Origin of the sequence: Streptomyces sp. NBC_01497 (assembly GCF_036250695.1) — a bacterium.
GTDB lineage: Bacteria > Actinomycetota > Actinomycetes > Streptomycetales > Streptomycetaceae > Streptomyces.
On sequence record NZ_CP109427.1, the window covers coordinates 2,990,614 to 3,913,359 of the forward strand.

The following is a 922,746-nucleotide window of genomic DNA, read 5'->3' on the forward strand; positions in this document are numbered from 1 at the left end:
GGGGCGGGGGGACGGGGGGACACGGGGGAAACACAGGGGGGAACACACGGGGGAACGAGAAAGCGTCGGAGCCGGACGGGCCGGGGGGTCCTGTCCGGCTCCGGCGTTTTCGCGGTGTGCCGCACCCCGGTCCCTCGTCAGAGAAGGTGGTCGGCCTTGCCCGCCTTGATGTCGGTGATCAGCGTGCGCAGCGCGTCCACGGAGTCGATGAGGTAGCGGCCCTCCTCACCGTTGACGGCTATGTAGGCGTTGCCGTCGGTGTCGGTGCCGAGGCGGAAGCAGTTGTTTCCTTCGCCGCAGAAGGGCGCTTCCCAGGTGATGTCAGGCATGAAGGTCTCCTCAGAGCTGCTTCGCGATTCGGTGAACGAGATCCAGGGACTTCGACACGCTCAGGCAATGCTGATCCATCCATGCAAGATGGGCACGGTACTTGGCGAGTTGGGCCTCCGCGTGGACGAACTCGGCACCGTGGGCGGTGTCCACCTGCGCGGTGTCCAACTCGCTGACGGCCCCTTCGGCATAGAGAAGGGCGTGTCCGGCACCCGGAAAGGCGCCGGCTGCGAACGGGATCACTCGAAGGGACACGTGGTCGCGTTCGGTCGCGGCGCACAGGTGGTCAAGTTGCTCGTGCGCGACCCTGCGTCCGCCGAACTGCATGAGCAGCGCCGCCTCGTGGACATACCCGTCGTACGGTCGGGCAATCTCCGCATCGAGGACGCGCTGTCGCTCCAGACGGTTCCGCACCCGCAGCTCGACCTCCTGGCGGGACAGAGGAGGCAGAACGGAGTCGAAGACGCTGCGCGCGTAGTCCTCGGTCTGCAGCAAACCCGGAACGTGCACGGTCTGCACGGTGAATATCCGCCGTGCGTGCCACTCAAGCTCGGCGATATCGAGGAGTCCCCCCGATAGAATCCCCCGATAGCTCTCCCACCAGCCCGTTGCCGACTGCGCCAACTCGACCAGGGCGTCCACATATTGGGTGTCCGTCACATCGCAGTTGCAGGCGAGCGTCCGCAGTCGATCGGCGCTGATACCGCGAATGCCGGACTCCATGTTGGAGATCTTTCCGCGGTCCACGCCCAGCAATCCGGCGGCGATCTCTGCCGACATCCCCGCCGCAGTGCGGATGCGGCGCAGCTCACTGCCCAGCCTTCGCTGGCGCTGGGTGGGTGTTGTCCTCTGGGGCATGCCCTTCCCTTCACCCGGCAGGCTCCGTGTGCAGCGGACCGGGGCTCGTTCACCACTCCGTGGTCATTCTTCGTGACTACGTGGCAAATCTACCACCGCATGCTCTACCGTCAGTCGTGCACCACCCACGCACAGTAGCGCCGGAAGCGCACCGCGCGAGCCTGCCCGTCCGCCCTGGGACGGGTGCGTCCGCGACCAGGGCGGTAGGCCACCGGCGATCTCGAACCCTCCCTCACCGCAAAGGAGTTCGCCATGCCCGAAATCCCTCTCGTACCCGCCCACTGGCGCTTCCCCGCGCACCCCGCCTCCGTGTCACGGGCCCGACACGCCGTGGCCGAGGCGCTCCCGAAGGACGTACGAACCCATCTCGGCTCCGACATCGAGCTGTTGACCTCCGAGCTGGTCACCAACGCCCTCCGCCACGGCACCCGCTCGGCGCACGAGGAGCTTGTCGAACTCGTCCTGTGGCCGGCCGAGGGGCACTACTGGGTGGCCGTCTCGGACCCCGGTTCCCACCCGCCGGGCGGTACCGGGACACCCGCCGTGGCGCACCCGGGCGCCGGTTCCGAGAACGGCCGGGGGCTGCTGCTCGTCGACCGGCTCGCCGCCGCCTGGACGGTGCGGCCACGACCCGTGCGCGGCATCTCCGTCATCGCGGGCCTGCCGCTCGCTGGGCATGGGTGATCACTCGCGGCGAGGGACCCGGGCGGGCGCGCGGCCCCCTCGCCACGGAGCCGGCTCCGTCAACTCGCCTTCTCCCATGCCGAGATCAGGAAGCGGACAGGCTCCGGCTGGTCGACGTGCGGGCCGTGGCGCCCGCGCGGATGCGCTGGCCGAGGAAGAGGGCCGCGCGGTCCAGTGCCTCCTCGGCTTCGTCCAGGACACCGGCGAACGCCTGGAACACGTGCGGCACATCGGCGGTGACGTCCAGGATGACGTCCACCCCGGCCGCTCGCGCCCGTGCGGCGAGGCGCGTGGAGTCGTCCAGCAGGATCTCGTTGGTGCCCACCTGGATCAGCATCGGGGGGAAGCCGGTCAGGTCGGCGAGGACGGCGGGGCTGAGCAGGGGCTGACGGGGGTTCTGCCCCGCGAGGTACATGGCTCCGGTCTGTTCCATGGACCTGCGGGTGAAGACCGGGTCGACGCCTTCCTTGGTCTCCATGGACTCACCCGTGCGGGTGGCGTCGACGCCCGCGGAGAACGTCAGGAGGGCGGCGGGCAGCGGGAGACCCGCGTCCCGGGCGGCCAGGCAGGTAGTGACGGCGAGGCCGCCACCGGCCGAGTCCCCGGCGAACGCGATGGCCGAGGGGTCCTGACCGCTGTCGAGGAGGGCGCGGTAGGCGCTGAGCGTGTCGTCGATCGCGGCCGGGAACGGGTGTTCCGGCGCGAGCCGGTAGTCGACCGAGTACGCCTCGAACCCGGTCCTGACGACGAGTTGTCCCGTCAGCGACAGCGCGGACCGGGGGGAGCCGTACACCCAGCCGCCGCCGTGGAAGTACAGGATCGTCCCGGCACGCGGCCCGTCGTCCGGCTCGACGCGCAGGGCCGGCCGGCCGCCGAGGGACGTCGGCGCGGTGCGGATGCCGTCCGGCACGTGCATCCGGGCCATCAGCATCTCGAATCCGGCTCGGATCTCCTCGACCGGGAGGGGGCCTTCGGGTTCCGGCTGCCGCAGCATCGCATTGACCTGGGCGCGCTGTCGCTTGCTCATGTTCTTTCTCCCGTCACAGGTGCATTCCACGGAACTATATGCCGTGGCATCTAACGTAAACTATATGCCGTGACATCCACAACGAGCGGTGCGACGGCGGCCGACCTCCCGGGCTTCTTCGCCGACCTGGTCCGATGCGAGACGCGGCTGTACAACGCCCTCAACGACCGTCTCCGTGAGCGGCACAAGATCGTCACCTCGCAGTTCGAGGCGCTGCGCTACCTGCGCGACCACCCCGAGGCCCGGGTGGCGGACCTCGCCGCCGAATTCGCCATCGGCATCGGGGCGACCAGCAAGACCATCGACCGTCTGGAGAAGCAGGGATGGGCCGTCCGGCTGCCGAACCCGTCCGATCGCCGGTCCTCGCTGCTGGCCCTGACCGACGACGGCTCACGACTGGTCGACGCGGCGGAGAAGACCTTCGCCGCGGCACTGGCCGAGCTGATCGGTGGCTCTCTCGACGGCGCCTCGGCGGCAGCCACCGCACAGGCCCTCGCGGAGTTGCGCTCCGCGCTGGAACGTCACCAGATCGGCACGCCCACGGGCTGACGGGCATCGCCCCGGCGTGCAGGGCGGTCCGGCCGAGGCCCCGTCAGGCCGTCAGGCCGTCAGGCCGTCAGGCCGTCAGGCCGTCAGGCCACGACGCCCCCACGCCGTCACCGCCGTCAGGCCGTCAGGCCGTGGGCCCGTCACGCCGTCACCAGACCGCCCCTGCGGGACAGCAGGAAGCGCTTGAAGGCGGTCACCGGGGGCGTGTCGTGGTGGCCCTCCAGCCAGGCCACGCCGATCTCGCGGGCCGCGCGCGGCGCGGTGACCGTCAGTTCCACGACCCCCGGGCGTGCGAAAGCCGGTGGGGGCAGCAGCGCCACCCCGAGCCCGGCGGCGACCAGGCCGCGCAGCGTCTCGGCCTCCTCACCCTCGAAGGCGATCCGCGGCCGGAAGCCCGCCTTCGCGCACAGGTCGTCGGTGATGCGGCGCAACCCGTAGCCGGGCTCCAGGGTCACGAACGCCTCCTCGGCGGCCTCCGCGAGCCGTACGCGCCGGCGCCGCGCGAGCCGGTGGTCGGCGGGCACGACGAGACGCAGCCGCTGCTCGTCCAGCCGGTGGGCGACGAGGCCGGGCTCGTCGGGTACCGGCGAGGTGAGGCACAGGTCGAGTTCACCGGCGCGCAGCCGCTCCAGCATCGCCTCCCCGTACGTCTGCACGAGCTGGAACCTGATCCGCGGATGGTCGGCGCGGAACTCGCGCAGCAGGCCCGGCACGGTCTCGGAGCCCATCGTGTGCAGGAAGCCGAAGGCGACCTTGCCCGTCGCCGGGTCCGCGTCGGCCCGCAGGGACTCGGCCGCGCGCCCGATGTCGGCGAGCGCGCTCTCCACGGCGCCGAGGAACGAGCGGCCCTCGCGCGTGAGCGCCACCGTGCGGCCCTTGCGGTCGAACAGGGCGACGCCGAGGTCCTGCTCCAGACGGACGATGGCGCGGGACAGAGTGGACTGCGGGACGCCCGTGTCCAGTGCGGCCCTGGTGACATGTTCGTGGCGGGCGACCTGGGCGAAGTAGGCGAGGCGGGGCGCGAGGACGACCGGCCAGTCCCGCCCGTTCGTGGCCCGGTCCACCCGCCATTCGATGCGGTTCTCGTCACTTCTCGGTCCGTTCCGCGGCTCGGACCTCGGTTCATGCTCCACGGGAACGATTGTCCCCGACTGATGCATTGGACGCATCAGGACCGCGTTCGTACGTTCCTTGTATGGCCTCTGTCAGTACCCTGGCGCCGGCGGCGCCCGCACTCCTGTCCCCCGGACGCCCCGGCTACCGGCGGCTGAGCCTGGCGCTGTTCGTCGCGGGGATCGCGACCTTCGCGCTGCTGTACTCGACGCAGGCCCTGCTGCCCGCAGTCTCCGACGCGCTGCGGGTCTCCCCCGGCGACGCGAGCTGGACGGTCGCGGCGGCGACCGGCGCGCTGGCCCTGGCCGTGGTGCCGCTGAGCGCACTGTCGGAACGCTTCGGCAGGCGCTCGATGATGACCGCGTCGCTGGTGGTGGCGGTGGCCGTCGGACTCGCGGTGCCGTTCGCGCCCAACCTGACGGTCCTGATCGTGCTGCGGGCCGTGCAGGGCGCGGCGCTCGCGGGGCTGCCGGCATCCGCGATGGCGTTCCTCGCGGAGGAGGTCGAGGCGGGCGCGCTGGTCTCAGCGATCGGCCTGTTCGTCGCCGGCAACAGCATCGGCGGCATGAGCGGCCGGATCTTCACCGGCTGGATAGCGCAGGCCTGGGGGTGGCGCGTGGCGCTCGGGGCGGTGGGACTCCTCGCGGTGGCGTGCGCGGTGATCTTCCGGATCATGGTGCCGAAGGCGCGTAACTTCACGCCACGGCCGCTGTCACTCGCCGGTTTCGGACGGACGGTCGGCAGGCACCTCGCCAATCCGCTGCTGCTGCGCCTGTACGGGATCGGCGCGCTGTTCATGGTGGTCTTCGGCGGGGTCTACACGGTGATCGGATACCGGCTGACGGGCGCGCCGTTCAGCCTGCCGCAGGGCATCGTCGGGTCCGTCTTCGTGGTGTACCTCGTCGGTACGTTCGCCTCGGCGTCCTCGGGCCGGGTCGTCGCGCTCCTCGGCCGGCGCGGGGCCCTGTACGCGGCTCTCGTCACCACGTCGGCGGGGCTGCTGGTGACGCTGATGAACTCGCTGGCCGCCGTCATCGTGGGGCTCGTACTGATCACGGCGGGGTTCTTCACGGGGCACGCGGTGGCGTCGTCGTCGGTCAGCCGTACGGTGACGCAGGCACGCGCGCAGGCCTCGGCGCTCTACCAGGCCGCCTACTACCTGGGCAGCAGCGCGGGCGGGGCGATCGGCGCGGCGGCCTTCCACTCGGCGGGGTGGGCCGCGACCGTCGGGATGGGCCTGGTCGCGATGGCGGGCGTGGCGGGGCTGACGCTGTACGGCACGGTCGCCGCCCGGCGGATCACGCGGCGCTCGCGCGAGCCGGGACACGCCCCGGCGCTCTGAGGACGCGAGCCGGGACACGTCCCGGCGCTCTGAGGAAGGGCAGGCGCAGGACACCGGTGCGCGGGCCGGTCGCCGGGGGCGATTTCCGCGAGAAGCCGCGCCTGTCAGTGGGCTGCGGTAGCTTCCGGAGGAGGGGCTCCCGAACGGGCGCCAGGGGGCTACTGGGGTGAGCGATGTCTGAGACGGCGACGACGCAGGATCTCGATTCCCGGCTGGAGCAGCACCGCAGGGAGCTGACCGGTTACTGCTACCGGATGCTCGGCTCGCTGTTCGAGGCCGAGGACGCGGTGCAGGACACGATGGTGCGGGCCTGGCGCGCCATGGACAAGTTCGAGGGCCGTTCCTCCCTGCGGTCCTGGCTGTACCGCATCGCGACGAACGTGTGCCTCGACATGCTCAGCGCCGGCAACCGCAGGGCCCGCCCGATGGATCTCACGGGACCGACACCGGTGGCTCAGGCGCAGCTCACGGCGCGTCCCGAGCTGACGTGGCTGGAGCCCGCCCCGGACGGCCGGGTCCTGCCGTCGGTGGCCGACCCGGCCGAGGCGGCCGTGGAGCGCGAGAGCATCCGGCTCGCGTTCATGGCGGCGCTCCAGCACCTGCCGCCGAAACAGCGCGCGGTGCTGATCCTGCGCGAGGTGCTGGCCTGGAAGGCGAGCGAGGTCGCGGAGCTGCTGGAGACGAGCGTCGCCTCCGTGAACAGCGCGCTCCAGCGCGCGCGGGCGACGCTCGCGGAGGCCGCGCCCGCCGAGACGGACACGGCGGACGAACTGGACGAGGAGCAGCGGGAACTGCTCGACCGGTACGTGGCCGCCTTCGAGGGCTACGACATGAAGGCGCTGACCGCGCTGCTGCACGAGGACGCGACGCTGTCCATGCCCCCGTACGACCTGTGGCTGCGGGGCCACGAGAACATCGTGGGCTGGATGGAGGGTGTGGGCTCGGTCTGCCGGGGCTCGCGCCTGGTGCCCGTGGTGGCGAACGGGACGCCCGCGTTCGCGCACTACCACCCCGCGGAAGACGGCGACGGGTTCACGCCATGGGCACTGATGATCATGGAGATCGAGGACGGGAAGATCCTGGGGATCAATTCGTTCCTCGACACGCCGCGGTGGTTCCGGCTGTTCGAGCTCCCGATGCGGCTGCCCGCAGGAAGCTGAGCACCGGACCCGGACCCGGCCGGCCTGAAATGGACACCGGCCGGGGGGTCGCGTACCGGCCGAGGGTGCTGCCCACCGGCGGACGGAGTCGCCTACGTGCCGAGGCAGTTGACCACCCGCCGACTCAGTCGCGTACGGGCCGGCGGAGTTGACCACCACCGGCCGACGGAGTTGACCACCGGCGGACGCAGTCGCGTACGGGCCGGCGGAGTTGCGTACCGTTCGCCCGACCCGACCCGACCGCAGGACCGGCGGCCGGGTCGGGCGGAGCGGGGTACTCGCCCTCGGCCGTGTCAGGCAGTGGCCGGGGCAGGCGCGCGGTGCAGGTGGACGGGGAGTTCGCGGTGCCCGTTGGAGATGAAGGACTCCTGCGGCTTCAGCTCGGCCGCCGGCAGCGCGAGTTCCATGTCGGGAAAACGTTCGAAGAGGGCGGGCAGCGCGATGCGCCCCTCCAGCCGGGCCAGTTCGGCCCCCAGGCAGAAGTGCGTGCCGTAGCCGAAGGCCAGGTGCTCCCTGCGGGTCTCCCGGGTGATGTCGAACCGCTCGGGGTGCTCGCCGTGGACGGCCGGGTCGCGGTTGATGCCGGCGTAGTTGATGACGATGGGGTCGCCCTGTCGGAAGGTCAGGCCGCTCTCCTCGTCCTCGACGTCCTCGACGGCGAAGCGCATCAGCATGCTCGCCAGGGGTGCCTCGTGGCGCACGATCTCCTCCACGGCGTCCCCCCACGAGGCCGTGCCCGCCCTGAGGAGGGCGAGCTGGTCGGGGTGGCCGAGCAGGTCGGCGACGGCGTGGTCGAAGAGGTTGACCGTCGTCTCGTGGCCGGCGCCGATCAGCAGGACGAGGCTGTCGAGGAGTTCCTGCTGGCTCAGGCCGGTGCCGGTCTCGTCGTCGCGGGCCTCGATCAGCTCGCTGGTGACGTCGTCGCCCGGGTTCTCGCGCTTGGCGTCGACCAGCGCCGTCAGGGCCGCGTACACGGCCATGGCGTTGGCCCCCGCCTCCTCGGCCGGGACATCGGTGGCGAACAGGCCGCCCACGGTGGTGCGGAAGGTCTCGTGCATCTCCTCGGGCACGCCGAGGAGCATGTTGACCACGCGCAGAGGCAGCAGCCAGGCGAACCGGGCCCGCAGGTCCACGGGGCCCTCGTGCGGGGTGTCGAGGTCGTCGATCAGTTCCTTGACGATGGCCTCGATGGCCGGCTGCAGCGCCCGTACCCGCCGGGCGGTGAAGGCGGGGCCTATGAGCCTGCGGAGCCGGGTGTGCTCGGACCCGTAGGCGCTGAGGGCGTTGCGCACGTCGACCCAGATCCGCAGCGGCCAGTCCTCGGCGACCTCTCCGCGTATGTACGCGGGCCAGTGCTGGTGCGCGTCCTTCGACACCCGGGGGTCGGTCAGCAGCCGCTTGGCGAGCGCCGCGTCCACGACGGACCAGGCGGTGATCCCGCCGGGCAGCTCTACCTGGACGGCCGGGCCGCCGGCTCGGATCCGGGTGCTTTCGGCATGAATGTCGTGCGCTGCGGGATCGATGCGGAACGGGCAGCCTGAGACGGTGGCCGGCTGGGTGTCCATGACGTCGCTCCTTGGTGTGGTGGTGCGGACGGGTCGGCGTGCGGGTTGACCACGGGGAGCGCGGTCCATCCCGAGTGGAAGGTGCCGGGCCTGCGGACGAGGTCCGCGCGGTCGACGGCGAGGCTCAGGTCGGGGAGCCGGTCGAGGATGCGCTCGACGGCGGTCTCGGTGATCACCCTCGCCAGGTCGACCGCGGGGCAGGCGTGCGCGCCGGCGCTGAAGGCGAGATGGGCGCGGTTGCCCGCGCGCCGGAAACGGGCGAGCGCCGGGTCGCTGTTGGCCGCGGCGAAGCTGACCAGGACGGGCACGCCGGGTTCGAGGCGCACGCCCTCGTACGTCTCGGGCACGCGCGCGTACACCGGCGAGTAGTTGGCGATCGGCGGGTCCTCCCAGAGAACCTGGTCCATGGCCTCGGCCACCGAGTGCACGCCCTCGTAGACGCTGCCGCTGAACGCCGGGTCGTCGATCATCAGCAGCAGCGCGTTGGCGATCAGGTTGGAGCTCGGGGTGGAGCCGGCGCCCGCGACGAGCATGATCTGCTGGATCATCTCCGTGTCGGTCAGCCGGGCGGGGTGGGCGAGCAGCCAGGACGTCGCGTCGCCGCTCGGCTCCGCGCGGCGCAGGGTGATCAGTTCGAGGCAGCAGGAGACGATCTCGCGGTTGGCGGCGGCGGCGTCCGCTCCCGCGTCGAACAGCTTGCCGATGGCGGTGATGAGGCGCAGTCCCAGGTCGGGCGGGCAGCCGAACATCTCGATGATGACCTGGATCGGCAGCGGGTCCGCGAAGGCCGTGACGAGGTCGAACTCCTCGCGTTCGGCGACGGCGTCGATCAGTGTGTCGGCGATCCGCACCACGGCGCCCTCCAGCGCGTGGCTGTCGACCAGTTCGACGGTGTCGGTGATGGTCTTGCGCAGCCGGGTGTGCGGCGCGCCGTCCAGCCACAGGGCGTTGTCGCGGGGCTGCATCATCGACACGGCCGGGGTGCCCTCGGGGATCTGCCCCGAGGACAGCGCCACCCAGTGGTTCGGGTCCTTGGCGAACAGGTCGGGGGTGTGCCGCAACAGGTGCAGGGCCGCGCGGTAGGTGGTGGTGAGGTAGGCGTACGCGCCGTTGTCGAACTCGACCGGCACGATCGGCCCGCGCGCCCTGAGCTTCGCGTAGGTGGCCCCCGGGTCCGCGGTGAACTCGGGACCGTGGATCTTCAGGATCTCGCCGAGTTCGCCGTCGGCGGCCTGCGCGGAGAACGGGCATACGGCGGGGGGCAGTTCAGGGCTCACGGGGTGGTTGCTGGGCATCGGGCGCGCTCCGGGGAGGGGTTTTGGTCGGTACGCGTGACGCGGGGTGGGGCCGCGACCGCGAGCACCGCGTGACGGTGCGTCAGTGAGGGCTGGGGAGGTGGGTCACGGCGCGTTGCGGACCGGGCGCACCCGCGTCGGACCGGGGCCGGCACGCGCTCGGGTCGGCCGCGTGCCGGCCGGCCCCGGGCGGCACGTTCGCGCCGGGCCCGCGCGGCCGTACGGGCCCGGCGCGGCACCGGCTCCGGTGGCGGGGCGGCCGGTGTGCGCGGTGGACCCGCACATCCGGTGCGCCCGACGTACTCGCCGGAGCCGTGCGGACCAGGAGCCGCACCGGACGCACCGGTGTTCGGGGCGGACCGGGCCCGGTCCGAAGGCACCGCACGGCGCGGAGTCACACGGGCGCCGGCGCCAACGCGATCAGGTACGCGACGAGTTCGACGAGCGCGCCCTTGGCGCTCGCGTGGTCGCGCGCGTCGCAGAGCACGAGCGGGGTGTCGATCTCCAGGTCCATGGCGTCCCTGAGCTGTTCGAGCCCGTACTCCGGCGCACCGTCGAAGCGGTTGACGGCCACCGCGTACGGCAGGCCCAGCTCCTCCATCAGGCCGATGACGGGGTAACTGTCCCCGAGCCTGCGGGTGTCGGCGAGGACGAGGGCTCCGAGGGCGCCGCGCGCGAGGTCGCCCACCACCGACCAGAACCGCTGCTGGCCGGGCGCGCCGAACAGGTACAGCACCAGGTCGTCGCTGAGCGACATGCGGCCGAAGTCCATGGCGACGGTGGTGGTCGTCTTGTGCGGCACACCGCTCAGGTCGTCGGTGCCGATGCTCGCGGCCGTCATCACCTCTTCGGTGAGCAGCGGCCGGATGGCCGAGAGAGTCTTGACGTACGTGGTCTTGCCGACCCCGAAGTGCCCGGCGACAAGGACCTTGACCGTCGTCTCGTCGCCCCGCAGATGGGTTCCCGCGGCGGATTCATAGTGCTTGGAGTCCAGCAAGGACCGCCTCCAGAAGTTCTCGGTCGGCCCGCTGGGCCTTCAGGATCGTGGACCGGGTGGTGATGTGCCCGGTCTCCATCAGGTCGGCGAGCACGATGCGCAGCACACTGAGGGGCAGCCGGAGATGGCTGCCGATCTCGGCCACCGACAGGGCGCCGGGCGTGCACAGTTCGAGCACCGCGAGCTGCTCCGGTGTGAGGTTCGCGCGCGACAGGTCCTGGTGGAGGATCTTGACGAGTGTGACCTGGTCGAAGGTGTTGCGGCTCGGCGCCGACCGGCCGCCCGTCACCACGTACGGGCGGACCAGTCCGCTCTCCCGCCCCGGGCGGGCGCGCGTCATGAACCAGTACCCGTGGCGACTCGCGGGGCGATCCCGAGCTGCTTGCCGAGGCGGTCCACGGTTTCCTCCATCGCGTAGGAGACGTTCTCGACGTCCGCGTCGGCGTCGGCGGCGAGCGCCAGGTAACTGCCGTCGCCCGCGGCCATCACGAACAGGTACCCGGTGCGGTACTGGATCATCGTCATCTCCCAGGCCCCGTCGCTGTCCGCGAACTGGGCGGCCTCCCGGCTCAGCGCCTGCATGCCGGACACCGCCGCGGCCATCCGGTCCGCCATGTCCCGCTCGGTGTCCCTGGACGTCGCGGACATCAGACCGTCCGCCGAGAGCAGGATCGCGCGCAACGTGTGCGGTGTGCGCAGGAGTTCGTCGAGGATCCAGCCCAAGTCGCCGACCGCCTTGGGGGTGGAGGTGGAGTGGGTCATTGGTCTGTGGTCCTCTCGTCGGTGTTCCGGCGCTCCCGCGCACTGCGGATGCCTCGCGCGAAGGCCCCCACGGTGCGGCTGGAGTTGATGGGCGGCTGGGCCGGGGACACGCCCTCGGCCAGGGACGGGCGCACGGAGCGGCGGCGCCGCTGCGGCAGGCCGTCGGGGCGGGTGCGCGGCGGCTCGTCGTCCGAGGGCCGCGCGGGCTCGGTCGCCCGGGGGCCGGGGACGCTCTCCTGGCGGGGACCGGTGCCGGCCGGGCGGCCGGCCTGGGGGCGGCTCCCGCCGGCCAGCGGCTCTTCGGGGCGCCCGTGGGCGGGCAGGTCCGCCGCGCCGTCGCCGGTCCGGGCGGAGGCGGGGACTCCGGCCGGCCCCTCGGCCTCCCCGCCGGTCCGCTCCTCGGAGCCCACCTCGTGGGAGTCCCCGGCGGACACCGGGTCCGGGGCTCCGCTCTCCTCGTCGTCATCCGAGACGCGGGGGCACCGGGTGGGCAGCGGAGGGGCGTCCTGCTGGGGGGCGCGCCCGGTGCCGGACTCCTCGGCGGGAGCCGGGCGCTCCGCCTCCGCCGGCTCGTCGCGCCGGCCCGGAGGCGTGCTGTCCAGGGTGGTGAGAAGGGCGGAGGGCAGGAAGACCCCGGCCCGTACGCCGCCGTAGATGGACTCCTGGTCGACACTGACCCGGAAGCCGTACCTGCGGGCGAGCACGCCGACGGCGGGGAAGCCGAACTTGGGGCGGCTGCCCATCCTGGTCAGGCGCACCTCCTCGTCCCCCGACAACTGCGCGCGGGCCTGCTCCCGCACCTCGCGGGTGAGGCCGACACCCGAGTCGTCGATCATCACGGTGACGCCGTTGTGTCCCTGCACGAACCAGACCTGCACGTCGGAACCGGGTTCCGAGTGCCGGGCCGCGTTGTCGAGCAGCTCGGCCACGGCGAGCACCACCGGCTCCACCGCCTGGCTGACGACGCGGTACGAGGGAGCGCCGGTGATCTTGATGCGGTCGTAGTCGCGGATCTTGGAGACGCCTCCGCGCACCACGTCGAGCAGCGGGGAGCTGCGCCGCTGCCGTCCCGGCCAGGAGCCGGTGAGCACGTTGATGATCTGCGTACGACGGACGAGCTGGTTGCTCGCGTGGTCGATGGCGGTGGCGTCGGCGAGCACACCGGGGTCGTCGTGCCGCTCCAGCATGGCGTCGATGGCGTTGGTGGTGTCGTTCAGCAGGGCCTGCATGGAGCGGGTGACCGTGGAGACGACCGCCTTCGCGCCGTCCTCGGCGCGGCCCGCGACCATGGTGGCCGCCTGCCGGACCTGCTGGAGGGCGTCCTCGCGCCGGTCGGCGAAGGAGCTGCCACCCGCGGCCGTGGTCCCGAGCGGCGGCGGGAAATCGGCCTCGCGGCCTTCCCACAGGGCCTGCACGAGGGCGGGCACCTGGCGCTCCGCCATGTGCCGGTCCTCGGCGTCACGCAGGTCGAACTCGCGCTTGAGCGCGCGATGACGTTCCTCGACGGACCGGTGCAGGTCCTCCGTGATGCGGATCCGGTCCTCAGCGGCGCGGGCCCTCTTCTCGGCGCGGCGGGCGGCGCCACGTGCGCGAAGGGCCACCACGACGGTGACGACGAGGGCGACCGCCAGGACGGCGGCCACGATCAGCGACCAGGAGACCGAGTCCTGTGGGGGTGGGTTCATCAGATCCTCAAGCGGACGATCGGGGGCACGGGAGGGGTGCGGCTCCACGGACGGACAACACCCGCCCGTCAGACAGGGCCTGGCGGATCGTCGGAAGCGCTCGCACACGGTGGGGGGACGGACACAGGCGGGATGCTACCGATCAACGGGCGCGCCCCAAAGGCCGGTAGCGGCACTTCGTGCCGATGGCAGCCGCCGCCGGGCACCGCACAAACATGCGGATTCATACGCGGGCCGCCCCCTAACGGCACCGCCATCCCATGTCCGGCCTGGCCTGACGTACCGCCGGGGATAGAAAGATCACATCGGCGAATCGGCCAGTTCATTACGCCAGTTGGCTGGAAATCGACGTGATGAAAACTTCGCGTTCCGGCGCGTCCGTCAACACCGGCACTCCCGTATGGAGCCCTCGAACGGCCTCCACGGCCCGGCCTTGTCCTCAACCCCCGTCTGAAAAGCACCCGTTGTCACGGTCCTGCGACACGTCACCGCCACCGGATCGACCCCGGATCGCCTGGGAATCAGCACAGCGCCACCCCCGGATCAGCACTCCGACGGCCCTGCGTCACCGCTGGACCGGCACCGGACCGGCACACCCGCACGGGCGCTCCCACGGCACCGGGCTCGACCGGTTCCCACGGCCGGAAACGGGCCGGGCCCCCCGCGCCCCGCCGTTACGTCCCGCCGCCGGGCCCCGCTCCCGCTCCCGCCTCCCCCGTCCCCTGCGTCACGAGGAAACCGAGCCCGACGGTGTGCAGCAGGCCGACCAGCTCGATCCCCGCGCCCCGCACGACGGTCCGGCAGCCGAGCCGCGCGGCCGTCAGCCGTAGCCGCGCCAGCGCCTCGACGGCCAGGAGGTCCGCGCCGACCCTCCCGTCGACCCTGATCTCCACCAGCGCTCCCCCGCCGTCCACCCGCGCGGCCAGGCCGGCGCACAACGCTCCCGTGCCGCCCGCCGCGAGCGGCCAGGACAGGTGCACGACGATCCGGTCGGTGTCTGCCACACGGGAAAGGACCGCCGCCACGACGGAAACTCATCGTGGTCGCGGTCCAGGGAGACGCGAGGCCTCAGGAGACAGGGAACTCCGAGGTGTCGATGTCGCAGTCGAAGGGGGAGGGGAGCATCAGCTTCTCGCCGTACTCGCCCACGAGGAGTGTGCGATACGTCCCGTCGGCAGGATCGCCGTAGAGCGTGAAGGTGGGGCGGGCCGAGTGCCAGGAGTCCAGCAGCAGGTAGAGCGGCACCCCGGCCGCTGCACAACCATTGACCTCGGCGATGCGGTCGTGGTCGGCGTTGGACTCGGACGTGATCTCCACGACGAGTTCGGCGCGATGGGCGGGGATGGAGTAGCCGGGGCCCGCGAGCTCCCCCAGGTCCGCCACCAGCAGGTCAGAGACGTAGAGCCCCTTCTTGCTCGGGACAGTGACCCCCTGGGTCTGGAAGACGCCACACCCCTTCGGCTTCACGGCATACAGCACTTCTTGCACGAGGTGCGCAATCAGGTTGTGGTGGTTGGACGGCGGTGGTGCCAGGGTGATGATCCCCTCGATGATCTCCACCGTGCAGCCCTCTGGTGCGTCCGTGCCCTCCCAGAGGCGGACGATCTCGTCCCAGCCCTGCCCGTGCGAGGCTCCGGGCTCGGCGGCGAGTGCGCTCATGGCGGTCTCCTTCTTGGTCATCACCGAGGCCGGCATGCCGAACGGGACCGGCGCAGGTCCACCGATCCCGTTCACCCAGACGTGTCATTCGCATATGCCGGGGGCTGAAACGTCCAGCTCAGTGCAGCTCAGTAAGGCTCAGCCGATCCGCTCCCGCACCACCGGTGTCCGCTCGTACGGCGTCCCGGGCGCTGCCACGTCATAGGCGCCGCCGAGAGCCTGAAGCGCGTACGCGAACTTCTCCGGAGTGTCCGTGTGCAGCGTCAGCAGCGGCTCGCCCGCACGGACCTCGTCGCCCGGCTTGGCATGCAGTTCGACGCCCGCGCCTGCCTGCACCGCGTCCTCCTTGCGGGCGCGGCCCGCGCCGAGGCGCCAGGCCGCCACACCGACGTCGTACGCGTCGAGGCGGGAGAGCACACCGGTGGCGGGAGCGGTGATCACGTGCCGCTCGGCGGCCACCGGCAGCGCGGCGTCCGGGTCGCCGCCCTGCGCCGCGACCATGCGGCGCCACACGTCCATCGCCGCGCCGTTCGCGAGCGCCTTCTCCGGGTCGGCGTCGGGCAGGCCCGCCGCGTCGAGCATCTCCCGGGCCAGCGCGAGCGTCAGCTCCACCACATCGGCGGGACCGCCACCGGCCAGGACCTCGACGGACTCCCGTACCTCCAGCGCGTTGCCGGCCGTCAGGCCGAGCGGCGTCGCCATGTCCGTGAGCAGGGCGACGGTCCGTACGCCGTGGTCCGTGCCGAGAGAGACCATGGTGGACGCGAGCTCCCGCGCGTCCTCGATCGTCTTCATGAACGCGCCCGAGCCGACCTTCACGTCCAGGACGAGCGAACCCGTGCCCTCCGCGATCTTCTTGGACATGATCGAGGAAGCGATCAGCGGGATCGCCTCGACCGTGCCGGTCACGTCCCGCAGCGCGTACAGCTTCTTGTCGGCGGGGGCGAGCCCGTCCCCGGCCGCGCAGATGACCGCGCCGGTGGTGTCGAGGACGCGCATCATCTCGTCGTTGCTGAGCGAGGCGCGCCAGCCGGGGATCGACTCCAGCTTGTCGAGGGTGCCCCCGGTGTGCCCGAGGCCCCGGCCGCTGAGCTGCGGGACGGCCGCGCCGCAGGCCGCGACGAGCGGCGCGAGCGGCAGGGTGATCTTGTCGCCGACACCGCCGGTGGAGTGCTTGTCGGCGGTGGGCCGGGACAGCGCGGCGAAGTCCATCCGCTCGCCCGAGGCGATCATCGCGGCCGTCCAGCGCGCGATCTCGGTCCGGTTCATGCCGTTGAGCAGGATCGCCATCGCCAGTGCGGACATCTGCTCGTCCGCGACCGCTCCGCGCGTGTACGCGTCGATCACCCAGTCGATCTGTTCCGGGGTCAGTTCGCCCTTGTCGCGCTTGGTGCGGATCACCGAGATGACGTCCATGTCACTCATTTCTGGTTCTGGTTCCTTCGGGAATCGTCCGGCGCGGGGGCGCCGGGGCCGCTCGTGAGGTGGTCCGGGCCGAACGCCTGCGGCAGCATCTCGTCGAGCGTGCGCAGCCCGTCCGGGGTCTCCAGGACGAGCGCCGGGCCGCCGAACTCGTACAGCAGCTGGCGGCACCTGCCGCACGGCACCAGCACCGCACCCGTGCCGTCGACGCAGGTGAAGTGCGTGAGCCGGCCGCCGCCCGAGAGCTGGAGCGCGGAGACGAGTCCGCACTCCGCGCACAGGCCGATGCCGTACGAGGCGTTCTCGACGTTGCACCCGGCGACCGTGCGGCCGTCGTCGACGAGGGCCGCCGCGCCGACCGGGTAGCGCGAGTAGGGGGCGTACGCGTGGGACATCGCCGCGCGCGCCGCCTCCCGCAGCGCCGGCCAGTCGGGCGTGACGGCCGCGCCCGTCACGACCCCTGGCCCTTTCTGTACCGCAGGCCGTCCGCCTTCGGCATCCGCAGCCGCTGGGCCGACAGGGACAGCACCAGCAGGGTCACCACGTACGGTGTCGCGCCGACGAAGTCGTCCGGCACCGTGTCGGTCAGGAGGTACCACACCAGGATCAGCGCGGCCATCGCCCCGCTCACGATCGCCTGGACCGTCGCCTTCTTGTACGCCTTCCATATGCCCAGCAGTACCAGCAGGACCACGAGGAGCAGCAGCAACGCGTGGACGGTGTCGCCGCCGTTGCGCAGTTGGAGTGCGTCGGAGAAGCCGAACAGACCCGCGCCCATGGCGAGCCCGCCGGGCCGCCAGTTGCCGAAGATCATCGCCGCGAGGCCGATGTAGCCGCGCCCGCCGGTCTGGCCCTCCAGGTAGAAGTGCGAGGAGACCATGGCGAGGAACGCGCCGCCGAAGCCGGCGAGGCCGCCGGAGATCGCGACGCCCATGTACTTGTACGAGTAGACGTTGACGCCGAGCGACTCCGCGGCGACCGGGTTCTCACCGACGGAACGCAGCCGCAGGCCGAACGAGGTGCGCCACAGGACCAGCCAGGTCGCGACGAACAGCGCCGCCGCGAGGATCGTCAGGATCGACAGGTTGGTGAAGACGCCGCCGACGATGCCCGCGAGGTCCGAGATCAGGAACCAGTGGTGGTTCGCCACCGAGTTCAGACCGCTCGACACCCCGGGCACGGTGAACTGCGGCAACGCGTCGACCGGTGGCGACTGCTTGGGGTTGCCGCCCTTGTCCAGCGCGGAGCCGTGGTTGAAGAACAGCTTCGCCAGGTACTGCGTGACGCCCTGCGCGAGCAGGGTGATGGCGACACCGGAGACGATGTGGTCGACGCCGAAGGTGACGGTGACGACCGCGTGCAGCAGGCCGCCCAGCACACCGAACGCGATGCCCGCGAGCAGGCCGAGCCAGGGGCTCGACTGCCAGCCGACCCAGCCGGCGCCGAAGGTGCCGAGGATCATCATGCCTTCGAGGCCGATATTGACGACGCCGGCGCGCTCCGACCACAGGCCGGCGAGGCCGGCCATGCCGATCGGCACGGCGAGGCCGAGCGCGGCGGCGATCTGGCCCTCGGAGTCGAGCTGCTCCGCGCCGGTCAGGACGCGGACCGCCGAGATGAGGACGAGCGCGGCGGCGACGATCAGCAGGATCTTCGCGACCGAGAGCCGGCCGCGGCCGGCCCGCTTGCCGCCGCCGGCCGCCTCGGGCGCCGTGGGCGGCGGGGTGGCGGCGGTGGTCGTGGCGGTCATCGCGCCACCTCCAGCTTCTCGTCGGTGACGGCCTGGGCGGCGAGTTCGGCGCCGACGCGCTGCTGCTGACGGCTCAGGCCGAAGCGGCGCACGAGTTCGTAGGCGATCACGACGCACAGGACGATCACGCCCTGGATGACGCCGAGGATCTCCTTGTCGTAGCCGATGAGTTCCAGATGGCCCGTGGTGCGTTCCAGATAGCCCCACAGGAGCGAGGCGATGGCGATGCCGACCGGGTTGTTACGGCCGAGCAGCGCGATGGCGATGCCGGTGAAGCCGACGCCCAGCGGGAAGTCGTTGCTGAACGCGTGGCTGTCGTTGAGGAGGGTCGGCATGCCGACGAGCCCGGCGATCGCACCGGAGATCACCATGCTGGTGACGATCATCTTCTTCACGCCGACACCGCTGGCCTCGGCGGCGCTCTCGGACTGGCCGACGGTGCGCAGGTCGAAGCCGAAGCGCGTACGGCCGAGGACGAACCAGTAGGCGACGCCGACCAGCGCGGCGATCACGATGAAGCCCCACAGGTCGCCGGCCGGGCCGGCGTTGAAGGTGAAGAACCAGGACGACTTCGGCAGGTTCTTGGTGGACACCAGCGTGCCCGCGTCGTCCAGCTGCCCGAGCTTGCCGGGTTGCAGGAGGTAGGCGATGACGGCGGTCGCGATGGAGTTCAGCATGATCGTGGAAATGACCTCGCTGACCCCCCGGGAGGTCTTGAGGATGCCCGCGATGCCGGACCACATGGCCCCGACCACCATCGCGACCAGGATGATCACGATGATCTGGAGCGGACCCGGCAGGTGCAGGGCGCCACCGACGACCGCGGCGAAGAAGGCCGCGATGCGGTACTGGCCGTCGACACCGATGTTGAACAGGTTCATCCGGAAGCCGATGGCGACCGCGACACCCGCGAGGTAGTACGTCGTCGCCTTGTTCAGGATGTAGATCTGGCTGTCGCTCGCGGAGCCGTACGACAGCATGTCGTTGAACGCCTCGAACGGGTTCTTGCCGGTGGCGAGGATGACCAGCGCGGTCACGACGAGCGCCGCGACGACGGCGAGGACGGGGGCCGCGAGGGCGAGGAGCAGCCGTTCCTTGTCGACACGGGCGGTGAGCTTGTTCATGCGTCGTCGCCGCCTTCCGGGGTGGCCTGGGCGGGGATGCCCGCGGCCTCGTGGTCCAGGTGGCCGCTGGCGGCACCGGTCATCGCGGAGCCCAGCTCCTCGGGGGTGATGGTGGCCGGGTCGGCGTCGGCGACCAGACGGCCGCGGTACATGACCCGGAGCGTGTCGGACAGGCCGATCAGCTCGTCCAGGTCGGCGGAGATGAGCAGCACCGCGAGGCCCTCCCGGCGTGCCTCCCTGATCTGGTCCCAGATCTGGGCCTGCGCGCCGACGTCCACGCCGCGCGTGGGGTGCGCGGCGATCAGCAGCTTGGGGTGGTGGCTCATCTCGCGGCCGACGATCAGCTTCTGCTGGTTGCCGCCGGACAGTGAGGCCGCGGTGACCTCGATACCGGGGGTGCGTACGTCGTACTCCTGGATGATCCGCTCGGTGTCGAGCCGGGCGGCGCGCCCGTCGAGCAGGCCGCGCCGGGAGTTGGGCGTCTCGGTGACGTGCCCGAGGATGCGGTTCTCCCACAGGGGCGCTTCCAGCAGCAGGCCGTGCCGGTGCCGGTCCTCGGGGATGTAGCCGACGCCGCTCTCGCGGCGCTTGCGGGTCGGTGCCGTGGAGATGTCCGTACCGGCGAGGACGACCGTGCCGGAGTCGGGGGTGCGCATGCCCATGACGGCCTCGACCAGTTCGGCCTGGCCGTTGCCCTCCACACCGGCGATGCCGAGCACTTCGCCCTGGTGGATCGTGAAGTCGATGCCGCCGAGCACCTCGCGGACGAAGCCGTCGGAGTCCGTGGCGGTCAGCCTGAGGCCGCTGACGCTGAGCGCGGGCGTGTCGGTGACGGTCGACTCGCGGGTCTCGGGCGAGGGCAGTTCGCTGCCGACCATCAGTTCGGCGAGCTGCCGGGAGGTGGTCGTCGTGGGGTCGGCGGTGCCGACGGTGGTGCCGCGCCGGATGACGGTGATCTCGTCGGCGACGGAGAGCACCTCGCCCAGTTTGTGCGAGATGAAGATGACGGTGAGGCCCTCGGACTTGAGGCCGCGCAGGTTGTCGAAGAGCGCGTCGACCTCCTGCGGGACCAGGACCGCGGTGGGCTCATCGAGGATCAGCGTGCGGGCGCCCCGGTAGAGGACCTTGAGGATCTCGACGCGCTGCCGGTCGGCGACGCCGAGTTCCTCGACGAGGACGTCGGGACGGACGTTCAGGCCGTACGCGTCGGAGATCTCCACGATCCTGGCGCGGGCCCGGCCGCCGATGCCGTACAGCTTCTCGCTGCCGAGGGCGACGTTCTCCAGGACGGTGAGGTTGTCGGCGAGCATGAAGTGCTGGTGCACCATGCCGATGCCGCGGGCTATGGCGTCCGCCGGGCTGCCGAAGGACACCTCGGCGCCGTCGACCGTGATGGTGCCCTCGTCCGGCTTCTGCATGCCGTAGAGGATCTTCATCAGGGTCGACTTGCCGGCGCCGTTCTCGCCGCACAGGGCGTGGACGGTGCCCTTGCGGACGGTGATGTCGATGTCGCTGTTGGCGACGACACCGGGGAACCGCTTGGTGATGCCGCGGAGTTCGACCGCGACGGCGCGGTCCGCGGCGGCCGCGGTGCCGGTGGCCGCGGCGCCCGGGGTGCCGGGCGGGCCGTCGGGAGTGGGAGGGCGTGACGCGTTGATGGCGCACTCTCCTTGGTGGTAAGGAGGGGTGGGGAGGGGGTGCGTTCGGTGACGCCCCCAGCCTACGGCCGGGGTTGCCACCCGAGCGTCAACTCCCCACTACGCGCGTAGAGTTGACACTTCATCATGGCCGGTGGCCGGAGATCCGGCGGGCACCTGCCAGGCATGGCACCGGCCCGGCGGAGGGGCTGGGAAACGGCCCCTCCGCCGGGCCCGCGTGACGATCGGTCGCGGCGGGCGCGGGGCCGCGTGAAGCGGCCCCGCGCCGACGCGGGTCACGGGGTCGTCTTGACCTTGACCGTGCCGTCGACGATCTTCTTCTTCGCGGCGTCGATCTTCGCCTGGATGTCCTTGATGTAGCCGCCGCTGGTGGTCAGCGAGACACCGTTCTTGGCCAGCGAGTACGTGTTGGTGCCGGTCAGCGGCTTCTTGTTGTGGACCGACTGCACCAGGTCGTACACGCCGACGTCGACGTTCTTCACGACCGAGGTCAGGATCGACGTCTTGTACTGCGCCAGCGAGGCCTGCTGGTACTGGTCGGAGTCGACGCCGATCGCCCAGGCGCCCTTCTTGCCGTGGACGGCCTCGATCGAGCCCGAGCCGGAGGAGCCGGCCGCCGCGAAGACCACGTCCGCGCCCTTGTCGAGCATGCCCTGCGCCGCCGCCTGGCCCTTGTCGGGGCTGGCGAAGCCGGAGGTGTCGGAGCCGTGCGACAGGTACTGCACGTCCACCTTGACCTTCGGGTTGGTGTCGTGCACGCCCTGCGTGTAACCGGCCTCGAACTTCTTGATCAGCGGGACGTCCACACCACCGATGAAGCCGACCTGGTCCGTCTTCGTCTTCAGCGCGGCGGCCACACCGCCGAGGTAGGAGCTCTGCTCCTCCGTGAAGACGATGCTGTCGACGTTCTTCGCGTCGACGGAGGAGTCCACGATGCCGAAGGTCGTGTTCGGGTACTTCTCCGCGGCCTGCTTCATCGAGTTCGCGTACGCGTAACCGATGCCGACGACCGGGTTGTAGCCGGCCTCCGCGAGCTGCGAGAGACGGTCGAGGCGGTCGGCCTCGGTGTCCGTCGTCTTCGCTGTCAGTTCCTTGACCGAGCCGCCGAACTGCGTCTTGGCCTTGTCGATGCCGCGCGCGGCGGAGTCGTTGAAGGAGTGGTCACCACGACCACCGACGTCGTACGCGACGCCGACCTTGACGCCGCCCGCCTTGCCCGAGGAGGCCGACGAGTCGTCCTGGGCCTTCTGTTCCGACGTACTGCCGCAGGCGGCGAGAGACAGCGCGAGCGCGGCGGAGGCTATCCCCGACGCGGCGACTTTGGTTACCCGGCGCAAGAGGGTGGTCCCTTCAAACTGACCGAAGCGCCTCTTCCGGCGCTGGTTTCGCCGCGATCGTAACGCGCGTAGATGTCAGATAAAGGCCCCTACGGAAGCTGTTATCGGATCGTCGCGAACGGCAGGTGTCCACTTCGGTCACAGCCGGTTGCCGTCGATCAACGCGGCGGCCGTGAAGAGCTCCACGCCCACCGTGATCGCCTGCTCGTCGACGTCGAAGTCGCCCCGGTGGAGGTCGTACCTGGCGCCGTCGCCCGGGGGGCGGACACCGAGGCGCGCCATGGCGCCCGGCACCTCCTCCAGGTACCAGGAGAAGTCCTCGCCGCCGAGGCTCTGTTCGGTGTCCTCCACGGCGTCGGCCCCGCGCCGCACGGCGTGCGCCGCGCGCAGCAGCTCGGTCATGGCCGCGTCGTTGACGACGGGCGGGACGCCCCGCACGTAGGTGACCTCGGTCTTCGCATGGTGCAGCGCGGCCACCTCGTCGACGGCCGCGTGCACCAGGTCGGGTGCCTCGTGCCAAGCGGCGAGGTCCAGGCAGCGCACCGTGCCCGACAGCTCCGCGTGCTGGGGGATGACGTTGGCGGTGTGCCCGGAGGTGATCCGGCCCCACGTCAGCGCCAGCCCGGAACGGGCGTCGACACGGCGGGCCAGCAGCGCCGGCACCTCGGTGGCGACCTTCGCGGCCGCGGTGACCAGGTCCGTGGTCAGGTGCGGGCGGGCAGTGTGGCCGCCGGGGCCGTCGAGGGCGATCTCCAGCCGGTCGCAGGCGGAGGTGATGGGGCCGACACGCAGGCCGATCCGGCCGGCGTCGACCTTCGGGTCGCAGTGCACGGCGAGGATCCGCCCGACGCCGTCGAGGACGCCGGACTCGATCGCCTCGGAGGCTCCGCCGGGCAGGACCTCCTCGGCGGGCTGGAAGATCAGCCGCACCGCGTGCGGCAGCAGCCCCTGCCGATGGAGGTCCGCGAGTACCAGCCCGGCGCCGAGGACGACCGCCGTGTGCACGTCGTGTCCGCAGGCGTGCGCGCGGTCCGGCACGGTCGAGCGGTACGGGACGGTCGTCTTGGTGTCCGGAATGGGCAGCGCGTCGATGTCGGCGCGGAGCGCGAGCAGGGGACGGGCGGGGTCCGGGATGCCGATGTCGCACATGATGCCGGTGCCCATGGACAGGACATGGGGTCTGAGACCGGCCTGTTCCAGCCGTTGCCTGATGGCGCCCGTGGTCCGCGCTTCCTGGTGTCCCAGCTCGGGGTGCATGTGCAGGTCCCGCCGGAAGGCGATCAGCTCCGCGCGCAGGGCCGCGGACACCACGCCCGGAAGTGCGGCTTCGCCGGGCAGCTCGGCGTCGGGCTCGTGCGACATCGTCTGGCTCACCTGTTGAAGGGTAGGCCCCTGAAGGGATCAACCACGTACCGTTCGGGAAAATTTCAGCCACAGGAGCGAACGGGTCCGCTCCCTGGGCGCATAACCCGGGCCAGGATTGGGTAAACCGCGCTGCCATGCCGGACGGGCGGGCGCCGGCCCCGGGGGGACGCGTCCCCTCGCCGCGGAGCCGCACGGCAGCCCCTCACGCCTCCCCGCGGCCGACCCCCGGACCCTGCCCGTGTCCTCACCGCCCGGGTCCGAGGCCCACCGCCGCCAGCCAGGGCAGCAGGCCCCCGGTGTCCTCGCCCGCCCAGCCCACGTATCCGTCGGGGCGGATCAGGAACAGGCCCCTGCCGTACGCGGCGCCCGGGACCGGATCGTCGTGGACCCGCACGGCGGCCGGCAGGCCGTCCGGGAGCGGGGCGTCCGTGCCCGCGCGCACCAGCGTGAAGTGCGGTCCGCGCAGGACGTCGAAGAGCGTCGTGCCGTCGGCGAGGAGGTGGTCGGGCGCCCGGTCCCCCGCCACCAGCGCGCCCGCCGCACCCGACGCCAGCGGGCCGCCCCGGTAGTTCAGCCCGAGCTGCCGGGTGGCCGCGCCCCGGCGCTGTTCGCCGCGGTGGATGCGGGTGGACAGGCCGAGCATCTCGGCGGCGACCGGGCGCCGCTCCTGTTCGTAGGTGTCCAGCAGATCGGCGGGCGCACCGCGCCGCAGGACCTGGCCCAGCTTCCAGCCCAGGTTGTACGCGTCCTGGATGCTGGTGTTGAGCCCCTGGCCGCCCGCGGGCGAGTGGATGTGTGCGGCGTCGCCCGCGAGGAGGACCCGGCCCTGCCGGAAGCGGTCGGCGAGGGCCGCGCGCACCCGGAAGTCCGAGGCCCAGAGCACGTCGGTGACGTCCGCCGCGGCCAGGTGCGTGCGGGCCGCGATCAGGGCCCGTACGCCCTCGGGTGAGACGTCCGGCGCGGTACCCGGCGCGTACGCGGCGGCGAGCTGGAAGTCGTCCGTGTGGGGCAGTGGGCAGAGCGTGACGAACCGCCCGTCGTCCTCACGGAAGACGTGCCAGTTGCGGCGGTCGAGGGACCGTACGCGCACGTCCGCGACGATCATCGGTGCGGGGTCGACGCTCTCGCCCCGCATCCCGGTGCCGAGCAGCGTCCGTACGGTGCTGCGGCCGCCGTCGGCCGCCACGGCGTACGCGGCCCGGACCCGCTCGCCGGTGTCGAGCGTGGCGGTGACGCCGTCGGCGTCCTGGTCGAGGCCGGTCAGGGCGGTGCCGAAGTCGACGGAGCCGCCGAGGGCGGTGAGCCGGTCGTGGAGGATCGCGGTGGTGCGGTACTGGGGGACGATCCACGGCGTCGCGTAGGGGGCGTCCTCGGTGGGCGCGACGTCGTCGAACATCCGGTACTCGCCCTGCCGTTCGCCGCCCGCCCAGACCATGTTGACGGGGGCGGGGCCGCCGGCGGCGAGCATCCGGCCCGCGACGCCGAGGTCGTCCAGCACTTCGAGCGTGCGGGGCTGGATCCCCTTGCCGCGCGAGCCGGGGAACAGGCCGTCGGCCCGCTCCACGATCCGTACGGACACCCCGCGGCGCCGCAGGTCGCAGCCGAGCGTGAGGCCGGTCGGACCGGCGCCCACCACCAGGACGTCCACAGCCACCCCGTCCTTAACGTCGTTAAGTTCCATGGGGAGACCCTGCGTTTAACGCCGTTAAGTTGTCAAGTGGATGCGGATAGATTGGCGGGGTGGCTGCTCCCCGACTCGACCGCGCGCTCGTCGCCCGCACCGCCCTGGACCTGCTCAGCGACCTGGGCCTCGACGGACTGACGCTGCGCGCCATCGCCACCGAACTCGGCGTGAAGGCACCCGCCCTGTACTGGCACTTCAAGGACAAGCAGGCCCTGCTGGACGAGATGGCGACCGAGATGATGCGGCGCATGTTCACCGACCCCCCCGGCGAGGAGCCCCCGGACGACCGGGACTGGCGGGAAATGATCACGCGGTCGATGGGCGGCCTGCGCGATCACCTGCTGCGCTACCGGGACGGCGCGAAGGTCTACAGCGGCAGCCGGTTCACCGACACGGCGTACGCGGGCGCCATGGACGCGTCCCTCGGAGTGCTCGTCGCGGGCGGCTTCACCCCGGCACGCGCGGCGCGCGCCTGGGTGACCGCCTACCACTACACGATCGGCTTCGTCATCGAGGAGCAGTCGCTCGCGTCCGCCCCGGACCGCGCGTCCCTGGACCTCGCGGTCCGGGCCGAGCGCCTCGCCCGCTACCCGCTGGCGGCGCAGGCCGGCTATGAACTCTTCGACCATCAGGACGAGGGCTTCGACGCCGGCCTGGCGGCGGTGGTGGCGGGCATCGAGATCACCCTGCTGCCGAAGGACGCCGAACGGCCCTGAGGCGCGATGCCGTCCCGTCGGCCGTGGACGCCGTGGGGTCCTCGCACCCCTCGGGCCGATCGCTTCACGCCACGGACGCGGACGGCGCGGCGGCAGCCTCACGGCCCGGCATCGCGGCCCCACGGTGCGCACGTCACGACGGCCGTGTCCGCACCGCCGCCCGGGCGTGCGCGTGGCGCCCGCCGGGCTGCGCGGGCGCCTGGCGCGAACGCAACCGGCCCCGGGGGACAAGTACGGGGTGAGACTGTCGTGCGACGGTCGGAGACGGAGGTTCCGTGGAACCGGAACACGACGCGTACGGCGACGGCGGGGGCGACAGCGACGGCGTGAGTGACGCCCAACTGGCCATGGCCGCCCGCGATCCGGCGGCGTTCACGCCCCTGGTGAAGAAGCATTCGGCGGCCCTGCACGGCTACTTCGCGCGGCGGATGCCCGGCGCGGCGGACGACCTGCTGGCCGAGGCGTGGCTGCAGGCGTTCGCCGCACGGCGCACGTTCGACGCCTCGCGCGGATCGGCGCGGGGCTGGCTGTTCGGAGTGGCCCGCAACGTCCTCGCGGGTCACGTGCGACGGTCGTCGCGGACAGCCGAGGTCGCACTGGGCGCAGCGGTGAGCGACCCCTGGCAGGCGGTGGACCAGCGGCTGGACGCGGCGGCCCTGGCACCGGAACTGCGCAGGGCGCTCGCCGAACTCCCCGCGGCGGAACGGGAGGTGATGCTCCTCGTCAGCTGGGAGCAACTGACGCCGGCCGAGGCGGCCGCGGCGGTGGGAATCCCGACCGGAACGGCCCGTTCGCGCCTGCACCGGGCCCGGGGCAGATTGCGCGAGCGGCTCGGCGCGCCCCGCCTCGCGGGGCGGGGCCTGAGCGTGACGGGAGACCTGGCATGAGTACGTACGAGGCGGAGGAGAGCGGCATGACGGAGCGGCAGGCGCTGTTGGACTTCCCCGGCACCGAGGCACTGCGGGCGGCGGGCCGCACCGAGCCCCCGTCGGCAGGGACGATGACCCGGGTGCTGGCGGCCGTCGAAGAGGCCGTACGGGAGGAGGCGGCGCGGTCCCCGCGCGTGAAGGGGCAGAAGACCGCCGTGGTGAGGCCGTTGCGCAGGCGCAACCGCGTCCTGGCCGTCCTGGCGGCCGCCGCGGTCGCGGCCGGCGTCACGGTGACGTGCCTGAACACGGGAGGGACGGCGGCGGGTACGCGGCACGGGACGCAGACACAGTCCGCGTCGGTCTTCCTGGACCACGTCGCCGAGGTCGCCGCCACCCGGTCGGCCGGCTCGGGGAAGTACTGGAAGACCCGCACCAAGACCGGTGAGCTGTACATCTCGCGGTCCATGGACATGACCTACGTCGTCCCCGGCAAGAGCTTCGACGGCAAGCCGTCCCGCAAGGGGCACTTCCCCGGCTGGGACGTCGGCTCGAAGACCCTCGACTGGAACGGTCTGGACACGCTGACCACCGACCCGACGGCGCTGCGCCGGCTGATGCTGAGCACGAAGAAGGGTCCCTGGGAGGAGGACGCGGGCACGGTCGCCTTCGAGCAGGCCGGCCTCCTGCTCAGCGAGTCGCCCGCCGGCCCGAAACTGCGCGCGGGGGTCTTCAAGGCGCTGGCGGGGCTGACGGGCGTGACCAACGTCGGCACCGTCAAGGACGCGGACGGACGCAGCGGGACGGGGCTCGCCTACCACGGGGGCATCGGCACCACCGAGCTGATCATCGACCCGAGGACCAGCACGCTCCTCGAACTCGACACGCCCTGGAAGAGTGAGAAGGACGACCGCACGGCGACGTTCCTGCCGGCCGGTCTGACCGACACGATCAGCTGAAGCGCACGACACGCCCACGGGGCACGGTCCCCGATGGGACCGTGCGCCGTGGGCGTGGGTTTTCCCTGCCCCGGCCGGACTCGGAAACCCCCGAGGGCTCGGAAACCCCGAGGGCTCGGAAACCCCGGCGGCCTCGGAAACCGCGCCGGCCTCGGAATCCCCGGCGGCCCCGGCGACGACCTCCACCGGTCAAGGGCAGGCCCCGGCGCCCCCAACACGACCTCACCGAAGCCGAGTTCACCATCAACCCACAGCGGAAGCCCGCCGACCATGATCGGTCGGGGCACGGCTCACGGGTCCTGCCGTCGGGCCCGGGCGAGGCCGGGACGGTCGCGGGCCCGGGCAGCGCGGGTGGTCCGCGGGTAAGGCTCGACCCGGCGAACGGACGGTCCGGACGAGCCCACCGCGCCCATCCCCTGACCGGATCAGCCGCCATTACCCCGCTTTTAACCGCCCGGCCTGCCAGGTTTCATCCCCCGCCGTTCCGTGTTCACTTTCGCGTCGTCCGTGTTTCTTACGGTGCTCCGACCCCGTACGACTTTCCTCGCGGGGCAGCGACCTTGGAGCAGCATGACTATGGCCCGCAACCTCCGGCCCGGAACGCGTGGCGAGGGTGGGAAGGCCGCACCGCCCGACGCGGTCCCCGCGGCAACCGTGCCGCCGACCACCCTCGCCGAGTGCCTGAGCGCCTGCGCCGCGCACAGCGGCAAGCTCGTGGCGGGCCTCGACCGCCGGCGCATCGAACTGGCCGAACGGCTCCGCGCCGCACTGGCCCTGTACGCGACGGCGCCGATGCCTCCGCCGGCTCCCGCGGCGGCCGGCGCGGGTGCGACGAGCGGGCTGTTCCGCCGCGCCGCGAGGACACCGGCGGCGGGCAGCGGGCCCGCGCTGTCCCCCGCATTGCTCGATGCCCTGCTGGAGGTGGGCAGCAAGGCGCTGGAGTGCCCCTACGACGACGAGCGCCGCCTCGCCCTGCTCATATCGGCCGCGGTGCTCACCGAACGCAAGGGCTCCCGCGCGGGCTGGCGGCTGCGCGCCCGGGCCCTGGAGGCCGCGGGCGACGAGGCGGCCTCGATCGCCGCGTACCAGAACTACCTGGACCGCACCTCCGAGGACGGCTTCGGCATCGTCTCCAAGGTGGCCGGCCTGCGGATCGCCGGACAGCGCCAGGCCGAGATGCTGGAGGTGCTGGAGCGCGAGTGCCCCACGGCCTCCGCGCACGCGGACGGACCCGCCACCGACACCTGGGCCGAGGGCCTCGCCCTCAACGACGCGGGCGACTGGGCGGGCGCCGAGCCGCGCCTCGTCGGCGCGCTCCTCGCCATGGCGCGGCACGACAGCCACGCCGACGACTTCCAGCTGGCCATGGGCGACTACCTGGACCTGCGCATCCGGCAGCACGACGGCAGCGCCGCGGACCTGCGCGAGCTGATCGGCCTCTACGCGGACCAGCGCAGGAACCGGATGCGCGGCCCGATCGACGACCCGACGTTCGGCGACACGGCGTGGCTGAGTCTCGGCGAGTTCCGCAACTGGATCGCCGGTAAATCGATCTGCCTGATAGCCAACTCGGGGAGCGTCGGCAGGAGTTCGCTCGGCCCGGAAATCGACTCGTACGACCTGGTGGTGCGGTTCAACTCGTATCGGATCGACGCGCCGGCGACCGGTGCCCGCACCGACATCCACGCCTCCATCCACAAGCACAGCTTCAACTGGGACCAGAAGGTCACGACCCGGCTCGTCTTCGGCGGCGTCCCCGGCGACTGGATGTACTCCCTGCGCAACCGCCTGGTGCCCGGCGCGCAGCGCTACCTCGGCGACGACTCACTGCGCTGGCCGCTGCGCAACATCGGCCGGGTCGGGGCCAACGCCTGGCCCTCCATCCCCACCACCGGCTTCAACATGCTGTGGCTGCTCGACTTCCTCGACGTCAGCCCGACGCTCGACCTCTTCGGCTTCGACTTCTACGAGAGCGGCGCCTACCGCCTGAAGGAAGCCATGCGCCAGCCCATCACCTCGGTGCACGAGTACCGGGGCGAGAAGACCTGGGTGATGGAGCGCGCCACCAGCGTGACAGAGACAAGGATTTCTTTGCGATGACCACCGCCGCGCTCCCCGCCGAAGCCCTCTCCGCGGACGCCCCGCTGCACGCCACGAGCCTCACCGGCAAACGCAGAATCGCCTTCGCCAGCTTCGTGGACGAGAACTACCTGCCCGGCTTCCTCACCCTCCTGCGCAGCCTGGCCCTGTCGAACCCGGCCGTCTGTGAGGACTTCCTCGTCCTCCACGAGGATCTGCGCCCCGCCTCCATAGCCCGCATACGCGCCCTGCACCCGCGCATCAGGATGCTGCGGGTCGACGCCGGTCACTACGACTCGTACGCGAAGGGCGACCAGCACAACTACCTGGTGCGCAAGGCGTACTTCATCCTCGACGTCTTCCGCGTCCGGGACTACGACACGATCATCACGCTCGACACCGACATGGTGGTCCTCGGCGAGCTGGACGAACTACTGGAACTGCGCGAGGGGATCGCCGCCGTACCGCAGTTCTTCTACGGTCAGCACAAGCTCAACAGCGGCCTGCTGGTCATCCAGCGCGAGTACCTGACCGACGAGTTCTGTGCCCGGCTCGACGCCGTCGGCCGCAGCGGCGACTACGAGCTCGACAAGCATGACCAGGGCATCCTCAACTCCGTCCTGGACGGTGGCTTCGTCCGGCTCGACTCCCGGTTCAACTTCGTCAAACGGCGCCTCTCCGGCGACCTGCCGGTGCCCGACGACACCGCGATCCTGCACTTCACCGGCCGCCACAAGCCGTGGCAGGGCGGGGAGGCGGGCTACGCCAAGGCCGAGGAGCGCTGGCGGTCCTACGAACTGTCCGACGACCAGTTCCGCAGCACGTACATGAACCTGCCGAAGACGCTCCACCACGACCTCGTGGTGCACCTCGGCACGCCGCACGTCGCCCGCACCGGGAACCTGGACGGCGCGCGGCGCCTGGCGCAGACGCACCTCGACGCGGGCGAGTACCGGCAGGCCGCCGCCGCGCTCGGCTCGGTGCACATACCCGTCGACGAGGCGTTCCCGCACGAGGTCTACGGGCGCGCGCTGATGAGCCTGTCCCGCTACAAGGAGGCCGAAGCGCACCTCCTGCTCGCCACGTCCGTGCCGACCCGGGCGGCGAGCGCCTTCGGCCGGCTCGCCCAGATGGCCTGGATCAACGGCGACGACACCTCGGCGCACGCCTACGCGACGGACGGCCTCGGGATCGACCCCACCCACCGCGCCAGCCGCCTGATGAGGGAGCGCACCCATCCCCGCCCGCCGGTCCAGGAGGGCCCCCCGGACGAGCAACTGGCCCACGTGGCCTTCTACATGCCCCAGCAGGGCAACGCGGGCGACAAGCTGCTCCCGGAGTCCGTACGCCTCACCTTCGGCCAGGACACCGGCCCCCGCCGCTGGCACTCCGTCCACGCGCACCGGCTGTTCGACGAGGCCGCGCTCGCAGCGGTCAACGAGCGGCGCGGCGTGGTCATCGGCGGCGGCGGCCTGTTCATCCCGGACACCGCGCCGAACGGCAACAGCGGCTGGCAGTGGAACGTCACGGACGACGCGATGGACCGGATCGACGTGCCGGTGATCGTGTACGCCGTGGGCTTCAACGCGTTCGACGGCCAGTCCTACGGCTTCGACCGGTTCCGCACCTCGCTGACCAAGCTGGTGGAGCGTGCGGCCTTCTTCGGGCTGCGCAACCACGGATCCATCGAGAAGGTCCGGGCCCTGCTCCCCGCCGGCCTGCGGGACAAGGTGCGCTACCAGCCCTGCCCGACGACGGTCACCCGGCAACTGGTCGACGGCTGGAGCGACCCGGCGCGCCGGGACGACACCGTACTCATCAACGCGGCGTACGACCGGGCGGGGCTGCGGTTCGGCCACGACTACGGCTACTTCCTCGCGCAGATGGCCGAAGCCGTACGGGCCATCGGCGAGCACGCCGAGGTCAAGTGCGTCGCGCACGCGCTGGACGACGAACGCATCGCGTTCGACCTGCGGCGTGAGCACGGCATCTCGCTTCCCGTGGTGCCGCTGTACGACGCCGACAACGACGCGATCCGCGCCGAGTTCGCCCGGACGAAGCTCGTCATCGGGATGCGCGGCCACGCGACGATGATCCCGTTCGGCTGCGGCACACCGGTCATCAGCCTGATCTCGCACCCGAAGATGGCGTACTTCCTCGCCGACATCGACCGCCCCGGCTGGGGCGTCTCGGTCCACGACAGACATCTCGGCCGACGGCTCACCGACCTCGCGGTGTCCCTGCTGGACGACCACGGCGCGGCGGTCGCCGACGTCCACGGCCGTCAGCAGGAACTGTGGAAGATCACCCAGTCCAACGGCGCGGACATCGCCGCCACGCTGTCGCCCCCGAACCGGGGGCTGACACCGCGCGTGGGGTGAGTCCGCGCCGGGGCGCAGGGGTGGTGGGCCGACGCCGCGGGCGGGCCCGCCACCCCGCCCACGAACGACTGCGTCGAGGTGGCAGCCGGACAACTCCGGGACATGCTCCCCGTACGCGACTCCGCGAACCCGACCGGCCCGGCCGTCGTTCTCGACCCCGGCGCCTGGACCGCGTTCCTCACCGGTGTGCAGCGCGACCACCTCGTCCGATGCGAGGGTGAGGCAGGGCCCCGGCCCCCACCAGGGTCGGGGCCCTTGCCGTACCCGGACATCGTCGCGGGCCGCCCCGTCGCGCGGGGAAAGTCGTCAAGGCCGCCGCCGGACTCCGGGGTCAACAACACGTGACGCCGGCCGTCACGTCGCACCGGACCGGCGCGGTGCGGATGCACACGGGTCCCCGGACAGGCCGGACGACGATGCCGCGTTGTCCGGTCGATGTGCCCGATGGTCCGGCACCGCTGCACTTTTTGACCTCCCGTGGGCGCCCGGACTGCGCCTAGATTTTCCTCGGATGCTCCGGTCGCATCCGACGACGGAGGTACGCAGATGACCCGCAAGGAACCCGCGAACCAGGCCCGCGGGGTCACCGGCGGCCACTCGCCGCTGCTGAGGTCCGACGCGGCCCGGGGCCCCGCGCCGCAGGACCCGGGCGGGCTCCTGGCGCTGCAGCGCTCGGCGGGCAACGCCGCGGTGGTGCAGATGCTGCGCCATCTCGACGCCACCGGTCCGACGGGGACCGAGGCCGAGCCCGACATGGGCAGCGTCGTGAAGAAGGTGATCTCCGGGAGCGGGCAGCCGTTGCGGACGGCGCAGCGCAAGAAGGCCGAGTCCGTCTTCAACGAGAACTTCTCCGGGGTCCGCCTGCACACGGACGCGGCCGCGCAGCGCTCCGCGGCCGTCCTCCAGGCACGTGCCTACACGGTCGGCGACAACATCGTCAGTGGCACCGCCGAGATCGACGACAGGACTCTCTTCCACGAGCTGACGCACGTCTCGGACCAGCGCAAGGGGCCCGTCGCGGGCACCGACCACGGCGACGGGACGGTCAGGTCGAGCCCGGACGACCCGTTCGAGAGGAAGGCCGCGGCGAACGAGCGTCTCGCCGACGGTCCCTCCGCGCCGGAACACCACGCGGGGGACGGGCACGCCCACGGCACGACCGTGCAGCGCGCGCCGGCCGGGCCCGCGACCGTGCAGCGCGCGCCGGCCGGCGACGGCACGGAACAGGGCAAGGAGACCGAGGGGAGCGAGCACGTGCGCCGCCGTGTGCTCGTCGTCTGCGACGAGAGCGGCCAGGGCCTCGGCGGTGTGCCCGTCTTCAACATGGAGATGGTCAAGGGCCTCCAGCACGACAACGAGGTCACCCTGCTCACGGTGAACAACCGCGAGAGCTACGACCACTCCAAGACGGTGCGGCAGCACGGCGGCGCCCGAGTGATCAATGTCCTCGTGCCCGAGCTGAAGGCGGGCCGCGAACGCCTGGTCCAGCTGGTGGCGAGCAAACCGCCGCAGGCGTACGGACTCCCCGCCGCGCGGGACGCGTTCGACATCATCATCGGCCACTCGCGGTTCTCCGGCCCCGCCGCCGAGCTGATGTGTTTCGGGTGGTACCCCGGCGCCCGCCTGGTGCACTTCCTGCACACGAGTCCGGTGCGTCTGGACAAGGTCAACGACAAGCCCGGCACGGGCGCCCAGAAGGCGAGGACCGAACGCCAGGTGATGCGCGAGGCCGACCTGGTCTCCGGGGTGGGCCCCTTGCTGACGCAGGAGGCGGAACGGCTGTCGCAGCAGATCTTCCGGGTGGCGGCCCTGCACGAGTTCGTGCCGGGGACCGAGATCAACTCTCCCCTGACCCACTCGGCTCCCGGCCCGCGCAGGCTCGATCTGCTCCTGCCGGGCCGCGCGACCGACGCGATCAAGGGCGTCCGGGCTGCGGTGACGGCCATCGGGATGCTGCGCCGTCCCCAGTCGATGGGCGGATACGGCCTCGACGTCAGGCTGACGATCCGGGGCGGCCCGGACCCGAAGGAGGCCCCCGACGAGTACGGGAAGTGGCAGAGCCTCGTCACCAGCCTCGGTGCGGGGGGCGTCACGCTGCTGCCCTTCACCCCCGACGCCGAGAAGCTGAACAGGGACCGCCAGGGCAAGGACGCGGTGATCATGCCGTCCCTGCACGAGGGGTTCGGCCTGGTCGCCACTGAGGGTGCCGGGAACGGCATCCCCGTCCTGGTGAACGGGGAGAGCGGCGCCGCCCAGTTCCTGGCGCAGTTCCAGGGCCTGACCGGGCACATGACGGTCGACGCCCCGTACAACGTCGACCGGGAGACGGGCAAGGAGGTCGAGGGAGGCGACGAGCGGCGCGCCCGGGCGTGGGCAGAGGCCATCGCGAGGCTGCAGAGCAGGCTGCCCGCCGCCCAGCAGGACGCCGCCCAGCTCCACCAGGTCCTCACGCACTACACCTGGCGGCACGCGGCCCAGGCCCTCGTCGAGGCGACGATGGCGACCGTCCCGGGCAGTGGGCCGAACCACGGCGCCATCACCCGGCAGGGCCCCGACGGCACTGTGGAGCACGTCGGGCGGCGCACGGAATGGACTCCCACCGAGCGCTGGGACGGCTCGACCCCCGAGCCGAGCACCCGGAGGCCGAGCGAGCAGGAACTCCTGCAGCGTCTCGCCGTCATACGCCAGACCCTGGACCTGCGCACGGATGTGGGTGCGCAGGAGACCAGGCGGGCCAGGAGGACCGGCACCATGTGATGCGGGAGCGCCGCCGGGCGTGCGGGGCGGGCTCATGGAGGCCGGGCGCGGCCCGGCGCGCTCAGCCGCGCGCCGGGCGGGAGGCTCGTCCCGCCGAGCGCGCCGCGTCCGTCAGCCGGGAGCGCAGCCGGGGCGTCAGCGGGCGTTCCACCACGCGGTGCAGGAGGTACGCCAGGAGCAGCATCGCCAGCACCGTCAGGGGGAGGGTGGCACCGGCCGGGAGGCCCAGGGTGCGGTGCAGGCCGCCGATGACCACCCAGCCGAGGTGTTCGTGGACCAGGTAGAAGGGGTACGTGAGCGCGCCGGCGGTCGTCAGCCAGCGCCAGTCGGCCCAGCGCAGGCGGTCCAGCGCGATGGCGGCGACCGCCGCGAAACCCAGTGCGACGATCGCGATGATGACCACGGTGTGCCGGTAGCCGAAGTGGCTGGTGGGGTGCCAGAGGTCCGCGACGGCGTAGTGCTGGCCCAGCAGGAAGCCGACGGCGGCGAGCCCCCAGCCGAGGGGGTCGCGGTGGTCGCGGTGCACCAGGTAGAGCCCCATCCCGCCGACGAAGAACGGCGCGTAGTGGGACATGAGGACCTGGTCGAGCAGCGCCGAGTGCGCGGCGTCGGCGAGGACCGCGCCGAGCGTCCACAGCGCGCCGAACAGGACGACCCGCCGGCGCGTCACCCCGGGGAGGACGACACACACCGCGAACAGCGCGTAGAAGCGGATCTCGGCCCACAGGGTCCAGTCGACACCGATGACCCGCTCACCGCCCGCCGGCATCTGCAGGAGGGTCAGGTTCAGCAGGGCGTCGCTCGTCGACACCGCCTCGTACACCACGCCCGGCAGGGCGAAGACGGCGGTGATGAGGAGGACCGCGCACCAGTACGCGGGCATCAGCCGGGACACGCGCGAGGCGAAGAACGCGGCGAGCGAACGGCCCCAGCCGCTCATGCAGATCACGAACCCGCTGATGACGAAGAAGATCTGCACACCGAGCGGTCCGTACGCGAACCACTGGTGCAGTGACGGGAACTGGGTGGCGGGCGAGGTCCCCCACGCCGTGCTGACGTCGCCCTCGCGGCCCCCGTAGTGGTACGCCGCCACCATGAGCGCCGCGACCAGCCGCAGCCCGTCGAGGGCGCGCAGCCGCGCCGGCCGGGCACCGCGCGGCCGGCCGCCGGGACCGGGTCCCGTTCCTCCCGGCGCCCGGCCGGCCGGCGGCGTACGGTCCCCGGCCGGCGTCACCGGGCCGCCGGGGAGGGGCGTCGCGGCCCGCGCCGCACCTGCGGGGGTGCCGGTGCCCGCGCCCGTGGTCGTGCTGCTGCCCGCGTCCACGTTCATGTCCCTGTCCGTGTTCGTCTTCGTGCCCGTGCCGTTGACCGCGTTGCCGCGCGCGTTCCCGTCCGTGTTCGTGCCCGTGCTCGCGTGCGGAGCGGACGTCACCGGATTCCCTTCGCCTCGGCACCGCTGGGACCGGGACTGCGGGCTCGTACGCCCGGCAGGCGGCCGGTGTGTTTCCCGGCCCGTACGCCCGGCCCGTACGCCCCGCTCGGGCACCCGGGTCACAAGCCCGGCCGGCGACCCGACAGGTGACCTGGCGCGTTCCCCGGCCCCGGCCGAGTCCCGCCGGTTCCCGTCGCTCCCCCGCCACGCTAGGGGCCAGGCGCCCCCCGCCCAAGCGCGGAAGGGGCATTGCGCAGGGACGTCACAGCACGTTCATCCGCCCTTTCACCAGGCGATTCGTCACCACGGCCACCGGCCGCCGGGCATCGCCGCCGTCGCGGGCGCGGGCGGGGGCACTTGAGCGGGCCGCCCCGCTGCAGCCGTGCGCCGTTGCCCCGGCGATCTCCGGGGCACGGATCATGCGTCGCTGGGGAGAGCCTTCACCGGGGTCCTCGCGGGTTCTGGTGCGACGGGACGAGGGGGCGCGCGGTGGACCGACTGCGCGACGCCCACGGCTTCACGTCCGGTGAACCGGCCGAGTTCCGGGCCACGGTGGAACACCCGGACTTCACCGACCTGTGCCTCGCCGACATCGCCGCCCGGGGTCACCGTCCGCCCCGGCGAGCCGCACGGGAGCGCCGACGAGGCCCCGCAGCACCCGCGCTCCGGCGGCTGCGGGACCTGCGGGACCTGCGGGGCCTGCGGGCCGGGCGCGGTCAGGCCTTGGCCTCCCCCGCCGCCAGCCGCTTCAGCGACCTGACCCGGCGCACGACTCCCCGCACCCGTGCGTTGCGCGGGATGAACGCCATCCGGGCCGGCACTCCGCCCGGCAGGTCGAGCACCGTGAGGCGGCGGCGCTTGAAGTAGCGCAGCGCGTCCGGGCTCTGATGGGCGCGCAGGTACTCCACCGCCGGCTCCCGCAGGTCCGGGTTGATCTTCGGCTGCATCGCGAAGCCCACCGCCGCGAGGAGCCCCGTCAGACCGTCCGAGGCGGCATCGAGGCGCTGCGCCTCTACGGCCGCGCTGTCGCCCACGTCGGGCAGCAGCTCGTGGCAGATCGTCACGGGCACCCGGTTGCTGTTCTCGTACGGGGCGAGCCGTTCGAGCAGCAGGCCCGTGCCGGCGCGCGCGACGCGGAGCCCGTAGAACGACGCCGCGGTGAACAGCGCCGTGGAGAAGCATCCGACGACGAGGCCCGGCCGCAGCCGCTGGTAGAGCACCTCGGCGATGACCGGCGCGTCGACGATGGTGAGCTCCACGCCGAGCCGCTCCGCCTCCTCCTCCAGGCGGCGGGAGAAGCGCGCGGGAGCCGTGGGGTGCGGCTTGAAGACGACGCGGCGGTGGCCGAGCCCGTGGGCGCCGCGCAACATCGTCAGATGCAGTTCCTCCTCCTCGTCGGAGGTGAGGATGGACAGCGCGGAGAGGTACTGGCCCAGCAGGAGCGCCGGGCGCCCGGCGGCCGGTGTGCCGTCGTCGTCCGGCCCGGGCGGGGCGTCGGGGACGCCCGGCAGCTCCGGGGCGTCGCCACCGATCTCGGCGAGGACCTTGAGGAACACCTCGGTGGGTACGACCACCGGCTCGGCGCCGAACTCCCGCAGCAGCATGGGCCGCAGGCCGGGGACGAGGTCGAGGTGCAGGACACGGCCGATCCGGGTGCCGATCAGCGGCGGGATCTTGTTGCGGGTGGGCCCGTAACTCATCAGCCCGTCCGCGTAGATGTCGATGGCGGCCCCGGTGAAGATGTCCGTGACGGCCAGCGCGGGCACCACCTGGATCGACTCGGCCACGAGGTGCACGGGGTCGTCGCCGAGGTTCCACAGCAGCCGCAGGTGGCGTTCCCACAGCACGACGTCGTCGGGGCGCGGGGACCAGGCGCCGGGGTGGAAGGGGTGGATGGCCTCGTTCCACGACAGGACCTCGTCGAAGCGGTCCCTCAGGCGCTCGAAGCCGGACATCTCGTCGAGCCCGGGCGTGGCCTCGGGGTTGGCCGCGTTGTTGGACACGAGCAGGATGGTGCGGCGGGCCGGTTCGAAGCATTCGGCGTCCAGGGCGGCCGCCAGCGTGGCGGCGCCGTAGAGGGTGGACGCGAGGAAGATGCGGGTGGTCATGCGGCTGCCTCCGCGGGAGCCTGGCGGCGGCGCAGCTTGACGAGCTGGCTCGCACGCCGGTGGTCGAGAGAGGTCAGGGTGTCGTCCAGTACGTCCTGCGGCATTCTGCGCAGGGCGGCGGCGCTCATCGTCTTCAGCTGCCGGGCGACGCCGGGCTCGAACCGTTCGATCTGGCCCAGGTGGTGGGTGATGATCGCGCAGTAGGTGCGGACGGCCTTCGGCATCAGCCGGTCCGCCTCCGCGTCCGTCGACGTCTCGCGCAGCAACTGGTCGAAGGCGGCGATGAAGTCGAGCTGGCGGGTGTCGCCGATCTGGGTGAGCGAGGACTCGACCCCGCGCCGGTAGTAGTAGCCGAGGTGGTTGACCGCGGCGCAGGACTCGGCCTCCCGGTGCAGCTTCCAGATCCAGGGCCGGTCCTCGGCGGTGTGCAGACCCTCGGGGAAGGCCATCAGGCCCGCGTCGTAGAGCCGCCGGTGGAACAGTCCGGCCCACGAGTACGGGTAGTCGACGGACGTGGAGCGGGTGTCGGGCAGGATCAGGTCGCGGGGACGCAGGACGGTGCCGCGCGGGCCGATCGGCGCGCGGTAGACGGTGCGCGCGCGGGCCGTGCAGCGGACCTGGTCGGTGCGGATGAAGTCCACACCCAGTCTCTCGATCTCGCCGACGAGCGCCGGCAGGTAGCCGCGCGCCAGCCAGTCGTCACCGTCGAGAAATGTCAGGTACTCCCCGCTCGCGGCGTTCAGGCCCGTGTTGCGCGCGGTGCCGATACTGCTGTTCTTCTCGTGTCTGATCTGGCGTACCTCGCAGCGGAATTCCCGTGCGAAATCTGCCACCGCTTCGGACGAGCCGTCGGTGGAGCAGTCGTCCACGAAAACGACCTCGTCGTTCTCGCTGACGTTCGCACGCAGGCTTCGCAGTGCTTCGGTGATGAAAGGCCGCACATTGAAGTACGGCACGATGACGGAGAGCTTGACCACTCCGGGGACGCTAGGGGCTGTCCCGGCTCGGTTACCCAAGATCCGGCGTACGGCAGGTGAACGGCGCATGTCGGAATCCTTAATCACCCCTCGAAGTGGCCGCTTTCCCCATTCGTAGACGTTCTGTTAACCCTTTATTGCCATGGAGTTGGGCCGCCGCCCGACATGGCTTTCTAACGTCCAGGACGTGCCATCACGTACCAGCCACGCGGTCAGGGTCGCCGTACTCGCCGATTCCGACACCCGGTGGAAGTGGGGCGCGCTCACCGCGCGCCGCATCGTCCCCGGGGGCCGCACCGTCGAGCTCAGCGGCTTCCTCCTGCGCGGCCGCGCCACGCCCACCGCCCGCCAACTGGCCGAGGTGGGGGCGGAGGCGAGCGATGTCCGGGAGATCACCGGGAACGCCTTCCTCTCCTTCCTCGCCGAGGAGCAGGACGAGCGGGGCGGGTACGACCTGATCGTCCTCGCCCTCGTCGGCGGCGGGGTGCAGGCGATGCTGCACGGCATCGCCGCGCTGGACCTCGCCCGGCGGCCCGTCGTCGTCACCGGCTACGTCGGGGTCGTCTACGAGAAGCTCGCCGACGGGCTCCTGCTGCGGCACGGTGCCGATGTCGTCCTCGCCAACTCCCGGCACGACGCGCACCGCTTCCGTGACGTGTACGAGGGCGTCGGCGCCGACGCGTCGTGCGTGACCGAGGCGGCCCTGCCGTTCCTCGGCGGCGCCCGCTACGAGCCGGTGGAGGGCCGCGACACGGTCGTCTTCGCGGCGCAGCCGTCCGTACCGGTGACGCGCGAGGACCGCGCGTACGTCCTGCGGCGGCTGATCGAGCACGCCCGGCTGCACCCGCGCCGCGAGGTGCTGCTGAAGCTGCGCAGCAAGGTCGGCGAACAGACCACCCACGTCGAGGAGTTCCCCTACCAGCGGCTCGCGGAGAAGGTGCCCGGCGGGCTGCCGTCCAACTTCCGCCTCGTGTACGGGAACATGGGCGACGTCCTGGACGGCACGGACCTCCTCGTGACGGTCTCCTCGACGGCCGCGCTCGAAGCGCTGCACCGGCGCATCCCCACCGCGATCCTCACCGACCTCGGGATCCGCGAGCCCCTCGGCAACCACCACTTCGTCGGCTCCGGCTGCCTCGCCTCCTTCGACCACCTGGACAGCGGGCAGAAGCCGCGCGCCGACGCGGTCTGGGCGGACCGGCAGGGCGTCGCCGCGGACGGCTCGTACGCGGCGGCCTTCGACCAGGCCCGCGCCCGGGTGGCGACACTGCTCGACGATCCCGCACTCCCGCCCATCGCCCCCTACTACACCCGCACCACGGCCCCCGGCTACCTGCCGCAGCTGCTCGCCAGACACCGCCTCGACCCGGACGGCCGGCCGCTCGCGCCGGGTGCCGCGCCGGCCGGCTCGTCCGGCATGCGCCGGGCCGTGCGCCAGGCCGTACGCGGCGCCGCGCGCGGCGCGTACCGCCACGGCGTGCAGCGCGTCGCGCCCGTCATCCGCCGGATGGGCGAGCTGTGAAGGAAGCCGGCCGTACCCCACGAACCCACGGAGCAGACATGACCGTCCTCGCCGTGATCCCCGCACGCGGGGGATCGAAGGGCGTGCCCGCGAAGAACCTCGCCCAGGTCGGCGGCGTACCCCTGGTGGTGCGGGCCGTACGGGCCTGCCGGGCGTCGCGCAAGGTCACCGACGTGGTCGTCTCCACCGACGACCCGGCGATCGCCGACGCGGCACGCGCGGCGGGCGCCGAGATCGTGCTGCGGCCCGCCGCGATCGCCGGGGACACGGCGACCAGCGAGGCGGCCGTGCTGCACGCGATGGACGCCTTCGAGGCGATGCGCGCCGTCACGGTCGACGTGGTGCTGCTGGTGCAGTGCACCAGCCCCTTCATCACCGCCGAGGACATGGACGGGGTGGCGGGCGCCATCACGGACGAAGGCGCCGACACGGCCCTGACGGTCGCGCCGACCCACGGTTTCATCTGGCGCGAGGGCGGCGCGACGAGCGCCGAGGTGGACGGCTACGGCGTCAACCACGACAAGTCCAACCGGCCGCGCCGCCAGGACCGCCCCCAGGAGTACCTGGAGACGGGCGCCGCGTACGCCATGCGCGCCGACGGCTTCCGCGAGGTGGGCCACCGCTTCTTCGGCCGTACGAAGCTGGTGGAGACCGACGCGGCGCGCGTCCTGGAGATCGACGACCCGCACGACCTGGCCCGCTCCCGCGCGCTCGCGCCGCTGCTCGACCCGGCGGTGCTGCCGGGACTCCAGGACGTGGACGCGGTCGTCCTCGACTTCGACGGCACGCAGACCGACGACAAGGTCTACGTCGACTCGGAGGGCCGCGAGATGGTCGCCGTGCACCGCGGCGACGGTCTCGGTGTGGCCGCGCTGCGCAAGTCCGGCCTGGAACTGCTGGTGCTCTCCACCGAGCAGAACCCGGTCGTCGCGGCCCGCGCCAGAAAGCTCAAGGTGCCGGTACTGCACGGCATCGACCGAAAAGATCTCGCACTGAAGCAATGGTGCGACGAGCACGGGGTCACACCCGAACGGGTGCTCTACGTCGGCAACGACGTGAACGACCTCCCGTGCTTCGGACTCGTCGGCTGGCCCGTGGCCGTCGCGAGTGCCCATGACGCCGTTCGCGCAGCCGCGCGCGCCGTCACCACGACCCCGGGCGGCGAAGGGGCGATCCGCGAGATCGCCGGCTGGCTGCTGGGGCCGGGGCTGCATGTCCCCGCTCCGCACCTTCCCCCCACCCACGCCCACAACTAAGGACAGTTCATGAACACCGACGCCTCTTCCCGCCTGCGCAAGCTGGGTTCGCGCACGGCCGGACCCGGTCGTCCCGTCTTTGTCACGGGTGAGATCGGGATCAACCACAACGGCGAGCTCGACAACGCGATCGCGCTGATCGACGTCGCCGCCGAGGCCGGCTGCGACGCGGTCAAGTTCCAGAAGCGCACGCCGGAGATCTGCACCCCGCGCGACCAGTGGGACATCGAGCGCGACACCCCCTGGGGCCGGATGAAGTACATCGACTACCGCCACCGCGTGGAGTTCGGCGAGGACGAGTACCGCGCCATCGACGAGCACTGCAAGGAGAAGGGCATCGCCTGGTTCGCCTCCCCGTGGGACACCGAGGCGGTCGCGTTCCTGGAGAAGTTCGAGTCGATCCCCGCGCACAAGGTCGCCTCGGCGTCCCTGACCGACGACGAGCTGCTGCGCGCGCTGCGCGCCACCGGCCGTACGGTCATCCTCTCGACCGGCATGTCGACGCCGAAGCAGATCCGGCACGCCGTCGAGGTGCTCGGCAGCGAGAACATCCTGCTGTGCCACGCCACCTCGACGTACCCGGCGAAGGCCGAGGAGCTCAACCTGCGGGTCATCAACACCCTGCAGAACGAGTTCCCGAACGTCCCGATCGGCTACAGCGGCCACGAGACGGGCCTGCAGACCACGCTCGCCGCGGTCGCCCTCGGCGCCACCTTCGTCGAGCGCCACATCACCCTGGACCGCGCGATGTGGGGCTCCGACCAGGCCGCGTCCGTCGAGCCGCAGGGCCTCACGCGCCTCGTGCGCGACATCCGCACCATCGAGGCGTCCCTCGGTGACGGCGTGAAGAAGGTCTACGAGTCCGAGCTCGGCCCGATGAAGAAGCTCCGCCGTGTCGCGGGCGTCGTGGCCGAGGCCGACGCGGCGCAGGACTGACGGCGCGGGCCATGCCGAGTCCGAGCGGGGAACGAGCCCCGCGCCGCCGCGACCTCCGCGCCCGAACGGCGATCGCGTTCGTGGAGAGCCCCGTCCAGCTGCTGAACGTGCTGGAGTGGGCGAGGACGGGTGGGAGGGGCGACGACCTGACCGTTGTCGTGCTCTCACCCACCGACCCGATGTCGCGCGGCCAGCTCCGCAGGATGGCCGAGCTGGCCCGCGACGAGGGCTGCACGGTGCGCTGGCAGGAGGCGAGGGGCGGCGCGGGGGCCCCGCTCAAGACGGTGCGCCAACTGGCGCCCCTGCTGCACCGGTCGGGCCGGATCGTGATCGGCGATCCGTTCTCCCGGTATGTGCAGCTGCTGCTCACGATGGCCGGCGGCAAGAGGCTGACCGTCGTCGACGACGGCACGGCGACGATGGAGTTCATCGGTCAGCTCGCGCGCGGCGAACGCCTGGTGCGCTGGCACCGGCGCGGCGGCCCCCGCGGGCCCCGTGAGCTCGTCCTCGCCCCCGTCACGGCGGCGGCCCGCCGCCGCCTGACCCCGACCGACGCCCGTTCGGTGGAGGTGTTCACCTCGATGCCGGTGCAGGAGGTGCCGCGAGGCATCGACGTGACGGAGAACCGCTTCGAGTGGACCCGCGCCACGTTCGGCCCGCCGAAGATCCTCGACGGCGCCGACCTCGTCGGCACCTCGCTGGTGGAGACGGGCGTCGTGGACGACGCGCAGTACACCGAGGCGGTCACGTCCCTGGCGCGCGAGCACCGCGCCATCCGCTACTTCGCGCACCGCCGCGAGAACGCCGAGAAGCTGCACGCGCTGCACGCGGCGACCGGTCTGGAGATCGTCCGCCCCGACCTGCCCCTGGAGCTGGTGGCCCGCCGGGGCCCGATCAGCAGGACCATCCTCAGTTTCCCGTCCACGGTCGTGCACACCCTGCCGCTGGCCCTCGCGGGCACCGGGGTGAAGGTCGCGGTCTGCGACATCGCCCCGGAGTGGCTCAGGGCCAACGCGTCCCCGCGCGCGCAAGGCTTCCTGTCGGGCGTGACCAGCGCGGCGAAGGACGTCCACCGGCTGGTGACACCGGCGTAAGGGCGCGACGGTGCCGCGCGAGGCCCCCGGGGTGTGCCGCACGGCACCGCCCCCGGGGGTCTCCGTGTCCGTGCGGGGTCCCCTCCGCACGCGCGGGCCGCGGCTGACGCCCCGCGCTCCGCGCCCGGACGGACGCGGCGAGCCTCCGGACGGCCCGGCCGGGCTGGGCGCTGCCGGCGGTCCCCGGAGCACTGTCCCGCCGCGCACCCCGGAGAAGACCTAAAATTCGGCAGTCAACTCCCGGTAACCGCTCGGCACAGAAGGAACACGGATCATGACAAGCGAGACGCACGAGTTCCAGGTGGAGGCGCGCCAGCTTCTCCAGATGATGATCCACTCGATCTACTCGAACAAGGACGTGTTCCTGCGCGAGCTCGTGTCCAACGCGTCCGACGCGCTCGACAAGCTGCGCCTCGAAGCGCTGCGCGACGGGGATCTCGGCGCGGACGTGTCCGACCTGCACGTCGCCATCGAGTCCGACCCGGCCGCCCGCACCCTGACCGTGCGCGACAACGGCATCGGCATGTCGCGCGAGGACGTCGTGGCGCTGATCGGGACGATCGCCAACTCCGGCACCGCGGCGTTCCTCAAGGACCTCAGGGCGGCCGAGGACTCCGCGACGGCGGACGGACTGATCGGCCAGTTCGGCGTGGGCTTCTACGCCAGCTTCATGGTGGCCGACGAGGTCACGCTGGTCACCCGGCTCGCGGGCGAGTCCGTGGGTACGCGGTGGACCTCGACCGGCGAGGGCACGTACACCGTCGAGGACGCGGTCGACGCCCCGCAGGGCACGGCGGTCACGCTGCACCTCAAGGCCGAGGACAGCGAGGACGGCCTGCACGACTACACCTCCCGGTGGAAGATCAAGGAGATCGTCAAGCGGTACTCGGACTTCATCACCTGGCCCATCCGGATGGCCGCGGAGCCGGTGGCCGCGGACACCGACGCCGACCCGGACGCCGACGGCGGGGACGGGGCGAGCGAGGCCGGGGACCGGGAAGCGGGCACCGCCCCGCCCGCGCCCGAGGTCCTCAACTCGATGAAGGCCCTGTGGGCCCGCTCGCGCGACGACGTCACGGACGACGAGTACCACGAGCTGTACAAGCACATCAGCCACGACTGGAACGACCCGCTGGAGACCATCCGCCTCCAGGCCGAGGGCACGTTCGAGTACCAGGCCCTGCTGTTCATCCCGTCCCACGCGCCGCACGACCTGTTCGCGCAGGACCACGCGCGGGGCGTCCAGCTGTATGTGAAGCGCGTGTTCATCATGGACAACTGCGAGGCGCTGATGCCGCCGTATCTGCGCTTCGTGAAGGGCGTCGTCGACGCGGCGGACCTCTCGCTCAACGTGTCGCGCGAGATCCTGCAGCAGGACCGGCAGATCCAGCTGATGCACCGGCGCCTGGCGAAGAAGGTCCTGTCGACCGTCAAGGACATGCAGGCGAAGGAACCGGAGCGCTACGCCACGTTCTGGCGGGAGTTCGGGCGCGCCCTGAAGGAGGGCCTGCTCAGCGACTTCGAGAACCAGGAGACCATCCTGAAGGTGTCCTCGTTCGCCTCCACGCACGACACGGAGAAGCCGACCACGCTGGCGCAGTACGTGGAACGCATGAAGGACGGCCAGGAGCACATCTTCCACCTCACGGGCGAGTCCCGGCAGGCGATGGAGAACTCGCCGCACCTGGAGGCGTTCCGCGCCAAGGGTATCGAGGTGCTGCTGCTGAGCGACCCGGTCGACGAGGTGTGGGTCGAGGCCGTGCCGCAGTTCGCCGGCAAGCAGCTGCGGTCCGTCGCCAAGGGCGAGGTCGACCTCGGGACCGAGGAGGAGAAGCAGGAGGCCGAAACCGAACGCGAGCAGTTGCAGGAGGAGTTCCAGGGCCTGCTGGCCTGGATGACGGAGCGGCTGGGTGAGAGCGTCAAGGAGGTACGGCTCTCCACCCGTCTGACGGTGTCCCCCGCCTGCATCGTCTCCGACGCGCACGACGTGACACCGGCGTTGGAGAACATGTACCGCGTCATGGGCCGGCCGGTCCCCCAGGTCAAGCGGATCCTCGAACTCAACCCGGGCCACCCGCTGGTGACGGGCCTCAACAAGGCCCACGCGGGGGGCGGGGACACCACCAACCTCGCGGAGACGACGGAACTCCTGCACGGAATGGCCCTGCTGGCCGAGGGCGGCGAGCTCGCGGACGCGCCGCGCTTCGTGAGGCTGCTGGCGGACCGCCTGGAGCGCACGCTCTGACGTCGCCCGCCCTTCCCGGGAGAGGTCTCGGGAGGGGCCGCCGCCGGGGTTCGGCCGGGACCGGCCGAGCGCGCCGCGAGGCTCCGCCGCCCCGCGCGGGGGCGGCGCCGTGTGGGCGGTGAGGGTTTCGGGGACCGCGGGCGCGGTCCCCGACCCCCCGCGGCGTCAGAAGACGTTCGCCGGCACGTAGGTGCCCCAGATCTCGCGCAGGGCGTTGCAGACCTCGCCCACCGTCGCCCGGGCCTTGAGCGCCGTCTTCATCGGGTAGAGGACGTTGTCCTCGCCGTTCGCGGCCTTGCGCAGGTCGGCCAGGGCCGCGTCGACCGCCGCCTGGTCCCGTCCCACCCGCAGGTCGGCGAGGCGCCCGGCCTGCTGGGCCTCGATGGCCGGGTCGACGCGCAGCGGCTCGTACGGCTCCTCCGCGTCCAGCTGGTAGCGGTTGACGCCGACGACGACCCGCTCGCCGCTGTCCGTCTCCTGGGCGATCGCGTACGCGCTGCGCTCGATCTCGTTCTTCTGGAAGCCGTGTTCGATCGCGTCGACCGCGCCACCGAGGTCCTCGACGCGCTCCATCAGCGCGAGCGCCGCCGCCTCCACCTCGTCCGTCATCTTCTCGACGACGTAACTGCCCGCGAACGGGTCGACGGTCGCGGTGACGTCCGTCTCGTAGGCGAGGACCTGCTGCGTGCGCAGCGCCAGCCGGGCGGACTTGTCGGTCGGCAGGGCGATCGCCTCGTCGAACGAGTTCGTGTGCAGCGACTGCGTACCGCCGAGCACGGCCGCGAGGCCCTGCACCGCGACCCGTACGAGATTGACCTCCGGCTGCTGCGCGGTGAGCTGCACGCCCGCCGTCTGGGTGTGGAAACGCAGCATCAGCGACTTGGGGTTCTTCGCCCCGAACTCGTCCCGCATCACCCGCGCCCAGATCCGCCGTGCCGCCCGGAACTTGGCGACCTCTTCGAGGATCGTCGTACGGGCGACGAAGAAGAACGACAGGCGCGGCGCGAAGTCGTCCACGTCCATCCCGGCCGCGACGGCGGTCCGCACGTACTCGATGCCGTCGGCGAGGGTGAACGCGATCTCCTGCGCGGGCGTGGCACCGGCCTCCGCCATGTGGTAGCCGGAGATGGAGATGGTGTTCCAGCGGGGGATCTCCGCCCGGCAGTACTTGAAGATGTCCGCGATCAGCCGCAGCGAGGGCTTCGGCGGGAAGATGTACGTGCCCCGCGCGATGTACTCCTTGAGCACGTCGTTCTGGATCGTGCCGGTCAGCTGGTCCGCCGGTACGCCCTGCTCCTCCGCGACCAGTTGGTACATGAGCAGCAGCAGCGCGGCGGGCGCGTTGATCGTCATCGAGGTGGAGACCTTGTCCAGCGGGATCCCGCCGAACAGCACCCGCATGTCGTCCACCGAGTCGATGGCCACGCCGACCTTGCCGACCTCGCCCGACGCGATCGCCGCGTCGCTGTCGTGGCCCATCTGGGTGGGCAGGTCGAAGGCGACGGACAGCCCCATCGTGCCGTTCGCGATGAGCTGCTTGTACCGGGCGTTGGACTCGGTGGCCGTGCCGAAGCCGGCGTACTGCCGCATCGTCCAGGGCCGCCCCGTGTACATCGACGGGTAGACACCGCGCGTGTAGGGGTACGCACCGGGCTCGCCCAGCTTCTCGGCCGGATCCCACGCGCTCAGGTCGCCCGGCCCGTAGACCGGCGCCACGGGGAATCCGCTCTCGGTCACTCGTTCGCCGCCGGGCTCGCGCGCCATGGTTCGTGCCTCCCTGGGAGCTCGTGTGGACGGCGTCGTCCACCTGAAGGGGACGGTGCCGGGCCCAGCCGGGCCGTCAGCGTCCTTGCGGCGGACTGTAGCCGCGCGGGTGGGAGGCTTGGAGGGCCACACGCTGGGACCTTGCTCACAGCTCGGGAGGCGCTTCGCCACCGGCGGGGAGGGAAGAGGCGCGGACGGGACCGGGGGAACGTGCCCCGTCCGCGCCTGTGCGCCGAGCCGAAGGTACGGGGGGAACCCCCGGCTCTGTGCGCTGCCGATGACCAGTCGGCTCACTCTCTACTGCGTCACACCGCGGAAAAACGTCACACCCTTCTGCCCGGCGGCTGAAAGCCCCAGGTCGCGCACGGCAGTACCACCGCGGGGGCGTCGTGCGCCCCGCGCGTCATCGGCGTGCGGCCCCGGGCGCCGCGGACGACGGGTCCCCCGACGACGCGCCGGTGGGGGACGAAGTGGCGCCCCCCGTCGAGCCGGACGCGCCGCCGGAGGGTGTCACGGACGGCGAGCCACCGTGCTGGCCGTACGGCGTCGCGGAGGAGCTGCCGCCGGGCGACGGTGGGCCGGACCCCTCCCCACCACCGGGGTCGTGCACACCGAAGCCACCGCTCGGGCTCGAACTCGGGCCCGTGGAAGCGCCGGCGGGGTGCCCGCCGTGGGTGTGCCCGCCATGCGCGTGCCCGCCGTCGAGGAGGCGGGCGCAGAACGCGGCGGCGCCGGACGGCCCCTTCGCCACGCGCAGCAGCATGTCCTTGCGGCGGTGGTCCAGTGTGCCGTCCCGCAGGCCCTGGCAGGCCTCGACGGCCGCCACGTACCAGGCGGACGGCGTGCCCGCACCGGAATCCGCCGCGCTCGGCGAGGATCGGCCGGCCGCCGGGGCCGACCCCGACGCGGAGGGGGAAGGCCCCGGCCCGTCACTCACCCCGGCACCGGTCGCGACGCTGTGCGCGGCGTCGAGTGAGAGCAGCCGCTTCCCGACGGTCTTCCAGGGCCCCAGGTCCACGTCGTCAGGGACGGGGTCCGCGAGAGCCGGCATGCTGCCCGCCGTGCCGGAGGCCGAAGGCAGCGGTCCCCCGCTCAGGGGCGCGGGCGCGCGGGGCACCCCGTTGCCGCCGGTCGTCGCGGGCGCCAGGAGCACACCCGATCCGAAGGCGAGGGCCGTGCCGCCGAGGACACAGCCGACGAGTGTCGCGGCGAGGCCGCGCGGGCGCCCGCCCTCGAACAGTGCCCGGACGGCCGTCCTTCGGCCGGCGCCGGCCGAACGTCCGCCGTGCGCGCGGCGGGTGGCGACGCGATCCGCGTGAGCGCTTGCCCGGTCCCGGCGCGCCGCCCGGAACGCGGCCACGGCGGCCGCCTCCCCGCGGGTCTCCCCCGCCGGTCCGGGACGCCCGCCCGCGTCGTCGACCGGGCCGGGGCCGCCGCCGGTGTTTGCGTGTGCGACGCGGGACAGGTCACCGAGGGCGGCGGCGATCCGCGCGGCGTCCTGTGCCGCGTACGCCCCAGTGGTCTCGACAGGCTCGGCGCGCAGCAGTCTCTCGGCGCTCTCCTCATCGAGCCACCGGTCACGCTCGTCGGCCATCACATGTCCTTCTGCGTCCGCAGGCGCGAATGCGTCACACCTATGGAGGCAGAGATTCCCGGGCGGGGGGTGCGCTGCAGCGGCACGCCGCCGAGCGCGCCACCCCGCGGCACCAGGCCCCGGGCGGCCTCGGGACCGATGCCGGGCAGCGCGCCGGGCCCCGTACGGTAAGCGGTTTCGACGGCGCCCGCCTCGATCAGCTCGGCGAGCTTCTTCAGGCCGCGGTGCGCGGCGGTACGGACCGCTCCCGGACGCTTGCCGAGTGTTTCGGCCGCCGACTTCGCGTCGAGCCCGACCACGACCCGCAGCACCACGGCCTCGGCCTGGTCCTGGGGCAGTTGGGCGATGAACGCCAGCGTCCGGCTGGTCGCGAGCGCCTCCATGGCCTCATCCGCGGTGTCCGACTCGGCGGGCCTGCCCGTCAGTTCGCTCTCGTCGCCGCCGACGGCGGGCCGCCTGCCCCGCATGCGCAGGTGATCGAGGGCACGGTTGCGCGCTATCCGGGCGGCCCAGCCGCGGAACCTGTCGGCGTCGCCCTCGAACGTGCCGAGGTCGCGCGCGATCTGCAGCCAGCCCTCGGAGGTGACGTCCTCGGCGTCGTAGTCGCCGACCAGCGTCCTGACGTAGCCGAGCAGTCGCGGATGCACGGCGCGGTAGACGGTACGGAAGGCGTCCTCGTCCCCGTCCCGCGCCGCACGCACCGCGGCGGTGAGCTCCGCGTCATCCCCCAGCACAACCCACAACCCGTCCTGATCCGCAGCTGGTCATTGCCGCGCCATCCCACGCGTTTTGCACGCTACGGCCTTTTCGCACCCGGCGTCCATGACTCGTACACGTCGCAACAACGTACTGCGGGGACCGGTGTGACAGAAACGGCACGGACGGCGCTGACATGAGTGACGGGGTCGCTCTGCGGCTTCGCACGGCGACGGCCGGGGTCTCTCCTGTGGGGGGTGGCGACCCCGGTCGTCGCTCCCCGGGGAGCGGACCGGCCCCTGGCCCTTCCCCGCGCTCCGCCTTTCGGGCGACGTCAGCCGGGCTCCCCGAACCCGCCCGCATCGCGACACCCCGCCGGGCCTGTGCCTTGCCGCACGCCGTCCGCCTCGTACCGGCCGGACCCCAGCCGGTCCCGGGCCCGTACCAGCCGGACCCGGGACCGGGGCCTCAGGACTCCGGCGGTGTGGTGGGCCGCGCCGGGGAGGGGGACGCGGAGGTCGGCGACGGGCTGGGCGCGGGGGTGACCACTGATCCGGCCGAGGCGTCGATCCGGTCGGCGAGCGCCATGAACTGCTGCCAGCCCAGGGTCGGTTTGCCCGGCGCCCACAGCCGCTGCGCCAGCGCGTTGAGCGGCATCCGGATGCCCGCGGCGACCTGCGCCGTCGTCTGCGCGTCGGGGACGTCGCCCCAGACCGCGAACCGCGCGCCCCGGATCTGCGCGTCGTACTTCGCCGGTACGGGCGAGGTCCCGCGCATCACGAGCGGGCTCCACTCCTGGTAGATCCGCTGCCCGGTCGGGTAGGTGAAGCCGTTGGGCTGGCCGAGGACGTAGTACAGGTACTCGTCGTTGAGGTTCATCATCTGACGCCCCTCCTTCAGGTACGTGACCGGCGGGATCTTCCCCGCCTCCCGGCCGGTCCAGTACTCGACGAGGAAGTTCTTGGACGGCTTGGCGATACCGTCCGGGAAGACCCCGTCGTTCCACACCCTCGGCTTCTTGCCGAGCTTCTCGACCACCGCGGCCCGTGCGTTGATCCAGTTGGTCGCGAGGTCCCGCACCGTGGCGTTCGGCCCGTACTTCTTGCGTGCGGCGGCGGCCAGTTGCGGGAACTTCGTCTGCGGGTCCGCGGCGGTCAGCGCCAGGTACTCGTCGCCGCCGATGTGCCAGTACGGGCCGGGGAAGAGCTTCGCGTACTCGGTGAGCAGCTGGTCCACGATCTTCGCGGACTGCGGGTTCGAGATGTCGACGGCACCCTGGTACGTGGTGCCCGACGCGTTGCGCAGCTGGATGTCCGGGTGCTTGGCGATGACGGCGCCGAGGTGTCCCGGCGAGTCGATCTCGGGGACGATCGTGATGTGCAGCCGGGTGGCGAGCGCGATGATCTGCTGGGTCTGCGCGGTCGTCAGGTGCTGCGGAGAGACGATCTCGGGGTGGCTGGTCGACGCGATGCGGAAGCCCTGGTCGTCGGAGAAGTGCAGCCCCAGCTCGTTGAGCTTGAGGTCGGCCATCTGCCGCAGCCGGTCCTCGATCCAGTCCGCCGGGTAGAACTTGCGGGCGATGTCGAGGTTGAGGCCGCGCTCCGGCTTGGCGGGCTGATCGTGGACCACCCCTTCCGGCATGTCGCCGGAGTCGCGGACGGACTGCTTGAGCGTCCGGGTCCCGTAGAAGACACCCGACTGGTCCGGTCCCTTGATCACGACACGGCCGCCGCTGGTGGTCAGCGTGTACGACTCGGCCGCGCCGCCCCCGCCGAGGGCCAGTTCCACGTCCCCGGCCCGCGCGGCGGCGGTGCCCCGGTAGTGGATCTTCAGCTCCTTCGCGATGAGCTGTGCCTCGTCGGCCAGCCCCTGCCCGGCGGCGCCGGACGCCACGACGACACCGCTGGACGATGCCGGCTTCCAGCCGGGCCCGTGGACGGCCGTGAAGTGGCGCACGGACGGGATGGTGCCCGGCGCGCTCGACAGCGGGAAGCTGCGGGTGGGCGTCGGGGACGCGGCGGGCGAGGATCCGGTGCCGTTCGCGCCGGGGGAACCGCTCTGGCAGGCGGTGAGCGTCAGCGCGCCGACGGCCACGGCCGCCGTCGCCGCGCCGAAGGTGCTGCGCGGTTGCCACATTATTCGAGTCCTCCTGATGCCGCGGGGTGATGCCGGTGTGGTGCTCGCTCGATACCGCTCCGGCGCTGGTCCGGTACGGGTCCGGTGCTCGGGCGGGACGCTCGGGTGGTGGCGTTCGGGTCGTCCTGCTGCGAACCTGCCACGCCGACGTCCACGCCGCATGTCGAAACTTCTTCGTACGAGTGAAAGAGTGTGCGCGCGGTTCTCGGCCACCACGACGTCTCGCTAGCGTCGGGGCACCGCGGCGGCCGGACCCGCCCACCGGGCCGGGCAACCCCCGCCATCCGCACCAGCGTCCCCCGCCGTGTCCCATGTCGCGTACGAGGAGCCCCTGCTGTCCCGCGAGGAGTCAGGGCTGCGCCGTTTCAACGGCGCCCCCGCAGCCACCGTCCACGAAGCCCTGCTGGCGTGCTGCGGCAGTGACCGCTGGGCCGCGAGGATCACCGCCCACCGACCGTACCCCGATCTCGCCGCGCTGCTCGCGGCGGCCGACGAGGCAGCCTACGACCTGTCACCCGCCGACCTCGGCCGGGCGCTGGCGGCGGAGTCCGCCGCCGACCGGTGCGCGCACGCGTCCCGGACCGACGTGCCGCAGGCCGCGGCGACGGCCCTGCGCGCCGGGTTCGCCGCGTACGAGGCCAGCTTCGGCCATACGTTCGTCATCAGCCTGGACGGCCGGGCGCCCGACGAATACCTCGGCCAGGTGCTCGCGGACATCAGGACCCGCCTCGGCAACGATCCCGAGGAGGAGCGCGCCGTGGCGGCCGACGAGCTCCGCAGGCTCGGCCGCACCAGGCTCGGCGCCCTGCTGACGCGCCTCGCCGACGGCTCCGACGGCCTCGACGGCTTCGACGGCGACGCGCCGGTGGGCTCTCCCGTCGTCCCGGCACCCGGCGGAGCGCCCGAAATGCCGCGTCCACGGTGATCCGCCCCGGTCCCGGTAGTCCGTACGAGGCTCTTTGACTGCGGGTTCGATCACACCGGCGACCCCCGGGCGAGCGGACCGACAACTCGTCGCTAACATGGCCGGGGCCGGTGGACCGTACCCGGCCGGGCGCGACCGACACCACTGTGCTTGACCAAGTAGAAGATGGCGGCCGGCCCCGATCCCCGCTTCCGGAGGGTTTTTCCGTGCCGGCTGGAACGTTGTACCGCGGCCGGGAAGGCATGTGGTCGTGGGTGGCTCACCGAGTCACCGGTGTCCTCATCTTCTTCTTCCTGTTCGTACACGTGCTGGACACCGCTCTTGTCCGTGTCTCCCCCGAGGCCTACGACCATGTCGTAGCGACCTACAAGAACCCTGTCGTCGCGGTGCTTGAGTACGGCCTGGTGGCCGCAATCCTCTTCCACGCGCTGAACGGGCTGCGCGTGATCGCCGTGGACTTCTGGTCCAAGGGCCCGCGCTACCAGAAGCAGATGCTGTGGTCTGCCGTGGTCCTGTGGCTGGTGCTGATGATCGGCGCCCTTTACCCCGTGCTCGGCCACGCATTCCGTCAAGTGTTCGGGAGCTAGTGACCCATGTCCGCAGACACCACTTCCGCGGCCGGCTCCGCGATCGGCGAGGTCGAGGGCGCGAGCCTCTTCGACGTCGACCATCCGGCCCCGTTCATCGAGGCGCCCCGCTCGCGCACCCGCAAGACCCCGAAGTCCACCCGTGGCAACTTCGAGATGGCCGCCTGGCTCTTCATGCGCCTGTCCGGCGTCGTCCTGGTCGTCCTGGTCCTCGGTCACCTGCTGATCCAGCTGGTGCTGGACGGCGGTGTGTCCAAGATCGGCTTCGCCTTCGTGGCGGGCCGCTGGGCCAACCCGTTCTGGCAGATCTGGGACCTGGCGATGCTGTGGCTCGCCATGCTGCATGGCTGCAACGGCCTGCGCACCGTGGTGAACGACTACGCGGAGCGTCCCGCACCCCGGATGTGGCTGAAGGGCCTGCTCTACGCAGCCACCATCTGGACCGTCCTGCTGGGCACGCTGGTGATCTTCACCTTCGACCCGAACATCCGCTAGAGCCGGGGCTGACGACACCCATGAAGATCCACAAGTACGACACCGTCATCGTCGGCGCCGGCGGCGCCGGGATGCGCGCGGCCATCGAGTCCACCAAGCGCAGCCGGACGGCCGTCCTGACCAAGCTGTACCCGACCAGGTCCCACACCGGTGCGGCGCAGGGCGGCATGGCCGCCGCGCTCGCCAACGTGGAGGACGACAACTGGGAGTGGCACACCTTCGACACGATCAAGGGCGGCGACTACCTGGTCGACCAGGACGCCGCCGAGATCCTCGCGAAGGAGGCCATCGACGCGGTCCTCGACCTGGAGAAGATGGGCCTGCCCTTCAACAGGACGCCCGAGGGCAAGATCGACCAGCGCCGCTTCGGCGGGCACTCCCGCAACCACGGCGAGGCCCCGGTCCGGCGGTCCTGCTACGCGGCCGACCGCACCGGCCACATGATCCTCCAGACGCTGTACCAGAACTGCGTCAAGGAGGGCGTGGAGTTCTTCAACGAGTTCTACGTCCTGGACCAGATCATGGTCGAGGTCGACGGCGTGCGGAAGTCCGCCGGCGTCGTCGCGTACGAACTGGCGACCGGCGAGATCCACATCTTCCAGGCGAAGGCCGTGATCTACGCGTCCGGTGGCACGGGCAAGTTCTTCAAGGTGACCTCCAACGCGCACACCCTCACCGGTGACGGCCAGGCGGCCTGCTACCGGCGCGGCCTGCCGCTGGAGGACATGGAGTTCTTCCAGTTCCACCCGACGGGCATCTGGCGCATGGGCATCCTGCTCACGGAGGGCGCCCGCGGCGAGGGCGGCATCCTGCGCAACAAGGACGGCGAGCGCTTCATGGAGAAGTACGCGCCCGTCATGAAGGACCTCGCCTCGCGTGACGTCGTCTCGCGCTCCATCTACACGGAGATCCGCGAGGGCCGCGGCTGCGGTCCGGCCGGCGACCACGTCTACCTGGACCTCACCCACCTGCCGCCGGAGCAGCTGGACGCCAAGCTGCCCGACATCACCGAGTTCGCCCGGACCTACCTCGGCATCGAGCCGTACACGGACCCGATCCCGATCCAGCCGACCGCGCACTACGCGATGGGTGGCATCCCCACCAACGTGACGGGCGAGGTCCTCTCCGACAACACCACGGTGGTGCCCGGCCTGTACGCGGCCGGCGAGGTCGCCTGCGTCTCCGTGCACGGCGCGAACCGCCTCGGCACGAACTCCCTCCTCGACATCAACGTCTTCGGCCGCCGCTCCGGCATCGCCGCCGCCGAGTACGCGGCGAAGACCGAGTTCGTCGAACTGCCGGAGCAACCGGAGACGTTCGTCCTCGGACAGGTCGAGAAGCTGCTGTCGTCCACGGGCAAGGAGCGCGTCTCCGTCCTGCGCAACGAGCTGCAGGAGTGCATGGACGCCAACGTGATGGTCTTCCGTACGGAGCAGACCATCAAGACGGCGGTCGAGCGGATCTCCGAACTGCGCGAGCGGTACCAGCACGTGTCGATCCAGGACAAGGGCAAGCGGTTCAACACGGACCTGCTGGAGGCCATCGAGCTGGGCAACCTGCTCGACCTGGCCGAGGTCATGGCCGTGTCGGCGCTGGCCCGCAAGGAGTCCCGCGGCGGTCACTACCGCGAGGACTTCCCCAACCGCGACGATGTGAACTTCATGCGCCACACGATGGCGTACCGCGAGGTCGGCGACGACGGCATCGAGTCCATCCGGCTCGACTACAAGCCGGTCGTCCAGACCCGCTACCAGCCGATGGAGCGTAAGTACTGATGGCTACCCCGACCATGGACCGGCTGGAGGCGGACGCCGCCGCCTCCGACCACCTGCTCACCGTCACGTTCAGGATCCGCCGCTTCAACCCGGAGGTCTCGGACGAGTCGACGTGGCAGGACTTCCGGATCGACATCGACCCGAAGGAACGGGTGCTCGACGGCCTCCACAAAATCAAGTGGGAGCTCGACGGCACGCTGACCTTCCGGCGCTCCTGCGCGCACGGTGTCTGCGGCTCCGACGCCATGCGGATCAACGGGAAGAACCGCCTCGCCTGCAAGACACTGATCAAGGACATCGTCTCGCTGGACAAGACGGGCGTCGCCTCCAAGCCCATCACGATCGAGGCCATAAAGGGCCTGACGGTCCTGAAGGACCTGGTCGTGGACATGGACCCGTTCTTCCAGGCGTACCGCGACGTGATGCCGTTCCTCGTCACCACCGGCAACGAGCCGACGCGCGAGCGGTACCAGTCGGCAGAGGACCGCGAGCGGTTCGACGACACCACCAAGTGCATCCTGTGCGCGGCGTGCACGTCGTCCTGCCCGGTGTTCTGGAACGACGGCCAGTACTTCGGCCCCGCGGCGATCGTCAACGCGCACCGCTTCATCTTCGACTCGCGCGACGAGGCCGGTGAGCAGCGCCTGGAGATCCTCAACGACCGCGACGGCGTGTGGCGTTGCCGGACGACCTTCAACTGCACGGACGCCTGTCCGCGCGGCATCGAGGTCACGAAGGCGATCCAGGAGGTCAAGCGGGCGCTGATCACGCGCCGGTTCTGACCCCCGGGGACCCCTCCGCGAAGCAGTCCGCCCGCCCTTGTGTGCATCGCACACGGGGGCGGGCGTTTTCTGTGCCAGGATCTGACGCAAGCAGCACCTGGCGGGGACCGCATGGGGAGGCGGAAGACACATGAGCGAGCCCAATCCGTACGCGAAGGACGGGCCTGAGGACATCGGTGGCCCGGGCGGCCCCGGTACGGCGGCCGGCCCGTTCGGCACCGGCGTTCCCGGCCCCGGCGGGGCCCCCGCACCGGCCTGGGGGCCGCCGTCCGGCCAGGCCCCGGGGTACGGCTATCCGGCGCCCGCCGAGGCGCCCGGGTACGGCTATCCGCCCGCCCTGCCCTCTCAGTCGCCGGGCTACGGCTATCCCGGCGCACCGGACGGGCCCGGCGCCACGTCCGGCGAACTCCAGGGGCCCACGGCGCTCGCCGGCGGCTCACCGCTGGTGTCGATCGGGGACATCACGGTCCTCAACACCGGTTCCATCGTGACGCCTTCGGGCACGCTGCCGCTGCGCGGCGCGGTGTGGAACGCGACGGACCTGTCGCGCACCGAGGAGAAGATCCCGACGCACGCGATCGTGCTCGCGATCGTGTTCTTCGTGTTCTGCTTCCTGGGGCTGCTGTTCCTGCTGATGAAGGAGAAGACCACCACCGGCTTCATCCAGGTCACGGTGACGAGCGGCGGGACGCACCACTCGACGATGGTGCCGGCGACGAACCCCATGACGTTCCAGCACGTGATGGGCCAGATCGGCTACGCCCGCTCGATCAGCGTCTGACGACGCGGCGGCGACCGTACTGCACGGTCCGGCCACGCCCGGCCCCGGGTGGAACCTCAACCCGGCCCGGGCGCCGGTACGTCGGGGGTGGTCGGGCCGATGTGCCGGTCGTCGGTGGGCCGGTGGGCCGATGGGCCGGTCATCACGCGTCGACGCGTGGTCCGTCGAGCGTCCCTGCGCCGACGCGTCGAGGCATCGACGCGTCGGTTGAGCGTGCCGGACCGTCCGGCCACCGGCCGTCAACTCCCGTGCGGGGCACGCCAGTCGAGCCTACCCAGCGCAGCGGCCCGCCGGCCGGCGGCTCCCGTACCCCGCACGTCAGTCGAGAACGCCCGCGCGGCGCGCCGAGGCGAGCCAGCCGGGGAAGGCGCACAGCAGCCGGTCGTACAGTTCCGCGTCGGACGTGCGGGTGACGTCGTCCACGGCGAAGAAGCCCGCGTTGCCGACGCCCCCGCCCGCCGGCTGCCCGGCGCGCGCGAGCGCGCCGTAGTCCGCCGTCCTGTCGAGCCCGACGAACTGCCAGAACAGCGGCTCGTCCGCGGCCTCGGCCAACTGCCGCTCGATCTCCGCGTCGCGGTGCACGCCACCGCCGGAGAGGAAGACGACGAGCGTCGGCACGGGCACGGGCCGCTCACGCACGTACGCGCGTACCTGCGCGATGGCCTTGTGCTCCTCGTTGCGCACACCGACGCACCGCATGTCGATCTGCTCGGGGTCGAGGCCCCGCGTGCGCCGTCGCGGCCTGCCGAGGAGCGCGAGCTGTCCCGCGCGTACGTGCAGCCGCAGCCACTGCGGCAGTCCGCCGACCACGCAGTCCGGCAGCCGGGCTGGGTGCGAGGCGAAGGTCCACGCCGCCATGCGTCCTTCGCCGAGCAGCGCGGCCACGGCGGCCGTGCGCTCCACGACGTCGGCGACCGCCCCGGACGCGTACAGCCCGGCCATCGAAGCGGAGGCGTCCAGGACGAGGACGACCCGTGCCACGGCGTCCGCGGCACCGTACTTGAGCAGGCTCACGGCGGCCTGCTCGCGGCGTAACGCGAGCCTGCGGTGCACGGGCGGCGCGAGGCCCTCCCACCCGGGAGCGGGCCCCTGGGAGGGCACTCTGGCCTCCTCCTCGGCGACCGCCGCCGACGGCGGCCGGCCCGCCCCGGGCCACGGCGCCCCGGCCGCGCCCGGCGACGGCGTCCCCGGCCGGCCGCCGGGCGCCCGCGGGCCCTGGGGCGCGGTGGCGTGAAAGACCCACAGGCCGCCCGTACGGCGGAGCTCACCCCCCTCGAACGGCGCGTCCGGCGGGAGCGGGAGTGAGGCGAGCTCGGTGGCGTCCGCGGCCCGCAGGAGCCGCAGCACGAGTCCGGGGACCCGGACGGCGGCCGGCACGGGGAACAGCACGCGCGCGACCTCCCCGGGCAGTGCCCGCAGGTCCACCTCGCCCGCGTCCCCGGCTTCGGCCCCCACCGCCCCGCCCCCGGCCCTCAACAGGAGGGCCGGCACCGGGACACCGGGTCCGGGTCCGGCGGCGCCGGGAGCGCCGCCGGAGTGGGAGAGCTCGGCCCGTACGGCTGTCACGGCGACCGGGACATGGGCGCCCTCGGCCAGGAAAGCGGATGCCATCCCGCCAGTGTGCCGTGCGTGAGGCACTCTCCGTAAGCGTACGTACGCGCAATACGGCGTCCTACGGAGGCGCATCGACCCCGCCGGAGCCTTCTTGAACGTGTTCAAAAATAGGGCTACAGTCTGGCCGTCAGCATTTTTGAACGCGTTCAAACCGATTCCAGCCAGGGGGCGGGGATGGATCTCACCGTTGTCGCGTACATCGCCTACGCGGCCATCAGCATCGGACTCACCGTGTGGGTCGCGAGAACACTCAGCAAGAACGGCCTGGTCTTCCTGGCCGACGTCCTCCAGGGGGACGAGAAGCTCGCGGAGGCCGTCAACCACCTGCTGGTGGTCGGCTTCTACCTGGTCAACCTCGGCTTCATCGCCCTGTTCCTGAAGGACTCCCGGGGCATCACCGACACCAGGCAACTGGTCGAGGCGATCTCGGTGAAGCTCGGCGTCGTCCTTCTGGTCCTCGGTGTACTGCACCTCGGCAACGTCTTCGTCCTGACCAGGATCCGGCGGCGCGGCATCGCCGAACGCCGCCAGAGCGCCGCGGCGCCCGCCGGCGGACGGCCGCCCGTCGGCCCCTGGACGGTCGGCGCCTACCCCACGGCGCCCACCGAGGCATGACGCCGTGACCGGGCGTCAGGCGCCCCGGCCGGCCCGCCCGGCCGGCCCGCCCGCCGGCCGCCCGACCGCGCCGTCGCCGCGACACCGGGGGCCCGGCGGCCCCGCACCGAGGACGGTGCGGGGCACGCGGCGCGCCGCACTAGGCTCGGACACCGTGAAGGACGAGAAGGATGCGACAGGGGCGGGAGCCGACGCGGCCGGCGGAGCCGAGGACTCCGAGGGCGACGGCGCCGCGCGACAGGCGCCGGGGGGCGGCTCCCGCACCGCGGAGCGGACCCCCGCCAGGGCGGCGAGAGCCCCCAAGAGCGAGCAGACCCGGACCCTGATCCTCGAAACCGCACTCCGGCTCTTCCAGGAACGCGGCTACGACAAGACGACGATGCGCGCCATCGCCAAGGAAGCCGGCGTGTCCGTCGGGAACGCCTACTACTACTTCTCGTCCAAAGAACACCTCGTCCAGGGCTTCTACGACCGGATCGCCGCCGAGCACCGGGAGGCCATCAGGCCCGTCCTCGCACGGGAGACGGGACTTGAGGCGCGCATGGCGGGGGTGCTGCGGGCCTGGCTGGACATCGCCGCGCCCTACCACGAGTTCGCCGCGCAGTTCTTCAAGAACGCCGCGGACCCGGAGAGTCCGCTCAGCCCCTTCTCCCCCGAGTCGCAGCACGCGCGGGAGGCGGCGATCTCCGTGCACCGGGAGGTACTGGCCGGCTCGAAGGCCAAGGTCGCCGACGAACTCTCGGACATCCTGCCGGAGTTGATGTGGCTCTCGCAGATGGGGCTCGTGCTGCACTGGGTGTTCGACCGCTCGCAGGACAGCGAGCGCAGCCGGCGCCTCGCGGACCGCGGCGCCCGGCTGACGACGCGGGGCGTGGCGCTCTTCCGCTTCCGTGCGCTGCGGCCCCTCGTCCGCGAGGTCCACGAGTTGTTCACGGACTTCCTGCCCGGGATGGCGGAAGCGGCGGTCACCCGCAAGAGCCGCACGGACCGCGGCGCGGCGCGGACCGGGGCGGCCGAGGACCCCGACGACACCGGTCCCCTGGGCGACGAGGACTGAGGGCGCCTCCCCGCCGGTGCGCGGGGCCGTCCGCCACCGGCGCACCCGGCCGTCCGCCGCCGGGCGGCCGGCGCGGAGTCCCGGGGAGCCGCGCCGGTCGGTACTGCGGGGCCGGACGGGAGCAACGGCCCCCGCGACCACCGGCAGGACCGTGACGGCGGAACGGCCCGGGGCCGGTGGCCCACGGCCCGCTCCGCGCGGCGGCGCTCAGATGCGGCCGAGCTCCCACAGGCGCCAGATGCCGGTGCCGTCCGAGAGGTACTGGGAGCCGGTGATGTTCTCCGTGCTGAGGACGTAGTCCTTCTTCTGCCACAGGGGCAGCAGCGGCACGTCGTTCGCGACGGTCTGCTGCACCTGCTTGAAGGTGTCCGAAGCCTGTCCGCGCTGGCTGTACTTCTGGGTCGCCGTGATCAGCTCGTTGACATGCGGGCTGGAGAAGTCGTTGTGGAACGTGTTGTCGGTGCCGACCAGCGGCGCCACGAAGTCGTCGGGGTCCGGGTAGTCGGGCAGCCAGCCGATCGTGTAGGCGTCGAAGTCGCCGGCGGCGTAGCCCTTCTGGAACGCCGTCCACTCCTTGCTGATCACCTTCACCTTGAACAGCCCGGTGGCTTCCAGCTGGCGGCGGATCTCGGCCGCCTCCTGGGCCGCGGAGCCGCTCGGCGAGTACGCCAGGGAGAACGACACCGGCGTCTGGATCCCGGCGTTCCTCAGCAGTGACTTCGCCTTGGCGGGGTCGGGCTTCGGGTAGGTGTCGAAGAACGCGGTGCTGTGCGCGGTGATGCCCTGCGGCACCAGCGAGTACAGCGGCTCGACGGTCGAGTCGTACACGTCCGCCGTGATCTTGTTCCGGTCGATGACCGTGGCGACAGCCTGGCGCACCGCGGTGCTGCCCATCGGCGAGCTCTTGCGGACGTTGAAGACCATGTTGCGGATCTCGGCGCTCGCGACCTCGGTGACGTGCATCGTGCTGGAGCTCGCGTCGACCTTGGCGACCACCGCCGGGGGCATCTGGCGGTGTGTGACGTCGACCTTCTTGTCCTGCCAGGCCTTGTCGAGTCCGTCGGGCGTCTTGAAGTACGCCACGTCGACCGGGCTGCCGGTCGTGTCGAGGGCGCCCTTGTACGTGGGATTCGGCACGAGCGTCGCGGAGACACCCGGCCGGTAGGCCTTCAGCAGGTAAGGCCCGGAGCCGACAGCGGTGTTGCCGGTACGGATCTTGTCCGCCGGGTACTGCTTCATGTCGACGATCGCGCCGGCGCCGGTGGCGAGCTTGGACGGGAACGTCGCATCCGGCGTCTTGAGATGGAACGTCACGTTCTGCCCGCTGGACTCGACCGACTTCATCGTGGTGAGCAGGGACCAGGGGCCCTGCCCGTTCTTGATGTGCACCACGCGTTTGATGGAGAACGCGACGTCGGCGCCCGTCATCTTGTCGCCGTTGGAGAACGTGATGCCGTCGCGCACGGTGCACGTGTACGTCAGCAGGTCCTTGCCGTCGAACCCGCAGTGCTGCGCGGCGTCACCGGACGGGACCGTCGAGCTGGGCTTGAAGGTCAGCAGCGACTGGTAGATGTTGTTGAACAGGGCCCAGGAACCGGCGTCATAGGCACCGGCGGGGTCCAGCGAGCTGACGATGTCGGTCGTACCGACCTTGATCGGCTTCTCTCCGTCATCGCCGGACGGGAGGAGCTGCCACCCGCCCACACCAATGATCGCCAGTACCACACAGGTAACCAGTATTCGGAGACGGATCGACCGCATGTTCGCTGTGCCCCTCGCATTTCGCGCCCACCCCGGACCGCGATGGCGTCACCCAATCACACGGACTTCACAAGTGAAAGTCACGATGAGGGACACACTGGCGGCAGTCGGGTCAATTGCACGGTCGCCCGGCCGGCCACGGGCCGAGGCGCTTCACATCCGTATCGCCCGCATCATGCCTTGGGCACGCCCACTCCACAACCATTACGCCAACCCCATCAACACCGCGCGTTCGACCGGTGTCGGGGCGTCACCTGACAGGTCGAGCAACCCCCTCGGATCGAGGGGCGGCTGGGCCATGAACCGTGGCACCCGGCCCCGGTGGGCCTGTGCCGCGTGGACGAGGAAGGGGTGGCACAGCAGCACGTCGCCGGCGGTGCCCGTCGCCGTGGTCACCTCCCGGGCCGCGCTCGCGCTCACAGCGTCTTCACACACTTCGAACCAGGGGCGTCCCTCCTCTCCCGCGGCCGCGAGCAACCGCGGCACATCGAGGTGGGAGCCCACCCGTATCCGGGTGGGCGCGTCGTCCTCGCCGACGTCCGAGAAGAGGAACAGCATCAGCAACGCACGGCCCCGCGAACGGAGGTTGACCCGGTACTCTCCGGCGGCGCCGGTGTAACCGGCCTCCAGGTGCCAGCCGTCGTCACCGGGCGGTGCCGTACTCGGAAACCGCACCGGGAACGTGCCGAGCCCCTGCCGGGGGACCCACCGGCCGCTCCCCACGAGCCGGTCGAACGCCGCACGCAGCAGCGGGCCGTCGGCCGCCGCCCGGAACGGCTCCGTCGCGAACGCCCCGAGCCGTACGACCGGGTCCGTCCAGGTTCCCGGATCGTCCGGATCACACCCGGTGGCCCGCCACAGCTCCGCGCGGCAGCGCTCGACCAGGTCCGCACGCACCGCCCCGGCGATCCGCACGAACCCGTCCCGTACGAACGCCTCGGTCTCCCGCTCCGTCAGCACCGCGACTCCCCCGTCTCCCGCCGTGCGCCCAGGCCCTCACACCGCCGTGACCGCACGATGCCGTACCGCCGTACCGCCGTACCGCCGTACCGCCCGTACCGCCCGTACCGCCGTACCGCCGTACCGCCGTGCCGCCGTGCAGTCTCATCCACCGCCCCCGGGCCTTTCCACCGGTTTTCCCACCGCGCCCGCGTGCCCCTCGCCGCGGAGCTGCGGCTACCTGAACCCGTCGGCGGGCCGCTCCCCGGGGGGTAGTCCCTGCGCCCGCGCCTGAGCCGTGACCCCCGGCACACGGTGCGACGACAAGCGGTGCACTCGCGGGCCCCCTGTCCGAGCCGCGAAAACACAAGGCGCCACCGCGATGTCGCGGTGGCGCCCGAAGAGGCGGACGGGAGCGTCAGCCGTGGCCGCGGGTCCGCTGCTGCCGGACCGGGTCCCCCGAGGTCCGGCCCGCGGCCGCTCCGGCCGCCGGGGAGGGCGCCGAGGCGGCGGGAGCGGCCGGGGACCCGGTCACGTCCGGCGCGTCGGCGCTCTGCCGCGCACCGGCCGGATCGCCCTTGAGGGCCCGCAGCCCCCGGAACCCGATTACTCCGATCGCCGTCCCCAGGAGAAAGGACGCGATGGCCAGCAGAAGGTGGATCCAGAAGTAGGCGGTCGGGTGGCCCGCGTCGTCGAAGGCGAGGCCGCTTCCGTCCTGCCACAGGTTCTTAGCGAAAGTGATCCAGATGAACCAGCTCCAGACCCCGAAGGCGAGCAGGAACCAGGACACCGGGCGGCTGAGCTTCATGACCCCAGTATCGCCGTCGGCGTCCCGGCTCCGGCGCGTGGGTCCCGGCGGGTGTTCCATGTCACCTCGCCGGTCGAAACCCACAGCGCCGCCATGTACGTTCTCGATCGTGTCTGCCTTGAAGAAGACCGCCGTGACCGTCCTCGCGGCCGCCTTGCTGCCCGTCCTCGCCGCATCCCCGTCATGGGCGAGCACGAACGCGCACGCGACCGACGCCAAACCGCCCCAGCCGCCCGCCACGATGTCCGACGTGGGCGGGGCGCGGCTGGGCCTGCCGGGGACCCAGGTGGGCCTGACCGCCGGCGTCCCCGCGCTGCCGAAGCAACTCACCGGGCGGTCCTGGATCGTCTCGGACGCGGAGAGCGGCGACGTGCTCGCGGCGCACAACGCGCACTGGCGGCTGCCTCCCGCCTCGACGCTGAAGATGCTGTTCGCGGACACCCTGCTGCCCAAGCTGCCGGGCTCCGAGGAGCACAAGGTCGCCGCCGCGGACCTGCAGGGCATGGGTGCGGGCAGCAGCCTCGTGGGCGTCAAGGAGAACGAGACGTACTCGGTCCACGACCTGTGGCTCGGCGTCTTCCTGCGCTCGGGCAACGACGCCGTGCACGTCCTGTCCTCGATGAACCACGGCGTCGCCGACACCGTCAAGGACATGCAGCAGCACGCCGACGACCTGCAGGCACTGGACACCCACGTCGTCACACCGGACGGCTACGACATGCCGGGCCAGGTCTCCAGCGCGTACGACCTGAGCCTCTTCGCCCGTTCCGGGCTGCAGAAGAAGGACTTCCGGCAGTACTGCTCCACGGCGACGGCCCAGTTCCCCGGTGAGAAGAAGAAGGGCAAGAAGCGCGCGTCCTTCCAGATCCAGAACACCGACCGCCTGCTGACGGGCGCCGACGGCATGACGCCGTACCCGGGCCTCGCCGGGGTGAAGAACGGCTACACCACGAACGCGGGCAACACCTACACCGGCGTCGCCCAGAACAAGGACGGCCGCACGATCCTCGTCACCGTGATGAATCCGTCCTCGAAGGAGGCCAACGCCGTCTACAAGGAGGCGGCGTCACTCCTCGACTGGGGCTTCGCGGCGGACGGCAAGGTCACTCCTGTGGGCAAGCTCGTGCCGCCGAAGTCCGCCGCGTCCGACACCCGGCAGGCGGGCGCCTCCAAGAGCCCCGGCGCGGCAGCCCGTTCGGCCCGTCCGGCCGAGGCGACGGCCTCGCAGAACTCGTCGGGCGTGGGCACCACCGCCCTCGCGATCATCGGCGGTGTGCTGGTCGTCCTCGCCGTCGGCGGGTACTTCGTCAACCGCCGCTGGCCGCGCCGCCCCCACGCCTGACCCGGCGTCCCCGGGGCGGCCCAGGAGGGCCGGCCCGGCCCGGCCTCCGGGATGTTCGTCACGACGGTGACGTCGAACCGCCCGTGGCGCGGGGTCCGCTCCCGGCGCCGTTCCCGGCGCCGTCCTCGCGCCGCCGCGCCCCGGGCCCGTCCTTGGCGGCCCGCTCCCGCTCGGCTGCGGCCTCCGCCTCCGCCTTCTCCCGCTCGCGCTCCTGCGCGTCGAGCCGGTTCAGCTCGATCCTGCTCGGCTGGTCCTTGCTCGGCGTCGCCGTCCAGGCCGCGCACACCAGCAGCAGCTTCGCCATGAAGTTGATCCACAGCAGCAGCGCGACGGGCGTGCCGAACGCGCCGTACATGGATTTGCCCGCGACGCCGCTGATGTAGCCGCCGAGCAGGAGCTTGAGCACCTCGAAGCCGACCGCGCCGATCGCCGCCGCCACCACGAGCCGCCGTCGCTCCGGTGTGACGCGCGGCAGCAGCGTCAGCACGTACAGCAGGAGCAGGAAGTCCGCGAGCACCGCCACGAGGAGCGACCCGGCCTGGAGCAGGACGCCGCCGGCGCCGTTCTCCGGGATGCCGATGTGCCGCGCCGTCCAGCCGATCGCCGTCGAGCCGAAGCCGGACGCGGCGAGCGAGGCGAGCCCCATCACGCCGAGGCCGACGAGGACGAGACCGTCCTTGGCCTTCAGCACGATCGGGTTGCCCTCGGGCTTCTCGTCGAGTTCCCAGACGGCCCGCAGGGACTCCCGCATGTTGCCGATCCAGCCGATACCGGTGAACAGCAGCAGCGCTCCCGCCACCACACCCACCGTGCCCGCGTTGTTGACGAGCGAATGGATGTCGAGCTGGTCGGAGATGCCGGGGACCTGGTCGGAGATGCTCTTCTGCACCCGGTCCAGCTGGCTCGTGCTGAGCAGCGCGGCCCCGATCGCGGCACCGACGGTGATCAGCGGGAACAGCGCGATGAAGCTGAGGAAGGTGATGGCGGCGGCAAGCCGCGACCAGTGCACCCGCTCAAGCGTCTCGTACGAACGCCAGGCGTGCGTCCGCATCAGCCGGGCGACGAACGGGCCGATGACGGGGAGTTTTTTCAGCCAGTCCATGAAGGAGATCTACCCCCGGATCGCGGATGCAGTGGTGCCGGTCGTCCGTGAGCGTTCGCGGGCCGGCCCGCGGTCACCCCGGCCGCGCGCCAGTGGTCCGGGACGACCTCGGTGCGTGCGACGGCGGTCGTCCCCCCGGTGACACATCCCTTTCGTGGTCCGCTCGGTGCCGTCCCGGGTGATCCGCCTGTTTATACGAGTACCGCGCCTACTTCACGAAAGTAGGCATTGCGGTCACTATGGGGCTATACCGTCCCCCTATGGCTGCCGAGACCACTGACGCATCCGCCGCCGCGTCCGACGACCCGCCAGGCCCCGCGCCCCGCGCGTCCGACCTGCCGGCCCTCGACGTCGGGCCGCTCACCGGCCGGGGCAGGACCGCGCCCACCACCGCGCTGCTGGCCCGGCCCCGTTCGTACGAGGAGGTCGCGGCGGCCCTGCGCGCGGGCGGCGGCCCCGGTGCGCGGGGCGCCGTGGCACGCGGCCTCGGACTCGCCCACGGGGACGCCGCGCGCAACGCGGGCGGCGCCGTCCTCGACCTGACGGGACTCGACCGGATCCGCGCCGTCGACGCCGAGGCCGGGCTCGTCGTGTGCGACGCCGGGGTCCGCCTGCGGCGACTGGCCCAGACGCTGCTGCCGCTCGGCTGGTCCCTGCCCGTGCTGCCGGCCCTGCCCGCCCCGGCGGGCACGGGCGGGGCGACCGTGGGCGGCGCGCTCGCCGCCGACCTGCACGGCGGCGATCACCGCTTCTCCGGCTCGTTCGCCCGGCACGTGGCCTCGTTCCAGTTGCTGACCGCCGACGGCGGTGTCCGTACGGTCGTCCCCGGCACGCCGCTGTTCGACGCGACGGCCGGCGGGCTCGGCCTCACGGGCGTCGTCCTGTCTCTCTCCGTACGGCTGCGGCGCGTGGCGGCCACGCTGCTCGCCGTCGACACCGAGCGGGCGTCCGGCCTCGACGACGTGCTGTCCCGCCTCGCGCTGACCGACCACCGCTACCGGTGGTCGACCGCCTGGCTGGACCTGCTCGCACCCGGCCCCGCCCTGGGGCGCGGGGTGCTGACCCGCGCGCTCCACGTACCGCTCGGCGCGCTCCCGTCGCACCCCCGGCGGGCGCACCCCGCCCCCGCGGGCATCGCCGCCGGTACCGCACCGTCCGTCCTGGCCCTGCGCGGCCCCCGGCTCCCGGCGCTGCCGGCGGACCTCGTGCCGGACGGGCTGCTCGGCCTGCGGGCCGCACGTGCCCTGAACACGCTGCGGTTCCGGGCGGCCCCGGCCCGCCGCAGGCGGAGGCTGCGCCCGCTGACCCGGCCGCTCGCCCCGCCGCCCCAGTGGGACCGTGCGTACGGCCGCAGCGGTTTCGTGCGGTACGAGTGCGCTGTCGGCCTGGGGCACGAGGACGCGCTCCACCGCATCGCGCGAGCCGTGGCCCGCCGGGGTGTCCCGGTTCCCGTCGCGTCGCTCCAGCGCCTCGGCGACGCGGGCAGCGGCCTGCTGTCCTTCCCCCTGCCCGGCTGGGCCCTCGCGCTCGACATCCCCGCGAGCGCACGGGGCCTGGGCCGGTTCCTCGACGAGCTGGACGAGGAGGTCGCGATCGCGGGCGGGCGCGTCGCCCTCGCCCACGACGCGCGGCTGCGGCCCGAGCTGCTGGCGGCGATGTACCCGCGGCTCCCCGAGTTCAGGGCGCTGCGCGCGGAGCTCGACCCGGACGGCGTCCTCATGTCCGACCTGGCCCGCCGGCTGGCCCTCTGAACGCCGGCCCGGGCGGACGCCCGCGTCGCTCCGGGCGTCCCGCGGGCCACCCGCTTCCCGTGCTCACCTCAAGGAGTCAGGAGTTCTTCCATGAAGGACGCATTCGGCGCCCCGCAGTCCGTGCTGCTGCTCGGCGGTACGTCGGCCATCGGCCTTGCCACCGTCCGCAGGCTCGTCGCGCGCCGGGCCCGTACCGTATGGCTGGCCGGGCGGCCCTCGCCCGCGCTCGACGCGGCGGCGGAGGGCCTGCGCACGCTGCGCGGCGGCCTCGGTGTCGACGTACGGACCCTCGCCTTCGACGCGCTCGACCCCGCCTCGCACGAGGAGGCGCTCGGCAAGGTCTTCGCGGAGGGAGACATCGACCTGGTCCTGCTCGCCTTCGGCATCACAGGCGATCAGGGGCATGACGAGGCGGCCCCGCTCGCCGCCGTCGAGGTCGCGCAGACCAACTACACGGGCGCGGTCTCGGCGTCCCTGGTGTGCGCGGGGGCGATGCAGGCGCAGGGGCACGGTGCGTTGGTGGTGCTGTCCTCGGTGGCGGGCGAGCGCGCCCGCCGCGCCGACTTCATCTACGGATCGAGCAAGGCGGGTCTCGACACGTTCGCCCAGGGGCTCCGGGACGCGATGGACGGGACGGGCGTGCAGGTCATGACCGTGCGGCCGGGTGTCGTGCGCGGACGCGACGGGACGCCGGAGGCCGCGCCGGGTGCGGCCCCGGTCCTGGCGGGCGGCGCCGGGCACGGACCGTTCACGACCACCCCTGAGGAGGTGGCGACGGCGATCGAACTGGGGCTGCGCCGCCGCTCCGGCACGGTGTACGTACCGGGACGGCTGCGGCCGCTGATGGCGGCGCTTCGGCACCTGCCGGGGCCGCTGTACCGGGCGGTGCTGCCGGACTGAGCGACGCCCGAAGCAGCGGCCGGCAGCGCGGGGACCCCGAGGGCAGGCCCGGAAGGACAGCACACCCGCGTCGCGGGCTCCGCGAGCACCGGCCCCGCCCGGGGGCTAGCGGCGGACCCGGGCGCGGCGGTGGGGCGTGCTCTGCGGGGGCACACCGTGCGCCTCGCCCGCCCCGAACGCGTACTCGCGCAGCTTGCGCCAGATCTCGTCCTGGCCCTGCTCGTAGAGAGCGAACGACGTGCACGCCCAGGCCGCCTCGAACTCCGACAGCTCCTCGTACGCCCGGTCCATCGCCTCCTCGGTGATGCCGTGGGCGACCGTCACGTGCGGGTGGTAGGGGAACTGCAGGTCGCGTACGAGCGGACCCGACGCGTCCCGCACCCGCTTCTGCAGCCAGGTACACGCCGAGCCGCCCTCCACCACCTGGACGAAGACGACCGGCGACAGCGGCCGGAACGTGCCTGTCCCCGACAGTCGCATCGGGAAGGGCCTGCCCCGTGCCGCGACCGCCGCGAGATGCGCCTCCACCACGGGCAGGGCCTCGGCCGGGACGGCGGTCGGCGGCAGGAGGGTCACGTGGGTGGGGATGCCGTGAGCGGCCGGGTCCCCGAAGCTCGCGCGCTGCCGCTGGAGCAGGCTGCCGTACGGCTCCGGGACCGCGAGCGAAACGCCGAGCGTTACGGTCCCCACATCGATCTCCTCGCTTTCGACTTTTCGTCCGGACGTACCGGTCGTCGCTCCGGCCGCACGCCAGTGTGACTCTCGTACCGGGTCCCTGACCAGTGTCCGTGATCGCCGGACGTTTCCGCGCATGGCGGGCGCGGTGCGGCCGGTGCCGGGCGGCTCGGTACGCCCGTTCAGTTCTGTCGGTTCCGCCGAATGCCCCACATACCATCCGGTACGCGGACGGGTTCGGGCGGCCGGGACGTCACCCCCGGCCGCGCCCGCACCTGGCCGCCTCAGTGCTTGGCAGGCAGGAAGCCGATCCGGTCGTAGGCCGCGGCCAGGGTCTCCGCCGCGACGGCGCGCGCCTTCTCCGCACCGGCCGCGAGGACGGAGTCCAGGGTCTCCGGGTCCTCCAGGTAGGCCTGCGTCCGCTCCCTGAACGGTGTGACGAATTCGACCATGACGTCCGCCAGGTCCGTCTTGAGCGCGCCGTAGCCCTTGCCCGCGTAGCGGGCCTCCAGATCGGCGATGGTCGTGCCGGTCAGCGTCGAGAAGATGGTGAGCAGATTGCTCACCCCGGGCTTGTTCTGCGCGTCGAAGACGATCTCCGAGCCGGTGTCGGTGACCGCGCTCTTCACCTTCTTGGCGGTGGCCTTGGGCTCGTCCAGGAGGTTGATCAGGCCCTTCGGCGTGGACGCCGACTTGCTCATCTTGGCCGACGGGTCCTGGAGGTCGTAGATCTTCGCCGTCTCCTTGACGATGTGCGGCGAGGGAACGGTGAAGGTGTGCCCGAACCGGCCGTTGAACCGCTCGGCCAGATCCCGGGTCAGCTCGATGTGCTGCCGCTGGTCCTCGCCCACCGGCACGGAGTCGGCCTGGTACAGCAGGATGTCGGCGACCTGGAGGATCGGGTACGTGAAGAGGCCGACGGTGGTGCGGTCGGCGCCCTGCTTCGAGGACTTGTCCTTGAACTGCGTCATCCGGGAGGCCTCGCCGAAGCCTGTGATGCAGTTCATGACCCAGCCGAGCTGCGCGTGCTCGGGCACATGGCTCTGCACGAACAGCGTGCACCGCTGCGGGTCGAGCCCGGCGGCGAGGAGCTGCGCGGCCGCGAGCCGGGTGTTCGCCCGCAGGTCGGCGGGGTCCTGCGGAACCGTGATGGCGTGAAGGTCGACCACCATGTAGAAGGCGTCGTGGGACTCCTGGAGGGCGACGTACTGGCGGACGGCGCCAAGGTAGTTGCCGAGGTGGAACGAGCCGGCGGTGGGCTGGATCCCGGACAGGGCGCGAGGACGGTCTGAGGCCATGCCCCCATTCTCTCAGGTACGGCTCCTGGGCCCCGCGCGCGACGGCCCGGCGGCGCGTGGGGCCCGAGTGGTCGGGGGACGCGCGGCCAGGGGGACGCGCGGCCAGGGGGACGCGCGGCCGGGGAGACGTGCGCGCCCGGGGAGACGTGCGCAGGGCCGGGGCGGCGGGGCGGCGGGGCCGGGACAGGGCAGGGGACACGGGCCGGGGCGGGGTGACCGCCCGAGCGCGATGATCCGCGACGTCGCCGCCACTCGCCCGCCGCGCCGCACCCCGGCCCGCCGGGCCCCGCCCCGCCCGGACCTCCTTGGGGTCAGCCGGTCGGGAGCCCCGGGGCCGGATGCGCCGCCATCAGTTCCGCGACCTCCGCGCGCAGCCCGGACAGCGCCGCCTCGTCCCCCGTACGGGCTGCCGTGACGCCCCGGTCGATCCACTCCGCGACCGTCGCCATGTGGGCGGTGGTCAGGCCCCGGCTCGTCAGGGACGGCGTGCCGATCCGGATGCCCGACGGGTCGAAGGGCTTGCGCGGGTCGTAGGGCACGGCGTTGTGGTTCACGACGATCCCGGCGCGGTCGAGGGCCTTCGCTGCGGTCTTCCCCGGGACGTCCTTCGGTGTCAGGTCCATCAGGATCAGGTGGTTGTCCGTGCCGCCCGACACCAGGTCGAAGCCGCGCGCGAGGAGCTGCCCGGCCAGTTCGCGGGCGTTGGCGACGACGGCGTGCGCGTAGTCGGCGAAGGACGGGGCCGCCGCCTCCCGGAGCGCGACCGCGATGGCGGCCGTGGTCTGGTTGTGGGGGCCGCCCTGGAGACCCGGGAACACGGCCTTGTCGATCGCCTTCGCGTGTTCCGCTCGCGACATGAGCATCGCGCCGCGCGGCCCGCGGAGCGTCTTGTGCGTGGTCGTGGAGATCACGTCGGCGTGCGGTACGGGGGACGGGTGGGCGCCGCCCACGATCAGGCCCGCGATGTGGGCGACGTCGGCCACGAGGACCGCGCCGACCTCGCGGGCGATCTCGCCGAACGCCGCGAAGTCGATCGTGCGGGGCACCGCGGTGCCGCCGCAGAAGATCACCTTGGGGCGCTCGGCGCGGGCCAGGTCGCGGACCTCGTCGAGGTCGAGCCGGCCCGTGTCGCGGCGTACCCCGTACTGCACGCCCCTGAACCACCTGCCGGTGGCCGACACGCCCCAGCCGTGGGTGAGGTGCCCGCCCATCGGCAGGGCCATGCCCATGACCGTGTCGCCGGGCTGCGCGAAGGCGAGGTACACCGCGAGGTTCGCGGGCGAGCCCGAGTACGGCTGGACGTTGGCGTGCTCGACGCCGAACAGGGCCTTGGCCCGGTCGGCCGCCAGGGTCTCGACCTGGTCGATGACCTGCTGGCCCTCGTAGTAGCGGCGGCCCGGGTAACCCTCGCTGTACTTGTTCTGCAGGACGGTGCCCGAGGCGTCGAGAACGGCCTGGGACACGTAGTTCTCACTGGGGATCAGCCGCAGCGTCTCGGACTGGAGGCGTTCCTCCGCGACGACGAGTGCGGCGATCTCCGGGTCGGTCGCGGCGAGTGCGGGCCGGCGCCCGGTGCCGGTGGGCGGGCCTGCGGCGTCGTGGCGGGTGGCCTGCGGGTACTGGGCTGCCTGGGTCATGGTGGCGTCCTCCGGGACGATCCGTGTTCAGCGGTCGGGTCCCGGTGCCCAGGCGGGGCGACACCTGTGTGCGGACGCGCGTGCGCACGGCCGCCCGCACGGCTCCCCCGCGGTCGTTTCCGCGTACGCCAGTCGCCCTGCGTGCCTCCCAGCCTACTGGTCGGGATCGGCACCTGCCGGGAGGATCAGCTTTCCCCGCCATAGGGCAGAAACACGGTAGAAACCGGCGCACATGCCCTTTCGCGCCGAACGATCGGAGGACATCTTGCCGAACCTCTCTGGCCCCACCGAACAGGCCATCGCCTCGGCCGACGCCCGCAGCGCGCACAACTACCACCCGCTGCCGGTGGTCGTGGCCTCGGCGGACGGCGCCTGGATGACTGACGTCGACGGCCGCCGCTACCTCGACATGCTCGCCGGGTACTCGGCGCTCAACTTCGGCCATCGCAACCGCCGGCTGATCGAGGTGGCCAAGGCACAGCTGGACCGGGTGACCCTCACGTCGCGCGCCTTCCACCACGACCGGTTCGCCGCGTTCTGCGCGGAACTCGCGGACCTGTGCGGCATGGAGATGGTGCTGCCGATGAACACGGGCGCCGAGGCCGTCGAGACGGCGGTCAAGACGGCCCGCAAGTGGGGTTACCGGGTGAAGGGCGTGCCGGAGGGCGAGGCGCGCATCGTCGTCGCCGCCGACAACTTCCACGGTCGTACGACGACGATCGTCAGCTTCTCGACGGACCCGGAGGCGCGCGCCGACTTCGGCCCGTACACGCCGGGTTTCGACATCGTGCCGTACGGGGACATCGCGGCGCTGGAGGCGGCCGTCGGTGACCGTACGGTCGCGGTGCTCCTGGAGCCGATCCAGGGTGAGGCGGGCGTGCTGGTGCCCCCGGCCGGCTATCTGGGCGCGGTGCGCGAACTGACCCGCGCGCGCAATGTGCTGTTCGTGGCGGACGAGATCCAGTCCGGCCTCGGCCGCACGGGGCGCACGTTCGCCTGCGAGCACGAGGACGTCGTGCCGGACATGTACGTGCTGGGCAAGGCGCTGGGCGGCGGGGTGGTCCCGGTGTCCGCGGTCGTCTCGTCCTCGGAGGTCCTGGGCGTGTACCGGCCCGGCGAGCACGGCTCGACGTTCGGCGGGAACCCGCTGGCGTGCGCGGTGGCACTGGAGGTGATCGCGATGCTGCGCACGGGCGAGTTCCAGCAGTACGCGGCGGAGCTCGGCGACCACCTCCACCGCGAACTCGGGCTGCTGGTCGGCCAGGGCGCCGTACGGGAGGTGCGCGGCCGGGGCCTGTGGGCGGGCGTCGACATCGATCCGTCGCACGGCACGGGCCGCGAGATCTCGGAGCGCCTCATGGACCGGGGTGTCCTGGCGAAGGACACCCACGGCTCGACGATCCGTCTGGCGCCGCCCCTGGTGATCACGAAGGAGGACCTGGACTGGGGACTGGCCCGGCTGCGGGAGGTCCTGGCCGAGGGCTGAGCGAGGCCGGTCCGGCAGTCGGGAGGCGTTGGCGACGGGCCGCGGGCAGGACGGCGGCGGGGCCATGGCGCCGGGGAGGGCGGCTCGGGCGGGTTAGTGTCGGGGCGTGGTTCTCGGGATGATCTGCGCGCTCGGCGCCTCGGTGTTCTTCGGCACGGCGTCCGTCCTCCAGGCCGTCGCGGCACGCTCCGCCGCACCCGGCACCGGTTCCGGCGTCGACGCGGCGCTGCTGCTGCGTGCCGTCCGGCAGTGGCGCTACGTGCTCGGGCTGGTGCTCGACGCCGCCGGCTTCGTGCTGCAGATCGTCGCCCTGCGCTCCCTGCCGATCTACGTCGTCGGCGCGGCCCTCGCGGCCAGTCTCGCCGTCACGGCCGTGGTCGCGGCCCGGCTGCTCGCCGTGCGCCTCAGCAGTACGGAGTGGGGTGCCGTGACCGTGGTGTGCTGCGGGCTCGCGCTGCTCGCCCTCGCGGCGGGCCCCGAGGGCGGGCGGACCGGTTCCGGGGCGCTGCGCTGGGCGCTGCTCGGCGTCGCGGCGGGCGTACTGCTGGTGGGCGCGACCTGCGGGCGGCTGCCCGGCCGGTCGCGGGCGCTGGTGCTGGGACTCGGTTCGGGCGCCGGGTTCGGGGTGGTCGAGGTCGCGGTCCGCCTCATCGACTCGCTGGACCTCGCGTCCGGCGGGTTCTGGACCAACCCGGCCCTGTACGCGCTGCTGCTCGGGGGCGGCGCCGCGTTCCTGCTCCTGACGTCGGCGCTGCAGCGCGGGTCGGTGACGACCGCGACGGCGGGCATGGTCGTGGGCGAGACCGTCGGCCCGGCGCTCGTGGGTGTCATCTGGCTCGGGGACCGAACCCGTGAGGGGCTGGGCTGGGTCACGGTCCTGGGGTTCGCGGTCGCCGTGGCGGGCGCGCTGGCGCTCGCCCGCTTCGGCGAGCCGCCCGAGGCCGCGCCGGGCGGGGCCCTCGAGGCAGCACCGGACGGCACGGTCGAGGCCGGCGGTGCTCCGGGGGCGGGCCCGGGTGTCCTGGACGGGCCGGAAGTGCCGTAGGGGCCTCATCCCGCGCGCAGGCCCCGGGGCACGCGCGCCGTCCCGATCCCACCGGTCCGATCATGCCCGTCCGATCACACCGGTCAGATCACAGCGTCCCGACGACGCCCGTCCGATCACACCGTCCCGGCGCCGGTCCCCCGGGCCGGTCCCCCCGGCGCGGCGTCCCGGCCCGCCGTCGCGTACCCGTCAGCGGATCACGTGAGGCAGGAACCGTGCGTACGCGTCCGTCACCAGGCCCGCCGACTCCCGGATGCCGAGTCCCGCCGCCTCGTCCTCGACCACCCAGGCGCCGAGCACGACCCGGTTGCCGTCGAACTCCGGGAGCTCCGCCAGCTCCTGGTAGCAGCAGGGTTCGGCCCGCACGGCCGGGGGCTCGCCCGGTCCGTGGAGCCGCACGCCGTCGCCCTCGCGCCCCAGCAGCGGCTTGGAGACGTATCCGGGTCCCCGGGCCGCGAGTTCGCGCGGGCCGTCCAGGTAGGCGGGCAGCAGGTTCGGGTGGTCCGGGTACAGCTCCCACAGGACCGCCAGCAGCGCCTTGTTGGACAGCAGCATCTTCCAGGCCGGCTCGATCCAGCACGTGGAGCCCGTACCACCGCCGTTGTCCAGCGTGTCGAGGACGTGCGGGCCGAACTCGTCAGCCGTCAGCCACTCCCAGGGGTAGAGCTTGAAGCAGCTGCGGATGAACCGGAGTCTGTCGTCCACGAACCGGCCCGCGATGTCGTCCCAGCCGATCGCCTCGACCGACAGCGCCTCGGTGTACAGGCCCGCCTGTTCCGCCGTCTCCCGCAGGTACGCGACCGTCATCAGGTCCTCGCCGAGTTCGTCCAGCTCGCTGTGGACGAAGTGCAGCGGGCCGGGCGGCAGGAGCGGCGCCTGCCGCTTCCAGGCCTCGACGAGCCGCTCGTGCAGGGAGTTCCACTGGTCGGCGCCGGGGAACCGGTCCTCCATCCAGAACCACTGCGCGCTCGCGGCCTCCACCAGGGACGTGGGGGTGTCGGCGTTGTACTCCAGCATCCTGGCCGGGCCGTCACCGTCGTAGCGCAGGTCGAACCTGCCGTACACGGACGGCAGTTCGGGCCGTCGGCGCCAGGACTCCGCGACCGCCGCCGCGATCCTCGGGTCCGTGATGCCGAGGTCGGCGAAGCGGTCCCGCGCCACGATGTGCTCGGCCGCTGCCAGGGACATCGCGTGGAGTTCCTCGACCACGTCCTCCAGCGCCTCGACCTCGGGCAGGCTGAACGAGTAGTACGCGCTCTCGTCCCAGTACGGCCGCAGTGAGTCGTCCGGGTAGCGGGTGAGCGGGTAGACCACGCCCTGTTCCTCGACGATCCGCTGCCAGTCGGGGCGCGGTGCGATGGTGTGCCGCTTCACCGGCACCCGCCCGCCGATCGGGAGCGGGAGACGCGTCGGGACCCGGAGCCGAAGCCGGGGCCGGGGCCGGGGTGACGGCTGAGGGCGGTGCGCGGGAGGGTCACCGGGTCCGCGCCCGGGGCCGGTGTCGCACGGGTCCGGCCGTCAGCCACCGCTGGAACCGTGATGGCTGCCGCCGCCGAAGCCGCCGCGCTTGACGGCCGACTTGGAGTAGCCGCCGCCGGAGACACGCCCGTGGCTGACGGATCCCCCGTAGTAGTACCGGCCCGTCCCGTTGGTCTTGCACCTGCTGTCGGGCAGCAGTTTGTGCGTCTGCGGGTCCACACAGCGCTTGTCGGGATCGCTGCCGCACGCCACGAGCGCGGTCGCGAGCAGCCCCATTCCCCCGAGCACGACTGCGCTCGACTTCAGTGTCCGGCGCGTGGTCACGCGCCACCCCCTTGTAGTGTCCTGCCCGGCCATGGCCGAATCCGCCTCAGAGTAGTACGTATGTACGTCATGTCACCAGCGGTGCGCGGCGGTTGCGGGGCACAGTGACGCACGGCCGGGAGCACCTCAGGGCAAGACGCGGCACAGCGCGTCCAGCGCCCCCGTCCACGCGCTGTCCGGCGGCGTCGCGTATCCGACCACCAGCGCGGCCCGGTCCCTGATCCCGGGCCGGTCCCGGGCGCCCTCGTGGATGAACGTCCGCAACCCCTCCACGGCCAGCCCCTGCCACGCCGCCGCCGAGGTGACCGACTCCTCGGTGCCGGGCGGGAGTTCGAGCACGGCGTGCAGGCCCGCCGCGATGCCGGTCACCCGGATGCCGGGCGCTCGCTCGGCGACAGCCGCGACGAGCTGGTCGCGGCGGCGCCGGTAGCGCAGCCGCATCGCCCGCACGTGCCGGTCGTACGCGCCCGACGTGATGAACTCCGCGAGCGTCAGCTGGTCCAGCACACCCGGCGCCCAGTCGGAGTGGCCCTTGGCCGCCACCACCTCCGCCGCCACGGCACGCGGCAGCACCATCCAGCCGACGCGCAGGCCCGGTGCGAGCGACTTGCTCGTGGTGCCGAAGTACACGACACGTTCCGGATCGAGGGTCTGCAGGGCGCCCACCGGCTGGCGGTCGTAGCGGAACTCGCCGTCGTAGTCGTCCTCCAGGACCAGCCCGCCCGTGGCGCGCGCCCAGTCGACGACAGCGGCACGCCGTTCGGGCGACAGGGCCGTGCCGGTGGGGAACTGGTGCGCGGGGGTGAGGAGTACGGCACCCGCCGGGCGCAGCTCGGCGAGTTCACCGAGGGCGGCCGTGCGGCTGCCCCGCCCGTCGGCGGGCAGCGCCGGGGTCCCCAGGCCCGCGTCCGTCAGCAGCGCCAGGTACTGCGGCACGCCGAACGGCTCCACGGCCACCGTCCGCACGCCGCGCCCCGCCAGTACGGTCCCGATCAGGCGCAGCCCGTGCACGAACCCGGCGCAGATGACGATCCGCTCCGGGTCCGCGTCCACGCCGCGTGCCCGTGCCAGGTAGTCGGCGAGCGCGGTGCGCAGCTCGGGACGGCCGCGCGGATCGCCGTAGCCGAGCGCCTCGGGCGGCGCGGCGTTCAGCGCGCGCCGCGCGGCGGCGAGCCACTGCGCGCGCGGGAAGTTCGCCAGGGTCGGGCTGCCGGGCAGAAGGTTGAACCGGGCACCCTCGCCCCGCAGCGGCGAGGGTCCCTGCGCCGACGGCCCGGGCGCCCGACCGTGGGCCCTGCGCGGCGCGGTGCGGCGGGCGACGCGCGTGCCCGAGCCCTGGCGGGCGGTGAGCCAGCCCTCGGCGACGAGTTGCGCGTACGCCTCGGCGACCGTGTTGCGCGCGATCGACAGGTCGGCGGCGAGAGCACGGGACGACGGCAGGCGGGTGCCGGGCACGAGCCGCCCGGTGCGCACGGCCTCGCGCAGGGCGTCCATCAGGGAGGCACGCAGGCCGTGGCCGGGGCGCAGGTCCAGGTCGTCGAGGTGCAGATCGGCGCCGGGGCCGGACGCGGAGCGCGGGGAGCGGGCCGCGCGCCCGGCCACCGCGCCGCCGGCCTTGTCCGGGGAGCCGGCCCTGTCCGGGGAGCCGGCCCTGTCCGGGCGCCGGACGGCGCGCGCGTGCCGGGCTGCGGCGTCTCCCGCCCCGCCTCGCGCGCCGGCCCCGTCCCGAGGGTCGGGCGCCTCCTGCGCGTACGGGGTCGCCGGGGCGCCACCTGTCGAATTGGCCCGCGTTTCCTCCATGGAAATGGACCATACTCCTGCGCCACCGGACACCTACGGTGGAGACCATGACAACGAACGAACGAGTCCCTGAGCACACCCCCCGCCTCGACATGGCGAAGCTCGCCCCGGAGGTCTACAAGGCCATGGTCCGGCTGGACGCAGCCGCCCGGCACGGCGTCGACACGACCACGCTGGAGCTGGTGAAGATCCGCGCCTCGCAGATCAACCACTGCGCGTTCTGCGTGGACATGCACTCCAAGGACGCGCTCGCCCACGGCGAGTCGGTGGACCGCATCATCCAGCTCAGCGCGTGGGAGGAGTCGCAGCACTTCTACTCGCCCAAGGAGGTCGCGGCGATCGCGCTCACCGAGGCCATCACGGTCCTGACGGACGGCTTCGTCCCGGACGAGGTCTACGAGAAGGCCGCGAAGCAGTTCGACGAGACGGAACTGGCCCACCTGATCGCCGCGATCACGGTCATCAACGCCTGGAACCGGTTCGGCGTCGGCACCAGGATGGTCCCGGGCCACTACCAGCCGGCGACGCACCAGCACTGACCCGGCAACGACGCGGAACCGCCCGGCACGGGCACGCCCCGTACCGGCCCGCGTCAACGCCCGCAACCCCGAACCGCGCCCGCGCCGGGAACCGCGTCACGGTTCCCGGGGTTCGGACCCCGGTCCCGAACCCCGGACCTCGCGCGCGCTTAAAGGCCCCGCCTTTCCGGCCCGCCGCCCCTCGCGGGCACGCGATACTGCCCACCGGGCCTCGGGCACCCCGCACGGACCACCGAGCGCCGGGTACCGGGGCCCGCGATCGCATCCGTCCGTCCGTCCTCCGCCTTGCCACCATCGAACGGGGTATCCCGCCATGCCGCTCTCCGCCGTCGACGCCTTCCGCGCCGCACACCACGACAGAGCGCCGGAGGACCCGCTGGTCCTTCCCGGCCCCTGGGACGCGGGGAGCGCACGGGCTTTCCGGGACGCGGGCTTCGCCGCGCTCGCCACGCCGAGCGCGGGGGTCTCCGCCTCCCTCGGCTACGAGGACGGCGAGCTGCCCCACAAGGAGATGTTCGCCGCGGTGGCGCGCATCACGCGGGCGGTGGACGTGCCGGTCTCCGCCGACCTTGAGGGCGGCTACGGGCTGCCGCCGAAGGAACTGGTGGAGCGCGCGCTGGAGGCGGGCGCCGTCGGCTGCAACCTGGAGGACTCCGAGCGGGGCGTCCTCAAGGACCCGCGGCGCCACGCGGACTGGCTGGCCGAGGTGGTCACGGCGGCGGACGGCGCCCTGGTCCTGAACGCCCGCGTCGACACCTTCATCACCGGTGACAGCGACCCCGCGTCGGCTGTGGCCCGGGCCCGCCTCTACCTGACGGCCGGAGCCGACTGCGTCTACCCGATCGTGGCGCCGCAGGAGGCGATCCCGGTCCTGCGCGCGGGCATCGAAGGGCCCCTCAACGTGGCCTCACCGTCCCCTGGTCCCGCACCCGCGGAGCTGGGCCGGCTGGGCGCCACCCGCATCACGTTCGGGCCGGGGCTGCAGCGCCGGGCGATGGCCGCCGTGAGGGACATCGCCGCACAGCTGCTGCACGGCTGACCGGCTGCCGCCGCGCCCGTACCGCCCGCGCCCGCAGTCCTCGGGCCCCACGCCCCGTGGCCCCACAGCCCGTCGAGGGCGCGTGGGGCCACGGGCGTCACGGGCCCCGAGCGCTACGGAGCGTCGCGCGGCCATGGGCGGTGCGGAAGGCTCCGCCCGACGCTACGAGGAGGACGCCGACGGCGGGCCGCCGGCCGGGGCTGGGACGAAGCGTGAGAGGGCCGCGTCCATCAGGTCGCGCTGGAGGGGCACCTGATCCTGCGGCGCGGCCACCAGCACCGCGTACTTCTTGCCGTCGACCGCCGTGAACACCCGCTCGATGCCCTGGCGCACGGAACCGGTCTCGGCGCTGTCGTACTGGTAGACCAGTTCGGCGGCGTCGCCCAGCGGGTTCTCCGCGCCGCCCGGCACCGCGCCGAGGTCCAGCTGCTCGTAACCGTCCTCCGCGGCGAGCCCCTCCGACGCCTGTGCGGCGGCCGCCTCCGGCGTCAGCGACTTCTCCGTGACGGTGAAGACCTGGATCAGGCTCGTGCCGTCGGCCGAGGTGTAGAAGACCCCGTTCGCCTTCTCGCTGCGGGTCCAGTCGTCGGGCACCGCGAGGGTGAAGCCGCGCGGATCGTGCACGACCCGTTCACCGGCCGGCAGATCCGAGACGGACGGGGACCCGGTCCCCGCCGTGGTCCCGCCGCCGCTCGAAAGGCCGTCGGAGCCGTCGGAGCCGTCACTCGACGAGCCACCGGAGGCACCGGACGCACCGTCGTCCATGGTGGCCGCGCCACGGCCGTGTCCGGTGGCGGCCGACGACGCGGCGGCCCCGGCAGCCGGTGCGGCGTCCCCCGTGCCGAACGTGAGCCAGGCCGCCGTACCCCCGGCGGCCAGGACGGCCGCGAGTCCGACGACCGTCACGGCACCGCGGCGCGTACGCGGCAGGCCGCGCACCCCCGACGCCCCACCGGCCCCGGACTCGACGCCAGGACCCGCGCCCGCTTCACCGGCGGCCACCAGCGGCGCGGTGTCCAACCCGGCAGCCGTCGCGCCGGCCGGGGCACTGGCCGGGCGGGGCGGGAGAGACGGGAGCGCCGGCAGAGGCGGTTCGTACGGTTCTGCGCGCTCGCCGCTCTCCCAGCGCTGCGCCTCGTCGTCCCACCAGGGCATCGGACCGGGGCCCCGGCCGCCCTCCCCCGTCGGTCCGCTCATCCCTCAGCCCCCCAGGAGTCCGGAGATCGACCGGGCGACGGCGACCCCCGACGCGAGGCTGCCGGTGATCGCCCCCGCGAGGCCGAGCGCCTCCCGCAGCCGGGCCAGCCGCCCCGGGGTCGCGGCACCCGCCGCGGTGACCTCGTCCTCGGTGCGGGACAGCTCGGCGTCGAGGGCGTCCGTGCCCTCGGTGCGTACCAACCGCGCCAGATCGGCGCGCAGTTCACGCACGGCGGCGAGCAGTTCCTCCTGCGCCGCGTCCGCGTCCGGCGGCCGGTGGTGGTGGACGTTGGTGACGGTGCCGTGGTCGCCGATGTTCAGCGCGCTGGACGTCACCGAGCCGATGTGCACCCCGGCGCCCGGCGCGGAGTCCCGCCCGCCACCCGCTGCCGCCGTCCCGGGGTCCGCCGGGTGGTCCGCCCCGTCACTTGCCCTCGTCACGGCCGGTCGTCCTCTCGTCGTGGTTGCTCACGCTGTTGTGGTCCCCGATGCCGATGGCGCTGTCCTTCGCGTTCTCGATGAACACGCCCCGGCCGAAGACCTGGATGATGCGCTGCTCGAACTCGCCCGTCGCGTAGCCGGCGTCGCGCAGTGCCGCGTGCACCCCGCCGGCCACCCGGTCCTGGATGCTCTTCACGTACCGCCGCACGTCCATGTCCTGGAACTGCGACAGGTCGCTGTCGGAGCCCAGTTCGCGCACCGACACCCGGGGCCCCTCGGGCAGCCCGTGCGCGTGACCTCCGCTGAGCCGGCGCCAGGCCCCGGCCACCGCCTGTGCCAGCGTGTACAGCGCGAGGGGCGGCGCGGCCGCGGAGTGGCCGAGGGCCCAGGCCGCCTTGCCCAGCGTCCTGTTCCGCAGGTACCGGTGGGCTGCCCGGTCCGCGTCGCGGAAGTCGGCGCGTACGGGCATCAGTACATGCGGCGCGAACTCCACCATCAGCATGCCGCCCTGCGTGTGCACCCGTACGAACACCGTGACGACGACCTCCTCCTGCCAGCCGCCGACCCGCACCCGCAGGAAGTGGCGGCGGCTCTCCCCGCCCTCCTCGACGGCCGCCGCGCGGTGCGCCTCGACCGGACCCGGCCCGTACGGTGCCCCGTCGCGCCGCGTCATCCCGTCGGCCGGCAGGAACACGCACTCGTCCACGACCAGTTCGCGCAGCCGGTCGCGTACCGCGTCGGCGGCCCGTCCCGACGCGCGGGGCGAGGGCACGCGCAGCGCCTCGACGAGCGGCCGCACCCGCCGCAGCATCCCGGCGTTGTCGAGGGGCTCCGCACGTGCGCCCTCGCGCGGGCGCAGCTCCACCGCCAGGCTCCAGACGTCGAACGGCACCCCGTAGCCGCTGAACGGCTCGCTGGAGCGGTACATCGACAGCGGCGCGTGCTGTTCGGCGCGGAGCCGGTCGCGCAGCATCCTGAGGCGCGGGCTGTCGCCCGCCCGTTCGGCGGGGTCGGAGCGCAGCGCGGGGAAGCCGCCGCGCGACAGCTCGCCCTGCATGACCACCGCGAACCGGCCCTCGCGCGCCGCGACCGCGAGCGTGATCAGCAGGAGCAGGAACAGCGCGAGCCCGGCCATGCCCTGCTCGACCCCGCCCAAGGACAAGGGCGCCCCCGAGAGTCCGCCCGTACCCCCGTCCGCCAGGCCCAGCGCCCCGGGCACACCGAGGTCGCCCGACCCGCCCGCATCGAACCCGTCGGCGCCACCGTCGTCGGAGAACCCCCCGAACAGGCCCACGACGAGCAGCACGAACGCGCAGAGGAACAGCAGGCGCCCGAACCAGCGCGACAGGAACGCGAAGACGAGCCGCGCGGTGACCGGCCGCGCCGCCCGGCCCCTGATCAACGGCGCCAGCGCCATCCACACGGCGCCCCACCACAGGAAGGGCCCGGCGAACGAGGCCATCAGCGCGGCGCCGAACCACAGGACGACCAGAGCGCAGGCCCAGCCGATCTCGAACCGCCTGGCGCGCGCCGCGTGCAGGAGCACGCGCGCCGCGTCGAATCCGACCGACGGCGCGGGAAAGCGCTCCTCGTGCACGGACAGCTCGTCGAGCACCGCGTCCCGGAAACCGGGGTCCAGGTACACCCCCGCGCACAGGAGGCGGCACGCCTCGCTGACCGCCGGCACGACGGGCGGACGCCCGGGGGGCGGCCCCACCGGATCCTGCGGCGCGGCCTCGGGGCGTGCCGCGGGCACCCCGGCCGTCTTCTCGTTCGGCTGCTGCGGCGGTGGCGCCGCGAAATGGGACACCTGAGCCTGACCCCCGTGTCGACGTGGTACGGCGGTTCGCCGGAGGCAGCACCCTACGCGTCCGCGCACACCCCCGCAGCACAAAAACGCCGGAACTCCCCGTACGTGACGGGGAGTTCCGGCGTCTCAGCCGTACGGGCGCCCAGCTTCACGGTCACCCGGCCCTTGTCGGCGTTCAGCCTTACGAGTCATCACGACCCGACGGCCGGCCGGACATTTCGTCGGCCGGCCATCCGCTCGGCCGGCCGGTGGGCGGAGCGGCTCAGATCAGGCCGAGGGAGCGGACCGCGTCGCGCTCCTCCTCCAGCTCCTTGACGGACGCTTCGATGCGCGAACGCGAGAAGTCGTTGATGTCGAGGCCCTGGACGATCTCGTACGCGCCGCCCTTCGTGGTGACGGGGAAGGAGGAGATCAGACCCTCCGCGACACCGTACGAACCGTCGGAGACGACGCCCATCGACGTCCAGTCACCCTCGGCGGTGCCGTTGACCCAGGTGTGGACGTGGTCGATCGCGGCGTTCGCGGCGGACGCGGCGGACGACGCGCCACGGGCCTCGATGATCGCCGCACCGCGCTTGGCGACCGTCGGGATGAACGTCTCGGCGAGCCAGGTCTCGTCGTTCACGGTCTCCGCGGCGTTCTTGCCGGCGATCTCCGCGTGGAAGATGTCGGGGTACTGCGTGGCGGAGTGGTTGCCCCAGATCGTGAGGCGCTTGATGTCGGAGACCGCGGCGCCCGTCTTCTGCGCGAGCTGCGACAGCGCGCGGTTGTGGTCGAGACGGGTCATCGCGGTGAAGCGCTCCGCCGGTACGTCCGGGGCGGCGGAGCGGGCGATCAGCGCGTTGGTGTTGGCCGGGTTGCCGACGACGAGGACCTTGATGTCGTCCGCGGCGTTGTCGTTGATGGCCTTGCCCTGCGGCTTGAAGATGCCGCCGTTGGCCTGCAGCAGGTCGCCGCGCTCCATGCCCTTCGTCCGGGGGCGGGCGCCGACGAGCAGCGCCACGTTCGCACCGTCGAACGCCTTGTTCGGGTCGTCGGTGATGTCGATGCCCGCGAGGAGCGGGAAGGCGCTGTCGTCGAGCTCCATCGCGGTGCCCTCGGCGGCCTTGAGCCCCTGCGGGATCTCCAGGAGTCGCAGGCTGACCGGCACGTCCGCGCCGAGCAGTTGGCCGGAAGCGATGCGGAACAGCAGCGCGTAGCCGATCTGGCCGGCCGCGCCGGTGACGGTGACATTCACGGGAGTGCGGGTCATGGCGATCTCCGATAGCAAGCTGGCGGTGTGGGGCCGGCCCTGGTGTGCGGGTCCCTGGTGTGCGGGACGCCTCCCCACAACCGCCCGGAGCGGCCACCGGTCCGGGTCGCGGCCGGAACCTTCCGAATCTTGATGTGAAGAGAAATCCAGCGGCCAGGCTATCCGACCGGCGGGCCCGGACACCTGTGCCCCCGGGTGTCTTGCCTCACCGGGCGAATCCGGGGCCTCACGGCACGCGTCCGACGCCTTCCGGGTCCGGTCCGGCGCCGCTACCTCGCGGTGGCGCAGCCCTGTGCCCCGCTACTGAGGGTGAGACAGGCACGCAGGCCGTGCGGCTCCGGCGCGGCGACCATCGGTGTGTACGTCCCGGTGCTTGCCTGCGCACCGGCGGCGACCGGATCGCCCCCGGGGGTGATGCGCAGGGTGCCCCCGGACGCCGAACCGGTGACCCGGGCCCAGGCGGCGCCGCAGGCTGCGCTGTACCTGACCTCCACGAAAGCGTCCCCGACCATGCCGGTGGCGACCGTCGCCGCGTGTCCGGACGCACAGCCCATGGCTTCCGGGTCGCGCCCGGCGCACCCGCCGGGAGCGCACCCGAGGGCCGGGAAGAGGGAGACGGAGGTCGAGACACCGGGCGCCGGGGACGAACCGCCGACGCTGCCGGTGCCGGCACCGGACGGACCGACGACGGAGTCCGGCGCCCGGCCGGAGGCCGTGGGAGCGGGAGCGCCCGGCACCGACCGGGAACCGGACCCGGCGCCGGGGTGGCCGGCCGCGCGGGTAGGCCCCCCGGCCGAGGGCCCGGCTTCCGTACGGGACCCGTTTCCGGCCGGGTCGCCGCCGCCGAGGCCCGTCAGCAGCACGACGGCGAGGACGACGAGCGCGACGCCGACAGCCGTGGACACGAGCGTGAGGGTCCTGGCGTGCCCGGTCCGCCGCTCGGGGCCGGGGCTGCGGGACGGCTCGAAGTGATCGCCCGACGGCTCGAAGTGATCGTCGGGACGGGGACGACCGGTGGAACCAGAATCGCCGGAGTCACCGAAGTCACCGAAGTCACCGAAGGAACGGGAAAGACCGGACGTACCGGACCCACCCGAGCCACCCGAGTGATCGGAGTGATCGGAGTGATCGGAGTGATCGTCGAAGTGAGGTGAAGGGCCCGGGAGATGTCCGGGGCCGTAGGGGGATGAGAAGTCCGGTACCGAGTCGCCAGTGTCCTCGGAAGCGAAGAGGCCGCCGGTCCCGCCCCGTAACCCGGGGGCGGTGCCCGACGCGTCGGAGCCGCCGGTGGCGAGCGGCCCCTCAAGAGTGCCGGAGGGCTGCTCAGGAGTGCCGCCCGGCTCGTCGGGGGCGTCGAGCGCACCGCCCGGCAGGAAGATCGTCGGGTAGGAGTCCGGGGCCGTGCCCTCGGACCGTGCCCGTGACTCGGCCCGGTCCCACAGTTCGAGCAGCGGAGCCCTGTGCGCGCCGACCGCCTCCGCCAGGGCCGCCGTGACATCGCGCAGCGGGCGGCGCAGGCCGCGTACGTACGCTTCCCAGTCCTCCCGGCTCGCGCCGGTCCTCGCCGCGACGGCTTCGAGACCGAGCCCGCTGCGGTCGATCAGTTCGCGCATGCGGTCCGCGAGTTCATCCTCGGGATCCGTACCACGGCGCGCCATGAGCCCCCCTCACCCCCGGGCGCGCGCTCGCGGCGCCCGGCCAAGTCTCCCACTGTTGCCGCCCGATCACACCGTGTCGAAACGGCCACGTCCGTGTCACAGGAAAGGTCCGGACCTTGAACACCGGCCGCGTTCGCCCGACGCTGAGGCGGCAGGTCCGGGCGGTCGGGGAGGTCCGGCGGCGCGCGTCCCCCCTCGGGGGAGGGGATGGACGCCGCCCGGCCCTCCCGCCGCCCGGACCTGTGAGCACGTTCCCGTGGTCCCGGCGGCCGCCACCGCGGGTCACGGCGGTTACGGCGGCCACCGCGACTCCGGCGATACCGCGGTTACGGCACCGACGAGTGAACGACGCTCTGCAGGAACGGGATGTCCACCCACGGGCGCGGCTGGATCATCAGCGCGAACAGGACGATCGCGACGCCCAGCACCCCGTACGTGACCATGTCCGTGAACCGCGACCGTACGGCCAGCATGCCGACCGACGGCACGGACCTGCGCAGCACGGAGCCGCCGACCAGGGCGACCCCGACCATGATCGTGCCGACGCGGAACGCGGCCTCGAAGGGGTGCACCCCGACGGTCAGCAGCCCCAGCGCGGCCAGCGCGAGCACGCTGATCAGCGGCCACTGCCGGGCAGGGGCGGGCGCGTCCCCCGAAGCCGCCCGGCCGGCGCCCTCCGGGGGCGGGAAGTCCTGCGTGACGGGCGATTCCGCGCCGCCGAGCGCGGTGGCGCCGTTCAGCCGTGCCGCCGCGCCGTCGCGGTCACCGTCGCCGTCACCGTCACCGTTGGTCGGTGCCGCCTCCGGCGCGGCCTCGGGCCGGCCCTCCCGATCCGCACCGGACCGCGAGTCGTCTGCGTCCGGGGAGTCCACGGAGGGCTGGGAGTCCTTGGAATCCGAGGCCGCGGAAGCCGCGGAAGCCGCCGGGTCCGCGGCACCCCCAGCGGGACGCGCTGCGACCGCCGCGTCGGGATCGCCGGGCTTCACGGTCACCACCTCGGGACCTGCGGACTCAGGTGCCACCGCGTCCAGCTCGCCGGGCGTCGTCACCACCGTGTCCGGATCGCCGGGCTTCCTGACCGCGCCCAGGGCGGGAGCGGCCTCCGGGCCGGGGTCCGCACCCGGTCCGGGATCCACGCCCGGGGCGGGTTCTGAGCCACCCCGGGCCGGTGCCTTCTCACTCACTCCGTGCCCACCGCCCTCTCGGCTGCCTCGACCACGTTGACCAGCAGTTCCGCGCGCGTCATCGGACCGACGCCACCCGGGTTCGGGGACAGCCAGCCGGCCACTTCCGCCACGCCGGGGTGCACATCGCCGACGATCTTGCCGTTCTCGTCACGGCTCACCCCCACGTCGAGCACGGCCGCGCCCGGCTTCACGTCCTCGGGCTTGATGATGTGCGGCACACCCGCCGCGGCGACGATGATGTCGGCCTGACGGAGCTGCGCGGCCAGGTCGCGCGTGCCGGTGTGGCACTGCGTGACCGTCGCGTTCTCGGACTTGCGGGTCAGCAGCAGCGGGATCGACCGGCCGACGGTGATGCCCCGCCCGACGATCACCACGTGCGCACCGTTGATCTCGACGCCGTGGTGCCGCAGGAGGTGCAGGATGCCGTTGGGCGTGCAGGGCAGCGGGCCCGTCTCGTTCAGCACCAGGCGGCCGAGGTTGGTGGGGTGCAGCCCGTCGGCGTCCTTCGCCGGGTCGATGAGTTCGAGCACGCGGTTGGTGTCGATGCCCTTGGGCAGCGGCAGCTGGACGATGTAGCCGGTGCAACCGGGGTCCTCGTTGAGCTCGCGTACCACCGCCTCGATCTCCTCCTGCGTGGCGGTGTCCGGCAGTTCGCGCTGGATCGAGGCCATGCCGACCTCGGCGCAGTCGCGGTGCTTGCCGTTGACGTACCAGCGGCTGCCGGGATCGTCACCGACGAGGAGCGTGCCGAGGCCGGGCGCCACGCCCCGCTCCCTGAGGGCCGCCACGCGGACGGTCAGATCGGACTTGATCGCGGCGGCGGTGGCCTTGCCATCGAGAATCTGGGCGCTCATGGCCCCATCCTCGCGGATGACCCTGTCAGTGTTCCAATTCGGTCCCCCGCACGCCCCGTATGCGTTGCGCTTGCACAACGCATACGGGAAGTGACTGGACAAGGCGCGGATTCCGCCATCACGATGACCCGGTAGAACCGCGGCAGTGCAGGGGGGCATCCGCTCAGTTCGTCGTGTTCCTCCGCGCGGTCCGCTTGTCCCCGCATATGCACGGAGGAATCGTCCATGAGCTTCGGAGAGCCGAACAACCCGTACGGGCAACAGCCTCAGGGCCAGCCGCAGGGCCCGCCCCCGGGACAGCCGCAGGGCCAGCCAGGGTACGGATACCCCGGCAGCCAGTCCCAGGGCCAGCCCGGCTACGGCTACCCGCAGGCGCCGCCCGTCCAGCCGTACGACGGCGGCTACCCGGGCGGGGGCACCATGACCGAGATGCCCGGCGGTGTGAAGGCCGCGCGCGTGATGATGTGGGTCATGTCGGGCCTCTGCCTGATCGGCGGCCTCATCTTCATCATCGGCGGGGTGATGATCAACGGAGCCAAGGACAAGACGGACGACTCCCAGCTCACCAGCATGATGGACAAGGGCACCTCCGCGCTGGTCGGCATAGCCGTCCTCGCGCTGGTGTGGTGCGTGCTGCTGGCGGTGCTGGCCGTCAAGTTCAAGAGCGGCGGCAACGGCCTGCGCGTGACCCTCATCGTGGTCGGGGTGATCACCGCTCTCCTTGCGCTCTACCCGTTCACCCTGCTGGGCATCGTGCACCTCGTCCTGTCGATCCTCGTCGTCGTCTTCGTGGCGAAGTCCGACGGCGCTGCCTGGTTCAACCGCAGCCGCGCCTGATCCGGCCCCGCCGCACACCTGGCGCCCGCGCCCGACGGCAGCAGAAGGCCGGGTCCCCCTCGGAGCGAGGAGGACCCGGCCTCTGCCGTCACGGCAACGGCGGTGGACAGCCGACGCCCGGGGCCGTCAGTGGAAGAAGTGGCGCGTGCCCGTGAAGTACATCGTCGCGCCGGCCTTCTTCGCGGACTCGACCGCCAGCTCGTCGCGTACGGAACCACCGGGCTGGACCACCGCGCGCACCCCCGCCTCCAGCAGTACCTCCAGGCCGTCGGGGAACGGGAAGAAGGCGTCCGACGCGGCGAACGCGCCCTGGGCGCGCTCCTCGCCCGCGCGCTCGACCGCGAGCTTCGCCGAGTCGACCCGGTTGACCTGCCCCATGCCGACGCCCACGGACGCGCCGTCCTTGGCGAGCAGGATCGCGTTGGACTTCACCGCGCGGCACGCCTTCCACGCGAACTCCAGCTCGCGCAGCTCCGCCGCCGACAGCGCCTCACCGGTCGCCAGCGTCCAGTTGGCCGGGTCGTCGCCCTCGGCCTGGAGCCTGTCGGTGACCTGCAGCAGAGCGCCGCCGTCGATCGGCTTGACCTCGTGGGTGGCGGCGGGCCCCTCGGGACAGCGCAGCACCCGGATGTTCTTCTTGCGGGCCAGCACCTCGACCGCGCCGTCCTCGTAGTCCGGGGCGACGATGACCTCGGTGAAGATCTCCGCGACCTGCTCGGCCATCGCGGCCGTCACCGGACGGTTGACGGCGATGACGCCGCCGAACGCCGAGAGCGGGTCGCAGGCGTGCGCCTTACGGTGCGCCTCGGCGACGTCGTCGGCGATCGCGATGCCGCAGGGATTCGCGTGCTTGATGATCGCGACGCACGGCTCGGTGTGGTCGTACGCCGCACGGCGCGCGGCGTCCGTGTCCGTGTAGTTGTTGTACGACATCTCCTTGCCGTGCAGCTGCTCGGCGCCCGCGAGGCCGGCCGCGCCCGGGGTGCGGAAGAGCGCCGCGGGCTGGTGCGGGTTCTCGCCGTACCGCAGGACGTTCGACCGCTCGTACGTCGCCCCGAGGAACTCCGGGAAGCCGCTGTCGTCGGCCGCCGCGTAGCCGTCCGCGAACCAGGACGCGACGGCGACGTCGTACGCGGCGGTGTGCTGGAACGCCTCAGCGGCGAGCCGCTTGCGCGCGGTGAGGTCGAAGCCGCCGTCGCGGACGGCCGCGAGGACGTCCGCGTACCGCGCCGGGCTCGTGACGATCGCCACGGACGGGTGGTTCTTGGCGGCGGCGCGCACCATCGACGGGCCGCCGATGTCGATCTGCTCGACGCACTCGTCGGGCGTCGCGCCGGAGTCCACGGTCTCCCGGAACGGGTAGAGGTTCGAGACGACCAGCTCGAACGGCTCGATGTCGAGGTCCGCGAGCTGCTGCCGGTGGGCGTCGAGTCGCTGGTCGGCGAGGATGCCGGCGTGGACGCGCGGGTGCAGGGTCTTGACCCGGCCGTCGAGGCACTCGGGGAACCCGGTCAGGTCCTCGACCTTGGTGACGGGCACCCCGGCGGCGGCGATCCTCGCCGCGGTCGAGCCGGTGGAGACCAAGGTGACGCCGGCCTCGTGCAGCCCCTTGGCCAGCTCCTCCAGGCCCGTCTTGTCGTAGACGCTGACCAGAGCGCGGCGGATCGGCCGCTTCGTACCTTCGGCGGTCACGTGATCGTTACCTTTCGTCCCTCTATGCGGTAGCCGTGCCGGGCCAGACGCCCCACGACATCGACGAGCAGCGCTCGCTCGACTTCCTTGATGCGCTCATGGAGCGCGTTTCCGCCGGCCTCGTGGTCTGCGTGATCCTCGTCCCGGATCTCGACCACGCCCTGGGCGATGATCGGGCCGGTGTCGACGCCGTCGTCGACGAAGTGGACGGTGCAGCCCGTGACCTTCGCCCCGTACGCCAGCGCGTCACGGACGCCGTGGGCGCCGGGGAAGCTGGGCAGCAGGGCGGGGTGGGTGTTGACGAAACGCCCGCCGTACCCGGCCAGGAACTCCTTGCCCACGATCTTCATGAACCCCGCGGAGACCACCAGGTCGGGCGCGTAGCGGGCCGTCGCCTCGGCCAGGGCCCTGTCCCACTCCTCGCGGGTCCCGTGGTCGCGCACCCGGCACACGAAGGTCGGCAGGCCGGCCCGCTCCGCGCGCTCCAGGCCCGCGATGCCGGTGCGGTCCGCGCCGACGGCGACGATCTCCGCGCCGTACGCGGCACCTTCCGCGGCGATCCGGTCGATCAGCGCCTGCAGGTTGGTCCCCGATCCCGAGACCAGGACGACGAGACGGGCCGGGCGGCCGGACGACGGGGGCAACGGGGGTGGGACAGCCACGACGCGAGCGCCTTTCTCGGACTTCTCTTCAGCGGGCCCGGACCCGGTGGGCAGCGGTACGGGCTCTGTACGGTCGGCGGGCCGAGCGGTCCACGGGTGACGGGTCGGTCGGCGGTGCCTGGTGCGGTCGGGGGGCTCTGCGGGTCGACGGGGTGTCTGCGGTCGGCATGCTTCGTACGGTGGTCGGCATGCTTTGTACGTTCGTACGAACGCGTCGCGTACCCGAATCTGGGGAACTCTACGAAGGAGCCGACCGTCAGCAACGATACCGGCATATCGATCGGCCCCCACGGGACGGGGGCGGGTCCGGGAGGTAGCGTCAGGGGGGCGACCTGTCTCCTGGACGGGCCATGATCACGACAGGACCCCGGACCGAGGGTCTGAGGGGAAGACGTTCACCACATGCAGGACCGACGCCGCACGGTACTCCGCCTCCCGCAGCACACGGTTCCCGTGCTCCTGCGGGAACGCCAGTCCTCGTCCGACACGGGCTCCTCGGGCTCGCCGTCGGGATCACCGTCGGGCTCCCCCTCGGACGACAACCCCTTCGCGCCGCCGCCCGAGGGCACCGCCGACCAGCCCTGGCAGCCACGCCACCACCCGCACCGGGACGGCTCGGACCGGGGCGGCGACGAGGAGTCCGGCTCCGGCGACGACGGACGGGGCAAGGACGACCGCCCGGTCTGGGGCGGCCAGTGGAGCGACCGGCAGCCCGGCAGGTCGGGCGGCGGCTTCGGCGGCCGGCCCGGCGGGCAGGGGCCGCAGGGGCCCGAGCAGCGGCAGGGCCAGGGCGGCGGACCGGGCGGATCCGGCCGCGGCGGGATGCGCTGGGACCCCAAGGACGTCTACCAGCGCCGCGCGCGCTACGCGCTGCTCTCCGGTATCTGGGCCTTCTTCTTCGCGCTGTTCAGCATCCCCGAGGTCGCGCTGCTGCTCGGCTCTCTCGCGGTCTACTGGTCGATCAGCTCGCTGCGCGCGAAGGACCGCAAGGACGCCCCGGCGGGCGAGGACGGCGTGGCGGGGGCCCGCAGACCCGACCCGTTCGCGACGCCCGCGCAGAGCGCCGGGGCCGCGTACCAGTCCACACAGGACCGCGCGTACGCCTCCGCGGGCGTGCACCACACCCAGCAGCAGGTGGAACAGCAGCAGACACGCCCGCAGCACACCGCCGCGGTGAGCGGCCTGGTGGCCGCGATCCTGGCGCTGCTGGTGGTGGCCGGGGCGTACTCCCTGCAGTTCGTCTACTCCGACTACTACTCGTGCGTGCACACGGCCCTGACCCACGAGGGCCAGGTCGCGTGCAACAGCGAGCTGCCGAAGTCGCTGGTCTCGGTACTCGGCATCAGCAAGTAGCCTCCCGCCCCGCCCGCGTGGTGGTGGACGGGCGTTCCGGCCGTCGGCGGCGGCCCCGGCCCGCCGGAATCCGGCGGACCGGCCACGGTTCGCGCGCCGGAATCCGGCTGCTCCCCCGCGGGCGTCTCCCTTTGGCCGTTTCGATCGGGCGTTTCCGTCGGCCGTTCCGTCGGCCGTTCCGTTCGGCGAACAGGGCGGCCGGAGCCGGCCGGGCGGGCCGGAGCGATGGCCTCCACCGCTCCGGACGGCCCGGCAACCGGACCGAGGGCCGGTACTAGTCGTCCTCGCAGGCCGAAGGACCCGGGCCGTCCCCGGACCGTACGGGAGCATCCACCGGGGCGTCGTCCTCCTCGCTCGGGCCGACGGCAGGCGCGTCGGGTGCCCGCTCCGGCGCGGGCGGCCCGTCCTCCGCCGTCCGCCCCGCAGGAGCCGCCTCCTCCGAAGGCCTGTCCCCATGAGGCGCGGCCTTCGCGGGGCCGTCCCCGGGACGCGCCTCCGTCGAGGGTCCGTCCGCAGGACGTTCTGCCCTCGAAGGTGCGCCCGCAGGAGGTTCGACCCTCGCGGGTGCGTCCGCAACAGGCGTGACCTTCAAGGGCGCCTCCCTGGAAACCGTGTCCTCCACCGGCGTGGCCTCTGACGGCATCCGCTCGGTCTCCCCCTGATGCGTGGACAGATACGGAGCGGGATATGGAGACGGAGCCGGGGGCACGGGGGCCGACGGGGGCTGAGGCATCGGCGGGGGTGGGGGCGCCTCCTGACGCCGGGGCGCGGACGCGGGCTCGGCCGAGGTGGACGCCGCGGGCTCGGGCGGGGTCCCCGGCGGGGTCCCTTGCGGGGTCTCAGCCGCGGGCTCCGGCGCGGCCGACGGTTCCGGTCGCGACCAGGGGCGTCCCTCGGACGAGAAGTCCGCCATCAGCCCGCCGGAGACCTGCTTCAGCCCGGCCCAGCGGGCTTCACGCGCGCCGCGCTCGTGCCAGGACTCCGCCGACAGGAAGTCGTATCCCTCGGCCGTCCCGGCGCCCGGCGTCGCCGCGTCCGCCGGGGTACGCCGACGCAGCCAGGTCCAGGGACGCGTCCAGCGGCGGGCCGGCGCCACGGCGTGTCCGAGGCCGCCGGGTTGCGCGCGGGTGCCGTCGGCCGCGACCGGGGCGCCTCCGGCGGAGCCGGCCGCCTCCGCCGCGTGCGCCGTACCGTCGTCCGTACCCGTCGCGCCGGTCTCCGCAGGAGCGGACATCGGCGCCGCGTTCACCTTCTCGCTGCCGCCCACGGCCGGATCCGCCGCCCTCGTGCGGCGCGTGACGCGCAGCAGCAGCCCGGACCAGCGGCCCGGGGCCGTGGCGTCCTCCGCCGTCGCCGTGCCGCCCGGTGGGGCGAGGGCCGGCTCCTGCGTCACCTCGACCGCGTGATGGACGGCCCTCCTGCGCACCCGCCAGGCACGCACGACGAGGACGTACGGAACAGCGACCGCCACCGTCCACAGCAGCGCCGCCACGCCGGTCGTCCACCACAGGGGCCCGAACCGGGCCAGGCTCGCGGTGCCCAGCGGTCCGCCGGCGAGCGCCGCGAGCAACGCCGTCAGCGCCCCCGCCACCACCCCGCCCAGACCGGCTGCCAGCACGGTGTCGCCCGCGCTCCAGGCCTCCTCGCGGTCCACGAACGCCGGTGCCGCCTTGTGCAGGGTGAACGCGCCGACGGTCAGGCCCGCCGCGACCGGCACGAATGCCGCCGACCAGTGCTGCCAGCCGCCCACGCCCTGCGGTACGGCGGCCAGCAGCGGGAAGGACGGCAGCCCCGGGTCGCCCAGGGCGGCGAACGGCGTCACCGTCGTGGCCGTGTTGAGCGCGAATCCGGGCCCGAGGCCGTATGCGGCAGCCCATACGGCCGCGTTCGGGACGAGCACGAGGCCGAGCAGCAGTACGGCGAACCGGCCCGACCACACCATCGAGAGCCGCAGGAACGACTCCTGGGCCGTATGTCCGTGACGTACGAGCGACAAGGCCACGAGCACCGCGCCGCAGCCGAGCAGGACCGCGGCCGAGGCGGCGCCCGCGCGCACCGCGAGGCCGGTGAGGCGGCGCGCCGAGACCGACCAGAGCGTTCGGGCGCACCACGCGCGCGCCCCGTGGGGCAGCCACCTCGGCAGGGGGACGGCGGGCCGGCCCACGGCGCTCCAGGCGCCCGCGCCGGTCACGGCGATCACGAAGGCGGGCAGCACGGCCGCCGCCCGCAGGGGCGCCGCGGTGAACGCACCGGTGTGCGCGTACGCGACGGCTCCCGCGCCGACCAGCAGGTAGCCCCCGCTGACGGTGGCCACGGCGCCGAGCGCGGTGAGCTGCGGCCGTCCCTCCTGCGGTTCGAGCGCGTCACGGGCCGCCCGGTACGCCAGATAGCCGGGCAACGCGACGAGCAGCAGCGGCACGATCCCGACGGGCGCGGGCGCGCCGGACAGCGTTCCTGGTCGTACGAGGTCGATGCCGTGTGCGAGCAGCCAGAGTGCGACGGCCACGTGAAGGGCACCGCCCGCTCCGCTGTCCGGGTAAGGCGAGCTGATCCACAACGCCATGACCAGCACGGCAAGCGTGCCGAGGCCGAGGCATGCGGCGATGGAGCCGCGCAGGAAGGACGCGGTGAGCGCGGCGGCCCTGCCGCGCTCCAGGGCAGACGCGGACGACAACAACTCTCCGCGTTCGGTCACTTGGGTCACACCCGTAATGCTGCCTGCGACACGCTCTTTGGTCACGTAACAGGCGAATGCTCGACATGTCGATCATTATTCGGTTATGTGCTTTTCCGACAGAGCCCGTGCTGCGGAGACTCCCCGATGACGCAGAGCACCACCCGAAGCACCCCGACACCCCTCGCGCCCACGCCCCCGGCTCCCCCGCCGAAGGAGCGCCGAAGGCTGCGCGAGGGCAAGGCCATGACCGTGAAGCAGCTGGCCGCCACGGTGGGCGTGGCCCAGTCGACGGTGAAGAGCTGGGAGACGGGGCGTTCGCAGCCGAGCGGGCGCAAGGGCGAGCAGTACGTGCGACTGCTCGCGGTCTTCGCCCTGGAGGTGGCCGCCGCCGAGGAGGCCGAGGACGCGGCGGCGGCCGCGCGCGCGGCGGCGGAACGCGCCGAGACCGAACGGCAGGCGGTCGCGCGCCAGATCGCGCAGCTGGAATCCGTCCGATTGGCGGTGTCCGCCGCCGCCTCGGCGTCGGACGGAGGGACCGTCACCGCTCCGGCGGCCCGCCCGGACGCCGCCGGCACTCAGGCCCCCGTGGAGGAGCCCGACGAGCCCCGCACGACCACCGACGCCGGCACCGGTGCTGGTGCTGGTGCTGGTGCCGATACCGCTGATACCGCTGATACCGCTATCGGTGCTGATACCGGTCCCGGTACCGGAACTGACGTGGCGTCCGATGACGGCGGGGCCGCCCCCGCCGACGCGGAAGCGGCCCACCCCGACGCCGGTGCCCGAGACGCCGACACCGTTGCCGATGCCGGAGGCGCCGACACAGGTGCCGCTTCCGGTGCCGGAGACGCCGACACAGGTGCCGCTGATGCCGACGCCGACGCAGCCCCCCGACGGGTCGTCAACCTGGACAAAGCGTCGGACGGCTTCGGTGCGGGACCGGTCACCGTCACGCCCGAGCAGGCCTTCGACGCCCTGTACGCGTACGCCTCACCCGCCCTCGTACGCCAGGCGTACCTGCTGACCGGACATCGCGGGCTCGCCCGGGAATCCGTCGAGCGGGCGTTCCAACTGGCCTGGCAGCGCTGGCCCGAGGTCGCGGTGGACCGCGATCCGGCGAGCTGGGTGCGGGCCGCCGTGCACGAGTACGCGCTCTCGCCGTGGCACCGCTTCCGCACCGTGCGGGGCGTGCGCGTCGCGCGTCCGGGGCCGGACGCCGAGCCCGTCCCCGTGCCGAACGGGCGCGCGCTGCGTGAGGCCCTGCTGGCGCTGCCGCCCTCGTACCGGCGGGCGATGCTGCTCTACGACGGTCTCGGCCTCGACCTGCCCGACGCGGCGGCGGAGGCGCAGTCCAGCACGCCCGCCACCGCCAGCCGGGTGCTGCACGCACGTGAGGCCGTCGCCGCGCGGGCGCCTGAACTGTCGGACGCGGGCCTGCTGCACGACCGGCTCGACGGGCTGGCCCGCTGGGTCGCCGTGCCCTCGACGGCCCCCGCCAGGTCGGTGCGGCGCGGCAGTGAGCGGCGGGTGCGGATGTGGACGCGCGCGGCGATCGTCCTGACCGTGCTGATCGTGAGTGCGACGATCTTCACCCTGCTGACGGCGCCCCGCCAGTACAACGCTCCGGAGGCGCCGCCGGAGCGGGTGACGGGCGTGCCGCTACCGGGTGGTCCTCAGCCGCTGACACCCCAGGACCTGAAGCTGCGCGACAAGCTCGACGCCGTACCGCTGAACGGTCCTGAGCGGTTGCTCCCCCGCCCTGGCTGAGCGCCCGCCCGCACGCACCACCCGAAACGCCGAGTGGGCCCGCTCCCTGACGGGAGCGGGCCCACGGTGCTGACAGGCGGTGCGCACGGTCCGCGTGGTGCGGGATATGCGCTGCGCGCGGTGTGCGCGCGTGGCTGTCGGCAGGTCAGCCGGCGAGGACCGCGCGGGCGAGCTCCGCGGTCTCGGTCGGGGTCTTGCCGACCTTGACGCCGGCGGCCTCCAGGGCCTCCTTCTTCGCGGCGGCCGTGCCGGAGGAACCGGAGACGATGGCGCCTGCGTGGCCCATCGTCTTGCCCTCGGGCGCGGTGAAGCCCGCGACGTAACCGACGACCGGCTTGGTCACGTGCGCCTTGATGAAGTCGGCCGCGCGCTCCTCGGCGTCGCCGCCGATCTCGCCGATCATTACGATGAGGTCCGTCTCGGGGTCCGCCTCGAACGCCTTGAGGGCGTCGATGTGCGTGGTGCCGATGACCGGGTCGCCACCGATGCCGACGGCGGACGAGAAGCCGATGTCACGGAGCTCGTACATCATCTGGTAGGTCAGCGTGCCGGACTTCGACACGAGACCGATCCGGCCCGGCTTGGTGATGTCGCCGGGGATGATGCCCGCGTTGGACTGGCCCGGCGTGATGAGACCGGGGCAGTTGGGGCCGATGATGCGGGTCTTGTTGCCCTTGCTCGACGCGTACGCCCAGAAGGCGGCCGAGTCGTGCACGGCGATGCCCTCGGTGATGACGACGACGAGACCGATCTCCGCGTCGATCGCCTCGACGACGGCGGCCTTCGCGAAGGCCGGCGGCACGAAGACGACGCTCACGTCGGCGCCGGTCTTCTCCATCGCGTCGGCGACCGAGCCGAAGACGGGCACGGAGGCGCCGTCGAAGTCCACGGACGTGCCCGCCTTGCGCGGGTTCACGCCTCCGACGATGTTGGTGCCGTCGGCGAGCATGAGCTTGGTGTGCTTCATGCCGGTGGAGCCGGTCATGCCTTGGACGATGACCTTGCTTTCCTTGTTCAGGAAGATAGCCATGGTGTGGTTTTCCCTCGTCCTTTTCTTACTTGGCCGCGGCCAGCTCGGCAGCCTTGTCGGCCGCGCCGTCCATGGTGTCCACGCGCTGCACGAGCGGGTGGTTCGCGTCGGACAGGATCTTGCGACCCAGTTCCGCGTTGTTGCCGTCGAGGCGCACGACCAGCGGCTTCGACACGGTCTCACCCTTGGACTTCAGCAGCTCCAGGGCCTGCACGATGCCGTTGGCGACCTCGTCGCAGGCGGTGATGCCACCGAAGACGTTGACGAAGACGGACTTGACGTCCGGGTCGCCGAGGATGATCTCCAGGCCGTTCGCCATCACCTGGGCGGACGCGCCGCCGCCGATGTCGAGGAAGTTGGCCGGCTTCACGCCGCCGTGCTTCTCACCGGCGTACGCGACGACGTCGAGCGTCGACATGACGAGGCCCGCGCCGTTGCCGATGATGCCGACCTGGCCGTCAAGCTTGACGTAGTTGAGGTTCTTGGCCTTGGCCGCGGCTTCGAGCGGGTTCGCCGCGGCCTTGTCCTCAAGCGCCTCGTGCTCGGGCTGGCGGAAGTCCGCGTTCTCGTCCAGGGAGACCTTGCCGTCAAGCGCGATGATCTTGCCGTCACCGGACTTGACCAGCGGGTTCACCTCGACCAGCAGGGCGTCTTCCTTGACGAAGACGGTCCACAGCTTCTGCAGCGCCTCGGCGATCTGGTCCGCGACGTCGGCCGGGAACTTCGCGGCCTCGACGATCTCGCGGGCCTTCTCGGGCGTGCAGCCCTCGTTGGCGTCGACGGCGATGCGGGCCAGGGCCTCGGGGTGCTTCTCGGCGACGACCTCGATCTCCATGCCGCCCTGGACGGAGGCCATGGCGAGGAAGGTGCGGTTGGTGCGGTCGAGCAGGAAGGAGACGTAGTACTCCTCGGCGATGTCGGCGGTCTCCGCCAGCATCACCTTGTGGACCGTGTGGCCCTTGATGTCCATGCCCAGAATCTGACCGGCCTTCTCGACCGCGTCCGCCGGGTCGGAGGCCAGCTTGACGCCGCCGGCCTTGCCCCGGCCGCCGACCTTGACCTGAGCCTTGACGACGGCCTTGCCGCCGAGGCGCTCGGTCACGTCGCGGGCCGCCTCAGGCGTTTCGATGACTTCACCGGCCAGCACCGGTACACCGTGCTTGGCGAAGAGGTCCCTCGCCTGGTACTCGAACAGGTCCACGCGTGTCCGTCCCTTGTCTCTTCTTGAAACCGCAGCCTGTGATCGCGGGTTGCGATGATCTGCTAGTGATCTGCGTGGGCGTGCCGCGAAGGGCAACGTGACTGCGCTGTCACTGAGGGAGGCGTACACGGGGTCCGGAACGCGGCATGTCCGCCTGGCAGGTTATCTCCGTGAACGGGTGCACCCTAAATCACGGCTCACACATGAGCGGTGATACCTGTCACAGAGCGCACAGGACAGGGGCCCGCCTCCTCGTGCCCCGCCCGCGCCGACGCCCTCCACCGCACCCGCCCGGGGCCCCGTTCGCTCCGTGACGGTCCACTCACCCGGCGCGCCCCGGGGCGGTCGGCACGGGCCGCAAAGGGGCGCGGCCCGCCTCGTCCCGGCATGGACTCCACCCGCCCGGCCGGCCTCGTACGGCCCGGCCCCGGCCGGTCGCGGGCCGGACAGGACCCGCCCCGTCGCGGGCCGGACGGGCCGCGACGTCGCCGCTCACCTCGTCGCCACGGGCACGGCGGTGTCGTCGGGCACCGGTATCGGCCGCTTCTCGATGGCCGCCGCCATCACCTCGGGGAACAGGTCCGGCGTGCAGGCGAAGGCCGGCGCCCCCAGGGCGGCGAGCGCCGCCGCGTGCTCACGGTCGTAGGCCGGGGCGCCCTCGTCGGACAGCGCGAGCAGTGCCACGAACTGGACCCCCGACGCCTTCATCGCCGCGACCCGCTTCAGCATCTCGTCGCGGATGCCCCCCTCGTACAGGTCGCTGATGAGCACGACCACGGTGTCCGCCGGACGGGTGATGCGGGACTGGCAGTACGCCAGCGCGCGATTGATGTCGGTGCCGCCGCCGAGCTGCGTACCGAACAGCACGTCGACCGGGTCCTCCAGCTGGTCGGTGAGGTCGACGACGGCGGTGTCGAAGACCACCAGCCGGGTCGCGAGCGAACGCATCGAGGCGAGGACCGCGCCGAACACGGACGCGTACACGACGGACGCGGCCATGGAGCCCGACTGGTCGATGCAGAGAACGACCTCCTTCTTCACGGACTGGCCGGCCCGGCCGTATCCGATGACGCGCTCGGGCACGACGGTGCCGAACTCGGGCAGGTAGTTCTTGAGGTTGGCCCGGATGGTGCGGTCCCAGTCGATGTCGCGGTGGCGCGGGCGGCTGATGCGCGCGGAGCGGTCGAGGGCGCCGGTCAGCGTGGCGCGAGTCCGTGTGGCGAGGCGCCTCTCGATGTCCTCGACGACCTTGCGCACGACGGCGCGCGCGGTCTCCTTCGTCGTCTCCGGCATCGCCTTGTTGAGGGAGAGGAGCGTCCCGACGAGGTGCACGTCGGCCTCGACGGCCTCCAGCATCTCCGGCTCCAGAAGCAGTGCGGACAGCCCGAGCCGGTCGATGGCGTCGCGCTGCATGAGCTGCACGACGGAGCTCGGGAAGTACGTGCGGATGTCGCCGAGCCAGCGGGCGACGGTCGGTGCCGAAGCGCCGAGCCCGGCGGTCCTGCCTCCGCGTGCGGGGCGTGCGCCGCCGCCTCCACCCCCGTAGAGGGCGGCGAGCGCACTGTCCATGGCGGCGTCGGTGCCGCTGAGCCCGCGTCCGGTGCCGTCGGCGTCCCCGCCGAGCACCATGCGCCACCTGCGCAGCCGCTCGTCCCCTTCGGCCACCTGTCCGGGCGCTGTGCTGTGGGTCATCGGTTCTCCTCCGGGACGGTGCGGGCGGACGGGCCCGCGAGAGCCGGTACCGGCACGGCGGCGGCCGGTCCGGGCGACGGGCCGGCGGTCCGCCGTGCGGGTACGGGGACGGCCGCGCGGCCCAGCAGGAGGGCGACGAGCGGGACGACGGCGTCCGCGCGTGCCCGGTCCCGCTGCGGCGCGAAGCCCGGCGCGGTGGTGTCGGTGGAGGGCACGGCGCCGGCCGACGGGCCCCGGCGGACCTGCTCGCCGAGCGTCCGGCGCACCCCCGGCTCGTAGGCCGAGAACGTGCGCCGCAGCAGCGGGAGTACGTCCGTGAAGGCGGTGGCCGGTACGCCGGTCAGCCAGGCGTCGACCAGCGCCAGCAGACGCTCGTCGTGCACCAGGAGCATCCCGCCCCCCGACGTGCCGCCGACGAAGCCCTCGATCCACGCGGCCGCGTCCTGCGGCGGCGTCCCGGGCGACAGCGCGAGCCCCATCAGCCGGGCTGCGTCGTCGTCCGCGAGGCGGCAGTCGTCCAGCAGGAGCCGGGCGGCGCGGCCCCGGACGACGCCCGGCACGCTGTCGCGCCCGCTGAGCCTGGTCAGCGTGGCGGCCCAGCGGCCGGGCAGATCGTGGTCCTGGCCGTCCTCGGCGGATGGCAGCAGGGCGATCGCGGTGTGCACGGCGTCGAGGTGGCCGCGCATCTCCTGCGCGCCGTCGTCGTCGAGTCCCGCGCACGCCGGGGGCAGTCCGACGCAGATCCGCTCCGCGAGCGCGGTCGCCACCTCCCCGAGGGCGGCGGTGTCGGTGCCGCGCACGTCCCCGTACCGCAGGGTGCGGGCCAGCGCGGGCAGCGCCTGGGCGAGGTGCGCGACATCCGCGTCGAGCGCGGCACGGTCCGCGAGCGCCCGCATCACGACCGGCAGCGCGTCGGGCAGGGCCGCCAGCAGACACTGCTCCGCGAGCGCCGTGACGTCGCTGAGCGCCACGGCGGACACGGCGGCGGACTCGGCACGCGCTGTCGCGGCGGCGAGCACGGTCGTGCCCCAGATGCCCGCCTCGGCGACGCGCACGTACAGCTCCGGCTCCCAGCGCAGCCGCCACGCCTCCCGGAACGTACCGGAGTTGGCGCGCCCCGCCGTGGGCTCGCCCCAGCCGATGCCGAGGAGGCGCAGCCGGTGCAGCAGGGTCGAGCGGGCGGCGTCGGTCTCCTTGCGCAGGTCGAGGTCGAGTTCGCGCTCCAGTGCCTCCGGCTTGAGCCGCAGGGTGCGCTGCTGCCGGGTCAGATCGCGCTGGAGCGGCACGGCGGGTGCCGCCTCCGGAACCTCGCCGAGGGCGTCGCCGACGATCAGCCGGTCCGTGATCAGCGCGAGCGGTACGTCGGACCCCTCGCACATGACCGCCCGGACGGCGTCGATCGTCTCGGTGAGGCCGGCCAGCGGCCTGCCGCGCATGGCTGCGAGGGCCCGGGCCAGCCGCACCGCCTCGATGACGTGCGCGGGTGAGACCGTCCTGTCCTCGTCCCGCAGGAGTCCGGCGACCTTCGTCATCCACCGCTCGACGGGCCGGTCGGGCGCCTCGAAGAGATGGCCGTACCAGCCGGGCGAGTCGATGCCCGCACCGTAGCCGCTGCGCCGGGCGAGCCTTCGATGGGTCCACGGCACCCATGTCAGCTCCGCCTTGACCTTGGGCAGCCCCTTCAGAAGCGCCCTGTCGGCGGTGGCCGTGGTCTTCTCCAGCAGTGCCGGGACATGCCAGGCCCCGCACACGACCGCGACACCGCCGCCGTCCGCGAAGTCGCCGAACTCCTTGCGGGCCGCGCGCAGCCGCCCGCGCATATGGGCCTCACGGACCACGTCGCGACGATGTCCCCCGTCGCCGAAGCGCTCGCGCAGCGCGGCCATCGCCTCGGCCACGGCCTCGAACGGCGCGAACGGGTCGACGCCCTGGCCCCGGTGCTCGACCGCGTCCTCCCACCAGCGCTCGGGGTCGTCGTATCCGGCGGCCTGTGCGAGGACCGCGATCGGGTCGACGCGCAGATCCTCCACGGGCCCGGCGGCTTCCTCCGCCCCCTGCTCCCCGGCGTCCGGGCCGCCGCCCGCTCCCCCGTGGTCCCCGCTCTCACGCTCGCTCGCGACACCGGCCTCCGGCTCGTCGGGCCGTGCTTCGCGGTCCTCGTCGGCCCGTGCTTCGCGGTCCTCGTCGGCCCGTGCTTCGCGGTCCTCGTCGGCCCGTGCTTCGCGGTCCTCGTCGGCCCGTGCTTCGCGGTCCTCGTCGGCCCGTGGCTCACGGTCCTCGTCGGCAAGCACCAGGGAGTGCGCGGCGGGCAGGTCGATGAACCGTACGGGCACCCCGCGCTCGACCGCCCAGCGCAGGGCGACCCACTCCGGCGAGAACGCGGCGAGCGGCCAGAACGCGGCGCGCCCCGGATCGTCCACCGCGTGTGCCAGGAGCGCGACGGGTGGGCGCATGGCCGCGTCGGCAACGAGAGCCACCAGCGCATCGGCCTCCGGCGGACCCTCGATGAGGACGACACGGGGCGCAGCGGCCTCCAGCGCGGCAAGCACTCCGCGCGCCGAGCCGGGACCGTGGTGCCGTACGCCGAGGAGCAGCGGTCCCCGCGCGGGCGGCGCGCCCGTCGTCCCCGATTCGCCTGCCCCCGAGCGTCCGCCCCCGTCCGTACCCGCGGGGACCCCCCTCGCGGGCGTGGTCACGCGGTCACCTCGCGGCACGCACGGTAGAAGTCCTTCCAGCCGTCCCGCTCGCGGACCACGGTCTCCACGTACTCCTGCCAGATGACGCGGTCGGCGGCCGGGTCCCGGACCACGGCGCCGAGGATGCCGCTCGCGACATCGGCGGGTCGCAGCACACCGTCGCCGAAGTGCGTGGCCAGGGCGAGGCCGTTGGTGACGACCGAGATCGCCTCGGCCGTGGAGAGCGTGCCCGACGGGGATTTGAGCTTGGTGCGCCCGTCGGACGTGACACCGTCACGCAGCTCCCGGAAGACCGTGACGACCCGGCGGATCTCGGACATGCCGTCCGTCTCGACGGGGAGCCCGAGGGAACGGCCGATCTGGTCGACGCGGCGCGAGACGATCTCGACCTCCGCCTCCGGTGACGCGGGCAGCGGCAGCACCACCGTGTTGAACCGCCTGCGCAGCGCGCTGGACAGGTCGTTGACCCCGCGGTCGCGGTCGTTGGCCGTCGCGATGACGTTGAACCCGCCCACCGCCTGGACCTCGTCACCCAGCTCGGGGATGGGCAGGGTCTTCTCGGACAGGATCGTGATCAGCGAGTCCTGCACGTCGGCGGGGATGCGCGTCAGCTCCTCGACACGCGCCGTGAGCCCTTCGGACATGGCCCGCATCAGGGGGCTCGGCACCAGCGCGTCCCGGCTCGGGCCGAGCGCGAGGAGCTGCGCGTAGTTCCACCCGTAGCGGATGGCCTCCTCGGGGGTGCCCGCCGTGCCCTGCACCAGCAGGGTGGAGTCCCCGCTGACGGCGGCGGCCAGGTGCTCGGACACCCAGGTCTTGGCCGTGCCGGGCACGCCGAGGAGCAGCAGGGCGCGGTCGGTGGCGAGCGTGGTGACGGCGACCTCGACGATACGGCGCGGCCCCACGTACTTCGGGCTGATGACCGTCCCGTCGGGCAGCGTGCCGCCCAGCAGATACAGCGAGACGGCCCAGGGCGAGAGGCGCCAGCGCTCGGGCCTCGGCCTGTCGTCCTGCGCGGCGAGCGCCGCGAGCTCATCCGCGAAGGCGTCCTCCGCATGCGGGCGCAGAACGGCCGCGGCGGGCTTCGTGGCGGTTTCGGGCAGGGCGTGGGACACGGTCATGGATCCCCCTCCAGATCGGTCGACCGGATGTGGTGACCACGGTGCACCATGCCACTGACAATCGACTGTCGCCGCTGGTCAGCGCCGGTGGACGACCGATTGTCAGTGGCCCGCCCTACCGTCGTCGGCATGAGTGATCTGGGGGTGCGCCGGACGGCGGAGCAGGTGCTCGCACTGGCTCCTGACGATGCGTCACGCAGGGCCGGGAGCAAGCTAGGTGCCGCGGGGCCGTGGTCGGAGACGGGTGCGGGCGCCGAGGGCGCGCCGGGCGCTGTGTGGGGTTTGTGCAAGGGGAGCGGCAGCAAGCCGTATCAGACGGTCGTGGACACGGCGGGGCCCGCGTACAAGTGCAGTTGTCCCAGCCGCAAGTTCCCGTGCAAGCACGCTCTGGGGCTGCTGCTGCTCCTGGCGTCGGACGGGGACGGGTTCGCAGCGGCCCAGGAGCCGCCCGCCTGGGCGCAGGAATGGCTCGCCGCGCGCAGGAAACGGGCGGAGCGGTCCACAGAGGGCGACGCCGGCGCGGGGGCGGCGAGGACCGCTGACCCCGAGGCGGCGCGGCGTAGGGCGGATCGCAGGGCGGCACGGATCACGTCGGGCGTGAGCGAACTGGAGCGGCGCCTAGCGGATCTGGTGCGGGGCGGGCTCGCTGGGGCGGACCAGGCCGGGGGCACCTCCCGATCGGAGCCCGCTGGGGGGTACGGCCCCTGGGAGGAGACCGCGGCCCGCATGGTCGACGCGCAGGCGCCCGGCCTGGCCGGGCGCGCCAGGGAACTGGGGCTGATACCGAGTTCGGGCGCGGGGTGGCCGGCGCGGTTGCTGGAGGAGTCGGCGCTGCTGCACCTCCTGAACAGGGCCTGGCTGGGCGTCGACGGCCTGCCGGAGCAGCTGGCGACGACGGTGCGCACCCGCGTCGGCCTGCCCTCGGGCCCGGAGGGGGAGCAGATCAGGGACACGTGGTCGGTGCTCGCCCAGTACGACACGTCCGACGGCAAGCTGACGACGCGCCGGATCTGGCTGCACGGCCGGACTTCTCGCAGGTGGGCGCTGGTGCTCGGCTTCGGGGTCGCGGGCCGCGCACCGGAACCGGCCCTGCCGGTCGGGCTCGCGGTCGACGCCCGGATCGCGCCGCACGCCGGGGCGGGCCAGTTGCGGGCGGCCTGGGGGGAGCAGTTCGGCGCCCCGGAGGCGATGGGATCGCCGCCGGCGGGCGGCACGGTGGCAGCGGCGGCCGAGGCGTACGGGACGGCACTGCTGTCGGATCCCTGGCTCGACACGTGGCCGGTGGTCCTGTCCGATGTCGTTCCTCTGCCACCGGGCGAGCGGGCCGGCTGGCGGTTGGCGGACGCGGCGGGCGGGGCGGCGCTCCCCCTGACGGCACGGGCGGTGGACCGGCCCGGCCTGTGGAAGCTGGTCGCGTTGGCCGGCGGGCGTCCCCTGACGGTGTTCGGGGAGTGCGGGCACCGGGGCTTCGAGCCGCTCGGGGCGTGGTCTGCGGAGGCGGCGGGAATGGTGGCGCTGACATGACGGCGGGGGCGGTGGGGATGACCGGGACTTCGGCCGCGGCGACGCCGGGGACGGCAGGGACAGCGGGAATGGCAGGGACGGCAGAGATGGTGGACACGGTGAAGGCGGCCGGGGTGGCAAGGGCAGTGAGGGCGGCGGGGGTTCAGGGCTCGGCGAGGGCAGCGGGGGTTCAGGAGCCGGCGACCGAGGCAGGGATTCAGGAGTCGGCGACTGCGGCCGGCGCATCGAGAACCGTGGGAGCAGACGGCACGGGAGGGGAATCGGAACCGATGGTGGCCGACCCCGGCACGCAACCGCGCTGGGAGGATCTCCTTACCTCGGCCCTGCTGGGTACGGACCGCAGGACGCCGCCCGCCGGTGTCCTCGCGCCCGACGTGGCGCCCCCGGAGGCCCTGTTGGACGCCGCGGCCCTGAGCACCGTACGACGGCGGGCGGGACTGCTCCCGTCCGCCGGCGAGGGCGAGCGCCCCGAGCCGGCGCCACGCGAGGACCGTCCGGCGCCTCCCGAGGCCGCGGTGCACCGGCTGACGATGCTGCTCACCGACCGCGCCGCGGGATCTACGGGTTCCGGCCGCCGCGGTACGGCGCCCGACCTGGCGGAACTGCTACCGCAGTGGCTCGCCGCGGCGAACGGCCACGGGTACGCGGCACCCGCCGCCGTCCTGCCCGCACTGCTGGACACGGCGCGGGCACGGACCGATCTGCGGCCGCACGCCCTGACGTTCGCGGGGGCGCGCGGGCTGTGGCTGGCGCGCTTCAACCCGGAGTGGAAGTTCGCCCTGCGGGGCGGCTCCGGCAGCGCGGTCCTGCCTGACCTGGCGGACGAGGAGGCGGTCCTTCGGCTGTGGGAGGAAGGGCTGTTCGCGGAGCGGGTCGCCCTGCTCGGCGCGCTGCGCACGCGGGACGCGGGACGGGCCCTCGCCCTCCTCGTGTCTACGTGGACGACCGAGCGGGCCGAGGACCGGCTGATGTTCCTGGACTCGCTGCGGACGGGGCTGTCCGACGCGGACGAGCCGTTCCTCGAGGCGTCGCTCGCGGACCGCAGCCGCAACGTCCGCTCGACGGCCGCGGAGTTGCTGTCCGGGCTGCCGCACTCGGCGCTGGCCGCGCGGATGGCGGAGCGCGCCACCGTATGTGTGGCGCTCGATCCACTGGCGTCGCGGACGTCGATCGTGGTCGAGGCACCGTACGCGTGCGACGCGGACATGCGGCGCGACGGGGTGGTCCCGACCCCTCCGACCGGCCGGGGCGAGCGGTCGTGGTGGCTGAGCCAACTGGTCGAGGCCGCACCGCTGGGCGTGTGGCCCGGGCGGCTCGGAGGCCGGACGCCCGAGGAGATCGTCGCCCTGCCGATAGCCGACGACTGGCGGGCGGACCTGCATGCGGCGTGGTGCAAGGCGACGATCCGGCAGCGCGACGAGGGCTGGGCCCGTGCCTTGCTGGACGGCGCTCCGCCGTCGGACCGTTCGCGCCTGCTGGCGGTGCTGCCGCGGCAGGAACGGGCGCGGCGAGTGGCCTCGTTCATCGCGACGGACGGCCTGTCCGAGGCATTCCAACTGCTGGCCGTGTGCGCGGTGCCCTGGGCGGAGCCGCTGGGCGGCGCGGTGATCGACGCACTGGACATCGCGCGGGAGACGGGGAGTTACCCGTGGAGCTTCAGCGGGGCGATGGGCCTCGCGGAACGCTGCCTGGACCCGCGGGAGGCGGACCGCCTGGAACTGCTGACGGCACCTTTGACCGAGACGGAGGACACCTCACCGGGAGCCGGCGGCTACTGGTCCGAAGCCTTCAGGCGGCTCGTGTCGACGCTCCGGCTACGGGCCCGCATGCATGACGAACTGTGCGGTGGGGCCGGGGGAGGAACCGGGAGGGCGACGACTTGAGGAGCTGAGACGCGGGGCGAGGCGGGCCCCGCCCGGGAGGAGTCGGGGGCCGCCGGGTCACCGGGCTCCGGCCTCCGGGTTCCGAGCGCTGACGTTCCGGACACTCGGGGTTCCGAATGCCGGGGGTTCCGGGGGTTCCGTCCGCCGGCGTTCCGAGTGCTGAGGTTCCCGACGCAAGGAATGCCACCGAGGAGCACGCCCGAGGAACGCGAGCCGACAACCCGTACAACACCGGCCCAGGCGAGCCGAGATGGCCGGGCCGACGGTACTCGCAGGATGTGCACCAGCCGTCAGCCGGCACTCGCAGGCCGTCTCGCGGACGCCGCCTCGTCGAACGTGCGGGCCGAAGACACGGACCTGAGCTCCAGGTTGACGACGCGGACCGATAACGCGGACCGGAGGGGCCGAGCAAGGCGCTGCCCGGGCGTGCGGGTTCGGCCTCGCGCGTCGGCGCCTCCTCACCGCGCGACGGGCCATCGCCGACGCCACCCCCGAGCCCCGGCCCTCGGTACGGGACGGGGGCTGAGACTGGGGCAGGGACGCGGGGCCGGCACGGGGAAAGGGGCGCGGCGGCGCTACGCGCCCGCGGACTCCCGTACGTTCGCGTTCACCCATGCCACGATCGATGTCGTCGTGGCGCCCGGGGTGAAGATCTCCGCGACGCCGTGCTCCTTGAGCGGCGCGATGTCCGCCTCCGGGATGATCCCGCCACCGAACACCTTGATGTCCGCCGCGTCGCGCTCCTTGAGCAGTTCGATGACCTTCACGAAGAGCGTGTTGTGCGCACCGGAGAGGATCGAGAGGCCGATCGCGTCGGCGTCCTCCTGGATCGCCGTGTCGACGATCTGTTCCGGGGTCTGGTGCAGCCCCGTGTAGATGACTTCCATGCCCGCGTCACGCAGCGCACGCGCGATGACCTTCGCGCCGCGGTCGTGGCCGTCGAGGCCCGGCTTCGCGACCACTACGCGGATCGGACCGGTCACACCCATCACTGCCTCCACTCACCACACCATCACGACGGACCAAGTGAACGAACGTTATCCACAGCATCGCGCACGCGGCCATTTCCCGGTGCGAGGCATGGGCCAAATCACATGACGCATTTCGAACATCGCGTCGAGTGATCGGCCGGTCCCCGCCGAAACACACGTGATTGCCCGGTTCCGCAACGGCCGGAACCTCCAGAAGATTGTCCGCGTCGCATACCGCCGGGTACAGTCGCGGCCACTGCTGTCGAGGCGAGAGAGAAGTTGGTGGAAGACCAGCCCGCCCAAGCCGACTACGCCGCTTACGAGACGGATCCGCTCTTCGGGGCGCTTCCCGGCGGTTACGACGCGCAGCAGCACGGGAGTGAGCAGTACCAGTACGGCGCCGGTCAGTATCCGGAGCAGCAGCACACGTATGCCGGGACGACCGGAGAGTGGGACGGCGGGACGGCGGGCTCATACACCCCGACACCGGCTCCCCGGGCTCCCGGTCACCAGGCCCCGGGTCCCTCGGCACAGCCCTACGACTGGGCGCCGGCTCCCGAATTCCAGCACGAGCACGGATACGCCTACCCGGCGGCGGCCACGGCGGTCGGCCCCACGCCCACCCTCGTCCACGGCGTCCAGGTTCAGGATCCGTACGGCTACTACCAGCAGCACGAGTCCGCCGCGCCCGGCTACGAGCCCACCATGCAGTGGACCGTCCCGGCGGAGGTCCTTGTGGACCCGCAGGACCAGCAGACCCAGATCCACCTTCAGGTTCAGGTTCCGCCGGCGGCGCACGTCCACCACCAGCAGGGCGGGCACCACAGCGGCCAGGGCCACGGGCAGGCGCAGCCGGAACCGGAGCCCGCTCCGGCTCCCGCGCCTTACGACGCCGGCTGGTACGCGTCCCAGGACACCGTCATCGCCCAACTCGTCGTCCCGTTGGCCGAACCGGACCAGCATCAGCATCCGCGGCAGGACCCGGCCCAGGACGGCGCGGCGGGCCATGATGGGCACGCTCACCCTGACGCCGCACCCGTCGGGAGTCCCGCTGCGGACCCCGACGCCGGCCCCGGCGGGGAGCCGGAAGCGGAATACGGCGCCGATCCTGTCGCGGAGCCCGGCGAACCCGTGGCGGAGCCGGCACCACAGTCCCGGGTGACCCGCGCCGGCACCCGAACGACCGCCCGCGCGGCAGGCAGTGGCAGCCGTCGCCGTGCCCCCGCCAAGCGTTCCGCGCTGCTGACGATCGCTGTCCCGTCCGCCTGCGTGATGGGCGTGGCCGGGATCGCCGCCGCGTCCATGAACGCGGTGGGCGGCGGTGACGACAAGCAGGACGACACGACGACCACGGCCGCCGCCGATCCCGCGTCCGTGAAACCCGTCGCCGCCAACGACAAGATGGACACGCAACTGGCCGCACTCAGCGCGGACGCCCGTGACTTCGGGGACCGCGCGAGCCGCACGCAGGAGCGCATCGACCTCAAGGAACGCCAGGCGGCGGACAAGAAGAAGCGTGACCAGGAGGCGGCCCGCAAGGAGGCCGCCCGCCCCAAGTACCTGCTCCCCGTCAAACAGCGCGGGTTGAGTGCCTACTTCGGACAGGCGGGCGTCAACTGGATGTCCGTGCACACCGGTATCGACTTCCCCGTCATGACCGGTACGCCGGTGATGGCCGTCACCGACGGCACCGTACGCACGAAGTGGAACCCCAGCTACGGCAACATGGCGATCGTGACCGCGCCGGACGGCACGGAGACGTGGTACTGCCACCTCAGTAGCACGCGCGTGCGATCGGGTTCGGTCAAGGCCGGGGACGTCATCGCGTACTCCGGCAACACCGGCAACACCACAGGGCCGCACCTGCACTTCGAGGTACGGCCCGGGGGCGGCGCCGCGATCGACCCGCTGCCGTGGCTCCGCAGCCACGGCCTCGACCCGACCTGAGCCCCGCGCCGGGCTGCTCGGAACCGCCCCGGGGCACGGCCCCCGGACACTCGCTCGGAGCCGTCTCCGGAACCCGGCCCGGAGCCCCCGGTTTCCCGGGGCGCCCCGGCCGCCGGCTCCGGACCCCGGGCCGCGGACCCGGGACCACAGGCCTCGCCGCCCCCGATCCCTACCGCTTCACAGCTTCTCGACCGGCGCGTAGCGCAGCAGCAGCCGCTTCGGCTTCGGATCGCCGAAGTCGATCTCGGCCTGCGCCTCGGAGCCCGAGCCCGACATCGCGACGACCGTGCCCAGTCCGAACTTGTCGTGGGTGACCCGGTCGCCGACGGCGAGAGCGATGACCGGACGGTCGGTGATCTGCCCCTTCTGGCGCGATCGCGTACCGCCCCGACCGATTCCGCCGCCCGACAGCGGCGAGAACGCGCCACCCGACGACGAGGACGACACCGGGCCCGCCGGGATCTGCGCGCCGGTCCGCTTCCAGTCCAGGTGCGCTCCCGGAATCTCCTCCAGGAAGCGCGACGGCGGGTTGTACGACGGCTGGCCCCACGCGCTGCGCATGGAGGACCGCGTCAGGTACAGCCGTTCGCGGGCGCGCGTGATCCCCACGTACGCGAGGCGGCGCTCCTCCTCCAGCTCCTTCGCCTCGCCGAGGGCCCGCATGTGCGGGAAGACGCCGTCCTCCATGCCCGTCAGGAAGACGACGGGGAATTCGAGGCCCTTGGCGGTGTGCAGCGTCATCAGCGTGATGACGCCGGAGCCGTCCTCGTCCTCGTCGGGGATCTGGTCGGAGTCGGCGACCAGCGCGACCTGTTCAAGGAACTGAGCCAGGACGCTCCCGCCGGCCGCGGCACCGGCACCGGCACCCGCAGCCGTGCCCGCATCAGCCCCGGTCGCAGCGTCGCCGGCAGCACCAGCACCAGCCGTCGTACCGGCTCCGGCACCGGCGTCAGCGGTCGTTCCGGCGCCGGCGTCGGCACCGGCGTCAGCAGTCGTTCCGGCACCGGCGTCGGCGGTCGCACCGGCTCCGGCGCCGTCCGCGTCCCCTGCCGGAGCCCCGGCCGCCGTCCCCGCCTGTTCGCGCGCCTGCTCGAACTCCAGCGCCACTGAGGCGAGTTCCTGGAGGTTCTCGATGCGCGTCTCGTCCTGGGGGTCCGTCGAGGACTGCAACTCGGCGAGGTAACCGGTCCGTTCGAGGATCGCTTCGAGCACCGTCGCGGGACCCGCGCCGCCCTCGACGACCGTCCGGAGGTCTTCCATCAGCGTGTTGAACCGCTTGACCGCGTTCGCCGAGCGGGCCGCCATCCCGTACGCCTCGTCCACGCGCACGAGTGCCTGCGGGAAGGTGATCCGCTCGCGCTGCGCCAGCGCGTCGATCATCGCCTCGGCACGGTCGCCGATCCCGCGCTTCGGCACGTTGAGGATCCGGCGCAGCGGGACGCTGTCCTCGGGATTCGCGAGGACGCGCAGGTACGCGAGGACGTCGCGGACCTCCTTGCGCTCGTAGAAGCGGACGCCGCCGACGACCCGGTAGGGCAGACCCACACGGATGAAGATCTCTTCGAAGACACGCGACTGCGCGTTCGTGCGGTAGAAGATCGCGACGTCGCCGGCCTTCGCGTCACTCGCGTCGATCAGCCGGTCGACCTCGTCGGCGACGAACTGGGCCTCGTCGTGCTCGGTGTCCGCCACGTAGCCGGTGATCTGCGCGCCCGCGCCCGCCTTGGTCCACAGGTTCTTGGGGCGGCGGCTCGCGTTGCGCTCGATGACGGCGTTGGCGGCGCTGAGGATGGTCTGCGTGGAGCGGTAGTTCTGCTCCAGCAGGATCGTCGTCGCGTCCGGGTAGTCCTCCTCGAACTGGAGGATGTTGCGGATCGTGGCGCCCCGGAACGCGTAGATCGACTGGTCCGCGTCACCGACGACACACAGCTCGGCCGGGTCGTACGCCTCACCGGTGGACTTGTCGACGCCCGACGGGCCCACCAGTTCCCGTACGAGGGTGTACTGCGCGATGTTCGTGTCCTGGTACTCGTCGACCAGGACGTGCCGGAAGCGCCGCCGGTAGTGCTCCGCGACGTCCGGGAACGCCTGGAAGAGCTGGACCGCCGTCATGATGATGTCGTCGAAGTCCAGGGCATTGGCCTCGCGCAGCCGCGCCTGGTACATCCGGTACGCCTCGGTGAGCGTCTTCTCGAAACCTCCCCCGGACTCCGTCTGGGAGGTGCCCCCGGACACCTGATCCGCGAAGGTCTCCTCGTCGATGAGCTCGTTCTTGAGGTTGGAGACCTTGGCGGAGAACGACTTGGGCGGATAGCGCTTCGGATCCAGCTCCAGATCACGGCAGACCAGCGCCATGAGCCGCTTCGAGTCGGCGGCGTCGTAGATCGAGAAGGACGACGTGAACCCGAGCCTCTTCGATTCGCGCCGCAGGATCCGTACGCACGCACTGTGGAACGTCATCACCCACATGGCCGCGGCACGCGGTCCGACGAGCTGCTCGACGCGCTCCTTCATCTCGCCGGCGGCCTTGTTGGTGAACGTGATGGCCAGTATCTGGCCGGGGTGCACGTCGCGCGTCGCCAGCAGGTGGGCGATGCGGTGCGTGAGGACGCGGGTCTTGCCCGACCCGGCGCCCGCGACGATGAGCAGCGGCGAGCCCGTGTGCACGACGGCGGCGCGCTGCTCGGTGTTCAGACCGTCGAGCAGCGCGGCGGGGTCCACCACGGTGCGGGGGGCACCGTCGCGGTGGTACGCATCCCTGGCCGCGGGCACGTGGAACGCTCCCTCGAAGAGGTCGTCGGGCACCCGCTCGGGAGCGGTGTCCTCGGGCGGCGGAGGCTCTTCGCCGGGAGGCTGGAGGTCCGCAAGAAAATTGTCGTCAAAGAGGCTGCTCATCGCTCACCGAGTCTAGGCGGTCCCACCGACAGCCCGCCGGGAGTCCCCGGAGTCCCAGGAGTCCCGGCAGCGCCACGGAGCGCCGGGGTGGTATGAGGGCTCAGGGGCAACCGAAGGATCCCGGGGTCACGGGGCCGGCACGCCGGAGATGCCGAACGGTGTCCTCTCCGTTCTTGCCGACGTGCCTCCCCGGCGAGTAGAAGACGCGTATGGGGCTACGGGGGGACGGTCCGGCGCCTGAGGTGTACGGGCCCGAGTACAACAGCGCCGACGTCCGGGCCGACATGGCGCGACGCCGGGCGAGCCTGCGCGGAGAGCCACTCGGAGGGTGCCTGCGGTCCCTGCTGGGGTGCGCGTGTGTCCTTGCTCGGCGCGGCGGTGCTCGCGCTGGCGCTGCTCTGGTGGGTGCTGGCCCAGTGGCCGCATCCGGGGGCGAAACGTGCCCTCCCCCGTCAGCCCGCGCCGATCAGCGCGGCCATGGAACGGGTGAGGGAAGGGCTGGCGGCGGCGAACGCGGACCACAGGCTCACGGACGACGAGATCGACAGGGCGCTGGACCCGAAAGTCCCCCTGCTGGTCGAGCGCGGGACGGCGGCGACGACGATCGTCGTGACGGATGCCCGGTGCCCGGCGTCCTGCGCGACCTTCACGGCGTACGGCGACGGCCGCGTGACGGACCGTGTCGCCCTGTGTCCGCCGCGCGGCACGGTCACGATCCGCAGCGGTACGGAGACCCGGCGGCCCCCGCGCGGCTGAGACCCGGCAGGGCGCGCGTCGCGCGGGGCTCAGGGTGCCGCTGGGCTCGGGGCACGACAAGGTTGAGGCCCGGCGGACCCGGGTCGCAGAAGGGCTCGGGTCGCGGCAGGGATCGGCGCGGTGCCAGGGCTGAGGAGCGGCACACCTTGGGCCGACGGCGGGCCGGCCCCGGGACGACGGCGATGGCGATGGCGACTTCGACTTCGACTTCGCGGGCGCGGATTGCCGGACTCGGCTCGGGGCGCAGGGACACCGACAGCGACGAGGCCGCTCCGCTGGTCGCCACGATGGCCGGCACCCGTCACCGCCACGCCACATGCACAGGAGAGCTGCACAAGGAGTGCGAGCAGCCGACCGGCGTCGTGCCGAGCGACCTCGAATCATCCTCCCGGGGCCGGCCGGCGGGCGGGATGGAGCCGCCCCGGACCATCCTGTGCCGGCTCCGCGGGGCCGGATCATGCGGCCTCAGATCGCGCTGAGACCGGAGACGAGCGTGCTCGCCAGCAGGGAGAGGCGGGAGCACTGCTCCTCGGTCAGGCCCGCCGTCAGAGCGAGGACCCGCCGGTCGGCCTCGACGGTCAGTACGCGGGCCAGGATGTGCCCTTCCTCGGTCAGCGACACCTGCACCGCGCGTCCGTCGTGGGGTGAGGGGTCGCGGCGGACCAGGCCGCGGCGCTCCGCCCGGTCCACCAGACCGGTCATGCTCGACTTGTCCAGTCCCAGATGCCTGGCTAGCTCCTGCATTCCGGGCTCGCGGTCGCGCAGCACACCGAGCAGCCGCAGCTGGATGACGGACAGCCCGTGGTCCGTGGCGACCTTCCCCAACGCGCTCTGCACCACGAACGACAGCTGAGCCAGGCTGTCCACGATCCCCAGATCCACTACCCGCGCGGCCTCGGCCGGTGCCGCTGACCCCGCCGGTTCCGCGTGGGCGGGTCCGGCCGGGCGCGGTCGGGCGGAGCGCGTGCCGCGTGCGGCGTCGTCAGGCATGCGCCCACCTTACGTGCCTACTTGACTTAGTACGTGACGCCAACTAATTTTGTTTGTGACACGTACTAACTCGTGCCGCCGGACCTTGCCCTGGCAGGTTCTGGCGACCAGCGGCGATGGAGAGTTGAGCTGTGGCGCGCATCGCGGACACCCAGGTGATCATCAGCGGGACAGGGGCCGCAGGGCTGACTCTCGCCCTCGATCTGGCCCGTCGGCAGGTGGACTTCCTGCTGATCGACAAGGCCCCGCAGCCCTTCGCCGGATCGCGCGGCAAGGGGATCCAGCCCCGGAGCCAGGAGGTGTTCGAGGACCTGGGCGTGATCGACCGGATCGTCGCCTCGGGCGGCGTGTATCCCGTCGAGCGCGTCTACACCAAGGAGGGGCCGGTCGACAGGCCGGCCGTCGTGATGCCGGAACCCACGCCGCAGGAGCCGTACCGGATCCCGCTGCTCGTGCCGCAGTTCCTCACCGAGCGCGTGCTGCGCGAGCGGCTGGCCGAGCTCGGCCATCTCCCGCGTTACGGGCACGAACTCGTCGGCTTCGACCAGGACACGGACGGGGTCGACGCGCGGATCGCGACGCCGGACGGTGAGCGGACCGTGCGCGCGGCCTATCTGGCGGGCGCGGACGGCGGATCCAGCTTCGTCCGCAAGAATCTGGGCATCGGGTTCCCGGGCAAGACCCTGGGCGTCCGGGCGATCGTGGCCGACGTGCTGGTCGAAGGCGTGACGTCGGACGCCTGGCACCGCTGGGGCCAGGGGAGTCCGGCGCAGGTGTCGCTGTGCCCGCTCAGGGGCACCGACATGTTCCAGCTCCAGGCCCCCGTGCCCTTCGCCATCGATGTGGACCTCTCGGCCGACGGGCTCACCGCGCTGCTCCGGGAACGCACGGGCCGGGAGGACGTCGTGGTCCGCTCCGTGTCCTGGGGGTCCGCGTACACGATGAACGCGCGGCTGGCCGACTCGTACGGGCGCGGGCGCGTGTTCCTGACCGGGGACGCGGCGCACTGCCATCCGCCGACCGGCGGGCAGGGGCTGAACACCAGTGTCCAGGACGCCTACAACCTCGGCTGGAAACTGGCAGCCGTCCTCGGCGGCGCCCCCGAGTTCTTGCTGGAGACCTACGAGAGGGAGCGCCGGCCGATAGCCCAAGAGGTTCTCGGCCTGTCCGAGAGGCTGCTCGAAGCGGCCAAGACCCGGGCCACGCAGCGGGGGCGCGAGGTGAGCCAGCTCGACCTCGGTTATCCGGACTCCCCCTTGACGATGACCGATCCCGGCCGCGACAAGGGCGTCCTGGCCGGCGATCGCGCGCCCGATGCCCCGGTGACCGGTGCGGGCGGGCTCGCCACCCGGTTGTTCACATTGTTCCAGGGGCCGCACTGGACCCTGCTCGGTTACGACGTCGCCCGTGCAGAGGCCCCCGCGCCGCGCGGCGGCCTCCACATCCACAGCATCGGCGCGCGGGGCGACATGTTCGACACCGGCGGCCACGTCCGGGACGCGTACACGCTGTCGTCCGGCCAGTGGGTGCTGATACGCCCGGACGGGTACGTCGCGGCCGTGGTCGCCACCTCCGGCCTCGGTGCCGTGGAGACCTACCTCGACGCGGTCGGCGTCCGGCCGCCCCTGCGGTGACCGAGCCGCCGGCATCACACGCGAGCGATGCCGCGTCGGGGCGGGGCACCCCGGGCGCGGCCGGGTGGAGCACGGCGCCGCGGCGCACCAGGAGTGGGTGTGCCACCCGCGACCTCTTCGGAGTCTGGGCTTCGACGTGGTCACGAAAAAGTCTCGGGAATGTATCGGACCAATCGAACATGGTTCTTCCCAGCGGCAGCGCGGTTGGCTAGCGTGCTGGCTCGAACGATAGTCCCACCCACATCACTCACAACTCCCGCACCACGCACGCCACCCGTACGACCCGCACGGTCCCGGCACGACGCGCACGACCGGCGTCACCCAGCACCACTCGTGCACCCCGCACGGCTCGTGCGCCCCGCATGCCGTTGCCAACGACGGCCCCAGCGCCGCTGCCAACTGCCGCCCCGCACGTCAGGTATCCCCGGCCCTGTCGGCGCACCGCCGCAAGGGCCTGGAAGGAGACGCCCGTCATGACCTCGCACCGTAAGCCGCGCGGCAGCACCCTCGTCCGCGCCGGCTCCCCCGCCGTCGGTATCACCACCGCGGCGCTCGCGTCCGTCACGCTCCTCGGGACCAGTTCCGGTACCGCGACGGCCGCCGGCTCTGCGACGACGTCCACAACCAAGGCGTCGACGGTCTCCGCCACCACCGCGAGCCCGAAGCCGGGGCCGTCGATCGAAAAGGTGCGGCAGCAGGTCGACGACCTGTACCGCCAAGCCGGCTCGGCCACCGAGGACTACGACCAGGCCAAGGAGTCGACGGGCAGGCAACGGACGGCACTGGACTCCCTGCTGGACGACATCGCGCAGCGTGCGGACCAGGTGAACGAGTCCAGATCCAGGCTCGGCATGTACGCCACGGCGCAGTACCGGCAGGGCGCGGTCTCCCCGACCGCGGCACTGATCTTCGCGGACAGCCCGCAGTCGTATTTCGACGAGACGCAGCTGATGAACCGCATGAGCGACCGGCAGAACGGCGCCCTCGCCGACTTCCAGAGCCAGCAGGCCGCAGCGGCGAAGAAGCGCGTGCAGGCGGCGAAGCAACTGCAGTCACTGACGGCGTCCCAGGCCGAACTGCAGGCGAGCAAGCAGGAGATCCAGCAGAAGCTGGGCGACGCGCAGGCACTCCTGTCGAAACTGACGGCGCGGGAGAAGGCTCGGCTCGCCGCGCTGGAGAAGAAGAAGGAGGCCGAGGCTCGGGCGAAGGCACAGGCAAAAGCCCAGCAGGAGGCGCAAGCCCAGGCGGCGGCGCGCAAGGAGCAGCAGGCGCGCGACCAGCAGAAGCCGTCCACCGGCACCGCCAAGCCGCCGGCGAGCACGTCCCCTTCCTCCGGTTCCACTTCCCAGGCCGACCAGGCGCTCGCGTTCGCGCGGGCGCAGATCGGCAAGCCGTACGTGTGGGGAGCAACGGGCCCCAGTTCGTACGACTGCTCCGGTCTGACACAGGCGGCCTGGCGTGCGGCGGGCGTCGACCTGCCCCGCACCACGTACGACCAGGTGAACGCGGGCACGCGCGTCGCCACCGCCGATCTGCGCCCCGGCGATCTCGTCTTCTTCTTCTCCGACATCAGCCATGTCGGCATGTACATAGGCGGCGGCATGATGATCCACGCCCCGAAGCCGGGTGCGAAAGTGCGGGAAGAGTCGATCTACACGATGCCGATCTACGGCGCGGTCCGCCCGGCCTGACGCGCTCTCGGGGAACGCGCCCGGCACCTCCGGCTCCGCACGCTGTCCCGACCGCCCCGCCCGAGTCCGCCTGCCCCCAGCGGGCAACCCCGCCCCGGCCCCGGCCCGAACTCTGGAGTCCCATGGACGAGCAGCGACACCCCGTCGACCACGAGCTGGTGGAGGCGGCCGCCCTCGTCGCGCGCACCCGCTCGCACGGCGACAACCACACCATGGCGGCAGCCGCCCGTACCCGTGAGGGCAGGATCGTGACCGGGGTGAACGTCTACCACTTCACCGGCGGGCCGTGCGCCGAGCTGGTGGCCATCGGCGCCGCCGCCACGCAGGGCTCGTACGAACTCGACACGATGGTCGCCGTCGGCGACCGCGACCGCGGAGTGGTGCCGCCGTGCGGCCGGTGCCGGCAGGTCCTTCTCGACTACTTCCCGGACCTCAGGGTCATCGTCGGCACAGGCGACGGCCTCCGAGCCGTTCCTGTACGGGAGTTGCTGCCCGAGAGCTATGTGTGGGCCGATCATCAGATGGACGGCGACGGCTGACCGACCAGAGCACCGACCGACCGGAACCCTGACCGACCGGAACGCGACAGGGAACACCATCGGTCACACAACAGCCATGGCGCACCACGGAAGGATCAGGTTCTCTCAGGTCACGCCAGTTCCCGTCTTACGAGTCCCTTCCGTGACCTGGCGGCCTAGCGTCCTGTCCATGTCCACGCACCGAAAACGCACCAAGCGCCCGCGACCGTTCGTCCTGGCCGGGGCGGTGTTCCACGGTTCCGCCGGGCGGACCGCCGCCACCGCCGCGACCCTGGCGCTCGCGGGCGCCGCATCCGCCGCCGCCTCCGGTGGCGTCGCACAGGCCGAGCCGCGGCAGACGCCCGCCCAGGTCAAGACCGAGGTCGACGGGCTGTACCAGCAGGCGGAGGCAGCGACACAGAAGTACAACGGCACGAAGGCGGACGTCGACCGGACCCGTTCGTCGCTGAACTCGCTGCGCGACGAAGCCGCCCGGACACAGGACCGGCTCAACACCGCTCGAAACGCGCTCGGTTCGGTCGTGTCGGCGCAGTACCGGTCCGGGGGTCTCGACCCGGCCCTGCAAGTGGCGTTCTCCTCCGACCCCGACACGTTCCTGGACAGCGCGTCGGTCGCGGAACGCGCGGAGTCACGCAACGCACAGGCCGTCCAAGGCGTACGCGCGCAGCTCACGCAGCTCGGCCGGCTGCACTCCACGGCGGATGGCCGGCTCACCACCCTCGCCGCGCAGCAGAAGCGACTCGCGCGCCAAAAGAGCGAGATCAACGACAAGCTCGGCGCCGCGAAAAGCCTCCTGGGCCGCCTCAGCGCACCTGAACGCGCCCGGTACGAGACAAACTCTCTGAACAGTTCCGGCGACGCGGTCGGCACGGGTTCTGCGGGCGCCTCCGCCGGCAGCGCCTCCGCCGTGCCCGCGGCGCTCCTGACATCCGCCGCACCGAGGGCGGCGACCGCCACGAACGCGCGGGCCGCCGCGGCTGTCGCGTTCGCGTACGCCGCGCTGGGCAAGCCGTATGTCTGGGGCGCGACCGGCCCGCACGCGTTCGACTGCTCCGGCCTCACCCAGGCCGCGTGGAAAGCGGCCGGCGTCTCGCTGCCCCGCACCACGTACACCCAGATCAATGCCGGCCAGCGGGTGTCGAAGTCCCAGCTGGCCCCTGGTGACCTGGTTTTCTTCTACTCGGGCGTCAGCCATGTCGGCCTGTACGTCGGCGGCGGGAAGATGATCCACGCGCCGCACCCGGGGGCCCCGGTGCGAGTGGCGCCGATCGACGAGATGCCCTTCGCGGGCGCCACCCGTCCGGCGTAGCCCCGGAGGTCAGCGCGGGACGGCCGCGTCAGGATGAGCCGAGACACCGCGTACCCACCGCACACGCATGTTCACGGGACGCCGCTCGTACGAGAGCCGCGCCTGGCCCACCGCGCATGTCGGCCGCACCGCACACGCACTGCCCGGGGAGGGGGAGCGGCCAGGAAGGGACGACAGCCGTGAGACGAGCCATCGCCGTCAGAGCGACCGGAGCGTGCCTGGCCGCCGGCTCCCTCTTCCTCCTGGCCCCCGTGGGTCCCACGCCCCGCGGCTGCGGTGACCTGACCTCGGGCCGGCTGTGCATCGACGGTCCCATCGGCGGCGCCGGCGGCTTCACGACGCGGTACACGCAGTACGACGGACGCCCGGCGGTCAACGTACGCCTCGGGTACCAGCGCAAGGACCAGCGCCTGACGGCGTTCGCCGACTGGTTCGGGACCAGGACGACGTCCCACGGCACCGCACAGCTGTCGGGCCGCCTCGCCACGGCGGCCGACGAATGCATCAGGGGCGTCCTGATGGACCCCGGTGGCCGGGCGTACGTGACCGGGTGGAGGTGCGCGCCCGCGCGATGACCCGTTGAGGGCGGCCGCTTCTTCCCCGAAGCACCGGGCCGGGCTACGAAGGCGCACCGGCGGCGGACCCGGACCCGGAGCCGCACCCGACGGGCGTCCGCCAAGGCCGTTGGCGGTCCGAGACGTCTCCCCCATCGGTTCGCGGTCCGAGAGGTCTCCCCCATCGGTTCGCGGTGCGGGACGTCCCCGGTCCGTCGAAGTCCACCGCTCGGGACTACGGCCTGTGGCTCGCGGCCTACGGCCTGCGGCGTGGTGCGGCCGAGCGCGGCGGGACGCTGCGCATGTGATCGCGGACTCGTCCGAGCACGCCACCGAGGTCGGTAATCTCCTGGCCGGACAGCGGCCCCAGCAGGAGGCGTCGCACGACCTCGACATGTCCGGGCAGGACCCTGGCGAGCAGGTCGCGGCCCGCCGGGGTGGCCGTGACGATCACGCTGCGTTCGTCGTCGCTGGAGGCCCCCCTGGTGACCAGTCCCGCCTCGCTCAGCCGGCCGATCTGGTAGGTCAGGCCGCTGCGACTGTGCACGAGGCGGTCGGCGATGTCGGTCATGCGCTCCCGCCCGTCAGGGCTCTCCCCGAGCACGGCGAGGATCTGGAACTGGGTGTGGCTGAGGCCGCCGTCGTCGCGCAACTGCTGTTCGACGGCGTGCTGGAGCATGTTGCCGACCTCCATCAGTGCGAAGTAGGCGGCCAGCTGTTCGGGATCGAGAGGCGCGGAGTCCTGCATGGGCCGATAGTACTTGCTGCGAATTCGAAGCAGAGGTACGGTTCTCACGTGCTTCGAATTCGCAGCACATGACACAGACACAGACACAGGTACGGGCGCGGGCGCGAGGTTCGGGGACAGGTTCACCGGCACCGGCACCGGCACCGAACCGCTCACGGGACGGCGGCACCCCCGCCTCCGGCCCACCGGCCCTACCGGCCCTGTCGCCCAGCGCCTTCCGCCTTCCGGCCCTCCCGCATCGGAGCAATCATGAGCATGGCGTACCTCGCACAGCCCGAACAGCAGCAGAAGCTCGAATGGCTGGACGGCGGGGTCTTCTCCGTCCTCCTCGACAGCGCAGCCACGGACGGGCAGTTGACCGTCGGACGCTTCAACGTCAGCAAGGGCGAGGCGCCCCCGTATCACGTGCACACCCGCGAGGACGAGGTGTTCATGCTGATAAAGGGCACCGCCCTCGTCTGGTCCGACGACCAGGAGATGGAGCTGTCCGAGGGCGGCATCGTCTACCTGCCCAAGAACGTCCCGCACGGCTATCGGATCACCTCCGACACCGCCGACCTGCTGATGATCGCCACCCCCGGTGGCATCGAGGGGATGTTCCGGCACGCCGGACGCGATCTCGACTCGCCCCGGCCCGAGGGCTTCCGGATCTCGCCGGAGTCGCTGGCCGAAGCGGCTGACGCCTACGGCCAGATCGTCGTGGGCCCGCCGCGCTGACCGGCACTCCGGCGGACCGGGCCACGGCGTACCCGGACCACCGACGATCCGGGCCGCCCGAGCACCCGGAGCACCCGGAGCACCGACTGTCCCGCCCGCCCGACGACCCGGGCCGCCGGAGAACCCGAGCCGCCGGAGAACCCCCGCGCCGAAGGGCTCGGACGCGCACGGGAGTCCGGCCACGACGGAAACCTGACCCCGCCGGAACACCCGGCAGCGCCAGGTCACTCGGCCCCGCCGGAACACCGGGCCGCCCCTGACCACTCCGCCCCCGACCACTCCGCCCCCGGACCACTCGGCCCCGCCAGAACACCGGGCCCCTACCGATCACTCAGCCCCGCCGGAACACCGGCCGCTCCTGACCACTCGGTAGCCCCTGCCCACTCGGCCGCGCCGGAGCGCCCGGCTCCGCTTGAGGCACCGGCCCCGGCCGCGACCGCGCCGGTCAGGTCGACTTCTGCCCGTCGAGCGTCTCGCGCAGGATGTCCGCGTGCCCTGCGTGCTGTGCCGTCTCGGCGATCATGTGCATCAGCACTCGGCGTACGCTCCACAGCGTTCCGGGCTGGTTCCAGGGCGCCTGAGGCAGCGGATGCGTCGCCGACAGGTCGGACAGGGTCGTGATGATCTCCTCGCTCCGGGCTGCGACCCGTTCGTAGCGCGCGACGATCCCGGACAGTGTCTCGCCGGGCAGCATCCGGAAGTCGTTGTCGTGGTCGATCGCCCACTGCGGGACTTCGCGTGCGGTTCCGTCCGCCATATCGGCCCATGTCACACCGTCGGGCAGATCGAATCGCATCGCGGATGGACCTTCCAGTACGAAGCGCAGCCATGCCTCCTCGATGGACGCGACGTGCTTGATCAGACCGCCCAGGCACAGCGCGCTGACCGTCGGACTCTCGGCGGCACGGTCGTCGCCCAGTTCGCGCACGGTGTTCGTCAGGGCGGATCGCGCGGCCGCGAGGGCGGCGAGCAGGTCGGCCCGCTCGGCGTCGAGGGCTGAGTCTGATGTGGTCGTGGGCGTCACGGTGTTCGGGGCCTTTCGGTCGTCCTGGACGTTGTGATGGCTCTCGTCGTTGGGCACAGGACCACCGTCGCAGAGGTAGCGGTCAGGAAGTGGCCGCTATCCGGGACACGATGGGCGGCATGCCGAAAACCTCAGCACGGCTCCTGTCGTTGCTCTCGCTCCTCCAGGCGCGGCGGGACTGGCCGGGGCAGTTGCTGGCCGAGCGTCTTCAGATCAGTCCCCGGACCGTGCGTCGCGACGTCGAGCGCCTGCGCGAACTCGGCTATCCCGTGGTCGCCACCAAGGGTCCCGACGGCGGCTACCGGCTCGACGCGGGCGCCGAACTGCCGCCGCTCCTCTTCGACGACGACCAGGCCGTCGCGCTCGCCGTCGCCCTGCGGACCGCCGCCACCACGGGCGCCGGCATCGAGGAGGCCGCCGCCCGTGCGCTGAACACCGTCCGGCAGGTCATGCCCGTACGGCTGCGTCATCGCCTCGACGCCCTGGAGGTCACCGCCGTCGAACGGGCGGGGACGCACTCGCGCCCGCGAGTCGACCCGCGCGTCCTCATGGCACTGAGTGCGGCCGTCCACGCCCGCGAAGTGCTGCGTTTCGACTACGACTCTCCCGGCCCCGCGGCCCGAACCGTCGACGGGGAAAGCCCCGTCGCGGCTCCGCGCCGGGCCGAGCCGCACCATCTCGTCACCTGGGGCGGGCGCTGGTACTTCGTCGCCTGGGACCTCGACCGCGACGGCTGGCGCACCTTCCGCGTCGACCGGATCACCCCGCGCATCCCCACGGGCCCCCGCTTCGTCCCGCGCGAACTGCCCGGCGGGGACGTGGCCGCCTTCGTCGCCGACCGGTTCCAGGGCGGCCTTGACGGCTCGGGCCCACCCTGCCGTGGTGAGGTGATCCTCCAGCTCCCGGCCTCCGTCGTCTCCGGTCACACCCCTGACGGCGTGGTCGAAGAACTCGGTCCCGACCGCTGCCGGCTCGTCCTTGCCGCGTGGTCGTGGGCCTCGCTGGCAGCGGTCGTCGGCAGGTACGACGCCGACATCCTGGTCGTCGGGCCGCCCGAACTCAGGGAGGCGTTCGCGCTGCTGGCCCGCCGTTACGCCAGAGCGGCGGCCGACAGCGCGTCCGAGTCCAGCTGATGAGGGGTACGGCCGGTGCGATGTTCTGGCGTCCGACGTGCCGACGCGGGCATGCGGGAATGTACGGGTACACACGTGGCCACCCCGATCGGCGGCCCTGCCGGCGGTAGCTCTGGCGGCTGTGGCGATGGCTCTGGCGGCTGTGGCGGTGGCTCTGGTGGCTGTGGCTGTGGCAACGGCGGCGGTGGGTGTGCGCGTGACGGCGGTGGCCCTGGGTGTACGGCGGTCGTGACTGTGGCGGGGTGGCTGCTGGGAAAATCGGTGGACCGGCCCGCGCCGGCCGTGCGACCGTCCCGGCATGCCGAGCGTGACCGAGTCGTCGGAGCCCTCCGGGGCCCACCTGTTCTTCGAGTCCTTCGACGGGACTCCCATCGGCTTCCGGCGGATCGGCACAGGGCCGCCGGTCGTCCTGGTCCACGGATCCGGCGGCGGGTCGCGCTCCTGGCATCCGGTGGCGGAACGGCTCGCCGACAGCTTCGAGTTGTGGCTGCCGGCGCGGCGCGGGTACGCCCCGAGCGGGCCGGGCCGCTCCCCGAAGGGCTTCGCCGACGAGGTGGGGGATCTCAGGGCGCTGGCCGACAGGATCGGCCGGCCCCTGCACCTGGCGGGGATGTCCTACGGCGCCACCGTCGCGCTGCACGCGGCGGCGGCCGGGCTCCCGGTCCTTTCACTGGTGCTGTGGGAGCCTCCGCTGTATGCGGCCGGTGCCGAACTGCTGCCCGTGCTCGCCCGGTTCGAGGAGCTGACCGCGCACGGTGATCGCAGGCGGGCCGACCGGCTCCTGGCCGAGAAGGTGGCCCGCCTCCCGGCCGCGTTCGTCGACCTCATGGACGCGGGTGAGCCGGCCGCCGACGTACCCGCCGACAAGCCTTCCGACGCGCCCGGTTGGTGCCGCGACCTGGAGTCGATGGCGGCCGACACGTCCGACGTGGAGCGCTGGTCCGGCGTCACCGCCCCGGTGCTGCTGATGCGAGGCGCCGACACGTGGCAGCCGATGCCCGCAACCCTCGACCGGCTCGCGGCCGCGCTGCCGGAGGTCACCCTCACGTCGTTTCCGGGCCAGACGCACTTCGCGCCGTCGGTGGTCCCCGACGCCGTCGCAGCGGAGATCGACCGCTTCCTGGCCCGCCTGTCGCACGCTCCGTCGGTCGATGCCTGACGCCCCGTCTTCTGCCTGATGTCTCATCGCAACGACGTCATCCGCCTGGCCCGAGTGGTCGCCGCTGCGGGGCTTGCCGCTGCCCGGCTCAGCAGGCGGCGGAAGTCCCGGTAGACCACGCGCCCCGTCGTGGGGAGCCCCGGAGCCCGGCCGACACCGCACCGAAACCCGAATCGAAACCCGCGCCGACGTCTCACCCGACGCCTCGTCAATCGCGTGAATCGTCACCGGAACCATGGCGAGGAACGAGGGATCGAAGCCCACCGCGCCACTCCCCCAGGCGCCCGGAACCCGTGGCACGCACGGGCGCTCGTAAAGGCCCTGGCACAGCGCCGGGGCGCGGAGCCGCCTGCGTGCGGGACCGGCGAGACGGTGTGGTGCGAGACGGTGTGGTGCGAGACCGTGTGGTGCGAACTGCACTCGTCACGGCCGTGAACAGCCGTGATTACCACGGAAGGGTCCTGCGCGCGGCGCGTCGAGGGGACATCACACCGAGGGACGAATCGCGTACCTCGTTCGCATGACGGAGGCGGCCGTGGCGGTGGTGCGTGGGCGACAGTGGCGCGGTGGATGCAGACGATCCCGCGTACCGAGTTCCCACCGGCCGTCCGGACCTGCTGGAGGAACTCCACCGCAAGCTGCCCGGCGTGGACGACCGGATCAGGCAGCTCCCGGTGCCCGCGGATCCCACGGAGTACGAGCAGATCGCGGACACCGTGTACGAGGTGTTCGTGGTGGCCCGTAACCTCGTCGCGCGCCGGAGGTCGACCGGGTGCGCCCACCATCCGAACGGACCGGTGGACCCGCTGGCGCCGACCGGCTGGGGACACTGCCTGTTGTGCAACAGCAGGCGGCGGGTCGGCCGGCCGGATGTCAGGGCCGCCGAGCCGGAGCCGCCGCGCACCTGGGAGGTTCCCCAGGCGCCGTACGACCACAAGGTGCTCGTGCTGACCATGCGTCGGATCAACGAAGCCCTCGCGGACCTGCACCTGCGCTCGGCGGACGACGCGTTCGTGCGTCTGGCCGACCTCGTCCACTCGGCCTTCATCGTCGCGCGGGAACTTTCGCGGCCACGGGCCGGCTCCGGCTGTCCGCGACACCCCGGAGCACCGGTGGACGAGGACGCTCCCGGCGGTCCGCGGTGCATGTTCTGCCAAGGCAGGGAGCGCCTGCACCGCAGCGGCCCGCCGGTCGTGGCGGTCCGGCCCAGCCGTCCGGCTCCGCAGTACCACAGGCGGCGTTCATGGCCCAAGGATCCGGACGCCGAACCGGGCGGGCATGACGCGGACCCGGGTGGGCATCAGGAGCAGCGGCCGTGAGGCGGGCCTGTGGATTGCGGCGCCGGCGTCAGACCAGGCGCCGTGCCGTCGCCCAGCGGGTGAGCTCGTGCCGGTTGGAGAGCTGGAGCTTGCGCAGGACCGCCGAGACGTGGGATTCGACCGTCTTGACCGAGATGAACAGCTGCTTCGCGATCTCCTTGTACGCGTAACCGCGCGCGATCAGCCGCAGCACTTCGCGCTCGCGCTGGGTGAGGCGGTCCAGGTCCTCGTCGAGCGGGGGCGCGTCCGTGGAGGCGAAGGCGTCCAGGACGAAGCCGGCCAGGCGCGGCGAGAAGACAGCGTCGCCCTCCTGGACGCGGAAGACGGAGTTCACCAGGTCCGTGCCGGTGATCGTCTTCGTCACGTAGCCGCGCGCACCGCCCCGGATCACCCCGATGACGTCCTCGGCCGCGTCCGACACCGACAGCGCGAGGAAGCGCACCGGATTCTCCACCGGGCCCATCAGGGGGGCGCAGCGCCGCAGTACCTCCACCCCGCCGCCGCCCGGGAGATGCACGTCGAGGAGTACGACCTCGGGGCGCGTCGCCGTGATGACCGTGACCGCCTGGTCGACGTCGGCCGCCTCACCGACGACCTCCACGCCGGTCTCCTCCGTGCGTCCGATCTCCGCCTGCACGCCCGTACGGAACATCCGGTGGTCGTCCACCAGCACGACGCGCACGTGGCGCGCCCCCACTGCGTCGTCGCTGTTCATGTCCGTCCGTCCCTCGGTCGTTTCCTGCGTGCTGTTTCCGTACCCACCGGTGCCGCGATACGGACGGTACGGCCCGTACGGCACCTGCGCGCCCTGTCCCCCGGGCCTGCCGGACACGGCGTGCCCGCCGCACGGGCCGTGCCGGGCACGGCCCGGCGCCGCGCCGTTTTCGCCATGCGCACGACGCCGGGTGCGTGCCCCCGGCACGGGCCGTGCCATGCGCCGGGTTCCGCGCGCCGTCGGGCCGTCATCCCTGCGCCCCCACGCCCGCCTCCGGTACCCGTTCCATCTCCAGCTCGACCACCGTGCCGCCCTCGGGGGCCGTCCGCAGCCGGGCCGTGCCGCCGTGCCGCTTCATTCTGCCGATGATCGACCCCCGCACGCCCATCCGGTCGTCGGGAACCGCGTCGAGATCGAAGCCGGGGCCCCGGTCGCGTACGGAGACGAAGACAGAACGTCCCTCCACCTCCGCGTACACCTGCACCGCACCGCCCTCGCCACCGTACTTCGCGGCATTGACCATCGCTTCGCGGGCGGCCTGGAGTTGCGCGTCGAGCTTCTCGTCCAGGGGGCAGTCCCCGACGACCACGATCTCGATCGGGACCCCGTGGTGGTCCTCCACCTCCGCGGCCGCCTTCTTCACCGCCTCGGCGAGGGAGTCGGGCTCCTCCGCCTCGTCCTTGCCCCGGCCCTCCGGGCGATACAGCCAGGCGCGCAGCTCCCGCTCCTGGGCGCGGGCGAGGCGCCGCACCTCGCCGCCGTCGTCGGCGTTGCGCTGGATCAGGGTGAGGGTGTGCAGGACCGAGTCGTGCACGTGCGCCGCGACTTCCGCCCGCTCCTGCGCCCTGATACGCATCAGCCGCTCCTCGGACAGGTCCTGCGTCATCCGTACGAGCCAGGGCCCGACGAGCAGGCCGACGCCGGCGACCACGGCGATCGACGCCGTGAGCACGTTGCCGAACTGGGCCGCGGAGCCTCGCACCACGACGAACACCGTCAGGCCGAGCCCCACCAGAGCGACGCCCGCGACGCCGCGCGCCGCCTGCAGGACCCGGCGGCGGCGGCCGATCTCCGTCCAGCGGGCGCGGCGCGCGTTGTCCGCCTGCCGCCAGACCAGCACCAGGCCCACGCCGATCAGCAGCATCGGCCAGATGTACCGGCCGGTGCCCGCGAGGCCCATGTTCACGTTGCCGATGAAGATGGCGGCACCGACCACGAGCGCGACCAGCGCGAAGACCTGGCCCCTGTCCGGCTTGCGGAGCTTGCGTCGGCCGTCGGGGAGGATCTCGAACATCGACTTCGGCTGGGCCGCGGACGTGCCGCCGACGCCGAGCGGGACGACGATCCAGAACACCGCGTACAGCAGGGCACCGAGGCCCTGCGCGAAGAACAGCGCGAGGAACGCGAGCCGCACCCAGACGACGGGCAGCCCGAGGTGGCCCGCGAGGCCGCGGGCCACACCGCCGAGGAAACGGCCGTCCGCGCTGCGGTACAGCTTGCGCGGTGACTGCTCCTCGGACGCGGCGGCTCGGGGCGTGGCGGCGGCTGGCATGTGTCTGATGGTCACATGGACGGGCGCGGCCGGGTACGGGTCCGGGGCCGATATCAGGGACGTCGGGGGTCAATATCAGGGATGGCCCAGGGTCGGTGCCGGTGGAGACGGGGGTGAGCTGCCGCCACCATGGACGTATGACATCCCCGCCTGAGCCGAACGGCCCCGACCGGCACGAGCCGGAGCGGGGTGGCCCGGAGCGCAGCTCCCAGGACCGCCCCGCTTCCGAGCCCCGCCAGGGGCGGCCCGGTGCCCGCGAGCAGGACGCCGCGTCCGGCTCGCGGGCACCCGGTGCCGGTCCGGCCCCGGGTGCGGGTCCGGCCGATTCCGGCGGTTCACGGACCGGCTCGCGCGCAGGTGGCTCCTGGGCCGGTGCTCCCCGGTCCGACGACTACCGGGCCGATGGGGGTTCGGACACGGCCGGGGCCGTACGGGGCGACGGCGGGGACGCCGGGAAGGACGGCGCGAGGGGCAGCGGCAAGGAGGACACCGAAGGGCGGGGTCCGCTCACGCGCAGCCCCCGGCAGAAGGTCGTCGCCGGAGTGTGCGGCGGCCTCGGCCGCTACTGCGACATCGATCCGGTCGTCTTCCGCATCATCATCGGTGTCCTGAGCGTCGCGGGCGGGCTCGGGATGATCTTCTACGGGTTCGCCTGGCTGCTGGTGCCGCAGGAGGGCGAGGAGGAGAACGAGGGACGCAAACTGCTCTCGGGCCGGGTCGAGGGCCCGGCGCTCGTCGCCGTCCTGCTCGCCCTCATCGGCTGCGGCCTGTTCCTGTCCATGCTCGGCAACGGCGGGACGCTCAGCTTCGCCGTCATGCTGACGTGCGCGGTCGTCGCGTCCGCCGTCTACTCCAAGCACCGGCGCGAGGCCGCGGCCGCCGGCGGTCCGCCCGACCCGGCCGCCGCGCACAGCGTCTCGGACGCACCGCCCGAGACGAAGGCGCCGCCCGTACCGGACAGCCCGTCATGGTGGCGGGACCCCATCATCAAGGACGGCACCACCGGGCACTACGGGAACACGTATCTGTGGGGGCCCGCGGAGGAGCCCGAGGACGTACGGCGCGGGCGTGCCCGGGCGCGGCGCGGGCGGCGCGCCGTCCGGACCGACTGGGGGTACGACGCGGCGGGAGCCACCGCATGGGCCCGGGAACCCCGGCGCACGGCTGACGTCGGCGGCTCGATCTTCTTCGCGGCGCTGGCCGCGGGTGGGCTCGGCGGCTGGCTCTCCTGGCACACGCATCCGCTGGGGGTGAGCCTGCAGATCGGGCTGGCCGCCGCGCTCGCGGTGCTGGGGCTCGGACTGGCCGTGACCTCGTTCCTCGGCCGGGCCGGCTTCGGCACGATCTTCCTGACCATCGTTGCGACACTCCTGCTCGCGGCGGCCACGGCGCTGCCCTCCGACATCAGCACGCACTGGAGCAGGCACACCTGGCGTCCCACGGCGGCGTCCGCCGTGGCCGGTTCGTACCGGCTGGGATCCGGCGTGGGGACGCTCGACCTGCGCGGCCTGACCATCCCCGCCGGCACCACGGTGCGCACGTCGGCACATGTCGGCGGCGGACGCCTCAAGGTGTTCATACCGGCGGGCACCGCGCTCGACCTGCGGGCGGGGACGACCGCGGGGGCGGTCCGGCTGCCCGGGGATGCGCCGGACGAGCTGCACATCGCGCCGAACCAGACACTGCACAGGACGTATCCGGCGGCCCCGTCGCCGATGACGTCCCGGACGTCGCCGTCGAACGCGGCGAGTGAACCCGGGACGCTCACGCTCACGCTCGATGTCGGTCTCGGAGAGGTGGAGGTGACCCGTGCGGCGTCATGAGGCGAAACCGGGACGGCTGATCGTGGGGCTCGTCGCCATCGGCACGGCGGTGCTGTACGCGGGCGACGCCGCGGGCACCTGGGAAACCGAGTGGTTCACGGCGCTCCCGCTGTTGTTCGCCGGGCTGATGGTCGCGGCGGTCGTCGGGATCCTCGTTCACCGGGTCCGGCGGCGGCGCGGGCCGAGGCCCGACCACACCGAGTCGAGCGACAGCACCGGCGCGCCGACGAGCACCAGCGGCAGCCAGGCCATCAGGTAGGCGAGGTCGTTGCCGTAGTAGTAGGGGGTGGACTGCCAACTCACGGTCAGCCAGAGGCTGAGTGAGATGAGCGCGCCACCGGCGGCGGCGACGCGGCCCAGGATGCCGAACAGCGTGCCGATGCCGACGGCCAGTTCGCCGAGTGCGATCGCGTAGCCGAACCCGCCGGGACTCTTGAGCGCGAGGTCGACGAGCGCGGGGATCGCGGCGCTGTCGCGGACGCCGCGCATCATGTCGCCGACGGAGCCGGGCCCGGTGGCATCGAAGAAGCCATGGGTGGTGAGCTTGTCGATGCCCGCGTAGATGAAGGTCACGCCGAGGAACACCCGCAGCGGCAGGAGGCCGTAGACGGGAGGTATCCCCCGCCACCCGCGGGGCCTGTCCCTGCCGCCCTCGCCCACCGTCCCCAAACTGCTCGTCCGAACGCCCTGCGCCATGGCCGGTCCGCCTTCCTGTCCACACGGATACCCACGGGCCGGTCCCGCCCGCGGGCTTCATTAGTGCATACGCAGACTGCGGCCCGGACGCTCACCCCCGGCAGGCCGAGCCGTGGTTCGGGCCGGATTCTCAGCGGGCTCTCAGACGGGTCCCGGCGACGCGGCTCCTGGGACGCGCTGGGGCAGCGCGTCGGAGCGGGCCAGGGCCCGGGCCAGGTCGGTGGTCGTCGCAAGGGTGTCGAGCGGAAGGGGCTGCGTGGCGAGGGCTCCCTCGTGCAGCACGAGCAGTCGGGTGGCGAGGGTGGCGGGCGCCACGCAGCCGGCGGCGGTGGCGAGTTCCTCGAACAGGTTGAGCAGCCAGAGCTTCTGGTCCGTGGCGATGCGGTGCGCGGGGTGCGCGGGGTCCGGGAGTTCGGCCAGCGCGTTGATGAAGGCGCAGCCGCGGGTGTTGTGCTTGTTCCAGGCCCGCAGGGCGTCGAAGGGCGCGGTGACGGCCTCGACGGGGCCCTCGCTCGCGTCGACGGCGGCGCGGACGAGTGATCGCCAGCGCTGGTCGCGTCCCGTGAGGTAGGCCGCCACGAGGTGGTCCTTCGAACCGAACCGGTTGTACAGGGTCCGCTTGGTCACGCCTGAGTGCTCCGCGATCAGATCCACGCCGACCGCGGTGATGCCGCGGTTGTAGAACAGCTCCTCGGCAGCCGCCACGATGCGTCGGCCGGCCGGTGTCATGGGCGCCGTTTCCGGCATCACGCACCTCTTCACTGATCGGTGTACGGTGGCCGAAGTTCACCGATCAGTATACCCGCGAGGAGGTTCACGCGATGAGGGTGCCCGAGACCATGCGTGCGGTGCGGATCACCGCGCACGGAGGCCCGGAGGTTCTCGAACTGACGGAGGTGGCCGTACCCGCCCCGCACGCGGGCGAGGCGCTGGTCCAGATCCGCGCGGTGGCACTGAACAACACCGACCTGTGGACCCGGGACGGTGCCTACGGCCGCCCGGAAGACCCGGAGGCCCGCTCGGGCTGGCGTGGGCCGCTCGACTTCCCGCGCATCCAGGGCGCGGACGTGGCAGGCCGCGTCGTGGCAGTCGGCGCCGGCGTGGACGACGGCCTCGTCGGCCGCCGCGTGGTCGTCGACCCGGCGATCTACGACAGCGACGGGCCGGACGCGAACCCGGTGGGCCTGATGGGGAGCGAACGTGACGGCGGTTACGCGGAGTACGTGAGCGCGCCGGCGGAGCGCGTCCACGACGTGACGGAATCCCCGCTCACGGACGATCAGCTCGCGGCGCTGCCGACCGCCTACGGCACGGCCCTCGGCATGATCGAGCGGGGCCGACTGCGGGAGGGGGAGACCGTCCTGGTCTCGGGGGCGTCCGGCGGTGTGGGCCTCGCGCTGATACAGATCGCCCGGGCGCGCGGTGCCAGGGTCCTCGCCATCAGCAGCGGATCAAAGATCGACGCCGTGCGTGAGGCGGGCGCGCACGAGGTCGTCGACCGGCGGCGGGACGTCGTCGAGCAGATCCGCGCCGCCGCCCCGCAGGGCGTCGACGTCGGCCTCGACGTCGTCGCGGGAGACCTGGTGGGTGAGGGGCTGCCGCTGCTGCGCGAGGGCGGCCGGTGGGTCGTCGCCGGTGCGCTCGGCGGGTACGGCGTGTCCTTCGACGTGCGCCGTCTCTACCTGCACAACGCTCAGGTGATCGGCTCCGCGATGCACACGCCCACGCACTTCGCCCTCCTCATGGACCTGGCCCGTCAGGCCGCGGTCCGGCCGGTCATCGCCGCGACCTTCCCCCTGGACCAGGCGGCCCGGGCGCAGGAGGAACTCGCCCGCAGGAATCACGTGGGCAAGATCGTCCTGCGTCCCCGGGCGGGTCGTCCCACGGGCGGTGGGCTCGAGGACGCGGTCTAGTCGCAGACCTCGATCACCACCGTGTTCGTCTCGACCCCGCCCGCCGTCACGACCCGTACCTCGACGGGTCCCGGCTCCACCTCCACCGGTACGGGCACGGTCAGTGCTGCGTCGGAGGGGTTCTGGAAGCCGCCGGGCACCGGGACCAGCGGAACGTGCACGTGGACGGGGCCGATCCGTACGACCATGCCCGCCAGCCGGTCCGGTGTCGCGGCGCCGGGCGGCACGAAGCCGGCGCCCCGGATCTCGATGTCGTCACCCGTCCTGATCGGCGCGTCCAGGTCGCCCGCCTCCCGGGCGCGGACCACCGAGAGCACGACGGGCCGGGTGCCCTCGGCGAACTTGCCGGCGAAGTACGTGGCGGCCGAGACCGCGACGAGGAGCGCCGGCGCCCACGGCAGGTCGGGCAGTTCGTCAGGACGGCGGGCCAGCCGTACGGCGGCGAAGACGACGGCCGCCGCGTTGACGAACACGTACTGCACGTCGGTGAAGCTGCCGCGGCGGTCGTCGTCGCAGAGCAGGTCGGCGAGGCGCGGCCGGTCCGCGCGCACCTTCTGTACGCGCCGGGCCGCGATACGCGCGGTGACGATCCGGCGGACGACGACGGCGACCGCGCACACCACGGCGAGCACGGTCAGCAGCCCGGCGCCGCGGGCGAGTCCGAGGCCGGAGACGAGCGCGTCCCGATCGGCGCCCCGGGACGCCCCGGCGAGCTGGAGGGCGAGCACGAACACCGCGAACACCGCGAGCAGCAGCCACGCGGACGCGACCGTGCGCGACGTGGACAGCCGGTTGTCGTCCCCGATCAGCGGTGCCAGGAGGCCGCCGCGCGGGCGGTGCAGGGTCGCGGCGGCGGTCAGGAGCGCGCCGAAGAAGATCCCGGCGATCAGCCCGGCCGTGCGGGCCACGCTCCATCCGGCGCCGACGGCGGTCAGCGCCTGGACGAGGACCAGGACGACCACGCCGCCCCAGACGGCGAACAGCGAGGCCCGCCACACGGCGAACAGCCAGGCGTCCCCCGCCTCCCGGGCGCGCTCCGCGACCGCCCGGGCGGTCTGGGTCAGCTCGTCCGACACCCACTGGCGCGAGGCGCTCGCGGAGTACTCGACCGCCGCGGGCAGGCCCTGCCCGGCCGCGAGCTCGTCGCGTTGCGCGAGGAACGCGGCCACGGCCCGCCGATGCCCCTCACGCGCTCCGTGCGGACACCCGCCGCAGGTGCATCCACCCTCGTGCGCCACCCCGGACCGTTCCGCAGACTCCCGCACCGCCACGCCGAACGCCACCTTCCCGCTCCGTTGCCGGCTCCCCGAACTTCCTTGTGATGAGAGGGAATTCTGCCGTACATACCGCACCACCCCGGACCGGAACGGCCATCGCCGGGTGACGAGACCGTCACGATCCGGATCGGACCGCGGGAGTCGCACCGGCGAGACCGGGCAGGATCCAAAAACTGCCGCCACGATGACAGACATGCTCGCGCCACCAGCTAGAGTTTGTTACGGGCCACAGCAACCGGCCCGGTCATGGAGACCGGCGCCGCGCGAGGCAGGCCCTGTCTTTCCGGAAGAGGTACGCATGCCGCCAGAAGCCCGGACCCGCGCGACGGGCCGGCTCGACGACGACGACTACCCGGCCTTCACCATGGGGCGGGCGGCCGAGATGATCGGCGCCACCCCGGCGTTCCTGCGCGCCATCGGTGAGGCCCGGCTGATCACTCCGCTCCGGTCCGAGGGCGGCCACCGCCGCTACTCGCGCTACCAGCTGCGCATAGCGGCCCGCGCTCGGGAGCTCGTCGACGCCGGCACCCCCGTCGAGTCGGCCTGCCGGATCATCATCCTGGAGGACCAGCTCGAAGAGGCCCTCCGCCTGAACGAGCAGCTCAGACAGGTCCCCGACGCGGAGGAGTCCGCGACGGGCCGCGGGAACCTGGGCGCCACGCGGACCAGGGAGCGCCACGAGAGCCGGAACGGCTCCTGACGAGCGAGGGGCCCGGGGCCGTGTCCACGTCGGAACGTACGGGAGTGCCCCGCGCGCCGGAGCGCAGGCGGGTGCGGCGCGGGGGCGGGGAGCGCCCGGCCGGGCCGCAGGCCCCGAATCTGTCGCAACCAGTGCAGGATTTGCGGTGGTCGGCGGTGGAAAATTTCCCTCGGCGCCGCCGCCAGTGAATCTTTCCGAGCGCATTCGCAGGTGCCGTGCTAGTGTGGAGCGCAGTTGCAGTTGTGGTTCCCAAAACTTCGAGTGCGCTTACCGGTTCTTTTTCGCCGGCGGGTGCACTTTCGTTTTTCCTGGATTTCCTGGTTCCGACCAGACCTCCGGGCGGGGCAATCACCGGCAACCCAGGGCAGCACAGTGCGGCCCTGAATTTGCCCCGAATGGAGAATATTATGGCTACCGGAACCGTGAAGTGGTTCAACTCGGAAAAGGGCTTCGGCTTCATCGAGCAGGACGGCGGCGGCGCTGACGTCTTCGCCCACTACTCGAACATCGCGGCCCAGGGCTACCGTGAGCTCCAGGAAGGCCAGAAGGTCAGCTTCGACGTCACGCAGGGCCAGAAGGGCCCGCAGGCGGAGAACATCACCCTCGCCTGACCCCTGTAGCTCGCAAGAGCGTGTTCGAGCCGGGGTTCCGGTTTTCTCACCGGAACCCCGGCTCGCCGCTTGCCCCCGCAGAAACCGGTCGTGCGTAGCGCACGGACCGTACGGGCCACGGCCACCGGCCGTCGCCCGCCCCATGCGAGCGGGCCCGCCGTCGATCGCGACGGCGCACGGCCGCCGTATCCACAGATGTACACGGCCCACCGCAACCGGAGTATCACCGGGTTCTTCATCGCCGGTGTACGGGTGGTGAGTACGCGATGCGCCGCACGGCGCGCAGGTACACACCCGTACGCACCGTATTCGCAAATATCCGCGCATACATCCAGGTCCAGGCATTGCGCCCGGCTGTACCGGCAAGAATTCGGTCCCGCATAGCGACGGGGCCATCCATCGCTGTACCCCGGCTCGTTCCTGCGAATCTTCGTACCGTTCACGGTGCCGGGAATTCCTCGATACGTGCCGCATCGAGGAAGGTTCACCCTTGAACCGGTCGCCCGGCACAAACAATCGATCCAGCAATTCTTCTTCCCGCGGGGTTCCCTCCCGTCGAGGCGGTTCCGCCGCGGGCTCCGGCTCCACGAGCCGCAGGAGCGCCCCGCGCCGCGCCGGCGCCGGTGGTGGCGGACGCAGCGGCGGAGGCCAGAACAGGGCCGTCGCCCAGCCCCGCGCCTTCACCGCTCCCGAGCCGATCACGCCCGCGCTGCCGCCCATCGAGTCCTTCGACGAAGCGGACATGCCCGCAGCGCTGCTCGCCGCGCTGACCGCGGAGGGCGTGACCGTACCGTTCCCCGTGCAGGCCGCGACGCTCCCGAACTCCCTCGCGGGTCGCGATGTCCTCGGCCGCGGCAAGACCGGCTCCGGCAAGACCCTCGCGTTCGGCCTGAGCATGCTGTCCCGCCTGGCCGACCGGCGGGCCATGCCGCGCCGGCCGCTGGCCCTCGTCCTGGTCCCCACCAGGGAACTGGCCCAGCAGGTGGCCGACGCGCTCTCCCCGTACACGAAGGTTCTGCGGCTGCGCACGGCCACGGTCGTCGGTGGCCTCTCCATCGGCCGGCAGGCGGACGCGCTGCGCTCCGGCGCCGAGATCGTCGTGGCGACGCCCGGCCGGCTGCGCGACCTCGTGGAGCGCGGCGACTGCGTGCTCTCCGACGTGACCATCAGCGTCCTGGACGAAGCCGACCAGATGGCCGACATGGGCTTCATGCCGCAGGTCACCGCCCTGGTGGACCAGGTGTCGCCGGAGGCACAGCACATGCTGTTCTCCGCGACGCTCGACGCGAACATCGACCGCCTGGTCCGGCGCTACCTGACCGACCCGGTCGTGCACATCGGCGACCCGTCCGACGGCGTGGTCAGCACGATGGAGCACCACGTGCTGCACGTACGCGACCTCGACAAGCAGGCCGTGACCATCGAGATCGCGGCCCGCGAAGGCCGGGTCCTGATGTTCCTCGACACCAAGCACGCGGCCGACCGGCTGGCGAAGAACCTGCTCAAGCAGGGTGTGCGTGCCGCCGCCCTGCACGGCGGCAAGTCCCAGTCGCAGCGCACCCGCACCCTGACGCAGTTCAAGGACGGCCTGGTGAACGTGCTGGTCGCCACGAACGTGGCGGCCCGCGGCATCCACGTCGACCAGCTGGACCTGGTCGTCAACGTCGACCCGCCGGCCGACCACAAGGACTACCTGCACCGCGGCGGCCGTACGGCGCGCGCCGGCGAGTCCGGTCTCGTCGTCACCCTCGTCGTGCCGGAGCAGCGGCGCGAGGTGGGCCGGCTGATCAACGCCGCCGGGATCACCGCCGAGACCACCCAGGTCAACTCCGGTGAGGCCGAGCTGAGCCGGATCACCGGCGCGCGGAAGCCCTCGGGTGTACCGGTGGTCATCACGCCTCCGGTGGCCCAGGCCCGCGCCGCGGGTACCGGCACTGCCTCCCGCAGCCGCAGGTCCCGCCCCGCCGGCAGCGGCGGCGGCAACGGCAACAGGCGCCGCGGCGCCGCGGGATCCGGTACGGCACGCGAGACGCACGCGGTGCCGGCACCCCGCTCACGGCGCGGTTCGTACCGCGGCGACGAGCGGCCCGCCACGGAGGCGCCCCGCACCGAGGGATCCCGTGGCGGCGAACACCGCCGCCGCCGCACCGAACGCGGCTGACACGAGCGAAGGCCGGGCGCGCCAGGACCGGGCGCCCGGCCATCGGGCCCCGGCCGCCGCGCCAGGCCCGTACACGCCACGCCTCCGTCCGCCCGGCCGCACCCGCGTCCGTCGGACACACCCCCGACAGCCCCACTCGTGCTGTCGAGCCGACGCACCACCCCCGATGACAGCTACCGCCGATCGACCCTGGTGAGGACCCATGCGCTGCGTGATCGCACGATTCCCCTTCGACCTGATCAAGAGCGAGGTCGAACAGACGATGAAGGGCGTCAAGCCCGAGGCCGGCACCGGTGCGGCCGTGAAGATCGGCACCAAGGTCTACCCCGTCAAGCAGGTGGGTGAGCTGATCACGAAGCAGGACCGCAGGGACTTCACAGCGGACGAGGTGACCCGGGCGCTGATCCGTCTCGGATTCACCTGCCAGACGCTGCCCGTGCCCAGCGCCGCCCCGGCGACGGACACCGGAGACCTGACCCTGTGACGCGCTGAACGCCCGGCCGGCGCCCGTCAGGACCCCGGCCGGGCGTTCGTCCGTCCCCAAAAGGCCCGCTCGACACCGTCGGGTGGGCCTTTCCGCTGCCCGGGACCCGCGGGACTGCGGGGAGTGCCGATCGGCGTCGCCCGCGTCAGGGCCGGTCCGTCCGCCTGGCGCGTCCGAGCCCTGACGTGTCCTCGCCGGGCAGGAGCTCCGATCCGCCGTCCGGCGCGACCCGCCTGAGGGCGGGCTCCAGACCCCGCACCGGTCCCACGCCGCGCAGCGTACGGGGGAAGCGCAGGCAGGAGATGACGACCAGCAGGGGCCACATCGCCTGCGAGAAGGTGACGACGCGCTCGGCGACGCCCGGCATGCGCGGAGTGCCGTCCCGGTGCAACTCGACCCAGAACCATGCCGCGCAGATCCACATCACGCCGCTCGCCACGCTCGCAGGGATGGGGCGCAGCCCCCATGGCACCCCGTCGCCCCCGCGCCCGACGGCCAGCACCGGCCACAGGGCGAGCAGGACGAACCCGACGGTCGCGACCGTCCCGTGGGTGAACGAGCCCCCGTTGCTGGGCGCCGGGACCAGGGTCAGCGCGATCGGTGTGACTCCCCCGCCGCCGAGCGCGGCCCTGCCCACACGGGTGGCTCCCCGCAGCCCCGCCGCGGTGACCAGGTAGCAGGTCCCGAGCGCGAGCAGCGAGGCGGTCAGCACCCAGTACCCGGGCGCGCCGTACGCGCCGAGGAGGCTGATCGACTTGGTCACGGGGTTGTAGCCCGGCCCCTGGATCACCTGGGCGACCGACCAGCCACCGACCAGTACGACGGGGGCGGCCGCCGCGGAGAGCACGATCCACCAGGGCACAATGCGCATCGGAATACCATAAAACGTAATAAACAGATCGGGCGGGTGCACACGCGGGCGAACGCGGGCCGTCCGGGAATCCGGGCGACCCGACAACCGGACAACCGCGAACCGCGAACCGCGAACCGGGAGCCATGAAGCCCGGGCGGCAGGGCAGGCGGAGAGTCCTGGATGCCCCGGACCGGATCGCCCCTGATCGGAGCGTCCGCCGATCGGGACGCCCGCGGCTCCTTCGGCCCGGGGCCGCCGGGATCGGGGTGGCGCCGGCGTCGGGCCGGGCGTGCCGTTGACACCGGGCCCGGGGCGCGTTGATCATCGCGGGGTCCGGCGGAAGGGCCGGACATCCGTGACGGTCCGAGAGAGGGTGCGGTATTCCATGACCGACAGCGAGGACACCGGAATGCGGGCGCGAGAGCTCGCGGCCGGACAGCGGACCGTCGTGTGGACCGCCACCACCGGGCCGGGCGCGCCCGAGCCCCTCTTCGAGACGTCCGAGCTGCTGCTCGAAGCACCCAACTGGAGCCATGACGGCCGCAGTCTGCTGCTCAACGGCGATGGACGGCTGTGGCGGCTGGATGTCCGGGAGCCGTCGGGGCTGACGGAGATCGAGCTCGGGGGCGTACCGCCCATCAACAACGACCACGTACTCTCACCCGACGGGCGGACCCTGTACGTGTCCGGCATGGACGGCCACCTGTACGCGGTGCCCGCCGAGGGCGGCGACGGTGTCCTGCTGACGAAGGGCGCCGATGACGTCCTGCACTTCCTGCACGGCGTCAGCCCCGACGGCACCACCCTCGCGTACGTGCTGATTCCCCGCGGTGTGCCCGGCGCGCGGGGGCGTCTCGCGCTGATGCCCGCGACCGGCGGCCCCGGCCGGGTGCTGGACACCGGCGACGGGCACATCGACGGGCCCGAGTACTCGCCCGACGGCGCGTGGATCCTCTTCAACACCGAGACGTTCACCGAGGCCCCGGGCCACGCCCAGCTGGCACGGGTCCCGGCGCTCGGCGGTCCGGTGGAGCGGCTGCACACGTCCGACACGGTCGACTGGTTCCCGCACCTGTCGCCGGACGGGCGCCACGCGACCTACCTGTCGTTCCCCGCGGGCACACTCGGCCACCCGGAGAACCTCGACGTCACGGTCCGGCTCGTACGGACCGACGACTGGAGTCTGCCCGTCCACTGCCACGCGCTGTTCGGCGGGCAGGGCACCCTCAACGTCAACAGCTGGGCGCCGGACAGCGAACGCTTCGCCTTCGTCTCGTATCCGCTCACCGGGCGCTGACGCCCGGGGCCCAGGCCTCGACAACCGGGCGCGGCAGCCGACGGCGAGGACCGGCGGCGGGAGCCCGGTGCGAGGACAGGCCGCGAGGACCGACGGCGAAGGGGCGCGGAGTCCGGTCGGCCCTGGCTCCGCGCCCCTCGTCGTCAGGCTGCGGTCACTCCCACTCGATGGTGCCCGGCGGCTTGCTCGTCACGTCCACGACCACGCGGTTGACCTCCGCCACCTCGTTGGTGATGCGCGTCGAGATCTTCGCGAGCACGTCGTAGGGCAGACGCGACCAGTCCGCCGTCATCGCGTCCTCGGACGAGACGGGGCGCAGCACGATGGGGTGCCCGTACGTCCGTCCGTCACCCTGGACACCGACGGAGCGGACGTCCGCGAGCAGCACGACGGGGCACTGCCAGATCTCACGGTCGAGGCCGGCGGCCGTCAGCTCCTCGCGGGCGATCGCGTCGGCGTCGCGCAGCAGGTCGAGCCGCTCGCGCGTCACCTCGCCGACGATCCTGATGCCGAGGCCCGGGCCGGGGAACGGCTGCCGCTGGACGATCTCCTCCGGCAGGCCGAGCTCCTGGCCGACCATCCGGACCTCGTCCTTGAACAGCTCCCGCAGCGGCTCGATCAGCTCGAACTCGATGTCGTCCGGCAGACCGCCCACGTTGTGGTGCGACTTGATGTTCGCCGTGCCCGTGCCGCCGCCGGACTCGACGATGTCCGGGTAGAGCGTGCCCTGGACGAGGAACGCGACGTCCTCGCCCTCCGCACCCGCCTCGGCGACGATCTCGGCCTGCGCCTGCTCGAAGACACGGATGAACTCACGGCCGATGATCTTCCGCTTCTGCTCCGGGTCGGAGACCCCGGCGAGCGCCCGCAGGAACCGCTCGGACGCGTCGACGACCTTCAGCTGTACGCCCGTCGCCGCGACGAAGTCCTTCTCGACCTGCTCGGTCTCGCCCTTGCGCATCAGGCCGTGATCCACGTACACGCAGGTCAGCTGGGAACCGATGGCCTTCTGCACGAGCGCGGCCGCGACCGCCGAGTCCACACCGCCGGACAGCCCGCAGATGGCGCGCTTCGTGCCGACCCGCTCACGGATCAGCGCGACCTGCTCCTCCACCACGCTGGACGTCGTCCATGTCGGCTCGATACCCGCGCCCCGGTACAGGAAGTGCTCCAGCACCTGCTGCCCGTGCGTCGAGTGCATGACCTCGGGGTGGTGCTGGACGCCGTAGAGCTTCTTCTCGTCGTTCTCGAAGGCGGCGACGGGGACCACGTCCGTGGACGCGGTGACCGAGAAGCCCTCGGGAGCCGCGGAGCACGTGTCGCCGTGGGACATCCAGACGGACTGCTCGGCGGGCGTGCCCTCGAAGAGCGTCGAACCGGGCTTGGACACGTGCAGCGGGGTGCCGCCGTACTCCCGGGCGCCGGTGGCCTCGACCGTGCCGCCGAGGGCCTTAGCCATCAGCTGGAAGCCGTAGCACATACCGAAGACCGGGACGCCCGCCTCGAACAGCGAGCTGTCGAGGCTCGGCGCGCCGTCCGCGTACACCGACGAGGGACCGCCGGACAGGATGATCGCCTTCGGCCTCTTCGCCAGCATCTGGGCCACCGGCATGGTGGACGGCACGATCTCGCTGAAGACCCGCGCCTCGCGGACGCGGCGGGCAATGAGCTGGGCGTACTGGGCGCCGAAGTCCACGACCAGGACCGTGTCCTCGTGGGCGCCGCCGGTGGCGGCTGCGCCCGCGGCGGTGTCGGCGGCGGTGGCGGCGGTGGGTGGTACTGCTGGCACGGGGCGGCCTTCCGGCGGTATGGCGGGGTGATCGGTAAAGTCGGTCGGTGCTCCCGATTCTACCGGCGCCGGGCGACGAGCCGTCCGTGAGCCGTGCGTCCCGGGACCGCCCCCGGTCCGTGAACCGCGGACCCCGCGACCGCCCCCGGCCCGTGTGCCGTGCGCCCGCACCCGCCTCCCGGTCCGTGGTGCCGTGTGCCGTGCGCCCGGGACCGCTCCCGGCACTCCGCCGCCCTCCCCTGTCTCATCATGCGAGCGGCTCTTTGATCCCCGGCCGCCGCCTGGTCCATACTCGACGCATGCGCGAGCACTCGACCTTCCTCTTTAGCTATGGCACCGGCCAGTCCGGGTGCCATGGTCGTGCTGCTTGAGCTGACAAGCGACTTCCGAAAGCGCCCCGGACCGGCACGGTCCCGGGGCGCTTTCGCTTTCCGGGCCCGACCCGCACCCCGGGGCTCCACCACCGCGCCGTACGCACCCCACGGAGGAGCACCCACATGGCCATCACCAGCAACGCCAGGACCAAGGCCAACGCCGCCGGCAGCGACACCGGCGCCCGTACCCCCGAGGCCACCACGGCCATCGAGGGGGCACGTGAGCGCATCGACGCACTGGACGACCGCATCATCGGGCTCATCCAGGAACGCATGGCAGTCTCCTCGGTCATCCAGAAGGCACGCATCGAGTCCGGCGGCCGGCGCGTGAACATCGGCCGCGAGAACGAGATCCTGGCCAACTACAGCAGGGCCCTGGGCAAGCCGGGCGCCGCCCTCGCACTGACCCTGCTGGAGCTGTCGCGCGGGCGGGTCTGACCGTGGCGACCGCCCCCGGAGCCCGCTCGTATCCCCGTTCGGGCACCTCGCGTGCGCGGCTCCCACCCGTACGGCGCGTGACCGGGGCCGCCCGGACGTCGTTGGACCGTGCGTCCGTGCCCGCCAGGTGCGGGCGTCAGCAGTACGAGCAGTAACCAGCATCACCACGCGTGGCTCTGCCGGGGTGTGTGGCGTACCGCAGGTGCGCCGTGGGACCTCGCCCCGGCATCGGTGACCGGACGGCAGGGGACAGCGGCCCGGTCAGCCGGTCCGGCCGGTTCCGGGGACGCCCGGGACCGGCCGGTTTCTGTCCGGTCAGGACCTGCGCTTCTCCAGTGCTCTCAGGGTTGCCCAAGGACGCGCCGTGCGGTCCGAGGACGCGCGGTCCCGGCGCGGCGTCCCGTCCCTCTCGTCCGCCCCTTGCACCCCATGCGTCACCGCGTCCCGTACGTGAGGCCGTTCGCGGCCACGGCGCACCCGGTCGCCGCCGCCTCGCGCGCGGCGGGCCCGGCCGGAGCGGACCGCCCCGGGTTCCCCTCCGTCCCGCACGCCCCGGGAGTGTGACGGTCATAGTGACGCAGCTCACATCAACTTCCTGGGATCCACGTGACAACCATCTACGCGGGTCACAGGTCTCTTATGCGTTGACCCGATGAAGGGGACGCTGCTCTCGGAGGGGGGTGCAGCGTCCCCGTCGGTGTCGTGCGGGGCGCCGCCGGATCAGCCGTCGCCGGCCCCGGCCCCCGGCCCGGTCGTGCGGGTCGCGTCTTCGGCCCCGGCCTCCTTCGTCCCGTTCCCACGCGTCGCCTTCGGGACCTTCGGCATCTCCACGAACGGCAGCCGCAGCGCGCCGAACGCCTCCGCCGGCACGACCGGCGACTTCGGCTCCACCGCCCGCAGCCTCGCGTACGCCTCGCCCTGCACGGGCCGTTCGTCGGCGTCGCCCTTGTTCGGCCAGAGCGACATCGCACGCTCCGCCTGCGCGGTGATCGTCAGCGCCGGGTTGACGCCCAGGTTCGCGGAGACGGCGGAACCGTCGACCACCGAGATCCCTGGATGGCCGTGGATGCGGTGGTACGGATCGATCACGCCCTCCTGCGCCGAGGCGCCGATCGGGCAGCCGCCCAGGAAGTGCGCGGTCAGGGGGGTGCCCATCAACTCGCCCACGTTGCTGCCCGGGAAGCCGTTGATCTCCTCCGCGATGAGCGACGCCGCGCGGGACGCCTCGGGGATCTGCTTCGGGTTGGGTTCCCCGCGCCCCTGGCGCGCGGTCAGCAGGCCCTTGCCCGGCCCGCTCGGCTTGCGGTACGTGGTCAGGGAGTTGTCCAGGGACTGCATGACCAGCCCGATGATCGTCTTCTCGGACCAGCGGTGGTTGGACAGCGACCGCAGCATCAGCGCGGGGTGCCGGGCCGCGTGGCCGAGCCAGGCCCGTACCCGGTGGTCGCTGTGCGGGACCTGGAGGATGGACAGCGCGCCCATCGCGTTGGAGCCCCTGCCGTAGCGGACCGGTTCCACGTGCGTGTGCTCGTCCGGGTAGATGGACGAGGTGATCGCCACGCCCCGCGTGAAGTCGGCGCGCTCGGCGCCGTGCCGCTCGCGGTAGCGGCGGTCGTCGGTCTGCGCGCCCACCAGGGCCTCGGAGTTCGTCCGGGTCAGCTCGCCGAGCCGCGGGGACAGCCGGGGCAGCAGTCCCCGGTCCCGCATCGTGTGCAGCAGGGTCTGGGTGCCGTACGTGCCCGCCGCGATCACCACGTACCGCGCCCTGAGGGTGCGGTACTTGCCGCTGCGGCGCCGGGCGTCGGTGGGGACGGTGACGACGCGGTGGCCGCCGTCCTCGTGCTCGGTCACGGCGGCGACGGTCGTCATGGGGTGGATGACGGCGCCCGCCCGTTCCGCGAGGTACAGGTAGTTCTCGGTGACCATGTTCTTCGCGCCGTGCCGGCAGCCCGTCATGCACTCGCCGCACTCGGTGCAGGCGTTGCGCTCGGGGCCGACGCCGCCGAAGTAGGGGTCCTGGACGCGGGCGCCCGGCGCGACCGACTTCGCCGCCTCGCCGGGGCTCCGCGCGCCCCCTCCGGCCGTGCTGTCCGTGCCGTCCGCACCGGCCGTCGCGCCGGGGCCGCCGGAAACGGCCGTGCTGTCCGCGTCACCGTCCCGGCCGTCGCCGAAGAACACGCCCACCGGGGCGAGCCGGAACGTGTCGCCCACGCCCATCGCCTCGGCAGCCGCCTTCAGGTGCACGTCGGAGGGGGTCATCGTCGGGTTGGTGCGCACCCCGAGCATCCGCCGCGCCTGGTCGTAGTACGGGGCAAGTTCCTGGTGCCAGTCGGTGATCGACGCCCACTGCGGGTCCGCGAAGAAGGCGGGCGGCGGCACGTAGAGGGTGTTGGCGTAGTTGAGCGAACCGCCACCGACCCCCGCGCCCGCCAGCACCATCACGTTCCCCAGCAGGTGCACGCGCTGGATCCCGTACAGGCCGAGCGCCGGTGCCCACAGGTAGTTCTTCACGTCCCAGGAGTTCCTGGGCAGGGTGTCGCGGGTGAAGCGGCGGCCCGCTTCGAGGACCGCCACCCGGTAGCCCTTCTCCGTCAGCCGCAGCGCGGCCACCGAACCGCCGAACCCGGAGCCGACCACGACGACGTCGTAGTCGAGGTCCCCGGGGTCGGGACCGGCGCCTTCACCGCTGCCGCCCGTACGTGCGTCCCGCTTCGACCGCCCGGCGGGAGATCCCTGCCGGGGGCCCGGCTCGCGTCCGGCGGACTTCCGGCCGGCCGCCTCGCGTGTGGCGGACTCCTCCGCTGGGGACTCGTCCTCGGGGAACTGTTCCGTGGGCAAACTTCCGGCCTCCCTCTCGGCATCACGGCGGGCGGGCGCGCCACGCTCGGGCGGCGCGCCGCGCTCAGCGCAGGCGCAGCGCCTTCATCGCCCGCAGGCTCCGGCTCATGAACTGCGCGTAGGCCTCGTCGTCCATGCCGAACGACGGGGCGAGCGGCATCAGGCGCTGTCGCGCCACCGTCTGGACCTCGGTGAACTTGTGGATCCCGTCGGCGCCGTGGCGCCGGCCGAGCCCCGAGTCCTTCATGCCGCCCATGGGCGCGCGGACGCTGCCGTAGGCCGCCGCGTACCCCTCGTTGATGTTGACCGTGCCGGTGCGCAGCCGCCGGGCCACGTCCTGGCCGCGCCGGGCGCTCCTGGTCCAGACACTGGCGTTGAGGCCGTAGGCTCCCTCGTTGGCGCGGGCGAGCGCGTCCTCGTCGTCGCGGAAGCGGTAGACCGACACGACCGGTCCGAACGTCTCGTCCGCGCAGACCGCCATCGGCGCCTCGACCCCGTCGAGGATCGTCGGTTCGTAGAAGTAGGGGCCGATGTCGGGGCGCGCGGTGCCGCCGGCGAGGACCGTGGCGCCCTTGGCGACGGCCTCCTCGACGTGCGCGCTGACCGTGTGCAGCTGGCGTTCGCCGACGAGGGAGCCCATGTCGGCGCCGAACGCGAGCGCGGAGCCGAGGCGCATCGCCTTCGTCCGGGCGACGAACCGCTCCACGAAGGCGTCCGCCACCGACTCGTGGACGTACAACCGCTCGATGGAGACGCACAGTTGACCGGCCGACGAGAAGCACGCCCGGACCGCGCCCGCCGCCGCCTTCTCGACGTCGGCGTCGGCGAGGACGAGCATCGCGTTCTTGCCGCCCAGCTCCAGCGACACCCCGACGAGACGCTCCGCCGCGCCGCGCGCGACCTCACGGCCGGTACGGGTCGATCCGGTGAACGACACGTAGTCCGCGTGCCGCACGACCTCGGGCCCGACGACCGGGCCCTCGCCCAGGACCACCTGGAGGACCTCCGCCGGCATCCCGGCCTCGATCAGCAGTTCGCGGGCCCACAGCGCGGTCAGCGCGGTCTCGGAGTCCGGCTTCATCACGACTGCGTTGCCGGAGACGAAGGCGGGCAGCGCGTCCCCGACGGAGAGTTCGAGCGGGTAGTTCCACGGCACGATCTGGCCGACGACGCCCTTCGGCTGCCGCAACTCCGTGACCTTGGTCAGCGTGGGTACGACGCCGGTGCGGTGGCGGGGCCTGAGGTAGGTGTGCGCGGCGCGCCCGTAGTGCCGGGCCTCCACGGCGAGGCCCTGGACCTCTTCGTGCGCGTGCGCCCTGGCCTTGCCGGTCTCCAGCTGGATCAGGTCGAGCACCTCGGTCTGCCGGTCGAGCAGCAGGTCGTGGAAGCGCAGCAGGACGGCGGCGCGCCGCCGCACGGGCAGGGCCGCCCAGGCCGGCTGCGCCGCACGGGCGCGTTCGAAGGCCGTCGCGACGTCCTCAGGCGTGGAGGCGGGCAGTTCCGCCAGCACCTCCCCCGTGTACGGGGTGTGGCTCACGGTCCGTCCTGAGCCGACGACCCCCCTCGCGAGCCGGGCCACCAGTTCGGGGGTGACCACGTCGGACGCGGCACGGGCGGCGACGGTGGGCCGCGCCACCGGGTTGGTGCCCGGGGCGGTTGCGGCCTCTGCGGGCTCGGGTGCGGCCGTCCCGGCGCCGGTCGTGCCGCTCCCGGTGACCTCGTCATCGGTGGCCGTGCCCGCCAGGGCATCCGCCGCCCGGGTCCCGGCCGGGGCATCCGCTGCCGCCTGCGCCGGAGGGACGTCCGGTACGTCCGCGGTCCGCTCGGCGGACGCCGCTGACTTCGTCGACTCTGAGTCCGTCATGCGGCGAGCGTATTCCGCGACGCCCCCTTTGGGTACCCGGCGGTAACCTTCTTCACCCCCCGATCACAAAGCCGCCAGTGATCGCTGGCACGAATCGCGGCGACCCGTGCGCGGACCCGTGATCCGGACCTCCGGACGCCGGTTCCTTCGGCGCCCGTCCCCCTCGCCGGGAGCCGCTGGTGCGCGGCTCACGCGCCGGGATCCGCCGGTGGCTGCCAGCCGCGCAGGACGGTGGAGAACCGCGCGTCGCTCCAGTCCGCCGTGGGCCCCGACATGTACAGCGCGTACTCCGCGCCCGTGTCGTCGTCCACGTACATCAGATCGACAGCCGTACGCGGTCCCGGTACACCCTGGCTCGCCGCCTGCGTCCAGGTGAACTCCCAGCGGGCGGCCTGCTTCTGGTCCCGGTAGGTGTCGGGGCCCAGCGTGACGCGGTGGTAGTCCGGCAGGGTGCCGACCTTGCCGCCCGAGGCCTCCAGGTTGTCGAGGTGGTCCAGCGGGCTCGGGAAGTCGGGCTGCGTGTCGATGCTGATCCGGACGAAGTGCTGGTCGTCGTCCGGGCTGTAGTCGATGGTCCCCACGCCCGGCACGCGCACGTACCCCTTGGGCAGCCAGAGGCTGAACCCCTCGGGCGCGTCGACGCGCTGCCAGCCCTTCGGCACGCTCTGGGCGTCCGGGGCGCCCGCTCCGTCGGACGGGGTGACCTGCCCGGGCGAGGAGCCGCCGTCCGGTGCGGAACCGCCGCCGGAGGCAGCGGAGTCCGTGTCACCGGAGCCCCGGGTCGCCGGGTCCGCCGTCGACCCGCCCGACTGCCCCCGGGCGGCGGAACCGCCGCTCTCACCGCCGAACTGCGTGACCCCGTAGCCGACCCCGCCACCGATGACGACCGCCGCGAGGACGGCGAGGACGACCGCACGGCCCCGGGACGTCCTGCGGCCCGCGCCGGTGCCGGCCCGGGTGGCCGCCTGGGCGGGCGCGCCGTCAACGGGCCGCCCGTGCGGTCCCGGTCCCCCGTAGCCGCCGGTGGCGCCGTACGGTCCCGCCCCCATCTGCCCGTCGGGACCGGCCGGGCCCCGGCCTGCGGCCGGACCGAGGGTGCCCGCGTGCCGTGCGTGGGTCTCCGCCTGCCCGGCCCGAGGCGAGGGGCCCTGCCCGTACGGATCCTGCCCGTACGGATCCGGCTGGTGGGGGGAACTCTGGTGAGGGGCCTGCGGGCCGGGCCCCCTGGGTATGCCGTACGAGGAGACCGGCAGGGTGAGACCGCCGGTCGGGTACGCGGTGGTGTCCGCCTGCCGGCCCTCCGCCACCTCGGTCAGCAGGCGCGCGCACGCGTCCGCGTCGGGCCGTAGCCCGGCGTCCTTCTGCAGCATCGCGACGATGACGGGAGCCAGTTCACCCGCCGCGGAGGGGTACGGCACGTCGTCGACGATCACCGCTTGCAGCGTGGAGAGCGCGCTGTCCCGGTGGTACGGCGAAATCCCCTGAACGGCCGTGTACAGCGTGGCGCCCAGCGACCAGAGGTCACCGGCGGGGCCCGGGGCCTCACCCCGTACCCGTTCCGGCGCCAGGTACTCGACGGAGCCGATGAGCTCACCGGTCCTGGTGACGGACGTGTCGCCCTCGACGGCTGCTATCCCGAAGTCGGCGAGCAGCACCTGCCCGTCGCGCGCCAGCATCACGTTGGCGGGCTTGACGTCCCGGTGCAGCACCCCCGCCGCGTGCGCGGCCCGCAGGGCGCCGAGCACGGCCAGGCCGATCCTGGCTGCCTCGCGTGCCTCGACGGGCGCGGACTCCTTGACGACGTCGGACAGCGAGCGGCCGTCCACGTACTGCATGACGATCCAGGGTCTGCCGTCGTGCTCCAGCACGTCGTGGACGGTGACGACGTTCGGATGGCTGATCCGGGCCGCGGCCCGCGCCTCCGTGCGGGTGCGCCCGTGCAGCACCTCACGGTCGGCCTCCGTCGCGTACAGGCCCGCGGTCAGTTCCTTGACCGCGACCGTACGGTGCAGCAGTTCGTCCTGGGCCCGCCACACCCGGCCCATACCGCCGCGGCCTATGGCTTCGGTGAGGCGGTAGCGGCCGGCGAGGAGTACTCCGGCGCCCGTGCTCTGTGAATCGTCCACTTCCCCCGCCCTGTTCGTCGCGCCACCACAGGTTACGGAGGATCCCTGACGGTGCGGAACACCGGGACCGCATGAGACAGCACTGTGACGCGCACGGCCGCGATTGGTCCACGGACCGTCAGCAGCCGTGTCAGCGTGTGGTCTTGTACGAGGCGGTCGCCTGCTGGTAGATCTCGCTGACCTCGTCGCGCTGGCTGTCCGGGCCGATCACCTGGACGACGTGGTACCTGCCGCCGATGATCATGGCGAGGTTCCGGACGTACACCGTGCGGCCGTTGCTGTCCTGCCAGGTGTACTGGCCCTCGGCCATGGCCTGTTGGCCCACGTCGATGCGGCGCAGACCGGAGGCGCTCGCCCAGGTCGAGGCGCGGAACGGCTGGAGCTCGGGCTCCTTGTCGCTCTGGTAGACGAGCGGATCGCCGCCGTCGGCCTTCACCGTGTCCCGGCCCGGGACGACGATCAGGCTGAAGTCCCCGCTCACGTAACGGACCTGGCCGCTGTCGTTCATCGCGCGGCGCTGCCAGTCCTGCCGCACCGCGATCTGGAAGCCCTCGGGGTCCTTGCGCAGCACGTACCCCTTCGCGAGGTGCGTGCCGGAGCCCGCGGCGACGGTCGGCGCGGTGGACGCGCCCGCGTTCCCGCTCCCGGCGGGCGCGCTGCCCGTGGCCGCCGGGGTGCCACCGGATGCCGCGGACGCCGGGGCCGATCCCCCGGAGCCCGAAGGCGCCGGGGCGGCGGACGAACCGGGCGGGACCTCCCGCACGCTCTGCCCCTGGGTGTCGCCCGACTTCGGCAGGAACATCACCGCGTAGACGATGGCCCCGACGAGCACCAGCAGGATCAGGACCAGGAGCGTGCGGCCCAGCGACCTCGGCCGCCGGGACGCCTGCCGCTGAGCGGGCTGCCGGGCCCCCCGGCCCTCCTTGCGGGCCTTGCCCGCCTTGGGACGGCGCCCGGGGCCCTCGCGCGGTTCGCTGCCGGCGTGCCCGAAGAGGTCGGCGCTCAGGTCGCGCTCGTGCCCGGGGTCGGGCGTGCCCGCCGTGGAGTCGAAACCGGCCGCGCCCCCACCGTCGTACGGGGGCGCGTACGGGGCCGCCCGCGCGGTGTCCTCGGCCCAGGACGGCGCGGAGCCGGCCGGACCGCTCCCCCCGCCGGGCAGCGGGGCGTCGAGGGTCCGCTCCCGTACCGGCGCCTGCTCGGCGTACGCGTACGGACCGACGTCACCGGCCCGGCCGGCGATGGCGTCGAAGCCGTCCCGGCCGCGCTTGTGGCGGTGCTTGGTGGCGTCGCGGTCGGCCCCGGCCGCCTTCCCCCGCCCCCAGAAGCGGCGCTTGCGGACCAGCTCGCCCTTGCGGCGCTTGATGGGCAGTCTGCCGTCGACGGTCGGCACGGACACCAGGTCCTGCCCCGCGTCCGGCTCGGGCGCGGAGCGTACGAGCGACCGCAGCCAGCCCCGCAGTTCCTCGAAGTCGGGCCGCTCCATCGGATCCTGCCGCAGCAGTGACTCCACGACGGGCCGCAGCGGGCCGCACTCCTCGGCGAAGGCGGGCGGCTCCGAGCAGACGAGCTGCACCAGTTCGACCGCGCTGTCCTCGGGATACGGGGCATACCCCTGCACCGCCCGGTAGAGCAGCGCGCCCAGCGCCCAGAGGTCCGTGGCGGGTCCGATCGGCGCCGCGAGCTGCCAGTTCTCGTGGACGGGTCCCGCCTGCTCGGGCGACCAGCGCTCGGTGACGGCGCCGACGACGGCGATCCTGGCCTGGCGCGCCCGTTCGGCGGCGAGGGGCGTGGCCGGTCCCCCGCCGTGGCGGACCGCGACGGCTCCGGCCGGGACGGGCTCGCCCCAGCCGACGGCAGCTGATCCGGCGGCCGCGGGCAGCGCGGGACGCTGACCCGGCCGCTCCTGGTCCTGGCCGTGCCCGGAGCGCTGGGCATCGGCGCGCAGGGCGTCGTTGCGGCCGCTGTTCGCGGGCGTGAACCCGGCGGGGAGGGCCGGGGTGCGGGGGCGCTCGCCGCCACCGCCCGCCGGCACGTTCCCCGCGGAGTCGTTCCAGGGGGCGGGGCCGTCGCGCCAGGTACCGGCGAGGCGCGGGCGGTACGGCAGCTGCGGATCGTCGTCGTCCGACTCGGCCTCGGGGTCGCCTTCGGCGTCGCCGAACCCGGTCGGCGGTTGGCTCCACCATTCGGGGCCGGGCCCCTGCCCGCCCGTCGGGGGTACCGCGGGTGCTTCGCCCGCCGGGCCCTGACCCGCCGGTGGCTGCCCGATCGGCTCCTGCCCGGCGGGTTCGCGCTGTCCGGGCGGGGCGGGTTCCGCGCCCCGCCCGCCCTGGCCGGACGGGTCCTGAGACGCCACCTCCCCGGTTTCCCCGAGCTGTCGCGGCGGCTGCTCGTACTCTCCGGCCTCGGGCCCGGACCGGCGGGAAGCCTCCTCGTACTCCTGCGCGCGCGCCGCAGGACCGTGCGCCTGCTCCTCCTCGGAGGCGCGCGCGGCGGCCCGGGCGCCCGCGCGGTACGCGGCGATGGCGCCCGCGCGCGCGGCCCGGACCGCCTCGGAGGCACTGTTGGCCGAGGGCAGCGCGGGCTGCGCGTTGGGTCCGCCGTAGGGCGCGGGAACACCCGGCGTGCTCTGCTGACGCGGCGCCCTGGGCAGCGCGCCCGACGTACCGGAGGAGGCGCCGTACGGGCTCTCGCCGCCGAACGCCGCGTGCCCCTGCGGGGCGGGCACACCAGCGGTGGAGGGCCCGGCGGCCGCCGCCGGAGCGCCACTCGGGAACGGATCGGGGCCGGGCGCTTCGTACGGCGGCGCATACGTCTCGTACGGCTCGTAGGGCGCGCTGGGCAGCTCGTACCCGGGGGCCTGCGGGGGCGGCGGGGTGAACTCGGGGTACTGCGTCGCCTCCGGCCGCTCCCGGCCCCGCGGATCCTGCTCCAGGCCCGGCACGCGTCCCTGGTCCTGCGGGGACAGGGCCGGTACCTGGCGTACATCGGGAACGCCCCGCGTCTCCGGCTGCCCGGCGAGCTGTCCGGGGGCTGCGAGCGGGGGGGCCGGCGCGTAGCCGCACAGGGCCTCCTCGGCGGCCCCGGCGGCCAGGCCGGTGAGCACGACACGGCCGTCGTCGCAGACCAGCACCGTACGGACGGTGATGTTGCGGTGGACCCAGCCGTGGCCGTGCAGCACGCGGACGGCGGTGAGCACGTCCGACGCGATCTCGGCGGCCCGGTACGGGTTGAGCGGGCGCTCGGCGATCAGCGCGGCGAGCGGGCGCGCCGCGACCAGTTCGCTCACTATCCACAGCGACCCGGCCTCGGCGAAGACGTCGAAGACCTGGTCGAGCCGGGGGTGGTCGGGGACCTGCGCCGCGCTCTGCGCCGCCTCGATGGCCCGGCGCACGGCGGGGTCCGCGGGGCCGCGTGCCGCCTGCTGTCCGCTCGCCGCCGGGTACGGCACGGCGCTGCCGTCTGGGCCGACGACCTCCGCCTCCACGACCTCCGGCAGCGGCACCTGCCGGACCAGGACCTCCTGGCCGCTGTACGTGTCGAAGGCACGCGTCTCGACGACGTCGTACGCGTCGGCGGGCGGCAACGGCAGGCGATAGCGGTCGGCCAGCACCCGTCCCGCGTACTCCTCCACCATGCCTCCCCACACCCCGTAGGCCCGGCCGGTCCTCGCCGCTCTGGTGAAGCGTCAAGTCCGGTCGCTTTCTGGCCTCTTGCGACTGCGTACGGTCCGCGACCTCTCACCATACGTGTCTGCGCGCGAACGCGCCGCCCGTCACGGCAACAGGTTGTGGAGGATCACCTTCCGTGACAATGGGCAAAGATCGTATGGCCGGAACCGTCTACATCGTCGGCTTGAACGTGTCGAACGCGGTGTCGCGGAGCGTCGTGCACTCCTTGCTGTTCCACCCACTGGACGGACAACTGATCATTATCGAATAGCCGTGCTTGGAGTCGATGCGGAAGCCGCGGTCGAGGACCGTGACCCGCTGCCCGCTCTGCTCCCGCTCGAACTGCCAGTCGGCGACCGTCGGATAACCCTTGTAGTCGGCCTTCTTGATACCGACGAGCTTGTAGTGGCTGCTGCTGCCGCGCACCGCCGGCTCCAGCTGCGTCCAGGCGACGAGGGCATTGGCTGTGGGGCTACCGGTGAAGTCGACCTGGATGCGCGGGAATCCGCCGTTCGCGCTGAATATCCCGCCCGAGCTCTGACCGGCCGTGCCCGTCTTGTGAAAGCCCTTCGGCATGGCCATGGAGAACCGGAACTGCCGGTCGGTGACGGTGGCATAGCCCGCCGGAAGCGACGATCCGCCGCCCGCGGCACCCGCGCTCGCACGACTCCCGCCGGCCGAGGCGGAGCCGGACGGGGACGTATCGCCGGCCGACGGGCTGCCGCCGGGCGACGACGGGGACGCCGAGCGCTCCCCGCCGGTCCGCGCGGTGCCGCCCGGGGAACCGCCGGCCTTCGCCCCGGCGGAAGCCGGCTGCCGCGGCGTGCCCTGACCCTGGGGCTTGTCGTCGTCCCCGCCGCTGAGGACGAGAGCGAGCACGATGCCTATCACCACCAGCGCGGCCACACCGGCAATGATCACCATGGTCCGGCGCGGGACCACGTCGGACAGCGGCGCGCGCGGCGGGAGCGTCCTGGCCGGGGCCGCCGCCGGAGGTGACGCGGCGACGGACGCCATCGCGGCCGTGCCACGCGTGGCCGACCCGGCGGCCACCGGCGCCGGGGCCGGCTTCGCCGCGGCGCTCGACCGGGTGGACCTGGCGGGCTTCGACGGCTTGGACGGCCGCGCCCCCGCCGGCTTCGGCCGGGACGCGACGGGCGCGGGCGGCGCCTCGGGGAGCGTGATCACCGGGACGGCACGCGTCGACTCCCCGTCGGCGACCGGCTCGGCCTTCCGCTCCGGCTTGTCCGGCGCGTCGACGATCCGCTGCAGCAGGGCGCGCGTGCGGGCGTCGTCGAGGCGCTGCTCGGGGTCCTTCGCGAGCAGGCCGTAGATGACCTCCTCCAACGGGCCCGCGTGCTTCGGCGGATCCACGGACTCGGTCATCACGGCGGTGAGCGTCGCGATGGCGGAGCCCTTGTCGTACGGCGGGGTGCCCTCGACCGCCGCGTACAGCAGGCCGCCGAGCGACCAGAGGTCGGCCGCGGGCCCCGGCTTGTGGCCGCGGGCGCGCTCCGGCGAGATGTACGAGGGGGCGCCGACGAGCATCCCGGTGGAGGTGACCGAAGGGTCGCCCTCGACCTGCGCGATGCCGAAGTCGGTCAGGACGACCCGGCCTTCCTCGGCGATCAGGACGTTGGACGGCTTCACGTCACGGTGCAGGATGCCCTGGTCGTGGGCCTGCCGGAGCACGTCGAGGACGGCGAGACCGACCTCGGCGGCGCGGCGCGGGGTGAGCGTGCCGTCCTCGCGGATGACCTCGGCGAGGGACTTGCCCTCGATGAGTTCCATCACGATCCAGGGCCGGTCGTCCTCGTCCACCACGTCGAAGACGGTGACCGCCCCGTTGTTGCGGATACGCGCGATGGCCTTCGCCTCGCGCAGGGTCCGCGTGATGAGCCGGCGCTTCTCGTCCTCGTCGATGCTGGTGGGGAACCGAAGCTCCTTCACCGCGACCGTACGGCCGAGCATTTCGTCCAGGGCGCGCCAGACGGTGCCCATGCCGCCGCGCCCGAGGACGCCGTTGAGCCGGTAGCGCCCGGCCAGCAGCCGGGCCTCCTTGGCCTCCTCGGTGTCCGGCTTCGGTGTCTTCGCCTCTTCCCGCTGGGATGCGTCCCGTTGGGGTTCGTCCCGTTGGCGGTCCCGCGCCGCGCCCCGCGGCTGCTCAGCCTCCGACATGCGTCCCCTCTGCGATTCCCGTAACGCGCCCTGGCAGAGGCTCCATTGTCCCCCACGCGGCGGCCCCGGGTCCCCCCGGGTCTGAAAGGTAGCGCAGGCTCCGGCTCGCCCGTGCGGGGGCGGGGGCATGTGCCGGGCGCACCCGCCCCGTCGGCAACCCCCGTCCCCACCGCCCCGCTCCGCCCCCCGGCCCCGCACCCGGAACGCGGCGCCCGGCCGGCACCCGGTACGGCGGCAAAGACCTGAGCCGGTCCCGGCGCGCCCTCGTACCCGCCCGAATGCCGCGCACGACGCACGGCACGCTCGCCGCCCCCGCACCCCCGACGTGACCCGCCCCACCTGCGACAACACGCCGACTTGCAAGATCCCACAATGCGGCATATCGGTCATATTTACGCCTAGTCTGACAGCGCGTCCGATCGCTGCGTGCGTCGGGGCCGCCGTGCAGGGCGCGCACCACGCGTGCGCGCCAGGCCCCGCCCGACGCCCGCATCCCGGCGGGCGTCCACAGTCCACTCCGAACAGGGAAGGACGGCCGCCGCCATGCCCGCAGACCTCGCCGTCGTCGGACTCGGCCACCTCGGCCTGCCGCTCGCACGCGCCGCCGTGTCCGCCGGGATCGCCACCGTCGGGTTCGACACCGACCCGCGTCCGGTCGCACAACTCACCGCAGGACACACGCCCGCCGAGGGGGCCCTGACCGCGGCCGAGGCGCGCCGCATGCTGTCCGGCGGCTTCCGCCCCACCACCGATCCGGCCGAACTCGGCCGCGTCCGCACAGCCGTCATCTGCGCTCCCGCGCCGCTCGGCGCCGACCGTACGCCCGACCTGAGCGCCGTGGGCGAGGCCGCCCGCGCCCTGGCCGCGCGGTTGCGCCCGCACACGACCGTACTGCTGGAGTCACCCGTGGCGCCCGGCACCACGGAAGGCTTCCTGCGCGACCTCCTGGAGGAGGGGTCCGGGCTGCGCGCGGGCCGCGACTTCCACCTCGCGTACTCCCCCGGCCGGCTCGACCCCGGCAGCCGCACCCACGGCATCGCCAACACGCCCAAGGTCATCGGCGGTCTCACCCCGGCCTGCACCGAGTCCGCCGCCGCCTTCTACGGCCGCCTCACCGAGAAGGTGGTCCGCGCGCGCGGCCCCCGGGAGGCCGAGACGGTCAAACTGCTGGAGACGAACTTCCGGCACGTCAACATCGCACTCGTCAACGAGATGGCGATCCTCTGCCACGACCTGGGCGTCGACCTGTGGGACGTCATCCGCTGCGCGGAGACCAAACCCTTCGGCTTCCAGGCGTTCCGGCCAGGCCCCGGCGTCGGCGGGCACGGCCTGCCGATCGACCCCGGTTACCTCCCGCACACCGGGCGCGCGCCCGGCCACCCCCACCCGCTGCGGATGGTCGGCCTCGCACAGGAGATCAACGGCCGGATGCCGCAGTACGTGATCCAGCGCTGCGCCACCCTCCTCAACGAGCACGGCAAATCGGCCCGGGGCGCGCGGGTCCTGCTGCTCGGCGTCACGTACAAGCAGGACCTCGCCGACCAGGAGGCGTCACCCGCCACCGAGATCGCCGGCCGGCTGATGGACCTGGGCGCGACCGTCAGCTACCACGACCCGTACGTCGCGGAGTGGGGCGTACGCGGGCTGCCCCTGCCCCGGGCGGAATCGCTGTACGAGGCGGCGGCGGACGCCGACCTGACGGTGCTGCTCCAGCACCACCGCACCTATGACCTGCAGGGCCTCGCGGTCAAGGCGCAACTGCTGCTGGACACCCGGGGCGCGAGCCCCGCGGGGGCCGCCCACCGGCTCTGAGCCGGGTCGACCGCGTGCCGCCGGCGGGGCGGAGCTTCCCCGGAGTCCGCCGCCTCGCTCTCGGCAGGGCGACAGGAGCGGCCGTCCCGCTGCCCGCACCGGAACCGGCGGGGCAGCGGGACGGCCCAGGGACGACAGCGGCGGGGCGGCACCCGGTCATCCGGTGCCGCCCCGCCGCCTCGCGTACGCCTGGCTCAGCGCTTGTGCTGCGCGTCCGCCACCGTGACCTCGACCCGCTGGAACTCCTTGAGCTCGCTGTAGCCGGTCGTCGCCATGGCGCGGCGCAGGGCGCCGAAGAAGTTCATCGAACCGTCGGGGAAGCGGGAAGGACCCGTGAGGACCTCCTCCGTGGTGCCGACCATGCCGAGGTCGACGAGCTTGCCCCGCGGCACGTCCTCGTGGACGGCCTCCATGCCCCAGTGGCGGCCCTTGCCGGGCGCGTCCGAGGTGCGCGCGAGCGGCGAGCCGATCATCACCGAGTCGGCGCCGCAGGCGATCGCCTTCGGCAGGTCGCCGGACCAGCCGACCCCGCCGTCCGCGATCACGTGCACGTACCGGCCGCCGGACTCGTCCATGTAGTCCCGGCGGGCCGCGGCCACGTCGGCGACGGCGGTCGCCATCGGCACCTGGATGCCCAGCACGTTGCGGGTGGTGTGCGCGGCGCCGCCGCCGAAACCGACGAGGACCCCGGCCGCGCCCGTACGCATCAGGTGCAGCGCCGCCGTGTAGGTGGCGCAGCCGCCGACGATGACCGGCACGTCCAGCTCGTAGATGAACTGCTTGAGGTTGAGGGGCTCGGCCGCGCCCGACACGTGCTCGGCGGAGACCGTCGTCCCACGGATCACGAAGATGTCCACGCCCGCGTCGACCACGGCCTTGGAGAACTGCGCGGTGCGCTGCGGCGAGAGCGCGGCGGCGGTGACCACACCCGAGTCACGCACCTCCTTGATGCGCTGCCCGATCAGCTCCTCCTTGATGGGAGCCGCGTAGATCTCCTGGAGACGGCGGTTCGCCGTGGACTCCTCAAGACCCGCGATCTCGTCCAGCAGCGGCTGCGGGTCCTCGTACCGGGTCCACAGCCCTTCGAGGTTGAGCACGCCGAGGCCGCCGAACTCACCGATGCGGATGGCGGTCTCCGGAGAGACCACCGAGTCCATGGGAGCGGCGAGGAACGGCAGCTCGAAGCGGTAGGCGTCGATCTGCCACGCGATCGAGACCTCCTTCGGGTCGCGCGTGCGCCGGCTGGGGACGACGGCGATGTCGTCGAACGCGTACGCCCTGCGCCCGCGCTTGCCGCGCCCGATCTCGATCTCAGTCACGTTGTGGCCTTTCCCTCTACGTCTGCCGCCCCAAGTATCCCCGAGGAGCGGCTGCGGACACGGCGCAGGGGCGGGCCCGGATTCCCGGTCACCGCCCCTGCGCCCCGGTGTCCCGGTGCGAACCGCGCGAACCTCAGTGTGAGCTGTAGTTCGGCGCTTCCACGGTCATCTGGATGTCGTGCGGGTGGCTCTCCTTGAGGCCGGCCGCGGTGATGCGGACGAAGCGGCCCTTGCGCTCCATCTCGTCGATGGACGCGGCCCCCACGTAACCCATCGTCTGGCGCAGGCCGCCGACGAGCTGGTGCAGCACCGCGGAGAGCGGACCCCGGTAGGGCACCTGGCCCTCGATGCCCTCGGGGACGAGCTTGTCGTCCGAGGACACCTCGGCCTGGAAGTAGCGGTCCTTCGAGTACGAACGGCCCTGGCCGCGCGACTGCATCGCGCCGAGCGAACCCATGCCCCGGTACGACTTGAACTGCTTGCCGTTGATGAACTGGAGCTCGCCGGGCGACTCCTCGCAGCCGGCGAGCAGGCTGCCCAGCATCACGGTGCTCGCACCGGCGGCCAGCGCCTTGCCGATGTCGCCCGAGTACTGGAGGCCGCCGTCGCCGATGACCGGGACGCCCGCGTCGAGGCAGACCGTCGCCGCCTCGTAGATCGCGGTGACCTGCGGGACGCCGATGCCCGCGACCACGCGCGTGGTGCAGATGGAACCGGGGCCGACGCCCACCTTGACGCCGTCCACCCCGGCGTCGAGCAGTGCCTTCGCGCCGTCGGCGGTCGCGACGTTGCCGCCGATGACGTCCACGGAGACGCTCGACTTGATCTTGGACATCCAGCTCAGCGCGTTGCTGTTGTGGCCGTGCGAGGTGTCCACCACGAGGAAGTCGACACCCGCCTCGGCGAGCGCCTGCGCGCGGTCCAGGGCCTCCTGGCTCGCGCCCACGGCCGCGCCCACGAGTAGCCGGCCCTCGGCGTCCTTCGCCGCGTGGGGGTACTTCTCGGCCTTCACGAAGTCCTTGACCGTGATCAGGCCCTTGAGCACGCCCTCGCCGTCGACGAGGGGAAGCTTCTCGATCTTGTGACGGTGCAGGAGCGCCATCGCGTCCACACCGGAGATGCCGACCTGGCCCGTGACCAGCGGCATCGGCGTCATGACCTCGCGCACCTGGCGGCGGCGGTCCGACTCGAAGGCCATGTCCCTGTTGGTGACGATGCCGAGCAGCTTGCCGCTCACGTCCGTGACCGGCACACCGCTGATGCGGAACTTGGCACACAGCTCGTCGGCCTCGCCGAGCGTCGCGTCCGGCCGCACCGTGATCGGGTCGGTGACCATCCCGGACTCGGACCGCTTCACCAGGTCGACCTGGTTGGCCTGGTCCGCGATGGAGAGATTGCGGTGCAGCACGCCGACGCCGCCCTGACGGGCCATCGCGATCGCCATGCGCGCCTCGGTGACCTTGTCCATGGCAGCCGACAGCAGGGGGATGTTCACCCGGACGTTGCGCGAGACGAGGGACGACGTGTCCACCTCGTTCGGCAGCACCTCAGAGGCCCCGGGCAGCAGCAGCACGTCGTCGTATGTCAGCCCGAGCGTCGCGAATTTCCCAGGCACTCCGTCGACGTATGCAGTCATGACACCTTCCCCATATGGCCTTGATCGGTGCGGATGTCCATGCTAACGGGCTTCGAGGGGTGCCTGATTCCGCCTGGGGAAACCGTACGGAACGCTCCCACCGTGGGCCATCGTCCGGCTACGGTGAGCGGTTGCCGCCTCGCACCTGCCCCGCTGCCCCTTGGGCCCGGCACAGCGGCCGGCGCCGGGCACGCCGTCCGGAGTGGTGGATGTCTCCCATGCCGCGTCCCCGATGCGTGTCACGCCCCTGCCGCGCCGCACCGGTACGTACGCCAACGCCGGGCAGCGGCGGAGCCGGAGACCGGACAGCGGACAGCGGACAGCGGACAGCGGACAGCGGACAGCGCGGAACGAGGGCGTCCGGCCGGGGTCACTGTTCGGCGAGCGCCCTGAGCCGGCTCAGCGCGCGGTGCTGCGCGACGCGAACAGCGCCCGGGGACATGCCCAGCACCTGGCCCGTCTCCTCCGCCGTGAGTCCCACCGCGACCCGCAGAACGAGCAGTTCACGCTGCATGTCGGGCAGGTTGGCCAGCAGCTTCTTGGCCCACTCGGCGTCGCTGCTGAGCAGCGCCCGCTCCTCGGGGCCGAGGGAGTCGTCCGGGCGTTCCGGCATCTCGTCGGACGGCACCGCCGTCGAGCCGGGGTGGCGCATGGCGGCCCGCTGCAGGTCCGCGACCTTGTGTCCCGCGATGGCGAAGACGAACGCCTCGAAGGGCTTACCCGTGTCGCGGTAACGCGGCAGCGCCATGAGCACGGCCACGCACACGTCCTGCGCCAGGTCCTCCACGAAGTGGCGGGCGTCACCCGGCAGTCGGCTCAGCCGCCTGCGGCAGTACCGGAGCGCGAGCGGATGGACGTGCGCCAGCAGGTCGTGGGTCGCCTGTTCGTCACCGTCCACAGCCCGATGGACGAGGGCACCGATCACCGTCGTCTCATCGTCGCGCATCGGTCCATGGTGCCTTGACACGCTCGGATCCGTGGCACCGCGTCTGTCGTTGTGCACCGAAGCGTTATGAGCGGGTGCGGCGGAACTCATCCCCTGGGGCCTCCCCTCGCGCTCGTCCGGCTGGTTCCCGAGGAACCTCACACAGTCAAGGATGCGCCATCGCGCGGGAAACAGATGCGACGGGCGTACGCCCGGATGCCGCGGCGCCGGAGCCGCCCCGCTCTCCAGGGCCCCCGGCCGCGAAAAGCCGCAGCTCCCGGGGTCGGAGTTCACCACAAGGCGAATCCGGGCCCGGAGCATGTCGAGGAAATCCGGGAGGATGCGGAGGGCCGGATGGACGCGATCCCCCTTTTTCCACGGGAGTCACGGGGATCGCCGGGATCAAGGGACATCGGGTCAGCGGGCCGTCGGATCAGCGGGCCGTCGGGCCGGGCACCGGGTCAGCGAGGGCCTTCCGCGGCACGGGAGGCTCCGGCGGAACCGGGAACGAGTCCGCCGGCGCACCCTCCGTGCGGTAAGCCGCGCGTATCGCAGCGGCGGGCGGTGGGCACCGGCCGCTCAGCGCACCAGGCCCCAGCGGAAACCGAGCGCCACGGCGTGCGCACGGTCGGAGGCCCCGAGCTTCTTGAACAGGCGCCTCGCGTGGGTCTTGACCGTGTCCTCGGAGAGGAACAGCTCACGGCCGATCTCCGCGTTGGACCTGCCATGGCTCATGCCTTCCAGCACCTGGATCTCGCGCGCGGTGAGCGTGGGCGCGGCGCCCATCTCGGCCGAGCGCAGCCGCCGCGGGGCGAGCCGCCAGGTCGGGTCGGCGAGAGCCTGCGTGACGGTCGCGCGCAGCTCGGCGCGGGACGCGTCCTTGTGCAGATAGCCGCGGGCACCGGCGGCGACCGCGAGCGCCACACCGTCCAGGTCCTCCGCGACCGTCAGCATGATGATCCGGGCACCCGGATCGGCCGAGAGCAGTCGGCGCACGGTCTCCACGCCCCCGAGCCCCGGCATGCGGACGTCCATCAGGATCAGGTCCGAGCGGTCGGCCCCCCAGCGGCGGAGTACCTCTTCGCCGTTGGCCGCGGTCGTCACGCGCTCGACACCGGGCACGGTCGCGACCGCGCGGCGGAGCGCCTCTCGGGCAAGCGGGGAGTCGTCGCAGACGAGCACGGATGTCATGACCGGCCTCCGCAGCTGATGCGCGTCACCTTGAGCCTCCAGGCTGTACATGTCGTCACCTGCGCGGTTGACACTCTCGGACATGTGCCCGATCGCTCCTTCGCTCAACCGCCTGACCTCATCAACGATGGTCACCCGAAAGAGTTACGGGCCCCTCACACAGAGCTATGCCCCATTTAGTGGCTTTTCTTCGCTTCTGGTGGTGTCTGAGGCTAGATTCGCAAAGAGTCATATTTACATCTACTTACACAAGAGATGTACCGTCAGTACCGTCATGAGCATCTGATGCCGTCCAGGTACCAAGGGGACATGAGCAATGGCAGATTTCTCCCGCCTTCCCGGACCCAACGCGGATCTGTGGGATTGGCAGCTCCTCGCGGCCTGTCGCGGTGTGGACAGTTCACTGTTCTTCCACCCGGAGGGCGAGAGGGGTGCGGCACGGAGCGCGCGCGAGAACTCGGCGAAAGAGGTGTGCATGCGGTGCCCGGTCCGCGCGGAGTGCGCGGCGCACGCGCTGGCGGTGCGGGAGCCGTACGGCGTGTGGGGCGGCCTGACGGAGGACGAGCGCGAGGAGCTGATGGGACGGGCGCGCACCCGGCTCGTACCGGCTTCGGCATCGGCCCCTGCGCCGGGAGCCCACAGCGGCACCGACGGTGTGACGGACGATTGACAGCGATCCGTCCCGACCTGACGAAGAAACGTTCCTGCACTGCCGCGCCCCCGCGTGGGTGAGCGACGTCCACGCGAGAACGCGACGACAAACGGCCCACGGCCGCGCCGGTCGCGCCGGCCATCGGCACGGCGGCACCACGTCACGGCCGCGACGACACGGCCGCACCGGAAGAGGGCCGCGCGTGAGCGGCAGGGGACAACGCGCGGCGCGACTCGCGTGGATCCGCGGGGGACGACCGGCGGACCACGGGGCCTGCGGGCAGCCGCGGGGGTCCGGCCGCGTCAGAACGCGGCGGCCGCCACCAGCTCGTCGAGCGTGGCCGCCACGGCAGGTACGCGTGCCAGATCGGGCAGCGTGAGCGCGACCACCTCCCGCGAGACCGCCGGAGTCACCGCGAGCCTCCTGACCCCGTCCGTACGGACCGGCGCGAGCGCGAGTTCCGGCAGCATGGCCACGCCCAGCCCCGCCGCGACCAGGCCGATCACGGCCGGGCAGTCGTCCGTCGCGAAATCGATGCGGGGCGTGAATCCCGCCCCCGCGCAGGCGTCGACCAGCTGGGTACGGCAGCGCGGACAGCCCGCGATCCAGGACTCCTCGGCCAGATCGGCCAGGGCGGCCTCACCCGCGTCGGCCAGCGGATGGCCCTCGGGGACGAGCCCGACGAGCCGGTCCACGAGCAGCGGACGCACGACGAGGTCCTCCCACTCGCCCGGTCCGCCGGCCGCCCCGTCGTAGCGGAACGCGAGCGCCACGTCGCAGTCCCCGTCCCGCAGCATCCCGACCGAACGGGGTGGCTCGGCCTCGACCAGCGAGACGCGTGTGCCCGGATGGGCGGCGCGCAGTGCCGCGAGCGCGGCCGGCACGAGCGTGGAACTGCCGCTCGGGAACGACACGAGCCGCACCCGTCCCGCCCGCAGCCCGACGATCGCGGCGACCTCCTCCTCGGCCGCGGTGAGCCCGGCGAGGATGCCCGTCGCGTGCCGCACCAGGACCTGGCCCGCCTGGGTAAGTCGTGTCTCCCTGCCCGTGCGCACGATCAGGCGCGTACCGGCCGAGGTCTCCAGGGACTTCATCTGCTGGCTGACAGCGGGCTGCGTACAGCCGAGTTCGCGGGCGGCGCCCGAGAAGGAACCGGTTGCGGCGACGGCGCGCAGGACGCGCAGGTGGCGTGCTTCGATCACGCCTCCAGCGTACGTGAAACATAAGACACCCTTTCACTTGCCGCCAAAATCCGGGTCATACCTTTGGACACTCCGGCGGCCGCGCCGCTACCGTGACCGTCATGAAACTGCTGACGGTGAACGTGGGACGGCCCAAGCCCGTCGCGTACACGGACGCGGCCGGAGGTGTCACGGGCATCGACAAGCGCCCGGTCACGGGCCCGGTCCTCATCTCGGACCCCGGCCCGAAGGGCGTCGGCGCCAGCGGCGTCGCGGGCGACACGGTGTGCGACCTGCGTCACCACGGAGGGAGCGACCAGGCGGTGTACGCGTTCGCGCGCGAGGACCTCGACCGGTGGGAGCAGGAGATCGGCCGCCCGCTGGACAACGGGGCGTTCGGCGAGAACCTCACCACCTACGGCATCGACCTGACCCACGCGAAGATCGGCGAGCGCTGGCGGATCGGCGACGAGCTGGTCCTGGAGATCACGAGCGGTCGTATCCCCTGCCGGACCTTCCAGGGCTGGCTCGGCGAGGAGAGCTGGGTCGCACGGTTCATGCGGCGCTCGGAGACGGGCGCGTACCTGCGGGTACTCGTGCCCGGAGCGGCGCGCTCCGGCGACCCGATCGAGGTGATCCACCGCCCCGCGCATGACGTCACGGTGCAGCTGGCCTTCCGCGCGGTCACGCTGGAGCGCGGGCTGCTCCCCCGCGTCCTGGCGGCGGGCGAGGCGCTGCACGGCGAGGAGCTGCGGCAGGCGCGGGAGTACGTGGCGAAGTACGGCACCGGCAGCGCGGAGGGCCCCGAGCGGGTCCGCACGGATGCCGGTGCGGATGCCGGAGCCCAGGCCGGGGCCGGTACGAGCGTCGCCGCCGGTACGAGCGTCGCGGCGACGGGAGCGACCGCGGCGGCCGGGACGGTGGTGCCGGGCCAGGGCGCGAAGGACCTGGCCACCCCGGAGCCCGCTGCGGACTCCGCCCGGGCCTCCGCTCGGGATGCGGCGGCGCGGTCCTCGGTGGACACCGCGGCGAACTGAGCCGCGCGGGAGGGCTTCCGGCCCGGCCGGGAGCCGTACCGCGCGCAAAGCCGCCGAGCCTGCCGGACCCCCCGCCGGTGCGGGTCAGGCCCCTGACGCCGGGGTGTCCGCCGCCCGTGCGGCAGGCCCGCCCCGGTGGAGCGCCGGCTGGTGCGGCCGCGCGTGCCGGGGATCGTGCCGGCCGGCGTGCCCCGTCCCCTCGTACCGCGGCCCTCCGTGAGATCCGTGTCGCGGTCCGCCGCGGTCCGGACCCCCGTGTCGCGGTCCGCCGTGGCCCGGGCCGTCGCCCTCTGGTCCGTGGCGGGGCGCGGGTTCGGGAATCAGGTTCCTGTTCAGGGTCTCCAGCGTCGTCGCCGTTCGCAGGCCGAGTGTCAGGGCACGGCCCCGCGGGTGCGAGACACCGTCCGGGGACGCGGCGTCCGCGAGGTCGGCGAGGCCGCTGCGGGACGCCACCGCGTCGAAGGCCGCGCGGAGTTCGCCCTCCGGCAGGGCGCCGCCCGCCGCGACCGCCGTCGTGAGGCGCGCGAGGTGGTCGGCGAGCACGGCGGCACATTCCGCCGCCTCCGGTACGGCCTCGGCCTGGTGGCGGGGCAGCCGGTCGTAGAGCAGGGCGGCGCAGCGCGTCACCTCGTAGACCGACTCCTGGATCGACGCCAGGCGGTCCGCGCTCCAGTGCGAGCGGTGGGCGCGCGGTTCGTGGCCGAGGCTGGCGACGGCCGCCTCGACGCGTTCGCGGCTCGCCCTCGCCTGTCCGCGCAGCACGTCGGTCTCCGTACGGTCGAGCGCGTCGACGTCCGTGAATCCGGCCACCAGCGAGGGCAGCAGGCGCTGCTGGACCCGCAGCCAGTCCGCGAGCAGCGTGTGCAGGCGGTGGTGGTGGTAGGTCGGCACGGCCACGAAGACGACGAGGCCGATCAGCGCCCCGAGCAGGGTGTCCGCCGGGCGGCCCCACGCGATGAGGTGCGGGGCGGAGCCGAGCCGGGCGATCAGGAAGACGATCCAGGCGGTGATGAAGAAGTTCAGCACGAGCTGGCCGACGCGCAGGGTGACATAGACCAGTGCGACCAGCACCACCGAACCGATCACCAGGGCGCCTGGGGTCCATCCGGCGGGCAGCAGCACCGCCCAGGCGGCGAGGCCGCCGAGGATCGAGCCGATGGGCCGGCCCCAGCCGCGCGCGAAGGTGTGTCCGTAGTCGGGGAACAGGACGAGCATGGTGGTGAGGGCGGCCCAGAAGCCGTGGTTCGGCAGGGCGTTGCCCCAGAAGTCGCCGAGCGCCCGCCCGGCCGCCTCAGCGGCGACGGTACCGAAGGCGATCCGGATGGCGTGCCGGAACAGCGGTGCGCCGGGACGCAGTTCGGCACGGAGCAGCCGAGCGCCCGCCCGCAGGGGGTGCACGGCGGGAAAGGCGCTCAGCACCTCGTCGAGGCCTTCGGGACCGCGCGCCCCAAGCCAGTGGCCGGCGAGGCGCGAAGCCTCCTTGAGCCGGCCGGGCAGCTCGTCCCCGACGAGGCCGGCGCGCTTCGCGACGGCGGCGTGTCCGGCTGCGTCGTCCTGCTCCCGGCCGGTGAGGAGGGCCGTCGCGACGCCGTCCAGTACGGACCCGATCCCGTCGCGCGGCAGGCCGTCCCCGTCCCCACTGGCGAGCAGCGCGCGCCGCAGACCCTCGGCCTCCGCGAGCAGCCCGTACAGCGGTGCCGCCGCCGGACGGGAGAACCGCGGCAGCAGGTCGAGCGCCCGCCGGGCAGCCGTGAAGGGCGCGGAGGGCAGCCGGACGGCGGGGTCGGCGCTGAGGCGTGCGTAGGTGGCGAGGGACTGGTAGAGGGCCGCCACCGCCTTGCGCTGCGCGGGCAGCCGCCGCCCGTACGGCGGCAGCAGCTGTGCGACGAGGACGAGCCCTGCGCCGACCGCGATCCAGCCGGCCATGGTCAGTCCGGCCTGGGTGGAGGGCGTGAGATCGGCCGTGATCATCACGCCGATCGCGACGAGGCAGGCACGGATGCCGGGCGCGACACCGAACGCGCGCCAGAGCCCGGCCAGGTAGCCGATGACGCCGAGCGGGATGAGGAAGTACCAGCCCAGGGGGTGCAGGTAGACCCCGGCCAGAGTGGCGAGCGTGAATCCGGCGCCCAGGACGAACGCGTTGACGGCGCGGTGCCTGATCGGGGCGAGGAGCGTGCCGATGCCGCAGATGAACGCGCCCACGCTGATCATCGCCCACGCCAGCGGGTCTCCGATCACCCAGCCGATGACGGACGCCGCGACGACGGCGGCGAGGGAGCGCGCGATCGCCACCGGGTCGGAGAGGACGCGCTCGATCTTCAGCGCCGCCACGAAGCTGCGCCGTAGGGAACTCCACCAGGCCTGTACCTCACTCATATAAATGTACGTTACATCTAAATAGGCCGGGGCGGACCGCTCCCGGCCCCCGGCACCTGTGAGACCTGCCACTGCCCGGCGATCCCGGCGCTCAGGGGGCGGCGTGGGCGCGCACGGGGTACGGACGCGGGGGTGCGCCCGCCGGGATCCGGGAGCTCAGCCGGACACGGTCATGCGCTGCGTACCGAGGACCGACAGCAGGCGCAGCGCCTCCTCCGACGGGGACCCGGGGACAGCGGTGTAGATCACGACCCGCTGGTCCCGGTCGGCGATGTCCAGGATGTCGCAGTTGACGGTGAGAGGGCCGACCAGCGGATGGTGGAACGTCTTGCACTGGGGGACGTGTTCGTACACGTCGTGCGAGGCCCACAGACGGACGAACTCCGCACTGCCCGCAAGGAGGTCGTCCACCAGCCGGGTCAGCTCCGGATCACCCGGATAGCGTGCCGCGGTGGCACGCAGGTGCCGGGCCGAGGTGCGGGTGAAGGCCTCCGCGTCCGACAGCCCGTACAGGCGCCCCCCACTCGGGTGCGGCCCGAGGAAGACACGGCGCACGAGGTTACGGTCACGGCGCGGCAGCGCGGAGAAGTCCTCCATGAGGGCGGCCGCCAGATCGTTCCAGGCGATCACCTCGTACGTCGCGGACGTCACGATCGCGGCGGCGCGCGGCAGCCGGTGCAGCAGGTCGAGGATGCTCTGGCGTACCTCGCGCGACGGCCCCGGCGGGGGACCGGGCGGGGCCCCCGCGAGGTGATGGAGGTGGTCGCGCTCGGCGTCCGACAGGCGCAGGCCCCGGGCCAGCCCGGCCAGCACCTCGCGCGAGGGGCGCGGGGCGCGGCCCTGCTCCAGCCGCGTGTAGTACTCCGTCGAGATGAACGCCAGCTTCGCCGCCTCCTCGCGGCGCAGCCCCGGCGTGCGACGGCGCACCCCGGCGGGCAGCCCCACGTCCGCGGGGGTGATGCGCTCGCGCCTGGTGCGCAGGAAGGCCGCCAGTTCTCGTCTGTCCACGCGTCCAGTGTGCGGGGGCGGACAGCGCCCATCCAGGTACCGCCGATGCCTGGATGCGCATCAGGAGCGGAACCCGGACGGACGCGGGGACGGGGACTCGGACGCGGGGACGGGGCTCGGACGCGGACGCGGAAAGAGCGGAACGGCACCAGGACCGGGGCCCGGCGAGAGCCCGGGACATCCCGCGGAGCCCGCATGGCGGAAGGTGGGGGAACCCCCGGGGAGTACCTGCACGAACACCTCACCCGGCACCTGATCCGGCCGTCAGGAACAGGCGCTACCGTGCGCCTATGACGACTGCTTTGATTACGGGCGCGACCGCCGGGATCGGCGCCGCGTTCGCGCGACGGCTGGCCACGGACGGGCACAATCTCGTCCTCGTGGCCCGGGATGTGGAGCGGCTGCGCGACTACGCCACGGAGCTCCACGACCGCCACGGCATCGAGGCCGAGGTGCTCTCCGCGGACCTGTCGAGGGACGGTGGCATCGAGGCCGTCGAGAAGCGGCTCTCCGACGCCAGACACCCCGTCGATCTGCTCGTCAACAACGCGGGGTTCGGGGCGAAGGGGAAGTTCCTCGACGTCCCGCTCGGCGACGAACTCGCCATGCTGAAGGTGCACTGCGAGGCGGTACTCCGGCTCACCTCTGCGGCCGTCACCTCCATGCGGGCGCGCGGACGCGGCGCCGTCGTCAATGTCGCGTCCGTCGCCGCCTTCGTGCCCCGCGGCACCTACGGGGCTTCGAAGGCATGGGTCGTCCAGTTCACCCAGGGCGTGGCCCGCGACGTCGCGGGCTCCGGCGTACGGATGATGGCGCTGTGCCCCGGGTTCGTACGGACGGAGTTCCACGAGCGCGCGGGGCTGGGAACGGACAACATCCCCGGCTGGATGTGGCTGGACGCGGACAAACTCGTGGTGGCCGCGCTCGCGGACCTGGCACGCGGCAAGTCGCTCTCCATCCCGGACCCCCGCTACAAGGCGCTGATGGGCGCGGCGAAGCTCGCACCGCGCGGTCTGCTCGGCGGCATCTCCTCCAGGGCCGGGCGCAAGTACGGGCCACGGGACCTGGCCGACGACAACGAGGGCAGCGGCGGCGGTGACGCCGGCGGCAGCCGTGGTCCGGGCGCGGGCGGCGGGACGACCGCCGACTGACGAGCGGGCCCGCCCCCGCCGCCGGGGCTCCTCCTGCCGGGACTCCTCCTGCCGGGGCTCCTCCGACGCCGGGGCTCCTCCTGCCGGCCGGGCCTCCTCCTGCGACCGGCGCCCGGGTGCCGTGTCCGGCCGCGCCTCCCTCGATTACAGTGATCGAATGATCGAACCATGCCTCGGTTCGATCGACGCATCCGATCGGCGTACCCGATCGAGGGACATAGGGAGAGACGCCGCCGTGCGTGAAGGGGCCGCAGAACGCCACGACCGACTGCTGAACCTGGTGCGCGAGCGCGGTACGGTCCGCGTCGCCGACCTTGCCGTCCAGCTCGCGGTGTCGCCGGTGACGGCACGCCGCGACGCCGAGGCACTGGCAGCCCGGGGGCTGCTGGACCGGGTGCACGGCGCGGTGTCGTGGCCACAGCGGCGGGGCCCCTCCGGTACGGCGCCCGGCGGGGGCAGCCCGGTGATCGGCATGCTCGCGCCGGCCGCCGGCTACTACTTCGCGGACATCATCCGGGGCGCCCACGAGGCGGCCGCGCGACTCGGCGCCCGGCTGATCCTGCGGGTCTCCGACTACCGCCCCGAGGACGACGCGTCCCATGCGGCGGGACTGCTCGCCGCCGGCGCCGAGGGCCTGCTCGTCGCGCCGAGCTGGACCCGGCCCGAACACCCGGCCCGGTACGCCGACTGGATCGCCCGGCTGCCCGTGGACACCGTGCTCGTGGAACGTACGGGCGAGCCGGGCGGTCCGCTCGACGGCATGGACCGGGTCAGCTCGGACCACGCGCACGGCGTGCTGATCGCGGTGCGCCACCTGGTGCGGCTCGGGCACGGCACGCCGGTGCTCCTCGCGCGCTCGGACAGCCCCACCGCGCAGGCCGTGCGGCTCGGTTACACGCAGGCGCTGGCCGCGCTCGGGCTCGACGCGAGCGTCCCCGTACTTCAGTCGGCACCCCCCGCGCCGGGACCCGGGGGTTTCGAGGCCGCCGCCCGCACGCTCCTCGGGCTCGTACGGGAGGGGCGGGCCACGGCCGCGCTCATGCACAACGACGAGGACGCCACGCGCATGGTGCGCCGGCTGGCCGAGTTGGGCGTCAAGGTCCCCGGTGACCTCGCACTCGTCACGTACGACGACGAGGTCGCGGCGCTCGCCGACACGCCGCTGACGGCCGTCGCCCCGCCCAAGCAGGCCGTCGGGCGCAGCGCGGCCGAGCTACTGGTGGAGCGGCTGACGGCGGGCGAGGCGGGCCGGGACGCGCCTCGCCGCCATCTGGAACTGCTGCCGGCGCTGCGGGTGCGGGAGTCGTGCGGCGCCGCGGCGGGCACGCCGTACGGGCAGCCCGCCACGACCGCCTGACCCGCCGCCCTGCTCTCCCGCTCTCCCGCTCTCCCGCTCTCCCGCCAGCCGCGACCCCACCTCTCCGCGGCCGTTCCGCGCCCGACCCGCGCCCGGCCCCGTGTCGGCTCCGTGTCGGCTCCGTGTCGGCTCCGGGCGGGCCGGTTACGCGTGATCGTTCCCGCGCCACACCCCCTTCTTCGATCATTTTTCGATCAATCAATCTTTCGCTCTTGACTTCGCTCACGGCGGATCGAAGTATCACCGCGACCGTCCGTCCCCGACGAAGAGGAGCAGCGCCGTGAGCCGCAGTTGGTCCCGGCCCCTACGAACAGCCGTGGGAGCCGCCGCCGCGTTCGTCTCGCTCGCCGTGATCGCGGCGTGCGGCGGTGCGGCGCAGGCCCCCGCCGAAGGCACCAGGGCGCATCCCGTCACCGTCACCTTCTGGGCCTGGACCAAGGGTTCGCAGCAGGTCGCGGACGAGTTCAACGCCACGCACGACACGATCAAGGTCAAGTTCGAGGAGATCCCCTCCGGCGGACTCGGCGGCTACCCGAAGATCGCCAACGCGGTGAAGGCGGGCATCGCGCCCGACGTGCTCTCCATCGAGTACCCCTCGCTCGCCCAGTTCGTGAGCCAGGGCTCGCTGCAGGACATCAGCCGGTACATGACGCCCGCGGTCAAGAAGCAGTTCCTGCCGCAGACCGTCCAGTTGACGACGATGGGCGGCAGGAACTGGGCAGTACCCTCGGACGCCTCGCCGCAGATCTTCTACTACCGCAAGGACTTCTTCACGCAGCACCACATCGCGCTGCCGAAGACCTGGGCCGAGTTCCGCACGGCCGCCGAGGAGGTGAAGAAGGCCGCACCCGACACCCGGATCGCCACCTTCTTCCCCGACGACCCGACGTTCTTCCAGACGATGGCCTGGCAGGCGGGCGCCTCGTGGTTCACCACGAAGAACGGGGCCTGGCGGGTGGACACGACCGACCCGGCCACGCGCAAGGTCGCGACGTACTGGCAGGGCCTGATCGATGCCCACCTGATCAGCACCGCGCCGTCGTACAGCCCCGAGTGGACCGCGTCCCTCAAGGCGGGCACCACCGTCGGCTACCTGGGCGCCTCCTGGGGCGCCGGCACGCTCGCCGGGATCGTGCCCGAGGAGAAGGGCAAGTGGGCGGCGATGCGGATGCCCAGCTGGGACGCGGCCCACCCGAGCGTCGGGATGAGTCAGGGCTCCACGTTCGCGGTCTCCAAGAACAGCAAGAAGACCGCCGCCGCGATGACGTTCATCCTCTGGATGGCCACGTCCAAGGACTCCGTGCGGGCGCGCGTCAGCGCCAGTACCTCCACCGCGCTCCCGGCCGCGCCCGCCCTCGTGCCCGTCGCCCGCAAGGCCATCGACACGAGCTTCTACGGCGGCCAGGACCTCTACGGCCTGTACGAGAAGGCCGGCGCGACCATCGACCCGGACTGGCTGTGGGGCCCGACCGCCGCCGCGAACAACACCCTGAGGGACCAGTTGCACGGGGTCGTCGGCGGCAGCACGACGCTGCCCCGCGCCATCACCACCACCCAGAGCGCCACCGTGGCCGCCCTGCGCAAGAGCGGTCTGAAGGTCGAGGACGCCTCATGAGCGGTCAGACAGGCACCGGCAGCACGGGCGGCCGAGGCCGGACCGGTACCGGCAGCGGCAGCGGCAGCACCGGCAGCGATACCGGCACGGGCACCCACGACGCCGGAGGCGGCAGCACCGGCGAAGGGGCCCCGTCAGGCGTCGCCGTGGTCGCGGCCGGTCCGGCCGGCCGCGACCCGCGGGGCTCCGCGGTGGGCGGGCGCCTCACGGCGCGCCGCGGTCCGGACCGCACCGGCATGGCGGCCGGCATGCTGCTCACGCCCTTCTTCGTCCTGTTCACCGTCGCGATGCTGATCCCCGTCGGCTACGCGATCTGGCTGAGCCTGTTCACACAGAAGCTCTCCGGGCTCGGCTTCAGCGGCCCGCGCAACGTCTTCGACGGCCTGGGCAACTACGTCGACACCCTCGGCGACGCCGCGTTCCGGCACGGCTTCTGGGAGCTCGGCGGGTATGTGCTGTTCTACATCCCGATCATGGTCGGCGGGGCGCTCGCCGTCGCCTTGCTGCTGGACACCGCGATAGCCCGCGCCCGGCGCTTCTTCCAGCTCGCGCTGTTCCTGCCGCACGCCATCCCCGGCCTGATCGCGGCGCTCATCTGGGTGTACCTCTACACACCGGGCCTCAGTCCGGTCGTCAGCGCGTTGCACTCGGGCGGCATCGGACTGGACCTGTTCTCCTCCAACGGCGCGCTGCCCTCGGTGGTCAACATCGCGGTGTGGGAATGGCTCGGCTACAACGTGGTGATCTTCTACGCCTCCCTGCAGGCCGTGGACCGCTCACTGCTGGAGGCCGCCGCCGTCGACGGCGCGGGCAACTGGCGCCTGGCGTTCGGCATCAAGCTCCCGCTCATCCGCTCCTCGGTCTTCCTGGTGCTCCTGTTCACGGTCATCGGCTCGCTCCAGCTGTTCACCGAACCGCTGCTGCTGTCGAACTCCGGGTCGTCCATCACCAGCGCGTGGACCCCCAACATGTACGCCTACACCGAGGCGTTCCAGCTCAACGACTACGGGCGGGCCGCCGCCGCGTCCGTCCTCATCGCCCTGATCGCCGCCGTGCTGTCCTTCGGCGTCACCCGCATCGCCAACCGGAAGGGAGCACGGGCATGACCACGTCGCTCATCGTCGACCCGGCCGACCAGCGCGCCTCCGGGCGTGGCGAGCGCGCCGCCGCCCCCGCGGGCCACAGGCCGGGCGGCAACCGCTGGCTGTCGCGCACCGCCGTCAACGGGCTGCTCGCCATCGCCGCCGCATACACCCTCTTCCCGCTGGTCTGGCTGGTCACAGCCGCGACCAAGGACGCCGGCAACATCCTCGGCGGCAACGTCTTCTCCTTCGAGGGCTTCGACTTCGGCCACAACCTGTCGACCCTCGCGAGCTACGACGGCGGCATCTACTTCCGCTGGTACGGCAATTCACTGCTCTACGCGGGTCTCGGCGCGCTCGGCTGCTCGCTCGTCAGCGTGGCGGCGGGCTACGCCTTCGACAAGTACCGCTTCCGGGGCAAGGAGAAGCTGTTCGCCGTCGTCCTGCTCGGCGTGCTGCTGCCGTCGACGGCACTGTCCCTGCCGCTCTACCTGCTCGCGGTCACGACGCACACCGTCAACACGTACTGGTCGGTGCTGATCCCCGTCCTGGTCAACCCCTTCGGGGTCTACCTCTCCCGTATCTTCAGCGCCGGATACATACCGGACGAGGCGCTGGAGGCCGCGCGGATCGACGGCGCGGGCGAGATGCGGGTCTTCTGGTCGATCGGGCTGCGCATGGTCATGCCCGGTTTCGTGACCGTCTTCCTCTTCCAGTTCACCGCGATCTGGAACAACTTCTTCCTCCCCCTCGTGATGCTGTCGAACAAGAACCTCTATCCGCTGAGCCTCGGCCTCTACAACTGGCACAGCAACGCCAACGCGACGCCCGACTTCTACCCGATGGTCGTGTCGGGCTCGCTGCTGGCCGTCCTCCCCCTGATCGTCGCCTTCATCACCCTGCAACGGCACTGGAAGGCTGGGCTGACGGCGGGCAGCGTCAAATGACCGGAGCGGGCCCGGTCGACGGCCCCCGTCCGGCCGCCGTCCGGGCCCGGCACACCCACCCGGCACCACCCGTCCGAGGAGTACGAGTCCCACCATGCACGACGCCACTGACAATCGCCCCGCCGCGCTGCTCGCGATGGCCCCGGGGGTCGCGGACCGGCTGTTCACCGCGGCCCACCGGGACCGGCTGACCGGGCTCGTGCGCACCGATCCCGACCTGATCGCCGGCGATCTCACGGCGCCCGGGCCGGCCGTGGCCGCCGCGCTCGCCGAGGCCGAGGTGCTGCTGACGTGCTGGGGCGTGCCACCGATCACGGCGTCCGTGCTGGCCGCGGCGCCCCGGCTGCGGGCGGTCGTGCACGCCGCGGGCACCGTCAAGCACCACATCACCGACGCGTGCTGGGAACGCGGCATCGCCGTCAGCTCCGCCGCCGCGGCCAACGCGCTGCCGGTGGCCGAGTACACGCTCGCCGCGATCCTGTTCGCCGGCAAGCGGGTCCTCGCGTCGGCGCGCGGCTACCGGGAACTGCGCGCCGCGCACGACTGGCACGGTGCCCTGACCGACGCCGGCAACTACCGCCGTACGGTGGGCATCGTCGGCGCGTCCCGGATCGGACGCCGGGTCATCGACCTGCTGCGCCCGTTCGACCTGCGGGTCCTGCTGTACGACCCGTACGTTGACGCGGCCGAGGCCGCCGCGCTCGGCGTCACCTCCGTAGCGCTGGACGAGCTCTGCGCGCGCAGCTCGGTCCTCTCCGTGCACGCGCCCCAACTGCCCGCCACGCACCACCTGATCGGGGCGTCCCAGCTGGCGGCGATGGCGGACGGATCGACCCTCGTCAACACCTCACGCGGGTCGCTGATCGACGAGGACGCGCTGCTGCCCGAGCTGGTCTCGGGCCGCCTGCACGCGGTGCTCGACGTGACCGAGCCCGAACTGCCGCCGCCCGGGTCACCGCTGTACGACCTGCCGAACGTGCTGCTCACCCCGCATGTGGCGGGCTCGCTCGGCAACGAGACCCACCGCATGGCCGATCACGCACTGGACGAGATCGAGCGCTTCACGAAGGGCGAGCCCTTCGCCGAACCCGTACTCCCTGCCGCGCTGCACCTCTCCGCGTGACTCACGCGGCGCGCCAGGGGTGGACGCGGGGCCCGGTGCCGCCTTCGGGGGGAGGCACCGCGCCCCGTCGGCCCGCCCGGGGCAACATCGCCACGGCGGCGCGCGGGACACCTGCCGGCACGGCGCGCACGGCCCCGGCGCCCGGGGACCACGTGAACGGGCGAGGCCCGGCACCTCCCACAGGGGGGTGCCGGGCCTCGCCCGTTCGGCGTCGCGCGCGGCGCGTCAGCGCGTCACGCGGTCGGCCCGTGCGTCAGTGCGAGTGACCGTGGCCGCCGGCCGCGGGCTCTTCGTCCTCGGCCGGCTTCTCGACGACCAGGGTCTCGGTCGTGAGCAGCAGCGACGCGATGGACGCGGCGTTCTCCAGGGCGGAGCGCGTCACCTTGACCGGGTCGATGACGCCGGCCTTGACCAGGTCGACGTAGTCGCCGGTCGCGGCGTTGAAGCCGTGACCCTTGTCGAGCTCCGACACCTTGGAGGTGATGACGTAGCCCTCAAGGCCCGCGTTCTCGGCGATCCAGCGCAGCGGCTCGACGACGGCACGGCGGACGACCGCGACACCGGTCGCCTCGTCGCCCTCCTTGCCGAGGCTGTCCTCCAGCACCTTGGCCGAGTGGACCAGGGCGGAGCCACCACCGGAGACGATGCCCTCCTCGACCGCGGCGCGGGTCGCGGAGATGGCGTCCTCCAGACGGTGCTTCTTCTCCTTCAGCTCCACCTCGGTGGCGGCACCGACGGAGATCACGCACACGCCGCCGGCCAGCTTCGCGAGACGCTCCTGGAGCTTCTCGCGGTCCCAGTCGGAGTCCGTGGTCTCGATCTCGGCCTTGATCTGGTTGACGCGGCCGGCCACGTCACCGCTGTTGCCGCCACCGTCGACGATGGTCGTGTCGTCCTTGGTGACGGTGACACGGCGGGCGGAGCCCAGCACGTCCAGACCAGCCTGGTCGAGCTTGAGGCCGACCTCCTCGGCGATGACGGTCGCGCCCGTGAGGGTGGCGATGTCGCCGAGCATGGCCTTGCGGCGGTCACCGAAACCGGGGGCCTTGACGGCCACCGCGTTGAACGTGCCGCGGATCTTGTTGACGACCAGGGTCGACAGGGCTTCGCCCTCGACGTCCTCGGCGATGATCAGCAGCGGCCTGGAGCCACCCGCCTGGATGACCTTCTCCAGCAGCGGCAGCAGGTCCTGGATGGAAGCGATCTTGCCCTGGTTGATCAGGATGTACGGGTCGTCGAGGACGGCCTCCATACGCTCCTGGTCGGTCACCATGTACGGGGACAGGTAGCCCTTGTCGAAGGCCATGCCCTCGGTGAAGTCGAGCTCCAGGCCGAAGGTGTTGGACTCCTCGACGGTGATGACACCGTCCTTGCCGACCTTGTCCATCGCCTCGGCGATGAGCTCGCCGACCTGCTGGTCCTGCGCGGAGAGCGCGGCCACGGCGGCGATGTCGGACTTGTCGTCGATGGGGCGCGCGGTCTCCAGGAGGTCCTTGGAGATCGCGGCGACGGCGGCGTCGATACCGCGCTTGAGGGCGGCCGGGGAGGCGCCCGCGGCCACGTTGCGCAGGCCCTCGCGGACCAGCGCCTGGGCGAGCACCGTGGCGGTGGTGGTGCCGTCACCCGCGATGTCGTTGGTCTTGGTCGCCACCTCCTTCACGAGCTGGGCGCCGAGGTTCTCGAACGGGTCGTCGACCTCGACCTCGCGCGCGATGGTGACGCCGTCGTTGGTGATGGTGGGGGCGCCGAACTTCTTGTCGATGACGACGTTGCGGCCCTTGGGGCCGATCGTCACCTTCACCGTGTCGGCAAGCTTGTTGACGCCGCGCTCGAGGGCGCGACGGGCGTCCTCGTCGAACTTCAGGATCTTCGCCATGGGAGCTTCCGTGTCCTCTCAGACGACCTGCGCCCCTGTCCGCCCGGCGTACGCAGGGAGGCCAGGGGCGCAGGTCGGAAAAGCGTTTCTGGGGTGAATTACTTCTCGATGATCGCGAGTACGTCGCGAGCCGAGAGGACGAGGTATTCCTCGCCGCTGTACTTCACCTCGGTGCCGCCGTACTTGCTGTACAGAACGACATCGCCGACGGAAACGTCGAGCGGCAGGCGCTCGCCGTTCTCGAAACGGCCCGGACCGACAGCAAGGACGACGCCCTCCTGGGGCTTCTCCTTGGCAGTGTCCGGGATGACCAGGCCAGAGGCCGTGGTCTGTTCGGCGTCGAGCGGCTGGACCACAATGCGGTCCTCAAGCGGCTTGATGGCAACCTTGGTGCTGGCGGTCGTCACGATCCGACCTCCCCCTTCGGTGATCTCACGGGGTTGACTGTCTGAGGGTGGCGACCAGGTGGATCCGTCGTCGCGGGTGCCGGACCTGCCCGTCGCGCGTTCTGGCACTCTCACTTGCTGAGTGCCAGAGCCGAGACTATGGCCGCGATTAGCACTCGGTCAAGCGGAGTGCCAGTCGGCGTGAGTCGCGGCGTCGCGCGAGAGGGCGCGAAGCGGGGGTCCGGGCGCCGGATCGGGGTGTGCGTCCGGTGATCGCGCGGGGGGCGCGGCCAGGGACGGACATGATCCGGGCCAGGATCACGGCTCTCGTGACACCGTATGCCGTACCCGCCGCGAGCGGTCGACGCCGTGCCCGTGAAACGGGGCCCGAACTTCCGTCCGGCGGACCCCGGCGGGGCAGCCGCGGGAGCCGAGGGTCGGAGGAGGCCGTGCGGGGGCGGCGCACAACGGCACGCACGCGGACGAGGGCGCGGGGGTCCGGCACTGGGGAGATCCGGTACTGCGGGGATCCGGTACCCCGGGGGTCCGCGACCGCGGGGCTGCGGGGCTGCGGGGCTGCGGGGCTGCGGGTTCAGGCCTTCTCGTTGTGCGAGACGGCGTACGCGACCATCGCCGAGTCCAGGTAGGCGTGCACCTCCACGATGGTCGCCCCCGGCCCCGCACCGTCGAACCGGCAGATCCAGCAGTACTCGTTGTCGAAGGGCGCCCCGTCGCTCATGGTCGAGGTCGCGAGCAGTTCGACGATCGTGGTGTCACCGTCGAGGTGGAGCCGCTGGAGCTTCAGCCGCACGCCTTCCTTCATCACGCGGGACAGGCGCTCGAAGGTCGCGTCCGTGAACGCCTTCTTGCTGAAGTACGTGCCGCCGAGCGGATGGGTACCCATCACCGTCCAGTGCACGTCGTCGGAGACCCGGGCGAAGAACTCGCCTTGCGTGGCCGGATCCTCCAGCTTCGAGAACAGTTCGGTCCGGTCGTCGCGCTCGGTACCCATGAGGAATCACTCCTTCCGCCTTCCACCGTAGGCGGGGAGGCGGGCCCGGCGCCTGCCGCCGGACGGCTCCGGACAGCGGGCCCGGTCAGGCGCCGGGAACCGGCCCGCCCGGCGCGGCGGAGCCCGCCGCCACGGGCCGTTGACGCCCGTACCGAAGGCCCGGCGGCGCGGCGCGGCGGTCACCCGGGTCGCCAGCCACCCGGCCACCCGACCGCTCGGCGACCCGGTGATGGCGATCCGGCGACCCGCCACCGGGCCCCCGGGCGGAGCCGGCCGGACCCTCAGACGTAGTCCTCCAGCCGGGCGACGGCGTAGCCCTGGTCCGTGATCCGCTTGAGCAGGTTCCGGATGTTCTCCACCATCGTGGCGTTCCACTCCGAGAGGCCCTGGAAGTGCGTGAGGATGATGTCGCCCGGCTCGAAGTGCTGGGCCTCGTCCCGCCAGTCCATGTGGGTCGGGAACGCCTCGGTCTCCCACAGCGGGAACGCCTTGATCCCACAGGATCTGGCGATGCGCAGGGTGTCGCCGTTGTAGTTGCCGTACGGCGGGCGGAAGAGGGTCGGCCGCTTGCCGTACTCCCTCGCGAGCTTGTCCTGCTGGTCGCAGATCTCGTGCTTCTGCTGCGCGTAGGTCAGACCCGGGAGGTACGGGTGGGTCAGGGTGTGGTTGCTGAGGGTGACGCCCGAGGCCTGCACCTGGGTGAAGTAGCCGTAGTCGTCGCTGATCAGGTAATCGCTGAGGAAGGCGCTGTACGGGACGTGCAGCGCCGACATCATCCTGATGAACTGCGGCTCCTTCTCCGAGCCGTCGTCGATCGTGATGAAGACGATCTTGTCCTTGGTGGGGATGCGCGTGAACACGGGCGGGAGGCCCGGGTCACCGCCCTCCGCCTCGAATCCCTTGCGCGTGGGGATGACCGGCTTGACGGCGGGCGGCGGAGGCGGAATCAGCGGCGCCGCGGCCAGGCCCCATGTCCTCGCGGTCGCGAGCCGGGCAGCGGCGGTGGCCTTCAGGCGTGCGGCGTACGAGGACAGTCCGCCGGCGGCCTCGGCCGGGTGCCGCCCCGGGCGCGCGGCGGCGGCACCGGGGGCGGGCTCGGCCGCCGGCCCGTGCGCGGGCTTCGCGGCGGGGTGGTGCGAGGCCCTGGCCCCGGGGTGGTGCGAGGGGTCCGCGGACGGCCGGCTGCCGGACGTGTGGGAGGGGCCCGCGGAGCCCGGCGAGGCGGCCCGGGACGGGGACCCCGTGGCGGCCCTGCCCGGGGACCCCGAGGTGGCCGGGGACACGGAGGTGGTCGGGGACGCGGAGGCGGACGGCGACCCCGACGGCGACCCCGACGGCGACGAGGACGGGGACGCCGGCGCGGCGACCGATCCGGAGGTCCCGGACGGGGAAGCCGTGCCCGAGGGAGCGCCCGTCCCGGACGCGGACGGGGAGGCGGCGATCCCCGCCGCACCGGCGAGGCGGGGCGCGCCGGCCTTCCCCGCCTCGGCACCGAGCCCGGTGTCGCCCGCCGAGCAGCCGGAGGAGAGCGCGGCGACGGCGGCGACCGAGGCAGCGAGGAGCGCCGAGACGACGACGCGCCCCGGCCGCCCGCCTCCCCGTCCGGAGCGGCCCGCCTCCCCCGAGCGTCTCTCCCGTTCTCGCCGCCGGCCCCGGCGTGGAACCCGGCCCGCCGGATCCTGGACGCGAACCTGGGCCGGGTGGTGAACCGGATCCGGAACCGCGTCCTGACCCGTACCCGGACGCGGATGCCCGTCAGCACTACGGAGCAATTGTTCTGTTTGTCGTACTAGTCGCATGGCGTCGCATCCTGTCAGCGCCGGGCGCCGTCCGACCGCAGACACCGCCGCCGGGCGGTCGCGGTCCCCCGCCTGGCCGACACCGGCCGCCGCCCGACGACAATGGGCCGGTGACCGAAGAACCCCCGCCCAGCCTCGCCCCCCTGCTCACCCCCGAGGGCCAGGCCCTGCTCGCGGAGTTGCGCGACCACGACCCGGCGCGGGAACTGGCCCTCGCCACCCGCCTGCGCCGCGACCACCCCGCCGAACTGGTGTCGGCGGTACTCGGACAGGCACGGCTCCGGCAGCGGGCCGTGGCGAAGTTCGGCGCCGAGGACGCGTACCGGATGTACTTCACGCCGAACGGTGTCGAACAGGCCACCCGTACCGTCGTCGCCGCCCACCGCGCGGCCCGCTTCCGCGCGCTCGGCGCGACGCGGGTGACCGACCTGTGCTGCGGGATCGGCGGCGACGCGGTGGAGCTCGTCCGGGCGGGCATCACCGTCACCGGCGTCGACCTGGATCCGCTGACCTGCGAGATCGCCGCCGCCAACATCCATGCGCTGGCACCGGCCGGACCGCCCGCGACCGTGGTGCGCGCCGACGTCACGACGTACGACCTGACGGGCACGCGGGCACTGTTCGTCGACCCGGCGCGGCGGCGCGGCTCGGGCAGGATCTTCGACCCCGAGGCGTACTCCCCGCCGCTGTCCTGGGCGATCGAAGCGGTACGGCGTACGGGCCTCGGCGCGATCAAGATCGCCCCCGGCATTCCGCACGAACTGGTCCCGGCGGACTTCGAGGCCGAGTGGATCTCGCACGACGGCGACGTGAAGGAAGCCGTGCTCTGGCACACGCCGGACGCGCCCGCCTCCTGCCGCCGCGCGACCCTCCTGCCGTCGGGCGCGACGCTCGCCTCCCGCGGCCTGCCCGACCCGGCGGTGCGCCCGCCCGGCCGCTACCTGTACGAACCGGACGGCGCCGTCATCCGCGCCCACCTCGTCGCCGAAGCGGCCGAGGACCTTCCGGGCGGTGGCCTGATCGACGAGACGATCGCGTACGTGACCGCCGACGAACTGCGGGAAACCCCCTTCGCGACGGCGTACGAGATCACCGATGTCCTCCCCTTCAACCTCAAGCGCCTCAAGGCACTGCTGCGGGAACGGGAGGTCGGCATCCTCACGGTGAAGAAACGCGGTTCGGCGGTGGAACCGGAGGAGTTCCGGCGGAAGTTGAAGCTCAAGGGAAAGAACGAGACGACGGTCATCCTCACCCGCGTGGCCGCCGCCCCCACGATGCTCCTCGCCCGCCGGGCCGGGCGCTGAGGGCCCGGGAGAGCCACGAGGACCGCCGTACGGAGCAGGACGGGAATCCGTACCCGGGGGAGAGCGGATGGCGCGACTCCGCAACGGAATCCACGAGGCATGGGCCCTGCCAACGGACGCGGACGGTCTCGCGCCGGGTGCCACCGAGTTCGATCTGGAGGTGGACCCGCCTGCCCTCTTCGCCCTCGGCGGTCGGCTGCCGCTCGTCGGTGAGCAGCTGACGACAGGGAGACCGGCGAGGGTCGGCAGGCCAGCATCTTCTGAACCGCCTGACTGGTGACGCCGAGTTCACGCGCGATGTCGGCCTGGGAGACGCCCTGGTCGATGAGCTCCTGCATGAGGTCGCGGCGCTCGGCGGCGAACCGGCGGGCCAGGCGGAGGCGGGTGTGCTGGATGGCCTGTTCGCGGGCCTCCTTGATGCGGTCGAGCGTCGCGCGGTGTGCGGAAAGGTCTCCGAGGGGTGCCATGGAGCCATGGCGACAACCCCGTGTTGTCGATGTCAACCCATGGTTGTCATACGGGAGGGCGGGTCGCCCGGGGATGACCTTGCGAGGACCTGCTCGCCGCGGTCGAGGAGGCGGTATCCCCCTCCGCCGTCGCCGGGGAGCGCTACGCACCGGCGCGGTTCGCCCGACTCGACAGCGAACGCCGAGGCCCGGCCCCCGTTCGGCCTGGAGCGCCGGGCGCCCGCCGGGGCCCGGCCCTGGCCACGCGTCAGGCCCGCGCCCGCCTTCGGTAGGCCCGCTGGCGGCAGGCCCGGGAGCAGTAGCGGCGGGGGCGCCCGCGCGCCGGGGCGGGGACGGCCGTCGCACACACGTCGCAGCGCGGCGGTGAGAGGTGCGGGGAACCGGTGGCGGCCTCGGCGGTGTCACCTTCGGCCGCGTCGGGGGCGGCCCCGGTCCGGCCGTCGCGGTCGTCGGGGTCGTCGGAGTCACTGGGGTCGTCGTTGCGGTCGTTACGAAATGTCTCGGGCTCCCGCCGCGCATCGCTCTTTTCGTCACGGAGCCCGTCGCCGGACGCCGTGGTCCGGTGCCTGCGCCGGACCATGGCCTCCACTCCGTCCAGGGTGCACGCGAGGCCGAAGTCGAACGGGTCCTCCGGCTCGTCGAACGCCCCGCTCATGCCGTACCTGGCGATCGCCGGGTACGGCACCATGCGCTCGACCAGTCTGTTCTGGCCGTGCCACCACTGGACGTGCGAGACGCCCGACTCGCGCTCCTCGCGCAGCACGTCGTGCGCCTGCCGCGCCGCCGACAGGACGAACCCCGCCAACAGCGCCACCACTTGCGCCGACTCCGACGGCCTCAGTCCGGTGCCTTCCGCGCAGGCGAGGGCGTGGTCGTAGTCCGCGAGCGTGTGCGGCCCGGGAAGCCTGCGGCTGCCGTCCGTCGTGACCAGCCACGGGTGGCGCAGGTGCAACTCCCAGTGGGTGCGGGCCCAGGCCTGAAGCCCGGCGCGCCAGTCGCCGGCCGGCGCTTCGGCCGGATCCCGCGCGGACAGCTCACCGAAGGCCGCGTCCCGCATCAGCTCGACCAGTTCGGCCCGGCCCGGCACGTGCCGGTACAGCGACATCGTCGTGAACCCGAGCCGTTCCGCGAGGCGCCGCATCGACAGGGCCTCCAGGCCGTCGGCGTCCGCCAGTTCGACCGCCGCCGCGACGATCCGGGGCACGGTCAGCCCCGGCCGGTCCTCGGCCACGCCGAACAGCAGATCCACCGTCCGCCGTACGTCCACCACCCTGACTCCCCGGGCCGCCCGCTGTCGTTGACAGCCACCTTAGCCGCGCGTCTATGCTGCACACCAATTGTGTACGGCGTACGCCTCGTCGTACGGTCGTCCCGGTGTCCCGCAACGGGGGTCCCTCAGCCATGTCAGCCCATCCCACCGAACCAGACCGACCTGCCGCACCTCCCGCACCTCCCGCACCTCCCGCACCCATCGGATCAGCCGGACCGGCCGTGTCCGCCGCCGTCGCGTTCCATGTCGCCCCCTGGGGCGACGACTCCGCCCCGGGCACGCCCGAGCGGCCGCTCGCCGGGCCCCACGGCGCCCTGCGTGCGGTGCGTGCCGCCCTCGCCCGGACGCCGGGCGGGTGCGGCGACGTCCTCGTCACCTACCGCGCCGGCACGTACGCCCTGCCCGAGCCCCTGGACCTCGGCTCCGGCGACGGCGGATCCGGGCCCGGCGGGCGGCGCGTCACGCACCAGCCGTACGGATACGGCACCGACGCGGCCGAATCCGTGGTGTTCAGCGGCGGTGCCCCCGTCACGGGATGGACTCCCGTCGGCGACGGCACCTGGCGGGCCGGCACCGGGTCGCTGGAACCCCGCCAGTTGTACGTGGACGACCGGCGTGCGCACCGGGCCGGCACGCCGCACGGCGCGTCCCCCCTCCCCGGTACCGTTACGAAAACCGAGACGGGTTATGTAACGGACAGCACGGCCCCGCAGGCGTGGCGCTCCCCCGCCTCCATCGAGTTCGTCTTCCGTGGCGTGTACCCGTGGTCCGAGGCGCGCCTGCGCGTCGCGTCCATCAGCGGTGACGCCCGCTCGACCACCTTCACCCTCGCCGAGCCGGGCTTCTCCCGCGCCAACGCCCTCTACGCGGCGGAAGTCCACGGTGGCGGTGCGCGGGAGGAGAGCGGTGGGGCTTCCTGGGGGCGGCTCGGCCTTCCGACATCGGCCGAGAACAGCCCCAGCTTCCTCACCGAACCGGGCACCTTCGCCCTCGACACCTCGGTCCCCGGCCACCACACCCTCCACTACCTCCCGCTGCCCGGCGAGGACCCCGCCGCGGCGGTGTTCACCATCCCGCTGCTGGAGCGGCTCCTCACCGCCCGGGGGGCCGCGGGCATCACCCTGCGGGGGCTGACGTTCGCGCACGCCGCCTGGCAGCGGCCGAGCGCCCCCGGTGGCTTCCCGCACTACCACGGCAACACGTTCCAGGACGAAGGACCGCTGGAGCGGGTCGACCTGTTCGACGGGGCCGCCCACCTCGTGGTCCCCGGAGCGCCCGCGCGCGTGCCGTCCGCGGTCGATCTGCGCGACTGCGCGGACCTCGTGCTGCGCGACAACACCTTCACCCACCTCGGGGCCGGCGCCGTCGCCGTCGAGGGCGGGGGCGCCGGTACCGCCCTCGTCGGCAATGTCGTGGAGGACGTGTCGGGCCCCGGCATCTCCGTCGACTCGGCGGACGGTGTCCGCGTGGAGGACAACCTGCTGCGGGACATCGGCGCCGAGTTCCACGGCTCCTCCGCGGTGTGGGTGTCGGACGCGCGGGACGTGGTGGTCGCCCACAACGAGATCCACGACGTGCCGTACTCCGGCATCGTCGTCATGGGCGGCGACCGCGCCGCACGCGTGCGGGTCACCGAGAACCTCGTCCGCCGGTCCCTGCTCGTCCTCGCCGACGGCGGCGGTGTCTATCTCGCGGGCCGCCAGGGGGACTCCTACGCGAGCGGCACCCTCGTGCGCGGGAACGTGCTGCTCGACGTCGTCACGCCGTACAACTTCGGCCTCTACACCGACTACGCCTGCTCGTGGACGACCGTTCTCGGCAATGTCGTCCGCGGGGCCGACACGCCGGCCCTGCTGCGCCCGGCGCTCCCGCTGGAGAACGTCGCGTTCGTCGGCAACTTCTGGGACGCGCACCCGGAGGGCGACGACGATCCGCCGCCCGGGGTCGTCTACGCCGCGAACACCGTCCTGCCCGGCGGCGGCACGGGCCTCGACGGCCGGAACAGGGACGCGGACGGGAACGGGGACGCGAGCGGCAGCGGCACGGACGGGCTGCCGACCGACATCGTCGCCGCCGCCGGCCGGTCCGCCCAACGCTGAGCAGGGGCAGCCCCCGATCGTCCGCCCGCCCCGGCCAGGTGAGGGAGTGATCACCGTCGCATCAGGCGCCGGGGCAGTCGGGTGTCCGTGTCCGCTTTCGAAGGGGCGTCGGAGGGAGGCGGCGCGGGCACACACGGACCGGGGCAGCCGCTTCCCGTCCCGCGCGGGCGCGCCGGCTCGGACACGGCGGCGACCTTCGCCGACCACCTGATCGCCTGACTGCCTGGCTGCCTGACTGCCTGACTGCCTGCGGCGGAGCGTCCCGGTGGACCATCCAGCAGGACCACCCGCGCGAGGTACGGGAGGCGACGCAGGCCACGGGGTGCCCCGCGGGGGCCGCCCGGCACGAGGGCGGGGCGCGGGTTCCGGTGCCGGAGCCCCGCCCCGACCCTCACGTCAGCGCAGGTCGTCGAACTCGGTGAGCTCGTCCGCGTAGATCTTCGACAGCGGCTGCGGTCCGACGTACTGCTGGCAGTTGCACTGTCGCAGTTCGAAGTGGAGGGGCTTCTTGTTCTCGTCCCACTCCGTCGGAACCTCCACATCTTCGTGGCACTTGCCGGTCTTGTCGTGCTTCGCCAGGTGATGGGTACAGCCACAGACGGCGTCCGGAAGCTTGTGGGACTCCTCGATCGCCTGCCGGCCCTTCTCCGCCAGCTTCAGGCGCTCCATCCTTCTGTCGTGCCTGGTCCTGAGCGCCGTACGGCCGGTATCAGCGATCCAGCTGAACCCGCCCACCATGAAGAAGACGAATATCCACCAAAACCAGTTCATCCGCCGCCCCTTCACCTGAATGGCGCATGCGTGTCACCTCCAGAATAGGACGGAACGGGTAGGAACGGCTTCAACAAGGAGTGCTCTCCTTGTCACGTACCGGGTCACGTCCGGGTGCCGACCCGGTACGCCCCCGGCCCCGCCGGTCCAGGACCCGTGGTGGGTAGCCTGCGCGACATGACCACCGAACGCCCAGAACCGCCGTCCGTCGGCGGCGAGCGCGAGATGCTGCGCTCCTTCCTCGACTTCCACCGTGCCACCCTCTCCATGAAAGCCGAAGGTCTCGACGACGACGAGTTGCGGCGGCGTTCGATGCCGCCGTCGACGCTGTCGCTGCTGGGGCTCGTGCGGCACATGTGCGAGGTGGAGCGCACCTGGTTCCGGATGGTGATCAACGGGGAGCGGCTGCCGCTGGTCTGGTCGCCGACCATGGACTACCAGAGCGCGTACGACGCGACGGGCGCGACCCGCGCGGAGGCGTTCGCCGCCTGGGAGGCCGAGGTCGAGCACTCCCGCCGGATCGAGCGGGAGGCCGCCTCGCTGGACGTCACAGGGGTGAACCGGCGGTCGGGCGAGGAGGTGTCGCTGCGGCTCGTGATGCTGCACATGATGCACGAGTACGCGCGCCACAACGGCCACGCGGACTTCCTGCGGGAGGGCATCGACGGCACCGTCGGCGCCTGACCCGCGCGCGGGGCCCCGGACTGCTTCCGTGGGTCCCCCGGGGCTCCCCGGGCCTCCGGCGCCGGTGCCCCGGAAGCCCCGAGGCCGCGAGCCCCCACGCACCGCTGACGGCGCCGGGTCCGGCGGGCGGCGTCGCCGCCGGCTTCCCCCGGTCCCGGGCCGCCGCTGCCCCGGCTTCCCCCGGCTACAGCGCCCGGAAGAAGGCCCGCACGTCCTCGATCAGCAGATCCGGCACCTCCAGGGCCGGGAAGTGACCGCCCCTGTCGTACTCGGTCCACCGCACGACGCGGTTGGTGCGCTCGGCGATGTGCCGCAGCGGCATGAACGTGTCCTCGGGAAAAGCCGCCACCGCCGTCGGCACGGTCGAGGGGCGGGGCGCGTCGCCCCCGTGCGGCGCGTGGGCCCGCTCGTAGTAGACGCGGGCGGCGGAGCCCGCCGTACCGGTCAGCCAGTACAGCATGACGTTCGTGAGCAGCGTCTCGCGGTCGATGACGTCGGCCCCGGCCGGCACGGCACGCGTGTCCGACCACGCGTGGAACTTCTCCGCGATCCAGGCCAGCTGCCCCACGGGCGAGTCGGTGAGGCCGTACGCGAGGGTCTGCGGCCGGGTCGCCTGGATCACCGCGTAGCCGGTGGCCTCGCGCGTCCAGGCCTTGTTCCGCTCCCAGGAGGCGAGCGTCCGGGCGCGCTGCGCGCTGTCGAGCACGGCCAGTTCCTCGCCGTCGGGCTCCGTGGCGGCGGCCGCCGAGGACAGCATGTTCAGGTGGACGCCGATGACCCGCTCCGGCCGCAGCCTGCCCAGCTCGCGGGAGATCACGGCGCCCCAGTCGCCGCCCTGGACCCCGTACCGCTCGTACCCGAGTTCCCGCATCAGCGCCGCGAACGCCACGGCCACCCGCCGGTACTCCCAGCCCTTGTCGTGGGTGGGACCGGAGAAGCCGAAGCCGGGGATCGACGGCAGGATCAGGTGGAACGCGTCGGCGGGGTCCCCGCCGTGCGCCCGGGGGTCGGTGAGCGGGCCGGCGATCCGCTCGAACTCGACGATCGAGCCGGGCCAGCCGTGCGTCATGAGCAGCGGGGTGGCGTCCGGCTCGGGTGACCTGAGGTGCGCGAAGTGGACCGTGGCGCCGTCGATGGTGGTGGTGAACTGCGGCCAGGCGTTGAGCCGGGCCTCGGCGGCGCGCCAGTCGTACCGGTGGCGCCAGTCGTCCGCCAGCTCCCGCAGATATCCGAGGGGCACCCCGTACGACCAGCCCGCGCCGGGCAGTTCGTCGGGCCAGCGGGTCCTCTCCAGCCGGTGGTGGAGATCGTCGAGATCGGCCTGGGGAACGTCGATACGGAAGGGGCGCGGCGTGCTCGCCCGCGGCTCGGCGGCGCCGGCGGTGGCCTCCCCTTCCCGGTCGTCGCTGTCGCCTGCGGTGTCGTGGAGGGCAGTGGGACGCGGGCCGTTCGGGCCTGCTGCGGTGCTGCTCATGGCCAGGATGCTAGGTGCGGGCCCGGCGGGCCGCACCCGCGTTACCCCGGCACGGGTCCGGTAGGACGAGAGGCGTCCGTCGGGGCCGGTTCGCGGCGGGCGGGTCACCCGCGTACGGGACCGGCCGCCGTGGAGCGGGTACGTACCAGGCAGGCCGGCACAGACCGGCGTGCTGCCGGGCTCGCTCAGACCTCCGCCGCCCGGCGCAGCAGCAGGGCGCGCTCCCTGGCGTTGCGGGTGAGGGCCGCCGCCTCCTCGAACGCGGTGCGGGCCTCCCCCGCCCGGCCGAGCCGCGCCAGCAGGTCGCCCCGTACGGCGGGCAGCAGGTGGTACCCGGCCAGCGCCGGATCGCCCGCCACCGCGTCGACCAGCGCGAGCGCGGGCCCCGGCCCCTGGGCCATGGACACGGCCACGGCGCGGTTCAGCTCGACCACGGGTGTCGGGGTGAGTGCGGCCAGCCGGGCGTAGAGCGTGGCGATGGCCGTCCAGTCCGTCTCCTCGTAGGCCGCCGCCCTCGCGTGGCACGCGGCGATCGCGGCCTGCAGCGCGTACGGTCCCGGAGGTCCGCCCAGCGTGCCCGCGCGGGTGAGCGCGTCGAAGCCGCGCCGTACGAACATCCGGTTCCAGCGCGCCCTGTTCTGCTCGGCGAGCAGCACCGGCTCCCCGTCAGGACCGGTGCGGGCGGGGAGCCGGGACGCCTGCAGTTCGAGGAGCGCGGCGAGGGCGTGCGCCTCGGGCTCCCCGGGCATCAGCGCGGCCAGGCTCCGCGCGAGCCGCAGCGCGTCCTCGCACAGGCCGGGCCGCAGCAGGTCATCGCCCGCCGTCGCGGAGTAGCCCTCGTTGAAGATCAGGTAGATCACGTCGAGCACGGTGGCGAGCCGGGCCGCGCGGTCCTCGCCGTACGGCACCTCGAACGGCACGCCCGCGGCGGCGAGCGCCCGCTTCGCCCGGACGACGCGCTGTGCGACGGTCGGCTCCGCGACCAGGTAGGCGCGGGCGATCTCCGCGGTGGTGAGCCCGCCGAGCAGGCGGAGCGTGAGCGCGACCCGGGCGTCCGTCGACAGCACCGGGTGGCAGGCCGTGAAGATCAGCCGCAGCAGGTCGTCGTCGATCGCGTCGGGTTCGGCGGGCTCCGGCGGCGGGGGAACGTCCTCCAGCGCCCTGCCCACCTCGGCGAGCTTGCGGGCGTACGCCTCGCGGCGGCGTACGAGGTCGATCGCCCGGTGCTTGGCCGTGGCGATCAGCCAGGCGCCGGGCCGGTCGGGCACGCCGTCCCGCGGCCACTGTTCGAGCGCGGCGACGAGCGCGTCCTGCGCCAGTTCCTCGGCGATGCCCACGTCGCGCACGATCCGCGCCACGACGGCGATGATCTTCGCCGACTCCAGCCTGAATACCGCGTCCAGCGTGTGGTCAGCCGTCACGGCCACCCATCCCAGCACCGGATGGCCCGCGACGGCAAACACCCGGGGCCGCGCGGCGCGTACGCGGACGATCCACGCGGTCGTTCCGCGCGACCGTGTACGCGAAAGCCGGCCCGGCCCGGCCCGCGACCGTGTACGCGGAGGCCGGTCCTGCCCGCGCCGCGCGCCCCCGTCCGCCCTACGGCTCGACGATCTGCCGCACCTCGGACACGATGTTCCACTCCGGCTCATGGATCTCCACGAACCGGCGGGCCAGCTCGATCGCCTGCTCGCGGTCCTTCGCCTGGATCAGCGCGTACCCGCCGATGACCTCCTTGGTCTCGGTGAACGGCCCGTCCGTGACGGTGACCCTGCCGCCCTCCTGGCCGACCCGCGCGCCCTGCGCCGTCGGCAGCAGGCCGCCGGTGTCAAGCATGTGGCCGCTCTTGGTCAGATCCTCGATGAGGGCGCCCATCCGCTCCATGAGGCCCTCGCTCGGGCCGCCGGCGGGGGCGTTGTTCTCGTCGGTACGTACCAGCATCAGATAGCGGGGCATGGTGACTCCTCGGGGATCGTCCGGCTGCGGGCCGGCGGCGGGCTCGTGCCCGCCTTCACCCTCCCGTCGAACGGGACGGCCCCGGATCGACACACGGCCCCGGATTTCTTTTTCACCGGGACGGAGCGTGCCTGCCGGCCGGAGCGGTGTCCCGGTGGCGTGTCCCGGTGCCGTGTCCCGGACCGGCGGCCTGGCGGCGCCCCGGACCCGTGCCGCTGCTACCTGCTACCTGCTACCTGCTACCAGCGGTATCGGCCGTGTCGGGCGAACCGGTCCGGCCGCCGTCACCCGGCCCGTGACGCGTCGCCCTCGACCGGCTCGAAGCGCCAGCGGTGCACCGGGCGGGAGATCAGTCCGGCCGGAGGCTCCGGGAGTTCGGGGACCTCGGTGGCGTAGGTACCCGGCCACCAGATCAGCACCAGGACCCGGTCCTGCGGCGCGGTGAACGTCTCGCGGCGCAGCGGCTCCCCGTCGAGCTCCTGGGCCCGCGCCCAGGCCAGCAGGTCCGCGCCGCGCCCCTCGGCGGCCCGTGCCTCCCACATCAGCGTGACCGCCATCAGTGGCCCTTCCCCGCCGGCGCCGTCCCGGAGTGGGCGTGGACGGCAGCGTGCGCTGCCGCGTGGACCGCCTCGTGCGCCGGTACGTGCGGCTCGGTGACCGGCAGCGAACTGTCGGCGGACAGGTCCCATGCCGAGGCGGGCCGGCCGCGCGCGACCATCTCGGCGCCCAGCGCCGCGACCATCGCGCCGTTGTCCGTGCACAGGCCGGGCCTGGGCACCCGCAGGACGATGCCCGCGCGTGCGCAGCGCTCCTGGGCCATGGCGCGCAGCCGCGAGTTCGCGGCCACGCCCCCGCCGATCATCAGGTGGTCCACGCCCTCGTCCTTGCAGGCCCGTACCGCCTTGCGGGTCAGCACGTCGACCACGGCCTCCTGGAACGACGCGGCGACGTCCCGTACCGGCACGTCCTCGCCCGCGGCCCGCTTGGCCTCGATCCAGCGCGCGACGGACGTCTTCAGGCCGGAGAAGGAGAAGTCGTACGGCGCGTCGCGCGGGCCGGTCAGCCCGCGCGGGAACGCGATCGCCGCCGGGTCGCCCTCACGCGCCAGCCGGTCGATGACCGGACCGCCGGGGAAGCCGAGCTGCAGGACGCGGGCGATCTTGTCGAATGCCTCGCCCGCCGCGTCGTCGATCGTCGCGCCGAGCGGCCGTACGTCCGCCGTGATGTCCGGCGCCAGCAGCAGCGACGAGTGGCCGCCGCTGACCAGCAGCGCCATCGTCGGCTCCGGCAGCGGGCCGTGCTCCAGCTGGTCGACGCAGATGTGCGAGGCGAGGTGGTTGACGCCGTAGAGCGGCTTGCCCAGCGCGTAGGCGTACGCCTTCGCCGCCGACACCCCGACCAGCAGCGCGCCCGCGAGGCCGGGCCCGGCCGTGACGGAGATCCCGTCCAGGTCCCGCGCCGAGATCCCGGCGGTGGCGAGGGCCCGCTCGATCGTGGGGACCATCGCCTCCAGGTGGGCCCGCGAGGCGACCTCGGGCACGACGCCGCCGAAGCGGGCGTGCTCGTCGACGCTGGACGCGACCGCGTCGGCCAGGAGCGTCGTCCCGCGCACGATGCCGACGCCCGTCTCGTCGCAGGACGTCTCGATGCCGAGGACGAGTGGTTCGTCAGCCATCAGTGTCCGTTCCTCCTGGTCCCGCTGGTGCCGATACAGATCCCGCCGCCGATCCCGGCGCGGTGTCCGCCGCCGGTCCCGTCGGCGCCGTACTGCCGTTCGCCGGTGCCGAGCCGCCGGTGGCCCGGCCCGCCGGAGGGCCGGAGCCGGGGTCCGGCACCGGCGCCGCAGGGGGCGTCGCCACCGGGCCCGCCGGGGCCAGGCCCGCCGGCACCGGGCCCGCCGACGAGCGGGCTGCCCGTGCAGGGGATATCTCGCCCGGTGTCTCCTTCATGTCGCGCCGCATCACCAGCGCGTCGACGTTGCCGGGCTGGTAGTAGCCCTTGCGGAAGCCGATCGGTTCGAAGCCGAAGCGCTGGTACAGCTTCTGCGCGCGGGTGTTGTCCACCCGGACCTCCAGCAGCACCTCGCTGGACTCGAACGAGGTCGCGTGCCGCAGCAGTTCCGTCAGGAGCCGGGCGCCGAGCCCGCCGCCCCAGTGGTCGCGGGTCACGCCGATGGTCTGGACGTCGGCGACACCGCCGACGGCCGCGAGGCCCCCGTACCCGACGATCCGGCCGCCCTCGTCGGCGACGACGTAGCGGCGCGTGGCGAAGGGGCCGCGCGCGTGCGCGAGCTCCGACCAGAACATGCCGGGGGACCAGGCGTCCTCGGGGAACAGCTCGTCCTCGAGTTCGAGCACGGCCTCGATGTCCCACCAGCGCATCTCGCGGAGTGCGACGGGCACGGGCACGGCCTCACTCACTTCGGGGTGACCACCTTGTAGTTCTTCGGCACCTGCGCGTCCGGGCGGCGCAGGTACAGCGGGAGCGGCGGCAGGAAGCCCGGGGCAGGATGGCCGGCGTCCTCGGAACCGCCGCGGGCGCCGCCGCCGTCCGCCAGCAAAGCGGCCGCGAGGGCCGCGAGGGCCGCCGCCGACTGGTGCTCGGGGCCCCGGGCGTCCGGGAACACCTCGGGGTACAGGACCGCGCCCGCGCCGACGGCCGGCAGGCCGGCCACGGTCTCCGCGAGGTCGGCGGGCCGGTCGACCGCCGGTTCCGTGAGACGCGTGCGGGCGTCGGCGTAGCGCGCCCAGTAGACCTCTTTGCGGCGCGCGTCCGTCGCGACGACGAACGGGGTGTCGAGACCGGAGGCGTACGCGAGGCCGTCGAGCGTGCTCAGCCCGCGCACCGGCAGCCCGAGCGCGGAGCCGAACGTCAGCGCTGTGACGATGCCGACGCGCAGCCCGGTGTACGGCCCAGGTCCCACACCGACGACCAGGTCCGTGACGGCGTCGAGCTTCACCCCGGCCTCGGCCAGGACCCGGTCGACGGCCGGCAGCAGCAGTTCGCCGTGGCGGCGCGCGTCCACGTCGCTCTCCGCGGCGAGGACGGAGCCGCCGTCGTGGAGCGCGACGGTGACGGCGGGGGTGGCGGTATCGACGGCAAGCAGGAGCACGCAAACAGCCTACGGCCCCGGCGGCGGGGGTCGCGGCGCCCCTGGTCGCCCGTACCCTCCTGCTACCGTCAGCCGCGTCACGACACGTCAAGACGCAGGTACCGCACAGACGCACGAGAGGTGGCTGAAGACAGGTGTCACGGAGCAGCTCGGGAATCGTCGCCGGGCTCACGGCCGCGGCACTGGCCGTGGTCGGGTTCCTCGCCTACCAGGCGTCGGCGAACGCGCCAAGCACCCTCGGGGCTACCGCCGCCCCCAGCGCTTCGCCGTCCCGCGTCGCACACGGGCCCCAGCGTCCCCGCGAGGATCCGACGGCGCTGCCCACGGGCTCGGGGCAGGGCGCGCGGGTGGTGTACGGGCTGAAGGCGCACCGCGTCTGGCTGGTCGGCAAGGACGGCGCGGTGACGCGCACGTTCACCGTGCAGCCGAGCACGGTCGACCCGACGGCCGGCAGTTACACGGTGACCCAGCGGTCCGACAGCCTCACCGGCTCCGACGGGGTGCCGATCGAGCACGACGTGATCTTCGCGAAGGTCGGAACGGTGGTCATCGGCTTCAGCGCGGCACGCGACGGCTCCACGCCCGCGCCCGACCCGTCGAAGAAGACCGGCGGCGTACGGATGAAGAGGGCGGACGCCGACGCGCTCTGGACCTTCGCGACCTTCGGCTCGACGATCGTCGTCCTTCCCTGATCGCTTCCCGGGCTTCCCGCGTTCCCCGGACCCGCCCTCCTGTTTCGGCCCACCGGACCCCGCGGCCGAACCCCGCGGCCGGGCATCGTTGCGCCGGGCGCCGCGGCCGGGCATCGTTTCGCCGGGCGCCGGTCACGCACGGCAGCAGTGGCAGCGTGGCAGCGGCACACGCGGCCTGACGACTCCACGGGCGGTGGCCGCGCGGCACGCGCCTCACGGCGCCCGAGGCGGTCAGCGCGCGGCGGCGCGCCTCGGGGCGCGGTGGCGCGTTCGGCGGCCCGGCCGCGTCTCCTGCTCGGATTCCCGCTCCTGGCCGGCGTCCGGCCCGCTCCCCCGCGCGTCCGCTTCCGCCCCCTGCGCCGGCGGCGTGGAAACCGCGGACGCAGCGGCGCAGGACGCCAGCAGATCACTCATCGACACGTCGGACGGTCCGGCACCGCCGTCCGGTCCCATGGGGGTCCGCGACGGGGTCCGTGGCTCGCGCTGGGGCGGCGTCATGACTGCCTCCTGGGCTCCGGGGGCACGTGGGGTTAGGCAGCCCTAACCACCGACTGCGCCTCCATGGGACCACGCCCGCGGCGGAGCGCGCAACATCTTGCCGACATCCTGTCGGGACGTTCGAACAGAGCGCCCGCGCCCCACGCCGTCGCACCTCAGGCGAAGGACGCCGCCAGCGCCGCGAGCGACGGGCCCGCCCAGCGCTCCCCGTACCCCACGAGCCTCACGCGGCGCCGCCCGTCGTCCTCGGGCGGCAGGAGGTCCCCGCCGGCGGCACCCCCGGCGTCGGCTCTCCCGGTGTCCTCGCCGGCGCCCCTGGTGCGCTCGATCAGAACGTGGAGGCGCGCGTCCGACAGCTCCTCGACCTTGTCGTCGCCCCACTCCACGACCACCACCGACTCGGGCAGCGACACGTCGAGGTCCAGGTCCTCCATCTCGTCCAGGCCACCGCTCAGCCGGTACGCGTCGACGTGCACCAGCGCGGGCCCCTGCGCGAGCGGCGGGTGGACGCGCGCGATCACGAACGTCGGGGACGTGACGGCCCCGCGCACGCCGAGGCCCTCGCCGATCCCGCGCGTCAGGGTCGTCTTGCCCGCTCCCAGTTCGCCCGTGAGCATCACCAGGTCGCCGGGGCGCAGCAGCGCGGCGAGCGCACGGCCCAGGTCGCGCATGCGGTCGGGGGTGTCGAGGTTGATCTCCGCGCCGGGCGCGGGCCGCCGGTCAGTCGCGGGGCTGTTGTGCGGTGCTTCCATGCCCGCCAACGTTACGGGCAAAGCCGGGGGCGCCCGCGCGCGCCAGCAGGTCGGCGAGCCGCTCGGTGACGGCGTCGGGGTGCTCCAGCATCACCAGGTGTCCCGCGCCCTCGACCAGGACGAGTTCCGCGTCGGGCAGGACGTCCGCGATGGCCTCGCTGTGCGAACTCGGGGTGATGAGGTCGTCGGCGCCCGCGAGGATCAGCGCGGGCGTGCGCAGGAAGACGGCGAGCGCCTGCACCTTGTCGTGGTCGGTGAACGCCGGGTAGAACTCCGCGACGACGTCGATCGGGGTGTTCTCGATCATCCGCTCGCCGAAGCGGGCGATCGCCGGATCGACGTCCTGCCCGCCGAACGAGTAGCGCTTGATGATCCCCGCGTACAGGTCGGCGGTGGCGCGGCGGCCCTTCTCGACCAGCGCGGACTGCCCGCCGAGCACTTTCAGCACACCGGGCAGCACGCGCCGCGCCGCGTTGGCGCCGAAGGCCGGCAGGCCGTACGTGATCTCGCCGAGCCGCCCGCTCGACGTGCCGACGAGGGCGACGCCGACGACGCGTTCTCTTATGAGGTCCGGGTACTGGTCCGCCAACGCCATGATCGTCATGCCGCCCATGGAGTGGCCGGCCAGGACGAGGGGGCCCTCGGGCGCCGCCGCGTCGATGACGGCCTTCAGGTCGCGGCCCAGTTGCTCGATGGTGACGGGCTCGGGGTCGGGGCCGCTCTGGGCGGCGCCGCGGGCCGAACGGCCGTGGCTGCGCTGGTCCCAGTGGACGGTACGGACACGACCGCGCAGGTCGGCGCGCTGGAAGTGCCAGGAGTCCTGGTTGAGGCAGTAGCCATGGCTGAAGACGACGGTCACGGGCGGGGTGCCGGCGGCCGCGTGGGCCGCGCCGGTCGGGTCCGCCTTCGTGCCCTTCGCGCCCTTCGCCGCCTTGCCGGGCCTCGCCGATGTGTCGCTCCCGGGCGCTTCGCCGGTGCCGGGGGCCGCCTCGCCCTCGCCCGCCTGCTCGGCATCGCCGGTCTCATCAACCTCGTAGTACAGCGCCGTACCGTCGTCGGCGATCGCGCGCCCCGGGGTGCCGCGCAGCGTGCCGTAGGGGCCCGCCGTGTCGAGTGCGAGCCGCGCCCTGCGGCGCATGCCACGGCTGACCGTGAGTTTGTCGATGGCGACGCCCGCGGCGGCGCTCGCCGCGATCACGCCTATCGCGGCGCCCGCGAGGCCCGCTCGCCGCCAGCTGCCGGTGACCGCGGAGGCCGCCGCCGTGGTGGCCCCGACCGCGGCGGTCGCGGCCTGTGCCACGTCCCGCGCCGCGCTGTCCTCGCTCACGAGCCTCCGCCTTCCGTGGTTCCGGGGCCGCGGTGGTCCCGGTGGTGGTGATGCCCTCCGCGGGTTCCGCGCGATCCGCGTACTCCAGCCTGCCCGACCGCCCGCCCCGCCACGTCACCGCGCCGGGACATCCCGCCTCACCGCGTCACGGATGCTCCGGTTCGTCCGCGTTCGAGGACGCGTCCTCGTTCAGGAAGACGCGCGGTACGCGTCCGCTGATCCTGGTGACGATCTCGTACGCGATCGTGTCCGCCGCCTGCGCCCAGTCCTCGGCCGTCGGCTCGCCGTCGTCGCCGGGGCCGAACAGGACGGCCCGGGTGCCGGGCTCGACGACCGCGCCGCCGAGGTCGACCACGAACTGGTCCATGGCGACCCGGCCCGCGACCCGCCGCCACGTGTCCTCGCCGCCCACGCGCACGGGCCCGCGCCCCGACGCGTGGCGCGGGATGCCGTCCGCGTATCCGAGCGGGACCAGGCCGAGCGTCGTCTCCCCGGGCGTCGTGTACGTATGCCCGTAGCTGACGCCGTGGCCCGCGGGGACCTGCTTGACCAGCGCGACCGACGCGGACAGCGTCATCACCGGCCGCAGCCCGAAGTCCCCGGCGGTGCCGAGTTCGGGGCTCGGGGCGATGCCGTACGTGGCGATCCCGGTGCGCACCAGATCGAAGTGGCTCTCGGGGAGGGTCAGCGCGGCGGCGGAGTTGGCGATGTGCCGCACCTCCGGCTCGACGCCCTCCTTCTCCGCGTACGCCAGCATCTCGCGGAACACGTCCAGTTGCGCCACGACGGACGGGTGGCCCGGCTCGTCGGCGCAGGCGAAGTGCGACCACAGGCCGGTGACCAGGACCTCCCCGGCGGCCTGCGCGGCGAGCGCGGCGCCGACGAGTTCCGGCCAGTCGGCGGGCTGGCAGCCGTTGCGGCCGAGGCCGGTGTCGGCCTTCAGCTGGATCCTGGCCTGGCGGCCGGTCGCGCGCGCGGCGGCCGTGACCTCGCGCAGCGCCCACATCCCGCTGACGGCCATGTCCAGACCGGCCTCGATCCCCGCGGCCCACGGGTCGCCCGGCGTCCACAGCCAGCACAGCAGGGGGCCTTCGTCCCCGGCCGCGCGCAGCGCGAGTGCCTCGTGCGGGGTGGCGGTGCCGAGCCAGTCCGCACCCGCGGCACGGGCCGCGCGGGCGACCGGCACCATGCCGTGCCCGTACGCGTCGGACTTGACGACGGTCATGAGCCGCGCGCCACCGGGGGCGACCCGGGCGCGCAGGGCGCGCACGTTGGCACGCAGGGCGGCGAGATCGATCTCGGCACGGGCCCTGACGTGCCGTGAGCTCTGGTGGTTTGCGGTCATCGGGCCAAGTGTCTCAGAACGGACGCCGCCGGTCCGCGCACCGGACCCCATCGCCGCCGCCCGTCCCGCGGCAAGCCCCACCCCGCGCTCCCCGCAGGGCCGGGCCGTTCACCCGGCCGGCGTCCCCCCGTCCTCGGCCGGATCGCCCGGACGCCGCTCCGGGGCCGCGTGGCGGTTGACCGAAGCACCGAGGCCCACCGCCGTCTGCGGCGCGAGCAGCACGATGAGAATGATCAGCGGCACGGTCCAGCCGCCGGTCAGCTGGTGCAGCGCGCCGAGCGCCAGCGGTCCCGCCGCGGCCAGCAGGTAGCCGAAGCACTGGGCCATGCTGGACAGTTGCGCGGCGTGCCGGGTGTCGGGCGAGCGGAGCACGATGAACAGCATCGCGAGCGAGATCGCCGCGCCCTGCCCGAGGCCGAGCAGGATCATCCACAGGTACGCGCCGCCGACCGGATCGGCCGCCATGCCGGCGAAGCCACCGGCCGTGAGCACGGCGCCGATCGTGGCCAGCAGCCCCGGCCGTACGCCGCGCGCGGCGAGTACGGGACTGAGGAAGGCGCCCGCGATGCCGAGGAGGCTGGAGAAGGACAGCATCCAGCCGGCCGTGCCCTGGGCCATGCCCGCGTCGGTGAGCATCGTCGGGAGATAGGCGGCGGCCGCGTAGTACGACAGCGACTGGAGGCCCATGTAACCGGTGACGAGCCAGGCCACCGGGTGGCTCCACAGCCCCCGTACGGGGTGCCGCGCGGCGGCCGCCTGCGCGGCGGACGCCCTGGTGCGACGGCGGACCTGCGGCGCCCAGACCAGCAGCGCGACGACGGCGAGCAGGCCCCACAGCCCGAGGGTCGGCCGCCAGCCGAGCGCCAGCGCGTGTCCCACGGGCACCGTGATGCCCGCGGCCAGGGCGGCGCCGCCGAACAGCGACATCGAGTAGAGGCCCGTCATCAGGCCCACCCGGTCGGGGAAGTCCCGCTTGATGACGCCGGGCAGCAGCACGTTCGCCACGGCGATGCCCGCGCCGACGACGACGGTGCCGCCGAGCAGCGCGGCCATCGACGGTATGAGGCGCAGCGCGGTGCCGCAGCAGATCATCACCATCGTCAGCAGCAGGACCGGTTCCATGCCGAGCCTGCGGCCGAGCCGCGGCGCGAACGGCGCGAGCAGCCCGAAGCAGAGCAGCGGCAGCGTGGTCAGCAGGCCGGCCGTGGTCGCGGACATGCCGGTGTCCGCGCGGATCGTGCCGAGCATCGGGGACGCGGCGACGATCGCGGGCCGCAGGTTCAACGCGAGGACGATGACGCCGACGCCGAGGAAGATCCCGGCGCGGGCGCGCTTCGTGCCGCCCCTGCCCTCGCCGCCGGTCCCGGTCGCGCCTTCCTCCGCGCCGACGGTCCCGGCCCTGGCGGTCTGCGCGGCACCGCCCGCGTTCGTGTTCTCGGAAGCGGTGCTCACTCTCGGGTTCCTTCCTCGCGGCCGGTGCCGCCTTCGTGCGTGCTGCCCCGCTCGGATCCGGGCAGCGGGTCCATGTCCTGGAGAGCCCGCAGGGAGCTGACGGACTCGTCGATGTAGCGCGCGACGGCGTCGCCGGCCGCCTCCGGGTCGGCCGCCTCGATCGCGGCCAGGAGGTCCGCGTGCGAGTCGGACTGCGACCGCTGGGGGTCGGGCAGCGGAGCGTCCGCGACGGACGCGATGGCGCCGAGCAGACCGTCGGTCAGGTGGCTGTAGAGGTCGGCCAGCATGCCGTTGTGCGCCGCGGCGACCACCGCGCGGTGGAACGCCACGTCCGCCCGGACGAAGGTGTCGGTGTCCCCCGCCCGCCAGGCGGCACCCCGCTCGGCGAGCGCCGCGCGCAACGCCGCCAGGTCCTCGTGCGTACGGCGTGACGCGGCCAGCCGTGCCGCGTCGCGCTCCAGGCTGGAGCGCACCTCCAGGGCCTCCAGGTGCCCGGCGCGCCGCAGCCGCCGGCGCAGGGCCGCGCCGAGCGCGTCGGAGGCGCGTACGTACGTCCCGTCGCCCTGCCGGGGCTCCAGCATTCCGCTGTGCCCGAGGGCCCGTACGGACTCCCGCACGGTGTTGCGGCCCACGCCGAGCATCTCGGTCAGCACGGGCTCCGCCGGGATCTTCGTCCCCACCGGCCACTCACCCGACTCGATCAGGCTCTGCAACTGCTCGATCACCCGGTCGACCAGGCTCGACCGCTCCGCTGCCCGGATCGGCACACCGGACTCCTCTCCGCGCTTCTCCCGCGCCCGCCGTCCAGCCATGGCCCCAGCCACAGCTATACAGCCGAACATCCCATGTTTTATCGGTTGCGATTGAGCCTAACATCCCATGTCTGCGATCAGGCCGGGCCCTCCGCCCGCCGAGCCGCCGAGCCGCCGAGCCGCCGAGCCGCCGACGGTCAGGCAGCCAGACAGTCAGTCGGTCAGGCGGTCGGTTCGTGAGTGCCCGCACGATGCGGTCGCTCTCTTCGAGCAGGCCGGTCACGCGCTCCTCGGGGAGCGCGCGGACCGTGCGAGCCCCGATGGCGTGGAGCAACCGCACGCCCCGCCCGGCCCGCCGCGATCGCCGGTGTCCGCCCGGCGCCCCCCACCGCAGTCGGCTCGGCCACCCACGAACCGACCGGCGCCGTCATCCTCCGCGCCCCCGCGCGGGAGGAGGCCGCCGCCCCTCGGTGATCCGGAACAGAAAACCGCGCACCCCGCGCATCCCCGGACGTTTCTCGGTTGTCTCACCGGCAAGCGGTAATTCATATGACCGCGTCTCAGAGACCTTTGGGGGCACCTGCCGTGAAACCCGGGACCCGCACGACCCGCCGCATATCGGCGCTCACCGTCGCCGTCGGCACCGTCCTCGCCGCCGGAGCGTTCGCGGTGCCCGCCCAGGCCGCCTCGGCCGTGCCGGTGAGATCCGGGCCGGTGGGTGCCATGGGGAACGCGGCGGCCCACGCCGGCAGGACCGTCCACGTCGTGGCCGTGCCCAAGGCCGCGCCGAAGGCGCCCTCGATCGTCGCCAAGGGCGGCTACGTGATGAACAACGCCTCAGGGGCGGGGTACTTCAGTAAGAGCGCCGACACCCGCAGGTCCACCGGCTCCACCACCAAGATCATGACCGCGCGGGTGGTGCTGGCGCAGAAGGGGCTGGACCTCAGCCGGAAAGTCACGATCCAGAAGGCGTACAGCGACTACATCGTCGCCAAGAACGCCTCCTCCGCGCACCTGATCGTCGGCGACAAGGTGACGGTCGGGCAGTTGCTGTACGGACTGCTGCTGCCGTCCGGCTGCGACGCCGCGTACGCGCTCGCCGACACGTTCGGCAAGGGCTCGACGCGTGCCGCGCGCGTGTCGTCGTTCATCGGGCAGATGAACACGACGGCCAAGGGCCTCGGTCTGAAGAACACCCACTTCGACTCGTTCGACGGCATAGGCAACGGCAGCAACTACTCCACCCCGCGCGACCTGACCGAGCTGGCGAGCAGCGCCATGAAGTACGGCACCTTCCGCAGCGTCGTCAAGACGAAGTCGACCAAACAGAAGGTCACCACGAAGAGCGGCGGCTCCCGCTCGATGGCGTGGACCAACACCAACGGGCTGCTGAGCAGTTACTCCGGCACGATCGGCGTGAAGACGGGCTCGGGCCCCGAGGCGAAGTACTGCCTGGTCTTCGCGGCCACGCGCGGCGGCCGGACCGTCATCGGCACGGTCCTCGCCTCGTCGTCGGAGGCGAACCGCACCGCCGACGCCAGGAAACTCATGGACTACGCCTTCAAGCGCTGACATCCGCACCGGCCGGGACAACCGCAGAGGCCCGCCCAGCGCACGTCATGGGCGGGCCTTCGGCATGCCCGACGTGTCCCGACGCACCACGACGCACCACGGCTGCCCGATCGCGGACCGGCCCGGCACCCCCCCGCCGCCCGCTCGCGGACCGGCCCCGTCACACCTCGTCGTCCTGCTCGCGCCCGGGCCCGCCGGGCCGTGGCCCGGCCGCCTCGCCCATCACGTTGCGCCAGGCCGCCGGGATGTGGCCCGCCACGTCCTCGGCGGCCAGGGGCGCGCCACGCGCCGCGAGGCGGGCCGCCAGGCCGTGCAGGTACGCGCCGACGGAGGCCGCGTCACGCGTCGGGAGGCCCGCCGCGAGCAGGGATCCGGTCAGGCCGGTGAGGACGTCGCCGCTGCCCGCCGTCGCGAGCCAGGGGGTGCCGGTGGCGTTGACCCGTACCGGGACGCCCGGGTCCGGGTCCGCGACCAGGGTCGTGGACCCCTTGAGCAGGACCGTCGCGCCGTAGCGCGCCGCGAGTTCGCGTACCGCCGCCAGCCGGCCCGCCTCGACCTCCGCGCGCTCCGCGCCGAGCAGCGCCGCCGCCTCGCCCGCGTGCGGGGTGAGCAGGGTGGGAGCACTGCGGGCCCGGACCGTCCCCGCGTCCAGCCCGCGCAGCCCGTCCGCGTCGATCAGGACGGGTACGTCGGAGGCGAGCGCGTCGTCCAGCCCGCGTCCCTCGTGCAGGCCGGGGCCCACGGCCCACGCCTGCACACGGCCCGCTCGCGCGGGTGGGCCCTCGCTGACCAGCGTCTCCGGATGGCGTGCGAGGACCGCGTCGCCGCCGGGGCCCACGTACCGCACAGCGCCCGCGCCGCCCCGCAGCGCTCCCGCGACGGCGAGGACCGCAGCGCCCGGGTACTTCGCCGAGCCCGCCACGATCCCGACGAGCCCGCGCCGATACTTGTCGCTCTCACCGCCGGGCGCCGGCAGCAGCCGTGCCACGTCCGCGTGCTGGAGCGCCTCGACGGCCGGGACGGACGGCAGGTGCGGGCCGAGGCCGATGTCCACGAGCCGCAGCACGCCCGCCACCTCGGCCGCCGGGTCGATCAGCAGCCCCGGCTTGTACGTGCCGAAGGTGACGGTCACATCGGCGCGCAGCACCTCGCCCGTCACCGTGCCGTCGTCGGCCGCGACACCGCTCGGCAGGTCCACGGCGACGACCACCGCGTCGCAGCCGCGCGCCGCGCGCGCCACCGGCACCGCGTCGGCGCGCAGCCCGCCGTGCCCGCCGATGCCGGTGATGCCGTCGAGGACGAGGTCCGCGTCGGCGAGCACCGCGAAGGGGTCGTCGGCGGGGCCGAGGATCCGTCCGCCGGCCCGGCGCAGCGCGGCGAGGCCGCCGGGGTGGGCCCGGTCCGGCGCGAGCAGCACCGCGCTGACCCGCGCGCCGCGCCGCGCGAGGCGGGCGCCCGCGTACAGGGCGTCGCCGCCGTTGTCGCCGCTGCCGACGAGCAGGACGGCCCGCGACCCGTACACCCGGCCCAGCAGCCCCGCGCACACGGCGGCGAGACCGGCCGCCGCACGTCCCATCAGCGCGCCCTCGGGCAGCCGCGCCATCAGCTCGCGTTCGGCCGCCCGTACCTTCTCCACCGCGTACGCAGTCCGCATGTGCTCAACCCTCCGCGATCACCACGGCCGACGCCACTCCCGCGTCATGGCTGAGCGAGACGTGCCAGGCCCGTACCCCGAGTTCGGCTGCCCGCGCGGCCACGGTTCCACGCACCCGCAGCAGGGGACGGCCGCTGTCCTCCACATACACTTCCGCGTCCGTCCAGCGCAGGCCGCCGGGGGCGCCGAGCGCCTTGGCGAGCGCCTCCTTCGCCGCGAACCGGGCGGCCAGCGACGCGATACCGCGCGGGCCTCCGTCCGGCAGCCGCAACTCGTCGTCGACGAAGAGGCGTTCCCTCAGCTGAGGGGTGCGTTCCAGGGACTGCCCGAACCGCTCGATCTCCGCCACGTCGATCCCCACCCCGATGATCACTTCTCCGGTAACTCCCTCACTCGGCGCGCCACCACGTCACTCCACCGTGACGGATTTCGCCAGGTTGCGCGGCTGGTCGACGTCGTTGCCGCGCGTCGTCGCCAGTTCGCAGGCGAACACCTGCAACGGGACGGTCGCGACGAGCGGCTGGAGCAGCGTCGGTGTCACGGGGACACGCACGAGATGGTCGGCGTACGGCACCACGCTCTCGTCGCCCTCCTCCGCGATGACCACGGTCCGGGCGCCGCGCGCCCTGATCTCCTGGATGTTCGAGACGATTTTGTCGTGCAGCACGGAGCGGCCGCGCGGCGAGGGTACGACCACGACCACCGGCAGGTCCGCCTCGACCAGCGCGATCGGCCCGTGCTTGAGCTCCCCGGCCGCGAACCCCTCGGCGTGCATGTAGGCGAGTTCCTTGAGTTTGAGGGCGCCTTCAAGGGCGACCGGATAGCCCACGTGGCGGCCGAGGAACAGCACGGTCCCCTTGTCCGCGAGGGACCGCGCCAGCTCGCGCACCGGCTCCATCGTCGCGAGTACCTCCTCCACCTGGCCCGGGATCCGCGAGAGTTCGCACACGACGTCCCGGATCTCGTCACCCCACTTCGTACCGCGCACCTGCCCGAGGTAGAGGGCCACCAGGTAGCAGGCGACGAGCTGGGTGAGGAACGCCTTCGTGGAGGCGACGGCCACCTCGGGGCCGGCGTGCGTGTAGAGCACGGCGTCGGACTCGCGGGGGATGGTCGAGCCGTTGGTGTTGCAGATCGCGAGGACGTGCGCGCCCTGCTCGCGGGCGTGGCGCACCGCCATCAGCGTGTCCATCGTCTCGCCGGACTGCGAGATCGCGACGACGAGTGTGCGCTGGTCGAGGATCGGGTCGCGGTAGCGGAACTCGCTGGCGAGTTCCACCTCGCAGGGCATACGGGTCCAGTGCTCGATCGCGTACTTGGCGATGAGGCCCGAGTGGAAGGCCGTGCCGCACGCGACGATGACGACCTTCTCCGCCTCGCGCAGCACCTCGGCCGGGATGCGGACCTCGTCGAGGGCGAGCGTGCCGTCGGAGCCGATCCGGCCGAGGAGCGTGTCGGCGACGGCCTTCGGCTGCTCGGCGATCTCCTTGAGCATGAACGAGGCGTAGCCGCCCTTCTCGGCGGCCGACGCGTCCCAGTCGATGTGGAAGGGCCGCACCTCGGCGGGTCCGCCGTCGAACCCGGTGACGGTGACGCCGTCGCGGCGGGCCTCCACGACCTGGTCCTGGCCGAGTTCGAGGGCGTCCCGGGTGTGCGCGATGAAGGCGGCCACATCGGAGGCGAGGAACGCCTCTCCGTCGCCGACCCCGACGACCAGGGGCGAGTTGCGGCGGGCGCCGACGACGACGTCCGGCGCGTCCGCGTGCACCGCGACCAGGGTGAAGGCGCCCTCCAGCCGGCGGCACACCTGGCGCATCGACTCGGCGAGATCGCCGCAGCCGGAGAACGCCTCGGCGAGCAGGTGGGAGACGACCTCGGTGTCGGTCTCGGACTGGAGCGTGTGCCCGCGCGCGGCCAGTTCGGCGCGCAGGGCGGCGAAGTTCTCGATGATCCCGTTGTGGACGACGGCGACGCGGCCCGCGTTGTCGAGGTGGGGGTGCGCGTTGGCGTCGTTGGGCACGCCGTGGGTGGCCCAGCGGGTGTGCCCGACGCCGGCCGTCCCGGTGGGCAGGGGCGTCTCGGCGAGCGCCTTGTCGAGGTTGACGAGCTTCCCGGACCGCTTCACCATGGCGAGCCCGCCGTCGGCGAGGACGGCCACGCCGGCGGAGTCGTACCCCCGGTATTCGAGGCGCTTCAGTCCGGCGATCACCACATCGAGCGCCGACTGGGAGCCGACGTATCCCACAATTCCGCACATAACGGCAGCCTACGGGGGTGACGGCACGCACACGGGCCAACGCGCGGGGGCACCGGCCCCACCCCACCCGGTTGTGCCGCCGGGCAGGGTGGTGGCACGACCGGGGCCCCACCGAGACACGATCCCGGGGCAATCGAGGACGCGGGCCGCGCGGCACGGCGCCGCGCCCCGGACGCCGCGACCCCCCGACCCGGCCCGGCCCGAGCCGGGCGCGCGACCGGGGCGCGACCGGGCGCGGCGCCCGTCGCGGACTCCGTCGCCGGGGCGCGGTCCGGCGTCCGCGACCACCCGGCAAGGGGACAACCCCGGATTCCTCTGGTGGCCGGCACCCACAACGGCCTTCAATAGGGACGTGACGCTCCGCTCCCTGCTCAGCCTCCCCCGCATGCTCCGGCACGGCTCCACGATCGGAACCGATCTGCCGCCCGACACCGCCGTCGTCCTCGACCCGCCCGCGCCGCGGCTGCGCACCGCCCTGATCGCCGCGGCGGGCGGTGACCACCGGCCGGTCCGGGCCCTGCTGGCCGCGACCCGGCTCGACGGCGAGTGGGAGAACCGCGGCGCGTGGGTGCCCCGCCTGGCGAGCGCCGCGCTGCACAATCCCGGCTGGCTGGACGACTGGCTCGCCGCCTCGCCCGACGACCCGGACGCGGCACTGCTCCGGGCGGCGGTGAGCCTCAAGCACGCCTGGGCGGTCCGCACGGGAGCGCGGGCCAAGGACCTTCCCCAGGACCAGTTCCAGGCGTTCTTCGCGCTGCTCGACGACGCGGTGCCGGTGGTCAGTGCGGCGGCCGACGCCAACCCGTCGGACCCGGTGCCCTGGCAGCTCGCGCTGGAGCACGCGACGGGCAGCCAGTCGCCGCGCGAGGTCTTCGACGCGTACTGGGCCGAGGCCGTGGCGCGGGCCCCGCACCACTACGGCTGCCATGTGGCCGCGCTGCAGTACGTGTGCGAGAAGTGGCACGGCTCGCACGAGGAGATGTTCGACTTCGCGGAGCGCGCGGCCGAGGGCGCGCTGCCGGGCTCGAAACTGCACGCCCTGCCGCTGCTCGCGGCGGTCGAGTACGACGTGCTCGCGGAGGCGGTCGGCGGCGACGACGCGCGCCACTCCCGTATCTCGCGCACGCGGGTACGGGCGGCCGTCGACCGGGCGCTCGCCCTGGTCGGGACCTACGAGCCGGGCGACCCGGAGATCGCGGACGTACGCAACCACCTGGCGCTCATGCTGCTGCTCGCCCGGCGGCCCGAGGAGTCGCTCGCGCAGTTCAGCGCGATCGGCACGCACGCGACGGAGTACCCGTGGGCGTACTTCGGCCCGCCGCGCGAGCAGTTCCTGGAGTTCCGGGCGGGCGTGCGGCTCCATGTCGCCTCGCAGATCCCGTTCTTCGCGGGGCGGACGATCCCCCCGCAGCGCGTCCAGGCCGCCGACACGGTGACCGTCGTGGTGCTGCGGGCGGCCCCCCGCCGGGTCGCGGAGGCGGCCCGGCAGGCCGGCGCCGACCTGCGCATAGCCCCGCGCGGCGACGCCACCTACGCGGAGGTCCCCCTCGGCACACCGGAGCGCGGTGCGTCGGCGCGCCGGGCGACGCTGATGGGCGAGGACGACCTCACGGCGGTCGCCGCGAGCCTGACCCGCGCCGTGCGCCGACCCGCGCTGGTGCTGCGCAGGACCGGCGACCGCTACGGCTTCACCCTGCTGCACCGAGGCCGGCGCCTCGCCGACCACGAGTGGGACCCGGCGGCGCCGATCCCCGACCACGAGACGGCAGCGGCCACGGCCCGCGCCCTGGCGTCCTCGTACGGCATCACCGACGCCCGCCCCCTGACCGCGCTGCTGCGTGCCTCCGACGCACCGTCGGCCCGGCTGGCGGCGCTGGTCGCGGCACTCGGCCTGCCGCCGGCGCCACCCGGCCTCACCCTGGGCCGGCTGCCCGACACCCAGCTGGTCACCCGCCGCGCCAAGCGCCCCAGGGGCTGGTGGGCGGTCCGCGTCGCGGCGATGCTGGTCTGCGCCCCCGCGACGGTCTACGCCTGGTGGGCGCCGGGGGTCGGCAGGACCCGCGCCTCGCTGGCCACCGTCGCGACCGCGTACCTCACGACCCGCCTGACCCGGGCCTGGCGCCACCGCCCCCGGCACCGCAGCCTGACGGGCGCGTAGCGCCGCGCCCGCTCCCCCGCGCACCCGTGCCGGTGAGCGGCCCGGTCGGCGCGCCACCGGCCCGGGCGCCCGGTGCGATTCGTTCGTGGCCTCGCTCCGTGGACGGTGGACGCCCCGCGCCGTCCCGTTCGGCCACCTGCCTGCGACGGCCGTGGAGGCCCGTGCGATCCGTTCGTGACCTGGCTGCGGGAGACTGGTCAGCGCGGGCCGTGCCGTCACGGGTGCCCCGCCCACCGCTGTACCGGTCCACGGAAGGGGCCTGCATGCCGTCGCAGTACGACGTCCCCGGCACGAGCGCCGCCCTCGGCGACGGCCCGTCCGAGGCGGTGCTCCCCCCGTCCGGGGCGACAGCGCCCCCGGCCGGGCCCGTGTCCGACGAGCCCGGCGCCGCCGCCGACCCCGGCGCGACCCGGCACCGCTCGCTGGTGACCGTGGACCACCGGCTCTTCCTCGGGGCCGAGGCCGTGACGCTCGCCACGCCCGACGGCTTCGCCACCGTCCGGTTCGCCGACGCCACCGAGGTGCTGGCGCACCCGGACGGCGCCCGGGTCCTCACCGGTCCCGGCGGGGTGCGGCTCGCGGTCGAGCCGACGCTGTACGCGATGCTCACGCCGGACCGGATAGCCGTGCTCGACGCGGCCGTCGACCCCGCCGCCGTCGTCCGCACGCCGCCGCGCGCAGCGGAGCGCATACCCCGCCCGCCGGAGCCCGGCGCCGCCGAAGGACCGGCCCTGACCAGCCGCACGCGGACGCCGGCGCCCCCGAAGGGCCGCTCACGCGGACGCACCATCGGCCTGTACCTGGCGTGCGTGGCGGTCGCGGGTGCGGCACTGCTCGCCGTCCACTCCACCTGGGACGAGGTCTCCTCCGCGCATCCGCACTACACGGTCCCGGCGATGTTCTGGGTGCTGACCGCCGGTCTGGTGGTCGTCGCCCGGGACCTGCGCAATCCGCCCAAGGACCGTACACACGTGGCGAGATGGTGGGAGATGCAGGACCACTTCAAGCGCTGAGCATCCCGCACGGGTGGCCGCGGCCCGAACGCAACCCGTCCTCGACGTGACGAACGCGACGCGTCGGGCCGCCTCCGCGGTCCCACCGCGCCGCGCCCCTCCCCCGACAATGGACCCCGTGATCAGCTCCCCCTCGCACCAGCAGTCGTCCGCCCCGCACCACGAGCACCGGCGGAAGGCGGAGCACGGGCCCACCCCGTACGTCGACCTGACCCGCTCGCAGTGGAGCGCGCTGCGCGAGAAGACGCCGCTGCCGCTGAGCGCCGACGAGGTCGAGCGGCTGCGCGGCCTCGGCGACGTGATCGACCTGGACGAGGTGCGTGACGTCTATCTGCCGCTCTCCCGCCTGCTCAACCTGTACGTACAGGCCACGGCCGGGCTGCGGGGCGCGCTCAACACCTTCCTCGGCGACGCGGGCGGCGGCCACGGCGCCCAGCGCGGCACCCCGTTCGTCATAGGGGTAGCGGGCAGTGTGGCCGTGGGCAAGTCGACCGTCGCGCGGCTCCTTCAGGCGCTGCTGGCGCGCTGGCCCGAGCACCCGCGCGTGGAGCGCGTCACGACGGACGGCTTCCTGCTCCCGATGAAGGAGCTCCAGGCGCGCGACCTCGTGCACAGGAAGGGCTTCCCCGAGTCGTACGACCGCCGCGCGCTCACCCGCTTCGTCGCGGACATCAAGGCCGGCAAGGACGAGGTCACGGCGCCCGTCTACTCGCACCTGATCTACGACATCGTGCCGGACGAGCGGCTGGTCGTGCGCCGTCCCGACATCCTGATCGTGGAGGGCATCAACGTGCTGCAGCCCGCCCTGCCGGGCCTGGACGGCAGGACGCGGGTCGCGCTCGCCGACTACTTCGACTTCAGCGTGTACGTGGACGCGCGAGCCGAGGACATCGAGTCCTGGTACCTGAACCGTTTCCGCACGCTGCGCGCGACCGCGTTCCAGGACCCCTCCTCGTACTTCACGCGGTACACGAAGGTGTCCGAGGACGAGGCGCTGGACTACGCGCGGACGACCTGGCGCACCGTCAACAAGCCGAACCTGCTGGAGAACGTGGCGCCCACCCGCGGCCGCGCGACGCTGATCCTGCGCAAGGCGTCCGACCACAAGGTGCAGCGGCTCTCCCTGCGCAAGCTCTGACCCGGCCTGCTCCGGCTGCTCCCGTCCGGGCCGGACGGCTCCCGCTCCCGTCCGCACCGTCACTACGGGAGCGGGGCCGGACCGGACGGACAGACAGACAGACGGAACGTCAGGAGGGCGCGGACCGTGCGGTCCGCGCCCTCCTGACGCCGGCTCACGCGTGTCGCGCGGCCGGGGGAGTTCAGCCGAGCGCCGACTTCACCGCGTCCGCGAGCCGGGCCGCGACCGAGCGCGCCTGGTCGATGTCGGCCGCCTCGACCATGACCCGGACCAGCGGCTCGGTGCCGGAGGGCCGCAGCAGGACACGGCCGGTCGAGCCGAGTTCGGCCTCCGCCTCGGTGACCGCCGCCGCGAGGTCCGCCGAGGTGGCGACCCGGGACCTGTCGACGTCCGGCACGTTCACGAGGACCTGCGGCAGGCGCCGCATTACGCCCGCGAGGTCGGCCAGCGTCCGGCCCGTCGCGGCGAGGCGCGCCGCGAGCATCAGGCCGGTCAGGGTGCCGTCGCCGGTCGTCGCGTGGTCGAGGATGATCACGTGGCCGGACTGCTCGCCGCCGAGCGCGTAGCCGTGTTCCTTCATGGACTCCAGCACGTACCGGTCGCCGACGCCCGTCTGTACCACCGTCACCCCCTCCCGCTCCATCGCCATCTTGAAGCCGAGGTTCGCCATGACGGTGCCGACGACCGTGTTGTGCCGCAGCCCGCCCTGCTCGCGCATCGCGAGGGCGAGGACCGCGAGGATCTGGTCGCCGTCGACCTCCGCGCCCGAGGCGTCGACCGCGAGGCAGCGGTCGGCGTCGCCGTCGTGCGCGATGCCGAGGTCGGCGCCGTGCTCGACCACTGCGGCCTTGAGCCGGCCGAGGTGGGTGGAGCCGCAGTCCTCGTTGATGTTGAGGCCGTTCGGCTCCGCGCCGATGGTGACGATCTCGGCGCCCGCGCGGGTGAACGCCTCGGGCGAGACCCGGGCGGCCGCGCCGTGCGCCTCGTCGAGGACGACCTTCAGCCCGTCGAGCCGGTTGGGCAGGACGGCCATGAGGTGCGCGACGTAGCGGTCGAAGCCCTCGTCGTACGTACGGACGCGGCCGACGCCGCCGCCGGTCGGCCGCTCCCACGGCTCGCCCGTGCGGTGCTTGTCGTAGAGCGTCTCGATACGGTCCTCCAGGTCGTCGGCCAGCTTGTGGCCGCCGCGCGCGAAGAACTTGACACCGTTGTCGGGCATGGCGTTGTGGCTCGCGGAGAGCATCACTCCGAAGTCGGCGCCCAGCACCCCGGTGAGGTACGCCACCGCGGGGGTGGGCAGCACACCGACGCGCAGGACGTCGACGCCCGCGCTGGCGAGGCCCGCCACGACGGCGGCCTCCAGGAACTCGCCCGAGGCGCGCGGATCGCGCCCGACGACGGCCGTCGGCCGATGCCCCTCGAACGTCCCCACCTCGGCCAGCACATGCGCCGCCGCGACCGACAGGCCGAGCGCCAGCTCAGCCGTCAGGTCCGCGTTGGCGACACCGCGCACGCCGTCCGTACCGAAGAGTCGTCCCACAGCTCTCCCTCCGAAAATGTCTTTTGAGCGCTTGATGCTGTTATACGCCCGGCACCCTGGATAAAAACAAACGCCCCGGCGGCACAGACTGCCACCGGGGCGAACGATGTACGTCGTACGGCGGGCGCACGGGAGGGCGCGCGCCCCGCGTGAGACGCGGAACAGGCCCTCCCGGCGACCGCCGGACGGTTTAGCGCTTGCTGTACTGCGGCGCCTTGCGGGCCTTCTTGAGACCGGCCTTCTTACGCTCGACGGCGCGGTCGTCGCGGCTCAGGAAGCCGGCCTTCTTCAGCGGGGCGCGGTTGTTGTCCACGTCCGCCTCGTTCAGCGAGCGGGCGACACCCAGACGCAGCGCACCGGCCTGGCCGGAGACACCGCCACCCGAGATGCGGGCGACGACGTCGTAGCGGTTGTCGAGTTCGAGCACCTTGAAGGGCTCGTTGACTTCCTGCTGGTGCACCTTGTTGGGGAAGTACTCCTCAAGGGTGCGACCGTTGATCTTCCACTTGCCGGAGCCGGGGATGATCCGGACACGGGCGATCGCGTTCTTGCGACGGCCCAGGCCGGCGGCGGGCTGCGGGTCGCCGAAGCGGGACGCCATCGACTCGGTGGTGTACTCGCCCTCGACGGGCACCTCCGACTCGAAGGTCGTCACCTCGGCGAAAGTCTCCTCTTCGCCTTCGACGGGGGTCTGCTCAGCAGTGGTCTCGGCCACGATTCTCCTCAGATTTCTTTACGTCTTAGGGGGTGGCCGGAACTACTGCGCGACCTGGGTGATCTCGTACGGGACGGGCTGCTGCGCCCCGTGCGGGTGGTGGTCACCCGCATAGACCTTCAGCTTGCTGAGCATCTGACGGCCCAGGGTGTTCTTGGGGATCATGCCCTTGACGGCCTTCTCGACGGCCTTCTCCGGGCTCTTGGCCATCAGCTCGTCGTAGCGGATGGAGCGCAGGCCGCCCGGGTAACCCGAGTGGCGGTACGCCATCTTCTGCGTGGCCTTGTTGCCGGAGAGGTGCACCTTGTCGGCGTTGATGATGATGACGAAGTCACCGGTGTCGAGGTGGGGCGCGTAGATGGGCTTGTGCTTTCCCCGGAGGAGGTTCGCGGCTGTGGTCGCCAGACGGCCCAGGACGATGTCCTGCGCGTCGATGATGTGCCACTGGCGCGTGACATCGCCGGGCTTGGGGCTGTACGTACGCACGGTCGTAGCCTTCGCTTCTTCGTGAATGGGTCCTGACTGGCCACCCGGCGATCACGACAGCCTGGAGAAAGCAGGTGACGCAACCCGCTCATGCTCCGCTGGTCATCGACCCGGTGGACCGGCGTAAGGGCCCCTCACGTGAGAATGAACAAGCCAATACGCACAACGAACCAGCAGGATACTCGGGCTCACCCGCACGGGTCAAAACGCGTCCGTGCCGACCCGGTCCCACCGGTACCCCCCGATCGTACGGCCCCGCGCGGCCGGTCTTTCCCCCGGCCGTGGAACGTACGCCGCCGGCCCGCGTCCCAGCGGTCACCGGACAGCTCCCGAAGGGCCGCCGCACACGTCCCCACCGGCCGATGGAGCACTCCCGCCGGGCCGGCGGGAGCGCTCGTCCGGTCCGACGGACCCGCCCCGCCGGGGCGGCGCTCAGCGGGCGCGGGCCACCCGCGCCTCGTCCCACACCGGCTCCGGGGTCTCCCGGAGGACGCCGTCCGCGCCGAAGACCAGGAAGCGGTCGAAGGAGCGGGCGAACCAGCGGTCGTGGGTGACCGCGACGACCGTCCCGTCGAACGCCTCCAGCCCCTCCTGCAGGGCCGATGCCGACTCCAGGTCCAGGTTGTCGGTCGGCTCGTCCAGGAGCAGCGTCGTCGCGCCGCCGAGTTCGAGCAGCAGGATCTGGAATCGGGCCTGCTGGCCGCCGGAGAGACGGTCGAAGGGCTGGTCACCGGCCACCGCCAGCTCGTAGCGCCGCAGGGCGGACATCGCCCGGCCCCGGTCCCGTGCGTGCTCCGACCAGAGGATGTCGACGAGCGTGCGCCCGAGGAGTTCGGGGTGCGCGTGCGTCTGCGCGAAGTGCCCGGGCACGACGCGCGCGCCGAGCCGCCACGCCCCGGTGTGGGCGACGTCCTCCCCGGCCAGCAGCCGCAGGAAGTGGGACTTGCCCGAGCCGTTGGAGCCGAGGACGGCGACCCGCTCGCCGTAGTAGAGCTCCAGCGAGAACGGCTTCATCAGCCCGGTGAGCTCCAGCTCCTCGCACATCACGACCCGCACGCCGGTGCGCCCGCCGCCGAGGCGCATGCGGATGTCCTGTTCACGGGGCGGCTCCGGCGGCGGCCCCGCGTCCTCGAACTTCTTGAACCGGGTCTGCATGGCCCGGTAGCGCGAGGCCATGTCGGGGCTGTTCTCGGCCTGCTGGCGCAGCCGCAGCACCAGCGCCCGCAGCCGCGCGTGCTCCTCGTCCCAGCGCCGCCGCAGTTCCTCGAAGCGCGCGAACCGCTCCCGCCGGGCCTCGTGGTACGTGCCGAAGCCGCCGCCGTGCACCCACACGTCCGACCCGGCGGGGCTGGGCTCGACGCTGACGATCTTCTCGGCGGCGCGCGCCAGCAGTTCCCGGTCGTGCGAGACGAACAGCACGGTCTTACGGGTCTCCCGCAGCCGCTCCTCCAGCCACCGCTTGCCGGGGACGTCGAGGTAGTTGTCCGGCTCGTCCAGCAGCAGCACCTCGTCCGGCCCGCGCAGCAGCGCCTCCAGCACGAGCCGCTTCTGCTCGCCGCCGCTCAGCGTGGTCACCTGCCGCCACTGCGCCTTCTCGTACGGCACCCCGAGCGCGGCGACGGTGCAGATGTCCCACAGCGTCTCGGCCTCGTACCCGTGCGCCTCCGCCCAGTCACTCAGGGCCTGGGCGTAGCGCATCTGGGCGCGCTCGTCGTCGACCGTCATGATCGCGTGCTCCGCCGCGTCGACGGCGCGGGCCGCCGCGCGGATCCGGGGCGCGGAGACGGACACCAGCAGGTCCCGTACGGTCCGCCCGTCGCTCCCGTCCGCGCCCGCGAGCGCCGAGCCGACGAACTGCGGCATGACGCCGAGGCCCCCGGTCACGGTGACCGTCCCGCCGTGCGGCTGGAGCTCGCCGGAGATCAGCCGCAGCAGAGTCGTCTTGCCGGCGCCGTTGGCCCCGACGAGGGCGACGACCGCCCCCTCGCCCACCCGGAACGAGGCGTCGCCGAGCAGCACCCGCCCGTCCGGCAGGTAGTACTCCAGGTGCGCGGCTTCGAGATGTCCCATGCTGCGCATTGTGCGGCACACCCGGCCCGGCGCCCCAACTGTTTACCGGGCTCCCGGGCCCAACTCCCGCGCCGGCGGCCGTAAACTCCGGGCATGAGTTTTGGGCAGGGGGGACCCCAGTGGGGTGGCGGCTCGGGGCCGCAGAACCAGAATCCGTACGGGTCCGGGAACGAGAACCCGTACGGTCCCGCGTACGGGCAGCAGCCGGCACAGGGGCAGCAGCAGCCGCAGGCACAGCCGCTGCCCCAGCAGCAGCCCTGGCAGCAGGGCCCGGGCGGGCCGGGGACGAGTGGGCCGGGTGGGTCGGACGGCACCCCCGACTGGTCCGCGCTGGCCGAGGCGTCCGAGGCGCGCGGCCGCCGCAAGCGCTGGTTCCTGATCGGCGGCATCGCGCTCGCCACCTGCGCGGTCGGTGCGATCGTCGCGACCGCCGTCGTCTCCGCGGGCAGCGGTGACAGCGCGAGCCGTGCGGACGGTCCGGGTCCGGGAAGGACCGGGGCGCTGCCCCCGCTGCCCGAGCCGTCCACCTCGCCGGAGCCGTCCTTCTCCTCGGTGGCGCCGAAGCCGCCGCCGAACCCGAAGGACTTCATCGACAGTGCCGCGAAGGACAGGGCGCCCCTCAGCGCGGCGACGCTGTTCCCGGGGAAGCGGCTGACGATAGGCGACCGGACGTACGTGAAGGGCGCCATCGCCTCCACCACGAGCTGTTCGGCGGCGACGCAGGGCGCGCTCGGTCCCTCGCTCGGCGCGCACGGCTGCACGCAGGTGATCCGAGCCACGTACACCAAGGACGGCGTGGCGGTCACGGTCGGCGTCGCCGTCTTCGACCAGGAGGCGCAGGCCCTCGCGGTGAAGAACCAGGGGCCGGGCGGCGGTGTCGCGTCGCTGGCCGGCGCGGGCGTGCCGACGTTCTGCCGCGTCACGGTGTGCCGCACGACGACCAACTCGTACGGCCGCTACGCGTACTTCACGGTCGGCGGCTTCGAGACGCGGCGGGCGGTGACGGCCAAGGACAAGCCGGTCTTCACCGCAGGCGACGACATCTCGAACTTCGCGTTCCGCCAGATCGCGGCGCGCGGTCAGAGCCAGGCGTCGGCCGCCGCGGCGGCGCAGGACCGGTGAGGTGACGGTCCGGGACCGGCCGGCCGGCCGCGCGGGTGCACGACGGGGCGCGCGGCCGTGGGCCGACCGCGCGGACCGGTGACGCGCCGGGGCCGTGCGGCGGTGTGCCGGGGCGGCGCGGCGGCGCAACGAGCAGGAGCGCGAGATGACGCGCATGCTCCACCTGAGCCTGCCGCCCGACAGCCCGCTCGCCCACGAGCACCCGGTCCCGGACGCCGTGGTCGCGACGATCGCCGAGGGCATGCGCACCGGTGAACTCTCGGCGTCGGTCAGCCCCGGAATCGCGGCGGAGATCGTGACGGGCACCTACTTCGACACCCTCAGCCGCCGGCTGATGACGGCGGAGGCAGGTGCTCCCGCCCCGTTCGACCTGGCCGGCCGGCTGGCTCAGAAGCTGGACGTGATCCTCGCGGGCCTGTCCTGCCGGGCCCCCGGGCCGGGCGCGGAACCGGCGGGGCGGAACGCCGGATGACGTCCGCCCCGCCGACTCCTTCCACGACGAACGGCCCGCTGACGCTCCCGGCCGGTGGGCGGGGAAGCGTCAGCGGGCCGTTCCCGCATCACACGTCGGGCTCGGGCACGCGGCCGGGCGGCTCGGGCTCGGCGCTGGGCAGCCACCGCTGGATCACGAACTTGTAGAAGCCGCCGCCGATGAGCCCGCCGATGAGCGGCCCGGCGATGGGCACCCAGAAGTACAGGTTGCCCCATTGGTCGCGCCAGGCGGTGTGGTACCCGGTGATGAAGCTGGCAAGACGGGGACCGAAGTCACGCGCGGGGTTGATGGCGTAGCCGGCGTTGGTGCCCCACGCCATGCCGATGGCCACCACGACCAGGCCGATGATGAAGGGCGCCATGTTCGCCTTCGGCGGCGTGTTCAGCGCGTCGGTGATGGCGAAGATGAGCAGGAGCAGCAGCGCCGTACCGATGACCTGGTCGCGGAAGGCACCCCACTCGTGGACCCCCGCCGCGGCGTTGCCGTTCCCGGGCAGCGTCGAGAAGACGAACTGCGTCGCGAAGGTGTGCTTCGGGTCGGCGCGGGCGAGGACTTCGGTGTAGTTCCACCGCACCAGGAGCGCCGCCGCGAAGGCACCCGCCGTCTGCGCCAGGAAGTACGGCGCGACCTTGGCCCAGGGGAAGCCCCTGAACGCGGCCAGGCTGAGGGTGACCGCCGGGTTGAGGTGGGCACCACTGAGGCGGGCGGCGACGTAGACGCCCAGGGTGACACCCAGGCCCCAGGCCCAGGAGATGCTGTCGTGGTCGCCGAGTCCGCCCTTCGGGCTGGTGAGAGCGCCACCCGCGACGACCTGGGCGACGACTCCGCAGCCGAAGAGAATCAGGACCATCGTGCCCACGAATTCCGCGGCCGTTTCTCTGAACAGTTGCGATCTGCCGGATTTCTTCATGTCAATCTGCGTCTCCTCGGAAGTGGGGCGCAGGCGGATGGATTCAGCCGGCCCGTGGCTTGGCCCATCGTGAAACGGCACCGCCCGACCGGCACGCCGAGGACGGCTCCGGTCCCCTTGAGGGAGTAGTCGGTTGCTCCAAACGGTGGTGGCGGCCCCCTCGCGCGCCCCACGGGTAATCCGCGAGGGCTCCCCCGCCCGGGAGCCTGCCGCGCACCGGGTGCGGCGGCACGGGAGTCCTCCGCCACGTACGGGTGCGGACGAGCAGGGCCGGGCGGGGAACGGGCGTGGGGCGTCCGTGGCGGAGCCCCGCCACGGACGGGCGCGAACGCACGCGGAGCGACCTCGCCGCGGACGGGCGCGCCGACGGGGGCGGCACCACGGTCACGGACGGGTGCGACGGGCGCGGGACGGCGCCCCTGGCCCGGGCGGGTGCCATGGACGCAACCCCCGTCACGAACGGGCGGCACCGGCCCGGGGACCCCCGCCGCCGTAACGCACGCCGTAACGCACGGGCACAGCACGCACGGCAGCCCCCGCTGTGTCACGAACGGGCACAGCACGCGCGGGGCCCCTGTCACGAATGTCACCACACAGGCGTACCGGCTGCGGGGCGTCCCGCCGGACGGCCACGGTGTCGTCGGCGGTGACCGCCACCCGGGTCCCGCTCGCCGGCACGACGACATGCCGGAACCACTCCCGCACCGCACCTCGTCGCCACCGCGGGCGCGCCGGACGCCAGGCAGCGCCGCCGTAAAGGTGCGGCAGCCCCGCCTCGGCGGCTGGAGGGCGTCGGCGTCGGCCGCGACGCCGGAGTCGCATCTCGTCGCTCCGTGTCGCTCCGCGCGAGGCGTGACGATCCCCGAAGGACCGGCCGGACGCAACGCGGCCTGCGCGCCCCGGGTGAGCGTGCGTCAGAGGTGCGTCACTCGCGCGTCTTCAGCGGTCCGGCGCCCTGGGGTTGCGCGCCGGGTGTGGCCAGCAACTCCTCGATGACGCTGTCCAGATGGGCCCGGGCTGCCGCTTCGGCGGCCGGACCGTCGCCCGCCACGACCGCCTCGATGATCGCGAGGTGCTGGGGCAGCGACTTGGTGGGCCGCCCGGGGCGCAGGGCCAGCCGGAACTGGTAGCGGACCATCTGTCCCTTGAGCCGGTCCAGCAGCCCGCCGGCCACCTTCTGGCCGCTCATGTCGGCGATGGTCGCGTGCAGTTGCCGGTTGAGGGCGGAGTACGTGTTGAGGTCGCCGCCGGTGACGGCCTCCCGCATCCTCGTGCCGATCTCGCGCAGGCTCTCACGCTGCTCGGCGGGGGCGTGCTGGGCGGCGCGGCGGGCGCACAGGCCCTCCAGGGCCGCGCGGCACTCGGTGATCTGGATGGCCTCCTCGACGGAGACGACCCGCACGCGCGCTCCCCGGCGCGGCACGAGCTCCACGAGCCCTTCCGCCGCGAGGTCCTGCAACGCCTCCCGGACGCAGTTGCGGGTCGCGTGGAGGGTCTCGGAGAGCTCCTGCTCGACGAGGCGCTGCCCCGGGACCAGGTCTCCCGCCGAGAGCGCCTGGCGGATCGCCGTACTCACCAAGCGGCGTCCCTCCTGACCGGTCACCCGGTTGTCCGCCACGCGTCTCCCCCTCGGTCCTTCGGTCTCTCTCGTCACGTCCCTGCGGAGTCTATCCATTTCCCGGCTGGGGTGACTCTTTCGTCAAACTTATTGTCAACAATCTCGTTGATGGTTATGTTGACGCTCAGCACCAGCGAGGGGAGAGCAATGACGCAGCCCACGACGGTCCGGCCGCAACGGCCCGGGGACACCCCCGGCCCGGGCCAGGACCGACCGGACCCGGCCGACGGACGGCCGCCGGGAGGACAGACCGCGGTCCCCTGCTGGTTCCTACGCGGCGGCACCTCGCGCGGCCCGTTCTTCCGCGCCGGCGACCTGCCCGCCGCGACCGGCGACCGGGACGCCGTCCTCCTGTCCGTGATGGGCTCCCCCGATCCGCGCCAGATCGACGGCATCGGCGGGGCGCACCCGCTGACCAGCAAGGCCGGGATCGTGGACCGCAGCGAGCGGGACGGCGTCGACCTGGAGTTCCTGTTCTGCCAGCTCCAGCCGGACAACGACACCGTGGACACCACGCCGAACTGCGGGAACATGCTCGCGGCCGTCGTCCCGTTCGCCGTCGAGTCGGGCCTGCTGGTCCCCCGCGGCGACACCACCACGGCGCGTGTCCTGACGCTGAACACCGGGCTGACCGCGGACATCACCGTGTCCACCCCGCTCGGCGGGGACGGCCGCCGCCACGTCGCGTACGGGGGCGACGCCCGCATCGACGGCGTCCCCGGCACGGCCGCCCCCGTCACGATCAACTTCCTCGACACGGCCGGATCCGTGTGCGCGTCCCTGCTGCCCACGGGCCACGTGCGGGACCGGGTCGAGGTCGCGGGGGTCGGGCAGGTCGACGTCACCTGCATCGACAACGGCCAGCCCCTGGTGATCGTCGAGGCCGCCGCCCTGGGCCGCACCGGCTACGAGTCCGCGGCCGCACTCAACACCGACGACGAGCTCAAGGCCCGCGTCGAGGACCTGCGTCTGACCTGCGGGGAGCTGATGGGCCTCGGCGACGTGAGCGCGAAGAACTATCCGAAGATGACGCTCGTCGCGCCCGCCGCCCACGGCGGCACGATCTCCACCCGCAGCTTCATCCCCCGGGTGTGCCACGAGTCCATCGGCGTCCTGGCCGCCGTCACCGCGGCCACGGCGTGCGTGCTGGAGGGCACCGTCGCCCACCAGGTCGTGACGGCGGCCTCCCCCGGCACGGCCGGCCGGGGCGCCACCCCGGCCGCCGATCACACGGACGCCGCGAGCGGCACCCCGGCCGCCGCCGCGGCCGTCGACCTCACCGTCTCCGTCGAGCACCCCTCCGGCGAGTTCAGCGTCCAGCTCGGCCTGGACCCGGCCGACCGCACCCGCGTGACCAAGTCGGCGCTGCTGCGCACCGCACGCCTGATCATGGCCGGCGCCGCCATGGTCCCGGACCGCCTCGCGGGCCCCCTCCCCCACGGCCCCGGGCGTACGGACACCCCACTGCCCCCCACCGGCACCGCGTCACCCGAGAAGGAACAGCGATGATCATCGACTGCCACGGCCACTACACCACCGCCCCGCCCGCGCTCGGCGCGTGGCGCGAGCGGCAGATCGCGGGGCTGAGTGACCCCTCGGCCGTGCCCGACGTCGCCGACCTGCGCATCAGCGACGACGAGCTGCGGGAGAGCATCGAGTCGAACCAGCTGCGCATGATGGACGAGCGCGGCATCGACGTCACGATCTTCTCGCCGCGCGCCTCCTTCATGGCGCACCACATCGGCGACTTCGCGACCTCCTCCCGCTGGGCGGCGATCTGCAACGAGCTCTGCCACCGCGTCGCCGCGCTCTACCCGGAGCGCTTCGTACCGGCCGCGATGCTGCCGCAGTCGCCGGGCGTGGACCCGGCCACCTGCGTGCCGGAGCTCGTACGGACCGTCGAGGAGTACGGGGCCGTCGCGGTGAACCTGAACCCCGACCCGTCGGGCGGCCACTGGACCGCGCCGCCGCTGACCGACCGCTCCTGGTACCCGCTCTACGAGAAGCTCGTGGAGTACGACATACCGGCGATGGTGCACGTCAGCACCAGCGTCAACCCCGCCTTCCACACCACGGGCGCGCACTACCTGAACGCCGACACCACGGTGTTCATGCAGCTCATCCAGGGTGACCTGTTCACCGACTTCCCGTCGCTGCGGCTGGTCGTCCCGCACGGCGGCGGCGCCGTCCCCTACCACTGGGGCCGGTTCCGGGGCCTCGCGATGGCGCTGAAGAAGCCGCCCCTGGAGGAGCACGTCCTCGGCAACGTCTTCTTCGACACCTGCGTGTACCACCAGCCGGGCATCGACCTCCTCCTCGACGTCGTGCCCCGCCGGAACGTCCTGTTCGCCTCGGAGATGATCGGCGCCGTCCGCGACATCGACCCGTGCTCGGGCCACCACTTCGACGACACACGCCGCTACGTGGAGGCCGCGGGACTGACCTCCGCCGAGGTCGCCGACATCCAGGAGCACAACATCCGCGCCGTCTACCCGCGTCTCGACGCCCTGCTGCAGCAGCAGGGGCGTTGACGCCAAGGGAGCACATCACCATGTACGAACTGGGAGTCGTCCACCAGGACATTTCCCGCGCGTCGAGCGCCGACGTCGCCGCGCTGGCCCCGCTGGGCGTCAGCACCGTCCACGAGGCGATGGGCCGCACCGGCCTGATGCGCCCCTACATCCGGCCCGTCTACCGCGGCGCCGCGTTCTGCGGAACCGCCGTGACCGTGCTGCTCCAGCCCGGCGACAACTGGATGCTGCACGTCGCCGTCGAGCAGCTGCAGCCGGGCGACGTCCTCGTCGCGGCCTGCACCACGGAGAACGAGGACGGCTTCTTCGGCGAGCTGCTGGCGACCTCGGCGCGCGCTCGTGGCGCCGGCGGCCTGGTCATCGACGGCGGCTGCCGGGACGTCGCGGCCCTGGAGGAGATGGACTTCCCCGTCTTCAGCCGCGCCGTGCACGCGAAGGGCACCGTGAAGGCGACCCTCGGGTCCGTCAACATCCCCGTGGTCTGCGCGGGCGCCCTCGTCCACCCCGGTGACGTCGTCGTCGCCGACGCGGACGGTGTGGCCGTCGTGCCGGCGGGCCGCGCGGCCGAGGTCGCGGAGGCCGGCCACCGGCGCGAGGCGAACGAGGAGGGCAAGCGGCGCCGGTTCGCGACGGGTGAGCTGGGCCTCGACATGTACGGGATGCGCGAGCCGCTGAAGGCCGCCGGGCTCCGGTACGTGGGCGGACCGACGCGGGGGGCGGGCGCATGAGCACACCCTCCGGGCGGCAGACGCCCGCGACGCCGTCCCGCGCGGGCGGCCCGTCCCGCCCCCCGGGCCTCTCCCGCCCGTCCGGCCCCTCCGGTCCCTTCACCAAGAGCCCGGGATGGCTCGACTGGTACGCGGACCCGTCGGCGCCCTCCTTCGTCCTGCCGGCGGGGACCGTCGACTCGCACTGCCACGTCTTCGGGCCCGGCGCCGCGTTCCCGTACGCCCCGGAGCGCAAGTACACGCCGTGCGACGCGGGCAAGGACCAGCTGTTCTCGCTCCGTGACCACCTCGGCATCAGCCGCAACGTCATCGTTCAGGCCACCTGTCACGGCGCCGACAACAGCGCCATGGTCGACGCCGTCCGCGCGTCCGACGGCCGGGCCCGCGGCATCGCCACGGTCCGTCCCGACATCACCGACGCGGAGCTCGCCGAGCTCGACGCGGCGGGCGTGCGCGGGGTGCGGTTCAACTTCCTCAAGCGCCTGGTCAACGCGGCGCCGAAGGAGGATCTCGCGGTCATCGCCGCGCGGATCGCGCCCCTCGGATGGCACATCGTCATCTACTTCGAGAGCGCGGACCTCGAAGAACTGGAAGGCTTCTTCGCGTCGCTGCCCACCCCGCTCGTGGTCGACCACATGGGCCGGCCCGACGTGACGCAGCCCCTGGACGGCCCCGAATTCACGCGCTTCCTGCGTTTCGTCGACCGCAACGACGTATGGGTCAAGGTGACCTGTCCCGAACGGCTCACCGCCGGCGGGCGCCCGGCGCTCGCCGGTGAGACCGAGGCATATTCCGACGTCGTCCCCTTCGGGCGGCGGGTCGTCGAGGAATTCCCGGATGCCGTGCTGTGGGGCACCGACTGGCCCCATCCCAATCTCACCAGCCACATGCCCGACGACGGGCTGCTGGTCGACTACGTGCCACGGGTGGCCGTAACCTCCGCACTGCGGCAGAAACTGCTCGTGGACAATCCGATGCGGCTCTACTGGCCCGGCGAAGGTGTCTGAGCCCCTTCCTACAACCGTCTTCGAAAAGGGCCCGCCCATGCTGAACTCCAATGCGAAGAACCGGCTCGACCGGCTACCGATCTCCAGATTCCACAAGATAACCCTGGTGGCCGTCTCCTTCGCCTACTTCTTCGAATTCGCGGACATCAACAGCTTCGCGGTCACCGCCCCCCGGCTGATCAAGCTCTGGGGCATCACCGTGAGCCAGGTGGCGTACGTCACGTCACTGTCGTTCGTCGGCATGTTCTTCGGGTCCATCGTCGCCGCCTGGCTGGCGGACCGCTGGGGCCGCAAGAAAGCACTCAACATCACCACGGTGTGTTTCAGCGTCTTCTCGCTGGCGTCGGTGTTCTCCTGGGACCTCGTCTCGCTCGGCGTGTTCCGGATCCTGACCTCGGCGGGGCTGTCGGCGATGACCGTCGTGGCGGTCATCTACGTCGCCGAGATGTTCCCCTCCGCCAAGCGCGGCAAGTTCCAGGCGTACGCCATCGTCATCGGCATCTGCGGCACGCCCGTCACGAATTTCATCGCGAGTGCCGTCGTGCCGCTCAACGACTGGTCGTGGCGCCTGGTCTACCTGTGGGGCGCCCTCGGCATCGTCTACATGTTCTTCGCGCGGCACCTGAAGGAATCACCGCGGTGGTACGAGAACAAGGGCGACCACGCCACGGCCGACGCCGTGCTGATGGAAATCGAGCAGCAGGTCTCCGCCGAGACGGGAGTGCTTCCCGAGGTGGCGCCTCCCGTCGAGGAGCCCGTACGGGAAAAGGCGCCGCTGCGGATCCTGCTCCAGAAGAAATACCTCTGGCCGACGCTGCTGCTCGTCGTCCTGTGGGTCACCCAGACCATCGGATTCTTCGGCTATTCCAGCTGGGCGCCCACCCTGCTGGCCCAGCATGGATTCAGCGTCCAGAAGTCCGTCTTCTATGTGGCTCTCAGCACGGCCGGGGCTCCCTTGGGCTCCTATCTCGCGGCGCTGGTGACCGACCGGTTCGAACGCAAGTGGTGCCTGGTCGGATTCGGCGCGGTCATCGCGGTGTGCGGCCTGTTCTACGGGCTGACGTTCAACCCGGTCCTGATCGTCGTCTTCGGCTTCCTCGTCAACCTCTTCGAGCGCGGCTACACGGCGCTGGGTTACGCGTACTCGCCGGAACTCTTCGACACGCACGCCCGCTCGCTCGGCACCGGGGTCTCCTACGGGCTCGGACGGCTCTCCAACGCGGCCGGCCCGCTGATCATCGCGGGTCTGTACAACGGCTCCGGTTACAAGAGCGTCTTCTTCTTCATCGCGGGCACCTGGATGTTCGGCTCGCTCGTCCTCGCCGTCTTCGGTCCGAGAACGAAACAGGTCCCCGCCGCGCTCGCGGGGGTCAAGGAACCGGTCCGCGCCTGAGCCGGGACGTCCGCGTCACAGGGGAGGCGGCGCGGACGGGCCCGGGGCCCGGACGGGCCCGGCACGGGAGCCGGGCCCGTCCGGGCTCCGGCGCGTAACCCGCGTACGGCGGGCTCGTTGCCCCGGTGTGCCCGAGACCTCCTTCCGTCCCGTGCCAGGCCCACGAGGGTTGCCGCTGCTGGGAAACCTGCCGGCCTTCGGGCGGGACCCCCTGGCGTTCCTGGAGTGTCTGCGCGACGACTTCGGTGACGTGGTGACCTGGTCGCTCGGTCCGCGGCGGAGCCTGTTCCTCTCCCATCCCGAGCACATCGGGGAACTCCTCGGGGCGGACGAACACCGCTTCGGCACGCTCGACGTCAGCTGGGCCTTCCGACAGCTCGTCGGCGACAGTGTCCTGCGCAGCCAGGGTGCCGACTGGCGGCGCAAACGCTCGCTGGTGCAGCCCGCCGTCCGGCCCCGCCAGGTACGCGGATACGCCACGATCATGGTCGACAGCGCCACCGCGCTCGCCGACCGCTGGCAGGACGGGGACCGGATCGACGTTCTGCGCGAGATGAGCCTGCTGACGCAGCGGGTCGTCGTCCGCAGCCTCTTCGGCAATGAGACCGGTAGCCGGGCACGGACGCTCAGCACCGCGATGTCGGCCGCCGGACGAGAGATCCACGCCGAGCTGCGGGGATGCGGTCTCCTCGTGCCGTCATTCGTCCGCACTCCGGCACGGCGGCGCATGCTCGCCGCCGTGGCGACGATCGACGCCGAGATCGACCGGCTCGTCCAGGCACGGGTCCGGCGGACGCCGGGGCCGGCCGGCGACCACGACGATCTGCTGGACAGACTGCTCGCCGCCCGCGACGACCGGGGTAGAGCGCTCACCCCCCGGGAAGTCAGGGACGAGGCGGTGACCCTGTGGGGCGCCGGTCACGAGACCACGGCCACGGCACTGGCCTGGTCCTGGTACCTCCTGGCCACATCCGAGGACGCCCGGGCCAGGCTCGCCGCGGAGCTCGGAGGCCTCCTCGCCGGACGGCCGCCGACCATCGCCGACTACGAACGGCTGACCTGGACCGGTCAGATCGTCAAGGAGTCGCTGCGCCTGTATCCCCCCGCGTGGGTCACTCCGCCGCGGGTCGCGCACGCGGGCGCCACGCTCGGCGGAAGGCCGGTCCGCCCCGGGACGGCGGTCTGGTGCAGCCCGTGGGCCACCCACCGTGACCCGCGATGGTTCCCCGATCCTTCGGTCTTCCGCCCCGAACGCTGGGACCCGGATGAGACGGCCGCCCTTCCCCCGTACGCCTGGTTCCCGTTCGGGGGCGGGCCTCGCGGCTGCCTCGGCGCACGGTTCGCCCTCGTGCAGCTCACGCTCGTCCTCGCGACGCTGGCCCAGCGTTTCCACGTGGACGTGGACCCGGGCGGGACCGCTCCGAGGGCGGGGCTGCAACTCCAGCCCTCCGGCCCCCTGCACGCCACGCTTCGCGCCCACTGAGAAGCGGTGGCTGCCCGCGACCGTACGCCGACTGGCCGACTGGTGGATCCGGGGCGCGCGGGCCGTGCGGGCCCCGTGCGGCCCGGTGTCCGTGGGGCCGCACGGGAGCGTCCGGCTGTCACCGGGCCGGGTTCACCGCGTCAGCAGGGTCCACGGGTCGGGCGAGGCCAGGGCCAGGCGGGGTCTGCGGGCCGCCCAGTGGCGTACCGCCGTCTCCAGGACGGCGCCCGGGTCCTCGACCGGGTGAGTGGGTTCGAAGGGCGAGGTCATGCTCGTGTAGCTCTGGAACATCGCCAGCAGTCGCACGGCCTGCTGCTGGAACGGCGACAGGTACGCGTCCGCCAGCGGCAGGAAGAACCGGTTCCACGCCTCCGTCGGCACGAACGGCGGCTGGTCGATCGGGGCCACCCCGTTCGCCTCCCTGATCTCGTTCAGGGTCCGGCACGCGATCCCGATCAGCGACGCGAGGCGCAGGCTGTCAGCGCCGCCCGCGATCACCCCCACCACCGGTTCGTCCGGCGGGGGCCCGAGCGCCGCGCGGGCCACGACGTCCGCGACCTCGTCCACCGGGCTGATCTCCGCGTACCCCTCGGGATCACCCACGATGACCGCCGCCGTCCCCGACACCAGCGCCTGGAGGATGGTGTAAGGACCCGAGAAGCGGGAGATCTCCCCGCTGTCGCGGCGGCCCATGATCAGTGGCGGCCTGACGATCGTCAGCGGGCCCGCGTGCTCGTCGCGCGCCACGCGTTCACAGACGGCCTTCGACCACTCGTAGCCGTTGCGGTACCCCTCGAACTCGGCGCCCCGCAGGTCCTGCGCTGAACGCTCGCCGCCGACGTACGCCGTCGAGACGTGCACGACGTGCGTGTCGCGGTCCGCGAGGCGCAGCACCGAGCGCAGGGGTGCGATGTTCGCCGCCTCGGCCTCCTGCCGGCTCAGCGTCCACCGCGTCGAGGCCGCGCAGTGCACGATCACGTCCCAGTGGCCCCCGAGCGGGGCGGGCGGCGGCTCCGCGCCGATCGTCCAGCGGGTCACCGCCGAGTCGCGGGCCCGCCGCGCCACCGCCGTGACCGCGGCCCGTGCGCCGTCCGGCTCCGCCCGCAGCCTGCCGACCACTTCCGTACCCACGACGCCTGTCGCGCCCGTGACCAGCGTCCGCACGCCGCCTCACCCGTTTCCCGCGGCCAGGGCGCCGGGCCCCGGTACCAGCACCACACACGCGTTCTGCCCGCCGAACCCGAACGAGTTCGACAGCACGGGCCGCCCCGGCGTGATCCGCCGCGACTGACCGATCACCACATCCACCAGGCCCGCCTCGGGGGAGCCCAGCGTGTTCGCCACCGCCGGGACGACCCCGCGGCCCGCGCACAGCAGCGCCAGGGCCGCCTCCAGCGCGCCCGAGCCGCCGATGAGGTGCCCGGTGACCCCCTTGACCGCCGTCAGCGGCGGCGGCCCGCCGGCGAAGCAGCGGTCCACGGCCCGCGCCTCCGCCCGGTCGTTGAGCACCGTGGACGTGCCGTGCGCGTTGATGTGCCCGATGTCCCCGGTCCCGAGTTCCGCGTCCTCGATCGCCAGCCGCATGCACTCCGCCGCCATGGCGCCGTCCTCGTGCGGGGCCACGATGTGGAAGCCGTCGCAGTTCGTCGCGTAGCCGGCGACCTCGCCGTAGATCCGCGCGCCGCGCGCCACCGCCGCGTCCCACCGCTCCAGCACCAGCGCCGCCCCGCCCTCGCCCATGACGAATCCGTCCCGGTCGGTGTCGAACGGCCTGCTGGCCCGGTGCGGTTCGTCCTGCCGGACGGACAGCGCCCGCATCTTCGCGAAGCCGCCCATGATGACCGGGGTGACGGGCGTGTCCACACCGCCCACGACCGCCGCGTCGAGCTCCCCGTAGCGGATGCGGCGCGCGGCCTCGCCGATCGCCGTCGTGCCGCTCGCGCAGGCCGTCGCGTACGTCGTGCAGGCGCCCCGGAACCCGAACCGCATGGCCACCCGGCACGCGGCCGCGTTCGCCATCGTCCTGGGCACGGTGTGCACGGGCATCCCCATCGGTTCCGCGCCGTGGTCGAAGGTGTTGCCCTCCATCGCGGCCAGTCCCCCGACGCCCGTGCCCACCTGCACGCCCACCCGCTCCGGTGGCAACGCGGCCAGGGCCGGCGCACCCGCGTCGGTGACGGCGTCGACGGCCGCGCACAGCAGCAGCTCCGCCGCCCGGTCGATCTGCCGCCGCTCGCGCCGTGTCACGTACGGCTCCACGTCGAACTCCGGTACCAGGCAAGCGATCCGGACCCGCAGCTCCACATCGTCCAGGTGCTTGGCGAGGGTTGCCGTGGAGCGTGCCGCCAGGACCGTGCCGTACGCCTCCTCCACGCCGACGCCCGCCGGGCACTTGATCCCGAGCCCGGTGACGGCGACCCGCGCACGGCCCCCGGTGCTCATGCGGTCGCGGCCAGACGCTGGACGAGCAGGTCGATGGCGTGCCCCACCGTCCGCGCGGAGGTCAGGTCCGACACCGGGATCTTCATGGCGAGGGTCTTCTCCAGCCGCGCCCCGACCTCCATCAGTTCCAGGCTGTCGATGCCGTAGTCGTCGAGCAGGTCGGTCGCGTCGTCGATGTCCTCGGGCTCGACGCCGAGCACGCCGGAGATCGCCGTGCGGACGAGGTGCGCCAGGTCCTCACGGCCGTGGATGTCCGTGGTGGTCATCAGTCACTTCCTGTCGTTCGATGCCGATGCGGATACCGGGTCGGGCAGCGGGTCGGACACCGGTGCCGACGGCGACACGGATTCCGACGCGCGGGCGGGCGCGGAGGCCCGCCGGGTGGCGGGCGTCGCGACCGGGGCCGGGGCCCGTGCCGGGGCCGGGGCCGGGGCCGTTTCCGGCGCGGTGCGTGCGGCGACGGTGATCGCCGCGTCGAGGATCTCCGCCGCCTCCGCGATGTCCGCCTCCGTGCTCACCAGCGGCGGCAGCAGCCGTACGGTCGTGGGGCGGCCCAGACAGGGCGACACCAGCAGCCCCGCGCCCGCGAGTTCGACCACCACCGACCCGGCCGCCCGCGCGCTCGTGAAGTCGATCCCGCGCAGCAGACCCCGGCCGCGCACCGCACCGACCACCCCGGGGTGCCGGGCCGCGAGCCGCGTCAGGGCGCCGTCGAGCGCGTCGGCCAGTACCACGCCCCACGCGGCGAGCTCCTCGATCGCGGTCAGGGCCGGATCCAGTGCGGCGCAGCTCATCGGGTGGCCGCCGAACGTCGCCGAGTGCAGGAACGGGTCCTTCGCCAGCGGCTCGTACATCTCCTCGGTGCACACCACGGCCGACAGCGGTACGACACCGCCGCCCAGCGGCTTGCCGGCCAGCACGGCGTCCACGGGCAGCCCGGCGGCGAGCGCGACCGACGGCTCCCCGCACCGCCGCAGCCCGCACTGGATTTCGTCGGCGACGGCGAACGCGCCGTGCGCGTGCGCGTCCGCGCACCAGCGCCGTAGGACGTCGGGCGGCAGGACGGCGGCGCCGTTCTCCCCCTGCACCGGCTCGAAGACGACCGCCGCCACGCCCGGGCCGCGCGCTGTCTCGCGCCGTACGGCGTCGGCGTCCTCCGCCGCGACATGGACGACGTCCGTCTCGGTACCGAGCAGGCCGGTCCGGTAGAGCGGGCTGTGGGTGAGGCCCAGCGCGCCGAGCGACTTGCCGTGGAAGGCGCCGCGCACCGCGAGGACGCGGCTCCTGCCGGTCGCGAGGCGCGCGAGTTTCACCGCGACTTCGACGGCGTCGGCGCCGTTCAGCCCGAAGTACACCTTGGACAGGGCCTGTCGACCCGAGCCGGCGTCGGTATCCGCGTCCGCGAAGTAGCCGGCGAGCCGCGCCGCCGCCCGCGCCGCGACCGGGTTGGCGAGGCTGCGTGTCGAGGTCGGCATCGAGTCGAGCTGGGCGCGGACCGCGGCGAGCACGGCCGGGTGGCGATGGCCGAGAAGGGTCACCGCGTACGAGCCGAAGTCCAGTGCGGTGCGCCCGTCCGACAGCGTCACCCGGCAGCCGTCGGCCGACGCCTCGGTCGCGCCCCGGCCCGCGAACGAACCGGTCAGCGCCAGCTTCGGCGAGAGATGCCGGCGGATCAGGTCGAACGGGTCGGCGCCCGAGGAGTCCCCGTGCCGGGGAGCGGCGGTGGTACGGGCGGGGCCCGCGGGCCGGGAAGGCCGCGCGGCCCGCGCGGACGAGGCGGTCATGGCGCGGCCACCTCCGCCCCGGCCCCCGTGCCCGCACCGCCGGGTCCTGCCGCGCCCTCCCCGAGAAGGCGGCGCTCCAGCGCGGTGAGCATCTGTGCCGCGTTCTCCCGCAGCGCGTCGGCGGCGACGGGGTTGAGCATGTCCGCGAGCAGCGGGATGCCGATGTCGAAGTCCACGTGCAGCGAGACCGTGCTGTGGCCGCCCTCGGCGGGCCGTACGCCCCAGTGGCCGACGAACTCGCCGAGGTCGCCGCTGACCTGCCGGAAGTCGAAGCGCCGGGCGCCGTGGTCGATCACCTCGTCCTCCGTCCAGCGCAGGAGGGACCCCTTGAGGCGCACCGACCAGGCGGTGGTGCGGTGCGCGGCGTCGGCCTGCGCGGTGAGCGTCACGTCCTCCACGTTGTCCATGCAGGCGGGGTAGCGCTCGACGTCCACCACAGCGGCCCACGCGTCCTCGGGGGGCACGGCGATGGGCAGGTCCACCTCTACTCGGGGCATGCGACGTTCCTGTCTTCCCGGCCGGGCCGGGATGCTCGTGGGTCTCGTGAGGCCCGGGATGCCGGGGAGGACCGTGGGGCCGGGGGGGACCACGGCGCGGCGAAAGCCCCGGGGGCGGCCCGGGCGGTGGTCCGGGCAGCCGACGGCGTCCCCGTCACCTCGTGCGCGCCGCGCAGGGCGTCCGCCCGTGCTCGGGCCAGCGCGGGCGGCAGGAGCCGGCGGAGCAACCCCCGTCGCAGCGGCCCCAGATGGGTGAGGGCGTACGTCTGCTCGACCAGCGTGCAGCCGAGTTCCAACTTGGGTACGTACGCGGTCTGCGCGAACCGGATGTGCCGGCAGCCCCGTTCGAGGGCCAGCCGGATCGCCGCGTAGTGCGCCGCGTGGTACAGCCGGGCGTCGTGGGCGAGTTCGTAGTCGAGTCCGATGCGCGCTCCGACGGCGCCGTCCCCGGCGAACAGGCAGAGCAGGAACGCCACCAACCGGTCGTCCTGGAAACAGGCGACGACCCTGCTGTCCTGGGCGCCACCCGTTCCCCGGCCGTCCGTGGGGACTTCCGGGCCACCGGCGGGCGGGGCCAGGGACGCCAGGAAGTCCGCGTCGAGCACGTCGAGCGTCTGGTCGGCGCGCGCCATCACCTGCCCGTACAGGGCGAGCATCGCCGGCACGAGCGGCGCCCAGTCGGCGACGACCCGCGTCCGAAGGCCCGGCATGGCGGCGATCTTGCGCAGCTTGCTGCGGGCGTTGCGCCGCGGCTTGGCGGGCAGCGCCGCCACATACGCGTCGAACGACGCGTGGCCGAGGCTGAGTTCGGTGTCGGGCAGACTCGGCACGGTGAAGAATCCGGCCTCCCCCAGCGCCTCCCACAGCGTCGGGAGCGCATCAGGCCCGAAGTCCTTGAAGACGACCGTGCCGAAACGCTCCCGGCGGGCGAAGTCCTTGACCGCGCCGACGAGCAGCCGCGCCTCGTCGCGGGTCGGTGACCCGTCGAAAAGGAGGTGCCCCTGGCCGAGGAGGTTCCCGCAGAACAGCATCGGAACGCGCAGCGCCCGGGGTGCCCACCGCCGCACGGGCGCCAGCGCGCGGCGCTCGCGCGGCCCCACGACGTCGTCCAGGCGCAGCCCCCGGAACAGGGACAACGGCAGAACGGCGACGGCGTGTTCACCGCGCCACAGCAGGACGTAGGCGTAACCCTCCGGCCCGATGCGCCCCTTCTCCATCGCCGCGAACACCTCGCGTGCCCACATCGGGTCGTCCGGTGGTGCGAGCCGCTGCCACAGTCCTTCCGGCAGGGCGTCGACACCGCGCACGACCTCGACGCGGACGCCGCCGGGGCCGTGATCGAGCCCGGCACCGGTACCCGCACCCGCACCCGCACCCGGCATCGGGCCAGCACCCGAGGCCGGGTCCCCGCCGTCCCCGCCGTCCCCGTCCCTGTTCGTCCTCGCGTTCGTCTTCGCGTTCTCGTCCCGCACGCCGTCGCCTCCTCCCTCACCAGCCCTTGCGAACCCCGTCCGTACCGGTCCCGCCTCAGCCGATCCGCAGCGGCGCACCGTCCAGGAAGTCCCGCAGCGGGCCGCCCATGCGGGAACGCGACGGCGGGTGGAAGGTCAGGCCGGTCGCGGCCGACGCCAGATAGCCGGCCTCCGGACTGCCGACGAACGCCATCCCGCCCAGCGCCGCCAGGCACGCGGTCGTCGTACGGGCGATGGCGTCCTGTGCCGCGTACCGCGCGCACAACGCCTTGACCAGCAGGGCGTCCGTCCACTCCGCCGGATCCAGGGCCTCCATGGCGTGCGCCACCGCCTCCACCGACAGCGCCGCCGCCTCGATGTCGGTGAGGAAGGGCGTCGGGTCGGCGAGAGCGCCGGGCTTGCGCAGCACCCGCTCCACGAGCGCGCTCGCCACACCCACGTACCCGGCGGTGAGGAGGGTCTCGAACCACAGGAACCCCGCGAGGTTCAGCGCGTCGGGCACCGCGTCGGCCGTGACCTCCGTCATCACCACCATCTGCGGGTCCAGTTCGACGTCCGTGAGGACGACCTGGTCGCTCTCGGCCCCGGCCAGCACCGGGGTCGCCCAGAACGGCCGCACCTCCAGCCCCGGCGAGCCGGCCGGCACGACCGCGATCGCCAGCCGCCCGACACCGTCCTCGTCGGTCATCACCACCGACGCGGTCAGCAGGTCCATCGAACGGGACAGGCTGCACGGCATCTTGCTGCCGTTGAGGATGATCCGGCCGTCGTCCCGACGGCGGGCCGTGATGTGCGGCTTCAGGATGTTCTGACCGGTGTTGCCCTCGGCGAAGCCGGACGCCAGCAGCATGCGCTCCTTGGCGATCGCCTCCAGGAGCAGGCCCTCCATGCCGTCGCCGTACGTCGCGCTCTGCACGAGCCCCGCGACGGAGAAGTGGTGCATGGTCGTGGCCACCGCGAGCGAGGGACACCGCGAGCCGACCGCGCGCTGCACCCGCACGGCCTGCAGCGCGGTGGCCCCGATGCCCGCGTTGGCCTTCGGCACCAGCAGGCCGGGGCCGCCGGCCGCGCGGAACGCCGCGATCGCGGGGCTGGGGGCGCTCTCCAACGCGTCGAGCGGGTACGCCGTCAGGGCGGCGTCGAGGCCGGGCAGCAGTGTCTCGACGGTGGAGCGTTCGATGTCCAGGAAGGTCACGGTCAACGCCTCTCGGAACGTGGGACGGAGGAACAGCGGAGGGGGCATCTGCGGGTCGGACGTCCGCTCGGATGCCGACCCGTCTTCGATGGGACGTCGAGCGGTCTTCGATGGACGTCGAGCGGCCGGGGTCGTCGGACCCTCGTCCTGAGGGTCCTCGTGAGGGTCCTCGGGACGGTCCGTCGTGAGTGGTCGTGAGTCGTCGTGAGGTCGGGCACGGCCGGGCGGGCCCCGGAGGGGGGTGTGGAGCCGTGATCCGCAGTGCGATCCGGGATGACGGCGGTCCGCGTCCCGGCTCTCAGCAGCCCTGGCCCGGCGGCCTCGGCTCGGAAGGCGCCGGCTCGGCGGCCCCGGCCGGTGGCGCCGGCTCAGGACTGACGACCGGGGCCCGGGCGCGAAAGCGTCCTGAGCGCGAGGGCCGAAGGATCAGCGGGTCGGCAGGTGGGCGGGTGGACAGGTCGGGGGGTGCGCGGGTCGGCGAATCCGCGGGTCGGCGGGTGGACAGGTCGGGGGTACGCGGTCGGCGAATCCGCGGGTCGGCGGGTCGGCGGGCCGGCGGGCGGGCAGGTCGGGGGTACGCGGTCGGCGATCCGCGGGTCGGCGGGCGGGCAGGTCGGGGGGCGGGGGCGGGTGTCGGTGGGCCGGCCGCCCCGTCCGGTGGGGGCGCCCTCCCGGTCGGGTCCGGCGCCGCCGGGCCCCCGGTCAGCCCGCGGCGGTCGTCGCCAGGGGCAGGTTCGCGAACGCGCGCAGGCTGATCGAGTCGCGCCGTACGGCCGGTCCCGCGAGCCGCAGGCCCGGCAGCCGTCTCGCCAACTGCCCCACCACCTCGGCGGCTTCCATGCGGGCGAGCGCGGCGCCGATGCAGAAGTGCGGGCCCGAGCCGAAACTGAGGACCTTGATGTCCTCCCGCTCGACCCGGAACGTGTCGGGATCCGGGTGGCGCAGGGGATCGCGGTTGCCCGCCGCGAGGACGGTGGTGACATTGGCGCCCGCGGGGACGGTCGTACCCCCGATGTCGAAGGGCCGCAGCGCGATCCGCTCGGTCATCCGCACCGGGGCGTCCCAGCGCAGCACCTCCTCCACCGCGCCGAGCGCCAACTCCGGCTTTTTACGCACCAGTTCCCACTGGTCCTCGTGGGTGAGCAGGGCGTGGACGGCGAGCCCGAGGAGACTCGCGGTGGTCTCGAACCCGGCCACCAGCACCAGGATGAGCGTGTCGACGAGTTCGCTCTCGCCGAGCCGGCCGTCGTCGGTGTCGCGCACGGCGAGCAGGCTTGATGTGAGATCGTCGGCCGGTTCGCACCTGCGCCGGGCGAGCAGGTCGGTGAAGTAGGCGCGCAATGCGACGACGGCACGGTCCGCGCGCCGCCAGTCGTCCTCGGTGCGTACGGGTTCGAGCAGCCGGCCCGCGTCCTGGCCGAGCCGCTGGAAGAGGTCCTGGTCGGCACGCGGTACACCGATCAGCCGGCTCGCGACCGCGATGGGCAGCGGGTAGGCCACCAGCGCCTGGAAGTCGCCGCCGCCGCGCGCCGCGTCCTGCGCATCGTCCGCCGGGAGCGTCGCGCCCGCCGCGGCCTCGAACCCGTCCAGCAGTTCCGAGCTGAGCTCGCTCACGACGGGGCGCAGTGCGGCGACCCGGCGCGCACTGAAACCGCCGCCGACGAGGCGCCTCAGCCGCGCGTGGTCCGCGCCGTTGCTGCGGAGCATGGACGCGTAGAAGAACTCCGCGCCCGGATGGTCGCGCCAATCCGGGATCTCCCCGGCGCACCACGCGAGATCCGGGACGGCGAACGCGGAACTGGTCAGTACCGTCTGGCAGTCGGCGTACCGCGTGAGGAAGTAGGTGTCGAAGGCGGCGTTGTAGTGGACGGGTTCCCTGCGCCGGAGCTCCGCCAGCGCCGGGTGCGGGTCCTCCCTGCCCTCGGGGGTGAACACGGATAACAGCAGCGACTCTGGATCATTCACCAGACCCCCTCCTGCCTTTCTCTCGCGCCCTGAACGGGCCACGTCCCGTCGCGCGGCATGCGCTCCATAGCAAGATCGATGCTAGCCATGCATCCATGTCCGTTCTTGCCGCTCCATGGCGTTTGACAGGATTTGCGGCGAAGGTCCTGCCTGGACGGATCACGGCTCGCACGGGAGTACGGGGGCGCACACGTCGCCGCCTCCCCGACTCCCCGCTCACCTGCGAGAACTCCCGTGCGCGGGCGTACGCGCGTGTCCTGAAGGAAGCCGGGCGGAGGCCGCGCCCACCCGCCGAAGGCCGCCAGGAAGCGCCTGATCCACCGGCGCGACGGCTCCGCACCACCCCGCCCCCCGCCGCCCAGGAGAGCCGGAACCGGCCACGCCTCCGAGCCACACAGGGCGCGCGGGGCCGCCGCACGCGCCCCCGAAGCGGGCACGTCCGCATCCGCATCCGTATCCGGCGAGCGGGCGCGTCCGGCGGGCAGCCCCCTCGGACGGAGCACCTGCCCCCGCGGGCCGGCGTGTCCCGCCGCCCCGCGGGGGTCAGGCACCGCCGGGCGTCGCCGCCGGCCGGCCGGCGGCGACAGCACCCCGGATCCACGCCGTGCCCCCGCGTGACCGCGCCTCCGGCAACGCGGGAACGCGGGAACGCCGCCCACACGCTCACGCACCCCATGGGCCCGCGCCCGAAAAATCCCCGTAGAGAATGGAACGGTCGATGTGTGCGCGCACCGCTTATGGGCACCCCGTACGTCACCCGCCATCCGCCACGGACCCGTCGGGAGGTCGAGCAGCGGTGCCCGAGCGTGACACATACGAATACATCGTCGTCGGGGGCGGTACGGCGGGCTGCGTTCTCGCAGCCAGGCTGTCGGAGGACTCCGGCAGCCGCGTCCTGCTCCTGGAGGCCGGCTCCGGTGAGCCGGAGTCAGCACCCCCACCCCGCTGGCCGACGCTCCTCGACACCCCCGCCGACTGGGCGGACACCACCGTGCCGCAGGGGGTGGCCGGGCTGGAGGTGCCCTGGCCGCGCGGACGCGGGCTGGGCGGGTCCTCCGCGATCGACGCGATGAACTTCCTGCGCGGCCACCGCTCCAGCTATGACGCCTGGACCGCCGAGGGCGCCAAGGAATGGGGCTACGACGACCTCCTGCCGTATTTCAAGCGCAGCGAGAACGTCTCCGGCGTCCGCCGCCGCGACCCGGCGATCCGGGGCACGGCGGGTCCGCTGCGGGTGGCCCCGGCCCCGCGCCGCGACCGCCATCCGGTGGCGCAGGCGTTCCTCGCCGCGGCGGTGCAGGCCGGACACCCCCGGGTACGGGACCTGACGGCCGGGCTGGAGACCGGGTTCGGCTGGGGCGACCTCAGCATCGTGCACGGCGCCCGGCAGGACGCGGCCGACGCGTACCTGCGGCCCGTGCTGGACGAGCGGACGAACCTCCAGGTCGAGACCGGCTCCTTCGTGCGGCGCCTGCTGCTGGACGAGGCGGGTACGACACCGCGCTGCTCCGGTGTCGAGTACGCGGCGCCCGCCGAGGGCCCGGAGGCCGCAGGGCCGCGCACAGCGCGCTGCTCCCCCGGCGGCGAGGTCGTGCTCGCGGCGGGCGCCGTCGGCTCGCCGCAGCTGCTGATGCTCTCCGGCCTCGGCCCCCGCGACCACCTCGACGAGATGGGCGTCACCCCGCATGTGGACCTGCCGGGTGTCGGCTGCAACCTCCAGGACCATGCCGTCTCGGGCGTCGTCTACCGCTCGGCCCGGCCCGTACCGCCGTCGCACACCAACCACGGCGAGGTCCAGGGCGTGCTGCGCGGCGACCCGCGCGACCCGGACTGCGCGGGTCCCGACCTCCAGCTGCGGCTCGTGGACATCCCGCTGCGCGCGGAAGGCCTGCCCGGCCCCGCTCCCGGCGACGGCTACACGATCATGGTGGCGCTGATGTCACCGGCCAGCCGGGGCACCGTACGGCTCGCCGGCACGGACCCGGCGACACCGCCGCTGATCGATCCGCGCTACTACGGCGACCACCACGACCTCGACCTCATGGTCACCGGCCTGCGCGCGGCACGCGCCATCGGGGAGGCGCCCGCGCTCGCCCTGTGGCGGGGCGAGGAGGAACTGCCCGGGCCCCGCAGCGAGGACGACGAGGCACTGCGCGTGTACCTGTGCCACAACCTGCGCAGCTACGGCCATTACGCGGGGACGTGCGCGATCGGCACCGACACGGACGCGGGCGCGGTCGTCGACACGGAGCTGCGGGTGCGGGGTGTGGACGGCCTGCGCGTGGCGGACGCGTCGGTGATGCCGACGATCGTGTCGGCCGACACCGATGCGACGGTCTACGCCCTCGCGGAACGCGCGGCGGACCTCCTGCGCGACTGACCGCGCGACTGACCGGACGAACAGGCCGCGGGCCCCTTTGGTAGCTTCAGGACGTGGTGGACATGGGGGCGGTGGACATAGCCAACCAAGGCGCGGAAACCGGTAGTTACGGGCAGACGTCGGGCAAAGGGCATCCGGTGCGCGACGGTTCACCGCTCCGCCGGGCGGCACCGCTGGGCGAGCGCCGTGCGCGGGACGTGACCGACGGGACCGGCGGAGCCGACAAGGCCGCCGGGAATCCGGACGGAGGGTCCTGGCGCTGGAACGCGCGGACGCGGCGCCTGACGGCCGGTGTCGCGATGGCCGGCTGGGCGTGTGCGGCGGGGCTGCTGGCGCGTTCGCTGTACCCGCCGTCGGCCGTCGCGGCCGTCCTGCTGAGCGCCGGGGCGCTGTCGGCGACCGGCGGCGCGCTGACCTGGCGGGCCCGTCCGCGGGGCATCGCGACGGCGCTGAGTGCGACCGCCGGCGTCCTCGTCCTGCTCGGCGCGTGGACACTCGCCGACGCGTACGACGCCTCGGGCGCGGTCCTGCTCGCGGCCGTCGCGGGCGCCCTGGTCCTCGCGTTGCTCCAGCTCTGCTGGTTCTCACCGCTCGGGCGCGGCGGGCTGCTCGGCGCCGCGTCCGTCGCGGTGACGGCCGGGGTGTGGGAGGCGGTCGCCGCCGTGCAGCACGGTGCCGGGTCCGCGCAGCAACAGGCGCGTACGGCCGCGGTGCTCGCCGTCGTGTCGGTGCTGCTGCTGGGCCTGCTGCCCCGGCTCGCGCTGATGTCGGCGGGTCTGACCGGCCTCGACGACCACCGCTCACGCGGCCTGTCGGTGAGCAGGTACCGGGTGGCGGCCGCGCTCAGCGCGACCCACCGGGGCCTGACCCTGGCGACGGTCGTACTCGGCGGGTCGGCGGCCGCCGCCGCGTCGCTGGCGCTGCGCGCACCCACCCCGTGGACCGTGCCGCTCGTGGTGGTGACGGCATGCCTGCTCGCGCTGCGCTCACGGGCGTTCCCGCTCGTCGCGGAGGTGGTCGCGCTGCTGCTCGCGGCGGCGGTCACCGTCGTACGGGGAGTGCTCGTGTGGTCCGCGCGGTCCGGTTCTGCGGGCGCCCTCGCGGTCCTCGTCGTCCTGGCGGCCGTCCCCCTGCTGATGCTGGCGGTACGTCTGCCCGAGAATGTCGGGGCACGCCTCGGCCGGCTGGGCGACACCGCAGAATCGGTCGGGGTGATCGCTCTGTTCCCGCTACTCATCGGAGTGTTCGGCGTCTACGGCCGGCTGCTCGGCACGTTCGCCTAGGAGGAAGCGGCATGGCTCAGGACCACGGGCAGTCGGACGCGCCGAACGACCTGGCTCCGCCGGACCCCCCTTCCGCCGCGCCCCGGGACACACCTCCTGCTGGCGGCACAGCGCGCCACGACGGGGAGGCTCCCGCGAAACCGGGCCGACCGGCCCGACCGCGTTCGGCGCCTCCCACCGCCGCGCCGGGCGGCGCGACCGGTCCCGCGCCGGCTCGGACTCCGCTTACCGCACCGGCTCCCGAGGGCTCCGCGCCCACTGACCCGTCCGCAGGCGCCGCAGCCGCCACCCCGGAGCCGAGTTCCACGTCCGCCGCCGTTCCCTCCCCGGACCCGGGTCCCACGGCCGGTCCGACCGCGGCCCTCACCCCGGGGCCGAGTGGCGGGTCCCCTCCGGCTGCGGCTCCCACTCCCGCTCCCGCTCCCGCTCCCGCTCCCGGGCAGGATCGCGACACCGCGCCCGTACCGGTCCCGAGTGGCGCGCCCCGCTCGGCCACGCCTCCCCGCCACGCGCTGAAGCTGGAGTCCGCCTCCGCACCGGGCCCGACTCCCGTGCCGCATCCGGCTTTCGACGCTCCGGTGGCGCCGGTCCCTGCGCCGGACCCGATATCTGTCCCGACCGCACCGCCGGCTCCGGGGCCGGACCTCGTACTCGGCTCGCCCGCGCCGCCGACCCCGCCGCCGAGCGCCGTACTCGGCACCATGACGACGCCGACCCCCGTGCCGGACTTCGTACTCGGCTCGCCCGCTGCTCCGCCCCTGGCGCCGGGACCGGCACCGGCCTACGCCCCCGCCCCCGGCTACGCCCCGACCCCGGCCCCGGCTCCCCCGCAGGCGCCGTACGTCCCGTACGCCCCGTACACCGCTTACGCCCCCTCTCCAGGTACCGCCGCACCGCAGGCTCCCGCCTACGGCCGGCCCCTGCCGAGCGCCCCCGCCCCCACCCCCACCGTCACCGTCACCCCGAACCCGATGTCCGCGCCCGCGCCCAGGGCCGCTCCGGCCCCCGCCACCCCGCGTCCCCTGCGCGGGGATCCGCTGGCCACCCGCACACTGCGGGCCCTGCGGGCCGCCTTCGGCTCCTCCGCCGCGCGCGCTGTCAGCGACGCGACGGGGCTCGCCGAGCGCGTGCAGCAACCCGTCACGACCGGCCGCCACATCGTGGTGACGAGCATCCGCGGCGGGTCCGGCAAGACGACGGTGGCCGCTCTGCTGAGCCGTACGTTCAACCACTACCGGCACGATCCGGTCCTCACGCTGGAGGCGGACGCCGCGCTCGGCACCCTCGCGGGCCGCCTGGGCGCCGCGACCGTGCGGTGGACGACCACGGACCTCGCCGGCATCGTGCGGCCGTCGATGCGGCTGACGGACGTGACCGGCTATCTCGTGCCCCTGGACGACGGCGGCTGGCTGCTGCCGGGCAGCAGGGGCGATGTGGGGGCACGGATCGACGTGCCCTCGTACCGGACGGTCATGGTGGCCCTGCGCCGGCACTTCGCGGTGACGGTGGTGGACTGCGAGAGCGTGCCGGGCGAGGTCGCCCGTACGGCGCTCGACACGGCGCACACCCGGGTGCTGGCCGCACCGGCGACCGTGGAGGGCGTCGACTCGACCCGCGCGGTGCTGGACTGGATGGCGTCGCTGCCGGTGCCGGTGCTGCCGAGCACGGTCGTCGCACTGACCTGTTCGGCGCCGCACCAGGTGCTGGACACCGAACGGGCGGCCCGGCGGCTGCGGGAGACGGGCGCGGAGGTCGTCGTCCTTCCCTACGACCGTCACCTGGCGGGCGGCGGCGCCATTCGTCCGGATCTGCTGGGCGCGCGCACCCGCCTCGCCGCCACCCGGCTGGCGGCCGAGGCCCTGGACCGCGCTGTGCGTCCACGCCCCGCCGGGGCGCCCGGGTAGCCGCGGCGGGCCGGCCTGCGCCCGGAGCGGCGTCGGAGGCCGGTCATCCCGGCCGGCACGCGCTCGGCGCAGGTGCCACCGGTGCCACAGGGGCCACAGGGGCCGGAGACACCACCCGAGGGTGCCGTGGCGACGAGTCCCCGCCGGGAGCCCTGCGGCCGAGATCAGTCGCCGGGCGCGGGGGGCGTCGGCCGGGCGCGCCGGTAGTGGCGCTGCGCCTTGGAACGCGCACCGCAGGTCTCCATCGAGTGCCAGCGGCGCGTCCCGTTGCGGGACGTGTCATGGAAGTAGAGGACGCATTCGGGGTGCGCGCACTGGCGTACCCGGTCGTTCCGCGCCCCCACCAGGTCCACGAACCGGCTGACCGCCGTCCACGCGGGCAGCCAGCCCGGGTCGGCCCGCGCAGTCCGCTCAAGCTCGCCGTCGCGGAGAGCGAGCCGTACACAGCCGTGCGCGAGGACGTCGTTCAGGCGCTTCTCGGTGTCGGCGCCGGGGCGGGCGAGCGCCTCGGCGAGCGCGTCGCGCGCCTCCAGCAGGCCGGGCTTGGCGGCTGCGACCGACTCCGGGAACCCGCCTTCCGCCAACCACTGCCCGATGCCGAGGTCGTCCTCGAAGAAGTCGACAGGCCGGCCGCGACTCAGCCAGCGGGTGTTCACCAACTCCATTGGCAGGGGCTCGCCTTGGTGCGGTCTCTCCATCACGCAACCAACCTTACCACTGTATCGACCTTGACAGGTTAGGAACCCGTCGCCTAGATTCTCACCGGTCAAGTAAGTTTCAAGGGTGAGAATAAGAAAAGAGAGAAGGCCGGTCCGTGTCCGCCGATCCCGCCATACCGCGGAGATCCAGCCGCAGTTGTTCCGGGACCACCGGTTCCACCTCGACCCCTCCCCCACGTTCCAGGAGTACGTCCGCACCCACCGGCCGCCGACCCTGATCACCTGGATGCCCCACGACGAGATCTTCGGCGCCGACGGCGCTCCCGCGTACCTGCGCGACCATCCGGCCGCCGAGCCGCACCTCCTGGAGGGGAGCCCCTTCGCGCTGAAGCGCCACGGCACCGAGATCGCCTCGCCCACGCGGGGCCTCCCCGGCCGCCACCCGCGCTGACGCCCCTCCGATCCGACATCGGGGCCGCGGCTCCGGCGCCCCGCGAGCCGCCCACCCCGCACACGAGCAAGGAACCCTCGCCATGGCTGACATCGCCATCACCTACGTCGGAGGCCCCACGGCCCTCCTCGAATACGCGGGTGCCCGCATCCTGACCGATCCGACCTTCGACGAACCCCAGACCTACGAACCGCTCAACGGCGTCACCCACACGAAGACTCACGGTCCGGGACTGGAGCCGGCCGACCTCGGCATCATCGACATGGCACTCGTCTCCCACCACCACCATGGCGACAACCTCGACGTCCGCGGCGCCGCGCTCCTGCGCGAGCTGCCCCTCACCCTCAGCACCACCAAGGCCGCCCAGGACCTCGGCGGCACCGTCGAAGGGCTCGACGACTGGTGCTCGCGGACCGTCGGCCGGATCACGGTCACCGCCGTTCCCGCCCTGCACGGCCCGCCCGGCTCCGAGGGCCGCGGCCCCGTCATCGGCTTCGTCCTCCAGACCGAGGGCGCGCCCAGCGTCTACATCAGCGGGGACAACGCCTCGCTCCCGTACGTCGAAACGATCGCCCGGCGTTTCGGGAAGATCGACATCGCCCTCCTCTTCGCGGGCGCCGCCCGTCTCCCCGTCGCCGAGGGCGATCTCACGCTGTCCTCGGCCGATGCCGCCCGCGCGGCCGGCATCCTGAGGAGCGACACCGTCGTGGGACTGCACACGGAGGACTGGGCCCATCTCAGCGAGACCCGGGACGACTTCCGCGCCGCCTTCACCGGCAGGGGCGTCCACGTCGAGACCCCGCGCGGCGAGCGCGTGGTTCTCCGGCACCTCTGAACACCGCGCCCGGCGGGGCGGCGGCTCTCCGAGCCCGTTTCCCGCGAGCATCTCCCAGCCGTTCCCCGTCAGGGCCGTGGGGGCCCGGCACCCGCCGGGCCCCCACGGCCCTCGGCCGGTCCGGAACCGGCCCCGTGAATCCGGAACCCGCCCCAGTGATGAGCGCGTGGACGCGACGGCCGCAGGACGCGACGGCGCCGGGAGGAAAAGGCAGGCCGGAAAACGGCGGACGCCGGAGCCTCTCACCTGCGAACAGCAGCGCGTTCAGGAGCATCGGTCGCAGCTGACGGAAGGCCCTGCCGGTTTTGCTTCCGGCGCCGGCGAACACGGCAGCGCCGCCCGGCCAGAATCTCCCCGTATTCCCCGAGCCTCCCCTGGTATCATATCGGGGCCTCCAGGAGCTGGCCGCCTCATCCACGTATCACTGCTGTCGCTGTTTCATTCAGTTGAGGGAACGGCGGACCGGAAGACATCTAGGGTTCACGCATGCCGTCCATCACCCGCACATCCTCTGATTTCGAAGAAAACCGCGCGAAAGTGGAGTCCGCCGTATTCGAGGCAGTGAGAGCGCTGCTCGACGGGGGGCTGAAATACACCGAGATCAGCGTGCAGAAGATCATCACCGAGGCCGGGATCGCCCGCTCGACGTTCTATGCCCACTTCTGGGACAAGCCCGATCTCCTGTCCCGGCTCGGGCGGGCGCTCAGCCGGGGCTTCTTCGAGGAGGCCACGTCCGACGCCGTCGGCGTGTGGGACGCCGTGGCATCACCGGACGGACCGCACGGCATCGCGGATCTTCTGGAGAAGGGCATCGCCAGGCACCGGAAACATTTCTCCGTACTGTCGGCCATCAGCGAGACGGCGACGTACGACGCGACGGTGCACAATTTCTACACCTCGGGCCTCGAAGCATTTGAGAAAAGGGTCGTGGAGGACCTTGAGCTGCGTCAACGCAACGGGATGACGGACAACCGCCTCGACCCGGTACTGGCCGGCCGGTCATCGTCTGGGGAGGAGAACAGGCCATAGCCCACCACATCAGCGAGATGGACCAGAGCACCGATGCCGCGTTCGCCCTCGAACTGGCTTCCATCTGGTGGTACGGCGCATACAGCCGACGCCCCTCCGCCTAGATCCATTGACGACAGGAACACCTTCGGCCCGATTCCTCACGACATCGTGCATTCTTTGACGACGTCCGAGTGACCGCTCCCCTTCGGGTATGCCCGTGCACATTTCATGCCGCAGCCGAATTCCCGCACACCCCTTACCACCAGCGCGGCTGCTCCTGTCGCTCCTCGGGCTCCCGTGACTGGCCGAGCACGCCGCCGGGGCCGAAGGCGAGCGGCGAGAAGCGCTCCGCGAGACGCCGGTAACCGGCCGCGTTGGGGTGCAGGCCGTCCGGCATGTCACCCACGTCGTCAGGCCCGAACAGCGCGAGCCCGTCGATCACGTCGAGCCTCGCGTCGCCCTCCTCGCGGCGGATGTCCACCTGCCGCACCAGGAGTTCACGGATACGCGACAGGCTGAGGGCGCCGGCGGCCAGTCCCGCGGGCCGCTCGACGGTGCCACGCGGTAGTCGCCGTCGAACGGCGTCGGACCGGGATGCTCCTCCGCGACCGGGCAGATGACCGGGGTCACGATCGCGAGGGGCGTGTCGGGGTGACCGTCACGCACGGTGTCGAGAAAGCCGTGGAACGCGGAGACGAAGGTGCGTTCGCGCATGGTGTGGCGGTGGCCCGTGGCCCGAACGGTGTGGTGATGAGTGGCATGCGCTGTTCCCTTCGTCGGTGGAGCGGGGTGCGGAGGACGGGGTCGACGGCCTGTCCGCGTGAGGGGCGACACGTGCGCCGGCCTCGGGCCGCACCGGCGGCGGACCGCCCCCGCGTCGCTCCGGCGGTGCGGGCGATCGCGGATCACCCGGTCCCGCGTCGTACGACAGAGCTCGGGCCGAGGGGAAGCGCGGCATCGCCAGTGCCGTCGCGCGGCACTCGCCCACCTCCGTACATCCTGTCGGACAGTATGTACGTTCGCTTTCGGCGGTCGCAACGTACGGGTGGGGGAACGCCGGCACGGGCCCGCTCCGGGGCGACAGCGCGGTGATCGGATCGGAAGGCGGACCCGCACGGGCACGGATCACCGCACCGGCGGGAAGGGTCCGGAAACCGCCATACGGCCGCAGGGCCCAGCAGGTCCCCGCCTGTCCGGAGCTGTCGACAGCCCGGAGCTCATCGGCCGTGCGGGGCAGGCCCACGGCGTGGTGATGACGACCGGGACGCGGGCGCGGCCCGGCCGCGACCCAGGCCCTGTCGTCATGTCACGTCCACATCAGAGGCAGGAACCGGTTCTCGCACGCCGTACGGTCGACAGCCGTCGGCGTTGTCATGGCCGGCTGGCACCATGGCGATATGAGTGGAACAACTTGTCCTGACGATGGTGCAGTTGACGCTGTTCTGACCACACCGCAGGAGTGGCGTGGCTTTCTGGAGCGGTACGGCGAGCGGTACGTGAAGAACTGTGCCGACGGCGACGAGTTGGTCGATCTGCTGGATGAAGATCAGCTGGATCTGCTGGACCGGGAAGGCCGGGTCGATGTGTGGTTGGGTGAAACACCGGCTCGGGAAGAGGCTCTGGTGGCATCCGAGGAGCGGCTCGGGGTGCGGTTCCCGCCGAGCCTCAGGGGGTTCTTTCTGGCGAGCGACGGGTGGACACCCCTGGATGCCTGGGTGGACGGTGTTCATCCGTGCGGCCACGTCTCATGGATGCGGGATGGCGACGCCGGCAGCCGCGTGACCGCGGTCTACGACTCGCTACCCGACAACGAGGAGTATGTGCGGCTGTTTCGCCGATCCGTCGAGATCGCCCGGGGAGAAGACTTCTGGCTGCTCGATCCGACCGACGTCGGACCGGACGGCGAGTGGGCCGCCTACGATTTCGCGCCGAAGTACGGCAGCCTGACGGAGTACCCCAGCTTCTCAGCGCTGTTTCAATCCGAGTACGAGGACTTGGCCTAGGTTCGGTCGTCAGATGTCACACCCACATCAGGAGTGATGCGAGGGTGACAGCGGCGTCGCAGGACTCGATCCCACTCGGCATCAGACCAGTTCATGGCGAGGTATCACGACCACCATGATCCACCAACGTCATCATGTGAAGACACCGCCTAGCAGCAGCCGGACATCCCCGCCCCGCCCGGCAGGGTCCGCTTGTTGCGGGCCTCCTTGTTGCGGGCGGCCAGTTGGTCGTCCGCCGGGTAGCCGACCTCCTCCAGCGTCAGGCCGTGCGGCCGTACGACATGCACCGCCGAGTCCCGCACACCCGCCGCCAGCACCTTCCCGGGCCACTCCGCGTCGCGGTGCCCGTCGCCGACGAAGAGCAGCGCGCCCACCAGCGACCGCACCATGTTGTGGCAGAACGCGTCGGCACGCACCGTCGCCGTGACGATCCCGTCGTCGCCGCGCACCCAGTCGAGCCGCTGCAAGGTACGGATCGTGGTCGCGCCCTCGCGGCGCTTGCAGTACGCCGCGAAGTCGTGCTCGCCGACGAGCCGCGCGGACGCCGCGTTCATCGCGGCGACGTCCAAGTCCCAGTCGTGCCAGAGCACGTGACCCCGCAGCAACGGGTCGACGCCGCCCGGGTGGTCGGTGACCCGGTAGGCGTAGCGCCGCCACACCGCCGAGAACCGCGCGTTGAAACCGGCCGGCGCGCGCTCCGCCCGCCACACCCGTACGTCGTGCGGCAGCCGCCCCGCGAGGCGCCGCAGCAGCTTGTCCTCGTGCACCGCCCACACCGCGTCGGGCAGGTCGACATGCGCGACCTGGCCGCGCGCGTGCACGCCCGAGTCCGTACGGCCCGCGACCGTCAGTTCGTACATGGTGGCCGAGCGCGTGACCGTGCGCAGCGCGTCCTCGATCTCGCCCTGCACGGTACGGCGCCCGGGCTGCTTCGCCCAGCCGGAGAATCCGGCCCCGTCGTACGACAGGTCGAACCGCACCCGTACGAAGCCGGGCGCCGGGCCCTCGCCCTCGCCGCTGTCCGTCCCGGCCGGTCCCCGGCCTCCTCGTGCCTCGCCACTCACACTCACCGCTCCATCCTCCCAGGCCCGTGCCGCGTCCCGGCAGCCGGAGCAGGTAGCGTCTGCGTCAACACGACGCCCGCACGTAGCACCCGGAGAGGGACGACGATCCCATGGCGACGACCATCCGCAAGGCTGTGATCCCCGCGGCGGGACTCGGGTCCCGGCTGCTGCCGCTGACGAAGGCCATCCCGAAGGAAATGCTGCCGGTCGGCGACAAGCCGGTCATCGAGCACACCGTGCGGGAACTGGTGGCGTCGGGGATCACCGACATCACGATCGTCGTCTCGGGCGGCAAGAACCTCATCCAGGACCACTTCCGCCCGAACCCCGCCCTCGTCGCGCAGCTGCGCGCCGACGGCAAGAGCGCCTACGCGGACGCCGTCGAGGAGGTCGGCGAACTGTCGCGGCTCGGTCACATCACGTACCTCGACCAGCACGGTCCGTACGGCAACGGCACCCCGGTCCTCAACGCGGCCCGCAACTTCGGCGACGAGCCGATGCTCGTCCTGTGGCCCGACGACGTCTTCGTCGCCGAGGTCCCGCGCGCGCAGCAGCTCGTCCGCGCGTACGAGGCGACGAGCAGCCCGGTCCTCGCCCTGCTGCCGATGCTCCCGGCCGAGTCGGAGCGCTACGGCGTCCCGGTGGTCAAGGAGGACCTGGGCGACGGCCAGCTGCGCATCACCGGCCTGGTGGAGAAGCCGGCCCCCCAGGACGCCCCGTCCGCGTTCGCCGCGATCGGCGGTTACGTGATCACGCCGGGCATCGTCGACGAACTGCGCGAGCAGACGAAGCGCTGGTACGAGCGCCGCGAGGGCGAGATCTACCTGACGGACGCGATCAACGCGTACGCGTCGAGCCGGGCGGTCTACGGGCAGGTCATCCAGGGCAGCTGGTACGACACCGGCAACCCGGCGGACTACCTGGTCGCCCAGTTCGCCTCGGCGCTCTCCCACCCGGAGTACGGGCCCCTGCTGCGCGGCATGACGCGTGAGCTGGAGGGCCCGGCGGGCACCTGACCGGGCACCGCCCCCACCGCCGGGCTCCCGCCGGGACCCACACGGATCCCGGACTCCGGCCGGGGCCCCCACGGGTCCCGTACGCGTGGGCCCCGCGCACGTATCCGGTCCCGCTCGGCGACCCCCCGCACGCGAAAGACCCGCACCCCGCTCCCCCGGTACGAAAACCCGGGGAACGGGGTGCGGGCCTGAAGCCTTCGGAACACGCGTCCCGGCCGGTGCGGCCGGCACGCGCCGTCTGACTACTTCGAGTCGTCCGTGCCCTCGGCAGGCTTGGCGTCCTCGACCGGAGCCGCGTCCTCGACCGTCTCGGTCTCGACGGCGGCGTCCTGCTTCTGGGCGTCTTCCTTGACCGCGCGCTTCGTCGCGGCCTCGGCCTCACCGGTGGCAGCCTGCGCCACGGTCAGGGCCTCCACCAGCTCGATGACCGCCATGGGCGCGTTGTCGCCCCGACGGCTGCCGATCTTGGTGATACGGGTGTAGCCACCCGGACGGTTCTCGTACCGCGGGCCGATCTCGGTGAACAGCGTGTGGACGATGCTCTTGTCCGTGATCGTGCGCAGCACCAGGCGACGGTTGTGGATGTCGCCCTTCTTCGCCTTGGTGATCAGGCGCTCGGCGACCGGACGCAGGCGGCGGGCCTTCGCCTCGGTCGTCTTGATACGGCCGTGCTCGAACAGCGCCTTCGCGAGGTTCGCGAGGAGCAGCTTCTCGTGCGCGGCACTGCCGCCCAGTCGGGCACCCTTGGTGGGCCTCGGCATGGTGGTTCTCCTTCATGTCTGCATCGGCCGTGTCAGGTACCGGTGTCAGGTCCGGCGAGCGGTCGCCCGCCGGAGGCTTGTCGCGAGCACAGAGGTGCCGCGCGGCCACCCGGGCCGCGCGGCACCTCACGCACTCAGTACTGCTCGGTCTCCACGAAGCCGGCGTCCGCGTCGTCGTCGGCGCCGAAGGCGTCGGCGGCGGCGGTCGGGTCGAATCCGGGCGGGCTGTCCTTGAGCGCGAGGCCCATGCCCGCCAGCTTGGCCTTGACCTCGTCGATCGACTTCGCACCGAAGTTGCGGATGTCGAGCAGGTCGGCCTCGGAGCGGGCGACGAGCTCGCCCACCGAGTGGATGCCTTCGCGCTTGAGGCAGTTGTACGACCGAACGGTGAGCTCCAGCTCCTCGATCGGCAGGGCGAGATCGGCGGCGAGCGCCGCGTCCGTCGGCGACGGGCCCATGTCGATGCCCTCGGCGTCGATGTTGAGCTCGCGCGCCAGGCCGAACAGCTCGACCAGCGTCTTGCCCGCGGACGCCATGGCGTCACGGGGGCGCATGGCCTGCTTGGTCTCGACGTCGACGATCAGCTTGTCGAAGTCGGTGCGCTGCTCGACACGGGTCGCCTCGACCTTGTACGTGACCTTCAGCACGGGCGAGTAGATGGAGTCGACCGGGATACGGCCGATCTCCTGGCCCACCTGCTTGTTCTGGACGGCGGAGACGTAACCGCGACCGCGCTCGACGGTCAGCTCCATCTCCAGCTTGCCCTTGGCGTTCAGCGTGGCGAGCACCAGGTCGGGGTTGTGCACCTCGACACCGGCCGGCGGCGCGATGTCCGCGGCGGTGACCAGGCCGGGACCCTGCTTGCGCAGGTACATCACGACCGGCTCGTCGTGCTCCGAGGAGACGACGAGCTGCTTGATGTTGAGGATGAGGTCGGTCACGTCCTCCTTGACGCCCGGCACGGTGGTGAACTCGTGCAGGACCCCGTCGACCCGGATGCTGGTGACAGCGGCACCGGGGATCGAGGAGAGGAGGGTGCGACGCAGGGAGTTGCCGAGGGTGTAGCCGAAGCCCGGCTCCAGCGGCTCGATGATGAACCGCGAGCGGTATTCGTCGACGACCTCTTCGGTCAGCGACGGACGCTGAGCGATAAGCATGAATGTGTCCTTCTGTTGGGGGCGCCCGCTATTTGACGCCCTTCAGTACTACAAGGGTACGGGCGACCCGACGCGAACGGATTCGCGTCGTGCCGCCCGTACCTCAGCAGGTGCTGGTGTCTGCCTCAGACGCGGCGGCGCTTGGGCGGACGGCAACCGTTGTGCGGGGTCGGCGTCACGTCCTGGATCGAACCCACCTCCAGGCCGGTGGCCTGGAGGGAGCGGATCGCGGTCTCACGGCCGGAGCCGGGACCCTTGACGAAGACGTCCACCTTGCGCATGCCGTGCTCCTGCGCGCGGCGGGCGGCCGACTCGGCTGCCATCTGCGCGGCGAAGGGGGTCGACTTGCGCGAGCCCTTGAAGCCGACGTGCCCGGCGGAGGCCCAGGAGATCACGTTGCCCGAGGGGTCCGTGATCGAGACGATCGTGTTGTTGAACGTGCTCTTGATGTGCGCGTGGCCGTGAGCGACGTTCTTCTTTTCCTTGCGGCGCACCTTCTTGGCAGCGCCCTGACGTCCCTTAGGGGGCATGTCGGGTTATCTCCTACGGAGAAGAGGTGGTCGGTCCTACAGCGAAGACCGCTGGTGAAGCGTGATGTCCTGCTGCGGACTACTTCTTGCCCGGCTTCTTCTTGCCGGCGATCGCGCGACGCGGGCCCTTGCGGGTACGCGCGTTGGTGCTCGTGCGCTGACCGTGCACGGGCAGGCCGCGACGGTGACGCAGACCCTGGTAGCAGCCGATCTCGACCTTGCGGCGGATGTCGGCGGCGATCTCGCGACGGAGGTCACCCTCGGTCTTGAGGTTCGCGTCCACGTATTCGCGGATCTTCACGAGGTCTTCCTCGGGAAGGTCGCGGACGCGGGTGTCAGGGTTGACACCGGTGGCAGCGAGCGCCTCCTGGGACCGGGTGCGCCCGATACCGAAGACGTAGGTGAGGGCGACCTCAACGCGCTTTTCGCGCGGAAGGTCAACGCCTGCGAGGCGTGCCATTCATGGCTCCTGGTGGATTCGGAGGTCTGCCGCAGCGCCGTCCCGGATGGCGTCCGGGTCCCCGGCCTCCACCGGGGGTGTCAGCACCCGCTGGGGGCGCTGTGTGCTGCGTCGTTACGTGTGCTCGCGTCGCGCGAAGAGTTACGAGAAGTGCTACGGGGCGATCGCCCGCGTCAGCCCTGGCGCTGCTTGTGGCGCAGGTTGTCGCAGATGACCATGACCCGGCCGTGACGGCGGATCACCTTGCACTTGTCGCAGATCTTCTTGACGCTCGGCTTGACCTTCATGGGATTGAGGTTCTCCGGGTCAGTGCGGAGGCCCCGTGACGGGACCCCGCAAGATCTACTTGTATCGGTAGACGATCCGACCGCGCGTGAGGTCGTACGGGGACAGCTCCACGACGACCCGGTCATCCGGGAGAATACGGATGTAGTGCATCCGCATCTTGCCGCTGATGTGCGCGAGGACTTTGTGACCGTTCTGGAGCTCCACCCTGAACATAGCGTTCGGGAGAGACTCGATCACGGTGCCCTCAATTTCGATGGCACCTTGCTTCTTGGCCACGCTTCGCCCTTCGAATCGGCTACCTTGATCGATTCCGGCCTCCGTGTGGGGACACACGGGTGCACCAGATCCGACGCGTCAGTCTACGGCAGCACCCCTGAAAAGACGAATCCGTCAAGTTTGCCCACTCGGGAAGATCCCTAAGCAAGCCTTGACGCCCCGCGCGCCCGCGACCACGCCTCCCGGCGTCGCCGCCGCGCGCCGGGCCGGGCCGCGCACCCCCACCCGGGCCGTGCTCCCCCCCGGGCCCCGCAGCGGCCGACAGGGGCAGGCCCGCTCGGTCTTCGGCCCGATCGCCCGGCTCGGTCTCAGGCCCCCGCCCGTGCCCGTGCCCGAGCTCAGGCACCGGCACCCGGCTCCGACCGCCGGCTCAGAGGGCCAGGGGATCCGGCCCCGCCGTCGGACTCAGACGGCCAGGGGATCCGGCGCCGCCGTCACGCCCAGCTCCGCGAGCTTCGCCCGTCCGCCGTCGACCGCCGTGAGGACCAGCGGGCCCTCCTCGGTCAGGGCGATCGAGTGCTCCCAGTGGGAGGACCACGTGTGGTCGAGGGTGACCACGGTCCACTCGTCGGGCATGACCTCGGTGTGCGGGGTGCCGAGCGAGACCATCGGCTCGATGGCGAGGCAGAAGCCGGGCACCAGCTTCGGGCCCTTGCCGCGCTTGCCGGCCACGTAGTTCAGCAGGTGCGGGTCCATGTGCATGGCGGTGCCGATGCCGTGGCCCCCGTAGTCCTCGATGATCCCGTACTTCCCGCCGCCGGGCTTCGGCTGCCGGCGGATGTACGTCTCGATCGCGCGGGACACGTCGATCAGCCGGTTGCCGCTCCGCATGGCCGCGATGCCGGCCCACATGGACTCCTCGGTGACCCGGGAGAGCTCGATGAGCTCCGGGGAGTGCCCGGTGCCGATGAACGCGGTGTACGCGGCGTCCCCGTGCCAGCCGTCCACGATGGCGCCGGCGTCCACGGAGAGGATGTCGCCGTCCTTGAGGACCGTCTTGTCGTCGGGGATGCCGTGGACCACGACGTCGTTGACCGACGTGCAGATCGTCGCGGGGAACCCGCCGTATCCGAGGAAGTTCGGCTTCGCGCCGTGCTCGGCGAGCACCTTGCGGGCCACCTCGTCGAGATCCCTGGTGGTCGCTCCGGGCACGGCGGCCTCCGCCGTGGCCGCGTGGACCGCGGCGACGACCAGTCCCGCCTCACGCATCTTCGCGATCTGCTCGGGGTTCTTGATCTCCACCATGTCCGCTCCTGCGCCTTCCCACCGGAATCCGTACGTGCCGGTGTGTTGTCTGCTTCCAAACGGTACGGCCGTGGTGCCTCTCGGACACCACGGCCGTCACCTGTACCACGAGCCCCGGGCGAACCCGGTCGATCCTTCGGTCCGCGAGGGGCGGCTACGCCGCCGCGTCGCGCTTGAGCGCTTCCATCGCCCGCTCGGTCACGTCCGTGACCTTGCCGAGCGCGGAGATGGTGACCACGAGGCCCTGGCCCCGGTAGTGGTCGATGATCGGCTCGGTCTCACGGTGGTAGACCTCCAGCCGCTTGCGTACCGTCTCCTCGTCGTCGTCCGGGCGCTGGTACAGCTCGCCGCCGCAGACGTCGCAGACGCCCTCGGTCTTCGGCGGGTTGTAGGAGACGTGGAAGACATGGGCGCTGTCGTTACGGCAGATACGGCGGCCCGCGATCCGCTTGACGACCTCGTCCTCCGGGACCTCCAGGTCCAGGACGGCGTCCAGCGCCAGACCGTCGGCCCCGAGGGACGCGTCCAGGGCTTTCGCCTGGGTCACGTTGCGCGGGAAACCGTCCAGCAGGAAACCGTTCACGGCGTCGGACTGGGTCATCCGGTCCCGCGCCATCCCGATCGTCACCTCGTCGGGCACCAATTCGCCACCGTCGATGAACTGCTTCGCCTGCTTGCCGAGGGGCGTGCCCTGGCTGATGTTGGCGCGGAACAGGTCGCCGGTGGAGATGTGCGGGATCGACAGGTTCTTGGCAAGGTACGCGGCCTGCGTACCCTTGCCCGCCCCGGGCGGCCCGACGAGGACGATTCGCATCAGCGGAGGAACCCTTCGTAGTTGCGCTGCTGGAGCTGGCTCTCGATCTGCTTCACGGTCTCCAGACCCACACCCACGATGATCAGGATGCTCGTGCCACCGATCGAGTTGCCCGCACCGCCATAACTCGCCAACGCCACTGTCGGCGCGAGTGCGATCAGCCCCAGGTACAGCGAACCCGGCCAAGTGATCCGGTTGAGCACGTAGCTCAGATACTCGGCGGTAGGCCGACCAGCCCGAATACCTGGGATGAAGCCACCATACTTCTTCATATTGTCGGCCACTTCCTCGGGGTTGAACGAGATCGCCACGTAGAAGAAGGCGAAGAACACGATCAACAGGAAGTAGGCCGCCACGTAGAACGGGTGGTCACCCTTGACGAAGTTGTCCTGGATCCACGTTTTCCAGCCGGACGTCGAACTGGAGAACTGCGCGATCAGGGCGGGGATGTACAGCAGCGAAGAGGCGAAGATGACCGGGATCACACCGGCCTGGTTCACCTTGAGGGGGATGTACGTCGAGGTTCCGCCGTACGAACGGCGTCCGATCATGCGTTTCGCGTACTGGACGGGAATGCGCCGTTGCGCCTGTTCGACGAAGACGACCAGACCCACCATCACGCAGGCGATGAGGATCACCCCGCCGAAGTTGATCCACCCGTCGGCCAGCGAGCCGCTCTCCTTGATGGACCACAGCGTGCCGGGGAAGCCCGACGCGATGGAGACGAACATCAGGATCGACATGCCGTTGCCGATGCCGCGGTCGGTGATGAGCTCACCGAGCCACATGACCATCGCGGTGCCCGACGTCATGGTGATGACCATCGTGATGGTGGTGAACAGCGAGTGGTTCGGGACGATGTCCGAGGCCACCGGGCAGCCTTGGAACAGTGCGCCGCTGCGGGCGGTCGCGACGAGGCCGGTCCCCTGGAGGATGGCCAGCGCGACCGTCAGGTAGCGGGTGTACTGCGTGATCTTGGTCTGGCCGGACTGACCCTCCTTCTTGAGGGCCTCCAGCCGGGGGATCACGACAGTCAGCAGTTGGAGGATGATGCTCGCTGTGATGTACGGCATGATGCCGAGCGCGAACAGGGTGATCTGGAGCAGCGCCCCGCCGCTGAACATGTTCACCAGGCCGAACAGACTGCTGTTGCCCTTCTGGGCAGCGCTGACGCACGTCTGCACGTTCTCGTAGCTCACCCCGGGGATCGGGATGTGAGCACCGAGCCGATACAGCACGATGATGCCCAGCGTGAAGAGCAGTTTCTTGCGCAGGTCGGGCGTCCTGAACGCCCGGGCGAACGCGGTGAGCACGGTGCCTCCTGCGACCCCCGCGCCAGTGCGTCAGAGGTGACGGTCTTGAGGATCAACGGATACGGGTGCCGGGACCGCCCCCTCTTACGGTCGGGGGACCCGGTGGGTGGAGCATCAATCCACGCCACCATACCGGCGGCAGTGGCTCCGGCGGAACGACCAACCGGGGATACCCCTTTCACAGAGGCATCCCCGGTCGGATGTTTCAGGCCATCTAGTTCGCTCAGGCGGACTCGGTGACGCTACCGCCGGCGGCGGTGATCTTCTCCTTGGCGGAGCCGGAGGCGGCGTCCACCGACACCGTCACCGCCACGGAGATCTCGCCCTGGCCAAGAACCTTGACCGGGCTGTTCTTGCGCACAGCGCCCTTGGCGACCAGGTCGGCAACGGTCACCTCGCCACCCTCCGGGTAGAGGGCGGAGAGCTTGTCCAGGTTGACCACCTGGTACTCGGTGCGGAACGGGTTCTTGAAGCCCCGCAGCTTCGGGAGCCTCATGTGGAGGGGCATCTGCCCGCCCTCGAAGTTCTCCGGAACCTGGTAACGGGCCTTCGTACCCTTGGTGCCACGACCAGCGGTCTTACCCTTGGACGCCTCGCCACGACCCACACGGGTCTTGGCGGTCTTGGCGCCCGGGGCAGGACGGAGGTTGTGGACCTTCAGCGGCTTCTGCTCCGCCATGTCAGTCGACCTCCTCAACCGTCACGAGGTGCCGCACGGTCTTCACCATGCCGCGGAACTCGGGGCGGTCCTCCTTGACGACGACGTCGTGCAGGCGCTTGAGCCCGAGCGAACGCAGCGTCTCGCGGTGGTTCTGCTTGCTGCCGATGTACGACTTCGTCTGCGTGATCTTGAGGCGGGCCATTACGCACCCGCTCCCGCACGAGCACGCAGCAGAGCCGCGGGAGCGACGTCCTCAAGGGGCAGACCGCGGCGGGCCGCGATCTCCTCGGGGCGCTGGAGACCCTGGAGGGCCGCCACCGTCGCATGCACGATGTTGATCGGGTTCGAGGACCCGAGCGACTTCGACAGGATGTCGTGGACGCCCGCGCACTCCAGAACGGCGCGCACCGGGCCACCGGCGATAACACCCGTACCGGGGGAAGCAGGCTTCAGCAGGACGACGCCCGCCGCCTTCTCGCCCTGGATCGGGTGAGGGATGGTGCCCTGGATACGGGGGACCTTGAAGAAGTGCTTCTTGGCCTCCTCAACACCCTTGGCGATGGCGGCCGGCACCTCCTTGGCCTTGCCGTAGCCGACACCGACAGTGCCGTCACCGTCGCCCACCACGACCAGCGCGGTGAAGCTGAAGCGACGACCACCCTTCACAACCTTGGCGACACGGTTGATCGCGACGACGCGCTCAACGTATGCGGTCTTCTCGGAGGCGGAGGCGCCACCGTCACGGCCCTTCCGGTCCCGCCGCTCGCCGCCACCGGCACCGCTACCGCGGCGCTGGGGTCCAGCCATTGGAATTACCTCTCTCTGTTACGTCCGCTGTGCGTAGGAACCGGTTCAGAACTTCAGACCGGCTTCGCGGGCGGCGTCAGCCAGAGCGGCAATCCGCCCGGCGTACTTGTTGCCACCACGGTCGAACACGACGGCCTCGATGCCGGCAGCCTTGGCGCGTTCCGCGACCAGGGATCCGACCTTCTTCGCCAGCTCGCTCTTGTCGCCGTCCACACCGCGGATGGAGGTGTCGAGGGTCGACGCCGACGCGAGCGTGTGGCCCGCGATGTCGTCGACGACCTGCGCCACCATGTGGCGGTTCGAACGCGTCACGACCAGACGCGGACGCTCCGACGTACCCGAGATCCTCTTACGGACCCGGATATGACGGCGCTTGATGGCAGCGGCCTTGTACGCGTTGCCCTTGGCGATCTTCACACCGTATGCCATGGCTTACTTACCAGCCTTTCCGACCTTGCGGCGGATGACCTCGCCCGCGTACCTGACACCCTTGGCCTTGTACGGGTCGGGCTTCCGCAGCTTGCGGATGTTGGCAGCGACTTCGCCGACCTTCTGCTTGTCGATGCCCTCGACCGAGAACTTCGTGGGCGACTCAACCTTGAAGTTGATGCCCTCGGGCGCCTCGATCGTGATCGGGTGGCTGTAGCCCAGGGCGAACTCCAGGTTGGAGCCCTTCGCCTGGACGCGGTAACCGACACCGCTGATTTCGAGCGCCTTGGTGTATCCCTGGGTCACGCCGGTGATCATGTTCGCCACCAGCGTGCGGGACAGGCCGTGCAGCGACCTGTTCTGACGCTCGTCGTTGGGACGCGTGACGCTGATGACGTCTTCGTCCTTGGTGACCTCGATCGGAGCCGCAACAGTGTGCGCGAGGGAGCCCTTGGGGCCCTTCACGGAAACCGTACGGCCGTCGATGGTGACGTCCACACCGGCGGGAACCTGGATGGGGAGCTTGCCGATACGCGACATGAGCTTTCTCCTTCCGTTCCCGACTACCAGACGTAGGCGAGGACTTCCCCACCCACGCCCTTCTTGCCTGCCTGCTGTCCGGTCAGAAGACCGTGGGACGTGGAGATGATCGCCACGCCCAGGCCTCCGAGGACCTTCGGCAGGTTGGTGGACTTCGCATACACGCGGAGACCCGGCTTGGAGATGCGCCTGATGCCCGCGATCGAACGCTCGCGGTTCGGGCCGAACTTCAGCTCCAGGACGAGGCTCTTGCCGACTTCGGCGTCCTCAGTCTTCCAGCCGGTGATGAAACCCTCCTGCTGGAGGATCTCAGCGATGTGCGACTTGATCTTGCTGTGCGGCATCACGACGGAGTCGTGGTATGCCGAGTTCGCGTTACGCAGACGCGTGAGCATGTCTGCGATGGGATCAGTCATGGTCATGAATTGGCCTTCGGCCTCTCTCGCCGGGGTTTCCTGTATGCGTCGTCCCTCTCCCCGAACCGAGACGGGGCAGGTGTGACGCGGGGACCTACGGCGTAGTAAGCAGCACGTGCGGGCTGTGCCCGCGGATGTCGGGCGGCAGACGCCCAACCCCACCAGCCTAAGCCATGCGGGGTGGGGCTTCTGCCAACCAGTTGCTTACCGAGAGACTCCGGGAGTCCTTTCGGACTACCAGGAGCTCTTGGTAACGCCCGGCAGTTCGCCGCGGTGCGCCATCTCACGGAGGCACACACGGCACAGGCCGAACTTGCGGTACACGGAGTGGGGCCGGCCACAGCGCTGGCAGCGCGTGTAGCCACGCACGCCGAACTTCGGCTTGCGGGCGGCCTTAGCGATCAGAGCCTTCTTCGCCACTTCGGTCACATCTCCTTGAACGGGAAGCCGAGGTGGCGCAGCAGGGCACGACCCTCGTCGTCATTGGTCGCCGTGGTGACCACGGTGATGTCCATGCCCCGGACCCGGTCGATCCTGTCCTGGTCGATCTCGTGGAACATGACCTGCTCCGTGAGACCGAAGGTGTAGTTGCCACGTCCGTCGAACTGCTTCGGGGACAGACCGCGGAAGTCACGGATACGCGGCAGCGCGAGCGACAGCGTACGGTCCAGGAACTCCCACATGCGGTCGCCACGGAGCGTGACGTGACAGCCGATCGGCTGGCCCTCGCGCAGCTTGAACTGCGCGATGGACTTGCGAGCCTTCGTGACGGCGGGCTTCTGGCCGGTGATCGCGGTGAGGTCCCGGATCGCACCGTCCATCAGCTTCGAGTCGCGGGCGGCGTCGCCCACACCCATGTTGACCACGATCTTGACGAGGCCCGGGGTCTGCATGACGTTCTCGTACTTGAACTCGTCACGCAGCTTGCCCGCGATGTCCTCGCGGTAACGCGTCTTCAGACGCGGCGCAGTGGTGGTAGCCATCAGATGTCCTCACCGGTCCGCTTGGCAACGCGGATCTTGTTGCCTTCGTCGTCGAAGCGGTAACCGACGCGGGTCACGACCTTCGCGCCGTCCTTCTCCACGACCAGCTGGACGTTGGAGACGTGGACCGGCGCCTCGGTGGTGATGATGCCGCCGGTCTGCGAACCGCGAGCGGTCTGGCCGGTCTTCGTGTGCTTCTTGACCCGGTTGACACCCTCGACGAGGACGCGGTCACGCTCGGGGTAGGCCACGATGACCTTGCCCTGCTTGCCCTTGTCCTTACCGGTGATGACCTGGACCAGGTCGCCCTTCTTGATCTTCATACCTACAGCACCTCCGGCGCGAGAGAGATGATCTTCATGAACTTCTTCTCGCGCAGCTCACGACCCACCGGGCCGAAGATACGGGTGCCGCGGGGGTCGCCGTCGTTCTTCAGAATGACGGCTGCGTTCTCGTCGAAGCGGATGTACGAGCCATCCTGGCGACGACGCTCCTTGACGGTGCGAACGATGACGGCCTTGACGACGTCACCCTTCTTCACGTTGCCACCGGGGATCGCGTCCTTGACGGTGGCGACGATGACGTCACCGATGCCCGCGTAGCGGCGACCGGAGCCACCGAGAACACGGATGGTGAGGATTTCCTTCGCACCCGTGTTGTCGGCGACACGCAGCCGCGACTCCTGCTGGATCACGTCTATCTCCTGATCGTCTGCCGGTTCCCCGGGGGCTGCCGAAAGCAGCAGCCCCCGGAGCCTGGCGGAACTGATCCGAGGGGGAAATCCCCCTCGGAGGGGTTTACTTGGCCTTCTCGAGAATCTCGACGACGCGCCAGCGCTTGGTCGCCGACAGCGGCCGCGTCTCCATGAGGAGGACACGGTCGCCGATGCCGGCGGCGTTCTGCTCGTCGTGGGCCTTGAGCTTGTTCGTACGGCGGATGACCTTGCCGTACAGGGCGTGCTTGACGCGGTCCTCAACGGCGACGACGACGGTCTTGTCCATCTTGTCGCTGACGACCAGGCCCTCACGGCTCTTACGGAAACCGCGCGTGGCGGCGTTCGTCTCAGTCACGTTGCTCTCACTCATCAGGCGCTCTCCACCACTGTCTCGATGCCCAGCTCGCGCTCACGCATCAGGGTGTAGATCCGCGCGATGTCCTTCCGCACGGCCTTGAGGCGGCCGTGGTTCTCGAGCTGTCCGGTCGCCGCCTGGAAGCGGAGGTTGAACAGCTCTTCCTTGGACTCCCGGAGCTTGCCGACAAGCTCCTGGTCGCCCAGCTCGCGCAGTTCGGACGCCTTGGTACCGGCCGACATCACGCCTCACCTGCCTCGCGCCGAACGATCCGGCACTTCATCGGGAGCTTGTGAGCAGCGCGGGTGAGCGCCTCACGAGCGGTCTTCTCGTTCGGGTAGGACAGCTCGAACATCACCCGACCGGGCTTGACGTTCGCGATCCACCACTCGGGAGAACCCTTACCGGAACCCATGCGGGTCTCGGCGGGCTTCTTCGTCAGCGGACGGTCCGGGTAGATGTTGATCCAGACCTTGCCGCCACGCTTGATGTGGCGGGTCATGGCGATACGAGCGGCCTCGATCTGGCGGTTCGTCACGTACGCCGGGGTCAGCGCCTGGATGCCGTACTCGCCGAACGTGACCTGCGTACCACCCTTGGACATACCGCTGCGCTTGGGGTGGTGCTGCTTGCGGTGCTTGACCCTACGCGGGATCAGCATGGCGGTCAGGCCTCCGTTCCGGTGCTCTCGGCAGGAGCCGGCGTGGCAGCCGTGGCTTCCTCGGCCTTGGGGGCCTCGGTCGCCGGGCTCTGCCGGTCACCCTGCTGCTGCGGCCTGCGGCCACGACCGCCGCGCTCGCCGCCACGGCTTCCACCGCGACCCGCCGGGCGGTCGTTGCCGCCACCACGGGCCGGACGGTTGCCGGCGCGAGCCGCTGCGTTCTCCGCGCGGACCTCAGCGATGTTCTTGACGTCGCCCTTGTAGATCCAGACCTTCACGCCGATGCGGCCGAAGCTGGTCTTGGCCTCGAAGAAGCCGTAGTCGACGTTGGCGCGGAGCGTGTGCAGGGGCACACGGCCCTCGCGGTAGAACTCCGAGCGGGACATCTCGGCGCCGCCGAGGCGGCCACCGCACTGGATCTTGATGCCCTTGGCGCCGGCCTTCATCGTCGACTGCATGCTCTTACGCATGGCGCGACGGAAGGAGACGCGGGAGGACAGCTGCTCGGCGACGGCCTGCGCGACCAGCTGAGCGTCCACCTCGGGGTTCTTGACCTCAAGGATGTTCAGCTGGACCTGCTTGCCGGTGAGCTTCTCCAGCTCGCCGCGGATGCGGTCGGCCTCCGCGCCGCGACGGCCGATGACGATGCCCGGCCGGGCGGTGTGGATGTCGACACGGACACGGTCGCGGGTGCGCTCGATCTCCACCTTGGAGATACCGGCACGCTCCATGCCCTTCGTCATCATCCGGCGGATGGAGACGTCTTCCTTGACGTAGTCCTTGTACAGCTTGTCGGCATACCAGCGGGACTTGAAGTCCGTCGTGATGCCGAGCCGAAACCCGTGCGGGTTTACCTTCTGGCCCATTACCGGGTTCCTTCCTTGCTGCTGAGGACCACGGTGATGTGGCTGGTCCGCTTACGGATCCGGTACGCGCGACCCTGGGCGCGCGGCCGGAACCGCTTCAGGGTCGGACCCTCGTCCACGTACGCCTCGCTGATGACCAGCGACGTGGCGTCCGTGTGCTCGTAGTTGTGGGCGGCGTTGGCGATGGCGCTGTCCAGCACCTTGCCAACGGGCTCGCTCGCGGCCTGCGGGGCGAACCGCAGGACCGCCTGAGCCTCCGTGGCATTCATGCCACGGATGAGGTCCACCACACGGCGGGCCTTCATGGGCGTGACGCGGATGTACCGCGCCTGGGCCCTGGCTTCCATGGTCGTCCCTTCGGTGTTTGTCATGATCGGTTCCACCCCGCGTTAGCGGCGCTTCGACTTCCGGTCGTCCTTGACGTGGCCGCGGAAGGTGCGAGTCGGCGAGAACTCGCCGAGCTTGTGGCCGACCATCGACTCGGTGACGAACACCGGGACATGGATCTTGCCGTTGTGCACCGCGATCGTGTGGCCCAGCATGGCCGGGACGATCATCGAGCGACGGGACCAGGTCTTGATGACGTTCTTGGTGCCTGCTTCGTTCTGTACGTCCACCTTCTTGATCAGGTGGTCGTCGACGAAAGGCCCCTTCTTGAGACTGCGCGGCATCTAAACCCGCTCCTAGCGCTTCTTGTTCGTCTTGCGGCGGCGGACGATGTACTTGTTGCTCGCCTTCTTGGGAGAACGAGTACGACCTTCCTTCTGACCCCAGGGGGAGACCGGGTGGCGACCACCGGAGGTCTTACCCTCACCACCACCGTGCGGGTGGTCGACCGGGTTCATGGCGACACCGCGGACGGTCGGGCGGACGCCCTTCCAGCGCATACGGCCGGCCTTGCCCCAGTTGATGTTCGACTGCTCGGCGTTGCCGACGGAGCCGATCGTCGCGCGGCAGCGCACGTCGACCATGCGGACCTCGCCGGACGGCATACGAAGGGTGGCCATGGAGCCCTCCTTCGCGAGCAGCTGCACCGAGGAGCCCGCGGAGCGGGCGAACTTGGCGCCGCCGCCGGGACGCAGCTCGATGGCGTGCACCGTGGTACCGACGGGGATGTGGCGCAGCGGCAGGTTGTTGCCCGCCTTGATGTCGGCGCCGGGCCCGTTTTCGATGTGCGCGCCCTGCACCAGGCCCGCGGGGGCGAGGATGTAGCGCTTCTCGCCGTCCGCGTAGTGGAGCAGCGCGATGCGCGCGGTGCGGTTCGGGTCGTACTCGATGTGCGCGACCTTGGCGGGGACGCCGTCCTTGTCATGGCGACGGAAGTCGATGACACGGAAGGCGCGCTTGTGGCCACCGCCCTGGTGGCGGACGGTCACACGACCGGCGTTGTTGCGGCCGCCCTTGCTGTGCAGGGGACGGACCAGCGACTTCTCCGGCGTGGACCGCGTGATCTCGACAAAGTCGGCGACGCTGGAGCCACGACGGCCCGGGGTCGTCGGCTTGTACTTGCGGATACCCATTTCTCAGTCCTCGGAAGATTCCGGACTTCTGAACGATCCGGCCCCCGTCAGGAGGTCGGGCCGCCGAAGATGTCGATGCGGTCGCCCTCGGCAAGGGTCACGATGGCGCGCTTGGTGTCAGGGCGCTTGCCGAAACCGGTGCGGGTGCGCTTGCGCTTGCCCTGCCGGTTGATCGTGTTGACGCCGGTGACCGTGACCGAGAAGACCGCCTGGACGGCCTGCTTGATCTGGGTCTTGTTGGCGCGCGGGTCGACGACGAACGTGTACTTGTTCTCGTCGAGCAGGGCGTAGCTCTTCTCGGAGACGACCGGCTTGACGAGGATGTCGCGCGGGTCCGCGAGGGACTTGCTCAGCGGGGTCTCGACGACCGGGCCCTTGACGCCGCTCCTGGCCTTGGCCAGACGCTTCGCCTTGGCGACCTTGGCCGCCTTGGGCGCGATGCTGGGGTGACGCGTAGCCATCAGGCCTCGCTCCCTTCGGTTTCGTTGGCCTTGTTCGGGCCGGCGACGAAGGACTCGAAGGCGGCCTTGGTGAAGACCACGTCGTCCGAGACGAGCACGTCGTACGTGTTCAGCTGGCCCGGCTCCAGGATGTGCACCTGGGGCAGGTTGCGGGCGGACAGCCACGCGGCCTCGTCGGCGCGCTCGACGACCAGGAGCAGGTGCTTGCGCTCACTGATCTTGCCGAACAGGGTCTTGGCGGCCTTGGTGGAGACGGTCTCGCCGTCGATGACGCCGGAGACGACGTGGACGCGGGCGTTCTGCGCGCGGTCCGTGAGGGCTCCGCGCAGGGCGGCGGCCTTCATCTTCTTCGGGGTCCGCTGCGAGTAGTCACGCGGTACGGGACCGTGGACGACGCCACCGCCGGCGAACTGCGGCGCGCGGGTCGAACCCTGACGGGCCCGGCCGGTGCCCTTCTGGCGGTACGGCTTCTTGCCACCGCCGCGGACTTCGCCACGGGTCTTGGTCTTGTGCGTGCCCTGACGGGCGGCAGCCAGCTGCGCGACGACGACCTGGTGGATCAGCGGAATGCTGATCCTGGCCTCGAAGATCTCCGCGGGAAGCTCGACGCTGCCCGACTTCTCGCCCGCGGGCGAAAGGATGTCAATGGTGCTCATGGTTTACCTCAGGCCCCCTTGGCCGCGGTACGAACCAGAACGAGACCGCCGTTGGGACCGGGAACCGCGCCCTTGATGAGCAGCAGGCCCTTCTCCGCGTCCACGGCGTGCACGGTCAGGTTCTGGGTGGTGACCCGCTCGTTGCCCATGCGGCCCGCCATACGGAGGCCCTTGAACACACGGCCCGGGGTGGCGCAGCCACCGATGGAGCCGGGAGAGCGGTGCTTGCGCTGGGTACCGTGACCGGCGCCGAGGCCCTTGAAGTTGTGACGCTTCATGACACCGGCGAAGCCCTTGCCCTTGCTCTTACCGGTCACATCGACCTTGAGCCCGGACTCGAACACGTCAGCCTTGATCTCCTGGCCGAGCGTGTACTCGGACGCGTCCGCGGTGCGGAGCTCCACGAGGTGGCGGCGGGGGGTCACGTCGGCCTTGGCGAAGTGGCCCTTGAGGGGCTTGTTCACCTTGCGAGGGTCGATCTCGCCGAAGGCGATCTGGACCGACTCGTAGCCGTCGGAATCATTCGTACGGACCTGGGTCACGACACAGGGCCCAGCCTTGACCACGGTTACCGGGACGACACGGTTGTTCTCGTCCCAGACCTGGGTCATGCCGAGCTTCTCGCCCAGGACGCCCTTGATCTGCTTGGTCATCTCTTCCGCGCCTCTCAGAGCTTGATCTCGATGTCGACGCCGGCCGGAAGGTCCAGGCGCATCAACGAGTCAACGGTCTTGGGCGTCGGGTCGAGGATGTCGATCAGGCGCTTGTGCGTGCGCATCTCGAAGTGCTCGCGCGAGTCCTTGTACTTGTGCGGCGACTTGATGACGCAGTACACGTTCTTCTCTGTGGGCAGCGGCACCGGGCCCGCGACCGACGCACCAGTTCGCGTCACCGTCTCGACGATCTTCTTCGCCGAGGAGTCGATGACTTCGTGGTCGTAGGCCTTGAGCCGGATGCGGATCTTCTGTCCCGCCATGGCTGCTTCGAAATCCTGTTCTCTGTCTTACGCTCTGACGTCGTTGGCCGACCCACGCGGTCGGGCGTGTCGCGTTCCTTCTTCGAAAGATCCCAGCACGGAACCCACGATTCGAGGGAAACGGAACCGGATCGGCCAGAGAGGCCGACCACCACCGGCGCCTGGTCGGTACCCCGCTGCGCTTTCCGGAAGATTCCCGTACGTCCGCCCCAGCGCTGCCCAGCAGGGCAGTTGGGGCGACGAGTACTGTGGGACTCGCTTCCAGTCCCCCCGGCGGGAGGCGCGCAGCATCGGCACTCAACCGAGCAACCGGACCAGTGTGCCATAGCGCCCCACGGCCTGGCCAATCGCGTGACGGAGAACCCTACCCCACGGGCACACGTCCGAATCGTCACCGCCCGCGCGTGCCCCCCGACCGCGCCCGCGGTCCGCCCGAACGGCCCGCACCCCCCCGCGCCGGGAGCGGGACCGTCCTGGAGCGCGCCCCGCCCCCACGGCCCGCCGCACGCACGGGTCCGCGCGTGCGGTGCGGACACCGGCCCCCCGGGGACGGGAGCGGCGCGGCCGCCCCCGTCGACCCCGTCCCCGTCCTCCTAATGGAGGCGGACACGTCGCCCGTACGGAGCGCGGACGCGGGGCGCTCCCCGCCACCGCGCCCGCCCCTACGCCACCGCGTCCTGCGGGACCAGCTCGGTGATCACGCGGATCTCGTCGGCGCTCAGGGTGAGCCGCGCCGCGGCCAGGTTCTCCCGTACGTGCCCGATGCCGGTGGTGCCCGGGACCGGCAGCATCGCGGGCGACCTGGCGAGCAGCCAGGCGAGTGCGACCTGCGCGGTCGTCGCGCCGTGCCGCTCGGCGATCGGCGCGAGGACGCGGCGGACCCCGTCCGGGCCGCCGGTGTCGGTGGGCTCGCCGGGCGGGGTGAGGGAGAGAGGCTGCCACGGCGAGAAGACCGCGCCCGCCTCGGCGGCCGCGTCCAGGAGCGGCGACTCGTGCCGGTCGACGACGTTGTAGTGGGCGGTGACGGCGGCGACCTCGACGATCCGGCGAGCGGCGCGCAGCTGCTCCGGGGTCACGTTGGAGAGGCCGATGTGCCGGATCGCGCCCTCTGCGCGCAGCTCCGCGAGGGTGCCGACCTGGTCCTCGAAGGACGCGTCCCGCGCGTAGCCGCTGTGCAGGTAGTAGAGGTCGATCCGGTCGACGCCCAGGCGCCGCGCGCTGAGGTGGGCGGACTGACGCAGGTACTGCGGGTTGCCGATGGCGCTGATGGTGGACAGGTCGCGTCCGCCGCGCACGAAGCCGCCCTTCGTCGCGATCACCAGGTCCTCGGGGTAGGGGTGCAGGGCCTCGCGGATCAGGAGCTCGTTGGAGTGCGGCCCGTAGACGTCCGCGGTGTCGATGAGTCCCACGCCCGCGTCGACGGCTTCGCGCAGCACCGCGATCCCGGCCGCGCGGTCGGGATAGGGACCCCACAGGCCCGGCCCGGTCAGTCGCATCGCGCCGTAGCCGATCCGGCCGGTCGGCAGGTCACCACCGAGGGTGAGGGCGGTTCGCTCCGCCGTGGTGGGCCGTTCCTTCATGGGTCGTTCCTTCATGGTGGTCGCCCTTCCTCGGGGCCGGTGGCGCGGCCGGTGCCGGCCCCGCTCGATCGCCGGTCCCCGTATCCCACGGTCCGCGCCGCCCGGCGGCGCGGACCAGGGAGAGCCCTGCCTGTGCACGCCGGTACCAGGCACGGGCGTCCGGTGGGGCGGACACTGGAGCCATGCGGCATGACCCCGACCCCGCCGGCAACGAGCTGGGGGACTTCCTGCGCGCCCGCCGCGCCGCCCTCGCCCCGCGCCGTGCGGGTCTCACGGACGACGGCAGGCTCCGCCGGGTACCGGGGCTGCGCCGGGAGGAACTGGCGCAGCTGGCCCATGTGAGCATCGACTACGTCGTACGGCTGGAGCAGGGCCGTACCCGGCGGGTGTCGCGGCCCGTGCTCGACGCGCTCGCCGACGCGCTGCAACTGGCGCCGGACGAGCGGTCCTACCTCTTCACCGTGGCCGACGTCACACAGGCGGTCCCGGCGCGGGAGCCCGCGCAGCGGGTCGAGCCGCGGTTGCTGCGGCTGCTCGACGGGATGCCGGACGTCCCCGCGATGGTGCTCGGCCGCCGCACGGACGTGCTCGCCTGGAACGCGGCGGCGGTGGCGCTCCTGGTCGACTTCGCCGCGCTGCCCGCGGCCGAGCGCAACCTGATCCGGCTGACCTTCCTGGACGACGCGTACCGGGCTCTGTACGCGGACTGGCCCCGCGCCGCGCGGGAGTGCGTGGCGGTCCTGCGGATGGAGGCCGGCCGCCGCCCGGACGATCCGGCGCTGAGAGCGCTGGTCGACGAACTGGCCCGGCGGGACGTGGACTTCAGGACCTGGTGGGCGAGCCACCGGGTACGCGGCGGGCGGGAACTGACCAAGACCTATGTCCACCCGGTGGTGGGCCCGCTGACTCTGGACGTGCAGCAGTTGTCCGTCGACACGCGGCCCGACCAGATGCTGGTGGCGTACACGGCCGCGCCGGACTCCGCGTCCGAGGAGGCACTGCGCTTCCTGCTCCAGTGGTCGGCGGGCGGCGCCGGGGCCCGGGGCGGGGACACCGGCGGCCGGAGCACCGGGCCCGAGCGCCGGAGTACGGACGCCGACAGCCGGGGCGGGCACGGGAACCACGGCTAGCGCGCGCTGCGGCCGGGGCAGAGCACAGGAACCACGGCTAGCGCGCGCTGCGGCCGGGGCAGAGCACAGGAACCACGGCTAGCGCGCGCTGCGGCCGGGGCAGAGCACAGGAACCACGGCTAGCGCGCGCTGCGGCCGGGGCAGAGCACAGGAACCACGGCTGGCGCGCGTTGCGGCCGGGGCGGGCACAGGGGCCGAGCCCCGCAGTACGGACGCCGACGGCCGGGGCGGAGCACAGGAACCACGGCTGGCGCGTGCCGGGGCGGCCCGCCGTAGTACGGACGCCGACGGCCGGGGCGTGCGCGGGAACCACGGCGGGCGCGCGCGGGCCGGGGGCCCGGGCCGCCGGGGCCGCTACTCGGCGGCGCCGCCGACCAGGTGGCCGAAGACGCGCTCCGCCGCGCGGACCGCGTCGGGGTGGACCGCGTCGGCCGTCTCGCCCGCGAGCATCCGCCGAACGTTCTCCTCGATCAACGCCTGCCTCGCGCCCATCAGTTGACCGGCCCGCGCATGGGCGAGCACGTCCGGCTCCGCGCCGTCGCCCGCGAGGGCGTCCGCCAGCAGCCGGCGGGTCTCCTCGTGCATCGCGTACAACCGGAGCCTCAGCGCCGGGGTTTCGCGCAGCAGGCGCTGGCAGCCCACCACCCAGGTGATGTCGCAGAGGCCACTGGACGCGTCCCGGTCCTCCAGGCGGGCGAGGAAGTCGCGGCGGAGCGCGAGGGCGGGACCCTCCCCGGCCGCGCGCGTGCGCACGGCGTGGGCGGCGTCCCCGATGTGCTCCCGCATCGGGGTGATGACCAGGTCTTCCTTGGTCGGGAAGTAGTTGAAGACGGTCATCTTCGAGACGTTCGCCGCCGCGGCGATCCGGTTGACCGTGACGGCCTCGAAGCCGTGCTCCAGGAAGAGCGCGATGGCCTCGCTCCAGATCGAGCGTTGCGTCTGCGCCCGCTTGCGCTCGCGGAGGCCGGGAGCGGCCGTCGCCGTCCGTGCCGCGTCCGCCGCCGTGGTGTCCGTCGATGCCGTCGATGCCGTCGATGCCGTCATACCCCAACTGTACCAGGGCAATATTTGAGCCCTGCAAAAAGATTGACCAGGTACATGAAACGTGTCTACGGTCCTGCCATGACCTCGACGCACCCGATGGACCCGACGACCTCTCTCCCCCCGGCCACGAAGCAGGCGACGACGATGACCGAGCAGCCGCCCCGCACCGCCCGGCGGGAAGACCCCCGGCGGGACGCGCTGCGCCCTCTGCTCGTGGATGTCGCCGTCCCGCTCGCGATCTACTACGGGCTGACGAAGGCGTTCGGCGTCGACACCGTCCCCGCGCTCGTGATCTCCAGCGTTCCCCCCGCGATCAGCACGGTGTGGACCGCGCTCACCCGCCGCACGCTCAACGCGCTCGGCGCGCTCATGCTGACGGTCAACATCGTCGGCATCGGCGTGAGCCTGCTGACCGGCGACCCGCGCCTCATGCTCGCCAAGGACGGTGCGGTCAGCAGCACCATCGGCATCGCGATCCTGCTGTCCGCGATCGGCGGCGCCCCACTGATGGCGACGGCGGTCAAGCCCCTGCTGGTGAAGGGCGACGCCGCGAAGGGAGCGAGGTGGGACACGCTCTCGGCCGCGCCGGGCGCCTTTCGCACCACTCAGCGCCTGCACTCGGCCATCTGGGGCCTGGCACTGCTCGGCGACTGCGTGGCCCGTGTGATCTGCGCCTACACCCTGCCGGTGCACACCGTGGTCTGGCTGAACACCGTCATCGTCCTCGGTGCGATCGCCGTCGCCATCGTCGCCTCGCAGCCGCTGGTGGAGCGCATGGAGAAGATGCTGGAGCCCGGGAGCCCGGCGGTGTGACACGCGGCGTGGCACGTGCCGGCCCAGGGAGCGGCGAGACCGGGCGCCGGCCCCGGCAGGGGCGGGAGGACCGAACCTGCCGTCGCCTCCCGAGGAGAACCGGGCGCGTCCGGGACCCGGCGCGAGAATCCGGCACGGTGCGGGCGAGGGGCTCAGCCGGCTGCCGGGGTATCCCAACGGGCCGCCAGCGTGAGGGGCTTGCGGAAGACCAGACCGTACGGGGCGCTCGGCCGCGTCTCGTCCAGGCGCAGCCCCGGCAAGCGGTCGAAGCAGGCGCGCAGCGCGATCGTCGCCTCCAGGCGGGCGAGGTGCGCGCCCAGGCAGTAGTGCGGGCCGTGGGCGAAGGCCAGTTGCAGGCGGGAGTTGGCGCGCCGCAGGTCGAAGCGGTCGGGCTCAGGGAACACGGCCGGGTCGCGGTTGGCCCCGGCGAGCGACACGATCACCAGGTCACCGGCCGCGATGCGCGCCCCGCCGAACTCGACGTCCCGTGTGGCGTACCGGTCCACGACGGCCGCGCCGGGCTCCAGGCGCAACGACTCCTCGACGGCGCCGTCGAGGAGCGCCGGGTCGGCGCGTACCTCGTCCGCGAGCGCGGGCTCGGACAGCAGGTGGTACAGCGCGTTGACGATCATTCCCTCGGTGGTCTCGATCCCCCCGAACAGCAACACGGCTGCGTTCGCGGCGATTTCGGGCAGCCCGAGCCGGCCGGCGGCGCCCCGCAGCAGCCCACCGTCCCCTCCGCTCCCCTCGGCGCCACCGGCCCCCACGGTGGCGGCGACCGCGTCCCGCAGCGCGGCGTACGCGGCAGGCCCCTCGACCCCCGCGTCCTGTCCGCGCGTGAGCTGGTCCACGGCGCGCACGATCGCGTCGTACCAGCCCAGCACATCGGACACGGGCACCTCGGTGAGGCCGAGGACTTCGGCCATGACGACGGCGGCGAGCGGCCCCGCGAAGCCCCGCCGCAGTTCGCCGCAGCCGCCCGGGGCGAGCGCGTCGAGCAGCCGGTCGGCCTCGGCCCTGATGGTCCCGGCGAAGGCGGCGTGCACGGCGCGCGGCTTGAACGGCTCGACGAACGGCTCCCGGTGACGGACGTGTTCGCCGCCGTCGAGGGAGAGCATGCTCGGCCCGATGACCTTCGCCGTGGTGAACCGCGGGTCGTCCACGGTGAAGGTTTCGGCGTCCCGCATCACGCGCACGGCGAGCTCCCGGCCGGTCACCAGCCACCCGCCGAGCGCCTCGACGCGCACCACGGGCCCCTCGGCGCGGAGGCGGGCGAGGTGCGGATGCGGGTCCGCGGCGAGTTCGGCGAGCGTGACGGCCGGGGCGGAGCCGGTGGCGGACGCGAAGGCTGGGACCATCCGGCGAGCGTAACCCGCACCTGAGACCCGAGGGCAGGCGGCCGCGGCCGGGGCCCGTCCACCGCGTCGAGCGCTACGAAGCCGCCGTCCCACCCGCAGCCGCAGCGCACGCCTGACCCGGGGCTCCGGGGCCGGCGTGTTCGGTGCGGCGATCGAGCGTCTGGAAGACCACCTCACCGCGACCGCCGCCGCCGTACGGGCGCGGTTCGGCGGCCGGATCAGTTACGCGTCGGGCCGTGGGAGCACATCGACTGGGCGCCGTTCGACATCGTCGGCGCCGACGCGTACCGCGTGAACGGGGACACGGAGGGCTTCCGGGCCGAGGCGCGCGCGCACCGACGGCACGGAAAGCCGGTCGCGGCCACGGAGTTCGGCTGCTGCGCCTACCGGGGGGCCGGCGACCGGGGAGGCATGGGCTGGGTGGTCGTGGGCGACGGGCCCGAGAGCGGGCAGAGCGCCGGGAGCGAGGGCACGGGCGGCGGCGACGGGCAGCGGGTGGTGAGGTCCGTGGTCCGGGACGAGTCCGAACAATCGCGCTACTTCAGCGAGTTGCCGGCGGTCTTCGAGGAGGAGGACCTCGACGCGGCGTTCTGGTTCACCTACGCGGGCTGGCGCCTGCCGCACCGGCCGGACGCCCCCGGCCGGGACCTCGACCTCGGCTCGTACGGCGTCCAGGCCGTCCTGCCCGACGGTTCGCTGCGCCCGAAGGAGGTGAAGGAGGTGTACGGGACACTGTCCGCCGCCTATGCCGCGCGTACGGCCCGCGGCAGTGCCGCGGCCGCCGCCGTCCGCGGCTGAGGCCGGGAGCGGAAGGCCGGGAGCGGAAGGCCGGGAGCGGAAGGGGGGACAGGGACGCTTTCCGTGGGGCACGTCAGGACCGCGCGGCCAGCAGTCCCGCCAGGAGCGCGGCGAACCGTGCCGGCTCGGTGACGTGCGGGAAGTGGTGGCCGACCGGCCACTCCACGACCTCCGCGGCCGGCAGCCGGTCCACGAGCCAGGTGCGCTCGCTCGTGTCGACGGGGTCGCCGAAGACCGCCACGTACGGCAGCCGGCGCTCACGGATCTCCGCGAGCATCACGTCGGTGCGCTTGACGAGGTCCGCGACCCGCAGGTCGAGCAACTCGGCCCAGTAGCTCAGCACGGTCTGCTGCGACACCGTGTCCCCGGACCGCAGCAGCTCACGGGCGGTGGTGCCGACGTTCTCCGTCCGCATCCGGGCCTGGAGCATGCCCCACGTCTCCCCGAAGTCCTCCCCGCGCAGACGGGGCGCGATGCTCTGCGCGAACCGCGCGAAGTCGTCCACGCGCAGCGGCTGGTCGACGTTGACCACACCAGCGGCCGGATGGCGCGCCGCGTACGCGGTCACGAACACCCCGGCGAGGGAGTGGCCCACCATGACCGGCTGGTCGAGCCCGGCGGCGACGACCGCCTCGTGCACGGCCTCCACCACGCTGTCGACACCGTGGTCACCGCTCGGCAGCGGCGGCGACTCGCCGTGACCGGGGAGATCCAGTGCGAGCGCCGGATGCCCCGGCGGCAACTGGGACAGGGTGGGCCGCCACATCGCGCGGTCGAAGGTCAGCCCGTGCAGGAGGACGAGCGGCCTGCCCCGGCCGTACACCGCGCCGGGACCGTCCGGGCCCGGCCCCGCGTCGACCAGCCCGGCCGGGCCCGGTGGTCCCGTCTCCACGCCCGGCCCCGGCCCGGACCCGGGAGCGGGACCCAGCCCGAGCGAGTCGCCGGCCAGCCCGCCCCACTGTCCTGACGACAGGATGACTTCCTCTATATCCACCGTATCGATATCATTTGCCATATTTTGAACGCTACTCCGCGCGGACGGCGCGCGGACGGCCCGCGGCGTCGCCGGTGGGCGGCCGCCGGATACCCGGACAGCACGGACGAGCGCGCGGAAGGCCGAGACGTCACCGGCAGGCACGCACCGGGCCACCGCGTGGCAGGACCCCGCGGACCGTGGGCGACGGCGGTGCGGTGCGCGCGCCGTCGCCGTGGTGCGATGGAGGGCATGGAGCTGCGGGAGATGCGTACGTTCATCGCGGTGGTCGAGGCGGGCGGCCTGTCCGCCGCGGCACGGCGGCTGCACGTGAGCCAGCCCGCCGTCTCACAGACCGTCGCCGCGCTGGAACGTGAACTGGGCGTGACGCTGCTCGTCCGCGGTCGCGACGGCGTCCGGGCCACCGACGCGGGGATGACCCTGCTCGCCGAGGCCCGGGCCGTCCTCGCGCGCCACGACCGGGCCGTCGCCGCGGTGACCGGACACGCGGTGCCCGGTGGCCGGCTGCTGCGCCTCGGCATCCCCATCGAGTTGCCCGACGAGGTACTGCTGCCCGCGATCGCGGATCTCGCCCGGACCTGTCCCGGGACCACGGTCCGTGCCCGGCACCTGTCCACGGCGGACCAGCACACGGCCCTGCTGGCCGGCGAACTGGAGATGGGTCTGCTGCGGGAACGGCCGGCGGGACCCTCGCTGGACGCGATGCTCGTCGTGGAGGAACGCCTCGGAGTGCTGCTCTCCGCCGAGCGGGCGGCCGAGCTGGCGGCGCCGGCGGCCGGGCCCGGCACGGCCGGCCAGGCGGCCGGAGGGCACGGGCATACGGCGGAGGGCGTGCGGCTCGACGCGCTGGCAGGTCTCGACTGGGTCGGTTTCCCGCGATCGGGCAGCCCCGCCTGGTACGACGAGGTGACGGCGGTGCTGCGCACCCACGGGGTGGACCTCGGCCCCGAGGGGTCGTACGGGGAGGCGGGCATCGCGCACGTGAAGTTCGCGGCGGTCGGCGGTGGCCGGGCGTTCGCCCTAGCACCGCCCAACTGGGCGCAGCCGCTTCCGGAGTTCGTCCGCCGGCTGCCGCTGATCGGGCACCCGCTCGTACGGCGGACCTGGGCGGTGTGGCCCGCGGACGCCACTCGGCGCGACCTCGGGCACCTGGTGACCGCGCTCGGGCAACGCGTGCTGGGCTGAGGGCGCAGCACCGAGTCACCGGGGGCCGCGACTGTGGTCGCCCCCGGCGTGACGACCTCGCGGGGGCCTCGCCACATCGCCACGAAACAGCAGGTCAGATGGGTCAAAGCGGCGATCATGGGGCCCATAAGGAGCCCCGATGGCCGAACCGGAAGGCCCTGGGCGCGGCGGGCCTTACACCTCCCGTAAGGCCGTGGACGGACAGGAGCCACGGCCCGGCAGGAGAGGTGACGACGTCATGACGACGACAACGGGCGACAACACGGCAGCGGCCGGCCACGCACACACGGGTGAACTGGCGGGCACGGCCGCGCTGGTGACCGGCGCGACCAGTGGCATCGGCCGCACGACCGCCCTCGCCCTCGCGGCGCTCGGAGCCCGGGTCGTGGTGTCGGGACGGGACGCGACGCGCGGCAAGCAGGTGGTCGCCGACATCGAAGAGGCGGGCGGCACCGCCTACTTCGTCCGGGCCGACCTGCGCGACGAGGAATCCGCGCGGACCCTGGCACGGACGGCGACCGCTCTCGCGGGACAGGTGGACATCCTCGTCAACAACGCGGGGCTGTTCCCGTTCGGCCCCACCGAGGGCACGACCGAGGAGAGCTTCGACGACGTGTACGCGACCAACGTGAAGGTCCCGTACTTCCTGGTCGCGCAACTCGCTCCCGCCATGGCGGAGCGCGGCACCGGCGCGATCGTCAACGTGACGACGATGGTCGCGGAGTTCGGTGCCGCGGGCATGGGGCTGTACGGATCGAGCAAGGCCGCACTGAGGCTGCTGACCAAGGCGTGGGCCGCCGAGTACGGACCGCGCGGTGTCCGCGTGAACGCCGTGAGCCCCGGCCCGACCCGTACCGAAGGCACAGCCGCCATGGGCGACGCGCTCGACGCGCTCGCGAAGGGCGGTCCCGCGGGACGTCCGGCCGGCCCGGAGGAGATCGCGGAGGCCATCGTGTTCCTGGCGTCCCCGCGGGCGAGCTTCGTCCACGGTGCGCTGGTCCCGGTGGACGGCGGGCGGATCGCCGTCTGAGGCAGCCACCCGACGCGGCGCCCGGCGGCCGGTAGCGGCGCCGCGCGGCACGGCGACCGGTACGGCGACCTGTACGGGCCGCGCGGCCCGTACCGGGTCCGGGTGGCACCGGCGGTGGGTGGCGTCGGCGAGCGGTGGGTGGCGTCGGCGAGCGGCCGGTGACCGGCCAGCGGTGGCGTCGGCCGGTCACCGGCCGCCGCCACCCGCCGCCGGCCGCGTCAGGCGTTGGGGTCGAACGGGATTCCGGCGGGCTCGGAGTTCGCCAGCGCCGAGTCGAAGCGGCCATCGTTGATCTTTATGGTCGCGTCACCGAAGTCGGCGTTCATGAGCTTGTCGCGGAATCCGGCCGGGTAACCGTTCCATCCGACGAGGCGCGGATAGAACCAGTTTCCTGTCGCATTCTCCGCCGGTTCGTCATTGTTGTTGGCGAATCGGAAATCATGGGTCGGGGCGCCGTCCTTGTTGTAGACGACCTTCGGGTGCGTCCCGTCGAAGCGCAGGTCCGACGCCGGCGCCACCTTGTAGCCGGTGTGCTGGGACACCGAGACGTACTTGACCTCGTTGCCGTTGATCCACACCACGACGTGCTCCCAGTCGTGGGTGTGGCCGATGGCGGCCGGGCCGAGCGTCGCCTGGTCCTTCTCGAAGTAGCTCGCGTACACGACAGCGCACCAGTCGTTGTTGCACTTCTCGCGCGAGTACGTGTTGGCGTTGGCCAACTGGGCCGGGTCGTGGCAGTGGCCGTTCACGTCCCCGCCCAGTTTCAGCCCGGGGTTGAGGGTGCCGTCGGCGCCGATGGCGGCCGTCGCGTAGCACCCGTCCGTGTCGTAGTCGTACGCGGGCGAGAAGCTCTGTTCGAGCCCGTCGGCGTTCTGCGGCAGAAGCTGCAGGACGTCCGCGTGCGCGTCGGCCGGAAGGGCGATGACCAGCATCGCCGCGCCGAGCGCGCCCGCCGCGAGGGGCCGCCGGAACCTCCTCGAACGCTTCGGGCGGGGCGCCGCTTTCCCGGAGTCCACCGTCGGTGACAGCATGCTGCGCACGCCGGCTCCTTAGAGTAAAAAGGAGACGGGCCGAGAATTCTCGCCCGAATTCCTCGCGTCGGAAATGCACCGAATACGCCCCGAATGCGGATCAGCTTGAATTCCACTTCCCGTGGCGCGGCATCAGATTAGCGACGGCGTAAGGAAGTTGGCAAGCAAACTCCCGGCGAATTGATTCTCCGAACGGCGGCAGATCCGACATCAGCCGATATCTCGGCAGGGAAAGGGGAGCAGGAATGGGGCGGTGACCCGCCCGCGCATCCGTGCCGAATTCCGATCGGGAGGCGCCGGGCCGCACGACGGCACGCCGACGACCCGGCCGGACACCGGCCACAGGCCGGACGGCCGGGGCCCGCAGGCGCCGGCCGGGACGTGCTCCGCGGGCGCCGGCCGGGGCGCGCGACGGACGGACGGCACCGCACACGCGAGGCCCGGGCGCCCGGCGTCAGGAGACGCGACGGTAACTGCTGCCGTCACGCGGCCGTTCGAGCAGCCCGGAGGTCACGAGGAAGCGGCGCAGCGCGGGGAAGTCGTCGTGCACGGTGAGCAGCGCCTCGTTGACCTCCTGCTCGCTGTACGCGCGTCCGGGCTCGAACAGCGTGCGAGCCAGGTGCCTGAGCACCTGGTCACGCCGTGCCTGCCTGCGCGGGATGGACATGAGCCGGCCGCGCGAGAACAGCGCGCCGACATCGTGGGCGGAGCCGGTACGGTCGTCGGTCATGCCCCGCAGCGTGGCAGTGGCGCGGGGCGGACGGCAACGCCATTACGCACCGGGGGACTGCCACCCGGACGCGGACCGCGCGGCGGGCGGGGGCGAGAACGTGCGCAGGGCCTCGGCGTCCGTGGCACGCGCGTACAGGAAGTAGTCGGCCCAGCGGGCCACTTCGGGGTACGAGGAGTCCGCGACGACGGCCTCGACAGCCGCCTCGATGTCGTACTCCGTGACCCGCAACTGGACGCCGCCCCGGCTGCCGCCCGGTCCGAGCAGCGCCCAGTGCGCGCCGGGGCGCCCGTACGGCATGCCGACGCTCCCCGGATTGACGACGAGCCGCCCGTGCGCGAGCCGGACGTACGGCATGTGCGTGTGCCCGCAGACCACCGCGCGCACGGCGGGGTCCAGTCCGCCGAACACCTCGGCCCACCGATCGAGCGGCGAGTCGACGAGAACGATCTCCGTGTCGTCGCGGGGCGTCGCATGGCAGAACAGGATGTCATCGAGGACGACGCTCAGAGGCAGCGAGGCGAGGAGATCCAGATCGTCCTCGCTCAGCTCGCCCGCCGCCCAGGGCACGACGGGATCGGCCGGCGACTCGCCGGCGCGCGGTCCCCTCCGGTACTCGACCAGTTCGCGGTCCGCGTTCCCCCGCAGCCACACGACGCGATCACCGAGCCCCCGCAGCACGTCCATCACCTGGCGGGGCTGCGGCCCGGCGGTGATGTCCCCGGTGACGACGATCCGCCCGGCGCCGGCCACATCGGGCTCGGCGAGCACGGCCAGGAGCGCGGGCAGCACACCGTGGATGTCGGAGAGGACGGCGACCGATGTCATGAGGACCTCATCTCTCGGGGCGGTGACGGCGTCCCACGGCGGGGTGATTACGCTACGGCGGACGAGTCGACGGACCAACTCCAGCGGGAACGCCCGAACTTCGGCGCACGCGGCCGCCTGAGGGGAAAGTGGACAGCACCCGATGAACGACACGAACCGCACCGCCGACACGGGCCACGGGGACGGCGCACGCGCCGCGATCGCGTCCGCCGCGCGCAACAACGCCGAGTGGTGTGCGGCGGTGTGCCGTTCGCACGGCATCCCGTACGAGACCGGCGAGGCCGCCTGGTGGAGCGTCCGGCGCACCCCCGCGTACTACCCGGACGCGGTCACCCTGCGGCCGGACGCGGTGGCCGAGGACATCCTGCGGCGGGTCGACACCTCCGCCGGCTGCTCCGTGAAGGACAGCTTCGCGACGCTCGACCTCACGGCGCACGGCTTCACCCCGCTGCTTCACGGCACATGGTTCCACCGGCCGGCGGATCCGCCCGGGAACCCCTCCGGCGCACCAGCAGGACCCCGGACCGTGCCGGGGTCCCGTACCACCGCCGACGTCGTCCGGGACGCGGGCCGGCTCGCGGCCTGGGTCTCCGCGTGGCACGGCGGGAGCGGAACCGGCAGTGGGGCCGAGGGGGACAGCGGCCGTCACATCCCCGCCGCCCCGGACGTGTTCCGGCCCACGCTGCTGCGCGACCCGGCCGTCCGCGTCCTCACCGTGCACCGCGACGGCGCACCCGTCGGCGGTGCCGTCCTGAACCTGGGTGCGGGGCTCGTCGGCGTCACCAACGTCTTCACGCTCGGCGCCCCCGGCACGCCGAGTGTCTGGTCCGCCGTGGTCCGGGCGGCCGCGGACCACTTCCCCGGGGTCCCCCTCGTGGGGTACGCGACCGAGAGCGGCCCCGACGCAGAAGCGGACGCCGGAGAACCCCTACCCCCGGGTTTCCGGCCCCTCGGCGCTCTCCGCGTCTGGCTCAGGACCGGCGCCTGAGACCGCGGGACCGGAGCCGCCGAAATCCCCGCGGTTCCCGGGACTTCCAGCATCGCCGGAATGGCCGGGGCTTCCAGGGTTTCCGTGACTGCCGCCGTGGCTGCCGTGGCTGCCGTAACTGCGGTGGTGTCCGGTGCTCCCGGGGCCTTCCGGGTACCCGGGATGTCCGGGTCCTTCCGGGTTCTTCGGGCTCCCTGCGCCGCCCGTACCCGCGTACGTCCCACCGGTTCCGGGCCCGGAACCGGCCCCGGCTACGCTGCCGGGGCCCCCGTCCCGGACGGCCAGCGCGCCACCGGTCCCCGCCGGCGCGTCCTCCTCGTCCTCGTCCGAGTCTCCCCACCCCGGCGCGAAGGCCAGCCGGCTCAGGACGTCCACCGCGGCCATGATCCGTTCCGGATCGACGTCGGCGAGACTTTCGGCCAGTCTCGCCTGCGCAGCCCGTGTCACCCGCGCCAGCGTGTCCAGCCCCCGCCGCGTCGGCGCGATCAGCTGGACGCGCCGGTCGTCGTCACCCGCCACCCGCTCCACGAGTCCCTGCTCGGCCAACTGACTCACCTGGCGCGTCACATGGGGATGTCGGACATCCAGCCGCCGCGCCAACTCCCCCACGCGTAACGGCTCGGCCTCCTCCGCCAGCACGCGCAGCAGCGCCAGGCCCGGGCGGTCGACGGGCACGCCCGCCGCGGCGACCAGCCGCGCGTGGACGCGCGTGCGCGTCAGGCTGTACGCCAAGGCGCTCAGTACGGGCTCCAGGGCAGCGATGCTTTGCGCACGGGACGGGGCCGACCCCGGAGTTGTCTCCACGCAGGCATCATGCCGGGCCGACCGTTTCCGGCCAACCATTCGCGCGAACGCCCGAGGCCCCATTGCACGGACCCGGCCCTCGGCGTATCACGTACTTAGGGTACGTAATGAAGGAGAAGCGCCATGCACATCGAGATCGATCAGGACCGCTGCTGCGCCGCGGGACAGTGCGTCCTCGCCGCGGACGACATCTTCGACCAACGCGACGACGACGGCGTGGTCGTCCTGCTGGACCGCGTCCCGGACGACGCCGACGCCCTGGCCCGCGCGCAGGAGGCGGCCACGCTCTGCCCCGCGGGCGCCATCGCCGTCCAGGGCTGATCCTCCTCAGGGCCGACGTTCAGACCCGGCACCTCCCGGCCCGACCCAGCCGGCCCGGGCCCCCGCGCACCTCACGGCCCGGGCCCCCGCCGGCCTCCGCACCACCCGACCCGCTCACCCCCCACGTCAGTCAGGAGCACCCCACCCATGACGGAGACAGTCCTTACCGGCACCGACACCGACACCGGATCCGCAGGCCGCGCCACCGCACTCGACGACGGCCGGACCGAGCAGCACCCGCGCTTCCCCCTGGCCCGCGCCACTGGCTGCCCCTTCGACCCGCCGCCCGAGCTCGCCGGACTGCGGGAGCACGAGCCCTTCTCCCGCGTCCGGATCTGGGACGGCACGCCCGCCTGGCTCATCACGCGCTACCAGGACCAGCGCACGATCCTCGCGGACGACCGCTTCAGCGCCAACGCCTCCCGGCCGGGCTTCCCCACCCAGAGTCCCGGCATCGCCGCCCGGCGCACCAGCGGCAACCCGCTGCCCTTCATCACCATGGACGACCCGGACCACAACCGGGTCCGCCGCATGTTCACCTCGTACTTCTCCGTCAAGCGCGCCCGCGCCCTCGTACCGCGCCTGACCGAGATCATCGACGGCCTGCTGGACGACATGGAGCGCACGGGCGGACCCGTCGACCTGGTCTCGGCCTTCGCGCTGCCGCTGCCCTCCCTCGTGATCGCGGAGATCCTCGGCGTGCCGCGCGAGGACCAGCACCTGTTCCAGAGCAGGTCCCGGGTGCTGATCTCGATGAAGGCCACCGCCGAGGAGACCATGGCCGCGATGGAGGAACTGGGCGCCTATCTCGGCGACCTCATCGACGCCAAGGTCGCGGACCCGCAGGAGGACCTGCTCAGTCAGGTCGCCGTCGACCACATGCTCACCGGCGGTACCACCCGCTCGCGGCTCATCCAGGACGCGATGCTGCTGCTCATCGCGGGCCACGAGACGACGACCAACATGATCGCGCTCGGCACGCTGGCGCTGATCCGCAACCCGGAACAGCTGCGCGCGGTCCGGGACGCGGAGGACCCCGCGGCCGTCGCGGGCGCCGTCGAGGAACTGCTGCGCTACCTCACCATCGTCCACACCGGCCGCCGGCGCATAGCCACCGAGAACGTCGAGATCTCCGGGCAGCTGATCCGCGCGGGCGAGGGCGTGATCCTCTCGAACGACTCCGCCAACCGCGACGCCACGGTCTTCGACGACCCGGACCAGCTCGACATCACCCGCCCCAACGCCCGCCGCCACCTCGCCTTCGGCCAGGGCACCCACCAGTGCCTGGGCCAGAACCTGGCCCGGCAGGAACTCCAGCTGGCCTACCCGGCCCTGCTGCGGCGCTTCCCGGCCCTGCGCCCGGCGATCGAGGAGCAGGACATCCGCTACAAGGACGACGCGGTCGTCTATGGCGTCTACGAACTCCCCGTCGCCTGGTAGACGGGCCTGTGCACCGGGCGGGCCGCCGCACCGGCGTCCCAGACCCGGGAACGCGAAAGGGCCCCGCACCCGTCCCGAAGGACGAGGGCGGGGCCCTCACAACTGCCCGCTACGGTCCGGGGACCGTCATCGGATCAGATCGCCGCCCCCTCGACGGGGGTGGACAGGACCGTCGTGGAACTACTTGACGATCTTGGTGACCTGGCCGGCGCCCACCGTACGACCACCCTCACGGATGGCGAACTTCAGGCCCTCCTCCATGGCGACCGGCTGAATCAGCGAGACCGACATGACGGTGTTGTCGCCCGGCATGACCATCTCGGTGCCCTCGGGGAGGGTCACGACGCCGGTCACGTCCGTGGTACGGAAGTAGAACTGCGGGCGGTAGTTGTTGAAGAACGGGGTGTGACGACCACCCTCGTCCTTCGACAGGATGTAGGCCTGGGCCTCGAACTCGGTGTGCGGCGTGACCGAACCGGGCTTGATGATGACCTGGCCGCGCTCGACGTCCTCGCGCTTGATGCCACGGAGGAGCAGACCGACGTTCTCACCGGCCTGGCCCTCGTCGAGCAGCTTGCGGAACATCTCGATGCCGGTGACCGTGGTGGTGGTCTTGTCCTGCTTGATACCGACGATGTCGACGGTCTCGTTGACCTTCAGGACACCACGCTCGATACGACCGGTGACGACGGTGCCACGACCGGTGATCGTGAAGACGTCCTCGATCGGCATGAGGAACGGCTTCTCGACGTCACGCTCGGGCTGCGGGATCGACTCGTCGACGGCCTTCATCAGGTCGAGGACGGTCTGGCCCCACTCCTTGTCACCTTCGAGCGCCTTGAGCGCCGAGACCTTGACGACCGGAAGGTCGTCGCCCGGGAACTCGTACTCGGAGAGCAGCTCGCGGACCTCGAGCTCGACGAGCTCCAGGATCTCCTCGTCGTCCACCATGTCGGCCTTGTTCAGCGCGACAACGATGTACGGCACGCCGACCTGGCGGGCCAGGAGCACGTGCTCCTTGGTCTGCGGCATCGGGCCGTCGGTGGCGGCGACCACGAGAATGGCACCGTCCATCTGGGCCGCACCGGTGATCATGTTCTTGATGTAGTCAGCGTGCCCGGGGCAGTCGACATGGGCGTAGTGACGCGACTCCGTCTGGTACTCGACGTGCGAGATGGAGATCGTGATACCGCGCTGGCGCTCCTCAGGAGCCTTGTCGATCTGGTCGAAGGCCGAAGCCTCGTTCAGGTCCGGGTACGCGTCATGCAGCACCTTGGTAATGGCGGCCGTGAGGGTCGTCTTACCGTGGTCGATGTGACCGATGGTGCCGATGTTGACGTGCGGCTTAGTCCGCTCGAACTTCGCCTTCGCCACTGGGGTCCTCCTGTGGAGTGGTTCTGTACGCCTTACTCATCGGCGCCAGGGTGATCTTTGCTGGGATGCCGGGGTGGCCGGGGGCATTCCCTTCGGAGACGGCGGATGACGCCGATCCTTCGGGGAATGCGCCCTGGCTTCCCGGTGACAAGCCTAGAGCGTCAATCCGGTCGGGCGTTTCGCCCTGTGGATTACTCGCCCTTGGCCTTCGCGATGATCTCCTCGGCGACGTTCCGGGGAACCTCGGCGTAGGAGTCGAACTGCATCGAGTAGCTTGCGCGACCCGAGGTCTTGCTGCGGAGGTCTCCGACGTAGCCGAACATCTCCGAGAGGGGCACGAGGCCCTTCACGACGCGAGCGCCGCTGCGCTCCTCCATGGCCTGGATCTGGCCACGGCGGGAGTTGATGTCGCCGATGACGTCACCCATGTAGTCCTCAGGGGTGGTGACCTCGACGGACATCACCGGCTCCAGGAGAACCGGGGACGCCTTGCGCGCGGCCTCCTTGAAGGCCTGCGAACCGGCGATCTTGAACGCGAGCTCGGACGAGTCGACATCGTGGAACGCGCCGTCGAGCAGGATGACACGCACACCCGTCATCTCGTACCCGGCGATGATGCCGAACTGCATGGCCTCCTGGGCACCGGCGTCCACCGAAGGGATGTACTCCTTCGGGATACGGCCACCAGTGACCTTGTTCACGAACTCGTACGACGCGTCGCCGCCCTCGATGGGCTCGATCGCGATCTGCACCTTCGCGAACTGACCGGTGCCACCGGTCTGCTTCTTGTGGGTGTAGTCCACCCGCTCGACGGCCTTACGGATCGTCTCACGGTAGGCGACCTGCGGCTTACCGACGTTCGCCTCGACGCGGAACTCGCGCTTCATGCGGTCGACAAGCACTTCGAGGTGAAGCTCGCCCATACCACCGATGATGGTCTGGCCGGTCTCCTCCTCGGAGTGGACCTGGAAGGAGGGGTCCTCCTCCGCGAGGCGCTGGATGGCTACACCCAGACGCTCCTGGTCACCCTTGGACTTGGGCTCGATGGCGACCTCGATGACCGGCGCCGGGAAGTCCATGGACTCCAGGATGACCGGCTTCTTCTCGTCGCTCAGCGTCTCACCGGTGGTGGTCTGCTTCAGGCCCATGACGGCGACGATGTCACCGGCGCCCACCGACTCGATCTCCTCACGCTTGTTCGCGTGCATGCGGTAGATCTTGCCGATGCGCTCCTTGCGGCCCTTCACCGAGTTGAGGACGGCGGTGCCGGCCTCAAGACGGCCCGAGTACACCCGGACGAACGTGAGCTTGCCCAGGTGCGGGTCGCTCGCGATCTTGAAGGCGAGACCGGAGAACGGCTCGTCGTCGGAGGGCTTGCGCGAGACGATCTTCTCCGGGTCCTTGACGTCGTGGCCGTCAACGGCACCGACGTCGAGGGGGGAAGGCAGGTAACGCACGACCGCGTCGAGCAGGGGCTGGACGCCCTTGTTCTTGAACGCGGTGCCGCAGAACACGGGGGTCACCGTGACGGAGTCCGCGGCGCCCTTGGACGCCAGCGTGATCCGGCGGATCGCCTCGTGCATCTGCTCCACGGTGGGCTCCTGGCCCTCCAGGTAGAGCTCCATCATCGCGTCGTCGTGCTCGGCGACGGCCTCGACGAGCTTGCCGTGCCACTCTTCAGCGGCCTCGGCGTGCGTCGCCGGGATGTCGACGACGTCGTACATCTCGCCCTTGGTCGCCTCGGCGGACCAGACAAAGGCCTTCATCGACACGAGGTCGACGACGCCCTTGAAGTCGGCCTCGGTGCCGATCGGGAGCTGCATGACCAGCGGAACCGCACCGAGGCGGTCGACGATCATGTCGACGCAGCGGTGGAACTCGGCACCGGTGCGGTCGAGCTTGTTGACGAAGCAGATGCGGGGCACGCCGTAACGGTCGGCCTGACGCCACACCGTCTCGGACTGGGGCTCCACACCGGCGACACCGTCGAACACGGTGACGGCACCGTCGAGCACGCGCAGCGAACGCTCCACCTCGACGGTGAAGTCGACGTGGCCGGGCGTGTCGATGATGTTGATGGTGTGGTCGACCTCGTTGAGCGGCCAGTGACAGGTCGTCGCGGCGGACGTGATCGTGATGCCGCGCTCCTGCTCCTGCTCCATCCAGTCCATCGTGGCTGCGCCGTCGTGGACTTCACCGATCTTGTACGAAACGCCGGTGTAGAAGAGGATCCGCTCGGTGGTGGTCGTCTTGCCCGCGTCGATGTGGGCCATGATCCCGATGTTGCGGACCTTGGCCAGGTCAAGCGAAGTGGTGGCCATAAGGCTCAATCTTCTCTCGGTCTCGATGTGGGTTGCGACTACCAGCGGTAGTGCGCGAAGGCCTTGTTGGACTCGGCCATCTTGTGCGTGTCCTCGCGCTTCTTGACCGCAGCACCGAGGCCGTTGGAGGCGTCGAGCAGTTCGTTCATCAGACGCTCGGTCATGGTCTTCTCACGACGGGCACGTGAGTAACCGACCAGCCAGCGCAGCGCGAGGGTGGAGGCGCGACCGGGCTTGACCTCGATCGGCACCTGGTAGGTGGCGCCACCGACACGGCGGGACTTGACCTCAAGAGCGGGCTTGACGTTCTCGAGGGCGCGCTTCAGCGTGATGACCGGGTCGCCGTTGGTCTTCTCGCGCAGGCCCTCCATGGCGCCGTACACGATCCGCTCAGCTGTCGAACGCTTGCCGTTCAGCAGGATCTTGTTGATGAGAGAGGTGACAAGAGGAGAACCATAGACCGGGTCGATGATGACCGGGCGCTTCGGGGCGGGGCCCTTACGAGGCATTCTTACTTCTCCTTCTTGGCGCCGTAGCGGCTGCGGGCCTGCTTGCGGTTCTTGACACCCTGGGTGTCGAGCGAGCCGCGGATGATCTTGTAACGAACACCCGGCAGGTCCTTCACACGGCCGCCACGCACGAGCACGATCGAGTGCTCCTGCAGGTTGTGTCCCTCACCCGGGATGTACGCCGTGACCTCGATGCCCGAGGTCAGACGCACACGCGCGACCTTACGCAGGGCCGAGTTCGGCTTCTTCGGGGTGGTCGTGAACACGCGCGTGCAGACCCCGCGGCGCTGAGGAGAACCCTCAAGCGCGGGGGTCTTGTTCTTCTCGACCTTGTCCTGCCGGCCCTTGCGGACCAGCTGCTGGATCGTAGGCACTACTTCTCCGATTCTGTGTGCCGTCCGTAAAGCTAACCTGGAACACCGCCGACCCACGCGGTCGGGTGTGTCGAATACCGCGGACCCCCGCCGGCAAGCGAGGAAGACGCGAATTGCGGTGGCCTTGTAGATGAGCTCTTCACGCGGCAGAGGACACACGCAAGAGCCCAGGCACACCCCAGGCACAAGACTTGAGCGTACCTACCTTGTCGACCCAGGTCAAAACACTCAGTCTTACCCGCCCCACGCCCTCGGTGAACGTCCGACGCGAGGGGGCTGACGATCACGCCCGGTGACGCGAGCCGTCCGAGCACGCGGGAGGACCCGCCCCGGCCCCCACCGCCCCGGAACACCGAGAGGGCGGCCGCCCCGCCAGGGGTGGCCGCCCTCTCACCTAAGGCTCTCGCCTACTGGTTGTACGGACCGTAGTCGTAGTCCTCCAGCGGAACGGCCTGGCCGGAGCCCGTGCCGAACGGCGAGTAGTCGATGTCGTCGTAGCCGACGGCCGAGTACATCGCGGCCTTGGCCTCCTCGGTCGGCTCGACCCGGATGTTGCGGTAGCGGGACAGGCCCGTACCGGCCGGGATGAGCTTGCCGATGATGACGTTCTCCTTGAGGCCGATCAGGGAGTCCGACTTGGCGTTGATCGCCGCGTCGGTGAGGACCCTGGTCGTCTCCTGGAAGGACGCCGCGGACAGCCACGACTCGGTCGCCAGCGACGCCTTGGTGATACCCATGAGCTGCGGACGGCCGGAGGCCGGCTGGCCGCTCTCACGCACCACACGACGGTTCTCGGTCTCGAACTTCGAGCGCTCGACCAGCTCGCCGGGCAGCAGCTCCGCGTCACCCGACTCGATGATCGTCACCCGGCGCAGCATCTGCCGGATGATGATCTCGATGTGCTTGTCGTGGATCGACACACCCTGCGAGTTGTAGACCTTCTGGACCTCGCCGACCAGGTGCACCTGGACCGCACGCTGGCCGAGGATGCGCAGCACGTCGTGCGGGTTGGTGGCACCCACGGTGAGCTTCTGGCCCACCTCGACGTGGTCGCCCTCGCCCACCAGGAGCCGGGCGCGCTTGGAGATCGGGAAGGGCGTCTCCTCGCTGCCGTCGTCCGGGGTGACCACGAGCTTCTTGGTCTTCTCGGTCTCCTCGATACGGACGCGGCCGGCCGCCTCCGAGATCGGGGCGACACCCTTGGGCGTACGCGCCTCGAACAGCTCGACGACACGCGGCAGACCCTGCGTGATGTCGTCACCTGCCACACCACCGGTGTGGAAGGTACGCATCGTCAGCTGGGTGCCGGGCTCACCGATGGACTGGGCGGCGATGATGCCGACCGCCTCACCGATGTCGACCAGCTTGCCGGTGGCCAGCGAACGGCCGTAGCAGAACGCGCAGGTACCGACCGTGGACTCACAGGTCAGGACCGAACGGGTCTTGACCTCCTCCACACCGGCCGCGACGAGCGCGTCGATGAGCACGTCACCGAGGTCGACGTTGGCAGGCGCGATGACCTTGCCGTCCACCACGACGTCCTCGGCGAGCATGCGCGCGTACACGGACGTCTCGACGTCCTCACGCTTGCGCAGCACACCGTCGGCGCTCCGGTCCGCGATCCGCAGCTTGAGGCCGCGTTCGGTGCCGCAGTCCTCCTCGCGGATGATCACGTCCTGCGAGACGTCCACCAGACGACGGGTCAGGTAACCCGAGTCGGCGGTACGCAGAGCGGTGTCGGCCAGACCCTTACGGGCACCGTGGGTGGAGATGAAGTACTCCAGCACGGACAGGCCTTCACGGAAGGACGCCTTGATGGGACGAGGAATCGTCTCGTTCTTGGCGTTCGACACCAGACCACGCATACCGGCGATCTGACGCATCTGCATCATGTTTCCGCGCGCGCCCGAATTCACCATCATGAAGATGGGGTTCGTCTTCGGGAAGTTCTCGTTCATGGCCTCGGCGACCTCGTTCGTCGCCTTGGTCCAGATCGCGATGAGCTCCTGCGTGCGCTCGTCCTTGGTGATCAGGCCGCGCTCGTACTGCTTCTGGACCTTCTCGTCCTGTGCCTCGTAGCCCGCGACGATCTCCTTCTTCGCCTCGGGAACGACGACGTCGGAGATGGCCACGGTGACACCGGAGCGGGTCGCCCAGAAGAAGCCCGCCGCCTTCAGGTTGTCGAGCGTCGCCGCCACGATGACCTTCGGGTAGCGCTCGGCGAGGTCGTTGACGATCTCGGAGAGCTGCTTCTTGCCGACCGAGTAGTCGACGAACGGGTAGTCCTCGGGCAGCAGCTCGTTGAAGAGCGCGCGCCCCAGGGTCGTCCGCAGCCGGAACGGGTCGCCGGCCTGCCACTGGGCGTCCGGCTCGCCGTCCTCGTTCAGCGGAGGATTCCAGCCGCGCGGCGGGATGGTGCCCACCGGGAAGCGGATGTCGACCTTCGCCTGCAGCGACAGCTCGCGGTTGTCGAACGCCATGGTGGCCTCGGCCGTGGAGCCGAAGGACCGGTCCACACCGATGACCTTGCGCTCTTCCTCGTCCGTCGTGAGGAAGAACAGGCCCAGCACCATGTCCTGGGTCGGCATGGTGACGGGACGGCCGTCAGCCGGCTTCAGGATGTTGTTCGAGGACAGCATCAGGATGCGGGCCTCGGCCTGCGCCTCCGCGGAGAGCGGCAGGTGCACGGCCATCTGGTCACCGTCGAAGTCCGCGTTGAACGCGGTGCAGACGAGCGGGTGGATCTGGATGGCCTTGCCCTCGACCAGCTGCGGCTCGAAGGCCTGGATGCCGAGGCGGTGCAGGGTCGGCGCGCGGTTGAGCAGTACGGGGTGCTCGGCGATGACCTCTTCGAGCACGTCGTACACGACCGTGCGGCCGCGCTCGACCATGCGCTTGGCCGACTTGATGTTCTGCGCGTGGTTCAGGTCCACCAGGCGCTTCATCACGAACGGCTTGAACAGCTCCAGCGCCATCGCCTTCGGCAGACCGCACTGGTGCAGCTTGAGCTGCGGGCCGACGACGATCACGGAACGGGCCGAGTAGTCGACGCGCTTGCCGAGCAGGTTCTGACGGAACCGGCCCTGCTTGCCCTTGAGCATGTCGGACAGCGACTTCAGCGGACGGTTGCCGGGGCCCGTGACCGGGCGGCCGCGACGGCCGTTGTCGAAGAGCGCGTCCACGGCCTCCTGGAGCATGCGCTTCTCGTTGTTCACGATGATCTCGGGAGCACCGAGGTCGAGAAGCCGCTTCAGGCGGTTGTTGCGGTTGATGACGCGGCGGTACAGGTCGTTCAGGTCGGAGGTCGCGAAGCGGCCACCGTCCAGCTGCACCATCGGACGCAGGTCCGGCGGGATGACCGGCACGCAGTCCAGCACCATGCCCTTGGGGCTGTTGCTGGTCTGCAGGAACGCGGAGACGACCTTGAGGCGCTTGAGCGCACGGGTCTTCTTCTGGCCCTTGCCGGTGCGGATGATCTCGCGGAGGCGCTCGGCCTCCTCGTTGAGGTCGAAGGACTCCAGGCGCTTCTGCAGCGCGGCGGCGCCCATCGAACCGTCGAAGTACGTGCCGAAGCGGTCACGCAGCTCGCGGTAGAGGAGCTCGTCGCCCTCCAGGTCCTGCACCTTGAGGTTCTTGAAGCGGTTCCAGACCTCGTCCAGGCGGTCGATCTCGCGCTGCGCACGGTCGCGCAGCTGCTTCATCTCACGCTCGGCGCCCTCGCGCACCTTGCGGCGCACGTCGGCCTTGGCACCCTCGGCCTCAAGCTCGGCCAGGTCGGTCTCAAGCTTCTTGGCGCGGGCCTCCAGGTCGGAGTCGCGACGGTTCTCCACCTGCTGGCGCTCGACGGAGACGTGGGCCTCCAGCGACGGCAGGTCACGGGTGCGACGGTCCTCGTCGACGTACGTGATCATGTACGCGGCGAAGTAGATGACCTTTTCGAGGTCCTTCGGCGCGAGGTCGAGCAGGTAGCCGAGGCGGGACGGAACGCCCTTGAAGTACCAGATGTGGGTGACGGGAGCGGCCAGCTCAATGTGGCCCATCCGCTCACGGCGCACCTTGGCGCGTGTGACCTCGACGCCACAGCGCTCACAGATGATGCCCTTGAAGCGGACACGCTTGTACTTGCCGCAGTAGCACTCCCAGTCCCGGGTGGGGCCGAAGATCTTCTCGCAGAAGAGTCCGTCCTTCTCGGGCTTGAGCGTGCGGTAGTTGATGGTCTCCGGCTTCTTGACCTCACCGTGGGACCAGGTGCGAATGTCGTCCGCGGTGGCAAGGCCGATCCGCAGCTCGTCGAAGAAGTTGACGTCGAGCACTATGCGTCAATCCCTCTCAGGGTTGTGTCTGAAGGTCTGATGGGGGCCCCCACGCGGGGAGCGTGGGGGAGGGTCCGAGGTGGCCGCCGGGATCCCGCGGATGCGGGGTCCCGGAGACCGACCCGTCAGACCTCTTCGACGCTGCTCGGCTCCCGCCGGGACAGGTCGATGCCGAGCTCCTCCGCCGCACGGAACACGTCCTCGTCCGTGTCCCGCATCTCGATGGACATGCCGTCCGAGGACAGCACCTCCACGTTGAGGCAGAGAGACTGCATTTCCTTGATGAGCACCTTGAAGGACTCGGGGATGCCGGGCTCGGGGATGTTCTCGCCCTTGACGATGGCCTCGTAGACCTTCACGCGGCCGGTGACGTCGTCGGACTTGATCGTCAGGAGCTCCTGCAGGGCGTAGGCGGCGCCGTACGCCTCCAGTGCCCACACCTCCATCTCACCGAAGCGCTGACCACCGAACTGCGCCTTACCACCCAGGGGCTGCTGGGTGATCATGGAGTACGGGCCGGTCGAGCGGGCGTGGAGCTTGTCGTCGACCAGGTGGTGCAGCTTGAGGATGTACATGTAACCGACCGAGATCGGTTCCGGGAACGGTTCGCCGGAGCGGCCGTCGAACATCCGCGCCTTGCCGGACGGCTGCACCATGCGCTCGCCGTCGCGGTTCGGGATGGTGTGCTCCAGCAGACCGGCCAGTTCGTCCTCGCGGGCGCCGTCGAAGACCGGGGTCGCCACGTTGGTACGCGGCTCGACCTTGTCAGCGGCGATCGCCTGGAGGCGCGTCGCCCACTCGTCGTTCAGCCCCGAGACGTCCCAGCCCTGGCTGGCGAGCCAGCCGAGATGGATCTCCAGGACCTGCCCCGGGTTCATCCGGGACGGGACACCGAGCGGGTTGAGGATGATGTCGACCGGGGTGCCGTCCTCCAGGAACGGCATGTCCTCGATCGGCAGGATCTTCGAGATGACGCCCTTGTTGCCGTGGCGGCCGGCCAGCTTGTCGCCGTCCGTGATCTTGCGCTTCTGCGCCACGTACACGCGGACCAGCTGGTTGACGCCGGGCGGCAGCTCGTCGCCCTCCTCGCGGTCGAAGACACGGACGCCGATGACCTTGCCGGTCTCGCCGTGCGGCACCTTCAGCGAGGTGTCACGGACCTCACGCGCCTTCTCACCGAAGATCGCGCGCAGCAGCCGCTCCTCCGGCGTCAGCTCGGTCTCGCCCTTCGGCGTGACCTTGCCGACGAGGATGTCGGTGTCGCGGACCTCGGCGCCGATGCGGATGATGCCGCGCTCGTCCAGGTCGGCGAGGACCTCCTCGGAGACGTTCGGGATGTCCCGGGTGATCTCCTCGGGGCCGAGCTTGGTGTCACGGGCGTCGACCTCGTGCTCCTCGATGTGGATCGAGGAGAGGACGTCGTCCTGCACCAGACGCTGGCTGAGGATGATCGCGTCCTCGTAGTTGTGGCCCTCCCACGGCATGAACGCCACGAGCAGGTTCTTGCCGAGCGCCATCTCGCCGAGTTCCGTGGCCGGACCGTCGGCGAGGACCTGGCCCTCGATGACCCGGTCACCCTCGGCCACGACGACCTTCTGGTTGACCGAGGTGCCCTGGTTGGAGCGGAAGAACTTCGCGATCCGGTACGTGTTGTACGTGCCGTCGTCGTTGGTGACGGTGACGTAGTCCGCGGAGACCTCCTGGACCACACCCGCCTTCTCCGCCTTGATGACGTCACCGGCGTCGACCGCGCAGCGGTACTCCATGCCGGTGCCGACGAGCGGCGCCTCGGACGTGATCAGCGGCACGGCCTGACGCATCATGTTCGCGCCCATGAGGGCGCGGTTGGCGTCGTCGTGCTCAAGGAACGGGATCATGGCCGTCGCGACCGACACCATCTGGCGCGGCGAGACGTCCATGTAGTCGACGTCGTCACCCGGGACGTAGTCGACCTCGCCGCCACGGCGGCGGACCAGGACGCGGGTCTCCTCGAACCGCAGCTCCTCCGTCAGCGGCGCGTTGGCCTGCGCGATGACGAAGCGGTCCTCCTCGTCGGCCGTCAGGTAGTCGACCTCGTCGGTGACGACACCGCCGGTGACCCGGCGGTACGGCGTCTCGACGAAGCCGAACGCGTTGACGCGTCCGTAGGAGGCGAGCGAGCCGATCAGGCCGATGTTCGGGCCTTCCGGCGTCTCGATCGGGCACATGCGGCCGTAGTGCGAGGGGTGCACGTCACGGACCTCGAAGCCGGCCCGCTCACGGGAGAGACCACCGGGGCCAAGAGCCGACAGGCGGCGCTTGTGGGTGAGCCCGGAGAGCGGGTTGTTCTGGTCCATGAACTGCGACAGCTGGCTGGTGCCGAAGAACTCCTTGATGGAGGCGACGACCGGCCGGATGTTGATCAGTGTCTGCGGCGTGATCGCCTCGACGTCCTGCGTCGTCATGCGCTCGCGCACGACGCGCTCCATCCTCGCGAGGCCCGTACGGACCTGGTTCTGGATGAGCTCGCCGACGTTGCGCAGACGGCGGTTGCCGAAGTGGTCGATGTCGTCGGTCTCGACGACGATCTCCGACCCGCTGGAGCTGACCGTCTCGGTCTCGCCCGCGTGCAGCTTGACCAGGTACTTGATGGTCGCGATGACGTCGTCGGTGGTGAGCACGCCGGCGTCCAGCGGCTCGTCCGCACCGAGCTTCTTGTTGACCTTGTAACGGCCGACCTTCGCCAGGTCGTAGCGCTTCGGGTTGAAGTACAGGTTCTCCAGAAGCGTCTGCGCGGCCTCACGCGTGGGCGGCTCGCCCGGGCGGAGCTTGCGGTAGATGTCGAGCAGCGCGTCGTCCTGCCCCTGGGTGTGGTCCTTCTCCAGGGTGGCGCGCATGGACTCGTACTCGCCGAACTCGTCAAGGATCTGCTCGGTCGTCCAGCCGAGGGCCTTGAGCAGGACGGTCACGGACTGCTTGCGCTTGCGGTCGATGCGGACACCGACCATGTCGCGCTTGTCGATCTCCATCTCCAGCCAGGCACCCCGGGACGGGATGATCTTCGCGGAGAAGATGTCCTTGTCGGACGTCTTGTCGATGGAGGAGTCGAAGTAGACGCCCGGCGAGCGGACGAGCTGCGACACCACGACACGCTCGGTGCCGTTGATGACGAAGGTGCCCTTGTTCGTCATGAGCGGGAAGTCGCCCATGAAGACCGTCTGGGACTTGATCTCGCCGGTCTCGTTGTTGGTGAACTCGGCAGTGACGAACAGCGGAGCCGCGAACGTGAAGTCGCGCTCCTTGCACTCGTCGATCGAGTTCTTGGGAGGCTCGAAACGGTGGTCGCGGAACGTCAGCGACATCGACCCGGAGAAGTCCTCGATCGGGGAGATCTCTTCGAAGATCTCCTCAAGACCGGACTTCCTGGGGACGTCCTGACCGCTGTCCAGAGCCGCCTCGACGCGAGCCTTCCACGCGGCGTTGCCGAGCAGCCAGTCGAAGCTCTCGGTCTGGAGCGCGAGGAGGTTCGGAACCTCGAGAGGCTCCTTGATCTTTGCAAAGGAGATGCGCAGCGGGGCGGTGCTTGCGCCGTTGTTCGTATTCGTGGTCGAGGCGTTGCGCGAGGCGGCCAAGAGGGGGTCCTTCCGAGGGCTCGGACTCACTACGCGCGTACCGGTCCCCCGTAGGGCGCGGAGAGGGAAAGCCCTGTTCGGGCCTTCGATCGCCGATGCTCGTACGAGTGGGTGCCCCTGGTGACGGGCAGGGGACAGCTAACAGGCAGCGCAAAGGGTCAGTGTAGCCACTTGGCACACTGATGTCCAGAGCGGGTTTTGGGAGACCCTCGTTGTCCTCAACACCCTCGCTGCTACTGCCGGTCCATACGACGGCCCTGCCCGGTCGGAACCGCCGCAGAGCCACAGCGCCGAAGCGCCAATTCGTTCTTTCCCACATCGCCGCCGATCCATGCCTCGGAACCGGATCGATGCGACGACGCGTCCCTGAGAATTGCGCGCCTCGTGCGGTTCGTCAAGGCCCCCGCTTCCCCGGTCCTGCCCGTGGATCCCGGCCCTGCGTGCGGAAGACGGGGAGATGATCACGATAGCGGCAGGCAGTGGGAAAACAAGCCACTCCCCGCGCGGACGACGAAGGGCGACCACCCGGATGGGTGATCGCCCTTCGCGTCAACACGGTGCGCGGCCGTCAGCCGCGCTCAGTGCCCAGAGGGCGCCGTCAGGCGCCTCGGGTCACTTGACCTCGACGGAGGCGCCGGCGCCCTTGAGGGACTCGGCGGCCTTCTCAGCGGCCTCCTTGGCGACCTTCTCAAGGACGGGCTTCGGGGCGCCGTCCACGAGGTCCTTGGCTTCCTTCAGGCCGAGCGAGGTGAGCTCACGCACGACCTTGATGACCTGGATCTTCTTCTCGCCGGCACCCGTGAGGATGACGTCGAACTCGTCCTGCTCGGCAGCGGCCTCGGCGGCCGGGGCACCCGGGCCGGCGGCGGCGGCAGCGGCGACCGGGGCGGCGGCGGTGACGTCGAACTTGTCCTCGAACGCCTTCACGAACTCGGAGAGCTCGATGAGGGTCATGTCCTCGAACTGCGAGAGCAGGTCGTCCTGGCTGAGCTTCGCCATGATGGCGGTCCTTCCACTAATTCGGCTGGTGCCGGGTGTACATGTCGGCGGGCGCGGGGCCCGCAGCGGCCTTACGGCCAGAACGCCGAGTTACTCGGCACCGCCCTGCTCGTCGGCCCTCTTGGCACGAAGCGCCTCCGCGGTGCGGACGAACTTCGAGGGGAGCGCCTGGAAGAGCGCGGCAGCCTGCGAGGGCTTCGCCTTCATGGCGCCCGCCAGCTTGGCGAGCAGAACCTCGCGGGACTCGAGGTCCGCAAGCTTCTTGATCTCGTCGGCGGACAGCGCCTTGCCGTCAAGGACACCGCCCTTGATGACGAGGTTGGGGTTGTCCTTGGCGAAGTCACGAAGACCCTTCGCCGACATCACCGGGTCACCGGTGACGAAGGCCACAGCCGTCGGACCCGCGAACAGGTCGTCCAGCGTGTTGATCCCGGCCTCGTTGGCCGCGATCTTGGTCAGCGTGTTCTTCACCACGGCGTACTGGGCGTTCCCACCGAGCGAGCGGCGCAGCTCCTTGAGCTGCGCCACGGTGAGACCCCGGTACTCGGTCAGCACTGCGGCGTTCGAGCTGCGGAACTGCTCCGTCAGCTCGGCCACCGCGGCGGCCTTGTCGGGCCTTGCCATGAGCGTCGGCCTCCTTCCGGGTGATGAGGACCGCTCTCGGAAGGGGCTGAACAAAACGAAACGCCCCGACGCAGGTGCGCGGGGCGTAGCTCGACCGTAACGGCACTTCTGCCGAAGTACGGGAGCTTTCCACAGTCACCTGCGCAGGCCGTCCGCAGCTAGCGGATCCTTCGGTCCCCGAACCCTCTTGCGAGTGAGCGGAGACAACCAGCGGTCTTTGGCTTCAGCTGGAGAGTACGGGAAAGCGGTCACGCCAGGCAAATCCGCTCCGCGGGGCCCTCCCGGCCCTCCGAGCGCCGGGTCCTGCGCGGCCCTCCGGACGCGGGGTCCTGCGCGGCCCTCCGGACGCGGGGTCCTGCGCGGCCGCAGGAGACCCGGGGCCGGGGCGGCCGGTGTCGCCGGACCCCCGCGGGCCCGCGAGCCGGGGACCCGTGTCCCCAGGCCCGCGGAGCCGGGAGGTCAGGACGTCAGGACGTCGCGCCGGACTGCTGCGCCATCTTCAGCATCTCCTGGATCGTGAACGACTGATCCGCCGGCGGCACCTGGACCTCGGCCGTCTTCGCCGAGAAGTCCGCGAGGTGCTCGCTCACCGTCATCGTCCCCGCCGAGGTGTCCATCGCGACGTCCATCCGCACCGGGAAGCTGTCCGCACCGACCCACACGTCATAGTTCTCGGCGGTGATGCCGGCCTTCTTCATGCTGTCGGCCAACTGCTTGCGCTGGTCGGCCGTGAGCGACTTCCCCGCATCGCTGGTGCCCAGCGCCTGGGCGATCGTGAGCCGGCCCTTGTAGTGGTCCGCCTTGACCCCGTCCACGGTCTCCGTGCCGACCCGGGCGATCTGCGGCGACTGGAGCAGTGACCCGAGTTGCTCGGCGGGGCTCTGCTGCTCCTGGAGCGAGTTGTTGACGAGCGAGGAGTCGGCCTGCGTGCCGCCGGACGCCGAGCCGGCCAGGGCGCCGAGGTCCATCTTCATCCACCGCTTGGCGCCGAGCGCCTTGGCGAACTCCGGATCGCTCTTCATCTGCGCGGAGAAGTCGATGTACATGGCGGAGCCCACCAGCTCCGCGTGCATGTTCCCCGCCGCTCCCGCGCCGAACTCCGAGGCGTCCATCGTCATGTCCATCACGGTCGGATTCCAGCCGAGTGTGCCGGACGCCGTCGTCGTACTCGCCGCCGCGCCCTTCGCTCCCGGCACGTTCATCGTCATCCGGAACTTCGCGGACTTGTAGCCCGACACCTTCTTGTAGGCCGCGGTCACCGCGTCGACCGGCGAGCCGGCCGTACTCCGCGTCGCCGCCTTCGACGACGCGGGCGAGCCCGCCGCCTTCTTGCCGCCGTCGTCCCCCTGGCAGCCCGCCACCGTCACGACCGCCGCCAGCGCCGCCGTCACAGCCAACGCTCCCCGCTTGCCGACCGATGCCCTCATGTCCCCCACCCCAGTGTTTTCTGTTGTGTCCCCGCGTCCAACTGACGCCGGACACAAGGAGGATACGCCTGGTCAGGGGGCAGGCGACGTGCCTCATGAGTCACACTCACGACACAGCGGGAGCTGGGGGGACGTAAAGAAGCGGCACAGCGGGCCCTGCCGTGCGCCCCCTCACACGCCCCCTGCGACGCGTGCGGCGCGGCCCGGTCAGGCCGCGTCGCCGTCGCCGTCGCCGTCGCCGTCGCTGTCGCCGCCGTCGCCGTCGCCGTCGCCCAGCTTGTCCGTCTGCGCCGTGCTCATCCTCTGCGTGGCGGGCGGCACCACGACCCGTACCGGGGCGGCCTCGTACGCGGAGTAGTGGATGCTGTCCACCGTGATGGCGCTGTCCGTGCTCAGCGCCAGGTCCACCCGGACCGGTCGGCCCGACCGCGGCCCGCTCGTCCCCACCCACACGTCGACGGTCTCGGTCCGCAGCGCCGACTCCCCCAGCTCCTTGGCCACCGCCTTGGTCCGGATCGCCGCCGCGCCCCGCATCGCGGCCCCGGCCTTGGCGACGTCGTCGGCGGTCACGTCCCCTGGTAGTGGTCCCCCACCACACCGTCCGTCTTCTCCTCTCCCAGACCTGACCTGCGTGACGAAGTCGGACGGCCGCAGGGAGAGATATCGCCGGCCGCCGATCGCGGCCCCGGATCCCGCGCCCAGGTCGAGGTGGACCGACGTGCTCGTCTCTCGCAGGGGCAACGACGCGGGAAGGCCCGGCACGGCCTTGCCGAGTTCCGGCCCGGACAGCGCCATGTCCGCGCCGGCCGGACCCACCGCGCCGGACACGTGCGTCGCGGTGTCGCTGTCGTTCGTGTCCCCCGGCGCGCCCGTCTCGATCGTCTAAACACAAAAAACGGGCCCCTCACGTCCGCCGGAGCGGAGGCGAGGGGCCCGTCAGCCAACTGGCTGACGCCGAGGCGTCAGATCACAGCCGGGTCCTCCTCCAGGAGGTTCCGGGTGCGGTTGGAGTCGAGCGGGATGCCGGGGCCCATCGTGGTGGCCAGCGTGGCCGTCTTGATGTAGCGGCCCTTGGCGGCCGACGGCTTGAGACGGTTGATCTCTTCGAGCGCCGCGGCGTAGTTCTCCACCAGCTTGGTCTCGTCGAACGAGATCTTGCCGATGATGAAGTGCAGGTTCGAGTGCTTGTCGACGCGGAACTCGATCTTGCCGCCCTTGATGTCCGTCACAGCCTTCGTGACGTCCGGGGTGACCGTTCCGGTCTTCGGGTTCGGCATCAGACCACGCGGGCCGAGCACGCGGCCGAGGCGGCCGACCTTGCCCATGAGGTCCGGGGTGGCGACGACGGCGTCGAAGTCCAGACGCCCCTTCGCGACCTCGTCGATGAGCTCGTCGGCGCCGACGATGTCGGCGCCCGCGGCACGCGCTGCCTCGGCACGGTCACCGGTCGCGAAGACCAGGACCCGGGCGGTCTTGCCGGTGCCGTGCGGAAGGTTCACGGTGCCACGGACCATCTGGTCCGCCTTGCGCGGGTCGACGCCCAGGCGCATGGCGACCTCGACGGTGCCGTCGAACTTCGCGGAGTTGACGTCCTTGGCCAGACGAACGGCCTCCAGGGGCGCGTACGCGCGCTCCTGGTCGATCTTGGCATCCGCTGCGCGGAGAGCCTTGCTGCGCTTCACTTCTTCTCCTGATGTTCAAGCAGGTGCGGAGGTCGTGGTCCGGGCCGCGCATGGCCCTGCCACTGGGGAGCCGGGGCGGCGTGCGCCCGCGGCACGGTGTCGGACGTCAGCCCTCGACCGTGATGCCCATGGAACGAGCGGTGCCCGCGATGATCTTCTCCGCGGCCTCGATGTCGTTCGCGTTGAGGTCGGGCATCTTCGTGTTGGCGATGTCCCGCACCTGGTCGCGCGTCAGCTTCGCGACCTTCTTGACGTGCGGCTCGCCGGAGCCCTTGTCCACACCCGCGGCCTTGAGGATCAGCTTGGCGGCCGGGGGGGTCTTGGTGATGAAGGTGAAGGAGCGGTCGTCGTAGACCGTGATCTCCACCGGCACGACCATGCCACGCTGCGACTCGGTCGCGGCGTTGTAGGCCTTGCAGAACTCCATGATGTTGACGCCGTGCTGACCGAGCGCGGGGCCGACCGGCGGTGCCGGGTTGGCCGCGCCGGCCTTGATCTGGAGCTTGATCAGCCCCGTGACCTTCTTCTTCTTGGGAGGCATGGTGTTTCTCTCCGGGTCCTGATGAGAGGTGATCAGCCTCCACCCATCATCCGGATGGAGGCATACCGCACAACGATAACGGGTAAGGATGCGCGGCCAAAAACCGACAGGTCAGGGGCCCTCTACGGGGCTTCCCTGACCTGGTCGGAAGTGTTTCGCGACGGTGCCGGCGGTGAGGCCGGTCCATCGGATGTCCGTACCGCCGCGCGGATGCCGCCGCGGCGGTACGGACAGCGTCAGTTCTTCTGGATCTGGTCGAAGCTCAGCTCGACCGGGGTCTCCCGGCCGAAGATCTCCACCAGGCCCTTGACCTTGCGCGAGTCGGCGCTGATCTCGTTGATCGTCGCCTGCAGCGTCGCGAACGGGCCGTCGGTGACGGTGACCGAGTCGCCCACCTCGAAGTCCAGGACCTGCACCTCGACCTTGCGGGCCGGCATCGGCTTGCCCTCGGCCTCGGCCGCCTCGCGGGCCGCCTTCTCCTCGGCCTCGGGAGCGAGCATCTTCACGATCTCGTCGAGCGTCAGCGGGTACGGGTCGTACGCGTTGCCGACGAAGCCCGTGACACCGGGGGTGTTGCGGACGACGCCCCAGGACTCGTTCGTCAGGTCCATCCGGACGAGCACGTAGCCGGGCAGCTTGTTCTGCCGCACGTTCTTGCGCTCGCCGTTCTTGATCTGGACGATCTCTTCCTCGGGGACCTCGGCCTGGTAGATGAACTCCTCGACGTTGAGCGAGACCGCACGCTGCTCCAGGTTGGCCTTCACGCGCTTCTCGTAGCCCGCGTAGGTGTGGATCACGTACCACTCGCCGGGGAGTCCCCGCAGTTCGTCACGGAGGGCCGCGACCGGGTCGGCGGGCGCCTCGACGACGGCCTCGACCTCGGCCTGCTCGACCTCGTCGGTCGTGGCCTCGACGTCCTCGCCGGACTCCGGGTCCTCGACCGCGGCCTCGGTGTCCTCACCGGGCTCCGCGTCCGCGTCGGCACTCTCGTCGGACGCTTCGTCCTCGCCGGCCGTGGCGCTCTCGACACTCTCGTCGGGCTTCTCGTCCGCGTCGGCCGTGGCCTCGTCGGTCAGCTCTTCCGCCTCGTCTGGCTCGACAGCGTCCGCCGCCGCTGCGAGGTCGGCATCGTCCGCAGCGGACTCGGCCGATTCGCGGGCGTCGTTCAGGTTCGGGTCAGACACGGTGACTGCTTCTTCCTGGCTCAAGGGGTGGAACACCCGAAAGGGGCGGCCTGTATGGGTCGCCCCTCGGGATCAGCCGAAAACGGACTTGATTGCTTGGTTGAAGCCATAGTCAATCACGGTCACCAGACCGATCATGATGACAACGAAGACAATCACCACAGTGGTGTACGTCGACAGCTGGTTACGTGTCGGCCAGACGACCTTGCGCAGCTCGGCGACGACCTGGCGGTAGAAGAGCGCGAGACGGCCCATGGGACCTTTCTTTCCGCGCTTGCCACCCTTGCGGGGCTTCTTCTCCTGCGACTCAGGCGACTCGTCGTCCGCATCAGGCTTGTCGATGGAGCCCACGGCGTCCGTCACGCTCTCTCACCTGATTCCGGGTCGTGGCCGTGCCGCGCCCGGGGGAGCCGCACGGCTGTGCAATGAATGTACGTACATGCGCACACATCCTGGCGGTGTGTGTAGCAGGGCCGGAGGGAATTGAACCCCCAACCGCTGGTTTTGGAGACCAGTGCTCTACCAATTGAGCTACGACCCTTTGTTGCCCGCCCCAACCTACCCCATCCGGTCTTGCGCAGGGTATGCGCGCGAACGGACGTGGCGACGGGAGCCGACGACAGGTGAGTGTACGTGGTCGGTGGCCGCGCGTCGAACAGCTCTCAACTCCGGCCACAACCCAGGCCTCCCGGCGGGTGGCGGGTGCTCCCCGGCCGCCCCGGTCAGCCGGCGGCCCGGGGCGGCGCGGCCGACGGCACCACGGCCGCACCCCGCACTGCCGGTGGGGCCGGGCCCCCAGGGGCGGTCCGGACCGTCGCGGAGAGCCACCGGGCCCGCCTCCGCGGAGACCGACCGTCCGCGGACGCACACACTCCGGTCGTACCCGGACACCATGCGTCGCCGCTGCGTGCCCAGTTGTTCACTCTGTGAAACCCGTGCCCCAGGAAGGTTTCCGGTCTGAAAGCATGGGGCGCATGAGCGCTGCATCCCCTTCCGCCGAGCGCCGGGTGTCCGCGCGCGTCGGCGCGATCTCCGAGTCCGCCACCCTCGCCGTCGACGCCAAGGCAAAGGCCCTCAAGGCCGCCGGACGCCCGGTGATCGGGTTCGGCGCGGGCGAGCCCGACTTCCCCACGCCCGACTACATCGTCGAGGCAGCCGTCGAGGCCTGCCGGAACCCGAAGTTCCACCGCTACACCCCGGCCGGCGGCCTCCCCGAGCTGAAGGCCGCCATCGCCGCGAAGACCCTCCGTGACTCGGGTTACGAGGTCGACCCCGCGCAGATCCTCGTGACCAACGGGGGGAAGCAGGCCATCTACGAGGCGTTCGCCGCGATCCTCGACCCGGGCGACGAGGTCCTCGTACCGGCGCCGTACTGGACCACCTACCCCGAGTCGATCCGCCTCGCCGGCGGCGTCCCGGTCGACGTGGTGGCCGACGAGACCACCGGCTACCGGGTCTCCGTCGAGCAGTTGGAGGCCGCGCGCACCGCGCGGACGAAGGTGCTGCTGTTCGTGTCGCCGTCCAACCCGACGGGCGCCGTGTACAGCAAGGAGGACACCGAGGCCATCGGCCGCTGGGCCGTCGAGCACGGCCTGTGGGTGCTGACCGACGAGATCTACGAGCACCTCGTCTACGGCGACGCCGTCTTCACCTCGCTGCCGGTCGCCGTGCCCGAGCTGCGCGACAAGTGCGTCGTCGTCAACGGCGTGGCCAAGACGTACGCCATGACTGGCTGGCGGGTGGGCTGGGCCATCGGCCCGAAGGACGTCATCAAGGCCGCCGCGAACCTCCAGTCGCACGCGACGTCCAACGTCGCGAACGTCTCGCAGGCCGCCGCGATCGCCGCCGTCTCCGGCGACCTGTCGGCGGTGGCCGAAATGCGCTCCGCCTTCGACCGGCGCCGCCGGACGATCGTGCGGATGCTGAACGAGATCGACGGCGTGCTCTGCCCCGAGCCGGAGGGCGCGTTCTACGCGTACCCGTCGGTGAAGGCACTGCTCGGCAAGGAGATCCGCGGCTCCCGCCCGGAGTCCTCGGTCGAGCTCGCCGCGCTCATCCTCGAAGAGGTCGAGGTCGCGGTTGTACCGGGAGAGGCGTTCGGCACCCCCGGCTACCTGCGGCTGTCGTACGCGCTCGGTGACGAGGACCTGGTGGAGGGTGTCTCCCGGATCCAGAAGCTGCTGGCCGAGGCCAAGGACTGACGGCTTCAAGGAGCGCGCTCCGAGTACCTCCGGATGCACCCGCGCGCGCCGCTGCAGGCATGGAAACGGGTCTCCGGCCGTTGTGGCCGTGGACCCGTTTTTCCGTTCGGAGGGCGATGGATCAGACAATCGGGCTGTAGGTACCCGCGGAGATACGGCAGGATCTTGGGATGTTGAGCACGACCGCCCCCACCCGGCACGCCCCCGCCCGCCCGCGCGATCTGCGGCTGCTGCCGAAGGCCCACCTGCACCTGCACTTCACGGGATCGATGCGGCCCACGACCCTCATCGAACTGGCCGAGAAGTACCGCGTCCACCTGCCGGAGGCGCTGACGAGCGGCGAGCCGCCGAAGCTCAGCGCGACCGACGAGCGCGGCTGGTTCCGCTTCCAGCGCCTGTACGACCTCGCGCGGTCGTGCCTGAAGGAGCCGGACGACATCCGGCGGCTCGTCCGGGAGGCCGCCGAGGAGGACGTACGGGACGGTTCCCGCTGGCTGGAGATCCAGGTCGACCCGACGTCGTACGCACCGCACCTCGGCGGGCTGATCCCCGCCCTGGAGATCATCCTGGACGCGGTGGAGTCCGCGTCCCGCGAGACGGGGCTCGGCATGCGGGTCTTGGTCGCGGCGAACCGGATGAAGCATCCGCTGGAGGCGCGCACCCTGGCGCGGCTCGCGGTGCGCTACGCCGATCACGGCGTCGTCGGTTTCGGCCTCTCCAACGACGAACGGCGCGGGATGGCACGCGACTTCGACCGCGCCTTCGCGATCGCCCGGCAGGGCGGACTGCTGGCCGCGCCGCACGGCGGAGAGCTGACCGGCCCCTCGTCCGTACGCGACTGCCTGGACGACCTGCGCGCCGCGCGCATCGGGCACGGGGTCCGGGCCGCCGAGGACCCGGCGCTGGTGCGCCGGCTCGCCGACTCGGGCGTCACCTGCGAGGTCTGCCCCGCCTCGAACGTGGCACTGGGCGTGTACGCGAAACCCGCGGACGTCCCCCTGCGGACGCTGTTCGAAGCGGGCGTGCCGATGGCGCTCGGGGCGGACGACCCGCTGCTGTTCGGCTCCCGCCTCGCGGCGCAGTACGAGTTCGCGCGCGAGCACCACGGCTTCACGGACGAGGAACTCGCGGAACTGGCCCGGCAGTCGCTGCGGGCATCGGCCGCCCCGGAGGGCGTGAAGGCGGAACTGCTCGCGGACGTGGACGCCTGGCTGGCCTCCTGAGGCCCGCTGTCGCGGCCGCCGGCCGTCCCCCGCCGGCCACCGTCACGGGCGGCCGGGGCGGGGCCCCGAGCCGGGCATGGTCAGGCGTCGGACGTCAGAGAGCGACCCCCACCATGACCGGCTCGTTGACGAGGACGATCCCGAAGGCCTCGTGCACGCCCGCGACGACCTCGCGGGCGAGGACCAGCAGGTCCTCCGTGCTCGCTTCGCCCCGGTTGGTGAGCGCGAGGGTGTGCTTGGTGGAGATGCGGGCGGGCCCCGTGCCGTAGCCCTTCGCGAACCCGGCCTTGTCGATCAGCCAGGCAGCGGACGTCTTCATCCGACCGGCGCCCTCGGGCCCCTCCGGGTACGCGGGCGGTACGACGTCCTCGCCGAGCCGGGCGCGGACGCGGCCGAGGAAGTCCTCGTACTGCTCCGCGTCGAGCAGCGGATTGGTGAAGAAGGACCCCGCGGACCAGGTGTCGTGATCCTCCGGGTCGAGGACCATGCCCTTGCCGGCACGCAGCGTGAGAACCGTGTCACGCGCCTTGGCGACCGGCACCCGCTCCCCCGGCCCCACGCCGAGGGCACGGGCCGTCTCGGCGTACCTGAGCGGTCCCGACAGGCCGCCCGCGTCCTCCAGCCCGAAGCGGACCCGGAGCACCACGAACCGCTCCGGGTGCAGCTTGAAGACGCTCGAACGGTACGAGAAACGGCAGGCGTCGTTGGAGAGCGTGACGACCCGCCGTTCGGTCCTGTCGTACGCGACGACCTCGTCGATGACCGACGAGACCTCCTGTCCGTACGCCCCCACGTTCTGGATGGGGGTGGCGCCGACCGACCCCGGGATCCCGGCCAGGCACTCGATCCCGGCGAGCCCCGCGTCGACGCTGCGGGCGACGAGATCGGCCCAGACCTCGCCCGCGGCGGCCTCGATCCGGGTGCCGTCGAGGTGGACACCCCGGGTCGCGACGCGCAGGGCCGTACCGCCGAACCCCTTGTCACCCACGACGAGGTTGCTGCCGCCGCCGATCACGAGGAGCGGGGTACCGGCGTCGTCCGCGCGACGGATCTCGTCGACGACCAGGTCGTCCGAGTCGGCGGTCACCAGCCGCCGGGCCGGGCCGCCGAGCCGGAGGGTGGTGAGGGGGGCGAGGGGAGTCTCGAAGAATTCCTGCACGCCGCAAGGCTAACGGTCCCTCGCGCGGCGCTGCCCGAAGCGGCCCCGTGCGGGCCGGGGCCCGGCGGGGACGTGGAGGCCGGGGGCCGGCGGGGACGGGGAGGCCAGGGCCCGGCGGGGACGGGGCCGAGGACGTGCGTACGTGGTGCGGCCCGCGTTCTGCGGCGCGGAATGCGGGCAGCACCACGGTCGGCGCGGGAACGGCCGCGAGCGACAGGGGCAGGACTTTCCCCGGTCCCGCCCGAGCGACAGGGGCAGGACTGTCCCCGGTCCCGCCCCTGCCCGGATGCCCTGTACGTCGGGGCCCGTCCTGTACGTCAGGGCCCGTCATGTACGTCGGGGCCCGTCCTGTACGTCGAGGTCGCCGAGGGTCCCCTCCTACGCGGCCGTCTCTCAGCGGCCGACCGCCCCCGCGACCGGCGCATCCGGCACGTCGGGCTGCTCGGACTGCTCGGGCTGCTCGGGCTGCTCGGGCTGCTCGGGCTGCTCGGATGGTGACGGGGCGTCCGACTCCCCCGCGGCTGCGCGGCGGCGGCCCAGCACTGTCAGGGCCACCAGCGATCCCGCCGCGACGACAGCCGCGCCGATCCAGAGCGCGGGCCGCGTACCGTCCACGAATGCCTGCGCGCTGCCGTAACCGCCCCGGGCGGAGAACACCGCGCCGAGCGTCGCTACGCCGAGCGCACCGCCGACCTCACGCAGCGCGTTGTTCGTACCGGACGCGACGCCCTGGTCCCCCGGCGCCACCCCCGACATGACCAGCGCGCCCGCCGGGGCGAAGTACAGCCCCATGCCGACCCCGCTGAGGACGAGCGCGGGCAGTTGCGTCCCGTACGAGACGTCCGGGGAGATCACTGCGGCGAACCACGCGAGGCCCGCCGCCTGGAGCGCCAGTCCCGCGGCGACGACGGGCCGGCCGCCGAACCGGTCGTGGAGCACGCCCGCTATCGGCGAGACCACCAGGGGCATCCCCGTCCACGGCAGCATCCGCAGGCCCGCCTCGGTCGGCGAGTAGCCCAGCACGCCCTGCAGGAACTGGCTGAGCAGGAAGATCGAGCCGAACATCCCGATGAACATCAGCAGCGCCGCCGCGTTGATGCCCGTGAACGTCCGGTTCCTGAACATCCGCACCGGCAGCATCGCGTTCGGGTTCGTCGCCGAGTGCCGGACGAACAGCCCCACCAGCACCGCGCCGAGAACCAGTCCGAGAAGGACGCGGGCGCTGGTCCAGCCGTCGGAGTTCGCGGTGACGAGCGCGTACACGATGCCGAAGAGGCCGGAGCTGATCAGGACGGTACCGATCACGTCGAGCCGCGGTCGCGGGCCGCGCGACTCCTCAAGTCGGAGCCGGGCGAGCGGCAGCAGGGCGGCGCCGACAGGGACGTTCAGCCAGAAGATCCACTGCCAGGACAGGTGTTCCGTGAGGCTGCCGCCGACCAGCGGCCCCGCGGCGACCGCGAGACCCGACAGCGCGCTGAAGATGCCGAGGTATGCACCCCTGCGGGCGACGGGCACCGCCGCGGTGAGAAGGGTGAGCGCCAGCGGCATCATGATCGCCGCGCCGACGCCCTGCACGGCGCGCGCCGCGATGAGCGTCCCGACGCCGCCCGCCAGCGCGGCACCCGCCGATGCCGCGGAGAACGTCGCTATCCCCGCGACGAAGAGTCTGCGCCTGCCGAACCTGTCCCCCAGGGCGGCGCCGAACATGAGGAGGACGGCGAAGGTGAGCGTGTACGCGTTCACCGTCCACTCCAGGTCGTCGAGCGAGCCGCCCAGATCGGTGCGGATGGACGGGAGCGCCGTGGTGACGACGAGGTTGTCGAGCGCCGCCATGAAGCCGGCGACGGCCGTGACGGCGAGCGCCCAGGCGGCGCGACGGCCGCCGGTCGGCGCGGAGCCCTCGATACCGGCTCTCCGGTCGGGATTGTCTGTCTCGTTCATACCGATCCCCCAGATCGATGACGTGTGGTGGCAGCTGCGCTGATCGCGCCGCACTCACTTCGATTAGTTATTGATCAATAACTTTCGCGCCCAGGGGTCGGCGCCAGAAACAGCCGCCACATCCCCCGGCACGCGCCTGCCGTTCAGCCCGCGAGGGGCCGATCCCCGGCCGGCCCGCCGTCCGCCGGCCCGCCGTCCGCCGGCCCGCCGTCCGCCGGCCCCTCGGCCGCCGGCGCCTCGGCCGCCGGCGCCTCCCCCACCGGAGGTTCCTTCGCGGGCCCTTCCCCGACCGGCCCCAGCTTCAGCGGCCCGCTCTTCGCCGGCCGCGCCGACTCGTACACCCAGTCCCAGACCCGGTGCCCGGCGGGGAAACCCAGCGACACCATGGTGTTGATCAGCATTCCGTGCGCCATGAACTGGGCGACCGCTTCGTCGCCGGAGCCGAGCGCGTCCCCCGCCGCGTCCCAGACCTGGAGCCAGCCGCGTCGCAGCCGCTCCCCGAAAGCACTGTCGCCCGACGCCTCGGCCGCCGCGGTCGCCGCGTACATCTGCATCTGCATCAGAAGCCGGTCCGGCTGCTCCGCGATCCCCCGCTCATAGGCCGCGGCCATCGCGTGGAGCGCCTCCTCCCCCTCCAGCCCCTCCCCCGCGACGCGGAAGGCCTCGGCCATGTCACCGAGGCAGCGGTCGCACGCGGCCAGGAAGATCTCCTGCTTGCTCGGGAAGAGACGGAAGAGGTACGGCTGCGAGACGCCGACGCGCCGGGCGATCACCTCCGTGGAGGTGCCGTGATACCCGCCGCGGGCGAACTCGGTGATCGCCGCCCGAATGACGCTCTCGCGTCGTTCCTCCGCACTCATCCTGACCATGCGGACTAAGTTATTGTCCAATCACTAACTTCGTCAACCCGGCAGCTCCACTCCACGGCAGGGCGCGCGCCCGCAGGCGGTTCGCCCATCCGCCCTGCACGGGCACGGGCATGCGTTGTCGACTCACTCGACATGTCGAATGGGTCGACATAGCATCGTCCACGTGACCGCATCGAACGCATCGAACGAAGCCGCACGCATCGCCGCGCTGTCCGAGCTCATCGCCTGGGCCGAGCGCAGGGAACGTCTGAGCGAGGATCGCGCCGACGCCGTGGCCGCCGCCTGGCGCACCGGCACGCGCAACGTCGCCGAACTGGCCCGCCTCGCCCGCGTCTCCCGCGACACCGTCTACGCGGATCTGGCCGCCCGCGCCATCGACCTCGACTCCCGCGAGCGGGACGCACCGGACTCCCGGAAGGTCTCCGGCGTTCCACTGCGCGGCGACTCGGTGCGCACCGTCGCGAAGATCGCCGACGCGGTCGCCGTGCCCGCCTTCACCCACGCCCCCGAAGACCCCCTGGTACGCGCGACGCTCGCCGCGACGCGCGCCCTGGGGATCGTGGCCGACGTGCTGGAACCCCCCAGGGACCAAGGGCCCGGCTGGACCCCCCGGGAGACACTGCCCGGCCTGGAGAGCGAGGGGGAAGCTCTCGCGGACCACAGCCGTCGGGCCCTGGCCGCCCTCGCCGAACCCGCCGAGCTGGCGGAGGATTCCGGCAGTCACCGGCAGGCCCTGCTCGGCACCGGCCGGCACGCGGTCGCCGACGGCGCCGCCGTGACACTCACTCTGCCGACGGGCGAAGCCCTCACGCTCCACGTCGGACTCGACGGGACCGGCGTGACCCGCCTGACGAGCGACAGCGCCCACCTGGTCGGGGGCGCGGACAGCCTCGACCACCTGGAGGCGCAAGCGGCCCTGCGGGCCCTGGCCCGCATCGCCACCCGGCATCTCGCGCGGGGTGCCCTCGGCGACCAGCACAAGGACGCGGTCCCGGGAGGCCGCGTGCGCACCCGCACCGTCCCGAGCAACGAGACCTGACCCCACCCACGGCGCGCCGCACGAGGCGCCGGCCGCGCCGTGAACGGTGAGCGGTGAGCGGTGAGCCGTGAGCGGTGAGCCGTGAACGGTGAATCGGCAGACCGGCGCGTTCCTGTCCCACCGGGGCAGGCCCCGCCGGGTCAGGTCGTGCCGAGTCGGGTCGCGCAGGATCGGGCCAGGTCACGCCGGGTCGGGCCAGATCACGCCGGGTCAGGCCAGACGGACCAGCGCGCGCGCCAGCCCCAGCACCTTCTGGCCCTCGCTCGTCGCCGTGATGTCGACCCTGACCCGTCGGTCGTCCAGCTTCTCCGCGACCTTCGCCGTCACCTCGATCACCGCGCCCTTGTCGTCATTGGGCACGACGACAGGCTTGGTGAAGCGGACGCCGTACTCGACGACCGCGCCGGGGTCGCCCGTCCAGTCGGTGACCACACGGACCGCCTCGGCCATGGTGAACATGCCGTGCGCGATCACGTCCGGCAGCCCGACCTCCTTGGCGAACCGCTCGTTCCAGTGGATGGGATTGAAGTCGCCGGAGGCGCCCGCGTACCGCACCAGGGTGTCGCGGCTGACGGGGAACGTACCCGGCGGCAGCTCCGTGCCGACCTCGACCTCGTCGTAACCGATCTTCGCCGTCATGCCCTCACGCCCCCGCCGCGTCGTCGGCGGCACGCGCCACCAGCTTCATCCACGCCGACGCGACATGCTCGCCCGCCGCGTCGTGCACGTCTCCGCGCAGGTCGACGAAGTCGCTGCCCGCGCGCGTGGTGATGGCCTCGATGGTGGAGGTGACCGAGAGCCGGTCCCCCGCACGCACCGGCCTGGTGTAAGCGAACTTCTGGCTGCCGTGCACGACCCGGGTGTAGTCCAGGCCGAGGCGCGGGTCCGTGATGACCTCGCCCGCCGCCCGGAAAGTGACCGTGAAGACGAACGTGGGCGGGGCGATCACGTCCGCGTACCCGAGCGCCTGGGCGGCCTCGGGATCGGTGTGCGCGGGAGCGGTCTCACCGATCGCCTCGGCGAACTCGCGGATCTTCTCGCGCCCCACCTCGTACGGCGCGCTGGGCGGATAACTCCGCCCCACAAAGGACTGGTCGAGCGCCATGGAAGGCCGCTCCCTCCTGCTGTCTCACCGCCGGTCTCCCCGACAGAGCCGCGCCGCCCGGGCCGTACGACAGGTCGGCGGCCGGGGCAGCCCGGGGTCGGGCCGGTGGCTTCGTGGGTCAGTGGCTCGGCGGGTCCGCGAACCCGCCCGGTCGGTGACGTGGTCGGCCGCGAGCCCGCAGGCCCGTGGCGGGCCGTGTGGTGGCCGAGGGCCGACGGTCGGTGAACCGCTGGCCGGTCGGTCGCTGGTCAGCCAGTGGCCGGTCGGTCGGGGACCGATCAGTCGGCGGCCCGGTGCGTCGTCAGACCCGTCCGTGGGTCGTCAGACCGGTGGGTAGTCAGACGAAACGAGGCCGCCCCCGACATCAGGGGCGGCCTCGCATTCGAGCCTTGGTCAGCGCGTCTCGCGATGCGCCGTGTGCGCCTTGCAGCGCGGGCAGTGCTTCTTCAGTTCAAGACGATCCGGGTCGTTACGCCGGTTCTTCTTGGTGATGTAGTTCCGCTCCTTGCACTCCACGCAGGCCAGCGTGATCTTCGGGCGGACGTCTGTGGCAGCCACGTGAGTGCTCCTTGACGAACGGATGGATAATCAGGTATTACGCAAAGAAGAGTAGCCGATTGGAGGACCGACCCCGCAATCGGCTACTGTCTGTAGCGGTGACCGGACTTGAACCGGTGACACAGCGATTATGAGCCGCTTGCTCTACCGACTGAGCTACACCGCTCCGATGCAGGATCTCCCCGCCCGAAGGCGGAGATCACCGAACATCAGAGCCCCAATACGGAATCGAACCGTAGACCTTCTCCTTACCATGGAGACGCTCTACCGACTGAGCTATTGGGGCGAGCGATGAAGACATTACACGGTCGGTCGTGGTTCGCCCAAATCCGTTTTGATGCCCCGGGTGAGGCCTTCCCACGGGCATCGCGCCCGCTCCGCTCGCACGCCCCTGAAGGCGTCGTCCCGGGCGCCTCAGGGGCCACTTCAGGGGCCGCCCGACCGGGCGGTTCGCCCAGCGGCTCGCCGCGCGGTAACGGGCCGCCCCGGGAGGCACGGCCAGGCCGTCGCGCCCTCGTCCCGCCCTTTCCTGCCCCTCCCCTTTCCTGCCCCTCCCCTTTCCCGCCTCGCTTCTTGCCGCCCGGGCCGCCCGGGTCATCCGGGTCATCCGGGCCGTCCTGTTGTCGCCCGTCCCGTTCCCGTCCGTACCCGGCCGCCGGGGAAAGCCCCCGGACGTCAGAGCCCCCGCGGCCTTCCGACCCGGCCTCGACGAACCGTTCGGGACACCGGCAAAAGGCCCGGTCGGAACGGAAGGCTCCGCCGGTACGACTATTCCGCTCCTCCACGACGGTGTCCCCGGGCGGATCTAGGCTCGGTTCACGCTGCGTGATCTTGTGACGCGGCCTTCGCCCGCGCCGCCAGAACGCACCGCGGGCGGCACGAAGCGGACGACCGTACGAACAGCAGGAGCACGATGCCCGACAGTCAGCCGCAGCGGTCCGGCGGAGCCACCGACGACACCACCGCGCTGATCCTCTCGGCCGCCCGGCTCGTCGACGGCAGAACCGTCGACGTGCGGCTGAGCGGCGGCCGCATCGAGGCGGTCGGTACGGCGGGCTCGCTCGGCGGCCGGGGATCGCGCATCGACCTCGCCGGCTATCTGCTGCTCCCGGCGCCAGCCGAACCGCACGCGCACGGCGACACCGCCCTGTCCGCTGCCGGGCCGCCCGCCGACGGCACCGCCGAGACCGTACTGCGACGGGCCACGGAGGCGGCGCTGACGCAGCTCGGCCACGGCGCCACGGCGCTGCGCTCGCACGTACCCGTGGGTGACATCCACCGGCTGAGCAGGCTGGAGGCGGTCATGCAGGCCCGGCGTTCGCTGCGGGGTCTGTGCGAGGTGACGACCGTCGCCGTACCGAGGCTGCTCACCGGCCTGGCCGGTGCGGACGGCCTCGCCGCGCTGCGCGACGCGCTGAAGATGGGCGCCGACGTGGTGGGCGGCTGCCCCGACCTCGACCCCGACCCCGCCGGATACGTCGCGGCCGTGCTCGGCCTCGCAGCCGAGCACGGCCGCCCCGTCGACCTGCACACCGACGCGTCCGACCCCGCACAGCTCACTCGCCTCGCCGCGATGGCGGGCGGCCTGCGGCCCGGCGTGAGCGTCGGCCCCTGCGCAGGGCTCGGCCGGCTGCCCCGGAAGGCCGCGGCCCGCACGGCGGAGGCGCTCGCGGCGGCCGGGGTGAGCGTGATCTGCCTGCCGCAGGGCGGCTGCGGGAACTCCGGGCTGCGGGGCCCGGCGCCGGTTCAGGCTCTGCGGGCCGCCGGGGTCAGGCTCGTGGCGGGCGGCGGCGCGCTGCGCGACGCCTCGAACCCGGTCGGACGCGGCGACCCGCTGGAGGCCGCCTACCTGCTGGCCGCGCTGGGCGGACTGCGCCCGGCTGAGGCGTACGACGCGGTGAGCAGGGCGGCGCGCGAGGCGATGGGGCTGCCGGAGGTGCGGGTGGAGGCGGGCTTCCCCGCCGAGCTGCTGGCCGTACGCGGGGAGAGCCTGGCGGGGGTGCTGTCGCAGGCGTACAGCAGGATGGTGATCCACCGGGGACGCGTGGTGGCGCGGACCAGCGCGGTGCGGGAGTACTGCGACTCGGACAGCGGGGCGGTCTCGGCGCTTCCCCGGCAGGGACGGCCCGGCTGAGCACAGTGGCGGGCGGGGTTCGGGGCCTGCGCGACTCGGGGCCTGCGGAACTCAGGGCCTGCGCGACTCAGGGCCTGCGCGGCGGCTCGGCGGGCTCGGGTCGGGCGGCGGGCGCCGTCGGCGGACTCGGGGCGGACGACGGACTCGGTCGGCGGACTCGGGGCGGACGGCGGGCGCCGGACCTCATGCCCGACGGTGCCGAACGGTGCACGGCCCCGGCGCGTTCGGCCGCCCCGCCCCAGCGGCGTGTGATCCCGTTCGGCGGGAAGCGGCCCGCCGACGTACCGTCGTGACCATGCGCACTGTCATCGCAGGAGGACACGGTCAGATCGCGTTGCGGCTCGAGCGGTTGCTCGCCGCGCGCGGTGAGGAGGTCGCGGGCATCATCCGCAACCCGGAGCAGGCGGACGATCTGGTGACCGCGGGCGCGGAAGCGGTCGTGCTCGACCTGGAGTCGGTCTCGGCCGACGAACTCGCGACGGCCCTGCGGGGCGCCGACGCCGTGGTGTTCGCGGCGGGTTCGGGCCCCGGCAGCACGGCGGAACGCAAGGAGACGGTGGACCGCGCCGGAGCGGAACTGCTCGCGGAGGCCGCCGAGAAGGCCGGCGTACGCCGATATGTGATCATCTCGTCGATGGGCGCGGACTCCGCCCATGAGGGCGACGAGATCTTCGACGTGTACCTGCGGGCGAAGGGCGCGGCGGACGACGCCGTACGGGCGAGGTCCGCCCTCGACTGGACGGTGCTGCGGCCCGGCGCGCTGACGAACGACGCCGGTACGGGTCTCGTCGAGTTGGCCGAGAAGACCGGTCGCGGCTCGGTGTCGCGCGACGACGTCGCCGCGGTGATCGCGGAGCTCCTCGGGGCGCCGGGCGCTGCGGGCCTGACACTCGAACTGATCGGCGGTACGACTCCGGTGGCGGACGCGGTGCGGGCGGTGGCCGGGGGCTGACGGGTTCGCAGCCCGGGACGGGCGTCCCGCCGGCGCGAGCCACGGGAACGGCCACGGCCCCCGTCCACACCGGAGCAGGTGCGGGCAGGGGCCGCGGTCAGCCCGTGGTCAGTGCCGTCGCGGAGGGCCAGGCCCGGCATCCGGGCGCCCCCGCCCCGACCGAGGTCGCGAGCCGTCATGGCGTCAGAAACCCACGTCCGGCAGTGTGCCGGGCCAGAGGTGTCGTGGCGTCAGGGACCTACGTCCGGCAGTTCGGCGACTCCGAACCGTCGTGACGTCAGAAACCCACGGCCACTTCGAGCCACTGCGGGTTCGCGTGCGAGACGAACGACGACTGACCCGCCACGTCGTCGTACGGGAAGCCGTACGCGAGCCCGTTGATGGCGTGGTCGTGCCAGAACTTCGCGTAGTAGTTCGCCGGACCGGTCTTGTAGTACTGGCTCGGGTCGGACTGCTGGTCCGCCGGCAACTGCGCCACATGGCGGTTGAGCGCCGCGCACAGGGCGGCGTTCGAGGCGAGCGACCCGGCGCAGCCCGTGATGTTGGACGTCGACTCGTTGACACCGACCGACTGGGCGTAACCGGTGAAGTAGTCGGCGTACTCGCCTCCGGCCTGGAAGTCGGGCGAACCGCCGGGCGCGGGGATGCTGTACGGCGCCCGGACGTCGGCGAGACCCTGGAACTCGGTCGGCACCTCGCTCTTGAACTGCTGGAACAGCGCGTCCCTGCTCTGCTGGAAGACGTCGTAACTGTCACCGACCTGGGCGTCGTAGCCGTCACTCGCGTGCAGCCGCATGGCGAGCGGCAGGGCCCAGGCGTCGACGCGGGTGGTGTTGCCGTTGAACACCCCGGCGCCGACAGTGAATTCGATGAAGTCCTGGTACTGACTGTCCGGCGAGCCGAGGTAGAAGTACATCCGGCCGGCCGAGTTGGCCGGCATGTCGACGTACGGCTGCTCGGCGATCGAGTGCTCCTCGTCGCCGAACTTCCAGTACACCTGGTCGTCGGGGTACGCGCCGTTGGTGCGGTTGAGGATCTTGACCGTGAGGACGTTCTGCGCCGGCGGGATGGAGCTCGTGTCGCCCCAGAAGGAGTCCGGCGGGTTCTCGCCCGCGGGGGCGGCCGCGACGGCCGTGCCGAGGGGCGCGTCGGCGGCGAGGGCCGTGGACGGCGAGGCGGTGGCCGCGGCGCCGAACAGCGCGAGCGCCATCGCGACGGAGGCGGTCAGCCGCACGGTGGTACGGCGGCGACGGGTCCGTGTCGCGAGCGCGGTGGGTGTTGACGGAGCTGACGGAGCTGTGGGGGGCATTTGTTCCTCCCTGGCTGCGGAAGTACGAAGCGGACGTGCCGGCCGCCCAGCCAGGTGACGGCCTTGTCCGACCCGGAAAAGAACACGCGGTCAGCACGGCGGGACCACCGGATGGGGCGGCGGTCGAGCCTCTGAGAGCGCTCTCAGAGCCTTTACTTCTCGCATGTACTTGTCAAGAGATCGTGGTCGGGCGATCGGGCGCGGCAGGTACCGTCAGGGCCGGCGTCCGGGACACGCAACGAGCGGAGCCAGGCCGCCCGGGTCCCCGAGCGCGCGGAGCGGGCCGTCCGGGCCGGCGCCCGGGACCCTCGGTGGGAGCGGTCCGGACCCCGTCGGCAGTCGACGCCCCAAGACCCCGGCCGGCCGAGGGCCGGTCCCGGTCCCCTCAGGAGGCGTCGTCCTGACGCGGCGCCGCACGCTCAGGGTCGAACACGCCCCGGAACTGCGGAAAACGTTCCGCCCGGGGGTCCAGAAGATCGAGCAGCATGACCAGCTGACGCTGAATGTCCTCAAGTCGCGGCACGGCCGGGCCGGTGTCGACGGCCAGTTCGTCCACGTCGTCCAGCAACCGCTGGAACCAGCCACGGAATGCCTCGTCGTGATCGAGCCGGGCACAGAACTCGGCGAAGCCGAGACACCGGCGCCGCTTCGGATCACCGTCCGGATGCACCATCAGCTCCCCCACCGCGCGCTGCTCGGCGCGGAACAGGCGCAGTTCGTTGCTGTCCGGCGCGATCGCGCTGAGCGAGTGCCCGACCTTGGAGATCTGCGCCATCACGCTGCGGTTCGTCGCCGAGTTGCCGAGGTCCAGGAACTGCACATCGCGCCGGAGTATCTCCACCCAGCCCAGGTATTCGGCCAGGACGAACACGGTGCTGCGGCGGGCGTATTCGGCCTCCTGCTCGGTACCGCGCGTGAGGAACGACGTCAGGTAGCCGACCCTCTCACCGGGCGCGCGGTCCACGACGTGCCCGCGCAGGATGTTGAACACCCTCCCCTGGAAGTCGAACGCGGCCCACGCGAGGGACGCGCCGTACGAATCCATGAGCGTGCGCTGCTCCATGGTCCGCAGCCGCTGCTGCTGCCAGTACCCGAGGACCGCGGTCGCGGAGGCACTGGCGAGCGCGACCCCCGCGGACACCCACGACACCACGTCCACAACCGTTCCCCCTCCGAACCGGCGCGGTCAGCACAACGGCCCCTGATCTGCGTCTCGCAGTTCAGGGGCCGTTTGTTCCACGTGGCGGCGCCAGGATTCGAACCTGGGTAGGCTAAGCCGGCGGATTTACAGTCCGCTCCCATTGGCCACTCGGGCACACCGCCATGGGATGTGTCGCTTTTCGGGGCTCACCTGGGTGAGCACCCCGTGGCGACGTCGTAAACGATACCCGATCGGGAAGGGTGCTCCGCCACCGGATTGATCCGTCCTTCCCGCACGGCGGGGTGACTAGGCTTGCGTGGAGCGGTCGGTTCGTGTGCGGCCGTGACCGGGCTGGTGAGAACCGCCGCGCCGGGACCCCCACCGACATCAAGGAGCCACAAGGACATGGCCGACTCCAGTTTCGACATCGTCTCGAAGGTCGAGCGGCAGGAGGTCGACAACGCCCTCAACCAGACCGCCAAGGAGATCTCGCAGCGCTTCGACTTCAAGAACGTCGGCGCCTCGATCGGCTGGTCCGGCGAGAAGATCCTGATGGAGGCGAATGCCGAGGAGCGGGTCAAGGCCATCCTCGACGTCTTCCAGTCCAAGCTGGTCAAGCGGGGTATCTCGCTCAAGTCGCTGGACGCGGGCGAGCCGCAGCTCTCCGGCAAGGAGTACAAGATCTTCGCCACTGTCGAGGAGGGCATCTCCCAGGACAACGCCAAGAAGGTGGCGAAGATCATCCGCGATGAGGGCCCCCGGGGCATCAAGGCGCAGGTGCAGGGAGATGAGCTCCGAGTCACCTCCAAGAGCAGGGACGACCTCCAGTCCGTCATCGCGCTGCTCAAGGGCAAGGACTTCGAGTTCGCGCTCCAGTTCGTCAACTACCGCTGACCGTCGGCCGGGGGGGTGGCGGCCGGTGGGTGGCGGCCGGGGGCGCGCCTCCGCGGCGGCGTTCAGGCGCGGGAGCCGAGGCTGAGCCCCGGGACCCGGCGCCCGGGGCCCGCGAGCGAGGGCCCGGGTCGTACGGGAGCCCGGGCGGGGAACCGAGGCGGCGGTTGCGATGTCCGGAAACCGCCGGTCTCCTGGTCCGGGTCCGACCAGACTCGGCATCCGAGGAAAGGAGTCGGACATGTCAGTGACCACACGCGTGACCCCGCCCACGGTCCCCACGACCCTGTACGCGACCGTCGGCAGTCCCCTCGGTGAGCTGCTGCTCTCCGGGCAGGCGGCACCGGACGCTCCCGGCGGCACCGCGCTGGTCTCCCTCGCACTGCCGGGCCAGAAGGGCGCCGCCGGGGTGCTGGACGGCTGGGTGCGGGACGACGCCGCGTTCACGGAGATCGCCCGCCAGCTCGCCGCCTACTTCGCGGGCGAGCGCACCCGCTTCGACATCGCGTACGCGGAGGGGCCCGGCGCCACGGACTTCCGGCGCCGGGTGTGGCGAGCCGTCGACGCCATCCCGTACGGCACGACCGCGACGTACGGGCAGATCGCCGTGCAGGTCGGCGCGAGTGGCGCCGGGGTGCGCGCGGTGGGGTCCGCCATCGGCCGCAACCCGCTGCTTGTCGTGCGGCCCTGCCATCGCGTGATCGGCGCGGACGGCGCGCTGCGCGGCTACGCGGCCGGACTCGGGCACAAGGAGCGGCTGCTCGGACTGGAAGGCGCGCTCCCGCGGTGACTCCAGGGACGGGCACGGGCACCGGCGAGCTGTTCCCACGGCCTCGCGCGGTCGTGGCGCCCGGCGCCGTGCACGTACCGGGGTGGCTGTCGCCCGAGCGGCAGCGCGAACTGGTGGCGGCCTGCCGGGCCTGGGCCGCCGGCCCCGTTCCCATGCGGCACACCCGGCTGCCGCGCGGCGGGATGATGTCCGTACAAACGGTGTGCGTGGGCTGGCACTGGCAGCCGTACCGCTACACGCGCGCCGCCGGTGACGTGAACGGCGAGCGGGTCGTGGACTTCCCCGACTGGCTCGGCGACCTGGGGCGGGAGGCGGTGGCCGCCGCGTACACGGGCGTCCCCGGCGCGGAGTCGTACGCACAGGGTCTCTACGCGCCGGACACCGCTCTCGTGAACTTCTACGACGGTGCCGCGAAGATGGGCATGCATCAGGACAAGGACGAGAAGTCCCTGGCGCCCGTCGTGTCGCTGAGCATCGGTGACCGGTGCGTCTTCCGCTTCGGCAACACGCAGGACCGGGGGCGGCCCTACACGGACGTCGAGCTCGGCTCGGGCGACCTGTTCGTGTTCGGCGGGCCCTCCCGGCTCGCGTACCACGCCGTGCCGAAGGTGTATCCGGGGACGGCCGGGCCCGGGACCGGGATGAGCGGCGGACGGCTGAACATCACGCTGCGCCAGACCGGTCTCGGCTGACCCTCTCGTGCCGGGCGCCGGGACCGGCGCCGGACACGCGGCGGTGCCGTGCGGTGACGGCGGCTCGGGTCAGCGGCGGCGGCCCGGGTCAGCGGCGGTCGCGGGAGTTGCCGAATATCAGGCGGTAGGCGATCAGCAGCACCAGCGCCCCGCCGATGGCGGATATCCAGGTCGGGCCGTCGAAGAAGCTTTTGTTGATGGGGTGGTCGAGCCATTTGGCCGAGATCCAGCCTCCGAGGAACGCGCCGACGATGCCGGTCAGCACGGTGCCGATGATGCCGCCCGGGTCCCTGCCCGGGAGGAGGACCTTCGCGATCGCGCCGGCGATCAGGCCGAGCACGATCCAGCCGATGACGCCCATGCCATGCACCCGTTTCTTCCGTGTACTTCACGCACGCTCGCGTACGTCGTGCCTGTCTTCCCGCGGTGTTGTCGCCTGTTGAGACGCGGCACGGACGCCACGCGGTTGCGCGGCGTCCGTGAACCTCATGTGCTCATCATGGACGGGGGCACTGACAGTCCCGTCGCCGGACCCCCACGTCGGGGCTCAGCGGGCCCCGGCCCGGCCTCGGAGGAGCCGGTCCGGAACGGGAACGGGGCTCGGTGGAACGGGACGGGGCTCGGTGGAACGAGAACGGGGGCCGGGTGGAACGGGACCCGGCGGAAACGCAGACGGGGCCCGGTGGGGTCTATCGGGGGCCGGCGGCGGCCGCCGGTCCGGTTACCAGCGGGTCTGCGCGAACGCCTGGTCCGTGGGAACGATCTCCTTGCCGAGCGGCATCAGCGAGAGCGGGATCAGCTTGAAGTTCGCCAGGGCCAGCGGGATCCCGATGATCGTCACGAACAGCGCGATGCCCGTGAAGATGTGTCCCAGCGCGAGCCACCAGCCCGCGAGGACCACCCACAGCACGTTGCCCACCAGGGACCCCGCGCCGGCCTCCGGGCGGTCGATCGCCGTACGGCCGAACGGCCACAGCGCGTACGCGCCGATCCGGAACGCGGCCAGCCCGAACGGGATGCCGACGATCGTGATGCACAGCACCAGTCCGGCGGCCAGATATCCGAGGAACATCCAGAAGCCGCACAGGACGAGCCAGATGATGTTGAGGATTGTCTTCATGGTCGGCGACCTGCCATCTGTTCGAGGCGTGCAATGCGTTCGGCCATGGGCGGATGGGTCGAGAAGAGTTTCGAGACACCCTGGCCGGGCCGGAACGGGTTCGCGATCATCATGTGGCTCGCGGCTTCGAGGCGCGGCTCCGGGGGCAGCGGGAGCTGCTTGGTGCCGGCGTCCAGTTTCCGCAGGGCGGACGCCAGGGCCTCGGGGTCGCCCGTGAGCTGGGCACCGGAGGCGTCCGCCTGGTACTCGCGGGAGCGGCTGACGGCCAGCTGGATGACGGACGCGGCGAGCGGTCCCAGAAGCATGATCATAAGAAAGCCGACGATGCCGGGGCCTTCGTCGTCGTCCGAGTTGCCGATCGGGATCAGCCACGCGAAGTTCACCAGGAACAGCACGACCGAGGCGAGCGCCCCGGCGACCGACGAGATCAGGATGTCGCGGTTGTAGACGTGGCTCAGCTCGTGCCCGAGCACACCCCGCACCTCACGTTCGGTGAGGATCTGCAGGATTCCCTCCGTGCAGCACACGGCGGCGTTGCGCGGGTTGCGCCCGGTGGCGAAGGCGTTGGGGGCCTGCGTCGGTGAGATGTACAGCCTCGGCATGGGCTGCCGGGCCGCCGTCGAGAGCTCACGGACGATCCGGTACAGCTCGGGCGCCTCGAATTCGCTGACGGGACGCGCCCGCATGGCACGCAGTGCCAGTTTGTCGCTGTTCCAGTACGCGTAGGCGTTGGTGCCGAGCGCGACGACGACAGCGACGATCAAGCCCGTACGGCCGAAGAAGCTGCCGATGACGATGATGAGTGCGGACAGTCCTCCGAGGAGTAGGGCGGTCCTCAGCCCGTTGTGCCGGCGGTGCACGGTAGGCCCTCCAAGTCCTGCGGCAGGGGAACCCTTCGCTTGCTGCTGCTCCACTTCCTACAAGTGGACGCTTTCGTACTGGTCAACGCCAGGCGGGAGAATCCGGTTCCCCGGTCCCGCGGGGGCGGCCGAGTGCGCCGTACGGGCGGCGGGGTCCGTATCCCCACCACCCGCCACCAGGTGCGGGGCCTGGCGTACGAGGCCCTGCGGCCGGTCCTCCTTGACGGCGTGCGCGGTCAGAAGAGGTTCATGTCCGTGAACCGCAGCACCAGCTGGGGGGCGCCCGACAGGGCGATGCCCGCGACGGCCGCCAGGGCGACGGCGGCCACGACGGGACGCGGCGCGCGCGGCACTGTCACGGAGGCGGCCCCGGGCAGGATCGTGGGCGCCTCGTCCGCATCCCCGGACACCGGATCCGGGGACCGGAACAACAGGGCCGTCCACCGCAGGTAGTAGTAGAGGGCGCACGCGACGTTGGCGGCCATCACGACGGCGAGCCAGCCGAGGCCCGCGTCGACGGCCGAGGAGAAGACGGTGACCTTCGCGAAGAGGCCGATGATGCCGGGCGGCAGCCCCGCGAGGCACAGCAGGAAGAAGGCCAGCGCGAGCGCCGTGACCGGGCGGCGCGCGTACAGGCCCCGATAGTCCTCGATCCGGTTGAGCGGGCTCGTACGGGCCACCAGGGTGGCGACCCCGAAGGCGCCGAGGTTCACGGCCGCGTACATCAGGGCGTACGCGACGGTCGAGCCGATACGCCGCTCGCCCGCGTATCCGGCGGCGGCGATCGGCACCAGCAGGTAGCCGGCCTGGGCGACGGAGGACCAGGCGAGCAGCCGGACCGCGCCCCGCGCCCGGGTGGCGGACTGACGCAGCGCCGCGACGTTTCCGACGGACATCGTGAGCGCGGCGATCACCGCGAGGACGGGACCCCACAGGTGCGCGTAGGGCGGGAAGGCGACGACGGCGACCAGGATGAGTCCGGAGAAGCCGACTGCCTTACTGACGACGGACAGGTACGCGGCGATCGGCAGGGGGGCGCCCACGTAGGTGTCGGGAACCCAGAAGTGGAAGGGCGCGGCCGCCGTCTTGAAGGCGAAGCCCACCAGGGTGAGCAGGACGCCCGTCCTGGCGAGGATGTGCAGTTGTCCCTGCACGTGCGGGAGGGCCGCGGCGATCGCGGTCAGGTGGAGCGTGCCGGTCGCCCCGTAGACGAAGCTGACGCCGAGGAGCATCACGGCGGTCGCCGCGACCGAGGACAGGAAGAACTTGAGCGCGGCCTCGGCGGAGAGCCGGTCACCGCGCCGGATCCCGACCAGGGCGAAGGCGGGCAGCGAGGCGATCTCCAGCGCGACGACGAGCGTGGCCAGGTCGCGGGCCGCCGGGAGCAGAGCGGCGCCGGCGGCGGAGGACAGCAGGAGGAACCAGTACTCGCCGGGAAACGCACCCGCCTCTGTTACGGCTCCTCGCGGTCGGCGGGCGTCCGTCGCACCCGCCTCGTCGCCCGTGCCGCCGGCAGCCGCGCCCGTGCCGGTGCCGCCGGCGCCCGGCGTGACAGCGCGCCCCGGCATGGACAGCAGGGCCGTGAGGAGCGCGCCGCCGAGCACCAGCAACTGGATGACCAGGGCGAAGTGGTCGGCGGTGTAACTGCACAGGTGGCCGCCGTGCCCGTCGGCGCCGCCGGTCAGGCAGAAGGTGGCCCGGTCGCCCGCACGCAGCGGGATCAGGGACAGCAGTGCGAGCGCGAGACCGCCGACGGAGAGGCCGCCGAGGAGCGGCTTGCGGCGCTCCTCCACAAAGAGATCGGCCACGAGGACGATCAGCGCGACGGCCGCGGTGATCGCGGGGGGCGCGACGGCGAGCCAGTCGACGGACTGGATGAGAGTCCCTGCGCTCATGAGGCGCCTCCCGCGAGCAGCCGGTGCACGGCGGGGTCGCTCAGGCCCAGCAGTACGGCGGGCCACAGCCCGGCCAGGACGGTGAGCGCGACGAGCGGACTCCAGGCGGCCAGCTCGTGGGCCCGCACGTCGGGCAGGCGCGGCAGCGGACCGCCGGGCTCCCCGGTCGCGAAGCCCGGCGTCCCGGTCGCACCGTCGCCGTGACGTACGCCCATGCAGACGCGCCGCACGACGGTCAGCAGGTACGCGGCGGTCAGCAGGGTCCCGAACGCGGCGACGGACATGAAGGTCAGGAAGGCCGGGCGGCTGAGCCCGGCGGCGGGGCGGAACGCGCCGAACATGGTGAGCATCTCGCCCCAGAACCCGGCGAGGCCCGGCAGCCCCAGGGAGGCCACGGCGGCGAACGCGAGGAGGCCCCCGAGACGCGGGGCGCGACCGTAGAGCGCGGCGCCGGTGGCCCCGGCGAGGGTGTCGAGGTCCGCGGTGCCGTAGCGGTCCTTGACTCCGCCGACCAGGAAGAACAGCAGGCCGGTGATGAGCCCGTGGGCGATGTTCGCGAACAGTGCGCCGTTGACCCCGGTGGGTGTCATCGAGGCGATGCCGAGGAGCACGAAGCCCATGTGGCCGACGGAGGAGTACGCGATGAGGCGTTTGAGGTCCCCGCCGGCGCCGCGCCGGACGAGGGCGAGGCACGCGAGCGATCCGTAGATGATCCCGGCGACGCCGAGAGCCGCGAGGTAGGGAGCGAAGACGCGCATGCCGTACGGGGCGATCGGCAGGACGATCCGGACGAATCCGTAGGTGCCCATTTTGAGCAGGACGCCGGCGAGGAGGACCGAGCCGACGGTCGGAGCGGCCGTGTGGGCATCGGGCAGCCAGCTGTGCAGCGGCCACATCGGGGTCTTCACCGCGAGCCCGACGCCGATCGCCAAAACCGCGATGACCTGCGTGGATGTGCTCAGCCCCCGGCCGTTGTCAGTGGCGAGTGCCACCATGTCGAACGTACCTGCGCGAAGTCCGATCAGCAGCAGGCCGAGCAGCATGATCACCGAGCCGAGCACGGTGTAGAGGACGAACTTCGAGGCGGCAGCCTGCCGCCCGCCGGTCACGCCCTCGTCGCCGCCCCAGCGCGCGATCAGGAAGTACATCGGGATGAGGACCATCTCGAAGGCGAGGAAGAAGAGGATCAGGTCCAGGACGGCGAAGGTCGCCAGGGTGCCGGATTCGAGGAGGAGCAGGAGGGCCACGAAGCCCTTCGCGCCGGGTCCCTTCGGGGGCCTGAAGTAGCTGTGGAGAGCGCAGAGGAAGGTCAGCAGGGCGGTCAGCACCAGAAGGGGGAGGGAAATGCCGTCTATGCCCAGGTGGATGCGGATGTTCATGGCCGCGATCCAGCTGATGTCCGTCGTGGCCTGCATGGTCGACGCGTGGTGCCGGTCGAAACCGAGGGCCAGTGCGATCGCGGCGGCGAGGACCACGCCGGTGACGATCACGCCGTGGCGCAGCACGGCCCGCTCGGGGCCCGGCCCCCGCAGTCCGGGTGGTGCGGGCAGGAGCGCGGCGCCCGCGCCGATGAGCGGGCCCACGACGATCACGGCGAGAAGGATCTTCATCACGGATTCGCTGATATCGAGCACGGCTCACGCTCCCGCTGCGACGAGTACGGCGGCGATCGCCAGCACGACGGAGCCCGCGAGCAGCGCGCTCAGGTAGGTCTGGACGTTGCCGGTCTGGACCCGGCGCACGGCAGCGCCGAGCAGCCGGGGTCCGGCGCCCGCTGCCCGCACGTACGTGTCGACGACCTCCCGGTCCAGGAAGCGGACCAGCCGGGCGCCTGCCGCGACGGTGCGTACGAACAGCAGGTCGTAGAGCGCGTCGAGGTGGAAGCCCGCGGCGGCGTGCCGGTGCAGCGGCCCGAGCAGCAGACGACCGGGGTCGGCGGGGTCGGCCGCGTCCGCGATGTCGCCGTACACGAGGGGGTGGGCCTCGATGGCCTCGGCCTCGGAGAGTGCGGGCTCGGCGTCGGGGTGTGCGGCGACGGCCCCGAGAGGGCTCTCTTCGAGGAGCGGGGCGGTGCGCCGCCACGTCGCGCCTATGGCAACCACCCCGACGAGGGCGAGGCCCGTGGCGAGGACCGAGGTGTTCAGGGCGGGGGTCAGCCGCTGACCGTCGAACCAGTCGCCGAGGTACCAGGCGAGCGCGCCGAAGCCGACGCTCGGCACGGCCAGCACCCATAGGACGGCGTTCATGGCGAAGGGCTGCGGGCCGTGGTCGGGCGCGGGCGCGCCCCGGCCGCGGAAGGCGAGGAGCCAGAGGCGGGCGGCGTAGGCGCCGGTGAGGAGGGCTGCGGCGAGTCCTGCGAGCAGCACGGTCCAGCCGATCACGACGGAGGCTGTCGGCCCGACCGCCCCGGCGGCGGACGGGCCGACAGCCGCGGCCGAGCGCGCCGCGTCGGAGACGGAGGCGGGGGCCGAGCCGCCCAGTGCGGCGTTCTCGGCCGCGCCGAGCACCGACTCCTTGGAGAAGAAGCCGGAGAAGGGAGGGATCGCGGCGAGGGCGAGCAGGCCGATCGTCATCGTCCGGAAGGTGTCGGGGATGCGCCGCGCGAGACCGCCCATGCGGGACATGGCGGCGAGCGAGTTGGTACCCGCGGCGTGGATCACGACGCCCGCGCCGAGAAAGAGCAGCGCCTTGAAGGCGCCGTGCGACAGGAGGTGGAAGACGGCGGCGTCCCGGTCGCCGAGGGCCAGCGCACCGGACATGTAGCCGAGCTGACCGATCGTCGAGTACGCGAGGACGCGCTTGATGTCGTCCTGCGCGAGCGCGGCGAGCGCGGAACCGACCATCGTGACGGCGGCGACGACCGCCAGCACGACGAGCGCGGCGGTGGACGCCAAGAAGACGGGGAGGAGGCGGGCGACGAAGTAGACGCCGGCGGCGACCATCGTCGCCGCGTGGATGAGCGCCGAGACGGGGGTGGGGCCGGCCATCGCGTCGGGCAGCCAGGTGTGCAGGGGGAACTGGGCCGACTTGCCCGCGACCCCCGCGAGCAGCAGCAGCGCCACCAGCGTGGGGTGGTGCAGGCCGCCGTCCGCGACCGTGTCGAGGATCCGGGGGATGCGGAAGCTGCCCGCGTCGGCGGCCAGGGCGAACAGCCCGATGAGGAAGGGGATGTCACCGAGCTTGGTGACGAGGAACGCCTTGATCGAGGCGGCGCGCGCCTCGGGCGTCTCCCAGTAGTGGCCGACCAGGAAGTAGGAGCAGATGCCCATCACTTCCCAGCCGACCAGCAGCACCATCAGGTCACCCGAGTAGACGACGAGCAGCATGGCGGAGGTGAAGAGAGACACCAGCGCGGCGTACGAGGGGTAGCGCGGGTCGTGGCGCAGATAGCCCGTCGAGTAGAGCTGCACGCAGGTCGCGACGACGGTGACCAGCACCGCGACGAGCGCCGCGAAACCGTCGATGTGCACGGAGAGATCGATGGGGACGGAGCCGGTGGGCGTGAGCCGGGTCGCGGCGTCGAGCGGCGGCGTGCCGCCACCGGCCCCACCGCCCTGCCGGACGGCGACCAGCACGGCGAACACGGCCGCGAACAGCGTCGGCAGCAGGGCGAGGGGACGCACCAGCGCGGGCGCGGCGCGGCCGGTGAGAAGACCGAAGGCGGCGCCGAGGAACGGGAGAAGGGGGACGAGGACGGCGAGGGTGGTGGTGCTCACGCGGGGGCCTCGGCATTCGTCGCCGCGGGTCCGGCGGGGTGGTCGGGGTGTCCCGATCCGGCGTCGGGGTCGCCTGCGCCGTCGGGCGCCCGGTCCATCGCGGGCTCGGAGGTGTCGCGGAGCCGGTCGATGTCCGCGGTGCCGCGCACCCGGTAGACCGTCAGCACGATCGCCAGGCCGATGCCGATCTCGGCCGCGGCGATGGCGATGACGAAGAGGGTGAGCGCCTGCCCCGCGTGCAGGGTGTCGCGCAGCCACGCGTCGAAGGCGACGAGGTTGAGGTTGACGGCGTTGAGCATGAGCTCGACCGACATCAGGACCAGGATCGCGTTGCGCCGCGCGAGGACGCCGTACACGCCGGTGCAGAACAGCAGGGCCGCGAGGACCGCGGGATAGACAAGGTGCATCAGCGACCACCCTGCCCTGAACGCGGGGCCGGGGCACGGCGGGTGGCGGTGCGGGGCGGCCCGGGCCGGGCGCCGCCGGCGCCGCCCGCGCGGTCCGCACCGCTGGGGGCGCCGTGCTTGCGGGACAGGACGATCGCGCCGACGAGTGCCGCGAGCAGCAGGACGGAGAGTGCCTCGAAGGGCAGCACCCAGTGCCGGAACAGGAACTGCCCCGTCACCTTGGTCGAGCCCTGGGCGGGCCCGCTCAGATCGATCCAGGTCGCGCGGAAGGCGTCCACGACCACCCATACGAGGGTCGCCGCGGCGGCCACGGCGACCACGAGGGCGGCGACGCGGTTGCCCGAGTCGGCGTCGGGCGAACGGCCGATGGGGGCCCTGGTGAGCATGAGACCGAAAAGGAGGAGGACGACGACGGAACCGAGATAGATCAGGACCTGCACCCAGGCGATGAACTCGGCGGTGAGCAGCAGGTATTCGACGGCGAGGCCACCGAGTGCGACGACCAGCCAGAGCGCGGCGTGCACGAGCTGCCGGGTGGTGACGGTCACCAGGGCCGCGCCGAACGTCACGATGCCCACGAGGAGGAACACCACCTCCACACCGGACGGCGAGAGGAAGCCGTGGTGCGCCGCCTGCGCGAGCGCGTTGCCGCCCGGGGCGGAGGCGTACGTGTGGGCGCTGGACGCATGGGCGAGCGAATCGTGTGCGGCCGGGCCCCGCGGGACGGGTGAGGCGAGCGGGACGAGCGAGAGGGACGGGACATGCGCGAGGGAGGAGGCGATGAGGTTCACGCGCTGTCCCCCTCGGGCCCGTCCTGCGGGGAGTTCCGGCCGTCGCCCGGCCGTCGGCCGTCCTGCCGGGAGCCGCCGTCGCCCTCCGGCGGGGGGCCGACCTGCCCGGGGCCGCCGTCGCCGCCCGGGTGGACGGTGTCCTGCCTGTCCGGGTGGGCGCCGCCCTGCGTGTCCGGCCGGGCGGCGTCCTGTGTGCCCGGCCGGGTGCCGGGCTGCGTACCCGGTCGGGTGCCGTCCTGCGTGTCCGGGTGGGTGCCGCTCTCCTGCTGGGCGAGGCGTTCGGCGGCCTTGCGGGCGGCGGCGACCTCCTTGGGCTCCTCGCTCGACGGGTCCAGGGCCGGCGGCTCCGGCACGGTCCACATCCAGTCGCGGAGCTTGTCCCGCTCGTGGGTGAGTTCGCGGATGTCCGTCTCCGCGTACTCGAACTCGGGTGACCAGAACAGCGCGTCGAAAGGACACACCTCGATGCAGATGCCGCAGTACATGCAGAGGGCGAAGTCGATGGCGAAACGGTCCAGGACGTTCCTGCTGCGCTCGCGGCCACCCGGCGCGACGGGCGGCATCGTCTCCTTGTGGGAGTCGATGTAGATGCACCAGTCGGGACACTCGCGCGCGCACAGCATGCACACGGTGCAGTTCTCCTCGAACAGCCCGATGACGCCCCTGCTGCGGGGCGGCAGTTCGGGCAGCGCCTCGGGGTACTGCTCGGTGACCGTCTTGCGGGTCATCGTGCGGAGGGTGACGGCGAGGCCCTTCGCGAGCCCGCTGCCGGGGATCGGGGACATCAGCTGATCACGACCTTGACGACACCCGTGAGGGCGATCTGGGCGAGGGCGAGCGGGATGAGGACGGTCCACGCGAGTTTCTGCAACTGGTCCTCGCGCAGCCGCGGATAACTGACGCGCAACCAGATCACGACGAACGCGAGCACGGCGGTCTTCAGCAGGGTCCACACCCAGCCGAGCCCGTCGGCGCCGAACGGCCCGTGCCAGCCACCGAGGAACAGGACGGCGGTCAGCCCGGACAGCACGACGATGCCCGCGTACTCGGCGAGCAGGAACAGCGCGAACCGCAGCCCCGTGTACTCGGTGTACGCGCCGAAGATGATCTCCGAATCGGCGATCGGCATGTCGAAGGGCGGCCGCTGGAGTTCCGCCAGCCCCGCCACGAAGAACACGACACCGCCGACGAGTTGCCAGGGCACCCACCACCAGTGGAAAGCACCCAGCACCCCGGAGAGCGACACGGTTCCCGCCGCCATCGCCACGGACGCGGCGGCGAGCAGCATCGGCAGTTCGTACGCGAGCAGCTGTGCGGCGGTGCGCATCCCGCCGAGCAGCGAGAACTTGTTGGCGGAGGCCCAGCCGGCCATCAGCGAACCGAGCACGCCGATCCCCATGACCGCGAGGACGTAGAAGAGACCGGCGTCGATCGACTGCCCCACGGCACTCTCGCCCGGGCCGACGGGGATCACGACCAGCACCAGCAGGTACGGCAGGAGCGCGACGGCCGGTGCGAGCTGGAAGATCCGGCGGTCGGCGTCGGCCGGGACGATGTCTTCCTTCTGCGCGAATTTCACACCGTCGGCGACGAGTTGCGCCCAGCCGTGGAACCCACCGGCGTGCATGGGGCCGAGGCGCCCCTGCATATGGGCCATCACCTTGTGCTCGGCCTGACCCACCACGAGCGGAAGGACCAGGAAGGCGACGAAGACGGCGATGAGCCGGAGGGCGACGTCGAGCACGTCGTTCATCCGCCCTCACCACCGGCCGGGCCTGGACCCCGGTCCTCACGGCCCGAACCCTCACGGCCTTCCGAATCGTCGGTCGCCTCGTCCGGCGACCCGGTCGCCTCGTGCGGGCCGCCGGTCGCCTCGTGCGGGCCGCCGGTCGCCTCGTGCGGGCCGCCGTTGGCGTCGTGCGGGCCGCCGTTGGCGTCGTGCGGGTCGCCGGTTGCCTCGTCCTGCGTGCCGGCCAGGTCGTCCCCGCCGCCGGAACCGCTCTCGTCGCTCTGGTCGCCTGGGCCGCCCTGGCTGGCCTCGCTGCCCTCGCCGTCCTCGCTGCCGCTGGCATCTGACTCGTCGCGCTCCCGGTGCCAGGGAGCGTCGCGGCGCACGGATCGCTTCGCGACGCCGGGCACATCGGCCCGATCGGGGGCACCCGTCGCGCCTGGAGCGTCCGCACCACCGGGCTCGCCAGGAGCCGCCGTCGTGCTTCCCGTGCCAGGGGGCTTCCCCGTCTCGTCGGCGCCGGAGCCGGCGGGCGCGGGTCCCTCGCCACCCGCTGCCGGGCGGCTGGGCCCGGTCGGCGGCCCCGCCACCTCACGTTCCGTCGCCTCACGTTCCGTCGCCTCACGCTGCGAGGCCGAGCCCGCCGAGGCGCTGCGCGAACGGCGCGGGGTCCGGGGTGCGGTGGGCGCCCCGCCGTCGGCCGGCGCAGCCGCCGACGCGGGCCCCTGCGAGGCCGAGCCCTCGGACGCGCTGCGCGTCCGGCGCGGCCTGCGCGGAGCCTCCTCCGCAGCCGCAGCCGCAGAGCCAGTCGCGGAGGCAGAGGCAGAGGTGCCGCCGCGCGCGGCACCGCGCGCGGGACGGGCCGCCGCGCGCGGCGTCTCGCCCTTGTGCGGGCCCCACTCGTTCGGGTCGGGAACTCCCGGTGGGAGCATCTGCCGGCGGCGCGGGGACGCCGATTCGCCGGGGTCCTTCGCGCCGGGCCACGCCTTCACGACGCGAGAGGCCAGCACGAAGTCCTTGCGCAGCGGGTGGCCCTCGAAGTTCTCCGGGAGCAGCAGTGGCGTCAGGTTCGGGTGGCCGCCGAAGGCGACACCGAACATCTCGTGCGTCTCACGCTCGTGCCAGGCCGCGCCCGCGTAGATCCCGACGGCCGTCGGCAGCGTGACCGCGTCGTGCGGCAGCGTCGTCCGTACGAGCAGGGCCCGCACCGTGCGGTCGGCCACGGCGAAGACACGTGCCGAGACCCGGAAACCGCCGTCGGCCTCGTCGACGGCGCTCAGCCAGTCGAAGTAGTCGCAGCCGAGCGCGGAGCGGGCGGCGGTGAGGGCGTCGAGCCAGCGCTCCGCCGGCACGTCCACCGTGAGCAGCCCGTACGACATCTCCGCCGTCGCGCCCTCACCGAAGGTGTCGGCCACCGACCCGGGCAGGGCGTCGTACGCGTCGGTCATCGCGGGTCCTCCGCGCCCGGCGGTCGGACCAGGCCGCTGCGGAGCTGGGCGGCGGAGGGTCCGGCTCCGTAGCGCTCGCCCAGCGATTCGGCGGCGATCTTCTCCTGGAGTTTCAGGATGCCCTGGAGCAGTGCTTCGGGACGCGGCGGGCAGCCCGGCACGTACACGTCGACGGGGATGATCTGGTCGACGCCCTTCGTGACCGCGTACGAGTCCCAGTAGGGCCCGCCGCAGTTGGAGCAGGCGCCGAAGGAGATGACGTACTTCGGTTCGGGCATCTGCTCGTACAGCCGCTTCACCGCCGGCGCCATCTTGTCCGTGACGGTGCCGGACACGACCATCAGGTCGGCCTGGCGCGGGCCGGGGGCGAAGGGGATCACGCCGAGCCTGATGAAGTCGTGGCGGGCCATCGAGGCGGCGATGAACTCGATCGCGCAGCAGGCGAGCCCGAAGTTGAAGACCCAGAGGCTGTAGCGGCGGCCCCAGTTCAGGACGACTTTCATCGGTTCCGGGGCGAGGCGGGACAGGACGCCGAGGCGGCGGGGCTCCGGGAGCGGCTCGGGCTCGCGGGCGGCGGGCGGTGGCGCCATGGGCGGGGTGGGCGGCGTCGGGGGCGGGGTCACGTCCATTCGAGGACGCCCTTCTTCCATGCGTAGAGCAGTCCCACGGCCAGGAAGCCGAGGAAGATGAACATTTCGACGAGCGTCGTCACGCCGTACCCGGGTGCGGCGAAGACAGTCGCCCACGGGAAGAGGAAGACGGAATCGACGGCGAAGATCACGTAGAGGAACGCGTACACGTAGTACCGCACCTGGGTGTGCGCCCAGCCCTCGCCGACCGGGTCGACACCGCACTCGTAGGTGAGCAGCTTCTCCTGCGTCGGTACGACGGGCCGCAGCAGCCGTCCCGCGCCGAAGGCGACCGCGACGAACAGCACGCCGATCACGGCGAGCAGCCCCACCACCGTGTAGCCGCGGAAGTAGCCCGCCGCGAGAACGACCGGTTCCGGCACGTCCGCTCCTCGCTCCCTGACCCGCTGTGTCCATCGGTCCGGCGCCCGCCGGTGCTGCCTCGTCCGGCGCCCGCCGGTGCTGCCTCGTCCGGCACCTGCCCGGCGTCCGCGCGCCGACGACCGGTGCTCGGACGGACCTATCGGTGTACGTCATCGGCCCTCGGCGTACGCACCGCCTGACATACCGGCTGTACGGAGCGGAAGTCTAGGCCCTGTTAAAGGGCCGGTAAGCGCCCCTCCCCCAGTGCCACGGTCCCGCGGGGTGGGGCTAGCCCCACCCCGGACGCTTCGGGTTACCCCATGGCGCCTCGTCGCGGGGGACGGCAGGCTTGTGCGTTATGACCGCCAGTCCACGCCCGAGCGGCGCATCGCACGGCAGCCAGGCCCACCCCGCGGAGCGTGGCGGCCCGGGCCTTCCCGATGTCCCGCCGCCCGCGCGTTTCGCCTACGACCGGCACACGTGGAAGGAGATCGCCCACCTGCTGGTGAACTTCCCGGCCGCGCTCGTCGGCTTCGTCTACGTGGTGGTGACACTCGCGGTGGGCGCCGGCCTGTCCGTGACGGTCGTCGGCCTGCCGCTGCTGGTGGCGAGTCTCGCGGGGACACGGCTGTTCGGCCGACTGGAGCGTGCCCGGGCCCGGCGCCTGCTCGGCGTACGGGTGGACGAACCGAGCCCGATGTTCCACCGCAGGGGCGCGGGCTTCTTCGGCCGGATGGTGGCTTCCCTGAAGGACCCGGTGGGATGGCGGACCGCGCTGTACACGGTCATGCGGCTGCCGTGGGGCATCGTCACGTTCAGCGTGACGCTGACCGGTCTCTTCGTGCTGTGGCCCGTGCTGCCGTACATCGTGCGCGGCATGGCCAACGCGGACCGGGCGATGGTGCGCGCTCTGCTCTCGCCCGACGAGGAGCTGGAGGCGCGCGTCGCGGAGCTGGAGACGGACCGCGGGGTCGTCGTCGACACGGCCGCCGCCGACCTGCGCCGCATCGAGCGCGACCTGCACGACGGCGCGCAGGCCCGGCTCGTCGCGCTCGCCATGGGTCTCGGCCTCGCGAAGGAGAAACTGACGGAGGACCCGGAGGCCGCGGCGGTGATGGTGGACGAGGCGCACGGCGAGGTGAAGCTCGCCCTCCAGGAGCTGCGGGACCTCGCGCGCGGCATCCATCCCGCCGTGCTCACCGACCGGGGCCTGAGCGCCGCGCTGTCGTCGGTCGCCTCGCGCTGCACGGCACCGGTGAAGGTCACGGTCGAACTCGACGAGCGGCCGGCAGAGGCCATCGAGGGCATCGCGTACTTCACGGTCTCCGAGCTGCTGCAGAACGTCAGCAAGCACAGCGGGGCGCGCTCGGCGAGCGTGGACGTGTGGCGCACGCGGGACAGGCTGCTGATCCAGGTCCGCGACGACGGCGTCGGTGGCGCGCGCCTCGACGGCGGTACGGGCATGGCGGGCCTCGCCGACCGGCTGGGCGCCGTGGACGGCCTGTTCGTGCTCGACTCCCCGGCCGGCGGCCCGACGACGGTGACGGCGGAGCTGCCCTGGCGCCGGCGGGGCGGCGGCCCGGCCGGGACCGCGGGAACACCCGTCAGAGGCGGCGTCCGTGACGGGCGCGGGAGTCTCGGGATACGCGGGGCCCGCGGGAAGGACGCCGGACGCGGGACGGACACGCCGCGCCGGGCCGGCCCGCCCCACGGGGTGGGGAAAACCCGAGGGTGAGGACGGTGACCGCCCTCATGGTGGGGCGCTCCCGCACCCGCGACCATGGAACGTGCCGGGCAGACCACCCCAGCCGGGTCGGGGTCCGGATCGGACCCGGACCCGGACCCCGACCCGAGCGGCCCTGACCCGGCCTGCCGGAGCCGAACCGAACCGGCCAGGACCGAACCGTGGCAGCGCCCGCACCCCTGGGACCGCCCACACCGCAGGCCCGCAGGCACCGGGACGAACCGCACGCACCGCAGGCCCGCACGCACCGCACGCGAGAAACCCGCAGCACCAGTACCCGCACCACCAGAACCACAGCACCGCAAGCACCGCAAGCACCGCAAGCACCGCAAGCACCGCAAGCACCGCCCAGAGCAGTGCCAGCACTACACGACACACACGCGCACCACACGCACCGAATACCTCCAGCGCATGGACGGACACGGACCCGGCGGAGCTCCCCCGGGGACCCCGCCGCTGATCCGGCGGCTCTAGCAGATCGGACGGCCACGATGGCCAGTTACCCAGGTGTCGAGATGAGTACGGAGTACACCCCCGGCCGGGGCACCGCGCCCCGGCGCCACCTTCTTCCGCCTGTCCTGCGCGAGCCGTTCGAGGGCCGGACGTGGCGCGAGTTCGGCTATCTCCTGCTCGGCCTGCCGATCGGCATCGTGCTGTTCGCGTACTCCCTCACGATGCTGCTGTTCGGCATGGGCATGCTGATCACGTTCCTGGGGCTGCCCCTGCTGGCGATCACCCTGGCGAGCGCCCGGGGGTTCGCCGTGATGGAGCGCGCCCGCGCCCGGACCCTGCTCGGCCTGGACGTGGGCCGTTCGCAGCCGGTCAGGGCGAAGAAGGAGGGCCTGCTGCCCTGGACGGGCGCGATGCTCAGGAGCGGCGAGTCCTGGCGCAACCTGCTGTACGCGCTGGTGCAGTTCCCGTGGGCCTGCTTCTCGTTCGTGGTGAGCGTGACGTTCTGGGTGACGGGCTGGGGGCTGCTCGCGTTCCCGCTGTGGCAGTGGGCGTACCACGACGCTGGGGACGGCGGTGGAATCGTCCTGTTCCGGAATGCCTCGGGCACCACGATCGACCTCGGCGCCCCCCTCCAGACCGCGATCGTGTGTGCGCTGGGCCTGGTCCTGGTCCTCGCGACGCCGTACCTCCTGCGCGGCCTCACCTCCGTGGACCGGCTGATGGTGGGCGCGCTGCTCGGCCCGTCGCGGCTGGAGTCCCGTGTCTCGGAACTGGAGACGGACCGCGGGGTCGTCGTCGACACGGCCGCCGCGGACCTGCGCCGCATCGAGCGCGACCTGCACGACGGCGCGCAGGCCCGGCTCGTCGCCCTCGCCATGGATCTCGGCCTCGCGAAGGAGAAGATGACCGAGGATCCGCAGGCCGCCGCGCGCATGGTCGACGAGGCGCACGGCGAGGTGAAGACGGCCCTGCAGGAGCTGCGGAACCTCGCACGCGGCATCCATCCCGCCGTCCTGACCGATCGCGGCCTGGACGCGGCGCTGTCGGCCCTGGCCGCGCGGTGCACGGTTCCGGTACGGGTCGATGTCGACCTGCCCGGCCGGCCGGCCCCGGCGATCGAGGGCATCGCGTACTTCACCGTCTCCGAGCTGCTCCAGAACATCAGCAAGCACGCGCGGGCCGGGCGGGCGGCGGTGGACATGTGGCAGTCGGACGGCCGGCTGCTGCTCCAGGTCCGCGACGACGGTGTCGGCGGCGCGGACGCGGAGGCGGGCAGCGGCCTGGCGGGGCTGACCGAGCGGCTCGGCGCGGTGGACGGCGTCCTGCTGGTCGACTCCCCGCGGGGCGGCCCCACGACCGTGACGGCGGAACTGCCCTGGCGCGAGTGAGCCGCCGCACCCGCCCGGGGCCCCACCGCCCGGACCCACCGGGCCGCCCGGAGCCGCCGGGGCCGGAGCCGCCGGGCCGCCGGGCGGCCCGGAACCCCGGGGCGAACCCGGAACTCCCCGGAGCACGCGGTGTCCCGCAGGGCCCGGCAACCCGCGGGCAACCCGAAAGGCCGCGCCCGCGTCCGTTGACTGGGATGCTGTGGGGACCAGGGGACGCCGGGGCGAGAGGTCCGGGCGCGCGTGAGGCGTGGGGGGTTGCGAGTCAGTGGTCGCGGTTGTGGAGGACAGAGTGCGGGTGGTCATCGCCGAGGATTCGGTGCTGCTCAGGGAGGGTCTGACCCGGCTCCTGACCGACCGGGGCCACGACGTGGTCGCGGGCGTCGGGGACGCGGTGGCACTGACGAAGACCATCGGCGAGCTCGCCGACCAGGGGGCCCTGCCCGACGTGGTCGTCGCGGACGTCAGGATGCCCCCGACGCACACCGATGAGGGCGTACGGGCGGCCGTCTGGCTGCGCAAGGCGCACCCGGAGGTCGGCGTCCTCGTCCTGTCGCAGTACGTGGAGGAGGAGTACGCCACGGAGCTGCTGGCCGGGTCGACGCGCGGGGTGGGCTATCTCCTCAAGGACCGGGTGGCCGACGTCAGGGAGTTCGTGGACGCGGTGGTCCGGGTGGCGGGCGGCGGGACGGCGCTCGACCCGGAGGTGGTGGCCCAGTTGCTGGGCCGCAGCCGCAAGCAGGACGTGCTGGCGGGCCTGACGCCACGCGAGCGCGAGGTGCTGGGGCTGATGGCCGAGGGCAGGACGAACTCGGCGATCGCGAAGCAGCTCGTGGTGTCCGACGGGGCGGTGGAGAAGCACGTCAGCAACATCTTCCTGAAGCTCGGCCTGTCCCCGAGTGACGGGGATCACCGCCGGGTGCTCGCCGTCCTGACGTATCTCAGGTCGTGAGAGCGGGGAGCCTCATGGTGTGACGCTCCGGAGCGGGTCCGTGGGCTGCTGGGAGGCGGTGGTCCTAGTCCCAAAGGACGACTCGCCACCGTCGGCCGCGCGCGATCGCAAAACCGCCTAGAACAGGGCATTTTCCCGCGTCGGGGTGTCTCATGGCGGGGTCCACCATGCGAGCGAGCAGAGGTAGGCGACCCTTACCGACGTAGGGTTGCCCCGGGACAGCCGGCGGCCGGCGGTCCCGAGCCGCAGCCTCACAGGGAGGTCCAGTTCAGTGACCAGCCAGGTCAGTAGCCCAGCCGACGAGGCCAACGACGCGGGTGACACCGTCGTCGCTGAGCAGCATGCCCCGCTCTCGGGCCGGTCGGAAGAGTCGGGGCCGGGGGGTTCCGGCGCCAAGGAGGTCCGCCGTCTGGACCGGGTGATCATCCGCTTCGCGGGTGACTCGGGCGACGGCATGCAGTTGACGGGTGACCGGTTCACCTCGGAGACGGCCTCCTTCGGCAACGACCTGTCGACGCTGCCCAACTTCCCGGCCGAGATCCGCGCCCCAGCAGGCACCCTGCCGGGTGTGTCCTCGTTCCAGCTGCACTTCGCGGACCACGACATCCTCACGCCGGGCGACGCGCCGGACGTGCTGGTCGTGATGAACCCGGCGGCCCTGAAGGCCAACATCGCCGACGTGCCGCGGGGCGCGGAGATCATCGTCAACACGGACGAGTTCACCAAGCGCCCGATGGCGAAGGTCGGCTACGACGTCTCTCCGCTGGAGGACGGCTCGCTCGACGCGTACCAGGTGCACCCGGTGCCGCTGACGACGCTGACGATCGAGGCGCTCAAGGAGTTCGGCCTGTCCCGCAAGGAGGCCGAGCGCAGCAAGAACATGTTCGCCCTGGGCCTGCTGTCGTGGATGTACAACCGGCCGACGGAGAACACCGAGTCGTTCCTGCGCTCGAAGTTCGCGAAGAAGCCGCAGATCGCCGAGGCGAACGTGGCCGCCTTCCGCGCCGGCTGGAACTTCGGCGAGACGACCGAGGACTTCGCCGTCTCGTACGAGGTCGCCAAGGCCGAGGAGGCCTTCCCGACCGGTACGTACCGCAATATCTCGGGCAACCTCGCGCTGTCGTACGGTCTGATCGCCGCCGCGCACCAGGCGGACCTGCCGCTCTACCTCGGCTCGTACCCGATCACCCCGGCCTCCGACATCCTGCACGAGCTGTCGAAGCACAAGAACTTCGGCGTGCGCACCTTCCAGGCCGAGGACGAGATCGCCGGGATCGGCGCCTCGCTCGGCGCCGCCTTCGGCGGCTCCCTGGCCGTCACCACCACGTCCGGCCCCGGTGTCGCGCTCAAGAGCGAGACGATCGGCCTCGCGGTCTCCCTCGAACTGCCGATGCTGATCGTGGACATCCAGCGCGGCGGTCCTTCCACGGGCCTGCCGACGAAGACCGAGCAGGCCGACCTGCTGCAGGCGATGTACGGCCGCAACGGTGAGGCCCCGGTGCCGATCGTGGCGCCGTCCACCCCCGGGGACTGCTTCGACGCGGCCGTGGAGGCCGCCCGGATCGCGCTCACCTACCGCACGCCGGTCCTCCTGCTCTCGGACGGGTACCTCGCGAACGGCTCCGAGCCGTGGCGTGTCCCCGAGGCCCACGAGCTGCCTGACCTGCGGGTCCAGTTCGCCACCACGCCGAACCACACGAACGCGGACGGCACCGAGGTCTTCTGGCCGTACAAGCGCGACCCCGAGACGCTGGCGCGCCCGTGGGCCGTGCCCGGCACGCCCGGTCTCGAACACCGCATCGGCGGCATCGAGAAGCAGGACGGCACCGGCAACATCTCCTACGACCCCGCCAACCACGACTTCATGGTCCGCACCCGGGCGGCGAAGATCGACGGCATCGAGGTGCCCGACCTGACGGTCGACGACCCGGACGGCGCCCGCACCCTCGTGCTCGGCTGGGGCTCCACGTACGGCCCGATCACGGCGGCGGTCCGCCGGCTGCGCAAGGCGGGTCAGCCGATCGCGCAGACCCACCTGCGCCACCTGAACCCGTTCCCCGCGAACCTCGGCGAGATCCTGAAGCGGTACGACAAGGTCGTCGTGCCGGAGATGAACCTCGGCCAGCTCGTGACCCTGCTGCGTGCGAAGTACCTGGTCGACGCGCACTCGTACAACCAGGTCAACGGCATGCCCTTCAAGGCCGAACAGCTCGCCACGGCCATCCAGGAGGCCATCAATGTCTGAGGCAATGTCCGGGGGCGGCACCAACGAGCTGCTGACGCTGATCCCCAAGGCCGAAGCCAAGCAGTCCATGAAGGACTTCAAGTCCGACCAGGAAGTCCGCTGGTGCCCCGGCTGCGGTGACTACGCCGTCCTCGCCGCCGTCCAGGGCTTCATGCCGGACCTCGGGCTGGCGAAGGAGAACATCGTCTTCGTCTCGGGCATCGGCTGCTCCTCCCGCTTCCCGTACTACATGAACACCTACGGGATGCACTCGATCCACGGCCGCGCCCCGGCGATCGCCACGGGCCTCGCGACCTCGCGCCGGGACCTGTCGGTGTGGGTCGTGACCGGTGACGGCGACTCGCTGTCCATCGGCGGCAACCACCTCATCCACGCGCTGCGCCGCAACGTCAACCTGAAGATCCTGCTGTTCAACAACCGGATCTACGGCCTGACGAAGGGCCAGTACTCGCCCACCTCCGAGGTCGGCAAGATCACCAAGTCGACGCCGATGGGCTCGCTCGACGCGCCGTTCAACCCGGTGTCCCTGGCGATCGGCGCCGAGGCGTCGTTCGTGGCCCGCACGGTCGACTCGGACCGCAAGCACCTCACGAGCGTGCTGCGCGCCGCCGCCGACCACCCGGGTACGGCGCTGGTGGAGATCTACCAGAACTGCAACATCTTCAACGACGGCGCCTTCGAGGTCCTCAAGGACAAGGACCAGGCCCAGGAGGCCGTCATCCGGCTGGAGGACGGGCAGCCGATCCGCTTCGGCACGGACAACGCCAAGGGCGTCGTGCGCGACCAGCGCACCGGTGACCTGGAGGTCGTCGACGTCACGCCGGAGAACGAGTCGCGGATCCTCGTCCACGACGCGTCGAACGCGTCCCCGACGACGGCGTTCGCGCTGTCGCGCCTCGCCGACCCGGACACGCTGCACCACACGCCGATCGGCGTCTTCCGCAACGTGCGCAGGCCGGTCTACGACACCCTGCTGAACGATCAGCTGGACACGGCGGTCGAGCAGAAGGGCAAGGGCGACCTGGCCTCGCTGCTGGCGGGCAGCGACACCTGGACGGTGGCCGGCTGACCGGCACGGTCCGGGCCCAGGACACCTGAGGCATCCGGTCCGAAGGGGCGGGGTCCCGGTTCGCGTTCGCGAGCCGGGACCCCGCCCCTTCTGCGTCCCCGCCGTGGTGGCCGGGCCCACCGGTCACACGGGCCGGTCTCCCGCGATGGCCACGCGCTCCGCGACCCTCCGGTCGGTGCCGTAGTCGGCGACGGCGTAGTGCTGGGTGGCGCGGTTGTCCCAGAAGGCGATGTCCCCGGCCTCCCAGTGCCACCTGACCTGGTACTCGGGGACGTGGGCCTGCTGGAAGAGCAGCCGCAGCAGCCGGTCGCTCTCGTCCTGCGGGAGGCCGGTGATGTGCGTGGTGAAGGACGTGTTCACGAACAGCATCGGCCGCCCGGTCTCGGGGTGGCGGCGCACGACCGGATGCTCGACGGGCGGGAACATCTCCTGGAACCCGGCGAGCCGCTCCGCCTCGGTGAACCGGAGGAACCCGGGCAGGAAGTCGTGCACCGCGCGGGCCCCGTCGATCCGCGCGCGTACGTCCTCGGGCAGGTTGTCGTACGCGGCGGCCATGTCGGCCCACAGGGTGTCGCCGCCGCTGGGCGGCACCTCGCGCAGCTGGAGGACGGCGCCCAGCGCGGGCCGCTGCCGGAAGGTGACGTCGGTGTGCCAGACGTTCTCGAAGGTGCGCACGGCGGAGCGGTCGAACCGTACGACGTCGGCGGGGCCCGCCGAGGTGAGCAGCGGATTGGTCTCCAGCTCGCCCCAGTTGAGGGCGAAGGCGCGCTGCGCGTCCGAGGTGAGGTGCTGCCCCCGGAAGAAGAGGACCTTCCACTCGACGAGAGCGCGGTTCAGCTCGTCGCGCAGAGCGCCGCCGAGGGGCCGGGAGAGGTCGAGCCCGCGGATCTCGGCCCCGATGGTCGCGGCCTGCGGGACGACGTCGAACAGCCGGTACGGGGGGCTCACCACGCCTTCCGGCAGCCTGCGCAGCACGCGCGGGCCCTCGTTGAGCCCGTCCGCGGGGGTCCGGAAGGAGCGCAGGACCGGGGTGGACGGGGCGCCGGGGCCGGAAACTGCAGGAGTGGCGGGGGTCGCAGGAGTGGCAACAGTGGCGGGGGTGGCGGGGGCGTGGACGGCATGCGTGGTCAAGGCGGTTCCTCCGGGAACGGCGCGCGTCGGCACGGCAGGGTCACACGGGTCGCACGGACGCGCGGAAACGAGGGAGAAGTCAGCGAGGTAAAGCGGGCGGGAGAGGTGAAGGCAGGCGCGTGGCGTCAGGACGCGGGGACCCGCACTCCAGGCACGGGCCCGCGCCGGATCAGTGGCGCGGAGACATCGTCAGACGCGACAGAGAGCGCGACGACAACAGGAGGACAGGGCCGGGGGCGAACCCACCCGGCCACGGCGGCGCAGGAAGCTGCAACCGCGCGGTGCGCACTCGCCGTGGGGAGCGCGAGTGCCCGACTTCACTGCACAGTCGATCGAGCACATCCTCATGGCGGCAGCCTACCCCGCGCTCCTGTGCGCCATCCCGTGTCATGACCGTGTGACGGAACGGGCATGACAGAGGCCGGGTCCGGCCGCTACCGTCCCGTACGGGCGCGGGCGACCCAGCGCGAACACGAGCGTCCGGTGACGGACCGCACACGGAAGGGGGCCGGGTGAAGACGGACAAGGAGCAGCAGCGCTCGGGGTTGCTGTACGGCTTCGGCGCGTACGGGATCTGGGGGCTGGTGCCGCTGTACTGGCCGCTGCTGAAACCCGCGGGTGCCATGGAGGTCCTGGCCCACCGCATGGTGTGGTCGCTGGGGGTGGTGGCGATCGCCCTGGCCTTCACGCGACGCTGGGCGTGGATCGGCGAACTGGTGAGGCAGCCGCGTCGGGTGGGGCTGCTGGTGCTCTCCGCAACGACGATCACGATCAACTGGGGCGTCTACATCTGGGCCGTGGACTCGGGTCATGTGGTGGAGGCGTCGCTCGGCTACTTCATCAACCCCCTGGTGACGATCCTGCTGGGGGTCGTCCTGCTGAAGGAGCGGCTGCGGGCCGCCCAGTGGGGCGCGGTCGGCGTGGGCCTCGCGGCGGTCGTGGTCATCTCCCTCGGGTACGGACAGCTGCCGTGGATCTCGCTGGTGCTGGCCTTCTCGTTCGGCACCTACGGCCTGGTCAAGAAGAAGATCAACCTGGGCGGCCTGGAATCCCTCGCGGCGGAGACGACCGTGCTGTTCCTGCCCGCCCTCGGGTTCCTGCTGTGGCTGGGCGCGACGGGCGCCTCGACGTTCACCACGCACGGCGCCGGGCACGCGGCCTGGCTCGCCTCGGCGGGCCTGGTGACGGCGGTGCCGCTGGTGCTGTTCGGCGCGTCCGCCATCCGCGTACCGCTCTCGACGCTCGGCCTGCTCCAGTACCTGACGCCGGTGCTCCAGCTGGCGCTGGGCGTCGCGTACTTCCACGAAGCGATGCCCCCGGAGCGGTGGGCCGGCTTCGCGCTGGTGTGGGTGGCGCTGGTCGTGCTGACGTGGGACGCGCTGCGCACCGCCCACCGCTCCCGGGCCCGCGCCGGCCGGCTGCGCGCGGCAGCGGCGCTGCGGAGGGGCCCCGCGCCGGCCGCGCCCAGCGCCGTCGCGCCCTCCCCCCCGGCGCCCGCACCCGCCGCGTCGTCCGGCGGCGAGGCGGACACCCTGCCGGGGGCATGAGGCCGGGGACGGTGCTTCCCGGCCCGGACGGTGCTTCCCGGCCCGGCGGGGTGCCCTGCGGGCCGAGCGGGGCGCCCTACCGGCCGGGCCGGTGAAGTGGCCCGGCCCCACCGGCGCTACGCCGTGACGTCCTTGGTGGTGAAGCGGGCCCACGCGGCGCAGCCGAAGACCAGCGCGTACACGGCCTGGACCACGAGGTTGCTGACCACGTTGTTCCACAGGATCGGCGCCCGCAGCACGTCGGTGAACGACAGCCAGTAGTGCGAGAACAGGTACGGGTGGACCGCGTCGAGCTGCGGGATCGAGTCGACGATCTGCACGGTGATCAGCAGCCCCACCGTGCTGGCCATCGCCGCGATGCCGCTGGACGTCAGCGTCGAGACGAACAGGCCGATCGCGGCGAATCCCACCAGCGAGGCCGCCACGAGCAGGGCCACCAGCAGGGCGCGCAGCAGGCCCGAGCCGAACGGGATCGTCGTGCCGGAGATGGTGGTGACCTCGCCCACCGGGAACAGCAGGGCGCCGGTGGCCAGCGCGAACGCCGCGACGACCACCGTCGCCGTCAGAGTGAACGTCAGTGTCGTGGCGTACTTGGCGACCAGCAGCCGGGTCCGGCCGGCCGGGACGACCAGCAGGTAGCGCAGCGTGCCTCCGGCGGACTCGCCGGCGACCGAGTCCCCCGCGATCACCCCGACGGTCATCGGCAGGAAGACCGGCAGGGTCGCGGCGAGCGCCGCGAACACCAGGAACAGGCCGTTGTTGGTGACCTGCGTGAGGAATGCGGGCCCGCCACCGTGCGGATCGCCGGCCTCGCCCCCGCCGCTCGTCTGGATCTTGACGGCCACGCCGATGAGGACCGGCACCGCCGCGAGCACGCCGAGCAGCGCGACCGTCCGCCCCCGGCGGAAGGTCGTCACCAGCTCGGAGCGGAAGAAGCCGAGCGTCCACCACAGGGCGGAGCGCCGGTGCTCCTCGGCGGCGGACACCCTCGGCGCGGACCGTGCACCGGAAGGTCCCGGCATTCCCGAACCCGGCGCTCCCGAATCCGGCGCTCCCGAACCCGGCGTCCCGCCCGGCGCCTCCGAGCCCGGCGCTCCCGGCCCCGGCGCGGGCGTGTCCGCGCCCGCGCCCGTCGTCTCAGCCCGCGACATCGAAGCCCTCTCCCGTCAGCGCCACGAAGGCGTCCTCCAGCGTGCCGCGTTCGATCCCGAACGCCCGTACCCGCACCCCCGCGCGCACCAGCGCCGCGTTGAGGTCCGCCGGATCCGTCCCGTGGTCGTCGGCGGACAACTCACCCGTCACCCGGCCCTCACCCGTCTCGACGACCGTGACGCCGTGTTCACGCAGTACCCGGGCCGCCTCGGCCGGGTCGGGCGTGGTGACCGCGAGCCTGCCGCGCGTACCCGCCGACAGCTCCGCCACCGACCCCTGCGCGATCAGGCGCCCCTGCGTCATGACGGCGGCATGCGTACACACCTGCTCGATCTCGTCCAGCAGATGTGAGGAGAGGAAGACCGTCGTGCCCTCGGCGGCGAGCTCCCGCACCAGCGTCCTGATCTCGCGCATGCCCTGCGGGTCGAGGCCGTTGGTCGGCTCGTCCAGGACGAGCAGCCTGCGGGGGCGCAGCAGCGCTGCGGCGATCCCGAGCCGCTGCTTCATGCCGAGGGAGTAGGCCTTCGCCCTCTTGGCCGCGGCCGCGCCGAGTCCGACCCGGTCGAGCGCCGTGTCGACCCGCGCCGAGCGGGTGCGCGGGTCGGCCGTCGGGTCCGTGGCGTCGTACCGTACGAGGTTGTCCCGGCCGCTCAGGAAGCCGTACTGGGCGGGGCCCTCGATCAGCGCGCCCACCTGCGGCAGCACCGTCCGCGCCGCGTGCGGCATGGGCAGGCCGAGCAGGCTCGCGGAGCCCGCCGTGGGCTGTACGAGGCCGAGCAGCATCCGGATCGTCGTGGTCTTGCCCGAGCCGTTGGGCCCGAGGAAGCCGAACACGCTGCCGTCCGGCACCGACAGGTCGAGGCTGTCGACGGCCAACTGGCCGCCCCGGTAGCGCTTGGTGAGGCCGCGCGCCTCGATGACGGGCGGCGCCTCCTGTGCGGGGCGCGAGCGCCCCTCGGCTTCCGCCACCACGGTCCTCGCCACGATGCCCAGTCCCTCCGGTCCAGTCAGCTCGGTGTGCTCGCTCGCGGGGCGTTCCCCTGAACGCGGCGCGCCCCGCCGTACGAGCGTACGGCGGGGCGGCGGGCGGGCGAGGCGGGGAGGCGGACGGGTGAGGCCGTGTCGCCCGTCCGGGCCCGCCTCCACCCCCGGCGGCGTTCACTGCGTCGCGGCGTTCGCCGAGCCGGGCCGAGCCGCGTCCCCGCGGTCCGCGTCCCCGTGCTCCGCCTCTCTCCGCGTCGCGGGCGGGGTCTCGTGCACGGCGGCGTCCGGAACCGGGCTGCCCCGGCCCCGGCCGCCGCGCGGCCCCGCGCTACTTCGCGGCGGCGGCGTTCGCCGTGCCGATCAGTTGCTGCTGGCTGACCGCTCCGACGTAGACGGTGCCGTCATCGGTCATCAGGGCGTTGACCAGGCGTGTGTGGAACACCATGCCCGAGCCGAACTTCCCGGTGACCTTGTCGCCCAGCGAGTTCAGGAAGCCCTGGGCGTCCTGGGCGTCCTGAGGTGCCCTGGACGTGGTCCCCTTGTCGGCACCCTGACCGGCGGCCCCCGCAGGACCGGGCAGTTCCACGACCGACGTCCAGCCCGTGCCGGTGACCTTCACCTTGCTGAGCGCGGCCTTGGCCTGGTCCTTCTCCTGCGCGGACGGCGTCGAGTGCTGCGGCAGCGCGTGCTGCTTGCCCTCGGTGACCTTCGTCCCCTTCGGCGGGGTGAAGGTGAACGTCGAGGCCGGCGGCTTGCCGAAGTCGACCGACGTGTAGCCGACGTCGACGACGGCCTTGCCGCCGCCGCTCGGCGTGAGGGTGAACTTCAGCGGCGCGCCGGTCTTCGAGTCGACCGCGACCCGGATCGAACCGACCGTGGAACCGGCCTGCTTGGGCTTGATCAGCAGGTCGTACGCGTCCCGGCCCGCGATCCGCGAGGTGCCGTCGACGCTGATCGACGTCGTGGACCCCGCCGCCTTGAGGGCGTCGTCGGTGAACTGCCGGGGTGTCGTCGGCAGGTCGCCGCCCTTCGGCAGCCCCGGCAGCACCGTCGCGGCACCGGAACCCTGGCCGGCTCCCTGCGGAGCGGTCGTGTGGAACGCCTGGTTGTTGGCGCTGTCGTACGCCCACACCTGGCTGCCGTCGCGGATGAGGCTGTACTCCGCCGCGTTCTCCAGGATGGAGACCTTCTGCTTCCGCGGTCCGTCCGCGGCCACCCGCAGCGTGTGGGTACCGGAGGCCAGTTCCATGAGCCTGGTCTCGGGGTTCGCGGAGGAGCCGGACGGTGCCCCCGAGGAACCGCCCGACCCACCGGTCCCGCCCGGAGCCACCGAGCCGGCCATCGATCCGCCGAGGCCGCCCAGCGAGGGCAGCCCCAGGTCTGTGGTGATCTTCACGGACCCGGAGAGCTGCTGCGTGTCGGACGCGGCGATCTTCTGCACCAGGTCGTGCGCGCTGATCCTGGGAAGATCCGGGTCGCCGGACGACGCGAGCGCCGGCACGAGGCCGACCGTCGCCGCCGCGATCCCCGCCACGGCCACCGGAAGCGCGTACCGGGCCATCTTCCTGGGCCCGGTGGCGCGGTTCCGGCCCTCCTCGGTGGTCCCTGCCCTGTCGTTGCCTGCCATGTGTGCCCTACCTCCGTGATCGGCGGCCGGTCATGTCGGTCATCGCTGCCGCGTGCACTCGTCCACTTCCCCGCATTCATTCTCACTCGACAGGGACACGAGTGCGTATGTCAATCTGACCAAAGCGGCCATCCGGGGGCATCAACCCGACGGTGCAACTTCGCGTACCCCTACGGGATGACATCGGCCGGGCGACCCCTTGGGGGTCGGACTCCGACCGGCACGCCCGGCCGGCGGGTCCGAACGGTGGCACGCGGCCGGGCGGGGTGCCGGAGGCGACGGGAGCAGCGGGAGCGACGGGAGCAGCGGGGGCTGCCGGGGCGGAGGGGGCTGCGGGACTCAGCCCGCCCGGTGGACCACCGCGTCGCACAGCTCGGTCAGTGTGGACTTCGCCCAGCACTCGGGCAGCGGCACCAGCGTCTCGCGGGCCGCCGTCGCGTACCGCACCGCCTCGTCCATGGCCTGCTGGAGCGCCGGGTGCGCGCGCAGCCGGCGCAGTGCCTCCGCGTGCCGCGCGTCGTCGGAGAGGTCGGAGGCGAGCAGTTCCACCAGCTCGACGTCGTCCGGCTCGGCCAGCTTCTCGGCACGCGCCCGCAGGAGCAGCACGGGCAGGGTGGGGATGCCCTCGCGCAGGTCCGTGCCGGGCGTCTTGCCCGACTCGTGGGACTCACTGGCGATGTCGAGGACGTCGTCGGCGAGCTGGAAGGCGACACCGAGCCGCTCGCCGAACTGGGTGAGGATGTCCACGATCCGTTCGTCGGCACCCGACATCAGCGCACCGAAGCGCCCGGACACGGCGACGAGCGAGCCCGCCTTGCCCGCCAGGACGTCGAGGTAGTGGGCGACCGGGTCGCGGCCGTCGCGCGGACCCGCGGTCTCCAGGATCTGGCCCGTCACGAGCCGCTCGAACGCCTCGGCCTGGATGCGTACGGCCTCGGGGCCGAGTTCGGCGAGGATCTGCGAGGCGCGGGAGAAGAGGAAGTCGCCGGTGAGGACCGCGACCGAGTTGTCCCAGCGGGCGTTGGCGCTGTCCACGCCCCGGCGTACTTCCGCCTCGTCCATCACGTCGTCGTGGTACAGCGTCGCCAGATGGGTGAGTTCGACGACGACGGCGGAGGGCACCACGCCCGGCGCGTACGGGTCGCCGAACTGCGCGGCCAGCAGGACAAGCAGCGGCCTGAACCGTTTGCCGCCCGCGCGCACCAGGTGCTGCGCGGCCTCATTGATGAAGGCGACGTCGCTCTTGGTGGCATCGAGCAGACCCGCCTCGACAGCCGCCAATCCGGTCTGGACATCGGCTTCGAGAGCCTGGTCCCGCATGCTCAGCCCGAACGGCCCGACGACGGTCACGAGGGGTACTCCTGTCTGCTGACGATCACACGGATTGTCGATGTGTCGCTGCCATCACTCAAGTCAGCGTATCCGGTCGCGTTTCGATCACCGTGGGCGCCTTCCCGACACCGGCGGTATGTTCGTGATCAGTCGTACGAGCGGGAGAGACTATTTTGTCCGACACGGTGACCGACACGGGAGACCACGGAGAGCAACCTCCGCCCGGGGACGACCGAGCCTTCTTCGGTCAGCCCAGAGGGCTGGTCACCCTGTCGGGTCTCGAAATCTGGGAGCGGTTCTCGTTCCTGGGGATGCAGGCCATTCTCGTCCTCTACTTCGTCGACAGCGTCGCACACGGCGGCCTCGGCATGGACGACGGCACGGCCGCCTCCATCTCGGCGGCCTACGGCACGCTCGTCTACCTGGTCTCGGTCGGCGGCGGCTGGCTCGCGGACCGCATCCTCGGCTCGTACCGCTCCGTCCTGTGGGGCGGTGTCCTCATCGCCATCGGCCACTACCTGATGGCGATCCCGGCCGCGTGGGCGACCTGGGCCGGGCTCGGCCTGATCAGCGCCGGCACCGGCCTGCTGAAGCCGAACGTGTCGTACATGGTCGGCAAGCTCTACCGCACGAAGGACGAGCGGCGCGACGCCGGCTTCGCCCTCTACTACATGGCCATCAACATCGGCTCGTTCCTCGGGCCGCTCGTGACGGGCTGGCTCGGCGACCACGCGAGCTGGCACTGGGCGTTCTCGGCGGCGGCCTTCGGCATGACGCTCGGCATCATCCAGTACGTGTGGGGGCGCAAGCACCTGGCCGGGCACGGCAACGCCCCCGAGTTCGCTCTCGCACCCGCGCCGATGCGGCGCGCCGTGCGGTGGATGGTGGCCGGGGCCGTGGTGGTCGCCGTCGTCGCGACGGCCCTGTCGCTGGCCGGGTGGCTGACGCTCGGCCGGTTCGTGGACGTGCTGACGGTCATCTCGGTCATCGCGCCGGTCGCGTACTTCGTGGTGATGTTCACGAGCCCGCGGGTGTCCTCCGAGGAGCGGGGCAGGCTGCGCCCCTACATCGTGCTGTTCGCCGCGTCCGTGGTGTTCAACTTCATCCTCTTCCAGGCCTATTCGACGATGATCCTGCTCGCCGCTTCGAACGCCGAGTCGAGCATCTTCGGCTTCGACTTCCCGGCGAGCTGGTACACGTCGGCGCTCGGCGCGTTCGAGGTGGGTCTCGCGCCGATCGTCGCGGCCACCTGGGTACGGATGGGCAGGCGGCAGCCGCACGCCTCCAACAAGATCGCGTTCGGGGTGATCCTGGGCGGCCTGTCGTTCCTGCTGATCGTCCTGCCGACGTCCGGCCACAGCACCGACCACTACAAGATGGCCGTCTGGTGGATCGTCGGCTCGTACATCCTGCTCGGCCTCGGCGACATCCTGCTGGAGACGTCGGGCCTGTCCGCGTCGACGAAGCTCGCGCCGCAGGCGTTCGCCAGCCAGACGATGGCGCTGTGGTTCCTCTCCCTCGCCCTGGCCAACGGCATCCAGGCGCAGACCGTGAAGCTGTACGACGACGTCTCGCACCCCGCGTACTTCGGCGTGAACGGCGCGGTCGCGGTCGCCGCCGGCCTGGCCGTGATCGCGGCGGCGCCGTGGCTGAGGCGGACCATGTACCCCGTCCACTGACCCGGCCGGGGCCGGTGCCGGCCTGGCCGGGCCGGAGCGGGCGGGCCCCGCGCCCGCCGCACCTGCCGCCCCTCTCGCGCCCGCCGCGCCCGCCGCGCCCGCACGGCGGAAACCGGGCGGCCCCGAAGGCCCGCTAGCCCCGGCGGCCTCCCGCCCGGCCCGATCCCTCCGCCCCCCGCTTCCTCCCGTCCCCCGCCCCGCACGATGAGCCCGAAAAGGTGACCGGTATGCCCCCCACCATCCGTCCCACCCACGGTCCGGCCATCCGCACGGACTTCCCCTACGAGACGACCCGCGAGGACGTCCGCATCCCGCTGCCCGGCGGACTGAAGCTGTACGCCCGCGTCTGGCGCCCCGTCACGGACGAACCCGTACCGGCCCTCCTCGAATACCTGCCGTACCGGCTGAGCGACTGGACCGCGCCCCGCGACTGGCAGAGACATCCCTGGTACGCGGGGCACGGCTACGCCTCGGTACGGGTCGACGTGCGCGGGCACGGCAACAGCGAGGGCGTGCCCGGTGACGAGTACGACGCGACGGAGCTCGCCGACGGCATCGAGGTGATCGACTGGCTGGCGGCCCAGCCGTGGTGCAGCGGCCGGGTCGGCATGTTCGGCATCTCCTGGGGCGGCTTCAACTCCCTGCAGCTGGCGGCGCTCGCACCCGGTCCGCTGAAGGCGATCGTGACCGTCTGCTCCACCGACGACCGCTACGACAACGACGTCCACTACATGGGCGGCTCCGTGCTCGGCGTGGACATGCACGCGTGGGCCGCGACGATGCTCGCGTTCGTCTCGCGGCCGCCGGACCCGGTGTACGCGGGCGAGCGATGGCGCGAGCTGTGGCTGAACCGGCTGGAGGCCGTGGAGCCCTTCATCCACACCTGGCTCGCGCACCAGACCCGCGACGCCTACTGGAAGCACGGCAGTGTCTGTGAGGACTACTCCGCGATCGGCGCCGCCGTGCTCGCGGTGGGCGGCTGGCACGACCCGTACCGGGACACGGTGCTGCGCCTCGTCGAACACCTCGACCCCGCGCGCGTGCGGGGCATCATCGGACCCTGGTCGCACCAGTACCCCGACCGCGGCCTGCCCCCGGGGCCCGCGATCGGCTTCCTCCAGGAGACGCTGCGCTGGTGGGACTTCCACCTCAAGGGCCGGGACACCGGGGTGATGGACGAGCCGCTGCTGCGGTCCTGGATCAGCGCGTCGCACCCGCCGGCCACCGTCTATCCGGAGCTCCCGGGGCGCTGGGTCGGCGAACCGTCCTGGCCGTCGCCGAACGTCACACCGCAGACGTACGCCTTCCGGGGCGAGCCGGCGCTGGTCGACTCGCCGCACCAGACCGGTCTGGACGCCGGCCGGTTCTTCCCGTTCGGCAACGACGCCGACCTGCCGCCGGACCAGCGGGACGAGGACGCGAAGTCGGCGGCGTTCGAGTTCGCGGTCGGCACGGGCGGGCCGGGTGTCGAGATCCTCGGCCGGCCCCGGGTACGGCTGCGGCTCACGGTGGACGCCCCGGCCGGCCAGGTGATCGCCCGGCTGTGCGACGTGGCGCCCGACGGTTCGTCCACGCTGGTGACGCGCGGCGCGCTGAACCTGTCGGCGCGCGAGGGCCGGGACAAGGCGGTGCCCTGGCCCGAGGGCGCCACCGAGGACGTCGAGTTCGAGCTGAACGGCATCGGCCACACCTTCCCGCCGGGCCACCGCATCCGGCTGGCGGTGTCGTCCGCGTACTGGCCCTGGATCTGGCCCCAGGCGGCGTCGGCGGGCTTCGTCCTCGACCCGTCGGGCTCGGTCCTCGACCTCCCGGTCCGCAACCCCACGCCGGGCGACGCGCCCATCGCCTTCGCGCCGGCGGAGGAGTCGGAGCCGCTGGAGGTCGTCTTCCCCGAGACGCTGGAGCCCCCTCGCCCCGAACGCCTCGTCACCCGTGACGTCGCCGAGGGCATCTGGCGTCTGGAGGTCGACCCGAAGTACGGCGGCACCCGCCTATACCCGGACGGCCTGGAGTTCACCGAGGACGCGCTGGACACGTACACCATCCAGGAGAGCGACCCGCTCTCGGCGAGCGCCGTCTCCCGCTGGACGGTGCGGCTGCACCGTCCCGAACTGGGCTGGGACATCCGGGTGGAGACCAGCTCGGAGACGACCTGCGACGCGGAGAACTTCATGACGCTCAACGAGGTGGTGTGCCGCGAGGGCGAGGAGATCGTCTTCCACCGCACCTGGGAGAAGAGCATCCCGCGTACGGCGGGCTGAGGACGCGGGCGCGGCGGGCCGGGTACCCGGCCCGCCGGTGAGCGGGCGCGGCGGGCCGCGTCCTCGGCCGGTCCGGCGGGGCGCGGTGGACCGCGTCTCCCGTTCCGGTACGTCGGGGCGTGCGGGTTGCCTCCGCGCGCCCCTTCAGGCCGCAGGTATCAGCTCTCCGTGCGGCCGACGGGGTCGAGGAGCCTCAGCTCCTCCTCCGTCAGCCGCAACGCGCCGGCCGCGAGGTTGTCGGTGAGGTGGTCCGGGTTGCCCGTTCCCGGGATGGCCAGCACGTGCCGGCCCTGCCGCAGGGTCCAGGCCAGCCGTATCTGTGACGGCGAGACGCCACGCGTACGGGCGAGGGTGACGACCGCCTCGTGCTCGGCGCGCACGGCTCCCGCCTCCCGCCCCTCACCCGCGACGGAGAAGAACGGGACGAACGCGATGCCCTGGGCCGCGCAGGCGTGCAGCATCGGTTCGCCGCCGCGCGCGTCGATGCCGTAGCGGTTCTGGACGCAGACCACCGGGGCGATCTCCTGGGCCTGGGCCAGATGGTGCGGGCGCGCGCTGGAGATGCCGAGGTGGCGGACGAGCCCGGCCTCGCGCAGCTCGGCGAGGGCCCCGAAGTGCTCGCTGATCGATTTCTGCCGCATGATGCGCAGGTTGACCACGTCGAGGTGGTCCCGGCCGAGCTGGCGCAGGTTCTCCTCGACCTGGCCGCGCAGCTGGTCGGGCCGTGCCGGGGCCGCCCACGCGCCGGACGCGTCCCGGGCGGGACCGACCTTGGTGACGATGACCAGGTCGTCCGGGTAGGGGGCCAGCGCCGAGTTGATCAGTTCGTTGGCGGAGCGCAGCCGCGAGAAGTAGAACGCCGCGGTGTCGATGTGATTGACGCCGCGTCCGACCGCCGCGCGCAGCACGTCGATCGCCCGGCCGCGGTCGCCGGGCGTCCCCTCGTGGAAGGCGGCGCTGCCGGTCAGGCGCATGGCGCCGAACCCCATCCGGTTGACCCCGAGGTCACCGAGCAGCCATGTCCCCGCGGCCTCGGCCGTGGCCCCGTCCGATGTCATCTTCCCCATCAGCCCCTCCAAAGCAGCCTCGTCCCCGCGGTTTCGGGGACGGGCAGGCGTGGAGTATGCCCAGGTGGAGGGGTGGTCCGGGAAGCGATCCGGCGACGGGGAACATCACATCGAGAACGGGAATCCCGGCGGTCCAGGACCAGTTGAACGAAGGGACGCGAGGCGCCCGGGGCAGGCGCCGCGCGCGGGCTCCCGTACCGGCTCCCGCCCTACGGGAATCCCGCCTACGCCTTCCCGGGCTCGCCCGCCTCCGTCGCGTCCGGCACGGTGTCGCGTTCGCGGCGGCCGTCGGGCGTCGTGCCGAGGAACGACATCAGGACGACGAGGACACCGCCGCAGACGATCGCCGAGTCGGCGAGGTTGAAGACCGCGTAGTACTGGACGGAGATGAAGTCGACGACCGCGCCGCGGAAGACGCCAGGTGAGCGCAGCACGCGGTCCGTGAGGTTGCCGAAGGCGCCGCCCAGGAGCATGCCGAGCGCGATGGCCCAGGGCAGGCTGTAGAGCTTGTGGGCGATCCGGCAGATCACCGCGATCACGATCGCCGCGATCACCGTGAACACCACGGTCATCGCCTGCCCCATGGAGAAGGCGGCGCCCGCGTTGCGGGTCACCTGGAGCGTCAGCCAGTCGCCGATGAGCGGGACCGGTGCGTGGTTCTCCAGGTGTGCGACGACCAGGACCTTGCTGGCCAGGTCCAGCCCGTAGGCGAACAGCGCCATGGAGATCAGCACGCCGATGCGCCGCCGACGCGCCGGGGCCGACGGGGCGAAGGGGATCTGCGGGGTGTCGGAGGTGCTGATGGTGGGCTCCGCGGGGCCGGGGGACGCCGAGACTGGTCCGTGACGGGTGTGGGGAGGGGCGTGCTGTCGAGCGTACGGTACGCCCCGCGCACGCCCCCGTGACGCGGTGCACGGGCTCCGCCACACGGCGGGCACCCGGACGCGGGACCGGGGCCCGCCCTCCCCCGCGACTGCCGGCACCGGGATCAGGACCGGGCCGCCCGGGCTCCTGACACGGCGGTGCCGCCGCGCACATGGCATGTACGCGGCGGCACCGGGAGGCATACGGGAGCCCGGGGGCTCAGGCGCTCGGGAAGACCTCGAAGTCCGAGAGCTGACCCGCGTTCCACCCCGTGTTGGCGGTGATGTTGACCCGCACGTACCGGGCGGTGGAGCCCGGCACGGTGATGTTCACCGTGTTCTGGTTCGCGTTCGGGTCGAAGGTGTACGACGCGGAGGCCACGGCCGTCGTGAAGTTCGTGCCGTCCGTGGACGTCTGCACCGACAGGGTCTCCTGGCGGGTGTTCCACGCCGTGGCCGGCGGGAGCTTCAGGGTGACCTTGCCGACCTTGAAGCTGCTGCCGAGGTCGACCTGCGCCCACTGCGGGAACGAGCCGTTCTGGCTCTCCCAGTACGACGACGCGTCGGTGTCGGTCAGGTTCCCCGCGACGTACGGGTTGTTGCTGGAGCTGGTCGAGGCGGGCCGGCCGGCCGCCACGTTGGTGCTGCTGCCGATGCCGCTGCCCACGAGGGAGACGGTCGTCGGGCCGTTGTTCGCGTTGCTGTTGAGCGTGAGGGTCCCCGTACGGGATCCCGCGGCCGTCGGCTTGAACGTGACGGTCGCCGTGCAGGACGCGCCCACGGCGACGGAGGAGCAGTTGTTGCTCTGGCTGTAGTCACCGGACACCGAGACGCCCGAGACGGTGGCCGCCGTGGTGCCGGAGTTGGTGAACTTGACCGTCTGCGCGGCGGCGGACTGGCCGACCACCGTGCCGGCGAAGTTCAGGCTGCCCGGGTCCGCGGACAGCACGGGACCCGGCGCGGTGCCGGTGCCGGACAGGGTGACGGTGTCGGTGACGCCGCCCGCCTTGACCGTCAGCGATCCGGTGCGCGCACCGGCCGCGGTCGGCTTGAACGTGACGGAGACCGTGCACGAGCCCTTCGAGGCGATGGACGAGCCGCAGGTGTTGGTCTGCGCGAAGTCACCGCTGGTGGCGATGGATGTGACCGCGGCGGCCGAACCGGTCGGGTTCGCGACCGTCACGGTCTGCGTGGCGCTCGTGGCGCCGGTCGCGACCGAACCGAAGTTCAGCGCGCTCGGCGCGGTCGTGACGCTGTCGGCCGGGTAGGGCGGGAAGTTCGGCGCCGGGAAGCCGCCGCAGTACGGGGCGCCGCTGATCCCGGAGTTGCCGCCACCGTCGGTCACCTGGAAGTTGTTGCCCTCACAGTTGTAGACCGGGGCGGACGCGCCCACGCCGGTCGCCGTGACGTTGGTGAACTTCGCGGCGCCGCCGGTCTGTTCCTGCAGCGCGAAGGTACCGGTACCGGCGATGGTGACGTTGTTGAGGTTGACGCCGCTGACGGTGCCCTCGACCCACTGGACGCCCTCGTACGGGCTCTGCTCGATCAGCGCGTTGGAGACGTTGACCGGGCCGGTGATGGCGCCCTGGCTGCCGTCGAACCACAGCGCGCCGACGCCGAACTGCCAGTTCGGGTCGAGGCTGCCGTCGCGGATCAGGGTGTTGTCGGTGATGTTGGTGGTGCCGACCGGGGTCGACGTGAACCGCTGCCCGACGTGGATGCCACCGCCCTGGGTGAGGCCGGTGTCCTGGACGAGGTTGCCGCTGACCGTGTTGTCGTGGCCGCCGTAGATGGCGATGCCGTTGGCGAGCATCTGCAACTGGACGGTGTTGTTGGAGATGGTGTCGCCCGCGTCGGCGCCGAGGCCGGAGTCGGCCCAGGTGGCGATGCCGTCGTCACCGGTGTTGCGGATGTCGCTGTTGGTGACGGTCGAGTTGGTGACGCCGCCGTGGAAGTTGATGCCGTCGGCGGTGGTGTCACGGATACGCAGACCGCTGAGGGTCAGCTTGTCCATCGGGCCGTCCATCCAGGCCCCGACCTTCATGTGCGCGATCCACAGGTTCGACACCGACGAGTTGCTCATCGCGCCGCCGATGCCGTTGACCTGCGCGTTGTCGTCGCGCTCGCCGACGTTGCCGAAGATCGCGAAGTTCTGCAGGTGCACGTTGCTGCTGGGCGAGGGCGCCGAGTTGCCGTAGAAACCGGGCGCGGTGCCCGTCACGGTCGAGTACCACATGCCGGCACCGGCGATCGTCACGTTGTTGACCGCGATGTGGCCCGGGATGTTGTACGTGCCCGGCGGGATCCACACCGTTCCACCGGAACCGGCGGCGCGAATCGCCGCGTTGAAGGCGTTGGTGGAGTCCTGGACGCCGCTCGCGTCGGCGCCCTGGCTGGTGACCGAGACCGATCCCGAGGGCTGCGGCAGCGCCGCGCCGACCTGCTCGAAGTCGGCGAAGTCGACGGTGTACGAGGACGCCGTGTCCCCGGCGTCGACCTGGAGCTTGAAGGTCGTGCCGGCCGGATACGTCTGCGGGAGCAGGCGGTGGACCTCGTCGTAGAAGTGGTGGGGGTTGCTGCCCGGGGAGTTGGTGAACGGGTAGCTGCCGTAGTACCAGCTGTACGCGTTGGTCAGGCTGAAGTCGCTCTGCTTGGAGCCGTTGATGTACAGCGACAGCGGGGCGTTGTAGACGGAGCCGCCCGACGTGTCCGGGATGCTGTACCGGAAGTCGATCGAGTTCGTCGCCACCGGGGTGGTGAAGGTGACGTACTTGCCGGAGCCCTGGAGGGTCACCGCCTTGCGGTACGACGCCTCGTCGGCCAACTGGCCCTGGGCGTAACTCGGGCCGATGACACTGCCGTTGGTGGCGGAGTTCTCGGCCTGGACCTCGGCGTACGCGAGGTTGGCACCGCTGCCGCCGGTGGCCGCGGCGGCCTGGGCGGAAGCGGCGGGAGCGGCGGACGCCGCGGGCGCCGTCACCGCGACCATCCCGCCGGCGGCGAGCAGCGTACTGCCGGCCGTGACGAGAAGCGCTCTTCTCAGAGCACGCATGGACTGGATCACGTGGGCCTTGCTCCTTTCGACGTGGTGCCACGCCTGCACGCGCGGCACCACGGTCAGAGGGGGATGCGAGGAGCTTGAGCAGAGAGGAACGGGGAACTGCGCTGCGATTGAGCGGTTCGAGCAAGGGGGACCGTAATCCCATCGACACAGCTGCGCAATATGTCGACGCGTTTCTGTCAAATCTATACGTGGTCGCGCAACATCCTTTGTGACTCTGCGTCAGAACTCAACGGACACAAGCGATACAGGGAGGACATAGCTCCCGCCGCCCGGCTACCGAACCCGGGGAGGCCCCCGCACCACCCGTTCAGGGCCGGTAGACCGGCGCCGGGTGGGTACGAACCTGCCCGTAACGTGTCCGGCACCCCGACGACCCAGAGAGCGAGGCGCAGCGATGCCCGAGCGGAGCAGCGGCGAAGACGACCTCTTCGGACCGCACAACCTGCCCTACGGCGTGTTCACGACCGCCGACGAACCCGGCAGGCGCCGCCTCGGGGTGCGTCTGCACGACCGGGTACTGGACGCGGGGGCCGCCGCTCGTGCGCTCGGCTCGCCCTACGAGACGCTGCTCGCGCAGCCCGGCCTCGGGCCGCTGATGGCGGCGGGCCGCACCGCCTGGCGGGACGTCAGGCGGGCGCTCACCGCCTGGGTCACCGTGCCCGCGCACCGCGCGGAACTCCAGCCCCTGCTCCACCCGCTGGACGCGCTGACCCTGCACCTGCCCTACGAGGTCGCCGACTACGTCGACTTCTACTCCAACGAGCACCACGCGGCCAACGCCGGTGCCATCCTGCGTCCCGGCGGGCCGGCCCTGACCCCGAACTGGAAGCACATGCCGGTCGGTTACCACGGCCGTGCCGGGACCGTCGTGGTGTCGGACACCGATGTCGTACGGCCGACCGGCCAGCGCAAAACTCCGACAGGCCCTCCGCCGGTCTTCGGGCCGACCACCAAGCTGGACATCGAGGCCGAGGTCGGCTTCGTCGTCGGCACGCCCTCCCCGCAGGGCACGTCCGTGGCGCTCGGCGCCTTCCGCGACCACGTCTTCGGGGTGTGCCTGCTCAACGACTGGTCCGCACGCGACCTCCAGGCGTGGGAGGGGCAGCCGCTCGGCCCGTTCCTCGCCAAGTCGTTCGCGACGTCGGTGTCGGCCTGGGTCACCCCGCTGGAGGCCCTGGACGCCGCGCGCGTGGCGCCGCCGGCCCGCGACGAACAGCCCCTGCCCTACCTCGACGACACGGACGACGAGGACCCCGGCGGCTTCGACCTCCGCCTCACGGTGCGTGTCAACGGCGAGGCCGTGTCGAATCCCCCGTTCTCGTCGATGTACTGGACGGCCGCACAACAGCTGGCCCACCTGACCGTCAACGGGGCGTCGCTGCGTACGGGCGACCTGTACGGCTCCGGCACGGTCAGCGGCCCCGAGCGCGGCCAGCGGGGCTCGCTGCTCGAACTGACCTGGGACGGCGCGGAGCCCCTGGACCTGCCGACGGGAAAGCGCACGTACCTGGAGGACGGCGACGAGGTCACGCTGAGCGCCTGGGCCCCCGGCCCGGACGGCACCAAGGTCGGCCTGGGCGAGGTCACGGGCCGCGTCACCCCGGCGGCGACGGGCGGGTGAGAGCCCGGCCCCCGGCCCCGGGCCGACGTCAACACCCGGCTCCCTGCCGTCCCTTCGGGCGAGTGTGATCATGTTTCGGCGGTTACGCCGAGTACACGCGTGAGACTCCCCCCATGGGAACACCGCGAGACGACGAGCCAGGTCCCGGGCCCGCCCCCGGCACTCGGGAATACCCGTGGCCCCGGCCGCCGGCGGGCGGCTGGACCGCCGACGACCTGGACAGACTTGCGGACCTGCCTCCGCACACGGAGCTGATCGACGGGAGCCTCGTCTTCGCCGCACCGCAGGACCTGTTCCACAGCCGGACCGTGACCCGCTTCACCGAGTGGTTACGCTCCGCCGCACCCGACACCCTGGCGGTCGTACGGCAGTTCACCATCGACGTCGACCGGCACAACCGGCCGGAACCGGACGTCGTCGTGGTGCGCGGTGACGTGGTCGACGGCTGGAGCCGGACGCGCTTCCCCGCCGAGGCGGTGGTGCTCGCCGTCGAGGTCGTCTCCCCCGAGTCCCAGTCGCGGGACCGCGAGACGAAGCCGGTGAAGTACGCGCGCGCCGCCATCCAGCACTACTGGCGCGTGGAGAACCACGACGACCGCGCGGTGGTGTACGCCTTCGAGCGGGAACCCGCCACCGGCGTCTACACGAGCGTCGGGATCTTCCGCGACCGGCTCACGGTGTCCGTGCCGTTCCCCGTCGACCTGGACCTGACCGGGATCACCCCGCGCCGCCGGACCCGGTAGCACACGGACCGCTGCCCGGCCCCCTGGGCAGGGGGCCGGGCAGCGGCGGACGACCGTCCTCGGCAGGTGCGCGGCCCGGGTCAGCGGGCGAACGTCCCCGCCTGGCTCGCCAGGTCCAGGAAGTACTGCGGCGCGATCCCGAAGACGAGGACCACCGCCACGCCCACCCCGATGGTGACCATCGTCAGCGGCGAAGGGACGGCCACCGTGGGACCGTCGGCCTTCGGCTCGCTGAAGAACATCAGGACGATGACACGGATGTAGAAGAACGCCGCGATCGCCGACGCGATCACACCGATCACCACCAGCGGCACCGCGCCCCCGGCCGCCGCGGCCTTGAAGACCGCGAACTTCCCCGCGAAGCCCGACGTCAGCGGGATGCCCGCGAACGCCAGCAGGAAGATCGCGAATACCGCCGCGACCAGCGGTGAACGGCGGCCGAGCCCCGCCCACTTGGAAAGGTGTGTCGCCTCGCCGCCCGCGTCCCGCACCAGGGTGACGACGGCGAACGCGCCGACCGTCACGAAGGAGTACACGACCAGGTAGAACAGCACGGCCGAGATGCCGTCGGGCGACGCCGCGATCACACCGGCCAGCAGGAAGCCGGCGTGCGCGATCGACGAGTACGCCAGCAGGCGCTTGATGTCGGTCTGCGTGATGGCGACGATCGCACCGCCGATCATCGTGATGATCGCGACGCCCCACATCACCGGCCGCCAGTCCCACGTCATACCGGGCAGCACCACGTACAGCAGCCGCAGCAGCGCGCCGAACGCGGCGATCTTCGTGGCCGCTGCCATGAAGCCCGTGACCGGCGTGGGCGCGCCCTGGTAGACGTCCGGCGTCCACATGTGGAACGGCACCGCGCCGACCTTGAACAGCAGACCCGTCAGCAGCATCCCGCCACCGATCAGCAGCAGCGCGTCGTTGCCCATGGTGCCGGCGAGAGCCGGGTTCACGTTCTGCACGGTCCCGTCGACGACGTCGGCGATCCGCGCGTACGTGACGGAGCCCGAGTACCCGTACAGCAGGGCGATCCCGAACAGCAGGAACGCCGACGAGAACGCGCCCAGCAGGAAGTACTTGACGGCTGCTTCCTGTGACATGAGGCGCTTGCGGCGCGCCACGGCGCACAGCAGGTAGAGCGGCAGCGAGAAGACCTCCAGCGCGACGAACAGCGTCAGCAGGTCGTTCGCCGCGGGGAACACCAGCATGCCCGCGACCGCGAACATCACCAGCGGGAACACCTCGGTCGTGGTGAACCCGGCCCGGGTCGCGGCCTTCTCCGCCTCGCTGCCCGGCACCGCCGCCGCCTCGGCCGCGAACGAGTCGACGCGGTGCGCGCCCGCCGCCGGGTCGAGGCGGCGTTCCGCGAACGTGAACACGGCGACGATCGACGTGAGCAGGATCGTGCCCTGGAGGAACAGCGCGGGCCCGTCGACCGCGACCGCGCCCTGCGCCGCGATGTGCGCCTTGGAGACGCTGCCGTACCCGTCGGCCGCGAGCGCCACCACCGCGGCGAACGCGGCGGCGAGCCCGACGACCGCGAGGACGACCTGGGCGTAGTAGCGGGCCCGGCGCGGCAGGAACGCCTCGAAGAGGACGCCGAGCATGGCGGCACCGGCGACGATCAGCACCGGCGAGAGCTGGCCGTACTCGATGTGGGGCGACGGGATGGTGCCGATCGAATCGGCGGCCGTCGTTGTCCACAGGCTGTGGACAGCTGGCGCGCTCATCGGGACGCCTCCAACTCGGGGTGGGGGTCACTCTGGTGGACCTGCGACATGGTCTGGTGCACCGCCGGATTCACGATGTCGGTCAGCGGCTTCGGATACACACCGAGGAAGATCAGCAGGGCGATCAGCGGCGCCACCACCACCAGCTCCCGGACCTTCAGGTCCGACATGCCCTGGACCGTCGCTTTCACGGGCCCGGTCATGGTGCGCTGGTAGAGGACGAGCACGTACAGCGCGGCGAGCACGATGCCGACCGTCGCGATGATCCCGATCACCGGATACCGGCTGAACGTCCCGACGAGGACCAGGAACTCACTGACGAACGGCGACAGGCCCGGCAGCGACAGCGTCGCGAGCCCGCCGATCAGGAACGTCCCCGCGAGCACCGGGGCGACCTTCTGCACTCCGCCGTAGTCCGCGATGAGCCGCGAACCGCGCCGCGAGATCAGGAACCCGGCCACCAGCATCAGCGCGGCAGTCGAGATCCCGTGGTTGACCATGTACAGCGTCGCGCCGGACTGTCCCTGGCTCGTCATGGCGAAGATGCCCATGATGATGAAGCCGAAGTGGGAGATCGACGCGTAGGCGATCAGGCGCTTGATGTCCCGCTGGCCGACCGCGAGCAGCGCGCCGTAGATGATGCTGATCAGCGCGAGCACCAGGATCACCGGTGTCGCCCACTTCGACGCCTCGGGGAAGAGCTGGAGGCAGAAGCGGAGCATGGCGAACGTGCCGACCTTGTCGACCACCGCCGTGATCAGCACGGCGACCGGCGCGGTCGCCTCGCCCATGGCGTTCGGCAGCCAGGTGTGCACCGGCCACAGCGGGGCCTTCACCGCGAAGGCGAAGAAGAAGCCGAGGAACAGCCACCGTTGCGTGGACGTCGCCATCGTCAGGTCGCCGGCCGCCCGCAGGTGCGCGATGTCCGTGAGCGAGAACGTGCCCGCCACCACGTACACACCGATGACCGCGGCCAGCATGATCAGCCCGCCGACCAGGTTGTAGAGGAGGAACTTCACCGCCGCGTAACTGCGCTGGGTGGCCGCCGCCTCGTCGCCGCCCGCGTGGGCCCGGTCCCCGAAGCCGCCGATGAGGAAGTACATCGGGATGAGCATGGCCTCGAACAGCAGGTAGAAGAGGAAGACGTCGGTGGCCTCGAAGGAGAGGATCACCATCGCCTCGACCGCGAGGATCAGCGCGAAGAAGCCCTGCGTCGGCCGCCACCTGCGGTTCGGCTCCGCCTCTTCCAGAGGATCGGCGTCGTGCCAGCCCGCCAGGATCACGAACGGGATGAGCAGCGCGGTCAGCGCGAGCAGCACGACCCCGATGCCGTCCACGCCCAGTTCGTAGCGGACGCCGAAGTCCTTGATCCAGGCATGTGACTCGGTCAGCTGGAACGGACCGCGCGCGCCCGGGTCGAACTTCACCAGGACGACGGCCGCGATGGCCAGCGTCGCGATCGAGAACAGCAGGGCCGTCCACTTCGCGGTCGTGCGCCGCGCCGCGGGCACCGCCGCCGTGACGATCGCACCGGCCGCGGGCAGGGCCGCGGTGACGGTCAGAAAGGGGAACGACATCGCACTCACACCGCCCTCATCAACAGGGTCGCGGCGACGATCACTGCCGTACCTCCGAACATCGAGAGCGCGTAGGAGCGCGCATAGCCGTTCTGCACCTTGCGCAGGCGGCCGGAGAGCCCGCCGAACGACGCCGCCGTCCCGTTGACCACCCCGTCCACGAGCGAGTGGTCGACGTACACGAGCGAGCGGGTGAGGTGCTCGCCGCCGCGCACCAGGACCACGTGGTTGAAGTCGTCCTGGAGGAGGTCGCGGCGGGCCGCCCGGGTGAGCAGGGAACCGCGCGGCGCGAGCGCGGGCACCGGCCGCCGTCCGTACTGGAGGTAGGCGATGCCGACCCCGACGAGCAGCAGCACGATCGTGGCGGTGGTGACGACGCCGGCGCTCACCGGCGAGTTGCCCTCGCTGTGGCCCGTGACGGGTTCCAGCCAGTGCAGGAACCGGTTGCCGATGCCGAAGAACGCGCCGGCGCCCACCGAGCCGACCGCGAGGACGATCATCGGGACCGTCATCGTCCAGGGCGATTCGTGCGGGTGCGGCTCCGCGTGCGGGCCGGCCCCCTCGGCGACCGGCTCCACGTCCGGCGACGCGGGCGAGGCCGTCGCGGTGTTCCGCCACCGCTCCTCACCGAAGAACGTCATCAGCATCATGCGCGTCATGTAGTACGCGGTGATCGCGGCGCCCAGTAGCGTGACCGCGCCCAGGATCCAGCCCTCCGTGCCGCCCTTGGCGAAGGCCGCCTCGATGATCTTGTCCTTGGAGAAGAAGCCGGACAGACCCGGGAAGCCGATGATGGCGAGGTAGCCGAGGCCGAAGGTGACGAAGGTGACCGGCATGTACTTCCGCAGGCCTCCGTACTTGCGCATGTCGACCTCGTCGTTCATGCCGTGCATCACCGAACCGGCCCCGAGGAACAGCCCGGCCTTGAAGAAGCCGTGCGTCACCAGGTGCATGATCGCGAAGACGTAGCCGATGGGGCCGAGCCCCGCCGCGAGGATCATGTAGCCGATCTGCGACATCGTCGAGCCGGCGAGGGACTTCTTGATGTCGTCCTTCGCGCAACCGACGATCGCACCGAAGATCAGCGTGACCGCGCCGACCACGACCACCACCAACTGCGCGGTGGGCGCCCCGTTGAAGACGGGCGCGGACCGGGTGATCAGGTAGACCCCCGCCGTCACCATCGTGGCCGCGTGGATCAGCGCGGAGACCGGCGTCGGGCCCTCCATCGCGTCCCCGAGCCAGGACTGCAGCGGCACCTGGGCCGACTTGCCGCAGGCCGCGAGCAGCAGCATCAGGCTGATCGCCGTGAGCTTGCCCTCGCTCGCGCCGCTCGCCGCGCCGAACACGCCCCCGAAGGAGAACGTGCCGAACGTGGTGAACATCAGCATGATCGCGATCGACAGGCCCATGTCGCCGACGCGGTTGACGAGGAAGGCCTTCTTGGCCGCCGTCGCCGCGCTCGGCTTGTGCTGCCAGAACCCGATCAGCAGGTACGAGGCGAGGCCCACGCCCTCCCAACCCATGTACATCAGCAGGTAGTTGTCGGCGAGGACGAGCAGCAGCATCGCCGCGAGGAACAGGTTCAGATATCCGAAGAACCGGCGGCGGCGCTCGTCGTGCGCCATGTAACCCACCGAGTAGAGGTGGATGAGGGTGCCGACCCCGGTGATCAGCAGGACGAACGTCATCGACAGCTGGTCCAGTTGGAAGCCGATGTCGGCCTTGAACCCGGCGACCGGCACCCAGGTGAACAGGTGCTGGTGCAGGGCGCGGTCGTCGGCGCCCTTGCCCAGCATGTTCGCGAAGAGCACGGCGCCGATGACGAACGAGGCGGCGGCGAGCACCGTACCGAGCCAGTGACCCACCCGGTCCAGGGCGCGCCCGCCGCACAGGAGGACCGCGGCCCCCAGCAAGGGCGCCGCCACGAGCAGCGCAATCAGATTGTCCACGATTCAGCGACCCCTCAGAGCTTCATCAGGCTGGCGTCGTCGACCGAGGCCGAGTGGCGGGCGCGGAACATCGACACGATGATGGCGAGACCGACGACGACCTCCGCCGCGGCGACGACCATCGTGAAGAAGGCGATGACCTGGCCGTCGAGATTGCCGTGCAACCGGGAGAAGGCGACGAACGCGAGGTTGCACGCGTTGAGCATCAGCTCGACGCACATGAACACCACGATCGCGTTCCGCCGGATCAGCACGCCGGCCGCGCCGATCGTGAACAGCAGTGACGCCAGATAGAGGTAGTAGACCGGATTCATCGGGTGACCCCCTCCGTTTCGTCGTGTCCCGCGCGCTCCTCACGGGCGTCCCGGCCCGTGCCGTCGGCCGCGCGCGTCCGTCCGGCGTCCTCGCCGCGGTCGCGGCCGAGCCGTGTCTGCGAGCGCTGCTCCAGCGCCTTCAGGTTCGCGATGGCCTCCTTCGACACGTCCCTGATCTGGCCACGGCCCTTGAGGGTCTGGTTGATCGTGAGATCCGAGGGGGTGCCGTCGGGCAGCAGGCCCGGGACGTCCACCGCGTTGTGCCGGGCGTACACACCGGGGGCGGGCAGCGGCGGCAGCTGGATGCCCGCGCGGACCCGCTCCTCGGACTGCTCCCGCTGCGACTTGACCTGCTCGACGCGCTCCCGGTGCGTGAGCACCATCGCGCCGACCGCCGCGGTGATCAGCAGCGCGCCCGTGAGCTCGAAGGAGAACACGTACTTGGTGAAGATCAGCGCGGCCAGCCCCTGCGGGTTGCCCACCGCGTTGGCCTGGCCGAGGCCGTTCCATGTGCGCAGCGACGCGTTGGCGATGCCCGCGATGAGCAGGACGCCGAAGCCGATACCGCACAGCGCGGCCAGCCAGCGCTGCCCCTTGAGGGTCTCCTTGAGGGAGTCCGCGGCGGTGACACCGACCAGCATCACCACGAACAGGAACAGCATCATGATCGCGCCCGTGTAGACGACGATCTGCACGATGCCCAGGAAGTAGGCGCCGTTGGCCAGGTAGAACACGGCGAGGACGATCATCGTGCCGGCCAGGCACAGCGCACTGTGCACGGCCCTGCGCATGAGGATCGTGCACAGTGCGCCGATCACCGCGACGACGCCGAGGATCCAGAACTGCACGGCCTCGCCGGTCGACGTCCGGTACGCCGCCGACGCGGCGAGCGTGGTCAGGTCCGCGGGGCTCATCCGCCGATCACCCTCTTCGACGCGGGCTCGTCCTCACCGAAGTCGGACGCGCCGTCCTGCGGGTGCTCCCCCTTGGTGAAGGCCACCTGCCGGACCGTGTCCGGCGCGGCCTGGGTGACCCTGCCCCGGTAGTAGTCCTGCTCGTCCGTGCCGGGGTGGATGGCGTGCGGCGAGTCGACCATGCCGTCCTCAAGGCCCGCCAGCAGCTGTTCCTTGGTATAGATCAGGTTCTGCCGGGAGGTGTCGGCGAGTTCGAACTCGTTGGTCATCGTCAGCGCGCGGGTGGGGCACGCCTCGATGCACAGGCCGCACAGGATGCAGCGCGCGTAGTTGATCTGGTAGACGCGGCCGTAGCGCTCGCCGGGCGAGTACCTCTCCTCGTCGGTGTTGTCCGCGCCCTCCACGTAGATCGCGTCGGCCGGACAGGCCCACGCGCACAACTCGCAGCCGACGCACTTCTCCAGGCCGTCCGGATGGCGGTTGAGCTGGTGCCGGCCGTGGAAGCGCGGCGCGGTCACCTTCTCCTGCTCGGGGTACTGCTCGGTGAGCCGCCGCTTGAACATCGCCGAGAAGGTGACACCGAATCCGGCCACGGGATTCTTCGGCAACGGGGGCACGCCCCCGGCCGGGGTCCTGCCCTGGTCCGCGCCGGGACCGCTGTCCTGGGAGCTGTCGCTGTCAGACACCGCTCTCCTCCTTTCCGTCGGTCTCAGGGTGGGACACGCCAGGGGCGACGAGCTCACGCTCGCGTCGCGGACGCCTGCGCGGAACGGGTGGCACCGTCTGCCCCGGCAGTGGCGGTACGGGGAAGCCGCCCGCCATCGGATCGAAGTCCGGTGGGCCCGCCGCCTGCGCGGCGGCCTCCTCGGCCCGTTCGTCGCGGCCCCGGAACATGTCGACCACGAAGGAGATCAGCAGGATCGCGATCACCGCGCCGGCCACGTACAGGAGGATCGACGTGAAGTCGTAGTGCCGGTTCTGCAGGGCCCGCACCGTCGCCACGAGCATCAGCCAGACCACCGAGACGGGGATCAGGACCTTCCAGCCCAGCTTCATCAGCTGGTCGTAGCGCACCCGGGGCAGGGTGCCGCGCAGCCAGATGAAGAAGAACAGCAGGAGCTGCACCTTGATGACGAACCAGAGGATCGGCCACCAGCCGTGGTTGGCGCCCTCCCAGAACGTCGAGATCGGCCAGGGGGCGCGCCAGCCGCCGAGGAAGAGGGTCGACGACACGGCCGAGACCGTCACCATGTTCACGTACTCGGCGAGCATGAACATCGCGAACTTGATGGAGGAGTACTCGGTGTTGAAGCCGCCGACGAGGTCGCCCTCGGACTCCGGCATGTCGAACGGCGCGCGGTTCGTCTCGCCGACCATCGTGATGATGTAGATGATGAACGAGACCGGCAGCAGGACGATGAACCAGCGGTCCTTCTGCGCGTCCACGATCGCGGACGTCGACATCGACCCGGAGTAGAGGAACACCGAGGCGAACGCGGCGCCCATCGCGATCTCGTAGGAGATCATCTGCGCGCACGAGCGCAGTCCGCCGAGCAGCGGGTACGTCGAGCCCGACGACCAGCCCGCGAGGACGATGCCGTAGATCCCGACGGAGGCGCAGGCCAGGATGTACAGCATCGCGATCGGCAGGTCGGTGAGCTGCATCGTGGTGCGGGTGCCGAAGATCGAGATCTCGTCGCCCGAGGGGCCGAACGGGATCACCGCGATCGCCATGAAGGCGGGCACGGCCGCGACGACCGGCGCGAGCACGTAGACGAACTTGTCGGCGCGCTTGACGACGATGTCTTCCTTCAGCATCAGCTTCATGCCGTCGGCGAGGGACTGGAGCATGCCCCAGGGCCCGTGCCGGTTGGGGCCGATGCGCCGCTGCATCCAGGCGACGACCTTGCGCTCCCAGACGATCGAGAAGAGGACCGTCACCATCAGGAAGGCGAAGCAGAAGACCGCCTTGATGACGACGAGCCACCACGGGTCCGTGCCGAACACCGTCAGGTTCTCGGCGGCCAGCGTCATGGTCGGGTTCATCGCCGCGCCTCCGGGCTGTCGGTCGACGGGGTGCCGCCGCTCGACGGACTGTCGGCCGACGGGCTGTCGGTCGAGGGGCTGTCGGCCGGCGGGGAACCGACGGGGTCCGCGCCGGGGCCGGCCGCGGGGGCGAGGGCCACCGCGGTGCCCGTCGCCGCCCCCGTCGTCTCCCGCGTGCTGTTCAGGGGCAGCCACACCACCCGGTCCGGCAGGTCGCGCACGACCTGCAGCGGCAGGGTCACCGCGCCGCCGGGGCCGGTGACCCTCAGCCCGTCGCCGGGGGCCACGCCCGTCTCCGCGGCGGTGGCCGGCGACAGCCGCGCCACCGCCGCGTGCCGGGTGCCCGCCAGCGCCTCGTCGCCCTCCTGGAGGCTGCCCAGGTCCAGCAGCAGCCGGTGGCCGGCGAGGATCGCCTCACCGGTGCCGGGCCTCGGCAGCGGCTTCGACGGCTCGAACGGCGGCGACGAGCGGGGCCCCGTCCAGAGGCCGAGCGCGTCGATCTCCCGCCGTACGGAGCCGATGTCCGGCAGCCCGAACTCCACGCCCATCTCGTCCGCCAGCATGTGCAGCACGCGGGCGTCGCCCGGGGCGAGGCGCGTCGTCATCTGCTCCGGCTTCAGCGCGGCCTCGAACGGCCGTGGCCTGCCCTCCCAGTTGAGGAACGTGCCCGGCTTCTCCGCCACCGCCGCGACCGGGAAGACCACGTCGGCCCGCTCCGTCACCTCGCCGGGGCGCAGCTCGAACGAGACGAGGAATCCGACCTGGTCCAGTGCCTCGCGGGCCCGCACGGGGTCCGGCAGGTCCTCGACGCCGACGCCCGCGACGACCAGGGCGCCCAGTTCGCCGGCCGCCGCCGCCTCGATGATCTGTCCCGTGTCCCGCCCGTAGTGGTGCGGCAGTTCCCCGGTGCCCCAGACGGCCGCGGTCTCCTCGCGCGCCCGCGGGTCGGTGGCCGGGCGACCGCCCGGCAGCAGCGACGGCAGCGCGCCCGCCTCGACGGCGCCCCGCTCGCCGGCCCGGCGTGGGATCCACACCAGGTGGGCTCCGGTCGCGGCCGCCGCGCGGTTCGCGGCGGTGAGGGCGCCGGGCACCGCGGCGAGCCGTTCGCCCACCACGATCACCGCGCCCTCGCCGTGCAGCGCCTCCGACGCGGCCGCCGCGTCACCCTCGACGCCGGTGCCCGACGCCAGCGCGTCCAGCCACTCCGTCTCGGTGCCGGGCGCCGCGGGCAGCAGCGTGCCGCCCGCCTTCGTCAGGCCGCGCGTCGCGAACGGCGCGATCGCGTACGTCCGCTGACCGTGCCCGCGCCACGCCTTGCGCAGCCGCAGGAAGACGCCGGGGGCCTCCTCCTCCGCCTCGATGCCCACCAGCAGCACCGTCGGCGCCGCCTCCAGCGAGCGGTGCGTGACCCCGGCGGCCCGGCCCGCGACGTGCCAGGCGAGGAAGTCCGCCTCCTCGGCGCTGTGCGCCCGCGCCCGGAAGTCGATGTCGTTCGTGCCGAGGGCGACCCGCGCGAACTTCGCGTAGGCGTAGGCGTCCTCGACCGTGAGCCGGCCGCCGGTCAGGACGCCCGTCCGGCCGCGTGCCGCCGTCAGGCCGCGGGCGGCCGCGTCGAGGGCCTCGGGCCAGCTCGCCGGTTCGAGTACGCCCGCCTCGTTGCGTACGAGCGGGGTGGTCAGCCGGTCCTTCGCCTGCGCGTAGCGGAACGCGAAGCGCCCCTTGTCGCACAGCCACTCCTCGTTGACCTCGGGGTCGTTGCCCGCGAGGCGCCGCATGACCTTGCCGCGCCGGTGGTCCGTGCGCGTGGCGCAGCCGCCCGCGCAGTGCTCGCACACGCTCGGCGACGACACCAGGTCGAACGGCCGGGAGCGGAACCGGTACGCCGCCGACGTCAGCGCGCCCACCGGGCAGATCTGGATGGTGTTGCCGGAGAAGTACGACGTGAACGGGTCGCCCTCGCCCGTCCCGACCTGCTGCAGCGCGCCGCGCTCGATCAGGTCGATCATCGGGTCGCCCGCGATCTGCTCGGAGAAGCGCGTGCACCGCGCGCACAGCACGCACCGCTCACGGTCCAGCAGCACCTGCGACGAGATGGGCACCGGCTTCGCGTACGTCCGCTTGTGGCCCTCGAAGCGGGTGTCCGGGTCGCCGACCTGCATCGCCTGGTTCTGCAGCGGGCACTCGCCGCCCTTGTCGCAGACCGGGCAGTCCAGCGGGTGGTTGATCAGCAGCAGCTCCATCACGCCGCGCTGCGCCTTCTCCGCGACCGGGGAGGTCAGCTGCGACTTGACGACCATCCCGTCCGTGCAGGTGATCGTGCAGGACGCCATGGGCTTGCGCTGCCCCTCGACCTCCACGATGCACTGGCGGCAGGCGCCCGCCGGGTCGAGCAGCGGATGGTCGCAGAACCGGGGGATCTCGATGCCGAGCATCTCCGCCGCCCTGATCACGAGCGTCCCCTTGGGGACGGAGATCGCGGCGCCGTCGATGGTCAGCGAGACCATGTCCTCGGGCGGCACGGCCGCCTCGCCGGACCCGCCCGAGGAGGGAGCATCGGTCGTCACTGTCATGCGTTCACCTCCAGGTTTCCGGTCGTTCCGGACGGCTCGTCGGCCCAGGCGGTGGACCGCACGGGGTCGAAGGGGCAGCCCTTGTCCGTGATGTGCTGCTCGTACTCGGCGCGGAAGTACTTCAGCGACGAGAAGATCGGGGACGCGGCACCGTCACCCAGCGCGCAGAACGACTTGCCGTTGATGTTGTCCGCGATGTCCGCGAGCTTGTCGAGGTCGGCCATATCGCCCTTGCCGTCCTCGATATCGCGCAGCAACTGGACCAGCCAGTACGTTCCTTCGCGGCACGGCGTGCACTTGCCGCACGACTCGTGCGCGTAGAACTCCGTCCAGCGCGTGACGGCCCGTACAACGCAGGTCGTCTCGTCGAAGCACTGGAGCGCCTTGGTGCCGAGCATCGAACCGGCGGCGCCGACGCCCTCGTAGTCCAGCGGCACGTCCAGGTGCTCGTCCGTCAGCAGCGGCGTCGAGGACCCGCCGGGCGTCCAGAACTTCAGCCGGTGCCCGGCGCGGATGCCGCCGCTCATGTCGAGCAGTTGCCGCAGCGTGATGCCGAGCGGGCCCTCGTACTGGCCCGGGTTGGTGACATGGCCGCTGAGCGAGTAGAGCGTGAAGCCCGGGGACTTCTCGCTGCCCATCGAGCGGAACCACTCCTTGCCGCGCTGCAGGATCGACGGCACGGACGCGATCGACTCGACGTTGTTGACCACCGTCGGGCAGGCGTACAGGCCGGCGACGGCCGGGAACGGCGGCCGCAGCCTCGGCTGGCCGCGCCTGCCCTCCAGGGAGTCGAGCAGCGCGGTCTCCTCGCCGCAGATGTACGCGCCGGCGCCCGCGTGGACGACGACGTCCAGGTCGAGGCCGCTGCCCAGGATGTTCGTGCCGAGGTATCCCGCCGCGTACGCCTCCCGCACCGCCTCGTGCAGCCGGCGCAGCACCGGCACGGTCTCGCCGCGCAGGTAGATGAACGCGTGCGAGGAGCGGATCGCGTAGCAGGCGATGACGATGCCTTCGATCAGCGCGTGCGGGTTCGCGAACAGCAGCGGGATGTCCTTGCAGGTCCCCGGCTCCGACTCGTCGGCGTTGACGACGAGGTAGTGCGGTTTGCCGTCGCCCTGCGGGATGAACTGCCACTTCATGCCGGTCGGGAAGCCGGCGCCGCCCCGGCCGCGCAGGCCGGACTCCTTCACGTACGCGATGAGGTCGTCCGGCTCCATCGCGAGCGCCTTCTTCAGGCCCTCGTAGCCGTCGTGCCGCAGGTAGGTGGCGAGCGTCCACGACTCGGGCTGGTCCCAGAAGGCGGTCAGGACGGGGGCCAGGACCCGGTGCGGGCTGGTGCCGTTGTCGTCCCCGCGTTCGGTCGTCATCGTCATCACTCCCCCTCCTTGCTGATCGGGCCCGCCGGGTGGTCAGGGTCGGAGTCCGAGGTCTGCTGCGGCGCGTCGTGCGAACTGAGGTGCTGTGAGCCCGGCTGCGGCGCCTCCTCGGGGTGTGCGCCGTCCCGCGGCCGTACGACCCGGCCGGGCGCCTCGCCCTTGGCGAGCCGCAGCCCGGTCAGGGAGGCGTGGCCCGCGCTGCCGCTCGCCGCGACGGCCCCTTCGCGCGGATCGGGGAACCCGGCGAGGATCCTCGACGTCTCCTGGTACGTGACGATCGGAGCGCCCCGGGTCGGCTCGACGGGGCGGCCCGCGCGCAGGTCGTCCACGAGCCGCTTGGCGGACTCGGGCGTCTGGTTGTCGAAGAACTCCCAGTTGACCATCACCACGGGCGCGAAGTCGCAGGCCGCGTTGCACTCGATGTGCTCCAGCGTGACCTTGCCGTCCGGCGTCGTCTCGTCGTTGCCGACGCCGAGATGGGCCTTCAGCTCCTCGAAGATGGCGTCGCCGCCCATCACCGCGCAGAGCGTGTTGGTGCAGACGCCGACCTGGTAGTCGCCGCAGGGCCCGCGCCGGTACATCGTGTAGAAGGTCGCGACAGCCGTGACCTCCGCCGTGGTCAGGCCGAGCAGGTCCGCGCAGAAGGCCATGCCCGTACGGGTCACGTGCCCCTCCTCCGCCTGCACCAGGTGCAGCAGCGGCAGCAGGGCCGAACGGGAGCCGGGGTAGCGCGCGATGATCTCCCGCGCGTCCGTCTCCAGCCGTTCGCGCACGTCGGCCGGGTACTGCGGGGCCGGCGGCTGGGGCATGCCCAGCGGGACGGGGCTTGACGGTGTGGTCGTCACCGGTCGACGCCTCCCATCACGGGGTCGATGGACGCGACGGCGACGATGACGTCGGCGACCTGGCCGCCCTCGCACATCGCCGCCATGGCCTGCAGGTTGGTGAAGGACGGGTCCCGGAAGTGGACCCGGAAGGGGCGCGTGCCGCCGTCGGAGACGACGTGCGCGCCGAGTTCGCCCTTGGGCGACTCGACGGCCGCGTACGCCTGGCCCGGTGGGACGCGGAAGCCCTCGGTCACCAGCTTGAAGTGGTGGATGAGGGCCTCCATCGACGTGCCCATGATCTTCTTGATGTGGTCGAGCGAGTTGCCGAGGCCGTCGGGCCCGAGCGCGAGCTGCGCGGGCCAGGCGATCTTCTTGTCGGCGACCATCACCGGGCCGGGAGCCAGCCGGTCGAGGCACTGCTCGACGACGCCCAGCGACTGCCGCATCTCCTCAAGACGGATCAGGAAGCGGCCGTAGGCGTCGCAGCTCTCGGCGGTCGGGACGGTGAAGTCGTACGTCTCGTAACCGCAGTACGGGTCGCTCTTGCGCAGGTCGTGCGGGAGGCCCGCGGAGCGCAGGATCGGCCCCGTGGCGCCCAGCGCCATGCAGCCGGTGAGGTCGAGGTAGCCGACGTCCCGCATGCGGGCCTTGAAGATCGGGTTGCCGGTCGCGAGCTTGTCGTACTCCGGGAGGTTCTTGCGGAGTGTCCTGACCATCTCGCGCAGGTGGTCGACCGCGCCGGGCGGCAGGTCCTGGGCGAGGCCGCCGGGCCGGATGAACGCGTGGTTCATGCGCAGGCCCGTGATCAGTTCGTACGCGTCGAGGATCAGTTCGCGGTCCCGGAACCCGTAGATCATTATCGTCGTCGCGCCGAGCTCCATGCCGCCGGTGGCGAGCGCCACCAGGTGCGAGGAGAGGCGGTTGAGTTCCATCAGCAGGACGCGGACGACGGTGGCGCGGTCCGGGATGTCGTCCGTGATCCCGAGCAGCTTCTCCACACCGAGGCAGTACGCCGTCTCGTTGAAGAACGACGTCAGGTAGTCCATGCGCGTGACGAAGGTGGTGCCCTGCGTCCACGTGCGGTATTCGAGGTTCTTCTCGATACCCGTGTGCAGGTAGCCGATTCCGCAGCGCGCCTCGGTGACGGTCTCGCCGTCGATCTCCAGGATCAGCCGCAGCACTCCGTGGGTGGACGGGTGCTGGGGGCCCATGTTGACGACGATGCGTTCGTCGTCGGCGCGGGCGGCGGACTGCACGACCTCGTCCCAGTCGCCGCCGGTGACCGTATATACGGTTCCCTCGGTGGTCTCGCGCGCGCTCGCGGTCGCGTGGGTCGTGTGACTGGCTGAAGGAGACATCAGGTGTACGACCTCCGCTGGTCCGGAGCCGGGATCTGGGCGCCCTTGTACTCGACGGCGATCCCGCCGAGGGGATAGTCCTTGCGCTGCGGGAAGCCCTGCCAGTCGTCCGGCATCATGATCCGGGTCAGGGCCGGGTGGCCGTCGAAGACGAGCCCGAAGAAGTCGTACGTCTCACGCTCGTGCCAGTCGTTGGTCGGATAGACCTCGACCAGGGACGGGACGTGCGGGTCCGCGTCCGGCGCGGAGACCTCCAGGCGGATCAGCCGGCTGTGCGTGATCGACCGCAGGTGGTACACGGCGTGCAGCTCGCGGCCCTTGTCCTCGGGGTAGTGCACGCCCGAGACGCCCGTGCACAGCTCGAAGCGGAGCGCCGGGTCGTCGCGCAGGGTCCGGGCGACGCGGAGCAGGTGCTCGCGGGCGATGTGGAAGGTGACCTCGCCGCGGTCGACGACGGTCTTCTCGATCGCGTTCTCCGGGAGGAGGTCCTGCTCCTCCAGCGCGCCTTCGAGTTCGTCGGCGATCTCGTCGAAGACACCCTCCTCGCCGGGTTCGGTGCGCGGCCCCCCGTACGGGCGGGACGCGGGGCCCGGCAGGGCGACCGTACGGACGAGGCCGCCGTAACCGGAGGTGTCGCCGCCGTTCTGCGCGCCGAACATGCCCTTGCGGACGCCGATGACGTCGCTCGCGGCGCCCCGGGCGGCCGGGACCCCGTTGCCGTTGCCGTTGCCGTTGCCGTGGTCCCCCCCGGCGTGGTTCCCGTTGTGGCCGTTGGCGCCGCCCGGCGGCTCCTCGCCGCTCATCGGAGGAGTCCCTTCATCTCGATCATGGGCAGCGCCTTGAGCGCCGCCTCCTCCGCCTCGCGGGCCGCCTCGCGCGCGTCGACCCCGAGCTTCGAGCTCTGGATCTTGTGATGGAGCTTGAGGATCGCGTCCATCAGCATCTCGGGACGCGGCGGGCAGCCGGGCAGGTAGATGTCGACCGGTACGACGTGGTCGACGCCCTGCACGATGGCGTAGTTGTTGAACATGCCGCCCGACGAGGCGCACACGCCCATGGAGATGACCCACTTGGGGTTCGGCATCTGGTCGTAGACCTGCCGCAGGACAGGCGCCATCTTCTGGCTCACCCGGCCCGCGACGATCATCAGGTCGGCCTGGCGCGGTGATCCGCGGAAGACCTCCATGCCGAACCGCGCGAGGTCGTAGCGGCCCGCGCCCGTCGTCATCATCTCGATGGCGCAGCAGGCGAGCCCGAACGTGGCCGGGAAGACGGACGACTTCCGCACCCACCCCGCGGCCTGCTCGACGGTCGACAGGAGGAATCCGCTCGGCAGTTTCTCTTCGAGTCCCATTGGTCCCAGCCCCTCTGAGCCTCTAGTCCCATTCCAGGCCGCCGCGACGCCAGACATAGGCGTACGCGACGAAGACGGTGAGCACGAAGAGGAGCATCTCCACGAGCCCGAAGATCCCCAGCGAGTCGAACGTGACGGCCCAGGGATAGAGGAAGACGATCTCGATGTCGAAGACGATGAAGAGCATCGCCGTCAGGTAGTACTTGATCGGGAAGCGACCGCCGCCGGCCGGCGTGGGAGTGGGCTCGATGCCGCACTCATATGCTTCAAGTTTCGCCCGGTTGTACCGTTTTGGGCCCACGAGCGTGGCCATGACCACGGAAAAGATCGCAAACCCAGCCCCCAGGGCGCCGAGCACGAGGACGGGCGCGTAGGTGTTCACGCTCCCCAGCTCCTTCCAGTCGTCCTTGACCGTCTTGACCGATGGACCGCGCCGGGTGCGGACGCCCCACACGTAGCGGGACGTTTCGGGAAAACCCCGAAGATCACTCGCATGTGAGGCAGTTCACAAGCCCGACTGACGCGCATCTTATGCCCGTCGGGCTGTGATCTGCGACACGGGGTACGGGACCGTCTTTGTGATCTCCACCACCTGACGGTGGATCATGACGGCGAGCGTCGGGGGATCTTCACACATGGTGTACTCAAATGATCACCAGCCGTAGCACAAAAGGCTGTTACTCCTGGTCAGGAGGGTGCGCCCACTACCAGGGGGCCTGCGGTCCACGCAAATTAGCGCTGGAACACCTTGGGGTGATAACGGAACTTCACCTTCAGCCCGCGCCCTCACCCGGACGAGGGGCCGGGCCGCGCCCGGTGGACGACGCCCACTCGGAGGCCGCCGGTCCGGCAGCGGGACGGAACCACCCGGACCCGTGCGGCGTCACACCCTTTGCGCGCACCCGTTCGCGACGTCGCGCTCCGGCGCTTGTGTCCGCGCTCACGAGGGCCGGATGTTCACCGGCCCGCCCCGGCGGGCATACCGCCGGTGCGCAGACGCACACGGTCGCGGCGCACCGCCGGCACGCGCACCCGAACCACCGTCGGCGGAGCGGCTGTCGCTACCGCCGGTACGCGGACGCGATACGCGCACACGGGACACGATCGCCCCGCGCGTGCGCCCCTCGGGGTCGCCATGGACACGCCCTTTGGGTAGGCCCGTCCTACTCCTTCACCCCCGGCGTAGCCAGCGGAGCGACAGCCGACGCACAGAACGTGACACTCCTGTGACCTGCGCCACCCGCGCCGCATGCCGTGAACAAGCTGGCTTGGCCATGCACCCAAGGGATGGTAGGTCAGGGGCAATTCGGACCTTTAGCTGAAACACAGAGATCACGACCATGATCCCTGACGTCCGATTCGTCCGTTACGGCGTCAATAAGGCCACTCAAGAACCGGATTCACAAGTTCGGTACGTAACTGTGGCGCAATCCACCTTGCTTGACGACAACCGTCCGGCCCGGATACCGGTTATCCCCATGCCCCTCACCGCTCCCATACGAACCCACCGGAAGCCCCGCCGGAACGCACCGAGGACGGTGCTGCGCGCCGGAGTTGCCGGCGGCGTCCTCAGCACCATCGCGGTCGCCGGTGCTGCCGGAACGGCGAACGCCGAGCCGGTGACCGAGACCATCGAGATGCCGACCCTTTCCGCGGACCTGTCGACCACCGTCGCCCAGTCCGCCCAGGCCACCCAGCAGATCGCCCTGACGATGCAGACGCGTGCGCAGCTGCAGACCCAGGAGGACACCGCGGTCAAGAACGCGGCGACCGCGGCGAAGAAGGCCAAGTCCAAGGCGGAGGCCGAAGCCAAGGCCAAGGCCGAAGCGAAGAAGAAGGCGGAGGAAGCAGCCCGCGCCAAGGCCGCCGCGGCCGCCCGGGCCTCGCGCTCCTCCGTACGCACCGAGCTCGCGTCCTCCTCGACCAGCACGCCCAGCACCACGTCGTCCTCCACGGCGACGGGTTCCGCCGCCGCGATCGTCTCGTACGTCGAGGCACGCATCGGCGACGCCTACGTGATGGGCTCCACCGGCCCGAACGCCTTCGACTGCTCCGGGCTCGTCCAGGCCGCGTACCGCACGGTCGGCGTCGACCTGCCGCGCGTCTCGCAGGACCAGTCGACCTCGGGCACGCAGGTCTCCCTCAGCAACGTCCAGCCCGGCGACATCCTCTACTGGGGCAGCGCGGGCAGCGCGTACCACGTGGCGATCTACGTCGGCGACGGCAAGTTCGTCGGCGCGCAGAACCCGAGCGACGGCGTGGTCGAGCACGACCTCAGCTACGACCAGCCGACGGGCGCGGTGCGCGTCCTGTGAGGACGAACCGCCCCTGTTGAACTGAGGCATCGAGCTTTCGCACCTCTTTGCCATGAAGGTCCGCGTTCCCGCCGGGAGCGCGGACCTTCGCCGTTCCCGGATGCGTGTCGGAACGCCCACAGTGCGTGAAGGAACGTTCTGCGCCTGAACAGCCCTGAAGTCGGGTCACCAACGGGGAGGGGAGGGGACATGGGCGATTACCTCAAGGTGGAGGCCGAATCCCTGGGCCGCCTGCTGAAGCAGTTGCACGACAGCCAGGACGATCTGCGCACGGCACTGTCCACGATGAAGGACATCGGTCCGAAGTCCACCGGCAGCATCGAGCTGGACCACGCCTGCGACGAGTTCCACGACAGCTGGGACGACGTGATCGGCAAGATCGCGGACGGCACCGGGGCGATCGAGGACAAACTGCGCGCAACGAAGAACGACTTCGAGGCGACGGACGAGGCGATCCGGCAGGCGTTCGCCGACGCCGAGCACCCCCCGAACACCCCGCGGCCCGCTCCGGGACCACCGGCGATCCCCCCGGCGGGTGCGCGATGAGCGAGGCGGACTACCCCACTCTCGGCTTCGACCCCGCGCCCGGCGCACCCGCTTCGGTGGACGACCTGGCGACGAAGCTGTCGGCAGCGGTCGGCGGGCTGGAGAAGGCGAACGCGACGCTGACCGCCATCGCGAAGGGCGGTCACGCGAGCGCGTGGGAGGGCGAGGCCGCGACGGCGTTCTCCAAGAAGGTCGGCGACCTCCCCCACTACCTGACCGACAGCCACGACGCTCTCAAGTCCGCGGCCACCCAGCTGACTGCCTGGCACGACAAACTCGTGGAATACCAGAGCACCGCGCGGACGTACGAGTCGGAGGCGAAGGCCGCGAAGCAGCGCGAGGCCGAGGGCGAGAAGGCGCGCGACCACCAGTCCGCCCTCTACGACCAGGCCGTGTCCGACCCCTCGTTCCCACTCGCAGGACGGTCGTACGCCACCCAGGCCGAGGCGAAGAGCGCGCAGGAAAAGATCGACGCGGCCGGCCGGCGCGTGCAGAACGCGGGCAAGGCGCTGGACACGGCGACGGACCGGCTGAACGCGGCCCGCGACGAGCTCGACGCGATCGTGAAGAAGGCGAAGGACCTCCTCGACCGCCACCAGGCCGAAGCACGCTCGATCGCAGACGAGTTGCGCAAGGCCGACGCCAACGCGCCGGATGCGAGCGTCTGGGAGCAGATGGGGGACTTCTTCACGAAGCAGGGCCACGACATCAAGGACTGGTGCACCAAGCACGCCGACCTGCTCAAGACCGTGGGCGACTGGCTGGGCACGGCGTCCGCGGTGCTGGGCGTGGCCGCCCTGGCCACCATGTGGTGCCCACCCCTGGCAGGCGGGCTCGCGCTGGCGGGCGGCATCGCCGCGGGCGGCGCGCTGGCCGCGCACGGCGCGGCGAAACTGGGGGGCGCGGACGTGGGGTGGAAGACGCTGGTGCTGGACGGGGTGGGGGTGATTCCTGGTGGCGTGTTCGCCAAGGACCTGGCTCTGGGGGTGAAAGTCCCTCTCAAGCTCGCAGGTAAGAGCGGGACCATGCTCAAGGGCGGCAACACGGTCCGCAAGATCAAGGAATCGAGCGAACTCTTCAAAGGGTCCAAAATCAGCCCCAATTTTTTCTCCAAGGCGCTCGGCGCCAAGAAAGTATATGCATTCTCGAGAGAGGATCTGAAATTCGGCGACAAACTCAACTTGGCTTGGCAGCACACCGTGGCTTCGTATTCCGAAGGAGGTGTCGTTGCCGACGGAGTGAGCAACGTTTTCACGAAGCCTCCACTGAGAAACCTGCCTGGTGTCGCTGAGGCTATTCGAGCGGACGGTACTCTCGACCCCATGTCATGGTGGTCGCGAGGAGCGCAGATCGGCCAGAAGGCATGGGGGCTTCGAGGAAAACTGGAAGAGGACTTTGGTCCTGGTGCACCGGCAGCAGGTTCTCTGGGGTGAGGAAAATCAAAAAAGGACAAGCCTTCGCGAGCCACCACGTACCTCTCGATGAAAGGAGTGACTATCCAACAGGTACCTATTTTGCCATCATGCCTCGCCCTGTCCGCAGGGACACCAAGCCCATCGCCGTAGTAATTCCGCAGTGCGATCCATCAGAGGAACGATTGATCAAAGGACCGCCGGGGAGCGGTCCGGTCGGAGGTTCCAGTACAGCAACCGCCACTGATGAGGATTTTTCGGAGCTGCTGAAAGAAGATTTTGACGATTTTGATCTGCGTTTCGCCCACATCAAAGGACCGTTCACAATCACATCCCCGCACCTCGAAGAATTGTGTCGGGTGGAGCCGGAAAAGGATGAAGGGGCGCACCGCGTCTACGCACCAGACGGCACCCTGATTGCAAGAATCCGCCGAACCCCCGGCCGCTTCTTCCCGTGGCCCCGTCGGGTTAGGTGGCACTTGGAAGTCAAGCGAATCAATGAACCTCCCTCGCTCTATTCTGCGCCCAAAGGGACCCTCACGGCCTGGGTATCATTTGTCGTTCTCTCGCCCCTGTGGGCAGCGCTGGCACTTTTCGGTCTGCTCAGCGCGTTGCTCGGAGCTGATGACCCCTGGTTCCTATGGGATCTGCCCGCTCGTGCGAAATGGCGCACAGGACTCTCCGGATGGGGACTGGATTTTCGTGGAGTAAGCAACACGTATTACCTCAACACGGAAACCATGGACGTCCGCGTGGCATACGCACAAGCCATTATCCACAGTTGGACAGCACATTGAGCAAGAAAGAGCAGATCAGGATGAATCCCGGAGCGGCCAGTCCAGGGCGCGCACTTTTCCACCAATCCCCTGCAGCAGCTGTAGAAAAATGAAGGAAGAATCTCTCATCCTGCTGGATATTGATGAAGAGGACCTCTCCAATGTGCCGACAGGAGCGCGTTCCTGGATCAAAGCACGGAAGGAAACGGTGGGTTTGGTATTACAGGAGATCGAGCCCTACCGGGGCGAGCCTTCTTCAACGCCGATGAAGATCCAGGAATACAGCGCTCTCTCGGAGTCCGAAAAAGAAGATGTTGAAATCCTCGCCAGGATGCAGCAGATCCGTTGGCGCATAGTAAGGTCGGAACGACCTTTCTCCATCCAATTGACGACACCCGGTCATTCTCTGGTCTGTCGCGTGGAGCCGGTTGACGGTTCGCACTGCATCTATGCCGCCGACGGCACCTGCTGGCGCGCTCGGAGCGATACGGCGGACGCTTCCTCCCGTGGCCCCGAAGGACCCGATGGAAACTTGAACTGCCGGACGATGGTCTCGCCTATGAGGCAGCCGAGGGTTATCTCATAGGATGGGCCTTCTATACCATTGGCTCACCTTTGCTCATCGCTTTGTATATGGCTTTCTTCGCCCTCTCCATCGCCGGATACGGAAACGGCCTTTACCTCGGCCTACCCGGTCGACCAACACGTACGAAATGGCGCAATGAGCTCTCCCAATGGGGTCTGGACTTCCGAGAAAATATGTATCACACCAACCCCGATGATCTCGATCACCGTATTTCATATGCTCTAGCCGTTATCCACAGCTGGCGCCTGAGGAATATCTGATGTCAGTTCCTCAAGAGGCAGGTCGTAGCAATCCTGCCCCAGGGTGACCCCCGCGCAGAGAAAGGAGCGCCGGTCAGCATGATGACTTCTTCTGTCTTCGCCGACGGCACAGGATCCGGACCATCCACGGAGGACGGCATCTACTTCCGGGTTCCCGACGTGATGCACTCCCTGGGTCTTGACCTCTCCCCCGAGGATCGGCCCGAGCACATCCGGGAACTGGCCGACAAGGTGTGGGCCGCGGGAACGGACTTCCAGCGGGAGACAACCGCGGCTGTGTACAGCGATATCGCGGACGCCGCCGCCGAGGACGGCGCCCTCTACGCCGGGGTCTGTTTCCTGACGCTCGACAACGGCATGCCCGCGAGTGCGTCTCTTGTGGTGCGCGCCGAGGACACGGACCGCACCGACGCCGACATCGTCGCCACGGGGATCGCCGAGGCACTGTCGGCGAGTCCTGGCAAAGAGGCGTATCGGACGACAGCGGCCGGGCGGCCTGTTGCCGTGGCCTTCTCCGTGGTGGGCGCAGCCCTGGACGGCGACGACGAGGACGACGCCACGGCCGCAGGACCCGTCCCGGCCCCCAGGCGACCCGCGAGCATCGGGACGGACGTGCCGGATTCCCCGGTCCTCACCCTGGCCGGCGCCGAGGCGTACGTTCCGCTTCCCGAGCTCTCGCGGCTCCTAGTCCTGTGCGTCAGCACTCCCTCGCTGGAGATCTTCCCGGATCTGGTCGCCCTGCTCTCCGGGATCACCGAGACCCTGGAGGTCGACGCGGCCTTCGCGGCTGTTCCGGTTCCTCTGCGCGTGGCCGTCGCCGGCCCTGAAGGCGTCGGCCCTGAAGGCATCCTGCGCGCCTCCCGTATCAGCGAGTTGTGAGGACCTGCGCGGCGCGTGGGACCGCGCCAGCCGGCCCCGTCACGAAGTCCTGCGTCGGGCCCCGGCTTGTTCAACGAGCGAACACGTACGGCGCAGCCGGCGTGGGCCGGCAGGTACGGCCGTAGAAACGGCCGCAAGGTCAGCGCTCTCAGGGCCGACAGGTGCTCGAATCGCTGGAGCACAGCCAGCCGTCGTCACCCGGGTGGTCGAAGTCGTGCAGGACCCCGAGGAAGCTCGCCACCACGAACACGACGAAGGCCGCGCAGACTCCCAGCCCGACCCACAGGGCGACTTTCCCCCATCGCCGTGCACCGGGCGACACTTCCTTGCGACGGACGGCGGGCCGCTCGGACTCGCCTGTGTGCCGGCCCGTGTAGCGCGGGGTCACAGCGTGGCCCTCATCTGACCGGACGTTCCCGTGACGTCGAAGTCCCGGGCCACGCCGGTGGTGTTCAGATGGGCGATGTCGGCCTGTTCGAGGGTGATCTTCAGCGGCCCGTAGCCCTTGGACTGCGTGGTCCGGTGCTCGCTGGGCACGCCCCAGTCGTACCGCTTCTTCACTTCCATGTGGTACGTGACCGTGTTTCCCTGCTTCTCGCCGACCATCCGGTACTGGAAGTGGTTCAGTGCGTAATACCAGTCCTGGCTCTCGCCGCCGTCGCCGGGTCTCGGCGCGGTCGACTGCCACGCTGTGGTGAAGGAGCCGTCAGGCCTGTGAGCGACGTCCTGAGCGAGGGTCGTGTTCGCGTCCCTTCGGAACTGGGGTATGTCGTCGAGCAGTTCCTGCGGATCGACCTCGACCGGCGCGCCCGTGGCGTCCAGGTAATGCTTGATGAGACCCGCTGTGTTGACCCAGCCACGGGCGTTGGCCAGGGCGCCCACATTGTTGAGCTTGTTCCGTGTGGTGCGGTCCGAACCGTCGGGATTCAGGATGTCGAAATCCCGGTTCTCGGACTCGAAGTTGTGCGGGGTCCCGAACACCACCTTGATGTTCTGGGAGATCCAGCCGTCCTCAGCGTCGGCCTTCTCCAGTACCGCCCTCGCCCGCTGCTCCAGGGACTCGGCCTTGCCGCGCCGCTCCTTGTGCCGCGCGAGGCCTTCCGGATTGTTGGGGTCGTACATGTCCGACCACGAGACGCTCGCGTCATCGGTGATCAGCATCCCGTCCTCGGCGGCCTCAAGCCGCAGTGCCTCGGCCTGTCCCTGGAGGTCGCGCAGACCCGCGAAACCGCTCCCTCCGCCCGTACCGTTCACCTCGTCCCGGAAGAACGAACGCAGCCCCTGCACCTCGGTGTCGAGAGCGTCGAAGTCCAGCTGAATGCGATCGCAGTACGCCTGGGCCGCCCGGCCTGCCTCCCCGCGCCAGCGGTCCTTGTGCAGGGGGGTGACCACCTCGTCGTGAAAGTCCTTGCGGTTGTCCTTGATCCGCTTGTGGACATCGCCCCAATCGCGCACGAAGGTGTCGAGGCCGTTCACGTCGAGGGACAACAACTGGCTGAAGGTGACCATCCTCGCCCTAACCCGGTATCAATGCGGCAAGCCGCCGAAAGCGGACCTGATCGCCGTCTCGTTCGCGTCGAAGGCATCAGCGCTGTCACGGAAGTTGAGGGAGGCCTGCCCCAGCCGGTCCGCGATCACCGCGTTCAGCGCCTCCCAGCGCGCCTGCATCTCCTGCAGGCCGGCGATGAAGGACCAGCCCTGGTCCTGCCGCGCAAGCTCCTGATCGGCGTCCTCCGCCCCAGCACACGTGGTGCGGACCTGGTCCTTGCACGCCTCGCAGGCGTCGGCTCGGGAACGCAGGTACGAGGACGAGACGCCCACGTCCGGGTCTCCGCCCCAGACGGGCGGCGGCGGAGTGGGCGACGGCCCCGGCGAGGGATCGGGCACAGGCCTCGGCGCGGAAGGCTCCGGGGACGGTTCGGGCGTGAACCTCGGAGTCGGCGTGGGTCGGGCAGAAGCCACGGACCGGGGCCGGACGTCACGGCATAGGCCGACCGAGGGTCGACGGGATGGGCCAATGGTGTTCCCCCTCACCATGGACACACAGGTTGAAGGCGTCACGCTAACGCGCTCACGCCACCGCGCACAGTCGCTCTTCCGTCACGGAGACCCTGTGTTGGTGATGTTCTGCGTTGTGGTCCCAGTAGTCAAGAACTCGCCGCCTGTACTCCCACCGAGGGTGAATGCACACCCGCCTCGGCCACCTTCCCCATGCGGCCGGGGTCCTACGATCAGGAGTCGATCCCAGGAGGCCCGCATGACGCAACCCACCGCCCGTAGCGCGCACGAACGCAAGCAGGACGCGCTGCACCGCCTGGAACACGACGTCGACGCCTGGGTGTCGACGGCCGACCTGGAGACCGGGGCGCCCTACCTGGTGCCGCTGTCCTTCCTGTGGAACGGCTCGTCGCTCCTGCTCTCCACCGCCGCGACGGCCCCCACCGCCCGCAACCTCTCACTGAGCGGCACGGTCCGCCTGGGCATCGGCGAGACGCGGGATGTCGTCCTGGTCGAGGGCACGGCCCAGGTGGTACGCCCGGCGGAACTGTCACAGGAGGACGGCGACGCCTTCGCGGCGAAGACCGGCTTCGACCCTCGCGAGGAGTCGGCCCCGTACGTCTACTTCCGCGTCAGCCCGCGCAGGCTCCAGGCGTGGCGGGAGTCCAACGAGATAGCGGGCCGGGACCTCATCGTGGACGGCCGCTGGACGGTGGACTGAGGCTGCTCGACGCGCGCCTGTCGTGGAGACCCCCGGGGCGGAGCCCCGGCCGTGCTCCGCTCCGGTATCGATACGGGGTGTGATGGGCGCCGTTGTTGTGCCGTCGGAACCTTGCTCCAAGCGACTCTCTTCGTTGACGCCAGCCTGCGTCCACTCGGTACTCGCGTCCGATGTGGAGCACGCCGTGCGCGAGGCGAAGAGCCCCTGCAACCTCGCCCGCAACGTCGCACCGGCGCAGTACAGCCCTGCCGCTTCAAATCCCTTACCGCTGAGTAAGCCCGCGAGTTCCTCGCCGCCAGGCGTCACCGGGTGCATCCCCTGTTCGAACTTGCCCGCGCGCCGGGACTGCGCAAGGTCGAACTCCTCGGTGCGAGCACCGCCGCCCTCCAGCACACCCGCAGCAGGCCACCCTGCTGACCAAGGCCCATCAGCTCGGAACGGCGCATCGCCCGCCTGCCTCCTGCGTCGCCTCTCTTCACGGCACCGCCGGCGGCAGGCACGCGAGCAGGAGCAGGCGGGCCCGGCTTGGCAGGACAGCGGCTACGTCTTCACACGGTCGGACGTGCACCCGGTAGAACCCGCCACGTTCACAACGCACTTCGGCGCCCCACTCCACGACGCGCAGTTGCTGCCCATCCGGTTCCACGATCTCCGCTACTCGACCGCGACCCTCCTCCTGGAACAGGGCATCGAATTCGTCGTCGTCAAGGAACTCCTGGGCCGCGCCCATATCGGCGTGACCGCGACGGTCTACGCACCCGTTCGCCTCGCCTCCAGCGCCAGGCTGTCAACCTCCTCGGCCACGCCCTCGGCAACCTCACCGAGACCACGATCCAGCCCGACGACGCAAGAACCCACCGCTCTGTGCATCACCCGTCCGCTGGCCTTGCCGTTCGGATGCGCATTCCGACGGGGCCTCCTTTTCATCACTGAATATTATCCCTGGCGCATCTTCGCAAGTTTATGAAAGGCGATTTGGCCGTCGACAACCGCATGGAGCAAATCAACATTTTCAGCCTTTGCTGATAGCCCCTCAAGCCATTCATCTCCCGAGGTCCACTTAATTGGAAGTCGCGACTTGGGCCACTTCCCCAGGAGCTCCCGGGCGAATTGGATGCCCTCCACCGCAATATCAACTGAGCCACTTGCCGCAGGGATTAGGACACTATCCTCAACTTCATTCACCGCAGGCGGGCCACCTTGGGCTTGCTGAGAGCCTGCAAAGGTGCGCAACTCTCCGACGACGTCCTCAATCGTCGGCGGCAAATCCAAACTCAACCGCGACTGCTCGGTCAGTCGCCTGGCAGCGTCAGAGTAGTCTTCCCCATGCCGAGAGAAAGTAACGGCCTCCTGCACCCCTGAGCTTGTGACGAGACGCTGGCCAAGAGTCAGGGAGACGACTGGAAACTCTCGGGTGAGAGCATGAATGTGCACGGTCGGAAAATACGCGTCGCCCGAGGTAGATCGGTCGAGCGTGACCCCTTGAAGCACAGGGCCAATACGCCTAAGCAGTCTCAAAGGCCGCCAGACATCGAAACCCGGGTACAGGGCCGACCAGTCCTTAGTAGCCCGTTTGACGGTCGCTGCATCCACCTTGCTCACGGATTCACCTCCACTGTCAGATTCACGCCTGGGACGTTTAGGGCATTCTTGTCCGCCTGCCACTTCCCGATCCCTTGACCGGGGTTCTTGACGAACTTGTAGTCATACACGACACCTGCGGCCGGATCGAACACATCTGGTCGGGCACTCCCCGCCGTACCTCTCGGAACGGGCGCCCCTCCCAAGTAGCTTTTTTCGGTAATCAGACCACGATTTCCATAGATGCCCTGGTAGCGAGTGAGGAGAGTGTCGGCGTAAGCATGCTTAGCAGTACCCGAGACTGCCCCGCTGCCGCCCAGTCGTGCTTGAGCGCGAGTGGCAATCGCTTGCACGAGGTCCGCATTAGAGGGGTTCGTCGAGCCGCTGCAGGAGCAGGCAGCTCCATTCGGAGCAGTTCCACTATTGCAATTATGCACCAACACCGGTGTAGTCCCGGCAAATACATAGTACGTGTGCAGCTCATTGACAGTCAGGTTGTAGCGGTCCGCCGCACCCGGCGTCACGTGGACTGCGACCACCGTGACCCGGGCCGACTTGTCTGTCGTCAGGGTCTCGCCCGGCTTGAGGTCGCCGGCCTGGGTCCATGCGTGCGTCGTCGTGTCCCAGAACGGGTGGTTCGACGTGGTGTGGAGGATCGCCGGGCTGCCCGTGGGCTGCTTGACGGTGACGTCCAGCAGGTCGTGGTCGTGGTTGACCCATCGTGCCTCGACCGTCCGCGGGCCCTTGTGCTTCACCGTCTTGGGGTCGGCCGCCTGGACCTTGTCACCGGGCTTGATCTTGACGATGGCCTTGGTTTTGCCCTTGGCCATCAGAACCTTGGTGCCGGGCGCGAAGCTGCACTTCTGCGACTCCGTCTGCGCCTCGCGCTTCGGAGCGTCCGCGGAACCGGAGGAGGCCGTGGACTCGGCGTCCGAGGCCGCCGCGTCTGCTCCGGACGACGAAGCCGACGATTCGGCACTCGCCGTCTCTGTCCCCTCTTCGAGCGCCGCTGCGGCCGTGCCGCCCAGGCCGGCGGCGCCGAGGACGACCGCCCCGCTTTCGGCAGCCGCTCCGGTCGCCGCTCCCAGGACTGCCGCCGTCCCGCCGAAAGCCGCGCCTTCGGAGAGTCCGGTGGCGGCACCCACGATCACGGCCGCGCAGCCACCGGCTGTAGCGACGACACAGGCAATCGCCCCCGCGACCACAGCGGTGGCCACCACGGTCGCTATGACCGGATGTTGCGCGATGGCGTGATAGGCCTTGTGGAAGACGTGCGTGGCGCCGTCCGCCACCTGTTTGGCGCGACAGCTCAGTGACCAGCCGCAACTCTTGTGAGCGCTGCTGCTACTACTGTTACCGCTACTACTCCCTGGATGGCCGCCGCCGCCGCTGCTGCCCGCCTTGGCGCAAGGCACCGGCTGGTTCGCGCCCGAGCAGCTGTTGTTGGTGACCCCCGGGGTGTTCCACGCATTCCCGGGTAGCGCGGTCATGCCCGTCGGGTCCGACTCGCCGACTGGGTTGTTCGCGGCGTAGGCATAGCCGTTGATCTGGTTCGGGTCCGCGACCTCCAGGACGGGGTCGAGGGAGACGAACCGGCCGGTCGTGGAGTCGTACTCACGGGCACCGAGATGCGTCAGACCGGTGTCGGTGTCCTGGATACCGTCGACAAAGCCCTTGTCCCCCAACCAGTCCGTGGAGTCCGCGCCCCCTGTTGGATCCGTCGCCGCCTCGGGCCCTCGCGGGTTGCCGAACGGGTCGCTGTAGCGTCGTACGACGGCCTGAGTGGTGCTGTCGATCTGGGTCGTCGCCGTGCCGTGGCCATCGGAGAGGACCCACGACAGGCCGCCCCCGCTGGTACGCACCGCGACGGTCTGGCCCGCCCAGGTGTAGTAACGGGTTGCTGTCGCCACCGTCGCGCTCGCTCCGAGGTGGACCTCCGTGTCGCCCAGGTAGAGGGTCGTGCCGGTGCTGTCGCGGGACAGGAGGCGATTGCCGTCCGGGTCGTAGAGATAGGAGACGGTCGTGCCGTCGGCGTTGGTGACCGTGGACAGGTTGCCCTCGTCGTCCCAGGCAAGGTGCTGGGTCTTGCCGTCGACGGTCCGGGTCGTGGTGTTGCCCGCGCTGTCGTAGTCGTAGGAGTCGGTCTTGTCGGGCTGGCCGGGCTGCGTCGTGACGGAAGAGTCCAGCGCATGCGGCTGCGAGCTGCCCGCGACCGGATATGTGTAGGTCGTCGTGGCATCGGAAGCCTCGGACCCCGTGCCGTGGTTGACCAGTTTCGTACGATCGCCGACCTGGTCGTAGCCGTAACTCTGCCAGTAGGGCGCAGGACCTCCGAGCATCGCCTCCGACGGGCTCGCGGCGCAGCCGTCGGTCGGGGTCCAGGCCTCCGTGAGGCGATCGTGCCCGTCGTAGCTGTAGCACTGGGTGTCGTCCACACCATCGGCCCTGGTGTCGACCGAGGTGGGGTTACCCGAGTCGTCGTACGTGTAGTTCGTGTCCTGTACCACCCCCGTCCCGGTGTCATCGGTCACCAGTTGTCGGGTCAGGCGCCTGGTGCCGTCCTCGTAGGTGTTGCTGATCTGCGCCCACTTGGCGGTGTCCGTGGTGGACGTACCCAAGGTGATCTGGGACACGTCCCCAGGCTTGGTGTAGACCGTGTTGAGAACGTAGCCGCTTCTCCCCTGAAGGGACTTGGGCATGCCGAGCTCGTTGTAACCGTAGATCTCCGACTCGCTCGGCAACCCCCCGACGGCCGGGTCGGTCGCCGAATACTGCGTTCCGTCGAGGTTGTAGGCGGTGCCGAAGGTGTAGGTGCCGGCCAACCCCTCTTCGCCGGTGACGGACGGCACCGTGACCCGGCTGAGCGTGGGCCGGTACAGGGCGTCCAACTGGACGACCTGGCTCGTGTAGGCCTTACCGGTAGTGCTGGAGCCCCCCACGTACCGCACGGACGAGGCCGGCTGCCCCTTGGCGATCGTGTCGTACGTCCACTTCGCCAGCTGATGGTCGGCGTCCTGAACGGTGCCGTCGTACTCAGCGGTCTTGCGGCCGAGCTCGTCGTACGTATAGCTCAGAGTCTTGCCGCGGCTGTCGGTGGTGGAGGTGGTCTGGTCGAGATCGTCGTACGCGACGGTACTGGTGCCGCCGTCCGGGTCTGTGGTTGACGTCTTGCGGCCCAGAAGGTCGTAGTCGTAGTGCCAGCTGTTGCCGCTGCCGTCAGTGACTTGCGACAAGTGACTCTTGGAGTCGTAGTGGTACGTGATCGACGTGTAGGAGCCGGAAGCTGTGCCGTTGTCGTACTGGCGGGTTTCCGTGGTGCGCCCGAGCGTGTCCGCGAGCGTCGTCGTCGCGACGCCACCCTTCGGCGGGACCACCGTGGTGCGATCGCCCCCGTAACTCGTTGTGGTGGTCCACTTCTTGGTGCCGCCGGCGTAGAAGTCCTGCGCAGTGGCCCGCCCGGCTCCGTCGTACGTGGTGAGCGTCTGCGCGGGCTCGGCGGAAGTGATGTTCGCCAGCGTTCCGGATGCGTCGGTGCCGTCGGTGTAGTCAGCATCGGACTCGACGGCGAGGCCGCGTGTGTCGTACTTCGTCTCGGTGATGACGCGACCACCGCCCGGTGCCGGCGTCTGGCTCTGGCGAGGACGCAGGAGGGCGTCGTAGATGGCGTACGTGTTGTCGTACGAGGAACCGTCGTTGCGCAGCTTGCCAGTACGGACGTACGAGGCTGCCGAGTTGGACAACTCGTAGTCGTAGACGAGGCTCGCTGTCTGATTGGCGGCTTTGGAACGGTTGGGCAGCCAGATGCTGGTGAGTCTGCCTAGCGCGTCGTAACCGTAGTCCGTCCGCTTGCTGTTCGGGTCCACGACCGAGGTGGCCAGGCCCCGTGAGGGGTCGTAGACGGTGGTGGTTTTGTAGTTCTTGGCGTCGTAGCTGTCAGTACTGGTCAACGGCCCGCCGGTGGCGGGCGTGTAGGTCGTCTTCGTGGTGTGGCCCGCGGCGTCCGTGACGGTGGTGACACGGCCTTGGCTGTCGTACGCAGAGGTGGAGACAGTCTGGTAGACGGGTGCGTCATCCTGGTAGGACGTCAGCCTCTGAGTCGACGTCTCGTCGCCGACGGAGGGGGCTGTCCCGAAGGCCTTGCCGTCGTAGAGAGTGCGGTTGTCAGAGATGACGTCATCGGGCCGCTTGGGGGTCGCGTCACAGCCGACGTCGACGATCTCGACCCGAGTGGGGACAGCACGCAACCAGGCCGTGTTGTTGTTCGCGAGCGTGGTGCGCGTGCACTGTTCGTCACCCGAGACGTTCGTGTCACCGTCGTCGTCCACCTGTATCGGGGCACCCGTGTCGGGATCGTAGGTGGTGTGGACGGCCATGTCCCGGGTGCCGCCGGCGGAGAGATCCGTGCGCGTGTAGACCGCTGCGGGGTCGGTGTAGTCGGACTCGCGTGTCCCGTCGGTTCCTGTCTGGTGGATCCACTCGTCAGTGACCGTGCCGGAGACTTCGTGCGATCCGTCGTAAGTGATCTCCTCACGAACCGATCCGGCAAGCGGTTCGGCGTCGGTGACCGCGGTGCCCTGCGAGTCGGTGATCTTGACGCTGCGCTTGCTGCCGTCTGCCTGCTTGTCGCCGTCCATGCCGCGGAAGTAGCTGTCCACGGTCTTGGTCCTGGTGGACTGTGCGTCACCTGAGGTCGTTGTCACACTCCCGTAGCCGCGCCACTGCGACCAGGTGATCCGCTTGGCTGGAGAGGTGACGTCGTCGGTGTCGTAGTGCCAAGCGGGGGAGCCACTGTAGGTGTAGTCCGTCTCCTGCAGGGGTGCCCCGCCCGTGGGATCGGACTGGAGAACCTGCTGGACGACGTACTTGTGGAAGTAGTCGAGCTCGGGGCCATCGGTGAACGGCGGCGTCCAGTAGGTCGGATAGCAGAGTTTGGTATCGGAGTCCGGCGCGCTGGGCATGTTCGAGCCGACGACGCATTGCGGGTCGGAGTAGTTGACGGTCAGGACCGAGCCGGTCTCGGACGTGATGGTCCGGACACGCCATTTGACGAGTGCGGCAATGTCGTCGTGCGTGGTGTCGACCCGGTTGGTCATCTGGACGCCGGCGAACGTGACCGGCTTCATGGCGACGGCCTTGCCGTCCTGGCCGGTCCGCGTGATCGAGTTCAGCCAGAGGCCCGCCGAGGTGCCGTCGCCCGGATCGGGGAACGAATGGTCGAGCTGCCAGGAATCGACGTCCTTGTATGCTGCCGGGCTGACGGATGTGTCCCATACCTTCGTGGTTACCCCGGTGAGCCGCTTGCGCGAAAAGAACGTCGGCGAGGGGTCGTCCTTACAGATCTTGCCCGAGGCACAGATCTGGTCGAAAGGAACGTCGGGCCAATCCTCGGCTGTCGTGGAAGTCAGCGAGTCGCACTTCTCCGTGCTGGTCGGCACGCACCGTTCCGCCGTGGTGAACGCCACCTCGTCCGGTGCTGTTCCAAAGACCGAGGATGCCGTCAGCCCGTAATCGATGCGGGACAGGTAGCCGCCACGGTCGTAAGCGCTACCGTTGGCGGTGGTGGTCCCGTTCTTGGCGTAGTAATTGACCTCCTTCGTGTACCAGTACGACATGGCGTTGCCGTGAGTGTCGACCACATAGTCGAGGTTCCAGCGCCACGCCTGGTCGCAGGAACTGTCGGCAAAGGTCGAGGCATGGCACGGCTCACCCGCGTCGTCGCCGAACACGGGCACGGTCCATGTCGAGTTGGTTTCCGACTTACCGCTACCCCAGCCGGGCAAGCGGTTTTCACCGAAGACGTACTGCATGCCGTCGGCGGTGGTGACGGTCCAGTACTCGCCGTCATTGTCACCGTTGACCGCACCCGTGGAGCGGGTGACCCGCTCTCCGTCATCGTCCTTGGGATGCCATTCGCCGGTCTTGGAGTCCTTGATCAGCGGGGAGGTCTGTCCGTTCAGAACAAGTGTGGCGTTATCGTTCGCCCAGCATTCGTCGTACTTCTTCGACTGCCCGTCGTCGTCGCACGAGTCGTACGCCCGCTCGATGTACGAGGTCGGCAGGTCCCATCCCTCACCCACCCAGGATGGTTGGTTGTTGGTGGACGGCAGACGCCCGTCCACACTCTGTGAGTCATAGCCGATCGCGAGGCTGGGGGCCGGACCGCCCGAAGAAGGCGGCACAGAGAGCGGGTACGACCAGTTGAAGTCGCCACTGGAGCCTCCGGCCTGCCAGGAGGCGGACGGGGAGAGAGAGGTGGCCTGGTACGAGCCTGCCCCGGAGGACGGTGCGGCAGTCGCCGCGATGACGCTGAGGCCAGTGGCCTCGGCCGTTCTCGGGCTCGCCGGGGACGTGGATGTCGCCATGGCGCTCTGCAATACCTGCGAGGCGGAGTCCTGCGGAAGAGCGACCGTGGCCGTCAGGGTGTGGTGCCGGATGTCGTTGTCCGTCTTCACCGGAGTCCGAGTGCGGCAGCCCTGGGTGTCGGGCGTCGTGAGAGCGCATGCGGGCAGTTGGACGAGAGAGAGACGTGAGGCGTAGTCACCACCGAACGCGTCCGCGAAGCCCGAATAGTCAAGGGTGAGTCGCGCCTTCCCGGAGCGGTTCCCCACGCCTCCCGAGACCGACACCAGTGCGCCGTCTGCGCCGGCGGCCACCGCCGTCGCGTGGTCCGCGACCTGTACGGATGCGGAGTGCGGCGCGGCAACGGAAGGGGCCGGGACAGCGGACAGTTGCACTGGCAGGCCACCGACGGATTCCGCCTTGCCCGGATGGTCGGCAGACGCCACCGCGAGGGTGACATCGGCGGCCTTCGGCCAGGTCACGGCCTTCTTCAGCGCGTTGGACGTCCGCCCAGCGGCCGCCTTCTCAGGGTCCTTGACCGTGGCGGCCTTGGCTTTGAACGGCACGGCGGTGCCGGGCTTCACCTGGTCGGCCTGCACCGTGTGATGCCCGTGGCGCTCGTTCGCCCAGGTGGCAGGAGCCGTGCCGAGAAGGGTCGCGGTGACCGCCCCGGATGCCAAGACGACGATCCAGCTCCGTATCCGGCCGGACCGCTGTCCGCTCCAGGCGAGCGCTCTGAAAGGCGCCGCGTGTGTGCCGCCACGCATGTGTGAACTCCGCATCCTTGGGGGTGGTGCGAACCGATGCCCCACGGACGTACCGCAGGGTGGTGCCGCCGTCTGAGAGCCCGGGGAATTTCCCGAGGTCAGAGCGGGAAGAGGTACTCGTCGTAGAACATCTGGGCGATGTCGGTACCGGACATGACGCCCGTCCAGAGGCGTACGCGCTGGACGAGCCCCGTCGCGTCATCGCCATAGGCACCCGAAGAGGTGCGGCCTCGCCCGATCGAGAAGGCCCCGCTCGCCTGCCAGGGCTGGTCGAAGACGACTCCTCCGTCAGAGCCCTCGTCCGATTCGTCGTCACCGACGGCGCCTTGTTGGACACCGTTCACGTAGAGCGTCAGATCCTGGTTCGCCGCGTCGTACACGCCGGTGAGAAGAGTCCAGGTGGTCGGGTCCGCGAACACTGCGGAGTCGAGGCCGGTCGGGTCGGAAACGACGGTCGCGGTGGTGGAGTCGGCCGTCGTTCTGCCGAACATCCAGGCTCCCTCGGACGACCCGGCGGGCTGGCTGTACCAGATTGCCCATGAGTCGCGCTTGCCGCCCGACTGGCCTGCGATGCGCACCGTGTGGGCGACGGAGGTGTCGGCGAGGGGGCCTGGATCCAGCTTCACCCAGGTGGCGATCGTGAAGGCGCCCTGCGCGTCGACGAGGGGCCCGGGCGTCGTCAGATATCCGTTAGAGGTGCCGTCCAGTGCGAGGGCGTTGCCCATCCCGCCGTCGAGATCGTCCGTCCATGTCGCCCCGCTGCCGAGCGTGGCGGTGTGACCGTAGCCGGAGGTGTCGGTGGCGGTGGTTCCCGACGTGGCGCCGAGCTCCCAGTCCGCGACCAGGGACGGGTGGGTTTCATTCTGGTCATCCGTCATGTCCTGCAGGTCCGCGACCTCATCTGCCGACATGATCCTGTTCCACAGCCGGACGTCGTCAATCTGTCCGGTGAAGTAGTCCGTGTACGAGCCCCCGTACTGCCCGCGCCCGATCTGGAGGGATCCCGTCGCCTTCCACGGTGTGGTGAAGGCCACCGGATCACCCTGCGGGAGACCGTTCACGTACAGCTGGATCGTCTGCGCCTGGGCGTCGTAGACGCCCATCAGGTGGGTCCACACACCGACCGCGGGCACTGCTGTGGAGACAGATCGCACGATGGTCGGTGCGGTGGCGTCCGTCGCATAGCGGTTGAAGATCCACGCCTTGTACGACGTCGAGTAGTAGAGGGCGAAGGATGATCCGCTCGTCCCGGCCTGGGCGGCCACGACCCCGTTGTGCGAGTCATCGGTGAGCCGGGCCCAGCCCGAGATGCTGAAGGACTTCGTCGTGTCCAGTCCGGTTCCGCTCGCAGAGGCGTACCCGGCGGTACCGTCCGTTGCCAGGGACTTGCCCGCTCTCGCGAGGTCCGACCAGGACGAACCCGAGGAGGAGAGGGTCGCGACGTGCGAACCCGCCCCGTCGCCCGCCGAGTTCCCGCTTCCCTCGTCGAAGGACCACGTGTCCACCGGCGACGCGCCCTCCGCGGCCTTGAAGTAATAGGTGGAGCTCGCGGACACGTTCCCTGCCGCGTCGGCGGTCTGCACGGTCAGCGCATTCAACCCACGTGCGTCTGGCGCCAGGTTGAGTGCGAGGCTCGCCGTGGGTGACGCGAACGACTTGGTGACCTGGCGACCCTCGTTGAGCGTGTATGTGTACTTGACGACGTCTGAAGCACCGGCCTTGACCGTGAAGGCTCCGGGAGCCCCCACGCCGCCTGCCGCCGTGCAGCTGTCAGGATCATCGGAGCTGGCGCACTCCGGATACGTGGTCGAGGTCACGGCCGGCGGCGCGGGTTTGCTGGTGTCGACGTGGAAGGCGCAGGCACCGGTCGTAGTCCAGCCGGAGTACATCGACGCGGTTGTGCCGTCGAAGGAGTACTGGTATTCCGTCCTGGTCTTGAACCAGTAGGTCTGGCCGTTCTTAAGTGTCGGTGTCTTCCAGGTACCGGCCTTGCCCGATGTCGTCCAGGCCGAAGGACTGCCCGAGGCGACCAGCGGGTCCGCGATGTCCGGGTCGTACTGGTACAGCTCGAAGTTCGGACGGAGCTTGGACTGTGATCCGTCGGCCGACTTCGGGGCGGCCGTGAGCGTGGGCGTGAGGGTACGGATATTCACGGCCACACTCGAACTCTTCCCGCACGCGAGGTTCGGGTCGGACAGTTTGAGCGAAGTGGGTGTGCTCGGCTTGGACACGAAGGTGACGGACAGCGTGGGCTTGGTCTCCGATGGGGACTCGAACTGCTTCCACTCCAGGTCGTTCGTCTCGCTGCTCGCACGCAGGCCGACCGTGGTGGTGGCGCCGGAGCGCGCTGCGCCGTATGCGACCGCGCTGGTCGCGTCGAAGGACACGTTGCCGCCAGGACAGGAAGCCGAATACCCCTTCGCTGCTGAGACGGTGTCGATCTTCGACATCCAGGACGGCTGCTTGTTCCAGGTGTTCGAGGAAGAGATCCCACCGGTGTGCCACAACTCCACCGGTTCCTTGGTGCAGTTGGCAGCCCAGTTCTCCAGCGCCGTGAACGTCGCCGAGAGAATCTTCTTCCCGCTGAGGCTGTGGGTGTCGAACTGGTAGAGCGAGCGGACAACCTTGCTGTCGTCCCACGAGTCGTAGCCGGAGCCCAATGAGTGCTTCGTCTTCCAGAAGGACGTCGACGGCTCACCGGACCACAACGCCGTCCACCCGGCGAGGGAGGAACTGGTCGTCTGCGGATCGAGGACCACCGGATACGTGGTGCCTGGGGCACTCAGGAAGGAACGATCCGGCGAGACGGACAGCGTGTCACCGCTGGCCGAGACGCCCATGACCGCCGTCTTCGCGCCAGGACCCGGGCCGTCCGTGGCATCCCCGGGAGCGTCACTGGCCGACGCTTCATCGCGCGTGGCGGCGCTACGCGCAGCGGCCCCCGACATGGTGGGATCGTCTGAGGACGCGGGGGTGGAGTCCCACATCAGCGCCGTTCCGGTGGTGAATTCGGGGCGCCCGGCGCTGTCGACGAGTGCCACGCCGCCATCAGCGTCCGGCGTCAGTGTGAGGCCGCTGGTCTGCACCGGAAAGCGCACGGTGGCAAGGTCGGGGTCGAGAGCCGCTTCCCGTGTCTTGACCACGAGGTTCTCGCTGAACCCGTCGGGCAGCGCCGAGACGATGAGGTCCACATCAGGCAGGACAGAGGCGTAGGTCGCCTCCGAGCCGGAGAGCGTCGGAGCGGGCAGCGTCCAGGGCGACGCAATGCTGTAGGAGACGTCTTTCTGGGAGATGGTCGCCAACGGGGCCGACGAGCCGCCGCCAGAGAACGAGATCTCCGCGGCCGTCGCCTTGGGACTGACCGTCCCACCGGGGACAGATCCCAGCGTCGTGTCGATCGGCACCCACGAGGAGCCGACCTTGGCCCGCTCCGGTGTCACGTCTGCCTGGAGGACGAACGTGCCGTCGGGCTGGGCGGACACCGTCTGGGTCGGTGTCATGTCAGCCGGGACGTCCACGGAAGCGCCGGTCTCCGCCGCTTTGACGGAGGCCAGGGCTTCTGGCGACAGATTCTGTGCGGTGCCATTCCGCGCCGAAGCATCAGCAACTCCGGGGTTCGCGGCGGCACTCCACGCCCCCGCACCGAGGGCGGGCTGCACCGCGAGCACTACGGCGATCGGCCATGCCCGGCTTGTGGGCATGCGTATGCCCGGCTTGTTCCTGCCCAACGTGTGCCCCCCCGGGCGTCTTTACGGGCGGACGAACAAAAGTTGAACGTCCACGATCACGACGACTGATCTTGGCAGCGGATTTCCCATGGCGAAATCTGCGGATCGGCAAGTTCCGCTTGGTGTCTCGCCATGATTCGACAAAGAATCTAAAAGTGACCATCTTGCGACGGCTTCTCCAACCTTGTGTGGTCGACTCCGCGTCACTCACGCTCAACCGGAGGATCACCATGCAGAAACCAAAGACGCGGCGCACCGCCGGAACCGCCACCTTCCTGGACGTCCTGCTGCGCTGGACGTGGATACGGCGCCGCACCACCGAGAAGGACATCGCGGACCTGGAACAGGGGTGGAGCCTGGAGATGGTCGCCCACAGCAGAACCGTCGGCCTGCCGAAGACCGTGCGCGTGGGGAAGGGCAAGCAGATCAACGCGCTGAAGATCGGCCGGCTGGCGCTGTCGCCCGACGGGGGCATGGTCTGGAGCGCTCAGCGGGGTGGTGAGGCGGTTCCGCTGACCGGCCCGTTCGCGCTGAGTGAGGAGCCCACCGGCAAGTCCGTGCTGAAGTTCGCCGTCTACGAACTGGAGACGGGCGGGGGGACCTTCGACGTCGCGATCACCAAGGTGGATGTGGGACTGCTGCGTCACGCCTGCGCGGTGAGCGTCTGACGAGTCGCCGGGCAGGCCAGGACCGTGACGGGCGCCCGCGCCCCGGTCGGCGTCCGACCTGCGTACGGTCCGCGCCTGACCGGCGCCCGGGCGGGGCGGCGCGCGGCGGACAGAACAGATCCGCCGGCGCGCCCCGGGCCGGTCAGGGGCGCTTGAGACCGATCGCCGCGTACAGGTGGGTGTGGTCCTTCGAGTCGTCGGTGCCGTCCGGGTGCCAGAGGTGGCACTCGACGAGGCCCGGCTCGACGAGGTCGAGGCCGGAGACGAAGGACTCGATCGTCGCGCGGGGGCGGACGTTCGCCGCGATGCCCTCCTCCGCGTAGATGCGCTCCGTCTCGCGCCACGCCTCCGGTTCGAAGTCGTCCGTGACATGACTGAAGATCACGCAGCTGCCCGGTGCGAGCGCCGCGAGGTACTGGGACATGAGGTCGCGGACCTGGTCGTCGTCCGGCACGAACTGAAGGACCGAGCAGAGCATCAGGGCGACCGGGCGGTCCAGGGCCAGTGTCCTGCGGGCGATGGCGAGGACCTCGGCCGGCTCGCGGAGGTCCGCGTCGGCGTAGTCCGTGGCGCCCTCGGGGCCGCTGTGCAGCAGCGCCTCGGCGTGGCGCAGCACGATGGGGTCGTTGTCCACGTAGACCACGCGCGAGGAGGGGCGGATGGCCTGCGCGATCTCGTGGGTGTTCGGCTCCTTGGGCACACCCACGCCGATGTCGAGGAACTGGTCCATGCCCAGGTCCGTCGTCGCGTACCGCACCGCGCGGTCGTGGAACAACCGGGCGCCGAGTCCGATGCGCTGGATCGCGCCCTCGGTGTGGAACGCCTCCGCGAGGCGTGTGCCCGCGTCCTTGTCGACTCCGTAGTGGTCCTTGCCGCCCACGTACAGGTCGTACAGGCGGGCCGAGCTCGCCCGGGACGTGTCGATGCGCTGCTTCGCACCGTCGCGCAGGGCCTCGCTCAGGCCGTCGTGCGCCGCGCCGGCGGTCCCCGGCGTGGCGGACGTGTCCGGCGCGGCCGGAGCGTCCGGCATGTCCGGCGTGTCCGGCGTTTCTGGCGCGTTCGGCATTGAGGTCCCGTTCACTTCGAGAGTCGGCAGTCCACATCGGCGGTCCGGGCCGCTGTCCCGGGCCATCGTTACGCCCGTGGAGCGACCTTCGTCAACCCGTTGATGATCCGGTCCATCGCGTCGCCGCCCGTCGGGTCGGTCAGGTTCGCGAGCAGCTTCAGCGTGAACTTCATCAGCAGGGGGTGCGTCAGGCCGCGCTGCGCCGCCAGCTTCATGATCGTCGGGTTGCCGATCAGCTTCACGAACGCGCGGCCCAGGGTGTAGTAGCCGCCGTACGTGTCCTTGAGGACCTGCGGGTACCGCTGCAGCGCCCGCTCCCGCAGGGCCGGGGTGGCGCGCGCGTGCGCCTGGACGATCACGTCGGCGGCCAGCTGCCCGGACTCCATGGCGTAGGCGATGCCCTCGCCGTTGAACGGGTTGATCATGCCGCCGGCGTCGCCGACCAGCAGCAGGCCGCGCGTGTAGTGCGGCTGCCGGTTGAACGCCATCGGCAGCGCGGCGCCCCGGATCGGCGTCGTCATGTTCTCCGGGGTGTATCCCCAGTCCTCCGGCATGGAGGCGCACCAGGCCTTCAGCACCTCGCGCCAGTTCAGTTCCTGGAACGCGGCCGAGGAGTCGAGGATGCCGAGGCCGACGTTCGACGTGCCGTCGCCCATGCCGAAGACCCAGCCGTAGCCGGGCAGCAGCCGGTCCTCGGTGCCGCGCCGGTCCCACAGCTCCAGCCACGACTCCAGGTAGTCGTCGTCGTGGCGCGGTGAGGTGAAGTACGTCCGCACGGCGACGCCCATGGGGCGGTCCTCGCGCCGGTGCAGCCCCATGCCGACGGACAGTCGCGTTGAGTTGCCGTCGGCGGCGACCACCAGCGGCGCGTGGAAGGTGACGGGCCGTTTCTCCTCACCGAGCTTCGCGTGGACGCCGGTGATCCTGCCGGTGCGGTCGGTGATCGGCTCGCCGACGTTGCACCGCTCGTAGAGCCGGGCGCCGGCCTTCTGCGCCTGCCGGGCCAGCTGGTCGTCGAAGTCGTCGCGCTTGCGGACGAGACCGTAGTCCGGGTACGAGGCGAGATCCGGCCAGTCGAGTTCGAGCCGCATGCCGCCCCCGATGATCCGCAGGCCCTTGTTGCGCAGCCAGCCCGCCTCTTCGGAGATGTCGATGCCCATGGACACCAGTTGCTTGGTCGCGCGGGGTGTGAGGCCGTCGCCGCACACCTTCTCGCGCGGGAACGCCGTCTTCTCCAGGAGCAGGACGTCCAGACCCGCCTTGGCCAGGTAGTACGCCGTGGTCGAGCCGGCGGGGCCCGCCCCGACGACAATGACGTCGGCGGTGTTCTCGGAGAGGGGCTCGGTCACGGAGGGTGCTCCCGGCAGGGTCGGCACGGATACCGGCTCGATACGGCGGACCAATGTGTCGCGGCGAAGTATCGAAAGGCAACGGACATGGGCAGTCTATGGGGGCGTACCGACAAGGCCGCTCGAAGGGCAGCTTCCGTGAACGATTCGCCTCAGCTCGCACCCCGCCGCACCCCCGGGCCCACCCCCGGCGCCGCCCCGGGGCCCACCGCCTCCGGCGACGGCTCCACCGCCGCGCCGCGCCCCGGCCCACCGCTCGAACTGCGCGTTCCCACCGACGAGGACGCCTACGCGTGGCACCGCGTCTTCGCCGATCGCGAGGTCATGGAGTTCCACGGCGGCCCGGCCGAGTTCTCGGTGTACGAGGAACTCACCGCCCGTCAGCGCCGCCACGCCGCCGAACGGGGCTTCTGCCTGTGGACGGTGGTGGACGAGCACGGGGAGGTGGCCGGCTTCACGGGCGCCCAGCCGTGGCCGCACCGGTCGTTCGGCCCCTACGGCGAGATCGAGATCGGCTGGCGCCTCGGTCGCTCGTACTGGGGCCGGGGCTACGCGACGGCCGCCGCGCGCGCCACGCTCGAACGGGTCCGTGCGGCCGGTGTCGAACGGGTCGTGGCGATGGTCAACGCGCGCAACGACCGCTCCATCGCGGTCACGCGGCGCCTCGGCATGGACCTCGCGAAGACGTTCGCGTACGCGCCGGAGGGCCGGCCGGGCGACGAACTGGTGGGGCACCAGTACGAGCTGACGCTGTAACCGGCCGCCGGAGCCCACGCCCCGGGGCACCAACGGGCAACCACGGGGGCGGGCGCCCCGTCCGCCGCTACTTCCGCACGCCCCGGTGAAGCGCGACCACGCCGCCCGTCAGGTTCCGCCACGCCACGTCCGACCAGCCGCAGCGCTTCATCCGGGCCGCGAGACCCCGCTGGTTGGGCCAGGCCCGGATGGACTCGGCGAGGTAGACGTACGCGTCGGGGTTGGAGGAGACCGCGCGCGCCGTGGGCGGCAGCGCGCGCATCAGGTACTCCTGGTAGATCGTCCGGAAGGGGCCGAACGTCGGCTCCGAGAACTCGCAGATCACGACCCGGCCGCCGGGCTTGGTCACCCGGTACAGCTCGCGCAGCGCCTGCTCGGAGTCCTCGACGTTGCGCAGTCCGAAGGAGATCGTCACGGCGTCGAAGACCTCGTCCGCGAAGGGCAGGCGGGTCGCGTCGCCGGCCGTGAACGGCATCCACGCGTAGCGCCGCTTGCCCTCGCGCAGCATCCCCATCGAGAAGTCGCACGGCACCACGTACGCGCCGGTCCGGGCGAACGGCTGCGACGAGGTCGCCGTGCCGGCCGCCAGGTCGAGGACCTTCTCGGCCGGACGGGCGTCGACGGCCTTCGCGACCTCCTTGCGCCACAGGCGGGTCTGGCCGAGTGAGAGCACGTCGTTCGTGCGGTCGTACTTCTCCGCCACGTCGTCGAACATGGTGGCGACTTCTTGTGGCTTCTTGTCCAGGGATGCACGGGTCATTCCCCCATTGAATCAGCCCGCCTCCCGGCGTCCGGGACCGCCGAGGCGGACCGGGGCCCGGCCGCGTCGTGGCCCGCCCGCCCTCCGCGCCGTGGTCCCGCGCGGGCCGCGCCGCTACGCCCGCCGGTGGACGAGCCGGCCACCGAGAACGGTGACCACGCACGTCTCGGCGGGGCCGCCGGGGGCCGGGCTCGGCGATGCCGGCGCCGGGCCCAGCACCGTGAAGTCCGCGTCCCCGCCGCTCACGAGGTCGGCCGGGTGGTCCCGCAGGCCCGCGCGGCGGACTGCGGCCGCGACCTGGGGGCGGGTGAAGGGACCGGCGACGGCCGTGACCCCGCGCGCGAACAGCCGTTGCACGCCCCGGCGTGCGCTGGCGCTCCAGCGGGTGTCCGTCATCGCGATCCCGGCGACCGGCACGGGGTCCGTGCCGAGGGCGTCGGCCTCACGCGGGTCGGGCCAGTAGAAGGCCTCCAGCAAGGCCGTGCCGTCGGCCGCGTACCGGCCGGGCTCCAGGACGCCGTCCCAGGCCCGCACCCGCGCGCCGCCGCGCTCGCCCCCGTAGGTCTCCAGCAGCTTCCCGTACGACCCGATCTCCGCGATCCGTCCGCCGTCGGTGACGACCGCGAGTCCCGGGGTGACGGGTCCGTTCCGTTCGGCGCGCACTCCGCCGCCGGGGTGGTGGATCGTCAGCACCGCCGTCCGTCCTCAGTTGGTGCTGAGCAGCTTCAGCTCGGGGTGCGCCGTACCGCCCGCGATCGCCGTGGAGGAGATGTGCGAGACGACACGGTCGTCGACCGGGTCGTTCGCGGGGTCGTCGTGCACGACGAGGTGCTCGTAGGTGGTGGCGCGCTGCGCGGGGACGCGGCCCGCCTTGCGGATCAGGTCGATGATCTCCATGCGGTTGGAGCGGTGCTTGGCACCGGCCGAGGAGACGACGTTCTCCTCCAGCATGATCGAACCGAGGTCGTCGGCGCCGTAGTGCAGGGAGAGCTGGCCGACCTCCTTGCCGGTGGTGAGCCAGGAGCCCTGGATGTGCGCGATGTTGTCGAGGAAGAGGCGCGCGATGGCGATCATCCGCAGGTACTCGAAGAGCGTGGCCTGCGTCCGGCCCTTCAGGTGGTTGTTCTCCGGCTGGTAGGTGTACGGGATGAAGGCGCGGAAGCCGCCCGTGCGGTCCTGCACGTCACGGATCATCCTCAGGTGCTCGATCCGCTCGGCGTTCGTCTCGCCGGTGCCCATCAGCATCGTCGTCGTGGACTCGACGCCCAGCTTGTGGGCGGTCTCCATGATTTCGAGCCAGCGCTCGCCGGACTCCTTCAACGGTGCGATCGCCTTGCGCGGGCGCTCCGGCAGCAGTTCGGCGCCGGCACCGGCGAACGAGTCGAGGCCGGCCGCGTGGATCCGGCGGATGGCCTCCTCGGCGGAGACGCCGGAGATCCTGGCCATGTGCTCGATCTCGGACGCGCCGAGCGAGTGGATGACCAGCTGCGGGAACTCCTTCTTGATGGCCGCGAAGGCGTTCTCGTAGTACTCCACCCCGTAGTCGGGGTGGTGGCCGCCCTGGAACATGATCTGCGTGCCGCCCAGCTCGACGGTCTCCGCGCAGCGGCGCAGGATGTCGTCGAGGTCACGGCTCCAGCCCTTGGCCGTGTCCTTGGGTGCCGCGTAGAAGGCGCAGAACTTGCACGCCGTCACACAGACGTTGGTGTAGTTGATGTTCCGCTCGATGATGTACGTGGCGATGTGCTCGATGCCCGCGTACCGGCGGCGGCGCACCGCGTCGGCCGCCGCGCCCAGCGCGTGCAGGGGCGCGTCGCGGTACAGGACGAGGGCCTCCTCCGGCGTGAGGCGGCCCCCCGCGGCGGCACGGTCCAGGGCTCCGGCGATGTCAACGGACGTGGGATCGGCCTTCTCGGTCACCGGAACGGGTCCTTCCACCAGGGGTACAACAACCGCTTCAGCGTACGCCAGCTGCTTGGGCGGGACGGGACGGACGGCGCCTCGGGCGACACGGGGTGCCCCGGACAGGAGACGGGGCGCCCCCGGGCGCGCGAGCGCGCTCCGCGCCGGAGTTCCGGGACGGAGCGCGCGCGGCCGGGCGCCGTCAGCGGCCGAGGATCTCCACCCGCACGTCGGCGGGGTAGCCGGTCGTGGGGCCGGTGAGGCGGGCGAACTCCTTCACGCCCGCCAACTGGCGCTCGCCGAAGCGGAAGTCCAGCGTGGTGAAGTACTGCTCCAGCAGCGAGGCGTCGAACGCCTCCCAGCGCGCCGCCTGCTCGGCGACCTTCGTGACCTCTTCGAGGGAGACGTCACGCGACTCCAGGAACGCGCGGTGCACGTCCCGTACGGTCTCCGGCTCGCGCGCCAGGTAGTCCTTGCGGGCCGCCCAGAGCGCGAAGACGAACGGCAGGCCCGTCCACTGCTTCCACATCGCGCCGAGGTCGTGGACCTGGAGGCCGAGGCGGGGCGCGTCGTGCAGCGAGGCGCGCAGCGCGGCGTCGCCGATCAGGACGCCGGCGGGGGCCTCCTGCATCATCAGGCCGAGGTCGGGCGCGCAGCGGTAGTACTCGGGGGTGACGTGGTGCGCGTCGGACAGCACCAGCTGCGCGAGGCGGGCCGCCGTGCGGGAGGTGGAGCCGAGGGCGACCTTCTGCCCGTCGAGCTGGTCGAGCGGGACCTGCGAGACGATCACGCACGACATGACGTCCCCGTCGCAGCCGACGGCGACGTCGGGGAACGCGACCAGCTGATCGGCGTTGCGGAGGTATTCCACGAGACTGATCGGCGCGATGTCGAGGTCGCCACGGACGAGGGCGTCGTTGAGCTTGTCCGGGGTGTCCTTCGTGAGCTCCAGATCGAGAAGGGTTCCGGTCCTCGCGAGGCCCCAGTACAGCGGCAGGCAGTTGAGGAACTGGATATGGCCGACGCGCGGCCGGTTTCGGCGGTGACCGGCCCCGGCGGGTCCTGTGGCTTCCTGGGCTGATGTGTTTTCTTCTGGAGTGTCCACATCGTGAGGCTAGCCCCGCGGTGTCACCGGCAGGGCTTCGGGGGCGCGATCCGCGCCGCGCCGCGGGGGCCGTACGGGGGGCGGGGCCGGGCGGCCCGGACCGGTCCCGCCCGCCCGTGCGGGCGCCGGACGCCCCGGCGAGGGGGCGCCGCGTACGGCCGCCGTAGGGCAGGTCACGGCGGGTACGGGACGTCCGGGACGCGGCCGAGAACGATGATCTTTGCCTCTACCGCCACACGGAGAGTGCGTGCTAGGCTCGCCGCAAGTTGCAGTTTGGTTTCCCTTGCAGTACAGAGCCTGCGGAGCATGTGACCCCGCAGGCTTTTGTAGTTTTCAGACTTCTTTGCAGGTTCTGGAGCAGGGCAACCCTTTGGCCCAAGGAGGGCTTATGGCTACCGGAACCGTCAAGTGGTTCAACGCTGAAAAGGGCTTCGGCTTCATCGCCCAGGACGGCGGCGGCCCGGATGTCTTCGTCCACTACTCCGCGATCAACGCGTCTGGTTTCCGCTCCCTTGAGGAGAACCAGCTCGTGAACTTCGACGTCACCCAGGGCCCCAAGGGCCCGCAGGCGGAGAACGTCACCCCGGCCTAGTGTCGAGGGTCGTCGATCGCGCACGACTTGAATAGCAGTACCCAAGGGGCCCCACTCCGTCGCATCCGCCGGCGGGACGGGGCCCCTGCACTTTTCCGGGGCCTCGCGGCCGGCGTACGGTCCCCGTCCCGCGTCCGGGACGGCCGCCTTCCCGCCGAACGGCGCGCCGCGGCCTCTTCGCCGCGGCGCCCCGGTGTCTCCCCGGCCGCTCCCCCGGTCCCGTCTCCGGTCGCTTCGCCGGTTCCCTCCCGGGCCTCTCCCCGATCTCATCCCCGGCTCCTCCCCCGGTCTCTTCCCGGGCCTCTCCCTCCGCGGCCCGGACGGCGCCCGCACCGCCACGAGCCGCCGTCGCCCGGGAGTTACTTTTCGTACATTTTCGCTATCTCGTCAGCGAAGTCCCGGGTGATCTCCGCACGCCGCAGCTTGCGTGAGGGCGTGAGGTGGCCGCCCGCCTCGGTGAAGTCCGTCGTCAGAACGAGGAAGCGGCGGATCGACTCCGCACGGGAGACCAGCCGGTTCACCTCGTCCACGGCCCGCTGCAGGATGCCCCGCAGGTCCTCCTCCTCGGCGCCGGGGGCGGCCCACGCGGCGGCGGCCCGCTTCCTGCGCATCGTGCGCCAGTGCGCCAGGCCGTCCTGGTCGAGGGTGATCAGCGCCGTGACGTAGGGGCGGTTGTCGCCGGTCACCATGCACTGGCTGATCAGCGGGTGCGCACGCAGCCAGTCCTCCAGCGGCGCGGGCGCGACGGACTTGCCGCCCGTGGTGATGATCACGTCCTTCTTGCGGCCGGTGATCGACAGGTAGCCCTCGTCGTCCAGGGCGCCGAGGTCCCCGGTGGCGAACCAGCCGTCCTCGTCGTGCGCGGGCACCGCCTCGCCGAGCTCCGCGTCCCAGTAGCCCGCGAAGACGTGCCCGCCGCGCAGCAGTACCTCGCCGTCGTCGGCTATGCGCACCGACGTGCCGGGGATGGGCCAGCCGACCGTGCCCATGCGGGGCCTGCCCGGGGGTGTGCACGTGGCGGCGGCCGTGGTCTCCGTCAGGCCGTACCCCTCGAAGATCTCGACGCCGACGCCCGCGTAGAACGAGGCGAGCCGGCGCCCGAGGGGCGAGCCGCCGCAGATCGCGTACTTCACCCGGCCGCCGAGCGCGCTGCGGATGCGGCGGTGCACCAGCGGGTCGTAGAGCGCGCGGGTGGCGCGCAGCACGGTCGTCGGTCCGGGGCCGGTGCCGTGCTCCTCGGCCTCCAGCGCCTCCCCGTAGCGGCGCGCGACGCGCGCGGCCCGGTCGAAGGAGGAGGCGCGGCCCATCCGCTCCGCCTTGGCGCGCGCCGTGTTGTAGACCTTCTCCAGTACATAGGGGATGGCGAGCAGGAACGTGGGGCGGAACGCCGCGAGGTCGGCGAGCAGTGCCTCCGTCTCGACGGACGGCGCGTGCCCGAGCCGTACCCGCGCGCGAAGGCAGGCGACGGAGACCATCCGGCCGAAGATGTGGCTGAGCGGCAGGAACAGCAGGATCGACGCCGGTTCCTTGCTGACCGTCTGGAAGATCGGGTGCAGCAGGGCCACGGCGTTGTCGACCTCGGCGAAGAAGTTGCCGTGCGTGAGCGCGCAGCCCTTGGGACGGCCCGTGGTGCCCGAGGTGTAGCTGAGGGTGGCGAGGCTGTCGGGGGTGATCGCGGCGCGGCGCTCGGCGAGCACGTCGGGCCCGATGCCCGCGCCGGCCTCGCGCAGCCGGTCGAGCCCCCCGTCGTCCAGTTCCCACAGATGGGTCAGCGCGAGCTGCCGGCGCTCCTGCCGTACGAGGGCGGCCTGCGTGGCATCCTCCACGACGCAGGCGGCGGCCCCCGAGTCCTGGAGGATCCAGCGGGTCTGGAACGCGGACGACGTCGGGTAGATCGGCACCGTGACCAGGCCCGCGGCCCAGGCGGCGAAGTCGAGCAGCGTCCACTCATAGGTCGTACGGGCCATGATCGCGATCCGGTCGCCCGGCAGCAGCCCCTCGGCGACGAGCCCCCGCGCGACCGCGGCGACGTCCTCAGCGAACGCGGCGGCGCTGACGTCCTGCCAGCTGCCGTCGGGGAGCTTCCTGCTGACGACGACGGCGTCGGGGGCCTGGCGGACGTTCTCGTACGGGATGTCCGCGAGCGATCCGCCGCGCACCGGGGGCACGAAGGGCGCCACGGAGGCCTCCCGCACGGCCCCCTCCGACCGGACGACGTCGGGTGCGACGACGGCGTGCGCGGACAGCGGCGGCAGTGACGGGGGAAGCCCGGAGACGGCGGTGGACACGGGCGGCTCCTGGGGGTCGAGGGCGCTCTTGGGGGAGTGCCCGCACGCTGACCTTAAGCGGAAGCCGCCGCCGACGAACACCGGTACGGTGCGGCCGTGTCAGGGCGCTCGTCCCCAGGCCTGGTCAGGGCGCCGTGTCCTGGCGGTCCCACGCGCTCCACCGGGCCCCGGCCAGCAGGCTTCCCAGGCCGGTCCAGGCGAGGTTCATCAACGCGGAGGTGGCCTCCCGCGCGGTCGCGCCCTCCGTCTCGTTGGCCCATCCGGCCAGTTCCTCCGCCGCGCCGACCAGCGCGTGCGCGAGCGCCCCGAGGTGGCGGTCGCCGAACTCCGGCGGCCCCGGCGGCTCGGCGGGGCCGTGGACGCTGTGCGGCTGACGGGAGTTGAGGGACGGGCACGCCGTACGGGACGGGCGGGCCACCTCCGACGGGCGGGCCGCGCGGGCCGCCGCACCGATCAGGTCCCGTACGTACGCGACGAGTTGCCGGCGCACCTGATGGGCCTCCGCCGCGAACGGCTCGCCCCGGGTGTGCGCCTGGCGGTGCAGGACGGTCCAGCCGTCGGGGTGGCGCGTGGTGTGCTCGAAGAACGCCGAGAGCCCGGACCGCAGTTGGCACTCCGGTGCCAGCCCCGGATCGAGGGCCGCCCGCAGCGCCGTCATCAGCGCCTCCGCCTCCCGCCGGACGCACGCCGCGAACAGGTCTTCCTTGGAGTGCAGATAGAGGTAGACGAGCGGCTTGGAGACTCCTGCCGCCTCGGCTATGCCGTCCATGGACGCCGCCTGGTATCCGTAGCGGCCGAAGACGTGGACGGCCGCGTCCATCATCTGGCGCTCGCGCACCGCGCGCGGCATACGTCTGGCCCTGCCCGCCACCCCCTCACCACGGGGGCCTGCGGCGTCACCGTCACCGTCACCGGCAACGGCACCGGCACCGGCACCGGCACCGGCACCGGCACCAACCGTTGAACCGCCCGCGACGGACGGCCTCCTGCCTCCGCCGGTACCGCCCGCGTTCTCCACGCCCACCGCCCGGTTCCTCCGCCCACCGCCCGCCGCACCGCCCGGCAGAGGCCGGGTGGTGCGTGCTGTGGAGGCAAAGGTTACGGGCCTCCCCCAACACCCGGACGGGGAGGGAGAGGCCCGTGGGACCTGCGTGCTGACGGAACGTCACACGGCCGGCGACAGCTCCTTCTCGCGCGGCTCGGACGCGCTGCTCAGGTCGTCCACGGGGGACGCCGTCGCCGCGTCGTACGCCTCGCGGTCCAGGATGCCCTCCCGCGCGGCGACGATGACCGGGGCGACGATCTGGCCCGCGACGTTCGTGGCGGTGCGCATCATGTCGAGGATCGGGTCGATCGCCAGCAGCAGGCCGACGCCCTCCAGGGGCAGGCCGAGCGTGGACAGGGTCAGTGTCAGCATGATCGTCGCGCCGGTGAGGCCGGCCGTCGCGGCGGAGCCGATCACGGAGACGAAGGCGATCAGCACGTAGTCCTGGATGCCGAGGTGCACGTCGAAGATCTGCGCCACGAAGATCGCCGCGATGGCCGGGTAGATCGACGCGCAGCCGTCCATCTTGGTGGTGGAGCCGAACGGCACGGCGAAGGACGTGTACGTCTTCGGCACGCCGAGGCGCTCCGCCGCCTTCTGCGTCACCGGCATCGTGCCGACGGAGGAGCGGGACACGAACCCGAGCTCGATCGCGGGCCAGGCGCCCTTGAAGAACTGGATCGGGTTGACCTTGGCGACGGTGGCCAGCAGCAGCGGGTAGACGCCGAACAGCACCAGGGCGCAGCCCACGTACACGTCCGCGGTGAACGTGGCGTACTTGCCGATGAGGTTCCAGCCGTAGGAGGCGATGGCGTACCCGATCAGGCCGATCGTGCCGAGCGGGGCCAGCCTGATGACCCACCACAGCGCCTTCTGGAGCAGTTCGAGCACGACCTCGCTGAGTGTGAGGACGGGCTTGGCGCGCTCGCCGACCTGGAGGACCGCTATGCCGGCGACGGCCGCCATGAACACGATCTGCAGGACGTTCAGTTCACTGAACGGTGTGATGACGTCCGTCGGGATGATGCCGGTGAGGAAGTCGATCCAGGAGCCCGAGTGCTCGGGCAGCTTGCCGTCCTTCGGCGTGAGGTCGGTGCCGGAGCCGGGGTTGGTGATCAGGCCGATCGCGATGCCGATGGCGACGGCGATCAGCGACATGATCATGAACCAGAGCAGGGTCCTGCCGGCCAGCCTGGCCGCGTTGTTGACCTTGCGGAGGTTGGTGATCGACACCAGGATCGCGAAGAAGACGAGCGGCCCGACGGCCAGCTTCAGCAGCTGGACGAAGAGGTGCCCGACCTTGTCGAGCGTGGTGACGAGCCAGCCGATGTCCTGGCTGCGGGCGAGCCAGCCGAGCAGTGCCCCGAGGACGAGACCGGCGACGATCTGCGCCCAGAAGGGGACCTTGGGTAGGGACCGGTGACGGGGTTCTGCCGGACCGGTGGTGCCGGCTGCGGTGTTCGCGGACACGAACGCTCTCCTGACGTGGCGTGACGGGGGACGGGCTGGACAGGCTGGGTGGTCCGTCCCCGGCCGTCGCCCCCCGTGCCGCGCGGATCACGCACGGTCGTGCCCGGGATGCGCGGGACGCCGCTGTGCGGGCATGGCGGGACGGGGTGACGCCGGGGGGAGACCGGGGGTCAGACCGAGCGGCGACAGACCGCGGACATGCAGCGGCAGAGATCGACGTGCAGGCGCGACACGAGCGACAGGAGCGGAGCGCTCATGTCATGTTCGGTGTGCACGGATCTGGTCATGAGCGACAGTTAACACGGTGACTTTGGGATACTCAAAGCCATTCTTTGAGCCAATTTGACAGAGCGCATGACAACGCCCCCGCTTCCCCACGGCAGTTGGGGAAACGGGGGCGGATCGCTCTGTGATCCGGATCACGCGACATGCTCGGCACATCCCGCGTACCGGACACCCGGTCAGCCAGCGGACACCCGGTCAGTCACCGAGCAACCAGTCAGCCACCAAGGGCCGGACGGTCACCGGGGAGCCGGACACCGGCGTACCGGACTCCGGGGAGTCGGACACCCGCAGGCCGGGGATCGCGGAATCGTACGAACACCCGCAAGCCGGGCATCCGGCGTGCGGGCAGCTCGGCGCGGTCCCGTCCGGGGCAGGGCACGAGGACGCTTCGAGGCCCACGCGCGGCGGTAGCAGGCGGCGCGCGTCCTACTCCGTGTCCTCCTGGGCGCGGTTCGCCTCCAGCTTGGCGCGCGCGCGATCGAGGCGGCCCGAGACCTTCATGGACATCTCGTCGCGCTGCTTGCGCAGCACCACGAAACTGATGGGCGCGGAGACGAGAAGGGCGAGCAGCAGCACCCAGATGACGTTCGAGGCCCCGAGACCGCGTGGCACCACGCCGACCCGGGTGAGGGCCGCGACCACGACCAGGCACCCGATGAAGATGGCGATACGCGCCATGGTGTAGCGGACTGTCACTCCTGGCTGCCGGATCACTGCGGGCCTTCTCTCTTCCTGGCTATTGCCTTCCAGTGAAACACGAGGGTTTCAGGCGGCACTCAGCGGGAGCAGCATGACGACGTCGTCCCGGTCGTCGTCCGGGCCGACGCGGATCGCGCCCGGCACCCGGCCGACCTCCTTGTAGCCGCAGGCCGCGTAGAACCGGTCCGCGCCGGTGCCTCCCCGGCAGGTCAGCCGTATCGCCTCGATGCCCTCGAAACCGCGCGCCGCGTCGGCCGCCGCGGCCATCAACTGCCGCCCGTACCCCTTGCCCTGGTGCTTCGGGTGCACCATCACGGTGTACAGCCACAGCCAGTGGCGCTTCAGCCGGTGGGTGTTGAAGGCGAGGAACGCGGTCGCGGCGACCTCACCGGTGTCGTCGTCGAAACCCACCAGCAGGTGGGTGCGCCCCTGGTCCATCGCGGTCAGGTGCCCGACCAGTTCGGGCCGTATGTCCTCGGGCGACACCGGCGGTACGAAACCGACGGCGCCGCCCGCGTTGGACACGTCCGCCCACAGCGTGAGCAGGCCGTCACGCAAGGCGCGACCGCCCTGCTCGCCGCCGAACGAAGGGTCGAGGCGGAACGTCAGCGTCATGCCGGAATCCTCAGACCCGCATCGCCTGCGGCGACTCGCGGCGCCCGGCGTCCGGGCCGGGGTACTCGCGCACCGTCTCGTAGCGCGTGTTGCGCTCGATGGGCCGGAAGCCCGCGTCACGGATCAGGTCGAGCAGGTCCTCGCGGGACATCTTGTTCGGCGTGCCGTAGTTGTCCGCGTCGTGCGTGATCTTGTACTCGACGACCGAGCCGTCCATGTCGTCCGCGCCGTGCTGGAGGGCCAGTTGCGTGGTCTGCAGACCGTGCATGACCCAGAACACCTTCACGTGCGGGACGTTGTCGAACAGCAGCCGGGAGACGGCGAACGTCTTCAGCGCCTCGGCCCCGGTCGCCATGGTCGTACGCGCCTGGAGGCGGTTGCGTACCTTGCCGTCCTTCATGTCCACGAAGTCGTGCTGGTAGCGCAGCGGGATGAAGACCTGGAAGCCGCCGGTCTCGTCCTGCAGCTCACGCAGCCGCAGCACGTGGTCCACCCGGTGCCGGGGCTCCTCGATGTGCCCGTACAGCATCGTGCTCGGGGTCTTGAGCCCCTTCTCGTGCGCCAGGCGGTGGATACGGGACCAGTCCTCCCAGTGGGTGCGGTGGTCCACGATGTGCTGCCGGATCTCCCAGTCGAAGATCTCAGCGCCGCCACCGGTCAGCGACTCCAGGCCGGCGTCGATCAGCTCGTCCAGGATGTCGGAGGCCGACATGCCGGAGATCGTCTCGAAGTGGTGGATCTCGGTCGCGGTGAACGCCTTCAGGGAGACCTCGGGGAGGGCTTCCTTCAGCGCCTTCAGGGAGCGTGGGTAGTAGCGCCACGGCAGCGAGGGGTGCAGACCGTTGACGATGTGCAGCTCCGTGAGGTTGTCGCCCTCCATGGCCTTGGCCAGGCGGACGGCCTCCTCGATGCGCATCGTGTACGCGTCCTTCTCGCCCGGCTTGCGCTGGAACGAGCAGTACGCGCACGACGCGGTGCACACGTTCGTCATGTTCAGGTGGCGGTTGACGTTGAAGTACACGGCGTCGCCCGACTTGCGCGTGCGTACCTCGTGGGCCAGGCCGCCGAGCCAGGCCAGGTCGTCCGACGCGTACAGCGCGACGCCGTCCTCACGGGACAGCCGCTCGCCGTCGCGGACCTTCTGCTCCAGCTCGCGCTTGAGCCCCGCGTCCATAAAGCCGCCTCCCTTGTGGCTGGTGGTCGGCCCTTCGATGGGCCGGTTCGAGATTACGCCCCCTTTGCGACCGCACCCGCAGGGGCATACCCACCGCAACCCCCGGCACGGGACGTCAGTGGGACCACGGTCACTCCTCGGGGAGCTCCCCGACCCGGTTCTCCCACTTGGTGGACAGCACCACCGTCGTACGGGTGCGGGAGACGCCCTTCGTACCGCTGAGGCGGCGGATGGTGCGCTCCAGGCTGTCGACGTTCTCGCCGCGCACCTTCAGCATGAACGAGTCGTCGCCCGCGATGAACCAGCAGTCCTCGATCTCGCCGAGGTCCTTCAGGCGGCGGGCCACGTCCTCGTGATCGGCCGCGTCGGACAGCGAGATGCCGATCAGCGCGACCACACCGAGGCCCAGCGAGGCGGCGTCCACGGTGGCGCGGTAACCGGTGATGACGCCGGCGGACTCCAGGCGGTTGATCCGGTCGGTGACACTGGGGCCCGAGAGCCCGACGAGCCTGCCGAGTTCGGCGTAGGAGGCTCTGCCGTTCTCCCTGAGGGCCTGAATGAGCTGCCTGTCCACGGCGTCCATATGCCTGATGCCTTCCATCATTCAGCGATTCAGCAAGATTACAAGGCAGAGCGAAGGCCCCCGGGCCGACAGCCCTACGATCCCGACTCCGGCGGCCTCGAACCGCCGCCGAGTTCACCCTCCCAGCGCCGGTAGAGGCCGTGCGCCACCCCCACCGCGTCGAGCACCCGCCCGGCGACGAAGTTCACCAGGTCCTGGATGTGGGTGGCGCCCGCGTAGAAGCCCGGCGAGACGGGCAGGACGACCGCCCCGAGGTCGTCCAGCGTGACGAGGTGCCGCAGTGTCTGCCCGGCGAGGGGTGTCTCGCGCACGGCGACGACCAGCGGCCTGCGCTCCTTCAGCGTCACACTCGCCGCGCGCTGCAGAAGGTCCTTCGACAGGCCGAGCGCCACCCCCGCGGCGGTCGCCGTGGACGCGGGGACGATCAGCATGCCCCGGGCCGGGTACGAGCCGGACGACGGACCGGCGGCGAGGTCCCCGGCCGCCCAGTGCCGTACACCGGACAGGTCCGGCTCCCCGAAGGTCCCCGGTTTCCCGTCGGCGCCCCGGGTCAGCCAGGCGGCGAGGTCGTCCTGCCAGTGCGCGTCGCGGAACGAGATGCCCGTCTCGTCGAGGAGGGTGAGGCGGGCCGCGCGGCTGACGACCAGGTCGACGCTCTGCCCGGCGGCCAGCAGAGCGCGCAGCACGGCCGCCGCGTACGGCGTCCCGGACGCGCCGGAGACCCCGACGACCCAGGGCCGGCGGGGCTCGGGGGCGTACTGTCCCGACGCGCCCACGGAGGTACTCACGGACGTGAGCCTATCCGGCGGCCCCCGGCAGGAACCCGGGGCGGGGTGCCGGACGTTTGAAGCACGTCAGGCTCAGGAGCAGGGGGCTGCGATGGTGTACGGGACGGATCCGGCGAGCACGCCGCGCGGGCGGGCCATGTCGGCCTGGGCGGACAGGGCGGCGCGCGCCGGGGGCAGCGGCACCGCCCGGGTGAAGGCCGCGGGCGCGGTCATGATCGGCTGGGTGGCGCTGCTGTGGGTGCTTCTCGGGGTGGACGAGGTCACCGGCGATTCGCTGAACACGCTGGGCATCACGCCCCGCAGGCCGGGTGAGCTGCTGGACATCGTCCCGGCGGCGTTCCTGCACGGCGGGGTCGCGCACCTCGCGTCCAACACCTTCCCGCTGCTGGCGCTGGGCTTCCTGGTGGCGCTGGGCGGGCTCCGCCGCTTCCTCGGCATCGTCGTGACGATCACCGTCGTCAGCGGGCTGGGCGTCTGGCTGACCGCCCCGAGCAACTCGGTCACCATCGGCGCGTCAGGAGTGATCTTCGGTCTGCTGGCGTTCCTGGTGATCACCGGCTTCGTCAACCGCCGCGTGTGGGACGTCGTCCTGGGCCTGGTGGTCCTCGCCGTCTACGGGTCGGTCCTGCTGGGCGCGCTCCCCGGCAACCCGGGCATCAGCTGGCAGGCGCACGCGTTCGGCCTGGTGGGCGGCGTCCTCGCGGCCTTCCTCTTCCGCCGCGAACGACGCCCCCGGCCGAGCACCCTGCCCCCGGGGCTCTAGGAGCGGCGCTGCGCACCGGCGGGCCGCGCGCTCGCGTCCGTGGGCAGGTCGTCCGTGCGGATCGTCAGCGTCCCGAGGCGGGCGTCGAGGGTGATGTCCGTGCCGTACGGAGCGGGGTCCCGGCTCGTCCTGCCGCACGGCGCACGGCGTACGCCGCACGCCGCCGGTTGATACGAGGTGAGAAGCACCCGCCGGACTCCGCCCGGCCTCCTCAGCCCCGCAGCCCCATGGCGATCAGGTCGAGCAGCGCGAAGACGAAGAGCGCCATCCCGATGAAGCCGTTGACCTGGAAGAACGCGCGGTTCAGCCGGGACAGGTCGTGCGGGCGGACGATCGTGTGCTCGTAGAGGAACGCGATTGCGACGACGGCCAGCCCCACCCAGTACAGCGGGCCCGCGTCCACCGCGACGCCGTACCAGGCCAGCAGGCCCGTCGTGACGAGGTGCGCGGCGCGGGCGCCGTGCAGGGCGGCCGGGATGCCGAAGCGCGCCGGGACCGACCTGACGCCGTGCGCGCGGTCGGCCTGGACGTCCTGGCAGGCGAAGATCAGGTCGAACCCGCCGATCCACACGCCCACCGCGAGACCCAGGATCACCGCGTCCCACGACCAGGAGCCGGTGATCGCGATCCAGGCGCCGATCGGGCCGATGGCCTGCGCGATGCCGAGGATCGCGTGCGGGAAGGCCGTGAAGCGTTTGCCGTACGGGTACACAACCATCGGCACGGCGGCGGGCAGCGCGAGCGCCAGGCACAGCGGGTTGAGGAGCGCCGCGGCGGCGAGGAACACCAGCAGCGCGATGATCGCGCCGGTCCACGCGGAGCGCACCGAGACCGCGCCCGTCACGAGTTCGCGGGACGCGGTGCGCGGGTTCCGCGCGTCGATCTCCCGGTCGATGATCCGGTTGCACGCCATCGCGAACGTCCGCATGCCGACCATCGCGACCGTCACCAGCAGCAGTTTCCACCAGTGGACGGTGTCGTCGAGCCGCTCCATCGCCGTCAGCGCGGCGATGTACGCGAACGGCAGCGCGAACACGGAGTGTTCGATCATCACGAGCCGCAGGAAGGCGCGGACCTTGTTGCCGTGCTGGAGGGGTTGCGGGCTCCCGATGGCCCCGTCCGCCGTCGTACTCACAGGCCGTACTCCTTCCACCGACGGTCGACCAGCGCCGCCGTCTCCTGGTCCGGTACGACCATATGCGGCCAGCCGCCGTCTCGCGTGTACCCCTCCTCGGGGAGCTTCCTCGTCGCGTCGATACCGGCCTTGCCTCCCCAGAACTGCTGGTAGGAGGCGTGGTCCAGATGGTCGACGGGCCCCTCGACGACGGTCAGGTCGCGCGCGTAGTCGGTGTTGCCGAGCGCCCGCCACGCGACTTCCTGGAGGTCGTGCACGTCACAGTCGGCGTCCACCACCACGATCAGCTTCGTCAGCGACATCATGTGGGCGCCCCAGATCGCGTGCATGACCTTCTGCGCGTGCTTGGGGTACTTCTTGTCGATCGAGACGATCGCGCAGTTGTGGAAGCCGCCGGCCTCCGGCAGGTGGTAGTCCACGATGTCCGGCACGATGATCTTCAGCAGCGGCAGGAAGAACCGCTCCGTCGCCCGCCCGAGCGGCCCGTCCTCCGTCGGCGGCCTGCCCACCACGATCGACTGGAGCAACGGCCGCTTGCGCGTCGTCACGCAGTCGATGGTGAGCGCGGGGAAGTCCTCCTGCGGCGTGTAGAAGCCGGTGTGGTCGCCGAACGGCCCCTCGGGGAGGGTCTTCCCCGGCTCCAGCCAGCCCTCCAGGACGACCTCCGCGGCCGCGGGCACCTGGAGCGGGACCGTCTTGCAGTCCACCATCTCGATGCGCCGGCCCTGGACGAACCCCGCGAAGAGGTACTCGTCGATGTCGCCGGGCAGCGGCGCCGTCGAGGCGTACGTCACCGCGGGCGGGCAGCCGAACGCGATCGCGACCGGCAGCCGTTCGCCACGCCGTGCGGCGACCGCGTAGTGGTTGCGGCTGTCCTTGTGGATCTGCCAGTGCATGCCGATGGTGCGGCGGTCGTGCCGCTGGAGCCGGTAGAGCCCGAGGTTGCGCACACCCGTCTCGGGGTCCTTCGTGTGGGTGAGCCCCAGGTTGAAGAAGGAGCCGCCGTCCTCGGGCCAGGTGAACAGCGCGGGCAACTCGTCGAGGTCGACGTCGTCGCCCCTCTTGACGACCTCCTGGACGGCCGCCTCCTTCACCTTCTTCGGCGGCACGTGGACCATCGAGCCGAGTTTTCCGAAGGCGTCGCGCACCCCGACGAACCCGTGCGGCAGCTCGGGCTTGAGCAGGCCGCCGATCCGCTCGCTGATCTCCGCGTACGAGCCGAGGCCGAGCGCCTTGAGCAGGCGCCGGTCCGTGCCGTAGACGTTCATGGCGAGCGGCATCGAGGAACCGCGGACGTTCTCGAAGAGGAGCGCGGGCCCGCCGGCCTTGTTGACCCGGTCGGTGATCTCGCCGACCTCCAGGTACGGATCGACTTCGGCCTTCACGCGCTTGAGGTCGCCCTCGCGCTCCAGGGCCCGAAGCAGCGAGCGGAGATCGTCGTAAGCCATGCCCCCAGTATCGGCCACGCGCCTCCTGGGACCGGCCACCGGGCCACCGGGCGGCACGGCACGTTCCCGGGCGGGCGAGCGCCGACGCCGCCGCGGACGGAGTCCCGTCGCGGACGGAGGGCGGACGCGTACGGCCCGTGATACCCGCGCGGGTATCCCCGGGTGGTCCCGGCAGATGAAGGGACGAAGACCACCGGGCGCGAAGGGCTCGCCCACCTCCTCGCGCGCGCCCGCTTCCGCCACCGTGCGCCGGTGCCGACCGCGTGTCGGAGAAGGCTTTATGACGTACCGTCAATGGATCGGAACGTACCGTCCTCACCAGGCGATACGTCCATCGTTCCCCGCATCCTCCGTCCCGCGCGCCGCAACTGGTCGCACCAATGGCGCATTGTGCCGCCGCTTGATCCTTTTGCCGGTGCTTGGCAGGGCGTTCACCGCACTGCTCTGACTCTCCGGTGCGCCCGCCGGAGAGAGTCGTGCGCGGCCGATCCGCACTCTCACGACTCAACGGAAGTGGGTACCCCCATGCCCGGCATGACCCGTCGCAGACTCCTCGGTTCCGCCGCGGGCGCCGCCGCCGGCGGCGCGGCGCTCAGCGTGCTGCCGCCGTCCGTCCAGAAAGCGGTGGCCGCGGGCCCCGCACGGCGCGGCTCGATCGACGACATCGAGCACGTCGTCTGCCTGATGCAGGAGAACCGGTCGTTCGACCACTACTTCGGAACGCTGAAGGGTGTGCGCGGCTTCGGTGATCCGGGCGCCAAGCGCCTGTCCAGCGGCAAACCCGTCTTCTACCAGCCGGATCCCGGCACCACCGACGGCTACATGCTGCCGTTCCACCTCGACACGCACTCCACGAGCGCCCAGGCGATCCCCTCCACCAGCCATGCCTGGTCGGTGCAGCACAGCGCCTGGAACAACGGGAAGATGGACAACTGGCTGCCCGCGCACCGGGCCGCCGACGGCAAGAACGGCCCGTACGTCATGGGCTACTACACGCGCGAGGACATCCCGTTCCAGTTCGCGCTGGCCGAGGCGTTCACCGTCTGCGACAACTACTACTGCTCGATGATGGGCCCGACCTGGCCCAACCGCATGTTCTGGATGACCGGCACCGTCGACCCCGACGGCACCCACGGCGGCCCGATCATCAGCAACGTCGCCCCCGACAGCGGCTACACCTGGACCACGTACGCGGAGCGCCTGGAGGCGGCCGGTGTGTCCTGGAAGGTGTACCAGGAGGAGGACGACTACGGCTGCAACATGCTGGAGAACTTCGCCAGCTTCAAGAACGCGAAGCCGGGCGACCCGCTCTACGACAAGGGTGTCCAGCCGGGCCCCGCGGGCGCGTTCGAGGACGACGCCCGCAACGACCGTCTCCCCACGGTCTCCTGGATCATCTGCACCAGCACACAGTCCGAGCACCCCGACTACCTCCCGGCCGCCGGCGCCGACTACGTGGCCTCGAAGATCGAGGCCATCGCGTCCAACCCGGACGTGTGGCGCAAGACCGCGTTCATCCTCGACTACGACGAGAACGACGGCCTGTTCGACCACGTCGTCCCGCCGACGCCCAAGGCCGGCACCGCGGACGAGTTCATCGACGGAGCGCCCATCGGCGGCGGGTTCCGCGTACCGTGCGTCATCGTCTCGCCGTGGACGGTGGGCGGCTGGGCGGCCGGCGACGCCTTCGACCACACCTCGGTCCTGCAGTTCCTGGAGCGTGTGACGGGGGTACGGGAGCCCAACATCAGCCAGTGGCGCCGGCGTACCTTCGGCGACCTGTCATCGGCCTTCGGCTTCAACACCACGGCGCCCAAGCCGCCGAAGCTGCCGACGGACACGGCCGAGCAGCTCGCGGAGGCACAGCAGGAGGTGGCGACGCTGCCCAAGCCGACGCTGCCGACGACGGACCAGCAGGTGCCCCGGCAGGAGGAGGGGACACGGCCGCGCCGCTGACTCCTCGAAGCGCGGGGGACGCGGCCTCGCCGTCGCCCCCCGCGTGCCCACAGGGGTGTGCCCCGGCCGGATTCCGGCCGGGGCACACCCCTGTGCTGCGAAGGACCGGGTCAGACGCCCGCGTACGAGTGCTTGCCCGTGACGAAGATGTTGACGCCGTAGTAGTTGAAGAGGAAGCACGCGAAGGCGATCAGCGCGAGTGACGCCGCCTTACGGCCCTTCCAGCCGGCCGTGGCGCGCGCGTGCAGGTAGCAGGCGTACGCGACCCACGTGATGAACGACCAGGTCTCCTTCGGGTCCCACTCCCAGTAGTGGCCCCAGGCGCTGCCGGCCCAGATGGCGCCCGCGATGATCGTGAACGTCCACAGCGGGAAGACGGCCGCGTTGACGCGGTAGGCCAGCTTGTCGAGGGTCGCGGCGGCGGGCAGCCGCTCCAGGACCGACGTCGCGAAGGCGCTGATCTTCTCGCCCGCGATGAGCTTCGTCTCGTACCGGTCGCGGAAGAGGTAGAGCAGCGTGGCGACGGCACCGACGTAGAAGACCGCGCCGCAGAAGATCGCGGTGGACACGTGGATCCACAGCCAGTACGAGTGCAGCGCGGGCACCAACTGGTCGCTCGCGGTGTACAGGACGGTGACGGCGAGGCCGAGCGTCAGCAGGACGGTCGTCACGAGCGGCAGCCCGAGCCAGCGGATGTTCAGCTTCCGGGAAGCCAGCAGGCCTAGGTACACCGCGACGGCGACCGTCGAGAACGTGATGCTGAACTCGTACATGTTGCCCCACGGCGCGCGCTGCACCGACAGGGCGCGGGTGAGGACACCGCCCGCCGCGATGATGAAGGCGAGGATCGTCAGGGCGAGGGCGATCCGGCCCCACATGTCGCCCTGCGCGTCGCCGCCGTCGGCGCCGGGGCCGTCCGGCACGTCGCGGGAGCCGGACGCGGAGCGGGTGATGATCTTCGGCCGCTCCATGACGGTCGTGCCACCGCCCTTGGTCGCCACCTCGATGGTGACCGTGCCGGTGTCCTTCCCGCTCTCCTGCGCGCCGCCCGCTCCGCCCGCGGTCAGCGCGGCGGCCGTGCGGGCGACCTTGCTGCGGCTGCCGAAGATCCACTCGAAGATGTGGGCGAAGAAGGCCAGCATGTACACGGCCATCGCCGAATAGATCAGCAGATTGCTGGTATGGGCCAAATTCTCGTTGGTTCCGGCGGCGAGCATCACTTCTCGGCCCCTTCGGCGTGGTCGGCTGGTGCGACGGCGGCGGATGCTTCCCCCGCGTCGTCGGCGTCAGGATCGGGCGCGGGGGGCGCCTCGGGGATGAGCGTGACGGCCAGGTCGCCAAGCTCCTCGGGGAGTTTCGCGGACTCGCTGCGGCCGAGTCCCGCCATCTCCAGGACGGTGACGCCGTCAGGGCCGGTCACGGCCTTGACCCAGACGCGTCGCCGCTGGATGAACAGGGAGCCCGCGAGTCCGAGGATGGCGGCGATCGCGCCGCCCAGGGCCCACAGTTCGCCGGGCTGGTGGGTGACCTGGAAGCTCGCCCACTCCTTGACGGGACCCTTGTCGAAGGTGATGGAGCCCGCGCCGCCCGGCAGTTTCATGGTGTCGCCGGGCAGGAGGCTCTGCTTGAGGATCTGCCCCTTCGCGTCCTTGAACGGCTTGAGGACCTTCGTGTTCAGCTGGTACACGTTCTGCGGGATGCCGGAGTCGACTCCGAGGTCACCGTGGTACGCGCCGATGTTGAGGACCGGGAAGTCCGTGGCGGGGAACTGCGAGAGCATCTGCCCCTTGCCGCCGAACGTCGGTACGAACAGGGCCGCGAAGCCCAGCTGGTCCTTCTTGCCGTTCTTGTCGCGGTAGCCGTCCATCACCTTGATGGCACCGCTGGAGGAGAGGTTCTTGTCGAACGGCAGCATCGGGGTGGTGCCGTGGAAGACGACCTTCCCCTTGCCGTCCTTGACCGTGACCGACGGCGCGTAGCCGTGCGAGATCAGGTAGACGTTGGAGCCCTCGATCTTCAGGGGGTGGTTCTCCTTGATGACCCCCTTGTGCTCCGTGTCGCCCGGGCCCGCCGAGTAGTGGATGTCCGCCTGGAACTTGCGGGCGGTACCGATCTCGGGGCCGCTGCGCTCGTACGTACCGATGAAGTCGTCGAGCGAGAAGGAGAAAGGGGCGAGGTTCGCGGTGTCGAACAGCGGGCCCGACGTGAAGTCGTCGTACTGGCTGAGCGTGTTGGAGAACCCGTCCTGGTCCCCCTCCAGGATCAGCTTGCCGCCCTCCGACTTGAAGAGGGACCCGGAGGCGAAGGCGAGCAGCATCACGATCAGCGCGACGTGGAACATCAGGTTGCCGGTTTCGCGCAGGTAGCCCTTCTCGGCCGCGACGGCGTCCCCGACGACGTGGGCGCGGAAGCGGCGGCGCTTGAGGATCGCCAGCGCGGCCTCGCGTACGGCCTCCGGTTCGGCGTCGGTGCGCCAGGTGGTGTACGCGGGCAGCCGGGTGAGGCGGCTCGGGGCACCGGGCGGCCGGCCGCGCAGCTGGCCGACGAACTGCCAGGTACGCGGGATGATGCAGCCGATCAGCGAGATGAACAGCAGGATGTAGATCGCGGAGAACCACACCGAGCTGTACACGTGGAACAGCTGGAGCTTGTCGTACAGCGGCCCGAGCGTCGTGTGCTCGGTGATGAACGTGTCGACCTTGTTCTGGTCCGCGCTGGTCTGCGGGATCAGCGAGCCGGGGATGGCCGCGAGCGAGAGCATCAGGAGCAGCAGCAGCGCGATGCGCATCGAGGTGAGCTGCCGCCAGAACCAGCGGACCCAGCCGATGGGGCCGAGCGTGGGGCCCGACAGCAACGGTTCCTCGCGGGGGGCCGTGGACAGTTGCGACCCGGCGGCGCCGATCTCGCGTGCGTCGGCCTCGTCCCGGGTGAGGGCGGCCGTGGCGTCCTCGGCCGCGGTGTCCTCGGGCCCGGGGTCGCCGGCCCGGCTGTGGTCGGTGTGTGTGTCCGTGTTGCTCATGGTGCTAGATCCCCACCGAGAAGCCGTTTGACCACGACTGCGTCTGTTGCAGGATGCTGTCCCACACGCCGGTCACGAGCAGCAGTCCGGTCGCGACCATCATCGCGCCGCCGATCCGCATCACCCACGTGTAGTGCCGCTTGACCCAGCCGAACGCGCCCAGGGCCTTGCGGAACGCGACGGCCGCGAGGACGAAGGGCACCCCGAGTCCCAGACAGTACGCGACGGACAAAACGGCTCCGCGTCCAGCACTCCCCTGGGTGAAGGCGAGCATGTTGACGGCGGACAGCGTCGGACCGAGGCACGGTGTCCAGCCCACGCCGAACAGCGCGCCGAGCAGCGGCGCTCCGACGAGCCCGGAGACCGGCCGCTTGTGGATGCGCAGTTCGCGCTGGGTGATCCAGGGCATCATCCCGGCGAAGAAGAACCCCATGAGGATCATCAGGACGCCGAGCACCCGGGACAGGAGGGCCCTGTGGTCCTGGAGGTTCTGCCCGGCGAAGCCGAACAGGGCGCCCCCGGAGACGAAGACGACCGTGAAGCCGAGCACGAACAGGCCTGCCCCGGCGGTCATCCGGCCGCGCCGCGCCTGCCCTATGTCGGTGCCGGTGATCCCGGTCACGTAGCTCAGGTAGCCGGGGACGAGCGGCAGGACGCACGGCGAGAAGAACGACACGAGTCCGCCGAGCACGGCGATCGGCAGCGCGACGAGCAGCGCGCCGCTCATCACCGTGGAGTTGTAGCCCGTCTCCGCGAGCACCTGTACGTCGTGCACGGGATCACTTCTCCGCGATCAGCGGGTCGAGCATCTTCTTCAGCTTGGCCTCGTCGAGGCCCTGGAGCGCTCGCGCGGCGATCTTCCCGTCGCGGTCGAGCACGATCGTGGACGGGATCGCCTGCGGGTTGAGCGTCCCCTTGGGGAAGCCCGACAGCAGCAGCCGCCCGGTCGGGTCGTAGAGGCTCGGGTACGGCATGGCGTAGTTCTTCTCGAACGCGACGCCCTGGTCCTTGTTGGTGTCGCGCGTGTCGATGCCGACGAACCGCACGCCCTGGGAGGCCGTGGCCGTGGCGACCTTCGCGAGGTTGGGCGCCTCGGCACGGCAGGGCGAGCACCAGGAGCCCCACACGTTCAGCACGACGATCTTGCCCTTGAGGGAGGCGACGTCCAGCGCCTTGCCGTCGAGGGTGGTGCCCTTGATGGTCCCCACCGGCTTGCGGTCCGCCTGCGGAACGGTGTCGATGCCGTCCGAGGTGCTGGTGACGAAGTTGGTGTCCCCGCCTCCCCCGGACTTGCCGCTGCCGCACGCGGTGAGCGCGAGGGCGGCGGTGACCACGGCGACCGGCAGGACGGCGGCACGCGTCGCCCGGCGGGAGCGCGTGCGAGCCGTGGTGCGGCGGAAGGCGCGACCGAAGTTCATGTGAAAAGTTTCGCATGGGCGTTTCGGGCAATCTTGCCCACCCCCCTCCCTGTCCGGGCCGCCCCAAGGGCCCCTTGTAAGGACGGCATGAACGGGCTCCCGGAAGCCGGGTCCTGCCGCGGCGGCCCTGTCCGCGCGGGCCCGGGACCACTTCTCGCTCGCTCGGCGGGGCATGCGCGGGCCCTCGTCGCCGCCCGGGGCCGGGCGGCCGGAACGGCCGGGGTACGCGCCGGGCAGGGCACGGCGTGTCGGGAACGGCGGGACGTCAGCGTCGGGCCGTGGACATCGGGCCGTGGGCGTCGGGCCGTGGGCGCGCCCGGGTACGCCGTACCGGCGGCGGCCACACGCGCGGTCCCGCCCCCGCGAACCGGGCGAACCCGGCCCCGGGGGCGGGACGGAACCGGCGGGACGGGCCGGCGCGACGCGTCGCGCGGGGGAACGGCTCTCCGCCGCGCGGGCGCTTCAGGCGGCCTTGAGGTAGGTGTTCCAGCCGCCGGTCGGTGCCTGCCCGACCTCCAGCGACTGGAGCTTGCCGACGACCGCCGGGTCCTGCGCGTCCAGCCAGTCGGTGAACTGCCGGAAGGAGACGAGCCGTACGTCCTTGCGCCCGGCGATCTGCTTGAGCGCCTCCTCGACGGCGTCCATGTAGATACCGCCGTTCCAGGTCTCCATGTGGTTGCCGATGAAGAACGGCGCGCGGTTCGTCTCGTACGCCCGCTGGAAGCCGGCCAGGTAGGACTGCGTGGCCTGCTGGCGCCAGCCCGCGTAGTGCGAGGTCATGCCCTGGGTCGAGTTCTTCGACTGGTTGGCGAGGATGTTGTAGTCCATCGAGAGGACCTCGAAGCTGTGGCCGGGGAAGGGGATGCCCTGCAGCGGGTAGTCCCACACGCCCATCTTCTTGGTGGGCCACGTCTGCGTGCCGCCCGGTGACGAGGCGTCGTAGCGCCAGCCGAGCGCGGCGGCCGTCGGCAGCAGCTGGTTCTGCCCGAGCAGGCAGGGGGTGCGCGAGCCGATCAGCTCCTTGCTGTAGTCGAACGGCAGGGGCTCGCCGTCGACGCTGCCGGAGTTGGTCTTCCAGGTGGTGACGAACGACATCGCCTGTTCGATCTCGCTGCGCCACTGCTCGGGCGACCAGTTGGCGACGGACCCGCTGCCGGAGCAGAAGTGGCCGTTGAAGTGGGTCCCGATCTCGTGCCCGTCGGTCCAGGCGCGCCGGACACCGGCGAGGGTGTCCTTGATGTGCGCGTCGGTGAGGTAGCCGATGTCGGAGGCGCCGACCGGGTTGTTCGGCGGCTGGTAGAGGTGCTTCTTCGACTCGGGAAGCAGGTAGAGCCCGGAGAGGAAGAACGTCATCTTCGCGTCGTGCTGCTGGGCGAGGTCGAGGAAGCGGGTGAACAGGCCCGTGCCGACCTCACCCGCGCCGTCCCAGGAGAAGATGACGAACTGCGGGGGTGTCTCGCCCGGTTCCATCGGCGTGGGCGCGGCCGGCTGGTGCGGCTGCTTGCCCGTGTACGCGGTGGAGCCGTCCCCGATGAGGGTGATGGCCTTCTTCGGCGGCGCCCCCGCGGCCGCGCCGCTCTTCCCCGCCTTGGTCGTCGCCGTGGCCGGCGCCGTGTGCCCGGTCGCCTTTTCGGCGCCGCAGGCGGCAAGGCCGACCGCCGCCGCCGCGCCCACTCCGGCCCCGAGGAGATCTCTCCGGCTGATGCTGCGCATACCGTCCCCATCCGTTCAGGTCGCTGGTGACCGGCAAGCACAGGTCAGGCACTTGTCGGTTCATCACATTATTTACAAGCGACAAACGGTGAGACAGCACACCAAACGCGGCGGTTCATGGAATTATCATATCTTTACGAATATGAGATGTACGCGGCCTGGATTCCTCTCGGCCTGCCCTACTCCGTCCGGGTTGTCCCTACGCCCCGAACGCCTTACCCGCACCCGGCTGAGGTTTGCCGCCCGGCAGCAGGTGTGCGGGCACGAGGTCACGCGCCGGCTCCGTGTACCCGACCGACACGATCTGGTCGCCCCGATAAGTGAACGTCGTCAGCGAGGCCAGCGTGCACTGCCGACGCCGGGGATCGTGCCACAGCTTGCGGCGCTCGATGAAACTCCGCAGGATCCAGATCGGCAGCTGGTGGCTCACGCACACCGCCTCGTGACCCCGGGCAAGGTCCCGCGCCTTCGACAGCGCGCCCATCATCCGCACGACCTGGTCGACGTACGGCTCGCCCCAGGACGGGCGGAACGGGTTCGTCAGGTACTTCCAGTTCGCCGGCTTGCGCAGCGCCCCGTCCCCGACGCCGAAGGTCTTGCCCTCGAAGACGTTGCCCGCCTCGATCAGCCGCAGGTCCGTCTCGACACTCAGCCCCTTGGCCTTGGCGATCGGCGCCGCCGTCTCCTGCGCCCGCTCCAGCGGGGAGGCGACGACCAGGGTGATGTCCCGGTCGGCGAGGTGCTCCGCGACCCGGTCGGCCATCCGGACGCCGAGCTCGGACAGGTGGTAACCGGCCCGCCGTCCGTACAGGACGCCCTCCGGGTTGTGCACCTCGCCGTGGCGCATGACATGGACCACGGTCAGCTCGTCCGGGTCGGCGGCGTTGATGGGGTTGTTCATGACGAATCCTTCGGCACTCGTACGACTACGGCCTGCGGGGAGATACGGAACGGATACGGGCGGGAACGGGGACGCGTACGGGCCGAAGCGTACGGGCGACGACGCGTCACGGGCAGCCGCGGGCGGGATGCGCCGCGTCCAGGGCGCCCGGTCGTGGGCCGGGGGCCCGGGGCCGACGGGTGTGAACCGCATCCTCCGGTCCCGGTGGCGCGGGCCCGCCGTACGGCGCACGCCGGCCAGCGCCCGCCGTGCGCCCGACGTGCGGCGGGCCCCCGCGCGGGCTCAGGCGGCCGGCGGCGTCGCCTGGGCGGCGGCACGGGCCGCGGCGGGCAGGGCGTCGGCGATCCGCTCCAGCGCGCGCTCGTCGTGCGCGGTCGACAGGAACCACACCTCGAACGCCGACGGCGGCAGGTAGACGCCCCCGGCGAGCATCGCGTGGAAGAACGCGGTGAAGCGGAACGTGTCCTGCCGCTTCGCGTCGTCGAAGTTCCGTACCTCCGCGTCCGTGAAGAAGACGGAGAACATGTTCGACGCCGTCTGCACCGTGTGCGCGACGCCCTCCTTGGTCAGCGCCCCGGTCACCAGCGCCTGGACCCGCCGCGACGCGTCGTCGACCTGCGCGTACGCGGCGTCGTCCAGCAGCCGCAGTTGCGCGAGGCCCGCGGCCGTCGCGACCGGGTTCCCGGACAGCGTGCCCGCCTGGTACACGGGGCCCACCGGCGCCAGCCGCTGCATGATCTCCGCCCGGCCGCCGAAGGCCGCGGCCGGGAAGCCACCGCCCATGACCTTGCCGAAGGTCATCAGGTCGGGCTCCACGCCGTCGACCCCGAACCACCCGGCGCTCGACGTACGGAACCCGGTCATCACCTCGTCCGAGACGTACAGCGCGCCGTTGTCGTGGCACAGCTCCCGAAGGCCCGCGTTGAAGCCCTCACGCGGCGGGACGACACCCATGTTGCCGGGCGACGCCTCCGTGATCACACAGGCGATCTCGCCGGGATGCGCGGCGAACGCCTCCCGCACGGCGCCCAGGTCGTTGTACGGCAGGACGATGGTGTCGCGCGCCTGCGCGCCCGTCACACCGGGCGTGTCGGGCAGGGCCAGCGTGGCGACGCCGGAACCTGCCGACGCGAGCAGCGCGTCCACATGACCGTGGTAGCAGCCGGCGAACTTCACGACCTTGGCGCGCCCGGTGTAGCCGCGGGCCAGCCGGATCGCGGACATCGTCGCCTCCGTGCCGGAGGACACCAGCCGGACCTCGTCCAGCGGCGCGACGCGCGCGACCATCTCCTCCGCGAGCGTCACCTCCCCCTCGGTGGGCGCGCCGAACGACGTACCGCGCGCGACCGCCGCCTGCACGGCCTCGATCACCTGCGGGTGGGCGTGCCCGAGGATCATCGGGCCCCACGAGCAGACGAGGTCCACGTACTCCCGGCCGTCCGCGTCGGTGAGATACGGGCCACTGCCGGACGCCATGAAACGGGGCGTGCCGCCGACGGCGCCGAAGGCGCGCACGGGAGAGTTGACCCCTCCCGGGGTCACTCGGGCCGCGCGCGAGAAGAGTGTCTGCGAAACTGGTGCATCAGCATCAAAGGGGAAGCTCACGTAATCCATGGTGTCAGAGGCCCGGATGTTCTTGCGGACAGGTGTTTCACGGAGCGTCTGCGGGGGAGGTCACTGTCACGATGATCGGGTTGCGCGGCCGGGGCTGCGAGTGGTCGGGTGGAGATATGCATCGCGGTGGCGGACTGGGCGAGGGGACCGACGGTCTGGGGCCCGAGCCTGCCCGGCGCGGGAAGCATCGACGCAACGACCGGCACCGCGAGCACCACGATCACGATCGGCCGGGGCATGATCAGCCGGAGCCGCCGATCAGGAGCGGTGGGCGCGTGGGGGTGACGTACAAATACTTCGGCGCACCCGACGGTGCGACGGCGGCCCGCGTCCCCATCTCCATGCGTCCCGAGGAGCTCGGCGGCGACGAACTGGGCATGGGCGGCATGTTCGCCAAGATCAAGCCGGAGACCATAGCCGCGATGGTCCTCACGGGCATCCAGGGCATGCCCCTGTACCGCGTCCCACCCCTCGAACTGGTCGTCCTGCACCCGGACTACGCGGTGGTCAAACTCCCGATGACGGCCGTCGACCCGCTGCGCGGCGTCGGCGAGGAGTCGGTCGGGGCCGCGGCCTTCATCTGGTCCACGGTCCCGGACCGCGGCGGCCCGCGCGACGCGTTCGACGTCTACCAACTGCTGCACGAATGGCAGGACTTCAGCCACCGCCTGCATGAGGCGGGGCATCAGCCGTACTGCCTGGTGTGGCCCTGACCCGGGAATGCATGGAGTGCGGGCGGGGCTTTCGGGTCCCGCCTTCTTCATGTCCTCATGTCCTCGGAGGGGCCGTCAGAATGCCCCGAGGGCACCTGGGTTCCGGCGAGGGCCGCGGATGTGCCCTTGGGCCGCGGGCGCGTCCGGTATCCGACACGCGGCAACCGGCAGCCCTTTCGCGAGGGGCGTCGCCCCCGCCACGCGCCACCGGGCCGCGAGCGCCGATCTCATCCGTACGGCCTCGCCCTCCGGTTCGAAGCACGGCGCACGCGGCTGACCTCGGAGGTCACGCGGGCACCGCTGGGGCGACCCCCTGGTGAAGTCGGTCGAGCGGACCCCGACGCGGCCATCGCGCACCACCGGATCGTGCTCGTGCCGCCGCTTGCCCGACGGACCTCGGTCCGGGTGGTGCTCGTCGGCGACGCGGCGCACGGCCTGTCGCCCCTCATGTCCGCCGGCGGCACACCCGGCGTCGAGGACGTCGGCGTACTGGCTCGGGACATAGCGGCACACGACAGCGTCCCGGACGCCCTCGCCGCGTACGAGGCCGACCGCCTCCCCCGGTACGCGGCGGTGCGGGACCCCTCACTCGCCGTCGAACAGGCCGCCGACGCGGTGGAGTACGCGCGGAGCTACGCCTCCTTCAGCCACTGGATGCCGGGGACCCGGCCGACCGGCCCGTGGGGCGCGGGCCCTTCGGTCGCCGCCGCCGGCTGAGGGCGGCCCACCGCCGCGCACGGGCCGGCCCCTCGGGAGCCCGCCCGGTCAGCGGCGTGACGCGAAGTCGACGTCGGACGCGGGCAGTACCCGGATGGTGCGTCCGGGGAAGGCGAGGTGGTGGTAGATCTCGTTGTGGTGGGCGATCGACCGGTCCGGCGGGGCCAGTTCCCCCGCGTCGGGCCGGGCGGACGTGGTGTGGCCGTCGGCCACCAGCAGGACGTCGTAGCGGTGGCTCAGGGCCTGCCGCGCCGTCGTGTCCACGCAGATCTCGGTCGCGAATCCGGTGACGACGACCTCCGTCACTCCCCGCGCCGTGAGGACCGTGTCGAGGTCGGTGTCCAGAAAACTGTCCGGGCTGGTCTTGTGGACGACGACCTCCCAGGCGGCGGGGGCGAGTTCGGGCACGACCTGCCAGCCGTCGGTGCCGGCCTCCGTCCCGCTTCCCTGGTCCTGGATCGTCACGGTCAGGGCGCCGGCGGCCCTGGCGCGCTCGCGGAGGTCCCGGATCACCGCGACGGTCTCGGCGGCACGGTGTGCCGTCGCCACCGGGGCGTTCTGCATGTCGATCACGAGGAGTGCGGGGACACGAGGCATGCGCCCACCGTAACGGCCCTCGCCGGGACGGGTGTTGTTCCTTTCCGAAACGGACCGGCCAGCTCCTCGGTGGGGAGCGGCCCCACATTCGGACAGGTGGAGGTCAAGGAACACCCCGCGCGAAGTAACGCGCCGTTTCATGCCAAAGAGGACTCATGCCCCCGATGGGCAAGAAGACATGTGGCGTTCACCATGAATACCCCATGTCTCTCTATGGTCCAGGTGAAGGCTTGGCAAAGACAGTCAAATACTCATCTAGGAGCTTCTGTGACGGTACGCGTGAGCAGTGCGCGCAGGTGGGGAGTTCCCGTCGTCGCGGCTTCGGCCGCCGTGCTGGGGACCATGGTGTTCAGCCCGACGCCGGGGGCGTCGGCGAGTGCCCCGCACACCTCCGCGAAGGCGAAGGCGCCGGTCGCCAAGAACGTCATCTTCATCAACGGTGACGGCATGGGCCCGGCCGCCCGTGAGGCCGCGCGGCTCAACCTGGGCGGGCTGAACGGCCAGTTGACGATGGACAAGCTGCCGTTCTCCGGCCAGCTGACGACCACGCCCGACGACCCGAAATCCCCCGTCACCGACTCGGCCGCCGCCGCGACGGCGTGGGCGACGGGCGAGAAGACGTACAACGGCGCCATCAGCGTCGATGTCGACGGCAACAAGCTGGCGACCCTCGGCCGGCAGGCGAAGGTCGCCGGCATGGCGACCGGCCTGGTCACGACCGCGCAGGTCACCGACGCGTCCCCGGCCGCGTTCTTCTCCAACAGCACGGACCGCGCGAAGCAGGACGACATCGCCCGGCAGTACCTCCAGAGCAGCAAGCCGGACGTGATCCTCGGCGGTGGCGAGGACTGGTGGCTGCCCGCCGGCACGCCGGGCGCCTTCGAGGACAAGCCCGCGCAGGACACCTCGGAAGCCAGCAAGGGCGCCCAGGGCGACCTGATCAAGAAGGCCCGGAAGGCCGGATACCAGTACGTCACGGACGGCAAGCAGCTCGCGGGGGCGAAGAACGGCGGGAAGCTGCTGGGCCTCTTCGCGAACGAGGAGATGTTCCAGCAGAAGCCCGAGGGCCAGGGCGACGTCTACAGCCCGGTCGTGGACCTGCCCACCATGACGGACAAGGCCCTCGACACGCTCGGCAAGAGCCAGAAGGGCTTCTTCCTGATGGTCGAGGAGGAAGGCGTCGACGAGTTCGCGCACGCCAACAACGCGGGACGCGTCCTGCAGTCGATGCAGCAGCTGGAGCGGACCGTCGCCATCGCGCGCGCCTACACGGCGGCGCACCCCGACACCCTGCTCGTCGTCACCTCCGACCACGAGACGGGCGGCCTGGCCGTCGAGGAGCCCGACCCGAACGACGAGTCCGGCACGGGCCCCGGCGATCTGTCCAACGAGGACGGCCCGTTCGCGATCCGCGGCAGTGACAAGCAGTTCTACGTCGACTGGACGACGGGCGGCCACACCAGCGTGGACGTGCCGGTGTTCGCGAGCGGCCCGCTCGCGGAGCGGTTCACCGGCAAGCACCCCAACACCCATGTGCACGACGTGCTGGCGCAGGCCATCGCCTCGCGCCGCTGACCCACCACGCCCGCCGCGCACGGCACTGACGCCCCGCTCCCACCGCTACGGGGGCGGGGCGTCGGCATGCGCGGATCAGCCCGAGATCAGCGTGTCCGACGCGAGGCTCGCGAGGAACGCGCCGACGGCGGCGCCGGGCGCGAAGGCCGGCACCGGGCCGCGCGGGTCCTTGCTGTCCCGCACCGCACGCCCGCCACGGGGCAGCGCCGCCACCTCGACGCGGTTGTTGTTGCCGGGGTACGAGGACTTCACCCAGGCCGGTCCGATCGCCGGAACAGGGCAGCCGCCGGGCAAAACAAAAGGCAAGGAGGTCTACGACCACTCCCTGCCACTTTCAAGGTATAGCGCACGGGGGGCCTTGCGGCAAGGCCCCCTCTCGGGCGCACAATCGTCCGCCGAGGCCGGAAGCACCGGAAAACCGGTGATTCGCGAGGTACCTGCGCTGTTGTGCGCCTGGTGGCGCGCGCCGTCGCGGCCGGCCGGCCGGGGAACTGTGTCGAAGAGGGGTTGCATGATCGACGTGATCATCGCCGGGGGCGGGCCGACCGGCCTGATGCTGGCCTGCGAGTTGCGGCTGCACGGCGTGCACGTGGTCGTACTGGAGAGGGACACGGAGCCGAGCGGCTTCGTCCGCGCGCTCGGGCTGCACGTCCGCAGCATCGAGGTGCTGGACCAGCGCGGTCTGCTGGAGCGGTTCCTGCCGCTCGGCAGGCAGTACCGGGTCGGCGGCTTCTTCGCGGGTCTCGCCGACTCGTGGCCCGAGCAGTTGGACACCGCGCACTCGTACGTCCTCGGCATCCCGCAGACCGTCACCGACCGTCTGCTGGCCGAGCGGGCCACCGAGCTGGGCGCCGAGATCCGGCGCGGCCACGAGGTCGTCGGGGTGAGCCAGGACGACGAAGGAGTGAGCGTCGAGCTGGCCGGGGGCGCGGGCACGACGCTGCGCTCGCGCTACCTGGTCGGCTGCGACGGCGGCCGCAGCACGGTGCGCGGGCTGCTCGGCATCGGCTTCCCCGGCGAACCCAGCAGGGTGGACACCCTGATCGGCGAGATGGAAGTGGGTGTGCCGCAGGAGACCGTCGCCGAGGTGGTGGCGGAGGTCCGCAAGACCCAGAGGCGGTTCGGCCTCGGACCCATGGGGGACGGGGTGTACCGCGTCGTCGTGCCCGCCGCGGCGGTTGCCGGGGATCGCTCCGTGCCGCCGGGCCTGGACGAGTTCCGGGAGCAGCTGCGGGCGGTCGCGGGCACCGACTTCGGCGTGCACTCGCCGCGCCGGCTGTCCCGCTTCGGTGACGCCACCCGGCTCGCCGAGCGCTACCGGGCCGGGCGGGTGCTGCTGGCCGGCGACGCGGCGCACATCCACCCGCCGACCGGCGGGCAGGGCCTCAACCTCGGCCTCCAGGACGCGTTCAACCTCGGCTGGAAACTGGCCGCGGAGGTGGCCGGCTGGGCGCCGGAAGGTCTGCTGGACAGTTACGGGAGCGAACGGCATCCGGTGGCGGCCGATGTGCTGGACAACACCCGTGCGCAGATGGAGCTGCTGTCGACCGCGCCCGGCGCCGTGGCGGTGCGCCGGCTGATGTCGGAGCTGATCGGCTTCGAGGACGTGAACCGGTACCTCATCGAGAAGCTCACCGCGATCACGGTCCGCTACGACGTGGGCGAGGGCTCCGGCCTGCTCGGCCGCCGGCTGCGGGACATGGAGCTGAAGCGGGGACGCCTCTACGGGCTGATGCACGAAGGCCGTGGGCTGCTGCTCGACCAGACCGGCCGGCTCTCGGTCGACGGGTGGGCGGACCGGATCGACCATGTCGTGGACGTGAGCGCGGAACTCGACGCGCCCGCGGTGCTGCTGCGGCCGGACGGCCATGTGGTGTGGGCCGGTGAGGACCGGGCGGATCTGCTGGCCCGGCTGCCCCGGTGGTTCGGAGCCGCCGCCGGGTGAGGGCTCGGGGTTCCGTCGGCGGCCCGGCACCCAGCCGGAGCGGGGGCGCCGGGACGGGCTCGGGGGCCGCTCGGGAGCGGCCCCCGGCCCGGTGTCAGGCGTCCTCGTCGGACTCCAGGTCGCCTTCCGTGTCGAGGAAGACCTGCCGCAGCTCCGCGAGCACACGCGGGTCCGGCTTGGCCCACATACCGCGTGACTCGGCCTCCAGGAGGCGCTCCGCCATGCCGTGCAGGGCCCAGGGGTTGGCCTGCTGGAGGAAGGCCCGGTTCTCCTCGTCCAGGACGTAGGTCTCCGTGAGCTTGTCGTACATCCAGTCGGCGACGACGCCCGTCGTGGCGTCGTACCCGAACAGGTAGTCCACCGTCGCGGCGAGTTCGAAGGCGCCCTTGTAGCCGTGGCGGCGCATCGCCTCGATCCAGCGGGGGTTGACGACGCGGGCGCGGAAGACGCGCGAGGTCTCCTCCACCAGGGTGCGGGTGCGGACCGTCTCCGGGCGGGTCGAGTCGCCGATGTACGCCTCGGGCGCGGTGCCCTTGAGCGCGCGGACCGTGGCGATCATGCCGCCGTGGTACTGGAAGTAGTCGTCGGAGTCGGCGATGTCGTGTTCGCGGGTATCGGTGTTCTTCGCGGCGACCGCGATCCGCTTGTACGCGCTCTCCATCTCCTCGCGGGCCGGGCGGCCCTGGAGTTCGCGGCCGTACGCGTAGCCGCCCCACACGGTGTAGACCTCGGCGAGGTCCGCGTCGGTGCGCCAGTCGCGGCTGTCGATGAGCTGGAGCAGTCCCGCGCCGTACGTGCCGGGGCGCGAGCCGAAGATACGGGTGGTGGCGCGGCGTTCGTCCGCGCCCGCCGCCATGTCGGCCTGCGCGTGCGCCCGTACGTGGTTGTGCTCGGCGGGCTCGTCCAGCGAGGCGGCCAGCCGGACGGCGTCGTCCAGCAGGCCGATGGCGTGCGGGAAGGCGTCGCGGAAGAAACCGCTGATGCGCAGGGTGACGTCGATGCGGGGGCGGCCGAGTTCGGCGGCGTCGATCGCCTCCAGGCCGGTGACACGGCGCGACGCGTCGTCCCACACCGGCCGGATGCCGAGCAGGGCCAGCGCCTCCGCGATGTCGTCGCCCGCGGTGCGCATCGCGCTCGTCCCCCACAGCGACAGGCCGACGGACTGGGGCCATTCGCCGTTGTCGTCGCGGTAGCGGGTGAGCAGCGAGTCCGCGAGCGCCTGGCCGGTCTCCCAGGCGAGGCGGCTCGGGACGGCCTTGGGGTCGACGGAGTAGAAGTTGCGGCCGGTCGGCAGGACGTTGACGAGGCCGCGCAGCGGGGACCCCGACGGGCCGGCCGGGACGAATCCGCCGTTCAGCGCGAGGACCGAGTGGTCGATCTCGTCGGTGGTGCCGGCGAGGCGCGGTACGACCTCCTCGGCGGCGAACGTGAGGATCCGGGCCACCGCCTCGGGCTGCCCCTCCGTGACGCGGGCCACGGCGGACGGCGCCCACTCGGCGGCCTCCATCGCCTGGACGAGGGCGCGGGCCCGTGCCTCGATGTCGTCGGCCGCGGTGCGGGTCGCCGCCGACTCGTCCAGGCCGAGCGCCTCGCGCAGGCCGGGCAGCGACTGCGTACCGCCCCAGATCTGCCGGGCGCGCAGGATGGCGAGGACGAGGTTGACCCGGGTCTCGCCGGCCGGCGCGCCACCGAGGACGTGCAGGCCGTCACGGATCTGCGCGTCCTTGATCTCGCACAGCCAGCCGTCGATGTGCAGGACGAACTCGTCGAACCCTTCGTCGTCCGGCCGCTCGTCGGGGTTCAGACCGAGATCGTGGTCGAGCTTCGCGGCCTGGATCAGCGTCCAGATCTGCGCCCGGATGGCGGGCAGTTTCGCCGGGTCCATCGCGGCGATCTGCGCGTGCTCGTCGAGGAGTTGCTCCAGGCGGGCGATGTCGCCGTAGGACTCGGCGCGCGCCATCGGCGGTACCAGGTGGTCGACCAGCGTGGCGTGCACACGGCGCTTGGCCTGCGTGCCCTCGCCCGGGTCGTTGACGAGGAAGGGGTAGACGAGCGGCAGGTCGCCGAGCGCCGCGTCCGGCGCGCAGGCCGCCGAGAGGCCCGCGTTCTTGCCGGGCAGCCACTCCAGGTTGCCGTGCTTGCCGAGGTGGATCATCGCGTCGGCGCCGAAGCCGCCCTCGTCCTCGGACGCCTGGATCCAGCGGTAGGCGGCGAGGTAGTGGTGGGACGGCGGCAGATCGGGGTCGTGGTAGATCGCGATGGGGTTCTCGCCGAAGCCGCGCGGCGGCTGGATGAGGATCAGCAGGTTGCCCCGGCGCAGCGCCGCGAGGACGATGTCGCCCTCCGGGTTGCTGCTGCGGTCCACGAACATCTCGCCGGGCGCGGGGCCCCAGTGCTCCTCGACCGACGCCCGCAGTCCGGCGGGGAGCCGGTCGAACCAGCGGCGGTAGTCGGCCGCCGGGATGCGTACGGGGTTGCGTGCCATCTGCTCGTCGGTCAGCCACTCCTGGTCGTGGCCGCCCGCGGCGATGAGCGCGCGGATCAGTTCGTCACCGTCGCCGGAGACCAGGCCTGGGACGTCCGGGAGGCGGGTGCCGCCGTGGCCGGTGCCGCCGTGGCCGTTCCCGGTCGCGGCGTCCGTCTCGGCCGCCGTACCGGTCCGGGTCGCCGTGTCGGTCTGGGTCGCGGCGTCGGTCCGGGTCGCGGCGTCCGTCTCGGCCGCCGGGCCGAAGTCGTAGCCCTCCGCCACGAGGCGGCGCAGCAGCGCGACGGCGCTCGCCGGGGTGTCGAGGCCGACCGCGTTGCCGATGCGGGAGTGCTTCGTCGGGTAGGCGGAGAGCACCAGCGCGAGACGCTTGTCCGCGTTGGGTATGTGGCGCAGGCGCGCGTGCCGTACGGCGATCCCCGCGACGCGCGCCGCGCGTTCGGTGTCCGCGACGTACGACGGCAGGCCGTCCTCGTCGATCTCCTTGAACGAGAACGGCACCGTGATCAGCCGCCCGTCGAACTCGGGGACGGCTATCTGCCCGGCCGCGTCGAGCGGCGACAGACCCTCGTCGCTGGCCTCCCAGTCGGCCCGCGAGCCCGTCAGGCACAACGCCTGGAGGATCGGCACGCCGAGCCCGGCGAGCGCGCCCGCGTCCCACGACTCGTCGTCCTCGCCCGCCGAGGCCCCGGCGGGCCGGGTGCCGCCCGCCGCGAGGACGGTCGTCACCAGGGCGTCCGCCGAGCGCAGCGTCTCCAGCAGATCGGGCTCCGGGCTGCGCAGCGACGCCACGTACAGCGGCAGCGGGCGCCCGCCCGCCGTCTCGATCTCGGCGCACAGGGCGTCCACGAAGCCGGTGTTGCCGCTCATGTGGTGCGCGCGGTAGTAGAGCACCGCGATGACCGGGCCCGCCGGGGACGCCGCGGCCGATCGCTCCAGGTGGCCCCAGGTCGGCGCGGGGGCGGGCGGCTCGAAGCCGTGGCCGGTCAGCAGCACCGTGTCGGAGAGGAACCGGGCGAGCTGGTCCAGGTTGGCGGGGCCGCCGTGCGCGAGGTAGGCGTGGGCCTCGGCCGCGATGCCGATGGGGACCGTGGAGGCCTCCATCAGCTGGGCGTCGGGCGCCTGCTCGCCGGTGAGGACCACCAGCGGTTTGCCGCTCGCCCGCAGCGCGTCGATCCCCTCCTGCCAGGCGCGCAGCCCGCCGAGGAGCCGCACGACGACAAGGTCGGCGCCGTCGAGCAGGGCGGGCAGGCCGTCGAGCGGCAGGCGTGCGGGGTTGGCGAAGCGGAACGGCACGGGCGCGCCGGCCGCGTTCGCGGCGCGGGCGGAGAGCAGATCGGTGTCGGACGTCGACAGGAGCAGCAGCATGCGGCGTCTTGCCTTCCTCGGGGTCCGCGCCCCGGCGGTGGTGAGGACGGCGGGAGTTCCTGACTCACCCGGGCCGGTGTGCCGGGCTCACAGTGGCGGGACCGCGCCGGATTCACACCGGGCTTCCTCCCAGACGCCGTCGCTGGTCCCGTCGATAGTAGGCGGTGCTGGTCACGGGCGGGGAGGGCGCATCGGGTGCCGGGCCCGCGCGCCCGCCCCCGACGGTTTGGGCACCTGCCGCGCCCGGCGCCCACGCCCCCGGGGCGGGCCTCGTCGGCCGGTGCGTCCGCCTCAGCGCGGTCGCCCCCGCCGCCAGGGCCCGTCACCAGCACCCCCGTCCGTGCCAGGTGGGCGCCCGGCGCACCGTGGGTATGCTCGCCGCCATGCCCTCATCCACCTCGCCAACCGGCGCGCACCGGGACGAAACGCCCGTACGCGACCGTGGCGACGCCTGCCCGGGAGCGCTGCGGCTGCACGTCGCGGACGACGGCCGGCTGGCCCGTCTCCGGCTGCCCGGCGGGTTGCTGACGAGTCGTCAGGCACGGGTTCTCGCGACGGCGGCGGAGCGGCTGGGCGACGGACACCTGGACATCACCTCGCGCGGAAACGTTCAGCTGCGCGGTCTCGGCGAGGCCTGCGCGGCGCCCCTGGCCGAAACGCTGTACGACGCGGGGCTGCTGCCCTCCGAGCGGCACGAACGGGCCCGCAACATGGTCGCCTCGCCGCTTGCCGGGGAGGACGAACACCCCTTCACCGACGTCCGGTTGTGGGTGCGCGAGCTGGACGCCCTGGTGTGCGGGAGCGACGCGGCAGCGGGTCTTTCCGGCCGTTTCCTGTTCGCAGTGGACGACGGGCGGGGCGATGTGGCCGGACTCGGCGCGGATGTGACGTTGCTCGCAGAACCCGCACCCGCGGGAGGCACACGGCGGACGGCCGTGCTGTGCGCGGGGCCCGACCGGCTGCGGGTACGGACCGCTGACGCGCCCCGCGCCGCGCTGCTGGCGGCCGAGACGTTCCTCACAGTGGCGGCCGGCTCCGGCGCCTGGCGGCTGCGGGAACTCCCCGCCGGCCACGACCTGTCGGCGCGCCTGATCGCCGCGCTCGCGACCGCCGGCGTCGAAGCGGAGCCCGTGACCGCCGACTTCACGACACCGCACGGCCCGGCCCCCGCGCTGGGCGTGGTCACGGCACCAGGCCGGGAGCGTGCCGCCCTCTGCCTTCGGCCGCCGCTCGGGCGGCTGAGCGCCGCCCAGTGGCGGCTCCTCGCGCGGGCCGGGGACGGGCTGCGGGTCACACCGTGGCGCGGCCTGGTGGTGCCGGGCCTCACCCCCGAGGCCGCCGCAGGCCTGCTCGCCCGGGCCGCGGCGGCCGGGCTCGTGACGAGCGCCGACTCGCCCTGGTCCCGCATCGGCGCGTGCACCGGAAGGCCGGGCTGTGCGAAGGCGCTCGCGGACGTACGGGCGGACGCGACCAGCGCCGCGCAAGCGATCGCGGACGCGGCACGCGACGCGGTCCCGGACGCGGAACCGGGAGCGGACGCGGCGGCTTCGCAGGACCCGCCGGGCAGGGCGCCGCGCGCGGCGCGCCCCCCTGAACTCCCCGTGTACTTCTCCGGCTGCGCCCGCCGCTGCGGCCACCCGCAGGGCCCCTACGTCGACAAGGTGGCGACGGCGGAGGGCACGTACACCACCACCACCCCGACGACCCGAGCGATCCCCCCGACCGGTACGGCCGCGACGACAACGGTCACGACCGGAACCACGACCGGAACGACGACAACGGTGAAGAGATGACGACGACCCCTGGCTTCGCGTACGAGAAGGACGGCTCCGAGATCTACCGCCGCTCCTTCGCCACCATCCGCGCAGAGGCGGACCTGAGCGGCCTGCCCGCCGATGTGGCCCAGGTCGTCGTCCGCATGATCCACGCGTGCGGCATGGTCGACCTGGTGCGGGACGTCGGCCACACCGCCGGTGTCGTCGCGCGCGCCCGCGAGGCGCTGCGCGCGGGCGCGCCGATCCTGTGCGACGCGCAGATGGTCGCCAGCGGCGTCACCCGCCGCCGGCTGCCCGCGGACAACGAGGTCGTCTGCGCGCTGAGCGACCCGGCTGTGCCGGCGCTGGCCGCGGAACGGGGCACGACCCGCAGCGCCGCCGCGCTCGAACTGTGGCGGGACCGCCTGGACGGCGCGGTCGTCGCCATCGGCAACGCGCCCACCGCACTGTTCCGGCTGCTGGAGATGGTGGAGCAGGGCGCGCCGCGCCCGGCCGCCGTGATCGGCGTGCCGGTCGGCTTCATCGGCGCCGCCGAGTCCAAGGACGCGCTGGCCGCACACCCGTCGGGCCTGGAACACCTGATCGTGCGGGGCAGGCGCGGCGGCAGCGCGATCGCCGCCGCCGCACTGAACGCGATCGCGAGCGAGGACGAGCGTTGAGCACGAACACCCCCACCGGCACGGGCGCGGCCCCGGGCCCCCTCGAAGGCCCGCTCGACGGCGGACACGAGGGCGGACACGAGCGTCGTCGCGAGACCCCGCAGGACACAGCGCGCGGCAGCGCGCGGGGCGGCACGGCCGGCCGGCTGTACGGGGTCGGGCTCGGCCCCGGCGACCCCGAACTCATGACCCTGCGCGCGGTGCGGACCATCGCGGAGGCCGACGTCGTCGCGTACCACAGCGCGCGGCACGGGCGGTCGATCGCCCGGGCGATCGCGGCCGGCCACCTGCGCGCCGACCACATCGAGGAACCGCTGGTCTACCCGGTGACGACCGGCACGACGGACCACCCCGGCGGCTACCAGGGCGCGATGGACGCGTTCTACGAGGAGGCGGCGGCGCGGCTCGCGGCGCACCTCGACGCCGGGCGCACCGTCGCCGTGATCTCCGAGGGCGACCCCCTCTTCTACGGCTCGTACATGCACATGCACAAGCGCCTGGCGCACCGTTACCCGACGGAGGTGATCCCGGGCGTGACCTCCGTGAGCGCGGCGGCCGCGCGGCTCGGGACTCCGCTGGTCGAGGGCGAGGAGGTGCTGACGATCCTGCCGGGCACGCTGCCGGAGGAGGAACTCGCGGCGCGGCTCGCCTCGTCGGACTCGGCGGTCGTGATGAAGCTGGGGCGTACGTTCCCCGCGGTACGGCGCGCGGTCGAGCGGGCCGGACGGCTCGCGGACGCGCGGTACGTGGAACGCGCCACGATGGAGGGCGAGCGCACCGGGCGGCTGGCCGACACGGACCCCGAGTCGGTGCCGTACTTCGCGGTGACGGTGCTGCCGAGCCGCGTCGGCGCGGCCCCGGTGGCGGGGGCGGGGGCGCGGGACGACGAGGGTCCGCGATCCGAGGTGAGCCAAGCGGTCGAAGCGGCCGGGGAGACGCGGCACGGCGGATCCGCGGACGCCCCGGCGCGCGGTGAGGTCGTGGTCATCGGCACGGGCCCCGCGGGCCCGATGTGGCTGACGCCCGAGGCACGCGGCGAACTGGCCGCCGCCGAGGACCTCGTCGGCTACACGACCTACCTGGACCGGGTGCCCGTACGCCCGGGCCAGCGGCGCCACCCGTCGGACAACAAGGTCGAGTCGGAACGCGCCGACTTCGCGCTCGACCTGGCGCGGCGCGGCCGCCGGGTCGCCGTCGTGTCGTCGGGCGACCCGGGCGTCTTCGCGATGGCGACGGCGGTGCTGGAAGTCGCGTCGTCGGCCCCCTACAAGGAAGTGCCGGTACGGATCGTGCCGGGAGTGACGGCGGCGAACGCGGCGGCCTCCCGCGCGGGCGCCCCGCTCGGCCACGACTACGCGGTCATCTCGCTGTCCGACCGGCTCAAGCCGTGGGACGTGGTCGCGGCCCGCCTGCACGCGGCGGCCTCGGCGGACCTGGCGATGGCCCTGTACAACCCGGGCTCGACGTCGCGCACCTGGCAGGTCGGCAAGGCCCGGGAACTGCTCCTCGAACACCGGGCGCCGGACACCCCGGTGGTACTCGCGCGGGACGTGGGCGGCCCCGGGGAACGGGTCCGGATCGTGCGGCTCGCCGACCTGGACCCGGCGCAGGTCGACATGCGCACGATCCTGCTGGTGGGGTCGTCGCAGACGGTCGCCGTACGCCGGGCCGGCGGCGAGATCGTCTGGACGCCGCGGCGCTACCCGCAGGGATGAGGGGGGCGCGGAGCGCTCGCGGGCGGCAGGGCACCGGGAGGAGCCCTGCGGGAACGACCCGGCGCGGGGACCGGCCCGGAAGCCTGGCCGGCAGCCGGCTCCGAACCGGCGCGGGCGTGCGGGAACCGCGGACCGCGTCGGTGGCGACACCTCCAGCACCGACGCATTGACGCCGCGTTCGGCGTTCGGCGTTCGGCGTTCGGCGTTCGGCGTTCGGCGTTCGGCGTTCGGCGTTCGGCGTTCGGCGTTCGGCGTTCGGCGTCGGAGACGAACGTCACGGACGGCACTCGGCGTCGGGGACGTACCGGCTCCGCGTCTCCCGGCCCGTGTCAGGGCCCGGCCGAACGGACCCCGTACTCCCGAACGGTGCGGGCCGGGAGCACTCGCTGCCCGGCCCGGCCCGCACCCGTCTCACACCCCGCACATCCCCGGTCCGGCCGCTGTCGGCCGGGCGGGGGCCCCGCATGGCGTGCCAGGTCAGTTGTTGCCTCCGCCGCCGCTGATGCCGCCGTCATAGGGATGCGGGGAGAGCAGGCTGAGCAGGTTGTCCAGGAGGACGGGCTTGTAGGTGTTCGTGTTCCCGCAGATGTTCGAGACTCCCGTGTCCTTGGCCGCGCAGACGACGCCGGTGTTCCCGCCGTGAGCGCCATGGCCGTCCGAGTCGGCGGCGGCCAAGCCCGCGGTCGCGAGAACGAGACCGCCTGCGGCCGCTGCGAGAACACTCATTTTCCTGATCATCTTTTCCGCCTGTCCGTTGGTGGTGAACTCCTGGCATCCTGCGGGCCACCCGTGCCACGGTCCGTGAGGGGAGACGGCCAAGCCGTATATTACGAGCGGATTTTCACCCCTTTCGCGCAAGACTTGATCACGCGTCATGGATGCCCGCGGCCACCGCCCGACGGCGGCGTTCCGGGCACATCCGGGCCATGGCTCCCCGGCGGGGATCTGCCGCCGCGCGCGAAGGCGGGGCCGGTCGCGGACCCGGTGCCGCTCGCGGATCTGCTGCCGGTCGCGGCCCGTGGCCCGCCGAGCGCCGTGCGCACGGGGACGGACCGTGTCAGTCGCTGACAGGCGGGGCGGCCGGTGATGTTCTCGGCAGGGGACAGCCAAGCCGGGCCCGCCGCGTCCTCAGGCGAAACGGCGGCGCAGCCAGTCGAAGGCGCCGGCGACCGAGGCCGCCGTCTCGACCCCCTCGGGCGTCGCCGGCCGCCGCACCATGACCACCGGCAGTCCGGCCTCGCGCGCCGCGGCGAGCTTGGCGGCGGTGGCGGCCCCGCCGCTGTCCTTCGTGACGACCACGTCGATGGCGTACTGCCGCAGCAGTTCCCGTTCCCCGTGCAGGGTGAAGGGGCCCCGGTCGAGGACCGTGTCCAGCAGCCGGGGGTAAGGGGGTTCCGGCGGATCCACGGACCGGACGAGGAAGCGCAGCCGGTCCAGGTGCGCGAACACCGCCAGCCCCATCCGCCCCGTGGTCAGGAACACCCGCTCCCAGGGCCCGTCGGCCAGGGCCTGTGCTGCCGCCTCCAAGGACGCGACCGGACGCCAGTCGTCCCCCTCCACGGGTACCCAGCCGGGCCGCCGCAGGCGGAGCAGGGGAACATGGCAGGTGGCGGCAGCCAAGGCCGCGTGAGCGGTCATGGTCTCGGCGAAGGGATGAGTGGCATCGATGAGCGCGTCCACATCGTGCTCCCGCAACCAGGCGGCCAGCCCCTGCGCCCCTCCGAAGCCGCCGACGCGGACTTCCCCGGGCGGCAGTACGGGACGCGCGACGCGGCCCGCGAGGGAACTGGTGACGCGCAGCGGGTACACCACGTCGTTCCGCGGACGCTCGCTCGTGCCCGGCGGAGCACCCGCGACCAGTGCCTCGGCGAGGCTTCGACCCTCGGTCGTACCGCCGAGGATCAGCACGTGGCGCATCGGGGGCCTCCATGGTTGAGCCGGCGCGCGGCGGTGGCCGGGACGCCCAACTCAAACACACCGGCCTGCGGCCCGGCTGGACGACCGGGGCCTGCGCGACGGCGGCGGCCACCGCCGCGTACACGGCCCTGCTGTCCGGCGACTTCCCCGACCCGGTCACCATCACCCTGCCGCGCGGGCAGCGGCCGGCGTTCGCCCTTGCCGTGGAGGACCGGGCGGCCGACGGCAGCGCGGCCACCGCGGGCGTGATCAAGGACGCGGGCGACGACCCGGACGTCACCCACGGGGCACTCGTGCGCGCGACCGTACGACGGCTGGCCCCGGGCGCGGGCGTGGTGTTCCTGGCCGGACCCGGCGTCGGCACGGTGACCCGGCCTGGACTGCCGCTGGAGGTCGGCGAACCGGCGATCAACCCGGTGCCGCGGCGCATGATGACCGAGCACCTGGCCGAGGTCGCCGCCGCCCACGGCATCGGCGCCGCCGACGCCGAGATCACGGTGTCCGTCGACGACGGCGAGGAGATCGCCCGCTCGACCTGGAACCCCCGGCTCGGCATCCTCGGTGGCCTGTCCATCCTCGGGACGACGGGCATCGTGGTGCCGTACTCCTGCTCGGCGTGGATCGACTCGATCCGGCGCGGCGTCGACGTGGCGCGCGCGGCCGGCCGCACCCACCTCGCCGGATGCACGGGCTCGACGTCGGAGAGGACCGTCACGGAGGTCTACGGGCTCCCCGAGGACGCGCTCCTCGACATGGGCGACTTCGCGGGCGCGGTCCTCAAATACGTGCGCCGCCACCCGGTGGACCGGCTCACTCTCTGCGGCGGCTTCGCCAAACTCTCGAAGCTGGCGGCCGGCCACCTCGACCTGCACTCCGCGCGCTCCCAGGTCAACAAGGACCTGCTCGGCGAACTCGCCCGCGCGGCCGGCGGCTCCACCGACCTGGCCGGGCGCGTGGCGAGGGCCAACACGGGCCTGGAGGCACTGCGCCTGTGCGAGGCGGAGAACATCCCCCTGGGCAACGCGGTGGCGGCCCGCGCGAGGGACGAGGCCCTGAGCGTCCTGCGCGGGTCGGGCGTGACGGTCGACGTGATCTGCATCGACCGCGCGGGGGCGATCGTGGGCCGCGCCGAGACTCGTTGAGGGCCGGTGGGCGCCTCCGTGCGAGACGACGGCGACCGCCGCCGAAGCGGACGTCGTGCGAACGAGTGCCGGGAACCGACGTCATGGCAACGGGTGTCATGGCGCCGATCCCCGTGGGAGCGGCTGCCGCCGCAGCGGACGGTGCCCCGCCGCCGAGCGGGATGCCGGCCCGTCCTCAGGCCCTCATGCCCCTCATGCCCCTCAGGACAGCGCGGTGGACAGCGCGCTCGCCAGTGGCTCCAGCACCGCGGGTGTGTACGGAGGGGTCAGTTGGACGATCGCGAGGTCCGCGCCCGCCGCGCCCAGAGCGGCGGCGGTCGCGGCGGTCCTCTCCGGATCGCCGGTGAACCGCACCTGCGCGGACACCACGATCTCGGCCGGATCGCGCCCGATGTCGGCGCAGTGCCGGTGCAGCACGTCCCGCGCACGGGCGAACTGCTCGGGCGTTCCGTTGTCGAAGTTCCAGTGCTGGGCGAACCGGGCCGCGGTGCGCAGCGTGCGCTTCTCACCACTGCCGCCCACACAGATCGGCGGATGGGGCCGCTGTACGGGCCCGGGCTCGCAGCGCGCGTCGGTCAGTTCGTAGTACCTGCCCCGGAACGTGGTCGTCTCCTGCGGTGAGAGCAGGGCGGTGAGTACCTCGCAGGCCTCCTCGAACCTGTCGCTGCGCTCGCCGGGAGTGCCCAGCTCGATTCCGTGGGCCCCGGATTCCTCCTCGTTCCAGCCGGTCCCGATGCCGAGTTCCAGCCGGCCGCCGGAGATGATGTCGAGCGTGGCCGCCATGGCGGCCAGCACCGCCGGATGACGGTAGTGGATGCCGGTGACCAGCGTGCCCAGGCGCAGTCGCCGGGTCGCCTGGGCGAGCGCGGTCAGTGTGGTCCAGCCCTCCAGCCGCGGACAGGACGGGTCGGGGGTGTTCGTCGCGCGGAAGTGGTCGGACGTCCAGCCGGACTCGAAGAGCTCGATGTCGTCCGCTGCCCGCCACACCGCGAGCATCGCGTCCCATGTCGTGTTCTGCGGAGACGTCTTGAAGGCGAAGCGCATGCCCTCACGCTAGGGCAACTGTCCGAAGGGCGCCCGGTCCTCGGAGACTTCCGGCGGTGCGCGAGGGGCGGCACCGGGACCGCGCCGGAGCCGGGTCGGCGACCGTCGGACCGAGGTCCCCACCGCGGTGGTTTCCGGCTCCCCACGGTGCGGGCCGACGGCTGCGGCGATCGTTCCGGCTTCCGTCCCTGACCGTTCGCCGACGCCTTCGCCGGTGGGCGAGCCGGCGCCCGCCCGGCCGGTGACCCGACGCGGGCCGGCGACCCGACAGCCCCCCTCAGCGGGTGCGGGAGCGCTGCGTCGAGTAGAGGTGGCTGTCGCGGAAGCCCGTCGCGCCGAGGGTGCGGCCCACCACGATGACCGCTGTCTTCGTCACGCCCGCCGCGCGTACCTGCCCGGCGATGTCACCGAGCGTGCCGCGCAGGACGAGTTCGTCCTCGCGGCTCGCCATCGCGACGACCGCCGCCGGGCAGTCGGCCCCGTAGTGCGGCAGGAGTTCGGCGGCGACGCGCTCCGCGTACCGTGCCGCGAGATGCAGGACGAGGAGCGCGCCGCTCGCGCCGAGGGTCGCCAGGTCCTCGCCCGGCGGCATGGGCGTGGCCTGCTGGGCGACGCGCGTGAGGATCACCGTCTGGCCGACCGTCGGGACCGTCAGTTCCCGCTTGAGCGCCGCGGCGGCCGCCGCGAACGCCGGTACGCCGGGGACCACTTCGTAGGGCACCTCGGCGGCGTCGAGCCGTCGCATCTGCTCGGCGACGGCGCTGAACAGCGACGGATCGCCGGAGTGCAGCCGGGCCACGTCGTGCCCCTCGCGGTGCGCGCGGACGAGTTCCTCCGTGATCTCGTCCAGGTCCAGCTGCGCCGTGTCGATGAGGCGGACGTCGTCCGGGCACTCCGCCAGCAGGTCGCGCGGCACCAGGCTGCCCGCGTACAGGCACACCCCGCACCGGGCGAGCAGCCGCGCGCCCCGCAGGGTGATCAGGTCGGCGGCGCCGGGGCCCGCTCCGATGAAGTAGACCGTCATGCCGTATCTCCCGTGTCCGTGCGGGGGGTGAGTGCCCTCGCGGCCGTCTCGCCGGTGGTCCCCGCGACTGGTTCCGTGGCCGCCTTGGTGACGGACCACTGCGTCACGGGCATCGCCTGCCGCCATCCCGTGAATCCGCCCACCGGCACCGCCGACGCGACGGCGAGCCGCACGAGTTCGCCGCCGTGACGCCCGTACCAGCGGGCGAGCAGCGCCTCCGACTCCAGCGTCACCGTGTTCGCGACCAGCCGGCCGCCGTCCGCGAGCGCCGCCCAGCACGCCTGAAGCAGGCCGGGCGTGGTCAGGCCCCCGCCGATGAAGATCGCGTCGGGCGGGCCCGGCAGCGCGGCCAGGGCCCCGGGGGCCGCGCCGGGGGCGACGGTCAGGCCGGGCACGCCCAGCACGCGCGCGTTGCGGCCGATGCGCTCCGCCCTGACGGGGTCCCGTTCGACCGTCACCGCGCGGCAGGCGGGATGTGTCCGCATCCACTCGATGCCGATGGAGCCCGAGCCGCCGCCGATGTCCCAGAGCAGTTCGCCGGGCGCGGGCGCGAGGGCCGCCAGCGTCGCGGCGCGCACGTACCGCTTGGTGAGCTGGCCGTCGTGCTCGTACGCGGTGTCGGGCAGTCCGGGTACGGCACCGAGGCGCCCGGCACCGGGCGCGCGGCGGCATCCGACGGCCACGATGTTCAGCGGGTCGCCCGGCGGTTCGTCCCACGTGTCGGCGCTCGCCTGTACGTGCCGCTCGTGTGCGTCGTCGCCCAGCCGCTCCAGCACGTGCAGTTCGCTCGGGCCGTAGCCGCGTTCCCGCAGGAGTCCCGCCACGGCGGCGGGGGTCGTCGCGTCCGCGCTGAGAACCAGCAGCCGCCGACCGTCGTGGAGGGCGGCCGAGACGCGGTCCAGGGGCCTGCCCACCGCGCTGATCACCTCCACGTCCTCCTGCGGCCAGCCGAGCCGCGCACAGGCGTACGCCACTGAGGACGGATGCGGCAGGACACGCAGCCGCCGCGCGCCGACACTCTCCACGAGCGCCCGCCCGATGCCGTAGTGCAGCGGATCGCCGCTGGCCAGAACGCACACCGCCCGCCCAGTGTGCGCGGCGAGCAGCCCGGGTACCGCGGGCCGCAGCGGCGAGGGCCACGCGACGCGCTCGGCCCGCGCCTGCGGTGGCAGCAGGCCGAGCTGGCGCGGCGCTCCGATCACGACGTCGGCGTCGAGGAGCGCCCGCCGCGCGGGTTCGGCCAGACCGGCCCACCCGTCGGCGCCGACCCCGACGACGGTGATGTGTTCGGCGGGGGGCGTCATGCGGGTCACCTTGCGCAGCGGGGTCGGGGCGGGGGCACACGCGGGGGCCGGGCGGTGCCTCGCGGTACGCGCGGGGGTGAGCGCGGTACGGCGTGCGGGGCCGGCCGGTCCGCCCGGTCAATCTACCTGGGCGTCTTCCCGTGCCGGCCGGGCGTCCCCGCGCCGCCTCCCGGGTGCCCCGGCGGGCACGGACCCGCCGCCCGCGCGGTCAGCGCGGTGGCCGCAGGCCCGCGACGAGGAACCCGACCAGCCGGCGCGCGTCGTAGCGGGGATCGCTCTCGGCGCCGATGCAGAGGTTCCCGACGCCGCGCATCAGGTCGTAGGCGGCCACGTCGGACCGGATCTCGCCGGCGGCGGCCGCGGCGTCGAGCAGCCGGGTGCACACCGGCACGAGGCGGTCGAGGAAGTAGGTGTGCAGCGTCTCGAAGCCCGCGTTGTCGGCCTGCAGCACGGCGGCGAGCCCGTGCTTGGTGACCAGGAAGTCGACGAAGAGGTCGATCCACCGGCCCAGGGCGGCGTGCGGACTCGCGCTGCTCTCCAGCAGGGCGGGACCGGCCTCGGCGCAGGCCTCCACCTGGTGCCGGTAGACGGCGATGATCAGGTCGGCCCGGGTCGGGAAGTGGCGGTAGATGGTGCCCATCCCGACGCCGGCCCTGGCCGCGATGTCGCGTACCGGCGCCTCCACCCCCGACGTGACGAAGATCGCCGCGGCGGCGTCGAGCAGCGTGCCCTCGTTGCGCCGGGCGTCCGCCCTCTTGGACCGGCCGGTCCGCGCCGCGCCCTCGTTTCCGCCATTCACCGAGCCGCTCACCGCGTCACTCACCGCGGCACTCCTTCCACCATGGGACTTGCATAAGCGGAGCAACGTTCCGTATTGTTAGCGGAGCGAGGTTCCGTTTGTTCATGATGTCAGAGCGGGAGCCCGGCGGCCACCTCACCCGCCGCACCGCACCGCCCGCCGCACGGCGTCCGCACGCGACGACCTCGAACCACCCTCACGCCTCTCACCTCGCCCTCATGGAGGACAACGCCATGCAGTACCGCACCCTGGGCCGTACCGGTGTACACGTCAGCTCTCTCGCGCTCGGCACGATGAACTTCGGCAGGATCGGACGCACCACCCAGGACGACGCGACCGCGATCGTCGACGCCGCTCTGGAGGGCGGCGTCAACCTCATCGACACCGCCGACCTGTACGGCGGCGGCGAGTCGGAGGAGATGGTCGGCAAGGCGATCGCCGGTCGCCGTGACGACATCGTGCTGGCCACGAAGGCGGCCATGCCGATGGGCGACGAACGCAACCACCGCGGCGGATCACGCCGTTGGCTGGTCACCGAACTGGACAACAGCCTGCGCCGCCTCGGTGTCGACCACGTCGACCTCTACCAGATCCACCGGTGGGACCCGAGCACCAGCGACGAGGAGACCCTCTCGGCCCTGACCGACCTGCGGCGCGCGGGCAAGATCCGCTACTTCGGCTCCTCCACGTACCCCGCGTACCGCATCGTGCAGGCCCAGTGGGCCGCCCACCTGCACCACCTGGGCCGCTACGTCACCGAGCAGCCCAGCTATTCCATCCTGCAGCGCGGGATCGAGACCCATGTGCTCCCGGTGAGCGAGCAGTACGGACTCGGCGTGCTCGCCTGGAGCCCGCTCGCGTCCGGCTGGCTCTCGGGCGCGGTCCGCGAGGGCCGGGAAGTCACCACCAACCGGTCACAGCTCATGCCGGAGCGCTTCGACACCACCCTCGCCGCCAACCGCGCACGGCTCGACGCTGTCGAGCGGCTGGCCGGGATCGCCGACGAGGCCGGGCTGACGATGATCCAACTGGCGCTCGGCTTCGTCACCGCGCACCCCGCCGTGACCAGCGCGCTCATCGGCCCCCGCACCCTGGACCACCTGCACGCGCAACTCGCCGCCGCGGACACCGTGCTCAGCGCCGACGTGCTGGACGCGATCGACGCCGTCGTCGCCCCCGGCACCGACCTCGCCGCACACGAGAAGCTCGACACCCCGCCCGCCCTGCTCGACCCGTCGCTGCGGCGCCGCTGAGCGTCCGGGCCCCGCGGCCGGTGAGCGTCCGCACTCCGGGTCGGTGAGCGTCCCGCTCCGGGGGTCGCCCGGCATTCCGCTCCGGGACCCGTGAGCGGCCGGACGCCGGGGCAGGGGCAGGGGCCGGGGCCGGGGAAGGGGCCGGGGAAGGGGCCGGGGCCAGTGAGCATCCGGACTGCCGCACGGCCGACCGCCCGCACCACTGACCGTCCATACCGCGACCCGCCGACCGTCCGCACCGCTGACCGGCGACCGCCCGTACCGCTGACCGGCGAACCGACCGCACCGGTGACCGAACGGGCTGCCCCGCACGGCAGGCCCCGCCGGCCCCCGGTCCCTCCCGTGCGCGGCCCGAGCGCGCGGCCGCTATCGATAAGGAGCAACGATTCCATGTCGCACACACCCCGGCCCAGCTTCGGGATCATGACCGCCCCCATGCAGGTCGGCTACCAGGACATCCTGCGCGTCTGGCGCGAGGCGGACACGGTCCCGGAGATCGAGCACGCCTGGCTGTTCGACCACCTCATGCCGATCGGCGGCGACCCGGCCGGCCCCGCCTTCGAGGGCTGGACGCTGCTCTCGGCCCTCGCCGCCCACACCCGACGGCTGCGGCTCGGTGTGATGGTGACCAGCAACCGGTTCCGGCCGCCCGCGATGCTGGCCAAGATCGCCGCGACCGTCGACGCCGTCTCGGGCGGGCGGCTCGACTTCGGTATCGGCGCCGGCTCACGCCCCGGCCACCCCCTGGCCCGGCGCGAGTACGAGGCGCACGGCCTGCCCTTCCACGACTCCGCGCACGCCGTGGGGAGCCTCGCCGAGGCCTGCACGGTCATCCGGCGGTTGTGGACGGAGGACGAGCCGTTCGACTTCCGCGGCACCTACCTCCAGCTCACCGGGGCGTTCTGCAACCCCAAGCCCGTCCAGCGGCCGGGGCCGCCGGTCCTCATCGGCGGACGCTCGTCCGCGACGCTGCGGGTGGTCGTCGAGCACGCCGACGTGTGGAACATCCCGGGCGGCGACATCGCCGACGCCGTCAGCCGGGGCGCGCTGCTGGACCGCTACTGCGAGGAGATAGGCCGCGACCCCGCCTCCATCACCCGCTCGATCCACCTGCCCGTCTCCTACGAACAGCCGGGCGCCACAAGGGACTCCATCGGGGAGGCACTCGACGCGGGCTTCCCGCACATCGTCCTCGGACTGCCGTCGCCCTACCCCGCCGATGTCGTGCGGTGGGCAGCCGACGAACTCATCGGCCCGTCCGCCTAGGCCGGACGCGCGGCCCGGGCAGCGGGCACCGGCACGAGGGTGGTGCGGGGAGCCCACGCAGCCGGCGCGGGGCGGGAGCGGATGCCGCCGGCCCCGAGGCGGGCAGTACGAGAGGCGGGCAGTACGAGAGGCGGGCAGTACCGGCGGCGGCCCGGCGTGTTCACCGCCCGCCGCGGGGACAGCGAAACGGCCGCCGAATGATCTTCGACGGCCGTCTGCCCGTTCTGTTCCCGGATAGGCCCGCACAAGAGGCACGCTGAGGCGCGCGCCGTGCGCCCCGCACTAGCGGCGGCGCGTCCGCGGGCGGTCGAGCGCCGCGATACCGAGCGCCGCGAGAGCGATCTGGATGATCCATTCGATCCAGTCGACCCCGTTCGTGTCGGCGACACCGACGGCGGACGCGATCGCGCTCCCGATCAGCGCCGCGACGATACCGATGACAATCGTCCACAGCACCCCGATGTGCTGCCGCCCTGGCACCACCAGCCGCCCCAGGAGACCGATGATGATGCCGATGATGATCGCCGAAATAATGCCCGATATTTCCATGTCCGCTCCCTTTTCGCCGCACTGCTGCTGACAGTGGGTTACGTCGGAGCTTGTGCCCTCCCGGCGCGGGTTCACTCCAGCCGGGCGGCGGAACCGCGGGCCCCCGGCAGCAGGGGCCCCGGCCCCGCCACGGGCCGCCCGCTCAGCCCGCGCACCTGCGGTGGCGCCAGTCCCCGACGATCTCCTCGACGTCGAACGGCCGGATCCCGAGCGGCGGTCCCGGCGGGGGCTTCGCGAGCAGTTCGCCGATCCGCTCGTTGATCTCCGCGACGATCCGCCGCACCTTCCCCTCCGACGGGGCGCGCTTCGCGGCGACCAGCGCGTCCTCGGCCTCTTTGCGCAGGGCGAGCGTGGGCGGCAGGTAGGAGAGGTTCTCCTGCCGCATCTTGTCCTTGATCCACCACAGTTCGTCGTACGGCTTGTCCAGCCCTGCGAGCGGTTTGCCGGCGCCCGTCAGGCCGTCGAAGACACCGCGGTCCTGCGCCTCGCGGATCTGCCGGTCCACCCAGGTCTCGAAAGTGACACCCGGCGGCTTGCGTTCGGTCATCGGTGAGCCTCCTCTGCGAGCGCCACTGCGCGCACGGACGGGACGTCTCACACCAGCCTACGAGGGCCGCGCCCGCGCGCGAAGCCCCCGCCGTGTTCGGTTCGCTTCGTGCGTTCGCTGAGTTTCGCCGGGCCCGCGCGCGAAGCCCCCGCCGCCTCTCGCCGCCCGGCACGGGCCCCGCCGCGGGAACCGCGTCCGGCGGGGGCACCCAGCGGAGCCGCGCCGGACAGAGCCCCGGCGCCGCGGCCGCCCCCGCTCAGGAGACGGCCTTCACCTCCGGCGCCCAGTGCGGGTCGCGGCCCGTGAGGCCGAGCAGCCGCTCGAAGGGGTGCGCTCCCGCCGCGACCGGCACCTCGGGGCCGAACACGCCCATCGTGCGTCCCGTCGGCGCCAGTTCGGCGAACCGGTCGCCCACCTCGTCGAGGAGCGCGGCGTCCGACGCGGCCGGCTCGTACGGCCGGCCGGTCGCGCGGGCCAGGTCCCAGCCGTGCACGACCAGGTCGCCGAGGACCATCGCGCCCACGGTGCGGGCCGGCATGGACATCGCGCCGGTCGTGCCCTCCTCGGCGCCGGGCGCCGCCCAGGCCGCGATCAGCCTGTGGGTCTCCTCGGCGAAGCCGGCCCGCCAGTCCCCCTCCAGCGGCAGGGACTGCTGGGTGAAGTCCGCGTTCCGTTTCGCCGCGAGCTCCTGGAAGTTGAGCACCACCCGGTACAGGTGACCGGCCAGCGTCCGCACGTCGTAGGCGCCGCAGGGCGTGGGCAGGGACAACTGCCCGTCCTCGATCGCGCGCACGACCGGCACCGTGCGGGCCGCCGCGCGCTCCAAAAGGTCACTGATCTTCTCGCTCATGCCCCCGAAGGTAGGCGCGGGACCGCGGCCCGTCTTGAACAAACGCGTCACCGTGAACGAGCCACCGCGAACCCGTCACCGTGAACGAGCCACCGTGAATGAGCCACCGTGAACGCGCGGCCGTATGGCCCGGCAGCGCGCAGCGCAAACTCGAACACCGTGCGTCACGGGAGCCCTCCGGCCCCCACGGGAAGCACGAGGGCGCGGCAACGCCCGGCGTACCACCCCGTACCACCGCACGACCGGGTGATCCACCCCGGGTGCTCTGGCGGCGCACCGCTCGATCCCTGTCAAATGAGTCACAGAGAGAACACGCCGAGTAGTCGCGCGTTCCCTCATCCACTGGCCGACCGGCCACGGGGGATCAGGTTCCATCAAGGAGACCGAGTTGAGCCGTACATCCACGAACCGCCGCAACCTCGCGCCGAGAGCGCTCGCGGCCGCCGTCGCCACCGCCGCCGTGCTCACCCTGGCCGGCGCGGCTTCGGCCGTCGCCGCGGGTCAGGCGGCCGGCCCCGCCCGCATCCTGCCCGCGGCCGCGCCGAGCCACCAGGCCGCCGCAGTGACCTGCACGGTCAACGACAACGGGGTCAACTACCGTAGCGGCCCCGGCGAGAACTACCAGGTCTTCGGCACGGTCAACAAGGGCCAGAAGATCAACGTCCGTGGCCAGCAGGGCAACTGGTACATGGGTGACCTGTGGGGCGGGCGCACCGGCGTCTGGATCCACGTCGCCTATGTGACCTGCTGACCCGGTCCGCACCCAGGTGATCCGGCCGCGCCGGCCGTGGCCGGATCACCCACCGCACGTGGCCCCCGCGAGGACCGGCACCGTCTCGCGGGGGTCACAGCACACACGTCCGTACCCCCGGCGCTCCTCCTCCTCGGCGCCTACGATCGGACGTATGGCTGCCCCACGGCGAGACACCCGCGGCATCGTCGATGCCGCGGGTCTCTTCACGCGCGTACGCTTCCGCCGGCGCGAGCCCGCGCCCGCGTTGCGCCCGTACCTGGAGCACTACTGGCTGATCGACTGGGACCTCGACGAGCCGTACGCGTCGCACGTCGTCCCGCACCCGTCGGTCAACGTCGTCTTCCATCGCCCGGACGCGGCGAGCCGGCCGTTCGCCGAGGTCGCGGGCATCCGCGACGACCTGTTCGTGCAGAAACTCGCGGGCCGCGGCCGGGTCGCCGGGGCCCAGTTCAGGCCCGGCGGCTTCCGCCCCTTCTCGCCCGCGAGGCCCGTCTCGTACTGGACCGGCCGGCAGGTCCCGCTCGCCGAGGCCATGCCCGTGAGGGACGACGACATCGGGGCGGTCCTCGGTCCCGGCGGCGAGGACGAGCGGGTCACCGCGCTCGACACGTACCTGCTGGATGTCCTCACGGCCGGTGGCGGCGGCGACCGTGGCGGCGACCGCACCGCCGCGCCCGCGGCACAGGCCATGGACCTGGCCGACCTGGTCCGGCACGACAGGTCGATGCGGCGCGTGGACCGGCTGTCCGAGGCCGCGGGGCTCTCACCCCGCTCACTGCAGAGGCTGTTCGGCGCGTACGTGGGAGTGGGCCCGAAGTGGGTCATCCTGCGCTACCGCATCCACGAGGCCCTGGAGCGCGCGGAGGCCGGCGGCCCGTCCGGTGCGGTCGACTGGCCGGCGCTCGCGGCGGAACTCGGCTACAGCGACCAGGCTCATCTCGTACGGGACTTCACCGCGACGGTCGGCGTGCCGCCGACCGCTTACGCCCGCCGCGTCTGAGGCCCCGGACCGACCGGCGCCGACCGACGCTCCGGGCGGGGCGATTGTCGTACCCCTCTCCTACAGTGGCTCGGCATGGAGACGACGGCACCCCGGGTGCGGCTCGAAGCATGGTCCGAGACCGATCTGGGGCTCCTGCGCGCCATGAACGCGCCCGAACTGATGGCCCACCTCGGGGGCCCCGAGACGGACGAGCAACTGCTGGTCAGACACCGTCGGTACGTGGACCTCAGCGCCGACAGCCCCCGCAGGGGACGGATGTTCCGGATCGTGCTGCTCCCCGACGGCGACGCGTCTCCCGTTTCCGGCCTCGCTCCCTCGGCGGGGACGGTCGGGTACTGGGAGAACGTCTGGGACGGCCGGGAGGTCTACGAGTCGGGATGGGGCCTGCTCCCGGCCTTCCAGGGCCGGGGCATCGCCGCCGCGGCGGCCCGTGCGAGCGCCGCGCAAGCCCGCGCCCAGCGTTCGCACCGCTACCTCCACGCGTTCCCGTCGGTGACCAATCCCGGCTCCAACGCGGTCTGCCGCAGGGCGGGTTACACCCTGCACGGCGAATGCGCCTTCGAGTACCCGCCGGGGAACATGCTGCGGTGCAACAACTGGTGGATGGACCTGGCGTCCGGAGCGGACACGCATCCGGACGCATCCGGACACGTGACCGCGGACCCGGCCATGTGACCTCCGCCCGTGCGGAGGTGCCTGGTCCGCCTCGGCCCGGCCCAGCCGACGCGCGGACGGCGCCCGAGGTACGCGTGGGGCGGGAACGGGTACGAGTCCCTGCGCGGCGGCCTCTGGGCACGGGTCCCCGCGCCCGGCCATGCCGCCCGCCCGCGCGGCGCGACCGGGGCGTACCGACCCGCCGCCACCCCGCGCGGCGCGACCGGGGCCGTACCGATCACGTGTACCGCTCACCTACCGCTCACGTACCGTCCGGCGCCGTCCGGGGCCGCCCGAGGCCGTCCGAAGCCGCCTGAGGCCGTCCGAAGCCGCCTGAGGCCGCCCGAATCCCGTGGCATGCCACCGGGCCCGATGGCATGCTGTCGGCGTGAACGGACCGTGGACGATCCACTTCGACGTCTCCCCCGAACTGCGCCTGTTCCTGCCCGTCGACCGGCGCCAGGGCGTCACCGACGTCGCCGTCGACGGCTCCTCCACTCTCGGCCATGTCGTCGAGTCGCTGGGCGTCCCGCTCACGGAGGCGGGCCCGCTGCTCGTCGGCGGGCGGCCCGCGCCCGTCTCGCACGTCCCGGCCGACGGCGAGTCCGTCCACGTACTGCCGCGGCCCCGCCCCCAGGCCGTCCCGGGGGCGCCCCTGCGCTTCCTCCTCGACGTGCATCTCGGCACCCTCGCCAGGCGCCTTCGCCTGCTCGGGGTCGACGTCGCGTACGAGAGCGAGGACATCGGCGACCCGGCCCTCGCCAGGCTGTCGGCCGGGGAGCGGCGCGTGCTGCTCTCCCGTGACCGGGGGCTGCTGCGCCGCCGGGAGCTCTGGGCGGGGGCGTACGTCTACAGCGACCGCCCGGACGATCAACTGCGCGACGTGCTGCAGCGGTTCGCCCCCGCGCTCGCCCCCTGGACCCGCTGCACGGCGTGCAACGGTGCCCTGGGCGCCGCCGACAAGGACGACGCACAGGTGCGGGAGCAGCTCCGGCACGGCACGCGGCAGACGTACGACGTCTTCGCCCGGTGCACCGCCTGCGGACGCGTCTACTGGCGCGGCGCGCACCACCGGCACCTGGCCCAGATCGTGGAGGCGGCGGTCGCCGAGTTCGGCGACGGCACGGCGGCCTGAGGGGCCGGCCAGGTCCCGGGTCGCCCCCGTGTCCCCGGCCGGCCAGGTCCCGGGTCGGCCCCGTATCCCCCTCCTCCCCCCGGACCCGTTGTTCCCGGCTGCCGGCCCGCCGTCCCGCGGGGGGCGCATGAAACGCTGCGCCCATGCTCGTACTCCGCTCCGCCGCCCTCTTCGTGGTCGCCGCCCTCTTCGAGATCGGCGGCGCCTGGCTCGTCTGGCAGGGCGTACGGGGCGACGGTGACGCGGGCGGCCGCGGCTGGCCGTGGATCGTCGCGGGCGTCGCGGCCCTCGGCGCGTACGGCTTCGTCGCGACGCTCCAGCCGGACGGGCAGTTCGGCCGCATCCTGGCCGCGTACGGCGGGGTCTTCGTCGCCGGGTCGATCATCTGGGGCGTGGTCGCGGACGGCTACCGGCCGGATCGCTGGGACATCACCGGCGCCCTGATCACCCTCGTGGGCATGTCGGTGATCATGTTCGGCCCCCGGGGCCGCTGACGCGGAAAGCGCCGCGAGGACCGACGCCGGGCACCCCCACGGCCGCGGCCGGGGCCGCCAGTACCGGCCGGGGCGGCGCACGTACCCGAGGGCGGGGCGGGCACACGCACCGTGCCGGGACCGGTCCCGGCACGTACCGAAAGCACCGCGCGACGGAGAGTACCGACCCTCGCGGGCGCCTGCGCGGCCCGGTCGGCCCGGTCGGCCGGTCGGCCCGGTCGGCCCGGTCGGCCCGGTCGGCCCGGTCGGCCCGGTCGGCCCGAGAGTGCGGGCCCCCGGAGGGCGCCGGCGCGAGCGCTCCACGGGCGCCGGCAAACCCGCGGCGTGGCCCGAGGGACGGCTGCCTATCCTGGGGCACATGGGCCCTCGGGCCCGCCGACCCATCTGTACGAGGAGACTCCATGAGCGCCGCAGCCGCCGCGGACCGGCCCACCGCAGCCATCGCCACCGCCGTCGTCACCGGGGCGAGCAGCGGGATCGGCGCGGCGACCGCCCGGCAGCTCGCCGCCGCCGGCTACCACGTCGTCGTGACCGCGCGCCGCGAGGACCGCGTCGCCGCGCTCGCCGAGGAGATCACGGCCGCGGGCGGCAGCGCGAGCGCGTCGGCGCTCGACGTGACGGACCGTGCCGCCGTGGACGCCTTCGCGGCGGACCTCACCGGCGACGCGGCCCGCAGCCCGGTCACGGTCCTCATCAACAACGCGGGCGGGGCGCTCGGGCTCGACCCGGTCGCGGACGGCGTCGTCGCCGAGTGGCGGCAGATGTACGAGACGAACGTCCTCGGCACCCTCAACGTGACGCAGGCCCTGCTGCCCGCCCTCACCGCGAGCGGTGACGGCACGGTCGTGGTCGTCTCCTCGACGGCCGCGCTCGGCACGTACGAGGGCGGCGCGGGCTATGTCGCGGCCAAGCACGGCGAGCACGTCCTCGCCGAGACTTTGCGGCTGGAGATCGTCGGCACGCCGGTCCGGGTGATAGAGGTCGCGCCGGGCATGGTCAAGACCGAGGGCTTCGCCACCACACGCTTCCACGGCGACACGGCGAAGGCGGCGAAGGTGTACGCGGGGGTCGCCGCGCCCCTCACGGCCGATGACGTGGCCGACACGATCACCTGGGCGGTCACCCGCCCCAGCCACGTCAACATCGACCTCCTGGTGGTCAGGCCGCGCGCCCAGGCCTCCAACAGCAAGGTGCACAGGGAGCTTTGATGGAGCCGTCAGCTCTCCCGGCCCCCGCCGGGACGATCCACGCGAGGAGTATCCGATGAACGACAACTTCACCACGCGCGCCCATGACGAGGGCGCCAGGCGCGGCGGCGAAGCCGTCGAGACCTACACGTACTCCGGCCTCACGAGCAGCGGGCAGAGCTGGCGGTCGAGCCCTGGGGAGACGCTGACGAGGCTGCTGGCGGACCTGCTGCACTGGGCCGACGACACGCAGCGGGACTTCGACAAGGCGCTGGAGCGGGCGAGGAAGCTGCACGACACGGAGCTGTGATCCGGGCGGTGCCCGGTCCGCCGCCGCGCTTCGCGCCCGCGCGCTCCGTGTCGCCTCCCCCCGTTCCCCGTTCCCCGTTCTCCCCCCTGTTCCTGTCTCCCGTCGCTGTTTCCCACGGCCCGTGTCCCGATCTTGGCCTTGGCTTCGGCTTCGGCCTCGGCCATCGTCGTGGTCATACGAACTGAACGAATGATCGAGAGATCATCAGTTCAGGTGGTGAACCGGCAATCTTCTGGTGTGAGACCCCCCGTACGGATGATGCTCGTGGTGCGCAGGTGACCGGCCGCGGACCGTCCCGGCGCTCCCGCCCTTGTCCCACGAGGCGGGAACTGACCCACGTCGTGCGCCCTCGGGGCAGCACACAGCAAGGAGAGAGCGAACCATGAACATCCTCACTGGTGTCCTCGCCGGCCTCATCCACTTCGTCGGCTGGCTGGTCTGACACCTGCGAGCACGGGCGCCGGTCTCCGCGAGGAGGCCGGCGCCTTCGCATGTCCGGCGCGACCCCGACGAGGCCCGCGCATGCGGCGCGCCCGAGCGGGTGCGGGTGCGGGCGCCCGGAACCGGTGCGGGTGGTGACTGGTTCACGGCGTCCGCCCCGGGGACTCAGCGCGGCCGGAGCTGTTCGGCCCGCCGCGCGGCCACGCCACCCCGCAGCTCCTCCATCTCCCGCAGCACGGCGGCCCGTTCACGCTTGGCCAGCCGGTCCAGGTACAGCCGCCCGTGAAGATGGTCGGTCTCGTGCTGAAGACAGCGGGCGAAGTAGCCGCGACCCTCCACGACGACCGGCTCACCGCGGGCGTCGTAGCCGCGCACGACGGCGACATCGGTGCGCGGAACGACGCGGTAGGGCCCGGGCACCGACAGGCAGCCCTCCGGCTCCTCGACGAGCCGGCGCTCACCGGCCGGGACGTCGTCCAGGACGGGGTTGAGGATGTGCCCGGTGTGGCGCACACCCCAGTCGTCGTCCATGTCCCAGACGAACAGCCGCAGATCGACACCGACCTGGTTGGCGGCGATGGCGGCGCCCCTGGCGCCGGCGTTGGTGGCGAACATGTCCTCGATCAGCCCGTCGAGCGCGGGCGTCCCGAAGTCCCCGTCGCCGGCGGGTCGGCACCGCCGTCGCAGGATGTCGTCTCCGACCAGGGTGATGGGACGCACGGCGCCACGCGGCTCGGCCTCGGCCATGGACAGCTCCTCGCGGAAAGGAAGAGGTAGGGGCGGACGGCGCGGGAAGTACGGATCACGGCGGCGCGCCCTAAAGACAGCCTCGCCTTGCGCGATCCTTTGCAAAGTAGCACGCTTTGCAAATGAGCCAAGCCCCGTTGCCCCGTTTCACCCCCGCCCCGCCTCCACTCGCGCCCCGCCTGCTGCCCGACCACCCGGTGCGCGTCCGCCTGCTGGACCTGCTGGCCGAACGGGGCACGGTCACCGCCACCGAGGCCGCCGCCCACCTCGGGTACAGCTCCGGCCTGTGCTCCTTCCACCTGCGGCAGCTGGCGCGGTACGGACTGATCGAGGAAGCCCCGACCGACGGCGGCCGGGCGAAGCCGTGGCGGCTGCGCTGGGACGACAGGCCGTCGGCGATGTCAGCGGCGACGGCCGGGGAGGATCTGCCCGTTCCGGCCCGGGCGGGCGACTTCACCGCCCTCACCAGGGAGTTGGAGGACGAGAGCTACGACCGCTGGCTCGCGCACCGCGCCCGGGCGCCGCAGGAGTGGCGCCAGGAGGACTCGTTCAGCGCGGTGGTGTACGTGACGCCCGGCGAGGCAGCGGAGCTGGCGACGGTCCTGCGGGAGCACATGGAGAAGTACGCCGCGCGCGGCGAAGCCCCGTCCGACCGCCCCCGGAACGCGGTGGCCGTCGCGGCGATCAGCCGCGTCTTCCCCCTCCTGACGGCCGACGAGGGGCAGGACCAGGACGCCTGAGCCGGCGCCGGGCCCCGCCCCCTCGACTCGACTCCGCAGCGCTCCGTACCGCTCCGCGCCCCGCGTCAGCCCTTCACGCAGACGACCTGCTTGAGTCGTGCGACCACCTCGACCAGGTCGCCCTGGCGGCCGATGACCTGCTCGATCGGCTTGTACGCGCCGGGAATCTCGTCCACCACGCCGGAGTCCTTCCGGCACTCCACGCCCCGCGTCTGCTCCTGGAGGTCCTCGGCGGAGAAGCGGCGCTTCGCGGCGCTCCGGCTCATGCGCCGCCCCGCGCCGTGCGACGCCGAGTTGAAGGCCGCGCTGTTGCCGAGCCCCTTCACGATGTACGAGCCGGTCCCCATCGACCCGGGGATGATGCCGAGGTCGCCGCTGCCCGCGCGGATCGCGCCCTTGCGGGTGACCAGGAGGTCCATGCCGTCGTACCGTTCCTCCGCCACGTAGTTGTGGTGGCAGGAGATCACCGGCTCGAAGGCGACCTTCGCCTTCTTGAACTCCTTGCGCACGACGTCCTGGAAGAGCCGCATCATGACGGCGCGATTGTGCTTCGCGTACTCCTGGGCCCAGAACAGGTCGTTGCGGTAGTCGCGCATCTGGGGTGTGTCGGCGACGAACACCGCGAGGTCCCGGTCGACGAGTCCCTGGTTGTAGGGGAGGTCCCGTGCGATGCCCATGTGGTGTTCGGCGAGTTCCTTGCCGATGTTGCGGGAACCGCTGTGCAGCATGAGCCAGACCGCGTCGGCCGTATCCACACATACTTCGATGAAGTGATTACCGGATCCCAGCGTGCCGATCTGCTTCCGCGCCCGGTCCTCGCGGTAGTGCACCGCGTTCGCCACGCCCCCGAAGCGGGACCAGAAGTCGCCCCAGCCCGCCGTCGCGAAACCGTGCAGCGCGGACGGGTTCACGGGGTCGTCGTGCAGCCCCCGGCCCACCGGGATGGCCCGTTCGATCTGGGAACGCAGCCGGGACAGATCCCCTGGCAGGTCGCCGGCGCGCAGCGACGTCCTGACCGCCGACATGCCGCATCCGATGTCCACGCCGACCGCCGCCGGGCAGACCGCGCCCTCCATGGCGATGACGGAGCCGACCGTCGCGCCCTTGCCGTAGTGCACGTCCGGCATCACGGCCAGGCCCCTGATCCACGGCAGCGTCGCGACGTTCCGCAGCTGCCGCATCGCCCCGTCCTCGACCTCCCCAGGATCTGCCCACATCCGGATCGGAACCTTCTCACCCGGAATCTCTACATACGTCATGGTTCCTCATTCCCCCGATTTTCTGCGAAGAATTACGATGCACACGGCGCACGGCACCCGGGGCCCCGCGCGGGGCGCGCCGCTCGCGGGGCGCGCGGACACCTGGGCCGACCAGCGGCGTCGACGGCGTGTGCGATACACATTGTGTCCACTCACCGACCGGGGGCGGCAAACGTTTTTCGACCGCCCGCAGACCGTCTTCAAGGAGGCTCCGGACACGTGCTGCGAATCGCGCACACGCCGCACCACGGTGCGCGCCGCAGGTTGTGGGCGCCCGCCGCGGCGGCTCTGCTCGTCGCGTTTCTCGCCGGCGGCTGCACGGCCGGGGGTGGTGCCGACGGCTCGCCCAGCGACGCCAAGCAGGGCGATCCCACACTCGCGCTGCCGGCGCCGGGCAAGTACCGCACCCTGCTGGAGCCCTGCGGCGCCGTGCCGGCGTCCATGCTCAAGGACCTGTTGCCCGGGGTGTCCACCCTCGCCCCCGACCAGCAGGCACGTGCCCTGCAGGGCACGCCCGCGGTGACGTACGACACGGACCGCCGGGTCGGGTGCAGTTGGAAGGCCGACGCACCGGACTCCTCGCACCGGCTGGCCGTGGACATCGAGCGTGTCGTCTCCTACGACACGGCCGTCAGTGACGCCGACCGCGCCAAGCAGGTGTACGAGCAGAAGCAGAAGGCCGCGCACATCCCGGTGTCGGGTTCCGCGTCCCCGCCCTCGACGGGGGACGGCGCGGGCACATCCGCCGGGGGCTCACCGTCGCCATCGGACACCTCCGGCACACCGGACCCTTCGGGCACACCGGGAACAAAGGGCGCACCGAACACACCGGACGTACCGTCTAATTCCCCCTCGGGCACCCCGGGTGGGCCGGACGCCGGCGCGGGAGCGGGCGCGGAGGGGAGCACCGACAGCGACACGCTCGCACCCGGTCTGCAGCCGCGACGGCTGAGCGACCTCGGCGACGCGGCGTTCGTGAACGACGTCCTCGCCCCGTCCGGATCGGCCACCCAGAACCGGACCGTGAGCGTGGTGTTCCGCACATCCAACGTGATCGTCACCATCACGTACACCGCGCAGCCGACGCACTCCGACGAGGTGCCCGACAGCAAAGAACTCCAGGACAGGGCGCAGGCACTGGCGAAGACGCTGGCCGACGAGTTCGACCAGTAGCCCTCCCGGCACCCCCCGGGCGGCGGCACGTCGCACGGGACGAGGTCGGTGACCGGGGCCCTGCGGGAGCTCCACGGCGGTTACCGTGGCCGCTCGGACCGTACGCACCGACCCGTGCGTACGGTGCGTGACGACAACCGTGCACCGACGACCCACGCGCCCCCGAGCGTCGACAATCCGTGACCGAAAGCAATGACTGAAGGAACTATGCGCCGATCAGCCTCGCGACTCCCCCGCATCCTCGCCGCCGCGGCCGTACCCGCGCTGCTCGTCGTCGCCGGCTGCTCGTCCGGCTCCGGCAGCGGTGACGGGAGCGGCAAGGACAGCGCGGACGGCGGCAGCAGCTCCAGCGCCCCGTCCGGCGGGCACTCGCCCTCGGTCGCGCCGGCGAAGTACCGGAGCCTGCCGGACGCCTGCTCGGTGGTCGGCTCGGACACGGTCGGCACCCTCGTGCCCGACGCCAAGCCGAAGGGCGGCACGGCCGGTACGTCGACGGACATCAACGCGCACAGCAGCTGTGCCTGGAACGGCCTGAAGGACAAGGGCGTCCACGGCTCGCAGTACCGCTGGCTGGAGGTGTCGCTGTCGCGGTTCGACTCGCAGACGGCCCTCGGCACCGGCAACGCGCAGGCCTCGAAGCAGTACGCGACCGAGGTCGACGCCGCCCAGACGACGCAGGACGCCAAGAGCGTCATGACCACGCCGGTGACGGGCGCCGGGGACCAGGCCACCTCGGTCACCTACCGGCTGACGAAGTCGGGTGAGGACTTCTCGTACGCGACCGTCGTGGCGCGCACGGACAACGTGGTGGTCTCGCTCACGTACAACGGCGCGGGCTTCGAGGGCGAGAAGTCGCCCAGCACCTCCGAGGTCACGAAGGACGCGGTGACGGCGGCGAAGAACGCCCTCAAGAGCATCGAGAACGGGGGCAGCGGAAGCGACACGGGATCCGGTTCCGGTTCGGGTTCCGGTTCCGGGTCGGGTTCCGGTTCCGGGTCGGGCAAGGCGTCGTCCTCCCCCAGCGCCTCGAAGTCGGCGTCGGGCGGGGCGGGGCACGACCCGGGCAAGCCCGGCGCGTCGTCCTCACCGTCCCCGTCCAAGTCGGACACCAAGTCGGGCGCCCCGAAGCCCTCGGACTCCTCGTCGGCGAAGGCGAGCATGGCGGGCTGACGCCCGCCGCCGTACGCCCCGCGCCCTGCGCCCCGCCGCAGAACAGCGCTCCGGCGTACGGCACCTGCCCCTTTGGGCGGTTCGTCCGGGCCCACTGACCGGGCCCGGACGTCCGTCGTCTCCTCCCGCGCCCGCGTCTTCCGTACGTGTGTGCAAGGCTGTTGCCCCGCCGGCCCCCGCCGGCCCCGCCATCGGGCGGCAAGTCGGCATCTGAGGACGAGAACGGGAGGGGATCGCGCGTGGCCGCGATGCAGCTGTCACGGACGCATCGGATACTGGTCGCTGTCGTCATCACCGGCGCTGTGATCATCGCCGGTATCGGTTTCTCGGGCTCGTACGCCGCCGTGCGTTCGCTCGCCGAGAGCAAGGGGTTCGGCGAGTTCTCGCTCGTCTTCCCGATCGGTATCGACGCCGGCATCTGCGTCCTGCTCGCGCTGGATCTCCTGCTCACCTGGATCCGCATCCCCTTCCCGCTGCTCCGGCAGGCGGCCTGGGTCCTGACGGCCGCGACGATCGCCTTCAACGGCGCGGCGGCCTGGCCCGACCCGCTGGGCGTGGGCATGCACGCGGTCATCCCGCTGCTGTTCATCGTCACGGTCGAGGCGGCGCGGCACGCGGTCGGCCGGATCGCGGACATCACCGCGGACAAGCACATGGAGGGCGTGCGGCTGACCCGCTGGCTGCTGTCGCCCGTACCGACGTTCCTGCTGTGGCGGCGGATGAAGCTGTGGGAGCTGCGCAGCTACGAACAGGTCATCAAGCTCGAACAGGACCGGCTGATCTACCAGTCGAGGCTCCAGGCACGCTTCGGCCGCAGCTGGCGCCGGAAGGCCCCGGTGGAGTCGCTGATGCCGCTGCGGCTCGCCAAGTACGGTGTGCCGCTCGCGGACACGGCGTCGGCGGGCCTCGCGGCGGCGGGTATCGACCCGGTGCCCGCGATCGGCATGGCGGTCGGCGGCGCGGCGGCCCGCGAGCTGACGGCGCCCCGCCCCGTCGCCGGTGACGTCGACCTGACGAAGGAGGCCCCGGGCTTCCCTCAGGGATCAGAACTCCCGCAGCAGGGCGCGCCGATGACGCAGCGCCAGGCGCAACCGCACGACCGGCCGTCACAGGGGCAGGGGCAGGGCCCGGGCCCCTACGGTGGGCAGATCCCCCAACAGCACCCGCAGCAGGGTGACCTGACGGAGCAGCAGCTCCAGCAGCAGCAGGAGTGGGCCGAACAGCAGGGGCAGCCCGAGCCGGACGTCAGCCCCTGGTTCGCGGCGCCCAACATCCCCGAGGGCGCCTACGAGGGCGCGTACAACCCCACGTACGTGGAGGGCCTCGAACCGACCCCGGTGCTGCAGCCGACCGGACCCGGCCGGGTCCGCCCCCAGGGCGGCCCGGGCATACCGGCGCAGCGGCAGCAGCGGCCCGAGTACGCGCAGCGGCTCGACCACGAGCAGCCCCAGGGCCCCGACCAGGGCCAGGCGTACGAACAGGGCCTCGCTCAGGACCAGGCGTACGCGCAGGGTCAGGCCTACGAGCAGGGCCCGGAGTACGAGCAGGGTGGCCCGGAGTACGAACAGGGCCAGGCGTACGAGCAGGGACCCGAGTACGAGCAGCCGCAGGACCACGAGCAGCGGGCCGGGCAGCGGAGCGGGCGGCAGCCCGCGCGGGAAGCCGAAGCGGCGCCGCAGCCCGGTGCGCAGTCCGGCCCCGCCCCGCTCGACGAGCGCGCCGGGGGCGACGAACTGCCCCGCGAGGAGGCGTACTACAACGCCCTCCGCAAGTACATAAGCGAGTACCAGGACATGCCCAACGAGCGGCAGTTCGGCCGCTACCTGCAGGAGATGTACAACTTCCGGGGCCGTTCCGGCGGCCCGCTGAGCGAGAGCACGCTGCGGGCGCCGCTGCGCGAGGCGCAGCGCAGGTTCCAGGAGGACCTGGACTCCGAGCACATCGCCTAGCCCTTACCGCTACCGCTACCGCTTCCGGTCACCGGCGCGGCGCGAGCCGTGCCCCTCGCACCACGTACGCCCCACACACCCCGTACGCCCCGCGGCCCCGGGAACGCCCAAGCGTCCCCGGGGCCGCGGCGACCGGTCACCGCGGGGTCAGACCCCCAGCAGCGTCCGCACCCGGTCCTGGCCCACGGCCAGCAGCAGCGTCGGCAGCCGGGGGCCGGTGTCGCGGCTGACCAGCAGGCGGTAGAGCAGCGCGAAGAACGAGCGCTGCGCGACCTTGAGCTCGGGCGTCGGCTTGGCGTCCGGCTCCAGGCCCGCGAGCATCTTCGGCACGCCGTACACGAGGGTGGTCAGACCGTCGAGGGACCAGTGCGAGTCCAGGCCCTCCGCTAGCAGCCGCAGCGACGCGCGGGCCTCCTCGTCCAGCGAACCCAGCAGTTCCTTGTCGGGCTCTGTGCGCACGACCGTGCGCGCCTCGGCCGGGACCTGGCTGCTGATCCACTGCTCGGCGCGGTCCAGCCGGGGCCGGGCCTCGTCCAGCGAGGTGAGCGGGTGCGACGGGTCCAGTTCGCTGAGGATGCGCAGCGTCTGCTCCTCGGCGCCCGCCGTGATGTCCGCGACGGACGCCAGCGTCCGGTAGGGCAACGGGCGTGGAGTACTGGGCAGTTCACCGGCCGCCGTGCGGACGGCGCGGGAGTGCGCGGCGACGTCGGCGGGCAGCGCCGTCTCGTCCGCGACCTTCCGCGCGAGCGCGTCCCACTCGTCGTAGAGGCGCTGGATCTCCTGGTCGAAGGCGATCTTGAAGGACTGGTTGGGCCGGCGGCGGGCGTACAGCCAGCGCAGCAGCGGCGCCTCCATGATCTTCAGCGCGTCGGCGGGCGTCGGCACGCCGCCCTTGCTGCTGGACATCTTGGCCATGCCGGAGATGCCGACGAAGGCGTACATCGGGCCGATGGGCTGCACGCCGTCGAAGATCTCGCGGACGATCTGGCCGCCCACGACGTACGAGGAGCCCGGCGAGGAGTGGTCGACGCCGGACGGCTCGAAGATCACGCCTTCGTAGGCCCAGCGCATCGGCCAGTCGACCTTCCACACCAGCTTGCCCCGGTTGAACTCGCTGAGCAGCACCGTCTCGCCGAACCCGCACCCCGTGCAGGTGTAGGTGAGCTCGGTCGTCGCGTCGTCGTACGCGGTGACGGTGGTCAGGTCCGTGCCGCACTGTCCGCAGTACGGCTTGTACGGGTAGTAGCCACCGGAGCCGCCGCCGTCGTCCTCGTCGGCCGCGCCGGAGCCCTCAGCGGCCTCGACCTCGGCCGCATCGACGGGCTTCTGCTGCTTCTGGCCCTGCTTGCCCTGGCCGCCCGCGCCGCCCTGCGGCTTGCCCTTGTCCTTGGTGCGGTAGCGGTCGAGGATCGCGTCGATGTCGCCCCGGTGCCGCATCGCGTGCAGGATCTGCTCGCGATAGGTGCCCGAGGTGTACTGCGCGGTCTGGCTGATGCCGTCGTACTCGACGCCCAGCTCGGCCAGCGCCTCGCTCATCGCGGCCTTGAAGTGCTCGGCCCAGTTCGGGTACGGGGACCCGGCCGGGGCGGGCACCGCGGTCAGCGGCTTGCCGATGTGCTCGGCCCAGGACGCGTCGACCCCGGGGACGCCGTTCGGCACCTTGCGGTAGCGGTCGTAGTCGTCCCAGGAGATCAGGTGGCGCGTCTCGTACCCGCGACGGCGGATCTCGTCCGCGACCAGGTGCGGGGTCATGACCTCGCGGAGATTGCCCAGGTGGATGGGGCCGGACGGGGACAGCCCGGACGCGACGACGACCGGTTTGCCCGGCGCACGCCGTTCCGACTCGGCGATGACGTCGTCGGCGAAACGGGAGACCCAGTCGGTCTCGGTGCTCTGAGCCACGGTCGGCACGTCCTTCTTTCTGCTGGGCGCTCGGGTGAAGCGGCGTACGCCATTGTCCCAGGTACGTACGGCAGCGCGAAAACGGCTTGTCGCCCCATGGGACAATGGAGATCAAGACCTGCAACACGGCAGCGCCGACACCCAACAGAAATGGCAGCCAGCCCATGGCCCCGGTTCCTTCCCTCGCCTCGACCGTCGACCAGCGCATCGCCTCCGCCCTCTCGGCCGCCCTGCCGGAAGCCGGTGCGGCCGATGTCCTGCTGCGACGCAGCGACCGGGCGGACTTCCAGGCCAACGGCATCCTGGCGCTCGCCAAGAAGCTCAAGGGCAACCCCAGGGAGCTGGCGACGCGGGTCGTCGGCGAGCTCACCGCGCCCGGCGTGATCGCGGACGTCGAGGTCTCGGGACCCGGCTTCCTCAACATCACCGTCGCGGACCGGGCGATCATCGAGACCCTCGCGGCCCGCCTCGCGGACGAGCGGCTCGGCGTGCCGCTCGCGGAGCACGCCGGGACGACGGTGATCGACTACGCCCAGCCGAACGTGGCCAAGGAGATGCACGTCGGCCACCTGCGGTCCGCCGTCATCGGCGCGGCCATGGTGGAGATCCTGGAGTTCATGGGCGAGAAGGTGATCAGGCGCCACCACATCGGCGACTGGGGCACCCAGTTCGGCATGCTCATCCAGTACCTGATCGAGCACCCGCACGAGCTGGACCGGGGCGCAACGGCTCCCGGCCCCGAAGCCGTGGAGGCCGCCCCCTCGGACGAGGCAGGCGAGGCCGCCATGTCCAACCTGAACCGCCTCTACAAGGCCTCGCGGGCCGTGTTCGACTCCGATGAGGAGTTCAAGGCGCGGGCCCGGGACCGGGTGGTGGCGCTCCAGGCGGGCGACGCGGAGACGACGGCGCTGTGGCAGCGGTTCGTGGACGAGTCGAAGGTCTACTTCTACTCCGTCTTCGGCAAGCTCGACCTGGAGATCCACGACGCCGACATCGTCGGCGAGTCCGGATACAACGACATGCTGGCGGAGACCTGCCGGATCCTGGAGGAGACCGGCGTCGCCGTGCGCTCCGAGGGCGCGCTGTGCGTGTTCTTCGACGACGTGAAGGGCCCGGACGGCAACCAGGTCCCGCTGATCGTCCAGAAGTCCAACGGCGGCTTCGGGTACGCGGCGACCGACCTGTCCGCGATCCGCGACCGGGTGCGCAACCTCGGCGCCGACACCCTGCTGTACGTCGTGGACACCCGGCAGTCCCTGCACTTCAAGATGGTCTTCGAGACCGCGCGCCGGGCCGGCTGGCTCGGCGACGAGGTCGAGGCCGTCCAGCTCGCCTTCGGCACGGTCCTCGGCAAGGACGGCAAGCCGTTCAAGACCCGTGAGGGCGAGACGGTACGGCTGGTGGACCTGCTGGACGAGGCGGTCGACCGGGCCACGGCCGTCGTCCGCGAGAAGGCCGAGAAGGCCGGACTGGGCGAGCCGGAGATCGAGGAGAACGGCCGGTACGTCGGCATCGGCGCGGTCAAGTACGCCGACCTGTCGACGTCCGCCGTCCGGGACTACAAGTTCGACCTCGACCAGATGGTCTCGCTCAGCGGCGACACGTCCGTGTACCTCCAGTACGCGTACGCGCGCATCCGGTCCATCCTGCGCAGGGCCGACGGCACCGCCTCCCCCGCGCCGCACCCCGAGCTGACGCTCGCCCCGGCGGAGCGCGCGCTCGGCCTGCACGTGGACCGCTTCGGCGAGACGCTCGCGGAGGTCGCGGAGGGGTACGAGCCGCACAAGCTGGCCTCGTACCTCTACCAGCTGGCGTCCCTGTTCACGACGTTCTACGACCAGTGCCCGGTGCTGAAGGCCGAAAGCCCCGAGCAGGTCGAGAACCGGCTGCTGCTGTGCGCGGTCACGGCCCGCACGCTGGAGCAGGGCCTGTCCCTGCTGGGCATCAAGGCGCCCGAGCGGCTCTGAGCGGCCCGGTCCCCCGGCCCCGGCCGGGTCCGGGGGCCCGTCGGCGCAGGTCCGGGGCCGGGCCGGGGCGGCAGGCGCGCGCCGGCGCTCCCCGCACAGCGAGGCCGGGCGCCCGGGCCGGGTCAGTCCTCGCTGAAGGTGTGCGTCGCCCGGCGATACGGCCGGCGCACCAGGGCCAGCCGGTCCTGGGGCCACAGCTCGTCGTCCTCGCTCAGATCCAGAACACCGGTACGGCGCAGCAGCCAGATGACCTCCGACTGGTACTCCAGCAGCGCGTCGCCCGGGATCGCGGCGAGGAGCGCGTCCACGGCCCGGATCATGTCGTCCTGCTGGGCCCGTACGTCCGTGAACTTGTCGAGGCGGAACGACACCGACACGGTCGGGGTGAATCCGAGATCGGTGATGACGGGGTGCCACGGTTGCGGGTGTTCCTCGAACACCTGGACAAAGGTGCCACGATGCGTCGTGACGCCCTTCTCCATCCATTCCTGCGCTGAGACGGGCACGTCGAGGAGACCGGCTTCCCGGGCGGCGTGGTCGAGGATTTCGGCGACCTGGCGCGCCGGCAGCGTCGCCGCGATCTCGAAGTCGTAGGAGATTGCCACTGACATTCCTCTGCGATGGTTGCTTACGGGTAGAAGTTCACGACGTTTCCGTCGCCGTCGATCACCAGGACTTCCTTGAGCCCGTCGATGGGCCAGTCCTGCAGCTGGCTCCTCATCTTCGCCATGTCGACGGCACTGTCCTTCAGGTTCAGGACGATACGGTCCGTCTGTCCCTTCTCGACCTTCTTGGCCATCTCTCGCGCGATGTTACGTGCGTTGCTGCCGGACGGGGCGTAGTTGTCGAACACCTCGCCCTCGACGCGGTAGTCCGGGTTCTTCGCCCCGGGCACGTCCGGGTTCTGCTCGACGTCGTACCCCTCCCGCGACAGGATGTCCGCCGACTCGTTCTCCCTGCCCAGGGCCCGCAGGGTCTCCGCGTCGTCCTTGGGGCTCGTGGACGTGCGGCGGCCTGAGGGCTTCGCGTCCGGGTCGGGTTCGTTCGACGGCTGGGTGGTGTCCCCGTCGGCTCCGCCCTCCGCCGGTTCGCGGGTCTCGGTCTCGGTGAGCTCGCGGTCGAGTGCCTCGTCGACCTCGGTGGTCTCCGCGTCGACGGCTTCGATCTCGGGCACGGCCTCGGCAGCCGCCTCCAACTCCGTGCCGACATCCGCGATGACAGCGGTGTCGATCTCCGCGATCGCCGCTTCCGCCGTCGCCTCGACACCACCGAGGATCGCACCGGCCTCCGCCCCGTCCAGGGCAGCCGCACCCGCGTCCGAAGCACCAGCCGTGACCACCGTCAGGAGCACGCCGACCGCCGTCGTCAGACCGACCGCGATACCCGCCCCGGCCAGCTTCTCCTCCGTACTGCTGTGCGCCTCATCAATGGCATGCGCGAACTTGTCACACGCCGACGCCAACTTGTCGCACGCGTCATGCGCCGCCGACAGCGGCGCCTTCCCCGTGTTCCCGCCGTCCTGCCAGATCTTGGCCCAGAAACCGGCCATCGCACGCACGGAATCATCCGAGTTGTTGTCCGTCAGCGACTGCACCTGCCCGTGCAGGGACCGACCGATCCCCTGGATCGCCGTGGACGCCGTCCGATAGGCGGTGGCAGCATCCCTGAGCTTGTCCTGATGCCCGTTCGGCCAGTACTTCGCGATGACCGAGGGCACCGACGAATGCCCCGGCCCGACCGCCGACGCCGGGTCCGGATACATGATGTCGGTGACCACCAACGGCCACGGATACAGCTTCGGCGCGCCCTTGCCCTTGGCGGCATTCGAGTGGTGATCGGCCTTGAGATAGTTGTTGGCCGTCGTCACCAGCGCTTCCGAGGCCTGCCCGATCGCACGGATACCCGCGGACAGCGTGTGGAACAGCGCCTTGGCCGCCGGATCGTACTTCCGCGCGAAGTTATGGCCGTAATCGTCGTTGCCCGCCATACCCGCCGCGCTCTGCAACGCCGCGTTCAGCGCACTCGCCGCCGTGTCGAGATCGTTCTGCCCCGTGGCGAACTTCCCCGCCACCGCGTTCAGATCATCCGGATACAGATCGATCGACTGGCTTCCGCCCCCACCACCATCGTCCGCCGGGCGGCTCACCGGCCACTCCCCGTACGGCCGTGCCCGATGGACGTCCGGCTGTGGCTGGTCCCACGTGCCGTCCTGAGTCCGTCGTACCTCACTGAGAGCCCCCGTCTCGTTCGACGGTCTCCAGGATCACCACAACCACCGTGCAGGACAAGGAAATTCAGTCGCGGTTTGACCTCAAAGCCCGCCGCCTCCCCGGCGACGGGGCCGGTCTCGCCCGGAATGCTCCCCCGGCGGACCCGTGACCTGCCCGTTCCGGTGGTTCAGCAGTTCCTCGTTGCAGTCCTCAACAGACCACCGCGTACGAGCGCTTCGCGCCTCCTCACGTTGCCTCCCCAGCGCGACGCACACGGCACAACCGTCCGTGGGGACGGGCTCCAGGTGCCAGGCGACCGGAGCCTCCCCGCCCACCTTCTCGGTGTCCTTCATTCCGGCAGCCGTCCCAGTCCGTGAAGTACCCGCTCCATCAGCTGTCTTGTCGGCAGGTCGTACCTGCGGGGGACATGGCCCGGCACCAGGCGCCAGAACCCCCCGCCGTGGACGACGACCTGACGCTCCGCCGCCCGGTCCTCTTCCATCCCGCCCGATCCACGTTCACACACGAGCCCGCTACCTCTCCGTCCCTCCGCCCTCACTGTCCGTGCATCTAGAATCGGCGGAGCCGCTCGTGCTCACCAGACAGGCGGCTTGGACACGCCCATCTGTCCAGCGGACCGGCCGGAGGATTCGCATGAGCGTCGAGGACGAGAACGCGGAAACCGTGGCCGCGACCGCGTCACCGCTCACCCACTTCGGCGCCGAAGTGCGCCTGGAGCGCGAGCGTCTGGGCATGTCACGTGCGGAACTGGGCAAGGAGGCCTGCTGCGGCTACTCCCTCATCGCGAAGATCGAGTCCGGCGAGCGGGTGCCCTCCCTGGACTTCGCGGAGACCTGCGACCGGGTGTTCCCGCACGCGGGCGGCCGTTTCGTACGGCTGTGGCCGCTGGCCCTGCGGTACGCGTTCCCGCCGTGGTTCCGGCGGTACGTGGAGCTCGAATGGTCGGCCACCGCCATCCGCATGTTCCACCCGCTGCTCCTGCCCGGTCTGGTACAGACGCAGGAGTACGCCCACGAGATCCTGCGGACCGGCCGTCCCACCGGGCTCGACGACCTGGTCACCGCCCGCATGGAACGACAACGCATCCTGACCCGGGACACCCCGCCGCGCCTGTGGCTCGTCCTGGACGAGGGGGTCCTCAGAAGGGCCGTCGGCGGCGCGTCCGTCATGCGGAAGCAACTCGAACGCCTCCGGGCCCTGGCGGACTCGCCACCCCACGTCGTCCAGATCATTCCGAGCAGGATCGCGGCCTACCCCGGATCGGGTGCGCCGTTCGGACTCCTGTCCTTCAGCGATGGCCGGGACGTCGTCCACGTGGACGGTTTCCCCAAGGGCTACGTTCTCGCGGAAGCGGAGGATGTGGCAGCGGCGACAACTGCCTATGATCTGCTCACGGCAGTTGCCCTACCGCCCGACGAGTCCGCCCCGCTGATCGACTCGATCCTTAAGGATTGCTTCTCGTGACCACATCGGCCCGGATACCGGACGCGGCATGGCGGGCGTCAACGTACAGCGGCAGCAACGGCGGAGAGTGCGTCCAGGTCGCCGACCACGTCCCCGGCGTCGTCCCCGTGCGTGATTCCAAGGACCCGGCCGGCCCGGTGCTCGTCTTCCGCCCGAGCGCCTTCTCCGCGTTCGTCGGGGCAGTCCGGCAGGGCCCCTTGTCCTCTTCCTGACGCGTGCGGCGCGCCCCTCAAGACGTGAGCCCCCGGCTCAGCGTGTCTCGCCCCGCGCGAGCGATCCCTGGGTCGGCTGCGCGTGCGGGCGGGCCTTCATTCCCGCTGCCGCACGCAGTTCGTCGGCCCGGCGTGCCACGTCCACCTGCGCGGGGACGCGGCGGAACGTGTCGGGTACGCGGTCGATGACCACGCCCGCCTCCTCGGCCGCGTCGTAGGCGGTCATCTCCTCACGGCACTCGACGCAGACGCCGTTGATCAGCGGACTGACGTTGTCAGGTACGTCGCAGGTGACACAGACCATCATCACGCGCCTCACGTAGGCGCGTTCTTCGACGGGCTCGGGCGGCATCTTCTTCTCCAGTCGGGTACGGGCGATCGCAGCGGGGCTGTGCAGCGGGTGCGGCAGACCCTCGGTCAGTGAACGCGTGAGGTGTTCCGGAGTGGCGCCGCGCTCGAACCACCGTGCGGCCAGGGGCTCCAGGGCCGCGCACTCGGCGGCGGACAGCGTCATGCGGGGCTCCGCCCGGCCGAGCCGCTGGAGCGCCCGGTAGGCGTCGGAGGGGATGGGGGCGGGGGCCGCAGAGGACGCGGTCGGCGCGGGCCACGGGGCGGGCGCTGCGGCCGGGGCCTGCTCGACCGGCGCGTCCCACGGGGCCGCCGGGTCCGGCTCTGCTGCGACGTCCCATGGAGCTGCCGGGGCCGGCTCGGCCGCTCGGGCCAACGCCGCTGCTGCGGCCGGCGGTTGCACACCGGAATCTCCCGGCTCTGCCTCGCGGACACCGGGCGCTTCGTGCGCCGCCGATTCCCGCGCCCGCCGGGCGCGCTCGGTGAGGTCGATCCCGCACATGCTCTCGACGAAGGCCCGCCACCAGTCGTCCGCCCTCGGCGTGCGCGAGAAGAACGTGTGGGTCACCCAGCGGAACGTGTTGTCGTCGAGCTGGAGATGCTCCTTGATCCGGCGCAAGTGGCCCGCTTCGGAAAGGAAGTTGAGCGCCTTTCCGCAGGCCTGCTGGCCGTGGTCGGCCAGGTTCGCGGCAAGGGCCTTGTAGCCGATGGCCGCGCCCTCGGGCAGCCGGTCGACGTATGCGGCGACGGCCGCTTCCCTCGTGCGCAGGTGTGCGAAATCTGCGTCGCCGCGTGGGCGTTGGTCGGGGGCGCTGCGCTTGCCGTATCCCGGCTTGGCCGTGGGATGTGCGCGCGCGGGCAGGACAGCACTAAACTTGTCGCAAGCCACGATCGATTCCTGTTTCGTCGATGTGCTGGTCAGGCCCCGTTCGGTGTTGGTAGCACCGGCCGGGGCTGCTTAATGCTGCGAACGGTAAACGGTCAACACGCTCCGCCGCAACTCGGTCACGCAAAGCCATCCCCGCTCGTCAGCGGGGGTCGGGGGGAAGGGTGGTTTCCACCAACCCACCCACTCCACTGAAGAGGGCTCGGGACCCGGCGCCCGGAACCCGGGGCTCAAGCCCCGGGACGGCGTGCGGTCTTGAGACAGCGGAAAGCCGAGGCGACCGGCCCGGGACCGTTCGCCGGCGCCCCGCTCTGCCGCCCCGACCACCTCGGTACTCAGCCGCCCTGCGGCCCGGCCACCTCGATGCTCACCTGCGTGCCGAGCTCGCGGAAGCCGAGGGCGGCAGCGACCCGCCGGGAGGCCACGGGCCGCGCCCGCCACTGCGGGAGCAGCCCCGCCGCGAGGGCGTGCGCCACTGCCGCCGCGCCGCTGACGCGGGCCAGGCCCCGACCCCGGGCGGCCGGAGCGGTCAGCACGCAGAGATGCGCGGCGGCCCCCGGCCAGCGCCGGTACCCGGCGGCGGCCACGATCCGGTCCCCCGCGCCGCCACCCTCCCGCACGACGAAGGCGGGCGAAGTGATCTCCCGCAGCCCGGACTCGTCGATCTCCTCCTCGGTGCAGGCGGACCACAACTCCCGCAAGCCCTCGGCCTCCTCGCACGCGGTCGCAGCCACCGTTCCCCCGGCCGGACGGCGGAAGGCCGCCTCCGACACGTACGCCAGCGCCGCAGGACCGAGGACCGCGCCCGTCCGCAGCGGCAGGGCGCGCCGTACGGTCTCCGCGTCGGCGAGGCCCCCGGCCGTGAGGCCACCGGCGACCGCCGTGCGCACGGCCCGAGCTCGCTCCCCGTCCGGTGCGGTCACCAGACCCGCCCCGCCGATCACCACCAGGCCGAGCCACCCGGGCGGGCACAGCAGCGAGGACGGCGCCACCACCACCCGTACCGATCCCGCCGGTCCGAACGCGGCGGGCGGGGACGGTACGCGGGCAGCGTGCGGGGACGGCACGGAGCCGGCGGGAACCGGGGAAGCCGTTCCCGAGGCCAGCCCCGCCCACAACTCCTGGGCGCGTTCGCTCAGATCACGCTCGTCCGTCATCCGGCACCCCGCCGTGCTGCCAGGTGTCCAGCAGGGCCTCACCCGAGCGGATCGGTGGCAGGTCCGCGCGGCCGAAGCCCGCCGACCGGGCGACCGCCGCACTCGCCGCGTTCTCCGCCACGATGCGCAGCAGCACGCGGCGCGCGCCCAGCGTGTCGTACGCGTACGCCGTGACGATCCGCAGCGCGCGCACCGCGAGGCCCTGCCCCCGGTGGCGCGGGCCGATCACGTACCCCGCCTCGATGTCGAAACGGTTCTCCGGCGTCGTGAACAGCAGGACCTCACCGAGCGGGGTGTCCCCGTCCGTGGTGACCGCCCACTGGACCTTGTGCCCCTCCGCCCGCGCCTCTTCCCCCCGGGTCAGGTAGGCGCGGGCCGCCGCCTCGTCGAACGGCGAGGCCAGCGGCGTGAAACGGGCCACATCCGGATCGTCGAAGAGCGCGGTCATCGCCGGCACGTCCGCCCGGGTCCACTCCCGCAGGACGAGTCCCTCACCGGCGACCCGCACCGGCTCGTCCGGGCCGGGGAAGCGGGGCGGGAGCGGCGGAAGGAGAGGCGCGGACGGCGGTTCCGGCAGCCCGGTGACGGTGGAGGAACCGGGCCCCGGGCCGGAGTCGGCGCCTCGGGAAGGATCGGGATCGGGTCGGGTCACGCGGGCTCCTCGTCCGTTCACGGCCGGGCGACCCGTGCGCGTACCGGCGGCGGCCCGGGTAGGTGCGCGACACCGCACGTACCGCGCCCGATCGTGCCACGGCGCCGCCGAACGCGGTCACGGGGATTCGGACACCGGCCGCCCATCCCCCTGGCGACCCTTGTCCTCGTGCCCGGCCCGGGCAGGGGGGATGCCCCAGGTTGCCAGGCTCCCGCCCGGGGTGGAAACAATGCGGACTTCCTGCGGGCCGGTGATCTCCCAGGGTTCGTAATCGTCAGATGCGGAAACGTGGAGGGAGGTTCCACCTTCCAGACAGATCTGCAAATCTCCGGTTTTCAGGGCGTGCAGGTATCGAACTTCCTGATGAAGCAATGACAGAATGGGGGCGAGCTGCTGCGCATCTCCTTCCGGATCGATCGTCAAGCCGGCTCCGTCCATGGCCGCCATTCTGATGTGTTCTTCGATACGCACCTCGAACGACGTATCGGGGGAGCCGATGACCAAAGAGATCGCCCAATCGAAGCTGACGCGCGCCACGGTGCAGTCCTCAACCGGGAGACTCCAATAATCTCCGGCATCGAACAATTCCGCTTCACTCATTTCGGCCACCAGCTCCATGAAGTTCCGACAGGTATATGTGTGGCAGACTTCGGTCCCGGCTTTCCTGCTATGTCCACGGGTTGACCGAGGTCGTTGTACGCTCGAATATACCCGTCGGGATACCGGGGGGTCGGGTCCATGACTCTAATCATGTCCGCATTTCCTTCCGCACCCGGACGTTGAAACACGACGCCCTTACCGTTGTCCGCGGTCCGCGGTTCCCAGCCCTCGGGGACCGGCTCGGGGGTGTTGTCCGCCGCCTCGGAGAATCTCGCCTGCTCGTCCGGTGCGGGCTCGTCAGGGGGCGGATCCTCGTCTCCCCCGCCGGTCGGCGGTTCGTCCCCGCCGCCACCCCCACCGCGTCCCCCACCGCCCGATCCGCCCCGTCCCCCCACCCCCGCCGGCTCGCGGGCCTCCGTCTCGGCGAGTTCGCGGTCCAGGGCCTGAGTGACCTCGGTCGTCTCGGCGTCGACCGCCTCTATCTCCGGGACGCCTTCGGCGGCGGCCTGAAGATAGGTCTCGATGTCCGCGATCATGTCGACGCTGATATCGGTGACGGCGGCGTCCAGGGCGACTTCGACGCCACCGAGTATCCCCGCCGCCTCCGCACCGTCCAGCGCGGCAGCGCCCACGTCCGAGGCGCCGCCGGTGAAGGGGGTGAGGATGATGCCGACGGCAGTCGTCAGGCCGAGCGCGATACCCGCTCCGGCAAGCTTGTGCTCCGTGCTGCTGTGGGCCTCGTCGATCGCGGAGGCGAACGTGTCACAGGCAGCCGCGAGTTTGTCGCACGCGTCCTTGGCGGCCGACAGGGGTGCGCTCTTCGCACCGCCGCCGTCCTGCCAGACCCTGGCCCAAAACGCGGCCATCGCGTGCACGGAGTCGTCGGAGTTGTTGTCGGTCAACGCCTGCACCTGTCCGTGCAGGTCGTGGCCCAGCGTGTCGAGCCCGGTGGATGCGGTCCTGTAGGCGGTGGCCGCGTCGCGGAGCTTGTCCTGATGGCCGTTGGGCCAGTACTTCGCCAGCACCGACGGCATGGACGAACTGCCCGCGCCGATCGCCGAGGCCGCGTCCGGATACATGATGTCCGTGAAGACAGTCGGCGCCGGGTAGAGGACCGGGGCCCCCTTGCCCTTCTTCGGGTTGGAGTGGTGGTCGGCCTTGAGGTAGTTGTTCGCCGTCGTCACCAGAGCGCCGGACGCCTGGCCTATGGCACGCACGGCGGCGGAGAACGTGGTGAAGAGGGCGCCTGCCGCCGGGTCGTACTTCGCGCCGAACTTCTGGCCGTACGCGTCGTTGCCCGCCATCCCCGCGGCGCCCTGGAGGGCGGTGTTGAGCGCGCTCGCGATCGAGTCGAGACGCGACTGCCCCGAAGCGAACTCCCCTGAGGCGAAGTTCAGGTCGTCCGGATAGAGGTCGATCGACTGCGCCGGCCCCCCGTCGTCGGCCGGTCTGCTCACCGGACATCACCCGGGGTGGCCCGGGCAGCGCCCCTGCCACCACGTATCGCGTCCCGCTCTGGCCTCGTCCCCCGGATCTTCGGCACCAGGAAATCGTCACGGCAACCACAGTGGCGCGCAAGGGCGTTGCCGCACAGGCCCTGGGCGCCCCGCCCGGGGCGCCCGACAGTGGGTCGGCCCGGAGCGTGCCGTGCCGGGCGCCGCCCGACCGGTCCGGTGTGGGGCATCAGCTCACGTTGGCGGCGCCACCGGCGTTTCCTCTCGTCGACCCGTCCCAGGACGCGTTCCAGACGATCACGTTTCCCGCAGCTCAGGGGCCATCCCAGCGTTCCAGCGTCCCGGATGCGGCGTTGCCCGTTGTCCCGGTGTGGGGCCGGGCCGCACGGTGGTGGAGCACCGGCCGGAGCACCCGGTCGGTGCCCGGCCACCGACCACCACCGAACGAACGGGGAACTCCACCCATGTCCCGCTTCAGCGCCCGCAACCGCTTCGCCGCCCTCGCCACGGGCTCCGCGCTCGCCGCCGTCCTCGCCCTCGCGGGCACCGCCTCGGCGACCACCGGCGCCCCGCACGCCGTGAAGGCGAAGGCGACGAAGACCACCGTGATCGCGCCCTGCACCGGAGCCCACACGAAGGTGACCGCGTCCGCTGTCAGCCGCCCGATCAACCACCTGCTGCTGACGGCGAAGAACACCGGCACGACCACCTGCGCCGCGTACTACGCCCCGGCACTGCGCTTCGACGCCGCCCAGTCCGCGACGCAGATCGAAGAGGACAGCATTCCGCAGTCCGTGGTCGTGCTGAAGCCGGGCCAGTCGGCGTACGCGTCGGTCACGCTCAGCGGGGACCGCGCCAAGGCGAAGGCCCACGGCCACATCGCGAAGAAGCTGGAGGTGTGGTTCATGCCGCGCGCCCAGGACCAGGGCTCGGTCGGCCCGGCCGCGCACCCGGCGCTGCCGAAGAACACGTACACCGACGACGACGCCCAGGTCAGCTACTGGCAGAGCAACGCGGCCGACGCGCTTATCTGGTAACCGCCGCCGCTTCGTACCGCCGCGCCGGGCGACTGACCACCGCCCGGCGCGGCCCCGTCACGACGGCCGGGACACGAGACTGCGGGGGAACCCGTACGGTCGACGGCGCACGCCACACCGCACGAGGCTCAACCCTCCCCGCCCGGCAGCGTGGTGACGAGCCCCAGGGCGGTCGAGCGGAGCAGGAGCCGGAGCCTCGGCGTGAAGTCCAGGGCGACATGGCCCCATTCCGGGACCTCGTCGTAGAGGGCGGCGAGCGTCGGGGTCGGGTGGGAGATCTGCCAGAAGCTGCCGGCGAACGAGAGCGCCGACGCGACCAGGGCGCCCAGCTGCGCGGTCGTCATGCCGCTCACCGTCTCCAGGGCGGTCACGAGCGCGTCGTGCGCCTCGAAGGCGTGGGTCTTGTACTGACGTGCGCGTTCCTTGGAGACGTCCCCTTCGAGGCTGAGCGCGACATGGGTCAGGAGATCGCAGAAGACCGGCTGTTCCGCGAGGGTGTCGGCGAGCAGCAGCCCGGCGGCTTCCGGTGACAGACGCGTGCCGGCGCGGCACTGTTCGCGTACGGACGCGCTCCACCGCCGCCAGCCGTCCTCCGCGAGGGCGAGCAGGAGTTCCTCCCTGCTCGCGAAGTAGCGCCGCACGCCGGTGCGGTGCATCCCTGCCCGCTCGGTGACGGACGCCAGCGTGACGAAGCGGACTCCGCCCCGGGCGCGGGCTTCTGCCTCGGCGGCCGCCAGGAGATCCTCCGTGCGGCGCGCCTTGTCCTCGACGGAGCGGGCTCTCTGCTGCATACATCAACTTTAACGCACTCGAAGATGCGCTACGCCCCCGCGAGGTGTAGCGTGGTTAGCGCATCACGAGGTGCGTTAAAAATCGCGTGTTCGTTGAGGAGTGAGATCCATGCAGGCCGTACAAGCCGCCGCGTTCGGAGCCCCGTCGGTACTCGGCGTCACGGAAGTGGCGGCGCCCGAGCCCGGACCGGGCCGGATGACCATCGACGTCACCCATGCCGCCGTCGGCCTCGTGGACGTCTTCCTGCGGCAGGGGCTCTACAAGGACCGTCCGGGCATGCCGCAGGCGCCCTTCGTCCCCGGTCTCGAAGTCGCCGGCACCGTCCGCGAACTCGGCGAGGGGGTGACCGGCTTCACGGTGGGAGAGCGGGTCGTCTCCATGTCGGCCGCCATCGGCACGGGCGGGTACGCGTCCGTCTACCTGACGGACCCGGCGCTCGTCGTCTCGCTCGACGGCTTCGACGTCGACTCCGCGCTCGCGGTCTCCGTGCTTCCCAACGCGGCCATGGCCCATGTCGCCCTCACGCGCGTCGCCCACCTGGCGAAGGGCGAGAGCGTCCTGGTGCACGGCGCGCTCGGCGGGTTCTCCGCCGCGTTCCCGGGCATCGCCACGCAGCTCGGCGCCTCCCGGGTCGTCGGGACGGTACGTGCGGGCAGGCTGGAGGAGGCGGGGCGCAGCCGGCTGCCGTATGACCGGATCGTCGACTCCGCCGCGATGACCGAGGCCCTGGCGGGAGAGACGTTCGACATCGTCATCGATCCGGTGGGCGGGGACGTCCGCACCCGGAGCCTGGATCTGATGGGGCCCGGCAGCCGGCTGCTGGTCGGCGGAAACGCCGGTGGCGATTGGGACCACGCGTTCCCCAGCAACGACCTGTGGCAGCGCAGCGTCACCGTCTCGGGCTTCAACTCCGCCGCCTACCTGCCCTCGCACCCCGACGCGATCCGTCCCGCGCTCGAAGCGGCCCGCACCGCGCTCACGGCGGGACTGGGCGAGATGGAGATCGAGGTGCTGCCCTTCTCCGAGGCGGCGACCGCGCACGAACGGATGGAGAACCGCTCGCTCACCGGCCGGATCGTCCTCGTCCCCGACACCCCGGCGTGACCCGCCCCCCGGGCCGGGCCGGCCGGAGCGCCGTGCGGCCCGGTCCGGACCGCGCCTCGGGCCGGACAGCCGGCACGCGCGTCCGCGTACCAAACGCTCAGCGCATCCCCGTACGAACCGCTCAGCGCGTCCGCGCACAAAACGCTCAGCGCATCCCCGTACGAACCACTCAGCGCATCCCCGTACGAACGCTCACCGCGTCCGGGCACGCACGCTCAGCGCGCCAGCTTCCCCGCGACCTCGCTCGCCCAGTACGTCAGGATCATCCCGGCGCCGGCCCGCTTGATGCTGGTCAGGGTCTCCAGGATCGCCGCGTCCCGGTCGATCCAGCCCTTCTCCGCCGCCGCCTCGACCATCGCGAACTCGCCGCTGATCTGGTACGCGCAGACCGGCACGTCCACCTCGTCGGCGACCCGCGCGAGGACGTCCAGGTACGGGAGGGCGGGCTTGACCATCACCATGTCGGCGCCCTCCTCCAGGTCGAGCGCCAGCTCGCGCAGCGACTCGCGGACGTTCGCCGGGTCCTGCTGGTACGTCTTGCGGTCGCCCCGCAGCGACGAGCCGACGGCCTCACGGAACGGCCCGTAGAAGGCGGAGGAGTACTTCGCGGTGTAGGCGAGGATCGACACGTCTTCCTTGCCGATGGTGTCCAGCGCGTCGCGGACCACACCGACCTGGCCGTCCATCATGCCGCTGGGGCCCACGACGTGGACGCCCGCGTCGGCCTGCACCTGCGCCATCTCCGCGTACCGCTCCAGCGTGGCGTCGTTGTCGACGCGGCCGTCGGAGGTCAGCACACCGCAGTGCCCGTGGTCGGTGTACTCGTCGAGGCACAGGTCGGACATCACGATGAGGTCGTCGCCGGTCTCGGCCTTCACCGCGCGGATCGCCTGCTGCAGGATCCCGTCGGGGTCGGTGCCCGCGGTACCGGCGGCGTCCTTCTTCGCGTCCTCGGGCACGCCGAACAGCATGATCCCCGACACCCCCGCCGCCACGGCCTCGACCGCGGCCTTCCGGATGGTGTCCAGGGTGTGCTGCACGACACCGGGCATGGTGGCGAGTGGTACGGGCGCGTCGATGCCCTCCCGTACGAACGCGGGCAGGATCAGGTCGGCCGCGTGCAGCCGCGTCTCGGCGACCATCCGCCGCATCGCGGGCGTGGTGCGCAGCCGCCGGGGGCGGGCGCCGGGGAACGATCCGTACACAGTCATGAGAAGTCGCCTCGTGCGAAGTCGCGTCGGATGGAGCGGCCGGGTGCGGGTGGGCAGCGGCCCGGACGGCGCCCCGCGATGTGCGCGGGCCGGGGCCGTCCTCTCCACGCTACGCCCGGCCGGAGGGGTCATTTGCCGACGAGGCGTCGGCGCGGGAGACGGTCCGGGGGCGGGCCCTGCCTGGGCGAGGGAGCAGGTCCGGGGGCGACCGCGCGGGGCGCGGGAGCCGGTGCCGTGCTGGACCGTACCCGCGGGACCGGCGCAGCACCGGGACCGGCGGCGGACCGTACGCCGACGGGCGCGGGACGTGTTCGTGTCCCGCGCCCGTGCTCAGCGCCTGTCCCAGCCCGTTCGCGTCAGGTGGTGCGCCGCCGACGCGCGCCGGGCCTGCGCTCGCTGGGCCGGGTGACCGGGTCGCCCGCCTCCAGCGCGGCCGTGCGCCGCGCCGTGCCGAACGCCGCCAGCGCCTCGGCCAGCCTGTGCACCGACGGCTCGGGGGCGAGGACGTCGACCCGCAGGCCGTGTTCCTCCGCCGTCTTCGCCGTGGCGGGGCCGATACACGCGATCACCGTCACGTTGTGCGGCTTGCCCGCGATACCGACGAGGTTGCGCACCGTGGAGGACGACGTGAACAGCACGGCGTCGAACCCGCCGCCCTTGATCGCCTCACGGGTCTCGGCCGGCGGCGGCGACGCGCGCACCGTCCGGTAGGCGGTGACGTCGTCGACCTCCCAGCCCAGTTCGATCAGCCCGGCGACCAGCGTCTCCGTGGCGATGTCGGCCCGCGGCAGGAACACCCGGTCGATCGGGTCGAAGACCGGGTCGTACGGCGGCCAGTCCTCCAGCAGTCCGGCCGCGGACTGCTCACCGCTCGGCACGAGGTCCGGCTTGACGCCGAAGTCGATGAGCGAAGCGGCGGTGGCCTCGCCGACCGCGGCGACCTTGATGCCCGCGAACGCGCGGGCGTCGAGCCCGTACTCCTCGAACTTCTCGCGCACGGCCTTGACGGCGTTGACGGACGTGAAGGCGATCCACTCGTACCGGCCGGTGACGAGACCCTTGACCGCACGTTCCATCTGCTGGGGCGTGCGCGGCGGTTCCACCGCGATGGTCGGTACCTCGTGCGGCACGGCGCCGTACGACCTGAGCTGGTCGGACAGCGACGCCGACTGCTCCTTGGTGCGCGGCACGAGCACCTTCCAGCCGAACAGCGGCTTGGACTCGAACCAGGCGAGTTGCTCGCGCTGCGCGGCGGAGCTGCGCTCGCCGACGACGGCTATGACGGACTGGTGCCCGTCGGGCGACGGCAGCACCTTCGCCTGTTTGAGGGTGCCCGCGATGGTGCCGAGGGTCGCCGTCCAGGTGCGCTGGCGCGTCGTCGTGCCGGCGGCGGTGACGGTGATCGGGGTGTCCGGTTTGCGGCCGGCCGCGACGAGTTCGCCCGCCGTGGCGACGACCGTGTCGAGTGTCGTGGAGACGACGGCGGTGCCGTCGCTCGCTCCGACCTCGCCCCAGCAGCGCTCGCTCGCGGTGCGCGCGTCGACGAACCGTACGTCGGTGCCTTGCGCGTCCCGCAGGGGAACGCCCGCGTAAGCGGGCACCCCGACGGCGGCGGCGATGCCGGGCACGACCTCGAAACGGATCCCCGCGGAGGCGCAGGCGAGCATCTCGCGGCCGGCGTCGCCGTCCAGTCCCGGATCCCCGGTGACCGCACGGACGACCCGCTTGCCGCCCCGCGCGGCCTCCATGACAAGATTGGCGGCATCCCTGATCGCGGGGATACCGGCGGCTGTTGACGCGTCATCAACGACCGTCAGCGCGGGCGTGCTCACACTGTCGCGGGCATGCGTGCGTACGACGTCGAGCACTTCGGGCTCGGCAATCAGTACGTCCGCCCCCGCGAGCGCCTCGACGGCGCGCAGCGTCAGCAAACCCGGGTCTCCGGGTCCGGCACCGAGAAAGGTGACGTACCCCGATGCGGAGTGGGCCGGATGGTCAGTGGTGGTGGGGCTCAAAGTGCTCGCTCCCCCATAAGACCGGCCGCACCTTTGGCAAGCATCTCGGACGCGAGTTCGCGCCCGAGCGCGAGAGCGTGCTGGTGCGACGCGGGTACGGGACCGGTGGTGGACAGCTGCACCAGCGTCGAGCCGTCGGCGGTACCGACGACGCCACGCAGGCGCATTTCGTTGACAATCTGCCCGTCGGCCAGCAGGTCGGCGAGGGCTCCCACGGGAGCGCTGCAGCCGGCCTCCAGGGCGGCGAGCAGGGACCGCTCGGCGGTCACGGCGGCCCGGGTGTCCGGGTCGTCGAGCTCGGCGAGCAAAGTGGCGAGGTCTACGTTGACCGCCGCGCACTCTACAGCGAGCGCTCCCTGGCCGGGAGCGGGCAGGACGGTGTCGGCCGACAGGATGTCGGTGACCTCCCCGCTCCTGCCGAGGCGGTTGAGGCCCGCGGCGGCGAGCACGACAGCGTCGAGCTCCCCGTCGTGGACGTACCCGATCCGGGTGTCTACGTTTCCCCGGACCGGCACGATCTGAAGGGCGCGGCCGTGGCCGCGGGCATGGGCGAGGAGCTGCGCGGAACGGCGCGCGGAGCCCGTGCCGACGCGGGCGCCGTCCGGGAGTCCGGCGAACGTGAGCCCGTCGCGGGCGACGAGCACGTCGCGCGGGTCCTCGCGGGGCGGGACGGCGGCGATGACGAGGCCGTCGGGCTGCGCCGTCGGCAGGTCCTTGAGCGAGTGCACCGCGAGGTCGACGTCACCGAGCAGCAGCGCGTCGCGCAGGGCGGTGGCGAAGACGCCGCTGCCGCCGATCTGCGCGAGGCGCTCGCGGGAGGTGTCCCCGTACGTGGTGATCTCGACCAGCTCGACGGGGCGGCCGGACAGTTCGGCGACGGCGTCGGCGATCTGCTGGGACTGCGCCTTCGCGAGGGGGCTGCGACGGGTGCCCAGGCGCAGTGGCCGGGCGGGCAGGCCGGCGGGCGGGGACGCCGCGGGGGCGTTCATGCCCGGCCCCGGTCGGCACGGCTGACGGCGGCGACCGTCTGCGGGTCCAGGTCGAACAGCTCACGCAGCGCGTCCGCGTATCCGGCGCCGCCGGGCTCGGCGGCGAGCTGCTTGACGCGCACGGTCGGCGCATGAAGGAGCTTGTCGACGACGCGCCGCACGGTACGCGTGATCTCGGCACGCTCCTTCTCGTCCAGGCCGGGAAGTCTGCTGTCGAGCCGGGCGATCTCCCCGGCGACGACGTCGGCGGCCATGGCGCGCAGCGCGACGACCGTCGGCGTGATGTGCGCCGCGCGCTGCGCGGCACCGAACGCGGCGACCTCTTCGGAGACGATCGCGCGGACCTTGTCCACGTCGGCGGCCATCGGCGCGTCGGCGGACGCGTCGGCGAGGGTCTCGATGTCGGCGAAGGTGACGCCGTCCACCCGGTGGGCGTCGGCGTCGATGTCACGGGGCATCGCGAGGTCGAGGAGCGCGAGCCGCGCGCCGTCCGGCCGGCCGTGCACGGCGGCGCGGACCGCGTCGCCGCTCAGCACGAGGCCGGTGGCGCCGGTACAGGACACGGCGATGTCGGCGGCGCTCAGCTCACTGTCGACGGCGCCCATTCCGACGGCGCGGGCCCGCACCCCGGTGCCGCCGGGCTGCTGGAGGATCTCCACCAGCCTCTCGGCGCGGGCGGCCGTGCGGTTGGCGATCACTATCTCGGCGACGCCCGCCCTGGCGAGGGTGGCGGCGGCGAGCGAGGACATGGACCCGGCGCCGATGACGAGGGCCCGCTTGCCCTTGGCCCAGGTGTCGACGCCGTCGGCGCCGGCGAGCTGCTGGAGGCCGAAGGTGACGAGGGACTGGCCCGCCCGGTCGATGCCGGTCTCGCTGTGGGCGCGCTTGCCGACCCGCAGCGCCTGCTGGAACAGGTCGTTCAGCAGGCGGCCCGCGGTGTGCAGGTCCTGGCCGAGGGCGAGGGCGTCCTTGATCTGTCCGAGGATCTGCCCCTCCCCTATGACCATCGAGTCCAGGCCGCAGGCCACCGAGAGCAGGTGGTGGACGGCCCGGTCCTCGTAGTGCACATAGAGGTACGGGGTGAGCTCGTCGAGCCCGACGCCGCTGTGCCGGCCGAGGAGTGTGGACAGCTCGGCGACGCCCGCGTGGAACTTGTCGACGTCGGCGTACAGCTCGATGCGGTTGCAGGTGGCGAGAACCGCCGCCTCGGTGGCGGGTTCCGTCGCCAGGCTGTCCTGCAACAGCTTGACCTGCGCGTCGGCGGGGAGCGAGGCCCGCTCCAGCACGCTGACGGGTGCGCTGCGGTGGCTGAGGCCCACGACCAGGAGGCTCATGCCGGCATCACCGCGGGCAGCTCGCCTTCGGGTCCCTTGCGGCCGCGGCCCGCGGTGGGCGCGGTGCCGCCGCCGGCGGGCGCGGTACCCGCCCCGGCGGCGGTGTGCGCGGCGCCGTCCTGCGCGACGGTCGTCGGCGGTGGCGGCGGTACGTCCGGCATGTCCTCACCGGCCTTGCGCTGCTCGTGGAACGCGAGGATCTGCAGCTCGATGGACAGGTCGACCTTCCGCACGTCCACCCCGTCCGGGACGGTCAGCACGGTCGGCGCGAAGTTGAGGATCGAGGTGACCCCGGCGGCCACGAGCCGGTCGCAGACCTGCTGGGCCGCTCCCGCCGGGGTGGCGATGACACCGATGGACACACCGTTGTCCCGGATGATGTCTTCGAGCTGGTCGGAGTGGCGCACGGGGATCCCGGCGACGGGCTTGCCCGCCATGGCCGGGTCGGCGTCTATCAGGGCGGCGACCCGGAACCCCCGGGAGGCGAACCCGCCGTAGTTGGCGAGCGCGGCGCCGAGGTTGCCGATACCGACGATCACGACGGGCCAGTCCTGGGTCAGGCCGAGCTCGCGGGAGATCTGGTAGACGAGGTACTCGACGTCGTAGCCGACACCGCGGGTGCCGTAGGAGCCGAGGTACGAGAAGTCCTTGCGCAGCTTCGCCGAGTTGACCCCGGCGGCGGCGGCGAGCTCCTCGGAGGAGACCGTGGGCACCGAGCGCTCGGAGAGGCCGGTGAGCGCCCGCAGATAGAGCGGGAGCCTGGCGACGGTGGCCTCGGGAATGCCTCGGCTGCGAGTCGCCGGTCGGTGCGTTCGGCCAGTTGCCACGGTGCTCCTGCGGGATGAGCGGGGTTGCAGGCGGTCGTGCGTTTCGTGGCCGCCCCGTCGAGTGCAGGCTATGTCTTTGTGAACGCGTGCACAAAGATGGTGTCCGTTTTGTCTGACCAAAGTGACCGGGGTCACGCGCTCGGATCGCGTAACGGCGGAACCAACCACGAGGTCGGACCGTTGCCTCGGACCAGGGCGCATGCCGGCCACACCTCTCACCCGGACGCCCCCGTCGGATCGACGCCGGCACGGCGCACCGGCGAAGCACCCGCGATCGTAACCGCCTTTCCCAGGAGACCCGCCCTTCCTCAGGATCCCCGCCCGCGGGGGGACGGGGATCGCGGATCGCGCGGCCGGGCTCAGGGCGCGAGTGCGCGCAGGAGCCGCTCCTCGTCCACCCGCCAGAAGGTGTGCTGCTCGCCGTCGACGAGGACCACGGGGATCTGCTCCCAGTACGCGTCACGCAGCGCGTCGTCGGTGGTGATGTCCTTCTCCTCGAAGACCGCGCCGGCCTGGGCGCAGACCCGCTCCACCACCACGCGGGCGTCGTCGCACAGATGGCAGCCCGGCTTGGAGATGAGTGTCACGCAGCGCGGGGGCGCGGGATCAGCGCCGCCCGCCCGCGGGCCGCGCTCCCGGCCGGTGGCCGCCCCGTCCTTCTTCGTACGCCGCAGCAGAGGGGTCATGCCTGCCATTCTCCGCCTCCGCGCCGACGGGGACCGCCCGTTGTCCAGGGCCCCCCATCGATCATCATGTGTGCCGATTAACACATCGGTCGGCGAGTGTTCACACCCGGGGCGCCCCTTCGCGGCAGGAAGGCCGAACGGGACTGGTTATGCTCACCACATGGCCGCACTCGGATGGCTCACTCCGCGCAGGCGCTCCGCCACACCCAGGAGCGTCCTGGCGGGCGAGGCCGCAGCCGAGGCCGCCCGCAGGTCCACCGCGGACGTCGGCCTCGTCGACCGCGACGGGCGCCCGGGCGAGGAGCCCGGCGTCCCGGCGGAAGTGGTACCCGACTTCCCGGTCTTCGGCGACGTACGCGCCGCCGCGTTCTTCGACCTCGACAACACCGTCATGCAGGGCGCCGCGATCTTCCACCTCAGCAGGGGCCTGTACAAGAGGAAGTTCTTCCAGCGCCGCGAGCTGGCCCGCTTCGCGTGGCAGCAGGCCTGGTTCCGGCTCGCGGGCGTCGAGGACCCCGACCACATGCAGGACGTACGGGATTCCGCACTGTCCATCGTCAAGGGCCACCGCGTCGCCGAACTGATGTCGATCAGCGACGAGATCTACGACGAGTACATGGCCGACCGCATCTGGGCCGGCACCCGTGCCCTCGCCCAGGCCCACCTCGACGCGGGCCAGCAGGTCTGGCTCGTGACGGCCGCGCCCGTCGAGACCGCGACGATCATCGCCCGCAGGCTCGGCCTGACCGGCGCGCTCGGCACCGTCGCCGAATCCGTGGACGGCGTCTACACCGGCCGTCTCGTCGGAGAGCCGCTGCACGGCCCCGCGAAGGCCGAGGCCGTACGGGCACTCGCCGCGGCCGAGGGCTTCGACCTGCCGCGCTGCGCCGCGTACAGCGACTCGCACAACGACATCCCGATGCTGTCCCTGGTGGGCCACCCGCACGCGATCAACCCCGACGCCAAGCTCCGCAAGCACGCCCGCGAACGCGGCTGGCGGCTGCGCGACTACCGCACCGGCCGCAAGGCCGTGAAGGTCGGCATCCCGGCCGCGGCGGGCTTCGGCGCGCTCGCGGGCGGCACCGCGGCGGCCGTCGCCCTGCACCGCCGCCGCCGCTGACCCGGACGGGCCCCGCACAGCCTCCGCCGTTCGACTCCGCCTCCCCGCCCTCCCGCACCCGTCTCCTGGCGCCCCCGAAGCGCCTGTCTCCCGGCTCCCGGCTGTCGGTCCGGTGCTCTCCGTCCGGCCCCGGCACCCTCGCTCCGGCCCCGGCTCCCGCTCCGTCTCTCGCTCTGGCCTCCCTCTCCGGCCCCCGCCGGACGCCGCCGCGCGGGGCCGGTCCGGCTGCGCTGTGTGACGACCACGCCGGGACGCCCTCACGCTCCGCACGAACACGGTGCGTACCCGTGGGAGCGACCCCGCCCCCGGCACCGGACCCCACCCGACCACGCGATCCGCACCACGCGCGTGCCCAGCGTGATGTCACTCGTACGAATGTCGTTGGTGTGTCCGATTCGCCGCCTGCCGGCAGTCCCCCGGGCCGCCGTGCTGGTGATCAGATCTTGACGCAATCCGATCAGCAACCGGTCACCATCCGCTACTTGAACCATCGATGAGCCGTCACTGAAGCGACGTAATCGATGATTTGAGCAACTCGGTGTAGCACCGCCTGTACGAAGCGTTATTCTCCTCAGACGCATACCGGACCCCAGCTCGCGACAACGAGTAAGGGGTCCCGCACTGCACGTGATGGAAGCTCTGCCTCTGGGAGACCCGTGTACTCACACGTCGGGGTTGACGCCTCGGGCCTGGCTACGCTGCGCGCAACGGTCCTGGACCACTTGCGCGGTCTTGTCGCCACCGCGTACGCCGTACCCGCACTCGCCGCACCGGCCCCTGCCGTGAGCGGCCCTATCGGTCCTTGCTATGCCCTGGCGAGCGGTGGGGCGGCGGTCGGCAGGAGGAGCGGCCGCGCCAGGGGCGCGACCGGCTCCACCCCGACCACCGCACGCCGCCCCACCGCCGACAGCGACAGCGCGCGGATGATGGACCTGGTCGAGCGCGCCCAGGCCGGCGAGGCCGACGCCTTCGGCCGGCTGTACGACCAGTACAGCGACACCGTCTACCGCTACATCTACTACCGGGTGGGCGGGCGGGCCACCGCTGAGGACCTCACCAGCGAGACCTTCCTGCGCGCCCTGCGCAGGATCTCCACCTTCACCTGGCAGGGCCGTGACTTCGGCGCCTGGCTCGTCACCATCGCCCGCAACCTGGTCGCCGACCACTTCAAGTCGAGCAGGTTCCGGCTCGAAGTGACCACCGGCGAAATGCTGGACGCCAACGAGGTCGAGCGCAGCCCGGAGGACTCCGTCCTGGAGTCCCTCTCCAACGCCGCGCTGCTCGAAGCCGTACGCAAACTCAACCCGCAGCAGCAGGAGTGCGTCACGCTCCGCTTCCTCCAGGGCCTCTCGGTCGCCGAGACCGCCCGCGTCATGGGGAAGAACGAGGGCGCGATCAAGACCCTCCAGTACCGCGCCGTACGCACGCTCGCCCGGCTGCTGCCCGACGACGCGCGCTGACAGCACCCTCCTTTACGGCCGCCCGGCCCACGCCGGGCGGCTCTGAGCACCCCCCACGCAGACCAGTCCTCAACCCCCTCTCCATCACGCTGCGTTGACAGAGTGGTGACACTGTGGTCCGATCGCCGTCCGCGCGTAACCCAAGTGCGGCACCGCTCGTTGTGCGGGATGCAGGCTCCCTGTGTCCCCCGCGCACGCGGGTCGATCCTCATCGGACCCCCAGGGGAGTCGACCGTCATGACGAGAGGAGGTGCCGCCAGTGATCGCGAACGTCTCGGCACACCGGCGGGCGAACGCCTTCGCCCAGACCCTGGACGACAGGAGCGACCCGGGCTCGGCGACGGCGCAGTCGGCCGAGCCGGCCGCCGAACATGCCGAACCAGCCGACCAGAGGCGGCTGTTGGGCCTGGCGAACAGCCTCGGCGAAATGCCGAAGCCCATGCTGGACCCCGAGGTCAAAGTGGTGCAACGGGCACAGCTCGTGGCCGCCATGGAGGCCATGCTGCAGGAAGGCACGGCCGGTCAGGGATCCCCGGGCCCTACCGTGCCCGAGCAGCGCACATCGAAGGGCGCCCACCGGGCGTCCCCCCTCGGCCGGCTGCGGCCGAGGTCCCGCTGGTCGAAGAGCCTCGCCGCAGGTGGCCTCACGGTCGGTGTGGCGGCGGGCGCCTTCAGCGGAGTCGCCGCTGCCAGCTCCGACGCACTGCCCGGTGACTCGCTCTACGGGCTCAAACGCGGCATGGAGGACATCAGAATCGACCTGGCGGACAACGACTCCGCACGCGGCGGCCTCTATCTCGACCACGCGTCCACCCGGCTCGCCGAGGCGCGAAGACTCATGGAACGGGACCGCACCGGGCACCTCGACCACGAGTCCCTGACCGAGATCCGCCGCACCCTCACGGGGATGAAGGACGACGCCTCGGAGGGCCACCGCCTGCTCCACGCGGCCTACGAGAAGAACGGCTCGCTGGCGCCGATGGCGACCCTGTCGTCGTTCGCCGCCTCGCACCGGCAGGCGTGGGACGGGCTGCGCGGGCGCCTTCCGGTGCAGCTCACCGACGTCGGCAACGAGGTCAACTCGGTCTTCGCGGCCATAGACCAGGACGTCGCCCCGCTGAAGTCGAAGCTCCCGGGGCCCGACAGCACCCAGTCCGGCTCCGCGCCCGACGCCACCCAGAGCGCCGGGACGCCCGGTACCGGCAAGCACCGCAAGCCCTCGCCCGCCGCCCCGAGCGCGGGCGAGAGCCACGGCCAGAACGGCTCCGGCCAGGGACACGGCTCACCCTCCCCGTCCGGTACGGACGGCGGTTCGGCGAACTCGTCCCACCAGGGCGGCCTGATCGGCGGCGCCGCGGGCGGCCTCGTCGACCCGCCGTCGGGACCCGCCTCCGACCCGGCGGCCCCGCCGGAGGACCAGGTCCCGGGTGCCCCCGCGCCCGACGTCACGCTCCCGCCGCTGCTGCCCGGGCTGCTGCCCGGTCTCGGCATCGACGAGCACGACGCGGACGAGGGGCAGTAGGGCGCACCGCACGCACACCGTGAGGGGGGTGGTTCCCCGCCAGGGAACCACCCCCCTCACGCCTGCGGTCGCACGTCACGCACGACGCGGTCGCGCACGCCTCAGAAGAACACCGACCTGCGCTGCACCAGCAGCTTGTACAACGTGTGCTGGATCTGCTCCCGCACCTGGTCCGTGAGGTTGAACATCAGCATCGGGTCCTCCACCGCCTCCGGCGGATACCCGTCCGTCGCGATCGGCGCACCGAACTGGATCGTCCATTTCGTCGGCAGCGGCACCACCCCGAGCGGCCCCAGCCAGGGGAAGGTCGGCGTCAGCGGGAAGTACGGGATTCCCAGCAGCCGCGCCAGCGTCTTCGAGTTGCCCAGCATCGGGTAGATCTCCTCCGCCCCGACGATCGAGCACGGCACGATCGGCACGCCCGCCCGCAGCGCCGTCGACACGAAGCCGCCCCGCCCGAACCGCTGGAGCTTGTAGCGCTCCGCGAACGGCTTGCCGAGCCCCTTGAATCCCTCCGGCATCACGCCGACGACCTCGCCCCGGCCGAGGAGCTCCTCCGCGTCCTCCGCGCACGCCAGCGTGTGACCCGCCTTGCGGGCCAGCTCGTTGACGACCGGCAGCATGAACACCAGGTCCGCCGCGAGCAGCCGCAGGTGCCGGTCCGCCGGGTGGTGGTCGTGCACGGCGACCTGCATCATCAGCCCGTCCAGCGGCAGCGTCCCCGAGTGGTTCGCCACCACCAGCGCGCCGCCCTCCGACGGGATGTTCTCGATGCCTTTGACCTCGACCCGGAAGTAGTTCTCGTACACGGGCCTGATCAACGACATCAGCACCTGGTCGGTGAGGTCCTTGTCATAGCCGAAGTCGTCGACCTCGTACTCGCCCGTCACCCGGCGCCGCAGGAACGCGAGCCCGCTCGCGATCCGCTCCTCCCAGCCCGGCCGGCCGTCCTCGGGCCGGCCCCCGCCGTCGCCGGGGCGGGCACCGCCCGCGTCGAAGGAGCCACCCGAGCCCGCACCGGAGCCGTCCGCGGGGCCGGAGCCGCCACCGGCCCCCGGCTCCGGCACCGGCCGCAACGGGGGACGTCCCGCGCCCGCCGGCCGTTCGTGCCCCCCGCCGCGCCCCGTTCCCCGCCCGCGCGGACGCTTACCGCTCCCGTCACCGAACGGGATCACCTTGGCATCGGCCATGTCAGTCGCGCTCCTTGCCCGCGTCGCCGCTCACACCGTCGCCCGCGCCCCGCGCACCGGCGCGGCCGCCGTCACCGCCGTCGTACTCCAGGAAGTCACCGAACCGGTCCGCGGCGTACCCCGTCGCCCGGCCCGCCACCGCCGACAGGCGGTCCACGAGCGCCCCGGCCGTCTCCGGCGGCAGCAGGCCCGCACCCCGGCCCCGCGCGAACGCCTCGAAGGCACCGGCCGTCGTGTACGCGGGAGCGAACCCCAGCGTCTCGCGCATCTGGTCCGTACTCACGACCCGGCCGTGCGTGAGCAGCCTGATCTGTTCCGGCGCGAAGTCCGTCATGCCCGTCGTGCGCAGCGCGGAGCCCATCCAGGTCACCGCGGGCAGCAGCACCGGCACCGTCGGCCTGCCGAGCCGGCGCGCGCACTGCGACAGCAGCAGCACCCCGTCACCGGCCACGTTGAACGTGCCGCTGCTCCGCGATCCGCTGCGCTCCTCGTCGGCCACGAGCAGCAGGATGCCGATCACGTCGTCCTCGTGCACGAACTGGAGCCGCGGGTCGTAACCGAACACCGTGGGCAGCAGCGGCAGCGAGAAGTACTCGCCGAGCGGCGTGTCCGCCGTAGGACCGAGGATGTTGGCGAACCGCAGCACGGACACCGCGACATCGGGCCGCCGGCGCGCGAAGCCCCGTACGTACCCCTCGACCTCGACCGCGTCCTTCGCGAAGCCGCCGCTCGGCAGGGACTTCGGCGGCATCGTCTCCGTGAAGACGGCGGGATCGCGCGGCGCCGACCCGTACACGCTCGTGCTCGACTTCACGACGAGCCGGCGTACGGCGGGGGATTTCTGGCAGGCACCGAGCAGCTGCATGGTGCCGATCACATTGCTCTCCTTGACGGAGGCGCGGCTGCCGCCGCCGAGCGGAGTGCCCGTCACATCCATGTGGACGACCGTGTCCACCCGGTGCTCCGCCAGCACCCGCGCTATCGCCGGCCTGCGGATGTCGGCACGGACGAACACCGCGCCGTCCAGTGCGTGGCCCGGATCGACCGCGTCCACCGCGACGACCCGTTCCACACCCGGCTCACGCCGCAGGTGCCGTACGAGACGGCCCCCGAGCTGCCGGGCGGCTCCAGTGACGAGCACCACTCTGCCCACGGACAGCGCCTTTCCTCAACGGATCACGAACCGACCGGTTCACGAACGCACAGGTTCAGGACATGCGACATGGCGGCCCCTCCACCGTTACCGGTGAGAGGGGCCGCCACTGCGTACAGCGTGCCGTTTCCGGCATCGTCCCCGCGTACGCGGGGACTGACTCACTTCTTGTTGCGACGCTGAACGCGCGTGCGCTTGAGCAGCTTGCGGTGCTTCTTCTTGGCCATCCGCTTGCGCCGCTTCTTGATAACAGAGCCCACGACTACCCTCGCTCACTTCTTCTCACTCGGTGCGGGGCGTCTGGGCCCACACGACCTACGTCGGGCCAGCCTACCCGCCGCCGAGTGCCGGACGTAATCCGAGGGGATCCGGGGGTCTGCGTCAGGCTGATTCCACCCCCACGTAGGACTCCCGGAGGTACTCGTGAACCGCTTGCTCCGGGACCCGGAAAGACCTGCCCACCCGGATCGCCGGCAGATGACCGCTGTGCACCAAGCGGTACACGGTCATCTTCGACACTCTCATCACCGAGGCGACTTCCGCCACGGTAAGGAACTTGACCTCGTTGAGAGGCCTCTCGCTGTCAGCAGCCATGACCCACCTGTACCTTCCGCACTGCAACGGCCCCCGGCTTCCCCTCCGGTGACTCTTCGTCGCTGTGCGCTCACTACCAGGGTAGGGGCGGGTGATACGAGTGGGGAAGAGGAGCACCCCACAGCTGATTACTGTGACAGACAGGCCCGATTGAGTACATACCGCACCAGCGGACGGTAGTAGGCGGGGCGCGCACCGTCGTCCAGCGGCACCGCCACGGACACCCTGCCCTCCGCTTCGCCGACGAACACCGCCGGGTCGTCGGTGTCCGCCAGGGCGATCGCCTCGACACCGAGCTGACCTGCGCCGCAGACCCACCCGTGGTCCCCCACGACCAGCTCGGGAAGCCGCCCGCCGGAGGCCGCCGCGGCCTCCAGGACCACCCGTACGGGCAGCGGCGAATGGGAATGTGCGCCGGTCTCACTCCCGGCGCACCGCACTCCCTCCTCACGCACCAACGCCACACCCCGGACGTAATCCAGGCGGTACGTGCGTAGACCGAACCGGGTCGCTATGTCGACACACCTGCCCTGCGCCGGCATGAGGACTTCACATCCTGCCGTCGACAGAGCGTCTGCGAGTTCGCCGTAGAACCCCAGCAGCCGGTCCGGATGCCCCGTCCCGAACAGCACGGCCGCCCCACGCGACACAGCCGCCGCGAGGCGCCGCGCGAACGCGTCCAGGGCGTCCAACGTCCGTTCCGGGTCGATCACATCGGCCCCGGTCACCTGGCGGGGATCGGCGGACACCCCGCACCGGTCCGCCATCAGCCGCAGCAGATCCCGCTCCTGCCAGCCCCGCTCGGGCGCGAGCCCCAGCGTGACCCGCGGATCCCGCGCGGCGAACAGCCGGTAGGCGAGCAGACTCGCCTCCCGGGAGGTGGCCACGGGCCCGGCGAGACGGGCCGCCAGCAAATGCGCCCGAAGCGCCCCGGTAGTCAGCACCCGGCCGATGCTTCCGCACCGCACGGACCGCCGCCCTCAATCCCCGGGGATGCCCCACGGTTGGCGTAACACACGCCTGTACGAACGGTACGCCTCCGCCGGCACGGCGCGTCCCGTCCGGTCGGACCCCGGGCCCCACCCCGGGCGTGTCCCCCGGTCGTACGACGTGCCCGCACGGCCGCCCGAAGCACGGCAGCCACCCGCCGGGCCCGGAGCACGGCGACAACCCGCAGCACGACGACAGCCCGGCACCCGGAAGCCCGGCCACGGGAGCAGCCGCAGGCAGCCCGAGACGTAACACCCGAGACGTAACAGCGGGGCCGGCGCGGCAGCCCGACACCTCGCGGCACGGCTGCGGCAGCACCACCGGCACCCGCCGGCGCCGCCACGCCGGCAGCCCCACGCCCGTCCGCACTGCTACGGCAGCAGCCCCCGCAGCGGGAACACCGCCTGCCGGGTCGCCCTGATCGCCTGGTCCAGCCGGTCCGCCGGGTCGTAACCCGTCTCCCACGCCTGCCACCCCGGCGTCCCGCCGTCCGTCATCCGGCCCGGCCCCAACTGCCGTGTCCGTGCGTACACTTCGTCCCGCCACGACGCCGGGAGCACTGACTCGGGACCGACCGGGCGGTGCGCCGCGATCCCCACCAGATGCGTCCACGACCGGGGTACCACGTCCACCACCGCGTACCCGCCGCCGCCGAGCGCCAGCCACCGGCCCTCGTCCGCGAACTCGTGCGCCAGGTCATGACAGGCGGACTGCACCGCGCGCTGCGCGTCCAGGGACACCGCCAGGTGCCCCAGCGGGTCCTCGAAGTGGGTGTCGGCGCCGTGCTGCGAGACCACCACCTGCGGCCGGAACCCGGCAAGCAGCTCCGGCACCACCGCGTGGAACGCCCGCAGCCAGCCCGCGTCGCCCGTGCCCGCCGGAAGCGCCACGTTCACCGCGCCGCCCTCACCCGCGCCGTACCCGGTCTCCGTCGGCCAGCCCGTACCCGGGAACAACGTCCGCGGATGCTCGTGCACCGAGATCGTCAGGACCCGCGGGTCCTCCCAGAACGCGGCCTGGACACCGTCCCCGTGGTGCACGTCCGTGTCGATGTACGCGACGCGCTCCGCACCCAGCTCCAGCATCCGCGCGATCGCGAGAGCCGCGTCGTTGTAGACGCAGAACCCGGACGCCTCGGCGGGCATCGCGTGGTGCAGTCCCCCCGTGAAGTTGACCGCGTGCGCGGCCTCCCCGGCCCACACCGCCTCGGCCGCCGCCACCGAGAGGCCCGCGATCAGCGCCGACGCCTCGTGCATCCCCGCGAACGCCGGGTCGTCCTCCGTACCGAGCCCGTACGAACCGTCCGCGGAACGCGGGTCCGCCGACACCGCCCGTACCGCGTCCACGTAGTCCTGCCGGTGCACGAGCCCCAGCGTGGAGTCCCCGGCCGGTGGCGCCGACCGAACTTCGGCTTCCTCGTCCAGCCCGTACGCCCGTACCAGTGCCATGGTCAGCGCGAGCCGCACCGGGTCCATCGGGTGCGACCCGCTGAACCTGTACGTCGTGACCGCGTCATCCCACATCAGCAGTGCGCGGCCGTTCTTGCCCGTCATGCCCGCCACCGTATCCGTCGGGCACCCGGGCGAACGAGCGGGCGTAGGCCGACGTCGCCACCACCATCACCATCGGCACGAGCATCGCGCCCCGATAACTCCACGCATCGCCCAAGGCACCCACCAGCGGCGAACCGACCAGAAAACCGACATAGTTGAAGATGTTGAGGCGCGCGACGGCCGCGTCGCTCGCGCCGGGGAACAACCGGCCCGCCGCCGCGAAACACTGCGGCACCAGCACACACAGACCGAACCCCAGCAGCGTGAAGCCGAGAATGCCGGACCACGGACCGGGCGCCACCGCCACCACCGCGAACCCCAGCGCCGCCAGCAGCGACCCGCAGCGCACCACGAGCACAGGACCGAACCGCCGCACCCCGAAGTCCCCCAGGGCCCGCCCGATCAGCGTCGTGACCATGTACGCGTTGTACGGGACGGTCGCGAGCTCCGCGGAACTGCCCAAAGTGTCCTGCAGGTACTTCGCCGACCAGTTGGAAACGGTCGAGTCCCCGATGTACGCGAACGCCATCACCAGGCACAGCGGCAGCAGCGCCCGGAACACCACACGCGGAGCACCGCCCGCCGCACCGCCTCCCGGCTCCCGCGCGACCACCACAGGCCCGCCCACGGCATCCGGCGCGTCGGCGTCCACGTACCAGCGGCTGCCGACCAGCGCCACGGGCAGCAGCACCACCACCGCCGGCAGGTACGAGACGAACAGCGACAGGTTCCCGTGCGCACCGACCCAGGCCAGCGACGCCCCGAGGATCCCACCGAGGCTGTACACGGCGTGGAAGCCCAGCATGATGCTCCGCCCGTACGTCCGCTGAAGGCTCACTCCCAGCATGTTCATCGACGCGTCGAGGCCGCCCACCGCGAGCCCGAACGCCCCGAGCGACACGGCGACCTGCCACACCTCGCTGCCCGCGCCGACCCCCAGGAGCGCCAGCATCACCACCGGCTGCAGGCACCGCAGCACCACCGCGGGCCGCGCCCGCGCCACGATCCGTTCGGTCAGCACACTCCCGGCACCGGCGAGGACGGGCACGGCCGCCAGGAACACCGGCAGCAGCCCGTCGGAAATCCCGTACCGGTCCTGGATCGCCGGGATACGGGTCACCAGCAGGGCGAACGTCACCCCCTGGGCGAAGAAGCCCACACCGAGGGAGATCCGGCCCCGCCGCAGCCGCGCATCCGTCATGGCGCGACAGCGTAGAACGCGTGGCTACCGCTGGGTAGAGAAAGCACACACCCAATCGGCGAGGGCTACGCGAGCAGCGCCGGGAGCTCCTCCATCACGGAGAAGTACCCACCGGCACCCGCAAGTTCGGCGACCGGTGTCATCGCGGTGAAGGCGTACACGTCCATCCCGGCGGCCCGCCCCGCGGCGAGCCCCAGCGGGCTGTCCTCGACCACGGCACACCGCTCGGGGGCGACGCCCATGCGGCGGGCCGCGTGCAGGAAGAGGTCGGGCGCCGGCTTGCCGCGCCCGACATCCTCCGCGCTGAAGACGGTGTCCTCACGAAACCACCGGTCGAGCCCCGTCCTGCGGTGCCCGACCCGGATCCGCTCGTGGCTGCCCGAGGACGCCACACAGTAGGCGACACCGTCCGCACGCAGCCCCTTCAGGACCTCCGACACCCCCGCCACCGGTTCGAGTTCACGCTCGAACGCCGCGAACACCCGCGCGTGCAGGGTGTCGTCGAAATCGTCCGGCAGCGCCTGCCCGGTGCGCTCCCCGACCAGATCGTGCACGCGGTGCAGGGCAGCCCCCATGAAGTCCCGGACCGACTCCTCGTAGGTGGTGGGATGGCCCAGCTCGGTGAGGTACGCGGCCAGGATCGTGTTGGAGATCGGCTCGCTGTCGACGAGGACCCCGTCGTTGTCGAAGATGATCAGGTCATAGCGCATGCTCACGACCCTAGAGGTGCCCCTCGGCCGCACCCGCCCCGGACGGGGCGGCGGCTGTGGGCCGACCAGCGCGACCCGCCGCCGCGACGTCGGGACCGCTGCTGGTATGCGCCGCCGGGGCGAACATGCCCGGGTTCCCCGGCGTCCCCCGGTCAGGGGCACAGTGGACGCGAAGAGGGCCCGCATGCCGGCCCCGGCCGGAAACGGTTTTCGACATTCGGCATTCGGCCGCGTCGCGAACGACGAGCGGCGAACGACGCGAAAAAGGGTCCGGGAACGCGAAAAGGGCCCGCACCATGTGCGGGCCCTTCCCCATTTAAAAATTGTTCGGCAGCGACCTACTCTCCCACAGGGTCCCCCCTGCAGTACCATCGGCGCGGTAAGGCTTAGCTTCCGGGTTCGGAATGTAACCGGGCGTTTCCCCTACGCTATAACCACCGAAACACTATGAAACAATCAACACAACCGGAATAAACACAGCTGTTCGTGGTTTCAGAACCAACACAGTGGACGCGAGCATCTATGGACAAGCCCTCGGCCTATTAGTACCGGTCAACTCCACCAGTCACCTGGCTTCCATCTCCGGCCTATCAACCCAGTCGTCTACTGGGAGCCTTACCCCATCAAGTGGGTGGGAGTCCTCATCTCGAAGCAGGCTTCCCGCTTAGATGCTTTCAGCGGTTATCCCTCCCGAACGTAGCCAACCAGCCATGCCCTTGGCAGGACAACTGGCACACCAGAGGTTCGTCCGTCCCGGTCCTCTCGTACTAGGGACAGCCCTTCTCAAGACTCCTGCGCGCGCAGCGGATAGGGACCGAACTGTCTCACGACGTTCTAAACCCAGCTCGCGTACCGCTTTAATGGGCGAACAGCCCAACCCTTGGGACCGACTCCAGCCCCAGGATGCGACGAGCCGACATCGAGGTGCCAAACCATCCCGTCGATATGGACTCTTGGGGAAGATCAGCCTGTTATCCCCGGGGTACCTTTTATCCGTTGAGCGACGGCGCTTCCACAAGCCACCGCCGGATCACTAGTCCCGACTTTCGTCCCTGCTCGACCCGTCAGTCTCACAGTCAAGCTCCCTTGTGCACTTACACTCACCACCTGATTACCAACCAGGCTGAGGGAACCTTTGGGCGCCTCCGTTACCCTTTGGGAGGCAACCGCCCCAGTTAAACTACCCATCAGACACTGTCCCTGATCCGGATCACGGACCCAGGTTAGACATCCAGCACGACCAGAGTGGTATTTCAACAATGACTCCACCTGAACTGGCGTCCAAGCTTCACAGTCTCCCACCTATCCTACACAAGCCGAACCGAACACCAATATCAAACTATAGTAAAGGTCCCGGGGTCTTTCCGTCCTGCTGCGCGAAACGAGCATCTTTACTCGTACTGCAATTTCACCGGGCCTATGGTCGAGACAGTCGAGAAGTCGTTACGCCATTCGTGCAGGTCGGAACTTACCCGACAAGGAATTTCGCTACCTTAGGATGGTTATAGTTACCACCGCCGTTTACTGGCGCTTAAGTTCTCAGCTTCGCCACACCGAAATGTGACTAACCGGTCCCCTTAACGTTCCAGCACCGGGCAGGCGTCAGTCCGTATACATCGCCTTACGGCTTCGCACGGACCTGTGTTTTTAGTAAACAGTCGCTTCTCGCTGGTCTCTGCGGCCACCCCCAGCTCACTGTGCAAGACAGATCACCAAGAATGGCCCCCCTTCTCCCGAAGTTACGGGGGCATTTTGCCGAGTTCCTTAACCATAGTTCACCCGAACGCCTCGGTATTCTCTACCAGACCACCTGAGTCGGTTTAGGGTACGGGCCGCCATAAAACTCGCTAGAGGCTTTTCTCGACAGCATAGGATCATCCACTTCACCACAATCGGCTCGGCATCAGGTCTCAGACACATGCATGGCGGATTTACCTACCACACGTCCTACACCCTTACCCCGGGACAACCACCGCCCGGGATGGACTACCTTCCTGCGTCACCCCATCACTTACCTACTACCACCTTGGACCAGCGGCTCCACCACTCCCCTCAACTCCGAAGAGATCAGGGCGGCTTCACGGCCTTAGCATCAGAGGATTCGATACTGGACGCTCTACAGCGGGTACCGGAATATCAACCGGTTATCCATCGACTACGCCTGTCGGCCTCGCCTTAGGTCCCGACTTACCCTGGGCAGATCAGCTTGACCCAGGAACCCTTAGTCAATCGGCGCACACGTTTCTCACGTGTGAATCGCTACTCATGCCTGCATTCTCACTCGTGAACCGTCCACCACTGCCTTCCGGCGCGGCTTCACCCGGCACACGACGCTCCCCTACCCAACCCAGCACCCGTTGGGGCTATACGCTGGATTGACACGACTTCGGCGGTACGCTTGAGCCCCGCTACATTGTCGGCGCGGAATCACTAGACCAGTGAGCTATTACGCACTCTTTCAAGGGTGGCTGCTTCTAAGCCAACCTCCTGGTTGTCTCTGCGACTCCACATCCTTTCCCACTTAGCGCACGCTTAGGGGCCTTAGTCGATGCTCTGGGCTGTTTCCCTCTCGACCATGGAGCTTATCCCCCACAGTCTCACTGCCGTGCTCTCACTTACCGGCATTCGGAGTTTGGCTAAGGTCAGTAACCCGGTAAGGCCCATCGCCTATCCAGTGCTCTACCTCCGGTAAGAAACACACGACGCTGCACCTAAATGCATTTCGGGGAGAACCAGCTATCACGGAGTTTGATTGGCCTTTCACCCCTAACCACAGGTCATCCCCCAGGTTTTCAACCCTGGTGGGTTCGGTCCTCCACGACCTCTTACAGCCGCTTCAACCTGCCCATGGCTAGATCACTCCGCTTCGGGTCTTGAGCGCGCTACTAAATCGCCCTATTCGGACTCGCTTTCGCTACGGCTCCCCCACACGGGTTAACCTCGCAACACACCGCAAACTCGCAGGCTCATTCTTCAAAAGGCACGCAGTCACGACATGCAAGCAAGCTTGCATGCGACGCTCCCACGGCTTGTAGGCACACGGTTTCAGGTACTATTTCACTCCGCTCCCGCGGTACTTTTCACCATTCCCTCACGGTACTATCCGCTATCGGTCACCAGGGAATATTTAGGCTTAGCGGGTGGTCCCGCCAGATTCACACAGGATTTCTCGAGGCCCGTGCTACTTGGGAAATAAACAAACGAGCCGTACAGATTTCAGCTACGGGGGTCTTACCCTCTACGCCGGGCCTTTCGCATGCCCTTCGCCTATCCATACGGTTTCTGACTCGCCTCACTGCCGGCAGACAATGAAAGTCCACTCCCACGACCCCGCCCACGCAACCCCTGCCGGGTATCACACGTGAACGGTTTAGCCTGATCCAGTTTCGCTCGCCGCTACTCCCGGAATCACTATTGTTTTCTCTTCCTGAGGGTACTGAGATGTTTCACTTCCCCTCGTTCCCTCCACACACCCTATGAGTTCAGGTGCGGGTGACAGCCCATGACGACTGCCGGGTTTCCCCATTCGGACACCCCCGGATCAAAGCTCGGTTGACAGCTCCCCGGGGCCTATCGCGGCCTCCCACGTCCTTCATCGGTTCCTGGTACCAAGGCATCCACCGTGCGCCCTTAAAAACTTGGCCACAGATGCTCGCGTCCACTGTGCAGTTCTCAAACAACGACCAGCCACCCATCACCCCACCCAAACAGGCGAGTTCACTGGGGCCGGCAACCCGAAGACACCAAGCTTTCGCCCATGCCCTCAGACACCCAACAGCGTGCCCGACACATCCCGTCCACCCCTGCATTCCACGCCCCGAAGGACAGTACTAGCAGCAATGATCCGTGATCTGCCGAATAGTCAACGTTCCACCCTTGAGCAACCGGCACCAGACATTCGCTGATGAACCGGCCTCTGACCGGACCCCGAAGGACCCGGTAAGAAATGCTCCTTAGAAAGGAGGTGATCCAGCCGCACCTTCCGGTACGGCTACCTTGTTACGACTTCGTCCCAATCGCCAGTCCCACCTTCGACAGCTCCCTCCACAAGGGTTAGGCCACCGGCTTCGGGTGTTACCGACTTTCGTGACGTGACGGGCGGTGTGTACAAGGCCCGGGAACGTATTCACCGCAGCAATGCTGATCTGCGATTACTAGCGACTCCGACTTCATGGGGTCGAGTTGCAGACCCCAATCCGAACTGAGACCGGCTTTTTGAGATTCGCTCCACCTCGCGGTATCGCAGCTCATTGTACCGGCCATTGTAGCACGTGTGCAGCCCAAGACATAAGGGGCATGATGACTTGACGTCGTCCCCACCTTCCTCCGAGTTGACCCCGGCGGTCTCCCGTGAGTCCCCAGCACCACAAGGGCCTGCTGGCAACACGGGACAAGGGTTGCGCTCGTTGCGGGACTTAACCCAACATCTCACGACACGAGCTGACGACAGCCATGCACCACCTGTACACCGACCACAAGGGGGGCACCATCTCTGATGCTTTCCGGTGTATGTCAAGCCTTGGTAAGGTTCTTCGCGTTGCGTCGAATTAAGCCACATGCTCCGCCGCTTGTGCGGGCCCCCGTCAATTCCTTTGAGTTTTAGCCTTGCGGCCGTACTCCCCAGGCGGGGAACTTAATGCGTTAGCTGCGGCGCGGACCACGTGGAATGTGACCCACACCTAGTTCCCAACGTTTACGGCGTGGACTACCAGGGTATCTAATCCTGTTCGCTCCCCACGCTTTCGCTCCTCAGCGTCAGTAATGGCCCAGAGATCCGCCTTCGCCACCGGTGTTCCTCCTGATATCTGCGCATTTCACCGCTACACCAGGAATTCCGATCTCCCCTACCACACTCTAGTCTGCCCGTATCGAATGCAGACCCGGGGTTAAGCCCCGGGCTTTCACATCCGACGTGACAAACCGCCTACGAGCTCTTTACGCCCAATAATTCCGGACAACGCTTGCGCCCTACGTATTACCGCGGCTGCTGGCACGTAGTTAGCCGGCGCTTCTTCTGCAGGTACCGTCACTTTCGCTTCTTCCCTGCTGAAAGAGGTTTACAACCCGAAGGCCGTCATCCCTCACGCGGCGTCGCTGCATCAGGCTTTCGCCCATTGTGCAATATTCCCCACTGCTGCCTCCCGTAGGAGTCTGGGCCGTGTCTCAGTCCCAGTGTGGCCGGTCGCCCTCTCAGGCCGGCTACCCGTCGTCGCCTTGGTAGGCCATTACCCCACCAACTAGCTGATAGGCCGCGGGCTCATCCTGCACCGCCGGAGCTTTCCACGCACATCCCATGCAGGAGTGCGTCAATATCCGGTATTAGACCCCGTTTCCAGGGCTTGTCCCAGAGTGCAGGGCAGATTGCCCACGTGTTACTCACCCGTTCGCCACTAATCCACCCCGAAAGGCTTCATCGTTCGACTTGCATGTGTTAAGCACGCCGCCAGCGTTCGTCCTGAGCCAGGATCAAACTCTCCGTGAATGCTTTCCCCGTAAACGGGGTGACACCACTCGGAGCGGAACCACAGGAAGGAATAATCCCTGCGGTTCACAGCGTCCTCGCTGTGTTGTGTTACTTCAAAGGAACCTCGTCCACCGGAACCATCCGAAGATTCGGATCGCCCGGCATAATGGACGGGGTATCAACATATCTGGCGTTGACTTTTAGCACGCTGTTGAGTTCTCAAGGAACGGACGCTTCCTTTGGATTCCCTTCCGGGGCTCCTCCGGGCTTTCCCTTCGGTATTTCTTTGTCCTACTGTGTTTCCGTCTCGCTGTCCTGCGTTTCCGACTCTATCAGACTCTGTTTCGTCCGATTCCCCGTCGGAAGGGGTCCTGCCTTTGTCTTTCCGGCCCTTTCGCTCGGCCGTTCCGACGAGTGAGACTTTAGCGGGTTCAGGGGCTCCGACGCTAATCGGGGCTTCCGGTTCTTTCGAACGCGGATTCCTGCTTCCCCACCCCGTCGAAATCGCACGCGGAACAGTGCGACGAAAAGTCGCCTGCTCTTGATGGTTCCTGCGGAGTGGCTGTCCGGGGACCGACCTGGATCGGCGCTCACGTCGAACAACCCGGAGTACGTTACGGATCGGCGTTTGCCCTGTCAACTCGGGGGTAGCGCGCGTACTCTGTCGCCCATGACCTCGTGTGTACGTACTCCCCGCACCCATCAGTGGTGGGCCGCCTGACGGCGGCCGGTACACGCACGAACCCCACGGCCGCCGCTTCCCGGCGGCCGTTCCTGTTTCCCTCCGCTCCAGGTCCTCCTGGGGCCGGGGCCACACCGCCGGACAGGCGGTGGCCCTCGCAGGAGAGAAGCAGGAGACAGCTCATGACCACGATCTTCAGTGGGATCAAGCCGACCGGGCATCTGACGCTCGGCAACTATCTAGGGGCCGTCTCCCGGTGGGTCGGGATCGACCAGCACCGGGCGGACGCCCTCTTCTCCGTCGTCGACCTGCACGCCCTCACCGTGGAGCACGACCCGGCGCGGGTGCGCAGACTCAGCAGGCAGACGGCGACACTGCTGCTGGCGGCCGGACTGGACCCCGATGTCTGCACACTGTTCGTGCAGAGCCACGTGGACGAGCACGCGCGGCTGTCCTTCCTGATGGAGTGCGTCGCCACGGACGGCGAGCTGCGGCGCATGATCCAGTACAGGGAGAAGAGCGCACGGGCCGCGAAGTCCGGGGAGAGCGTGCGGTTCTCGCTGCTGTCGTACCCGGCCCTGATGGCGGCGGACATCCTCGCGTACCGGACGGACGAGGTCCCGGTGGGTGAGGACCAGAGGCAGCACGTGGAGCTCGCGCGCGATCTGGCGGTGCGGTTCAACCACCGCTACGGGCAGACGTTCACGGTGCCCCGTGCCGTCGCGCCCCAGGTGGGCGCGCGCGTCATGGATCTCCAGGACCCCACGGGCAAGATGGGCAAGTCGCACGCCGACGGCTCGGGGGTCATCTATCTGCTGGACGACCTCGCCGCCGTGCGGAAGAAGATCATGCGGGCCGTCACCGACAGCGGCCGCGACGTCGTGTACGACCGGGCGGAGCGGCCCGGGGTGGCCAACCTGCTGGACATCCTGGCCGCGTGCGGCGGGGGCGGCGATCCGGCCGCGCTGGCCGCTTCGTACGACTCTTACGGAGCGCTCAAGCGGGACACGGCCGAGGCCGTGATCGAGGTGCTGCGGCCCCTGCAGGAACGGCACGCGAAGCTGGCGGCCGATCCCGGTGAAGTCGAGGGAGTGCTGCGGGCCGGCGCCGGGCGGGCCCGGTCCGTGGCCCGGCCGGTCGTCGACGCCGCCTATGCCGCGATCGGGCTGCTGCCGGCGGTCTGAGGACACGGAGGCGTGGTCCGCCGGGGCGGGGGCCACACCTTCGTGGCGACGCCTCGTCCGTGGGACGGCTCCCCGTGGGACGGCTCCCCGTGGGACGCCTCGTCCGTGGACGGCTCCTCCGTGGACAGGCTCCGTGCTCGCCGTCCCCGACGTCCTCTTGGTGAGGGCGCGGGGACGGCGGGCATCCTGCGGCCGCCGCCGCCCGCCGCCCCGGCGGCGGCCGTCAGCCGTTGCCGGTGGCGAGTTCGCGGCTGCGGTTCCTGGCGGCTTCGATGGCGGCGATCAGTGCGGCGCGTACACCGTGGTCCTCCAGTTCGCGGATCGCGTTGATCGTCGTGCCTGCCGGCGAGGTGACCGCCTCGCGGAGTTTCACCGGATGTTCGCCGCTGTCCCGCAGCATCACCGCGGCGCCGATCGCGGACTGCACGATCAGGTCGTGAGCCTGCGCGCGGGGGACGCCGAGGAGGATGCCCGCGTCCGTCATCGCCTCGACCAGGAAGTAGAAGTACGCGGGGCCCGAACCCGACAGGGCGGTCGCCGCGTCCTGCTGGGACTCCGGGACCCGCAGGGTCTTGCCGACACCGCCGAAGATCTCCTCGGTGTGCGCGAGGTGTTCCGCGACCGCGTGGCTGCCCGCCGAGATGACCGACATGCCCTCGTCGACGACGACCGGCGTGTTCGGCATGACGCGGACCACCGGGACCCCGGACGCGAGCCGCTCCTCGATGTACGCCGTCGTGATGCCCGCCGCCGCGCTGATCACCAGGCGGTCGGTGGTGGTGTGCGGGGCCAGTTCGTCCAGCAGCTTGCCCATGTCCTGGGGTTTCACCGCGAGGATGAGGGTGTCGGCGCGCTCGGCCGCCTCCGCGTTGTTGACGTGTTCGACCCCGTACCGGTCACGGAGTTTCGCGCCGTGCTCCGGGCGCCGGGTCGTGACGAGCAGGTTCTCCGGCCGCCAGCCCGCGCGGATCATGCCGCTGAGCAGTGCCTCGCCGATCTTTCCCGTGCCGAGGACCGCGACGGTCCTGTTCGAGCGGGCCTGGTTCGTACCGGTCAATTCGGTCACCTCGCCGTGCGGATGGTGCGTACGGTTTCGTACGGGGTTCGTACCGGCCATCCTGACATCCATGACACCTGACTCCGCAGCGTCCGGGACCCCCTCGCAGCAGCCGGGGCCCGCTCGCGGGCCCGCCGGGGGCGGCACCGAGCGGCTGCTCGCGCGGTTCACCACCGCGCTGCCCCCGTACGTGTCCCATCTGTGGGCGCACGGCTCCCTGGCCATGGGCGACTACCAGGAGGGGCGCAGCGATCTCGACCTGGTCGCGGTGCTCGCTCCCGGCGCCGTCCTGGACGAGGCGCGGCGCGAGGAACTCGTGGAGCTGCACCGGGTGCTGGTGCGCGAGGAACCCCTGGCCGAGGGGCTGCACTGCTCGTACCTGGTCGCCGGGCGGCTCGCGGACGCCTCCCTCGACCACCTCACCTGGGCCCATGGTGAGCCCTTCGAGCGGCCCGTCACGCCGGTGTCCCGGCGCGAACTCCTCGACGCGGGGCGGGTCCTGCGCGGGGCGGCCCCCGACACCCTCCTGCCGCCGCTGCGGGCGGGGGAGCTGGCGGAGTTCGTCCGCCGTGACCTGCGGGCGTACTGGTACGCGCGCACGGCGGAGCCGGCGCTGTGGGGCGCGGACATCTGGGTCACGCTCGGCCTGCTCACCCTGGCCCGCGCGAGCGTCCTGCTGCGCGAGGACCGGCTCGTCACCAAGCGGGAGGCGCTGGCCGAACTCGGCCGCATGGGGGCGCCGTCCGCCGTCGTGGAGGAGGTGCGGGCCCTGCGCTACGACGCCGACCCCCGGCCGGCGCGCGAGCCGTGGCGGACCCGGCGCGGTGAACTGGCGCGGGCCTTCGTCCGGGCCGCGATCGAGCGGACACCGGGGGTCGTCGAGCGCGCGACGGGAGGCTGAGGAACGGATCGGCCCACGTCAGGGGTCATGCACCTATCAGGGGCATGCACGCATCAGGGGTCACGGGCGCGCACCTCACGCGCGGCGGACTCAGGACGGCCCGGGGGCCGCCGTCAGCCGGTAGGCGTCGTCCTCCGGGCGCCCCTCGGCGCGTACGTGCCCGAGCTTGTCCGGGTTGAGGACCCCGTCGATGGTCCTGATCCGGCTCTCCCCCACCGTGAACGCGTACACGGCGACGGGTCCCGTCACGACGTCGTACAGCAGCGCGCCGGGCGCTCCGTTGACGTCCCGCGCGACGAGGCGCATCCGCTCGGGGTCGAAGTTGCGCAGGACGCGGTTCATGAACGTGGCGACCTTCTCGGCGCCTATCACCGGCAGCCGCGCCGCGATGACCTTGCCGCCGCCGTCCGAGCGCAGCACCGCGTCGGGGTCGAGCACTTCGAGCAGCGCGTCGAAGTCACCGGCCATGACGGCCTTGAGGAACGCGTCGACCGCCCGGCGGCTCTCCCGCCGGTCCACGGACCTGCGCGGGGCCTCCGCGCGTACCCGGCGCCTGCCCCGCGAGGCGAGTTGCCGTACGGAGTCGGCGCTGCGGCCCACGACCTCCGCGATGTCCGTGAACGGCACCGAGAAGACGTCGTGGAGGATGAACGCCGTCCGCTCGGCCGGCGTGAGCCGCTCCAGGACGAAGAGCATGGCCGTACCGACGGACTCGTCCAGGGTGACCCGGTCCTCCGGGCCCACCTCCGTGACCAGCGGCTCGGGCAGCCAGGTGCCGACGTAGGCCTCCCTGCGGGCGCGCGCGGAGGTCAGCCGGTCGTAACAGATCCGGCTGACCACGGTGGTGAGGTACGCGTGCGGGGTCCTGGCCTCGTCGTCCGCGAGGGGTTCCCAGCGCAGCCAGGTGTCCTGGAGGGCGTCGTCGGCGTCGGCCACCGAGCCGGTGATCCGGTACGCGATGCCCCAGAGGCGGTCCCGCTCCTGCTCGAATACCGCTGGATCGGCCATGGATCGGCTCCCGGATGCTGTGGTGCTGCGCGCTGATGTGTCCCGCCTCACGAGTTTTTCGTTCTTCGGGCCCGACGTCCAAGTCCTCGGGCGTCTCATGACCAGTCGTGTGCGTTATCACCCCTGGTCGGAGCGGTCCGCTCAGTATTTACTTGCACGCGCGGAATATTTCACGTGTCGACTACCCTGGAAGGAGTACGGGAGAGGATTGCGGAACGCGCAGACGCGCCCACCCGAGGCCGCGGACAGCTGACCGTTCCCGCACGCAGCGGACCGCAGGAAGCAGCACGCGCAACAGGGAGGTCTCCACATGACCGCGACCGACCCGGCACTCACCGCCCTCGCCCAGGGCTGGTCGGCGCTCTCGGTGCTCCACGGCAAGATCGAGTCGCACATCGAGCGGCTTCTCCAGGCCGGACACGGGCTGAGCGTACGGGAGTACTCCCTGCTCAACACCCTCAGCAGGCAGCACGACGGCGACGGCGGCCACCTGCAGATGAAGCAGGTCGCGGACGCGGTCGTGCTGAGCCAGAGCGCCACCACGCGCCTGGTCAGCCGGCTGGAGGACCGGGGTCTGCTGTCCCGCTACCTGTGCCCGACCGACCGTCGCGGCATCTACACGGACGTCACGTCCGACGGCCTCGCGCTGCTGGAGCGTGCCCGCCCCACCAACGACGCCGCGCTGCGCGACGCGCTGGCGGAAGCCGCGCGCAACCCCGAGCTGGCGCCGCTGGTGCGGGCCATCGAAGAGGCGGGGATCCCGCTGGCGTCGGCTCCCGCGGCCCTGCCCGCCGGGGCCTGAGCCCCTGACGCTCCTCCGCACTGCCGGGGCGCGCCGCGGGAGACGGGATGTGCCGCGCGACACTCGTGTCCCGCGCCGGAGCCGTCCCGCGCCGTAGAGGTTCCGCGCCGTAGACGTTCCGCGCGTCCGTGTCCCGACGCGTCCCGACGCCGCGCGAGCGCGCGCTCACACGGGGCGCGTGTTCACACCGGGCGCCTCACGACCACCAGGTCGCTCACGTACGACTCCTCGACCGCCCCGTCCGGGAAGACCTTCAGCAGTTCGGCGCGCTCGGCCGCCAGGAACGCCGCCGTCGAGCTCTCGCCGAGGACCCGGAAGACGCTGTGGCTGGCGAAGTTGTCGAGGTGCGCGTCCAGCGTCACCGTCCTGCTCCAGGGCACCCGGCGCCCCTCGAACTCGACGCCTTCCGGCAGCAGCGGCCCCTGCTCCCGCGCACCGTGGATGCCGTGGCCGCCGTCACCGCCGTGCGCGCGCAGCCGCGCGTCCTGGGCGGCGACCCACGGGACGGAGTGGTCCGAGACGTTCCAGAACAGGGCCAGCGCACCGCCCGGCCGCAGGACGCGCATCGCCTCGCCGAAGGCGCGCGCCCGGTCGGTCCAGTGCCAGGACTGGGCGTACGTGACGAAGTCCGCGGACTCGTCCACGAGCGGCAGCGCGTCGCCGAGGGCCCGGACGAGCGGCACGTCCGGCAGCACACTGTGCAGCCGCCCGGCCATGCCGGGACCGGGCTCCACGGCCGTCACCCGCGCGCCGCGCGCGAGCAGTGAACGGGTGGCGATGCCCGTACCGGCCCCGACGTCGACGGTCACGGAACCGGCGAAGGGCCGCCCACCGGCCTCCTCGACCGCGTCGAAGAGGGCGGGCGGGTAGCCCGGCCGCGAGGTGTCGTACAACTCGGCGACGGCGTCGAAGGAGAGAGCACGGGCGGTCACGGGCGTTCCTTTCCTGCGGGTGGAGGGACGTGTGCCTCGTACGGGCGGGGTTCGGGTCGGGGCCTTACGCCTCCGTACCGGGCGGGTGGCCTGCGCGTCATGCCCGGGGACGCACGTGTTCGGGAGCGCGGTGCGCCCCGCCTCTCAGGTGCGTCTCGTCTTCGCGCCCGGCTTCCCGCCCGTCTTCCCGCGGTGGGTGGCGGTGGCGCCGGCTTCAGCGTCGCGGACCGGCACGGCCGGCGCGTTCGCCGCGCGCTTCTTGTGGCCCTTCACGCCCGGGCCGCCGCGCGTGGTGTGCCGCTTCTCGTACGCGGCGACGGCCGCCTCGTACTCACGGCGTCGCAGCCCTTCGCCGGGCGCCTCGGTGAGCGAGCGGACGAAGTAGGCGAGGAGGGAACCGATGAAGCCGATCGCCTTCAGGCCGCGCAGCGACTCCTCGCGTGCGGGATCGGCCGGGCGAACCGAGAAACCGGCCCAGGTCCTGCGGAACGCGACGAAGCCGCACACCGCGAACATCACGACGACGAGCACGCCCACGAAGGAGCCGACGTCGGCCAGCGCGATCCCGTCGTACGCGAACCGCAGGACGGCGCACGACGCGGCGGCGGCGAGCAGCGAGCCGGCCGCAGCGGCGACCCGCCGCGCCCCGTACCCGCCGTCGTGGCCGACCCAGGTCGTCCCGAAGAACCGCAGTCCCTCGGGCAGGGGCCCGGGCGCGGTCCGGTCCCGCGCACTCCGCGCGCTCCGCTCGTCCGGCGCCTCGGGGCGCTGCTGCTCGCTCACACCTCGATTATCCCCGCCCGGCCCGCCGCTTTCGGCGGCGGCTCCCGCAGGACCCGCCGCCGGAGCGCCATCCGGGCGCCACCGGGGCGGCGGGAGACCGGCTCAGTCGCAGCGCGGCGCGATGAAGCCGTCGCTCCCCGTGTGCACGTACGCGTCCGACACGAACTGGCCGTTGGCGATGTTGTCCCAGATCCGGGTCGTGCCGTACGGGCCGGTCTCCGTCGTCCCGTACATCTGGCAGTTGACCGAGACCGACGCCCCCACCGGCAGTATCCGGACAACGCCGTGGTTGGTGCCGGGGCCGCTGCGGACGTTGACGCTGTAGCCGGGCGCGATCGGGTAGTGCGTGGCCACCACCGCCAGTGCGTGCACCGCCGGCGCCTCGACCGGGTCCGCCGTCGCCGCCCCGGCCGCCGGTTCCGGGCCCGTCCCGGTGTCCGCGACCGCCTCCGTGAGCGGCTTCTCCGCTTCCCCAAGTGTCATCGTGCTCCCCCTCCTTGACCGTGCTCACTTCCTGCTCGGCACGCTAGCAACCGGTGGCTGGATCGCATGCGTCATCGACTATGGTCGGTGCGTCGCGCAGCGCACCAACCTACGGGGGTGGGTATGCAACCGCTGCCCCACGCCGCTGACCCCACGCGCCTTGCCCCTGCGCAGGGACATCCCGACTACGCGGGCCGCTACCCGCTGGAATCCGTGCTCGGCAGTGGCGGCATGGGAGTGGTCCATCTGGCCACCTCCGGCTCCGGTCTGCGCCTCGCGGTGAAGGTCGTCCACGCGCAGTACGCCTCCGACCCGGAGTTCCGGGCCCGTTTCCGGCAGGAGATCGCCGCGGCCCGTCGGGTCAGCGGCGCGTTCACCGCGCCCGTCGTGGACGCGGACCCGGACGCGGAACGGCCCTGGATGGCCACGCTGTTCATCGACGGGCCGACACTGGCGGACCGGGTGAAGCGGGACGGCCCCCTGGGAGCCGGGGAGTTGGCGCGGCTCGGCGCCGGACTCGCCGAGGGGCTGCGGGACATCCACCGTGCCGGGGTCGTCCACCGCGACCTCAAGCCGAGCAATGTGCTGCTCGCGCCAGACGGGCCGCGCGTCATCGACTTCGGCATCTCCCGCGCGGCCGACAGCGATCTGCGCACCGAGACCGGCAAGTTGATCGGTACGCCGCCGTTCATGGCACCCGAGCAGTTCCAGCGCCCGCGCGAGGTCGGTCCGCCCGCCGACGTGTTCGCGATGGCGGCGGTGCTGGTGCACGCCGCGACGGGGCGGGGCCCGTTCGACTCGGAGAGTCCCTATGTCGTCGCCTACCAGGTCGTGCACGACGAGCCCGACCTGAGCGGGGTGCCCGCCGCGCTCGTGCCGCTCGTCCGCCGCTGCCTCGCGAAGGATCCCGGTCACCGGCCGACACCGGACGAGGTGATGGCCGAACTGCGCCCGGTGCGCACCGCGTCGACCTCCCTCGTACCGCACGCACCGCAGGCTCCTCCCCCACCGCGGCACACGCCGGAAGCGCCGGACTCCGAGCAGACCCGCGTCCCGCACGGCGCTGGGCGATCCCCCCGGGCGGCGGACGCACCGCACGCGTCGCCCGCCCGGACGGTGGACGGCGCCGCGCCCGCCGCCGACGCGGCCACCCACCCGCGCGCCGAACGCCCCCTCGCGGGCGCGGCGGGCCGGGTGGCGCGACGGCCGCGCACGGTCCGGCGGGGCGTCCTCGCACTGGCCGGCCTGCTGGCCCTCGCGGTGGCCGCGGCCGGTTACGCGGGACTGCGGACGGCCGACGCCGAACCCGGCGGCGCCACGGGCGGCGGATCGGCCGCCCACGCCTTCCACCCGTGGCACACGGCGCTGCGCACCGGCACCGGCACCAGCCGCACGCCGGTCTGCGCGGCCGGCCCGGCCCCCTCCGGCGCCCTGTACTGCTCGGCCCCCGGCGTCCTCGCGGCCCGGCTGAACCCCGCCGACGGACACCTCACCTGGTCGGTGCGCGGGCGCGCGACGGCCGACACCGTCGCCGGCGACACCGCTCCCGTCATCTCCGGCGGGCTGCTGTACGTCACCTCCGCGACGGGCGGGGAGCGGCTCGAAGCGCTGGATCCGGCCACCGGCCACGTGCGCTGGTCCACCTCCGTCGCCGGTTTCCCGACCGTGCGGCACACCCCGGGCGCCGTCCTGCTCGTCTCCGCCGACGGCCGGAGGGTCCGCTCGCTGGACGGTGCGACGGGCGCTGTGCGCTGGACGCGGCCGCTCGCGGCGCGGAGCACGGTGTGGGCCGACCCGGACGGTGCGGGACGCGCCCTGTACTCGGTGGCGCCGGCCCCGGACGGGACGGCGTCGACGCTGAGCGTGCTGGACCCGGCCACCGGCTCGGTCACCTGGTCCGCCCGGGTCGAGGGCGCGCTCAGCCCGGTGCGCGAGAGCGGCGGGACCCTGTGGGCCCTGTCCCAACGGGCCGACGGGACAACGGACTCAGTGGTACGGATCGACGCCGGCGGCGCGCAGGCACCCTCGGCGGGCGAACGGGCCGGCGGGCGCGCGGACGGCGCCACCGGAACCCGCGCCGGAGCGTCCGGCCCGACCGTCCGGCGGGTGCGCCTGCCGGACCCGGTGGACCAGGCGCAGGCCACCGTCACCGGCGGGATCGCCTACGTCATGTCGTACGCCGGAACGCTGACCGCCCTCGACACCCGCGCCGGGGTGCCGCGGCCCGTGCTGTGGACGCTGGAGACGGCCGTGACCCGCGCGTCCCGGCCCACCGCCGACGGTGACGGCCACGTGTACGTGATGGCGGGCGACGGACGGCTGCTCGCCGTCGACGCCCGGCGCGGCACGCTCCTCGCGCAGACGGCGCCCCGGCTCGGCGCGCAGCGGTCCACCGTGGCGGCGGCGCTGCCCGCGCCGTTCGTCACGGCGGGCGGGGCCGAAGTGGTCGCCTCCGCCCCGGACGGCTCGGTCTTCGCGGTGGACGCGCGACGCCCCTCGGACTGGTAGTCCGAGGGGCGTCGTCCGGGCGTGTGCCCCGGGCCGCGCGGTGTTCAGCCCAGGCGGGAGACGTCGCGCACGGCGCCGCGGTCCGCGCTCGTCGCCATCGCCGCGTAGGCCCGCAGCGCCGCCGACACCTTGCGCTCGCGGGCCTTGGGCGCGTAGACGCCGTTCAACTCATCGCGCCGCGTGGCCAGTTCCTCGTCACTCACCAGCAGGTCGATCGCGCGCGCCGGGATGTCGATGCGGATGCGGTCGCCGTCGCGCACCAGCGCGATCGTGCCGCCCGACGCCGCCTCCGGTGACACATGGCCGATCGAGAGGCCCGACGTGCCGCCGGAGAAACGGCCGTCGGTGATGAGCGCGCAGCTCTTGCCGAGGCCCCGGCCCTTCAGGTACGAGGTCGGGTAGAGCATCTCCTGCATGCCGGGGCCGCCCCTGGGGCCCTCGTAGCGGATGACGACGACGTCGCCGTCGGTGATCTCCTTGCGGAGGATCTTCTCGACGGCCTCCTCCTGCGACTCGCAGACGACCGCGGGACCCTCGAACGTCCAGATGGACTCGTCGACGCCGGCGGTCTTCACGACACAGCCGTCGACGGCGATGTTGCCGCGCAGCACACCGAGGCCGCCGTCCTTGCTGTACGCGTGCGCCACATCGCGGATGCAGCCGCCGGCCGCGTCGGTGTCCAGCGAGTCCCACCGCTCGGACTGCGAGAACGCCTCGGCGGAGCGGACGCAGCCCGGCGCCGCGTGCCACAGGTCGAGGGCCTCGTCGGAGGGGGAGCCGCCGCGCACGTCCCAGGTCTCCAGCCAGGCCTTGATGCTCGGCGCGTGGACCGTGTGCACGTCCTCGTTGAGGAGGCCGCCCCGGTACAGCTCGCCGAGGATCGCGGGGATGCCGCCCGCGCGGTGCACGTCCTCCATGTAGTACGTGCCGCCGGGCGCCACGTTCGGCGCGACCTTCGCGAGGCACGGCACCCGGCGGGACACCGCGTCGATGTCGTCCAGGCCGTAGTCCACGCCCGCCTCCTGCGCGGCGGCGAGCAGGTGCAGGATCGTGTTCGTGGAGCCGCCCATGGCGATGTCCAGCGCCATCGCGTTCTCGAACGCCGCGTGCGTGACGATGCTGCGCGGCAGGACCGAGTCGTCGTCCTGCTCGTAGTACCGCTTCGCCAGCTCGACGACGGTCGCGCCGGCCCGCTCGTACAGGCCGCGGCGCGCGGTGTGCGTGGCGAGGACCGAGCCGTTGCCCGGCAGGGCGAGGCCGATGGCCTCGGCAAGGCAGTTCATCGAGTTGGCGGTGAACATGCCGGAACAGGAGCCGCAGGTGGGGCAGGCGTTCTCCTCGATCCGGAGCATGTCCGCGTCGGAGACCGACTCGTCCACCGCGTCAGACATGGCGTTGATCAGGTCGAGCTTGCGGACGGTGCCGTCCACCAGCGTGGCCCGGCCGGCCTCCATGGGGCCGCCGGAGACGAAGATCGTGGGGATGTTGAGGCGCATCGCGGCCATCAGCATGCCCGGCGTGATCTTGTCGCAGTTGGAGATGCAGATGAGCGCGTCCGCGCAGTGCGCCTCGACCATGTACTCGACGGAGTCGGCGATCAGATCACGCGAGGGCAGCGAGTAGAGCATGCCGCCGTGACCCATCGCGATGCCGTCGTCCACGGCGATCGTGTTGAACTCGCGGGGCACCGCGCCCGCCGCCTTGATGGCCTCCGAGACGATCCGGCCGACCGGTGCGAGGTGCGTGTGCCCGGGCACGAACTCCGTGAACGAGTTGGCCACGGCGATGATCGGCTTGCCGATGTCCTCGCTCGCTACGCCCGACGCCCGCATAAGGGCGCGCGCGCCCGCCATGTTGCGGCCGTGGGTGACTGTGCGGGACCTCAGCTCGGGCATCGTCGCTCGCTCCTTCAGCAGATGCGTCAACAGCAATGGCTTCGGTCGAGCGTACGCGCCGCCTCCAAGATCCGGACACGCCGTCCGGAATGCGGGACGGCAGGTCCTCGGTCCCGCGGGCCGGGGACGGGCGCCGATCCGCCGGTGGGCAGACCACCTCATGCGCGACGCGGGTGGTTCGGGGGGCGCCCCCACCCGCAGCAACCGGGGCGCGCCCCACCCAGGACCGCTCCGCGCGCGCTCAGTGCTCCGTCAGGTACCGCTGCAGCGTGGGGGCCACCTTGCGGACGATCTCCTCCGCGTCGGCGCTCGCCAGCGGCTCCGCGCGCAGGACGTAGCGGAGCATCGCGATGCCGACCATCTGCGAGGCCGCGAGCTCCGCGCTCAGCGTCGGGTCCGGCACGTCCAGCGCCCGGGCGATCGGCTCCAGCAGTTCGCGCACCACGAACAGCCGCAGCATCTCCCCGGCCGTCTCGTTCGTGAGCGCCGAGCGCACCACCGCGAGCAGCGGCGCCCTGGTCTCCTCGTTCTCCCACACCCCGACGAAGTACCGGGTCAGCCGCTCCCCGATGGTGTCCCGGTCACCGCCGAGGACGCCGGAGACACCGGCGGCCGGCTCGAAGGAGACCGCGATCGCGGCGCCGAAGACCTGCTCCTTCGTACCGAAGTAGTGGTGCACCAGCGCCGGGTCCACGTCGGCCGCCTTGGCGATGCCGCGCACGGACGTCCTGTCGTAGCCGTGCTCCGCGAACTCTCCGCGTGCCGCGCCGAGGATGCGCTCCCGGGCGCCGGGCCCCGCCTCGGTGGCGGCCCGGGCGGGGCGGCCCCGGCCTCGCCGGCCGGGTGAGGGCGCGGGCGTGGGCGTGGAACCGGTCACGCGGAGCCGCCGATGCGGCCCGTACGACCACCCCGGCCCGCACGGCCGGCGCGCGGGCCGCGCCCCGTACGCGAGGTGCCGGGGGAGGCGTCGGCCTGGGCCGCCCCGCGTGCGCGCGGGGCGGCGGCGGGGCCCGTACCGCCGGCCCCCGGGTCCTTCGCCACGAACGCGGCGGCGCCGGCGCCCCTGAGGTGGTGCCGGGCGAACGCGAGCGCCTCCGCGAGGTCCGCCTCGCGCTCCGCGCCGGACATCGCGCGGCGCGTGTTCACCTCGATCACCACATGGCCGTCGAAGCCGCTCGCGGCCAGGCGGTGCAGCAGCTGTGCGCACGGCTGGTCTCCGCGCCCGGGGACCAGGTGCTCGTCCTTCGCCGAACCCTTGCCGTCCGCGAGGTGCACGTGCCCGAGCCGGTCGCCCATCCGGTCGACCATCGCCAGGGTGTCCGTGCGCGCGGTCGCCGTGTGCGAGAGGTCGACGGTGAAGTGCCGGTAGTCGTCCTTGGTGACGTCCCAGTCGGGCGCGTACGCCAGCATCTCGCGGTCCCGGTAGCGCCACGGGTACATGTTCTCGACCGCGAATCTCACATCGGTCTCGTCCGCCATGCGCCAGATTCCGGAGACGAAGTCCCGGGCGTACTGGCGCTGCCAGCGAAACGGCGGGTGCACGACGACGGCGGAGGCGCCCAGCTTCTCCGCCGCCGCTCTGGCGCGCTGGAGCTTCGTCCACGGGTCGCTGGACCACACGCGCTGCGTGATCAGCAGACACGGCGCGTGGACGGCGAGAATCGGCACCTCGTGATAGTCGGAGAGCCCGCGCAGCGCGTCGATGTCCTGGCTGACGGGGTCCGTCCAGACCATGACCTCGACGCCGTCGTAACCGAGGCGTCCCGCCATCTCGAAAGCCGTCGCGGTCGACTCCGGATAGACCGAGGCCGTGGACAGGGCGACCTTCGCGTCCGAGACGCGCATCGCTGGATCTGCCGCTGGATTAGCCACCCAGCCAGAGTACGGGCCCGCCCGGGCGGGCACGGCCCGGTGCCCGGGGTCCCGCGCCGGGCCTCCCCGCGCGGGACATGAGCCGAACAGGCCGAACGGGAAGAAGGGGTGGGAAAAACACCGCGCGGCGAACACCCGTCGGACGGGCCGGACACGCACGCGCCGAGCGGGGCAGCCAGGACGTCCGGGCATGACCGCCGCACGCGGGGGCGACCGGTCCCGGCAGCACACGAGCGGCCGGCTCCGGGGCGCCCAGGCCGCCCCGGAGCACTGACGCCACCGGGGCGCTGACGCTGCCGGGGGCCGCTCACGTCACCGGGGGCCGCTCACCGGGGGCCGCCGCTCACGTCGCCGGCATCCGCTCAGGTCGCCGGCATCCGGTCCAGGCGGCGCAGGATCACACCCTCCCGCAGCGCCCAGGGGCAGATCTCCAGCACCTCGACGTCGAACAGGTCCATCGCAGCCTCCGCGACCAGCGCGCCCGCGAGCAGTTGCGGCGCGCGGCCGTCGGAGACGCCGGGCAGGTCCGCGCGCTGTTCCGTGGTCATGGCCGCCAGTTTCGGCACCCATTCCTCCAGTGACGAACGACTCAGCTGGCGCTGCACATAGGGGCCGTCGGCGGAGCGCGCGGCGCCACCGATGCGCGCGAGCTGCCGGAACGTCTTGGAGGTGGCGACGGTGTGATCCGGGCCACCCAGACGGCTGAACTCGCCGACCGTACGGGCGATCTCGGCCCGTACGTGACGGCGCAGCGCCCGTACGTCCGTGGCGTCGGGCGGGTCGCCGGGCAGCCGGCCCGCGGTGAGGCGGCCCGCGCCGAGGGGCAGCGAGACGGCGGCGTCGGGCGCCTCGTCGAGCCCGTACGCGATCTCCAGTGAGCCGCCGCCGATGTCGAGCACGAGGAGCCTGCCCGCGGACCAGCCGAACCAGCGGCGGGCGGCGAGGAAGGTCAGACGGGCCTCCTCGGCGCCGGTGAGGACCTGGAGGTCGGCGCCCGTCTCCGCGCGGACCCTGGCGAGGACGTGGTCGGCGTTCGTGGCCTCGCGCACGGCCGAGGTGGCGAAGGCCAGGACGTCCTCGCACCCCTTGTCCTCGGCGGCCTGGACCGCGTCGGCGATGGTCGCGACGAGCCGGTCGACGCCCTCGGGTCCTATCGCGCCGTCCTCGTCGAGGAGCTCGGCGAGCCGCAGCTCCGCCTTGTGGGAAAAAGCCGGCAGCGGCCTGGCACCCCGATGGGCGTCGACCGCGAGCAGATGCACGGTGTTCGAACCGACATCGAGGACTCCGAGTCTCATGAGCGGAACCGTACCCGCGGCGGCGGACTTACCCTTGGGCCCGTGCCTAAGACGAACAAGACGAAGCCGGGCAAAGCCGAGCAGGCGAAGGACCGGAAGAAGTCGAAGAAGCAGAAGGCGGACGCCGTGAGCGCCGTCGCCCCGCCCGCCGGCGCCGCCGCCCGCACCGGTGACGAGCAGGGCCTCGATTTCGCGCGCGCCTGGGTGGAGTTCCCGGATCCGGCCGACGACGAGCAGATCTTCCGCTGCGACCTGACCTGGCTGACGTCGAAGTGGACCTGCATCTTCGGCAGCGGGTGCCAGGGCATCCAGGCGGGCCGCGCCGACGACGGCTGCTGCACCCTGGGCGCGCACTTCTCCGACGAGGAGGACGAGGAGCGGGTGGCGGGGCACGTGGCGCGCCTGACCCCGGACGTCTGGCAGTTCCACGACGAGGGCACGGGGAGCGCCGGCTGGACGCAGGAGGACGAGGACGACGGAGAGCGGCAGACCCGTGTCTTCAACGGCTCGTGCATCTTCCAGAACCGGCCCGGTTTCGCCGGCGGCGCGGGCTGCGCGCTGCACATCCTGGCGCTGCGGGAGGGCCGGGAGCCGCTGGAGACGAAGCCGGACGTGTGCTGGCAGCTCCCGGTGCGGCGGACGTACGACTGGATCGAGCGGCCGGACGACACGCGGGTGCTGCGGGTGTCGATCGGCGAGTACGACCGCCGCGGCTGGGGCCCCGGCGGCCACGACCTGCACTGGTGGTGCACGTCTGCGACGTCGGCGCACGGCGCGGGTGACCCGGTGTACGTCTCGTACCGCCCCGAGCTGACGGAGCTGATGGGCAAGGAGGCGTACGACGTGCTGACCCAGCTGTGCGAGCGCCGCACGGCGAGCGAACTCCCGCTGGTCGCCCCGCACCCCGCGGACCCGGCGGTCCGCTGACGCTCCGGCACTTTCGCGCCGGGAGCGACTGGACGCCACGGGTCCGCGGGAACGCCACGGGTCCGCCGGAAACTCCCGGGACCGTCCCCACCGCGCCGTGCCACCCGTGCCGTCCCGGTCGCGACCGCCCGGTCCGGGGCCGTTCCCCCCGTGCCCTGCCACCCGTGCCGTCCCGGTTGGGGCCGCCCGGTCCGGGGCCTCGACGGGACCGCACAGGCGCCGGGCGCTCAGCTCGCGGACGGTGGCGGCGTGTCAGCTCGCGGACGGTGGCGGCGTGCCGGGGTCGTCGGTGGTGGAGGGCGGTGTGGCCGGCGGGTCCGGGGTGGTGCCGCCCGAGGCGGGCGACGTGGGATCGGTCGTCCCGGTGCCCCCCGTACCCGAGCCGCCGCCGCTCCCGCCCGTACCGCTGCCCGTACCGCCCGAGGGGGTGCCCGGATCGGACGGCGTCCCGCCCGTGCCGGGATCTCCGGTGCCGCCGGGGCTGCTCGGGGAACCGGGGCTGCCGGAGGAACCGCCCGGCCGGCCAGGCCCCGTACCGCCTCCGCCGTGATGACCGCCGCCGTGGCCCCCGTGACCGCCGGATCGGCCGGGGCGGCCGCCACCACCCCCGGAACCGCCGCCCGGCGGGTCCTGTGGGTATCCGTAGCCGTCCACCAGCACCACCGCGCCGGTCGGGTGCAGCGCGATCCGCACGCTCCACGGGCCCACCGGCTCACGCGCGTGGTCGACGCTCACGTACAGCGTCACCGAGCGGCCCGGCGCGAGCGTGCCCGACGACCGGCTGAGGGAGATCCAGCCGGCGCCGACGCTCGCCGCCCAGGCGACGGGCGCGCCGGAGGCGGTGAGAGTGATCGTCGTACGGCCCGACGACGTCTCCGCCACGATGCCGAGCGCCCCGGGAGCGACGGCACCCGGACGGCCCGCGGGCAGGCCGGTGCCGTTGCTGACGACCTTGACGGAGACGTCGGAGCCCTGGGCGCCGTGGCCGCCGTCCGCCCGCCGGGCGCCCGTGCGCTCGCTCGCGCTGCCCGCGTTCTCGAAGCGGTCGTACCCCTTGCCGTCGTGCGACGACGGCTCGCCCGGATCGCCCGCGCTGACCGACGGGCCGCCGTGCCCCTCACCGGTGTCGGGCGCTCCCCTGTACGCGGCCCACATGGCGAACACCGGCGCCGCGATCACGGTCGCCACGACGGTCGTCGTCACGGCGCGCGACCTGAGGCGGTCGCGGCGGGCCGCCCGGTCCCTGGGGTCCAGCGGAAAACCGTCGCGCCCGAAGCGCGGCGCGGTGGCCCTGGTCGTCGGCGCGTGCAGCATCGCCGCGTACGCGACGGCCCGGTCGACCTCCACGAGCGGCAGGACGGCGGGCGCCCTGCGCCCGGCCCGCGGGGTCGTGCCCGGCCAGGGTCCGGCCGCCTCCACCCGCTCCGCCGTGTGCCGGCAGCGCGGGCAGTCGTCGACGTGCCGGACGAGTTCCCGCCGCAGGGTCGCCGAGAGCAGCGCCCCGCTGTCAGCGGTCAGGCGGGCCACGGACGGGCAGGCGCCCGTCTCGACCACGGCGAGCGCGGCGCGGGTCCGCTCGACCTCGATGGCGGCCGTGGACAACAGCCCCCGGGCGGCGGTCGGTTCCATGGACAGGACGGCCGCGACGCCCTGCGGGCCGAGCTGGTGGCGGACCGCGAGTTCCAGGACCTCGCGCTGTTCGGGCGTCGTGCCCGCGGCCTCCGGCCAGGCGAGCAAGGCCAGTTCACGCCGCTGGAGTTCCTCGGCGGCCGGGTCCGCCTGCCCGGCCGGCACCGCGCCGGGCAGGGGGGCCTGCGCCTTCCGCACCGCCCGGTGCCCGGACCGGATGCCGGGGCCGCCGGTGCGCGACGCCGCGCCGGCCGCCGCCTGCGCGTGCGTCCCGCCACGGCTGCCGCCCTGGTCGACGTGGCGGCCCGCGCGCTGCCTGGCGAGTCTGCGCAGGCACGCCCAGCGCGCCAGCGCGTAGAGCCACGCCTTGCGCTCGGCCTCGGCGGTCGGCGAACGTCCGTACTGCCGCTCGGAGATGGCCAGCACCTCACCCAACACCTGCATGGCCGCCGCGTGCTCGCAGAGCACGGAGAGGCAGTAGGTGAACAGGCCGTCCAGATAGGGCTCGTAGCGCGCGGGCGGCCTCGGCGCCGCCACCCGGGGCGCACGATGGGGCGCGTGGTGCGCGCCGCTGCTGTGCAGGGAGGTATCGGGGCTGCTGCTGGTCACCTGGCGACGGTAGACACCTGAGCGTGTGCCCTTCGCACCTCTTGAGCGCATTTAATCCGTACGGGTGAATGAACCCTCTGAAAGGGGACAAGAATCGTCACTTCACTTACGACTGTCGTAAACGGTTGAACCATCCTGACAGCCGTCCCGGACGCGCGCCGGGGTCATCGCGCGGTGCGCCGCCCGTGCGCCAGCAGCGCGATGTGCGGCAGCGCCAGCGACCCGTCCTCCTCGGTGAACTCCCCGCACAGGACGTCGTAATGGCGCCTGATCTCCGCGATCGTCCCGGGCGGCTGGCCGGCCACGGTCTGCCCGATGGCCGCCACCCCGTTCGCCGCGCCGCCCCACCACTCCTCGCGGGTCGTGCGGTGCTTCCACTCCACGGACGCGCACACGACGTCGGTGAGACCCGCCGCCGTCAGCAGGGCCGCCAGCCCCTCCTCGGTGCGGGGGAAGTCGAACGCGCCCTCCAGCATGGGCAGATGGCCCGGCCTGCGGGCGCCCGCCGCCTCCACGGCGCGGCCCAGCAGAGCCCGTCCCGGCGATCCTGCGGCGCTCCAGATCGTCAGCGCGACCCGGCCGCCGGGCCGCGTGAGGCGGCACAGCTCGGCCGCCGCGGCGCCCGGGCGACCGACGTGGTTGAGCACGAAGTTGGCGACGACCGCGTCGAACGACGCGTCGTCGTAGGGAAGGTCCGGCAGCGCCCCGGGCCGTACGTCCGCACCCGGCAGCGCCAGCGCGGCGAGCGCGACCATGCCCGGCTCCGCGTCCACGGCGGACACCCGGGCACCGCGCCCGTGCGCGGCGGCGGCCACCGTGCCAGGACCGGTGCCCACGTCGAGCACGGCGGTGCCCGCCGCGACACCCGCCGCGTCCAGCAGCATCGGCACCGGGTGGGCGCAGAGTTTGGCGAAGCTGTCCGCGTACGCCGCCGCGCGGCCGGCCCAGATCCGCCGTTCCGCCGCGTCGAACGCGGTCGGCGCCGGCCCGGCGCCCGCCACTGCCGAAACCGGCCCGGCCGGCCCGGCACCGACCACGACGGCTGCTGCCGTTCGGCCCGTCCCGGCAGCCGCTCCCCCGTCCGTGCCCGTACCGTTGCCCGCTCCCGCGTCCGGTCCCGTCGCCGTCATCCGCGCGCCACCCTCCCCTGGTTGTCCGCCACCGGTCACCGGCGGCCCGCCCCCTCGGGTGCGGCGCGGGACGCGCCCACGTCCGGCACACGCCCGGCTCAGGCCACCGACCGGTGACCGGGCCGCCCTTCGCGCAGGGCCGCGTAGTCCGGCAGCCGGACGGCCGCCGCCTTGGCGAACTGCGCTGCCATGATCCTCGCCATCGGCCAGTGGCGCATCGAGCGCATCGACATGTCACGCAGCGCGATCCCCGTCCGGCTGCGCGGCGCGTATCCGCGGGCGCCGCCCGGCGGGAGTTCCTGAGCCTGCCGTACGTACGGCCGCATGACGGAGTCGTACGCGGCGAACGCCGCGCGGTGCTCGCCGCCGGCCGCCGCCAGCTCCCCGGCCAGTACGTACGCGCCGACGAGCGACAGACTCGTGCCGAGGCCGGTCAGCGGGGTCGGGCAGTACCCGGCGTCGCCGAGCAGCGCGGTGCGCCCACTCGTCCAGCGGTCCATCCGCACCTGGCCCATCCAGTCGAGTGAGAACTCCTCTGCGCCGGGCAGGGCTTCGAGCAGCCGGGGCACCTCCCAGCCGAGCCCGGCGAACCGTTCGCGCAGCAGCGCGCGCTGCGCGGCCTGGTCCCCCCGGGCGACGGCGAGCGGCCCGGAGCGGAAGCTCAGCGGCGCCTTGATCTCCCCGGGCCCCCGCCCCGGCCGCGCGGAGGCCACCAGCCCGCCGGGGGCGTTGTGGGCGAGGTACCAGCCGTCGAGGTCGATACGGGGGTCCACCGCGGAGAACAGCTTCCCCGCGTTCAGGGAGATGATGGCCGAGGGGTACGACTTCGACCTCGACGCACTCTTCGAGTTCGGCCCGCAGCGGCTTCTCGACGGCACGGCCCCGCTCCTCGGGGACCCGGCCCCGCGTCCGCGCAGCCCACACCCGTAGAACCCGGGCGCCCGCGCGCCGGTGAACCCGGGCGCCCGCGCGCCGGTCCCGGTCAGGCCGCACGCGTGGCACCCGCGCCCGTTGAAGTCCGCGTCCCCGCGCACTCCCGCCGGCGTCCCGCGCGCAGCCCCACGTATCCGTCGCCGCACCTCCTCGGGCGCGAACGCCCGGGGCAGGGCCCGCCGGGGCTGTCGGTGGGGGGCTATACGGTGAGCGGCATGGCCACCACCCGTACGAAGACCGCCAGGGACAGGCCGTCCTACCGCTGCACCGAGTGCGGCTGGACGACCGCCAAGTGGCTGGGCCGCTGCCCCGAGTGCCAGGCGTGGGGCACCGTCGAGGAGTACGGCGCGCCCGCCGTGCGGACGACGGCGGCGGGCCGCGTCACGGCGGCGGCCGTGCCCATCGGTGAGGTGGACGTCCGGCACGCGACGGCACGCTCCACGGGTGTGCCCGAGCTGGACCGGGTGCTGGGCGGCGGTCTCGTACCCGGCGCGGTGGTACTGCTGGCCGGGGAGCCGGGCGTCGGCAAGTCGACGCTGCTGCTGGACGTGGCGGCGAAGGCGGCGAGTGCGGAGCACCGCACGCTCTACGTCACGGGTGAGGAGTCGGCGAGTCAGGTGCGGCTGCGCGCCGACCGCATCAAGGCCCTCCACGACGACCTGTACCTGGCCGCGGAGACGAACCTGTCGTCGGTCCTCGGCCATCTCGACGCGGTGAAGCCGTCCCTGTTGGTCCTCGACTCGGTGCAGACGGTGGCCTCCCCCGAGATCGACGGCGCGCCCGGCGGTATGGCGCAGGTGCGGGAGGTCGCGGGCGCGCTGATCCGGGCGTCGAAGGAGCGCGGCATGGCGACGATCCTGGTCGGCCACGTCACGAAGGACGGCGCGATCGCGGGGCCGCGCCTGCTGGAGCACCTGGTGGATGTCGTGCTCCAGTTCGAGGGCGACCGGCACGCCCGGCTGCGGCTGGTGCGGGGCGTCAAGAACCGCTACGGGACGACGGACGAGGTCGGCTGCTTCGAGCTGCACGACGAGGGCATCACGGGCCTCGCGGACCCGTCGGGCCTGTTCCTGACGCGGCGCGACGAGCCGGTGCCCGGCACCTGCCTGACGGTCACACTGGAGGGCCGCCGCCCGCTGGTCGCCGAGGTCCAGGCACTGACCGTCGACTCGCAGATCCCGTCGCCGCGCCGCACGACCTCGGGCCTGGAGACCTCGCGCGTGTCGATGATGCTGGCGGTGCTGGAGCAGCGGGGCCGGATCTCCGCGCTCGGCAAACGCGACATCTACACCGCAACGGTCGGCGGGGTCCGGCTGACGGAACCCGCGGCGGACCTCGCGGTGGCGCTGGCGCTGGCGTCGGCGGCGAGCGACACCCCGCTGCCGAAGAATCTCGTGGCGATCGGCGAGGTCGGGCTCGCGGGCGAGGTCAGGCGGGTCACCGGAGTGCAGCGCAGACTGGCGGAAGCACACCGACTGGGCTTCACGCACGCACTCGTGCCGACCGACCCGGGCAAGGTCCCGGCCGGTATGAAGGTCACGGAAGTGGCCGACATGGGCGACGCGCTGCGTGTCCTGCCGCGCCGGGCTCGCGCGGACGCCCCGCAGGGCGAGGATGTGCGCCGGTAGACTTTGCCCTGGTCTCGCCCATCCGTACGAGCCGGAGGAATGCAGTGGCAGCAGGCGACCGGGGGTCAACACCCGGAAAGTCCGGCGCGGGCTCCGGCGGTTCCGGTGCTGAATCGCTCATGCGGTCGTCCCTGAGCGCCGTCGCGCCGGGGACGACGCTGCGCGACGGTCTGGAGAGGATCCTGCGCGGCAACACCGGTGGCCTCATCGTCCTCGGCATGGACAAAACGGTCGAATCGATGTGCACGGGCGGCTTCGTCCTCGACGTGGAGTTCACGTCGACGCGGCTGCGGGAGCTGTGCAAGCTCGACGGCGCCCTGATCCTGGACAAGGACATCACCAAGATCCTGCGGGCGGGCGTCCAGCTGGTGCCGGACGCGTCGATCCCCACCGAGGAGACGGGCACCCGCCACCGCACCGCCGACCGGGTGTCCAAGCAGTGCGGCTTCCCCGTCATCTCGGTCTCCCAGTCGATGCGGCTGATCGCGCTGTACGTCAACGGCGAGCGGCGCGTCCTGGAGGAGTCCGCGGCGATCCTGTCCCGCGCCAACCAGGCACTCGCGACGCTGGAGCGCTACAAGCTGCGCCTGGACGAGGTCGCGGGCACGCTGTCGGCGCTGGAGATCGAGGACCTGGTGACGGTCCGGGACGTCACCGCCGTCGCGCAGCGCCTGGAGATGGTGCGCCGGATCGCCACCGAGATCGCCGAGTACGTGGTGGAGCTCGGCACGGACGGCCGGCTGCTGACGCTCCAGCTCGACGAGCTGATCGCGGGCGTCGAGCCCGAGCGTGAGCTGGTCGTACGGGACTACGTGCCGGAGCCGACGGCGAAACGCTCCCGCACGGTCGCCGAGGCGCTGGACGAGCTGAACGCGCTCACCCACACCGAGCTGCTCGAACTGCCCATGGTGGCGCGGGCGCTCGGCTACAGCGGCTCGCCCGAGACGCTGGACTCGGCTGTCTCCCCGCGCGGTTACCGCCTGCTCGCGAAGGTGCCGAGGCTGCCGGGCGCGATCATCGAGCGCCTGGTGGAACACTTCGGCGGCCTGCAGAAGCTGCTGGCCGCGAGCGTGGACGACCTCCAGGCGGTGGACGGCGTCGGCGAAGCGAGGGCCCGCAGTGTCCGCGAGGGCCTGTCGAGGCTGGCGGAGTCGTCCATCCTGGAGCGGTACGTCTGACCGGTGCCGCCGCACGGCCGGTGGCTGCTCCTGCGCTTCCGCACTCCTGCGCACCGGCTTCCCGGCAGGCAGGCCGCGAGCGATCACGCCCGGCTGCCGCACATGAACACACCCGGTCGTCACGCACCGCTCATCCGTGGACGCCCCGGGTGACCAGGCACCGAAGGGCCGGGCGGTCCGCCCGGCCCTTCGTGTGTCCACTCCCGTGGGCGGCGTGACCCCAGGGACTCCGGGGACTCCCGAGGACCCGGGGACCCGTGGAGTCCGTGGGGCCTGTGGACGGCTGGGCCGGTGGACCGGTGGGCCCCGAGGAACCCGCGAGATTCGTGCGGCCCGCGAGACCCGTAGGGCCCGTGGGCGCCCTGGTCAGTCCTGGTCCAGGCGTACCGACTTCTCGGACTGCGCCTGCGGGATCGTGGCCACGCCCGTCGAGATCTGTGCGAGGTAGGTGCCCGCGCCCGCGGCGGGCGGTGTGGCCGACGAGCACTTCGTGGTGGAGTGCCGTCGGTCCCACGTCACCGTGTGCGCGATGGCCGAGTGGGCGGGCACCTCGAAGTACAGGGTGACGGTCTTCGGGCAGTCCTTGGACGTCCAGATCCGGGTGTCCTCCGTGTCCGTGATCGTGAGGACCATCGACTTCGGCCCCAGGTTCACCTTGCACGTGGTGCCGGAGCTGTTCGTCACCACCAGCTTGAACTGCGGTTTCTCGTCCGGCTCGTAGGCCGCCTTCGTAGTCGTCAGGGAGACCTTGAGCGATCCCTTGCCGCAGGTCGGCAGCGAGGAACTGGCCGGTACCTGCCGCCCGGTGGGGATACCCGCCGCGCCGGAGCCCCCGGCCGCGCCGGCCGTGCCCGCCGTTCCGCCCGTACCGGTGGAACCCGCGCCGCCCGCGGAGCCGCCCGAACCGGCCGATCCCGCCGTACCGGCCGATCCCGCCGAACCAGCCGTGGCACCCGAGCCGTCGGCGCCGCCCGCGCCGCCGGAGCCGGCCGTGTCGCCGTTCTTCCCGCCGTCGTCGTCGCCGCCCGAACCGCCGTCGGAACCACCGCCCGACCCGTCCCGGCCGCCCGGTTCCCCGCCGATCGTGGGGCCGGAGCCGTTCGGTCCCGGTGTGATCGACGTAGCGGGCGCGGGCCCCGAGCCACGGTCGTCGTGTTTCTTGCCTACGCCACCGCCGCCCGAGGTGACGATCCAGGCGATCAGCGCGGCTGCCAGCACGATCAGGACGGCTGCCACGGACCTCCTTCGCCAGTAGATCGAGGAGGGAAGCGGCCCGACAGGATTACGCAGAGAACCCACGCGCCGAACTCTACGAGAGATCAGTGGCAACTCAGGCCCCACATGCCGCTCCTCCCGCAAGTTTTACGGATGATCATCACGGAGACGTTCCCGCATGTCCGTCCGGCGAGCCGTGCGACCATCGGTCTGTCATGACTGTCACCGAACAAAACCCCGCGGCCCTGCACACCGCCGTCATCGCCTGGTTCGAAGCCCACGCCCGCGACCTCCCCTGGCGCCGTCCCGAAGCGGGCGCCTGGGGCGTCATGGTCAGCGAGTTCATGCTCCAGCAGACGCCCGTCAGCCGCGTCCTGCCCGTCTACGAACAGTGGCTCGCGCGCTGGCCGCGCCCCGCCGACCTGGCCGCGGAGCCCCCGGGCGAGGCCGTGCGCGCCTGGGGCAGGCTCGGTTACCCGCGCCGCGCGCTGCGCCTGCACGCCGCCGCGCGGGCGATAGCGGAGCGGTACGACGGCGATGTGCCGCGCGATCACGCGCAGTTGCTGGCACTGCCCGGGGTCGGCGAGTACACGGCGGCGGCGATCGCGTCGTTCGCGTACGGCGGGCGGCACGCGGTCCTCGACACCAATGTGCGCCGGGTCCTCGCCCGCGCGGTCACCGGAGTCCAGTACCCGCCGAACGCCACCACGGCGGCCGAGCGCAGGCTCGCCCGCGCGCTGCTGCCCGACGACGAGGCGACAGCCGCCCGATGGGCCGCCGCCTCCATGGAGTTGGGCGCACTCGTGTGCACCGCCAGGAGCGAGGCGTGCGGCGCCTGCCCGCTCGCGGCGAGCTGCGCGTGGCGGCTGACGGGCAAACCCGCCCACGAGGGACCCGTACGCCGGGGCCAGACCTACGCCGGAACGGACCGGCAGGTGCGCGGCCGGCTCCTCGCCGTCCTGCGCGAGGCCACGGAGCCGGTGGCGCGAGCGCGACTCGACGCGGCGTGGGACGAACCGGTGCAACGGGCCCGCGCGCTCGACGGTCTGGTCGCCGACGGTCTCGTGGAACCCCTCAGTGGCGAGCGCTACCGCCTGCCGCTGAGCTGACCCGCCCACGTGGTGCCCGATATGTCGTCCCGTTACACAACCGATGGGCAGCCGTGCGCCCTCCTACGGGCGCCCCGGACAGCCCCGTGACAAGCGCTCCGTAATTTCTGTGGAAGACGCACAGCGCGTGGAACACGGGGTCGGAGGCGGTCAGGCATGGCATACGTCGGCGAGGTACTCGAATTCGAGGAGTACGTACGGACCCGGCAGGACGCCCTGCTCCGCAGTGCCCGGCGGCTCGTGCCCGACCCCGTCGACGCGCAGGACCTGCTGCAGACCGCCCTGGCCCGTACGTACCGCCGCTGGGAAGGCATCGCCGACAAGTCCCTTGCCGACGCCTACCTGCGCCGCGTCATGATCAACACCCGTACGGAGTGGTGGCGCGCGCGCAAGCTGGAAGAGGTGCCCACCGAGCAGCTGCCCGAGCCGTGCGTCGAGGACGGCGCGGAGCAGCGGGCCAACCGCGCCCTGCTGATGGACGTACTGTCCGTGCTCGCCCCGAAGCAGCGCAGTGTCGTCGTGCTGCGGCACTGGGAGCAGATGAGTACGGAGGAGACCGCTGCCGCGCTCGGAATGTCTGCGGGTACGGTGAAAAGCACACTGCACCGCGCCCTGGCCCGGCTCCGCGAGGAGCTGGAGACCCGCGAGTCCGAAGCCAGGGCCGGGGAGCGTGCGGAGAGCCGGTACACAGGCCGGCGTGAGGGTCCAGACCAGGAGCGGGGGCGGCAGCGGTGCGCGGCCTGAGGTCCCATGGGCCGTCCCCCCGGGGGGACGGCGACGGCAGGGGCAGATCCGCGGCGGCCCACGGGGCCGGGCCGCCGGCTCCGCCTGCCCCCGGCGACTCCTCGGAGCCGCGGGGGCCGGGGCCGGCCCGGGGCGCCGGTCCGAGGCCGGCTTCGGACCGGGCCGCGGCTGCGGCTGCGGCTTCTTCCGGCGCGGACCGTCCCGACCGCTCGGACCATCACGACCACTCGGGCTATCCCGACCACTCGGGCCGCCCCGACCACTCGGGCCGGATGCTTGCGACGCATCGCACCGGCCGGATCTTCGCCGCCGGCGGATCGGCCGTCGCCGGGCTGGCCGGCCTCGCCACCATCGGCCTGCTCGCCGGTGGCTGCTCCGCGGGCGGCACCGGCATGCGCGACGAGGGCCCCGCGGTCCCCGCGCCCGTCGAAAGGACCATGCCCACCCCGTCCGAGACGCCGGAGCAGCAGCCCACGAGCGTCGACCCGGTGTCCCTGCTGCGCGCCGACCCGCAGGTCAGCACGCGGGTCAAGCGCAGCCTGAAGCCCTGCGGCACCGACTCGTACCCGGTGAACACGTCCTACGGCGACCTCACGGGCGGCTCCCGGCCCGACATCGTGATCAACGTGACGACGTGCAAGGACTCCATCGGCATCGGTACGTACGTCTACCGCCTGGCGGACAGCGCCGCGGCCTCCGCGAAGTCCGGTGCGAGCACGACGTCGACCCGTACCCCGGGCGGGACCGGCACGGCCGCCGCGGGGGGGTCGCTCAGCGCCACCCCGAGCGCGGTCATGGACACGCGCCCCGTCCCCTACGAGGGCGCGGGGGTCGACGTGTCCGGGCCGACACCGCAGGTGAAACCGCTGCCGGGGAAGTACGAGAACGTCTTCGCGTCCGAGGAGCCGTCCGTCTACGGGACGATAGACCGGGGCGAGCTGGTCGTGACGCAGCAGGTCTACACGAAGGGCGACTCGGTGGCCTACCCGTCGGGCGAGGACGTCGTCACATACGACTGGACGAAGTCGAAGTTCACCGAGCGCTACCGGGTGCGCAACACGTACAGCAAGTCGAACGGCAACGACGACGACCTGGGCGCGCCCGCGCCCACCGTGACCGCGTCGAACTGACCGGGCACGCAACGCAGGAACAGACGCGGAGAGAAAGGCTGAGAGCGACCGGATGGCCGACACCCACGTGCTCTTCGTCGAGGACGACGACGTCATCCGCGAGGCCACCCAGCTCGCGCTGGAGCGCGACGGCTTCGCCGTGACCGCCATGCCCGACGGCCTGTCCGGCCTGGAGGCGTTCCGCGCCGACCGGCCCGACATCGCGCTGCTGGACGTGATGGTGCCCGGCCTCGACGGGGTGAGCCTGTGCCGGCGCATCCGCGACGAGTCGACCGTCCCCGTGATCATGCTTTCGGCGCGCGCCGACTCCATCGACGTCGTCCTCGGCCTGGAGGCCGGTGCCGACGACTACGTGACCAAACCCTTCGACGGCGCGGTGCTGGTCGCGCGGATCCGCGCGGTGCTGCGCCGCTTCGGTCACGCCGCGGGTTCCGGGAACACCGCGGAGGGCGAGCCGGGCGGGCGAGGAGGCACCGGCGGCCGGTCCGCCGTGCTGACGTTCGGCGACGTGGAGGTCGACACCGAGGGCATGGAGGTGCGCCGCGCGGGCGCGGCGGTCTCGCTGACCCCGACCGAGATGCGGCTGCTGCTGGAGTTCTCCACGTCGCCGGGGACCGTCCTGTCGCGGGACAAGCTGCTGGAGCGGGTCTGGGACTACGGCTGGGGCGGGGACACCCGGGTCGTGGACGTCCATGTGCAGCGGCTGCGGACGAAGATCGGCCAGGACAGGATCGAGACGGTCCGCGGTTTCGGGTACAAGCTCAAGGCATGAAGGACAGGAGCGGGCCGGCCCCCGACGCGTGCCCGGATGCCGCAGCGGGCACGGGCACAGGGGTGACCACGCGGACCAGGCACGCCGCCACCAGCACGAGGACGGGCGGCATGGGTACGGGCGGCACGGGTACGGGCGGCGCAGGCACGGACGGCACGGGTACGGGTACGGGCGGCGCAGGCACCCGTACGCGCGGCACGGGTACGCGCGGCGGCAAACGCGGCACAGGTACGGGAGCGGACGGGAGCGACGGCATGCGCACGAGGACCGGCACGCCCGTGACGGCGCTCCCCGCGGCCCTGGTGACGCTCCTCGCGGTCCCGGCCGACCCGTGCGCGAGCGCGGTGCGTGCGACCGCGGTGCGTGCGACCGCGGTGCGTGCGACCGCGGTGGGTGCGAGCTAACCCATGAGGCGCATCGCTCTGCGCACCGGCATCCGGTGGAAGATCAGCATCGCGATCGCCGCGGTCGGCGCGCTGATCGCGGTGGCGCTGAGCCTCGTCGTCCACAACGCCGCCCGCGTCTCCATGCTCGACAACGCGCGCGAGGTGCAGCTCTCGCAGACGCTGTTCGCGGAGCGGATGTACGACACCACCAAGGAGGCCAAGCTCGGCACGAAGATCAACGACCCCGCGCTCCCCGGTCCGCTGCGCTCCAAGACCAAGGAGGGCCGGCGCGCCACCCTGGTGGAGGGCGGCGGGGTGCCGGACATCTGGGCGGCCGTGCCGCTCGGCAACGGCACCGTGCTCTCCAGCCACAGCCGGCTCGCCGAACACTCCCTCATGATCATCGAGGACCTGGACCGCGCGCTGCTCGTGGGCTCGGCCGCCGTGGTCGTCGGCGGCTCCGCGCTCGGCATCCTGATCGGCGGCCAGATCTCACGCCGGCTGCGCAAGGCCGCCGCCGCCGCGGGACGGGTCGCGCAGGGCCACACGGACGTACGGGTCGGCACGGCCATCGGCGGAGTCGTACGGGACGAGACCGACGAACTCGCGCGCGCGATCGACGCGCTGACCGACGCGCTCGGCGAGCGCATCGAGGCGGAGCGCCGTGTCACGGCGGACATCGCGCACGAACTCCGTACCCCGGTCACCGGCCTGCTCACCGCCGCCGAACTGCTGCCGCCCGGCCGGCCGAGCGAGCTCGTACGGGACCGGGCGCAGGCGATGCGCACGCTGGTGGAGGACGTGCTGGAGGTGGCGCGCCTGGACAGCGCGTCGGAGCGGGCGGAACTCCAGGAGATCGCGCTCGGCGAGTTCGTGGAGCGGCGGGTCCTGGCGCTCGACCAGGAGGCCGGGATCTCGGTCGTACGGGAGTCGTGGGTCAACACGGATCCGCGGCGGCTGGAACGCATCCTCGGCAACCTCCTGGCGAACGCCAAGAAGCACGGCGGCTCCCCCGTCGAGGTGACCGTCGAGGGACGGGTGCTGCGGGTCAGGGACCACGGCCCCGGCTTCCCCGAGGAACTGCTGCGGGACGGCCCTAGCCGGTTCCGCACCGGTGCCTCCGACCGTGCGGGCCAGGGTCACGGCCTCGGCCTGACCATCGCGGCGGGCCAGGCGCGGGTGCTGGGAGCGCGGCTCACGTTCAGAAACGCCGGGGCGGACGGGACGGGCGGCGCGGTGGCGGTGCTGTGGCTGCCGGAACACGCGCCGACGACGACGGGCAGTTTCCCCGTCATCGCGCTCCCCGGGCAGTCCTGACAGAGCCCTCACCGCGGCGGAACCGCCCCCGTCCCGCTCGACGGCCGCGACATGTTCCGCCGGGCGCGCACTCGGCCCCGCTCTCCCGTCCGGGCGCCCCGGCCGCTCGGCCGCTCCACCTGATGTCCTGACTGAACGTCAACTCGCAACGCCCGTAGGTGACTTGACGGCGCTGTGCCAGAATGGGCCGATGGCATATTCCAAGCCGCCGGTCGACACCTCCAGACCGCACCCGGCGCGCGTCCACGACTTCCTGCTGGGCGGACGGAACAACTACCCGGCCGACCGGCGGGCCGCCGGGGAGCTCCCCGAGGAGGCGGCCAGGACCGCCCGGCAGAACAGGGCGTTCATGCACCGGGCCGTGGGCTGGCTCGCCAGCATCGGTGTCGAGCAGTACCTGGACGTCGGCAGCGGCATCCCGACGGAGCCGAACCTCCACCAGATCGTCCAGCGCGTCCGGCCGGCCTGCCGGATCGTCTACACCGACAACGACCCCGTCGTCCTGCGGCACGCACAGGCCCGCCTCACCGGCTCCCCGCAGGGTGCCACGCACTACGTCCAGGCCGACGTACGCGACCCGGCCGACCTGCTGGAGCAGGCCCGCGCCCTGCTGGACTTCGGACGGCCGGTGGCGCTGTCGCTGATCGGGCTGCTGCACGTCCTGCCGGACGACCAGGACCCGTACGGCATCGCCCGGACGCTCGTCGGGGCGATGCCCTCGGGCGCGCACCTCGTCCTCGCGCACGGCACGTCCGACTTCGCCCCCGGGGCCGAGGCCACCCGCGGGAGCACGCACGGCTGCGCGACGCCCGGCCGGAGCGGGATCGCGCGACCGCGCACCCGCGGCGAGGCGGCGCGCTTCCTCGAAGGACTGGACTTCGTCGAGCCGGGGCTCGTCACGGCCCCGCTCTGGTACAAGGACACCCCGCCGCCGGACGACGAGATGTCGGACGTCTACGCGGCCGTGGCGCGCGTCCCGTAACCTCCCGTGGCGGCCCGCGCGGGTACCGGACGGCCCCGTGGGGGGCCCGTGTCCTGCGTGGACTCCGGGGCTCCTTGCCGCCCCGTGCGGACCCGGAGGACGGACGACTTACTTGCCGCCCGGCTAGTACGTACAATGGGAAGCGGAGGCTCCGCCCGACCGGCCCCACCCCGGGCGACCGGGCCGTCGGCGGCGGGCCGAACCCGCGGACGAGAGATCCGCACGAGAGAGACGAGAGCGCGCCATGGCCAGCACGGGAACCCCGCGCCGCAGCGACACCCGGCAGCGGATTCAGGACGTCGCCCTCGACCTCTTCGTCGAACACGGCTACGAGAAGACGTCACTGCGGGAGATCGCCGAGCGGCTGGACGTCACCAAGGCCGCCCTGTACTACCACTTCAAGACCAAGGAAGACATCCTGGTCAGCCTGTTCGCGGACCGGGCAGGACCGCTCGACGACCTCATCGCCTGGGGCGAGGCCCAGCCGAACACGCTGGAGTCCAAGAAGGAGTTCCTGCGGCGCTACGCCGAGCAGCTCAAGGGCGCGTCCCGGCTGTTCCGCTTCGCCCAGGAGAACCAGGCCGAACTGCGCGACCTGAAGGTCGGCGAGACGTTCCGGAGCCGCATCGAGACGACGGTGGAACTGCTGCTCACCCCCGACCCCTCGCTCTCGGACCGGGTACGCACCACGACCGCGCTGTTCTCCCTGCACGTCGGGATGTTCGCCCTGAAAGACGTCGAAGGAGACCCCGAGGAGAAGTACGACGCTCTCCTCGAAGTCTCCTTCGAGCTGCTGGCCGCGGCCCACGAAGGGGGCCCCGGCCAGGACGCCTGACGGCACCCGTGGGGGAATCGGGCACGGTCGGGCGGGCTCCCGGATCCGCACGGTCCGCGAAGTCGGACCGGTGGGGCCGGACCGGGCAGGCCGGATCGGGCTGATCCATCAGGCTGATCGGATCAGGCAAGGATCGGATCGGCCCGGATCGCGTGGAGCCGGACCGGTCGGGTGGGATCAGGCGGCCCGGCCGGTCGGGCCGGACCGCGCGGTCCCGAGGCCCTCGGGACCGATCGGCCGGGTCAGACCTTCACGCCCATCTCGTGCAGGAACGTGACGGGGTTGATGGCCGAGCCGTAGTTCGGCGTGTCGCGGATCTCGAAGTGCAGGTGCGGGCCGGTCGTGTTGCCGGTGTTGCCGGACTTCGCGATCTCCTCGCCGGTCTTCACGTTCTCGCCCACGTGCACCTCGATCTTCGAGAGGTGCGCGTACTGCGAGAACTTGCCGTCGGAGTGCTGGATCACGATGGCGTTGCCGTACGCGTCACCGTCACCGGCGCCGTGCGGGCCCGCCTTGACGACGGTGCCGCTGTGCGCGGCGTGGACGTCGGTGCCGATCGGTACGGCGAAGTCCTGGCCGGAGTGCTTGTGGATCCAGTGGCTGCCGGAGTCGTCGAAGCCGGCAGTCAGCTTGTAGTGCTGCACGGGGTCGATCCAGGACACGGCCTTCTTCGTGGCCGCGGCCTTGACCGCCTTGGCGTGCGCGGCCTTGATCTGCTGGGCGTGCGCGGCGGTCTGCTCGGCGTGCGGGGCGGCCTTGGCCTGCGCGGCCGCCTGGTCGTGCACGGCGGTGGCGGACGCGACGGTGGCGGTGTGCTGGGTGACGGGCGCCTGGGCGCCGGTGTCGCCGGTCGCGGCGAACGCGGCCCCGGCCCCGGCCACCAGCGACACACCGAGTCCGGCGGCCACTACGGCGGCACGACCACGACGGACGGTGATGTTCGGGGTGCGGAACTTCGAGCGCTGCGGCATGCGGGAAACCTCCGGACGTAAGCGGACCCGGCGCTCATGCACCGGGCTTGCTCCACCTTGGTAACCCGACCTGGCATCTCACCTCAAATGCCTCATCTACGACATCACCTCGTAGGGCGCCCATGGCCGAAAGTCCCTTGACGGCAGGGGACAAGCCGCTCTCCTCGGAACTTATCCACGCATATCGGGCAATTTAACCGTCATCTATCCGGTATTCCAACGAACTCACCTAGTAGTGCCGAAATGGCCTGTGCGCCTTGTCACGGGCGGTGGGCCGAAGGACTGTCCGGTTCGGGACCAAGGCCCTGGTCCCACCGGGACCCGGGCAGGACCTTTCCGGCCTCTCCCGGGGACCTTTCCTGGGGTCCCGGGGGCCATCGACCCCCACCCCCGGCGCCCGGATCGGGTGCCGCGACGACGGACGACGGACGGCCGAGGCACTGCCCCGGTACGTCGGTGGACGAACGGCGGACGGACCGAGGCACTGCCCCGGTGCGTCGGTGCGTCGGTGCGTCGGTGCGTCGGTACGTCGGTACGTCGGTACGTCGGTGGACGAACGGCGGACGGACCCGGAGGGCATCACCGGTCCTGAGGCTCCCTGGGCCGTCCCGGGAGGCACCGTGGGCCTCCTCGGGCCGCCCCCGGCCGTCCCGGAGCTGTCCCGGAGCTGTCCGTTGCTCAGCCGCTCGGCAGTCCCCCCGTCCCCGTGCCCGGAGGGCACCACCGGTCCTGAGGCTCCCCCGGCCTCCCCGGCCCGTCCCGGGCCGTCCCGCAGCTGTCCGTGTGCTCAGCCGCTCGGCCGTCCCCCGTCCCCGTGCTGTCCCCGTGCTGTCCGCCGTGCCATCTGTGACCGGGCCCGGAGTCCGAGGTCCCCGCGCAGGCGTTCACGCGTACGTCCGGCCGCCTCCCCGCGCCGCTGCCCGCGCCCTCAGGCGGCCGGTCCGGGGAGGGAGCGCTCCGCAGCGGTCCGGGCGAGGCCGGTCCCTGCCGCCTCAGAGGTAGGCCGCTCCCTGCCTGTCCAGGGCCGACCGCAGGGCGTCGGGCCGCTCCGTGCCGTAGCGGGTGGGGGCCGTTCCGCGTCGAACGCGTCCTGCGCGACGCCGGGGCGGGGGCGCCGCCGACGGGCCCCGGACCCGCCGGAGGAGCCCGCCGGGGCCGCCACCCGCTGGGCCCGGCCCGCGCCGCCCGGCGCCCGCCGGGCGTCCGCCGGGCGTCCGTACACCGGCCGGGCCGCGTACGGGTGAGCGGGCCCACGCACGGCGACCCGTCCGTACGGGCATGCGAAAGGGCCGGGCCCCGGACCGATTCATCGGTCCGGGGCCCGGCCCCTTGTCGCCTGTCACGGTGGCGCGCACCGACGCGCGCCACGCGCTAAGCGCGGAAGGTCACGCTTCCTTCGTCAGGTTCGGGCCGCCGCCCGCCGCCTGCTCGATGGGAGGAGCGTCCGGCAGCGCCGCCTTCTCCTCGCCACGGAAGGTGAACTTCTCCTCTTCACCCTCACCCTCGGTGCCGACGACCACGATGTGGCCCGGGCGCAGCTCGCCGAAGAGGATCTTCTCCGACAGTGCGTCCTCGACCTCGCGCTGGATCGTCCGGCGCAGCGGCCGGGCGCCCATCACCGGGTCGTAACCCCGCTTGGCGAGCAGGTCCTTCGCGGCCTGGCTGAGCTCGATGCCCATGTCCCGGTCCCTGAGGCGCTCGTCCATCTCGTGCACCCGCAGGTCCACGATCTTGAGGATGTCCGCCGGCGTGAGCTGCGGGAAGACGATGACCTCGTCGACACGGTTGAGGAACTCGGGGCGGAAGTGCTGCTTCAGCTCGTCGCTGACCTTCGCCTTCATCCGCTCGTAGTTCGACTTCGTGTCGCCCTGAGCCGCGAAGCCCAGGTTGAAGCCCTTCGAGATGTCCCGGGTCCCGAGGTTGGTCGTCATGATGATGACCGTGTTCTTGAAGTCCACGACCCGGCCCTGGGAGTCGGTCAGACGACCGTCCTCCAGGATCTGGAGAAGGGAATTGAAGATATCGGGGTGGGCCTTCTCGACCTCGTCGAAGAGGACGACGGAGAACGGCTTCCTGCGGACCTTCTCGGTGAGCTGGCCGCCCTCCTCGTAACCCACGTATCCGGGGGGAGAACCGAAGAGACGGGAAACCGTGTGCTTCTCGCTGAACTCCGACATGTCGAGGGAGATCAGCGCGTCCTCGTCGCCGAAGAGGAATTCCGCGAGCGCCTTGGACAGCTCCGTCTTACCGACACCGGACGGGCCGGCGAAGATGAACGAGCCACCGGGACGCTTCGGGTCCTTCAGACCCGCTCGCGTACGCCGGATCGCCCGGGAGAGCGCCGCGACGGCGTCCACCTGGCCGATGACGCGCCGGTGCAGCTCGTCCTCCATGCGCAGCAGACGCGAGGACTCCTCCTCGGTGAGCTTGAAGACCGGGATGCCGGTGGCCGTGGCCAGAACCTCGGCGATCAGGTCCTCGTCGACCTCGGCGACGACGTCCATGTCGCCGGCCTTCCACTCCTTCTCCCGCTTGGTCTTCGCGGCCAGCAGCTGCTTCTCCTTGTCGCGGAGGGACGCTGCCTTCTCGAAGTCCTGGGAGTCGATGGCCGACTCCTTCTCGCGGCGGACACCGGCGATCTTCTCGTCGAACTCGCGCAGGTCCGGCGGCGCGGTCATCCGGCGGATGCGCATCCGGGAACCGGCCTCGTCGATCAGGTCGATCGCCTTGTCCGGCAGGAAGCGGTCCGAGATGTAGCGGTCGGCCAGGGTGGCCGCCGCGACGAGCGCCGAGTCGGTGATGGAGACGCGGTGGTGGGCCTCGTACCGGTCACGGAGACCCTTGAGGATCTCGATGGTGTGCGGCAGGGAGGGCTCGGCGACCTGGATGGGCTGGAAGCGGCGCTCAAGGGCCGCGTCCTTCTCCAGGTACTTCCGGTACTCCTCCAGCGTCGTCGCACCGATGGTCTGGAGCTCACCGCGGGCCAGCATCGGCTTGAGGATGCTCGCGGCGTCGATCGCGCCCTCGGCGGCGCCCGCACCCACGAGGGTGTGGAGCTCGTCGATGAACAGGATGATGTCGCCGCGGGTGCGGATCTCCTTGAGGACCTTCTTCAGGCGCTCCTCGAAGTCACCGCGGTAGCGGGAGCCGGCGACCAGGGCACCGAGGTCCAGGGTGTAGAGGTGCTTGTCCTTGAGGGTCTCGGGCACCTCGCCCTTGACGATCGCCTGGGCCAGGCCCTCGACGACCGCCGTCTTGCCGACGCCGGGCTCACCGATGAGCACCGGGTTGTTCTTCGTGCGTCGGGACAGGACCTGCATGACCCGCTCGATTTCCTTCTCGCGCCCGATGACCGGGTCGAGCTTGGACTCGCGGGCCGCCTGGGTGAGGTTCCGGCCGAACTGGTCGAGGACCAGCGACGTGGAGGGCGTGCCCTCCTGGGGGCCGCCGGCGGTGGCGGACTCCTTCGTCTGGTAGCCGGACAGCAGCTGGATGACCTGCTGCCGCACCCGGTTGAGGTCGGCGCCCAGCTTCACGAGGACCTGGGCGGCGACGCCCTCGCCCTCGCGGATGAGGCCGAGCAGGATGTGCTCGGTGCCGATGTAGTTGTGGCCCAGCTGAAGGGCCTCGCGGAGCGACAGCTCCAGGACCTTCTTCGCACGAGGAGTGAAGGGGATGTGGCCGGACGGGGCCTGCTGGCCCTGGCCGATGATCTCCTCCACCTGCTGGCGAACCGCCTCGAGCGAAATCCCGAGGCTCTCCAGGGCCTTAGCGGCGACACCCTCACCCTCGTGGATCAGTCCCAGGAGAATGTGCTCGGTGCCGATGTAGTTGTGGTTGAGCATCCGGGCTTCTTCCTGAGCCAGGACGACAACCCGCCGCGCGCGGTCGGTGAACCTCTCGAACATCGTTATCGCTCCTCAGAGCGGTCAGGCAGTAAAAGGGGTCGGTCCCCTCTCTGTCCTTCCGCAGCTTAGTCCCGCAAGCGGGGACCGCTCGGGTCCATCCCCGCATCCACGGGGAGCAGCATCCCTCCTGGACTGCTGACGAACGCTCCAACCCGATGGTGCGAGACGATGTTCCCCCAGGCCAAGCAGATACCGCCGTCATCACTACGCCGATGGCGAACGGAAAACGCCCGGACCCGCGTGGCGCCCCTCCCCACTAGGGATGTCTTACCCGCGCACACCGGCGGTCCATGCCGCGTTCCCCCCTCCCCTCAGCTACGGGCGAACAGCGGCCCACGCCGGGGCCGGACACACCGGGCACCCAGCGTGATCAAAACAGCGCCCAGCGTAACCCCGGTGGCCGTTCGACCGTTGGCCTTTCATGCCGCTCCCCGTCCCCGGCCCACGGGCCCCCCGCTCGCACGACCCCGCACGCGGGCTCCTGCGGGAGCGGATCGCCCGCTTCTACGAGGAGGACCTCGGCTGGCCCGTGCAGCGGGAGGAGCCGGACGGCCCGGCACGACTGGCGACCGGGGTCGTCTTCGACGCCCTGGAACTGCCGGCGCGTGCGGGGCGTGCGGTGGTCGACCGCCTCGACGAAGCGGCTCGCGCCGACCGCGCCGGATGCCCTGCCGGGCCGACCGGGCCGGTCACCGGCCCGGTGGCGCTGAGCGCCGACCGGTCGAGGATGTGGGTACTGCTGGCGCCCGGCAGCGCCGACGAGGTGCCCGGGCTGCTCGACTGGCTGGAGTGGGGCGGTATCGCCCTGGACCTCGACGCCCTCGGTGCGGGGCGGAGCGTCCCGGCTCCGGTACCGCCCCGGTGGCCCGTACTCGCCACGCAGGGGGCCGCCGTGTGGCTGCGGCCCCCCGGACGTGTGCGCGGCGGTCGGTGCGGCGGTCACCTCGACGAGGAATCCGATGGCGGCGCGTCCCGCTCCGCACGGCCGGCGCCGTCCGGACTACCGGCACTGCGACTGTGCGGCGGCGCAGGAGGAATCGGCACCACGGAAATCGGCACCGGGGGCAGCGGTGGGGATGCCCCCGATCTCGTACGGCTCGTGGACGCGGCAGCGGCGGAGTGCCACCGGATCCGCCTCGCTCGCGGACTCGCGCGAGGAATTGCCGCGGGTGCGAATCCTCAGCCGTTGGCCTTCTCGTAGGCCTCGCGGATCTCGGCCGGAACGCGGCCGCGGTCGTTCACGTTGTAGCCGTTGTCCTTGGCCCACTTGCGGATTTCCGCGGTGTCCTTGTTGCCGCCGGTGACAACGCGTCCCTTGCCACGACCGGTCGCACCACGGCCGCCGGTACGGCGCCCGCTCTTGGTGTACGGGTCGAGCAGGCCGCGGAGCTTGTCGGCATTGGCGGTCGTGAGGTCGATCTCGTACGTCTTCCCGTCGAGCGCGAACGTGACGGTCTCGTCCGCCTCGCCGCCGTCGAGGTCGTCGACAAGAAGGACCTGAACCTTCTGTGCCACCGGATTTCCTTTCATCGAAAATGCAGTACGCGGAAAGGAAACCCCTTTTCCCGGGAAAACACAAACCCCTGGGAGAGGTTGAGTGGTTCAACAAACGGGAAACGCACGCGATTCGGACATCTTCCCGCGCGTCACAGGTGCAGAAGCATGCGGCTGTTGCCCAGGGTGTTCGGCTTCACCCGTTCGAGACCGAGGAACTCGGCAACGCCCTCGTCATAGGAACGCAACAGCTCTCTGTACACATCTCGGTCGACAGGTGTCCCATCGATCTCCACGAACCCGTGCTTCGTGAAGAAGTCGACTTCGAAGGTCAAGCAGAATACGCGGCTCACGCCGAGCTCACGCGCGGCGTCCAGCAGCTTCGCGAGGAGCTTGTGCCCGACTCCCGCACCCTTCGCCGAAGGGTCCACGGCGAGTGTGCGCACTTCGGCGAGGTCTTCCCACAGGGGATGGAGCGCGCCGCAGCCGATGACCGCTCCGTCGGACGCGCGTTCCGCGACCCAGAACTCCTGGATGTCCTCGTAAAGCGTCACCGGTGCTTTGTCGAGCAGGATCCCCGCGCCCGCGTATCGCCCCACGAGGCGTCGCACCACCGTGACGTCCCGCGTCCTGGCACGTCGGACAGTGACCTGGTTCCGGCTCTCGGGATCGTCATGAGGAAGCGGCTGCGCGGAAGACATGTGCGGGACGCTATCGCCCCGACTCCGAAGAGGCGTCGGCGCCCTGGGACTCGTCCGCCGCCGGTGAGCGGCCGGCAGCGGGCCTGACGGTCCTGCGGGCATCACCGGTTCCGGCGCGCCCCGGTCCGTTTTCCTGGCGCCGGCGTTTGTCGGAGGGCGCGGCTTCTTCGCCCGGTTCGGCTTCTTCGGCCGCGCTCTGTTCGGATGCCGTCTGTTCCGATGCCGTCTTCGTGGATGCCGTCTTCGTGGATGCCGACTCTTCGGGTCCGGTCTCTTCGCCGGCGTTCTCTTCGCGAACCACGGCCCGTTCCGCGGCGGGCGCGGGTGCGGGGGCTTCCGGCGCGGCCCGTTCTCCGTCCGCCGTCTCGGTCCGGGTGCCTTGAACGATACGTACCGCGTCTTCCAGGGACTCGCGTTGCTCCGGCGACATCATCCCGAAGAACGCGACCAGTGCCGCAGCCTGGTTGTCACTCTTGGACCAGGCCTCGTTCATGAGAGCGGCGGCGTAGGCGGCCCGGGTGGACACCGCGCGATATCGATAGGCGCGGCCCTCGACTTCCCTGCGTACCCAGCCCTTCTGATGGAGATTGTCCATTACCGTCATGACGGTCGTGTACGCGATGGAGCGTTCTTGCTGGAGGTCTTCGAGGACTTCCCTGACGGTCACCGGACGGTTCCATTGCCAGACGCGCGTCATCACGGCGTCTTCGAGGTCTCCCAATTGACGGGGCACGCTCACGAGCTTAGTCCGTAATGTCGGAAAGGCCGGTTATTTACGCAGCGAAAAGGGCGCACGACCATAAGGGTCGTGCGCCCTTCGGCGCTCGTGCGGCCTTCCGGCCGCGGGGCCCGGCACCGCGGGCCCGCCGGGTTCAGGCGCCGTGCGTCTCGGCGGCGGAGGCCCGGGCGGCGGCTTCGGCGCGCGCGATCGCGGCGTCGACGGCGGCGTCTTCCTTACCCTTGTTGGTTCCACCCTGGGTCTTGATGATCAGCCGCACCAGAAAGAAGAAGAAGGCTGCCATCACCACGGGGGGCACAAGCGCGGATACGTATTCCATAGCCGCCAGATTAGCTACCCCACTGCCCGCTCCCGCGGCGGGGGCGGCGTGGCGGGCGACGGTTTCCTGCGAGGCGGGAACACCTCGGACGGCTTGGGCACGGGCCGCTCGCCCGGCGGCCTCGGGGGCGCCGCGGCGGGTTTCTTCGCCGGGCGCGGCTCGTCCTTGTCCGCCGCGCCGACCAGGGTCAGCAGGCGGGTGCGCTGCGCCGGGGGTGCGGTCGCCGCGGCCGGCACCCGCCCCGCCAGCCGCTCCCGTACGGAGCGCTCGGCGATCCGCCCGCAGCGTTCGAGCAGCGCGGCGGCGACGGGATGGCCCCGCAGCGCGCGCAGCGCGGCCAGGTCGTCGGGCCCGGGCACATGACCGGCGGCGAGCGCGTCCTGGAGGAGCTCCAGATAGCCGGTGAGCGAGCCGGGCAGGGCCGACCGGTAGCGAGCGAGATCGGCCAGCAGGAACGCGCGCAGCCGGCCGGCCTCGGAAACGGCCTCGTCCACGGATTCAGCCAGCGCGAGACAGGCCCGGATGTCCTCGTCCGGGATCTGGTCGGGGTGCAGGACGGCGGCCAGGGCACGTCGGAGCACACGCAGCTCGTCAGCGCTGAACGCCATGCCGCCTCGGGGTCCGTATGGCGTGGGCATGCCTCGACCATACGCGCCAAGACGGACAAAAGGCGCGAAATAGCATCGCGTCGGGGGTGGCGCACCGGGCGCGGCGGCGCCCCGTCGGGTAGGTGCCCGCGACGGGCACAGGACGCGGGGAGCCCGGGGCCGTGGCGGAGCGGTGGCGTACCGCCCTCGCCCGCCTTCCTGGCGCCGTGGACGGGCGCCGTGCGGCGCTGCCGGTTCGCGCACGCCGTCGTCCGGGCCGACCGTTCGCGGAGGCCGTTCCCGCACGCCGTTCCACGGTCCCGGTCACTTCCCGGTCTTCCCGGCGCCTGATCGCGGTGGTCGTGCGCGGTGCCTGATCGCGGTGGTGTCGCGGTGCCCGGTCGGGTGCCTGTGCGCGGTGCCGTCGCGGTGCCCGGTCGCGGTGGTCTGTGCGGTGCCTGGTCGCAGTGCCGTCGCGGCGCCCGGTCGCGGTGGTCTGTGCGGTGCCCGGTCGCGGTGGTCGTGCGCGGTGCCTGATCGGTCGCAGTGCGTGCGCGGTGCCCGTACGCGGTGCCCGTGCGCGGGCCGCCCCGCCGGTGGCAGGACGGGGCGGTCGTGCGCGGTGCTGTCGCGGTGGTCGTGCGCGGTGCCTGATCGCGGTGGTGTCGCGGTGCCCGGTCGGGTGCCTGTGCGCGGTGCCGTCGCGGTGCCCGGTCGCGGTGGTCTGTGCGGTGCCTGGTCGCAGTGCCGTCGCGGCGCCCGGTCGCGGTGGTCTGTGCGGTGCCCGGTCGCGGTGGTCGTGCGCGGTGCCTGATCGGTCGCAGTGCGTGCGCGGTGCCCGTACGCGGTGCCCGTGCGCGGGCCGCCCCGCCGGTGGCAGGACGGGGCGCTCCCGGCCCGGCCACCCGGGCCCCACCCGGGGGCCGGCTACATACGCGCGACGTTGCGTTCGTAGACGAGGCGCAGGCCGATCAGGGTCAGCCACGGCTCGTGTTCGTCGATCACGGACGCCTCGCCCAGCACCATCGGCGCCAGACCGCCCGTCGCGATGACGGTCACGTCCTTCGGGTCCTCGGCGAGTTCGCGGGCCATGCGGGTCACGACGCCGTCCACCTGGCCCGCGAAGCCGTACAGGATGCCCGCCTGCATGGCCTCGACCGTGTTCTTCCCGATGACGCTCCGGGGCCGCGCCAGCTCGATCTTCCGCAGCTGCGCGCCCTTGACGCCGAGCGCCTCCACGGAGATCTCGATGCCCGGCGCGATCACCCCGCCCGTGTATTCGCCGCGCGCGCTGACCGCGTCGAACGTCGTCGCCGTACCGAAGTCGACGACGATCGCCGGGCCGCCGTAGAGCTCGACGGCCGCCACCGCGTTGATGATGCGGTCCGCGCCGACCTCCTTCGGGTTGTCCATGAGGATCGGCACACCCGTCTTGATACCGGGCTCGACGAGCACGGCGGGCACGTCGCCGTAGTACCGCCGCGTCACCTCGCGCAGTTCGTGCAGGACCGAGGGCACGGTCGAGCAGATCGCGATGCCCTCGATCCCCTCGCCCAGTTCCACACCGAGCAGCGGGTGCATGCCCATCAGCCCCTGGAGCAGCACGGCCAGTTCGTCGGCCGTGCGGCGCGCGTCCGTCGAGATCCGCCAGTGCTCGACGATCTCCTGGCCGTCGAAGAGGCCCAGCACGGTGTGGGTGTTGCCGACGTCGATGGTCAGCAGCATCAGGCGTCCGCTCCCGGCTCGTCCGCCTCGCGCAGGTCCAGGCCGATGTCGAGGATGCGCGGCGAGTGCGTCAGCGCGCCCACCGACAGGAAGTCGACGCCCGTCTCCGCGTAAGCGCGCGCGTTGTCGAGCGTGAGGCGCCCGGACGACTCCAGGAACGCCCGGCCGTTGACGATCCCCACGGCCTCCGACGTCTCGTCGGGCGTGAGGTTGTCCAGCAGGATGAGGTCGGCGCCTGCGTCCAGCACCTCACGGAGCTGGTGCAGGGTGTCGACCTCCACCTCGATCGCGAGGTCGGGGAACCGCTCCCGTACCGCCGCGAAGGCCGCGGCCACACCGCCCGCCGCGACCACGTGGTTGTCCTTCACCAGCGCCGCGTCCGACAGCGACATGCGGTGGTTCACGCCGCCGCCGCAGCGGACCGCGTACTTCTCCAGGGCCCGCAGACCCGGGGTCGTCTTGCGGGTGTCGCGCACCTTCGCCTTCGTGCCGTCGAGCGCGTCGGCCCACTCGCGTGTTGCCGTCGCGATGCCCGACAGCCTGCACAGGATGTTCAGCGCGCTGCGCTCCGCCGTCAGCAGGTCGCGGGTGCGCCCCGTGACACTCAGCAGCTTCTGGCCCGCGGTGACCCGGTCGCCGTCCAGCACGTGCCGTTCGACCTCGAAGTCGGCGGTGCTCACGACCGAGAGCACCGCTTCCGCGACGTGCAGGCCCGCCACGACGCCGTCCTCGCGCGCCGTGAAGTCGCCGGTGGCCACGGCGTCCTCGGGCACGGTCGCGGCCGTCGTCACGTCGATCCCGCCGTCCAGGTCCTCCTGGACCGCGACGTGCGCGACGTCCTCGACCTGTACGGGGTCGAGGCCGAGGTCCGCGAGGAGGGCCGCGAGCGCGGGGTCGAGCCCGCACTCCAGGTCCTCCGACTCGTCGCCGCAGGCGCAGCCGTCGGGGCCGCAGCTGTCGGCGGCGGGCGCGCCGATGTGGATCAGCGGCACGGCCACCGGCTCGGGACGCGGGGTGTCTTCGGGCGTGCTCACGTTGCTGCTCCCTGGGAACGGATCGACTCGGGGTGGTGGTCCTGGTGGAGGTCCGCGGTGCCGGTGCCGGCCACCGTGAACGAGAGGTCGGGGGTGAGGCCCAGGACGAGATGGTGCCGCCAGTGGGCATCGTCACGGTCCGGGAAGTCCTCGCGCCAGTGGCAGCCGCGCGTCTCCTCGCGCCGCAGCGCGGCGGTGACGAGCGCGCGGGCGACGGTGAGCAGGTTCGTGGTCTCCCACGCCTCCACTCCCGGCTCCGCGGGTTTCGGCTCCGGGTGTACGGCTTGCAGCACGGCGGCGGCACGGCGCAGGCTCTCGGCGGATCTGAGGACGCCCGCCCCCGCCGACATCGCGCGCTGGATGCCGGTGCGGGCCGAGGGGTCGATGAGGCCGACGACGCCCGCCGGGGCGGCGGCACCCGCCGGGGCGGCACCACCACCGGACGCCGCGCCGCCGGAGAGGACGCCGGTCCTTTCCGCGGCCTCGGACGCCCCGCCGCCACGGGACGACCCGTCGGCCGAGGAGGACACGGCCGTGCGGGACGGCCCGCCGCCCCCCGACGGCGTGGAGGGCCGCGAGGCCGTGATGTCCTCCGCGATCCGTTCCGCGAAGACCAGGCCCTCCAGCAGCGAGTTCGAGGCCAGACGGTTCGCACCGTGCACGCCGGTGCAGGCGACCTCGCCGCACGCGTACAGCCCCGGCACGTCCGTCCGGCCGAGGAGGTCGGTCCGCACGCCGCCCGACGCGTAGTGCGCGGCCGGTGCCACCGGCATCGGGGCGGTCACCGGGTCGATGCCGTGCGCGCGGCAGGCCGCCAGGATCGTCGGGAAGCGGGTCTCCCACATCTCCCGGCCGAAATGGCGGCCGTCGAGGTACATGTGCTCGGCGCCCTGCTCCCGCATCCGCCGCATGATCGCCTTGGCGACGATGTCCCGGGGCGCGAGCTCCGCCAGTTCGTGCTGCCCGAGCATGAAGCGGACGCCGTCGGCGTCCACGAGGTGCGCGCCCTCGCCGCGTACCGCTTCGGACACCAGCGGCTGCTGGCCCTCCGAGCCCGCGCCGAGGAACAGCACCGTCGGATGGAACTGGACGAATTCGACGTCGGAGACGCCCGCGCCCGCGCGCAGGGCGAGAGCGACGCCGTCGCCCGTCGACACCGCCGGGTTCGTCGTCGCGGCGAAGACCTGGCCCATGCCGCCGGTCGCCAGCACCACCGCCGGTGCGGTGACCGCGCCGACGCCGTCGTGCTGGCCCTCGCCCATCACATGCAGGGTGACGCCCGCCGCGCGTCCCGCGGTGTCCTTCAGCAGGTCCAGCACGAGCGCGTTCTCGATCGTCCGCACCGCCGTGCGCCGTACCGCCGCACCCAGCGCGCGCGCCACCTCGGCGCCCGTCGCGTCACCGCCCGCGTGCGCGATACGGCGCCGGTGGTGGCCGCCCTCGCGCCCGAGTTCGAGTTCGCCGTCGGCGGCGCGGTCGAACGTGGCGCCCGTCGCGATCAGCCGCCGCACCGCCGCGGCGCCCTGGGTCACCAGGGCCCGCACGGCCGCCTCGTCGCACAGGCCCGCGCCCGCGACCAGGGTGTCGTCGCGGTGCTGCTCCGGTGTGTCGCCTTCGCCGAGCGTCGCGGCGATGCCGCCCTGGGCCCAGCGCGTCGAGCCGTCATCCAGCCGTGCCTTGGTGACGACGACCGTACGCAGCCCCGCGGCGGAGCAGCGCAGCGCGGCCGTGAGGCCCGCGACGCCGGAACCCACCACGACGACGTCCGCGTCGATCGACCAGCCGGGCGCGGGCGCCGCGAGCCGTATGCCGCCGCTGCCGTGCCCACCACCGGTACCGCCGCTGTCGCGGCCCCCGGTCCGGCCGTTGCTTTCGGTGCCGCTGCCGGTGCTCATCCGCTCGTCGCTCCGAACGTCAGGGGGATGTTGTCGATCAGCCGCGTCGTACCGACCCGCGCGGCGACGGCGAGCACCGCCTCGCCCGTGAAGTCGTCGGGCACTTCGGTGAAGTCGGCCGGGTCGATCAGCGCCAGGTAGTCGAGCGCGAGGGGCGGATCCGTACGCGCGCCGAGATCCAGCACGCCCAGTGCCGCCGCCCGGACGGCGTCCGCGCCGGCGGAGGCCGCCCCGCCGGGGAGTGCCGGTCCGCCCGCGCAGGCCACCGCGTGCGCGTCGGCCGCGAGTCGCGGCTCGCCGAGCGCGGAGAGACCCGCCGCACGCGCCCCCGAGGCCGGGGCCGACTCGGCCCGCGCGCGCAGCGCGTGCTGCGCGCCGAGCCGGTCACGGGCCGCGAACAGCGCACGGGACAGCAGCAGTGCGGTGCGCCTGTCGGTGGCGGAGAGGTAGCGGTTGCGGCTGGAGAGCGCGAGCCCGTCGTCCTCCCGTACGGTCGGCACGCCGGCGATCTCGACCGGGAAGTTCAGGTCGGTGACCATCCGGCGGATCAGCGCGAGCTGCTGGGCGTCCTTCTGGCCGAAGAACGCGACGTCGGCCGACGTGAGGTGGAGGAGCTTCGCGACGACGGTGAGCATCCCGTCGAAGTGCCCGGGGCGTGAGGCGCCCTCGAAACGCCGGCCCATCGCTCCCGCGGCGATCGTGACCCGGGGGTCACCGCCGGGATACACCTCGTCGACGGACGGCGCGAAGACCGTGTCCGCGCCGGCGGACCGCGCGGTGCGCAGGTCGGCGTCGAGGGTGCGCGGGTAGCGGTCGAGGTCCTCGCCCGCGCCGAACTGCAACGGATTGACGAAGACCGTCGTGACGACGAAGCCCTCGCGGCCGACCCGTGCGCGGGCCGCGCGTATCAGGCTCGCGTGCCCTTCGTGCAGGGCGCCCATCGTCATGACGACGGCCACACGCCGGCCGGGGCCGCGCCGCTTGAGCAGCCGGTCCAGGTCGTCCCTGGTGGGGGCGAGCTCGAAAGGGCGCCCGCCGCCGCTCGCGCCTCCGGGGTCCGGGAGGGCGTCCGCTCCCGGACCCCCGCCGGCCGTTTCCCGCCCGCCGCGAGCCATCACTTCACCGTCGCCGCTCATCACGCGCTCCCGTCCCCGGAACCACTGTTTCCGTCTTCCTCTCCGGAACCCCCGGACCCCGGGCCATCGGATTCCGGGCCACCGGACCCCGGGCCACCGCCCGGCCCGTTCCGCCCCGGGCCGCTGAGGCCGGGACCGCCGGGGGCCCTGCCGCCGTCCGCGAGAACCACGAGCAGGTCCTCCGCCGACTCGGCTTTCAGCAGGCCGCTGGCGAGGGCGCGGTCCGCCGTCGTACGGGCCATCGCCAGGTAACCCGCGACCGCGCCCGGTGCGTGCCTGCGCAGCTCCGCCACGTGCGCCGCGACCGTGCCGGCGTCGCCCCTGGCGACCGGGCCCGTCAGGGCCGCGTCCCCCGAGCGCAGGGCGTTGTCGAGGGCCGCGCCGAGCAGCGGGCCGAGCATCTTGTCCGGCGCCGCCACCCCGGCCGCGTCCAGCAGCTCCATCGCCTGGGCGACCAGCGTCACCAGGTAGTTCGAACCGATCGCGAGCGCCGCGTGGTACAGCGGACGGGACTCCTCGGCGATCCACTCCGGCTCGCCGCCCATCTCGATCACCAGCGCCTGCGCCGCGAGGCGCAGCTCCTCGGGCGCGGTGACCCCGAACGAGCAGCCCGCCAGCCGCTGCACGTCCACCGAGGTGCCCGTGAACGTCATCGCCGGGTGCAGCGCGAGAGGCAGCGCGCCCGCGCGGAGCGCCGGGTCGAGCACCCTGGCCCCGTACCGCCCCGAGGTGTGCACGAGCAGCTGCCCCGGGCGTACGGCACCGGTCTCGGCCAGTCCCTCGACGAGGCCCGGCAGGGTGTCGTCCGGCACGGTCAGCAGGACCAGTTCGGCGCGGGCGAGCACATCGGCGGGGGTCACGAGCGGCACCCCGGGCAGCAGCTCCTCGGCGCGCCGCCGGGAGGCGTCGGACACACCCGACACGGCGACCGGGCGATGCCCCGCCATGGCGAGGGACGCGGCGAGCGCGGGGCCCACGCGGCCCGCGCCGACGACGCCCACCGTCAGGCGGGCGGGGCGGTCCCTGGGATCGAGGGGTTCCTTCGGTGCTGTGGGATTCACGCGTAGGGGCCTTCCGTTCCAGTCCGCGGGGGGTACCGGACGTTTTCCGGCCATGCTACGCCAGCCGAAGCGGCCACCCCGGGCCCCGGAAAAGCCTTGGCCTGCCCTTGGCCGGCGGGTGATGATGCGCTCCATGGCAGACGAGAACGAGCAGGCAGACCGTACATCGGGCCTTTCCCCGGCCGCTGGGGGCGGTCCGTTGGAGGGTCCCTCCGGAGCCGCTTCCGGGACCGCTCCCGAGGCGCCCGGTGAGGGCCCGCCCGGCGGCCCTTCGGGACCCGCGGACGACGCGGCGGCCCGGGCCCGCCGGCGGGCTGCCTTCGCGGGCGCCCGGCGGACGCTGCGCCAGGGCTGGGGCACCACTGTGCGGGAACGGATGGCCGAACTGGCGCGGACGGCGGAGACCGTCCACGACCTGGACGACTTCACCGACATCTACGGGGACGGCGTCGTCGCCGCGCTGGAGGCGCGCGTGGCGGAGCTGCTCGGCTTCCCGGACGCCGCGTTCTTCCCGACGGGCACCATGGCCCAGCAGGCCGCCCTGCGCTCCTGGGCCGGCCGCACCGGCAACCCCGTCGTCGCGCTGCACCCGCTCGCGCACCCCGAGGTGCACGAGGAGGGCGCCCTGTCCGCCGTGAGCGGGCTGCGCACGGTCCACCCCACGACCGAGCGCCGGCTGCCGACCGCCGAGGAGGTGCGGACCTTCGGCGAACCCTTCGGGACCCTGATGCTGGAACTGCCGTTGCGCGACGCGGGCTTCGTCCTGCCGTCCTGGGACGAACTGACCGCCGTCGTGGACGCGGCACGCGAGCGGGACGCGGTGGTGCACTTCGACGGCGCGCGCCTGTGGGAGACCACCACCCATTTCGGCCGTCCCCTGCACGAGATCGCGGGCCTCGCGGACAGCGTCTACGTGTCGTTCTACAAGTCCCTGGGGGGCCTGTCCGGTGCGGTGCTCGCCGGTCCCGGGAGCATGGTCGCCGAGGCCCGCTCCTGGCGGCACCGGTACGGCGGCAACCTCTACCAGCAGTTTCCGGCCGCGCTGTCCGCCCTGGCCGGGCTGGACGACGTACTGCCGCGGCTGCCGCTGTACGTGGCGCACGCGCGCCTGGTCGCCTCGGCGATCGCGGAGGCGTTCACGGCGGCCCCCGGCATCCCCTGGTTCCGCGTACATCCGGAGCCGCCGCACACGCAGGAGTTCCAGGTGTGGCTCCCCTTCGAGGCGGAGACGCTGACGGAGGCCGCCGTGAGCCAGGCCGAGGACACCGGGATCGCGCTGTTCGGAGCGTGGTCGCCCGGCGGCGGCGCGCCCGGGGTGTCGATGACGGAGGTCTCGTTGGGCGCCCCGGCCCTGACCTGGACCGCCGACGAGGTCAAGGAGGCGGCCACGGAGTTCGCGCGGCGCGCGGCCGGCCCGGGCCCGGGTGCATAACGGGCAGGGCACGGCGGCGCGTGAGTGGGTGAGTGGGTGAGCAGGGGCAGCGCGGCCGGCCGGGGCCGGTTCGCTCAGCCCGTCGCGCCGCCGCCCGCGCGGACCAGCCCCGTCTCGTACGCGAGGACGACCACCTGCACGCGGTCGCGCAGTCCCAGCTTGGTGAGGATGCGCCCCACATGGGTCTTGACCGTCGCCTCCGAGACGAACAGCCGGCCGGCGATCTCGCCGTTCGACAGGCCCTGCGCGACCAGCAGCAGCACCTCGCGCTCGCGCTCGGTCAGCCGCCCGACCTCCTTGCGCTCGGGTTCCGCGGTGCCACTCGGCAGCATCGGCGAGAAGCGGTCGAGCAGCCGGCGCGTGGTGGAGGGTGCGACCACCGCGTCGCCGCTGTGCACGGAGCGGATCGCGTTCAGCAGCTCGCCCGGCGGCACGTCCTTCAGCATGAAACCGCTCGCGCCCGCCTTGAGGCCGGAGAACGCGTACTCGTCCAGGTCGAACGTGGTCAGGATGAGTACCTTCGGGGCGTCCGGTCCCCCGGCGCAGATCCGCCGGGTCGCCTCGACCCCGTCCAGGCGCGGCATGCGCACGTCCATCAGGACGACGTCGGCCGTGGTCGTCCGCAGGATCTCGACCGCCTCCGCGCCGTCACCGGCCTCCGCGACGACCTCCATGTCCGGCTGGGCGGCGAGCACCATACGAAAACCGGTGCGCAGCAGCGCCTGGTCGTCCACGAGCATCACGCGGATCGGTGTCTCCGACATCTGCGGCATCTGCGGTGTCCCCATTCTCGGTGCGGTCGTTTCGGGCTCGTCGTTCTCGGTGCGGTCGTTTCGGGCTCGTCGTGACGAGGTCGTCGTGCGGTCGTCGTGCGAGGCCGGTGAGGTTCACGAGACCGGTGAGGTCTGCGAGGTCTCGGTGGGCGATCCGGCCCGGCACCGCCTCGCCTTGCCCCGCCTCCCCGTACACGGTGCGCCGTGTGCGGTTTCCGGGCTTCCCGGCGGTACGCGGATCCCGGTGACCGGGCCCGGCCGACGCACGCGGGTCCGGCGCGCGAGTCCGATTCCGCGGGTCCGGCGCCCGGGTCCGGCGCGCTGCTTCAATGCGCGGGTTTCAGCGGCAGCAGGGCGCTGATGCGGAACCCCCCGCCCGGTCTCGGCCCCGCGTCCAGCGTGCCGCCGACCATGCCGACCCGCTCCCGCATGCCGATCAGCCCCTGCCCGTGTCCGTCGGCGCCCCGGTCCTCCTGCATCGCGAGCGCCGCGCCCCGGCCGTCGTCCTCGACGAGCAGCCCGAGGCCGTCGTCGAAGTAGACCAGCCGGACGCTCGCACCCACATCGGGTCCGCCGTGCTTGCGGCTGTTGGTCAGCGCCTCCTGCACGATCCGGTACGCGGTGAGCTCCACGCCGGTCGGGAGCGGGCGCGGAGTGCCCTCGACCTTGAAGTCGACGGTGATCCCGGCCTGCCGCACCTGCTCGACCAGGACCTCGATCTGTTCGACGTCCGGCTGCGGCACGTACTCGCCGCTCTCCTGGCCGTCGCCGGTCCGCAGGACGCCGAGCAGCCGGCGCATCTCGGCGAGCGCCTGCCTGCCCGTGCCGGAGATGGTCTCCAGCGCCTGCTTGGCCTGGTCCGGGGCCGCGTCGAGCACATAGGCGGCCCCGTCCGCCTGGACGACCATCACGGAGACGTTGTGGGCGACGACGTCGTGCAGCTCGCGGGCGATGCGGGCGCGTTCCGCCGCGACGGCGACCTTCGCCTGCGCCTCCCGCTCCTTCTCCAGCCGGGCCGCGCGCTCCACGAGTTGGTCGAAGTAGGCACGACGGGTACGCATCGAGTCCCCGAGCACCCAGGCGAGCACGAACGGGACGGTCAGGACGAGCGTGAAGAAGACCCGGCCGGGAGTGCTGACGCCCTCCGTCGGCCAGCGCACCTGTGACATCGGCGCGGCGACGACCCCGCCGACGAGCGCCAGTCGCGACGCCCACCGCCGGCCGCCCTGCGCGACCACGGTGTAGATCGCGACGAGCATGGCGAAATCCGCGACCCCCGGCCGCACGTCCAGCAGGAGTTGTGCGACGCCCAGCACGGCGACGAGCACGAGCATCGCCCCGGCGGCCACCCGCCGCAGCGCCACCGCCACCCCGAACAGCAGGGCGAGCAGCATCGCGGAGAGCCGGGGGCCCACCCCTGTCTGCTCCTGCACCGCCCACAGCAGAGAGGCCCCGAGGAGGACGACAGCCCAGAAGCTGTCGACGCCCATGGGGTGTCTGCGGACGAAATCGTAGAGGCGCTGCACGTGACCCAGCGTAGGGAGGCGGACGAGGCGAGGGGGTCAACCGGAGGGTCGATCCGGTCGGCGGAAGCGTACTCCCCAAGGTGGAGACTTGGCGCGTGACGGAGGACATGCGCAAGGGCCGAGCGCGCGGCTGGCGCGAGGCGACGGAGGACGCGCTGTACGGGCCCGGTGGCTTCTACCTGCGCTCCCGTCCCGCCGCCCACTTCCGTACCTCGGTGCACGCGTCCCCCCTGTTCGCGGCCGCCGTCACGCGCCTGCTCGCCGCGACGGCCCGCGCGCTCGGCAGCCCCGAAGCGGCCTTCGTGGACATGGCCGCCGGGCGCGGGGAACTGGCCACAGCGGTGGCGGAAGCGACGGACGTGACCGGGCCGACGGCGGGAGCGCCCCGTGCAAAAGGGCTCACCGGGGGCCCTGGTCGCGGCGGGGCCAGTGGTACAGCGGAAGCCACTGGCACGGCAGGTGCGGCCGATACGGAAGGGGCCGGCGGCTCGGCAGGTGGCGCCGGTACGGCAGGACCCACCGATGCCGTCGGGTCGTGGGCGCCGTACGGGACGGCGGTACGTACCTACGCCGTCGAGCGGGCACCCGCGCCCACCGGACTCGATCCCCGCGTCGCCTGGCTCGCCGAACCACCGGCCGGCGTGACCGGTCTGCTGTTCGCGAACGAATGGCTGGACAACGTGCCCGTGGACGTCGCCGAGACCGACGCGGAGGGCGTGCCCCGGTACGTACGGGTGCGGCGCGACGGCACCGAGGAACCGGGCGCCCCCGTGACCGGGGCGGACGCCCGCTGGCTGGCGCGCTGGTGGCCGATCGCGGGTGCCCGGCCGGGTACGCGCGCCGAGATCGGCCGGCCCCGCGACGAGGCGTGGCGGCGGGCGGCCGGCTCGCTCACGCGGGGTCTCGCGGTCGCCGTCGACTACGGGCACGTGCGCGCGTCGCGTCCGCCGTACGGCACGCTGACGGGCTTCCGCGACGGCCGGGAGGTGCGGCCCGTACCGGACGGCGGGTGCGACCTGACCTCGCACGTGGCAATGGACGCGATCGCGCCGGGCAGTGTTCGCGTGACGCAGCGCACGGCCCTGCGCGCCCTCGGTGTCACCGGCGACCGCCCGCCGCTCGCGCTCGCGCGCACCGACCCCGCCGGGTACCTGCGGGCGCTGTCGGACGCGGGCGAGGCGGCCGAGCTGACCGCGCGCGGCGGCCTCGGCGACTTCACCTGGCTGCTCCAGCCGGTCGGTATCGACCTCACCGACATCCCCGAACTCGCCGATCTCGCGGAAACCGCCGAACTCGCCGAACCGTCCGGACCCATCGGCCCCCGCGCCCCGGACGGAGCCGGCTGAACCACCGCGGACCGGCAGGACCCGCCGGGCCGGCAGGGCGCCCCGACCCGCATCGCACGCACCGAACCGGCAGGACCCGCCGGGCCGAACGGAGCCGGCTGAACCATTCCGGACCGGCAGGAGGCACCCGCCCGCACGGGCCGGGCCGTCGCGGGCGTCCCCGGGCCGTCCCCGGGTCCGCGTCGCCTCGCGCGGCAGGCGCGCGCGGCGCCACCCGGCGGCGGCTCTCGGCGTCCGTCCCCTGAATCCCGGGTTCAGCTCGTGCTCTGCGAGACTGTGGGCATGACCGACAGCTCCGGCGCCACCACCACCGTCGGGATCGGCGGGGCCGCCGAGAGCACCGACATGGTGCTCAACATCGGCCCCCAGCACCCCTCCACGCACGGCGTGCTGCGGCTGCGGCTCGTCCTCGACGGGGAGGTCATCCGCCAGGCGGAGCCGGTCATCGGCTACATGCACCGGGGCGCGGAGAAACTCTTCGAGGCGCGCGACTACCGGCAGATCATCATGCTCGCCAACCGGCACGACTGGCTGTCGGCGTTCTCCAACGAGCTGGGCGTCGTCATGGCCGTCGAGCGGATGCTCGGCATGGAGGTGCCCGAGCGCGCCGTCTGGACGCGCACACTGCTGGCCGAGTTGAACAGGGTGCTCAACCACCTGATGTTCCTCGGCTCCTATCCGCTCGAACTCGGCGGCATCACACCGGTCTTCCACGCCTTCAGGGAGCGGGAGGAGCTCCAGAACGTGATGGAGGAGGTCTCCGGCGGCCGTATGCACTACATGTTCAACCGGGTCGGCGGCCTGAAGGAGGACCTGCCCGCGGGCTGGTCGGGCCGGGCCCGCCACGCGATCGCCGCCGTACGGTCGCGGATGGACGTCTTCGACCGCCTGGTCCTCGGCAACGAGATCTTCCGCGGCCGGACGCGGGACGTCGGCGTCCTCGCACCCGGCACCGTGCGCGCGTACGGCGTGACGGGGCCCATCGCGCGCGCGTCGGGCGTCGACTTCGACCTGCGCCGCGACGAGCCGTACCTCGCGTACGGCGAACTGCGCGACGTCCTGACGGTGGTGACCCGGCAGGAGGGCGACTGCCTCGCCCGCTTCGAGTGCCTGCTGGAACAGACCCACAACGCGCTCGCGCTCGCGGACGCCTGTCTGGACCGGCTCGCCGACCTGCCGCCCGGACCCATCAACCAGCGGCTGCCGAAGGTGCTCAAGGCTCCTGAGGGCCATACGTACGCCTGGACGGAGAACCCGCTCGGCGTCAACGGCTACTACCTGGTGTCCAAGGGGGAGAAGACGCCCTACCGGCTGAAACTCCGCTCGGCTTCCTTCAACAACATCCAGGCCCTGACGGAACTGCTGCCGGGCACGCAGGTCGCGGACATGGTGGCGATCCTCGGATCACTGTTCTTCGTCGTCGGCGACATCGACAAGTAGCGGGCCGCCACCGGCCCGGCGGACGGGTCGGACCGGGAGCGGCCCGGCGGACCGCCGTCCTCGGCCGCGACCGTCCGCCTGGGCGGGCCGCTCAGGAGCCCAGCGCGCTGCGCAGGCCGTGCACTTCGAGGCGCTCGGTGTCGTCGTGCTCGGTCAGGTCGATGACCTCGGACCCGGTGTCCCCGTGCCCGCCGTCGCCGTCGCCCGCGTCCCGCTGACCGGAGAGGCCCCGCCGATCGGCCAGGGCGCGCTTCTGATCGTCGACGTCCCGCTGCTCGCCCAGGTCCCGCTGAGCGTCCACGTCCCGCTGCTCGCCCAGGTCCCGCTGAGCGTCCACGTCCCGCTGAGCGCCGGAGTCCAGCAGGCCGCCCGCGTCCGCGTCCGGCCGGTCGTCCGCTTCCGGCGCCTCCGCATGCTCCCTGCCCGCTTCCGGGGAGCCCTCGGGAGGTACCCGGCCGCCGTGCTGCATGCCGAAGAAGTCGAACCCCTTACCACCGGGCCGCTGTTCCGGCCGGTGCTGCGTACGGCGCGCGTACGGCACGATCGCGGACGGGCTCGTGGCGCGCCGCGCGGGCAGCGCGGGCCGCCCCTCGGCCGGGTCCTGAGCCTCGGCCGCCGGCCCGGCGTCCGTCCTCCGCTCGGCCGGCTCCGCCACGGCGCGCTCCACGGACCGCTGCCCCGAGGCCGGTGCCGGGGACGCCGCGTCTGTTCCGCCGGCCGCCGGAGCGTCGTCCGCCCGCCGGGCGGCGCTCTCCACCGCGAGCCGCTCGCGAGGAGCGGGAAGTGCCGTCTGCCGGGCGCCGTTCGCCGCGAGTTCGTCCAGCGCCCTGCTCGCCATGAGGTACGCCGACGGTGTGAGCGTGCCGCCCGCCGCGAGGGCCCTGGGCGTCACCGTGGCCGCGATCGCGAGCCTGCGGCGGCCTTCGAGGGCGCTCGCACGCTCCGTCTCCGCGGTCGCGTACCGGCGCAGCAGTGCCGCGTGCTCGCCCCGCAGCCGGGCCAGTTCGACGCGCTTCGCCCGCAGCTTGCCGTCGAGCCGGGTGCGGATCTCCCGCGCCTCGTCGACGTCGGCCTCCAGTTCGGCGACCCGCTCGTCCGTCTTCCACTGGTCGCTCTCCCGCGCGCGCGTCAGTTCCGCGACCCGGTGGCCCGCGTCGCGGTCCCAGCCGCGCATGAGCACCGCGCCGGTCAGGGCCGCGACACCGGCCACCACCGCGAGTCCGCGCAGCAGGAGCGGATCGTCGACGGCCCAGACGCCACCCGCGCACACGACGGCGACCGCGGCGACGGCGCTCGGGGGGAGGAGTTTGTGGAGGGGCGGGGAATGGCGGTGGCGTCCACGTGGCATGGCTCGAAATTTACCCCCCCGATGGGCCGAACGGGTGTAAGGAGTGACAACTTTGCCGGTCCGTTTTCGGGACCTTCACCCGAGCCCTCGCGAACTCCTCCGCACGCCCGCGCCCCGATTCCCGCGTCCCGCCGCGCACAACCCTCCAGTCCGCAGGCACCGAACTCTCCGGCACCCCGTCGCGGAAGTCCCCACGCACCGCGAGAACGCATGTCCCGCGCGCCTCGGAACGCACGTCCCGCGCACCGCGAAAACGCGTGTCCCCCCACCTCGCAACGCACGTCCCGCAGTCAGCGGAACGCGACTTCCGGATTTCCCCGTACGGGCTTTCCGCGCACCCGGACGGGAGTTCTTCACCCCGCCGGGTCGCCACACGCCACCGCCACGCGTCACCGCCCCGTTCACCCCGCCTCAGCCCACGCGCCGGCCGAGCCACACCAGCGCGGCGGGGATCTCGCGCTTCCAGGTGTTGTAGTTGTGACCGCCGTTCGGAAGGATCATCGACGACACGCGCGCGGGCGCCTTCACGGCCTTGATGAAGCGCCGTGTCTCCGGCAGGTTCCGCTCCCCGTGCAGTGTGCTCGTCACGAGCATCGACGTCGACGGCGGCGTCTCGTGCCGGAGCAGCCACACCAGGTCCGCGTGGTGGCGGAGCGCCTCGTCCCCGTGGAACAAGTCGCCCGTCGTGGGGTCTTCGGCCGCCTTGTAGTCCGCGGCCAGTCCGACGGCGGCGCCGAAGTCGTTGGGGTGGTGCATGGCGATCTTGAGCGCGCAGTAGCCACCCGTGGAGTCCCCCATGATCCCCCAGTGCGTCAGGCCCGGGCCGACGCGGTACGAGTGCGTGATCACGTCCGGGATGTCGTGGGCGAAGTACGTCTCCGTCTGCGGTCCGTGCGGCACGTCGACGCACTCGGTGTCCCGCGGCGGCGCGACGGTCGGGCGAAGCATGATCAGCACCATCGGCGCCATGTGGTGCGCCGCGGCCTGCGCCCTGGCGATGGCCGGGTAGTCGAGGCGGGACACCAGCGCCTTGGCCGCGCCCGGATAGCCGGTCAGCACGATCGTGGCGGGGAAGAGGTGGTGCGCGTATTCCGGCTGGAAGTACTGGGGCGGCAGGTACACATAGGCCGAGCTGACGATGTGACTTTTCGGGCCCGCGATGGCGGTCTCCCGTACGAGACCGTTCCGCGCCGGATCAGATCCCCGCGGTATGTCGGCACTGACCGGGCGCTGCGACGCGACGACCACGCCCGACGGATTCGTGTCGTGCACGAGTACGGTGCCCATTCCCGTTTCGCGCCCGAGCAGGTCGTCCCAGGAGGAGTAGAAGAGGAAGGACCGATTCGCGAAGAGGGCCACGGCGGCGAAGACCGCCGCCTGGGTCGCGAACAACAGTCCTACCCGCCCGAACACAGGTCTCCATCCGCGCCGCGCCAGACGCGGCCACCGCCACACGGTGACCGCGAACAGCACGACGGCCGCCAATACCGCGATGGCCAGGACTTTGTGGCTCGTCAAACCCATGGTCTGAGGTTCCCTCCTCGGTGAACTTCCCCGTCGACTGAACCTGCTCCTTCAAAGCTCCGTCATAGAAAACGCATGCAGTCCCGGTCGCCGCTCGGTGGCGGAGGACTGAGCATCACGATCACCGGGCGACTTTGGGAAGCGATGGCTGTGCCGGTAGATGGGGACAAATCAGTATTGGTTCCACGCGAGGAGTCCGGGACGGCCCGAGCCGGCAGCGGCAAGGCGCCTGACGGCGCTCCCGGCGCGCGCAGCGCCACGCAGCGCACGGCGGGCACCCACGGCGCGGCCGGTGCGACGGGCAGCCGGGCCTCCACCCGCACGGCACGGCGCTGGGCACCCTGGCCCGCGCCCCGGACGGTCCCGTCCCTGACCGGCACGGCCTGCACGCTCATCGCGCTGGTCGACCTCGGGGCCGGCATCTTCCCCCGGTTCCGGCACAGCCGGATACACGCGGTCGCCGAGGTCCTGCCGGGCGCCCTCGGCCCGTTCGCCGCCGCGCTCGCGGTGAGCGTCGGCGTGCTGCTCCTGTTCCTCGCGCACGGCCTCAAGCGGCGCAAACGGCGGGCCTGGCGGGCCGCCGTGGTGCTGCTCCCGGCCGGCGCGCTCGCGCAGCTCGTCTACCGGCACTCGCTGCTGGGCGCCCTGCTCTCGCTGCTGCTGCTCGCCCCGCTGATCGCGCACCGGACGCAGTTCGCCGCGCTGCCCGACCCGCGCGGCCGGTGGACGGCCGTGACGAACTTCGTACTGATGAGCCTGGGTTCCCTCGGGCTCGGCATGATCGTCGTCAGCGCGCATCCGCACCGTACGGTCGGCAGCCCGAGCTTCCTCGAACGCCTGGAGCACGTCCTGTTCGGGCTGGTCGGTTTCGAGGGGCCGGTCGCCTACCGGGGCCCGACGGACAACATCGTCGCGTACACGCTCGGCTCGCTCGGCCTGCTCACCGCGCTGACCACCATCTACCTGGCGCTGCGCCCCGAACAGCCGACGGCCCGGCTCACCGCCGACGACGAGCTGCGGCTGCGGGAGCTGCTGGCCCGGCACGGCGGACGGGACTCGCTCGGCCACTTCGCCCTCCGGCGCGACAAGGGCGTCGTCTTCTCCGCCAGCGGCAAGGCCGCGGTCTGCTACCGGGTGGTCTCGGCGGTGATGCTCGCGAGCGGCGACCCGATCGGCGATGTGGAGGCCTGGCCCGGCGCGATCGAGCGGTTCCTGCGGATGGCCGAGGCGCACTCGTGGATCCCGGCCGTGATGGGGTGCAGCGAGACCGGCGGCGAGGTCTGGACGCGGGTGAGCGGTCTGGACGCGCTGGAACTCGGCGACGAGGCGATCGTCGAGGTCGCCGACTTCTCGCTGGGCGGGCGCGCGATGCGCAACGTACGGCAGATGGTCAAGCGGGTGGAGCGCGCCGGCTACGAGACGCGCGTGCGCCGCGTACGGGACGTGCCGGAGCCGGAGCTCGATGCGATCAGGAAGGCCTCGGCGGACTGGCGGGGCAGCGGTACGGAGCGCGGCTTCTCCATGGCGCTCGGCCGGATCGGCGACCCGGGCGACGGCGACGCGGTGATCGCCACCGCGCACCGGCGCGCACCCGTGCAGGCGAGTGACGGGGACGCGAGCGGGTCCGCGACCGGACCGGTGCCCGCCGCGCCGGAACCGTACGGCGACCTGAAGGGCGTCCTGCACTTCGTGCCGTGGGGCGACGACGGCATCTCCCTCGACCTGATGCGCCGCGACCGCAGCGCCGACCCGGGACTCAATGAGCTGCTGATCGTGGCGACGCTCCAGGCCGCCGACGGGCTCGGGGTGCGGCGCGCCTCACTGAACTTCGCGATGTTCCGCTCGGTCCTCGCGCGCGGCGAACGGATCGGCGCCGGCCCCGTGCTGCGCAGTTGGCGGGGCACGCTGGTGTTCCTCTCGCGCTGGTTCCAGATCGAGTCGCTGTACCGCTTCAACGCGAAGTTCCAGCCCCGCTGGGAGCCCCGTTTCCTGGTGTTCCCCACGAGCCGCGACCTGCCGAGGATCGGCTTCGCCGCGATGCAGGCGGAGGGCTTCCTCACGCTGCCGCCGCGCGGATTCGCCCGGGTGGCGGAGGCGGAGCCGTGCTCCCACGCGACACGCCGGGCCGACGACGACGTCCCGGCCGGACCCGGGGGCCGCGCGGAGCCCCAGGACGGTCCGGCTCGCGATGTCCCCGTGCCCGCCGGGCCCACGGACCGGACACCCCCGGCCCGCCGCCCGAGGCAGCAGGGGCGCCCCCGGGACTGACCGCCCCGGCCCGGGCCGCGCCGGGCCAGGGAGCGGTGCGTCCCGCCCGGAGCTGCGAAGAGAGGCGTGCCGCCCCCTCCTCTAGGGTGGGACGCATGAGGAAGACGACGACGCGCGGACGCGGCACGGTCCAGGGGCTGCCCGACTGGGACCGGTGCGCCGTCATGGGCGTCGTCAACGTCACCCCCGATTCCTTCTCCGACGGCGGCCGGTTCTTCGACACGACACTCGCCGTCAAGCACGGCATGGAACTTGTGGCACAGGGCGCCGACCTGGTCGACGTCGGCGGCGAGTCGACCCGGCCGGGCGCCAGCAGGGTCGACGAGGACGAGGAGCTGCGGCGCGTCCTGCCCGTCGTGCGGGGCCTGGCCTCCGAGGGCGTCACCGTCTCCGTCGACACCATGCGCGCGAGCGTCGCGGAGCGGGCCGTCGAGGCCGGCGCCGTCCTCGTCAACGATGTCAGCGGCGGCCTCGCGGACCCGGCGATGGTGCCCGTGGTCGCGGCGGCGGCCGTCCCGTTCGTCGTCATGCACTGGCGGGGCTTCAGCGAGGGCATGAACAGCCGCGCCGTGTACGAGGACGTCGCCGGCGAGGTCGTCACCGAACTGCGCGCCCGGATGGACGCGGTGGTCGACGGTGGGATCAGCCCCGACCTGCTGATCCTCGATCCCGGCCTCGGCTTCGCCAAGCAGGCCGGGCACGACCTGGAGCTGCTGGCCCGCCAGGACGAACTGCGCGCCCTCGGCCGGCCCCTCCTCGTCGCCGCCTCCCGCAAGCGGTTCCTCGGCCGGGTGCTCGCCGGGGACGAGGGCGCGCCGCCGCCCGCGAGGGAACGCGACGCGGCGACGGCCGCGGTCTCCGCGATCGCCGCCTCGAACGGCGCCTGGGCGGTGCGGGTGCACGAGGTGAGGGCGACGGCCGACGCGGTACGGGTCGCCCGTGCGATCGAGGGTGCGGCCAGGTGAGTGAGGACAGCGGGGCACCGTCCGAGGACAGCGAACTCGTCGACCGGGCGAACACCGCCTTCTACGAGGCGATGGAGCGCGGCGACCTGGAGGCCCTGTCGGCACTCTGGCTCGGTGAGGGTGACGACGGCGCGGAGGACGTGACCCCGTCGTGCGTGCACCCCGGCTGGCCGGTGCTGACGGGGCGCGGCGAGGTGCTGCGCTCGTACGCGCTGATCATGGCGAACACCGAGTACATCCAGTTCTTCCTGACGGACGTCGCCATCGCGGTGGCCGGCCCGACGGCTCTCGTCACCTGCACGGAGAACATCCTGAGCGGCGCCCCCGCCGAGGAGGGCTCCGACCTCGGCCCCCTGGTGGGCCAGCTGGTCGTGGCGACGAACGTGTTCCGCCGCACGGACGGTGGCTGGAAACTGTGGTCGCACCACGCGTCACCCGTGCTGGCCGAAACCGACCAGGACGAGTCGGACGAGCCACCCGCCTGAGTGGGTAGGCGGCTACGAGGGGTTGGCTGCCCTGGACACGGGGTAGGGGCGCCGCTACCCCCGGCTACCGACGGGCCCCGCGAGCGGGAGCTGTCCGGGCCCGACGGTAGATTCGAACGTGGGTGCCCGGCCCGCCCGCATGCGGCCGGTGCCCATGACCGACGACAGCAGGAGTGATTCGCGTGGATCGTGTCGCGCTGCGCGGCCTCAGGGCCCGTGGACACCACGGTGTCTTTCCCCGGGAGCGGGAGGAGGGCCAGACCTTCATCGTCGACGTCGTGCTCGGCCTCGACACCCGCCCGGCCGCGGCTGAGGACGATCTGGCGAAGACCGTGCACTACGGGATCGTCGCCGAGGAAGTCGTGGAGGTCGTCCAGGGCGACCCGGTCGACCTGATCGAAACGCTGGCCGAGCGCATCGCCCAGCAGTGCCTGAAGCACGACGGCGTACGGGAGGTGGAGGTGACGGTCCACAAACCGGACGCGCCGATCACCGTGCCCTTCGACGATGTGACCATCACCATCACCCGGAGCCGAGTATGAGCAAGCATGACGCGTACGGCGTGGGCGGGGCGGCGAGCGACCCGACCGTGCAGCCGGTTCCCGCCTCCGTGATCGCCCAGGTGGACGCGGCGGACGTGACGCTGTCGAACCCCAAACGCGCGGTGATCGCGCTGGGGTCGAACCTCGGCAACCGCCTGGAGACGCTCCAGGGCGCGGTGGACGCCCTGGAGGACACTCCCGGCGTCCGGGTCAAGGCGGTCTCGCCGGTCTACGAGACCGAGCCGTGGGGCGTCGAGCCGGGGAGCCAGCCGTCGTACTTCAACGCGGTCGTCCTCGTGAAGACGACACTGCCGCCGTCGTCCCTGCTGGAGCGCGGCCAGGCCATCGAGGAGGCGTTCGACCGGGTGCGCGAGGAGCGGTGGGGCCCGCGCACGATCGACGTCGACATCCTCGCGTACGGGGACGTCGTCTCGGACGACCCGGTGCTGACGCTGCCGCACCCGAGGGTGCACCAGCGCGCCTTCGTCCTCGCGCCGTGGCACGACGTGGAGCCGGAGGCGCAGGTGCCGGGCCGCGGCGCCGTCACGGAACTGCTGACGGTCGTGGGGCAGGACGGCGTGATGGCCCGGGTCGACCTGGAACTCCGTCTGCCGGAATAGTCGTTAGGCTCGGCAGGGACCTGGCGGCATATTTCTCGAAGGGCGGCTTTCCGGGTGAGGCAGTTGCGGATCGGCGTCCTGGCCGGGCTACTCGTGACGGTCGGCGTACTCGCGTGGGGCGGCGCCCGCCTGTGGGACTCGCTGGGCACCCTGCCCAGCGTCCCCGCGGGCGCCCCCATCGTGCTGGCGGCGATCGCGGTGATCCTCGTGGCCACGGCGCTGTCGATCCGGGCCAGGTTGCGCGCCCAGCGCGAGCGGCGCCCGGAGGCCAAGGGTGTGGATCCGCTCGTCGCGGCCCGTGCGGTGGTTTTCGGCCAGGCCGCGGCGCTGGTGGCCGCACTGGTGGCGGGCATGTACGGGGGCACCTGCGTGTTCCTGCTCACCCAGCTGTCCATCCCGGCGCGCCGCGACCAGGCGATCTACGCGGGGTTCTCGCTGCTCGCGGGCATCGCGGTCATCGCCGCGGCGGTCTTCCTGGAGCGCGTCTGCAAGCTGCCGGACGACAAGGACGACGACCACCACAACGGCGCGAGCGCCTGAGCCGTGAGCCCGCCCGGCTTCGTGGGGGCGGCGCGCATCCGCCCGGGCCACCACGGACTCCCGTACGACCCGGGGCCGGAGGACGACGCGGCGGCCGGCCGGACGCACGGGCGGCTGTCCACGCGACGGGCGGCTGTCCACGCGACAGCCGCCGGCCGCGCCGGCCACGGCCCCTGAGCGTCAGCGCGTCAGGATCAGGCTCATGGCTTCGGCGCGTGTCGTCGCGTCACGCAGCTGGCCGCGAACAGCCGAGGTGATCGTCTTCGAGCCGGGCTTGCGGATCCCGCGCACCGACATGCACATGTGCTCGGCCTCGATCACGACGATCGCGCCCCGCGCGTCGAGGATCCGTACCAGGGAGTCCGCGACCTGCGTCGTCAGGCGTTCCTGCACCTGGGGACGGCGGGCGAAGACATCCACCAGCCGGGCCAGCTTCGACAGCCCCGTGATCTTGCCGCTCACCGCCGGGATGTAGCCGACGTGCGCGACACCGTGGAACGGCAGCAGGTGGTGCTCGCACAGCGAGACGATCTCGATGTCCTTGACGAGCACCATCTCGTCGTGGCCGAGGTCGAACGTCGTCGTCAGAACATCCTCGGGCTCCAGCCACAGACCGGCCAGGATCTCCTTGTACGCACGGGCCACCCGGCCGGGTGTCGCGAGCAGCCCCTCCCGGTCCGGGTCCTCGCCTATCGCGAGGAGCAGCTCCCGTACGGCGTTCTCGGCGCGCTTCTCATCGAACTCACCGATCTGGCCATCGCCGTCGAGCGTCACCGGGTCCGTCATGTCTTCCTCGTTCCTCGTGCAAGAAAATGCCGCGCCCCCCAGGCTAGGCCGTAGACCATAGAACCTGGGGGGCGCGGCAGACATTCCGGACCGGACGGGGCCGGTCCCGCAGCCGTCAGCTGTTGTCGGGCCGGTCCTCCGGGATCTGCTCCGTCGGGGTGTCCGTGCCCTTCGTCAGCGACGCGGCACCGTTGGTGCCGGACGCGCCGTTGGTCAGCGCGAGCTCCTTCGGCGAGAGCACCGGCGGGCGGGTCGACGGCGTGCGCCGCGAGGAACCCGTCCAGGCCGGCCGCATGGGGCGCTTGACGATGGTGGTGAAGATCTGTGCGATCTCCTCCTTGCCCAGCGTCTCCTTCTCCAGCAGGGCCAGCACGAGGTTGTCCAGGACGTCCCGGTTCTCGACCAGGATCTCCCACGCCTCGTTGTGCGCCGTCTCGATGAGCTTCTTGACCTCTTCGTCGACGAGCGCCGCGACCTCTTCCGAGTAGTCGCGCTGGTGGCCCATCTCACGGCCAAGGAACGGCTCGCTGTTGTCGCCGCCGAACTTGATCGCGCCGAGACGCTCGGTCATGCCGTACTGCGTGACCATCGACCTGGCCGTGGAGGTGGCCTTCTCGATGTCGTTGGCGGCACCGGTGGTCGGGTCGTGGAAGACGAGCTCCTCAGCCGCGCGCCCGCCCAGCATGTACGCCAGCTGGTCGAGCATCTCGTTGCGCGTGGTGGAGTACTTGTCCTCGTCCGGCAGGACCATGGTGTAGCCGAGGGCACGGCCTCTCGACAGGATCGTGATCTTGTGGACCGGGTCCGAGTTGGGGGAAGCCGCCGCGACCAGGGCGTGTCCGCCCTCGTGGTACGCGGTGATCTTCTTCTCCTTCTCGGACATGATCCGGGTCCGCTTCTGCGGGCCCGCCACGACACGGTCGATCGCCTCGTCCAGGAAGTGGTTGTTCACCAGCTTCTGGTCCGAGCGGGCCGTCAGCAGCGCCGCCTCGTTCAGCACGTTCGCCAGGTCGGCGCCCGTGAAGCCGGGCGTACGACGTGCGACAGCGCTGAGGTCGACGTCGGGCGCGACCGGCTTGCCCTTCTGGTGGACCTTCAGGATCGCCAGCCGGCCCAGCATGTCCGGGCGGTCGACGGCGATCTGCCGGTCGAAGCGGCCTGGCCGCAGCAGCGCCGGGTCGAGGATGTCCGGCCGGTTCGTGGCGGCGATCAGGATGACCCCGCCCTTCACGTCGAAGCCGTCCATCTCCACGAGCAGCTGGTTCAGCGTCTGCTCGCGCTCGTCGTGGCCGCCGCCGAGACCCGCACCGCGGTGCCGGCCGACGGCGTCGATCTCGTCGACGAAGACGATCGCCGGAGCGTTCGCCTTGGCCTGCTCGAAGAGGTCGCGCACTCGGGAGGCACCGACACCGACGAACATCTCGACGAAGTCGGAACCGGAGATCGAGTAGAACGGCACGCCCGCCTCGCCCGCTACAGCGCGCGCGAGGAGCGTCTTGCCCGTTCCCGGCGGGCCGTACAGCAGCACGCCCTTGGGGATCTTGGCGCCCACGGCCTGGAACTTGGCGGGCTCCTGGAGGAACTCCTTGATCTCCTGGAGCTCCTCGACAGCCTCGTCAGCGCCGGCGACGTCCGAGAACGTCGTCTTCGGGGTGTCCTTGGTGATGAGCTTGGCCTTGGACTTCCCGAACTGCATGACGCGGGAGCCGCCGCCCTGCATGTTGTTCATCAGGAAGAGGAACACCACGACCAGCAGCACGAACGGCAGCAGTGACAGCACCACCGAGAGGAACGGGCTCTGCTTCGAGGGCGAGACCGTGTATCCCTTGCTGATGTGACCGGCGTTGAACTTCTGCTGGAGTTCCTTCGCGAGCGCGGAGCCCTGGCTGCCGATGTAGCTGGCCTGGATCTTGTCGCTGCCCGCGACCTTCTGGCCGTTCTTGAGATCAACCTTGATGACTTGATCGTCGCCAGTGGTCAGCTTGGCCTGCTCGGCCTGGTTCTTGTCGATCGCCTGAACGACCTGGCCGGTGTCCACCGTCTTGTAGCCGCCTCCTGTGGAGACGACATTCATCAACACGACCACGGCGAGGACGGCCAGCACGATCCACATGACCGGCCCACGGAAGTATCGCTTCACGTCCATCCATACGAGGCGGTGACGCCCCGTCCCTCCTGCCCGTAGGTAAATGCTGCTGTGAGAAAAGACTGTTCTTCGGACGGTACCCCAGCGTCGGCACTCACGGCCGCACGGTGCTGGTGACGAACCCGTCCTCCTCTGCTCCAACGCGGAGAGGGGTGGAGTGGTTCCCGGGTCAACAATGATGTGTCCGCATCAGTCCCCCGAAGGGGCCAACGCGACCGCGGAGTATCGCTCCGCGCCTGGTCAGCCACCGTAGACGTGGGGCGCGAGCGTCCCCACGAAGGGCATGTTGCGGTACTTCTCACCGTAGTCGAGGCCGTATCCGACGACGAAGGCGCTCGGAATGTCGAACCCGATCCACTTCACGTCGATGGCGACCTTTGCGGCATCCGGCTTACGCAGCAGGGTGCAGACCTCCAGCGAGGCCGGCTCCCGCGAGCCCAGGTTGGACAGCAGCCACGACAGCGTGAGGCCCGAGTCGATGATGTCCTCGACGATCAGGACGTGCTTGCCCTTGATGTCCGTGTCCAGGTCCTTCAGGATCCGGACGACGCCCGAGGACTGGGTGCCCGCGCCGTACGAGGACACCGCCATCCAGTCCATCGTGACCGGCGTGGCCAGCGCGCGCGCCAGATCCGCCATCACCATCACGGCGCCCTTGAGCACTCCGACCAGAAGGAGGTCCTTGCCCGCGTACTCCGCGTCGATCTTCGCGGCCAGCTCGGCGAGCTTCGCGTCGATCTCTTCCTTGGTGATGAGCACCGACTGGAGGTCGGTGCCCAGGTCCTTGTGGTCCACCACAGTCACTTTCGTCGTCCGGCGTCCGCTGGCCGGCTCTGTTCAGCCCTGCCGGATCACCAGTCTGCCACCCTGCCTCAGCGCCTCGACGCGCCCGGGCAGGTTGATGCCCGACTGGCCCCGCCAGCCCGTGATCAGGCGGTCCACCTCCTCGATGTGCCGCGCGAACAGCGAACCGGCGGGCGCGCCCGCCGTGATGGCCGCCTTGCGCAGCACCCGGCGGCGCACCGCGGGCGGCAGTTTGCAGAGCTTCGCCACCTCCAGTTGCCCCGCGTCGTCCCGGACGCTCGCCTCGGCGTCCGCGGCCCACGCGTCGAGCGCGTCGGCGTCGTCGCGCGACAGCTGCGCCGTACGGGCCAGGGCCTGGACGACCCCCTTCCCGAGGGCTTTCTCCAGGGCGGGCAGGCCCTCCTGGCGCAGCCGCGAACGGGTGTAGGCGGGGTCGACGTTGTGCGGGTCGTCCCAGACGGGGATGGCCTGCGCGAGACATGCCGTGCGGACCGTCTGCCGGTCGAGCTGGAGGAACGGACGGCGGTAGCGGCGGTCCGCGCCGGACACGGCGGCCATGCCGGACAGCGAGCGGATGCCGGAGCCCCTGGCGAGGCCGAGGAGGACCGTCTCGGCCTGGTCGTCACGGGTGTGGGCGAGCAGCACCGCGGCGGCGCCGTGCGCCTGCGCGACGGAGTCGAGCGCCGCGTACCGCGCGTCCCGCGCGGCGGCCTCGGGGCCACCGTCACGGCCGACGGCGACGGCGACCGCCTCGACGGGGTCGAGCTTCATGGCGGTGAGCCGGGCGACGACCTCGGCGGCGCGGATGTCGGACCCGGCCTGGAGGCCGTGGTCGACGGTGACGCCGCCCGCCCGGACGCCGAGCTTGGGCGCTTCGAAGGCGAGGGCGGAGGCGAGGCCCATCGAGTCGGCGCCGCCGGAGCAGGCGACCAGCACGAGGGGGGCGGGGTGGCCGCCCGGATGGAGGGGCCGGGAGGCGGCGGGCGCGCCTGTGGCACCGCGCGCACCGGCGCCGGCGGGCGTGGCGAACGCCGAGTGGTCGGTGAGGATGTCGTGGAGTACGCGGCGGACCGCCAGGCGTATCGCCGCGACCGCAGGATGGGGACCCATGTCCGGTGCCCTTCGTGAATATGTCTACGGGGAGGGAGTGGCTCGGTTGCGTCCCGCGCGCAAGGCCGGGACACGGGTTCGTCACTCAGAGTGCGTCGATGGTGACAGAACCGAGCCAATACCCGAGCATCGCACGCCCAGCCAGCCCGTACGGTCCCTCGGACGGGTGATAGCTGAGGCGTGCATCTGCCACGGGACTCCCCGTGTGTGCCAGGCGGTTATGCCTGGTGCACCCGCGCCACCCACTCGGCCGGCTTGGCGATCTCGGCCTTCGTGGGCAGGGTGTTCGGCGAGGTCCAGACGCGGTTGAAGCCGTCCATGCCCACCTCGTCCACCACGGCACGCACGAACCGCTCGCCGTCGCGGTACTGACGCAGCTTCGCGTCGAGGCCGAGGAGCCTGCGCAGCGCCTGGTCGAGGCGGCTCGCGCCGCGCGCCCTGCGCTGCTGGAACTTCTCCCTGATCTCGGCGACGCTCGGCACGACCTGCGGGCCCACGCCGTCCATCACGTAGTCCGCGTGGCCCTCAAGCAGCGACATGACCGCGGTCAGCCGGCCGAGGACCTCGCGCTGCCCCGGCGTCTGCACCAGCTCGACGATGCTCGGCGCCTCGCCCTGTCCCTCGCCGTCCGCGTCGGGGCGGTTGCCCGTGAGCGACTGAGCGGCCTCGCGGAGCCGTTCCAGCACCGTCGTCGGGTCGATGTCCGTCTCGCTCAGGAAGGACTGGATCTCCCCCTGGAGGTGGTCCTTGAGCCACGGCACGCCGGTGAACTGGGTGCGGTGGGTCTCCTCGTGCAGGGTCACCCAGAGGCGGAAGTCATGGGGATCGACGTCCAGTTCACGCTCGACGTGGACGATGTTCGGCGCGACGAGCAGCAGCCGCCCCCCACCGTTCTCCCCCGCGGGCAGGTCCCGCCCGGCCGGTGCGAACGTCTCGTACTGCCCGAGGACGCGCGACGCCATGAACGACAGCAGCATCCCCAGTTCGACGCCGGTGACCTTGCCGCCGACGGCGCCGAAGACCGCGCCGCCGGGAGTGTCGGCGCGACGCTCCTGGACCTTCTCGAAGAGGGGCTTGAGCAGCTCGCGGAAACCCTCCACGTTGGCCTTCACCCAGCCGGGCCGGTCCACCACGAGCACCGGCGTGTCCGCGGGCGCGTGGTCCTCAGGGACCATGCGCGTGTAACCGCGCACATGCTCCTCGGCCGCCTTGGCGTGCCGCCGCAGCTCGGCGACGATCTCGCGCGCCTCGTCCCTGGTCACCTCGGGACCCGGCCTCATGAGGCGGTTCGCGGTAGCCACCGCGAGATTCCAGTCGACCATCTCGGCACCACCGATGCTCGTCATGCGTCAACCGTACGTGGTGGAGCCCGCGTCCGGTGTGCTTCGGCTGCCCGGATTCCTCCCTGACATCCGCCCCTGAGATCGTCTACGGGACGAGATCCGCCGCGCGGGACGCGGGGCGGACCAAAGCAGCCGGAAGAGTGAGGTGGTCGCGCCATGACCCGTACGGTCTTCAGCGGAGGTCAGGTATTCGACGGCTCGGGCGACGCGCCGTCGGCCGCGGACGTGGTGATCGAGGACGGCCGGGTCGTCGAGGTGGGACCCGGCCTCGACGGGGACGAGCGGGTCGACTGCGCGGGGCGGACGGTCCTGCCCGGTCTCATCGACTCCCACGTGCACATCATGGCGAGCGACCTGAGCCTGTCGAAGCGGTTCCTCACCCCGTTCTCGTACCCCTTCTACCAGGCGGCGCGGAACCTGCGGCGGACCCTGGCGCTCGGCATCACCACAGTCCGGGACGCGGGCGGCGCGGACCTCGGGGTCAAGCAGGCCGTCGAGGACGGGCTGATCCAGGGCCCCCGCCTGCGGATCTCCGTCAACATCATCAGCACCACGGGAGGCCACGGCGACCACTGGCTGCCGTCCGGCCTGTCCGCGCCGATCTTCGGCGAACACCCCGGCCGTCCCGAGGCCGTCGTCGACGGCCCCGACGAGATGCGCAAGGCGGCGCGGACCCTGCTGCGGGCCGGCGCCGACGTACTCAAGGTCTGTACGACCGGTGGGGTGATCTCGCCGGGCGACGACCCGAAGCACGCGCAGTTCACGCCCGGGGAACTGGATGTGCTCGTCACCGAGGCACGGATGCAGGGCCGGTACGTGATGGCGCACGCGCAGGGCACGGACGGCATCAAGAACGCGGTCCGCGCGGGCGTCCGCTCCGTCGAGCACGGCATCTACCTGGACGACGAGGCGATCGAGCTGATGCTCCAGCACGGCACCTGGCTGGTGCCCACGCTCCTCGCGCCGGTCAGCGTGCTGCGCGCGGTGGAGCTCGGCATGGAGCTGCCGGACGCCGTCGTGCGCAAGACGAAGGAGGTCATCGAGGTGCACTCGGAGTCGGTGACACGGGCGATCGCGGCGGGCGTGAAGATCGCGATGGGTACCGACAGCGGCATCGGCCCGCACGGCACCAACCTGGAGGAGCTGCGGCTGCTGGCGGAATGCGGCATGAGCGTGCCGCAGGTCCTCGCGGCGACCACCTCCTCGGCGGCCGGCCTGCTGGGCCTGGGCGACGAACTCGGCCGCCTGGCTCCCGGCCACCGCGCGGACCTGGTGCTGGTGGAGGGCACGGTCACGGAGCCCTCCGACCTGGCGGATCTGGCCTCCCGCGTACGCGGCGTCTGGCGCGACGGCGTGCGGGTGGTGGACGCGGCGGGCACGGTGGCTCCGGTGGCGGCCTGAGGCTTGTGCGACGGCCCGGGGGCGCCCGGCCCGCGCGGCGGGACTCCGGCGCCCGCGTGGCGGGCTCCCGGGCGTACGGGGGCGGGGGCAGGGGCAGGGCGTACGGGCTCCCGAGCCGTCCGCGCGAGGCGTGGGTGTGCTCCCGGGCCGTCCGCGCGAGGCTCGGCGCCGTAAGGACGACCCGCGCGCCCCGGCGTGCGCGGTTGCCGGGAGCCCGGCGGCCGCGCGGGCGCGTGCGACGGGCGGGCGCCTGGGCGCCGGCGCGAGAGCCGGTGGGTCCGACGGCGCGAGACCCGTGGAAGGGCCGGTCTCCCGCCCAGCGCGCGCGAGTCAGGGCAGAAGTGCCGTCGATGCCTGGTCCAGGGCCTGTTCGGCCTCGGTGGGGGACGCCGTCCCGTCGGCCATGAAGGCGAACGCGAGCAGCCGGCCGTTGGCGTCCACGACCGTGCCCGCCAGGGTGTTGACTCCCGTCAGGGTGCCGGTCTTGGCGCGGATCAGACCGTCCGCGGGGCCTTCGCCCCGGCCGCTGTACCGGTCGAGCAGCGTGCCGCTGAAACCCGCGACGGGCAGGCCCGTCAGCACCGGCCGCAGTTCCGGGTGGGCCGGGTCCCCGTCCCGGGCCAGCAGGGAGGTCAGCAGGCCGGCGGTGACCTTGTCCTTGCGGTTGAGGCCGCTGCCGTCGGTGAACACCGTGCCGCCCAGCGGCATGCCGAGCTTGGAGAGCTGCTCCTTCACGGCCTTCGCGCCGCCCGCGAAGCTGGCCGGCTGGTGCCCGGCCAGGGCGGTCTGCCGGGCCATGGCCTCGGCGATGTCGTTGTCGCTCTCCGTCAGCGCGCGCTCGATCAGGTCGGAGACCGGCGCCGAGTACGTGACCGCGAGGCGCTTCGCGTCCTTCGGCGCCTTCGCCGGAGCCGCCGCCTTGGTGGCGGTGACGCCCCGCGCGTGCAGCAGGTGCCCGAACTCCTCGGCGGTGTCGCCGGCCGGGTCGCCGCTGCGCGGGGCGGGGCCACTGGTGGTGGTGTTGAGGCGGCCCTCGTCGAGCGTGAGGGCCACGACGGGGGCGATGTTGTCGTTGGGGCCGATCGGGTGCTGCCGGGGGCCCGAGTAGAGCGAGACGTCGTAGCCGAGCGCGACCTTCTTGACGCCCTTCTTCCTCAGCGCCCGCGCGGTGTCGTCGGCGAGCTTGCCGAGCGCCCGCGTGTCGAGGCTGGGGTCGCCCCCGCCGACGAGGGTGATCCTCTTGCCGTCCTCGTCCGCCACCACGGTGGTCGGGATGCGATGGTCGGGACCGACGGCCGAGAGCGCCGCCGTCATGGTCGCGAGTTTCACGGTGGACGCGGGGGTCATGGGGCGCTTCGCGTTCTTCGCGTACAGCTGCCTGCCGGTCTCGACGTCCACGACCGAGCCCGCCGTGACCGAGCCGAGCGCGGGGCGTGAGAGCAGCGGGCCGAGTGTCTTCGCGAGGTTGATCGGCGCCTCGCCCGCCTCGGCCCTGGTCCCGGTGTGGGATCGGCCCGCGGCGCCGGAGCCGTCCACGGTCCCGCTGTCCGCGGGCGAGTCGTCCGCGTCCGCGCCGAGCGCGGACAGGACGGGGCCCGCACTCGGGGCCGGCCGAGGCGCGCGCGCGGGCGCGCGGACGGGCGCGGGCGCGCCGGGATGAGCGCCGCCCGTCCGGTCCCGCCCAGCGGCCCAGGTCCTTTCGGCCTTACGCTGACCGTCGTCCCAGGGGCCGGCGACCGCGACGGCGCCCGCGGCGACCAGCAGGCCGAGGACGACGGAACCCGCCGTGACCTGCCAGGCTTTCTGATCGAGCACGGCTGACCAGCCCCTTTCGCGATCACATGACCTCGTGGGGGACACTTAATCACTGCGTCACGCGGCGCGCTCGTTGCCCCTGTCCGGGTGGTGGACGCGCTCCGCCGGCAGCGTCACGTCACAACCGCATGTCTTGATCTTGGAGGAACCACCCGTGGAGTTCGACGTCACCATCGAGATCCCCAAGGGATCGCGGAACAAGTACGAGGTGGACCACGAGACCGGCCGGATCCGCCTCGACCGTCGCCTCTTCACCTCGACCAGCTACCCGGCCGACTACGGCTTCGTCGAGAACACCCTCGGCGCCGACGGCGACCCGCTGGACGCCCTGGTGCTCCTGGACGACCCGACGTTCCCCGGCTGCCTCATCAAGTGCCGCACCATCGGCATGTTCCGCATGACGGACGAGGCCGGCGGCGACGACAAGCTGCTGTGCGTCCCGGCGTCGGACCCGCGCGTGGAGCACCTGCGCGACATCCACCACGTCTCCGAGTTCGACCGCCTGGAGATCCAGCACTTCTTCGAGGTCTACAAGGACCTGGAGCCCGGCAAGTCCGTCGAGGGCGCCGACTGGGTGGGCCGCGCCGAGGCCGAGGCCGAGATCGAGGCGTCCCGCAAGCGCCTTGAGGCGCAGGGCGGCGCGCACCACTGACCGGATCCCCACCGGGAAGCGGCGCGCACCACTGACCGTGCGCCGGGGCGCACGCCGCACGCGTCCCGCACCGGTCACAGCATGCTGTGAGCAGACACCCCGAACGGGCGGCACGCCGGAGTACGGCGCGCCGCCCGTTCGCGTGCCGCGAGCGCATTGTCGGCGTGTCCGCGGCCATGAGCGTGGCCATACTGGGCAGACGCGGCAGGAGGCCGTGCGAGCAAGGAACGAGGCGTGACGAGTGGCCGAGTCTGACGGTCCCGAGGACAGGAAGCCTCCCTCGGACGAGGCGCACAGCGCCTTCACACCGCCGCTCGGGGTGCCGCAGCCGCCGGTGCCCGAGGACGAGCACCCCACCTCGGAGTTCGCGCTGCCCGATGGCGTGCGGACGGAGGCACCGGCGCCCACGCCGTCGTACGTGCAGACCGTGTCGCTGCCCGCCTTCACCCCCGCCGAGGGTGTGCCCATGCTGCGGCTCACCAAGGAGACGCCGTGGCAGGACCGGATGCGCACGCTGCTGCGCATGCCGGTCGGCGACCGGCCGCTGCCGGAGGTCGTACAGCGGCACGACGTCACCGGTCCGGCCGTACCCCGGGTGCTCGACCTGACGCTGCGCATCGGCGAACTGCTGCTGGCGGGCGGCGAGGGCGCCGAGGACGTCGAAGCGGCCATGTTCGCCGTGAGCCACGCGTACGGCCTGGAGCGCTGCGAACCGAACGTGACCTTCACGCTCATCTCGATCTCCCACCAGCCCTCGCTGGTGGAGGACCCGGTGACGGCGAGCCGGGTGGTGCGGCGGCGCGGCACCGACTACACCCGCCTGTCGGCCGTGTTCGACCTCGTGGACGACATCACCAACGAGGACGAGGACGTCACGCTGGAGGAGGCGTACCGCCGCCTCGCCGCGATCCGACGCAACCGCCACCCCTACCCCGGCTGGGCCCTGACGGCCGCCAGCGGCGTGCTGGCGGGCTCCGCCTCCGTACTCGTCGGCGGTGACTTCGTGGTGTTCCTCGCGGCGATGACCGGCGCGATGCTCGGCGACCGGCTGGCCTGGCTGTGTGCGGGGCGCGGGCTGCCGGAGTTCTACCAGTTCGTGGTGGCGGCCATGCCGCCCGCCGCGATGGGGGTGGCGCTGACGGTGGCGGGTTCGGCCCTGTCCTGGGACGGCAAGCCGTCCGCGGTGATCACCGGTGGGCTGTTCGCGCTGCTGCCGGGGCGGGCGCTGGTCGCGGGCGTGCAGGACGGCCTGACGGGCTACTACATCACCGCCGCGGCGCGCCTGCTCGAAGTCATGTACTTCTTCATCGCGATCGTCATCGGCGTGCTGATCGTGCTCTATCTGGGCGTACAGCTCGGCGCCCCGCTGAACCCGGACAGCGCTCCCGTCAGCGGGCAGCGGCCGGTGGTCCAGATCCTGGTGTCGGTGTCGCTGAGCCTCGCGTTCGCGGTCCTGCTGCAACAGGAGCGCCGGACGGTGCTGATGGTGTCCCTGAACGGCGGCGTCGCCTGGGTCGTCTACGGGGCGATGCACTTCACGGCGCACATCTCGCCGGTCGCCTCCACGGCGGTCGCGGCCGGGCTCGTGGGCCTGTTCGGGCAGCTGTTCTCGCGCTACCAGTTCTCCAGTTCGCTGCCGTACGTGACGGCGGCGATCGGACCGCTGCTGCCCGGTTCCGCCACGTACTTCGGTCTGCTCGGCATCGCGCAGAACGAACTGGACCACGGCCTCGCCTCCCTGTCCAAGGCGGTCGCGCTCGCGCTGGCGATCGCGGTCGGCGTGAACCTCGGAGGCGAGATCTCCCGGCTGTTCCTGAAGGCCCCGGGGGCGACGCGCGGATCGGCACGGCGCGCGGCGAAGCGCACCCGCGGGTTCTGACCCGCCATTCACCCGTCAGGGTTGCGCACCGGCCCTTCGGAGGCTGATCCGGCCGCGCCCGGCCACGTCCCGCCCTCCGTGGCCGTCGGGCGGCGCGGCCGGGCGCTCCCCCGTCGGCTTCTTCGCCCCAACGGCCCGCTTGTCAGTACCGGCGCTCGTCCCGGGGGTCGACAGCGTTGCCGTCGGCCTCGGGATCCTGGGGGGGCCGACGACGACGCCCCTGCTGTGGACCCTGCTGAGGACTCTGCCGCGGGTCCTGGTGAGGCCCCTGCCGCGGGTCCTGCGAGGGGTAGCCGTAGGGCTGCTCCGGCTGCTGCTGGGGCTGCTGGTACGGCCCGGCCTGCTGCGGATACGGCGCCGGGTGCTGCTGATACTGCGGCTGCCCCGGCTGCTGCTGGGGCTGCTGGTACTGCTGTTGTCCCGGCTGCTGCTGGGGCTGCTGGTACGGCCCGTCCTGCTGCGGATACGCCGCCTGGTGCTGGGGCTGCTGGGGCTGCTGCTGACCCTGGGGGTAGTTGTACGGCTGCTGGTACTGCTGCTGCTGATACGGGTGGGCCTGCTGCGGCTGCTGCTGTCCCTGCGCCTGTTGCGGCTGGTACTGCGGCTGAGCCTGGGGATGCTGCTGAGACTGCGGGAACTGCCGGCCCTGCTGCTGCCCGTAGGCATCGTTCCCGTACCCGTACGGCTGCCCGCCCTCGTACTGCTGCGGCTGCTCGGGGTGCTGTGGCTGCTCGGGGTGCTGTGCCTGCTGTGCCTGGGCGTACGCGCCGTACTGCTGGGGCTGCTGTTGGTTCCCTTGCTGCTGGGCCTGCTGGGCCTGCTGGGCCTGCTGGGCCTGCTGGTACGGGTGCGGCGCGGCGGCGGGGGCTCCCTGGTGGCCGTACGGGCCCTGCCCGTACGGCCGGCCGTCGCTCCCGCCGTTCCCGTTCCCGCGGCCGGAGCCACCGGGGGCGGACGGCGGACCGGCCGGGTCGTCGTCGTCCGACAGCGCGGGCATGGGCATGGTGGAGGTCGGGTCGCCCGGCCCCCGCGAATCCGGGTACGGTCCGCCGGGCGCGGCCGGCTGCGGCTCCGCGCCCGTCTCCTCAGCGGCCTTGCCCCGCGCGCGCAGGTACTCGATCGCGACCGGCACGACCGAGACCAGCACGATCGCCACGAGGATCAGCTCGATGTGCGCGTTCACGAACGCGACCTTGCCGAGCGCCGCACCCAGCACCGAGACGCCGATGCCCCAGAGGCCGCCGCCGATCACGTTGTAGATCAGGAACGAGCGGTAGTCCATGCGGCTGACGCCCGCGATGATCGGCGTGAACGTCCGCACGATCGGCACGAAGCGGGCGAGCACCAGCGACTTCGGGCCGTGCTTCTCGAAGAAGGCGTGGGCCTTCTCCACGTTCTCCTGCTTGAACAGCTTGGAGTCGGGCCGGTTGAACAGCGAAGGGCCGACCTTGCGGCCGAAGAGAAAGCCCACCTGGTCGCCGAGGGCCGCCGCGATCCACACGAGCAGGCACAGCAGCCACAGCGGGGTGCCGAGCTTGCCGGCCGTGACCAGCAGACCCGCGGTGAACAGCAACGAGTCGCCCGGCAGGAAGAACCCGATGAGCAGGCCCGACTCGGCGAAGATGACGATCAGGAGACCGACTATGCCGAAGGTCGAGATCAGATGATCCGGATCCATCCAGCTGGGTCCGAGAGCAAGGGTGTACACGGGTTCCGGACTCCTGAGTCGGTAGTCGGTCGAGCGTCGGCGGCGATCCTACGTAACCGGTCCTGCGCGCCGGCGCGTCTGCGGCGATTCACCGTACGGGCTCCGCACTGAGCGTCTTCGGGCGTCGCCGGACCTCCAAGCTATCAACGCCTCCGTCCAACCGGTGGTTCCGCCCACGGGCGCGGGGCAAGCGCTGGTACGAGGGGCGGGAACGCGGACCGGTGCGGGGGGATGCCGACAGGGCGCGCGGCGACCTCCTCCAGGGGGAAGCCGAGCTCCCGGTAGAACAGGATCCGCTGCAGACGGTCGAGGCCGGCCTCCCCGTACAGCCGGTGCCCGGCGTGGTTGCGGGTGTCCGGCGAGAGCAGGCCGATCTCGTCGTAGTGGTGCAGGGTGCGGACCGTCACGCCGGCCAGCGCCGAGACCTGTCCCACCGCGTAGTGGCTCATCGCTTTCCCCTCTCCTCGCCCTGCGGGTGAGGCCGCTGCCCAGCGTCGGGCCTCCCGTCGCGTGAGGTGCAAGCAGTCCGGGCCGACGGGATCGCCCAGGCCGCCGAATCGCAGGCCCGCCGAACCGACCGGGCCGCCGAAGGCAGGCCCGCCGGTACCGAACCGCAGGCCCCGGCCCACTGGGCTGCCGGTCCGCCGGACCCCGGGACTGCCGAACCGACGAACCGAAGGACCGACGAACTGCCGGACCGCGGGACCGCGGGACCGCGGGACCGACGAACTGCCGCACCGCCGCACCGCCGGACTTGACGGTTTAAGCCCGGTTTCGGCGAGCTTCCTCCCTTACGGTGTCGCGCGTGGTCACCGATTCGCCCTCCCCACGCACCCTGCTCCCCCTCGTGCTGCCCTCGCTCCTCATCGGGGTGCTCGCGAGTCTCGTCCTGATCGGGGTGAGCGACCTCGCCGAGCAGTTCGAGCACGTGCTGTGGACGTCGCTGCCCGGTGCGCTCGGCATCGGCCGGTACTCCGTGGCGTGGATGGTGGTGATGCTGACGGCCACCGGTCTCGCGATCGGACTCGTCGTACGGTTCGCACCCGGGCACGCAGGCCCCGATCCGGCCACCACCGGGCTGGTCGACCCGCCCCTGACACCACGCGTCCTGCCGGGACTGCTGGTGGCGACCGTCCTGGCGCTCGCGGGCGGCGTGAGTCTCGGCCCGGAGAACCCGATCACCGCCACGAACATCGCACTCGCCTCCTGGTTCGGCCGCCGGGTCGCCCCTCGCGCGCCCGCCGACCTGTGGCTGTCGCTCGCGGCCGCCGGCACCATCGGCGCCCTCTTCGGCACGCCCGTCGCCGCCGCGCTGATCCTCACGGAGACCATCGCCGCACGGCCCGGGCCCGGCTCACTGTGGGACAAGCTGTTCGGGCCGCTCATCGCGGGCGGCGCGGGCGCACTCACCAGCAACCTGATCGCGAAGCCCAGCTTCGACCTGGGCCTGCCGCGCTTCCACGATCCGGGCTGGGGCGACCTGCTGACCGCGATCGTCGTCGCGTCGGCGGGCGCCGTCCTCGGGATGGCGGCCGTGTACGGACTCCCGTACGCGCACCGGGCCTTCCGACTGCTGCCGGGCGGGTCCTGGCGCCCCGTGGTGGCTCTCGGCGCGGGCGGGGTGCTGCTCGGGGCGCTGGGCGCGCTCGGCGGTCATCTCACGCTGTTCAAGGGCCTGAACGAGGTGAAGACGCTCGCCGACGATCCGACCGGCTGGTCGGCGGGCGGTTTCGCGCTGATGGCCGTCGTGAAGTTGGCGGCCGTGGTGATCGCCACGGCGGGCGGGTTCCGGGGCGGGCGCATCTTCCCCTCGATCTTCGCCGGCGTCGCGCTCGGCCTCTGCGCCCACGCGCTCGTCTCGCAGGTGAACCTGACGCTGGGAGTCGTCTGCGCGGTCCTCGGCGTACTGCTCGCGGTGACCCGGCAGGGCTGGCTGAGCCTGTTCACCGCCGCGGTGCTGGCGGCGGACACCGATGTGCTGCCGCTGCTCTGTGTCGCGACGCTGCCCGCGTGGCTGCTGGTGACGGGCCGGCCGCTGATGCAGCTGGACGACGACGGGGCGGCGCGGCGGTGAGCGCGGGGGACGGACCGGGGCGCCGGCGCCGCTCAGCGCCGGGCGACCGGGACCGCCCCGGGCCGCACGGCACACCTCGCACGGTGGTCGCAAAACGCTGGAGCGTCGCCCCCGGCGGAGGCCCGGCGGCGTTCGTATGCTCGCCCCGTACGCGTACCCGTAGCCGGGCCCGCACCCGGAACCGCTGCCCGTACGCGTGGCCCTGCCCGTATCCGTACCCCTACCCGTACCGGCGACCGGACCCGTGGCCGTACCCGTGACCCGACGGTCGGGGCCGCGGCCGCAGCGTCGCCGGCACGGCTCCACCCCGCGAACAGCAGCACCCGCGAACAGCCGAGGAGAGCCGTAGATGTCTCTGCACCAGGGCAACGAGAACACCCGCGCACGCCGTGAGGCCGAAGAGGACAGCGAGGAGATGAGGCGGCTGTCCCTCAACCCCTTCTTCGGGGACGCCGACCCCGTCAGCGCGATGAACTCCGCTCCGCCCACGCACGAGTTGCCCGCGGGCCCCATGCCGCCCGCGACCGCGTACCAGCTGGTGCACGACGAGTTGATGCTCGACGGCAACTCCCGCCTGAACCTCGCCACGTTCGTCACCACCTGGATGGAGCCCCAGGCCGACGTCCTGATGAACGAGTGCCGTGACAAGAACATGATCGACAAGGACGAGTACCCGCGCACCGCCGAGCTGGAGCGCCGCTGCGTGACGATGCTCGCCGACCTGTGGCACGCGCCGGACCCGCTGACCGCGGTGGGCTGCTCCACCACCGGATCGAGCGAGGCGTGCATGCTCGCGGGGATGGCGCTCAAGCGACGGTGGGCGAAGCGCAACGCCGACCGCTACCCCGCCACCGCGCGGCCCAATCTGGTGATGGGCATCAACGTGCAGGTGTGCTGGGAGAAGTTCTGCGACTTCTGGGAGGTGGAGATGCGCCAAGTGCCCATGGACGGCGAGCGCTTCCATCTCGACCCGGCGGCCGCGGCGGAACTGTGCGACGAGAACACCATCGGCGTGATCGCCGTGCTCGGGTCGACGTTCGACGGGTCCTACGAGCCGGTGGCCGAGTTGTGCGCCGCGCTGGACGACCTCCAGTCGCGCACCGGGCTCGACATCCCCGTCCATGTCGACGGTGCGTCCGGCGCGATGATCGCACCCTTCCTGGACGAGGACCTGCTCTGGGACTTCCGGCAGCCACGGGTCGCTTCGATCAATACCTCGGGCCACAAGTACGGGTTGGTCTACCCGGGGGTCGGCTGGGCACTGTGGCGGTCGGCGGAGGCGCTGCCGGAGGAGCTGGTGTTCCGGGTGAACTACCTGGGCGGCGAGATGCCGACCTTCGCGCTGAACTTCTCCCGGCCCGGCGCGCAGGTCGTCGCGCAGTACTACACATTCCTGCGGCTGGGCAGGGACGGTTTCCGCGCCGTGCAGCAGACGACGCGGGACATCGCGACGGGTCTCGCGCGCAAGATCGACCAGTTCGGCGACTTCCGGCTGCTGACGAAGGGCGACGAGCTGCCGGTCTTCGCCTTCACGACGGCCGACCACGTCACGGCCTTCGACGTGTTCGACGTGTCCCGGCGGCTGCGCGAGCGCGGCTGGCTGGTGCCCGCGTACACCTTCCCCAAGAACCGGGAGGACCTGGCGGTGCTGCGCGTCGTCTGCCGCAACGGCTTCTCCGCCGACCTGGGGGCCCTGCTGCTCGACGACCTGGAGCGGCTGCTGCCGGAACTGCGCGAGCAGGAGCACCCGTTGGTGCGCGACAAGGCGAAGGCGACGGCGTTCCACCACTGACGGCGCCCGCGAGCGACGGCGCCCGGACCACGCCGGGCGGGAGCGTACGACGCCGGGCGGAAGACCATGTCAGTGGCTCCCGCTCCCGTCAGTGCGCATACGGCAGGAAGGCGCTGAAGGCCCCGGCCGACTCGCCGGGGGCGTCCTCCTGTACGGGTGGCCGGCGCCCGCGAACGGCTCGAACACGGCGCCCGGGGTCTGGGGATCTGGGGTCAGGGGTCCCGGGTTCTGGGCTCCGCTCGGCGAGTTCCCGCTTTCCCGGCCCTTCGCGTCTTTCCCGGCCCTTCGCGTCGGAATCCAGGTGTCCTGATCGCCCCGGCGCACCGGGGCCGGAGCGGCGATCTCGTCGTAGCGCTCCGGGATCTCGTCGGTGTGGCGCCGGCCGGCCCATCGGCCGGTGGACCGTGGAGCAAGGGGGCCCGTGTAGTGAGGGGGCCCGTGGGGCGAGGGCGCCACCGTCATGGGCGGCGACGAGGGGTGCGTCGAGCCCTCGGTCGTACCGGTGCCGTGACCGGGGTCGGACGGCCTGATCGACGGCTGTCCGGGGCACGGCACCGGAGACTCTAGAGCGGGACCTCCGGCATGTCGCTCCTTATCGAGACCCACTGCTCCGTGGAGAACAGGTCTATGGCGTGCCTGCCGTTGAGCCGGCCGAGGCCCGAACGGCCGTCGCCGCCGAACATGACCGTGACGTCCTGGAGGTTGGTGGTGCTGTTGACGTGCACCATCCCCGCTCCTATGCGGCGCGCGACGCGAGCGCCGCGTTCCAGGTCGGGGGTGTGGACGGCGGCGGTGAGCCCGTAGGGCGTGTCGTTCGCCATGCGGATGCCGTCCTCCTCACCGTCGAACGAGGCGAGGAGCGCCACAGGACCGAAGATCTCCTGCCGCAGTATCGGCGAGTTCTCCGGCAGGCCGGTCAGCACCGTCGGCTCCACGAAGTTGTCGTACGAGGCACCGTGGACGAGCGCCGTCGCCCCTTCCTCCAATGCCTGTTTGATTATCGTCTGCATGGCCTCGACATGGAGGGAATTGATCAGCGGACCGATATGGGTCCCCGGGTCCCTCGGATCGCCGACCTTGAGTTCGCGTACGGCCTTCACGAACTTCTCCGTGAACTCGTCCGCGATCGAACGGTCGACCAGGATCCTGTTGGCCGCCATGCAGACCTGGCCCTGGAAGACGAACCGGCTGCTGACGGCGGCCCGTACGGCATAGTCGAGGCGCTCGCCCCGTACGTCGTCGAGGACGAGGAACGCGGCGTTGTTGCTGAGTTGGAGCACGGCCCGTTTCAGGTTCTTCGCCGCGACCTCGGCGACGTGCCGGCCGACCTCCTCCGAGCCGGAGAACGAGATCACCTTCGGCACGGGGTGCTCGATCAGCGCGTCCCCGATCTCCGCGATGTCGGTGACCAGCACGTTGAGCACTCCGGCGGGCAGCCCGGCCTCGTCGAGGACCTTCGCGACCAGACCGCCCCCGGACACCGGGGAGTTCTGATTGGGCTTGAGCACCACCGCGTTGCCCAGCGCCAGCGCGGGCGCCACCGACATCATCGCCGTGGCCAGGGGGAAGTTGTACGGGCTGATGACCGTGACGACACCGATGGGCCTGCGGAACACCTGGTTGTGACGGCCCGGTTCCGGCGAGGGCGCGGACACCGTCTCGTCCGCCACCGTCGTCACCATGGCCTGCCGCAGGTGTTCGACGGCGGAGGCGAGTTCGATCGCCGACTTCGCCCGGTTACCGCCCAGTTCGTCGGTGATCACCTCGGCGAACTCGGTCGCGTGCTCCTCGATGGCCCGCACCGCACGCTCGAACACCCGTCTGCGTTCGTACGGATCGGTGTCGGCCCACACGAGCTGCGCGCGGGCAGCCGCCTCATAGGCGGCGTCGACCTCTTTCACCGTGGCGACCGTGATGGCAGCGAGCTTCTCGCCGTTGTACGGGTTGAAATCGATGATGTCCCACGAACCGCTCCCGGCTCGCCACTCTCCGTCTATGAACTGATGGCCCAGTTCGGTGAAGTAGGACATGTGATCCCTTTGCTGTCTGTCAGGGCAGTCGCTGTGGGGTTCGGGCTCCTGAGTGGGCCTCATAGTACTGATCCATCAATACCGTTGAAGCAACTCGCGAAGGATCTCGCGGCTCGCATCCCGGCCGGGACAGTCACTGATCAGAGAATCCATGACAGCGGTGTACTGACCGACCTCTTCGGCCTTGTCCATGTAGAGCGCGCTGGTCAGTTGTTCGGTATAGACGATGTCCGCAAGATCGGGTTCTGGGAACGTCAGTACGGAGAATGCACCGGTGTCCGCCGTGTGACCGCCATAACTGAACGGCATCACCTGAATGGTGACGTGAGGACGTTCGGACATCTCTATGAGGTGTTCCAACTGGGCGCGCATGACGTCGTTTCCCCCGTACGGGCGATGCAGCGCGCCCTCGTCGAGGACGGCGTGCAGCCGCGGGGGGTGTTCGGACACCAGCTTCTTCTGCCGCTCCAGGCGCAGCGCGACCTTGCTGTCGATCTCGTCGCGCCTGCCCTCGGGATCGCGCATGCCCCGCGTGACGACGGCCTGCGCGTACGCCTCCGTCTGCAGCAGCCCGTGCACGAACTGCACCTCGAACACCTTGATCACCGAGGCGGCGGCCTCCAGACCGACGTACGTCGGGAACCAGTTGGGCACGACGCCGTTGAAGCTGTGCCACCAGCCGGCCATGTTGGCCTCTTTCGCGAGACCGAGAAGACCCTCGCGCTCCAGTTCCCCGGTGACTCCGTACAGCGTCAGAAGATCCTCGATGTCGCGCGTCTTGAAGCTGACGCGCCCCAACTCCATGCGACTGATCTTCGATTCGGATGCGCGGATCGAGTAGCCGGCAGCTTCGCGCGAAATTCCCCGCGACTCGCGCAGCCGCCTCAACTGTGAGCCGAGCAAGATGCGCCGCACCACGGAACCGCCCGATTCGGTTGCGGTCACGTTGTCAACCCTCCCCATCCCATGCGGTCCGGCGGAGTACCCCCGGCCCCGACTGCCGGATTCTGCCATCAAAACGCTTCGCCGCGTACTCATGTGGTTACGGAAAGAGCAATCCTTGAGGAAGCCACCGGAACGGTACACACCAATAAAGGTGAGTTAACCGGGCGTACTGGTCGATAGCAGTCATGTGCACGTGCATCTGCCCTTGCATCCATCGGCTGCATTCGCAACCATGGCTGGCGCAGACCTCTGCGCAAGTACCACGTGTGGCCCGTGTCACTGATGTGTGGACACGGCCGCCGAATCCCGGGAGCCTCGTATGGGGACGAATGGATCGACCGTGCTCGCGCCGTTACGGCAGGGCCTACCGCCGATCGATCCCTCCGGCGCGGCCGGAGCGGCCTCGTGCTCGCTCCCCGCGCGCTACGAGGCCGTGCGCTCGGCGCGGGAGTTCACCCGTACGACGCTCGGACAGTGGATGCTCGACGACCGGTTCGACGATGTCGCTCTCGTGGTCTCCGAACTCGTCACCAACGCCCTGCGGCACGCGGTGCCCGACGCGGCACCCACGGGCCGGGACCGCCCGGTACGACTCCATCTGATGCGGTGGGCCACCCGGTTGGTGTGCGCCGTGCGCGACCCGAGCCGGGTCAGCCCCGAGGCACAGGAACCTGACGCCGCCTGCGCGGCCGAGTCGGGTCGCGGGCTGTTCCTCGTCGAATCGTTCAGCGACACCTGGGGCTGGCACCCGCTTGAGGGAACACTCAGCGGCAAGGTCGTGTGGGCCGTGTTCTTCCTGCGCACCCCCGAAGTGCCGGCGGGAGCCCTGCCGGGGCCCGCCCTGCCGGTGGAGGACTGACGGCCACCGCGCTCGCCACGGCCCGCGCCTGCGGCCCCACGGCACGAAGACGACCGCGGGCCCGCCCAGGGGCGGGTCCGCGGTCGTCTTCCTGAAGGGTGCGGGGCGTTCCCACATGCGCGCGCCGCGCCGGTCACGCGGGCGCGCGCGCTGCCGCGCCGTCAGATCGCGGCGGACAGGTGGTCGAATTCGCCCGCCTTGATACCGAGGAGCATGGCCTCGATCTCCGCCGGCGTGTACACGAGCGCCGGGCCTTCGGGGAAGCGGGAATTGCGTACGGCCACCTGGCCGCCGGGCAGTTTCGCGAACTCGACGCAGGTTCCCTGCGAGTTGCTGAAACCGCTCTTCTGCCAGGCGGCATCGGTCAGTTCGGCCGCCGCCATGCCGTTGTATGCGTGATGCACGGATATCTCCCCGGAGTTGCAAGGTAGGGCTGACAACTGAGGCGGATCATAGCGGGGTTCACGTGCCGCTGCATGTGCGGATGCACGTGCACAGGCCGTATTCTCATGATTACAAACGCTAAGAAACTCTTCCGGTGCGCTGAGTGAACAGAGCGTCCGAGCGTCCGGGCTGCGACGACGTCACGGATTGCGACTCCGCCGCTGCACTGCGAAGCGGTACGACAGCAAAGCCGCCTGCCACGCACGTGTCGCTCTCGCGGGTTGACGCACGCGCCGCGCACCCATCCGGGCGGCCCCGACGGCCGCGCTCCTTTCCCTGATCGGAAAGGAACTCCCCGTAGTAGATCAGTATCTTTGCTGTCGATATACATAATTCCCCGCCTGTTCCCGTCGATTGGCGCGGCGCGGATAGCGAGCGGCACGCTTTTCTCGTGCGGAAGTCGAGGCGACGGGTGGACGCCCCGGGGCGCCCCGGGCGGCCGGGCGGCGCCCCGGAAAGCCGCCGCCACCTGCGGAGCCGCCCACCCCCGCAGCCACCCGCGCAATCCCCCACCCGCATTCCCGCGTTCCCGCGCACTCGCGCACTCGCGCACCGGACGGAAGCGGGGCGGGCAGGTGCCCGCGGGGCGGACCGGTGCCGCGCGTGGCCGCCTCTGCCCGCGTGGCCGCCTCAGGAGATCCGCACGCTCACGCGGACGCGCCATCGGGCAGCGGGCAGCGGGCAGCGGGCAGCGGGCAGGCCGCCGTGCCCGGTTCTCTGCCTGGCGACTTCAAGTCGTCCTGGTAGCTTGGCGGTCGTTCGGCGATCCGATGATCCGGCGATCCGGTCACTCTTGAGCGAGCCGGTGACCCTCAGGTGACTCTCAGGGGGCGTGATCGTGCGCAGGTTCACAGGCACCGCGGCTGTCGCCGCGGCCGGGACGGCTCTTGCGGCTCTGCTGCTGACGGGATGCGGTGGCGGCGGCTCGAACGACGGTGGGGCGACGGCTCACAGCGGGGGCGCGAGCGCTGCGAGCACGCCCCCGAGCACCGGCACAGGCACAGACGCCGGCACGGGCACGGGCACGAGCACCGGCACGGGCGGGTCCTCATCCATGGCGCCGCCGAGTACCCATCCGCCGTCCCCCGCGGCAGGTTCGGGCCCCGGCTCCGCGACCGTCGCGCAGGTTTCAGCCCGGCTCGCGGGCAGCTGGCAGGGCGAGACGGACGGCAGCATCGTCACGCTGGCGGTCAAGGGCGTGCAGGCGGTGGTGATCGCCGACGGCCACGTCTGCCAGGGCACGATCCAGGACATGGGCGTACCCATGCTGGCGATGACGTGCACGGACGGCGACAAGAACCGCGTGATGGGCATCGTGCAGTCCAACGACGGCAGGACCGCGGTCATCGCCTGGGGGGACACCAAGCGGGACACGCTCAAGAAGGCGCGGGCCGTCCCGTCCAAGGCCCCCTCGGTGATGCCCTCGCTCCCGGGCGGCGGGCTGCCGTCGGGCAGCCTGCCCTCGGCGGGCCCGTCACTGCCGTAGCCCCTCAGTACGCGGGGCGGGATCCGCGCCGCCGGGTGCCCCCACCCCTTGCCCCCGCGCCGCGCGAGGGCGGGCGGGACGCCTGTGGCGACCGCCCTCCGGCGCCGGGATCCGGGCGGACACGTTTTGTTGTCCACAGGCTGTGGACAAAGCGACAGGAGGACCATGGGCGAGAACAAGCAGCGGATGCTGGCGGGCGACTGGTACATCGCGGACGACGACGAACTCGCCGAGGACAACCGGCGGCGCTTCGAACTCTGCGCGGCGTACAACGACGTGACGGCGACCGACGCGGAGCGCCGGGGCGCCCTGGAGCAGTTGCTCGGCTCGGTGGGCGAAGGCGTGGCGATCCGGCCGCCGTTCCAGTGCGACTACGGCTCGTACATCTCCATCGGGGCCCGGACGTTCGTCAACTTCAACGCCGTCTTCCTGGATGTGGCCCCCATCACCATCGGCGCCGACTGCCAATTCGGCCCCCATGTGCAGCTCCTGACGCCCGGCCATGAACTGGACACGGAGCGCCGCCGGGCTGGCTGGGAGAACGGGACGCCCATCACGATCGGCGACAACGTCTGGCTCGGTGGCGGTGTGATCGTCTGCCCGGGCGTGACCATCGGCGAGAACACCGTGGTCGGCGCCGGCTCCGTGGTCACCAAGGACCTTCCGGCCGGGGTGCTGGCGGTCGGCAATCCGGCCCGGATCGTCCGGGAGCTGTGAGCTCGCCCGCCCGGGTCGCGGGAACGACGGCCACCGGCGCGAACTCGCACCACACGACCTTGCCGCGCCGCCCGCGCGCACAGTCCCCCCAGTCCGCCGCGAGCCCCGTGACGAGCAGCAGCCCCCGCCCCTGAACCGCCTCCGCGTCGACCGACTCGATCCCCGTCGGCCAGCACGGAGGTGTACGGGAGGGGTCCCCGACCTCGACCCGCAGTCGCTCCCCCGCCCCGAGCAGGGCCAGCGAGACGGCACCGCGGGTGCAGCCGCAGGGGCAGACCCCGTGGCGGACGGCGTTGGTGACCAGTTCGCTGACCGCCAGCTCGACGGTCGCCGCGAGGTCACTCTCCACACCGCGCGCCGCCAGGGTCTCCCGCGCGTGTCTTCGCGCCCGGAAGACCGCCTCCGGCTTGTGCGGCAGGGGCAGCCGGGTCAGCGGCAGCCAGGGCCGCTCCGGGTGAAACACGTCGTGCACAAGTCCACTGTCGGTGAGCATCGTCACTCTCGGACATCGATAGGTCACGGAAAGCAACCCATGGTGCCCGAGAGTGATGCGGATGTGCCACCGCCGTACGAGGCGTCTTCGGGGCGGTCAGGCCGCCCCGGCTCGACGAGAGCCGCCTTCCCGCCCCGTCCTCAAGGACCGGCCGGACCCGCGGGAACCACGCGGGCCACAGGGTCCGGACCCAGCCCCGGCGACGTGACGGACCGGCAGGGGCCCTGCGGGCGGCCCGGCCGGACCGGCCGGACCTGCAGGACCGCTACGGGGAGGTCCTACGGAACGATCACCAGCTTGCCGGGCGCGTGGCCGTCCTCGCTCTCGCGCTGCGCCTCGCCGCTCTCGTCCAGCCCGAACGTACGGGCGATGCGCAGGCGCAGCTTGCCGTCCGCGACGAGGGCCAGGTTCGCGGCGAGGTTGGCGCGCTGCTGCTCCGGCGTTCCGCCGCCTGCGGAGAAGGGCACGCCCAGCTTCTGCGCGTCCATGTCGGCGATGGTGACGACCCGGTCCGTGGTGCCGCCACGCAACTCGATGGCGTCCGGCAGATCACCCTTGCCCGCGGTGTCGAACACCGCGTCCACCCCCTTCGGCGCCGCCTCCCGTACGCGCTCGACCTGCCCTTCCCCGTACGCGACGGGCGTGGCGCCGATCTCCCGCACATAGGCGTGGTTGGCGGGCGAGGCCGTGCCGACGACCGTCGCGCCGAGAGCCACCGCGAGCTGTACGGCGACGGAACCGACCGCGCCGGCCGCGCCGTGGATGAGGAGCGTCTCGCCGCTCTTGACGTCGAGTTCCCCGAGGACGCGGCGCGCGGTCTCCCCGGCGACCGGGACCGCGACGGCCTCGGTCCACGGGACGCCCGCGGGCTTCTTGGTCGCGTTGGTCATGACGGCGTGCTCCGCGTACGCACCGGAAGCCCAGCCGACCACCTCGTCGCCCACCGCGAAGTCGGTGACACCCTCGCCGACCTCGTCCACCACGCCCGCGGCCTCCAGGCCCGGGATCGCGGGGAGCTCGGTCGGGATCATCTGCTGCATCCATCCGTGGCGGATCTTCCAGTCCATCGGATTGACGCCGGCCGCCTTGACCGCGATGCGGATCTGGCCGGGGCCGGGGTGCGGCGTGTCGACTTCCCCCTGGTGCAGCACCTCGGGACCGCCGAACTCCTCGTACACAGTCGCCTTCATCGTGACCTCCGCGTATCGCGTTGTTCCGTAGGGATGTGCGTCACTGCGTTGTCCTCACTACCAGCCTGCGGCCCCGAAGGCCCGACGGCTCACTTGAAGTATCAAGTTTTGGTCCGGCGGCTTTGTTCCCGGTTCGCCGCCGGAGCTTTGTCAGACCCTGCTGCGAGACTCGATCCCATGACCGAACCCACCGCGCGCTGGGCGCTGGCACCGCTGGACGACGGGGGCGCGCTGCTCGCGCCGCTCGCCGCCGACGGCTCCGCCGTCGGGCCCGTGGTGCGGGAGCCGGACCTCGTCGCGGCAGTGCGGTCGCGGCCCGGTGTGGCGCGATGGGTGTGGCGCTCCACGCCCGAGGTCTACCCCCGGCTGCGCGCCGCGGGCGTGCGCGTCGAGCGGTGCTACGACATCGAGGCGGCCGAGCAGCTGCTCCTCGGGCACGAAGGGAGGCTGGGCGAGCCCCGCTCAGCGGCGGCCGCGTGGGCGCGGCTGCGGAGGGCGCCCGTACCGCCGGATCCGTTGCCGCGGTCGGCGGAGCCCGGCTCACAGTCCTCCCTGTTCGAGCCGAAGGCCGGTTCCGACGTGCCCTTCGACGGCCTCCTCGCGGTCTACGAGGAGCAGCAGCGCCGCCACGGCCTCGCCGAACATCCGGGCAGGATGCGACTGCTGACGGCATCCGAGTCCGCGGGCATGCTCGTCGCCGGCGACTTGCGCGCCGCGGGCCTGCCGTGGCGGGCCGACCTGCACCGGGCCGTGCTGGACGAGCTGCTCGGCGAGCGCTACCCGGGCGGCGGGGAGCCGCGCCGCCTCGCGGAGCTGGCGGACGCGGTCTCGGAGGCGTTCGGCCACCGGGTGCGGCCCGACCTCCCCGCGGAGGTGGTGAAGGCGTTCGCCCGGGCGGGCGTGCAGATCAAGTCCACCCGGCGGTGGGAGCTGGAGAAGGTGGACCACCCGGCGGTGGAGCCACTGATCCAGTACAAGAAGCTGTACCGGATCTGGACGGCGAACGGCTGGACCTGGCTGCAGGACTGGGTGCGGGACGGCCGGTTCCGCCCGGAGTACCAGCCGGGCGGCACGGTCACCGGCCGTTGGACGACCAACGGCGGCGGCGCCCTGCAGATCCCCCGGGTACTGAGGCGTGCCGTTGTCGCCGACGCCGGCTGGCGGCTGGTCGTCGCGGACGCGGCACAGATGGAGCCGCGCGTGCTCGCCGCCATCTCCCGCGACCCGGGGCTGATGGAGGCTTCGGGCCACGCGGGCGACCTGTACACGGCGCTGTCGGACCGGGGCTTCGCCGGCGACCGCGCCAAGGCCAAACTCGCGCTGCTCGGCGCGATCTACGGCCAGACCTCCGGCGACGGCCTGAAGAACCTCGCGGCACTGCGGCGCCGCTTCCCGCGCGCCGTCGCGTACGTGGACGACGCGGCGCGCGCGGGCGAGGAGGGCCGCCTCGTGCGCACCTGGCTCGGCCGTACGAGCCCGCGACCGGCGGGCGCACCGGACGACGACGAGGCAGGCGTCCTCCAGGACGACACCACACCGGGCGGCCCCTCGTCGGCGGGCTCCACGGCGCGGGCCTGGGGCCGCTTCACACGCAACTTCGTGGTGCAGGGCAGCGCGGCCGAGTGGGCGCTGCTGATGCTGGCGGGGCTGCGCGGAGCCCTGACAGGGATGCGCGCGGAGCTGGTGTTCTTCCAGCACGACGAGGTGATCGTGCACTGCCCTGCCGACGAGACGGAGGCCGTCGCGAAGGCGATCCAGTCGGCGGCGGACACGGCCGGCACCGCGGCCTTCGGCCCGACACCGGTGCGCTTCGCGTTCACGACCGCGGTGGTGGAGCGGTACTCGGACGCGAAGTAGGGCCTCCGCGTAATCGCGCGCCCCGACAGGACTCATCTCGCTCCGGCGTCACAGAGGTTCCGTGAGCAACTCCGCCAAGTGGTCCATGAAGGCGGTGAGCCGTTCCAGCCGTGATCCGCCGCGGGCGACCCGGAACCCATGGCGGCGGCCCCAGTGGGCGGCCCGTACGGCGTGGAACTGGGCCCAGCGCCTTACGCGTTCGCGATCGATCTCGGCCGCCTCGGCGAAGACATCCAGCACGCGATGAACGGCTCTCGGCAGGTCGTCCGCCTCCAGGAGCTTCAGCGCGCGGGACTTGAGCAGTGTGCCGCCGTCGTATGCGGGATCGCCCGCGTATCCCTTGGGGTCGACGGCCAACCAGGGCTCACGGTCGGCCCGCAGGATGTTCCTGGCATGGAGGTCTCCGTGGACGAGCAGGTCCGGCTGGTCGTGGCCCAGCTCATGCATGGTCGACACGGCGGAGTCCACCACCCGTCGCGACATCGTTCCCGCGAACTCCGCCGCTTCCCGCCGCAGTTGATCCGCCCAGATGTCAGCCTGTTCCCGCAGCCGGGGCAGACCGCGCGGCGCGGGGACAGCCAGCCGGCGATTGATCCGCCCTGCGACCGTGATCACCTCGTCGCTGTCCTCGACTTCCGCCAGGGTCGACATCCGTACCCGTTCCAGCAGCATCGCGAAACGATCGTCGTGACGCTCGTGCAGCAGCACGGCTCCGCGCCCGTCCCACGCCGCGAACGTGTCGGGCTCGTGGATGTTGCCGGGGTGCGGGAACGACACCTTCAGCACGGCGGTCCCCTCGGACCGCCGTCGCACCGGGACGACGACCCCGACGCCGCCGTGCGTCACATCCCCGTCCGGCACGCATTCCCAGCGCTCCATCAACTGTGCCACTGTCGCGGGAAGTTCGTCGATCCACGCCGCTCCGGGCTCACCTTCGCGATCCACGGTGCCCCGTACGAACGCCTCCGGTACCTCGATCATCCGGGCACCCTACGCGCGCCGGACGCGCCGCGCCCGCAGACGCCGGGCGGTAGGGACGGGACAGGCGACGCCCCGCGGAGCCCGGGCGGCCTTCTCGACGGAGCGAACTCACCCCGCCTGCGGCGTGTCCCGTCCGTGCTGTCGCCGCAGGCTCGCGGTCAGGTGGTCGCGCATGGCTTCGGCCGCCCGGCCGGGGCTGCGGCGCAGGACCGCGCGCAGGATGCGGTCGTGTTCCGCGAGGGTGAGCGGGCCGCCGCCCGCGATGCTGCCCAGGCGGAAGATGTGCAGGTGGGAGTGGAGCCGGCCCACGGCGTCGGCGAGCAGGGGGCGGTCGGACGCCCGGGCGATCGTGTCGTGGAAGCGCTGGTCGAGTGCGGCGAAGTCGCGGTAGACGGCGTACCGGTCACCCGTCCTGGGGTGCCGGCGCATCTCCTCGACGAGGTTCTCGATCGCGTCGAGTTGCGTGTCGTCGGCGTTCTGTGCGGCGAGCTCCGCCGCGCGGGGTTCCAACAGAAGCCGCATTTCGAAGAGTTCGTCCAGCCCGGCGCGGGTGAGGAGTTCGGTGGCGCGGTAGCCGGCCAGCGAGCGTTTGGTGACGAGCCCCTCCGATTCGAGCCGGGCGAGAGCTTCGCGTACCGGGGTCGGGGACACGTCGAGCGCGCGGGCCAGGGCCTCGATGCCGACGCGGGCCCCCGGCTGGATCTCGTGGTCCATGACCTTGGCCTTCACGGCCTCGTACACGCTGTCGGCCAGTACCTGGCGCGGCGGTCCCGCGGGCCCGTCCTGTGCCGCCGCGTGGGTGCGGCCGTCGTCGTCCGCCATCAGTGGGCCTCCTCCGCCGCTCGCCCCGTACCCGGATCAGCAGATTCTATAGGATCTGGGGATACGCGTACGGGGCGGTCACCCGTGTCAGAGCCCCGGCAGGACCGCGCCCTCCGGCAGCAGTTCCTCGGCGCGCAGGTCGTCCCAGAGCGCCTGGGGCACGTCGGTGGTGACGGAGGTGACGTTCTGCCGTACCTCCGCCGCGTTCCGCATCCCCGCGAGCACCGTACGCACGGCCGGGTGGGCCCGTACGAAGGCCAGCGCGGCCACCGGCAGCGGCACGCCGTGCCGGGCGCAGACCGTGGCGATGGCGCGGGCGCGCGCGACGAGCGGCTCCGGGGCCGCGGCGTAGTCGAACGTCGGGTTCTCGTCCGGCGTGGCGAGCAGCCCGCTGTTGAAGACCCCCGCGCCCACGACGTCCACCCCGCGCTCCGCGCACAGCGGGAGCAGTTCGGTGGCGGCCTCCCCGTCGAGCAGGGTGTAGCGGCCGGCGACGATGAGGCAGTCGATGTCGCTCTCCCGGACGAACCGGGTGGGGATCGCGACCTGGTTCATGCCCACGCCGACCGACCCGAGGACGCCCTGGTCACGCAGTGCCGCGAGCGCCGGGTACGCCTCGGTGAGCGCCTGGTCGGCCTGCTCGTCGGGGTCGTGGATGAAGGCGATGTCGATCCGGTCGAGACCGAGGCGTCCCAGGCTCTCGTCGAGCGAGCGGCGCACGCCGTCCGCGCTGTAGTCGCGCACACGCACCCGGTTCGGCGTGCCGTGGAAACCGTCGGCGCCCTGCACGTCCTGCCCGGCCCCCGCGCCGGGGACCAGCAGCCTGCCGACCTTGGTGGACAGCACGTACGCGTCGCGCGGCTTGTCCGCGAGGAAGCGGCCGACGCGCTCCTCCGAGAGGCCGACCCCGTAGTGCGGTGCCGTGTCGAAGTAGCGGATGCCCGCGTCCCATGCGGCCTGGAGCGCGGCGTGCGCGTCCTCGTCGGAAATCGGCGCGAACAGGCCGCCGAGGGTCGCCGCGCCGAAACCGAGCGCCGTCACGGGCAGCCCCGAGCGGCCGAAGGGCTCGGTGGGCAGCGCCGCACCGGCCGCGTCGTTGCGTACGGAGCCCTCCCCGGGCCGCCCGTCGCGTGCGGGCGTCACTCCGCGCCGCCGGCGGTCCCGGCCGACGCCGCCGGCTCGGCCGGTCGCAGCCTGAGCCCCTGCATGCCGCCGTCGACGGCCAGGTCGGTCCCGGTGGTGGCCCCCGCGTACGGGCCCGCCAGGTAGCAGACCGCCGCGGCGACCTCTTCCGCGGAGACCAGGCGCCCGGTGGGCTGGCGTGCGCTCAGCGCGGCGCGCTCGGCGGCCGGGTCCGCCGCGGAGTCGAGGAGGCGGCCGACCCAGGGGGTGTCGACGGTGCCGGGGTTCACGCAGTTGACCCGTACGCCCTCACGGATGTGGTCGGCGGCCATGGCCCGGGTCAGGCCGAGGACCGCGCCCTTGCTCGCCGAGTACAGCGCGCGCTGCGGGAGCCCCGCGGTGGCGGCGATGGAGCACGTGTTCACGATCGCGGTGGTCGGCGACTGGCCCGCCGTCCGGGCGGCGGCACCCTCGCGCAGCAGCGGCAGCGCGGCGGCGGCCACCCGGGCCATGCCGACGACGTTCACGTCCAGGACGCGCGTCCACTCCGCGTCGTCGTTGTCCTCGACGGTGCCCTGGGCGCCGATGCCCGCGTTGTTGACCAGCACGTCGAGCCGCCCGAAGCGCTCGCCGATCGCCGCGAATGCGGCGTTCACGGAGGCGCGGTCGGTAACGTCGCAGGTGAAGCCGTGCAGGGCGGCGGGGGCGGCCTCGGCGTTCAGGTCGAGTACGCACACCTCGGCGCCGCGCGCGGCCAGTTCGCGTGCGGTGGCCAGGCCGATGCCGGACGCCCCGCCCGTGACGGCGGCCACGAGGCCGCGGAACTCGCCGGCGCGGGGGAGGTCGGAAGTCTGAGTCATGTGCTGTTCGCCGTCCTTCTCGGTGTCACGCTCTGCGGGGTGTCCCGCGTCGTTGCCGTGCTGTCACGCTGTGCGGGCGTCCCCGTGTCGTTCCGTGCTGCCACGGTGAGCGCGGTCTCCCGCGTCGTTGCCGTGCTGTCACGCTGTGCGGGCGTCCCCGCGTCGTTCCGTGCTGCCACGGTGAGCGCGGTCTCCCGCGTCGATCCGTGCTGTCACGCTCCGCCGACCTGTCGTCAACCGGCCGGGCACGGTCGTGCCGTTGCTTCCGCACCGCCGCAGTGGTGTTCGCGGCGGGAACCGGCACCGGGGCGGCTCACTCCATCAGGAAGACCTGCTCCGTCGACGCCCACCACTCACCGGGGCCCGCCTCCGGGACGGCTTCCTGGCAGGGGTCCGTGAGTTTCCACCACGCCTGGCTGGCCTCGTCGGCACCGATGGCCGCGAGATCGGCGGCCAGGTCGTCGCCGTGGTACTCGAAGTAGCTGAACAGCCGGTCGCCCAGCAGGTGGATCGAGTAGTTGGCGATGTGGCTGGCGCGGAGCCTGGCCAGGACCGGCTCCGGGACCGCGCGGTGGAGTTCGCGGTACTCGTCCCGCTTCTCCGGCTTCACCCTGATCACTTGCGCGATGCGCCGCACGATCCGCTCCGCTCCGAGCTCACGCCGCCGAGCCCTGCCGTGCCCGTCCGGCCGGCTCGCTTCCGCTCACCCGACCCCGGTCTCCGGCGCTCTCAGCTGTCCGATGTCTTCAGTTCAGAACCTATAGGAACAACCCAAAAAGGAGAACCCTCCTCCCTCGGAGCTCCCCGAGAACGACGAGCGATTTCTCCGGCCGCCCACCAAGAATTACCGCTCAAACCCTTGACGTGCCGCTGACACTCCTGCGTAACCTCCAGGCGTTCCCAAATTTCCTATAGGAAAATTCTGACTGTCCTTGGAGGCGTCATGGCAGACCCCACCTCGCCGGCCCCGCCGCTCCCCCTGTTCGTCAAGGCAGTCGCCGTCCTCGGTGGAATGGCGGGCCTGCTCTACGGCTACGACTCGGGCGCCATCGCCACCGCGCTCCCGTTCGCGACGAAGACCTTCGGCCTGTCGTCCACCGAACAGGGACTGGTCACCAGCCTGATCCTGCTCGGCGCCCTGCCCGCGATCGTGGCCGGTTCGCTCGCCGCGAAGCGCTTCGACCGCCGCCACCTGCTGCTGGTGGCCGGCCTCATCTTCGTCGTCGGCTCGATCGGCTGCGCCCTGTCGGGCAACGTGGCCGTGCTGCTGACGTTCCGCTTCGTCCTCGGCCTCGGCGTCGGCCTGGCCAACATGTTCGGCCTGATCTACCTGACCGAGCTGGCGCCCAAGCGGACCCGCGGCCTGATCAGCGCGCTGTACCAGCTGAGCGTGAACGTCGGCATCCTCGTCGCGTACGGCGTCGGCGACGCGCTGCGCGGTTCCGGCGCCTGGCAGTGGATGCTCGGCCTGGGCGCGATCCCCGCGCTGCTGTTCTTCGTCGGCATGTGCTTCAGCCCCAACAGCCCCCGCTGGCTCATCCTGCGCGGCCGGGACAAGGAGGCCCACGACGTCCTCGTACGGCTGCGGGCCACCACCGCCGAGGCGGACGGCGAGTCCCGCGAGATCCGGGGCAGCCTCGGCCGGCAGGGCGCCGGGCTGCGCGAGTTGTTCCACAGCTACCGGCCCGCGATCGGCATCGGTCTCGTCCTGACGTTCTTCCAGGTCTTCACCGGCATCAACGGTGTCGTCTACTACGCGCCGACGGTGTTCGCCTCCGCGACCGGCGGCGCCACCGACACCGGCATCATCGCCAACTACAGCGTGGGGGGCGCGCTCGTCGTCTCCACCGCACTCTCGCTGCCGCTGATCGACCGCATGGGCCGGCGGAAACTGCTGGCACTGAGCCTCGGCGGCCAGGTCGTGCCGCTGCTCCTGCTGGCGCTGTTCCCGCACGTGACCGTGCTCGACATCATCTGCGTCTTCGTCTTCACCTTCGCGTTCGGCTTCGGACTCGGCCCGGTGTTCTGGCTGTACATCCCGGAGATCCTGCCGCTGCGGGCCCGCGCGCTCGGCATGGGCGTGGTGACGTTCACGCAGTACCTCTTCAACTTCCTGTTCTCGCTGACGTTCCCGGACATCCTCGGCGCGATCCACTTCTGGATCTTCGGGATCTACGGCGTCCTGTCGGCGGCCGGACTCGTCTTCGTCCTCACCTGCGTGCCGGAGACCGCGGGCCGCTCGCTGGAGGACATCGAGGAGGACTGGCGACGCAGGGACAAGCGCCCGGTGGCCGCGACGACGGCCGCCTAGCCGGCGCCCGGCTCCGCCGCACGCGCCCCATCCGGAGCCCGTGCTCGCGGCCTTCCCCGCGGAACCAACATGGGCGCGCGCCCCCACAACAGGCGGACGCGGGGCGGCGACAGTCCGGCGCGGGGACCCTGTGGAACACCGGCCCAGAACACGCGACACGCGACACACAGCACACAGCACACAGCACACAGCACAGAACCACCGCACAGAACACACCGCACGGAACACGGGAAGCGAGAAGGCGGGTCATGCCCAGTTCGACGCACGCGAGGACCGCGACGGCCGGAGCGGCCGGTACGACGATCAAGAGGATAGAAACCAGGCTGGTCAACATCGAACCGGAGACGCTGCGCACCGACGCGTCCCAGACGTTCGTACGCCAGGAGACGATCCTCGTCACCATCGAGACCGGGGACGGCCTGCGCGGCACCGGCTACTCGTACACGATCGGCAGCGGCGGTTCGTCGGTCGTCGCACTGCTGCGCGATCATCTGGAGGCCGGACTGATCGGCCGGGACGCGCGCGACATCGAGGGCATCTGGGGCCGGATGCTCGCCTCCACACGCGCCACCGCCTTCGGCGTTCTGACCTCCCTCGCGCTCGCCGCCGTCGACACCGCGCTGTGGGACCTGCGGTGCCTGCGCGCCGGCGAACCGCTGTGGCGGCTCGCGGGCGGCGCGCACGACCGGCTGCCGGTGTACGACACGGAGGGCGGCTGGCTGCACCTGCCGACCGACGCGCTCGTCGAGAACGTCCGCGCGGCGAAGGAACGGGGCCTGCGCGGCGCGAAGTTGAAAGTCGGCAAGCCCACGGCCGGGGAGGACGCGGAACGCCTCACGGCGGTGCGCGCCGCGGTCGGGCCCGCGTTCGAGCTGATGGTCGACGCCAACCAGTCGCTGACCGGCGCGGAGGCCGTCCGCCGGGCCCGTACCTACGAACCGCTCGACATCGCGTGGTTCGAGGAGCCCCTGCCGGCGGAGGACATCGCCGGCCACGAGCGCCTCGCCCGCTCCACGTCGGTGCCGATCGCGGTCGGCGAATCGATGTACAGCGTCGGGCACTTCGCGGAGTACCTGCGTGCGGGGGCCGCCGGCATCGTCCAGGTCGACGTGGCCCGCGTCGGCGGCATCACGCCCTGGCTGAAGGTCGCGCACGCGGCGGAGGCGTTCAACGTCAAGGTGGCGCCGCACTTCCTGATGGAACTCCACGCGAGCCTCGCGTGCGCGGTACCGGCGGGGATGTACGTGGAGCACATTCCGCAGCTCGGCGCGATCACCACCAGCGAGCTGGTGATCGAGGACGGCGCGGTGATACCCCCGGAGACGCCCGGGCTCGGCATCACCTGGAACGAGGAGGCGATAGCGGACCTGCGGGTGGCCTGACCCGCCCGCGCCCCTGCCTCCGCCCCACCTGCGCCTCGCCCCCCGCCCCACCTCCCGGGCCCGGCGGACGGGTCGGGGCGGCCGGTCCGGGCCGCATTCGTGAGGCATGTGACCTGCGACGACGACGGCGGCGACAGCGCTCAGGCGCCCGCCCCCGTCAGGCTCGCGGCCGTCTCCCACAGGCGGTGGGCGTTGGCCGGGTCGAGGGCGAAGGGGGCGACGCCGCCGCCGAACAGCGGCGGGCGCTCCGTGAGGATCACGGCCTCGTCGCAGTCGTCGAAGTAGCGTCCGCCCACGCCCTCCAGCAGGGGCGAGGCGGCGACGAGGACGGATGTCGCCGCCCCCTGACGCACCGTCTTGCGCCGTTCGACCGGGGTCTGCAGGCCGCCGGTGTGCTGCTGGAGGTTGGTGGCGATCGCGCCGGGGTGGACCGCGTTGGCGAGGATCCCGTCGTCGGCCCAGCGGCGCGTCGCCTCGACCGCCAGCAGTACGTCCGCCGTCTTCGACTCGCCGTACGCGAGGATCGGCACGTAGGGGCGGAATCGGTAGTCCAGGTCGTCGAAGACCACCGGGGCCCCGAGGTGGGCGTTCGAACTGAGGGAGACGATCCGCGCGCCGTCGGCGCGGGCGAGGGCCCGGTGCAGGCCGATGGTCAGGGCGTGGTGTGCGAGGAAGTTGACCGCGAACTGCTTCTCGTGGCCCTCGGGCGTACGGGTCAGTTCCGGCAGCGCCATGATTCCGGCGTTGTTGACGAGGATGTGCAGCGGCTCCTCGGCGGGCCACGCTTCGGTGAAGGCCCGCACGGAGGGCAGGTCGGCCAGGTCGAGGCGGCGTACCGCGACGTGCGGGTTGCCGGTGGCCGCGGTGATGCGGGCCGCGGTGTCCGCCCCGGCGGCCGTGTTCCGCACGCCGAGGACCACCCGCGCGCCGGCCGCCGCGAGCGCGCGGGCCGTCTCCGTACCGACGCCGGACGTGGCGCCGGTGACCAGGGCCCGGCGGCCGGTGAGGTCGACGCCCGCGAGGACCTCGTCGGCGGTGGACGCGAAGCCGAAGGGTGTGGTCAGACGGGCGGGTGAGGTCGTGGTGGCGCCGCCTGCGTTCATGGTGTGCGTGGTGTTCATACGGTCAGGGTGCGACGCCCGCGGCGCCGCACGGTATGCCCCGCCGACCCTGGTACCGGCGGGGACAGGCTGCGGCGACCCCGCGGTCGTACGGTGGACGCATGGCGACCACGACACTCGGCGGCTACCTGCGGGTACGCCGGGAGCGGCTGCGCCCGCAGGACGCGGGACTGCCGGGCGGGACCCGGCGGCGCGTGCCCGGTCTGCGGCGGGAGGAGGTCGCGCTGTTGGCGGGCATCAGCGTCGAGTACTACCTGCGCCTGGAGCAGGGCCGCGACAAGCACCCCTCCGACCAGGTACTGACCGCCCTCGCCGGCGCACTCCAGCTCGACGAGGACGCCGAGCGCTACCTCTACGACCTGGGCCGGCCCGCCCCGCCCGCCCGGCGCCGGCGCACCGCGCGGCCCGAGCGGGTGAGTCCGGGTGTGCGGAGCCTGATCGACAGCTGGCCCGCGACGCCCGCGCTGGTGCAGGGCCGGTCCATGACCACACTGGCCGCGAACCCGGTGGCCGTCGCGCTCAGCCCGTACTTCGCACCGGGTGTGAACACCCTGCGGGCGGCGTTCCTCGAACCCGAGATGCGAGAGCTGTACGAGGACTGGGAGGGCATGACCGCGAAGGTCGTGGCGTACCTGCGTTCCGTGGTCGGCGCAGGGACGGACGACGCGCGCCTGGTCGAGGTCGTCGGCGAGCTCAGCCTGCGCAGCGAGCGGTTCAGGACCCTGTGGGCCCGGCAGGACGTCCGGCTCAAGACGAGCGGCTCGTCCCGCTTCCACCATCCCCAGGTGGGTGCGATGGAGTTGAGCTACGAGAAGCTCGCTCTGCCGAACGCGCCGGGCCAGGTCCTCGTCACGTACCACGCGCGGGCGGGCACCGAGTCGCACGAGAAGCTGGAGCTGCTGGCCCATCTGGCACGGGAGGGCGATCACCGTAGCGAACCGCGCCCGGCACCGGCCCCCTCGCCTTCCCTGTCCGGCCCGGCGTCCGCGTCGCGTTCGGCGCGCGGCGCGTAGAGCGGCGGGACCCCCAGACGGAACGTGGAGCCGGGGGCCGCACGCGGGACTGGAGCGGTGTGCGGCGAGGGCCGCACGCGGGGCAGGGAAAGGGCGTGTGCTCGGGGCGCCCCGGGTGGCCACGGTGCGGGCTCCGTGCACGGAGCCCGTTCCCGCCCCTCTTCCGCCGCGAACAAACGCCGGGAACGGCCGCGGACCGTCGCCGGGAGCCCGGTCGGGAGCCGCGACGGGAGCAGCGGACAACGACGCCCGGGACGACCCCTGCCGGGCCGGCCCGGCCACCGCGAGGACCGGGCAGCCGTCGACCAAGCACAGCACTCCGGTAGCGCCGCCTCCGTTTCCGCCGCCTCCATGGCCATACTGGCGGGCCACGGAGGCCGCAGGGGTGCGGCAGCCATCATGACGGCCATGGCCTCGGGGCCACGGGGGACACCATGTGCGCAGCACGACAGGTACGGATCACGTACGAGCTGAGAGCCGCCGACGCGGCCAGGGACGATACGGCGAGCGAGCCCGGGGCCTGGTGGGAGGAGTCCACCGAGGATCTTCTGCGCGGCCTCGCCGAACTGCAGCCGGCCGGCCGCGGTACGGACCCCCTGCGCGCCGACGGTGACACCGCCGGCTTCGCGGCGGAGGTCCCCGCGGGCGTGGTGTCCGAGGCGGTACGGCTCACCATGAGCTGGATCGGCAGGTCACCGCACCGAGAGGCGATCCTGACCGGCCCCCGCGGGGACGTGCTGACCCTCACCGGTGACCCGCGTCCCGAGGAGCTGGACCTGATCGCGAGCTGGCTCGCCGCGACCACCACCGCCGGAGGGTGAGTCCCCCGGCCCGCCTCCCCCCGAAGGCGGGCCGGGGACACGGACCGGCGGCGGTGCCCCGTCCCGGGGACAGCTCGCGGCCGGTCGTCACGCGGAGCGTCGCCGTACGGCGGTCCACGGGAAGACGGGGCGCGGCGAACGGCGTTCCCCCGTCACACCGGGCGCCCCCGATCCGTCAGGGCTGTGACGAATCCCGACCGAAGGATGTGACCGGTGGACGGCAACACATGGCTGGCGGAACGGTTCGCGCAGGACACGGGCCATCTGCGCGCCGTCGCGTACCGCATGCTCGGCTCGCTCAGCGAGGCCGACGACGCGATCCAGGAGTCGTGGCTGCGGCTGAGCCGCGCCGACACCGACGCGATCGACAACCTGTCCGGGTGGCTGACGACGGTCGTCAGCCGGGTCTGCCTCGACATGCTGAGGTCACGGGCCGCGCGGCGCGAGGACTCCTACGACGCCGAGGCCTACGTGCCCGAGCCGATGGTCGACCGGCACGGCCCGGCCGACCCCGAACACCAGGCCCTGACGGCCGACTCGGTGGGGCTCGCGCTGCTGGTGGTGCTGGAGGCCCTGACGCCCGCGGAGCGGCTGGCGTTCGTGCTGCACGACATGTTCGGGATGCCGTTCGAGGAGATCGCGCCGGTCGTGGACCGTACGCCCGCCGCGACACGGCAGCTCGCGAGCCGGGCCCGGCGCCGGGTGCGGGGCTCCGCGCCGACCCCTGACGCGGACCTGCCGCGGCAGCGCGCGGTGGTGGAGGCGTTCCTGCTGGCGTCCCGGGCCGGCGACTTCGACGCGCTCGTCGCGGTCCTCGACCCGGACGTGGTCCTGCGCAGCGAGCACAGCCCCACGTCGACGCCGGTCCCCGCGTCCGTCAACCGCTACCTGCGCGGTGCGCACAAGGTCGCCGGCCAGGCGTCGCTGTTCAGCCGGACCGCCGGAGGGCGGATGCGGTCCCGGATCGCGCTCGTCAACGGTGCGATCGGGGTCGTGACCACGAAGGACGGTGAGCTGCACTCGGTGCTCGGCTTCACCGTCAGCGGCGGCCGGATCGTGGAGATCGACATCCAGGCCTCCCCCGAGCGCCTGCGCCACGTGGACCCGACGTTCCTGGAGGACTGACGGCTCCGACCGGCTGACGGACGACGGGTGGCGACAGCTGACAGGTGCGTCGGACGACCGTGGCGACGGCTGACGGGTACGTCGGCTGACGGGTACGACGGCTGACGGGTACGACGGACGACGGGTACGACGGACGACGGGCGACCGGTGCGTCCGTTGACCGGTGCGACGGACGCCTGCTCAGCGTCCAGGGGTCGGGCTCGCGGCTCCGCCGTGCCCGGAGCCCGTACGCGGTGCCAGGGTCCGGGGCACGCCTGCCCTCAGCCGCGGTCCGCGAGGACCTCTTCCCTGATGCGGGAGCACGAGCGGCTCAGCAGGCGGGACACGTGCATCTGCGAGACGCCCAGATCCTCGGCGATCTTGCTCTGCGTCATGTCCTGGAAGAACCGGAGATAGAGCACCTTGCGTTCGCGGGCCGGGAGTTCGCACAGCCGGGGCTTGACGGCCTCCCGGTCGATCACGACGTCGATCGCGGGGTCGGGCTCGCCGAGGGTGTCGGCGAGGGCGGGCGCGTAGCTGTCGGCGGGGCCGTGGAACTGGGCGTCCAGGGAGAGCGAGGTGAAGCTTTCCATGGCCTCCATGCCGTCCGTGACCTCCTGCTCCGTGAGGCCCGCGTGCGCCGCGATCTCCGCGGTCGTCGGGGAGTGCCCGGAGACCTCGCCCGTCTGGGAGAGTTCCTGGCGCGCCTTGCGGATACGGCCGCGCAGGTCCTGCACGCGGCGCGGCACGTGCACCGTCCACATGTAGTCCCGGAAGTGGCGCTTCAGCTCGCCGTCGACCGTCGGGACGGCATAGCTCTCGAACGCGACGCCGCGCGAGGGATCGTAGCGGCGGACCGCCTTCACCAGGCCGAGTGCGGCGACCTGCCGCAGGTCCTCCAGCGCCTCACCGCGGTTGCGATAGCGCCATGCCATGCGGTGGGCGAGCGGCAGCCAGGCCGTGACCACCGCCTGACGTATGCGCTCCCTCTCGGCCTCGGTCCCCGGGCCTTCACCGGTCAGCCGCGCGAGTCGCGCGAAGTCCTCCGAGGTGTCCGGCGCGTCGTCGTGCGGATGTTTCGGCGCGGTGCGCGACCGCCCTGCGCCCGTACGGGAAGACACGCTCGTAGCCATCTGTGCTCACCCATCCTCGAACGGTTCGGAACCCCACCGCGGAGGGCGACTTCTCGGGACCAGACGCACCACACGCCCGGAAGCGGGTTGCCGCTCCCACGGACATGCCTCCGGTCCGAAGCACGACTGATTCATCCCCGGTAGGAAACGGATAAAACATCACAAATGACGAAAATCTTTTTTATCGCCGGCGGGTGAGGGCGCTCACAGGGAGGTATAGGGGCAGCGTCGTCGGGTACTCGCGCCGTTCCAGGCGCACATGCGCCGGTAACGGCAACTCCTGGCTACCACCGGAGGAGCAAATGAACCTCGCACCCCTCGCGCCCCTCTACGAACGTCCCGGCCCCTGGGCCTCCGTCTACGTCGACACCTCCGCCGCCGATCAGGCCCCGAGCGGCCGGCACGCGCTGCTCAGCCGGCAGGTCTGCGCGGACCTCGCGGCACAGGGCGCGGACGAGGCCACCTGCAAGGCCGTGGGCGACGCGCTCGACGCGTACGCGAGCGACCCGCGCCTGCCGGGCGACGCGGTCGCGGAGGACGTTCAGGGCGGCGGCGCGAGCGGCCGGGTCAGCACGGGCGGCCGGGCGATCTTCGCCGCGCACGGCGAGGTGGTACTCGAACCCGCCCTGACCATCGCCCCGCCCACCGAGACGGCCACCAGCTGGGGGCCGCTCCCGCATGTCGCGCCGCTGCTACAGCTGGCGCCCCCGGAGCCGCTCTGCCTCGTCGCGTACATCGACCGCGTCGGCGCGGACTTCGAGCTGCGCACGCCCTCCGGCGGCAACCGCCCGGCGGGCAGCGTCGACGGCGAGGACGGCGACGACTTCCCCGTCCACGTCACGACGGCGCCCGAGCAGGGCGACGACCGCCACTTCCAGATGACCGTCGAGAACACCTGGGAGGCGAACGCCAGGAACACCGCCGAGGCACTCACGGCGAAACTCGCCGAGACCGGCGCCGGGCTGGTGGTCCTCGCGGGCGACGACCGCGAGCGGCGGACCGTACGCGTCCACCTGCCACGGCAGTTGAACGCCACCGTCGTCGAGACGCCGCACGGCGGCCGGGCGCGGGGCGCGGACAACAGGCTGCTGGACGAGGACGTGATGGAGGCCATGCGCCTGTTCGCGGTCGACCGGACGTCCGACGCGCTCGACCGCTTCCGCGCCGGAAGCACCATCTCCGGGGTCCGCCCCGACGCCGCGGAGGGGGTGCCCGCACTCGTCGAGGCGGCCCGGGAGCACCGCATCGGGACGCTGTTCGTGCAACCGCAGGGTTCGGACGCGAATCGCGAGGTCTGGGCCGGAGCGGCCCCGGACCAGCTCGCGACGCGCCGCACGGACACCCGCTACCTGGGCGTCCCCGAGCCGTTCGCCACGCGCGCGGACGACGCCCTGATCCGCTCCGCGACGATGACGGGCGCCGACGTCGTCCTCGTGGAACCCGCGCCGGACGAGCGGGGCGACGGGATCGGATCCCGCGCCGGAAACGGGAGCGCCAACGGCAACGGCGCCGGCCAGGAGGCAGGCTCCGCATCCGGCTCCGCGCTGTCCGACCAGGCGGCCATCGACGAGGACGGGACGCTGGCCGAGGACGAGCGCGCGCGCCGCCTCCGGGGCCCGATCGGCGGACTCGGGGCGCTGCTGAGGTGGCCGCACACGACGGAGCCGGGAGACGGCGGCACAGGGCTGACGGAAGACCGGTCCACGGCACGCTGACCGCGGGATGCCGTGGACCACGTTGACCACGGCACTTCGTGGACGCGGTGGGGACAGACGGTCCTGGACGCCAGGACCGCGCGCGACGGGTGACGTGCGGTCCTGGCGTCAGGGAAGCGCGTCCCGGCCGGGACGCCAGGAAATGGGACCGCCGCTCGGCACTCGGTCACCGTGCCTCAGGGCGCCTCAGGCCGGTCGGCCGGTGCGAGGGTGCGGGTCCCGGTGCGTGGGTGCGAGCGAGGGCGGCAGCCAAGCCCGGAGAACCGGCGGTCGTACGGACGGGGGGAACCGGCGTTCACACGACCGGGGCGGTGGCGACCGGGACGGCGCCGGTGGCCGTCGGCCGAGTCCGTCCGTGGCCGGGGTGAGGCGTGGGCATTGGGACCGCCCGCCCGGTATCCGGTATCCGGGCTACTGGGGTACCCCGACTACTCGGGTACTCCGGTTACCCGGGCTCCCGCCGCTCCTCGTCCAGTCGACGCAGCGACGCGTTCAGCGCCTCGCGCACCGGCGGGTCGGGGGGCGCTCCGTCAACCCCTTCGACGAGGCTCTGCGCGATCTCGCGCAGCTTGATGTTCGTGTGCTGCGACACCTCGACCAGCACCCGCCACGCCTCGTCGGGGGTGCATCTGCCCGCGGCCATGACCAGCCCTCGCGCCATGTCGATCACGGGATGGGACTCCAGCGCATGCCGCAGCCCGTCCACCTCGCGGCGTAGCCCCTCGGCCTCCAGCGTCGCTTCGACCGCGCGGAACTGCGCCTCGTCCGAGGCCTCCCAGTCACCGCCGACGGGCCGACTGTCCGGCGGCAGGCCCGCCTGCGGCACGTCCTCCGGCGCGATGTCCGGCGCTGCCTCAGGTGGCCGCTCGCTCCCCTGATCTTCCATGCACGCCCCTGGTCGCGGTTCCCGGTCCGTTACCAGCGTGCCCCCGCGGCGCGCCGACGGCCAGCCGCAGGGGCCCGCGATTCCGGGCGATCCGGATTCCAGGCGATCCGGGTTCCGCGATTCCGGGCGATCCGGGTTCCGGGCGCCGGATTCCGTGCGTCCCGGATTCCGGGCGGTCCGCTGCGGGCGCTCCGCTGCGGGCCCGCGTGGGCGCCCTGCCGGGGGTCGCGCTCAGTGGTTGCGGAGTGCCTTGATCAGTTCGTCCTTGGTCATCTTCGACCGCCCCTCGATACCGATCTTCTTCGCCTCCGCGTACAGGTCGTCACGGGAACGCCGCTCGTAGGCCCCGGCGGCGCCGCCCCGCGCACCGACCGCGCTGCGGGAGCCACGGGCGGCGCTGTTGGCGATGCGCGCGGCCTTCTCCTCGCTCGCGCCCTCGCGGCGCAGTGCCTGGTAGGTCTCCTCGTCCTTGATCTGCGGCGTGGGCATGTGCGTCCTCCTCGATCGGTCGTCCCGTACGTGTATCCCGTACGTGCCGCTCGTATCTCTCCTTCCCGCTCGCATCTCTCCTCCCCGCTCGCATCTCTCCCCTCCCGAATCGCTCCGCCTTCTCGTGGCTCCTGGGCCGGGGCGTTCACCCGAACAGGTGGGGGCAGACGCATCTGTGCGAACAGAGCGCGTACGGGCGGTATCCGTACCGGTACTCGTGGCGCTTCTCGTCCGTGCGGGACCCACGACGAGACCCATGAGACCTGCTGGACCCACGGGACCCACGGGACCCGCCCGATCAGGACCAGGGGACGACGGGCACCGCGGGACCTACGGGAACGACGAACCTCGACGAAGGGAAGTGCGGACGATGCGTCGCACGAGCCGTACCGTCGCCGCCGCGGCGACGGGTGCACTGCTGCTGGCCGGGACGTCCGCGGCCACCGCTTCGGCGACTCCTGCCGTGGCGAAGGCCCCCACCTGTCGTACGGCGGACCTGAGCGCGAAACTCACCCAGCCGCTGGCGGGTGGCATGAACCACGCGGGCAACAAGCTCGTGCTCACCAACACCGGCCACCGCACGTGCGCCCTGCGCGGCTACCCGGGCCTCGGCCTGGAGGGCGCCGGTCACCGGACACTGCCCACGAAGGCACAGTGGGGTTCCACCTGGTACGCGTCCAATCCGGGCGTCTCGACACTGGCCCTCGCTCCGGGCGGGCAGGCCCAGGCGGTGCTGTCGTGGACGCACACCGGCAGCGGCGCGGGCGACGCCTCGTACCTGGAGATCACTCCGCCCGCCTCGACCACGCACCTGACCCTCCCGTTCAAGCAGCAGGTGGACAGCGGGACGGTCCAGGTCACGGCGCTCTCGACGAACGTGCCACTGCGCGGCTGACCGACGTGTGACGGGAGGTGTCCAGGGGTGAGCCGCCCCTGAACCGTCCCGGCCGCGCCACCTCCCAGCGGGGGGCGCGGCCGGCCGGCCCACAGCCTCGGCGACGACCACCGTCACCGTGGTCGTCGCCGAGGGGTGGTCCCCGCCCCGTACGACCGCGCTCCCGGGCGCGGTGCGGCACCGTCCCGGTGCCGTATCCCCCGTCGAGCGCGGCCGGGCACCCCCGGGCCGCAGAGGGGAGCGGGAGGACTTGGCGCCGCCGTACCCCGCCGTCCCCCGCCGTCCCCCGCGTGGAGCAGGTGAGTGGAGTGCGGGCCGCGTCGGCGTGGGCGTACCGCGCCCCGGCACGTACGCGCCCCTCCCGTCCGCGGCTACGCGCCCGTTCTGCGCGCCATGACCGTCCCCTGTCGGACCTGGCTCTCGCCCGCCGCGGGTTCCCGCACCGTCCGCGCCTGGACCGTGAAGCCGGCCCGTGCCAACTGTCCGCACACCCGGTCCATGGACAGCCGGTGGAAGTCCAGCCGCACCGCATGCCCGAACGCCTCGTCGAAGTGCAGGACTTCGCCGTCTTCCGACTGCAACTGGAAGGCCAGCAGCAGCAACCCGCCCTCGGCCAGCACCCGGTGGAACTCCGCGAAGACCTCCGGGTGCCGCGTCGGCGGTACATGGATGACCGAGTACCAGGCGACGAGCCCCGCCAGTGCCCCGTCCGCCTCGGCCAGGGCCGTCATCTCGCCCTGCGTACAGGGCACCGCGGGGAACGTCCGGGTGGCGAGCGCCACCATCGCGGGCGACAGGTCGACCCCGCGCACCCGCACGCCCAGGCCGTGCAGGTACGCGGTGACGCGGCCGGGCCCGCTCCCGACGTCCAGGACCCGGCCCTGTGGCGCCACCATCTCGGCGAACGCGCCCAGCACCGCGCGGTCCAGGGCTTGTTCGTCGAGGACCGCCCTGAAGTGCGCCGCGTAGTCCTCGGCGATGGCGTCGTAGCCGGACCGCGTGTCACGCACATGGTCCGCTTCCGGCCCCCGGGCGGGACGGGGCCCGGGAGAGGCGGAGGGGGAAGAGGCGGACGAGGGCGAAGAGTCCATGGGCCCACGGTGCCATGCCACCGCGCCCGCCCGGCGAAAACCCGTCGAGCGCCTGCCCGCCCTGCCCTACCCTGCGGCGCATGACCGCCACCGCGCACTCCGTCGCCCGCTTCTACGACGAACTGGCCGCCGACTACAACCTCGTGTACGCGGACTGGGCCGCGGCGATCGACCGTCAGGGCGCCGCGCTCGACCGTCTCCTGCGGGCGCGGATCGTCCGGGAGCGGCCCGGCCGGAACGGCCGCGTCGGCGAGTTCGGCCGGCTCGACGCGTACGGCCAAGACGCGGCGGCGCCCCAGGCGTCGGACGCGCCCCCTGCGTCCGACGCGCTCGATCTGCTCGACTGCTCCTGCGGCATCGGTACCCAGGCCATCGGACTGGCACGGCGCGGCCACCAGGTCTGCGCCGGCGACATCAGCGCCGCCGCCGTGACCCGCGCGAGAGGCGAGGCCCGTTCCCGTGGGGTGGCGCTCCGGGTGGCCGCCGTGGCGGACATGCGGCAACTCCCCTTCAGGGAGGCGTCGTTCGATGCCGTCATCTGTGCGGACAACTCGCTCCCCCACCTCCTCACCGAGGACGACGTGCTCACCGCGCTGAGGGGGATGCGGCACGTCCTGCGGCCCGGCGGCGTGCTCGTCCTGACCGTCCGGCCGTACGACGCGATCCTGCGCGAGCGCCCCGGCTCCACTGCGCCCCGCACATCGACGCTGCCCGACGGACGGCGGGCCGTCACCTTCCAGCTGTGGCACTGGCACGACGACGGCGAGCACTACGACCTCGAACACTTCCAGTTGATCCCGCACGACACTGACGGCACGCGCGGCACGGACAGGCCGCACGACACTGACGGCACGCGCGGCACGGACAGGCCGCACGACACTGACGGCACGCGCGGCACGGACAGGCCGCACGACACTGACGGCACGCGCGGCACGGACAGCCCGCACCGCTCCGGTGGTACGCGGGACACGGACGACTGGCGGCTGGCGGTCCGGCGCGCCACCTACTGGGCGATCTCGCGGCAGCAGCTGACGGACCTCGTCCTGCGGGCGGGCTTCACGGACGTGCGATGGGACGACCCCGACGGCCCCGCCTCCCCCGACGACGGACACGGCCGGCCCGGCGCCCCCGGTCGTGACGACGGACAGGGCGGGCACGGGGACCAGCACGGCCGCCGTGCGCCGGGCGACGGCGATCCGGCCGGGCGGGGCGAGCCCGGCCCGGCGGTGGATCGCGGCGGGCCGGATGTTCGGGACATCACGAACGGAACCGACTCGTCGGACCCGTCGGCTTCATCGGGAACACCCGGTTTCTTCCAGCCCGTCCTCACGGCCACCGTCGCGAAGCCCGGCTCGCCGGGGCACTGAAAACCGCAGGTCAGCGGCGCGTTACCAGTCGGTCACCGTTTCCTCTCATTCTTTTTTGAGGAAGAACACATACATCCGGGCGGCAAGGGCAGACGATGAGCTGCCGGTGCAGCGCCCCGGGAAGCGGAGTCCGACGCGCTTCCTCCCCCCACATCAGGGGTTCGCTCCGGAGCACTGTGAAGGCCCCGGTCACCCCCCCAGACCGGGGCCTTCAAAATGTCCGGATGCCGGCGCCCTGCGGGGCGATCCCCCCTCAGTCCGCCACCCGTACGCCCAGATGCGCGGCGAAGGCCGGCGCCAGATCCAGCAGTTGAGTCGTGCTGATCACCGCGCCCGCCAGCCGGTCCAGCCCCTTCGCGACATCGAGTTCACCCACCGCGCGCAGGTCGACGTCCTTCATCGTCACGCCCGTCAGGTCCGCCCGGCGCAGCGCGCAGTCGCGGAACTCGACGCGCGTGAGCTGCGCGCCCCCGAAGTCGGGCTCCGCCAGCACGCAGCCCTCGAAGACGACGTCCGTGAGCCGCGCCTGCCGCAGGTTCAGGTAGTCGATCTTGCCGCCCCTGAACACCACCCGTTCGAGTCCGGCCCCGTGCAACTGGGTACCGCCGAGCCGGGCGTCGACGATCTCCACGTCCCGCAGCGCCGCGCCGCCCAGATCCGTCCCCACTCCCCGGATCCGCGTCAGCACCGAGTCGATGAACCGCGCGTGGCCCAGATCCGCCTCGTCCAGGACGCAGTCCGTCAGCGCGCAGTCCATGAAGCGCGCGCCGGGTCCCTGCTGGTGTGCCAGGTCCGCGCCCAGGAACTCCAGCCCGTCGAAGTCCCCGTCCGCCTCCAGCTCTCCCGTGTACGGCGTCAGCGGCGGCAGCCGCACCTCGGGCCGCCTCGCGGCCGCCACCCGGTCCTCGCCCCGCCCCGCGCCCGCCGTCGTCTTCCGCGCCCTCGCTGCCATCCCCCCATCCTGGCGCACCCCACCGACAACGTGCCGCGCCCGGGTCCGCCGCCCGGCACGGACCCGGGGTCGCCCGCACGCTCGCCGGCTTCCTGGAGCGGGACGGCAAGCACCTGGTCTTCGGGCGGCCGGGCGAGGGACCGGACCCGCGGCCGGCGGCAGGTCCCGGACCCGCGCCGGTGCCGGGCGCCGGGGGCATCGCCTCGCAGGCCGTGCTCGGTGCTGTCATGCTCGAATCGGCGGGCGGGATCCGCACCCCGGAGAACCGCGCGCTCGCCGAGGCCGCCGCCGGGCGGCCGCGGCCCGCGGTACAGCGCGTGGCGCCGGCCGACGCGGCCGTCGCGCACCGTCGCCCGGAGACGCGGGCGACCATGGGAAAGGTCGTCCTCATGCCAGGACAGGGACGGACAACAACACAACGGTCCACCCGAGCGGTGGCGATGGCCACGAAGGCGGCACCTCCCGCGCAGGCGGCGGGGGTGCCTCCCGTGTGAGCGCCGGACACACCGGCCCCGGCGAAGCGCCGGCACCGGCCCGGACCCACGGGTCGCGCCGGAGGACGGGCCAGGCCCCGGAACCACCGGAGAACACCCACGGCACAAGGGAACTCGGGACCGCCGGGGGCGCCGAAAGACACCGGAAGTACCGGAGGCGCCGGAAAACGTGCCCGGGGCCGATTAATTCATGACACCATGAATATTCCGGTACGGAGGTCCCTCCGGGGTCCCCGTCGCGATCCTCCTGTTAGGACGTCGCTCGATGAGCAATCCGGCGAAACCCTCGTCCCCGTCCGGCACCCCGGGCCCCTCCCACGACGCGCCGGCGGCCCAGCAGCCAGAAGAGCAGGACGCGCACCGCTGGTGGGCCCTCGCGGTCATCGCGCTCGCCCAGCTGATGGTCGTCCTGGACGCGACCATCGTGAACATCGCCCTGCCGTCCGCCCAGCGCGACCTGGGGCTCAGCACCGGGAACCGGCAGTGGGTCATCACCGCGTACACCCTGGCCTTCGGCGGGCTCCTGCTGCTGGGCGGCCGGATCGCCGACCTCGTCGGCCGGAAGCGCACGTTCATGATCGGCCTCGTCGGATTCGCGATCGCCTCGGCCCTCGGCGGTGCCGCGCAGAACTCGGCCATGCTCTTCGGCGCCCGCGCGCTCCAGGGTGTGTTCGCCGCGCTCCTGGCGCCGTCCGCGCTCTCGCTGCTCACCACGACCTTCACCGACAGCAAGGAGAGCTCGAAGGCGTTCGGCATCTACGGCGCGATCGCGGGTGGCGGCGCCGCGATCGGACTGCTGCTCGGCGGTGTGCTCACCGAGTATCTGGACTGGCGCTGGTGCCTCTACGTGAACGTCGTGATCGCCGCGATCGCCATGGCCGGCGCGATCGCCCTGCTGCACGACAGGCAGGGGCACCGCGAGGCACGGCTGGACATCCCCGGTGTGGTCCTCGGCTGCGGCGGCCTGGTCGCGATCGTGTACGGGCTGAACGAGGCGGAGTCGCGCGGCTGGTCGTCCCCCGTCGTGCTGGGGCTCCTCATCGGCGGGGTCGCGCTGCTCGCGGCGTTCGCCGTGTGGCAGAACCGGGCGGCACACCCCCTGCTGCCGCTGCACATCATCGGTGACCGCTCACGCGGCGGCGCGGTGATGACCACGTGCCTGTCGACCATCGGCCTGTTCGGTGTGTTCCTGTTCATGACGTTCTACCTGCAGAACGTCCTGGGCTACTCCGCGTTGCGGGCCGGTCTCGCGTTCCTCCCGATGTCCGGAATGATCATTCTCGGGTCGACGCAGATCTCCGCGAGGCTGCTCAACCGCGTCCAGGCACGCCTGCTGATCGGGCCCGGCCTGCTGATGGCGGCCGGCGGCCTGTACATCCTGACGTTCCTCGACATCCACTCCTCCTACGTGGGCCACATCCTGCCGGGCACACTCCTGCTCGGTCTCGGCCTCGGCCTGGTCTTCGTGCCCGCCATCGCCACGGCGACATCGGGTGTCGCCCCGCGCGACGCGGGTGTGACCTCCGCGACCGTCAACACGGCTCAGCAGGTGGGCGGTTCGATCGGTACGGCGCTGCTGAACACCATCGCCGCGACGGTCACCAGCACCTGGCTGGCCTCGCACCTGCCGGCCGCGGCGGCGCAGCACGGCGGCCGGCTGACCGAGGCCCAGCGCCGCTCCCTCACCAACGCGGGCGTCACGCACGGCTTCACCGTCGCCATCGCCGTGGCCGCCCTGATCATGCTGGCGGCGGCCGTCCTGGCCTTCCTGCTGATCAACGCGAAGCCCGGGAGCAGGGGGGTCGACGCCGAGCCGCCGCCGGGCGCCCCGCGGACGCCGGGCCCGATGGCCGACCGCACCACCTGACGCTCACGCGGCACACGCACCGCGCCGCGGGACCTGCCGCGCGGTCCACGGGACCGTGGCGCGTTCCCCGGCCTCTACGCGCCCGGCCCCCGCGCGCCGCCCAGCGCCGTGAGCGCGTCGTCCGTCAGGCGGTAGACCGTCCACCCGTCCTGCGGGAGGGCGCCCAGGGCGCGGTAGAAGGCGATCGACGGTTCGTTCCAGTCGAGGACGGACCACTCCAGGCGCCCGTAGCCGCGTTCCCCGCAGATCCGCGCCAGTTCCCCGAGCAGCGCCTTGCCGTGGCCCGCGCCCCGGCGGTCGGGGCGTACGTACAGGTCCTCCAGGTGGATGCCGTGCACACCGCGCCAGGTGGAGAAGTTGAGGAACCACAGCGCGAAGCCGACCGCGCCGCCGGTCTCGTCATCCACGGCCAGGTGGGCGTACACGGCGGGCCGGTCGCCGAACAGGGCCTCATGGAGCTCCGCCTCGGTGGCGCGGGCCTCGGGCAGCGCCTTCTCGTACTCCGCGAGTTCGCGGACCATCGCATGGATCTCGGGCACGTCGTCGGGGGTCGCACTACGAATCATGTCCACCACCCTGCCCGGACACCGCCCCGCGCGCCAGCAGCGTCCGCCCCACGAACGCCTCATCCTCGCCGAGGGGCTCGCCGTCCCGCCATGCCCACAGGCCCTGCTGGAGTACACGGGCCAGCGTCCAGGCGCGGGCCCGGGCCCGGTCCAGGCCGAGGATCCCGGTCATCAGGTCGAACCGCGCGGCCACGTCGTCGGGGTCGAAGCGGTTGCGCAGCGCGGGGAAGAGGTCGAAGCCGGGGTGTCCCGCGAGCGGCTTGGGGTCGATCGCGAGCCACGCGTCCTCGCCCCCGTCGCCGGTGGGCCTGCGGGAGCCCAGGACGTTGCGGAAGTGCAGGTCCCAGTGGAGCAGCCGGTCGCCGGGCTCGTCGACGACCTCCCGTACGACGGCGGCGCACTCCCGCAGCAGCGGCGCGTGCGGGAAAGCGGGCGGTACGTCCCCGATCCCGGCCAGCATGCGGGCCGTGCCGTCGGCGAGGGAGCGTACGCCCGCCGGGGCCGACCGGGACGTCAGCCGGGCCAGCAGCCGCGCGATGATCTCGACGGCGCGCCGCGCGGGCAGCCCGTCCAGGTCGGCGGCCGGGTCGGCGGCCTCCAGCAGCAGCACACCGGTACCGTCGGCCTCGCCGTGCGCGAGCAGCCGTACCGCGCCGTCGCCCGCCCAGGCCGCGAGCGCCGCCGCCTCGCCCTCGGACTCGGCGGTCAGCAGCTGGAGTTTGAGCGCGGCGGGCGTCCCGTCCCTCTCCCGTACGACGGGCAGGACCAGCGCGGTCATGCCGTGCCGCGCGGGCCCGGTGCGGCGCAGCCGCCAGCGGGCCAGGAAATCCGCCGCGTGCCCGGGCAGCGCGGCGACGAACGCGCGCCCCGCGTCGCCCTCGTACTTCGCCTGCGCCCGCGCGAGCGCGGCGGGTACCTCGATCATCCGGCGAGCGTAACCGCGCGGGCCCCCGGCCGCCGCCGAAGCGGAGATGTCTGGACAGAGCCGACCGGGCAGGTGTACGAATCGAGCCCATGAGCAGCACGGTCACGGTCAACGGCGGCATCTCCTTCTGGTACGCGCAGGACGGCGTGCCCCTCCCCAGGGAGCCGCTCGGCGGGGACGTGTCCGCCGACGTGTGCATCGTCGGCGGAGGGTTCACCGGACTGTGGACGGCGTACTACCTGAAGAAGGCGGCACCGTTCCTCAACATCACGCTGCTGGAGGCGAAGTTCTGCGGTTACGGCGCGTCCGGCCGCAACGGCGGCTGGCTGTACAACGGCATCGCCGGCCGCGACACCTATGCGAAGGACCACGGCCACGACGCCGCCGTACGCCTGCAGAAGGCGATGGACGAAACCGTGGACGAGGTCGTCGCCGTGGCTGCCGAGGAGCGGATCGAGGCGGACATCCACCAGGGTGGCGTGCTCGAAGTCGCCTACACACCGGCACAGTTGACGCGCCTGCGGGAGTTCCACACCAGGGAGCTCGCGTTCGGCGAGACCGATCGCGTGCTGCGCGGCGCCCGCGAGACGGCCGAACGGATCCACGTCGCGGGCGCCGTCGGCTCGACCTGGACCCCGCACGGCGCACGGCTGCACCCGGCGAAGCTGGTGAAGGGCCTGGCCCGCGCCGTCGAGAACCTGGGCGTGGTGATCCACGAGTCGACGCCGGTCACCGAGATCCGGCCGAAGCACGCGGTCACCCCGTACGGCACCGTGCGCGCGCCGTACGTCCTGCGCTGCACGGAGGGGTTCACGGCGGGCCTGAAGGGCGCCCGGCGCACCTGGCTGCCGATGAACTCCTCGATGATCGCGACCGAGCCGCTGCCGGACTCCGTGTGGGACGCCATCGGCTGGCAGGGCCTGGAGACGCTCGGCGACATGGCCCACGCGTACATGTACGCACAGCGCACGGCCGACGGCCGGATCGCCCTCGGCGGGCGGGGCGCCCCGTACCGCTTCGGCTCGAAGACCGACAACGACGGGCGCACGCAGGCGGCGACGGTCACCGCGCTGCGGGACATCCTGGTGCGCCTCTTCCCGTCCACGGCGGGGGTCGGGATCGCCCACGCCTGGTCGGGCGTGCTCGGCGTACCGCGCGACTGGTGCGCGACGGTGACCCTGGACCGCTCCACCGGCCTCGGCTGGGCCGGCGGCTACGTCGGCTCGGGCGTGGCGACGACGAACCTGGCCGGACGGACCCTGCGGGACCTGGTCCTGGGGGACTCCGGCCAGGCCGGGCCGACGGACCTGACCACCCTGCCCTGGGTGGGCCACAAGGTCCGCAAGTGGGAACCGGAGCCGCTGCGCTGGCTGGGCGTGCAGGGCATGTACGCGGCCTACCGCGAGGCGGACCGCCGCGAGTCCCGGGGCCACTCGGCCGACACCCACGCGATCGCCCGCGCGGCGAACCGGATCACGGGACACTGACACCTCGCGGCCCGCGACGCGGCCCGGAACCGGCACACCGCAGCACCGGACGCGGGACGCGCGGCGGGACGATCCGCACCGCGTCGCGCCGGCCGCCCCGCACCCCTCCCGGCGCCTACTCCACCTCTATCCCGAAGTCCTCCACCAGCGCCTCCAGGCCGCCCCGGTAGCCCTTGCCGCCGACCACGAAGTCCCAGTCCCCGCCCGCGCGACGCCGGAACGAGCCCAGGACCAGGGCCGTTTCGCCCGGTCTGCCGTCCGACACGTCCAGGCGGTCCAGCTCGGTGCCCGACGCGTCGCGCAGGCGGATGCCCGCCTCGGTGAAGCCCGACAGGTCGGACTCCGGGTTGGCGACCGGATCCACCGCCGCGACCAGGACCAGCCGGTCGGCGCCCGGCGGCAGGCCGTCGAAGCCGACGCGTATCGCCGCGCGGTCACCCGCGAAGGCCTCGACCATCGCGACCGAACCGTCTGGTGTGCGGGGGTTGTTGTAGAACACGAAGTGGTCGTCGCTGAGCACGCGCGTGCCCCGGCAGACCAGCGCGCACACGTCGAGGGCCACATCCCCCACCCAGGTCATGCCGAGCGTGTTCGCGTCCGGGTCGGCCGACGCGTCGACGAGGGTGTCGCCCGCGCCGCCCTGCCGCTGCTCGGGGACGGCGGTGCGGGGGCCGAGACGCCCGCGCAGGCCGTACCGGTGCAGGAGCTCCACCAGTTCGGGGCCCGAGACGAGTTGCAGCGGCTTGCCGTTGGCGAAGGCGCGTGAGCCGTTGCCGAACCCCGACGTCGTCACCAGCAGGCCCTTGTTCGCGCCCTGGTCCTGCACCGTGCCGTACAGATCGCGCACCGCCGTCGGCGGGACCGTGTTGCGGTACCGCTTCACCTGGACCACGATCTTGCCGCCGCTGATCGGGTCGGGGTCGAGGGCGTCCACGTCCACCCCGCCGTCACCTGATCTGACAGTCGTCAGCGCCCGCATCCCGCGCGCCCGGAACAGGTCGGCGACGAGCTCCTCGAACTCCAGCGGGTCCATCTCGAAGAGGTCCGGTTCGTCCCCGCCGCCGTGCGAGACCACGACGCTCGTGCCGACCTCGTCCGGCAGCCGTACGGGCCCGACCGGGGCCAGGTGGTCGGGCCGCGCGGACAACTGCCCGCGCAACCCGTCGACCAGGCAGTCCACCGGGCTGACCAGTGCCAGGTTGATCGCGTCGAAGTCGGCGCGCCGTACGGCCACGGACGCCAGGCGGACGCGCGTCGGCCGGCCCGTCGCCGGGTCGGGCCCGTCGACGAAACCGTTGAGCGCGACGGCGCGGACCGTACGGAACTCGTCGGCCGCGAAGACGTCCCGCAGCACCAGCAGCACGCACTGCGCGAGGGCTTCCCGGTACAGCGCGCGCCGCTGCGTCACCGGCCGCGCCACCTCGCGCTCCTCGTCGGCTCCCGCCACGTACCGTACGGACTTGATCTCGGGGACCGCCTCGAACGGCGGCAGCTCCCACTCCAGCACCAGTTCGCCGGCGCCCCGGTCGTACGCGGCGCTCACCTGGCGCGGGAAGTCGTCCGGCCACGCCGTCGACGCGTACAGCGCGGCGGTGAAGTACTCCACGACCGTCGCGGCGTCACCGTCGCGCAGGCCCGCCGTCATGGCGCGGACCGCGTCGTTGTGGGCCGCCGTCTCGGCCCGTACCCCGGCCGCCCAGTCGTCGTACTGGCGCCGGTAGGCGTCCAGTTGCCGCGTGCGCTGCGCCTCCGCGTGCCGGGCGGCGTGCAGGTCGTGCGCGTACCGCTGCCGCGCCTCCTCCCGCGCGGCCTGCCGGCGCGCGTGCGACCAGCCGCGCCCCTCCGGCTGGTAGCGCGCCGGATCCGGCATGCGGACGGGCTGCGCCAGCGCGCCCGGTGCGAACGGCTCCAGCGGCCCCTGCGTGCGCAGCAGCGAGGCCGCCCGGAACGGCTCGACGCCGCAGCCCTTCACCAGCAGCCCCGACAGCTCCGCGACCTGCCCGTCCAGCTCGGCCGTGCGGCGCTGCGCCTCGCTCTCGCGCTCCCGCTTGTACTGCGTCTGCCGCTCACGGTCGGCGCGCGTCGCCGCCTGCCGCTGCCGGCTCTGTTCGCGCTGGTAGGCGTTCCGCTCCCGCTGCTGCGCCTCGTACTGGCGCTGCTGCTGGCGCTGCGCCTGGGCCCAGCTCCCCGCCAGCCCGCCCGCACCTCGACTCATCGGCCACGCCCCTCCCCCACGCGAGGACGCGAAAAAAGCCGCGTCCCGCTCGCGCTGCTCATCCGAAAGGGCAATTGTCCCGGATGATGGCGGCGGTGGTGCCGGGGTGTTCCGACATCTCCGATTCGCGCCGCGAATTTCGATGAGTTTTGACCGTGGCGCGGGTCTCATCACCGTAAACAGGCCCTCGACGGCCGATGCGGGCGCCACCGACCGGCCGCCCGCATCCGTATCGGCTGCCCCACCCATCACGGCGGTACCAGGAGGACACGATGCCGAAGCTCACCCCGAACCTCTGGTTCGACTCGAACGGCATGGAGGCGGCCGAGTACTACGTGTCCGTCTTCCCGAACTCGCGGATCAATCACGTCTCGCACTACGGCGAGGCAGGTCCGGGCCCGGCGGGCGCCGTCCTGACCGTCGACTTCGAGCTGGACGGCCAGCCGTACACGATCATCAACGGCGGCCCGCAGTTCACATTCGACGAGGCCGTGTCGTTCCTGATCAACTGTGCCGACCAGGCCGAGATCGACGCGTACTGGGACCGGCTGGTCGGTGACGGCGGCCAGGAGGGGCCCTGCGGGTGGCTGAAGGACAAGTACGGGCTGTCCTGGCAGGTCGTGCCCGAGGCCATGGCCGAGCTGATCGCCGACCCGGACCCGGCCAGGGCCGACCGGGCGATGAAGGCCATGCTCGGTATGAAGAAGCTGGACCTGGTGGCGCTCAGGGCGGCGGCCGACGGCGCCTGAGCCCGGGAGCACCCGGCCCGGGAGCGCGTGACCCGGTCCGGGGAAACGCGTCGTCGTGGTTCCCCCGCCACAGGGGGGCAGGGGAGCCACGACGGCGCGCGACACGCGCACGGGGAGCCTTCTCCCGCCCGCGCGGCGCGGGTGGTGTGCGTGCCGCGTTGGTCGCGTGCGGGCCGCATCCCTCGCGTGCCTGCCGCGCCGGTGACGTGCGGGCCGCCTCCCTCGCGTGCCTGCCGCGCCGCTCGCGTACCTGCCGCATCCCTCGCGTGCGTGCCGCGCGGGTGACGTGCCCGTCCGTCCCCCCGGGCGCCACCGGGGAGGACGGCCGCCGATGCTCGACCCCCGGGTCAGGCACGCTCCTTGAGCGCGCCCTCGATCTCCAGGATCAGCTGGACCTTCTCGCTCAGCGCGACGCCACCCGGGATCGGGCTGTTGAACGTGACGTTGAAGTCGATCCGGTTGATCTCGCCTGTGGCCGTGAAACCGGCACGCGCCCCGGACGCCGGGTCCGGCAGGTATCCGTCCGGGCCGAATCCGCCGATCTCCAGCTTCAGCGGCACGTGCTTCGTCACGTCCTTGAGCGTGAGTTCGCCGTCCAGGTAGAAGTCGTCGCCTTCCCTGCGGACGCCCGTGGAGCGGTACGTCATCGTCGGGTACTTCTCGGTCTCGAAGAAGTCGGCCGACCTGATGTGCTCGTCGCGCTGCGCGTTGTTGGTGTTGATCGAGGAGAGGTCCACCGTGGCCGTGACCTGCGACTGGAGTGGGTCGGCTCCCGTCACGAACTCGCCCTCGAAGGCGCCGAAGCTCCCGCGCACCTTGCTCACCATCATGTGACGCACCACGAAGGACACGTCCGAGTGGACCGCGTCGATGGTCCAGGTGCCCGCGATGTAACCAGGGATCTCGACAAGCTCCGCCGTCATGGTGTCTCCTGGAGTGCGAAAAGTGTGGGACTGAGGGAAGGTCAGCCACTTCCTCAAAGGAAGCCCGCCCAGCGTCCCAACGCTGCCCCGACGGGCGCAAGAAGGCACTTTTTGCTGCCCCAGTTACCGGGAGATAACCGTGTCCATCGCGTCTGCCGTGTCCACCGGGTCCGGTGAGGCCGCCCCGGCCTCGGCGATCGCCGTCTGCACCACCGTCCGCGCGGGCGACCCGGCGGGGCTGCGGGTGCGGGACATGCTCGACCGCGTCGGCGACAAGTGGTCGCTCTACGTCGTCGCCCGGCTCGGCGAAGGGACCAAGCGCTTCAGCGCCTTGCAGCGCGACGGCAACGGCATCAGCCACCGCGTCCTCACGGTCACCCTGCGCACACTGGAGCGGGACGGCATCGTCACCCGTACCGTGCATCCGGTGGTGCCGCCCCGCGTCGACTACGCGCTCACGGAGATGGGCGCGGGACTGCTGGTGGCGGTGGGGCCCCTGCTGGACTGGGCGGCGGGCCACACCGAGGACATCGACCGGGCACGGGACGCCTTCGACGGCGCGCGCCGCTAGCGTCTCGTCCGGCCCCGACCCGGGCCCGCTACCGCAGGCTCGGGTGCGGCTCCGGGGGGCCGCCCAACGTGTGGCGCAGCGAGCGCGGCGCCGTGCCGTCCACGTCCGTGACCCCGAAGTACGCGCCGAGTTCGGCACCGATCAGGGCCCGGCCCGAGAAGGCAGGCAACTCCTCCGACGCGTACAGCGCGGCGATCACACGCCCCGTGAACAGAGGGGACTCGCGCTTCGCCGTGGGCGCCCCGCCCGGCGGCAGGGACGCGAGGTGGGCGCGGGCGCGCTCGGTGTCCAGTCCCCCCATCCACAGGGAGACCGCGGCGACGCCGTACGGGCGCAGTTCCTTGGCCATGTCCGCGGCCATCTTGTCCGCACCCGCCTTCTGAGCGCCGTACGCGGGGCCGTGGTAGTACGAGACGGCGCCGTAGTGACCGGTGTTGACGATGAGTCCCCGGCCGCCGCCGATCATCAGGGGCGCGGCGTGGAAGCTCGCCACGTAGTGGGAGCGCAGCCCCACGGTCAGGAGGTCGGCCGCCTGGAGCGGCTTCTCCCAGAAACCGACGGGCAGGGTCGTGCCGACCAGCGTGGCGGCGTTGTTGACGAGGATGTCGAGCCGGCCGTGATCGCGACGCACCGTCTCGAACAGCCGCCCCACGGCCGCGTCGTCCCCATGGTCGACCAGCAGGGGCACCCCGTGGCCGCCGGCCTCGTCCACGAGGCGCGCCGTCTCGTGGACGGTGCCCCCGTAGGGCGAATCTCCCGCCGAGCCGCTGCGGCCGGTGACGTACACCGTGGCGCCGGCGGCGCCCAGGGCCTCGGCGATGCCCTTGCCGGCTCCCCGGCTCGCACCGGTGACCACGGCCACCAGCGCCTCTCTGTCCGCGTTCCGCCCCTTCACGGCGCCCCTTCCGTCCCCGTACGTGTGATGCCGCCGGCCGTCACCCGCCGTGTCGACGGCGGCCCCGGCGGGAGGGGCTGGTACGCCCCGACGTGAGCGCGCTCCAGGTCCTGACCGTGGTCGCCGCCCTGCCCAAGACCGGCCCCGGGGCGCCGCTGCAGCCGGCCCCTGCCCCCGCCCCTGCTCCCGAACCGGGTCTCTACCTGGACATCGTGCTGCGGGGCCTGCGCGCCCCGGCATGAGCGCGCGTCCCCGGCCGCCCGCGCCGGCTCACGCGAGCGCCGCCGGCAGCAGTTCCCCGCGGAACTCCGCGACCGCCCGGCGCGCGTACGTGAGCCCGATCCGGTCGAACTCAACCTCCAGCACGTCGAGATCGGCGCAGGTGGCGCCGGCCTGGCGGCCCAGCCGGGCGAGGGACTCGACCGGGCCGAGCCGGGCCAGGGCGCGGCCACGCGGTTCGTCCATCGCGCGCAACTCGCTCAGCGCGAGCGCGTACCGGTGCCGGGCCTCCTCGTAACGGCCGGCCCGGAAGAAGACGTTGCCGCGCATCGTGTGGTGGTAGGCCGGCACGGACGCCGGCCGCATCTCCCGGCACGTACGCTCGGCCCGCGCCAGCAGGACCAGCGCCCGTTCGCACTCGCCGCGCAGGGACAGGAGGTCCGCGAGCCCGCGCAGGGACCACGCCCGGCCGCCGTGGTCCTCTCCTCGGCCTCGGCCGCCGTCGCGGCGGACTCCTCGAACAGTTCCAGCGCCCGGTCGTGGCACCAGTGTTGCGGCACATCTGGGCGATGCCCGTCACATCGCCCACACGATGTGGCGGGCCTCCCCGTGCCGGCGGGCCTCCCTGAGCAGTTCCTCGTGCAGAGGGGCGACCGCCGCGTAGTCCCCCTGTATGCCGCGTAGTCCCCCTGTATACGGCCCGTCTCGGCCAGACCGGCGAGCGCGTAGCCCCGGACGGTAGGGTCGTCGCCCGCCTCGGCCAGGGCCGCGGCCCTCTCCAGCAGCCGCCGCGCGAGCGCGCGGCCCGCACTGCCGGGCGAGCGCGCCGCCGCTCCACAGCATCCACGCCATCACGGCCGGGTCCCCGCCGTCCCGCGCCGCGCGGTAGCCGGCCCGCCAGGCGGCACCCGCCTCGGCGAGGCGCACCGAGCCGATGCGCCTCGGCGACGGCCGGCAGGGCGCGCGCCCTGCCCAGCGGCGTGGTGGCCTCGCCCGCCGGGCGATTCGCAGTCGCGAGCACATCTTCGTACGACGCGTTCACTCCCGGGGCCTCCCCCACGGCACCCTGATACCCGGGGGGCGAACGCCTTGCCGTGCATGAGCGGTTCTCCTCTCGGCCATGCACCGTTCTCGCGCCGGTGATGTGCTCGAAAAGCCAGCCGCCGGGGTGCCGCCGAGCAGTCCCTCCACGGTGCGGTCCGGCCCGTCCCCTCAGGTGCCACGCCCGCGACAGCGATCACCTGCGCGACGTACGGGTCACCGGGGGTACGCCCCCGCGAACACCGCGAGGGGCGGCCGCGTCATGCCCCCGAGGGAACCCCGGAGCCCGCGCGCACGCCGACCCCCACGCCCCCACGCCCCCACGCCCCCACGCCCCCACGTGACCCATATCCCATTTGTGACTGCGAACAGTGCTCTCTGTCGTTTCACAAGGGATTCATGGGTATTTGCTGACCAACCATTCACCGTGAGGCCAGGTTCGAGCCATGCGCCCGGATGTATGGCTCACGGACCATGCTTATCGAAATCCGACAGCGCATGACGACACGCCCGTGGGGGGAGTGGCCGGTGCGCAGGCATGGATAGGTGACAGATGTTCAGTGCAAGAGCCATGACGGCGCCGGGCCGGCGCGGCGCGGGGAAGGCCGCGGCGCTGCTCGCGGCCGCCGCGCTCGTCGCGCTCGGGGGTTCGGTGGCCCCGGCCTCCGCTGCCCCCAAAGCGAAGGACAACAGCGCGAAGACGACCACACCGATCAAGCACGTGGTGGTCATCTTCGACGAGAACGAGTCCTTCGACCACTACTTCGCGACGTACCCGAAGGCCGCCAACACGGACGGCACGCCCTTCACCGCGTCGAGCAAGACGCCCAAGGTCGACAACCTGGCGAGCGCCGGGCTGCTGAAGAAGAACCCGAACCAGTACGCGCCGAAGCGCCTGAGCCCGGCCGAGGCCCAGACCTGCTCGCAGAACCACAACTACGGGCCCGAGCAGCTCGCCTACAACAACGGCAAGGCCAACAAGTTCGTCGAGAACACCGAGACGGACACCTGCTCCGGCGGCCTGTTCGGTGAGCCCGGCCTGTCGATGGACTACTTCGACGGCAACACCACCACGGCGCTGTGGAACTACGCCCAGCACTACACGCTGAGCGACAACTCCTACGACTCCAACTTCGGCCCGTCGACTCCCGGCGCGCTGAACCTGGTCTCCGGCCAGACCCACGGGGTCATCTCGGTCGACCCGACCACGGGCACCGAGAAGCCGAAGCAGACGGCGACGCCCAGCTCCGCCGTGCTGGCCTCGCCGGACAAGAAGGGCGTCGGCACGGTCATCGGCGACCCCGACCCCGCGTACGACGACTGCGCCGACACGAACCACACCTCCACCACGCCGCTGGCGGCGATGCAGGGCCAGAACATCGGTGACCTGCTCAACGCCAAGAACGTGTCCTGGGGCTGGTTCCAGGGCGGCTTCCGCCCGACCACCGCGTGGGACGGCACGAAGGGCACCTACGCCGCCTGCGGCGCGACGCACAAGAACGTCGGTGGCACCTCGGTCGTCGACTACAGCCCGCACCACTCGCCGTTCGAGTACTACAAGTCGACGTCGAACCCGCACCACCTGGCGCCCGCCAGTGTGAACGAGATCGGCCACAGCGGCCGCGCGAACCACAACTACGACCTGACGGACTTCGACGCCGCGCTCTCCGCGCAGAAGCTCCCCGCCGTGTCGTTCCTGAAGGCCGCGCAGTACCAGGACGGCCACCCCGGCAACTCGGACCCGACCGACGAGCAGAACTGGCTCGTCGGCGAGATCAACAAGATCCAGAAGTCCGCGGACTGGAAGTCCACCGCGATCGTCCTCGCGTACGACGACTCGGACGGCTGGTACGACCACGTCTCGCCGCCCGTGCTCAACGGCTCGAAGGACACCACGCTCGGCTCCAACGGCAAGACCACGGACGCCGTCGCCTGTCAGCAGGGCCCGAAGGCCAAGGGCGGCTACGCCGACCGCTGCGGCCCCGGCCCGCGCCTGCCCATGATGGTCATCTCGCCCTACGCGAAGACCAACGCGGTCGACCACACGCTGACCGAGCAGGCCTCGATCACGCGCTTCGTCGAGGACAACTGGTCCACGAAGAAGGTCGGTGACGCGTCCTTCGACACGCGCGCCGGCACGATGAACAACTTCTTCAACTTCAAGAAGCCCAACAACGTCGAGGTGCTCCTCGACAAGAAGGGCGCTGTCTCCAGCATCAAGTCCATCCCGAAGAAGGCCCCGAAGCCGGCGAAGGACGTCAAGATCACCGGCCCGATGGGCGGCGGTCTCGACGGCTCCGGGCTCGCCTCGCAGGCCTCCGACTCGTCGTCCGTGACTGTGCCGGTCGTGGCGGGCGTCGCCGTCCTGGTCGCGATCGGCGGCGGCGCGGCGATCCGTCAGCGCCGACGCGCCTCGTAACACCGCGGTACCCGACGTGCGGCACGCGCCGCACATCGACGAAGGGGCGGCGCCGGTCCGGCGGCGCCCCTTCACGCGTTTCGCGGCCCTTCCGGCCGGGCCACCACCACCGGTCCGCTCGTCCGCGCACCCTCACACTCGTCCGCGCGGAGCACGCCTCATCCCGCCTTCTCCACCAGGGACTTCGGAAGGGACCTCGGATCGGCCCCCGCGTAAATTCCGATGTTTCCGTGAGGTCGCTGGGGCTATAGTGATGTGCCCGAGTCGGTCACATTGACGATGGGGTCTTTCACTTTTCACGCGCGTGGACACATCCGACGCGCGTCTTTCACATCCCTTGGGGGGGTTGTGTCGCATTCCTCTTCGGCGCGCATTCGCACGCGCCGTTCCGGCCGCCTGATCGCGGTCTGCACATCCGGGATCCTCGCCGCGGGCGCCTTCGCGCTCGGTCCGGCCGCCGTCGCCCAGGCCGACACCGGCTCCGGCGCTCCGCACACCATCGCGCCGGTCGCACCCAAGAACACCGGGACGCCGACGTTCAGCCTTCCGAAGAAGGCCACGACACCCACGAAGCGGGCCCGGTCGCTGGCCAAGTCCGCCGCAGGCGCGCCGCTTACCACACCCCGCTTCGACACGAACGGCGACGGCATCGCCGACGTGCTGCTCGAAGGGGGCAACAGTGTCGGGGTGATGGACGGAGCCAGCGGCGAGGGCACCGATCTCGGCCAGACCCAGCAGCAGTACCTGGACATCCTCACGCCCGGCCACGAGACCTCCGCGGACACCCAGGTCCTGTCGCTCACCACGACCGGCAAGCTGTCGCTGTGGGACCTGTCCAGCTTCCCGCAAGGCAGCCCGCTGTGGACCGGCTCCGGCTGGAACACGTACAACAAGGTCGTCGCGGTCGGCGACATCAACGGTGACGGCCAGGGCGACCTGCTCGCCCGCACCCACACCGGCGAGCTGTACCTGTACAAGGGCACGGGCAACGCGTCCAGCCCGTTCAGTGCCAAGGTCGACGTCGGCCACGGCTTCGGCATCTACGACCAGCTGATCGGCGCCGGCGACATCACCGGCACCGGTTACGAGTCCCTGGTGGCCCGCGACCTCAACGGCGACCTCTGGTACTACAAGCTGGACGGCACGGCGTCCTCGCCGCTCGCGGCCCGGGTCAAGATCGGCACCGGCTGGAACACGTACAGCCAGATCGTCGGCTACGGCGACGACGAGACGCAGCAGGGCGGCATCCTCGGCCGCAAGGTCGGTGGCGACCTGTACTACTACACCGGCGCGGCAGGCGGCAGCGGGACCAGCACCCTGACCGCGCGATTCTTCCTCGGCTCGGGCTACAACAGCACGCTGATCGGCGGCCAGGGCAGCACCCCGGTCTGGGGCAAGAACAACCTCTTCGGCGTCACGTCCGGGGGCGACGTCTTCTACTACTACGGACCCGGCTCCGGCGGGCTCAGTTCGCGCCAGTCGGCCGGTTCCGGCTTCAAGGGCCTCAAGGTCGTCGCTCCGGTCTCGCTGACCAGCGCCGACGAGGAGCCGATGCTGTACGTCTACCAGGGCACCCTCTACAACGGCACGCCCGGCTTCGAGAACGTGAGCACCACCGGTTTCGGGAGCTACAACCTGCTCGCGGGCCCCGGCGACCTGACCGGTGACGGCAACAGCGACCTGCTCGCCCGTGACACCGGCGGCACGCTGTGGCTCTACCCCGGCAAGGGTGACGGCAACTTCAGCGCCAAGAAGAAGGTCGGCACCGGCTGGAACGCGTACAACCAGCTCGTCGGCGCGGGTGACATCAACGGTGACGGCTACGCCGACATCGTGGCCCGTAACTCCTCGGGCCAGCTGTACTTCTACGCGGGCACCGGTTCGGCGACCGCGCCGTTCAAGGCCAAGTCGCTGGTCGGCCCGGGCTGGAACACCTTCACCAAGCTCGCCGCGCCCGGCGACCTCGACGGTGACGGCCGCGCCGACATCGTCGCCGTCACCTCCGGTGGCCAGCTCTACCGCTACTCGGCCACCGGCCACACCGGCACGAGCACGTTCAAGGCGCGTGTCGAGATCGGCACGGCCGGCTGGAACAGCTACACCTCGGTTCTCTGACGTACGCGACGTCAGGGCTGAGTCGAGCTGAAGCCTGATCCGGAGCCGCTGTCCCGTCCTCGGGGCGGCGGCTCCGGTGTTCGTCCCCGGGCCCGGTGCCCCCGGCGCGCACACCGCGCCGGGGGCACCGGGCCTTTCGTGTCGGGCTCGCCTTCCGGTCCCCATCCGCATGCCCCGCCCGGCCCGGCTTCCGCCATCGCGTCGCCGAGACGCGACCGTGCACGCCTCTGGACTCCCTCGTGGCCATCGCCGTAACCTGCTCGGCAGTCGTGATGGTTGAAACGTTATAACCCACCTCACCGGGAGCATGATGACTCGCGCAGCAGCACACGGCCCCCGTCGTCGCACCGTCATCGCGGGTGCCATGACATCCGCCCTGCTCAGCACGGTCGGACTGGACGCGGCGCAAGCGGTCGCGGCCCCGTCCACGCGCCCGGGACCGGGGGGCCGCAAGGCACCGGCCGGGCCTTGGGATCGGTTCAATCTCTCGCCCCGGAGCCGGACGGTCCGGCCCGTCGCCACCCATCCGAGACCCGGCGCGCCCACGGTGCTGCACGGTCAGGGATCGTCCGTCACCTTCGACTTCGGCCAGGAGACCGGTGGTTTCGTCACCCTCGCCTTCGCCGCCTCCACCGACCCCGACCAGGTCGTCGGGATCACCTACTCCGAACTGTCGACGTATGTGAGCACCACCTCCAGCGACGGGTCCAACGGCGGCTCGAACAACGAGCCGCCCGTGCGCTACGCCGTCACCCCCGGCGGTACGATCAGCACCCGCCGGGACCATCCCGTCGCCGGGGCGAGCGACGCGGCGGCGGCTGATCCGCTCTCCCAACTGCGGGGCGGCTTCCGCTATCTGACCGTGGTCAACGAGAGCGGCGGCACCCTCGCGCTCACGGACGTGTCGGTGAGCGTCACGTTCGCCCCGAACGCGGCGGACCTGCGCGCGTACCCCAACTACTTCCACTGCTCCGACGACCTGCTCAACCGGGTCTGGTACGCGGGTGCCTACACCGTCCAGACCAACATCGTCGCCCGCGACCAGGGTCGCGTCTGGGGCCCGCCGGACCTCGGCTGGAACAACAGCGCGCCCGTGGGCGAGTCCGGTGACACCGTGCTCGTGGACGGCGCCAAGCGGGACCGTACGGTGTGGCCGGGCGACCTCGGCATCTCCGTGCTCACCGACTACGTCTCCCTCGGCGACCTCGACACCGTCCGCAACTCGCTGCGGACGCTCTACAACCACCAGGACAGCTCGTCCGGCGCTCTGCCCTACGCCGGGCCCGCCGTCGACTTCATCGGCAACTCCGACGCCTACCACCTGTGGACGCTCATCGGCACGGCCGGTTATGTGCAGCTCTCCGGGGACGTCGGCTGGGGCCGCTCGATCTATCCCGCCTTCGTCAAGGCAGTCCGCTTCTCCACGGCGAAGCTCGACAGCGACGGGCTGCTGAACGTGACCGCCGCCGCGGACTGGGCCCGCACCGACGCGGACGGCAAGAACCTCGAAGCCAACGCCATCATGTACCGGGCGCTGACCACCGCGGCGGCCCTGGCCCGTGCCGTCGGCGACGCCACGTCGGCCGCCGACTGGTCGGACCGCGCCGCCGCTCTCAAGGCGGCTCTGGCGAACGGTGGTTACTGGGACGAGACGGCGGGGCTCTACCGCGACAAGCCCTCCGGGGCGGGTGCCTCGCTGTATCCGCAGGACGGCAACTCCCTCGCGCTGTGGTTCGGCCTCGTCGACGACCCCGCGCGCGCCGCCGCCATCAGCGCGGCTCTCGCGGCGCGTTGGACGCCGGTCGGCGCACTCACCCCGGAGAAGGGCGACGCGTCGGTGCACCCGTTCCCCGGCGGCATGGAGGTGCACGGGCACTTCGCGGCCGGCCGGGACGCCACCGCGCTGGAGCTGATACGCCGCGAGTGGGGTTACATGCTGACCGCACCGCAGGGCACGGCCAGCACCTTCTGGGAGGGCTACCGCACCGACGGCACCTCCGACTACGGCGGCTCGTACATGAGCGCGGCGCACGGCTGGTCCACCGGCCCCACCTCGGCCCTGACCTACCGGCTGCTCGGCATCGCGCCGGCCGAGGACGGCGGGGCGGGCCACACCGTCGTACCGCACCCCGGCGGCCTGACGTCGGCCGAGGGCAGGCTGAGTACGGCGGACGGTGTCATCGACGCGTCCTGGGTGGCGGGCAGGGAGGGCCACGGCTCGTTCGACCTGACGCTCGCCGCGCCGCGCGGCGCGGTCACCGAGGTGGGCGTACCGGTGCCGGACGGCGGCCGCGGCTGGGTCGTGACGCTGGACGGCAGAACGGTGTGGGACACGACGTCCCGTGCGTCCGGGACTCGTTGCACGGACGGGTACGTGCGGCTGCGCGGCCTGGCCGGCGGGACCCACCGCCTGGCCGTGCGGCGGGGCGGGAGGCACTGACCATGACGCGGAAAAACCGAAGCTCCCGGCCGCACCCCACGGCCCGCCACCGCGCCGCGCGCGGTCCGCTCGCCGCCGCGGCGGCCGGTGCGGCGCTGCTCGCGCTGCTGCCGGCCACCGCGCCGGCCACCGCCGCACCCGCGCCGACCGCCGGTGCGCACCCGGCTGGCGGCGGTCCCTGGTCGGCCGCCGCGTACACACCGCGCCCCGGTGACTGGAAGCCCTACGTCCTCGCACCGACCCACCACACCGTCACCCCCACGCGCGTCAGCTCCAGCGACCCGCGCGGCGGCACGATCGCCGGCGACCCGGCCGCGCTGACCGGCGCGAAGGGCCGCACCCTGCGCCTGACGAACGCCCCCGACGGCGCGCGCACCTCCTCCCCTCTCGTCACGCTCGACTTCGGCAAGGAGGTCGGCGGAAAGATCCGCATCCACGTGGCGGGCAGCTCACCCACCCCGCCCCAACTGCACGTCTGCTTCAGTGAGTCCCTGCAGTACGCGGCGACGACCCCCACCGCGAACAGCGGCGAGGCCGCGTACGCGCCCGGCTGCGACACCGCCAACATCTGGAACGGCTACCCGGGACAGCCGTACACGTACGACTCCGACAGCCACACCCTCACGTTCGACCCGAAGCACCTGCCCGCGACGCTCACCGACGGGCAGGACCGGGGCGGCTTCCGGTACGCGACCCTCTTCCTCGACGGCCCCGGCCACATCGACCTCGGCGCCGCCTCGCTGCAGTTCGACGCGGCGCCCAAGCAGCAGGACCCGGCCGCGTACAAGGGCTGGTTCCTCTCCAGCGACAACGACCTCAACAAGATCTGGTACGCGGGCGCCTACACCGTCCAGATGGACACCTGGATGCCGGACACCGCCAAGAGCTGGCCGTACACACCCGGCGAGCCCGACCAGGCCGACGCGGTGATCCCCGGCGCGGACCCCGGCAAGGAGGTCATCCTCGACGGTGCCAAACGCGACCGGGTCGTGTGGCAGGGCGACCTGGCCGTCCAGGGGCCCGTCACGTACCTGACCACCGGCGACACCGACGCCGTCGACAACTCCCTGTCGTCCCTGGCGGGTCAGCAGCTCGCGGACGGCTTCGTGCCCGCGGAGAGCCTCGTCGGGCAGCACAACCAGGACGAGATCCGCACGTACGGCGAGTACGTCACGTGGTTCCTGTACAACCACTACGAGCACTGGCTCTACACCGGCGACACCGCGTACCTGAAGAAGTGGTGGCCCGCCCTGACCCGCGCCACCGCCTGGCTCGAATCGGTCCGGCGGCAGGACCCCCAGGGCCTCATCGCGTTCGGCGACGCCGGCTCCTGCGGGCACTACGGCTACAGCGACTGCGGGCACGAGACGTACGTCAACGCGCTGTACGTCCGCAACCTGCGCGGCATGGCGCAACTCGCCTCCGCCGAAGGGGACAAGAGCGCGTCCGGCACCTACGCCGCGCGGGCCGGGGAGGTCGCGGCGGACATCAACACCCAGCTGTGGGACCCGGCCACCGGTGCCTACCGCCTCTCCCGCGAGACACCGGACGCCTACCCGCAGGACGCCAACGCGACGGCCGTGCTGACCGGTGTCGCGGACCAGGACCAGGCCACCCGCGCCCTGGACTACCTGCACCGCTCCAGCTGGAGCACGTACGGCGCCCTGACCGTCGCGCCCAGCACACCGAACCCGTCCGTCTCCCCGTTCTACGAACCGCTGCCCAGCGGCTTCGAGGCGAGCGCCCGGCTGTCGCTCGCCGACCCGAGCGGGGCGCAGCAGGACCTCGGGCTCGATCTGATCCGCACCTTCTGGGGACACCAGCTCGCGGGCGACCCGGGCGGCACGTTCTGGGAGAAGGCCGACCTGGCCGGGAACCCGGGCATCGCGCAGTTCACCAGCCTGGCTCACGGCTGGGCGTCGGGCCCGACGGTCAGTCTCACCAACCAGGTGCTCGGCGTGACCCCGACCGGTCCCGGCTTCTCGTCGTACGAGATCGCTCCGGTGCCCGGGGACCTGCACTGGGCGCAGGGCGCGGTGCCGACCCCGCACGGCAGGATCACCGCGTCCTGGCAGGCCACGGCACACGGCTTCACCCTCACCACCGACGCACCCCGCGGCACCCGTGGCCGGCTCTCCGTCCCCACGGGCGGCAAGCACGTGAGGGTGACCCTCGACGGCCGCACCGTCTGGACCGGCACGCATGCCGCCCCGGGCGCCCACGCCACCGCCGACGGCACCCACGTCCTCATCGACGACGTCGGGCCGGGCCACCACACCCTCAGCACACACTGAGCGGGGCCGGACAGCTCATACCAGGACGGGCCGTTTCCCCTCGTCGCCGTTGCGACGAGGGGAAACGGCCCGTCCGTGTGCGGTACTACTTCGCGGCCGTCGTGAACGTGTGCGAGCCCGCGCCGAGACCGGTGACCGTGATGTGCGTGGCGTCCTCGGTGACGCCCTTCGCGCGGGCCCCGCGGCCGTCCCACAGGACGCTGCGGCCCGAACGGACGACCAGCCGGCCCTCGCCCTTCGGCAGCGCCACCGAGCCGCGGGTGCCGTGCGGGGCGTCAACCGACACGGTGAGGGCAGCACCGTGGCCCCGCTCCCATCGGACGGCCAGCGGTCCGTGCGGTGTGGGCAGTTGACCCTGCGCCCAGGTCACCGAGGTGTCCGGGCAGGGGCGTACGGCCCACTCGGCGAAGCCGGGGGCGGTGGGCATGGCGCCCAGCAACTGGTTGGTGAGCGCCGGCAGCACGCCCGTGGACCAGCCGTGGGCGCAGCTCGTGTACGCGTCCTCGTACAGCGAGCCGTTCGGGCCGACGCCCTCCCAGTGGGTGATGCCCGGGTCGTGGCCGGCCATCCATCCGTAGGTGCGGCGGATCTGGTCGATGGCCGAGTCGGCGCGCCCGCTCTCGAAGCGGGCCACGAACTCCGGGTACGACGTGAAGGCGTAGACCCGCTGCGAGGCGCCGCCGAACAGGGTGTCGTTGTCCATGAACGCGTTGCCGTAACGGGTCTTCGTCGTGGCATCGAGGTGGTCGAGCGCGGCGAGCGCGCGGTCCGGCCCGGCGACGCCCGCGGTGATGGCGATGGCGTTGCCGTCCTGGGCGTGGCGCACGGCGCCGGTGGCGGAGTCGAGATAGGCGCCGGCCGCCTCGTCCCACAGCAGGGTGTTGACGGCCTTCGCGACCGCGTCCGCGCGTCGCGTCCACCGGTCCGCGTCGGCGCCGTGGCCGAGGTACGTCGCGAACGCCGCCGCGTCCTTGAGCGCCTGCACGTAGTTCACGTTGTAGTACGTGACGCGCCCCGTGCGGCCGAGGAACGCGTAATCGCCGTATCCGTCCGTGCCGTTGAGGCCCTTGCTCAGCAGGCCCGCGCTGTCCGTGACGCTCGGGTACCAGGTGTCGAGGAGCTTCACCAGCTGCGGGTAGTAGCGGGCCGCGTAGGCCCGGTCGCCGGTGTACAGCACGTAGTCCCAACTGCACGTCACCCACCACAGCGGATAGTCGAACAGCGGGAGTGTGTAGTTGTTGATGGACGCGGGCGGTATCCAGCCGTCGGCACGCTGGTGGTCGGCGAGGTCGGCCAGCACGTTGCGCGCGGCCTCGGCCGCGTCGTCGTGTGTCAGGTAGAGCGTACGGGCAGAGACCGCGAGGTCCCCGACGTACGGGTCCCGGTCGCGCTTCGCGCCGTCGTGCAGCACGAGTTTGCCGTCGAGCGTGGGCGAGAACGCGTCGCGCGGGTCGACGTCGTCGCGCCGGAAGTGGTCGGTGACCAGCTCGTTGGTGTACGCGGCGGCGTACCAGTAGCGGTTCAGTTCGTCGTCGGAGCACTGGAAGTAGCCCCGGTAGCTGCCGGGCGTGCCGACGTACGCCGTGAAGTCGAGTTCCACCGAGTCGACGGCGACCGTGCCCCAGGGCTGCGCGGCGGGCGCGTCGGACGCCAGGGCGTCCAGGGTGATCTTCAGGTAGCGGAAACCGTGCAGCCCGTCCGCGTAGACCTTGTCGGGGGCCGACGGGTCGTCGCCCGCCCCGTACCCGCGCCTGTCGTCGTGCCAGTCGGCACCCCGGACGGGCACCGCGAACTGGTCGGTGCCCTGGCCGGGGTCGCCCGCCTGGTCGCCCCGGGTGAAGTCGGAACGGGTGGACAGGAACTGTGTCGACTCGGAGAACGCGAGCCGGACGCCCGGGCTGTTGTCGGAGGCGTAGGCGAACCGGACCCGCGGGTAGCCCACGACGACCTTGCCGAAGTCGAGGGTGACACCGGCCGGTTCGATGACCGGTACGACATCGGGCCAGACCTCGTTGACGCGGGTGAACTCGCCCGCGGGGGTGCTCTGGTCGGCGGTCACCGTGATGCGGACGGAGGTGGTCGTGACGGGCGCGTCGAACGGCACGGGCCGCTGCACGGCGGTGTTGCCCGTGACGCTCGCGGCACTCTGCCAGACGGAACCGTCCCAGGTCTCGACGGTGAACGCGGTGGGCACGCCGTCCTGGTTGGACAGCACGGTCACGCCGGGCAGCGCGCGGGCCGCCGGCATGGTCACCGTGAGGATGTCGGGATAGACGCCCTGGGTGTCGTCGTTCCAGAAGGTGCCGGGGTCGCCGTCGATCGCGTTCTTCGCGTCGTACGTACGGGGGTTGCCGTCGTTGCCGTTGTTCGGCCCGTGCGCGGAGGACGCCTGCGCGGTGGTGCCGTCGGGCCAGGCGGGCGGCGCGGTGGGGCGGGCTCTGGTCAGGACGGTGGGCCGGCCGCCGGGTGCGAGCAGGCCCTCGGGGTCTCTCACGTCCCCGGTGACGGAGCCGGACAGGATCCGGACGGGGCGGACGGTACGGGACGAGGGCCCCTGTACGTAACGGTGCCAACTGCCCGCCGCGGCAGGCCCGGTGGCGTGCGCGGGCGGCGTGGCGAAGGCGGTGCCGGACAGCGGGCCGAACGAGACGGCGCCTGCGGCGACGCCCGCGGCGCCGGCTGCGAGGACGGTCCGCCGGGCGGGACCGGAACGCTGCGCGGAGGCGGGGCGTCCGGGGCTCGGGGCGTCGTCGTGCTGCCTTGAGGTCATGGTTTCGCGGCCTTTCGCACGGAGGAAAGCGAGGGATGAAACGTTTCAAACGTCAAGGTCAAGCGTGACGGTATACCGGTGATCGACCGCTGTACAGAGACTCGACAGATGCTCGGCGGAGACTCGGCGGGTGGCTTGGCGGAGACCCGACAGCTGCTCGGCGAAGGCTCGGCGGATGACGCGACGGAGACTTGGCGGAGGGCCCCCTTGACGTGTCCGCGCCCAGAGCGCTCCCCTGGGGGTGGCCGCGCTTCCCGTCCGGCGCGCGCTCCCCCACGACGACGGCCGCGCACCGCGACCGGAGAGGACAGCCGTGCACCCCACATCCGTACGGACCGCCATCACGCGCGGGAGACATCTGACGCTCCTCACGACCCTGGCCCTGTGCCTGCTCACGTCGTTCCTCGCGCTGCCCGGCCGGGCGGCGGCAGCCCCCGCCCGGACGCGACAGGCCACCGCGGCACCGGCGCCGGCGCGGGAAGCCACCGCGGCCGCCGGCATCTGCGACCTCTACTGCGACGCGCGCGACCCGTCGAACGCCACGAGCCAGCGCACCGCCGCCACCGCCACGGTCGGCGGCAGGACCATCACGCTGATGCTGTCGGACAACGATGTCATGGGCTGGGCCACCATCGGGAACGGCGGCCAGGGAGACGAGGTCTGGCTCGACCGCTCCTTCGACGGCGGCCGGACGTGGGCATCGGGCAGCAAGCTCGGCGACACCAGCACCCCGGCCGGCTCGGCCGGCTGGCGCAGCCAGATGTACAACGTGGACGACTGGGTCAACGCGGGTGTCGGCGCCCTGCGCGCCTGCGGCCAGGCAGCCGGCGGAACGGCCATCGCCTGCACGCAGTGGGCCCGGGTCAACCGCAACGCCGCCACCCCCAGCACCGCCGCCGCCACCGCGCTGATGATGCTCTACGACAACAAGACCGGCCTGTTCGAGTCCAACGGCTGGTGGACCGGCGCCAACGCGCTCACCGCGATCATCGACAACAGCCGCGTCAGCGGCATGGGCAGCTACCGGTACGCCATCTCCACGACGTACGACCTCAACAAGAACGCCCAGGGCGGCAACTTCACCAACAACTACCTGGACGACACGGGCTGGTGGGGCATGGCCTGGATCGACGCGTACGACCTCACGGGCGACAGCCGCTACCTCGACACGGCCCGCGCCGACGCCGACCACATGAACGCGTACTGGGACACCGGCTCCTGCGGCGGCGGCGTGTGGTGGAGCTCGGACACCGACAAGCGCTACAAGAACGCCGTCACCAACGAGCTCTACCTGGAACTCGACGCCGCCCTGCACAACCGCATCGCCGGCGACACGACGTACCTCGGGCGGGCCCGCGCGGAGTGGTCCTGGTTCCAGGGCAGCGGCATGATCAACGGTGCCCACCTGATCGCCGACGGCCTCAGCTCGGGCACCTGCGCGCCCACCGGCCAGACGTACACGTACAACCAGGGCGTGGTCCTGGGCGGGCTCGACGAGCTGTACCGCGCGACCGGCGACACCTCCCTGCTGAACACGGCGCGGACGCTCGCGACGGCGTCCACCACGTCGGCCGCCCTCAACCCCTCCGGCGTCCTCAGCGACATCGGCGAGGCGAACGACTGCTCCTCGGACGGCGCCACCTTCAAGGGCCCCTACGTACGCGGTCTCGCGGCGCTCAACAGCACGCTGTCCGACCACCCGTACAGCGCCTACCTGGACCATCAGGCCGATGCGGCGCAGGCGCACGACCGCAACACGCTCGACCAGTACGGCCCGCACTGGAACGGCCCGTTCGCGCTGTACGCGCAGGGGCACGGCTGCCAGCAGGCGGCACTGTCCGTGCTGAACGCGGCCCAGGAGAACTGACAGCACCGACGGACCCGGGCGGTCGACGGACCCCGGCGGTCGACGGGCGGGGCTCGGCGGGGACGCAGGGCGGCCGGCCGGGCTCGGCGCGGACGCGGGGCGGGCGGCCGGCCGGGCCGATCGGCCGCCCGGTGCGACGCAAAGACGGACGCCGACCGCGCGGGGCCCGCGATCAGGCGGCCCGTCGAGCGCATCGAGCGCGTCGAGCCCGTCGAGCAGCGCGGTCGTACGGGAGACGGTCAGGGCGCCATCCGGCCCGGGCCCGGGCCGGGCCGCCGGGCGGGACAGTCGCCGCGGCGCGCGTACAGCACCACCTGGGCACCCTGGACCGGCACCCGCGCGCACTGAACGAAGAAGCGCCCCAGCACCTCCCGCTTCACGGCCTCCTGGCGGGACATGTCGAGCGGCTGGTCCCCGGGATCGGTGAGCGCCACGATCCGCCGGGCCCCCAGCACGCGCTGCCGGATCACCGGCGCGGGCAGTTCCACGCCCTCCAGCGTGCGCGAGCGCACCGGGCCCCGCCGCAGCGCCAGATCCCGCAGGCCCCGGTAGGCGCCCGGATACGAGAGCCGCCACTCGCGCCGCCTGGCCGGCATGAACAGCATGCCGTCCGCCTCACCGTGCGCCGTCATCCGCCGCACCGTGTACGCGACGGCCGCGACGTCGTCCTTCCGGCTGTCCGGCGTCCGCATCTCCAACGACACCGGCAGCAGCGCGAGGACCGCGAGCGCCACCCCGGCCCGCACCCCGAGCCGGGACCACCGCCGCGCCCGGGGAGTATCCCGCGCCGGGCGGTACGCCAGCAGCAGGTCGAGCGCCCGCCCCACGACGAGCGCGAGACCGACGTACGAGTACAGGACGTACCGGTCCACGTACATGGGCCGGTACGCGGCGGCGGCCAGCAGCAGCGCCGTGGGCGCGATCAGCAACGGCAGCCCGAGCCGGGCGGGCGACACCGGCCCCGCACCCGCCGCGTCCGCCCCCGCCGCCCGCGCGACCCCGTACGCGCAGCCGACGCCCAGCGCGGTGACCCCCGCGATCCCGGCCCACTGCGCGACATCCGGGCCCGCGATCCAGGACACCTGGTCCGACTGGCCGGTACTGAACACGGCGAGCGGCGCGACCGCGAGGACCGCCGCCCCCACCGCGACGCACCACGCGCGCCGTACCGCGCGCGGCACACCGGCGCTCAGCACGGTGATGCCGTGCGCGACGAGCGCCAGGAGGGCGAACTCGTGCAGCCAGGCCGCGGCGGCCGCCGCCGCCGCGTACCCGGCCCACGACCACCGCCCGCCGCCGTCGAGCGCCCGCACGAGGAGGTACGTCGCCAGCGCGACCAGCGCGCCCACCGACGCGTACGACCGGCCCTCCTGCGCGTACATCTGCACCAGCGGCGCCAGGGCGAACACCACTCCGCTCGCCAGCCCGGCGCGATGGCCGGCGAGCCGGCGCCCCGTCAGCGCCACCAGGGCAGCCGCGGCGGCGGTCGCCACGACGGACGGCAGCCGCAGCACCGTCAGCCCGCCGTCCCACATCTGGAACAGCGCGTGCATCAGCAGGTAGTAGACGCCGTGCACCGCGTCGACATGGGCCAGCATCCGCCCGATCTGCCGGACGCTGCGGTGCGCCACCTGGTAGGTCACCGACTCGTCGCGCCACATCGAACCCTGCCGCGTGACACCCCACAGCCCGAGCCCGGACGCGAGCAGCGCAGGCCCCAGCGCCGTGGCCCACGGCCCCGTCCACCACCGCCCGGGAACCGCCTCGCGGGCCGGCCGGACGCCACCGCCACGCTGTCGGGGGACGGTGGCGGAGGCGAGGACACGCGGCGGCATGACACCCGACCGTACCCGCACCGGCCGAGCGTGGCAGGGGAACCGTTCCGTGGTGTCGACGGTCCTGCGCGTCCGCGTCTCCTGCGGGCCGGCACAGGCCCGCCTGTCCGGCACGCCGAACGGGGCGGCGTCCCCGGCGGCTCCGCAGCTCAGCGTGTCCTACGGCGCGAGGACACCGCGTCGACCGGGCCCACCGGTTCACCGGGCCACAAGTCCACGACTCCACGGGTTTCCGGGTCCACGGGTCCGGCGGGGAGCGGGCCGCCTCGTGCGCGGGATGAACGACGCACGGGCGCCGCCCGACCGGCCCTGCCCCGTGCCCCGGCACCCGGGCCCCTGGCCCCTGGCCCCCGGCCCCTGCCGCAGCGCCTCTAGCCCAGCGCCTTGCGCACCGCCTCGACCAACGACGCCGCACGCACGTCGTCGGCCCCCTCGACGATGTTGTTCATGACGTAGCCGAAGGCGATGCCGTGCCCCGGGTCGGCGAAGGCGAGCGAACCGCCCCGGCCGGGGTGGCCGAAAGCGCTCGGGCCGGTCAGCGGGCTCGCCTCGGTGGGCAGCATGTATCCGGAGCCGAACCGGCTCGGCAACATGATCACCAAGTCGTCGCCGTGTGACTGCTCCTCGGTCGCCGCGGCGACCGTTTCCGAGGTGAGCAGGCGTACGCCGTCCACCTCACCGATCAGCCCGGCGTACAGGCGCGCCAGGCCGCGCGCGGTCCCGATGCCGTTGGAGGCCGGGATCTCGGCGGCCTGCACCTCGGGCGCGTTGAAGTCGATCGCGGCCGGGTCGGTCAACGCGAACGCCCTCGTGCTCAGGGACGCCGGGTCACGCAGCGCGGCGACCATCGCGCGGAACTCCTCGGGCACCAGATCGAGGGGCACCGTGGCGAGGTCAACGGCCGGCTGCTCGTACACCATGCGGCTGACCCGGCCGCGCTCGCTGTCCGGCAGGCCGATGAAGAAGTCCAGCCCGAGCGGAGCGGCGATCTCCTCGGCGAAGAAACGGCCCGGCGTACGGCCGGACACCCGGTGGATCACCTCGCCGACGAGCCATCCGAAGGTCCGGCCGTGGTAACCGTGCGCGGTACCCGGAGCCCACTGCGGTCGCTGCGCGGCCAGCGCGTCAACCATCGGCTGCCAGGCCAACGCCTGCTCCACCGGAACCGGTTGGTCGAGGGCCACCAGGCCCGCCCGGTGGGACAGCAACTGGCGCACCGTGATCCCGGCCTTGCCGTTCGCGGCGAACTCCGGCCAGTAGGAGGCCACGGGAGCGTCCGGATCCAGCTCCCCGCGCTGCACCAGCAGATGTGCGGCGGTCGCCGTCGCGCCCTTCGTGGCGGAGTAGACCAGCTGAAGCGTGTCCCGCTCCCACGGCCTCCCGGCATCGGGGTCGGCGATCCCGCCCCACAGGTCCACCACCGGCAGCCCGTGCTGGTACACGCACACGGCCGCGCCGACGTCCGCGTGCCGCGCGAAGTTGGCCTCGAACGCCGCACGCACGGGCTCGAAGCCGGCCGCGACATGCCCCTCGATCGTCGTCATGCCGTCCATCCTGGCACCACGGGGATCCGGGGCCGACGGGGCCGTCCCCCGGCCGTCCCCCGGCCGTCCCCCGGCCGTCCCCCGGCCGTCCCCCGGCCGTCCCCCGGCCGTCCCCCCGGCCGTCCGGGGCCGCTCTCCGGCCGGTCTGGACCGGGCCCCCTCCCACGCCGGACTGTGCAGGAAGGAGGTGTCGTAGATCTCCTGCACATCGAGCAGACTCTCCGGCGCGACCTCCCCGTAGGCGACGCGCTCCAGGTGCCGGAAGTACGCGAAACGCTCCACGCCGGGGGTGATGACGATGAGGAGGTCCGCGATCTCGCCGGGCGCGGCGCCGAAGGTGTGCGGGACGCCCGGGGGGACCACGACGAGATCTCCCTTTCGCGCTGTCACGATCTGCTCGCCGGAGCGCAACTGCGCGGTCCCGTCGAGCAGGTAGAACAGCTCGGCCGAGTTCGCGTGCCGGTGCGGGGTGGCCCGGGCGCGCCCTGCCCGAGTGTGACGCGCTGCGTGGACAGGGCTCCGCCGGTGCTGCTCGCGTCGGCGAGCAGCCGGATCGCGGTGGGCGCCTTGCCGACCACTTCCGCGTCCGCGTCGCGCACCACGACGGACGCGTCGGCATCGGGGCGGATCAGGGACATCTCCGCGCTCCTTGGCTGTGGTCGCCGCTCCCCGCGCCTACTGGTGGTCCAGGTACCGCAGGACGGCGAGGACCCTGCGGTGACCGGGCTCCGACGGTGTGAGGCCCAGCTTGGTGAAGATGTTCGCGATGTGTTTCTCCACCGCGCGTTCCGACACGGTGAACTCGGTCGCGATGGAGAGGTTGGATCTGCCCTCCGCCATCAGCGACAGCACCTCGCGCTCGCGCGGGGTGAGCGCGTCCAGTTCCGAGGCGCGGCGGCTCGCGCCGAACAGCTGCGCCACCACCTCCGCGTCGAGCGCGGTGCCTCCCGCCGCTACCCGCTCCAGCGCGAGGACGAACTCACCGATGTCCACGACCCGTTCCTTCAACAGGTAGCCGACCCCCGCCCCGCCGTCGCCGATGAGCTGCGCCGCGTACTTCGTCTCCACGTACTGCGAGAAGATCAGCACGCCCGTGCCGGGTGCCGTGCGCCGGATCTCCACTGCCGCTCGCAGCCCCTCGTCGGTCTGCGTCGGCGGCAGCCGGATGTCCACCACCGCCGCGTCCGGGCGGTGTTCCGCGACGGCGGCGAGCAGGGCCGTCGCGTCCGCCACCGCCGCCACCACTTCCACGCCGCGCAGGGCGAGGAGCTGGGCGAGCCCGTCCCGCAGGATCGCGGAGTCCTCCGCGATGACCACACGCATCCCGGCGGTCCTCCTTGTCAGCGGTAGGGGAGCAGAACGGTGACCACCGTAGGCCCACCGACAGGGCTGTCGCAGCGCAATGTGCCGTCCACCGTCCGCACCCGGGCGAGCAGCCCGCTCAGTCCACTGCCCGCGCCCACCTCGGCCCCGCCGCGTCCGTTGTCCTCCACGCTCATCAGCAGCGCCCCCGCCGCCCCGAACATCCTGATCGACACGGCGGTCGCGCCGCTGTGCTTGACCGTGTTGGCGAGCGCTTCGGCCGCGCAGAAGTACGCGATGGACTCGATGGCCGGCGTGGGCCTGCCCTCCAGACCTGTGTCCAGTTCCACCGGCACTCCGCAGTCAGCGGCGAGCGTGGCGAGGGCGGTCTCCAACCCCTGGTCGAGCACCGGCGGGTGAATGCCCTTCACGAGGTGGCGCAGGTCGGCGACGGCCTGCTTCGCATTGCCCTGGGCCGTCTCGACGACCCGCAGCACCTGCTCGCTGTCCGCGCCCCCGGTCACCAGCTCCCTGATCATGGTCAGATGCATTCCGAGCCCGACCAACCGGGCCTGCGTGCCGTCATGGAGATCCCGCTCGATCCTGCGGAGTGTGGCCGCCGCGTCGTCCACCGCGAGAGCTCGGGTCTCCTCCAGGGTGCGGATCCGCAGATCCGCCCGGTCCGGGCCGAGCAGCGAGGCCAGCAGCAGCCGGTGCGGGACCAGCGCGTTCGCCACGAGCCACCGGGCCGAGAGAAGCAGCAGCACGCCCACCACCGTCGGCACGGCCGCCAGGGGCCAGTCGTCGAACACCACACCTTCCACCATGAGCCCCACATGCCGCACCGAACCGTCCCCCGACCGCACCGTGATGTAGTCCCACCTCCGGATGACGGGCATGAACACGAGCAGCGTCCCGTGCACATAGCCGATGACCACGGCCACCGGCGGCAGCAGGCACGTCACGGGGGCGAGCAGCGCGCACCCCACCGCGCGCCAGCCCGCCCGGCCGCCCAGCAGCGACCGCCGCCAGGCGAACGCGCCGCCCTCATCTCGGGCCTCCTGCGGCCCCTCGCCACGGCCTCGCCCGCCGCTCGGCCGCCCCCGTCGGCCCGCCGCCTCGATCCGCACCCCCAGCAACCCTCCCGTCAGGGCTCGTTGGACATCACCGAGCGCGAGCGCCACACGGACGCCGGCCGCGATGACCCACGTGCCGAGCGCGGTCCACGACAGTGCCCCGCCCAGCAGCAGGGCCGTGAGAACGGCCAGCGCTCCAATGACGGCCAACGGGAGGGCGAGGACGGCGTAGAGCAACGCCGCCGCCCTGGCGAGGACCCCCACGCGGGGAGCTGTCCGGCGGGGCGGGAGCAGTCGACGGAAAGGCTGCATGGGATTCACCCTAGGCCGCGACGCCCGGACCGTGCAGGGGCCTCGGGGCGGCCTTCACAGCTGGTGGATGACGGGTATGGACAGCACCGCGCACACCGCAGACACCCCGAGGGCCAGGGCGACGGCCCGCCCTCGGTGGAGGTCCATGGTGCCGGAACCGGCTGCGGGAGCGGAGCCGGAGACAGGGGCGGAGGGAGCGGCGGAGTCCGGGACGGAGGGGCCCGCGTCGGGCCCGGGACGGAACCCGGACGCCGGCCCGCTGAGGAGCGCGCGGACCAACTGGGTCTGCAGCGCCGTGAATCCGCGCATCACCCACGGTGTGAGGAAGAGGAACGGCACCCCTCCGCCCAGCCCGTGCACGGCCCACGCCCCCGCGAGCGACGGCCCGCCCCACGAGTGGGCGAGACTCGCGGCAGTGGTGTCGGGCCGCAGTGGATAGCCGATGTTCATGACGACGACCGTCCAGAAGTAGCCGGATACGACGACAGCCACCAGATTCAGCGGGGCGCTCAGCACGGCGTGCACGAAGGCGAGCGGCCCCGTCCGCCCGGGCTCCGGCACCTCCGCACCGAGCAGGGAGCGCGCCAGCCCGCGCTGCAGGCGCCCGGCGGGGCCGCCGACCAGCGCGAGCGGCACGCACAGCAGGCCCACCGGCAGGGCGAGCACGAGATAGGCGAACCGGCGCCAGGTCGCGGCGCGGAAAGGCTCCTTGAGGATCCGCACGAGGATCCCTCCGAAGGCCTGCGCGGGAGTCCGGTCGCCGGTGCGGCCCACCTCGGAGGAGCCCGGTCGAGCGGGACGAGCGGGACGAGACGAACGGGTGCGGGTCGGGTTCTGCGTGATGTTCTCCATGCCTCAAGGTTCCCGGCCCGGGGCTCCCGGTTCGATCGTGCCAGCACGGAAGTCGGTGGTTCGGTTTACCCCACCCCCGCGTCAAGCCAGCGCGCAGGCCCACCGCGCAGGCCGCGCCGCGTCACGTCCCACCTGCCTCGGCCGCCGCCATGTCGTGCCGCTGTCCCGTCCGGTCACCACCGCGCCCACCACCACTCCGGGCCGTCCGTCGCGCGCGGCTCCGAGCGCGGTGTACGTACGGTCGGCACGCACAACGAAGGGGCTCGCGCCGCCGCGTACCGCCGTAGCCCGCAGCACGTACCGCCGCAGCCGCCGTACCGCCGTATCGGCGTGCTCGCCGGCGGCGACGGGTCTTCGCGGGGGAACCCGGCCCCGGCCGGCCCGCCCCTGCCGGCGGGGGACAGGCCGGCAGGGGAACAGGCCGGCGGCACCCCGGAAACAGCCGCGTCAGCCGCTCTCCCCCACCACCACGCACTTCACGAACCCCGGCGCCCGGTCCACCATCAGCCCGAAGCCCCGGTCCACCTCGTCCAGGGCGACCCGGTGGGTGATCAGCGGGGCCAGCGTCAGCCGTCGTGCAGAGATCAAGCCGAGGCCCTCGGACAGGGCCGCGAGGTGACGGTGGCGCTGCGGGGTGAAGCCGTTGACCAGCGTCACACCGCGGTACCACAGCTCGACTTCCAGCTCGCGCGGGCCGCTGTGGTGGTAGCCACCGATGCACAACGTGGCGTGTGCAGAGGCGAGTTGACCGGCCCGACGCAGGCCGGACGCCGCGCCGGTGAACTCGACGACCACGTCGAACGACCTCTCCTCCGCGTCCTCGGGCGCACAGACTTCGTGTGCGCCGAGGGACGCGGCGAGCTCCCGCGCGGCGGGTACGGGGTCCACGCCCACCAGCCGGGCCGGTGCGTGGGTGGCCGCGGCCTGCAGCGCGATGAGCCCCATGAAGCCGAGCCCGACCACGGCGACCCGCTGCCCGGGACGCAGTCCGCTGCGCGACAGGGCCTCCAGCACGCAGGCCACGGGCTCGCCGAGCACCTCGTCGACCGCCACGTTCGCGGGTACGGGCAGCAGTGCGTCGGCCGGTACGTTCACGGAGTCCGCGTACGCCCCGGAGGCGAACCCGGTGACCGCCTCGCCCACCCGCCAGCCGTACACGCCGCTACCCAACGCCGTTATCTCGCCGGACAGTTCGTGGCCGAGTCGGGTGGGCGCACCTCCCTTGTGGCCCTTCCACGCGGGAAGTTCGGACGAGCAGATGCCGGAGACCACGGTGCGTACGGTGACCTCGCCGGGGCCCGGCGGGGCGTCGGGCACCTCCACCGTCTCGCTCGTACGGGCGGACACCACGTGGGACCAGCGCATGTCAACGACCTCCGGAGCGGACGAGGGGCAGGGCGAGGGGCAGGGCGAGCGCGATCGCCCCGCGCACCGGGGCGGCTTCCAGCAGTACGGGGGCAACGCCGGGAAGAAGTTCCCCGAGGCTCGCGGCGAACGCGTCATACAGGCGGGGCTGGCGGCCGATGACGCCGCCCGCTGCGACGACGGCGTCCACCCGGGCGCCCCGCTCGGCCAGCCGGGCCACGAGCCGGGCAAGTGCGCGCCCGCCGTCCGCGATCACCCCGCGCGCGAGCGGGGAACCGGCGTCGGCCGCCGCGAACACGGCGGGCGCGTGCGCGCCCCAGGTCTCGACGCCGCCGTCCCAGCTCATCGCGGCGGCGAGTTCGTCGAGGCCGGGCTGCGCGAACGACGCGAGCAGCACGGCAGCGAGCGGATCGACGTCACCCCGGCCCGCCCCGTCACCGCCACCGTCGCCGGGCGCGTCGCCGGGTGGCCCGGCCGCGTCCGCCGCACGGAGCACCGAGCGCGCCGCGTCCCGTACGAGCGCGGAGCCCGAGCCCTCGTCGCCGAGCACCCAGCCCCAGCCGCCCGCCTTCAGGTACGCGCCCGTCTCGGCGTGGCGTCCCACGGCGATCGAGCCCGTGCCCGCGACGACACCGACGCCGTGCGCGAACCCGGCTGCGGGGACGAGCAGTTCGGCGTCGTTGAGGACCGCGACCGGGACGTCGAGGAGCGCCCTTAGCGACTCCGCGAGCCGGCCGCACTGTTCGGGCGACTCGCACCCGTGGGCACCGACCGTGACCGCCGCCACCGGCCGGCCCGCGCCGGCGGTCACCTCGCGGACCCGGGAGCCCAGCCACGCGGCGGCGTCCCGCAACGACCGGGTCTGCCAGCCGTCGCTCGACACCGTGCGCTCGTCAAGCACCGCGCCGCTCACCGCGTCGGCGAGGGCGAAGGCCGTCTTCGTACCGCCGGTGTCGACCCCCACGACGAGTGGGGCGCCCGAGGGGGCCGCTCCGTCCGCCGTCGCCCGGCCGCTCATGCGAGCGTCTGTTCGGTCTTGGTGTCGTCGCTCTCGAAGACGAACTCCTCGATCTCGACGCCCCTGCTCGCCGCCAGCGCCCCGGCGAGGCGCTGTACGACCGCCGTCTCCAGGACGGTGCGCACGGCGAGCGGCACGTCGTCCGGTACGGGCGCGACGAACAGCGAACCGCCCGGCACGTCCTTCGCCGACAGCGGCACGGCCGTCACCGCGAGGGTGAGGTGACCCGCGGCGGCGAGCGTGCGGGCGAGCCGTACCTCCCGGCCGTCCCCGACGACGACGTGCAGGGTGCGGCCCGCCGACTCCATCGCGCCGTGCAGGTAGTTGCGGGTGACCATGGCCGCCGCCGGGACCCGGCACACCTCGCGCAGCAGCAGGGCGCCCTCCTCGGCGACGGACCGCGCCGCGCCCGCGCCGACGAGGTCCGCGGCCACTGCGCACGACGCCCGGCCCGCGATGTCGTCGACGACCGCGCCGACACCTGCCTCGTACCGTTGAAGGCGCTCGCCGATGCCCGCCCACGCGGCGCTCGCGGTGGCGAGCGGCACCCCCGCGAGGGCCTCCGCGATCAGCGTCAGTCCGATGAGGGTGCCGGTGTAGCCGATGGTCGAGGCGTAGGAGTCGGGCTCGCTGCCGAGGTCGATCACCCGGCCCGCGGCGGCGGCGAGCGGCGACGGCGCCGTGTTGACGAGCGCCACGCTCCGCTCCCGGCCGACGTGGCCGAGCGCGTCGAGCGTCTCGGTGCTGCGCCCGGACTGCGAGACCCCGACCACCAGGTCCGCGTCGTCGGTGGCGGGCCGCGGGCCGAGGTCGCCGGCGAGCGCGCGGCGCGCGGGGACGCCGTGTTCGGCGAGCAGCCGTACGGGCAGGGCGAGCGCGGCGTGACTCGCGCCGATGCCCACGAACAGGGGCCGCAGCGCGTCGAGCGGGGCGCCGAGTGCGGCGATCCGCTCGGCGACGCGGGCGGTGACACGTTCGAGAGCCGCGGGCTGTGACGCGCGGCCTTCCAGGTAGGGAATGGTCCCTTCGGGCACTACGGACACGGGGGAGTTCCTTTCACGGGCGGACGTTTCGCCGCCGGCCGTGTCCCGGGCGCGGGTCGCGCGCGGGGTCGGCCGTGGCGGCGGGCGGACCGGTCCCGATGCGTTGGTGGGAGGTGGCGCGGTGCGTTGTGGCACCGGTGTACGGGAGGGACGGTGCGTACGGAGGAACGGTCGGGGCGGGACGGCGGCGGGCAGCCGGCGAGGGGCCGGCACGGCGTACGGGCGCCGGTACGCCGGCGGCCGTAGGTGACCGCCCCGGCGCGGACACCGCCCCGGCCGGTTCGGAGCCGGGCACCGAGGGTGGCGGGTCCGGCCCGGGACGGCCCGGCCCGGCGGCGTGGCCGGGCCGGGTCAGCGGGTGGCGGGCCCGGTCAGAGGGAACCGCCGCGGACGAAGGCCGTCCGCAGCCGGTACCGGTCTCCCCGGTAGGTGATCGTGGTGACGAGGACGGTCCGGCCGCCCGCGTCCGCCATCGTCTGCTGCATCACGAGGACCGGGTCGCCTGGCCCCAGCCCGAGGTGCTCCGCCAGGTCCTCGGGACAGCCGCGCGCCTCGATCATCGACTCGGCGTTGACCGGTTCGCAGCCCGCCGCCGTCAGCTCGGCGAGCATCGAGGAGCGGGAGAAGTCGGTCTCCGTCAGGTGCGGCGCGAGGCCCAGTACCACCCGCGACGCGTCGATGCCGATGGGCAGGCCGTCCAGCAGCCTGACCCGGTCGAGGCGGAACAGTTCGGTGCCCGCGGCGACCCCGAACTCGTCGGCCTCGTCCAGGCTCGCGGGCCCGGTGGCCGAGCGCAGCACGCGCGACGAAGGGACCAGCCCCTTGCGGCGCGCCGTCTCCGTGAACGACTCCAGGGAGTTGGGCCACTCGCGGTCGGCGCGCTCGGCCCCGGCCGCGCGGTCCTGGCGTGCCGATTCGCCCGCCGCGTACCAGCCGCGTCCGTGCGAGTTGCGCAGTACGCCCTGCTCGCCGAGGTGCGTCAGGGCGCGGCGCAGGGTGACCCGGCTGATGTCGAGCTGGGCGCACAGCTCCCGCTCGGCGGGCAGCCTGCGGCCGGGTGGCAGCGTGCCGTCCGCGACGCGCTGCTCGATGACGGCGGCGGCCTGCACCCACAGGGGTTCGTGGTGGTCCACGGTGAGGGGCGCCGTGCCTTCGGGCGTCGTGTTCACCGCTGACCGTTCCTTCCCTGCCGCCGTCGGCGCCGTCGTGCCGCGCCACGGTCCATTTTTCCACCACGCGCGCACCCGTGGGGCTCAGTCACGGTGATCCCCGGCCAGCCGGTCGAACGCGGCGTCGACGTCCTTGTTGACGCGCCGGCGCGCCGGGTCGGCCCCGTACCACCGGAGTATCTCATCGGCGCCGCGCGCGAACGGGACGGCGGCGGGCAGGCCGGGGGCGAGGCGGTGCAGCTTGCTGTTGTCGTACACAAGGGAGTGCCGGAAGTCCTCGGTCAGTACGGGCCCCATCCAGGCGATCTCGCGTCCGATGTCCTCACTCGAACGGTGGACGAGCAGCGGCTCGACACCGGCGGCGCGGGCCAAGGCGATGTGGATGGCGTCCCAGGTCATCGGGGTGTCGTGGGTGATGTGCAAGGACTCGCCGGTGAGGCGGTCGTCGCCGAGGACCGCGCACAGGGCGCGCGCGAAGTCGCGTGCGTGCAGGAGGTTCCACAGCGAGGTGCCGTCACCGTGCACGACGACGGGCAGGCCGCGCCGCCAGCGGTCGACGACGGTCCATCCGGCGAGTACGGGCACCACGCTCTCGTCGTAGACGTGCGCGGCGCGCACGATCGTGGCCGGGAAGCCGTCCCGGTACGCGGCCTCGACGGCGACCTCGCACTCCAGTTTCAGCCGGGGGTAGTCGAAGTCACCGGCGCGGCGGGCGGACGACTCGTCGAGAGGCAGCCGGGGCGCGGGGCGCGCGTAGACGGAACCGGTGGAGATGAACACGTACTGTCCGACGCGACCGGTGAAGCGGGCCACGTCGGCGGCGACATGGTCGGGGTGGTAGCCGATGAAGTTGACGGCCACGTCGAACGTCTCGTCGCCGAGCACGGCACGCACGGCCGCGTCGTCGCGCAGGTCGGCGTGGAGGACCTGGACACCGTCGGGCACCGGGCGGCCGGTGGCGGTGCCCCGGACGAGGACCGTCACCTCCGCGTCGGTGGCGACGAGTTCGCGCACGACGGCGGCGGAGATCACCCCGGTACCGCCGAGCAGGAGTACACGCATGGGGATCACACCTCTCCTCGGGCAAGGCCCCGGCCGACGAGATGGTCGTAGGCGCGGCCGAGCAGGTCGTACATGTCGTGGTGCGAGCGGTCCATCTCCACGATGTTCCAGCGCACGTGGGGGTTGGCGCGGGCGGCGGCGTCGACGTCGACGACGCCTTCGCCGAAGGGCACCATGTAGTCGCCCATGCCGAGCGCGGGCCCGTCCTTCAGGTGGACGGACTCCAGGCGCGCGCCGAGACCGGCGGCGACGGCTGCCGGGTCCGCGCCGCCGGTGTGCGCCCAGTAGGTGTCGAGTTCGATCCTGACGGCCGGGTCGAGCGCTTCGAGCAGCACGTCGTAGGCCGTCCTGCCGTCGAACACGGCCCGGAACTCGGCGAAGTGGTTGTGGTAGGAGACGCGCAGGGACCGCGCGGCGGCGTTCGCGGCGCCTTCGTTGACGCGTTCCAGGCCGCGCAGCATGGTGGCGCGGTCGGTGAACTCCTCGGGTTCCAGGCTCCATACGAGGGTGTCGGCGCCCGCCTCCTCGTAGGTGTCGAGGATGGCGTCGGCGTCCTTGCCCGCGGGGAACGGCGCGTGCGCACTGCACAGGACCAGCCCGAGGGCGGCGAGCCGGTCGCGGACCGCGCCGGGGGCGTGCCCGTAGAGGCTGATGGTCTCGACGGCCGGGTAGCCGAGCGCGGCCACCTTCGCAAGGACGCCGAACAGGTCCCGGGACGCCTCGTCATGCAGCGACCACAGCTGGGCCGCGATCGGCGGCGGGGACGCGGGTGCGGACGCCGGTGTCGGTGTCGGTGTCGGTGAGGGGGTCATGTGCCTTCGCCCTCCTCGTGGGACGGTGTCGCGGCCGCCGCCGGACGAACGGGTGCAGTGGCGCGCGCCGTCGGCGAGCCGATCGTCCGGGCGTTGCCCAGCGGCCACCGCGTCGACCAGCTGTCCACCTCGCTCTCGTCGTCAAGGCCCGCCGCCCACAGCACGGCCTGGCGCACGAGCTGCCGGAAACCGGGGTTGCCCCAGGCGCGCGGGTCGTGGCCGAGGGCGCTGTAGACGACTCGGCCCGCGCCGTGCTCGCGCACGTAGACGAGGGGTTCCGTGCTGCCGTCGGCACGCTCCCGCTCGGCGAGGACACGGACGTCGTCGGCGTACTGAAGGACGTAGAACTCGTCGTCGATGGCGAAGTCGTCGAGGTGCCGGGTCACCGGATGGGCGGCCGTGACGCGGACGTCGAAGCGGCCCTCCGAGCCGTTCGCGCCGTGCGAGAGGTACCGGGAACCGATCAGCCGGTGCGCCGCCGCGTCCGCGTCCAGGCCGCCGGGGCCGAACCCGAACAGGTTGCTGGCGTGCAGGGCCACGACGCCCTTGCCCGCCGCCACCAGGTCGGACAGCGCCCGCTGCTGCGCCGGTGCGAACGTCGTCGACGAGCGGTAGAGCACGTACACGTCGGCCTCGGCGGTCGCGGGCAGCGGGTCGGTGAAACGGTCCACGCCCACCGCCCGTCCGGCCGGCACGCCCGCCTCCAGGACGATCTCCTGGAGCGCCAGGGCGGCGCCGATCAGGTCGTGGTGGAGGTCGGTGCCCTCCACCACGACCAGGGCCGAGGCTGAGCCTCGCAGTTTCATCGGGGTCCTCTCGGTCCTCTTGTGCGCGCGGCGGCCGGCACGTCGCCAGGGAGCCGGCCGGGCCGCGCGCGGCACGTTCGTAAAACGGGTCGTCCCGTCATGACTTCTTCGCGGACTCCGCGTACTCGCGCGCCATCTGGTCACCGCCGCCCTGTTTCCAGGTGCGCACGGCGTCCTTGAGGGACGACGCGGGCGCGCGGCCGAACACCACGGCTTTCATGGCGTCGTTCATGTGCTGGCTGAGCGAGGCGCCCTTGGTGTCGTACGTCGGCGAGTACAGGTGCACGGCCGGGTCCTTCAGGAACATCGGCGCGACCTTCGTCTGCCAGTCCCAGTTGAGCTTGTCGCCGCCGGGGGTGCCCTGCGGATAGCACAGGACCTGCGGGCCGCCGACGGTGAACTGGATACTGAGGTCCATCTCGCGCTGCCCGCGGGTGCTGACGACGGGCGTGCCGCTCCGGACGGTGTAGTCGGGGCCCTTCTGCCCGTAGTTGATGACGAGCGACTCGTAGCTGCCGAACGGCGCGGACAGGTAGTCCATGGCGCGCAGGAACCGCTCGACGCGGGCCTTCGGCGCGTCCTTCTTGATCATGGTGACCGCGTAGGCGCCGGAGTTCTCCCAGTACAGCGGCTTGCCGCCGTCCTTCTCGAACGGCACCATCATCCCGAATTCGAGGTCGTGGTCGTCGGCGACGACGCCGTAGGCGCGGTTGCCCTCCTCCATGAGGACGAGCTTGCCCGCACGGAAGAGCGCGTCGTGCTGCGTCTTGCTCATGGTCGGCGCGTCCGGGTGGAAGTACCCCGCCTTGAACAGCTTCGCGATCGCGTCCATGGACGGGATGAACTGCTCGTGCTCGAAGTACGCGACGAACGAGCCGTCGCTCCTCTTCGTCCACTTGTTGGGGACGCCGAACATCATCATCAGGGTGTTGGCGAGCGGCACCCCGCTGTCCGTGCCGCCGAAGGCGTAGACACCCGCGCGGTGGTCGGTGACGGCCTTCGCGAGGGCCGTGAACTCCGCCAGGTTCTTCGGCTGCGCGTCGGCGCCCGCCTTCGCGATCACATCGGTCTTGGTGTAGATCAGCGTCTGGAATATCGGGTCGGAGCGCGGCACACCGTAGATGCGCCCGTCGAAGTAGGCGTTGGCCCAGCCGCTCTCCTGGATGCCCGCGAGGTTCGGGTACTTCTTCACCGCGTCGCCCGCGAGGTGCTCGCTCAGGTCGGTGAACTCGCTCTCGACGAGCTGCGGGAGCCGGGACAGCTGCACGTACATGGGCACGGACACGACCTCGGGCAGGTCGTTGCCGGCGACCAGGGCCGGGAACTTCGTCTGGAAGTCGCCCGAGGGGATGAGCGTGCCCTTGATGTTGAGCTTCATCTCCTTGTTCAGGAGCTGCCAGTACGCGTTGCCCGAGACGGGCGGCGCGGGCTGGCCGTACGTCATCGCGAGGAACTCGAAGTCCTTGCCGTCGCCGACCTCGGTGTGCACACTGCGCTTGCCGTCCAGCGGGAACGACGCGTAGACGTCCATCACACCGGTCGGGGTGCCCGCGTAGGTGGGCTTCGGCGCGTTCGGCCGTACGTACGTCGGCATGGCGGCGGACTTGCCGGTGCCCGGGGCGCCACCGCCGCCGCCACCGGCGGAGCCGCCGTCGCCGCAGGCGGTGAGGGAGGACAGGGCACCGCCGCTGACGGCCGCGATGGCCGCGCCCTTGAACAGGCTGCGCCGGCTGAGCTGGGGGAGCTTTGGAAGGTGCGGAAGCTGGGACTGAGTCATGTCACTCCGTGAAGGAGGGGGCTGAACGCGCGGGTTCAGCCCTTGATGGCCCCGGTGAGCATCCCCTTGGACATGTGCTTGGAGAGGAAGGGGTACGCGCACAGGATCGGGATGGTGGCGATGACGACGAGCGCCATCTGGACGGACTGGGCGGGCACAGTCGCCTGTCCGGGCAGGGTGCTGGAGGTGGTGGTGACACTGTTCTGGAGGACGAACGAGCGCATCACCAGCTGGAGGGGCCACTTGCTGGTGTCGTTGAGGTACAGCAGCGGGCCGAAGTAGTTGTTCCAGTACCCCACCGCGATGAACAGGCCGACGACGGCGATGACGGCCTTCGACAGCGGGAGCGCCACGGAGAAGAAGATCCGCCACTCCCCCGCGCCGTCGATGCGGGCCGCGTCGAAGAGTTCCCGCGGGATGTTCTGGATGAAGCCGCGCACGATGACGATGTTGAACGCGCTGACTGCCGTAGGGATGATCAACGCCCAGTAGCTGTTGAGGAGATGGGTCTGCTTGACCATCAGGTACACGGGGATGATGCCGGGCGCGAACAGCAGGGTGATCAGGACGTAGCCAAGCAGTCCGCGCTGGAAGAGGCTGCCGCGCCGGCTCAGCCCGTACGCGGCCAGCACGGTGCACAGCAGACTGAAGGCGGTGCCGACGACCGTGACCAGCAGACTGATCACGAGGGAGCGGCCCACCTGGGTGCCGTCGAAGACCTCGCGGTACGCGGCGAACGACACCGAGTCGGGCCACAGCACGTAGCCGCCGTTGGCGTTGATCTGCCGGTTGGTGGCGAGGCTGGTGGAGACGACTGTCAGGAACGGGAAGATCACCACGGCGCATATCAGGACAAGCGCCAGGCCCCTGAGGGCGACGGCGACCGGCTTGGGCTTGCCGAGCCACGCCGGCCTGCCGTAACTGCTGCTCATCGCTGGTAGATCCCTTCCTCGCCGAGGCGGTGGGCCAGCTTGTTCGCGGCGAGTACGAGCAGCAGGCTGACGACGCCCTTCAGGAGGCCCGCGGCCGTGGCCACGCCCCAGTTCCCGTCCACCACGCCGTTGAAGTACACGTAGGTGTCGAGGACTTCGGCGGCGCCCGGACCGACCGCGTCGCGCTGGAGGAGGATCTGCTCGAAGCCGACGGTGAGCGAGTCGCCGAGGCGCAGGATGAGCATCAGGACGATGATCGGGCGCATGCCGGGCAGGGTGACGTGCCAGAACCTGCCCCAGGCGCCGGCCCCGTCCACGGTCGCCGACTCGTAGAGCTGGTTGTCGATGGCGGCGATGGCGGCCAGGAAGATGATCGTGCCCCAGCCGGCGTCCTTCCAGATGCCCTGCGCGGTGAGCAGCAGCTTGAAGGTGGAGGGGTCCGACATGATGTCGAGCCCCTTGTGGCCGTGGGTCGCGAGGATCCGGCTGATCACCCCGCCGCCGCCGAGGACCTGCTGGAACAGCGCGACGATGATGACCCAGGACAGGAAGTGCGGCAGGTAGATGACCGACTGCGCGAACTTCTTCGCCATCGGCATGGCCACCGCGTTGAACAGCACGGCCAGCAGGATCGGGACGGGGAAGAAGAGGACGAGCTGGAGGAAGGTGATCTGGAAGGTGTTGGACAGTGCCGACCAGAACGCGGAGTCCTCGAAGAGCGCGGAGAAGTTGTCCCAGCCGACCCATTCGGAGTGGGTGAAGCCGAGGAACGGCACGTAGTCCATCCACGCGACGACGCTGCCGAGCAGCGGCACATAGGTGAACAGCAGCAGGACGATGGCCGCGGGGGCGGTCATGAACAGCAGGGGCGAGTCCTGGCGCAGCCGGGTCAGCAGTGATGTCGCCCGGCGCAGGGGCGGTTCGTGGGTCGCGGGTGCGTCCGGGGGCTTCGGGGAGCGGCGGCCACCCCCGAGTGATCTCAGAGCCCGGGGCAGCGCTTGGTTGACAGCCATGCGCACCTCTCATCGCGTCTCGTCGCGTCACGGCGCGCCGGACTGATCAGATACCAAAGAATGCAGGGAACGTACCAGTTGAACCAAAGCAATACAACAAGTAACCTCGCTGCAATCCGCAGCACACCGCGCGAGCCCGACACCGGCTCTCTCGACAGCCCAACTGGTCCTGCACAGAGCCTTGATGAAGTCGCAAAACCCCCGCTATGGAGCTGTTCCGTGCCTCCCTGGAGCGAGCCGCGAAGACCCGGGCGAGCAACCACGAGCGACTTCGGGCGACTTCGAGCGACTTCGAGCGAACACGACGGACTGTCTACACCAGACCACGTAAGACCACTTTGTCTCCGGAGGAGTCCCGACGATGGCGACGATCCTGACCAACCACATCGGCTACAACACGGCCGGCAGCAAGAAGGCGGTAGTCCTGCTGACGGGTCCGGCCCCGGACCGCCCGGCCGGCGCCGAACCCGCGGGCGCGGCGCGGCTGGTGGGCGACGGCGTCGACACACCCCTGGCCGTCGGCGCGCAACAGGCGGTGGACCGCTGGACGGTGGGCACGTTCCGGGTCATCGACTTCAGCCACGTGCGCGACGAGGGCGTCTTCCGCATCGTCTACGGGGACGAGCGCTCCGAGCCGTTCCGCATCGGCGGACGCGTCCTCCAGCAGAGCACGCTCTCCGACATCCTGTACTACTTCAAGTCGGTGCGCTCCAGCGGCGCCATCGAGCGCAAGGACCGCACCGCCGGCTTCTACCACGACGACTCCGGCACCACGGTCGACGCGCGCGGCGGCTGGCTCGACGCATCCGGTGACTACAGCAAGTTCCTCAGTCACCTCAACTACACACGCATGATGAACCCGCAGCAACTTCCCCTGTGCGCTTGGGCGTTCATGGAAGCACGGGACACCCTGACGCGCCGCACCCCGCAGTTGCTCAAGGCTCTCGGGGACCGGCTGCGCGACGAGGCCCTGTTCGGCGCGGACTTCCTCGTACGGTTCCAGTCCCCCGAGGGCTACTTCTACACGGCGATCTTCGACGCACTGACCAAGAACCTGGACGAACGCGTCATCAACGCGCCCCTGCAGGACTCGGTGCGCACCCAGCGCTGGCAGGCCGCCTACCGCCAGGGCGGCGGCTTCGCCATCGCCGCGCTCGCCCGCGCTTCGACCCTCGACGACCACGGCGACTTCACCTCCGCCGAGTACCTCGCCGCCGCCCGCCGGGGATTCGACCACCTGGAGGCGCACAACAAGGAGTACCTGTACGACGGCGAGGAATCCGTCATCGACGACTACTGCGCCCTGATGGCCGCCGTCGAACTGGTCCGCGCCACCCCGGACGCCGACCCGGCCCTGACCGCCGCCGCCGAGCGCCGCGCCCGGCAGCTCATGGACCGCCGCACCGACTCCGGCCACGGCTTCCACCACCTCGTCGGCGACATCGAGGGCCGCCCCTTCTTCCACGCCGCCGAGTCCGGCCTGCCCGTCGTGGCGCTGCTGCGGTACGCGGAGGTCTGCGCGTCCTCCCCCACCGCCGGTCAGGCCAGGACGACGGCGCTCGCGCTGATGGCCGACGCGGCGTTCCTCGCCGACGAGGTCGCCAACCCCTTCGGCTGCGCACGCCAGTACGTGCAGTCCACCGGCGCCGAGCCGCGCACCAGCTTCTTCTACCCGCACGACAACGAGACCGGCTACTGGTGGCAGGGCGAGAACGCCACCATCTGCTCCCTCGCCTACGCCGCCTGGCTCGCCTCCGAACAGGACGGCTGCGACGAGCCGTTGCGGGAACGGCTGCGCACCCTCGCGGAGGACCAGCTGCACTGGGTGACCGGCCTCAACCCCTTCGACTCCTCGATGATCAAGGGCGTGGGACGCAACAACATCGAGTACAAGCCGGATTACCCGAACGTCCCCGGCGGCATCCTCAACGGCATCACCGGCGGCTTCGAGGACGAGCACGACATCGCCTTCATGCCCGAGCACCACCGCGCCACCGGCAACGGCTGGCGCTGGACCGAGCAGTGGATCCCGCACTCGGCGTGGTTCCTGCTGGCGATGTCCGCCGCGCGCTGAGCTCCGAGCGCGCCAGGGGCGCCGGGGCTTCGGGGTCCCGGCGCCCCGGGTACCCGCTGTCGCCTCCGGCGCGGAGGAGCTGCCCGCCGTCCGGCGCCGCGTTCAGCCCTCGCGGCTCCGCGGCGCACGCCCCGCGGCACGGCCGGCTCCCGCCGCACGGGCCGCCCACGCCGCCTGGTCCGCGAGGAGCGACGTGAGGGCGTCCGGCGCGGAGAGGAACGGCGAGTGGTCGCAGTCGAGTTCGGCGCTCGCCATGGCCTCGGCCGCACAGGCGCGCTGCGCCTCGACCCGTACCGTACGGTCCCGCGCGCACACCACGTACAGCGTCGGCCGCCCGCACCAGGCCGGATCCGGTACCGGACGGTCCGGTACGGCGCTCCACATCGGGCGCCAGCGGCGCGCGGCCTCCTCGGCCGCCGCCTCGGGCGAACCCGAGTACAGCACCTCGCGCGCCTCGGGGCGCAGCACCACCGCGCCGTCCTCCCGTACGTCCGAGGCGGCGCGGAACGCGGGATACCCCCACTCGGGGCTCAGCGCGGCGGGCGAGTGGCCCGGCAGCGGCATCCGCGCCGCGACGTACACCAGCCGGTCGGCGCCGTGGCCGCCCGCCGAGACGGGCAGCCCGCCGTAACTGTGCGCGACGAGCACCACGGGGCGCCCGCCTGCCGCGGCGTCCCGCACCGCCGCGCGTACGGCCTCGGTGTCGTCCTCGTACGAGGTCAGCGGCAGATCCACGGCGAGCGCCCGCAGCCCGCGCCGGGCCAGCCGCTCGACCACGGGGGCCCAGCAGCCGCCGTCATGGTGTGCGCCGTGCACCAGCACGAGCACCGGCTCCCTCACGGCCGGGGTCCCGGGGCGCTCCCGCCGCCGAACTCCCCGGCCGGGTACGGATCGGGGTCCACCGGGCGGTTGTTGCGGTCGACGGAGAGGAACACGTCGTTCGCGACCGGGTGCCGCAGTTCCTCGGCCAGTTGCCCGATCAGCCCCGCCGTACGGGCCAGCAGCGCGAAGCCGCGCAGGAGCGGCAGCGGCAGATCGAGGTCCGCGAGGGCGGCGCCGCAGACACCCGCGCCGTTGAGCGGCAGCGTCCGGCCCAGCACGCGCGGATGGACGCGGCCGACCGCGGCGAACAGTTCCAGGTGCGGACCGAATACACCCTCCTCGCGGGCGATCGCCATCAGCCGGGGTGTGCGCGGGTCGCCCTGCTTGTGCACATGGTGGCCGAGCCCCGGTACGAACCGGCCGCTCTCGCGCCGGGCCGTGACGGTGGCGAGCGCGAGGGCGTCCCACCCCGCCTCGTCGGTGGGCAGCGGGCCCTCGTGCGCGTCCAGCACGTCGTGCAGGAAGAGTCCGGTGTCCTCGGTGACGCCGAGGAAGCGGGAACCCCCGCCGAGCAGGCCGGCCGCGAGCGCGCCCTGCACCGAGTCGGGCGCGGACAGGTAGGTCAGGCGCGTGACGATCGCGGTGGGCGTGAAGCCGTGGTCGGCGAGGGCGGCCAGCACCGCCTCGAAGACCCGGACCTGACCGGGGCTCGGACGGCGCTGGGTGGCCAGCCAGTAGGCGAGTTCGCCGAAGCCGACCTCACCCATGACGTCGGCGGCGAGGTCATGACCGAGCAGGGTGATCGCGGTGGGCGACGAGGCGCCGAGGGCGGTGGGGTAGCCGGGGCGGCCGTCTCCCGCGCCGTCCCGCTCGCCCTGCCCGGGGGTGGCGTCGGGCCTGCCGGGGCCGGGGCGCGTCATGCGTCCTCCCCCGTCCCGCCCGGCGTGCCGCGGTCCGCGGGCCCTGCCGGGTCGGGTGGCCCGCTCCGTTCGCGCGCGGGCTGCTCGGGGGCCGCCAGCCACGCGCGCACCTCGGCGCCGTGCTCGTCGAGTTCCGGTGGCGGCAGCTCGTACCGTGCCGGAGTCGCGGAGAAGGTGATCGGGTGCCGGGTGGTGGGCAGGGCGCGATCGCCGCTCCCCACCTCCACGACCGGTTCCAGGCCGAACCGTTCGGCCATCGCGAAGCCGCCGTCGATGGTGTTGATCGGCCCGCACGGCACCCCGGCCGCGACCAGCAGCTCGAACCATTCCGTGGCGCCGCGCTCGGCGAGCAGGGCGACCAGCACCGGCCGCAGCTCCTCGCGGTGCGCGGTGCGGTCCGCGTTGTGCGCGAAGCGCGGGTCGTCCGCGATCCCGGGGCTGCCCAGGACCTCGCACAGAGCGCGGAACTGGCCGTCGTTGGCCGCCGCGACGATCAGGTCGCGGTCCGCCGTCGGCAGCGGCTCGTAGGGGAAGACGCTCGGGTGCGCGTTGCCCATGCGGTACGGGACGACGCCGCCCGCCACGTACGCCGAGGAGTGGTTGACCAGCCCGGTCAGTGCCGACGACAGCAGGTTGACCTCCACGTGCTGGCCCCGGCCCGTCGCGTCGCGGTGCCGGAGCGCGGCGAGGATGCCGATGACGGCGTGGTTGCCCGCCATCACGTCGAAGACGGAGATGCCCGCCCGGTACGGGGAGCCGTCCGGGTCGCCGGTCAGGCTCATCAGCCCGGAGACGGCCTGCACCATCAGGTCGTAGCCGGGCACATGGCGTCCGGCGCCGGAACCGAAGCCGCTGATGGAGGCGTAGACGACACCGGGGTTGGCCGCGGCGACCGTCTCGTGGTCGAGGCCGTACTTGGCCATGCCGCCGGGCTTGAGGTTCTCGATCACCACGTCGGCCCGGCGCGCGAGTTCGCGGGCGGCGGTGAGGTCACCGGGATCGCGCAGGTCGAGGGCGACGGAGCGCTTGCCGCGGTTGACGCCGAGGTAGTACGTCGACACCCCGTCGCGTACGGGCGGCTGCCAGGTGCGGGTCTCGTCGCCCGCCGGGCTCTCGACCTTGACGACGGTGGCGCCCATGTCGGCCAGCAGCATGGTGGCGTAGGGGCCCGCGAGGACGCGGGAGAAGTCGGCGACCAGGATTCCCGTCAGCGGTGGATCGTCGGGCCCCGCTGTGTCCGCGCTGCTGTCCTGCATCTCGGCGCCACCCTCCTGTCCGGTCAGCGGACAATTGTCCGCCAGGGCGATATGACACCGCGCCCGGCATCCGCGTCAAGACACGCCGCGGCCGCCGGCCCCCGGCCCCGACCTCCGGGAGCGGACTTTCGGAAGCGGGCTCCGCGCCGGAGCACGCCCGGGCCCGCACGAGGCCCCGACCGCGCAGGGCCCTGCCAGGACCAGGCCCCTGCGCCCCGGGGACCCGGGCCCCACGCCCGCCGGGAAGCGGGCGCCGGGCCTCACGCCCCGACGGTCACCTGGGGTACGGCGGCCAGCCGTGCGAAGTCGGCGCCGATCTCACCCGCCGCCTGCAGCAGCAGCGGCAGATGGTGCTCCACCAGCCGGTCCACCGAGGTCTCCGCCGCGTGCGCGTTGACGTTCAGCGCGGCGATCACCCGGCCCTCGCCGTCGCGCAGCGGCGCCGACACCGACCGGATACCCGGCGCCAGCTCCTCGTCCGCGAGCGCCCAGCCCCGAGCCCGCACCTCGCGAAGCTCCCCGGCGAGCGCCTCGGGGCCGGTCGGCCGGGTGATCACGACGCCCGAGCGGGACGGCTCGGCGAGCACCCGCGCCAGCTCGCCGGGGCCGAGCGCGGCCAGCAGCACCTTGCCGAGCGAGGTCTGCGGCGCCGGGAAGCGGGTGCCGATCTGCACCGCCAGAGTCACGATCTTCGGGACCGCCACGCGCGCGACGTAGACGATGTCGGAGCCGTCCAGCTGGGCGATCGAGCAGGACTCGCGGGTCTGCCCCACCAGCCGCTCCATGTGCGGCCGCGCCACCTCCCACAGGCCCGAGGAGCGTACGTACGCGACGCCGAGGTCGAGCACGCGCGGTGTCAGCGCGTACCGGCCGGCGCCCGTGCCGGTGCCGGTGCGCACGTAGCCCAGCTCCTGGAGCGTCAGCAGGATCCGGCGGGCCGTCGGCCGGGCCAGGCCGGTCGCCTCCGCCACCTGGCTCAGCGACATCTCGGGGCAGCGCGCCGAGAACGCCGCGATCACCTCAAGGCCCCGGGCCAGGGCCTCGATGAAGTCCGGCGTGGTCCCCTCGCGCGCCATGGTGCGGCTCCTCTTCGCTGGCGGACGGCCCCTGCAGGTGGGCCGCAAGACCTTGACAACGTACCCGACAGGGACAATTGTCGGATCGCCTGACCGGCGTGCGGACAGATGTCCGCAAGACCGGCGGGCCACCTGACCCCCTCACCGGGGAAGCCCGTCCCAAGGGAGCGACGACGATGACCGAGGCCCTGCCGAGCCGCCTGCACCACAACGCCTATGTGACCACGGACCAGGAGGCGACCAGGGCCTTCTACGAGGATCTCGTGGGCCTGCCCCTGATCGCCACGTGGAAGGAGTCGGACGAGCTGTTCGGCAAGGTCCGCACGTACTGCCACACGTTCTACGGCCTCGGCGACGGCAGCGCGCTGGCCTTCTTCCAGTTCGCCGAGGAGGACGACCAGCGGCAGTTCGGCCCGAAGATGCCGCACTCGCCGTTCCAGCACATCGCGCTGAAGGTCACGGCGGAGGTGCAGGACGGCATCGCCGCCCGCCTGAAGGAGGCGGACTGGGAGCCGGAGGAGACGTACGTACTGGAGCACGGCTACTGCCGCTCGCTCTACACGCGCGACCCCAACGGGCTGCTGCTGGAGTTCACCCTCGACGCGCCCGGCATCGAGACCTCGGACGCGGAGCGGCGCCGCAGCGCGCACGACGACCTGAAGAGCTGGCTGGCCGGCGACCACACGAGCAACAACACCTACCGCTGACGACCGTTCGCGCGCCGCCGCACCGGCGACCTGCCGACCCGCCGCATCGCAGACCCGTCGACCCGCCGCGACAAGGCCACGGGGCTACGGGGGCTCGGGGCTACGGGGCTACGGGGCTACGGGGCTACGGGAGCACGGTGGACCAGGGCCCGGAGCCACGGCCCCGATCCGGCGGCGCGCGAACGTCGGCCCACGTGCCACAACGACGAACCGGCCGGACCGCTGGATGCGGTCTGGCCGGTTCGTCGTTGTCCGTGCGCCGTGCTCAGTGCCGCCCGGTGCTCGGGCGGCGCGCCGGGCCCGGGTGGCGCGCCACCCGGGGCGACGCGCCTACGCGGGATCAGGCCTGCGTGCGGTTCCGGCGGCGGGTGAAGACGACGGCGCCGGCGCCGATGACGACGAGGGCGGCACCCGCGGCGACGAAGGTGGTGGTCTGCGAGCTGTTGCTACCGGTCTCGGCCAGGGTCGGCGTGCTCGACACGGGCTGGGCGACCGGGGTGCCGGACGGGGCGGCGGTGTCAGCGACGGCCGGGGCGCTGCTGCTCGGCGAGGCGGACGGCGCGGTCGAGTCCGAGGTGGACGGGCTCGGGGAGGTCGAGTCCGAGGTGGACGGCGACGGGGTGTCGCTGACCGGCGGGCTCGACGGCGGGGTGGCCGGCGGGGACGTCGGCGGCGTGGCCGGGGGGCTCGACGGCGGGGTGGAGCCGCCGCCCTGGTCGCACTTGTCGAAGGCGCCGTTCCAGTGCGCGATCAGGTCGGTCGGGGTGTACGAGTCGGGGTAGTGCGGCAGGGCGCCGCTCTTGCCGTCGTAGACCTTGTTGTTGCCGTACAGGTCGATCTGGCCGAAGCAGTCCGACTTGTCGATGCCCTTGACCTGGAGGGTGGCCTGCTTGGTGCCCTTGGACAGGGTGGCCTGGTCGACGCCCAGGAAGACCTGGGTGCCGGAGGACTCCCAGCTGGGACCGTCGGCCTTGTACGCCGCGAGCGAGACCGGGTAGTCGCAGCCCTTGGTGACGTTGCCCGTGAGCTTGACCTGGATGCTGCTGGGAGCAGAACCGATCGTGTCGTTGGTGGTCCAGCTGTTGCCACCGTCGGTGGAGAACTTCAGCTGGACGGCGCCGCAGTGGCCCTGGCCCTGACCGCCCTTGTCGTGGGCGGACGCGGAACCCACGCCGGCGAGGGTCAGCGCCGCAGCCATGGAACCGACTCCGGCAGCACCTATCAGACGTCTGGCGAATGAACTCTGCACTTCGGTACTCCTGAATACGTGGCGGTGACCGGTTCCGAGCAGTGCTCACGTGCCCAGCACGCCGCGCCGCGGGCCTTGTGTCGCGCCCGGGTCGACGAGGAGCTGCCGCCGCCGAGGTAGTTGATGGTCCGTGCCTGATGGCCGGGGAAACGAGTATGCCGCAACAGCACGCACGTGACACAAGTGGCCTGCGGAAAACACACCATGACTATGTGTTGTTGAAGCAAAGCTGTGACAGAGGGGAAGGTGCAATCTCGACAAATGCCTCTCAACGGACGGGCGTCGACTCCAACCCACACAAGCGGAATTTTCCACTCCATGCTCATCGGGCCCCGCTTCCCCGGAGTCCCGGACCGGCAACACGCCCCAACCGTCACCGGATCGCACCCCTTTCCCTCCCGTCCGGCCGCCGCTCCTCCTCCGACGCGCCCAGCGGACCCCCGAGCGCCCCGGGGACGGCGTCCGATATCCGGCGTCCACCCCCACGAATCCGCCACAGCTCCACCACACACACCGAAACCCCCGGGAAGGCCACGACCGCACGCGCCCCGGGAGGGCCGGACGGACGGCGGAGCGGAGCACGGCCGCGGAGCCCGAAGTGCGGGGCCGAAGTGCGGAGGCCGAAGTGAGCCCGGCGGACGGCCGGGTGGGGCGCCGGGCGAGGTGGGCGGAGGGCCCAGTGGAGCGCATGCACGCGACCGGCCGAGGACCTGGCGGGCCCCGAAGCAAGGCCGGGGAGGACGGGAGGGCCCGGGGGGGACGGGTCGCCGCAGGTGAGCTCACGCAGCACCCGGACGGCGGTCGGGACCCGCCGGTATGCCGCCCCCGAAACCGCTCAACTCCCGTACAGGACAGAGAACTTGATCCTTTGACAGAACCGTTGACGGGCGCCGCGCCGACGGCATATAAACAGTCGCCCCGCTGAGAGCGCTCTCAGACCGCTCCCGGCAGGCCGAGGCTCAACTGGCCCCCACTCCCCTCCGAGGAGACACCCATGTCGAGCAGCAGCACCGGCGCACTCGTGCACCGGCAGCCCCCACGGCACCGGCCCAGACCCCTTGTCGCCATCATCGCCCTGGCCGCCCTCGTCGCGGCATGCCTCCTGGCACTCACGCAGGCGCCCGCCCACGCGGCGGGCACCCTGCTCTCGCAGAACAAGCCCGCCACCTCCTCCTCCACCGAGGCCCCCGGCACGCCCGCGTCGGCGGCGGTCGACGGAGACACCACGAGCCGCTGGTCGAGCGCCTTCTCCGACCCGCAGTGGCTGCAGGTCGACCTCGGCTCCACCTCCCAGATCAGCCAGGTCGTCCTCAACTGGGAAGCCGCGTACGCCACCGCCTTCCAGATCCAGACGTCCACCGACGGCACCAACTGGACGTCGATCTACTCCACCACCACCGCCACCGGCGGCGTCCAGACGCTCAACGTCACGGGCTCCGGCCGCTACATCCGCGTGTACGGCACCAAGCGGGCCACCCCGTACGGCTATTCGCTCTACGAGTTCCAGGTGTACGGCACCGGCGGCAGCGGCGGCGGCACCCCGCCCGGCGGTGGCGGCACCAACCCGACAGGCGACGCCTTCTGGGGCGACACGAGCTCCATCCCGGCCGCCCACAACATGATCGAGGTGAAGGTCCTCAACCGCACCAACGGCGCCTACCCGGACAGCCAGGTCTACTGGAGCTTCAACGGGCAGACGCACTCCATCGCCGAGCAGCCCTACCTCGACATGCCGGCCAACTCCTCCGGCCGTATGTACTTCTACGTCGGCTCGCCGACCAGTCAGTACCAGGACTTCATCGAATTCACCGTCGGCGGGGGCGTGTTCAACGGCAACACGACCCGGGTCGACGCCTGGGGCCTGCCCCTCGCGATGCGGCTGCACGCGAGCGACGGGTACGACGTCCAGGTCGGCGACACCCAGTCGCTGTTCGACGAGTCGCGCGACCAGGTCTTCACGGACTTCGTGGCCGCCGTGCCGCAGCAGTTCCAGGTGCTGGCCCGCTCCCAGGCCCCGTACCGGATCATCGCGCCCGGCAGCGACCCGAGCTTCCAGCCCGGCGGCGTGAACGCCAACTACTACACCGCGTACGCCCAGTCCGTCGGCGTGAACGAGACCACGCAGCACATCTTCGGCTGTGCCGGCAGCCTTGCGGGCGATCCGAACACGTGCGCCGCGCTCAACCGCCACGTGGCGACCCTGCCCGCGGCCCAGCAGTCGGATCCCGGCCAGTTCTACAAGGCGGGCCCGGCCAACTACTACGCCAAGTTCTGGCACGACCACGCCCTCAACGGCCTGGCCTACGGCTTCCCGTACGACGACGTGGCCGGCCAGTCCTCGTACGTCTCGCACGGCAACGCGCAGTGGCTGGAGGTGGCGGTCGGCTACTGAGCCGACCGACGCGCCGTGAAGGACGGTGGTGCCCGCGGGGACGGACCCGGCGGGCACCACCCGCGTCCGGTGTCGGGGCGGGGACACGGGGCGCCGGGCGGGGACGCGGGGCGAGGACACGGGACGCCGGGCAGCCCGGCCGGGGGCGCCCCCGCCGGACGCGTGTCCGTCGGCACGGCCCGGCCCTCCGGTGCCTCCCCCCTGCCATCCGCGATCTCCCGCGTCTCCCGCGACAGCGGCTTCTCCCGCATCTCCCGGACAGCGGCTCCTCCGGCGTCGCGGATGAGCACGCCGGCGCCCCCGCCGCGAAGAACACCGTCCACGACGGGGCCGAGGCCGTGACACCGCCACTGTCACCGCCACCGGCGGCCCATGGCGGCGGCCCACGGGCGGCGGCCGACGCCCGTGGCGGGCGCTCCGCCCCGGGTGCGAAAGAATCCCCCCATGAACGGCTCCCACTCCTCCCCGAGGACCACCCCCGCCCACACGACCGGCGGCACGCCCGCCGGCCGTTCCCCGAAGGACACGTTCATCACCGTCTACGGGCGCATGCCGGTCCTCGAAGTCCTTCAGGACACGGCGCTGCGGGTGGACAAGCTGGTCGTCGCGGACAACGCACGCGGCGACAACCTGGACCGCATCCTCCGGCTCGCGTCCCGGCGCGGCGTACCGGTCAGGGAGGCGAGCGCCCACCGGGTGAAGGTGCTGGCCGGTAACGGCAAGCACGACCAGGGCATCATCGCGGACGTGGTGGCTCCCCGGATGGCGCCGCTGGCGGAGTTCCTGGACCAGCCGGCCACCGACCGCGCGGCGCAGGGCCGGGGAATCCTGGTGCTGGACGGCGTGAACAACCCGTCCAACGTCGGCATGATCCTGCGCACGGCGACGGCCGCAGGGCTCGCCGGCGTGGTCCTGCCCCGGGTGGGCTCACCGAGCGTGGACCCACTGGTGATCAAGGCGTCGGCCGGAGTCGCCTTCCACGCACCGATCCTGCGCTGCCGTACGGCGGCCGAGGGCCTGGAGGACCTGTCGCGGGCCGGATACCGGATCTACGGTCTCTCGGGGGAGGCCGAGGGCTCCTTCTACACCGAGCGGTTCCCGGAGGACGTCGCCTTCGTGCTGGGCAACGAGACCGAGGGCATCTCCGACGAGGCGGAGCGCTGGGTCGACCGGTCGCTGCACATCCCGATGGCGGGCGGAGTGGAGTCGCTGAACGTGTCCAGCGCCGCGGCGGTCCTCTGCTTCGACCTGGTCCGCCGCGCCGAGGACCGCGCCGCGCGCGACTGAGGGGTGCGGGCGAACGGGTGCGGGCGGCGGGTGCGGGCGGAACGGGCGACGGGCTCCTCCCGCGACCGGCTCCGGGCCCTGCGGGCCGCCAGGGACGCGCACCCGCGGCACGCACCGTGCTGCGCGCCGAGGACGCGCGGCGTGGTGCGTGCTGCGTGGTGCGTGCTGCGTGCTGCGTGCTGCGTGCTGCGTGCTGCGTGCTGCGTGCTGCGTGCTGCGTGCTGCGGATCAGACCGTCAGCAGTGCCGGGCTCGCGGCCTTGTCGGTCGGCAGGAACGAGTCCGGCACCGGGTACTGCCCGAGCACGAAGTGCAGGATCGACGCGTGCATGGCCTCGACCGGCGCGATCGTCGCCGCCGTCTCGATGGCCGCCTTGCTGGTGACGGTGGAGACCGCCACGAGGTAGGTCTGCGCGGCCTGGTCCTCCAGCTGGAGGGCGAGTTTGGCCACCGCGCCGACGCTCGTGGCCTTGCCGAGGGCCGCCGTCACATCGGCCTGGTTCGACAGCGGTACGTTCGTGATCGCGGGCTTGCCGGCCTGGCGCAGCGCCGCGTTCCACGCCTTGGCGTGGTCGGCGTGCTGGGCCATGGCGGTGGTCACGAACGTCGCGACGGCGGGCGGCACCGTGCCGAGCTTCCCGGCCTTCGCCGCGGCGAGCGTCGCGCGGTACGCGCCGACGGCCTGGTTCTCCAGGGCCACGGCCAGGGCCACGACCTTCAGGTCGCCCGTGTACGTGCCGCTGCCGGCGGCCGAGGACGCGGCGGCGGGGGCCTCCGTCGCCGCCCCCGCGGACTTCTTTCCGGTCCCGCCGCCGGAACAGGCGGCCAGGGCGAACGCGGCGGCCGCCCCGCCCGCACCCAGCAGGACCGTGCGGCGGCCCGCGTCGCGGGGCGCGACGCCCGCGGCTGCCGCACGGCCGCGGATCCCCGCGCCCAGGTCGGTGGTCCCGGCGTGCAGGGCGGGCAGCGTGGCGCGGTGTGCTTCGTCCATGTCCCGCGTCATGCGGGCGAGTCGGTTCTCGGTGATCCCGAGTTCCCAGCTGTCGCGTTCGGCGCTCACTTCACGGCCCCCTCGGTGATCGGCGACGCGTCCTTGGTCGGGTAGAAGGTGTCGGGGATCCCGGCGCTGCCCAGGTCGGCCGGCAGCTTGGCGGCGTCGGTCGGGATCGCGATCAGGTCGGCCATGTTCCCGGCGAGCAGCGCCTGCACCGACAGCAGCGTCGTGCGGTGCTGCGCCTCGACCGGCGCCACGGAGGCGAACAGCCTGCGCAGTTGGGCGCTGCTGACCTGCCCCACGTTCTTCGTGTAGGTCTGGGCCGCCACGTCCTCCAGCGTGATGGCCAGTTTCACCACGTCCGCCGGGGTCTTGATGCCGGGCAGCGCCGCCTTGACGACGGCAACGTACTTCGGGTCGGGCGCGTTCTGCGCCGTGCCACCCGCTTGCGTGGCGGCCGCGTTGAACGCCTTGGCGTGCGCCTCGTGCTGCGCGGTGGTCCTCGCGATGAACGTGGCGACCGTCTTGTTGCCGTTCTTGACGAACGGGAGGCCCGCCGCCGTCCGGTAGACGCTGATCGCCAGGTTCTCGATCGACGCCGCCGTCTGCAGCGCCATCACGTCGTCGCTCGACGTGGCCGCGACGGCCCGTACCGCCGACAGCGCCACCGCCGCACCGGCGGCGCCCGCCACCGCGCTGCCGCGACGCCACCAGTTCCGGCGCGACCGGTCCCCGGTGGCCTCGGCGAAGTCGCCCAGCGCCTCGTGAGTGATCCGTACCGCGTCGCTGTTCAAGTCCTGCGACTGCTCGATGAGTTCTTCCAGCAGCCGGGTATCGATGCGCTCTACGCCCATCACGCCCCATCTCCAGACGGCGCACCCGCTCCGTCAGCAGGCGCTCGCGCCGACTATTCGCCACCACCGTCGGCCCGGATCGGTCACGTGGGGAAATACCGGCCTCTATTCCCTCTTACGGCGCAATACGCGGCGCCCGCCCTCCGGTCCGCCGGTCGCGCCCGCGGGTCCGGGGCCCGGCTGCGAGGGGCCGCCCGCTGATTCGGGCCAGGTATCGGCGAGTACCCCCGGGCCGGGTGTCCCCCTTGCTGTAATGGGCGGGCGCGACGGGTCAGGGGAGCGGGTGGAGGAGGCGGTGCGGCCATGGGGTGGCAGCGGGACGAGTTCGGCTCGTTCCACGAGGGCAGGCCGGGACCGGTCCTCGCCGACGGCGACGAGCCGAAGCCGGTCTACGTGGACACCGGCAGCAGCGGCGTGCACGAGACCAGTGAGTGGTGGGTCCACGACGGTGGCAGGAGCGGGCCCCGCGCGGTGGACGTGCGCGGCTCCTGCTCGTGCGGGTGGCGCGGCGCGTCCCGCTACCCGATCGACTGGGACGCGCTGGCCGAGGATGGTCTCCAGGACTTCGACGTATCCGGCCCGTACACCGACTGGGAGCGGCACCTCGACGACGTCGCCGCGCAGTCGGTGCCCCTGCCCGTGGGCCTGGAGGAGTTGCTCGAACAGGTGGAGGACCGGCTGGACGCGCTCGCCGACCAGGCGCCGCTCGCCGCGCTGAGAGCCGTGGCGGCGCTGGAGCGCACCGCCAAGCGGGTCGCGGGCGAGGCCGCGTTCGCGGTGGAGCGGGACGGACCGCCCTGGGAGACGGTCGGGAGGGCGCTCGGCATCACCGAGCGGGAAGCCCGCTCGCGCCTGCTCGGCTACGCGCTGCGTCACCGCCGGTAGCGGCCCGCTCCGGTGGGGGGATGCGGGACGGGCCGCCACCGGATCGCCGGGGAGTGTAAGGGGGGCCGACCCGACGGGACAGGAGCGGACCGGACCGGACCCCCGGGCCCGGACCGGACGGGTCGAGCACCCGGGCCGGGCCCGGGTAACACGCCGGGGCCCGCCCCCTGAAACGCGTGCCGTGATCTCAGCCGCGTGGCCCCCGGTGGAAGTCGAACTCCTGGAACAGCGCGGTCGCCTCACGCCCCGGACCACGCAGCCGCAGGGCGTAGCTGACGAGGGCGTGGTTCAGCATGTACAGCCGGGGCTCCTCGCGGCCCTGGTCGGAGAGCCGGTCGATGACCCAGGAGATGGGCGTGGCGCCGCCGTAGCTGTCCCGGGGCTCGAACAGGAGGTGCGCGGAGCCCAGTTCCGCCAGCACGTTCAGCGCGTAGGCGAACGGATAGGGGCGGTTGACCCGGTCGTCGTCGGTGCGGTCCAGGTCGGGGAAGCAGTCCACGAGCCGGTCCAGCGCCGTGGGTTCGATCAGGTCGGTGCGGCCGGTGAGCAGGGCGGTCTGGAGGATGTAGGGGTACGAGATCCCGTTGAGGAAGTAGTTCGCCCCGGGGTCGGTCCGCCTCCATTCGCCCACGATGCCCTCGACGAAGCCGTCCAGGTCCGGGATCTGGTCCCGCAGCCGGCCGAGGTTGTGCAGGGCGACGAGGTAGTACAGGCCCATGTGGGTGCGTTCGACCGGTCGGAGGCCGGCCATCAGGTCCTTCGCCTCCGCCAGCCGGTCCCGGCCGTAGGACAGGTACTCCTCGGGACGGCCGCTCATGGCGATCGCGTTCAGCATGGTCAGCAGCGGATAGACCCGGGTGAAGGCCGCCGACATGGGCTGCGGGAAGGCCGGGGGGTTGTCCAGTTCCCCGGCACGGTCCAGGTGGGTGAGGACTTCCTTGATGTGGTCCCGGCCGTTGTCGTCGACGATGTGCCGTTCATGGCCGAGCAGCGAGATCACCGACAGGAGCATGGCGCCCCCGCGCCCGCGGAAGAACGGCGCGGGAATCTTCTCCAGCAGGGCGAGGGCTTCCCGGACGTAGTGCCGGGGCCCGGTCACCAGCCGTTCCCCCAGACCGAGTTGGCCTATCGCGAGGAAGGCGGCGGTGTAGGCCGACAGCTTCTCGTAGTGGCCGTGCCGACCCGCGTTCTCGTCCTTGATCCGGTCGGCCTCGATCGTGTCGACGACGTCCAGGGTCTCCGCGGCGAAGTCCGCGTCTGCGCCCACCAGCAGGGTCCGGTCCAGGCCCAGCTTGGCGAAGGCGTCCATCAGGACACAGCCGGCCATGACCCGGAAGTACGGGTTCTCCTCGGCCCGCACGGTGGCGAGGATCGGGCCGAGGTCCGCTTCGAGGTCGCGGCGGTGCAGGCAGCGGGCGGGGTCGGTGACGTCGAGGACGAAGTGGGCCAGCAGCCGGGAGAACCGGGTGTACGCGCTGCTCTCGGCGCCCTTCGCGGCGAGCAGGGCGAAGGCGTGCCGGATGCGCGCGGCGGCGACCGGGTTGTAGGCGATGGGGTGCTGGCCGAGGCCTATGCCGCGCACCATGCGGCTCCAGGGCGTGGCGATCATGCGGGTCTCGTTCGACAGATGGTGCAGGCCGTCGACCGGGACCGGGAACGTGACGAAGGTCATGGGTGTTCCTTCCGCGGTGTGCGTACCGGGCGTTCGGTGAAGTGCGGGCGGTTCAGGCGTGTTCGGTGAAGCGGCGGTCGGTGAAGCGGCGGTACGTCCAGCGCTGTGCGCTTCGGCGGTGTTCGGTGATGTGCCGGGGATGGCTCGACCCGATGTGCTCGGCGACGTGGCCGGGACTGCCCGGCGGCCGCCGGGTGAAGTGCCGCGCGGACAGGCGGCGTTCAGCGGGCGCGGACACCGTGACCGGGATACCCCCGACGCGGGTCCGCGTCCGCTCGGTCAGGCTGCCTCGTCCACCCGTTCCGGGGCGTACGGCTCTGCCGCGTGCAGGGGTGTTCCGTGGGCGAGATGGGGCAGCGGGGGCACGGCAAGGCCGAGGAACTCGGTCCTGGTGCCCTGCAGCATCTGCAGCGCCCAGTTGAGCCACTTGACGCCCTCGCAGTAGATCGCGACAGGGCGGCGCTGGGCCTGGTAGGTGTCCGTGAGGGTGCCGTCCAGCTCCTTTTGGAAGTGGAACGGCGGCATCGCGGTGAAGTGCTGTCCCATCATGAACACGAAGCGGACCAGCCAGTACGGGTCGTCCTTGAGGAAGGGCGAGTCCGGGTCGTCCAGGCCGAGCGCGGCGGTCATCACCGTCGCGAAGTGGTCCTCCATGCCCCGGGGCGACGCGGTGTCGACCGTGCCGCCGTGTGCCACGACGTCGCGGACGCGGTAGGACCGCTGGTAGGGGTTGCCGTCCTGGAACGCGATGTCCACCCGGGGCGTCATCCCCTCGCCGGTGGCGACGTGCATGCTGAACCGCTCGAAGTGGATCTCGTCGTAGTGGCCGAGGGAGTTGTGCCAGGGCTTGTTGTCGTACATGGCGTCGTCGCGGGTGTCCTTGCCCTCGCCCTTGAAGCCGATGGCCCGCGGGTCCAGGAACATGATCCCCAGCGCATCCGCGGTGATGGCCGCGAGCGCCGCGTCGACGTCCCTCTTCGGGGCCCCGGACTCGATCACCCGCTGCGCGTGCAGCAGCGGCGCGGTGTCGAGGATCTTGATGTTCTCGGTGTTCGTGTCGCCCATGACGAGGGAGTGGAAGGCCGGTTCGAGGACGTCGAGGAACTCGGCGGTGTCCCGGAACCTCCGCAGCAGCTCGGCCGCGTTGAGGTAGGAGTGGCCGTCGATGACGATGTGCTCGCTCGCGAGGAGCGCGTCGTCGAAGGTGCCGGGAGCCGTGCGGCGGCACAGGTCCAGGCGGTCCTCGATCTTCCTGAAGTACGAGATGTCCACGGTCTCGCCGGGGGCGGGCACCCGGTTCTCGCTGTGCACGCTCTCGTTCAGGACCCGGATGATCTGCTCGTAGAGGCGCGCGACGACGGCCGGCGGGGGTGTCCGCTTCTCGATGAACCGGCTGACCTCCTCGCCGCCCACGTAACTCATCTCGTAGATGACCTCGCGGTCGGCCGTGCGGCCGTCCGTGCGCCGGTGCGCGGGGACGGGGATCTCCCGTTCGAGCACGGTGAATACCTCAGGGAAGCAGCCGCGCACCGAGGCGGGCAGGGACTGGAGGAACTCGGCCTGCTTCTTGGCCTTCGCGAACGGCGGCAGCATGACGCCGTTCCCCTCGGGGTTCCAGTGCGCGGTCGTCAGGGCCTCGCTGAGGATCTTCCGGACCGTGATGTGCTCCTCGCCCTCTTTCCTCACGAAGATCGTCATGGACTCGCTGCCGCCCTTGCCGAAGCTGACGAGCGTCTCGTCCAGGTGGATGTAGGCGCAGACGGTGCTGGAGAGGACCCGGCGGCTGCGGGCGTTGTCGAGGACGCAGGCGCTCTCGGCGGTCAGGCCGAGCTGGCAGGTGTACTCGAAGGCGTCCAGGGCGGGGTTGAGCCGCTTGCGCCACGCCTCGGCCGGTTCCCGGACCGTGACGACGCCGGTGTCGTACGGTCCGGCGTCGACACCGGCGTCCGTCGAACCGGGGCCGAGCGCGACGATCTGGCAGTTGCCGCCCAGGTGGATCCGCCGCGCCCCGGTGGCCGGGGTGCCGGACGGCAGCACGGCGCGGGTGGCGTCCGCGAGGTCCTTCCTGGACTGGACCGGCACGCCCTCGGGGGACACGAGCGGGATCAGGCCCTCGGTGAGACCGGACAGGATCCGCTCCACGGTGTCCCCGCCCGGATCGGTGGACAGCGCGACGGCGTCGGCCAGGGAGAGTGCGCCGGCGGCCGCCAGGGCCGCGAGCCAGCCCTCCGTGTCGGTCGCTTCGAGGTAGTGGTCGGTCCCCGCGAAGAGCGCGGGCCGGTGCCGGGCGAGGGCCTGGAACAGCAGGTACGGGTGGACGACGCGGTGCCCTGCCGGGGACAGGGCGCCGGCGTCCAGGCCGGCGCCGACGGGATCCGTGTCGCCGCGGCGCGGGGTGCCCGGCATCAGGTCGCCCGCCTGCAGGTCGACCGCACCGGGCAGCCGCTCGCCGCGCGCCCGGTCGAAGGCACCCAGGTCCGTGGGGCTCTCGTCCAGCAGCAGCCGGGTCCCGGCGGCCACCTCCGCGTCACCGAGGTGGGGGAGCGAGTCGAAGTGGACGACGACCACCTCGGGCCGGCTGGTGCGGACCGTCCTGGTCGTGGTGGCGCCCGCGGCGTCCAGCACCTTGAGTTCGACGCACGCCCTGCCCAGCAGGGCGGGGTCGGTGGCGGTGATGTCCTTCTTCAGGCGTGCCCTGACGACCAGTTCACCCCGGGCCGCGTCGATGTGCTCGCGGTAGTTGCGGGTGTGCTGGAAGACCTCCAGGAAGTCGTGGAACCCCGCGGCCCCCGCCCGCCCGGGCCGCGGCGCCTCATCGGCGAGGATCCGTCCGAGGACGCGGGAGAAGTGGTCGTCGCAGAACTCGCTGTCGGCGGCGAGGCCGAACACTTCCCGCAGTGCGTCGTGGTGCGCGGCACCCGGTGCCTCCGCGCCGGTGCGCAGGCGCTCCAGCAGGAGCGTGAGGCGCTCACTCGCGGCGAGGACCCTCGGCAGCCGCCCGCCGTCCCCGGGCCCCGCCGTGTACGCCGTGACGGGGGTGAGCACCCCGTTGTCCTTCAGCAGTCGCACGGACTTGCCGCCAGGCCCCAGCTCCACCACCAGGTCCGCACCGAGGCCGTCCAGCGTCGCGCAGGTGTCCTGCGAGGCCATGACGCGGTCGGTCATGGCGAGGACGCCGAGGCGGACGCCGGCCCCGGTGGTCAGGAGCGAGCTGTCGTGGTTCGACACCACCGGGACCCGGGGCTCCGCGAACCGCACGCCGTTGATGTCGAGGAAGCGCTCCAGCGCGTCGCGCGCGGGACGCATCCGCGCGGAGTGCGCCAGGAAGACGGTCGGGTCCTTCAACTCCTCGACGGACACCCGCGGGAAGCGGGCGACGAACCGGTCGAACTCCGTCTTGACGCCGGTGCGCACGTAGAGGTTGGCCTGCGTCGGCGCGTAGGTCTTGTGCAGTTCGACGTCGGAGAGCGGGTACGCCTCCCGCAGGCGCCCCAGCACCGTCTCGAGGGCCTGTGGGCTCTGCGCCCGCACGGCCACCACATGGGAGGGCTCCGGCACCAGCGGCGCCCGCCGGTCACCTCCCGGCAGGTAGCAGGAGACGGTACGGGCGAACGCCTCGTCGGTGTCCCGGGCCCCGGCGGCCACCAGCATCAGCGGCGTGAACACCTGGGCGATCCTGACGCCGTCGGCCACGGACAGGGCCCCGCTCGCCACGGCGGCCGTCAGGATGCCGAAGCTCTCGCCGGTGTAGGCCACGACGTCGGCCAAGGCCCCGTCCTGCCCGCCCGCGTGCCGCAGACGGGCGTCAAGAGCGAGGCTGTGCACCAGCAGGGCCGCCCCGATGAAGCCCTGCCGCTCCAGCTTCCCCTCGGGAAGGTTCTCCGAGGCCACGAGCAGGAGGTCCGGCCGCCCGGGGAAACCGAGGGCGCCTGCCGCCTCCTCGTAGACGGCCGTGATCGCCGGTATCCCGGAGTCGAGGAGGGAGCGGCCGAGGCCCTGGTAGGAGGCCCGGCTGCCCAGCCCGGGGAAGAAGCCGGCCATGCGGGCATGGCGTGCGGGACCGAGGGCCTTGACGACGGGGACGGCCCGTCCCGTGGTGCGCGGGGTGTCGACGGATGAAAGGGAACGGGTCACGAAAATCGCCTTCTCGGGTTGTTTCCGGGGGAGACGGAGCGCCTTTGGCCCGTGCCGTGCATCGCTCACTCTTCGTTCGCGCGCTGTGGTGCGCGCCGCCGGGAGAACCGGCGCCCGACAACGGGGCCGACGCTTTCCCCGGATCGCCGGAACGAATCGCTGAAAAAATTATGTCGGGACCTCGTAAGCGGGTTCAACCGACGCCGATACAGGCTTCGTCATTTCTCTACAGGCCCCGCAAAGGACGTTCAGGGGACCGTCAAGCGCACGTCAGAGGAGTGTCAACACCGCTTGCCAGCAAGGTGCATTGCCCTGATGGCATTCTTTTCGAAACTCTGTCGTCACACTTCTTCCGGGCGCGAAAAAAATCAGGTCCGAGGAACTCGAAAAGTTCCTCGGACCTGATTCTTCGAATGGTCTGCGCGCCCTCCGGACGCCCGTTTACCGGACGCCGGTCCCCACCGTGCCCGCGCCTGTCCCGACGCCTTCGGCCGCACCTGCGGGAACGGCCGCCAGAGCCGGTGACCGGCCGCCGAGCGAACCCCCCACGACGACGACGAGCCCGGCCAGGGCGAGCCCGGAGCCCACCCACAGCGGCGAGGCGAACCCGAATCCCGCCGCGAGCGCCAGGCCGCCGAGCCAGGCGCCGAGCGCGTTGCCCACGTTGAAGGCGGCGATGTTCGCTCCGGAGCCCATGGTCGGCGCGTCCGACGCGTACTTCATCGTCCGCACCTGGAGGCCGGGGGCCGCGGCGAGACCGATGGTCCCCATCAGCAGCAGCGCGATGACCGTCGCGATCTTGCTCCCCGCGCTCAGCGCGAAGAGCGCCATGACGACGGTGAGGCCCGCCATGATGCCGATCAGCGTCTTGTTCAGGGACTTGTCGGCGCCCTTGCCCCCGAGGAAGTTGCCGAGGAACGTACCGACACCGAACAGCACGAGCAGCCAGGGCACGGTGCTGGTGGCGAACCCGCTGACATCGGTGAGTGTGAAGGCGATGTAGGTGTATCCGCCGATGACCCCGCCGAAGGCGAAGACGCTCAGCACGATGGACACCCAGACCTGACCGCGCCGGAAGACGGCGAGTTCGCTGCGCAGGTTCGTCCCCGCGGCCGCCTCGGTCCTGGGCACCAGGACCTGGACGCCGATCAGGGTGATGACGCCGATGACCGTGACGGCCCAGAACGTGGAGCGCCAGCCGAGCTGCTGGCCGAGGAAGGTCCCGAGCGGGACACCGAGGACGTTGGCCGCGGTCAGCCCGCCGAACATGAGGGCGATGGCGCTGCCCTTCTTGTTCGGGGCGACCATGTCGGAGGCGACGACGGCGCCGACGCTGAAGAACGCGCCGTGGCACAGGGCGGCGACGATCCGGCCGACCATGAGGAGCGAGTAGGTGGGGGCGATCGCGGAGATCAGGTTCCCCGCGATGAACAGCAGCATCAGGCCGACGAGGACCTTCTTGCGGTCGAAGCGGGCGATCGCCGCGGTCAGGGCGATCGCACCCACCGCGACGCTCAGCGCGTATCCGGAGACCAGGTAGCCGGCGGTGGATTCCGAGACGTCGAAGGTGTGCGCCACCTCAGGCAGCAACCCGACGATCCCGAACTCCGTGAGGCCGATACCGAAGCCCCCCAGCGCCAGGGCGATGAGCCCGACAGGCATGTGAAAACCCTTCGTTGCAGTGGCAGTTGCGGTACGGGACCGCGCCCTGAGACCCGGTCAGATCGAAGTATCGCAGAAGTTCGATGCGTCCTGTCAAGGCGGTTCGCCGAGGAGTCGTCAGAGCGGCCGGAAGCTCACACTTCCGCAACGCATCGCCTATCATCGATGAATAAGATCCGGTGACGTGCATCCACAGGAAGGCCCCATGACGACCCACGACACGCCTGCCGCAGGCGACCTCGCGCCCCTGCTGGAACCCCTGAAGGCACTGGCCAACCCGGTGCGGCTGCAGGTGCTCCAGTGGCTGCGCGAGCCCGAGGACAACTTCCCCGTCGACCCCGCCGTCACCGACCCGCGCACGGTCGGCGTCTGCGTCAGCCACATCCAGGCGAAGGCGGGGCTCGCCCAGTCCACCGTCTCCGCCTACATGGCCACGCTCGAACGCGCGGGCCTCGTCCGCTCCACCCGTGTCGGGAAATGGACCCACTACCGGCGCGACGAGGAGCGGATCAGCGAACTCGTGGAGCAGTTGCGGCGATCCGTCGGAAGCAGCACCCTGACGGACATCGCCTCGGTCTGAACCCGCCGGTGCGCGCCGCCCCCACCGTCCGGGCACGACCGCTCGTCCAGGGACGCCTGCCAGGCTGCCCGAACGGCGTGAACCGTCCTGCGGTCCCGCCACCACCGCTTCGGACGCCGGCACCCGTCGGCTCCGGGGAACACCGGGCCCGTCGGGGGCGCCTGGCAGGCAGCCCCTCCGCCCCGCACACCAGCCGGCCGCACCACCCGGCCGCACCGGGCGCGCTGCGGGAAGATCCCACACGGGGCACGGTCCCGCAGGCCGACACCCCGCCGCCCGGTCGCAGTCGGAGTGCCCGCCGTCACGCCACGCCGTTCACCCCCACCGACGAATCACCCGGCGCCGCCGGCCCCACCGGCCGCCCGGCCACGGCCTCCAGGGACTCGGGCGTGGCCGTCGTGCGCAGACGCGGGAGCATGCCCGGGGCCGCGAGACCCGAGAGCAGCAACCGCCACAACGCGGAGATCCGGCCCGGCAGATCCTGCCGGTTGCTGTAGGCCTGGGACATCACCTGAAGGCCGGTGAACGCCCCGACCAGTGTCGACGCGACCTCGGCCGGGTCCGTACCGGGCAGCAGTTCACCCTGCCGGTCCGCCTGCCGCAGCAGATCCTCCACCACGGAGACCGCCTGGCTGTACGGGGTCCTGGCCGACGGCGAGAAGGACGACTGCTCGACGGCCAGGCGCACACTGGCCCGCAGCACCGTGTCGTGCTGCAGCCGCCACGCGAAGCGGAGGGTCAGGTCGATGACGGCCTGCAGCTTCACCGGCTGGTCCGGCACCACCAGGGCCTCGCCCTGCGCCTGGACCAACGCGGTCGCGATCGCCTCCTTCGAGGGGAAGTGGTGGTACAGGGCGCCGCGCGTGAGTCCCGCCCTCGCGAGGATCTCGTTCGTGCTCGCCGCGTCGTACCCGCGTTCCCCGAACACTCCCGCGGCCGCCTCCAGGATCGAGCGTCTCGACCTGATGCCTCTCTCCTGCTGGGCCATCCCCGATCCTCGCACTCCACGCTAGAAAACAGACCTGTCTGTACTGTATGCGCCGCACGGGGTCGCCAGCCGCCCGGTAGGCAACGGTCCGGATGCGAACGGGGACCTGCGTACGGCCCGAGAGGGCCGCGGGCCAAGGGACCACCGGACTACGGGACTACGGGAGCCACGCGACTACGCGACCACTCGGCCGACTCGGCCACTCGGCCACTCGGCTACGGATGTCCGATATGGAAACCGACACCCCGCACGGTGACGATCCAGCCGCTCGAACCGAGCTTGCCGCGCAGGCTGCTGACATGGGTGTCGATCGTGCGCCCTCGGTGCGACCATTCATCGCCCCACACCTGGCTCATCAACTCGCGGCGGGACAGGGTGGTCCCGGGCTGGGACGCCAGCAGGCGGATCAGGTCGAACTCCTTGGGGGTCACCTCCACCCGCCGCCCGTCCAGCAGGAGTTCGCGGGTCGCGGCGTCGATGCGCAGCGGCCCGTGCGTGATGACCCTCGCCCGCGTCCGGCGCGGGCGGACCCGGCGCATCACCGCCTCGATCCTGGCCAGCAACTCCGGGAAACCGTACGGCTCGACGATGTAGTCGTCCGACCCGGCCTGCAGACCGAGCACGCAGTCGAGTTCGCCGCCACGCGTGGTGAGCGTGATGATCGGGACGTCGCCGACCGACCGGATCCGACGGCAGACCTCCAGCCCGTCCAGGTCGGGCAGGTCGAGGTCGAGGAGGACCAGGTCGACGCCCTCGTGGGCGCGCAGCGCCTTGGCACCCGTGGTCACGCTCTCGGCCAGGTGGCCGTGCCGGCGCAGCTCCTGCACCAGGGTCTCGGCGGCCCGGGTGTCGTTCTCGACCACGAGAACCCGCAGTCCCCGCGCGCCGCCGGGCTCCGTGCCCTCGGTCGCGGCCTGCGGTGACGCGGGTTCCTGGTGCGGTAAGCCGACGGCTCCCCGGCCCTGCCGACCGGTGCGCGACCCGGCCGGATCCACGGCCTGCCAATTCATCTGGGCCCCCTTGAGGCACGCCATATCGAACCGTTGAGCGCTTATCACGGGAAGATACCAGGCAGCCTTGTCTGCTTGTCAATGCGATACCTGACAGGTCAAGCGCCCATGACCCGCCACAACTTGAACGGTACTAAAGGGCGAAAAACCCTGTCTATAAGGACAATGACTACCCGTCACCTTAGTGGAAGCTCGCCCTCCGTACATAAACACATTCGAAAAGTAAACGTCACTCGCTCGTAAACCAGGCAGGTCACCATGGATTGAACATGGGCTGAGCAAGATCTGCCTGGAAACCAGGCCGGCTGCCTGCACCGTGGCCGTGCACACGTTCCATGAGCGACGGGGGGCCCGGACGTGCGTCGCGGCCTGCCCCTGTCCCCGAGACGACAGGAGTGCTGAGGATGCCGAGCCCCACCAGGACCGCGATCGACAACACCTCGATGACGGAGCCCATGTCGGTCACCACGGTCCCGCGCGGATACGTCCATCGCGCATCCGTCGCGGAGGTCCTCCTCACCGGCTGGGAGAACGGTACGAGCGGCTCGCCCGGTACGTCGGACTCCTTCACGGTCCGTGCCCAATGGCCCAGAAGCCACGCCCTGTTCGCCCCGGCCCACGGCTACCAGGACCCGCTGCTGCTGGTCGAGTCCATCCGGCAGACCGGAATCCTGCTGGCCCACGCCGAGTACGACGTCCCCTTCGACCACCAGTTCCTGATGTGGGACATCGCCTTCTCCGCCACGGCCCCCGCCCTCGCCGCCGGCCCCGCCCCCACCGACGTCGAACTGCACACCGTCTGCGAGATCGGCCGGGGCCGCACCCCCGCGGGAATGCGGTACCACGTCCGCGTCCTGCGCGACGGCACGCCCGTCGCGACCGGCGGCGCGAGCTTCAGCTGCACCCGCCCCGCCGTCCACCGGCGGCTGCGCGGCGAACGCCCGACCACCACGGGCCGCGCCCTGCCCGCGCCGATCGACCCGGCCGCGGTGGGACGCACCGACCCGCGGCACGTGCTGCTCGCCACCGCCCCGCCGAGCGACCGGGGCCCCCGGTGGGAACTCCGGGTCGACACCGACGACCCGGTCTTCTTCGACCACCCCGTCGACCACGTGCCCGGGATGTTACTGATCGAGGCCGCCCGGCAGGCGGCGCGTGCCGCGACCGGTCGGCCCGACGCGCTCCTGCTCGACCTGCGGAGCACGTTCACCCGGTACGCCGAACTCGACTCCACCTGCTGGATAGAGGCGCGCGCCGGGGACGGGGGGACGGCCGCCGACCTCCCCGTGCGGGTGCGGGGCCTCCAGCAGGGCGAGGAGGTCTTCGCCGCCGAGCTGATCCTGCGGCGCCCGGACCTGTGAGCACTCCCCCACGACCTGGAGCGTTTCCCGTGCGCACTGTCCTCATCGCCGGAGCCGCCGGTTTCGTCGGCAGCCATGTCGCCGACGAGGCACGTCGGCACGGCGTGGGTCTCGTCCTGATGTCACACCGCCGGGCGCTGCCCGTGCCCGGCCCCGCAGCCGCCGCCCCGGAAGCCGGGGGCGGCAAGCCGCCCGGAGCGGATCCCGGCACGGGGCCCCGGCACCGCGTCATCGCCGCCGACCTCACCGACCCCGCCTCGCTGCGCGGAGCCTGCGCCGGCGTGGACGTCCTGCTGCACTGTGCGTCCCACATCGGCTCCTCACCCGAGAGGAACGAATCCGTCAACGCCCGGGGCACGAAGGCGCTGGTGGAGGAGGCGCGCCGCGCCGGAGTGGGCCGCATCGTGTACGTGAGCACCGCGTCCGTCTACGGCCGGGGCACCTTCCGCGACGCGGGCCCCGGCCGGCTCACCCGCCGTCCCGCCTCGCCCACCTCACGCACCCGCGCCGCGGCCGAGGACACCGTCCTCGAAGCCGGCGGGACCGTGCTGCGTCCCCATCTCGTGCACGGCGCCGGGGACATCTGGGTGGTTCCCGGCCTGACCCGTCTGCTGCGCGCGCTGCCCGGCATCAACCCGGCCTGGACATCGCGTACGTCGCTCATCTCGGTACGCGACCTCGCCCGTCTCGTCGTCGGCACCGGACTCGCGCCCGCCGCCGGCCTGACGTCCTCCGTCCACCACGCCACCCACCCCGAGCCGGTCACGGCACACACCCTGTTGCGTACGGTGGCCTCGTGTGCCGGACTTCGCCGCCCGGACCTCGAACTCCCCCTCGACCGGGCGCGGTCGCTCGTCGCGGCGGACGGGCCGGCGTCGGCCGCCCTCGACATGCTGCGCACCGACCACTGGTTCGACGGCCGCCCGCTCTGGCGTGATCTGCGCCTCGACCCCGGCCCGGGGTTCGCAGCCGATTTCGCCGCGTCGTCGGCGTGGTACCGCCGCACGCTCCCCGTGCCCGGTTGACGTCTCCCGCGAGGCCCCGCTCCCGGGCCCGAGGAAGGCGGCGTCCGGACAGGGGAGTTACGGACGGGCCGGGAGGTGCTGGCGGACGCCGGACGTCGCGGCCCTGCCGGGAGGCCCGTCCCGGCACGGGAGTTGCGGCCGGGCGAGGAGATCCGGTCGTGCCGGCAAACGCCGCCGGGTGACGGGAGAGGCGGTCGAGCCCCGGAGGAGACGGCCGGGCGCGCACCGCCCGCCCTCGGACCGGCGCTCGCCCGGTTCAGGCAGGGGCGCCTGGCACGGGCAGCGTTCCCGTCAGGGTGGCGACCAGCCGGCGCACCAGCTCCTGGCGGTCGGCCGGCTCGGCGCCCCCCCGCATCAGGAGATGGTGGACCGTCCCCGCGAGGGCGAGCGCGATCATGGCGCAGTCGGCGTCCTCGGCGATCCGTCCGAGCCGCTGCTCGGCTTCCAGGTAGCGGGCCATCACCGCCTCGACCGTGTCCGGCCCCGCCGCGCCCCCGGCCCACGCGTGCCGTACCCGTTCGGCGACCCCGTTCCGGGACACCGCCACCGCGGCCATCCCCGGACCGTACCTGTCGAGCAGGGCGAGCGCCGCGCCGCTCAGGTTCTCGCGCACGTCGCCCCGCCCGGCCCGCGCGGGCAGTGACCGGAGCTCGGCGGCGACCAGCTCGAAGCGGTCCAGGACGAGTTGTGCGACGAAGTCGTCCAGGTCGCTGAAGTGGCGGTACAGCAGCCCCTTCGCGCACTCCGCCTCCTCGCTGACGGCCCGGTTCGTCAGCCCGGCAGGCCCTTCCCGGGCGAGCACCCGCTCAGCCGCGGCGAAGAGCCGCTCACGGGCATCGGGGATCGCCACGCCGCGCGGTGCCATCGGTTCCTCCGGATCGGCTTGCCAGTATGGGCGTTCGCCCATACCGTGGTATGGGCGAACGCCCACACTAGTCTCTCCGACGGGGGCAATCCGATGCGCGAGCTCGTCAACACCGCACAGTCCGAGGCCTGGAACGGCGACGAGGGCCAGTACTGGAGCGACCACCACGACCGCTGGAACGCGATCAACGAGGGTTTCGACCGGCCCCTGCTCGCGGCAGCCGCCATCGCCCCCGAGGACCGCGTACTCGACGTCGGCTGCGGCACCGGTCAGACCACCCGGCTGGCGGCAGGCGCGGCCTCCCGGGGCTCGGTCTTGGGCCTGGACCTCTCCGCCCCCATGCTCGCCGAGGCCCGGGGCCAGGCCGCCCGGGAGGGCCTCGGCCGGATCGCGTTCGAACAGGGCGACGCCCAGGTGCACCCGCTCCCGTCCGCCGCCTTCGACACCGCGATCAGCCGCTTCGGAATCATGTTCTTCCAGGACCCGGTCGCCGCGTTCACCACCATCGGCCGCGCCCTGCGACCCGGCGGCCGGCTCGCCTTCGTCTGCATGGCGGAGCCGTCCCGCAGCGAGTGGGTGCGGGTGTACGGCTCCGTACGTACCGCCCTGCTGGGCCCCGCGCAGGAGACCGACGACCTCGACGGCCCGGGGATGTTCTCCCTCCGCGACCCGATGGTGATCAGGCGTGTCCTCGGCGCGGCGGGCTTCGCCGACGTGCGCACCGAACGCGTCGAGGCCGACGGCACGTTCGGGCGGGACGCCGACGACGCCGCCGGCCATCTGCTGGGCTCGGGCCCCGGCCGCCATCTGCTGGGCCTGCTCGACGCAGCGAGCGGCCCGGACGGCGCCGGCCGGGCACAGGCGGCGCTCGCGGCGGCCCTGGTCCCCTACGCCCGGCCCACCGGCGTCCACCTGCGCACCTCCGCCTGGCTGGTCACCGCCACCCACCGCTGAACCGTCCCCGGGCAGGCCTACGTGAGGCACATGCGCAACGAGTCCGGCGCCGGACCGGCCACCCCACAGCGAGGCAACGGAGCGTGGGCAGCGGGGATCGGGGCCGAAGGGAAGGACACGGGGAAACCGCCGGGCAAACGCGGAAAGCTCGGAGGCGGAGAGGCAGCGGCAGGGCGGGGAGGACAGCACCACTCCTCCGCCACTTACAACGTATAGCGCACAGGGGGGCTTGCGGCAAGGCCCCCGTCGTACCGCAGAATCGTCGGCCCAGGCCCGAAACCCGTGGAAGGGAAACAGCGACGTGCGTGTTGAGTGGTCGGACCACGGGTCGCGGGGGGGCGTCGAGCCGCTGGTGGCACTGGCGACGCGGCTGCGGGCGCGTTCGGCGATCCACTCCGACCGCGGGCCGGTGAGCGACGAACGGCTGCCCGGCATCGTCGGTCCGGAAGGCCCCCCCTGCCGACGCGAACTGCCAGGACCGCCCGAACCGCATAATTGTACGAACGGGACGTAACCGCCGGGCCGCACCCGTGACAGGGGAGACCACGTCCGCCCCCGGACAGGGGAGACCACGAACACACCACCCCCACCACCCGCGAACCCGCCACCCCGAGCAGCCCCGAGCAGCCCGTGGCACCGGGCACCCACGAACCCGGAACCCGGACACTCGCCGGGCGCGACGCCGGCAAGCGACCTCAGATCGGATTTCCGCATGAACCCCCGCACCATCGGCGCGTTCGACCTTCCCGACCGCCTCTCCCCCAAGGCCGACCCGGCGCTGATCGCGGGCGACGAGGAGCACTTCGCGGCCATCGCGGAGTCCCTCGACGAGTCGATCGCCGATCTGTCACAGCGCCTCGCCGACCTGCGCAGGGCGCCCGGCGGCCTGGGCCGCGACGCGATGGACCGGGACACGGAGATCCACCGGCTGACCACGCGGCTGCGGACCCTGCGCCGCTTCGGCCTGGACCTGTGCCTCGGACACATGGTCGCGGCGGACGACCCCGAGCCCGTGTACGTCGGGCGGCTCGGCCTCACCGACAGCACGGGCCGCCGGCTGCTGCTGGACTGGCGCTCCCCCGCCGTGGAGCCGTTCTTCGGAGCCACCCACGCCAACCCCATGGGCCTCGCGAGCCGCCGCAGATACCGCTGGAGCCGCGGCCGGATCAGCGACTACTGGGACGAGGTGTTCACCTCGGACGCCTTCGCCGGCCACGCCGCGCTCGACGACCAGTCCGCCTTCATCGCCAGCCTGGGCGGCAACCGGTCACCGCGGATGCGGGACGTCCTCGGCACCATCCAGGCCGACCAGGACGCCATCATCCGCGCGGGATCCCGCGGTGCTCTCGTCGTGGACGGCGGACCGGGCACGGGGAAGACCGTCGTCGCGCTGCACCGCTCCGCCTACCTGCTCTACTCCGACCCGCGCCTCGGCCATCGCAAGGGCGGCGTGCTGTTCGTGGGGCCCCACCAGCCCTACCTGGGTTACGTCGCCGACGTCCTGCCGAGCCTCGGGGAGGAGGGCGTTCAGACCTGCACGCTGCGGGACCTCGTGGCCGAGGGAGCCGCGGCGACAGCCGAGCCCGACCCGGACGTGGCGCGTCTGAAGGCGTCCGCGGACCTGGTGCGGGCGATCGAGCCGGCCGTCCGCTTCTACGAGGACCCGCCCACCCAGGGCATGACGATCACGACGCCGTGGTCCGACATCCGGCTGAGCGCCGACGACTGGGCCGAGGCGTTCGAGGCGGCGGAACCCGGCACCCCGCACAACGAGGCACGCGAGCAGATCTGGGAGGAACTGCTCACGATCCTGATGGACAAGCACGACGGCGACACCGCGCCCGCCCTGCTGCGCAAAGCGCTGGAACAGGACAGGGACCTGCTCGGCGCCCTCCACCGCGCCTGGCCGCTCATCGAGGCGGCCGACCTCGTGGGTGACCTCTGGTCCGTCCCCGCCTACCTGCGCAAATGCGCTCCATGGCTCGGCCCCGACGACGTCCGCAAGCTGCGCCGCGAGGACTCCCATGCCTGGACGGTGTCCGACCTCCCGCTCCTCGACGCGGCACGGCAGCGGCTCGGCGACCCGATGGCGGCCCGCCACAAGCGCCGGCACAAGGCCGCTGTCGCCGCCGAGCGCGAACGCATGGACGTCGTCATCGACCGCATCCTGGAGGCCGACGAGGACGGCGAAGGCGCCGTGACGATGCTGCACGGACAGGACCTGCGGGACAGCCTCGTGGATGAGGCGGTGCTGCCCACCGTCGACCCGGACGAGCTCGCGGGCCCCTTCGCGCACGTCGTCGTGGACGAGGCCCAGGAGCTGACGGACGCGGAATGGCAGATGCTGCTGCTCCGCTGCCCGTCCCGGAGCTTCACGATCGTCGGGGACCGCGCCCAGGCCCGGCACGGCTTCACGGAGTCGTGGCAGGAACGGCTCAAGCGGGTCGGGCTGGACCGGATCACCCTGGCCTCCCTGAGCATCAACTACCGCACGCCCGAAGAGATCATGGCGGAAGCTGAGCCGGTCATCCGGGCCGTGCTCCCCGATGCCAACGTGCCGACCTCCATCCGCGGCAGCGGCCTCCCCGTCGTCCACGGAGCGGCCTCGGACCTCGGCTCGGTCCTCGACACCTGGCTCGCCGCCAATGCCGACGGCACCGCCTGCGTCATCGGCGATCCCGCCTTCCGCCCGACGGCCCGCATCCGCTCACTGACACCGGAACTGTCGAAGGGCCTCGAATTCGACCTGGTCGTCCTCGTCGATCCGGAGAACTTCGGCGAGGGCGTCGAGGGAGCGGTCGACCGCTACGTCGCGATGACCCGGGCGACCCGCCGGCTCGTCATCCTCACCAGCTCCTGACCCGTTCCTGACCCGTTCCTGACCCGTTCCTGATCCGTTCCTGACCAGGGAAGACCGAAGGGCGGGGTGCGGCTGAACGCCGTACACGATGTCGGGCAGACCTTCGACAGCCAGACTTTCGACAGCCAGGGGAACCCGCCGCCCCGAACGTGCCGGCCCCCTGTCCGCAGATCGCGGGCCGACCGGCGCGACCCCGTCCGCCTTGGCCGCCGTCGTGGGTAGCCATTACGCACCTTTGAGTCCATAATGACCATGTCCGTCCGTAGATGGTCAGCCGGAAAGGCCGCGTAGGGCACGACCGCAGCGGGCGGGTTCGCGGCCCTGCCGAAAGGTGTGCCATGGCTACGTTGCAGGAGTATGTGGACAAGGAACTGGTGGGCACGAACAACGTCCGCCGCGCGGCCATCATCCATGCCGATGACGGCGGCACCTGGGCGGAGAGTGACGGAGGCCTGCTGGAGGCCGGCGAGGGTGCGGCCATCGTCGCCCTGTTCAAGGACCCGGGCGAGGTGCACAGCAAGGGCGTCGTCGTCGGCGGGGAACAGTTCGTGGGGGTCAAGGGCGACGAGAAGTCGATCTGCGCCACGAAGGGCGCGGACGGCGTCGCGATCGCCAGGACGGACCGGACCATCGTCATCGGCTACTACCAGGAGGGCGAGGCGCCCTGCGACGCCCTGCTGACCGTCGGGAACGTCGCCGACAGCCTCCGCGAGAACGGCTACTGAGGGACACCCGCCCACGAGACGCGCGACCACGCCCCCTGCCCGGCGATACACCGGGCAGGGGGCGCTTCCGGCTTCTGCCCGGGGCCGGGCGGCCCGGGCAAGAACCGTGGGCCCGGCGTTGCGACGGACTGCGGCCTTGTCCGTCACGCCGCGTGCGTTGGAAAGGAACGTGGCTCCTCAGCCCACACCGGCCATGCCCGAGCAAGGCAATTCCCACGCGCACAGCAACCCTCCCAACATGCCGCCACGTCGCGGCCATCCGCCGGACTTCGCCGGCCGTTCGCGATGAGGGCAAGCGATCCTGAGGAGGCGAGCCGAGCTCTCGACTCCGGACGGGTACGTGACAGCCGGCGGGGGGCGAGGACGGCGTCGTCGTCCGTGTCGGCGAGGCACCGAAGGCCGCTCCGTCCACCGCAACCCATGCCCCCGCAGTTCGACGGGAGTCGACCTTGTCGCGCACGGCACGCGACTCGATTCGAAGTGCCCGGGTCTCGGCGTTCTGTAGCGTTCGCGCTCAGTCAACGGGGATGATGGTGCTCAACAGCACGTGACCGGGACGGGAGGGAGCAGATGGCGTACTCGACCCGCATGGCCGCAGCCCTCTCCGGAGCGACGGTCGGACAACTGCGCACGTGGCGACAGGACCGGGGCAACGGGCCGATCCTCCGGCCCGAGCTGGCAACCCGCCCGGCTCTGTACTCCTTCCGGGACGTGCTCGCGCTGCGCGCGTTCGCCCACCTTCGTCAGGACACTTCCCTGCAGAAGATCCGCGTGGCCCTGACCACCCTGAAGAAAATCGGGGAGGTCGAACACCTTTCCAGTTACACCCTGGTGTCCGAGGGCGACTCGATCGTCCTCGGGGGTCACGATGACCACGGCACCGACCTGGTCGAACGTCCTGGCCAACGCGTGATCGCCACGATGGCCGACATCCTGCAGGAATTCGCTCCGAGAGCCGGCGTCGTGGTCCCTCACCTGCTGCGGCCGAAGCACCACGTCACGGTCGATCCAGAGACGCAGGGCGGACAGCCCGTGATCACGGGCACGAGGATCCCCTTCGACGCCGTCGCGGAGCTGGTCGAGGACGGCATCCCGCCGGAGAAGATCGCGGACTACTACCCCGGTGTCACCGCGGACGCCGCACGCGACGCGGCTTCCTTCGCCCTCTACGTGGACAGCTACAGCACGGGAGCGCGCGCTGCCTGATGCGGATCCTCATCGATGAGAACGTCCCCGTACAGGTGCTGGAGATGCTCAGACGGATCCTGCCCGAACACGAGATCAAGCACGTCAGTGAGATCAGGTGGGCGGGCAAGAAGGATCTCGCGCTTCTCCCCGACGCCGCGAGAAAGGGCTTCGACGCCTTCCTGACCAGGGACGCCCGACAGCTGGAGGATCCGTCGGAGACCGAGGCCATCAAGAAGTCGGGCATGCACCACATCCGCTTCAGCCAGGCGCACAGGGGCATGTCAGGCCTCGGCCTGGCGATGGGCGCGGTGGTCGCGGCGATGCCCCTGGTCATTGCCGAACTCGGCGAAGCAGGTATCCAGCAGCTGATCCACATCAAGGGCCTGAGCCCCGTGAGCAAGCACCGATTCGACCGTGTGGACCCGTCCGCGTCACCACCGTCGTACTGGCCTCGGTAGCCGCACCGCACCACACCGGTCGCAAGCCCGTCGCGGCGGGGCCCGACGGGATCACCTATTCGGTGTTGATGCCGTCTCGACCAGCTTGGCGATGAATTCGGCACTCGCGTGCAGCTCCCGCGTGTACCAGATCACGCAGTCCCACGGGCGGTCTGAAAAAGGCCGTGCGGTCGGACGATGCGCTCTGCACCGAACCGCTGGGGAAGCGTGTGGAGAGCTTCGCCGCTCACTCTCGCCTGCGCCACACCGCCGTGACGCCCGCCCGCCCGCCGGGCCAACGCCGTCAGGTCGCACCTCTGCCTCGGGTGCCTCTACCACCAGTAGGGGATGGGCCCCACCTGGGACCAGATCCACGCGTGGGCCGAAATCGCCGAATCAGTAACGGAATTGACTCGTTGGCCGGGTCGCCGGCCCGGGTGTCTGATAAGTCTTCTGACGGGGGCCGGGCTTATGCCGGGCCCGCGGCGACTCTTGGGGTGCCGCAGGGGGAGGGGACGTACATGAGCGCCACCGGACGCGACGAGATCATCGCTTGTAGAAACCCGCGACACGGTCGTCGTGCTGTAAACCACCCCGCCGGCGGAGAAGGGTCCAAGGCCCCGCCTACGCCCCCGGGTGAGAACTCCTTCGAAGGCTTTGCGCGCACCGCGTCGACTTCATGAGTTCAACCTCAGCAACGAGCAGATCGACCAGTGCAGGGGCTTCGGACATCGACCCCCGCGCTGCGGCTTCCACCCACGTGTCGGCAGGCAGGGCATCGTGGCCCCGGCGATCACAGTCGAACTGGAGAACCACAATGAGCACTTACGCCGACCCGCTCGTCGACGGTACGACCCCGATGAGCGCGTACGAGGGGCAGGTATGGAACGCGCTCAACGAGTACTGGCAGAACCGCAACAACCGCCGTGGTCTGCCGAACTGGGCGAGCGCCGCCCTCGGTCGCACCGGTGAGGCCGCGGGAAACGCCGTGAGACGGGTGACGGACGCTGTGCCGGAGTCGGTCACGGAACCGATTCGTCGCGCGGGCGACGCGGTCGCCGACAAGGCCCTACGACCGGCACTCGCAGGCGCGGCAGCGTTACTCGAATTGGTCAACGACTCGGCCCGGGAACTCAACGACCCGAAGAACGTCGAGAAGCTCGCCCGCAAGCGAGGCATCGACCTCGACAGTTTCACCGAACTACGACAGCAGGACCTCAAGGTCTGTGACCGGCTACTGACCCGCAACACCCTCAAGTGGCGGACCACCGGCGCATTCGAAGGCGGTGCCATGGGACTGCTGGCCATGGTCCCCGTCGCCGGTATACCCGTCGCCATGACGGCCGACATCCTCGTCGTCCAGGTCCTGAGCACGTCGATCGCCGCGCGCATCGCGTACTCCTACGGCTACGACGCCAAGGACCCCGACGAGCAGGACTTCATCCAACGCCTGGTGCAACGGTCCTTCATGGCCCAGGCCGCCAAAGCCAAGCCGTTGCGTGATACCGCACTGGCGGCCAACGCGGTCAAGGGACGCGTCAACTGGTCACAGAAGCTCCGCCAGGACCACCGCCTTCTGGCCGCCCTTGAGAGGTTGCTGCAACAGCTGGGCCCGGCCGGCTCCAAGGTGCCAGTCACAAACGTCGCCAAGGTCGTGCCGTTCGTGGGGGTCCTCATCGGCGCCGGCATGAACGCCGCGGTCCTCGGCAGGGTGGCCGCCGACGCGCAGCGGTACTGCCAGACCCGATTCCTGTGCGACAAGTACGGGCTGCCGTTGCCGGCCGCACTGGCGACCGTCCGGGACGACGACCCTCAGACCGACCCCACGTAACTGCGGTGGCCGCTGCGTCCACAAGGCTCCTGCTTCCGGCGCATGGGAGCAGCCCTCTACCCGGAAACTGAGACCGGAACGGAAACCACGCCGTCACGGTCCGCCCGTACGAAACGGCTACGACGCATCCGGTAGCAGAAAACCCCAGGTCAGAGAGTGTCTGGCCTGGGGTTCGGAGGAGCCTCCTGTCGGATTCGAACCGACGACCTACGCATTACAAGTGCGTTGCTCTGGCCAGCTGAGCTAAGGAGGCAATACGGACGTATCTTTCACCGTCCGAAGGCGGTCCTACTGTACACAGCGGCGTGAAGCGCCAGCCACATGCTTCCGGGCGCCCGGGCGCTTCTCGTACCCCTCGCGCCGGCCGACGAGCCCGCGTGGCGCGCGGCGCGCCCGATGACGCCGTGCGGTGTGCGACCTGGTGCGGGGCACCGTTCGGGGTACCTCTATTCGTGTCATGGCATCGTATGCGCATGCTGACCCTGAGCATCCTCGGGTTTCTCGCCGAACAGCCCCTTCATGCCTACGAGCTCCGCAACCGGATCTCCGGGCTCTCCGGCCACATCCGCCCCGTCAGTGACGGGGCGCTGTACCCCGCCCTCGACCGGCTGCGTCGCGCCGGGTTCGTCGTACGGCATGAGGCGCCCGGGAGCGGGGCCACGCGCCGCCAGGTGTTCACCTTGACGGACACCGGCCGGCAGGAGTTCCTGCGCCGGCTCGCCGAACCCGCGCCCGTCGAGATCACCGACCGCAACTCGTTCATGATCCTGCTCGCCTTCCTCGGCCAGCTCGCCAACCCGGTCGCCCAACTACGGGTACTGCGAAGACGGTTGAGTTTCTACGATCAGCCGGCGGGCTATTTCTACGATCACGGCCGGCCGCTGCGCGCCGACGAGATGAGCGACCGGTTCCGGCGCGGCATGCTGGCCACCGCGGCCGCGACCAAGCATGCCGACGTGCAGTGGCTGCGTGGCGTGATCGCGGAGCTGGAAGGGGAGATCACGGGACGTCCCGAGCGGGTGCGCAAGCTGGGTCTCTGAGTCGCGCACGGCTCCCGCGCGCGACTCCCCGCACAGCTCCGCACCCGACTCCCCGCACGGGTCCGCGCAACGCTCCCCGCACGGGTCCGTACAGCCCCGCGACCGGTTCCGCGCCCGGCCGCGTTCCTGGTTCCGCCCACGCCTTCCGTGCCCCGCTCCGTGCGCAGCCGCCCGCACGGCCGGGTGGGCAGCTCGGTGGGCAGACCTCATGCCATCGGGCCGGGCCTCCCGGCGCGAGGGCCGCCTCCGCTTCCGGGCCAGGCGACCGGCCGCTCCCCCGCCCCTCCCCGGGCTCGCCCTCCGCTTCTCGTCGTGTTTCGCCGTCCGCGCGGTCGACGGTCCCGAGGGAGCAAAAAGTCGGAGTCGGTAACACGGCGGAAAAATTCGGTTGCCTCGGACTACTGACAGATCCGAAAACGCCGGGTACCGTCACCTCCAGTTCACCCAGGTGGACCAGACCTCTCTTCCACTCTTTGTGGAAGATCCATTCCTTTACTCGGATCGTCCGGCACGTTCCTGCCGGTGAAGGGACATTTCGTCATGGCTACTGTCACGTTCGACAAGGCGACCCGCATATACCCGGGTGGCACCAAGCCCGCCGTCGACCAGCTCGAAATCGACATCGCGGACGGTGAATTCCTCGTCCTCGTCGGTCCCTCCGGTTGTGGCAAGTCCACCTCCCTCCGCATGCTCGCGGGCCTGGAGGACGTCAACGGCGGTGCGATCCGCATCGGTGAGCGCGACGTCACGCACCTGCCGCCGAAGGACCGGGACATCGCCATGGTGTTCCAGAACTACGCGCTGTACCCGCACATGTCCGTCGCCGACAACATGGGCTTCGCCCTGAAGATCGCCGGCGTGAACAAGGCGGAGATCCGCGCGAAGGTCGAGGAGGCCGCGAAGATCCTCGACCTCTCGGAGTACCTGGACCGCAAGCCGAAGGCGCTCTCCGGTGGTCAGCGCCAGCGTGTCGCGATGGGCCGCGCCATCGTCCGTGAGCCGCAGGTGTTCCTCATGGACGAGCCGCTGTCGAACCTCGACGCGAAGCTGCGTGTCTCCACCCGTACGCAGATCGCGTCGCTGCAGCGCCGCCTCGGCATCACGACGGTGTACGTCACGCACGACCAGGTCGAGGCCATGACGATGGGCGACCGCGTCGCGGTCCTCAAGGACGGTCTGCTCCAGCAGGTCGACTCGCCGCGCAACATGTACGACCGCCCGGCGAACCTCTTCGTCGCCGGCTTCATCGGCTCCCCCGCGATGAACCTCATCGAGGTCCCCATCACGGACGGCGGCGTGAAGTTCGGCAACAGCGTCGTGCCGGTGAGCCGGGACGCGCTGAAGGCCGCGGCCGACAAGGGCGACAAGACCGTGACGGTCGGCGTCCGCCCCGAGCACTTCGACATCGGTGGCGGCGCCGCCGACGCGAAGACGCTGGCGAAGGACGCGGCCCCCGGCCTTGAGGTGACCGTCAACGTGGTCGAGGAGACCGGCGCCGACGCGTTCATCTTCGGCACGGTCGAGGTCAACGGCGAGCGCAGGGACCTGGTGATCCGCGGCAACAGCCGCGCGGTGCCGGAGAAGGGCGCGACCCTCAACGTCGTGCCGCGCGCGGGCGAGAGCCACGTCTTCTCCACCTCGACGGGCGAGCGCCTCAGCGACTGATCCGCACACCCGTACAGCTGTGGGCCTGTGGCCCCGTACCTCTTCGCGGGTACGGGGCCACAGGCTTGCCCGGCCCCGTGCACCCGGTGTACGGACGCGGGAGCGGATCAGGCCGGACCAGGCCGTACCAGGGCGGGACGGAGGGGGAGAAGAGGGGAAGGGAGCGGGGCGGACGGATCCCGACACGAGTCGGCACATCCCTTGCTCAAACGTCCGCCGTCAACACGCTATTCGAAAAAAACCTTCGAACCATCGCCCGCGAGAGTGACTAAATGTCGCCATATCACTACCGCCCGCTACGCTCGCCCTCGTGACCCACTCAGCGCGGCGTATCGGCCGAACTCTCGCATTCGTACTGCCCGTCGTCCTGGTGCTGTCCGGGACCCTCGCGGTGGCCCGTGTCCCCTGGGCGACCAGCCCCGAGACGCAGGCCCTGACAGCCTCCTCGGAGACCGCGTCGGCCCCTGCCACGTCCCGCACGCCCCAGGATATTCTCCGCGACAAGCTCCTGGTGGAGCTTCAGAAGAAGGATCCCGGCATCGCTCTCACGCACCTCCAGCGCGAGATCGAGGCGCGCCCGTCCCTCGCCAAGCACTGCATGGCGATCGCGCGGGCCCTCGGCCGTGCAGCGGTCCAGCACTACGGTCCGACGCGCGCGCAGTCGTTCTCGCGGCCCGTGTGCGACACCTCGTTCGCGTACGGCGTCTCCCAGCAGGCCGCGACCAGCTGACCGCCACCACGGGCAACCACCGGAGCCGATGGCCGCTACGGCGGCGGTCGAACCGGCCGCGGGGACAGCCCCCGTCGGACCACCCGCTGGAGCGACAGCGAGCGAAGCACCGGCTGCGACCAATCGCCGAATCCACCGCCGACCCGGGCGCGCGACGATCGCGCGCCCGACCGCGTACGCCTGCCGCGAGGCTCCGCGAGGGGCCTGGCATCGTCGCGCGTCCTCGGCGGTGTCCGCCGCGCCGTCCCGCATAGGGTGCACGCCATGCATACGTTTCCGACGCAGGCGGTCGTACTGGCAGGCGGCCAGGGCTCTCGGCTGCGCCCGTACACCGATGACCGTCCCAAGCCGATGGTCGAGATCCCCGGCACGGGGACCCCGATCATCGGCCATCAGCTGTCCTGGCTCGCCGCCGAGGGAGTGACGGACGCCGTCGTGTCCTGCGGCCATCTCGCCGAAGTCCTCCAGGAGTGGCTGGAGTCGACGGCGGCCGACCTGCCCCTGCGCGTCACGACGGTGGTCGAGTCGGAGCCCCTGGGGCGCGGCGGCGGTCTCAAGCACGCGGCGGCGCGTCTGCCGTCCCCCGACCAGCCCTGGTACGCGACGAACGGCGACATCTGGACGCGGTTCTCGTTGCGCGAGATGGCCGCGTTCCACGCCGAGCGCGACGCGACGGCGACGCTCGCCCTGGCCCGGCCCCGGATCCCCTGGGGGGCCGTGGAGACCGACGAGTTCGGGCACGTCCTCGACTTCATCGAGGCTCCGCCGTCGCCCTATCTGATCAACGCCGGCGTGTACGTCTTCTCCGCGGACTTCACCGCGCTGCTGCCCGACCTGGGTGACCACGAGCGCACCACGTTCCCCCGCCTGGCCCGCGAACGGCGCCTGGCGGGCTTCCCGTTGCCTCAGGGCGCGTACTGGCGCGCCATCGACACGGTGAAGGACCTGACCCAGGCGGCGAAGGAACTCGCGGCGGGGACCACCCTGCCCGCGTAGGCCCCGCGGCCGGCCGCCCCGCCGCACCCGCCGCACGCCCCGGGCGGCCCTCGTCCCAGGCTCCGCACAGCCCGGCTCCGTACGCCCTACGACTTCCCGCTTCCCACTTCCCACTCTCCGCGCGTCGCGCGTCGCGCGTCCCCTCGCGCGACCCACCGCCGACAACGGCGAAGGGGCGTCGGGGCGGCCACCGGTGGCTGCTCCGACGCCCCTCCGGCGTCATGCGGCCGCCCGGTCGGGCGGCCGTCCTTCCGTCCGCCCGTCAGCCGAGCAGGCCCCCGATCGGGTTTCCGCCGCCGGACGAGCCACCCGACGAGTCCCCGCCCTCACCGCTGCCGGAGGACGCCGGGCCACCGCTCGACGACGAACCGGCGCTCGCCGACCCGCTCGTGGACGGTGCGACGTTCTGGCCGCCGACTTCCGCCGGCGCCTGCTGCCGCGTCGCGCCGGACGTGGCCTGCGAGCCGCCGGTGCTGCGGCTGTGCGTGGGCGCGCCGCCCCGCGTGGCACCGACCCCGACCCCGCCGCCGGTCTCGGCGGTGGCGCCCGGCGTGCCGGGGGCGGACCGGCTGCCGGCGGACGGGCCCCCCGAGTGGCCCGCGGACGGTGCGTCGCTGGGCGCGGCGCCCTTGCCGTGCCCGGCCGCGCCGGGGGTTCCCGAGGCGCTGGCGCGGCTGGCGGAGTTCTGCGGCATCGGCTCGCCGGGGAGCTGGTTCACCGGGGCGTGGTTGGGCCCGGGGACGGTGACGACGCCGGACGAGCGGACCGCGCCGCCGAGGACGGAGCCCACCAGCAGGGTCGCGCCGATGACCACGCTCGCCACGACCGTGCCCCGCCGCAGTACGTAGCGGCGCAGGTCCAGCAGGCTGGAGCGCGGCCCGAGCCTGCGCCACGCGTCGCCGGCGAGCTTGCCGTCGACCGAGTAGACGGGCGCCCCGGCGATGATCAGCGGGGACCAGGCGGCCAGGTAGATGATGTCGGGCGCGTCGTACGCCGGGACGCTCTTCCAGCTGACCGTGACCAGCAGGGCCGCCGACAGCAGCGCGCCGAGTGAGGCGGCGACGCGCTGCCACAGGCCGAGCGCCGTCAGCACCCCGGCCACGATCTGGAGGAACGCGACGCTCAGGCCCGCGCCGACCGGGTGGGAGAGCGCGAAGTCGCGCAGCGGTTCGGCGAGCGCCCAGGGGTGCAGGGAGGTCAGCCACTTGACCATCGAGCCGCGCTCGCCGCCGTCGAAGTACACGGGGTCGCACAGCTTGCCCATGCCGGCGTAGATCGAGATGAGACCGAGGAAGACGCGCAGCGGGAGCAGGACGACGCCGAGGTTCATCCGGCGGCCGGGGAAGTACGCGTGGCGCACCGCCGCCTCACCGGCTCCGGTGCGTACCCGTGCGCGGGAGCCGGTGTCGGTGAGCTCGTCGTCGGGCGTGAGGTCGTACGCGTCGTCGCGGTCGTAGGCGCCTTCACCGTCGTACGCGTCGTCGCGGTCGTACGCGCGCTCGCGGTCGTAGGCATCGTCGCGCCCGTACGGGTCGCCGTCGCCGCCTCCGCCGCTGTGGGTGTCGTAGGCGCCGGTGGCCTGCCGCATGGGCGGCAGCAGCGGTCCGTCGGTGCCGCGGCGGCGGCCGGTGCCGCCGCCGCCGACCACGGGGGCCTGCACGGTGCTGTCGCCGTCGACCTGCACGCGCGGGATGACCTGCGTGGCGCCCGCGTCGTACGAGCGGGTGTCGTAGCCGCCGGTGTCGTACGCGGGCGGGCCGTCGTAGCCGCCGCCCGCGACCGGAGCGGCCGCCGGCCGGGGAACGGTCCGCGCGCCGGAGTTGCGGACGGCCTGAAGCAGGCCGCTCGCTCCGGGATCGCCCGGCTGCGACTTGCCGCTCCATACGACGGGCGCTCTGCGGCGCGCCGGTCCGCCGGTGCCTGCCGCGCCTCCTCCCGCGCGGACCGCGGGGATGCGCGCGGTCTCGGCGACGCCCGCCCCGACCGGTGCGCCGTGCGGCGCGGCTGCGCGGCGCGGAGCCGGACGGCTGGGCGTCGCGAGCTTCACGCGGAAGCTCGCGTGGTTCACGATGACCTGCGCGGGATCGCTGTCCACCTTGAGCATGCTCAGGGGCGGCTGGTCGTCGAACCCGGACCGGGGCGTTCTGGTGTCCACACTCATCTAACCGAGTGACTTGTGTTTAGGACACTGCCTTGACAAGCGGCAAATGTCCGAGACCCGTCAAGATCATCCCCGATCCGGGGGTCCGGCCCGTCCAGGACCCCCGGACACAGCGCCCGCACAGCGACGATGAACGCGGCGGATCGGTTGCCTGTGCGTGCCGGCTCTCACGCGATTTTCACATCCCGGGCAGGCGGCCGTGAGGCCGCTCTCAGAAAGGACGCCTAGAAATCCCTTGAGGCGGAAGGACGTTCGGACCGTGCCGGAAGGCGCCGTACCGGCGACGCTCCCCCGTGAAATCGTTTCGAGAAGGATGTGCGCGCCATGCCTGCCAGCCGTACCGGAATGCGGGCCGTCGCCCGCAAGGCCCGCCGGACCCTCGGGCGGGTCAGAGCGCGGGCGGCGGGCCGGCCGGTGCCGGCGGCCCCGGCGCCCAAGGGGCAGCGGCTCGTACCGTCGCCCGTGTTCGTGCTGTCGTCCGTGCGCTCCGGTTCGACGCTGCTGCGGGTGATCCTCAACAGCCACCCCCAGATCCGCGCACCGCACGAGATGCATCTGCGGACACTGGAGGTCCGGCAGAGCAAGGACTACACCGAGAAGGCCATGAAGCAGCTCGGCCTCGACGGCTCGGAGCTCGAACACCTGCTGTGGGACCGGGTGCTGCACCGCGAGCTGGCGCACAGCGGCAAGGAGCAGATCGTCGACAAGACCCCCGGCAACGCGCTGATCTGGCCCCGACTGCACGAGGCCTGGCCCGACGCCCGCTACATGTTCCTGCTCCGCCACCCGGCGTCGATGGTCAGTTCGCTGATGAACGGACGGCCCGACCGCAAGCCGGCGCAGACCATCGCCGAGGTGAAGCGCTACGTGGACGCGGTGGACGAGGCCCGGGACAAGCTGCCCGGCCTCACGGTCCGCTACGAGGAACTGACCGCGCGGCCCGCCGACATCACCCGCGAGATCTGCGCGTTTCTCGGCGTGGAATGGAACCCGGGCATGCTGGAGTACGGAAAACAGGAGCACGGCCCGTTCCAGGCGTTCATCGGCGACTGGAGCGACAACATCAAATCGGGCAGGATCCAGAGGGCGCGTGAACTGCCCCGGCCCGACGAGGTGCCGGATTCCTTGAGGGAGGTCACGCGCCGCTGGGGATACGAATGCTGAGCTGTACGAACGACCCGACCCGGACCGGGACCGGCGCCGCGAGCGCGGACCCGTCGGACACCGCGATCGCCGGCCCGTCCGCCGCCACGAACCCGCCCTCCTCCACAGCGAACGCCGCCGATCCCGCCGGCCGCGCCCGGCCGGCCACGGCCCCGGGGGCCGGCGGCGGGGCGGACCAGGCCGGCGGAACCAGCCCGTCCGCCGCCTCGCGGGCGTCCGACCACGGGGACGACGCGCCCACCGCGGTGAAGGTCTCCGTGGTGGTCCCGGTCTACAACCCGGGGTCCGCGATCGACGAGCTCATCGCGTCGCTGCTGCGCCAGACGATGCCCGCGGGCGAGTGGGAGGCCCTGTTCGTCGACGACGGTTCGACGGACGGCTCGGCGGCCCGCCTCGACGCGCTGGCCGCCGAGCACCCCGGCTGCGTCCGGGTCGAGCACATCCCCAACTCCGGCTGGCCGTCCCGGCCCCGCAACATCGGCATCGGCATGGCGCGCGGCGAGTACGTGCAGTTCGCCGACCACGACGACTGGCTCGGTGACGAGGCGCTCCAGCGCCTGTACGCGTACGCGAAGGAGAACGGCGCCGACGTCGTCGTCGGGAAGATGGCGGGCCGCGGCCGGAGCGTGCCGCGCGAACTCTTCCGCCGCAACCGCCCCGACGCGAGGCTGGAGAAGGACCCGCTGATCGACAGCCTCACCCCGCACAAGATGTTCCGGCGCCGGTTCCTGCTCGACGAGGGCCTGTTGTTCCCCGAGGGCAAACGGCGCCTTGAAGACCATGTGTTCGTGACGGCCGCCTACTTCGCGGCCACCCGGATCTCCGTCCTGTCGGACTACGTGTGCTACATCCACGTGGCCCTCACGGACTCCTCGAACGCGGGGTTCAGGCGCTTCGACCCCGCGGGCTACTTCGGGAACCTGCGCGAGGCCCTCGACATCGTCGACGCGCACACCCGGCCGGGGGCGTTCCGCGACCGCCTCCACCGGCGCTGGCTCCGCGTGGAGATGCTCGGCCGGCTCACCGCGCCACGTCACCTGGCCGCGCCGGAGGACTGGCGCCGTTCGTTCTTCCACGAGGTGCGGGCGGTCGTGCTGGAGCGCTTCGCGCCGGGCGTCGCGGCCGGGCTGGCCGCGCCGCAGCGCGCCCTGGTGGCCCTGGTGGAGGCGGACCGCTTCGACGCCGTACGGGACCTCGCCCTGTGGGAGTCGGGGGTCCGCGCGAAGGCCACGGCGCGCGCCACCGGCGCGGCGGAGATCACGGTGGAGGGCGAACTGACCGCGCCGGGCGGTGCGCCGCTGACGTTTCGCACGGTGGACGGCAAGGACGTACTCGTCCCCCCGGTTGCCGACCTCCCCACGGCGGCACTGGATGTCACCGACCGGGTGAAGTCGGCCCGGATGGACGTCGTGGCGCGGCGGCGCGGGGGCGGCGGCGAGGAGTTCTTCGTCCCCGGCGAGACGACGCTGACCCGCGTACCGACCCCGGACGGCGGCTTCCGCCTGCGCCAGCGCACCGTCGGGAAGCTGGCCGCGGACACTCTCAACTCGGGGCGCAACGCGGGCCGCTGGGAGTTGAAGGCGCGCATCGTCTGCTGTGGCTGGCAGTTGGACACGGAACTCCCGGTGTCCCTGACCATCACGAGCGACGGCGCCCCGCCCGTGCTCAAGAAGGGGACGGCCACGCCGTTCATGGCCCGCCTCAAGCGCCGTGCCCGCCGCCTGACGGGCAGCACCGGCGGCCACTGACCCGTGGCCGCCCCCGGCGCGCGGTGGCTCGCCCCGTCGGGCGGCGCTCGCCCCGTCGGGCGGCGGGGCGACCGCCCGACGGGCTTACCGGCGAACGGAGTTCGGCCGCACCGGGCGCCCGGCCCGGTGGGCCCCGGCCCGGTGGGCCCCGCCGCGGTGGGCCGGGCGGCACCCGGCCCACCCCGGCGTTCCGCCCGCGCGGTCCCTCCGGGCGGCACGCCGGGCCGCCAACGGGCCTGCGCTCCCTGCCTCCCGGGCCCCCGTTCCCCGCCCGCCGGGGGGCGGCCTTCGCCCGACCGTCACTGGAGCCGCCACCGGGGCCGTCACCGGCGCGAGGCCCCGCGCCGGAGCGTGAGAGCGCTCCCTCCCGGCGCGTGAGAGCGCTCCCCGCGCTCTGGACCGGATCCTGTTCCTTGGCTACGCTCCCGCTCAAGTCGCCGTCGAGGGACGGCACTTGGGCACCAGTTGTTCCACCCCCACAGTCCGGAACACAGGAGGGCCACCCCCATGGCACGCTCAGCACTGATACGTACGGGCCTCACCACGCTTCTGCTCGCGGGCACCTGGGCCGCCGCGGGAGCCGTGCCGGCCGCCGAGGCCTCGCCCACCGCGGGCACGGCCGCCACCCGGGCCCCGGCCTCCGCCGGCCTGCTCTCCGCGATGCAGAAGGACCTCGGCCTGACGAAGAGCCAGGCCACGGCGCGGATGGCCGCCGACAAGCGGGCCGCGGCGATCGACAGGAAGGCGCGCGGCGCGGCGGGATCCTCGTACGGCGGCTCCTGGATCACCGGGACGAGCGGCGCCCTCACCGTCGCCGTCACCAGCGAGAAGAAGGCCGCCGCCGTCCGCGCGACGGGCGCGGGCGTCCGGCTCGTCCAGCACAGCGCGCGGCAGCTCGACGCGGTCAAGGGCCGCATCGACAAGCTGTCCGCGCCGGCCGGGGTCAGCAGTTGGCAGGTCGACCCGAAGACCAACCGGGTCGTCGTGGACGTCGTCGCCTCGCAGAAGAATGACAACGATGTCCGGGCCTTCGTCTCGCGCGCCCTCGCGGCCGGTCCCGTCACCGTCGAGGACGTCGCAGCGAAGCCCAGCACGAAGGCCGCGGGCACGGTCGGCGGCGACCCCTGGTACACGGGCAACGTCCGCTGCTCCATCGGCTTCTCGGTGAACGGCGGGTTCGTCACCGCCGGTCACTGCGGGCAGCCCGGCGGCTCGGTGAGCGGCTGGGACGGCTCGTACATCGGCAACATCCAGGGCTCGACCTTCCCCGGGAACGACTACGCCTGGGTGAACGTCGGCAGCGGCTGGTGGACGGTGCCGGTGGTCCTCGGCTGGGGCACCGTCTCCGACCAGTTGGTCCGCGGCTCCGCCGAGGCGCCGGTCGGGGCCGCCATCTGCCGGTCCGGCTCCACCTCGCACTGGCACTGCGGCAACGTCCAGGCCACCAACGTGACCGTCAACTACGCCCAGGGCGCGGTCTACTCGATGACCCAGACGAGCGTCTGCGTCGAGGCAGGCGACTCGGGAGGCTCCTACATCAGCGGTGACCAGGCGCAGGGCATCACCTCGGGCGGCTCGGGCGACTGCACCAGCGGAGGAGAGTCCTTCTTCCAGCCGATCAACCCGATCCTGAGCCACTACGGCCTGACCCTCCAGACGTCCGCCTGACGCCGGCAGGCGCGCGGCCTTCCCACCGGCCGGGGTTCACCCCCGGTCGGCGGGACACCGCGCGGCACCGGGTGCCGACCGGGCCGGGCCGAGCCACCGCGCACCGGGCACCGCCCACGGCAGGGCGCGCCCTTCACCACCCGTGGCGGGCGCCCCCGTCAGGTGGGGCGCCCGCCGGTCTCATGGGGAGCCCGTCACTGCTTGACGGCGCCCGAGTTGGCGCTGCGCACGAAGTGCCGCTGGAAGAAGAAGAACAGCGCGGCGACCGGGATGGTGGACAGCAGCGCGGCGGTCAGCTTGAGCGGGTACTGCGTACCGGCGCTCAGGCTGCCGGACACGAGGTGGGCCAGGCCCGTGGTGAGCGTCTCGTACTGCGGGGACTGCGTCGCCACGAGGAAGTGGGTGAACTCGTTCCACGAACCCTGGAACGACAGGATCGTCAGGGTGATGAGCGCGGGCCGTGCCATCGGCAGGACCACCGACCAGAACGTACGGAACACACTCGCGCCGTCGATCTTCGCGGCCTCCTCCACCTCCTTCGGGATGGACAGGAAGAACTGCCGCATGATGAACACGCCCGCGGCGTCGACCAGCAGAGGAATGATCATGCCCGCGTAGGTGTCGAAGATCCCCAGTTCGTTCAGGACCAGGAACTTCGGGATCAGCAGCACCACGCCGGGCACCGACATCACCACCAGCACGCCCTGGAAGAGCACCGTGCGGCCGCGGAAGTCGAGGCGGGCGAGGGCATAGCCCGCCAGCGAGTCGAAGAAGACCCGTCCCGCCGTGATGAACACCGTGACCAGCACCGAGTTGGCGAGCCAGCGCGTGAAGGGCACCGCGTCCGCGTCCGCTCCCCCGAGGCCGAAGAGGCGGCGGTAGGAGTCGAGCGAGAACGGGTCCGGCAGCAGCGACAGCGGGTGCGCCGCCGCGTCCGGGTCGGTCTTGAGCGAGGTGACGATCTGGATGACGAACGGCAGCAGGTACAGGAGGGCGACACCGGCGAGCAGCAGGTACAGGACCGTCCGCAGGAACGGGTCACCGAGGCGCCGGCTCTTGCGCCTGCCCTGCCCGGCCGCCGGGGGACGCGTCCCTTGGCTCATCCGGTCCGTCCCGCCGCGCGTGGCGGCCGTCGTGCTCGGCGCGTTCATGAACTCCTCCGGCGCGGGAACAGGCCCCGGGCGCGGGGGCGCCGGGCGGTGGACCCGCCGTCGCGGTACCGCTCGCGCAGCAGCAGGCGCTGGATCAGGGTCATCACCAGGATGATCGCCAGCAGGATGAAGGCGATGGCCGCCGCGCGCCCGTAGTCGGCGTCCTGGAATCCGGCGGTGTACGACAGGTAGGCGGGGGTGAGGGTGGTGTTGGCCGGAGCGCCCTGGCTCATCACGTACACCGCGTCGAAGACCTGCCAGGTGCCGATGAGGCCGAGCGTCGTCACCAGGAAGACGACGGGCCTGATCGCGGGCAGGGTGACGTTGCGGAAGGACTGCCACCGGTTCGCCCCGTCGAGCAGGGCGGCCTCCTCCAGTTCCACGGGCACGTCCTGGAGCGCGGCGAGGAACATCAGCATGTACGTGCCGGATGTCGTCCACACCGCCAGCACGATGAGCGTGCACATCGCGATGGACGGGCCCGAGAGCCAGTCCCACCACGACAGTCCGAGGAAACCGTGGGTGGCGAGCGCGGGCACCGGCTTGTCGGGGTCGACGACGCCGAGGAGGCCCAGCACACTCCACACCAGCCCGTGGGCGTCCGTGAACCACTTGGGTCCCGTGATGCCGACCCATTTCAGCAGCGCGTTGACGGCGCCGCTGCCCTGGAACAGGAAGAGGAACACGGTCGAGATGGCGATGGAGCTGGTGACCGAGGGGAAGTAGAAGACGGTTCTGAAGAAACCTTTTCCCTTCACCCGGCGGTGGTGGACGGCCAGGGCCAGGCCCAGCGAGAGCACCGTCTGCAGCGGCACCACCAGGATCACGTAGTACAGGTTGTTGCGGATCGACGTCATGAACAACTGCCGGTCCTGCCCTGGCCCCGTCAGCAGATCGGCGTAGTTGCGCACGCCGACGAAGTCCGCCGCCCCGCTGAACGGGTTGGACTGGCCGTCCCACTTCAGCAGGCTCACCCACGCGGCCATCCCGATCGGCAGCAGCAGGAACAGCCCGAGGACGACCACCATCGGCGTGGTGAACAGCCACCCCCACCGGCCCTGGTGGTCCCTGACGGCCGTTCCCCGGCGCCCCGGGCCCCCGCGGCCCCGGCGGCTGCCGGGGCCCTCGCCCGCGCCGGGGCCCGGCGCGGCGGTGGTGCCACCCCGCGCGGGGACCGCGGCCGGGAACGCGACGGCGCCGTCGCCGCTGCCGTACCGAGTCATCTCTCGCCTCCCTGTGCTCTCGCTCGCTCCGCCCCCGTCAGCCGCCGTTCTTGAGTACCTGGTCACCATTGGTCTGCAGGTCGGAGAGGATCTTCTTCGGGTCGGACGAGGAGAGTTGCGACAGGTCCGAGTCGAACTGCGCGAGCACCTTGGTGAACCCGGGGACCGTCACGGGCCCCTGCGCGTACGCGGTGCCGTCCGCGAACGCGGCGCTGCCCGGGTGCTGCTTGCGGAACGCGGCGACCGCGCTGTCCCGCGAGGGCAGCACACCGATGGAGTTCGAGAAGGACAGCTGCTGGTCCACCGTGGTCAGCGACTTGACCAGGGAGACGGCCGCCGCGTGGTGCGCGCTCTTGTTGGCTATGCCCCAGCAGGTGCTGAAGGACAGCGTGCCCTTGCCCGCGGGCCCCTGCGGCAGCGGCACGACCTGGTAGCCGACATGCGGGTAGTCCGAGCTCATCGCACCGGTCAGCCAGTTGCCCTCGATGGTCATCGCGGCCTTCTGCGTACCGAGCGCCTCGCCGCCCCAGCCCGTGTCGACCTGCTTGGGGAACTTCAGGGCGCCCTCGGTCAGCATCTTCTTGACGAAGGTGAGCGCCGTGACGTTCGCCGGGCTGTCCGCGGTGACCGCGCTCTGGCCGGCGTTGGTGATCCAGCCACCCGACTGCCGCAGGAAGGCGCCCAGCTCGTTGTACGAGGAGTCCACGACCAGGCCGGTGACCTTCTTCGTCGTGAGCTTCTTGGCGACCTTCTCCAGGTCGTCCCAGCTCTTGGGGTAGTCGGCCGGCGTCAGGCCCGCCTTCTTCCACAGGGCGGTGTTCACGGCGAGCGCCAGGGTGGAGCTGTCCTTGGGCGCACAGGTGAACTTCTTGTCGTACGTGAAGGCCGTACGCAGGGAGCTGGAGAAGTCGTCCTTGTCCGGGAGCTGGTCGCCGTAAGCGTAAAGGGACTTGCCCTTCGCGTAGTTGGCGAAGACGCCCGACCCGACGTAGAAGACGTCCGGCGGCTTGCCGCCCGCGAGCGCCTGCCCGAGCTGCTGGTCGAGGTTCTGCGCGGCGATGACCTTGACCGTGTTGCCGGTCTTGCGGCCCCAGGCCGCGGTGGCCTTCTTCACGGCGTTCGTCTCGTTGTCACCGGACGAGCCGATCATGACGGTCAGGCTCTGCTTGCCACCGCCGTCCTGGCTCTCGCTGGTGTTGCTGCCGAATCCCGACGAGCATCCGGCGAGGAGGAGTGCCCCACCTGCGGCTGCTGCCGTGGCGGCTCTGCGAAGTGTCATCGTGTCTCTCCAGGCGTGCTGGGCCGGCCGTCCCGGGGATCGGACGGCTGAGCTGCGGGTACGTGCGGTGGTGACGGGCATCTTGGGGGACGGGGGCTCGGGGGCGGTTCTCCGGGGCGCCCCGCGGACGGATGTGCCGGTGGGCATCGGCGCGTCCGTCGCGGTGTGCGGGGGAAGGGTCGTCGCGGTGTGTGGGGAAGGTTCTCGCGGGGTGTGCCGGGCGGGCCGTCGCGGTGTGTTCCGTGACGGCCCGCCCGCACGCGGTGGATCGGGTGTGCCGGTGTGTTGCTGTGCGGTCGGTCCGGTGGTGCGGGCGGACACGTGTCAGGGCAGTGCGGGCGGTGGCGCCGCCGAGCTCTCCCTTACGACGAGTTCAGGTGTCAGCAGTACGTGCTCCGATGCGGCGCCGGGTGCGCCGATGCGGTCGATGAGGAGCCGGATGCACGCCGTGCCGACCTCGCGCAGCGGCTGGCGCACACTGCTGAGGCCCGGGGCGAGCAGGGCGGCGGCGGGCGAGTCGTCGAAACCGACGACCGCCACGTCGTTGCCCGGACTCAGGTCGTTGTCCCGCAGCGCCCGGTAGCAGCCGAGCGCCAGGGTGTCGCTCGCCGCGACGACGGCGGTGGCCCGGGCCAGTACCGGCCCCACGGCCTCGCGCGCGGCGTCCACTTCGTTCACCGACGCCACCCTGAGGTCACGCGTCGGCAGGGCGTGCGCGCGCATCGCCTCCCGCCAGCCACGCGCACGGTCGTCACCGACGCCGGAGCCACGCGGCCAGCCGAGGAACGCGATGCGCCGGTGGCCCGCGGCGACCAGGTGGTCGACGGCCGCCGCCGTACCGTGCGCACCGTCCACGTCGACCCAGTCGCCGTTGTCGCGGGCCGACCAGGATCTGCCGAACGCCACGAAGGGGACGTCGCGCTTGAGCAGCCAGGCGGGCCGTTTGTCGCCCCGGTCGGTGTTGCTGAGGACGAACGCGTCGACGGAGTGCTCTCGCAGCAACTCGTCGTAGCGCTCGGCCTCACCGTCCGGTGTGCTGGACGCTGCGAACAGCAGGATGCGGTAGCCCGCCTTGTCCGCCGAGTCCGACAGGGCGTGCAGGAAGTCGTCGTGCACCGGGGTGGAGACCCCGGCGGGGCTCTGCTGCACGGCGTACCCGATCAGCCTGCTCGACCGGGTGCGCAGCGACCGTGCCGCCTGGTGGGGGCGGTAATCGAGTTCGCTGATCGCCTCGTTGACCCGGGCCAGCGTGCGGGGCGCCAGCAGGTCCGGCGAGTTGAGTGCGTTGGAGACCGTCTGGACGGACACACCCGCACGCTGAGCGACCAGCGCCAGGGTCACGGGTCTCTTCCTGTGCCCGCCCGCTGGGGTCGTCCGTGCCACCGAGGGCCTCCGTCGTCCATGCGCGGACCACTCGAAATGCGGCGCCGCGGCTTCGATGGATCGATAAAACTCTCTTTCGTGCCTGGTTGACAAGAGCTAGGGTGAATTTGATCGATCCAAAGATGGATCTGCAGATGGTCTCCATGACGGCCGCACAGCGGTTCTCCCCGTGCCACACGGGGCGCGGCCCGGTCCGGAACCGTCTCCCACCAGCCAAGAGAGGCGTCGCCCAGTGAACATGGCTGTCCAGGGGCACTCCCCGAGGGACCCCTCCCCCACGGACGTCGTCACGGAGGGCCTGCAGCCCTTCCTGCACGACACGTGCACCACGCTCTACGCCCCGAGCCTCGCGCTCTCCCGCCCCGACGGGGACATGGCGGAGGGCGCGGACGGCTTCTTCCACGGTGACCGCAGAGCGCTCTCCACCCTCCGGGTCGTCGTCGAGGGCGTTCCCCTGGCGCCGGTGGGCAGGACCCTGCTCGCGGCGGACAGGACCGCCTTCCGCTCGATCCTGCGCGGCGTCGGCGAGCACACGGCGGACCCCGCCGTGACGCTGCGCCGGGTCCGGTCGGTGACGCCCGGCGCGCTGCGCGAGGAACTGGAGATCGTCAACGCGGGGGTGCGGCACCTGAGTCTGACCCTCGCGCTGCACGCCGGCACCGACCTCGCGTCGATGGGCGACGTGAAGGCGGGCCGGGGGCGCCCCTGCCTGGAAGCCCGCGCCGAGGGCGGCGGCCTGCTGTGGGAGACCGAGGGTGTGACGGTCGCGCTGACGGCGGTACCGGTGGCCGGGGCGCGGGAGACGGACTCCGCGCCGGAGACCGCGCCCACAACGGACCTCATAGGCGGAGGGGTTGGCGCGGGTTCAGTCCGGGCGGCGGGCGGCGCGGCGGCGGTTCGGGACGAGGCCGCCGCGAGGACGACGCGGGTGGAGGCGCTGCCGGACGCGGTACGGGTGGCCGCCGAGCCGGACGCGGTACGGGTGGCGGCCGCCGAGGGCGTCCTGCGGCACACCGTGGACCTTCCGCCGGGCGGCACCTGGCGAGCGGCGTTCTCGTGCGTCGTGACGGAGACCGAGGGGGACGGCTTCGCGGCCGTGGCGCCCGGGGCCGTCAGCTGGTCGCGCACCGAACTGCGCAGCGCCGACCGCAGGTTCGACCGGCTTCTCACCCGCTCGCTCGGTGACCTGGAGCGGCTGCTGCTGTCGGACGGCGAGCACCCGGACGACCGGTTCCTCGCCGCCGGTTCCCCGTGGTTCCTCACCCTGTTCGGGCGCGACGCGCTGTGGGCCGCGCGGATGCTGCTGCCGCTCGGCACGGACCTCGCGGCGGGCACCCTGCGCGTTCTGGCCCGCCGGCAGGGCCGGCGCGTCGACCCGGAGACCGAGGAGCAGCCGGGCAAGATCCTGCACGAGGTGCGCCGCGAGACCGTCGGCGGCTCCCTGCTGCCCCCCGTGTACTACGGGACGGTCGACGCGACACCGCTGTGGGTGATCCTGCTGCACGACGCGTGGCGCTGGGGCCTCGACCCGCAGGAGGTGCGCGCGCTGCTGCCGCACGCCGAAGCGGCCCTGGAATGGCTCGCGTCGTACGGCGACGCGGACGGCGACGGACTGCTCGAATACATCGACACGACCGGCCGTGGCCTGGCCAACCAGGGCTGGAAGGATTCCGGCGACTCCATCCGCTGGCAGGACGGCCGGCTCGCGCGGGCACCCATAGCCCTGTGCGAGGTCCAGGCGTACGGGTACGAGGCCGCCGTCGCGGGCGCGCGCCTGCTGCGTGCCTTCGGCCGGCCGGGCGCCGAGCGCTGGGAGCAGTGGGCCGGCCGGCTGCGCGACCGCTTCCGGGAGAGCTTCTGGACCGAGGACGCGACGGGACGCTTCCCCGCGGTGGCGCTCGACGCGGACAAGCGCCCCGTCGACTCCGTCACGTCCGGCTTCGGACACCTCCTCGGCACGGGCCTGCTCGACGACGAGGAGAGCGCGCTGCTCGCGGCGCGCCTCGCGGGTCCCCGGCTGGACTCGGGCTTCGGCCTGCGCACGCTGAGCACGGACTCCGTGGGGTTCAACCCCTTCGGCTACCACATCGGATCGGTGTGGCCGCACGACACGGCGATCGCCGTCCACGGCCTGGTGCGCGCGGGCTTCCCCGAGGAGGCCGCGTCCCTGGCGCGGGGACTCGTCGCCGCGTCGGAGGTGTTCGAGGGCAGGCTCCCCGAACTGTTCGCGGGACACGGCACCGCCCACGACGGCGCCCCCGCGCCCTACCCCGCCGCGTGCCGCCCGCAGGCCTGGTCCGCGGCGTCGGCCGTCATGCTGCTCACGGCCGCGCTCGGACTCGACGTGGACGTACCGGCCGGCACGCTGCGCCTCGACGCGCGCGGGGCAGCCGGCGTGGGTCCGCTCGACCTGACCGGACTGCGGGTGGCGGGCGCACCGCTCGCCGTGCACGTCGACGCCTCGGGCCGGGTCCGGGTGGACGCCCCCGACGAGTTGACGGTGCACGGCGCGGACCGCTCAGGCCCGCACCCCGGCGCCACGTCCTGAGCCCCGGCCCCGGCGCTTGGGCTCCCGCACCCGCCCGGGGCTCACCTGCCCCTGCCCCGCACGCCCCACCGCCCCACGAGCACCGGAGAACGAGGACCCGCACCATGCCGCTGATGGACATGCCCCTCGACGAGCTGCGCCGCTACCGGCCCGAGCGCGAGGAGCCCGACGACTTCGACGCCTTCTGGTCCGCCACGCTCGCCGAGGCGCGCCGGCACGAGTGGCCCGCCACCTTCACGCCGTACGACGCCTGCCTCACCGAAGTGGACGTCCACGACGTGCGCTTCCCCGGGTTCGGCGGCGACCCGGTCGCCGGCTGGCTCCTGGTGCCCGCCTCGGCGCGCGGCCCGCTGCCGTGCGTCGTGGGCTTCCTCGGGTACGGCGGTGGCCGGGGCTTCCCGTACGAGTGGCTGACCTGGCCCGCCGCCGGCTACGCGCACCTGCTGATGGACACCAGGGGGCAGGGCGGTTCCCTCCAGCCGGGGGCGACGGGCGACCCGCACGGCAGCGCCGGCTCGTCCTCCCCCGGGATGGTGACCAGGGGTATCGAGAACCCCGCCGACTACTACTACCGCCGCGTCTTCACCGACGCGGTACGGGCGGTCGACGCCGCCCGCTCCCATCCGTCCGTGGACCCGGACCGGATCATCGTGTCGGGCGGCAGCCAGGGCGGCGGCATCGCACTGGCGGCGGCCGCCCTGGCCGACGGTGTCGTCGCCGCCCTCGTCAACCAGCCCTCACTGACCCACTACCGCCGCGCCCTCGACGTGGTGGAGGGCAACGCGTACCGGGAGATCTGGACGTACCTGCGCACCCACCGCGACGCCACGGAGCGCGTGTTCAGGACCCTGTCGTACTTCGACGGCGTCAACTTCGCCGCCCGCGCGAGCGCCCCGGCCCTGTTCGCGGTGGCACTGATGGACGACATCTGCCCGCCCTCGACCGTGTTCGCCGCGTACAACCACTGGAGCGGCCCGAAAGACATCACGGTGTGGCCGTGGAACCGCCATGAGGGCGGCGGCTACTTCCAGGACGTCGAACAGCTCAGGTTCCTGCGCTCGCTGCTGTCCTGACCGCGACTCCGAGGCCGTGCCCCGGCGGGCTCCGCCGGGGCACGGCCCGAACGGCTCAGACGAGATCGTCGAACTCGCCGTCCTTGACGCCTGCGAGGAACGCACGCAGCTTCACCCGGGACGTCCGCACCACCACGCCCGGATCATCGCTCTCACGCAGCAGTATCTCCCCGTCGATCTCGGCGAGTTCGACACATGCGCCCTGGTCCGCAGACTTGGACGACTTGCGCCACTTGATCTCCATGGTCCTCACGCCTTCACATCTCGGCTGCGATCTTTCGGATGAAGTCCCGCGAGCTCACCGTGTCGAGGGCTCGTTCCGCCGTACGCTCCACCACCGCGCGCCAGTTTGCGACCTGCGTTTCCGCCGTCACAAATCCCGCCCCGGTGGGGCTGTCTGCCTGAACGGTATCGAGCTGGGGGACGGGGCCACGCACGTACTGCATCGAGCTGGCAGCGTTGGGAAAACCTCCGGCGGCGAACGGAATGGCTCTGACCACGACGTTCTCGCGCTCGGATTCCCTCAGGAGGTGTCCGAGCTGCAGACGGGCAACCCGTGGGCCGCCGTAGAGCATCCGCAATGCGGCCTCGTGCACCAAGAAGGTGAACGTGGGCCGATTCGCTCCGTCCAGTACATCGCGTCGCCGCAACCGATGGGAGAGGCGCATCCGCATGGATTCCGGACTCATCGGCAGGGCCGCCTCCGCGAAGACGGCCCGTGCGTAGTCCTCGTGCTGGAGCAGGCCCGGCATGTGGGAGATCTGAACCGCGTCGATCGCCGCCGCATAGTGCTCCAGCTCGGCCAGATCCAGCAGGTCCACGGGGAGATGACCTCTGTACTCCTCCCACCAGCCGGTGAGCCGTTCCTCCGCCATCGCCGCAAGCGCGTCCAGGTACGGCCTGTCGCAGCACCCATAGTGGTCCGCCCACGCACGTACCCGTCCCGCGCTCACGCCGAACCGCCCCGACTCGGTGTTGCTCACGAGACTGCGCGCCACTCCCAGTTGTTCCGCGGCGTCGCTGTGGCTGAGGCCGGCGTGCTCACGGATCTTGCGCAGCTCGGCTCCCAGCCTGCGCTGACGTTCCGTTGGTGCCTTCCTCGGCGGCATGGTCTCTCCCTCGGCTCCTGGTCAGTTTGGCCCCCTCCATCGACGGAGATCCAAGATTCACAGTTTTTCTATCCGCGTATCAACTGGCAACAACCTCCGCTACAGTGCTTGCACAGAGCGACGCACCCACCACGAAGCGCAGCCGCACTGCCCGTCCCGCAAGGGCTCCGCAGTCACGGCCATGGCCACGCGGCGACGTGCGACGTGACGAGACACGACGCCGGGAGAGACCCCGTGAGCCCTGAGACAACCGCCTTCGCCCCTCAACTCGCCGTCACCGGCAGCCCGCCCCGGGCCCACGACGGGGACCTCTACCGCCTCGCCGTGCCCAACACCCTCTCCGCGGCCCGCCTCGCCCGCGATTTCGTCGGCGGGCTGCTCCGGGTCAGTGACCACGCCGGCGTGGCGGACGACGGACGCCTGTGCGTCACGGAGTTGGTCGCGAACGCGCACCGGCACACCCGTACACCGGTGATCCGCGTCGACGCGGTCGTGGGGTGCGGACGGACCACCGTGTACGTCACCGACGACCGGCCCCTGAGCCTGCCGGCGACGCGACCACGGAGCGATGACCGGGAACAGTGCGACGGGCGGGGGCTGTTGCTCCTCCAGCACTCGTCCATGCCTGGGGGGTCACCCTCTACAACGCAGGACACCACTGCGCCCGGATCGACCACAAGGCGGTCTGGTTCACGTTGGCGGGACGGTTGCGGCAAGCAACTGTGCAGGTCGTCGTGTGAAGGCCGGGGCGCTCCATCGGGGCGGACAGGTCAGCGGCTCTTGGGGTGGGCGCCCGGCACGCGACCGGCTTTCGCGGCGTACCGGCCCGTCTGCGGCGTCCCTGCTTCTCCGCGACCGTGCCACATGTCCGTCAGCCGGGCGACGGTGACCAGAGCCGCGAACCCGAGGCCCAGCCAGGAGACCCAACTGCCCTGCGTGGCGAACGCCCCCGTGCCGTGCGAGAGCGCGTGGTTGAGCACGCGCGCCTCCCAGAACAGCCAGGCGAGCGGGGCGGCGCCGGCGAGCGTGAGCACCGTGCCGAGAACGGCAGTCAACGAACTCCACCTTCCCAGACGGACGTTCACCCCCCGGAGCAGTACCGCGAGCACGGTGAGGAACAGGAAGAAAGGAACCCAGCCGTGCCACAACCCGGGGTCCACGACGGGAACAGGCTTACCGGACCCGTCCGTCACCGGTGAGACCCACCGCTCCGCCACGAGCAGCGCGATCACGAACGCGGACTTGGTCCCCGTACTGATCACGTCACCCCGCGCGGGCGCGCGACGCACCTCGGCCTGCGTCAGTCGGTCCGGTGTCCAGCCCCCGCCGCCGGCCGTGGATCCGCCCCGGCCGGCGACCGCCCGGTCCACGGCGCCGAACAGGACGGTCACGCCCACCGCCAGGTACATCGCCACGGTGAAGGTGGTACCGAGCGGCCGGAAGATCGTCACCCACACGTTCTCCCCGTGGGCCACGTCCACCAGTGCGAGCACGCCGTACACGATGGGCAGCACGCCCAGGCATACCCCTCGCAGCGCCCGGACGTACGCCGGGAAGCAGTCGGGGCCGATGAGCGCGACCTGACGGTGGGCGTAACGCGCCGCCAGCCGCGCGGGGTCGCCGAGTTCACGCAGCGCCGCGTACTCGGCGTCCTGAGGAGTCGCCCCGCGTTCCGTCCGGGCGTCGGTGTCGTCGCCGATCGCGGCGCGCAACTCCCGTTCGATGTCGGCCCGCTGCCGGTCGGGCACCTGTCGCATGACGGCGGCCACGTAGCGGTCGGTCAAGGTCGTGGTCACAGCTTCTCCCCCTTGGTCGGCTCCGGATCCAGCCGCGACAGGGCCACGTCCATCTCCTGCCACTCACGCCGCAGCGCCCGCGCCAGCTCGATCCCGTCGGCACTCGTCCGGTAGATCTTGCGGGGCCGGCTCTGGGTCGTGTCCCACTCGCTCGTCAGCAGCCCCTGCCCCTCAAGGCGCCGCAGCAGCGGATACAGGGTGTTGGCCGCGACCGGCACCCCCGCGCGTTCGAGCACGGCCAACAGCCCGTAGCCGTAGCCGGGTTCTCGCAGGGCGAGCAGGCTCGCCAGCACCACGGAGCCGCGCCGCAGCTCCTGCCGGTGCGTGTCGAGCATCTCGGATTCGTTCACGCGTCGCACGATACTGTGCGCCACACACCATTGTCCACGGCACACCCCATGGGCACCCGTGAAGGGCTACGGTCTCCGGCCCTGTTCGCTGCGGCCCAGCCGAACGGTCTTCACCCGCCGTCGGGGACGCGACCCGGTGAACACGGCGCGGAACGCGTAACGGACGCCTGATGAGGCTGACCACGCCGTCGGGGGGACTCCCCGGAAGGCCCCGGTGGCCCAGCGGTTGAGCGCCGCCGTCAGCGCTTGCCCGCGCCGATGGTCTCGCTCTCGCGCAGTACCGCCAGCGCGAAGGCGAGGCGTTTGTCCAGCCAGCCGTCCCGCTTCACGAAATACCAGCGCTCGCTCCCGGCGCCGCGCGGGAAGGTCAGCACCGCCTCCCCGTACTGTCCGTCCGGCTCCTCCCGCGCCCAGACCACTGGCTTGAGGCCCTTCTCGGACCCCGAGGTTTCGTCCGCCCCGAAGGACAACAGCGAGTCGACGGCCCCCTCGACGACATGGCCCACCCCGCGCCCCACGGCCGCCCCCATGCCGCCCTTGGCCCAGTTGCGGGGGGCCACGACAGCCGGGTGTCCCGGCTGTCGCATCCACCAGCCCCGCTGGGTGAGCCGCTTGGTGAGAGGGGTGCGCCGGACCGAGCCGATGTCCCGGCCGCCGCCGTCCGTCACGCGGTACCGGTCGGAGCCGTCCGGCAGCACCGTGCACAGCAACTGCCGGCCGCTCTCGTCCTCGAAGAGCCGGAAACCCGTTTTCGGGAGCGCTCCGGCCGGCTCCACGGGAACGATGTGGACGCCGGGCACCATGTACGTGTCGAGCCCGCGTCGCCCCATGAACCGGACCGCGTGCGCGCCCTCGCCCCGCTTCGACGCGCGGATCGTGTGCCGCAGCATCCTGCCCACGGTGAACTGGGTGATCTCATCCCAGTGCACCGCGTCGAAGGGCTCGTCCGGCCCGGCCCTGCCGAATCCCATCAACTCCCCCTCCGCCGACCGGATTCCCCTCCGGCAGCACGAGGATACGAGAGGGGCCGGACCGGCACGGGACGGTCTGCGACCCGACCGTCCGGGTGCGGGCGCGGGTGGCGGCGGGTGGCCGGTGCGGACGCGTGGCTGGGGGGAGGGATGATGCGGGGATGATGCGTCGTGTCCTGGGTTCCGGTCCGTCCCTGTCGCCGACGTCGCCTGCGGGTGACTCGGGCGAGCGGCTGCTGGCGGTGGAGCGGGCCCTGCCCGCGCCGGACGGTGTTCCCGTCCGGCAGGAACCCGAGCGCCCGTCACCGGCTCGCCCGGGGCGCCGGATGCTGGGCCGGGGCGGCGGGGACCCGCGCGCGTGAGCACGCCGGGCCGTCACCGGTTCCGACGGGCGTCGTGGTGAACTGACCTGCCGGCAGGGGGAGTTGCCCGGCGTCGCGTGCGCCGGGACGCCGAACCGCGCGAGTCTCCCCTCGGAAACCGCCTTCCGGCCGCTTCCGCCGCTTCCGGCCGCCTTCCGGCCCTGCGGGACGCAGGGTGCCGGTGTGTGCCGTGCGGTGATCGGACGTGCGGATCAGGGCCCCCGCCCGCGACGGACAGGCGCGAACGCGGACGCGCACGCCGGAATCGAAGCGAGAAGGGGGAAGCGGCTCAGGCTCGCCGACGCGCCGTTTCGTACAGCACGATGCCGGTCGCCACGCCCGCGTTGAGGGACTCCGCGCCGCCCGGCATGGGGATGCGCACGCGCAGGTCGCACGTCTCGCCGACCAGGCGGGAGAGGCCCTTGCCCTCGCTGCCCATCACGATGACGAGGGGGCCGTCGAGCGCCGCCACCTCCGAGATGTCCATGTCGGCGTCCGCCGCGAGGCCGACGACCGTGAGGCCCGCCTTCTTGTACGCCTCCAGCGTCCGGGTCAGGTTCGTGCAGCGCGCGACGGGGGTGCGCGCCGCCGTGCCCGCCGAGGACTTCCACGCGCCCGCGTTCATGCCGGCCGCGCGGCGTTCGGGGACGACCACGCCGTGACCGCCGAAAGCGGAGACGGAACGCACGATCGCGCCCAGGTTCCGCGGGTCGGTGACGCCGTCCAGTGCGACGATCAGCGGCTGTTCGCCCTCGTCGAGGGCGGCCGCCACGAGGTCGTCGGGATGCGCGTACTCGTACGCGGGGATCTGGAGGACCAGGCCCTGGTGGTTCAGGCCGCCCGTGATGCGGTCCAGCTCGGCCTTGGGCGCCTCCATGAGGTGGATGCCGCCCCGGTCGGACGCCAGCTTCAGCGCGTCACGCACACGGTCGTCGTTGTCGATGTGCTGCTGCAGGAGCAGCTGGGTCGCCGGCACACCGTCCCGCAGCGCCTCGAAGACCGGGTTGCGGCCGACGACCATGTCGGTCGAGCCCTTGCCGCCGCGGCGCGCCCGCTGGGGGCGGCCCGCCTGCTGCTTGGCCTTCGCGTTGGCGATGCGGTTCTTCACATGGCCCTTGCGGGCGGACGCGGGCGGCGTCGGGCCCTTGCCTTCGAGGCCGCGGCGCCGATTGCCGCCGCTGCCGACCTGCGCGCCCTTCTTGCCTGACACGCGTCGGTTCCTGGGCTGGCTGTTCCCGGCCATGGTGTGTGTGCCTACCTGATTCGTGGATGTGGTGGGTCGCGTGAGCGATGCACCGACGTGGTGCCCGTACCAGAGTACGGAACCTCACGGACTCGCGCCGAACCCCGTACGAATCCCCTGGCGGGGGCCCGTACGGGGCTCACGGTGACGTGTCTGCGCCGGGGCGCGCGGCCTCAGCGTGCGCCGAGCGTCCAGCGCGGTCCCGACGGGCTGTCCTCGATGACGAGCCCCGACTGCTGGAGCTGGTCCCTGATCGCGTCCGCCGTCGCCCAGTCCTTGCGGGTCCGTGCGGCCTCGCGCTGGTCGAGCACCAGGCGTACGAGGGTGTCGACGGCGCCGTGCAGGTCGGCGCCCCGCTCGCTCTCACCGGCCCATCGCTCGTCGAGCGGGTCCAGGCCGAGGACGCCGAGCATCGCCCGTACCTCCGCGAGCCGGGCGACCGCCGCCTCCTTGTCGTCGGCGGCCAGCGCGGAGTTGCCCTGCCGGACCGTGGTGTGGACGATCGCGAGCGCGCCGGGCACGCCCAGGTCCTCGTCCATCGCCGCCGCGAACGCGGGCGGCACCTCCGCGGCGGGCTCGACCGCGCCCCCGGCCTTCTCGACCACACGCTGGATGAAGCCCTCGATGCGCGCGAACGCGGACTCCGCCTCGCGGAGCGCCTCCTCGCTGTACTCGATCATCGAGCGGTAGTGCGGGGTGCCGAGGTAGTAGCGCAGGACGATGGGCCGCCAGCGCTTGACCATCTCGGAGACGAGGACGCTGTTGCCCAGCGACTTCGACATCTTCTCGCCGCTCATGGTGACCCACGCGTTGTGCACCCAGTACTGGGCGAACTCGTCGCCGTACGCCTTGGCCTGCGCGATCTCGTTCTCGTGGTGCGGGAAGATCAGGTCGAGGCCGCCGCCGTGGATGTCGAAGCGGGACCCCAGGTACTTGTGGGCCATCGCCGAGCACTCCAGGTGCCAGCCCGGCCGCCCGCGGCCCCAGGGCGTCTCCCAGCTGGGCTCGCCGGGCTTGACGGCCTTCCAGAGCGCGAAGTCGCGCGGGTCGCGCTTGCCGGTCTCGCCCTCGCCGGAGGGCTGGCGCAGGTCGTCCAGGTCCTGGTTGGACAGCTCCAGGTAGCCGGGGAAGGACCGTACGTCGAAGTAGACGTTGCCGTCCGCCGCGTACGCGTGACCGTTGTCGATCAGTACGCGCATCATCTCGGTCATCTCGGGGATGTGACCGGTCGCGCGCGGTTCGTAGGTGGGCGGGAGGCAGCCCAGGGCGTCGAAGCCCGCGTTGAACGCGCGCTCGTTCTCGTATCCGATCGCCCACCAGGGGCGGCCCTGCTCCGCCGACTTGCTGATGATCTTGTCGTCGATGTCGGTGACGTTCCGGACGAACACCACGTCGAAGCCGCGGTATTCGAACCAGCGGCGCAGGATGTCGAAATTGAGCCCGGACCGGGTGTGCCCGATGTGCGGGGCGGCCTGCACGGTGGGGCCGCACAGGTAGATCGAGACGCAGCCCGGATTGATCGGGGTGAAGTCACGGATCTGCCGGGCGCCGGTGTCGTACAGCCGAATAGTCACGCGTTCAGAATAGTGCGCACGGGGCAGTGCCCGGTGCGCTGCGGCGCCACGGAGCCCTGTCCGTGACATCACCGGAGCCGAGGCCGCCGCCTGCCTGCGGGATCACGACGGCGGACCCGTGACCGCCGGTCGTGACGGGCCTTCCGGCCACGGGGTCCTTCACCCGTACGAGCCGGTCGTGCGGTCCGGTCGTACGGTCCGCCACGCGGTACCAGCCGAACGGTCCGCCACGCTGTCCGGTCGTACGGTCCGCCACGCCGTCCGGTCGTACGGTCCGTCGCGCGGCTGACGGGCCCGCCGCGCGGTCCGGCCGGAGCGGGCGGGGTCCGGCAGGATGCGGACCGTACGGGCGGACCCGCCGGCCCGTGGGCCGCGCCCGGCGGGCGGGCGCGGTCCGGGGCCGGGGCCGGGGCCGGGCCCGGGCCCGGGTCAGGACGTACGGACGACCAGCGCCGTCGCGATCGCGGCAAGGCCCTCGCCGCGGCCCGTGAAGCCCAGTGCGTCCGAGGTGGCCGCGGAGACCGCCACCGGGGCGCCCACCGCCTCGCCGAGAACCTTCTGCGCCTCGTCCCTGCGCTTGCCGATCTTCGGGCGGGGGCCCACGACCTGCACGGCCACGTTGCCGACGGTGAATCCCGCCTCGCGCACGATCCGCGCGGCTTCCGTCAGCAGGACGAGACCGGACGCGCCCGACCACTCGGGCCGGCCGGTGCCGAAGTGGGCGCCGAGGTCGCCGAGGCCGGCGGCGGAGAAGAGCGCGTTGCACGCGGCGTGCGCGACGACGTCCGCGTCGGAGTGGCCCGCGAGGCCGGATCCCTCGCCCTCCCAGAGCAGACCCGCGCACCACAGCTCGCGGCCCTCTTCGAAGGCGTGGATGTCGGTGCCGATGCCGACCTGCGGCAGCGGCGGCCCCGCCGCGGGCGGCTGCGACTCCTGTGCCTGCCGGTCAGAACTCATCCTTGGCCCGCCTCCTCGCCAGTACGGCCTCCGCGAGGACCAGGTCCAGCGGCCTGGTCACCTTGAACGCCTCCTCGTGGCCGGGAACGACCACCACCGGTGAACCGAGGCGCTCGACCATCCCTGCACAGTCCGTCGCACCGTCACCGACGCTGCCCACGGTGTCGTGGGCGAGCTGCAGGATGCCCCGCTCGAACCCCTGGGGCGTCTGGACGGCGCGCAGTGTGGCGCGGTCGGGGGTGGCGATCACCGGTTCCGGTGCGCCGTCCGTGCCGGGCTCGACCTGCTTGACCGTGTCGGTGAGCGGCAGCGCCGGCACCACGGCCGGGGCGCCCGCCCGTACGGCCTCGACGACCGCGTCCACGGTGTCGACGGGGACGAGGGGCCTGGCGGCGTCATGGACGAGGACCGTCGTGATGCCGTCCGGCAGGGCTTTGAGGCCGAGGGCGACGGATTCCTGGCGGGTCTCGCCGCCGGGCACGACGACGTAATCGGTGCGCTCGGGCAGTACGTGCGCGTCGAGGAGGTTCTTCACCTCGGAGGCGCCGTCGGCGGGGGCGACGACCACGACCAGTTCGACGGCGCGGGACGCGGCCATCGCGCGCACGGCGTGGATGAGCATGGGAGCGCCGCCCAGCGCGCGGAGCGCCTTGGGGGCGCCAGGACCGAGTCGCACGCCACGACCCGCGGCGGGGATCACGGCCGCTGTGCGGCGCGGACTGGCTTCGTCTGGCATCGGGTGAACTCCGGCAGGTTTGTATCCGCGCCCGACCTGGGTATGGCCTGAACGTGCCGGGCGCGGCGCCTTGACCGGACCCTTCCGTGACCATGGTCAGGAACTGCCGCGCCAGCTCTGTGCGGTGAGGCGGTCAGGCTGGGAAACGGGGGATGTACGCCGGGCGGGGAGCAGGATTCGGGTGTACGGACATGCCACGGCGCCCGACGACACGACGGGGGCGGCGCTCTCCGTATCGGCACATCGATCGCCGTGTCGATACGTCCAAGGGCCGTTCTCCGAGGAACGGTCCCTGAGCGGGAGAGCGTGTCGCCGGCCCGTCGGTCAACGGGCACCACGGCACAACTGCTGTGTCACCTCACTGCTGAGGCGTCACTTCTTCGCTCGTTAAATCTTCGCTCGTTGCATCTTCGCTCGTTGCATCTTCACTGCTGAGGCTGCGACTTCTCGTCCCGCTTCGCCGTCGCACGCATGACGCGCGCACCGGCGGGCAGGCGGCACCGCATGGTGATTCAGGACGCGAGGACCTCGTCGAGCAGAGCCTCGGCCTTGTCTTCGTTGGTGTTTTCCGCGAGGGCGAGTTCACTCACCAGGATCTGCCGCGCCTTGGCGAGCATGCGCTTCTCGCCTGCGGACAGTCCACGCTCCCGCTCCCGACGCCACAGGTCGCGCACGACTTCGGCGACCTTGATGACATCGCCGGAGGCGAGTTTCTCAAGATTTGCCTTGTAGCGACGGGACCAGTTCGTCGGCTCCTCTGCGAACGGTGCCCGGAGCACCTCGAAGACCCGGTCCAGTCCATCCTGACCGACCACATCGCGCACTCCGACGAACTCCGCATTGTCCGCCGGCACGCGTACCGTCAAGTCGCCTTGGGCGACCTTGAGCACCAAGTAGGTCTTGTCCACGCCTTTGATCTGGCGAGTTTCGATAGCCTCGATCAGCGCGGCCCCGTGATGGGGATAGACCACGGTGTCGCCAACCTTGAACGTCATGTGACAGGTACCCCTTCCGTGGCTATCCAGGGTAACACGAGAATGCCCTCATCTGAATGGCGTTTTCGCAGGTCAGGCCGCATCTCGGGGCTTGACAACAACCATGGGAACGTGCTGCACCCGGCTCGCGGGAGTGGGTATGCGCAGGTCATGGGCGCTGCGCGGGCGCGCGGAAACACGCTGGACACCTGCCGCACAACACCCTCCAAAGCGACTGAACGTCCCCATTTGCCGGTTTCGTGACGTCAAAATTTCCGAGCCGCGTTCGGTTTTCGATGATCCATCCGAGTGGGAAACCGGGCGGATACGGACCGCAACGGAGATCACATCCGGCCACTTCGGGGCGCCTGTGGAAGGAGTGACGCGAGTGACCGGTCAGGGCACGCGCAAGGGGCGCGCGGGACTCCGCCCGAAGGCGCTCGGGTGATCCCTGCGAAGTCCGCGTGAACACGCATCCAGGCGATCATCTCGGCGATCATCCCCGGCCATCGGAAAACCACGCGGGGGTCATCCCGTGCCGATCACAAGACCATCGCGAGAGCGCAGGAAGCTTCGTACGGAATTCGCGCTCTCCACGGCCCGGCCCGGTTATCCCCGAGCGAATGGGCGGGGAATCCCGGGAAGCGGGAAATCGATCATCCGGATTATGTGAACGGGGGGCGAAACCGAGGGATCCCCGACGGGAACACCACCCCCGGTCACCCCGCGGGGCGGGTCGGGTGCGGGGCCGCGACAACGGGTCGGTAACCTGAGGCCGCCGAGTGGGCTTTAGACCGTGCTTACGCATGGGTACGGGCGGAGCTCCCCCGGCACGACAGGTACCACCCCGTGCGGGACGGACGGCCGGCACCGCTTGACGCACCACCGCCGGACGGCAAGGCCGACACCGCACGTCCCATCCTTCGTAAGTCCAAGGAGATGCCGCCGCCGTGAGCCGCAGCCTTCGACGTGGCGCCCTCGCCGCGACTGCCCTCGTGTTCCCACTCGCCACGCTGGCCGCGTGCGGCGCGGGCAACAACGCGCAGACCGACGAGGTAAAGCCGGACACCGCTGCCACCTCCGTGGGTGACATCAAGGTCCAGAACATCACCGTCGTGACGCAGCCGGACTCCGGTGCCGCCGGCCCCGCCGCCGTCACCGGCAAGGTCTTCAACAACAGCAGCACCGCGCAGACCATCGAGTCCATCAAGCTGCCCGGCACCAGCGCCGTCGTGCGGCTCAAGCCCGCCAAGGGCGCCGGTCCGCTGACCGTGCCCGCGCTGGGCGCCGTCCAGCTCGGCGGCAAGGGCAACGCGTCCGCGATGATCTCCAGCGGCCTGCCGAGCACCAAGAACGGCAACGCCGAGCAGGTCGTCTTCACGCTCAGCAAGACCGGGGACATCGGCGTGCGCGCCCTCGTCGTACCGGCCAGGAGCTACTTCGACCAGGTGGCCCCGACCGCGCCCGCCGCACCGAGCGCGCCCGCGTCCCCCTCCGGTTCGGCCTCGGGATCGCCTTCCGGGTCCCCCTCGGGGTCCCCGTCCGGCTCCTCGTCGAGCCCTGCCACCGGCGGCACCGCCGGCACCGGCATCACCGGCTGAATCCCCTCGGGCGGGCCGCCGCGAGACGGCCCGCCCGAGGACGGCCCGCATGGCAGAGGGAGGCGTCCCGTCCGGCTCGTACCGGGCCCGGGGCGCCTCCCTCTGTCATGGACTAACGCACCTGTGCGGCCGTGCCGCGGGGGGCGCTGTCTACGGCTCGAACTTGTAGCCCAGGCCGCGCACCGTCACCAGGTAGCGCGGTGCGCCCGGGTCCGGCTCGATCTTCGCGCGCAGGCGCTTGACGTGGACGTCGAGCGTCTTGGTGTCGCCGACGTAGTCCGCGCCCCACACCCGGTCGATGAGCTGCATACGGGTCAGCACACGGCCCGCGTTGCGCAGCAGCATCTCCAGCAGGTCGAACTCCTTGAGCGGCAGGTCGACCTTGCCGCCCGAGACCGTCACCACGTGCCGGTCGACGTCCATCCGTACCGGACCGGCCTCCAGAGCGGCCGGGGCGACCTCCTCCGGCTCGCCGCGGCGGCGCAGGACGGCGCGGATGCGCGCGACCAGCTCCCGCGAGGAGAACGGCTTGGTCACGTAGTCGTCGGCCCCTATCTCCAGGCCGACGACCTTGTCGATCTCGCTGTCCTTCGCGGTGACCATGATCACCGGAACGTTGGACTTGCCGCGCAACTGGCGGCACACTTCGGTGCCCGGCAGGCCGGGCAGCATCAGGTCGAGGAGGACGAGGTCGGCGCCGTTGCGTTCGAACTCGTCGAGCCCCGCGGGCCCGGTGGTCGCGATGGCGACCTCGAAGCCCTCCTTGCGGAGCATGTAGGAAAGGGCGTCGCTGAAGGATTCCTCATCCTCGACGACGAGCACTCGGGTCACGGAAGGACCTCCGGGGCAGGAATCACGGTCGGGGTATCCAGCACCAGGCTGCGGGAGGTCCCGCGCGGTTCCGGGCGGCTGGGGTCTGTACGGTCACGGCGGGCGCCGAAGTCGCGCCTCTCACCCCGCACCGCGCCGCGGGTGCCGCGGGCGGTGTCGCGTATGCCTGAGTCGCTGGGGTCGGGTTCGGTATCGGGGACGGTTTCTGTGGCGGTGGGTTCGGCGGCGGGTGCGGGGATGCCCGCCCGCGCGCCGGTGCCGGCGCGGTCGCCCGCGTCGGTGGTAGGGGGTGTCGCGGCATGAGGGGGTGTGCCGGCGTGGGCGCCGACGGCCGTACCCGCCCCGCCACCGGCGGCCGGCTCGACGTCCGCGTCGATATCGATGTCGCTGTCGGCGTCGATGTCGGTATCGGCGTCGTAGAAGGCGGGGTCGTCGTCCGCGGCCGTCGCTCCGGCGGCGGGGACCGCAGGGCGTTCCCGGGTGACGCCCGCCTCGGGCAGGCGCAGGGTGAACGTCGAGCCTTGGCCCTCGGAACTCCACACCGTGACGTCCCCGCCGTGCGAGGCCGCCACGTGCTTGACGATCGCAAGGCCGAGGCCCGTACCGCCGGTGGCGCGCGAGCGGGCCGGGTCCACGCGGTAGAAGCGTTCGAAGACGCGCTCGCGGTCCTTCTCCGAGATGCCTATGCCCTGGTCGGTGACGGCGATCTCGATGACGTTGCCGCCCGCCACCGCCGTACGGGCCACGGCGATGCCGACGCGCGTACGGGCCGGGGAGTAGTTGACGGCGTTCTCCACGAGGTTCCCGAGAGCCGCGGCGAGCTGCCCGCGGTTGCCCCAGACGAAGAGTTCGACATCGCCTCGGGCCGCCATCGTGATCTGTTTCGTGGAGGCGGGGTGCCGGGACCTGTCGATGGCCTCGGCGACCAGTTCGTCCACGCGTACCGGCTCCGCGTCCTCCAGCGGGTCGTCGTTCTGCACTCGCGAGAGGTCGATGAGTTCCTGTACGAGGTTCGTGAGCCGGGTCGCCTCTATCTGCATGCGCCCGGCGAAGCGGTCGACGGCCTCGGGGTCGTCGGAGGCGTCCATGACGGCCTCCGAGAGCAGCGAGAGCGCGCCCACCGGGGTCTTGAGCTCATGGCTGACGTTCGCGACGAAGTCACGACGTACCGCCTCGATGCGGCGGGCCTCCGTCAGGTCCTCCACGAGGAGCAGCACCAGACGGGAGCCGAGGGGCGCGACCCGCGCGGACACCGCGAGGGCCTCCCCGCGGCCGGTGCCCCGGCGCGGCAGGTCGAGTTCGATCTGCCGTATCTCGCCGTCCCTGCGGGTGTCACGTGCCATGTGCATCATCGGCTCGACGGCCAGTTTGCCGCCCCTGACCAGGCCCAGCGCGTACGCGGCCGAGCTGGCCTTGACGACGGCGTCGCTCTCGTCGAGCACGACGGCCGAGGAGCGGAGCACGGAGAGGACCGTGTCCACACCGGGCGGCAGGACGGCGTCCGTGTGCAGTGAGGTCCTGGTGGGGCGGTGCTGGTCGCGCTCGCTCCAGCGGAACGCCAGCATGGCGATCACACCGGTGCATACGCCGGCGATCGCTGCCGATGCGGCGACCGCCGCGTTCACGTCCATGCGTTCAGGTTAAGCGGGCGAACCGGCACTCTCACAGCCGTCAGAGGGTCTGCTCGAACACTCGTCGCCCAGAGTTCACCGAGGGGAAAGTGCCGGTTCACTTGTGCGGGAGGCTCCGGACGCGTGTTCCGGCCACCGTGAGAGCGTGGGGGCGAGCGCCTGCTGCCCGCCACCCGGACAGGAACGTCAAGCGCGGGAGCGCTGGAGAGGGACACACCCATGCGGGACGCGTACCACGAGGAACTGGACTCGATCAGCGACGACCTCGTCGCCATGGCACGGCAGGTCGGGTCCGCCATCGGACGTGCCACGACCTCCATGCTCGACGCCGACCTGAAGCTCGCGGAGAGCGTGATCGCCGCCGACGCGAAGGTCGACCAGACCCAGCACGAACTGGAGGCCCGAGCCATCGCGCTGCTCGCGCAGCAGCAGCCGGTGGCGACCGACCTGCGGATCGTCGTCACCTCCCTGCGCATGAGCGCCGACCTGGAGCGTGCGGGAGACCTCGCCCAGCACGTGGCGAAGCTCACGCGGCTGCGCTACCCCGCGTCGCCGGTGCCGCAGGACCTGCACGCGACGCTGCTGGAGATGGGGCAGCTCGCACAGCGGCTGATGGCGAAGGCCGCCGAGGTGATCATCACCAAGGACATCGACCTGGCCATGCAGCTGGAGCGGGACGACGACGACATGGACCTGCTGCACCGCACGCTGTTCCAGCACCTGATGGACGACCGCTGGAAGCACGGCATCGAGACGGCGGTCGACGTGACGCTGCTCGGCCGCTACTACGAGCGGTTCGCCGACCACGCGGTATCGGTGGCCAAGCGCGTCGTCTACCTGGTGACGGGCGAGCACGCGGACGAGATCCAGACCGACAGCGTCTGAGCAGAGCGCACACGACGAGCACCGGCACGCCCCGCACGCCCCCCACGTCCCCCACGGGAGGTGCGGGGCGTGCGGCGTGTGCGGGGCACGGGACGTGTGCGGGGCACGGGACGTGCGGGATGCGGGGGTGGTGCGGGGCAGGCGGCGCGTGCGGGGCGTGCGGCAGCGGGGGCCTGGTGGCGCGTACGGGCACGGTCCGCGCGTGCCCTGCGCGCGTGCGCCGGTGATGCGCCGGTCCCGCGCCGTTGAGGAACGGCAGCCCGCGGTCGTCCAATGGAAGACGGGCTCTGCAGCCTCGCCCTGCCGGGGCCCGGCCCCGGAGTGCCGGGGTCCCGGGGTCCCCCGGAGTCACCGGAGTCACTGGAGGAGAGACCATGGCCGAATCTTCCGCATCCCCCGCCTCCCGTACGAGCACGGCGGCCGACACCGGCGCACCGCACGGCTCCCTCGTGCAGCGCCCGCACCTGCCGGTCCTGGGCGCCTGCGGGTGCGGCTCGGGCTGCGGCTGCGGCTGCCAGTCGGGTTCCCCGTGCCAGTGCGGCGGCAGCTGCTGACGCACTGATCCGCCCGCACCGTCCCGATGTCCGCCGCGGGGGGCCGGCCGTCCCGCGCGGTCGGACCCTTGCGGCGTACGCCTGTCCCCTCACGCCCCGGGCCCCGAGCGCGGGGGCCTCAGGTGCCGGTGCCGCCGAGGGTCCTCGCCTCGATCGCGTGCAGGACGGCCACCATGTCCTCGCCGCCGTGGCCGAGCGCCACGGTCGTCTCGAAGAGGTCGTGGCAGACGTCGAGCAGGGGAGAGGCCAGGCCGGCGGCCCGGGCCGCCTCCGCGATCAGCCGGTTGTTCTTCAGGACGTCGGTGGCGGCCGCCTGGACGGCGAAGTCCCGTGCGAGCAGCTTGGGTGCCTTCATCCGGGAGACGGCGCTGGCCATCGGACCCGCGTCGAGGACGTCGAGCAGCAGGCGCTGGTCGAGGCCGTGCCGGCCGGCGAAGTGGAAGGCCTCGGTCAGTCCGGTGACCTGGGTGATGAGGAACAGGTTCACCGAGAGCTTCATCAGCAGGGCGCCGGGCGCGGGACCGCAGGCGAACGTCTCGCGGCACACGGGCGCCAGCAGGGCGCGTACAGCCTCCACCGCGTCGTCGTCGCCCGCGACCATCGCCACGAGCTGCCCCTGTTCCGCGGGGACGCGGGAGCCGGAAACCGGTGCTTCGACGTAGCTGCCGCCCCGGTCCGTCACGTCGTCCCGCAGGCCGGCCGAGTACGCGGGCGACGTCGTGCCCATGTGCACGACGGTGCGGCCGGCGACTCGCGTGGCGAAGTCCGCCGTGCCCCGGGCCAGGACCGCGTCGGTCGCGCTCTCGTCGGTCAGCATCAGGATCACGGTCCCCGCCCGGTCGAAGACCTCGGCGGGGCCCGCCGCGAGGTCCGCGCCCGCGGCGCGCAGCGGCGCGCACCTGGCCGGGGTGCGGTTCCAGACGACGAGCGGGGTGCCCGCGCGGGCGAGGTTGAGGGCCATGGGCTGTCCCATGACGCCGAGGCCGATGAAGCCCACGTACTCCGCGTCGCACCGCCGTTCTCGTCCGCGCCGGGGCCGCCCCCTATGACGCTCGTCATAGTAGCCGCCTCTATGACGACCGTCATAGGCTGGTTCCGCAGGCGCTCCCGACGGACACGACGCACACGGAGGACCCCGGATGGCGGTTTCGGCACGCGGGCCGCGCGAGCGGATGGTTTTCAGCGCGGCCCAGCTCCTGCGGCGCGGCGGGACCGGCGCCACGGGGATGCGTGACGTCGCCGCCCACGCGGGGGCACCGCGCGGCTCACTCCAGCACTACTTCCCCGGCGGCAAGGACCAGCTCGTCGACGAGGCCGTCGCCTGGGGCGGGCGGTACGCGGCGGACCGCGTCGCACGCTTCGTCGCCGCGCTGCCCGAGCCGGCACCGAGCGGCCTGTTCGCCGCGATGGTGGGCCAGTGGACCGACGAGTACCGGTCCACCGGCTTCGCGGGCGGCTGCCCGGTGGCCGCCGCCACGGTGGACAGCGCGGAGTCGACCGCGTCCACCCGCGAGGCCGCGTCCGACGCCTTCGGCACCTGGAGCCGGGCGGTGACGGAGGCCCTGGTCGGCATGGACGTCCCGGACGAACGGGCCCGTGCACTCGCCACGCTCATGATCAGCACGCTGGAGGGCGCGATCCTGATCGCCCGCGCCGAACGGGACGTCCGCGCGCTGACGACGGCGGCCCGGGAGCTCGGCCCGCTCCTCGACGCGGCGGTACGGATGTGACCGCGCGGTAACCGGCGGACCTGGACCCGGGCCCGGTGCGGTCGCCGGGGAGCGCTCGCGGGCCCAGGATGGCGGGAACGGAAGCCGTTTCGACGTCCCGGAGCCGCAGCGTGACGTTCACCGAGGCGATGAACCGTGCCGCGCAGGTCTTCGAAGGCGTCGGTGCGGGGGTGCTGGCTGTCGGCTTCGTGCTGTCGCTGGTGCTCGCGGTGCGCGACTGGAAGCGGTCCGGCCGGGCGGCCGAGGGCTACCGGGCGATGAAGGAGGTGTTCGGCGGCGCTCTGCTGCTGGGCCTGGAGATCCTGGTGGCGGCGGACCTGATCCGTACCGTCGCTGTCGCGCCGACCTTCAAGAACGTCGCCGTGCTGGGGCTGATCGTGCTGATCCGGACCTTCCTGAGTTTCTCGCTGCAGATCGAGATCGACGGCATCCTGCCCTGGCGCAAGGCGCTCGGCTCCGGCGGTACCGGGATCGGCCGGGCCGTCCGCGGGGCCGGGCAGAAGCCGTCCCGGCCGCCTTCGGGCACCGACGACTCCTCGCCCTGACGAAGATCCGCGGGGCGCGGCGCATCCACCGGTCCCCGACGAGGTTGTCCCGGCTGCCCGCGCGGGCCGATCCCACCCGGGGATCCGCCCGGGTCGGCCGGCCGCGACGACCCGGCGGGCGAGCCGGCCGTAGGGTCCTCAGTCCCCCGGTGTACGACCGGGACGACGTCCCCCGCCCGCGTCCCGCTCCCGCACGAGCGTCCTGCCCAGCCCGCCGAAGGTCAGCAGCCACGCGCCCACCGCGATCCAGAGCAGCACCCTGCCCAGGGGCTCCAGCCATCCGACGTGGGCCGAGACGGAGAGGGAGAGCGCCGCCGCGGCGGTCATTCCCAGCGGGAAGACCGTGGACCAGCGGCGGACGTCGTACGCCGGGCGCGGCCGGGTGATCTCTCCGTACACGAGGGGAGCCCAGGCGGCGAGCGCGAGCGCGAAGAGCACCAGTGCGGCGGCGCGCAGCGTCTCGTGGCCCGTACCGGTCCACCGGGGGGAGGCGAGCAGCGTGGAACCGGCCAGGGCCGAGATCGCCAGCGCGCCCCCTGCCACCCACTGGTCACCCGCACCGGTGAGGATCTGCCGGACGTCGAAGAGGGCCAGCGCCACCACGTACAGGACGAGCCCCAGCCAGAAGAAGACGAGAGCCGCCGTGCCAAGCCACGCTGAGTCGTCCGCGAGGGACAGCCTTCCGCCGAGCACGGCGATCCCCTGGGTGGCCACGCAGATCAGGAAGATGTCGCCATGGACGTGGTGCTCCGCCCGGCGCGCGACGTCCACCAGCAGGACGGGCCACACCAGCACCGCCAGCGCGAGCAGGGCGGCAGCCGTACTCGGCCACCCGGCCAGGGACAGCCGCGTACCGAGCAGCGTGGTGGCCGCGACGGCCGTGAGCGCGGGCGGGGTACGGGCCTGGGTCCGCCAGCCTGCCCGGTCGCGAAAGAACGTCACCGCGAAGGTGACGGCCAGCAGGACCCACCAGCAGCCGCCGATGGCGAGCGCGATCAGCGACAGCACTCCGTAGCCGATCAGGTGCAGCCCCACGGAGAGGATGCCGGTGGCCATCACGGCGGCGCCGGCCCCGGCGCGCAGTTCACCGCCCTGTGCAGTCGCCGTACGCGTCACCGGCCCATCCCACCAGCGCGTCCCGCGGCCCACCAGTCGGGAGGGTCATCCGTGGGGCACACGGGGGACCCGGCCGGCCCGGCCGGTCCGGCCGGTCCGGCCGGTCCGGCGACAGCGACAAGCCCCCCGCTCGCGCGGATACCGCGGGCAGGGGGCTTGCTCGTACGGGCCGGCTACTTCTTGCCCTGGTTCTTCACGGCCTCGATCGCGGCGGACGCCGCTGCCGGGTCCAGGTAGGTGCCGCCCGGCTTGACCGGGTGGAAGTCGCTGTCCAGGTCGTAGACCAGCGGGATGCCGGTGGGGATGTTCAGCGCCGCGATGTCGGCGTCGGAGATCCCGTCGAGGTGCTTGACCAGGGCGCGCAGGCTGTTGCCGTGCGCGACGACGAGCACCGTGTGGCCGGCGGTCAGGTCCGGGACGATCGCGTCGTACCAGTACGGCAGCATGCGGACGACGACGTCCTTGAGGCACTCGGTGCGCGGGCGCAGCTCGCTGGGGATCATCGCGTAGCGCGGGTCGTCGCTCTGCGAGAACTCGGCGCCGTCCTGCAGCTCCGGCGGCGGGGTGTCGTACGAGCGGCGCCACAGCATGAACTGCTCCTCGCCGAACTCGGCCAGGGTCTGCGCCTTGTCCTTGCCCTGGAGAGCGCCGTAGTGGCGCTCGTTGAGGCGCCAGGACCGCCGGACCGGCAGCCAGAGGCGGTCCATGGCATCCAGCGCGAGCTGCGAGGTGCGGATCGCGCGCTTGAGCACGGAGGTGTGCAGCACGTCGGGGGTCAGGCCGGCGTCCTTGATCAGCTCGCCGCCCCGGACCGCCTCCTTCTCGCCCTTCGCGTTGAGGTTGACGTCCACCCAGCCGGTGAACAGGTTCTTCTCGTTCCACTCGCTCTCGCCGTGGCGGAGGAGGATCAGCTTGTACGGTGCGTCGGCCATGGGTCCGAGCCTAATAGACGGTGCCCGGCGTGCTCGGGGGCGGCCGGGGTGCGGGGACGTGGCGGTGGCCCGTAAAGGACTGGCGCGCCTCGCACCCTGATTTGTAATATGCGCATGGGCCGTCGGCCGCTTACATATCGCCTGCCGCACACGCGCACGCCCGGGGGGAACCACCTATGCCACTCGCCTTGTCCACCGCTGGCGTCGGGCGAGCGGTCAGGGAGAGCGTCGAGGGGCTGCCACGCGCCTTCTGGTGGCTGTGGACGAGCACGCTCGTGAACCGGCTCGGCGCGTTCGTCGCCACGTTCATGGCCCTGTACCTGACGGTGGAGCGCGGCTACTCCGCCTCCTACGCGGGCCTCGTCGCATCCCTCTACGGCCTCGGCGGCGTGGTCGCCTCGCTCGGCGGCGGGGTGCTCGCGGACCGGCTCGGCAGGCGGCCGACCATGCTGGTCGCGCAGGTCGCCACGGCCGCCTCGGTCGCGCTCCTCGGTTTCATGCAGAACCCCGTGGCGATCGCGGCGGTGGCCTTCTGCGTCGGCATGGCGTCCAGCGCGTCCCGCCCCGCCGTACAGGCGATGATGGCCGACATCGTCAGGCCCGAGGACCGGGTGCGGGCCTTCTCGCTCAACTACTGGGCGCTCAACCTGGGCTTCGCGGTGTCGTCCGCGCTCGCCGGCTTCGTCGCCCAGTACAGCTACCGCGCAGGATTCCTCGGCGAGGCCGCGATGACGCTGGCCTGCGCGCTGGTCGTGTACGCCAAGCTGCCCGAGTCGAAGCCGGGCGCCGCGGCGCCCGGCAGCGCGTCCGCGGGGGCCGTCCCCGACGGGCCCCCGGTGAACCTGCTGACGGTACTGCGGGACGGGCGCTTCATGAGCGTGGTCGGCCTGTCGTTCGTGGTGGCGCTGATCTTCCAGCAGGGGTCGGTCGGCCTGCCCGTCGCGATGGGCGAGGCGGGCTTCAGCAGCGCGGAGTTCGGCATCGCCGCCGCGGCGAACGGCCTGCTCATCGTGGCGCTGCAGATCCCGGTGACCCGCTTCATCCAGCACCGCGACCCGCGCCGGCTGCTCATCGTCTCCTCGCTGCTCGCGGGGTACGGCTTCGGCCTGACGATGTTCGCGGGCTCGCTCGGGGCGTACATCCTGACGGTGTGCGTGTGGACCCTCGCGGAGGTCGTCAACGCGCCGACGCAGACCGGCCTGGTGGTCCGTCTCTCGCCCCTGCACGGCAGGGGCCGCTACCAGGGCATGTACTCGATGTCCTGGTCGGTCGCCGCCCTCGTCGCCCCGCTGATGTCGGGCGTGGTCCTCGACCACCTCGGCGCGCGGTGGCTGTGGAGCGCGTGCGCCGTCCTCGGCACGGTGGCGGCGCTCGGCTACTGGCTGCTGATGCGGGGTCTGTCCCGGGCCGACGAGGTGCGGATCCCGCCGGTCGCGGTCCCGCAGGGCGCGGATACGCGAAGTGCGCCGCGGGTGGGGCGGCGGGGCCAGGCCCCGCGCACGACCGAGTCCGCGGCCGAGTCGGGAGCGCCGGTCGCCTGACGGGCCGGGTCGCCTGACGGACCGGGTCGCCCGACGGACCGGGTCGCCCGACGGGCCCGGTCGCCCGACGGGCCGGTCGTGAACGGGCCCGGTCGCTCGGCCCGCCACGGGCCACCTGGCACGCGCGCTCACTCCTCGCGCCTCGCGCCGGGGGCCCGTCAGTAGACGAGGGCCTGGACCCCGTCCGCCATGATCTCGCTGACGAAGACCTGCGCCCCGGCGATCCGCACACCCGTCAGGACGTCGTCCTCACCGATGTCCCGCCGTGCCGCGCACTGCGTGCACAGGGTGATCAGCCCGGTGGCCCGTACCGCTTCGATCAGGTCCGGCAGCGGCGCCGAGTGCGGGAGGACGAACTCCTCGGCGCGGCCCGGCAGCGCGAACCAGGCGGACTCGCCCGTGAGCCACAGCGACACCTCGACGCCGCTGGCCGCGGCGACCGCCGCCACCGTGAACGCCTGGGAGCACCGCTCGGGCGCGTCCGCGCCGGCCGTCACCTTGATCACGAGTCTCTTCGCCGATTGCATATGCGGAACTGTAATCACCGCGCGGGCAACTCCCGGCGCCCCCCGGGAGTCAGCGCTGCGCGCGGGTCATCCGGTCTCCGCGCTTCGGCTCCCGGACAAGTCCGGGAATCCTGGAGGACACCGCACCCGTGGAACCCATCGCAGCTCAACAGCCGCCGCCCGTGCAGGGGACTCCCGGACCCGGCACCCGGCACGGACGCCTCCGGCGGACGCTGTTCGTCGTCGCCTGCGCCGCCGTGCTGGGCATCGCGGCCGGCACGGCCGTCGGCTACGGCGTGCAGGCGCGGCGCCCGCCCGTACCGCTGGGGACGCTCGCCCAGGCGTCCGTCGCCTACCCCGCGAAGGCGGGCGGCACGGCCTCGCCCCTGCCGGTGTCCCAGGACGCGGGCGCACGGACGTCCGGCGATCTGCGCACGGCGCTGGTGCCGGCGCCGGCCGGGGCCACGGCGCACCATGACCCCGATGACCTCGACGGGTGGCTGTCCCTGCCCGGCTACGCCGAGCAGTACTCCAACCCCTCCTCCGTGTTCAAGACCTTCTCCGGCTTCCGCTTCCGCCGGGCCGCGGACGTGCACTGGACGCAGGAGGGCAAGCCGTCCGTCGAGGTGCTGCTCGTCCAACTGCAGCCCGGGACCGATCAGTACGCGTCGCAGTGGGTCGATCGGCAGCGCCGGCTCGCCGGGGACGCCACCACGCCCGTCGAGGGGAGCACGAACGGCTTCCTCCTCCCGACCACCACCCTCGCCGGCGCGGGACACCCGGACCTGCACCAGGTGATGGTGCTGGCCTCGCGCGGCGACACGCTCATGGAGATCTACCTGTACGACCCGAAGGAGATCAACACCGAGGACGTACAGGCCCTCGCCCGGCGCCAGTTGGAGCGGCTGTGAACGACGACGTCATCCCCGGGGAGCCCCAGGCGCCCCCGACCGTCCCGCGCCGGCTGCCCCGGCTGCCGCTGCGCACGAAACTGCCCGCCCTGCTCGTGCTCGCGGCGGTGCTCGGCTCCGCCGCGTACGCCGGGTACGTCGCACACCACGCGAACAGGACCGTACGGACCGTCGTGTGGAAGAAACCGCCGGATCCCGGTGAGGCCGGCGCGGCCGGCGCGCCCGATCCGGCCTCGGGCATCGGGACCGGACGCAAGGACTCGCCCCTCTCCAAGGACCTGCTGCCGGTGGTCTACGGGATCCTCGGCCCCGAACTGCCCTCACTCGGCAACGACGCCCTGTTGAACAGCCGCGAGTCGGAGGCGTACCTGAGGCACCTGTCCGCCGCCCTGTCCGGCCCGGATGCCGGCGGTCAGTCCGGTTCCGACGGCGGAGCACACGTCGAAGAGATGGCCGTGCGGACGTACAACGACCTCTACGGCACGATCACGCAGATCCGTATCACCCGGCTCTCCGACGCGAACGCCGCCCGCAAGGCGTACGCGGCCGGCGTGCTCGCCGGAGACACCGGGGACAAGAACGTCCCGGTCCCCCGGTACCCGAAAGGCGCGAAGTGCTTCAGCGCCTCGGACGCCGAATCCGGAGCGGAATGGGAAGGAACCGACGACGGCTCCGGCCTCGTACAGGTCTCCTGCGCCGCCTACCGCGACGACCTGGAGATATCGCTCCAGAGCTACGGGACGAGCGACATGGACCCCTCGGACGTCTCCACCCTCTTCGCCCAGCAGCTCGACCGCATCGAGTCCACCGGGAAGTCCGTATGAGCACCGAGAGCGCCCCCGAGGACGGGACGGAAGGGACGGCCGCCACCGGAGCGGGAGCGCCGGGGACGGAGGAGACCGCGGCCGCCGAGGCCCCTGCGCCGGAGACCCGGCCCCGGCCGATCGCCCCTCCCGGAGCCGCCGCTCCGGTGTCGGAAGCCGGCGACGGCACCGGAGCCCCCACGCCGGAACCCGGACCCGTGAACGGGGCCGAAGCCCACGCGCCGGAACCCGGACCCGTGACCGGAGGCAGAGAACCGGTGACCGGAGGCAGAGAACCGGTGACCGAAGCCGGAGCCCCTGCGCCGGCCGCGGACCAGGACAGCGCAACGGCCGGTCCTGGCGCGGACCACGACACCGTGGCGGCCCCGACCGGACCGGGCGGCTCCGCACGGTTCCCGCTGTGGCGGCGGTCCGTGCGCTGGGTCGTGGCGGGCGCCGTCTTCCTGGGACTCGGGGCCGGGACGGCGTACGGGATCACGTCCGCCCCGCGCGATCGGGTGCCGGGCCTCGCCACCCGGTCCGACGGCCGGTGGGACTTCCCGGCGCTGTCGCTGCCGGCGCTGCCCGCCCGCGTGCCCCGGCCCTTCCCCGACGGGAGGTTCACGTCGGACAACCGCGGCGAGATCCACTTCGCCGACCTGCGGCGCCTCCTCGTCCCGGCCCCTTCCGGCGTCACCGCCGACCGTTCCCTGAACGGCGGCTGGACCGAACCGGCGCGCTTCCTCGGCGAGTACCCGGCGCAGAACAGGGACACGCTGCGGCAGTACCTCGCCGACGACGGCCTGCGGCACATCACCGCGCGCGGCTGGACCGCACCGGACGGCACGTCCCTGCACGTCTACCTGGCGCAGTTCCAGTCCGCGGGGAACATGCTGGGCTTCCTGCAGGGGCACCTCGGTCCCGGCGTGAGCGCCGGGCTCGAACTCGACGGGGTCACCACGACCATGCAGGACGGCGGCTGGCCGGGCGCTGTCCTCATCAGCGGCACCCGCACCGACGTGTACCGCCAGATCGCGCCGTTCTCCGGTACGCACACCCGCATGGCGTACATCGAGGCCGGGGACACCCTGGCTCTCATCGTGGAGAAGCACCGGGGTTCGGACGCCCCTGCCGTGCCGTTCCACCAGACGGTGATCCTTCAGCAGCAGCTGCTGGGCTGAGCGGCCCGGCGGCGCGCGGTGGGGCCGGGGCGCGCGGCGGCCCCACCGGCGGCCCGCGGGGGCCGGGGTCCGGGGGGCCTCGGGAGGAGCGGCCGGGCCCCACCCATTAGGCTGGGGTCCGGCCCTGGCGCCACGTCCGTCGTTCCGCCCATCCGAGGAGCACCCCGTGCTTGAGGACTTCTTCACCTCTCTGCTCGTCCTGGTCTGCGTCGGCGTGCTCGCCTTCGTCGCGCTCACCGTCAAGAAGCTCTACCAGGGCCAGCGCTGAGGCCTTCGGCCCCAGCCGGCACGGTACGCCCGCCCCCGAGGAACGCTGAGTCGCTCATGATCGAGATCCCGTCCGACCTCCACCCGGACCTCGTCCCCCTCGCCTTTCTGCTGGGCCGCTGGGAAGGTGCCGGTGTCTTCGACTTCCCCGGCGAGGAGAAGGCCAACTTCGGCCAGGAGGCGATCTTCACCCACGACGGCCGGGACTTCATCGAGTACGTCTCGCACACGTGGGTGCTCGACACCGAGGGCAACAAGGTCCGGCCCATCGAGACCGAGTCCGGCTTCTGGCGCATCGGCGGTGACCGCAAGGTCGAGGTCGTGATGGTCCGCGACCAGGGTGTGGTGGAGATCTGGTACGGCGAGCTGGCCGACCAGAAGCCGCAGATCGACCTCGTCACCGACGCCGTCGCCCGCACCGCGGCCTCCGGCCCGTACAGCGGCGGCAAGCGCCTGTACGGGTATGTGAAGAGCGACCTGATGTGGGTCGGCGAGAAGTCCACGCCCGAGGTGCCGCTGCGCCCCTACATGTCGGCGCACCTGAAGAAGGTCGCGTCGGCCGTCACGGTCACGCCCGAGCAGGTGGAGGGCTGGGCGAAGGACCTCGGGGACCTTCCGGACGACGGCATCGCCTTCTTCAAGTAGGCAGACCTCCCTCAAGTAGGCCGATGTCCCTCAAGTACGCCGGTGTCCCTCAAGTGCGCCGGGTTCTTCGAGTAGGCACGTTCTTCGAGCACGCCCGGGCGGGCCTTCCGGCCGTCCGGGCGGGCCCGCGGACCTGCGGGTGGGCCGCCCGCGATTCCCCTCTGCCTCCCCGGCGCGCGCCCCGGCGCCGTTCGGGGCGTCCCCTCCGTGCGCGCGGTGCCTACACTGGGTGCGTGGTGAGCACCGACTGGAAGAGCGACCTGCGCCGGCGTGGCTACCGGCTGACTCCGCAGCGGCAGCTCGTACTCGAAGCCGTCGACGCGCTGGAGCACGCGACCCCCGAGGACCTTCTCTGCGAGGTCCGCAGGACCGCGTCCGGCGTGAACATCTCCACCGTGTACCGGACGTTGGAGCTGCTGGAGGAGCTGGGGCTCGTCTCGCACGCCCACATCGGCCACGGCGCCCCCAAGTACCACCTCGCGGGCCGCGACCACCACATCCACCTCGTGTGCCGCGACTGCCAGAACGTGATCGAGGCGGACGTCGAGGTGGCGGCCGACTTCACCGCGGAGCTGCAGAGCCGTTTCGGCTTCACGACGGACATGAAGCACTTCGCGATCTTCGGCCGCTGCCGGGACTGCGCGGAGTCCCGCTCCACCCGCGGCTCCGAGGACGACGCCTGAGGGTCGTACGCTGAAACGTATGGAGCCTTCGACGTCCGCCGCAGCCGCCTCCGGCAGCCAGTCCTCCCCGTCCTCAGCGCCGTCCCCCGACGCCTCCGCGGCCCCCGGGGCCGCGCCCGCCGCTCCCGTGAGCCCGCTGCTCGCGACACCCGGCGCCGTGGCCGGCGAGGGAGCCGACGAGTCGGTCGCCGCGCACTACGGCGACCTGTTCCGGGAGCAGCGCGCCCTCGCGGACGGCACCGGCATGGTCGACCTGTCGCACCGGGGAGTCGTCACCGTCACCGGCGGCGACCGGCTCGCCTGGCTGCATCTGCTGCTCACGCAGCACGTGAGCGAGTTGCCCGCGCACCGCGCGACGGAAGCGCTGGTGCTGTCCGCACACGGCCATGTCGAGCACGCGCTCTACCTCGTGGACGACGGCACGACGACCTGGGCGCACGTCGAGCCCGGCACCCAGGGCGAGTTGGTCGCGTACCTGGAGTCCATGAAGTTCTTCTACCAGGTCGAGGTGAGCGACCGCACCGGTGACATCGCGGTCGTACACATCCCGGCGGGCTCCATCGCCGAGGTCCCCGAGGGCGTCGCCGTACGGGAGACCGCCTACGGGCGCGACCTGTTCCTGCCGCGCGCCGACCTGGAGGCGTACGCCTCCGCGCACGGCCCGCTCGCGGGCCTCCTCGCTTACGAGGCCCTGCGCGTCGAGGACCACCGGCCACGGCTCGGCTTCGAGACCGACCACCGGACCATCCCGCACGAGGTCGGCTGGATCGAGACCGCGGTGCACCTCGAAAAGGGCTGCTACCGGGGCCAGGAGACCGTCGCCCGGGTGCAGAACCTCGGAAAGCCGCCGCGCCGGCTCGTCTTCCTGCACCTCGACGGCAGTGAGGTGTTCCTGCCGGGCCACGGCACGCCGGTACGGCAGGCGCCCGGCCCGGACGGCGCCGAGGGCCGGCAGATCGGCTTCATCACGACGTCGGCGCGCCACCACGAGCTCGGGCCGATCGCGCTCGCGCTCGTGAAGCGCAACGTGCCGGTGGAGGCGCCGCTGCTGGCGGGGGACACGGCGGCGGCCCAGGAGACCGTGGTCGAGCCCTGACCTGCGTGTTACCCGCCGAAAGGCGGAGATGCCGGGCTCGGCGCCGGTGGGGGCTTCCGTCCGGGTGCTGTCCGGTACCGGCAGCCCCGCCCCGGCGGGTGCTCCGTGGCAGTCGGCGGGCGGGGTCACATGTCGAGCACGATGGTGAAGGGACCGTCGTTCGTCAGCGACACCCGCATGTGGGCGCCGAAGCTCCCCGTGTGCACGGTCGCGCCGAGCGCCCGCAGCCGTGCCACGACCTCGTCGACCAGCGGCTCGGCGACGGGTCCCGACGCGGCCGCGTTCCACGTGGGACGGCGGCCCTTGCGGGCGTCGCCGTAGAGGGTGAACTGCGAGATCACCATGAGCGGCGCGTCCGTCTCCGAGCAGGACCTCTCACCGTCGAGCATGCGGATCGACCAGAGCTTCGCGGCGAGCCTCGCCGCCGTCTCCTTCGTGTCGTCATGGGTCACCCCCACCAGCACGCACAGGCCCTCGCCCGTGATCTCACCGACTGTCTCCGTCCCGGATCCGGACACCACGGACACGCTCGCACCGTCGACCCGCTGCACCACCGCTCGCATGCGGACCAACCTACCCGGGGCCGAACGGGTGCAGATCGCCCGCATGGCCGGGGGCAGGAGTGGCACCATGCAGACAGGCGGTCGCGCACGGCGTCGAGGAGACGACGGTGCGTGACCGGTCGAGGGACGGGGGGTCCCACATGAGGGAATCCCCGTGGCTGAGTGAGGGGCAGCACGCGCGATGAGCACATCTGGAGCCGACCGGGGCGGGCAGACCGACCGGACCGGGCAGGGCGACCGGGCGGGAACGGGCGACCGGGCCGAGGACGCCGGGCGGCCCGGGCAGCCGCCCGGCGCCGTACCCGCCGCCCGCACGACCACCGGCACGGGCCACGGGACGGGCGGGGTGGTGGACCCGGGTGCCGGGGCCCTGCTGCCAGGGCAGCGCCCGCACGACCTGACCCTGCTGCGGCTGCCCGAACTGCGGGCCCTGCGCCGTGACTCGCAGCGGGACGAGGCCGACCTGAGCTATCTGCGCAGGCTGCTCCAGGGGCGGATCGACATCCTGCGGGACGAGCTGTCCCGCCGTACGGAGCCAAGGAGGCAGCAGGCAGCGGACGAGCCGGCCGCGCAGGAGCCCGGAGCCGGGGCCGCGACCGGGACGGGACCCGCGGCCGAAGCCGGATCCCCCGCGGGAGCCGGGCGCCGTCCCGGCGCGGCCCGCGGTGGCCCCGCCACCACCTCGATGGTCGTCCGGCTCGCCGAGATCCTCATCGACCCCCCGTCCCGGCACCGCGCTTCGGCCCGGCATGTGACCCTCTCGACCCCGCGCGGCGCGGAGTGCAGCAGGCTGGCGGCGGAGACGCTGGCGGAGGTCGAGCTGTCCGACCTCGCGGCCCGCACGGACGACGAACTGCACGCGGCCATGCGCCGGTTCGTCCGCAACGAGCAGCAGATCTCCCGGCGCCGCCACCAGTTGCAGCGGACGGCGGACGGGTGCAGCGCGGAGATCGCCCGCAGGTACCGTGAGGGGGAAGCGCAGGTGGACGACCTGCTCACCTGAGTGGTACCGGCGCAGGCGGTACGCGGTCGGTGCGGGCCCACAAGGCCCGGCCGTCGGCGCCGGCCGCGGGCGCCTCGACGTGGAAAGGCCGACGAGATGACTCACGAGCCCACAGGGGCGGCGCCCTCAACGGCAGCCTCCGCACCGACCGCGCCGCGCGCGGGCACCGCGCCCGCGCTGCCGGTCCTCGCCGAGGTCGTACGGTCCGGGTTCGTGGAGGGCCACCACCGCGGCTCGCTGGTCCTGCTCGCCGCCGACGGCCGCGTGGAGTTCGCGCTCGGCGAGCCGGACGCGCCGGTCTTCCCCCGCTCCAGCAACAAGCCGATGCAGGCCGCGGCGATCCTGCGGGCCGGCCTCGACCTGAGCGGCGAACGGCTGGCACTGGCCGCGGCGAGCCACTCGGGCGAGGGCTTCCACCTGGATCTCGTACGGACCATGCTCGCCGAATTCGGCCTCACCGAGGCCGACCTGGGTACCCCGCCGGACCTGCCGGTGGACCCGGTGGAGGCGCGCGAGTACCTGGCGGCGGGCCATGAACCCAGCAAGATCGCGATGAACTGCTCGGGCAAGCACACGGCGATGCTGGCGGCCTGCCTGCACAACGGCTGGCCGACCGGGTCGTACCTGGACCCGGAGCACCCGTTGCAGCGGCTCGTGCGCACGGTGATCGAGGAGACGGCGGGCGAGCCCGTCACCGCGATCGGTACGGACGGCTGCGGCGCCCCCCTGATGGCGATCAGCCTGACGGGGCTCGCACGCGCCTTCCGCCACTTCGTACGGGCGGAGCCCGGCTCCCCGGAGCGGCGGGTGGCCGACGCGATGCGCGCGCACCCCGAGTACGTGGCGGGCACGCGCCGCGCCGACACCTGGCTGATGGCGGGCGCGCCGGGCACGCTGTCGAAGACGGGCGCGGAGGCCGTGCAGGCCGTGGCCCTTGAGGACGGCCGGGCGCTGGCGCTGAAGATCGACGACGGCGGCGCGCGCGCTGTCGGACCGGTCATGGCGCGGGCGCTGGACCGCCTGGGCGTGAAGGCGGACGTGGTGGAGCGGATCGCGAAGTCGCCGGTGCTGGGCGGCGGCGTGGAGGTCGGCGAGGTCCTGGCGACGTTCTGAGGCCCGGACGAGCCTCGCCGCGAGGCCCGGACCGGTGACTGGTGTCCCGCCGGATCCCGGGGGAAACGTTTACTCCCGGGCCGGCCCCGTCCCGAGGCCGCAGCAGACACGTCCCCGCCCCAGGCCCCGCGGCGCTCGACGCACCGACGCACCCAGGCACCGACGCACCGCCGGAGCCGCCCGCCCGGGAGCTGACCACCGGTCCAGGACCGGGGCGGGTGCGCTCCTGGCGGGAAAGCATGTGCGAGGGGCGGGGGCGAACACCTAGCGTGGCGGCATGAGCGTCGAGGTCCGTAACGTCACTGCCCCCGAGTATTCCGACTGGCTGCGCGCCGTGGACACGGGATTCTTGAACATCACGTCCCGCTCGCCGGAGGAGGTGGCGTCCCGGCTGGCCCGGACGGACCTCGGCCGGACGTGGGGCGCGTTCGACGAGGGCCGGTGCGTCGCGACGTACCGATCCTTCGCCCAGGAGCTGACCGTCCCCGGCGGCGCGGCCGTGCCCACCGACGCGATCTCCGCCGTCACCGTCACCGCCAGCCATCGCGGGCGGGGCCTGCTCCGGCAGATGATCATCGCGGACCTCACCGCCGCGAAGGAGCGCGGGGACGTCGTGGCGAACCTCGTCGCCGCCGAGTACCGGATCTACGGCCGGTTCGGCTTCGGTCGCGCGACCAGTACCGCGAAGTGGGTCGTGTCCGTGCCCCGCACGGGTCTCGACCTGCGACGCTGGTCGCCGCCCGAGGACGGCGCCCGGATCGACCTGGTCGACGGGGCCGAGGTGCGCAAGCACGGCCCCGCGTTCCACGACCGGTGGCGGGCCCTCCAGCCGGGGGCGATCGACCGCGACGACCGCTGGTGGAGCGTCAACACGGGACTCGAACCGACGACACCGCCGTTCACGGAACCGTTCCACGCGGTGTACCGGTCGGCTGCGGGCGAGGTCGAGGGGCTTGCGACGTACACCGTCGAGGGGAACTGGAACGACGCGAAGCAGCCGGAGAACATCCTCTCGGTACGGCGCCTGAGCGCGATGTCGCCCACCGTCGAGCGGGCCCTGTGGCACTTCCTGTGCTCACTCGACTGGGTCGTGGAGGTCCGCACCGGGCAGCGGGCGCCCGACGACCTGCTGCCCCACTACCTGCCGGACCCGCGCGCCGCGCACCTCGCCGGCACGGCCGACTACCTGTGGCTGCGCGTCCTCGACACCGCCCGGGCCCTCACCGCACGGACGTACGGGACCCCCGGCACGCTGGTCCTCGACGTACGGGACGGCGCGGGCATGGCGTCCGGCCGCTACCTGCTGGACGCGACGGCCGACGGCGCCACGTGCACCCCGACGACCCGTTCGGCGGACATCACCCTCGGCGCGGACGCCCTGGGCTCGCTGTATCTGGGCGACGAGACCCCGACCCGGCTCGCCGCGCTGGGCTCGGTGACGGAGGAGCGGGCGGGCGCGCTCGCCCGGGCGGAGGCCCTGTTCCACACGCCACGACGCCCGTGGTGCCCGGACATGTTCTGAGGCCGGATCCGCCCACCGGCCTGCCGATGCCGAGGAACGGGGCCGCCCGGGCGGGCCCCGGCGCCCGCCGCCTGCCCTGCGTACCCTTCCTGGCATGCGGCAGGACGGTTTGCGCGAGCGCAAGAAGCGGCGGCGGTTCCAGGAGATCTCGGACGCGGCCATCGCGCTCTTCATGGCGAGGGGCTTCGAGAACGTGCCGGTCGCGGAGATCGCGGCGGCCGTGGAGATCTCGAAGCCGACCCTCTTCCGGTACTTCCCGTCGAAGGAGGACCTGGTCCTGCACCGCTTCGCCGATCACGAGGACGAGGCGGCGCGCGTGGTGCGGGCGGGAGCCGCGGACGGCGTGGCACCGCTCGAAGCGCTGCTGCGGCACCTGCTGGACGGGCTCGGCCGCCACGATCCGGTGACGGGGCTCAACGACGATCCCCGCGTCCTCGCGTACCACCGGCTGCTGTACGGAACCCCGGGCCTGGCCGCCGGCATGCGCGCGTACCAGCAGCGCAGCGAGGCGGCACTCGCCGACGCGCTGCGCGAGGAGGCGGCGGGCAGGGGACGGGACGCGGACCCGCTCGCGGCGCTGCTGGCGGCCGTGCAGATCGTGGCCGTGCAGCGGGTGCTGGCGGAGGAGAACTGGCGGCGGATCGCGGGCGGCGAGCCGGCGGACGCGGTACGCCCGGACGGCATCGCGGCGGCGGAGGCGGCGTTCCGCCGGCTGCGCGAGGGGCTGGGGGCCTGAGAGCGGGGCCCGCGGGCGGGGTGGCCTGAGAGCGGCGCGGGCGGGGTGGCGGCCGGGGCCCCGAGCGGGGTCGGTGGGCCGGAGCGGCGGGCGGCGCCTGCGAGCAGGGCCCACGGGCGCGTCCGGATGTGCCGGTGTGGCGTGGCCGGCGCGGGCCCGGCGGAAGGTGCCGCGTCCTGCGGGTGCGGACGTGCCCGGTCCGGCGCGGCCCGTGCCGCCTCGGCCCGGACCGGGTCCGGGGCCGGGCGCCCCGTGGCGATGAGTTCCGGCCGGGTCGCGAGTCTGTTCCGGTGACCGTCACGGGACGTCGTACGGCGGTCACCCGGTACACGCCACCACGGAGGACACGATGACGACCACACCGGACGACCCGACCACCGCACTGCCGGGCCGCCCGCCCCTCGTCGACCTGGCGACCTGGCAGGCCGCCCGTGACGAGCTGCTGGTGCGCGAGAAGGCCCACACCCACGAGGGGGACGCGCTCGCCGCGGCCCGCCGCCGGCTGCCGATGGTGGAGTTCGACGGGAGGACCGAGGTCGTCGGACCCGACGGACCGGTCCCGTTCCTCGACCTGTTCCAGGGCCGCGACGAGCTCGTGGTCTACAAGCACATGTGGCACGACGGCGCGCCGCACCAGGGGCAGTGCGAGGGCTGCACCCTGACGGCCTGGCACCTGAAGGACGCCGTCTACCTCAACGCCCGCGGCGTCTCGTTCGCCGTCCTGACCACGGGACGCCGGGACGAAGTGGCCTCCTACGTCGCCTTCATGGGCTACACCCAGCCCTGGTACTCGGTGCGTGACGTGGCCGCGCCGGTCGGCGGCAGCATGGGTTCCCTCACCTGTTTCCTGCGCGACGGCGACCGGGTGTTCCTCACCTACTCCACGACGGGTCGCGGCAACGAGCCCGTGAGCGGGTTCCTGGCCCTGCTCGACATGACGCCGTACGGTCGCGGCGAGGCGTGGGAGGACCACCCCGAAGGCCGGCCCGAGGGGCGCGGCCCGTGCTGGTACTGGCGCTCCGACGCGGAGGGGAACGCCACCTGGGGTCCGACCAGCCGGCCCGTGCCGCAGTGGACCCGCCCCGGCGCGACCCCCGTGGAGACCCTCGGCCGACACGGCCGGCACTGACGCGCCTTCGTCGACGGGCCGGCCGGCGCCGAGCCTTTCGGCCTCATGGTGCCGGGTCACCTTTTTGACCGGGCTGCCTTCCGCCGGCACGCGCGGGCCCCCAGGCGGGTCGCGGGCGCTCAGGTCAGGTCGCGGGGGCCGTAGAGGGCGTGCGGGTGGTCACTGTGCAGGGCCCAGTACCGGTCGCCGTACGACCAGTGCCACCACTCGGTGGGGTAGTTGACGAGCCCGGCCGCACCGAGCGCCGCGCTCAGCAGGTCGCGGTGCGCGCGGGCCTCGGCGGGGACCGGGGCCTCGGTGTAGCACGCGCCCGCGCTCTCCTCCGGGTTCGCGTTGACCGGGGTGCCCAGGTCCAGTTCGGCGCCGTCCCGTGTCATGAGCGTCAGGTCGACGGCCGCTCCCGCGCTGTGCGGCGCGATCTCCGGCGGGGACACGTACCGGCTGGCGGCGGTGTGGATGCTCGCCGCGGACCAGTCGGGGTGCAGGGCGCGCAGCTCCTCGGCGTACGACTCGAAGTAGTGGCGCTGCAGGACGGGCCGGCGGTATCCCTCCAGGAACAACAGCCGTATCCCGGACGGGAGGTGGTCCTGTGCGGCGACGAGGCGCGCGGCGACGCCCTCCCGCAGGTGCATGTACGCGTTCTGGCGGGCCGCCTGGCGTCCGTCGACGCGCAGGGCTCCACCCCGGTACGTGCGGACGTCCACGAACGGCTCGCCGCACTCCTCGACGGGCACGGAGGTCACCCGGGGATCGGACATGAGGACGACGTCGGTGGTCATGCCGGCGATCCTGCCACCCGGGTGCCGGCGCGGCCCGGTCACCCTCGCCGCCGGGCCCGGCCGTGGTTCGATGGGCTGTCCACAACCTGGGGAGGACACGTGATCCGCGGTGAACCGGTCGCCGAACGCCTGTGGCACGGAGCGGAGTTGACGTCGGTACCGCTCCGCGTGACCTCTCACGCGCGGCGGCGGGCCGGCGACGCCACCGCCGGGCAGCCCGCACCGTGGACGCTGCCCGACTTCACGGTGGACGACGAGGGGCCGGGCGACACCCTGGCCGCCTCGCTCGACGACCCGCTCTCGTCCAGCGGCGGCCGGTACGCCGGTTCCACCTCATGCACCTGGGCGTACGTGGTCCCCTGCGCGCGGGAGTTCTCGTACGCGCGCGGCGACCGCGCGGCACGGGCCGCCGCGGTGGCGTACGCGTGTTCCGCCGGGGTGCCCGAGGACCGACCCGACTGGGAGGACTGAGCGCATGCCGCGCCTCAACGCGTTCAAGCACCGTGCCGTCACCGCGCTGCAGCGGCACGTCGTCAACCCGCTCACCGCGCGCAATCCCGCACAGGTCCTGATCGAGACCACCGGCAGGGTCTCGGGCGAGCCGCGCCGTACACCGGTCGGCGGCAGCCTGATCGGGGCGACGTTCTGGCTCGTGTCCGAGTACGGCGAACAGTCCCAGTACGTACGGAACATCCGGGCGGACCCGCGCGTCCGCGTCCGCGTCAAGGGGCACTGGTACACGGGGACGGCCGAGCCCATGCCCGAGGACGACGCGCGCGCCCGCCTGCGGACGCTGCCGCGCGGCAACAGCGCGGCCGTCGTCCTGGTCGGCACGGACCTGCTGACCGTACGCGTCGACCTCGCCCCCGAGGACGGGCCCGCGGTCTGACGTGCGGCGGGACCCGTCCGCGTGGTCGGCGCTCGCGCGACCTCCCCGGGCGGGTCCCGGGCGGCGCGGGGAGAACAGCTCAGTGGCCGGCGCTCCGGCCGCCGTCGGTGTGCGGGATCACGCCGGTGACGAACGGGGCCCCCGCGCCGGTGGTCACGGCGTCCACTCCTCGGCGAGCAGGCCGAGGACGACCACGTCCGCGAAGGCTCCGTACACCCAGGCCGCGCTGCGCAGGGTGCCCTCGACGGAGAACCCCGTCCGGGCCGCGGCGGTGGTCATCGCGGTGTTGTCGGCCAGGGTCTCGATCTGGAGCCGCCGCAGACCGCGCACGGCGAACCCGTACTCGCACAGGACGCGGACGACGTCCGTGCCCAGTCCGCGCCCACGGAACGCGGGAAGCAGGGAGATGCCCAGGTGGGCGCTCCTGTTGTGCGGGTCGATCTGCCACAGCAGGGCCTCCCCCGCCAGGTCCTGCGACTCCCCCTCCACCACCGAGAACCAGGCCGTGCCGGCGGACGGCTTGGCCATCGACGCGGCCGAGCCCTCCGCGTCCGCCGGCAGCGGTCGCCAGGGACCGGAGTCGGAGCCCGACCGCTCCCGTACGTCCTCGTACAACTCCGCCTGGAAAACGGGGACATCGCTGTCCCGCCGGGTGCGCAGTGCAACTTTCTCTCCTCGTATCACCCGCCCTTGGTACCCCGGCCGCCGCGGCCGATCAACCGGATTGCCGCGCGTCGGCGCTCAGCCGTGGCCGCCGGCCGCCGGGCGCTCGCTCCCCTGACTCCTTTCGAGTCCCTCGGCGTCATCGGCGCCCTCGACGGCGACGGTGACCCCCGTGGTCCCCTCCGTGTCTCCCCGCCGCGCCCCGGATCGTGCGAGGGCGACGATCCGTTCGGCCTGGGCGGCGAGCGCCCCGTCGCGGCGGACCGTCGCGCGCGCCAGCCGGATCACGTCCGCCGCCCAGGCACCCGTCGCCGCGTCCCGCTCGTCGATGCGCGCGAAACCCCGGTCCAGCAGGCCGCGTGCCTCCTCGGGACGGCCGCGGCCCAGCGCCTTGAGCGCGCCGAGCGCGTTGGCGAGCGCGCTCGCCGGGCGCGACCACTCCCCCTCGCGGGCGCGGGCAGCCGGGTTGCGGGCATCGTGGTCCGCGTCGTCCGCGACCGACTCCGCCCGTACGGACAGGTCGAGCCGCCAGAACAACGAAACCCCTTCGAAGCGCGCGAACAGCAGGCGGCGGCGGGCGGAGTGCAGGAAGTCCGGGTCGGCCCGGACTTCCGTCAGCAGCCGGACGCCCGCCAGGATGCGCGGGACGTCCGCCACGGCTGCCCCGAACACCGCGTCCCGCACCACCCACTCGACGTCGATGTCGCTGAACTCGTCGGCGGTGCCCGCCGCGAGGGACCCCCGCAGGGCGGCACGGGAACCGGGGAGCGCGGCCTCCAGCGCCGCCAGGACCCGGCCGGCCAGCTCCTCCCGCGGCTCCGCGTCCGCCCGGCACCGACCGCCGGTGTCATCGCCGCCGCTGCCGCCCGTGCCCGCCTCGTCGTCCCTGGCCTCCACGCACCCGAGCCTCCCCCGGGGTTGACCCCGCCGTCCAGCTCCTGCATTAATTAGCTAATGCATTAGTGGAATGAGGTGGGATGATCGCGTTCCGGATCGACCGGCACAGCGGGGTCGCCGCATACCAGCAGCTCATCAACCAGGTGAAGTCCGCACTCCGGCTCGGTGTGCTGCAACCCGGCGACCAGCTGCCGACCGCTCGACAGGTGGTCGCTGAGACCGCCGTGAACCCGAACACGGTGCTGCGCGCCTACCGGGACCTCGAACGTGAGGGCCTGGTCGATCCGCGGCCCGGCAAGGGCACGTTCGTACGGCGCTCGCTCGCGCGGCCCGAGGCGGGAGCCGACTCGCCACTGCGGGCCGAGTTCGCCGCGTGGCTGGACCGCGCGCGTGCGGCAGGGCTGCAGCGCGAGGACGTGCTGGCACTCGTCAACGACGTCGTCGACGGCGCCGCGGCAACGGAAGAAGAGGAAGAGAAGTGAACACACCCACCGCGGCCTCGGCGCTGCGGGCGACTGGACTGGGGCGCAGGTTCCGGGGCGGCTGGGCGCTCCGCGACTGCGACATCGACATACCCGCCGGCAGCGTCACCGCGCTGGTCGGCGCGAACGGGGCGGGCAAGTCGACCCTGCTGCAACTGGCCGCCGACCAGTTGGCGCCCACCACGGGCGACATCCGCGTCTTCGGGGCCCCGGCCCGCTCCGGCGAGGCGCGCGCTCGGCGCGCCTTCCTGGCCCAGGACAAGCCGCTGTACCCCGAGTTCACCGTCGAGGACATCCTGCGGATGGGCCGGGAGCTCAACGCCACGTTCGACAGCGGTGTCGCCGAACGCGTGGTGCGGGCCGGGGACATAGCGCTCCGGACCCGCGTAGGCCGGCTCTCGGCGGGCCAGCGCAGCCGCGTCGCGCTCGCCACCGTGCTCGCCAGGAAGGCCGACCTGCTGCTCCTCGACGAGCCGCTCGCGGACCTCGACCCGCTGGTCCGGCACGAGATGACGGCCCTGCTGATGGCCGAGGCCGCCGAACGGCAGCTCACGCTCGTGATCTCCTCGCACGTCCTCGCCGAACTGGAGAACGTCTGCGACCGCGTCCTGCTGCTGCACCGGGGCGAAGTGTGCCTCGCCGGTGACGCGCAGGAACTGCGCGACGAGCACACCCTCGTCCGCGGTCGCGCGCACGAGGACACGAAGGACGGCCTGCCGCCGGGCCTGGACCGCGCGTGCGTGGTGGAGTCCTCGGTCACCGGCCGGCTCGTCACGGCGCTCGTACACAGGCCCGGAACGCCCTCGTTCACCTGGGATCCGGCCCGCTGGGAGACCGCCACGCCGTCCGTCGAGGAACTGCTCCTCGGCCGGCTGCGGGCCGCCCACGCGTCCACGGCCGCCGGGTTCGACGGCACCGGCACCGGCACGCGGCGCGCGTCCGAGGGGAGGGCCGCATGAGCGGCACCCTCTGGTACGCGTGGCGCCGCCAGCGCGCCACCCTCCTCGCCGGGCTCCTCTTCGTCGTGGCCTGCGTGGTGTGGGGGGCCGTCATGAAGTCCCATCTGACGGCGTACATCGACGGCCACCACGCGCCGCTCTGCAAGGGCTGGAACGGCACCTGTGCGAACAACCCCTGGTCCCTGGGGGCGGTGTTCGACAGCAACACACCGCTGAAGTTCATGGCCGGCGTCAGCATGGCCGTGCCCGCGCTCGTCGGTGTGTTCTGGGGCGCCCCGCTCATCGGACACGAGCTGGAGAGCGGCACGTTCCGCTTCGCGCTCGCCCAGGGCATGACGCCGGTACGGTGGTTCGCGTCGCGGTTCGCCGTGGCGGCCGCCTTCACCGCGCTCGGTTCCGCGGTGCTCGCCGCGCTCGTCGCCTGGTGGTGGTCGCCGGTCTCCAACATGCTGGGCGGCCTGTACTGGCATGACGGGTACATCTACAACGCCACCGGGCCCGCGGCCGTGGCCTGCGCCCTGTTCGGCCTCGCCGTGGGCACGGCGGCCGGGCTGCTGCTGCGACGTGTGCTCCCGGCGATGGCGGTGACCCTGGTCGTGCTCGGCGCCGTACGGTTCGCCCTGTTCGCCGTACGGCTGGCCTGGTTCACACCCGTCACCAGAATCAGCCCCGGCACGGTGCCCAAGCAGCTGATCGGCAGCGCCCGTTCGGCGGGGCAGTTCGGCTACGTCGCCCGCGACGGCTCGTACCACGACATCGGCACCGCCTGCGCCACCTCGGGTGCCGCGCTGAAACGCTGCATGGCCTCGCACGACTTCGTGTCGCGCTACTACCGGGTATTCCCCAGTCACGACTTCTGGCCCAGCCAGTGGATCGCCACGGCCGTCCTGCTGGTCCTCACCGCCGCGCTCGTCGCGCTGGTGGTCGTGCGGCTCGGCCGCCGCCGGCTCTGACCTGAGCACGCGGCCCCGTGCGGGGGCCGGCCGCACGGACGGCGGCCGGCCCGCCGCCCCCTCCCCAACGCGCGCACCCCGTCCCCGTGGCACCGTGAACACCCCGCAGCCCACCGAACGCGCGCTCCCGCACGCCGCCGGACGCTCCACACACCGCGCGCCGGGCCGTACGCGCCTCACACCGTCAGGCGCCGCGCACACCGCTGCCCACCGGCGGGCGCCGAGCGCGACTCACGCCGTCAGACTCCACCTCGCACCTCCGCAGGCGCGGCACACTCCCGCGCGCTGTGCGTGTTCCGCATGCCCTTAACCGTCCGAAAGGTCAGATATGTCGTCCTCGCCCCATGCCCACCCGTCCCCGAACAAGACATCCGACGGCCTGACGAAGAACCGGTCCGGCGTCGGCCACAAGATGCGCTACGCCCTGCTCAACCCGGGCCGCGTCGCCCCGTACGTCCGACGCGGCGCACGCGACGCCTGGCTGCGGCTCAAGCACCCCGGCCACGTGGACTACTACCGTGCCGTGATGGCCTCCGACACCGCGCGCGACCCGGAGGCGGCCGTCGGCAGCCGGTCCCACGAGCGGTGGCTCGCCCTGGGCGCGATGCAGTACGACTACCTGGTGGGCCACGGCCTGGCGCCCGCGCACCGCCTGCTCGACATCGGCTGCGGCAACCTGCGCGCGGGCTGGCGGTTCATCGACTACCTGGACAGCGGGAACTACTACGGCATCGACATCTCCCCCGACATCCTCATCTCCGCGAAGCGGACCATGACCCACTACCACCTCCAGGACAAGCTGCCCCACCTCACCCTCACGCACGACCTGAAGCTGGACTTCCTGCCGGACGGGCACTTCGACGTCGTCCACGCGCACAGTGTGTTCTCTCACTCCCCGCTCGACGTCATCGACGAGTGTTTCGCGCACGTCGGCCGGGTCCTGCGCCCGGGCGGCTTCTTCGACTTCACCTTTGACCGTACGGAGGGCGCGGAACACCAGGTCCTGCGCGAGGACTTCTACTACCGCACGGACACGCTGCTCGCGCTCGCCCGCAAACGGGGCCTCACCGCGCGGTTCATGGAGGACTGGGAGACGCGCCGGCACGGGCAGTCGAAGATACGGGTGAGCGCGGACCCCCTGCCCGAATGAACCGGCCCGGCCCGGCGCCCGCGCACGGACGCCGGCCCCGCCTCCGCGGCCTCACGGCCTCCGCGGCCTCCGGCGGCGGGTCGACTCCCCGCGTCCGCCGTGAATCCCGTCACCAACCTCCGTGGACGGAACACCTAGGGCCGCTTCCCGAGGTGGATCCCCGAGCCGCCCAGGTCCGCGCGGATCCCGTCCTGGTCGACGGTGACGTGCCGCAGCCGCACGGGAACCGGCTCCTTCGGCAGGCGCACCGTGAGCGAGAGACGGTCGGAGAGCTGGGGCAGCCGCAGATGGACCAGCGCGTCGACGAACGCGGGGTCGATGCCCGCCTTCCGCAGCAGCCAGGGGTGCTGGGCGACGACGTCGACCAGGTTGACGCGCATGAGCCGCCGCACGAACAGCGGTGACCCGGTGAGCTTGTGCAGTTGGTTCTCGCCGCGCAGCGCCTGGTCCACCCGCGCCTGCGGCACCCCCAGCCGCTTCACGACGGAGGGCACCCCGAGCAGCGCCTTCGCGCGGGCCGCGTCGTTCGCGACGGCCCGCGCCGCCGGGGGCGCGAGCCGCAGCCCCGAGTGGGCGCGGTCCTTGCCGGGCTCGTACGACGCGATGCCCGGCACGTCGAGGCGCATGTCGTCGACCGTCGTCGCCACGCCCTGGGCGCCGTCGCGCCTGATGTGGGCGTCCGCGTGCACCCGCAGATCGTGTCCTGCGAGGGGCAGGGAACCCGCGATCTTCACGGAGTCCCCGCCGGCGTCGGTGAACGTTGCCTGGGAGGCGGCGAGTTCGCGGTCCATGTCGTCGAAGGAGAGCAGCACGTCACCGTTCACACTGCCGATGACGGCCCCCTTCACCGAGTTCGGGAGGCTGCCGACGATCCGGACGTTCTTCGCGGTGGCACGTACCTCCGCCAGCGACACGCGTCCCGCCGGCACGTCGGGCACGCTCACGTCGACCCGGTCGACCCGGCCGTCCAGCACCTGGGTGAGGAACGGGAAGCCGTGGATGTCGACGGCGGGCCTCGCGACGAGGCCCAGCGCATGCTGGAGTTCGTCGCCCGCCTTGTCCTGCGCGTACAGGACGGCGGCGCGGTCGGCGACGACGAGGAAGGCCAGCACGGCGACCAGGGTGACGGAGAGCTTGACCGCGTGGGACAAGGAGCGCAGGCGGCCCGGGCCCCGATGGTCCGGCGGCGACCACGGCTCGTCCTCGTCCGACGTGGAGCGGCGCCCGCCGCCCGGTTCCTCCGGGCAGGGCCGCAAGCCGAGCCAGGACGGGTCGCCGGGATCGCTCTCCTCGTACGCCAAGTCCTCGACGGGGTCGGCGAATCGCGCGAGTTCATCGTAGGGACTGTACGTTTGTCCGGATATGCGGGTGGGGGGACGCATCGACTCATCTGACCACGCAGGCCCACCTCCCCCGCAAGTCCTACTGGGGGTAGCCGCTGGTATACGCCGGTTTGTCGGGCTGTCGGGCCGCCGAGCCCGTCGGGCCACCGGGGCTCCAGGCCGCCGCGCCGGGGCCGCTCCCCGGGGCCCAGGCCCCGCCCGGCCACGCCCGGTGGCGGAGTCCGCGCCGCGCCCCGCGTCCTGCCCGCTGCCGGCGCCGGACGCCGGCCTACGCCCGGGCCGTGCCGGTCTTCCTGCGGCGCCGGCGCCGGGGCTCCTGGTCAGGCAACCAGCCGAAGGCGAGCGAGCTGCCCACCACCCCGAGGAGCATGCCGATGACGAAACCACCGAGATTGGAGGTGACCCAGGTGCCCAGGGAGCACAGCACCGCGATGACGGAGTAGAACATCCGGTGCATGGGGTTGAAGAGGAGCAGCAGCCCGCACACCGCGATCACCCCCGGCAGCAGGTAGCCGGTCAGCGATTCGGCGCCGGCGTGCAGGACGACGGTGATGCTGGCGCGCTCACTCAGCAGGATCTCGCAGCCGCCGACCAGCACCAACAGTCCGCCCCAGAAGGGGCGCCTGCGCACCCAGCCGAGGAAGCCGCCCTGCCGCGCGACGGGCGCGGGAGCCTGGGCCTGCGCCGTCGGAAGGGCCGGGGCGCCGGGCGCCGGCGGCCGACTCGCCCCGGACTGTGCCTGCGGGTTCTCGCCCAGCGGGTCCTGGCCCGGCGGGCTCTGAGGCGGCGGGCTCTGAGCCGGCAGGGCCGGCGTCACCGCGGCGGTGGGCGCCGTGGTGCCCGCGTCGTCGGTGGGGGGCACGGCGGCCGGGGACTGCTCCCCGGCCGGCCGCGGGTCGTGCTCGGGTGCCACGTTCAGCAGCCCTTCTTGGTGAAGCTCATGTGCAGGTTGGGCAGGGTGAACTTGGCCGCAGTGGTGGCGTAGTTGGTCTGCCGGAAGGTCTGCAGGCTGACCGTGTCCGCCTGCTGGCCGAAGACGCCGAGCGGGCCCTTGACCGGCGGCTTGTCGAAGGTCGACGAGTCGCCGCCGATCTCGATGTTGTCGAACGAGGCGGACTGGGCCGCGATGTCCGTGGAGTCGGTGGTGAGTGTGTCCGCCTCCACCCGGTGGCCCGCCTTGCTGCCCGCGGTGATGTGCAGGAAGGTGCCGCCCAGTGCCACGCTCTGGCAGAGGTTGGTGATCTCGGCGTGCCGGAACGCGCTGACGATCACCAGCTCCTGGCCGCCGGTGTCACCGGCGTTGGGGCTGTTGTCCGCCATGCTGTCCAGCGCGCCGAACTGGCCGAAGCCGGTGCCGTCCAGCTGGTCGCCGCTCACCACGAACGGCATGCCGGAGATGGCGAACTGGGCTGCGATGGCACCCTGCGCGGTGAGTACCACCAGTGCGGCGGCTATCGCGGCCGCGGGCACACCCATGACGGCGGCCCTGCGGAAGCGCACCTTGCCCCGGCGGGCGGGTGCCGGCGAGGACGTGTCGGCACCCTCGGTGTCGAATCTTGATGGTTCCTCGGAGATGGCCATGAATGAAGGCTCCCTTGAGCACGCTGACGATCGCGGAACGACGTACGTCGGCTTCGCCCTGGCGCGGACCGCTCCCCCCGTACACCTCTGGAATCGGCGGAGAATCCCCGCCGGAAGTGGCGACGTAGCCACGGGAGCACTTCGGAAGTTACCCCCAGGTACACCCCCGGTCAACGGGTTGTGTGAAAAAGAGGTGTTCTTTGTGTGCGTCACCGGGTCGCCGGTCAACTGGTGGGGAAGAACGTGCAGTTCGATGCGGCCTGTCGCAGGTCAGTGGGCCGGGCCCGGCACGGCCCGGACGCCGAAGGGCGCAAGAACCACACACAGCAGCGTCGGCAGCAGATCCGGCAGGCTCTCGGCGGCCCCCTGCGAGACGCGCCGGTACAGCGCGAGGTGCACCGCCCCGATCAGGGCGTCCACGAGCTCCTCGCCGGCCACACCGGGCGGCGCGGCCGGCGCTCCGTCGAAGAACCTGCGGAAGCTGCGCAGCAGTTCCTCCCGCTCGGCGCGGCCCGCCCCGCCGATGCCCTCCACCTCCACGAGCATCAGCGCGAAGGCGGGTGTCCCGGCGAGGATGGCCAGCAGTTCCGCGAGTGAGGCGCGCACCGCCGACGGCCAGTCAGCGGCGTACCGGACGTCCGTGTGCGCCTGCTCCATGGCCTGCACGACCAGCCGCACACCGGACCGGTACGCGGCGAGCACCGCGTCGTCCTTCCCGGTGAACTGCTCGTAGAAGACGGGCTTGGTGACCCCGGCGGCCCGGCAGATGTCACTGATCCGTGCTCCGGCGTACCCCTTTTCGGCCACGGTGCGGGCGATGCCGTCGAGCAGCCGGTCCCGCTGGTTCGCGGCCACCAGCTCCGCGGGTGTCCTGCGAGGTCCGCGCCGGATCGAGCGCTCCGGTTCGCGTCCCGTGCGCGCCCCCGGCAGCACCGGCCGCCGGCCGCGTTCCTGCGCGAATTCCATGGCCACTTCCCTCCCCCGGCGGGGCGTCCGCCGGGCCTCGCTGTTGACGCACCCGACACACCGGGTTTACAAACCTCTTGGGTTTCCCTCTCGACCGTGGTGCGCCGAGCGAGGCGTGCCACGGGCCGCGGAACGCGCGAGAACCGGGGACCGGGACGGGTCCGTGGCGCCGGACCCGTTTCCCCCCTTCCCGGTGGCGTGCTCCGTCACCCCCAGGGTTGTCTCCGCAGCCCGATGCGCCGCGCGTCGTGGACGCCCGGCCCGCCTCACCCAGAGCGCCGCACCACCCGGACCATCCGGAACACCCGGACCGTACGCCGATGTGCGTACGCGACCGGCCCCCGCACGTCCACATCGTCCACTCGACGAAAGGGACTCGTCATGGGTAAGCGCACCGTCCTCACCACCGCCGGCATCTCCGCCGCGGCCGCCCTCCTGTGTGCCGCACCCGCCTTCGCGGCGGGCGCCGGGGCACAGGCAGGCTCCGTCCTGACCACCGGCAGCGCGGGCGGCACCGCGGTCGCCGCGGGCAACGTGCTCAGCGCGGCGCTCGCGCCGGGCGCCAAGGCCGTCATCGCCACCACCTCCGGCGGCAGCACCGGCATCACCTGCACCAGTTCGACGTTCACCGCGTCGGTGACGGGCAACCCCACCGCCCCCGGCACGGCCACCGAGACCGTCACCGCGCACACCTTCGCCAACTGCACCACCAACGTCCTCGGTGCGACCGGCGTCCAGTCGATCACCGTCGGCAACCTGCCCTTCGCCTCGACGGCGACCTCCGCGGGCGCGCTCAACGTGGCGGCGGGCACCGCGGGCGCCATCCAGACGACCGTGAAACTCAACACCATCCTCGGCGCGATCACCTGCGTCTACAACTCGACCGGCCTCAGCGGCACCACGTCCAACACCGGGAACACGATCGCCTTCGCCAACCAGAAGTTCACCAAGACGACCGGGCCCGCGACCTGCCCCGGTTCCGGCTTCTTCTCGGCGACATACGGGCCGGTGCAGGACACGAGCGTGTCCGGCAGCCCCTCGGTCTTCGTCAACTGACGGGCCGCATAGGGAAACAGGGCCCGTCCACGGCCCCTTGAGGCACCGGGAGCGGCGGTGGCCACACCCCACCGCCGCTTCACCGGCCCGGCGTTCGCGATCCGGACGCCGGCCGGTCAGCCGTCGCGTGCCTCGGCGCGCCGGCCGGTCAGGCGTCGCGCGCGGCGGCGGGCCCGCCGCCGGGCGCACCGCGACCGCCGGCCGCCCCGGCGGCCTCACCGGTCAGGTGCGTGAAGGCCGCGAGGTTACGGGTCGACTCGCCGCGTGCGACCCGCCACGCGTACTCCTTGCGGATGGACTCCGCGAAGCCCAGCTCCAGCAAGGTGTTGAAGGACCCGTCGGCCTCTTCGAGGACAGCGCCGAGCAGCCGGTCCAGTTCGTCGCCGGTGACCGCGGCGAGCGGCAGCTTCGCCGTCAGGTAGACGTCGCCGAGCCGGTCGATCGCGTAACTCACCCCGTACAGCTTGAGGTTGCGCTCCAGCAGTCGGCGGTGGAACTTCTCCGTGTTCTCGTCGGGATGGCGGACGACGAACGCGTTGAGCGACAGGGAGTGCCTGCCGACACGCAGCGAGCAGGTCGTGGAGAGCTTGCGCGTGCCGGGCAGGGTCACCACGTACGAACCGGGCTCGGGCGACTCCCACCGCACACCGGTGCGCGCGTGCCCCGCCGCGTCCCGGTCGCCGTCCGCACTGTCGGCGTCGGCCTCGGCCAGCGCGTCGAGTGACTCCTCGACGGTGCGCGCCGCGTCCTGCGCCGTGATGCTCCGGTCCACGTCAGCCATGCGGCGAGCGTACGCGACGGCGGTGATCCTGCATGGCCGCCATGTAGACCTCCGCCGTGGCGCTCGCGGCGGTGTCCCAGCCGAAGCAGCGGGCATGACCGGCGGCGGCCGCACCCATCCGGTCCACCAGCTCCGGCTGGTCGATGAAGCGGCGCAGCGCGTCCGCGTACGCGGCCGGGTCGTGGTCCGGGATGAGGAACCCGGTCTTCCCGTCCCGCACGGCCACCGGCAGCCCGCCGACCGCCGCGGCGACGACGGGGGTGCCCGCCGCCTGCGCCTCGATGGCGACCAGGCCGAACGACTCGCTGTACGACGGCATGACCAGGACGGACGCGGCGCGGAACCAGTCCGCGAGGCGCTCCTGGCAGACCGGCGGCACGAAGCGCACCAGGTCGGCGATGCCGAGCCGGGACGCGAGCTTCTGCAGATTCTCCGGCTTCGCGAGGCCGGAACCGCTCGGGCCGCCCACCACCGGCACGACCATCCGGCCGCGCAGTGACGGGTCCCGCTCCACCAGCACACCCACCGCGCGCAGCAGCACGTCCGGCGCCTTCAGCGGCTGGATGCGGCCCGCGAACAGCGGCACGAACGCGTCCGCGGGCAGGCCCAGCCGGGCGCGGGCGGCGGCGCGGCCGTCACCGGGCGCGAAACAGTCGAGGTTGACGCCCGGGTGGACGACGGCGGTACACGTGGGATCCGCGTCGTAGAAGCGGACCAACTCGCCCGCCTCCTCCTCGGTGTTGGCGATCAGCCGGTCGGCCGCGCGCACCACCTGGGTCTCACCGATCACCCGGGCCGCGGGCTCGGGGGTGTCGCCCTCGGCGAGCGCCGCGTTCTTCACCTTGGCCATGGTGTGCATGGCGTGTACCAGTGGCACACCCCAGCGCTCGGAGGCGAGCCAGCCGACGTGTCCTGACAGCCAGTAGTGGGAGTGCACCAGGTCGTAGTAGCCGGGCCGGTTCCCGGCCCACGCCTGCATCACGCCGTGCGTGAACGCGCACAGCTGTGCGGGCAGGTCCTCCTTGGACAGCCCCTCGTAGGGGCCCGCGTCGACATGCCGTACGAGCACACCGGGCGCCAGCTCCACGGCCGGGGGAAGCCCGCCGGTGGTGGCCCGCGTGAAGATCTCCACCTCGACGTCGATGGCCGCCAGCCGCTTCGCCAGCTCCACGATGTAGACGTTCATCCCGCCCGCGTCGCCCGTGCCGGGCTGGTGCAGCGGGGAGGTGTGCACGCTGAGCATCGCGATCCGGCGGGGCCTCCGGCGCTGTCCGGGAAACCTGAGCCTCGGGGGCGATACCGTGCCCGTGATCCTGGACACGTACTGGCTCACGACGGTCCTCTCGCTCGGGGCAGCGGCCGGGAGGCGGTCGCGGGCGCGGCTCCTCCTTCAAGGCGCAGAACAGCGGAATCGGCCCTTTCATTTCCGTTTTGCCAAAACATTGCGTGACAACGTGAGCCGCTCGGCGTGTCGCCCGCCCGCACCCCGCCCCGGCGGTGCCGACAGGCCCGGCGGCCACTCCCCGCGCACCGGCCTCGCGCACCCGCCGGGGGTCCGCGCGGCCCGGGCCCCCGCGTGCGGGCACCGGTCGCCGCCCCGGCCGCCCGGCTGGTTACGCTCAGCGGCATGCCGACGCGCCCGCACCCCCGCCCCGAGGGCGCCGTGACGCGGGGCACCACCCACCGCAACCGGCTGCGCCGCATGGACCGCTGGATCGCCGCGACCTACGGCCCGGCCCTCCGCGCCGCCGAGGATCCGGCCGTCGTCGACCTGGGCTACGGAGCGGCGCCCTGGACCGCCGTCGAGCTCATGACCAGGCTGCGCGCCGTGGCGCCGCGCACCGAGGTCACCGGCATCGAGATCGACCCGGGCCGGGTCGCCGCCGCGCTCCCCTACGAGCGTCCCGGCCTGCGCTTCCTGCACGGGGGCTTCGAGATCCCGCTCCCGGACGGCCGCCGCCCCCTGCTGATCAGGGCGGCGAACGTGCTGCGCCAGTACGCCGAAGGGGACGTACCGGCCGCCTGGTCCCGGCTGACCTCGCGGCTGGCGCCCGGAGGGCTGCTCGTCGAGGGCACCTGCGACGAGATCGGCCGCCGGCACGTGTGGGTGGCGCTCGGCCCCGAGGGCCCCCGCACGGTCACGTTCGCGGCGCGGCTCGGCGGCCTCGGCCGCCCCTCGGACCTCGCGGAGCGGCTGCCGAAGGCGCTCATCCACCGCAACGTGCCGGGCGAGCCGGTGCACGCGTTCCTCCGGGACTTCGACCGGGCCTGGGCGTCGGCCGCCTCGTACGCACCGCTCGGCGCCCGGCAGCGCTGGCGGGCCGCCGTGCGCGAACTCGCCGCGGACTGGCCCCTGGTGGGTGGGGCGCGGCAGGGCAGACCGGGCGAAGTGAGCGTCCGCTGGGAGGCCCTGGCGCCGCGCGGACGGTGAGCCGGGGTGCGGCGGGCAGCCGTCCCGGCCCCGGCGAACGGCACGCCAACAGGCTGTGAACAGGCACGGAGGCATTGCGCGCGCGGGGGAACCCGGGCGAGGATCGGTACGTCCTACGGGCGGAAGAAGCACGAGGGCCGTACGGGCCGGGCGAGTTGTCCGTGCCCGACGCGGAGCCCGGGCCGCGCGAGCGGTACGGGCCGGGTGGAACGGTACGGGCCGGCTGGAGCGGTACGGGCCCGGTGAGGCGCCCGAACCGCGCGCTGCCAGCGGGCAGCACAGGGCACGGACGAAAAGGGCCCCCGAGCGGCGGGGCCCGGTGAATGCTGGGGGGATCTTGTGAGTCGTCGTCGTCGCGTCGCCGCCGCGATCGCGCTGGTGTGCGCGCTCGGCCTGTCCGTGGCGCCCGGCTGGGGCACGCACCGCGCGTACGCCGCGCCGACGCCGCCGCCGGGCTCGCCACTGCCGGCCCAGGACTACGGATCGCCTGTCGCACCGCCACCGGTCGAACTGCCGCCGGGCGCGGGCCCGTCCACCGGGTCCGGCACGGGTTCGGCCGCGGACCCGGCCGGTGCGAAGGGCGCCACCGACACCTCGCTCGACTCGGTGCGCCGCCGCATCGACAGCCTTTACCAGCAGGCCGGTTCGGCGACGGACGCCTACAACCTGGCCTCCCAGCGCACATCCGAGCAGAAGGCCCAGATGGCCGCCACGGCGCAGGCCCTCGTCGACGGCCGCGTGCGGATCGCGGCACTGAAGGAACAGGCGGGCGCCGCCGCGCGGGCCCAGTACCGCAGCGGCGGGCTCCCGCCGAGCGCACAGCTCGCCCTCACCAACGATCCGCAGGCCTTCATCGACGGTCTCTCCCGCGCGAAGAGTGAGCAGAAGGCCACCAACAGCCTGCTGCAGAAGATGACGACCACGCAGTCGGACCTGACGACGTACGCGCAGGACGCCAGTACGAACTGGAAGAAACTCAAGAAAAGCCAACAGACCACCGCGAACACCAAGAAGCAGATCACCGAGAAGATCTCGGACGCCAAGACCCTCGAATCGGGCCTGGAGGCCAGCGAGAAGGCGCGTCTGACCCAGTTGGAGCAGGACGCCGTCGCCACCGCGCAGACCGTCTGGCTGAACACCGACGCGCCGAGCGACATGAACCGCGCCCCGAGCGCCGCGGACACCCGGGCCCTGGCCTTCGCGACGGCGCAGATCGGCAAACCGTACGTGTGGGGCGCCGAGGGCCCTGCCTCGTACGACTGCTCGGGGCTGACCTCCCAGGCGTGGGCGGCGGCCGGGATCCCCATCCCCCGCACGTCGCAGGAGCAGTGGCGGCTGCTGCCGCACATCGCGATCGACGACATGCGCCCCGGCGACCTGATCATCTACTACAAGGACGCCAGCCACGTGGCGATGTACGCGGGCGACGGCAAGATCGTGCAGGCCCCGCGGCCCGGCAGGGACGTGAGCCTGTCCGAGGCGGGCGCGATGCCCGTACTCGGGGTCGTACGCCCGGACCTGTGACGGGAGGGGCGGGGCCGCACACCGAGGAGGATCGCAGCCGCACACCGCGGTGGGCAGCGGCCCGCGCCGGTGGGGCCGACGAAGCGGGCACCACCGAGAGTGACGCGAGTGTGACCCCAACACCCGTGCCGCGACGGGGTGTCCGGGCCCCACTGTGACCCGCCGCACGTGACACGTCCCACCCTGGGGCGCCCTTCACACGTGATGTTCGTCATGGCGGCCCGCACCGGACACACCACCCGAACCGCCACAGATGCGGTGCGGGGGCGCCGTCGGAGCGGTGCGCCGACGCGCATATGACACCGGCCGCTTGCCGCTGTGCCATTCCGTACGACCGCCTCAGACCGCTAAGGTCCCCGTCGGTGGGGCGTCGATCGTCGCCGCACCGCGCCCTCGGGGGGAGGGAAGGAAACCCAGACCGATGCCCGTACCCGTACCGCGGCAGCGCACAGGTTCAGAAGTGGAGCAGACCGCGGCCGCACCGGACACCGTCCACGGCACCAGGACCACAGGCGCCACGCACAGCCCGCACCCGCAGCACGCCCAGCACACCCCGTACACGGGAACACCGACCGGCACACCCCGACCGGCGGTATCCGCTCCCGCGGCCACCGACACCCCGGGGCCGCCCGACACCCCGGGCGCCACCGGCGCGGTCGTCGACACACGCGCCACAAGCCCCGCAAGCACCGCCGGCGACCCGAACGGCCCCGGCGCGGCGGACCCCGCGCGCAGCGGCGCACCGGCCGACCCCACCGCGGGCGCGGCTACCACCGACACTGCCGGCCCCGCCGCGACCGCCGGCACCGACGCCGACGCCGACGCCCCGGAAAAGCACCCGGCCGTCCCCCGGAACCTCACACTCCTGGTGATCGAGGACGACCCGACGGGTCCGTTCAGCGTGCCCGAGCTGCCCGAGGGCGGCGGCACCCGGGTCCGTATCCGCACCGCGCGCAACCTCACCGAGGCGTCCCGGCTGCTCACGGACGACATCGACTGCCTCCTCGTCGACCTCGCCCTGCCCGGCGGCACCGGCACCCACGCCGACGACGGGCTCGGCCCGCTCAGCCGCGTCCTGCGGCTCGCGCCCCGCCACGCCGTCCTCGCCCTCGCCGCCGAGGGCGACGCCGAACGCGCGGCGGCGGCCGTACGGGCCGGGGCGCAGGACTACCTCTTCCGCGACGAACTGGACGGGCGGCTGCTGAGCCGCGCCATCCGCTACGCCGTCGAACGCAAGCGGGCCGACGGCGCCCAGCGCCAGCTCACCGAGTCCCGGCTGCACGCCCAGGAGAACGCGCGCCTGGAACGCGGACTGCTGCCCACCCCGCTGCTGCACGGCTCCGAGCTGCGCTTCGCGTCCCGCTACCGCCCCGGCCGCTCCCGTGCCCTGCTCGGCGGCGACTTCTACGACACGATCCGCACGCCCGACGGCACCGTCCACGCGATGATCGGCGACGTCTGCGGGCACGGCCCCGACGAGGCCGCGCTCGGCGTGGAACTGCGCATCGCCTGGCGCGCGCTCACCCTCGCCGGGATGCAGGGCGACGAACTGCTGACGACACTGCAGCAGGTCCTGGAGTACGAGCGGGAGAGCGAGGAGATCTTCGCGACCCTCTGCGCCGTCGACATCGCCCCCGACGGCCGGGCCGCCGAGGTGCGGCTCGCGGGTCACCCCGCGCCGCTGATCGCCCGCAGCGGGGAACCGGCCCGGCTCCTGTCGTACGACCGCAGCGGTCCGGCGCTCGGCCTGCTGCCGGGCGGCAGGTGGCCGAGCCAGCACGTGCACCTCGGGGACGCCTGGAATCTGATGATCTACACGGACGGCCTGATCGAGGGCCGGGTGGGTCCGGGTTCCAGCCGCCGCCTCGGCGAGGAGGGCATGGCCGGGATGGTCAACGAACAGCTGGCGGACGGGCTGTGCTGCGACGCGCTGATCGAGGCCGCGCTCGCCCGGGTGGAGGAGCTCAACGGCGGGGATCTCACGGACGACGTGGCCGTACTCCTGCTCGGACGCGGCGAGAGCACCCCGGCGCTCCCGGCGCTCGCGGTCCCGGCGGCGCCGTAACGTCCGCACGGACGCGTCACGCCCGGTCGGCGGGACGCGCTCCGTCCGTCAACGGCCGCCGTTGTAAGGCCCGTAGGGGCCGTCACTGCTGGACCCGCCCCGGCCGCCGCGCCGCCAGCCGCGACCGCCCCCGCCGCTGATGGCGCGGACCGCGGGCCGCACGTCCACCATGAAGACGATGGTGCCGACGAGGCCCGCGATCTGGAGCATGGTCACGAACGGGAGGGGGATCCCGACGATCGGCAGCACGTTCACCGCGACGACCGCCGCGAGGATGGCGACCCAGAACCTCTTGGTCTTCTTGTCCGTGGCACGGTAGGCGTCTTCGCGCGTGGCCGCGGCGATGACGAGCGCGACGACGCCGAACAGCAGCAGGAACACGCTGATCAGAAAGAGGACGAAGCCGAATCCTGTGAGCAACATGCTGTGCACCGCCTGAGAGAAAGATGGGTGGTGTGCCGCGTGCAACCGTACGCGAACACGCCGACAACGGACCGGACACGAGGAAAATGCCCGGCCCGCGCCGTTTGGTACGTGATCCGTACGGTTTCCTTACGCGGGCCCCCTGGGCCCCGCGCGGCGTCCCCCCAGGGCGTGCTCGCGCGGCTCCCCCGAACGGTTTCGCCGCGTGCGACTGCCTACGCGCCGTCCGCGGGCGGCGGCGTCTTCCGCGCGCCGGGCGCCTTGCGGGGAGCGGCCTTGCGCGGGGTGGCCTTCCGCGGCGTGGCCTTACGGGCCTCCGCGGCCCGCGGGCCGGCGGCCTCCGCGGGGTCGGTGGCGACCGGCGTGTCGGGGCCGGCCCCCTTCTCCGTGCGCTCCGGCTGCGGCGTGGACTTCGGCTTCGCCGGGGCGTCCGGCTCGACCGCGACCGCGAAGTCGGTGATCTCCTCGGCGGCCTCGCCGCGCCACGTACGGACGCTCTGCTCGCCGCGCTCGGCCACCCGGACGTACGTCTCGCGCGCCTTCACCGCGTACTCCAGAGCGGCGCCGACACCCCGCAACGCGATGCCCTGGGCGGTCTCACCCAGCTTGCGCGGGTCCCGGTCGATCGAGCCGAACAGCTCGGTGACCTTGGCCTGCACACTCTCCTGCGCCTCGCGGGCCCGCCCGGCCGCCTGTTCCTGGACGACGCGCGGGTCGGTCCTGCGGACGGCCTCGAAGCGCTCGGGCGCCTTCTTGACCTGCTCCACGACGAGGTCGGCGGTCCCGGCGGCGAAGTAGAGCGGGGTCGGGTCGGTAAGGGTCTTACGCAGGTCATCGGCGATGGCCATGACTGTCAACCTCCGGGATCGGGTGAGGGTGGTACGACAGCACCGGACGGGTCTTCGTGCCGGCACCGGGCTCCGCCCCGGCGAGAACCGACGGCGGGTCTCCGGATGCCCGCACCGGATCAGGGCCCTTCGGCCCCCGGGCCGTTCTCCTTGCGGAACGACTCGTAGATCTGCAGCAGGGCCTGCTTCTGCCGTTCGTTGATCGAGGGGTCGGCGAGGATGGCGGCACGTGTCTCCACCTCTTCGCGCTCCCGCTCGTCCAACATCCCGGCCTGCACGTACAGCGTCTCCGCGGAGATGCGCAGCGCCTTGGCCAGCTGCTGCAGGATCTCCGCGCTCGGCTTGCGCAGCCCGCGTTCGATCTGACTCAGGTACGGGTTCGACACCCCGGCGGCATCCGCGAGCTGCCGCAGCGAGAGCTGCGCGGTGCGCCGCTGCTCACGCAGGTACTCGCCGAGACTGCCGACGTTGAGTGCTGCCATGCCTCCACCATGCACACACCCCGCTAACTTTTGCAAGCACCGCCGCTAGCAACAGCATGCACACGGCGGCGACCGACCGAGCCCGGGCGCGGTAGGTGTCGTATGTGCGCGACACCTCTCGTCATCCTGGTCCGGCCTCCTTGCGCGGGTACTCCTGGTCCGGTTCTGCGAGTCGCCGGGAAGCGGCGTTGTCGGTGGGCCCTGCCAGGCTGTCCGTCGTGGATGAACGGGTGGAACGTGTCGACGACCAAGATCGCGTGCTGGGGCTGGTGGTCAGCCGCCGGCAGGCCGTCCGGGAGGGCTGGCTGCACCGGGTCGCTGTGACGGTGTGCCGTGATGAGCGAGGGCGGATCCTCGTTCACCGGCGGTCGGAGCGGCTGTCGCGCTTCCCCGGGCTCTACGAGGTCGTGGTCGGTGGCGCCGTGGGTGTCGGCGAGTCCTACGAACAGGCCGCCGCCCGGGAGCTGGCCGAGGAGCTGGGCGTTCGGGTGCGGCCGCGCTTGTTGTTCACGTTCGTCAACCGCAGCGGTCTGAGCCCTCACTGGCTCGGCGTGCACGAAGCGGTGGTGCCGGACAGCGTGGCCGCCGATCCCGATGAGATCGCCTGGCATGGCCGGCTGACCGAGCCGGAGCTGCGGTCGGCTCTGCTGGAGTGGCGCTTCACCCCCGACAGCCACGAAGCCTTCAACCGGTATCTCGCGTTCCGGACCGCGCGGTCCTGACCTTGCGCCTGGCGGGCCGGATGCCTGCTCGCGGCCACGCGCCGTCTCACCGATCGAGCCCGAGCGCGGTAGGTGACACCCGCCCGATCCCGGTGAGCCCTGCGCGGCGCGCCCCGGCGCAAGCGCCACTGCCGCCTGGAACTTTCAAGTCGGCGCCGCAGGATATGGCACCCGGGGTTCAGCGGGTCGACGTGGTCGCCCCCGCGAGCCCGGTCGGCGTTGGCCCCTGCCATGGGCAGCTCCCGTGATCCCTGGAGCGGCAGTGCGGAGGCACAACCCTGGCCACGTCCACGGATGCCGATCGCGACCAGTCACCAGCATCAACACGAGATCGCAGCGGCAGTTGTTCCCCTCGTGTCGGTACCAACCGTGCTCACACGAGGGGGTAGCCGATCGACTCTGCCACCTCGACGACATCGCCCCATGACGCCCGGGGGTTGAGCCCGGCGACCTCCGCGGGGCCCAGCGGGCGCAGGTCGTAGATACGGCGCACGGCTTCGATGGCGACCGGGGTCTCGTAGTAGTCCTCGGCGAACGCCTGGAAGGCCTCGGGGGTCGGAGCGACGAGCAGCTCGAACAGCCAGGTGGAGCCGTCCGGGTCCGGATGTCCCTCGGGGAAGTCGACGTCGCCCGCCTGCCAGCGCTCGTCCCCCGTCCGGCGCCAGAGGCATGCCGTCACCACGGGCGTGCCGTCCTCGTCGCAGAAGGCGGGCTCGTCGACAAGGTTCCGGAAGACGTCGGGGACGGAGTCCACCACACCGGGCCACGGCACCGGCACGTCGTCGTAGCCGTACGGGCTCAGCGGGGACTCATGGTCGAAGCCGCGTATGTAGGCGCCGGCGGAGGAGAAGACAACATCGAACTCGTCACCTGATCCGTTGCTCATGGAGGCGAGTTCTTCGGTCTCCGACCAGTCGGTGTTGAACGAGTAGCACCGCTCACCGTCCGGGTTCAGTACCGCCTCGACCATGGCCATCGAGCGGCAGAGGTTTCGCAACACCGCGATGTCAGGCAGCACTCGGGCAACATCGTGAACAGTCATGGGGCACATCCAAGCCCACGCCACCGACACCCTCCGACCACCGACTGCGCCTGGCGCACCCGGTGGTCGCCCCGAGGTGGCTTCGCTAACGTCGTCGCCCATGACCGAAGCGACCGATCTGGATGCCACGCGCACGGCCTACGACACCGTCGCCGTCGACTACGAGCGGCTGCTACGTGACGAGTTGGACGCGAAACCACTGGACCGCGCGATGCTCGCCGCGTTCTGCGAGCTCGCGCGGGTGCCGGGTGCGGGGCCCGTCGCCGACCTCGGCTGCGGTCCCGGCCGCGTCACCGCGCACCTCGACTCCCTCGGCCTGGATGTGTTCGGTGTCGACCTGTCACCCGGGATGATCGCGGTCGCCCGCCGGACCCATCCGGACCTGCGGTTCGTCGAGGGGTCGATGACGGCGCTCGACCTGGACGACGGCGCCCTTGGTGGCGTCGTCGCCTGGTATTCGACCGTCCACACCCCACCTCGGCTGCTGCCGGCCGTGTTCGGCGAGTGTCACCGGGTGCTGGCCCCGGGCGGCACCCTGCTGCTCGCCTTCAAGGTCGGGGACCAGCACCTGCACCGTGAGCGGGCCTACGGCCACGAGGTGTCGCTCGACGTCTACTGGACGCCTCCCGAGCTCGTCGCGGGCCTACTGCGCGAGGCCGGCCTGGTCGTGGACGCCCGGATGATCCGCGAGCCGGACGAGAGCGAGAGACCCCGGCAGGGCCGGCAGGCCTTCTTCCTCGCGCACCGGCCCGCGGTGGCGTAGGGGCGCGGGACATGCCGTGATGTGCCCCGAGGACGCCCGGCGACGGCGGGCCGGCGGCAGTGCCGTGGTCGTACGGTGGTCGTGCGGGCGGGCGCGCCGCGGCCGGATGCCTACGGGACGACAGCCGGCCGGATCAGCACGTCACCGCCACCGATGCGGTGTTCGCGGTCCCCGGCCGGGACGCTACCGCAGGTAATCCGCGGTCTCGGTTCCCAGTACCCTCAGCAGTGCCAGAGCTTCGGCGTCAGGGGATCCCTGCGGCGCGCTGTAGAGCACGACGTGCTGGTCCCGGTCCGTGAGCGCCATCACGTCGCAGTCGACGGTGATCTCTCCGACGACCGGGTGGCGCAGGGTCTTCGTGAGCATCTGCGCGGCCTGCACGTCATGCCGCTCCCATAGCCGGGCGAACTCGGGGCAGGTGTCGCGGAGTTCGTCGACGAGACCGCGCACCTCGGGATCCGCCGGGTAGCGGGCGAGGGTGGCTCGGAGTTCCATGACGACGTGGTGGCGGAACTCGGCGGCGTCGGAGATCCCGTACAGGGTGGTGCCGGGCCGGTCCGGCCCGAGGAACGCCCGGCGCGCGAGATTGCGGTCGCCGGGGGCGAGCGCGCCGAAGTCCTCCATGAGCGCGGCGGCCAGGTCGTTCCACGCGAGCACCTCGAACGTGGCGGAGATGACGAAAGCGGCTGTCCCCGGCAGCCGTTCCAGGAGCGCGAGGATGCTCGGGCGGACGTCGCGCCGGTGCAGCCGGTCACGGATCGGCGCGGTGCCCGACAGGACGTGGAGGTGGTCGGACTCGGCGTCGGTGAGCCGCAGCGCGCCCGCGATCCCGGCCAGGACCTCCCCCGAGGGCCGCGGTGCCCGGCCCTGTTCGAGCCGGACGTAGTACTCCGTCGAGATGTGCGCGAGGACCGCGGCCTCCTCACGGCGCAGACCCGGTGTCCGGCGTCGCGGTCCTGAGGGAAGGCCGACGTCCTCCGGCCGGAGCCGCTCGCGGCGGCTGCGGAGGAACGACCCGAGCTCCTGCTTGTTCATACTCCGAGTGTGCACCCCGGGCGGCGGGGGATCCTGGTACGGACTGTGCCTGTATCCGGCCCGCGGGCCGACCCGACACTGGCGCCCATGACGGACAACATCGGCCTCGCGCCCCTCGACATCGCACCCATCGGCCTGCTCACCGGGAAGGTCGTGCTCATCACCGGCGCCAGTCGCGGCATCGGCGCGGCCGCGGCCCGGCTCTTCGCCTCCGACGGCGCCGCCGTCGTGCTCGCCGCCCGCAGCACGGACGCCCTCGACCGCATCGTCACGGAGATCCGCGCCGGCGGCGGCGTCGCCGACGCCGTCACCCTGGACCTCGCCGACCGTGCGAGTATCCGCGACGCGGTCGACCGCGTCGGGGAACTGCACGGACGGCTCGACGGCGCCTTCAACAACGGCGCGACGATCCAGCAGCCCGGCCCGCTCGACACCACGAGCGACGAGGACATCGACGAGCAGTTCGCCGTGAACTTCCGCTCGCACTGGACCGCCATGACCGCCGAAGCCGCTCTCATGCGACGCGGTGGCGGCGGGGCGATCGTCAACACGTCGAGCATCGGCAGCCGCCGCGCGAATCCCGCCCTGCCCGCGTACGGCGCCATGAAGCGCGCGCTCAACAGCATCACCGAGACGGCGGCCGTGACCTGGGGCCGTCAGGGCATCCGCGTCAACGGCATCACCCCCGGCGGCACCGCCACGGAGATGATCGACGCCTGGGAGGCGCAATCCCCAGGCATCATCGAGCGCAACGTCGCGGCGACCCCGCTCGGCCGCATGGCCGAGCCCCGCGAGGTGGCCGAGGTGGCCGCGTGGCTGCTCAGCGACCGCGCCTCGATGGTGACCGGGGCGATCGTGCCGGTCGACGGGGGCGCCGGCGCCTGAAGGGCAGAGCCCGGGCACGCCGCGGCGGCACCGCGCCGTACGAACCCGTCGGCGCTGTCGACTCGTTGGGCGCGCTGCCGGCGGGGGCACGGCTCGCCGCCGACTCCTTCGGCCGACCGGCGCGGGGGCGTGGCGGCAGGGCCGGTTCGGGAACCACCACGCCCCGGGTCGCGTGATCCAGGGGTATGCCATGGCAGCGCGTCAGGTTCGTCAGCGTCGTCGGGCTCGGCGGCGCGGCGCTGTCGGCCGTCCAGTACATGGCGGTGCTCATCGCGCTGTTCACCGGGGCCGGCCCCGCCGTGGGCACGGCCTGCCTCAGCACCGCGCTGATCGTCACCGCGTTCGCCCGGGTCGCGACGGGTGGCCGGGCGGACGTGCCGTATCTCCGCAGCCGCTCGGGACCCTGGGTGTGGGCACTCACCGTGTACACGGGCGGCGCCGGCGGCACGCTCGGCCTGCTCGCGCTCACCCGCGGCAGGAGCGCGGACGACGCCCTGACCCTGCCCGGTGTGTTCCTCGGCTCCGCCGCCTGCTTCGGGTTGACCGCCGCGTACTTCCTGCCCGGCGTCCGGACCCGCCTCGCCGTCATCGGCGCCACCGCGGTCTTCGCCGCGAGCACGGGTACGGGCGCCTGGGCCGCCGCGCGCCCGCCGACGACCGCGCAGTGGCTCGCCGGCCACCACGTCGACCGCGCGCTGTTCCGGCTCGGTACGGCCCCGGCCGGTTACACGGTGAGCGGACTCGGAGCGGGAAGCGACGCGTTCGGCGCCACCTACCGCCACCGTGCGGCGGATGGCGGGGCGTTGAGGCTGACTGTGCGCCGGATCTCGTACGCGAGGGAGCGCACGGCGGCGAACGGCTGTCCCCTCGCGGTCGGCCGCAGGTCCCTCTGCGCGTCGGACGGCGGGGGCCGGCAGCGGGTGCGGTACGCGGAACCCGACGCGAGCGGCATCGCGATCACCCCCGACGGGGCGGTGCCGCCGGGCGCGGTCGACGAACTCCGGCTGCGCCGGTCCGGGATCGTCTACGTGGTCACGTACGACGGGGGCGGCCCGTTCGACCTGGACGCCGCCCGGCACGTGCTCACGACGCTGCGGCCACCGACCGCGGCCGAACTGTCGACGCTGGTCCGCACGCCCTGAGACCGGTGGCGCGGGGGGCACCCGGCATGCCCGCTCGCGCGGGCGGGCCCATGGCACCGCCGCGCCGCCCGAGGCCCCGCCCGGCCCCGGACGCGATCGGCGCAGGCGCCTCGTCCCGCCCTGGTCCGCACGCCCTGAGACCGGTGGCGCGGGGGGCACCCGGCATGCCCGCTCGCGCGGGCGGGCCCATGGCACCGCCGCGCCGCCCGAGGCCCCGCCCGGCCCCGGACGCGATCGGCGCAGGCGCCTCGTCCCGCACCGCAAGCCCGCCTACTCCGGTACGTACACCCCCGCGCGGACGGCGGCGAGCACCGCCGCCACCGCACGCTCCCCCACCGCCTCGTCCAGTGCGCCGCCGCTGACCAGCACCCGGTAGTAGAGCGGCGCCGAGACGGCCCGTACGACCTCGTGCGGGTCGGTGCCCACCGGCACCTCGCCCCGGCGCTCGGCGAGACGCACGCACTCCGCCCACTCCTCGACGCGGCTGTCGTAGAAGCGGCGCAGCGCCTGTTCCGTCCGCCGGTCACCGGTGGCCGCCGCGATGACGGCCTTCAGCAGGGGCCCCTGACGCGCGTCGTTGAGCGTGGTGACGACGAGACGCGCGTTGGCCCTCAGGTCCCCGGCGAGCGAGCCGGTGTCGCTGCGGCGCACGGACTGCTCGGCCATGTCGTCGAGCAGGTCCGCGACCAGCCCCGTGGTGGTTGACCAGCGCCGGTAGACGGTCGTCTTGCCGACCTCGGCGCGGCGCGCGATGTCCGTGAGGTCGAGCCGGTCGAAGCCGTGTTCCGCCAGCGCGTCCCCCGCGGCGCGCAGCACGGCCGCCCGGACGCGGGCCGTTCGGCCGCCGGGCCGGACCGTGCCCGGGTCCTTGACCGGGGGCCGGCTTCTGTCGCCGGCCTCACCGACAGCATTCATAACGGGACTCCAGTTCCATCAATACGTTTCCTCTGGTACGGTGAATCCATTCTAACGGAACTACAGACCCGTTAGAACCCCACCACGTCCACCCGGGGGACCACCATGTCCGCACGCAGGCCCAACACGACGCAACCACCCCGGCCGACGCCCCGCGCGGCCGCAGACACGGCACCACCCGCGGCCGTGCGCGAGGAGGCACCGGCCACCGCGCGCAGGACGGCCACCGCACGGATGACAGGACGCCAAAGACTCGTCCTGACCCTGCTCCTCGGTGCCCAGTTCATGATCGCCGTGGACTTCTCCATCCTGAATGTCGCCCTCCCGGCCGTCGGCAGGGGCCTCGGCTTCCCGCTCGCGGACCTGCAGTGGATCTCCACCGCCTTCGCCCTGGCCGCGGCGGGTTTCACGCTGCTGTTCGGGCGGATCGCCGATCTCGTGGGCCGCAAAAGGCTGTTCCTGGGAGGCATGATCGTACTGGGGTCCGCCTCGCTGCTCGGCGGACTCGCGGTGTCACCCGAAATGCTGCTCGTCGCACGTGTGTTGCAAGGCCTCGCGACCGCGGCGGTCACACCCGCCGGCCTGGCCCTGCTCACCACGTCGTTCCGCGAGGGACCACTGCGCGAACGCGCGCTCGGCCTCAACGGGGCACTGATGTCCACCGGGTTCACTGCGGGCGCGATCCTCGGCGGCCTGCTGACCGAACTGCTCTCCTGGCGTTGGGCGTTCCTCCTCAACGTCCCGGTCGCGGCGCTGATCGTCGCGCTCGCGCCCTCCGTGATCACGGCCTCCCGCCCAGCCGCACGGCCCCGCCTCGACGTACCCGGCGCCGCGTCCGTCACAGCCGGACTGCTCTTGCTGGTGTACGGCCTGACGCGGGCCGGCACGGCGGGCTGGACCGCGCCCGGCACCCTCGCGCCACTCGCGGCCGGAGCGCTCCTGCTGGTGGCGTTCTGGCACGTGGAGAAGCGCGCGGACGCGCCGCTCGTGCCCGTACGGATCCTGCGGCGCGGCAGCGTGATCCGGTCGAACGCGACCGGGCTGATCGCCTTCGTCACCGAGACGTCCCTCGTCTTCCTGCTCACCCTCTACCTGCAGGAGGTGCTGGGCCGCTCGCCGCTCGCGACGGGTCTCGCGTTCGGGACGCTCGGCGCGGGCACCGTGCTCGGCGGAACGCTCGGCGGACGCGCGGTCGGCCGGCTGGGCGCCCGGCGCACGATCCTGCTGGGCGGCGTGGTGCAGGCGGTGGCCACGGCGGCGCTGGTGGCGCTCGGGACGTCAGGAACGTGGATCTGGCTGCTGCTCGCGGCGACGTTCGCCGGGGGCGTCGGCAACATGCTGACGATCGTCGCGTTCATGGTCTCCGCCACCTCGGGGCTGCCCGACGACGAACAGGGCCTGGCCACGGGCATCGCCACCCTGTCCCAGCAGGTCGGCATCACCCTGGGCACGCCGGTGATGAGCGCCGTCGTGACCGGCGTGACCGGCGGGGCGACGGGTGCGACCGAGATGCTCGGCGGCATCAGGACGGCGATCGCGATCAACGCGGCCCTGGTCCTCGCGGGCGCTGTGCTCACCACCCTGCGCCCACGACGCCGCAGGAGCGCTCCCCGAGCCGCCGACGGTGCCGGAGCCGGGGCCGCGCGTCGCGCCGACCGCGACGCGCCGGCCGACGACCGCCCGGCCGGGTGACGCGCCCGAGACCCGTGCCGCCCGCCGGGCTGGTACTGCCGGCGGCCCTGAGGGCACTGCTGTCCCGGCTGCCCGCCGGACACGCGGACTGCGCCGTGGATCTCCTGCCGGTCCTGCGGTCCCGCCGCTGGGCGTCGCCGTACTCTCGACGCTCGCCGCGTCCCGCTCGCGGACACTGCTCGACGACACTGCTCGCGGCCGGCCACGGCCGGGTCCGTGGCGCTCACCGACGGCCACCATCCGGCGTCCATGGTCGCGGCGGTGCCGCCGCTCGTCGCATTCGGCGTCGCCGCCACAACGCCCCGTACGAAAAAGGGCCGTACGTACGAGGCCGTACGAACGCCCCCGGACGGGGTCCCGGGGAACCGGACCCGCACGCACCGGATGCGCAGGGACACGTCCCGTACCGGCCGGTCCCGTACGCATCGGATCCCTGCGAACACGCGCCGTACCGGCGAGATCCGCCGGGACCGGCTCCGTGGGCACGACAAGGGCTGAAACGCGCGACCGCCCGCGTACGTCCGGTCACGGACGTACGCGGGCGGGGGCCGTTCACTTCACGGTCGTCCGCGGCGGTTGTTCTTCTTGTCGCCGGGGTTCTGATCGCTCTGGGTCTTCTTGCCGGGGGCTTGCTTCTTCCCGTCGAGCTCGTCCCACCACTCGTCGGACGTCTCGTCACCGGAGGTCTCGTCCCACCATCGGTCCCCCCGGCCGCGCGAGTTGCCGACCATGGCCGCCACCGGCGGGATCACCATCGCCACCACACACATGGCGACGGCTGCGGGGATCGACCAGAGCCGCACGAACGCCCAGGCGGATACGAAGAGCACCAGGCACCCGCACATGAGGGCGAAGTAACGACGACGGCGTCGCGTGTACATGTCTCCAGCGTACGACCGGCATCGGGACTACGGCCAACGCTGCACGGTGCGCGGGCATACGTACGGCGCGCGGCGCCCACCCCCGTCACAAGGTGGGCGCCGCGCGCCGTACGTCCAGCGTCGTGACGCCGCGCGTCAGACGGAGATCGCGACCTCGGCGAGACCGCCGGTCTGCGCGACGACCGTACGGTCCGCCGTGCCGCCCGGGACGAGGGCGCGCAGCGTCCACGTGCCCTCGGCAGCGTAGAAGCGGAACTGTCCGGTGGCCGAGGTCGGCACCTCCGCGGTGAACTCGCCGGTCGAGTCGAGCAGGCGCACGTAACCGGTGACGGGTTCGCCGTCACGGGTCACCTGGCCCTGGATGGTCGTCTCACCGGGCTTGATCGTCGAGGCGTCGGGGCCGCCGGGCTTCGCTCCACACATGCTTGTTCGTCCTCCGGGTCGGGCGGTTGTGCGGTGGGTGGCGGGGCGCCTCGCGGGGCGCCCCGCCGAAGCGGTTACTTCGCGGCGCCGAGCTCGATCGGAACGCCGACGAGCGAGCCGTACTCGGTCCACGATCCGTCGTAGTTCTTGACGTTCGTGACACCCAGCAGCTCGTGCAGCACGAACCAGGTCAGCGCGGAGCGCTCACCGATGCGGCAGTACGCGATGGTGTCCTTCGCCAGGTCGACCTGCTCGTCGGCGTAGAGCGCCGTGAGCTCGTCGTCCGACTTGAACGTGCCGTCGTCGTTGGCGTTCTTCGACCACGGGATGTTGCGGGCGCTCGGGATGTGGCCCGGACGCTGCGACTGCTCCTGCGGAAGGTGTGCCGGGGCGAGCAGCTTGCCGCTGAACTCGTCGGGCGATCGCACGTCGACCAGGTTCTGGTTGCCGATGGCGGAGACCGCGTCGTCGCGGAAGGCGCGGATCGAGGTGTCCTGGGCCTTGGCCTTGTACGTGGTCGCGGCGCGCGAGGGGACCTCCTCGACCAGCTCGCGGGCGTCGAGTTCCCACTTCTTGCGGCCGCCGTCGAGCAGCTTGACGCTGTCGTGGCCGTAGAGCTTGAAGTACCAGTAGGCGTACGACGCGAACCAGTTGTTGTTACCGCCGTAGAGGATGACGGTGTCGTCGTTGGCGATTCCCTTGGCGGACAGCAGCTTCTCGAAGCCCGCCTGGTCCACGAAGTCGCGGCGCACCGGATCCTGGAGGTCCGTCTTCCAGTCGATCCTTACGGCGTTCTTGATGTGGTTCTTCTCGTACGCCGAGGTGTCCTCGTCGACCTCCACAATAACGATCTTCGCGTCGTCGAGGTGCGACTCGACCCAGTCGGCGTCGACCAGGGCGTCGGTGCGGCTCATGCTGTTTCCCTCCGGGGCAGTGTGCGGCGAGGTGGTGCTGGGGGCGTGGTGGCCTCCCGGTGGCCCGTCCGTGCCGTGGCGGCTGCAGGGACCGGGCAGGCGCGAGGCCCGGGGCGCCCTGGATCACAGGGCATGGATGTCCGGTACGCGGCAACGGACGACGGGGGTGCGAACCGCCCGTACGTCCCGAAGCGCTCGGGTACCGGCTAGGCGTCGCGACAGAGCATGGTGGCAACGCAGCACAGGTCTACTGCCCGCCGCTTCGTGAGATCCACTCGCAGATCCACCCGTCGCTCCATGGGCCGATCGTAAGGACGTCCGGGCGGGGATGTCACCGTCGTATCGCATGGTGAAACGGGATCGTCCGCATGATGGACACAGTGGGCGAGGGCCGAGGGCCGCTCCACCCCGGGGAGGCCCTCCCGCGCGGGTCCGCGCCGCCCCCGGACGTCGTCACACGCATCCCGGGGGACCCCGGCGCCCCCGCACATCTTCCACACATCTGCGGACCGGACGCGGCGTCTCACGATCCGGCCCGGGCCCCATCCCGGGAGCCACCCACGCCGGCCGTGCCCCGAGCCCAGCGGACCAGCGGACCGGCGGGCCCGCGATCCGCGGCCCCGCGGCCCGGGGAACCTCAGGCCGGGGAACCGCCGGCCCTGGGGACCGCCGCGGCTCAGCCCGTCAGGGAGACGTCCGTGCCCGTCCCGGTGAACTGGAGGCCCTCCTGCGACGCCGTGACCTTCGACAGCGTCACCGACGACGGCAGCCCGTCGATCTTCATGTCCGAGTTGATGAGGCCCTTGATCTGGTCGGCGAGGCCCGGGACGGGGAGACCCGAGACGTCGTCGAAGTGCAGCCGCAGGTCGTCGCCCTTCATCGTCACCGTGCCGTACGCGGTCAGGGTCTTGTCCCCGAGCAGCTGCTTGACGAGACCCGACGGGTCCGGGATGTTCTCCGCCTCCAGCACGTCCGTCGCCTTGGCCACGACCTTGACCTGGCCCTTCGCGGCCCGCTCGGGTCCGGCGTAGGAGACGGTGGCGCCCTTCGGGACGGCGGTGGCGAGGTCCGCGTACGAGATGCGCGCCGACCCCTCGGCCGTGCCTGCCGTCGCCGAGGAGAAGCTGCTGTCGATGCGTACGTTCTTCAGGACGGCCTTGACCTGGGTGACCTGAACCGCGTGGCCGTTCGCGGTCGCGGTCAGGTGACCGAGGCCGACGTCCACCTCGTCGAGCGACTTGCCGGCGACCTGGGTCAGGAAGGGGAAGCCCTTCACGGAGACGTCGGGCTTGCTGTCGAGCCCCTCGCTGGACTGGATCCGGTCCGCGACCTTGCCCTCGGCGAAGTGCAGCGCGAGCCGGTCGGCGGCCACGAACAGGCCGCCGATGATCACGACGAAGATCAGCAATATCCGCAGTGCGCGCATCGCTCGGTGTCCCCCAAGTCGTCGGCCGCACCCGAGTGGCGCCGCCGTGCTCCCCCTGTAGTGACGGTGAGCCTAGGCCAGTGGTTCACGCGGTCCTCAGCCGAGGGCCCGCCCCAGCAGGTAGACCATCGGGGCGGCGGCCGTCAGCGGCAGGGCCACGCCCGCCGTCATGTGCACGAAGCGCGACGGGTAGTCGTAACTGGCCGCCCGGAGGCCGACGAGCGCGCACACCCCGGCGCCGAGGCCGAGCACCACGCCCTTCGAACCGAAGTCCGTGACGGCGCCCATGACCAGGCCCGCGCCCGCCGCGACGACGAGCGACGCGACGACCGAGGCGGGCCCCGGCAACGGCAGCGCCCGTACGAGCGTGGTGACGGCGACGACCACCGCGCCGGCCACCACCGCGTCCTTCGACGAGGCGAGGTACCCGGTGGCGATGATCGCGAGCGCCGCGGAGACCACCGTGGCGAACAGCCCGGACAGGCGCGTGTCCGGATCGGCGTGGCTGCGCAGCTGGAGCACCACGGTCAGCAGCACCCACACGCCGAGCGTGCCGATGATCGCGGCGGGCCCGTTGCCCTTGCCGACGGCCAGCAGCGCCACATCCGCGACGAGGCCGCCGAGGAAGGCGAGCGCGATGCCCTGACGGGCCGGCCACATACCGTTCAGCCGGAACCATCCCGCCGCCGTGACGGCCTGCAGGAGCACGACGGGGACCAGCAGGGCGTACGAGCCGAGCGCGGCGCCACCCGCGAGCAGCAGCGCGAGCACGGCGGTGAGCCCGGCCGGCTGGATGCCGGGCGCGATGATCGGCGACCGTCCCTCGGCGCGAGCGCGCTGGGCGTCGGTGACGCGGGCGTTGCCGAGGGTGGTGGGCGGGCTGTAACCCGACGGTTCGCTACCGCCGGGGGCCGACGCGGGAGCCCCGGTCAGGGACCCCGCGCCGGGAGCGGCAGGCGCATCCGGACGGGCGTGCGCGGGACCGGCGTACGCGGGCACCGGCGGCAGTGCCTCGGTCGGCGCGGCATGGGGCGCCTGCACGGCTCCGGGGCCATCGGTTCCCGGGCCGCCGGTACCGGGGCCGCCGACCGGCACCTCGGGCGGCAGCGGATATGCGCCGGAGGGCTGCGCGGGCGCGGCAGGGGCCGTCGCGCGCAGGTAGGCGGTCTCCTCGGCCGAGGAGACCTGCGGGGCGCCGGGCGCGGCCCCGTAGGACGGCTGGTGCGTCCGCGCCTGCTGGTGGGACGGAGCGGGCGGCTGCTGGTACGACGCGGCGGCGGACTGGCCCTGCGGGCCCTGCTCGGGCCGCGGGTACTGCGCGTACGCGTGCTGCTGGGGGCCCTGCGGGTACCCGGGCTGCTGCGGCGCCTGCGGGTACGCGTGCTGCTGCGGGGCCTGTGGAGCCTGCCGGTAGGACGGGTCCTGCCCCTGGTAGGACTCCTGGTACGGCTCCTGCCGCTGCGACCGCGGCGCGGCCGGCCAGTCGACGGCCGGCTGGCTGCCCGTGTCCCAGGTCTGGCCCTGCCAGGTCTGGGTGGACTCCATGTCGGACGCGCCGCCGTGCGGCTCGTGCGATGGGTCGCCCGGCCGCGCGGGCGGCTGCGTGCGGTACCCCGGTCGCGGGGCGCCGTGGCCCCGCTCAGGGTCGTACGGGTACTGCTGATCGCTGCTCATGCTGTGCGCTTCACCCTCCTGCGAACGGCGGGAGCACCTCGACCGTGCCGCCCTCGGCAAGCCGTACGGTCTCATGTCCGCGGGTCCCCACGGCCAGGCCGTCGACGAGGAACGAACACCGTTCAAGGACGCGTACCAGGTCACCGGGGTGTTCCGCCCGGGCGCGGGCCAGCGCGTCAGCCAGGGTGTCCGCCGCGTAGGGCTCCTCTGCCACGCCTGCGGCCGCCTTCGCCGCGGCCCAGTAGCGGATCGTGCCCGCTGCCATCGCCGCACCTCCTCACTCGGCCTCCGTCGGCCTCCATGATGGCCGACGCGGAGGGGTGCTCGGTCACTGCCGCCTCTCCGGCACCCCGGTCCCGGCCCCCGGACCGGCGCCGGGACCGGCCCCGCCGTCGCCCCCGGGGGCTGTCCCGGCGCCCGGAGCGGCCCTGTCCGCACGGCCCGCCGCCCGGTCGTCCGTCCCCGCATCCGCATCCGCGTCCGCACGCTCCGTGACCCAGGCGGCGATCCGGGCGAGCAGCGGCTCCTCGGCCGCGTTCTCCGCGTGTCCCATGCCCGGCTCGATCCACAGTTCCGCCGCCCCCTCGGCGGCCGCCGCCGCGAGCATGCGCGGATGGTCGAGCGGGAAGTACGGGTCGCGGTCGCCGTGCACGACGAGCAGCGGCACGGGCGCGATCAGGGGGACCGCGTCGACCGGCGGGAGCGGCACCGGGTCCCAGTCGTACTGGTGGATCCGGGTGTGCAGGCCGACCCGGCCGACGACGCGGCCGAACGGCCGGGTCACCACCCAGTGCAGGCGGCGCATCGGAGCCGTGCCCCGGTAGTACCAGCGCGCGGGCGAACTGACGGAGACGACGGCGTCCGTCCGGGCGTCGGGCCGGTCCCGGTACAGGGCCGCGTGCCGTACGACGACCGAGCCGCCCATCGAGAACCCGATGGTCACCACCCGCCGGTGGCCGAACGTCCGGGCCCAGCGCACGGCCGCCGCCAGGTCCAGCACCTCCCGGTCGCCGACGGTGGAGCGGCCGCCCGACGCCCCGTGGCCGCGGAAGGAGAAGGTGACCACCGCGGCACCGCGCGCGAAGACCGCGGCTGCCTGCCGGATGGCGGGCCGGTCGACACTCCCGGTGAATCCGTGGGCGATCACCACGACCGTCCGGTCGGCGGGGTCGCTGCGGTGCGGGTGATCCGCCCCCTCAGTAGGACCGGTCCGGTGAACGCGATCCGTCCGATGGGTGAGATCGGTCCGGTGGGTGGACGGGGCCGCGCCGGCGGGGGCGATCCCGCCGACCGGATTCCCGCGGTCGGCGGGCGGCCCCGGAGAGGCGCCGTCCGCCGCGCCGTCACCTGCGACATCCGCCGTACACGGCTCGTACATCGCCTCGATCCGGACGGTGTCCTCCGTCGTGAGGACGGTCCGCACCACACCCGGCGCCCCGGCGGGTACGGATGATCTGCGGGATTGGCCTCCTGACACAGCACGCATGTGGGCTATTCTGCTGGGGAAGAGGACCCGGCGATGCAGCCACCGGGTCCTTTTGCGTTTTCTGCTTCTTGTTACAAGCAGGTGAACGGATGGAACAACGACACCACAGCGGTGCCGGTGGCGCCCCGCAGCAGCCGGCGCCGCCTCACAGCACCGAAGCATTGCCCCCATCGCAGGGACCGAGGAGGAACCGACGTCATGGGCAAGCGATCCACGGACCATCACCGTCCGAACCGTCCACACGCTCCGGGGACCGGCCGTCCGCACGGCAGCCCGGGGGACGGCGCGTGGCGCCCGCACCGCGCGGCCGTGCGGCACCGGCGGCGGCCGGACGGCGCCCGGCCGGCGGCCGAGGCGGGTGAGCTGCGATGAGTGCCCTGCTCCTGCTCACCAACGCCCTCCAGCCGTCCGCGGAGGTCCTGCCCGCCCTGGGTCTGCTGCTGCACACCGTCCGTGTGGCACCCGCCGAGGGCCCGGCCCTCGTGGACACCCCCGGCGCCGACGTGATCCTCGTCGACGGCCGCCGCGACCTCCCCCAGGTGCGCTCGCTGTGCCAGCTGCTGCGCTCCACGGGCCCCGGCTGCCCGCTGCTCCTCGTCGTGACGGAGGGCGGCCTCGCCGCCGTCACCGCCGACTGGGGCGTGGACGATGTCCTGCTCGACACGGCTGGACCCGCCGAGGTCGAGGCCCGGCTGCGGCTCGCCATGGGCCGGCAGCAGATCACCTCCGACGACGGCCCGGCCGAGATCCGCAACGGCGACCTGTCCGTCGACGAGGCCACCTACAGCGCGAAGCTGAAGGGCCGGGTCCTGGACCTGACCTTCAAGGAGTTCGAGCTGCTGAAGTACCTGGCCCAGCACCCGGGCCGGGTCTTCACCCGCGCCCAGCTCCTCCAGGAGGTCTGGGGCTACGACTACTTCGGCGGTACGCGCACGGTCGACGTCCACGTCCGCCGGCTGCGCGCGAAGCTCGGCCCCGAGCACGAGTCCCTGATCGGCACCGTCCGCAACGTCGGCTACCGGTTCGTCTCCCCCGAGAAGCCGGAGTCCAGCGACCGGATGGCGATGGCGTAGTCACCACCGGCTCCACGACACACAGGACGGGCCCCGCGCATCCGGCGGGAGCCCGTCCTGTCGTGTGTGCGCCCGGTGACCAGCGTGCCCGCCGTCCTCGAACCGGTCGCGGTCCGCACCTGTCGCGTCGGGGCGCTGAGCGGTCGGCCACTGGATCGTCGGACGGGGAGCGTCGGGCCCGCGCACCGCGTCCGCCGAGGACCGGAGAGGGCCCGGGACGCGGCCCGGCCGAGCTGCCCCGCGGACCCCGTCGGACAGCCGGAAGTACTGGCGTGGGCCCGGGTCATCCCGCGTAGACTCCCGTGCGTGGCCAAGGTGACGCGGGACGATGTGGCACGACTGGCGGGTACCTCGACCGCGGTGGTCAGCTATGTGATCAACAACGGGCCGCGACCGGTCGCCCCGGCCACCCGCGAGCGGGTGCTCGCCGCGATCAAGGAGCTGGGCTACCGCCCGGACCGGGTCGCGCAGGCCATGGCGTCCCGCCGTACGGACCTCATAGGGATGATCGTCCCCGACGCGCGCCAGCCGTTCTTCGGCGAGATGGCGCACGCGGTCGAACAGGCCGCCGCCGAGCGCGGGAAGATGGTGCTCGTCGGCAACTCCGACTACCGCGGCGAGCGCGAGGTCCACTACCTGCGGGCGTTCCTCGGCATGCGGGTGTCGGGGCTGATCCTCGTCGCGCAGGGACCCAGCGAGGGCGCGGCGGCCGAGATCGACGCCTGGGACGCCCGTGTCGTGCTGCTGCACGAGCGGCCCGAGTCCATGGACGACGTCGCGGTCGTGACGGACGACGTCGGCGGCGCGCAACTCGCCACCCGCCACCTCCTGGAACACGGCCACCCGTACGTCGCGTGCCTCGGCGGCGTCGCGACCACCCCGTCCATCGGCGACCCGGTCGCCGATCACGTCGAGGGGTGGCGGCGGGCCATGCTGGAGTCCGGCAGGTCGATCGAGGGCCGCCTGTTCGAGGCCCCGTACAACCGCTACGACGCCTACAAGCTCGCCCTCGAACTCCTCGCGGGCCCGCAGCGCCCGCCCGCCATCTTCTGCTCGACCGACGACCAGGCGATCGGTGTGCTGCGCGCGGCCCGCGAACTGCGGATCGACGTGCCGGGCGAGCTCGCCGTCGCCGGGTTCGACGACGTGAAGGAGGCGGGGCTCACCGACCCGCCGCTCACCACGGTCTCCTCCGACCGGCCCGCGATGGCCCGCGCGGCCGTCGACCTGGTGCTGGACGACGGCCTGCGGGTCGCCGGGACCCGTCGCGACGGCGGGTGGGGGCGCGTGCGGCAGTTCCCTTCGGCGCTGATCGTGCGCAGGTCCTGCGGCTGCTCGTAGGGCCCGGACCCGCAAGGCCACGGCTCCCCGGGGGCCGCAACTCCCAGGAACCTCACGCACGGTGGCTCCACCCGCCGCTCGAGCTCCGCTCACCGGAGCTTCGGCCAAGGCTCCGCCGGTGGTACGAGCCCCGCCCACGACGCCGTGCGGACCGTGCCCGCGCCGGCGCCCGAGTGCCGTTCACGACGCCTGCGGGCGTGACCTCAGCAGGCGTACGGGCCCCGCTCGTAGCGCCGTTGACCGTGGGCCGGCGGGCTCTCACGCCGCTCGGTTCGGCGTCGCCGCCGCGTCCTTATATCGGGCATACGCACTTCTGTCGGGCTTCTCACAGCGTCCTCATAGTGTTTTCATTTCACGGTCGGACAGTCATAGGCATGACGAACTTCTTCGGGCACCGCGACAGCCACCACAGCGACGACCAGTCCTTCGGCGAGCAGCCTGAGCAGGCACAGCACGAGTCTCACCAGGCATCGCAGCAGCCGTACCCGTCATCCCCCGCCGACCCCGGGACGCCGTCGGGGCCGACCGGGCCCGAGGCGAACACCGCGCACGGGACACCCGAGACGTTCGGGGGCTTCGCGGACTCCGCCTACCCGCCGCCGCCGGCCTACGCCCCCGCGCACGGCGGGAAGCGCCGGCGGGCCCGCGGTCCCGTGGCCCTGGTGGCGGCCGTGGCGCTCGCGGCGGCCGTCGTCGGTGGCGGCGTGGCGACCGTGCTCACGAAGAACGCGGACAACAACGCCAACGCCAGCACGACCGTCGGCGTCAGCGGTACGACGGTCTCGCAGAGCAGCAAGGGCACCGTGGCCGGGGTCGCGCAGGCCGTCTCCCCCGCGATCGTGGAGATCACGGCCGACTCGCAGGCCGGTGAGTCCATCGGTTCCGGCATCGTCATCAGCGCCGACGGCCAGGTCCTCACGAACAACCACGTCGTGTCCGGCGCCTCGCAGGTCAAGGTGAAGATGACCGACGGCAAGACGTACACCGCGAGCGTCACGGGCACAGACCCGGACAAGGACCTCGCCCTCATCAAGCTCCAGGGCGCGAGCGGCCTGAAGACGGCCACGCTCGGCGACTCGGACTCCGTGCACGTGGGCGACCAGGTCGTCGCCATCGGCTCACCGCAGGGCCTGCAGGGCACCGTCACCAGCGGCATCATCTCGGCCTTGAACCGCGACGTCACGGTCCCCAAGGAGGACGGCAGCAGCCAGAGCCAGGGCGGCGAGGGCCAGCAGAGCCAGGACGGCGGGGGCCTCGGCGGCAGCGAGGGCGACGGGTCGGGCGGCGGCAGCGACAACTGGCCGTTCGAGTTCGGCGGCCAGCAGTTCAACGGCGACACCGGCAGCCAGACGACGACGTACAAAGCGTTCCAGACCGACGCGTCCCTCAACCCCGGCAACTCCGGCGGCGCCCTGATCGACATGAACGGCGACATCGTCGGCATCAACTCCGCGATGTACGCGCCCGCCTCCGGCAGCGGCACGAGCGCCGACTCCAGCTCGGCGGGGAGCGTCGGCCTCGGCTTCGCCATCCCCGTCAACACCGTCAAGGCCGACCTGAACTCACTGCGCGACGGCGGCAGCTCCGCCAACTGACACCCGGGCCGCGCCACCGGCCCGCCCGGCGGACCCCGGCGGCCCGCCGGGGCAGCGCGCCGCGAAGCGCACAGAGGAACTGAGGAGAGGACGGACCAGCCGTGGCCGACTCCGTTACCTTCGGATACGACAACGAGGGTATGGACGGACGAGGGAGCAGCGACATGAGTTCCGCCGAGGTGGACACCCAGCGGATCCTGATCGTCGATGACGAACCCGCCGTGCGTGAGGCTCTTCGCAGGAGCCTCACGTTCGACGGGTACGACACCGAGGTCGCCGTCGACGGCTTCGACGCTCTCACCAAGGCCGAGGCGTACGCGCCCGACCTCATCGTGCTGGACATCCAGATGCCGCGCATGGACGGCCTCACGGCCGCCCGCAGGCTCCGCAACAGCGGCTCGAAGGTACCGATCCTGATGCTCACCGCCCGTGACACGGTCGGTGACCGCGTGACGGGGCTCGACGCGGGCGCGGACGACTACCTGGTGAAGCCGTTCGAGCTCGACGAGCTGTTCGCCCGCATCCGCGCCCTGCTGCGCCGCAGCTCGTACCTGGCGTCCGCCCTCGGCGTCGGGGACCTGCCGGACAACGACGTCCTGTCGTTCGCGGACCTCAGGATGGACCTGACGACGCGCGACGTCACACGCGGCGAGCGCCGCGTCGAGCTGACGCGCACCGAGTTCACCCTGCTGGAGATGTTCCTCGCGCACCCGCGCCAGGTGCTGACCCGCGAGCAGATCCTCAAGGCCGTGTGGGGCTTCGACTTCGAACCGAGTTCCAACTCCCTCGACGTGTACGTGATGTACCTGCGCCGCAAGACGGAGGGCGGCGGTGAGCCCCGGCTGGTCCACACCGTGCGCGGCGTCGGCTACGTCCTGCGCTCCGACGCCGGCTCCGGCGGCCCCGTATGACGGACTCCTCACCCCCCGAACGGCCGCACGACACGCACGACACGCACGGCTCGACCGGACCGGTCGAGGAGGGCAGCGGCCCGGGCGACCGTGGACGGTACGGGCACGGCGGTGCGGGAGAACCAGGCCGCGCGGGCGTCGGCCGGGACGCGGAGGCCGACGAGACCGAGGGGATCGGCGGCTCCCGCCGGCACCCGCAGGGCGCCGGCGGGAGCCGCGCCGGTGCCCCCCATACCTTCGCCATCCGGCTGACCGCCCCGGTACGGCGCTTCGGCGCGCTGCCGATCCGGTCCCGGATGGCGCTGCTGGTGGCCGCAGCGGTGGCCATCGCGGTGGCCGTCGTCGCCGTCTCCAGCTGGCTGCTCACCCGCAGCCAGCTGCAGAACGAGCTCGACAACTCCCTGCGCAACAGCACCGCTCCGAGCAGCCAGATCGCCAGCGCCCTGCAGACCTGCGAGGACGGCGCCGGCTCCACCTCGTCGAACAAGGCCGCACCCGACGCCTCCGAGCAGGCCTTCGCCTACTTCCAGGTCGTGGACGCGAACGGCTCGCGCTGCGTCGCGCTCGGCTCCCAGCCCGTGAAGGTCGAGCAGCAGGACGTGGCCGTGGCCCGGGGCGAGGAGGAGGAGTCGCCGGTGCACACCAGCACCACGGACGGCGGCCAGGAGGTCCAGGTCCACACCCGGCTCCAGACCATCCGGATCGGGCCGCCCGGCGGGTCGAGCCCCCAGCCCGTGGCGGTCACCATCTCGCGGCCCGTCGACGAGATCCAGACCTCGCTCAACCGGCTCGCCCTGCTGCTCGCGGTGGTCGCCGGGGTCGGTGTGCTCGGGGCGGGCGCCGCCGGTCTGTGGATCGCGCGGACCGGGCTGCGCCCCGTGGACGGGCTCACCCGGGCCGTCGAGCACGTGGCCCGCACGGAAGACCTCAGCGTCCGCATCCCCGTCGACGGGGAGGACGAGATCGCCCGGCTGTCCCGGTCGTTCAACTCGATGACCGCCGCGCTGGCCTCGTCCCGCGACCGCCAGTCGCAGCTGATCGCCGACGCGGGCCACGAGCTGCGCACCCCGCTCACGTCGCTGCGCACCAACATCGAGCTGCTGGCGCGAAGCGAGGAGACGGGCCGCGCGATCCCGCCCGACGACCGCCGCGAGCTGATGGCGTCGGTGAAGGCCCAGATGACGGAGCTCGCGGCGCTCATCGGCGACCTCCAGGAACTCTCCAGGCCGGACGCGCTCACGCCGGGGACGGTGCAGGTGGTCGCCCTGCACGAGGTCGTGGAGCACGCCCTGCGCCGCGCCCGGCTGCGCGGGCCCGGCCTGGCGATCGACGCCACCACCGCCACCTGGTACGTACGGGCGGAACCCGCGACGCTGGAACGCGCCGTCGTCAACGTCCTCGACAACGCCGTCAAGTTCAGTCCGCCCGGCGGCGTGGTCGAGGTCCGGCTCGACGCGCACGGCGAACTGACCGTGCGCGACCACGGGCCCGGCATCCCGGCGGAGGACCTGCCGCACGTCTTCGAGCGGTTCTGGCGCTCGCCGTCGGCGCGTTCGCTGCCCGGCTCCGGCCTCGGCCTCGCGATCGTCGCCCGTACGCTCCAGCAGGCCGGCGGCGAGATCACGCTGAGCCCGGCGGACGGCGGCGGCACGGTGGCGAGGATCAGCCTGCCCGGCGCGCCGACCCCGCCACCGGACCTGCCGCCCGACGCGTAGGGCCCCGGCGCCGCACCGCCCGCTGCGGTCCGGTCCGTGCGCCGAGCGCCTGCCCGTCCCCGTGCCGTCGCGGCGCGGATCCCGCACGTCTCGCGCGAAGCGGCGGGCGCGGCCCTCGTCGCGCCCGCGCAGGTCCGGCCGCAGTGGGCCCCATCTGCGCACGGCCCGCCGCCGCGACCCCGCGGGCCGCCCCGCGGGAGCTCCGCACCCCACGGGACGGCGGCGGCCCCGCGCGGGCCCGGCGCAGTCCGCCGCCCCCGGAGCGCGCACCGGGTACCCGGGCGCCACGAACGTCGCCGCCCGGCCCAGCCACCCGGCCGCCGGACCGCGCCGTACCCTCGACGCATGACTGACGCAGCAGCTCGCGAGCCCGTACGGCAGATCCAGACCCTCGACGCGCTCACGGACGAACAGGCCGCGGCGGTACTCGCCCTGCTGGCCGATGCCTCGGCCGACGACGGCGTGCAGGCGGTCTCCGAGCAGGGCCGGCTCCAGCTCCGCGGCGGCCACCGCGAAGGGGTGCGGCACTTCCTCCTCACCGTCGGCGACGAGGCCGTGGGATACGCACAGTTGGAGGACACGGACCCGGTGGAGGCCCCGGCGGCCGAACTCGTCGTGCACCCCTCGTGGCGCGGCAGGGGCCACGGCCGGGCGCTCGGCGACGCCCTGATGGCGGCGTCGGGCCGGCGGCTGCGGGTGTGGGCGCACGGCGGGAAGTCCGCCGCACGCCACCTGGCCCAGGTCCTCGGCCTCACGCTCTTTCGCGAACTGCGGCAGATGCGCCGCCCGTTGGCGCCGCTCGACATCCCGGAGCCGCAGATCCCGCCGGGTGTCGCGATCCGTACGTTCGTGCCGGGCGAGGACGACACCGCCTGGCTCGCGGTGAACGCCGCCGCCTTCGCCCACCACCCCGAACAGGGCGGCATGACGCAGCGCGACCTGGACGACCGCACGGCCGAGCCGTGGTTCGACCCGAAGGGGTTCTTCCTCGCGGAGCGGGCGGGCGAAGTCATCGGTTTCCACTGGACGAAGGTCCACGCCCAGGACCAGCTCGGCGAGGTGTACGTGGTCGGCATCAGGCCGGACGCCCAGGGCAGCGGCCTCGGCAGGACCCTGACCGCGATCGGCCTGCGCCACCTGGCCGCCGAGGGGCTGCCGACGGCGATGCTCTACGTGGACGGCGACAACTCGGCGGCCGTCAGGGTCTACGAGGGCCTGGGCTTCACGACCCACGAGACGGACCTGATGTACCGCACGGAACTCTGAGCGGGCCACCTCTCGGGGCGCCGCCGTCCGTGCGATCCCGCATCCGCACGGACGGCCCGGGTACCGGGCCCCGGGACCGACGGGGGTCGGGGGCGGTCACGCACGGCGGTCACGCACGCCGGTCACGGCAAGCGGTCACACACGCCGGTCGTGGACGGTCCGGGAGGGGCGACGGGACGGCCTGCGAGGTCGCGGCGCACGCCGGGGTCCGGCGGTCGCGGACCTCCCAATTCCCCGCTCGTCGAGCTCGGGTAGAGTCCGCGCGGGTTGCCCGAAGCCCGCGAGCACCGGACTGCGGCAGCGCCGGACGCCGGCAACGCGGCAGGCCGTCAGACAGCTCGGACAGGGGCGAGGGAGAACACGCATGGGTGACAGCGGCAGCGTCGACGAGACGGGGACGAAGGGGCCCGCTCCGGCGGAGCCGTCGGTTCCCGCGCCGGAGAGGGCAAGGGGAGGCGCTTCCGGGGAGCGTCTGGTGCTCTTCACCGACGCGGTGACCGCGATCTCCATCACCCTGTTGATCCTGCCGCTGGTCGACCTCGTGCCGGAAGTCGCGTCCCACCACGAGAGCGCGAGCAAGGTGATCACCGACCACGTCAACCAGATCTGGAGCTTCGTGCTCAGCTTCGCGGTCATCGCGAACATCTGGGGAGAACACCACCGCGCCTTCTCGTCGGTCGCGAGGGTCACCCGCCCCCTGACGATGTGGAACATGGGGTGGCTGCTGTCCGTCGTCGTGCTCCCCCTCCCGACGGAGATGATCGGCGCCTTCGGCCGCGACCGCTTCGTGGCGGCGTTCTACTACGCGACTGTCCTGGCCACCATGGTGTGCCGGCTGGCCATGCTGAGGATCCTGAAGAACAACCCGGGGCTGCTCGAAGAGGACGGCCACGTGTCGGGCCGGTCCTTCCAGGACATGTACACCGACAGCTACGTCAACGTCGTCGCCCTAGTCGTCGCCTTCGCCATCGCCCTGGCCGTACCCGCTCTCCAGTACTACAGCCTGTTCCTGCTGCTCGTGCCAGGACGGATACACCGCCGGGGGCAGAAGGTCGGGCATGCTGGTCTCCCCTCCTGACTCGTCGTCCGGAACATACCCACGCCGGCGTGGCTCGGACTTGAACTACTTCTGACCCGCGCGTATCAGGGGCAGTCCGCATGCAACCGCATGTGTCCACGACCTCGCGCCGTTGTACTTGTTCAGTGCTGCGGCACCGCCCGTCCACGACGTCGCCCAGGCGATCGGATGTGCTCAAGCATGCGGATGGGGCGTACGACTCGGCCTGACACCGACGGCTGCGCGGTGGCTCGCGGGGCGATCCGCGGAGTTGGAGCGATTCTGACGATGCCATGCGTGAACGCCGCGTACGTCCAGCACCCTCGGTTTGCCCGGAGCATCGAGGAGCTAAGGGCGATGGCGTGCAAGTGCTCTGCGGAGAGGGTGGGTTCGTGCCGAACGCGCCCGGTCCAGGGCATCGAGTACAAGGCCCGGGGATACGCGAACCTCCAGCGGTGGATCGACAACCGCAGAGGCCGCCTCGTCACCAGGTCGGCGTGGCTGCCGGCGGACGAACTGCCGGCGCAGGACTCGCTGGGCTGGCTGCGGGAAATCCTCGGCGAGTCGCGCCCCGAGGGGTGGGGCCCCGGGCCCGTCAAGAGCATCAGAGAACATACACAGGGAGGTGCCGGTCTTCGCGGTGCCGTGTTTCGACCTTACGAGCCTCGTCCGCCGAGGCGCGGGGCAGCGGCGCGGAGCGCCCGGTCACTTCCCCTGGCGTCGAGCGTGGACGCGGTCGGCCGGCGCCGTGACGTGGGCTGAACGTGTACGCCGAAGCTTCTCCTCCGCGCGGCGCGTGGTGCGGCGCCCGCCGCGCGACCCGGGGAGAGTCGGCGCCACGGAGGAAACGGTTAATCGAACGCATATTCGGCCAATCCCTCGGCCCGCCCCCAGCGGAACAGTGAATTTCGGGCGAGGCATCCTGGTTGCCGCGCGCCTACCGGCACCGTCCTCCTCCTGGAGGCCGAGAAGGCGCGGGACGCCCTGGGGCGCACGCGGCCCCGGCGCGGCGCCCGCGCCCATGAGAGGCCCAGCCGCCGCGGCTCCCGCCCCCTGGGGGCCCCGTCCCGCTTTCCTTCACGTCATCTCCCTGTCACCGCTCATTCAGCCGCTCTTGCGATCCTCGCTGCATGCAGCCCGCTGTGCCCCCCACCCAGAACGGCAGGAGCCACATCCCCCCTGCTCGCTCCGACGTGCCCGGCGCCTTCCTCGGGCGGAAGGATTCCAACGCGCCCGCTGCCCCCTCCGCGGGGAAGAATGGGGACATGAGTCAGCAGCCCGCCGAGGTACCGGTCCAGCAAAACCAGCAGTCCGCGCGCCCGCAGGGGCCCGCGGCGCAGCCCTCCGTGGGTTTCATCGCCGCGCACCGGCCGAGCACCGTCGCCGGTGGGACCGTCTCCGACCTGGAACCCGACCTCGACGCCGACCTCGACACCTACGAGGAGGCAGGCGTGCCCGAAGGGGCCGAGCTGCTTCCGCAGGGCCGGTTCCTGGACCGTGAGCGCAGCTGGCTCGCGTTCAACGAGCGCGTGCTGGAGCTGGCCGAGGACCCGGCGACCCCGCTCCTTGAGCGGGCTAACTTCCTGGCGATCTTCGCGTCGAACCTGGACGAGTTCTTCATGGTCCGGGTCGCGGGCCTGAAGCGCCGCATCGCCACCGGCGTCGCGACGCGCTCGGCCTCCGGGCTCCAGCCGCGCGAGGTGCTCGACCTGATCTGGACCCGGTCGCGGGAGCTCATGGCCCGGCACGCCGCCTGCTACCAGCAGGACGTCGCCCCGGCGCTCGGCGACGAGGGCATACACATCGTGCGCTGGCCCGAGCTGACGGAGAAGGAGCAGGCCCGCCTGTTCACGCTCTTCCGCCAGCAGATCTTCCCGGTCCTCACCCCCCTCGCCGTGGACCCGGCGCACCCCTTCCCGTACATCTCGGGGCTCTCCCTCAACCTCGCCGTCGTCGTGCGCAACCCCGTCAGCGGCCACCGGCACTTCGCGCGGGTCAAGGTGCCGCCGCTGCTGTCGCGGTTCCTGGAGGCGTCCCCGCAGCGGTTCGTGCCACTGGAAGACGTCATAGCCGCGCACCTGGAGGAGCTGTTCCCCGGCATGGAGGTGCTCGCGCACCACATGTTCCGGGTCACGCGCAACGAGGACCTGGAGGTCGAGGAGGACGACGCCGAGAACCTCCTCAAGGCGCTGGAGAAGGAGCTCATGCGGCGCCGCTTCGGTCCGCCGGTGCGCCTGGAGGTCGAGGAGTCCATCGACCCGTACGTGCTGGACCTGCTCGTGCGCGAGCTGAAGGTCTCCGACGCGGAGGTGTACCCGCTGCCGGGGCTCCTCGACCTGACCGCGCTGTTCGGCATCTCGTCGCTGGACCGGCCCGAGCTGAAGTACCCGCGGTTCATCGCGGGCACGCACCGCGATCTCGCGGAGGTGGAGTCGGCGTCCGCGCCGGACATCTTCGCGGCGCTGCGCGAGCGGGACGTCCTGCTGCACCACCCGTACGACTCGTTCTCGACGTCCGTGCAGGCCTTCCTGGAGCAGGCGGCCGGCGACCCGGACGTCCTCGCGATCAAGCAGACCCTGTACCGGACGTCCGGCGACTCCCCCATCGTGGACGCGCTGATCGACGCCGCCGAGTCCGGCAAGCAGGTCCTCGTCCTCGTCGAGATCAAGGCCCGCTTCGACGAGCAGGCCAACATCAAGTGGGCGCGCAAGCTGGAGGAGTCCGGCTGCCACGTCGTGTACGGCCTGGTCGGCCTGAAGACCCACTGCAAGCTGTCCCTGGTCGTACGGCAGGAGGGCGACACCCTCCGCCGCTACAGCCACGTCGGCACCGGCAACTACCACCCGAAGACCGCGCGGCTGTACGAGGACCTCGGCCTGCTCACCGCGGACCCGCAGGTGGGCGCCGACCTGTCCGACCTGTTCAACCGGCTCTCCGGCTACTCGCGCCGCGAGACGTACCGCCGGCTCCTGGTCGCGCCGAAGTCCCTGCGCGACGGCCTGATCTCCCGGATCAACAAGGAGGCCGCGCACCACCGTGCCGGGCGGCCCGCCTACATCAAGATCAAGGTCAACTCGATGGTGGACGAGGCGATCATCGACTCGCTCTACCGCGCGTCGCAGGCCGGTGTCCCCGTCGACATCTGGGTACGCGGCATCTGCGCGATCCGCCCCGACGTGCCGGGGCTCTCCGAGAACATCCGCGTGCGCTCCATACTCGGCCGCTTCCTCGAACACTCCCGGGTGTTCGCGTTCTGCAACGGCGGCGAGCCCGAAGTGTGGCTCGGCAGCGCCGACATGATGCACCGCAATCTCGACCGCCGCATAGAGGCCCTCGTACGGGTCACCGACCCGGCCCACCGCGCCGCGCTGACCCGGCTGCTGGAGACCGGGATGTCCGAGAAGACCTCCTCGTGGCACCTCGGACCCGACGGCGAATGGACCCGGCACGCCACGGACGCGGACGGGCTGCCCCTGCGGAACGTACAGGAAATGCTCATTGACGCCCGGAGGCGCCGGCGTGCCGCACCATGAAGCCGAGACCGAACAGCTGACGGCGGCCGGAGAGGTGCTGTCCCGGTACCTGCACTCCCGGGCCGGTGACTTCCTGCGCAGCCTGCGGCTGTACAGCGAGAGCGGCTCCGACACGGCCACCGCCGAGCAGGCGGCGAGCGCGCTGCGTGCCTCGGCACGCCGGATCAGCGGCACCCTGTACACGTACCGGGTCCTGCTCGACCCGGTGTGGGCCGACCACCTGCGCAAGGAGCTGGCCTGGCTGGCCGGCACACTCGCGCAGGAGCACGCGTGCACGGCGCGGCTGCACCGGCTGGTGGGGGCGCTCGGCCGGCTCTCCGGCCTGGGCGCCGCGGCCGCGCCGGCCGGAACCGCCGCGGCCGCGAACGGCGTCCCGCTCGCCCGGGTGGCGCACGCGGCCACCACGGGCACCGCACCGGCGGCGGCCACCGCGACCGCGAACGGCACCACCACGGCCACCGACGGCTCCGGGCTTGCGGGCGGCGCCGCGCACGGCTCCCCGGGTCCGGAGGCGGCGCCACCGCTCACGCCGGAGCCGCCGCCGGCCGGCGCGCTGACCGTCGGCGCCTCCCGGGCGGGCGCGCTGCTCGACCGGCAGCTGACACTCGCCAGGACCCGCGCCCACTCGGCGGCGCTCCAGGCACTCGGCTCGTCACGCTTCCACGCCGTCGCCGACGCGGTGGCGGTGCTCGCCTCCGAGGTGCCGCTCGGGCCGGTGGTGGGCGCGGCGGCGGCCTCCGAGGTGCTCGCCGCACCCGGTGAGTGGACGGAGCGTCAACTGCTCGACGCGGTGGCCGCGCTGCCGCTGTCCCGCGCGTCCCACCCGTACAACGCGGAGGCGCTGGTGCACGGCCTGTCCACCGCGTCCGAGGGCGAGGCGCAGGACGCGCCGTGGCACCAGGTCCGGCAGTTGCTGCGGCTGCACCGCTACGCGCAGGAGGTGTGGTGCCCGGGCGGCGCCGGCCCCGCCCCGGTGCTGACGGACGCGGGCCGGACCCTGGACCGCCACCGCGACGCGGCGGAGGCCTCGGCCGCCGCCGCGAACGCCGCCCGCACCCCCCGGATCGCCCCGGCGACCGCGTACGCGCTCGGGGTGCTCCACGCGGACCAGCGGCTGGAGGTGGAGGCGGCCCGCTTCGCGTTCCAGCAGCTGTGGCAGCAGGCGACGGCCACGGCGGCACGCTGAGCGGGTTTCCGCGCGGGGCCGGTGAGCACCCGTAGAACGTCGCGGGGGCCGCGCACCCGCGCTCGGCCCGCCCCGGTACGGGTGGTCGGCGGTCCTCGGGGCATACGGGGTCACGGGCGGTGAACCGGGTACGTCGGGCCGTCGGCCGCGGTCCGGCGGCGCCCGGCGACGACGCTGCTGACGCGGTCGGTGCCGGTGATCGCCGATGGCGGGGCCGCCAGGGGCGCGGCGTTGCCGCCACCGCCGACGGTGACGACAATGACCACCGTGACCACGCACGGTGAGGACGAGGGACGGCGACCATGACGGCAGCGGACCACCGGCGGAGCGGCGAGACGATCCTCGCGGCGGGCTGCCTGCTCTGGCGGAGCGTCACCTCCGGCGCGGGACCCCGTACGGCGGGCAGGGGCCCGGGAGCCGCCTCACGCCCCGATGACGGCACGGCCGGCGGCGAGGGCGGTGGCGCGCTCAACGCAGTGGTCGACGGCGCGCCGGGCGGCGCCGTCGAACTCTGCCTCGTCCACCGCCCCGCGTACGACGACTGGTCGCACCCCAAGGGAAAGCTGAAGCACGGGGAGTCCGCGCTGGCCGCGGCGCTGCGCGAGGTCCTTGAGGAGACCGGCCACTACTGCGTGCCCGGCGCGCGCATCGGCACGGTCGACTACGAGGTGGACGGGCGGCCCAAGACGGTCGAGTACTGGGCGGCGGAGGAGAGCGGCGGCAGCTTCACCCCGGGCGACGAGGTCGACCGCATCCTGTGGCTGTCCCCCGCGGCCGCCAGGGAACGCCTCACGCAGCCCCGCGACCGGCTCCTCGTCGACGGCCTCGTCGCCGCACTGCGCGCCACCCGCTCGGGCGACCGCTGACCACCACCGCGGCGACGGCCGGTCCGGGGACCCGTTGACCGACGCCCCACCCACCACCACTCACGTGTCCCATGGCGGCCGACCCCCGGCACCGGGCCGTCCGTTGACCCGCTGACCGAGACCCGCCGACCACCGGTCCAGGACCTCGGGCGCCAGGCGCCCGCCGCTCGCCGCATCCCTCACCCCGTACGCCCCGTCACCCCGCACGCCCCAACCGCCCCACGGCTCCGTAGCGTCCCGCCGCCACTCCGGCACTCCGGCACTCCGGCACTCCGGTGAACGCCCCGCGCGACGCGCGTGAACGCCCGCCCAGACGCGGGTGAATGACCCCGGGAACGTGCCACCCACGGCACTCACGGCCGCCACACGGAAGAGATCCGCCCGAATCAGTGCGAAATAGCGCCTGAATCGACACCTGGACAACACCTGAATCGACACCTGCGGGCGCTAGTCGCCGGAGCCGAACCAGGCCGTCCCTCATGGTTCACTCTCCGTTCACTTCTCTCGGTCGACCGCTTCATCTCATCTGCCTAATTTCGGGCTTACACGGTGACGGGCTCACGCCTCACCGGCTCACCCGACGCACGCCGCCATCGCATACCTCAGACGTACGGCGGCTCCTGGAAGGAAACACCCGAAGTGAAGCTTCTGCGCAAGAACGGGCTGCGTGCCACCGCGCTCGGCGCCCTCGCCGTGTCCAGCGCCCTGGTTCTCACGGCGTGCGGCTCGGACGACAACAGCACCAGCAGCGCGAGCGCGAGCACCAGCTCCAGCAGTGGTACGAGCGCGGCCCCCGCCGCCGGTTCCATCGACTGCGGCAAGGGCTCGGGCAGCCTGCTCGCCTCCGGTTCGACCGCGCAGCAGAACGCCATGGACGAGTGGGTCAAGGACTTCATGGCGTCCTGCAAGAACATCCAGATCAACTACAAGGGCATCGGCTCCGGCGCCGGCGTTCAGCAGTTCGTCCAGGGGCAGACCGCCTTCGCCGGTTCGGACTCGCCGCTCAAGCCGGAGGAGATCACGTCCTCCAAGAAGGTCTGCACCGGCGGTCAGGGAATCGACCTGCCCATGGTCGGCGGCCCCATCTCCGTCGTCTACAACGTCCCCGGTGTCGACAACCTGACGCTGGACGCCCCCACCCTGGCGAAGATCTTCAACTCGAAGATCACCAAGTGGAACGACCCGGCCATCGCGAAGCTCAACCCGAGCGCCAAGCTGCCCGCCACGGCGATCCAGCCCTTCCACCGCTCGGACGAGTCCGGCACGACGGACAACTTCACCAAGTACCTGATCGCCGCCGCGAAGACCGACTGGCCCTACTCCGGTGGCAAGGCCTGGCAGGCCAAGGGCGGCCAGTCCGCTTCGGGCTCCGCCAACGTCGCCTCGCAGGTCAAGCAGACCGCCGGCGCGATCGGTTACGCCGAGCTGTCGTTCGCGACCTCCAGCCAGCTCCCGACGGTCCAGCTGAACACCGGCGCCTCCGCCCCGGTCACGGTCAGCTCGGAATCCGCGTCGAAGGCCATCGCGGACGCGAAGGTCGTCGGCACGGGTGGCGACCTCGCCCTCCAGCTCAACTACACCACCAAGGCCGACGGCGCCTGGCCGATCACCCTGGTGACGAGCGAGATCGTCTGCGACAAGGGCAACAAGGCCGCGACGCTCGACGCCACGAAGTCCTTCCTGAACTACATGGCGAGCGCCGACGCCCAGCAGAAGCTCACCGCCGAGGGTTACGCGCCGCTCCCCGACGCGATCGCCTCCCAGGTCCGTACCGCGATCGGTTCGCTGTCCTGACCCCGACCCCCACCCGGGTCACCTTCCCCATCCACTGATCCATCCGTGTACGGCAGGTCCCGCGTGGCCCCGAGCCCGCGGGACCTGCGTACATCCGGTGCACCGCCGCCGGGGGAGCCCTCCTCCCCCACCCAGACCGGAGACAAGAACATGGACATCACACAGACGGCCGAAGCGCCGCCACCGAGCCCACCCCGGCCACCGGCCGAGGCCGACGGCGCGCAGCAGCGCCCCGTCCTCCGCATCGGCGACCGGCTCTTCCTCGGCTTCTCCGGGGGATCCGGAATCCTGCTGCTGGTCGTCATGGCCGCCATCGCCGGCTTCCTGACCTACCGCGCTGTGAACGCGATCTCCCAGGACCACGGCAACTTCCTCACCACGTTCGAGTGGAACGCCGACAGCATCCCGCCGGTGTTCGGCATCGCGGTCCTCGCCTTCGGCACGATCGTCAGCGCCGTCATCGCCATGGGCATCGCCGTGCCGATCTCCATCGGCATCGCGCTGTTCATCACGCACTACGCGCACCGCAGGGTCGCCTCGCCGCTCTCGTACGTCGTCGACCTGCTCGCGGCCGTGCCCAGCATCGTCTACGGCCTGTGGGGCGCACTGTTCCTGGTGCCGCACATGAACGGCCTCGACCTCTGGCTGGACAAGTACTTCGGCTGGACCTACATCTTCAACCAGTCGACGCCAGGATCGGCCGCGCGCTCGCTGTTCACGGTGTCGATCCTGCTCGCGATCATGATCGTGCCGATCGTCACCAACGTCAGCCGCGAGGTCTTCCGGCAGGTCCCGCGCATGCACGAGGAAGCGGCCCTCGCCCTCGGCGCGACCCGCTGGGAGGTCATCCGCCTCTCGGTGCTGCCCTTCGCGCGCTCCGGCATCATCAGCGCCTCGATGCTCGGCCTCGGCCGCGCCCTCGGCGAGACGATGGCCGTCGCGACGGTCCTCTCGTCCTCCTCGGTGCTGTCGCTGCACCTGCTCGACCCGCAGGGCGGCACGTTCGCGCAGAACATCGCCGCGCACTTCGGCGAGGCCACGGACTTCGGCCGTGACGCGCTGATCGCGGGCGGCCTCGTGCTCTTCGTCATCACGCTGATCGTCAACGGCGCCGCCCGACTGATCATCGCCCGCCGCAAGGAGTACTCGGGGGCCAGCGCATGAGCCACACCGCAAGCGACCTCGACATCCGCCACCGCGGCTCCGCCATCGCGCGCAACCGGCTGCCCCGGTGGACGCCCCTCGCGATCGCGGCCGGTGCCGTCGTCCTGGGCATCGCCATCGGCGCGGGCGCCGGCCTCTCCAGCCACATCCAGTGGGGCCTGATCGCCCTGATCCTCTTCGTCGCCGGGAACTACGTCGTCACCCGCGCCGCGGACGGTCCCCGCCAGGCGAAGGACCGGGTCGCGACCAGCCTCGTCTACGCCTGCTTCATCCTCGCGATCATCCCGCTGTACTCGCTGATCGAGACGACCGTCGCGAAGGGCGCGAAGGTCCTCAACGGCACCTTCCTCAGCCACTCGATGAGCGGCGTGCTCGGCACCCAGCCCGGCGGCGGCGTCTACCACGCGATCATCGGCACGCTCGAACAGGTCGGCATCGCCACCATCATCGCGGTGCCGGTCGGCGTGTTCACCGCGATCTACCTGGTCGAGTACGGCAAGGGCGCGCTGGCCAAGGTCATCACGTTCTTCGTCGACGTGATGACGGGCATCCCGTCGATCGTCGCCGGCCTGTTCGTCCTGTCCTTCTGGATCCTGATCCTGGGCTTCGGCTTCTCCGGCTTCGCCGGATCGCTCGCCCTGACGATCCTGATGATGCCGATCATCGTCCGCTCCACCGAGGAGATGCTCAAGCTCGTACCGAACGAGCTCCGCGAAGCGTCCTACGCCCTCGGTGTCCCCAAGTGGCGCACGATCGTCAGCATCGTCCTCCCGACGTCCATCGGCGGCATCATCACCGGTGTCGTGCTGGCCATCGCCCGTATCGCGGGCGAGACCGCGCCGGTCCTGCTGCTGGTCTTCGGCAGCCAGGTGATCAACAACGATCCGTTCAACGGCCCGCAGTCGTCGCTGCCCTTCTACATCTACGAGCAGTACAACCTGGGCAACAGCGCGAGTTACGACCGCGCCTGGGGAGCGGCCCTCGTGCTGATCATCCTCGTGATGATCCTGAACCTGATCGCCCGCGGCATCGCCCGCTGGAAGGCCCCGAAGACGTCCGGTCGCTGACGCGGCCACCCGAAACCCGGATTGAGAGCAGTACCCATGGCCAAGCGCATCGACGTCAGCGGACTGAGCGCCTTCTACGGCGGCTTCCGCGCCATCGACGACATCTCCATGACCGTAGAACCCCGCACGGTGACGGCCTTCATCGGCCCGTCCGGCTGCGGCAAGTCGACCTTCCTGCGCACCCTGAACCGGATGCACGAGGTCACCCCCGGCGGCCGCGTCGAGGGCAAGGTCCTCCTGGACGACGAGAACCTGTACGGCTCCGGCGTCGACCCGGTCTCCGTACGCCGCACGGTCGGCATGGTCTTCCAGCGGCCGAACCCCTTCCCGACGATGTCGATCTACGACAACGTCGCGGCGGGCCTCCGGCTCAACGGCAGGCGCCGCAAGTCCGAACTCGACGCGGTCGTCGAGAAGTCCCTCACCGGGGCGAACCTCTGGAACGAGGTCAAGGACCGCCTGGCCAAGCCGGGCGCCGGCCTCTCCGGCGGCCAGCAGCAGCGCCTGTGCATAGCCCGCGCGATCGCCGTCGAACCGGACGTCCTGCTGATGGACGAGCCCTGCTCGGCGCTCGACCCGATCTCCACGCTCGCCATCGAGGACCTCATCGGGGACCTCAAGGAGCGCTTCACGATCGTGATCGTCACGCACAACATGCAGCAGGCGGCCCGCGTCTCGGACCGCACGGCCTTCTTCAACCTCGCGGCGGTCGGCCAGCCCGGCAAGCTCATCGAGATCGACGAGACCGAGCGCATCTTCTCCAACCCGTCGGTCCAAGCCACGGAGGACTACATCTCCGGTCGCTTCGGCTAGACCGGACCGAGCCGTCCTGCGGTGCTGCATGGCGGTGCCACCGCACGGCGAAGGGCCCGTCCTCCTCACGGAGGGCGGGCCCACTTTCGCGTTCCGGGCGGATACGGGGGCGGCCTGGTGGCGGAGCACGGTGCGCGATCTCGGCCGGGGGGCGGGGCACGGTCGGGCCGGCATCCGGTCCGCCGTACGCCCCGGAACCGGGGCCGCCGTAGGAGTGGCAACGGGACGGTGACCGGGATGCCCCACGAGAGAGGCCGACCGGTGCTTCATCGAGATGTGGCCGGGGAGCGTCGAGGCGTCCCGGCGTCGGAGGGGCCGGGCGCCCGGCACGTCGGCCCGCCGGCCCGTCGAGGCGGATGCCTCCGCTGGAAAGCGCGAACGGGCCCCGTACGCGCCGAGCGCGAGGGGCCCTGTCGACGCCGGCAACCCGGCGAGTGAGAACGGCGGGGCGCGGAACGCCCCTGCCGTGTCAGCCGAAGATCGCCGCGATGATCCAGTATACCAGCGCCGCGACGATGCCCGCCGCCGGCATCGTGATGAACCAGCCGATCACGATGTTCCGGCCGACCCCCCACCGCACGGCGTTGACCCGCTTCGTCGCCCCGACACCCATGATCGCCGAGGTGATCACGTGCGTCGTCGACACCGGCGCCTGGAAGATGTACGACGTCACGTAGAGGATCGACGCACCCGTGGTCTCCGCCGCGAACCCCTGCGGCGGATCGAGTTCGATGATCTTCCGCCCCAGCGTCCGCATGATCCGCCAGCCACCCGCGTACGTCCCGAGTGACAGCATCAGCGCACAGACGATCTTGACCCACACGGGGATGTTGTTCGTCGAGTCCGCGTCGCCCGCGATCACCAGCGCCAGCACCACGACGCCCATCGTCTTCTGCGCATCCTGCAGGCCGTGCCCGAGGGCCATTCCGGCCGCCGACACGGTCTGCGCGATCCGGAAGCCGCGCTTCACCTTGTGCGGGTTGGACCGGCGGAACAACCACAGGATCGCCAGCATCACCAGATAGCCGACGATCAGGCCCACGATGGGCGAGAGGAACATCGGGATGACGACCTTCTCGATCACCCCGGACCAGATGACCTCGCTGCCACCCGCCAGCGCCGCCCCCACCAGGCCGCCGAACAGCGCGTGCGACGAGGAGGACGGCAGCCCGAGCCGCCAGGTCACCACGTTCCAGGCGACCGCGCCCGCGAGTGCGGCGAACAGGATGCCCATGCCCTTGTCGCCGTGCGGTGTCCCGATCAGGCCCTTGCTGACGGTCTCCGCGACGCCCTGGCCGAGGAACGCGCCGGCGAGGTTCATCACCGCCGCCATCGCGAGGGCCGCGCGGGGGGTGAGCGCGCGCGTCGAGACGGACGTGGCGATCGCGTTGGCGGAGTCGTGGAAGCCGTTGGTGTAGGTGAAGCCGAGCGCGACGCCGATGGTCACGATCAGGACGAAGGTGTCCACGAAGCTCAGGACTCCTTGACCGCGATGGTCTCCACCGTGTTCGCGACGTGCTCGAACGCGTCGGCGGCCTCTTCAAGCGCATCGACGATCTGCTTGAGCTTGAGCACCTCCATCGCGTCGTACTTGCCGTTGAAGAGGTGGGCGAGCAGCTTGCGGTGGATCTGGTCGGCCTGGTTCTCCAGCCGGTTGATCTCGATCCAGTACTCCGTGAGGTTGCTCATCGTCCGCAGGTGCGGCATGGCCTCGGCCGTCAGGTCGGCGGCCCGGCTGAGGACCTCGATCTGCTGCTCGACGCCCCGTGGCAATTCCTCGATGTTGTAGAGGACGACCAGGTCGACGGCCTCTTCCATGAAGTCCATGATGTCGTCGAGGTGCGACGCCAGGGTGTAGATGTCCTCGCGGTCGAAAGGCGTGATGAAAGAGGAGTTCAGCTGGTGGAAGATCGCGTGGGTCGCGTCGTCACCCGCGTGCTCCGCGGCCCTCATCCGTTCGGCGATCTCGGCTTTCGCGGAGGAATCCGCACCGAGGAGTTCCATCAGGAGCTTGGAGCCCGTGACGATGTTGTCCGCTGACGCGGCGAACATGTCGTAGAAGCTCGTCTCCCTGGGGGTCAGACGAAAACGCACCTGGAGTCCTCGGGTTACATGGAATTCGGTCAGGCCGATGCTAGATGAGCGGGGTCCCAGTGTCGCTCATCCGGCTTCACCACCCTGACATACCCCTGGCCCAAGCTCCGCGTAGAGGTATCATATACCCGCAGGGGGTATAACCTCCCCAAACAGACACAAGCGGGCCACCGAAGGACCGCGCGGGGCCCACCCACGGAGGACGCCATGACGACCACAGACGCGGCCGGCGTGCGGGGCGACAAGCCCTCCGCGGCCCCGGCCCAGGCCCCGGGGACCGGCCCCCAGGTGTACGGGTACCACAACCGCAAGGACGAGCACCTCAAACGGCTGCGCAGGATCGAAGGCCAGATCAGGGGCCTGCAGCGGCTGGTCGACGAGGACGTCTACTGCATCGACATACTCACGCAGGTCTCCGCCTCCACCAAGGCACTCCAGTCCTTCGCCCTCCAGCTGCTGGAGGAGCACCTGCGGCACTGCGTCGCCGACGCGGCCGTCAAGGGCGGCGCGGAGATCGACGAAAAGGTCCAGGAAGCCACCCAGGCCATCGCCCGCATGCTGCGCACCTGAGGCAGCGCCCGCAGGGCGCGCACGGTGACAGGGCCGGAGTCAGGACGTGAGATATCCGACCCCGGCGAAGGACCACGTCCGTACGAGCCACCGGCGCGCCGCGCCGCGGGTCGTCGGCCCGGACCGGGCGGTCCGCGGCGGGCCGGTCACTCCCAGTGCCGCTCCGGCCGCCGGATCCGGGCGGCGCTCTCCGCCGCCAGCCTCAGCACCTCATCGATGCGGTCGGGGCTGAGCCGGTCCCCGTCCGTGGCGGCCGCCGCGATCATCAACTCCCCGCAGAGCTCGATCTCGACGAGGGCCACGTGGTCCTGAACGATCGGCGTACGCAACGGAGCCACGTGCATCACCTCTCTCGATCGGGGTCGGCTCCCTAGCGTAGGGAGGGTGATACGGGCCGCGCATGGCACTTCCGGACCATTTAGCGCCCTATCTTCGCGACCCGGCAGGAGCCTTCGGCCATCCCGGCCGCCCCGAGCGCACCACGAACCTCAGGACCACCAGGCCCGCAACCGGCCGCACGGCCCCGCGCCCGCGAACCATCGACCGCCTCCGCCCGGGTCACGCCTGCCTCCCCCGACCCACCCGCTCAAGCCGCCCGCCCCGCCTCCCTGGCCCGCTCCCTCCCCCGCGCCCGCACCCGTCAGTCCTTGATCCGGCCCGCGTAGATGTCGTCCGCCGGGGGCAGCTTCACCGACACCGGCGTACCGAAGTCGTAGAGCAGCGTGGTCGAGGACACCGTGACGGAGCTGCCCTGGTTCAGGTAGCTGAAGCGCTGCCTGACCTTCCGCAGCCGCCCCGCGTCGTCCACGTACGCGTCGAAGGGGACCGTCTTCGCGGCGAACCCCTTCCCCTTCGCGGCCGCCGTCAGCGCGGCGCGCGCGTACGACGGCGCCTGTCTGCCCGCCGCGCGCAGATCGGTGACGCCCCGGTAGTGCCGCACCGTCGCACCCGCCAGGGTCTCCGTGCCCACGTACGTCACCCGCGCCGCCGTGTGCAGCAGTTCGGCGGCCGTCAGCGGGTCCGTCGCACCGCCGGTGACGAGGTTCCCGTCCTCCAGCGTCGCGGACTCCACCCGCACCCATTTGTCGGCCGGCACGCCCGCGCCCCGGTTCTTCATGTACAGCCGGGAGGGCGAGAGCAGTTCGGTGATCGGCCGGTGCTCCGGCGAGCCCGCCGGGTCCTTCGGCAGCGTGACCGTGAGGCTGCCCATCCGCCCCCGGAAGTCGTACCCTCCCTCGCCCCGGATCGTGACGCGCGTGCCGCCCGCGGCCATCTCCATCGACGTGACGGCCCGGGCACTGCCGGCCGAGACCAGCGCCCCGGCCGCGCCCCGCACGGCCGCGGTGCCGTCGCCGGCCGACCCGTCGTCGGCCGCGGCGCCGCCGGTGACCGCGCAGCCGCAGACCGTCGCGACCACCCCGGCGGCACCCGCCAGGGCGACGGCGGTGAACACCCCGCTCCGCCCGCGCTCCTGGTGCCGTCCCTGCCCGCGATCCCGCTGCCCCTGCCGCTCCACCATCGCCTGCCAACCCCCAGCGCCCGACCGCCGTGTACCCGATGCCCCCTGACCCTGCGGATAACGACGCCGCGCACCCACCGGTCACGCCGGCGGCGGTATGTCATGGTCCGCGCCCGCGCCGCCCCCTCCCACCGCCTTGGCGCCCGCGAGTACGGTGTACGGCGTGCGCGACCAACAACCGGACCCCACCGGCCTCTCCACGTCCGCCACCGCCCCGCCCCACCGGACGTCGACCGTCGAGCGCGGCGCCTTCTGCACCGCCCAGTGCTCCTGTGGATGGCGCGGTCCCGCGCGCAGATCCCGCGACCTGGCCCGCAGCGACGCCCGTACGCACGAGACAGGGCCCTGACACCGGCCGTTCCCCCGCCCGCCGTGCCGCAGCATCCGGGCTCCGCCGCCCGCCCGGGACCGCTCGGCCCTCCCTCCACCGCCCGCCCCCCGGACCGCTCGGCCCTCCCCTGTCCCGGCACCGCCTCCAGGAACCGGAAGCCACCCTCGTACCGTCGGGTACTGGCGAAGGACAGTCCCCCACGGGACGTTCCCCACATTCAGGTCCTTCGCGGGAGGGATCACCACATGAGCAGTCCCAGAGTTCGCGCGGTCGTACCCGCGCCCGTGCCCGACGCCCGCACCGCCGTCCCAGGCGGCGGCACCGGCGGCACGGGCGACGCCGGCCGCTCCGCACGGTCCGCCGAGCGCTCCGGCGCCGGCAGCCGGCGCCTCGCCGGTCTCCGCGTGGAGCGCAGGAGCGTGCTCACCGTCGCGGCGGCACTCGCGGCGACCGCAGCCACCGGGGCACTCGCGGGCTGCGACAGCGGCACCCCCACCGGGCGCGGCCCCAGCCGCGGTCCGTCGCCCACCGGCGGCGGGACGAGCACCCGGCCACCGTCCGCCACCCCCTCCCCCGGCGCACCGACCTGGAGCGCGCTCGGCAAGGGACTCGACGGCGACCTCGTACGGCCGGACGACGCCGACTACCCGACCGCCCGTCAGCTCTACAACACGCGGTTCGACGGCCTGAAGCCCGCCGCCGTCGCCTACGTCTCGGGCGAGGACGACATCAAGGAGTGCCTGGCGTTCGCCCGGACGCACCGCACCCCGGTCTCCATACGCAGCGGCGGCCACTCGTACGCGGGCTGGTCCAGCGGCAACGGCAGGCTCGTCATCGACATATCCCGCCTCGCCTCCCTCGACGACGCCGTCAGCGACGGCGTCATCGGCGCCGGCGCGCGGATCGCCGACATCTACCGGACCCTCACCGACAAGGGCCGTACGATCCCCGCCGGTTCCTGCCCGACCGTGGCCGTCTCCGGCCTCACCCTCGGCGGCGGGCACGGCGTCACCTCCCGCGCGTACGGGCTCGCCTGCGACAGCCTCGAAGCCGCGACCCTCGTCATGGCCGACGGCACCACCGTCACCGCTGACGCCGGCCACCACAGCGACCTCTTCTGGGCACTGCGCGGCGCCGGCAACGGCAACTTCGGCGTCGTCACCTCGCTGCGCTTTCGCACCCACCCCGCGCCCGAGGGTGTCGCCGCCTTCATGAGCTGGCCCTGGGCCAAGGCCGACGCGCTGCTCGCGTCCTGGCAGGAGTGGGGACCCGACCAGCCGGACGAGATCTGGTCGTCGCTGCACTTCGACGCCGGACCCGGCGGGGTCGAGCCGACGGCGTCGGTCTCCGTGTTCTCCCTCGGCACCGAGGGCGACCTGCACACCGCCGTCGACCGCCTCGCCGACCAGACCGGCGGCCCCGGGCCCGCGAGCTCCGTCTCGCTGAAAAGCCGCAGTTTCGAGGACGCCATGGCGGTGTACGGGGGCTACTCCGGCCTGACGGCCCAGCAGACACGGCTGGCGGGCAGCACCCCCGGCCGCTCGGCGCAGGGCGCGCTGCGGCGCGACACGTACGCCGCGGCCTCCGACTTCTACGACCGCTCCATGACCCCGGCGGGACGCCAGGCGCTCCTCGGGACGGCCGAGGCGTTCACCCGCCTGCCCGTCGCGCAGGGCGGCGGCGGTTCCATCGCACTGACGGCGCTCGGCGGGGCCGTGAACCGGGTCGACCCGACGGCGACGGCGTTCGTGCACCGTCGCTCCCGGATGCTGGCGCAGTACGTGGCGTCGTGGCAGCCCAGCGGCACGGGCAGCGCCCACCGTTCGTGGCTGGCCTCGACGCACTCGGCGATGCGGCGGTACGCGTCGGGCGCGGCGTACCAGAACTACACCGATCCGACCCTGAGCGACTGGCGGAGCGCCTACTACGGGCAGGGGGCCGACCGGCTCACGGCCCTGAAGAAGCAGTACGACCCGGACCGCCTCTTCGACTTCCCGCAGGCGCTGTAGGCACGCGGGGCGCCGGGCCGGGGAGGGCGGGACAGGTCCCGGCCGGGCCCGGCGCTCCCGAGGGCCCGGCCGGCCGCCGACCCTCGCCCCCGGCTCCCCTCGCTTCCCCCACGTCCGGTCCCGCCCGACTCCCCCGCCTCCCCCGTCTCCACGCATCCCCTCGCACCCCCCGCGTATCCCTTCCCCCGTACGGTCCACCGGCGTTGCCGGAGGGGGCGGGTGCGGATGGCCTTGACCCATGGCCGATGCCCCGCCCCCTCCCGCACGCCGCATTCCGGCGCTCGTCGCGGCCGCCGCCGTCCTGCTCGTCCTGCTGGCCGCCGGCACCGCCACGGCCGTCGACCGCCCGACGCAGCCCAAGAAGCTGACCCTGATCAGCACGGCGAACGGCGCGGCCCTCGCCGACGCGCACGGCAACCCGCTCTACCTGCGAGAAGGCGACAAGCCCAACAAGCCGGGCGCCACCGGCCGGTGCGCGGCGCTGTTCCCCCCGGCCGTGGGATCACCGAAGAGGGGCCACGGCGTGACGGGGAACGTCACCCACACCCCGCACCACGCCCGGGGAAGTGACCTGCCGCAGGTCGTCTACGTCCGCCACCCGCTGTACTACTACGCGAAGGACCACCCGAAACGGCCGCGCGGCCAGAACATGGAGGGATGCGGCTTCCGCCTGGTCGCCCCCGACGGGAGCCCGCTGCCGACCGGCGAGATCGGAACGGCGACGTCACGCCCCGAGCCCCCGGCATCCCGCCCCGCCCGGCCGCACCACACCGCCGCGCCCCGGCCGCCCGCGAAACCGCACCGCACCGCGACGCCCCGCCCGCCCGCGCCTTCGGCACGAGGCACGGCTCCCCGCACGCACGCCGCCGGGGCAGCGACCTCAACTCCCGCCAGCCGTACGGGTAAGCACCCGCACACCCCCGTCACCACCGCCCCGGGCAAGGGCAAGGGCAAGGGCGAAGGCGAAGGTACGAACACCCGCAGCGCGCCCCCCGCACCCCCCTCACCGGCCCGGACCCGGCCACCGGTCGACCGTCCGTCCGCTCCGGCGACGAGCAGGGCCACCGGCGCGACCACAGGCCGGGCCACGCCGCCCGCGACCCCGGGGCCCACCGTGCCCGGCCGCGCCACGACGGCCGCGGTGGGCGCCCTCCAGGCGACCCCGTCCGGCGCGGCGAGCGGCGGCGCCGCGCACCCGGCGACGGCGACAGCCGCGGACCGCGCTCGGACGGCGGGCGCGGTGGGGATCTCCCTCGCCGTCGGCGCCTGCGCGGCCGCGTCGGCGGGCGCCCTCGTCGTGACCCGCAGGCTCCGCCGGAACGCGACGGGCGGTGAACACTGACGACCACCGAAGGAGCCGGAAACGAGGAAAGCGGCGCGGGCACCCGCGACCCGGACAGCCGCGCGGCCGGCCCCCGGAACGCCCGCCACGGCGGCGGGCGCAGCAGCGGCCGAAGTGCCTGGGCGACCGAAACCAGGAACGGGACCGGAACCGGAACCGGGCCCGTGACGAGGACTCGGACCGGGACCGGGACCAGAACCGGAGCCGGAACCGGAGCCGAAACGGAAACCGGAACCGGAGCCGGAACCGGGACCAGGACCGGAGCGGGCAGGCTCGTGCAGGTGCTGCTGGCCCTGGCGGGCGTCAGCGCGGTCGCCGCCGTCGCCTTCCACTTCTTCCCGGCGCTGACGGGATCGCCCGCGTCCTCCTCCGCGCTGCCCCCGCAGTCGACCGCGGCCCCGCACCCGATCCCGGTCACCGACGCGCACAGCGCTCCCGTACGCCTGCACGTCCCGGCGCTCGCGCTCACCGCGGACGTGCTCCCGCTGGCCCTCGATGCCGCGGGGGGCCTGGAGGTGCCGGGGTTCGCGGACGCGGCGAAGGCCGGCTGGTACGCGCTGGGCCCACGGCCGGGGCAGCCGGGGCCCGCGGTGTTCGTGGGACACCGGGACGCCCCCGACAACACGTACCTGCACGGCAGCCGCGTCGGGGGGACGCATCTGAAGAACGGCGCGTTCGCGAGGATCGGCCGGCTGCGCGCCGGGGACAGGATCGAGGTGGAGCGCGGCGACGGGACGCGGGTGGTGTTCCGCGTCACCCGGATCGACACGTATCCCACGCACCGTTTCCCGACGACACGCGTGTACGGGCCGACGTCCGACGCCGAATTGAGGCTCATCACCTGCGGCGGCGTGATCGCGCCCGACGGTCACTGGGACGCGAACGTCGTCGTCAGCGCGAAGGCCGTGCCCGTCGCGGACCGCTGACATTCGCTACTGCTCCCCGCCCGGGGCACCCGCACGGCGCCACGGCCGCCACAGACCCCACGCCCGCCGGAGCCACCGAGTCACCGAGTCACCGAGTCACCGAGTCACCGAGTCACCGAGTCACCGAGTCACCGAGTCACCGAGTCACCGAGTCACCGAGAGATGGTCTCCCGCCCCGGAACGAGGTGCTCTCAGGCAGCGAGGTTGGTGTCGTCGGGCCGCGGGTCGCTGACGCCCAGGCCGCGCGTGTCGGCCGGATACGGTCTCGGGCCCGGCCCGTCACCCTCTTCACCGTCCGCGGCGCCGCCGTCCTCGCCGAGGCCCGCCCGGCGCGAACGGACGAACCGCCCGGCCCGGCCGGAGGCCGCGACCGCGGACACCAGCGGGGTCAGCAGCGCCATGGCGATCGGAGTGAGGAGCAGCGCGACCGCCGTGCCGAGGGCGAAGCCACCGATGACGTCCGTCGGGTAGTGGACGCCGAGATAGACGCGGGTGAACCCCTCCAGTACGGCGAGGCCGATCGCGACGAGGCCGTACTTGCGGTGCACGACGAACAGCCCGACGCCCACGGCCATCGCCAGGGTGGCATGACCGCTGACGAACGAGTAACCGTGCTGGCCCGCCAGGAGGACATCGACGCCCTTGTGGTCGACGAACGGTCTCGGCCGTCCCACGAAACCGCGTACGGGCAGGCTGACGAGCAACGCGACGCCGGCGGCGATCGTCGCCCAGAGCAGGCCGGCGACGGCGCTGACGGAGTCACGGACCGAGCCGCGTCGGCGCACCGCGAGCCAGCAGGCCAGCACGACGACGACCAGCGCGAGGGGGATGCCGTAGTCGCCGACGGACTCCACCACGCGGTCGAACCACGACGGAGCGCCCTTCGCCAGCCCGTTGATGTCGTAGAGCAGGCTGATGTCAGGGTTCGAACCGTCGAGTGCGAGTACAGCCATCTTTCACGGCCCCTTGCCTCTTGCCAGACCCTTGCCTGTCGGTGATGTGTCCCGTGTCCCACCGTCCGGCGCATGACATGGACCACATGACATGTGCGCAGTCACGACGAGCAGTCAGTCCAGGAAACGGCCCGCACGGGTCGGACGTTCCGCACTCCACCGAACGATCACCATGACGTTATCGAAGAGTGACCCATTACCCCAGCTCAGGGCCTCAACTTGACGCACAGTGAGGACCGCCGCCGACCCGCCCCTCACGCGGACGCGGGGAGATCGGTCGGCAGCGAGGCGGCCCCCGCCTGCGTGACCCGGGTCGCGCCGAAGTAGTCCGGAGAGTCGATCTTGTCGAACCGGATCTTCGCCCCCGTGTGCGGCGCGTCGATCATGTACCCGCCGCCGACATAGATCCCGACGTGGTGAATGGCCCGGGAGTCGTTCAGGTCGTTGGAGAAGAAGACCAGGTCACCAGGGAGCAGCTCGTTCCGCGACGGATGCGGACCCGCGTTGTACTGATCGTTCGCGACACGCGGCAGCTCCACCCCCACACTGCGGTACGCGGCCTGCGTCAGTCCGGAGCAGTCGAACCGACCACCCTGCTCGGCCGTACCGTTTCCGCCCCACAGATACGGCAGACCCAGCTTGCCCTGCGCGAAATTGATCGCCCCCGCCGCCTGCGCGGTCGGCGCGACCCGCCCGACCGGCTTCGCGAAGCTCTTGGCGAGCGTCGTGATGCGCTCGACGTAGTTCTGCGTCTCCTTGTACGGAGGCACACCGTTGTTCTTGATGACGGCATACGTACCGGCGTTGTACGCCGCCAGCATGTTGGCCGTCACGTCGCCCGGCACATGGCTGACGTTCTTCGCCAGCTCGCAGTCGTACGCGGCGGCCGACGCGATCGCGTCCGCCGGGTCGAAGATGTCCCGGTCGCCGTCGCCGTCACCGTCGACCCCGTGCGCGGCCCACGTCGACATCAGGAACTGCGCCATGCCGAAAGCGTTCGCAGGGCTCCTGGCCGTCGGATTCCAGCCACTTTCCTGATAGAGCTGCGCCGCCAGGAGAGGCTCGCTGATGGCGGAACAGGAATTGCCGAAGCGCTCCACGAGAGGCGCGTACGCGGCCGGCACCGCTCCCGCCGCCAGCCCGACGGCAGCACTCGCGCCCCCCGAGATCGAGGACGAGGCCACGAAGGTCCCCACCACGAGCAACCCGACGAACCCGGCCCCGCACCCCCCGACCGCGCCGCCGACCAACCAAGCCTTACGCACAGTCAGACACCCCTCTCCAGCGGCCCGGAGTCAGTGTAGGCGGGCTGAGCCGTGATCAGAGGGGGGAGGCGGAGGACGACGGAAGAGCGCTGGTGGATGACCAGAACTCGTCGTACGTGTCGGGCCTCGGGATTGGCCACTCGGGGCGCGGCGCGTTGGCGGGAGTGGCCGGTGCAGCCACATCGGACTGTCTTACGCAGGGCGTGGCAGCCTCAAGGAAGGCCTGGCCCTTGTAACCAATAGAGAGACCGAGTTCGAAACCATCGGGAGAATACGCATAGATCGCGGGAAACGTCTTACTCCTGTTCACCGCCGTAATCTTGTACCCGGCAGAGCGCCAGTACCGATCGACCACACCCAAGAAAGCCCCGCGCCTCTGTTCAGAGATTTGCGTCATCACCACGCGTCGCCGCGACACATCACAGGTACCCGAAGTCGTAACACCGTGGGCCCAAGCCACTTCAGGCTTGATCGCTCGTAGCGTCCCGTCGAGCATGGAGTCCGCATGTTCGGCAGCACCTTGCATATCCATTTTGGATTCACTCCCAAGCGCTCCGTTGTGCACATTCCCGCCGCAGCCACTGAGTGCTGCCACAACCACGGCCACGGCAGGCAGCAGCCGTCCGCATCGCCTCACCGGGGTTCCGCGATCTTGAGTTGATCGGGTTTCCCCGCCACGATCAACGCGATGCTGTCGCCCGACGAGACGCCGTTTCCACGATCGAAGTAGGCCGAGTGAGCCGGAACCACACCGTTGGAAAACGCTGGTGGCCCGTCAGGGACAACGAATCTGCGCGCTCCGAACGCCCTGCTCGCCGGATCCCGTCCGAACCAGAGTTCATCGTCCCGCCGGTCCGCCAGAGCACCGGCGATCCTCGCGCCCTTCTCGCCGCCGACCAGGAAGCCTGCCGAGCCGGCCTCCACCTCTCGCGGCGACGGCAGTTTCGTCACGAAGTCGTTCTTCGCGGCTCCCACAAACACGTGGTCCTTTCCCACTCCAAGGTCCTCCGCCCGGTCGACGCCCACTCCCGGGCTACCCACCAGCACGATGTCGTCCGCGCCAGGGATGCCCCCGGGATGCTGTGCGGCAGCACCGACCGTGCGAGATCCGTACGAATGGCCGATGGCAGTCAGATGCGGATCCTCGTGCTCGTTCGTCGCAACCAGACCACTCATGAAGCGGTTGTAGGCCACCCCACCAGCTTCAGCCGCGCCTGTACCCATCACTCCCGCACCTTGAGGCGCGTCGTAACCCAGCCACGCGACTGAGGCGACCGATGCACCCGTCAGTTTGCTGACGCCGAGCGCCACGTCCCTCGCCCTCTTCAAATCCCCGTTCGCGAAGTCCGCGTCGAGCGAGGTCCCGAGCCCCGGTACGTACGCCGAGACGTTCCGCGCCGTGTCCGGGTTTCCGAACGACACGATGGCCCGGCCGTTGCCCTCGTTCCCGATCCCCAGCAGGAACGGCCGCGGGTGGCCACCCGCGTCCAGTTGCTCTTTGATGCGCAGCAGCCCCGCGAGCCTCGTACGGGACGTCTCGTCGTCGTGGTGCCGCAGTTCGCCGATGAGCGCGGTCAGGTTGGTCCGGTTGGCCCGGTCACGTACGGCGGCGGGAATTCCGTCCAGGTTGCCGACGAGCTCGGGGCAGCTCGCCACGTACGCGTCCCGCAGCTCCGGGGAGAGCCCGTCCCACCAGGTCTTGTACGCCGCCGGTTCCGCGTCGGCCGGTACCGCTTGCCGCAGGTCGGCCACGGCGTCCCGCCACATCGCGCCGCTCACGACGACGCCGTCGGCGTCCCCGGCCGCCCGGCCGGCCATCAGGCCCTTCAGCTCGGCCGTGTACCGCGCGTCGGCGGCGCGGGCCTCGCCGACGGCGCGGACGATCTCGTCCGCGATCTCCTGGGCGCGTGCGGCGCCCGGGTTGGGTGCCCGCAGCCCGTGGGCCGTGGTCGCCGACTGCAGGAGGCCGGAGCCCGCCGCGCGGCCGCCGGCCATCAGTTCGCTGCCGTCGTCACCGCCCATCAGCGTCTCGCCGCTCGACGGCGCGGGCGGGTAGGAGACGGAGCCGTCGGGGTGGACGGTGAACCGTAAGGTCTCCGCCGCGTCGAGCGCGTCGCGCAGTGCCCGCTGTGCCCCCTTCAGGTCCGTCGCGAGTCCGCGCAGCGCCGTCCGTACGAGGCCGGACTCGACACAGACGTAGGCGAAGTCCCGGCTCAGGGTGCGCAGTCTGCGGACCGCCGCCCGAGCGGCCTCGCTCTCCTGCGACTCGGTGATCCCCACAAGGACGTGTTTGTCGAGGCGGTCGCGCGCGGCGTCCGCGCGGTGCGAGGCGCGGGCCCAGCCGTCCGCCGCGTCCTCCAGTTCGCCGCACCGCAGGTCCCGCAGCCGTCCCCAGGTCAGGGTGTCCCCGGCGGCAAGGGGCCCGCGCTCGTCCAGGACTGCGGTCACGACGCCCCGCCGCTCGTACCGGTACGCGCGCCGGCCCCGGCAATCGCTACCCCAAGCGCAGCCGCACCAGAGCCACCGCCACCACCCGCACCACCACGGCCGGAGGCACCACCCGCACCCGCACCAGGCCCCGCGAACGACGTCCGCACCGCCGCCTCGCGGGCGCCCTGCGCCTCGGCCACGGCCACCAGCGCCTCCGCGAGCGTCCCGCACTCGACGACCGCCGCGCCGAAGCGCTCCTGCCAGCTCGTGCGGAGGGCCGCCAGCACCCCGGCCGCCGACAGACCGGTGGTCGCCGGGGCGAGGCCGGCGTGCGACTCGGCGAAGTCCGCGTCCACCCGGCCCAGCTCAGCGCCCACCTCCCGCAGCGCTGCCGCCGCGTTCGTCCAGGCCTCGTCGCTGTGCGCGAGCCGCCGCCCGCCCGCCCCGCGCCACGCGCCGGGCGTGAGGGCGCCGCGCCCCACCGATCCCGTCACGTCGAACAGTTGTTGCCATGTGGCCGAATACGCGGCCGAACGGTCCGTCATCAGCACCCACCCGAACGGCGCTTCGCCGCCCCTCGGCAAAGCGGAAGTGCGCACTCTGCCAAAAAGAGGTCATCACCACCCCGGGGGAGCAAAGGGGGCGCAGAGGGCGTACACGGGCCTCCCGGACCGGCCGGCCGCCGGCGATCCCCCGGTGGCCACCGCACTTCGGCGCCCGCCCGGCCGGCCGCGCCGTCGCCTTCCGGCCCCTCGCCATCCACGTCCGGCTTCACCCGCACGGTGGACCCGGCGCGTCAGGCGCACGCGCCCGTGCGCCTCCTGACGGGCCGAAGGCGGCGTGGGCGCTCCGGTTCGGGGCGGGCCCGCGCCCGCCGTGCGGCAGACCGCCCGCTTCTGCGTCGAGGTGCACCAACGACAGTCATTGCCCGGAGTCACGCACCGTGATACACAGAGTTACGATCCGACACCCCGCGCGTGCCGCTGCGCGCCAGGTCAGGGCAACACCATCGGTCATATGTGCGGGGATCGGGTAAAGAGAGCCGCCAACCGGCGTACGGGACGGGTTCCATCAGCGATGATTGAACCTGACCCGTGCCGTGGGGGCGCGGGCAGCGAAAGACCCAACAGGGGCGGTGAGTTACATGTACCTGGCGGCCGACAAGGGCGACATCGACACCATTATCGGTGGCATCGCCCCCAACTGGGGCCCTTTCTCGACCTTGGGCAGCGAGGCCAAGGTCATGGTCGAGGTGGTGATGGCGGTGGCCATCCTCCTCTGCCTCGGTATCGCGATCTGGGGTGCTGCCAAACAGCGCATCGGCGCGACGGCACTTCGGGACACGTTCAGCGCGGAACAGGGCAAGGGCCTGATCGTCGCGGGACTGACCGGGGTGTTCATCATCGGTTCGCTCGGCACCCTGTTCACGATCGTGTACGGCATGGCGGTCTGAGGGCTCGCGGACCGCGACAGGTCCACGCGCCCGGCCTCCCGTACGCCGCACCTGCCATGTCCCCGTACCCGAGGACCGACCGCACCGGACCGCACGTCAGGCCCCGGGCCGACGGGCAGTCCGGCCGATGCCGGTCCGACGCCGGACCGGCATCCGGACGACCGCCCGCCCCGCCGGCCGGTCCGCACCGCCCGGGCGTCCGGCCCGCCGCCCCGCACCACCACCTGTCCGTCGCGCCCACCGGCTGAGGATGCGCCCCTACGATGTCCCGCCCGCTGATGCCACCACCGCCCCCGGCGACGCCTCCGCGCCCGGCTCCACAAGCGACCTCGTACGCGGCCTCGCACGCGACGGCACAGGCGGCCCCGCTCACGCCCGCGACCTCGCACCCGCCTTCGCGATCGCGATCACGAGCCGCGTTAACGATGTGTCTGACACCGGGTCACGAGGCCACCCCCGGGCGGCGGCAAGCGGGGCTACCGTCGTACGTGGCGTACGCGTCAGCGCGCACGGTGAAGGGGACTGGCAATGAGCTTCGGTGACGATCACGACTACAACGGCGACCCCGGGCAGACACGCACCCGCCTGCCCGAGGGTGACGGCGACGGCTACGGGGGCGCGCGCCGCCCTGTCAGGGCGTCCCGTTCCCTCATGACGGTCGTCGGCGTCGTGGTCCTGCTCATCGCGGCGATCGCCTTCGCGAACCGGGGCGGCGGAAGCCACGACTCCGCGTCCGAAGGGAACAAGCACGGGACGGGCACCGGCGCGACGGCCGACCCCACGGCGCCCAGCGGCGTAAAACCGGTCAAGGGCGCCTCGGGCCCCGGTACGGGGATCCCGGCGGGCTTTGCCGACGACCAGCAGGGCGCGGCCAGCGCCGCGGCCAACTACGCGGTGGCGCTCGGCTCCGACGGCATGTTCCACACGGACCTGCGCCACGCGATCATCGACACGATCTACACCCCGTCCGCCGCCACCCGGCTCACCAGCAGCCTGGACGCGGCGTACTCCGCCGACTTCCTCGGCCAACTCGGCCTGGACGCGGCCGGCGACGCCCCCCAGGGCAGCACCTTCGTCTCCCGCACCATCCCGGTCGGCACCCAGGTCGAGAGCTACAGCACGGGCGCCGCCAAGATCAGCGTCTGGTACACGGGCCTGGTCGGCATGGCGGGCACGGACTCCAAGAACCCGGTCGCCACGACCTGGAAGACGGCCACCTTCGATCTGCGCTGGGTGGGCAACGACTGGAAGGCCGTGGCGTACGCGCAGAAGAACGGCCCGGCGCCCGTCCCCGGCGACGACGCGGCATCCACGGCGGATCAGATCACCAAGGCTGTCCAGCAGTTCGGAGGCTTCACGTATGCAAGGTAGCCCGAGCCCGGCGAACTGCCTCACCAGCCCACCAGGGCCGGCCCACCGCCCCCGACGGGCCCATCACCGCGGGCGGCACCCGTCCCTGCCGGCGCACGTCCACGCCCCCGGGTCGGCGAGTGCCGCGCCGCAGGCCGAACCGGACCGCACCCTGGCGGACCGCACCGGGGCGGGACGCGCCGTGCCGACCGCGTCCGTACCGACGTCCGACACGCCCCGGGCGCCCTCCCCCCGCCGCCGGGTCCTCAGGCCGCGTTCCGTCCTGACCGCGCTGGCCGGCGTCCAGGCGTCGCTGTTCCTGTTCGCCGCCCGCGCCGCCGCGGCGCCCTCGCCATCGGCGTCGCCGAGCGACAAATGCAGCACCTCGGTCCCCGGCCCCATCAGCGACCTCTGCGACAAGGGCAGCACCGGCGTCGGCGCCCCCGGCAGCCTCCCCGGCACCGACGCCCTCGACCCGCTGTCCTCCCTCGGCCGCGGCTGCGCCGACGCCGCCGCCTGGACCATCGGGAAGCTGTCCAGCGCCGTGAAGGAGACCGCGAACGTCGACTTCACGAACGCGTCGTTCCTGCGTCAGTACGCCGTCGTCTTCGCCGCCTCCACCATTCTCACGCTCGTCCTGTGGCTGCTCGCGGTCGCGAAGCGCGCGGTGCGCGGAGTACCGCTGTCCACCGCGATCTCCGAGGCCATCGGCTTCCTCTGGCTGACCGTCCTGGCCTCCGCCTTCACCCCGCTGATCCTCTACACGGTCGTCTCGGCCGTGGACAGCGTCACCGACGTCATCTCTAAGACCACGGGCGGCCAGACCGACGTCTTCTTCGGCGGCTTCTCGGACGCCCTGAAGAAGGGCAACGACATCGGCGGCGGCCCGATCATGCTGATCGTCGTCTCCCTCGTGTCGATCCTCGCGGCCGGCGTCCTGTGGCTCGAACTCGTCATAAGGGCCGCCCTCCTCTACGTCGGCGCGCTCCTCGGCACGGTCGTCTACGCGGGCCTCGTCGACAAGAACATGTGGGGCCACGTCCGCCGCTGGGCCGGCATCATGATCGCCGTGATCATGGTGAAACCCGTGATCGTCGTCGTCCTGAGCCTCGCGGGCGCCCTCTCAGGCGACAGCGGTCCTGACGCGTTCTCCGCCGTCGTCTCCGGCCTCGCCATCATCCTGCTCGCGATCTTCGCCTCCGCCATGATCTACCGCTTCGTCCCCGGCTTCGGCGACGAGATCTCCTCCTCCCGCGCGGGCCGCAAGCAGGCCACGGACGGCGCCCAGGCCGCCGCCGTCCTCTCCTCGCCCGCGAACCTCGTCGCCCAGGGCATCAAGACCCACTCGGCGCGCGCGCCCCAGCAGGGCGGCGGCGGCGAGGGCGGCGGAGGCGGAGGCGGCGCACGCCCCGCCAACCCGGTGAGCGGCGGCGTCGCCGCCCACAGCTCCCGCCCGTCCGGGGGCGGGGCAGGCGGCGGACATGTTCCCTCCGCCGCACCCCCGCCCCGCACCAGTCCGACCAGCGGAACACCGCACGGTTCCCGCTCCACGGGCGGCGGCCCGCGCGGCGGCTCCGGCGGCTCAGGCACCGACAGCAGGAGGTAGAGGGCGTTGACGACCCAGTCCCACCCGATCGCGCCCCGCCGCACGTATCTCGTCGGCCGGGCCCGGCCGAACGCGATCGTCGGCAAGAACCGGGAGACCGGCGAGATCGCCCTGATCATCGCCGGCGCCTTCCTCGGCATGATGAGCGGCCTCATCGTGCCCGTGTTGTCCCTGCGGATCGTGTTCCTCATGGGCTTCCCCATGCTGGCGCTCGCCGCGGTGTACGTGCCGTACAAGCACCGCACCTTCTACAAGTGGTTCGAGATCAACCGCAGTTACAAGCGCATCCTGCGGCGCGGCACGACCTACCGCTCCTCCGTCATGGAGGCCGGCACGTCCGCGGACGGCCGCGAGGTGGAGATCGGCCCGCCGCCCGGCATCGGCCACGTCAGCTGGCTCGCCGCGCCGTTCGGCCCGGACGAGATCGCCGTGCTCCTGCACGCCGACCGCCGTACGGTGACCGCCGCGATCGAGATCGAGGGCCCGGGCGTCGGCCTGCGCGACAGCGAGGACCAGGAGGCCCTCGTCGACCGTTTCGGCACGCTCCTCAAGCACGTCGCCAACGGCGACGGCTACGTGACCCGCCTGCAGATGCTCGCCCGCACCCTGCCCGCCGACCCCGACGCCCACGCCAAGGACGTCGCGCAGCGCGGCGACGCGAACTCCCCCCACTGGCTGCAGGACTCCTACGACCAGCTCCAGTCGATGGTCTCGACCTCCAGCGAGCAGCACCGCGCGTACCTCGTCGCCTGCATGCCCTTCAACCGCGAACTGGCCGCCGAAGCACAGACCATGGCGCGCGCCGCCCGCCAGACCGCCGGCTCGGGCCGCCGCCTCGACCGCGACGCGGGCCTCGCCGTCGTCATGGCCCGCGAGCTCACCGACATCTGCGCCCGCCTCGCGGAGGCCGACATCCGGGTCCGTCAGCCCCTCGGCCAGGCCCGCCTCTCGTCACTCGTGCACTCCATGTACGACCCCGACCACGCCATTGACCACATCCAGGCCATGACGAAACGAAACGCCTGGCCCGCCGAGCTCGACGCCGTCGAACCGACCTACCTCAAGGCCAAGACCCGCGAGTCGACGACCCGTGCCCCCTGGTGCCACGCCACCGCCTGGGTCAAGGAGTGGCCGATGACGCCCGTCGGCGTGAACTTCCTCGCCCCGCTGCTCGTCCACACCCCCGACGTGATCCGCACGGTCGCCGTCACGATGGACCTGGAGCCCACCGAGATCGCCATCGAGCGCATGCTCACCGAGAAGACCAACGACGAGGCCGAGGCGAGCCGCGCCGCGAAGATGAACCGCACGGTCGACCCCCGCGACATCGCCGCGCACGGCCGACTGGACCAGCGGGGTGAAGACCTCGCCAGCGGTGCTGCGGGCGTCAACCTCGTCGGGTACATCACGGTGTCCTCCCGATCGCCCGAGGCCCTCGCCCGGGACAAGCGGACGATCCGGGCATCCGCCGGCAAGTCGTACCTCAAGCTGGAGTGGTGCGACCGCGAGCACCACCGGGCCTTCGTCAACACCCTGCCGTTCGCCACCGGCATCCGCCGGTGACCACCACCACCTCCACCGACCTCCACGCCCACCGACGAGCCGAAAGGGGTCCGCGATGAAAGATCCGCTGTCCATCGTCACGGACGCGTTCACCAGCTTCCTGTTCGGAGCCGTGGAGACCACCCGGCTGCCCGTGCGCACCTCGACGGGCCAGGCCCAGGCCGTCTACCTGCCGACGGCCGCCCCCGGCCTCGGCGACAGCGGCGTCATCATCGGCCGCGAGGTCTACAGCGGCAAGGGCTACATCTACGACCCCTTCCAGCTGTACGGGCAGCAGCTGCCCGCCCCGCACTGGCTGGTCCTCGGCGAGTCCGGAAACGGCAAGTCCGCCCTGGAGAAGACGTACGTCCTGCGTCAGCTGCGCTTCCGGGACCGGCAGGTCGTCGTCCTCGACGCCCAGGGCGAGGACGGCGCGGGCGAGTGGAACCTCATCGCGCAGGAGCTGGGGATAACCCCCATCCGGCTCGACGCGATGGCGGCCCTGGACGCGGGCATCCGCCTCAACCCCCTCGACCCCGCCATCACCACCACGGGACAGCTGGCGCTGCTGCGCACCATCATCGAGGTCGCCATGGGGCACAGCCTCGACGAGCGGTCCGGCTTCGCCCTCAAGGTCGCCCACGCCTACGTCAACGAGACCATCACCGAGCGTCAGCCCGTGCTGATGGACATCGTCGACCAGCTGCGCCACCCGAAGCCCGAGTCCGCGGAGGCCATGAACGTCGACATAGACGATGTACGGGCCTGGGGCCTCGACGTCGCGCTGGTCCTCGACCGCCTCGTCGACGGCGACCTGCGCGGCATGTTCGACGGCCCCACCAGCATCGGCATCGACCTCGACTCGCCCCTGATCGTCTTCGACCTCTCGCACATCGACCGCAACTCGATCGCGATGCCGATCCTGATGGCGATCGTCGGCGTCTGGCTGGAGCACACCTGGATCCGCCCGGACCGCAAGAAGCGGATCTTCCTGGTGGAGGAGGCCTGGCACATCATCAACAGCCCCTTCGTGGCGCAGCTGTTCCAGCGCCTGCTGAAGTTCGGCCGGCGCCTCGGCCTGTCCTTCGTCGCCGTCGTGCACCACCTCTCCGACGTCGTGGACGGCGCCGCGGCGAAAGAGGCCGCGGCCATCCTGAAGATGGCCTCCACCCGTACGATCTACGCACAGAAAGCCGACGAGGCACGCGCCACCGGCCGCGTCCTCGGCCTGCCCCGCTGGGCCGTCGAGATCATCCCGACCCTCACCCCCGGCATCGCCGTGTGGGACGTCAACGGCAACGTGCAGGTCGTGAAACACCTCGTCACCGAGGCGGAACGGCCCCTGGTCTTCACCGACCGCGCCATGACGGAGGCCTCGGCGGCCCCCGACCTCTCCGACGACCTCGACCCGCTGGGCGGCGACTCGCTGCCCGAGGACATCCGGGCCGCCGAGTGGGAGACGGAACAGCGCGCCGCCCACCTGGAACACCAACGCCGGCTCAACGAGTCCTCCGAGTCGACGGTGGCGTGAGGCCCATGGGACACGAAGACGGCCGCGACGGCGGCGGACGCCCACGGACCGGCGGACGTCAGGGCGGGATCCCCGACGGCATGCTGCTGGGACTCATCGCGTTCCTCCTGGGACTCGCGGTCCTGGCCTGGACGGCGACGGGCCTCGGCGGCCTGCTCACCCACGGCTCCTGGCCCGACGGCCTGACCTTCACCCGCACACCGTCCGCCATACGGGCTCTCGTCACCCACCCCCACGACCTGCCGGGCGCGTGGCCGGACACACCGCCGCGCCAGCTCTCCGGATACGGCCTGTTCTGGGGCCTGCTGATCAGCCAGCTGATGGTGCTGACCGTGCTGGCGGTCTTCGTCCTGGGCACGGTGACCCGATGGCGTGCGGTACGGGCCACCCGCCGCGAACGTGCCCGCCGGGAAGCCCGGGCACGCGCCCACGACCTCGAACAGCCCGCCGTCCAGGCCCCGGCCCCCGAAGCGGCGCCCACCGCCTCCCCGCCCCACCCGGCCACTCTGCACCCCCGTCCCGAGCCCCCGCACCAGTCCGCGCCCGGAGCCCCGCCGCCCCCCACGCGGGGCGCCGGCGCCGTCCCGCCCGCACCCGACACCGCCGGCGCTCCCGCCGCGCACCACATCCCGGCCGTCCCCGCCGTCCCGCTGCCGACGCAACGCGCCCCGCAGCAGGTCCACTACGGGGACATCGCCTCCCGCAGGCCCGCGGCCGTCGCCGCGATCAGGGACGCCGCGGGCCCCGTCCTCGTCGTCACCTCGGACCCCGCGATCTGGAGCGAGACGAAGGACGCCCGGGCCAAACTCGGACCCGTCCTCGTCTACGACCCGGGCCACCTCTGCGACACCCCGGCCCGGCTCCGCTGGTCGCCCACCACCGGCTGCGAGGACCCGGCGTCCGCCGCGGACCGCGCCCTCGCCCTCCTGGCCCCCGTACGCCCGCACGCGGCGCTCGACGCCGCAACCGCGGACACCGCCGAAACGCTCCTGCGGTGCTGGCTGCACGCCGCCGCCGTGGACGGCCGCCCCTTCCGCCAGGTCCACCGCTGGGCCCAGGGCGCCGCCGCGCAGGACGCCGTGCGGGTCCTGCGCACCCACCCCAAGGCGGCGCCCGGCCTGGCCGGACTCCTGGAGAGCGCCCTCACCGCACACCCGGAACGCCGGGAGGCAGCGCTGCAGTTGACGGCACGCGCCCTGTCCTCGCTGTCCTCGGTGCACATCCGCGACGCCGTGACACACAACCGAACTGATGCCGTCTCACTGGGGTCGTTCACCGCGGAGGGGGGGACACTGTACGTAGTGGGTGAGCCCATCGAGGATCCCCGCCAACACCCCGGCGCGATGCCACTGCTCACGGCGCTCGCCTCGCACGTGGTCGAGCACGGCCGCCGCATGGCCGCCAGGTCACCTGACGGCCGGCTCGACCCACCAATGTCCCTCGTCCTCGACGACGTCGCGGCGGTCGCACCCTTGCCGATGCTGCCGGATTTGCTGGCCACGGGCCGCGCCCAGGGACTGCCCCCGCTGGCACTCCTGCGCTCCCGCGAACAGGGCCGTGCCCGCTGGCCCCGCCACACCTTCGCCGACGCGCAGTAGCCCCCACCTGCCCCTCAGGGCCGGGCGACGGCCATCTCGTACTCCTTGGCCGAGGTGTCCGTCGCGAAGGGGAGGACGAGCCCGGTCCGCGTGAATCCGAGCCTGCGGTACGCGGCCCGGGCCCGCGGATTCCCCTCGTGGACGCAGAGACGTACCCGCGCCAGCGGCGGGCTCTGCTCCCACGCCCAGGCGAGTCCGGCCGCCATCAGCTCCCCGATCAGCCCGGTCCCCCGGTACTCGGGCCGTACGAACACGCCGACGACGTGCCCCTGTCGCCGCTGCACCAGGGTGTCCATGAAATCGAGACTGCCGGCCTCCTCGACCAGCACCGTCACCGATCCCCACCAGCTCTCCCCGGGGGCTTCGGCGACGAACTGGCGCACCTGCCCGCCCCGCTCCGCCACTCGCTGCTGCCAGAAGGAGTCCGGCTGCGCCAGGGACGCCTCGTAGCTCTCCAGGAACGCGACGGGAGCCGCGGGGTCCTGGAGACCGAGCAGGCGGAGTTCCCTGGCCTGCCGCCACTCGTCGGGGCGCACGGCGCGGATCACATGGTCGGGGCTGCTCATGTTCCCGATGGTCCATGCCTCGCCCACCGCCCGCAAGGAGATTAAGGACCGCCCGACCCGCACGAGGCGGGACGGAGCAGAAAAGAGGAAGGGGGCGGAGGGAAAGAGGACGTGAAAAAGGGTCCGGGAACGCGAAAAGGGCCCGCACCATGTGCGGGCCCTTCCCCATTTAAAAATTGTTCGGCAGCGACCTACTCTCCCACAGGGTCCCCCCTGCAGTACCATCGGCGCGGTAAGGCTTAGCTTCCGGGTTCGGAATGTAACCGGGCGTTTCCCCTACGCTATAACCACCGAAACACTATGAAACAATCAACACAACCGGAATAAACACAGCTGTTCGTGGTTTCAGAACCAACACAGTGGACGCGAGCATCTATGGACAAGCCCTCGGCCTATTAGTACCGGTCAACTCCACCAGTCACCTGGCTTCCATCTCCGGCCTATCAACCCAGTCGTCTACTGGGAGCCTTACCCCATCAAGTGGGTGGGAGTCCTCATCTCGAAGCAGGCTTCCCGCTTAGATGCTTTCAGCGGTTATCCCTCCCGAACGTAGCCAACCAGCCATGCCCTTGGCAGGACAACTGGCACACCAGAGGTTCGTCCGTCCCGGTCCTCTCGTACTAGGGACAGCCCTTCTCAAGACTCCTGCGCGCGCAGCGGATAGGGACCGAACTGTCTCACGACGTTCTAAACCCAGCTCGCGTACCGCTTTAATGGGCGAACAGCCCAACCCTTGGGACCGACTCCAGCCCCAGGATGCGACGAGCCGACATCGAGGTGCCAAACCATCCCGTCGATATGGACTCTTGGGGAAGATCAGCCTGTTATCCCCGGGGTACCTTTTATCCGTTGAGCGACGGCGCTTCCACAAGCCACCGCCGGATCACTAGTCCCGACTTTCGTCCCTGCTCGACCCGTCAGTCTCACAGTCAAGCTCCCTTGTGCACTTACACTCACCACCTGATTACCAACCAGGCTGAGGGAACCTTTGGGCGCCTCCGTTACCCTTTGGGAGGCAACCGCCCCAGTTAAACTACCCATCAGACACTGTCCCTGATCCGGATCACGGACCCAGGTTAGACATCCAGCACGACCAGAGTGGTATTTCAACAATGACTCCACCTGAACTGGCGTCCAAGCTTCACAGTCTCCCACCTATCCTACACAAGCCGAACCGAACACCAATATCAAACTATAGTAAAGGTCCCGGGGTCTTTCCGTCCTGCTGCGCGAAACGAGCATCTTTACTCGTACTGCAATTTCACCGGGCCTATGGTCGAGACAGTCGAGAAGTCGTTACGCCATTCGTGCAGGTCGGAACTTACCCGACAAGGAATTTCGCTACCTTAGGATGGTTATAGTTACCACCGCCGTTTACTGGCGCTTAAGTTCTCAGCTTCGCCACACCGAAATGTGACTAACCGGTCCCCTTAACGTTCCAGCACCGGGCAGGCGTCAGTCCGTATACATCGCCTTACGGCTTCGCACGGACCTGTGTTTTTAGTAAACAGTCGCTTCTCGCTGGTCTCTGCGGCCACCCCCAGCTCACTGTGCAAGACAGATCACCAAGAATGGCCCCCCTTCTCCCGAAGTTACGGGGGCATTTTGCCGAGTTCCTTAACCATAGTTCACCCGAACGCCTCGGTATTCTCTACCAGACCACCTGAGTCGGTTTAGGGTACGGGCCGCCATAAAACTCGCTAGAGGCTTTTCTCGACAGCATAGGATCATCCACTTCACCACAATCGGCTCGGCATCAGGTCTCAGACACATGCATGGCGGATTTACCTACCACACGTCCTACACCCTTACCCCGGGACAACCACCGCCCGGGATGGACTACCTTCCTGTGTCACCCCATCACTTACCTACTACCACCTTGGACCGGCGGCTCCACCACTCCCCTCAACTCCGAAGAGATCAGGGCGGCTTCACGGCCTTAGCATCAGAGGATTCGATACTGGACGCTCTACAGCGGGTACCGGAATATCAACCGGTTATCCATCGACTACGCCTGTCGGCCTCGCCTTAGGTCCCGACTTACCCTGGGCAGATCAGCTTGACCCAGGAACCCTTAGTCAATCGGCGCACACGTTTCTCACGTGTGAATCGCTACTCATGCCTGCATTCTCACTCGTGAACCGTCCACCACTGCCTTCCGGCGCGGCTTCACCCGGCACACGACGCTCCCCTACCCAACCCAGCACCCGTTGGGGCTATACGCTGGATTGACACGACTTCGGCGGTACGCTTGAGCCCCGCTACATTGTCGGCGCGGAATCACTAGACCAGTGAGCTATTACGCACTCTTTCAAGGGTGGCTGCTTCTAAGCCAACCTCCTGGTTGTCTCTGCGACTCCACATCCTTTCCCACTTAGCGCACGCTTAGGGGCCTTAGTCGATGCTCTGGGCTGTTTCCCTCTCGACCATGGAGCTTATCCCCCACAGTCTCACTGCCGTGCTCTCACTTACCGGCATTCGGAGTTTGGCTAAGGTCAGTAACCCGGTAAGGCCCATCGCCTATCCAGTGCTCTACCTCCGGTAAGAAACACACGACGCTGCACCTAAATGCATTTCGGGGAGAACCAGCTATCACGGAGTTTGATTGGCCTTTCACCCCTAACCACAGGTCATCCCCCAGGTTTTCAACCCTGGTGGGTTCGGTCCTCCACGACCTCTTACAGCCGCTTCAACCTGCCCATGGCTAGATCACTCCGCTTCGGGTCTTGAGCGCGCTACTAAATCGCCCTATTCGGACTCGCTTTCGCTACGGCTCCCCCACACGGGTTAACCTCGCAACACACCGCAAACTCGCAGGCTCATTCTTCAAAAGGCACGCAGTCACGACATGCAAGCAAGCTTGCATGCGACGCTCCCACGGCTTGTAGGCACACGGTTTCAGGTACTATTTCACTCCGCTCCCGCGGTACTTTTCACCATTCCCTCACGGTACTATCCGCTATCGGTCACCAGGGAATATTTAGGCTTAGCGGGTGGTCCCGCCAGATTCACACAGGATTTCTCGAGGCCCGTGCTACTTGGGAAATAAACAAACGAGCCGTACAGATTTCAGCTACGGGGGTCTTACCCTCTACGCCGGGCCTTTCGCATGCCCTTCGCCTATCCATACGGTTTCTGACTCGCCTCACTGCCGGCAGACAATGAAAGTCCACTCCCACGACCCCGCCCACGCAACCCCTGCCGGGTATCACACGTGAACGGTTTAGCCTGATCCAGTTTCGCTCGCCGCTACTCCCGGAATCACTATTGTTTTCTCTTCCTGAGGGTACTGAGATGTTTCACTTCCCCTCGTTCCCTCCACACACCCTATGAGTTCAGGTGCGGGTGACAGCCCATGACGACTGCCGGGTTTCCCCATTCGGACACCCCCGGATCAAAGCTCGGTTGACAGCTCCCCGGGGCCTATCGCGGCCTCCCACGTCCTTCATCGGTTCCTGGTACCAAGGCATCCACCGTGCGCCCTTAAAAACTTGGCCACAGATGCTCGCGTCCACTGTGCAGTTCTCAAACAACGACCAGCCACCCATCACCCCACCCAAACAGGCGAGTTCACTGGGGCCGGCAACCCGAAGACACCAAGCTTTCGCCCATGCCCTCAGACACCCAACAGCGTGCCCGACAAACCCAGCCCACCACCCACTGCTTTCCACGCCCCCGAAGGAGCAGTACTCACAGCAGCAGCCGACCGGCCCTGCCGAATAGTCAACGTTCCACCCTTGAGCAACCGGCACCAGACATTCGCTGATGAACCGGCCTCTGACCGGACCCCGAAGGACCCGGTAAGAAATGCTCCTTAGAAAGGAGGTGATCCAGCCGCACCTTCCGGTACGGCTACCTTGTTACGACTTCGTCCCAATCGCCAGTCCCACCTTCGACAGCTCCCTCCACAAGGGTTAGGCCACCGGCTTCGGGTGTTACCGACTTTCGTGACGTGACGGGCGGTGTGTACAAGGCCCGGGAACGTATTCACCGCAGCAATGCTGATCTGCGATTACTAGCGACTCCGACTTCATGGGGTCGAGTTGCAGACCCCAATCCGAACTGAGACCGGCTTTTTGAGATTCGCTCCACCTCGCGGTATCGCAGCTCATTGTACCGGCCATTGTAGCACGTGTGCAGCCCAAGACATAAGGGGCATGATGACTTGACGTCGTCCCCACCTTCCTCCGAGTTGACCCCGGCGGTCTCCCGTGAGTCCCCAGCACCACAAGGGCCTGCTGGCAACACGGGACAAGGGTTGCGCTCGTTGCGGGACTTAACCCAACATCTCACGACACGAGCTGACGACAGCCATGCACCACCTGTACACCGACCACAAGGGGGGCACCATCTCTGATGCTTTCCGGTGTATGTCAAGCCTTGGTAAGGTTCTTCGCGTTGCGTCGAATTAAGCCACATGCTCCGCCGCTTGTGCGGGCCCCCGTCAATTCCTTTGAGTTTTAGCCTTGCGGCCGTACTCCCCAGGCGGGGAACTTAATGCGTTAGCTGCGGCGCGGACCACGTGGAATGTGACCCACACCTAGTTCCCAACGTTTACGGCGTGGACTACCAGGGTATCTAATCCTGTTCGCTCCCCACGCTTTCGCTCCTCAGCGTCAGTAATGGCCCAGAGATCCGCCTTCGCCACCGGTGTTCCTCCTGATATCTGCGCATTTCACCGCTACACCAGGAATTCCGATCTCCCCTACCACACTCTAGTCTGCCCGTATCGAATGCAGACCCGGGGTTAAGCCCCGGGCTTTCACATCCGACGTGACAAACCGCCTACGAGCTCTTTACGCCCAATAATTCCGGACAACGCTTGCGCCCTACGTATTACCGCGGCTGCTGGCACGTAGTTAGCCGGCGCTTCTTCTGCAGGTACCGTCACTTTCGCTTCTTCCCTGCTGAAAGAGGTTTACAACCCGAAGGCCGTCATCCCTCACGCGGCGTCGCTGCATCAGGCTTTCGCCCATTGTGCAATATTCCCCACTGCTGCCTCCCGTAGGAGTCTGGGCCGTGTCTCAGTCCCAGTGTGGCCGGTCGCCCTCTCAGGCCGGCTACCCGTCGTCGCCTTGGTAGGCCATTACCCCACCAACTAGCTGATAGGCCGCGGGCTCATCCTGCACCGCCGGAGCTTTCCACGCACATCCCATGCAGGAGTGCGTCAATATCCGGTATTAGACCCCGTTTCCAGGGCTTGTCCCAGAGTGCAGGGCAGATTGCCCACGTGTTACTCACCCGTTCGCCACTAATCCACCCCGAAAGGCTTCATCGTTCGACTTGCATGTGTTAAGCACGCCGCCAGCGTTCGTCCTGAGCCAGGATCAAACTCTCCGTGAATGCTTTCCCCGTAAACGGGGTGACACCACTCGGAGCGGAACCACAGGAAGGAATAATCCCTGCGGTTCACAGCGTCCTCGCTGTGTTGTGTTACTTCAAAGGAACCTCGTCCACCGGAACCATCCGAAGATTCGGATCGCCCGGCATAATGGACGGGGTATCAACATATCTGGCGTTGACTTTTAGCACGCTGTTGAGTTCTCAAGGAACGGACGCTTCCTTTGGATTCCCTTCCGGGGCTCCTCCGGGCTTTCCCTCCGGTATTTCTTTGTCCTGCTGTGTTTCCGTCTCGCTGTCCTGCGTTTCCGACTCTATCAGACTCTGTTTCGTCCGATTCCCCGTCGGAAGGGGTCCTGCCTTTGTCTTTCCGGCCCTTTCGCTCGGCCGTTCCGACGTTCCAAACCTTAGCGGATCTCCCTGGGGACTCCTAATCGAGTCCTTTCAAACGAATTTTCGGCAAGCCGAAAACCCATCCCGTTCGGGAGGCCGTGCTGGTGTTGGTTTGCCGCTTCTACTCCAGCGGCGGGAGGGTTGCCGGGAACCGTCCGGCTCCGTGGCAACTCGAAGAACCTTACGGATCAGCCAGGGGTGTGTCAAGAGAAGCGCAGGTGGAGAGCGCCGAGTGGCGTTCCGACGCCCGAGGTGGGTGCCCCGGCCGGGTCAGGCCTCGCCGGCGTCCAGGTCCTTCAGCCGGCCGCCGGCGTCGGGTTGGGCGTCCTCGACCCGGCGCACGAGGCGGATCAGCACCTCGCCGAGCACACCGCGTTCCTCGCCCGTGAGGTCCTGGAGCAGGTCCTCCTCGAACGCGGACGCCATCCGCATGGCCTCCAGCCACTTGGCGCGGCCCTCGTCGGTGAGCTCGACGATCACGCGGACGCGGTTGTTCTCGTCCCGGTCGCGGGTGACCAGTCCTTCGTTCGCCATGCGGTCGATGCGGTGCGTCATGGCGGCGGGGGTCAGTCCCAGACGCTTGGCGAGTTCGCCGGGGCCGAGGCGGTAGGGGGCGCCGGAGACGACCAGCGTCTTCAGGACCTCCCACTCGGTGTTGCTGATGCCGAGCTCCGAGACCTGGCGTCCGTACGCGACGTTCATCCGGCGGTTCAGCCGGCCGAGCGCGGAGACGACCTTCTCGACCTGCGGGTCGAGGTCGTGGAACTCGCGCTGGTAGGCGGCGATCTGCTCGTCGAGGCTCGGTTCCTGGCCCGGCGGCGGCAGGGCCGCGGCTCCCTCGGGTGTGTCGGACATCGCCTCAGTATCCCATGGTGACGGTTGGCGTTTAAGTACTTCGGGTTGTACTGTTAAATTCTTAACTTTAGCGTTGAAGTCTTCACCTCTGAGGTCTTGTATCCTCAGTACTCCGTAGTTCAACCAACCTTCCGGTGTGCCGGAACCTCTCGACCTTCGACACCCACGGGCAGCGTGCGCCGCCCGGCGACCTGAGGCAGGTGAGTCTGTGACCAAGGAAATGAGCACGGCGATGCGCAGGATCCAGACGGGAAGCGTGCTGAGCGCCTTCGGGCTCGGGTTCACCGTCCCCTACCTCTACGTGTACGTGGCTCAGGTCCGTGACCTGGGCTCCGGCACCGCCGGGCTGGTCCTGGCGGTGTTCGCGACCGCCGCGCTGACGGTGCTGCCGTTCACCGGGCGTGTCATGGACCGCCGGGGCCCGATCCCCGTCCTCGTGGGCGCGGCGGTCTTCGCGGCCGCCGGGGCTCTCGCACTGGGGTTCGCGTCGAGCGTCCCCCTGGCCGTGGCCTCCGCCGCTCTCCTCGGGGCCGCCACGGCGGTCATCCAGCCCGCGCTGGCCACGCTGGTGGTGTGGTGCTCGACGCCGTCGACGCGGACCCGCGCCTACGCCACGCAGTTCTTCCTGCAGAACCTGGGGCTCGGCATCGGCGGGCTCGTCGGCGGGCAGATCGTGGACGAGAGCCGGCCCGGCACGTTCACGCTGCTGTTCGCCATCGAGGCCGCGATGTTCCTCGTCCTGGGTGCCATCGCCGCGACCGTGCGCCTCACACGGCCCGTGCGGGAGGACGGCCTCGACGGAGCGGGCGCCGTCGCCCGTGGTGGGACAGGACTCCGCGCGCTGCTCTCGCACCGGGCGATGGTGCGGCTGCTCGTCCTCGCGTTCGTGGTGTTCTTCGCCTGCTACGGACAGTTCGAGTCCGGGCTCACGGCGTACGGCACCGACGCGGCGGGCATCGACCCGTCGTCACTCGGGATCGCGCTGGCGGTGAACACCGCCGTGATCGTGGTCGCGCAGTTCCTGGTGCTGCGGCTGGTCGAGCGCCGCCGCCGTACCCGGGTGATCGCGCTGGTCGGCCTGGTGTGGGCCGCCGCGTGGCTGGTCGCCGGGTACGCGGGGCTCGCGCACGCCGGGCAGGCCGTGGCCACGGTCGCGTTCGTCTCGACGTACGGACTGTTCGGGCTCGGCGAGGCGCTGCTGTCCCCGACGGTCGCGCCGCTGGTGTCGGACCTGGCGCCCAGCTCGATGGTCGGCCAGTACAACTCGGCGTTCGCGTTGGTCAAGCAGTTGGCGCTGGCCGTGGGGCCGGCCGTCGGCGCACCGATGGCGGCCGGGATGCACGCCCCGTACATCGCGACGTTCGTCCTGTTCTCGCTGGCCGTGACCGTCCTCGCGCTGTGGCTCGGCCGCCGGCTGACGCCGGTGCAGGAGCGGCCCGCCCTCGCCGTGCCGTCGCGCGTGGTGGCGCGGCACCTGCCGGAGGGAACCGGCGAGCGGGCACCCGTACCGCAGCCCGTCAGCTGACGTCGCTCCCCGCGCCGGCCCGCGGCAGGGCGAACTCGCACCACACGGCCTTCCCGCCGCCCGGGGTCCGGCGCGAACCCCACGACGAGGCGATCGTCGCCACGATGGAGATGCCGCGGCCCGCCTCGTCGGCGGGCTCGGCCCTGCGGCGGCGCGGCAGGTGGTCGTCGCCGTCCGTGACCTCGATGATCAGCCGGCGGTCGGTGCGGCGGAGCCTCAGCCGCATGGGGGGCGTGCCGTGCTTCAGCGAATTCGCCACCAGCTCGCTCGTGGCGAGGACGCCGAGGTCCCGCAGCTCGACCGGGAAGCGCCAGGAGGACAGGACACCGGAGGCGAAGGCCCGGGCGCGCGGCGCGGCCTCGACCCCGCCGAGCAGTTCGAGGGCCGCGTTGTGGAACAGCTCCGCGTCGGGACCCGTACGCGCGGGGTGTTCGACGACCAGGATCGCGACGTCGTCGTCGTGCTCCGCAGTGATCCCCTGGCTGCGCAACAGCCGGCCGCACACGACCTGCGGCGTGCCCTGCGCGCCGGAGAGCGCCTTCTCCAGCTTCGCCACGCCCTCGTAGATGTCCTCTCCCCGCCGCTCCACCAGTCCGTCCGTGTACAGCACGGCGGTGGAGCCGGGCGGCAGCGCGATGGTGCCCGAGGTGTGCACCCAGCCGCCGGTGCCGAGCGGGGGGCCCGTCGGGTCGGCGCCGCGCCGGACCGAGCCGTCCTCGGACCGTACGAGGATCGGCAGGTGGCCCGCCGACGCGTAGACGAGAACGCCCTCGTTGGGATCGTGGACGGCGTAGACGCAGGTGGCGATCTGGCTGGCGTCGATCTCGGCGGCCAGCCCGTCGAGCAGTTGCAGGACCTCGTGCGGCGGCAGGTCCAGGCGCGCGTACGCGCGGACCGCGGTGCGCAGCTGTCCCATGACGGCGGCGGCGCGCACCCCGCGGCCCATCACGTCGCCGATGACGAGCGCGGTACGGCCCGCGCCGAGAGTGATGACGTCGTACCAGTCGCCGCCGACCGCCGCGTCCGCGCCGCCCGGCTGGTAGGTGGCGGCGACGCGCAGGTCGTCGGGCTGCTCCAGCTCCTGCGGGAGCAGCGAGCGCTGCAGGGTGACGGCGGTCTCGCGCTGGCGCCGCTCACTGGCGCGCAGCCGCTCGGCCGCCTCCGCGTGGTCGGTCACGTCGGCGGCGAAGACGAGTACCCCGCTGACGCCGTCCGCGCCCTCGCGGCCCACGGGGGCGCAGGTCACGGTGAAGGACCCCTCGGTGCGGCGCTCGGCGGGCGCCGCACCGGCCGGACGCCCGGTGTGCGGGTGGCCGGAGCCCCCGAGGACCCGGCACCTGCGGGACTTGACGGTGCGCGGCGTGCCGCCGCGGAGCACCTGGTCGAGCAGCGGGGCCAGGCCGAGTTCGGCCAGCTCCGGGCAGCTGTCGGCGGCGGGGGTGCCGAGCTCGCGGGGGCCGAAGGCCGCCTCGTACGCGTCGTTGACGTACGCCACGCGGTGGTCGGGGCCGTACACCAGCGCCACGAGTGCGGGCAGTTCGCCGAGTACCTCCCGGACGGCGAGGTCCTCGGGGGAGAGGGGGCCCGGCGCGTCGCCGTCCCCCGCGTCCTCGTCGTCCCCGCCGGGCGGTGCCTCGTACTCGCCGCGGGCTGCCGGTACCGCTCCGCGGTCCGTACGGGCCACGGTTCCGCGGTCCCTGCGTGCGACGGCTCGCCGCTGCGTACTGCCGGGGAGCCGGGCGCTCCAACGCGTGAAGTTCACGGTTTTCAGGACCTCGTATGTGGTGTGCTGGTCGTGAAGGGCGGTGGCGGCCGCCGACCTGACACATCGGGCCCGGCGGATGGTGCGGGCGTGCGTACGGGCGTACGGGCGCCGGGATGCCGTCCCCCGGACGGCGGTGGGTGCCGGTGCCGGCGGGTGCCGGCGTCGGTGGAGCTGGTCGGTGGTGACCGGTGGAGCGCGTCGGGCGGGTCGTGCCCGTCTGTCCCGACACTCGGTTCGTGACGGTCGGTTCCCGGTGGTCGGTTCACGACGGTCGGGTCCCGGTGCCGGATCAGGTCGGTCGGTCCTGCGGGGTCGAGCGGTTCGGACGGTCCGCGCGGGCGGCCGTACGAACCGGTCGGTCCATCGTCACACGTCCAGTGTGACCGAGCCGACTGACACCGGCCCTGCCGTGTCGCCACCGGCCCGACCCGCGGGCGCCGGCCGGGCCCGCGCACCGCCGCGCGGTGGCCGCAGGGGCGACCGGCCGGGCGGGTCCTGGCCGCAGGCGGCTACGTGTCACCCGCTCTGCCGGGACCGCCGGGGAAGTCGGGATCATCCGGGAAGTCGGGGTCGTCCGGCAGCTCCAGGCCGTCGGAGAAGCCGGGACCGCCGGGGAAACCGGGGTCGTCCGGGAAGTCGGGGTCGTCCGGCAGCTCCAGGCCGTCCGCGAACTCCGGGTCGCCCCGAAAGCCGAGGCGGTCCTCGAAGCCGGAACCCTCGCGGCGGTCGCGGAAGCCCCGCCCGCCCCGAGACCCGCCGCGCGGTGCGCCGCCCGCGGCGGACTCGAACTCGGCACGCGGGTGCTCCAGCGACCCCAGGGAGACGATCTCCCGCTTGAACAGGCCCGAGAGGGTCCACTCCGCGAGCACGCGCGCCTTGCGGTTGACCGTCGGTACGCGGCTCAGGTGGTAGGCGCGGTGCAGCAGCCACGCCGGATAGCCCGTCAGACGCCTGCCGCGGACGTGGGCGACGCCCTTGTGCAGGCCGAGGGAGGCGACGGAACCCACGTAGACGTGCCGGTACTCCGTCAGCGGCCGGCCGCGCAGGGAGGCCGCGATGTTCGCGGCGAGCACCCCCGCCTGGCGCACGGCGTGCTGCGCGCCCGGTGCGCAGGTCGCGCCCGGTTCGGCCGCGGCGAGGTCGGGCACGGCGGCCGCGTCGCCCGCGGCCCACGCGTGTTCCGTACCGGCGACGGAGAGGAACGGGGTGCAGGCGAGCCGGCCGCGCGCGTCGCGGGGCAGGTCCGTGGCGTCGAGGACCGGGTGCGGCCGGACACCCGCCGTCCACACGAGCGTGCGCGTCGGGTAGCGGGTGCCGTCACTGAGGTGGGCGACCCGGTCCTCGCAGGAGTCGAGCCGGGTCTCCAGGCGTACGTCGATGTTGCGGCCCCGCAGCTCGCGCACGGCGTACTGCGCCATCTCCTCGTCCACCTCCGGCAGGATGCGCCCGGCGGCCTCCACGAGGATCCACCGCAGGTCGTCCGCGGTGACGTTGTGGTAGTAGCGCGTGGTGTACCGGGCCATGTCCTCCAGTTCGGCGAGGGCCTCGACGCCCGCGAAACCGCCGCCGACGAAGACGAAGGTGAGGGCGGCGTCGCGGACGGCGGGGTCGCGGGTCGAGGACGCGATGTCGAGCTGTTCGATGACGTGGTTGCGCAGCCCGATCGCCTCTTCGACGGTCCTGAAGCCGATGCCGTGCTCGGCGAGTCCGGGGACCGGCAGCGTGCGGGCCACGGAGCCGGGCGCGAGGACGAGCTCGTCGTACTCCCGCTCGATGGTGCCGGTGCCGTCCTCCGCGGATGCGGGCGTCCGCAGGATGACGGTCCGTTTGTCGTGCAGCACGGCCGTGACCTCGCCGACCACGACGGTGCACCGGTCGAGCACGGCGCGCAGCGGGACGACGACGTGCCGGGGCGAGATGTTGCCCGCGGCGGCCTCCGGCAGGAACGGCTGGTACGTCATGTACGGGTCGGGCGAGACCACGGTGATCTCGGCCTCGTCGGCGCCGAGCGTCCGCTGGAGCCCGAGCGCCGTGTACAGACCGACGTAACCGCCGCCGACGACGAGGATGCGTGCCGGAGCCGGGTGGGCGGTCACCGGGACGTACGACACGGTGGCTGTGCGCGCGTCACCGGCCGCTTGTCCCTCGTCCGCCGCTTGTCCTTCGTCCGCCGGACGTGCCTCGTCCGCCGGGTGTCGCTCTTCCGCCGCTTGTCCCTCGTCCGCCGCTTGTCCCTCGTCCGCCGGGCGTGCCTCGTCCGCCGGGTGTCGCTCTTCCGCCGCTTGTCCCTCGTCCGCCGGGCGTGCCTCGTCCGCCGGGAACCGTTCTCCGGCCGGGCGTCCTTCTCCGGCCGGACCTGTTCCGGCTTCCGCTCGCCCTTCTCCGGCGGGCTGTCCTGCTGCCGTCGCGCGTACTTCGACGGCTGACTGTGCTTCCGCCACCGCTCGTACCTCTGCGGCCGCCCGTACTTCTGCCGTTGCGCGGGCATCACCTCGTGCCGTTCCTCGTGCGGCTCCTCGGGTGCTGCGCCCTGTCTGCCGTGTGGTGCCTCGCGGGGTCTCAGCCATCACCTCCCCATGACGCAACGCCATCCGGTCTTTGTCCACAGCCCCGGCAAATTGTGTGACCGGCGCGCGCCGGAGCACGGTGTCGGACATTTCGTCGTTACCGCCAAGAGGCATGCAGGTCAGGGCCGTTATAGCGGGGTACCAAAATTGGTTGAATCAGGTATCTTCTTGCGCTTGCTCCGATCGGGGCGCCTCCGTACGGAATTACCCCTTCTGAATTGCGGTGGGCTCAACTATGTTCGTATCTCATCGGAGGTGCAGGTCCGTGACTGGTCTGTGCCCTTCGTGTCGAAAACGGGGAAAGTCTCCGGGGGGAGACGTACATGAGCCGGGGGAACGGTCATGCACATTCAGGATTCGCAATGGCAGACCACATCGGTCGCCGGCACTGACGAGCGCGGCCTCGCAGGGCAATCGGGCGCAGCACCGGGAGTGCGGCGCGGCAGGCAGGGCATCGAGCACTCCGTCGCGAGCGGTGCCAACGCGGCGCCGGCGGCCGGGGGTTCCATGCGCAGGGGCACGGGGGCGGGACTGATGACGTTGGCGATCACGGGGCAGACCACGGCGGGGCAGGGCGCGGGACAGGTCGCCCCGGGCGGTGCCGGGGGCCCGGCGGCCGGCTCTGTGAGCGGGCGTTCCGCCCCGCTGCGCGTGGACGCGCAGCGCAATCTGGAACACGTACTGCGCGCCGCCCGCGAGGTGTTCGGCGAGCTGGGGTACGGCGCGCCGATGGAGGACGTGGCACGCAGGGCCCGCGTCGGCGTCGGCACGGTGTACCGCAGGTTCCCGAGCAAGGACGTGCTGGTGCGCCGGATAGCCGAGGAGGAGACCTCCCGGCTCACGGACCAGGCCCGCACGGCCCTCGGCCAGGAGGACGAGCCCTGGCCGGCGCTCTCGCGATTCCTGCGCACGTCGGTCGCGTCGGGGGCAGGACGGCTGCTGCCGCCGCAGGTGCTCCGGGTGCGGATGGCGTCCGACGAGTTGCTGGAGGACCCCCTGCCCGCCGAGAGCCGCGTGCCCCAGCAGCGGCATCCGGACGGCGAGGCCGAGACCCGTCCGGCCGAGACCCGGCTGAGCGTCGAGGAGCTCGACGCACCAGGTGCGGTCGAACTGCTCGACGTGGTAGGTCAGTTGGTCGAACGAGCGCGGGCCGCAGGCGAGTTGCGCCGGGATGTCACGGTGGCGGATGTCCTGCTGGTGATCGCCACGGCGGCTCCTTCCCTGCCGGACGCGGCACAACAGGCCGCCGCCTCGTCCCGGTTGCTGGACATCCTGCTTGAGGGTCTGCGGCCCAGGGCGCTGTAGGGCGCGGGTCGGGGACAGCCACCACGGGAACGGACCGGCGCGAGCTGAGCGGTTCTGAGCGCTTTCGGGCGGTTCCGGGGGGTACGGGTTCGTGCCGTCGGGCGGGTCGCCGGGGGCGTACGCCCGGTGCGTCCGGCCGGGCGGCGGCGCGTCAGGTCACCCGGCGCGGCCAACCCTCGAACTGACGTACCGTTCGCGGCGCCTTCGCGCCCCTCTCAAGGGTGAAGTCGCGTTCCCCGCACCCGCCGTGTGACCCTCACGTGTGGTTGCGGGCCAACGGCTCCCGTGGTGCCTCTGCGCTGTGCGACGCTTACCCGGTGTTCGGGTCTGATGGTGCATACGAGGGCTTCCGCCATGAGTGGTGAAGGTCGCGACGAGACGGCGGGTGCGGCCGGCGGCGACGGCGCGGAGGCCGGCGGCCCCGCCGCGCGGCAGGTGCCGAGCCAGGGCGGACCGGTCGCGTCCGGGTCCCCGCTCGGCCCTCCCGGCGTGCCCGGCGGCGGTACGGGCCGGCATGCGGCGCCCCCGGTGCCAGGCCCCTCGACGGAGCCCGATCCGGCCGACGCCGCGGCGTGGGAGCCGGACAACAGCGTGCCCCAGCAGCGTGCGGGACGAGGCGGTTCCGCGGGGGCCACGCTGCCCCTGCCCACGATCCCGACGCCCGCACACCGCAAGGGCGCGCCCCCCGCACGGCCGGGGGCGGCGGCGCCCGGCGCGGGGGCCACGGGCGGAGCGGGAGTCGGCGCCGAGCCGGGTGCCGCGGCGTCCTCCGACGCGGATCTGGTCCAGCGGATGCGCGCCGGCGACGACAGCGCGTACGAGGAGCTGTTCCGGCGCCATGCCACGGCGGTGCGCCGTTACGCGCGTACGTGCTGCCGCGACGCGGACACCGCGGACGACCTGACCGCCGAGGTCTTCGCCCGTACCCTCCAGGCCGTCCGCGGCGGGGCGGGACCCGAACACGCGGTGCGCGCCTACCTGTTGACGACGGTGCGGCGGGTAGCGGCGGCCTGGACGAAGACCGCGAAGCGCGAGCACCTGGTCGACGACTTCGCCGTGTTCGCGGCGCAGGCCGCCGCCTCCTCGTCGGTGTCCGACGACGACACCCTCGAACTGGGCGCCGACGTCAAGGCGATGCACGAGGCGGAGCAGACCCTCGCGATGCAGGCCTTCCGCAGCCTGCCGGAGCGCTGGCAGGCGGTGCTGTGGCACACCACCGTCGAAGAGGAGTCGCCGAGCCAGGTGGCGCCGCTCTTCGGTCTCTCGGCCAACGCCACCGCCGTCCTCGCGGGCCGGGCGCGCGAAGGCCTCAAGCAGGCATACCTGCAGGCCCACGTCAGTTCCGCGCTCACCGCCGGCGGGGACTGCGCACGGTACGCGGACCGGCTCGGCGCGTACGCGCGCGGCGGGCTGCGGATGCGCGCCGAGCGCGGCCTGCGCAAACACCTTCAGGAGTGCGCCAAGTGCCGCATGGCGGCAGGTGAACTGGCCTCCGTGAACGCGCAGATCCCGGCCGTCGTACCGATCGCGGTCATCGGCTGGTTCGCCACCGGGTTCTCCCTCAAGGCGCTCGGTATCGCAGGCGGAGCGGCGGCCGGCGCGGCCGGCGCGGGTGCGGCGGCCGCGGCCGGCGGGTCCTCCGGCGCGGCGGGCGGCGCGGGCGCGGGGGTCGCAGCGGAAGGCGTCGGCGCGCCGTTGAAGATCGGCGCGGCCGCGCTGGCGGTGGTGGCCGCCGGGGCCGGGCTCGTCTGGGCCCTCACGTCGGGGAACGGCACGCAGCCGCCGTCTCCGGAGGCCAGGCCCCCGGCCGCGGAGCAGCTCGTACCGCAGATCCCGGTGCCGTCCCACCCGGCCACGCACCGGGGGGCACCCCAGCCATCGGGGCCCCCGGCACCGCAGGTACCCGACGCGAAGGCCCCGGCACCGAAGTCCGGCACGCCGCGGCCCACGCCGACGCCCCGGGCCGCGCCCACGCCTGCGGCGAAGCCCCCGTCCCCCACCCCGGCCCCTTCGGTGCCGACCCGGCGGCCGACCCCCACGCCGACACCGACACCGTCGGTGCCGACCCCGCCCCCGCCCCCGACGGTCTTCCCGGTGGACCAACTGCTGTACCGGTGGCAGGGCGACGGCACCAAGCCGGAAGTACGGCTCGCCTCAGCCGGCCGGCTCTGGCAGCGGCACGGCATGTCGGTCGGTCGCACGCACTACGGATACGGCGTGAGCGAGCACGCGCCCGGCAGCGCCACGATCGACCTCAACCGGGCGTGCGCCACGTTCCAGGCGTCGGTGGGCGTGGACGACGCGACGCTGGGGCTCGGTTCGCTGCGTTTCGCCGTGTACGGCGACAGCGGACGGCTGTGGACGTCCGGGACACTGCGGGGCGGACGTCCCGCGATCCCGGTGTCGGTGTCGATCGCGGGGCAGAAGACGATCCGGCTCGTGGTGGAGCCGGTGACCCCGTTCGGTGCGGTCGCCGTCGCGGACTGGGCCGAAGCGCGGATCAGCTGCGGCTGAACAAGCCGACGTGACGCGGGCTCCGGACCGTCCCGGACCGTCCCGGACCGTCCCGGGGCGGTCCAGGGCTCGGGCTCCGCTTCGACTCGGGCCGGCCTGTCGGGCTCCGCTTCGACTCGGGCTCGGCTCCGGATCCGGCTCGGACTCGGGTCGGGCTGTGGGGCTGTCGGGCTCGGGCTCAATTCTTCGGCGGGTGGTGGGTTCTCATCCCTCCGTACGAGGCCGGGCACGAGTACGGGTGCCGGCACCGGCACCGGCGCGAAGGACGCGGGCGGGTGGGCCGGGGCGGCGCCCCGGCCCGTCCTCAGGCCTGCAGCGTCGGGCGCGGAATGACCCCGCCCGCCACCGCGCGGCGGCGCGGGGCCGCCGTGCCCGTCCAGCAGGTACCGCGGCGGGAGAGCAGCCGGCGCAGCCACAGCTCGGTCGAGACCAGGTCGGCCAGGCCGTCCAGGGGGACCTCCTCGCCGTCCGCCGCCGCGCGCAGCGCTTTGCGCACGACGCGCGCCTCGATCAGCCCCGCGTCCGCGAGGAGCGGCGCGTCGAACAGGTCGACCAGCTCTCCTATGGCGGAGCGCAGCCCCACCCGGGTGACGGCCGTGCCGGTCGCCCGCGAGGTGGCGCCCCAGCCGGGCGGCAGGTCATGGATGCCCGTACCGGAGAGGATCGTTCGCAGGATCTCCGCGCGCGCGTCGGACTGGACGCGCAGCGCCTCCGGGAGTTCGCGGCACGCCCGGACGACCTGGTTGTCGAGGAACGGCGCGTGCAGCCGCTGGCTGCGGATCTCGGCGGCCTGCTCGAAGACCCGGTGGTCGGCGGCGTAGCGTGCGAGCGCCGCACGGGCGCGTGCCTCCCCGGGGCGCTGCACGGACGTGGGGCGGGTCGCCGCGACACGCAGCCTCTTCGCGACCTGGGCGAGTGCCTCGCCGGTGAGCCAGCGCGCGGCGGGACCGGGGCGGGACCAGGTGAGGGCGGCGAGCGAGGCGTCGACGGGGCTTCCGTAATCGTTGGGCAGGGCGGCCCTGTTCGCCTCGGGGAGCCGGGCGGCGGCATCCTCCATTCCCGTGCGGTAGGGCGTGCGGGCCAGGCGCCGGGCGGCCCGGTAGAGGGTCAGCGGTACGAAGAGGGACGACGCCGAGACGCCTTCGGAGCGGGCGAGTTCGGCCACCGGGTGCAGCAGATGGCGTCTGCGCCGGTCGAGCAGCAGGTCGGCCAGGCGCGCGGGGTGGGCATCGAGCACCTGCCGTGCGCCCGCGCCCGTCAGATGGTCCGCACTGCCCGCCGCGAGCCGCCGCTTGTGCCGTGCGGCGGTGACGAGTGCGGGTCCGGGCTCGTCCGTCAGGGGGCCGTCGAGGTCGGCGTACGGCAGGGCCTCGGCGCCGCCGGGGACGACGACGTGGTGCAGGCGGGGGTTCTCGGCGATGAGGCCGGCCCGTTCGAGTTCGGCGTCGTCGCGGCCGCCCTGGGTGAGGTCGTTGAACGTGACGGCGAGGAGCCGTTCGCCCGCGCCCGTACCGTGCCCGAGGACCGTGCCGGGCGCACCCGGCAGTCCGGCGGCGAGGAGCGCCAGCGTCGCGGACGCGCTGCCGCCCGACAGGTCGGCCCCGATGCCGGGCAGCGGCGCGCCGCGTGCCGCCCGCCGGTCCGCGGGTCCCATGCCGGGGACAGGACCCGGATCGGGCAGCGGCGCCTCGGGGGCGTGGCGGGGGGCCGTCAGCCGGGTGCGCACGGCCTCCACGAGCGCGTCCCGCACGGCTTCGACCGCGCGGTCCGGGTCGCGTTGCGGAGCGGCGACGGCGAGCGAGGCGACGGGCTCGTACCCGGTGATCTCGCGCGAACCCTCCCGAAGGATCAGCGCGTGCCCCGGCGGGATGCGCTTGACGCCCTCGTACGGGGTGGAGTCGCGCAGCGCCTCGGGGGTCTCCGGGCAGGCCAGCAGCGCGGCCAGGTGGCCGACGTCGAGCTGTGCCTCAATGAGGTCCGCGAGCGGCAGGGCGGCCGTCGCGTACGCGGTACCGCCGGCCCACGGCGTGTAGAAGACGGGACGCGCGCCCGCGAGGTCCCCGGCGATGGTGACGCGCCGTCCGATCTGCGCGACGGCGGTGTAACTGCCCGGCCAGGCGGTCAGGTGGCGCAGCGCGCCGCCACGGGCGGCGACGATCCCCAGCCGCAGTTCGTCGTCGGTGGCGCCGCAACAGCCGAGTACGGCCAAGCGGTTGAAGGGGTCGACGGACACGACCCGCACCTCGTCGGGCCGCCAGTCCCCGACCGCCCACAGCGGATCGGGATCGCCCCACAGGAGTTGGGAGCCGACGGGCGTGATCGTGCCGCCGTCGCCCGCGTCGCCCACGGCGTCCACGGCACCCACCGTGCCGAAGTGCGCGGCGATGCTGCTCCACCCCACCAGCCAGCGCATCGGCTGCCTCCAGAGCCTGTGAGCAATCCGCCAGTCCAAGCCATAGCCCGTTCGGGACCATGCTGCCACGACAACGGCGCACAGGAGGGGGGACGGTGGCACGAGTGGGAACGCGCACGCGCCCCTGGCATGAGCCGGGTGGCCGGAATGCGTCCTCGGTCAGGAAGGCCTCGCCCGACCCGGCACTCCCCGATGATCTTCGGCGGCCACCCCGCGACCACCCCCCGGACAGGCGTGATTCAGCCAATCTGCGGCGCACCCGAAAGTGCCCTGCGGCACGGCACGGCGCCGCCCCCGCGCGCGAGAAGCGTACGCACGCTCGGTCCGGGAGACGCCGCGCGCCTCCCGGACCGGTCCGCCGCCCGCGGGGATGGGGGCGACGGGTGTCCCCCAGCCCGCTGGTTCCAGTACGCAGCGGGCCGACCCACGCAGGACCATGGAAGCGCTCTCCCCCTGACCGGGCCACGGCGCACAGGTGGGCGCACGGCCACACACGAGGAGCACGAGAGGCCCTCACGACGGCGTGCGCCGCCCTCCGACGCACGGTTGTACGGCCGCCGGCACGGACCACAATCCCGCCATCCGGAAGTTGGCCCCTTAACGGTCGGGATGTGGCGAACTACGCTGGGTTTACGAATGCCGCGCGCCTATGCCAGGACTCGGCGGCCGTCTGTGTGTCGAGGGGTGGCGCATGTCCAGGGAGCTACGCGGGCCGAACGAGAAGCTCGGTACGGTCCTCGCCCTCGCGGGAATCAGCAACGCCGGGCTCGCCCGGCGGGTCAACGACCTTGGGTCGCAACGAGGCCTGACGCTTCGCTACGACAAGACGTCCGTGGCCCGATGGGTGTCGAAGGGGATGGTCCCTCAGGGGGCCGCCCCTCACCTCATCGCGTCCGCGATCGGTGCGAAGCTCGGCCGGCCCGTCCCGCTGCACGAGATCGGCCTCGCGGACGCGGATCCCGCGCCCGAGGTCGGCCTCGCGTTCCCGCGCGACGTCGGTCAGGCCGTCCGTACCGCGACGGAGCTCTACCGCCTCGACCTCGCGGGCCGCAGGGCCGGTGGCGGGGGCATCTGGCAGTCGTTGGCCGGCTCGTTCTCCGTGAGCGCGTACGCGACGCCGGCGTCACGCTGGCTCATAACCCCGGCCGATTCGTCGGTCGCGCGGGACACCTCCGTCGCTCTCGCGGCGCACGGTGCGCGCGGCGGGCAGCCGGCGGCCCGGAGCGGTCCCCCGGGGCCGAACGGACCCGCGGGACCCACGACGACGGGTGCGGGCGTCGCGCAGCAGCCGTCCGGCGCGGCACCTGCCGAGCCGGAGGCGCAGCCGGGGTCCGGCGCCGAGGGCGCTAACGGCGCCGACGGCATCCAGCCGCTCCGGGTCGGCCACAGCGATGTCGCGAAGCTCCGGGAGGCGGCGGCGGACGCACGGCGCTGGGACTCCAAGTACGGGGGCGGCGACTGGCGTTCGTCCATGGTGCCCGAGTGCCTTCGGGTCGACGCGGCACCGCTTTTGCTCGGCGCGTACAGCGACGAGGTCGGGCGGGGCCTGTTCGGCGCCACGGCCGAACTCACCCGGCTCGCCGGCTGGATGGCCTTCGACACCGGCCAGCAGGAAGCGGCGCAGCGGTACTACATCCAGGCGCTGCGGCTCGCCCGCGCCGCGGCGGACGTCCCCCTCGGCGGTTACGTCCTCGCGTCGATGTCGCTCCAGGCCACCTACCGCGGCTTCGCCGACGAGGGCGTCGACCTCGCGCAGGCCGCCGTCGAGCGCAACCGCGGTCTGGCGACGGCGCGCACGATGAGTTTCTTCCGCCTCGTGGAGGCGCGCGCGCACGCAAAGGCGGGCGACGCGACGACCGCGGGCGCCGCCCTGAAGGCCGCCGAGGGCTGGCTGGAACGCTCGCGCTCGGGCGACGCCGACCCGACGTGGCTGGCCTTCTACTCCTACGACCGGTTCGCCGCGGACGCGGCGGAGTGCTACCGGGACCTGAAACTGCCCCGCCAGGTACGGCGGTTCACCGAACAGGCGCTGTCCCGGCCGACGGAGGAGTTCGTCCGTTCGCACGGCCTGCGGCTGGTGGTGAGTGCCGTCGCCGAGCTGGAGTCCGGGAACCTGGACGCGGCGTGCGCGGCGGGCACCCGTGCGGTCGAGGTCGCGGGCCGCATCTCCTCGGCGCGCACCACGGAGTACGTCCGGGACCTGCTGCACCGCCTCGAACCGTACGGTGACGAGCCGCGCGTCGTCGAGCTGCGGGAGCGGGCGAGGCCGCTGCTGGTGGCACCGGCGTAAGCCGCCCGCCGGCCGCCGCCCCGGTAACGGAGGTCCCGTGTGCGGTCTGCGCGCGCAGGGCTCGCGTGCCGCTCCTCACCGGTACGGCCGCTCACCCGTGCGCCGGCGGGCTCCGGCCATGGCGCGGCGCCCGTCCGCCGGCACCCCGGCCGCTGCCGTGCACGGCAGGGCCGCACGCACCGCTGTCAGAGGCGGGGTGCACCATCGGGGTGGGAGGTGAGGCCGATGGCCGCGCGAGCGGGGTTCGACTGCGACGTACTGGTGATCGGCGGCGGAATCGTCGGGCTGTCGACGGCGTACGCGTTGACGCGTGCCGCGCCGGGCGTCCGCGTGACGGTCGCCGAGAAGGAGGCGGCGCCCGCCCTCCACCAGACGGGGCGCAACAGCGGGGTCATCCACAGCGGGATCTACTACGCGCCCGGTTCGCTGAAGGCCCGGTACGCGCTGAGCGGCTCGGCGGAGATGGTCAGGTTCTGCGCGGAGCACGGGATCGCCCACGGGGTGACGGGCAAGCTGATCGTCGCCAAGCACCAGAGCGAACTGCCCCGCCTGCACGCGCTCGCCGCGCGCGGCCGGGCCCACGGCATTCCCGTGCGGGAGCTGGGTCCGGCACAGATCAGGGAGCACGAGCCGGAGGCCCGTGGGGTCGCCGCCGTGCACGTCGCGACGACGGGCGTCTGCGACTTCGGGGCGGTCGCCGGGCAGCTCGCGCGCTCGGCGGAGGCCGCGGGCGCGGCCGTGCGCTACGGCGCCGGGGTGGTGGCCGTCGACCGGCGCTCGTGGGGCGTGGCCGTGCGTACCGCCCTGGGGGAGGTCATCAGGGCCCGCGCGCTGGTCAACTGCGCGGGGCTGCAGTGCGACCGGGTGGCGCGGCTCACGGGCGACGACCCGGGGATGCGGATCGTGCCCTTCCGCGGCGAGTACTACGAACTCACCCGGCCCGATCTCGTGCGGGGCCTGGTCTACCCGGTGCCCGACCCGGCGTTCCCGTTCCTCGGCGTGCACCTGACCCGGGGGGTGGACGGCGGCGTGCACGTCGGGCCGAACGCGGTCCCGGCGCTGGCCCGCGAGGGCTACGGATGGGGCGTCGTGCGCCCGGGCGAGGTGGCGTCGACCCTGGCCTGGCCCGGCGCGTGGCGGATGGCGTCGCGGCACTGGCGGTACGGGGCGGGTGAGATGTACCGGTCGGTCGCGAAGAGGGCGTTCGCGAAGGAGGTGCGGCGGCTGCTCCCCGCCGTGCGCGACGACGACCTGCGGGCGACGGCGGCCGGCGTACGGGCCCAGGCGGTGCTGCGCGACGGATCGCTGGCGGACGACTTCCTGATACGCCGCGGCCGGCGGGCGGTCCACGTACTGAACGCGCCCTCCCCGGCGGCGACGGCGTCGCTGCCGATCGGCCGCGCGGTCGCGCGGTGGGCCCTGGAGGCGCTGGACTGACCCCCCCGGGGAGGCGCCACCCGCTCTCCCCGAGGTGACGGCCCTGCGACGCGCGCCACGGCGTTCCGGTCCCGCCCCGGCGGTCCGGTCCCGCCCCGGAGCCGGGCCCGTCGACGCCCGCCCTGCCGCCGCGCGGCCGGAGCCCACGCCGGGCACGCGCGTCCACCCGTTCGCTCGTCCACGGGTGCCCGGAACCCGCTCCGGTCCCAGCGCGGGCCGGAGCCCACCCGCCTCGTCCGTCCTCGTGCGCCCGGCCGTTCCCGTGAGTCGCCACCGGGGCCTGGGGCGGCCGTCCAGGGGACGGCACAGGCCCGTCCTGGGGCTCTCAGGGGCCCTTTACCATGGGGGAACCATGTCCCAGTCCCAGAGTCCCAGCCGCATGTTTCCCGACGGCGGCCCCGCAGCCGATCCCGCAGGGGACCGCTTCGAGCGGCGCATCCGGAGTTTCCAGCCCCGCCGCAGCCGGGTGACCACCGGCCAGGCCGACGCCATCCGGCGGCTCTGGCCCGCGTGGGGGTTCGACGTGGACGGGCAGCGCGTGCTCGACCTCGACGCCCTGTTCGGTGGGGGGCCCGTCGTCCTGGAGATCGGGTTCGGCATGGGCGAGACCACCGCCCGGATGGCCGCCGCCGCGCCGGACACCGGCATCCTCGCCGTCGACGTCCACACGCCCGGACAGGGCAATCTCCTCGCGCTCGCCGAGCGGGAGGGGCTCGCCAACGTGCGCGTCGCCAACGGGGACGCCTTCATCCTGCTCCGCGAGATGCTGCCGGCCACCTCGCTCAGCGGTGTCCGCGTCTACTTCCCGGACCCCTGGCCGAAGAAGCGCCACCACAAGCGGCGGCTCATCCAGCCCGAGTTCCTCGACCTCGCGGCCACCCGAATGGCCCCGGGCGCCGTCCTGCACTGCGCGACGGACTGGGAGCCGTACGCGGAACAGATGCTGGACGTGCTGAGCGCGCACCGCGCCTTCGAGAACACGGCCCCGGGCGGCGGGTTCGCGGAGCGGCCCGCCTTCCGGCCGCTCACGCGCTTCGAGGGCCAGGGCCTCGACAAGGGGCACGTGGTGCGCGACCTCATGTTCCGCCGGACGGCGGATCCCCGGCCGTAGGGACGGGCTGCCACCGTGGCCGAGGCGGCCGGCGTCCCGGGGGAGCGCCGGCCGGCGGACCGGAGGTGCGGCACCGGCCCGGCGACCGGGCGGCTGCCAGGGAAAGCGGTCTGCTGGACGGGGGCGTCCGCCACCTGGCGGCGGTGCCGGCCGGCCCGTCCGCCCGGCGATGATCGGCTCGATGCCCCATCGCCGTTGTCGCTGACCGTCGTTAGGGTCGATACGTGAGCGAATCGACCCCGCAGTTCCTTCCGTCGCCGCCCGTGGCGCGCTTCGGCGGCCGGCCGCTGCGACGTCGTGGCCGCGAGCTCTGGCGGCGGCGCGGTGTGCGGGGCGGGGCGCTGGTCGTGGCGCTCACGGTCTGCGGGGCCGTCATCCTCGCCCTGGTGCGCGACCAGACCGGCACGGAGGGCTTCCTCGTGGGCCTCGCCCTCGCGGTACTGCCGGTACCCGCGCTGATGGCCGTCTTCCGCTGGCTCGACCGCGTCGATCCGGGCCCGTGGCGCAATCTGTTCTTCGCGTTCGCCTGGGGTTCCTGTGCCGCTGCCCTGGTGGCGATCATCGCGAACTCGTTCGCGACCGAGTGGCTCGCGACCGCCACCGCCGACCCGTCCGGCGCCCAGTCCCTCGGAGCCACGGCCATAGCGCCGGTCATCGAGGAGAGCGCCAAGGGCACTGCGGTACTGCTGCTGTTCCTCTTCCGCAGACGCCATTTCACCGGCGTGGTGGACGGCGTCGTGTTCGCCGGCTTCACCGCCACCGGTTTCGCCTTCACCGAGAACATCCTCTACCTCGGCAACGCCTTCGGTGAGGACAGGACCCTCGGCGGCGGCGCGGGGCTGGCCTCGTTCACCGTGGCCACGTTCTTCGTACGGATAGTGCTCTCGCCGTTCGCCCACCCGCTGTTCACCGTGCTCACCGGTATCGGCTTCGGCCTGAGCACCGTCGCGCGGGGACGACACGGGAGGCTGCTGCGGGTGGCACTGCCGCTGGCCGGCCTGTTCGGCGCCATGGGCATGCACGCCCTGTGGAACAGCTCGTCGGGCGTCTTCCCGCCGTTCGGTTTCTACCTCGTCTACGGGCTGTTCATGGTGCCCGTGTTCGGCCTGGTGACGTGGGTGACGATCTGGGCGCGCCAGCGTGATCTGCGTACGGTCTCGGCGGTGCTGCCCGCGTACGTGGCGGCCGGCTGGTTCGGCCCGGCCGCTCCGTACGCGCTGTCGTCGATGCGGGCGCGGACCGCGGCCCGGGACTTCGCGGGACGTACGTACGGTGCGACGGCGGCGCGGGCCGTCGCGGAGCACGGGCGGCACGCGACGGCGCTCGCGATGCTGCGCCACCAGGCGGAACAGGGCGTGTCCGTACCGGACTTCGCGGCGCGCGAGCGGGAGCTGCTGCACCGGATATGGGAACGCCGGGAGCCCGCCGGGGCCGCGCTGCTGCACGCCGCGCGGGCCACCGGCCGGGTCCCGGTGCCTCCGCCGTACCTGGACCACTGGGCGCCCAACCCCTACCGCGAGCTCTGACCCGGCCCGACGGGAGCCCACCGGGAGCCCACCGCGGGCGAGGCGGGCGGCGGGCCGGCCGGGCGGGACGCGGCACGACCGCCTGCGTCCGGCCCGCCCCCTGCGTCACATCCGGGCGTGGGGCCCGAGGCGGACGGGTCTCACCGCACTCACGGATCTCACGGGCCGCACCGACCGCACCGACCGCACCGACCGGACCGGACCGACCGCTCGGACCGCACCGACCCGCACAGGTCTCAGGCGGACGCGTTCGTGAGCCGGGTCATCTCGTCGTCGCTCAGGTGCAGGTCCTGCATCGCGAGGAGCGCAGGCAGCTGTTCCACGGTGCGGGCCGAGGCGATCGGCGCGACCACGGTGGGGCGCTGCGCGAGCCAGGCGAGGGCGACCGTGGCGAGTTCGGCGCCGCGCTCGTTCGCCACGGCGTCCAGCGCGGCCAGCACCTTCTGTCCCCGCTCGGTTTCCGCGTAGCCGCCCGCCCTGCCCACGCGCACGCTGTCCACGGTGGTGCCGGGCCGGTACTTGCCGGTCAGGAAGCCGGCGGCGAGAGAGAAGTAGGGCAGGACGCCGAGGCCGTTCGCCGCGGCCACGTCCTGCAGGTCGCCCTCGTAGGTGTCGCGGGAGACCAGGTTGTAGTGCGGCTGGAGCGCCACGTAGCGCGCGAGGCCCTCCCGCTCGGAGAACGCGAGCGAGGCGGTCAGCCGCTCAGGGCTGATGTTGGAGGCAGCGATCTGACGGACCTTGCCGGCCTTCACGAGCTCGTCGAGCGTCGAGATGATGTCCTCGACCGGGACGGACTCGTCGTCGAAGTGCGTGTAGTACAGGTCGATGTGGTCGGTGCCGAGCCTGCGCAGCGACTCCTCGGCGGCCGCCCTGATGGTGTCGGGCGCGAGGCCCTTGTACTCGGGGTGCGAGCCGACCTTGGTCGCGATGACCACGTCGTCGCGGTTGCCGCGCGCCGCGACCCACTGGCCGATCAGGGTCTCGGACCCGCTGCCCTTGCCGCCGTCCGCGAGCCGGCCATAGGCGTCGGCGGTGTCGACGAAGTTGCCGCCGCCCGCGAGGTACGCGTCGAGGATGGCGAAGGTGGCCTTCTCGTCGGCGCTCCAGCTGAAGACGTTGGCGCCCAGGCAGAGCGGGGACACGGACAGGTCGGAGGAACCAAGTGTGCGTCGATCAGTCATACCCCCATTGAACAGCGCCGCACCCCGCCCGTACCGGCTGCCCCGTCCCGGGGGGCGGGCGCGGTGAAAAGCCGGCGGCTCCGGCGTCGGGGGGTGAGCGCCGGAGCCGCCGGGGTACCCGGCGGCCGGGGTTCCGGGATTCGGGGGGAAGTGCCCCGGATCCGGCTGCCGGTGGTCTGGGTGCGCGGCCGTTGGTCTGGGTGCGCGGCCGGTGCTCCGGGTGTGCTTCCTACAGGGCCGGGTCGCGCGGGGGACGGCGTGGGGACGTACGGGGAGCGGGGGAGCGGCAGTTGGACGCCCGTACGACGGCGAGGTGCGCGGGCACGGGCCGCCGAGCAGGCTGCGTGCCTGCCCCCCTGCCCCTCCCAGGTCCGCGTCGGCGGATCAGAGGCACCGGGGCAGGCGGCACGCGACGGGCCGGGGTCAGGGCTTGAGTCCGTGGTCCTCCAGCCAGGGACGGGGGTCGATCGCCGTACCGGCGGTCGTACGGACCTCCAGGTGCAGGTGCGGGCCGGTCACATTGCCGGTGGCACCGACCCTGCCGATGACGTCCCCGGTGCTGACCTTCTGGCCGACCGACACGAGCATCGAGGACTGGTGGCAGTACCAGAGCTCCTCGCCGTCGTCGAGCTTGACGACCGTGCGGTAGCCGTACGAACCGGCCCAGCCGGCCGACGTGACCGTGCCGCTGTGGACGGCCTTGATCGGCGTGCCGGTGGGGGCCGCGAAGTCGAGGCCGGTGTGGTACCCGGACGACCACAGGGGGCCGGGGTCCCCGAACTGGCCGGTGATCGTGTACGAGACGACCGGGAGGGTGTAGCTCTTGGCCAGCTCGGCGAGGCGCGCCGCCTCGGCCTTCTTCTTGGCCTCCGCCGCGGCCTTCTGCTTCGCCTCGTCCGCCTTCTTCTCCGCCGCCGCCTGCGTCTTCGCGGCCTCGGCCCGCGCGGAACGCACCGCGTCCTGCTCGGCCGCGGCCCGCTGGGCGTCGTCGGCGGCCTGCTGCTGCGCGGACGCCTGCTGGAGGATTCTCGCCCGCAGGGCCTCGCCCGCGTCCGTGTCACCGCGCTCGAAGTCGGCGGTGGTGACGCCCGCGGTGGTCAGCGGCGCGCCCGCGAGCACGGCCGCCGGCGCGGGCTTCTCGTCCGGCAGGAGCGAGCTGACGACCGGGAGCGAGGCCACGCTCTGCGGGATGTGCTCCGCTATCGCGTCGGGCATCGATATGGACACGGGAGCCTTGCCCTGCGCCGCCGCGATCCCGCCGGCGCCCACGGCGGCGATGACACCGACGCCGAGCACCGTGGAGCTGCGCGCGAGGGCGTTGCGCTGCTTGATGACCCGGTGCTTGCCGCGCAGCGCGGAGATCGAGGTGGCCGAACCCTCGTCCGCCGAGAACTCTCCCCAGGCGGTCTCCGCCGCGACGTCGGACGGCGTTTCCGGGAGCGGAGCGGCGGTGGCGGCGAGCCGCGCGCCGGCGGTCGGGGCGGCGTCGGTCGGGGGGTGCTCGGCCCGGGCGCTCTCGTGGAAGGCCGGGATGCCGCCGACCGCCGGGAAGGACCCGGTGTCACCGAACGCCGGGAAAGAGCCGGTGTCGTGAGCTGCCGGGAAGGAACCCGTGTCGTGGACGGCCGCGAACGATCCGGTGTCACCCACCGCCGGAAAGACGCCGGTTCCGCCGACGACCGTGAACGACCCGGTGTCACTTACCGCCGGGAAGGAACCGGTGCCGTGGGCCGCCGCGAACGATCCGGTGTCACCCACCGCCGGGAAGGAACCCGTGTCGTGGACCGCCGCGAACGACCCCGTGTCGTGGACCGCCGGGTAGGAGCCCGTGTCGTGGACAGCCGCGAACGACCCCGTGTCGTGGACCGCCGGGTAGGAGCCCGTGTCGTGGACCGCCGGAAAGGTCCCGGTGCCGCCGGCCGGGCCGTCGCCGTACGGCTCGTATCCGTATCCGTGGTCCTGGCCCTGACCCTGGCCGTACTGAGCCTGTCGGTACCGGCCCTGGGCCTGGTCGCCGTACTGGCCACCCTGCGCGTACGGGCCCTGGCCGTACTGACCTTGGGCGTACTGGCCCTGGCCGTTTCCGTCGCCGTACGCGTGCGAGGCGGTGTCGTAGCCGTCGAACCCGGCGTCACGACCGCTCCGGCCGGCCTGACCGGGCCGATCGGCCTGCGGGACGTGTGCGCCGTACGCGTCGTGGGAACCCTGGGGGGAGTAGCCGGTGCCGTAAGGCCCGTTCCCATAAGGGGCGTTGAAAGGAGCCTCATGGCTGAAGGACTGGGTGCCGCCGAGCGGGCCGAGCGAGGGTGGGGTTTCGAACGGGGCTGCCGGGGCAGGCTTGTTGGACGCCACGGGGGCGTGCTCCTTTCCTTCCTTCTCGCCTACCGGGTTAGCTGACGGGTTCGGAGCAGGAAGGTCTCCTACGGGTGCGCCCAGCTGCCGACAGGCAGCAAGTAACGCCCGATTCACCCCAATTGTTGGTTCCCCGGTTTCCTTGCGGAATTCGGCGCACGCGCACGGCGCCATCTCTGACGACGGCTGGGACGACCGCGCTGCGTTATCGAACGTTAATAGAGACCTGCCCGTTATTCCAAGCTGTTCCCGATGATCGTTAACGACTTCGCATCGGATCAACCGGGACAGATGCTGGCGCAACCGGGCGAGTTGACCGCACTTCGGTGACACGGACGGACACGCGCGATGTCCACGATGCGGTGCGGGCCCGCCGGTGCCCCCGCCATCGGCGAGCGGAGTGCTCGCAACCGGGCACCCACAGTGACGAAACACCGAGGGGCGATCGGGAGCCCGAGCAGGCACACCTGCGGACGGACGATCGGACGGACCCACCGAGCGGACCCATCGGGCGGACCGGCGGACCGGGCCGCGCGTCTGAGCCCCTCGCCCGGGCCCCTCTCGTTCCCTCGCACCCTTGCCCCGCGTACGCACGGCATCACCGAGGCGGTCCACGGCGTACGGCAGGCCCGCGCCCCGCAGCGCTCACAACGCTCACAACGGCGGGACGACGTGCATGATCCTGCGTCGTTCCGGCTGCCGGTCCCCCGGCCTGTTCACCGCGAGGAGCGCCATGTCGTCGTTGGAGCCGCCCCCGGTGTGCACGCGTACGTCCCCGACGACCGCGTCGAGCAGTTCCTCCGGCCCGGGGAAGATCCGGCCGCTCAGCCGCTTCGCCGGTTCGTAGAAGACACCGTCCTTGTCCCGCGCCTCCGACAGGCCGTCCGTGTAGAACAGCAGCGTGGAGCCCGCCGGGTACGGGCGGGTGTCGGCCCGGTCCGGCCACGCGCCCAGCTCCGACATCCCGAGCGGCAGCGCGAACTGCCCCGGCTCCAGTGTCGTCACGAGGCCGGCGGGAGCCAGCAGCATCGGCTCGGGGTGACCGCGGTTGACCAGCCGTACGACCCCTTCGCCCCGGGGGATCTCGGCCAGCACCGCCGTCGTGAACGCCTCCCCCTCGTCCGTCTCGGACCGCCGGGTGCCCTCCCTCGTCAGGGCGCGGTCGAGGCGGTGCGCCACGCCCTCCAGCGTGCGCTCCTGCTCCGCCGCCTCCCGGAACGCGCCGATCAGCACGGCCACCGTCCCCACGGCTTGCATGCCCTTGCCCCGCACGTCACCGACGATCAGCCGGACACCGTGGGGGGTGTCCTGCACCGCGAAGAGGTCGCCGCCGATGAACGCGTCCTCCTGTGCCGCCTCGTACCGTGCGGCGATGTGCAGCCCCCCGATCCGCTCCGCGGGCTGGGGCAGCACCGCGCGCTGCGCCGTCTCCGCGATGATGCGCGCGGACGCGAGGCGCTCGCCGCTGCGGCGCACGATGCGGTTGATGCCGAGGGCGAGCGCCGAGACGGTCACCACGGTGATCAGGTCGCCGACCGCCTCGACCCGGCCGATGGTGCCGTCCTGGATCCGCAGCAGCGCCTCGGTGGCGATCGCGACGAGCGCGATGATCGCGGTGCCGACGAGGCTGAAGAACGGCGCCGCGACCATCGGGGCGGCCGCGAAGAACGGGGACGCGGTGAAGCGGGTCGGCGTGACCGTGTCGAAGACGACGCCCACGAAGATCACGACAAGCGGCAGCCAGAACCGGAACCTGCTCGGCCGCGGATTCGGGGTCTCCTCGCCCCGGACCGGCTCGCCGTCGCGGCGGGAGACCCAGTCGCGCGCGATGCGGACGCCGCGCGGACGCGTCATGACCCGGCCGCTACGCCCGTCGCGCCCCGTCTTCGCCACCAGTGGTCTCTCTCCTGCCGGTCTCCTCGCCAAGGCTGCGGACGGTACCGCGCTCCTCCCAGGCTGACCGCCGTGGCGCCCGGCGGCTAATCGCCATCGACCGACTGGCCTACCGCCCCGCCCCCGTCCGGACCCCCGCCCAGGGCCCGGGGGACACGCGTGCACCGCCGTCCGGCTCCGTCGCGGCGGCCGGACCGCGCGCGTGGGCACCTTGCCACGACGGTACGCGCACGAAGGGTGAACCCGCCCCGGGAAGTTGACGGTACCGCCTCCGGGACCGGGCCCCCGCGGCCGGTCACCTCCCTCCGCACCGCACGCCCGGTCCGTCCTCCCGGGTGCGACGCGGTCTCAGACGGTCAGGCGCCGGATGGTGGCGAACCCGCCGGCCAGCATGACGACGACAGCCACGGCGAGGACGGCGGTGACACCGGTGGCCGTGATGGTGGCGAAGAAGCGGCCGATACCCGTCCAGCCGTGCATCCACGTGGCGATGACCGCGACCAGTGCCAGCACGCCCAGTTGCGTCCCGCCGAAGATCGTGACGCCGAGCAGCCCGGCGCGGCGGAAGACCAGGCCGTACCACGTCCCGTAGACGAACATCAGGACGAACGTGATCGTTCCCGTGAGCCACGACAGGTACCAGGGCCCGTCGAGGAGGTAGGGAACACGGAAGTAGGCCATGTCCATGCCCCAGCCGCCGGTCGCCCGTTCGACGATCTGGCCGATGGCGAGGACGAACCCGAAGCACACGGCCAGGGCCACGGCCAGCGAGCCGGCACCGAGGAAGTACGTACGACGGCTGACTCCGAGGGAAAGGGCGAACGGCAGCGCGCGCGACACGGACTGGGCGCCCACGGAGAACACGACGATGAAGACCGCGGCCAGGCCCCCGACCCAGCGGTGGCTCGCGTCACCGGCCGGGGTGAGTTCGAGGACCACCACGTCGAGGACGAAACCGAAAGCCGCCCACGCCCAGGGCAGTACGAGGTAGTTGACGCGGTCCAGGAGGAGATAGCGGACGACCGTGACGATGGAGGTGGGGCGCATCAGGAAGCCCTCGCTGCCGTGAGTGCGGACTGCTCGTGGTCCTCGGCCGCGTGGACCGCGAGCTGCTGGAGGGTGACCCCCTCCAGCCGAAGGCGCAGGTGGTCGGCGAGCTCCTGGTCGCGGGTGTCGAGCCGGCCGACCATCACCGCCTTGGTCTGCGCGCCCAGCGTGCGCCGGCTCAGCGTCCTGCGGCCCGCGGTGAACCGGTCCACACCGGCGGTCGGCCCGGTGACGAGCGTGGCGGTGCCGCGCAGGTCGTCGGTGGGCGCGTCGAGGACGAGCCGGCCGTGGTCGATGACCAGGACCCGGTCGAGGAGCTCGGCCGCCTCGTCGATGAGGTGGGTCGACAGGACGATGCACCGCGGGTGGGCGGTGTAGTCGGCCAGCAGCTGGTCGTAGAAGAACGTGCGGGCGACCGCGTCGAGGCCCGCGTACGGCTCGTCGAACAGGGTGAGCTCGGCGCGTGCGGCGAGCCCGATGACGATGCCGAGCGCGGTGCGCATGCCGCGCGACAGCTTCTTGATCGGTCGGGCCGGCGGCAGCTCGTACGCGTCGAGCAGCGTGCCGGCCAGGCCGGCGTCCCAGTTCGGGTACAGCAGCGAAGCCGCCGCGATCGCGTGCCGGACCCGCAGGTCGGGGTACGTCTGGTCCTCCCGTACGAGGATCATCCGGCGCAGCACCGCGTCGTTCTCCAGCGGCTCGGCCCCGAACACGTGCACGCGCCCGGCGGTGGCGAACTCCTGGCCGGCCAGGATGCGCAGCAGCGTGCTCTTCCCGGCGCCGTTGCGGCCCAGCAGCCCCGCGATGCACGGCGTGTCGATCTCGAAGGTGACACCGGCCAGCGCCTGATGGCCGCCGTAGCGCCGCTCGACCCCGGATACCGCGACGGCCCTTGTCATGCTCTTCCCCCCGTGGTCACTTCGGCCGAGGCCAGTTCCTCGCGCAGCAGGCCCGACAGTTCGTCCAGCCCGATCCCGAGCCGCACTGCCTCGACCACCAGCGGCCGCACGTAGCGGTCGGCGAAGCGGCGCCGCCGGGCCTGCACCAACTGCTCCCGGGCGCCCCTCGCGACGAACATCCCGACGCCCCGCCGCTTCTCCACCAGGCCCTCGTCCACGAGCACGGTGAGGCTGCGTGCCGCCGTGGCCGGGTTGACCCGGTAGTACGCCGCGAGTTCATTGCTGGACGCGAGGCGCTCGCCCTCGCCCACCGTGCCGTCGGCGATCTGGTCCGTCAGCTCGGCGGCGATCTGGGCGAAGATCGGCCCCCCGTCATCGGCTAGTGGCATCATTCCTCCATTGCTCAGCTGGTTCACTACCTTACTAATGAACCGAGTCATCGGGCAAGGTCCGGCAAGGACGGGGAAGTGAACTGGGGAGCCGGGGGCGGGGAAGGGCGGGGAGGAAGGGGCAAAGGGGGGCGCGAGGTGGTGCCGACCGCGCCCATGAGGGTCCCGGCCGGATGTCGGCCGCATGCCACCTTCAGCTGCCCCGGCGAGGTGGCGGAGGTCCGGCTGTCGGCCCGCCGGTCACCCCAGAACGCACCGAAGGCCCGGATTCCAAGGAATCCGGGCCTTCGGTCAGAGTAGCGGGGACAGGATTTGAACCTGCGACCTCTGGGTTATGAGCCCAGCGAGCTACCGAGCTGCTCCACCCCGCGTCGTGAAACCAACTCTACGCCATCCGGAGCAAGATCTTTCCCACTTTCCCCGGGGCGCCCGCCCGCCCCGCCGGAAGCTACGCGGCAGGGACCACGTCCGCCTTGACGGCGGCGGCCCACTCGACCAGCAGCTGTTGATAACGCTCCTGCTCAACAGGGCTCAGGGAGGCGCCCGCGCGGGTCCACAGCGCGCGGATCTGGACGTTGACATCGGCGGCGGACCGCTCAAGACCGGGCTCGTCGATGGCTCGGGACGAAGAAGCGAACATGTGCGCAAGACTACGGGCCGCCACTGACAATCGGCGGAGCGTGCGGGGCCGTCGGCCGCACATGTGAGGCAGAACACGCCCAGGAGGCTTGACCCGTCATCGCGTCACGTAATCGTGGGACACACCGCCCTGCCACTCCACCCAGGACGCGTCGTCGAGCAGCTCCCACGCGTCCGGCAGCCCGGCCCGGCGCAGGAATTCGACCAAGTCGTCGTCGGAGTGGGCCAGCCCCATGATCTGCCCGCGGACGGTGACCCTGCGGCCACCCGTCCCGGATGCCCGGTGTACGACGATCGGTACGTCATTCATGGCCCCAAGCCTGCGTCGAACCGGGCCTTCGCGCAGCATCCTGAGCGTTTTACCTTTGTCACGGGCCGCTTTTCACGGCCGTGCGGCCCCTGTCCGCACCCTTGCGTGCCACTTCAGGCGAATCGTTCCGCCAGGTGAGCGGCGATGGTACGGCGCACCGCCCGCCCCGCGGCCGCCCCGCTCCCCCCGTCCCGGCCGTTTGTGCGTACCGTCGCCCGCCGCCGTGAACGAGGGCCGCCGGGACCGACGGGAATGACGGGACCGCCGGGAATGACACGACCGACAAGAACCACGCGTGCGTCCCGATCACCGGGCCCTCCGGGCCACGGGCCGTGCGGGCCATCCACACACGACGGCGCCCCTGCCACAGGGACGGGAGGACGACGAGAAGCCCCCGCGCGGCGCAGGGCCGGCACGGGGGCGGAAGCGGGAGAAGTAGGCCGTGTGGGACTTGAACCCACAACCAACGGATTAAAAGTCCGCTGCTCTGACCAATTGAGCTAACGGCCCGCACCGCGAAGCATAGTCGGACGCCGCCGTGCGACATGCCCGAGGCCACGAGGGACGGTCCGCGCAGGCGCCGTCGGGACCGGAGACGGCCACCGGGCCCCAGGACCCCGGGCACACGGACAGGCGGGGCACAGGCGGGGCATGGACGGACATCCGGACGGGCAGGCGGGCCGACAGGCGGTCACAGAGGCGGCCAAGCCCCCGGACGCGCCCGTCAGTACTGCTTGTACAGGTCCGTCAGGAGCTGCCGCGTCCTGACCGCGGACTCCGCGTGGGCGACCATCCGGTCCATGGCCTCCTTGTGTTCGGCCACCTCGGCCACCTCGTCCAGGTAGAGCGCCCCCGTGAGGTACTCGATGTAGACCACGTCCGGCACCTCCGGCACGTCGAAGCGGAAGAGGACGAACGACGTGTACGTGCCGGGGTGGTGACCGGCCGACAGCTCGGCCAGCTGGAGTGTCACGTTCGGCAGTTCCGACATCTCCAGCAGGCGGCCGATCTGGTCCCGCATCAGCTCGGGCGAGCCGACGGTCCGCAGCAGCACGGTCTCGTCCAGCACCGCCCAGTACGTCGGGGCGTTCTCCTTCGTCAGCAGGGCCTGGCGCTGTCTGCGCAGGGCCACATGGCGCTCGACGCGGTCCGGGTCGAGCTGGCCCACGGCGCCCGTGCGCAGGATCTCGCGCGTGTACTCCTCTGTCTGGAGGAGGCCGGGCACGAAGTGCGGCTCGTACGTACGGATCGTCTTCGCGGCCTCCTCCAGGCTGACGTATCCGCTGAACCAGCCGGGCAGCACGTCGTGGAAGCGCTGCCACCAGCCCGGCTTGTTGGCCTCCTCCGTGATCTCCAGGAAGGAGGCGACGCCCGACGCCTCGACCCCGTACGCGGTCAGCAGGACCTGGAGGTACGGGATCTTCAGCGCGACCTCGGCGGACTCCATCCGGCGGATCGTCGCCACCGTCACGTGCAGGAGCTTCGCGGCCTGTTCCCGGGTCACCCCGGCCCGCTCGCGCAGACCGCGCAACTGTCTGCTCAGAACGAGCTGGCCTATCGTCGGGGCGGATCGTGGCTCACTCATGATCCATGCCCCCCAGTGCGCGCATGGGCGCAGTCTGCCACAGGAGCAGAACGTGAGTGCGGGGCCGCTCGTCCCGTTTTCCCTCCCTTTTTCCCCCGGATTCCGGGCCTACCGGGACGGCGCCCCCGTCAAGGAACCACCCGGTGGAACGCACCCGTCGGAGCGGCGCCCGCGTCAAACCGACCGTCCGGTGTCGGCCGTGAGCCGCCTGTTCCGTCTCGGTCAGGCCGCGTCTCGCGGCCGCGGTCACACCGCCGGGCTCACACCACCGGCCCGGGGACGGTCACGTCGCGGGCAGGGCGGCCGGGTGCCCGCGTCGCCGTCCCGCGTCCTTCAGGAACGTCAGCCCGTACACCGCCGTCGCCGCCGCCATGATCCCGAAACTCGGCGGGAGCGTCGGCACCCCGTAGCTCAGGGCGAGCCCGGCCCACATCTCGCCGAGCCCGAGCCCGGCGGACAGGGCGAGAGCCCGCAGCGGACGGTCGGTCAGGCGCATCGCCGCGCCGGCCGGGGCCGCGAGCAGGCCCAGCAGCAGCAGCGAGCCGACCGCCTGGGTGGCCTCGGCCGCGCAGGCACCCACGAGCACCAGGAAGACCAGACCGAGCAGCCGTACGGGAACTCCGCGCGCGGCCGCCACGGCCTCGTCCACCGACGCGAACAGCAGCGGGCGTGCGATCACCAGCATCACCAGGCAGATACCGGCGGCCACCAGGACCGCTGTCAGGGCCTGACCGCCCGACAGGCCGAAGATGGACCCGAAGAGGACATTCACTCCGGCGCCGCCGTTCCCCGCGCTGCGCGAGGTCGTGTACAGGGTGAGGAAGAAGGCGCCGAGGCCGAGGATCCAGGCGAACACCGAGCCGATCGCGATGTCGTCCGCCCGCCCCTTCCGCCCGATGCCGCCGATCAGCAGCGCGATCGCGATCGTGCCGGCGAAGAGGCCGAGCCGCAGGTCGTAGCCGCCGGCGAGGGCGGCGAGTGCCCCCGTGAAAGCGACGTGGCTGAGCGCGTCGCCGGTGAAGACCTGGGCGCGCAGGACGAGGAAGTACCCCGTGAGCCCGGCGGCGAGCGCGATGGCCGAGCCCGCGAGGAAGGCGTGCAGGAAGTACGGGTGTGTGAAGGCCGCGAGCCAGCCGTGCCCGGCCCCGCCGGCCAGCGCCGGGAGCGCGAGGACCGTACGCACGGTCATGCCGTCCCTCCCGCTGTCAGGGGCAGCCGCCCGGTCCGGCCGCCGGGGCGCTGCCCGAGCCGGCCCCGCAGGTACTGCCCGCCGCGCGCCAGTACGTAGAGGCCGAACGCGAACGTCGTCACGTAGAACCCGACGGGATACGGCGAGTAGTACGCGACCGTCAGCCCCGCCCAGGTCACCGCGACCGCGATCAGCACCGACAGCGCGAGGCTCACCGAGGGCCGCGCGCTGAGCGCCTGCGCCGCGGCACCGGGCATCACCAGCAGCGCGAAGACCAGCAGCGTGCCGGTGATCTGGCTGGCGCCCGCCGTCGCCGCGCCCAGCAGGACGAGGAACACCGTGGACAGCAGCCGGACCGGGACACCCCGTCCCGCCGCGACGTCCGGGTCGACGGAGGCGAAGAGCAGCGGTCTGCCGACGGCCGCGAGCGCGAGGAGAGCCGCGGCGGTGACGGCGGCGAGCAGCCACACCTGGCCCGTCGTGATGCCGAGGAAACTGCCGAAGAGGAGGGAGGTCACGCCGCCGAGCAGCCCCTTGTAGAGGGTGGTGAAGAGGAAGCCGCAGGCGAGGAGGAACGCCTGCACCGTGCCGGTGACGGCGGACTCGTGCCCGCCCGCGGCACGGCCCGTGCGCGGCATCGCCGCGACGACCAGCGCGGCGGCCACGCAGAAGGCGAAGTACCCGTACGTCGCCGACACGCCCAGCAGGGCGGCGCAGGCCGCGCCGGGGAAGCCGACGGTGGCCACGGTGTGGCCCGCGAAGCTCTGCCGGCGCAGCACCATGAACCAGCCCATGACGCCCGCGCCGACGGCGACGACCGTGCCCGCGCGAAAGGCGTTGACCATGAACGGGAAGGCCCACATCTCGCGCAGGTCGGCGACCGGGTTCCAGGACCAGGCGGGCAGCGCGTCGGCGGCGATGGTGAACGTGTCAGCCGTCGGCATGACGCTCCTCCCGGGCAGTGCCCGCCGCGGAGGCGGGCGGCGTCGCCGCGGAGGCCGATGACTGCCGCGGCAGGGAGGCGGGCGGCGGCACCTGGGCCGGCGCTGCTCCGGGGCGTTCACCGATCCGCTCACCGAGCCGGTCGGTGTGCCGGTCGGTGTGCCGGGCGGGGGCCTCGGGCTGACCGACCACCACGAGCCGTCCGTCCGACGTCGTCAGCACCTCGATGGAGGTGCCGTACAGCCGGGACAGGGTCGCGGACGTGATGACCTCGGCGGGGCGGCCGGTCACCGCGCCGCCCTCCGCCAGGTACACCACGCGGTCCAGCCGGGACAGGATCGGGTTGACGTCGTGCGCGACCATCATCACCGCCACGCCCTCCTCCTGGCAGATCCGCCCGATGAGCGTGGCGACGGCCGCCTGGTTCGGCAGGTCGAGGCTGTCCAGCGGCTCGTCGAGCACGAGCAGTTCCGGGCGGCGCACGAGGGCCTGCGCGATCAGCAGCCGCTGCTGCTCGCCGCCCGAGCAGCTGCCGATCGGCCGGTGCGCGTACGACTCGGCGCCGACCAGCCGGATCACCTCGGCGACCCGCTCGGCGGCCGCCCTGGTCCGTGCCCCGAACCGGCCGGGCAGCGGGAACGGCAGCGGCAGTCCCCAGCGGTCGCCGTCCCAGCCGAGCCGGACCACGTCCGTGCCGCGCATCCGCAGGGACGCGTCGAAGCTGCGGCGCTGCGGCAGGTAGCCCACGCGCGCGCCGGCCGCGCCGGGCCTTTCACCGAGGACGCGCACCTCGCCCGCGGCCGGTGGCGCCACGCCCAGCAGGACCTTGACGAGCGTCGACTTGCCGACGCCGTTCGGGCCGAGCACGGCGACGAACTCCCCGGCGGCGACCTCCAGGTCGACGCCTGACCACAGGGTCCTGCCGCCGACCCGGACGCCCGCGCCGCGCAGCGAGACCACCGCGGGGGCGTCCTCCTGCGCCGCCGGCGCCGCCTGGGCCGGGGCGTGGGCCACGGTCATTTCCCGGTCGCCTTGGCCAGCGCCGCCTGAATGCCCTTCAGCTGGCGGACCTGCCACTGCTGGAAGGAGGCACCGGCGGGGGTCAGGGTCTCGGTGACGGTGGCGACCGGGATGCCCCTCGCCTTGGCCGCCTTGACCTGGGCCTGGACGTCGGGCGTCGCGTTCTGGCTGTTGTAGACGTAGACCTTGATCTTCTTGTCCGCGATCTGCCGGTCGATCGTGGACTTGTCCTTCGCGGTGGGGTCGGTGCCCTCACTGATCGCGTCGAGGAAGGACGCGGGGGTCAGGAGGTTCAGCCCGAGTCCCTGGGCGAGCAGCGCGAAGATCGACTCGGAGGCGCCCACGGGCGTGCCCGCGTACTTCGCCTTGATCGCTGCGATCTCCTGGGAGTACGGCGCGAGCGTGGTGTTCTCGAAGGTGGTCTTGAGCGTGTCGAAGTCGGCGGAGTCGGCCGGGTCGAGCTTCTTGTAGTCGGCCGTGATCTGCTCGATGACCTGGTGGACGTTGTCCGGCGAGTACCAGCGGTGCGGGTTGCCGTTCGCCGGTATGCCGACGAGCTTGCCGACCTCCAGGTCCGTACGGTCCTGCCCGGGGTTGGCGGCGAGCAGCTTGCCCGCCCAGGAGTCGTAGCCGATGCCGTTGACGATGGTGAACCGCGCGCCCGCGACCGTACGGGCGTCGGCGGCGGTCGGCTCGTAGTCGTGCGGGTCGGCGCTGGGGTTGTTGATGATGCTGGTGACCTTCACATGGCCGCCGCCCAGCTGCGAGGCGATGCTCCCCCAGAAGTTCTCGGCCGCCACCACCTGGATGGTCTTCCCGCCGGACTTCGCCGCGTCGGACGCCGAGGCGCCCTTCGCCTGCGACGACGCACCGTCCTTCGAGGCATCGGAGGCGTTCGAGGAGGGAGGGGTGGAGCAGGCGGCGACGGAGAAGGCGGCGAGGGCGGCTATACCGCCGAGGGCGAACCGGGTGGGAATGGCGTTCATGACCGTCACGCTAGATGAAAACGACTTTCAAAACCATGGATGATTGCGCAGATATGAAAATCATTACCATTCTGTGATAGGCGCCCCCGCGACCCCCCGCGGCCCGCGCCGCGTCATCGCGACCGGATAAGTGATGGATATATGCGCGAATGGCAATATGCTAATGTTGCAATGTATTGATGAGTCGAACACATGATGTCCCTTGAGGAGTTGCGCCATGACCTCAGCCGCCGACCACTCCCCGCACACCGGCCACGCCCACCAGCACGGTCCCGAGTGCGGGCACGTCGCGATCCCCCACAACGACCACACCGACTACGCACACGACGGCCACCTGCACCGCGCCCACGGCGACCACGCCGACGAGTGCTCGACCTCGGGCCACGCGGCCCACGAGGCCCACTCGCACGAGCACGGCAGGGACTGCGGCCATGTCGCCGTCCCGCACGAGGACCACACCGACTACGTGCACGACGGCCACCGCCACGCGGCGCACACGGGCCACTGGGACGAGCACTGAGGGACCCGGCGAGCCCCAGCCCCGCCGGCCGGTCCGCTTGTCCGCTCTCCTGACAAGGATTGTCAGATGCTAATGTGCGCATATGACGATAACTCCGGAGGACGATCCGCTGCAGAACCTGCAAGCGGCCGGTGACCTGTTGCGCGCGCTGTCGTCCCCGGTGCGGATCGGCATAGTCAGGGAACTGGCGGGTGGCGGCAGGCGCGTCCATGAACTGGTGGAGGCGCTGGGCGTGAGCCAGCCCCTCGTCTCTCAGCACCTGCGCGTCCTGCGCGCGTCGAGGATCGTCACGACGCGCAGGCAGGCCCGCGAGATCGAGTACTCGCTGCTGGACGAACACGTCGCCCACATCGTGCTCGACGCGATCAAGCACACCCGCGAGTGATCCCGGGGGCCGTCGGGGAAACTGCGGTCCTGATGACCGGCGGTCCTGATGACCGGCGAGCGCGACGTCCGGCAGCCCGAGTCCGGCGGTGCGGCGGTCCCGGGGGACGCGAGGCACTGCGGGGAGTACCGGAGTACCGGGAGAACGCGGTGGGCCGTGTGGGACTCGAACCCACAACCAACGGATTAAAAGTCCGCTGCTCTGACCAATTGAGCTAACGGCCCGGTACGGCACACCGAGCATAGCCCGCCCGGCCGTTGTGGCCGATCGGGTATGCCGGCGGGCCGGCGCGCGGCGGGCCCTCGTCCGTACGACAGCGGGCCCGCCCCACCGAAGAGGTGGGGCGGGCCCGCTGCCATGTCATACCCGGGACGGGTCAGCCGTTGCGCTTCCAGCGCGGCTTGTCGTCACGGCGGCCGAACGAACCGGTGCTCGTGCCGGTGCCGGTGCCACCGCGGTGCTCGTCACGCCGACCGGTGGGGCGGTCCGAGGAGCCGCCGCGGTAGCCACCGCTCGCCGGACGGTCACCCTGCCGGTCGCGGTTGAACGGACGGTCGCTGCCGCTGCGGTGGTCCCGGTTGAACGGACGGTCGCCGGTACGGCCACCCCGGTCGCCGCCACGGTCGTCACGGCGCTCGCCGCCACGGTCGTCACGACGCTGGAAACCACCACGGTCGCCACCGCGGTCGCCGCCACGGTCATCACGGCGCTGGAAACCACCACGGTCACCACCGCGGTCGCCGCCACGGTCATCGCGACGCTGGAAGCCACCACGGTCCCCACCACGCTCGCCACCGCGGTCGTCACGACGGTCGCGGTTGAAGCCGCCACGGTCGCCACCACGGTCATCGCGGCGGAAACCACCGCGGTCACCGCCACGCTCGCCACCGCGGTCGTCACGACGGTCGCGGTTGAAGCCGCCACGGTCGCCACCACGGTCGTCACGGCGGAAACCGCCGCGGTCGTCGCGACGCTCGAAGTTGCCGCGCTCGTCGCGCCGCTGACGCTGCTGCTCGGCCTCGGCCGCGGCGGCCTTCGCCGCCGCCTCCTCGACCGCGCGCTCGGCCTCGGCCGCCACCTCGGCGACCGCTGCCTCCGGGTCGTCCCCGCGCTCACGGGCGGCGCGCGCCACCAGGCGGCCCGCCTCCTCGCGCAGCTCGGCGGCGCGGCGCTGCGCGCGCTCCAGCTGCTTCGTCAGGTCGGCGACCTCGCGCTCGGCCTGCTTGGCCGAGTTGTTCGCGGAGTCGGCCTGCACCTCGGTGAGCGAACGGGCGCCGGTGATCTCGGCGACCTCCGGGTCGAACGCGCCCGCGCCGCCCACCATGTGGCGGGAGGCGTCGACGCCCGCGTCCTCCATCAGCCGGAAGATCTGGCGGCGCTGGTGCGGCAGCGCGAGGGAGACGACGACACCGGACTTGCCGGCGCGGGCCGTGCGGCCCGAGCGGTGCAGGTAGTCCTTGTGGTCACCGGCCGGGTCCACGTTCAGCACCAGGTCGATGCCGTCGACGTGGATGCCGCGCGCGGCGACGTCGGTCGCGACGAGAGCGTTGACGTAGCCGTCCTTGAAGTCGGCCAGCGTGCGCGTCCTGGCGCCCTGCGTCATGCCGCCGTGCAGCGCGTCCGCCTTCACGCCGGAGTCGCGCAGCTGCTCCGCGATCCGGTCGGCGCCGAGCTGGGTCCGTACGAAGATGATCGTGCGGCCCTTGCGGGCGGCGATGGCGGCCGTGACGGGCGCCTTGTCTTTGGGCTTCACCACGAGCACGTGGTGGGACATCGTCGTGACGTTGCCCTGGGCGCTGTCCACCTCGTGGCTGACCGGGTTGGTCAGGTAGCGCTTGACCAGCGTGTTGATCTCGTTCTCCATGGTCGCGGAGAACAGCATCCGCTGGCCGCCCGAGGGCACCAGGTCGAGCAGTTCGGTGACCTCGGGCAGGAAGCCCAGGTCCGACATCTGGTCGGCCTCGTCGATGACCGCGACCTGGATCTGCTCCATGGAGCAGGCGCCGCGGTTGATGAGGTCGCGCAGTCGGCCGGGGGTGGCGACGAGGACGTCGACGCCGCGCTCCAGCGCGTAGATCTGGTTGCCCATGGACGTACCGCCGCAGACGACCTTCATCTTGAGGCCGAGCACGTCGCCGTACGGCTGGAGGGCGTCCGCGACCTGCATCGCGAGCTCGCGGGTCGGGGTGAGGATGACACCGCGCGGCTTCTTCTTCTCCGTGCGGCCACTGGACAGCGTGGCGAGCAGCGGGAGGCCGAAGGAGAGCGTCTTGCCGGAGCCGGTACGGCCACGGCCGAGGATGTCCTTGCCGGCCAGGGCGTCCGGGATGGTCGCGATCTGGATCGGGAACGGGACCGAGACGCCGTTCTGCGCCAGCTTGCGCACGATGGACTCGGGCAGGCCGAGCTCGCCGAAGGTGGCCTCGGGGGCCGCGTCGGCGTCGATGTCGCCGTCCGCGTCGATGTCGTCCGCGACGGCGTCGAGCTCGTCGGCGGTCAGGGTGTCCTCGGCGATCGCGGCCGTGGTGTCGGCGGCGCCGGTGAGCGTCGCGGCGTCGGGCTGCCCGACCGCCTCGGGGGAGTCGTTCTCGGGCATGACGGGGTGCTCAGTACTGGAAACGGACATGCGAAATGCGAAACCTTCCGGAGTCTCGGCACGCGCCCAAACTCCGTGTTTCACCTCTCGACCGCCTCGATGCGGTCAGCCACGGTAAGGGAGAGTACGCGCCACACGGCGCTCTTCTTTTTCGGCGCCGGGAAATGATCAAACGATCTACTACCATACGCAGTGCTCGGCCCTTAAGGCAAACCGGCCCCGGGCGACCCTGCTCACATCCGCGCCACCGCCCCTGCCGGCCCCCTCCCCGCACCGCGGGCGCGGCCCCCCACGGGGCCGCCGCGCCGCGCCGCCCGGAGTGCCGGGCACCCCGTACGAGCCCTGCCCACGGTACTCATACCGGGCCCAACTGCGGGGACGCGGAAGGCTCCTTGCGCATCCCGAACCCGCCGTCCGGCGCCAGCGCCGTCGTGCGGACATCGGCCGCGGGCGACGCCGAGGGAGGCGCCGCGGGACCCGAAGGAGCGCCGCCGCTCCCGCCACCGTCCCCGCTCGCGCCGCCGTCGGCGCCCCCGGTCGACGGGCCCGCCGGAGGCTGCGCGGGCGGATCGCTCGCCGGCGGGTCCGCGGGCGGCGCGGGCGGCCCCGCGGGAACGCCCCCCACCTGTCCGCCCGACGCCGTACCCGTAGCGCCCTCGGGCTTGTGGTGGTGGTGATGTCCGCCACCCGTCGTGATCTCCGGGGTCGGCTCGCCCGGCGAACTCGGCCCGGCCGACGCGCCCTTGCCGTCCTTGCCCGCCACGGCGGCCTTCTCGGCGTCCTTGCCGTCCTTGCCGCCGCCCGATCCGCCGTGCGCCGCGCCGTGGCCCGCGCCGCTCCGGCCGGACGCGCCGCCGAGCACGCCCGTCCCACCGCCCGTACGCCCCTTGGGCCCGGCGGAGCCGTGCCCCGCCTGCGAGTGTCCGGGGGCCGGGCCGCCCTCGGCGCCCCCCACGCTCATACAGCCGGCGGACGAGGCCACGGCCAGCGAGGCCGCGACCCACACGGCGGCGCGGCAGGAACGGGAAGCGGGCGAACGGCGCACAGGGCACCTCCGGGAGCGGGGCGGGCACGGGGGACTCCCGCGAGCGCGGGCAGTACGTCGGCCTGTCCAACGGGCATGCGCCCGTCAGGGACACGCCCGTCGTAGCGCGCGTACGCTCGGCGCGCCCCCGCGGAGGTCCCCGTCGGCTCAGCCGTACCCCAGGGCGTGCAGCCGCTCGTCGTCGATGCCGAAGTGGTGGGCGACCTCGTGGACCACCGTCACCTCCGTCTCCGCGACCACGTCCTCGCGGGTGTCGCAGAAGCGGAGCGTCGGCCCCCGGTAGATCGTGATCCGGTCGGGCAGCACACCGGCGTACCACTCGCCGCGCTCGGTCAGCGGCGTGCCCTCGTACAGCCCGAGCAGTTCCCGGTCGGACGCGGGCGGCTCGTCCTCCACGAAGACGGCCACGTTGTCCATCAGCCGGGTGAGCTCGGGCGGGATCCGGTCGAGCGCCTCCGAGACCAGTTCCTCGAACTCCTCGCGCGTCATCTCCAGCACCCGGCCATTGTGACGGCTGGGCAGGTGGGGCGCGACGCCCGGTGGGGCGCGTCCGCTCCTGGCGGTCCGTCCGGGCGGTCCACTGCCGCCCCGGCCACCCGGCCGAACCACCAGGGAAACCGTTTTGGCGATGTCTCGGACCATCCCCTATGCTTCTGCCGTCCTCCGAAGCGCCGAAGAGCGCCAGGTGGGCCCTTCGCCCCCATCGTCTAGTGGCCCAGGACGCCGCCCTTTCAAGGCGGTAGCACGGGTTCGAATCCCGTTGGGGGTACCTCTGCGTACTCTCCACATTTCGGCGGCCTCCCGCGAGGTTGTCGGAATGTGGTGGGTATTCGCCGCTCGGCCCACCGAAGGCATATCGATGTCCGGGGCCCGAGCCCTCGCACGATCCCGCCCCGCCGCCCAACGCCTTTGGGCGCGTCGTCGCATGTCCCGTCTCCGGATTTCTCGCACGGGCGTACGACATCCTCGGCAGCGGCACCCGTCCTCCACCGCGCCGGCCACGAATCCCCGTCACGGACGTCGCACCCGCCACGGCCGCGAGCAAGCGTTCCCGACCGCGAGGACACGACATCCATGACCGGCGCACCGCACGAGTCCCTCCCGCAGCCGCTGCCCCCGGCCGGTGATGCCGTGCCCGCGGGGACCGTCCCGGGCGGCGCCGCGCACCCGGCGCTCGCCGTGGTCCGCGCCCCCGCCCAGGTCACCTCGGCCGTGCTCGTCCTGCACGGCGGGCGGGCCGTCGACCCTTCACCGGCCCGGGCCCGGCACCTGGCATCGCTGCGGATGCGTCCGTTCCTCCGCGCCCTCGCGCGCGGGCTCCCGCCGGACGGCGTCCTGCTGGGCCGTGTCCGCTACCGCCGCCGCGGCTGGAACGAGGACGCGGCCGACCCGCTGCGGGACACCCTCGCCGCGCTCGACGAACTCGTCCGGCGCCACGGCCACGACGTGCGGGTGGTCCTGGTCGGTCACTCCATGGGCGGCCGGGCGGCGCTGCGGGCCGCCGGGCATCCGGCCGTGCACGCGGTCGTCGCACTGGCACCCTGGTGCCCGCCGGGTGAACCCGTACGCCAACTGGCCGGTGTGAAGGTCCTGTTCGCGCACGGCGACCAGGACCGCGTCACCGATCCGGCGGCAAGCCTCGGCATGGCCCTGAAGGCCCGCGCGGACGGCGGCGAGACCGCCGCACTGGTGCTCGACGGCGCCGGTCACGCGATGCTCGCCCGGGCCTCTGTCTGGCACCGGACGACGACCGGCACGGTCCGGGGCCTGCTCGGCCTCGCGCCGCTGCCGGACGTGGTGCGGGCGGCGTTCGGCGCGCCCGCCGCACTCCACCTGTGACGGCCGCCCGCCGGGGCTCGGTGTCCCCGCACGGGCACGGTGTCCCCGCCGGGGCACGGTGTTCCCGCGCGGGCACGGTGTTCCCCGGCCGCGTGCTCCCCGGGCGGCGGGGTCCGGGGGGGCAGGCCGGGGACGGGACCACGCCCCGGAGCCACGACGGGGGATCGGCGCCAGGACGGGGGTCCGGCGCCACGCGGGGGTCCGGGAGACTGACGCGATGCGCACACCGGTCCGACACCGCCCGCCCGTCCGCCGCCGCGCGACCGGCTCCGGCTTCGGTGTCCTTGTCCCCCTGGTCCTCGCCCTGTTCCTGACCGGCACCCTCGCGGGCTGCTCGGCGGCGCAGGCGCAGCGCCCGGGCCACCCGGCGGACCGGACCGCCCACACGCCGGCCGCCGCATCCCCCGGCCGTGTCCGGCTCCCGGACGCCGGGGCATCGTTCGACTACCAGCTCGGCGGGCCCTACCGCCCGCCCGCCGGGGTACGCGCCGTCTCCCGCGACCGGACCGCGCGCCCCGCCACCGGGCTCTACTCGCTCTGCTATGTCAACGCCTTCCAGGCCCAGCCGGGCGCCGCGAGCGCCACCTGGTGGCGCTCGCACCATCCGGAGCTGCTGCTGCGGGAGGGCCACGATCCGCAGGGCGCGCCGGTCGTCGACGAGGACTGGGACGAGCCGCTGTTCGACATCTCCACCCCGGCCGGGCGCACCGCGCTGCTCGGCGTCGTCGGAGGGTGGATCGACGGCTGCGCACACGCCGGGTTCGCTGCCGTGGAACCCGACAACCTCGACTCGTACCAGCGCTCGAAGGGTCTGCTGCGCCGCGCCGACGCGGTCGCGTTCGCCGGGCTGCTGGCACGGCGCGCGCACCGCGACGGCCTGGCCGTCGCGCAGAAGAACACCGGCGAACTCCTCGGCCGGCGGCGGGACATCGGCTTCGACTTCGCCGTCGTGGAGGAGTGCGCGCACTACGACGAGTGCGCCGCGTTCTCGTCCGCGTACGACCGGCGCGTCTTCGACATCGAGTACGACGCCCGGAGCTTCGCCGCGGGCTGCCGGCGCTGGGGCCGGACTCTGTCGATCACGCTGCGGGACCGTGACGTGCTGCCGGCCGGCGAGCCCGGCCACCGCGACCGCCGCTGCTGAGTGCTCCGGAGTGGTCCGGCAGGGTGGAAGCGTGCGCTGGTCCGGCGCCCGTCATGCCGGCGGCAGGCCCGGACCCGGCCGCGGCTGCGGGCGACGCCATCCGAAGCCCCTGCCCGCCCGGGCGGTCGCCGGGGCCGCGGGCGACCTGCCGGTATCGTCCAGGGTGCGGGCCGCCGCCGCGATGTTGCGGACCATGCCGCCGAAGACGAACGCGTGGAAGGGGTACACGCTCCACCAGTACGCCTGGCCCAGGAAGCCGCGCGGGTGGAACAGGGCGCGCTGGCGGTAGACCGTTCGTCCCGCGTCGTCCTCCTCGGTACGCATCTCCAGCCACGCGAGCCCCGGCATCCGCATCTCGGCGCGCAGCCGCAGCAGACTGCCCCGTTCGATCTCCTCGACCCGCCAGAAGTCCAGCGAGTCACCGACCCGCAGATGCTCGTCGTCCCTGCGCCCGCGCCGCAGGCCCACACCGCCGGCGAAGCGGTCGAGCAGCCCCCGTACGGCCCAGGCCGCCGACATCGAGTACCAGCCGTGCGCACCGCCGATGCCCTCGACGACCCGCCACAGCGAGGCGCGCGTGGCGTTCACGGGCGCCTCCCGCTCGTCCGTGTACAGGCTGCCGCCGGCCCAGTCGGGGTCGGTCGGTAGCGGGTCGCTGGGCGCGCCCGGCACCGAGGCGGACGACCAGCGCGTGTCCACCCTCGCCTCCTGCACGCGGCGCAGGGCCAGCTCGATCGACCGGTCCAGTCCGTACGGGTGACCCGGCGGGTCCGGCACGTACCGGGCGATGTCGTGGTCCGCGCACACCACCTCGTGCCGCAGCGACTCCGTCAGCGGCCGTGCGAGCCCCGAGGGCACCGGCGTGACCAGGCCGATCCAGTGGCTGGAGAGACTCGGCGTGAGCACGGGCAGGGACACCACGAGCCGCTTCGGCAGGCCCGCCACCCGCGCGTAGCGCCGCATCATGTCACGGTACGTGACGATGTCGGGGCCCCCGATGTCGAAGGCCCGGCTCACGTCCGCGGGCAGTTCGGCCGCGCCGACGAGGTAGCGCAGGACGTCCCGCACGGCGATGGGCTGGATACGCGTGTGGATCCAGCTGGGCGTGACCATCACGGGCAGCCGCTCGGTCAGGTACCGCAGCATCTCGAACGAGGCCGAGCCCGATCCGATGATCACGGCGGCCCGCAGCACGGCCGTCGGTGAGCCGGAGTCGAGCAGGATGTGGCCGACCTCGGCGCGTGAGCGCAGGTGCGGCGAGAGCTCCTGCACGGGCACCCCGCCGGGGGTGAGGCCGCCCAGGTAGACCAGACGGCGCACGCGGGCCTGCCTGGCCCGCCGCCCGAACGCGCGGGCGGCGCGCCGGTCCGTCTCCTCGAAGTCGCGCTTGCCCTGCCCGAGCGCGTGCACCAGGTAGTAGGCGACGTCCACGCCGTCCATGGCGGCTCCGACGCTGTCCTCGTCGGACACGTCGCCCTTGACGACCTCGACGTCCCCCGCCCACGGGTAGTCGCGCAGCTTCTGCGGCGTCCGGGCGAGGCAGCGCACCCGGTACCCCGCCGACAGCAGTTCGGGGACGAGCCTGCCGCCGATGTAGCCGGTCGCGCCGGTCACCAGGCAGAGCGCGCCCCGCCCGTCCACGGGCGCGCCGCTCGCGGCGTCCTCGTGCGTCCCGGTCCCCGTGCCCTCGTCGTCGCCCGCCATCCGCGCCTCCACTGCCTCGGCGTCCGGCCGCTCGCGCGCACCGCCACGCGCACACCCTTCTCCGAGAGCGCGCAGCCGTACGCGTACCCCTGCCGGCGCCCGTGTCCCACCATCCCCCGCACGGAGCGCGGGCGCGCGCCGTGGCGGCGGCAGCGAGGACCGCTCCCCCACCGCCCGGGACGAACGGAAAGCGACGGTTCGCCCACCGAGCGGCAGGGATACGGCCGCGGAGGCACCCGGCGCCACCCACGCGAGAGCACGGCGGCACTCGGCCGCAGCGCGCCGACTGCCCCCGGCCCCACCCCGTAGGCGGGCCCCGCTAACCGGCGGAGGACTCCCGGGTCGCCGGCTCGGCCGACGGCAACGAGGCCTGATACACGCCCAGGTGCGCGTACGCCACCGCCAACAGCGGTGTCCGTACGCCCAGTCCGCTGCCCCGGGCCACCATGTCCCCCACGATCTGGTCGGCCTCCACCCGGTTGCCCTGCCGCAGGTCGCGGTACATGGACGAGGTCGTCGGGGCGCCCCGCTCCGTCATCGAGGCGTAGACGCCCGCCTGTTGAGCCTCGGTCAGCGGGCTGCCGGACGCCTCCGCCACGGCCAGGCACTCCGCCACCACGCCCCGGGCGAACTCCTCGCCTCCCGGCGCCGCCACGACGTCTCCGATCGCGCCGCGCATCAGGCAGGTGATCGCACCGAGGCTCGCCAGTGTCACCCACTTCAGCCACATGGCGGCGACCGGGTCGCTCAGCAGCCGGGTGGCGAACCCGGCGTCGCCCAGTTCCGCCTCGACGGCGTGGATCCGCTCGGAGTCCGGGTCCTGCCGGTCGCCGAACATCAGCCGCTGCATGTCCTTCAGCTGGTGGATCGACCCGTCGGGCGCGAGCGTGGTCGCCACGTAACACACCCCGCCGAGCAGCGCGCCGGCGCCGAACCGCTTCTCCAGCACCTCCATGTGCCGCATGCCGTTGAGCATCGGCAGGATCATGGTGTGCTCGCCGACTGCGGGGGCCATGTCGTCGATCGCGCCGTCGAGGCCGTACGCCTTGACGCCGAGGAGCACGAGATCGTAGGCGCCGTCCTGCCCCGCCCCGTCCTGCTCCGCCCCGCGCAGTCCGGCGGCCGTCACGAGCCGGGGCCGCGCCACCCGGACGTCACCGCGCGGACTGCGGACGACCAGCCCGCTCTCCCGCAGCGCGGCCGCCCGGCCGGGCCGGACGAGGAACGTCACGTCCCGCCCCGCGGCCGCCAGTTGAGCCCCGAAATAGCCGCCGGTCGCGCCGGCTCCCACCACGAGTGTGCGCATCTCGTTCCCTTCTCGGCCGCTTCGCGCGCGGCCATGTCCGACCGCCCGGGCCGCACGAGCGGCCCCGGCACCGTGCGTCCATCATGCGAGGCGCCCGGCGGCCCGTTGCGTCCGGCCCGCGCGACCGGCACGCGGACGGTACGCCTGGCAGGATGGCGGCGGCCCCGGACCGCCCCGAGAAAGGCGCACACAGATGTCCGTGATCCACCGCACGACGCTGGAGCCGACGAAGATCGAACTGCTCACCGACTGGCTGCCGGGGCGCTCCTGGTACCTCGGCGGCGCGGACGGTCCCCTCCTGGACCGCGCGGGCGGCTACCGTCTCGACGACCCGGAGGGCGCGGTGGGCATCGAGTTCATGGTGGTCACCGACGTGTCCGGACCGCTGCCCGTCGCCTACCAGATGCCGTTCACCTACCGCGCCGCACCGCTCGAAGGGGCCGAGCACGCCCTCGTCGGCACCACCGAGCACGGCGTGCTCGGCCGGCGCTGGGTGTACGACGGTGCCCACGACCCCGTGCTGGTCGGCCAGTTGTACGCGCTGCTGCGCGGCACGGCGAAGGCGCAAGCCCAGCAACAGAGCGACACCCTCGACCCGACCGTCGTCGTCGAGCGCGTGGACTCCCCCCTGCCCCCCGCGACGCTCGGAACGGCGCCGGTGACCGCGGCCGACGGGCCGCAGGGCGCCGAGGTGCGCGTACCGGCCGGGGACGGGGAGCTGGCTCTGCGCATCCACCGCCTCCTGCGGCCGCACCCGGCCGAGGCGGACGCGCCGGCGGACGCCCGGGCCGCCGACGCGGCGACCGGCACCATCCTCGCCCGCGTCACGACGGGCTGGAGCGTTCCCGGCGGCACGACGGTGCGCGGTCCCTTCGCCACCGTCCTGCGCCCCTGACCGCGACGCGGCACACCGCGGGGACCGTCTCGTGTCGCCTGTACGCGGTCCGGTTCGTGTCCGGGCGGCCGGGCCCGGTTCCTCACCGGCCCCGGCTCCCGGCCCCGCGTCCCGTACCGGCGACATGTGCGGCACTCTAGGGTTGTTGTTTTTCTCTGAACGCTCTTAGCTCATTCGTGTTCCTTTCGTGTTCGTTCGTGTTCCACGGCCACTCGCGCAACGGAGTCCTCCATGACCCAAGGCACACCCAAACCCCGGATCGACACCAGCAAGCCCCATCCGGCCCGGGTCTACGACTGGCTGTTGGGCGGCAAGGACAACTACCTCGTCGACCAGGCCGTCGGTGACAAGCTCCCCGAGGACTCCAAGGCCGCCGCCCGGCAGAACCGCGCGTTCATGCAGCGGGCCGTCGCCTGGGCCGCGCGCGAGGGCTTCGACCAGTACCTCGACATCGGTACGGGCATCCCCACGCAGCCGAATCTGCATCAGATCGTGCAGCGGGTGAACCCGGGCGCCCGGATCGTCTACACGGACTTCGACCCGATCGTGCTCCGGCACGCGGAGGCCCTGCTCATCTCGTCGCCCGAGGGCACGACCGACTACATCCAGGCGGACGTCCGCGACCCCGCCACGATCGTGGAGCACGCGAGGAAGATCCTCGACTTCGACCGGCCGGTCGTGCTGTCGCTGATCGCGCTGATGCACTTCATCCAGGACGAGGAGGACCCCTACGGGATCGTCCGCACCCTGGTGGACGCCCTGCCCTCCGGCAGCCTGCTGATCTTCTCCCACGGCACGACCGACTTCCACCCGGCCGAGCTGGTCGACACGGTGAAGGAGGCGTACAAGAAGGGCACCATCCCGCTGCGCTTCCGTACGCGTGAGGAGACGGCACGGTTCTTCACCGGCCTCGAACCGGTCGAGCCCGGCCTCGTCACCGCGCCGGAGTGGTACAAGGACGAGCCGCGCCCCGAGGAGGAGCGCAGCGGCATCTACGCGGCGGTCCTCCGCGTCCCGTAGGACGGCGCGAGGAGAACAGCGCGAGGGCCCGAACGGCGCCGGCCCCCAGAACCCGCCGGGGTTCTGGGGGCCGGCGGCACGCTCGGCCGGGGCGCGAGCCGACGGCCCCCGCCCCGCCTCGCGCGGCTATCCGATCGCCGCCGCGAACACGTGCAGTGCCGTGTTCGCCGGCAGCGTCACGTACGCCACCTGCTTGCCCGCCGTCAGCGGCACCGACGACGCGTACAGGCTGACCTGGTGGTCGTGCGGCAACGTGTCCGTGGCGGGGTTGTTCCAGTGCGCCGTGGTCGCGACCAGCGCGCTGCCGTCCACCGCCTTGTTGCTGTACCAGTCCGCCAGCGTCACCGTGCCGGTCGACGTCGTGCCGTCCGTGTACGTGACGGTGGCCTGCCCGCTCTGTGTGCCGTTCGTGCCCGCGCCGAGGAACGCCAGCCGCGAGCCCGATCCGTGCACCACCACGGCCTGCCCGGCCGCGGGCACGTCGTCGGCGCCGCCCGCCGCGACGTCCGGCCAGGTGAAGGTGGCCGCTGCCGTCGTCACCTGCCCGCCCGGAGTGATACCCGCGTCGGCCAGCGCCTGCGCCGAGTAGCTGTACCCGGCGCCGCCGAAGGTGCCGGCTCCGGGGTCGGCGTCGTCCGTCACTCCGACGTCCGTCGCCGAGGACGCCAGGTTCGGGTACGCGACCTGCACCGTCGCGGATCCGTCACCGGGGCTCGTACGCGGTGAGCCGAGGTAGCGGGTGGAGCCGGTCACCTGCGCGGAACCGCCCTTCGCGTCGGCCGGTACCTTCACGGACCAGGTCGTCGACACCGACCTGCCCGGCAGCACCGTGAGGTGCGTCGCCGCGCCGGAGGCCGTCGCCCGCCAACCGGACGGCACGGACAGCTTCGTCGTCGGCGCGAGGACCGGCTGGGTCGAGCCGTTGGTGAACGTCGTCTTCACCGCGACCGTGGTGCCACCGGCCACCGGTGAGGGCGCGGACACCTTCGTGTAGCGCGGGCCCGTCGTCGTACGGACCTGGAAGCCGCCGCTCAGCGGGAGGCTGCGCGACGAGTCGCCCACGTGCACCTGGTAGGAGCCGGGGGTCAGCGTCCACGCCTGCGCGTCGGTGTTCCAGTACGACGCGTCGCGCGCCGTCACCTCGAAGGAGACCTGCTTCGTCTGGTGGGCCTTGAGGGCCACCTTCACGAAGCCCTTCAGCTGGTTCGCCGGCTCACCGGCGGCCTTCGGATCGCTCAGGTAGAGCTGCGCCACCTCGGAGCCGGCGCGGTCACCGCTGTTGGTGACGTCCGCCGTCACGCGCAGCTTCCCGTTCTCCCGCAGCGTCGAGCCGTCGACCCGCAGGTCCGAGAAGCGGTACGAGGTGTACGAGAGCCCGTAGCCGAACGGGTAGAGCGGCGTCTCGCCCTTCGCGTCGTAGTACTTGTACCCGACGTCCAGGCCCTCCGAGTACTGCACCTTGCCGTCCACGCCGGGCCACTGCGCGGCGCTCGAAGCGGGCACCTGGTCCAGGGACTTCGGGAACGTCACCGGCAGTTTGCCGGAGGGGTTCACGTCGCCGTACAGCAGCGCCGCGATCGCGTTGCCGGACTCCTGGCCCGGGTACCACGCCTCGAAGACCCCCTTGACCTGGTCGATCCAGGGCATGGTGACCGCCGAGCCGGTGTTCAGCACGACGACCGTGTTCGGGTTCGCCTTGGCGACGGCCTCGATGAGCGCGTTCTGGTCGCCCGGCAGGTCGATGTTCGCGAGGTCGCTGCCCTCGGACTCGAAGTCGTTGGCGTAGACGATCGCGACGTCCGACTTCGCGGCGAGGCCGGCCGCCTGGCCCACGAGGTCACTGCCCGGGGTCTCCCAGCCGAGGTGCACCTCGTCGCCGCCGGTGCCCTGGTAGTAGTCGACCTCGACCGACACCGGCTTGTCCGCGGTCAGCGTGACGGTGCCGGTCTGGGTGTGGGTGGCCTGGTCGCGCCAGTTGTCGATGACCTGCTTGCCGTCGATCAGCAGCCGGCTGCCGTCGTCGCTGGTCAGACCGAAGGTGTACGTGCCGGTCGCCGGCGGCGTCAGGGTGCCGGTCCACTTCGTGGAGAAGTCCGTGCCGGGCACGCCCGCGGCGGGTGCCGCGCCGTTCCAGTTGAAGTCGACCTGCGCGTCGGTGCGCGTCGCGGCCGGGGAGCCCGCGAGCGTCTCGTTCGCGTAGTAGTCGCCCTGCAGGCCGTGGCCGGTGCCGGACGGCGGGGTCAGGTACTGGCTGTCGACCAGGGGGAGCTGCCCGTTCGCGCTGACGTTGCCCTGCGCGTACGTGACGGTGGTCCCGGAGCCCGCGCGCGCCGTGATCCCGTCGTACGGCGTGACGGTGCCGGTGCCCGCGACGGTGGCGCTGCCGCCGCCCGCGCTCATGGTGTCCTTGCCGGCGCCGTCACCGATGACGGCGATCGACTTGACCTTCTTGCCGTCCAGCGGCAGGACGTTGCCGCTGTTCTTCAGCAGGACGGCGCCGTCCTCGGCGGCCTGCTTCGCCACGGCGACGTGGCCGGCCGTGGACGCGACCGCGTCCGGTGTGTCGGCGGACGGGTGGTCGAAGAGGCCGAAGCGGAACTCCTCGCGCATGATCCGAGTGACCATGTCGTCCACGCGGGCCTTGGCGACCTGCCCGTTCTGCACGGCGGTCTTGAGGGCCGTACCGAAGTAGGAGTCGTCGGGCATCTGCATGTCCATGCCCGCGTTCGCGGAGGCGACCGTCGAGTGGGTGCCGCCCCAGTCGGAGGTGATGAAGCCGTCGAAGCCGAACTGGTTCTTCAGGATGTTGTTGAGGTAGGCGTTCTCGCAGGCGTACGTGCCGTTGATCGACGAGTACGAGCACATGGCCGACGAGGGTTTGGCCTGGGCGACGATGGCGCCGAAGGCGGCCGTGTAGACCTCCTGGACGGTCCGGTCATCGATGACAGCGTTGTCAGTGACCGTGTTGCGGTTGGTCTCCTGGTTGTAGACCGCCCAGTGCTTCACCTGGGCCATCACGCCCTGGGACTGGATGCCCTCGATATCGGCCGAACCGATCTGCCCCGTGAGGTACGGGTCCTCGCTGTACGACTCGAAGGCGCGGCCCCAGCGCGGGTCGCGGACGATGTTCACCGTCGGCCCGAGGTCGACGTCGACACCCTTGGTCTTGTCCTCGGCGCCGATCACCGCGCCGTACGCCTTCGCGACCGACGGGTCGAAGGACGCCGCGACGTTCGCCGCCGCGGGCAGCTGGGTCGTGTCGTCCATCCGGACGCCGACCGGGCCGTCCTGCATCTTCAGGGCGGGGATGCACAGGCGGGCGTCGCCCGGGATGTAGCCGGTGTACGCGGAGCCGGCGGCCCCGTGCACCATCGTGATCTCCTCGTCCAGCCTCAGCTTCGACAGGACCTGGGAGACACGGTGGTCGACCGGCGCCTTGGAGCCGATCCAGGGACAGGCGGCCGACGCCACGGACGCGGCGGTACCGGCCTGGGCGGGGGCCGCGGCAGCCGCGCCCTCGGACGCGGGTACGGCCATCGCCGCGGCGAGCAGAGCGCCGGACGCAACCGCTCCGAAGAGTGGTCTTCTTCTGCGCATACAGAACTCCTGTGGGGAGGACGGGGTATGGGAGGTGAGGACACGAGTGGCGGGAGAGGGAGGGAAACAGCCCCTGTGACAGCTGGTGTTTGCATCGAAACAGAACGAATTGTTTCTACGGCCTGTCATGTCCAGGGACAAGATGGCGGTGCCGGAATTGGCCGGATCATTGAACTCGCCCCCCGCGCAGCACCGTCACCGGCAGGACCGGGCCCCGGGCGGACTCCCCGCGGCGCGGGCCGGCGCACGGACGGGCACGATCCGCCCGGCGGTCCGCACGGACGCCCGCCCGGCGCCCCCCGGCGGACCGCCGGTGACATGCCCCGCGCCACCCGCCCCAGCGGCCCCGAAGTGCGCCACGGCCGAAGTAAGGTACGGGCCACCGCACCGGTAGCAGGCAGCAGGAAGCGAGCGAGTCCATGCCCGAGAGCCCAGAGCGCTACGTCGCCCGCGTCGTGGACGTACCCGACCGGGGCATCAGGCTGGCACCCGCCACCGGGGCGGTGGCCCCCGGGGAGCCCACCGAGGCCAACCTGCTCGGCATGGCGGTCGCCCTCGCGCTCGGCTCCGCGGACTACGAGCACCACCCGCAGCCGCGCGACCCCGAACTCCAGACCATCCAGGCGCTGCTCGCCGGCGAGGCCGTCATGCCGTGGCGCGCGCGGGCCGAGGCCGGGGACACCGTCCCGTACGTCGTGTGCGACCGCTCCCCGAGCGGCCACTACCGCTGCCGCGTCCAGCACCGTCCCGAGGACGAACCCGTCGAACCCCGCTGACCGGTCGCGGCTTTCTTCGGTCGCGCGCCGCCCGGCCGGCGAAAGCCGCGACCCGCGACCCCGGGGCCGGGGCCCCGGACAGGCGGCCCGAACCAGTCGTCCCGCAGCCCCCACCCGGGACCTCCGGATCCGCCGTCCGGCACCCGCAGGACCTGCCCCGCAGAAGCCCGGCCGACGCTCCCGGAGCCTCGCGGCCGGCCCCGCCCGGAGCCCCGGCGCGGGGCTCCCCGCCCCCGCCCCGAGGCGGTCGCGGCAGGGCAGGGCACCCTTCCCGTTCTGATACGCTCGTCTAGCGACTTCGGGCAAGGAGCACCACCACTACCACCAGGTATCCGGTGGAGGCGCGCATCACCGTATGCGACACTTGCTCTCGCACATCGCCTGGTCCTGTGGAGCAGCTTGGAGTGCTCGCCACCCTGTCAAGGTGGAGGCCGCGGGTTCAAATCCCGTCAGGACCGCTGCAGCTCGTCTTGTGTTGAGCTGCGTGGCTGGGTAGCTCAGTTGGTACGAGCGATCGCCTGAAAAGCGATAGGTCGCCGGTTCGATCCCGGCCCCAGCCACATCGGTACGAGAGCGACTCGTCCCCGCGCAGAGCGGGGCGGGTCGCTCTCGTCGTATGCGCCCGCCTCCTCGCCGGCTGTCGCGAACGCGCCGGCCGCCGGCGAGGAGGCGGGCGCGGTGACGCGGAGGGCGCGCTCACGAAATGGGTTCGCCGGTTCGGCGGCCTCGGTGCGATCCTGGGATGCGGTATGTCTACTTCCATCGCCGACCTCCAGTCCCTGCTGGCCGAGGTCTCCCTGCGCGACGCGCAGCGGCTCGGCCGCCGGCTCGAAGGCACCCGGCGCATCCGCAAGCCCGAAGCACGCCAGGCCGTGCTGGACGAGATCGCCGCCGAGGCCGGGAAGGCGGCCGAGCGCGTCCGGCGGCGCGCCGCCCGGCTGCCCGAGATCACCTATCCCGAACAGCTCCCCGTCAGCCGGCGCAAGGACACGATCCTGGAGGCGATACGCGACCACCAGGTCGTGATCGTCGCCGGTGAGACCGGGTCGGGCAAGACCACCCAGATCCCCAAGATCTGCCTGGAGCTCGGCCGGGGCGTGCGCGGCATGATCGGGCACACCCAGCCCCGCCGTCTCGCCGCCCGTACGGTCGCCGAGCGCGTCGCGGAGGAGTTGGGCACACCGCTCGGCGAGACCATCGGCTGGAAGGTCCGCTTCACCGACCAGGTCAACCCCGAGTCGACGTTCGTGAAGCTCATGACGGACGGCATCCTGCTCGCCGAGGTCCAGACCGACCGCGAACTGCTCGCGTACGACACGATCATCATCGACGAGGCGCACGAACGCAGCCTCAACATCGACTTCCTGCTCGGCTACCTCGCCCAACTGCTGCCGCGCCGTCCGGACCTCAAGCTCATCATCACGTCCGCGACGATCGACCCGGAGCGTTTCGCCCGGCACTTCGGCGCGTTCGCGGCCGTGGGCCCCGCCCGCGCCACGGGTTCCGCCGGCACCCCCGGCACCGCCCCCGCCGCCGACGCCGCCCCGGCGAAGGACCGCAGCGCCCCGATCATCGAGGTGTCCGGCCGTACGTACCCCGTGGAGGTCCGGTACCGGCCGCTCCTGGAAGAGGAGGGTGACGAGGGCGACCGCGACCAGATCACCGCGATCTCCGACGCCGTGGACGAACTCCAGGCCGAAGGGCCCGGCGACATCCTCGTCTTCCTCTCGGGCGAGCGCGAGATCCGCGACACCGCGGACGCTCTGGAGCGGCGTCACCTGAGGAACACCGAGATTCTCCCCCTGTACGCGCGGCTGTCCCACGCGGAGCAGCACCGCGTCTTCCAGCCGCACGGCAACCGCCGTGTCGTCCTCGCGACCAACGTCGCGGAGACGTCGCTGACCGTGCCCGGCATCAAGTACGTGATCGATCCCGGCACCGCCCGCATCTCCCGCTACAGCCACCGCACCAAGGTCCAGCGACTGCCGATCGAACGGGTGTCCCAGGCCAGCGCCAACCAGCGCAAGGGCCGTTGCGGCCGCACGTCGGACGGCATCTGCATCCGGCTGTACTCGGAGGAGGACTTCGTCTCCCGCCCCGAGTTCACGGACGCGGAGATCCTGCGGACGAACCTCGCGTCGGTCATCCTCCAGATGACGGCGGCCGGCCTCGGCGACATCGAGAAGTTCCCCTTCATCGACCCGCCGGACCACCGCAACATCCGTGACGGCGTACAACTCCTCCAGGAGCTCGGCGCGCTGGAGCCGGACAGCAAGGACAAGCGCGGGCGGCTCACCCCGCTCGGCCGCAAGCTCTCCCAGCTGCCCGTCGACCCGCGCCTCGCGCGCATGGTCATCGAGGCGGACCGCAACGGCTGCGTGCGCGAGGTCATGGTGATCGCGGCGGCCCTGTCGATCCAGGACCCGCGCGAGCGCCCGGCGGAGAAGCAGGCCCAGGCCGACCAGCAGCACGCCCGGTTCAAGGACGAGACGTCCGACTTCCTGGCGTTCCTCAACCTGTGGCGCTATCTGCGCGAGCAGCAGGAGGCCAGGTCGTCGTCCTCGTTCCGGCGGATGTGCAAGTCCGAGTACCTGAACTACCTGCGGATCAGGGAGTGGCAGGACATCTACAGCCAGCTCCGCACCGTCGCGCGGCAGATGGGGATCGTCCTGAACGAGGACGACGCCCCGGAGCAGCACGTCCATGTGTCGCTGCTCGCGGGCCTGCTGTCGCACATCGGTATGAAGGACGTGAAGGACGGCAAGGACGGCAAGGGAGGGGCTGACAGCAAGGGCGAGGGCGGCCGGCGGGGCGGCGAGTACGTCGGCGCGCGGAACGCCAAGTTCGCGATCTTCCCCGGGTCGGCGCTGTTCAGGAAGCCGCCCCGGTTCCTGATGTCCGCCGAACTGGTCGAGACGTCCCGGCTGTGGGCGCGCGTCAACGCAGCGATCGAGCCCGAGTGGATCGAACCGCTCGCCGGCCACCTGCTGAAGCGCACGTACAGCGAGCCGCACTGGGAGAAGGACATGGCGGCCGTGATGGCGTACGAGAAGGTCACGCTGTACGGCGTGCCGATCGTCACCGACCGCAAGATCAACTACGGCCGTGTCGACGCCGAGGTCTCCCGCGACCTGTTCATCCGCAGCGCGCTGGTGGAGGGCGACTGGCGGACCCACCACCAGTTCTTCCACGACAACCGCAAACTGCTCGGCGAGGTCGAGGAGCTGGAGCACCGCGCGCGGCGCCGCGACATCCTCGTGGACGACGAGACGCTGTTCGACTTCTACGACCAGCGGGTCCCTGACGACGTGGTCTCGGGCGCGCACTTCGACGCCTGGTGGAAGCGCAAGCGCGGTGAGGAGCCGGAACTCCTCGACTTCGAACGGTCGATGCTCATCAATGAGGCCGCGGAGTCCGTCACCAAGGACGACTACCCGGACTCGTGGCGGGAGGGCCCCCTGAAGTTCCGGGTCACGTACCAGTTCGAGCCGGGTGCGGACGCGGACGGCGTGACCGTCCACATCCCGCTGCAGGTGCTCAACCAGGTGACGGGTGAGGGCTTCGACTGGCAGATCCCGGGCCTGCGGGAGCAGGTCGTCACCGAGTTGATCCGGTCGCTGCCGAAGCCGATCAGGCGGCACTACGTCCCGGCCCCGAACTTCGCGCAGCGCTTCCTCGACCGGGCCGTGCCCCGCCAGGAGCCGCTGCCCACGACCCTCGCCCGGGAACTGCGGCTCATGGTCGGCGTGCCGGTCACGGCGGACGACTTCGACGTGTCCCGCGTGCCCGACCATCTGAAGATCACATTCCGGATCGTCGACGAGAGACGGCGGAAACTCGCGGAGGCGAAGGATCTCGAAACGCTCCGCCTCCAACTGCGCCCCAAGGCACGCCAGGCCCTGTCCCAGGCCGCGGCGGCGACGGCGGAGCGCTCCGGCGGCGAGGCCATCGAACGCACCGGCCTCAAGGACTGGACGATCGGCTCGCTGGTACGGGTCTTCGAGACGCGCAGGGCGGGACAGCCCGTCAAGGCGTACCCCGCGCTCGTCGACCAGGGCGACACGGTGGCGGTACGGCTCTTCGACACCGAGGCCGAGCAGCGGCTCGCCATGTGGCGCGGTACGCGCCGGCTCATCCTGCTGAACATCCCGGTCAACGCGGCGAAGTTCGCGTCGGGCAAGCTCACCAACCAGCAGAAGCTCAACCTGTCGAGCAATCCGCACGGCTCCATCCAGGCGCTGTTCGAGGACTGCGCGACCGCCGCGGCCGACAAACTGATGGCCGACCACGGCGGACCCGCCTGGGACGAGGAGTCGTACCGCAAGCTCTACGACAGCGTCCGCGCGGACCTCGTCGACGCGACCGTACGGACCGTGGCGCAGGTGCAGCAGATCCTGGCGGCCTGGGGGGCGTGCGAACGGCGCCTGCGCGCCACGACGAGCCCGGCGCTGCTGCCCAACGTCCAGGACGTCAGGGACCAGCTGGCGCGGCTCGTACCGGCGGGGTTCGTGACGGCGGTCGGCGTACGGCGGCTGCCCGACGTCATGCGGTATCTCGTGGCGGCGGACCGGCGGTTGCAGCAGATGCCGACGGCCGTCCAGCGGGACACCACCCGCATGGAGAAGGTCCACGAGATGCAGGACGAGTACGCGTGGCTGCTGGAACAGCTGCCCCAGGGCCGCCCGGTGCCGGAGCAGGTCGAGAACATCCGCTGGATGATCGAGGAACTGCGGGTCAGTTACTTCGCGCACGCCCTGGGCACGGCGCAGCCCGTCTCGGACAAGCGGATCGTGAAGGCGATCGACGCGGCGGCGCCGTAGAGCCGGGCCCGGAGACGCGACGCGGCCGGGCAGGGCGAGGCACAGGACGGGCAGGTCCGGCCGGGCGGCCCCGACGGCCGAACCGGACCTGCCCGGTCGGTCCTCCCCCGGCTCTCCCCCGGTCGTCTTCCGGTCCTCTCCCGGCCCCCGCCGACGGCGGTTTCGGCCGGGCGTTCCCGTAGCGCCCGGATCGCACTGAGTGAGTTCGACCTGACCCTCTGAGCTGCTGTAGAGTCTGTCTCCGCAGCCCGCACTCGCCGGGTAGCGAATCAAGGTCCTGTGGAGCAGCTTGGAGTGCTCGCCACCCTGTCAAGGTGGAGGCCGCGGGTTCAAATCCCGTCAGGACCGCAGTGCAGTGAAGGGCCCGCATCCCGAGGGATGCGGGCCCTTTCGCGTCGCCCGGGTCCACCACCGCGCCGCGGCCCCGCCGTTGCGGCTCGGATCGCCTCGTCGGGCCTCACGCTCGCCGCGCCGTCACTTCATCGGATCCTCACGGATGCCGCGCCCGTCACTTCGTCGGACCCCGACCCTCCCGCTCTCCACACCTGTCACCGCGTCCGGCCCTCCGCGCGCACACGCCCCTCACGTCATCGGGCGGTCCGGGCGCCGCGCCCCTCCGTCTTCCCGAGCGGCCCGGGACTTCCACCCGCCGCACGCGGGGGGAGATGGCCCCTGCGCACCGCCGAGAAGCTTCTGAGGGGCCGTCAGGACGGCTCGTGGCACATCCCGGGACTTCCGGGACGTTCCACGGCTTCGGCGGACGCCCCGGAGCCCGACAGGCCCCCGCGCCACCGCCCGGGCCTCAAGGCCTTCAGGCGCGCCCCGGTACCTCCCGGTGCCCTGACCGACGGTTACAGGCCGATGTGCGTATTGACGCTCTTCTGGGCACGCGGGTAGTCAAGTGTCAGGCGTTCGCGGCCGCCTGGCGGCAGCGCCCGGGAGACGGTGGAGCCCTGAGGCAGACGTCCGACGACTCGGCCGCGCTTCTCGGCGCCAGGGGCCTGGCACGGCGGCCGACAAGACCGCAAGAGTGTGACGGGAGTCACTGAACTGATATGTGAACCATGCCCTCTTACCCCCTTCCTACATCACCTCAATTTTGTATGTGCCATTGCACTCTCGTGAAGGACACTTCCACACCTTCCGACACACCGACCGGTCGGATGGTGCCGACCCGCCGCCGCCGGGTGGCCACGGCGCCCTCAGGGGTGCCCCGGGCGGCCGGGGGCCGGCACCGGACGAGCACGGAGCGGGCGCAAAAAAATCGCGCTGGACCCGGCGGAGTCCAGCGCGATCGCACGACTTACCCGTATTGCTCGGGCATGGGGCCCGTTGGGGCAGGCACCCGTCGTGTGGAGCTATGTGCGGGACCGACCCAGTTGGGGGAACTGGCCGAGCCCTGCTTGTTGTGCCTGTTGAGCCCTAATGTGCTGTTCAGGCCTCACTGCGCTGCTGCGGGATTCCCGCAAGCAGTGCGCGGACCTCAGCCTCGCGGTACCGGCGATGTCCTCCGAGCGTTCGGATGGACGTGAGCTTGCCTGCCTTTGCCCAGCGTGTGACCGTTTTCGGGTCCACGCGGAACATGGAAGCAACCTCAGCCGGGGTCAGCAGCGGCTCGGCATCAGGGGTGCGAGCGGTCATGAGCGGCCTCCTCGGGAGAACCGAACCTTCTCGGTTCTTTCCTCTAAATTCTGCACCTTGACCCGCGTTGCCCGAAATGGCGGACGCGGGCCGAGTCGGTTATAGGACGAACGGCTTGTCCTCGGCACTACAACTACACCATCTGTCCAGCCACGTCGGCCAAACCGATGGAATTGCCCTCTGAGGTGTTCATCAGCGACGGAAGCCGATGGACCGTGCCATAGCGGACAGTCACCCACCCGTGACGATCAGTCACAGAACCATCAGGAGCCACCAGACCCCCCATAGAGTGCAATGCCGAGCATTCCGCCCAGACTTGGGCGGAAGGAACCCTCCCCGGACTCCTTGTCCTATTTTGACACGAGGATGGGGGATGGGCACAAGGCCCTTGTTAGTGCGGTCCGTCACGCTTAAGGGTCAAACGCCCGGAATCGGGACGTTGGGCAGAGACAAAGGGCCATCCCACCGCTGGTGCGCAGCCGGTGGACTCTGTGCGGTCCTGTGCGGCTCTGGGGGAAGACCCTGTGCGGGAGTGTACGGACAATACGTGACGGACGCCGATTCCGGTACGTCGATCTACGCATCCCATACGGGCACCACGTCCAGTGCGGACAGACGAAGACCCCCGGAGCCGCTGACGCGCGCCACCGGCGGCGTCCGCGACCAGGCCGCGGCCCCGAGCGGGCGGGGCCCCCAGCAGGCGGGGCCCCCGAGCAGGCGGGGGCCCCGAGCAGGCGGACCCCACAGAGTCCGGACCAGTGCTCCGAGGACCACGGCGCGCGGCACGCGGCACGCGCCCGGCGGGTGCGGTCGGCGGACGCGGTCGGCGGTCAGGTCGGCGGGTGCGGTCGGCGGACGCGGTCGGCCGGTGCGGTCGGCCGGTGCGGTCGGCGGCCGTGGCGCGCTCGGCGGACGCGGTCGGCCGAGCGGCCCGCTCCAGCGGTGCGGTACGCCCAGCGGGTCCGGTGGGTCCACTTGTCCGGTGCCGCGCTGTGCCGTGCGCCCGGCGGGCCCGGTGGCTAGACCCGCCGCCGGGCGGCGCTTCGCCCGGTCCGTACGGGGGCGCGCTCCCGTCAGCGGGTCCCGTACGTCAGTTGGCGAACTGGAGGTCCCTGACCGCGCGCCAGCGCTCGGTGAGGCGCGCGTAGGCCGCGCCCGCGCGCTCCCCGTCCCCGTCGCGCAGCGCGGCGATGCCCTCCGCCACGTCGGCGGCCGAGTGGTCGCCCGTGAGCTGCTCGTCGGACAGCACATGCACCAGTCCGCCGTAGTCCAGTTCCACCAGGGACCTCGGGTGGAACTCCTCCAGCCACCGTCCGACGTCGATCAGGCTCTCGGTCAGCGGGCCGTCGTCGACCGTCTCCCGTACCGCCTTCAACCCGCGGGCCAGGCGCCTGCGGGCCTGCACCATCGGCGTCCGGTAACGCAGCGTCGGCACGTACGCCGCCGTGTCACCGCCGTCATCCCGGCCGTGGCCCGCGCCGTCCCCGGTCCCGTCACCGTCCGTCGCGGCCTCCGCCTCGGTACGCGCGCCCGCGTCCACGTCGGTGTCCGCGCCCGCGGGGACACCGTCGGGGCCGCCGGCGGCGCCCCCGTACTCCCGCTCGACGTCGGAGAACAGCGTGAACCAGCCGATCGGCACCTGCCAGACGGAGCTCCTGATCCACGGCCTCGCGTCCGGGTTGCCCGCACGCCAGCGCTCGTAGTCCGCCGCCGCCTGCTCCCGGACCACCTGCGGGAGCACGACGTCCAGCAGCGCGTCGGGCAGCGTCTCGCCCAGTTCCTCCAGGGCGATCCATCCCCGCAGCCGCGTCCGCCACGGACAGACGCACACCACCCCGTCGACCTCGGTCACGAAGGCGTCCGCGCTCTCGTGAACCCGTACGGGTACCGGGGGCGTCGGCAACAGGTCGGCGAGCGATCTGCGCTGCTCGTCCTGCGCGGTGGGCGTCCCGCCGCGGCGCGCGTAGCGCGTCCAGTGCGTGCGTTCCGGTTCGGGGAACGCACCCAGCGGCTCGTACACCCGCAGGTAGGACGTGTAAGGGACCTGTACTGAGGAGGACACCGCCGGCATGCCGGAATCGTCCCACGCCCCGCGCCCGGACGACCGTGCTCCGCCGTACCGGACGCGTACCGATCGGGCGGCGGCAGCGGCCGCAGCCGTGCCCGGCACGGCGGGCCCACGGGACGCGCCCGCCACCCGGGCGGGCGTGTCCAGGCACCCAACTGCCACCGATCCCCCCACCGGTGGGCCCGCTCGGGGCTACGCTCATGCCGAACCGGTCCCTCCGCGCGCCCCTCCCCACCCTCAGGAGAGACCCCGGAAGGGGCTCCGCCGCTTCGTACTTGGGAGTCACCACCGTGACCGATCTGACCGACGGCGTCCTGCACACGCTCTTCCACTCCGAACGGGGTGGGCACGAACAGGTCGTGCTCTGCCAGGACCTCGCCTCCGGCCTGAAGGCCGTGATCGCGCTGCACTCCACCGCCCTGGGCCCGGCCCTCGGCGGCACCCGCTTCTACCCGTACGCCACCGAGGACGACGCCGTCTCCGACGCGCTGAACCTCTCGCGCGGCATGTCGTACAAGAACGCCATGGCCGGGCTCGACCACGGCGGCGGCAAGGCCGTCATCATCGGGGACCCCGACCAGATCAAGACCGAGGCGCTGCTGCTCGCCTACGGCCGGGCCGTCGCGTCACTCGGTGGCCGGTACGTCACGGCCTGCGACGTCGGCACGTACGTCCAGGACATGGATGTCGTCGCGCGCGCCTGCCCGTGGACGACGGGCCGCTCGCCGGAGGGCGGCGGGGCCGGCGACTCCTCCGTGCTCACCGCCTTCGGAGTGTTCCAGGGCATGCGCGCGAGCGCGCGGGAGAAGTGGGGCGACCCCTCGCTGCGCGGCCGCACGGTCGGCGTGGCCGGCGTCGGCAAGGTCGGCCACCACCTGGTCGGGCACCTGCTGGAGGACGGCGCAGACGTCGTCGTCACGGACGTACGCGACGACTCCGTGGCCCGGATCACCGGCCGCCACCCTGGGGTGCGCGCCGTCGCCGGCACCGAGACCCTGGTGCGCCTCCCGGACCTCGACGTCTACGCGCCCTGCGCGCTGGGCGGAGCGCTCGACGACGCGACCGTGCGGGACCTGACCGCGGGCATCGTGTGCGGCGCCGCCAACAACCAGCTCGCGCACCCCGGCGTGGAGAAGGACCTCGCCGACCGGGGCATCCTGTACGCGCCGGACTACGTGGTGAACGCGGGCGGGGTCATCCAGGTCGCGGACGAGCTGCACGGCTTCGACTTCGAGCGGTGCCGCGCGAAGGCCGCGAAGATCTACGACACCACGCTCGAAATCTTCGCACGTGCAAATGCAGATGGTGTTCCGCCGGCCGCGGCGGCCGACAGGATCGCCGAACTCCGGATGGCGGAGGCCGTCGGGCGGGCATGACGGAGGCCCCGGCGAGACGTGACTCACGCCGGTCGGGCGGGTCGACCCCCGAGAAGGGGTTAAAATCGCCACTGACCAGCGAGTACGGGGCGTCTCGCCGGTTCTGCCCCCGGGCGCGTCATGTGGACGGCGTACCGCATGGCCTCGGAAGCAGGTACGGTTGAAGCCCTACGGACGGGACTCTCCACGGAGAGCTCGTTCTGAAACATGAACGCGTGTCAAGACTCTGGGGCCGAGTAGCCCCGTCACCGAGGGGGTCGAGCCATGGGGCGCGGCCGGGCCAAGGCCAAGCAGACGAAGGTCGCCCGCCAGCTGAAGTACAACAGCGGCGGGACAGACTTGTCGCGTCTGGCCAACGAGCTAGGCGCGTCGACTTCCAGTCAACCTCCGAACGGCGAGCCGTTCGAGGAGGACGAGGAGGAAGACGACCCGTACGCTCAGTACGCGGATCTGTACAACAACGACGATGACGAGGACGACGATTCAGGTCCCTCGTCACAGCGCCGCGGCGCTTGACGTCTTTACACCTCCACCGTTTTCAGCTCTCCACCTGCCCGGCCCGGGATCACGGTCACGGACCGGGTTTGTGTTGAGCCGACAACCGTGAGCCCACCTGGCCGGAGCGTCCTTTCGTCCCGGCCGGGTTTCGCGGTTCCACCCACCGAACCGGGCCGTTTTGCCGCCGGGCCGGACCCGGTGGACCGGCCGGTCCACCCGGCCGTTCCGACGGATCAGGCCCGATCGCACTGTCCGGCCGAGGCCGCACCGCGGCCCGGTCGGCTCGGCGTGGTCGGTCCGCTCCGGCTCACCGTGACGTGCCCATGCGGCATGCCCGGACCGCCCGGCGTGCTGGGCGCCGTTCCGCTCAGGCCGCGTGGTCGCCGACAAGGGTGGCTCCCGTGGTCTCTTCGCCGCGCTCGGTGATCTCTCCCGCCACCCAGGCGTCGACGCCCCGGTCGGCCAGCGTCGCCAGGGCCGCGTCCACCGATCCTGCGGGCACGACAGCGATCATGCCCACGCCCATGTTCAGGGTCTTCTCCAGTTCCAGTCGCTCGACGCCGCCGACCGCGCCGACCACCTCAAAGACCGGGGCCGGCCGCCAGGTGGACCGGTCGATCCTGGCGTGCAGCCCGTCCGGGATCACCCGTGCCAGGTTCGCCGCGAGTCCGCCGCCCGTCACATGGCTGAAGGCGTGCACCTCAGTGGTCCGGGTGAGGGCCAGACAGTCCAGCGAGTAGATCCGGGTCGGTTCGAGCAGTTCCTCGCCGAGCGTCCTGCCGAACTCCGCGACCTCCCGGTCCAGCGACCAGCCCGCACGGTCGAAGACCACGTGCCGTACCAGCGAGTACCCGTTCGAGTGAAGACCCGACGATCCCATGGCGATCACGACGTCACCCGTGCGGATACGATCCGCGCCGAGCAGCCGGTCCGCTTCCACCACCCCGGTGCCCGCGCCCGCCACATCGAAGTCGTCCTCGCCGAGGAGACCCGGGTGCTCGGCCGTCTCACCGCCGACCAGGGCGCATCCCGCGAGCACACAGCCCTCGGCGATGCCCTTGACGATGGCGGCGACCCGCTCCGGACGGACCTTGCCGACACAGATGTAGTCCGTCATGAACAGCGGCTCCGCGCCGCACACCACCAGGTCGTCGACCACCATGCCGACGAGGTCGTGCCCGATCGTGTCGTACACCCCGAGCCGGCGCGCGAGATCGACCTTGGTCCCCACGCCGTCGGTCGCCGACGCCAGCAGCGGGCGCTCGTACCGCTTCAGCGCCGAGGCGTCGAAGAGGCCCGCGAAGCCGCCGATTCCGCCCAGCACCTCGGGCCTGCGGGTCTTCCTGACCCACTCCTTCATCAGCTCGACCGCGCGGTCGCCGGCCTCGATGTCGACGCCGGCGGCCGCATAGCTGGCACCGGTGCGGGGGGCGGGGGACTGAGACATGGCGGGAACTTTCGTGTCGTCGAACGTACGGAGCGGCACGTGGTACGGGTGGGCACCGGCCGACGGCGTACGGGATACGGGTACGGGTGTGTGACGGAGGACCTCGGGGCGGGCGCGGCCTACGGCCGGCGCAGCGCGTCCGCCGCCGCGGTGTCGGCCGGGCCCGCGGCGAGCTCGGTCTCCAGCAGCTGCTTGCCGAGCAGCTCCGGGTCGGGCAGATCCATCGGGTACACACCGTCGAAGCAGGCACGGCACAGGTCCGGCTTGTTGATGGTGGTGGCCTCGATCATCCCGTCGAGGGAGATGTACGAGAGGGAGTCGGCGCCGAGCGAGGTGCCGATCTCTTCGACGGTCATGCCGTTGGCGATCAGCTCGGCCCGGGTCGCGAAGTCGATGCCGAAGAAGCACGGCCACTTGACCGGCGGGGACGAGATGCGGATGTGCACCTCGGCGGCCCCGGCCTCCCGGAGCATCTTCACGAGGGCGCGCTGGGTGTTGCCGCGCACGATCGAGTCGTCCACGACGACCAGGCGCTTGCCCCGGATGACTTCCTTCAGCGGATTCAGCTTCAGCCGGATACCGAGCTGCCGGATCGTCTGCGACGGCTGGATGAAGGTCCGTCCCACGTAGGCGTTCTTGACCAGACCCGAGCCGTACGGAATACCGCTGGCCTCCGCGTAGCCGATGGCGGCCGGAGTACCGGACTCGGGCGTCGCTATCACCAGATCCGCGTCGGCCGGGGCCTCGGCGGCAAGTTTTCTGCCCATTTCCACGCGGGAGAGGTACACATTCCGACCGGCGATGTCCGTGTCGGGACGAGCCAGGTACACGTACTCGAAGACGCAGCCCTTGGGCTTTGCTTCTGCGAATCGAGTCGTTCGCAGCCCGTTCTCGTCGACGGCGATGAACTCGCCCGGCTCGATCTCACGGACGTACGCCGCACCGCAGATGTCGAGCGCGGCGGACTCCGACGCGACGACCCAGCCGCGCTCCAGGCGGCCGAGCACGAGCGGTCGGATGCCCTGCGGGTCCCGGGCGGCGTACAGGGTGTTCTCGCTCATGAAGACGAGGGAGAACGCGCCCTGCACCAGGGGCAGCACCTTGGGCGCCGCCTCCTCCACCGTGAGGGGCTTGCCGTCCTCGTCGGTCTGGCCCGCGAGCAGGGCCGTGACCAGGTCGGTGTCGTTGGTGGCCGCCACCTGGGTGGCCCGGCCGTTCTCCTTGGGCAGAGCCGCGACCATCTCCGCGAGCTCCGCCGTGTTCACGAGATTTCCGTTGTGGCCGAGCGCCACCGAGCCGTGCGCCGTGGCACGGAACGTCGGCTGGGCGTTCTCCCACACGGAGGCGCCGGTCGTCGAGTAACGCGCGTGACCGACAGCGATATGGCCCTGGAGGGAGCCGAGAGAGGTTTCGTCGAAGACCTGCGAGACCAGGCCCATGTCCTTGAAGACGAGGATCTGGGACCCGTTGCTCACTGCGATGCCCGCGGATTCCTGTCCGCGATGCTGCAGGGCATACAGTCCGAAATAGGAGAGCTTGGCGACCTCTTCACCCGGAGCCCAGACACCAAAGACGCCACAAGCGTCCTGGGGGCCCTTCTCACCGGGGAGCAGGTCGTGGCTGAGTCGTCCATCACCACGAGGCACGCAACCGAGTGTAGGCGAGATCGACCACCGGTCCGAATTCAGGATGAGGAAAATCCGGGCCATCACCTCCCGGCCGCCACGTAGCGTCACCGTGGCATCCCGGACCGTACGACGGGCGGAAGCCCATGCTCCTGTTGGGCCCGTGCTCGCGCCCGCGCCCCACCTGTGCCCCACCCATGCCCCGCCCGTGCCCCAGCGGCCCGGGCGCCCTCGCCCGCAGGGGCTGCCGGCTGCCGGCCCCGGCCACGCGCCGGAACCGACGCACGGTGACCCACCTCATATGTGACCTTGCCCCACCCCGGCGCGGGAGGACCACCGGCACCCCACCCCGCGGCGGGTTTCACGGACCGCGGCCGGTCCGGGGCCGTGAGGGCGTGGCGCGGACGCACCACGCCGATGCGCCATCCGGCGGGAGAAGGAGGACGACGGGCACCACCTCGCCGCCCGACCGTCCCTGACCGTCCCCGGCCGACCCCCTGCGCTCACCGGAAGTCCCCCGGCCGTCCCCTCGCCGTCCCGGCTCTCCCCGGGCCCTCGCCGTCCCGTCGAGCAGGGGGCGGGGCGGCGGGTCTCAGCTCCCGTCGCTCCGCCGCACGGCGGCGGCCAGGCCGTCACCGTCCTTGCCCTTCAGGAACAAGGCCCGGTGGCTGACCTGCACCGTCACCGTGCCCCGCAGCACCTTGAGCACGCCCTGCTCGACCTGGTTCAGCGCGGGCGAGCACGCCATTCTGGTCGACAGCAAGCGCCCGAAGGTCACCGTCGAGCCGCTGATCCGCGCGGATGCGTGGAAGCTGTTGCACCCGAGGCTGCCGCTGACCGTCCCGTCCTCGCCGAAGGTGAAGTGCGCCTTTCCGGCCGTGCCCTTCGGCAGGGTGGCCGACGACTTCAGGCTGGTGAGGGCGTCCACGGTCCAGTCCGTCCCGACGAGGGGCGCGGCGGGCCGCGTGGTCAGCGTGACGCGGGTGCCGCGCTGCCGGGACGAGGTCAGCACGAGTTGCCTGTCGTCCGCCGCACGGCCGCTCACCTGGGCCTTGAGCGTCCCCTTGAACGCGTCACCGATCGCCTCCTCGTACTGCTCCAGATAGGCCGAGCACCCGACGAACGTCCTGTTCAGGCCGCCCACCACCGTGATCTCGTCCCCCTCGACACGGACCCGTCCGCGGTACCCGTTGCACCCTGTGCCGAGAGAGAGCCGGCCGTCACGCCCGATCTCCATGGTCGCGGCCGCCGGCACCCCGGGTTCGGCACCGGCCACGGTGAGGCCGTCGACCTTCCACCGGATCCCGGTCAGGGGCAGGTCGGTCCGCACCGGGCCGCTGCTGGCGGCCGGTCCCGGATCCGTCGCGGAGTGTGTACCGCAAGCGGCCGTGAAGGCCAGCAGTGCGGCGATGCCTACTGAGGCGTTCTGCTGCTTCTGCATGTCTCTCGGACGATCCATCGCCACACACGGTTCCGCAACCGCGCCAGCCCGTCACTCTCCGCACACGCCCTCGGCGTACCGGCCGGGCGAAAAGAGCTCCCGGCTCCCCCGGATCCCTGGCCCCGGCCCCGGCCCCGCAACCTCCGCCGCCCCTGGTCCACCCCGCCTCCACCCGGCTCGGGGCTCGCCCACCTGTATCGGCATCCCCCGGGAACGCGTGCGATCGCTGGACGCGGCGCTCGGAACGCGCGGGGGGACACGACGCCCGGACGCTAGCGATCGCGCCAACCCGCGGTCAGGGGACCCACCCGGCCCTCTGCCGGCCGGCAGTCCCGGTCAGCCCGACTCAGCCCATCACTCAGCCCATCAGGGGAAGCAGCCCCGACAGATCCGCACGCTCCCCGCTCGCGCTGACCCGGCCCTCGGCGAGCGCCTCGTGCCAGGCCGACCGCCCGGTCGCGAGCCGCAGCCATACGAGCGGCTCCGTCTCCACCACGTTGGGCGGTGTTCCCCGCGTGTGCCGAGGGCCCTCCACGCACTGGACCACCGCGTACGGCGGGATCCGGACCTCCGTCGACGCCCCGGGGGCGCGCACCGCCAGCGCGTCGGCCAGGAGCCGCGTCGCCGTCGCGAGCGCCTGCCCGTCGAGCGGTACCGACAGGCCCGTCGCGCGGTTCAGGTCGTCGGTGTGGACGACGAGTTCCACCGTGCGGGTGACCAGATAATCGGTCAGGCGCATGGTCCCGGCGGTGGTCGCGATCAATCGGTCGCCCGGCGCCTGCGGCAGCAGCCTCGCCGCCCGGTCACCGACCACCGTGAACAGTTCCTCCGGCTCGCGCGCCGCCGCCAGCGCCTCCACGTTGTCGGCGATGGTGCTCGCCCGCGAGGACGTGGAGGACGGCCAGTCGAGCAGTGGCACCGCGGGCCCGTCCGGCTCCGGCGCCTCCAGGCTACGGTTCACCGCTTCCAAGGCCATCGTCAGATGGGCGGCGAGCTCCCGGACCGTCCATGTACCCAGGCCCGTGGGCAGCGCGAACTGGTCGGGCGCGAGCCCCCTCACGGCCTCACGCGCATGCTCGAACTGGGCGAGGAGAGCGGCGCGCGTGCGCTCGTGGTCATAGCTGCGAAGTCGCTTCTTGGCTGGCGGCACGGGACGAGACTAGCCGAGCCCCCCAACCGGCTGCCGGGTGTCCGGGCTGCCCTCCTCGACGGTGAACGCCTCTTTGCCGACCGGGACTCCGACGCCGTGCCACCGGAAGGGCAGGCCGCGCGCCACATCGGGATCGGGGTGGTCCATCAGCTGGAAGTGGAGGTGCGGCTCGGTGGAGTTGCCGGTGTTCCCGCAGCGGGCGATGGGCTGTCCCGCCGTCACCTGGTCGCCTGGGCGCACGTCGAGCGACCCCTGGCGCAGATGCGCGTACAGCGCGTACGTACCGCTTCCCAGGTCGAGGACGACATGGTTGCCGACCACCCAGCCGGCGCCCGCCAGGTCACGTATCCAGCTCTCCACAAGCAGCACGTAGGCCAGCGCCGGCAGTGAGGTGCGGCTGAGATGGTCGCGCTTCCCGTCGGACGCGTGGACGACGGTGGCGTCCGCGACCGCGAGCACCGGAGCGCCGAACCCGGGGAACGCGCCGCTGCTCCGCACCACCGGCCAGAGCCGCGCGAAGCCGGGCCGGGTGTCCGGCTCGGGCTCGCCGACGATGTCTATCGCATACGTCTGCCCGTAGGCATGGGTTCCGTGGCTCGGCACCCGGTCGGCCGGGCTGTTCAGCGCCACCCACCGCCCCCGCACGGGAGGGGCGCACTCCACCGCGGGCGGTCGCGCCGCCCTCCTGACCCGCGCGGTGGACCGCCCGAGGGCCACGAGCAGGCACATCCCCGCGGCCGCCGGCACCCAGGTGAGCCACCAGGCGAACGGCAGGGCGGTGATCCGGCCCGCGATGACGAGCCCCACGAACACCAGCCAGCTGAGCCGGTAGGCCACCATCATGATCTTGCGTCCGGATGCCCCGTGCCCCGGTGTTTCCCCGTTCGACTCCGACATCGCTCCCCCTGTGAAAGATCCTTGTTGTCGCGCTCGGGCCTTGCTGTTGAACCGGACTGCTGTTGACCCGGACTGCTGTTGACCCGCGCGGACCGAACCGCTGAGTCGCTGAGCCGTTGAGCCGTTGAGCCGTTGAGCCGTTGAGCCGTTGAGCCGTTGAGCCGTTGAACGGACTTTCGTTGTCCCGGTCGGGCCCACTGTCCGTGGAGCGCCCCGGTGTTGCGACAGTCTCCCGCCGGGGCCGTACCGCCGGGACCGGGTGTGCGGCTGCCCGTTGGGGCCCCGCGCCCGGGTCAGGGCCGCGCGGCGGCCAGCATGACGAGCAGCGGCACGACCCGGTCGGGCGGTATCTCGTACTGCCCCCGGCCCGCCGTGCGCAGCCAGCCGGAGCCCGTCAGCTGTCGCAGGTGGTGGTAGATCTGGCCGGTCGTACCCATCCCGTCGAGTTCGGTGAGCTCGGCCGCCGTGCGCCGGCCGCCCATGATCTCGCGCAGCAGCCGCAGCCTCACCCCGTGTCCGAGGGCGGCGAAGGCGTCCGCCTCCCGCGACCAGTCCCCGTCGAGCAACTGATCCGTGTCCATGCCGTACTGCCACTCGTACTCTTCGTGCGTGGGCAGGCGCACCGCGCCGGTGAACAGCACGCCGCCGTCGTGCCGGCCCAGGTCCGCGAGCTCCACCTTCAGCCGCTGGAGGGCCCAGAACTCCGGCCGGACCGGCGGCACAGCCCCCTCGGGCAGGCCCTGTCCCGGCCCGGCGTCCTCGCCGTCCGGCACCGCTGTGCCCTCCAGCTCCGCCAGCCTGCGTTCGAGTTCGGTGACACGCTGTTCCAGCCCCATGTCTCGACATTACGTAATCACGTAATTTCGCACAAGACCCCAATGCCCTCGGCGGAAAAGTCATCCGAAAACACAGATGCCGGTACCGACATCTCGTCGGTACCGGCAATCTGACGGCCGCTGCTCACGCAACAGCCCCTGGGACAAAGCTTGTTCAGGCTTCGCGAGGACGCTCGAACGTCAGGAGGAGACCCTCCACAGCGCCCGGTCCGACCCGCCCCTTCACGTCCGCGGAGGTGATGGCCTTGAGCGCCCAGCCCTCCTCCGCGTGCTTGTTGAGCGTCTTCTCCAGCTTTCCGCTGTCGAGAGCGTCGCCTATCAGCGACTCCCTGAACGTCGCGACCTTGTACTCGAACATGGGGTGTTCCCCTCGCTCATGACCTCTGACCGCACGGCGGGACGCGTGCGGCGCCCAGCCAATCACGCGGTCGGCCGAGCCGGATCCGCACCCGGGGGACCCGGCTCCTTCGAGGAGCCGAACCCCGCGGGGGCGGATCGGCCCGCAGTCCCCAGGCCTGACACATCCATCCGGGACCCGGCACATCCGGGAGCCGGCACGTCGGGCTCCGGCACGTCGGGCTCCGGCACGTCGGGCTCCGGCACGTCGGGCCCCGGGCGCACCCGAAAACCGGCGCGCCCGGGGCCCGACAGGCCCGCACACCCGGAACGCGGCCCACCCGGAACGCGGCCCTCCCGCGATCTCGCGGCGCCCGTCCGGCCGCCGTTCAGGTCAGGCCATCAGCGCCGCGATCGTCCCCTCGTGGGCGGTGCGCAGTTCCTCCAGCGACACCGTGAACTCGCCCTGGAGCTCGACGACATCACCGTCCACCACACCGATCCGGGTCGCGGGCAGACCCCGCGCACCGCACATGTCGGTGAACCGCAGCTCCTCGCTGCGCGGCACGGAGACGAGCGCACGGCCCGCGGACTCGCTGAACAGCAGCGTGAACGCGTCCAGGCCGTCCGGCACGATCAGCCGTGCGCCGTTGCCGCCACGCAGGCAGGACTCGGTGAGCGCCTGGATCAGGCCGCCGTCACTCAGGTCGTGCGCGGCGTCGATCATGCCGTCGCGGGAGGCCGCCACCAGGATCTCGGCGAGCAGCTTCTCCCGGTCCAGGTCCACGGCCGGCGGCAGTCCGCCGAGGTGGTCGTGGATCGCCTGCGACCAGGCGGAACCGCCGAACTCCTCGTGCGTGTCACCCAGCAGGAAGATGAGCTGGCCGGCCTGCTCGAAGGCCATCGGCGTACGGCGCGCCACGTCGTCGATCACGCCGAGCACGGACACGACCGGCGTGGGGTGGATCGCCGCCTCGCCCGTCTGGTTGTACAGCGACACGTTGCCGCCGGTCACCGGCGTCCCCAGCTGGAGGCAGCCGTCCGCGATGCCGCGCACGGCCTCCGCGAACTGCCACATCACGGCCGGGTCCTCCGGTGAGCCGAAGTTCAGGCAGTCCGAGACCGCGAGCGGCCGCGCGCCGGAAGCCGCGACATTGCGGTAGGCCTCCGCCAGCGCCAGCTGCGCGCCGGTGTACGGGTCGAGCTTGGCGAACCGGCCGTTGCCGTCGCTGGCGAGGGCGACGCCGAGTCCCGTCTCCTCGTTGATCCGCACCATGCCGCTGTCCTCGGGCTGGGCGAGGACCGTGTTGCCCTGCACGAACCGGTCGTACTGGTCGGTCACCCACGCCTTCGACGCCTGGTTCGGCGAGCCGACCAGCTTCAGGACCTGCTCGCGCAGTTCCTTCGCGTCCGCCGGGCGCGGCAGGGCGTTCGCGTGGTCCGCCTGGAGGGCGTCCTGCCATACGGGGCGTGCGTACGGGCGCTCGTAGACCGGGCCCTCGTGCGCGACCGTGCGCGGGTCGACGTCCACGATCTTCTCGCCGTGCCAGAAGATCTCCAGCCGGTCGCCGTCGGTGACCTCGCCGACGACCGTGGCGATGACGTCCCACTTCTCGCAGATCGCGAGGAAGCGCGCGACCTTCGACTCCTCGATCACCGCGCACATGCGCTCCTGCGACTCGCTCATGAGGATCTCCTCGGGCGAGAGCGTGGAGTCGCGCAGCGGTACGTCGTCCAGCTCGACGCGCATGCCGCCGGAGCCGTTCGAGGCCAGCTCACTCGTCGCGCAGGACAGGCCCGCGGCGCCGAGGTCCTGGATGCCGACGACCAGCTTCTCGGCGAACGCCTCCAGCGTGCACTCGATCAGCAGCTTCTCCTGGAAGGGGTCGCCGACCTGGACCGCCGGGCGCTTCGAGGGCTTGGTCGCGTCGAACGTCTCGGACGCCAGGATCGACGCGCCGCCGATGCCGTCGCCACCGGTGCGGGCCCCGTACAGGACGATCTTGTTGCCGGTGCCCGATGCCTTCGCGAGGTGGATGTCCTCGTGCCGCATCACGCCGATCGCGCCGGCGTTGACGAGCGGGTTGCCCTGGTAGCAGGCGTCGAAGACGAGTTCGCCGCCGATGTTCGGCAGGCCGAGGCTGTTGCCGTAGCCGCCGATGCCCGCGACGACACCCGGCAGCACACGCTTGGTGTCCGGGTGGTCGGCCGCGCCCATGCGCAGCGGGTCCACGACCGCGACGGGACGGGCGCCCATCGCGATGATGTCGCGCACGATGCCGCCGACGCCGGTGGCCGCTCCCTGGTAGGGCTCCACGTACGAAGGGTGGTTGTGCGACTCGACCTTGAAGGTGACCGCGTACCCCTCGCCGACGTCCACGACGCCCGCGTTCTCGCCGATGCCGACGAGCATCGCGTCGTTCTGCGGGACCTTCTCGCCGAACTGCCGCAGGTGGACCTTGCTGCTCTTGTACGAGCAGTGCTCGGACCACATGACGGAGTACATGGCGAGCTCGGCGCCGGTGGGACGACGGCCGAGGATCTCCCGCACGCGTGCGTACTCGTCCTCCTTGAGGCCGAGTTCCTTCCAGGGCTGATCGACGTCGGGCGTCTTGCTCGCGTTGTCCACTGTGTCGAGGGTGGTGAGGCTCATGAGGCGCTTACCAGCTTCTTGAGGATCGAGGTGAAGAATCCGAGACCGTCGGTACCGCCCGTACCGATCAGCGGCTCGACCGCGTGCTCGGGGTGCGGCATGAGCCCCACGACGTTGCCCGCCGCGTTGGTGATGCCGGCGATGTCCCGGAGCGAGCCGTTGGGGTTGCCGTCGAGGTAGCGGAAGGCGACCCGGCCCTCCGCCTCCAGCTCGTCGAGCGTGCGCTCGTCGGCGACGTACCGGCCGTCGATGTTCTTGAGGGGGACGGTGATCTCCTGCCCGGCCGAGAAATCGGCGGTCCAGGCCGTGCGCGCGTTCTCGACGCCGAGCTTCTGGTCCTTGCACACGAAGTGCAGGTGATTGTTGCGCAGCATGGCGCCCGGCAGCAGGTGGGTCTCCGCGAGGATCTGGAAACCGTTGCAGATCCCGAGGACCGGCATGCCTGCCCTGGCCTGCTCGATGACCTGTTCCATCACCGGCGAGAAACGCGCGATGGCTCCGGCGCGCAGATAGTCGCCGTAGCTGAAGCCACCGGCGAGCACGACCGCGTCGACCTGCTTCAGGTCCTTGTCGCGGTGCCAGAGGGACACGGGCTCGGCCCCGGCGATACGCGCGGCGCGCAGCGCGTCACGGTCGTCGAGCGTTCCCGGAAAAGTGACGACTCCGATGCGGGCGGTCACTTCACCGGCTCCGTGATCGCTGAGGGCTCCTCGACCTTTACGGCGAAGTCCTCGATCACGGTGTTGGCGAGGAACGTCTCCGCCATCTCGTGGATGCGGGCGAGGGCGGCGTCGTCCACCGGTCCCTCGACCTCGAGCTCGAAACGCTTTCCCTGACGGACGTCGGCGATGCCCTCGAATCCGAGACGCGGCAGCGCGCGCTGCACGGCCTGTCCCTGGGGGTCGAGGATCTCCGGCTTGAGCATGACGTCGACTACGACGCGTGCCACTGGCACTCCCGGTGGTGTGGTGCGGGCTGTTTTCGCTGTGTTCTTCGGGGGAGGCCCCGGGCTCCGGGGGGCGTCACCCCCCGACAGTGAATCCCCAGGGAATCCCCCTCGACCCCCCGAGCTCCCCTCAGCCTACCTGTACCGAGAATCTACGCGGGTAGATACCCCTGGCCGCAGATCACGTCCTGATATAGCGGGGCAGTGGGGCCGGAAAACCCGGGCGAAAAATCTGCGGCCGTCATCCACCCATTGACGCAGGACACGCTGAAATAATTGACCGGGCTTCACAATGTCGCACCTCCCGCTGTACAAAGGAATACAGCGAAAAACAGCATTGTCCGAGAACAGCCGGAAGACCGGTGTCGCCGCACGTCAGCCCTGCGCAAACGCGGGCCCGGAGCGCCGCGGTGCCGCAGGAAAGGACCGATATCCGTGGCGCAGCGCGTAGTGGTCACTCTCTCCGACGACATGGACGGCGGAGAAGCGGCGGAAACGGTCGCGTTCGGTCTGGACGGCAAGTCGTACGAGATCGACCTGAATCCCGCCAATGCGAAGAAACTGCGCAAGGCCCTCGCGCCCTACGTGGCCGCGGGCCGCAGGCAGACAAATGCGAGCAAGCGCGGCAAGCTGCGCGCTTCGTACCATCACACGTCCCTCGACCCGGACCCGGCCGCCGTCCGCGCGTGGGCGCAGTCGCACAAGATGGACGTGCCGGCCAGGGGCCGCATCCCCAAGCGCGTCTACGAGGCGTTCCGCGAGGCGAGTTGAGCCACGGGTGGGGGGGTGGGGGCGCTCACGACGCCCCGGGCGCCCTCGATTTGCCATCCACCCCGGGTGATCGGCTAGAGTCTGGAACACGCCGAGGGGCAAGGCCGAAAGGCAAGAACCTCCGGAGCGTGCGGGTGTAGTTCAGTAGTAGAACGCCCCCTTTCCAAGGGGGAGGCGCAGTGTGCAATTCCTGTCACCCGCTCCGCATCGCTCTCCGACCACTTCGGTGGATCGGGTAGAGTGATGAGCACATCGCCCGCTCGATGTGTGCGGACGTGGCTCAGTTGGTAGAGCATCACCTTGCCAAGGTGAGGGTCGCGAGTTCGAATCTCGTCGTCCGCTCAGTGATCAAAGGCCCCGGTCTCATCGACCGGGGCTTTTGGCGTACCCGGGCACGCTGGTTTCTCCTGCCGCATGCCCGCCCAGGATCCAGATCGTTCCCCACCTGACGCCGACACCGCGTCGGCCCCTCGCGTCGCGCTCTGATTCGGCTGCCGCGAGCCCGAGTTCGGCAAGCCGCTTCGCGATCGGGAGGACGGCCGCGTACGGGAAGACGGCGCGCAACGACACGGTCGTCACCCGTCCGCACGGAATCCGGGTCCGGACCGTCGGGTCCGCGCTCAGCCGGGCCCGGACTACCGGGTCCGCACACAGCCGGGTCCCGGACTACCGGGTCCGCACTCAGCCGGGTCCCGGACTACCGGGTCCAGACAGAGCCGGGTCCCGGACTACCGGAAGTGTCGGGGACCTTGTGACGGCGGCCACAGATGTACGGGGCCATCCCCGCCGCCGTGCAACCGTCGCACGGCGGCGGGGATCGAACGGGAACGAGGTTGGGTATAGTGGGGGACGCACCACAGCGCATGCGGACGTAGCTCAGCTGGTAGAGCGCAACCTTGCCAAGGTTGAGGTCGCGAGTTCGAACCTCGTCGTCCGCTCGTGAGAAGGCCCCCTTCCCCATCGGGAAGGGGGCCTTCATCGTTCCCACAGTGCCGGGTTGCCGCCCTGCCGCCCCCACCGCGCCGCCGCACCGGTACCGCCCGAGGCCGCGGCCCGGACGCTCACGTCCGGGCCGCCGTTTTCTCCGGATACTGGCTTTCGCGTTCCAGCTCTCCGTGTTCCGACTCTCGTGTTCCAGCTCTCGTGTTCCAGCTCTCCGCGTTCCGGTTCTCCGGACAGCGGTTCTCCTCCGGGGTCCGGATTCGGGATTTCTCCGGGTCCGGGTCCGGTTCCGCGCTTCCTCACTTCCAGGTGATGCCCGTGATGCGCCGGTAGGCCTCCAGGTACTTGGCGCGGGTCGCCTCGACGACGTCCTCGGGCAGCTCCGGCGGCGGCAGCTCGCCGTTGCGGTCCCAGCCGGACGTGGGGGACGTCAGCCAGTCACGTACGTACTGCTTGTCGTACGAAGGCTGCGCGTGGCCCGGCTCCCACTCCTCGGCGGGCCAGAAGCGGGAGGAGTCGGACGTCAGCACCTCGTCGGCGAGGACGAGCCGGTCGCCGTCGAAGCCGAACTCGAACTTGGTGTCGGCCAGGATGATGCCCCGGTCCCGGGCCACGTCCCGGGCCCGGCCGTAGATGTCGAGCGTCGTACGGCGCAGCTGCGCCGCCGTCTCGGCACCGACCTGGCGGGCGACCTCCTCATAGGCGACGTTCTCGTCATGGTCGCCCACGTCGGCCTTCGTCGCGGGCGTGAAGATCGGCGCCGGCAGCTCGGACCCGTCCACGAGGCCCTCGGGCAGGGCGAGGCCGCAGACCGTGCGGGTCTCGCGGTACTCGGCGAGGCCGGAACCCGTGAGGAAACCGCGGGCGACGCATTCGACCGGGAGCATCTTCAGCGCTGTGCACACCATCGTGCGGCCCTCCCAGTCGGCGGGGGCGCCCGCAGGGAGGTCGGTGGAGATCACATGGTTCGGGACGATGTCGGTGAGACGGTCGAACCACCACATCGAGAGCTGGGTGAGGATCCTGCCCTTGTCGGGGATCTCCGTCGGCAGCACCCAGTCGTACACGGAGATACGGTCGGTCGCGACCATGACCAGGTCGCCGGCCTCGTTGCGATAGAGGTCGCGCACCTTGCCCGTATGCAGGTGCTGGAGGCCCGGAACCTCGATCGGCTGCGGTTTCTCCACGAATCCGGCCATGTCCGTGCGCCCTTCTCTGCGATCCCCTGACGGGTCTCTCTGATGGCGGGGCCTCCGCCTGTCCTGTCCGGGTCGACCTGCCCGGGCCGCCCTCGCCGGGCCGCCTGTTCGGGTCGCCCTCGCCGGTACGTCCTGCTCGACGGTCTCGCGGCCCCCGGTGATCTGCGCGATCACTCCTTCGATTCTCCCGCACCGGCGGAGCACGGCAGTCCGCAGGGGCGGCCCACCGCCGCATCCGCCAGGTCGGCGGGTCAGGAAGGGCCGCGCGGCACAGCACCCCGCCGGCCGTCGGGCGCGGGCGTCCGGCCACGGGCCAACGGGCCACGGGCAACGGGCAACGGGCAACGGGCAACGGGCAACGATGATCCGTTACGGCGGACCGACAGCGAGCGTGCGGTCGGCGGGGGACGTTCGTCCGGACACACAGGGCGCTCGCACGGCAGCCGAGGGCATGCACGGCTCGGCAGGGGGTTCGGGGCTCAGTCGCGCTTGCAGATGCGGTCGAGCAGGTTGGCGGTGGCCCGCTGGATGCGCGAGTCGACATGGCCAGGACGATCCAGCGCCGGCGACCAGGCGAAAGTCCCGGAGGCGAACACCAGCGCACCGGACGGGGCACGGTAGAGGGAGGTCTCCTGATGCCTCGGCGCCCCTTCAGTGTCGCGGTACGGGGAGTGCGCGAGCAGCATGCGGTCCTCGTGGTCCGGCAACGGGGCGCGGGGGAAGTAACGATCGGCCTCACCCGCCACGAGTCCGTCGATCCGGTCGCCCTCGACCGCGCCGGAGGCCTCCCACAGCCAGTGATCGACGTTCCTGACGACGAGCGGGTGCGGCTCGGGGACCCGCCCGGCGTACTGGATGCCGATGATCTGCTGCTCGGCGGTGTCCACCTCCCGCCAGAGCGACGGCTTTCCGGGACCGTGCCGCTTGCGGCAGGTCAGCAGCCGGTCCGGCACGCCGGAGGCGGACGGGCCCAGCTCCACCTGCCAGTACATCGAGTTGGCGGAGAGGAAGACGAGCGAGGTGCCGATGTCGCGGGCCCGCTCCACGGTGCGGCGCATCGGGACGGACCAGTACTCGTCGTGGCCGGGAAAGACCAGACCGCGGTACCGCGAGGGGTCGACGCGACCCGCGTGCAGGTCACGGGCGTCGGCGTAGGCGAGGTCGTAGCCGTACCGCTCGGCCCAGCGGATGAAGTCGTACGCGTGCCCGACATGCAACGGCAGACCGGCGCCCGCGTACGGGCGGTCGAATGACACCGTGACGGCGGCGTCCTGTTCGCCGAGGAGCCGGCCCTGCTCGTCCCACGCGTGGTAGAGGCTCGCGCCCGTCCTGCCGTCCTCCGGATAGAGGTTGTAGGCCTGCCAGGTCAGGTCGGGGAGCAGGAGGAGCAGGTCGGCGGGGTGGTTGTCCCGGACGGTGAAGGGGACGTGGGAGCGGTAGCCGTCGGCGGTGGTCAACACGGCCACGTAGGCGCCGATCGACCAGTACGAAGGCACCTGCAGCCGCCAGGACAGCCACCAGTGGTGGCAGGAGACCGTACGGTCCGCGGTCATCGGCGGCGGCTGGACGATGCCCGCCAGCCGGGGACTGGTGATGATCTTGCGGGCGCCCTCGCCGTTGTAATGGCCGATGCGGTAGACGTCGACCGAGAACTCCTGCGGTGGGTCGACGGTGACATGGAAGTCGAGGGCCTCGCCCGGGGCGACGGCGCCGCTGGACGCGAAGCCCTTGATCTGGCGGCGTACGTCGTCGGCGGTCCTCGGACCGCCCCGGGCCCGGCCCAGGTCCGGGTCCGCGTACCAGGGAACGACCTGTCCCGTGTCGTCGAAGTAGTTCTCGCTGCCACGGAGCCAGGGCAGGGGGCCCTGGCCGAAGGGGTCGGTGACGGCGTGTGCGAGTGCGCCCGACTCCCACCGCCGGATGTGGTCCGCCCCCATCGTGCGCCCCTTCTTCGAGCCCCCTGGACACGCGGTGCTGGGGACCGCGGGCACTTCGGTGACACGAGATGTCGGGCGCCGGCTGTCAGCGCCGACCCCCAGCACATCACATAACGCACGCGGCTCGTCACCGATCGTCGCTAATTGACGCGAGCGGAGGGACCCATTCGGGAGAACTCTGGGGGGTTTGGTGCGCACTGGGGCGATTGGTGCTGCTGGGACGGCAGTTCGGGAGCGCGGCGAGCGACAGAGGTACCTCACGGCGGTGCCGGATGTCACCGTGCCGCGCGGTGTTCACCCCCGCGGGCCCGTCCCTCGCAGCCGCGTGATGCGTTGCGACCGCGTGATGCGTTCGGAACGGATCCGCGGTGTTCGTACGTCTTCGCGTGTCTTCGCGTGTCTTCGCGTGTCTTCGTACGGATCTCCCCGGCGAGACTGCCATCGCGTGGCTCCCCCGCACGGCGGCGATCCTGGCAGGCCACCCCAAGCCCCCCGAACGGCCGTTGGTCAGACGAGCCGTACGGGTTTCTCCGGCCGGACTCCGAGGGAGGTGAGCCAGCTCCGCAGGGGCCCGGGGTCACCGTCCTCGACCAGGCTGTGCACAGGCCCGCTGAGGTCGGCATGCCGCTCACCCCGTACGAGCAGGGTGGGGCCGTCGAGCCAGTCGAGTCCGGGATGCGCACCGGCCGTGTCCACGGCGGAGCAGCAGACCATCGCGGTGACGTGGTCGGCGAGCAGTTCCCGGCCGCTCCTCGGCGGCTGGAGGGGAACGAGGGGCAGCGGGTCACTGGCCCTCGCCGAACGCCCGCCCGGCCCGGTCGACGCGCCCTGCGACGCGGCGGCCTCGCGGGCGAGTTCGGCGCTGATACGGGCGGCGAGGGCATCGGCGGGGGTGTCCCGCCCGGCGGTGCGGATGTCCGCCGCGGAGTTGGTCCGGATGTCCTGCGATCCGGCGGGGCCTGACGGTTCGGCTGGGTCTGACGGGTCGGCTGGGTCAGCGGAGTCAGCGGGGTCAGCAGCGTCGTCGACCGAAGGGCTTTGCGCCGGGTCTCCGCAAGCGCGGCCGTCCGTGGTCCCGGCATCCACCGGGGTTCTCCGGACGGCACCACTGGTGGTTCCGGGGACCGCCGGGTTCACGGGCGCGGTGCCCGCCGTGGTGGCCTTCGGGGCTGTGGCATCCGGGAGCGCCATGTGCGGGGACTCCGTGTCCGGGGAAGCCGTGTCCGGGTCCATCCGCTCGCCGAAAGCCGCGTCCAGCGCTTCCAGGCCGCGGGGCACCACCGGGAGCGTGTCGTCGCCGGGGTCGCCGAGCAGCGCCTCCGGATCCGCCGCCGGTGTCTCCTGCGAACGGGAGGCTCGCGGCTCCCCGCCCGGGTGCTGTCCGCCGACCCGCTCCGAGGCTCCGGCAACCGGGCCCGCACCGGCCGAACCGGTCGGGTCCGTCACACGGGACATGACCGGTGTCCCGCCGAGGGCGCCGTCGTCGCGGCCCTCACGGAGCGGGCGCCGGGAGAGGTGGTCGAGGACCCGGCTCAGCGTCGGGCCCATCGGACCCTGCACGCCGCCCGGGTGGCGCCCGCCCATCTCGTCCAGCACACGGTGGAGCCGGGCCGCCTCCGTACGCCATTTACGGTCGACCACTTCATCCGGATAGTCCTGCCAGTCGATGGGCGACCAGTCCGGTCCGCACTCGGCCGGTCCGCCGTGGAAGAGCCGGGCGGCCAGCAGGGAGGCGGCCTCGTCCATCGTGCCGGGCTCCTCCAGGAGGTCGCAGGCCGGCCGCTCGCCGAGTCGCGAGGCGAAACCTTCGGCGAGGCGGTCGCGACGGGACAGTTCGGTGAGAGCCGAGACGACGCCCGCGTCGAGCCGGGCGGGCCAGCGGCCCATGCGCCAGGCGGGCAGCGCGACCCGCGTAAGCAGCCGGTCCCAGCCCGCGTAAGCGAGGCCTACCTGTTCCTGCGCGACGATCCGCAGTCCGTAATCCACAGCCTGTGCACGCTCGGACGCCGCAGCGGCGACCCCGCGTTCCATGAGGGCCGCGTGTTCCCCGCAGGCACGGAGCAGGAGCCGGGCGATCCGGCCGACCGGGACGAGCACCGCGGCACGCAGCGGGCCGGGATGCGGCCGATCGGCGACCGCAACCGCCGCGTCGAGTCCCCGTACGAACCGGCGGGCCGCGGCTATGTCGGGATGAGCCGCGGAGCCCGTACCCGCCACGACAGGGGCGAGGACGGCCCGCAGCTCGGCGATCCGCATCCACCAGAGGAAGGGCGACCCCACGACGAGGACGGGCGCGACAGGCGCCGGGCGACCCGTCCGCACGGACCGGCCGTCCCCCCTCTCCGCATTCCCGCCCGTGCTTCCCGCGAACGACCGCCCCGGGGCGGTCGCGTGTGTCGCGTGGGCCCGGTGCGTACGGTCCTCCAGCCAGCTGTCGCAGTCGGGCGTCAGGGCTATCGCGGACGGCGGTGGCACACCGAGCCGCTCCGCCAGGTCCCTGACCAGGCGGTACAGATCAGGAGCGGTTTTCTCCGCGACAGCGACCGTCGGACTCAGGGCGGGCTCGGCCCGCGCGACCACGGCCGCCACCGCGCCGGCCAGCAGCAGGACGACCACCGCGAGGCCGGAGACGGCCCACCGGGCGATGTCCCAGCCCGTGCCCGTCAGCCGCCCCGTGCCCGCCGCGACCAGCAGGACCACGGACACCGCCGCGGGCAGCAGGGCCACGCCCAGCCCCCTGCCGCGGACACGCAGCACGGCCAGAGCCCTGGCGCGGGCGAACCGGGCGCCCACCTCGTCGCCGATGGTGGCACCTGAATCAGTGGTGCTGGAACTGGACACGGTCGGACCTCACCCCCTCTGCCCCGCGACGGTTGCTCACTCCCCCACTGTGGCATCCGTCACTGACATCGCAATGCCGGTGGGCCAAGTGCCGGAATGCCTGCGCCGCACCCTAGTTGGGCCGTGGGCGACCGTCACACGGTTGGCTCAGCCGTCACCCGATGGAATGGCTTTGGGTAAAGGTGCTGGCATATCGCGACCGATCCGTTTCGCGATACGACAAAGGCTCGATACGACAAACGGCACCGGCGAACGAGCGAGTCACGGCCCATTGCGCGCTGCTATCCGCTATTTGCTCGCTGCTCACTGCTCGCTGCTCGCTGCTCACGACCTTCTGGTTGCCGGGCAGGGCTCACTGCTCACTGCTCACGACAAAAGCCGTCCGACACAGGCGGCCGACACATGACAAAAGGCGCCCGGCTCCCTGAGGGGCCGGGCGCCTCACGCCGGTCGTGGACGTGTCGCCGGTCAGCCTTCGGCGGCCCGCCGGGCGATGTCCGTACGGTGCTGGGAGCCGTCGAGGCGGATCCGGGCCACGGCCGCGTACGCCCGTTCCCTGGCCTGCGTGAGGTCCTTGCCGGACGCGGTCACGGACAGCACACGGCCTCCCGCGCTCAGCACACGGTCGCCGTCGAGCCGGGTACCGGCGTGCAGTACGTACGCGTGCGGGGCGTCCTGCTCAGCGACATCAGCAAGGCCCTCGATCGGGTCGCCCGCACGCGGCGCCCCGGGGTAGTTGTGGGCGGCCACGACGACCGTGACGGCCGCGTCGTCACGCCAGTTGAGCGGCGGCAGACCGGCCAGCTCGCCCTCGGCCGCGGCCAGCAGCACGCCCGCCAGCGGGGTCTTCAGACGGGCCAGCACCACCTGCGTCTCGGGGTCGCCGAAGCGGGCGTTGAACTCGATGACCCGCACACCGCGCGAAGTGATGGCGAGCCCCGCGTACAGCAGACCAGCGAACGGGGTGCCCCGCCGCCGCAGTTCGTCCACGGTCGGCTGGAGCACCGACTCCATGACCTCGTCCACAAGCTTCGGGTCGGCCCACGGGAGCGGCGAATATGCGCCCATCCCACCGGTGTTGGGGCCTTCGTCGCCGTCGAGGGCGCGCTTGAAGTCCTGCGCCGGCTGCAACGGAAGGACGGTCGTGCCGTCGGTGATCGCGAAGAGGGAGACCTCCGGGCCGTCGAGGAACTCCTCGATGACGACCCGTCCGCAGGCGAGAGCGTGCTCCCGGGCGGCGGTGACATCGTCGGTCACCACGACGCCCTTGCCGGCCGCGAGGCCGTCGTCCTTGACCACGTAGGGGGCCCCGAACGCGTCGAGCGCGTGGTCGATCTCCTCCGGGGTGGTGCAGACGTAGCTGCGGGCGGTCGGGACGTTGGCGGCGGCCATCACGTCCTTCGCGAACGCCTTCGACCCCTCCAGTTCCGCGGCCTCCCGGCTCGGACCGAAGCAGGCGATCCCCGCGTCGCGCACCGCGTCGGCCACGCCCGCCACCAGCGGAGCCTCCGGACCCACCACGACGAGCCCGGCCTCCAGCCCGGTCGCGAGACGGGCCACGGCGGCACCGTCGAGGGCATCGACCTGGTGCAGCTCGGCCACCTCCGCGATGCCGGCGTTGCCGGGCGCGCAGTGGAGAGCGGTCACGTCGGGGTCGAGGGAGAGAGCGCGGCACAAGGCGTGTTCGCGGGCGCCGCCGCCGATGACAAGGACCTTCACGTGAGCCAGCCTATCGGGCGGCCGTACGGGCACTTCGCCCCGTCCGTGAGACCTCGTACGGTTCGGCGGAATCCGGACTCCGTGGGACGGGCCGGCCGGACCGGATCGACGTGAGCGGGATCGGCCGGAGCGGCATCGGCCGGCGCAGTGGTCCACAGGAGCGTGATCGGTCGGATCAGGGTCGTCCGGATCAGAACCACCCGGGCGGGATCGGCCGGAATCAGCCGGGCGGCACGGGCCGGGAACCCGGAACAGGTCGGCTGGGAACAGGTCGCCCGGGGACAGCTCCCCTGGGAACAGGTCGCCTCGGGACAGGATCAGCCCGAACTCGATCGGCGAAACCCGGCTCGCTGGGAACGACGCGGCCGGGCGAGGCCGGCCACCGGCTACTCGTTGTTGTGCTCCTCCACCACCGTCGCGCGCAGTTCCCTGACGATGAGGTCGTGACCGGAGAGCGTGGAGTCGACCAGGTCCGCGTCGTCCTCCTCCGGGATGTCGTCCTCGATCGCGACCGGAGGCCGGGCCGGCGGGGCGTGCGAGGCGGGGGCGGAGTCCGCGCCGGGTGAGTGTTGGGCCTGCTGCGGCCGTGGCACGGCCTGGCCGCCCGACGCCCCGGAGCCGCCGCCCGCCGCATTCTCCGTACGCGCTGCGGACACGGAGCCGGCATGCCCCGGCGACGAGGTCCCCGGGGAGCTGCCGTACGCCCCCGAGGGCCCCTGCCCCGCACCGCCAGCGGCGCCAGGGGCAGCGTCCGGCGTAGCCCCGCCGCCCTGCCCCGTACCGGCCCCCGCCGGACGGCCTCCGGAACCGTACGCGGGCGGGCCGCCGTACCCTCCGGAGCCCGCTCCTCCACCGCTGAAGCCACCGCCGCCGCCCCCGGAGGACGGCGGGTTGGTCCCGCCCGAGGGGTCGACGACGGCCTCGATCTTCCACTGCACGCTGAACTGCTCGGAGAGCGCCTGTTTCAGCACTTCCTCGCTGCCGCTGCTCGTGAAGTTGTCCCGCGCGCCGGCGTTGATGAAGCCGATCTGGAGCGTGGTGCCGTCGAAGCCCAGCACCTGCGCGTTCTGGCTGAGGAGGATCCAGGTGAAGCGCCGGCGGTTCTTGACGGCCTCCAGGATGTCCGGCCACATGGTGCGCACCTGGCCCGCGCCGCCGGCCTGGGCTCCCCCGCCGGGTCCCGGGGCGGCGGAGGCGGGCGCAGGGGAGGACGGCTGCGGCGCCTGCGCGGCTGCACCCTGAGTGCCGCCCCCTCCGCCACCGGTACTCGCTCGTCCGCCGCCACCCGCCGTGGGCCAGCCACCGGGACGACGCGCGTCACCGTCCCCCGCGGCTGCCGGGGACTGCGGCTGAGGCTGCGACTGCGACTGCGGCGGAGCGGCCGGGGGCGCGGCCGCCCGCGGCACGTGCTGCTCCGGCGTGGGCGGTACGTACTCCACAGCGGGCGGTGCCGACATCCCGGGTGCGACGGCGCGAGGGGGCGCCGTGTACTCCACGGCGGCCGCCGTCACACCGGCGGCCATACCCCGCTCCAGCCGCTCCAGCCGCGTACGCACCGAGCGTTCGTCGTCGAAGGCGGCGGGCAGCAGCACACGCGCGCAGATCAACTCCAGCTGAAGACGCGGCGACGTCGCTCCCCGCATCTCCGTCAATCCCGTATTGACGAGATCGGCGGCCCGGGACAGTTCGGCGGCGCCGAAGACGGACGCCTGCGCCTGCATCCGCTCGACCAGGTCCACGGGCGCATCGATGAGTCCCTTTTCCACGGCGTCGGGAACCGCGGCCAGGATCACCAGGTCGCGCAGGCGCTCCAGGAGGTCGGCGACGAACCGGCGCGGGTCGTTGCCACCCTCGATCACCCGGTCCACGACCTCGAAGGCCGCGGCGCCGTCGCCCGCGGCGAACGCGTCCACCACCGAGTCGAGCAGCGAAGCGTCCGTATAGCCGAGCAGCCCGGTCGCCATGGCGTACGTCACACCGTCCTCGGCGGCGCCGGCGAGGAGCTGGTCCATCACGGACATGGAGTCACGGACCGACCCGGCGCCCGCCCGCACCACGAGCGGCAGCACACCCTCGGCGACCGGGATCCCCTCCTCACCGCACACCTCGCCCAGGTAGTCCCGCAACGTGCCGGGCGGCACGAGCCGGAAGGGGTAGTGGTGGGTACGGGAGCGGATCGTGCCGATGACCTTCTCGGGCTCCGTGGTCGCGAAGATGAACTTCAGATGCTCCGGCGGCTCCTCGACGACCTTCAGCAGGGCGTTGAACCCCGCCGACGTGACCATGTGCGCCTCGTCGATGATGTAGATCTTGTAGCGGCTGCCGACGGGCCCGAAGAACGCCTTTTCCCGCAGGTCACGCGCATCGTCCACGCCACCGTGGGAAGCCGCGTCGATCTCGATGACGTCGATGGAGCCCGGCCCGTTGCGGGCGAGGTCGCGGCAGGACTGGCACTCGCCGCACGGGGTCGGCGTCGGGCCCTGCTCACAGTTCAGACAGCGCGCGAGGATCCGCGCGCTGGTGGTCTTGCCGCATCCCCGCGGACCGCTGAAGAGGTACGCGTGGTTGACGCGGTTGTTCCGGAGGGCCTGCTGTAGGGGGTCGGTGACGTGCTCCTGCCCGATGACCTCGGCGAAGGTCTCGGGGCGATAGCGGCGGTACAGCGCAAGCGAGGACACACCTACGACGATATCCGCCCCCTATGACAACGCCCCTCACGCACCCGCCAGAGCCGACTTACCCTTGCTGCCTTCCGGCCCTGGGGGAGTTCAGTCAGATAGCGCCACGTGAGGGGCTGACCCACACAGTACCTGATCGGATGCCGCCCTAACGAGTTCGCGAGCACTCCCTCCGGTCTTGTATGGTTCGTCGCGGAGGATTCGCCTAGTGGCCTAGGGCGCACGCTTGGAAAGCGTGTTGGGGGCAACCCCTCACGAGTTCGAATCTCGTATCCTCCGCTCATGCTCTCACCGGGCATAGCGTCGTGGGGCCCCCTCGTTCGCGAGGGGGCCCCACGGCGTTGTTGGTCTCAGTTTTGGTCTAAGTTGTGGCAGCGAGGGCATCGCGGCAAGGCTCGGGACCAGCCACTCACACCTGGAAGGCAGCCCGCAGCTCCCCGTCCCGGAGCAGTTCGAGGACCCCGGGCTCCTCCGCAGCGAAGATCCGGGGGGCGTCCCCGGACACAGCCTTGTGTAGCGCGGCGTAACAGACGTCGGCAAACGGCTGGGTCCGCATACGGTAGACCTTGCGGCGCATGTTCTTGCGGTCTCCGTCGGCTCGAGCCCGGGCCCAGCCCTCCAGATCGTCTGCCAGGTTCAGCCAGGCTTCGGCCCGGACCCGTGGCCGCTTTCCTTCGTTCAGGCCGCACACCTTGATGGTCCACTCGCCTTTCGGGGAATCCTCGACCGGGCGGTAGACACCACTGGCCAGTCCGAGGTCCAGGTGATCGAAAGGGTCCTCGCGTGTCGGGTCCACAAGCAGCGAGCCGACAAGACCGTCACTCCGGTACTTGTTGCCCTTGAAGCGCGTGTTACACGTGGAGCAGGCCAGCAGGAGATTCGGCCAGTAGAAGGTCCGAAGGCCACATTGGGACTTGGGCACGAAGTGGTCCACCGTGTCCGCCAGGTGATTGCCGCAGTACATGCAGCAGTCCACGCCAGGAGCCATGTCCTCCAGGGCTTCGCGGACCGGCCGGTAGACGTCCCGCCGAACGGTCTTGCGCTCCCACATCCGCTCGGCTTGCTCGCCCCGCTCAGTGACCGGGGTCCTGGCCATCTCCTGGGTCAGGACCAGCAAAGACGCTTCCAGTTCGGTGGGAAGCCGCGGCCGTACGATCCTGATCACGAGTCGTCGGTCTCCCGCCTCCTGGACCGCGGGCTGGAATCCTCCACATAAGTCGCCTGAGTGCTGGCCAAGGTCTGGCGCAGGGCGCGGAACCGTTGCACTGTCTCCGGATCGGCATCCCCAGCTGCGACCTCGTACTCCAGGTCCGCCAGTTCCTCCCGCAGTTCCTCGGCGCGACGGGAGAACGGGGACTGAAGGCCGAAGAAGTCCGAAAGGACCGCGTCGTCGCCGGTGCCATAGACGATCGTCCGGTACTCCTTCTCGTCCACGACCTCCGGTGGACCCTGCTCGTCCGGGCTGGGCAATCTGATGAGACCACCGGGATCCGCAGCCTGACAGATGTAGGGGCTGTGCGTGGTGACGATGAACTGCACCGCAGGGAAGTGGGCCTTGAACCACTCACCGATGCGCTGCTGCCAGGAGACGTGGAGATGGGCGTCCACCTCGTCGATGAGGACAACCCCCGGGTATGGCAGATACGGTCTGCCATCGTTGTCGCGGCGCAGCTCCAGTGCCCCGTAGGCGGCATGCATCTGCCGCACAAGATCCAGGACCAGTGCCGTGACAGTGCGCAGGCCGTCACTCATCCGCCACTGCGCGACGAGTGGGCCCTCGCCGTCAGCATGCCGCAGCCACAGTCCTCGCGAGCTGACCTTCTCGACGCGGAAGCGGCCCGGCAGAAGATCGTCGTTCAGAAGCGCGAGTACCGACTCGAGCAGCTGTGCCGCCCCGGGTTCGCCTTCCAAGCGGCGCGTGTGCACGGAGACGAGCCAGACCACCGATTCCGTGAGTGCCGACTGTTCTTCGAAGAGGGTACGCAGAGCCTCGGCACGATCTGGGTTCTGTCGGTCCCGCTCAAACAGGCCGGTGCCGCTAAGACGCCGGAAGGGGCCATAAGCGGCATGGAACCAGCCCTGCGGCGGTGAGGACGACCACAAGAGGTTGGCCGTCTTGGCACCCGGGTCGGGCCGGAACCGTACACGGGTCGGAGGTGTGTCCTCCGCGCTGAGCGGCTCTCGGCCCGGTCCCCACACCAGCCCGACGGTGCGCGGATCAGAGCGGGCAGGAGCCCCGAGGTCAGCACTCGTGTCCGCTCTGAGGGAAAGCTCCACACTCGCCCGGGTCTGCCCGTAAGAGAGGTAGTCCTCCACCTCGCCATCCAGCCGACTCGCCCGTTCAGGACCGGCCAGAGCCAATGCGACGGCCCTGAGCAGGGTGGTCTTCCCGGAACCGTTGCGGCCGGCCAGCACCGTCCACCCGGCGAAGCTTCCGTCCGGACGCGTGAAGTCGAGGTCGCAGGCCCGAGCGCCGCGGAACCCGCGCACGCCGTCGAGCCGGAGCCTCGTTACATACACCGCAGCGTCCTTCCTGGTGTTTCCCCTGGCCTCCCATTCGAGCCGGGCTCGCTGGCCCGTCGCAATCTATCGCCCACTGTACGGACGCGCACTGACAGCGACTCGTCGCGGCCAGTGGCCGGATCCGGACGGTCAGCGTCCGCGATGCCGCGCACGTACCGTACGCACGTACGTCAGTTGATGTAATGAGTGAGGCTGGCGAGCCAAATCGGAACGCGTCCGAAGCACGAAACGATGAAGTACGGGGAGGGGTCGTGAACGTTGCCGGCACGCAGGCGGACGACAGGGCCGATAGAGCTCTGTGTGAGGCCGGATGGCGCGTGTGCGCCCCACATGAGCGTGACCTTAGGCCGGATGCGAAGGCTGTCCGAATCATTCACCCGCACGACCCCGGCCTCCATGTCTACCTCCTCTACGTCGACCAGGACCTGAGCGGCCTCGTCGTGGCTGGAGCGGACACGGCCGATCCTCGCGACCTGATCGCCGAAGCCGACCGACTCGCCGCCCCGCTCGCCGA

General features: G+C 72.0%; 763 protein-coding genes, 16 tRNA genes, 6 rRNA genes, 1 other RNA gene, 14 pseudogenes and 2 riboswitches (1 of these 802 only partly in view). Of the genes and pseudogenes, 320 read left to right on the forward strand and 480 right to left on the reverse strand.

The genetic code is table 11. The features are described 5' to 3' along the window. Positions 1–137 precede the first annotated feature (137 nt). Positions 138–329, reverse strand: coding sequence for a hypothetical protein (locus tag OG310_RS12715; protein ID WP_329455999.1), 192 nt, complete (start codon positions 327–329; stop codon positions 138–140). Positions 330–339: 10 nt separating this feature from the next. Further along, positions 340–1,188, reverse strand: a complete 849-nt coding sequence (locus OG310_RS12720; protein ID WP_329456000.1) for a helix-turn-helix domain-containing protein — start codon at positions 1,186–1,188, stop codon at positions 340–342. Positions 1,189–1,440: 252 nt separating this feature from the next. On the opposite strand from OG310_RS12720, the gene OG310_RS12725 reads away from it, so the two are divergent. After that, positions 1,441–1,872: an ATP-binding protein gene (locus OG310_RS12725; protein WP_329456001.1), complete on the forward strand. Its 432-nt coding sequence runs from the start codon at positions 1,441–1,443 to the stop codon at positions 1,870–1,872. 85 nt (positions 1,873–1,957) lie between these two features. Here OG310_RS12725 and OG310_RS12730 read toward each other — a convergent pair whose 3' ends face one another. Beyond that, positions 1,958–2,899 (reverse strand): alpha/beta hydrolase, encoded by a 942-nt coding sequence (locus tag OG310_RS12730; RefSeq protein ID WP_329456002.1) that lies wholly within the window; start codon positions 2,897–2,899, stop codon positions 1,958–1,960. A gap of 69 nt (positions 2,900–2,968) precedes the next feature. On the opposite strand from OG310_RS12730, the gene OG310_RS12735 reads away from it, so the two are divergent. Next, the gene (locus OG310_RS12735; protein WP_329456003.1) at positions 2,969–3,448 is read left to right on the forward strand and encodes a MarR family winged helix-turn-helix transcriptional regulator; all 480 of its coding nucleotides are present in this window, start codon (positions 2,969–2,971) and stop codon (positions 3,446–3,448) included. Positions 3,449–3,588: 140 nt separating this feature from the next. On the opposite strand, the gene OG310_RS12740 is transcribed toward OG310_RS12735, so the two are convergent. After that, positions 3,589–4,581: a LysR family transcriptional regulator gene (locus tag OG310_RS12740; protein WP_329456004.1), complete on the reverse strand. Its 993-nt coding sequence runs from the start codon at positions 4,579–4,581 to the stop codon at positions 3,589–3,591. 62 nt (positions 4,582–4,643) lie between these two features. Here OG310_RS12740 and OG310_RS12745 point away from each other — a divergent pair, with 62 nt between their 5' ends. Then, complete coding sequence (locus OG310_RS12745) at positions 4,644–5,903, forward strand: MFS transporter (RefSeq protein ID WP_329456005.1); 1,260 nt, start codon at positions 4,644–4,646, stop codon at positions 5,901–5,903. Positions 5,904–6,076: 173 nt separating this feature from the next. Continuing rightward, positions 6,077–7,063, forward strand: a complete 987-nt coding sequence (locus tag OG310_RS12750; RefSeq protein ID WP_329456006.1) for a sigma-70 family RNA polymerase sigma factor — start codon at positions 6,077–6,079, stop codon at positions 7,061–7,063. A gap of 293 nt (positions 7,064–7,356) precedes the next feature. On the opposite strand, the gene OG310_RS12755 is transcribed toward OG310_RS12750, so the two are convergent. The 16 genes from OG310_RS12755 to OG310_RS12830 all read right to left on the reverse strand — a co-directional run bounded on the left by OG310_RS12755 (position 7,357) and on the right by OG310_RS12830 (position 25,363). Further along, on the reverse strand, positions 7,357–8,628 hold the full coding sequence (locus OG310_RS12755) for a cytochrome P450 family protein (protein WP_329456007.1): 1,272 nt from the start codon (positions 8,626–8,628) through the stop codon (positions 7,357–7,359). Next, entirely contained in the window at positions 8,514–9,923 is a 1,410-nt protein-coding gene (locus OG310_RS12760; RefSeq protein ID WP_329456008.1) for a cytochrome P450, read from the reverse strand. The genes OG310_RS12755 and OG310_RS12760 overlap by 115 nt, the downstream gene beginning before the upstream one ends. A gap of 394 nt (positions 9,924–10,317) precedes the next feature. Then, a complete protein-coding gene (locus OG310_RS12765; protein ID WP_443078844.1) occupies positions 10,318–10,917 on the reverse strand; it encodes a GTP-binding protein in 600 nt (199 codons plus the stop codon). Then, a complete protein-coding gene (locus OG310_RS12770; RefSeq protein WP_329456010.1) occupies positions 10,898–11,260 on the reverse strand; it encodes a DUF742 domain-containing protein in 363 nt (120 codons plus the stop codon). Before OG310_RS12770 ends, OG310_RS12765 begins: the two co-directional genes overlap by 20 nt. Further along, entirely contained in the window at positions 11,257–11,682 is a 426-nt protein-coding gene (locus OG310_RS12775) for a roadblock/LC7 domain-containing protein (RefSeq protein ID WP_329456011.1), read from the reverse strand. Before OG310_RS12775 ends, OG310_RS12770 begins: the two co-directional genes overlap by 4 nt. Next, positions 11,679–13,367, reverse strand: coding sequence for an ATP-binding protein (locus OG310_RS12780; protein WP_329456012.1), 1,689 nt, complete (start codon positions 13,365–13,367; stop codon positions 11,679–11,681). The genes OG310_RS12775 and OG310_RS12780 overlap by 4 nt, the downstream gene beginning before the upstream one ends. Before the next feature lie 674 nt (positions 13,368–14,041). Beyond that, positions 14,042–14,371 (reverse strand): hypothetical protein, encoded by a 330-nt coding sequence (locus tag OG310_RS12785; protein ID WP_329456013.1) that lies wholly within the window; start codon positions 14,369–14,371, stop codon positions 14,042–14,044. A gap of 64 nt (positions 14,372–14,435) precedes the next feature. Beyond that, a complete protein-coding gene (locus OG310_RS12790) occupies positions 14,436–15,026 on the reverse strand; it encodes a Uma2 family endonuclease (RefSeq protein ID WP_329456014.1) in 591 nt (196 codons plus the stop codon). Positions 15,027–15,164: 138 nt separating this feature from the next. Next, complete coding sequence (locus OG310_RS12795) at positions 15,165–16,442, reverse strand: thymidine phosphorylase (RefSeq protein WP_329460149.1); 1,278 nt, start codon at positions 16,440–16,442, stop codon at positions 15,165–15,167. Positions 16,443–16,447: 5 nt separating this feature from the next. Continuing rightward, positions 16,448–16,903: a cytidine deaminase gene (locus tag OG310_RS12800; RefSeq protein ID WP_329456015.1), complete on the reverse strand. Its 456-nt coding sequence runs from the start codon at positions 16,901–16,903 to the stop codon at positions 16,448–16,450. Then, the gene (locus OG310_RS12805; RefSeq protein ID WP_329456016.1) at positions 16,900–18,198 is read right to left on the reverse strand and encodes an ABC transporter permease; all 1,299 of its coding nucleotides are present in this window, start codon (positions 18,196–18,198) and stop codon (positions 16,900–16,902) included. The genes OG310_RS12800 and OG310_RS12805 overlap by 4 nt, the downstream gene beginning before the upstream one ends. After that, positions 18,195–19,322 (reverse strand): ABC transporter permease, encoded by a 1,128-nt coding sequence (locus OG310_RS12810; protein WP_329456017.1) that lies wholly within the window; start codon positions 19,320–19,322, stop codon positions 18,195–18,197. Before OG310_RS12810 ends, OG310_RS12805 begins: the two co-directional genes overlap by 4 nt. Beyond that, positions 19,319–20,980, reverse strand: coding sequence for an ABC transporter ATP-binding protein (locus OG310_RS12815; protein WP_443078845.1), 1,662 nt, complete (start codon positions 20,978–20,980; stop codon positions 19,319–19,321). Before OG310_RS12815 ends, OG310_RS12810 begins: the two co-directional genes overlap by 4 nt. Before the next feature lie 275 nt (positions 20,981–21,255). After that, positions 21,256–22,317 carry a BMP family lipoprotein gene (locus OG310_RS12820; RefSeq protein ID WP_329456018.1) on the reverse strand — a complete coding sequence of 354 codons (1,062 nt, stop codon included), beginning with the start codon at positions 22,315–22,317 and terminating at the stop codon, positions 21,256–21,258. Between the two features lie 138 nt (positions 22,318–22,455). Then, positions 22,456–23,679 (reverse strand): amidohydrolase, encoded by a 1,224-nt coding sequence (locus OG310_RS12825; RefSeq protein WP_329460151.1) that lies wholly within the window; start codon positions 23,677–23,679, stop codon positions 22,456–22,458. Positions 23,680–23,926: 247 nt separating this feature from the next. Continuing rightward, the gene (locus OG310_RS12830; RefSeq protein WP_329456019.1) at positions 23,927–25,363 is read right to left on the reverse strand and encodes an FAD-dependent monooxygenase; all 1,437 of its coding nucleotides are present in this window, start codon (positions 25,361–25,363) and stop codon (positions 23,927–23,929) included. 59 nt (positions 25,364–25,422) lie between these two features. Between OG310_RS12830 and OG310_RS12835 the strand changes: the two genes are divergently transcribed. The 7 genes and pseudogenes from OG310_RS12835 to OG310_RS12865 all read left to right on the forward strand — a co-directional run bounded on the left by OG310_RS12835 (position 25,423) and on the right by OG310_RS12865 (position 35,124). Then, entirely contained in the window at positions 25,423–26,082 is a 660-nt protein-coding gene (locus OG310_RS12835; RefSeq protein ID WP_329456020.1) for a TetR/AcrR family transcriptional regulator C-terminal domain-containing protein, read from the forward strand. A gap of 275 nt (positions 26,083–26,357) precedes the next feature. After that, positions 26,358–26,969, forward strand: coding sequence for an RNA polymerase sigma factor (locus OG310_RS12840; protein ID WP_329456021.1), 612 nt, complete (start codon positions 26,358–26,360; stop codon positions 26,967–26,969). Beyond that, a complete protein-coding gene (locus OG310_RS12845; protein ID WP_329456022.1) occupies positions 26,966–27,907 on the forward strand; it encodes a CU044_5270 family protein in 942 nt (313 codons plus the stop codon). The genes OG310_RS12840 and OG310_RS12845 overlap by 4 nt, the downstream gene beginning before the upstream one ends. A gap of 576 nt (positions 27,908–28,483) precedes the next feature. Beyond that, complete coding sequence (locus tag OG310_RS12850) at positions 28,484–30,007, forward strand: hypothetical protein (RefSeq protein ID WP_329456023.1); 1,524 nt, start codon at positions 28,484–28,486, stop codon at positions 30,005–30,007. Beyond that, positions 30,004–32,367 carry a glycosyltransferase gene (locus tag OG310_RS12855; RefSeq protein ID WP_329456024.1) on the forward strand — a complete coding sequence of 788 codons (2,364 nt, stop codon included), beginning with the start codon at positions 30,004–30,006 and terminating at the stop codon, positions 32,365–32,367. Before OG310_RS12850 ends, OG310_RS12855 begins: the two co-directional genes overlap by 4 nt. A 75-nt stretch (positions 32,368–32,442) precedes the next feature. Beyond that, positions 32,443–32,712 (forward strand): annotated as a pseudogene (locus OG310_RS12860) (DUF397 domain-containing protein); the annotation flags it as partial. Between the two features lie 201 nt (positions 32,713–32,913). After that, on the forward strand, positions 32,914–35,124 hold the full coding sequence (locus tag OG310_RS12865; RefSeq protein WP_329456025.1) for an eCIS core domain-containing protein: 2,211 nt from the start codon (positions 32,914–32,916) through the stop codon (positions 35,122–35,124). 61 nt (positions 35,125–35,185) lie between these two features. Here OG310_RS12865 and OG310_RS12870 read toward each other — a convergent pair whose 3' ends face one another. The 3 genes from OG310_RS12870 to OG310_RS12880 form a co-directional block, all read right to left on the reverse strand. Continuing rightward, positions 35,186–36,556 (reverse strand): acyltransferase family protein, encoded by a 1,371-nt coding sequence (locus OG310_RS12870; protein WP_329456026.1) that lies wholly within the window; start codon positions 36,554–36,556, stop codon positions 35,186–35,188. 716 nt (positions 36,557–37,272) lie between these two features. Continuing rightward, complete coding sequence (locus OG310_RS12875) at positions 37,273–38,664, reverse strand: polysialyltransferase family glycosyltransferase (protein WP_329456027.1); 1,392 nt, start codon at positions 38,662–38,664, stop codon at positions 37,273–37,275. Then, a complete protein-coding gene (locus tag OG310_RS12880; protein ID WP_329456028.1) occupies positions 38,661–39,641 on the reverse strand; it encodes a glycosyltransferase family 2 protein in 981 nt (326 codons plus the stop codon). The genes OG310_RS12875 and OG310_RS12880 overlap by 4 nt, the downstream gene beginning before the upstream one ends. A gap of 187 nt (positions 39,642–39,828) precedes the next feature. Between OG310_RS12880 and OG310_RS12885 the strand changes: the two genes are divergently transcribed. From OG310_RS12885 to htpG, 5 genes are all read left to right on the forward strand, one after another. Continuing rightward, positions 39,829–41,163 (forward strand): DUF6716 putative glycosyltransferase, encoded by a 1,335-nt coding sequence (locus OG310_RS12885; protein ID WP_329456029.1) that lies wholly within the window; start codon positions 39,829–39,831, stop codon positions 41,161–41,163. Between the two features lie 38 nt (positions 41,164–41,201). After that, positions 41,202–42,419, forward strand: a complete 1,218-nt coding sequence (locus tag OG310_RS12890) for an acylneuraminate cytidylyltransferase (RefSeq protein ID WP_329456030.1) — start codon at positions 41,202–41,204, stop codon at positions 42,417–42,419. Between the two features lie 9 nt (positions 42,420–42,428). Further along, the gene (locus OG310_RS12895) at positions 42,429–43,355 is read left to right on the forward strand and encodes an N-acetylneuraminate synthase family protein (RefSeq protein ID WP_329456031.1); all 927 of its coding nucleotides are present in this window, start codon (positions 42,429–42,431) and stop codon (positions 43,353–43,355) included. An 11-nt stretch (positions 43,356–43,366) separates the two neighbouring features. After that, positions 43,367–44,449: a hypothetical protein gene (locus OG310_RS12900; RefSeq protein WP_329456032.1), complete on the forward strand. Its 1,083-nt coding sequence runs from the start codon at positions 43,367–43,369 to the stop codon at positions 44,447–44,449. A 274-nt stretch (positions 44,450–44,723) separates the two neighbouring features. Beyond that, complete coding sequence (gene htpG / locus OG310_RS12905) at positions 44,724–46,694, forward strand: molecular chaperone HtpG (protein ID WP_329456033.1); 1,971 nt, start codon at positions 44,724–44,726, stop codon at positions 46,692–46,694. 165 nt (positions 46,695–46,859) lie between these two features. Here htpG and OG310_RS12910 read toward each other — a convergent pair whose 3' ends face one another. The 4 genes from OG310_RS12910 to OG310_RS12925 form a co-directional block, all read right to left on the reverse strand. Further along, positions 46,860–48,458, reverse strand: a complete 1,599-nt coding sequence (locus tag OG310_RS12910; protein WP_329456034.1) for an acyl-CoA mutase large subunit family protein — start codon at positions 48,456–48,458, stop codon at positions 46,860–46,862. Positions 48,459–48,861: 403 nt separating this feature from the next. Beyond that, positions 48,862–50,052, reverse strand: a complete 1,191-nt coding sequence (locus OG310_RS12915; RefSeq protein WP_329456035.1) for a hypothetical protein — start codon at positions 50,050–50,052, stop codon at positions 48,862–48,864. Continuing rightward, entirely contained in the window at positions 50,052–50,786 is a 735-nt protein-coding gene (locus OG310_RS12920; RefSeq protein WP_329456036.1) for an RNA polymerase sigma factor, read from the reverse strand. Before OG310_RS12920 ends, OG310_RS12915 begins: the two co-directional genes overlap by 1 nt. Positions 50,787–51,216: 430 nt before the next feature. After that, the gene (locus tag OG310_RS12925; RefSeq protein WP_329456037.1) at positions 51,217–52,884 is read right to left on the reverse strand and encodes a beta-N-acetylhexosaminidase; all 1,668 of its coding nucleotides are present in this window, start codon (positions 52,882–52,884) and stop codon (positions 51,217–51,219) included. Positions 52,885–53,188: 304 nt separating this feature from the next. On the opposite strand from OG310_RS12925, the gene OG310_RS12930 reads away from it, so the two are divergent. The 6 genes from OG310_RS12930 (at position 53,189) to OG310_RS12955 (ending at position 58,229) form a co-directional block, all read left to right on the forward strand. After that, on the forward strand, positions 53,189–53,809 hold the full coding sequence (locus OG310_RS12930; protein WP_443078624.1) for a 2-oxo-4-hydroxy-4-carboxy-5-ureidoimidazoline decarboxylase: 621 nt from the start codon (positions 53,189–53,191) through the stop codon (positions 53,807–53,809). Between the two features lie 206 nt (positions 53,810–54,015). Then, positions 54,016–54,396: a succinate dehydrogenase, cytochrome b556 subunit gene (gene sdhC, locus OG310_RS12935; protein ID WP_225013894.1), complete on the forward strand. Its 381-nt coding sequence runs from the start codon at positions 54,016–54,018 to the stop codon at positions 54,394–54,396. Positions 54,397–54,402: 6 nt separating this feature from the next. Further along, positions 54,403–54,891, forward strand: coding sequence for a succinate dehydrogenase hydrophobic membrane anchor subunit (locus OG310_RS12940; protein WP_329456038.1), 489 nt, complete (start codon positions 54,403–54,405; stop codon positions 54,889–54,891). Positions 54,892–54,911: 20 nt separating this feature from the next. After that, positions 54,912–56,666 carry a succinate dehydrogenase flavoprotein subunit gene (gene sdhA / locus OG310_RS12945; RefSeq protein ID WP_329456039.1) on the forward strand — a complete coding sequence of 585 codons (1,755 nt, stop codon included), beginning with the start codon at positions 54,912–54,914 and terminating at the stop codon, positions 56,664–56,666. Next, the gene (locus OG310_RS12950; protein ID WP_329456040.1) at positions 56,666–57,448 is read left to right on the forward strand and encodes a succinate dehydrogenase iron-sulfur subunit; all 783 of its coding nucleotides are present in this window, start codon (positions 56,666–56,668) and stop codon (positions 57,446–57,448) included. Before sdhA ends, OG310_RS12950 begins: the two co-directional genes overlap by 1 nt. 130 nt (positions 57,449–57,578) lie before the next feature. Beyond that, the gene (locus tag OG310_RS12955) at positions 57,579–58,229 is read left to right on the forward strand and encodes a hypothetical protein (RefSeq protein WP_329456041.1); all 651 of its coding nucleotides are present in this window, start codon (positions 57,579–57,581) and stop codon (positions 58,227–58,229) included. 318 nt (positions 58,230–58,547) lie between these two features. Here the strand turns inward: OG310_RS12955 and OG310_RS12960 are convergent, their stop codons facing one another. Next, on the reverse strand, positions 58,548–59,840 hold the full coding sequence (locus tag OG310_RS12960) for a VWA domain-containing protein (RefSeq protein WP_329456042.1): 1,293 nt from the start codon (positions 59,838–59,840) through the stop codon (positions 58,548–58,550). Positions 59,841–60,017: 177 nt separating this feature from the next. Here OG310_RS12960 and OG310_RS12965 point away from each other — a divergent pair, with 177 nt between their 5' ends. Together OG310_RS12965 and OG310_RS12970 are read left to right on the forward strand one after the other, a co-directional pair. After that, positions 60,018–60,458 (forward strand): hypothetical protein, encoded by a 441-nt coding sequence (locus OG310_RS12965; RefSeq protein WP_329456043.1) that lies wholly within the window; start codon positions 60,018–60,020, stop codon positions 60,456–60,458. Positions 60,459–60,612: 154 nt separating this feature from the next. After that, complete coding sequence (locus OG310_RS12970) at positions 60,613–61,515, forward strand: TetR/AcrR family transcriptional regulator (protein ID WP_443078625.1); 903 nt, start codon at positions 60,613–60,615, stop codon at positions 61,513–61,515. 207 nt (positions 61,516–61,722) lie between these two features. Here the strand turns inward: OG310_RS12970 and OG310_RS12975 are convergent, their stop codons facing one another. The 3 genes and pseudogenes from OG310_RS12975 to OG310_RS12985 form a co-directional block, all read right to left on the reverse strand. Next, positions 61,723–63,276 (reverse strand): ABC transporter substrate-binding protein, encoded by a 1,554-nt coding sequence (locus OG310_RS12975; protein WP_329456044.1) that lies wholly within the window; start codon positions 63,274–63,276, stop codon positions 61,723–61,725. A 204-nt stretch (positions 63,277–63,480) separates the two neighbouring features. After that, positions 63,481–64,233, reverse strand: coding sequence for a phytanoyl-CoA dioxygenase family protein (locus OG310_RS12980; protein ID WP_329460154.1), 753 nt, complete (start codon positions 64,231–64,233; stop codon positions 63,481–63,483). A 559-nt stretch (positions 64,234–64,792) separates the two neighbouring features. After that, a pseudogene (locus OG310_RS12985) lies at positions 64,793–65,023 on the reverse strand (SCO4848 family membrane protein); the annotation flags it as partial. A gap of 109 nt (positions 65,024–65,132) precedes the next feature. On the opposite strand from OG310_RS12985, the gene OG310_RS12990 reads away from it, so the two are divergent. Continuing rightward, positions 65,133–66,365, forward strand: a complete 1,233-nt coding sequence (locus tag OG310_RS12990) for a D-alanyl-D-alanine carboxypeptidase family protein (protein WP_329456045.1) — start codon at positions 65,133–65,135, stop codon at positions 66,363–66,365. Positions 66,366–66,423: 58 nt separating this feature from the next. On the opposite strand, the gene OG310_RS12995 is transcribed toward OG310_RS12990, so the two are convergent. Further along, on the reverse strand, positions 66,424–67,467 hold the full coding sequence (locus OG310_RS12995; RefSeq protein ID WP_329456046.1) for a YihY/virulence factor BrkB family protein: 1,044 nt from the start codon (positions 67,465–67,467) through the stop codon (positions 66,424–66,426). Between the two features lie 260 nt (positions 67,468–67,727). Here OG310_RS12995 and OG310_RS13000 point away from each other — a divergent pair, with 260 nt between their 5' ends. Together OG310_RS13000 and OG310_RS13005 are read left to right on the forward strand one after the other, a co-directional pair. Continuing rightward, positions 67,728–69,218, forward strand: a complete 1,491-nt coding sequence (locus OG310_RS13000) for an FAD-binding oxidoreductase (RefSeq protein WP_329456047.1) — start codon at positions 67,728–67,730, stop codon at positions 69,216–69,218. Positions 69,219–69,308: 90 nt separating this feature from the next. Next, positions 69,309–70,118 carry an SDR family NAD(P)-dependent oxidoreductase gene (locus tag OG310_RS13005; RefSeq protein WP_329456048.1) on the forward strand — a complete coding sequence of 270 codons (810 nt, stop codon included), beginning with the start codon at positions 69,309–69,311 and terminating at the stop codon, positions 70,116–70,118. A 105-nt stretch (positions 70,119–70,223) separates the two neighbouring features. Here the strand turns inward: OG310_RS13005 and OG310_RS13010 are convergent, their stop codons facing one another. The 3 genes from OG310_RS13010 to glyA all read right to left on the reverse strand — a co-directional run bounded on the left by OG310_RS13010 (position 70,224) and on the right by glyA (position 73,728). Next, complete coding sequence (locus OG310_RS13010; protein ID WP_329456049.1) at positions 70,224–70,808, reverse strand: 2'-5' RNA ligase family protein; 585 nt, start codon at positions 70,806–70,808, stop codon at positions 70,224–70,226. 269 nt (positions 70,809–71,077) lie between these two features. Continuing rightward, on the reverse strand, positions 71,078–72,091 hold the full coding sequence (gene trpS / locus OG310_RS13015) for a tryptophan--tRNA ligase (RefSeq protein ID WP_329456050.1): 1,014 nt from the start codon (positions 72,089–72,091) through the stop codon (positions 71,078–71,080). Between the two features lie 311 nt (positions 72,092–72,402). Then, the gene (glyA, locus tag OG310_RS13020; protein WP_329456051.1) at positions 72,403–73,728 is read right to left on the reverse strand and encodes a serine hydroxymethyltransferase; all 1,326 of its coding nucleotides are present in this window, start codon (positions 73,726–73,728) and stop codon (positions 72,403–72,405) included. Positions 73,729–73,993: 265 nt separating this feature from the next. Between glyA and rocD the strand changes: the two genes are divergently transcribed. Further along, positions 73,994–75,214: an ornithine--oxo-acid transaminase gene (gene rocD / locus OG310_RS13025; protein ID WP_329456052.1), complete on the forward strand. Its 1,221-nt coding sequence runs from the start codon at positions 73,994–73,996 to the stop codon at positions 75,212–75,214. A 118-nt stretch (positions 75,215–75,332) separates the two neighbouring features. Then, positions 75,333–76,259, forward strand: coding sequence for a DMT family transporter (locus OG310_RS13030; RefSeq protein ID WP_329460156.1), 927 nt, complete (start codon positions 75,333–75,335; stop codon positions 76,257–76,259). A gap of 189 nt (positions 76,260–76,448) precedes the next feature. Here the strand turns inward: OG310_RS13030 and OG310_RS13035 are convergent, their stop codons facing one another. The 3 genes from OG310_RS13035 to pdxR form a co-directional block, all read right to left on the reverse strand. Beyond that, positions 76,449–77,633, reverse strand: a complete 1,185-nt coding sequence (locus OG310_RS13035) for a glutathionylspermidine synthase family protein (RefSeq protein WP_329456053.1) — start codon at positions 77,631–77,633, stop codon at positions 76,449–76,451. A 144-nt stretch (positions 77,634–77,777) separates the two neighbouring features. Then, entirely contained in the window at positions 77,778–78,014 is a 237-nt protein-coding gene (locus tag OG310_RS13040; RefSeq protein WP_443078846.1) for a hypothetical protein, read from the reverse strand. A 174-nt stretch (positions 78,015–78,188) separates the two neighbouring features. Then, on the reverse strand, positions 78,189–79,862 hold the full coding sequence (gene pdxR, locus OG310_RS13045; protein ID WP_443078626.1) for a MocR-like pyridoxine biosynthesis transcription factor PdxR: 1,674 nt from the start codon (positions 79,860–79,862) through the stop codon (positions 78,189–78,191). A 47-nt stretch (positions 79,863–79,909) separates the two neighbouring features. Here pdxR and OG310_RS13050 point away from each other — a divergent pair, with 47 nt between their 5' ends. Together OG310_RS13050 and OG310_RS13055 are read left to right on the forward strand one after the other, a co-directional pair. Next, positions 79,910–80,401, forward strand: coding sequence for a carboxymuconolactone decarboxylase family protein (locus OG310_RS13050; RefSeq protein WP_329456055.1), 492 nt, complete (start codon positions 79,910–79,912; stop codon positions 80,399–80,401). A 313-nt stretch (positions 80,402–80,714) separates the two neighbouring features. After that, on the forward strand, positions 80,715–81,440 hold the full coding sequence (locus tag OG310_RS13055; protein WP_329456056.1) for an isocitrate lyase/PEP mutase family protein: 726 nt from the start codon (positions 80,715–80,717) through the stop codon (positions 81,438–81,440). A gap of 162 nt (positions 81,441–81,602) precedes the next feature. Here OG310_RS13055 and OG310_RS13060 read toward each other — a convergent pair whose 3' ends face one another. From OG310_RS13060 to OG310_RS13090, 7 genes are all read right to left on the reverse strand, one after another. Next, positions 81,603–82,637, reverse strand: a complete 1,035-nt coding sequence (locus OG310_RS13060; RefSeq protein WP_329456057.1) for a hypothetical protein — start codon at positions 82,635–82,637, stop codon at positions 81,603–81,605. 3 nt (positions 82,638–82,640) lie between these two features. Then, positions 82,641–83,078: a hypothetical protein gene (locus tag OG310_RS13065; RefSeq protein ID WP_443078627.1), complete on the reverse strand. Its 438-nt coding sequence runs from the start codon at positions 83,076–83,078 to the stop codon at positions 82,641–82,643. Next, positions 83,062–84,888: a hypothetical protein gene (locus OG310_RS13070; protein ID WP_329456058.1), complete on the reverse strand. Its 1,827-nt coding sequence runs from the start codon at positions 84,886–84,888 to the stop codon at positions 83,062–83,064. Before OG310_RS13070 ends, OG310_RS13065 begins: the two co-directional genes overlap by 17 nt. 262 nt (positions 84,889–85,150) lie before the next feature. Next, positions 85,151–86,140, reverse strand: a complete 990-nt coding sequence (locus OG310_RS13075) for a malate dehydrogenase (RefSeq protein ID WP_329456059.1) — start codon at positions 86,138–86,140, stop codon at positions 85,151–85,153. A gap of 269 nt (positions 86,141–86,409) precedes the next feature. After that, positions 86,410–87,798 carry a helix-turn-helix domain-containing protein gene (locus tag OG310_RS13080; protein ID WP_329456060.1) on the reverse strand — a complete coding sequence of 463 codons (1,389 nt, stop codon included), beginning with the start codon at positions 87,796–87,798 and terminating at the stop codon, positions 86,410–86,412. Positions 87,799–88,124: 326 nt separating this feature from the next. Next, positions 88,125–88,934, reverse strand: a complete 810-nt coding sequence (locus OG310_RS13085) for a DUF3017 domain-containing protein (protein WP_329456061.1) — start codon at positions 88,932–88,934, stop codon at positions 88,125–88,127. A gap of 44 nt (positions 88,935–88,978) precedes the next feature. Continuing rightward, positions 88,979–89,839, reverse strand: coding sequence for a bifunctional methylenetetrahydrofolate dehydrogenase/methenyltetrahydrofolate cyclohydrolase (locus OG310_RS13090; RefSeq protein WP_329456062.1), 861 nt, complete (start codon positions 89,837–89,839; stop codon positions 88,979–88,981). A 225-nt stretch (positions 89,840–90,064) separates the two neighbouring features. On the opposite strand from OG310_RS13090, the gene OG310_RS13095 reads away from it, so the two are divergent. Next, positions 90,065–90,676, forward strand: coding sequence for a hypothetical protein (locus OG310_RS13095; RefSeq protein WP_329456063.1), 612 nt, complete (start codon positions 90,065–90,067; stop codon positions 90,674–90,676). Positions 90,677–90,802: 126 nt separating this feature from the next. Here OG310_RS13095 and purH read toward each other — a convergent pair whose 3' ends face one another. Then, positions 90,803–92,368, reverse strand: a complete 1,566-nt coding sequence (purH, locus tag OG310_RS13100; protein ID WP_329456064.1) for a bifunctional phosphoribosylaminoimidazolecarboxamide formyltransferase/IMP cyclohydrolase — start codon at positions 92,366–92,368, stop codon at positions 90,803–90,805. Continuing rightward, positions 92,365–93,030, reverse strand: coding sequence for a phosphoribosylglycinamide formyltransferase (gene purN / locus OG310_RS13105; RefSeq protein WP_329456065.1), 666 nt, complete (start codon positions 93,028–93,030; stop codon positions 92,365–92,367). Before purN ends, purH begins: the two co-directional genes overlap by 4 nt. Positions 93,031–93,432: 402 nt before the next feature. Here purN and OG310_RS13110 point away from each other — a divergent pair, with 402 nt between their 5' ends. After that, a complete protein-coding gene (locus OG310_RS13110) occupies positions 93,433–94,383 on the forward strand; it encodes a hypothetical protein (protein ID WP_329456066.1) in 951 nt (316 codons plus the stop codon). Between the two features lie 274 nt (positions 94,384–94,657). On the opposite strand, the gene OG310_RS13115 is transcribed toward OG310_RS13110, so the two are convergent. Further along, complete coding sequence (locus OG310_RS13115; protein WP_329456067.1) at positions 94,658–97,087, reverse strand: cell division protein PerM; 2,430 nt, start codon at positions 97,085–97,087, stop codon at positions 94,658–94,660. Positions 97,088–97,204: 117 nt separating this feature from the next. On the opposite strand from OG310_RS13115, the gene OG310_RS13120 reads away from it, so the two are divergent. Next, positions 97,205–98,827 (forward strand): helix-turn-helix domain-containing protein, encoded by a 1,623-nt coding sequence (locus OG310_RS13120; protein ID WP_329456068.1) that lies wholly within the window; start codon positions 97,205–97,207, stop codon positions 98,825–98,827. A gap of 145 nt (positions 98,828–98,972) precedes the next feature. Here the strand turns inward: OG310_RS13120 and sucD are convergent, their stop codons facing one another. The 5 genes from sucD to OG310_RS13145 form a co-directional block, all read right to left on the reverse strand. Beyond that, positions 98,973–99,857 (reverse strand): succinate--CoA ligase subunit alpha, encoded by an 885-nt coding sequence (gene sucD, locus OG310_RS13125; RefSeq protein ID WP_329456069.1) that lies wholly within the window; start codon positions 99,855–99,857, stop codon positions 98,973–98,975. Between the two features lie 25 nt (positions 99,858–99,882). Then, positions 99,883–101,058 carry an ADP-forming succinate--CoA ligase subunit beta gene (gene sucC, locus OG310_RS13130; RefSeq protein ID WP_329456070.1) on the reverse strand — a complete coding sequence of 392 codons (1,176 nt, stop codon included), beginning with the start codon at positions 101,056–101,058 and terminating at the stop codon, positions 99,883–99,885. 492 nt (positions 101,059–101,550) lie between these two features. Continuing rightward, entirely contained in the window at positions 101,551–102,750 is a 1,200-nt protein-coding gene (locus OG310_RS13135; RefSeq protein ID WP_329456071.1) for a VWA domain-containing protein, read from the reverse strand. Continuing rightward, complete coding sequence (locus tag OG310_RS13140) at positions 102,747–105,446, reverse strand: DUF5682 family protein (protein WP_443078628.1); 2,700 nt, start codon at positions 105,444–105,446, stop codon at positions 102,747–102,749. Before OG310_RS13140 ends, OG310_RS13135 begins: the two co-directional genes overlap by 4 nt. Further along, entirely contained in the window at positions 105,443–106,567 is a 1,125-nt protein-coding gene (locus OG310_RS13145) for an ATP-binding protein (RefSeq protein WP_329456072.1), read from the reverse strand. Before OG310_RS13145 ends, OG310_RS13140 begins: the two co-directional genes overlap by 4 nt. 129 nt (positions 106,568–106,696) lie before the next feature. Here OG310_RS13145 and OG310_RS13150 point away from each other — a divergent pair, with 129 nt between their 5' ends. Continuing rightward, positions 106,697–108,091: an SWIM zinc finger family protein gene (locus OG310_RS13150; RefSeq protein WP_443078629.1), complete on the forward strand. Its 1,395-nt coding sequence runs from the start codon at positions 106,697–106,699 to the stop codon at positions 108,089–108,091. A gap of 269 nt (positions 108,092–108,360) precedes the next feature. After that, complete coding sequence (locus tag OG310_RS13155) at positions 108,361–109,974, forward strand: DUF5691 domain-containing protein (protein WP_329456073.1); 1,614 nt, start codon at positions 108,361–108,363, stop codon at positions 109,972–109,974. A gap of 575 nt (positions 109,975–110,549) precedes the next feature. Here OG310_RS13155 and OG310_RS13160 read toward each other — a convergent pair. Beyond that, positions 110,550–110,963, reverse strand: coding sequence for a cobalamin B12-binding domain-containing protein (locus tag OG310_RS13160; RefSeq protein WP_329456074.1), 414 nt, complete (start codon positions 110,961–110,963; stop codon positions 110,550–110,552). 264 nt (positions 110,964–111,227) lie between these two features. On the opposite strand from OG310_RS13160, the gene OG310_RS13165 reads away from it, so the two are divergent. Beyond that, the gene (locus OG310_RS13165; protein WP_329456075.1) at positions 111,228–112,892 is read left to right on the forward strand and encodes a peptidoglycan DD-metalloendopeptidase family protein; all 1,665 of its coding nucleotides are present in this window, start codon (positions 111,228–111,230) and stop codon (positions 112,890–112,892) included. A 177-nt stretch (positions 112,893–113,069) separates the two neighbouring features. Here the strand turns inward: OG310_RS13165 and OG310_RS13170 are convergent, their stop codons facing one another. Continuing rightward, positions 113,070–115,787: an ATP-dependent DNA helicase gene (locus OG310_RS13170; RefSeq protein ID WP_329456076.1), complete on the reverse strand. Its 2,718-nt coding sequence runs from the start codon at positions 115,785–115,787 to the stop codon at positions 113,070–113,072. Positions 115,788–116,144: 357 nt separating this feature from the next. On the opposite strand from OG310_RS13170, the gene OG310_RS13175 reads away from it, so the two are divergent. Continuing rightward, positions 116,145–116,543, forward strand: a complete 399-nt coding sequence (locus OG310_RS13175) for a hypothetical protein (protein ID WP_329456077.1) — start codon at positions 116,145–116,147, stop codon at positions 116,541–116,543. A 465-nt stretch (positions 116,544–117,008) separates the two neighbouring features. Here the strand turns inward: OG310_RS13175 and OG310_RS13180 are convergent, their stop codons facing one another. Further along, complete coding sequence (locus tag OG310_RS13180) at positions 117,009–117,533, reverse strand: MarR family winged helix-turn-helix transcriptional regulator (protein WP_329456078.1); 525 nt, start codon at positions 117,531–117,533, stop codon at positions 117,009–117,011. Positions 117,534–117,664: 131 nt separating this feature from the next. Between OG310_RS13180 and OG310_RS13185 the strand changes: the two genes are divergently transcribed. The 5 genes from OG310_RS13185 (at position 117,665) to OG310_RS13205 (ending at position 123,281) form a co-directional block, all read left to right on the forward strand. Next, positions 117,665–119,167 carry an FAD-dependent oxidoreductase gene (locus tag OG310_RS13185; protein WP_329456079.1) on the forward strand — a complete coding sequence of 501 codons (1,503 nt, stop codon included), beginning with the start codon at positions 117,665–117,667 and terminating at the stop codon, positions 119,165–119,167. 473 nt (positions 119,168–119,640) lie between these two features. Beyond that, positions 119,641–120,858 carry a C40 family peptidase gene (locus OG310_RS13190; protein ID WP_329456080.1) on the forward strand — a complete coding sequence of 406 codons (1,218 nt, stop codon included), beginning with the start codon at positions 119,641–119,643 and terminating at the stop codon, positions 120,856–120,858. Positions 120,859–120,980: 122 nt separating this feature from the next. Then, positions 120,981–121,397, forward strand: coding sequence for a cytidine deaminase family protein (locus OG310_RS13195; protein ID WP_329456081.1), 417 nt, complete (start codon positions 120,981–120,983; stop codon positions 121,395–121,397). Positions 121,398–121,566: 169 nt separating this feature from the next. After that, positions 121,567–122,706, forward strand: a complete 1,140-nt coding sequence (locus OG310_RS13200) for a C40 family peptidase (protein WP_329456082.1) — start codon at positions 121,567–121,569, stop codon at positions 122,704–122,706. A gap of 179 nt (positions 122,707–122,885) precedes the next feature. Then, complete coding sequence (locus OG310_RS13205; RefSeq protein WP_329456083.1) at positions 122,886–123,281, forward strand: hypothetical protein; 396 nt, start codon at positions 122,886–122,888, stop codon at positions 123,279–123,281. Positions 123,282–123,516: 235 nt separating this feature from the next. Here the strand turns inward: OG310_RS13205 and OG310_RS13210 are convergent, their stop codons facing one another. Further along, positions 123,517–124,008 carry a MarR family winged helix-turn-helix transcriptional regulator gene (locus OG310_RS13210; RefSeq protein ID WP_329456084.1) on the reverse strand — a complete coding sequence of 164 codons (492 nt, stop codon included), beginning with the start codon at positions 124,006–124,008 and terminating at the stop codon, positions 123,517–123,519. Positions 124,009–124,257: 249 nt separating this feature from the next. Here OG310_RS13210 and OG310_RS13215 point away from each other — a divergent pair, with 249 nt between their 5' ends. Continuing rightward, positions 124,258–124,725 (forward strand): cupin domain-containing protein, encoded by a 468-nt coding sequence (locus OG310_RS13215; RefSeq protein ID WP_329456085.1) that lies wholly within the window; start codon positions 124,258–124,260, stop codon positions 124,723–124,725. Positions 124,726–125,170: 445 nt separating this feature from the next. Here OG310_RS13215 and OG310_RS13220 read toward each other — a convergent pair whose 3' ends face one another. After that, complete coding sequence (locus OG310_RS13220; RefSeq protein WP_329460160.1) at positions 125,171–125,749, reverse strand: DinB family protein; 579 nt, start codon at positions 125,747–125,749, stop codon at positions 125,171–125,173. Positions 125,750–125,868: 119 nt separating this feature from the next. On the opposite strand from OG310_RS13220, the gene OG310_RS13225 reads away from it, so the two are divergent. The 3 genes from OG310_RS13225 (at position 125,869) to OG310_RS13235 (ending at position 129,360) form a co-directional block, all read left to right on the forward strand. After that, on the forward strand, positions 125,869–126,882 hold the full coding sequence (locus tag OG310_RS13225) for a helix-turn-helix transcriptional regulator (RefSeq protein WP_329456086.1): 1,014 nt from the start codon (positions 125,869–125,871) through the stop codon (positions 126,880–126,882). A gap of 298 nt (positions 126,883–127,180) precedes the next feature. Next, the gene (locus OG310_RS13230; RefSeq protein ID WP_329456087.1) at positions 127,181–128,041 is read left to right on the forward strand and encodes an alpha/beta fold hydrolase; all 861 of its coding nucleotides are present in this window, start codon (positions 127,181–127,183) and stop codon (positions 128,039–128,041) included. Positions 128,042–128,607: 566 nt separating this feature from the next. Then, entirely contained in the window at positions 128,608–129,360 is a 753-nt protein-coding gene (locus OG310_RS13235) for a hypothetical protein (protein ID WP_329456088.1), read from the forward strand. A 28-nt stretch (positions 129,361–129,388) separates the two neighbouring features. Here OG310_RS13235 and OG310_RS13240 read toward each other — a convergent pair whose 3' ends face one another. Together OG310_RS13240 and OG310_RS13245 are read right to left on the reverse strand one after the other, a co-directional pair. Further along, entirely contained in the window at positions 129,389–130,075 is a 687-nt protein-coding gene (locus OG310_RS13240) for a response regulator transcription factor (RefSeq protein ID WP_329456089.1), read from the reverse strand. A 247-nt stretch (positions 130,076–130,322) separates the two neighbouring features. Continuing rightward, positions 130,323–131,627, reverse strand: coding sequence for a PspC domain-containing protein (locus OG310_RS13245; RefSeq protein ID WP_329456090.1), 1,305 nt, complete (start codon positions 131,625–131,627; stop codon positions 130,323–130,325). A 137-nt stretch (positions 131,628–131,764) separates the two neighbouring features. Here OG310_RS13245 and OG310_RS13250 point away from each other — a divergent pair, with 137 nt between their 5' ends. Further along, a complete protein-coding gene (locus OG310_RS13250) occupies positions 131,765–133,450 on the forward strand; it encodes a PspC domain-containing protein (RefSeq protein ID WP_329456091.1) in 1,686 nt (561 codons plus the stop codon). Between the two features lie 156 nt (positions 133,451–133,606). Here OG310_RS13250 and OG310_RS13255 read toward each other — a convergent pair whose 3' ends face one another. Beyond that, the gene (locus OG310_RS13255; protein WP_329456092.1) at positions 133,607–134,146 is read right to left on the reverse strand and encodes a DoxX family protein; all 540 of its coding nucleotides are present in this window, start codon (positions 134,144–134,146) and stop codon (positions 133,607–133,609) included. 141 nt (positions 134,147–134,287) lie between these two features. Further along, positions 134,288–134,893, reverse strand: coding sequence for a TetR/AcrR family transcriptional regulator (locus OG310_RS13260; protein ID WP_329456093.1), 606 nt, complete (start codon positions 134,891–134,893; stop codon positions 134,288–134,290). A 74-nt stretch (positions 134,894–134,967) separates the two neighbouring features. On the opposite strand from OG310_RS13260, the gene OG310_RS13265 reads away from it, so the two are divergent. After that, entirely contained in the window at positions 134,968–136,059 is a 1,092-nt protein-coding gene (locus OG310_RS13265; RefSeq protein ID WP_329456094.1) for a zinc-binding dehydrogenase, read from the forward strand. Here the strand turns inward: OG310_RS13265 and OG310_RS13270 are convergent. Further along, a complete protein-coding gene (locus tag OG310_RS13270; RefSeq protein WP_329460161.1) occupies positions 136,056–137,330 on the reverse strand; it encodes a hypothetical protein in 1,275 nt (424 codons plus the stop codon). The genes OG310_RS13265 and OG310_RS13270 overlap by 4 nt on opposite strands. Before the next feature lie 304 nt (positions 137,331–137,634). Here OG310_RS13270 and OG310_RS13275 point away from each other — a divergent pair, with 304 nt between their 5' ends. The 4 genes from OG310_RS13275 to OG310_RS13290 all read left to right on the forward strand — a co-directional run bounded on the left by OG310_RS13275 (position 137,635) and on the right by OG310_RS13290 (position 141,292). Beyond that, a complete protein-coding gene (locus OG310_RS13275; protein ID WP_329456095.1) occupies positions 137,635–138,036 on the forward strand; it encodes a MerR family transcriptional regulator in 402 nt (133 codons plus the stop codon). Between the two features lie 407 nt (positions 138,037–138,443). Continuing rightward, a complete protein-coding gene (locus OG310_RS13280) occupies positions 138,444–138,647 on the forward strand; it encodes a cold-shock protein (RefSeq protein ID WP_329456096.1) in 204 nt (67 codons plus the stop codon). Between the two features lie 490 nt (positions 138,648–139,137). Further along, positions 139,138–140,808, forward strand: a complete 1,671-nt coding sequence (locus OG310_RS13285) for a DEAD/DEAH box helicase (protein ID WP_329456097.1) — start codon at positions 139,138–139,140, stop codon at positions 140,806–140,808. A 202-nt stretch (positions 140,809–141,010) separates the two neighbouring features. Then, entirely contained in the window at positions 141,011–141,292 is a 282-nt protein-coding gene (locus OG310_RS13290) for an SCO5918 family protein (protein WP_329456098.1), read from the forward strand. A 145-nt stretch (positions 141,293–141,437) separates the two neighbouring features. On the opposite strand, the gene OG310_RS13295 is transcribed toward OG310_RS13290, so the two are convergent. Continuing rightward, complete coding sequence (locus OG310_RS13295) at positions 141,438–142,163, reverse strand: DUF998 domain-containing protein (protein ID WP_329456099.1); 726 nt, start codon at positions 142,161–142,163, stop codon at positions 141,438–141,440. Between the two features lie 367 nt (positions 142,164–142,530). Here OG310_RS13295 and OG310_RS13300 point away from each other — a divergent pair, with 367 nt between their 5' ends. Continuing rightward, positions 142,531–143,442, forward strand: coding sequence for a TolB family protein (locus tag OG310_RS13300; protein ID WP_329456100.1), 912 nt, complete (start codon positions 142,531–142,533; stop codon positions 143,440–143,442). Between the two features lie 154 nt (positions 143,443–143,596). Here OG310_RS13300 and guaA read toward each other — a convergent pair whose 3' ends face one another. Then, complete coding sequence (guaA, locus tag OG310_RS13305; protein WP_443078630.1) at positions 143,597–145,231, reverse strand: glutamine-hydrolyzing GMP synthase; 1,635 nt, start codon at positions 145,229–145,231, stop codon at positions 143,597–143,599. A 497-nt stretch (positions 145,232–145,728) separates the two neighbouring features. Between guaA and OG310_RS13310 the strand changes: the two genes are divergently transcribed. Further along, a complete protein-coding gene (locus tag OG310_RS13310; RefSeq protein ID WP_329456101.1) occupies positions 145,729–146,043 on the forward strand; it encodes a chorismate mutase in 315 nt (104 codons plus the stop codon). A 720-nt stretch (positions 146,044–146,763) separates the two neighbouring features. Here the strand turns inward: OG310_RS13310 and OG310_RS13315 are convergent. The 5 genes from OG310_RS13315 to OG310_RS13335 all read right to left on the reverse strand — a co-directional run bounded on the left by OG310_RS13315 (position 146,764) and on the right by OG310_RS13335 (position 158,717). Continuing rightward, positions 146,764–148,680 (reverse strand): GMC family oxidoreductase, encoded by a 1,917-nt coding sequence (locus tag OG310_RS13315; RefSeq protein WP_329460163.1) that lies wholly within the window; start codon positions 148,678–148,680, stop codon positions 146,764–146,766. Between the two features lie 265 nt (positions 148,681–148,945). Then, on the reverse strand, positions 148,946–150,745 hold the full coding sequence (locus OG310_RS13320; protein WP_329456102.1) for a succinic semialdehyde dehydrogenase: 1,800 nt from the start codon (positions 150,743–150,745) through the stop codon (positions 148,946–148,948). A 188-nt stretch (positions 150,746–150,933) separates the two neighbouring features. Then, positions 150,934–152,871: a serine/threonine-protein kinase gene (locus OG310_RS13325; protein WP_329456103.1), complete on the reverse strand. Its 1,938-nt coding sequence runs from the start codon at positions 152,869–152,871 to the stop codon at positions 150,934–150,936. 130 nt (positions 152,872–153,001) lie between these two features. Then, complete coding sequence (locus OG310_RS13330) at positions 153,002–156,505, reverse strand: protein kinase (protein ID WP_443078631.1); 3,504 nt, start codon at positions 156,503–156,505, stop codon at positions 153,002–153,004. A gap of 205 nt (positions 156,506–156,710) precedes the next feature. Then, positions 156,711–158,717: a serine/threonine-protein kinase gene (locus OG310_RS13335; protein WP_329456104.1), complete on the reverse strand. Its 2,007-nt coding sequence runs from the start codon at positions 158,715–158,717 to the stop codon at positions 156,711–156,713. A gap of 543 nt (positions 158,718–159,260) precedes the next feature. Here OG310_RS13335 and OG310_RS13340 point away from each other — a divergent pair. Then, positions 159,261–160,529, forward strand: a complete 1,269-nt coding sequence (locus tag OG310_RS13340; protein WP_329456105.1) for a nucleotide sugar dehydrogenase — start codon at positions 159,261–159,263, stop codon at positions 160,527–160,529. Between the two features lie 194 nt (positions 160,530–160,723). Here OG310_RS13340 and OG310_RS13345 read toward each other — a convergent pair whose 3' ends face one another. From OG310_RS13345 to OG310_RS13360, 4 genes are all read right to left on the reverse strand, one after another. Then, positions 160,724–161,848: a GuaB3 family IMP dehydrogenase-related protein gene (locus OG310_RS13345; RefSeq protein ID WP_329456106.1), complete on the reverse strand. Its 1,125-nt coding sequence runs from the start codon at positions 161,846–161,848 to the stop codon at positions 160,724–160,726. Positions 161,849–161,981: 133 nt separating this feature from the next. Beyond that, entirely contained in the window at positions 161,982–163,484 is a 1,503-nt protein-coding gene (gene guaB, locus OG310_RS13350) for an IMP dehydrogenase (protein ID WP_329456107.1), read from the reverse strand. A gap of 370 nt (positions 163,485–163,854) precedes the next feature. Further along, the gene (locus OG310_RS13355; protein WP_329456108.1) at positions 163,855–164,430 is read right to left on the reverse strand and encodes a sigma-70 family RNA polymerase sigma factor; all 576 of its coding nucleotides are present in this window, start codon (positions 164,428–164,430) and stop codon (positions 163,855–163,857) included. A 558-nt stretch (positions 164,431–164,988) separates the two neighbouring features. Then, positions 164,989–165,600: a response regulator transcription factor gene (locus OG310_RS13360; RefSeq protein WP_003948568.1), complete on the reverse strand. Its 612-nt coding sequence runs from the start codon at positions 165,598–165,600 to the stop codon at positions 164,989–164,991. A gap of 316 nt (positions 165,601–165,916) precedes the next feature. On the opposite strand from OG310_RS13360, the gene OG310_RS13365 reads away from it, so the two are divergent. Continuing rightward, entirely contained in the window at positions 165,917–166,270 is a 354-nt protein-coding gene (locus tag OG310_RS13365) for a WhiB family transcriptional regulator (RefSeq protein WP_329456109.1), read from the forward strand. Positions 166,271–166,554: 284 nt separating this feature from the next. Here OG310_RS13365 and OG310_RS13370 read toward each other — a convergent pair whose 3' ends face one another. Further along, on the reverse strand, positions 166,555–167,454 hold the full coding sequence (locus OG310_RS13370; protein WP_329456111.1) for a LysR family transcriptional regulator: 900 nt from the start codon (positions 167,452–167,454) through the stop codon (positions 166,555–166,557). A 101-nt stretch (positions 167,455–167,555) separates the two neighbouring features. Here OG310_RS13370 and OG310_RS13375 point away from each other — a divergent pair. Further along, positions 167,556–168,218, forward strand: a pseudogene (locus tag OG310_RS13375) (MOSC domain-containing protein); the annotation flags it as partial. A 336-nt stretch (positions 168,219–168,554) separates the two neighbouring features. On the opposite strand, the gene OG310_RS13380 reads toward OG310_RS13375, so the two are convergent. Both OG310_RS13380 and OG310_RS13385 read right to left on the reverse strand, forming a co-directional pair. Continuing rightward, complete coding sequence (locus OG310_RS13380; protein WP_329456112.1) at positions 168,555–170,849, reverse strand: FUSC family protein; 2,295 nt, start codon at positions 170,847–170,849, stop codon at positions 168,555–168,557. 156 nt (positions 170,850–171,005) lie between these two features. Further along, entirely contained in the window at positions 171,006–171,857 is an 852-nt protein-coding gene (locus OG310_RS13385) for a helix-turn-helix transcriptional regulator (RefSeq protein ID WP_329456113.1), read from the reverse strand. Between the two features lie 290 nt (positions 171,858–172,147). On the opposite strand from OG310_RS13385, the pseudogene OG310_RS13390 reads away from it, so the two are divergent. From OG310_RS13390 to OG310_RS13415, 6 genes and pseudogenes are all read left to right on the forward strand, one after another. Further along, positions 172,148–172,918 (forward strand): annotated as a pseudogene (locus tag OG310_RS13390) (SDR family NAD(P)-dependent oxidoreductase); the annotation flags it as partial. Positions 172,919–173,243: 325 nt separating this feature from the next. Continuing rightward, positions 173,244–174,365 carry a substrate-binding domain-containing protein gene (locus OG310_RS13395; RefSeq protein WP_329456114.1) on the forward strand — a complete coding sequence of 374 codons (1,122 nt, stop codon included), beginning with the start codon at positions 173,244–173,246 and terminating at the stop codon, positions 174,363–174,365. Between the two features lie 280 nt (positions 174,366–174,645). Continuing rightward, positions 174,646–175,980, forward strand: coding sequence for an ABC transporter substrate-binding protein (locus OG310_RS13400; protein ID WP_329456115.1), 1,335 nt, complete (start codon positions 174,646–174,648; stop codon positions 175,978–175,980). A gap of 236 nt (positions 175,981–176,216) precedes the next feature. Further along, positions 176,217–177,086 (forward strand): carbohydrate ABC transporter permease, encoded by an 870-nt coding sequence (locus OG310_RS13405; RefSeq protein ID WP_329460165.1) that lies wholly within the window; start codon positions 176,217–176,219, stop codon positions 177,084–177,086. Next, positions 177,083–178,009 carry a carbohydrate ABC transporter permease gene (locus tag OG310_RS13410; protein ID WP_329456116.1) on the forward strand — a complete coding sequence of 309 codons (927 nt, stop codon included), beginning with the start codon at positions 177,083–177,085 and terminating at the stop codon, positions 178,007–178,009. The genes OG310_RS13405 and OG310_RS13410 overlap by 4 nt, the downstream gene beginning before the upstream one ends. Before the next feature lie 94 nt (positions 178,010–178,103). Beyond that, positions 178,104–179,132, forward strand: coding sequence for a hydroxyacid dehydrogenase (locus OG310_RS13415; protein ID WP_329456117.1), 1,029 nt, complete (start codon positions 178,104–178,106; stop codon positions 179,130–179,132). Between the two features lie 253 nt (positions 179,133–179,385). Here OG310_RS13415 and groL read toward each other — a convergent pair whose 3' ends face one another. The 4 genes from groL to OG310_RS13435 all read right to left on the reverse strand — a co-directional run bounded on the left by groL (position 179,386) and on the right by OG310_RS13435 (position 183,689). Beyond that, entirely contained in the window at positions 179,386–181,008 is a 1,623-nt protein-coding gene (gene groL / locus OG310_RS13420) for a chaperonin GroEL (RefSeq protein WP_329456118.1), read from the reverse strand. A gap of 98 nt (positions 181,009–181,106) precedes the next feature. Next, positions 181,107–181,415, reverse strand: coding sequence for a co-chaperone GroES (gene groES / locus OG310_RS13425; protein ID WP_023539274.1), 309 nt, complete (start codon positions 181,413–181,415; stop codon positions 181,107–181,109). Positions 181,416–181,986: 571 nt separating this feature from the next. Continuing rightward, positions 181,987–182,406: a nuclear transport factor 2 family protein gene (locus OG310_RS13430; RefSeq protein ID WP_329456119.1), complete on the reverse strand. Its 420-nt coding sequence runs from the start codon at positions 182,404–182,406 to the stop codon at positions 181,987–181,989. Between the two features lie 281 nt (positions 182,407–182,687). Next, a complete protein-coding gene (locus tag OG310_RS13435; RefSeq protein WP_443078632.1) occupies positions 182,688–183,689 on the reverse strand; it encodes a polysaccharide deacetylase family protein in 1,002 nt (333 codons plus the stop codon). Between OG310_RS13435 and OG310_RS13440 the strand changes: the two genes are divergently transcribed. Together OG310_RS13440 and OG310_RS13445 are read left to right on the forward strand one after the other, a co-directional pair. Then, the gene (locus OG310_RS13440; RefSeq protein ID WP_329456120.1) at positions 183,676–184,113 is read left to right on the forward strand and encodes a hypothetical protein; all 438 of its coding nucleotides are present in this window, start codon (positions 183,676–183,678) and stop codon (positions 184,111–184,113) included. The genes OG310_RS13435 and OG310_RS13440 overlap by 14 nt on opposite strands. 202 nt (positions 184,114–184,315) lie before the next feature. Continuing rightward, entirely contained in the window at positions 184,316–185,509 is a 1,194-nt protein-coding gene (locus tag OG310_RS13445) for a class I SAM-dependent methyltransferase (RefSeq protein WP_329456121.1), read from the forward strand. 714 nt (positions 185,510–186,223) lie between these two features. Here OG310_RS13445 and OG310_RS13450 read toward each other — a convergent pair. Beyond that, entirely contained in the window at positions 186,224–187,246 is a 1,023-nt protein-coding gene (locus OG310_RS13450; RefSeq protein ID WP_329456122.1) for a TetR/AcrR family transcriptional regulator, read from the reverse strand. Between the two features lie 221 nt (positions 187,247–187,467). Between OG310_RS13450 and OG310_RS13455 the strand changes: the two genes are divergently transcribed. Then, on the forward strand, positions 187,468–189,345 hold the full coding sequence (locus OG310_RS13455) for a right-handed parallel beta-helix repeat-containing protein (protein ID WP_329456123.1): 1,878 nt from the start codon (positions 187,468–187,470) through the stop codon (positions 189,343–189,345). A gap of 396 nt (positions 189,346–189,741) precedes the next feature. On the opposite strand, the gene OG310_RS13460 is transcribed toward OG310_RS13455, so the two are convergent. Next, a complete protein-coding gene (locus tag OG310_RS13460; RefSeq protein WP_329456124.1) occupies positions 189,742–190,116 on the reverse strand; it encodes a hypothetical protein in 375 nt (124 codons plus the stop codon). Between the two features lie 177 nt (positions 190,117–190,293). Between OG310_RS13460 and OG310_RS13465 the strand changes: the two genes are divergently transcribed. After that, positions 190,294–190,800 (forward strand): DinB family protein, encoded by a 507-nt coding sequence (locus tag OG310_RS13465; RefSeq protein ID WP_329456126.1) that lies wholly within the window; start codon positions 190,294–190,296, stop codon positions 190,798–190,800. Positions 190,801–190,984: 184 nt separating this feature from the next. Here the strand turns inward: OG310_RS13465 and OG310_RS13470 are convergent, their stop codons facing one another. The 7 genes and pseudogenes from OG310_RS13470 to tsaB form a co-directional block, all read right to left on the reverse strand. Next, a complete protein-coding gene (locus OG310_RS13470; RefSeq protein WP_329456127.1) occupies positions 190,985–192,274 on the reverse strand; it encodes an epoxide hydrolase family protein in 1,290 nt (429 codons plus the stop codon). Between the two features lie 185 nt (positions 192,275–192,459). After that, positions 192,460–193,695 carry an RNA polymerase sigma factor gene (locus tag OG310_RS13475; protein WP_329456128.1) on the reverse strand — a complete coding sequence of 412 codons (1,236 nt, stop codon included), beginning with the start codon at positions 193,693–193,695 and terminating at the stop codon, positions 192,460–192,462. Between the two features lie 178 nt (positions 193,696–193,873). Continuing rightward, complete coding sequence (locus OG310_RS13480) at positions 193,874–194,230, reverse strand: YciI family protein (RefSeq protein WP_329456129.1); 357 nt, start codon at positions 194,228–194,230, stop codon at positions 193,874–193,876. Positions 194,231–194,514: 284 nt separating this feature from the next. Further along, complete coding sequence (locus OG310_RS13485; RefSeq protein ID WP_329456130.1) at positions 194,515–194,787, reverse strand: hypothetical protein; 273 nt, start codon at positions 194,785–194,787, stop codon at positions 194,515–194,517. Continuing rightward, positions 194,787–195,905, reverse strand: coding sequence for a tRNA (adenosine(37)-N6)-threonylcarbamoyltransferase complex transferase subunit TsaD (gene tsaD, locus OG310_RS13490; RefSeq protein WP_329456131.1), 1,119 nt, complete (start codon positions 195,903–195,905; stop codon positions 194,787–194,789). The genes OG310_RS13485 and tsaD overlap by 1 nt, the downstream gene beginning before the upstream one ends. Before the next feature lie 262 nt (positions 195,906–196,167). Then, a pseudogene (gene rimI / locus OG310_RS13495) lies at positions 196,168–196,611 on the reverse strand (ribosomal protein S18-alanine N-acetyltransferase); the annotation flags it as partial. A 35-nt stretch (positions 196,612–196,646) separates the two neighbouring features. Continuing rightward, positions 196,647–197,342, reverse strand: a complete 696-nt coding sequence (tsaB, locus tag OG310_RS13500) for a tRNA (adenosine(37)-N6)-threonylcarbamoyltransferase complex dimerization subunit type 1 TsaB (RefSeq protein ID WP_329456132.1) — start codon at positions 197,340–197,342, stop codon at positions 196,647–196,649. A gap of 134 nt (positions 197,343–197,476) precedes the next feature. Between tsaB and OG310_RS13505 the strand changes: the two genes are divergently transcribed. Next, positions 197,477–198,034: a L,D-transpeptidase gene (locus OG310_RS13505; protein ID WP_329456133.1), complete on the forward strand. Its 558-nt coding sequence runs from the start codon at positions 197,477–197,479 to the stop codon at positions 198,032–198,034. Positions 198,035–198,687: 653 nt separating this feature from the next. Here the strand turns inward: OG310_RS13505 and tsaE are convergent. The 5 genes from tsaE to OG310_RS13530 form a co-directional block, all read right to left on the reverse strand. Continuing rightward, a complete protein-coding gene (tsaE, locus tag OG310_RS13510; RefSeq protein ID WP_329456134.1) occupies positions 198,688–199,284 on the reverse strand; it encodes a tRNA (adenosine(37)-N6)-threonylcarbamoyltransferase complex ATPase subunit type 1 TsaE in 597 nt (198 codons plus the stop codon). Continuing rightward, positions 199,253–200,584 carry an alpha/beta fold hydrolase gene (locus OG310_RS13515; protein ID WP_443078847.1) on the reverse strand — a complete coding sequence of 444 codons (1,332 nt, stop codon included), beginning with the start codon at positions 200,582–200,584 and terminating at the stop codon, positions 199,253–199,255. The genes tsaE and OG310_RS13515 overlap by 32 nt, the downstream gene beginning before the upstream one ends. Positions 200,585–200,756: 172 nt before the next feature. Next, positions 200,757–201,956 carry an alanine racemase gene (alr, locus tag OG310_RS13520; protein WP_329456136.1) on the reverse strand — a complete coding sequence of 400 codons (1,200 nt, stop codon included), beginning with the start codon at positions 201,954–201,956 and terminating at the stop codon, positions 200,757–200,759. 108 nt (positions 201,957–202,064) lie between these two features. Then, the gene (locus OG310_RS13525) at positions 202,065–203,408 is read right to left on the reverse strand and encodes a CynX/NimT family MFS transporter (protein WP_329456137.1); all 1,344 of its coding nucleotides are present in this window, start codon (positions 203,406–203,408) and stop codon (positions 202,065–202,067) included. Beyond that, positions 203,405–204,175: a FadR/GntR family transcriptional regulator gene (locus OG310_RS13530; protein ID WP_329456138.1), complete on the reverse strand. Its 771-nt coding sequence runs from the start codon at positions 204,173–204,175 to the stop codon at positions 203,405–203,407. Before OG310_RS13530 ends, OG310_RS13525 begins: the two co-directional genes overlap by 4 nt. A 570-nt stretch (positions 204,176–204,745) precedes the next feature. Here OG310_RS13530 and OG310_RS13535 point away from each other — a divergent pair. Further along, positions 204,746–205,732 (forward strand): D-alanyl-D-alanine carboxypeptidase family protein, encoded by a 987-nt coding sequence (locus tag OG310_RS13535; protein ID WP_443078633.1) that lies wholly within the window; start codon positions 204,746–204,748, stop codon positions 205,730–205,732. 160 nt (positions 205,733–205,892) lie between these two features. On the opposite strand, the gene OG310_RS13540 is transcribed toward OG310_RS13535, so the two are convergent. Genes OG310_RS13540 through glmS form a run of 3 tightly spaced genes read right to left on the reverse strand, consistent with a single transcriptional unit; the run spans position 205,893 to position 209,643 of the window. Then, positions 205,893–207,386: an NAD(P)H-hydrate dehydratase gene (locus OG310_RS13540; protein WP_329456139.1), complete on the reverse strand. Its 1,494-nt coding sequence runs from the start codon at positions 207,384–207,386 to the stop codon at positions 205,893–205,895. 4 nt (positions 207,387–207,390) lie between these two features. Next, entirely contained in the window at positions 207,391–207,759 is a 369-nt protein-coding gene (locus OG310_RS13545) for a holo-ACP synthase (RefSeq protein WP_329456140.1), read from the reverse strand. Between the two features lie 36 nt (positions 207,760–207,795). After that, a complete protein-coding gene (glmS, locus tag OG310_RS13550) occupies positions 207,796–209,643 on the reverse strand; it encodes a glutamine--fructose-6-phosphate transaminase (isomerizing) (protein ID WP_329456141.1) in 1,848 nt (615 codons plus the stop codon). Between the two features lie 352 nt (positions 209,644–209,995). On the opposite strand from glmS, the gene OG310_RS13555 reads away from it, so the two are divergent. The 3 genes from OG310_RS13555 (at position 209,996) to coaA (ending at position 213,952) form a co-directional block, all read left to right on the forward strand. After that, the gene (locus OG310_RS13555) at positions 209,996–211,801 is read left to right on the forward strand and encodes a hypothetical protein (protein WP_329456142.1); all 1,806 of its coding nucleotides are present in this window, start codon (positions 209,996–209,998) and stop codon (positions 211,799–211,801) included. Between the two features lie 263 nt (positions 211,802–212,064). Next, on the forward strand, positions 212,065–212,814 hold the full coding sequence (locus OG310_RS13560) for a hypothetical protein (protein ID WP_329456143.1): 750 nt from the start codon (positions 212,065–212,067) through the stop codon (positions 212,812–212,814). Between the two features lie 109 nt (positions 212,815–212,923). Beyond that, on the forward strand, positions 212,924–213,952 hold the full coding sequence (gene coaA, locus OG310_RS13565) for a type I pantothenate kinase (RefSeq protein ID WP_329456144.1): 1,029 nt from the start codon (positions 212,924–212,926) through the stop codon (positions 213,950–213,952). 181 nt (positions 213,953–214,133) lie between these two features. Here coaA and glmM read toward each other — a convergent pair whose 3' ends face one another. The 4 genes from glmM to OG310_RS13585 form a co-directional block, all read right to left on the reverse strand. Continuing rightward, a complete protein-coding gene (gene glmM / locus OG310_RS13570; RefSeq protein WP_329456145.1) occupies positions 214,134–215,492 on the reverse strand; it encodes a phosphoglucosamine mutase in 1,359 nt (452 codons plus the stop codon). Positions 215,493–215,682: 190 nt separating this feature from the next. Further along, positions 215,683–216,207 (reverse strand): 30S ribosomal protein S9, encoded by a 525-nt coding sequence (rpsI, locus tag OG310_RS13575; protein WP_329456146.1) that lies wholly within the window; start codon positions 216,205–216,207, stop codon positions 215,683–215,685. A 42-nt stretch (positions 216,208–216,249) separates the two neighbouring features. Beyond that, positions 216,250–216,693 carry a 50S ribosomal protein L13 gene (rplM, locus tag OG310_RS13580; protein ID WP_329456147.1) on the reverse strand — a complete coding sequence of 148 codons (444 nt, stop codon included), beginning with the start codon at positions 216,691–216,693 and terminating at the stop codon, positions 216,250–216,252. Between the two features lie 432 nt (positions 216,694–217,125). Further along, entirely contained in the window at positions 217,126–218,763 is a 1,638-nt protein-coding gene (locus OG310_RS13585; protein WP_329456148.1) for an ABC-F family ATP-binding cassette domain-containing protein, read from the reverse strand. Between the two features lie 93 nt (positions 218,764–218,856). Between OG310_RS13585 and OG310_RS13590 the strand changes: the two genes are divergently transcribed. Beyond that, on the forward strand, positions 218,857–219,885 hold the full coding sequence (locus tag OG310_RS13590) for a hypothetical protein (RefSeq protein WP_329456149.1): 1,029 nt from the start codon (positions 218,857–218,859) through the stop codon (positions 219,883–219,885). Between the two features lie 145 nt (positions 219,886–220,030). Next, on the forward strand, positions 220,031–220,357 hold the full coding sequence (locus OG310_RS13595; protein WP_329456150.1) for a hypothetical protein: 327 nt from the start codon (positions 220,031–220,033) through the stop codon (positions 220,355–220,357). An 88-nt stretch (positions 220,358–220,445) separates the two neighbouring features. On the opposite strand, the gene OG310_RS13600 is transcribed toward OG310_RS13595, so the two are convergent. Next, entirely contained in the window at positions 220,446–221,288 is an 843-nt protein-coding gene (locus tag OG310_RS13600) for an MIP/aquaporin family protein (RefSeq protein ID WP_329456151.1), read from the reverse strand. A 925-nt stretch (positions 221,289–222,213) separates the two neighbouring features. Further along, a complete protein-coding gene (locus tag OG310_RS13605) occupies positions 222,214–222,906 on the reverse strand; it encodes a GntR family transcriptional regulator (RefSeq protein WP_329456152.1) in 693 nt (230 codons plus the stop codon). A gap of 147 nt (positions 222,907–223,053) precedes the next feature. Here OG310_RS13605 and OG310_RS13610 point away from each other — a divergent pair, with 147 nt between their 5' ends. From OG310_RS13610 to OG310_RS13635, 6 genes are all read left to right on the forward strand, one after another. Continuing rightward, positions 223,054–224,415, forward strand: coding sequence for a 4-oxalomesaconate tautomerase (locus tag OG310_RS13610; protein ID WP_329456153.1), 1,362 nt, complete (start codon positions 223,054–223,056; stop codon positions 224,413–224,415). Next, on the forward strand, positions 224,412–225,437 hold the full coding sequence (locus OG310_RS13615) for an amidohydrolase family protein (RefSeq protein WP_329456154.1): 1,026 nt from the start codon (positions 224,412–224,414) through the stop codon (positions 225,435–225,437). The genes OG310_RS13610 and OG310_RS13615 overlap by 4 nt, the downstream gene beginning before the upstream one ends. 20 nt (positions 225,438–225,457) lie before the next feature. Next, positions 225,458–226,165, forward strand: coding sequence for a 4-carboxy-4-hydroxy-2-oxoadipate aldolase/oxaloacetate decarboxylase (ligK, locus tag OG310_RS13620; RefSeq protein ID WP_329456155.1), 708 nt, complete (start codon positions 225,458–225,460; stop codon positions 226,163–226,165). Next, positions 226,162–227,172: an amidohydrolase family protein gene (locus OG310_RS13625; protein ID WP_329456156.1), complete on the forward strand. Its 1,011-nt coding sequence runs from the start codon at positions 226,162–226,164 to the stop codon at positions 227,170–227,172. The genes ligK and OG310_RS13625 overlap by 4 nt, the downstream gene beginning before the upstream one ends. Before the next feature lie 37 nt (positions 227,173–227,209). Then, the gene (locus OG310_RS13630) at positions 227,210–228,565 is read left to right on the forward strand and encodes an MFS transporter (protein WP_329456157.1); all 1,356 of its coding nucleotides are present in this window, start codon (positions 227,210–227,212) and stop codon (positions 228,563–228,565) included. Between the two features lie 127 nt (positions 228,566–228,692). Further along, the gene (locus tag OG310_RS13635; protein ID WP_329456158.1) at positions 228,693–230,048 is read left to right on the forward strand and encodes a cytochrome P450; all 1,356 of its coding nucleotides are present in this window, start codon (positions 228,693–228,695) and stop codon (positions 230,046–230,048) included. Between the two features lie 132 nt (positions 230,049–230,180). On the opposite strand, the gene OG310_RS13640 is transcribed toward OG310_RS13635, so the two are convergent. From OG310_RS13640 to OG310_RS13675, 8 genes are all read right to left on the reverse strand, one after another. Beyond that, positions 230,181–231,212: an SDR family oxidoreductase gene (locus tag OG310_RS13640; protein ID WP_329456159.1), complete on the reverse strand. Its 1,032-nt coding sequence runs from the start codon at positions 231,210–231,212 to the stop codon at positions 230,181–230,183. A 6-nt stretch (positions 231,213–231,218) separates the two neighbouring features. Further along, a complete protein-coding gene (locus OG310_RS13645) occupies positions 231,219–232,490 on the reverse strand; it encodes a beta-ketoacyl-[acyl-carrier-protein] synthase family protein (protein WP_329456160.1) in 1,272 nt (423 codons plus the stop codon). Continuing rightward, positions 232,487–232,756, reverse strand: a complete 270-nt coding sequence (locus OG310_RS13650; RefSeq protein WP_329456161.1) for an acyl carrier protein — start codon at positions 232,754–232,756, stop codon at positions 232,487–232,489. Before OG310_RS13650 ends, OG310_RS13645 begins: the two co-directional genes overlap by 4 nt. Positions 232,757–232,759: 3 nt before the next feature. After that, the gene (locus OG310_RS13655; RefSeq protein WP_329456162.1) at positions 232,760–234,274 is read right to left on the reverse strand and encodes an aspartate aminotransferase family protein; all 1,515 of its coding nucleotides are present in this window, start codon (positions 234,272–234,274) and stop codon (positions 232,760–232,762) included. After that, entirely contained in the window at positions 234,271–234,771 is a 501-nt protein-coding gene (locus OG310_RS13660; protein WP_329456163.1) for a type II toxin-antitoxin system RatA family toxin, read from the reverse strand. Before OG310_RS13660 ends, OG310_RS13655 begins: the two co-directional genes overlap by 4 nt. After that, positions 234,759–236,243, reverse strand: coding sequence for a GNAT family N-acetyltransferase (locus OG310_RS13665; RefSeq protein WP_329456164.1), 1,485 nt, complete (start codon positions 236,241–236,243; stop codon positions 234,759–234,761). The genes OG310_RS13660 and OG310_RS13665 overlap by 13 nt, the downstream gene beginning before the upstream one ends. A 55-nt stretch (positions 236,244–236,298) precedes the next feature. Beyond that, a complete protein-coding gene (locus OG310_RS13670; RefSeq protein WP_329456165.1) occupies positions 236,299–237,438 on the reverse strand; it encodes an acyl-CoA dehydrogenase family protein in 1,140 nt (379 codons plus the stop codon). A gap of 702 nt (positions 237,439–238,140) precedes the next feature. Continuing rightward, a complete protein-coding gene (locus tag OG310_RS13675) occupies positions 238,141–239,403 on the reverse strand; it encodes a cytochrome P450 (RefSeq protein ID WP_329456166.1) in 1,263 nt (420 codons plus the stop codon). Positions 239,404–240,199: 796 nt separating this feature from the next. On the opposite strand from OG310_RS13675, the gene OG310_RS13680 reads away from it, so the two are divergent. The 3 genes from OG310_RS13680 (at position 240,200) to OG310_RS13690 (ending at position 244,970) form a co-directional block, all read left to right on the forward strand. Next, positions 240,200–241,783 carry a GMC family oxidoreductase gene (locus OG310_RS13680; RefSeq protein WP_329456167.1) on the forward strand — a complete coding sequence of 528 codons (1,584 nt, stop codon included), beginning with the start codon at positions 240,200–240,202 and terminating at the stop codon, positions 241,781–241,783. Positions 241,784–241,845: 62 nt separating this feature from the next. Continuing rightward, entirely contained in the window at positions 241,846–243,066 is a 1,221-nt protein-coding gene (locus OG310_RS13685) for a type VII secretion integral membrane protein EccD (RefSeq protein ID WP_329460167.1), read from the forward strand. A 701-nt stretch (positions 243,067–243,767) separates the two neighbouring features. Next, positions 243,768–244,970 carry a hypothetical protein gene (locus tag OG310_RS13690; protein ID WP_329456168.1) on the forward strand — a complete coding sequence of 401 codons (1,203 nt, stop codon included), beginning with the start codon at positions 243,768–243,770 and terminating at the stop codon, positions 244,968–244,970. A 164-nt stretch (positions 244,971–245,134) separates the two neighbouring features. On the opposite strand, the gene OG310_RS13695 is transcribed toward OG310_RS13690, so the two are convergent. Beyond that, positions 245,135–245,668 (reverse strand): CGNR zinc finger domain-containing protein, encoded by a 534-nt coding sequence (locus OG310_RS13695; protein WP_329460168.1) that lies wholly within the window; start codon positions 245,666–245,668, stop codon positions 245,135–245,137. Between the two features lie 85 nt (positions 245,669–245,753). On the opposite strand from OG310_RS13695, the gene OG310_RS13700 reads away from it, so the two are divergent. From OG310_RS13700 to OG310_RS13710, 3 genes are all read left to right on the forward strand, one after another. Continuing rightward, on the forward strand, positions 245,754–246,080 hold the full coding sequence (locus tag OG310_RS13700; RefSeq protein ID WP_329456169.1) for a hypothetical protein: 327 nt from the start codon (positions 245,754–245,756) through the stop codon (positions 246,078–246,080). Between the two features lie 82 nt (positions 246,081–246,162). After that, a complete protein-coding gene (locus tag OG310_RS13705; RefSeq protein WP_329456170.1) occupies positions 246,163–246,915 on the forward strand; it encodes an MBL fold metallo-hydrolase in 753 nt (250 codons plus the stop codon). A gap of 486 nt (positions 246,916–247,401) precedes the next feature. Next, positions 247,402–247,944: a TetR/AcrR family transcriptional regulator gene (locus OG310_RS13710; RefSeq protein ID WP_329456171.1), complete on the forward strand. Its 543-nt coding sequence runs from the start codon at positions 247,402–247,404 to the stop codon at positions 247,942–247,944. Between the two features lie 238 nt (positions 247,945–248,182). Here OG310_RS13710 and OG310_RS13715 read toward each other — a convergent pair whose 3' ends face one another. Then, the gene (locus OG310_RS13715) at positions 248,183–248,416 is read right to left on the reverse strand and encodes a hypothetical protein (protein ID WP_329456172.1); all 234 of its coding nucleotides are present in this window, start codon (positions 248,414–248,416) and stop codon (positions 248,183–248,185) included. Positions 248,417–249,323: 907 nt separating this feature from the next. Between OG310_RS13715 and OG310_RS13720 the strand changes: the two genes are divergently transcribed. Next, positions 249,324–249,929 carry an SMI1/KNR4 family protein gene (locus OG310_RS13720; protein WP_329456173.1) on the forward strand — a complete coding sequence of 202 codons (606 nt, stop codon included), beginning with the start codon at positions 249,324–249,326 and terminating at the stop codon, positions 249,927–249,929. Between the two features lie 149 nt (positions 249,930–250,078). On the opposite strand, the gene truA is transcribed toward OG310_RS13720, so the two are convergent. Continuing rightward, positions 250,079–250,909, reverse strand: a complete 831-nt coding sequence (truA, locus tag OG310_RS13725) for a tRNA pseudouridine(38-40) synthase TruA (RefSeq protein WP_329460169.1) — start codon at positions 250,907–250,909, stop codon at positions 250,079–250,081. 194 nt (positions 250,910–251,103) lie between these two features. Here truA and OG310_RS13730 point away from each other — a divergent pair, with 194 nt between their 5' ends. Continuing rightward, on the forward strand, positions 251,104–252,009 hold the full coding sequence (locus OG310_RS13730) for a UTP--glucose-1-phosphate uridylyltransferase (protein ID WP_329456174.1): 906 nt from the start codon (positions 251,104–251,106) through the stop codon (positions 252,007–252,009). Between the two features lie 242 nt (positions 252,010–252,251). On the opposite strand, the gene rplQ is transcribed toward OG310_RS13730, so the two are convergent. The 31 genes from rplQ to OG310_RS13885 all read right to left on the reverse strand — a co-directional run bounded on the left by rplQ (position 252,252) and on the right by OG310_RS13885 (position 270,494). Continuing rightward, positions 252,252–252,770 (reverse strand): 50S ribosomal protein L17, encoded by a 519-nt coding sequence (gene rplQ / locus OG310_RS13735; RefSeq protein WP_329456175.1) that lies wholly within the window; start codon positions 252,768–252,770, stop codon positions 252,252–252,254. 134 nt (positions 252,771–252,904) lie between these two features. Further along, positions 252,905–253,927 carry a DNA-directed RNA polymerase subunit alpha gene (locus OG310_RS13740; RefSeq protein ID WP_329456176.1) on the reverse strand — a complete coding sequence of 341 codons (1,023 nt, stop codon included), beginning with the start codon at positions 253,925–253,927 and terminating at the stop codon, positions 252,905–252,907. Positions 253,928–254,052: 125 nt separating this feature from the next. Then, positions 254,053–254,457 carry a 30S ribosomal protein S11 gene (gene rpsK, locus OG310_RS13745; RefSeq protein ID WP_003956432.1) on the reverse strand — a complete coding sequence of 135 codons (405 nt, stop codon included), beginning with the start codon at positions 254,455–254,457 and terminating at the stop codon, positions 254,053–254,055. Positions 254,458–254,536: 79 nt separating this feature from the next. Continuing rightward, entirely contained in the window at positions 254,537–254,917 is a 381-nt protein-coding gene (rpsM, locus tag OG310_RS13750; protein ID WP_329456177.1) for a 30S ribosomal protein S13, read from the reverse strand. 173 nt (positions 254,918–255,090) lie between these two features. Next, positions 255,091–255,204, reverse strand: a complete 114-nt coding sequence (gene rpmJ / locus OG310_RS13755; RefSeq protein WP_003956441.1) for a 50S ribosomal protein L36 — start codon at positions 255,202–255,204, stop codon at positions 255,091–255,093. A 55-nt stretch (positions 255,205–255,259) separates the two neighbouring features. Continuing rightward, positions 255,260–255,481 carry a translation initiation factor IF-1 gene (gene infA, locus OG310_RS13760; protein ID WP_014047798.1) on the reverse strand — a complete coding sequence of 74 codons (222 nt, stop codon included), beginning with the start codon at positions 255,479–255,481 and terminating at the stop codon, positions 255,260–255,262. Between the two features lie 405 nt (positions 255,482–255,886). Continuing rightward, positions 255,887–256,726: a type I methionyl aminopeptidase gene (gene map / locus OG310_RS13765; protein ID WP_329456178.1), complete on the reverse strand. Its 840-nt coding sequence runs from the start codon at positions 256,724–256,726 to the stop codon at positions 255,887–255,889. 154 nt (positions 256,727–256,880) lie between these two features. Then, positions 256,881–257,540, reverse strand: a complete 660-nt coding sequence (locus OG310_RS13770) for an adenylate kinase (RefSeq protein WP_329456179.1) — start codon at positions 257,538–257,540, stop codon at positions 256,881–256,883. Continuing rightward, positions 257,540–258,853, reverse strand: coding sequence for a preprotein translocase subunit SecY (secY, locus tag OG310_RS13775; protein ID WP_329456180.1), 1,314 nt, complete (start codon positions 258,851–258,853; stop codon positions 257,540–257,542). The genes OG310_RS13770 and secY overlap by 1 nt, the downstream gene beginning before the upstream one ends. 223 nt (positions 258,854–259,076) lie before the next feature. Further along, on the reverse strand, positions 259,077–259,532 hold the full coding sequence (gene rplO, locus OG310_RS13780) for a 50S ribosomal protein L15 (protein WP_329456181.1): 456 nt from the start codon (positions 259,530–259,532) through the stop codon (positions 259,077–259,079). A gap of 1 nt (position 259,533) precedes the next feature. Next, positions 259,534–259,716, reverse strand: coding sequence for a 50S ribosomal protein L30 (rpmD, locus tag OG310_RS13785; protein WP_329456182.1), 183 nt, complete (start codon positions 259,714–259,716; stop codon positions 259,534–259,536). Next, positions 259,716–260,321: a 30S ribosomal protein S5 gene (gene rpsE / locus OG310_RS13790; protein WP_329456183.1), complete on the reverse strand. Its 606-nt coding sequence runs from the start codon at positions 260,319–260,321 to the stop codon at positions 259,716–259,718. The genes rpmD and rpsE overlap by 1 nt, the downstream gene beginning before the upstream one ends. A 45-nt stretch (positions 260,322–260,366) precedes the next feature. After that, the gene (gene rplR / locus OG310_RS13795) at positions 260,367–260,750 is read right to left on the reverse strand and encodes a 50S ribosomal protein L18 (RefSeq protein ID WP_329456184.1); all 384 of its coding nucleotides are present in this window, start codon (positions 260,748–260,750) and stop codon (positions 260,367–260,369) included. Between the two features lie 3 nt (positions 260,751–260,753). Beyond that, positions 260,754–261,290: a 50S ribosomal protein L6 gene (gene rplF / locus OG310_RS13800; protein WP_329456185.1), complete on the reverse strand. Its 537-nt coding sequence runs from the start codon at positions 261,288–261,290 to the stop codon at positions 260,754–260,756. 23 nt (positions 261,291–261,313) lie between these two features. Continuing rightward, positions 261,314–261,712, reverse strand: a complete 399-nt coding sequence (gene rpsH, locus OG310_RS13805; RefSeq protein ID WP_329456186.1) for a 30S ribosomal protein S8 — start codon at positions 261,710–261,712, stop codon at positions 261,314–261,316. A gap of 228 nt (positions 261,713–261,940) precedes the next feature. Next, on the reverse strand, positions 261,941–262,126 hold the full coding sequence (locus tag OG310_RS13810) for a type Z 30S ribosomal protein S14 (RefSeq protein WP_003948630.1): 186 nt from the start codon (positions 262,124–262,126) through the stop codon (positions 261,941–261,943). A 5-nt stretch (positions 262,127–262,131) separates the two neighbouring features. Continuing rightward, positions 262,132–262,689 (reverse strand): 50S ribosomal protein L5, encoded by a 558-nt coding sequence (gene rplE / locus OG310_RS13815; RefSeq protein ID WP_329456187.1) that lies wholly within the window; start codon positions 262,687–262,689, stop codon positions 262,132–262,134. Next, a complete protein-coding gene (gene rplX / locus OG310_RS13820) occupies positions 262,689–263,012 on the reverse strand; it encodes a 50S ribosomal protein L24 (RefSeq protein WP_329456188.1) in 324 nt (107 codons plus the stop codon). Before rplX ends, rplE begins: the two co-directional genes overlap by 1 nt. 2 nt (positions 263,013–263,014) lie before the next feature. After that, entirely contained in the window at positions 263,015–263,383 is a 369-nt protein-coding gene (gene rplN, locus OG310_RS13825) for a 50S ribosomal protein L14 (RefSeq protein WP_003966950.1), read from the reverse strand. 103 nt (positions 263,384–263,486) lie between these two features. Then, entirely contained in the window at positions 263,487–263,774 is a 288-nt protein-coding gene (gene rpsQ, locus OG310_RS13830; RefSeq protein WP_329456189.1) for a 30S ribosomal protein S17, read from the reverse strand. Beyond that, positions 263,774–264,001: a 50S ribosomal protein L29 gene (rpmC, locus tag OG310_RS13835; protein WP_225013392.1), complete on the reverse strand. Its 228-nt coding sequence runs from the start codon at positions 263,999–264,001 to the stop codon at positions 263,774–263,776. The genes rpsQ and rpmC overlap by 1 nt, the downstream gene beginning before the upstream one ends. Further along, a complete protein-coding gene (gene rplP / locus OG310_RS13840) occupies positions 264,001–264,420 on the reverse strand; it encodes a 50S ribosomal protein L16 (protein ID WP_030903854.1) in 420 nt (139 codons plus the stop codon). Before rplP ends, rpmC begins: the two co-directional genes overlap by 1 nt. Positions 264,421–264,425: 5 nt before the next feature. Next, positions 264,426–265,286: a 30S ribosomal protein S3 gene (gene rpsC / locus OG310_RS13845; protein WP_329456190.1), complete on the reverse strand. Its 861-nt coding sequence runs from the start codon at positions 265,284–265,286 to the stop codon at positions 264,426–264,428. After that, a complete protein-coding gene (rplV, locus tag OG310_RS13850) occupies positions 265,286–265,633 on the reverse strand; it encodes a 50S ribosomal protein L22 (protein ID WP_225013406.1) in 348 nt (115 codons plus the stop codon). The genes rpsC and rplV overlap by 1 nt, the downstream gene beginning before the upstream one ends. A 42-nt stretch (positions 265,634–265,675) precedes the next feature. After that, complete coding sequence (rpsS, locus tag OG310_RS13855) at positions 265,676–265,957, reverse strand: 30S ribosomal protein S19 (RefSeq protein WP_030351437.1); 282 nt, start codon at positions 265,955–265,957, stop codon at positions 265,676–265,678. 12 nt (positions 265,958–265,969) lie between these two features. After that, positions 265,970–266,806: a 50S ribosomal protein L2 gene (gene rplB / locus OG310_RS13860; protein WP_329456191.1), complete on the reverse strand. Its 837-nt coding sequence runs from the start codon at positions 266,804–266,806 to the stop codon at positions 265,970–265,972. 47 nt (positions 266,807–266,853) lie between these two features. Further along, positions 266,854–267,267, reverse strand: a complete 414-nt coding sequence (gene rplW, locus OG310_RS13865) for a 50S ribosomal protein L23 (protein WP_329456192.1) — start codon at positions 267,265–267,267, stop codon at positions 266,854–266,856. Then, positions 267,267–267,923 carry a 50S ribosomal protein L4 gene (gene rplD / locus OG310_RS13870; protein WP_329456193.1) on the reverse strand — a complete coding sequence of 219 codons (657 nt, stop codon included), beginning with the start codon at positions 267,921–267,923 and terminating at the stop codon, positions 267,267–267,269. Before rplD ends, rplW begins: the two co-directional genes overlap by 1 nt. 8 nt (positions 267,924–267,931) lie before the next feature. Then, entirely contained in the window at positions 267,932–268,576 is a 645-nt protein-coding gene (gene rplC / locus OG310_RS13875) for a 50S ribosomal protein L3 (protein ID WP_235795692.1), read from the reverse strand. Between the two features lie 14 nt (positions 268,577–268,590). Next, a complete protein-coding gene (rpsJ, locus tag OG310_RS13880; RefSeq protein ID WP_003948644.1) occupies positions 268,591–268,899 on the reverse strand; it encodes a 30S ribosomal protein S10 in 309 nt (102 codons plus the stop codon). A gap of 662 nt (positions 268,900–269,561) precedes the next feature. Then, positions 269,562–270,494 carry an aldo/keto reductase gene (locus tag OG310_RS13885; protein ID WP_329456194.1) on the reverse strand — a complete coding sequence of 311 codons (933 nt, stop codon included), beginning with the start codon at positions 270,492–270,494 and terminating at the stop codon, positions 269,562–269,564. A gap of 167 nt (positions 270,495–270,661) precedes the next feature. Here OG310_RS13885 and OG310_RS13890 point away from each other — a divergent pair, with 167 nt between their 5' ends. Continuing rightward, positions 270,662–271,609, forward strand: coding sequence for a helix-turn-helix transcriptional regulator (locus OG310_RS13890; protein ID WP_329456195.1), 948 nt, complete (start codon positions 270,662–270,664; stop codon positions 271,607–271,609). Between the two features lie 354 nt (positions 271,610–271,963). On the opposite strand, the gene OG310_RS13895 is transcribed toward OG310_RS13890, so the two are convergent. Continuing rightward, on the reverse strand, positions 271,964–272,653 hold the full coding sequence (locus tag OG310_RS13895; RefSeq protein ID WP_329456196.1) for a TetR/AcrR family transcriptional regulator: 690 nt from the start codon (positions 272,651–272,653) through the stop codon (positions 271,964–271,966). 78 nt (positions 272,654–272,731) lie between these two features. On the opposite strand from OG310_RS13895, the gene OG310_RS13900 reads away from it, so the two are divergent. After that, the gene (locus tag OG310_RS13900; RefSeq protein ID WP_329456197.1) at positions 272,732–273,466 is read left to right on the forward strand and encodes a VC0807 family protein; all 735 of its coding nucleotides are present in this window, start codon (positions 272,732–272,734) and stop codon (positions 273,464–273,466) included. A gap of 152 nt (positions 273,467–273,618) precedes the next feature. Here OG310_RS13900 and OG310_RS13905 read toward each other — a convergent pair whose 3' ends face one another. Continuing rightward, a complete protein-coding gene (locus OG310_RS13905) occupies positions 273,619–274,824 on the reverse strand; it encodes a cytochrome P450 (RefSeq protein WP_329456198.1) in 1,206 nt (401 codons plus the stop codon). Between the two features lie 291 nt (positions 274,825–275,115). On the opposite strand from OG310_RS13905, the gene OG310_RS13910 reads away from it, so the two are divergent. After that, positions 275,116–275,622 (forward strand): hypothetical protein, encoded by a 507-nt coding sequence (locus tag OG310_RS13910; RefSeq protein ID WP_329456199.1) that lies wholly within the window; start codon positions 275,116–275,118, stop codon positions 275,620–275,622. Between the two features lie 73 nt (positions 275,623–275,695). Here OG310_RS13910 and OG310_RS13915 read toward each other — a convergent pair whose 3' ends face one another. After that, positions 275,696–276,616, reverse strand: a complete 921-nt coding sequence (locus tag OG310_RS13915) for an alpha/beta fold hydrolase (RefSeq protein WP_329456200.1) — start codon at positions 276,614–276,616, stop codon at positions 275,696–275,698. 231 nt (positions 276,617–276,847) lie between these two features. Here OG310_RS13915 and OG310_RS13920 point away from each other — a divergent pair, with 231 nt between their 5' ends. Both OG310_RS13920 and OG310_RS13925 read left to right on the forward strand, forming a co-directional pair. Continuing rightward, on the forward strand, positions 276,848–277,801 hold the full coding sequence (locus OG310_RS13920) for a LysR family transcriptional regulator (RefSeq protein WP_329456201.1): 954 nt from the start codon (positions 276,848–276,850) through the stop codon (positions 277,799–277,801). A 238-nt stretch (positions 277,802–278,039) separates the two neighbouring features. Then, the gene (locus tag OG310_RS13925; RefSeq protein WP_329456202.1) at positions 278,040–278,831 is read left to right on the forward strand and encodes an SDR family NAD(P)-dependent oxidoreductase; all 792 of its coding nucleotides are present in this window, start codon (positions 278,040–278,042) and stop codon (positions 278,829–278,831) included. A gap of 218 nt (positions 278,832–279,049) precedes the next feature. Here the strand turns inward: OG310_RS13925 and OG310_RS13930 are convergent, their stop codons facing one another. The 3 genes from OG310_RS13930 to OG310_RS13940 form a co-directional block, all read right to left on the reverse strand. Then, the gene (locus tag OG310_RS13930) at positions 279,050–279,763 is read right to left on the reverse strand and encodes an NPP1 family protein (protein WP_329460170.1); all 714 of its coding nucleotides are present in this window, start codon (positions 279,761–279,763) and stop codon (positions 279,050–279,052) included. A 553-nt stretch (positions 279,764–280,316) separates the two neighbouring features. Next, positions 280,317–280,592, reverse strand: coding sequence for a DUF2087 domain-containing protein (locus OG310_RS13935; RefSeq protein WP_329456203.1), 276 nt, complete (start codon positions 280,590–280,592; stop codon positions 280,317–280,319). A gap of 42 nt (positions 280,593–280,634) precedes the next feature. Further along, a complete protein-coding gene (locus OG310_RS13940; RefSeq protein ID WP_329456204.1) occupies positions 280,635–281,420 on the reverse strand; it encodes a metallophosphoesterase family protein in 786 nt (261 codons plus the stop codon). 142 nt (positions 281,421–281,562) lie between these two features. Between OG310_RS13940 and OG310_RS13945 the strand changes: the two genes are divergently transcribed. Beyond that, positions 281,563–282,408, forward strand: coding sequence for a hypothetical protein (locus tag OG310_RS13945; RefSeq protein ID WP_329456205.1), 846 nt, complete (start codon positions 281,563–281,565; stop codon positions 282,406–282,408). On the opposite strand, the gene OG310_RS13950 is transcribed toward OG310_RS13945, so the two are convergent. Beyond that, positions 282,349–283,212, reverse strand: a complete 864-nt coding sequence (locus OG310_RS13950; RefSeq protein ID WP_329456206.1) for a MarR family winged helix-turn-helix transcriptional regulator — start codon at positions 283,210–283,212, stop codon at positions 282,349–282,351. The two genes, OG310_RS13945 and OG310_RS13950, sit on opposite strands and share 60 nt — an antisense overlap. 123 nt (positions 283,213–283,335) lie before the next feature. Here OG310_RS13950 and OG310_RS13955 point away from each other — a divergent pair, with 123 nt between their 5' ends. After that, a complete protein-coding gene (locus OG310_RS13955; protein ID WP_329456207.1) occupies positions 283,336–283,533 on the forward strand; it encodes a ferredoxin in 198 nt (65 codons plus the stop codon). A 147-nt stretch (positions 283,534–283,680) separates the two neighbouring features. Continuing rightward, a complete protein-coding gene (locus tag OG310_RS13960; RefSeq protein ID WP_329456208.1) occupies positions 283,681–284,973 on the forward strand; it encodes a cytochrome P450 in 1,293 nt (430 codons plus the stop codon). Between the two features lie 180 nt (positions 284,974–285,153). Here OG310_RS13960 and tuf read toward each other — a convergent pair whose 3' ends face one another. The 10 genes from tuf to OG310_RS14010 all read right to left on the reverse strand — a co-directional run bounded on the left by tuf (position 285,154) and on the right by OG310_RS14010 (position 301,095). Then, positions 285,154–286,347, reverse strand: coding sequence for an elongation factor Tu (gene tuf, locus OG310_RS13965; protein ID WP_329456209.1), 1,194 nt, complete (start codon positions 286,345–286,347; stop codon positions 285,154–285,156). 191 nt (positions 286,348–286,538) lie between these two features. Beyond that, positions 286,539–288,668 (reverse strand): elongation factor G, encoded by a 2,130-nt coding sequence (fusA, locus tag OG310_RS13970; RefSeq protein WP_329456210.1) that lies wholly within the window; start codon positions 288,666–288,668, stop codon positions 286,539–286,541. A gap of 38 nt (positions 288,669–288,706) precedes the next feature. Then, on the reverse strand, positions 288,707–289,177 hold the full coding sequence (gene rpsG / locus OG310_RS13975; RefSeq protein WP_329456211.1) for a 30S ribosomal protein S7: 471 nt from the start codon (positions 289,175–289,177) through the stop codon (positions 288,707–288,709). 2 nt (positions 289,178–289,179) lie between these two features. Beyond that, a complete protein-coding gene (rpsL, locus tag OG310_RS13980; RefSeq protein WP_003948652.1) occupies positions 289,180–289,551 on the reverse strand; it encodes a 30S ribosomal protein S12 in 372 nt (123 codons plus the stop codon). Positions 289,552–289,958: 407 nt separating this feature from the next. Beyond that, positions 289,959–293,864, reverse strand: a complete 3,906-nt coding sequence (locus tag OG310_RS13985; RefSeq protein ID WP_329456212.1) for a DNA-directed RNA polymerase subunit beta' — start codon at positions 293,862–293,864, stop codon at positions 289,959–289,961. Positions 293,865–293,989: 125 nt separating this feature from the next. Then, a complete protein-coding gene (rpoB, locus tag OG310_RS13990; protein WP_329456213.1) occupies positions 293,990–297,475 on the reverse strand; it encodes a DNA-directed RNA polymerase subunit beta in 3,486 nt (1,161 codons plus the stop codon). 612 nt (positions 297,476–298,087) lie between these two features. Beyond that, entirely contained in the window at positions 298,088–298,474 is a 387-nt protein-coding gene (gene rplL / locus OG310_RS13995) for a 50S ribosomal protein L7/L12 (protein ID WP_329456214.1), read from the reverse strand. Between the two features lie 90 nt (positions 298,475–298,564). Continuing rightward, on the reverse strand, positions 298,565–299,098 hold the full coding sequence (rplJ, locus tag OG310_RS14000; RefSeq protein WP_329456215.1) for a 50S ribosomal protein L10: 534 nt from the start codon (positions 299,096–299,098) through the stop codon (positions 298,565–298,567). 467 nt (positions 299,099–299,565) lie between these two features. Next, positions 299,566–300,525: a hypothetical protein gene (locus OG310_RS14005; RefSeq protein ID WP_329456216.1), complete on the reverse strand. Its 960-nt coding sequence runs from the start codon at positions 300,523–300,525 to the stop codon at positions 299,566–299,568. Positions 300,526–300,732: 207 nt separating this feature from the next. Next, on the reverse strand, positions 300,733–301,095 hold the full coding sequence (locus OG310_RS14010; protein ID WP_329456217.1) for a hypothetical protein: 363 nt from the start codon (positions 301,093–301,095) through the stop codon (positions 300,733–300,735). Positions 301,096–301,243: 148 nt separating this feature from the next. Here OG310_RS14010 and OG310_RS14015 point away from each other — a divergent pair, with 148 nt between their 5' ends. Further along, a complete protein-coding gene (locus OG310_RS14015; protein WP_329456218.1) occupies positions 301,244–301,411 on the forward strand; it encodes a hypothetical protein in 168 nt (55 codons plus the stop codon). Between the two features lie 76 nt (positions 301,412–301,487). On the opposite strand, the gene rplA is transcribed toward OG310_RS14015, so the two are convergent. From rplA to OG310_RS14040, 5 genes are all read right to left on the reverse strand, one after another. Beyond that, positions 301,488–302,207: a 50S ribosomal protein L1 gene (rplA, locus tag OG310_RS14020; RefSeq protein ID WP_329456219.1), complete on the reverse strand. Its 720-nt coding sequence runs from the start codon at positions 302,205–302,207 to the stop codon at positions 301,488–301,490. 106 nt (positions 302,208–302,313) lie between these two features. Then, on the reverse strand, positions 302,314–302,748 hold the full coding sequence (gene rplK / locus OG310_RS14025; RefSeq protein ID WP_329456220.1) for a 50S ribosomal protein L11: 435 nt from the start codon (positions 302,746–302,748) through the stop codon (positions 302,314–302,316). A gap of 236 nt (positions 302,749–302,984) precedes the next feature. Next, positions 302,985–303,932 (reverse strand): transcription termination/antitermination protein NusG, encoded by a 948-nt coding sequence (nusG, locus tag OG310_RS14030; protein WP_329456221.1) that lies wholly within the window; start codon positions 303,930–303,932, stop codon positions 302,985–302,987. Positions 303,933–304,004: 72 nt separating this feature from the next. Next, a complete protein-coding gene (secE, locus tag OG310_RS14035; RefSeq protein ID WP_329456222.1) occupies positions 304,005–304,295 on the reverse strand; it encodes a preprotein translocase subunit SecE in 291 nt (96 codons plus the stop codon). A 105-nt stretch (positions 304,296–304,400) separates the two neighbouring features. After that, positions 304,401–304,473 (reverse strand) — tRNA-Trp (locus OG310_RS14040). 433 nt (positions 304,474–304,906) lie between these two features. Here OG310_RS14040 and OG310_RS14045 point away from each other — a divergent pair. Next, positions 304,907–306,133: a pyridoxal phosphate-dependent aminotransferase gene (locus OG310_RS14045; protein WP_329456223.1), complete on the forward strand. Its 1,227-nt coding sequence runs from the start codon at positions 304,907–304,909 to the stop codon at positions 306,131–306,133. A gap of 170 nt (positions 306,134–306,303) precedes the next feature. Then, a complete protein-coding gene (locus OG310_RS14050; protein WP_329456224.1) occupies positions 306,304–307,356 on the forward strand; it encodes an adenosine deaminase in 1,053 nt (350 codons plus the stop codon). Positions 307,357–307,450: 94 nt separating this feature from the next. Here OG310_RS14050 and OG310_RS14055 read toward each other — a convergent pair whose 3' ends face one another. From OG310_RS14055 to OG310_RS14065, 3 genes and pseudogenes are all read right to left on the reverse strand, one after another. After that, positions 307,451–308,515, reverse strand: a complete 1,065-nt coding sequence (locus tag OG310_RS14055) for a UDP-N-acetylmuramate dehydrogenase (protein WP_329456225.1) — start codon at positions 308,513–308,515, stop codon at positions 307,451–307,453. A 393-nt stretch (positions 308,516–308,908) separates the two neighbouring features. After that, complete coding sequence (locus OG310_RS14060; RefSeq protein WP_329456226.1) at positions 308,909–310,456, reverse strand: MFS transporter; 1,548 nt, start codon at positions 310,454–310,456, stop codon at positions 308,909–308,911. A gap of 320 nt (positions 310,457–310,776) precedes the next feature. Continuing rightward, a pseudogene (locus OG310_RS14065) lies at positions 310,777–311,325 on the reverse strand (TetR/AcrR family transcriptional regulator); the annotation flags it as partial. Between the two features lie 163 nt (positions 311,326–311,488). Between OG310_RS14065 and OG310_RS14070 the strand changes: the two are divergent. After that, positions 311,489–312,364: a hypothetical protein gene (locus OG310_RS14070; RefSeq protein WP_329456227.1), complete on the forward strand. Its 876-nt coding sequence runs from the start codon at positions 311,489–311,491 to the stop codon at positions 312,362–312,364. A 210-nt stretch (positions 312,365–312,574) separates the two neighbouring features. On the opposite strand, the gene OG310_RS14075 is transcribed toward OG310_RS14070, so the two are convergent. The 5 genes from OG310_RS14075 to OG310_RS14095 all read right to left on the reverse strand — a co-directional run bounded on the left by OG310_RS14075 (position 312,575) and on the right by OG310_RS14095 (position 314,313). Further along, positions 312,575–313,003 (reverse strand): MaoC family dehydratase, encoded by a 429-nt coding sequence (locus OG310_RS14075; protein ID WP_329456228.1) that lies wholly within the window; start codon positions 313,001–313,003, stop codon positions 312,575–312,577. 4 nt (positions 313,004–313,007) lie between these two features. Further along, entirely contained in the window at positions 313,008–313,469 is a 462-nt protein-coding gene (locus OG310_RS14080) for a MaoC family dehydratase N-terminal domain-containing protein (protein ID WP_329456229.1), read from the reverse strand. Between the two features lie 393 nt (positions 313,470–313,862). After that, the gene (gene rpmG, locus OG310_RS14085; protein WP_054217192.1) at positions 313,863–314,027 is read right to left on the reverse strand and encodes a 50S ribosomal protein L33; all 165 of its coding nucleotides are present in this window, start codon (positions 314,025–314,027) and stop codon (positions 313,863–313,865) included. A gap of 93 nt (positions 314,028–314,120) precedes the next feature. Continuing rightward, positions 314,121–314,193 (reverse strand) — tRNA-Met (locus OG310_RS14090). A gap of 47 nt (positions 314,194–314,240) precedes the next feature. Then, positions 314,241–314,313, reverse strand: a tRNA-Thr gene (locus OG310_RS14095). 627 nt (positions 314,314–314,940) lie between these two features. On the opposite strand from OG310_RS14095, the gene OG310_RS14100 reads away from it, so the two are divergent. Together OG310_RS14100 and OG310_RS14105 are read left to right on the forward strand one after the other, a co-directional pair. Next, entirely contained in the window at positions 314,941–316,161 is a 1,221-nt protein-coding gene (locus tag OG310_RS14100; protein ID WP_329456230.1) for an amidohydrolase family protein, read from the forward strand. 295 nt (positions 316,162–316,456) lie between these two features. Continuing rightward, a complete protein-coding gene (locus OG310_RS14105; RefSeq protein WP_329456231.1) occupies positions 316,457–317,113 on the forward strand; it encodes an SDR family oxidoreductase in 657 nt (218 codons plus the stop codon). A 277-nt stretch (positions 317,114–317,390) separates the two neighbouring features. On the opposite strand, the gene OG310_RS14110 is transcribed toward OG310_RS14105, so the two are convergent. From OG310_RS14110 to OG310_RS14120, 3 genes are all read right to left on the reverse strand, one after another. Next, positions 317,391–318,422, reverse strand: coding sequence for a glycoside hydrolase family 64 protein (locus OG310_RS14110; protein WP_329456232.1), 1,032 nt, complete (start codon positions 318,420–318,422; stop codon positions 317,391–317,393). A 385-nt stretch (positions 318,423–318,807) separates the two neighbouring features. Continuing rightward, entirely contained in the window at positions 318,808–319,581 is a 774-nt protein-coding gene (locus OG310_RS14115) for a hypothetical protein (protein WP_329456233.1), read from the reverse strand. Between the two features lie 82 nt (positions 319,582–319,663). Further along, positions 319,664–319,745: transfer RNA gene (locus OG310_RS14120), tRNA-Tyr, on the reverse strand. Positions 319,746–319,968: 223 nt separating this feature from the next. Here OG310_RS14120 and OG310_RS14125 point away from each other — a divergent pair. The 3 genes from OG310_RS14125 (at position 319,969) to OG310_RS14135 (ending at position 321,936) form a co-directional block, all read left to right on the forward strand. Beyond that, positions 319,969–320,457: a YajQ family cyclic di-GMP-binding protein gene (locus OG310_RS14125; protein ID WP_329456234.1), complete on the forward strand. Its 489-nt coding sequence runs from the start codon at positions 319,969–319,971 to the stop codon at positions 320,455–320,457. Positions 320,458–320,695: 238 nt separating this feature from the next. Further along, the gene (locus tag OG310_RS14130) at positions 320,696–321,244 is read left to right on the forward strand and encodes a methylated-DNA--[protein]-cysteine S-methyltransferase (protein WP_329456235.1); all 549 of its coding nucleotides are present in this window, start codon (positions 320,696–320,698) and stop codon (positions 321,242–321,244) included. Next, positions 321,241–321,936, forward strand: a complete 696-nt coding sequence (locus OG310_RS14135; protein WP_329456236.1) for an alpha-ketoglutarate-dependent dioxygenase AlkB family protein — start codon at positions 321,241–321,243, stop codon at positions 321,934–321,936. Before OG310_RS14130 ends, OG310_RS14135 begins: the two co-directional genes overlap by 4 nt. Before the next feature lie 88 nt (positions 321,937–322,024). Here OG310_RS14135 and OG310_RS14140 read toward each other — a convergent pair whose 3' ends face one another. From OG310_RS14140 to OG310_RS14200, 13 genes are all read right to left on the reverse strand, one after another. Then, on the reverse strand, positions 322,025–322,297 hold the full coding sequence (locus tag OG310_RS14140; protein WP_329456237.1) for a GlsB/YeaQ/YmgE family stress response membrane protein: 273 nt from the start codon (positions 322,295–322,297) through the stop codon (positions 322,025–322,027). Positions 322,298–322,657: 360 nt separating this feature from the next. After that, positions 322,658–323,056: a YccF domain-containing protein gene (locus tag OG310_RS14145; RefSeq protein ID WP_329456238.1), complete on the reverse strand. Its 399-nt coding sequence runs from the start codon at positions 323,054–323,056 to the stop codon at positions 322,658–322,660. Continuing rightward, positions 323,053–323,916, reverse strand: a complete 864-nt coding sequence (htpX, locus tag OG310_RS14150) for a zinc metalloprotease HtpX (protein ID WP_329456239.1) — start codon at positions 323,914–323,916, stop codon at positions 323,053–323,055. Before htpX ends, OG310_RS14145 begins: the two co-directional genes overlap by 4 nt. A gap of 236 nt (positions 323,917–324,152) precedes the next feature. Beyond that, entirely contained in the window at positions 324,153–325,811 is a 1,659-nt protein-coding gene (locus OG310_RS14155; RefSeq protein WP_329456240.1) for an NADH-quinone oxidoreductase subunit N, read from the reverse strand. Further along, the gene (locus tag OG310_RS14160; RefSeq protein ID WP_329456241.1) at positions 325,808–327,445 is read right to left on the reverse strand and encodes a complex I subunit 4 family protein; all 1,638 of its coding nucleotides are present in this window, start codon (positions 327,443–327,445) and stop codon (positions 325,808–325,810) included. The genes OG310_RS14155 and OG310_RS14160 overlap by 4 nt, the downstream gene beginning before the upstream one ends. 3 nt (positions 327,446–327,448) lie before the next feature. Continuing rightward, positions 327,449–329,527 carry an NADH-quinone oxidoreductase subunit 5 family protein gene (locus tag OG310_RS14165; protein ID WP_329456242.1) on the reverse strand — a complete coding sequence of 693 codons (2,079 nt, stop codon included), beginning with the start codon at positions 329,525–329,527 and terminating at the stop codon, positions 327,449–327,451. Next, on the reverse strand, positions 329,524–329,934 hold the full coding sequence (gene nuoK, locus OG310_RS14170; RefSeq protein WP_329456243.1) for an NADH-quinone oxidoreductase subunit NuoK: 411 nt from the start codon (positions 329,932–329,934) through the stop codon (positions 329,524–329,526). Before nuoK (OG310_RS14170) ends, OG310_RS14165 begins: the two co-directional genes overlap by 4 nt. Further along, a complete protein-coding gene (locus OG310_RS14175) occupies positions 329,934–330,533 on the reverse strand; it encodes an NADH-quinone oxidoreductase subunit J family protein (RefSeq protein WP_329460171.1) in 600 nt (199 codons plus the stop codon). Before OG310_RS14175 ends, nuoK (OG310_RS14170) begins: the two co-directional genes overlap by 1 nt. Before the next feature lie 188 nt (positions 330,534–330,721). Further along, positions 330,722–331,510: a NuoI/complex I 23 kDa subunit family protein gene (locus tag OG310_RS14180; RefSeq protein ID WP_329456244.1), complete on the reverse strand. Its 789-nt coding sequence runs from the start codon at positions 331,508–331,510 to the stop codon at positions 330,722–330,724. Continuing rightward, complete coding sequence (locus tag OG310_RS14185; protein ID WP_329456245.1) at positions 331,510–332,478, reverse strand: complex I subunit 1/NuoH family protein; 969 nt, start codon at positions 332,476–332,478, stop codon at positions 331,510–331,512. Before OG310_RS14185 ends, OG310_RS14180 begins: the two co-directional genes overlap by 1 nt. Then, positions 332,475–333,902 carry an NADH-quinone oxidoreductase subunit C gene (locus tag OG310_RS14190; protein WP_329456247.1) on the reverse strand — a complete coding sequence of 476 codons (1,428 nt, stop codon included), beginning with the start codon at positions 333,900–333,902 and terminating at the stop codon, positions 332,475–332,477. The genes OG310_RS14185 and OG310_RS14190 overlap by 4 nt, the downstream gene beginning before the upstream one ends. Continuing rightward, complete coding sequence (locus OG310_RS14195; RefSeq protein ID WP_443078636.1) at positions 333,899–334,531, reverse strand: NADH-quinone oxidoreductase subunit B; 633 nt, start codon at positions 334,529–334,531, stop codon at positions 333,899–333,901. Before OG310_RS14195 ends, OG310_RS14190 begins: the two co-directional genes overlap by 4 nt. Further along, positions 334,522–334,914 carry an NADH-quinone oxidoreductase subunit A gene (locus OG310_RS14200; RefSeq protein WP_329456248.1) on the reverse strand — a complete coding sequence of 131 codons (393 nt, stop codon included), beginning with the start codon at positions 334,912–334,914 and terminating at the stop codon, positions 334,522–334,524. Before OG310_RS14200 ends, OG310_RS14195 begins: the two co-directional genes overlap by 10 nt. A 338-nt stretch (positions 334,915–335,252) precedes the next feature. Between OG310_RS14200 and OG310_RS14205 the strand changes: the two genes are divergently transcribed. From OG310_RS14205 to OG310_RS14225, 5 genes are all read left to right on the forward strand, one after another. Beyond that, positions 335,253–336,629: a sensor histidine kinase gene (locus OG310_RS14205; RefSeq protein WP_329456249.1), complete on the forward strand. Its 1,377-nt coding sequence runs from the start codon at positions 335,253–335,255 to the stop codon at positions 336,627–336,629. 524 nt (positions 336,630–337,153) lie between these two features. Continuing rightward, a complete protein-coding gene (locus tag OG310_RS14210) occupies positions 337,154–338,479 on the forward strand; it encodes a sensor histidine kinase (RefSeq protein WP_329456250.1) in 1,326 nt (441 codons plus the stop codon). Between the two features lie 289 nt (positions 338,480–338,768). Then, complete coding sequence (locus OG310_RS14215; RefSeq protein WP_329460173.1) at positions 338,769–339,428, forward strand: response regulator transcription factor; 660 nt, start codon at positions 338,769–338,771, stop codon at positions 339,426–339,428. A gap of 271 nt (positions 339,429–339,699) precedes the next feature. Continuing rightward, positions 339,700–341,673 (forward strand): 2-oxoacid:acceptor oxidoreductase subunit alpha, encoded by a 1,974-nt coding sequence (locus OG310_RS14220; RefSeq protein WP_329456251.1) that lies wholly within the window; start codon positions 339,700–339,702, stop codon positions 341,671–341,673. Next, a complete protein-coding gene (locus OG310_RS14225) occupies positions 341,666–342,742 on the forward strand; it encodes a 2-oxoacid:ferredoxin oxidoreductase subunit beta (protein WP_329456252.1) in 1,077 nt (358 codons plus the stop codon). The genes OG310_RS14220 and OG310_RS14225 overlap by 8 nt, the downstream gene beginning before the upstream one ends. A gap of 123 nt (positions 342,743–342,865) precedes the next feature. Here the strand turns inward: OG310_RS14225 and OG310_RS14230 are convergent, their stop codons facing one another. Next, complete coding sequence (locus OG310_RS14230; RefSeq protein ID WP_329460174.1) at positions 342,866–343,765, reverse strand: TauD/TfdA dioxygenase family protein; 900 nt, start codon at positions 343,763–343,765, stop codon at positions 342,866–342,868. 620 nt (positions 343,766–344,385) lie between these two features. On the opposite strand from OG310_RS14230, the gene rarD reads away from it, so the two are divergent. Next, positions 344,386–345,420 carry an EamA family transporter RarD gene (gene rarD / locus OG310_RS14235; RefSeq protein WP_329456253.1) on the forward strand — a complete coding sequence of 345 codons (1,035 nt, stop codon included), beginning with the start codon at positions 344,386–344,388 and terminating at the stop codon, positions 345,418–345,420. Between the two features lie 116 nt (positions 345,421–345,536). Here rarD and OG310_RS14240 read toward each other — a convergent pair whose 3' ends face one another. The 4 genes from OG310_RS14240 to OG310_RS14255 form a co-directional block, all read right to left on the reverse strand. Then, positions 345,537–346,571 carry an ABC transporter permease gene (locus OG310_RS14240; RefSeq protein ID WP_443078637.1) on the reverse strand — a complete coding sequence of 345 codons (1,035 nt, stop codon included), beginning with the start codon at positions 346,569–346,571 and terminating at the stop codon, positions 345,537–345,539. After that, positions 346,558–347,544, reverse strand: a complete 987-nt coding sequence (locus OG310_RS14245; RefSeq protein WP_443078848.1) for an ATP-binding cassette domain-containing protein — start codon at positions 347,542–347,544, stop codon at positions 346,558–346,560. The genes OG310_RS14240 and OG310_RS14245 overlap by 14 nt, the downstream gene beginning before the upstream one ends. A 340-nt stretch (positions 347,545–347,884) precedes the next feature. After that, positions 347,885–349,183, reverse strand: coding sequence for a LolA family protein (locus OG310_RS14250; protein ID WP_329456255.1), 1,299 nt, complete (start codon positions 349,181–349,183; stop codon positions 347,885–347,887). Positions 349,184–349,522: 339 nt separating this feature from the next. Further along, complete coding sequence (locus OG310_RS14255; RefSeq protein WP_329456256.1) at positions 349,523–350,533, reverse strand: polyprenyl synthetase family protein; 1,011 nt, start codon at positions 350,531–350,533, stop codon at positions 349,523–349,525. A 167-nt stretch (positions 350,534–350,700) separates the two neighbouring features. On the opposite strand from OG310_RS14255, the gene OG310_RS14260 reads away from it, so the two are divergent. Further along, the gene (locus OG310_RS14260; RefSeq protein ID WP_329456257.1) at positions 350,701–352,194 is read left to right on the forward strand and encodes a peptide MFS transporter; all 1,494 of its coding nucleotides are present in this window, start codon (positions 350,701–350,703) and stop codon (positions 352,192–352,194) included. A gap of 227 nt (positions 352,195–352,421) precedes the next feature. Next, on the forward strand, positions 352,422–354,455 hold the full coding sequence (locus OG310_RS14265; RefSeq protein WP_329456258.1) for a CocE/NonD family hydrolase: 2,034 nt from the start codon (positions 352,422–352,424) through the stop codon (positions 354,453–354,455). Positions 354,456–354,613: 158 nt separating this feature from the next. Here OG310_RS14265 and OG310_RS14270 read toward each other — a convergent pair whose 3' ends face one another. The 3 genes from OG310_RS14270 to OG310_RS14280 all read right to left on the reverse strand — a co-directional run bounded on the left by OG310_RS14270 (position 354,614) and on the right by OG310_RS14280 (position 359,449). Next, positions 354,614–355,513, reverse strand: coding sequence for an oxidoreductase (locus OG310_RS14270; protein WP_329460176.1), 900 nt, complete (start codon positions 355,511–355,513; stop codon positions 354,614–354,616). A 233-nt stretch (positions 355,514–355,746) separates the two neighbouring features. Next, the gene (gene lspA / locus OG310_RS14275; protein WP_329460177.1) at positions 355,747–356,325 is read right to left on the reverse strand and encodes a signal peptidase II; all 579 of its coding nucleotides are present in this window, start codon (positions 356,323–356,325) and stop codon (positions 355,747–355,749) included. Between the two features lie 280 nt (positions 356,326–356,605). Then, the gene (locus OG310_RS14280; protein WP_329456259.1) at positions 356,606–359,449 is read right to left on the reverse strand and encodes a choice-of-anchor D domain-containing protein; all 2,844 of its coding nucleotides are present in this window, start codon (positions 359,447–359,449) and stop codon (positions 356,606–356,608) included. A 394-nt stretch (positions 359,450–359,843) separates the two neighbouring features. Between OG310_RS14280 and fahA the strand changes: the two genes are divergently transcribed. Next, complete coding sequence (gene fahA, locus OG310_RS14285) at positions 359,844–361,070, forward strand: fumarylacetoacetase (protein ID WP_329456260.1); 1,227 nt, start codon at positions 359,844–359,846, stop codon at positions 361,068–361,070. A 113-nt stretch (positions 361,071–361,183) separates the two neighbouring features. Then, entirely contained in the window at positions 361,184–361,813 is a 630-nt protein-coding gene (locus OG310_RS14290; RefSeq protein ID WP_329456261.1) for a Uma2 family endonuclease, read from the forward strand. An 80-nt stretch (positions 361,814–361,893) separates the two neighbouring features. Here OG310_RS14290 and nuoN read toward each other — a convergent pair whose 3' ends face one another. The 14 genes from nuoN to OG310_RS14360 all read right to left on the reverse strand — a co-directional run bounded on the left by nuoN (position 361,894) and on the right by OG310_RS14360 (position 378,219). Continuing rightward, entirely contained in the window at positions 361,894–363,549 is a 1,656-nt protein-coding gene (nuoN, locus tag OG310_RS14295; protein ID WP_329456262.1) for an NADH-quinone oxidoreductase subunit NuoN, read from the reverse strand. Continuing rightward, entirely contained in the window at positions 363,546–365,126 is a 1,581-nt protein-coding gene (locus tag OG310_RS14300) for an NADH-quinone oxidoreductase subunit M (RefSeq protein ID WP_329456263.1), read from the reverse strand. The genes nuoN and OG310_RS14300 overlap by 4 nt, the downstream gene beginning before the upstream one ends. Before the next feature lie 5 nt (positions 365,127–365,131). Beyond that, on the reverse strand, positions 365,132–367,078 hold the full coding sequence (nuoL, locus tag OG310_RS14305; protein ID WP_329456264.1) for an NADH-quinone oxidoreductase subunit L: 1,947 nt from the start codon (positions 367,076–367,078) through the stop codon (positions 365,132–365,134). Between the two features lie 14 nt (positions 367,079–367,092). Next, positions 367,093–367,392 (reverse strand): NADH-quinone oxidoreductase subunit NuoK, encoded by a 300-nt coding sequence (gene nuoK, locus OG310_RS14310; protein ID WP_329456265.1) that lies wholly within the window; start codon positions 367,390–367,392, stop codon positions 367,093–367,095. Then, positions 367,389–368,306, reverse strand: coding sequence for an NADH-quinone oxidoreductase subunit J (locus OG310_RS14315; RefSeq protein WP_329456266.1), 918 nt, complete (start codon positions 368,304–368,306; stop codon positions 367,389–367,391). Before OG310_RS14315 ends, nuoK (OG310_RS14310) begins: the two co-directional genes overlap by 4 nt. Continuing rightward, positions 368,303–368,923: an NADH-quinone oxidoreductase subunit NuoI gene (gene nuoI, locus OG310_RS14320; protein WP_329460178.1), complete on the reverse strand. Its 621-nt coding sequence runs from the start codon at positions 368,921–368,923 to the stop codon at positions 368,303–368,305. Before nuoI ends, OG310_RS14315 begins: the two co-directional genes overlap by 4 nt. 61 nt (positions 368,924–368,984) lie before the next feature. Beyond that, positions 368,985–370,352, reverse strand: coding sequence for an NADH-quinone oxidoreductase subunit NuoH (gene nuoH / locus OG310_RS14325; RefSeq protein ID WP_329456267.1), 1,368 nt, complete (start codon positions 370,350–370,352; stop codon positions 368,985–368,987). Beyond that, entirely contained in the window at positions 370,349–372,922 is a 2,574-nt protein-coding gene (locus tag OG310_RS14330; RefSeq protein WP_329456268.1) for an NADH-quinone oxidoreductase subunit G, read from the reverse strand. The genes nuoH and OG310_RS14330 overlap by 4 nt, the downstream gene beginning before the upstream one ends. Further along, positions 372,919–374,295, reverse strand: a complete 1,377-nt coding sequence (gene nuoF, locus OG310_RS14335) for an NADH-quinone oxidoreductase subunit NuoF (RefSeq protein WP_329456269.1) — start codon at positions 374,293–374,295, stop codon at positions 372,919–372,921. The genes OG310_RS14330 and nuoF overlap by 4 nt, the downstream gene beginning before the upstream one ends. Further along, the gene (gene nuoE, locus OG310_RS14340; protein ID WP_329460179.1) at positions 374,295–375,107 is read right to left on the reverse strand and encodes an NADH-quinone oxidoreductase subunit NuoE; all 813 of its coding nucleotides are present in this window, start codon (positions 375,105–375,107) and stop codon (positions 374,295–374,297) included. The genes nuoF and nuoE overlap by 1 nt, the downstream gene beginning before the upstream one ends. Positions 375,108–375,139: 32 nt before the next feature. Further along, a complete protein-coding gene (locus OG310_RS14345; RefSeq protein ID WP_329456270.1) occupies positions 375,140–376,483 on the reverse strand; it encodes an NADH-quinone oxidoreductase subunit D in 1,344 nt (447 codons plus the stop codon). Beyond that, positions 376,483–377,286: an NADH-quinone oxidoreductase subunit C gene (locus OG310_RS14350; protein WP_329456271.1), complete on the reverse strand. Its 804-nt coding sequence runs from the start codon at positions 377,284–377,286 to the stop codon at positions 376,483–376,485. Before OG310_RS14350 ends, OG310_RS14345 begins: the two co-directional genes overlap by 1 nt. Next, entirely contained in the window at positions 377,283–377,837 is a 555-nt protein-coding gene (locus tag OG310_RS14355; protein ID WP_329456272.1) for a NuoB/complex I 20 kDa subunit family protein, read from the reverse strand. Before OG310_RS14355 ends, OG310_RS14350 begins: the two co-directional genes overlap by 4 nt. A 22-nt stretch (positions 377,838–377,859) precedes the next feature. Then, complete coding sequence (locus tag OG310_RS14360; RefSeq protein WP_030904068.1) at positions 377,860–378,219, reverse strand: NADH-quinone oxidoreductase subunit A; 360 nt, start codon at positions 378,217–378,219, stop codon at positions 377,860–377,862. 1,096 nt (positions 378,220–379,315) lie between these two features. Here OG310_RS14360 and OG310_RS14365 point away from each other — a divergent pair. The 6 genes from OG310_RS14365 (at position 379,316) to OG310_RS14390 (ending at position 384,611) form a co-directional block, all read left to right on the forward strand. Then, positions 379,316–380,152, forward strand: a complete 837-nt coding sequence (locus OG310_RS14365; protein WP_329456273.1) for a C40 family peptidase — start codon at positions 379,316–379,318, stop codon at positions 380,150–380,152. Between the two features lie 189 nt (positions 380,153–380,341). Further along, positions 380,342–380,698 (forward strand): type VII secretion target, encoded by a 357-nt coding sequence (locus OG310_RS14370; protein ID WP_329456274.1) that lies wholly within the window; start codon positions 380,342–380,344, stop codon positions 380,696–380,698. Beyond that, on the forward strand, positions 380,695–382,131 hold the full coding sequence (locus OG310_RS14375) for a hypothetical protein (protein WP_329456275.1): 1,437 nt from the start codon (positions 380,695–380,697) through the stop codon (positions 382,129–382,131). The genes OG310_RS14370 and OG310_RS14375 overlap by 4 nt, the downstream gene beginning before the upstream one ends. Further along, complete coding sequence (locus OG310_RS14380) at positions 382,128–382,907, forward strand: hypothetical protein (protein ID WP_329456276.1); 780 nt, start codon at positions 382,128–382,130, stop codon at positions 382,905–382,907. Before OG310_RS14375 ends, OG310_RS14380 begins: the two co-directional genes overlap by 4 nt. Positions 382,908–382,995: 88 nt before the next feature. Then, entirely contained in the window at positions 382,996–383,472 is a 477-nt protein-coding gene (locus OG310_RS14385) for a hypothetical protein (RefSeq protein WP_329456277.1), read from the forward strand. A 338-nt stretch (positions 383,473–383,810) separates the two neighbouring features. Then, entirely contained in the window at positions 383,811–384,611 is an 801-nt protein-coding gene (locus OG310_RS14390) for a hypothetical protein (RefSeq protein WP_329456278.1), read from the forward strand. Between the two features lie 148 nt (positions 384,612–384,759). On the opposite strand, the gene OG310_RS14395 is transcribed toward OG310_RS14390, so the two are convergent. From OG310_RS14395 to OG310_RS14405, 3 genes are read right to left on the reverse strand one after another with little or no spacing between them, the layout of a single operon-like run. Continuing rightward, positions 384,760–384,999, reverse strand: a complete 240-nt coding sequence (locus OG310_RS14395) for a hypothetical protein (protein ID WP_329456279.1) — start codon at positions 384,997–384,999, stop codon at positions 384,760–384,762. Further along, a complete protein-coding gene (locus tag OG310_RS14400; protein ID WP_329456280.1) occupies positions 384,996–386,120 on the reverse strand; it encodes a hypothetical protein in 1,125 nt (374 codons plus the stop codon). Before OG310_RS14400 ends, OG310_RS14395 begins: the two co-directional genes overlap by 4 nt. An 18-nt stretch (positions 386,121–386,138) precedes the next feature. Next, complete coding sequence (locus tag OG310_RS14405; RefSeq protein ID WP_329456281.1) at positions 386,139–386,432, reverse strand: hypothetical protein; 294 nt, start codon at positions 386,430–386,432, stop codon at positions 386,139–386,141. 436 nt (positions 386,433–386,868) lie between these two features. Between OG310_RS14405 and OG310_RS14410 the strand changes: the two genes are divergently transcribed. Both OG310_RS14410 and OG310_RS14415 read left to right on the forward strand, forming a co-directional pair. Continuing rightward, a complete protein-coding gene (locus OG310_RS14410; protein ID WP_329456282.1) occupies positions 386,869–387,330 on the forward strand; it encodes a pyridoxamine 5'-phosphate oxidase family protein in 462 nt (153 codons plus the stop codon). A gap of 562 nt (positions 387,331–387,892) precedes the next feature. Then, positions 387,893–388,297 (forward strand): integrase, encoded by a 405-nt coding sequence (locus OG310_RS14415; protein ID WP_329456283.1) that lies wholly within the window; start codon positions 387,893–387,895, stop codon positions 388,295–388,297. Here the strand turns inward: OG310_RS14415 and OG310_RS14420 are convergent. The 3 genes from OG310_RS14420 to OG310_RS14430 form a co-directional block, all read right to left on the reverse strand. Further along, positions 388,267–388,932 (reverse strand): hypothetical protein, encoded by a 666-nt coding sequence (locus OG310_RS14420; RefSeq protein ID WP_329456284.1) that lies wholly within the window; start codon positions 388,930–388,932, stop codon positions 388,267–388,269. The two genes, OG310_RS14415 and OG310_RS14420, sit on opposite strands and share 31 nt — an antisense overlap. Then, positions 388,929–395,930 (reverse strand): polymorphic toxin-type HINT domain-containing protein, encoded by a 7,002-nt coding sequence (locus OG310_RS14425; RefSeq protein WP_329456285.1) that lies wholly within the window; start codon positions 395,928–395,930, stop codon positions 388,929–388,931. The genes OG310_RS14420 and OG310_RS14425 overlap by 4 nt, the downstream gene beginning before the upstream one ends. A 185-nt stretch (positions 395,931–396,115) precedes the next feature. Beyond that, positions 396,116–399,517 (reverse strand): LamG-like jellyroll fold domain-containing protein, encoded by a 3,402-nt coding sequence (locus tag OG310_RS14430; RefSeq protein ID WP_329456286.1) that lies wholly within the window; start codon positions 399,515–399,517, stop codon positions 396,116–396,118. Between the two features lie 458 nt (positions 399,518–399,975). Here OG310_RS14430 and OG310_RS14435 point away from each other — a divergent pair, with 458 nt between their 5' ends. Continuing rightward, a complete protein-coding gene (locus tag OG310_RS14435) occupies positions 399,976–400,413 on the forward strand; it encodes a hypothetical protein (RefSeq protein WP_329456287.1) in 438 nt (145 codons plus the stop codon). A 142-nt stretch (positions 400,414–400,555) separates the two neighbouring features. On the opposite strand, the gene OG310_RS14440 is transcribed toward OG310_RS14435, so the two are convergent. Further along, complete coding sequence (locus OG310_RS14440) at positions 400,556–401,443, reverse strand: SAM-dependent methyltransferase (protein ID WP_329456288.1); 888 nt, start codon at positions 401,441–401,443, stop codon at positions 400,556–400,558. 104 nt (positions 401,444–401,547) lie between these two features. Then, on the reverse strand, positions 401,548–402,828 hold the full coding sequence (locus OG310_RS14445) for a geranylgeranyl reductase family protein (RefSeq protein WP_329456289.1): 1,281 nt from the start codon (positions 402,826–402,828) through the stop codon (positions 401,548–401,550). A gap of 261 nt (positions 402,829–403,089) precedes the next feature. Here OG310_RS14445 and OG310_RS14450 point away from each other — a divergent pair, with 261 nt between their 5' ends. Continuing rightward, the gene (locus OG310_RS14450) at positions 403,090–403,584 is read left to right on the forward strand and encodes a GNAT family N-acetyltransferase (RefSeq protein ID WP_329460180.1); all 495 of its coding nucleotides are present in this window, start codon (positions 403,090–403,092) and stop codon (positions 403,582–403,584) included. A 67-nt stretch (positions 403,585–403,651) separates the two neighbouring features. Here the strand turns inward: OG310_RS14450 and OG310_RS14455 are convergent, their stop codons facing one another. The 4 genes from OG310_RS14455 to OG310_RS14470 all read right to left on the reverse strand — a co-directional run bounded on the left by OG310_RS14455 (position 403,652) and on the right by OG310_RS14470 (position 407,261). Then, positions 403,652–404,344 (reverse strand): demethylmenaquinone methyltransferase, encoded by a 693-nt coding sequence (locus tag OG310_RS14455; protein ID WP_329456290.1) that lies wholly within the window; start codon positions 404,342–404,344, stop codon positions 403,652–403,654. Between the two features lie 114 nt (positions 404,345–404,458). Then, positions 404,459–405,037, reverse strand: coding sequence for a hypothetical protein (locus OG310_RS14460; protein WP_443078638.1), 579 nt, complete (start codon positions 405,035–405,037; stop codon positions 404,459–404,461). Between the two features lie 12 nt (positions 405,038–405,049). Further along, positions 405,050–406,264, reverse strand: coding sequence for a cyclic dehypoxanthinyl futalosine synthase (gene mqnC, locus OG310_RS14465; protein ID WP_329456291.1), 1,215 nt, complete (start codon positions 406,262–406,264; stop codon positions 405,050–405,052). Between the two features lie 184 nt (positions 406,265–406,448). After that, positions 406,449–407,261: a menaquinone biosynthetic enzyme MqnA/MqnD family protein gene (locus tag OG310_RS14470; RefSeq protein ID WP_329460182.1), complete on the reverse strand. Its 813-nt coding sequence runs from the start codon at positions 407,259–407,261 to the stop codon at positions 406,449–406,451. A 478-nt stretch (positions 407,262–407,739) separates the two neighbouring features. On the opposite strand from OG310_RS14470, the gene OG310_RS14475 reads away from it, so the two are divergent. Further along, the gene (locus tag OG310_RS14475; RefSeq protein WP_008738468.1) at positions 407,740–407,943 is read left to right on the forward strand and encodes a cold-shock protein; all 204 of its coding nucleotides are present in this window, start codon (positions 407,740–407,742) and stop codon (positions 407,941–407,943) included. A gap of 359 nt (positions 407,944–408,302) precedes the next feature. Here the strand turns inward: OG310_RS14475 and OG310_RS14480 are convergent, their stop codons facing one another. The 8 genes from OG310_RS14480 to OG310_RS14515 all read right to left on the reverse strand — a co-directional run bounded on the left by OG310_RS14480 (position 408,303) and on the right by OG310_RS14515 (position 416,890). Beyond that, on the reverse strand, positions 408,303–410,231 hold the full coding sequence (locus OG310_RS14480; protein WP_443078639.1) for an AMP-dependent synthetase/ligase: 1,929 nt from the start codon (positions 410,229–410,231) through the stop codon (positions 408,303–408,305). Between the two features lie 124 nt (positions 410,232–410,355). Further along, positions 410,356–411,081 carry a TetR/AcrR family transcriptional regulator gene (locus tag OG310_RS14485; RefSeq protein WP_329456292.1) on the reverse strand — a complete coding sequence of 242 codons (726 nt, stop codon included), beginning with the start codon at positions 411,079–411,081 and terminating at the stop codon, positions 410,356–410,358. 315 nt (positions 411,082–411,396) lie between these two features. After that, complete coding sequence (locus OG310_RS14490; RefSeq protein ID WP_329456293.1) at positions 411,397–412,746, reverse strand: dicarboxylate/amino acid:cation symporter; 1,350 nt, start codon at positions 412,744–412,746, stop codon at positions 411,397–411,399. Positions 412,747–413,457: 711 nt separating this feature from the next. Beyond that, the gene (locus tag OG310_RS14495; protein ID WP_329456294.1) at positions 413,458–413,709 is read right to left on the reverse strand and encodes a DUF4229 domain-containing protein; all 252 of its coding nucleotides are present in this window, start codon (positions 413,707–413,709) and stop codon (positions 413,458–413,460) included. A gap of 87 nt (positions 413,710–413,796) precedes the next feature. Next, complete coding sequence (locus tag OG310_RS14500; protein WP_329456295.1) at positions 413,797–414,345, reverse strand: GNAT family N-acetyltransferase; 549 nt, start codon at positions 414,343–414,345, stop codon at positions 413,797–413,799. Between the two features lie 10 nt (positions 414,346–414,355). Next, on the reverse strand, positions 414,356–415,519 hold the full coding sequence (mqnE, locus tag OG310_RS14505; RefSeq protein WP_329456296.1) for an aminofutalosine synthase MqnE: 1,164 nt from the start codon (positions 415,517–415,519) through the stop codon (positions 414,356–414,358). A 130-nt stretch (positions 415,520–415,649) separates the two neighbouring features. Then, a complete protein-coding gene (locus tag OG310_RS14510; RefSeq protein ID WP_329460184.1) occupies positions 415,650–416,102 on the reverse strand; it encodes an Lrp/AsnC family transcriptional regulator in 453 nt (150 codons plus the stop codon). A gap of 74 nt (positions 416,103–416,176) precedes the next feature. Next, positions 416,177–416,890 (reverse strand): UbiX family flavin prenyltransferase, encoded by a 714-nt coding sequence (locus OG310_RS14515; protein ID WP_329456297.1) that lies wholly within the window; start codon positions 416,888–416,890, stop codon positions 416,177–416,179. Between the two features lie 136 nt (positions 416,891–417,026). Between OG310_RS14515 and OG310_RS14520 the strand changes: the two genes are divergently transcribed. After that, complete coding sequence (locus OG310_RS14520) at positions 417,027–417,653, forward strand: rhomboid family intramembrane serine protease (protein ID WP_329460185.1); 627 nt, start codon at positions 417,027–417,029, stop codon at positions 417,651–417,653. On the opposite strand, the gene OG310_RS14525 is transcribed toward OG310_RS14520, so the two are convergent. From OG310_RS14525 to OG310_RS14535, 3 genes are read right to left on the reverse strand one after another with little or no spacing between them, the layout of a single operon-like run. Further along, complete coding sequence (locus OG310_RS14525; RefSeq protein WP_329456298.1) at positions 417,650–417,841, reverse strand: hypothetical protein; 192 nt, start codon at positions 417,839–417,841, stop codon at positions 417,650–417,652. The genes OG310_RS14520 and OG310_RS14525 overlap by 4 nt on opposite strands. Positions 417,842–417,864: 23 nt before the next feature. After that, positions 417,865–418,788 carry a menaquinone biosynthesis prenyltransferase MqnP gene (gene mqnP, locus OG310_RS14530; RefSeq protein ID WP_329456299.1) on the reverse strand — a complete coding sequence of 308 codons (924 nt, stop codon included), beginning with the start codon at positions 418,786–418,788 and terminating at the stop codon, positions 417,865–417,867. Continuing rightward, positions 418,785–420,236, reverse strand: coding sequence for a menaquinone biosynthesis decarboxylase (locus OG310_RS14535; RefSeq protein ID WP_329456300.1), 1,452 nt, complete (start codon positions 420,234–420,236; stop codon positions 418,785–418,787). Before OG310_RS14535 ends, mqnP begins: the two co-directional genes overlap by 4 nt. Positions 420,237–420,761: 525 nt before the next feature. On the opposite strand from OG310_RS14535, the gene OG310_RS14540 reads away from it, so the two are divergent. Beyond that, the gene (locus OG310_RS14540) at positions 420,762–422,192 is read left to right on the forward strand and encodes an alkaline phosphatase family protein (protein ID WP_329456301.1); all 1,431 of its coding nucleotides are present in this window, start codon (positions 420,762–420,764) and stop codon (positions 422,190–422,192) included. Positions 422,193–422,302: 110 nt separating this feature from the next. On the opposite strand, the gene ccsB is transcribed toward OG310_RS14540, so the two are convergent. The 7 genes from ccsB to hemL all read right to left on the reverse strand — a co-directional run bounded on the left by ccsB (position 422,303) and on the right by hemL (position 430,857). Next, positions 422,303–423,412, reverse strand: a complete 1,110-nt coding sequence (ccsB, locus tag OG310_RS14545) for a c-type cytochrome biogenesis protein CcsB (RefSeq protein WP_329456302.1) — start codon at positions 423,410–423,412, stop codon at positions 422,303–422,305. Further along, positions 423,409–425,211, reverse strand: a complete 1,803-nt coding sequence (gene resB / locus OG310_RS14550) for a cytochrome c biogenesis protein ResB (protein WP_329456303.1) — start codon at positions 425,209–425,211, stop codon at positions 423,409–423,411. The genes ccsB and resB overlap by 4 nt, the downstream gene beginning before the upstream one ends. 4 nt (positions 425,212–425,215) lie before the next feature. Further along, entirely contained in the window at positions 425,216–425,938 is a 723-nt protein-coding gene (locus OG310_RS14555; RefSeq protein WP_329460186.1) for a cytochrome c biogenesis CcdA family protein, read from the reverse strand. A gap of 52 nt (positions 425,939–425,990) precedes the next feature. Then, positions 425,991–426,629, reverse strand: coding sequence for a TlpA family protein disulfide reductase (locus OG310_RS14560; RefSeq protein WP_329456304.1), 639 nt, complete (start codon positions 426,627–426,629; stop codon positions 425,991–425,993). Positions 426,630–427,091: 462 nt separating this feature from the next. After that, entirely contained in the window at positions 427,092–428,342 is a 1,251-nt protein-coding gene (locus OG310_RS14565) for a hypothetical protein (protein ID WP_329456305.1), read from the reverse strand. Between the two features lie 199 nt (positions 428,343–428,541). Beyond that, the gene (locus tag OG310_RS14570) at positions 428,542–429,243 is read right to left on the reverse strand and encodes a histidine phosphatase family protein (RefSeq protein WP_329456306.1); all 702 of its coding nucleotides are present in this window, start codon (positions 429,241–429,243) and stop codon (positions 428,542–428,544) included. Positions 429,244–429,525: 282 nt separating this feature from the next. Continuing rightward, complete coding sequence (gene hemL, locus OG310_RS14575) at positions 429,526–430,857, reverse strand: glutamate-1-semialdehyde 2,1-aminomutase (protein WP_329456307.1); 1,332 nt, start codon at positions 430,855–430,857, stop codon at positions 429,526–429,528. Positions 430,858–430,973: 116 nt separating this feature from the next. On the opposite strand from hemL, the gene OG310_RS14580 reads away from it, so the two are divergent. Beyond that, complete coding sequence (locus OG310_RS14580) at positions 430,974–431,570, forward strand: hypothetical protein (protein ID WP_329456308.1); 597 nt, start codon at positions 430,974–430,976, stop codon at positions 431,568–431,570. Positions 431,571–431,936: 366 nt separating this feature from the next. Then, positions 431,937–432,287, forward strand: a complete 351-nt coding sequence (locus OG310_RS14585) for an FAD-dependent monooxygenase (RefSeq protein WP_329456309.1) — start codon at positions 431,937–431,939, stop codon at positions 432,285–432,287. Positions 432,288–432,335: 48 nt separating this feature from the next. Here OG310_RS14585 and OG310_RS14590 read toward each other — a convergent pair whose 3' ends face one another. Continuing rightward, entirely contained in the window at positions 432,336–432,884 is a 549-nt protein-coding gene (locus OG310_RS14590; RefSeq protein ID WP_329456310.1) for a cysteine hydrolase family protein, read from the reverse strand. Between the two features lie 267 nt (positions 432,885–433,151). Between OG310_RS14590 and OG310_RS14595 the strand changes: the two genes are divergently transcribed. Further along, positions 433,152–434,459 carry an alkaline phosphatase gene (locus OG310_RS14595; RefSeq protein ID WP_329456311.1) on the forward strand — a complete coding sequence of 436 codons (1,308 nt, stop codon included), beginning with the start codon at positions 433,152–433,154 and terminating at the stop codon, positions 434,457–434,459. Positions 434,460–434,534: 75 nt separating this feature from the next. On the opposite strand, the gene OG310_RS14600 is transcribed toward OG310_RS14595, so the two are convergent. Then, positions 434,535–434,711 carry a DUF397 domain-containing protein gene (locus OG310_RS14600; RefSeq protein ID WP_329456312.1) on the reverse strand — a complete coding sequence of 59 codons (177 nt, stop codon included), beginning with the start codon at positions 434,709–434,711 and terminating at the stop codon, positions 434,535–434,537. Between the two features lie 259 nt (positions 434,712–434,970). Here OG310_RS14600 and rox point away from each other — a divergent pair, with 259 nt between their 5' ends. Next, positions 434,971–436,404: a rifampin monooxygenase gene (gene rox, locus OG310_RS14605; RefSeq protein ID WP_329456313.1), complete on the forward strand. Its 1,434-nt coding sequence runs from the start codon at positions 434,971–434,973 to the stop codon at positions 436,402–436,404. Positions 436,405–436,498: 94 nt separating this feature from the next. On the opposite strand, the pseudogene cobN reads toward rox, so the two are convergent. After that, positions 436,499–438,985, reverse strand: a pseudogene (gene cobN / locus OG310_RS14610) (cobaltochelatase subunit CobN); the annotation flags it as partial. A 126-nt stretch (positions 438,986–439,111) separates the two neighbouring features. Further along, positions 439,112–440,257 (reverse strand): annotated as a pseudogene (locus tag OG310_RS14615) (cobaltochelatase subunit CobN); the annotation flags it as partial. A gap of 53 nt (positions 440,258–440,310) precedes the next feature. Beyond that, positions 440,311–440,386, reverse strand: a riboswitch (cobalamin riboswitch). Between the two features lie 254 nt (positions 440,387–440,640). On the opposite strand from OG310_RS14615, the gene cobG reads away from it, so the two are divergent. The 3 genes from cobG to cobJ all read left to right on the forward strand — a co-directional run bounded on the left by cobG (position 440,641) and on the right by cobJ (position 444,406). Continuing rightward, positions 440,641–442,050, forward strand: a complete 1,410-nt coding sequence (gene cobG / locus OG310_RS14620) for a precorrin-3B synthase (RefSeq protein WP_329456314.1) — start codon at positions 440,641–440,643, stop codon at positions 442,048–442,050. Beyond that, positions 442,047–442,691 carry a precorrin-8X methylmutase gene (locus OG310_RS14625; RefSeq protein ID WP_329456315.1) on the forward strand — a complete coding sequence of 215 codons (645 nt, stop codon included), beginning with the start codon at positions 442,047–442,049 and terminating at the stop codon, positions 442,689–442,691. Before cobG ends, OG310_RS14625 begins: the two co-directional genes overlap by 4 nt. Before the next feature lie 185 nt (positions 442,692–442,876). Further along, positions 442,877–444,406 (forward strand): precorrin-3B C(17)-methyltransferase, encoded by a 1,530-nt coding sequence (cobJ, locus tag OG310_RS14630; protein WP_443078850.1) that lies wholly within the window; start codon positions 442,877–442,879, stop codon positions 444,404–444,406. 477 nt (positions 444,407–444,883) lie between these two features. On the opposite strand, the gene OG310_RS14635 is transcribed toward cobJ, so the two are convergent. Together OG310_RS14635 and OG310_RS14640 are read right to left on the reverse strand one after the other, a co-directional pair. Next, positions 444,884–445,132: a hypothetical protein gene (locus OG310_RS14635; protein ID WP_329456316.1), complete on the reverse strand. Its 249-nt coding sequence runs from the start codon at positions 445,130–445,132 to the stop codon at positions 444,884–444,886. A 402-nt stretch (positions 445,133–445,534) separates the two neighbouring features. Further along, the gene (locus tag OG310_RS14640) at positions 445,535–446,323 is read right to left on the reverse strand and encodes a cobalt-precorrin-6A reductase (protein ID WP_329456317.1); all 789 of its coding nucleotides are present in this window, start codon (positions 446,321–446,323) and stop codon (positions 445,535–445,537) included. An 11-nt stretch (positions 446,324–446,334) separates the two neighbouring features. Between OG310_RS14640 and OG310_RS14645 the strand changes: the two genes are divergently transcribed. Next, positions 446,335–447,465: a cobalt-precorrin-5B (C(1))-methyltransferase gene (locus OG310_RS14645; protein WP_329456318.1), complete on the forward strand. Its 1,131-nt coding sequence runs from the start codon at positions 446,335–446,337 to the stop codon at positions 447,463–447,465. A 201-nt stretch (positions 447,466–447,666) separates the two neighbouring features. Here OG310_RS14645 and OG310_RS14650 read toward each other — a convergent pair whose 3' ends face one another. The 4 genes from OG310_RS14650 to OG310_RS14665 all read right to left on the reverse strand — a co-directional run bounded on the left by OG310_RS14650 (position 447,667) and on the right by OG310_RS14665 (position 451,636). Beyond that, on the reverse strand, positions 447,667–448,509 hold the full coding sequence (locus OG310_RS14650) for an LLM class F420-dependent oxidoreductase (RefSeq protein WP_329456319.1): 843 nt from the start codon (positions 448,507–448,509) through the stop codon (positions 447,667–447,669). A gap of 277 nt (positions 448,510–448,786) precedes the next feature. Further along, complete coding sequence (cobM, locus tag OG310_RS14655; RefSeq protein WP_329456320.1) at positions 448,787–449,533, reverse strand: precorrin-4 C(11)-methyltransferase; 747 nt, start codon at positions 449,531–449,533, stop codon at positions 448,787–448,789. Further along, a complete protein-coding gene (cbiE, locus tag OG310_RS14660) occupies positions 449,530–450,837 on the reverse strand; it encodes a precorrin-6y C5,15-methyltransferase (decarboxylating) subunit CbiE (protein ID WP_329456321.1) in 1,308 nt (435 codons plus the stop codon). The genes cobM and cbiE overlap by 4 nt, the downstream gene beginning before the upstream one ends. A gap of 208 nt (positions 450,838–451,045) precedes the next feature. Continuing rightward, positions 451,046–451,636, reverse strand: coding sequence for a TetR/AcrR family transcriptional regulator (locus tag OG310_RS14665; protein ID WP_329460188.1), 591 nt, complete (start codon positions 451,634–451,636; stop codon positions 451,046–451,048). Positions 451,637–451,869: 233 nt separating this feature from the next. On the opposite strand from OG310_RS14665, the gene OG310_RS14670 reads away from it, so the two are divergent. Both OG310_RS14670 and OG310_RS14675 read left to right on the forward strand, forming a co-directional pair. Beyond that, a complete protein-coding gene (locus tag OG310_RS14670) occupies positions 451,870–452,889 on the forward strand; it encodes an aldo/keto reductase (RefSeq protein WP_329460189.1) in 1,020 nt (339 codons plus the stop codon). Between the two features lie 390 nt (positions 452,890–453,279). Further along, positions 453,280–454,155: an LLM class flavin-dependent oxidoreductase gene (locus OG310_RS14675; protein WP_329456322.1), complete on the forward strand. Its 876-nt coding sequence runs from the start codon at positions 453,280–453,282 to the stop codon at positions 454,153–454,155. A gap of 282 nt (positions 454,156–454,437) precedes the next feature. Here OG310_RS14675 and OG310_RS14680 read toward each other — a convergent pair whose 3' ends face one another. From OG310_RS14680 to OG310_RS14690, 3 genes are all read right to left on the reverse strand, one after another. Then, entirely contained in the window at positions 454,438–454,704 is a 267-nt protein-coding gene (locus OG310_RS14680) for a GlsB/YeaQ/YmgE family stress response membrane protein (RefSeq protein ID WP_329456323.1), read from the reverse strand. 142 nt (positions 454,705–454,846) lie between these two features. Then, positions 454,847–455,251: a J-domain-containing protein gene (locus OG310_RS14685; protein WP_329456324.1), complete on the reverse strand. Its 405-nt coding sequence runs from the start codon at positions 455,249–455,251 to the stop codon at positions 454,847–454,849. A gap of 256 nt (positions 455,252–455,507) precedes the next feature. Then, a complete protein-coding gene (locus OG310_RS14690; protein ID WP_329456325.1) occupies positions 455,508–456,101 on the reverse strand; it encodes a TIGR03086 family metal-binding protein in 594 nt (197 codons plus the stop codon). 388 nt (positions 456,102–456,489) lie between these two features. Here OG310_RS14690 and OG310_RS14695 point away from each other — a divergent pair, with 388 nt between their 5' ends. From OG310_RS14695 to OG310_RS14725, 7 genes are all read left to right on the forward strand, one after another. After that, entirely contained in the window at positions 456,490–456,852 is a 363-nt protein-coding gene (locus OG310_RS14695) for an SH3 domain-containing protein (protein ID WP_329456326.1), read from the forward strand. Positions 456,853–457,006: 154 nt separating this feature from the next. Further along, positions 457,007–457,855, forward strand: a complete 849-nt coding sequence (locus OG310_RS14700) for a helix-turn-helix domain-containing protein (protein WP_329456327.1) — start codon at positions 457,007–457,009, stop codon at positions 457,853–457,855. A 75-nt stretch (positions 457,856–457,930) separates the two neighbouring features. Next, complete coding sequence (locus OG310_RS14705) at positions 457,931–458,533, forward strand: GNAT family N-acetyltransferase (RefSeq protein WP_329456328.1); 603 nt, start codon at positions 457,931–457,933, stop codon at positions 458,531–458,533. Positions 458,534–458,900: 367 nt separating this feature from the next. Continuing rightward, positions 458,901–459,647: a Mut7-C RNAse domain-containing protein gene (locus OG310_RS14710; protein ID WP_329456329.1), complete on the forward strand. Its 747-nt coding sequence runs from the start codon at positions 458,901–458,903 to the stop codon at positions 459,645–459,647. 143 nt (positions 459,648–459,790) lie between these two features. After that, entirely contained in the window at positions 459,791–460,141 is a 351-nt protein-coding gene (locus OG310_RS14715) for a YnfA family protein (protein WP_329456330.1), read from the forward strand. A gap of 401 nt (positions 460,142–460,542) precedes the next feature. Continuing rightward, complete coding sequence (locus OG310_RS14720; protein ID WP_329456331.1) at positions 460,543–461,349, forward strand: SDR family NAD(P)-dependent oxidoreductase; 807 nt, start codon at positions 460,543–460,545, stop codon at positions 461,347–461,349. A gap of 55 nt (positions 461,350–461,404) precedes the next feature. Next, entirely contained in the window at positions 461,405–461,638 is a 234-nt protein-coding gene (locus tag OG310_RS14725; protein WP_329456332.1) for a hypothetical protein, read from the forward strand. 606 nt (positions 461,639–462,244) lie between these two features. Here OG310_RS14725 and def read toward each other — a convergent pair. After that, positions 462,245–462,826, reverse strand: a complete 582-nt coding sequence (def, locus tag OG310_RS14730) for a peptide deformylase (RefSeq protein ID WP_329456333.1) — start codon at positions 462,824–462,826, stop codon at positions 462,245–462,247. Positions 462,827–462,948: 122 nt separating this feature from the next. Between def and OG310_RS14735 the strand changes: the two genes are divergently transcribed. After that, on the forward strand, positions 462,949–463,566 hold the full coding sequence (locus OG310_RS14735) for a winged helix-turn-helix domain-containing protein (protein ID WP_329456334.1): 618 nt from the start codon (positions 462,949–462,951) through the stop codon (positions 463,564–463,566). 65 nt (positions 463,567–463,631) lie between these two features. On the opposite strand, the gene OG310_RS14740 is transcribed toward OG310_RS14735, so the two are convergent. Then, entirely contained in the window at positions 463,632–464,825 is a 1,194-nt protein-coding gene (locus OG310_RS14740) for an RtcB family protein (RefSeq protein ID WP_329456335.1), read from the reverse strand. 219 nt (positions 464,826–465,044) lie between these two features. Between OG310_RS14740 and OG310_RS14745 the strand changes: the two genes are divergently transcribed. The 3 genes from OG310_RS14745 (at position 465,045) to OG310_RS14755 (ending at position 469,117) form a co-directional block, all read left to right on the forward strand. After that, positions 465,045–465,998 carry a DUF3558 domain-containing protein gene (locus tag OG310_RS14745; RefSeq protein ID WP_329456336.1) on the forward strand — a complete coding sequence of 318 codons (954 nt, stop codon included), beginning with the start codon at positions 465,045–465,047 and terminating at the stop codon, positions 465,996–465,998. Between the two features lie 207 nt (positions 465,999–466,205). Next, positions 466,206–467,168, forward strand: coding sequence for a DUF3558 domain-containing protein (locus tag OG310_RS14750; RefSeq protein ID WP_329456337.1), 963 nt, complete (start codon positions 466,206–466,208; stop codon positions 467,166–467,168). 239 nt (positions 467,169–467,407) lie between these two features. Further along, positions 467,408–469,117, forward strand: coding sequence for a DUF2637 domain-containing protein (locus tag OG310_RS14755; protein ID WP_329456338.1), 1,710 nt, complete (start codon positions 467,408–467,410; stop codon positions 469,115–469,117). 147 nt (positions 469,118–469,264) lie between these two features. Here OG310_RS14755 and lysS read toward each other — a convergent pair whose 3' ends face one another. Continuing rightward, the gene (lysS, locus tag OG310_RS14760; RefSeq protein ID WP_329456339.1) at positions 469,265–471,028 is read right to left on the reverse strand and encodes a lysine--tRNA ligase; all 1,764 of its coding nucleotides are present in this window, start codon (positions 471,026–471,028) and stop codon (positions 469,265–469,267) included. Between the two features lie 155 nt (positions 471,029–471,183). Here lysS and argS point away from each other — a divergent pair, with 155 nt between their 5' ends. After that, positions 471,184–472,986, forward strand: a complete 1,803-nt coding sequence (argS, locus tag OG310_RS14765) for an arginine--tRNA ligase (RefSeq protein WP_329460190.1) — start codon at positions 471,184–471,186, stop codon at positions 472,984–472,986. Positions 472,987–473,108: 122 nt separating this feature from the next. Here argS and OG310_RS14770 read toward each other — a convergent pair whose 3' ends face one another. From OG310_RS14770 to OG310_RS14780, 3 genes are all read right to left on the reverse strand, one after another. Further along, positions 473,109–473,591, reverse strand: coding sequence for a SitI3 family protein (locus OG310_RS14770; protein ID WP_329456340.1), 483 nt, complete (start codon positions 473,589–473,591; stop codon positions 473,109–473,111). A gap of 23 nt (positions 473,592–473,614) precedes the next feature. Continuing rightward, positions 473,615–475,132, reverse strand: coding sequence for a WXG100-like domain-containing protein (locus OG310_RS14775; RefSeq protein WP_329456341.1), 1,518 nt, complete (start codon positions 475,130–475,132; stop codon positions 473,615–473,617). 413 nt (positions 475,133–475,545) lie between these two features. Beyond that, positions 475,546–475,698 (reverse strand): hypothetical protein, encoded by a 153-nt coding sequence (locus OG310_RS14780; protein ID WP_329456342.1) that lies wholly within the window; start codon positions 475,696–475,698, stop codon positions 475,546–475,548. Positions 475,699–475,850: 152 nt separating this feature from the next. Between OG310_RS14780 and OG310_RS14785 the strand changes: the two genes are divergently transcribed. Next, positions 475,851–476,681, forward strand: a complete 831-nt coding sequence (locus OG310_RS14785; protein ID WP_329456343.1) for a helix-turn-helix domain-containing protein — start codon at positions 475,851–475,853, stop codon at positions 476,679–476,681. Next, positions 476,678–476,893, forward strand: coding sequence for a DUF397 domain-containing protein (locus tag OG310_RS14790; RefSeq protein ID WP_329456344.1), 216 nt, complete (start codon positions 476,678–476,680; stop codon positions 476,891–476,893). Before OG310_RS14785 ends, OG310_RS14790 begins: the two co-directional genes overlap by 4 nt. A gap of 37 nt (positions 476,894–476,930) precedes the next feature. Here the strand turns inward: OG310_RS14790 and OG310_RS14795 are convergent, their stop codons facing one another. The 5 genes from OG310_RS14795 to OG310_RS14815 form a co-directional block, all read right to left on the reverse strand. Beyond that, complete coding sequence (locus OG310_RS14795; RefSeq protein ID WP_329456345.1) at positions 476,931–478,130, reverse strand: hypothetical protein; 1,200 nt, start codon at positions 478,128–478,130, stop codon at positions 476,931–476,933. Positions 478,131–478,462: 332 nt separating this feature from the next. Next, positions 478,463–479,284, reverse strand: coding sequence for a GNAT family N-acetyltransferase (locus OG310_RS14800; RefSeq protein ID WP_329456346.1), 822 nt, complete (start codon positions 479,282–479,284; stop codon positions 478,463–478,465). Continuing rightward, a complete protein-coding gene (locus OG310_RS14805; protein ID WP_329456347.1) occupies positions 479,268–479,936 on the reverse strand; it encodes a GNAT family N-acetyltransferase in 669 nt (222 codons plus the stop codon). Before OG310_RS14805 ends, OG310_RS14800 begins: the two co-directional genes overlap by 17 nt. Before the next feature lie 117 nt (positions 479,937–480,053). After that, positions 480,054–480,554, reverse strand: a complete 501-nt coding sequence (locus tag OG310_RS14810; RefSeq protein WP_329456348.1) for a DUF6188 family protein — start codon at positions 480,552–480,554, stop codon at positions 480,054–480,056. Beyond that, the gene (locus OG310_RS14815; protein WP_329456349.1) at positions 480,533–481,993 is read right to left on the reverse strand and encodes a WXG100-like domain-containing protein; all 1,461 of its coding nucleotides are present in this window, start codon (positions 481,991–481,993) and stop codon (positions 480,533–480,535) included. Before OG310_RS14815 ends, OG310_RS14810 begins: the two co-directional genes overlap by 22 nt. A gap of 461 nt (positions 481,994–482,454) precedes the next feature. Between OG310_RS14815 and OG310_RS14820 the strand changes: the two genes are divergently transcribed. Next, positions 482,455–483,027, forward strand: a complete 573-nt coding sequence (locus tag OG310_RS14820) for a DUF4232 domain-containing protein (protein WP_329456350.1) — start codon at positions 482,455–482,457, stop codon at positions 483,025–483,027. A 128-nt stretch (positions 483,028–483,155) separates the two neighbouring features. On the opposite strand, the gene OG310_RS14825 is transcribed toward OG310_RS14820, so the two are convergent. Then, positions 483,156–483,818 (reverse strand): TetR family transcriptional regulator, encoded by a 663-nt coding sequence (locus OG310_RS14825; protein WP_329456351.1) that lies wholly within the window; start codon positions 483,816–483,818, stop codon positions 483,156–483,158. 109 nt (positions 483,819–483,927) lie between these two features. Between OG310_RS14825 and OG310_RS14830 the strand changes: the two genes are divergently transcribed. Next, entirely contained in the window at positions 483,928–484,923 is a 996-nt protein-coding gene (locus OG310_RS14830) for a quinone oxidoreductase family protein (RefSeq protein WP_329456352.1), read from the forward strand. 215 nt (positions 484,924–485,138) lie between these two features. Here OG310_RS14830 and hemB read toward each other — a convergent pair whose 3' ends face one another. From hemB to OG310_RS14860, 6 genes are all read right to left on the reverse strand, one after another. After that, the gene (hemB, locus tag OG310_RS14835) at positions 485,139–486,134 is read right to left on the reverse strand and encodes a porphobilinogen synthase (protein WP_329456353.1); all 996 of its coding nucleotides are present in this window, start codon (positions 486,132–486,134) and stop codon (positions 485,139–485,141) included. 356 nt (positions 486,135–486,490) lie between these two features. Next, positions 486,491–488,149 (reverse strand): bifunctional uroporphyrinogen-III C-methyltransferase/uroporphyrinogen-III synthase, encoded by a 1,659-nt coding sequence (locus tag OG310_RS14840; RefSeq protein WP_329456354.1) that lies wholly within the window; start codon positions 488,147–488,149, stop codon positions 486,491–486,493. Beyond that, positions 488,146–489,138, reverse strand: coding sequence for a hydroxymethylbilane synthase (hemC, locus tag OG310_RS14845; RefSeq protein ID WP_329456355.1), 993 nt, complete (start codon positions 489,136–489,138; stop codon positions 488,146–488,148). Before hemC ends, OG310_RS14840 begins: the two co-directional genes overlap by 4 nt. Beyond that, complete coding sequence (locus OG310_RS14850; protein ID WP_329456356.1) at positions 489,135–490,472, reverse strand: glutamyl-tRNA reductase; 1,338 nt, start codon at positions 490,470–490,472, stop codon at positions 489,135–489,137. Before OG310_RS14850 ends, hemC begins: the two co-directional genes overlap by 4 nt. Continuing rightward, on the reverse strand, positions 490,469–491,299 hold the full coding sequence (locus OG310_RS14855; RefSeq protein WP_329456357.1) for a redox-sensing transcriptional repressor Rex: 831 nt from the start codon (positions 491,297–491,299) through the stop codon (positions 490,469–490,471). The genes OG310_RS14850 and OG310_RS14855 overlap by 4 nt, the downstream gene beginning before the upstream one ends. 359 nt (positions 491,300–491,658) lie before the next feature. Further along, positions 491,659–491,994, reverse strand: a complete 336-nt coding sequence (locus OG310_RS14860) for a glutaredoxin family protein (RefSeq protein ID WP_329456358.1) — start codon at positions 491,992–491,994, stop codon at positions 491,659–491,661. A 151-nt stretch (positions 491,995–492,145) separates the two neighbouring features. Between OG310_RS14860 and OG310_RS14865 the strand changes: the two genes are divergently transcribed. The 3 genes from OG310_RS14865 to OG310_RS14875 all read left to right on the forward strand — a co-directional run bounded on the left by OG310_RS14865 (position 492,146) and on the right by OG310_RS14875 (position 496,087). Beyond that, positions 492,146–493,105 carry an HAD family hydrolase gene (locus OG310_RS14865; protein ID WP_329456359.1) on the forward strand — a complete coding sequence of 320 codons (960 nt, stop codon included), beginning with the start codon at positions 492,146–492,148 and terminating at the stop codon, positions 493,103–493,105. Positions 493,106–493,761: 656 nt separating this feature from the next. Then, positions 493,762–494,565 (forward strand): ECF subfamily RNA polymerase sigma factor, BldN family, encoded by an 804-nt coding sequence (locus tag OG310_RS14870; RefSeq protein ID WP_329456360.1) that lies wholly within the window; start codon positions 493,762–493,764, stop codon positions 494,563–494,565. 259 nt (positions 494,566–494,824) lie between these two features. Then, positions 494,825–496,087, forward strand: coding sequence for a DUF5667 domain-containing protein (locus OG310_RS14875; RefSeq protein ID WP_329456361.1), 1,263 nt, complete (start codon positions 494,825–494,827; stop codon positions 496,085–496,087). 101 nt (positions 496,088–496,188) lie between these two features. Here OG310_RS14875 and OG310_RS14880 read toward each other — a convergent pair whose 3' ends face one another. From OG310_RS14880 to OG310_RS14930, 11 genes are all read right to left on the reverse strand, one after another. Then, on the reverse strand, positions 496,189–497,277 hold the full coding sequence (locus OG310_RS14880; RefSeq protein WP_329456362.1) for a lysophospholipid acyltransferase family protein: 1,089 nt from the start codon (positions 497,275–497,277) through the stop codon (positions 496,189–496,191). Position 497,278: 1 nt separating this feature from the next. Then, on the reverse strand, positions 497,279–498,430 hold the full coding sequence (locus tag OG310_RS14885; protein ID WP_329456363.1) for an NAD-dependent epimerase/dehydratase family protein: 1,152 nt from the start codon (positions 498,428–498,430) through the stop codon (positions 497,279–497,281). A 161-nt stretch (positions 498,431–498,591) separates the two neighbouring features. Continuing rightward, a complete protein-coding gene (locus OG310_RS14890) occupies positions 498,592–498,690 on the reverse strand; it encodes a 30S ribosomal protein bS22 (protein WP_003948845.1) in 99 nt (32 codons plus the stop codon). 121 nt (positions 498,691–498,811) lie between these two features. Next, positions 498,812–499,024 carry a helix-turn-helix domain-containing protein gene (locus OG310_RS14895; RefSeq protein ID WP_329456364.1) on the reverse strand — a complete coding sequence of 71 codons (213 nt, stop codon included), beginning with the start codon at positions 499,022–499,024 and terminating at the stop codon, positions 498,812–498,814. A 128-nt stretch (positions 499,025–499,152) separates the two neighbouring features. After that, complete coding sequence (locus OG310_RS14900) at positions 499,153–499,968, reverse strand: phosphatase (protein WP_329456365.1); 816 nt, start codon at positions 499,966–499,968, stop codon at positions 499,153–499,155. Between the two features lie 417 nt (positions 499,969–500,385). Further along, entirely contained in the window at positions 500,386–501,567 is a 1,182-nt protein-coding gene (locus tag OG310_RS14905; RefSeq protein WP_329456366.1) for an acetoin utilization protein AcuC, read from the reverse strand. Beyond that, positions 501,527–502,768 carry an MFS transporter gene (locus OG310_RS14910; RefSeq protein ID WP_329456367.1) on the reverse strand — a complete coding sequence of 414 codons (1,242 nt, stop codon included), beginning with the start codon at positions 502,766–502,768 and terminating at the stop codon, positions 501,527–501,529. Before OG310_RS14910 ends, OG310_RS14905 begins: the two co-directional genes overlap by 41 nt. 65 nt (positions 502,769–502,833) lie before the next feature. After that, positions 502,834–503,478, reverse strand: coding sequence for an HAD family hydrolase (locus tag OG310_RS14915; protein WP_329456368.1), 645 nt, complete (start codon positions 503,476–503,478; stop codon positions 502,834–502,836). A 325-nt stretch (positions 503,479–503,803) separates the two neighbouring features. Next, positions 503,804–503,920, reverse strand: a 5S ribosomal RNA gene (gene rrf, locus OG310_RS14920). An 80-nt stretch (positions 503,921–504,000) separates the two neighbouring features. Further along, positions 504,001–507,122: ribosomal RNA gene (locus OG310_RS14925) — 23S ribosomal RNA — on the reverse strand. Positions 507,123–507,435: 313 nt separating this feature from the next. Next, positions 507,436–508,960, reverse strand: a 16S ribosomal RNA gene (locus OG310_RS14930). The 16S, 23S and 5S rRNA genes sit together here, the layout of an rRNA operon. Before the next feature lie 846 nt (positions 508,961–509,806). On the opposite strand from OG310_RS14930, the gene trpS (OG310_RS14935) reads away from it, so the two are divergent. After that, a complete protein-coding gene (gene trpS / locus OG310_RS14935) occupies positions 509,807–510,808 on the forward strand; it encodes a tryptophan--tRNA ligase (RefSeq protein WP_329456369.1) in 1,002 nt (333 codons plus the stop codon). Positions 510,809–511,031: 223 nt separating this feature from the next. On the opposite strand, the gene proC is transcribed toward trpS (OG310_RS14935), so the two are convergent. Continuing rightward, positions 511,032–511,925 (reverse strand): pyrroline-5-carboxylate reductase, encoded by an 894-nt coding sequence (gene proC, locus OG310_RS14940; protein WP_329456370.1) that lies wholly within the window; start codon positions 511,923–511,925, stop codon positions 511,032–511,034. A 10-nt stretch (positions 511,926–511,935) separates the two neighbouring features. Here proC and OG310_RS14945 point away from each other — a divergent pair, with 10 nt between their 5' ends. Continuing rightward, the gene (locus tag OG310_RS14945) at positions 511,936–512,766 is read left to right on the forward strand and encodes a nucleotidyltransferase domain-containing protein (protein WP_329456371.1); all 831 of its coding nucleotides are present in this window, start codon (positions 511,936–511,938) and stop codon (positions 512,764–512,766) included. A 90-nt stretch (positions 512,767–512,856) separates the two neighbouring features. Here OG310_RS14945 and sigJ read toward each other — a convergent pair whose 3' ends face one another. Further along, the gene (gene sigJ / locus OG310_RS14950; RefSeq protein ID WP_329456372.1) at positions 512,857–513,774 is read right to left on the reverse strand and encodes an RNA polymerase sigma factor SigJ; all 918 of its coding nucleotides are present in this window, start codon (positions 513,772–513,774) and stop codon (positions 512,857–512,859) included. Positions 513,775–514,084: 310 nt separating this feature from the next. Here sigJ and OG310_RS14955 point away from each other — a divergent pair, with 310 nt between their 5' ends. Then, positions 514,085–514,576: a MarR family winged helix-turn-helix transcriptional regulator gene (locus OG310_RS14955; RefSeq protein WP_329456373.1), complete on the forward strand. Its 492-nt coding sequence runs from the start codon at positions 514,085–514,087 to the stop codon at positions 514,574–514,576. Between the two features lie 182 nt (positions 514,577–514,758). Here OG310_RS14955 and OG310_RS14960 read toward each other — a convergent pair whose 3' ends face one another. The 3 genes from OG310_RS14960 to OG310_RS14970 all read right to left on the reverse strand — a co-directional run bounded on the left by OG310_RS14960 (position 514,759) and on the right by OG310_RS14970 (position 516,774). Beyond that, positions 514,759–515,508, reverse strand: coding sequence for a class I SAM-dependent methyltransferase (locus OG310_RS14960; protein ID WP_329456374.1), 750 nt, complete (start codon positions 515,506–515,508; stop codon positions 514,759–514,761). Positions 515,509–515,652: 144 nt separating this feature from the next. Continuing rightward, positions 515,653–516,213, reverse strand: coding sequence for a hypothetical protein (locus OG310_RS14965; protein WP_329460191.1), 561 nt, complete (start codon positions 516,211–516,213; stop codon positions 515,653–515,655). Positions 516,214–516,393: 180 nt separating this feature from the next. Continuing rightward, positions 516,394–516,774, reverse strand: a complete 381-nt coding sequence (locus OG310_RS14970) for an SH3 domain-containing protein (RefSeq protein ID WP_329456375.1) — start codon at positions 516,772–516,774, stop codon at positions 516,394–516,396. Positions 516,775–516,897: 123 nt separating this feature from the next. Between OG310_RS14970 and OG310_RS14975 the strand changes: the two genes are divergently transcribed. Next, on the forward strand, positions 516,898–519,282 hold the full coding sequence (locus OG310_RS14975) for a serine/threonine-protein kinase (RefSeq protein WP_329460192.1): 2,385 nt from the start codon (positions 516,898–516,900) through the stop codon (positions 519,280–519,282). Positions 519,283–519,326: 44 nt separating this feature from the next. Here the strand turns inward: OG310_RS14975 and ilvD are convergent, their stop codons facing one another. From ilvD to OG310_RS14995, 4 genes are all read right to left on the reverse strand, one after another. Continuing rightward, positions 519,327–521,177, reverse strand: a complete 1,851-nt coding sequence (gene ilvD / locus OG310_RS14980) for a dihydroxy-acid dehydratase (protein ID WP_329456376.1) — start codon at positions 521,175–521,177, stop codon at positions 519,327–519,329. A 241-nt stretch (positions 521,178–521,418) separates the two neighbouring features. Continuing rightward, the gene (locus OG310_RS14985; protein ID WP_329456377.1) at positions 521,419–522,054 is read right to left on the reverse strand and encodes a TetR/AcrR family transcriptional regulator; all 636 of its coding nucleotides are present in this window, start codon (positions 522,052–522,054) and stop codon (positions 521,419–521,421) included. Further along, on the reverse strand, positions 522,051–523,022 hold the full coding sequence (locus tag OG310_RS14990) for a sugar phosphate isomerase/epimerase family protein (protein ID WP_329460193.1): 972 nt from the start codon (positions 523,020–523,022) through the stop codon (positions 522,051–522,053). The genes OG310_RS14985 and OG310_RS14990 overlap by 4 nt, the downstream gene beginning before the upstream one ends. A 389-nt stretch (positions 523,023–523,411) precedes the next feature. Beyond that, a complete protein-coding gene (locus OG310_RS14995) occupies positions 523,412–524,344 on the reverse strand; it encodes a Ppx/GppA phosphatase family protein (RefSeq protein WP_329456378.1) in 933 nt (310 codons plus the stop codon). 42 nt (positions 524,345–524,386) lie between these two features. Between OG310_RS14995 and OG310_RS15000 the strand changes: the two genes are divergently transcribed. Further along, positions 524,387–525,271, forward strand: a complete 885-nt coding sequence (locus OG310_RS15000; protein WP_443078641.1) for a hypothetical protein — start codon at positions 524,387–524,389, stop codon at positions 525,269–525,271. Positions 525,272–525,523: 252 nt separating this feature from the next. On the opposite strand, the gene OG310_RS15005 is transcribed toward OG310_RS15000, so the two are convergent. The 3 genes from OG310_RS15005 to OG310_RS15015 form a co-directional block, all read right to left on the reverse strand. Then, the gene (locus tag OG310_RS15005) at positions 525,524–527,509 is read right to left on the reverse strand and encodes a BACON domain-containing protein (RefSeq protein WP_329456379.1); all 1,986 of its coding nucleotides are present in this window, start codon (positions 527,507–527,509) and stop codon (positions 525,524–525,526) included. Positions 527,510–527,673: 164 nt separating this feature from the next. Further along, positions 527,674–528,639: a class I SAM-dependent methyltransferase gene (locus OG310_RS15010; protein ID WP_329456380.1), complete on the reverse strand. Its 966-nt coding sequence runs from the start codon at positions 528,637–528,639 to the stop codon at positions 527,674–527,676. Positions 528,640–528,737: 98 nt separating this feature from the next. Then, a complete protein-coding gene (locus OG310_RS15015; protein ID WP_329456381.1) occupies positions 528,738–529,517 on the reverse strand; it encodes a hypothetical protein in 780 nt (259 codons plus the stop codon). A gap of 270 nt (positions 529,518–529,787) precedes the next feature. On the opposite strand from OG310_RS15015, the gene radA reads away from it, so the two are divergent. Continuing rightward, complete coding sequence (gene radA / locus OG310_RS15020; RefSeq protein WP_329456382.1) at positions 529,788–531,200, forward strand: DNA repair protein RadA; 1,413 nt, start codon at positions 529,788–529,790, stop codon at positions 531,198–531,200. 44 nt (positions 531,201–531,244) lie between these two features. Continuing rightward, positions 531,245–532,378 carry a DNA integrity scanning diadenylate cyclase DisA gene (gene disA / locus OG310_RS15025; protein WP_329456383.1) on the forward strand — a complete coding sequence of 378 codons (1,134 nt, stop codon included), beginning with the start codon at positions 531,245–531,247 and terminating at the stop codon, positions 532,376–532,378. A gap of 366 nt (positions 532,379–532,744) precedes the next feature. Here disA and OG310_RS15030 read toward each other — a convergent pair whose 3' ends face one another. Then, a complete protein-coding gene (locus OG310_RS15030; RefSeq protein ID WP_329456384.1) occupies positions 532,745–533,614 on the reverse strand; it encodes a hypothetical protein in 870 nt (289 codons plus the stop codon). 194 nt (positions 533,615–533,808) lie between these two features. Between OG310_RS15030 and OG310_RS15035 the strand changes: the two genes are divergently transcribed. From OG310_RS15035 to OG310_RS15070, 8 genes are all read left to right on the forward strand, one after another. Then, positions 533,809–534,702, forward strand: coding sequence for an A/G-specific adenine glycosylase (locus OG310_RS15035; RefSeq protein ID WP_329456385.1), 894 nt, complete (start codon positions 533,809–533,811; stop codon positions 534,700–534,702). Positions 534,703–534,858: 156 nt separating this feature from the next. After that, positions 534,859–535,446: a SigE family RNA polymerase sigma factor gene (locus OG310_RS15040; RefSeq protein ID WP_329456386.1), complete on the forward strand. Its 588-nt coding sequence runs from the start codon at positions 534,859–534,861 to the stop codon at positions 535,444–535,446. A gap of 272 nt (positions 535,447–535,718) precedes the next feature. Next, positions 535,719–536,576, forward strand: coding sequence for a hypothetical protein (locus OG310_RS15045; protein WP_329456387.1), 858 nt, complete (start codon positions 535,719–535,721; stop codon positions 536,574–536,576). Positions 536,577–536,628: 52 nt separating this feature from the next. Further along, entirely contained in the window at positions 536,629–537,348 is a 720-nt protein-coding gene (gene cseB, locus OG310_RS15050; protein WP_329456388.1) for a two-component system response regulator CseB, read from the forward strand. Further along, positions 537,345–537,752: a hypothetical protein gene (locus OG310_RS15055; protein WP_329456389.1), complete on the forward strand. Its 408-nt coding sequence runs from the start codon at positions 537,345–537,347 to the stop codon at positions 537,750–537,752. Before cseB ends, OG310_RS15055 begins: the two co-directional genes overlap by 4 nt. Positions 537,753–537,755: 3 nt before the next feature. Beyond that, positions 537,756–539,051 carry a two-component system sensor histidine kinase CseC gene (gene cseC, locus OG310_RS15060; RefSeq protein ID WP_329456390.1) on the forward strand — a complete coding sequence of 432 codons (1,296 nt, stop codon included), beginning with the start codon at positions 537,756–537,758 and terminating at the stop codon, positions 539,049–539,051. Positions 539,052–539,241: 190 nt separating this feature from the next. Continuing rightward, positions 539,242–540,033, forward strand: a complete 792-nt coding sequence (locus tag OG310_RS15065) for an SAM-dependent methyltransferase (RefSeq protein WP_329456391.1) — start codon at positions 539,242–539,244, stop codon at positions 540,031–540,033. 244 nt (positions 540,034–540,277) lie between these two features. Next, entirely contained in the window at positions 540,278–540,868 is a 591-nt protein-coding gene (locus OG310_RS15070) for a TetR/AcrR family transcriptional regulator (protein WP_329456392.1), read from the forward strand. 242 nt (positions 540,869–541,110) lie between these two features. Here the strand turns inward: OG310_RS15070 and OG310_RS15075 are convergent, their stop codons facing one another. Both OG310_RS15075 and OG310_RS15080 read right to left on the reverse strand, forming a co-directional pair. Then, entirely contained in the window at positions 541,111–541,839 is a 729-nt protein-coding gene (locus tag OG310_RS15075) for a M23 family metallopeptidase (protein WP_329456393.1), read from the reverse strand. A 1,385-nt stretch (positions 541,840–543,224) separates the two neighbouring features. Beyond that, positions 543,225–545,747 carry an ATP-dependent Clp protease ATP-binding subunit gene (locus OG310_RS15080; protein WP_329456394.1) on the reverse strand — a complete coding sequence of 841 codons (2,523 nt, stop codon included), beginning with the start codon at positions 545,745–545,747 and terminating at the stop codon, positions 543,225–543,227. Positions 545,748–546,168: 421 nt separating this feature from the next. Here OG310_RS15080 and OG310_RS15085 point away from each other — a divergent pair, with 421 nt between their 5' ends. Continuing rightward, entirely contained in the window at positions 546,169–546,948 is a 780-nt protein-coding gene (locus tag OG310_RS15085; RefSeq protein WP_329456395.1) for an SCO3374 family protein, read from the forward strand. On the opposite strand, the gene OG310_RS15090 is transcribed toward OG310_RS15085, so the two are convergent. From OG310_RS15090 to OG310_RS15135, 10 genes and pseudogenes are all read right to left on the reverse strand, one after another. Next, positions 546,927–547,262 carry a histone-like nucleoid-structuring protein Lsr2 gene (locus OG310_RS15090; RefSeq protein WP_329456396.1) on the reverse strand — a complete coding sequence of 112 codons (336 nt, stop codon included), beginning with the start codon at positions 547,260–547,262 and terminating at the stop codon, positions 546,927–546,929. The two genes, OG310_RS15085 and OG310_RS15090, sit on opposite strands and share 22 nt — an antisense overlap. Before the next feature lie 131 nt (positions 547,263–547,393). Continuing rightward, positions 547,394–547,942: an amino-acid N-acetyltransferase gene (locus OG310_RS15095; protein ID WP_329456397.1), complete on the reverse strand. Its 549-nt coding sequence runs from the start codon at positions 547,940–547,942 to the stop codon at positions 547,394–547,396. 375 nt (positions 547,943–548,317) lie between these two features. After that, a pseudogene (locus OG310_RS38545) lies at positions 548,318–548,675 on the reverse strand (BlaI/MecI/CopY family transcriptional regulator); the annotation flags it as partial. A 139-nt stretch (positions 548,676–548,814) separates the two neighbouring features. Further along, complete coding sequence (locus OG310_RS15105; protein ID WP_329456398.1) at positions 548,815–549,000, reverse strand: hypothetical protein; 186 nt, start codon at positions 548,998–549,000, stop codon at positions 548,815–548,817. Between the two features lie 14 nt (positions 549,001–549,014). Then, a complete protein-coding gene (locus OG310_RS15110) occupies positions 549,015–549,608 on the reverse strand; it encodes a hypothetical protein (RefSeq protein WP_329460196.1) in 594 nt (197 codons plus the stop codon). Between the two features lie 906 nt (positions 549,609–550,514). Then, on the reverse strand, positions 550,515–551,312 hold the full coding sequence (locus OG310_RS15115; RefSeq protein ID WP_329456399.1) for a type III pantothenate kinase: 798 nt from the start codon (positions 551,310–551,312) through the stop codon (positions 550,515–550,517). Continuing rightward, positions 551,312–552,346: a carboxylating nicotinate-nucleotide diphosphorylase gene (gene nadC / locus OG310_RS15120; RefSeq protein WP_329456400.1), complete on the reverse strand. Its 1,035-nt coding sequence runs from the start codon at positions 552,344–552,346 to the stop codon at positions 551,312–551,314. Before nadC ends, OG310_RS15115 begins: the two co-directional genes overlap by 1 nt. Further along, the gene (locus tag OG310_RS15125) at positions 552,343–554,241 is read right to left on the reverse strand and encodes an L-aspartate oxidase (protein WP_329456401.1); all 1,899 of its coding nucleotides are present in this window, start codon (positions 554,239–554,241) and stop codon (positions 552,343–552,345) included. Before OG310_RS15125 ends, nadC begins: the two co-directional genes overlap by 4 nt. Next, positions 554,238–555,377, reverse strand: a complete 1,140-nt coding sequence (panC, locus tag OG310_RS15130) for a pantoate--beta-alanine ligase (RefSeq protein WP_329456402.1) — start codon at positions 555,375–555,377, stop codon at positions 554,238–554,240. Before panC ends, OG310_RS15125 begins: the two co-directional genes overlap by 4 nt. After that, positions 555,377–556,438 (reverse strand): Rossmann-like and DUF2520 domain-containing protein, encoded by a 1,062-nt coding sequence (locus OG310_RS15135; protein ID WP_329456403.1) that lies wholly within the window; start codon positions 556,436–556,438, stop codon positions 555,377–555,379. Before OG310_RS15135 ends, panC begins: the two co-directional genes overlap by 1 nt. A 133-nt stretch (positions 556,439–556,571) precedes the next feature. On the opposite strand from OG310_RS15135, the gene OG310_RS15140 reads away from it, so the two are divergent. After that, complete coding sequence (locus OG310_RS15140) at positions 556,572–557,870, forward strand: threonine aldolase family protein (protein ID WP_329456404.1); 1,299 nt, start codon at positions 556,572–556,574, stop codon at positions 557,868–557,870. Between the two features lie 74 nt (positions 557,871–557,944). On the opposite strand, the gene OG310_RS15145 is transcribed toward OG310_RS15140, so the two are convergent. Together OG310_RS15145 and OG310_RS15150 are read right to left on the reverse strand one after the other, a co-directional pair. Beyond that, on the reverse strand, positions 557,945–558,634 hold the full coding sequence (locus OG310_RS15145; RefSeq protein ID WP_329456405.1) for a response regulator transcription factor: 690 nt from the start codon (positions 558,632–558,634) through the stop codon (positions 557,945–557,947). Positions 558,635–558,969: 335 nt separating this feature from the next. After that, positions 558,970–560,169, reverse strand: coding sequence for a sensor histidine kinase (locus tag OG310_RS15150; RefSeq protein ID WP_329456406.1), 1,200 nt, complete (start codon positions 560,167–560,169; stop codon positions 558,970–558,972). Between the two features lie 107 nt (positions 560,170–560,276). Between OG310_RS15150 and OG310_RS15155 the strand changes: the two genes are divergently transcribed. After that, positions 560,277–561,515: an SAM-dependent methyltransferase gene (locus OG310_RS15155; RefSeq protein ID WP_329460197.1), complete on the forward strand. Its 1,239-nt coding sequence runs from the start codon at positions 560,277–560,279 to the stop codon at positions 561,513–561,515. Positions 561,516–561,797: 282 nt separating this feature from the next. Continuing rightward, positions 561,798–562,955, forward strand: a complete 1,158-nt coding sequence (locus OG310_RS15160; protein WP_329456407.1) for an NADH-quinone oxidoreductase subunit D — start codon at positions 561,798–561,800, stop codon at positions 562,953–562,955. Positions 562,956–563,046: 91 nt separating this feature from the next. Here the strand turns inward: OG310_RS15160 and OG310_RS15165 are convergent, their stop codons facing one another. Beyond that, positions 563,047–564,303, reverse strand: a complete 1,257-nt coding sequence (locus tag OG310_RS15165; RefSeq protein WP_329456408.1) for a hypothetical protein — start codon at positions 564,301–564,303, stop codon at positions 563,047–563,049. A gap of 411 nt (positions 564,304–564,714) precedes the next feature. Next, positions 564,715–565,827, reverse strand: a complete 1,113-nt coding sequence (locus OG310_RS15170) for an alpha/beta hydrolase (protein WP_329456409.1) — start codon at positions 565,825–565,827, stop codon at positions 564,715–564,717. Between the two features lie 369 nt (positions 565,828–566,196). Here OG310_RS15170 and OG310_RS15175 point away from each other — a divergent pair, with 369 nt between their 5' ends. The 6 genes from OG310_RS15175 to OG310_RS15200 all read left to right on the forward strand — a co-directional run bounded on the left by OG310_RS15175 (position 566,197) and on the right by OG310_RS15200 (position 571,247). After that, positions 566,197–568,095, forward strand: a complete 1,899-nt coding sequence (locus tag OG310_RS15175) for a phosphatidylglycerol lysyltransferase domain-containing protein (RefSeq protein WP_443078852.1) — start codon at positions 566,197–566,199, stop codon at positions 568,093–568,095. A gap of 95 nt (positions 568,096–568,190) precedes the next feature. Continuing rightward, a complete protein-coding gene (gene folP / locus OG310_RS15180; RefSeq protein ID WP_329456411.1) occupies positions 568,191–569,060 on the forward strand; it encodes a dihydropteroate synthase in 870 nt (289 codons plus the stop codon). Further along, positions 569,057–569,545, forward strand: a complete 489-nt coding sequence (locus tag OG310_RS15185; protein WP_329456412.1) for a nuclear transport factor 2 family protein — start codon at positions 569,057–569,059, stop codon at positions 569,543–569,545. The genes folP and OG310_RS15185 overlap by 4 nt, the downstream gene beginning before the upstream one ends. 182 nt (positions 569,546–569,727) lie before the next feature. Then, a complete protein-coding gene (folB, locus tag OG310_RS15190; RefSeq protein WP_329456413.1) occupies positions 569,728–570,087 on the forward strand; it encodes a dihydroneopterin aldolase in 360 nt (119 codons plus the stop codon). Continuing rightward, a complete protein-coding gene (gene folK, locus OG310_RS15195; RefSeq protein WP_329456414.1) occupies positions 570,084–570,707 on the forward strand; it encodes a 2-amino-4-hydroxy-6-hydroxymethyldihydropteridine diphosphokinase in 624 nt (207 codons plus the stop codon). Before folB ends, folK begins: the two co-directional genes overlap by 4 nt. Positions 570,708–570,761: 54 nt before the next feature. Further along, positions 570,762–571,247, forward strand: a complete 486-nt coding sequence (locus OG310_RS15200; protein ID WP_329456415.1) for a DUF3180 domain-containing protein — start codon at positions 570,762–570,764, stop codon at positions 571,245–571,247. Between the two features lie 180 nt (positions 571,248–571,427). On the opposite strand, the gene folE is transcribed toward OG310_RS15200, so the two are convergent. From folE to OG310_RS15225, 5 genes are all read right to left on the reverse strand, one after another. Then, entirely contained in the window at positions 571,428–572,033 is a 606-nt protein-coding gene (gene folE / locus OG310_RS15205; RefSeq protein ID WP_329456416.1) for a GTP cyclohydrolase I FolE, read from the reverse strand. A 115-nt stretch (positions 572,034–572,148) separates the two neighbouring features. After that, positions 572,149–574,179, reverse strand: a complete 2,031-nt coding sequence (gene ftsH, locus OG310_RS15210; protein ID WP_329456417.1) for an ATP-dependent zinc metalloprotease FtsH — start codon at positions 574,177–574,179, stop codon at positions 572,149–572,151. Between the two features lie 240 nt (positions 574,180–574,419). Continuing rightward, on the reverse strand, positions 574,420–574,974 hold the full coding sequence (gene hpt, locus OG310_RS15215; protein ID WP_329456418.1) for a hypoxanthine phosphoribosyltransferase: 555 nt from the start codon (positions 574,972–574,974) through the stop codon (positions 574,420–574,422). A gap of 42 nt (positions 574,975–575,016) precedes the next feature. After that, entirely contained in the window at positions 575,017–576,093 is a 1,077-nt protein-coding gene (gene tilS / locus OG310_RS15220) for a tRNA lysidine(34) synthetase TilS (RefSeq protein WP_329456419.1), read from the reverse strand. 218 nt (positions 576,094–576,311) lie between these two features. Continuing rightward, positions 576,312–577,439, reverse strand: coding sequence for a zinc-dependent metalloprotease (locus OG310_RS15225; protein ID WP_329456420.1), 1,128 nt, complete (start codon positions 577,437–577,439; stop codon positions 576,312–576,314). A 153-nt stretch (positions 577,440–577,592) separates the two neighbouring features. On the opposite strand from OG310_RS15225, the gene OG310_RS15230 reads away from it, so the two are divergent. After that, the gene (locus OG310_RS15230; protein ID WP_329456421.1) at positions 577,593–578,837 is read left to right on the forward strand and encodes a metal-dependent hydrolase family protein; all 1,245 of its coding nucleotides are present in this window, start codon (positions 577,593–577,595) and stop codon (positions 578,835–578,837) included. Positions 578,838–579,167: 330 nt separating this feature from the next. Here the strand turns inward: OG310_RS15230 and dacB are convergent, their stop codons facing one another. Next, positions 579,168–580,652, reverse strand: a complete 1,485-nt coding sequence (gene dacB, locus OG310_RS15235) for a D-alanyl-D-alanine carboxypeptidase/D-alanyl-D-alanine endopeptidase (protein WP_329456422.1) — start codon at positions 580,650–580,652, stop codon at positions 579,168–579,170. Positions 580,653–580,806: 154 nt separating this feature from the next. Between dacB and OG310_RS15240 the strand changes: the two genes are divergently transcribed. Together OG310_RS15240 and OG310_RS15245 are read left to right on the forward strand one after the other, a co-directional pair. Then, a complete protein-coding gene (locus OG310_RS15240; protein ID WP_329456423.1) occupies positions 580,807–581,304 on the forward strand; it encodes an inorganic diphosphatase in 498 nt (165 codons plus the stop codon). Positions 581,305–581,545: 241 nt separating this feature from the next. Further along, a complete protein-coding gene (locus OG310_RS15245; protein ID WP_329456424.1) occupies positions 581,546–583,183 on the forward strand; it encodes a threonine/serine ThrE exporter family protein in 1,638 nt (545 codons plus the stop codon). Positions 583,184–583,325: 142 nt separating this feature from the next. On the opposite strand, the gene OG310_RS15250 is transcribed toward OG310_RS15245, so the two are convergent. Together OG310_RS15250 and OG310_RS15255 are read right to left on the reverse strand one after the other, a co-directional pair. Next, positions 583,326–584,891, reverse strand: coding sequence for a DedA family protein (locus tag OG310_RS15250; RefSeq protein ID WP_329456425.1), 1,566 nt, complete (start codon positions 584,889–584,891; stop codon positions 583,326–583,328). A gap of 245 nt (positions 584,892–585,136) precedes the next feature. Further along, a pseudogene (locus OG310_RS15255) lies at positions 585,137–585,340 on the reverse strand (MerR family transcriptional regulator); the annotation flags it as partial. 356 nt (positions 585,341–585,696) lie between these two features. On the opposite strand from OG310_RS15255, the gene OG310_RS15260 reads away from it, so the two are divergent. Continuing rightward, a complete protein-coding gene (locus OG310_RS15260; protein ID WP_329456426.1) occupies positions 585,697–586,965 on the forward strand; it encodes an ion channel protein in 1,269 nt (422 codons plus the stop codon). 349 nt (positions 586,966–587,314) lie between these two features. After that, positions 587,315–588,757, forward strand: a complete 1,443-nt coding sequence (locus OG310_RS15265; protein WP_329456427.1) for a glutamate decarboxylase — start codon at positions 587,315–587,317, stop codon at positions 588,755–588,757. Between the two features lie 563 nt (positions 588,758–589,320). Here OG310_RS15265 and OG310_RS15270 read toward each other — a convergent pair. Further along, on the reverse strand, positions 589,321–590,787 hold the full coding sequence (locus OG310_RS15270) for an aldehyde dehydrogenase family protein (protein ID WP_329456428.1): 1,467 nt from the start codon (positions 590,785–590,787) through the stop codon (positions 589,321–589,323). 75 nt (positions 590,788–590,862) lie between these two features. Continuing rightward, positions 590,863–591,750 (reverse strand): helix-turn-helix domain-containing protein, encoded by an 888-nt coding sequence (locus OG310_RS15275; protein WP_329460198.1) that lies wholly within the window; start codon positions 591,748–591,750, stop codon positions 590,863–590,865. 301 nt (positions 591,751–592,051) lie between these two features. Between OG310_RS15275 and OG310_RS15280 the strand changes: the two genes are divergently transcribed. Beyond that, positions 592,052–592,591 carry an ATP-binding protein gene (locus OG310_RS15280; protein ID WP_329456429.1) on the forward strand — a complete coding sequence of 180 codons (540 nt, stop codon included), beginning with the start codon at positions 592,052–592,054 and terminating at the stop codon, positions 592,589–592,591. A gap of 161 nt (positions 592,592–592,752) precedes the next feature. Here the strand turns inward: OG310_RS15280 and OG310_RS15285 are convergent, their stop codons facing one another. After that, on the reverse strand, positions 592,753–592,995 hold the full coding sequence (locus OG310_RS15285) for a DUF397 domain-containing protein (protein ID WP_329456430.1): 243 nt from the start codon (positions 592,993–592,995) through the stop codon (positions 592,753–592,755). A 1,094-nt stretch (positions 592,996–594,089) separates the two neighbouring features. On the opposite strand from OG310_RS15285, the gene OG310_RS15290 reads away from it, so the two are divergent. Both OG310_RS15290 and OG310_RS15295 read left to right on the forward strand, forming a co-directional pair. After that, on the forward strand, positions 594,090–594,521 hold the full coding sequence (locus tag OG310_RS15290) for a hypothetical protein (protein WP_329456431.1): 432 nt from the start codon (positions 594,090–594,092) through the stop codon (positions 594,519–594,521). 165 nt (positions 594,522–594,686) lie between these two features. Next, positions 594,687–595,238, forward strand: a complete 552-nt coding sequence (locus OG310_RS15295) for a sugar O-acetyltransferase (RefSeq protein ID WP_329456432.1) — start codon at positions 594,687–594,689, stop codon at positions 595,236–595,238. Here OG310_RS15295 and OG310_RS15300 read toward each other — a convergent pair. Next, positions 595,171–595,710: an ATP-binding protein gene (locus tag OG310_RS15300; RefSeq protein ID WP_329456433.1), complete on the reverse strand. Its 540-nt coding sequence runs from the start codon at positions 595,708–595,710 to the stop codon at positions 595,171–595,173. The genes OG310_RS15295 and OG310_RS15300 overlap by 68 nt on opposite strands. Before the next feature lie 299 nt (positions 595,711–596,009). Further along, complete coding sequence (locus OG310_RS15305; protein ID WP_329456434.1) at positions 596,010–596,921, reverse strand: NADP-dependent oxidoreductase; 912 nt, start codon at positions 596,919–596,921, stop codon at positions 596,010–596,012. Between the two features lie 177 nt (positions 596,922–597,098). Between OG310_RS15305 and OG310_RS15310 the strand changes: the two genes are divergently transcribed. Further along, complete coding sequence (locus OG310_RS15310) at positions 597,099–598,778, forward strand: bifunctional 3'-5' exonuclease/DNA polymerase (protein ID WP_329456435.1); 1,680 nt, start codon at positions 597,099–597,101, stop codon at positions 598,776–598,778. Positions 598,779–598,826: 48 nt separating this feature from the next. Here the strand turns inward: OG310_RS15310 and OG310_RS15315 are convergent, their stop codons facing one another. The 5 genes from OG310_RS15315 to OG310_RS15335 all read right to left on the reverse strand — a co-directional run bounded on the left by OG310_RS15315 (position 598,827) and on the right by OG310_RS15335 (position 603,200). After that, the gene (locus tag OG310_RS15315; RefSeq protein WP_329456436.1) at positions 598,827–599,759 is read right to left on the reverse strand and encodes an aminoglycoside phosphotransferase family protein; all 933 of its coding nucleotides are present in this window, start codon (positions 599,757–599,759) and stop codon (positions 598,827–598,829) included. A 108-nt stretch (positions 599,760–599,867) separates the two neighbouring features. Further along, a complete protein-coding gene (locus tag OG310_RS15320; protein WP_329456437.1) occupies positions 599,868–600,581 on the reverse strand; it encodes a GntR family transcriptional regulator in 714 nt (237 codons plus the stop codon). Between the two features lie 87 nt (positions 600,582–600,668). Beyond that, positions 600,669–601,658: an aldo/keto reductase gene (locus tag OG310_RS15325; protein ID WP_329460199.1), complete on the reverse strand. Its 990-nt coding sequence runs from the start codon at positions 601,656–601,658 to the stop codon at positions 600,669–600,671. Positions 601,659–601,720: 62 nt separating this feature from the next. Further along, entirely contained in the window at positions 601,721–602,563 is an 843-nt protein-coding gene (locus OG310_RS15330; RefSeq protein WP_329456438.1) for an SDR family NAD(P)-dependent oxidoreductase, read from the reverse strand. 313 nt (positions 602,564–602,876) lie between these two features. After that, the gene (locus OG310_RS15335) at positions 602,877–603,200 is read right to left on the reverse strand and encodes an L-rhamnose mutarotase (RefSeq protein WP_329456439.1); all 324 of its coding nucleotides are present in this window, start codon (positions 603,198–603,200) and stop codon (positions 602,877–602,879) included. A gap of 306 nt (positions 603,201–603,506) precedes the next feature. On the opposite strand from OG310_RS15335, the gene OG310_RS15340 reads away from it, so the two are divergent. Next, a complete protein-coding gene (locus OG310_RS15340; RefSeq protein ID WP_329456440.1) occupies positions 603,507–604,874 on the forward strand; it encodes a sugar porter family MFS transporter in 1,368 nt (455 codons plus the stop codon). Positions 604,875–605,122: 248 nt separating this feature from the next. Beyond that, a complete protein-coding gene (locus OG310_RS15345) occupies positions 605,123–606,256 on the forward strand; it encodes a mandelate racemase/muconate lactonizing enzyme family protein (RefSeq protein WP_329456441.1) in 1,134 nt (377 codons plus the stop codon). Between the two features lie 140 nt (positions 606,257–606,396). Here the strand turns inward: OG310_RS15345 and OG310_RS15350 are convergent, their stop codons facing one another. After that, a complete protein-coding gene (locus OG310_RS15350) occupies positions 606,397–607,377 on the reverse strand; it encodes an SDR family NAD(P)-dependent oxidoreductase (protein WP_329456442.1) in 981 nt (326 codons plus the stop codon). A gap of 101 nt (positions 607,378–607,478) precedes the next feature. Here OG310_RS15350 and OG310_RS15355 point away from each other — a divergent pair, with 101 nt between their 5' ends. The 3 genes from OG310_RS15355 (at position 607,479) to OG310_RS15365 (ending at position 610,336) form a co-directional block, all read left to right on the forward strand. Further along, positions 607,479–608,390: a helix-turn-helix domain-containing protein gene (locus OG310_RS15355; RefSeq protein ID WP_329456443.1), complete on the forward strand. Its 912-nt coding sequence runs from the start codon at positions 607,479–607,481 to the stop codon at positions 608,388–608,390. 434 nt (positions 608,391–608,824) lie between these two features. Further along, positions 608,825–609,211: a hypothetical protein gene (locus OG310_RS15360; RefSeq protein ID WP_329456444.1), complete on the forward strand. Its 387-nt coding sequence runs from the start codon at positions 608,825–608,827 to the stop codon at positions 609,209–609,211. Positions 609,212–609,424: 213 nt separating this feature from the next. Continuing rightward, positions 609,425–610,336 carry a sigma-70 family RNA polymerase sigma factor gene (locus OG310_RS15365; protein ID WP_329456445.1) on the forward strand — a complete coding sequence of 304 codons (912 nt, stop codon included), beginning with the start codon at positions 609,425–609,427 and terminating at the stop codon, positions 610,334–610,336. A gap of 260 nt (positions 610,337–610,596) precedes the next feature. Here the strand turns inward: OG310_RS15365 and OG310_RS15370 are convergent, their stop codons facing one another. Continuing rightward, complete coding sequence (locus tag OG310_RS15370; RefSeq protein WP_329456446.1) at positions 610,597–611,448, reverse strand: RNA polymerase sigma factor SigF; 852 nt, start codon at positions 611,446–611,448, stop codon at positions 610,597–610,599. A gap of 302 nt (positions 611,449–611,750) precedes the next feature. Between OG310_RS15370 and OG310_RS15375 the strand changes: the two genes are divergently transcribed. Further along, positions 611,751–613,163 carry a baeRF2 domain-containing protein gene (locus OG310_RS15375; protein WP_329456447.1) on the forward strand — a complete coding sequence of 471 codons (1,413 nt, stop codon included), beginning with the start codon at positions 611,751–611,753 and terminating at the stop codon, positions 613,161–613,163. A gap of 445 nt (positions 613,164–613,608) precedes the next feature. Here OG310_RS15375 and OG310_RS15380 read toward each other — a convergent pair whose 3' ends face one another. Together OG310_RS15380 and OG310_RS15385 are read right to left on the reverse strand one after the other, a co-directional pair. Continuing rightward, positions 613,609–614,049 (reverse strand): ANTAR domain-containing protein, encoded by a 441-nt coding sequence (locus OG310_RS15380; RefSeq protein ID WP_329456448.1) that lies wholly within the window; start codon positions 614,047–614,049, stop codon positions 613,609–613,611. A gap of 231 nt (positions 614,050–614,280) precedes the next feature. Then, the gene (locus tag OG310_RS15385; protein ID WP_329456449.1) at positions 614,281–614,538 is read right to left on the reverse strand and encodes a DUF7218 family protein; all 258 of its coding nucleotides are present in this window, start codon (positions 614,536–614,538) and stop codon (positions 614,281–614,283) included. Between the two features lie 370 nt (positions 614,539–614,908). Here OG310_RS15385 and OG310_RS15390 point away from each other — a divergent pair, with 370 nt between their 5' ends. Further along, positions 614,909–615,433, forward strand: a complete 525-nt coding sequence (locus OG310_RS15390) for a DUF4232 domain-containing protein (protein WP_329456450.1) — start codon at positions 614,909–614,911, stop codon at positions 615,431–615,433. A 371-nt stretch (positions 615,434–615,804) separates the two neighbouring features. On the opposite strand, the gene OG310_RS15395 is transcribed toward OG310_RS15390, so the two are convergent. Beyond that, positions 615,805–616,443: a class I SAM-dependent DNA methyltransferase gene (locus OG310_RS15395; protein ID WP_329456451.1), complete on the reverse strand. Its 639-nt coding sequence runs from the start codon at positions 616,441–616,443 to the stop codon at positions 615,805–615,807. Between the two features lie 161 nt (positions 616,444–616,604). Between OG310_RS15395 and OG310_RS15400 the strand changes: the two are divergent. After that, positions 616,605–617,324, forward strand: a pseudogene (locus OG310_RS15400) (class I SAM-dependent methyltransferase); the annotation flags it as partial. Positions 617,325–618,144: 820 nt separating this feature from the next. On the opposite strand, the gene OG310_RS15405 reads toward OG310_RS15400, so the two are convergent. Further along, positions 618,145–618,843: a pentapeptide repeat-containing protein gene (locus tag OG310_RS15405; protein WP_329456452.1), complete on the reverse strand. Its 699-nt coding sequence runs from the start codon at positions 618,841–618,843 to the stop codon at positions 618,145–618,147. A gap of 179 nt (positions 618,844–619,022) precedes the next feature. Between OG310_RS15405 and OG310_RS38550 the strand changes: the two genes are divergently transcribed. Then, positions 619,023–619,337 (forward strand): hypothetical protein, encoded by a 315-nt coding sequence (locus tag OG310_RS38550; RefSeq protein WP_443078643.1) that lies wholly within the window; start codon positions 619,023–619,025, stop codon positions 619,335–619,337. A gap of 265 nt (positions 619,338–619,602) precedes the next feature. Next, a complete protein-coding gene (locus OG310_RS15415) occupies positions 619,603–621,204 on the forward strand; it encodes an MFS transporter (protein ID WP_329456453.1) in 1,602 nt (533 codons plus the stop codon). Positions 621,205–621,278: 74 nt separating this feature from the next. Here the strand turns inward: OG310_RS15415 and OG310_RS15420 are convergent, their stop codons facing one another. Both OG310_RS15420 and OG310_RS15425 read right to left on the reverse strand, forming a co-directional pair. Beyond that, positions 621,279–621,770 (reverse strand): GNAT family N-acetyltransferase, encoded by a 492-nt coding sequence (locus tag OG310_RS15420; RefSeq protein ID WP_329456454.1) that lies wholly within the window; start codon positions 621,768–621,770, stop codon positions 621,279–621,281. Beyond that, complete coding sequence (locus OG310_RS15425; protein ID WP_329456455.1) at positions 621,760–622,695, reverse strand: aminoglycoside phosphotransferase family protein; 936 nt, start codon at positions 622,693–622,695, stop codon at positions 621,760–621,762. Before OG310_RS15425 ends, OG310_RS15420 begins: the two co-directional genes overlap by 11 nt. An 89-nt stretch (positions 622,696–622,784) precedes the next feature. Here OG310_RS15425 and OG310_RS15430 point away from each other — a divergent pair, with 89 nt between their 5' ends. Further along, on the forward strand, positions 622,785–624,182 hold the full coding sequence (locus OG310_RS15430) for an NAD(P)/FAD-dependent oxidoreductase (RefSeq protein WP_329456456.1): 1,398 nt from the start codon (positions 622,785–622,787) through the stop codon (positions 624,180–624,182). A 115-nt stretch (positions 624,183–624,297) separates the two neighbouring features. On the opposite strand, the gene OG310_RS15435 is transcribed toward OG310_RS15430, so the two are convergent. After that, entirely contained in the window at positions 624,298–626,397 is a 2,100-nt protein-coding gene (locus tag OG310_RS15435; protein WP_329456457.1) for a restriction endonuclease, read from the reverse strand. 272 nt (positions 626,398–626,669) lie between these two features. On the opposite strand from OG310_RS15435, the gene OG310_RS15440 reads away from it, so the two are divergent. Next, positions 626,670–627,146, forward strand: coding sequence for a VOC family protein (locus tag OG310_RS15440; protein ID WP_329456458.1), 477 nt, complete (start codon positions 626,670–626,672; stop codon positions 627,144–627,146). 347 nt (positions 627,147–627,493) lie between these two features. On the opposite strand, the gene OG310_RS15445 is transcribed toward OG310_RS15440, so the two are convergent. Continuing rightward, positions 627,494–628,069, reverse strand: coding sequence for a YceI family protein (locus OG310_RS15445; RefSeq protein ID WP_329456459.1), 576 nt, complete (start codon positions 628,067–628,069; stop codon positions 627,494–627,496). A 139-nt stretch (positions 628,070–628,208) separates the two neighbouring features. Here OG310_RS15445 and OG310_RS15450 point away from each other — a divergent pair, with 139 nt between their 5' ends. Beyond that, positions 628,209–628,640 (forward strand): winged helix-turn-helix transcriptional regulator, encoded by a 432-nt coding sequence (locus OG310_RS15450; protein ID WP_329456460.1) that lies wholly within the window; start codon positions 628,209–628,211, stop codon positions 628,638–628,640. Between the two features lie 28 nt (positions 628,641–628,668). Here the strand turns inward: OG310_RS15450 and OG310_RS15455 are convergent, their stop codons facing one another. After that, entirely contained in the window at positions 628,669–629,535 is an 867-nt protein-coding gene (locus OG310_RS15455; RefSeq protein ID WP_329456461.1) for an SDR family NAD(P)-dependent oxidoreductase, read from the reverse strand. Positions 629,536–629,627: 92 nt separating this feature from the next. Between OG310_RS15455 and OG310_RS15460 the strand changes: the two genes are divergently transcribed. Next, on the forward strand, positions 629,628–629,777 hold the full coding sequence (locus tag OG310_RS15460; protein ID WP_329456462.1) for a hypothetical protein: 150 nt from the start codon (positions 629,628–629,630) through the stop codon (positions 629,775–629,777). A gap of 28 nt (positions 629,778–629,805) precedes the next feature. Here OG310_RS15460 and OG310_RS38555 read toward each other — a convergent pair whose 3' ends face one another. Next, positions 629,806–630,300: a hypothetical protein gene (locus OG310_RS38555; protein WP_443078645.1), complete on the reverse strand. Its 495-nt coding sequence runs from the start codon at positions 630,298–630,300 to the stop codon at positions 629,806–629,808. A 1,048-nt stretch (positions 630,301–631,348) separates the two neighbouring features. Here OG310_RS38555 and OG310_RS15470 point away from each other — a divergent pair. From OG310_RS15470 to OG310_RS15485, 4 genes are all read left to right on the forward strand, one after another. Then, positions 631,349–633,214 carry a phospholipase C gene (locus OG310_RS15470; protein ID WP_329456463.1) on the forward strand — a complete coding sequence of 622 codons (1,866 nt, stop codon included), beginning with the start codon at positions 631,349–631,351 and terminating at the stop codon, positions 633,212–633,214. Positions 633,215–633,562: 348 nt separating this feature from the next. Beyond that, positions 633,563–635,329, forward strand: a complete 1,767-nt coding sequence (locus tag OG310_RS15475; protein WP_329456464.1) for an FG-GAP repeat domain-containing protein — start codon at positions 633,563–633,565, stop codon at positions 635,327–635,329. A gap of 364 nt (positions 635,330–635,693) precedes the next feature. Continuing rightward, on the forward strand, positions 635,694–637,769 hold the full coding sequence (locus tag OG310_RS15480) for an alpha-L-rhamnosidase-related protein (RefSeq protein ID WP_329456465.1): 2,076 nt from the start codon (positions 635,694–635,696) through the stop codon (positions 637,767–637,769). A 2-nt stretch (positions 637,770–637,771) separates the two neighbouring features. After that, entirely contained in the window at positions 637,772–640,063 is a 2,292-nt protein-coding gene (locus tag OG310_RS15485) for an alpha-L-rhamnosidase-related protein (RefSeq protein ID WP_329456467.1), read from the forward strand. Between the two features lie 85 nt (positions 640,064–640,148). Here OG310_RS15485 and OG310_RS15490 read toward each other — a convergent pair whose 3' ends face one another. Beyond that, on the reverse strand, positions 640,149–642,833 hold the full coding sequence (locus tag OG310_RS15490; protein ID WP_329456468.1) for an alpha-L-rhamnosidase-related protein: 2,685 nt from the start codon (positions 642,831–642,833) through the stop codon (positions 640,149–640,151). A 409-nt stretch (positions 642,834–643,242) separates the two neighbouring features. Between OG310_RS15490 and OG310_RS15495 the strand changes: the two genes are divergently transcribed. Further along, positions 643,243–644,700, forward strand: coding sequence for a glycoside hydrolase family 76 protein (locus OG310_RS15495; RefSeq protein WP_443078853.1), 1,458 nt, complete (start codon positions 643,243–643,245; stop codon positions 644,698–644,700). Between the two features lie 239 nt (positions 644,701–644,939). Here the strand turns inward: OG310_RS15495 and OG310_RS15500 are convergent, their stop codons facing one another. The 16 genes and pseudogenes from OG310_RS15500 to OG310_RS15575 form a co-directional block, all read right to left on the reverse strand. Then, entirely contained in the window at positions 644,940–646,535 is a 1,596-nt protein-coding gene (locus OG310_RS15500; RefSeq protein WP_329456469.1) for a glycosyltransferase family 39 protein, read from the reverse strand. A 371-nt stretch (positions 646,536–646,906) separates the two neighbouring features. After that, the gene (locus tag OG310_RS15505) at positions 646,907–648,079 is read right to left on the reverse strand and encodes a serine hydrolase domain-containing protein (protein ID WP_329460201.1); all 1,173 of its coding nucleotides are present in this window, start codon (positions 648,077–648,079) and stop codon (positions 646,907–646,909) included. Positions 648,080–648,229: 150 nt separating this feature from the next. Beyond that, positions 648,230–648,717 (reverse strand): annotated as a pseudogene (locus tag OG310_RS15510) (cupin domain-containing protein); the annotation flags it as partial. A gap of 37 nt (positions 648,718–648,754) precedes the next feature. Then, the gene (locus OG310_RS15515; RefSeq protein ID WP_329456470.1) at positions 648,755–649,402 is read right to left on the reverse strand and encodes a response regulator transcription factor; all 648 of its coding nucleotides are present in this window, start codon (positions 649,400–649,402) and stop codon (positions 648,755–648,757) included. A gap of 17 nt (positions 649,403–649,419) precedes the next feature. Then, positions 649,420–650,769: a sensor histidine kinase gene (locus OG310_RS15520; protein WP_329456471.1), complete on the reverse strand. Its 1,350-nt coding sequence runs from the start codon at positions 650,767–650,769 to the stop codon at positions 649,420–649,422. 54 nt (positions 650,770–650,823) lie between these two features. Then, positions 650,824–651,621, reverse strand: a complete 798-nt coding sequence (locus OG310_RS15525; RefSeq protein ID WP_329456472.1) for a hypothetical protein — start codon at positions 651,619–651,621, stop codon at positions 650,824–650,826. A 447-nt stretch (positions 651,622–652,068) separates the two neighbouring features. Continuing rightward, positions 652,069–652,986: an alcohol dehydrogenase catalytic domain-containing protein gene (locus OG310_RS15530; protein ID WP_329456473.1), complete on the reverse strand. Its 918-nt coding sequence runs from the start codon at positions 652,984–652,986 to the stop codon at positions 652,069–652,071. Position 652,987: 1 nt separating this feature from the next. After that, positions 652,988–654,004, reverse strand: coding sequence for a BadF/BadG/BcrA/BcrD ATPase family protein (locus OG310_RS15535; RefSeq protein ID WP_329456474.1), 1,017 nt, complete (start codon positions 654,002–654,004; stop codon positions 652,988–652,990). After that, entirely contained in the window at positions 654,001–655,047 is a 1,047-nt protein-coding gene (locus OG310_RS15540) for an SIS domain-containing protein (RefSeq protein ID WP_329456475.1), read from the reverse strand. Before OG310_RS15540 ends, OG310_RS15535 begins: the two co-directional genes overlap by 4 nt. A gap of 371 nt (positions 655,048–655,418) precedes the next feature. After that, a complete protein-coding gene (locus OG310_RS15545) occupies positions 655,419–656,216 on the reverse strand; it encodes a GntR family transcriptional regulator (RefSeq protein ID WP_329456476.1) in 798 nt (265 codons plus the stop codon). Positions 656,217–656,300: 84 nt separating this feature from the next. After that, complete coding sequence (locus OG310_RS15550) at positions 656,301–657,278, reverse strand: NAD-dependent epimerase/dehydratase family protein (RefSeq protein WP_329456477.1); 978 nt, start codon at positions 657,276–657,278, stop codon at positions 656,301–656,303. Between the two features lie 5 nt (positions 657,279–657,283). Further along, positions 657,284–658,090 carry a sugar phosphate isomerase/epimerase family protein gene (locus tag OG310_RS15555; RefSeq protein WP_329456478.1) on the reverse strand — a complete coding sequence of 269 codons (807 nt, stop codon included), beginning with the start codon at positions 658,088–658,090 and terminating at the stop codon, positions 657,284–657,286. After that, positions 658,087–658,896, reverse strand: a complete 810-nt coding sequence (locus OG310_RS15560) for a ThuA domain-containing protein (protein ID WP_329456479.1) — start codon at positions 658,894–658,896, stop codon at positions 658,087–658,089. The genes OG310_RS15555 and OG310_RS15560 overlap by 4 nt, the downstream gene beginning before the upstream one ends. Positions 658,897–658,993: 97 nt before the next feature. Then, positions 658,994–660,673: a hypothetical protein gene (locus OG310_RS15565; protein ID WP_329456480.1), complete on the reverse strand. Its 1,680-nt coding sequence runs from the start codon at positions 660,671–660,673 to the stop codon at positions 658,994–658,996. A gap of 35 nt (positions 660,674–660,708) precedes the next feature. After that, complete coding sequence (locus OG310_RS15570; RefSeq protein ID WP_329456481.1) at positions 660,709–661,605, reverse strand: carbohydrate ABC transporter permease; 897 nt, start codon at positions 661,603–661,605, stop codon at positions 660,709–660,711. Then, positions 661,602–662,618, reverse strand: coding sequence for an ABC transporter permease (locus OG310_RS15575; RefSeq protein WP_329456482.1), 1,017 nt, complete (start codon positions 662,616–662,618; stop codon positions 661,602–661,604). The genes OG310_RS15570 and OG310_RS15575 overlap by 4 nt, the downstream gene beginning before the upstream one ends. A gap of 361 nt (positions 662,619–662,979) precedes the next feature. Between OG310_RS15575 and OG310_RS15580 the strand changes: the two genes are divergently transcribed. After that, positions 662,980–664,692, forward strand: a complete 1,713-nt coding sequence (locus tag OG310_RS15580) for a glycoside hydrolase family 9 protein (RefSeq protein WP_329456483.1) — start codon at positions 662,980–662,982, stop codon at positions 664,690–664,692. Positions 664,693–664,794: 102 nt separating this feature from the next. Here the strand turns inward: OG310_RS15580 and OG310_RS15585 are convergent, their stop codons facing one another. The 4 genes from OG310_RS15585 to OG310_RS15600 all read right to left on the reverse strand — a co-directional run bounded on the left by OG310_RS15585 (position 664,795) and on the right by OG310_RS15600 (position 668,766). Further along, positions 664,795–665,532: an alpha/beta hydrolase gene (locus OG310_RS15585; protein ID WP_329456484.1), complete on the reverse strand. Its 738-nt coding sequence runs from the start codon at positions 665,530–665,532 to the stop codon at positions 664,795–664,797. Then, the gene (locus tag OG310_RS15590) at positions 665,529–666,434 is read right to left on the reverse strand and encodes a citryl-CoA lyase (protein ID WP_329456485.1); all 906 of its coding nucleotides are present in this window, start codon (positions 666,432–666,434) and stop codon (positions 665,529–665,531) included. The genes OG310_RS15585 and OG310_RS15590 overlap by 4 nt, the downstream gene beginning before the upstream one ends. After that, positions 666,431–667,690, reverse strand: a complete 1,260-nt coding sequence (locus OG310_RS15595; protein ID WP_329456486.1) for a CaiB/BaiF CoA transferase family protein — start codon at positions 667,688–667,690, stop codon at positions 666,431–666,433. The genes OG310_RS15590 and OG310_RS15595 overlap by 4 nt, the downstream gene beginning before the upstream one ends. 260 nt (positions 667,691–667,950) lie before the next feature. After that, positions 667,951–668,766, reverse strand: coding sequence for an IclR family transcriptional regulator domain-containing protein (locus OG310_RS15600; protein ID WP_329456487.1), 816 nt, complete (start codon positions 668,764–668,766; stop codon positions 667,951–667,953). A gap of 176 nt (positions 668,767–668,942) precedes the next feature. Between OG310_RS15600 and OG310_RS15605 the strand changes: the two genes are divergently transcribed. Beyond that, a complete protein-coding gene (locus OG310_RS15605) occupies positions 668,943–669,473 on the forward strand; it encodes a VOC family protein (RefSeq protein WP_329456488.1) in 531 nt (176 codons plus the stop codon). A 340-nt stretch (positions 669,474–669,813) separates the two neighbouring features. Here the strand turns inward: OG310_RS15605 and OG310_RS15610 are convergent, their stop codons facing one another. Then, positions 669,814–670,671 (reverse strand): LPXTG cell wall anchor domain-containing protein, encoded by an 858-nt coding sequence (locus OG310_RS15610; RefSeq protein WP_329456489.1) that lies wholly within the window; start codon positions 670,669–670,671, stop codon positions 669,814–669,816. 1,045 nt (positions 670,672–671,716) lie between these two features. Here OG310_RS15610 and OG310_RS15615 point away from each other — a divergent pair. Together OG310_RS15615 and OG310_RS15620 are read left to right on the forward strand one after the other, a co-directional pair. Further along, positions 671,717–673,114, forward strand: coding sequence for a beta-1,3-glucanase family protein (locus tag OG310_RS15615; RefSeq protein ID WP_329456490.1), 1,398 nt, complete (start codon positions 671,717–671,719; stop codon positions 673,112–673,114). A 444-nt stretch (positions 673,115–673,558) separates the two neighbouring features. Beyond that, entirely contained in the window at positions 673,559–674,401 is an 843-nt protein-coding gene (locus tag OG310_RS15620) for a TrmH family RNA methyltransferase (RefSeq protein WP_329456491.1), read from the forward strand. Between the two features lie 228 nt (positions 674,402–674,629). Here OG310_RS15620 and OG310_RS15625 read toward each other — a convergent pair whose 3' ends face one another. Further along, the gene (locus OG310_RS15625; RefSeq protein ID WP_329456492.1) at positions 674,630–675,460 is read right to left on the reverse strand and encodes a ferritin-like domain-containing protein; all 831 of its coding nucleotides are present in this window, start codon (positions 675,458–675,460) and stop codon (positions 674,630–674,632) included. Beyond that, entirely contained in the window at positions 675,457–676,248 is a 792-nt protein-coding gene (locus OG310_RS15630) for a ferritin-like domain-containing protein (RefSeq protein ID WP_329456493.1), read from the reverse strand. The genes OG310_RS15625 and OG310_RS15630 overlap by 4 nt, the downstream gene beginning before the upstream one ends. Before the next feature lie 303 nt (positions 676,249–676,551). Here OG310_RS15630 and OG310_RS15635 point away from each other — a divergent pair, with 303 nt between their 5' ends. Further along, positions 676,552–677,133 carry a hypothetical protein gene (locus tag OG310_RS15635; protein ID WP_329456494.1) on the forward strand — a complete coding sequence of 194 codons (582 nt, stop codon included), beginning with the start codon at positions 676,552–676,554 and terminating at the stop codon, positions 677,131–677,133. 187 nt (positions 677,134–677,320) lie between these two features. Here the strand turns inward: OG310_RS15635 and OG310_RS15640 are convergent, their stop codons facing one another. The 4 genes from OG310_RS15640 to OG310_RS15655 form a co-directional block, all read right to left on the reverse strand. Next, on the reverse strand, positions 677,321–678,805 hold the full coding sequence (locus tag OG310_RS15640) for a hypothetical protein (RefSeq protein ID WP_329456495.1): 1,485 nt from the start codon (positions 678,803–678,805) through the stop codon (positions 677,321–677,323). Between the two features lie 52 nt (positions 678,806–678,857). Next, positions 678,858–679,043: a hypothetical protein gene (locus OG310_RS15645; protein WP_329456496.1), complete on the reverse strand. Its 186-nt coding sequence runs from the start codon at positions 679,041–679,043 to the stop codon at positions 678,858–678,860. Positions 679,044–679,084: 41 nt separating this feature from the next. Next, positions 679,085–682,939, reverse strand: coding sequence for an ACP S-malonyltransferase (locus OG310_RS15650; protein WP_329456497.1), 3,855 nt, complete (start codon positions 682,937–682,939; stop codon positions 679,085–679,087). A gap of 441 nt (positions 682,940–683,380) precedes the next feature. Next, a complete protein-coding gene (locus OG310_RS15655; protein WP_329456498.1) occupies positions 683,381–684,601 on the reverse strand; it encodes an MFS transporter in 1,221 nt (406 codons plus the stop codon). Between the two features lie 205 nt (positions 684,602–684,806). Between OG310_RS15655 and OG310_RS15660 the strand changes: the two genes are divergently transcribed. Beyond that, positions 684,807–685,181, forward strand: a complete 375-nt coding sequence (locus OG310_RS15660; protein WP_329456499.1) for an ArsR/SmtB family transcription factor — start codon at positions 684,807–684,809, stop codon at positions 685,179–685,181. Positions 685,182–685,482: 301 nt separating this feature from the next. Here OG310_RS15660 and OG310_RS15665 read toward each other — a convergent pair whose 3' ends face one another. Further along, positions 685,483–686,169: a ScbR family autoregulator-binding transcription factor gene (locus tag OG310_RS15665; RefSeq protein ID WP_329456500.1), complete on the reverse strand. Its 687-nt coding sequence runs from the start codon at positions 686,167–686,169 to the stop codon at positions 685,483–685,485. Between the two features lie 215 nt (positions 686,170–686,384). Next, positions 686,385–687,179, reverse strand: a complete 795-nt coding sequence (locus OG310_RS15670; protein WP_329456501.1) for a response regulator transcription factor — start codon at positions 687,177–687,179, stop codon at positions 686,385–686,387. 404 nt (positions 687,180–687,583) lie between these two features. Between OG310_RS15670 and OG310_RS15675 the strand changes: the two genes are divergently transcribed. After that, entirely contained in the window at positions 687,584–688,540 is a 957-nt protein-coding gene (locus OG310_RS15675; protein WP_329456502.1) for a ScbA/BarX family gamma-butyrolactone biosynthesis protein, read from the forward strand. 29 nt (positions 688,541–688,569) lie between these two features. Further along, entirely contained in the window at positions 688,570–689,565 is a 996-nt protein-coding gene (locus OG310_RS15680) for an NAD-dependent epimerase/dehydratase family protein (RefSeq protein ID WP_329456503.1), read from the forward strand. Between the two features lie 256 nt (positions 689,566–689,821). Here OG310_RS15680 and OG310_RS15685 read toward each other — a convergent pair whose 3' ends face one another. Next, the gene (locus OG310_RS15685) at positions 689,822–690,430 is read right to left on the reverse strand and encodes a TetR/AcrR family transcriptional regulator (protein WP_329456504.1); all 609 of its coding nucleotides are present in this window, start codon (positions 690,428–690,430) and stop codon (positions 689,822–689,824) included. A gap of 93 nt (positions 690,431–690,523) precedes the next feature. Between OG310_RS15685 and OG310_RS15690 the strand changes: the two genes are divergently transcribed. The 6 genes from OG310_RS15690 to OG310_RS15715 all read left to right on the forward strand — a co-directional run bounded on the left by OG310_RS15690 (position 690,524) and on the right by OG310_RS15715 (position 698,425). Then, complete coding sequence (locus tag OG310_RS15690) at positions 690,524–691,384, forward strand: class I SAM-dependent methyltransferase (protein WP_329456505.1); 861 nt, start codon at positions 690,524–690,526, stop codon at positions 691,382–691,384. Between the two features lie 712 nt (positions 691,385–692,096). After that, complete coding sequence (helR, locus tag OG310_RS15695) at positions 692,097–694,244, forward strand: RNA polymerase recycling motor ATPase HelR (RefSeq protein WP_329456506.1); 2,148 nt, start codon at positions 692,097–692,099, stop codon at positions 694,242–694,244. Between the two features lie 338 nt (positions 694,245–694,582). Then, the gene (locus tag OG310_RS15700) at positions 694,583–694,969 is read left to right on the forward strand and encodes a profilin (RefSeq protein ID WP_329456507.1); all 387 of its coding nucleotides are present in this window, start codon (positions 694,583–694,585) and stop codon (positions 694,967–694,969) included. A gap of 570 nt (positions 694,970–695,539) precedes the next feature. Then, the gene (locus OG310_RS15705; protein WP_329456508.1) at positions 695,540–696,175 is read left to right on the forward strand and encodes a DUF433 domain-containing protein; all 636 of its coding nucleotides are present in this window, start codon (positions 695,540–695,542) and stop codon (positions 696,173–696,175) included. Further along, positions 696,175–696,615, forward strand: a complete 441-nt coding sequence (locus tag OG310_RS15710) for a hypothetical protein (RefSeq protein WP_329456509.1) — start codon at positions 696,175–696,177, stop codon at positions 696,613–696,615. The genes OG310_RS15705 and OG310_RS15710 overlap by 1 nt, the downstream gene beginning before the upstream one ends. A 796-nt stretch (positions 696,616–697,411) precedes the next feature. Beyond that, positions 697,412–698,425, forward strand: coding sequence for an EcsC family protein (locus tag OG310_RS15715; protein ID WP_329456510.1), 1,014 nt, complete (start codon positions 697,412–697,414; stop codon positions 698,423–698,425). Positions 698,426–698,604: 179 nt separating this feature from the next. Here the strand turns inward: OG310_RS15715 and OG310_RS15720 are convergent. Continuing rightward, positions 698,605–698,678: transfer RNA gene (locus OG310_RS15720), tRNA-Thr, on the reverse strand. A gap of 220 nt (positions 698,679–698,898) precedes the next feature. Between OG310_RS15720 and OG310_RS15725 the strand changes: the two genes are divergently transcribed. The 4 genes from OG310_RS15725 to OG310_RS15740 all read left to right on the forward strand — a co-directional run bounded on the left by OG310_RS15725 (position 698,899) and on the right by OG310_RS15740 (position 702,856). Next, a complete protein-coding gene (locus OG310_RS15725) occupies positions 698,899–699,465 on the forward strand; it encodes a PadR family transcriptional regulator (protein ID WP_329456511.1) in 567 nt (188 codons plus the stop codon). 540 nt (positions 699,466–700,005) lie between these two features. Next, a complete protein-coding gene (locus OG310_RS15730; protein WP_329456512.1) occupies positions 700,006–701,130 on the forward strand; it encodes an ABC transporter ATP-binding protein in 1,125 nt (374 codons plus the stop codon). 310 nt (positions 701,131–701,440) lie between these two features. Next, a complete protein-coding gene (locus OG310_RS15735) occupies positions 701,441–701,860 on the forward strand; it encodes a hypothetical protein (protein WP_329456513.1) in 420 nt (139 codons plus the stop codon). A 264-nt stretch (positions 701,861–702,124) separates the two neighbouring features. After that, on the forward strand, positions 702,125–702,856 hold the full coding sequence (locus OG310_RS15740; protein ID WP_329456514.1) for a nucleotidyltransferase family protein: 732 nt from the start codon (positions 702,125–702,127) through the stop codon (positions 702,854–702,856). A 262-nt stretch (positions 702,857–703,118) separates the two neighbouring features. On the opposite strand, the gene OG310_RS15745 is transcribed toward OG310_RS15740, so the two are convergent. Further along, positions 703,119–705,017: a DoxX family protein gene (locus OG310_RS15745; RefSeq protein ID WP_329456515.1), complete on the reverse strand. Its 1,899-nt coding sequence runs from the start codon at positions 705,015–705,017 to the stop codon at positions 703,119–703,121. Positions 705,018–705,341: 324 nt separating this feature from the next. Here OG310_RS15745 and OG310_RS15750 point away from each other — a divergent pair, with 324 nt between their 5' ends. The 3 genes from OG310_RS15750 to OG310_RS15760 all read left to right on the forward strand — a co-directional run bounded on the left by OG310_RS15750 (position 705,342) and on the right by OG310_RS15760 (position 709,597). Continuing rightward, positions 705,342–706,181 carry a sulfotransferase family protein gene (locus tag OG310_RS15750; RefSeq protein ID WP_329456516.1) on the forward strand — a complete coding sequence of 280 codons (840 nt, stop codon included), beginning with the start codon at positions 705,342–705,344 and terminating at the stop codon, positions 706,179–706,181. Then, positions 706,175–707,929 (forward strand): glycosyltransferase family 2 protein, encoded by a 1,755-nt coding sequence (locus OG310_RS15755; RefSeq protein WP_329456517.1) that lies wholly within the window; start codon positions 706,175–706,177, stop codon positions 707,927–707,929. The genes OG310_RS15750 and OG310_RS15755 overlap by 7 nt, the downstream gene beginning before the upstream one ends. Positions 707,930–708,436: 507 nt before the next feature. Further along, positions 708,437–709,597: a S1 family peptidase gene (locus tag OG310_RS15760; RefSeq protein WP_329456518.1), complete on the forward strand. Its 1,161-nt coding sequence runs from the start codon at positions 708,437–708,439 to the stop codon at positions 709,595–709,597. Positions 709,598–709,791: 194 nt separating this feature from the next. Here OG310_RS15760 and OG310_RS15765 read toward each other — a convergent pair whose 3' ends face one another. The 4 genes from OG310_RS15765 to OG310_RS15780 all read right to left on the reverse strand — a co-directional run bounded on the left by OG310_RS15765 (position 709,792) and on the right by OG310_RS15780 (position 714,591). After that, positions 709,792–710,748, reverse strand: a complete 957-nt coding sequence (locus OG310_RS15765) for a carbohydrate ABC transporter permease (protein ID WP_329456519.1) — start codon at positions 710,746–710,748, stop codon at positions 709,792–709,794. Further along, positions 710,745–711,971 (reverse strand): carbohydrate ABC transporter permease, encoded by a 1,227-nt coding sequence (locus OG310_RS15770; protein WP_329456520.1) that lies wholly within the window; start codon positions 711,969–711,971, stop codon positions 710,745–710,747. Before OG310_RS15770 ends, OG310_RS15765 begins: the two co-directional genes overlap by 4 nt. 37 nt (positions 711,972–712,008) lie before the next feature. After that, on the reverse strand, positions 712,009–713,250 hold the full coding sequence (locus OG310_RS15775) for a sugar ABC transporter substrate-binding protein (protein WP_329456521.1): 1,242 nt from the start codon (positions 713,248–713,250) through the stop codon (positions 712,009–712,011). A 324-nt stretch (positions 713,251–713,574) separates the two neighbouring features. Continuing rightward, entirely contained in the window at positions 713,575–714,591 is a 1,017-nt protein-coding gene (locus OG310_RS15780; RefSeq protein ID WP_329456522.1) for a LacI family DNA-binding transcriptional regulator, read from the reverse strand. Positions 714,592–714,871: 280 nt separating this feature from the next. On the opposite strand from OG310_RS15780, the gene OG310_RS15785 reads away from it, so the two are divergent. Both OG310_RS15785 and OG310_RS15790 read left to right on the forward strand, forming a co-directional pair. Then, on the forward strand, positions 714,872–717,181 hold the full coding sequence (locus tag OG310_RS15785; RefSeq protein WP_329460202.1) for a glycogen debranching N-terminal domain-containing protein: 2,310 nt from the start codon (positions 714,872–714,874) through the stop codon (positions 717,179–717,181). A 104-nt stretch (positions 717,182–717,285) separates the two neighbouring features. Further along, complete coding sequence (locus OG310_RS15790) at positions 717,286–718,254, forward strand: acetylxylan esterase (RefSeq protein WP_329456523.1); 969 nt, start codon at positions 717,286–717,288, stop codon at positions 718,252–718,254. A gap of 55 nt (positions 718,255–718,309) precedes the next feature. On the opposite strand, the gene OG310_RS15795 is transcribed toward OG310_RS15790, so the two are convergent. From OG310_RS15795 to OG310_RS15815, 5 genes are all read right to left on the reverse strand, one after another. After that, complete coding sequence (locus tag OG310_RS15795; RefSeq protein WP_329456524.1) at positions 718,310–718,498, reverse strand: DUF397 domain-containing protein; 189 nt, start codon at positions 718,496–718,498, stop codon at positions 718,310–718,312. Between the two features lie 13 nt (positions 718,499–718,511). Then, positions 718,512–719,363 carry a helix-turn-helix domain-containing protein gene (locus OG310_RS15800; protein ID WP_329456525.1) on the reverse strand — a complete coding sequence of 284 codons (852 nt, stop codon included), beginning with the start codon at positions 719,361–719,363 and terminating at the stop codon, positions 718,512–718,514. A 770-nt stretch (positions 719,364–720,133) separates the two neighbouring features. Beyond that, a complete protein-coding gene (locus OG310_RS15805; protein ID WP_329456526.1) occupies positions 720,134–721,159 on the reverse strand; it encodes a permease prefix domain 1-containing protein in 1,026 nt (341 codons plus the stop codon). Then, complete coding sequence (locus OG310_RS15810; protein WP_329456527.1) at positions 721,156–721,509, reverse strand: PadR family transcriptional regulator; 354 nt, start codon at positions 721,507–721,509, stop codon at positions 721,156–721,158. Before OG310_RS15810 ends, OG310_RS15805 begins: the two co-directional genes overlap by 4 nt. A 239-nt stretch (positions 721,510–721,748) precedes the next feature. Continuing rightward, the gene (locus OG310_RS15815; protein ID WP_329456528.1) at positions 721,749–722,480 is read right to left on the reverse strand and encodes a hypothetical protein; all 732 of its coding nucleotides are present in this window, start codon (positions 722,478–722,480) and stop codon (positions 721,749–721,751) included. A gap of 161 nt (positions 722,481–722,641) precedes the next feature. Between OG310_RS15815 and OG310_RS15820 the strand changes: the two genes are divergently transcribed. Beyond that, entirely contained in the window at positions 722,642–722,842 is a 201-nt protein-coding gene (locus OG310_RS15820; protein ID WP_329456529.1) for a hypothetical protein, read from the forward strand. A 289-nt stretch (positions 722,843–723,131) separates the two neighbouring features. Here the strand turns inward: OG310_RS15820 and rlmB are convergent, their stop codons facing one another. The 5 genes from rlmB to OG310_RS15845 all read right to left on the reverse strand — a co-directional run bounded on the left by rlmB (position 723,132) and on the right by OG310_RS15845 (position 728,347). Further along, a complete protein-coding gene (gene rlmB, locus OG310_RS15825) occupies positions 723,132–724,085 on the reverse strand; it encodes a 23S rRNA (guanosine(2251)-2'-O)-methyltransferase RlmB (protein WP_329456530.1) in 954 nt (317 codons plus the stop codon). A 173-nt stretch (positions 724,086–724,258) separates the two neighbouring features. Further along, complete coding sequence (cysS, locus tag OG310_RS15830; RefSeq protein ID WP_329456531.1) at positions 724,259–725,659, reverse strand: cysteine--tRNA ligase; 1,401 nt, start codon at positions 725,657–725,659, stop codon at positions 724,259–724,261. 429 nt (positions 725,660–726,088) lie between these two features. Then, the gene (gene ispF / locus OG310_RS15835) at positions 726,089–726,616 is read right to left on the reverse strand and encodes a 2-C-methyl-D-erythritol 2,4-cyclodiphosphate synthase (RefSeq protein ID WP_329456532.1); all 528 of its coding nucleotides are present in this window, start codon (positions 726,614–726,616) and stop codon (positions 726,089–726,091) included. Continuing rightward, entirely contained in the window at positions 726,606–727,352 is a 747-nt protein-coding gene (gene ispD, locus OG310_RS15840; RefSeq protein ID WP_329456533.1) for a 2-C-methyl-D-erythritol 4-phosphate cytidylyltransferase, read from the reverse strand. Before ispD ends, ispF begins: the two co-directional genes overlap by 11 nt. 512 nt (positions 727,353–727,864) lie before the next feature. Further along, on the reverse strand, positions 727,865–728,347 hold the full coding sequence (locus OG310_RS15845; RefSeq protein WP_120722213.1) for a CarD family transcriptional regulator: 483 nt from the start codon (positions 728,345–728,347) through the stop codon (positions 727,865–727,867). A gap of 929 nt (positions 728,348–729,276) precedes the next feature. Between OG310_RS15845 and OG310_RS15850 the strand changes: the two genes are divergently transcribed. Continuing rightward, a complete protein-coding gene (locus tag OG310_RS15850) occupies positions 729,277–729,927 on the forward strand; it encodes a DUF461 domain-containing protein (RefSeq protein WP_329456534.1) in 651 nt (216 codons plus the stop codon). Positions 729,928–730,077: 150 nt separating this feature from the next. On the opposite strand, the gene OG310_RS15855 is transcribed toward OG310_RS15850, so the two are convergent. Both OG310_RS15855 and OG310_RS15860 read right to left on the reverse strand, forming a co-directional pair. Then, positions 730,078–730,758 carry a response regulator transcription factor gene (locus tag OG310_RS15855; RefSeq protein WP_189110519.1) on the reverse strand — a complete coding sequence of 227 codons (681 nt, stop codon included), beginning with the start codon at positions 730,756–730,758 and terminating at the stop codon, positions 730,078–730,080. 470 nt (positions 730,759–731,228) lie between these two features. Next, positions 731,229–732,389, reverse strand: a pseudogene (locus OG310_RS15860) (sensor histidine kinase); the annotation flags it as partial. 219 nt (positions 732,390–732,608) lie between these two features. On the opposite strand from OG310_RS15860, the gene phoU reads away from it, so the two are divergent. Both phoU and OG310_RS15870 read left to right on the forward strand, forming a co-directional pair. Beyond that, a complete protein-coding gene (phoU, locus tag OG310_RS15865) occupies positions 732,609–733,274 on the forward strand; it encodes a phosphate signaling complex protein PhoU (protein WP_329456536.1) in 666 nt (221 codons plus the stop codon). 374 nt (positions 733,275–733,648) lie between these two features. Beyond that, positions 733,649–733,828, forward strand: coding sequence for a hypothetical protein (locus OG310_RS15870; RefSeq protein WP_329456537.1), 180 nt, complete (start codon positions 733,649–733,651; stop codon positions 733,826–733,828). A 118-nt stretch (positions 733,829–733,946) separates the two neighbouring features. Here the strand turns inward: OG310_RS15870 and OG310_RS15875 are convergent, their stop codons facing one another. Continuing rightward, positions 733,947–734,801, reverse strand: coding sequence for an NAD(P)-dependent oxidoreductase (locus tag OG310_RS15875; protein WP_443078646.1), 855 nt, complete (start codon positions 734,799–734,801; stop codon positions 733,947–733,949). A 166-nt stretch (positions 734,802–734,967) separates the two neighbouring features. On the opposite strand from OG310_RS15875, the gene OG310_RS15880 reads away from it, so the two are divergent. Both OG310_RS15880 and OG310_RS15885 read left to right on the forward strand, forming a co-directional pair. Beyond that, the gene (locus OG310_RS15880; protein WP_329456539.1) at positions 734,968–735,558 is read left to right on the forward strand and encodes a TetR/AcrR family transcriptional regulator; all 591 of its coding nucleotides are present in this window, start codon (positions 734,968–734,970) and stop codon (positions 735,556–735,558) included. A 110-nt stretch (positions 735,559–735,668) separates the two neighbouring features. Then, positions 735,669–736,103 (forward strand): DUF1622 domain-containing protein, encoded by a 435-nt coding sequence (locus tag OG310_RS15885; RefSeq protein WP_329456540.1) that lies wholly within the window; start codon positions 735,669–735,671, stop codon positions 736,101–736,103. 138 nt (positions 736,104–736,241) lie between these two features. Here OG310_RS15885 and OG310_RS15890 read toward each other — a convergent pair whose 3' ends face one another. Both OG310_RS15890 and OG310_RS15895 read right to left on the reverse strand, forming a co-directional pair. Then, the gene (locus OG310_RS15890; protein ID WP_329456541.1) at positions 736,242–737,219 is read right to left on the reverse strand and encodes a tellurite resistance/C4-dicarboxylate transporter family protein; all 978 of its coding nucleotides are present in this window, start codon (positions 737,217–737,219) and stop codon (positions 736,242–736,244) included. A gap of 173 nt (positions 737,220–737,392) precedes the next feature. Then, positions 737,393–738,151, reverse strand: coding sequence for a phosphoglyceromutase (locus tag OG310_RS15895; protein ID WP_329456542.1), 759 nt, complete (start codon positions 738,149–738,151; stop codon positions 737,393–737,395). 188 nt (positions 738,152–738,339) lie between these two features. Here OG310_RS15895 and OG310_RS15900 point away from each other — a divergent pair, with 188 nt between their 5' ends. Continuing rightward, positions 738,340–739,692, forward strand: coding sequence for an MDR family MFS transporter (locus OG310_RS15900; protein WP_329460203.1), 1,353 nt, complete (start codon positions 738,340–738,342; stop codon positions 739,690–739,692). A gap of 158 nt (positions 739,693–739,850) precedes the next feature. Here the strand turns inward: OG310_RS15900 and OG310_RS15905 are convergent, their stop codons facing one another. After that, the gene (locus OG310_RS15905; RefSeq protein ID WP_329456543.1) at positions 739,851–740,219 is read right to left on the reverse strand and encodes a DsrE family protein; all 369 of its coding nucleotides are present in this window, start codon (positions 740,217–740,219) and stop codon (positions 739,851–739,853) included. A gap of 128 nt (positions 740,220–740,347) precedes the next feature. Between OG310_RS15905 and OG310_RS15910 the strand changes: the two genes are divergently transcribed. The 6 genes from OG310_RS15910 to ygfZ all read left to right on the forward strand — a co-directional run bounded on the left by OG310_RS15910 (position 740,348) and on the right by ygfZ (position 745,784). Next, positions 740,348–741,109: a hypothetical protein gene (locus tag OG310_RS15910; RefSeq protein WP_329456544.1), complete on the forward strand. Its 762-nt coding sequence runs from the start codon at positions 740,348–740,350 to the stop codon at positions 741,107–741,109. Next, entirely contained in the window at positions 741,106–741,933 is an 828-nt protein-coding gene (locus OG310_RS15915; RefSeq protein WP_329456545.1) for a hypothetical protein, read from the forward strand. Before OG310_RS15910 ends, OG310_RS15915 begins: the two co-directional genes overlap by 4 nt. 278 nt (positions 741,934–742,211) lie before the next feature. Beyond that, a complete protein-coding gene (locus tag OG310_RS15920; RefSeq protein WP_329456546.1) occupies positions 742,212–743,093 on the forward strand; it encodes a hypothetical protein in 882 nt (293 codons plus the stop codon). Positions 743,094–743,417: 324 nt separating this feature from the next. Next, positions 743,418–744,005 (forward strand): FABP family protein, encoded by a 588-nt coding sequence (locus OG310_RS15925; RefSeq protein ID WP_329456547.1) that lies wholly within the window; start codon positions 743,418–743,420, stop codon positions 744,003–744,005. Between the two features lie 233 nt (positions 744,006–744,238). Then, a complete protein-coding gene (locus OG310_RS15930) occupies positions 744,239–744,688 on the forward strand; it encodes a Fur family transcriptional regulator (protein ID WP_329456548.1) in 450 nt (149 codons plus the stop codon). Between the two features lie 136 nt (positions 744,689–744,824). Beyond that, complete coding sequence (gene ygfZ, locus OG310_RS15935) at positions 744,825–745,784, forward strand: CAF17-like 4Fe-4S cluster assembly/insertion protein YgfZ (RefSeq protein ID WP_329460204.1); 960 nt, start codon at positions 744,825–744,827, stop codon at positions 745,782–745,784. Positions 745,785–745,909: 125 nt separating this feature from the next. On the opposite strand, the gene dtd is transcribed toward ygfZ, so the two are convergent. Beyond that, a complete protein-coding gene (gene dtd, locus OG310_RS15940; RefSeq protein ID WP_329456549.1) occupies positions 745,910–746,347 on the reverse strand; it encodes a D-aminoacyl-tRNA deacylase in 438 nt (145 codons plus the stop codon). Positions 746,348–746,528: 181 nt separating this feature from the next. Between dtd and OG310_RS15945 the strand changes: the two genes are divergently transcribed. The 5 genes from OG310_RS15945 to OG310_RS15965 all read left to right on the forward strand — a co-directional run bounded on the left by OG310_RS15945 (position 746,529) and on the right by OG310_RS15965 (position 751,850). Further along, positions 746,529–747,350, forward strand: a complete 822-nt coding sequence (locus tag OG310_RS15945; protein ID WP_329456550.1) for an RsiG family protein — start codon at positions 746,529–746,531, stop codon at positions 747,348–747,350. 96 nt (positions 747,351–747,446) lie between these two features. After that, positions 747,447–748,463, forward strand: coding sequence for an asparaginase (locus OG310_RS15950; protein ID WP_329456551.1), 1,017 nt, complete (start codon positions 747,447–747,449; stop codon positions 748,461–748,463). Positions 748,464–748,740: 277 nt separating this feature from the next. Beyond that, complete coding sequence (locus OG310_RS15955; protein WP_329456552.1) at positions 748,741–749,985, forward strand: GNAT family N-acetyltransferase; 1,245 nt, start codon at positions 748,741–748,743, stop codon at positions 749,983–749,985. A 94-nt stretch (positions 749,986–750,079) separates the two neighbouring features. Continuing rightward, the gene (locus OG310_RS15960) at positions 750,080–750,721 is read left to right on the forward strand and encodes a TetR/AcrR family transcriptional regulator (protein ID WP_329456553.1); all 642 of its coding nucleotides are present in this window, start codon (positions 750,080–750,082) and stop codon (positions 750,719–750,721) included. Between the two features lie 349 nt (positions 750,722–751,070). Continuing rightward, the gene (locus OG310_RS15965; RefSeq protein WP_329456554.1) at positions 751,071–751,850 is read left to right on the forward strand and encodes a DUF899 family protein; all 780 of its coding nucleotides are present in this window, start codon (positions 751,071–751,073) and stop codon (positions 751,848–751,850) included. Positions 751,851–751,969: 119 nt separating this feature from the next. Here OG310_RS15965 and OG310_RS15970 read toward each other — a convergent pair whose 3' ends face one another. Further along, entirely contained in the window at positions 751,970–752,629 is a 660-nt protein-coding gene (locus tag OG310_RS15970) for a M15 family metallopeptidase (RefSeq protein WP_329456555.1), read from the reverse strand. A gap of 99 nt (positions 752,630–752,728) precedes the next feature. Here OG310_RS15970 and OG310_RS15975 point away from each other — a divergent pair, with 99 nt between their 5' ends. Together OG310_RS15975 and OG310_RS15980 are read left to right on the forward strand one after the other, a co-directional pair. Continuing rightward, entirely contained in the window at positions 752,729–753,100 is a 372-nt protein-coding gene (locus OG310_RS15975) for a hypothetical protein (RefSeq protein ID WP_329456556.1), read from the forward strand. Between the two features lie 4 nt (positions 753,101–753,104). Continuing rightward, the gene (locus OG310_RS15980; RefSeq protein ID WP_329456557.1) at positions 753,105–753,518 is read left to right on the forward strand and encodes a nitroreductase/quinone reductase family protein; all 414 of its coding nucleotides are present in this window, start codon (positions 753,105–753,107) and stop codon (positions 753,516–753,518) included. Between the two features lie 153 nt (positions 753,519–753,671). Here the strand turns inward: OG310_RS15980 and OG310_RS15985 are convergent, their stop codons facing one another. After that, positions 753,672–754,202, reverse strand: coding sequence for a GNAT family N-acetyltransferase (locus tag OG310_RS15985; RefSeq protein ID WP_329456558.1), 531 nt, complete (start codon positions 754,200–754,202; stop codon positions 753,672–753,674). A gap of 57 nt (positions 754,203–754,259) precedes the next feature. Further along, positions 754,260–755,078 (reverse strand): hypothetical protein, encoded by an 819-nt coding sequence (locus OG310_RS15990; protein WP_329456559.1) that lies wholly within the window; start codon positions 755,076–755,078, stop codon positions 754,260–754,262. Positions 755,079–755,158: 80 nt separating this feature from the next. On the opposite strand from OG310_RS15990, the gene OG310_RS15995 reads away from it, so the two are divergent. The 4 genes from OG310_RS15995 to OG310_RS16010 all read left to right on the forward strand — a co-directional run bounded on the left by OG310_RS15995 (position 755,159) and on the right by OG310_RS16010 (position 758,622). Next, the gene (locus tag OG310_RS15995) at positions 755,159–755,560 is read left to right on the forward strand and encodes a GntR family transcriptional regulator (protein WP_329456560.1); all 402 of its coding nucleotides are present in this window, start codon (positions 755,159–755,161) and stop codon (positions 755,558–755,560) included. Next, complete coding sequence (locus OG310_RS16000; RefSeq protein ID WP_329456561.1) at positions 755,557–756,519, forward strand: ABC transporter ATP-binding protein; 963 nt, start codon at positions 755,557–755,559, stop codon at positions 756,517–756,519. The genes OG310_RS15995 and OG310_RS16000 overlap by 4 nt, the downstream gene beginning before the upstream one ends. Beyond that, a complete protein-coding gene (locus OG310_RS16005; RefSeq protein WP_329456562.1) occupies positions 756,516–757,472 on the forward strand; it encodes a transporter in 957 nt (318 codons plus the stop codon). Before OG310_RS16000 ends, OG310_RS16005 begins: the two co-directional genes overlap by 4 nt. A 412-nt stretch (positions 757,473–757,884) precedes the next feature. Further along, entirely contained in the window at positions 757,885–758,622 is a 738-nt protein-coding gene (locus OG310_RS16010; protein WP_443078854.1) for a class I SAM-dependent methyltransferase, read from the forward strand. Positions 758,623–758,756: 134 nt separating this feature from the next. On the opposite strand, the gene OG310_RS16015 is transcribed toward OG310_RS16010, so the two are convergent. The 4 genes from OG310_RS16015 to OG310_RS16030 all read right to left on the reverse strand — a co-directional run bounded on the left by OG310_RS16015 (position 758,757) and on the right by OG310_RS16030 (position 762,512). Continuing rightward, a complete protein-coding gene (locus OG310_RS16015; RefSeq protein WP_329456564.1) occupies positions 758,757–760,004 on the reverse strand; it encodes an LmeA family phospholipid-binding protein in 1,248 nt (415 codons plus the stop codon). Positions 760,005–760,233: 229 nt separating this feature from the next. Next, positions 760,234–760,878: a DUF6114 domain-containing protein gene (locus OG310_RS38560; protein WP_443078648.1), complete on the reverse strand. Its 645-nt coding sequence runs from the start codon at positions 760,876–760,878 to the stop codon at positions 760,234–760,236. Between the two features lie 2 nt (positions 760,879–760,880). After that, a complete protein-coding gene (locus OG310_RS16025; protein WP_329456565.1) occupies positions 760,881–761,546 on the reverse strand; it encodes a DUF6230 family protein in 666 nt (221 codons plus the stop codon). Positions 761,547–761,816: 270 nt separating this feature from the next. Continuing rightward, entirely contained in the window at positions 761,817–762,512 is a 696-nt protein-coding gene (locus tag OG310_RS16030; RefSeq protein ID WP_329456566.1) for a TetR/AcrR family transcriptional regulator, read from the reverse strand. A gap of 381 nt (positions 762,513–762,893) precedes the next feature. Here OG310_RS16030 and OG310_RS16035 point away from each other — a divergent pair, with 381 nt between their 5' ends. Further along, entirely contained in the window at positions 762,894–763,568 is a 675-nt protein-coding gene (locus tag OG310_RS16035) for a Tat pathway signal sequence domain protein (protein WP_329456567.1), read from the forward strand. A 148-nt stretch (positions 763,569–763,716) separates the two neighbouring features. Here OG310_RS16035 and OG310_RS16040 read toward each other — a convergent pair whose 3' ends face one another. After that, positions 763,717–764,349 (reverse strand): YbjN domain-containing protein, encoded by a 633-nt coding sequence (locus OG310_RS16040; protein ID WP_329456568.1) that lies wholly within the window; start codon positions 764,347–764,349, stop codon positions 763,717–763,719. Continuing rightward, positions 764,342–765,682: a D-inositol-3-phosphate glycosyltransferase gene (mshA, locus tag OG310_RS16045; RefSeq protein WP_329456569.1), complete on the reverse strand. Its 1,341-nt coding sequence runs from the start codon at positions 765,680–765,682 to the stop codon at positions 764,342–764,344. The genes OG310_RS16040 and mshA overlap by 8 nt, the downstream gene beginning before the upstream one ends. 294 nt (positions 765,683–765,976) lie before the next feature. Here mshA and OG310_RS16050 point away from each other — a divergent pair, with 294 nt between their 5' ends. The 3 genes from OG310_RS16050 to OG310_RS16060 all read left to right on the forward strand — a co-directional run bounded on the left by OG310_RS16050 (position 765,977) and on the right by OG310_RS16060 (position 770,369). Further along, positions 765,977–766,780: a class I SAM-dependent methyltransferase gene (locus OG310_RS16050; protein ID WP_329456570.1), complete on the forward strand. Its 804-nt coding sequence runs from the start codon at positions 765,977–765,979 to the stop codon at positions 766,778–766,780. Positions 766,781–767,119: 339 nt separating this feature from the next. Continuing rightward, a complete protein-coding gene (locus OG310_RS16055) occupies positions 767,120–768,304 on the forward strand; it encodes a C40 family peptidase (protein ID WP_329456571.1) in 1,185 nt (394 codons plus the stop codon). Between the two features lie 421 nt (positions 768,305–768,725). Then, on the forward strand, positions 768,726–770,369 hold the full coding sequence (locus tag OG310_RS16060) for a SpoIIE family protein phosphatase (protein WP_443078649.1): 1,644 nt from the start codon (positions 768,726–768,728) through the stop codon (positions 770,367–770,369). A 48-nt stretch (positions 770,370–770,417) separates the two neighbouring features. On the opposite strand, the gene OG310_RS16065 is transcribed toward OG310_RS16060, so the two are convergent. The 3 genes from OG310_RS16065 to OG310_RS16075 form a co-directional block, all read right to left on the reverse strand. After that, positions 770,418–770,792, reverse strand: a complete 375-nt coding sequence (locus tag OG310_RS16065) for a DUF2516 family protein (RefSeq protein ID WP_329456573.1) — start codon at positions 770,790–770,792, stop codon at positions 770,418–770,420. A gap of 215 nt (positions 770,793–771,007) precedes the next feature. Then, positions 771,008–771,640, reverse strand: a complete 633-nt coding sequence (locus OG310_RS16070; protein WP_329456574.1) for a hypothetical protein — start codon at positions 771,638–771,640, stop codon at positions 771,008–771,010. A 119-nt stretch (positions 771,641–771,759) separates the two neighbouring features. Beyond that, a complete protein-coding gene (locus OG310_RS16075) occupies positions 771,760–772,122 on the reverse strand; it encodes a helix-turn-helix domain-containing protein (protein WP_329456575.1) in 363 nt (120 codons plus the stop codon). 218 nt (positions 772,123–772,340) lie between these two features. On the opposite strand from OG310_RS16075, the gene OG310_RS16080 reads away from it, so the two are divergent. Beyond that, complete coding sequence (locus tag OG310_RS16080) at positions 772,341–772,844, forward strand: NUDIX domain-containing protein (RefSeq protein WP_443078650.1); 504 nt, start codon at positions 772,341–772,343, stop codon at positions 772,842–772,844. Positions 772,845–773,217: 373 nt separating this feature from the next. On the opposite strand, the gene OG310_RS16085 is transcribed toward OG310_RS16080, so the two are convergent. After that, positions 773,218–773,886, reverse strand: coding sequence for a hypothetical protein (locus tag OG310_RS16085; RefSeq protein WP_329456576.1), 669 nt, complete (start codon positions 773,884–773,886; stop codon positions 773,218–773,220). A gap of 100 nt (positions 773,887–773,986) precedes the next feature. On the opposite strand from OG310_RS16085, the gene OG310_RS16090 reads away from it, so the two are divergent. After that, positions 773,987–774,649: a class I SAM-dependent DNA methyltransferase gene (locus OG310_RS16090; protein WP_329456577.1), complete on the forward strand. Its 663-nt coding sequence runs from the start codon at positions 773,987–773,989 to the stop codon at positions 774,647–774,649. Between the two features lie 183 nt (positions 774,650–774,832). Here OG310_RS16090 and OG310_RS16095 read toward each other — a convergent pair whose 3' ends face one another. Further along, positions 774,833–775,684, reverse strand: a complete 852-nt coding sequence (locus OG310_RS16095) for a helix-turn-helix transcriptional regulator (protein WP_329456578.1) — start codon at positions 775,682–775,684, stop codon at positions 774,833–774,835. Between the two features lie 87 nt (positions 775,685–775,771). On the opposite strand from OG310_RS16095, the gene OG310_RS16100 reads away from it, so the two are divergent. Beyond that, positions 775,772–776,569 (forward strand): SDR family NAD(P)-dependent oxidoreductase, encoded by a 798-nt coding sequence (locus tag OG310_RS16100; protein WP_329456579.1) that lies wholly within the window; start codon positions 775,772–775,774, stop codon positions 776,567–776,569. Between the two features lie 185 nt (positions 776,570–776,754). After that, a complete protein-coding gene (locus OG310_RS16105) occupies positions 776,755–777,711 on the forward strand; it encodes a hypothetical protein (protein ID WP_329456580.1) in 957 nt (318 codons plus the stop codon). 270 nt (positions 777,712–777,981) lie between these two features. On the opposite strand, the gene OG310_RS16110 is transcribed toward OG310_RS16105, so the two are convergent. Next, entirely contained in the window at positions 777,982–778,626 is a 645-nt protein-coding gene (locus tag OG310_RS16110) for a TetR/AcrR family transcriptional regulator (protein ID WP_329456581.1), read from the reverse strand. 105 nt (positions 778,627–778,731) lie between these two features. Between OG310_RS16110 and OG310_RS16115 the strand changes: the two genes are divergently transcribed. After that, on the forward strand, positions 778,732–780,318 hold the full coding sequence (locus tag OG310_RS16115) for an MFS transporter (protein ID WP_443078651.1): 1,587 nt from the start codon (positions 778,732–778,734) through the stop codon (positions 780,316–780,318). A 216-nt stretch (positions 780,319–780,534) separates the two neighbouring features. Beyond that, positions 780,535–780,816 (forward strand): hypothetical protein, encoded by a 282-nt coding sequence (locus tag OG310_RS16120; protein ID WP_329456583.1) that lies wholly within the window; start codon positions 780,535–780,537, stop codon positions 780,814–780,816. Between the two features lie 131 nt (positions 780,817–780,947). Here OG310_RS16120 and OG310_RS16125 read toward each other — a convergent pair. The 7 genes and pseudogenes from OG310_RS16125 to OG310_RS16155 all read right to left on the reverse strand — a co-directional run. Next, positions 780,948–781,199, reverse strand: a pseudogene (locus OG310_RS16125) (DUF3099 domain-containing protein); the annotation flags it as partial. A 135-nt stretch (positions 781,200–781,334) separates the two neighbouring features. Beyond that, entirely contained in the window at positions 781,335–781,622 is a 288-nt protein-coding gene (locus OG310_RS16130; RefSeq protein ID WP_329456584.1) for a DUF1416 domain-containing protein, read from the reverse strand. Positions 781,623–781,696: 74 nt separating this feature from the next. Then, entirely contained in the window at positions 781,697–782,536 is an 840-nt protein-coding gene (locus OG310_RS16135) for a sulfurtransferase (RefSeq protein WP_329456585.1), read from the reverse strand. A 676-nt stretch (positions 782,537–783,212) separates the two neighbouring features. Further along, on the reverse strand, positions 783,213–783,962 hold the full coding sequence (locus OG310_RS16140) for an LmeA family phospholipid-binding protein (RefSeq protein WP_329456586.1): 750 nt from the start codon (positions 783,960–783,962) through the stop codon (positions 783,213–783,215). A 96-nt stretch (positions 783,963–784,058) separates the two neighbouring features. Then, positions 784,059–785,636: a hypothetical protein gene (locus OG310_RS16145; protein ID WP_329456587.1), complete on the reverse strand. Its 1,578-nt coding sequence runs from the start codon at positions 785,634–785,636 to the stop codon at positions 784,059–784,061. Positions 785,637–785,646: 10 nt separating this feature from the next. Further along, on the reverse strand, positions 785,647–785,901 hold the full coding sequence (locus OG310_RS16150; protein WP_329456588.1) for a MoaD/ThiS family protein: 255 nt from the start codon (positions 785,899–785,901) through the stop codon (positions 785,647–785,649). A 63-nt stretch (positions 785,902–785,964) separates the two neighbouring features. After that, entirely contained in the window at positions 785,965–787,014 is a 1,050-nt protein-coding gene (locus tag OG310_RS16155; RefSeq protein WP_443078855.1) for an alpha/beta hydrolase, read from the reverse strand. Positions 787,015–787,490: 476 nt separating this feature from the next. On the opposite strand from OG310_RS16155, the gene OG310_RS16160 reads away from it, so the two are divergent. The 9 genes from OG310_RS16160 (at position 787,491) to OG310_RS16205 (ending at position 800,799) form a co-directional block, all read left to right on the forward strand. Further along, the gene (locus OG310_RS16160; protein WP_443078652.1) at positions 787,491–788,195 is read left to right on the forward strand and encodes a response regulator transcription factor; all 705 of its coding nucleotides are present in this window, start codon (positions 787,491–787,493) and stop codon (positions 788,193–788,195) included. A 306-nt stretch (positions 788,196–788,501) separates the two neighbouring features. Then, complete coding sequence (locus tag OG310_RS16165; protein ID WP_329456590.1) at positions 788,502–789,536, forward strand: LacI family DNA-binding transcriptional regulator; 1,035 nt, start codon at positions 788,502–788,504, stop codon at positions 789,534–789,536. 374 nt (positions 789,537–789,910) lie between these two features. Further along, positions 789,911–791,131, forward strand: coding sequence for a S1C family serine protease (locus tag OG310_RS16170; RefSeq protein WP_329456591.1), 1,221 nt, complete (start codon positions 789,911–789,913; stop codon positions 791,129–791,131). Between the two features lie 164 nt (positions 791,132–791,295). Next, the gene (locus OG310_RS16175) at positions 791,296–792,042 is read left to right on the forward strand and encodes a response regulator transcription factor (protein ID WP_329456592.1); all 747 of its coding nucleotides are present in this window, start codon (positions 791,296–791,298) and stop codon (positions 792,040–792,042) included. 296 nt (positions 792,043–792,338) lie between these two features. After that, positions 792,339–793,757: a sensor histidine kinase gene (locus OG310_RS16180; RefSeq protein WP_329460207.1), complete on the forward strand. Its 1,419-nt coding sequence runs from the start codon at positions 792,339–792,341 to the stop codon at positions 793,755–793,757. Positions 793,758–794,102: 345 nt separating this feature from the next. Further along, positions 794,103–795,023 carry a mycothiol synthase gene (gene mshD / locus OG310_RS16185; RefSeq protein ID WP_329456593.1) on the forward strand — a complete coding sequence of 307 codons (921 nt, stop codon included), beginning with the start codon at positions 794,103–794,105 and terminating at the stop codon, positions 795,021–795,023. Positions 795,024–795,387: 364 nt separating this feature from the next. Beyond that, on the forward strand, positions 795,388–796,101 hold the full coding sequence (locus tag OG310_RS16190) for a TMEM175 family protein (RefSeq protein ID WP_329456594.1): 714 nt from the start codon (positions 795,388–795,390) through the stop codon (positions 796,099–796,101). Positions 796,102–797,345: 1,244 nt separating this feature from the next. Beyond that, entirely contained in the window at positions 797,346–799,613 is a 2,268-nt protein-coding gene (locus OG310_RS16200; protein WP_329456595.1) for an RNA degradosome polyphosphate kinase, read from the forward strand. 34 nt (positions 799,614–799,647) lie between these two features. Further along, positions 799,648–800,799, forward strand: a complete 1,152-nt coding sequence (locus tag OG310_RS16205) for a CHAD domain-containing protein (protein WP_443078856.1) — start codon at positions 799,648–799,650, stop codon at positions 800,797–800,799. Between the two features lie 110 nt (positions 800,800–800,909). Here OG310_RS16205 and OG310_RS16210 read toward each other — a convergent pair whose 3' ends face one another. After that, positions 800,910–801,074: a hypothetical protein gene (locus OG310_RS16210; RefSeq protein WP_329456597.1), complete on the reverse strand. Its 165-nt coding sequence runs from the start codon at positions 801,072–801,074 to the stop codon at positions 800,910–800,912. Between the two features lie 27 nt (positions 801,075–801,101). Between OG310_RS16210 and OG310_RS16215 the strand changes: the two genes are divergently transcribed. The 5 genes from OG310_RS16215 (at position 801,102) to pstB (ending at position 806,503) form a co-directional block, all read left to right on the forward strand. Continuing rightward, entirely contained in the window at positions 801,102–801,665 is a 564-nt protein-coding gene (locus OG310_RS16215; protein WP_329456598.1) for an NUDIX hydrolase, read from the forward strand. 639 nt (positions 801,666–802,304) lie between these two features. After that, positions 802,305–803,459, forward strand: a complete 1,155-nt coding sequence (gene pstS / locus OG310_RS16220; protein WP_329456599.1) for a phosphate ABC transporter substrate-binding protein PstS — start codon at positions 802,305–802,307, stop codon at positions 803,457–803,459. A 150-nt stretch (positions 803,460–803,609) separates the two neighbouring features. Continuing rightward, positions 803,610–804,623 (forward strand): phosphate ABC transporter permease subunit PstC, encoded by a 1,014-nt coding sequence (gene pstC / locus OG310_RS16225; protein WP_329456600.1) that lies wholly within the window; start codon positions 803,610–803,612, stop codon positions 804,621–804,623. Further along, positions 804,620–805,690: a phosphate ABC transporter permease PstA gene (gene pstA, locus OG310_RS16230; RefSeq protein ID WP_329456601.1), complete on the forward strand. Its 1,071-nt coding sequence runs from the start codon at positions 804,620–804,622 to the stop codon at positions 805,688–805,690. The genes pstC and pstA overlap by 4 nt, the downstream gene beginning before the upstream one ends. Positions 805,691–805,726: 36 nt before the next feature. Then, a complete protein-coding gene (pstB, locus tag OG310_RS16235) occupies positions 805,727–806,503 on the forward strand; it encodes a phosphate ABC transporter ATP-binding protein PstB (protein ID WP_329456602.1) in 777 nt (258 codons plus the stop codon). Positions 806,504–806,972: 469 nt separating this feature from the next. On the opposite strand, the gene OG310_RS16240 is transcribed toward pstB, so the two are convergent. Both OG310_RS16240 and OG310_RS16245 read right to left on the reverse strand, forming a co-directional pair. After that, entirely contained in the window at positions 806,973–807,971 is a 999-nt protein-coding gene (locus tag OG310_RS16240) for an inorganic phosphate transporter (RefSeq protein ID WP_329456603.1), read from the reverse strand. A gap of 5 nt (positions 807,972–807,976) precedes the next feature. Further along, complete coding sequence (locus tag OG310_RS16245; RefSeq protein WP_329456604.1) at positions 807,977–808,597, reverse strand: DUF47 domain-containing protein; 621 nt, start codon at positions 808,595–808,597, stop codon at positions 807,977–807,979. Positions 808,598–808,804: 207 nt separating this feature from the next. Here OG310_RS16245 and OG310_RS16250 point away from each other — a divergent pair, with 207 nt between their 5' ends. After that, a complete protein-coding gene (locus tag OG310_RS16250) occupies positions 808,805–809,167 on the forward strand; it encodes a metal-sensitive transcriptional regulator (RefSeq protein ID WP_329456605.1) in 363 nt (120 codons plus the stop codon). 146 nt (positions 809,168–809,313) lie between these two features. On the opposite strand, the gene OG310_RS16255 is transcribed toward OG310_RS16250, so the two are convergent. After that, complete coding sequence (locus tag OG310_RS16255; RefSeq protein WP_329456606.1) at positions 809,314–809,511, reverse strand: hypothetical protein; 198 nt, start codon at positions 809,509–809,511, stop codon at positions 809,314–809,316. A gap of 296 nt (positions 809,512–809,807) precedes the next feature. After that, positions 809,808–810,686 carry a hypothetical protein gene (locus OG310_RS16260; protein ID WP_329456607.1) on the reverse strand — a complete coding sequence of 293 codons (879 nt, stop codon included), beginning with the start codon at positions 810,684–810,686 and terminating at the stop codon, positions 809,808–809,810. A gap of 163 nt (positions 810,687–810,849) precedes the next feature. On the opposite strand from OG310_RS16260, the gene OG310_RS16265 reads away from it, so the two are divergent. From OG310_RS16265 to OG310_RS16280, 4 genes are all read left to right on the forward strand, one after another. Next, a complete protein-coding gene (locus OG310_RS16265; protein WP_329456608.1) occupies positions 810,850–811,035 on the forward strand; it encodes a hypothetical protein in 186 nt (61 codons plus the stop codon). A 386-nt stretch (positions 811,036–811,421) separates the two neighbouring features. After that, positions 811,422–813,026, forward strand: a complete 1,605-nt coding sequence (locus OG310_RS16270; protein ID WP_443078857.1) for an FAD-binding oxidoreductase — start codon at positions 811,422–811,424, stop codon at positions 813,024–813,026. 238 nt (positions 813,027–813,264) lie between these two features. Continuing rightward, positions 813,265–814,368, forward strand: coding sequence for a hypothetical protein (locus OG310_RS16275; protein ID WP_329456610.1), 1,104 nt, complete (start codon positions 813,265–813,267; stop codon positions 814,366–814,368). 281 nt (positions 814,369–814,649) lie between these two features. Then, positions 814,650–815,294, forward strand: a complete 645-nt coding sequence (locus OG310_RS16280) for a sortase domain-containing protein (RefSeq protein ID WP_329456611.1) — start codon at positions 814,650–814,652, stop codon at positions 815,292–815,294. Positions 815,295–815,485: 191 nt separating this feature from the next. On the opposite strand, the gene OG310_RS16285 is transcribed toward OG310_RS16280, so the two are convergent. The 4 genes from OG310_RS16285 to OG310_RS16300 form a co-directional block, all read right to left on the reverse strand. After that, entirely contained in the window at positions 815,486–816,247 is a 762-nt protein-coding gene (locus OG310_RS16285) for a phosphatase PAP2 family protein (RefSeq protein ID WP_329456612.1), read from the reverse strand. 254 nt (positions 816,248–816,501) lie between these two features. After that, positions 816,502–817,512, reverse strand: coding sequence for an NlpC/P60 family protein (locus tag OG310_RS16290; RefSeq protein ID WP_329456613.1), 1,011 nt, complete (start codon positions 817,510–817,512; stop codon positions 816,502–816,504). Between the two features lie 633 nt (positions 817,513–818,145). After that, on the reverse strand, positions 818,146–819,960 hold the full coding sequence (locus OG310_RS16295; protein WP_329456614.1) for an alpha/beta hydrolase: 1,815 nt from the start codon (positions 819,958–819,960) through the stop codon (positions 818,146–818,148). Beyond that, positions 819,957–820,487, reverse strand: coding sequence for a hypothetical protein (locus tag OG310_RS16300; protein WP_329456615.1), 531 nt, complete (start codon positions 820,485–820,487; stop codon positions 819,957–819,959). Before OG310_RS16300 ends, OG310_RS16295 begins: the two co-directional genes overlap by 4 nt. Positions 820,488–821,086: 599 nt before the next feature. Between OG310_RS16300 and OG310_RS16305 the strand changes: the two genes are divergently transcribed. From OG310_RS16305 to OG310_RS16330, 6 genes are all read left to right on the forward strand, one after another. Then, complete coding sequence (locus OG310_RS16305) at positions 821,087–821,395, forward strand: hypothetical protein (protein ID WP_329460208.1); 309 nt, start codon at positions 821,087–821,089, stop codon at positions 821,393–821,395. A gap of 528 nt (positions 821,396–821,923) precedes the next feature. Then, positions 821,924–822,766: a hypothetical protein gene (locus tag OG310_RS16310; RefSeq protein WP_329456616.1), complete on the forward strand. Its 843-nt coding sequence runs from the start codon at positions 821,924–821,926 to the stop codon at positions 822,764–822,766. 262 nt (positions 822,767–823,028) lie between these two features. Further along, positions 823,029–824,351, forward strand: coding sequence for a hypothetical protein (locus OG310_RS16315; protein ID WP_329460209.1), 1,323 nt, complete (start codon positions 823,029–823,031; stop codon positions 824,349–824,351). 6 nt (positions 824,352–824,357) lie between these two features. Beyond that, the gene (locus tag OG310_RS16320; protein WP_329456617.1) at positions 824,358–825,914 is read left to right on the forward strand and encodes an SCO6880 family protein; all 1,557 of its coding nucleotides are present in this window, start codon (positions 824,358–824,360) and stop codon (positions 825,912–825,914) included. A gap of 55 nt (positions 825,915–825,969) precedes the next feature. Beyond that, positions 825,970–827,424, forward strand: a complete 1,455-nt coding sequence (locus tag OG310_RS16325; RefSeq protein ID WP_329456618.1) for an ATP-binding protein — start codon at positions 825,970–825,972, stop codon at positions 827,422–827,424. A 5-nt stretch (positions 827,425–827,429) separates the two neighbouring features. Beyond that, entirely contained in the window at positions 827,430–829,022 is a 1,593-nt protein-coding gene (locus tag OG310_RS16330) for a type VI secretion protein (RefSeq protein WP_329456619.1), read from the forward strand. A gap of 14 nt (positions 829,023–829,036) precedes the next feature. Here OG310_RS16330 and OG310_RS16335 read toward each other — a convergent pair whose 3' ends face one another. The 5 genes from OG310_RS16335 to OG310_RS16355 form a co-directional block, all read right to left on the reverse strand. After that, positions 829,037–829,588: a GNAT family N-acetyltransferase gene (locus OG310_RS16335; RefSeq protein ID WP_329456620.1), complete on the reverse strand. Its 552-nt coding sequence runs from the start codon at positions 829,586–829,588 to the stop codon at positions 829,037–829,039. Between the two features lie 178 nt (positions 829,589–829,766). Beyond that, positions 829,767–829,883, reverse strand: a 5S ribosomal RNA gene (rrf, locus tag OG310_RS16340). A gap of 80 nt (positions 829,884–829,963) precedes the next feature. Further along, a 23S ribosomal RNA gene (locus OG310_RS16345) occupies positions 829,964–833,085 on the reverse strand. 321 nt (positions 833,086–833,406) lie between these two features. After that, a 16S ribosomal RNA gene (locus tag OG310_RS16350) occupies positions 833,407–834,931 on the reverse strand. A gap of 660 nt (positions 834,932–835,591) precedes the next feature. Then, complete coding sequence (locus OG310_RS16355; RefSeq protein WP_329456621.1) at positions 835,592–836,176, reverse strand: MarR family winged helix-turn-helix transcriptional regulator; 585 nt, start codon at positions 836,174–836,176, stop codon at positions 835,592–835,594. Positions 836,177–836,396: 220 nt separating this feature from the next. Between OG310_RS16355 and OG310_RS16360 the strand changes: the two genes are divergently transcribed. Further along, positions 836,397–837,701, forward strand: coding sequence for an MFS transporter (locus tag OG310_RS16360; protein ID WP_329460210.1), 1,305 nt, complete (start codon positions 836,397–836,399; stop codon positions 837,699–837,701). On the opposite strand, the gene OG310_RS16365 is transcribed toward OG310_RS16360, so the two are convergent. Both OG310_RS16365 and OG310_RS16370 read right to left on the reverse strand, forming a co-directional pair. Next, positions 837,694–839,463 carry an ATP-binding SpoIIE family protein phosphatase gene (locus tag OG310_RS16365; RefSeq protein ID WP_329456622.1) on the reverse strand — a complete coding sequence of 590 codons (1,770 nt, stop codon included), beginning with the start codon at positions 839,461–839,463 and terminating at the stop codon, positions 837,694–837,696. The two genes, OG310_RS16360 and OG310_RS16365, sit on opposite strands and share 8 nt — an antisense overlap. Before the next feature lie 512 nt (positions 839,464–839,975). After that, positions 839,976–841,562, reverse strand: a complete 1,587-nt coding sequence (locus tag OG310_RS16370; protein WP_329456623.1) for an NAD(P)/FAD-dependent oxidoreductase — start codon at positions 841,560–841,562, stop codon at positions 839,976–839,978. A gap of 1,005 nt (positions 841,563–842,567) precedes the next feature. On the opposite strand from OG310_RS16370, the gene OG310_RS16375 reads away from it, so the two are divergent. Together OG310_RS16375 and OG310_RS16380 are read left to right on the forward strand one after the other, a co-directional pair. Continuing rightward, positions 842,568–843,338 carry a TetR/AcrR family transcriptional regulator gene (locus OG310_RS16375; protein WP_329460211.1) on the forward strand — a complete coding sequence of 257 codons (771 nt, stop codon included), beginning with the start codon at positions 842,568–842,570 and terminating at the stop codon, positions 843,336–843,338. 354 nt (positions 843,339–843,692) lie between these two features. Continuing rightward, the gene (locus tag OG310_RS16380) at positions 843,693–845,852 is read left to right on the forward strand and encodes a sigma-70 family RNA polymerase sigma factor (RefSeq protein WP_329456624.1); all 2,160 of its coding nucleotides are present in this window, start codon (positions 843,693–843,695) and stop codon (positions 845,850–845,852) included. Positions 845,853–846,156: 304 nt separating this feature from the next. Here OG310_RS16380 and OG310_RS16385 read toward each other — a convergent pair whose 3' ends face one another. After that, positions 846,157–848,265 (reverse strand): asparagine synthase-related protein, encoded by a 2,109-nt coding sequence (locus tag OG310_RS16385; RefSeq protein WP_329456625.1) that lies wholly within the window; start codon positions 848,263–848,265, stop codon positions 846,157–846,159. A 691-nt stretch (positions 848,266–848,956) separates the two neighbouring features. On the opposite strand from OG310_RS16385, the gene OG310_RS16390 reads away from it, so the two are divergent. From OG310_RS16390 to OG310_RS16405, 4 genes are all read left to right on the forward strand, one after another. Beyond that, the gene (locus OG310_RS16390; RefSeq protein WP_329456626.1) at positions 848,957–850,555 is read left to right on the forward strand and encodes a sporulation protein; all 1,599 of its coding nucleotides are present in this window, start codon (positions 848,957–848,959) and stop codon (positions 850,553–850,555) included. Between the two features lie 225 nt (positions 850,556–850,780). Continuing rightward, the gene (gene lhgO / locus OG310_RS16395) at positions 850,781–851,992 is read left to right on the forward strand and encodes an L-2-hydroxyglutarate oxidase (protein WP_329456627.1); all 1,212 of its coding nucleotides are present in this window, start codon (positions 850,781–850,783) and stop codon (positions 851,990–851,992) included. Positions 851,993–852,344: 352 nt separating this feature from the next. Beyond that, positions 852,345–853,103, forward strand: a complete 759-nt coding sequence (gene trmB, locus OG310_RS16400) for a tRNA (guanosine(46)-N7)-methyltransferase TrmB (RefSeq protein WP_329456628.1) — start codon at positions 852,345–852,347, stop codon at positions 853,101–853,103. A gap of 224 nt (positions 853,104–853,327) precedes the next feature. After that, the gene (locus OG310_RS16405) at positions 853,328–854,629 is read left to right on the forward strand and encodes a PrsW family intramembrane metalloprotease (RefSeq protein ID WP_329456629.1); all 1,302 of its coding nucleotides are present in this window, start codon (positions 853,328–853,330) and stop codon (positions 854,627–854,629) included. 236 nt (positions 854,630–854,865) lie between these two features. Here the strand turns inward: OG310_RS16405 and OG310_RS16410 are convergent, their stop codons facing one another. From OG310_RS16410 to OG310_RS16480, 15 genes are all read right to left on the reverse strand, one after another. After that, on the reverse strand, positions 854,866–855,810 hold the full coding sequence (locus OG310_RS16410) for an aldo/keto reductase (protein ID WP_329456630.1): 945 nt from the start codon (positions 855,808–855,810) through the stop codon (positions 854,866–854,868). 423 nt (positions 855,811–856,233) lie between these two features. Next, complete coding sequence (locus OG310_RS16415) at positions 856,234–857,343, reverse strand: M23 family metallopeptidase (RefSeq protein ID WP_329460212.1); 1,110 nt, start codon at positions 857,341–857,343, stop codon at positions 856,234–856,236. Positions 857,344–858,173: 830 nt separating this feature from the next. Next, positions 858,174–858,329, reverse strand: a riboswitch (cyclic di-AMP (ydaO/yuaA leader). Positions 858,330–858,816: 487 nt separating this feature from the next. After that, a complete protein-coding gene (locus tag OG310_RS16420; RefSeq protein WP_329456631.1) occupies positions 858,817–860,016 on the reverse strand; it encodes a PP2C family protein-serine/threonine phosphatase in 1,200 nt (399 codons plus the stop codon). 387 nt (positions 860,017–860,403) lie between these two features. After that, positions 860,404–861,102 carry a hypothetical protein gene (locus OG310_RS16425; RefSeq protein ID WP_329456632.1) on the reverse strand — a complete coding sequence of 233 codons (699 nt, stop codon included), beginning with the start codon at positions 861,100–861,102 and terminating at the stop codon, positions 860,404–860,406. Next, the gene (locus OG310_RS16430; RefSeq protein ID WP_329456633.1) at positions 861,102–862,001 is read right to left on the reverse strand and encodes an ABC transporter ATP-binding protein; all 900 of its coding nucleotides are present in this window, start codon (positions 861,999–862,001) and stop codon (positions 861,102–861,104) included. Before OG310_RS16430 ends, OG310_RS16425 begins: the two co-directional genes overlap by 1 nt. After that, positions 861,998–862,390: a GntR family transcriptional regulator gene (locus OG310_RS16435; protein ID WP_329456634.1), complete on the reverse strand. Its 393-nt coding sequence runs from the start codon at positions 862,388–862,390 to the stop codon at positions 861,998–862,000. Before OG310_RS16435 ends, OG310_RS16430 begins: the two co-directional genes overlap by 4 nt. A gap of 297 nt (positions 862,391–862,687) precedes the next feature. Then, a tRNA-Met gene (locus OG310_RS16440) sits at positions 862,688–862,761 on the reverse strand. A gap of 77 nt (positions 862,762–862,838) precedes the next feature. Then, a complete protein-coding gene (locus OG310_RS16445; RefSeq protein ID WP_329456635.1) occupies positions 862,839–863,030 on the reverse strand; it encodes a hypothetical protein in 192 nt (63 codons plus the stop codon). A 96-nt stretch (positions 863,031–863,126) separates the two neighbouring features. Next, positions 863,127–863,339 carry a hypothetical protein gene (locus OG310_RS16450; RefSeq protein ID WP_329456636.1) on the reverse strand — a complete coding sequence of 71 codons (213 nt, stop codon included), beginning with the start codon at positions 863,337–863,339 and terminating at the stop codon, positions 863,127–863,129. Between the two features lie 436 nt (positions 863,340–863,775). Continuing rightward, positions 863,776–863,849 (reverse strand) — tRNA-Lys (locus tag OG310_RS16455). A gap of 214 nt (positions 863,850–864,063) precedes the next feature. After that, entirely contained in the window at positions 864,064–864,924 is an 861-nt protein-coding gene (locus tag OG310_RS16460) for a helix-turn-helix domain-containing protein (protein ID WP_329456637.1), read from the reverse strand. A gap of 283 nt (positions 864,925–865,207) precedes the next feature. Next, positions 865,208–866,113: a metal ABC transporter permease gene (locus OG310_RS16465; protein WP_329456638.1), complete on the reverse strand. Its 906-nt coding sequence runs from the start codon at positions 866,111–866,113 to the stop codon at positions 865,208–865,210. Continuing rightward, entirely contained in the window at positions 866,110–867,057 is a 948-nt protein-coding gene (locus OG310_RS16470) for a metal ABC transporter permease (RefSeq protein ID WP_329456639.1), read from the reverse strand. Before OG310_RS16470 ends, OG310_RS16465 begins: the two co-directional genes overlap by 4 nt. Next, complete coding sequence (locus OG310_RS16475; protein WP_329456640.1) at positions 867,044–868,075, reverse strand: metal ABC transporter ATP-binding protein; 1,032 nt, start codon at positions 868,073–868,075, stop codon at positions 867,044–867,046. The genes OG310_RS16470 and OG310_RS16475 overlap by 14 nt, the downstream gene beginning before the upstream one ends. Beyond that, entirely contained in the window at positions 868,072–869,061 is a 990-nt protein-coding gene (locus OG310_RS16480) for a metal ABC transporter solute-binding protein, Zn/Mn family (protein ID WP_329456641.1), read from the reverse strand. The genes OG310_RS16475 and OG310_RS16480 overlap by 4 nt, the downstream gene beginning before the upstream one ends. Positions 869,062–869,278: 217 nt before the next feature. On the opposite strand from OG310_RS16480, the gene OG310_RS16485 reads away from it, so the two are divergent. Continuing rightward, a complete protein-coding gene (locus OG310_RS16485) occupies positions 869,279–869,581 on the forward strand; it encodes a hypothetical protein (RefSeq protein ID WP_329456642.1) in 303 nt (100 codons plus the stop codon). An 82-nt stretch (positions 869,582–869,663) separates the two neighbouring features. Further along, complete coding sequence (locus OG310_RS16490; protein WP_329456643.1) at positions 869,664–869,966, forward strand: ArsR/SmtB family transcription factor; 303 nt, start codon at positions 869,664–869,666, stop codon at positions 869,964–869,966. Between the two features lie 150 nt (positions 869,967–870,116). On the opposite strand, the gene OG310_RS16495 is transcribed toward OG310_RS16490, so the two are convergent. The 4 genes from OG310_RS16495 to OG310_RS16510 form a co-directional block, all read right to left on the reverse strand. Continuing rightward, positions 870,117–870,190: transfer RNA gene (locus OG310_RS16495), tRNA-Lys, on the reverse strand. A 152-nt stretch (positions 870,191–870,342) separates the two neighbouring features. Next, the gene (locus OG310_RS16500) at positions 870,343–872,592 is read right to left on the reverse strand and encodes a DEAD/DEAH box helicase (RefSeq protein ID WP_329456644.1); all 2,250 of its coding nucleotides are present in this window, start codon (positions 872,590–872,592) and stop codon (positions 870,343–870,345) included. Positions 872,593–872,917: 325 nt separating this feature from the next. Beyond that, positions 872,918–873,523 (reverse strand): hypothetical protein, encoded by a 606-nt coding sequence (locus OG310_RS16505; protein WP_329456645.1) that lies wholly within the window; start codon positions 873,521–873,523, stop codon positions 872,918–872,920. A 231-nt stretch (positions 873,524–873,754) separates the two neighbouring features. Next, entirely contained in the window at positions 873,755–874,105 is a 351-nt protein-coding gene (locus OG310_RS16510; protein ID WP_329456646.1) for a metallopeptidase family protein, read from the reverse strand. Positions 874,106–874,303: 198 nt separating this feature from the next. Between OG310_RS16510 and OG310_RS16515 the strand changes: the two genes are divergently transcribed. From OG310_RS16515 to OG310_RS16525, 3 genes are all read left to right on the forward strand, one after another. Beyond that, positions 874,304–874,376 (forward strand) — tRNA-Glu (locus OG310_RS16515). A gap of 305 nt (positions 874,377–874,681) precedes the next feature. Further along, positions 874,682–875,446, forward strand: coding sequence for an alpha/beta fold hydrolase (locus OG310_RS16520; RefSeq protein WP_329456647.1), 765 nt, complete (start codon positions 874,682–874,684; stop codon positions 875,444–875,446). A 217-nt stretch (positions 875,447–875,663) separates the two neighbouring features. Further along, the gene (locus OG310_RS16525) at positions 875,664–876,590 is read left to right on the forward strand and encodes an endo alpha-1,4 polygalactosaminidase (RefSeq protein ID WP_329456648.1); all 927 of its coding nucleotides are present in this window, start codon (positions 875,664–875,666) and stop codon (positions 876,588–876,590) included. Positions 876,591–876,641: 51 nt separating this feature from the next. Here OG310_RS16525 and OG310_RS16530 read toward each other — a convergent pair whose 3' ends face one another. Together OG310_RS16530 and OG310_RS16535 are read right to left on the reverse strand one after the other, a co-directional pair. Beyond that, positions 876,642–878,294 carry an SDR family oxidoreductase gene (locus OG310_RS16530; protein WP_329456649.1) on the reverse strand — a complete coding sequence of 551 codons (1,653 nt, stop codon included), beginning with the start codon at positions 878,292–878,294 and terminating at the stop codon, positions 876,642–876,644. Positions 878,295–878,613: 319 nt separating this feature from the next. After that, positions 878,614–879,600 (reverse strand): ketopantoate reductase family protein, encoded by a 987-nt coding sequence (locus OG310_RS16535; protein WP_329456650.1) that lies wholly within the window; start codon positions 879,598–879,600, stop codon positions 878,614–878,616. 193 nt (positions 879,601–879,793) lie between these two features. On the opposite strand from OG310_RS16535, the gene OG310_RS16540 reads away from it, so the two are divergent. Together OG310_RS16540 and OG310_RS16545 are read left to right on the forward strand one after the other, a co-directional pair. Then, positions 879,794–880,495: a maltokinase N-terminal cap-like domain-containing protein gene (locus OG310_RS16540; RefSeq protein WP_329456651.1), complete on the forward strand. Its 702-nt coding sequence runs from the start codon at positions 879,794–879,796 to the stop codon at positions 880,493–880,495. A 231-nt stretch (positions 880,496–880,726) separates the two neighbouring features. Beyond that, positions 880,727–881,515 carry an SAM-dependent methyltransferase gene (locus OG310_RS16545; protein WP_329456652.1) on the forward strand — a complete coding sequence of 263 codons (789 nt, stop codon included), beginning with the start codon at positions 880,727–880,729 and terminating at the stop codon, positions 881,513–881,515. A gap of 126 nt (positions 881,516–881,641) precedes the next feature. Here the strand turns inward: OG310_RS16545 and OG310_RS16550 are convergent, their stop codons facing one another. Beyond that, positions 881,642–885,112: a glycoside hydrolase family 3 C-terminal domain-containing protein gene (locus tag OG310_RS16550; RefSeq protein WP_329456653.1), complete on the reverse strand. Its 3,471-nt coding sequence runs from the start codon at positions 885,110–885,112 to the stop codon at positions 881,642–881,644. 419 nt (positions 885,113–885,531) lie between these two features. On the opposite strand from OG310_RS16550, the gene OG310_RS16555 reads away from it, so the two are divergent. From OG310_RS16555 to OG310_RS16575, 5 genes are all read left to right on the forward strand, one after another. Continuing rightward, complete coding sequence (locus OG310_RS16555; RefSeq protein WP_329456654.1) at positions 885,532–885,888, forward strand: hypothetical protein; 357 nt, start codon at positions 885,532–885,534, stop codon at positions 885,886–885,888. 383 nt (positions 885,889–886,271) lie between these two features. Beyond that, positions 886,272–886,346 (forward strand) — tRNA-Asp (locus OG310_RS16560). A 28-nt stretch (positions 886,347–886,374) separates the two neighbouring features. Continuing rightward, a tRNA-Phe gene (locus OG310_RS16565) sits at positions 886,375–886,448 on the forward strand. A gap of 189 nt (positions 886,449–886,637) precedes the next feature. Then, entirely contained in the window at positions 886,638–890,708 is a 4,071-nt protein-coding gene (hrpA, locus tag OG310_RS16570; RefSeq protein WP_329456655.1) for an ATP-dependent RNA helicase HrpA, read from the forward strand. Between the two features lie 273 nt (positions 890,709–890,981). Further along, positions 890,982–891,056: transfer RNA gene (locus OG310_RS16575), tRNA-Asp, on the forward strand. A 1,086-nt stretch (positions 891,057–892,142) separates the two neighbouring features. On the opposite strand, the gene bldC is transcribed toward OG310_RS16575, so the two are convergent. Both bldC and OG310_RS16585 read right to left on the reverse strand, forming a co-directional pair. Then, complete coding sequence (bldC, locus tag OG310_RS16580; RefSeq protein ID WP_187827830.1) at positions 892,143–892,349, reverse strand: developmental transcriptional regulator BldC; 207 nt, start codon at positions 892,347–892,349, stop codon at positions 892,143–892,145. A gap of 1,090 nt (positions 892,350–893,439) precedes the next feature. Next, on the reverse strand, positions 893,440–894,420 hold the full coding sequence (locus OG310_RS16585; protein WP_329456656.1) for a hypothetical protein: 981 nt from the start codon (positions 894,418–894,420) through the stop codon (positions 893,440–893,442). Positions 894,421–894,707: 287 nt separating this feature from the next. Between OG310_RS16585 and OG310_RS16590 the strand changes: the two genes are divergently transcribed. Both OG310_RS16590 and OG310_RS16595 read left to right on the forward strand, forming a co-directional pair. Next, a complete protein-coding gene (locus tag OG310_RS16590; RefSeq protein WP_329456657.1) occupies positions 894,708–895,793 on the forward strand; it encodes a Leu/Phe/Val dehydrogenase in 1,086 nt (361 codons plus the stop codon). Between the two features lie 264 nt (positions 895,794–896,057). Further along, positions 896,058–896,309, forward strand: a complete 252-nt coding sequence (locus OG310_RS16595; protein WP_329456658.1) for a DUF3073 domain-containing protein — start codon at positions 896,058–896,060, stop codon at positions 896,307–896,309. 349 nt (positions 896,310–896,658) lie between these two features. Here OG310_RS16595 and purM read toward each other — a convergent pair whose 3' ends face one another. The 10 genes from purM to purS form a co-directional block, all read right to left on the reverse strand. Continuing rightward, positions 896,659–897,738, reverse strand: a complete 1,080-nt coding sequence (purM, locus tag OG310_RS16600; protein WP_329456659.1) for a phosphoribosylformylglycinamidine cyclo-ligase — start codon at positions 897,736–897,738, stop codon at positions 896,659–896,661. A 119-nt stretch (positions 897,739–897,857) separates the two neighbouring features. Further along, positions 897,858–899,384, reverse strand: coding sequence for an amidophosphoribosyltransferase (purF, locus tag OG310_RS16605; protein ID WP_329456660.1), 1,527 nt, complete (start codon positions 899,382–899,384; stop codon positions 897,858–897,860). Positions 899,385–899,955: 571 nt separating this feature from the next. Next, positions 899,956–900,822, reverse strand: coding sequence for an META domain-containing protein (locus OG310_RS16610; RefSeq protein WP_329456661.1), 867 nt, complete (start codon positions 900,820–900,822; stop codon positions 899,956–899,958). A gap of 340 nt (positions 900,823–901,162) precedes the next feature. Then, entirely contained in the window at positions 901,163–901,954 is a 792-nt protein-coding gene (locus OG310_RS16615) for a maleylpyruvate isomerase family mycothiol-dependent enzyme (RefSeq protein WP_329456662.1), read from the reverse strand. A 9-nt stretch (positions 901,955–901,963) separates the two neighbouring features. Beyond that, entirely contained in the window at positions 901,964–902,851 is an 888-nt protein-coding gene (locus tag OG310_RS16620) for a murein hydrolase activator EnvC family protein (protein ID WP_329456663.1), read from the reverse strand. A 293-nt stretch (positions 902,852–903,144) separates the two neighbouring features. Further along, positions 903,145–903,687: an ArsR/SmtB family transcription factor gene (locus OG310_RS16625; protein ID WP_329456664.1), complete on the reverse strand. Its 543-nt coding sequence runs from the start codon at positions 903,685–903,687 to the stop codon at positions 903,145–903,147. Positions 903,688–903,841: 154 nt separating this feature from the next. Beyond that, positions 903,842–904,045, reverse strand: coding sequence for a DUF4177 domain-containing protein (locus OG310_RS16630; RefSeq protein WP_329456665.1), 204 nt, complete (start codon positions 904,043–904,045; stop codon positions 903,842–903,844). A 372-nt stretch (positions 904,046–904,417) separates the two neighbouring features. Next, positions 904,418–906,676, reverse strand: a complete 2,259-nt coding sequence (gene purL / locus OG310_RS16635; protein ID WP_329456666.1) for a phosphoribosylformylglycinamidine synthase subunit PurL — start codon at positions 906,674–906,676, stop codon at positions 904,418–904,420. Continuing rightward, positions 906,673–907,356, reverse strand: a complete 684-nt coding sequence (gene purQ / locus OG310_RS16640) for a phosphoribosylformylglycinamidine synthase subunit PurQ (RefSeq protein WP_329456667.1) — start codon at positions 907,354–907,356, stop codon at positions 906,673–906,675. Before purQ ends, purL begins: the two co-directional genes overlap by 4 nt. Further along, positions 907,353–907,625 carry a phosphoribosylformylglycinamidine synthase subunit PurS gene (purS, locus tag OG310_RS16645; protein WP_329456668.1) on the reverse strand — a complete coding sequence of 91 codons (273 nt, stop codon included), beginning with the start codon at positions 907,623–907,625 and terminating at the stop codon, positions 907,353–907,355. Before purS ends, purQ begins: the two co-directional genes overlap by 4 nt. Before the next feature lie 432 nt (positions 907,626–908,057). Between purS and OG310_RS16650 the strand changes: the two genes are divergently transcribed. The 4 genes from OG310_RS16650 (at position 908,058) to OG310_RS16665 (ending at position 909,331) form a co-directional block, all read left to right on the forward strand. Beyond that, positions 908,058–908,393 carry a histone-like nucleoid-structuring protein Lsr2 gene (locus OG310_RS16650; RefSeq protein WP_329456669.1) on the forward strand — a complete coding sequence of 112 codons (336 nt, stop codon included), beginning with the start codon at positions 908,058–908,060 and terminating at the stop codon, positions 908,391–908,393. Positions 908,394–908,523: 130 nt separating this feature from the next. Beyond that, positions 908,524–908,595, forward strand: a tRNA-Gly gene (locus OG310_RS16655). A 67-nt stretch (positions 908,596–908,662) separates the two neighbouring features. After that, positions 908,663–908,735 (forward strand) — tRNA-Gly (locus OG310_RS16660). A 523-nt stretch (positions 908,736–909,258) separates the two neighbouring features. Next, a tRNA-Gly gene (locus OG310_RS16665) sits at positions 909,259–909,331 on the forward strand. A gap of 303 nt (positions 909,332–909,634) precedes the next feature. On the opposite strand, the gene OG310_RS16670 is transcribed toward OG310_RS16665, so the two are convergent. From OG310_RS16670 to ffs, 6 genes are all read right to left on the reverse strand, one after another. Beyond that, positions 909,635–910,534 carry a phosphoribosylaminoimidazolesuccinocarboxamide synthase gene (locus OG310_RS16670; protein WP_329456670.1) on the reverse strand — a complete coding sequence of 300 codons (900 nt, stop codon included), beginning with the start codon at positions 910,532–910,534 and terminating at the stop codon, positions 909,635–909,637. Between the two features lie 479 nt (positions 910,535–911,013). Continuing rightward, positions 911,014–912,471, reverse strand: a complete 1,458-nt coding sequence (locus OG310_RS16675; protein ID WP_329456671.1) for a N,N-dimethylformamidase beta subunit family domain-containing protein — start codon at positions 912,469–912,471, stop codon at positions 911,014–911,016. A gap of 507 nt (positions 912,472–912,978) precedes the next feature. Then, the gene (locus OG310_RS16680) at positions 912,979–915,312 is read right to left on the reverse strand and encodes a hypothetical protein (RefSeq protein WP_329456672.1); all 2,334 of its coding nucleotides are present in this window, start codon (positions 915,310–915,312) and stop codon (positions 912,979–912,981) included. Between the two features lie 468 nt (positions 915,313–915,780). Next, complete coding sequence (gene purD / locus OG310_RS16685; protein WP_329456673.1) at positions 915,781–917,031, reverse strand: phosphoribosylamine--glycine ligase; 1,251 nt, start codon at positions 917,029–917,031, stop codon at positions 915,781–915,783. A gap of 386 nt (positions 917,032–917,417) precedes the next feature. Then, positions 917,418–919,709 carry a DNA polymerase III subunit gamma and tau gene (locus OG310_RS16690; protein ID WP_329456674.1) on the reverse strand — a complete coding sequence of 764 codons (2,292 nt, stop codon included), beginning with the start codon at positions 919,707–919,709 and terminating at the stop codon, positions 917,418–917,420. 22 nt (positions 919,710–919,731) lie between these two features. Continuing rightward, an RNA gene (ffs, locus tag OG310_RS16695) (signal recognition particle sRNA small type) lies at positions 919,732–919,830 on the reverse strand. Between the two features lie 73 nt (positions 919,831–919,903). On the opposite strand from ffs, the gene OG310_RS16700 reads away from it, so the two are divergent. Continuing rightward, positions 919,904–919,988 (forward strand) — tRNA-Ser (locus OG310_RS16700). A gap of 130 nt (positions 919,989–920,118) precedes the next feature. Here the strand turns inward: OG310_RS16700 and OG310_RS16705 are convergent. After that, positions 920,119–920,874 (reverse strand): HNH endonuclease, encoded by a 756-nt coding sequence (locus tag OG310_RS16705; RefSeq protein ID WP_329456675.1) that lies wholly within the window; start codon positions 920,872–920,874, stop codon positions 920,119–920,121. Beyond that, positions 920,871–922,229: an AAA family ATPase gene (locus tag OG310_RS16710; protein ID WP_329456676.1), complete on the reverse strand. Its 1,359-nt coding sequence runs from the start codon at positions 922,227–922,229 to the stop codon at positions 920,871–920,873. Before OG310_RS16710 ends, OG310_RS16705 begins: the two co-directional genes overlap by 4 nt. A 254-nt stretch (positions 922,230–922,483) precedes the next feature. Here OG310_RS16710 and OG310_RS16715 point away from each other — a divergent pair, with 254 nt between their 5' ends. Beyond that, positions 922,484–922,746, forward strand: partial view of a DEAD/DEAH box helicase family protein gene (locus tag OG310_RS16715; protein ID WP_329456677.1) — the 5' end (the start) only. The gene runs 2,728 nt beyond the window's last position; 263 of the gene's 2,991 nt are visible here — the first part of the coding sequence; its start codon is at positions 922,484–922,486; the stop codon falls past the right edge of the window.

Coding starts and splice junctions, on each gene's coding strand:
- OG310_RS12715 (WP_329455999.1), bottom strand. CDS start 329: ATGCCTGACATCACCTGGGAAGCGCCCTTCTGCGGCGAAGGAAACAAC.
- OG310_RS12720 (WP_329456000.1), bottom strand. CDS start 1,188: ATGCCCCAGAGGACAACACCCACCCAGCGCCAGCGAAGGCTGGGCAGT.
- OG310_RS12725 (WP_329456001.1), top strand. CDS start 1,441: ATGCCCGAAATCCCTCTCGTACCCGCCCACTGGCGCTTCCCCGCGCAC.
- OG310_RS12730 (WP_329456002.1), bottom strand. CDS start 2,899: ATGAGCAAGCGACAGCGCGCCCAGGTCAATGCGATGCTGCGGCAGCCG.
- OG310_RS12745 (WP_329456005.1), top strand. CDS start 4,644: ATGGCCTCTGTCAGTACCCTGGCGCCGGCGGCGCCCGCACTCCTGTCC.
- OG310_RS12750 (WP_329456006.1), top strand. CDS start 6,077: ATGTCTGAGACGGCGACGACGCAGGATCTCGATTCCCGGCTGGAGCAG.
- OG310_RS12755 (WP_329456007.1), bottom strand. CDS start 8,628: ATGGACACCCAGCCGGCCACCGTCTCAGGCTGCCCGTTCCGCATCGAT.
- OG310_RS12760 (WP_329456008.1), bottom strand. CDS start 9,923: ATGCCCAGCAACCACCCCGTGAGCCCTGAACTGCCCCCCGCCGTATGC.
- OG310_RS12770 (WP_329456010.1), bottom strand. CDS start 11,260: ATGACGCGCGCCCGCCCGGGGCGGGAGAGCGGACTGGTCCGCCCGTAC.
- OG310_RS12775 (WP_329456011.1), bottom strand. CDS start 11,682: ATGACCCACTCCACCTCCACCCCCAAGGCGGTCGGCGACTTGGGCTGG.
- OG310_RS12780 (WP_329456012.1), bottom strand. CDS start 13,367: ATGAACCCACCCCCACAGGACTCGGTCTCCTGGTCGCTGATCGTGGCC.
- OG310_RS12790 (WP_329456014.1), bottom strand. CDS start 15,026: ATGAGCGCACTCGCCGCCGAGCCCGGAGCCTCGCACGGGCAGGGCTGG.
- OG310_RS12795 (WP_329460149.1), bottom strand. CDS start 16,442: ATGGACGTCATCTCGGTGATCCGCACCAAGCGCGACAAGGGCGAACTG.
- OG310_RS12805 (WP_329456016.1), bottom strand. CDS start 18,198: ATGACCGCCACGACCACCGCCGCCACCCCGCCGCCCACGGCGCCCGAG.
- OG310_RS12810 (WP_329456017.1), bottom strand. CDS start 19,322: ATGAACAAGCTCACCGCCCGTGTCGACAAGGAACGGCTGCTCCTCGCC.
- OG310_RS12825 (WP_329460151.1), bottom strand. CDS start 23,679: ATGTCGCACGAGCCCGACGCCGAGCTGCCCGGCGAAGCCGCACTTCCG.
- OG310_RS12830 (WP_329456019.1), bottom strand. CDS start 25,363: ATGGAACTTAACGACGTTAAGGACGGGGTGGCTGTGGACGTCCTGGTG.
- OG310_RS12845 (WP_329456022.1), top strand. CDS start 26,966: ATGAGTACGTACGAGGCGGAGGAGAGCGGCATGACGGAGCGGCAGGCG.
- OG310_RS12850 (WP_329456023.1), top strand. CDS start 28,484: ATGGCCCGCAACCTCCGGCCCGGAACGCGTGGCGAGGGTGGGAAGGCC.
- OG310_RS12855 (WP_329456024.1), top strand. CDS start 30,004: ATGACCACCGCCGCGCTCCCCGCCGAAGCCCTCTCCGCGGACGCCCCG.
- OG310_RS12865 (WP_329456025.1), top strand. CDS start 32,914: ATGACCCGCAAGGAACCCGCGAACCAGGCCCGCGGGGTCACCGGCGGC.
- OG310_RS12875 (WP_329456027.1), bottom strand. CDS start 38,664: ATGACCACCCGCATCTTCCTCGCGTCCACCCTCTACGGCGCCGCCACG.
- OG310_RS12890 (WP_329456030.1), top strand. CDS start 41,202: ATGACCGTCCTCGCCGTGATCCCCGCACGCGGGGGATCGAAGGGCGTG.
- OG310_RS12895 (WP_329456031.1), top strand. CDS start 42,429: ATGAACACCGACGCCTCTTCCCGCCTGCGCAAGCTGGGTTCGCGCACG.
- OG310_RS12900 (WP_329456032.1), top strand. CDS start 43,367: ATGCCGAGTCCGAGCGGGGAACGAGCCCCGCGCCGCCGCGACCTCCGC.
- htpG (WP_329456033.1), top strand. CDS start 44,724: ATGACAAGCGAGACGCACGAGTTCCAGGTGGAGGCGCGCCAGCTTCTC.
- OG310_RS12910 (WP_329456034.1), bottom strand. CDS start 48,458: ATGGCGCGCGAGCCCGGCGGCGAACGAGTGACCGAGAGCGGATTCCCC.
- OG310_RS12915 (WP_329456035.1), bottom strand. CDS start 50,052: ATGGCCGACGAGCGTGACCGGTGGCTCGATGAGGAGAGCGCCGAGAGA.
- OG310_RS12925 (WP_329456037.1), bottom strand. CDS start 52,884: ATGTGGCAACCGCGCAGCACCTTCGGCGCGGCGACGGCGGCCGTGGCC.
- OG310_RS12940 (WP_329456038.1), top strand. CDS start 54,403: ATGTCCGCAGACACCACTTCCGCGGCCGGCTCCGCGATCGGCGAGGTC.
- sdhA (WP_329456039.1), top strand. CDS start 54,912: ATGAAGATCCACAAGTACGACACCGTCATCGTCGGCGCCGGCGGCGCC.
- OG310_RS12950 (WP_329456040.1), top strand. CDS start 56,666: ATGGCTACCCCGACCATGGACCGGCTGGAGGCGGACGCCGCCGCCTCC.
- OG310_RS12955 (WP_329456041.1), top strand. CDS start 57,579: ATGAGCGAGCCCAATCCGTACGCGAAGGACGGGCCTGAGGACATCGGT.
- OG310_RS12960 (WP_329456042.1), bottom strand. CDS start 59,840: ATGGCATCCGCTTTCCTGGCCGAGGGCGCCCATGTCCCGGTCGCCGTG.
- OG310_RS12965 (WP_329456043.1), top strand. CDS start 60,018: ATGGATCTCACCGTTGTCGCGTACATCGCCTACGCGGCCATCAGCATC.
- OG310_RS12975 (WP_329456044.1), bottom strand. CDS start 63,276: ATGCGGTCGATCCGTCTCCGAATACTGGTTACCTGTGTGGTACTGGCG.
- OG310_RS12995 (WP_329456046.1), bottom strand. CDS start 67,467: ATGGACTGGCTGAAAAAACTCCCCGTCATCGGCCCGTTCGTCGCCCGG.
- OG310_RS13000 (WP_329456047.1), top strand. CDS start 67,728: ATGGCTGCCGAGACCACTGACGCATCCGCCGCCGCGTCCGACGACCCG.
- OG310_RS13005 (WP_329456048.1), top strand. CDS start 69,309: ATGAAGGACGCATTCGGCGCCCCGCAGTCCGTGCTGCTGCTCGGCGGT.
- trpS (WP_329456050.1), bottom strand. CDS start 72,091: ATGGCCTCAGACCGTCCTCGCGCCCTGTCCGGGATCCAGCCCACCGCC.
- glyA (WP_329456051.1), bottom strand. CDS start 73,728: ATGACCCAGGCAGCCCAGTACCCGCAGGCCACCCGCCACGACGCCGCA.
- OG310_RS13030 (WP_329460156.1), top strand. CDS start 75,333: ATGATCTGCGCGCTCGGCGCCTCGGTGTTCTTCGGCACGGCGTCCGTC.
- OG310_RS13040 (WP_443078846.1), bottom strand. CDS start 78,014: ATGGGGCTGCTCGCGACCGCGCTCGTGGCGTGCGGCAGCGATCCCGAC.
- pdxR (WP_443078626.1), bottom strand. CDS start 79,862: ATGGAGGAAACGCGGGCCAATTCGACAGGTGGCGCCCCGGCGACCCCG.
- OG310_RS13050 (WP_329456055.1), top strand. CDS start 79,910: ATGACAACGAACGAACGAGTCCCTGAGCACACCCCCCGCCTCGACATG.
- OG310_RS13055 (WP_329456056.1), top strand. CDS start 80,715: ATGCCGCTCTCCGCCGTCGACGCCTTCCGCGCCGCACACCACGACAGA.
- OG310_RS13060 (WP_329456057.1), bottom strand. CDS start 82,637: ATGAGCGGACCGACGGGGGAGGGCGGCCGGGGCCCCGGTCCGATGCCC.
- OG310_RS13075 (WP_329456059.1), bottom strand. CDS start 86,140: ATGACCCGCACTCCCGTGAATGTCACCGTCACCGGCGCGGCCGGCCAG.
- OG310_RS13080 (WP_329456060.1), bottom strand. CDS start 87,798: ATGGCGCGCCGTGGTACGGATCCCGAGGATGAACTCGCGGACCGCATG.
- OG310_RS13090 (WP_329456062.1), bottom strand. CDS start 89,839: ATGAGCGCCCAGATTCTCGATGGCAAGGCCACCGCCGCCGCGATCAAG.
- OG310_RS13095 (WP_329456063.1), top strand. CDS start 90,065: ATGAGCTTCGGAGAGCCGAACAACCCGTACGGGCAACAGCCTCAGGGC.
- OG310_RS13110 (WP_329456066.1), top strand. CDS start 93,433: ATGCAGGACCGACGCCGCACGGTACTCCGCCTCCCGCAGCACACGGTT.
- OG310_RS13120 (WP_329456068.1), top strand. CDS start 97,205: ATGACGCAGAGCACCACCCGAAGCACCCCGACACCCCTCGCGCCCACG.
- sucD (WP_329456069.1), bottom strand. CDS start 99,857: ATGGCTATCTTCCTGAACAAGGAAAGCAAGGTCATCGTCCAAGGCATG.
- OG310_RS13135 (WP_329456071.1), bottom strand. CDS start 102,750: ATGACCCACAGCACAGCGCCCGGACAGGTGGCCGAAGGGGACGAGCGG.
- OG310_RS13145 (WP_329456072.1), bottom strand. CDS start 106,567: ATGACCGTGTCCCACGCCCTGCCCGAAACCGCCACGAAGCCCGCCGCG.
- OG310_RS13150 (WP_443078629.1), top strand. CDS start 106,697: ATGAGTGATCTGGGGGTGCGCCGGACGGCGGAGCAGGTGCTCGCACTG.
- OG310_RS13155 (WP_329456073.1), top strand. CDS start 108,361: ATGGTGGCCGACCCCGGCACGCAACCGCGCTGGGAGGATCTCCTTACC.
- OG310_RS13160 (WP_329456074.1), bottom strand. CDS start 110,963: ATGGGTGTGACCGGTCCGATCCGCGTAGTGGTCGCGAAGCCGGGCCTC.
- OG310_RS13170 (WP_329456076.1), bottom strand. CDS start 115,787: ATGAGCAGCCTCTTTGACGACAATTTTCTTGCGGACCTCCAGCCTCCC.
- OG310_RS13180 (WP_329456078.1), bottom strand. CDS start 117,533: ATGCCTGACGACGCCGCACGCGGCACGCGCTCCGCCCGACCGCGCCCG.
- OG310_RS13190 (WP_329456080.1), top strand. CDS start 119,641: ATGACCTCGCACCGTAAGCCGCGCGGCAGCACCCTCGTCCGCGCCGGC.
- OG310_RS13195 (WP_329456081.1), top strand. CDS start 120,981: ATGGACGAGCAGCGACACCCCGTCGACCACGAGCTGGTGGAGGCGGCC.
- OG310_RS13200 (WP_329456082.1), top strand. CDS start 121,567: ATGTCCACGCACCGAAAACGCACCAAGCGCCCGCGACCGTTCGTCCTG.
- OG310_RS13210 (WP_329456084.1), bottom strand. CDS start 124,008: ATGCAGGACTCCGCGCCTCTCGATCCCGAACAGCTGGCCGCCTACTTC.
- OG310_RS13215 (WP_329456085.1), top strand. CDS start 124,258: ATGAGCATGGCGTACCTCGCACAGCCCGAACAGCAGCAGAAGCTCGAA.
- OG310_RS13225 (WP_329456086.1), top strand. CDS start 125,869: ATGCCGAAAACCTCAGCACGGCTCCTGTCGTTGCTCTCGCTCCTCCAG.
- OG310_RS13230 (WP_329456087.1), top strand. CDS start 127,181: ATGCCGAGCGTGACCGAGTCGTCGGAGCCCTCCGGGGCCCACCTGTTC.
- OG310_RS13240 (WP_329456089.1), bottom strand. CDS start 130,075: ATGAACAGCGACGACGCAGTGGGGGCGCGCCACGTGCGCGTCGTGCTG.
- OG310_RS13245 (WP_329456090.1), bottom strand. CDS start 131,627: ATGCCAGCCGCCGCCACGCCCCGAGCCGCCGCGTCCGAGGAGCAGTCA.
- OG310_RS13250 (WP_329456091.1), top strand. CDS start 131,765: ATGACATCCCCGCCTGAGCCGAACGGCCCCGACCGGCACGAGCCGGAG.
- OG310_RS13255 (WP_329456092.1), bottom strand. CDS start 134,146: ATGGCGCAGGGCGTTCGGACGAGCAGTTTGGGGACGGTGGGCGAGGGC.
- OG310_RS13260 (WP_329456093.1), bottom strand. CDS start 134,893: ATGCCGGAAACGGCGCCCATGACACCGGCCGGCCGACGCATCGTGGCG.
- OG310_RS13265 (WP_329456094.1), top strand. CDS start 134,968: ATGAGGGTGCCCGAGACCATGCGTGCGGTGCGGATCACCGCGCACGGA.
- OG310_RS13275 (WP_329456095.1), top strand. CDS start 137,635: ATGCCGCCAGAAGCCCGGACCCGCGCGACGGGCCGGCTCGACGACGAC.
- OG310_RS13280 (WP_329456096.1), top strand. CDS start 138,444: ATGGCTACCGGAACCGTGAAGTGGTTCAACTCGGAAAAGGGCTTCGGC.
- OG310_RS13290 (WP_329456098.1), top strand. CDS start 141,011: ATGCGCTGCGTGATCGCACGATTCCCCTTCGACCTGATCAAGAGCGAG.
- OG310_RS13295 (WP_329456099.1), bottom strand. CDS start 142,163: ATGCGCATTGTGCCCTGGTGGATCGTGCTCTCCGCGGCGGCCGCCCCC.
- OG310_RS13300 (WP_329456100.1), top strand. CDS start 142,531: ATGACCGACAGCGAGGACACCGGAATGCGGGCGCGAGAGCTCGCGGCC.
- OG310_RS13310 (WP_329456101.1), top strand. CDS start 145,729: ATGGCCATCACCAGCAACGCCAGGACCAAGGCCAACGCCGCCGGCAGC.
- OG310_RS13320 (WP_329456102.1), bottom strand. CDS start 150,745: ATGACGGACTCAGAGTCGACGAAGTCAGCGGCGTCCGCCGAGCGGACC.
- OG310_RS13330 (WP_443078631.1), bottom strand. CDS start 156,505: ATGGTGGAGGAGTACGCGGGACGGGTGCTGGCCGACCGCTATCGCCTG.
- OG310_RS13335 (WP_329456104.1), bottom strand. CDS start 158,717: ATGTCGGAGGCTGAGCAGCCGCGGGGCGCGGCGCGGGACCGCCAACGG.
- OG310_RS13340 (WP_329456105.1), top strand. CDS start 159,261: ATGCCCGCAGACCTCGCCGTCGTCGGACTCGGCCACCTCGGCCTGCCG.
- guaB (WP_329456107.1), bottom strand. CDS start 163,484: ATGACTGCATACGTCGACGGAGTGCCTGGGAAATTCGCGACGCTCGGG.
- OG310_RS13355 (WP_329456108.1), bottom strand. CDS start 164,430: ATGCGCGACGATGAGACGACGGTGATCGGTGCCCTCGTCCATCGGGCT.
- OG310_RS13360 (WP_003948568.1), bottom strand. CDS start 165,600: ATGACATCCGTGCTCGTCTGCGACGACTCCCCGCTTGCCCGAGAGGCG.
- OG310_RS13365 (WP_329456109.1), top strand. CDS start 165,917: ATGGCAGATTTCTCCCGCCTTCCCGGACCCAACGCGGATCTGTGGGAT.
- OG310_RS13380 (WP_329456112.1), bottom strand. CDS start 170,849: ATGAGTGAGGTACAGGCCTGGTGGAGTTCCCTACGGCGCAGCTTCGTG.
- OG310_RS13405 (WP_329460165.1), top strand. CDS start 176,217: ATGGCGGCCGGCATGCTGCTCACGCCCTTCTTCGTCCTGTTCACCGTC.
- OG310_RS13410 (WP_329456116.1), top strand. CDS start 177,083: ATGACCACGTCGCTCATCGTCGACCCGGCCGACCAGCGCGCCTCCGGG.
- OG310_RS13415 (WP_329456117.1), top strand. CDS start 178,104: ATGCACGACGCCACTGACAATCGCCCCGCCGCGCTGCTCGCGATGGCC.
- groL (WP_329456118.1), bottom strand. CDS start 181,008: ATGGCGAAGATCCTGAAGTTCGACGAGGACGCCCGTCGCGCCCTCGAG.
- OG310_RS13430 (WP_329456119.1), bottom strand. CDS start 182,406: ATGGGTACCGAGCGCGACGACCGGACCGAACTGTTCTCGAAGCTGGAG.
- OG310_RS13460 (WP_329456124.1), bottom strand. CDS start 190,116: ATGAACTGGTTTTGGTGGATATTCGTCTTCTTCATGGTGGGCGGGTTC.
- OG310_RS13465 (WP_329456126.1), top strand. CDS start 190,294: ATGACCACCGAACGCCCAGAACCGCCGTCCGTCGGCGGCGAGCGCGAG.
- OG310_RS13470 (WP_329456127.1), bottom strand. CDS start 192,274: ATGAGCAGCACCGCAGCAGGCCCGAACGGCCCGCGTCCCACTGCCCTC.
- OG310_RS13480 (WP_329456129.1), bottom strand. CDS start 194,230: ATGCCCCGCTATCTGATGCTGGTACGTACCGACGAGAACAACGCCCCC.
- OG310_RS13485 (WP_329456130.1), bottom strand. CDS start 194,787: ATGGCGGTCACGCTGATGTGGGAGGCACGGGCCGCCGAGGGGCGCGGC.
- tsaD (WP_329456131.1), bottom strand. CDS start 195,905: ATGGCTGACGAACCACTCGTCCTCGGCATCGAGACGTCCTGCGACGAG.
- tsaE (WP_329456134.1), bottom strand. CDS start 199,284: ATGGAAGCACCGCACAACAGCCCCGCGACTGACCGGCGGCCCGCGCCC.
- alr (WP_329456136.1), bottom strand. CDS start 201,956: ATGACCGCAAACCACCAGAGCTCACGGCACGTCAGGGCCCGTGCCGAG.
- OG310_RS13540 (WP_329456139.1), bottom strand. CDS start 207,386: ATGCGGACTGCGTACGCGGTGGAGAAGGTACGGGCGGCCGAACGCGAG.
- glmS (WP_329456141.1), bottom strand. CDS start 209,643: ATGTGCGGAATTGTGGGATACGTCGGCTCCCAGTCGGCGCTCGATGTG.
- OG310_RS13560 (WP_329456143.1), top strand. CDS start 212,065: ATGCCGTCGCAGTACGACGTCCCCGGCACGAGCGCCGCCCTCGGCGAC.
- coaA (WP_329456144.1), top strand. CDS start 212,924: ATGGACCCCGTGATCAGCTCCCCCTCGCACCAGCAGTCGTCCGCCCCG.
- OG310_RS13585 (WP_329456148.1), bottom strand. CDS start 218,763: ATGGGACATCTCGAAGCCGCGCACCTGGAGTACTACCTGCCGGACGGG.
- OG310_RS13590 (WP_329456149.1), top strand. CDS start 218,857: ATGAGTTTTGGGCAGGGGGGACCCCAGTGGGGTGGCGGCTCGGGGCCG.
- OG310_RS13595 (WP_329456150.1), top strand. CDS start 220,031: ATGACGCGCATGCTCCACCTGAGCCTGCCGCCCGACAGCCCGCTCGCC.
- OG310_RS13600 (WP_329456151.1), bottom strand. CDS start 221,288: ATGAAGAAATCCGGCAGATCGCAACTGTTCAGAGAAACGGCCGCGGAA.
- OG310_RS13610 (WP_329456153.1), top strand. CDS start 223,054: ATGACGCAGCCCACGACGGTCCGGCCGCAACGGCCCGGGGACACCCCC.
- OG310_RS13615 (WP_329456154.1), top strand. CDS start 224,412: ATGATCATCGACTGCCACGGCCACTACACCACCGCCCCGCCCGCGCTC.
- ligK (WP_329456155.1), top strand. CDS start 225,458: ATGTACGAACTGGGAGTCGTCCACCAGGACATTTCCCGCGCGTCGAGC.
- OG310_RS13625 (WP_329456156.1), top strand. CDS start 226,162: ATGAGCACACCCTCCGGGCGGCAGACGCCCGCGACGCCGTCCCGCGCG.
- OG310_RS13630 (WP_329456157.1), top strand. CDS start 227,210: ATGCTGAACTCCAATGCGAAGAACCGGCTCGACCGGCTACCGATCTCC.
- OG310_RS13645 (WP_329456160.1), bottom strand. CDS start 232,490: ATGAGCACCGGGGGCCGTGCGCGGGTCGCCGTCACCGGGCTCGGGATC.
- OG310_RS13650 (WP_329456161.1), bottom strand. CDS start 232,756: ATGACCACCACGGACATCCACGGCCGTGAGGACCTGGCGCACCTCGTC.
- OG310_RS13655 (WP_329456162.1), bottom strand. CDS start 234,274: ATGACCGCCTCGTCCGCGCGGGCCGCGCGGCCTTCCCGGCCCGCGGGC.
- OG310_RS13660 (WP_329456163.1), bottom strand. CDS start 234,771: ATGCCCCGAGTAGAGGTGGACCTGCCCATCGCCGTGCCCCCCGAGGAC.
- OG310_RS13685 (WP_329460167.1), top strand. CDS start 241,846: ATGGGGGCGGTGGACATAGCCAACCAAGGCGCGGAAACCGGTAGTTAC.
- OG310_RS13690 (WP_329456168.1), top strand. CDS start 243,768: ATGACGACGCCGACCCCCGTGCCGGACTTCGTACTCGGCTCGCCCGCT.
- OG310_RS13695 (WP_329460168.1), bottom strand. CDS start 245,668: ATGGAGAGACCGCACCAAGGCGAGCCCCTGCCAATGGAGTTGGTGAAC.
- OG310_RS13705 (WP_329456170.1), top strand. CDS start 246,163: ATGGCTGACATCGCCATCACCTACGTCGGAGGCCCCACGGCCCTCCTC.
- OG310_RS13710 (WP_329456171.1), top strand. CDS start 247,402: ATGCCGTCCATCACCCGCACATCCTCTGATTTCGAAGAAAACCGCGCG.
- OG310_RS13720 (WP_329456173.1), top strand. CDS start 249,324: ATGAGTGGAACAACTTGTCCTGACGATGGTGCAGTTGACGCTGTTCTG.
- OG310_RS13730 (WP_329456174.1), top strand. CDS start 251,104: ATGGCGACGACCATCCGCAAGGCTGTGATCCCCGCGGCGGGACTCGGG.
- rplQ (WP_329456175.1), bottom strand. CDS start 252,770: ATGCCGAGGCCCACCAAGGGTGCCCGACTGGGCGGCAGTGCCGCGCAC.
- OG310_RS13740 (WP_329456176.1), bottom strand. CDS start 253,927: ATGCTTATCGCTCAGCGTCCGTCGCTGACCGAAGAGGTCGTCGACGAA.
- rpsK (WP_003956432.1), bottom strand. CDS start 254,457: ATGCCCCCTAAGGGACGTCAGGGCGCTGCCAAGAAGGTGCGCCGCAAG.
- rpsM (WP_329456177.1), bottom strand. CDS start 254,917: ATGGCACGCCTCGCAGGCGTTGACCTTCCGCGCGAAAAGCGCGTTGAG.
- rpmJ (WP_003956441.1), bottom strand. CDS start 255,204: ATGAAGGTCAAGCCGAGCGTCAAGAAGATCTGCGACAAGTGCAAGGTG.
- map (WP_329456178.1), bottom strand. CDS start 256,726: ATGGTGGAGATCAAGAACCCCGAGCAGATCGCGAAGATGCGTGAGGCG.
- OG310_RS13770 (WP_329456179.1), bottom strand. CDS start 257,540: ATGCGAATCGTCCTCGTCGGGCCGCCCGGGGCGGGCAAGGGTACGCAG.
- rplO (WP_329456181.1), bottom strand. CDS start 259,532: ATGGCGGAGCAGAAGCCGCTGAAGGTCCACAACCTCCGTCCTGCCCCG.
- rpmD (WP_329456182.1), bottom strand. CDS start 259,716: ATGGCCCGCCTCAAGATCACGCAGACGAAGTCGTACATCGGCAGCAAG.
- rpsE (WP_329456183.1), bottom strand. CDS start 260,321: ATGGCTGGACCCCAGCGCCGCGGTAGCGGTGCCGGTGGCGGCGAGCGG.
- rplR (WP_329456184.1), bottom strand. CDS start 260,750: ATGGCATACGGTGTGAAGATCGCCAAGGGCAACGCGTACAAGGCCGCT.
- rplF (WP_329456185.1), bottom strand. CDS start 261,290: ATGTCGCGTATCGGCAAGCTCCCCATCCAGGTTCCCGCCGGTGTGGAC.
- rpsH (WP_329456186.1), bottom strand. CDS start 261,712: ATGACCATGACTGATCCCATCGCAGACATGCTCACGCGTCTGCGTAAC.
- rplE (WP_329456187.1), bottom strand. CDS start 262,689: ATGGCTACCACCACTGCGCCGCGTCTGAAGACGCGTTACCGCGAGGAC.
- rplX (WP_329456188.1), bottom strand. CDS start 263,012: ATGAAGATCAAGAAGGGCGACCTGGTCCAGGTCATCACCGGTAAGGAC.
- rpsQ (WP_329456189.1), bottom strand. CDS start 263,774: ATGAGTGAGAGCAACGTGACTGAGACGAACGCCGCCACGCGCGGTTTC.
- rpmC (WP_225013392.1), bottom strand. CDS start 264,001: ATGTCGGCCGGTACCAAGGCGTCCGAACTGCGCGAGCTGGGCGACCAG.
- rplP (WP_030903854.1), bottom strand. CDS start 264,420: ATGCTGATCCCGCGTAGGGTCAAGCACCGCAAGCAGCACCACCCCAAG.
- rpsC (WP_329456190.1), bottom strand. CDS start 265,286: ATGGGCCAGAAGGTAAACCCGCACGGGTTTCGGCTCGGCATCACGACG.
- rplV (WP_225013406.1), bottom strand. CDS start 265,633: ATGGAAGCCAGGGCCCAGGCGCGGTACATCCGCGTCACGCCCATGAAG.
- rpsS (WP_030351437.1), bottom strand. CDS start 265,957: ATGCCGCGCAGTCTCAAGAAGGGGCCTTTCGTCGACGACCACCTGATC.
- rplB (WP_329456191.1), bottom strand. CDS start 266,806: ATGGGTATCCGCAAGTACAAGCCGACGACCCCGGGCCGTCGTGGCTCC.
- rplW (WP_329456192.1), bottom strand. CDS start 267,267: ATGGCTACGCGTCACCCCAGCATCGCGCCCAAGGCGGCCAAGGTCGCC.
- rplD (WP_329456193.1), bottom strand. CDS start 267,923: ATGAGCACCATTGACATCCTTTCGCCCGCGGGCGAGAAGTCGGGCAGC.
- rplC (WP_235795692.1), bottom strand. CDS start 268,576: ATGACCAAGCAGATCAAGGGCGTCCTGGGCGAGAAGCTCGGCATGACC.
- rpsJ (WP_003948644.1), bottom strand. CDS start 268,899: ATGGCGGGACAGAAGATCCGCATCCGGCTCAAGGCCTACGACCACGAA.
- OG310_RS13885 (WP_329456194.1), bottom strand. CDS start 270,494: ATGAAGGAACGACCCATGAAGGAACGGCCCACCACGGCGGAGCGAACC.
- OG310_RS13890 (WP_329456195.1), top strand. CDS start 270,662: ATGCGGCATGACCCCGACCCCGCCGGCAACGAGCTGGGGGACTTCCTG.
- OG310_RS13895 (WP_329456196.1), bottom strand. CDS start 272,653: ATGACGGCATCGACGGCATCGACGGCATCGACGGACACCACGGCGGCG.
- OG310_RS13900 (WP_329456197.1), top strand. CDS start 272,732: ATGACCTCGACGCACCCGATGGACCCGACGACCTCTCTCCCCCCGGCC.
- OG310_RS13905 (WP_329456198.1), bottom strand. CDS start 274,824: ATGGTCCCAGCCTTCGCGTCCGCCACCGGCTCCGCCCCGGCCGTCACG.
- OG310_RS13920 (WP_329456201.1), top strand. CDS start 276,848: ATGGAGCTGCGGGAGATGCGTACGTTCATCGCGGTGGTCGAGGCGGGC.
- OG310_RS13925 (WP_329456202.1), top strand. CDS start 278,040: ATGACGACGACAACGGGCGACAACACGGCAGCGGCCGGCCACGCACAC.
- OG310_RS13930 (WP_329460170.1), bottom strand. CDS start 279,763: ATGCTGGTCATCGCCCTTCCGGCCGACGCGCACGCGGACGTCCTGCAG.
- OG310_RS13935 (WP_329456203.1), bottom strand. CDS start 280,592: ATGACCGACGACCGTACCGGCTCCGCCCACGATGTCGGCGCGCTGTTC.
- OG310_RS13940 (WP_329456204.1), bottom strand. CDS start 281,420: ATGACATCGGTCGCCGTCCTCTCCGACATCCACGGTGTGCTGCCCGCG.
- OG310_RS13945 (WP_329456205.1), top strand. CDS start 281,563: ATGAACGACACGAACCGCACCGCCGACACGGGCCACGGGGACGGCGCA.
- OG310_RS13955 (WP_329456207.1), top strand. CDS start 283,336: ATGCACATCGAGATCGATCAGGACCGCTGCTGCGCCGCGGGACAGTGC.
- OG310_RS13960 (WP_329456208.1), top strand. CDS start 283,681: ATGACGGAGACAGTCCTTACCGGCACCGACACCGACACCGGATCCGCA.
- fusA (WP_329456210.1), bottom strand. CDS start 288,668: ATGGCCACCACTTCGCTTGACCTGGCCAAGGTCCGCAACATCGGGATC.
- rpsG (WP_329456211.1), bottom strand. CDS start 289,177: ATGCCTCGTAAGGGCCCCGCCCCGAAGCGCCCGGTCATCATCGACCCG.
- rplL (WP_329456214.1), bottom strand. CDS start 298,474: ATGGCGAAGCTCAGCCAGGACGACCTGCTCTCGCAGTTCGAGGACATG.
- rplJ (WP_329456215.1), bottom strand. CDS start 299,098: ATGGCAAGGCCCGACAAGGCCGCCGCGGTGGCCGAGCTGACGGAGCAG.
- OG310_RS14005 (WP_329456216.1), bottom strand. CDS start 300,525: ATGAGGGCATCGGTCGGCAAGCGGGGAGCGTTGGCTGTGACGGCGGCG.
- rplK (WP_329456220.1), bottom strand. CDS start 302,748: ATGCCTCCCAAGAAGAAGAAGGTCACGGGGCTGATCAAGCTCCAGATC.
- OG310_RS14045 (WP_329456223.1), top strand. CDS start 304,907: ATGAGCGCTGCATCCCCTTCCGCCGAGCGCCGGGTGTCCGCGCGCGTC.
- OG310_RS14050 (WP_329456224.1), top strand. CDS start 306,304: ATGTTGAGCACGACCGCCCCCACCCGGCACGCCCCCGCCCGCCCGCGC.
- OG310_RS14060 (WP_329456226.1), bottom strand. CDS start 310,456: ATGAACGAGACAGACAATCCCGACCGGAGAGCCGGTATCGAGGGCTCC.
- OG310_RS14075 (WP_329456228.1), bottom strand. CDS start 313,003: ATGACGGCGAAGATCGGTTACGACGAGGTCGAGGTCGGCACGGAGCTG.
- OG310_RS14080 (WP_329456229.1), bottom strand. CDS start 313,469: ATGGCGCTCGACCAGTCCTTTGTGGGGCGGAGTTATCCGCCCAGCGCG.
- OG310_RS14100 (WP_329456230.1), top strand. CDS start 314,941: ATGCCCGACAGTCAGCCGCAGCGGTCCGGCGGAGCCACCGACGACACC.
- OG310_RS14105 (WP_329456231.1), top strand. CDS start 316,457: ATGCGCACTGTCATCGCAGGAGGACACGGTCAGATCGCGTTGCGGCTC.
- OG310_RS14110 (WP_329456232.1), bottom strand. CDS start 318,422: ATGCCCCCCACAGCTCCGTCAGCTCCGTCAACACCCACCGCGCTCGCG.
- OG310_RS14125 (WP_329456234.1), top strand. CDS start 319,969: ATGGCCGACTCCAGTTTCGACATCGTCTCGAAGGTCGAGCGGCAGGAG.
- OG310_RS14130 (WP_329456235.1), top strand. CDS start 320,696: ATGTCAGTGACCACACGCGTGACCCCGCCCACGGTCCCCACGACCCTG.
- OG310_RS14140 (WP_329456237.1), bottom strand. CDS start 322,297: ATGGGCGTCATCGGCTGGATCGTGCTCGGCCTGATCGCCGGCGCGATC.
- OG310_RS14145 (WP_329456238.1), bottom strand. CDS start 323,056: ATGAAGACAATCCTCAACATCATCTGGCTCGTCCTGTGCGGCTTCTGG.
- OG310_RS14155 (WP_329456240.1), bottom strand. CDS start 325,811: ATGAGCGCAGGGACTCTCATCCAGTCCGTCGACTGGCTCGCCGTCGCG.
- nuoK (WP_329456243.1), bottom strand. CDS start 329,934: ATGCACCTTGTCTATCCCGCGGTCCTCGCGGCCCTGCTGTTCTGCACC.
- OG310_RS14180 (WP_329456244.1), bottom strand. CDS start 331,510: ATGTCCCCGATCCCCGGCAGCGGGCTCGCGAAGGGCCTCGCCGTCACC.
- OG310_RS14185 (WP_329456245.1), bottom strand. CDS start 332,478: ATGAACGACGTGCTCGACGTCGCCCTCCGGCTCATCGCCGTCTTCGTC.
- OG310_RS14190 (WP_329456247.1), bottom strand. CDS start 333,902: ATGACCGACGCGTACGACGCCCTGCCCGGGTCGGTGGCCGACACCTTC.
- OG310_RS14195 (WP_443078636.1), bottom strand. CDS start 334,531: ATGGACGTGACCCCGCCCCCGACGCCGCCCACCCCGCCCATGGCGCCA.
- OG310_RS14205 (WP_329456249.1), top strand. CDS start 335,253: ATGACCGCCAGTCCACGCCCGAGCGGCGCATCGCACGGCAGCCAGGCC.
- OG310_RS14210 (WP_329456250.1), top strand. CDS start 337,154: ATGAGTACGGAGTACACCCCCGGCCGGGGCACCGCGCCCCGGCGCCAC.
- OG310_RS14225 (WP_329456252.1), top strand. CDS start 341,666: ATGTCTGAGGCAATGTCCGGGGGCGGCACCAACGAGCTGCTGACGCTG.
- OG310_RS14240 (WP_443078637.1), bottom strand. CDS start 346,571: ATGTCGCGGGCTGAGACGACGGGCGCGGGCGCGGACACGCCCGCGCCG.
- OG310_RS14250 (WP_329456255.1), bottom strand. CDS start 349,183: ATGGCAGGCAACGACAGGGCAGGGACCACCGAGGAGGGCCGGAACCGC.
- OG310_RS14265 (WP_329456258.1), top strand. CDS start 352,422: ATGCCCCCCACCATCCGTCCCACCCACGGTCCGGCCATCCGCACGGAC.
- OG310_RS14270 (WP_329460176.1), bottom strand. CDS start 355,513: ATGACATCGGACGGGGCCACGGCCGAGGCCGCGGGGACATGGCTGCTC.
- fahA (WP_329456260.1), top strand. CDS start 359,844: ATGCCCGAGCGGAGCAGCGGCGAAGACGACCTCTTCGGACCGCACAAC.
- OG310_RS14290 (WP_329456261.1), top strand. CDS start 361,184: ATGGGAACACCGCGAGACGACGAGCCAGGTCCCGGGCCCGCCCCCGGC.
- nuoN (WP_329456262.1), bottom strand. CDS start 363,549: ATGAGCGCGCCAGCTGTCCACAGCCTGTGGACAACGACGGCCGCCGAT.
- OG310_RS14300 (WP_329456263.1), bottom strand. CDS start 365,126: ATGTCGTTCCCCTTTCTGACCGTCACCGCGGCCCTGCCCGCGGCCGGT.
- nuoK (WP_329456265.1), bottom strand. CDS start 367,392: ATGAATCCGGTCTACTACCTCTATCTGGCGTCACTGCTGTTCACGATC.
- OG310_RS14315 (WP_329456266.1), bottom strand. CDS start 368,306: ATGAGCCCCGCGGACCTGACCACGCTCGCCGCGTCGGCGGCGTACCGG.
- nuoH (WP_329456267.1), bottom strand. CDS start 370,352: ATGAACCCGACCATGACGCTGGCCGCCGAGAACCTGACGGTGTTCGGC.
- OG310_RS14330 (WP_329456268.1), bottom strand. CDS start 372,922: ATGACAGTGACGACCGATGCTCCCTCCTCGGGCGGGTCCGGCGAGGCG.
- nuoF (WP_329456269.1), bottom strand. CDS start 374,295: ATGACGATGACGACCGAACGCGGGGACGACAACGGCACCAGCCCGCAC.
- nuoE (WP_329460179.1), bottom strand. CDS start 375,107: ATGCCCCAGCCGCCGGCCCCGCAGTACCCGGCCGACGTGCGCGAACGG.
- OG310_RS14345 (WP_329456270.1), bottom strand. CDS start 376,483: ATGTCTCCTTCAGCCAGTCACACGACCCACGCGACCGCGAGCGCGCGC.
- OG310_RS14350 (WP_329456271.1), bottom strand. CDS start 377,286: ATGAGCGGCGAGGAGCCGCCGGGCGGCGCCAACGGCCACAACGGGAAC.
- OG310_RS14355 (WP_329456272.1), bottom strand. CDS start 377,837: ATGGGACTCGAAGAGAAACTGCCGAGCGGATTCCTCCTGTCGACCGTC.
- OG310_RS14365 (WP_329456273.1), top strand. CDS start 379,316: ATGCCCCTCACCGCTCCCATACGAACCCACCGGAAGCCCCGCCGGAAC.
- OG310_RS14370 (WP_329456274.1), top strand. CDS start 380,342: ATGGGCGATTACCTCAAGGTGGAGGCCGAATCCCTGGGCCGCCTGCTG.
- OG310_RS14375 (WP_329456275.1), top strand. CDS start 380,695: ATGAGCGAGGCGGACTACCCCACTCTCGGCTTCGACCCCGCGCCCGGC.
- OG310_RS14385 (WP_329456277.1), top strand. CDS start 382,996: ATGAAGGAAGAATCTCTCATCCTGCTGGATATTGATGAAGAGGACCTC.
- OG310_RS14390 (WP_329456278.1), top strand. CDS start 383,811: ATGATGACTTCTTCTGTCTTCGCCGACGGCACAGGATCCGGACCATCC.
- OG310_RS14400 (WP_329456280.1), bottom strand. CDS start 386,120: ATGGTCACCTTCAGCCAGTTGTTGTCCCTCGACGTGAACGGCCTCGAC.
- OG310_RS14410 (WP_329456282.1), top strand. CDS start 386,869: ATGACGCAACCCACCGCCCGTAGCGCGCACGAACGCAAGCAGGACGCG.
- OG310_RS14430 (WP_329456286.1), bottom strand. CDS start 399,517: ATGACACCGACCCAGACGGTGTCCGCCCAGCCCGACGGCACGTTCGTC.
- OG310_RS14435 (WP_329456287.1), top strand. CDS start 399,976: ATGCAGAAACCAAAGACGCGGCGCACCGCCGGAACCGCCACCTTCCTG.
- OG310_RS14440 (WP_329456288.1), bottom strand. CDS start 401,443: ATGCCGGACGCTCCGGCCGCGCCGGACACGTCCGCCACGCCGGGGACC.
- OG310_RS14455 (WP_329456290.1), bottom strand. CDS start 404,344: ATGACCCGTGCATCCCTGGACAAGAAGCCACAAGAAGTCGCCACCATG.
- OG310_RS14475 (WP_008738468.1), top strand. CDS start 407,740: ATGGCTACCGGAACCGTCAAGTGGTTCAACGCTGAAAAGGGCTTCGGC.
- OG310_RS14485 (WP_329456292.1), bottom strand. CDS start 411,081: ATGCCGCGCGCGGTGCGCGAGCGCCAGATGATGGACGCGGCCGTCCAC.
- OG310_RS14495 (WP_329456294.1), bottom strand. CDS start 413,709: ATGGCGCGTATCGCCATCTTCATCGGGTGCCTGGTCGTGGTCGCGGCC.
- OG310_RS14500 (WP_329456295.1), bottom strand. CDS start 414,345: ATGACGCTGACGTTCCGCCTCGACCCTTCGTTCGGCGGCGAGCAGGGC.
- mqnE (WP_329456296.1), bottom strand. CDS start 415,519: ATGGACGCGGGGCTCAAGCGCGAGCTGGAGCAGAAGGTCCGCGACGGC.
- OG310_RS14510 (WP_329460184.1), bottom strand. CDS start 416,102: ATGGACGCCGTGGACAGGCAGCTCATTCAGGCCCTCAGGGAGAACGGC.
- OG310_RS14520 (WP_329460185.1), top strand. CDS start 417,027: ATGTCGGCCTGGGCGGACAGGGCGGCGCGCGCCGGGGGCAGCGGCACC.
- OG310_RS14535 (WP_329456300.1), bottom strand. CDS start 420,236: ATGGCTTACGACGATCTCCGCTCGCTGCTTCGGGCCCTGGAGCGCGAG.
- OG310_RS14540 (WP_329456301.1), top strand. CDS start 420,762: ATGCCCGGCATGACCCGTCGCAGACTCCTCGGTTCCGCCGCGGGCGCC.
- resB (WP_329456303.1), bottom strand. CDS start 425,211: ATGAGCAACACGGACACACACACCGACCACAGCCGGGCCGGCGACCCC.
- OG310_RS14555 (WP_329460186.1), bottom strand. CDS start 425,938: ATGAGCGGCGCGCTGCTCGTCGCGCTGCCGATCGCCGTGCTCGGCGGA.
- OG310_RS14560 (WP_329456304.1), bottom strand. CDS start 426,629: ATGAACTTCGGTCGCGCCTTCCGCCGCACCACGGCTCGCACGCGCTCC.
- OG310_RS14565 (WP_329456305.1), bottom strand. CDS start 428,342: ATGCGCAGCATCAGCCGGAGAGATCTCCTCGGGGCCGGAGTGGGCGCG.
- OG310_RS14570 (WP_329456306.1), bottom strand. CDS start 429,243: ATGAACAACCCCATCAACGCCGCCGACCCGGACGAGCTGACCGTGGTC.
- hemL (WP_329456307.1), bottom strand. CDS start 430,857: ATGGATTACGTGAGCTTCCCCTTTGATGCTGATGCACCAGTTTCGCAG.
- OG310_RS14580 (WP_329456308.1), top strand. CDS start 430,974: ATGCATCGCGGTGGCGGACTGGGCGAGGGGACCGACGGTCTGGGGCCC.
- OG310_RS14590 (WP_329456310.1), bottom strand. CDS start 432,884: ATGCCTCGTGTCCCCGCACTCCTCGTGATCGACATGCAGAACGCCCCG.
- rox (WP_329456313.1), top strand. CDS start 434,971: ATGATCGACGTGATCATCGCCGGGGGCGGGCCGACCGGCCTGATGCTG.
- cobG (WP_329456314.1), top strand. CDS start 440,641: ATGCCCTCATCCACCTCGCCAACCGGCGCGCACCGGGACGAAACGCCC.
- OG310_RS14625 (WP_329456315.1), top strand. CDS start 442,047: ATGACGACGACCCCTGGCTTCGCGTACGAGAAGGACGGCTCCGAGATC.
- cobJ (WP_443078850.1), top strand. CDS start 442,877: ATGACCCTGCGCGCGGTGCGGACCATCGCGGAGGCCGACGTCGTCGCG.
- OG310_RS14635 (WP_329456316.1), bottom strand. CDS start 445,132: ATGAGTGTTCTCGCAGCGGCCGCAGGCGGTCTCGTTCTCGCGACCGCG.
- OG310_RS14640 (WP_329456317.1), bottom strand. CDS start 446,323: ATGCGCCACGTGCTGATCCTCGGCGGTACGACCGAGGGTCGAAGCCTC.
- OG310_RS14645 (WP_329456318.1), top strand. CDS start 446,335: ATGGTTGAGCCGGCGCGCGGCGGTGGCCGGGACGCCCAACTCAAACAC.
- OG310_RS14650 (WP_329456319.1), bottom strand. CDS start 448,509: ATGCGCTTCGCCTTCAAGACGTCTCCGCAGAACACGACATGGGACGCG.
- cobM (WP_329456320.1), bottom strand. CDS start 449,533: ATGACGGTCTACTTCATCGGAGCGGGCCCCGGCGCCGCCGACCTGATC.
- cbiE (WP_329456321.1), bottom strand. CDS start 450,837: ATGACGCCCCCCGCCGAACACATCACCGTCGTCGGGGTCGGCGCCGAC.
- OG310_RS14670 (WP_329460189.1), top strand. CDS start 451,870: ATGCAGTACCGCACCCTGGGCCGTACCGGTGTACACGTCAGCTCTCTC.
- OG310_RS14675 (WP_329456322.1), top strand. CDS start 453,280: ATGTCGCACACACCCCGGCCCAGCTTCGGGATCATGACCGCCCCCATG.
- OG310_RS14680 (WP_329456323.1), bottom strand. CDS start 454,704: ATGGAAATATCGGGCATTATTTCGGCGATCATCATCGGCATCATCATC.
- OG310_RS14685 (WP_329456324.1), bottom strand. CDS start 455,251: ATGACCGAACGCAAGCCGCCGGGTGTCACTTTCGAGACCTGGGTGGAC.
- OG310_RS14690 (WP_329456325.1), bottom strand. CDS start 456,101: ATGAGCGAGAAGATCAGTGACCTTTTGGAGCGCGCGGCGGCCCGCACG.
- OG310_RS14700 (WP_329456327.1), top strand. CDS start 457,007: ATGGCTGCCCCACGGCGAGACACCCGCGGCATCGTCGATGCCGCGGGT.
- OG310_RS14705 (WP_329456328.1), top strand. CDS start 457,931: ATGGAGACGACGGCACCCCGGGTGCGGCTCGAAGCATGGTCCGAGACC.
- OG310_RS14715 (WP_329456330.1), top strand. CDS start 459,791: ATGCTCGTACTCCGCTCCGCCGCCCTCTTCGTGGTCGCCGCCCTCTTC.
- OG310_RS14720 (WP_329456331.1), top strand. CDS start 460,543: ATGAGCGCCGCAGCCGCCGCGGACCGGCCCACCGCAGCCATCGCCACC.
- OG310_RS14725 (WP_329456332.1), top strand. CDS start 461,405: ATGAACGACAACTTCACCACGCGCGCCCATGACGAGGGCGCCAGGCGC.
- def (WP_329456333.1), bottom strand. CDS start 462,826: ATGGCCGAGGCCGAGCCGCGTGGCGCCGTGCGTCCCATCACCCTGGTC.
- OG310_RS14735 (WP_329456334.1), top strand. CDS start 462,949: ATGAGCCAAGCCCCGTTGCCCCGTTTCACCCCCGCCCCGCCTCCACTC.
- OG310_RS14740 (WP_329456335.1), bottom strand. CDS start 464,825: ATGACGTATGTAGAGATTCCGGGTGAGAAGGTTCCGATCCGGATGTGG.
- OG310_RS14750 (WP_329456337.1), top strand. CDS start 466,206: ATGCGCCGATCAGCCTCGCGACTCCCCCGCATCCTCGCCGCCGCGGCC.
- argS (WP_329460190.1), top strand. CDS start 471,184: ATGGCCCCGGTTCCTTCCCTCGCCTCGACCGTCGACCAGCGCATCGCC.
- OG310_RS14780 (WP_329456342.1), bottom strand. CDS start 475,698: ATGGAAGAGGACCGGGCGGCGGAGCGTCAGGTCGTCGTCCACGGCGGG.
- OG310_RS14785 (WP_329456343.1), top strand. CDS start 475,851: ATGAGCGTCGAGGACGAGAACGCGGAAACCGTGGCCGCGACCGCGTCA.
- OG310_RS14800 (WP_329456346.1), bottom strand. CDS start 479,284: ATGACGGACGAGCGTGATCTGAGCGAACGCGCCCAGGAGTTGTGGGCG.
- OG310_RS14810 (WP_329456348.1), bottom strand. CDS start 480,554: ATGGAGCTGGTGGCCGAAATGAGTGAAGCGGAATTGTTCGATGCCGGA.
- OG310_RS14820 (WP_329456350.1), top strand. CDS start 482,455: ATGTCCCGCTTCAGCGCCCGCAACCGCTTCGCCGCCCTCGCCACGGGC.
- OG310_RS14825 (WP_329456351.1), bottom strand. CDS start 483,818: ATGCAGCAGAGAGCCCGCTCCGTCGAGGACAAGGCGCGCCGCACGGAG.
- OG310_RS14830 (WP_329456352.1), top strand. CDS start 483,928: ATGCAGGCCGTACAAGCCGCCGCGTTCGGAGCCCCGTCGGTACTCGGC.
- hemB (WP_329456353.1), bottom strand. CDS start 486,134: ATGACTGTGTACGGATCGTTCCCCGGCGCCCGCCCCCGGCGGCTGCGC.
- hemC (WP_329456355.1), bottom strand. CDS start 489,138: ATGAACGCCCCCGCGGCGTCCCCGCCCGCCGGCCTGCCCGCCCGGCCA.
- OG310_RS14850 (WP_329456356.1), bottom strand. CDS start 490,472: ATGAGCCTCCTGGTCGTGGGCCTCAGCCACCGCAGCGCACCCGTCAGC.
- OG310_RS14860 (WP_329456358.1), bottom strand. CDS start 491,994: ATGGCAGGCATGACCCCTCTGCTGCGGCGTACGAAGAAGGACGGGGCG.
- OG310_RS14865 (WP_329456359.1), top strand. CDS start 492,146: ATGGCCGCACTCGGATGGCTCACTCCGCGCAGGCGCTCCGCCACACCC.
- OG310_RS14880 (WP_329456362.1), bottom strand. CDS start 497,277: ATGGCCGATGCCAAGGTGATCCCGTTCGGTGACGGGAGCGGTAAGCGT.
- OG310_RS14895 (WP_329456364.1), bottom strand. CDS start 499,024: ATGGCTGCTGACAGCGAGAGGCCTCTCAACGAGGTCAAGTTCCTTACC.
- OG310_RS14905 (WP_329456366.1), bottom strand. CDS start 501,567: ATGACGGGCAAGAACGGCCGCGCACTGCTGATGTGGGATGACGCGGTC.
- OG310_RS14910 (WP_329456367.1), bottom strand. CDS start 502,768: ATGACGGATGCGCGGCTGCGGCGGGGCCGGATCTCCCTCGGTGTGGGC.
- OG310_RS14915 (WP_329456368.1), bottom strand. CDS start 503,478: ATGCGCTATGACCTGATCATCTTCGACAACGACGGGGTCCTCGTCGAC.
- trpS (WP_329456369.1), top strand. CDS start 509,807: ATGACCACGATCTTCAGTGGGATCAAGCCGACCGGGCATCTGACGCTC.
- proC (WP_329456370.1), bottom strand. CDS start 511,925: ATGGCCGGTACGAACCCCGTACGAAACCGTACGCACCATCCGCACGGC.
- OG310_RS14945 (WP_329456371.1), top strand. CDS start 511,936: ATGACACCTGACTCCGCAGCGTCCGGGACCCCCTCGCAGCAGCCGGGG.
- sigJ (WP_329456372.1), bottom strand. CDS start 513,774: ATGGCCGATCCAGCGGTATTCGAGCAGGAGCGGGACCGCCTCTGGGGC.
- OG310_RS14955 (WP_329456373.1), top strand. CDS start 514,085: ATGACCGCGACCGACCCGGCACTCACCGCCCTCGCCCAGGGCTGGTCG.
- OG310_RS14970 (WP_329456375.1), bottom strand. CDS start 516,774: ATGACACTTGGGGAAGCGGAGAAGCCGCTCACGGAGGCGGTCGCGGAC.
- OG310_RS14975 (WP_329460192.1), top strand. CDS start 516,898: ATGCAACCGCTGCCCCACGCCGCTGACCCCACGCGCCTTGCCCCTGCG.
- ilvD (WP_329456376.1), bottom strand. CDS start 521,177: ATGCCCGAGCTGAGGTCCCGCACAGTCACCCACGGCCGCAACATGGCG.
- OG310_RS14990 (WP_329460193.1), bottom strand. CDS start 523,022: ATGCGCGTCTCGGACGCGAAGGTCGCCCTGTCCACGGCCTCGGTCTAT.
- OG310_RS14995 (WP_329456378.1), bottom strand. CDS start 524,344: ATGAGACTCGGAGTCCTCGATGTCGGTTCGAACACCGTGCATCTGCTC.
- OG310_RS15010 (WP_329456380.1), bottom strand. CDS start 528,639: ATGACGGCGACGGGACCGGACGCGGGAGCGGGCAACGGTACGGGCACG.
- radA (WP_329456382.1), top strand. CDS start 529,788: ATGGCCACCACCCGTACGAAGACCGCCAGGGACAGGCCGTCCTACCGC.
- OG310_RS15035 (WP_329456385.1), top strand. CDS start 533,809: ATGACTGTCACCGAACAAAACCCCGCGGCCCTGCACACCGCCGTCATC.
- OG310_RS15040 (WP_329456386.1), top strand. CDS start 534,859: ATGGCATACGTCGGCGAGGTACTCGAATTCGAGGAGTACGTACGGACC.
- OG310_RS15045 (WP_329456387.1), top strand. CDS start 535,719: ATGCTTGCGACGCATCGCACCGGCCGGATCTTCGCCGCCGGCGGATCG.
- cseB (WP_329456388.1), top strand. CDS start 536,629: ATGGCCGACACCCACGTGCTCTTCGTCGAGGACGACGACGTCATCCGC.
- OG310_RS15055 (WP_329456389.1), top strand. CDS start 537,345: ATGAAGGACAGGAGCGGGCCGGCCCCCGACGCGTGCCCGGATGCCGCA.
- cseC (WP_329456390.1), top strand. CDS start 537,756: ATGAGGCGCATCGCTCTGCGCACCGGCATCCGGTGGAAGATCAGCATC.
- OG310_RS15065 (WP_329456391.1), top strand. CDS start 539,242: ATGGCATATTCCAAGCCGCCGGTCGACACCTCCAGACCGCACCCGGCG.
- OG310_RS15070 (WP_329456392.1), top strand. CDS start 540,278: ATGGCCAGCACGGGAACCCCGCGCCGCAGCGACACCCGGCAGCGGATT.
- OG310_RS15075 (WP_329456393.1), bottom strand. CDS start 541,839: ATGCCGCAGCGCTCGAAGTTCCGCACCCCGAACATCACCGTCCGTCGT.
- OG310_RS15080 (WP_329456394.1), bottom strand. CDS start 545,747: ATGTTCGAGAGGTTCACCGACCGCGCGCGGCGGGTTGTCGTCCTGGCT.
- OG310_RS15085 (WP_329456395.1), top strand. CDS start 546,169: ATGCCGCTCCCCGTCCCCGGCCCACGGGCCCCCCGCTCGCACGACCCC.
- OG310_RS15095 (WP_329456397.1), bottom strand. CDS start 547,942: ATGTCTTCCGCGCAGCCGCTTCCTCATGACGATCCCGAGAGCCGGAAC.
- OG310_RS15105 (WP_329456398.1), bottom strand. CDS start 549,000: ATGGAATACGTATCCGCGCTTGTGCCCCCCGTGGTGATGGCAGCCTTC.
- OG310_RS15110 (WP_329460196.1), bottom strand. CDS start 549,608: ATGGCGTTCAGCGCTGACGAGCTGCGTGTGCTCCGACGTGCCCTGGCC.
- OG310_RS15115 (WP_329456399.1), bottom strand. CDS start 551,312: ATGCTGCTGACCATCGACGTCGGCAACACCCACACCGTGCTGGGCCTC.
- OG310_RS15125 (WP_329456401.1), bottom strand. CDS start 554,241: ATGAGCACCGGCAGCGGCACCGAAAGCAACGGCCGGACCGGGGGCCGC.
- panC (WP_329456402.1), bottom strand. CDS start 555,377: ATGAGCGGCGACGGTGAAGTGATGGCTCGCGGCGGGCGGGAAACGGCC.
- OG310_RS15140 (WP_329456404.1), top strand. CDS start 556,572: ATGGCAGACGAGAACGAGCAGGCAGACCGTACATCGGGCCTTTCCCCG.
- OG310_RS15145 (WP_329456405.1), bottom strand. CDS start 558,634: ATGTCGGAGACACCGATCCGCGTGATGCTCGTGGACGACCAGGCGCTG.
- OG310_RS15155 (WP_329460197.1), top strand. CDS start 560,277: ATGCGCAAGGGCCGAGCGCGCGGCTGGCGCGAGGCGACGGAGGACGCG.
- OG310_RS15160 (WP_329456407.1), top strand. CDS start 561,798: ATGACCGACAGCTCCGGCGCCACCACCACCGTCGGGATCGGCGGGGCC.
- OG310_RS15165 (WP_329456408.1), bottom strand. CDS start 564,303: ATGCCACGTGGACGCCACCGCCATTCCCCGCCCCTCCACAAACTCCTC.
- OG310_RS15170 (WP_329456409.1), bottom strand. CDS start 565,827: ATGGGTTTGACGAGCCACAAAGTCCTGGCCATCGCGGTATTGGCGGCC.
- folP (WP_329456411.1), top strand. CDS start 568,191: ATGAGGAAGACGACGACGCGCGGACGCGGCACGGTCCAGGGGCTGCCC.
- folK (WP_329456414.1), top strand. CDS start 570,084: ATGAGCAAGCATGACGCGTACGGCGTGGGCGGGGCGGCGAGCGACCCG.
- folE (WP_329456416.1), bottom strand. CDS start 572,033: ATGACGGACCCGGTGACGCTCGACGGCGATGGCCAGATCGGTGAGTTC.
- ftsH (WP_329456417.1), bottom strand. CDS start 574,179: ATGGACGTGAAGCGATACTTCCGTGGGCCGGTCATGTGGATCGTGCTG.
- tilS (WP_329456419.1), bottom strand. CDS start 576,093: ATGGGTCCCCATCCTGCGGTCGCGGCGATACGCCTGGCGGTCCGCCGC.
- OG310_RS15225 (WP_329456420.1), bottom strand. CDS start 577,439: ATGACGAGCATCGGTGGTGCCGAGATGGTCGACTGGAATCTCGCGGTG.
- OG310_RS15230 (WP_329456421.1), top strand. CDS start 577,593: ATGACCCGTACGGTCTTCAGCGGAGGTCAGGTATTCGACGGCTCGGGC.
- OG310_RS15265 (WP_329456427.1), top strand. CDS start 587,315: ATGTCTCTGCACCAGGGCAACGAGAACACCCGCGCACGCCGTGAGGCC.
- OG310_RS15270 (WP_329456428.1), bottom strand. CDS start 590,787: ATGTCCTACTTCACCGAACTGGGCCATCAGTTCATAGACGGAGAGTGG.
- OG310_RS15275 (WP_329460198.1), bottom strand. CDS start 591,750: ATGGGGAGGGTTGACAACGTGACCGCAACCGAATCGGGCGGTTCCGTG.
- OG310_RS15280 (WP_329456429.1), top strand. CDS start 592,052: ATGGGGACGAATGGATCGACCGTGCTCGCGCCGTTACGGCAGGGCCTA.
- OG310_RS15290 (WP_329456431.1), top strand. CDS start 594,090: ATGGCGCCGCCGAGTACCCATCCGCCGTCCCCCGCGGCAGGTTCGGGC.
- OG310_RS15295 (WP_329456432.1), top strand. CDS start 594,687: ATGGGCGAGAACAAGCAGCGGATGCTGGCGGGCGACTGGTACATCGCG.
- OG310_RS15305 (WP_329456434.1), bottom strand. CDS start 596,921: ATGAAGGCGACTGTGTACGAGGAGTTCGGCGGTCCCGAGGTGCTGCAC.
- OG310_RS15310 (WP_329456435.1), top strand. CDS start 597,099: ATGACCGAACCCACCGCGCGCTGGGCGCTGGCACCGCTGGACGACGGG.
- OG310_RS15315 (WP_329456436.1), bottom strand. CDS start 599,759: ATGATCGAGGTACCGGAGGCGTTCGTACGGGGCACCGTGGATCGCGAA.
- OG310_RS15320 (WP_329456437.1), bottom strand. CDS start 600,581: ATGGCGGACGACGACGGCCGCACCCACGCGGCGGCACAGGACGGGCCC.
- OG310_RS15330 (WP_329456438.1), bottom strand. CDS start 602,563: ATGACTCAGACTTCCGACCTCCCCCGCGCCGGCGAGTTCCGCGGCCTC.
- OG310_RS15340 (WP_329456440.1), top strand. CDS start 603,507: ATGGCAGACCCCACCTCGCCGGCCCCGCCGCTCCCCCTGTTCGTCAAG.
- OG310_RS15345 (WP_329456441.1), top strand. CDS start 605,123: ATGCCCAGTTCGACGCACGCGAGGACCGCGACGGCCGGAGCGGCCGGT.
- OG310_RS15350 (WP_329456442.1), bottom strand. CDS start 607,377: ATGAACACCACGCACACCATGAACGCAGGCGGCGCCACCACGACCTCA.
- OG310_RS15355 (WP_329456443.1), top strand. CDS start 607,479: ATGGCGACCACGACACTCGGCGGCTACCTGCGGGTACGCCGGGAGCGG.
- OG310_RS15360 (WP_329456444.1), top strand. CDS start 608,825: ATGTGCGCAGCACGACAGGTACGGATCACGTACGAGCTGAGAGCCGCC.
- OG310_RS15370 (WP_329456446.1), bottom strand. CDS start 611,448: ATGGCTACGAGCGTGTCTTCCCGTACGGGCGCAGGGCGGTCGCGCACC.
- OG310_RS15375 (WP_329456447.1), top strand. CDS start 611,751: ATGAACCTCGCACCCCTCGCGCCCCTCTACGAACGTCCCGGCCCCTGG.
- OG310_RS15380 (WP_329456448.1), bottom strand. CDS start 614,049: ATGGAAGATCAGGGGAGCGAGCGGCCACCTGAGGCAGCGCCGGACATC.
- OG310_RS15385 (WP_329456449.1), bottom strand. CDS start 614,538: ATGCCCACGCCGCAGATCAAGGACGAGGAGACCTACCAGGCACTGCGC.
- OG310_RS15390 (WP_329456450.1), top strand. CDS start 614,909: ATGCGTCGCACGAGCCGTACCGTCGCCGCCGCGGCGACGGGTGCACTG.
- OG310_RS15405 (WP_329456452.1), bottom strand. CDS start 618,843: ATGGCAGCGAGGGCGCGGAAGACGACGGCGGGCGCGGGGCGGGGCGAG.
- OG310_RS15415 (WP_329456453.1), top strand. CDS start 619,603: ATGAGCAATCCGGCGAAACCCTCGTCCCCGTCCGGCACCCCGGGCCCC.
- OG310_RS15420 (WP_329456454.1), bottom strand. CDS start 621,770: ATGATTCGTAGTGCGACCCCCGACGACGTGCCCGAGATCCATGCGATG.
- OG310_RS15425 (WP_329456455.1), bottom strand. CDS start 622,695: ATGATCGAGGTACCCGCCGCGCTCGCGCGGGCGCAGGCGAAGTACGAG.
- OG310_RS15430 (WP_329456456.1), top strand. CDS start 622,785: ATGAGCAGCACGGTCACGGTCAACGGCGGCATCTCCTTCTGGTACGCG.
- OG310_RS15435 (WP_329456457.1), bottom strand. CDS start 626,397: ATGAGTCGAGGTGCGGGCGGGCTGGCGGGGAGCTGGGCCCAGGCGCAG.
- OG310_RS15440 (WP_329456458.1), top strand. CDS start 626,670: ATGCCGAAGCTCACCCCGAACCTCTGGTTCGACTCGAACGGCATGGAG.
- OG310_RS15445 (WP_329456459.1), bottom strand. CDS start 628,069: ATGACGGCGGAGCTTGTCGAGATCCCTGGTTACATCGCGGGCACCTGG.
- OG310_RS15470 (WP_329456463.1), top strand. CDS start 631,349: ATGTTCAGTGCAAGAGCCATGACGGCGCCGGGCCGGCGCGGCGCGGGG.
- OG310_RS15480 (WP_329456465.1), top strand. CDS start 635,694: ATGACATCCGCCCTGCTCAGCACGGTCGGACTGGACGCGGCGCAAGCG.
- OG310_RS15485 (WP_329456467.1), top strand. CDS start 637,772: ATGACGCGGAAAAACCGAAGCTCCCGGCCGCACCCCACGGCCCGCCAC.
- OG310_RS15490 (WP_329456468.1), bottom strand. CDS start 642,833: ATGACCTCAAGGCAGCACGACGACGCCCCGAGCCCCGGACGCCCCGCC.
- OG310_RS15500 (WP_329456469.1), bottom strand. CDS start 646,535: ATGCCGCCGCGTGTCCTCGCCTCCGCCACCGTCCCCCGACAGCGTGGC.
- OG310_RS15505 (WP_329460201.1), bottom strand. CDS start 648,079: ATGACGACGATCGAGGGGCATGTCGCGGCCGGCTTCGAGCCCGTGCGT.
- OG310_RS15515 (WP_329456470.1), bottom strand. CDS start 649,402: ATGCGTGTGGTCATCGCGGAGGACTCCGCGATCCTGCGGGACGGGCTC.
- OG310_RS15520 (WP_329456471.1), bottom strand. CDS start 650,769: ATGCAGCCTTTCCGTCGACTGCTCCCGCCCCGCCGGACAGCTCCCCGC.
- OG310_RS15525 (WP_329456472.1), bottom strand. CDS start 651,621: ATGGAGAACATCACGCAGAACCCGACCCGCACCCGTTCGTCTCGTCCC.
- OG310_RS15530 (WP_329456473.1), bottom strand. CDS start 652,986: ATGCGCTGGTCCCACGTGGTGTCCGCCCGTACGAGCGAGACGGTGGAG.
- OG310_RS15535 (WP_329456474.1), bottom strand. CDS start 654,004: ATGAGCGGCCGGGCGACGGCGGACGGAGCGGCCCCCTCGGGCGCCCCA.
- OG310_RS15550 (WP_329456477.1), bottom strand. CDS start 657,278: ATGCGTGTACTCCTGCTCGGCGGTACCGGGGTGATCTCCGCCGCCGTC.
- OG310_RS15555 (WP_329456478.1), bottom strand. CDS start 658,090: ATGACCCCCTCACCGACACCGACACCGACACCGGCGTCCGCACCCGCG.
- OG310_RS15560 (WP_329456479.1), bottom strand. CDS start 658,896: ATGAAACTGCGAGGCTCAGCCTCGGCCCTGGTCGTGGTGGAGGGCACC.
- OG310_RS15565 (WP_329456480.1), bottom strand. CDS start 660,673: ATGACTCAGTCCCAGCTTCCGCACCTTCCAAAGCTCCCCCAGCTCAGC.
- OG310_RS15570 (WP_329456481.1), bottom strand. CDS start 661,605: ATGAGCAGCAGTTACGGCAGGCCGGCGTGGCTCGGCAAGCCCAAGCCG.
- OG310_RS15575 (WP_329456482.1), bottom strand. CDS start 662,618: ATGGCTGTCAACCAAGCGCTGCCCCGGGCTCTGAGATCACTCGGGGGT.
- OG310_RS15580 (WP_329456483.1), top strand. CDS start 662,980: ATGGCGACGATCCTGACCAACCACATCGGCTACAACACGGCCGGCAGC.
- OG310_RS15590 (WP_329456485.1), bottom strand. CDS start 666,434: ATGACGCGCCCCGGCCCCGGCAGGCCCGACGCCACCCCCGGGCAGGGC.
- OG310_RS15595 (WP_329456486.1), bottom strand. CDS start 667,690: ATGCAGGACAGCAGCGCGGACACAGCGGGGCCCGACGATCCACCGCTG.
- OG310_RS15600 (WP_329456487.1), bottom strand. CDS start 668,766: ATGGCGCGCGAGGGGACCACGCCGGACTTCATCGAGGCCCTGGCCCGG.
- OG310_RS15605 (WP_329456488.1), top strand. CDS start 668,943: ATGACCGAGGCCCTGCCGAGCCGCCTGCACCACAACGCCTATGTGACC.
- OG310_RS15610 (WP_329456489.1), bottom strand. CDS start 670,671: ATGGCTGCGGCGCTGACCCTCGCCGGCGTGGGTTCCGCGTCCGCCCAC.
- OG310_RS15615 (WP_329456490.1), top strand. CDS start 671,717: ATGTCGAGCAGCAGCACCGGCGCACTCGTGCACCGGCAGCCCCCACGG.
- OG310_RS15620 (WP_329456491.1), top strand. CDS start 673,559: ATGAACGGCTCCCACTCCTCCCCGAGGACCACCCCCGCCCACACGACC.
- OG310_RS15630 (WP_329456493.1), bottom strand. CDS start 676,248: ATGGGCGTAGAGCGCATCGATACCCGGCTGCTGGAAGAACTCATCGAG.
- OG310_RS15635 (WP_329456494.1), top strand. CDS start 676,552: ATGGGGTGGCAGCGGGACGAGTTCGGCTCGTTCCACGAGGGCAGGCCG.
- OG310_RS15640 (WP_329456495.1), bottom strand. CDS start 678,805: ATGACCTTCGTCACGTTCCCGGTCCCGGTCGACGGCCTGCACCATCTG.
- OG310_RS15655 (WP_329456498.1), bottom strand. CDS start 684,601: ATGCCTGTCGGGCTCATCGCCCTGGCGCTGGGGGGCTTCGGTATCGGC.
- OG310_RS15660 (WP_329456499.1), top strand. CDS start 684,807: ATGACGACCCACGACACGCCTGCCGCAGGCGACCTCGCGCCCCTGCTG.
- OG310_RS15665 (WP_329456500.1), bottom strand. CDS start 686,169: ATGGCCCAGCAGGAGAGAGGCATCAGGTCGAGACGCTCGATCCTGGAG.
- OG310_RS15670 (WP_329456501.1), bottom strand. CDS start 687,179: ATGAATTGGCAGGCCGTGGATCCGGCCGGGTCGCGCACCGGTCGGCAG.
- OG310_RS15675 (WP_329456502.1), top strand. CDS start 687,584: ATGCCGAGCCCCACCAGGACCGCGATCGACAACACCTCGATGACGGAG.
- OG310_RS15685 (WP_329456504.1), bottom strand. CDS start 690,430: ATGGCACCGCGCGGCGTGGCGATCCCCGATGCCCGTGAGCGGCTCTTC.
- OG310_RS15690 (WP_329456505.1), top strand. CDS start 690,524: ATGCGCGAGCTCGTCAACACCGCACAGTCCGAGGCCTGGAACGGCGAC.
- helR (WP_329456506.1), top strand. CDS start 692,097: ATGAACCCCCGCACCATCGGCGCGTTCGACCTTCCCGACCGCCTCTCC.
- OG310_RS15700 (WP_329456507.1), top strand. CDS start 694,583: ATGGCTACGTTGCAGGAGTATGTGGACAAGGAACTGGTGGGCACGAAC.
- OG310_RS15705 (WP_329456508.1), top strand. CDS start 695,540: ATGGCGTACTCGACCCGCATGGCCGCAGCCCTCTCCGGAGCGACGGTC.
- OG310_RS15710 (WP_329456509.1), top strand. CDS start 696,175: ATGCGGATCCTCATCGATGAGAACGTCCCCGTACAGGTGCTGGAGATG.
- OG310_RS15715 (WP_329456510.1), top strand. CDS start 697,412: ATGAGCACTTACGCCGACCCGCTCGTCGACGGTACGACCCCGATGAGC.
- OG310_RS15725 (WP_329456511.1), top strand. CDS start 698,899: ATGCTGACCCTGAGCATCCTCGGGTTTCTCGCCGAACAGCCCCTTCAT.
- OG310_RS15730 (WP_329456512.1), top strand. CDS start 700,006: ATGGCTACTGTCACGTTCGACAAGGCGACCCGCATATACCCGGGTGGC.
- OG310_RS15740 (WP_329456514.1), top strand. CDS start 702,125: ATGCATACGTTTCCGACGCAGGCGGTCGTACTGGCAGGCGGCCAGGGC.
- OG310_RS15745 (WP_329456515.1), bottom strand. CDS start 705,017: ATGAGTGTGGACACCAGAACGCCCCGGTCCGGGTTCGACGACCAGCCG.
- OG310_RS15750 (WP_329456516.1), top strand. CDS start 705,342: ATGCCTGCCAGCCGTACCGGAATGCGGGCCGTCGCCCGCAAGGCCCGC.
- OG310_RS15755 (WP_329456517.1), top strand. CDS start 706,175: ATGCTGAGCTGTACGAACGACCCGACCCGGACCGGGACCGGCGCCGCG.
- OG310_RS15760 (WP_329456518.1), top strand. CDS start 708,437: ATGGCACGCTCAGCACTGATACGTACGGGCCTCACCACGCTTCTGCTC.
- OG310_RS15765 (WP_329456519.1), bottom strand. CDS start 710,748: ATGAACGCGCCGAGCACGACGGCCGCCACGCGCGGCGGGACGGACCGG.
- OG310_RS15770 (WP_329456520.1), bottom strand. CDS start 711,971: ATGACTCGGTACGGCAGCGGCGACGGCGCCGTCGCGTTCCCGGCCGCG.
- OG310_RS15775 (WP_329456521.1), bottom strand. CDS start 713,250: ATGACACTTCGCAGAGCCGCCACGGCAGCAGCCGCAGGTGGGGCACTC.
- OG310_RS15785 (WP_329460202.1), top strand. CDS start 714,872: ATGGCTGTCCAGGGGCACTCCCCGAGGGACCCCTCCCCCACGGACGTC.
- OG310_RS15790 (WP_329456523.1), top strand. CDS start 717,286: ATGCCGCTGATGGACATGCCCCTCGACGAGCTGCGCCGCTACCGGCCC.
- OG310_RS15795 (WP_329456524.1), bottom strand. CDS start 718,498: ATGGAGATCAAGTGGCGCAAGTCGTCCAAGTCTGCGGACCAGGGCGCA.
- OG310_RS15800 (WP_329456525.1), bottom strand. CDS start 719,363: ATGCCGCCGAGGAAGGCACCAACGGAACGTCAGCGCAGGCTGGGAGCC.
- OG310_RS15815 (WP_329456528.1), bottom strand. CDS start 722,480: ATGGGATTCGGCAGGGCCGGGCCGGACGAGCCCTTCGACGCGGTGCAC.
- OG310_RS15820 (WP_329456529.1), top strand. CDS start 722,642: ATGATGCGTCGTGTCCTGGGTTCCGGTCCGTCCCTGTCGCCGACGTCG.
- rlmB (WP_329456530.1), bottom strand. CDS start 724,085: ATGGCCGGGAACAGCCAGCCCAGGAACCGACGCGTGTCAGGCAAGAAG.
- ispF (WP_329456532.1), bottom strand. CDS start 726,616: ATGAGTTCTGACCGGCAGGCACAGGAGTCGCAGCCGCCCGCGGCGGGG.
- ispD (WP_329456533.1), bottom strand. CDS start 727,352: ATGCCAGACGAAGCCAGTCCGCGCCGCACAGCGGCCGTGATCCCCGCC.
- OG310_RS15845 (WP_120722213.1), bottom strand. CDS start 728,347: ATGACGTTCAAGGTTGGCGACACCGTGGTCTATCCCCATCACGGGGCC.
- phoU (WP_329456536.1), top strand. CDS start 732,609: ATGCGGGACGCGTACCACGAGGAACTGGACTCGATCAGCGACGACCTC.
- OG310_RS15870 (WP_329456537.1), top strand. CDS start 733,649: ATGGCCGAATCTTCCGCATCCCCCGCCTCCCGTACGAGCACGGCGGCC.
- OG310_RS15875 (WP_443078646.1), bottom strand. CDS start 734,801: ATGGGACAGCCCATGGCCCTCAACCTCGCCCGCGCGGGCACCCCGCTC.
- OG310_RS15880 (WP_329456539.1), top strand. CDS start 734,968: ATGGCGGTTTCGGCACGCGGGCCGCGCGAGCGGATGGTTTTCAGCGCG.
- OG310_RS15895 (WP_329456542.1), bottom strand. CDS start 738,151: ATGGCCGACGCACCGTACAAGCTGATCCTCCTCCGCCACGGCGAGAGC.
- OG310_RS15905 (WP_329456543.1), bottom strand. CDS start 740,219: ATGCAATCGGCGAAGAGACTCGTGATCAAGGTGACGGCCGGCGCGGAC.
- OG310_RS15925 (WP_329456547.1), top strand. CDS start 743,418: ATGATCGAGATCCCGTCCGACCTCCACCCGGACCTCGTCCCCCTCGCC.
- dtd (WP_329456549.1), bottom strand. CDS start 746,347: ATGCGAGCGGTGGTGCAGCGGGTCGACGGTGCGAGCGTGTCCGTGGTG.
- OG310_RS15945 (WP_329456550.1), top strand. CDS start 746,529: ATGAGCACATCTGGAGCCGACCGGGGCGGGCAGACCGACCGGACCGGG.
- OG310_RS15950 (WP_329456551.1), top strand. CDS start 747,447: ATGACTCACGAGCCCACAGGGGCGGCGCCCTCAACGGCAGCCTCCGCA.
- OG310_RS15955 (WP_329456552.1), top strand. CDS start 748,741: ATGAGCGTCGAGGTCCGTAACGTCACTGCCCCCGAGTATTCCGACTGG.
- OG310_RS15960 (WP_329456553.1), top strand. CDS start 750,080: ATGCGGCAGGACGGTTTGCGCGAGCGCAAGAAGCGGCGGCGGTTCCAG.
- OG310_RS15965 (WP_329456554.1), top strand. CDS start 751,071: ATGACGACCACACCGGACGACCCGACCACCGCACTGCCGGGCCGCCCG.
- OG310_RS15970 (WP_329456555.1), bottom strand. CDS start 752,629: ATGACCACCGACGTCGTCCTCATGTCCGATCCCCGGGTGACCTCCGTG.
- OG310_RS15980 (WP_329456557.1), top strand. CDS start 753,105: ATGCCGCGCCTCAACGCGTTCAAGCACCGTGCCGTCACCGCGCTGCAG.
- OG310_RS15995 (WP_329456560.1), top strand. CDS start 755,159: ATGATCGCGTTCCGGATCGACCGGCACAGCGGGGTCGCCGCATACCAG.
- OG310_RS16005 (WP_329456562.1), top strand. CDS start 756,516: ATGAGCGGCACCCTCTGGTACGCGTGGCGCCGCCAGCGCGCCACCCTC.
- OG310_RS16010 (WP_443078854.1), top strand. CDS start 757,885: ATGCGCTACGCCCTGCTCAACCCGGGCCGCGTCGCCCCGTACGTCCGA.
- OG310_RS16015 (WP_329456564.1), bottom strand. CDS start 760,004: ATGCGTCCCCCCACCCGCATATCCGGACAAACGTACAGTCCCTACGAT.
- OG310_RS16025 (WP_329456565.1), bottom strand. CDS start 761,546: ATGGCCATCTCCGAGGAACCATCAAGATTCGACACCGAGGGTGCCGAC.
- OG310_RS16030 (WP_329456566.1), bottom strand. CDS start 762,512: ATGGAATTCGCGCAGGAACGCGGCCGGCGGCCGGTGCTGCCGGGGGCG.
- OG310_RS16035 (WP_329456567.1), top strand. CDS start 762,894: ATGGGTAAGCGCACCGTCCTCACCACCGCCGGCATCTCCGCCGCGGCC.
- OG310_RS16040 (WP_329456568.1), bottom strand. CDS start 764,349: ATGGCTGACGTGGACCGGAGCATCACGGCGCAGGACGCGGCGCGCACC.
- OG310_RS16050 (WP_329456570.1), top strand. CDS start 765,977: ATGCCGACGCGCCCGCACCCCCGCCCCGAGGGCGCCGTGACGCGGGGC.
- OG310_RS16060 (WP_443078649.1), top strand. CDS start 768,726: ATGCCCGTACCCGTACCGCGGCAGCGCACAGGTTCAGAAGTGGAGCAG.
- OG310_RS16065 (WP_329456573.1), bottom strand. CDS start 770,792: ATGTTGCTCACAGGATTCGGCTTCGTCCTCTTTCTGATCAGCGTGTTC.
- OG310_RS16070 (WP_329456574.1), bottom strand. CDS start 771,640: ATGGCCATCGCCGATGACCTGCGTAAGACCCTTACCGACCCGACCCCG.
- OG310_RS16075 (WP_329456575.1), bottom strand. CDS start 772,122: ATGGCAGCACTCAACGTCGGCAGTCTCGGCGAGTACCTGCGTGAGCAG.
- OG310_RS16085 (WP_329456576.1), bottom strand. CDS start 773,886: ATGACTGTTCACGATGTTGCCCGAGTGCTGCCTGACATCGCGGTGTTG.
- OG310_RS16090 (WP_329456577.1), top strand. CDS start 773,987: ATGACCGAAGCGACCGATCTGGATGCCACGCGCACGGCCTACGACACC.
- OG310_RS16095 (WP_329456578.1), bottom strand. CDS start 775,684: ATGAACAAGCAGGAGCTCGGGTCGTTCCTCCGCAGCCGCCGCGAGCGG.
- OG310_RS16100 (WP_329456579.1), top strand. CDS start 775,772: ATGACGGACAACATCGGCCTCGCGCCCCTCGACATCGCACCCATCGGC.
- OG310_RS16105 (WP_329456580.1), top strand. CDS start 776,755: ATGCCATGGCAGCGCGTCAGGTTCGTCAGCGTCGTCGGGCTCGGCGGC.
- OG310_RS16110 (WP_329456581.1), bottom strand. CDS start 778,626: ATGAATGCTGTCGGTGAGGCCGGCGACAGAAGCCGGCCCCCGGTCAAG.
- OG310_RS16115 (WP_443078651.1), top strand. CDS start 778,732: ATGTCCGCACGCAGGCCCAACACGACGCAACCACCCCGGCCGACGCCC.
- OG310_RS16130 (WP_329456584.1), bottom strand. CDS start 781,622: ATGTGTGGAGCGAAGCCCGGCGGCCCCGACGCCTCGACGATCAAGCCC.
- OG310_RS16135 (WP_329456585.1), bottom strand. CDS start 782,536: ATGAGCCGCACCGACGCCCTGGTCGACGCCGACTGGGTCGAGTCGCAC.
- OG310_RS16140 (WP_329456586.1), bottom strand. CDS start 783,962: ATGCGCGCACTGCGGATATTGCTGATCTTCGTCGTGATCATCGGCGGC.
- OG310_RS16145 (WP_329456587.1), bottom strand. CDS start 785,636: ATGAGCAGCGATCAGCAGTACCCGTACGACCCTGAGCGGGGCCACGGC.
- OG310_RS16150 (WP_329456588.1), bottom strand. CDS start 785,901: ATGGCAGCGGGCACGATCCGCTACTGGGCCGCGGCGAAGGCGGCCGCA.
- OG310_RS16155 (WP_443078855.1), bottom strand. CDS start 787,014: ATGTACGAGCCGTGTACGGCGGATGTCGCAGGTGACGGCGCGGCGGAC.
- OG310_RS16160 (WP_443078652.1), top strand. CDS start 787,491: ATGAGTGCCCTGCTCCTGCTCACCAACGCCCTCCAGCCGTCCGCGGAG.
- OG310_RS16170 (WP_329456591.1), top strand. CDS start 789,911: ATGACGAACTTCTTCGGGCACCGCGACAGCCACCACAGCGACGACCAG.
- OG310_RS16175 (WP_329456592.1), top strand. CDS start 791,296: ATGAGTTCCGCCGAGGTGGACACCCAGCGGATCCTGATCGTCGATGAC.
- OG310_RS16180 (WP_329460207.1), top strand. CDS start 792,339: ATGGCGCTGCTGGTGGCCGCAGCGGTGGCCATCGCGGTGGCCGTCGTC.
- mshD (WP_329456593.1), top strand. CDS start 794,103: ATGACTGACGCAGCAGCTCGCGAGCCCGTACGGCAGATCCAGACCCTC.
- OG310_RS16190 (WP_329456594.1), top strand. CDS start 795,388: ATGGGTGACAGCGGCAGCGTCGACGAGACGGGGACGAAGGGGCCCGCT.
- OG310_RS16200 (WP_329456595.1), top strand. CDS start 797,346: ATGAGTCAGCAGCCCGCCGAGGTACCGGTCCAGCAAAACCAGCAGTCC.
- OG310_RS16215 (WP_329456598.1), top strand. CDS start 801,102: ATGACGGCAGCGGACCACCGGCGGAGCGGCGAGACGATCCTCGCGGCG.
- pstC (WP_329456600.1), top strand. CDS start 803,610: ATGGACATCACACAGACGGCCGAAGCGCCGCCACCGAGCCCACCCCGG.
- pstA (WP_329456601.1), top strand. CDS start 804,620: ATGAGCCACACCGCAAGCGACCTCGACATCCGCCACCGCGGCTCCGCC.
- pstB (WP_329456602.1), top strand. CDS start 805,727: ATGGCCAAGCGCATCGACGTCAGCGGACTGAGCGCCTTCTACGGCGGC.
- OG310_RS16250 (WP_329456605.1), top strand. CDS start 808,805: ATGACGACCACAGACGCGGCCGGCGTGCGGGGCGACAAGCCCTCCGCG.
- OG310_RS16255 (WP_329456606.1), bottom strand. CDS start 809,511: ATGCACGTGGCTCCGTTGCGTACGCCGATCGTTCAGGACCACGTGGCC.
- OG310_RS16260 (WP_329456607.1), bottom strand. CDS start 810,686: ATGGTGGAGCGGCAGGGGCAGCGGGATCGCGGGCAGGGACGGCACCAG.
- OG310_RS16275 (WP_329456610.1), top strand. CDS start 813,265: ATGGCCGATGCCCCGCCCCCTCCCGCACGCCGCATTCCGGCGCTCGTC.
- OG310_RS16285 (WP_329456612.1), bottom strand. CDS start 816,247: ATGGCTGTACTCGCACTCGACGGTTCGAACCCTGACATCAGCCTGCTC.
- OG310_RS16300 (WP_329456615.1), bottom strand. CDS start 820,487: ATGACGGACCGTTCGGCCGCGTATTCGGCCACATGGCAACAACTGTTC.
- OG310_RS16305 (WP_329460208.1), top strand. CDS start 821,087: ATGTACCTGGCGGCCGACAAGGGCGACATCGACACCATTATCGGTGGC.
- OG310_RS16310 (WP_329456616.1), top strand. CDS start 821,924: ATGAGCTTCGGTGACGATCACGACTACAACGGCGACCCCGGGCAGACA.
- OG310_RS16325 (WP_329456618.1), top strand. CDS start 825,970: ATGAAAGATCCGCTGTCCATCGTCACGGACGCGTTCACCAGCTTCCTG.
- OG310_RS16330 (WP_329456619.1), top strand. CDS start 827,430: ATGGGACACGAAGACGGCCGCGACGGCGGCGGACGCCCACGGACCGGC.
- OG310_RS16335 (WP_329456620.1), bottom strand. CDS start 829,588: ATGAGCAGCCCCGACCATGTGATCCGCGCCGTGCGCCCCGACGAGTGG.
- OG310_RS16355 (WP_329456621.1), bottom strand. CDS start 836,176: ATGTCCGACACACCCGAGGGAGCCGCGGCCCTGCCGCCGCCGGGCCAG.
- OG310_RS16360 (WP_329460210.1), top strand. CDS start 836,397: ATGAGCACGGCGATGCGCAGGATCCAGACGGGAAGCGTGCTGAGCGCC.
- OG310_RS16375 (WP_329460211.1), top strand. CDS start 842,568: ATGACGTTGGCGATCACGGGGCAGACCACGGCGGGGCAGGGCGCGGGA.
- OG310_RS16380 (WP_329456624.1), top strand. CDS start 843,693: ATGAGTGGTGAAGGTCGCGACGAGACGGCGGGTGCGGCCGGCGGCGAC.
- OG310_RS16385 (WP_329456625.1), bottom strand. CDS start 848,265: ATGCGCTGGCTGGTGGGGTGGAGCAGCATCGCCGCGCACTTCGGCACG.
- OG310_RS16390 (WP_329456626.1), top strand. CDS start 848,957: ATGTCCAGGGAGCTACGCGGGCCGAACGAGAAGCTCGGTACGGTCCTC.
- lhgO (WP_329456627.1), top strand. CDS start 850,781: ATGGCCGCGCGAGCGGGGTTCGACTGCGACGTACTGGTGATCGGCGGC.
- trmB (WP_329456628.1), top strand. CDS start 852,345: ATGTCCCAGTCCCAGAGTCCCAGCCGCATGTTTCCCGACGGCGGCCCC.
- OG310_RS16410 (WP_329456630.1), bottom strand. CDS start 855,810: ATGACTGATCGACGCACACTTGGTTCCTCCGACCTGTCCGTGTCCCCG.
- OG310_RS16420 (WP_329456631.1), bottom strand. CDS start 860,016: ATGACGCGTCCGCGCGGCGTCCGCATCGCGCGCGACTGGGTCTCCCGC.
- OG310_RS16425 (WP_329456632.1), bottom strand. CDS start 861,102: ATGCGCCCCACCTCCATCGTCACGGTCGTCCGCTATCTCCTCCTGGAC.
- OG310_RS16430 (WP_329456633.1), bottom strand. CDS start 862,001: ATGACAAGGGCCGTCGCGGTATCCGGGGTCGAGCGGCGCTACGGCGGC.
- OG310_RS16435 (WP_329456634.1), bottom strand. CDS start 862,390: ATGCCACTAGCCGATGACGGGGGGCCGATCTTCGCCCAGATCGCCGCC.
- OG310_RS16445 (WP_329456635.1), bottom strand. CDS start 863,030: ATGTTCGCTTCTTCGTCCCGAGCCATCGACGAGCCCGGTCTTGAGCGG.
- OG310_RS16450 (WP_329456636.1), bottom strand. CDS start 863,339: ATGAATGACGTACCGATCGTCGTACACCGGGCATCCGGGACGGGTGGC.
- OG310_RS16460 (WP_329456637.1), bottom strand. CDS start 864,924: ATGAGTGAGCCACGATCCGCCCCGACGATAGGCCAGCTCGTTCTGAGC.
- OG310_RS16465 (WP_329456638.1), bottom strand. CDS start 866,113: ATGACCGTGCGTACGGTCCTCGCGCTCCCGGCGCTGGCCGGCGGGGCC.
- OG310_RS16470 (WP_329456639.1), bottom strand. CDS start 867,057: ATGCCGACGGCTGACACGTTCACCATCGCCGCCGACGCGCTGCCCGCC.
- OG310_RS16475 (WP_329456640.1), bottom strand. CDS start 868,075: ATGACCGTGGCCCACGCCCCGGCCCAGGCGGCGCCGGCGGCGCAGGAG.
- OG310_RS16480 (WP_329456641.1), bottom strand. CDS start 869,061: ATGAACGCCATTCCCACCCGGTTCGCCCTCGGCGGTATAGCCGCCCTC.
- OG310_RS16485 (WP_329456642.1), top strand. CDS start 869,279: ATGACCTCAGCCGCCGACCACTCCCCGCACACCGGCCACGCCCACCAG.
- OG310_RS16490 (WP_329456643.1), top strand. CDS start 869,664: ATGACGATAACTCCGGAGGACGATCCGCTGCAGAACCTGCAAGCGGCC.
- OG310_RS16500 (WP_329456644.1), bottom strand. CDS start 872,592: ATGTCCGTTTCCAGTACTGAGCACCCCGTCATGCCCGAGAACGACTCC.
- OG310_RS16505 (WP_329456645.1), bottom strand. CDS start 873,523: ATGAGCGTGGGGGGCGCCGAGGGCGGCCCGGCCCCCGGACACTCGCAG.
- OG310_RS16520 (WP_329456647.1), top strand. CDS start 874,682: ATGACCGGCGCACCGCACGAGTCCCTCCCGCAGCCGCTGCCCCCGGCC.
- OG310_RS16525 (WP_329456648.1), top strand. CDS start 875,664: ATGCGCACACCGGTCCGACACCGCCCGCCCGTCCGCCGCCGCGCGACC.
- OG310_RS16530 (WP_329456649.1), bottom strand. CDS start 878,294: ATGGCGGGCGACGACGAGGGCACGGGGACCGGGACGCACGAGGACGCC.
- OG310_RS16535 (WP_329456650.1), bottom strand. CDS start 879,600: ATGCGCACACTCGTGGTGGGAGCCGGCGCGACCGGCGGCTATTTCGGG.
- OG310_RS16540 (WP_329456651.1), top strand. CDS start 879,794: ATGTCCGTGATCCACCGCACGACGCTGGAGCCGACGAAGATCGAACTG.
- OG310_RS16545 (WP_329456652.1), top strand. CDS start 880,727: ATGACCCAAGGCACACCCAAACCCCGGATCGACACCAGCAAGCCCCAT.
- OG310_RS16550 (WP_329456653.1), bottom strand. CDS start 885,112: ATGCGCAGAAGAAGACCACTCTTCGGAGCGGTTGCGTCCGGCGCTCTG.
- OG310_RS16555 (WP_329456654.1), top strand. CDS start 885,532: ATGCCCGAGAGCCCAGAGCGCTACGTCGCCCGCGTCGTGGACGTACCC.
- hrpA (WP_329456655.1), top strand. CDS start 886,638: ATGTCTACTTCCATCGCCGACCTCCAGTCCCTGCTGGCCGAGGTCTCC.
- bldC (WP_187827830.1), bottom strand. CDS start 892,349: ATGACCGCTCGCACCCCTGATGCCGAGCCGCTGCTGACCCCGGCTGAG.
- OG310_RS16585 (WP_329456656.1), bottom strand. CDS start 894,420: ATGCCGGCGGTGTCCTCCTCAGTACAGGTCCCTTACACGTCCTACCTG.
- OG310_RS16595 (WP_329456658.1), top strand. CDS start 896,058: ATGGGGCGCGGCCGGGCCAAGGCCAAGCAGACGAAGGTCGCCCGCCAG.
- purM (WP_329456659.1), bottom strand. CDS start 897,738: ATGTCTCAGTCCCCCGCCCCCCGCACCGGTGCCAGCTATGCGGCCGCC.
- OG310_RS16610 (WP_329456661.1), bottom strand. CDS start 900,822: ATGGATCGTCCGAGAGACATGCAGAAGCAGCAGAACGCCTCAGTAGGC.
- OG310_RS16620 (WP_329456663.1), bottom strand. CDS start 902,851: ATGTCGGAGTCGAACGGGGAAACACCGGGGCACGGGGCATCCGGACGC.
- OG310_RS16625 (WP_329456664.1), bottom strand. CDS start 903,687: ATGGGGCTGGAACAGCGTGTCACCGAACTCGAACGCAGGCTGGCGGAG.
- OG310_RS16630 (WP_329456665.1), bottom strand. CDS start 904,045: ATGTTCGAGTACAAGGTCGCGACGTTCAGGGAGTCGCTGATAGGCGAC.
- purL (WP_329456666.1), bottom strand. CDS start 906,676: ATGAGCCTCACCACCCTCGACACAGTGGACAACGCGAGCAAGACGCCC.
- OG310_RS16670 (WP_329456670.1), bottom strand. CDS start 910,534: ATGGCCGGATTCGTGGAGAAACCGCAGCCGATCGAGGTTCCGGGCCTC.
- OG310_RS16675 (WP_329456671.1), bottom strand. CDS start 912,471: ATGGGGGCGGACCACATCCGGCGGTGGGAGTCGGGCGCACTCGCACAC.